The sequence below is a fragment of the Chryseobacterium oleae genome (assembly GCF_900115055.1).
GTDB classification, from domain to species: Bacteria; Bacteroidota; Bacteroidia; order Flavobacteriales; family Weeksellaceae; genus Chryseobacterium; species Chryseobacterium oleae.
Genome location: NZ_FOVD01000001.1, coordinates 115344 through 1038089, shown reverse-complemented (window position 1 = coordinate 1038089; position 922746 = coordinate 115344). Strand labels below are relative to the sequence as shown.

The 922746-nt window shown below is 38.2% G+C and carries 810 protein-coding genes, 8 tRNA genes, 1 CRISPR repeat array and 2 riboswitches (2 of these 821 running past the window's edge); of the genes, 475 read left to right on the top strand and 343 right to left on the bottom strand.

Translation table 11 applies throughout. The features are described from left to right. Positions 1-1151, top strand: the 3' portion of a protein-coding gene (locus BM143_RS04630) for a hydroxymethylglutaryl-CoA synthase family protein (protein ID WP_090023387.1). It extends 178 nt beyond the left edge of the window; only the last 1151 of its 1329 coding nucleotides appear in the window; its start codon lies off the left edge, out of view; its stop codon occupies positions 1149-1151. 89 nt (positions 1152-1240) lie between these two features. Here the strand turns inward: BM143_RS04630 and BM143_RS04625 are convergent, their stop codons facing one another. Then, positions 1241-2179, bottom strand: a complete 939-nt coding sequence (locus BM143_RS04625; RefSeq protein ID WP_090023385.1) for an alpha/beta hydrolase — start codon at positions 2177-2179, stop codon at positions 1241-1243. Between the two features lie 530 nt (positions 2180-2709). Here BM143_RS04625 and BM143_RS04620 point away from each other — a divergent pair. Further along, positions 2710-5550 carry a SusC/RagA family TonB-linked outer membrane protein gene (locus BM143_RS04620; RefSeq protein WP_090023383.1) on the top strand — a complete coding sequence of 947 codons (2841 nt, stop codon included), beginning with the start codon at positions 2710-2712 and terminating at the stop codon, positions 5548-5550. A gap of 11 nt (positions 5551-5561) precedes the next feature. Beyond that, positions 5562-7010 (top strand): RagB/SusD family nutrient uptake outer membrane protein, encoded by a 1449-nt coding sequence (locus BM143_RS04615; RefSeq protein ID WP_090023381.1) that lies wholly within the window; start codon positions 5562-5564, stop codon positions 7008-7010. Positions 7011-7096: 86 nt separating this feature from the next. On the opposite strand, the gene BM143_RS04610 is transcribed toward BM143_RS04615, so the two are convergent. Then, a complete protein-coding gene (locus tag BM143_RS04610; protein WP_090023379.1) occupies positions 7097-8029 on the bottom strand; it encodes an AraC family transcriptional regulator in 933 nt (310 codons plus the stop codon). A gap of 178 nt (positions 8030-8207) precedes the next feature. Here BM143_RS04610 and BM143_RS04605 point away from each other — a divergent pair, with 178 nt between their 5' ends. The 3 genes from BM143_RS04605 to BM143_RS04585 all read left to right on the top strand — a co-directional run bounded on the left by BM143_RS04605 (position 8208) and on the right by BM143_RS04585 (position 11897). Beyond that, positions 8208-9737 carry an aldehyde dehydrogenase family protein gene (locus BM143_RS04605; RefSeq protein WP_090023377.1) on the top strand — a complete coding sequence of 510 codons (1530 nt, stop codon included), beginning with the start codon at positions 8208-8210 and terminating at the stop codon, positions 9735-9737. Between the two features lie 410 nt (positions 9738-10147). Then, entirely contained in the window at positions 10148-11182 is a 1035-nt protein-coding gene (gene adhP, locus BM143_RS04595) for an alcohol dehydrogenase AdhP (RefSeq protein ID WP_090023372.1), read from the top strand. A gap of 331 nt (positions 11183-11513) precedes the next feature. Then, the gene (locus BM143_RS04585) at positions 11514-11897 is read left to right on the top strand and encodes a DUF779 domain-containing protein (RefSeq protein ID WP_090023368.1); all 384 of its coding nucleotides are present in this window, start codon (positions 11514-11516) and stop codon (positions 11895-11897) included. A gap of 166 nt (positions 11898-12063) precedes the next feature. On the opposite strand, the gene BM143_RS04580 is transcribed toward BM143_RS04585, so the two are convergent. Beyond that, entirely contained in the window at positions 12064-13263 is a 1200-nt protein-coding gene (locus BM143_RS04580) for a dicarboxylate/amino acid:cation symporter (protein ID WP_090023366.1), read from the bottom strand. Positions 13264-13565: 302 nt separating this feature from the next. Here BM143_RS04580 and BM143_RS04575 point away from each other — a divergent pair, with 302 nt between their 5' ends. From BM143_RS04575 to BM143_RS04560, 4 genes are all read left to right on the top strand, one after another. Continuing rightward, positions 13566-14888, top strand: a complete 1323-nt coding sequence (locus BM143_RS04575; protein ID WP_090023363.1) for a S8 family serine peptidase — start codon at positions 13566-13568, stop codon at positions 14886-14888. Positions 14889-14986: 98 nt separating this feature from the next. Then, complete coding sequence (locus tag BM143_RS04570) at positions 14987-15904, top strand: DnaJ C-terminal domain-containing protein (protein ID WP_090023362.1); 918 nt, start codon at positions 14987-14989, stop codon at positions 15902-15904. 3 nt (positions 15905-15907) lie between these two features. Continuing rightward, positions 15908-16210 carry a chaperone modulator CbpM gene (locus BM143_RS04565; RefSeq protein ID WP_090023359.1) on the top strand — a complete coding sequence of 101 codons (303 nt, stop codon included), beginning with the start codon at positions 15908-15910 and terminating at the stop codon, positions 16208-16210. Between the two features lie 44 nt (positions 16211-16254). Beyond that, positions 16255-16782, top strand: a complete 528-nt coding sequence (locus BM143_RS04560; protein WP_090023357.1) for a hypothetical protein — start codon at positions 16255-16257, stop codon at positions 16780-16782. Positions 16783-16845: 63 nt separating this feature from the next. Here the strand turns inward: BM143_RS04560 and BM143_RS04555 are convergent, their stop codons facing one another. Together BM143_RS04555 and BM143_RS04550 are read right to left on the bottom strand one after the other, a co-directional pair. After that, entirely contained in the window at positions 16846-17829 is a 984-nt protein-coding gene (locus tag BM143_RS04555; RefSeq protein WP_034728797.1) for a PLP-dependent cysteine synthase family protein, read from the bottom strand. Positions 17830-18063: 234 nt separating this feature from the next. Next, entirely contained in the window at positions 18064-19293 is a 1230-nt protein-coding gene (locus BM143_RS04550; RefSeq protein ID WP_047449300.1) for an ABC transporter permease, read from the bottom strand. Between the two features lie 4 nt (positions 19294-19297). On the opposite strand from BM143_RS04550, the gene BM143_RS04545 reads away from it, so the two are divergent. Further along, a complete protein-coding gene (locus BM143_RS04545; protein WP_090023884.1) occupies positions 19298-20494 on the top strand; it encodes an exo-beta-N-acetylmuramidase NamZ family protein in 1197 nt (398 codons plus the stop codon). 102 nt (positions 20495-20596) lie between these two features. Here the strand turns inward: BM143_RS04545 and BM143_RS04540 are convergent, their stop codons facing one another. From BM143_RS04540 to BM143_RS04520, 5 genes are all read right to left on the bottom strand, one after another. Further along, positions 20597-20803, bottom strand: a complete 207-nt coding sequence (locus tag BM143_RS04540) for a hypothetical protein (protein WP_072921985.1) — start codon at positions 20801-20803, stop codon at positions 20597-20599. Between the two features lie 4 nt (positions 20804-20807). After that, complete coding sequence (locus tag BM143_RS04535; protein WP_090023355.1) at positions 20808-21431, bottom strand: DUF3575 domain-containing protein; 624 nt, start codon at positions 21429-21431, stop codon at positions 20808-20810. After that, positions 21431-22606, bottom strand: coding sequence for a thioredoxin family protein (locus tag BM143_RS04530; protein ID WP_090023353.1), 1176 nt, complete (start codon positions 22604-22606; stop codon positions 21431-21433). The genes BM143_RS04535 and BM143_RS04530 overlap by 1 nt, the downstream gene beginning before the upstream one ends. Positions 22607-22777: 171 nt before the next feature. Next, complete coding sequence (locus tag BM143_RS04525; protein ID WP_090023351.1) at positions 22778-23473, bottom strand: alpha/beta hydrolase; 696 nt, start codon at positions 23471-23473, stop codon at positions 22778-22780. A gap of 66 nt (positions 23474-23539) precedes the next feature. Beyond that, positions 23540-24124, bottom strand: a complete 585-nt coding sequence (locus tag BM143_RS04520) for a Crp/Fnr family transcriptional regulator (protein WP_090023349.1) — start codon at positions 24122-24124, stop codon at positions 23540-23542. Between the two features lie 346 nt (positions 24125-24470). Between BM143_RS04520 and BM143_RS04515 the strand changes: the two genes are divergently transcribed. The 3 genes from BM143_RS04515 (at position 24471) to BM143_RS04505 (ending at position 27449) form a co-directional block, all read left to right on the top strand. Then, positions 24471-25592: a helix-turn-helix domain-containing protein gene (locus tag BM143_RS04515; RefSeq protein WP_090023347.1), complete on the top strand. Its 1122-nt coding sequence runs from the start codon at positions 24471-24473 to the stop codon at positions 25590-25592. A gap of 158 nt (positions 25593-25750) precedes the next feature. Further along, complete coding sequence (locus tag BM143_RS04510; RefSeq protein WP_090023345.1) at positions 25751-26770, top strand: alpha/beta hydrolase; 1020 nt, start codon at positions 25751-25753, stop codon at positions 26768-26770. A 10-nt stretch (positions 26771-26780) separates the two neighbouring features. Then, entirely contained in the window at positions 26781-27449 is a 669-nt protein-coding gene (locus BM143_RS04505) for a hypothetical protein (protein ID WP_090023343.1), read from the top strand. A gap of 49 nt (positions 27450-27498) precedes the next feature. Here the strand turns inward: BM143_RS04505 and BM143_RS04500 are convergent. The 5 genes from BM143_RS04500 to BM143_RS04480 all read right to left on the bottom strand — a co-directional run bounded on the left by BM143_RS04500 (position 27499) and on the right by BM143_RS04480 (position 32326). Further along, positions 27499-27571: transfer RNA gene (locus BM143_RS04500), tRNA-Phe, on the bottom strand. Between the two features lie 129 nt (positions 27572-27700). After that, positions 27701-28585, bottom strand: a complete 885-nt coding sequence (locus BM143_RS04495; protein WP_090023341.1) for a tetratricopeptide repeat protein — start codon at positions 28583-28585, stop codon at positions 27701-27703. 458 nt (positions 28586-29043) lie between these two features. Further along, positions 29044-29116, bottom strand: a tRNA-Phe gene (locus BM143_RS04490). Between the two features lie 107 nt (positions 29117-29223). Continuing rightward, complete coding sequence (locus BM143_RS04485; RefSeq protein WP_034728807.1) at positions 29224-31065, bottom strand: lysophospholipid acyltransferase family protein; 1842 nt, start codon at positions 31063-31065, stop codon at positions 29224-29226. Positions 31066-31087: 22 nt separating this feature from the next. Beyond that, a complete protein-coding gene (locus BM143_RS04480) occupies positions 31088-32326 on the bottom strand; it encodes an aspartate kinase (protein ID WP_090023339.1) in 1239 nt (412 codons plus the stop codon). 325 nt (positions 32327-32651) lie between these two features. On the opposite strand from BM143_RS04480, the gene fbp reads away from it, so the two are divergent. Next, complete coding sequence (fbp, locus tag BM143_RS04475) at positions 32652-33668, top strand: class 1 fructose-bisphosphatase (RefSeq protein WP_090023337.1); 1017 nt, start codon at positions 32652-32654, stop codon at positions 33666-33668. Beyond that, positions 33668-34675, top strand: coding sequence for an o-succinylbenzoate synthase (locus tag BM143_RS04470; RefSeq protein ID WP_090023335.1), 1008 nt, complete (start codon positions 33668-33670; stop codon positions 34673-34675). The genes fbp and BM143_RS04470 overlap by 1 nt, the downstream gene beginning before the upstream one ends. 9 nt (positions 34676-34684) lie before the next feature. Here the strand turns inward: BM143_RS04470 and BM143_RS23895 are convergent, their stop codons facing one another. After that, positions 34685-34849, bottom strand: coding sequence for a hypothetical protein (locus tag BM143_RS23895; protein ID WP_167375211.1), 165 nt, complete (start codon positions 34847-34849; stop codon positions 34685-34687). A 460-nt stretch (positions 34850-35309) separates the two neighbouring features. Then, positions 35310-36440: an alpha/beta hydrolase gene (locus tag BM143_RS04465; RefSeq protein ID WP_090023333.1), complete on the bottom strand. Its 1131-nt coding sequence runs from the start codon at positions 36438-36440 to the stop codon at positions 35310-35312. Positions 36441-36597: 157 nt separating this feature from the next. Between BM143_RS04465 and BM143_RS04460 the strand changes: the two genes are divergently transcribed. Beyond that, on the top strand, positions 36598-38271 hold the full coding sequence (locus BM143_RS04460; RefSeq protein WP_090023332.1) for a glutamine--tRNA ligase/YqeY domain fusion protein: 1674 nt from the start codon (positions 36598-36600) through the stop codon (positions 38269-38271). Positions 38272-38734: 463 nt separating this feature from the next. On the opposite strand, the gene BM143_RS04455 is transcribed toward BM143_RS04460, so the two are convergent. Together BM143_RS04455 and BM143_RS04450 are read right to left on the bottom strand one after the other, a co-directional pair. Further along, positions 38735-40675: an oleate hydratase gene (locus BM143_RS04455; RefSeq protein WP_090023330.1), complete on the bottom strand. Its 1941-nt coding sequence runs from the start codon at positions 40673-40675 to the stop codon at positions 38735-38737. A gap of 88 nt (positions 40676-40763) precedes the next feature. Next, positions 40764-41642 carry an AraC family transcriptional regulator gene (locus BM143_RS04450; protein ID WP_090023327.1) on the bottom strand — a complete coding sequence of 293 codons (879 nt, stop codon included), beginning with the start codon at positions 41640-41642 and terminating at the stop codon, positions 40764-40766. Between the two features lie 314 nt (positions 41643-41956). Between BM143_RS04450 and BM143_RS04445 the strand changes: the two genes are divergently transcribed. Beyond that, a complete protein-coding gene (locus tag BM143_RS04445; protein ID WP_090023883.1) occupies positions 41957-43126 on the top strand; it encodes an MFS transporter in 1170 nt (389 codons plus the stop codon). A gap of 426 nt (positions 43127-43552) precedes the next feature. Here BM143_RS04445 and BM143_RS04440 read toward each other — a convergent pair whose 3' ends face one another. Continuing rightward, positions 43553-44527, bottom strand: a complete 975-nt coding sequence (locus tag BM143_RS04440) for a YpdA family putative bacillithiol disulfide reductase (RefSeq protein ID WP_090023325.1) — start codon at positions 44525-44527, stop codon at positions 43553-43555. Between the two features lie 119 nt (positions 44528-44646). Between BM143_RS04440 and BM143_RS04435 the strand changes: the two genes are divergently transcribed. After that, positions 44647-45291, top strand: a complete 645-nt coding sequence (locus BM143_RS04435) for a hypothetical protein (protein WP_090023323.1) — start codon at positions 44647-44649, stop codon at positions 45289-45291. A 155-nt stretch (positions 45292-45446) separates the two neighbouring features. On the opposite strand, the gene BM143_RS04430 is transcribed toward BM143_RS04435, so the two are convergent. From BM143_RS04430 to BM143_RS04390, 8 genes are all read right to left on the bottom strand, one after another. Next, positions 45447-46748, bottom strand: a complete 1302-nt coding sequence (locus tag BM143_RS04430) for a glycosyltransferase family protein (RefSeq protein ID WP_090023321.1) — start codon at positions 46746-46748, stop codon at positions 45447-45449. Between the two features lie 26 nt (positions 46749-46774). Continuing rightward, a complete protein-coding gene (locus BM143_RS04425; protein WP_090023319.1) occupies positions 46775-49315 on the bottom strand; it encodes a YfhO family protein in 2541 nt (846 codons plus the stop codon). Between the two features lie 31 nt (positions 49316-49346). Continuing rightward, the gene (locus BM143_RS04420; RefSeq protein ID WP_090023317.1) at positions 49347-49574 is read right to left on the bottom strand and encodes a hypothetical protein; all 228 of its coding nucleotides are present in this window, start codon (positions 49572-49574) and stop codon (positions 49347-49349) included. A gap of 161 nt (positions 49575-49735) precedes the next feature. After that, a complete protein-coding gene (locus BM143_RS04415; protein ID WP_090023882.1) occupies positions 49736-50785 on the bottom strand; it encodes a DUF6263 family protein in 1050 nt (349 codons plus the stop codon). Positions 50786-50882: 97 nt separating this feature from the next. Next, positions 50883-51647, bottom strand: coding sequence for a 23S rRNA (guanosine(2251)-2'-O)-methyltransferase RlmB (rlmB, locus tag BM143_RS04410; RefSeq protein WP_394332553.1), 765 nt, complete (start codon positions 51645-51647; stop codon positions 50883-50885). A gap of 24 nt (positions 51648-51671) precedes the next feature. After that, positions 51672-52241, bottom strand: a complete 570-nt coding sequence (locus BM143_RS04405) for a hypothetical protein (protein WP_139221985.1) — start codon at positions 52239-52241, stop codon at positions 51672-51674. A 7-nt stretch (positions 52242-52248) separates the two neighbouring features. After that, positions 52249-52719 (bottom strand): DinB family protein, encoded by a 471-nt coding sequence (locus BM143_RS04400; protein ID WP_034728833.1) that lies wholly within the window; start codon positions 52717-52719, stop codon positions 52249-52251. Positions 52720-53055: 336 nt separating this feature from the next. After that, the gene (locus BM143_RS04390) at positions 53056-54393 is read right to left on the bottom strand and encodes a peptide-N-glycosidase F-related protein (RefSeq protein WP_090023311.1); all 1338 of its coding nucleotides are present in this window, start codon (positions 54391-54393) and stop codon (positions 53056-53058) included. A 280-nt stretch (positions 54394-54673) separates the two neighbouring features. Here BM143_RS04390 and BM143_RS04385 point away from each other — a divergent pair, with 280 nt between their 5' ends. The 12 genes from BM143_RS04385 to BM143_RS04330 all read left to right on the top strand — a co-directional run bounded on the left by BM143_RS04385 (position 54674) and on the right by BM143_RS04330 (position 66891). Continuing rightward, entirely contained in the window at positions 54674-55969 is a 1296-nt protein-coding gene (locus BM143_RS04385; RefSeq protein WP_139221984.1) for a hypothetical protein, read from the top strand. Between the two features lie 475 nt (positions 55970-56444). Further along, on the top strand, positions 56445-57449 hold the full coding sequence (locus BM143_RS04380; RefSeq protein WP_090023881.1) for an AAA family ATPase: 1005 nt from the start codon (positions 56445-56447) through the stop codon (positions 57447-57449). Then, positions 57449-57907, top strand: coding sequence for a GNAT family N-acetyltransferase (locus BM143_RS04375; protein ID WP_090023305.1), 459 nt, complete (start codon positions 57449-57451; stop codon positions 57905-57907). The genes BM143_RS04380 and BM143_RS04375 overlap by 1 nt, the downstream gene beginning before the upstream one ends. A 68-nt stretch (positions 57908-57975) precedes the next feature. Further along, positions 57976-58839, top strand: a complete 864-nt coding sequence (locus BM143_RS04370; protein ID WP_034728836.1) for a DUF58 domain-containing protein — start codon at positions 57976-57978, stop codon at positions 58837-58839. Positions 58840-58862: 23 nt separating this feature from the next. Beyond that, on the top strand, positions 58863-60533 hold the full coding sequence (locus BM143_RS04365) for a DKNYY domain-containing protein (protein WP_139221983.1): 1671 nt from the start codon (positions 58863-58865) through the stop codon (positions 60531-60533). 31 nt (positions 60534-60564) lie between these two features. Next, entirely contained in the window at positions 60565-61461 is an 897-nt protein-coding gene (locus BM143_RS04360) for a BatD family protein (RefSeq protein ID WP_394332557.1), read from the top strand. Beyond that, positions 61454-62446 (top strand): VWA domain-containing protein, encoded by a 993-nt coding sequence (locus tag BM143_RS04355; protein WP_090023298.1) that lies wholly within the window; start codon positions 61454-61456, stop codon positions 62444-62446. The genes BM143_RS04360 and BM143_RS04355 overlap by 8 nt, the downstream gene beginning before the upstream one ends. Then, on the top strand, positions 62446-63453 hold the full coding sequence (locus BM143_RS04350) for a vWA domain-containing protein (protein WP_090023294.1): 1008 nt from the start codon (positions 62446-62448) through the stop codon (positions 63451-63453). Before BM143_RS04355 ends, BM143_RS04350 begins: the two co-directional genes overlap by 1 nt. 102 nt (positions 63454-63555) lie before the next feature. Further along, the gene (locus BM143_RS04345) at positions 63556-64305 is read left to right on the top strand and encodes a tetratricopeptide repeat protein (RefSeq protein ID WP_051891283.1); all 750 of its coding nucleotides are present in this window, start codon (positions 63556-63558) and stop codon (positions 64303-64305) included. Continuing rightward, positions 64305-66044, top strand: coding sequence for a BatD family protein (locus tag BM143_RS04340; protein ID WP_090023292.1), 1740 nt, complete (start codon positions 64305-64307; stop codon positions 66042-66044). The genes BM143_RS04345 and BM143_RS04340 overlap by 1 nt, the downstream gene beginning before the upstream one ends. Before the next feature lie 44 nt (positions 66045-66088). Further along, positions 66089-66691: a MarC family protein gene (locus BM143_RS04335; RefSeq protein WP_034728847.1), complete on the top strand. Its 603-nt coding sequence runs from the start codon at positions 66089-66091 to the stop codon at positions 66689-66691. Between the two features lie 5 nt (positions 66692-66696). Then, positions 66697-66891, top strand: coding sequence for a hypothetical protein (locus BM143_RS04330; protein WP_034728849.1), 195 nt, complete (start codon positions 66697-66699; stop codon positions 66889-66891). 183 nt (positions 66892-67074) lie between these two features. Here the strand turns inward: BM143_RS04330 and BM143_RS04325 are convergent, their stop codons facing one another. The 8 genes from BM143_RS04325 to BM143_RS04290 form a co-directional block, all read right to left on the bottom strand. Next, complete coding sequence (locus tag BM143_RS04325; RefSeq protein ID WP_090023290.1) at positions 67075-68040, bottom strand: chorismate-binding protein; 966 nt, start codon at positions 68038-68040, stop codon at positions 67075-67077. Between the two features lie 23 nt (positions 68041-68063). Then, positions 68064-68963 carry an outer membrane beta-barrel protein gene (locus BM143_RS04320; protein WP_090023288.1) on the bottom strand — a complete coding sequence of 300 codons (900 nt, stop codon included), beginning with the start codon at positions 68961-68963 and terminating at the stop codon, positions 68064-68066. Beyond that, on the bottom strand, positions 68950-70026 hold the full coding sequence (locus tag BM143_RS04315) for an RNA polymerase sigma factor (protein WP_090023286.1): 1077 nt from the start codon (positions 70024-70026) through the stop codon (positions 68950-68952). Before BM143_RS04315 ends, BM143_RS04320 begins: the two co-directional genes overlap by 14 nt. After that, positions 70026-71021, bottom strand: coding sequence for a hypothetical protein (locus BM143_RS04310; RefSeq protein WP_090023284.1), 996 nt, complete (start codon positions 71019-71021; stop codon positions 70026-70028). The genes BM143_RS04315 and BM143_RS04310 overlap by 1 nt, the downstream gene beginning before the upstream one ends. A 103-nt stretch (positions 71022-71124) precedes the next feature. After that, positions 71125-71556 carry a PaaI family thioesterase gene (locus BM143_RS04305; RefSeq protein WP_034728852.1) on the bottom strand — a complete coding sequence of 144 codons (432 nt, stop codon included), beginning with the start codon at positions 71554-71556 and terminating at the stop codon, positions 71125-71127. 78 nt (positions 71557-71634) lie between these two features. Continuing rightward, positions 71635-72237, bottom strand: a complete 603-nt coding sequence (locus BM143_RS04300) for a 1-acyl-sn-glycerol-3-phosphate acyltransferase (protein WP_090023282.1) — start codon at positions 72235-72237, stop codon at positions 71635-71637. A gap of 311 nt (positions 72238-72548) precedes the next feature. Beyond that, complete coding sequence (locus BM143_RS04295; RefSeq protein ID WP_090023280.1) at positions 72549-74267, bottom strand: PspC domain-containing protein; 1719 nt, start codon at positions 74265-74267, stop codon at positions 72549-72551. Positions 74268-74278: 11 nt separating this feature from the next. After that, positions 74279-74608 carry a PadR family transcriptional regulator gene (locus BM143_RS04290; protein WP_034728860.1) on the bottom strand — a complete coding sequence of 110 codons (330 nt, stop codon included), beginning with the start codon at positions 74606-74608 and terminating at the stop codon, positions 74279-74281. 296 nt (positions 74609-74904) lie between these two features. Here BM143_RS04290 and BM143_RS04285 point away from each other — a divergent pair, with 296 nt between their 5' ends. Continuing rightward, a complete protein-coding gene (locus tag BM143_RS04285) occupies positions 74905-75585 on the top strand; it encodes an XAC2610-related protein (protein ID WP_090023278.1) in 681 nt (226 codons plus the stop codon). 204 nt (positions 75586-75789) lie between these two features. Beyond that, positions 75790-76380, top strand: a complete 591-nt coding sequence (locus BM143_RS04280) for an HD domain-containing protein (RefSeq protein ID WP_034728862.1) — start codon at positions 75790-75792, stop codon at positions 76378-76380. Between the two features lie 94 nt (positions 76381-76474). On the opposite strand, the gene BM143_RS04275 is transcribed toward BM143_RS04280, so the two are convergent. Both BM143_RS04275 and BM143_RS04270 read right to left on the bottom strand, forming a co-directional pair. Then, a complete protein-coding gene (locus BM143_RS04275) occupies positions 76475-76858 on the bottom strand; it encodes an acyl-CoA thioesterase (protein ID WP_034728864.1) in 384 nt (127 codons plus the stop codon). Positions 76859-76973: 115 nt separating this feature from the next. Next, positions 76974-77152: riboswitch (cobalamin riboswitch) on the bottom strand. Between the two features lie 52 nt (positions 77153-77204). Further along, the gene (locus BM143_RS04270; protein ID WP_090023276.1) at positions 77205-78002 is read right to left on the bottom strand and encodes a hypothetical protein; all 798 of its coding nucleotides are present in this window, start codon (positions 78000-78002) and stop codon (positions 77205-77207) included. A gap of 226 nt (positions 78003-78228) precedes the next feature. Here BM143_RS04270 and BM143_RS04265 point away from each other — a divergent pair, with 226 nt between their 5' ends. Continuing rightward, on the top strand, positions 78229-79299 hold the full coding sequence (locus BM143_RS04265) for a GEVED domain-containing protein (RefSeq protein WP_090023274.1): 1071 nt from the start codon (positions 78229-78231) through the stop codon (positions 79297-79299). A gap of 184 nt (positions 79300-79483) precedes the next feature. Here BM143_RS04265 and BM143_RS04260 read toward each other — a convergent pair whose 3' ends face one another. Continuing rightward, positions 79484-81631: an endonuclease MutS2 gene (locus BM143_RS04260; protein ID WP_090023272.1), complete on the bottom strand. Its 2148-nt coding sequence runs from the start codon at positions 81629-81631 to the stop codon at positions 79484-79486. 99 nt (positions 81632-81730) lie between these two features. Between BM143_RS04260 and BM143_RS04255 the strand changes: the two genes are divergently transcribed. After that, the gene (locus BM143_RS04255; RefSeq protein WP_090023270.1) at positions 81731-82240 is read left to right on the top strand and encodes a GNAT family N-acetyltransferase; all 510 of its coding nucleotides are present in this window, start codon (positions 81731-81733) and stop codon (positions 82238-82240) included. Between the two features lie 113 nt (positions 82241-82353). Continuing rightward, the gene (locus BM143_RS04250) at positions 82354-82995 is read left to right on the top strand and encodes a uracil-DNA glycosylase (protein WP_090023268.1); all 642 of its coding nucleotides are present in this window, start codon (positions 82354-82356) and stop codon (positions 82993-82995) included. Here BM143_RS04250 and BM143_RS04245 read toward each other — a convergent pair. Continuing rightward, the gene (locus tag BM143_RS04245; protein WP_090023266.1) at positions 82982-83485 is read right to left on the bottom strand and encodes a hypothetical protein; all 504 of its coding nucleotides are present in this window, start codon (positions 83483-83485) and stop codon (positions 82982-82984) included. The two genes, BM143_RS04250 and BM143_RS04245, sit on opposite strands and share 14 nt — an antisense overlap. A gap of 62 nt (positions 83486-83547) precedes the next feature. Then, positions 83548-84039: a DUF456 domain-containing protein gene (locus tag BM143_RS04240; RefSeq protein ID WP_034728880.1), complete on the bottom strand. Its 492-nt coding sequence runs from the start codon at positions 84037-84039 to the stop codon at positions 83548-83550. Positions 84040-84161: 122 nt separating this feature from the next. Here BM143_RS04240 and BM143_RS04235 point away from each other — a divergent pair, with 122 nt between their 5' ends. From BM143_RS04235 to BM143_RS04185, 11 genes are all read left to right on the top strand, one after another. Then, positions 84162-85430: a mechanosensitive ion channel family protein gene (locus BM143_RS04235; protein WP_090023264.1), complete on the top strand. Its 1269-nt coding sequence runs from the start codon at positions 84162-84164 to the stop codon at positions 85428-85430. A 154-nt stretch (positions 85431-85584) separates the two neighbouring features. Next, positions 85585-86304: a pyridoxine 5'-phosphate synthase gene (locus BM143_RS04230; protein WP_090023262.1), complete on the top strand. Its 720-nt coding sequence runs from the start codon at positions 85585-85587 to the stop codon at positions 86302-86304. A gap of 126 nt (positions 86305-86430) precedes the next feature. Next, positions 86431-87210 (top strand): alpha/beta fold hydrolase, encoded by a 780-nt coding sequence (locus tag BM143_RS04225; protein WP_090023259.1) that lies wholly within the window; start codon positions 86431-86433, stop codon positions 87208-87210. A gap of 114 nt (positions 87211-87324) precedes the next feature. After that, on the top strand, positions 87325-87567 hold the full coding sequence (locus tag BM143_RS04220) for a microviridin/marinostatin family tricyclic proteinase inhibitor (protein WP_034728886.1): 243 nt from the start codon (positions 87325-87327) through the stop codon (positions 87565-87567). A gap of 45 nt (positions 87568-87612) precedes the next feature. Then, positions 87613-87849 carry a microviridin/marinostatin family tricyclic proteinase inhibitor gene (locus tag BM143_RS04215; protein ID WP_090023880.1) on the top strand — a complete coding sequence of 79 codons (237 nt, stop codon included), beginning with the start codon at positions 87613-87615 and terminating at the stop codon, positions 87847-87849. 51 nt (positions 87850-87900) lie between these two features. Next, positions 87901-88128, top strand: coding sequence for a microviridin/marinostatin family tricyclic proteinase inhibitor (locus BM143_RS04210; protein ID WP_090023257.1), 228 nt, complete (start codon positions 87901-87903; stop codon positions 88126-88128). Positions 88129-88210: 82 nt separating this feature from the next. Continuing rightward, positions 88211-89167, top strand: a complete 957-nt coding sequence (locus BM143_RS04205) for an MvdC/MvdD family ATP grasp protein (RefSeq protein ID WP_090023255.1) — start codon at positions 88211-88213, stop codon at positions 89165-89167. Beyond that, a complete protein-coding gene (locus BM143_RS04200) occupies positions 89160-90164 on the top strand; it encodes an MvdD family ATP-grasp ribosomal peptide maturase (RefSeq protein WP_090023253.1) in 1005 nt (334 codons plus the stop codon). The genes BM143_RS04205 and BM143_RS04200 overlap by 8 nt, the downstream gene beginning before the upstream one ends. Before the next feature lie 494 nt (positions 90165-90658). Beyond that, the gene (locus tag BM143_RS04195; RefSeq protein WP_090023251.1) at positions 90659-91672 is read left to right on the top strand and encodes an NAD-dependent epimerase/dehydratase family protein; all 1014 of its coding nucleotides are present in this window, start codon (positions 90659-90661) and stop codon (positions 91670-91672) included. Continuing rightward, positions 91669-93438, top strand: a complete 1770-nt coding sequence (locus BM143_RS04190; protein WP_090023249.1) for an AMP-dependent synthetase/ligase — start codon at positions 91669-91671, stop codon at positions 93436-93438. Before BM143_RS04195 ends, BM143_RS04190 begins: the two co-directional genes overlap by 4 nt. Positions 93439-93589: 151 nt before the next feature. Continuing rightward, positions 93590-94648 carry a diphosphomevalonate decarboxylase gene (locus tag BM143_RS04185; RefSeq protein WP_090023247.1) on the top strand — a complete coding sequence of 353 codons (1059 nt, stop codon included), beginning with the start codon at positions 93590-93592 and terminating at the stop codon, positions 94646-94648. A gap of 516 nt (positions 94649-95164) precedes the next feature. Here the strand turns inward: BM143_RS04185 and BM143_RS04180 are convergent. Continuing rightward, positions 95165-95827, bottom strand: coding sequence for a DUF2461 domain-containing protein (locus tag BM143_RS04180; protein ID WP_090023245.1), 663 nt, complete (start codon positions 95825-95827; stop codon positions 95165-95167). A gap of 613 nt (positions 95828-96440) precedes the next feature. On the opposite strand from BM143_RS04180, the gene BM143_RS04175 reads away from it, so the two are divergent. The 8 genes from BM143_RS04175 to BM143_RS04140 all read left to right on the top strand — a co-directional run bounded on the left by BM143_RS04175 (position 96441) and on the right by BM143_RS04140 (position 104691). Then, the gene (locus tag BM143_RS04175; RefSeq protein WP_034728901.1) at positions 96441-98165 is read left to right on the top strand and encodes a DEAD/DEAH box helicase; all 1725 of its coding nucleotides are present in this window, start codon (positions 96441-96443) and stop codon (positions 98163-98165) included. Positions 98166-98314: 149 nt separating this feature from the next. After that, complete coding sequence (locus BM143_RS04170; RefSeq protein WP_034728903.1) at positions 98315-98953, top strand: DUF47 domain-containing protein; 639 nt, start codon at positions 98315-98317, stop codon at positions 98951-98953. A gap of 19 nt (positions 98954-98972) precedes the next feature. Next, on the top strand, positions 98973-100115 hold the full coding sequence (locus BM143_RS04165; protein WP_034728906.1) for an inorganic phosphate transporter: 1143 nt from the start codon (positions 98973-98975) through the stop codon (positions 100113-100115). Positions 100116-100218: 103 nt separating this feature from the next. Beyond that, a complete protein-coding gene (locus BM143_RS04160; RefSeq protein ID WP_034728908.1) occupies positions 100219-101190 on the top strand; it encodes a polyprenyl synthetase family protein in 972 nt (323 codons plus the stop codon). A gap of 88 nt (positions 101191-101278) precedes the next feature. Continuing rightward, positions 101279-102238 (top strand): GSCFA domain-containing protein, encoded by a 960-nt coding sequence (locus tag BM143_RS04155; RefSeq protein WP_090023243.1) that lies wholly within the window; start codon positions 101279-101281, stop codon positions 102236-102238. Further along, positions 102231-102758 (top strand): DUF4269 domain-containing protein, encoded by a 528-nt coding sequence (locus BM143_RS04150; protein WP_090023241.1) that lies wholly within the window; start codon positions 102231-102233, stop codon positions 102756-102758. Before BM143_RS04155 ends, BM143_RS04150 begins: the two co-directional genes overlap by 8 nt. Before the next feature lie 4 nt (positions 102759-102762). Next, the gene (locus BM143_RS04145) at positions 102763-103527 is read left to right on the top strand and encodes a TatD family hydrolase (protein WP_090023239.1); all 765 of its coding nucleotides are present in this window, start codon (positions 102763-102765) and stop codon (positions 103525-103527) included. 9 nt (positions 103528-103536) lie between these two features. Beyond that, complete coding sequence (locus BM143_RS04140; protein ID WP_090023237.1) at positions 103537-104691, top strand: hypothetical protein; 1155 nt, start codon at positions 103537-103539, stop codon at positions 104689-104691. Between the two features lie 132 nt (positions 104692-104823). Here BM143_RS04140 and BM143_RS04135 read toward each other — a convergent pair whose 3' ends face one another. From BM143_RS04135 to BM143_RS04110, 6 genes are all read right to left on the bottom strand, one after another. Continuing rightward, positions 104824-106116: a DEAD/DEAH box helicase gene (locus tag BM143_RS04135; RefSeq protein ID WP_090023879.1), complete on the bottom strand. Its 1293-nt coding sequence runs from the start codon at positions 106114-106116 to the stop codon at positions 104824-104826. An 88-nt stretch (positions 106117-106204) separates the two neighbouring features. After that, positions 106205-106693, bottom strand: a complete 489-nt coding sequence (locus BM143_RS04130; RefSeq protein WP_090023235.1) for a DUF6438 domain-containing protein — start codon at positions 106691-106693, stop codon at positions 106205-106207. A 64-nt stretch (positions 106694-106757) separates the two neighbouring features. Then, positions 106758-107531, bottom strand: a complete 774-nt coding sequence (locus BM143_RS04125; RefSeq protein WP_090023233.1) for a hypothetical protein — start codon at positions 107529-107531, stop codon at positions 106758-106760. Positions 107532-107534: 3 nt separating this feature from the next. After that, entirely contained in the window at positions 107535-108518 is a 984-nt protein-coding gene (gene obgE, locus BM143_RS04120; protein WP_090023230.1) for a GTPase ObgE, read from the bottom strand. 67 nt (positions 108519-108585) lie between these two features. After that, positions 108586-109164, bottom strand: coding sequence for an adenylate kinase (locus BM143_RS04115; RefSeq protein ID WP_034728921.1), 579 nt, complete (start codon positions 109162-109164; stop codon positions 108586-108588). Positions 109165-109289: 125 nt separating this feature from the next. Then, positions 109290-109844 carry a phosphoribosyltransferase gene (locus BM143_RS04110; protein ID WP_034728922.1) on the bottom strand — a complete coding sequence of 185 codons (555 nt, stop codon included), beginning with the start codon at positions 109842-109844 and terminating at the stop codon, positions 109290-109292. 386 nt (positions 109845-110230) lie between these two features. On the opposite strand from BM143_RS04110, the gene BM143_RS04105 reads away from it, so the two are divergent. After that, positions 110231-111820: an ABC-F family ATP-binding cassette domain-containing protein gene (locus BM143_RS04105; RefSeq protein WP_090023229.1), complete on the top strand. Its 1590-nt coding sequence runs from the start codon at positions 110231-110233 to the stop codon at positions 111818-111820. Between the two features lie 462 nt (positions 111821-112282). Here BM143_RS04105 and BM143_RS04100 read toward each other — a convergent pair whose 3' ends face one another. Then, positions 112283-113218 (bottom strand): alpha/beta fold hydrolase, encoded by a 936-nt coding sequence (locus BM143_RS04100; protein WP_090023227.1) that lies wholly within the window; start codon positions 113216-113218, stop codon positions 112283-112285. A gap of 50 nt (positions 113219-113268) precedes the next feature. After that, on the bottom strand, positions 113269-113415 hold the full coding sequence (locus BM143_RS23890; protein WP_167375239.1) for a hypothetical protein: 147 nt from the start codon (positions 113413-113415) through the stop codon (positions 113269-113271). 255 nt (positions 113416-113670) lie between these two features. Between BM143_RS23890 and BM143_RS04095 the strand changes: the two genes are divergently transcribed. Continuing rightward, positions 113671-114957 carry an adenylosuccinate synthase gene (locus tag BM143_RS04095; RefSeq protein ID WP_090023225.1) on the top strand — a complete coding sequence of 429 codons (1287 nt, stop codon included), beginning with the start codon at positions 113671-113673 and terminating at the stop codon, positions 114955-114957. A 421-nt stretch (positions 114958-115378) separates the two neighbouring features. On the opposite strand, the gene BM143_RS04090 is transcribed toward BM143_RS04095, so the two are convergent. After that, the gene (locus tag BM143_RS04090; RefSeq protein ID WP_090023223.1) at positions 115379-116461 is read right to left on the bottom strand and encodes an endonuclease/exonuclease/phosphatase family protein; all 1083 of its coding nucleotides are present in this window, start codon (positions 116459-116461) and stop codon (positions 115379-115381) included. Positions 116462-116593: 132 nt separating this feature from the next. Here BM143_RS04090 and BM143_RS04085 point away from each other — a divergent pair, with 132 nt between their 5' ends. Genes BM143_RS04085 through gloA2 form a run of 3 tightly spaced genes read left to right on the top strand, consistent with a single transcriptional unit; the run spans position 116594 to position 118345 of the window. Next, the gene (locus tag BM143_RS04085) at positions 116594-117034 is read left to right on the top strand and encodes a nuclear transport factor 2 family protein (RefSeq protein ID WP_090023222.1); all 441 of its coding nucleotides are present in this window, start codon (positions 116594-116596) and stop codon (positions 117032-117034) included. Then, a complete protein-coding gene (locus BM143_RS04080; RefSeq protein ID WP_090023219.1) occupies positions 117034-117957 on the top strand; it encodes a hypothetical protein in 924 nt (307 codons plus the stop codon). Before BM143_RS04085 ends, BM143_RS04080 begins: the two co-directional genes overlap by 1 nt. Before the next feature lie 10 nt (positions 117958-117967). Continuing rightward, positions 117968-118345 carry an SMU1112c/YaeR family gloxylase I-like metalloprotein gene (gene gloA2 / locus BM143_RS04075; RefSeq protein ID WP_090023217.1) on the top strand — a complete coding sequence of 126 codons (378 nt, stop codon included), beginning with the start codon at positions 117968-117970 and terminating at the stop codon, positions 118343-118345. Between the two features lie 3 nt (positions 118346-118348). Here the strand turns inward: gloA2 and BM143_RS04070 are convergent, their stop codons facing one another. Further along, complete coding sequence (locus tag BM143_RS04070; RefSeq protein WP_034728948.1) at positions 118349-118732, bottom strand: DUF1634 domain-containing protein; 384 nt, start codon at positions 118730-118732, stop codon at positions 118349-118351. Continuing rightward, a complete protein-coding gene (locus BM143_RS04065; protein ID WP_090023215.1) occupies positions 118732-119562 on the bottom strand; it encodes a sulfite exporter TauE/SafE family protein in 831 nt (276 codons plus the stop codon). The genes BM143_RS04070 and BM143_RS04065 overlap by 1 nt, the downstream gene beginning before the upstream one ends. Positions 119563-119647: 85 nt before the next feature. Here BM143_RS04065 and BM143_RS04060 point away from each other — a divergent pair, with 85 nt between their 5' ends. Beyond that, complete coding sequence (locus BM143_RS04060) at positions 119648-120199, top strand: DUF1543 domain-containing protein (RefSeq protein ID WP_034729150.1); 552 nt, start codon at positions 119648-119650, stop codon at positions 120197-120199. Between the two features lie 43 nt (positions 120200-120242). Then, complete coding sequence (locus tag BM143_RS04055) at positions 120243-121355, top strand: 5-(carboxyamino)imidazole ribonucleotide synthase (protein WP_090023213.1); 1113 nt, start codon at positions 120243-120245, stop codon at positions 121353-121355. Between the two features lie 146 nt (positions 121356-121501). Here BM143_RS04055 and BM143_RS04050 read toward each other — a convergent pair whose 3' ends face one another. From BM143_RS04050 to BM143_RS04005, 11 genes are all read right to left on the bottom strand, one after another. After that, positions 121502-122038, bottom strand: a complete 537-nt coding sequence (locus tag BM143_RS04050; RefSeq protein ID WP_090023211.1) for a hypothetical protein — start codon at positions 122036-122038, stop codon at positions 121502-121504. Positions 122039-122116: 78 nt separating this feature from the next. After that, positions 122117-122929, bottom strand: coding sequence for a hypothetical protein (locus tag BM143_RS04045; RefSeq protein WP_090023208.1), 813 nt, complete (start codon positions 122927-122929; stop codon positions 122117-122119). A gap of 53 nt (positions 122930-122982) precedes the next feature. Beyond that, positions 122983-123357 carry a hypothetical protein gene (locus tag BM143_RS04040; RefSeq protein ID WP_090023206.1) on the bottom strand — a complete coding sequence of 125 codons (375 nt, stop codon included), beginning with the start codon at positions 123355-123357 and terminating at the stop codon, positions 122983-122985. A gap of 54 nt (positions 123358-123411) precedes the next feature. Beyond that, positions 123412-124047, bottom strand: a complete 636-nt coding sequence (locus BM143_RS04035; RefSeq protein WP_139221981.1) for a hypothetical protein — start codon at positions 124045-124047, stop codon at positions 123412-123414. Between the two features lie 23 nt (positions 124048-124070). Next, positions 124071-124781 carry an SH3 domain-containing protein gene (locus tag BM143_RS04030; RefSeq protein WP_090023202.1) on the bottom strand — a complete coding sequence of 237 codons (711 nt, stop codon included), beginning with the start codon at positions 124779-124781 and terminating at the stop codon, positions 124071-124073. Between the two features lie 137 nt (positions 124782-124918). Then, positions 124919-127042 carry a cation:proton antiporter gene (locus tag BM143_RS04025; protein ID WP_090023201.1) on the bottom strand — a complete coding sequence of 708 codons (2124 nt, stop codon included), beginning with the start codon at positions 127040-127042 and terminating at the stop codon, positions 124919-124921. Positions 127043-127050: 8 nt separating this feature from the next. Then, a complete protein-coding gene (locus BM143_RS04020; RefSeq protein ID WP_090023878.1) occupies positions 127051-127617 on the bottom strand; it encodes a hypothetical protein in 567 nt (188 codons plus the stop codon). Positions 127618-127717: 100 nt separating this feature from the next. Continuing rightward, positions 127718-128416, bottom strand: coding sequence for a hypothetical protein (locus BM143_RS04015; RefSeq protein ID WP_090023199.1), 699 nt, complete (start codon positions 128414-128416; stop codon positions 127718-127720). 304 nt (positions 128417-128720) lie between these two features. Further along, positions 128721-129629, bottom strand: a complete 909-nt coding sequence (locus BM143_RS04010; protein ID WP_090023197.1) for a DMT family transporter — start codon at positions 129627-129629, stop codon at positions 128721-128723. A gap of 71 nt (positions 129630-129700) precedes the next feature. Beyond that, on the bottom strand, positions 129701-129889 hold the full coding sequence (locus BM143_RS23705) for a hypothetical protein (protein ID WP_139221980.1): 189 nt from the start codon (positions 129887-129889) through the stop codon (positions 129701-129703). Next, positions 129879-130889 carry a zinc-dependent alcohol dehydrogenase family protein gene (locus BM143_RS04005; RefSeq protein WP_090023195.1) on the bottom strand — a complete coding sequence of 337 codons (1011 nt, stop codon included), beginning with the start codon at positions 130887-130889 and terminating at the stop codon, positions 129879-129881. Before BM143_RS04005 ends, BM143_RS23705 begins: the two co-directional genes overlap by 11 nt. Before the next feature lie 87 nt (positions 130890-130976). Between BM143_RS04005 and BM143_RS04000 the strand changes: the two genes are divergently transcribed. The 3 genes from BM143_RS04000 (at position 130977) to BM143_RS03990 (ending at position 135240) form a co-directional block, all read left to right on the top strand. Continuing rightward, positions 130977-131807: an AraC family transcriptional regulator gene (locus tag BM143_RS04000; RefSeq protein WP_167375238.1), complete on the top strand. Its 831-nt coding sequence runs from the start codon at positions 130977-130979 to the stop codon at positions 131805-131807. Positions 131808-131868: 61 nt separating this feature from the next. After that, the gene (gene purE / locus BM143_RS03995) at positions 131869-132372 is read left to right on the top strand and encodes a 5-(carboxyamino)imidazole ribonucleotide mutase (RefSeq protein ID WP_090023191.1); all 504 of its coding nucleotides are present in this window, start codon (positions 131869-131871) and stop codon (positions 132370-132372) included. 189 nt (positions 132373-132561) lie between these two features. Then, positions 132562-135240 carry a T9SS-dependent M36 family metallopeptidase gene (locus tag BM143_RS03990; protein ID WP_090023189.1) on the top strand — a complete coding sequence of 893 codons (2679 nt, stop codon included), beginning with the start codon at positions 132562-132564 and terminating at the stop codon, positions 135238-135240. Between the two features lie 110 nt (positions 135241-135350). On the opposite strand, the gene BM143_RS03985 is transcribed toward BM143_RS03990, so the two are convergent. The 3 genes from BM143_RS03985 to ahcY all read right to left on the bottom strand — a co-directional run bounded on the left by BM143_RS03985 (position 135351) and on the right by ahcY (position 139608). Next, positions 135351-137018: a BspA family leucine-rich repeat surface protein gene (locus tag BM143_RS03985; protein WP_090023187.1), complete on the bottom strand. Its 1668-nt coding sequence runs from the start codon at positions 137016-137018 to the stop codon at positions 135351-135353. A gap of 450 nt (positions 137019-137468) precedes the next feature. Next, complete coding sequence (gene yiaA, locus BM143_RS03980; RefSeq protein WP_034728978.1) at positions 137469-137861, bottom strand: inner membrane protein YiaA; 393 nt, start codon at positions 137859-137861, stop codon at positions 137469-137471. Between the two features lie 433 nt (positions 137862-138294). Further along, positions 138295-139608: an adenosylhomocysteinase gene (gene ahcY / locus BM143_RS03975; protein ID WP_034728983.1), complete on the bottom strand. Its 1314-nt coding sequence runs from the start codon at positions 139606-139608 to the stop codon at positions 138295-138297. Positions 139609-139774: 166 nt separating this feature from the next. On the opposite strand from ahcY, the gene BM143_RS03970 reads away from it, so the two are divergent. Next, the gene (locus tag BM143_RS03970) at positions 139775-140305 is read left to right on the top strand and encodes a HugZ family pyridoxamine 5'-phosphate oxidase (protein WP_034728986.1); all 531 of its coding nucleotides are present in this window, start codon (positions 139775-139777) and stop codon (positions 140303-140305) included. 150 nt (positions 140306-140455) lie between these two features. Here BM143_RS03970 and BM143_RS03965 read toward each other — a convergent pair whose 3' ends face one another. Next, a complete protein-coding gene (locus BM143_RS03965; protein ID WP_228430686.1) occupies positions 140456-141874 on the bottom strand; it encodes a cysteate racemase in 1419 nt (472 codons plus the stop codon). A 214-nt stretch (positions 141875-142088) separates the two neighbouring features. Here BM143_RS03965 and BM143_RS03960 point away from each other — a divergent pair, with 214 nt between their 5' ends. After that, positions 142089-142703 carry a 4'-phosphopantetheinyl transferase family protein gene (locus BM143_RS03960; RefSeq protein ID WP_034728988.1) on the top strand — a complete coding sequence of 205 codons (615 nt, stop codon included), beginning with the start codon at positions 142089-142091 and terminating at the stop codon, positions 142701-142703. Here the strand turns inward: BM143_RS03960 and BM143_RS03955 are convergent. From BM143_RS03955 to porU, 3 genes are all read right to left on the bottom strand, one after another. Further along, on the bottom strand, positions 142684-144948 hold the full coding sequence (locus BM143_RS03955; protein WP_090023183.1) for an FUSC family protein: 2265 nt from the start codon (positions 144946-144948) through the stop codon (positions 142684-142686). The two genes, BM143_RS03960 and BM143_RS03955, sit on opposite strands and share 20 nt — an antisense overlap. A gap of 388 nt (positions 144949-145336) precedes the next feature. Then, a complete protein-coding gene (porV, locus tag BM143_RS03950) occupies positions 145337-146500 on the bottom strand; it encodes a type IX secretion system outer membrane channel protein PorV (protein WP_090023181.1) in 1164 nt (387 codons plus the stop codon). Between the two features lie 59 nt (positions 146501-146559). Beyond that, a complete protein-coding gene (porU, locus tag BM143_RS03945; RefSeq protein ID WP_090023179.1) occupies positions 146560-150462 on the bottom strand; it encodes a type IX secretion system sortase PorU in 3903 nt (1300 codons plus the stop codon). A gap of 164 nt (positions 150463-150626) precedes the next feature. Here porU and gldJ point away from each other — a divergent pair, with 164 nt between their 5' ends. Together gldJ and BM143_RS03935 are read left to right on the top strand one after the other, a co-directional pair. Next, entirely contained in the window at positions 150627-152228 is a 1602-nt protein-coding gene (gldJ, locus tag BM143_RS03940) for a gliding motility lipoprotein GldJ (protein ID WP_090023176.1), read from the top strand. A gap of 62 nt (positions 152229-152290) precedes the next feature. Continuing rightward, a complete protein-coding gene (locus BM143_RS03935; RefSeq protein WP_090023173.1) occupies positions 152291-153562 on the top strand; it encodes a UDP-N-acetylmuramoyl-tripeptide--D-alanyl-D-alanine ligase in 1272 nt (423 codons plus the stop codon). Here BM143_RS03935 and BM143_RS03930 read toward each other — a convergent pair. Next, entirely contained in the window at positions 153555-154166 is a 612-nt protein-coding gene (locus tag BM143_RS03930) for an NUDIX hydrolase (RefSeq protein WP_034729000.1), read from the bottom strand. The genes BM143_RS03935 and BM143_RS03930 overlap by 8 nt on opposite strands. Before the next feature lie 40 nt (positions 154167-154206). Here BM143_RS03930 and BM143_RS03925 point away from each other — a divergent pair, with 40 nt between their 5' ends. Next, entirely contained in the window at positions 154207-154596 is a 390-nt protein-coding gene (locus BM143_RS03925) for an orotate phosphoribosyltransferase (RefSeq protein WP_090023171.1), read from the top strand. A 200-nt stretch (positions 154597-154796) separates the two neighbouring features. On the opposite strand, the gene BM143_RS03920 is transcribed toward BM143_RS03925, so the two are convergent. The 4 genes from BM143_RS03920 to mdlD all read right to left on the bottom strand — a co-directional run bounded on the left by BM143_RS03920 (position 154797) and on the right by mdlD (position 159237). Continuing rightward, positions 154797-155840, bottom strand: coding sequence for an anhydro-N-acetylmuramic acid kinase (locus tag BM143_RS03920; RefSeq protein ID WP_090023169.1), 1044 nt, complete (start codon positions 155838-155840; stop codon positions 154797-154799). A gap of 1 nt (position 155841) precedes the next feature. Then, positions 155842-156438 (bottom strand): LPS export ABC transporter periplasmic protein LptC, encoded by a 597-nt coding sequence (gene lptC, locus BM143_RS03915; RefSeq protein ID WP_090023167.1) that lies wholly within the window; start codon positions 156436-156438, stop codon positions 155842-155844. A gap of 1 nt (position 156439) precedes the next feature. Beyond that, positions 156440-157723 carry a hypothetical protein gene (locus BM143_RS03910; protein ID WP_090023165.1) on the bottom strand — a complete coding sequence of 428 codons (1284 nt, stop codon included), beginning with the start codon at positions 157721-157723 and terminating at the stop codon, positions 156440-156442. Between the two features lie 194 nt (positions 157724-157917). Beyond that, the gene (mdlD, locus tag BM143_RS03905) at positions 157918-159237 is read right to left on the bottom strand and encodes an NAD(P)-dependent benzaldehyde dehydrogenase MdlD (RefSeq protein ID WP_090023163.1); all 1320 of its coding nucleotides are present in this window, start codon (positions 159235-159237) and stop codon (positions 157918-157920) included. Between the two features lie 405 nt (positions 159238-159642). Here mdlD and BM143_RS03900 point away from each other — a divergent pair, with 405 nt between their 5' ends. The 6 genes from BM143_RS03900 (at position 159643) to BM143_RS03875 (ending at position 167391) form a co-directional block, all read left to right on the top strand. Further along, positions 159643-160761 (top strand): DNA polymerase III subunit, encoded by a 1119-nt coding sequence (locus BM143_RS03900; protein ID WP_090023161.1) that lies wholly within the window; start codon positions 159643-159645, stop codon positions 160759-160761. Between the two features lie 326 nt (positions 160762-161087). Next, on the top strand, positions 161088-162338 hold the full coding sequence (locus tag BM143_RS03895; protein ID WP_090023159.1) for a tail fiber domain-containing protein: 1251 nt from the start codon (positions 161088-161090) through the stop codon (positions 162336-162338). 291 nt (positions 162339-162629) lie between these two features. After that, the gene (locus tag BM143_RS03890; RefSeq protein ID WP_090023157.1) at positions 162630-163256 is read left to right on the top strand and encodes a TetR/AcrR family transcriptional regulator; all 627 of its coding nucleotides are present in this window, start codon (positions 162630-162632) and stop codon (positions 163254-163256) included. Then, positions 163240-164559: a TolC family protein gene (locus BM143_RS03885; RefSeq protein WP_090023155.1), complete on the top strand. Its 1320-nt coding sequence runs from the start codon at positions 163240-163242 to the stop codon at positions 164557-164559. Before BM143_RS03890 ends, BM143_RS03885 begins: the two co-directional genes overlap by 17 nt. A 15-nt stretch (positions 164560-164574) precedes the next feature. After that, on the top strand, positions 164575-165678 hold the full coding sequence (locus tag BM143_RS03880; RefSeq protein WP_090023153.1) for an HlyD family secretion protein: 1104 nt from the start codon (positions 164575-164577) through the stop codon (positions 165676-165678). Between the two features lie 135 nt (positions 165679-165813). Further along, entirely contained in the window at positions 165814-167391 is a 1578-nt protein-coding gene (locus tag BM143_RS03875) for a DHA2 family efflux MFS transporter permease subunit (RefSeq protein ID WP_034729026.1), read from the top strand. Between the two features lie 207 nt (positions 167392-167598). Here the strand turns inward: BM143_RS03875 and BM143_RS03870 are convergent, their stop codons facing one another. From BM143_RS03870 to BM143_RS03860, 3 genes are read right to left on the bottom strand one after another with little or no spacing between them, the layout of a single operon-like run. Beyond that, positions 167599-168615: a TQO small subunit DoxD gene (locus BM143_RS03870; protein WP_090023151.1), complete on the bottom strand. Its 1017-nt coding sequence runs from the start codon at positions 168613-168615 to the stop codon at positions 167599-167601. A 55-nt stretch (positions 168616-168670) separates the two neighbouring features. Further along, positions 168671-169048, bottom strand: coding sequence for a hypothetical protein (locus BM143_RS03865; RefSeq protein ID WP_139221979.1), 378 nt, complete (start codon positions 169046-169048; stop codon positions 168671-168673). A 17-nt stretch (positions 169049-169065) separates the two neighbouring features. Further along, the gene (locus tag BM143_RS03860; RefSeq protein WP_090023146.1) at positions 169066-169980 is read right to left on the bottom strand and encodes an alpha/beta hydrolase; all 915 of its coding nucleotides are present in this window, start codon (positions 169978-169980) and stop codon (positions 169066-169068) included. Between the two features lie 422 nt (positions 169981-170402). Here BM143_RS03860 and BM143_RS03855 point away from each other — a divergent pair, with 422 nt between their 5' ends. The 4 genes from BM143_RS03855 (at position 170403) to BM143_RS03840 (ending at position 173171) form a co-directional block, all read left to right on the top strand. Then, positions 170403-171209, top strand: a complete 807-nt coding sequence (locus BM143_RS03855; RefSeq protein WP_090023144.1) for an SDR family oxidoreductase — start codon at positions 170403-170405, stop codon at positions 171207-171209. Between the two features lie 176 nt (positions 171210-171385). Next, positions 171386-172306 (top strand): helix-turn-helix domain-containing protein, encoded by a 921-nt coding sequence (locus BM143_RS03850; RefSeq protein ID WP_090023142.1) that lies wholly within the window; start codon positions 171386-171388, stop codon positions 172304-172306. Then, positions 172306-172623 carry a nucleoside triphosphate pyrophosphohydrolase family protein gene (locus tag BM143_RS03845; RefSeq protein ID WP_090023140.1) on the top strand — a complete coding sequence of 106 codons (318 nt, stop codon included), beginning with the start codon at positions 172306-172308 and terminating at the stop codon, positions 172621-172623. Before BM143_RS03850 ends, BM143_RS03845 begins: the two co-directional genes overlap by 1 nt. Next, positions 172623-173171, top strand: coding sequence for a DNA-3-methyladenine glycosylase I (locus tag BM143_RS03840; protein ID WP_090023138.1), 549 nt, complete (start codon positions 172623-172625; stop codon positions 173169-173171). The genes BM143_RS03845 and BM143_RS03840 overlap by 1 nt, the downstream gene beginning before the upstream one ends. A gap of 114 nt (positions 173172-173285) precedes the next feature. On the opposite strand, the gene BM143_RS03835 is transcribed toward BM143_RS03840, so the two are convergent. The 4 genes from BM143_RS03835 to BM143_RS03820 all read right to left on the bottom strand — a co-directional run bounded on the left by BM143_RS03835 (position 173286) and on the right by BM143_RS03820 (position 175423). After that, entirely contained in the window at positions 173286-173795 is a 510-nt protein-coding gene (locus tag BM143_RS03835; protein ID WP_090023136.1) for a hypothetical protein, read from the bottom strand. 43 nt (positions 173796-173838) lie between these two features. After that, entirely contained in the window at positions 173839-174276 is a 438-nt protein-coding gene (locus BM143_RS03830) for a hypothetical protein (protein ID WP_090023133.1), read from the bottom strand. An 11-nt stretch (positions 174277-174287) separates the two neighbouring features. Next, positions 174288-174884 carry a hypothetical protein gene (locus BM143_RS03825; protein WP_090023131.1) on the bottom strand — a complete coding sequence of 199 codons (597 nt, stop codon included), beginning with the start codon at positions 174882-174884 and terminating at the stop codon, positions 174288-174290. 146 nt (positions 174885-175030) lie between these two features. Then, the gene (locus BM143_RS03820) at positions 175031-175423 is read right to left on the bottom strand and encodes a winged helix-turn-helix transcriptional regulator (RefSeq protein ID WP_090023129.1); all 393 of its coding nucleotides are present in this window, start codon (positions 175421-175423) and stop codon (positions 175031-175033) included. A gap of 95 nt (positions 175424-175518) precedes the next feature. On the opposite strand from BM143_RS03820, the gene BM143_RS03815 reads away from it, so the two are divergent. Beyond that, entirely contained in the window at positions 175519-176049 is a 531-nt protein-coding gene (locus tag BM143_RS03815) for an NAD(P)H-dependent oxidoreductase (protein ID WP_090023127.1), read from the top strand. A 610-nt stretch (positions 176050-176659) separates the two neighbouring features. On the opposite strand, the gene BM143_RS03805 is transcribed toward BM143_RS03815, so the two are convergent. From BM143_RS03805 to BM143_RS03785, 5 genes are all read right to left on the bottom strand, one after another. Further along, complete coding sequence (locus BM143_RS03805) at positions 176660-177172, bottom strand: hypothetical protein (RefSeq protein ID WP_090023125.1); 513 nt, start codon at positions 177170-177172, stop codon at positions 176660-176662. Further along, the gene (locus BM143_RS03800; RefSeq protein WP_090023123.1) at positions 177163-177633 is read right to left on the bottom strand and encodes a hypothetical protein; all 471 of its coding nucleotides are present in this window, start codon (positions 177631-177633) and stop codon (positions 177163-177165) included. Before BM143_RS03800 ends, BM143_RS03805 begins: the two co-directional genes overlap by 10 nt. A gap of 29 nt (positions 177634-177662) precedes the next feature. Next, positions 177663-179132, bottom strand: coding sequence for an FAD-binding oxidoreductase (locus tag BM143_RS03795; protein WP_090023121.1), 1470 nt, complete (start codon positions 179130-179132; stop codon positions 177663-177665). Between the two features lie 35 nt (positions 179133-179167). After that, a complete protein-coding gene (locus BM143_RS03790) occupies positions 179168-180754 on the bottom strand; it encodes a patatin-like phospholipase family protein (protein WP_090023119.1) in 1587 nt (528 codons plus the stop codon). 405 nt (positions 180755-181159) lie between these two features. Next, complete coding sequence (locus BM143_RS03785) at positions 181160-182059, bottom strand: magnesium transporter CorA family protein (protein ID WP_034729076.1); 900 nt, start codon at positions 182057-182059, stop codon at positions 181160-181162. A gap of 73 nt (positions 182060-182132) precedes the next feature. Between BM143_RS03785 and BM143_RS03780 the strand changes: the two genes are divergently transcribed. Beyond that, complete coding sequence (locus tag BM143_RS03780; protein WP_034729079.1) at positions 182133-183155, top strand: 3-oxoacyl-ACP synthase III family protein; 1023 nt, start codon at positions 182133-182135, stop codon at positions 183153-183155. Between the two features lie 104 nt (positions 183156-183259). Here the strand turns inward: BM143_RS03780 and BM143_RS03775 are convergent, their stop codons facing one another. Next, positions 183260-184420 (bottom strand): thioredoxin family protein, encoded by a 1161-nt coding sequence (locus BM143_RS03775; RefSeq protein WP_090023117.1) that lies wholly within the window; start codon positions 184418-184420, stop codon positions 183260-183262. A gap of 289 nt (positions 184421-184709) precedes the next feature. Here BM143_RS03775 and BM143_RS03770 point away from each other — a divergent pair, with 289 nt between their 5' ends. Both BM143_RS03770 and BM143_RS03765 read left to right on the top strand, forming a co-directional pair. Then, positions 184710-186335 (top strand): helix-turn-helix domain-containing protein, encoded by a 1626-nt coding sequence (locus BM143_RS03770; RefSeq protein ID WP_167375237.1) that lies wholly within the window; start codon positions 184710-184712, stop codon positions 186333-186335. Positions 186336-186613: 278 nt separating this feature from the next. Further along, positions 186614-187507, top strand: a complete 894-nt coding sequence (locus BM143_RS03765; protein WP_090023110.1) for a hypothetical protein — start codon at positions 186614-186616, stop codon at positions 187505-187507. A gap of 108 nt (positions 187508-187615) precedes the next feature. Here BM143_RS03765 and BM143_RS03760 read toward each other — a convergent pair whose 3' ends face one another. Beyond that, positions 187616-187825, bottom strand: a complete 210-nt coding sequence (locus BM143_RS03760) for a hypothetical protein (protein ID WP_090023108.1) — start codon at positions 187823-187825, stop codon at positions 187616-187618. 150 nt (positions 187826-187975) lie between these two features. Between BM143_RS03760 and BM143_RS03755 the strand changes: the two genes are divergently transcribed. Then, positions 187976-188797: a helix-turn-helix domain-containing protein gene (locus BM143_RS03755; RefSeq protein ID WP_090023105.1), complete on the top strand. Its 822-nt coding sequence runs from the start codon at positions 187976-187978 to the stop codon at positions 188795-188797. Between the two features lie 70 nt (positions 188798-188867). Next, positions 188868-189740 (top strand): TraB/GumN family protein, encoded by an 873-nt coding sequence (locus BM143_RS03750; protein ID WP_090023103.1) that lies wholly within the window; start codon positions 188868-188870, stop codon positions 189738-189740. Between the two features lie 66 nt (positions 189741-189806). Here the strand turns inward: BM143_RS03750 and BM143_RS03745 are convergent, their stop codons facing one another. From BM143_RS03745 to pruA, 6 genes are all read right to left on the bottom strand, one after another. Beyond that, entirely contained in the window at positions 189807-190025 is a 219-nt protein-coding gene (locus BM143_RS03745) for a cytochrome C551 (RefSeq protein WP_090023101.1), read from the bottom strand. A gap of 292 nt (positions 190026-190317) precedes the next feature. Then, positions 190318-190923 carry a MarR family winged helix-turn-helix transcriptional regulator gene (locus BM143_RS03740; protein WP_090023099.1) on the bottom strand — a complete coding sequence of 202 codons (606 nt, stop codon included), beginning with the start codon at positions 190921-190923 and terminating at the stop codon, positions 190318-190320. Positions 190924-191048: 125 nt separating this feature from the next. Continuing rightward, on the bottom strand, positions 191049-191312 hold the full coding sequence (locus BM143_RS03735; protein ID WP_090023098.1) for a DUF2024 family protein: 264 nt from the start codon (positions 191310-191312) through the stop codon (positions 191049-191051). A 114-nt stretch (positions 191313-191426) separates the two neighbouring features. Beyond that, positions 191427-192158, bottom strand: coding sequence for a hypothetical protein (locus BM143_RS03730; RefSeq protein ID WP_090023097.1), 732 nt, complete (start codon positions 192156-192158; stop codon positions 191427-191429). 22 nt (positions 192159-192180) lie between these two features. Continuing rightward, entirely contained in the window at positions 192181-192414 is a 234-nt protein-coding gene (locus tag BM143_RS03725; protein WP_090023094.1) for a thioredoxin family protein, read from the bottom strand. 311 nt (positions 192415-192725) lie between these two features. Continuing rightward, on the bottom strand, positions 192726-194351 hold the full coding sequence (gene pruA, locus BM143_RS03720) for an L-glutamate gamma-semialdehyde dehydrogenase (protein ID WP_034729102.1): 1626 nt from the start codon (positions 194349-194351) through the stop codon (positions 192726-192728). A 405-nt stretch (positions 194352-194756) separates the two neighbouring features. On the opposite strand from pruA, the gene BM143_RS03715 reads away from it, so the two are divergent. From BM143_RS03715 to BM143_RS03655, 13 genes are all read left to right on the top strand, one after another. Further along, the gene (locus BM143_RS03715; RefSeq protein WP_139221978.1) at positions 194757-195119 is read left to right on the top strand and encodes a hypothetical protein; all 363 of its coding nucleotides are present in this window, start codon (positions 194757-194759) and stop codon (positions 195117-195119) included. A gap of 152 nt (positions 195120-195271) precedes the next feature. Then, positions 195272-195574, top strand: a complete 303-nt coding sequence (gene ureA, locus BM143_RS03710; RefSeq protein WP_034728329.1) for an urease subunit gamma — start codon at positions 195272-195274, stop codon at positions 195572-195574. A 14-nt stretch (positions 195575-195588) separates the two neighbouring features. Then, positions 195589-195957 (top strand): urease subunit beta, encoded by a 369-nt coding sequence (ureB, locus tag BM143_RS03705; RefSeq protein WP_090023090.1) that lies wholly within the window; start codon positions 195589-195591, stop codon positions 195955-195957. Between the two features lies 1 nt (position 195958). Beyond that, positions 195959-197680 carry an urease subunit alpha gene (gene ureC / locus BM143_RS03700; protein WP_090023088.1) on the top strand — a complete coding sequence of 574 codons (1722 nt, stop codon included), beginning with the start codon at positions 195959-195961 and terminating at the stop codon, positions 197678-197680. Positions 197681-197757: 77 nt separating this feature from the next. Continuing rightward, positions 197758-198423, top strand: a complete 666-nt coding sequence (locus BM143_RS03695) for a hypothetical protein (protein ID WP_090023086.1) — start codon at positions 197758-197760, stop codon at positions 198421-198423. Next, positions 198413-198922 carry an urease accessory protein UreE gene (gene ureE / locus BM143_RS03690; RefSeq protein WP_090023084.1) on the top strand — a complete coding sequence of 170 codons (510 nt, stop codon included), beginning with the start codon at positions 198413-198415 and terminating at the stop codon, positions 198920-198922. Before BM143_RS03695 ends, ureE begins: the two co-directional genes overlap by 11 nt. Beyond that, a complete protein-coding gene (locus BM143_RS03685; RefSeq protein ID WP_090023083.1) occupies positions 198915-199613 on the top strand; it encodes an urease accessory protein UreF in 699 nt (232 codons plus the stop codon). The genes ureE and BM143_RS03685 overlap by 8 nt, the downstream gene beginning before the upstream one ends. Before the next feature lie 32 nt (positions 199614-199645). Next, positions 199646-200284 carry an urease accessory protein UreG gene (ureG, locus tag BM143_RS03680; RefSeq protein WP_034728326.1) on the top strand — a complete coding sequence of 213 codons (639 nt, stop codon included), beginning with the start codon at positions 199646-199648 and terminating at the stop codon, positions 200282-200284. Next, entirely contained in the window at positions 200285-201073 is a 789-nt protein-coding gene (locus BM143_RS03675; RefSeq protein WP_090023081.1) for an urease accessory protein UreD, read from the top strand. A 367-nt stretch (positions 201074-201440) separates the two neighbouring features. Next, positions 201441-202142, top strand: coding sequence for a membrane protein (locus BM143_RS03670; RefSeq protein WP_047453799.1), 702 nt, complete (start codon positions 201441-201443; stop codon positions 202140-202142). 219 nt (positions 202143-202361) lie between these two features. Then, positions 202362-203252, top strand: coding sequence for an urea transporter (locus BM143_RS03665; RefSeq protein ID WP_090023080.1), 891 nt, complete (start codon positions 202362-202364; stop codon positions 203250-203252). A 178-nt stretch (positions 203253-203430) separates the two neighbouring features. Further along, entirely contained in the window at positions 203431-205677 is a 2247-nt protein-coding gene (locus tag BM143_RS03660) for a TonB-dependent receptor (protein ID WP_090023078.1), read from the top strand. 271 nt (positions 205678-205948) lie between these two features. Continuing rightward, a complete protein-coding gene (locus tag BM143_RS03655; protein ID WP_034728321.1) occupies positions 205949-206830 on the top strand; it encodes a helix-turn-helix domain-containing protein in 882 nt (293 codons plus the stop codon). Between the two features lie 242 nt (positions 206831-207072). Here the strand turns inward: BM143_RS03655 and BM143_RS03650 are convergent, their stop codons facing one another. The 3 genes from BM143_RS03650 to BM143_RS03640 are packed head-to-tail and all read right to left on the bottom strand — an operon-like array spanning position 207073 to position 208814. Then, positions 207073-208179, bottom strand: a complete 1107-nt coding sequence (locus BM143_RS03650) for a DNA topoisomerase IB (protein WP_090023075.1) — start codon at positions 208177-208179, stop codon at positions 207073-207075. 9 nt (positions 208180-208188) lie between these two features. Then, positions 208189-208356 (bottom strand): hypothetical protein, encoded by a 168-nt coding sequence (locus tag BM143_RS03645; RefSeq protein WP_034728232.1) that lies wholly within the window; start codon positions 208354-208356, stop codon positions 208189-208191. Positions 208357-208376: 20 nt separating this feature from the next. Beyond that, on the bottom strand, positions 208377-208814 hold the full coding sequence (locus BM143_RS03640; protein ID WP_090023073.1) for a DUF6526 family protein: 438 nt from the start codon (positions 208812-208814) through the stop codon (positions 208377-208379). 626 nt (positions 208815-209440) lie between these two features. Here BM143_RS03640 and BM143_RS03630 point away from each other — a divergent pair. The 13 genes from BM143_RS03630 to BM143_RS03570 all read left to right on the top strand — a co-directional run bounded on the left by BM143_RS03630 (position 209441) and on the right by BM143_RS03570 (position 224238). Then, the gene (locus BM143_RS03630; protein ID WP_090023070.1) at positions 209441-211210 is read left to right on the top strand and encodes an aminopeptidase P family protein; all 1770 of its coding nucleotides are present in this window, start codon (positions 209441-209443) and stop codon (positions 211208-211210) included. Positions 211211-212111: 901 nt separating this feature from the next. Continuing rightward, positions 212112-212678 (top strand): Crp/Fnr family transcriptional regulator, encoded by a 567-nt coding sequence (locus BM143_RS03625; RefSeq protein WP_090023877.1) that lies wholly within the window; start codon positions 212112-212114, stop codon positions 212676-212678. Positions 212679-212999: 321 nt separating this feature from the next. After that, the gene (locus BM143_RS03620) at positions 213000-214022 is read left to right on the top strand and encodes a saccharopine dehydrogenase family protein (protein ID WP_090023067.1); all 1023 of its coding nucleotides are present in this window, start codon (positions 213000-213002) and stop codon (positions 214020-214022) included. Beyond that, positions 214019-214597, top strand: a complete 579-nt coding sequence (locus tag BM143_RS03615) for an NAD(P)H-dependent oxidoreductase (protein ID WP_090023065.1) — start codon at positions 214019-214021, stop codon at positions 214595-214597. Before BM143_RS03620 ends, BM143_RS03615 begins: the two co-directional genes overlap by 4 nt. A gap of 344 nt (positions 214598-214941) precedes the next feature. Continuing rightward, complete coding sequence (gene mnmE / locus BM143_RS03610; protein ID WP_090023063.1) at positions 214942-216327, top strand: tRNA uridine-5-carboxymethylaminomethyl(34) synthesis GTPase MnmE; 1386 nt, start codon at positions 214942-214944, stop codon at positions 216325-216327. Positions 216328-216594: 267 nt separating this feature from the next. Then, entirely contained in the window at positions 216595-217146 is a 552-nt protein-coding gene (locus BM143_RS03605) for a helix-turn-helix domain-containing protein (RefSeq protein ID WP_090023061.1), read from the top strand. Next, a complete protein-coding gene (locus BM143_RS03600) occupies positions 217139-218365 on the top strand; it encodes a tyrosine-type recombinase/integrase (protein ID WP_090023059.1) in 1227 nt (408 codons plus the stop codon). The genes BM143_RS03605 and BM143_RS03600 overlap by 8 nt, the downstream gene beginning before the upstream one ends. After that, the gene (locus BM143_RS03595) at positions 218362-219429 is read left to right on the top strand and encodes a hypothetical protein (RefSeq protein ID WP_090023057.1); all 1068 of its coding nucleotides are present in this window, start codon (positions 218362-218364) and stop codon (positions 219427-219429) included. Before BM143_RS03600 ends, BM143_RS03595 begins: the two co-directional genes overlap by 4 nt. Positions 219430-219631: 202 nt before the next feature. Further along, on the top strand, positions 219632-219994 hold the full coding sequence (locus BM143_RS03590) for a helix-turn-helix domain-containing protein (protein WP_167375236.1): 363 nt from the start codon (positions 219632-219634) through the stop codon (positions 219992-219994). Positions 219995-220012: 18 nt separating this feature from the next. Further along, on the top strand, positions 220013-221527 hold the full coding sequence (locus BM143_RS03585) for a hypothetical protein (protein ID WP_090023053.1): 1515 nt from the start codon (positions 220013-220015) through the stop codon (positions 221525-221527). Positions 221528-221617: 90 nt separating this feature from the next. Further along, positions 221618-222568, top strand: coding sequence for a hypothetical protein (locus tag BM143_RS03580; RefSeq protein WP_090023050.1), 951 nt, complete (start codon positions 221618-221620; stop codon positions 222566-222568). After that, the gene (locus BM143_RS03575) at positions 222565-223068 is read left to right on the top strand and encodes a hypothetical protein (protein ID WP_090023048.1); all 504 of its coding nucleotides are present in this window, start codon (positions 222565-222567) and stop codon (positions 223066-223068) included. The genes BM143_RS03580 and BM143_RS03575 overlap by 4 nt, the downstream gene beginning before the upstream one ends. Positions 223069-223170: 102 nt before the next feature. Beyond that, the gene (locus BM143_RS03570; protein ID WP_090023046.1) at positions 223171-224238 is read left to right on the top strand and encodes a nucleotide-binding protein; all 1068 of its coding nucleotides are present in this window, start codon (positions 223171-223173) and stop codon (positions 224236-224238) included. A gap of 608 nt (positions 224239-224846) precedes the next feature. Here BM143_RS03570 and BM143_RS03565 read toward each other — a convergent pair. The 11 genes from BM143_RS03565 to BM143_RS03505 all read right to left on the bottom strand — a co-directional run bounded on the left by BM143_RS03565 (position 224847) and on the right by BM143_RS03505 (position 234329). Then, a complete protein-coding gene (locus BM143_RS03565) occupies positions 224847-225416 on the bottom strand; it encodes a YkgJ family cysteine cluster protein (protein ID WP_090023044.1) in 570 nt (189 codons plus the stop codon). Position 225417: 1 nt separating this feature from the next. Further along, positions 225418-225777, bottom strand: a complete 360-nt coding sequence (locus BM143_RS03560) for a hypothetical protein (RefSeq protein WP_090023042.1) — start codon at positions 225775-225777, stop codon at positions 225418-225420. Between the two features lie 9 nt (positions 225778-225786). After that, a complete protein-coding gene (locus tag BM143_RS03555; protein WP_090023040.1) occupies positions 225787-226464 on the bottom strand; it encodes an AbiTii domain-containing protein in 678 nt (225 codons plus the stop codon). 16 nt (positions 226465-226480) lie between these two features. Further along, positions 226481-227443 carry an AbiTii domain-containing protein gene (locus BM143_RS03550; RefSeq protein WP_090023038.1) on the bottom strand — a complete coding sequence of 321 codons (963 nt, stop codon included), beginning with the start codon at positions 227441-227443 and terminating at the stop codon, positions 226481-226483. Positions 227444-227475: 32 nt separating this feature from the next. Further along, on the bottom strand, positions 227476-228537 hold the full coding sequence (locus BM143_RS03545) for a hypothetical protein (protein ID WP_228430684.1): 1062 nt from the start codon (positions 228535-228537) through the stop codon (positions 227476-227478). Further along, entirely contained in the window at positions 228534-229067 is a 534-nt protein-coding gene (locus tag BM143_RS03540) for a hypothetical protein (protein WP_090023036.1), read from the bottom strand. The genes BM143_RS03545 and BM143_RS03540 overlap by 4 nt, the downstream gene beginning before the upstream one ends. Positions 229068-229071: 4 nt before the next feature. Continuing rightward, positions 229072-230295, bottom strand: a complete 1224-nt coding sequence (locus BM143_RS03535) for an RHS repeat-associated core domain-containing protein (protein ID WP_090023034.1) — start codon at positions 230293-230295, stop codon at positions 229072-229074. Positions 230296-230353: 58 nt separating this feature from the next. Further along, positions 230354-231787: a hypothetical protein gene (locus BM143_RS03530; RefSeq protein WP_139221977.1), complete on the bottom strand. Its 1434-nt coding sequence runs from the start codon at positions 231785-231787 to the stop codon at positions 230354-230356. A 386-nt stretch (positions 231788-232173) separates the two neighbouring features. Next, complete coding sequence (locus BM143_RS03520; protein WP_139221976.1) at positions 232174-232494, bottom strand: hypothetical protein; 321 nt, start codon at positions 232492-232494, stop codon at positions 232174-232176. Between the two features lie 751 nt (positions 232495-233245). Continuing rightward, complete coding sequence (locus BM143_RS03510; RefSeq protein WP_090023023.1) at positions 233246-233749, bottom strand: hypothetical protein; 504 nt, start codon at positions 233747-233749, stop codon at positions 233246-233248. Positions 233750-233753: 4 nt separating this feature from the next. Continuing rightward, complete coding sequence (locus tag BM143_RS03505) at positions 233754-234329, bottom strand: hypothetical protein (RefSeq protein WP_090023021.1); 576 nt, start codon at positions 234327-234329, stop codon at positions 233754-233756. Positions 234330-234703: 374 nt separating this feature from the next. Here BM143_RS03505 and BM143_RS03500 point away from each other — a divergent pair, with 374 nt between their 5' ends. From BM143_RS03500 to BM143_RS03490, 3 genes are read left to right on the top strand one after another with little or no spacing between them, the layout of a single operon-like run. Then, positions 234704-235246 (top strand): antirestriction protein ArdA, encoded by a 543-nt coding sequence (locus BM143_RS03500; RefSeq protein WP_090023018.1) that lies wholly within the window; start codon positions 234704-234706, stop codon positions 235244-235246. A 59-nt stretch (positions 235247-235305) separates the two neighbouring features. Further along, positions 235306-235893 carry a recombinase family protein gene (locus BM143_RS03495; RefSeq protein WP_090023016.1) on the top strand — a complete coding sequence of 196 codons (588 nt, stop codon included), beginning with the start codon at positions 235306-235308 and terminating at the stop codon, positions 235891-235893. Positions 235894-235914: 21 nt separating this feature from the next. Continuing rightward, positions 235915-236688, top strand: a complete 774-nt coding sequence (locus BM143_RS03490; RefSeq protein WP_090023015.1) for a hypothetical protein — start codon at positions 235915-235917, stop codon at positions 236686-236688. 349 nt (positions 236689-237037) lie between these two features. Here the strand turns inward: BM143_RS03490 and BM143_RS03485 are convergent, their stop codons facing one another. From BM143_RS03485 to BM143_RS03475, 3 genes are all read right to left on the bottom strand, one after another. Beyond that, positions 237038-237508 carry a cupin domain-containing protein gene (locus tag BM143_RS03485; protein WP_090023013.1) on the bottom strand — a complete coding sequence of 157 codons (471 nt, stop codon included), beginning with the start codon at positions 237506-237508 and terminating at the stop codon, positions 237038-237040. Between the two features lie 173 nt (positions 237509-237681). Beyond that, positions 237682-240324 (bottom strand): coiled-coil domain-containing protein, encoded by a 2643-nt coding sequence (locus BM143_RS03480; protein WP_090023011.1) that lies wholly within the window; start codon positions 240322-240324, stop codon positions 237682-237684. Positions 240325-240431: 107 nt separating this feature from the next. Then, entirely contained in the window at positions 240432-241130 is a 699-nt protein-coding gene (locus BM143_RS03475) for a DUF1826 domain-containing protein (RefSeq protein ID WP_090023009.1), read from the bottom strand. A 242-nt stretch (positions 241131-241372) separates the two neighbouring features. On the opposite strand from BM143_RS03475, the gene BM143_RS03470 reads away from it, so the two are divergent. The 14 genes from BM143_RS03470 to BM143_RS03405 all read left to right on the top strand — a co-directional run bounded on the left by BM143_RS03470 (position 241373) and on the right by BM143_RS03405 (position 256851). Beyond that, on the top strand, positions 241373-241855 hold the full coding sequence (locus tag BM143_RS03470) for a GNAT family N-acetyltransferase (RefSeq protein WP_090023007.1): 483 nt from the start codon (positions 241373-241375) through the stop codon (positions 241853-241855). A gap of 11 nt (positions 241856-241866) precedes the next feature. Further along, a complete protein-coding gene (locus tag BM143_RS03465) occupies positions 241867-242385 on the top strand; it encodes a HEAT repeat domain-containing protein (protein ID WP_090023004.1) in 519 nt (172 codons plus the stop codon). A gap of 63 nt (positions 242386-242448) precedes the next feature. Next, a complete protein-coding gene (locus BM143_RS03460) occupies positions 242449-243504 on the top strand; it encodes a serine hydrolase domain-containing protein (protein ID WP_090023002.1) in 1056 nt (351 codons plus the stop codon). Positions 243505-243511: 7 nt separating this feature from the next. Beyond that, the gene (gene bla, locus BM143_RS03455; RefSeq protein WP_090023000.1) at positions 243512-244396 is read left to right on the top strand and encodes a class A beta-lactamase, subclass A2; all 885 of its coding nucleotides are present in this window, start codon (positions 243512-243514) and stop codon (positions 244394-244396) included. Positions 244397-244448: 52 nt separating this feature from the next. Continuing rightward, entirely contained in the window at positions 244449-244811 is a 363-nt protein-coding gene (locus BM143_RS03450; RefSeq protein ID WP_090022998.1) for a DUF2200 domain-containing protein, read from the top strand. Between the two features lie 15 nt (positions 244812-244826). Further along, positions 244827-245264 (top strand): DUF1801 domain-containing protein, encoded by a 438-nt coding sequence (locus BM143_RS03445; protein WP_090022996.1) that lies wholly within the window; start codon positions 244827-244829, stop codon positions 245262-245264. 282 nt (positions 245265-245546) lie between these two features. After that, complete coding sequence (locus BM143_RS03440; protein WP_090023875.1) at positions 245547-246068, top strand: GNAT family N-acetyltransferase; 522 nt, start codon at positions 245547-245549, stop codon at positions 246066-246068. 118 nt (positions 246069-246186) lie between these two features. Continuing rightward, entirely contained in the window at positions 246187-246723 is a 537-nt protein-coding gene (locus BM143_RS03435) for a hypothetical protein (protein ID WP_139221975.1), read from the top strand. 420 nt (positions 246724-247143) lie between these two features. Continuing rightward, positions 247144-248298, top strand: a complete 1155-nt coding sequence (locus BM143_RS03430; RefSeq protein ID WP_090022991.1) for a helix-turn-helix domain-containing protein — start codon at positions 247144-247146, stop codon at positions 248296-248298. Positions 248299-248437: 139 nt separating this feature from the next. After that, positions 248438-249901 carry a serine hydrolase domain-containing protein gene (locus BM143_RS03425; protein WP_090022989.1) on the top strand — a complete coding sequence of 488 codons (1464 nt, stop codon included), beginning with the start codon at positions 248438-248440 and terminating at the stop codon, positions 249899-249901. Positions 249902-250422: 521 nt separating this feature from the next. Continuing rightward, the gene (locus BM143_RS03420) at positions 250423-252135 is read left to right on the top strand and encodes a hypothetical protein (RefSeq protein ID WP_090022987.1); all 1713 of its coding nucleotides are present in this window, start codon (positions 250423-250425) and stop codon (positions 252133-252135) included. 27 nt (positions 252136-252162) lie between these two features. After that, positions 252163-252663 (top strand): hypothetical protein, encoded by a 501-nt coding sequence (locus BM143_RS03415; protein ID WP_090022985.1) that lies wholly within the window; start codon positions 252163-252165, stop codon positions 252661-252663. A 639-nt stretch (positions 252664-253302) separates the two neighbouring features. After that, positions 253303-256185: a glycosyl hydrolase gene (locus BM143_RS03410; RefSeq protein ID WP_090022983.1), complete on the top strand. Its 2883-nt coding sequence runs from the start codon at positions 253303-253305 to the stop codon at positions 256183-256185. Positions 256186-256263: 78 nt separating this feature from the next. Next, the gene (locus tag BM143_RS03405) at positions 256264-256851 is read left to right on the top strand and encodes a Fic/DOC family protein (protein ID WP_090022981.1); all 588 of its coding nucleotides are present in this window, start codon (positions 256264-256266) and stop codon (positions 256849-256851) included. On the opposite strand, the gene BM143_RS23885 is transcribed toward BM143_RS03405, so the two are convergent. From BM143_RS23885 to BM143_RS03390, 4 genes are all read right to left on the bottom strand, one after another. After that, complete coding sequence (locus BM143_RS23885; protein ID WP_167375235.1) at positions 256826-256981, bottom strand: hypothetical protein; 156 nt, start codon at positions 256979-256981, stop codon at positions 256826-256828. The genes BM143_RS03405 and BM143_RS23885 overlap by 26 nt on opposite strands. A 269-nt stretch (positions 256982-257250) precedes the next feature. Further along, complete coding sequence (locus BM143_RS03400; RefSeq protein WP_090022979.1) at positions 257251-259020, bottom strand: flavin monoamine oxidase family protein; 1770 nt, start codon at positions 259018-259020, stop codon at positions 257251-257253. A gap of 11 nt (positions 259021-259031) precedes the next feature. Further along, positions 259032-260219 (bottom strand): FAD-dependent oxidoreductase, encoded by a 1188-nt coding sequence (locus BM143_RS03395; RefSeq protein WP_090022977.1) that lies wholly within the window; start codon positions 260217-260219, stop codon positions 259032-259034. Between the two features lie 253 nt (positions 260220-260472). Further along, the gene (locus BM143_RS03390; protein WP_090022975.1) at positions 260473-260889 is read right to left on the bottom strand and encodes a hypothetical protein; all 417 of its coding nucleotides are present in this window, start codon (positions 260887-260889) and stop codon (positions 260473-260475) included. Positions 260890-261172: 283 nt separating this feature from the next. Here BM143_RS03390 and glsA point away from each other — a divergent pair, with 283 nt between their 5' ends. Continuing rightward, positions 261173-262186 (top strand): glutaminase A, encoded by a 1014-nt coding sequence (gene glsA, locus BM143_RS03385; protein WP_090023874.1) that lies wholly within the window; start codon positions 261173-261175, stop codon positions 262184-262186. Positions 262187-262217: 31 nt separating this feature from the next. Here glsA and BM143_RS03380 read toward each other — a convergent pair whose 3' ends face one another. Both BM143_RS03380 and BM143_RS03375 read right to left on the bottom strand, forming a co-directional pair. Next, positions 262218-262916 (bottom strand): LytR/AlgR family response regulator transcription factor, encoded by a 699-nt coding sequence (locus tag BM143_RS03380; RefSeq protein ID WP_090022973.1) that lies wholly within the window; start codon positions 262914-262916, stop codon positions 262218-262220. Next, positions 262916-264568, bottom strand: a complete 1653-nt coding sequence (locus BM143_RS03375; protein ID WP_228430682.1) for a histidine kinase — start codon at positions 264566-264568, stop codon at positions 262916-262918. The genes BM143_RS03380 and BM143_RS03375 overlap by 1 nt, the downstream gene beginning before the upstream one ends. Positions 264569-264689: 121 nt before the next feature. Between BM143_RS03375 and BM143_RS03370 the strand changes: the two genes are divergently transcribed. From BM143_RS03370 to BM143_RS23880, 14 genes are all read left to right on the top strand, one after another. After that, positions 264690-267065, top strand: a complete 2376-nt coding sequence (locus tag BM143_RS03370) for a TonB-dependent receptor (RefSeq protein WP_090022969.1) — start codon at positions 264690-264692, stop codon at positions 267063-267065. 175 nt (positions 267066-267240) lie between these two features. Continuing rightward, positions 267241-267849, top strand: coding sequence for a hypothetical protein (locus BM143_RS03365; protein WP_090022967.1), 609 nt, complete (start codon positions 267241-267243; stop codon positions 267847-267849). Positions 267850-268460: 611 nt separating this feature from the next. After that, positions 268461-275462, top strand: coding sequence for a type I polyketide synthase (locus BM143_RS03360; RefSeq protein WP_090023873.1), 7002 nt, complete (start codon positions 268461-268463; stop codon positions 275460-275462). 19 nt (positions 275463-275481) lie between these two features. Then, positions 275482-279714, top strand: coding sequence for a type I polyketide synthase (locus tag BM143_RS03355; RefSeq protein ID WP_090022965.1), 4233 nt, complete (start codon positions 275482-275484; stop codon positions 279712-279714). Beyond that, complete coding sequence (locus tag BM143_RS03350; RefSeq protein WP_034728171.1) at positions 279702-280001, top strand: acyl carrier protein; 300 nt, start codon at positions 279702-279704, stop codon at positions 279999-280001. The genes BM143_RS03355 and BM143_RS03350 overlap by 13 nt, the downstream gene beginning before the upstream one ends. Further along, on the top strand, positions 279992-280786 hold the full coding sequence (locus BM143_RS03345) for an alpha/beta fold hydrolase (RefSeq protein WP_090022963.1): 795 nt from the start codon (positions 279992-279994) through the stop codon (positions 280784-280786). The genes BM143_RS03350 and BM143_RS03345 overlap by 10 nt, the downstream gene beginning before the upstream one ends. Continuing rightward, positions 280779-283184, top strand: a complete 2406-nt coding sequence (locus BM143_RS03340) for a glycosyltransferase (RefSeq protein ID WP_090022961.1) — start codon at positions 280779-280781, stop codon at positions 283182-283184. Before BM143_RS03345 ends, BM143_RS03340 begins: the two co-directional genes overlap by 8 nt. A gap of 4 nt (positions 283185-283188) precedes the next feature. Continuing rightward, on the top strand, positions 283189-284460 hold the full coding sequence (locus BM143_RS03335; protein ID WP_090022959.1) for a condensation domain-containing protein: 1272 nt from the start codon (positions 283189-283191) through the stop codon (positions 284458-284460). After that, positions 284457-285710 carry a condensation domain-containing protein gene (locus tag BM143_RS03330; protein ID WP_090022956.1) on the top strand — a complete coding sequence of 418 codons (1254 nt, stop codon included), beginning with the start codon at positions 284457-284459 and terminating at the stop codon, positions 285708-285710. The genes BM143_RS03335 and BM143_RS03330 overlap by 4 nt, the downstream gene beginning before the upstream one ends. A gap of 47 nt (positions 285711-285757) precedes the next feature. Further along, entirely contained in the window at positions 285758-286261 is a 504-nt protein-coding gene (locus tag BM143_RS03325) for a hypothetical protein (protein WP_228430680.1), read from the top strand. Positions 286262-286471: 210 nt separating this feature from the next. Beyond that, a complete protein-coding gene (locus BM143_RS03320) occupies positions 286472-287998 on the top strand; it encodes a T9SS type A sorting domain-containing protein (protein WP_167375234.1) in 1527 nt (508 codons plus the stop codon). Positions 287999-288122: 124 nt separating this feature from the next. Next, positions 288123-289133, top strand: a complete 1011-nt coding sequence (locus BM143_RS03315; RefSeq protein ID WP_090022950.1) for a phosphotransferase — start codon at positions 288123-288125, stop codon at positions 289131-289133. Between the two features lie 298 nt (positions 289134-289431). Next, a complete protein-coding gene (locus BM143_RS03310; RefSeq protein ID WP_090022948.1) occupies positions 289432-290001 on the top strand; it encodes a 3'-5' exonuclease in 570 nt (189 codons plus the stop codon). 148 nt (positions 290002-290149) lie between these two features. Further along, complete coding sequence (locus BM143_RS23880; RefSeq protein ID WP_167375233.1) at positions 290150-290296, top strand: hypothetical protein; 147 nt, start codon at positions 290150-290152, stop codon at positions 290294-290296. A gap of 571 nt (positions 290297-290867) precedes the next feature. Here BM143_RS23880 and BM143_RS03305 read toward each other — a convergent pair. Next, complete coding sequence (locus BM143_RS03305; RefSeq protein ID WP_090022945.1) at positions 290868-291794, bottom strand: hypothetical protein; 927 nt, start codon at positions 291792-291794, stop codon at positions 290868-290870. A 719-nt stretch (positions 291795-292513) separates the two neighbouring features. On the opposite strand from BM143_RS03305, the gene BM143_RS03300 reads away from it, so the two are divergent. The 4 genes from BM143_RS03300 (at position 292514) to BM143_RS03285 (ending at position 296897) form a co-directional block, all read left to right on the top strand. Beyond that, positions 292514-293512, top strand: a complete 999-nt coding sequence (locus tag BM143_RS03300) for a terpene synthase family protein (protein WP_090022943.1) — start codon at positions 292514-292516, stop codon at positions 293510-293512. Positions 293513-293579: 67 nt separating this feature from the next. Next, positions 293580-294581 (top strand): terpene synthase family protein, encoded by a 1002-nt coding sequence (locus tag BM143_RS03295; protein ID WP_090022942.1) that lies wholly within the window; start codon positions 293580-293582, stop codon positions 294579-294581. Positions 294582-294826: 245 nt separating this feature from the next. Then, positions 294827-295372: a hypothetical protein gene (locus BM143_RS03290; RefSeq protein WP_090022940.1), complete on the top strand. Its 546-nt coding sequence runs from the start codon at positions 294827-294829 to the stop codon at positions 295370-295372. A 379-nt stretch (positions 295373-295751) separates the two neighbouring features. Further along, positions 295752-296897, top strand: a complete 1146-nt coding sequence (locus BM143_RS03285; RefSeq protein ID WP_090022938.1) for a 1-acyl-sn-glycerol-3-phosphate acyltransferase — start codon at positions 295752-295754, stop codon at positions 296895-296897. Positions 296898-296960: 63 nt separating this feature from the next. On the opposite strand, the gene BM143_RS03280 is transcribed toward BM143_RS03285, so the two are convergent. Further along, on the bottom strand, positions 296961-297515 hold the full coding sequence (locus BM143_RS03280) for a hypothetical protein (RefSeq protein ID WP_090022936.1): 555 nt from the start codon (positions 297513-297515) through the stop codon (positions 296961-296963). Positions 297516-297729: 214 nt separating this feature from the next. Here BM143_RS03280 and BM143_RS03275 point away from each other — a divergent pair, with 214 nt between their 5' ends. The 4 genes from BM143_RS03275 to BM143_RS03260 are packed head-to-tail and all read left to right on the top strand — an operon-like array spanning position 297730 to position 304427. Next, positions 297730-300525, top strand: coding sequence for a TonB-dependent receptor plug domain-containing protein (locus BM143_RS03275; RefSeq protein WP_090022934.1), 2796 nt, complete (start codon positions 297730-297732; stop codon positions 300523-300525). 21 nt (positions 300526-300546) lie between these two features. Continuing rightward, complete coding sequence (locus BM143_RS03270) at positions 300547-301761, top strand: DUF4876 domain-containing protein (RefSeq protein WP_090022931.1); 1215 nt, start codon at positions 300547-300549, stop codon at positions 301759-301761. A gap of 1 nt (position 301762) precedes the next feature. Continuing rightward, positions 301763-303277, top strand: a complete 1515-nt coding sequence (locus BM143_RS03265) for a DUF6850 family outer membrane beta-barrel protein (RefSeq protein WP_090022929.1) — start codon at positions 301763-301765, stop codon at positions 303275-303277. Positions 303278-303290: 13 nt separating this feature from the next. Next, a complete protein-coding gene (locus BM143_RS03260) occupies positions 303291-304427 on the top strand; it encodes a cytochrome-c peroxidase (protein WP_090022927.1) in 1137 nt (378 codons plus the stop codon). A 442-nt stretch (positions 304428-304869) separates the two neighbouring features. On the opposite strand, the gene BM143_RS03255 is transcribed toward BM143_RS03260, so the two are convergent. After that, on the bottom strand, positions 304870-305310 hold the full coding sequence (locus BM143_RS03255; RefSeq protein ID WP_090022925.1) for a hypothetical protein: 441 nt from the start codon (positions 305308-305310) through the stop codon (positions 304870-304872). Between the two features lie 109 nt (positions 305311-305419). Between BM143_RS03255 and BM143_RS03250 the strand changes: the two genes are divergently transcribed. After that, on the top strand, positions 305420-305920 hold the full coding sequence (locus BM143_RS03250) for a GNAT family N-acetyltransferase (protein WP_090022924.1): 501 nt from the start codon (positions 305420-305422) through the stop codon (positions 305918-305920). A 28-nt stretch (positions 305921-305948) separates the two neighbouring features. On the opposite strand, the gene BM143_RS03245 is transcribed toward BM143_RS03250, so the two are convergent. Next, positions 305949-307013, bottom strand: a complete 1065-nt coding sequence (locus BM143_RS03245) for a serine hydrolase domain-containing protein (RefSeq protein WP_090022922.1) — start codon at positions 307011-307013, stop codon at positions 305949-305951. 365 nt (positions 307014-307378) lie between these two features. Between BM143_RS03245 and BM143_RS03240 the strand changes: the two genes are divergently transcribed. From BM143_RS03240 to BM143_RS03190, 11 genes are all read left to right on the top strand, one after another. Next, a complete protein-coding gene (locus tag BM143_RS03240) occupies positions 307379-308362 on the top strand; it encodes an L-histidine N(alpha)-methyltransferase (protein ID WP_090022920.1) in 984 nt (327 codons plus the stop codon). 104 nt (positions 308363-308466) lie between these two features. Further along, on the top strand, positions 308467-309639 hold the full coding sequence (egtB, locus tag BM143_RS03235) for an ergothioneine biosynthesis protein EgtB (protein WP_090022918.1): 1173 nt from the start codon (positions 308467-308469) through the stop codon (positions 309637-309639). Between the two features lie 9 nt (positions 309640-309648). Further along, on the top strand, positions 309649-310569 hold the full coding sequence (locus BM143_RS03230) for an ABC transporter ATP-binding protein (RefSeq protein ID WP_090022916.1): 921 nt from the start codon (positions 309649-309651) through the stop codon (positions 310567-310569). Then, positions 310566-312131 (top strand): ABC transporter permease/substrate-binding protein, encoded by a 1566-nt coding sequence (locus BM143_RS03225; protein WP_090022914.1) that lies wholly within the window; start codon positions 310566-310568, stop codon positions 312129-312131. The genes BM143_RS03230 and BM143_RS03225 overlap by 4 nt, the downstream gene beginning before the upstream one ends. A gap of 210 nt (positions 312132-312341) precedes the next feature. Next, positions 312342-312749 carry a type VI secretion system tube protein TssD gene (tssD, locus tag BM143_RS03220; protein WP_034728120.1) on the top strand — a complete coding sequence of 136 codons (408 nt, stop codon included), beginning with the start codon at positions 312342-312344 and terminating at the stop codon, positions 312747-312749. A 481-nt stretch (positions 312750-313230) separates the two neighbouring features. Then, positions 313231-315090: a type VI secretion system Vgr family protein gene (locus BM143_RS03215; protein ID WP_139221974.1), complete on the top strand. Its 1860-nt coding sequence runs from the start codon at positions 313231-313233 to the stop codon at positions 315088-315090. A 66-nt stretch (positions 315091-315156) separates the two neighbouring features. Further along, the gene (locus BM143_RS03210; protein WP_090022912.1) at positions 315157-316278 is read left to right on the top strand and encodes a DUF2931 family protein; all 1122 of its coding nucleotides are present in this window, start codon (positions 315157-315159) and stop codon (positions 316276-316278) included. Between the two features lie 2 nt (positions 316279-316280). Then, on the top strand, positions 316281-317909 hold the full coding sequence (locus BM143_RS03205) for a T6SS phospholipase effector Tle1-like catalytic domain-containing protein (RefSeq protein WP_090022910.1): 1629 nt from the start codon (positions 316281-316283) through the stop codon (positions 317907-317909). 18 nt (positions 317910-317927) lie between these two features. Continuing rightward, positions 317928-318626 carry a hypothetical protein gene (locus BM143_RS03200; RefSeq protein ID WP_090022908.1) on the top strand — a complete coding sequence of 233 codons (699 nt, stop codon included), beginning with the start codon at positions 317928-317930 and terminating at the stop codon, positions 318624-318626. After that, positions 318614-319984 carry a PAAR-like protein gene (locus BM143_RS03195; RefSeq protein ID WP_090022906.1) on the top strand — a complete coding sequence of 457 codons (1371 nt, stop codon included), beginning with the start codon at positions 318614-318616 and terminating at the stop codon, positions 319982-319984. Before BM143_RS03200 ends, BM143_RS03195 begins: the two co-directional genes overlap by 13 nt. Positions 319985-319987: 3 nt before the next feature. Continuing rightward, complete coding sequence (locus BM143_RS03190; RefSeq protein WP_090022904.1) at positions 319988-320932, top strand: hypothetical protein; 945 nt, start codon at positions 319988-319990, stop codon at positions 320930-320932. A 117-nt stretch (positions 320933-321049) separates the two neighbouring features. Here BM143_RS03190 and BM143_RS03185 read toward each other — a convergent pair whose 3' ends face one another. Both BM143_RS03185 and BM143_RS03180 read right to left on the bottom strand, forming a co-directional pair. Beyond that, on the bottom strand, positions 321050-321859 hold the full coding sequence (locus BM143_RS03185; RefSeq protein WP_090022903.1) for a DUF4249 domain-containing protein: 810 nt from the start codon (positions 321857-321859) through the stop codon (positions 321050-321052). Positions 321860-321862: 3 nt separating this feature from the next. Then, positions 321863-324202, bottom strand: a complete 2340-nt coding sequence (locus BM143_RS03180; RefSeq protein ID WP_090022900.1) for a TonB-dependent receptor — start codon at positions 324200-324202, stop codon at positions 321863-321865. A 717-nt stretch (positions 324203-324919) separates the two neighbouring features. Here BM143_RS03180 and BM143_RS03165 point away from each other — a divergent pair. The 14 genes from BM143_RS03165 to BM143_RS03100 all read left to right on the top strand — a co-directional run bounded on the left by BM143_RS03165 (position 324920) and on the right by BM143_RS03100 (position 333882). Further along, a complete protein-coding gene (locus tag BM143_RS03165; RefSeq protein ID WP_090022893.1) occupies positions 324920-325555 on the top strand; it encodes a LysE family translocator in 636 nt (211 codons plus the stop codon). 204 nt (positions 325556-325759) lie between these two features. After that, complete coding sequence (locus BM143_RS03160) at positions 325760-327298, top strand: T9SS type A sorting domain-containing protein (RefSeq protein WP_090022891.1); 1539 nt, start codon at positions 325760-325762, stop codon at positions 327296-327298. Positions 327299-327455: 157 nt separating this feature from the next. Then, positions 327456-328328 carry an AraC family transcriptional regulator gene (locus BM143_RS03155; RefSeq protein ID WP_090022889.1) on the top strand — a complete coding sequence of 291 codons (873 nt, stop codon included), beginning with the start codon at positions 327456-327458 and terminating at the stop codon, positions 328326-328328. Between the two features lie 81 nt (positions 328329-328409). Then, complete coding sequence (locus tag BM143_RS03150) at positions 328410-329132, top strand: siderophore-interacting protein (RefSeq protein WP_090022887.1); 723 nt, start codon at positions 328410-328412, stop codon at positions 329130-329132. Positions 329133-329979: 847 nt separating this feature from the next. Then, positions 329980-330195, top strand: coding sequence for a RebB family R body protein (locus BM143_RS03145; protein ID WP_034728290.1), 216 nt, complete (start codon positions 329980-329982; stop codon positions 330193-330195). Positions 330196-330212: 17 nt separating this feature from the next. After that, positions 330213-330695 (top strand): hypothetical protein, encoded by a 483-nt coding sequence (locus BM143_RS03140; RefSeq protein ID WP_090022885.1) that lies wholly within the window; start codon positions 330213-330215, stop codon positions 330693-330695. After that, on the top strand, positions 330692-330946 hold the full coding sequence (locus tag BM143_RS03135) for a hypothetical protein (protein WP_090022883.1): 255 nt from the start codon (positions 330692-330694) through the stop codon (positions 330944-330946). The genes BM143_RS03140 and BM143_RS03135 overlap by 4 nt, the downstream gene beginning before the upstream one ends. Beyond that, positions 330924-331376, top strand: a complete 453-nt coding sequence (locus BM143_RS03130; RefSeq protein WP_090022881.1) for a hypothetical protein — start codon at positions 330924-330926, stop codon at positions 331374-331376. Before BM143_RS03135 ends, BM143_RS03130 begins: the two co-directional genes overlap by 23 nt. Positions 331377-331562: 186 nt before the next feature. Next, positions 331563-331790, top strand: coding sequence for a RebB family R body protein (locus BM143_RS03125; RefSeq protein WP_090022879.1), 228 nt, complete (start codon positions 331563-331565; stop codon positions 331788-331790). Between the two features lie 471 nt (positions 331791-332261). After that, on the top strand, positions 332262-332522 hold the full coding sequence (locus BM143_RS03120) for a RebB family R body protein (protein ID WP_034728088.1): 261 nt from the start codon (positions 332262-332264) through the stop codon (positions 332520-332522). A 77-nt stretch (positions 332523-332599) separates the two neighbouring features. Beyond that, the gene (locus BM143_RS03115) at positions 332600-332860 is read left to right on the top strand and encodes a RebB family R body protein (protein ID WP_090022877.1); all 261 of its coding nucleotides are present in this window, start codon (positions 332600-332602) and stop codon (positions 332858-332860) included. 80 nt (positions 332861-332940) lie between these two features. Then, positions 332941-333201 (top strand): RebB family R body protein, encoded by a 261-nt coding sequence (locus BM143_RS03110; RefSeq protein WP_034728083.1) that lies wholly within the window; start codon positions 332941-332943, stop codon positions 333199-333201. An 80-nt stretch (positions 333202-333281) separates the two neighbouring features. Next, positions 333282-333542: a RebB family R body protein gene (locus BM143_RS03105; protein WP_034728080.1), complete on the top strand. Its 261-nt coding sequence runs from the start codon at positions 333282-333284 to the stop codon at positions 333540-333542. A gap of 79 nt (positions 333543-333621) precedes the next feature. Continuing rightward, positions 333622-333882: a RebB family R body protein gene (locus BM143_RS03100; protein WP_034728079.1), complete on the top strand. Its 261-nt coding sequence runs from the start codon at positions 333622-333624 to the stop codon at positions 333880-333882. A 285-nt stretch (positions 333883-334167) separates the two neighbouring features. Here BM143_RS03100 and BM143_RS03095 read toward each other — a convergent pair whose 3' ends face one another. From BM143_RS03095 to BM143_RS03080, 4 genes are read right to left on the bottom strand one after another with little or no spacing between them, the layout of a single operon-like run. Then, entirely contained in the window at positions 334168-334851 is a 684-nt protein-coding gene (locus tag BM143_RS03095; protein WP_090022873.1) for a response regulator transcription factor, read from the bottom strand. Between the two features lie 3 nt (positions 334852-334854). Then, positions 334855-335613, bottom strand: a complete 759-nt coding sequence (locus BM143_RS03090) for a sensor histidine kinase (RefSeq protein ID WP_090022871.1) — start codon at positions 335611-335613, stop codon at positions 334855-334857. Next, positions 335580-336227 carry a hypothetical protein gene (locus tag BM143_RS03085; RefSeq protein ID WP_090022869.1) on the bottom strand — a complete coding sequence of 216 codons (648 nt, stop codon included), beginning with the start codon at positions 336225-336227 and terminating at the stop codon, positions 335580-335582. The genes BM143_RS03090 and BM143_RS03085 overlap by 34 nt, the downstream gene beginning before the upstream one ends. Then, positions 336214-336918 (bottom strand): hypothetical protein, encoded by a 705-nt coding sequence (locus tag BM143_RS03080; protein ID WP_090022867.1) that lies wholly within the window; start codon positions 336916-336918, stop codon positions 336214-336216. Before BM143_RS03080 ends, BM143_RS03085 begins: the two co-directional genes overlap by 14 nt. A gap of 211 nt (positions 336919-337129) precedes the next feature. Between BM143_RS03080 and BM143_RS03075 the strand changes: the two genes are divergently transcribed. The 6 genes from BM143_RS03075 (at position 337130) to BM143_RS03050 (ending at position 345027) form a co-directional block, all read left to right on the top strand. Then, positions 337130-337456 carry a nucleotide pyrophosphohydrolase gene (locus BM143_RS03075; protein WP_090022865.1) on the top strand — a complete coding sequence of 109 codons (327 nt, stop codon included), beginning with the start codon at positions 337130-337132 and terminating at the stop codon, positions 337454-337456. Positions 337457-337465: 9 nt separating this feature from the next. Then, on the top strand, positions 337466-339655 hold the full coding sequence (locus BM143_RS03070; RefSeq protein ID WP_090022863.1) for a DNA/RNA helicase domain-containing protein: 2190 nt from the start codon (positions 337466-337468) through the stop codon (positions 339653-339655). A 281-nt stretch (positions 339656-339936) separates the two neighbouring features. Then, positions 339937-340452, top strand: a complete 516-nt coding sequence (locus BM143_RS03065; RefSeq protein WP_090022862.1) for a hypothetical protein — start codon at positions 339937-339939, stop codon at positions 340450-340452. A gap of 737 nt (positions 340453-341189) precedes the next feature. After that, the gene (locus tag BM143_RS03060) at positions 341190-342512 is read left to right on the top strand and encodes a DUF262 domain-containing protein (RefSeq protein WP_090022859.1); all 1323 of its coding nucleotides are present in this window, start codon (positions 341190-341192) and stop codon (positions 342510-342512) included. Further along, positions 342505-344412, top strand: a complete 1908-nt coding sequence (locus BM143_RS03055; protein ID WP_090022857.1) for a DUF262 domain-containing protein — start codon at positions 342505-342507, stop codon at positions 344410-344412. Before BM143_RS03060 ends, BM143_RS03055 begins: the two co-directional genes overlap by 8 nt. Before the next feature lie 30 nt (positions 344413-344442). Continuing rightward, positions 344443-345027, top strand: coding sequence for a hypothetical protein (locus BM143_RS03050; protein WP_090022855.1), 585 nt, complete (start codon positions 344443-344445; stop codon positions 345025-345027). A 100-nt stretch (positions 345028-345127) separates the two neighbouring features. Here the strand turns inward: BM143_RS03050 and BM143_RS03045 are convergent, their stop codons facing one another. From BM143_RS03045 to BM143_RS03035, 3 genes are all read right to left on the bottom strand, one after another. Continuing rightward, positions 345128-348253: a T9SS type A sorting domain-containing protein gene (locus tag BM143_RS03045; RefSeq protein WP_090022853.1), complete on the bottom strand. Its 3126-nt coding sequence runs from the start codon at positions 348251-348253 to the stop codon at positions 345128-345130. Positions 348254-348274: 21 nt separating this feature from the next. Then, the gene (locus tag BM143_RS03040) at positions 348275-348862 is read right to left on the bottom strand and encodes a Riean_0653 family protein (protein WP_090022851.1); all 588 of its coding nucleotides are present in this window, start codon (positions 348860-348862) and stop codon (positions 348275-348277) included. 241 nt (positions 348863-349103) lie between these two features. Continuing rightward, the gene (locus tag BM143_RS03035) at positions 349104-350279 is read right to left on the bottom strand and encodes a T9SS type A sorting domain-containing protein (protein ID WP_167375232.1); all 1176 of its coding nucleotides are present in this window, start codon (positions 350277-350279) and stop codon (positions 349104-349106) included. A 342-nt stretch (positions 350280-350621) separates the two neighbouring features. Between BM143_RS03035 and BM143_RS03030 the strand changes: the two genes are divergently transcribed. From BM143_RS03030 to BM143_RS03010, 5 genes are all read left to right on the top strand, one after another. Further along, entirely contained in the window at positions 350622-351647 is a 1026-nt protein-coding gene (locus tag BM143_RS03030) for a hypothetical protein (protein WP_090022847.1), read from the top strand. Positions 351648-351650: 3 nt separating this feature from the next. Next, a complete protein-coding gene (locus BM143_RS03025; protein WP_090022845.1) occupies positions 351651-352586 on the top strand; it encodes a hypothetical protein in 936 nt (311 codons plus the stop codon). Continuing rightward, complete coding sequence (locus tag BM143_RS03020) at positions 352586-354178, top strand: hypothetical protein (RefSeq protein WP_090022842.1); 1593 nt, start codon at positions 352586-352588, stop codon at positions 354176-354178. The genes BM143_RS03025 and BM143_RS03020 overlap by 1 nt, the downstream gene beginning before the upstream one ends. Positions 354179-354517: 339 nt before the next feature. Beyond that, entirely contained in the window at positions 354518-355570 is a 1053-nt protein-coding gene (locus BM143_RS03015; protein ID WP_090022840.1) for a hypothetical protein, read from the top strand. A 17-nt stretch (positions 355571-355587) separates the two neighbouring features. Then, a complete protein-coding gene (locus tag BM143_RS03010; protein WP_090022838.1) occupies positions 355588-356103 on the top strand; it encodes a hypothetical protein in 516 nt (171 codons plus the stop codon). Positions 356104-356158: 55 nt separating this feature from the next. Here BM143_RS03010 and BM143_RS03005 read toward each other — a convergent pair whose 3' ends face one another. Together BM143_RS03005 and BM143_RS03000 are read right to left on the bottom strand one after the other, a co-directional pair. Further along, complete coding sequence (locus BM143_RS03005; RefSeq protein ID WP_090022836.1) at positions 356159-356926, bottom strand: methyltransferase domain-containing protein; 768 nt, start codon at positions 356924-356926, stop codon at positions 356159-356161. A gap of 371 nt (positions 356927-357297) precedes the next feature. Continuing rightward, the gene (locus BM143_RS03000) at positions 357298-357768 is read right to left on the bottom strand and encodes an Lrp/AsnC family transcriptional regulator (RefSeq protein ID WP_090022835.1); all 471 of its coding nucleotides are present in this window, start codon (positions 357766-357768) and stop codon (positions 357298-357300) included. 142 nt (positions 357769-357910) lie between these two features. Between BM143_RS03000 and BM143_RS02995 the strand changes: the two genes are divergently transcribed. The 9 genes from BM143_RS02995 (at position 357911) to BM143_RS02960 (ending at position 369348) form a co-directional block, all read left to right on the top strand. Beyond that, positions 357911-359299, top strand: coding sequence for an MFS transporter (locus BM143_RS02995; RefSeq protein ID WP_090022833.1), 1389 nt, complete (start codon positions 357911-357913; stop codon positions 359297-359299). Positions 359300-359370: 71 nt separating this feature from the next. Beyond that, entirely contained in the window at positions 359371-360117 is a 747-nt protein-coding gene (locus BM143_RS02990; protein WP_090022830.1) for a metallophosphoesterase, read from the top strand. Between the two features lie 88 nt (positions 360118-360205). Further along, a complete protein-coding gene (locus tag BM143_RS02985) occupies positions 360206-361123 on the top strand; it encodes a helix-turn-helix domain-containing protein (RefSeq protein ID WP_090022828.1) in 918 nt (305 codons plus the stop codon). 240 nt (positions 361124-361363) lie between these two features. After that, positions 361364-362509 carry an efflux RND transporter periplasmic adaptor subunit gene (locus BM143_RS02980; protein WP_090022825.1) on the top strand — a complete coding sequence of 382 codons (1146 nt, stop codon included), beginning with the start codon at positions 361364-361366 and terminating at the stop codon, positions 362507-362509. A 9-nt stretch (positions 362510-362518) separates the two neighbouring features. Continuing rightward, entirely contained in the window at positions 362519-365659 is a 3141-nt protein-coding gene (locus tag BM143_RS02975) for an efflux RND transporter permease subunit (RefSeq protein WP_090022823.1), read from the top strand. 17 nt (positions 365660-365676) lie between these two features. Then, a complete protein-coding gene (locus tag BM143_RS02970) occupies positions 365677-367095 on the top strand; it encodes an efflux transporter outer membrane subunit (RefSeq protein ID WP_090023872.1) in 1419 nt (472 codons plus the stop codon). A gap of 59 nt (positions 367096-367154) precedes the next feature. Then, positions 367155-367709 (top strand): DUF2652 domain-containing protein, encoded by a 555-nt coding sequence (locus BM143_RS02965; RefSeq protein ID WP_090022821.1) that lies wholly within the window; start codon positions 367155-367157, stop codon positions 367707-367709. A 333-nt stretch (positions 367710-368042) separates the two neighbouring features. Continuing rightward, positions 368043-368225 (top strand): hypothetical protein, encoded by a 183-nt coding sequence (locus BM143_RS23700; RefSeq protein ID WP_139221973.1) that lies wholly within the window; start codon positions 368043-368045, stop codon positions 368223-368225. 163 nt (positions 368226-368388) lie between these two features. Further along, positions 368389-369348, top strand: coding sequence for a Fic family protein (locus BM143_RS02960; RefSeq protein WP_167375231.1), 960 nt, complete (start codon positions 368389-368391; stop codon positions 369346-369348). Positions 369349-369570: 222 nt separating this feature from the next. On the opposite strand, the gene BM143_RS02955 is transcribed toward BM143_RS02960, so the two are convergent. The 5 genes from BM143_RS02955 to BM143_RS02935 all read right to left on the bottom strand — a co-directional run bounded on the left by BM143_RS02955 (position 369571) and on the right by BM143_RS02935 (position 375940). Further along, entirely contained in the window at positions 369571-371832 is a 2262-nt protein-coding gene (locus tag BM143_RS02955; protein ID WP_090022819.1) for a glycoside hydrolase family 3 C-terminal domain-containing protein, read from the bottom strand. 507 nt (positions 371833-372339) lie between these two features. Continuing rightward, positions 372340-373158: a methionine ABC transporter substrate-binding lipoprotein MetQ gene (gene metQ / locus BM143_RS02950; protein ID WP_090022817.1), complete on the bottom strand. Its 819-nt coding sequence runs from the start codon at positions 373156-373158 to the stop codon at positions 372340-372342. An 87-nt stretch (positions 373159-373245) separates the two neighbouring features. Continuing rightward, entirely contained in the window at positions 373246-373902 is a 657-nt protein-coding gene (metI, locus tag BM143_RS02945) for a methionine ABC transporter permease MetI (RefSeq protein ID WP_034728027.1), read from the bottom strand. After that, positions 373895-374923, bottom strand: a complete 1029-nt coding sequence (locus tag BM143_RS02940) for a methionine ABC transporter ATP-binding protein (RefSeq protein ID WP_090022815.1) — start codon at positions 374921-374923, stop codon at positions 373895-373897. The genes metI and BM143_RS02940 overlap by 8 nt, the downstream gene beginning before the upstream one ends. A 21-nt stretch (positions 374924-374944) precedes the next feature. Beyond that, on the bottom strand, positions 374945-375940 hold the full coding sequence (locus BM143_RS02935; RefSeq protein WP_090022813.1) for an EamA family transporter: 996 nt from the start codon (positions 375938-375940) through the stop codon (positions 374945-374947). 529 nt (positions 375941-376469) lie between these two features. On the opposite strand from BM143_RS02935, the gene BM143_RS02925 reads away from it, so the two are divergent. The 8 genes from BM143_RS02925 (at position 376470) to BM143_RS24320 (ending at position 384425) form a co-directional block, all read left to right on the top strand. Next, a complete protein-coding gene (locus BM143_RS02925) occupies positions 376470-376763 on the top strand; it encodes a GNAT family N-acetyltransferase (RefSeq protein ID WP_034728021.1) in 294 nt (97 codons plus the stop codon). Between the two features lie 255 nt (positions 376764-377018). After that, complete coding sequence (locus tag BM143_RS02920) at positions 377019-378629, top strand: Na+/H+ antiporter (RefSeq protein ID WP_090022811.1); 1611 nt, start codon at positions 377019-377021, stop codon at positions 378627-378629. A 39-nt stretch (positions 378630-378668) separates the two neighbouring features. After that, the gene (locus tag BM143_RS02915) at positions 378669-378980 is read left to right on the top strand and encodes a hypothetical protein (protein ID WP_090022809.1); all 312 of its coding nucleotides are present in this window, start codon (positions 378669-378671) and stop codon (positions 378978-378980) included. A 9-nt stretch (positions 378981-378989) separates the two neighbouring features. Beyond that, positions 378990-379574, top strand: a complete 585-nt coding sequence (locus BM143_RS02910; RefSeq protein ID WP_090022807.1) for a Crp/Fnr family transcriptional regulator — start codon at positions 378990-378992, stop codon at positions 379572-379574. A 477-nt stretch (positions 379575-380051) separates the two neighbouring features. Further along, a complete protein-coding gene (locus BM143_RS02905) occupies positions 380052-380927 on the top strand; it encodes a pirin family protein (RefSeq protein ID WP_090022805.1) in 876 nt (291 codons plus the stop codon). A gap of 25 nt (positions 380928-380952) precedes the next feature. Beyond that, positions 380953-381651 carry a M17 family peptidase N-terminal domain-containing protein gene (locus BM143_RS02900; protein ID WP_090022803.1) on the top strand — a complete coding sequence of 233 codons (699 nt, stop codon included), beginning with the start codon at positions 380953-380955 and terminating at the stop codon, positions 381649-381651. 363 nt (positions 381652-382014) lie between these two features. Then, positions 382015-384141 (top strand): type IA DNA topoisomerase, encoded by a 2127-nt coding sequence (locus tag BM143_RS02895; protein ID WP_090022801.1) that lies wholly within the window; start codon positions 382015-382017, stop codon positions 384139-384141. 125 nt (positions 384142-384266) lie between these two features. Further along, complete coding sequence (locus BM143_RS24320) at positions 384267-384425, top strand: bacteriocin-like protein (RefSeq protein WP_449384773.1); 159 nt, start codon at positions 384267-384269, stop codon at positions 384423-384425. Between the two features lie 107 nt (positions 384426-384532). Here the strand turns inward: BM143_RS24320 and BM143_RS02890 are convergent, their stop codons facing one another. Next, positions 384533-384949: a hypothetical protein gene (locus BM143_RS02890; RefSeq protein WP_228430678.1), complete on the bottom strand. Its 417-nt coding sequence runs from the start codon at positions 384947-384949 to the stop codon at positions 384533-384535. Between the two features lie 557 nt (positions 384950-385506). Between BM143_RS02890 and BM143_RS02885 the strand changes: the two genes are divergently transcribed. Further along, complete coding sequence (locus tag BM143_RS02885; protein WP_034728002.1) at positions 385507-385929, top strand: PaaI family thioesterase; 423 nt, start codon at positions 385507-385509, stop codon at positions 385927-385929. Between the two features lie 112 nt (positions 385930-386041). Further along, positions 386042-386386, top strand: a complete 345-nt coding sequence (locus BM143_RS02880; protein ID WP_047451937.1) for a phage holin family protein — start codon at positions 386042-386044, stop codon at positions 386384-386386. Positions 386387-386442: 56 nt separating this feature from the next. On the opposite strand, the gene BM143_RS02875 is transcribed toward BM143_RS02880, so the two are convergent. Continuing rightward, on the bottom strand, positions 386443-386697 hold the full coding sequence (locus BM143_RS02875; protein WP_090022797.1) for a hypothetical protein: 255 nt from the start codon (positions 386695-386697) through the stop codon (positions 386443-386445). 313 nt (positions 386698-387010) lie between these two features. Between BM143_RS02875 and BM143_RS02870 the strand changes: the two genes are divergently transcribed. Beyond that, positions 387011-389005, top strand: a complete 1995-nt coding sequence (locus tag BM143_RS02870) for a S9 family peptidase (RefSeq protein WP_090022795.1) — start codon at positions 387011-387013, stop codon at positions 389003-389005. Between the two features lie 250 nt (positions 389006-389255). Continuing rightward, positions 389256-389747, top strand: a complete 492-nt coding sequence (locus BM143_RS02865) for a DNA-deoxyinosine glycosylase (RefSeq protein WP_090022793.1) — start codon at positions 389256-389258, stop codon at positions 389745-389747. A gap of 451 nt (positions 389748-390198) precedes the next feature. On the opposite strand, the gene BM143_RS02860 is transcribed toward BM143_RS02865, so the two are convergent. From BM143_RS02860 to BM143_RS02845, 4 genes are all read right to left on the bottom strand, one after another. After that, positions 390199-391233, bottom strand: a complete 1035-nt coding sequence (locus tag BM143_RS02860; protein ID WP_090022791.1) for a phosphotransferase enzyme family protein — start codon at positions 391231-391233, stop codon at positions 390199-390201. Next, positions 391224-392129: a sugar phosphate nucleotidyltransferase gene (locus tag BM143_RS02855; RefSeq protein ID WP_090022789.1), complete on the bottom strand. Its 906-nt coding sequence runs from the start codon at positions 392127-392129 to the stop codon at positions 391224-391226. The genes BM143_RS02860 and BM143_RS02855 overlap by 10 nt, the downstream gene beginning before the upstream one ends. Next, the gene (locus BM143_RS02850) at positions 392119-393510 is read right to left on the bottom strand and encodes a Gfo/Idh/MocA family protein (RefSeq protein ID WP_090022788.1); all 1392 of its coding nucleotides are present in this window, start codon (positions 393508-393510) and stop codon (positions 392119-392121) included. Before BM143_RS02850 ends, BM143_RS02855 begins: the two co-directional genes overlap by 11 nt. Before the next feature lie 156 nt (positions 393511-393666). Continuing rightward, the gene (locus BM143_RS02845; protein WP_034727986.1) at positions 393667-394359 is read right to left on the bottom strand and encodes an AIM24 family protein; all 693 of its coding nucleotides are present in this window, start codon (positions 394357-394359) and stop codon (positions 393667-393669) included. Between the two features lie 182 nt (positions 394360-394541). On the opposite strand from BM143_RS02845, the gene queA reads away from it, so the two are divergent. The 6 genes from queA (at position 394542) to BM143_RS02820 (ending at position 400617) form a co-directional block, all read left to right on the top strand. Next, positions 394542-395591 carry a tRNA preQ1(34) S-adenosylmethionine ribosyltransferase-isomerase QueA gene (gene queA / locus BM143_RS02840; protein WP_034727984.1) on the top strand — a complete coding sequence of 350 codons (1050 nt, stop codon included), beginning with the start codon at positions 394542-394544 and terminating at the stop codon, positions 395589-395591. A gap of 77 nt (positions 395592-395668) precedes the next feature. Then, positions 395669-396703 (top strand): dual-specificity RNA methyltransferase RlmN, encoded by a 1035-nt coding sequence (rlmN, locus tag BM143_RS02835; protein WP_034727982.1) that lies wholly within the window; start codon positions 395669-395671, stop codon positions 396701-396703. Between the two features lie 77 nt (positions 396704-396780). Then, the gene (locus BM143_RS02830; protein ID WP_090022786.1) at positions 396781-397719 is read left to right on the top strand and encodes a sterol desaturase family protein; all 939 of its coding nucleotides are present in this window, start codon (positions 396781-396783) and stop codon (positions 397717-397719) included. A 480-nt stretch (positions 397720-398199) separates the two neighbouring features. Beyond that, positions 398200-399078, top strand: a complete 879-nt coding sequence (locus tag BM143_RS02825) for a hypothetical protein (protein ID WP_090022784.1) — start codon at positions 398200-398202, stop codon at positions 399076-399078. A 146-nt stretch (positions 399079-399224) separates the two neighbouring features. Then, positions 399225-399386, top strand: coding sequence for a bacteriocin-like protein (locus BM143_RS23875; RefSeq protein WP_449384772.1), 162 nt, complete (start codon positions 399225-399227; stop codon positions 399384-399386). Positions 399387-399684: 298 nt separating this feature from the next. Further along, complete coding sequence (locus BM143_RS02820; RefSeq protein WP_090023871.1) at positions 399685-400617, top strand: polyprenyl synthetase family protein; 933 nt, start codon at positions 399685-399687, stop codon at positions 400615-400617. Between the two features lie 74 nt (positions 400618-400691). On the opposite strand, the gene BM143_RS02815 is transcribed toward BM143_RS02820, so the two are convergent. Both BM143_RS02815 and BM143_RS02810 read right to left on the bottom strand, forming a co-directional pair. After that, positions 400692-401498, bottom strand: a complete 807-nt coding sequence (locus tag BM143_RS02815; protein WP_139221972.1) for a hypothetical protein — start codon at positions 401496-401498, stop codon at positions 400692-400694. Between the two features lie 507 nt (positions 401499-402005). Further along, complete coding sequence (locus tag BM143_RS02810) at positions 402006-402302, bottom strand: hypothetical protein (protein ID WP_228430676.1); 297 nt, start codon at positions 402300-402302, stop codon at positions 402006-402008. Positions 402303-402436: 134 nt separating this feature from the next. Between BM143_RS02810 and BM143_RS02805 the strand changes: the two genes are divergently transcribed. Then, the gene (locus BM143_RS02805; protein WP_090022780.1) at positions 402437-404869 is read left to right on the top strand and encodes an alpha-ketoacid dehydrogenase subunit alpha/beta; all 2433 of its coding nucleotides are present in this window, start codon (positions 402437-402439) and stop codon (positions 404867-404869) included. An 89-nt stretch (positions 404870-404958) separates the two neighbouring features. Here the strand turns inward: BM143_RS02805 and BM143_RS02800 are convergent, their stop codons facing one another. Further along, positions 404959-405345 carry a winged helix-turn-helix transcriptional regulator gene (locus BM143_RS02800; RefSeq protein WP_090022778.1) on the bottom strand — a complete coding sequence of 129 codons (387 nt, stop codon included), beginning with the start codon at positions 405343-405345 and terminating at the stop codon, positions 404959-404961. Positions 405346-405469: 124 nt separating this feature from the next. On the opposite strand from BM143_RS02800, the gene BM143_RS02795 reads away from it, so the two are divergent. Beyond that, positions 405470-406531 carry an NADH:flavin oxidoreductase gene (locus BM143_RS02795; protein ID WP_090022776.1) on the top strand — a complete coding sequence of 354 codons (1062 nt, stop codon included), beginning with the start codon at positions 405470-405472 and terminating at the stop codon, positions 406529-406531. Between the two features lie 211 nt (positions 406532-406742). On the opposite strand, the gene BM143_RS23870 is transcribed toward BM143_RS02795, so the two are convergent. The 3 genes from BM143_RS23870 to BM143_RS02790 form a co-directional block, all read right to left on the bottom strand. Further along, positions 406743-406904: a bacteriocin-like protein gene (locus BM143_RS23870; protein WP_167375229.1), complete on the bottom strand. Its 162-nt coding sequence runs from the start codon at positions 406902-406904 to the stop codon at positions 406743-406745. A gap of 89 nt (positions 406905-406993) precedes the next feature. Beyond that, positions 406994-407152: a bacteriocin-like protein gene (locus BM143_RS23865; RefSeq protein WP_167375228.1), complete on the bottom strand. Its 159-nt coding sequence runs from the start codon at positions 407150-407152 to the stop codon at positions 406994-406996. Positions 407153-407326: 174 nt separating this feature from the next. Beyond that, complete coding sequence (locus tag BM143_RS02790) at positions 407327-408529, bottom strand: C1 family peptidase (protein ID WP_090022774.1); 1203 nt, start codon at positions 408527-408529, stop codon at positions 407327-407329. Positions 408530-408749: 220 nt separating this feature from the next. Here BM143_RS02790 and BM143_RS02785 point away from each other — a divergent pair, with 220 nt between their 5' ends. The 15 genes from BM143_RS02785 (at position 408750) to BM143_RS02715 (ending at position 430184) form a co-directional block, all read left to right on the top strand. Further along, the gene (locus BM143_RS02785; protein WP_090022772.1) at positions 408750-409268 is read left to right on the top strand and encodes an RNA polymerase sigma factor; all 519 of its coding nucleotides are present in this window, start codon (positions 408750-408752) and stop codon (positions 409266-409268) included. 10 nt (positions 409269-409278) lie between these two features. After that, on the top strand, positions 409279-411558 hold the full coding sequence (locus BM143_RS02780; RefSeq protein ID WP_090022769.1) for a VWA domain-containing protein: 2280 nt from the start codon (positions 409279-409281) through the stop codon (positions 411556-411558). A gap of 67 nt (positions 411559-411625) precedes the next feature. Continuing rightward, entirely contained in the window at positions 411626-414397 is a 2772-nt protein-coding gene (locus tag BM143_RS02775) for a hypothetical protein (protein WP_090022767.1), read from the top strand. Positions 414398-414400: 3 nt separating this feature from the next. Further along, a complete protein-coding gene (locus BM143_RS02770; protein WP_090022765.1) occupies positions 414401-418969 on the top strand; it encodes a TonB-dependent receptor plug domain-containing protein in 4569 nt (1522 codons plus the stop codon). A gap of 378 nt (positions 418970-419347) precedes the next feature. Next, the gene (locus BM143_RS02765; protein ID WP_090022763.1) at positions 419348-420784 is read left to right on the top strand and encodes an MBOAT family O-acyltransferase; all 1437 of its coding nucleotides are present in this window, start codon (positions 419348-419350) and stop codon (positions 420782-420784) included. Then, the gene (locus BM143_RS02760) at positions 420784-421716 is read left to right on the top strand and encodes a hypothetical protein (RefSeq protein ID WP_090022762.1); all 933 of its coding nucleotides are present in this window, start codon (positions 420784-420786) and stop codon (positions 421714-421716) included. Before BM143_RS02765 ends, BM143_RS02760 begins: the two co-directional genes overlap by 1 nt. A gap of 141 nt (positions 421717-421857) precedes the next feature. Next, a complete protein-coding gene (locus tag BM143_RS02755) occupies positions 421858-422361 on the top strand; it encodes a GbsR/MarR family transcriptional regulator (RefSeq protein ID WP_090022761.1) in 504 nt (167 codons plus the stop codon). 68 nt (positions 422362-422429) lie between these two features. Then, positions 422430-422774, top strand: coding sequence for a hypothetical protein (locus tag BM143_RS02750; protein ID WP_139221971.1), 345 nt, complete (start codon positions 422430-422432; stop codon positions 422772-422774). A gap of 7 nt (positions 422775-422781) precedes the next feature. Beyond that, positions 422782-423183 (top strand): hypothetical protein, encoded by a 402-nt coding sequence (locus tag BM143_RS02745; RefSeq protein ID WP_034727946.1) that lies wholly within the window; start codon positions 422782-422784, stop codon positions 423181-423183. A gap of 78 nt (positions 423184-423261) precedes the next feature. Beyond that, positions 423262-423621 carry a hypothetical protein gene (locus BM143_RS02740; protein ID WP_139221970.1) on the top strand — a complete coding sequence of 120 codons (360 nt, stop codon included), beginning with the start codon at positions 423262-423264 and terminating at the stop codon, positions 423619-423621. A gap of 34 nt (positions 423622-423655) precedes the next feature. Further along, positions 423656-424396: a fatty acid desaturase gene (locus tag BM143_RS02735; RefSeq protein ID WP_228430673.1), complete on the top strand. Its 741-nt coding sequence runs from the start codon at positions 423656-423658 to the stop codon at positions 424394-424396. A 273-nt stretch (positions 424397-424669) separates the two neighbouring features. After that, a complete protein-coding gene (locus BM143_RS02730; RefSeq protein ID WP_090022755.1) occupies positions 424670-425374 on the top strand; it encodes a YqjF family protein in 705 nt (234 codons plus the stop codon). A gap of 308 nt (positions 425375-425682) precedes the next feature. Beyond that, positions 425683-427125, top strand: coding sequence for an alpha-L-fucosidase (locus BM143_RS02725; protein WP_090022753.1), 1443 nt, complete (start codon positions 425683-425685; stop codon positions 427123-427125). Beyond that, complete coding sequence (locus BM143_RS02720) at positions 427125-429788, top strand: glycoside hydrolase family 3 N-terminal domain-containing protein (RefSeq protein WP_090022751.1); 2664 nt, start codon at positions 427125-427127, stop codon at positions 429786-429788. The genes BM143_RS02725 and BM143_RS02720 overlap by 1 nt, the downstream gene beginning before the upstream one ends. 96 nt (positions 429789-429884) lie before the next feature. Beyond that, positions 429885-430184 carry a hypothetical protein gene (locus BM143_RS02715; RefSeq protein ID WP_228430671.1) on the top strand — a complete coding sequence of 100 codons (300 nt, stop codon included), beginning with the start codon at positions 429885-429887 and terminating at the stop codon, positions 430182-430184. 137 nt (positions 430185-430321) lie between these two features. Here BM143_RS02715 and BM143_RS02710 read toward each other — a convergent pair whose 3' ends face one another. Beyond that, positions 430322-431206: a hypothetical protein gene (locus tag BM143_RS02710; RefSeq protein ID WP_090022749.1), complete on the bottom strand. Its 885-nt coding sequence runs from the start codon at positions 431204-431206 to the stop codon at positions 430322-430324. A gap of 278 nt (positions 431207-431484) precedes the next feature. Here BM143_RS02710 and lpdA (BM143_RS02705) point away from each other — a divergent pair, with 278 nt between their 5' ends. The 4 genes from lpdA (BM143_RS02705) (at position 431485) to BM143_RS02690 (ending at position 436608) form a co-directional block, all read left to right on the top strand. Next, positions 431485-432873, top strand: coding sequence for a dihydrolipoyl dehydrogenase (gene lpdA, locus BM143_RS02705; RefSeq protein ID WP_034732119.1), 1389 nt, complete (start codon positions 431485-431487; stop codon positions 432871-432873). Between the two features lie 29 nt (positions 432874-432902). Then, a complete protein-coding gene (locus BM143_RS02700) occupies positions 432903-433517 on the top strand; it encodes a PH domain-containing protein (protein WP_090022747.1) in 615 nt (204 codons plus the stop codon). Positions 433518-433595: 78 nt separating this feature from the next. Continuing rightward, positions 433596-435536, top strand: coding sequence for a S9 family peptidase (locus BM143_RS02695; RefSeq protein ID WP_090022745.1), 1941 nt, complete (start codon positions 433596-433598; stop codon positions 435534-435536). Positions 435537-435807: 271 nt separating this feature from the next. Then, complete coding sequence (locus tag BM143_RS02690; RefSeq protein ID WP_090022743.1) at positions 435808-436608, top strand: patatin-like phospholipase family protein; 801 nt, start codon at positions 435808-435810, stop codon at positions 436606-436608. Positions 436609-436786: 178 nt separating this feature from the next. On the opposite strand, the gene BM143_RS02685 is transcribed toward BM143_RS02690, so the two are convergent. The 14 genes from BM143_RS02685 to BM143_RS02620 form a co-directional block, all read right to left on the bottom strand. Continuing rightward, entirely contained in the window at positions 436787-437536 is a 750-nt protein-coding gene (locus BM143_RS02685) for a hypothetical protein (protein WP_090022741.1), read from the bottom strand. 21 nt (positions 437537-437557) lie between these two features. Next, a complete protein-coding gene (locus BM143_RS02680) occupies positions 437558-438505 on the bottom strand; it encodes a hypothetical protein (RefSeq protein ID WP_090022739.1) in 948 nt (315 codons plus the stop codon). After that, positions 438495-441413 carry a hypothetical protein gene (locus tag BM143_RS02675; RefSeq protein WP_090022737.1) on the bottom strand — a complete coding sequence of 973 codons (2919 nt, stop codon included), beginning with the start codon at positions 441411-441413 and terminating at the stop codon, positions 438495-438497. The genes BM143_RS02680 and BM143_RS02675 overlap by 11 nt, the downstream gene beginning before the upstream one ends. Before the next feature lie 10 nt (positions 441414-441423). After that, positions 441424-441891, bottom strand: a complete 468-nt coding sequence (locus BM143_RS02670; protein ID WP_090022735.1) for a DUF4280 domain-containing protein — start codon at positions 441889-441891, stop codon at positions 441424-441426. 21 nt (positions 441892-441912) lie between these two features. After that, positions 441913-442905 (bottom strand): hypothetical protein, encoded by a 993-nt coding sequence (locus BM143_RS02665; protein ID WP_090022733.1) that lies wholly within the window; start codon positions 442903-442905, stop codon positions 441913-441915. Positions 442906-442936: 31 nt separating this feature from the next. Beyond that, positions 442937-443608: a hypothetical protein gene (locus tag BM143_RS02660; protein ID WP_090022731.1), complete on the bottom strand. Its 672-nt coding sequence runs from the start codon at positions 443606-443608 to the stop codon at positions 442937-442939. A gap of 9 nt (positions 443609-443617) precedes the next feature. Beyond that, entirely contained in the window at positions 443618-444361 is a 744-nt protein-coding gene (locus BM143_RS02655) for a DUF7738 domain-containing protein (RefSeq protein ID WP_228430669.1), read from the bottom strand. 77 nt (positions 444362-444438) lie between these two features. Beyond that, positions 444439-446925, bottom strand: a complete 2487-nt coding sequence (locus BM143_RS02650) for an HET-C-related protein (protein WP_090022727.1) — start codon at positions 446923-446925, stop codon at positions 444439-444441. Positions 446926-446937: 12 nt separating this feature from the next. Beyond that, positions 446938-448869, bottom strand: coding sequence for a type VI secretion system Vgr family protein (locus tag BM143_RS02645; protein WP_090022725.1), 1932 nt, complete (start codon positions 448867-448869; stop codon positions 446938-446940). 123 nt (positions 448870-448992) lie between these two features. After that, positions 448993-449439 (bottom strand): hypothetical protein, encoded by a 447-nt coding sequence (locus tag BM143_RS02640; protein ID WP_090022723.1) that lies wholly within the window; start codon positions 449437-449439, stop codon positions 448993-448995. 56 nt (positions 449440-449495) lie between these two features. Continuing rightward, the gene (locus tag BM143_RS02635) at positions 449496-450533 is read right to left on the bottom strand and encodes a hypothetical protein (protein WP_090022720.1); all 1038 of its coding nucleotides are present in this window, start codon (positions 450531-450533) and stop codon (positions 449496-449498) included. Between the two features lie 8 nt (positions 450534-450541). Next, the gene (locus BM143_RS02630) at positions 450542-451243 is read right to left on the bottom strand and encodes an ABC transporter ATP-binding protein (RefSeq protein ID WP_090022718.1); all 702 of its coding nucleotides are present in this window, start codon (positions 451241-451243) and stop codon (positions 450542-450544) included. Between the two features lie 81 nt (positions 451244-451324). Beyond that, on the bottom strand, positions 451325-451894 hold the full coding sequence (locus BM143_RS02625) for a hypothetical protein (RefSeq protein ID WP_090022716.1): 570 nt from the start codon (positions 451892-451894) through the stop codon (positions 451325-451327). 366 nt (positions 451895-452260) lie between these two features. Next, positions 452261-452809: a TlpA disulfide reductase family protein gene (locus BM143_RS02620; RefSeq protein WP_090022714.1), complete on the bottom strand. Its 549-nt coding sequence runs from the start codon at positions 452807-452809 to the stop codon at positions 452261-452263. Between the two features lie 429 nt (positions 452810-453238). Between BM143_RS02620 and BM143_RS02615 the strand changes: the two genes are divergently transcribed. Then, on the top strand, positions 453239-453805 hold the full coding sequence (locus BM143_RS02615; RefSeq protein ID WP_090022712.1) for a hypothetical protein: 567 nt from the start codon (positions 453239-453241) through the stop codon (positions 453803-453805). Positions 453806-453820: 15 nt separating this feature from the next. Continuing rightward, positions 453821-454357 (top strand): GNAT family N-acetyltransferase, encoded by a 537-nt coding sequence (locus BM143_RS02610; protein WP_090022709.1) that lies wholly within the window; start codon positions 453821-453823, stop codon positions 454355-454357. Positions 454358-454420: 63 nt separating this feature from the next. On the opposite strand, the gene BM143_RS02605 is transcribed toward BM143_RS02610, so the two are convergent. Continuing rightward, entirely contained in the window at positions 454421-455119 is a 699-nt protein-coding gene (locus BM143_RS02605) for a LytR/AlgR family response regulator transcription factor (protein ID WP_090022707.1), read from the bottom strand. Then, positions 455116-456174 carry a sensor histidine kinase gene (locus tag BM143_RS02600; RefSeq protein ID WP_090022705.1) on the bottom strand — a complete coding sequence of 353 codons (1059 nt, stop codon included), beginning with the start codon at positions 456172-456174 and terminating at the stop codon, positions 455116-455118. The genes BM143_RS02605 and BM143_RS02600 overlap by 4 nt, the downstream gene beginning before the upstream one ends. 186 nt (positions 456175-456360) lie before the next feature. Here BM143_RS02600 and BM143_RS02595 point away from each other — a divergent pair, with 186 nt between their 5' ends. Next, entirely contained in the window at positions 456361-457503 is a 1143-nt protein-coding gene (locus tag BM143_RS02595) for an acyltransferase family protein (RefSeq protein ID WP_090022702.1), read from the top strand. Positions 457504-457692: 189 nt separating this feature from the next. Here BM143_RS02595 and BM143_RS02590 read toward each other — a convergent pair whose 3' ends face one another. Then, a complete protein-coding gene (locus BM143_RS02590; RefSeq protein ID WP_090022700.1) occupies positions 457693-458193 on the bottom strand; it encodes a hypothetical protein in 501 nt (166 codons plus the stop codon). A gap of 234 nt (positions 458194-458427) precedes the next feature. Between BM143_RS02590 and BM143_RS02585 the strand changes: the two genes are divergently transcribed. From BM143_RS02585 to BM143_RS02570, 4 genes are all read left to right on the top strand, one after another. Continuing rightward, complete coding sequence (locus BM143_RS02585; RefSeq protein ID WP_090022698.1) at positions 458428-459555, top strand: alpha/beta hydrolase-fold protein; 1128 nt, start codon at positions 458428-458430, stop codon at positions 459553-459555. Between the two features lie 149 nt (positions 459556-459704). Further along, entirely contained in the window at positions 459705-461210 is a 1506-nt protein-coding gene (locus tag BM143_RS02580) for an amidohydrolase family protein (RefSeq protein ID WP_090022695.1), read from the top strand. Between the two features lie 56 nt (positions 461211-461266). Then, positions 461267-462115 carry a helix-turn-helix domain-containing protein gene (locus tag BM143_RS02575; RefSeq protein WP_090022693.1) on the top strand — a complete coding sequence of 283 codons (849 nt, stop codon included), beginning with the start codon at positions 461267-461269 and terminating at the stop codon, positions 462113-462115. 210 nt (positions 462116-462325) lie between these two features. Next, positions 462326-462832, top strand: coding sequence for a hypothetical protein (locus BM143_RS02570; RefSeq protein WP_072922253.1), 507 nt, complete (start codon positions 462326-462328; stop codon positions 462830-462832). Between the two features lie 97 nt (positions 462833-462929). Here BM143_RS02570 and BM143_RS02565 read toward each other — a convergent pair whose 3' ends face one another. From BM143_RS02565 to BM143_RS02555, 3 genes are all read right to left on the bottom strand, one after another. Next, a complete protein-coding gene (locus tag BM143_RS02565) occupies positions 462930-463415 on the bottom strand; it encodes a hypothetical protein (RefSeq protein WP_090022690.1) in 486 nt (161 codons plus the stop codon). Between the two features lie 133 nt (positions 463416-463548). Further along, positions 463549-464178, bottom strand: coding sequence for a response regulator transcription factor (locus BM143_RS02560; RefSeq protein ID WP_090022687.1), 630 nt, complete (start codon positions 464176-464178; stop codon positions 463549-463551). Between the two features lie 9 nt (positions 464179-464187). Beyond that, positions 464188-466425 carry a sensor histidine kinase gene (locus BM143_RS02555; protein WP_090022684.1) on the bottom strand — a complete coding sequence of 746 codons (2238 nt, stop codon included), beginning with the start codon at positions 466423-466425 and terminating at the stop codon, positions 464188-464190. Between the two features lie 363 nt (positions 466426-466788). Here BM143_RS02555 and BM143_RS02545 point away from each other — a divergent pair, with 363 nt between their 5' ends. From BM143_RS02545 to BM143_RS02530, 4 genes are all read left to right on the top strand, one after another. Next, positions 466789-467595 (top strand): hypothetical protein, encoded by an 807-nt coding sequence (locus BM143_RS02545; protein WP_139221969.1) that lies wholly within the window; start codon positions 466789-466791, stop codon positions 467593-467595. Between the two features lie 28 nt (positions 467596-467623). Further along, complete coding sequence (locus BM143_RS02540; RefSeq protein ID WP_090022677.1) at positions 467624-468235, top strand: hypothetical protein; 612 nt, start codon at positions 467624-467626, stop codon at positions 468233-468235. A gap of 250 nt (positions 468236-468485) precedes the next feature. After that, positions 468486-470024 carry a hypothetical protein gene (locus BM143_RS02535; protein WP_090022674.1) on the top strand — a complete coding sequence of 513 codons (1539 nt, stop codon included), beginning with the start codon at positions 468486-468488 and terminating at the stop codon, positions 470022-470024. A gap of 497 nt (positions 470025-470521) precedes the next feature. After that, entirely contained in the window at positions 470522-471106 is a 585-nt protein-coding gene (locus BM143_RS02530) for a hypothetical protein (RefSeq protein ID WP_090022672.1), read from the top strand. 768 nt (positions 471107-471874) lie between these two features. Here BM143_RS02530 and BM143_RS02520 read toward each other — a convergent pair. Then, positions 471875-472321: a GNAT family N-acetyltransferase gene (locus BM143_RS02520; protein ID WP_090022667.1), complete on the bottom strand. Its 447-nt coding sequence runs from the start codon at positions 472319-472321 to the stop codon at positions 471875-471877. A gap of 306 nt (positions 472322-472627) precedes the next feature. Between BM143_RS02520 and BM143_RS02515 the strand changes: the two genes are divergently transcribed. Next, positions 472628-472855, top strand: coding sequence for a hypothetical protein (locus tag BM143_RS02515; protein ID WP_090022664.1), 228 nt, complete (start codon positions 472628-472630; stop codon positions 472853-472855). A 180-nt stretch (positions 472856-473035) separates the two neighbouring features. Here BM143_RS02515 and BM143_RS02510 read toward each other — a convergent pair whose 3' ends face one another. Then, positions 473036-473506: a hypothetical protein gene (locus tag BM143_RS02510; protein WP_090022663.1), complete on the bottom strand. Its 471-nt coding sequence runs from the start codon at positions 473504-473506 to the stop codon at positions 473036-473038. An 890-nt stretch (positions 473507-474396) separates the two neighbouring features. Between BM143_RS02510 and BM143_RS02505 the strand changes: the two genes are divergently transcribed. From BM143_RS02505 to BM143_RS02490, 5 genes are all read left to right on the top strand, one after another. Then, positions 474397-475572, top strand: a complete 1176-nt coding sequence (locus BM143_RS02505) for an autotransporter outer membrane beta-barrel domain-containing protein (RefSeq protein WP_139221968.1) — start codon at positions 474397-474399, stop codon at positions 475570-475572. A gap of 55 nt (positions 475573-475627) precedes the next feature. Continuing rightward, entirely contained in the window at positions 475628-482773 is a 7146-nt protein-coding gene (locus BM143_RS02500) for an RCC1 domain-containing protein (RefSeq protein WP_167375227.1), read from the top strand. Between the two features lie 143 nt (positions 482774-482916). Continuing rightward, the gene (locus BM143_RS02495; RefSeq protein WP_090022655.1) at positions 482917-483327 is read left to right on the top strand and encodes a 5-fold beta-flower protein; all 411 of its coding nucleotides are present in this window, start codon (positions 482917-482919) and stop codon (positions 483325-483327) included. Between the two features lie 240 nt (positions 483328-483567). Further along, positions 483568-483711: a bacteriocin gene (locus tag BM143_RS23695; RefSeq protein WP_139221967.1), complete on the top strand. Its 144-nt coding sequence runs from the start codon at positions 483568-483570 to the stop codon at positions 483709-483711. Between the two features lie 68 nt (positions 483712-483779). Beyond that, complete coding sequence (locus BM143_RS02490; protein ID WP_090022653.1) at positions 483780-484508, top strand: hypothetical protein; 729 nt, start codon at positions 483780-483782, stop codon at positions 484506-484508. Positions 484509-484818: 310 nt separating this feature from the next. Here BM143_RS02490 and BM143_RS23860 read toward each other — a convergent pair whose 3' ends face one another. Next, positions 484819-484983, bottom strand: coding sequence for a hypothetical protein (locus BM143_RS23860; protein WP_156122735.1), 165 nt, complete (start codon positions 484981-484983; stop codon positions 484819-484821). A 206-nt stretch (positions 484984-485189) separates the two neighbouring features. On the opposite strand from BM143_RS23860, the gene BM143_RS02485 reads away from it, so the two are divergent. Genes BM143_RS02485 through BM143_RS02475 form a run of 3 tightly spaced genes read left to right on the top strand, consistent with a single transcriptional unit; the run spans position 485190 to position 486820 of the window. Beyond that, positions 485190-485840, top strand: coding sequence for a hypothetical protein (locus BM143_RS02485; protein WP_090022650.1), 651 nt, complete (start codon positions 485190-485192; stop codon positions 485838-485840). A gap of 12 nt (positions 485841-485852) precedes the next feature. Next, positions 485853-486536 carry a hypothetical protein gene (locus tag BM143_RS02480; RefSeq protein ID WP_090022647.1) on the top strand — a complete coding sequence of 228 codons (684 nt, stop codon included), beginning with the start codon at positions 485853-485855 and terminating at the stop codon, positions 486534-486536. 47 nt (positions 486537-486583) lie between these two features. Further along, a complete protein-coding gene (locus tag BM143_RS02475) occupies positions 486584-486820 on the top strand; it encodes a hypothetical protein (RefSeq protein ID WP_090022643.1) in 237 nt (78 codons plus the stop codon). 176 nt (positions 486821-486996) lie between these two features. Here BM143_RS02475 and BM143_RS02470 read toward each other — a convergent pair whose 3' ends face one another. From BM143_RS02470 to BM143_RS02390, 17 genes are all read right to left on the bottom strand, one after another. After that, complete coding sequence (locus BM143_RS02470) at positions 486997-487548, bottom strand: hypothetical protein (protein WP_090022640.1); 552 nt, start codon at positions 487546-487548, stop codon at positions 486997-486999. Between the two features lie 151 nt (positions 487549-487699). Further along, positions 487700-488626: a hypothetical protein gene (locus BM143_RS02465; RefSeq protein ID WP_090022638.1), complete on the bottom strand. Its 927-nt coding sequence runs from the start codon at positions 488624-488626 to the stop codon at positions 487700-487702. A 206-nt stretch (positions 488627-488832) separates the two neighbouring features. After that, positions 488833-489819 (bottom strand): hypothetical protein, encoded by a 987-nt coding sequence (locus BM143_RS02460; protein ID WP_090022635.1) that lies wholly within the window; start codon positions 489817-489819, stop codon positions 488833-488835. Then, positions 489812-491404 carry a hypothetical protein gene (locus BM143_RS02455; RefSeq protein ID WP_090022632.1) on the bottom strand — a complete coding sequence of 531 codons (1593 nt, stop codon included), beginning with the start codon at positions 491402-491404 and terminating at the stop codon, positions 489812-489814. Before BM143_RS02455 ends, BM143_RS02460 begins: the two co-directional genes overlap by 8 nt. A 119-nt stretch (positions 491405-491523) precedes the next feature. Then, entirely contained in the window at positions 491524-492399 is an 876-nt protein-coding gene (locus BM143_RS02450; RefSeq protein WP_090022629.1) for a hypothetical protein, read from the bottom strand. 40 nt (positions 492400-492439) lie between these two features. Further along, on the bottom strand, positions 492440-492931 hold the full coding sequence (locus tag BM143_RS02445) for a hypothetical protein (protein ID WP_139221966.1): 492 nt from the start codon (positions 492929-492931) through the stop codon (positions 492440-492442). Further along, a complete protein-coding gene (locus BM143_RS02440) occupies positions 492928-494601 on the bottom strand; it encodes a hypothetical protein (protein WP_090022624.1) in 1674 nt (557 codons plus the stop codon). The genes BM143_RS02445 and BM143_RS02440 overlap by 4 nt, the downstream gene beginning before the upstream one ends. Positions 494602-494820: 219 nt before the next feature. Next, entirely contained in the window at positions 494821-495201 is a 381-nt protein-coding gene (locus BM143_RS02435) for a hypothetical protein (RefSeq protein ID WP_090022620.1), read from the bottom strand. Between the two features lie 31 nt (positions 495202-495232). Then, positions 495233-495838, bottom strand: a complete 606-nt coding sequence (locus tag BM143_RS02430; protein ID WP_090022618.1) for a hypothetical protein — start codon at positions 495836-495838, stop codon at positions 495233-495235. 10 nt (positions 495839-495848) lie between these two features. Beyond that, complete coding sequence (locus tag BM143_RS02425; RefSeq protein ID WP_228430710.1) at positions 495849-497582, bottom strand: PAAR-like protein; 1734 nt, start codon at positions 497580-497582, stop codon at positions 495849-495851. Between the two features lie 199 nt (positions 497583-497781). After that, positions 497782-499665, bottom strand: a complete 1884-nt coding sequence (locus BM143_RS02420) for a type VI secretion system Vgr family protein (protein WP_090022612.1) — start codon at positions 499663-499665, stop codon at positions 497782-497784. A gap of 280 nt (positions 499666-499945) precedes the next feature. After that, positions 499946-502348 (bottom strand): hypothetical protein, encoded by a 2403-nt coding sequence (locus tag BM143_RS02415; RefSeq protein ID WP_090022609.1) that lies wholly within the window; start codon positions 502346-502348, stop codon positions 499946-499948. A 96-nt stretch (positions 502349-502444) separates the two neighbouring features. Continuing rightward, positions 502445-503491: a serine hydrolase domain-containing protein gene (locus BM143_RS02410; RefSeq protein WP_090022605.1), complete on the bottom strand. Its 1047-nt coding sequence runs from the start codon at positions 503489-503491 to the stop codon at positions 502445-502447. A gap of 149 nt (positions 503492-503640) precedes the next feature. Beyond that, on the bottom strand, positions 503641-504765 hold the full coding sequence (locus BM143_RS02405; protein WP_090022602.1) for a helix-turn-helix domain-containing protein: 1125 nt from the start codon (positions 504763-504765) through the stop codon (positions 503641-503643). A gap of 187 nt (positions 504766-504952) precedes the next feature. Further along, positions 504953-506056: a putative phage abortive infection protein gene (locus tag BM143_RS02400; protein WP_090022600.1), complete on the bottom strand. Its 1104-nt coding sequence runs from the start codon at positions 506054-506056 to the stop codon at positions 504953-504955. A gap of 19 nt (positions 506057-506075) precedes the next feature. Next, positions 506076-507113, bottom strand: a complete 1038-nt coding sequence (locus tag BM143_RS02395; RefSeq protein WP_090022597.1) for an SIR2 family protein — start codon at positions 507111-507113, stop codon at positions 506076-506078. Between the two features lie 152 nt (positions 507114-507265). Continuing rightward, on the bottom strand, positions 507266-507778 hold the full coding sequence (locus tag BM143_RS02390) for an AAA family ATPase (RefSeq protein WP_090022594.1): 513 nt from the start codon (positions 507776-507778) through the stop codon (positions 507266-507268). 150 nt (positions 507779-507928) lie between these two features. On the opposite strand from BM143_RS02390, the gene BM143_RS02385 reads away from it, so the two are divergent. From BM143_RS02385 to BM143_RS02370, 4 genes are all read left to right on the top strand, one after another. Continuing rightward, positions 507929-508600, top strand: a complete 672-nt coding sequence (locus tag BM143_RS02385; protein WP_090022590.1) for a hypothetical protein — start codon at positions 507929-507931, stop codon at positions 508598-508600. A gap of 339 nt (positions 508601-508939) precedes the next feature. After that, on the top strand, positions 508940-511444 hold the full coding sequence (locus BM143_RS02380; protein WP_090022586.1) for a PIG-L family deacetylase: 2505 nt from the start codon (positions 508940-508942) through the stop codon (positions 511442-511444). A 100-nt stretch (positions 511445-511544) separates the two neighbouring features. Beyond that, complete coding sequence (locus tag BM143_RS02375) at positions 511545-513236, top strand: sodium:solute symporter family protein (RefSeq protein ID WP_090022582.1); 1692 nt, start codon at positions 511545-511547, stop codon at positions 513234-513236. Between the two features lie 25 nt (positions 513237-513261). Next, a complete protein-coding gene (locus BM143_RS02370) occupies positions 513262-513780 on the top strand; it encodes a DUF2911 domain-containing protein (RefSeq protein ID WP_090022579.1) in 519 nt (172 codons plus the stop codon). Positions 513781-513849: 69 nt separating this feature from the next. Here BM143_RS02370 and BM143_RS02365 read toward each other — a convergent pair whose 3' ends face one another. From BM143_RS02365 to BM143_RS02355, 3 genes are all read right to left on the bottom strand, one after another. Beyond that, positions 513850-515283, bottom strand: coding sequence for a serine hydrolase (locus BM143_RS02365; RefSeq protein WP_090022576.1), 1434 nt, complete (start codon positions 515281-515283; stop codon positions 513850-513852). A 5-nt stretch (positions 515284-515288) separates the two neighbouring features. Beyond that, positions 515289-516785 carry a serine hydrolase domain-containing protein gene (locus BM143_RS02360; protein ID WP_090022573.1) on the bottom strand — a complete coding sequence of 499 codons (1497 nt, stop codon included), beginning with the start codon at positions 516783-516785 and terminating at the stop codon, positions 515289-515291. Positions 516786-516887: 102 nt separating this feature from the next. After that, complete coding sequence (locus BM143_RS02355) at positions 516888-518024, bottom strand: helix-turn-helix domain-containing protein (RefSeq protein WP_090022570.1); 1137 nt, start codon at positions 518022-518024, stop codon at positions 516888-516890. Positions 518025-518558: 534 nt separating this feature from the next. On the opposite strand from BM143_RS02355, the gene BM143_RS02350 reads away from it, so the two are divergent. The 9 genes from BM143_RS02350 to BM143_RS02310 all read left to right on the top strand — a co-directional run bounded on the left by BM143_RS02350 (position 518559) and on the right by BM143_RS02310 (position 530181). Further along, positions 518559-518912 carry a hypothetical protein gene (locus BM143_RS02350; RefSeq protein ID WP_090022568.1) on the top strand — a complete coding sequence of 118 codons (354 nt, stop codon included), beginning with the start codon at positions 518559-518561 and terminating at the stop codon, positions 518910-518912. A gap of 214 nt (positions 518913-519126) precedes the next feature. After that, positions 519127-521367, top strand: coding sequence for a TOMM precursor leader peptide-binding protein (locus BM143_RS02345; protein WP_090022565.1), 2241 nt, complete (start codon positions 519127-519129; stop codon positions 521365-521367). Between the two features lie 22 nt (positions 521368-521389). Next, entirely contained in the window at positions 521390-522817 is a 1428-nt protein-coding gene (locus tag BM143_RS02340) for a SagB family peptide dehydrogenase (RefSeq protein ID WP_090022563.1), read from the top strand. An 11-nt stretch (positions 522818-522828) separates the two neighbouring features. Continuing rightward, the gene (locus BM143_RS02335; RefSeq protein ID WP_090022560.1) at positions 522829-524259 is read left to right on the top strand and encodes a radical SAM family RiPP maturation amino acid epimerase; all 1431 of its coding nucleotides are present in this window, start codon (positions 522829-522831) and stop codon (positions 524257-524259) included. Beyond that, positions 524249-527299 (top strand): type 2 lanthipeptide synthetase LanM, encoded by a 3051-nt coding sequence (gene lanM / locus BM143_RS02330; protein ID WP_090022558.1) that lies wholly within the window; start codon positions 524249-524251, stop codon positions 527297-527299. The genes BM143_RS02335 and lanM overlap by 11 nt, the downstream gene beginning before the upstream one ends. A gap of 4 nt (positions 527300-527303) precedes the next feature. Further along, complete coding sequence (locus BM143_RS02325; protein ID WP_090022555.1) at positions 527304-527762, top strand: hypothetical protein; 459 nt, start codon at positions 527304-527306, stop codon at positions 527760-527762. Between the two features lie 2 nt (positions 527763-527764). Further along, entirely contained in the window at positions 527765-528994 is a 1230-nt protein-coding gene (locus BM143_RS02320; protein ID WP_090022552.1) for a S8 family peptidase, read from the top strand. A 10-nt stretch (positions 528995-529004) separates the two neighbouring features. Beyond that, on the top strand, positions 529005-529262 hold the full coding sequence (locus tag BM143_RS02315) for a hypothetical protein (protein ID WP_090022550.1): 258 nt from the start codon (positions 529005-529007) through the stop codon (positions 529260-529262). 46 nt (positions 529263-529308) lie between these two features. Next, on the top strand, positions 529309-530181 hold the full coding sequence (locus BM143_RS02310) for a class I SAM-dependent methyltransferase (protein WP_090022547.1): 873 nt from the start codon (positions 529309-529311) through the stop codon (positions 530179-530181). Between the two features lie 266 nt (positions 530182-530447). Here BM143_RS02310 and BM143_RS02305 read toward each other — a convergent pair. Continuing rightward, positions 530448-530521, bottom strand: a tRNA-Arg gene (locus BM143_RS02305). Positions 530522-530580: 59 nt separating this feature from the next. Here BM143_RS02305 and BM143_RS02300 point away from each other — a divergent pair. From BM143_RS02300 to BM143_RS02290, 3 genes are read left to right on the top strand one after another with little or no spacing between them, the layout of a single operon-like run. Beyond that, positions 530581-531627, top strand: a complete 1047-nt coding sequence (locus BM143_RS02300; RefSeq protein ID WP_167375225.1) for an ABC transporter substrate-binding protein — start codon at positions 530581-530583, stop codon at positions 531625-531627. A gap of 45 nt (positions 531628-531672) precedes the next feature. Then, positions 531673-532317, top strand: a complete 645-nt coding sequence (gene mtgA, locus BM143_RS02295) for a monofunctional biosynthetic peptidoglycan transglycosylase (protein WP_090022543.1) — start codon at positions 531673-531675, stop codon at positions 532315-532317. 13 nt (positions 532318-532330) lie between these two features. Continuing rightward, complete coding sequence (locus BM143_RS02290) at positions 532331-534361, top strand: recombinase (RefSeq protein ID WP_090022540.1); 2031 nt, start codon at positions 532331-532333, stop codon at positions 534359-534361. 354 nt (positions 534362-534715) lie between these two features. On the opposite strand, the gene BM143_RS02285 is transcribed toward BM143_RS02290, so the two are convergent. From BM143_RS02285 to BM143_RS02270, 4 genes are all read right to left on the bottom strand, one after another. After that, positions 534716-535012 carry a DciA family protein gene (locus BM143_RS02285; RefSeq protein WP_090022537.1) on the bottom strand — a complete coding sequence of 99 codons (297 nt, stop codon included), beginning with the start codon at positions 535010-535012 and terminating at the stop codon, positions 534716-534718. A gap of 120 nt (positions 535013-535132) precedes the next feature. Beyond that, on the bottom strand, positions 535133-536617 hold the full coding sequence (locus BM143_RS02280) for a carboxylesterase/lipase family protein (RefSeq protein WP_228430667.1): 1485 nt from the start codon (positions 536615-536617) through the stop codon (positions 535133-535135). Positions 536618-536713: 96 nt separating this feature from the next. Beyond that, positions 536714-537817 (bottom strand): DNA replication/repair protein RecF, encoded by a 1104-nt coding sequence (gene recF / locus BM143_RS02275; RefSeq protein WP_090022534.1) that lies wholly within the window; start codon positions 537815-537817, stop codon positions 536714-536716. A 3-nt stretch (positions 537818-537820) separates the two neighbouring features. Continuing rightward, positions 537821-538576, bottom strand: coding sequence for a UbiA prenyltransferase family protein (locus tag BM143_RS02270; protein WP_090022532.1), 756 nt, complete (start codon positions 538574-538576; stop codon positions 537821-537823). Between the two features lie 18 nt (positions 538577-538594). Here BM143_RS02270 and BM143_RS02265 point away from each other — a divergent pair, with 18 nt between their 5' ends. The 23 genes from BM143_RS02265 (at position 538595) to BM143_RS02155 (ending at position 562692) form a co-directional block, all read left to right on the top strand. Further along, positions 538595-544483, top strand: a complete 5889-nt coding sequence (locus tag BM143_RS02265) for an alpha-2-macroglobulin family protein (protein WP_090022529.1) — start codon at positions 538595-538597, stop codon at positions 544481-544483. Positions 544484-544528: 45 nt separating this feature from the next. Next, positions 544529-545017: a serine protease inhibitor ecotin gene (gene eco, locus BM143_RS02260; RefSeq protein ID WP_090022526.1), complete on the top strand. Its 489-nt coding sequence runs from the start codon at positions 544529-544531 to the stop codon at positions 545015-545017. A gap of 848 nt (positions 545018-545865) precedes the next feature. Beyond that, positions 545866-547275: a TolC family protein gene (locus tag BM143_RS02255; protein WP_072922322.1), complete on the top strand. Its 1410-nt coding sequence runs from the start codon at positions 545866-545868 to the stop codon at positions 547273-547275. Positions 547276-547293: 18 nt separating this feature from the next. Then, complete coding sequence (locus BM143_RS02250) at positions 547294-548250, top strand: HlyD family secretion protein (protein WP_034725610.1); 957 nt, start codon at positions 547294-547296, stop codon at positions 548248-548250. A 2-nt stretch (positions 548251-548252) separates the two neighbouring features. Continuing rightward, a complete protein-coding gene (locus tag BM143_RS02245) occupies positions 548253-549443 on the top strand; it encodes an ABC transporter permease (protein ID WP_090022524.1) in 1191 nt (396 codons plus the stop codon). A 273-nt stretch (positions 549444-549716) separates the two neighbouring features. Next, complete coding sequence (locus tag BM143_RS02240) at positions 549717-550172, top strand: DUF1569 domain-containing protein (RefSeq protein WP_090022522.1); 456 nt, start codon at positions 549717-549719, stop codon at positions 550170-550172. A 9-nt stretch (positions 550173-550181) separates the two neighbouring features. Beyond that, positions 550182-550652 (top strand): hypothetical protein, encoded by a 471-nt coding sequence (locus BM143_RS02235; RefSeq protein ID WP_090022519.1) that lies wholly within the window; start codon positions 550182-550184, stop codon positions 550650-550652. Positions 550653-550654: 2 nt separating this feature from the next. Then, complete coding sequence (locus BM143_RS02230; protein WP_090022516.1) at positions 550655-551050, top strand: hypothetical protein; 396 nt, start codon at positions 550655-550657, stop codon at positions 551048-551050. 90 nt (positions 551051-551140) lie between these two features. Beyond that, the gene (locus BM143_RS02225) at positions 551141-551512 is read left to right on the top strand and encodes a VOC family protein (protein WP_047451726.1); all 372 of its coding nucleotides are present in this window, start codon (positions 551141-551143) and stop codon (positions 551510-551512) included. A gap of 9 nt (positions 551513-551521) precedes the next feature. Continuing rightward, positions 551522-552064 (top strand): SRPBCC family protein, encoded by a 543-nt coding sequence (locus tag BM143_RS02220; RefSeq protein WP_090022513.1) that lies wholly within the window; start codon positions 551522-551524, stop codon positions 552062-552064. Positions 552065-552101: 37 nt separating this feature from the next. Further along, positions 552102-552551, top strand: coding sequence for a VOC family protein (locus tag BM143_RS02215; RefSeq protein ID WP_090022510.1), 450 nt, complete (start codon positions 552102-552104; stop codon positions 552549-552551). A gap of 204 nt (positions 552552-552755) precedes the next feature. Next, a complete protein-coding gene (locus tag BM143_RS02210; RefSeq protein ID WP_090022508.1) occupies positions 552756-553148 on the top strand; it encodes a DUF1398 domain-containing protein in 393 nt (130 codons plus the stop codon). A gap of 139 nt (positions 553149-553287) precedes the next feature. After that, a complete protein-coding gene (locus BM143_RS02205) occupies positions 553288-553965 on the top strand; it encodes a DUF2490 domain-containing protein (RefSeq protein ID WP_051891114.1) in 678 nt (225 codons plus the stop codon). A gap of 90 nt (positions 553966-554055) precedes the next feature. Beyond that, the gene (locus tag BM143_RS02200; RefSeq protein ID WP_090022506.1) at positions 554056-555060 is read left to right on the top strand and encodes a bestrophin family protein; all 1005 of its coding nucleotides are present in this window, start codon (positions 554056-554058) and stop codon (positions 555058-555060) included. 274 nt (positions 555061-555334) lie between these two features. Next, positions 555335-556948: a Na+/H+ antiporter gene (locus tag BM143_RS02195; protein WP_034724967.1), complete on the top strand. Its 1614-nt coding sequence runs from the start codon at positions 555335-555337 to the stop codon at positions 556946-556948. Between the two features lie 21 nt (positions 556949-556969). After that, positions 556970-557395 (top strand): SRPBCC family protein, encoded by a 426-nt coding sequence (locus BM143_RS02190; RefSeq protein ID WP_090022504.1) that lies wholly within the window; start codon positions 556970-556972, stop codon positions 557393-557395. A gap of 5 nt (positions 557396-557400) precedes the next feature. Then, on the top strand, positions 557401-557910 hold the full coding sequence (locus BM143_RS02185) for a GNAT family N-acetyltransferase (protein ID WP_090022501.1): 510 nt from the start codon (positions 557401-557403) through the stop codon (positions 557908-557910). After that, positions 557907-558284 carry a VOC family protein gene (locus BM143_RS02180; protein WP_090022499.1) on the top strand — a complete coding sequence of 126 codons (378 nt, stop codon included), beginning with the start codon at positions 557907-557909 and terminating at the stop codon, positions 558282-558284. The genes BM143_RS02185 and BM143_RS02180 overlap by 4 nt, the downstream gene beginning before the upstream one ends. 35 nt (positions 558285-558319) lie before the next feature. Continuing rightward, on the top strand, positions 558320-559342 hold the full coding sequence (locus BM143_RS02175) for a glutaminyl-peptide cyclotransferase (RefSeq protein WP_034724972.1): 1023 nt from the start codon (positions 558320-558322) through the stop codon (positions 559340-559342). A 100-nt stretch (positions 559343-559442) separates the two neighbouring features. Beyond that, complete coding sequence (locus BM143_RS02170; protein ID WP_090023867.1) at positions 559443-560468, top strand: glutaminyl-peptide cyclotransferase; 1026 nt, start codon at positions 559443-559445, stop codon at positions 560466-560468. Between the two features lie 180 nt (positions 560469-560648). Further along, positions 560649-561611, top strand: coding sequence for a hypothetical protein (locus BM143_RS02165; protein ID WP_090022496.1), 963 nt, complete (start codon positions 560649-560651; stop codon positions 561609-561611). 29 nt (positions 561612-561640) lie between these two features. After that, complete coding sequence (locus tag BM143_RS02160) at positions 561641-562255, top strand: deoxynucleoside kinase (RefSeq protein WP_034724975.1); 615 nt, start codon at positions 561641-561643, stop codon at positions 562253-562255. Positions 562256-562341: 86 nt separating this feature from the next. Further along, positions 562342-562692, top strand: coding sequence for an ArsC/Spx/MgsR family protein (locus BM143_RS02155; RefSeq protein WP_090022493.1), 351 nt, complete (start codon positions 562342-562344; stop codon positions 562690-562692). Positions 562693-562733: 41 nt separating this feature from the next. Here BM143_RS02155 and BM143_RS02150 read toward each other — a convergent pair whose 3' ends face one another. Both BM143_RS02150 and BM143_RS02145 read right to left on the bottom strand, forming a co-directional pair. Beyond that, entirely contained in the window at positions 562734-563039 is a 306-nt protein-coding gene (locus tag BM143_RS02150; RefSeq protein WP_090022491.1) for a DUF493 family protein, read from the bottom strand. A 40-nt stretch (positions 563040-563079) separates the two neighbouring features. Continuing rightward, the gene (locus BM143_RS02145) at positions 563080-563751 is read right to left on the bottom strand and encodes a DUF4197 family protein (protein WP_034724981.1); all 672 of its coding nucleotides are present in this window, start codon (positions 563749-563751) and stop codon (positions 563080-563082) included. 349 nt (positions 563752-564100) lie between these two features. Between BM143_RS02145 and BM143_RS02140 the strand changes: the two genes are divergently transcribed. From BM143_RS02140 to BM143_RS02110, 7 genes are all read left to right on the top strand, one after another. Then, positions 564101-566923, top strand: a complete 2823-nt coding sequence (locus tag BM143_RS02140; RefSeq protein ID WP_090022488.1) for a SusC/RagA family TonB-linked outer membrane protein — start codon at positions 564101-564103, stop codon at positions 566921-566923. Between the two features lie 13 nt (positions 566924-566936). Next, positions 566937-568355, top strand: coding sequence for a RagB/SusD family nutrient uptake outer membrane protein (locus tag BM143_RS02135; protein WP_090022485.1), 1419 nt, complete (start codon positions 566937-566939; stop codon positions 568353-568355). Positions 568356-568427: 72 nt separating this feature from the next. After that, the gene (locus tag BM143_RS02130) at positions 568428-569813 is read left to right on the top strand and encodes a glucoamylase family protein (RefSeq protein ID WP_090022482.1); all 1386 of its coding nucleotides are present in this window, start codon (positions 568428-568430) and stop codon (positions 569811-569813) included. 225 nt (positions 569814-570038) lie between these two features. Then, on the top strand, positions 570039-570746 hold the full coding sequence (locus tag BM143_RS02125; protein ID WP_090022479.1) for a carboxylesterase family protein: 708 nt from the start codon (positions 570039-570041) through the stop codon (positions 570744-570746). A 345-nt stretch (positions 570747-571091) separates the two neighbouring features. Then, positions 571092-573419 (top strand): beta-glucosidase BglX, encoded by a 2328-nt coding sequence (gene bglX, locus BM143_RS02120; protein ID WP_090022477.1) that lies wholly within the window; start codon positions 571092-571094, stop codon positions 573417-573419. Between the two features lie 85 nt (positions 573420-573504). Continuing rightward, a complete protein-coding gene (locus BM143_RS02115) occupies positions 573505-573891 on the top strand; it encodes a hypothetical protein (protein ID WP_090022474.1) in 387 nt (128 codons plus the stop codon). A 549-nt stretch (positions 573892-574440) separates the two neighbouring features. Further along, a complete protein-coding gene (locus BM143_RS02110; RefSeq protein ID WP_090022470.1) occupies positions 574441-574854 on the top strand; it encodes a hypothetical protein in 414 nt (137 codons plus the stop codon). A 105-nt stretch (positions 574855-574959) separates the two neighbouring features. Here the strand turns inward: BM143_RS02110 and BM143_RS23855 are convergent, their stop codons facing one another. Beyond that, positions 574960-575109, bottom strand: a complete 150-nt coding sequence (locus BM143_RS23855; RefSeq protein ID WP_167375224.1) for a bacteriocin-like protein — start codon at positions 575107-575109, stop codon at positions 574960-574962. Between the two features lie 464 nt (positions 575110-575573). On the opposite strand from BM143_RS23855, the gene purB reads away from it, so the two are divergent. The 7 genes from purB (at position 575574) to BM143_RS02075 (ending at position 585159) form a co-directional block, all read left to right on the top strand. After that, positions 575574-577001 (top strand): adenylosuccinate lyase, encoded by a 1428-nt coding sequence (purB, locus tag BM143_RS02105; RefSeq protein WP_072922338.1) that lies wholly within the window; start codon positions 575574-575576, stop codon positions 576999-577001. A 45-nt stretch (positions 577002-577046) separates the two neighbouring features. After that, positions 577047-578006, top strand: coding sequence for a WG repeat-containing protein (locus tag BM143_RS02100; protein WP_090022467.1), 960 nt, complete (start codon positions 577047-577049; stop codon positions 578004-578006). A 9-nt stretch (positions 578007-578015) separates the two neighbouring features. Further along, positions 578016-579440: a serine hydrolase gene (locus BM143_RS02095; RefSeq protein ID WP_090022464.1), complete on the top strand. Its 1425-nt coding sequence runs from the start codon at positions 578016-578018 to the stop codon at positions 579438-579440. A gap of 75 nt (positions 579441-579515) precedes the next feature. After that, on the top strand, positions 579516-583211 hold the full coding sequence (locus BM143_RS02090) for a phosphoribosylformylglycinamidine synthase (protein ID WP_090022462.1): 3696 nt from the start codon (positions 579516-579518) through the stop codon (positions 583209-583211). Positions 583212-583675: 464 nt separating this feature from the next. Then, positions 583676-584080 (top strand): barstar family protein, encoded by a 405-nt coding sequence (locus BM143_RS02085; protein ID WP_090022459.1) that lies wholly within the window; start codon positions 583676-583678, stop codon positions 584078-584080. Between the two features lie 120 nt (positions 584081-584200). Then, positions 584201-584827 carry an SGNH/GDSL hydrolase family protein gene (locus BM143_RS02080; protein ID WP_090022457.1) on the top strand — a complete coding sequence of 209 codons (627 nt, stop codon included), beginning with the start codon at positions 584201-584203 and terminating at the stop codon, positions 584825-584827. Continuing rightward, positions 584827-585159 (top strand): gamma-glutamylcyclotransferase family protein, encoded by a 333-nt coding sequence (locus tag BM143_RS02075; RefSeq protein ID WP_090022454.1) that lies wholly within the window; start codon positions 584827-584829, stop codon positions 585157-585159. The genes BM143_RS02080 and BM143_RS02075 overlap by 1 nt, the downstream gene beginning before the upstream one ends. Before the next feature lie 68 nt (positions 585160-585227). On the opposite strand, the gene BM143_RS02070 is transcribed toward BM143_RS02075, so the two are convergent. From BM143_RS02070 to BM143_RS02060, 3 genes are all read right to left on the bottom strand, one after another. Then, positions 585228-585773, bottom strand: a complete 546-nt coding sequence (locus tag BM143_RS02070; RefSeq protein WP_090022451.1) for a hypothetical protein — start codon at positions 585771-585773, stop codon at positions 585228-585230. Positions 585774-585775: 2 nt separating this feature from the next. Beyond that, positions 585776-586153, bottom strand: a complete 378-nt coding sequence (locus tag BM143_RS02065) for a hypothetical protein (protein WP_090022450.1) — start codon at positions 586151-586153, stop codon at positions 585776-585778. 439 nt (positions 586154-586592) lie between these two features. Further along, positions 586593-586943 carry a diacylglycerol kinase gene (locus BM143_RS02060; protein WP_090022448.1) on the bottom strand — a complete coding sequence of 117 codons (351 nt, stop codon included), beginning with the start codon at positions 586941-586943 and terminating at the stop codon, positions 586593-586595. Positions 586944-587191: 248 nt separating this feature from the next. On the opposite strand from BM143_RS02060, the gene dnaN reads away from it, so the two are divergent. The 4 genes from dnaN (at position 587192) to BM143_RS02040 (ending at position 592926) form a co-directional block, all read left to right on the top strand. Next, positions 587192-588322 carry a DNA polymerase III subunit beta gene (dnaN, locus tag BM143_RS02055; RefSeq protein ID WP_034725003.1) on the top strand — a complete coding sequence of 377 codons (1131 nt, stop codon included), beginning with the start codon at positions 587192-587194 and terminating at the stop codon, positions 588320-588322. A 66-nt stretch (positions 588323-588388) separates the two neighbouring features. Then, a complete protein-coding gene (locus BM143_RS02050) occupies positions 588389-589222 on the top strand; it encodes a M23 family metallopeptidase (RefSeq protein WP_090023866.1) in 834 nt (277 codons plus the stop codon). 309 nt (positions 589223-589531) lie between these two features. Beyond that, positions 589532-591934: a phenylalanine--tRNA ligase subunit beta gene (gene pheT, locus BM143_RS02045; protein ID WP_090022445.1), complete on the top strand. Its 2403-nt coding sequence runs from the start codon at positions 589532-589534 to the stop codon at positions 591932-591934. A 581-nt stretch (positions 591935-592515) separates the two neighbouring features. Further along, the gene (locus BM143_RS02040) at positions 592516-592926 is read left to right on the top strand and encodes an META domain-containing protein (protein ID WP_090022442.1); all 411 of its coding nucleotides are present in this window, start codon (positions 592516-592518) and stop codon (positions 592924-592926) included. Positions 592927-592976: 50 nt separating this feature from the next. Here BM143_RS02040 and BM143_RS02035 read toward each other — a convergent pair whose 3' ends face one another. From BM143_RS02035 to BM143_RS02010, 6 genes are all read right to left on the bottom strand, one after another. Further along, entirely contained in the window at positions 592977-593216 is a 240-nt protein-coding gene (locus BM143_RS02035) for a hypothetical protein (RefSeq protein ID WP_007845674.1), read from the bottom strand. A 52-nt stretch (positions 593217-593268) separates the two neighbouring features. Then, complete coding sequence (locus BM143_RS02030; RefSeq protein ID WP_185116533.1) at positions 593269-594159, bottom strand: 3-hydroxybutyryl-CoA dehydrogenase; 891 nt, start codon at positions 594157-594159, stop codon at positions 593269-593271. A gap of 11 nt (positions 594160-594170) precedes the next feature. Then, complete coding sequence (locus BM143_RS02025; protein ID WP_090022437.1) at positions 594171-594581, bottom strand: hypothetical protein; 411 nt, start codon at positions 594579-594581, stop codon at positions 594171-594173. A gap of 70 nt (positions 594582-594651) precedes the next feature. Further along, complete coding sequence (gene bla-A / locus BM143_RS02020) at positions 594652-595530, bottom strand: CGA/CIA family class A beta-lactamase (RefSeq protein WP_090022434.1); 879 nt, start codon at positions 595528-595530, stop codon at positions 594652-594654. Positions 595531-595593: 63 nt separating this feature from the next. Beyond that, positions 595594-597324, bottom strand: coding sequence for a cellulase family glycosylhydrolase (locus tag BM143_RS02015; protein ID WP_090022431.1), 1731 nt, complete (start codon positions 597322-597324; stop codon positions 595594-595596). Positions 597325-597549: 225 nt separating this feature from the next. After that, on the bottom strand, positions 597550-598512 hold the full coding sequence (locus BM143_RS02010) for a Gfo/Idh/MocA family protein (protein ID WP_090022429.1): 963 nt from the start codon (positions 598510-598512) through the stop codon (positions 597550-597552). A gap of 138 nt (positions 598513-598650) precedes the next feature. On the opposite strand from BM143_RS02010, the gene BM143_RS02005 reads away from it, so the two are divergent. The 7 genes from BM143_RS02005 to BM143_RS01975 all read left to right on the top strand — a co-directional run bounded on the left by BM143_RS02005 (position 598651) and on the right by BM143_RS01975 (position 608182). Continuing rightward, the gene (locus tag BM143_RS02005; RefSeq protein ID WP_034725013.1) at positions 598651-599301 is read left to right on the top strand and encodes a protein-L-isoaspartate(D-aspartate) O-methyltransferase; all 651 of its coding nucleotides are present in this window, start codon (positions 598651-598653) and stop codon (positions 599299-599301) included. 461 nt (positions 599302-599762) lie between these two features. Continuing rightward, on the top strand, positions 599763-600017 hold the full coding sequence (locus tag BM143_RS02000; RefSeq protein WP_090022426.1) for a prevent-host-death protein: 255 nt from the start codon (positions 599763-599765) through the stop codon (positions 600015-600017). A gap of 86 nt (positions 600018-600103) precedes the next feature. Then, entirely contained in the window at positions 600104-601081 is a 978-nt protein-coding gene (locus BM143_RS01995; RefSeq protein ID WP_090022423.1) for a 2-hydroxyacid dehydrogenase, read from the top strand. Positions 601082-601275: 194 nt separating this feature from the next. Next, positions 601276-601566 carry a hypothetical protein gene (locus BM143_RS01990; protein ID WP_090022421.1) on the top strand — a complete coding sequence of 97 codons (291 nt, stop codon included), beginning with the start codon at positions 601276-601278 and terminating at the stop codon, positions 601564-601566. 190 nt (positions 601567-601756) lie between these two features. Then, positions 601757-602524 carry a hypothetical protein gene (locus BM143_RS01985; RefSeq protein ID WP_090022419.1) on the top strand — a complete coding sequence of 256 codons (768 nt, stop codon included), beginning with the start codon at positions 601757-601759 and terminating at the stop codon, positions 602522-602524. Positions 602525-603433: 909 nt separating this feature from the next. Beyond that, complete coding sequence (locus BM143_RS01980) at positions 603434-605956, top strand: T9SS type B sorting domain-containing protein (RefSeq protein ID WP_139221965.1); 2523 nt, start codon at positions 603434-603436, stop codon at positions 605954-605956. 240 nt (positions 605957-606196) lie between these two features. Beyond that, positions 606197-608182, top strand: a complete 1986-nt coding sequence (locus tag BM143_RS01975; protein ID WP_090022414.1) for a urocanate hydratase — start codon at positions 606197-606199, stop codon at positions 608180-608182. Between the two features lie 46 nt (positions 608183-608228). Here BM143_RS01975 and BM143_RS01970 read toward each other — a convergent pair whose 3' ends face one another. The 4 genes from BM143_RS01970 to BM143_RS01960 form a co-directional block, all read right to left on the bottom strand. Further along, positions 608229-608639, bottom strand: coding sequence for a hypothetical protein (locus BM143_RS01970; protein ID WP_090022410.1), 411 nt, complete (start codon positions 608637-608639; stop codon positions 608229-608231). 18 nt (positions 608640-608657) lie between these two features. After that, a complete protein-coding gene (locus tag BM143_RS23850; RefSeq protein WP_167375223.1) occupies positions 608658-608834 on the bottom strand; it encodes a hypothetical protein in 177 nt (58 codons plus the stop codon). 6 nt (positions 608835-608840) lie between these two features. Further along, positions 608841-609176: a hypothetical protein gene (locus BM143_RS01965; protein ID WP_090022409.1), complete on the bottom strand. Its 336-nt coding sequence runs from the start codon at positions 609174-609176 to the stop codon at positions 608841-608843. 82 nt (positions 609177-609258) lie between these two features. Next, a complete protein-coding gene (locus tag BM143_RS01960) occupies positions 609259-610770 on the bottom strand; it encodes an RNA-directed DNA polymerase (RefSeq protein WP_090022406.1) in 1512 nt (503 codons plus the stop codon). A gap of 370 nt (positions 610771-611140) precedes the next feature. Here BM143_RS01960 and BM143_RS01955 point away from each other — a divergent pair, with 370 nt between their 5' ends. The 6 genes from BM143_RS01955 (at position 611141) to BM143_RS01930 (ending at position 617661) form a co-directional block, all read left to right on the top strand. Then, entirely contained in the window at positions 611141-611842 is a 702-nt protein-coding gene (locus BM143_RS01955) for a DUF6261 family protein (protein ID WP_090022404.1), read from the top strand. A 1238-nt stretch (positions 611843-613080) separates the two neighbouring features. Beyond that, a complete protein-coding gene (locus tag BM143_RS01950) occupies positions 613081-613635 on the top strand; it encodes a Crp/Fnr family transcriptional regulator (protein ID WP_090022401.1) in 555 nt (184 codons plus the stop codon). A 241-nt stretch (positions 613636-613876) separates the two neighbouring features. Continuing rightward, positions 613877-614659, top strand: a complete 783-nt coding sequence (locus BM143_RS01945; protein ID WP_090022397.1) for an MBL fold metallo-hydrolase — start codon at positions 613877-613879, stop codon at positions 614657-614659. A gap of 118 nt (positions 614660-614777) precedes the next feature. Next, positions 614778-615695, top strand: coding sequence for a tetratricopeptide repeat protein (locus tag BM143_RS01940; protein WP_090022393.1), 918 nt, complete (start codon positions 614778-614780; stop codon positions 615693-615695). 7 nt (positions 615696-615702) lie between these two features. Continuing rightward, complete coding sequence (locus tag BM143_RS01935) at positions 615703-616161, top strand: hypothetical protein (RefSeq protein ID WP_139221964.1); 459 nt, start codon at positions 615703-615705, stop codon at positions 616159-616161. 768 nt (positions 616162-616929) lie between these two features. Beyond that, the gene (locus tag BM143_RS01930; protein WP_090022386.1) at positions 616930-617661 is read left to right on the top strand and encodes a TonB-dependent receptor plug domain-containing protein; all 732 of its coding nucleotides are present in this window, start codon (positions 616930-616932) and stop codon (positions 617659-617661) included. A gap of 60 nt (positions 617662-617721) precedes the next feature. Here BM143_RS01930 and tpx (BM143_RS01925) read toward each other — a convergent pair whose 3' ends face one another. Continuing rightward, complete coding sequence (tpx, locus tag BM143_RS01925; RefSeq protein WP_185113574.1) at positions 617722-618294, bottom strand: thiol peroxidase; 573 nt, start codon at positions 618292-618294, stop codon at positions 617722-617724. A 176-nt stretch (positions 618295-618470) separates the two neighbouring features. On the opposite strand from tpx (BM143_RS01925), the gene BM143_RS01920 reads away from it, so the two are divergent. The 5 genes from BM143_RS01920 to BM143_RS01900 all read left to right on the top strand — a co-directional run bounded on the left by BM143_RS01920 (position 618471) and on the right by BM143_RS01900 (position 623215). Then, positions 618471-620099, top strand: a complete 1629-nt coding sequence (locus BM143_RS01920) for an NADP-dependent glyceraldehyde-3-phosphate dehydrogenase (protein WP_090022383.1) — start codon at positions 618471-618473, stop codon at positions 620097-620099. A gap of 147 nt (positions 620100-620246) precedes the next feature. After that, positions 620247-620756 (top strand): RNA polymerase sigma factor, encoded by a 510-nt coding sequence (locus BM143_RS01915; RefSeq protein ID WP_090022380.1) that lies wholly within the window; start codon positions 620247-620249, stop codon positions 620754-620756. A 10-nt stretch (positions 620757-620766) separates the two neighbouring features. Continuing rightward, positions 620767-621582 carry a hypothetical protein gene (locus BM143_RS01910; protein WP_090022378.1) on the top strand — a complete coding sequence of 272 codons (816 nt, stop codon included), beginning with the start codon at positions 620767-620769 and terminating at the stop codon, positions 621580-621582. 525 nt (positions 621583-622107) lie between these two features. Further along, positions 622108-622608, top strand: a complete 501-nt coding sequence (locus BM143_RS01905; protein ID WP_090023865.1) for an RNA polymerase sigma factor — start codon at positions 622108-622110, stop codon at positions 622606-622608. A gap of 16 nt (positions 622609-622624) precedes the next feature. Further along, positions 622625-623215 (top strand): hypothetical protein, encoded by a 591-nt coding sequence (locus tag BM143_RS01900; RefSeq protein ID WP_090022375.1) that lies wholly within the window; start codon positions 622625-622627, stop codon positions 623213-623215. 46 nt (positions 623216-623261) lie between these two features. On the opposite strand, the gene BM143_RS01895 is transcribed toward BM143_RS01900, so the two are convergent. Then, a complete protein-coding gene (locus BM143_RS01895) occupies positions 623262-624815 on the bottom strand; it encodes a S41 family peptidase (RefSeq protein WP_228430665.1) in 1554 nt (517 codons plus the stop codon). Between the two features lie 143 nt (positions 624816-624958). Between BM143_RS01895 and BM143_RS01890 the strand changes: the two genes are divergently transcribed. Further along, positions 624959-626053 carry an MBL fold metallo-hydrolase gene (locus tag BM143_RS01890; protein ID WP_090023863.1) on the top strand — a complete coding sequence of 365 codons (1095 nt, stop codon included), beginning with the start codon at positions 624959-624961 and terminating at the stop codon, positions 626051-626053. 1 nt (position 626054) lies between these two features. Here the strand turns inward: BM143_RS01890 and BM143_RS01885 are convergent, their stop codons facing one another. Beyond that, positions 626055-626342 carry a GNAT family N-acetyltransferase gene (locus BM143_RS01885; protein ID WP_034725627.1) on the bottom strand — a complete coding sequence of 96 codons (288 nt, stop codon included), beginning with the start codon at positions 626340-626342 and terminating at the stop codon, positions 626055-626057. Between the two features lie 403 nt (positions 626343-626745). Between BM143_RS01885 and BM143_RS01880 the strand changes: the two genes are divergently transcribed. The 4 genes from BM143_RS01880 to BM143_RS01865 all read left to right on the top strand — a co-directional run bounded on the left by BM143_RS01880 (position 626746) and on the right by BM143_RS01865 (position 630341). Next, positions 626746-627165, top strand: a complete 420-nt coding sequence (locus tag BM143_RS01880) for a hypothetical protein (protein ID WP_090022372.1) — start codon at positions 626746-626748, stop codon at positions 627163-627165. Between the two features lie 120 nt (positions 627166-627285). After that, complete coding sequence (locus tag BM143_RS01875; protein ID WP_090022369.1) at positions 627286-628191, top strand: helix-turn-helix domain-containing protein; 906 nt, start codon at positions 627286-627288, stop codon at positions 628189-628191. Between the two features lie 88 nt (positions 628192-628279). Continuing rightward, positions 628280-629281: an aldo/keto reductase gene (locus BM143_RS01870; protein WP_090022366.1), complete on the top strand. Its 1002-nt coding sequence runs from the start codon at positions 628280-628282 to the stop codon at positions 629279-629281. Between the two features lie 67 nt (positions 629282-629348). Continuing rightward, positions 629349-630341, top strand: a complete 993-nt coding sequence (locus tag BM143_RS01865; RefSeq protein ID WP_090022363.1) for an MBL fold metallo-hydrolase — start codon at positions 629349-629351, stop codon at positions 630339-630341. 334 nt (positions 630342-630675) lie between these two features. Here the strand turns inward: BM143_RS01865 and BM143_RS01860 are convergent, their stop codons facing one another. The 7 genes from BM143_RS01860 to BM143_RS01830 form a co-directional block, all read right to left on the bottom strand. Then, positions 630676-631068, bottom strand: a complete 393-nt coding sequence (locus tag BM143_RS01860) for a DoxX family protein (RefSeq protein ID WP_090022360.1) — start codon at positions 631066-631068, stop codon at positions 630676-630678. A 394-nt stretch (positions 631069-631462) separates the two neighbouring features. Continuing rightward, positions 631463-632239: a DUF1223 domain-containing protein gene (locus BM143_RS01855; RefSeq protein ID WP_090022357.1), complete on the bottom strand. Its 777-nt coding sequence runs from the start codon at positions 632237-632239 to the stop codon at positions 631463-631465. Positions 632240-632357: 118 nt separating this feature from the next. Beyond that, positions 632358-633119, bottom strand: coding sequence for a LytR/AlgR family response regulator transcription factor (locus BM143_RS01850; RefSeq protein ID WP_090022354.1), 762 nt, complete (start codon positions 633117-633119; stop codon positions 632358-632360). Next, positions 633100-634116 (bottom strand): sensor histidine kinase, encoded by a 1017-nt coding sequence (locus BM143_RS01845; protein WP_090022351.1) that lies wholly within the window; start codon positions 634114-634116, stop codon positions 633100-633102. Before BM143_RS01845 ends, BM143_RS01850 begins: the two co-directional genes overlap by 20 nt. Before the next feature lie 220 nt (positions 634117-634336). Further along, complete coding sequence (locus BM143_RS01840) at positions 634337-634777, bottom strand: hypothetical protein (protein WP_090022349.1); 441 nt, start codon at positions 634775-634777, stop codon at positions 634337-634339. After that, positions 634777-635757: a heme-binding domain-containing protein gene (locus BM143_RS01835; protein ID WP_090022345.1), complete on the bottom strand. Its 981-nt coding sequence runs from the start codon at positions 635755-635757 to the stop codon at positions 634777-634779. The genes BM143_RS01840 and BM143_RS01835 overlap by 1 nt, the downstream gene beginning before the upstream one ends. Before the next feature lie 175 nt (positions 635758-635932). Then, entirely contained in the window at positions 635933-636679 is a 747-nt protein-coding gene (locus tag BM143_RS01830) for an SDR family oxidoreductase (RefSeq protein WP_167375222.1), read from the bottom strand. Between the two features lie 102 nt (positions 636680-636781). On the opposite strand from BM143_RS01830, the gene BM143_RS01825 reads away from it, so the two are divergent. Continuing rightward, positions 636782-637114, top strand: coding sequence for a winged helix-turn-helix transcriptional regulator (locus BM143_RS01825; protein ID WP_090023862.1), 333 nt, complete (start codon positions 636782-636784; stop codon positions 637112-637114). 562 nt (positions 637115-637676) lie between these two features. Here BM143_RS01825 and BM143_RS01820 read toward each other — a convergent pair. From BM143_RS01820 to BM143_RS01810, 3 genes are all read right to left on the bottom strand, one after another. Further along, positions 637677-639896, bottom strand: coding sequence for an NADP-dependent isocitrate dehydrogenase (locus BM143_RS01820; protein WP_090022342.1), 2220 nt, complete (start codon positions 639894-639896; stop codon positions 637677-637679). 106 nt (positions 639897-640002) lie between these two features. After that, the gene (locus BM143_RS01815; protein ID WP_090022339.1) at positions 640003-641103 is read right to left on the bottom strand and encodes a cadherin repeat domain-containing protein; all 1101 of its coding nucleotides are present in this window, start codon (positions 641101-641103) and stop codon (positions 640003-640005) included. 12 nt (positions 641104-641115) lie between these two features. Further along, positions 641116-641568: a T9SS type A sorting domain-containing protein gene (locus BM143_RS01810; RefSeq protein WP_167375221.1), complete on the bottom strand. Its 453-nt coding sequence runs from the start codon at positions 641566-641568 to the stop codon at positions 641116-641118. 357 nt (positions 641569-641925) lie between these two features. On the opposite strand from BM143_RS01810, the gene tpx (BM143_RS01805) reads away from it, so the two are divergent. The 24 genes from tpx (BM143_RS01805) (at position 641926) to gcvP (ending at position 661630) form a co-directional block, all read left to right on the top strand. After that, positions 641926-642423, top strand: coding sequence for a thiol peroxidase (gene tpx, locus BM143_RS01805; RefSeq protein ID WP_090022334.1), 498 nt, complete (start codon positions 641926-641928; stop codon positions 642421-642423). 91 nt (positions 642424-642514) lie between these two features. Further along, the gene (locus tag BM143_RS01800) at positions 642515-642862 is read left to right on the top strand and encodes a VOC family protein (protein WP_090022331.1); all 348 of its coding nucleotides are present in this window, start codon (positions 642515-642517) and stop codon (positions 642860-642862) included. A gap of 70 nt (positions 642863-642932) precedes the next feature. After that, positions 642933-643337 carry a glyoxalase superfamily protein gene (locus BM143_RS01795; RefSeq protein WP_090022328.1) on the top strand — a complete coding sequence of 135 codons (405 nt, stop codon included), beginning with the start codon at positions 642933-642935 and terminating at the stop codon, positions 643335-643337. 174 nt (positions 643338-643511) lie between these two features. Then, the gene (locus BM143_RS01790; protein WP_090022326.1) at positions 643512-644723 is read left to right on the top strand and encodes a DUF763 domain-containing protein; all 1212 of its coding nucleotides are present in this window, start codon (positions 643512-643514) and stop codon (positions 644721-644723) included. Positions 644724-644917: 194 nt separating this feature from the next. Further along, the gene (locus BM143_RS01785; protein ID WP_090022323.1) at positions 644918-645508 is read left to right on the top strand and encodes a Crp/Fnr family transcriptional regulator; all 591 of its coding nucleotides are present in this window, start codon (positions 644918-644920) and stop codon (positions 645506-645508) included. A 78-nt stretch (positions 645509-645586) separates the two neighbouring features. Continuing rightward, the gene (locus BM143_RS01780; RefSeq protein WP_034725047.1) at positions 645587-646000 is read left to right on the top strand and encodes a VOC family protein; all 414 of its coding nucleotides are present in this window, start codon (positions 645587-645589) and stop codon (positions 645998-646000) included. A gap of 46 nt (positions 646001-646046) precedes the next feature. Then, the gene (locus tag BM143_RS01775; protein WP_090022320.1) at positions 646047-646508 is read left to right on the top strand and encodes a DinB family protein; all 462 of its coding nucleotides are present in this window, start codon (positions 646047-646049) and stop codon (positions 646506-646508) included. Positions 646509-646534: 26 nt separating this feature from the next. Continuing rightward, complete coding sequence (locus tag BM143_RS01770; protein ID WP_090022318.1) at positions 646535-646975, top strand: SRPBCC family protein; 441 nt, start codon at positions 646535-646537, stop codon at positions 646973-646975. A 20-nt stretch (positions 646976-646995) separates the two neighbouring features. Continuing rightward, positions 646996-647520, top strand: coding sequence for a hypothetical protein (locus BM143_RS01765; RefSeq protein WP_090022314.1), 525 nt, complete (start codon positions 646996-646998; stop codon positions 647518-647520). Positions 647521-647523: 3 nt separating this feature from the next. Further along, complete coding sequence (locus BM143_RS01760) at positions 647524-648300, top strand: alpha/beta fold hydrolase (RefSeq protein ID WP_090022311.1); 777 nt, start codon at positions 647524-647526, stop codon at positions 648298-648300. Between the two features lie 270 nt (positions 648301-648570). Then, complete coding sequence (locus tag BM143_RS01755; protein WP_090022308.1) at positions 648571-649002, top strand: VOC family protein; 432 nt, start codon at positions 648571-648573, stop codon at positions 649000-649002. Between the two features lie 75 nt (positions 649003-649077). Then, on the top strand, positions 649078-649491 hold the full coding sequence (locus tag BM143_RS01750) for an SRPBCC family protein (protein ID WP_090022306.1): 414 nt from the start codon (positions 649078-649080) through the stop codon (positions 649489-649491). 35 nt (positions 649492-649526) lie between these two features. Further along, complete coding sequence (locus BM143_RS01745) at positions 649527-649766, top strand: helix-hairpin-helix domain-containing protein (protein WP_228430663.1); 240 nt, start codon at positions 649527-649529, stop codon at positions 649764-649766. A 90-nt stretch (positions 649767-649856) separates the two neighbouring features. Continuing rightward, positions 649857-650723: a VOC family protein gene (locus BM143_RS01740; protein WP_090022300.1), complete on the top strand. Its 867-nt coding sequence runs from the start codon at positions 649857-649859 to the stop codon at positions 650721-650723. 109 nt (positions 650724-650832) lie between these two features. Further along, on the top strand, positions 650833-651666 hold the full coding sequence (locus BM143_RS01735) for an SDR family oxidoreductase (protein WP_090022298.1): 834 nt from the start codon (positions 650833-650835) through the stop codon (positions 651664-651666). Positions 651667-651837: 171 nt separating this feature from the next. Further along, positions 651838-652266 (top strand): SRPBCC family protein, encoded by a 429-nt coding sequence (locus tag BM143_RS01730; RefSeq protein ID WP_090022295.1) that lies wholly within the window; start codon positions 651838-651840, stop codon positions 652264-652266. 34 nt (positions 652267-652300) lie between these two features. Next, positions 652301-652744, top strand: coding sequence for an SRPBCC family protein (locus BM143_RS01725; RefSeq protein ID WP_090022291.1), 444 nt, complete (start codon positions 652301-652303; stop codon positions 652742-652744). Positions 652745-652859: 115 nt separating this feature from the next. After that, a complete protein-coding gene (locus BM143_RS01720; RefSeq protein WP_090022289.1) occupies positions 652860-653318 on the top strand; it encodes a DoxX family protein in 459 nt (152 codons plus the stop codon). Between the two features lie 182 nt (positions 653319-653500). Beyond that, a complete protein-coding gene (locus BM143_RS01715; RefSeq protein WP_090022286.1) occupies positions 653501-655507 on the top strand; it encodes a S9 family peptidase in 2007 nt (668 codons plus the stop codon). Positions 655508-655921: 414 nt separating this feature from the next. After that, entirely contained in the window at positions 655922-656500 is a 579-nt protein-coding gene (locus BM143_RS01710; protein WP_034725071.1) for an RNA polymerase sigma factor, read from the top strand. A 13-nt stretch (positions 656501-656513) separates the two neighbouring features. Beyond that, a complete protein-coding gene (locus BM143_RS01705; RefSeq protein ID WP_090022282.1) occupies positions 656514-656846 on the top strand; it encodes a hypothetical protein in 333 nt (110 codons plus the stop codon). 91 nt (positions 656847-656937) lie between these two features. After that, a complete protein-coding gene (locus tag BM143_RS01700; RefSeq protein ID WP_090022279.1) occupies positions 656938-657204 on the top strand; it encodes a hypothetical protein in 267 nt (88 codons plus the stop codon). Between the two features lie 288 nt (positions 657205-657492). Further along, positions 657493-658140 carry a J domain-containing protein gene (locus BM143_RS01695; protein WP_090022277.1) on the top strand — a complete coding sequence of 216 codons (648 nt, stop codon included), beginning with the start codon at positions 657493-657495 and terminating at the stop codon, positions 658138-658140. A gap of 631 nt (positions 658141-658771) precedes the next feature. After that, a complete protein-coding gene (gene gcvP / locus BM143_RS01690) occupies positions 658772-661630 on the top strand; it encodes an aminomethyl-transferring glycine dehydrogenase (RefSeq protein WP_090022274.1) in 2859 nt (952 codons plus the stop codon). Between the two features lie 72 nt (positions 661631-661702). On the opposite strand, the gene BM143_RS23845 is transcribed toward gcvP, so the two are convergent. The 6 genes from BM143_RS23845 to BM143_RS01665 form a co-directional block, all read right to left on the bottom strand. Next, entirely contained in the window at positions 661703-661852 is a 150-nt protein-coding gene (locus tag BM143_RS23845) for a hypothetical protein (RefSeq protein WP_167375220.1), read from the bottom strand. 278 nt (positions 661853-662130) lie between these two features. Next, positions 662131-663594 (bottom strand): S41 family peptidase, encoded by a 1464-nt coding sequence (locus tag BM143_RS01685; protein WP_090022271.1) that lies wholly within the window; start codon positions 663592-663594, stop codon positions 662131-662133. A 228-nt stretch (positions 663595-663822) separates the two neighbouring features. Beyond that, positions 663823-664107 (bottom strand): hypothetical protein, encoded by a 285-nt coding sequence (locus BM143_RS01680; RefSeq protein WP_090022269.1) that lies wholly within the window; start codon positions 664105-664107, stop codon positions 663823-663825. 8 nt (positions 664108-664115) lie between these two features. Then, positions 664116-664832 (bottom strand): ankyrin repeat domain-containing protein, encoded by a 717-nt coding sequence (locus tag BM143_RS01675; protein WP_090022266.1) that lies wholly within the window; start codon positions 664830-664832, stop codon positions 664116-664118. Between the two features lie 664 nt (positions 664833-665496). Then, a complete protein-coding gene (locus BM143_RS01670; RefSeq protein WP_090022263.1) occupies positions 665497-666228 on the bottom strand; it encodes a YggS family pyridoxal phosphate-dependent enzyme in 732 nt (243 codons plus the stop codon). Next, a complete protein-coding gene (locus BM143_RS01665; protein WP_090022261.1) occupies positions 666225-666944 on the bottom strand; it encodes an AAA family ATPase in 720 nt (239 codons plus the stop codon). The genes BM143_RS01670 and BM143_RS01665 overlap by 4 nt, the downstream gene beginning before the upstream one ends. 1562 nt (positions 666945-668506) lie before the next feature. On the opposite strand from BM143_RS01665, the gene BM143_RS01660 reads away from it, so the two are divergent. Further along, complete coding sequence (locus tag BM143_RS01660; protein ID WP_090022258.1) at positions 668507-668842, top strand: DMT family transporter; 336 nt, start codon at positions 668507-668509, stop codon at positions 668840-668842. 369 nt (positions 668843-669211) lie between these two features. On the opposite strand, the gene BM143_RS01655 is transcribed toward BM143_RS01660, so the two are convergent. Both BM143_RS01655 and BM143_RS01650 read right to left on the bottom strand, forming a co-directional pair. After that, the gene (locus BM143_RS01655; protein WP_090022254.1) at positions 669212-670183 is read right to left on the bottom strand and encodes a DUF6268 family outer membrane beta-barrel protein; all 972 of its coding nucleotides are present in this window, start codon (positions 670181-670183) and stop codon (positions 669212-669214) included. Between the two features lie 4 nt (positions 670184-670187). Further along, positions 670188-670616 carry a hypothetical protein gene (locus tag BM143_RS01650; protein ID WP_090023861.1) on the bottom strand — a complete coding sequence of 143 codons (429 nt, stop codon included), beginning with the start codon at positions 670614-670616 and terminating at the stop codon, positions 670188-670190. 198 nt (positions 670617-670814) lie between these two features. Here BM143_RS01650 and BM143_RS01645 point away from each other — a divergent pair, with 198 nt between their 5' ends. Beyond that, positions 670815-671888 (top strand): sensor histidine kinase, encoded by a 1074-nt coding sequence (locus tag BM143_RS01645; protein ID WP_090022250.1) that lies wholly within the window; start codon positions 670815-670817, stop codon positions 671886-671888. Continuing rightward, positions 671885-672610 (top strand): LytR/AlgR family response regulator transcription factor, encoded by a 726-nt coding sequence (locus BM143_RS01640; RefSeq protein ID WP_090022247.1) that lies wholly within the window; start codon positions 671885-671887, stop codon positions 672608-672610. The genes BM143_RS01645 and BM143_RS01640 overlap by 4 nt, the downstream gene beginning before the upstream one ends. 2 nt (positions 672611-672612) lie before the next feature. Here BM143_RS01640 and BM143_RS01635 read toward each other — a convergent pair whose 3' ends face one another. Both BM143_RS01635 and BM143_RS01630 read right to left on the bottom strand, forming a co-directional pair. Continuing rightward, positions 672613-673239: a class I SAM-dependent methyltransferase gene (locus BM143_RS01635; protein ID WP_090022245.1), complete on the bottom strand. Its 627-nt coding sequence runs from the start codon at positions 673237-673239 to the stop codon at positions 672613-672615. Between the two features lie 267 nt (positions 673240-673506). Then, the gene (locus BM143_RS01630) at positions 673507-674241 is read right to left on the bottom strand and encodes a DNA-formamidopyrimidine glycosylase family protein (RefSeq protein WP_090023860.1); all 735 of its coding nucleotides are present in this window, start codon (positions 674239-674241) and stop codon (positions 673507-673509) included. A gap of 70 nt (positions 674242-674311) precedes the next feature. Between BM143_RS01630 and BM143_RS01625 the strand changes: the two genes are divergently transcribed. After that, entirely contained in the window at positions 674312-675667 is a 1356-nt protein-coding gene (locus tag BM143_RS01625) for a deoxyguanosinetriphosphate triphosphohydrolase (RefSeq protein WP_047451501.1), read from the top strand. Positions 675668-676076: 409 nt separating this feature from the next. Here the strand turns inward: BM143_RS01625 and BM143_RS01620 are convergent, their stop codons facing one another. Further along, positions 676077-676457, bottom strand: a complete 381-nt coding sequence (locus BM143_RS01620) for a Fur family transcriptional regulator (protein WP_090022242.1) — start codon at positions 676455-676457, stop codon at positions 676077-676079. A gap of 126 nt (positions 676458-676583) precedes the next feature. On the opposite strand from BM143_RS01620, the gene BM143_RS01615 reads away from it, so the two are divergent. The 5 genes from BM143_RS01615 to BM143_RS01595 all read left to right on the top strand — a co-directional run bounded on the left by BM143_RS01615 (position 676584) and on the right by BM143_RS01595 (position 682893). Then, complete coding sequence (locus tag BM143_RS01615) at positions 676584-677285, top strand: ABC transporter ATP-binding protein (protein ID WP_034725097.1); 702 nt, start codon at positions 676584-676586, stop codon at positions 677283-677285. A 242-nt stretch (positions 677286-677527) separates the two neighbouring features. Further along, the gene (locus tag BM143_RS01610) at positions 677528-678961 is read left to right on the top strand and encodes a DUF3526 domain-containing protein (RefSeq protein ID WP_090022240.1); all 1434 of its coding nucleotides are present in this window, start codon (positions 677528-677530) and stop codon (positions 678959-678961) included. Next, a complete protein-coding gene (locus BM143_RS01605) occupies positions 678951-680399 on the top strand; it encodes an ABC transporter permease (protein WP_090022237.1) in 1449 nt (482 codons plus the stop codon). Before BM143_RS01610 ends, BM143_RS01605 begins: the two co-directional genes overlap by 11 nt. Before the next feature lie 11 nt (positions 680400-680410). Next, on the top strand, positions 680411-682600 hold the full coding sequence (locus tag BM143_RS01600) for a TonB-dependent siderophore receptor (protein ID WP_090022235.1): 2190 nt from the start codon (positions 680411-680413) through the stop codon (positions 682598-682600). A gap of 98 nt (positions 682601-682698) precedes the next feature. Beyond that, positions 682699-682893 carry a pinensin family lanthipeptide gene (locus tag BM143_RS01595; RefSeq protein ID WP_034725104.1) on the top strand — a complete coding sequence of 65 codons (195 nt, stop codon included), beginning with the start codon at positions 682699-682701 and terminating at the stop codon, positions 682891-682893. A gap of 702 nt (positions 682894-683595) precedes the next feature. Here BM143_RS01595 and BM143_RS01585 read toward each other — a convergent pair. From BM143_RS01585 to BM143_RS01570, 4 genes are read right to left on the bottom strand one after another with little or no spacing between them, the layout of a single operon-like run. Then, positions 683596-685506, bottom strand: coding sequence for a lanthionine synthetase LanC family protein (locus BM143_RS01585; RefSeq protein ID WP_090022230.1), 1911 nt, complete (start codon positions 685504-685506; stop codon positions 683596-683598). Further along, positions 685484-686359, bottom strand: coding sequence for a thiopeptide-type bacteriocin biosynthesis protein (locus tag BM143_RS01580; protein WP_090022227.1), 876 nt, complete (start codon positions 686357-686359; stop codon positions 685484-685486). Before BM143_RS01580 ends, BM143_RS01585 begins: the two co-directional genes overlap by 23 nt. Position 686360: 1 nt before the next feature. Continuing rightward, positions 686361-689012, bottom strand: a complete 2652-nt coding sequence (locus tag BM143_RS01575) for a lantibiotic dehydratase (RefSeq protein ID WP_090022225.1) — start codon at positions 689010-689012, stop codon at positions 686361-686363. A 9-nt stretch (positions 689013-689021) separates the two neighbouring features. Then, on the bottom strand, positions 689022-691241 hold the full coding sequence (locus BM143_RS01570) for a peptidase domain-containing ABC transporter (RefSeq protein ID WP_167375219.1): 2220 nt from the start codon (positions 691239-691241) through the stop codon (positions 689022-689024). A 193-nt stretch (positions 691242-691434) separates the two neighbouring features. Here BM143_RS01570 and BM143_RS23840 point away from each other — a divergent pair, with 193 nt between their 5' ends. Next, positions 691435-691605 carry a hypothetical protein gene (locus BM143_RS23840; RefSeq protein ID WP_167375218.1) on the top strand — a complete coding sequence of 57 codons (171 nt, stop codon included), beginning with the start codon at positions 691435-691437 and terminating at the stop codon, positions 691603-691605. 470 nt (positions 691606-692075) lie between these two features. Here the strand turns inward: BM143_RS23840 and BM143_RS01565 are convergent, their stop codons facing one another. Next, complete coding sequence (locus tag BM143_RS01565) at positions 692076-692423, bottom strand: DUF4377 domain-containing protein (RefSeq protein ID WP_047451477.1); 348 nt, start codon at positions 692421-692423, stop codon at positions 692076-692078. Positions 692424-692562: 139 nt separating this feature from the next. Here BM143_RS01565 and BM143_RS01560 point away from each other — a divergent pair, with 139 nt between their 5' ends. Continuing rightward, the gene (locus BM143_RS01560; protein WP_090022221.1) at positions 692563-694584 is read left to right on the top strand and encodes a hypothetical protein; all 2022 of its coding nucleotides are present in this window, start codon (positions 692563-692565) and stop codon (positions 694582-694584) included. Between the two features lie 553 nt (positions 694585-695137). Here the strand turns inward: BM143_RS01560 and BM143_RS01555 are convergent. From BM143_RS01555 to BM143_RS01545, 3 genes are all read right to left on the bottom strand, one after another. Next, on the bottom strand, positions 695138-695494 hold the full coding sequence (locus BM143_RS01555; protein WP_090022218.1) for an Mpo1-like protein: 357 nt from the start codon (positions 695492-695494) through the stop codon (positions 695138-695140). 142 nt (positions 695495-695636) lie between these two features. After that, on the bottom strand, positions 695637-697313 hold the full coding sequence (locus BM143_RS01550) for an APC family permease (protein ID WP_090022216.1): 1677 nt from the start codon (positions 697311-697313) through the stop codon (positions 695637-695639). Positions 697314-697427: 114 nt separating this feature from the next. After that, positions 697428-699668 carry a CocE/NonD family hydrolase gene (locus tag BM143_RS01545; RefSeq protein ID WP_090023859.1) on the bottom strand — a complete coding sequence of 747 codons (2241 nt, stop codon included), beginning with the start codon at positions 699666-699668 and terminating at the stop codon, positions 697428-697430. A gap of 236 nt (positions 699669-699904) precedes the next feature. Between BM143_RS01545 and BM143_RS01540 the strand changes: the two genes are divergently transcribed. The 3 genes from BM143_RS01540 to BM143_RS01530 all read left to right on the top strand — a co-directional run bounded on the left by BM143_RS01540 (position 699905) and on the right by BM143_RS01530 (position 705243). Then, positions 699905-702868, top strand: a complete 2964-nt coding sequence (locus BM143_RS01540; protein ID WP_090022213.1) for a tetratricopeptide repeat protein — start codon at positions 699905-699907, stop codon at positions 702866-702868. Positions 702869-702965: 97 nt separating this feature from the next. Continuing rightward, complete coding sequence (locus BM143_RS01535; protein WP_090022210.1) at positions 702966-704735, top strand: TonB-dependent receptor; 1770 nt, start codon at positions 702966-702968, stop codon at positions 704733-704735. Between the two features lie 434 nt (positions 704736-705169). Beyond that, positions 705170-705243: transfer RNA gene (locus BM143_RS01530), tRNA-Arg, on the top strand. Between the two features lie 202 nt (positions 705244-705445). Here the strand turns inward: BM143_RS01530 and BM143_RS01525 are convergent. Then, positions 705446-705823 carry a DoxX family protein gene (locus BM143_RS01525; protein WP_034725639.1) on the bottom strand — a complete coding sequence of 126 codons (378 nt, stop codon included), beginning with the start codon at positions 705821-705823 and terminating at the stop codon, positions 705446-705448. A 282-nt stretch (positions 705824-706105) separates the two neighbouring features. Here BM143_RS01525 and BM143_RS01520 point away from each other — a divergent pair, with 282 nt between their 5' ends. Next, a complete protein-coding gene (locus BM143_RS01520) occupies positions 706106-707908 on the top strand; it encodes a POTRA domain-containing protein (protein ID WP_090022208.1) in 1803 nt (600 codons plus the stop codon). Positions 707909-708364: 456 nt separating this feature from the next. After that, positions 708365-710227: an amidohydrolase gene (locus tag BM143_RS01515; protein WP_090022204.1), complete on the top strand. Its 1863-nt coding sequence runs from the start codon at positions 708365-708367 to the stop codon at positions 710225-710227. A 96-nt stretch (positions 710228-710323) separates the two neighbouring features. Here BM143_RS01515 and BM143_RS01510 read toward each other — a convergent pair whose 3' ends face one another. The 4 genes from BM143_RS01510 to BM143_RS01495 form a co-directional block, all read right to left on the bottom strand. Then, entirely contained in the window at positions 710324-710794 is a 471-nt protein-coding gene (locus BM143_RS01510) for a nucleoside deaminase (RefSeq protein ID WP_090022201.1), read from the bottom strand. A 226-nt stretch (positions 710795-711020) separates the two neighbouring features. Further along, positions 711021-711899, bottom strand: a complete 879-nt coding sequence (locus BM143_RS01505) for a helix-turn-helix domain-containing protein (protein WP_090022198.1) — start codon at positions 711897-711899, stop codon at positions 711021-711023. An 88-nt stretch (positions 711900-711987) separates the two neighbouring features. After that, positions 711988-712353 carry a DsrE family protein gene (locus tag BM143_RS01500; RefSeq protein ID WP_090022196.1) on the bottom strand — a complete coding sequence of 122 codons (366 nt, stop codon included), beginning with the start codon at positions 712351-712353 and terminating at the stop codon, positions 711988-711990. Positions 712354-712576: 223 nt separating this feature from the next. Beyond that, positions 712577-713662, bottom strand: coding sequence for an NADH:flavin oxidoreductase (locus tag BM143_RS01495; RefSeq protein ID WP_090022193.1), 1086 nt, complete (start codon positions 713660-713662; stop codon positions 712577-712579). 388 nt (positions 713663-714050) lie between these two features. Here BM143_RS01495 and gndA point away from each other — a divergent pair, with 388 nt between their 5' ends. The 5 genes from gndA (at position 714051) to BM143_RS01470 (ending at position 719344) form a co-directional block, all read left to right on the top strand. Continuing rightward, on the top strand, positions 714051-715469 hold the full coding sequence (gndA, locus tag BM143_RS01490; RefSeq protein ID WP_090022190.1) for an NADP-dependent phosphogluconate dehydrogenase: 1419 nt from the start codon (positions 714051-714053) through the stop codon (positions 715467-715469). Positions 715470-715480: 11 nt separating this feature from the next. After that, positions 715481-716962, top strand: a complete 1482-nt coding sequence (gene zwf, locus BM143_RS01485) for a glucose-6-phosphate dehydrogenase (protein WP_090023858.1) — start codon at positions 715481-715483, stop codon at positions 716960-716962. Positions 716963-716987: 25 nt separating this feature from the next. Beyond that, on the top strand, positions 716988-717698 hold the full coding sequence (pgl, locus tag BM143_RS01480; protein ID WP_090022188.1) for a 6-phosphogluconolactonase: 711 nt from the start codon (positions 716988-716990) through the stop codon (positions 717696-717698). Between the two features lie 275 nt (positions 717699-717973). After that, positions 717974-718564, top strand: coding sequence for a bifunctional nicotinamidase/pyrazinamidase (pncA, locus tag BM143_RS01475; protein WP_034725134.1), 591 nt, complete (start codon positions 717974-717976; stop codon positions 718562-718564). A 264-nt stretch (positions 718565-718828) separates the two neighbouring features. Further along, the gene (locus BM143_RS01470) at positions 718829-719344 is read left to right on the top strand and encodes a RidA family protein (protein WP_228430661.1); all 516 of its coding nucleotides are present in this window, start codon (positions 718829-718831) and stop codon (positions 719342-719344) included. A 143-nt stretch (positions 719345-719487) separates the two neighbouring features. Here the strand turns inward: BM143_RS01470 and BM143_RS01465 are convergent, their stop codons facing one another. Further along, positions 719488-720486 carry a GlxA family transcriptional regulator gene (locus BM143_RS01465; protein ID WP_090022185.1) on the bottom strand — a complete coding sequence of 333 codons (999 nt, stop codon included), beginning with the start codon at positions 720484-720486 and terminating at the stop codon, positions 719488-719490. 140 nt (positions 720487-720626) lie between these two features. Here BM143_RS01465 and BM143_RS01460 point away from each other — a divergent pair, with 140 nt between their 5' ends. Beyond that, positions 720627-721418, top strand: a complete 792-nt coding sequence (locus BM143_RS01460) for an SDR family NAD(P)-dependent oxidoreductase (protein WP_090022183.1) — start codon at positions 720627-720629, stop codon at positions 721416-721418. 177 nt (positions 721419-721595) lie between these two features. Further along, positions 721596-722339, top strand: coding sequence for an isocitrate lyase/PEP mutase family protein (locus BM143_RS01455; RefSeq protein ID WP_090022181.1), 744 nt, complete (start codon positions 721596-721598; stop codon positions 722337-722339). Between the two features lie 125 nt (positions 722340-722464). Here BM143_RS01455 and BM143_RS01450 read toward each other — a convergent pair whose 3' ends face one another. Together BM143_RS01450 and BM143_RS01445 are read right to left on the bottom strand one after the other, a co-directional pair. Next, entirely contained in the window at positions 722465-722806 is a 342-nt protein-coding gene (locus BM143_RS01450; protein ID WP_090022178.1) for a nuclear transport factor 2 family protein, read from the bottom strand. A gap of 180 nt (positions 722807-722986) precedes the next feature. Continuing rightward, positions 722987-723346 carry a hypothetical protein gene (locus BM143_RS01445; protein ID WP_034725142.1) on the bottom strand — a complete coding sequence of 120 codons (360 nt, stop codon included), beginning with the start codon at positions 723344-723346 and terminating at the stop codon, positions 722987-722989. 561 nt (positions 723347-723907) lie between these two features. Between BM143_RS01445 and BM143_RS01440 the strand changes: the two genes are divergently transcribed. Further along, complete coding sequence (locus tag BM143_RS01440) at positions 723908-724822, top strand: S41 family peptidase (protein ID WP_228430659.1); 915 nt, start codon at positions 723908-723910, stop codon at positions 724820-724822. A gap of 151 nt (positions 724823-724973) precedes the next feature. Here the strand turns inward: BM143_RS01440 and BM143_RS01435 are convergent, their stop codons facing one another. The 3 genes from BM143_RS01435 to BM143_RS23835 form a co-directional block, all read right to left on the bottom strand. Continuing rightward, positions 724974-727460 (bottom strand): DUF748 domain-containing protein, encoded by a 2487-nt coding sequence (locus BM143_RS01435; RefSeq protein ID WP_090022173.1) that lies wholly within the window; start codon positions 727458-727460, stop codon positions 724974-724976. Between the two features lie 544 nt (positions 727461-728004). Further along, on the bottom strand, positions 728005-728418 hold the full coding sequence (locus tag BM143_RS01425) for a VOC family protein (protein ID WP_090022167.1): 414 nt from the start codon (positions 728416-728418) through the stop codon (positions 728005-728007). A 619-nt stretch (positions 728419-729037) separates the two neighbouring features. Continuing rightward, a complete protein-coding gene (locus BM143_RS23835) occupies positions 729038-729232 on the bottom strand; it encodes a hypothetical protein (RefSeq protein ID WP_167375217.1) in 195 nt (64 codons plus the stop codon). A gap of 121 nt (positions 729233-729353) precedes the next feature. On the opposite strand from BM143_RS23835, the gene BM143_RS01420 reads away from it, so the two are divergent. Further along, complete coding sequence (locus BM143_RS01420; protein WP_034725151.1) at positions 729354-729983, top strand: TetR/AcrR family transcriptional regulator; 630 nt, start codon at positions 729354-729356, stop codon at positions 729981-729983. 6 nt (positions 729984-729989) lie between these two features. Here BM143_RS01420 and BM143_RS01415 read toward each other — a convergent pair whose 3' ends face one another. Both BM143_RS01415 and BM143_RS24140 read right to left on the bottom strand, forming a co-directional pair. Further along, positions 729990-730457 (bottom strand): hypothetical protein, encoded by a 468-nt coding sequence (locus BM143_RS01415; protein WP_139221963.1) that lies wholly within the window; start codon positions 730455-730457, stop codon positions 729990-729992. Between the two features lie 272 nt (positions 730458-730729). Continuing rightward, positions 730730-730891, bottom strand: coding sequence for a hypothetical protein (locus BM143_RS24140; protein WP_228430657.1), 162 nt, complete (start codon positions 730889-730891; stop codon positions 730730-730732). Between the two features lie 440 nt (positions 730892-731331). Between BM143_RS24140 and BM143_RS01405 the strand changes: the two genes are divergently transcribed. Beyond that, positions 731332-732207, top strand: coding sequence for a zinc metalloprotease (locus BM143_RS01405; RefSeq protein WP_090022162.1), 876 nt, complete (start codon positions 731332-731334; stop codon positions 732205-732207). A gap of 382 nt (positions 732208-732589) precedes the next feature. Here BM143_RS01405 and BM143_RS01400 read toward each other — a convergent pair whose 3' ends face one another. The 6 genes from BM143_RS01400 to BM143_RS01375 all read right to left on the bottom strand — a co-directional run bounded on the left by BM143_RS01400 (position 732590) and on the right by BM143_RS01375 (position 738830). Continuing rightward, entirely contained in the window at positions 732590-732988 is a 399-nt protein-coding gene (locus BM143_RS01400) for a hypothetical protein (RefSeq protein WP_090022159.1), read from the bottom strand. Between the two features lie 58 nt (positions 732989-733046). Further along, on the bottom strand, positions 733047-733796 hold the full coding sequence (locus tag BM143_RS01395) for a LytR/AlgR family response regulator transcription factor (protein ID WP_090022155.1): 750 nt from the start codon (positions 733794-733796) through the stop codon (positions 733047-733049). Positions 733797-733799: 3 nt separating this feature from the next. Further along, positions 733800-734849 carry a sensor histidine kinase gene (locus tag BM143_RS01390; RefSeq protein ID WP_090022153.1) on the bottom strand — a complete coding sequence of 350 codons (1050 nt, stop codon included), beginning with the start codon at positions 734847-734849 and terminating at the stop codon, positions 733800-733802. Between the two features lie 275 nt (positions 734850-735124). Beyond that, positions 735125-736330 (bottom strand): MFS transporter, encoded by a 1206-nt coding sequence (locus BM143_RS01385; protein ID WP_090023856.1) that lies wholly within the window; start codon positions 736328-736330, stop codon positions 735125-735127. A 93-nt stretch (positions 736331-736423) separates the two neighbouring features. Then, positions 736424-737338, bottom strand: a complete 915-nt coding sequence (locus tag BM143_RS01380; RefSeq protein WP_090023855.1) for a helix-turn-helix domain-containing protein — start codon at positions 737336-737338, stop codon at positions 736424-736426. A 976-nt stretch (positions 737339-738314) separates the two neighbouring features. Beyond that, a complete protein-coding gene (locus BM143_RS01375) occupies positions 738315-738830 on the bottom strand; it encodes a hypothetical protein (protein ID WP_090022150.1) in 516 nt (171 codons plus the stop codon). A gap of 117 nt (positions 738831-738947) precedes the next feature. Here BM143_RS01375 and BM143_RS01370 point away from each other — a divergent pair, with 117 nt between their 5' ends. Further along, positions 738948-740402, top strand: a complete 1455-nt coding sequence (locus BM143_RS01370; RefSeq protein ID WP_090022147.1) for an aminotransferase-like domain-containing protein — start codon at positions 738948-738950, stop codon at positions 740400-740402. 42 nt (positions 740403-740444) lie between these two features. Here BM143_RS01370 and BM143_RS01365 read toward each other — a convergent pair whose 3' ends face one another. Continuing rightward, a complete protein-coding gene (locus BM143_RS01365) occupies positions 740445-741926 on the bottom strand; it encodes a M1 family aminopeptidase (protein WP_090022145.1) in 1482 nt (493 codons plus the stop codon). A gap of 203 nt (positions 741927-742129) precedes the next feature. Here BM143_RS01365 and BM143_RS01360 point away from each other — a divergent pair, with 203 nt between their 5' ends. The 8 genes from BM143_RS01360 to BM143_RS01325 all read left to right on the top strand — a co-directional run bounded on the left by BM143_RS01360 (position 742130) and on the right by BM143_RS01325 (position 752593). Next, positions 742130-742489, top strand: a complete 360-nt coding sequence (locus BM143_RS01360; protein WP_072922442.1) for a hypothetical protein — start codon at positions 742130-742132, stop codon at positions 742487-742489. Positions 742490-742559: 70 nt separating this feature from the next. Further along, complete coding sequence (locus tag BM143_RS01355) at positions 742560-743261, top strand: ABC transporter ATP-binding protein (protein ID WP_034725169.1); 702 nt, start codon at positions 742560-742562, stop codon at positions 743259-743261. 9 nt (positions 743262-743270) lie between these two features. Next, positions 743271-745745, top strand: a complete 2475-nt coding sequence (locus BM143_RS01350; RefSeq protein ID WP_090022142.1) for a TonB-dependent receptor — start codon at positions 743271-743273, stop codon at positions 745743-745745. Positions 745746-745756: 11 nt separating this feature from the next. Next, on the top strand, positions 745757-747205 hold the full coding sequence (locus tag BM143_RS01345; RefSeq protein WP_090022139.1) for a DUF3526 domain-containing protein: 1449 nt from the start codon (positions 745757-745759) through the stop codon (positions 747203-747205). A 2-nt stretch (positions 747206-747207) separates the two neighbouring features. After that, the gene (locus BM143_RS01340) at positions 747208-748557 is read left to right on the top strand and encodes a DUF3526 domain-containing protein (protein ID WP_090022137.1); all 1350 of its coding nucleotides are present in this window, start codon (positions 747208-747210) and stop codon (positions 748555-748557) included. Between the two features lie 312 nt (positions 748558-748869). Then, positions 748870-749046, top strand: coding sequence for a histone H1 (locus BM143_RS01335; RefSeq protein ID WP_034725175.1), 177 nt, complete (start codon positions 748870-748872; stop codon positions 749044-749046). Positions 749047-749304: 258 nt separating this feature from the next. After that, on the top strand, positions 749305-750876 hold the full coding sequence (locus tag BM143_RS01330) for a M28 family peptidase (RefSeq protein ID WP_090022135.1): 1572 nt from the start codon (positions 749305-749307) through the stop codon (positions 750874-750876). Positions 750877-751165: 289 nt separating this feature from the next. Next, complete coding sequence (locus tag BM143_RS01325) at positions 751166-752593, top strand: hypothetical protein (protein WP_090022132.1); 1428 nt, start codon at positions 751166-751168, stop codon at positions 752591-752593. 105 nt (positions 752594-752698) lie between these two features. On the opposite strand, the gene BM143_RS01320 is transcribed toward BM143_RS01325, so the two are convergent. Together BM143_RS01320 and BM143_RS01315 are read right to left on the bottom strand one after the other, a co-directional pair. After that, entirely contained in the window at positions 752699-753334 is a 636-nt protein-coding gene (locus BM143_RS01320) for an HAD family hydrolase (RefSeq protein WP_167375216.1), read from the bottom strand. A 51-nt stretch (positions 753335-753385) separates the two neighbouring features. Next, positions 753386-755509 carry a Tex family protein gene (locus BM143_RS01315; protein ID WP_090022127.1) on the bottom strand — a complete coding sequence of 708 codons (2124 nt, stop codon included), beginning with the start codon at positions 755507-755509 and terminating at the stop codon, positions 753386-753388. A 644-nt stretch (positions 755510-756153) separates the two neighbouring features. On the opposite strand from BM143_RS01315, the gene cas9 reads away from it, so the two are divergent. The 9 genes from cas9 (at position 756154) to ychF (ending at position 769588) form a co-directional block, all read left to right on the top strand. Then, a complete protein-coding gene (gene cas9 / locus BM143_RS01310; RefSeq protein WP_090022125.1) occupies positions 756154-760386 on the top strand; it encodes a type II CRISPR RNA-guided endonuclease Cas9 in 4233 nt (1410 codons plus the stop codon). Between the two features lie 2 nt (positions 760387-760388). Further along, the gene (gene cas1, locus BM143_RS01305; protein ID WP_090022122.1) at positions 760389-761282 is read left to right on the top strand and encodes a type II CRISPR-associated endonuclease Cas1; all 894 of its coding nucleotides are present in this window, start codon (positions 760389-760391) and stop codon (positions 761280-761282) included. Continuing rightward, positions 761279-761617, top strand: coding sequence for a CRISPR-associated endonuclease Cas2 (gene cas2 / locus BM143_RS01300; protein ID WP_048506756.1), 339 nt, complete (start codon positions 761279-761281; stop codon positions 761615-761617). The genes cas1 and cas2 overlap by 4 nt, the downstream gene beginning before the upstream one ends. 57 nt (positions 761618-761674) lie before the next feature. Beyond that, a CRISPR array of direct repeats spans positions 761675-762183; the repeat unit is 47 nt; unit sequence GCTGTGACTAATCACGAAGTTAATAAATTTTGAAAGCAATTCACAAC. Between the two features lie 198 nt (positions 762184-762381). Next, positions 762382-763059, top strand: coding sequence for a YceI family protein (locus BM143_RS01295; protein WP_090022119.1), 678 nt, complete (start codon positions 762382-762384; stop codon positions 763057-763059). A gap of 121 nt (positions 763060-763180) precedes the next feature. Next, positions 763181-763438: a DUF1294 domain-containing protein gene (locus BM143_RS01290; protein ID WP_090022117.1), complete on the top strand. Its 258-nt coding sequence runs from the start codon at positions 763181-763183 to the stop codon at positions 763436-763438. Between the two features lie 185 nt (positions 763439-763623). Then, positions 763624-765429, top strand: a complete 1806-nt coding sequence (gene typA, locus BM143_RS01285) for a translational GTPase TypA (protein WP_047456424.1) — start codon at positions 763624-763626, stop codon at positions 765427-765429. A 125-nt stretch (positions 765430-765554) separates the two neighbouring features. Next, complete coding sequence (locus BM143_RS01280) at positions 765555-767165, top strand: glycoside hydrolase family 10-like protein (RefSeq protein WP_090022115.1); 1611 nt, start codon at positions 765555-765557, stop codon at positions 767163-767165. 576 nt (positions 767166-767741) lie between these two features. Continuing rightward, on the top strand, positions 767742-768293 hold the full coding sequence (locus BM143_RS01275; protein ID WP_090022113.1) for a ferritin: 552 nt from the start codon (positions 767742-767744) through the stop codon (positions 768291-768293). 203 nt (positions 768294-768496) lie between these two features. Further along, entirely contained in the window at positions 768497-769588 is a 1092-nt protein-coding gene (gene ychF, locus BM143_RS01270; RefSeq protein WP_034725191.1) for a redox-regulated ATPase YchF, read from the top strand. A gap of 114 nt (positions 769589-769702) precedes the next feature. Here ychF and BM143_RS01265 read toward each other — a convergent pair whose 3' ends face one another. The 6 genes from BM143_RS01265 to BM143_RS23675 all read right to left on the bottom strand — a co-directional run bounded on the left by BM143_RS01265 (position 769703) and on the right by BM143_RS23675 (position 771308). After that, positions 769703-769882 (bottom strand): hypothetical protein, encoded by a 180-nt coding sequence (locus BM143_RS01265; RefSeq protein WP_047456416.1) that lies wholly within the window; start codon positions 769880-769882, stop codon positions 769703-769705. 52 nt (positions 769883-769934) lie between these two features. Then, positions 769935-770138, bottom strand: coding sequence for a bacteriocin (locus BM143_RS23690; protein ID WP_139221962.1), 204 nt, complete (start codon positions 770136-770138; stop codon positions 769935-769937). Between the two features lie 51 nt (positions 770139-770189). Then, positions 770190-770405, bottom strand: coding sequence for a bacteriocin (locus BM143_RS01260; protein WP_090022110.1), 216 nt, complete (start codon positions 770403-770405; stop codon positions 770190-770192). Between the two features lie 45 nt (positions 770406-770450). Next, on the bottom strand, positions 770451-770645 hold the full coding sequence (locus BM143_RS23685) for a bacteriocin (RefSeq protein WP_139221961.1): 195 nt from the start codon (positions 770643-770645) through the stop codon (positions 770451-770453). A gap of 150 nt (positions 770646-770795) precedes the next feature. Next, on the bottom strand, positions 770796-770960 hold the full coding sequence (locus BM143_RS23680) for a bacteriocin (RefSeq protein ID WP_139221960.1): 165 nt from the start codon (positions 770958-770960) through the stop codon (positions 770796-770798). A gap of 186 nt (positions 770961-771146) precedes the next feature. Next, entirely contained in the window at positions 771147-771308 is a 162-nt protein-coding gene (locus BM143_RS23675; protein ID WP_139221959.1) for a bacteriocin, read from the bottom strand. A gap of 133 nt (positions 771309-771441) precedes the next feature. Here BM143_RS23675 and BM143_RS01250 point away from each other — a divergent pair, with 133 nt between their 5' ends. From BM143_RS01250 to cls, 3 genes are all read left to right on the top strand, one after another. After that, positions 771442-772380 (top strand): helix-turn-helix domain-containing protein, encoded by a 939-nt coding sequence (locus BM143_RS01250; RefSeq protein ID WP_090022103.1) that lies wholly within the window; start codon positions 771442-771444, stop codon positions 772378-772380. A 98-nt stretch (positions 772381-772478) separates the two neighbouring features. Next, the gene (locus BM143_RS01245) at positions 772479-773243 is read left to right on the top strand and encodes an SDR family NAD(P)-dependent oxidoreductase (RefSeq protein ID WP_047456408.1); all 765 of its coding nucleotides are present in this window, start codon (positions 772479-772481) and stop codon (positions 773241-773243) included. A gap of 185 nt (positions 773244-773428) precedes the next feature. Next, positions 773429-774892, top strand: coding sequence for a cardiolipin synthase (gene cls, locus BM143_RS01240; RefSeq protein WP_090022101.1), 1464 nt, complete (start codon positions 773429-773431; stop codon positions 774890-774892). A 4-nt stretch (positions 774893-774896) separates the two neighbouring features. On the opposite strand, the gene BM143_RS01235 is transcribed toward cls, so the two are convergent. Next, the gene (locus BM143_RS01235) at positions 774897-776045 is read right to left on the bottom strand and encodes a methionine aminotransferase (RefSeq protein ID WP_090023854.1); all 1149 of its coding nucleotides are present in this window, start codon (positions 776043-776045) and stop codon (positions 774897-774899) included. 445 nt (positions 776046-776490) lie between these two features. Next, positions 776491-777300: a hypothetical protein gene (locus BM143_RS01230; RefSeq protein ID WP_090022098.1), complete on the bottom strand. Its 810-nt coding sequence runs from the start codon at positions 777298-777300 to the stop codon at positions 776491-776493. 308 nt (positions 777301-777608) lie between these two features. Here BM143_RS01230 and BM143_RS01225 point away from each other — a divergent pair, with 308 nt between their 5' ends. Then, positions 777609-778154, top strand: coding sequence for a DUF2867 domain-containing protein (locus BM143_RS01225; RefSeq protein WP_167375215.1), 546 nt, complete (start codon positions 777609-777611; stop codon positions 778152-778154). Between the two features lie 4 nt (positions 778155-778158). On the opposite strand, the gene BM143_RS01220 is transcribed toward BM143_RS01225, so the two are convergent. The 4 genes from BM143_RS01220 to BM143_RS01205 all read right to left on the bottom strand — a co-directional run bounded on the left by BM143_RS01220 (position 778159) and on the right by BM143_RS01205 (position 785790). Then, on the bottom strand, positions 778159-778890 hold the full coding sequence (locus BM143_RS01220; RefSeq protein WP_090022091.1) for a LytR/AlgR family response regulator transcription factor: 732 nt from the start codon (positions 778888-778890) through the stop codon (positions 778159-778161). Then, positions 778859-781795 carry a sensor histidine kinase gene (locus BM143_RS01215; protein WP_139221958.1) on the bottom strand — a complete coding sequence of 979 codons (2937 nt, stop codon included), beginning with the start codon at positions 781793-781795 and terminating at the stop codon, positions 778859-778861. The genes BM143_RS01220 and BM143_RS01215 overlap by 32 nt, the downstream gene beginning before the upstream one ends. A gap of 442 nt (positions 781796-782237) precedes the next feature. Further along, positions 782238-782969 (bottom strand): LytR/AlgR family response regulator transcription factor, encoded by a 732-nt coding sequence (locus tag BM143_RS01210; RefSeq protein ID WP_090022086.1) that lies wholly within the window; start codon positions 782967-782969, stop codon positions 782238-782240. Continuing rightward, entirely contained in the window at positions 782938-785790 is a 2853-nt protein-coding gene (locus BM143_RS01205; protein WP_139221957.1) for a sensor histidine kinase, read from the bottom strand. The genes BM143_RS01210 and BM143_RS01205 overlap by 32 nt, the downstream gene beginning before the upstream one ends. A gap of 220 nt (positions 785791-786010) precedes the next feature. On the opposite strand from BM143_RS01205, the gene BM143_RS01200 reads away from it, so the two are divergent. From BM143_RS01200 to BM143_RS01165, 8 genes are all read left to right on the top strand, one after another. Then, entirely contained in the window at positions 786011-787894 is a 1884-nt protein-coding gene (locus tag BM143_RS01200; protein ID WP_090022083.1) for a DNA topoisomerase IV subunit B, read from the top strand. 34 nt (positions 787895-787928) lie between these two features. Continuing rightward, positions 787929-788405 (top strand): hypothetical protein, encoded by a 477-nt coding sequence (locus BM143_RS01195; RefSeq protein WP_090022080.1) that lies wholly within the window; start codon positions 787929-787931, stop codon positions 788403-788405. 6 nt (positions 788406-788411) lie between these two features. After that, positions 788412-791000 (top strand): DNA gyrase/topoisomerase IV subunit A, encoded by a 2589-nt coding sequence (locus BM143_RS01190; protein WP_047456388.1) that lies wholly within the window; start codon positions 788412-788414, stop codon positions 790998-791000. 11 nt (positions 791001-791011) lie between these two features. Continuing rightward, complete coding sequence (locus tag BM143_RS01185) at positions 791012-791665, top strand: rhomboid family intramembrane serine protease (protein WP_090022077.1); 654 nt, start codon at positions 791012-791014, stop codon at positions 791663-791665. 6 nt (positions 791666-791671) lie between these two features. Further along, a complete protein-coding gene (locus BM143_RS01180) occupies positions 791672-793720 on the top strand; it encodes a YCF48-related protein (RefSeq protein WP_090022074.1) in 2049 nt (682 codons plus the stop codon). Positions 793721-793741: 21 nt separating this feature from the next. Beyond that, positions 793742-794851, top strand: coding sequence for a helix-turn-helix domain-containing protein (locus tag BM143_RS01175; RefSeq protein WP_090022072.1), 1110 nt, complete (start codon positions 793742-793744; stop codon positions 794849-794851). 143 nt (positions 794852-794994) lie between these two features. After that, the gene (locus tag BM143_RS01170; RefSeq protein ID WP_090022070.1) at positions 794995-795780 is read left to right on the top strand and encodes an SDR family NAD(P)-dependent oxidoreductase; all 786 of its coding nucleotides are present in this window, start codon (positions 794995-794997) and stop codon (positions 795778-795780) included. After that, positions 795777-796769: an NAD-dependent epimerase/dehydratase family protein gene (locus BM143_RS01165; protein ID WP_090022067.1), complete on the top strand. Its 993-nt coding sequence runs from the start codon at positions 795777-795779 to the stop codon at positions 796767-796769. The genes BM143_RS01170 and BM143_RS01165 overlap by 4 nt, the downstream gene beginning before the upstream one ends. A gap of 122 nt (positions 796770-796891) precedes the next feature. Here the strand turns inward: BM143_RS01165 and BM143_RS01160 are convergent, their stop codons facing one another. The 6 genes from BM143_RS01160 to BM143_RS01135 are packed head-to-tail and all read right to left on the bottom strand — an operon-like array spanning position 796892 to position 801284. Continuing rightward, positions 796892-797251, bottom strand: coding sequence for a DUF4180 domain-containing protein (locus BM143_RS01160; protein ID WP_090022064.1), 360 nt, complete (start codon positions 797249-797251; stop codon positions 796892-796894). Positions 797252-797257: 6 nt separating this feature from the next. Then, complete coding sequence (locus BM143_RS01155) at positions 797258-798283, bottom strand: serine hydrolase domain-containing protein (RefSeq protein ID WP_090022062.1); 1026 nt, start codon at positions 798281-798283, stop codon at positions 797258-797260. Positions 798284-798312: 29 nt separating this feature from the next. Beyond that, a complete protein-coding gene (gene prmC / locus BM143_RS01150; RefSeq protein WP_090022059.1) occupies positions 798313-799164 on the bottom strand; it encodes a peptide chain release factor N(5)-glutamine methyltransferase in 852 nt (283 codons plus the stop codon). Further along, positions 799165-799923, bottom strand: a complete 759-nt coding sequence (yaaA, locus tag BM143_RS01145; protein ID WP_090022057.1) for a peroxide stress protein YaaA — start codon at positions 799921-799923, stop codon at positions 799165-799167. A 5-nt stretch (positions 799924-799928) separates the two neighbouring features. After that, positions 799929-800630 carry a CPBP family intramembrane glutamic endopeptidase gene (locus tag BM143_RS01140; RefSeq protein ID WP_090022054.1) on the bottom strand — a complete coding sequence of 234 codons (702 nt, stop codon included), beginning with the start codon at positions 800628-800630 and terminating at the stop codon, positions 799929-799931. A 42-nt stretch (positions 800631-800672) separates the two neighbouring features. Continuing rightward, positions 800673-801284, bottom strand: coding sequence for an L-threonylcarbamoyladenylate synthase (locus tag BM143_RS01135; RefSeq protein WP_090022051.1), 612 nt, complete (start codon positions 801282-801284; stop codon positions 800673-800675). A gap of 101 nt (positions 801285-801385) precedes the next feature. Between BM143_RS01135 and BM143_RS01130 the strand changes: the two genes are divergently transcribed. The 4 genes from BM143_RS01130 (at position 801386) to BM143_RS01115 (ending at position 801794) form a co-directional block, all read left to right on the top strand. Then, positions 801386-801458 (top strand) — tRNA-Met (locus tag BM143_RS01130). 39 nt (positions 801459-801497) lie between these two features. Next, positions 801498-801570, top strand: a tRNA-Met gene (locus BM143_RS01125). A 39-nt stretch (positions 801571-801609) separates the two neighbouring features. Continuing rightward, positions 801610-801682, top strand: a tRNA-Met gene (locus BM143_RS01120). A 39-nt stretch (positions 801683-801721) separates the two neighbouring features. Continuing rightward, a tRNA-Met gene (locus BM143_RS01115) sits at positions 801722-801794 on the top strand. 80 nt (positions 801795-801874) lie between these two features. On the opposite strand, the gene BM143_RS01110 is transcribed toward BM143_RS01115, so the two are convergent. From BM143_RS01110 to BM143_RS01095, 4 genes are all read right to left on the bottom strand, one after another. Continuing rightward, entirely contained in the window at positions 801875-802627 is a 753-nt protein-coding gene (locus tag BM143_RS01110; protein ID WP_090022048.1) for a GLPGLI family protein, read from the bottom strand. Between the two features lie 21 nt (positions 802628-802648). Continuing rightward, positions 802649-802951 carry a hypothetical protein gene (locus BM143_RS01105; RefSeq protein WP_228430653.1) on the bottom strand — a complete coding sequence of 101 codons (303 nt, stop codon included), beginning with the start codon at positions 802949-802951 and terminating at the stop codon, positions 802649-802651. 496 nt (positions 802952-803447) lie between these two features. Continuing rightward, positions 803448-803693: an Ada metal-binding domain-containing protein gene (locus BM143_RS01100; protein ID WP_090022045.1), complete on the bottom strand. Its 246-nt coding sequence runs from the start codon at positions 803691-803693 to the stop codon at positions 803448-803450. 71 nt (positions 803694-803764) lie between these two features. Next, positions 803765-805213, bottom strand: a complete 1449-nt coding sequence (locus BM143_RS01095) for an aminotransferase-like domain-containing protein (RefSeq protein WP_090022043.1) — start codon at positions 805211-805213, stop codon at positions 803765-803767. 89 nt (positions 805214-805302) lie between these two features. Here BM143_RS01095 and BM143_RS01090 point away from each other — a divergent pair, with 89 nt between their 5' ends. Together BM143_RS01090 and BM143_RS01085 are read left to right on the top strand one after the other, a co-directional pair. Further along, complete coding sequence (locus BM143_RS01090; protein WP_090022040.1) at positions 805303-805752, top strand: GNAT family N-acetyltransferase; 450 nt, start codon at positions 805303-805305, stop codon at positions 805750-805752. A gap of 522 nt (positions 805753-806274) precedes the next feature. After that, the gene (locus tag BM143_RS01085) at positions 806275-806850 is read left to right on the top strand and encodes a hypothetical protein (protein WP_090022038.1); all 576 of its coding nucleotides are present in this window, start codon (positions 806275-806277) and stop codon (positions 806848-806850) included. A gap of 46 nt (positions 806851-806896) precedes the next feature. Here the strand turns inward: BM143_RS01085 and BM143_RS01080 are convergent, their stop codons facing one another. Both BM143_RS01080 and BM143_RS01075 read right to left on the bottom strand, forming a co-directional pair. Further along, positions 806897-807478, bottom strand: a complete 582-nt coding sequence (locus BM143_RS01080; protein WP_090022036.1) for a hypothetical protein — start codon at positions 807476-807478, stop codon at positions 806897-806899. Positions 807479-807719: 241 nt separating this feature from the next. Continuing rightward, on the bottom strand, positions 807720-808589 hold the full coding sequence (locus BM143_RS01075; RefSeq protein ID WP_090022034.1) for an ATP-grasp domain-containing protein: 870 nt from the start codon (positions 808587-808589) through the stop codon (positions 807720-807722). 410 nt (positions 808590-808999) lie between these two features. On the opposite strand from BM143_RS01075, the gene BM143_RS01070 reads away from it, so the two are divergent. The 5 genes from BM143_RS01070 to BM143_RS01050 all read left to right on the top strand — a co-directional run bounded on the left by BM143_RS01070 (position 809000) and on the right by BM143_RS01050 (position 813925). Continuing rightward, positions 809000-809365, top strand: a complete 366-nt coding sequence (locus BM143_RS01070) for a BlaI/MecI/CopY family transcriptional regulator (RefSeq protein ID WP_034725653.1) — start codon at positions 809000-809002, stop codon at positions 809363-809365. A 6-nt stretch (positions 809366-809371) separates the two neighbouring features. Continuing rightward, positions 809372-811417, top strand: coding sequence for a M56 family metallopeptidase (locus BM143_RS01065; RefSeq protein WP_090022031.1), 2046 nt, complete (start codon positions 809372-809374; stop codon positions 811415-811417). A 77-nt stretch (positions 811418-811494) separates the two neighbouring features. After that, positions 811495-812385, top strand: coding sequence for a GLPGLI family protein (locus tag BM143_RS01060; protein ID WP_090022029.1), 891 nt, complete (start codon positions 811495-811497; stop codon positions 812383-812385). A 95-nt stretch (positions 812386-812480) separates the two neighbouring features. Continuing rightward, positions 812481-813056, top strand: a complete 576-nt coding sequence (locus BM143_RS01055) for a sugar O-acetyltransferase (protein ID WP_090022026.1) — start codon at positions 812481-812483, stop codon at positions 813054-813056. Between the two features lie 8 nt (positions 813057-813064). Beyond that, positions 813065-813925: a GLPGLI family protein gene (locus tag BM143_RS01050; protein ID WP_090022024.1), complete on the top strand. Its 861-nt coding sequence runs from the start codon at positions 813065-813067 to the stop codon at positions 813923-813925. Between the two features lie 429 nt (positions 813926-814354). On the opposite strand, the gene fsa is transcribed toward BM143_RS01050, so the two are convergent. Further along, on the bottom strand, positions 814355-815008 hold the full coding sequence (fsa, locus tag BM143_RS01045; protein WP_034725246.1) for a fructose-6-phosphate aldolase: 654 nt from the start codon (positions 815006-815008) through the stop codon (positions 814355-814357). A gap of 238 nt (positions 815009-815246) precedes the next feature. Here fsa and BM143_RS01040 point away from each other — a divergent pair, with 238 nt between their 5' ends. After that, positions 815247-815735, top strand: a complete 489-nt coding sequence (locus BM143_RS01040; RefSeq protein WP_090022021.1) for a YdeI/OmpD-associated family protein — start codon at positions 815247-815249, stop codon at positions 815733-815735. A gap of 324 nt (positions 815736-816059) precedes the next feature. On the opposite strand, the gene BM143_RS01035 is transcribed toward BM143_RS01040, so the two are convergent. Then, complete coding sequence (locus tag BM143_RS01035; RefSeq protein WP_090022018.1) at positions 816060-816626, bottom strand: tetratricopeptide repeat protein; 567 nt, start codon at positions 816624-816626, stop codon at positions 816060-816062. A gap of 198 nt (positions 816627-816824) precedes the next feature. On the opposite strand from BM143_RS01035, the gene pepE reads away from it, so the two are divergent. The 4 genes from pepE to blaIND all read left to right on the top strand — a co-directional run bounded on the left by pepE (position 816825) and on the right by blaIND (position 821338). Further along, positions 816825-817517, top strand: coding sequence for a dipeptidase PepE (pepE, locus tag BM143_RS01030; RefSeq protein WP_090023852.1), 693 nt, complete (start codon positions 816825-816827; stop codon positions 817515-817517). Between the two features lie 158 nt (positions 817518-817675). After that, the gene (dacB, locus tag BM143_RS01025) at positions 817676-819046 is read left to right on the top strand and encodes a D-alanyl-D-alanine carboxypeptidase/D-alanyl-D-alanine endopeptidase (RefSeq protein WP_090023851.1); all 1371 of its coding nucleotides are present in this window, start codon (positions 817676-817678) and stop codon (positions 819044-819046) included. 6 nt (positions 819047-819052) lie between these two features. Then, positions 819053-820204 (top strand): sensor histidine kinase, encoded by a 1152-nt coding sequence (locus BM143_RS01020; protein ID WP_090022015.1) that lies wholly within the window; start codon positions 819053-819055, stop codon positions 820202-820204. Positions 820205-820603: 399 nt separating this feature from the next. Next, complete coding sequence (gene blaIND / locus BM143_RS01015; RefSeq protein WP_090022012.1) at positions 820604-821338, top strand: IND family subclass B1 metallo-beta-lactamase; 735 nt, start codon at positions 820604-820606, stop codon at positions 821336-821338. Positions 821339-821396: 58 nt separating this feature from the next. On the opposite strand, the gene BM143_RS01010 is transcribed toward blaIND, so the two are convergent. From BM143_RS01010 to BM143_RS00970, 9 genes are all read right to left on the bottom strand, one after another. Further along, entirely contained in the window at positions 821397-823253 is a 1857-nt protein-coding gene (locus BM143_RS01010) for a M61 family metallopeptidase (RefSeq protein ID WP_090022010.1), read from the bottom strand. 158 nt (positions 823254-823411) lie between these two features. Then, positions 823412-825043, bottom strand: coding sequence for a M1 family metallopeptidase (locus tag BM143_RS01005; RefSeq protein WP_090022008.1), 1632 nt, complete (start codon positions 825041-825043; stop codon positions 823412-823414). An 81-nt stretch (positions 825044-825124) separates the two neighbouring features. After that, entirely contained in the window at positions 825125-825520 is a 396-nt protein-coding gene (locus BM143_RS01000; RefSeq protein ID WP_090022005.1) for a hypothetical protein, read from the bottom strand. Positions 825521-825532: 12 nt separating this feature from the next. After that, complete coding sequence (locus tag BM143_RS00995) at positions 825533-826285, bottom strand: class I SAM-dependent methyltransferase (RefSeq protein ID WP_090022003.1); 753 nt, start codon at positions 826283-826285, stop codon at positions 825533-825535. After that, positions 826249-827013, bottom strand: coding sequence for a DUF2071 domain-containing protein (locus BM143_RS00990; protein WP_090022000.1), 765 nt, complete (start codon positions 827011-827013; stop codon positions 826249-826251). Before BM143_RS00990 ends, BM143_RS00995 begins: the two co-directional genes overlap by 37 nt. Then, entirely contained in the window at positions 827006-827392 is a 387-nt protein-coding gene (locus BM143_RS00985; RefSeq protein WP_090021997.1) for a DoxX-like family protein, read from the bottom strand. The genes BM143_RS00990 and BM143_RS00985 overlap by 8 nt, the downstream gene beginning before the upstream one ends. 243 nt (positions 827393-827635) lie before the next feature. Next, a complete protein-coding gene (locus tag BM143_RS00980; protein ID WP_090021995.1) occupies positions 827636-830593 on the bottom strand; it encodes a reprolysin-like metallopeptidase in 2958 nt (985 codons plus the stop codon). Positions 830594-830933: 340 nt separating this feature from the next. After that, positions 830934-831761 (bottom strand): twin-arginine translocase subunit TatC, encoded by an 828-nt coding sequence (tatC, locus tag BM143_RS00975; protein ID WP_090021992.1) that lies wholly within the window; start codon positions 831759-831761, stop codon positions 830934-830936. Between the two features lie 222 nt (positions 831762-831983). After that, on the bottom strand, positions 831984-832943 hold the full coding sequence (locus tag BM143_RS00970; protein ID WP_090021988.1) for a KpsF/GutQ family sugar-phosphate isomerase: 960 nt from the start codon (positions 832941-832943) through the stop codon (positions 831984-831986). Between the two features lie 158 nt (positions 832944-833101). Between BM143_RS00970 and recQ the strand changes: the two genes are divergently transcribed. From recQ to BM143_RS00925, 9 genes are all read left to right on the top strand, one after another. Then, positions 833102-835306, top strand: coding sequence for a DNA helicase RecQ (gene recQ / locus BM143_RS00965; protein ID WP_090021985.1), 2205 nt, complete (start codon positions 833102-833104; stop codon positions 835304-835306). A 2-nt stretch (positions 835307-835308) separates the two neighbouring features. Then, positions 835309-835857, top strand: coding sequence for a hypothetical protein (locus BM143_RS00960; protein WP_090021983.1), 549 nt, complete (start codon positions 835309-835311; stop codon positions 835855-835857). A 360-nt stretch (positions 835858-836217) separates the two neighbouring features. Continuing rightward, positions 836218-837300, top strand: coding sequence for a glycosyltransferase (locus tag BM143_RS00955; RefSeq protein ID WP_090021979.1), 1083 nt, complete (start codon positions 836218-836220; stop codon positions 837298-837300). 77 nt (positions 837301-837377) lie between these two features. Continuing rightward, on the top strand, positions 837378-837722 hold the full coding sequence (locus BM143_RS00950) for a hypothetical protein (protein ID WP_090021976.1): 345 nt from the start codon (positions 837378-837380) through the stop codon (positions 837720-837722). Positions 837723-837760: 38 nt separating this feature from the next. After that, a complete protein-coding gene (locus BM143_RS00945) occupies positions 837761-838147 on the top strand; it encodes a cupin domain-containing protein (protein WP_228430651.1) in 387 nt (128 codons plus the stop codon). A 131-nt stretch (positions 838148-838278) separates the two neighbouring features. After that, entirely contained in the window at positions 838279-839682 is a 1404-nt protein-coding gene (gene lpdA / locus BM143_RS00940; RefSeq protein ID WP_034725270.1) for a dihydrolipoyl dehydrogenase, read from the top strand. A gap of 110 nt (positions 839683-839792) precedes the next feature. Then, entirely contained in the window at positions 839793-840647 is an 855-nt protein-coding gene (locus BM143_RS00935; protein WP_090021974.1) for a DUF4476 domain-containing protein, read from the top strand. A 142-nt stretch (positions 840648-840789) separates the two neighbouring features. Beyond that, positions 840790-841701: a helix-turn-helix domain-containing protein gene (locus BM143_RS00930; RefSeq protein ID WP_167375214.1), complete on the top strand. Its 912-nt coding sequence runs from the start codon at positions 840790-840792 to the stop codon at positions 841699-841701. 76 nt (positions 841702-841777) lie between these two features. Beyond that, positions 841778-842620: an arylamine N-acetyltransferase family protein gene (locus tag BM143_RS00925; protein WP_090021969.1), complete on the top strand. Its 843-nt coding sequence runs from the start codon at positions 841778-841780 to the stop codon at positions 842618-842620. A 43-nt stretch (positions 842621-842663) separates the two neighbouring features. Here BM143_RS00925 and BM143_RS00920 read toward each other — a convergent pair whose 3' ends face one another. Continuing rightward, positions 842664-843119 (bottom strand): hypothetical protein, encoded by a 456-nt coding sequence (locus tag BM143_RS00920; RefSeq protein ID WP_090023849.1) that lies wholly within the window; start codon positions 843117-843119, stop codon positions 842664-842666. A gap of 331 nt (positions 843120-843450) precedes the next feature. Between BM143_RS00920 and BM143_RS00915 the strand changes: the two genes are divergently transcribed. From BM143_RS00915 to BM143_RS00895, 5 genes are all read left to right on the top strand, one after another. Next, complete coding sequence (locus tag BM143_RS00915; RefSeq protein WP_090021966.1) at positions 843451-844275, top strand: CvfB family protein; 825 nt, start codon at positions 843451-843453, stop codon at positions 844273-844275. A 476-nt stretch (positions 844276-844751) separates the two neighbouring features. After that, complete coding sequence (locus BM143_RS00910) at positions 844752-845345, top strand: TetR/AcrR family transcriptional regulator (RefSeq protein WP_090021964.1); 594 nt, start codon at positions 844752-844754, stop codon at positions 845343-845345. 96 nt (positions 845346-845441) lie between these two features. Continuing rightward, complete coding sequence (locus BM143_RS00905; RefSeq protein ID WP_090021961.1) at positions 845442-846794, top strand: TolC family protein; 1353 nt, start codon at positions 845442-845444, stop codon at positions 846792-846794. Positions 846795-846803: 9 nt separating this feature from the next. Further along, on the top strand, positions 846804-847865 hold the full coding sequence (locus BM143_RS00900; protein ID WP_090021959.1) for an efflux RND transporter periplasmic adaptor subunit: 1062 nt from the start codon (positions 846804-846806) through the stop codon (positions 847863-847865). Positions 847866-847871: 6 nt separating this feature from the next. After that, the gene (locus BM143_RS00895; protein ID WP_090021956.1) at positions 847872-851060 is read left to right on the top strand and encodes an efflux RND transporter permease subunit; all 3189 of its coding nucleotides are present in this window, start codon (positions 847872-847874) and stop codon (positions 851058-851060) included. Between the two features lie 380 nt (positions 851061-851440). Here the strand turns inward: BM143_RS00895 and BM143_RS00890 are convergent, their stop codons facing one another. The 5 genes from BM143_RS00890 to metE all read right to left on the bottom strand — a co-directional run bounded on the left by BM143_RS00890 (position 851441) and on the right by metE (position 857107). Further along, positions 851441-851887 carry a KTSC domain-containing protein gene (locus BM143_RS00890; protein WP_034725280.1) on the bottom strand — a complete coding sequence of 149 codons (447 nt, stop codon included), beginning with the start codon at positions 851885-851887 and terminating at the stop codon, positions 851441-851443. Positions 851888-852154: 267 nt separating this feature from the next. After that, a complete protein-coding gene (locus BM143_RS00885) occupies positions 852155-852655 on the bottom strand; it encodes a DUF6036 family nucleotidyltransferase (RefSeq protein ID WP_090021954.1) in 501 nt (166 codons plus the stop codon). Positions 852656-853340: 685 nt separating this feature from the next. Continuing rightward, entirely contained in the window at positions 853341-854072 is a 732-nt protein-coding gene (locus BM143_RS00880; RefSeq protein WP_090021951.1) for an SDR family oxidoreductase, read from the bottom strand. 94 nt (positions 854073-854166) lie between these two features. Beyond that, complete coding sequence (locus tag BM143_RS00875) at positions 854167-854547, bottom strand: helix-turn-helix domain-containing protein (RefSeq protein ID WP_090021949.1); 381 nt, start codon at positions 854545-854547, stop codon at positions 854167-854169. A 238-nt stretch (positions 854548-854785) separates the two neighbouring features. Further along, complete coding sequence (gene metE, locus BM143_RS00870; protein ID WP_090021947.1) at positions 854786-857107, bottom strand: 5-methyltetrahydropteroyltriglutamate--homocysteine S-methyltransferase; 2322 nt, start codon at positions 857105-857107, stop codon at positions 854786-854788. Between the two features lie 179 nt (positions 857108-857286). Beyond that, positions 857287-857471: riboswitch (cobalamin riboswitch) on the bottom strand. 154 nt (positions 857472-857625) lie between these two features. Between metE and BM143_RS00865 the strand changes: the two genes are divergently transcribed. Next, a complete protein-coding gene (locus BM143_RS00865; RefSeq protein ID WP_034725285.1) occupies positions 857626-858087 on the top strand; it encodes an Lrp/AsnC family transcriptional regulator in 462 nt (153 codons plus the stop codon). A 96-nt stretch (positions 858088-858183) separates the two neighbouring features. Here BM143_RS00865 and BM143_RS00860 read toward each other — a convergent pair whose 3' ends face one another. From BM143_RS00860 to BM143_RS00845, 4 genes are all read right to left on the bottom strand, one after another. Next, positions 858184-858948, bottom strand: coding sequence for a hypothetical protein (locus BM143_RS00860; RefSeq protein ID WP_090021944.1), 765 nt, complete (start codon positions 858946-858948; stop codon positions 858184-858186). A gap of 208 nt (positions 858949-859156) precedes the next feature. Beyond that, entirely contained in the window at positions 859157-859840 is a 684-nt protein-coding gene (locus BM143_RS00855) for a hypothetical protein (RefSeq protein ID WP_090021941.1), read from the bottom strand. Positions 859841-859848: 8 nt separating this feature from the next. Continuing rightward, positions 859849-860430, bottom strand: coding sequence for a GDP-mannose pyrophosphatase NudK (gene nudK, locus BM143_RS00850; RefSeq protein ID WP_090021939.1), 582 nt, complete (start codon positions 860428-860430; stop codon positions 859849-859851). A gap of 145 nt (positions 860431-860575) precedes the next feature. Further along, entirely contained in the window at positions 860576-862831 is a 2256-nt protein-coding gene (locus tag BM143_RS00845) for an ATP-binding cassette domain-containing protein (protein ID WP_090021936.1), read from the bottom strand. A 48-nt stretch (positions 862832-862879) separates the two neighbouring features. On the opposite strand from BM143_RS00845, the gene BM143_RS00840 reads away from it, so the two are divergent. Further along, positions 862880-863302 carry a MarR family winged helix-turn-helix transcriptional regulator gene (locus BM143_RS00840; RefSeq protein ID WP_090021933.1) on the top strand — a complete coding sequence of 141 codons (423 nt, stop codon included), beginning with the start codon at positions 862880-862882 and terminating at the stop codon, positions 863300-863302. A gap of 50 nt (positions 863303-863352) precedes the next feature. On the opposite strand, the gene BM143_RS00835 is transcribed toward BM143_RS00840, so the two are convergent. Genes BM143_RS00835 through BM143_RS00820 form a run of 4 tightly spaced genes read right to left on the bottom strand, consistent with a single transcriptional unit; the run spans position 863353 to position 866148 of the window. Beyond that, positions 863353-864264 carry a TIGR01777 family oxidoreductase gene (locus tag BM143_RS00835; RefSeq protein WP_090021931.1) on the bottom strand — a complete coding sequence of 304 codons (912 nt, stop codon included), beginning with the start codon at positions 864262-864264 and terminating at the stop codon, positions 863353-863355. 27 nt (positions 864265-864291) lie between these two features. Next, positions 864292-864636: a hypothetical protein gene (locus BM143_RS00830; RefSeq protein ID WP_090021928.1), complete on the bottom strand. Its 345-nt coding sequence runs from the start codon at positions 864634-864636 to the stop codon at positions 864292-864294. 4 nt (positions 864637-864640) lie between these two features. After that, positions 864641-865243 carry an HPP family protein gene (locus tag BM143_RS00825; protein WP_034725296.1) on the bottom strand — a complete coding sequence of 201 codons (603 nt, stop codon included), beginning with the start codon at positions 865241-865243 and terminating at the stop codon, positions 864641-864643. Further along, positions 865243-866148 (bottom strand): arginase family protein, encoded by a 906-nt coding sequence (locus tag BM143_RS00820; protein ID WP_090021925.1) that lies wholly within the window; start codon positions 866146-866148, stop codon positions 865243-865245. Before BM143_RS00820 ends, BM143_RS00825 begins: the two co-directional genes overlap by 1 nt. A gap of 433 nt (positions 866149-866581) precedes the next feature. Between BM143_RS00820 and BM143_RS00815 the strand changes: the two genes are divergently transcribed. From BM143_RS00815 to BM143_RS00755, 13 genes are all read left to right on the top strand, one after another. Then, positions 866582-866914: a single-stranded DNA-binding protein gene (locus tag BM143_RS00815; protein ID WP_090021922.1), complete on the top strand. Its 333-nt coding sequence runs from the start codon at positions 866582-866584 to the stop codon at positions 866912-866914. A 13-nt stretch (positions 866915-866927) separates the two neighbouring features. Beyond that, on the top strand, positions 866928-867383 hold the full coding sequence (locus BM143_RS00810; RefSeq protein WP_228430649.1) for an HRDC domain-containing protein: 456 nt from the start codon (positions 866928-866930) through the stop codon (positions 867381-867383). Between the two features lie 338 nt (positions 867384-867721). Next, positions 867722-869074 carry a histidine--tRNA ligase gene (hisS, locus tag BM143_RS00805; protein WP_090021918.1) on the top strand — a complete coding sequence of 451 codons (1353 nt, stop codon included), beginning with the start codon at positions 867722-867724 and terminating at the stop codon, positions 869072-869074. A 222-nt stretch (positions 869075-869296) separates the two neighbouring features. Beyond that, positions 869297-870058, top strand: coding sequence for a GntR family transcriptional regulator (locus BM143_RS00800; RefSeq protein WP_090021915.1), 762 nt, complete (start codon positions 869297-869299; stop codon positions 870056-870058). Positions 870059-870122: 64 nt separating this feature from the next. Next, a complete protein-coding gene (locus tag BM143_RS00795; RefSeq protein WP_090021913.1) occupies positions 870123-873452 on the top strand; it encodes a glycoside hydrolase family 38 N-terminal domain-containing protein in 3330 nt (1109 codons plus the stop codon). 5 nt (positions 873453-873457) lie between these two features. Beyond that, positions 873458-874384 carry an ROK family protein gene (locus tag BM143_RS00790; protein ID WP_090021910.1) on the top strand — a complete coding sequence of 309 codons (927 nt, stop codon included), beginning with the start codon at positions 873458-873460 and terminating at the stop codon, positions 874382-874384. Between the two features lie 25 nt (positions 874385-874409). Beyond that, a complete protein-coding gene (locus BM143_RS00785) occupies positions 874410-876164 on the top strand; it encodes a class I mannose-6-phosphate isomerase (RefSeq protein WP_090021908.1) in 1755 nt (584 codons plus the stop codon). After that, entirely contained in the window at positions 876104-877525 is a 1422-nt protein-coding gene (locus tag BM143_RS00780; RefSeq protein ID WP_228430647.1) for a sugar porter family MFS transporter, read from the top strand. Before BM143_RS00785 ends, BM143_RS00780 begins: the two co-directional genes overlap by 61 nt. A 528-nt stretch (positions 877526-878053) precedes the next feature. After that, positions 878054-878590 (top strand): PH domain-containing protein, encoded by a 537-nt coding sequence (locus BM143_RS00775; protein WP_090021906.1) that lies wholly within the window; start codon positions 878054-878056, stop codon positions 878588-878590. A gap of 90 nt (positions 878591-878680) precedes the next feature. Then, the gene (locus BM143_RS00770; RefSeq protein WP_090021903.1) at positions 878681-879622 is read left to right on the top strand and encodes a PH domain-containing protein; all 942 of its coding nucleotides are present in this window, start codon (positions 878681-878683) and stop codon (positions 879620-879622) included. A 12-nt stretch (positions 879623-879634) separates the two neighbouring features. After that, complete coding sequence (locus BM143_RS00765; protein ID WP_090023847.1) at positions 879635-880468, top strand: PH domain-containing protein; 834 nt, start codon at positions 879635-879637, stop codon at positions 880466-880468. Positions 880469-880485: 17 nt separating this feature from the next. After that, positions 880486-881130 carry a GNAT family N-acetyltransferase gene (locus BM143_RS00760; RefSeq protein ID WP_090021900.1) on the top strand — a complete coding sequence of 215 codons (645 nt, stop codon included), beginning with the start codon at positions 880486-880488 and terminating at the stop codon, positions 881128-881130. 84 nt (positions 881131-881214) lie between these two features. Then, positions 881215-882006, top strand: coding sequence for a class I SAM-dependent methyltransferase (locus tag BM143_RS00755; protein ID WP_090021898.1), 792 nt, complete (start codon positions 881215-881217; stop codon positions 882004-882006). 245 nt (positions 882007-882251) lie between these two features. Here BM143_RS00755 and BM143_RS00750 read toward each other — a convergent pair whose 3' ends face one another. The 3 genes from BM143_RS00750 to BM143_RS00740 form a co-directional block, all read right to left on the bottom strand. Continuing rightward, the gene (locus BM143_RS00750; RefSeq protein ID WP_034725316.1) at positions 882252-882488 is read right to left on the bottom strand and encodes a YtxH domain-containing protein; all 237 of its coding nucleotides are present in this window, start codon (positions 882486-882488) and stop codon (positions 882252-882254) included. A gap of 97 nt (positions 882489-882585) precedes the next feature. Beyond that, positions 882586-883428 carry an isoaspartyl peptidase/L-asparaginase gene (locus tag BM143_RS00745; protein WP_090021895.1) on the bottom strand — a complete coding sequence of 281 codons (843 nt, stop codon included), beginning with the start codon at positions 883426-883428 and terminating at the stop codon, positions 882586-882588. 93 nt (positions 883429-883521) lie between these two features. Further along, a complete protein-coding gene (locus tag BM143_RS00740) occupies positions 883522-884412 on the bottom strand; it encodes a cyanophycinase (RefSeq protein ID WP_394332549.1) in 891 nt (296 codons plus the stop codon). Positions 884413-884610: 198 nt separating this feature from the next. On the opposite strand from BM143_RS00740, the gene cphA reads away from it, so the two are divergent. After that, positions 884611-887241 (top strand): cyanophycin synthetase, encoded by a 2631-nt coding sequence (gene cphA / locus BM143_RS00735; protein WP_090021892.1) that lies wholly within the window; start codon positions 884611-884613, stop codon positions 887239-887241. A gap of 290 nt (positions 887242-887531) precedes the next feature. Here cphA and BM143_RS00730 read toward each other — a convergent pair whose 3' ends face one another. From BM143_RS00730 to BM143_RS00690, 9 genes are all read right to left on the bottom strand, one after another. Next, complete coding sequence (locus BM143_RS00730; protein ID WP_090021889.1) at positions 887532-888035, bottom strand: MepB family protein; 504 nt, start codon at positions 888033-888035, stop codon at positions 887532-887534. A 93-nt stretch (positions 888036-888128) separates the two neighbouring features. Continuing rightward, on the bottom strand, positions 888129-889310 hold the full coding sequence (locus BM143_RS00725) for an ATP-grasp domain-containing protein (protein ID WP_090021887.1): 1182 nt from the start codon (positions 889308-889310) through the stop codon (positions 888129-888131). A 183-nt stretch (positions 889311-889493) separates the two neighbouring features. Next, the gene (locus BM143_RS00720; RefSeq protein ID WP_090021884.1) at positions 889494-890327 is read right to left on the bottom strand and encodes a type 1 glutamine amidotransferase; all 834 of its coding nucleotides are present in this window, start codon (positions 890325-890327) and stop codon (positions 889494-889496) included. Positions 890328-890362: 35 nt separating this feature from the next. Next, positions 890363-891481, bottom strand: coding sequence for a carboxylate-amine ligase (locus tag BM143_RS00715; protein WP_034725324.1), 1119 nt, complete (start codon positions 891479-891481; stop codon positions 890363-890365). 30 nt (positions 891482-891511) lie between these two features. Then, positions 891512-892465, bottom strand: a complete 954-nt coding sequence (locus tag BM143_RS00710; RefSeq protein WP_090023846.1) for an ATP-grasp domain-containing protein — start codon at positions 892463-892465, stop codon at positions 891512-891514. 59 nt (positions 892466-892524) lie between these two features. Then, entirely contained in the window at positions 892525-893238 is a 714-nt protein-coding gene (locus BM143_RS00705) for an alpha/beta hydrolase-fold protein (RefSeq protein WP_090021880.1), read from the bottom strand. A 25-nt stretch (positions 893239-893263) separates the two neighbouring features. Continuing rightward, the gene (locus tag BM143_RS00700; protein ID WP_090021878.1) at positions 893264-894475 is read right to left on the bottom strand and encodes an ATP-grasp domain-containing protein; all 1212 of its coding nucleotides are present in this window, start codon (positions 894473-894475) and stop codon (positions 893264-893266) included. A gap of 140 nt (positions 894476-894615) precedes the next feature. Next, positions 894616-896031 (bottom strand): leucyl aminopeptidase family protein, encoded by a 1416-nt coding sequence (locus BM143_RS00695; RefSeq protein WP_090021875.1) that lies wholly within the window; start codon positions 896029-896031, stop codon positions 894616-894618. 4 nt (positions 896032-896035) lie between these two features. After that, positions 896036-897157, bottom strand: coding sequence for an alpha/beta hydrolase-fold protein (locus BM143_RS00690; protein WP_090021872.1), 1122 nt, complete (start codon positions 897155-897157; stop codon positions 896036-896038). A gap of 486 nt (positions 897158-897643) precedes the next feature. Here BM143_RS00690 and glgB point away from each other — a divergent pair, with 486 nt between their 5' ends. From glgB to apaG, 9 genes are all read left to right on the top strand, one after another. Further along, positions 897644-899590: a 1,4-alpha-glucan branching protein GlgB gene (glgB, locus tag BM143_RS00685; RefSeq protein ID WP_185116529.1), complete on the top strand. Its 1947-nt coding sequence runs from the start codon at positions 897644-897646 to the stop codon at positions 899588-899590. 59 nt (positions 899591-899649) lie between these two features. Then, the gene (locus BM143_RS00680; RefSeq protein WP_090021867.1) at positions 899650-901056 is read left to right on the top strand and encodes a glycogen synthase; all 1407 of its coding nucleotides are present in this window, start codon (positions 899650-899652) and stop codon (positions 901054-901056) included. Positions 901057-901060: 4 nt separating this feature from the next. After that, positions 901061-901264: a hypothetical protein gene (locus BM143_RS00675; RefSeq protein WP_090021865.1), complete on the top strand. Its 204-nt coding sequence runs from the start codon at positions 901061-901063 to the stop codon at positions 901262-901264. A gap of 90 nt (positions 901265-901354) precedes the next feature. Beyond that, positions 901355-901597, top strand: a complete 243-nt coding sequence (locus BM143_RS00670) for a hypothetical protein (protein ID WP_139221956.1) — start codon at positions 901355-901357, stop codon at positions 901595-901597. Positions 901598-901611: 14 nt separating this feature from the next. Next, positions 901612-902880, top strand: coding sequence for a glucose-1-phosphate adenylyltransferase (locus BM143_RS00665; RefSeq protein ID WP_090021859.1), 1269 nt, complete (start codon positions 901612-901614; stop codon positions 902878-902880). 162 nt (positions 902881-903042) lie between these two features. Next, complete coding sequence (locus tag BM143_RS00660) at positions 903043-904083, top strand: SRPBCC domain-containing protein (protein ID WP_090021857.1); 1041 nt, start codon at positions 903043-903045, stop codon at positions 904081-904083. A 124-nt stretch (positions 904084-904207) separates the two neighbouring features. After that, entirely contained in the window at positions 904208-907024 is a 2817-nt protein-coding gene (locus BM143_RS00655; RefSeq protein ID WP_090021854.1) for a 2-oxoglutarate dehydrogenase E1 component, read from the top strand. Between the two features lie 47 nt (positions 907025-907071). Beyond that, positions 907072-908328 (top strand): 2-oxoglutarate dehydrogenase complex dihydrolipoyllysine-residue succinyltransferase, encoded by a 1257-nt coding sequence (odhB, locus tag BM143_RS00650; protein WP_090021852.1) that lies wholly within the window; start codon positions 907072-907074, stop codon positions 908326-908328. An 81-nt stretch (positions 908329-908409) separates the two neighbouring features. Then, positions 908410-908796 carry a Co2+/Mg2+ efflux protein ApaG gene (apaG, locus tag BM143_RS00645; protein ID WP_175548910.1) on the top strand — a complete coding sequence of 129 codons (387 nt, stop codon included), beginning with the start codon at positions 908410-908412 and terminating at the stop codon, positions 908794-908796. 266 nt (positions 908797-909062) lie between these two features. Here apaG and BM143_RS00640 read toward each other — a convergent pair whose 3' ends face one another. The 4 genes from BM143_RS00640 to BM143_RS00625 form a co-directional block, all read right to left on the bottom strand. Then, complete coding sequence (locus BM143_RS00640; protein ID WP_090021849.1) at positions 909063-909785, bottom strand: T9SS type A sorting domain-containing protein; 723 nt, start codon at positions 909783-909785, stop codon at positions 909063-909065. A gap of 3 nt (positions 909786-909788) precedes the next feature. After that, entirely contained in the window at positions 909789-910346 is a 558-nt protein-coding gene (locus BM143_RS00635; RefSeq protein ID WP_090021846.1) for a 3'-5' exonuclease, read from the bottom strand. A gap of 172 nt (positions 910347-910518) precedes the next feature. Continuing rightward, a complete protein-coding gene (locus BM143_RS00630; RefSeq protein ID WP_090021844.1) occupies positions 910519-911499 on the bottom strand; it encodes a glycosyltransferase family 2 protein in 981 nt (326 codons plus the stop codon). Between the two features lie 6 nt (positions 911500-911505). After that, positions 911506-912390, bottom strand: coding sequence for a lysophospholipid acyltransferase family protein (locus tag BM143_RS00625; RefSeq protein ID WP_090021841.1), 885 nt, complete (start codon positions 912388-912390; stop codon positions 911506-911508). Between the two features lie 81 nt (positions 912391-912471). Between BM143_RS00625 and BM143_RS00620 the strand changes: the two genes are divergently transcribed. Beyond that, a complete protein-coding gene (locus tag BM143_RS00620; protein ID WP_090021839.1) occupies positions 912472-913044 on the top strand; it encodes a thioredoxin family protein in 573 nt (190 codons plus the stop codon). 35 nt (positions 913045-913079) lie between these two features. Here BM143_RS00620 and BM143_RS00615 read toward each other — a convergent pair whose 3' ends face one another. The 4 genes from BM143_RS00615 to BM143_RS00600 all read right to left on the bottom strand — a co-directional run bounded on the left by BM143_RS00615 (position 913080) and on the right by BM143_RS00600 (position 918749). Further along, positions 913080-914465 (bottom strand): aldehyde dehydrogenase, encoded by a 1386-nt coding sequence (locus tag BM143_RS00615; protein WP_262484248.1) that lies wholly within the window; start codon positions 914463-914465, stop codon positions 913080-913082. Between the two features lie 20 nt (positions 914466-914485). Then, complete coding sequence (locus BM143_RS00610; protein ID WP_090021832.1) at positions 914486-916048, bottom strand: MFS transporter; 1563 nt, start codon at positions 916046-916048, stop codon at positions 914486-914488. A gap of 347 nt (positions 916049-916395) precedes the next feature. Further along, positions 916396-917442, bottom strand: a complete 1047-nt coding sequence (locus tag BM143_RS00605; RefSeq protein WP_090021829.1) for an HlyD family secretion protein — start codon at positions 917440-917442, stop codon at positions 916396-916398. Positions 917443-917447: 5 nt separating this feature from the next. Next, positions 917448-918749 carry a TolC family protein gene (locus BM143_RS00600; RefSeq protein WP_228430643.1) on the bottom strand — a complete coding sequence of 434 codons (1302 nt, stop codon included), beginning with the start codon at positions 918747-918749 and terminating at the stop codon, positions 917448-917450. Between the two features lie 71 nt (positions 918750-918820). Here BM143_RS00600 and BM143_RS00595 point away from each other — a divergent pair, with 71 nt between their 5' ends. Further along, positions 918821-919726, top strand: a complete 906-nt coding sequence (locus BM143_RS00595; RefSeq protein ID WP_228430641.1) for a helix-turn-helix domain-containing protein — start codon at positions 918821-918823, stop codon at positions 919724-919726. Between the two features lie 191 nt (positions 919727-919917). Here BM143_RS00595 and rplI read toward each other — a convergent pair whose 3' ends face one another. The 4 genes from rplI to BM143_RS00575 form a co-directional block, all read right to left on the bottom strand. Beyond that, positions 919918-920436: a 50S ribosomal protein L9 gene (rplI, locus tag BM143_RS00590; RefSeq protein WP_090021821.1), complete on the bottom strand. Its 519-nt coding sequence runs from the start codon at positions 920434-920436 to the stop codon at positions 919918-919920. 167 nt (positions 920437-920603) lie between these two features. Next, positions 920604-920906 carry a 30S ribosomal protein S18 gene (gene rpsR, locus BM143_RS00585; RefSeq protein WP_034706728.1) on the bottom strand — a complete coding sequence of 101 codons (303 nt, stop codon included), beginning with the start codon at positions 920904-920906 and terminating at the stop codon, positions 920604-920606. A gap of 32 nt (positions 920907-920938) precedes the next feature. Further along, positions 920939-921280: a 30S ribosomal protein S6 gene (gene rpsF / locus BM143_RS00580; RefSeq protein WP_034706729.1), complete on the bottom strand. Its 342-nt coding sequence runs from the start codon at positions 921278-921280 to the stop codon at positions 920939-920941. 301 nt (positions 921281-921581) lie between these two features. Beyond that, on the bottom strand, positions 921582-922746 hold the 3' portion of the coding sequence (locus BM143_RS00575; protein ID WP_090021818.1) for a chloride channel protein. It continues 188 nt past the right edge of the window; 1165 of the gene's 1353 nt are visible here — the last part of the coding sequence; its start codon lies beyond the right edge, outside the window; it ends in the stop codon at positions 921582-921584.

The following is a 922746-nucleotide window of genomic DNA, read 5'->3' as shown; positions in this document are numbered from 1 at the left end:
TAAAATTGATTAAAGGCCATAATCTTAATCCGAAAGATATAGCTAGAATTTATCTGGGAACCGAAAGCGCTTTGGATGCAGCGAAACCTACGGCGTCTTATGCAATGCAGATGGTAGAAAAAGTCCTGGAAAAGGAGTTTGGTGAAAGATGTTTCAGAAACTGTGATGTCGTGGATATGACATTTGCCTGCATCGGAGCAGTGGATGCACTTCACAATTCCCTTGATTTTGTAAGGGTGAATCCGGAGAAAAAGGCCGTAGTCATTGCCAGCGATTATGCTAAATATGAACTGGCTTCTTCCGGCGAATATACACAGGGTGGAGGAGCAGTAGCATTACTGATTTCATCAAAACCTGATCTTCTGGAAATTGAAAACAACTGGGGAGTCGCTACCGAAAGTGTTTTTGATTTTTTCAAACCGAGAAGATCATACAGCAAAGAAGATTTAAATGAAGCACCTGATACCTTTCCGGATAAGATTGAAGTGTTTACTGATGAGCCTGTTTTTGACGGACAGTATTCAAACCAGTGTTATCAGGACAGAATCAGGGAAGCTTATCAGCATTATAAAGAAATTACAGGAAGAGACAAACCTTATGAAGACTGGAGATATCTAATTTTCCACCTTCCATATGCCTTCCACGGCAAAAGAGTTTTCACAGAGATCTACAGCCTTGAAAATGGATTTTCTTATCAAACTCCCGAGGAGCAGAAAGCGGTTGCAAAATCTGAAGACTATCTGAATTTTATCAATGAAAAAATAGAAAGGTCACAAAGAGCATCGTCAGAAATAGGAAATATGTATACAGCTTCTGTTTTTATGGCGCTGTTGTCTGCTATTCAGGTTTCTTATGATGAAGGTGAAGAACTGGCTGGTCGGGAAATTGGCTTTTTAGGCTATGGAAGCGGTTCAAAATCTAAAGTTTTTGCCGGAAAAATATCTGAAAACTGGAAAACAGCCGTTTCAAAATGGAAGGTGTTCGAAAATTTAGAAAACAGAACCGCAATTGATTTTGAAACCTACGAGAAATTACACAGAAAACAACTTTATCATTCTGTCAACAGCCAATATAACGGTTTTGGCTTAGTATCAATAGAATCGGAAAATCCCGTTTTGATAGGAGCGAGGTATTATCATTATCAGGATTAATAACTTGTTTATCCTTGCCATGGCTTTAAACCTTGGCAAGGGTATTTCTCCAGATCTTCTCTCTTTCATCCTCAGACTTCCTTTCACCTCTATTTCCAAAAACTATTATTCTTCATCCAGGTTTTAAAAAGTTCAGGCCATGCAGTTGTAGGGCTTCCTTTTTTACCTAATCCCCAGCCGTGACCACCGGTTGGAAAAAGATGCATTTCAGTTTTTACGTTCACCTTCTTTAGAGCTGAATATAACAGCAAACTGTTATCAATAGAAGAGATAGGATCATCCATAGCTTGTGCTAAAAATGTAACGGGCATATTGGAACTTACCAGTTTTTCTACAGAAAATGCAGCTTCTTCTACCCCAGATGGATTTTCTCCAAGAATACTTTTCCTTGAATGGGTTTTATCATTGGGAGGAAGCATAGAAACGACAGGATAGATAAGTCCGGCAAAATCCGGTCTCGCTGATAAAGAATCTATTTTATCAATCGGTTTATAAAGCTTTTTATCTGGCTGAGCTGAAATGAATCCGGCTAAATGACCGCCTGCAGAAAATCCCAGGATTCCAACTTTATTGGCATCGATTTTATACTTTTTGGCAAGACTTCGGACCATGCGCATCGCCCGTTGGGCATCTTCAAAAGGAACATTGGTGGTTTTCCAGTTTTCTGAAGGGAGCCTGTAGATAAGTTCGAAAGCCGTTATCCCTGCAGATTGAAGCCAGTTGGCGGTTGGAGTGCTTTCTTTACCCATTTCAATATGAGCATATCCGCCTCCGCTGATCACTAAAATGGCCGTTCCGTTGGGATTGGAAGGTTGGTGAACAATCAATCTGGGATTTGAAATGTTGGTAACGGATCCTTTGGCAGTTATGATTTCTGCTCCTTGCGGTCCGGATCCATCAGGCATATCATTTGTCCACAAAGGAATTTGCTCTGAATCTTTTGAAATCTGAAACTTATTTTCCTGATTCTGGGCTGCATATCTGCTTCCGGTTAATAATAAAATGGTAAAGATAATGAAGGTTCTCATAGATGTATTTGCAAATAAATTTAAAACAATCTTCCGTTTGTACCAAGTCTGTGGTTGTATTAAAAGTCCTTTTTATGCAAAATATGTTCATTAACTTATTGAATTGACTATTATTTTATTCTTAATTAATCATAAAAAAATGCTTTTCATTAGAGATGGTTTTTCTTTTTTAGTGTTTTATGGTGTATTTTTTGAGGAAATTATACGGTAAGGCTTGATTTTGTTTACGAATTGTTAAAATAGAATCTTTATTTTATTTGTTAATAATTTCAATTGTCATTTATATTATTTATCCTTTTGTAGATTTTGTTTAATTGTGATGAATTTTTTTTCTCTAATTAAAATTTCTATCAAATCGTTTTTCTTAGATTATTTTTTATTTTTTCAATGTAAATACTTTTAAAAAAAACTATTTTACTTATTTTTCAATTAAATTAATGCGTTGTATCTGTTTGTATTTCAGTGTTTTGAATTTTGATATTGTTAAGCTTTATTAACATATTTGCTCTCTAAATGCTAAAATTAAAAACATGAATGTAAAATTACGTGTGTTAAGTGCAGGGGCTTTGTTCTTTATAGGACAGGCTATTTCGGCGCAGAAAGCGAAGAATGACACCATTCGGGGAGAGATTGATGAGGTGGTGGTAACGGGTTATCAAAGAAAAACAAAAGATGAAATAGCACAATCTCAATCTGTAGTTACTGCTGAAGAATTAAAGACCCAAACTCCAACAACCTCAGTCGGAAATATGCTGCAAGGCCGTGCATCCGGTGTATTTGTTCAGGCTAGAAACGGGCAGCCTGGGGCAACGGCAGAAATTAATATCCGTGGAATCTCCGGATTTACCGGGAATTCGGAAGCTCTATATGTAGTAGATGGAATTTATATGACTTCAAGGCAGTTTAATGCTGTAAATCCTAATGATATTGAAAATGTAGTAATACTAAAAGATGCTGCAGGAACCGCTCAGTTTGGTTCTAGAGGTGCTAATGGTGTTATTGTTATAACTACAAAAAGAGGACGAAATGGTAAAACACAGTATTCATTTGAAAGCAGAATGGGGTTTTCGAAAAAGATTTCTGATAAGGAATTAAATTTTGAAATGATGAATTCCTCCCAAAAATTACAGTATGAAAGGGAGGTGAAGGCTTTGGGTTTATCCGGACTGCCTAATTATACAGCAGCTCAGGAAGAAGCATTATTAAAGCAGGATCATGACTGGCAGAAAGATATCTTGAGAACATCTTCTCTGCAAAGTTATATATTTTCAGCAAGAGGGGGAAGTGATAAAAATAAATTTTATTATTCATTGGGTTACGATAAAGATGATGGAATTGTACGAGATATTAATGGTTTAGATCGTTATACCGGACGTTTTAACTTTGAGAATAATCTTAGTGACAAGATAAAAGTTGGTTTGGATCTTGGGGTTGCCTATCAGTATACACAGAATATCAGGGATAGAAATAATGCACAAAGCCCATTTGGGAGTATGTATAGATACAATCCATTTGAGCCAGTATATAATGCAGATGGTTCGTATAATTATAATTTAAGACAAGGCTTCAATATTATTGAAGCCATAAGAAATAATGTTGATTTCGAGCAACGGTTAAGGGCAAGCGGAAATATTTTTGGTGAATATAAATTCAATGATGCCTTATCATACAGGATGTATTTTAATACTTTATATGATAATCTGGTAAATACCAATGATCTGAAAAGAGGGTCTCAGTTGGATGTAATAGTGAATGGTGCCGGGGGATTAGGAACTCTTAGAAAAACAACTTTTTATTCATTCAATTATATTTACGGAAATAGAATAGATTTCAAAAAGCAATTGAATGATCATTTTATTGCTGCTACGGGGGTAGTAGAATTTAATAATGAGTTTACAGAGAACATTGCTGCAAGTGGAACAAATTATAAAAACCCCAACTCTGATGCTCCTTCCAATACTATTCCATCAGATAAAAATACTTTTACTGGAGATAAGGTGAGAGGAACATTGTTTTCTTTATTAGGCTTGTTTGAATATAACTATAAAAAGAAATATTTATTAACGGGATCTATTCGTCAGGATAATAGCTCAAAATTCGGAGCTAACAATAAGTCAGGACTTTTTTGGAGTAGTAGTATAGCATGGAATATTGGAAAAGAAGATTTTCTTAGCGGAGGAATTTTAAATGATCTTAAACTCCGGGCATCATATGGTATAGCAGGTAACGATAGAAATATTCCAAATTATTCGAACGTAGGGTATGTGAATTATGGAGATTACGGAAGTGGGGCAACAATGGCTCCGACTACTATTGCAGGAAATCCGGATATCAAATGGGAAACTAATAAAACGACTAACCTTGGGATAGATCTTGCATTTTTAAAGAGTAGATTTAGAGGAGCAGTAGAGGTTTACCGTTCAGATCGAAATGATTTTATCCAACTATTGCCACTGCCATATGAATCTGGAAAATATTCTATTTATAAAAACCTAGGTGATATGCGCACTGAAGGTGTGGAAACTGAATTTACGTTTGATGTTATAAGAAAAGAAAATCTACGAGTTTCTCTTAAAGGAAATGCTTCTTGGCAAAGAGCTAAGGTAACTTCTCTTGATGGAGTGAGTACACAAAGAAACTTAGACGAAACTGCACTTAAAGTTGGTGAAACTCCATTTTTTTACAGGTTGGTTGAGTATGCGGGTGTAAATTCTTCTGATGGGAAAGCACTGTATTATACAGATAGAACAACTCCAAATGCTGGTGAAAATTTTTATACGATTAATGGAAGAACTGCTACTGATGTATATAATGCTACTACAGACATCAAAGATATTACTAATAAAAGTCCTAATCCTAAATTCTTTGGTGGTTTTGGCCTTAGCGTAGAAGCGTATGGATTCGATTTATCCGCAGATTTTACATTTAAAACAGGGGCTTATACTTATAATTATCAATCACAAATTTTACAGAGTTCTTCTTCAAGGGCTAATAATATGAGTGTGGAAGCACTTAACTATTGGAGAAGCCCAGGAGATACGAATGTTCTTCCAAAGCCAACTACAGTAGGACTTAGATCATCTGATCAATTTTTAGAAAAGTCAGATTACCTTAGATTTCGGGCATTAATGGTGGGGTATACTTTCAATAAAAAATTCTTGGGTGATAGTGTGCCGGTAAATTCAATTAGGGTATATGTGCAAGGTCAGAACTTATTAACCTGGACAGGTTTCAAAGGCGACCCTGAAGTGGCTGTAGGATCTGGAGAAAGCCAGTTGGGAGCCGGACAAATTTATGTTCCAGGATCTTACGCATTGTTTAGCTATCCGGCTGTCAGACAATTTATGTTTGGTGTTCAAGTAGAATTTTAAAAAAATAAAAAATGAAGAAATTAATCATATCAAGCTTAACTTTAGTTCTTTTATCATCGATATCTTGTGATAGGGATCTGGATCAATATTCAAATACCAATACTTTTGTAGATGCAGCCTTTAAAACAGCTACAGATTACAGATTTGCTTTAGATGGCATTTACGATAATTTGAAGGGTTCAGGATATTTTTCTGGAGATGCAGGAAATCAGAATATTATGGCTGATTTAGCTTCTGATAATTTGATTCAGAGTCCAACAGGGAGATTAACCAATACCAGAGCATGGTTGTTGGAATTTGGGCCTGATGATGGGCAAACTACTGCTTTATATAGTACAGGATATTTTGCAATTTCCAGAGCTAATTTTGTTTTGGAGAACCTTAATAAAAATATTCTTTCCCCTTCGCAATCACTTCAGGTAGAAGCTGAGGCTAGGGCTTTAAGGGGGATTATCCATTTTGATATTGCTAGAGCATATTGTAAAATCCCTACCCAATCACCAGATGCAAACAATGCTTTGGGAATTGCTTACATGACAACAACCTCTAATGATCCTGTTACAAGAAATCTGACAGTTGCTCAGGTTTATGATAAAATAATCAGTGATTTAGAATTTGCGAAAGCCAATATTCCTACTGGAAATGATACACCAGCACCATTTACCAAAGGACGATTAAATAAAGCAGCAGTAGCAGGTTTATTATCAAGAGTATATTTATTTAAAGGAGATAAGGTAAAGGCATTGGCAGCAGCTGAAGAGTCGATAGCATCGTCTCCAAGCGTAGGAACAATTGAGAAATTTCCTAAAGTGTGGAATAGCACAGAGCAGGATGGAACTTTATTTGAAATCCTGAACTCAGATGCAGAAAGAGTTACTACTGGTGTTTCGTATAATCAGATTGTATCAGGGGCTATAAGATCAGAATATGTAGTGTATAAAAGTTTCTATGATTTATATACTGCGACAGATATAAGAAAGAATACTTATTTTCAGGTAAGTTCATATTCTGGACAAAGTTACATCAATGTGATCAAGTATAATACAAGAGGATCTTTACCCAATGTAGTAAATTATAAATATCTTCGAACTGCTGAAGTTTATCTTAACGGTGCAGAAGCTGCTTTTACTACTAATCCGTTAAGAGCTTTGGAATTACTTAATACATTAAAACAGGCGAGATACACTAATTACACACCTTTAAATTTGACAGGTATTTCATTATGGGATGAAATACAAAAAGAAAGAAGGCTAGAATTAATGGGTGAAGCAGACAGATGGTATACTTTGAAAAGGTTAGGGCTAAATCTGAGCAGGCCAAACCAAGGAGCATTGAGTACAGGTTCTGGAACTCCATCTCCAACTTTGAATCTGGCTTCAACCAGTAATAAATGGCAATGGCCAATTCCGATAGGAGCCATTAATGTAAATTCAGGTATTCAACAAAACCCAGGATATTAAAATTATAAGCAAATATTAAAAACCAAAGCCCTGTTTTTCAGGGCTTTTTTATTTTATAATAAAGATTTTAAAATTCAACCAGCCTCTCAATACTCCTTGGCAAACACAACCTTCATCTGATAACTCTTAGGCGTCACACCCACCAGCTGCTTAAACACCCTCGTAAAATAATTCGTGTCCGAAAAACCAGTTTGATACGCCGTTTCCTTAATGCTGTTCTGCCCCGCGAGCAATTCCTTTGCCCGGTTGATTCTTTCCTGTAAGATAAAATCATTCGGGGAAGTTCCCAATTCGTCTTTGAACATTTTAAAGAAGTTAGATTTGCTTACATAAGCCAGTTTGGCCATACTGTCGATGGACAGCTTTTGATGGAGGTTTTTTCTGATATAATCTACGGCAAAACCTATTCTGGATTTATTCTTAGCGATATTCTTTTCTACCATACTTCTGGCCTGAGTTTGCATAAGCCTGATTAACAGTTCTTTCAAAGCGAAATCTGCCATGATATCCTTTTGGGAATTATCATCCATAGCAATTCTCATGATGTTGTTGGTCGCAGAAGTTAAGGACTGATTATTAAAGAGAAAAAATTCATCCAACTGGATATTCCATTGTGAAGTTTCATCCACTTTAGGAAGGGTATAATTTAAATAATTAAGGGAATCCTCTATAAAATCAGGATTAAGACTTAAAGAAATGCATTGAGTTGGGGCTTCATCTGCTTCAGGAAAATCGATGACCATGGTTTCGCCGGGGGCTACCAGAACACTTTCTCCTGGAAAATAATCAAAATACCCCGTTTTATTATCCAGTTTCATGTGCTTTTTGCCTCTCAGCATAGCCGTAAAAGCAATGTTTTCAAAATGAAGTTTGACACCAAAAGCCGCTTTATGCGTTTCGTATATGCTGAACTCACAGTTGTTTAGATTGAATTTTGTCTGGTTTTCAACAAGGTTCAATAACTGGCTTTCCTTCTTCAATTCAGGAGTATTTAATAAAAATTTATTATTGTTATTCATTTCTAAACATTTTGTAAAACCCAATCACTCAAATATATAAATTTTAGACCTACACTGTTGTTAATAAAATTATAAAATTGAACATCTGCACTATTGTGATGTTTTTTTATACGATTGTGCTATCCGTTTTTCATCTGTAAATGTAACTTGGCATTACGAAAAAATTAAAATTACTAATATGAGCACAATTACAGAACCAAAATCAGAGACCGCATTTCAGTGGCCTGAATTCAAAAACAAATATGATAATTACATTGACGGTAAATTCACACCTCCGGTTAACGGACAGTATTTCAATGTCGTTTCACCGGTTAACGGGAAAAATTTCACTCAGGTAGCCCATTCATCCAAAGAAGACCTGGAACTGGCTGTCAATGCTGCGGACAAAGCATTTCAAACCTGGAAAAACACCTCTTCTACAGAGAGAAGTATTATTCTGAATAAAATAGCAGACCGGATAGAGCAGAATCTTGAGCACCTTGCCATCGTAGAAACTATCGATAACGGAAAGGCTGTCAGAGAAACTTTAGCCGCTGATTTACCCCTTGCGGTAGACCATTTCAGATATTTTGCGTCTGTAGTACGAGCCGAAGAAGGTTCTCACAACGAACTCGATAAAGATACCGTTTCCCTGATCGTTCACGAACCGCTGGGCGTAATCGCACAAATCATTCCTTGGAATTTCCCGATTTTGATGGCCGTATGGAAGCTGGCTCCGGCCTTAGCCGCAGGAAATTGCGTAGTGCTGAAACCGGCAGAAAGTACTCCTGTTTCCATTATGGTTTTAATGGAGATCATCGGAGATTTATTGCCTGCAGGGGTTATCAATATCGTTAATGGTTTCGGAGCTGAACTTGGAAGAGCTTTGGTAACCAATCCTAAAGTATCAAAAGCCGCATTCACAGGTTCTACAGCTACAGGACGTCTTGTGATGCAATATGCCACAGAAAATATCATCCCGGTCACCCTTGAGTTAGGAGGGAAATCTCCAAACGTTTTCTTCACCTCAGTAATGGATGCGGATGATGCATTCCTCGATAAAGCAATTGAAGGAGCTGTGCTTTTTGCCCTTAATCAGGGGGAGATCTGTACGTGTCCTTCAAGACTGTTGGTTCAGGAAGATATTGCTGATGCATTTATTGAAAAAGTAATCGAAAGAGTAAAAGCCATTAAAGTAGGAAATCCACTGGATAAAACCGTGATGATGGGTGCTCAGGCTTCCCAGATCCAGAAAGATAAAATTCTTTCTTACATCCAGCTTGGAAAAGAAGAAGGCGCTGAGGTTCTTGTTGGTGGTGAGGTAAACAATGTAGGAGAAGATCTTGAAGACGGATTCTATATCCAGCCGACTATTTTCAAAGGGAATAATAGAATGAGAATCTTCCAGGAGGAAATTTTCGGACCTGTATTGGCATTTACGACTTTCAAAGATGAAGAAGAAGCGATAAAAATTGCCAACGATACAATCTACGGGCTTGGAGCAGGGGTCTGGACAAGAGATGCACACCAGTTGTACAATGTTCCGCGCCAGATTCAGGCGGGAAGAGTTTGGGTGAATCAGTACCACTCATATCCTGCGGGAGCACCTTTCGGAGGGTATAAGCAGTCGGGAATCGGTAGAGAAAATCACAAAATGATGCTTGATCACTACCGTCAGACTAAAAATATGCTGATCTCTTACAACAAGAACAAATTAGGTTTCTTTTAATTTTTAATATTAGGGCGTGCCCGTTTGCCCCGGCTCTGCCGGGGCAAAACGGTCGGGCTATTCCAGGGCTTCACTTCGTTTCGGTGCTCCATTTCATTCCGCACCGGCTCGTTCCTCGCCCCGCCCTTCCTATCCCTCACGCGGAAAATAGAGGCCCTTATCTGAACTATTTCGGGTAAGCAGAAATTCTGTTGCTGTTTTTCATGTGAAAAGTCAATTTTGCTTCGCAAGTCAATAGTCAATGATCGGCTGGTAGTAGGATTCACCATTGACGATTCAGCATTCACAAAGTTTAAATGTGAAAAGTCAATTTTGCTTCGCAAGTCGATAGTGAATGATGGACCGCTAGTAAAATTCACAATTCACCATTGACAATTAACTCCAAATAACCAACTAAACTCAAAAAAAATATGATTCCAAAAACAATGAAAGCTGCTGTAGTTCAGGGCTACGGGCAACCACTCAAAATAGAAGAAGTTCCGGTAAAAGTACCCGGAAGATATGAAGTATTGGTCAAAGTAATCGCCTGTGGAGTTTGCCATACAGATTTACATGCTGTAGATGGAGACTGGCCGGCAAAACCTAAAATGCCCCTGATTCCCGGACATGAAGGAGTAGGAATCGTAGTTGCCTGTGGACCCGAGGCACAGGTGAAAGAAGGAGATGCCGTAGGAGTTCCGTGGCTGTACAGTGCCTGCGGATGCTGTGATTACTGTATTACCGGTTGGGAAACATTGTGTGAAGCTCAGAAAAATGGTGGTTACAGTGTAGATGGAGGATTTGCGGAATATGTTATTGCAGATTCAAGATATGTAGGACATTTAAAATCTGATGTCAACTTTTTAGAGATTGCCCCAATTTTATGCGCGGGAGTAACCGTTTATAAAGGATTGAAAGAAACTGAAGCAAAGCCCGGAGAATGGGTCGCCATCTCTGGAATAGGAGGATTAGGACATGTGGCAGTTCAGTATGCCAAAGCAATGGGAATGCATGTGGCGGCTATTGATGTCGCAGATGACAAACTGGAGCTGGCGAAAAAATTAGGAGCAGATCTGGTGGTTAATGCAAAAACTACAGATCCTGGACAGTATTTACATAAAGAAGTCGGTGGAATGCATGGTGCCTTGATTACAGCTGTTTCTCCCATTGCATTTAAGCAAGGAATAGATGTACTGAGAAGAAAAGGAACCATTGCCCTCAACGGCCTTCCTCCCGGTTCTTTTGAACTCCCGATTTTTGAAACCGTATTAAAGAGAATAACCGTGAGAGGCTCTATTGTCGGAACAAGGAAAGATCTTCAGGAAGCGCTGGATTTCGCCAATGAAGGCCTTGTAAAAGCAACGGTAACCTCTGCAAAACTGGAAGATATCAATGATGTTTTTGATAAAATGAAGAAAGGACAGATAGATGGCAGAATCGTCCTCGATATTGCCGGCTCAAATTAAATAATGGATTAATGTGCCCGGCGAAATCATTTGCCGGGCTTTTTTCTTCCTGATGTTACAGTATATTTGAAAATATTCACTGTCTAAATATTCGGTAGTAAAAAAATCTGCGCCATTTGTGTAATCTGCGCGAATACAAATCTGATGAGTTTCATCAACCGCATTTTTCAGCATGACAGCGGTATACAATTTTATCGGAGATAAAATCTTCGCGCCTTAAAACAGAATGAGGATAAAAAAACTTTAGCGCCTTTGCGAATAAAACACACAGAAATAGGTAATAATCGCTAATCAAAATCTTCGTATCTTAATTGTTTAATTAAAAGAAAAAATGGAAACCACAATATCCAGACTATCAGCAACAGAAAAAGCACTTGATGTCATTTATCAACTGGAAGATAAATACGGTGCATTAATGTTTTACCAGGCAGGCGGATGCTGTGAAGGCACCCAACCGCAATGCTTCGAGAAAGGCGGATTTTTTCCCCGGATGAATGACGCCATGATTGGAACCATCAAAGGCCATGAATTCTGGATAGACCGAGACCTATTTGAATACTGGAAATATTCTCACTTCACACTGGATGTAACAGACGGATTCGGGCCGGGAGGATTTTCTCTGGAAACCCCTTTAGGAAAAACATTCAAAGTCAATTACAGACTCTTCACGAAAGAAGAATACGAAAATCTGGAACCTGTAAAACGCAGTGAATAAAATGGACATAGTCTGATATTTTTTGATAGGATAGCTTGTGAAGGGCCATAGTAAAATTAAACTTACCAGTGGAAAACAACCGGGTAAGAAATGACTCTTCCCTTTTTTTCTAATGTCTGATGTCTGACTTTTCTATCTTGATTCTTGGCTCTTTATTCTCTCCCCATCACACCTTGACAAACCGGTTCACAAACATCGCCGCCACAATATCCCCCACAGCATTCAAAACAGTGGCTAAAGGATCTACTAATGTTCCTATGATCATCACAGCAGGGATGGCTTCCTGTGGTAATTTATAGACTGAAATCATCAGCATCTCCCCAATATATCCGCCGTTTGGAATTCCGCCGGCTACAATGCTTACAAACACTGTGATTCCTAAGGCAAGCAGTAAATTAGCAGGGTCAAAAAAATCTTTTCCTATAATCAGAAAAGCAACATAGATCTTGATAATAGATGACATGGAAGATCCGTTCTTATGCAACGTGGTTCCGATAGGGATCACAAGGTTCGCAATGGAATTCGGAATACCGATCTTGGAAGCAGCCTGAAGATTCGCTGGCATTGTAGCAAAACTGCTGCACGTACTCAGGGCAGTTAGAGTAGGATAGACCGCATTGGTCCAGAAACTTTTAATTCCTTTTCGTCCGTCTGCCATAAAAGCATACAGTGAAAAGAATACAAAGAAGTAAACGATTCCTGCGATATAATAAAGGCCTAAGGGTTTAGCATAGAATCCAAAAAGCTGAGGTCCCAATGTAGCTACCTGATAAGCGAAATAAGCTCCAAGACCAATAGGAGCCAGCTTCATAATCAATAAAAGGAGTTCCTTCATGACCTCATATCCTGAAGCGATAAAAAGCCTGAACGGCTGACCTTTTTCTCCGGACTTCCTGGCGGCAAACCCAGTCATAAAAGCGAAAATAAGTAAAGCCAGCATATTTTGCCTCGAAAACAGCTGTGTAAATTCTCCAACAGTGAAGAAACTTACAATCCTGTTCCCCCAGCTGTCTTCGCTGGAGGCTTCAGAAATCATTTCCGAACTTCCGGAAACTCCTGAAACAGGAAATACATAAACGGCACAAATCGTAAAAACTGCCGCTGTCAAAATAAAGAACAGAAAGGTGAAAGACATCACCAGAATGATTTTTCCAAACTTAGATTGTTGCTCCAGAGAAGCAATAGAATTGGAAACGGCGAAGAATACCAACGGGACTACACTCACAAAAAGCAGGTTCAGAAAGATATCACCCAGTGGTTTAATATAGTCCACAATACCCGGAGCAGCAATGCCTATGATGCTTCCTGCAACAATCCCTAAAAGTAAAAGTATAATTCCTGAGTAGTTGTTCAGTACTTCTTTCATTTAACGCTTTTTATCAAAGATAGGTTAATTTTTTTAGTGTAAAATAGATAATGAATGGAAGCATACTGGATTTTTGATGTGTATTGCAATTGGAGTAAATTGACCTATTTATTCATGTTTTGGTGAAATTTTATTAGAATTCATTGTGTTTTGTAATATTATTTTAATTAATAATTATTGTTTTTATTATTTTATTTACAATTTATTTAATGTTTAATTGTTGATTTAATTTAATTAATGCGTTTTATTTAAATTATTTACAATATATTAGCACCATGTTAATCTAAAATAAAATACAAATTATGAAAAACAAAAGCAAAATTTCATTATTAATGATGGTTGCCTTATTCACTGCAAGTTGCAACACGGATAGAATGGGTGACTTAAAAGAAGGGAATGAGGTCGCAGACTTAAAGAGTTCGGTTTCTTCTGACTCTTCAAAACCTATTCCGGGGCAGTATATTGTAGTTCTAAATGATGGGGTTCTCAATGCAAACGGCCTTGAAGTTGCCAAAAGTACAGATGGTGGTAAAGAAAGCTATGAGAGAAACAACAACGTGTTATTAAGTAAAATGAGAAGTAATGAGGAAGGATTAAAATTAGGTATTGATAACCAGAAAATATCCAGTGTTTTTGGCAATGCTTTGGAGGGTTTTGTCGCTAAAAACCTTACTGATGCTGATGTAGAACTTCTTAAAAAAGATAGCAAGGTACAAAGTATTGAACAGGATTATTTAGTCACATTATTAGAGAAGCCGGCTGAAGAAACAATAGCCTCCAAAGCTGTTACCGGACAGGAGACCCCTTGGGGAATCACCAGAGTTGGCGGTGCAGGAAACGGTGTCGGGAAAACAGCTTGGGTAATTGATTCGGGAATCGATTTGGATCATCCGGATCTTAATGTCAATACGCAGAAAAGTAAGTCATTCATAGGAGATAATAATCCGGATGACGGACACGGACATGGAACCCATGTTGCAGGAACTATTGCAGCAATTAATAATGATATAGGAGTAGTGGGTGTAGCTGCAGGCGCTACTGTTGTTTCATTGAAAGTGGTAAATTCCTTAGGGCAGGGATCACCTTCCACATGGGTTTCAGCTTTAGACTATGTGTATGTCAATGCTTCAGCAGGTGATGTGGTTAATATGAGTGTTGGGGCACCAAAAAATACAGCTGTTGATGCAACTCTTTTAAAAGTAGCTAAAAAAGGGATTAAAATAGCGGTAGCTGCTGGAAATTCTTATGATAACGCTAATAACTATTCACCGGCAAGAGTCAATCATGCTAATATTTATACGATTTCTGCAATAGCTCAGGGAGATTTCTGGACCTACTTCTCGAGTTATGGAACTTGCGTGGATTATGCTGCTCCGGGGTACAAGGTGAAATCAACTTCGAAAAATGGAGGTTATCATGTAGATAGTGGTACTTCCATGGCATCACCTCATGCTGCTGGAGTTGTGTTACTGGGAAGTCCAACAGCGGATGGCAGTGTTAAGGCTGCCTATTGGGAGCATGACAATGTTAATTATAGCGGAAACTATGGAGCTACCAATACCTACAGTTTATCACATTACCGTTATGATAAAGATGGTACCATTGATAAGATTATTCATAGATAATTCCTTACAGGTTTATTATATAACGGGCTATCTCAAAAATGAGATAGCCTTTTGATTTTCAGAGATAAATTTCATAAATTTGAGTAAACCCCATTTCTATGGCTTATATAGATTACTATAAAATTTTAGGCGTAGATAAAAGCGCCACTCAGGATGATATCAAAAAAGCCTACCGAAAACTGGCGAGAAAATTACATCCCGATCTCAATCCGGACGATAAAGAATCCGAGAAAAAATTCAAAGAACTGAATGAGGCCAACGAAGTGCTCAGTAATCCTGAAAATCGTGCTAAGTATGATAAATACGGAGAAAACTGGAAGCATGGCGAAGAATATGAAAAAGCACAACAGGAGCAAAGGCAACATCAACAGCAGAACTATGGCGGCAGCGGAGGATTTTCCGGCACTGATTTCGGCGAAGGTGAAGATTTTTCAGATTTTTTCCAGAGTATGTTTGGCGGTGCAGGGGGTGGCTTTGGGAAAAGCTCAAGAGGAAGCTCTTCCGGGAAATTCAAAGGACAGGATGTGAATGCTGAACTGAATTTAAATTTAAAAGATGCTGCGCAGACTCATCCGCAGACTTTTGAGATCAATGGTAAGAAGGTAAGAATTACCATCCCAGCCGGTGTATATGACGGTCAGCAGATTAAGCTGAAAGGTCATGGAAGTCCCGGATTTAATGGAGGTCCAAATGGAGATCTCTACATCACATTCAATATTCCGGTAGATCCCAATTTTGAAAGAATCGGGAATGATCTGAAAACCAAAGTATCCATTGATCTGTATACTGCTCTTTTAGGTGGCGACGTAAAAGTGAATACACTGGACGGAAGTGTCAACCTTAAAGTAAAACCTGAAACCCAGAACGGAACAACGGTAAGACTGAAAGGAAAAGGTTTCCCGGTGTATAAAAAAGAAGGTGAGTCCGGAGATCTTTTCGTGACCTACGAGGTGAAATTGCCGACAGATCTTACAGACAAGCAGAAAGAACTTTTTGAACAACTTAAAAATTCCTAAGCCATGAGTGAAAGAATATCGCGAGAAGAACTCGTAAAAATATACAATATAGAGATCACTTTTTTTGATGAATTGGTGGATGTTGGTTTACTAAATATAGAAACAGAGAATGAAGTCCGATATTTGTTATATGAAGATCTGCCCGTTTTCGAAAGATTTACCAACTGGCATTACGATCTGGAAATCAATCTTCCGGGGTTGGAAGTTATTAGTGATATGCTCCGTAAAATGGAAGATTTAAAACGCAGAAACCGTGATCTGATGAATAAACTTTCTGCAATAAATGACCAATATGAAGATATTTAATTTAGTTTTGTACATCTTTAAAACAAACTAAATATTTCTAAAAAATGAATGGAGAGAAAGTCATTAAATTACATGTAAACAGAAAGGATTTTGAAGAAATTTATTTCAGCGGCAATCAGGGAAGTTTATTTTTTTCACAGACGACCAAAGGAAAAACCGTTACCACGATAGTTGTAGGATTAATTCTATTGATTTTATTCTTTTTTAAAGATGATTTAAGCAAAGAAAAATTTGGAATCCTTTATTTTGTCAGCTTTTTATTTTTGCTGTGTACAGTGTATCTCTCTTTGAGCATCAATAAAGTTTCCCGATGGAAAAAAGAAGTGAACAGGTATTTAAAGTCTCTGGAGGATTCTGAAATGTATGAGATCAGATTTAATGATGAGATTTTTAATGTGAATCTTAATCATCAGGAGGAATTAAGTAAATGGGAAGATTTTAAGTACTTTGATGCCAACAATGAATTCATTTCATTAGAGGGAAAGTTCAATTATATGTTTCCAAAGAAGTCCATGAGTAAAGCAGATTATGATACGCTCAAACAGGTAGCAAAGAAAAATATTAAACCATAAAAAAATCAGAGCAACTGCTCTGATTTTCTATTTATATAAAAAGGATTTACTTTCTGTCTTTGATTAATCTAACCAACCCATTTCCTTCATCCACTCATCATTGTAGACTTTTCCTACATATCTTGAACCATGGTCATGGAAAAGCACTACGATCACATCATCTTTCGTGAACTGATCTTTCATCTGGATCAGAGAAGCAATCGCGCTTCCTGCAGAATATCCACAGAAAATTCCTTCTTCCTTAGCCAGTTTTCTAGCGTAGACAGCACCGTCTTTATCCGTTACTTTTTCGAAATGATCAATCACAGACATGTCGTAGTTCTCAGGAATAATATCTTCCCCGATTCCTTCCGTAATGTAGGTATAAGCATGATCATAATGAAGTTCACCCGTTTCGTGGAATTCCTTCAGAATAGAACCGTACGTATCAACACCGATTACTTTAATGTTTGGATTTTTCTCCTTGAAGAATGTTCCACAACCGGTCACTGTACCTCCCGTTCCGGCACCTGCCACGAAATGGGTAAGCTTTCCTTCCGTCTGTTCCCAGATTTCAGGCGCTGTAGATTCGTAATGAGCCGTTCTGTTGGATAAGTTGTCATATTGGTTCACATACCATCCGTTTTCTGTTTCTTTAGCCAGTCTTTTAGACACTGAATAGTAAGAACGCGGATCTGTAGGCTTCACATCGGTAGGGCAGACAATAACTTCTGCGCCTACAGCACGAAGGATGTCACATTTCTCCTTAGACTGCTTGGAATTGGTTACAAAGATACATTTGTAGCCTTTGATGATGGCTGCAAGAGCCAGTCCCATTCCTGTATTTCCTGAAGTTCCCTCAATAATGGTACCTCCGGGCTTTAATCTGCCGTCTTTTTCGGCATCTTCTATCATTTTAAGAGCCATTCTGTCCTTTACGGAATTTCCTGGATTGAATGTTTCTACTTTTGCTAAAACTAATGCAGGAAAGTCTTCTCCTAATACTTTGTTAAGTTTTACAAGAGGTGTATTCCCTATCGTTTCAAGAATATTTTTTGCGTATTTCATAAATGTTTTATAAGCGGTGCAAAGATAATGCTTTAAAATTTAGCTACGTAAATTAAAGATTATGATTTATAAAGTCAATGGACAAAGGTTAATGGTGAATTTTATTAACGAAAGACCTTTTTAATAGCATTGTGAATGATGGAAAGTCAATAGTGAATTTTTTCACGACAATAAAATTAATTACTGCCATTCATCATTGACTATTCACAATGGACCATTGACAACGAGCCATTGCTAGTTGTACTTAATTGCTTTCACCGGAGAAATTTTGCTGATCAGGTAGCTTGGAATAATCAGAGCCAGACCGGAAATAAGCAGAATTCCTAATGAAATAGAAATAATAGCTACCGGATTTAAATCCACCGGAACCGTACTTACATAGTAGTTTTCAGGATTCAGTTTAATAATACCGAAAAATTTCTGAAGTAAAATAAGGCCAAGACCAATGGCATTTCCGTACAATAGCCCCGGAATCATGATGATCAGGGTATAATTGATGAAAGTTGCTCTGATCTGTGAATTACTTGCTCCCAATGTTTTTAAAAGACCGATAGAATTGGTTCTTTCAATGATCAGAATCAGAAGAACCATAATAATATTGATGACAACAACGATCAGCATAATGATGATGATCAGGGCGATATTAGTGTCGAAAATACTGATCCAGTCGTTGATCTGCGGGAATTTGTCTGTTGCTTTTTCAGCGTAGTTTTTATAGCCGATCAGTTTTTCAATGTCCGGAAAATCTTTATCGATATCATTGACGTTTTTAAAGAATATGTCAATTCCACCTATTTCATCAGGTTTCATTTCCTGAATTTTTCTCACATGATTAATTCCGCCGATGACGAACTGTTCATCAATCATCTTGATATCCGTTTTGTAAATCCCGATAATTCTGAATTTACGGTAGATTGGTTTTTGATCAGCTTTTGAAAATACGGTAACAATGCTGTCATTTACTTTAAGATGAAGGTCATTAGCGATCTTCTGTGAAACCGTTACATCATTATTATATCCTTTTTCTGTCACTTTTGGTGTCGTTCCGGCTACAAGGAATTTTTTGAATCTCAGGCTGTCAAAATCTTTTCCGATTCCTTTAAATATAATCCCCGAAAAATTGTGTTCATTACGCATAATTCCGGTTACCGTAGCATACCGCTGAACACTTTCTACATCAGGAAGTTCTTTGATCTTTTGAATATTTAACCCCTGATTGTCGAGAACGGAAGTATTGTATGAAGAATTTGATCTAGTGGATCGTATCGTAATGTGTCCGCTGAAATCTGCCAGTCTCTCTTTGATGGCTTTCTTTGAACCGAATCCCGTAGATACGGTAATCAGAGAAACAATGATCCCCAAAGCTACAGAAAGCCTGCCGATGAAGATGATCACTCTTGAAAGGTTATTTTTGTTATCTTTGGAAAACGCTATTTTTCTAGAGAAATATAAAGGAAATTTCAAGCTTATGAATTTAGATTTCAAAATTAAAAATTTACTTCTGATTTGCCTAATTTTTTTAGGAGTATTCAACCAATATTATTCTCAGGTTCAAGGAAAACCGGATTTTAAAACCGGCGCAGACCAATCTGAACTTTATCTGCCTCTGTTGAAAAATAAAACGATCGGTGTGGTAACCAATCAAACCGGGCTGATGAGCGATAAAAACCATGTCGTAGATTTTCTGGTGAAAAACAATATTAAGATCAAAGCGATATTCGCTCCGGAACATGGTTTCAGAGGAGATGCAGATGCAGGTGAGAAAGTGAAAAACGGAGTAGATACCAAAACCGGCATCCCGATTATTTCTCTATACGGAAACAATAAAAAACCAAAACCCGAACAGTTAAAAGGAATTGATATTGTCGTTTTCGATATTCAGGATGTAGGGGTGAGATTCTATACTTATATTTCAACTTTAGCTTATTTAATGGAGGCTGGGGCTGAAAACAATGTAGAAATAATGGTGCTGGACCGCCCGAATCCGCATGATGGCTACACAGACGGACCGGTTTTGAATAAGAAATGGTCAAGTTTTGTAGGAATGCACGAAGTTCCTGTGGTCTATGGATTAACGATAGGAGAGTACGGGAAAATGGTGAATGGCGAAAAGTGGCTGAAAAATGGAGTCCAGGCAAAATATACCCTGATTCCTATGAAAAATTACCACAAAAAACAGCGTTATCCCATCTTAGATAAACCTTCTCCGAATCTACCGAACGATAAATCAATTAATTTATATCCAAGCTTATGTTTCTTTGAAGGAACTCAGGTTTCAGTAGGAAGAGGAACAAATCTTCCGTTTCAGATCTACGGATCTCCATGGACGCAGGGGCTGCCTTACCAGTTTACACCAAAGCCTAATTTTGGGGCGAAAGATCCTTTCTTAAATGGGAAGTTATGCTACGGTGAAGACCTTTCAGGCTATTCGAAAGACCTGAGAGAACTGAATCTTGATTGGTTGATTAAATCTTATAAAAGCTACAAAAATCCACAACAGGGGTTCTTCCTTGAAAACCTGTTCTTTGATAAACTGGCCGGAACCGATGAGTTCAGAAAACAGATTATAGCCGGAAAATCGATCCAGGAGATCAAAGCTTCATGGAAAAGCGGTCTGGAAAAATTTGAAAAGATTCGTATGAAGTATGTTCTGTATCAGGACTGATTGAAAAGTCAATTGTGAATTTGGCTTTGCCAGTCAATGGTGAATTTATATTTCAAAAATTCACTGGCGAAGCCAAATTCACAATTAGCTATTCATTTTTTATCAGTCGAAATTCTGCGGAGGATTTTTATCGTTCTTGCCTTTATTAAGAATGAAAAGCCCCAGGGACAATCCTATAACTCCGGCAAATGCCGTCATCAACGCTCTTTCAAGCTTATCAGGCAAATCATTTCCGATATAATTCATTAAAAAAAGAATCACAAAAGTGATCACTGAAATGATAATATGATTTTTTCCGAACAGTTTCATGCTGTTATTTTAGTTTATAAGAGATCATTACGCCGCCTCTGTAAGGAAGAATCTCCCCACTTTTATTATATTTCTGAGCTACGTCATATCGTTGGCCTGTTGTACGGTCATATCCTTTGTAGAAATCTGAAGATGATCCCACTGTTGCATAGACATCAACATTCCAACGGTCAGATACTTTAAACTGGTATCCACCTGTGACTCCAATCATAAATGAAACTCCTTTCTGATATAGATTGGATTTAAGAAAAACTTCATTTCTGTCATTGATATAGGGAACATCTTTCCAGTAATTCCATTTTTGAAGAACAAATGAAGCTACACCAATGTTTGCTCCTACATACCAATGTTTGAACGCTTCATTAAAATAATATCTTCCCTCTAATGAAAGAGAGTAATATTGAAGCTCATGTCCCGCAAAAGATTTCCATGGAGATGCCAGAACGTCACCTTGCATAGTAATCTTTGAAGTCAGCTGTTTTTCAAGGCCAATGTTGATTACTCCAATGGGAGCCAAAAGTGCGTTTCCTTTAATGTACAGACTTTTTTCCTGTTCTTGTTCCTGAGCTGAAAGCATTCCTATTGAAAGGAGTGCAATAGAGGTCGTAAGAAATTTGTGTTTTAGCATTATTTTATTTGTTTCAGTAATTCTTCTGCGAGTTTGGAATCTTTTCCAGTCTGAGTAGCCATATTTCTGGACATTTCAGCGTAGTTTTGGGCCATTTCCTTGTTCCCGGTCAGGAAGTACAGCTTTGCAAGAATATAAGTATTTTCCGGTGTTTCACCACGCATCACAGATTTTTCAGCCCATTCTGCGGCCTTCTTTAATGATGCAGGATTTTTGATGTGGTCACCGAATACCCATGCTGCTCTCAGCAGTTCATTAGGCTCGAATGCATCGGAATTGTTGTAATACTCTAACGCAGCTTTTTCAAATTCGGGGAAATTGGCATTTTGCTCGTAGTAACTGAGTTTCGTCTGGTTTAGTTTAGATTGAGCGAGTTGTTTTCCTACTAATGGCTCAGCCGTTTTCATGAAATACTCTTCGTTGATTCTCTTATTTTTATCATCAATAGATTGCTCTACGATTTTTGAGAGCTTAAGTTGATTATCAAATTCCTTATAGGTTTCTTCAGGAAGATATTTGATGATATCAGCTTTTCTTGATGTAAATGTGCTGTAGTTTTTGTCTTCTGTAGATTTTACAAAGAATAAAAGAAGGCCTATTTCATCTTTCGAAATTTCTTCTGTCTTCTTTTTGTTTTCAAAATAGCGCTCGGAAGCTTGTTTGGCAAAATCATAATCTGAAGAAGAGTTTAGCCTCATAATATTGGTAAGGAATTCCGGATCTTTTTCTCCTTTGGCAAAACGCTCTTTTAAAGAACCTTTTGAATTCCCCGGCGAATTGATGTCCTGGGCCATAGCCACAAACATACTTTCCTCCATATACCCGGTATTTTGGGAAACCAGTTCACCTTCACCGTTCAGGAAAAGGTAAGTAGGATAGGAACGTACTCCATACTTGGCTGCTATTTCTCTTCCTTCGCCTTTTTCCATATCGAATCGGGCATTCACAAAGTTGGCATTGAAATAATCTCCGACAGATTTTTTAGTAAATACGTTCTTTTCCATCATTTTACATGGTCCGCACCATGTGGTATAAGCATCGACGAAAACAAGTTTCTTTTCTTTTTTTGCCTTCGCTATGACGTCTTTGAACGGTAATTCCTGAAACTGTATAGCTTCCTGAGCCATGATAACGGCAGAGCAGAAAACAAATACCCCGGAGATGATCTTCTTCATTTTCAAATTAGATTTGTAGGCGAAGATAGTTATTTTCCAAATTATAGACGACGGTTTTGTGTCGGAAGGCTCTATATTAACGAATTTTAAGACAGCCTGGGTTTCCTTAAAATAAAATAAACAGGCCGAAACCTGTTTACTGTTTTTTATACTTTTAAAATCAATAGCTCATTAAGAAACAGCTTCCACTGCTTCCTTGATCAGTTCTGTGATTTCCTTTGGATGCGTAGCCAATGAAGCGTGGCTGGCATCAAGGTGGATGATTTTCTTAGCATTCATTCTTTCTGCCATTTCCTTTTCCGTAGCAGGTGGGATCATTCTGTCATTATCAGAAACCTGGTACCAGCTTGGTTTTGTTTTCCATGCAGGTTCTCCGGCTTCAGCAGCGAAAATGCTTCCGTGAATTGGTTTTTGAGATAAAGACATCACTACTGAATCTTCAGGGTTCAGATCCTGAGCAAAGCTTTCATGGAATTTGTCATACTTAATCCATAAAAATCCTTTTTCGTCCGGAACGATATTCGCTCCTCCGGCAGGCTGTTCTCTACGTCCGAAAATACCTCCTAAGCTTTCTCCTTTATCCGGTGCAAAAGCAGCAATATAAACTAATCCTACTACTTTATCATGATTTCCGGCCCCGGAAATAACGGCACCTCCGTAAGAATGTCCTACTAAAAGTACTTTTCCTTCCTGTAGGTCAATCAGATCTTTTGTTTTCTGAATATCTTCATCCATAGAAGTCAATGGATTCTGAACACTGCGTACTTTGTAGCCTTCGCTGTGAAGATTTTCAATAACGTGTCTCCAGTGAGATCCGTCTCCCCAAGCTCCGTGAACTAAAATAATTGTTACATTTTTGTTTTCCATATTTTTATTCTTTACATTTTGTATCACAAATTTAGGAGTATACTTTCTAAAAAATGTTCACTTTAGTTAACGTTTTAAAGTTCTGTTCCGGATTCTGCTTAACGATTGTGGTTTTACTCCCAGATAGCTCGCGATATGTTTCTGGGCGACCAATTGAAAAATCTTAGGATTCTCTGTCAACAGGTTGTTATACCGCCTTTCAGGGGAGTAATAGAGAAGTTCCTCGATTCTTTTTTTCGCGTTCAGGTAAATTACTTCCGTCATTTTCCTTCCGAATTCCTGCCAGTAGGCATCTTTTCTATAAAGTTTCTGAAGATCATCTTTATGAAGCAAAAGAACCTCCGAATCTTTAACCGCTTTGATATTCATTTTTGATCTGGTATGACAAAGAATACTTTCATAGTCTGTGAAAAAGTAATTATCGAAATGAAAATTGAAGTTAACATCCTCGCCGCCTTCATTAATATAGAATGTTCGCATAAAACCACTTTTGAGAAAGCCCAGATACTGACATTCTTCACCTTCTTTCAGGAAAAAATCAGTTTTTTTGTAAACGGTTTCATGTAAATAGCTGCAGAATTCTTCATAATGCTCTTCGTCTACCAGAAACAGAGGGCCATATTTAGAATATTCATTAAGAATGTTTTTCATAGTGTCAAGTGATGGTGTAATAGTATGCCTGAATATTTTAAGTAAAACCCACATACTTCAGAACTAAATTATTAAAAACTTAGCGAAAATTAGGATATAGTACATGGATAAGTGAAAAATAATTTACTAAGTTTTTGTAAAATAGTGATTTGGGAGACAGTAATTGTCAATGGTGAATCGTCACTGGTGAATTTTACTACCAGTTTATTATTGACGATTGACTTGCGGAGCAAAATTGACTTTTCATATTAAAATGTATTATGAGTGAATTTGCTTTAAAATAATATCTATTTTTGTCGCAACACTATTAATCATCATTCACTTAACAAAATACTGAAGCTTTTCTATGCTTTTTCTGTCCGGAGTTTTTCTAGCCTTCTTCTTAGCTTTTCTTTTGATTACAAAGAGAAATAAAAGTGCTGCAGATCTTCTGCTGTCAGCTTGGCTTTTGGCTATCGGACTGAATCTGGCAGGGCATTATATGCTTCTAACGAATCAGTATACACTTTATCCGTCGTTTGTTTTTTTTGGATTTTCACTTCCTTTGGTGTATGGTCCGTTTTTATATCTGTATATCAAAAGACAGACTTCTCCCAAGCCGTTTTCGTGGAAATATCTGCTGCATTTTGTGCCGCTTATTGTGTGTAATCTTTTATTTCTGTCATTTTACATGGCTCCGTTTGCAGAAAGGGTAGAGATATTCAAACATCACGGAAGAGAGTTTGAGACGGAAATGTTTCTGAAACTGTATTCCATTTATCTTTCGGGAATTGTTTACGTGGTCCTTTCGTTCTCGGCTCTGTATCGTTTTAGGAGAAATATGGTTCAGCAGTTTTCCAACACAGAAAAAATTAATTTTAACTGGTTGCTGTATCTTATTATTTGGATTGCTGTGATTTGGGGACTTGTTCTCTTTACTGAACAGGTGAATGTTATTTATGGAGCGGTAACCATATTTATTCTGTGGTTGGGCTATTTTGGGATTAAGCAGGTTCAAGTGTTTAATCAGTCGGCGTCTGTTTTAGTGGGTAGTCCTGTAAATTCAGACCTTATTTTTGAAAATAATAATGAAGAAGAAGCGATAGTTTTAGCTGAAAAGAAATACCAGAAATCAAGTTTGACGGAAGAAAATATTGATGATATTCATATAAGGTTAATGAATCTTTTGAATCGTGAAAAGCCGTTTATCAATCCCAATCTTACACTGAATGAGCTTGCCGCCATGCTGAATGCCCATCCGAATTATCTTTCACAAGTGATCAATTCTAAAGAAGGAAAAAACTTCTACGAGCTCATCAATGAAAAAAGGATAGAGGAATTTCTAAACAGGATATCACAACCTGAAAGCAGACAGTATACATTGCTTTCTATCGCTTTTGAATGCGGGTTTAATTCCAAAACATCTTTCAACCGGAATTTTAAAAAATACACAGGAGTTACTCCCAGTGAGTACCAGAAAACACCCTGATCTCAGGGTTCAACTTTCAGGGGAAAGGTTTCATGTTTCATAAGTGTTTTTAAATCAATATATTGTATAATTGGTTTTATAGGTCTCAACCTTCCTGTTGGGGCGATTGGCTGTGGGGAATGGTGAATCTTTGCATCATAATTTTTAAACCCTAAAGTATGACAGCTTTTAAAAAAAGGAATGCCGTTCTGGCCACCTTCACCATTTTTACATTGTTATTTTCCTGTACGGACGGACGGACCATTGACGAACCCGGAAATCTGGTTCCTAAAACGGTAGATCAGGATTCTTCGTTACCTTCTATTTATGCTAATGGTGCCATGCTTCATTCTGAGGCTTTCGGTCCGGAAAACGGAACCATTGTTATTGCACTTCATGGCGGTCCCGGCGGTGATTACCGTTATCTTCTCAATGGAAAAGATCTCGCTGCGGAAGGTTTCCGTGTGGTGTTTTATGATCAGAGAGGTTCAGGGCTTTCCCAGCGGTTTTCTAAAAAGTCCTATACATCACTTGGCGCGGGAGCAATGGATGTGATCTATAATGAATTGCATGCGGTCATTGCTCATTACCGCAAAACACCGGGGCAGAAAGTGGTTCTGTTTGGACATTCCTGGGGAGCAATCCTGGCTTCCGGATACGCCGGAAAATATCCGGATGATATTCAGGGGTTAATTTTATGTGAGCCGGGTGGACTTAAATGGGATGATATTGAAGATTATGTGAAAGAATCCAGATCGTTCAAGCTGTGGAGTGAGATCCTCAATGATGCCGCTTATATGGATCAGTTTATTTCAGGGAAAGAAGACCAGCATGAGATCTTGGACTATAAAATGTCGATGCTTGCCTCCAAAAATGATATCACCGGAGAAGGCGATTTTGATTCAAGTATGAGCTGGAGAAGCGGAGCCGTGATTATGGATGCGCTCTTTGATATTGGTGAGCAATACAATATTGATTTTTCTCAGGGAATTCAAAATTATAATGGACCTGTTTTATTCTTTTACAGTGAACGAAATAAAGCGTATCCGGATTCCTGGGCTCAAAAGATCACGGCGAGTTATCATAATCCCTCTGTTGTCAAAGTATCAGGAGTAGGGCATGACGGAATTGTTACGAATTCCAGCGCCTGGAACAATCAGACAAAACCAGAAATAATCAATCTTATCAACGGTCTTTAATACAACACAAATGAACAATACAATATATAAAACAGCCCTGTTTCTGGGCCTGATGCTAAATACTGTAAATGCGCAGGTCATCAATTGGGCTAATGCTGGTAAAGAGAAACATATTCTCAATGCCAATATTGGAGCTGAGTACGGAGTGGTTTTCGGTCTTGGTTATGCCTATAAACTTAATCATAAGCTGTTTCCAATGACGGTCGGTGCTGAGTTTTCCATTCCTTCCGGAAATACATTATTGGATGATTATAAAGCAAAGGCCGGAGCCAATGTAAGATGGATCAAGGTTCACGATTTCCAGTTTTCCACAAGAGTTCAGGGTGTTTTCAGACGGTTTGAAAATGAAAATGCAGCTATAGCGAATTTTGGACTGGATATGGCCGGAGTCGTAGGATATTACAGACCCAAATGGTTTGGTGGAGTGGAATTGGGATTTGATAAAGCAATCGTTACGCATTTTAAACATTCAGAGCATTACCAAGAAATTTATCCTGAAGTCAAAAACGGATGGTATGAGCCTGCAACAGGCGGAAACTTTTACTATGGTGTTCAGGGAGGATATACTTTCAGAGATCAGGATATCTATTTAAAATTTGGAAATGTAGTTTCGCAGGATTTTAAAACCAAGCCTTTGCTTCCTTTTTATGTTCAGATCGGGTATAACTATAAATTGTAGAAGCGTTGATGTAAGGACATAAAAAAACCGCCTTTAATAAGGCGGTTTGTGGTTTCTCCAGGAATCGAACCAGGGACACATGGATTTTCAATCCATTGCTCTACCAACTGAGCTAAGAAACCAATTGTTTCGTTGTTTAACGTGGGTGCAAAAGTATAATATTTTCTAATACCGCGCAACTTTTTTTATTATTTATTTTTAAAAACCGCCTTAAGTAGGGCGGTTTTATCTTTCAATGATTTGGTCATCAGTTATTTGGATTCACTTAAAATTTTCTTTGCATTTTCATTTTCAGGATTCAATTCTAATGATTTTTTATAATTTTCCAAAGCTTCCTTCTTTTGTCCGACTTGTAAAAGCGCTTCCCCATAGCTGTCATACGTGTTCCATGCTTTCGGATAGAGCTGAATATTTAATTTAAAGATCTTCAGAGCGTCATCTGTTTTTTTATCACGAATCAGCTGGTAACCGAAACTATTGATCTGGCTTTCACTGACATTATATACAGACTGGATCCCTTTTTTATGTTCTGATTTAATGAGGGTAATAATTTTGTCAACAGATTTTTCAGAAGCATAAGCATCATTTAACGGAGTCTGATTCATTTCCCTTTCTTTTTGTTCCTGCTCCTTTAGGGTTTCTACGCGGTAATATTTCCTCTGTTCATCAGTAATTTTTGAAGGATCCATTTTGTATCTGGCCCATTTGCCATTGGTGGTTTTATCTTTGAAGAATTGTGTTCCGTAGATCTGAGGTTTCTTTTTGTACATAAGATCTCTGTCTACTGCAGCGGCATACCACCATCTGTTCAGGCTCGGATCCATTTTCAACGCGTTTTCAAAGCTTTTGACAGCCATTCCGGAAGAAATGGTATCTCCGCCATGTTGAAAGACGATTCCGGAGTTAAAATGGTCTTTTGCGGTCTTTACTTTGTCTTCCTTTAACAGGGTAAAAATTCTGACACGTCTCAGGCTGTCTTCCTTACTTACGACCTCCCAGTTGATAGGACTTGTTTTCCTTGCGTTCTGGTCATCGTCTGCCATTTTCTGAAGTTCAGGGTTGTCAGTGGTCTGTGAAAATGCTTTAACGGCAAACAGGAGTAAAAGAAAAGTCAGGAAGTGAAGGTTTTTGTTCATGTATTTTGGATTTGATTAATGAGTTTGGTGAGGTTAAATGTATAAAAATTTTACATTCGGAAGAATAAAATGTAGTACAGGTGAAAATCTTATGTATGTTTTTAAGTTGGGCCTCTTAAAGCGAACCCAAAACTTAATATTCTTAAACGCTTAACAGAATCTTAATGGTTTGGACTTTTGTTCACGCACAAGGTGCGGATAAAGGAGGAGGTGAAGATAAAAATCTGCATCATCTGATTAACCTGCGTGAAATTTTAAAATCATCAAATATCCATTCCCTTCATCAGAATCGATGAAATTGATTCCTCCTTTTTTGCCTTTTATAATTAGGATACTCATTTTCTATGCGTGGTAAAAACTTTATTTGCTCCCCAAGTATGACAGTTGATCAAAAAAATAGAAAATGTCATAATTAATAAGCACAAAAAAACCTCTAAAATGAATTAGAGGTTTTAAAGTGGTTTCTCCAGGAATCGAACCAGGGACACATGGATTTTCAATCCATTGCTCTACCAACTGAGCTAAGAAACCATTATATTTTTGTTGACTTACTTCGTTGTTTTAAAGTGATGCAAAAGTAGTAAGTTTTCTTATATGAAGCAAGTATTCACCGTACTTTTTTTCAATAAAAATAAAACTTACTGATTTTCAGCCGAATTATTTTCCTGTTCTTTTCTGATATGATCGCTCATCTCCTCCAATACAGGCTTGATCGTACTTTCCGGAAGATCGCTGATTCGGATATACATCAATCCGTCGATGGCATCATTGAAGTTCGGGTCTACATTAAAAGCTATTACTTTAGCATTCTGCTTGATGTATTTTTTGATCAGAACAGGCAGTCTTAATTCCGGTTCAAGGTCATCAATGATCTTGTCCAGCTTATTAAGATCAGATTCCATTTCCTCAAAAAAGATATTTTTATCCCTGTCGCGCAGTTTTACCTTATACTCATTTTTAGGCGTGATATATTGGGCAACTGCTGAATCGAAATAATTCGAACGCATGAATTCAATCATCAGAGATTTGGAGAATTCTGAGAACTTATTGGAAATACTTACACCGCCCATCAGGAATTTATGGTCAGAATTTCTTAAGCATACATGCACAATCCCTCTCCATAAAAGGAAAAGCGGAAGTGGTTTCTGCTGATATTCTTCACAGATGTAGGCACGGCCCATTTCGATCACTTTTTTGAAGAAAGGGTGGATGTCTTGCTCAAACTCAAATAAAGAGCTTGTGTAGAATCCTTTGATACCGTATTTCTTCATCACTTCTTTACCCAAAGCCATTCTGTAAGCTCCGGCAAGTTTCTCCGCGCTGCTGTCCCAAAGGAAAAGGTGATGATAATGCTTGTCATATTCATCCAGGTCGAATGGAAGGTTACTTCCTTCACCTACAGCACGGAAGGTGAGCTCTCTCTGGCGCCCGATTTCTCTCATAACTGAAGGAATTTCTTCGTAAGTCGTGAAATAAATCTCGTAGTTTCCGTTACTGAAAAGCATTTTATCCGTTCCCTTCAGTCTGTTGATATCTTTAAGAATGTCTTCTTTTGGGGTTTCGTCAATGATATTCTGAACGATGTTTTCTTCTTTTAAAAGAGGAAATTTAACCGTTAAATTTTTAAGATTGATGCTCTGTGCCAATGATTTTCTCTTTTCGTAGTAAGATTTCATCATATACACTTTACGCTTCAGAAACTCACCCAGCTCTTCAATGGTTTCACTTTCATCCATTGCTTTCACCGTGATGGGTTTTCCAATCCTGATTCTGATCGGTTTCTCTCTGTCATTCATCATTTCGGCAGGAAGCATCAGCGTCTGTAAACTTGGATGAAGCTTGGCTACCTGATAAAAAAGACGGCTGTTTTTGGCATGAAAATACAAAGGAACTACCGGAACTTTAGCCATTCTGATCAGCTTAAGAGCAGGTTTTTCCCATTCTCTGTCCAGGATTTCTCCGTAAGGATTATTTTTATTGGAAACTTCTCCGGCAGGGAAAATACCCACACAGCCTCCATTCTGAAGGTGTTTCAGGGTTTCACGCATTCCCGAAGTGCTGCTGTATGCTTCTTTTCTGTTCTCAAAAGGATTCACAGAAATCACGTACGGTTCCATAGGTTTGATTTTTTCCAGAAGAAAATTTCCCATGACCTTAAAATCCGGACGTACTTCCGAGAGGATCTTGCACATTAAAATTCCGTCGATGGCACCCAGCGGATGATTCGAAACCAGAATGAACGGTCCCGTCTTGGGAACTTTTGCAAGATCTTCCTCAAAAGCGATATAACTTAAGTTTCTTTCTCTTACAAATGAGTCGAAAAAGTCTTTGCCTTCTTTATCTTTTAGTTTATCGTATAATCTATTAACTTCATTTATTTTGGCAATGCTCATCACGGCAGATGCTACCGGGTTTTTAAGGAACCCGATTTTGCTTAAGCCGGAAGCTGTGATAAGATCGTTTTTCGAAATTAAACTCATATGTGTTTAGTCGCAGTTAAAATTATTGTGTTACCATTTGAACCGTATTTTTGGAAATCTGTTCCAATAATACATTTTTTTCCTGGTAAAATTTGTCAATATGATCCATTTTCGCATTTCTTACTGTGAATAAAGATACATTTTTAACCGCTTTGGTTTTAAATATTTTTTGAAGTTCTTCATTAAGCTCATCTACATGGTCAAATTTATCTTCCAGACACAAAGCCAGTGAGATAGCTGAATTCTGCATCAGAGACACTTTGATTTTATATTTGGAAAGGTACCCGAAAATAAGACTCATATGATCTTCTGCAATGAATGAGAAGTCTCTGGTTGATATTTTTAACAGGACCTGATTTTCTTTTAAAATATAGGATTCTTCGTGCTGATTATGGTCTGAAGCTCCTACTTTAGTTCCTTCTTTGGTAGGATCTACGAAAGATTTTACATAAAAAGGAATTGCTTTTTGCTGAAGCGGCTGTAACGTTTTTGGGTGAATGACACTGGCTCCGTAATAAGCCAATTCGATCGCTTCCTCGTAAGAGATATTGGAAAGAAGGGTCACATCACTGAACTTTCTCGGATCTCCGGTCATGACTCCCGGTACATCTTTCCAGATTGTCATAGCATCTGCATTCAGGCAATAGGCGAAAATAGCGGCAGAATAATCAGAACCCTCTCTTCCTAAAGTTACGGTGAAATTATTATCATCAGACCCAATGAATCCCTGCGTTACATAGCAGATTTCAGGATTTAAAGTGGCAATAAATTCTTCTGTTTTTGCCCAGTCTACCGTACCCTCTCTGTAGGAATTATCAGTTTTGATATAATCTCTGGCATCCAGCCATTGATTGGTAAACTGAATTTCGTTCAGGTATTCGCTTAAGATTTTTGTAGAAATCATTTCTCCGCAGCTTACCACCTGGTCATAGACGAAGCTGTAATTAGGAGATTTGTTTCTTCGTAAAAAAGAATCGATGTCATCGAAAAATACATTGATTTCTGCAAAAACGGCATGGTTTTCAGGAAACAGACCGTCTGCAATTTCAATGTGTTTTCGTTTTATCTTTTCAATCTCAGTTTGATAGTTATCCTTCTTGAAATAAAGCTCTACCACTTTTTCCAATTCATTCGTCGTCTTGCCCATTGCTGAAATAACCAGCAAACACTTGGCAAATCCCTGGCTTTGTAAAACCATAGACACATTTTTTACACTCTCGGCATCTTTCACAGACGCTCCACCAAACTTGAAAATTTTCATTAATTTGTTTAAAATAAAATTGTTAGATTAAAAATTACATGAGTTTTTTACGGAGGTCAAAATTATAAATTTACAACGAGATATGAAAGTATCCGGCCATCGGAAGGAATTAAGATTTTATTAAAATTGAGACTTGACGGGAATTATCAGAATTTTATTGATTTATTGTCATCAAATGGGGATTAATATCACAGTGATAAATTTAAACGTACCCATCAGGTGTGTTTGTATTGTGTTGGTATACAGTAGTTAAGGTCTTTTCTAATAAAAGCTTTCTTTCTCCGATAAATTTTCCGAAATTTGGGGAAAACGTAAAAAGAAAAATATGTCAAATCAACCATTACAGACTTTAGGAGAATTTCTTATAGATAAGCAGGACGATTTTCAGTATTCTACAGGTGAATTTTCCCGTCTTCTGAGCGCTATAAGATTGGCTTCGAAAGTGGTAAACAGAGAAGTAAATAAAGCCGGAATCGTAGATATTACAGGAGCTGCCGGCAACCAGAATATTCAGGGGGAAGAACAGCAGAAACTTGATGTGATTGCCAATGAAATTTTTATTACGGCTTTGTCTCAGAGAGAGGTGGTTTGTGGTATTGCTTCTGAGGAAAATGATGATTTTATAGACATTAAATGCGGTGAAAACGGGCATTTAAGTAAATATGTAGTACTGATCGATCCTTTGGACGGATCTTCAAATATCGATGTCAACGTTTCAGTAGGAACTATTTTCTCTATTTACAGAAGAGTAACGGAACCAGGAACTCCGGTTCAGCTGGAAGATTTCCTTCAAAAAGGGATTAACCAGATCGCTGCAGGATATGTGATCTACGGTTCTTCTACCATGATCGTGTACACTACAGGAAATGGAGTGAACGGATTTACTTTGGATCCATCATTGGGAACTTATTATCTTTCCCACCCGAATATGACATTTCCTACAAGCGGAAAAATATATTCCATCAATGAAGGAAACTATATCAAATTTCCTCAGGGTGTAAAAAATTATCTTAAGTATTGCCAGATGGAAGAAGGCGACCGTCCTTACACTTCAAGATACATCGGTTCTTTAGTGGCAGATTTCCACAGAAATATGCTGAAAGGAGGAATCTATATTTACCCTTCTTATTCCCAGGCTCCCAACGGAAAACTGAGATTACTGTATGAGTGTAATCCTATGGCATTCCTTGCTGAACAGGCGGGAGGAAAAGCGACAGACGGATTCAGAAGAATTCTTGAAATAGAACCTACGGAGCTTCACCAGAGAATTCCGTTTTTCTGCGGAAGTATTAACATGGTGGAAAAAGCAGAGGAATTTATGCGGATCGACAGTGTAAAATAATGACAGCAAAATATTCCAGATATTTATTAGAATTCAAACGCCCGAGCGGAACATCTCGCGGCGTTTTGCATGTAAAAGAAACCTTTATTCTCGAAGTTGAAGACAATGGGAAAGTAGGAACAGGAGAGTGCGCGGTGTTCAGAGGATTGAGTTTCGATGATCGCCCGGATTATGAGGAAAAACTACAGTGGCTTTGTGAAAACATCAATCAGGATGTTTTGTATTTAAAAGAAGAACTGAAAGAATTTCCATCGATATGGTTCGGATACGAGCAGGCTGTTTTGAACTTAAAGCATGGAGGTCATCTGTATTTCCCAAGTGAGTTTACGGAAGGAAAATCTTCGATTGTCATCAATGGACTGATCTGGATGGGCGATGTTCACTACATGGAAGAGCAGATCCGCGAAAAGCTTGAAAACGGTTTCCATTGCATCAAACTCAAGATCGGAGTAGATTGGGAATCTGAACATAAGGTTCTTCAGAAATTAAGAGAGAAATTTTCAAAAGATCAACTGGAACTTCGTGTAGATGCCAACGGTGGTTTCAGCAGGGAAGAGGCAGTGGTTGTTTTGCAGCAGCTTGCCGATCTTCATATTCATTCTATTGAACAACCAATAAAAGCCGGTAATTGGGCTGATATGGCCTCATTATGTGCAATAACCCCAACTCCTGTTGCTTTGGATGAGGAACTGATCGGGATTATAGATCCTGCTGAAAAGAAAGTACTTTTGGAAACCATCAAACCACAATATATTATTCTGAAACCAGCATTAGTAGGCGGTTTTGCAGGTTCGGACGAATGGATTTCTCTGGCAGAAGAACAAAATATAGGCTGGTGGATCACTTCCGCTCTGGAAAGCAATATTGGTCTGAATGCCATCGCGCAGTATACTTTCACAAAAAAAAGTCCGATGCCGCAAGGTTTGGGCACCGGATCTTTATTTGTAAATAATTTTGAATCTAATTTAGAATTGAGCAATGAATTGCTCAGGTTTAAAACCTCTTAATAAAGTTAATTAAAGCTCAGGGCATACCGGATTGTTGATGTGTTCATCATCCCAAGCCCTGCAGCATCTTTTTCTCGGATCCCAGCTGTTGCATCCTATTGGAGCTATTCCTCCTTTAATAGTTCTTAATTCCCCCTTTTTCAGTTTTCTCATGTTGTCGCTTAGTTTTTTCATAATAAAGATTTTAATTTATTTGGTAAAGTAAATGTCAATTTCTTTTTTTTATTATGCAAAAATTTAACTTTAATTAACTAAATTCACCTTCCGGGGACTTGTTGATCCTGTGAAATCATTTTTCTTTACAGAGGAATTATCAATTGTATGTAAAAAGTAAAATCTTGCTTCCATATGGGTAAATGGAAGTCATAAGGCATACGAAGACAGGGTAAAAGTAGTATTATGGTCGAATAGTTTTTGTTTTTTTAAGGGTTAATGTTTGTCAATTAAATCACGTCTTTTACGAAAATTGCTTTCTTAATATAATTCAATAAATAAGAAAACTTGCTTTTTATTCTTTTCATGATGAAATTTTTATTTCTCTGTTTAATGAAAATTTACAATCTTTGTGCCAATTTAAACACAAGTTTAAAGTTTAACATATGATTCATCTCATGGTCTGTTTTTTAATATACTGTTAAGAAATAATTGTGAATGTATTTTCGTTATCCTTTGATCTTCCGGTGATTAAGTTCCGGTCTACACCGTATAGATTCTGGTAAATATCCTTCTGTACCATGGAGCTGGAAAGGTATCCCCAGTGATTTCCCACTTCATATTTAAAGCTGTTCAGCACATCGTCTTCCACGAAAGTACAGTCGATGATGGAAACAATATCTTTGAATTTTTCAATGTCGCCCGGTCCGTTTTTACCCAGTCTCGGCGTCAGAATATTTTTAGTGAACTGTGAAATTCCCAGTATCGTATCTTTCCTGTTTAAATAGATAGAAACACGATTGGCGAGTAGTGGCAGTTTATTGAATGAGTCTTCCGAATCTTCGAACACTTTATAGGTGACATCCGCATTCAGAAGAAGTACCTGGTCGATGACGCGGAGAATATTTTCCTTTTTTAAGCTATACAACATACTTTGAAGCACCCTGTTTCCCATGGAATGGGCCATCAGATGTATCCTCTGATTACAGGGAGCCAGATCGCGATTTGAAAAAATATCTTTTAAAAACTGAGTGTAAAAATAGAAAAGTCTCATCAGTGAAGATCCTGAATTGATGCTTGATGCTTTATCGTCAAAATAAGTCAGGGGAACAATGCTGCTTGAAGCAGGCCAGCTTACTAACAGGATATGCTCAACCGGTGATGCAGGATTATCGATGAAAAGTTTTTTAAGATCAATCATGGCTTTTAATTCATCATCAAAATCATAGGCATAGCCATGGATGAAGATCAAAACATCGCTCCGGTCTTTTGTAGACGACATATTCTTATAGAGTTCATAGAACATTCGCTGGGTTCCGCCGAGGTTATTGGCTGTAAGCGCAGATTTTTTAATGCCTTTTTCGTTCTGTAAAACTTCCAGGACGTCCTGATAGCCATGTTTTTCAGGCTCAGAGAATAATTTGTAGTTTAAAATATTCCTGTTGGTGTAGTCTTTCTTCTTTTTGGCTGCTGCCGTAGGCTCTTTATAGGTATCAAAATCACATTTTGCAATCCTGAAATTGGGAATAGAGTATTCATCATTGGAAAATGAGTCTACTTTTTCGCCCTTATGACGGACGATCTTACGATTGCTTAGGATATAAACAGCCATATTCAGTAATTTTTACAAACGGTCTTTAGTTTTAACTAAATTAATGAAAAATATTGAATTATCATCAGTTTTGCTTTTAAATTATCATTTTCGTAAGCCCTAAATTTTCCTTAACTTTGTAAAACTTTTTTTGCATACAATAAAAGCTAATTTAATAATGGAAGAAGAAAAAAAATCACTCAATTTTATTGAGCAAATTATTGAAGATGATATGGCAAACGGTCTGAAAAAAGACCAGATCCGTTTCCGTTTTCCCCCTGAACCTAATGGATACCTGCATATTGGTCATACGAAAGCCATCTGCATCAACTTTGGGCTGGGTGAAAAGTACAACGCTCCCGTAAACCTTCGTTTCGACGATACGAACCCTGAAAAAGAAGAACAGGAATTCGTAGATTCTATCAAGAAAGATGTTGAATGGTTAGGTTTCAAATGGGACAAAGAGCTATATGCATCCGACTACTTCCAGCAGCTTTACGAATGGGCCGTACAGATGATCAAAGAGGGAAAAGCTTATGTAGATGAGCAGCCGTCTGAGGTAATCACTGAGCAGAGAAAGAATCCGGCAGAACCGGGAATTGAGTCGCCGTTCAGAAACCGTCCGGTAGAAGAATCCCTTGATCTGTTCGAAAGAATGAAAAACGGAGAATTTGAAGAAGGCGCCATGTCTCTTCGTGCACAGATCGATATGGTTTCCCCCAATATGAACTTACGTGACCCTGTGATGTACAGAATCCTGAAAAGACCTCACCACAGAACCGGTACAGCATGGAAAATTTATCCTATGTACGACTGGGCACATGGTGAATCCGATTATCTGGAGCAAGTGTCGCACTCACTATGTTCATTGGAATTTGAAAACCACAGACCACTTTATAACTGGTATCTGGAGCAGGTATACGACGAATCTAAAGTAGCACCGAAGCAGAGAGAATTTGCAAGAATGAATGTCTCTTATATGATCACGTCTAAAAGAAAATTACAGAGATTGGTTGCTGAAAATGCCGTAACAGGTTGGGACGATCCGAGAATGCCTACGATCTCAGGAATGAGAAGAAAAGGATTCACGCCGACATCCATTAAAAACTTCATTGAAAAAGTAGGGGTTGCGAAAAGAGAAAACCTGATCGAGATCCAATTGCTTGATTTCTGCGTTCGTGAAGACCTGAACAAGGTGGCGAAACGTGTAATGGCAGTGGTAGATCCGGTAAAACTGGTGATTGAAAACTATCCTGAAGGCAAGGAAGAATGGCTTGAAACTGAAAACAATCCTGAACAGGAAAATGCAGGGACAAGAGAAGTTCCTTTCTCCAGAGAATTATACATCGAAAGAGAAGACTTTAAGGAAGAGGCAAATAATAAGTTCTTCAGACTGAAATTAGGCGGAGAAGTTCGTTTGAAATCAGCATACATCATCAAAGCGGAAAGAGTTGAGAAGGATGAAAACGGTGAGATCACTACGATCTACGCTAGTTATGATGAAAAGAGCAAGTCAGGAAGCGGAACGGAAGAAAGTTTGAGAAAAGTAAAAGGTACACTTCACTGGGTATCTGCTACTCATGCCATTCCGGTAGATGTGAGAATTTATGACAAACTCTTTACCGTAGAGCAGCCGGATGCTGAAAAGGATGTGGATTTCCTTAATTTCATCAATCCTGAATCTGTAACTACAATTAAAGGATTTGCTGAACCAAGCTTAAAAGATGTAGCCGTAGGAGAGCCACTTCAGTTCCAGAGAATCGGGTACTTTACAAAAGACCAGGATTCTACAGATTCTAATTTAGTATTTAACCGTACAGTAACGTTGAAAGATTCTTTCAAACCGGAATAATCTTTTACTATAATCAATATAAAAGCAGGACTTGAAAAAGTCCTGCTTTTTTGTTTTAACTGTTGAATACTGTTTGATCAAATTTTGGAGTGACTAGAATTACAAAACTTGTGAGCTTAAGAAAAATAATTTACTCGCGCAGATTGAGCTGATAGAGCAGATGTTAATTCATGCTTTTTTAAACATTAAGATCAATGAAGGCTGTAAGATTAGTTAAGAAAAAATCAAATGATTTTTTAAGCTGTAGGTCTTAAAGCGAAGCTCAAACTTAATATTCTTAAAAGCTTAACAGAAATCTTAATGGTTTAAATTTTACTTCCGCAGATGAACAAAGGTAAAAATCTGCATAATCTGCGTGAAATTTTAAAATCATTTCCTTCCCTTTATTTTGGAATTGATCGGCAACTATCGAAATTAATGTGCGATACTAACTTCCAGCCTCCCTCTCCCAACTTCCAGCCTCTTATCCTTTCACTCCTTTGATCCAGTCCTGAAATTTGCCGAATTGTTCCATAATAAAAGATTCATGTTCTTCTTTTTCTTCCGGACGGTCTACAAGGATATGCTCAAAGTAGCTTCCTTTCAATACTTTTCTTAAAAGACCTTCGCCGATGAATGGTTTGTAGTCATTCAGGGCTTGAGTAGCTTTTAATAAATGTCTGATGTCATATTGCAGCGGGTTGATATCCGGAACCTGCTTATTAAGGTTAAGAAGATGGTACACTGCAATTCTTGCCGTTCTTACAGAGCTTTCCATGGTGAAGACAACGTCGTTATTCGTTTCTACAAACTGTCCCACCAATCCTAAATTGGTACAGCCTTCTGGCACGACTCTCGGACGGTCGCCCTGAGCTCTTGGCATAAACATAGAAGTGATATACGGCATAAATGAAATACGGACAATCGTATTTTCCACCACATTATCCAGCTGATCTGTGATTCCCAAATGATAGCACAGCTCTGCAAGGATTTCATTTCCGGTACATTCCGGCATTGTCTTTTTGATGTAGTTTCCTTCTTTGTCCATCAGAAGGGAATATACCCATACCACAAGAATATCATCAGGCTGAGTAGGGAAGTGTGGCTGTCTGTTACATGTAAAACTCATCACCCAGTTTGAATCCGTTATGGTAATGATTCCTCCGGTAGCTGTTCTTCCGGAATAGGGATCGTTTACACATAATTCTTTCAATTTTTCCGTGAAAGCAGATGGTCGGCATGTCAGGGTAGCAGATTCCCATGAAGATTTTTCAATGTGGCTGCAGAATTTTTCTGGTTTTCCGAAGACTTCTGATTTGGCTGCCAGGTTTTTCCAGAGCATCCATCCCGGGCCTTGTCCTGCACTGCTGTTATCCAGTGTGATTTCAGGGGCAGTATTATTATCGCCATAGAATGTACTTTCGGTCATAGATCCTGTGGTAACAATCACGTAATCTTCTTTTCCGACAGGGATTTTCACTTCTTTACCATCCTGTTCCGTGATGATGCCTTCCACTTTTTTTCCTTCCGTATTGATATGAATATCGAGATCTTTAACCAAAGTATTAAACTGGATCTGCACTCCTTTTTCAACAAGGAAGTTTTTTAAAGGTGTAACGTAAGTGTCAAACTGATTGTATTTCGGGAATACCAGACAGGAGAAGTCTTTCATTCCGTCGATAGCGTGAAGGAATCTGTGCATATAAAGTTTCAACTCCAATAAACTGTGCCAGTTTTCAAAAGCGAACATAGAGCGCCAGAAAAACCAGAAATTACTGTTAAGGAATGATTCTGCAAAATAATCTTCAATCGTAAGGTCATCAAGCTCCTCTTTTTTCTTTAATAAAAGTTTCACGATGGCCAGCTGATCTTTTTTCTCAAGTCCGAATTTACTGAAATCCTGGATCTCTCCCTGATTGTGGATCAGTCTCGCTTTGGAATAATTCGGGTCATTATCATTAATCAGACGGTATTCGTCCAAAACACTGTATGGCGCGGGAAGTTCAAGGGCAGGAATATCCTGAAACATGTCCCATAAGTTTTCATAGGTCATATCCATTTCACGTCCGCCTCTGATGATGTAGCCGTCTTTTGCATTTCCGGCACCGTCCAGTGAACCTCCTTCAACATTAAGCTGGTCAAGGAAAATAACATTTTTTCCCGGAACACGGCCGTCACGGATGAAATAGTAAGCGGCAGACATTCCTGCGATACCACTTCCTACAATATAAATTTTACTGTTCTCATAGGATTTTAAGGGAATTCCTTTATTACGCTGATAGTTTCCGATTTGGTCTGAAAAAGGCATTGTCTTTTCAGGAGTGTTAATCTGAACTTCTTTACTGGAATCCGGTTCATGATTTACTTTTCCGAACTGCTCAGAAGCATTTAAAACGTGGTCGAATTTTGAATTGATCGTACTCATTATGTATTGTTTTAATTAACAGTATAAAGGTACCTCTATTCATCATGCAGGATATATCCCTAATGTCAGAATTACTATCCCCAAATTCTTACGACTGAATATTTTCCCGGTTTCTGTACTCGGAAGGAGAGATGGACGTCTGTTTTTTGAAAAAGCGACCAAAGGCTGATGCGGAATTAAACTGCAACTCAAAAGCAATCTCCGAAATCGTGATTTCAGGGCTGCCCAGCATCACGTAAGCTTCCTTCAATAGGGCTTCGTCGATGACCTGATGAGGTGTTTTGCCACTTGCCTTTTTAATGACCTCGATAAGGTATTTGCTGGAAACGAAAAGCTGATCGGCATAGAACTGAACCGTCCGGTCCTTCCGTATATTTTCCCGGATCAGTTGACTGAACTTTAGAAAAATATCTTTTTTGCCTTCTTCTTTTTCAACACGGCTGTCATTTTCCGTTTCCATAATATCCGCTGTTTCCAGAAGCAGATTGAAAATAATGGTACGGACAATTTCTTCGGTAAATTTTCCCTGCTTTCTGGATTTTTTCTTCAGATAATCCAAAAGGTTCTGCAACAGTGCTGAGTTTTTCTCATTCGTCTTGACAATGCTGTAGGAACCGTTCGAAAACAGATTCATTTTTTCAATGATAAAAGGATTGGAAATATTTTTAATCAGAAAGTTTTTGTCAAAAAAGAGGAGTTTCATTTTAAAATCTTCGCTGGTCTCCAAAAACTTGACAATGGTAGATGGAGCTGCAACCAGAAAGCTATGGGCATCCACATGATATTTCCGGCTATCGATTTCAATGCTTATTTCTCCGGCCGTACAAATGCACAAAGCATAATAATCCATGCGAAAAGGTGTCTCGGGAAAATTGAAAATAGGATTTCCGGAAGAGATATAATAAGATTGCCGGCAGTCAATACTGTAAAACGATAGCGTATCATGTAAATTCTCGTAGGTTATCATTTTGTGTATTGGTTTGATTAAAATTTTACTTTAAATTTTGGAATTTTAAGGTCAAAAATCCCATTGTTACTGCAATTTACGAAAATTATAAAAGTTGATTGTAAGGTCGCCGTGGAATATTTGCTGATTTTATCCCAACCTGGTATATTCTTGCCTCTATTGAGGTGATTGATAAAAAAAGTACCTTTTAAAGGGCTTTCCGAACCAATTTACCTAAATTTGCATCTTACTAGGTTTTCTCCCCAAAAAATAATATTGTGAAATTAATTAGCGTATATACGGGTTCTTTCAAAGGACTCTCAGAAGAGAGCTGGATGTTGGCGCTGGTCATGCTCATCAATCGCGCGGGTTCTATGGTACTTCCTTTTTTAGGAGTGTACATGACGGGTCATCTCCATTTCAGTATAGAAAATTCAGGAATTATTCTGAGCTTTTTCGGGATAGGCTCTGTATTGGGCTCATGGCTTGGAGGTTTGATTACTGATAAAATCGGTGAATACCGCGTGCAGAGTTTAAGTCTGCTTCTGAGTGTGCCTCTGTTCTGTCTGATTCCGCTTTTTAAAACAGAAGTGGGGCTGGCTGCTATTATTTTGATTCAAAGTATTGTCAGCGAAACTTTTCGTCCTGCGAACTCTGTGGCAATCACTAAATATGCTAAACCTGAAAATATCACCAGAGCTTTCTCCCTCAACCGGATGGCTGTCAACCTTGGATTTTCCATAGGCCCGGCGCTGGGAGGAATATTATCTGCCATTTCTTATGAATTTTTATTTTTCAGTAACGCGTTGGCCGCCTTGCTGGCTGGTTTAATGTATATCCGCTTCTTCGGAAAACGGAACAAAGAAGCTTCATTAAAACCGAAAAAAGCAAAAGAAGCCATTGCTATAAAGAAAGAAAATTCCCCATACCGCGACGGAAAATTCATGCTTTACAGTTTCTTCTGTATGCTTTTTGCCATCTGTTTCTTTCAGTTATTCAGTACACTGACTATTTTCTATAAAGATACGGCGCATTTAAGCCAACAGAATATCGGGTATATTCTTGGTTATAGCGGGTTCCTTATTGTGCTGCTTGAAATGGGCTTTGTACAGATCGCGGAGAAGTATTTCAGTCTGGCCTTTACGCTGCTTATTGGAACTGTATTGTGTGGTCTTTCGTATGCCATGTTAGCATTTGATTATTCCATCCTTACTCTTATTGTTTCTATGACATTGCTGTGTATCGGGGAGATTTGGACTCTGCCGTTTATGTCTACGATAACCGCCTTACGCTCCGGTGAAAACAACAAAGGAGCATACATGGGAATGAATGGAATATCCGTTGCTATAGCCTTTATCATTACGCCTTATGTAGGAACGATGACTGCAGATAAGCTAGGCTTCAATACACTATGGATAGCAACCGGTGTGCTGGCAATAGGCATTGCACTTGGGTTCTATTTTGTAATCCCGTGGATGTTGAAGAAGAGGGTGGGAGAGTCTTAGGGTTTGAGCGTTTGAGATTTTTGGAGTTTTAGGATGGAAGAGGGAAGTCTGAAGATGGAGGTTGTAAAGGGCTGTAGACAACTATACCATATCTGATTGTTGTTTACTCATATCTGACATCTAAGATCTAACTTCATCGAGTATCTATCCCCAATCAATTTCATCGGAGATAAAATCTTTGCGCCTTAACAACATAATATAATCAAATATCTTTGCGCCTTTGCGATTTCAACTTTTTTTGGACAAGGTCTTTAAGCTATTCGAATATGTAAGGCGCAAAAAAAATCAAAGATTTTCAGCTAGGCTAACTGTATATATTTGAGGGGTAATATTCTTCGATTTACTAAATTGAATGGTATAACAAAAATGTCTGAAATCTGATGTCTAAAATCTGATATCTAAAACATAAAATCTTGGTTCTTGTCTCTAGGCTCTTGGTTCTTTCTTTACAACATTCCTCACAATCATCTCCGCATGAATACGCGAGTTCTCAATAAACCAAAGATGGGTATCCTTTCCTCCACAAACAACCCCTGCCAGATATAGATTCGGGACATTGGTTTCCATGGTTTCCGTATGATAGAGTGGATTTAGACAGTCACCTTGCAGTTCTATGCCGGAGTTTTTGAGGAAATCAAAATCAGGAAGATATCCGGTCAGTGCCAGGACAAAATCATTGTCAATTTCATTGGTTTTTCCGTTTTCATCTTTAAAAATGACGGTGTTTTCAGTGATCTCTGCTATTTCAGAATTAAAATGAGCTTTGATACTTCCTTCTGCAATCCTGTTTTCGATATCAGGTTTTACCCAATATTTGACGCTTTGTGAAATTTCAGAATGACGAATAATCATCGTTACATCAGCTCCTTTTCTATATGTTTCCAAAGCAGCATCTACCGCGGAATTGCTTGATCCTACCACAACCACTTTCTGTTTTGCGTATGGATAAGGTTCTGTATAATAATGTTTCACTTTTGGAAGGTCTTCTCCGGGAATATTCATCAGATTCGGAATATCATAAAATCCTGTGGAAATAACGACATTTTTTGCTTTGTAAGCAGCTTTTGAGGTTTCAATGTCAAAAATATCCCCGTTTTTGGAAACTTTCAGAACTTTTTCATAGAGATTGATATTGACTTCCCTCTGTCTCGCAATTCCCTGATAGTATTCCAAAGCTTCCTGACGACCTGGTTTTGGTGCTGTAGAAATAAATGGAATACCGTCGATCTCCAGTTTTTCAGCAGTGGAGAAAAAACGCATGTATAAAGGATAGTTGTATAAGGAATTGACGATAGTTCCTTTTTCTATGATCAGATGGGTTAAATTATTTTTCTGGGCTTCAAGGGCACAGTTAAGACCGATGGGGCCGCCTCCGATAATGAGGATATCTAAAATTTCCATAGAACAAATTTACTTAAAACCACGATATGAAGCGAAAAATAGACAACAGAACTTATCTATGAAGGCTATTGTATTGGCACCAGTTTTGGTGTTTCTTATGAATTAAAAAAATTGAAAAGATGAAAAACCTTATTATTCCAATATTTGCGTTAACTCTGTTGACGGCCTGTAAGAAAACCCCGGAAAAACCTGTTCCCAATGTGGTAGATTCTATGGCTCTGGCTAAGGAAAAGAATATTGAAAACACGGCACAGCAGAAAAAAACGGATGAAGCAGCTGTAAAAGCAGCTAATGATTTGATTATTCAGGCTTTAAAAAATAAAGATTATAAAACCTTTGCCTCCTTTATTCATCCAGAAAAAGGAATCAGTTTTTCAATGTATGGATTTGTAAATCCTAAAGAAGACCAACATTTTTCCAAAGAAGATTTCGAGAAATTCCAGCCGACAAAGACCTTATTTACATGGGGTGCTCAGGACGGTTCAGGAGATCCGTATAAAGCCAGCATCAATGATTATCTGACGAAATGGGTTTTCTCCAAAGATTTCACAGGATCACAATATTCATTAAACAAATTTCAGGCTGGCGGAAATTCACTTAATAATTTAAAGGAAATATATCCCGGTAAAGACTTCACCGAAAACTATATAAAAGGCACTGAAAAGAACGGTGAAATGGATTGGAAAACCATCCGTTTTGTCTTTGAAGAATTTCAGGGTAAGCAGTATCTGGTGGCTGTTGTGAATGACCAGTGGACGATTTAGTGAATTAATTATCATTAAATAACGCTAGGTTATAATAAGAATGCTTCGACTTCGCTCAGCATGACATCTCTAATATGTAACGTAAAGTTTACTAAGTGTCATGCTGAGCGGAGTCGAAGCATCTATTATATTTTTTGTTCTTATTTTGTTCCAGATTAATCCAAAATCTCAGTAAGCTTTTTAGTCAGATTTCTTCTTGAGAACTGCTCTATATTCTGAGTGTTTTCAAGCAGATCTCCTTTTTTCCAAAGCTCATATTTCCCAAGGATAAAATCTTTAACCGCTTTAGAATCTTCATAGCTGAAGTGTTTTCCTGAGGCAGTTTCTTCCAGTATTCTGGAAACATCCGCTTCATCCGGACCGAAAGAAATAATCTGTTTTCCAGTCGCTAGGTATTCAAAAATTTTCCCGGGAATAATTCCTTTGGAAGACTCATTCGGGAAATTGGTGATCAGTAACAGATTGGAGTTTGCCATCTCTTCCACAGCTTTGTCATGGGAAATATAACCCAAATTCAGGATGTGGTTTTTCAGGCTTGAATTTTCTATAGACTGAAGGATTTTATCATCAACCCTTCCTGCAAATTTCAGGGTAAAGTGGTCTGCAAAGTCTTTATTTTCCGTGATTAACTCATCAAGAACTTTCCAGAGATTTTCAGGATTTCTTAACTGCTCAAGAACTCCGATATAGCTTAATGTGAAAGATTGACTATTGGGTCCGTTCGCTGTTTCAATAGGTGAAGAAGAAGCGTCACTTTCATCAAAACCATTCGTGATACAAATGGCATTGGCTCCTGCTTTTCTGAAATTTTCAGCATCGGTATAGCTTGTCGCCAAAGTGATGTCTGCAGTTTTAAAAACGGCACTTTCAAGCTGACGGTGTTTATTATCGGAACTTTTGGTAAGTTTTAAATGTTTGTAATAGGAAATCTCTGTCCATGGATCACGGAAGTCGGCGATCCATTTCAGATCCGGGAATTTCTTTTTCAGGCCAAGACCGATCATGTGAAGAGAGTGGGGCGGCCCGGAAGTCACGACCACATCTATTTTATTTTCTTTTAAATACTGTTCCAGGAATTTAATGGAAGGCTTTACCCAAAAAACTCTGGCATCCGGAATGAAGAAATTTCCTCTCACCCAGATCGAAAGCCTGGATTTCCAGCTTTGGTTTTTACCTACATCAAACTGACCGGCTTTGAACTTTTTATTGCTTTTGTTTAGCTTTTCAGCCAGCTGATAAGGTTCCCAGATTTTGGTTTTTACAATCTCTATATTTTGCGGAACATCTTTTAAAAGACTTTCATCGAGTAGGGGATAACTTGGATTTTCGGGAGTATAGATCACCGGACTCCAGCCGGATTCTGGCAGATATTTTGCAAACTTCAGCCATCTTTGAACACCAGGACCTCCCGCAGGAGGCCAGTAATAGGTGATAATCAGTATTTTTTTTTGTTCCATTAACCTTGAACAATAACTTTTAAACGTTAAACAGTTTTCTCAACGAGCTGTTCTTTTTTCTTATTCTTATTCGTCCAGAAGATCCCGAAGGCACTTAATGCGATAAACAGTCCGAAGCATAGCAGCGACAGCCATTTACCTTTTTCTATCACTTCCGGTTCAAAGACCATTCTGATGTTGTGAGTTCCTGCAGGAACGTGTACCGCACGCAAAAGATAATCAGCCTTGATGTAAGGAACTTCTTTTTCGTCTACAAACATTTTCCAGCCATGAGGATAATAGATCTCAGAGAATACAGCCAGCTGAGGGGTTTTCGACTGAGATTTGAATTCCAGTTCGTTCGGCTGATATTTCGTTAAATTGATAAACGCTGTAGAATCTGCCTGCACTGTTTTCCCAGTGAAATAGGCTTTATCTTCTGCTGCCATCACAGCTGTTTTCTTACTGTCGATTACTCCGATAGACTTGATTTCTTCGTCCGGCGTGTTTACGAATTTAAGATCGCTTACAAACCATGCATTTCCGTTGGCTTTAGCATTCGGCATGGCCTGAGGCTTGTCCGGACCGCCCATTACCCAGTATTTTGCATTAAGAAGGTTAAGGATATTCGGTACTTTCACAGAGTCCATAACCTGGAAATATTCATTGATCACGTCATCATATCTTCTCAGTTTTACGGCATGATAGCCTCCGATTGAAGATTTGAAATAAGACGTATTCGTCTCGCTGAATGTTCCTAAAATATTATTGAAAACTCTGTAGTGTGTTTTATCTCTTTCGGCAATGGTTTCGAGCGTTTTATTAACGTTCACATTGGCCACGATCGATTCTAAATTCGGATTTCCCTGAACTTTTTCGGCCAGAAGATCTGAACTTTCTGTCTGGAAAGGATTTTCAGCGAATACTTTGTCTACATAATTTTCATCATTCAGATAACGCTTGTTGACCGTCCAAAGATCGAACAAACTCACCGCTCCGATGATGATCAAGGCGATATTCTGGCTCAGTTTCTTCTTCATGGTCATGAAAAGGACTGCGGCCGTTATAGCTACATATAGCAATGCTTTTATCGCATCAATTCTGAATAATTTGAATCGCTCTTCAGATAGATAATCCAAAAGGAAAGGAGGGAAATAGGTCTTCTCACCGTCTGTATAAAAACCAAGCAGTGATTTTCCAAAAAGAAGAAGAATCAGAAGAAACCCTAAAGTTCCTCCGCTTACATAGATAAGGATTTTCTTTTTGTATTCCTCCGTTAATTTTTCATCGGTAAAGAACCTGTAGATCCCGATAATCGCAATCAGAGGGAATAATAATTCCACAACAACTAAGATAGAAGATGGTGCTCTGAATTTGCTGTAAAAAGGAACATAGTCTATAAAGAAATCAGACAGCGGCATAAAGTTGCTTCCCCATGCCAGAAGAACAGTCAGAATGGAGGCTCCGAGGATCCAGTAGCGGTACTTTTTCCATGCAAAGAAGAATCCTAATAAAGCAAGGAAACATACGACGGCTCCCTGATAGGCAGGTCCTGAAGTTCCCGGCTGATCTCCCCAATAGGTAACCCCGTTGAATCCTTTTGAAATTCTGTCCATTTCAGCCTGTGAACCTACATTTTCCTGGATAAGTTCCTGAACTCTATTCATCATTTCCTTAGCTTCAGGTTCCTGGCTTCCGCCACCCATCAATCTTGGAATGAAAAGATTCAGAGTTTCCAGTTTTCCGTAGCTCCACATCAGAATACTGGTTTTATCCAGTCCTGTTTCTCCTGAGGTATGGCTGTCATTGGTAAGGATCTGTTTTCCACGTACCGTTTCTTTGATGTACTCGGAATTGGCCATAATCCTTTGAGAGTTCATCCCGACACCTATTGCACATGAGGCCGCGATAATTCCGGATGAAATCAGAAAATGCTTCATCGGAATTTTTTTCTGGATTGCTCTTACCAGCTCGGACAGGAATAAAAATCCTAAGGCCAGGAAGAGATAATACGTCATCTGCGGGTGGTTGGCTGCAATCTGAAGCCCCATAAACAGGGTAGTTGCAATGAATCCCCAGATATACTGTTTCCGGATATAAACCAATATGATTCCGGCAAGAAGCGGTGCGAAATACTCGATGGTATTGACCTTACCGTTGTGCCCTGCCGCAATAATGATATAAAAATAGGTGGATAAACCAAAGAAAGTGGCGCCCAGTAAAGCGTATTTCCAGTTTCTGACGGCTACCATTCCAAGGAAGAAAAATCCTGCAAAAAGGAGGAAAAGATAATTGACCGGTCTTGGCAGGAAGTTCAGGTTGCTGTCGATCTTTTTGATGATGTCCCCTTTGAACTGGCTTCCCATCTGATAGGTGGGCATTCCGCCAAACATGGAATCACTCCAGTAGGTTTCGTTTCCGGTATCGGCTCTGTAGTCGAGGAGTTCTTTTGCACCTCCTCTGTACTGTACGATATCATGCTGAAAAAGCTGTTTTCCTGAAAAAACAGGGGTGGAGTATAAAAATGCTAAAACTATAAATACAACGAGTGAAATTGCAATATAAATTAAGTTTTTATTTTTAGCCATGCTGGTTATTATCTTTTATTTCTTGGAATATTTACCTTTTATCTTTACTTTCTTTTACCTCTTCATAGTCAACTGTTTCTGCATCCCAGTTGAGGTTCTGTTTATTCTTATTCGAGTTGTTGAGATCCTGCTGCTGTTTGTTATCCTTATTGTTATTAAACCTATAACTGTAAAAAGATTTATAGAACACCCTTCTCAGGATATTCCAGACAAAGAAAATAACGATGGCTGAGAGTACTAACTCAAGAATGTACTTCATAATTTCTAATTTAAATTCAAGTGTATGGTTTAAAGCTTAAAGTTTAAAATTCAAGGGTATAAAATAATCCAGAAAGTGATTACCAACGATAACAACTTTCTCTCAAACTCCCATACCCTTTCAATCTTAAATCTTCAGACTTTAAAACGTCTTTAATTCAATTATTTTGCAGAAGGATTGATCATCACAGAAGATTTTGAGATGCTTTTCATAGACTGTGACTGTTTTCCGTCTGAAATTGTCTCGGTCTGTGTTGTTTTTACATCAATATTCTGGTTCGCGATCCATCCTGTGCTTTGGTCAAACTTAATCACACCGTTCTGAGCAAGCTCGCTGCTAAGACTGTGCGTAATAGGTCCCTGCGTTTTCTTTTCCGTTTTCTTAGGAATTCCTCCTGTCACAGAAATCTCTGCAGTTCCGTTTCCTACACTTTTTAATGTATAATTTGAAGTTACCTTCATGGTTCCGCTTACATCCGCATTTTCAGTAGTCGTCCATTTCTCTCCGATTTTAGCTCCTTTTTTAGGGATGATCGTTAAGTTTTTAGAAAGCTGCTCTTTCAATACTTTTTCGTTGAAAGTTTCCTTAAGACTGGCTACAACGCTTGCCTTTTGATTGGCATCTTTAACAAGAGTTCCTACCGCAGTGGTTACTTTCGTGTACACCGCATCAAAACCTGTAATGGAGATCACATTTCCTTTAGTGTCCATTTTCATGTTAAGCTTGTTACCCGTAAGTGCTCTGTTGATATTCCAGATCATTTTAAGGTCATCTTCTTTAGGAATAGCCTGCTTGGTATCTACGATGATGGTTTTACCCTGTGCACTTTGTGAATTTCTTTTAGCCACAAGATTAAGCGTCATGTCATATACATTTCCCTTGATATCGTTTACTGTGAAATTCATTTCATCTGTAGACTCACTCGTTGCTGTGATTGATTTTCCCTGAGGATCTTCCATCGTTTTTACGTCTCTCTGGTATGTGGTAAGAGGATAAGTCTTTCCTTTTTCCAGTTTGAACGTCTGAGTGAAAACTCCTGCAGAATCTTTGATCGCCGGGTTTTCCGCCACTTTAGCTACAGAATCGGCAGGAACTTCTACCGTAACTGTTTTTCCTGTTTTAGGATCTACTTTAGTGATGGTTGCCGTTTCTTTTTTACAAGATACAAGAGCTATAGATGAGATAAGCATTAATGCTGCTACGTTTTTCATTTGAAATTTTTTAAGTTTAAATTTTACTGATATTTCCGTTCTGTGTATCAATAACGATACCATAAACGTCATCATAAAACACTTCTGCCCCTACTGATTACACACTTGGAGCCGCTACGATTTTTTGTCTTACTGCTTCATACAAAATAGCTCCGCATGCTACAGAAACGTTCAGTGACTGTGTTTTTCCTTCGATCGGAAGCTTTATTTTTTCGTCTGAATGGTGCATTACTTCCTTAGAAATTCCTGTTTCTTCATTCCCCATCACGATAGCACAAGGCTCCGTGAAATTCACATCATAGATCAGTTTCTGAGCCTTCTCAGTCGCTGCAAATACAGAAATACCGCTTTGCTGAAGGAAATCTACCGCATGAGCAAGATTCGGTTCCTTACAGATTTTGATATTGTAAAGTGCTCCTGCAGATGTTTTGATAGCATCTGAATTAATAGGTGCTCCTCCTTTTTCAGGAATAATAATGGCATCTATCCCAACACATTCTGCTGTTCTGCAAATCGCTCCGAAGTTTCTCACGTCCGTAAGTCTGTCAAGAATTAAAAGGAAAGGTGTTTTTCCTTCCTCGAACAATTGCGGAACAATATCTTCCACTCTGTGAAACGGAACATCTGAAATAAAAGCAACTACACCCTGGTGATTTTTTCTTGTAAAACGGTTCAGTTTTTCAATCGGAACATAGTTGGGACGAATTTTATGTTTGGCTAAAATAGTCTTTAGCTCGGCATAAATAGGACCCTGAAGTGCATTCTGCACAAAGATCTTATCAATCGTTTTTCCCGCTTCAATAGCTTCTATTACAGGACGAAGTCCGAAAATGAAATCGTCTTTTTTGTTTTCGTTTGTCAAAATTTATTTTTTCTGTTGTTAAACTTAGTCAAGGCAGGGAGGTTCTTCTACGGTTTTGTACTTGCTTTCAAAGCCTGAATCTGTAGTTGTGATCTCCGTTAATTTTCTTACGTCATTATAAACGCCCCATACTGCCTGGTTGTTATCCTTTATATCCAATGTATAATTTACATTTTCCTGCCCTTTTTCTGCACTTTCCTCATGCAGCTCAAAAAGGTATGTACTTCCTTTTTTGGTAATATTTTTGATCTCAAAATAATAAGCATCCTGCCCAATGATGTGTTCCAATGCATATTTTCCTTCGTGACTCAAAATGATCTTTTGGTTTTGATAATCACATGGAATATAGATGATATATCCAGAGTCTTTTTTGGTAAGCATCGTCCATTCTTTTGGAACAGATTTGAAAATGTCTTTCCAGTTCTCAGGGGCTTTTATTTCCGGTTGATGAACCTCTGAAACTGTATCAGCTGATGGCTTGGTAAGGTTGTCAGCAGACTGCGTTTTTACTGTCTCATTCTTAGGGGAACAATTCACCATACTGAAGATGAGTAATCCAAAAAGGAGAAACCGTAAAAAGAAAATTTTCTTCATCAAATTACTAATATTTTTCGCCCAATATTGCTCTTTTCTGTGCCATGATATAGCCATAATGCAGGCTTTCATGCATATTGTTAAAGATGATGGCATCCTGAATACTTTTCAGATCCATCCCGAAACTCGTGGTGTACGGTGTGTAGTCTGAAAAGAAATCACTGTCATAATCTTTCATCAAAATCTTTGAAGTTTCAGTGAGTAAAAACTCAAGGTCTTCCACTTCGGATTTTTGTACATTCAGGTTCGGGAGAGTGCCTTTTTTGTAGGTTTCGATCCAATATTTATCAATTCTGAAGGGATTTCCGCTCAGATAATAATGCAGCAACTGCTGGGTAGCAACGGTGTGTGCAATATTCCAGTACATATTGTTGTTGAAACCATCAGGAATCAACAGAAGATCTTCATGCGAAGTGTTCTGTAAGATGCCTAAAAGGTTCTTTCTCACCTGTCTGTGTGCTTGAAAATGATAATTCATTTTACAAAATTTTTTAATCACCAAAAATAGTCTAATAAACTGGAAGTGACAATTTTTTGGTTAAAGGATTAAATTAAATGTTCTTAAATGGTGAAAAAAGAGGTGAAAGTGGGTTTGAGAGTTGGAGAGTTTGCGAGTTGGAGAGTCGGAGAGTTGGAGCGTTTTGGGGTTTGAGAGTTAAGTTGAGGTTTGATAATGACGGTTACTGGTTGTTGGGCGCTTCGAAATACGAAACCCAAATCCAGTACCCCATATTCGCATCTCGAAACAAAAAAAAACTCCCCTGAAAATATTCAAAGGAGTTGTATGTTTTAGATAAGATATGATTAAGTATATCTATTTTTTGATGATCTTGTGTTTGAAAGTTATTCCGTCTTTTAGAATAATATTCAGCAAATACACTCCTGCAGGGTATGTTGAAATATCTATTTTATTTTCTCCACGGGTTTCGGCTAATTTTTTTCCTTCGATACTGAAAACAGTGACTGAAGCTACATCCGACTTGGATCTTATATTCACGAAATCTGAAGTAGGGTTAGGATAGATGCTCACATCCACCGTCTTGATATCTTTTACATCCAGTACTGCACTGCTTTTGCCCTGCATATAGACAGATAAGTAGACATCTCCCTGCTGCTGATTGAAAACGGCGGTCGGAATGGTATGCTTTAAAGTATGATTTCCAGCGGTTAAATTAGGCATGCTGAATCCTCTGATCGGAACTGAATTGCCCGGACACCAGTTATTCCATGAAGTCCATTCTGCAAATGATTTCGGAGCTGCCCCATAGATTCCGTTGCCCTGTGTATTATATACTCTGAATGGTTCGCAGGAAATCCCTCCGGGAGTATAGGTAAGCATTTGCACGTCATCTATATACGTGTAATTCTGTCTTCTTACATACTCTTCACCGCCACTGTTGGCTCCGTGAGGAGTGGATATTACAAAGAAACGTGCATTGGTAACGGCACTCGGAAGGTTGAAATTCACAATTCTAACCGTTTCACCGGGAACATCCGTGCTGTTATAGTTATTTAATGTCTTATACGTTAATATAGGAACAATAGAGTTGTGGTCCGTAATGGTAGCTCCCGTATCTGTTGAGAAAAAAGTAAGATTTCCTGAGAAAACATCAATTCTGCCTGCACATCCTGCCACCTGTGTCTGTGCAGCATAAGGAACACCGAACACATCCAGTTCCATATACATATCATAGCTTGTGCGAAATGCGGCATCATGAAATACATTGTACATATTACTTAAGTCATAGGTGTAAGGAACCTCATTAGGAGTACGGTTTTTACTCATGAATGGGGTAATGTATCTGCCAACTTCAATCCTTTTTACATTCGCATCATTCATTGTATAAGTAGGCTGATTTTTCGGAACCATGGCTAAATAAACACTTCCCAGACGGTCATAGTTGTCACAAAGAGCGCCTATGCTCACCCTCATGGCAATTTTTGCTTTAAACGAATTCAGCTCAGCATCTGTCAGTTTCCTTGCATATCTGGTGTTTCCCAGCCTGATGAGACCTGCTGGAACCGGATCGGATACCGTAGGAGCATAACCGTCATAATAAACTGCATCTGAAATCAGATTCATTCTATTGGTTGTCTGTGATTTATAAAGACCCGCGAAAAAAAGACCCGCAAAAAATAGCTTTTTATACATATGATTGGCATTTGTTACAAATATATTAAAATATCTATTTAAAGTTGTTTTCTGGTTGGTTAATTTTAAAATATACGCTGTTTTCTTATTAATTGTGTAAAATATTTATAAATGAGTGTGAATGGTTTTTATTAAATATTCTTATTGAATTGTTTTTATACATCGTTTTATTAATAATGATTTAAATAATTAATCCAATGAGTGAAATAATCATATTTGTTATAAATATCAAAACTTTATTATTAAATTAGCAACATTGTTATTGATGATTTTATTAATTATGAAAAGAATTTTACTTTTGTCCTTGTTATTGATAGTTTCGGCGTTTAATGCCCAGATCAATTTAAACATCACAAGCACCAATGTCGGAACGGCACCCATAAGCAGTTTTTTTTCCTATTCATACGTTCAGCAGATCTACCCTAAACAGGAATTGAATGCTACAGCTGCAGGAAATATTACAGGTCTTACGTTTTATCTGGATCCATCTGCTACAATCAATGATTCTTCGGACTGGACCGTTTATGTAGGACATACGGCAAAAACAGCATTTACATCCGGTACAGACTGGATTCCGGCTGCACAGCTGACTCAGGTTTTTACAGGGACTGTGACCAAAACCAATAATAAAGTCGAAGTTACTTTTACCACTCCATTTGCCTATAATAACATAGATAATTTAGTAATCGCTGCTAAGGAAAATGCACAAAGTATTGATATTAACAATTTTGATGAAGCGTTCCGGGTATATCCTCATTTACCGTATTCTACCCTTTATTACAAGGGGGATAGAGCAGTAGTTGATCCTGCAGCGCCACCTGGAGGAATAAGAGCGGATTATAAATCTGCAGTTACGATTTCAGGATTGACGCCAAAGGCAGGACCTTCATGTCCTTTTGTGAATTATCCTACAAATGGTACCCAGTTTGTATCATTGCTTCCCAATATCAGATGGCTGGCAGTTCAAGGGGCGGATTCCTATAAAATTTCACTGGGAACAACTCCCGGGGGAACAGATATTGTTAATCAGCAGTCTGTAACAGGGGTTAATTTTACCCCATCCACTGCCCTTAACCGTGATACAAACTATTATTTCAAAGTTACCGCAGTTTCAGCCGGTCTTGAGTCTTTAGGATGTGCTGATATTACATTTAAAACCATTCCTCCCATTCCTGCCAATGATGCCTGTTCGGGAGCGTTTGCAGCCTCTGCTTTCCCTTATGAATACACACAAAGTGATGCCGTATCTGCCACTAATAATAATGGATTCATAACCTCATGTGCCGATGCAATGAATGACGGAACCTGGTTTAAGTTTACAGGAGACGGTGGTCAGTTTACCTTAGGAATCACAATGCCTGCGGGCAGTGCTTATGATCCGCAAATGGATATTTATAGCGGGACATGCTCCACTTTAACATGTATAAAAGCAGTAGATGCCGGCGGTGGCGGAGCTGCAGAAACCTATACCTTCACCACGACGGCAGGAACTGAATATTTTATCAACGTCGGAGCGTATGAAGAAACCGTTGATATGCCGGAAAATGTCTTTACCATTAAGATTATTAAACTTTAATAAGGTGAATTGTGAATGGTCAATAGTGAATTTTTACTAGCAGAGAACCATTCACCATTGACTTGCTCAGCAAAATTGACCATTGACATGAAACTTTCATGAATCTTGAATCGTCAATAGTGAATTTTTACTAGCAGAGAATCATTCACCATTGACTTGCGCAGCAAAATTGACCATTGAAATGAAACTTTCATGAATGGTGAATCGTCAGTAGTGAATTTATCATCGTAGAACTATTCACCCTTCACTTGCGAAGCAAAATTGACAATTCACAATTTAACACTCTGTTTATCAGAAAATATTACCGTAACTTTCACTGTATGAATTCATTTTATACAGTGAAAGTTGTTTTGTATGCATTCCGTTGCTTTATTAATACAGGAATATTTAACAAACTTTAACTCAAAAATGGCATTCATTATGTTGATTAATGCCAGTATTTATCAGAAATTTACCACTTATTTTAATTAAAGCTATGTCAGATACATATCAAGCCGAAGATATCCGCCAGTTGACGGAAAAAGTAAAAGAAAAAAACTACTTATTTTCTCTTCTGAGACAGGAAATCAACAAAGTGATTATTGGACAGGAATATATGATAGACCGCCTTTTGGTGGGACTTCTTGGAAATGGTCACGTTCTTTTGGAAGGGGTTCCCGGACTGGCAAAAACCCTGGCGATAAAAACCCTGGCAGAAGCTGTTCACGGTGAATTTTCAAGGATACAGTTTACCCCGGATTTGCTTCCGGCAGATGTGGTGGGAACCATGATCTTCAATATTAAAGACAACGATTTTTCCATAAAAAAGGGTCCTGTTTTCGCGAATTTTGTATTGGCGGATGAGATCAACCGTGCACCGGCAAAAGTTCAGTCGGCACTACTGGAAGTGATGCAGGAAAAGCAGGTAACGATTGGTGACGAAACCATGAAGCTTCCAAAGCCGTTTCTGGTACTGGCTACTCAGAACCCTATCGATCAGGAAGGAACCTATCTGCTTCCGGAAGCTCAAAGCGACCGTTTTATGCTGAAATGTAAAATAGATTATCCGAATTTTGAAGATGAAAGAACCGTGATGAGAATGGTTTCAACTTCTCACCAACCTGTTGTAAAGCCTGTGATCTCACTGCAGGATATTGTAGATGCGAAGGAACTGATCAACCAGATTTATCTGGATGAAAAGATCGAAAAATACATTCTGGATATGGTTTTTGCAACCCGTTATCCTGAAAACTACGGACTTTCCGAGCTTAAAAACTACATCGGATTCGGAGCTTCTCCAAGAGCATCCATCAACCTTGCGATTGCATCCAGAACGTATGCATTCCTGAAGGGAAGAGCTTTTGTGATTCCTGAAGATGTGAAAGCATTGGCACAGGATGTATTAAGACACAGAATTGGTCTTACATTCGAAGCTGAGGCGGAAGAAATTACAGCAGAAGAGATTGTTAGCAGAATATTGGCTAAAATTCAGGCACCGTAATGAGTGAAGTAGTCATCAGAAAAGCGATTCAGGAAGATTGTGCTCCCATGCTGGAGCTGATCCGCGAACTGGCAGAATATGAGAAAGCACTTCATGAAGTGACTTTAACGTTGGATGAATTTATCGAAGACGGTTTCGGTAAATCTCCGGTTTGGGGAGCTTTTGTTGCTGAACTCAATAATGAAATAGTAGGAATTTCCCTGTATTACGACAGATTTTCAACCTGGAAAGGAAGAAGGCTGTATCTCGAAGATCTGGTGGTTACCGAAAAAATGAGAGGAAAACAGATTGGAAAACTTTTGTTTGATGCCACTTTGGAATACGGAAAATCAAACCAGTACAGCGGAATGGTTTTTCAGGTATTGAACTGGAACGAGCCCGCCATTAATTTTTATAAAAAATACAGCCCGAAATTTGACAGTGAATGGCTGAATGTTTCGATTGAACTGAAGGATTAAAGAGAAGGGAAGAAAGGAAGTTAGAAGATGGAAGCGCATCCCGAAAACTCGAAACCCGCACCCGTATTATGGAAATAAAAGATATTGTAAAAAAAGTAAAGCAGATAGAAATCCGTACCCGAAAGAAGACGGAAGCTTCGCTTATGGGACAGTATCACAGTGCTTTTAAAGGACAGGGGATGACTTTCTCGGAAGTGCGCCCTTATCAGTTCGGAGACGAAATCAGAAGAATCGACTGGAACAAAACAGCCCGATTTCGTGAGCCGTTCGTTAAAGTAATGGAAGAGGAGAGGGAACTCACCATGATGATTGTGGTAGATATTTCCGCCTCTATGGATTATGGAACCAAAAACCAGCTGAAAAGGGAATATGTAGCTGAAATCGCTGCCAGCCTTGGATTTTCTGCTGCCGGAAATAATGATAAAGTAGGACTGATCCTGTTTGCTGATAAAGTATATAAAGTGATTCCGCCGCAGAAAGGCAGAAAGCATATTCTTTCGATCATCAGTAATATTCTGACCGCCGATTATGTGCCTGCCGTGTCAAAAATTGATAAGGCGATGGAATATATGATGGGGATTTTTAAAAGGAAATCTCTGGTTTTTCTGTTCTCGGATTTTGAAGATACCTATGACTCCAAAATGCTGAGAGTAGCCTCCAAAAAACATCAGCTGCTCGGAATGAGAATCTATGACGAAAAAGATAATGAAATCCCTGATGTAGGTTATGCGCTCCTGCATGATGCCGAAACAGGAAAAGAAGTCTGGGCCAATACGTCCAGCGCAAGATGGAGGTATACGTTTGCCGAAGCCCAAAAACAGAAAGTCCGCGCTCTGGAAGAAGATTTTGCCAACAGCTCGGCCAGCTTTATGAATATGAGCACAGGTGCTGACTATTCCAAAATGCTGTATAATTATTTCCAGAAGAAGTAATTCTAATAACAAACTTTCTCCTATTGAAAAAAAACACTTTTATACTATTGCTTTTACCTTCTGTATTTTGTTTTGGACAAAACAAAACGGTGACTGCTGAAGTATCGGTAGTGGAACCGGAGGTGAATAGTAGTTTAAAAGTTCCGGCCAGTCAGTGTAAATATGTGATGGAGCCTGTTTATCTCCGTAATGAACATAGTGTGATCTATCACGATTGTAATACCAGAAAATACCTGCCGGTAAAAGGAAAGGATCTCACTATTCCTAAAAACAATTCTGAAGGCTTTTTTGCATTGGATAAAGAAGGAGTTTATTATAAGGGAGATTATATCAAAATAGATACAACCGGATTCAAAATAGTAGGACAGATTGGTGATCATCAGGAGGCACTTTGGAAAGTAAAGGGAAAAGTATATAAAAACTTTACACAGATTCAGGTTTCGGATCCGGATACTTTCATGCCGGCTTATTGTGCGAATGGTGACTATTATAAAGATAAAAATTTCATCTATTACCGTGATAAAAAGATGCCGGATGCAGATGTAAAGACGGCATTTGAAGCCTGCAGGGAATATTTTTATGACAAAAACTATTTATATCTTAACGGAAAAATAGCCAAAGTGAATAATGAAGTTTTGTTTTCTATAAACGAAGCACTGGCCAAAACTAAAACAAAAGTATATTCCAGAGATATGAGGCCACATCCGGAAATGGATGCAAAAACAATCCGGCCGCTTTCAAGAAGGTTTTCTGCGGATGCAAAAAATGTTTATTATAATCTGGAGAAACTTCCGGTAAAGGGATATTTCAAAAATCTGAAGGCATGGGATCAGGTCAATTCCGCCTATCTTTCAGACGGTCATTCGATATGGATGGCGGATGGAAAACAGGATACTGATCTGGATGCGAAGACCTTTGGAATGCTTCCCCACTCAGATTTCTTTTATGACCAAAAAGGAGTGTACAAAAAAATATATTCAGAAAAACTGAAGAAGGCTGTGAATGAAAAATTCCCTTTTGATTATACGGATGATGTTTCGGAACAGAATCTTTTTATAACAGATAATTCCTGGTATATTGTCTACAAAAATCAGGCGTACGATCCATGGAATAAGGTTATTTATAAAAACCTTACAGACGGAAAGCTGGCTGCAGCAAGACAAAATACCCTGAATTTGTCAAAAGAAATAGAAGACAGAAAAATAGAAAAGCAGTTTAGCCAGAATCTTTATCTGGCAGATGGTAAGATCTACTGTCATGGTCAGGAAACAGATGCAGATGCAGGAAGCTTTACCAGTGTAGGTGCTAATTGGAATTTTTATAAAGATTCAAAGAATGTATACCGGTATATCGGATATGGCGAAAACAGTAAATTGACAACAATAAAAGGAATAGATCCGCAGACTGTGGAAACTTTCGGAAATTTTTTAAAGGATAAAGATTATATTTATAGTGGAAACTATAAAATGATAGACAGTAAAAATGCTCAGCTTTTGGGCGTGTTTACAGGATACAGACCCGGATGTGGATTAGACAGAAATCCTTCATCCAATTATTATCTGTTCAGAAATGATTCAGGATTTTGGCTTGTAATGATATCTGGCAAAGTTGTGATACGGAATTTAGGCATGGAACTTCCTGCGGGATGGCATGACGGAATTAAAGAATTTGAATTAAAGCCTTCTGTTTATTAGCAGTAAGGCAGTATTGATATAAAGAATGAAATTGCAGAACATATTTTTAATTATATTTTTTCTTATCGGTGGAAATGCTTTTTCACAGATATTGTCCTCGAAGCTCGAAAAGAAGACCCTTGCTTTAGGTGAAGTCAATCGCTTAACGATTAAAATTGACAATGTGCATGACCTGCAGGTCGTGGCTGCGCCTAAAAACGAGCTGCTTCCTTTCCATTTTGAGGAAATTAAAGACAGCATCGGACAGAATCAGAATTTCTACGAGAGAAAAATTGAGTTTTCTGTCTATGACGAGGGGAAATTTACCATTCCCGAACTGGAGTTCAATGTAGGAGGAAAGATTTTAAAAACCATTCCTTATGAAATTGATGTGATCAATACCGCTCAAAAGGCCGATCAGATCAATGACATCATGAATAATAAAGAAGTAAAGCTTGAAACCAAAGATTATTGGGAACTCTATAAGTTTTACATTCTCGCTGCTCTTGCGGTGATTGCACTGATTATTGCCGTCATTATGTTTATCAAATGGGGCAGAAAATCGAAAAGCTCACCTGCGGTTGCAACCAATCAGACTTTAAAAGAGCTGGATTCCTTAAAAAAGAAAAAATACATTGAAGGCGGTAATTTCCGTTCCTTTTATGTTGAATTAATAGAGATATCAAGAACATTCATCGCCAAACAGTACCATCTCCCGGCGGATGTTCTTCTTACCGACGATCTTATTGAGGTTATGAAAAAGAACAACACCATTTCCCAGGAAAACGAAAAGATCGTGGAAGATGTATTTTTAAGAGGAGACCTGGTGAAATTTGCCAAGACTTTCCCTGATCAGACGACCATGGAAAAAGATTTTGCAGATATCCGCGATTTTGTGAAGAGATCATCAAAAGATTTAGAATTTGAAAACTTAAGAAAGGATGCCTGATTTTGAATTTTACAGTCCGTGGTTCCTGCTTCTTTTTCTGCTCTTCATTCCCCTTTTTATTAAAGATGCGGGTGGAAAGCAAAGGAAAGGCATAAAAGTTCCTACCATCCAGAATATGGATGACAGTGGAGGAATCCGTGCCGTGCTTGTTTTGCTTAAACTTTCGAAATATATCATTCTTTCTGCGCTGATTATTGCGATGGCCAGACCGAGAACTTTTACAGTCTCTCAGGACCGGGATGATACCAAAGGGGTAGATATTATGCTTTCTATAGACGTTTCACTGAGTATGCTTGCGAAAGACCTTAGTCCGGACCGTATTACTGCATTAAAAGATATTGCCACCAAGTTTGTTCAAAAGCGCCCGAACGACAGAATAGGGGTTGTGGCTTATGCTGCAGAAGCATTTACCAAAGTACCGGTGACTTCGGATCATCAGGTGGTTATTGACGAAATTAAAAACCTTAATTCTGCAGGCCTTGAGCCAGGAACAGCGATTGGAGAAGGACTTTCCGTAGCGGTCAATCACCTGACCAAAAGCAAAGCTAAAAGTAAGGTGGTAATTTTGATGACGGACGGAGTAAGCAATATTCAAAATGCAATACCTCCGCAAGTCGCTGCAGAACTGGCCAAAAACAATAATATAAAAATATACTCCATAGGGATCGGAACCAATGGTTTTGCACTGATGCCTACCTCACAGGATATTTTCGGGGATCTGATCTTCACTGAAACGGAAGTAACGATTGATGAAAATACTTTGAGAGAAGTGGCGCAGACTACAGGAGGTAAGTATTTCAGAGCGACTTCCAACAGCAGTCTGGAGGAAATTTATGATGAAATCAACCAGTTGGAAAAATCTGATATTAAGGTTTCCAAGCTGTACAACTATGATGAATATTTTAAAATCTTCCTATGGATCGCATTGGGAATGCTGTTTTTTGATGCATTACTGCGATGGGTATTATATAAATTTTTAAGCTGATGAATTGGTCTTTAGGAAATTACTGGTATTTACTTTTGTTGCTGCTTTTGCCGCTGCTGTCTTTCTTTCTGGTCCGCTATCTGAAGTGGAAAAAGAAAAAGAGGGAGATTTTTGCAGACAGCAGATTTCACGATAGTTTATTTGAAAACAGATCGGGATTTACAAAATTTTTCCCTGTTCTATATCTTTTGGGAACACTTTTCCTGATATTTTCCATTATCGACCTGTTGAATGGTTCGGAAGAAGTGAAAACCAATCAAAGACTTAATAACGTAATATTCATGCTGGATGTTTCCAATTCTATGAATGCGGAAGATATTGATCCCAGCCGTCTCATAGAAGCAAAGAATCTGATGTTGAGCACTATGCAGAAGATGAAGAATGATAAGATCGGGATTGTGATTTTTGCTGGGGAAGCAGTTTCCATTATGCCGCTTACGACAGATTACGGAACTGCGGAAACGTACATAAGTGCTTTGGAGACAAGTTCTATGAAGATTCAGGGGACGGATTTTCTGAAAGGAATGCAGGCCGCCGCTGAAAAGTTTAAAAATGTAAGCAAAGGGTCAAGAAAGGTCATCCTGCTGAGCGATGGTGAAGATAATGAAGGGAATGACAATGCAGCCATCCGACTGGCTAATAGGGAAGGAATTTCCATAACATCAGTAGGAATAGGAACAGACGAAGGCGCACCGGTACCGGAATATGTTTTCGGACAGCTGATGGGCTACAAAACGGATATGGATGGAGGAACGGTTATTTCCAAAAGACAGACCGAGGCCCTTAAAAAAATGGCAGAATCTACAGGAGGGGATTATATCGATGGAAACAACATCAATGAGGCGCCTAATAAGATCATCGATGCCATGAATAAAAAGGCTTCATCCGCACAGACTTTGGTGAGATCTCAGAACGCGAATCATTATTATCAATATTTTTTAATAGTATCCATTTTCTTCTTCTTTTTAATTTATATATTGAACCCGAAAAAAGATTTCAACGTATAATATTTTATTCTTTGTTTATCAAGATTTTAAATAAATACTTTAACCGAACTTTAACAAATAGAAGTCTGTTTATTAACATATAAACGAATAATTTTGCATTTGATGAATACTAAAATCATTTTTTTATCGTTTCTAATTGCTTTATCATTCTCAAACCTCATGTTTGGGCAGGAAAACTATCGTACACTGGTGTATGAAGGCAATCAGAAATTCAACGGTAAAGATTATGATGGAGCATCTTCCAAGTATATGGAGGCGGTAAAAAAGAATGAAAAAGATTTTACAGCTCATTATAACCTGGGGAATGCACTGTATAAAAGCAAGAAGTATGAAGAGGCCAAAGCAGAATTTGACAAAGCCCAAAAGCTTTCACAAACCCTGCCTGATAAAACGGCTGCCCTTCACAACCTTGGAAACACGTATATGCAGATGAACCAGCCGGAAAAAGCGGCTGATTATTATAAGCAGGCCCTGAAACAGGATCCTTATAATGAAGCGACGAGAAAGAACTTTGAAATTGCCAAGCTGAAAGAAAAAGAAAAGCAGCAGCAAAAGAACGAGAAGAATAACTCAGGAAAAGGCGGTGGCGGCGGTGATGATCAGAACAAAGGGGATGATCAGAAAGGCGATAAAAAAGATCAGAAACAGGATCAGGGCAATGGCCCGCAGAATGAAGGGAAAAGCGATCAGGGGAATACTCCTAAGCAGGACCAGAACAATGAAGGGAAGATCCCTAAAGACTTAGAAAATGCCATATTAGATAAAGTAAGCGAAAAAGAAAAAGAAACCGCCAGAAAAATCTTAAATAAGAACTCTTATTCGACGCCTCAGAGCAACGAAAAAGATTGGTGATGCAGCAGAAATTATTTTACATATTATTTATTTTTGCATCCGTAATTTCTTACGGACAGGTTAACCTGTTTATGGAGTCCGATAAAACAGATTATAATGGAAAGGACATTGTGAACCTTACGATTATTCTCGAACTTAATGGAGTAGACCTTGAGCCACAGACCCGTTTTCAGCTTCCCGATCTTTCGAAATTTACCATCATTGGAAGCGGATCAGTAACCAATACCGTGATCGACCCGGCTACCAATACCCTTATTACTCAAAAAGTAACCAGAATTGCTCTTGAGCCCAAGAAAAAAGGGAAGGTAAAGATTGGTTCCGTATTGGTAACGGTTAATAACAAGATTTACAAGACCGAACCTTTCGACGTTAATATAAAAGACATTATTGAAAAGAGATCTCTTGCTACGAATATGGCCAGCGAGATGTATCTGAATATGGAGATTGAAGACCGTGAGGTATATCAGGATCAGCCAACCATAGCCGTTTTGAGGGTGTACTCTAAAAACATGGACAATTTCAGAAAGGTGAAAGATGTCCGTCTTCCGCATCAGGATAACATCAATGTACATGCGATAAGCATGAGCAAATCGGAGATTGATCCTTCCGGGGCAGGAAATATGGCTTCACAGACTTTGGCGGTATTTATGGTGTTTCCTAACGAAGCAGGCTATGTAGAAGTTTCTTCCGTATCAGCATCGGTAAGCTCTTATGCGAATAAAAATAAAATTGTTTCTAATAAAGTAAAGCTTAATGTAAAAAAACTTCCGGAAGGATCCCCTGAATGCTTCAAAAATGCAGTCGGGAACTTCAGTGTGAATGTTTATAATGCATCAAAAGATAAGATAGAGGTTGAAAAGCCGATCCATGTGATTGTTAAAGTTTCGGGAGAAGGAAACCTTCCCGATATGTATATTCCAAAAATCTTAGCGTCTCCGGACTATGAAGTTTTTAGCCCGAAAATTACCTCAAAAGTAGCTCCGGGAACAACGGGAATGAAAGGAGAAATGTTTGCGAATTATGTATTGATTCCTAAAAAGTCAGGCGCTATCTCGATTCAGACTGAACAATTTGCTTTCTTTGATCCGGCAAGCCGTGAATATGTAGATCTTGGACAGGAAACCCTGGCATTGAATGCATTTTCTCATGACCAGATCCTTGAATCCCGTACAACGGTTGAAAAGGTAAACGAGTACACCAATACACTTTTAGAAACCGTAAATACTCCGGTGCTAAAAACAACCACATTTAAAGTAAAAGAAAAAAGTAAATTCCACTGGAACATTCTTTTAACCAATATTGCCATTCTTGTAGGATTATTTTTGGTTTATCTGTTATTTAAGACTTGGCAAAAAAAACGAGCGTTAGTTAGAGAAACAGCATCTCCGAAACCGCTTGGTTCTGTGGCAGAAACAGAAAAAGAAATCAGAGAAACACTGAAGACGGATATCAATGATTATTTCAGCTATCTTGAAAATCTTAAGGATAACGGCGATTATCCAAAGTTCTTTGATACGCTGGAAGAAATGGATCTTGAGGTAAGAAATCAGTATTTCAAGAGTTCTTCAGAGGAATTCAGAACATTTTTGGAAAGTCATAAAGGATCTTCCGTTGCGGAGGAGTACAGAAATCTGTTGCAAAGAATTCAAATGGAGAAATACTCACCTTTGAAATCTGCAGAGGGTATGGATGAACTTTTAAAAGCAGTTGTTAATTTGTATTCACGAATTAGCAAATAATCACTTTTTTTTCATATTTTTGCGAAATTATTAATTACAAAGAGATGGAAATATTTAATGATTTCTCTATTAAAGAGATCGTTACCTGCTTTATGGTTCTTTTCGCCGTGATCGATATTATCGGTTCTGTTCCTATTGTGGTAAGCCTTCAGCAGAAGTTTGGCCAGATAGAAGCCGGAAAAGCATCTATTACTGCCGGAGTGATCATGATTGTTTTTCTTTTCGTGGGAAACAAAATTCTAAAGCTTATCGGAGTAGACGTCAACTCATTTGCCATTGCAGGAGCTTTTGTGATTTTTATCATAGCCCTGGAAATGATTTTGGGAATCGAGATCAACAAAACCACTGAAGCAAAAGCTGCATCCATTGTCCCTATTGCGTTTCCGCTGGTTGCCGGTGCAGGAACCCTTACGACAACACTATCTCTGAGAGCTGAATTTCATGACATTAATATTATTTTAGGAATTGTTCTCAATACAATTTTCGTATATTTGGTGCTGAAATCAGCGAAGTGGCTGGAAAACAGAATGGGGGAGGCAACACTGTCTATTCTTCAGAAAGTTTTCGGGATCATTCTTTTGGCGATTTCAATAAAATTATTCACCGCTAACTTTGCCCAATTGGTGCAGAACTATATTAATTTTTAAGAATCATGCAGAAGTTTTATAAAGTATTTCTAGTTGTGTTTATCGTTTTTATTGCCATCAATCTTTATGCATTAGACTGGCAGACGGATCTTTTATCAGAAGATAACCTGAAGTTTGTATTTTCAATCGCTTCAGCAGTTCTCGGTTTGATTTTGCTTTTCGTGTTAGATACATGGAGCAGGATTGGAGTGAAGAAATAATCTCAGAATCACATTATTCTATATAATAAAACCTCTTTCGCTGGAAAGAGGTTTTTTGTTTTTACTACTGGTGGCTTCGAGGTCCTCAGCCACCAGGTAGGCTTTATAAAATTAAGCGTACATCCGGGAAATAATAAGGCAAAAATCTCTGGGTGGCTGAGGCACTCGAAGCCACCTCTCACCCTAAGAAATCACAAGATTCTTTAAAACAGCCTCCGATTTCAGTTCCGTTTCACGCCACTCTTTTTCTGCATCGCTCTGCGCAGTGATTCCTCCACCTACAAAAATGTGTACAGAATCTTTATAAAGTCTCGCGCATCTGAGATTCACAAAATACATGACACTTGCATCGGTTTCTACTTTAATGAAGCCGGCATAGAATTCACGTGGAAATTTTTCAAACTTCTGGATTTTCTGTTTGCAGAAATCTTTTGGAATTCCACACACTGCCGGAGTAGGATGGAGATCATGAATAAGGCTGTCGAGATCCTCAGGCTGTATACGGGCCTTAAAATCTGTTCTGAGGTGCTTGATGTTTCCCGAAATATGATCATAGGTTTCCGATACTTCTATGTTCTCCGAGTAGTTTTCAAGAATATCCTTGATATAAGACGTAACGGGTTTTTGCTCTTCAATTTCCTTCTCTGTCCATTCTTCAGATACCGGAAGTGTTCCGGCAAGGCTCATGGTCTCAAACTGGTGTGTTGTTTTATTGAATTTCCCCAAAGTCTCTGAAAATGCACCCATCCAGGCATTCTGTCCGTCATTAAAGATATATCTGAAAGCGTTTGGATAAGACGTGCAGAGCTTTTTAAAACTTTCTTTACAATCGATTTCGTTAAAGTCGGTGAAAATTTTCCTTCTTGAGTAGACGAGTTTAGGAAGATCATGGTCTTTAATGACCTCAATGACCTGATGAAGCGTCTTTATGTATTCGTCTTTGGTTTCTTCGTTGAAATGACTTTCATCTTTCAGCAGATTTTCATTCGTAATGGTATCGTTCTCAAACTGCTCGGAAGCGTTGATGATATGACCATCAAAAGTAATCTGCCTCAAAAGATCAAAAGACTGAAAGCTTACGGATTCTTTGTCTGGTTGCTGATCGGTAGAATATAACGTTTCGTCGAAAGGAAGTTTGAAATAAATCATTAATTATGGATAGATTTTGAAAATCACCAGCTGGAAATCGTATAGGAAATTCCCAGATTGATTTTCCTTTCAGCAAAGGTATTATTAGTCTTAAAAATGTCAAAATTAAAAGTAGAGTTTTTTAACGAAATATTCCTCATTTTGTATTCCTGATACTCTAAAGACAGAAGAAATTTGCGCATGATCCGGTATTGGATCCCAAAAGAATATCCGAAGTTGATTTCTTTGGACTTAAAATCATCCAGCTTGTTCAGAACATTGTTTTCAGGAACCATAAACTGCATCTTGTAGACATTCTGATTGGCCAAAATACCTATAAATGGTCTGAACTTTTTCCACTCGTAGAATAATTTCAGCTGTAATGCATATTCCAGATGTTTGTCATTAAATTTTTGGAATAGAAGCGGTTGTTTGTCTTCTGTAAAATAGTAGCCGTCCAGCCAGGTTTCTGCTTTATTGGCATCAAGGTTAAAAGTAGAATTCCAGTAATAAACATGAGCAGAAAGCATCACCGAAAATCGCTTATAAACGCTTCTTGAAATCCATACTCCTGCATTGAATCCAGTTTGCTGCGGGTTTTCAGATGATTCTTTAGCCCAGCTGCTGTTTTTTAACCCGATTCCGGCCTCCGCACCAAAATCGAATTTTAGTGTTTTAATGATTATTCCATTTGTAGTGTCTGTAATTGTAATGTACTTATTATCTGCAGCAATGGGATCGATAATCACCGAATGTTTGGAATGGATACCAACAGGTTCTACCTTTAGGGCTTTTTCTAAATAAATGGTATCATAAACAATAACTTTTTCATACACATAAAGCGTATCTGTCTTTTTTCTCTGGGCATTAAGAGGATACAGAATAAGAAAAGAAATGATTAAGATTAATTTTTTTACAGCCATAATGGGTTTATCTCTCAACATAAATAGTGTCTCTCTGAATGATTTTTTTTATAATAATCACTTTATGAGAAGCGGAATCAGCGTACTCTTTTTTTATTATTTTTTTTGAAGATACTAAGTTTTTTGTTTTGATAGTAGAAGAATTATCTGTTTCTACATCTTTCTTGGTTTCTGAATTTGATTTCTGAGAGATTGAGCTATGTTTTAAAGCTTCCTCCTGATCTGTTTTAGTTTCATGGGATGAGACGGATTTTTCTTTTGATTCAGAATCTGAGATATTGGAATGAAGTGCTCTCACTAAAGCATTTTTTGGATTAAATAATAAAACAGATCCAACGATAATAATGAAAAGAGTAGATCCGATAATAATTTTTTGTTTCCAAAAATTATTTGATGTAAACAAGATCGTATTAAGCGGAATATCAGAAGGAATTTCAAAACTTTTAGAGGGTGAAATAGCAAAATCTGAAAACTTACTTTTAAAAGTCTGTGCCCATAATAGTCCTCCAAATCCCAAGAAAATTAAAAGCTGCGAAGTTTTGTTTTTTTGAGTTTCACTACTGATAAAATGGGTCGTCAAATAATTCTGAATAAATTTTTTCGCCCTCATTAAATGTGACTTTGAGGTGTTGACAGGGATTTTCAACACGCTTGAAATCTCCGCATGTGAATAGTTTTCAATATAATATAGGTTGAAGACCGATTTGTGATGAGGAGGCAGGCTGTCTATAGATTTTAAGAGCTCTTCTCTTGTAAAATTGTAAGCTAGAATGTGGTTTGTTTCGTCAATGACAGAGGTTGCAATCATTTCGGTAGAGGTATCTGAGATTTCTGATAGTTCGCTGGTAAGGAAAACTTCTTTGCTGGATTTTCGGATATATTGTAAAGCATTATTCACTACAATTTTTTTTAGCCATGCAAATAGAGTCTTTTCATCTTTAAGCTGATGGTTTTTCTGTATGGCAGTAATGAAACTATCCTGCACAATATCTTCAGCCGTGCCAACATCCTGTACATATCTACGGCAAATCCCCAAAAGTTTTGGGGAGTTTTCACTATATATTTTTTGCCAGTTGAATTGCATCAGTTTTGTACCACAAAAACAGAGGTAAAAGCATTTCCCGAAGGAACATTATTAGCGGTGTGTACTATATGCTGTGTCTCTGTTCCATTTATGAAAACTTTCTGGGCAATATTAAGCGAACCTGCCTGAGAAAGCATTTGACAAATCATATATGTATTACCTGCCAGTACCTTTAAATCTGTTATATCATTATATCCATTAGGATTATTTATTGGAATCGTATTTCCATTCTTATAATAAGCCTGCCCAAAAAAAGAATAGATATCACTATTATCTAACACGATATTTACACGGCCTCCGGAAGAAGAATAATGATTGGTATTGGTAAGCAGGTTTTTATAGTAAGAAGTATGGGCATTTGTATCATGAATAACCATGAATACACCGTTCGTATTAGATTCTATACCGTGTGCCAATGAATTATTTTGTATAATGGATGTATAATTATTATTTTTATAGTAACCGATTTCAGAATTATTAGGAGCCGGATATTTTATAACAGGAACATAAACGTCACTGTTATGGACTGTGATGTCAGTAAGGTATCCACCGGTATTAGAGTTTGTCTGTGTGAATAATACATTTTTTACTCCATTTTTCCAATAACAATGTTCAATGGGATATATGGCTGTTCCTCTTAAAGTTCCTACTGCATAAATATCATTATTTTTAACATAAAAATTTCTGATTTGTAATTTACTATTAGATGGCAAGCCTAAATAGGAGTATAAGTCATATTTTGTATTATTCTTCCAGAAATTTCCATCTGCAAAAACGTACACATTGTTATTCTCAACAATTATTTTTTTTGGATCTATATTGGTACCGTTTACCAAATCTACTTTAACATTATTTTTCCAATAACAAGCTTTATTATTTTCTTTGCCTGCAACATAAACATCAAATGATACTACATTTTTTTGCACAGGATCAGGATCAGTATCGTGGCAAGAAATCAGAAAAGTAAGTAACAATAGTAAAAATAAGTTTTTCATAATCTTTTTTCTTATAAGATGACAAAAATGAAAAAGGTTGCAGCAAGTATATAAAAAAAGACTCAAAAAAATTGAGTCTTCTGTTTTTTATTGATTTTTTTCTCTACTTCAGAATGATATTGTTGGTCATCGTGGTATGATTGATAAGTATTCCTTTTTCATCCCTGATTTCAATTTCTGAAACATGCATCGTTTTTCCTTTTCTGATGAAACGTGCTGTAGCCGTTACTATACCATCTTTCTTACTTTTAAGATGGTTCGAATTGATATTCGTTCCTACACCATAATATTTACTGCCGTCGATAAAAATATTAGACAGGCTTGATCCCAGTGTTTCTGCCAACACACAGCTTGCTCCTCCGTGCAGAATCCCGAACGGCTGGTGTACCTTTGGCTGTACCGGCATCGTAGCGGTCAGGGTTTCATTTTCAACGTCGATATCGATGAATTGTATTTCAAGTGTTTTGGCTAATGTTACCCCGTTTCCCCAGCTGTTCAGGAACACAAGGAGCTCTTCTTTAGTCTGACCTTTCATTATATTGGTATGAATGATAATTGATGAATGATGATTGATAAACGAATGACAAAAAGTATTTTCGCTAACTTCTAACTTCTAACTTCTAACTTCGTCCTCTGTACCGGTTCCCTTAATATTCGGGTTCCAGTTGGCAGGTATTTTAGGAACAATATCGTTTTTAATATAATATTCCTGAATCTCGTCCATAATCTCGGAAAAAGGAACAGAAGCGATTCTTTCGTAAGGAATGGTATAGCCTAAATACACAATATTTCTTTTGAAATCTCCTGCTGCCAGAACGATAGGGACTTTCGCCGCCAATGCCATATGATAGAATCCTTTTCTCCATTTCGGAACCCAGCTTCTGGTACCTTCCGGGGTGATTACAAGACTGAAATCTTCTTTATCAAACTGTTTGGCCACGAAATTCACCAGGTCATTTTTCTGACTTCTGTCGATCCCGATTCCACCAAGTCCTCTTACCACACTTCCGTACCAGGCTTTTGTATGAGCATCTTTAATGATAATTTTCAACGGCTTTTCTAAAGACCAATACGCAAGATTTCCCAATAGATATTCCATGTTGTGGGTGTGTGGTGCCACGACGAGGATACATCGGTTCAGACTTTTTGCATCGCCCTGCAGGACGACTTTCCAGCCCAGCATCTTTAACATTAATTTACCTATCAGTTTTCTCATATATCTTTAGATTAAAAACAAAAAAGTATAACCAAACAGGTTATACTTTACAAATATATTGAAATATTATCGCTCTTAAAACAAACCGCTGATTAAATCTGCGATCTTCATTACAATTTCTAATGCAACTTGTACCATGGTTAAGGTGTTTTTTATTGATTTGGTTAATTATTTTTAACTACACGAATGTATAACATTTTTTTAACATAACGAACTAAATAACGATTTTTTTTTCCGGTTTCTGAGAGAAGAAGAGTGTGAATTTCAAACGGTTGCCTTCCATTCACACCTCCTGCACTCTCTGAAGTTAATTATTTAGTTTGTATGGAGATTTCGTCTTTTCCGTCTTTGATTTTGATGTCTACGTTCTTGTTCATCTTTTTGATGCTGGACTTCATAGAATCAATAACCACGTCAGCCTGATTTTTCGGAACTTTTTTTCCGTTGATGATAAGGCTGTCTTTATCATCGGAGTTGTATTCAATTGTAGAACCGTTTACAGAAATTTTATTTTTTTCAATTCTGATATTTCCGTTCTCATCTCTGTCCTGATCGTCATCATTGATTCCGTCTCCGTTAAGATCTCCGTCGAAATCAATTCCGTCTTTTTTCACAGGAATTACGACTGCATTTTGAGGAATCACCAATTCGTAATCTACTCTGTAATGTCTGAATCTGTGTTCGTAAGGATACTTGATATAGTTTGGAAGCATTACCTTGTTTCCTACGATTTCTACAGGTACGTTGATCTGAACAGGAACGTTATAACCATTTCCTTCTTTTTTAATGATCAGGTAAGGTGTTTTCACCTCAGGTTTTCTTGTAACTTCTACAGAGATATAATCTTCTTTGTAAACCGTTTTCTTATCAGAATAAATATCATCATCGTAAGCGGTGAAATTCTGAGGAATATTAACCTGCTTCACATCTACATAAAGGGTATCAGAGGTGGTGTTGATGGCAATATTTTCTGTGTCTTCCTTGCTTCCTTTGTAGATCAGGTTTTTCTTAGCCATGCTTACTCCGAAATAAGTTCCAAGTCCGATAAGCAGAAGGAAAAGTCCTCCGATTACCCATCCGATATTTCTAAGTTTAGTCTTTGGAGAAAATATCTTGATGCTCAATAAGCTGAAAAGGATAGTAGGAATTAAACATCCGATGATCATGATCGCTACCAGCACTTTGTCCAGATTGTTGTCATCCATATAGAATCTCATCTCATTGGCCCCTGGAAAATCTGCATCCATACCAAACAGTCCGAAGATCACAAATATACCGATGATGCTTCCTATCGCCATTAGGACGAAGATTCCACCTACAAAGTATTTCAGGATATTCCATACTCCGCTCCCTGCGTTGTTGATGTAAGGTTTGGTTTCGTTGTACATTTCTCCGACCCTCTGAGTAGATTCGTTGGCAAACTGAACCAGTTTGTTGGATTCGCTCTTAAGATTGTCGAAGTTCATAGGCTTTCCCTTCATTTTCAGGTAATCTGCAGCGGTTTCCGCTTTTGGAAGTACAATCCAGAGAATAACATACAGAAGGCCGATCAGTGAAGAAGAAATCGCTGCTGTGAAAATACCCAGTACAAAGATTCCCAGCCAGATCGCTCTCATTGCAGTAATATCCATTCCTACATAGTGAGCAAGTCCTGCACATACTCCGGCTACTTTTTGTCTTTCCGGATCACGGAACAGTTGCTTCTTGTCTGTATATTCAGCGCCTGCCTGGTGTGTTCTTTTGGTGTTCTTTTCAGAATAGTAAGCTTCTTCCTGTTCTTCGATTTTTTCAGGAGATCCGATCTGTGCGATTACTTTCTCTACGTCTGTATCATTAATCACTTCACGTTTTCCTAAAGAATCTCTGAAGATTTCTACCATTCTTATTTCTATATCATGCATTACCTCCTCCTCCTCTGAAGCATCCAATGAGCTTCTCAGTGCATTCAGGTAATCGCTGAGCTTTATATATGCGTGTTCTTCTATGGTGAAAGAAAAACCTGCGAGTCCTATTGAGAGTGTCTTGTTCATAGCTTTGTTTTTTAAATTTTTTGAGTGATTTGGTTTACTGACGCTGTCAGTTCAGCCCATGTATTTTGAAGTTCGTCCAAGAAAAGTTTTCCTTTTTCTGTGATCTGGTAATATTTTCTTGGAGGTCCTCCTGTAGATTCTTCCCATCTGTAGGAAAGGAACTCGCCGTTTTTCAGTCTTGTAAGGAGAGGATAGAGGGTTCCTTCCACTACATCCAGTTTTCCTTTTTTAAGCTCATCGATCAGGTCGGAAACATACATTTCACGATGGTTGATGAGACTTAAAATACAGAATTCCAGAATTCCTTTACGCATTTGCGCTTTGGTATTTTCAGTATTCATCTTTAATAAGTTTTGTTAATTAGTTATATTTTCAGAATAATGTTCCTAGCTAGATGAACTTCTTCCGATTTTACATTACAAAGATATGTAATTAAAATGGTAATATGCAATACAAAGTAGTGAAATTTTTAAAAGAATTGATTTAATATATTGATTATCAGTTGAATAAATTTTTACTCAAAATTTTGATAATTGAATATCTGGTTAAAATCAACCGAAAAAATGACAAATTGTAGCTGGTGATTCGTATTTTTGTTCTTCATTTTCATGAAATATTTAAATTAATGTTATACCAAATGACAAAAACCTCTTTATTTTACCGGCCTTTATCTGCATTGCTGCTGCTGGGGCCTTTGTGCTTCGGACAATATCGCTTTATTGCTGAAGACGCTTCCAAAAAATATAATGCTGAAATTAATGTGGAAGAATGCCTCACCGATCAGTGCAGGCATAGAGCAAACGTTATCCTGTTCAATAAAAACGGCCAAAAAATTCAGACACTCGTTTCCGATGATATGGTTTTGTATTTTAAAGAAGGCTTCAAACCTTCAAAAATAGAGGTAATGCCGCTTACTTCAGGACTGATGCATGATGATCCCGTAATATTTGATGATTTCAATTTTGACGGAACGGAAGATGTTGCCTTGAGAAACGGCAGTGGAGGAAATTACGGAAGTGCTTCGTATGATGTATACGTCTTTAACTCAACCAGAAATCAATTTGTCCTGAGTAAAGAACTTACTGAAATTGGCAGCGCCTACCAGGGAATATTTGATGTAGATCCTAAACGTAAAAGATTAACTACTTATGCCAGATCCGGAGCGTCTTTACTGTACACCTACGAATACCAGGTTATTCCGAATAAAGGACTCGATCTGGTTTACGAAAAAATAAGTGATATGAGCGAAGAACCTGCTAAAGTCACTATAAAAGAAAAGATCAATAACAAATGGGTGGTTAAAAAAACAACCGAATAGCCTGGATTCAGGTTTGAGGGTCAGAGGGTTTTAGATTTTCGGGTTTATGAGTTTGAGAGTCATCGGGGTTTTAGTGTTGAAAATACAAATCACCCTCTTAATCTCTCTCAGTCTCAACCTTAGTAATTGAGGTTTCCAAACTCCCTGAGAATACATAAAAGCAAAATACTTTATCTCAAAGTCAGATTAAAACAATAAAAAGAAATGAAAATACAGAAGGAGATCGATTTTATCCTGGCAGTAGATGCCCTGAAAAACGTACAACGAAGAAATTACAATGCCGATGATTCCAGAAGAGAAAATACAGCAGAACACTCATGGCAGATCATTATCCTGGCACAAATCCTTTATCCATACGCTAAATACCGCGCAGATATTGATCTTTTAAGGGTAATAAGAATGTTATCCATTCACGATCTGGTGGAAATAGAAGCGGGTGATACTTTCCTTTTTGATGAAAAAGCCATGGTCGGGAAATTTGAAAGAGAAAAGATTTCAGCTCAGAAAATCTTTGGAATCCTTGATGAACCTTTACGAACAGAGTTCTTTGAATTGTGGCTGGAATTTGAGGAAGAAAGTACTCCGGACGCTATTTTTGCCTGTTCTATTGACCGTATCATGCCATTTATCTTAAACTCACACACTTCAGGAAAAAGCTGGACAGAAGCCGGTGTTACCGAAAAACAGATCAGAAATATGCTGGAAAATGCCATTACAAGAGCGTCAGACGAAATGGGAGAGGCTTTTGAAACTTTGCTGACCAGAAGTCTGGATACGGATAAGGTCGTAAGATAGATAGATTGAAAGCAAAATAAAGGTTTTTAAATTGCTGTTTTTGAATAGTGTAGATAGTTTCGGGGCGGCCGCAGGCCGCCCCGAAACTCATCAATTATAGTATTCTGATTGGTTTCTTAGATTCGTCAATCGCCACAAAAGTAAAATCTCCTACGATCGCTCTTTCTCTTTCATAAGAGTACATCTGCTCCGTGTAGATCTCCACATTCACTTTCATACTCGTTTTCCCAACGTAGGAAACCTTCCCGATCAGTTCTACGATAGTTCCTGCAGGAATAGGCTTTTTAAAATCAATTTTATCGCTGCTTACGGTAACCACTCTTTTTCTGGCAAAACGGGTGGCTGTGATAAACGCTACTTCATCCATCAGCTGCATGGCAGTACCTCCGAAAAGAGTATCATAATGATTGGTTGTGTTGGGGAAAACCGCTTTAAAAATTCTGGTTTCGGATGCTGCAATTCTTTCTTCTGTAGTCATATTTCATTATTAATTAATGCGAAATGAAATAGATCAAAATAACAGAGCAATGACAGGAATCATAGGAATTCCTGAAGCAGTCCATCAGATCAATAAACTTCAAATCGCGAAAGTTTCTTGTTTAAAGAAATAGGCAGGTCTCCTGACTTGTAACATCTTTTATCTCCTTCCCGTGCCCTGCACAGTGGATTCTTGATAAAGACTTCAGTTACTTACAGTTGCGCGACAGTCCGTGATTTTCACACGGTTCCCTTTTAATCTGCGTTAAGCAGAACCAGTTTCTGTGATGAATAAGCGTTAAACTTTTTCAGGGCAAAAATAAGAATATTACAGCGAAAAACGGTAATTATTCCGGATTATTGTAAATAATCTGGCTCATCACCCTTCCTTCCTTGATGGCCCAAAGAGTGACATACCTGTTCTCGCCGGAACCATTGATCATATAAAGATAGATGTGATCATTGTCAAGAGCAGTTACTCCGACATTATTGAAATCCATAGTAGGCTGGAACATATTTTTAATAGCTTCCCTTACGAAAACAGAACCTCTTCCCGGTTGTTGTACACGAATCGATTTGATTTCCGTCATCCCTTCAGGAAGCGCATCTTTAATTCCCCAAGGTTTAATTTTATCAATGGTCAGAATTTTTCCGTCCGTATCTTTTTCCTGCTTTCTGTAACCGGCATTCGAAGGGTAAACATCGATTAACACTTTGGTTCTTTGGGATGTTGGTATTTTGGGATTACTGTTGTCCGTGAAAATAAGTGATTTTCCGTTCTTGGATTTAGAAGGTGTAAATTGTGGCAACTGGTCAATGAAAGCAATACGCTCTTTGTTCACCATACCTTCCTTCTCAAGATTTTCATATCTTACAAAAGGTTTTTCATCGTCCTGTTTTTCAGGATATTTGATCCAGATCCATTCTGTTTCTCCCGGAGCGGGTTTTACATAAACAAATACATCCCCTTTACGCATACGGATTTTGTCTACGATTTTTCTGTAGTTATCCTTGTGGACACGTACATTAGCGTAGCCTTCCTCAGCTTTTACAACACCGAAAGGAACTTTATTCTGTCCTTTGACAAATGCTAAAGAAAAAAGACTGAAAGCGGATAGGTACAATGCTCTGTTTACGGAAATCATTTTATGAAATTTTTTGATCCCTCAAATATATAAATTAAATGTTTTTTGAATCAGTAAAATATAACGGGATTTGATTAAAATCATCAATATGCTCTCAAAAACTTATTTTCTGATCAAATAATACCTTGGTGTTTTTACAGAAATGAGATAAAAATATAATGTTTGTCAATTGAAATGTAATAATATGTGAATAATTTAGGGTATTTTTCATGAAAATTTCATAAACATGATAAAAAAGCTACTTTTTATGCTTCTGCTTTTTTCAGTTGCAGCAAAGTTTCAGTCAGCCGGCAGAATGGACAACATAGACGCCGAATCTGCCTTTACTGTCCCGACGAATTTAGTGGCTTCCAATATCAGTTTTACTTCTGCTGATATCACGTGGGATCCTATACCGGGAGCTACAGGTTATACCGTAAGATGGCTGCCTGTGGGATCTGCGGTATGGTTTACGATGAGTATTTCCTCTGGGACGACCTCTGTTAATCTGAACGGACTTACACCCTGTTCGGGATATATAGTGCAGGTGGTGGACACCGCATCCGGAGATGTATCTTTTCCGCTAACCTTCTATACCCATCTGAATTACTGCGAGTCCACATCTGCCAATCTGGGAGTATTGTATTTATCGAACGTTAAAATAACTCCATCAGGAGGGCTTCCCGCGATGGTAAATGATTCATATGCCTCAAATTACACGAATTTTCGTTCGAATTTAACCCATCGCATACAGCTGGGGATAGGCAGCGTAAATAATGTTGTATCGGTGGAACCTAGCTGGACAGGTATACCGGGGACAGCTTATATAAAAGCCTGGATAGATTTTAATGCGAACGCTATTTTTGAAGCTTCGGAAATGATAATTTCTACTACTGTGGACTCTACAAATCCTAAAGCCTTTGTATTCAATGTCCCTCCTTTTGTCAGTATAACCCAGTGCGGAACAGCAATGAGGGTAATAATCAGCCAGGCAGCAGTGGCGGGGCCATGCGGAACATTTCCATATGGAGAAGTAGAGGACTATCGGGTCGATTTTGTGAACTCCAATCTTGCTGTAAATGAAACTGCTAAATCCAAGGAAATCACCATTTATCCGAATCCAGCCTCAGAAGTTTTGCACATCTCAGGGCTTTCATCAGAAGCGGACTATGAAATTTTTTCCGTTTCAGGGCAGAAAACAGGAGAGGGCAGAACCTCTGAGAATGCGGTAGATATTTGCCATCTTGCTAAAGGAATTTACTTTATTCAGCTTAAAAATAAAGAAAATACACCCCGACTGAAATTCATCAAAAAATAAATAAAAATAAAAATAGCGCTGAAAAATCCAGCGCTATTTTTTATAAAGTTAAAAGTTGTAAAATCCACAAAAAAGTAAATCCTCAACCTATCATCATCAAATCATCAAATCATCTCATCACCGAATCACCACATCGTCGAATCACCACATCGTCGAATCACCACATCATAGAATCATCCCATCATTAAATCCTCTCCAACTCATCCGCATTAATCGTCGTCTTAAAAGTACCATAATTTACAGTCACTTTATTTTTGGAAATTTTCTCAATGGTTCCTACGCTGGTGCTTCCCGGAATACGGACACGTTGCCCTTCTTTCATCCACACGGCGCGGTCGGTTTTGCGTTTTTCTTCCAGTTTTTCATTGGTTTCGGCAATTTTTTCGATCACATCTTCCTTTTTAAGCTGTTGGGTGATTTTTCTTTTAACCACCTGAAGACGTTTGGTTTCATCTTTATCAGCGCCAATCTTTCTGAATTTTTCTTGTTCAAGAATCTTTACAAAATCTTTGACCACATCCTTCCTTGACTTTCCTTTCACATAACTGTCGATGAACGCTTCAATTTTACTTCCGAACTGAAGCTTACGGTGTTCATCTTCATACAGTTTTTGGAAATTAAACAGTTTCTGTTGCAGCTGTTCATTCAGTTTCTGAAGGTTGTCACGCTTGTCTTCTACGGATTCTTTCCTTTCGGCAAGATCCGTTTTCAGTTTTTCAACTTCAAATTTTTCCTGCTGAAGTTTAACAATCGTTTTATCAAGATTGACAATATCGTGCTCTACTTTCTTTTTGGCGGCATGAATAATGAATCTCGGGATTCTGTTCTTCTCTGCTACTTCAAAGGTAAATGAACTTCCTGCCTGTCCCACTTCCAGCTTATACATGGGTTCCAACGTTTCTTCATCGAAAAGCATGGCTGCATTTTCTGCATTGGGAAGCTGCTCGATTACCAGTTTGATGTTCGTATAGTGGGTCGTAATAATGGCAAAACTCTTTTTATCATAGAAATACTCCATGAAACTTTCCGCCAGCGCACCTCCAAGCTCAGGATCAGATCCTGTCCCGAATTCATCAATCAGAAGCAATGTATTGGCATCAGCCTCACGAATGATCCCGGACATTTTTTTAAGCCTTGATGAATAGGTAGATAAATGATTTTCAATAGATTGATTATCACCGATGTCTGTCATGACCTTCTCAAAGAAGAACATTTCAGATTTTGGATGCACCGGTACCAGAATTCCGGTCTGTATCATCAGCTGAAGCAGTCCGACTGTTTTCAGGGTGATGGATTTTCCTCCTGCATTCGGTCCGGAAATACAGATGATTCTGTTGTGATCCGTCAATGAAAGGCTCTGTGAGTGAATCGTTTTGTTTTCTGCTTTATTTCTTAACCATAAAAGTGGATGGAAAGCATCTTTCAGTTTTAGCGTTCTGTGACGGTTGATCTTTGGAAGAATTCCGTTCACCTGTTCTGCAAATTTTGCTTTAGCTCTCGTCAGATCAAGGTCAAAAATATAAGCTTGGTATTGCCATAGCTGAGGTTGGAATTCTGCCAGTTCAGCAGTGAGTTTTCGGAGTATTTTATCTATTTCCTTTTTCTCTTCCTCTTCACTTTCCTTCAGCTTGAAGTAATGTTTTACCACACTGTCCGGCTGCATATAGGTAATGGAACCTGTTTTTGAAATTCCTAAAACCCTTCCCGCAACCCTTTTCTTGAACCCGGATTTTACTGCTAAAACCCTCATGTCTTCAATAATCGTTTCCCGGATATCATCCAAAAATTCGCTTTGTCCGTAATTGAACAGCGCACGGTTAAAATTTTCCTGAATGGCTTTTTTAGCAATCTGGATTTCAGCCCTAAGCTCTTTCAAAACAGGGGAGGCATCACTTTTCACTTCTCCAAACCGATTAAAGACCTTGTCTACCTTATCAATGATTTCTTTTTTAAACTCCAGTACAGAAACATCACCTATCAAAGTAGGAAAAGTTTCAGGCATGGTTGGGAAAAACTTCTGTAGTTTTCCTATCTGTTCAGTTAAAGTTTTTATTTTGATGAAAGCACTGTTTTCCAGACGGTAATTCTCAATCAGCATCACTTTCAGCTCACTTTCGATATCTTCATACTCATCGAATGGAATTGCATTTGAACTTTCAAAACTCGAAAGATATTCCGACGTTTTTTTCAGGGAAAGTTCCGCCTCGTCAATTTCCATGGGACGAAGTTGAAGAATTTTTTCTCTCGTTTTCGGAGAATACGCAAATGGAGAGATCTCCGCGAGCAATTGCGGAAACTCTAATTCGTTTAAATCTTCTTTATTTATATACACAGTGCAAATTTAGTGAGAAAATGTGAATGTTAATTTGAAAATCAATTAATTTGAAGATTTGGAAACAGGGCAATGCATTCATTTTACTAAATTTGGAAGATGAAACTGGAAACCGAACGCTTAATTTTAAAAAACATCAACGAAACCCATGTTGAAGACATTCTGAAAATTCGTGGCAATGAAGTCACTAATCAGTTTGTGAAAAGGAATTCTCCCAAAAACAACTATGATGCGCTGCAGTTTATTTTAACGATAAAAGAAAGAACGCAGAATAATCAGACTGTTTATTTTGGAATTGCCTATAAAGACCAGCCCAATCTTATTGGAACTATATGCCTTTGGAATTTTTCTGAGGACCGGAAAACGGCTGAGGTCGGTTATGAGTTATTACCCGATTATCATAGAAAAGGAATAATGTCCGAGGCTTTGAAAGCTGTTTTAGATCATGGATTTAATGAATTGCATTTACGTGAAATTATAGCCATTACAAGCCAATTTAATGAAAACTCCAAAGGTCTTTTGCTAAAGCATCATTTTATTTTAGAAGAGGGGAGAACAGATGAAGGTTTTCCTGATAATATTATTTTTAGCTTAAATCAAAACAATTAGCCAATCATCACATCAACTCATCATCAAATTATCAAATCAACACATCATCCAATTTGGTCATCCAGTAATTAAAGGATATTTTTGTATTATTAACAGATTTTCATACCAACCTCATGACCTGGACAGAAGTTTTAGCCCCGATAAAAAGTACCCCTTATTTTACAACCCTTTGGGAAAAAGTAAAACAAGAATATGCCACCACCAAAGTATTTCCACCTAAAAATCAAATCTTCAGAGCATTGGAAATTACGCCTTTTGAAGATGTTGAAGTGGTGATTATCGGTCAGGATCCTTATCACAATGACTTTCAGGCCAACGGTTTGTGTTTTTCTGTTTCCGAGCAGGTAACAGCGCCGCCTTCCCTTAAAAATATTTTTACCGAGCTGAAAGATGATATTGGAGTGGAAAGAACTTCAAAAGAACTGGATGACTGGGGAAAGCAAGGGGTTTTATTATTGAATGCTACCTTAACGGTGCGTGCCCATACACCAAACTCTCATAAAGATTTAGGCTGGGAAAAATTCACAGATTTTGTTATCAAGGAAATTTCAGATAAAAAAGAGAATGTCGTTTTTGTTTTATGGGGCGCTTTTGCACAAAAAAAAGCCGAACTCATTGATCCGGCTAAGCATTTTATTTTAAAATCGGCGCACCCATCACCGTTTTCTGTGTACAGAGGTTTTTATGGAAGCAAACCCTTCTCAAAGATCAATGAATACCTGATCTCAAAAGGAAAGAAGCCTATTTCCTGGTAGCATCCGGATTCGCAGATCCTTCCGTCTTTTTGATCGTAAAGGCTACTCTATATTTTCCTTCCAAAGCTTTGACACCACCATCCGATTTTGGAAAAGGGGTGATCTCTTTCATTGAAATCGTATATCCGTTGAATTCCTGAGACATATAATAATTTCTGCCTGCATTGTCTGAAGAAGCAAGGAGTAAAACGGTGGGTCTCGTGTAGGTTCCCATCACTTCGATCTGTGCTACGGCAACTCCGGCCCAGATGCAGTTAACCCCTTCTGGACAGCGGCTGTCCTCAGAAATACCTTTGAACGTGACATTCATATCATATTCTTTCAGGAATTTATTTTCTCCCTGATTAAGGTAGATAACACCTTCTTTCTGAACCGAAGATTTCGTCCCAGTAGTATTGGCAACTGAATCCGGTGTCTTCGTCTTCTTTTGGGCATTGCATCCTGCTAAGGTTAGGATTCCCAGACTGAATATAATGGCTTTGTGAAACATAATTTCTTTTTTAATAAAGTTAAAAAAACGTGACCAGAAACTTCCATCCTCCCTCTTCCAATCTAAATAACATCAAGCATATCCAAAACTACTACCAAAAACATGGCCACACCCACCACAAGACTGAATCCGGTTCCATAGATGAATCCTATAAATGCCCCTTTGGTCGATTGCAGAGCCTTGTTCATATCCTTGCTGTCATGAAGCAGTTCTCCAATAAATACGCCCGCAAACATTCCGATCAGAAAGCCTAAAGGAATTGGAATGAAGATTCCAACAATCGTTCCGACGATAGATCCGATGCTTCCCCAACGTGTTCCTCCGTATTTCCTGTTTGTTTTTGCAGGAATTACATAGTTCAGGACTGCAGAAGCCGCAGTCAGAATTCCGAATGCCCAGATATAAATCATGGGAAGATCCGCATCGGTCCCGAATTTATAAATCAAAAGTCCGCAAATGCTTAACAAAAGCCCTGGAAGGACAGGAAGGAATGTTCCCAGTATTCCCAGAAACAATAAAATAAGGCATAGAATATTAATAAGCGTTGTATCCATTCTTTAAAATTATCAATGCAAGATAGGAAAAAAGAAGATTTACAGAGACCTTTTGAATATTTGGGATGAAAATTGATTGTCAATAGTAACATCATCATTCTTAATTTTATAAATTTGCTGTAATGAAAGACGAGATACAGGACACCAAAAGTTTTTTACAGGAAATAAGCGATCAGCTTTACATCTATATCAGTCAGGTAACACCCGGCGGAATGGATTGGATTGTTCATATTATTGTGAAGCTGGCACTGCTGTGCGCCGTATTTCTAGTGGTAGATTTTGTTTTTAAATTTGCGATTAATTTTGTCTTCAGATTTTTCCGGAATGATGAAAAATATCCGATTATCCGGTCTATTTATCAATCTAAGATCTCCAACTCGGTAGCTCATTTTGCTGCCCTTCTCGTGGTAGGAGGAATACATCCTTCCATATTTCCGGCAACCGCACTACCTAAAACAAACATTTTCATCAACAGATCCATCAATTTAGGTTTGGTTCTTATTCTTGCAGGAATGTTGTACAGATCCTTAACAGGTTTCAGGTATTATTTCACCATAAAACAGGACTTCTACAAGATCATGGCACTGAATGCGATTTCAGAAACGGTAAAGATTCTTGGAATTTTTATCTTTTCTGTAGTAGGGCTCTGTGTGATATTCGGGATCAAAGGAACGACGATTGTTGGAAGTTTAGGAGCTATTACTGCGGTGCTGGTACTCGTTTTCAGAGATACTATTTTGGGATTTGTCACTGGGATACATGTTGCCACCTCTAAAAATTTAAAAGTAGGAGACTGGGTAAGCATTCCAAAATACAGCATTGAAGGAAATATTACAGATATCAGCCTTCTGACGACAAAAATCACCAATTTTGATAAAACCGTTTCCACAATTCCGACCTATGATTTACTGACCACAGAGATCAAAAACCTTCAGGTGATGTCTGAATCCAATACAAGAAGAATCAAAAAATCCGTCTATTTTAATATCAATTCTTTTAAATTTTTAAATGAAGAAGATATCGAACGGTTAAAAGATATCAACCTGATCTCAGATTATCTGGAAGAGAAAACACTGGAGATTGAAAAAGAAAAACAAAATCTGGAGCATAACGATAAAACCATCAATGGAAGACAGCTTACCAATATCGGGGTTTTCAGATATTATGCTCAAAAATATATTGAAAATGATCCTGATATTGATCAGGAAGGAGTCAGAATGGTTCGTCAGCTCGATATTACACCACAGGGACTTCCCCTTGAAGTATACTGTTTCGCGAATGATTCCAAATGGGATCACTTTGAGCAGATTCAGGCTGATATTTTTGACCACTTGCTTGTCGCATCTAAGGAATTTGATCTTCAGGTGATGCAGGTGAGTATTAAAGTGTAGAATAGAGAAGTTAGAAGCTAGAATTTAGAATTTAGAAGTTAGTGTGATTCGACCGCTTATTCTGATCTGGCTTTAGAGATATAGAAGTAGACCCAAAAACTAATTTCTAACCTCTAATATCTAATTTCTCAACAAAATAACATCTAAATAAGAAATGACAAAACTAAGCGTAAACATTAATAAAATTGCGACATTAAGAAATGCCAGAGGAGGCGAAACGCCAAGTGTAACGGAGGCAGCAGTGAAGATCCAGGAATTTGGAGGACAGGGAATCACCATCCATCCGAGACCTGATGAGAGACACATCACCAGGAAAGATGTCTACGATCTGAAACCATTGGTGACCACTGAATTCAACATTGAAGGAAATCCGCACCGCTCTTTTATTGATATGGTTCTGGAAGTAAAACCGGAGCAGGTAACATTGGTTCCTGATGCAGACGACGCTATCACGTCCAATGCAGGATGGGATACCAAAAAGCACTTAGATTTTCTGACAGAAATTATCGCAGAATTTAAAAACGCAGGAATCCGTACTTCTATTTTCCTTGACCCTTTGCCGGAGCTGGTAGAGCATGCTGCAAAAACAGGAGCTGACAGAATAGAACTGTACACCGAAGCTTACGCAAAAAACTACCTTGAGAATAAAGAACAGGCCATAAAACCTTATTATGATACTGCCGTTGCTGCCACAGAATTCGGTTTGGGTATCAATGCAGGACACGATTTGAGCCTTGAAAACTTAAAATATTTTGCAGATCATATCCCGAATCTTCTTGAAGTATCCATCGGTCATGCTTTGGTTTCTGAAGCACTATATATGGGACTTGAAAATACGGTTCAGGCGTATCTGAAACGTCTGGCAAAATGGTAAAGGAGAAGTTAAAAACTAGAAGTTAGAAATTAGATGTTAGATATTAGTGTCGAAGACATACTTTAAATATCCAACTTCCAGTTTCTAACTTCTAACTTCTAATATCTAACCTCTATAATAAAATAAATGGACATCTTAAACTCAAAAATATTTGGCGAAAATCTTACGGTTACGCCGCTGCTTGTATTTCACGGACTGTTTGGAATGCTGGACAACTGGGGAAGTTTTGGAAAAGACTTGGGTGAATACCTTCCCGTACACTTAATAGACCTTAGAAATCACGGACGAAGCTTTCATTCCGAAAGTATGTCACATGATGATCTGGCGGACGATATTGCCCGTTATATGGATCATTACGGTATTCAGAAAGCTCATGTTTTGGGACATTCTTTAGGTGGAAAAGCGGTGATGCAGTTTGCTTTGAAATATCAGGAAAGAGTAGATAAACTTATTGTGGTAGATATTTCTCCTAAGGCTTATCCTCCGCATCATCAGGGAATCATTAAGGCTCTTGAAACGGTAGATTTTAATACTGTAGGTTCAAGAGGTGAGGTAGAAACGGTTTTGAGCCAGTATATTCCTGAAAAATCTACCATACAGTTTTTAGCCAAGAACCTATATTGGGATGACAACAAAAAACTGAACTGGAGGTTTAATCTTAAAACTTTATCTGAAAAATATAACGAATTCGTTTCGAATGCCGTAAAATTTGGTGTTTTCGAAGGTGATTCTTTATTCATTGCAGGAGAAAAATCAAATTATATCCTTCCGCAGGATGAATACGGGATTAAGCAGCAGTTTCCAAAAGCGAAAATAGTGACTGTGAAAAATGCCGGACACTGGGTTCAGGCTGAAAATCCGGTTGATTTTGCAAATGTTGTAAAGGAATTTCTTGATTTACATTAATTAAATTCCGTCTATTCAGTTATTTAGTTAAAATTTTCTTAAAATAAGATAATATTTCCCCACGTATTGAAATTTTTGTACTTTAGTTTCACAAAAAACTAAATATATTAACTTATGGAAAAGAAAAACTCAAAAAAACCTTTCTTTGCTTCATTTTTAGAGAAACAAATTAATGATCCTGAAAAAATCCAGGGAGGTGGAATTACTGCGCCTACTGTTGATATGATTACTGTACCAACAAGAGATGTCATTACATCCCAAATTCTGGACAATGTTACATCGTCTGTAAGAGATCAGATCGTAACGATGAAATACCCTTCTGACAGTGATGAGGGTGGAGAACTGGAAGATTTGTAATCAAACATTACAACAAAATATTTTTTTAACTAAAACTCAATGACCATGCAAGACGAAAACTCAAAAAAGAAGCCTTTTTTTGCTTCATTCCTTGAAAAGCAAATTAAAGATCCGGAAACCATTCAAGGTGGCGGAATTATTACAAACACTGATAACGACATCATTACAATACCTTCAAGAGACAATGTTACAGCACAGATCTTTGATCATGTGACCACTCCTAACAAGGATCTTTTGGTGACTATGAAGTATCCTTCAGACGGTGATGAAGATGTTGTTTAAATTTCTGTACACAAGAAATTACAAGCATATTTAATCCAAAACTAAATTATTATGAAAGACAAAAATTCAAAAAAGAAGCCGTTTTTTGCGTCATTCTTAGAGAAACAATTGAAAGATCCTGAAACAGTAAAAGGTGGTGGTATCATCACTATTCCTGAAAGAGATGTGATCACGAAGCCAGTTGTTGATAATGTAACTTCTCCTCAGGACGATCTAATGGTTACCATGAAGTATCCATCTGACGGGGATGACGATGCTCCAACAGTTCCATTAGATTAAGACTTAAAATATTAATCGTATTAATACAATCATATCAAAGGAAACTTACCATTAAGTTTCCTTTTTTAATAAAAAGCGGCACATGATTCTCTGCATCACCCACTCAAAGGATTTTTACAATATCGATATCTTTTTTGAATATCTTACCTCTAAAAATATTCCATGGTTCAGACTGAATTCTGACCGTATGAATCATTATCAGAAAATCAGTGTGAACGAAAATTCCTTTGAACTCACAGATGAGTCCGGAAATACAATACATTCCAAAGATGTTCAAGCTGTATGGCACAGAAAAGCATGGGGAATAAGCACTCCCGAAGAGCTGGATGAAGACTACCGAAAAATATTCCTAAGCGCATACGCAAGCCTTCGCTATAACCTGATCACTGTTCTGGAAAATATTCCATGGATCAATCCTTTTGAAAATGAAAGAAAGATCGACGGAAATAAAATGCTTCAGCTAAAACTGGCCAAAGAAAGCGGACTTACCATTCCTGAAACCATTTTTTCCAACAATGAAGAAAAGATTACGTCCTTTTTTCATGAATTCTGCGGCGGAAAAGCAGTTGCCAAACTTCACAGCCTGACTGCAAAGACCATGAACGGAGAAAATCTTATCTCAACCATGATCATTGAAGAGGATACGCTTGAGAATATTTCAGACATCACGTACTGCCCGATGATCTTTCAGCCATACATTGATAAAGCTTACGAATTGAGGATTGTGTACCTGGCCGGAGATTTCTTTACCGGAAAGATCAATAACAGCGATAACGTAGACTGGAGACTGGCTAACGGAGATTATACCTGGTCAGCCTACGAACTCCCGGAACATATAAAGTCAGGTCTTACTTCAATGATGGAAGAAATGGGACTTTATATCGGAGCTATTGACATGATCAGAGGAAAAGACGGGGAATATTATTTCCTGGAAGTAAACCCACAGGGAGAATGGGGAATGCTGCAGAAAGAACTGGGTTTTCCCATTGCAGAAAAAATTGCCGATAACCTTTTAAAAAGAATCAATACCCATGAATAAAATACTAATCATTACGCATACTGCAGATAATTTTTCAATTGAAAAAGTAACGGAATATATAGAAAAAAACGGTTGTGAGGTCGTACGTTTCGATGTAGACCTGTATCCTATAGAAAACAAACTGTCCACCATTTTTCAGGATGGAGAATGGGTAAGTATCCTTGAAACCAAAGATAAAAAGTACCGTCTGGATGATATTGCGGCTATTTGGTACAGAAGAGCTTACAACATCGGAAACGGGCTGAAAGAAGAACTGGATAAAAAATTCTACGGAGCAGCTATGGGCGAGATCCGCAATACGCTTTTCGGATTTATAGAGTCTGTAGATGCTTATGCACTGGGGAAACCGGGTATTTACAGAAGACTGGATAGTAAGGAAGAACAGTTGAAAATTGCTGTTAAATTAGGACTTAAAATTCCTGAAACCTGCCTGACAAATAATCCGGAGGAAGCCAGACAGTTTATCCTTAAGCACAAGAATGTAGTGGCAAAAATGCAGACCGGTTTTGCGATTTATGAAGATGGTGTTGAAAGTGTTGTTTTCACCAACGTGGTGAATGAAGACAAGCTTGAAGAACTGGATTCACTGGTGTATTGCCCGATGCAGTTTCAGAAAAAGATAGAAAAGAAAAGAGAACTTCGTGTTACCATCGTAGGACAGGATGTTTATGCATTTGAAATAGATTCCCAGCAATCTGAAGATGCTAAAGTGGACTGGAGAAAAGATGGTGTCAACCTATTGACGAAATGGGAGAGAACAGAGCTTCCGGCAGATGTTGAAGCCAAACTCCTTGAACTTTTAGATGTTTACAATGTGGATTATGGTGCGATAGACATCATTGTTTCCCCTGAAGACGAATATTATTTCATTGAGATCAATGCTGCAGGTGAATTTTTCTGGTTAGATAATTTAACGGAAGACAATATGATTTCCAAGAGTATCGCAGACGTTCTTTGCGACAAAGCTCCAAGAAGAAACAATATGGTTATGGCTTAAAAAGTCATCACTAATTCATACTCAAAGCCCTTTTGTTGATCTGAAGGGCTTTTTTTATTTTTAAAGTGAAAAAGGACCACCCCGGCAAAAATTCAAAGAATTTTTGCCACCCTCAAGCTCTGCTTTAAGTAACCTTGAATTAAAAATCTATTTGATTTTTCTTAATGGAACTTAATCCCTTCCATATTCTTAATGTTTCAAAAATCACTCAAACATTTATCTCCCGCAGATCACACAGATTCAACAGATTTTTTATCACTGCAAATCAAATCTTTTATTTACAACTTAAGTGTCAAAAAAAACTTTTGCTTCTTTTGTGGTTAAATTATTTATAAAGTCTGTAAAAATGATAATATTGGTTAAATTAAGCGGAATTCTGCTTTAAAAATCGCAAATTTGCATAAGTAGTTTTTCATAAAATCCTATCGGGAAAATGAAGAATTGCCGGATCGAAAATATTGTCATATTTTAGTCAGCAATCAAGTAAATAATTAATGATTTTTGTAACGGGTGCAACCGGAATCCTGGGAAGGGTGATCGTTTTGGAACTTCTTAAAAAAGGGAAAAGCGTGCGTGCTTCCAAAAGACCGGGCAGCAATTTAAACGATGTAAGGCATTCTTACGGTTTCTATACAGAGAATCCTGATGATTTTTTCAGTAAGATCGAATGGGTAGACGTAGATTTTGATGATCTCGACGCTCTGCAGAATGCATTAAAAGGGGTAGATGAGGTCTATCACTGTGCCGCCAAAGTAAGTTTCCATCCTCATGATGAAAAAGAAATGTACCATACCAATGTGAAGGGTACAGAAAATCTGCTGTTTGCCTGTGAAGGTTCGGAAGTGAAAAAATTTCTGCACGTAAGTACCATTGCAGTTCTGGATATTTTTAATGAAAATGGAGAATTGGACGAAAGTTCTGAATTTAATCCTAAAGAAGAACATTCTGCCTACGCTATTTCAAAGCACCTTGCTGAGATGGAGGTGTGGAGAGCCTCTGCAGAAGGATTGAATACCATCATCGTCAATCCGGGAATGATCATCGGAAGCGGAAACTGGGGCCAGAGCAGTGGAGATATTTTCCCTACTTTTGAAAAGAACGGCTTTACATTTTCCGGAGGAACCAGTTATATCGACGTAAGAGATGCAGCTCGGATTTCCATTGATCTGATGGAAAAGAATGCTTTCGGAGAACGTTTTATTCTGATATCTGAAAATAAAAGATATGCAGATCTTGGAAAACAGATCCGTTCACAGCTAGGATTGAAGGAGGCGAAAATCCTTTCTAAATTCCAGTTAAACCTCGGAAGACTCGCCAATATTCTTTTCGGCTGGCTGATTCCGAAGCTGAGAATTATTACGAAATCCAATATTGAATCCATATCATCCCTTAACACTATTTCCAATCAGAAGATTAAAAAAGAGATCGATTATCAGTTGATTCCTGTGAAGGAAAGTATTGATTTTCATCTTAAAAATTATATTAACGACAAAAAGCTGAATTCATGAATCTTGCAGCAGCAATTATCCTAAAAAATGTAGAAAAACATCCGGTGAAATCCGCGATTGGCTTTAAAAAGAAAGATGAGGCGTGGAAAGAACTGAGCTGGAAAAAATTCGGTGAAATTGTTTTTAAAACTGCTAATGCATTAAAAAATGCAGGAATTCAGGAAAATGATAAAGTAGCGATCTACGCAGACAATTCTTCGGAATGGATGATCTTTGATCTGGCCTCCATGGCGATGGGTGCCATCACGGTACCTGTTTATTCAACCAATAATGCAGAACAGGCGGAATATATCATCAATGACTCTTCAGCTAAAGCTATATTGGTAGGCAACCAGGAGCAGTATGATGCGTGTCTGGAAATTCTAAAAAAAGAAGGAAGTCCATTGGAAACGATTATTGTTTCTAAAAAATCAATCTGGATCAAAAAAGAATTCAACAGTTTTTATCTTGAAGATTTTATAGCCAAATCGTCTTCTAAACTGGAGATATGTCCTAAAGAAAATGACGATACAGCCACACTGATCTATACCTCCGGAACCACCGGAACACCGAAAGGAGTGATGCTTACCCACGGAAATTTCATCAAAGCTTTCGATTCTCATTTCGAGTTTTTTAAATTCAAAAACTTTGAGGAAGAACTTTCTCTGGCATTTTTGCCATTGACCCACGTTTTCGAAAGAAGCTGGAGCCTGCTTTGTCTTTATGGCGGGGCAAGAGTATATTTCCTGGAAGATCCGAAGAATATTGCAAAAACGCTGGAAGAGGTGAAACCCACAATGATGTGTGCGGTACCGAGATTTTTCCAGAAAGTATATGCCGGAGTTTTAGAAAAAGCAGAAGAAGGTTCATCACTAAAGAAAAAAATCTTCGATTGGGCACTGGCAACAGGATGGCAGACTGCAGAACTGAGAAGAAATGAACAATCGATTCCTTTTGGATTAAAATGCAAAGAATCTATTGCAGATATGCTTGTTTTCAGCAAAATTAAAGAGAAAATGGGCGGAAGATTGTGGTTCTTACCTTGTGGTGGAGCATCATTATCGCCTGAAGTGACAAAGTTCTTCGATTCTGTAGGCATTCACGTAACAGTAGGATATGGACTGACGGAAACAACGGCCACACTTACCCTTTTCCCTTTGACTCATTTTGAACACGGAACCAGCGGAAAGCCTTTACCGGGCGTAGAAATCCGTATCGGTGAAAGTGACGAGATCCAGGCCAGAGGAAACGGAATTATGAAAGGCTATTACAACAAGCCGGAAGAAACCCAGAAAGTTTTCACGGAAGACGGATGGTTCAAAACAGGAGATGCCGGAAAATTTGACGATAAAGGAAACCTGATCATCACAGACCGGATCAAGGATTTGATGAAAACCTCCAATGGAAAATACGTGGCTCCACAACAAATCGAAAATCTTCTGACTAATAATAATTTCATCCAGCAGATCATGTTGGTAGCAGAAGGGAGACAGTTTGTTTCCGCACTTATTGTTCCGAATTTTGAGTTCTTACAGGATTATATTAAAAAGAACAATATTCCTTTTACCAATTGGGAAACCGCTGTAAAAGATGACAGCATTATTGCTTTGTATAAAGAGAAAATTAAAGAACTGCAGGTTCATTTGGCAGATTATGAGAAAGTGAAGAAATTCACACTGATGCCTGCTGAATTTGATATCAATACCGGCGAAATTACTCCTACATTGAAAGTCAAAAGAAATGTAGTGCTTAAAAAATATGCGGATATTATAGAGAAAATGTATTAGAAATAGAACTTGATTGATCACAAAAGATTTTGAGAAACTTAGTGATCTTGAATAAACAGTTTTATTTTAAATCTAAAAATAACTAAAGTGTTAAAATTCTTTTGCCCCTTTTGTGGTTAAATAAAAGAGTTTTATTATTTTAAATCAGACTATGACAACACAAGAATTTCTAGGAAAACAAAATTTTACCATTCATACCCAGACAGTTTCAGAAAGCTGTCCATCCAATATCGCCCTGATCAAATACTGGGGCAAATATGAAAACCAGATCCCGGCCAATCCAAGCATCAGTTATACGCTGAATCATTGTAAAACCAATACTTCTATTGAGTTTTTGGCAGATGAACCCTTCTCGGTGCAGACTTTTTTGGCAGGAAATGAAGAGGTGAAATTTGCCGAAAAAATCGGAAAATACTTCAAAAATATCGAACAGTATCTTCCATGGATTCTGAAAGGAAAATACATCATCAGAACAGAAAATACATTTCCGCACAGTTCCGGAATTGCAAGTTCTGCTTCTGGATTCGGAGCTATTGCAAAATGCCTGATGAAGCTGGATGGAATTTTTTTCAATGAATTTTCTGAAGAGGAATCATTAAGAAAAGCTTCGTTTCTGGCAAGATTGGGAAGCGGAAGCGCCTGCAGAAGCTTATACAACGGTTTGGTAGTTTGGGGATCGTCAGATGAGGTGGAAGGAAGTTCAGACTTATTTGCTGTACAATATCCGGATACTGAAATTCATGACATCTTTAAAAATTTCAATGACTGGGTCTTACTGATCCATGAAGGGCAAAAAAGTGTCTCTTCTACGGTAGGACATGGCTTAATGAACACCAATCCTTATGCAGAAAGAAGATTCCAGGAAGCAAGAGAGAATTTTGTTCCGATGAAAGAAATTCTGAAGAGTGGAGATATGCAACGTTTTATCAAATTGGTAGAACACGAAGCGCTTACCCTGCATGCCATGATGATGATGAGTGATCCTGCTTTTATCCTGATGAAAACAGGAACTATGGAAGTGATCAATAAGGTCTGGGATTTCCGTAAAGAAACAGGTCTTCCGTTATTCTTCACACTGGATGCCGGAGCCAATGTACACCTGCTGTTCCCGAATAACGGATCCGAAGATCAGATCAAAGCATTCATCGAAACTGAACTACTTCAGCATACGCAAAAGAACGGGGTAGTAAAGGATGTGATGAATTTTTAAAAAAGAAAAACAACAGTTCTTCTGTAGATAAAATATAAATATCTGCGTAATTCGTGAAAAGTATGAGAAAAGCTCACGCAGATTTTACGGATTACGCAGATTTTTTTTGTATAAACTTTTGCTAAGGTTAGGCTGAATTTTTAACGACTTTTTTGTACAGTCGCTTAATCAAATCAATGCCAATTGATTCCTCTTTGCAACCTTAAAGTTCTACATTCTAAAAATGAACCTTTGCGTTAAAAAAAGCATTGTATTTCAGATAAAGGTTTCATCAGTTTAGATTAAAAGTTTTTTTCAATTTTTTTACTCACGCAGATTTAACAAATAAAGCAGGTAGATCAATAAGAATTAAAAATCTGTGTAATCAGCATAATCTGCGCGAAATTTTAAATCATCTGATTTTTCATTTGCTTCATCAGAATCAATGAAATTGATTCCCTCTTTGTCCCCTTAAAATTCTACATTCTAAAAATCAACCTTTGCGTTAAAAAAAATAACGCATTGTATTTTAGTGTTTTAAAGAAAAGGAGTATTCAGGAAATCATTAAAAGGCTTCATCAGTTTAAAAATCTTCGTCATATTTTTGACAGCACTTTTATCCAGAACTTCTTCGTCTTTCAAATTATAAACCACAATAAAGTTTTTAAGCTTTAAATATTCACCCATCGGGTCTTCCTTTTCAAACCCCTGAGGAATTTTTTTAAGTTGATCATCCTGATCAAGCTCTGGGAAATGTTTCTTAAAGTCCTTCTGATTGATGATTTTCAGAAAATCCTCTCCGTATAACGAAATTTCCTTTCTTACTTCTTTCAATACAGAAGATTCAGGCATATAAATACCACCGGCAAGAAAAGATTTTCCAGGTTCCATATGAAGATAGTAACCTCCTTTCTGGCTGCCTTTTCCCATTCCTAAAGAGGCACCGAAATTGGTTTTATACGGTATTTTGTCCTTTGAAAACCGGGTGTCCCTGTAGATTCTGAACAGGGCTTTTTTGCCGTCAAGCTTGCCTAATTCTTCATCAAATCCAGCCATTTCTTTAATCAGTTCATCGAGAAAAGCGATGACATTTCCCTGAGATTCCGTGTATAGGTTTTTATTTTCTGTAAACCACTCACGGTTGTTATTGTTGGTCAGTTCTTTTAAGAATGTAAATGTTTCGGGCTTTATTGTGCTCATATTTATTGGGAATTTAATGGTAAGCTAGATATGATTTAAATGAACCAAGTTAAAAAATATACTTAGGCTGACCAAAATTAAATAGAGCCTCTGTTTTTTTTATTTTTTATGAAATGTAAATTAAAATCATCAAAGAAGTCTTATCAAATGAACCATGGAATTTTATGATTGGATTTAAAAAATGGAGATAAATAAAGCTGCAACCCAATGAAAAGGGGAGGGATATCACAGTTTGAAAAAATAATTATAATTTTTAAATAAGCTCTGAATTTGCAGTAATTTAAACATTCTTAATGGGTTAGTAAATCCTGAAATGAAGCCATGGATACTGGGATTATTTCAATAACAAGAAACTGTAGTTATAAAAATAAAAATTTACATTGAATGGTCTTATTTTTGAAAATTCATAAATAATACAGAAAAAATCAATCCAATTTAATAAAAAAAAATAATGTTTAACATGTTTTTAACGCAAAGCCTGTTTTTTTGGATTTAATTTTTTAAAAATTAAAAATATATTAAAGGATTCTGAATTAAACTTTACATATTTAGAACTTTATTCAAAAACAAATCAAATATTTGTTGTATCTTTGCAAAAATTTTAAAATATTTAATGAATTTATTTACGGAGTCCAATTTAAGTCCTGACATCCTTAAGGCAGTTGGCGAACTGGGTTACGAAAGCCCGACAGAAATCCAAAAACAGACTATCCCTTTCATTCTTTCAGATATTCGCGATTTGATCGCACTTGCGCAGACAGGGACAGGCAAAACAGCAGCGTTTTCGCTTCCGATTTTGGATATGATTGACGAAACGAGTCGCAAAATCCAATTTTTGGTGCTTTGTCCGACACGGGAATTATGTCTTCAGATTTCTAAAGACATAAAAAACTATTCCAAGTACATGAAAGACATCAAAACCACAGCGGTTTACGGTGGAAGCAGTATTATGGATCAGATTCGATCTTTAAAGGACAAGCCACAGATTATCGTGGGTACTCCGGGAAGAGTAATCGACCTTATCAACAGAAAAGCACTTGATTTTTCTGCGATTCATTGGTTAGTGTTAGACGAAGCTGATGAAATGCTTTCTATGGGTTTCAAAGACGAGTTGGAAACAATTCTTAGAGAAACACCGGATACAAAGCAAACTTTCTTGTTCTCGGCAACGATGAATAAAGAAGTGGAGAGAATTTCTAAAAATTATCTTACCAATCCTCACCGTATTTCTGTGGGTTCTATTAACGAAGTTAAGAAGAATATCAAGCACGAATATTACGTAGTAGGATACCGTCAGAAAAAAGAAGCTCTTAAGCGATTGATTGATGCGAACCCGAACCAGTATTCTATTCTTTTCTGTAGAACAAGAATGGAAACTCAGGAGGTTGCTGATTTCTTAATGCAGAACGGTTATGCGGCAGATGCCCTTCACGGGGATCTTTCTCAGGCGCAGAGAGATACGGTAATGAAGAAATTCAGACTGAAAAACATCGATATCCTTGTAGCGACGGACGTTGCAGCAAGAGGTTTGGATGTAAACTCTTTAACACACGTTATCCATTATTCTTTACCTGATGATCCGGAAGTATTCGTTCACAGAAGTGGAAGAACCGGTAGAGCTGGGAAAGACGGTATTTCAATGGCTCTAATAAAGCCTGAAGAAAGCAGAAAACTGAAGCAAATCAAATCTGCAACGAAAATTGATATCGTTGAGAAATTTATTCCAACGGGTGATGATATTATCAAAGCTCAGGTGGGAGGTGTTTTTGAAAAATTATTTACAGAACACGAAGAAGATATCTTTGAATTCAACGACAGCTTAATCCCTGATTTAAGTGCATTCACCAAAGAAGAACTGGTACACAAATTACTACAGTTCCAATTGAAAGATCTTGCGCTTTACTACAAAGACAAGCATGACCTTGCTGAGCAGAAACTGAGCAGCAGAGATGATGATTATTCAAGAAGAGACAGAGGACGCGATAGAGACCGTGACAGAGGAAGAGATCGTGACCGTGGAGACCGTGACGTAAGAGGAAGCAGAGATGGCGGAAGAGAACGTGGCGGAAAACCTAGAAGAAAGAATGAAAACATGGTAAGATTCTTCTTCAACTTAGGAAAAAAAGATCAATTGAAGAAACTTGATGTTTTGGATATTATTAATAAAGCAACTTCACCAGCTGGAGGAAGCAAAAAAAGAGCAGAAATTGGTGATATTGAAATTTTAGAGAAATTCTCTTTCTTTGAAATTGAAAAATCATTCAAAGGAGAGCTTTTGAGTAATATTGCATCAATGAAATTCAAAGGAAAAGATATGAGAGCTGAAGAGGCTAATTAATACTCATACTATACTATACAAACCGGCTTTTAGCCGGTTTTTTTGTTTGATAATCAGGTGTTAATCGTATGTTAACAAAACTTAATATCATATAGTTTCAGGGCAAATCCTTTTTTAGGAAATTTGCACCAAATTATAAATACATAAAAATGGGAATTGGTAATATTTTCCACGCTTTTCAACCAAAAGATAAAATCTTCTTTGTACTTTTTGAAAAGGTAACGGAGAATTTAGTTGCAATGTCGGAAGACTTTAACAACGGGATCAGAGATTTCGATCTTAACGATGACACGATGTTAAAAAGAATGAGCGACTACGAACACAAAAATGATGAGCTTACGCATGAGATCTTCGTTGAATTAGGAAAAAACTTCATTACGCCGTTCGACCGTGAAGACATTCACACCCTGGCAACCGGCCTTGATGATATCGCTGATTACATCTACGCTTCCACAAAATACATTTTCTTATACAAATCGCCTGAGATGAAGGCGTATTCAGATTTCTCACTACTGATTCACAAAGCTTGTCTTGAGATTCAGAATGCGATGAAAAACCTTAAAGGGTTTAAGAATATGGACCAGGTGAAAGAAGCTTGTATCAAAGTAAACTCTATTGAGAACATTGCAGATGACCTGCTTTCCAACTCAATGGTAGACCTGTTTGAAACTAATGATGCCATCAACATTATCAAAGTTTCATCTGTACTTAATTATCTTGAAATAGTAACTGACAAAGCTGAAGATGTTGCCAACACGATTGAAAACATCATGATTAAATACGCTTAAACAATTATAACTAACAGAAATGGAATTTCCGATTTTACTTACGGTTATTATTGCTCTAGCTTTAATTTTCGATTATATTAATGGTTTTCATGATGCGGCCAACTCCATTGCAACCATTGTTTCTACCAAGGTTTTAAGCCCTTTTCAGGCGGTACTTTGGGCGGCCCTTTGGAATTTTGCAGCTTTCTTTTTAGCAGCCTATGTGATAGGTGAATTCAGGATTGGAAATACGATCGCTAAAACGGTTAATGAGAATTTCATCACACTTGAGGTGATCTTTTCGGGTCTTCTGGCAGCCATTGCCTGGAACCTTTTAACCTGGTGGTTTGGTATCCCTTCTTCATCTTCTCATACGCTGATTGGAGGATTTTTAGGAGCAGCGCTTATGCATGCTTTTATGCTGGATTATCATGATGTGGTAGCTGCACAACCGGATTTAGGTTTATTTGCTACATTAAAACAGGCTTTTCTTCAACTGACCACTCAGAGTGTTGTGAAGTTTGATAAAGTAATTCCTATTTTCCTGTTCATTTTTATGGCACCGATAATAGGGATGGTGATCTCCATCATCATTACATTAATTATTGTTCACCTTTATAAAAAATCAAACCCTTACAAAGCAGATCAGTCTTTCAAGAGATTACAGCTTGTTTCCTCAGCGCTTTTCAGTGTAGGTCACGGTCTGAATGATGCTCAGAAAGTAATGGGGATTATCGGGGCAGCTTTAATCTACTATCACGTAGAGATGCTTCATGACCCTGTTTATCTTAATATCCCTTCTGCAGGTCGTTTTGATTACTTTGCCCAGCATTATCTTTGGGTTCCTTTAGTATCTTTCCTTGCGATTGGTTTAGGAACAATGAGTGGAGGTTGGAAGATCATCAAAACAATGGGTACGAAAATTACAAAAGTAACTCCATTGGAAGGAGTAAGTGCTGAAACTGCTGGAGCGATCACGCTTTTTATTACAGATCAGTTAAGTATTCCTGTATCTACAACACATACCATCACCGGTTCTATCATCGGGGTAGGATTAACGAAGAGAATTTCTGCTGTAAGATGGGGAATTACCGTAAGTCTTCTTTGGGCTTGGGTACTAACGATTCCTATTTCGGCAATTGTTGCTGCGATTACTTATCTTGCTGTAACGTTTTTAACTTAATTTTAAAGTTGAAATATATAATACAAACTTTGTCCTTCGGGGCAAAGTTTTTTGTTTTATAAAGCCTCGAAAAATTGTATTTTTGTTCAAATTATAAGATTTTATGGAATTTTTAGACAGATACCAGCAAATCGTTGCTGAAGCCATCACGAAGTATACTTTTAAAGACAAGCCTGCAGAACTTTATGACCCGATGAACTACATCATTTCCCACGGCGGAAAGCGTCTTCGTCCTATTATGGTACTAATGGCGTGCGACCTGTTCGGCGGAGATCTGAAACAAGCGATAAAACCGGCGCTGGCGATCGAATTTTTCCATAATTTTACCCTGATCCATGATGATATTATGGATGAGGCCCCTTTAAGAAGAAATAAACCTACCATTCATACCTTACACGGAATCAATGTCGGGATTCTTTCCGGAGACGGACTGATGCTGAAAGCTTATAAATTCTTTGAAGATCTTGAACCTGAAATCTTCAAGGCATGTATCAGAATATTTACCCATACCGGACTTCTTCTTTGCGAAGGACAGCAGTATGACATTAATTTTGAAACTCAGGAAGATGTAACCTATGATGACTACATCAGAATGATTACGTACAAAACAGGTGTTCTGAGTGCGTCGTCATTTGAAATAGGGGCACTTATTGCAAGAGCTAATTTTAAAGATGCCAAAGCTATTTTCAATTTCGGAAAACACATTGGTATTGCGTTCCAGATTATGGATGATTATCTGGATGTATTCGGAGACCAGGCTCAGTTTGGAAAGAAACATGCCGGAGATATTTATGAGAACAAAAAAACCATTCTATACCTTTTAGCCAGAGAACATGCTACAGACGAAGAAAGAAAAGAACTGGACCACTGGTACGGTAAAAAAACCGATAATATTGACAAAGTATACGGTGTAGAAAAGATCTTCAGAAGAACGAAAGTTGATGAGAAAGCATTACGTCTGATCCAGAAGCACAACGAGATCGGACAAAGCTATCTTGAGAAAATCAATATCCCGGAAGACAAGAAAAAACCTTTTGCAGAACTGGCAAACTACCTGTTGAGAAGAGAAAGCTAATAAGATCACAGGTGAGAGGTCGCAGGTTGCAGGTTCCATAGCCGGCTGCCACCTGCAACCTATTATCTGCCATCTGCTACCTAATACAATGAAATTCAGAACCGAAGTAGACATTCCCCCATCGGAAAAAAAGATTGATGTTGAAGATAAAATATTTTCAATAGGATCGTGTTTTGCTTCGGAAATGACAGATTTGCTGGGACAGGGACAGCTTCAGACGGTGAATAATCCTTTCGGGACTATCTTTAATCCTTTTTCGATCAGTAATGCGGTTAAAAGGCTTCATGATTCGGAGTTTTATACCGAAGATGAGCTCATCACATTTAATGATGAATTTATCTCTCTGGACCATCACAGCAGCTTCGACAGAAGATATATCCACCAGACTCTGGATAAAATCAATGCAGGAATAGAAGTGGGAAACCGTTTTCTGCAGGATGCTGGTTGGGTAATCATCACGTACGGAACTTCATTTATTTATGAATTTATTCCAAAGAAAAAGCTGGCTGCTAACTGTCACAAGATCCCGCAGAAGTTTTTTGAAAAAAGACTGCTTTCGCATCAGGAACTTACGGATTCCATTTATAATACAGTTTTAAACCTCAAAGATATCTGCCGTGATGATGTACAGATCTTGTTTACGGTCTCTCCGGTACGTCATACCAAAGATGGAATGATAGAAAACCAACTGAGCAAATCCAAACTGATCACAGCCGTGCATGAAGCACTTTTACAGCTGGACAACTGCCATTATCTGCCCGTTTATGAGATCTTAATGGATGATCTGCGCGATTACCGTTTTTACAAGGAAGATTTGATCCACCCTACGTCGCAGGCTGTCAATTACATCTTTGATAAGTTCGGGGAAGCCTATTTTTCGGATGCGACGAAAAGTTTTATCAAAGAAAGTTTTAAGATCAATAAGGCATTGGAACACAGAACTGATGATGATAAAGATCCAAAATATATAGAGTTCAGAGAAAAACTTGATGCAAGAATTGAAGCTCAGCGCGAAAAAGTAAGGCATAAAATATTTTTAAATGATTGATTTTACTAATATTGAATACCTGAAATCAGGCAATGAAAGACAGAAAAGAGCCTATGATGTCCTGAAAAAATATCAGGTTTTCGAAAAATTAAAAGACTATTCTCCAGTTCTGGCGGGAACAATTCCCATTGAAATTGATATCGAGAGCAGCGATCTGGACATTATTTGCGAAGTAGATCTTGAATGTGAAGAAGACTTTTTAGATGAAATCGCTGTGAGGCGATTAATGCCGGGAGATACAGATGTAAAAGTTGAAAATATTGTGGTATGCGGAGAAAAAAGTATCGTCCTGAATTTTATGCTGGAAGAATTTCCCATAGAAATTTTCGGACAGAATAAACCGTCCACTGAACAGAATGCTTACCGTCATATGGTGGCAGAATACAGAATATTACAGGAAAAAGGAGAAGATTTTAAACATAAAATAATAGAACTTAAGAAACAGGGAATGAAGACGGAGCCGGCATTCGGTCTGCTGATGGAATTGGAAAACCCTTATGAAGATCTGTTAAAATTTTAAGAAAATGATTGATACACATACCCATTTATACGCAGAAGAATTTGATGAAGACAGAAAAGAAGCCATCCAAAGGGCTGCAGACAAAGGAATCACGAAACTTTATCTTCCCGCCATTGATTCTGAATCCCATGGGAAAATGCTTCAGCTGGAAACAGAATATCCCGGACAGATTATTTCCATGATGGGGCTTCACCCATGTTATGTTAAGCCGGAATCCTGGGAGAAAGAACTTGAAACCGTTAAAAACTACCTGGACGAAAGAGATTTTCCTGCGATAGGAGAGATCGGGATCGATCTTTACTGGGATAAAACAACACTGGATATTCAGGTTAAAGCTTTTGAACAGCAAATCGATTGGGCCATAGAAAAAGACCTTCCTATTGTGATCCATACCAGAGAAAGCTTTGATGAAACATTCGAAGTATTGGAAAGAAAAAAACATCCGAAGCTTCGCGGGATTTTTCACTGTTTTTCAGGGGATCTGGAGCAGGCTAAGCATGCAATAGATCTGAATTTTATATTGGGAATAGGAGGTGTTGTCACTTTTAAAAACGGAAAGATCGATCAGTTTCTGAATGAAATCCCGTTGGATAAAATCGTTCTGGAAACAGATTCACCTTATCTGGCTCCGGTTCCGCACCGAGGAAAAAGAAATGAAAGTTCTTACCTTGATCTGGTAGCCGGAAAATTAGTGAATATCTACGGCAAAGACTTTACAGAAATCGACAGAATTACTACAGAAAATGCAGTAAGAATTTTTGGGAATTAAGCATTTCAGATGAATAAAACTTTAACCTATATGAAAACCGGCAAGGCAAACAGTTTAATGCTATTTGCAGTCTATTTTGTGGTTAATTTTTTGTTCCTGACCAAATACGGAATCCGTCAATCATTGGTTCCAATCAGTATCCTGATCGTTACATTTATTACTGTACATTTTTTCTTATTTTTTCTGAGCAAGAATGAACTGTTGAGCCAAAAGATCAATGTAAAGCTTGTTTATCTTTTGACAGGTGTTTTAGGAGTAGGTTATATCGCTTTATGCCATGTTTTAAAAGATCCTTACCAACTTCGCATAGACCGTTGGCAGACACTGGATTTTTCATTGGATTACTGGATTCACGGGAAATATATTTATGATACCCGTAACTTTATAGGGAATTTATCCTCCTATCTTCCCGGACAGCTTTTGCTGGCTCTTCCCGCTTATCTTTTGGGAAATGTAGGTTATCTTCAGGTAGCTGCTTTTCTGCTGTTTTCGTATGCAGTTATGCTGGAATTTAAAACCAATCTGATCAGGTTTACAGCCATATTAATGCTGGGAATATCTTTGGCTTATATTTACGAAGCGGTCTGCAAGAGTGATTTTATTTCCTCCTTTATTTTCGCTGCTGCGTTTATCCTTTTCTGGCATACTAAATTTAAAGAAAACTATTTTCAGAAACCGGTAGTGTTAGGAATATGTCTGGGTGTTTTATTTCTGACCCGAAGTGTAGTCGTTATTCCTTTGATTATTTTCCTGCTTAAACCTTTTTTAGCAACCCATACAAAGCGTAAAATACAAACCGTTACAGCCTTTCTGCTAACCATAGCTGTCTTACTACTGACCGTTTTTTTTCCGGCTAAAAACCTTGAATATATTATTGAGTACAATCCTCTGACACTTCAGGGGCAGAGCAATAAATGGGTCATGCTGATTTTTCTGGCAGCAGCCTTATTGTTATCGTTTTATGTCAGAAAAATAAATGATGTCTTCTATTTTTCGGCCTACATTGTTTTTTTTACGATGCTCAGTTTTGTACTGGAGAAGTACCTTCTTTTCGGACTGGGTTTTCAGGATCACTTTTTTTCAACTACTTATCTGGCGGCCTGCCTCCCTTTCAGTATCGTTGCTTATTGCTTTTCAGTTCGGAAAGAAATAGAGAAAGTCTAAAGCTTTTTAGACCTGATCGTTCCCGATTAACCATGTTAAGGTTCAAAACCTTTGCAGATAGATGTTTAAACAAGTTTTTAGCCTAAAAATTCTTTATAAAAAAAAGCCCTTTCGTTGGAAAGGGCTTTCATATTATTTTTTTCTGGTGAAATTCTTATTCTTAGGTTTCTTGAACCCTGTAGGAGTGCTTCCGGCCGGCTTATTATTGTTGTTATTCTGAGGTTTCGGAGACCTTGGTCTTCCACCTCCGGCTGCCATAGGCTTGTTGTTGGAATCTCTTTTCTGTGCAACCAGATTTTCAGTATGGAAAGGGTGATCCTTTACCACCGGAATTTTCTTCCCGATCAGCTTCTCTGTATTTCTTAAGTTTAAAAGGTCAAGACTGTCTACAAAAGAGATTGAAGATCCTTCAGCACCGGCTCTTCCCGTTCTTCCGATTCTGTGAACATAGGTTTCAGAAACGTCGGAAAGTTCGAAATTGATCACATATTTCAGCTCATCGATGTCAATACCTCTTGCTGCGATGTCTGTAGCCACCAGAATCCTTGTTTTTCCGGACTTAAAATTATTCAGGGCATTCTGTCTCGCATTCTGAGACTTATTCCCGTGAATGGCTTCTGCTGAGATGTTGTCTTTCTGAAGTTTTCTGGCAATTTTGTCGGCACCGTGCTTCGTTCTGGAAAATACCAGTACAGAATCAGCGATCTCGTTCTCCAGGATATGAGAAAGAAGGTTCAGCTTGTTATCTTTATCTACAAAATAAACCGCCTGCTTAATCGTTTCTGCAGTGGAAGAAACCGGAGTTACTTCTACTTTCACAGGATTATTCAGGATAGAATCTGCTAATTTCTGGATTTCAGAAGGCATAGTCGCAGAAAAGAATAACGTCTGTCTTCTCTGTGGAAGAAGTTTGATCACTCTCTTTACGTCATGTACGAAACCCATGTCAAGCATTCTGTCCGCTTCATCAAGCACAAAGATCTCAATATTTTTTAAGCTGATGATTCCCTGAGCAATAAAATCCAGAAGTCTTCCAGGGGTTGCTACCAGAATATCAATCCCTTTTCTAAGGGCGGCTTCCTGATTTCCCTGCTTTACACCTCCGAAAATAACGAGCTGTTTAAGCGGAAGATATTTTCCGTATGCATTAATGTTTTCCTCGATCTGGATGGCAAGTTCTCTTGTCGGCGTTAAGATCAGGGCTTTTATATGGTTGTTTTTGGTCTTATTTTTTGATAAATTCTGTAGAATAGGAATAGCAAACGCCGCTGTTTTTCCCGTTCCTGTCTGTGCACATCCTAAAAAGTCGCTACCTTTTAAGATTTCAGGGATAGATCTCTCCTGAATGGGCGTAGGGTTTGTATATCCCTGTTCCTCAATTGCTTTTGCAATAGGTTCTATTAAGTTTAGGTCTGTAAAATTCAAATGAACTGTTTTTTTTAATTTAAAATAAAATTCCCTCAATGTGAAGGAATTATACGGTGCAAAGGTAGTCTAAATATTTTTAAGCGGATCATTTTACTTTTGTCCACTGCTGGTTATGTCTCAGGTCTTCAATGAAGAGGTAGACTTTTCTCAGCTTTTCACTTCCTCTTTTGCCATAGTCTTCTACATTTTTGGAAGTTCCATCCGTAAAATTAATTCTCAGATAGGACGTGGAAAGATCCGTGATATTTCTTGATCCGTACTTATCCTGAAGGTTTTTAACATCAAGACCGTTCAGTAAAGAAACGAGTTTGTTATAGTCAGCCTCTTTAATTACGGCTTTAAAAGTTCCTTCCCGTGGTTTTGAAAATTCCCCTTTTGAAAAATCCTTGGAGAAATTGAAATGTTCTGCTTCCAGTATCGCTGTCCTGTCAGGATTAATGGTCATCGTGAAAATAGGGCAGGATCCAAAACATGCGCCTGCCTGATATTCAATTTTAGAATATTGTGATTCCGTTTTCTGTGTGGTGCAGGAAAATAAAAATATCAGTGCACAAAGGCTTAATACATATTTCATAGGGAATGGTTTCTCTGGGTTGTTTCAATAATTATTCCAAATAGAATCGGGTTCAGCAGTGAACTTACTCCAGAGATGAAACACAACAGCCTTTGGTGAATGATAATCGTATAAGTACCGGGTCAATATTCATTGATTCATAGTACTTTGTTCTCTTTTTGGCAGTGTTGTAATAAGAATAGCTTTTAATTTCTCCTTTATCAAAGACTATTTTATTCTTGAAGAACAATGGTTCCATGTCAAACAGGATGTTGTTGTTAAAATCCTTATCCGTATTGGCAATGTCCAGTTCAATCACTGCGACATTCGTTTTTCCTTTATGAATAAGGTTGTACTTATAATGAATCAGATCGTTGTCTGCTTTCTTTTCCACCAATTCCAGTACCTGATCGGTTTTTGCCTTTTTTCTTTTCTTAATATCCGCAATTTCCGACTCCAAAGGAATATCACCCTTGAAATAGTCAAAATTTCCGGGCTTGATTTCTTTGTTTTCGTCTTTGATCAGAACGGGAAGAACAGGATTGGTGTCTTTTTTTAAATTGTAAATGAATCCGTTTCTGCTGTTGTTAAAAGAAAGAACAGACAGGTCCGTGTCATTGGTATAGTATTCGATCACCTCATTCACTTCATTATTTGTACCCTGATCAGCAATTTTATTGTAGGTTAATCTTTTGTTGAATTCAAACCTGAAAAACGCTTTATCACTGAAAGGTGCCGGTTCATCCAATCTGGGTGCTTCCACGAATGAATCACCCCCTTGAGCATAAGCCGAGGAGGGCAGAAGAAATGAAACAAAAATAACAGCGGGTGCTGTTATTTTCTTTAATGAGTGTATCATCTTTTATCCGTGAAGTTTTTTCCAGACTGCGTCTTTCAGTTCTACAAGGCCTTCTCCCGTAACACCGGAGAAGAATAACGGTTTTCTGTTTTCCGGAAATTCAGCTGAGATTTCTTTTTTCAGCTCTTCATCCAGAAGGTCTGATTTGGAAATCGAAATGATGAAATCTTTATCCAGAAGTTCAGGATTGTATTCCGTCAATTCATTTTCCAGAATTTTAAACTCCTGAAAATGACTTTCAGAATCAGCCGGAATTAAGAATAATAAGATGGAATTTCTTTCAATATGTCTTAAGAATCTATGTCCTAAACCTTTTCCTTCAGCAGCCCCTTCAATGATTCCCGGAATATCAGCCATTACAAATGATTTGTAATTTCTGTAATCCACAATACCAAGATTGGGGGTCAGCGTTGTAAATGCGTAATTGGCGATTTTAGGTTTTGCCGCTGATACAGATGCCAGAAGTGTAGATTTTCCTGCATTAGGAAAACCAACCAAACCTACATCGGCTAGAATTTTAAGCTCGAAAACCACAAATCCTTCCTCACCATCCATTCCTGGCTGTGCATATCTTGGAGTCTGGTTGGTAGAAGATTTGAAGTGCTCATTTCCTTTTCCACCTTTTCCACCAAGCATCAAAGTGATTTCCTGTTTGTCTTCAAGAATTTCGCCGATAATTTCTCCTTCTTCATTTTTAGCAATGGTCCCGATAGGAACATCGATATAAATATCAGCACCGTCAGCACCGGTAAGCTGGCTTTTCGCTCCGTTTTCACCACGTTCCGCTTTGATGTGGCGGGTGTATCGAAGTGGAAGTAAAGTCCATTCCTGAGCATTTCCTCTCATGATGACGTGTCCGCCACGACCTCCGTCGCCTCCATCCGGACCGCCTTTAGGAATATATTTTTCACGGCGAAGGTGGGCAGAACCTGCACCTCCGTGTCCGCTTTTACAATGGATCTTTACGTAATCTACAAAGTTAGACATATAGTTTGTGTTGCGGGTTGCGGTTTACGGGATCAGAATTTTTCCAATCCCGTACACCATATCCCGATTATTTAATTTTTTCGACTTCAGCGAAAAGCTTCTGGGAAATTTCAGCAATTTCTCCTACGCCGTTTACTTCAACATATTTTCCCTGCTGCTTGTAAAGTTCGGCTACTTCTGCTGTTTTAGTATAATATTCTTTAATTCTGATTTCAATGATCTCTACATTGCTGTCGTCAGATCTTCCACTGGTTTCACCTCTTTTCAGAAGTCTTTCCACTAAAGTTTTGTCTTCTACCACCAAGGATAGGCAGATATCAATCTTGTCGTTCAGTTCCTCTTTTACGATGGTTTCCAAAGCTTGCGTCTGAGCCGTAGTTCTAGGATATCCGTCGAAGATAAATCCGTTGGTATCGGTTGGCTTTCTAAGCTCGTCGATCAGCATATCCGTCGTTACCTGATCCGGAACCAGTTCTCCCTTATCGATGTAAGACTTAGCCAGTTTTCCAAGTTCGGTGTCGTTTTTCATGTTGTATCTGAAAAGGTCACCTGTTGAAATCTGTTTTAAGTTGAATTTTTCGATCAGGTTTTGAGCTTGTGTTCCTTTTCCACTTCCTGGAGGGCCGAACAGAACAATGTTTATCATAATGTTGATTCGCCTGCAGCTTTCAGCAATACGCTTTCAGCCTTTAGCTTTTTTAGTTAATATTTACTTTATTTCGATTTAATATTTAAAGCTAATGGCTAGTAGCCAAAAGCTAGTAGCAGAAATTAATGGTTGATTTGTCCCTCTTCCAGTTGATACAGATTGGCAAGGTTTCTTCCTATCTCATCATAATCAAGTCCGTAACCAAGAACAAACTTATTTGGAATCTCTTTTCCGATATAATCCAGTTTGAAATCTTTCTTGTATACATCCGGTTTCAATAGGAATGAAGCCAGTTTTACAGATTTCGGACGCTGTGTTTCCGTGAAATATTTGAATAAACTTTCAACAGTGTTTCCAGTGTCTACAATATCTTCCACAAGAATGATGTGACGGTCTTTCACGTCTTTAGTCAGCTCCATTTTCTGGTAAACGATCCCTGTAGATTCAGTTCCTGCATAAGAACTCATTTGAATGAAAGCAATCTCGCATTCACCGGGATAATATTTTAAAAGATCTGAGAAGAACATGATCACTCCGTTCAGAACCCCGATGAAAACAGGAACTTCATCCTTGTAGTCTTCATAAATCTTTAAAGCTGTTTCTTTTACAATTTGCTGAATCTCGGCGTCCTTCAAATAAGGAACGAAAGTTTTGTCGTGAACTTTAATGCTTTCCATAAAAAATTTTAGTAGTTGGCAAAGTTACGGATTTTTGATCAAAATCTTTTCTACTTTTGCACCCGATTTCATAATGCCCCGTTTCAGGAGGATACTGTAAAAATAATGGGGAGATAAAATCTTTGATTCCACTCAACTGTCCCATCAATTCTACAATTAGTCATCTTTCAGAAGGAGACAAATTTTGATTTGAAGAATTTTGACCAATCTCAAAACAGGGTAAAAGTCATATGTTTTTTATCAGGAAAAAATGAATTGGGAAGAATTTGCTATCTTTGCAGTTCCAAAACCCAATTATACAGACATGTAGGATTTAATTTCTTTTCGATATTATCAAACAGTAACCGATGCGTTGCTGATGTTTAATTATTACCAAGAAATAAATCATGATCTTACTGCAAAATATGTCCTACGGGTTTCCGGGAGGAGACCTTCTGTTTCATTCTATCCATTTAACAATACCATCCCAAACAAAATCGGCGCTTGTCGGAAGTAATGGTGTAGGGAAATCTACACTCCTGAAAATAATGGCCCGCGAAATTCAACCTTTAGAAGGAAGTATCACCGTGAAAGGCGATATGTACTATGTTCCGCAGATGTTCGGGAACTTTGATCATCTTACCATCGCAGAATGTCTGAAAATTGACCAAAAACTAAATGCCTTCCAAAAGATCACCAATGGCGAAGTGGATGAAGAATATTTTGAAATCCTAAATGACGACTGGGAGATTGAAGAACGCTGCCAAAGTGCTTTACATGAATGGAAACTTGAAGATGTGAGATTAGACCAGAAACTGGAAAACCTGAGCGGAGGTCAGAAAACCAAAGTTTTCCTGGCTGGAATCCAGATCAATACCCCGGACCTTATTCTACTGGACGAACCTACGAATCATCTCGATCTGGAGGGCAGAAAATTATTATACAGTCTTATCGAGAGAACAGATGCTCAGGTTGTTATGGTGAGCCACGACCGCACGCTGCTGAATCTTGCGGATACTATATTTGAATTAAGTAATCAGGGAATTTCTACATACGGAGGAAACTATGATTTCTATGTTGAACAGAAAGAAATAGAGGAGGAAGCACTTCACAATGATATTCATGCCAAAGAACGGGCTCTGAAAAAGGCCAAAGAAAAAGAACGCGAAACGATAGAACGGAAACAAAAGTTGGATGCAAGGGGAAAACAGAAGCAGGAAAAATCCGGAGTCGCAAGAATTATGATGAATACACTCCGCAATAATGCTGAGAAAAATACATCCAGATTGAAAGGGGTTCATGCTGAAAAGATCAGTGGGATTTCCGGTGATCTCCGGGATTTGCGCTCCTCTTTGAAAAACTCTGACCAGATGAAAGTGAATTTCAATGATTCCTGTCTTCATTCCGGGAAAATACTGATCAGTGCTGAAAATATTAATTTTAAATACGGCATTGAAACTCTTTGGAAGGATCCTGTCAGCCTTGAAATCCGTAGTGGAGAAAGAATTTCAATCAAAGGATCCAATGGTTCCGGCAAAACGACCTTACTGAAAATGCTGTTGGGTAATCTGAATCCGTCTGAAGGAAAAATGATTAGATCTGAGTTTAATACAATTTATGTTGATCAGGAATACTCTCTGATTGGTCAGGATATCAGTGTTTATGAATTTGCTCAGGAATTTAATGATGGTGCCATGCAGGAATCCGAAGTGAAAACCCTGCTGTCGAGATTTCTGTTTGGAAAGGAAGCCTGGGATAAAAAATGTGGGGTATTAAGTGGAGGTGAACGCTTGAGACTGCTTCTGTGCGGGCTTTCCATCAGCAGTAAGGCTCCGGATATGATTATTCTGGATGAACCAACGAATAATCTGGACTTGCAGAATGTGGAAATTTTGACGGCTTCTATTAAGGATTATAAAGGGACATTGCTGGTGATTTCCCATGATGAGATCTTTTTGGATGAGATAGGAGTGGAGAGGGAGATTATTTTGGATTGAATGATATGCTGCCGATGTTTTTTCTCCCGCGGATTCCGCAGATTTTGCTGATGTTTGTGTTTTATTGACTGTTTATTTAAACCTTATAGGTTTTAAAAACCTATAAGGTTTGAGCATGAAAAGTATTTGCTGTTGGATTATCGCAAGGGCGCAAGGGATGATTAAAAGTGTGTTTTTAAGGCGCAAGAAAATCGAAGATTTTCGGCTGGGTTGGATAGGTAAATAAGTATTCAGTTAGCGGTATTCAATTGTATCGGAGATGAAATTTTTACATTTGTGTCATTGCGAGGAGTGCAACGACGAAGCAATCTTATGCTCTATATTTTGATGATGTGAATTAGATTGCTTCGCCTGCGGCTCGCAATGACAAATGTCAACATTGAAATTTTCTATGAACCAACTTATTTAAATAGAATTAGAGAATCCGGCAATCCATTTGTAAAGATGCAGTAATGTTTAGCTTTATAAATGCTTTGAAATCCACTGAAATATTTCATTGAAGACCTCTTGCCTGATTTCCTCATTTAATATTTCGTGTCGCATGTTGGGATAGATTTTCACGCTGATATCTTTAAATCCGTCCTGCTTTAGATACTCAACGGTTTTCATCACTCCTTTGCTGAAATCTCCGATAGGATCATTCTGTCCACTCACAAACAGGAGAGGGAAGGATTTTGGAATAGAAACAGCCCAGTTTCTTGCTGTAGCTTTTTTATAAATGCTGAATAGGGCGTAAAAAGCATTATTGGTAAAAGGAACACCGCAGAGTTCATCTTCGGCAAACGCTTTTCTGTTGGCCGGGTTCAGGCTCAGCCAGCTTGTATCGCTGAAGTCTTTGTCTTTCTTAAAAGGCTTATTATTGACCGTATTAAAAAGGGTATTTAGATAAGTAGGATAGTGAGGCGCTATTTTGTTGGCTAATGAGAGATAACCGTTGATTAAGTTGATGCCTGCCAAAGGACCTCCGGTTCCTGTAATGATTGCTCCATTAAATTTACCTCCGGCTCTCTGAAGAAGACAGCGTGTCACAAATGATCCCATAGAATGGCCAAGAACAAAATGAGGAACATCCGGAAATTGTCGTATAAGATGGTCGCCCATTGCTTCAGCATCGGAAACAAGTTTTTCATCCGGTTGCTTCAGTTGGAAAAACCCAATGTCTTTTTTCTCCTTCACCGATTTTCCGTGTCCTAAATGGTCATAAGTAAGAACTGCTATACCCTGATCTGCAAAATTGGTTGCTATTTCAGCATATCTTCCGCTGTGCTCCTGCATACCGTGAATGATGAGTAAAGTAGCTTTTACGGGAATTTCATCGGGATTGAAAAGGGTGTGGAAGAGCTTTGTTTCGCTGGCGGGAGATGGGGAGAGGTAGGATGATTTTTGTGATGATCTCATGATGGGAGGAGCTTTGAGCGTTTCAGTGTTTAATTATCTAATTTATCAGTTTATTTCTGACGTTTTCCTGCAGCTTGTCTTAACTTTCTATAAAGATCAGTTAAGAAGTTTTTACGATTGAATTTATCTATAAGGCCAGATCTTTCACCCTTCTTTAATTCATCAGTTACTTTTGAATAATTATTTTCTAATAACATATTGGTGCTTTTACGTTAATATTTTTAATTTTTTCAAAGCCAGATCTTCATGTCTCATTAATTTTTTTTCAGAGTAAATTTTTACATTATTGATTGTGACCTGCTTTATTATCAAATATACATAATAAAAAAACACTCAATATATTTCTCTCCAACCACATGATTTCCACCCCACCCCAAAATAAAATCCTCCCATAATTTGCCCACCCTATTTTTAAAAAGTAATTTTGCATGAATCTAAAATAAAAGAAAAATATGTCAACTTACGTAGTTGTAGGTCTTCAATATGGAGATGAAGGTAAAGGAAAAATCACGGATGTTTTATCTGCTAAATCGGATTATGTAGTTCGTTTCCAGGGTGGAGACAACGCTGGTCACACGGTTTATGTGGGTGAAGAGAAATTTGTTTTGCACCTTCTCCCTTCAGGAGTTCTACAGTGCAAAGGGAAGTGTATCATTGCGAACGGAGTAGTGGTAAACCCAAAATCTTTCATTAAAGAGGTTGGCCAGATTGAAAGCAAAGGCTTGAAAACTGACCACATTTTTATCAGCAGAAGAGCGCATGTGATCATGCCTTACCACATTCTTTTGGATACTTACCGTGAAGAAGAACACGGAGGAACGCAAATCGGAACCACTAAAAAAGGAATCGGACCTTGCTACGAAGATAAAATTTCAAGAGTGGGAATCAGAATGATCGACCTTTTAAATCCTGAAATTCTAAGAGAGAAAATTGAGAAAAACTTAAAAATTAAAAACTCTCTTTTCGAAAAATATTACGGAAAACCGACTTTAGATGTTGAAGAAATCTACAACGAATTTTTAGAGCTTGGAAAACAGCTTCAGGACAGAATCGTAGATACGGAAGTTGAATTGAACGAAGCCATCAGAGACGGTAAAAACGTTCTTTTTGAAGGAGCTCAGGCATTGATGCTTGATATCGACTTCGGAACCTATCCGTACGTAACTTCATCTTCTCCGTCTACAGGAGGAGTTTGTACAGGAGCAGGTGTTCCGCCAACGTCACTTCAAAACCTTATCGGGGTTGCAAAAGCATACTGTACAAGAGTTGGAAACGGACCTTTCCCATCTGAGCTTGATAATGAATTAGGCGAAAAGATCAGACAGATCGGTGGTGAATTTGGAGCTACAACAGGAAGACCAAGAAGAACAGGTTGGTTAGACCTTGTTTCTTTAAAGCACGCTTGTATGATCAACGGGATCAACAATCTTGTTATTACTAAATTAGACGTTCTTACAGGAATCGAAAACCTGAAAATCGTAACACATTATAAGACAGAAGACGGAAAAATCATCGATTATTTCACTTCTTCAACTGAGAAATTATACAACTATGAGCCGATCTATCAGGATCTGCCAGGTTGGAACGAAGATCTTACCAAAGTAAGAAGCTACGACGAACTTCCTGACACGGCTCAGAAATACATCGAGTTCATCGAGAAATACCTTGGAATCAATGTATACTTAGTTTCTGTAGGCCCTGAAAGAAGCCAGAACATCATCAGAAAAGAATTATTCTAAGAATAATCCAACAATAGAAAAAGCCGTTTCATCACTGATGAAACGGCTTTTTTATTTTTTTGAGTTAAGGTTGATCGTTGTTTTTGCTGAGTGAAATACCCTTGCGAACGAAAATATTTCATGAACTCATTTCAGGCAGACATTTATTATATCCTTTCAGAGTTGGAAAAGCACAAAGGAAAGCAAAGCTTGACCAAAAATGAGGATAATTTAAGACGCAGGAAAATCCAATATTTTCAGCAAGTTTATTGGCGTTTATTGAACGGCCTACAATTTTATCGGAGATAAAATCCTTGCGCCTTAAAGCATTCGAATTAGAAAAAAACTTGCGTTCCTTTGCGCTTTTCCAACTCAAAAGTTTAAACAAGTTACAGGTTTAATCGGAAAAATTGCGATCATAGCATTGTATGTCAATTAAATTCTATCCCTCTGTTACCACCGCATCACGGTCTCCATCCTCTTCTTTTCCTTCCTGTATCATTTCTTCCGCCTCCGCTTTTTCTTCCGTGGTAGCTTCTTCTACTTCTTCCTCCTGTTCGTCATTATGATGATCAATAAAAAACTCACAATACACTGGTAGATGGTCGGAGCCGAAGTTTTCTAAGGTTTTAAGTTCTTTGATGAAAATATCTTCACTGTGGAACATTAAGTCAATCGGAAATCTCAGCAGAAGGTATTTGGCATGAAAGGTAGAGACAAAGGAATGCCCGATCCTCGGATCAATCAGATGACTGGTTTTTCTGAATAATATGGATGATTTTGACCATGCTACATTATTGAAATCTCCGACAACAATGACAGGTTCTTTGATGTCTTTGACGCATTTTGCAGCACTTAATAAATCTCCGTCTCTTTCTTTTGAAGTTTCCTCTTCCGTAGGGCTCGGCGGCGGCGGATGTACCCCAAAAAAGACAAATGAAAAACCATCTTCCGTCTTCAGGTGAACTTCAATACTCGGAATATCATCAGCCACAAAATAATGCGTCTGCGCACTTTTAATCTCAAGCTTAGAATAGAAATGCATTCCGTACGTATTTTCAAGCGTCACCTTATGATGAAACGGATAATCTTTTTCAAGAACGGTCATTGCTTTTTCCCAGTCACCATTGCTTTCCATCGTCATAAAGACCTCCGGTTTATGTTTCTCAATAAGTTGAATAAACCGATCGTATTCTTTATTAAACTGGTAGACATTGGCGGAAATAAAATGCAGCTTTTTAGAAGACTGGTGTTGCTGTTTATGCTTTTTTACCGGATAAAGCGGAGTGTATTTGACCAATGTTACCCCATGATGAACAAACAGTAAGAGCAAAAGTCCCTGTCCGTACCAGAAATTTTGAGGGTGATCAATCAGAAAGCCTATAACAAACGTAATCACAACAACATAGGTTATCTGAATCTTACCAAATTCCGGAACCCTGAATACCCAATGCGCATTTTGAATTTTAGGAAGTATGGTTAACAGAACCAATAACGCAATTAAAAACAAATAAATTCCCCACATAATGTCAAATAAACTGATAAAAATAATCTATTTCCTGATAATGAAGCGCGATTCACTTTTTAAACTTTGTTAATTTTAATTATTTACAGGATTTTTTCCTAATTTTATTGGGTCAGATTAATTGATAACCCTATGAATAAACTTGCCGCACTCACTTTACTGTTCTGTACGTTCTGTTTCGGACAGCAGAATCAGGACATTGAAAAACCCATCCGTAATCTGTTTCTCGGCATGAAAAATGCGGATACTGAACTTGTAAAATCGGCTTTTGCAGAGAATGCCATTTTACAGAGCATCGCTAAAGACGGAACCGTAAAAAATGAAAACATACAGGAATTTATCGCTTCTGTTTCCAAATTTTCAAAGGGCGATCTGGATGAAAAAATAATCATCGATGCCGTTCATACAGACGGAGGACTTGCCAGTGTATTTACCCCATATTCTTTCTATTTTAAAGGGAAATTTTCACATTGCGGAGCCAACAGTTTTCAGTTGGTGAAACAGCAGAACGACTGGAAAATTCAGTACATCATCGATACCAGAAGAAAAGAAAACTGCAGAGAAATAAAATAATGAGGAACCGAAATCTGATCTTAAACTACATCTTTATAAGCTGTCTGGCTATCCTGTTTTTAAACGACCATTTTTTTAAATTCCAATATACAAGCTGGTTTACGGGCAAACTGTCGGATGTGGTGGGAATTATCCTGCTGCCAATGCTACTCACGTATCTGTTTCCAAAACTGAAACAATACTCTGTTTTTGTGGCAGGTTTCTTATTTGCCTTTTGGAAATCCCCTTATTCGGAGAATCTGATCCAGTTGTATAATACGGTGTCACCCATTCCGCTTCACAGGGTGGTAGATTATACAGATTTGCTGGTTCTACTGCTACTTCCTGTTCCTTATATATTGATTAAAAATACACGAATTATTGATCATTTTGCTTTTAAGAAGATCAATCCATCCTTTGTATTACTACCTTCCATGCTGATCTTGATGTCAACCTCAAATGGAAGCAGGTATTTTTCATACGTGCCTTATTCCGGGAATCTTCACTTTAATAATAATACTTCTTTTGAGATCAATAAATCAAAGAATGAAGTCCTTTTAGAACTAAAGAAAAGGGATATCAGGGTAGAGAAAGATACAGCAAGGATTATAGCCATGAACAGAGGGCGGTTTTTCGGTATGGGGAAATTTGAGCAGAAAAATCTTTACAATAACGAAAAATTTTATCATGTATCTGATGATTCTATAAAAGCAGTAGCTTTCAAAATGATAGAGGAGAGTAATGAATATAAAATCAACACGCTTCAGCTGGGCGACCAGACGATTTGGGATGTTCAGTTTAATATGTATTCAAAAGATAATAATACGACAAAAGTCATTGTAAATTCTGCAAGAATAGGAGAGGCTCTGAAAGCCGAAGAAGTAGATAGAAAACTCAGAAAAATTTATAAAAAACTGTTGATAGAAAAATTTAATACACTATAAAAATATAAAAATGAAGATCCATCACATTGCCATTATATGTTCAGATTATGAAGTTTCAAAAAAATTCTATACTGAAGTGATAGGCTTGAATATCATCCGTGAAGTATACCGTGAAGAAAGACAGTCTTACAAGCTTGATCTGGCTATCGGAGACCATTATGTAATCGAGCTTTTTTCATTCCCTGATCCACCGGAAAGACCTTCCCGCCCTGAATCCTGTGGTTTAAGACATCTGGCGTTTTCTGTAGAGAATGTTGGAGCTAAAAGAGATGAACTTATAGCCAAAGGCCGTACCTGTGAAGATATCCGCATAGATGAATACACCGGAAAAAAGTTTTTCTTTACCCAGGATCCGGACCAACTTCCGCTGGAGTTTTATGAAATGTAAAAATTAGTGAGCGTAGCCTGTAAAAAAGCTGATCGCCATAATCACGAGAACAATAGAGGAAATGACTACATATACGTAGTCTTTTTCTTTTAAATACCCGATCAAAGCGAAGATAATCCTTACCAAAGGGGTAAAGATCAGTAATAAAATTCCCAGTTGAATAATAGCCATTCCTTCTCCTTTGCACAGAGAATTCCAGAACATGCCCCATACTTTTTCAGAAGAGGAACCCATATCCAGACTGGAGTATTTTTTAGGCATTTCGAAACCTTCCACGAATAGCTTGATAAAACCTACCAGTGATGTCACTACAGACAAAATAACGCCAAGTCTCAGAAGATTTCCTACCGAACGGTTCAGATCTACATCTGTAAAATTCTTTTTCATTATCTGAAGCTTTTATTGATACCGTTATACATCATATACACTGACAGGATGGTGATCACGATCGCAAAGAATACTTTTAATTTCTTTGTTTTCGAAACCATCAGAGTTTTTGAACCGATGAAACTTCCTACTACCACACCGATCAGTACCGGAGCTACGATCACAGGAATGATCTCACCTCTCTGGAAATAAATCAGGGCACTGGCTACAGCCGTTACACCAATCATAAAGTTACTCGTCGTTGTAGAAACTTTGAACGGCAGTTTCATCATATTGTCCATCGCCAATACTTTAAGCGCACCGGAACCGATTCCTAAAAGTCCGGACATCGCACCGGCAAACATCATCATTAAAAATCCCGGAACGGTATTTCTTGCAGAATAGCTTTTTAAAACGCCTTTATCAGGAAAAGTTCCGTAGAGTTTCAGTTTTTCTTCCAGACTTCCTTTAATTAAAGGTTCCTGATGATCAGGCTTTCCTTTAAGATTTAAAATCACAGTCAATAAAAGAATACTGGCAAAGATAATCCCGATGGTATTGGGATTAAGCATTCCGGAAAGCAAAGCTCCCATAATAGCGCCTGCCGTAGTTCCGATCTCCAGAAACATTCCGATCCGCATATTGGTAAAACCTTCTTTGACGAAAGCTACCGCCGCACCGGAGGAAGTTCCGATCACAGAAATTAAAGAAGCACCGATTGCATAATGCATAGGAACGCCGAAACCCAGCGTTAATAAAGGAATAATGATAACTCCTCCTCCCAAACCCGTAAGTGAACCTAAAAGACCGGCTGAAACCGCGCCGAGGAACAGAATGATGATTTCTGACATGCTACAAATATAAAACTATTGCCGTACTCTGCCAAACGTTTAAAAAAGATAAATTTGACGTATTTTTGTAGGCATGAAAAGTGAAATGAAATTATTTTATATCATTCTCGGTGCAACGCCCAAGGGCAGGAATATCGAGCAGCATGACGTGTTTTTCGGGATCGCAGAAAATCTTAAAGATCTCGTTCCCGATATGAAGGATTTCTGGAAAGAAGCCGAAGGAAAGATCCATTTAGACTGTCATCAGGAAGTGAAATTCGCAGACGGATATGAGGTGAAGATCGTGGAAAAGACAGATCAGCCTTCCGAAAACCAACTGTACTTTCTTAATTTGGGAGGATACAAGAGAGGCTTTTTTGAAGAATTTCACGAGCAGCATCTGATGGTTGGACAATCAATGGGAGAGATCATCAAAAGAGCAAAAGCTACGGAATTTTATGCAACGATGGGTTTTGAAGGTGCCGTAAGCCATGTGGATGACAAACACGGAGTTGATATTGACGATATTTTTAATGTCAATGATATCCTTCCTGAAAAAATGAAAGAAAAATATTCGATTGTACTGACAAAATCTGATGCAGAAAATCAGGAGAATCCAATGGGACTGGGATATTTAAAGATTGATAAGGTTCAATAAAGCTTTCCATTAAGAAAATCTAATAGAAAAAATAAAAGTAAGAATGAAAATAGGAATTTTAGGAGGCGGACAGCTGGGAAGAATGCTGATACAAAGCGCACTGAAATACGACGACGAATTTTATACGCTGGATCCGGCATCTGACGCACCGTGCAACAATATTTCCCACTTTACCCAAGGAAATTTCAATGATTTTGAAACGGTACTGAACTTCGGGAAAGATAAAGATGTAGTGACTATTGAAATAGAGCATGTGAACGCTGATGCGTTGGCCGAGCTTGAAAAACAAGGCATAAAAGTAGTTCCGAATGCGGCAATCATCAAAACCATTCAGCAGAAGATCCTTCAGAAAGAATTCTACAAAACCTATGATATTCCAAGCCCTGAATTTCAGGTGGTGTGGAACAGTGATGAAAAGATCATGATGCCGCTGCCGTTTGTGCAGAAAATGAATACGGGAGGTTATGACGGAAAAGGCGTTCAGGTAATCAGAACAGAAGAGGATTATCAGGATGTATGGAAAGAAGCTTCAGTGATCGAAAGTCTGGTAGACATCGACAAAGAACTTTCCGTGATCGTTGCCAGAAATGAAAGTGGGGAGACCAAAACATTTCCTGTGACTGAAATGGTAGCAGATCCTAAATTAAACCTATTGGATTTTAATATCTGTCCGGTATTTTTAAGCGAAGATATCCAGAAACAGATTGATTCTATTACAGAGAAATTTCTGAATGCAGTCAATTCTCCGGGACTTTTTGCCATCGAATTATTCCTGGATAAAGAAGGAAAAATATGGGTGAATGAAACGGCTCCGAGACTCCATAATTCCGGTCACCAAAGCCAGGAAGGAAATGCGAATTCCCAATTCGAGCAAATGTATCGTGTGGTGAAAAACCTGCCTTTAGCCGACACGGATGCCTTCGGATACAGCGGAATGCTGAATCTTGTAGGGGCAGAAGGACATGCCGGAAAAGTCATTTACGAAGGAATGGATGACGTTCTGAAGCTTCCAAAAACGTACATCCATTTATACGGAAAAACAGAAACCAAGCCCGGAAGAAAAATGGGACACATCAATGTTCTGGCCGATACCAGAGAAGAATTGATGGAAAAACTGGTGAAAGTGAAAAGTATGGTGAGAGTGATCGCGGAATAAGACTTAGACTTAAAATAAATATAAAAGAGCTGTAATGATGATTGCAGCTCTTTTTTGTGGTTTTGTCAATGCCGTTTATTCATTCGCTTCATCAAATCAACTTGTTGATTACTTTGTGGAAAAAATATCGCGATTGCTAAGCATTATTATTCTGAACGATTTACATTGTCCAATACAATATTTGATGTTTTAATCTTTCCTATTTCTTTGTCCTCACCAGACTTGTATCTATTTGTAAAAATCCAGAATTCTTTTGGGTTATTTGAATCTCGTGCGATGAAAATATTAAAATTTCCAGCCGGCGAAATCACCTGAATTGCTTTTTTATCCATTGCATGGCTGTGGTTGGTGGAAATATCTTTGAGTTTCAAAAGCTCATTTTTTAATTCCTCTGTCTGCAACGATCCAAAATCCGCACTGTCAATCGATATTTTGATTTTAGGATCAGAAAGTATGCCTATGACTTCACTCCGGACATTTTTTACCACCATATTCTGAACAATGATTAATAAAATTCCTAAAATAAAAGTCTGAATAAATAGAGCGATACCGATGACTTTTACCATATCATTTTTAAACAGGCGTGTCAACATGGCGATAATCAATCCAATCGCTGCAATAACAAATGAGAACGGTAATAAAGAGATTAAAAAAGAGTAGAACGTTTCAAGATTTTCGGTCATAAGGAAGTTTTAATAAAAGCAGAGTCAGAAATAATAAACCTTCTTGACAGTGAATTGATTGTAATCAGTAGTTGTTATTTATAACGGATCTTTAGTTTTCTCAATGGAATCTTTTTTATAATTGTACTTCATATAGGTTCCCAGAGCTGGCGAATAAACAGAAAACTCTTCAAGTTTTGTTAAAGGAGCGTAAAGTTTAAACGTACAGATGTCCGTTGCGGAGATGAAAGGACTTGTTCTTAAGTGACTGTGGGTAGCCATGGTTAAAGTACCGTTCTCTCCCTGAGTAAATGCCGGAATAAGCCTTGAGTGAAATCTTTGATTGGACGTAATTTTACCTTCTTTATCGGTAATAAAGAGATAATCGTTCCCAAATGGAATGACCCCTGACTGAGAAGTCCCGGGAATCAGATATACTTTATAATTTTCATTGATTGGAATGATGATAAGGTTAAGATTATAGCCTTCGGGTGCGCTCACTTCATATTTTGGATCTGATAATTGAGATATAACCGTACTTCGGATTTTATTTATATTAAGCTCTGTCTGATTGAGTTGTCTTTGCTGCAGATTTTCTCTGACAGGCTTCTTTTGGTTGTTTTTGAATGAGTATTCAGCAACAACCAGATTCTGGTCTTTATTCAGAAAAACGGTTTTTACAGTATCATTGCTCTTGTAAGTCAAATAACTTTGGGCCATCTCACGTAATTTTTTATTTGAAGCCATAAGATCACCGGAGTTCCATGATGCGATTTCATGAGAATATAATAGATTTCCTTCTGCTTTAATGGAATCCAGTTTCTGCTGAAATTCCTTTTTTGAATATGTATTTTCCTGTGCAGAAATCATTAAAGACATAATGATTAAAAGGATTGCTGTAATTTGTTTCATAGATTATTTTTCTACGCTAAAATACAAAAATTGTATACTCAAATTCAATTCATTTATTTATTGAAAATACGTGCTGATTTACTTTTACTCCAAAATATTATTTCCCAAAATACGATAGAGCTTGCGGCATTGGTAAGAATTGCAGTCATAATACCATAGTCATCCCATTCGGGTGCAATTTTCAGCAACCATGTCAAATTGGCCATTGCTAAAGCCAGAAATGCTATAAATAATCCACTGATGACGCTAAAAATGATTTTCCATTTTAAAACAATAAAAGAAAACAGGAAATTTAAAATTCCAAAACCTAAACCCGTCACAAGTTCGAATTGATGGGTATTCAGAATGTCATCCAAAGTAGCAATTGGTACTGCAAGAAAACAATAGACTATAAAAAGAAGAATATAGGCGAGAAGTCTTTTTTTCATTACAATGTAAAATTAAATATATGGCAATAAAGCCTTCTCTGTAAAAATAATCCTTTACTTAATATCTTTCTCTTCCACCTTTTCAAAAACCTTCTTTTGCTCATTCCAGACAAAAGCGTGGTAATACACATTCTCAGCCTCATTGGATTCCCGGCAGATGCTCGCAATAAATAACCTGCTGTCCGGATAGAAAATGGCCCGGTCGTCGGCAAACAGGCAGGAGGTCTCTTCTCCCAGAGGAAGTCCATAGATTTTTCCGTCACGCACATCCATCATCATTCCCATAATGCAGCTTGCACCACATCCGAAAATAACAGTGATATAATAACTGGCAAAATTAGGAGTACCTGATTCGTAGGCATCCTTGATTCTTGTTCTGAAATTATAGGCACCTTCATCACTGGAAAAATCAAGCTTTGCTTTTTTGACGAACTTATAATTCGCAGACGGAAATTTATTGAAGGCAAAATCGTCAGTGATCGTTTCAGGTTCTGCGGCCGGTTCTTCGGTTTTTATATTTTCGGATTCATCTGCAGCGGCTGTGTCGGTTTTTAGCTCTTCCGGAGGCATTGCTATAACAGTATCCGCAAGTACGGGTTGTGAAGTTTCAGCTTTGACGGCTTCCTTTTTCTCTTTGCAGGAAGCTAAAGCAATAGCCATAAAGAGTATTAATAATGAGTTGATTTTCATGGTTGTTTTTTTAGATATTCTTGTTAGAAAGGGATGATGAGTGTTTTTCCTTTAAAAACTCCTTTTTCTATTGTAAAAAGAACAGCATATCCTCCGGCTCCATCTGAGTTCACCATATTGATGTACAACGTTTCATGTTCAGAATCAAAATAGCAGGCAGCAGATTCCGTGTTGATATTAAAAAGGTTTTCAATCTCCTTTGAGGGAATCAGAAGTGTTTTCCCGCCCATTTTCACAGAGATCGATTTATAGTGAGTCTGTGGAATAGTTCCATCCGTACCCCAGATCTGCTGGCCTTTAAATTTATCCTCAACTTTATAATCTTTGTAATCAGTAGTTGAAAAATACTTTTTGTTTTCCTTGTAATTAAAAGGTTCAGATTCAATAGTAACGGTGATGTTTTTTGAATTAAAAACCGCTTTGTTTTCATTAATAGAAACTACAGGAACCGATCGATAAGATTCTATATACTTAACTCTTGAACTGTGAATGTATCCTGACAGATTTTTCCCATTTTTGTCGGTGTAATCAGCATTAAGCCAGTTCTTGTTATCTTCGGGACTGAATAGATAAAGGATCTCATCCGAATTGATCTTTCCCACAATATCACTTTTCCCATCCGCTTCTTTCCTCAGATTCACATAACCGTCTTTGTCAACGATCTTTGCAAATTGAGACCATGAAAACTGGAAACTTAAAGCGGCCGCCAGCAGGATTATTTTATTTGTTTTCAATGCTGTTTTTATCGGTTAAAATTAATACTTTATTATTGGTGAATTTCAATTAAGTAATTTAATATCAATGTTTAAGAAACTGAAATTCTTCTTTTGAACTTCATTAACTTCCCTCTTAGAGCTTCAGACTTCCTTCCTTATTTAAATATCTTCTGAATCACATTTCCGATCTCCATAAAATCATCATGGTTCCCCACAGAACGGATCTCCGGACTATTTTCGTCAAATTCAGAGAATGGGAAGATCAGAAGGTAATTGTTATTGCTTAAATGTCGGTTCAGCAATTCAGGAATAAGTCTCATCCTCGGAACATACGACTGCATACCGCGTTTAGCCATCAGAACAATAAGTGCTTCATCTTCTTTAAGCTTTGCTGCGGTTTTTTCACCATCCTGCCACGTACTCATAATGATGAATTCCGCTTCTATATTGGCCTTTTTAACGATTTTCTGAAGAATATCAAGAATGTTTTCCGGAGCATAAAAAACGACTGTCGCACCGGAGTTTCTGGCGACATTCCATACTCTCAGAAGGGCATGGAAAAATCCGGCTTCCTTATGAGCGTTTTCCGGAATCATCACGGCATATTTCTTAATCGTTGAAAGTGGCTGCGCTGCATGATAAACGAGTACATTCACATCATCATTCTGTAAATATCCGTTGTACAGATTATACACGAAAGAAGGGGAGAAGCCTTTCTCATCCTCAAGTCCGATGATAAGATCTGTGATATTCTGTTCTTTGATTACATTTTTAACCCCATTGATCACGTCGTTGTCGTATCTCTTAAGCGTCTGCATCTTCACATCTGCTGCAGAAGCGGCATCTGCGGCCTGATGAAGAAGTTTTTCCGCATTTTTCACCGAAGATTCATTTTTATCTTCATTAATCACATTTAAAGCAAAGAGGTTTTCCGTATTTGAATGGGCTTTGATCAGGATTCCCAGATTCACCATTCTGTCTACCGTTTCCTCGTGATTGATTGCCAGCAGGATATTTTCTTCTTCATGACTGTCGCCGGAAACCGTATCCTCATTGTCGCTTTCTGCAATTTTTTGCGCACTTGCCATTGATATAAAGGAAGAAATCGTACAGGAAATAAGGATCAGCAGAATGCTCCCGTTCAGGACGTGTTCATTCAATAGTCTTACCGGTTCGCCGGTTTCAGTTTCGGAGAGGATGATGTTGTATCCTACCATAACCGATGCTAATGTTGCAGCTGCAGAAGCGGAACTCAACCCGAAAATCAGTTTTCCTTCCTCTTTGGAAAGTCTGAAGGTCTTTTGCGTCATGACTGCAGAAACATATTTCCCTCCGATGGAGGCAACGAGCATAATTCCGGCTACTTCAAGTGTTTCCCAGCTTTTAAAGAAAACCTTAAAGTCGATCAGCATTCCTACACTGATCAGGAAGAACGGGATGAAGATGGCATTTCCTACAAATTCCACCCGGTTCATCAGGGATGAGGTATGCGGAATCAGCCTGTTTAAAGCCAGTCCGGCAAAGAATGCTCCGATAATGGCTTCTACACCGGCAAGTTCAGCCAGCATAGCGGCCAGATAAATCATCACCAGAACAAAAATGTATTGCGAAATTTTATCATCCACCCTTTTGAAGAACCACCTTCCGATAATGGGAAATATGATCAGTACAATCAGGGCAAATACAATAAAGGAAACGGAAAGTTTTACCCAGAATTCCGTGCCTACATCACCTTGGGACATTCCCACGATCACGGCAAGTACCAAAAGGGCAAGAATATCGGTGATCATCGTTCCACCGACTGTAATATTGACCGCCTTGTTTTTTGCAATGCCCAACTTGCTGACCAAAGGATAAGCGATGAGGGTATGCGAAGAAAAAAGACTGGCAAAAAGGATAGACGTTAATATGGAAAAATGAAGGAGATAATACCCTCCGAGATATCCCAGAACGAAAGGTACAGCGAATGTATAAATTCCGAAAGTGAGACTCTTCCATTTATTCTTTTTAAAATCGCCCATATCAATCTCTAATCCGGCCAGGAACATGATGTAGAGAAGCCCTGTAGTTCCCGTCACCACAATGCTGCTGTCTCTGGCAAGTACATTGAATCCGTTTGGTCCTATCACGGCACCGGCGATGATCAGCCCCAAAAGATGTGGGACTTTAATTTTGTTTAAAAGCAGGGGAGCGGCAAGGATGATGACCAGTACCAACAGGAATTTTAATACCGGATCTTCTATAGGAAAACTCAGATTATGTATACTCAGTAAAATCATAGGTGTTTTTATTTGGTGGAACGTACTAATTCGACAGAAAATCTCGCGGTACAGCCATTGTCGGCGGTCACGGTTCTGGTTCCTTTAATTTTATTGGCAGAGATGTCATTGAGAAGGACGTTCATCTCTACACTTTTTTTAGCGGTGGAATCGGTTTTGAATGAAAGCCTGATTTCGTTGTTCTCATACTTTCCGGAGTACAGCCTTACAAGATTGTTATTGTTTACGATTTTGGTCACCAGTTGGGTAGAGTCGCTGTCAAATTCCCAGGTGTCGGTTCGTTGATCACCTACCGCATAATCACTGCAGTTGGATTCGGTGCAGATTACCTTTCCATTCCAGGGGCCGGAAATATCCGAAGGCCATGCAGCAATTACGACAGAATCTTTCTTTGAAAAAATGCTGTCTCTCATTTTGATAAGGGCCTGGTATTCGGATTCTTTTTTAGCGAATATTTTTTCTTTTTCAAGTAATTGCTTTTCTCTTTCCGTGAGGCTTTTTTCTTTTTCCTTATAATCACAGCTGATCATTAGAAAAGAACCGACAAAAAGGATGAAAAATGTGTTTTTTAGCATATTGTAGATGTTGGTGTAAACAATATAAGAAAAAATACGGAAAATATAAAATCCCAAGGCCTATATTGGCTTCAATGCAGAAAAATTTACACTGAAATTATCAGTATTCAATAGGGATAAAAACAATTCCGGACACCTCAAAACCATTGACCTTCGTTTTCCACGCCGGTGATTTTTTAATAATTTCGATAAGTTTAGTCTTTATATTTTCTGCCATAATGAGGTTTCTGATTTCTACAAAAGAAGCAGACCCTTTAGGATCTATATCCAGTACCATAACAGCATTTCCACTGTCTTTCTTTTTGTATTTCTGATCCAAAACAGGATAGATGTTTTTTTCTACCCATTGATACAACGCTGTTTCTCCACCTTCAAATTCCGGATGCGGAGGTTTGTTGTCTTTAAACTTGGGCGGAAGGTCATTCGGGTAAGTGCTCAGATTAAGGTTTTCTTTGATGAGTTTAAGATTTCCTTTTTTGTTCGGGCTATATATTTTTTGATTGATCTTGTTGGATTTAAGATCGATGTCTATAAAATGAATTTCGGTATCATTTATTCTGTAAAATCCACGGTGAGTTTCTTCACTGGCGGCATTTTTCACCAATGCATTTCCCTTGATAGTATCCCCTTTATTTGGAATGATGTACAATTCTTTGGATGTAGACTGGTCTTTTTTGTTCCGGAGATAGACGTCGTAATTAAAACTTTTCAGTTTTACATTTTCTCTGAGTTCAGTCTGCTGTGCAAAATAAAACAGCGGTGACAATAGTAAAGAAATGGTGAATAATTGGTTTGGCATGTGATCAGTGTTGGTGGAGCCAAGATAGGGAATATAAAAGTAAGCGGGAAGATTTTTAAAACTACTTAAGTTGTATTTAACTAAAGTGTTTAAAAACTTTTGTTCTAATTATTTATTGACCACGGATTTCACAGAGAGACACAGATGATTAAGAATATTTTCTACTGTTTTGTTAATATAAAAATCTTAGATTTTTGGAAAGCTTATGTGTTCTTTTATGTGGTTTTTATTGTCAACTTTGATTAACTAAAGTGTTAAAAAAACTTTTGAGACTTTTGTGGTTGAAAATAATCACTGTTGAATTTTACAATTCCACCTTCTGTCTTCTAAACATTTCCGGTTTATAATTAATAATAAAAACACCACAAATAATCATGGCTGCTGCAAGGATAAATTTAAGGGAAATTTTTTCATCCATGATCAGCCAGCCTAAAAATATAGCAATAATAGTATTCACATAAGCAAGTATGGAAACCTGAACAGGAGATATTTTGGTTAAAGCATAATGGAATGCAAAAAATGCTGCAACAGAACCGAAAACAGCCAGATAGATCATTGCTGAAATACTTTTTAAAGACCAGTTTCCAAAGTTATAATTTTCTGAAAACAGGAAGGCAAAAATAACCTGTACAACGCCTGCAAATAGGAACTGATAAAAGAGGTTCAGCGTGATATTACCACTTTGTATATTGAGTTTCTTGGTGAAAATAGTTCCTGAAGCCCATCCTGCAATGGCACAGAAAAGAAAGATCATTCCCATTCTGTACTCAGGATTGGCCAGATCCTGTATGCCGTCCCAGAAAATAAAGAGAATCCCGCTGAAACACAGAAGAACACCGGCCAGCGCTCTGAAACTGAACTTTTGAAGACCTACCGCCAGACTTCCCAGGAATACCAGAATCGGAGAACAGGCACTGATGAGTGAAGCCAGACTGCTGGATACGGTTTCTTCAGCTACTGTGGTCATTCCATTCGCTACAATTAACATAAGAGAAGCAAAGACAATCTGATAGCCTAAATTTTTCCAGCCTATCCATTTAAACTCTTTTCTTGAAAGAAGAACAAAAAGCATAATTAATGCAGCCAGAAACTGACGGATTCCCGCAACGAACCATGCCGGAATAGTTTCCACAGCAACACGTATCGCTAAAAATGTAGTTCCCCAGACAATGGCAACGGTGAGAACGGCAAAAAGAAGTTTGTAATCTTTCAAGGTGAATGTATCGTATAACAGACAAATATACCTGTTCTGAAATGAACCGGATGGGTACAGTTTGTATGATTTTAGCTGATACAGATGGGAATTGGGATGGGAGAGGGAAGAGGGAAGAGGGAATAGGGAGGCTGGAAGTTACTGATGGTCATTTGATGATTACAGTTCTTATAAAGTAATTGAAAATAGAATGAGGCATAGTTGTCTTTTTTGCGCTCCAGAACTTCCATCTTCCATCCTCCTTCTTCCTTACTTTTCACAACAGATCACTATTTTTCCTGATGCTTTTCCGCTTTCCAACAATGAGTAGGCAGTATCTGCCTGTTCCAATGAATAGGATTGGGGATGCAGCTTAATTTTTACTTTTCCGGTTTCCAGAAGAAGGGCCGCTTCTTTTAAAATATCACCGTGGTGTCTTTTTAGTTCTCCTGATAAAAGAGGATAGAGGGTGAAAACTCCGGAATATTTTGCATTGCGGAAGGAGAGAGGAGCGAGGCTGTGTGTACCCCATCCGAGAATGCTTACCACATGTCCCGTATATTGTTTTACAGCACGAAAAGAATCATCCAGCACATTACCTCCAACTGTGTCAACAACCGCATCAAAGCCTGGCCCGTTGGTATATTGCAGTACATACTGATCAACGGATAAAACGGTGTAGTCAATAGGTTCCGCGCCATATTTTCGGATCTGTTCCGAACTTCCTGATTGTACGGTTGTGTACACTTTTGCTCCTTTTGCCACAGCGATCTGCACTGCTATATGGCCTACACCTCCGGCTCCTCCATGAATCAAGACTGTTTGGTCGGGTTGGATGTTGATCTGGTCTACAAGAGCTTCCCAGGCAGTAATGAATATCAAAGGTATGGCAGCGGCTTCCTGAAATGAGATGTTTTTAGGTTTTAAACTGATATGGTCAGCATCAGCCGTAATGTACTCTGCTAAAGTTCCCTGATGATTACCGATACCGCCTACCATTCCGAAAACTTCGTCACCCACTTTGAAATCATTGACGTTTTTCCCTGTTTCTACGACAATTCCTGACATGTCGATTCCCAAAACTGCTGGAAGTTTCACTTGAGCGTGAGCAGCCTGACCGTTTTTTATTTTAAGGTCTAAAGGATTCAGTCCGGCAGCTTTTATTTTAATTAAAACCTGATGTTCTTTTGGTTTTGGCAGGTCAATATCCTTCATGATAAAGGGTTTTCCGAATTCTTCTGTGATAAGTGCTTTCATTGTTGTGTTGCGGTCTGATTTCATTGTTTTCTTTTTTTGATCATACAAAGTTCTGTACTTTGGAGTCTTGAAATGTTGTATTTTTACATGATAAAAGGGTATAATATTGTCATGAAAAAGGATTTTATTCACCAACCGTTTGAACTCGATTTGAAAGAACCAATGGATGTCTGTCCAAGAGGCGGTCACAGCGTTAGTTTTTTTGAACTGGTTTATATTGTTTCAGGGACGGGAACACAAAATATTAACGGGAACGAATTTCCTTACCAGTCCGGAAATCTTTTTCTGCTTGTCCCGGAAGATTCACACCATTTTACTTTTACAACAAAGACTCAGCTGTTTTTTATAAGATTCAATAAAGTATTCCTGCAGAGCAAACATATGGCAGCGACTTTCCTGAAGCGGCTTGAACAGACGTTCTCCAATCATACTTTCCAGGGATCTGTGATCAAAGAGGAAGACAATGAAAAGATGATTAAAAATCTGATGGAAAACCTGATGATTGAAATGAAAAGTAAGAATCTGTACACTGGTGAAATGATTCAACTTTTAGTGCAGAGCGTTCTTACAAGTGTTGCGCAGAATCTGATGAAAGAAGATATTGTAAAGGTAAATGAAATAACCGATCATAAGGCAGCAGATATGATCCAGTATGTACACGGACATATTTACGATCCTAAAAAACTGACAGGGGAGCATATCAGCAGTATGTTCGGGATTTCTAAAACCTATGTTGGACGCTATTTTAAGAGTAATACGGGAAAAACTTTAAATGAATATGCCGCCCAATATAAGATGGGGCTTATTGAAAACCGTTTAAAATACAGTGATATGCGAATCAGTGAAATAGCAGATGAATTCGGATTTACGGATAAAAGCCATCTGAACCGATTTTTCAAAAAACTGAAAGGAACATCACCTTCTGCATTCAGGAATGAATAGACCTGCGATTTTAAAAAAAGACTTTTATTCTTTATCTTTGAAGATCTAATAAAATTTGAAGATGGTAGGAATTATTATGGGCAGCCAGAGCGATCTGCCGATCATGGAACAGGCTGCTAATTTTTTGAAAAGCCTCAATATTCCATATGAATTGACGGTAGTTTCGGCACACAGAACACCGGAAAGAATGTTTGACTACGCTAAAACGGCGAAAGAAAGAGGCTTGAAAGTGATCATCGCAGGAGCGGGAGGAGCCGCACACCTTCCGGGAATGGTAGCGAGCTGCACGACTTTACCTGTAATCGGAGTTCCGATTTTGTCAAGCAATTCTATTGATGGCTGGGATTCCGTACTGTCTATCCTTCAGATGCCGGGTGGAATTCCTGTGGCAACGGTGGCTTTAAACGGAGCACTGAATGCGGGGATTTTGGCGGTAAAGATTCTGGGAAGCTCCAATGATGCTGTGGCAGAAAACCTTCAGAAGTATCAGGATTCTCTGAAAGATAAGGTGCTGGGAACAGTGGATGATATTAAAAATCATCATCCGAATCATTACGATAAATAGTCTGTTTATTATTTTTAGTATTTAAAGTCTATTTGGTTATTTTTTTTAATTCATTTTTGTGCTATTTATATAAAATACTGTTAAATTTAATTAATTGTTTAATCTTTAGCTTTATTTATTGAAAATATGATAATCTTTTGAATATTTTTTTATCTTTATCACGTTGATATTTAAAAAAATATAAAAAAGATGAACAAAAAATTACAAAAGTTATTGGTGGCTGTGGCAAGCTGTGGGTTTGCCCTGTCATTGGCTCAGAATCATGAGGAAACAATTAAAAAATATCTGAATGATGATAGGAGTCTCAGATCTATGGCTAATGAGCTTAAAGATTTTGAAATTCTCAATGTTGACCCCTCTGCTTCACTGAAAGGTGATGTGGTGGTGGTACAGCAGAAGATCAACGGAGTGCCGGTATACAATAAAATATCTACGCTTCTTATTAAAGACAATAAGATTACTTACTCCTCCATGGGATTTGCTGATCATTTGAAGAGTTCGGGTGTGCCTGATGGCAGACCGGGTTTGAGTCCGGAAAAAGCATTTCAATCTTTTGCTGAAACTTCAAAACTGAAAACTCCGGAAATCTATCGATTTGGCAGTGCCGACAAAAAAGAATCTTCAGAGGATACTCCTCCGGTACATTCTAAATTATTTTATTTTTTATCAGAAGATCAGATGCATCTGGCGTACCAGTTTGTCTTTGACGAGGCTGAAACTTCCAATATGATGGAAGTTATTGTCGATGCTCACACGGCTAAAGTTTTACATATAGAAAATAAAACGATCTCTGAAACTTTTCATGATGATCTGTTCAAAAGCCACGATGATGCAGAGTATGGACAGAAAACGGTAGCGTATCCGATGTTGCCTAAAAAACAAAATCTCGTATTGGCACCTCCCTCCAATGCCAGCTACAATGTTTTTGCTTTACCGGTAGAAGCACCGTCATTCGGATCCCGGTCAATAGTTTCAAACCCATGGGATCTAACAGCTTCTCCTCAGGGATGGCACTCTAACGGGACTACTTCTTATACCACTTCAAGAGGTAATAATGTATACGCTTATACTGACACAAATAATACCAATACGGTAGGAGCCGTAGCTAATGGTGGGAGTACAAGAAATTTTGATTTCCCTTTAGATGTCAATCAAGTGCCTACCACTTATACTTCAGCAGCCATCACGAATTTGTTCTATACGAACAATATGATGCATGATATCTTTTATAAATATGGCTTTACAGAGTCTGCCAGAAATTTTCAGGTTAGTAATTTTGGCAAAGGAGGATCCGGTAATGATGCGGTACTGGCTGAAGCACGTGACGGAAGTACTGCTGCTAAGCCTAGCTTTAATAATGCCAATTTTAGTTCTCCTGCAGACGGAAGTGCTCCAAGGATGCAGATGTATCTATTTGATCCTAAAGTGATTAATAGCGGATTTAGCATCAGTGCTCCTTCAGATTTAACTACTTTAAAGCCTAATGTTCGCTATGCCAGGGAAGGAATGGGGCCTCAATTGTCGGTGACCGGGATGAGCGGTGATTTAAAAGTTGCCAGCCCGCTGGATGGATGTACTGCTTTAACCAATACAAATCTTTCAGGAAAAATTGCCCTGATTGAAAGAGGAACCTGTGATCTTGCCGTTAAAGTGAAAAATGCGCAGACAGCAGGAGCAAAAGCAGTAGTGTTTTACAATATACCTGCTTCTGCATTTGGATCATTCGGAGCTCCTGATGCTTCGGTCAATATCCCATCGGTTCTTGTTCAGAACGGTGATGGAGTGACTCTGAAAAATAAGCTTGATCAGAATGTCAATGTGAACATTACCTTAAAACGTGATCCGTCTACCTTTGTTTATCTGGACGCGTCTTTGGATAACGGTATTATTGCCCATGAATATGGACATGGTATTAGTAACAGACTTACCGGGACTGGTTCGTCATGTTTATCATTTCCTACAGATAATGAGCAAATGGGAGAAGGATGGGCTGATTTTTTTGCTTTAATGCTTACCATGAAACCTACAGATAATGCAACTATTCCAAGAGGTATGGGGACATTTGCTTCAGGACAGGAGACAGCGGGTGGAGGAATAAGACCTGCGAAATATTCACCGGATTTTTCTATTAATAATTATACTTACGGAAAAACCAATGGGATGAAAGTTAATAGCTCAGATGTGTTTAAAAATCCTATAACAGTAGCAAATGTACATTCAATAGGATTTGTATGGGCTACCATGTTGTGGGATCTGCATTGGAAATATGTGGAGAAATATGGTTTCAATAATGATATGAGTAACACCAGCAGTGGATCATCGAAAGCACTGCAGCTTGTAATGGATGCTTTGAAACTGCAGCCGTGTAATCCTACTTTTGTACAGGGAAGAAATGCCATTCTGGCTGCTGATCTGGCTAAAACAGGAGGAGCAGATAAGTGTATGATCTGGAAAACGTTTGCAAAGCGAGGGTTGGGAGTGAATGCAAAGTCAGGAAAATTAAATGGTTATTGGTCAGGTGCTGATCAACCTGCTCCAGATCTGAATGATCAGGTAGAAGACTTTACGGTTCCTGCAGAATGTAATACCACTGCTAAATCTACTTTGACAGAGGATGGAATAAAATCAAAAAATAATGTATCCATATATCCGAATCCTGCTAAAAATGAAATTTTCATTGAAGCCAATGCGAAAGGGTCAGGATTTGTAAAAATATATGATGTTTCCGGAAAACTGGTTAAAGAAGATAAAGTAAGCTTATCCGAAAAGTCACGTGTGAATATATCAGATCTTGCAGATGGAGTATATGTTGTAAAAGTAGATGGTCTGGGAATAGATCGTACAGAAAAAATTATTGTAAGAAAATAGACCAATAAACTGGTCTAGGCCATATGTAAGACTTGTATGTAAAGTCTAAAATTGTTTTAGGAAAGTTTATTAGAAGCTCCGGCCTCATCGAAGATGAGGCCGGAGCTATTTTATCTCTTAATGAATTTAAATGCATGTATTTTTTCCTTGGATATGAGCTGCAGAATATAAATTCCAGGTTCCAGAGATTGAATGTTGACCGAATTACCTGTTAATATATTCTTGCCTGCCATTCTACCCGAAGCATCCAACAGGATATAAGATTTTATATCAGGTATGTTTTTTATAAAAATTACATCATGTGTAGGGTTGGGATATATAAAACCACTTTCTTTTGTACCAGAATCTGATACCGAAAGTGTACGGCATTCTCCCACCATATCATCGGAAAAGATCCAGCCTTTACTAATCAGGATATTTCTTTTACCCGCAACATCAGAGGAATAGGTGAGTGGAGCTACAGATCCCAGATTGACATTATTGGCAGTATTGGGGTTTTCTGCCCATGCAGTGAGGGTTCTGCTGTAATTCGTACAGTCTATTCCGGAATTGGTTAAAGCGGAATTGGCAATAGTAAGGAGAGGGATATTCCAGCTTTCCAGACTTTGGTTAAAGCCTGTAGCACCTGCAAAGACGGTGCTCAGATTGGATACCGTGCCTGTGTTCCATGCATCAAGAGGCTGGTTGAAAGCTACACAGTCATGAAACATATGGGACATGTCTGTCACACTGGAGGTATTCCAGGTATTGAGCGGCTGATTAAAATTAGGGTTGAAATGAAACATAAAGCTCATATTGGTTACCAGAGCAGTATTCCAGTTATCCAGTGGCTGGTTAAAAGCATCTGTCCCGGAAAACATGAAGCTCATGTCCGTCACCTTTGAGGTATTCCAGCTGTTGAGGTTTTGATTAAAGATTTTATTTTCCTGAAACATAAGATTCATGGTGATTACCTTTGATGTATCCCAGTTGCTTAAAGGCTGGTTGAAATTTTTTGTGTACCCAAACATCGCGGTAAGATTGGTTACATTTGAAGTATTCCAGCTATTGAGGTTTTGGTTAAATGAATTTCTGCCAAAGAATAAACAGCGGAAATTTTCTGCTGAAGAAGTATTCCAGGATCCTACTGGAGCATTGAATGTATCGGTTGCAAATGATCCGGGAGGAATACCGAACATAAATTCAAAGTTTTTTATCTTAGAAGTATTCCAGTTGGCCATAGACACATTTCCTTTAAAGTCTATAACGCTGTAGAACATATAAGATGCATCTGTAACATGGTCCAGATCCGGAGAGTCGGAGGCAGAAAGCTGTAAAAATCTGCAGTCTGAAAAGGCATTGTTCATAGACTGCCATTTAATATTCCCCCATTGCTGGATGTCAGCAATTTTATCGATACTTCCGGAATAAAGCCCGTCTACTCCGAACTGTATTTGTCTGAAGGTACCACTGCCATTGCTTACTTTTACCCTGTAAGTGGCATCTCCGGCATTCGGATTCAATGGAGTTCCAAAATCGATGAGAACCTGTTTTGTAGAGGTGACATCAGACAATATACCGCTGTGCTGAGGATAATTGATTTCTTCCCACTCAATGTTGTAATGTTCTCCAATGCCGGGAAACCAGATCTGGTGAGCTCCCGGTTGTGAAGGAGCATCTATGGTGAACGGAAAAGAAAGCTGCTGACTTGGTTTCCAGATGGTGATAAATTCGTCCTGAGCTTTGATGAATTGAAAGAATACAATGAATACAACAAAAAGTATAGTTTTATTAATCATATGTCAATATTTTGGGAAATAAATATATAAAAAATAAATAAAAGTATACTTTTTGTTGAATTATAGGGAATTACTTTCAAAACTTAGGAAACGGATAAGCTTTTTTTGACCACGAAAAGAAAAGAAGGATCCTATTTATATAAAAGGAAGATTACAAAAAAAATAGCCCTCTTTTTCTCACGCAAAGTCTAATGCTAATGCTGTATAATATAAGTTGAGCAAAGAAGGAATCAATTTCATTGATTCGACTAAGCGGGCGTTTTATCCATACGCTTCATCAGCGACGTAGTCGAAATCTTTGCTTTCCTCAAAATCCAACGTTACCAAAATGAAACTTAGCGTTAAAAAAACATTATTACTTACCTAAGTTTTGAAATTGATCCAATATAACGGTTGTATTGTAGATGAATCAAAAAACGCTCCGGATATCGGAGCGTTTTTATGTTAGTTTTATTCCTGGGCCATATTGTCCCTTGTATTTTTCTGAACCGAAATAGCTCCGAAAAGAGCGAGGAGAAATGCAAATGCATAGAATCCTTTTTCACTCGGAAGTATAGTGGCATTCCAAAGTCCTATAGCCAGCAATACGATGGAAGAAAGGGTTGCAAACCAACAGATTCCGTAATAAATATCCGTTACCGGAATATTCTCAAGCCTGTCACGAACCGCTTTCTGCAGAGAAACTACGGCAAAAAGACCATACAAAAGGATGGTGAAATAATATCCTTTTTCATTCAATAGCATTTCAGCTCTGGCAAGGCCTACAATAAAACCTATCATTCCTGCTCCCAATGCTACCCAAGACGCGGCTACGAATGCATTTGATACTCTTTGTTTTTTCATGTATTTTCTGTTTTTATTTGAGAGGGCTAATATATTCATTTTTTATAAATATAGATCTGCCAAAAGGGAAATATGGGAAAAACCCGGAAGGGATATCTTAATTGGCTTTAAGTTTTGGCTAAAGCCTGGTGATTTTGTCTTATAGTAAAAGCGGACTAAAGTCCGCTCCTATTGAATACCGGTAAGGATAATGATCCAAAACTCATAACTCATAATTTATAACTCATCATTCAAAATTCTAAATCTTTTCCCTAGCCCCGATAGCAGCGGTTACCCCACAGCAGCGATGGTCAGGCTTTGGGGCGAGGAGTATGAGCGGATAGCGGGAAACAGCTCCTGAAAAAATGGGCAAGGAATATGCTGAACCGGCCACAAAAAGAAAAAGACTTTCCAGAAATCTGAAAAGCCTTTTATTATATATGATTTAAAAATCTTAGTATCTGTAGTATTCAGGCTTGAATGGCCCTTTTGCGTCTACACCGATGTATTCAGCCTGTTCCGGAGAAAGAGTTTCCAGTTCAACGCTTAATTTTTTAAGGTGTAAAGCAGCTACTTTTTCATCCAAATGCTTAGGAAGCATATATACTTCGTTTCCGTAAGCAGCAGAGTTTGTCCAAAGTTCGATCTGAGCCAGGGTCTGGTTAGAGAAAGAGTTAGACATTACGAAACTTGGGTGTCCTGTAGCACATCCAAGGTTAACCAGTCTACCTTCAGCAAGGATGATTACTTCCTTACCTTCAATCGTGTAGATATCTACCTGTGGCTTCACTTCAGATTTCGTCTGACCGTAGTTTTTGTTTAACCAAGCCATATCGATTTCATTATCGAAGTGACCAATGTTACAAACAACCGCTTTGTCTTTCATTTTAAGGAAATGCTCTCCTCTTACAATGTTGAAGTTACCGGTAGTTGTGATTACGATATCTGCGTTGTCTACAACAGTATCCAGTCTTTTTACTTCATAACCGTCCATTGCAGCCTGAAGCGCACAGATCGGGTCAATTTCAGTAACGGTAACGATAGAACCAGCTCCTCTGAAAGATGCAGCAGTACCTTTACCTACGTCTCCGTATCCGCAAACTACCACTCTTTTTCCTGCAAGCATAAGGTCTGTAGCTCTTCTTACAGCATCTACTGCAGATTCTTTACATCCGTATTTGTTGTCGAACTTAGATTTAGTTACTGAATCGTTTACGTTGATAGCAGGCATTACTAAAGTTCCGTTCTTCATTCTTTCGTACAGTCTGTGTACACCAGTAGTGGTTTCTTCAGAAAGTCCTTTGATATCTTTTGTGAATTCAGGGTATTTATCGAAAACCATGTTCGTTAAATCTCCACCATCATCAAGGATCATGTTTAATGGTTTTCTGTCTTCTCCAAAGAATAAAGTCTGCTCAATACACCAGTCAAATTCTTCCTCGTTCAGACCTTTCCAGGCATAAACCGGAATTCCTGCAGCAGCAATAGCAGCAGCAGCGTGATCCTGTGTAGAGAAAATATTACAAGAAGACCATGTAACTTCAGCTCCTAAAGCTACCAAAGTCTCGATAAGCACAGCCGTTTGGATCGTCATGTGAAGACATCCGGCAATTCTTGCCCCTTTTAATGGCTGAGACGGTCCGTATTCTTCACGGATCGACATCAAACCTGGCATTTCTGCTTCTGCAAGGGTAATTTCTTTTCTTCCCCATTCTGCTAGGGATATGTCCTTCACTTTGTAAGGAACGTATTGTGTTGTAGTACTCATATGTAATGAATAAATTTAAATTCAGTTGATAACGAAACGCAAAATTACAATTAATAATTTAGATAAAAAAACGGCAGATCAAGTTGGCTTTAATGAGATTATACATGGATAAAAATTATTTAGTCTTAATCTAAATAACTACTTTTGTCAGATAAAATTTTATACTATGAATCATACCAATACCCAGGAAGAAGCTAACAGAAAAGCAAAACCGGTAGCTCCAAAAGTAAAAGAACTGATAGAACGTACCAAAAGTGTGATTTTGGCTACGGTAGATGCGGAAGGAACTCCGAATTCAAGCTACGCACCTTTTGTACAGGTAGACAATACTTTATATATTCTGGTTTCTTTCATGGCTAAACATACCAAAAACCTTGCTGATGGAAGAAAAACCTCTGTTATGTTCATTGAAGATGAATCTGCGACCAAACAGATCTATGCACGTGAGCGTTTAACAATAGAAGCAGCAACTTCACAGATTGAAAGAGATTCTGAAATCTGGAACACAGTTGTAACCAAATTGAAAGAAACACACGGAAAAGTGGTGGATGTTATTGCTGAAATGCAGGATTTCATTCTGATCGCTTTACAGCCGGTAAAAGGTTCTTATGTGAATGGATTCGGAAGTGCTTATTTTGTAGATGAAAATCTTGAGATTCTTGAGCATAGAAATGATGTGAACCATCAGTCTAAATAATCAATAAGAAAGGGAGAGGGAAGTAGGAGGATGGAAGTTTATACAGATTAAATAAGAAGGTTCGTTTTAAATGATCCTGATTGCAGATAGAATGCAGGTGCTGAATACATGACAGCAGCTGCATTTTTTTATATCTAATAGCTACGGCAATTAACCTTTTGCCATCGCTACGATCTTTTTTGCTAAGACTAAAGTTGGGTCAATCAGAATTACTCTTCTGCCATCTTTTATGATTTCAGTTTCGGTAGGAAAGAGCAGAGGAAGTTCCGTACAGCCTAATACAATAACGTCTGCACCTCTGGCAGCAATGAAGTCTGCCGCTTCAAGAATCTGTTCTTTGCAGATCCCTTCTGTAAATCCTGCTTTCACGCCATATTCACCATAAATACTTTCCATGACATTCTGCTGTTGTGCTACATCCGGAACGATGGTTTCAAAACCAAATTTCTGAAAGACGGCATGATAAACTTTGCTTTCTACAGTTCCGCTGGTTGCCAGTAATCCAACCTTTGTCTGTTGCCCGAACTTTTCATTAATATATTCAGCAGTCGTGGTGAGCATATTAATAATAGGAATACTCAAATGTTCCTGAATACTTTCCACAAAAGCGTGAGCCGTATTACAGGGAATTGCAATGACATCCGCGCCTTCTGCTTCCAGTCGTTTACAGGTAGAAAACATAGCCACCGTAGGATCTGTTTCGTGACGGATCAGATGAGCGGTCCTATCCGGAATCTGGGGATTCTGTTCAACAATCATTTTAATATGATCCTGGTCCTTTTTGGCGGGTGTATTGTTTATAATTTTATTCATAAAATCTACGGTGGCCGACGGCCCTACACCGCCCAATATTCCAAGCTTGAACTGTTTATGTATTTCGGTTTTATTATTCTTCAGAGCATAATCTACATAGATCTGATTAACATCAAGTATGGAAATTCCCCTTTTCCATAAAGGTTCTGCAACAAGAGAAAGCTCCGTAATTCCAGGCAAAATAATGTCGCAGCCTTTTAGATTTAATTCAACACAGGTTTCATAGATATACTCTAAAGACAGTCCTTCAAAATGGCCGTTCTTCACCCCGGAATCTCCATAAATAGCTTCCATTAATTTTTGCTGATCATCAGGGAAAACAAGTTCATAATCTTCAAGATAATGGTTCAGCATCTTTTTCTCTTTTACATAATCAGAGGTTAATACGCCTATCTTAGCTCCTTTTTCAACTTTTGAACTGATGAATTGAGCCAGTGCTTCAAAGATATTCACGACAGGAATAGAAATTTCTTTTTGAAGTTCTTCTAAGAATGAATGGCTGGCAAAACACGGCAACATGATTTTGGTGACCGAATTTCGCTCAAAATTTTTGCAGACATTGTAGGTATAATATTTTCTCGATTTTATATCTTCTTCGTTGTACAAGGGAAGATTAATTTGACTGTAAGGCTGCTGTTCAAATACAAAATGATAATTTAACTGGTTTTTTAAGACCTGTTGATTTTTAAGTAATTTAAAAAATAAATCACCTCCCGCCAGTGTTCCGAGTCCTCCGATGACAGCTATCTTTTCCAATGTTACTATTTTAAAAATAAGAACAAATTTACTGCTTTTGATGATAAATTGAGAGGTTCTGAAAAGCTATTAGTGTTCATATTTTGACCAAATTATAAGTTTTTATAATTCAGTGTTTCCTGAGATACTTTGCTGTAATTGTTTGTAATCCGCTTCCATCTTCATTTCTTTCATCTTCCACATCTTTTTACTACTTTTATCGAATAAAAAAATAATGCCTCTTTACCGCGATTTTTCTGATGATACTGCCACCATCCTTGTATGGAAATATGACGAAAGCGAAGAACTTGATATCCACGAGCTTCTGGAACCGGAAAATGCCGAAAAAGTAAAAGACTATCATCCGAAAAAACTGCAGGAGGTACTGATGGTACGCAAGCTTCTGAAAAGTTTAAAACCTCATTCCAAAATTTTATACAAAGAAAGAGAACCTTTTCTTTCGCCCAAAGATGCTGAAATTTCCATCACGCATTCATTTCCTTTTGCTGCCATTGCGGTTTCCAAAAATAAAATAGGGATCGATATTGAGAAATTCAACCCAAAGATCTTAAGGGTTATCGATAAATTCACCTATGAAAACGAAAGAGGATTCATCCCCAAAGATAATGAAGCTGCCTTCTATACGATTATATGGAGTGTAAAGGAAAGCATGTATAAAATCCATCACTCGAAATACTGGTCCCTGAAAAAGAATTATGAAGTGAAACCTTTTGAGCTTAAACACCTTCATAAAATCAGCTGCAGGGTCTATGACGAACAGTTTTCAGACGAGTTCAAAGCGAGAGTGGAATTTTTTGACGACTATTGTTTTACGATTGTGGAGGAATAGGATCTTCTTCGCTTCTGTATTTTTCGATTACTTTTCTCTGTTCTTTAGCGACATCGTAGATCAGCTCCAGGATATCATGGATATTCTTAAGCTCTGTTAAATGTGAAATTTTATCAGGATCTCTGCGGTCGATGAGGTCGTTTTCCTCAATTTCAGTTTTTCTTTTCGAAAGCATATCTTCAATGGAGGAATCTTCTGGTTCCAGGCGGCTTTCCATTCTTAAAGCTTCATTGATTTCGTTTCCGTGTAGTAGAACGGAGGTCTGTTGCATTTCTGCTTCTATCTTTCTGCTCCAGCTTTCAGCATCTATTTCAGGATACTTTTCATCGTTTTTAGAGTATTGGGAAAGTGAAGCGGTATATGCTGTAATCAGGTGTGACGTGGCCACAAACTGATGAACGACTTCCAGTTTCTTCTGCTGGTTTTTCGGCTCGGAGATCATTCTCTGGAAATTATCGGAAAGGTTGGCCAGTGAGATGATCGCATTTTTTCTCTTCACTTTATAATCTTCAATGTCAAATTTTCCTTCCAGAAATTTTGAAATAACACTTTCGAAATAGATGAGGTTGTCTGCTGCAGACTTTTTCATCAGATCGAGATTCTGAGTATGTTCCCATACCGGCAAAACAATATAAGATACGGCAAAAGCGATCACTCCGGCGATGAAAGTATCAATGATTCTGTCTTTGAAAATCACATTGACATTTCCGGGATTTAAAAAATTAAAACTCAGAAATATATAGATCGTCATAAACAGAACCGCCCAGAAATAACGGCCTTTCAGAAAACTGAAACACATGATCATACTCAATAGAAGGATGGTAAATAATATACCATTGAAATGAATAAAATGAAGGATCGTATAGGCTATGACTGCACCCGCAATGGTTCCATACAAACGAAGCAGGTTTCTTTTTTTTGTAATGGAGTAGGCCGGTTTCAATATCGCTACGATCGTGATCAGAATCCAATAGGTGTGTCCCAGCCCCAAAAGATCAAACATAGAGAAAATATATCCCACCAGCAGTGCTGTGGTGATTCTTATCGCATGTCTGAAATGAGATGATGAAAGCGAAATATTATTCCTTAAAACTTTAAAATTAAGTTTCTCCTCATTAGGCATGAATTTTTTTAAATCCAAACCTGTGGAAAGACTTTTCGCCAGTTTTACATCCTGAGAAAATACTTTATAGATCTCGTTGATTTCTTTGGTGATCTCGTTGATGCGCATCAGAATCTGGCGGAGGATCATGAAATTCTCCAGATTGCCGGGACTCATCTGCTTATTGCGGAGTTCGAAATAATGATAGTTTAGGTTTTTCAGTTCAAGCTCCAGATCAAACATGGGTTTTGCCCTTGTTCCGCTTTGAAGTGCAATCCCGATATTGGTGATTTCTTCAGCAAGAAGGTTTAGATAGTCATGGATGTTCACGAGAATCATACTGTCTTCAAAACTCTGCTGCAGCTTCTGATAATCGCTTTCGGAGGTCATCAGTTTTTCATGAAGGTCCATAGAATTCAGGAACATCAGCATCAGCAGTCGGCTGGTCGTTGTAGATTCATTGACTATGGTTCTGGTCTTGAAAACGGTTTCCCTGGTTTCTTCCTGAAGGTTTTTGATTCCGACCTGTTTGGCAATAACCTGAATGGTCAGTCTGTCGAAGTCCGGATTCTTCTGATAATAATTGGCTTTGATCTTTAGAAATTCTGCAAGCTGAAGATAATTTTCCCCGATCATCTGTCCCGCCAGTTTATAAGGCTGGATGGTGGTGACCACAAGGAAGATCAGCAAAAACCAGATACATCCGGATGCAAAGATCAGGAGGCTTTTAAAAATATTGGCTCCTGTAAGATGCCCGTCGATAAAGATCGCGAGGACAACCAGAGATAATGATCCCACCGCAGCAAGCCTCTGTCCGTAGACCCCGATAAGCGAGAAAAACATCCCGAATAAGATGATCTCAAGAATGACCAGCACTTTAAAATTCATGACCATACTGGCAATAAGTGCGACGAAGACAAAACAGAAAATCGCGAATGTCAGTGCATTTCTTCTTCTGATAAAAGGTCCCGGCTGATCACAAAGCGCTACAAAGCTGGTTCCAAGAGGGAAGAGGAAGTATTCTTTCAGAATCCCAAAGTGGGCGAGGACTAAACAAGGCAGAACAGTTGCCAGCGTAATTCTGATGGCAGAATATACATATTGGCTGGTAACGAATTTTTTGAGTTCTGCTGAATAGTTCATACTACAAAAATAATTATTGAAAACAAGAAAAGCCTTATAAAAATGAGACTTTTGCAAACTTATATATTATATTTCTGTAATCATTTGTCAATTGGCAATTTGAATGGTTGTGCTTATGACGAATTGGGAATGAAGAATTGAACTATTTGGCGTGAGAAGGTGAGTGGTGAATTTTTAAGACACAAGATTTTAGATGTCAGATTTCAGACAGAAGACTAAGGTGAATCGTGAATTTTGCTTCGCAAGTGAATGGTGAATCTGTAGCGGCTGTATTGTAAATTCACTGTGAAACAAATTGACAGCGCAGCTAATTCACAATTGACGACTAATATTTTACAAAAAAAAAGCCCCATAAAAATGAGGCTTTTGATTTGAGGTATATAATATCTTAATTATCTACGTTAGATGTTTCGTCACCGATGTTCCAGGTAAGACCGAAACGAATCGTGTTATCCAAAGCAGTATTGATTTTTGACATATTGATCAGATAAGAAATATCAAGTCCGAAAGAACGGTACTTCAATCCGATACCTGCTGTAGCGAACTGTCTTGCTCCCTGCTCTTCGCTTTCGTGGAAATAACCTGTTCTTACTGCAAATGCATTGTCATAAGAATATTCCAAAGCACCACTCATCATGATAGAGTTTTTATTTTTGAAAGATTTTCCGATACCGGCGATAGGGCCTACGTTAGGGATTTCATATCTTGGCTGTCTTGTGTTAGGATCTATACCTACATACTCAGCTCCCGGAACCAAAATCTTAGAACCTTCAAAGCTAATACCGATTTTGTTCATATCATCCAAATACATATCGTACCCAAGTCCTAATCTTGCCATAGTAGGCAGGTAAGATCTGGATTCTTCATTTCCGGTATAGTCTAATTTCGGACCTAAGTTCTGAACTGCGAAACCTGCGTTCACTTTTCCGTCATATCCTCCGAAACTTGAGAATCTAGGAGAAGTATAGTATCCGGAAACGTCTACTGCAAATGAGTTGGCAGCTTTAAGCGTAGTGTCTGTGTTGAAACCTCCGGCTAAATCTGAACGGATGAATCTACCGGTAACAGCCATTGAGTAAGAATCAGAAAGTTTCAAACCGTAAGCTACGTCGATGGAGAATTCATTAGGTTTGGATGTACCCATAGAAGTTACCTCTGAACCTACTAACTGAGTAAGATCTACTTCACCCATGTTGAAATAATAGATACTGGCAGAGATGGTAGATCTTTCTTCCTGTCCCAAGAATTTATGGAATGCACCATATAGTAAAAATACATCATTGGTAAGTTTCCCCATATATGGTGTATAGTTAAGACCTACGGAAGAACTTGTTCTGCTAAAAGGATATTTTGCAGCATTCCAAAATTGTGAAAATGCATCCGGTGAAGTCACCACCCCTTGATCTCCCATACCTCCAGATCTTGCATCTGGTGCAATTCTTAGAAAAGGAGCTCCGGTCAATACTGGATTTATCTTACTTAAATCTTGCGAATAGCCTAAAAAACCAGCACTTAAACCAAATCCCAAAAGCAGTTTAGTAGTTAAATTCATATGTTGTCTTTTATATATTATCAGTTTTTTATAAATATTATTATCTATGTATTATTTAATTATTTCAAAAGTACCATTTTTTCTACAGCTGTAGCACTTCCTTTGCATTTTTCTTGATTTTGACTTTTTGCAAATATCTTAAAAATATACGTACCTTTTGCAACAGTTGCCCCAAAATCATCTCTTCCGTCCCATTCTATTGCCTGACGTGGCGTTCTAAAGCCCTGTAGGAACGGTTCTGCGACTACCGGCTGAGATAATGTTTTTACTAATTTTCCTGTTATCGTATAGATTTGAACATTGACATCTAAAATATCATCACAGTTATGCTCAAACTGTACGTACGTTTTATTGGTAAACGGATTCGGCCAGTTCAGGGGTCTGTTGATGACAAGATGCTGATCTGCTTCATCCTTAACTTCAAAGTTTAACGTAGCACTTGTAGAATTATTGTTTATGTCCCAAACTTTAAATGTTAATTGGTGTTGTCCTATAGCCAGGTTTCTGAAAGGATACGTTACATTCCCTTTTTGGTAGTCGGCAAGACTAGGGCTCAGACATCCGTTTCCTTCACCGGAAGCAAAGAAGTCATTCAGAACAACGGTATTGATGATCTGTCCATCCAGGTAAACTGTAATGTCGTGACCTACACCGGATCCTGTAGAATTGATCCCGGTATCATCCGTAACACAAGCTAATAACATTGGATTCTGGTTCGTGATACCACCATCTGCAAAGTTGGTGTTGTTCATATACAGTTTTACTTTAGGCGGTTCATTATCATTGATTCCGTTCGGGTTGATATCTCCTACCTGTACAGCCTGATTATTAAATACATCTGCTCCTTTGTTATCTGCATATCCAAGAATTCTTCCTTGTCCTACAGCATAGTTGATGTCTTTAGGAACATAGAATTCCACAGTGAATACTCCGTTTACTGCCGTTCCGGAAGCTTTAACGATAGCACTTCCTTCTTCTGTATAGTCTAAAACAGGAGTTAACACTCCATCATTATTAAGAGTCTTTTTATTTAATCTCTTATCGAAAATATGGATGGAAACTCTTCCGTTGAAAGTCGAATTAAGTGTTCCGTTTGGATTGTTGACGTGGCCTTTTACTTTAATAAAGTCTAATCCTCTGATCAGTCCCGGAACCGGAGACTCGATATTATCGATCACAAGATTTCTTTGCGGTCTGCTCAGCTTCATCGCGGGATCACCAAGGAAATTTACTTTCAGGTGGTCAATACTTGGGCCTTTTTGTTTTTTAGCAAGTAAATGGGCGTATCCTAATGTTTCAAAATCATCGTTGGTCAGCTTGAAAATATTCTTTGTAAAGGTATCTGTAAAAAGACGTCCGTAATCTACCCCGATGGCACGGCTGGATGTAATCATAGCAGCAGCGCCTCCTTGTTTTAATTTTATAAACTGTTCTCCTGCAGAAGAAGTACCCGGCTCATCCCATAATGTAAATTCACACGTAATAGTGGATACGAATGGAAATCTGCTGTATACATTGGAGAAGTTATTGGAGTTTTGGATCTCTGTACTGGTCAGTACTCTCTCCTGTGCCCATCCGTTGATTCCTCCATGTCCGAAATAGAAAAGATAAAGACTGTTTCCGATATCATTGGAAATAGCCTGCGTTACCTGTGGATATCTCTGTCCCGCTGCAGTACTTTGAGCAGGGAAAGCATCCAGATATAGTTTTCTTACATTATATTCTTTCAGGTCAAGCTGTCCCGGCTGTTCAAAAACGCTTGCAAGGGTAGCATTCATTACATTGTGGAACGGACTTCCTCCATCCTGATCATCATCCACTACGAAGTCTACTTTCATACGCCATTCTCCGAAAGGGGAGGACTGCCCTGGAAGCGCATTATAATAAGCAAGCGTTTTGTTCATCATATCACCTGCTTCCGTTACATTAGCTGCCGGAATTCTTCCTACGGGAACATCCGGAAGGTTATTTTCTATGAAAGCCGTGGTCTGTGGCTGTGTCATTACAATATAATCATCCGTCACGTAAGATCCTACAAAATCTGCAGATTGCTCACTTTGGTAGCTGGTTACAATATTGGAATTACCGGAGATTCTGTTTTTATAATCAAATGAAGCATCCCCTAAAATAAATACATATTTAAGTCTTCCGCCAGTATTGAGTTTAGTTACAAAATCTCTGATGGCAGTAAGGTCCCTGCTTCCGCTTCCAAATTCATTATAGATTTTAGTAGGGTCTACAATTTCTACTGTATAATTATTTTTAGTCTGGTGGTAGCTGGCTAGTCTTTGCGCCTGTCCCATCATTTCAGGAACGGTAAGAATCAGGTAATCTACATTCTGCAGGGCAGAAAGATTCTGGTTGGCGATTCTTTCCACAAACTGAGGGTTATAAGCCGCATCAGCCCTGAAAGCTACAAACTCATTATTGAAGTTAGGATCAGCAGCAATGTAACCGAAATTAAAACTTCCGGCACCCGCTTTATTGATTCTTCTATTGGCATTGGTAATATCAGTCACATCCCATACCTGCTCCAGATTGGTTGCATTGGAAACTCCAAAACCGTAATTCGTGTTGGATCCGCTGGCGATAGAGAAATCTCTGAAATTCATCTGAGATCCGTTGAACGCTAAATTATCCTTGTACTGTACTTCAGCGTAATCAAAGTAAAAAGCGCCATTGGGATTTGTCGAAATATTGGGTTTGTAGTTAATGGTAATCTGGTTTCCGTTCAGATTGGTTATGGTACCATCGTATTTGAGTTGGTAGAAATCATATACATAGGTTGAGGTATTGGTAGGAACGGCCAATGGAGGAGTTGGGTTCTGGGTATTGATATTAAACTCTACGGTGTTCTGCTGTGCTCTGTAACCGATAACCTGAGTTCTGTATCTGATGACATCATTAGCCTGAATAGGAGAACTCGTGGTGAAGGTAACTGCCTTATCCGTTGTGAACGGTGCGTCTTCCACCCAGATTCTTCCTACCTTTAAAAGATTTTTCTGGTCATTGTTGACCACCTGATAGTTATCATATCTAGTAATTAAATTTCCTGCCGGAAGATTGGCATCTACAGGCTGTACTCTTTTACCGGGACCTTTATCGAAATTGATAAAGTAATAAGAAAAATCTTCATAAATATTTTTGAGATTATTACTCATGTCGTTTCGGGTATCGGTTCTTTTATAGCCGCTTCCGTTGGAACGGTCATAAAGATTGTATCCGTTGGGACCCTGAGCATAAAACAGTGCATAGTCACCGTCATTCCAAACATTGTCTTCTTCACCCACAACCTGGATTGCATTTTCCTGAAGTGCGCCGTACTTTGTATCCTGATTGTATTCAGGAAGCATCACACCGCCATTTCCGTAAATTCTGAAATTTTTCGGATTTACAGAAGCCGGATTGATTCCGTTATCTCTTAAAAACTGTGCTGTAATTTTAAATATACCGGATCTGTCTACTTTTATTTTATAAAAACCGCCGCTCGAAAGAGGGTTGTTGGTTGTTCCCACTTTGTTGGCGTTTCCTGATCTGAAATTGTTGGGAGCCGAAGTTTCAGAAATGTTAAATGAAGAAAGTCTCAGAACACGTCCTTTTACATTTTTAAATAAAGACACGCTGATACTTGCATATCTTTCTCCCTCCAGCGTATAATACGCAACATCCGCCACTTCAAATTCAGGCAGTCTTCCTTTGTCCAGATCATAGAGATCTTTATTCGAAACACTTTCCCAGGCGAGATCAGAAACTTTCAGTTGCTTTTCTCCTATTTTTTGTTTGGTGATGATAAAAACGTTATTTTGGCTGAACGAAAAACCTTCATTTTTGAAATTTGGAAGATTTAATTTTGTGTCACCAAAATCCAGGATTTTAGAGCCTTCCCATTCTATGGCTTTTCTCTGGGCCCAAAGTGTTGATACAAAAGAGAATAGTAATAAAAAGGTGATTTTTTGTTTCATGTTTATTATTGAAATTTCCGAATTACAAATAAAATGAAAATTTTAGAATTAAATTGTGATACAATAAAATTAATTTGTTAACGTTTTTCAAAAAAATCAAATGTTTACTTGATTTATTGAATAATTTATTTTTTCTTTGTACTTTGAAAATATTTATATCGACTATGAAAAAACTAAAGTTGTTTTCATTAATAGCATTAAGTTCTACACTTGCATTAACCAGCTGTGGCGGATCCGGGACCAGCAAAGGAGGCGGTACTAAAAAATTTGTCAGCAAGACGGGTTGGAAACCAAACGAAAAACAAGGTTGGTTTTTTGCAGGAAAGCAACAAAAACAGAAGGGGTGGCCAGGAATGGTATATGTAGAAGGTGGAACTTTTACAATGGGATTAGTGAAAGATGATGTTATGCATGATTGGAATAACACACCGCGCAGAATGCAGGTGAGCTCATTCTTTATCGGAGAAACAGAAATTACTAACTACGAATACCGCGAATACCTTACATGGTTGAAGTACGTATTTCCACCTAGTGATCCTAGCTTCAAGGAGATCTATAACGGCGCTTTGCCAGATACTCTTTTATGGGATAATAAACTCGCTAGAAACGATTATAATGAAACTTATCTGCGTTCGCCAGAATTCGATTACTACCCGGTAGTAGGAGTTTCCTGGACTCAGGCTAACAGATATTGTGAATGGCTTACAGACAGAGCAAATGAAAAAGCTTTGATGCAGGCCGGAGTTATTGCTAAAGATTTGTATATCAACGAATCCAATAACCAGGGAGGAACAGCATTCAACATGGATAAATTCAAAGCGAATGATCCGGAAATGCAGGGATATATCAACGAGAAAAGAATGCAGCAAAAATCTGGTATGAAAACAACCAACCAGAGACTTCTTTCTGCAAACAGAGCTCCAAACTCTTCAATGGTTCAGAAGTTCAGACTTCCTACCGAAGTAGAATGGGAATATGCAGCTCTTGGTATGGCTAAGAACAGAGAATATAACCAATACAAAGGTAAAAAACCTGAAATCGAAAGATTAAGAGGTACCAAAGGAAGAGATAAAGGAATGTTCCTTGAAAACTTCAAAATGGGTACAGGTGACTATTCAGGTATCGCAGGATGGAAAAATGACGGATCTGCTCAAACTGCAGATGTAAGACAATACCCATCTAACGACCTTGGAATCTACGGTATGTACGGAAACGTTTCTGAATGGACGGCTGACGTTTACAGACCAATCATCGATGAAGATTTCAGTGATTTCAACTACTACAGAGGAAACATGCCTCAGGCTGTTGTAAGAAACGGTGACGGAACTTACAAAATGATCGACGAAGGAACTATCAAGTATGATACGTTAGCCGACGGAAGATTAGTCTACAAAGGACTTCCAGGACAGTTTGAAAGAGAAACTATCGCTGACTACAGAAACTACAGAGATGGAGACAGACAGTCTTCTTTAGAATACTACAGAACTTCAGACTCAGCTGCTGCTTATGATATGTACAACTCTCCTCAGAAGAGATTTGTAGTAGATGCAGGAGGAAGAGTGAAAATGATGAAAGATACTAAAGACAGAACTTCAGCAATGTCTAACGACGTAAGAGTTGTAAAAGGTGGTTCTTGGCAGGATACAGCATATTGGTTGGATCCGGGACAAAGAAGATACAAAAACCAAGGCAAAGCTTACGGATGGATCGGCTTCCGTGTTGCACAGGATGCTAGAGCTAGCGATAAGAGCAGAACTAGAAGATAATATTATCAAAATACTTATAAAAAACCTTCCGGATTTCCGGAAGGTTTTTTTATTTTTGAACTATGAATATAGAACAGTTTTATCCTTTATTTTTAAAGTCAGATAAAGTAACGATCGACAGCAGAAAAGTCGGGAAGAATGATATTTTCTTTGCCTTTTCAGGTGATAATTTCAATGCTGCAACCTTAGCAGAAAAAGCCGCTGACGATGGTGCTCTGGCTTCTATTGTGGAGCAACCGGAATTTGAAAATAAAGACCGAAATATTTTCTATGTTCCGTCTACCCTGGAATTTCTTCAGCAGCTTGCCATTTATCACAGAAATCAGCTGGATATTCCAATCATTGGGCTTACCGGTAGCAATGGGAAGACAACCACAAAAGAAATCATTCATGCCGTGCTTTCGGAGAAATTCAATGTGCAGTATACGTATGGAAATTTAAATAATCACATCGGAGTTCCACTGACGATTCTTTCCATTAAACCTGAACATGAAATGGCTGTCATCGAAATGGGAGCCAATCATCAGAAAGAAATAGAACTTCTCTGTACCATTTCCCAGCCGGACTTCGGATATATTACCAACTTTGGAAAAGCCCATTTAGAAGGTTTTGGAGGATTTGAAGGCGTGATTAGAGGAAAATCTGAGCTTTATGATTATTTGAAAGCGAACGGACGAACTATTGTAGTCAATGAGAATGATCCCATTCAGGCAGAAAAAACCGAAAACTATACCCCAAAAATCACCTTCGGAAAAGAAACTTCGGATTATCAGTTCGGACTGTTCTCAGAAGAGCATTTTGTAGGACTGGAGTTTCAGGGAATAAAAGCAGTGTCAAAACTGACCGGAGAATATAATTTTACCAATCTGTGTGCGGCAGCCAGCCTGGGTCTTCATTTCGGAATCAGCTTTGAAAAAATAAAGCACGCCGTTGAAAACTACACGCCGACCAATATGCGTTCGCAGGTGGTAAAAAAAGAGGGAAGAACACTGGTACTCGATACTTACAATGCCAATCCAAGCTCAATGACGGCTTCTCTGCATAACTTTATTACATTCGAAGGCAGTAAGACCATCATTATCGGAGATATGCTTGAATTGGGGGCGGAAAGTGAGAAAGAACACAAGAGCATTTTAAAACTTGCTCAGGAATTGGCCTTCGACCAGATTATTACGGTAGGAAAACATTTTAAAACAGTCAATCCTTCAGCATTGTCTTTTGACAATACTGCAGAACTGATAGAATACCTTCAGCAGAATACCATTCAGTCTGAAAATATACTGTTAAAAGGATCAAGAGGAATTGCTCTTGAAAAATCGATAGACTTTATTTAAGCTTCAGATTCCAGAAATCTTTTACAATAAGTTTGATATTCTGAAAAGTGCTTGGGAAAACTTCATCCTCTATCTGAGTGGTGTTTTTCCAGGCTACTTCAGTAATGCCTTCTTCGATCTGTGGCTTCGAGGTATCTTCCCCATTGAAGTTCATTTCAAACCAATGCGTGCATTTAAGGATCTTTTCACCGTTTCTTTCGATATAGATGTGATACGTCGTATTAATGAATTGTAACAGCTCTACGTCTTTGAGACCGGTTTCCTCTTCAATCTCTCTTACGGCAGATTCCTCGCGGGATTCGCCCTTTTCCATCTTACCTTTCGGAAGATCCCATTTGCCTAAACGTTTAATAAAAAGAAGTTCTCCCTGAGGATTGCTCACCAAACCTCCGGCAGCTTCTATGATTCTGAAAAGCTTTTGAAACTCTTTCCAGATCTCTTCAATATTCTCACCGAAAACATTCAGTTCCTTCACGGAAGTGTTTTCCAAAATATCCAATGCCATCTCTAAAGTTGTGAAACTTTCGTACCTAAGTTCTTTTTCAAGATGCTCGGGATGCTTAGACACTAATAATTTTTTTTCGTTCACAAAAACTTTATACATATATTTGTAAGAATTAAGAATTTAAATACAAAAATAAAAAATGAATTTAGAAGGACGAAAGATTATTGTCAATAAATCATCTAAAGAATTGTCTGAAATATTGAAATCGCCTGAAAACTATAAAGATTTTATGCCGGACGGTCTTCAGAAATTCGAAACAAGAGACAACGGATTCAAATTCGGTCTTCAGGGAATGCCTGAAATTGCTTTGAAAATAGATGAAGTAAGCGAACAGAAAGCTGTTTTAAAATCAGCAAGCTCAAGTCTGGATTTTACATTAACAGCCGCTTTAAACCCTGTTAATGATACGCAGACTGAAGTTCAGATGCTTTTTGAAGGGAAGTTCAATCCTTTTATCAAAATGATGGTAGAAAAACCGCTTCAGAACTTTATCAACACACTCACCGATAAGATCGAAGTTTACAAATAAATAGGAGTCCTGATTTTTCAGGACTTTTTTATTGTTGCACGAATACGGGTTTGAGAGTCGGAGAATTTGAGAGCTTAACAGTGTGAAACGTATTTGTTGTCGGGTTAAGCTAATAAGTTATCGTCTGATGTCTGATGTCTGAAATCTTGATTCCTGGATCTTGACTCTAAAAAATTCACCACTGACATTGTCTCCCAAAATCAACAGATTAAGCCCGAACTATGATCTGCTTTACTTCCGGTAGCAGAAGCCAGTACATTGATTTCATTATTAAATCTTAAAACGCCCATAAAGGCAAAGATCAGTGCTTCTTTAAAATCAATGATCTCTTTTTCCGGAATGATGATCGCAGACTCAGTTTTTTCTCTGATTTTTTCAATCAGAAAGGTATTGTAAGTGCCTCCGCCGGTGAAGAGGATATTTTGTAAATTCTTTTGATTAATGATTTCCGAAATCTGATGAGCGACATGTTCAGTGAATGTCGCCATAGCATTTGCGGTATCCATGTTTTCCAATAAAGGAAAAATATGCTCATTACACCATTCGATGCCTAATGATTTGGGATGGGGCTGGCTGTAGAATTCAAGAGAATTAAGCTTTGTTAAAAGATCTTCATCAATCCCACCTTTTCTCGCCAGATCACCATTTTCGTCAAAATTTTTATTGAATTTTTGTGCGAGTCTGTTCAATACAATATTAACTGGGGCAATATCAAATGCTATTCTTTTACCATCCTGTTGTAAGGAAATATTGGAAAATCCGCCTAAGTTGAGGCATGCATCGTATTCAGAAAAAAGAAGTTCATCTCCGATAGGAACTAGAGGTGCACCGTTTCCTCCCATCAGCACGTCCTGACTTCTGAAATCGTAAATAACAGGAAGACCTGTTTCTATTTTAATGGCTCTTCCGTCTCCAACCTGTAGTGTAAATTTTTTCTGAGGCTGATGGAAAACCGTGTGCCCGTGAGAAGAAATCAAATCAATCTGTTCAAGGTGATTATTGTCAATGAATTCTCTGACTTTTTCACCCAGATAAAAGCCATATTCCGAATGAAGCTCCAATAGTTCTTCCGGTGATAAATGGATCGAGTTTCTGAGCTTTTCTTCCCAGTTTTCGGGATAGGGAAGGGTTTCTGCCTTAAGGATCTGAAAATTCCAGCCGTTCTGTTTTTCAAAAGCGACAAAACATATATCCAGACCGTCCAGACTGGTGCCGGACATGAGCCCAATAGCCTGAAACCTCATGTTATTGTGGTGTTTTCTTTTCTTCGAGTCTTTTTGTACTGAAATCTCCGGAATTATTGAAGAACTTGTATTCCGAGAAATCATCTTTAGCTGTCATCCCATTTGCGCCTACAAGAGTAGAGCCATCTTCCATGGTAACGTAAACTGTGTCTTTGGTGTAGATTCTGTTTTTTCTCTGGTCCCAGTAAATACTCTGCATCGCAAAACGCTGTCCTTCATTGGTCGTAATTCTTACATCACCTTTTGCTTCGTAGAATTTTTTATATTCAAAAATACGGGCATATTTGGCCGTAATTTTTCCGGGTATTTTAGGTTTCTTTTTATCGAAAAACTCGATGTTGATTCCTTTTCTAGCCACTACATAAGGACTGTCGATCAATTCATATTTCTCAATGATCGGAGCTTTGGCTTTTAATGAGATAAACCCTGAATCCCTTTGGATAATATTGGCATTATTGATGATCTGTGAAGGGAAGTTCTTGCTTTTGCTTCCATTGGCCTTGGTAAGGTCCTCTTCGCAGGATGTCAGTATAAAAAATATAGCACAACTAAAAAGGCATGCTATATTTTTATATGATATTTTTTTGGAAAAATTCATTTTAGTTGTAAAGAGTCTTTCTGAACCATCTGTCAGCAAAGTTGAACCCAACTCTCAGGTTGACGTAGTTCTGATTGATCAGGTTGTTGTTAAGAGTTCCTCTCTTTCCTAATTCTATACCCAGTTCAAGACCGCTCATTCTGGTAATGCTGCTTGTTTTGAATGGAAGTAATACCCCTGCAGAGATTCCAAACTTATTGATGCTGTTTCCGTCTAACTTAAGGTTTCCTCTTTCATAGAAGGCCCCATATCTGTAGATTACTCTTGAGAAATAATTTCTGAAGTTGTTGTAGTTAGGCAAATACCATCCTCCGGCAGAGATTCTGTAAGTATCCTGGAAGTCAAAAGACTTTCCGAAATAAGAAATATCTTCTCCTTTTTTATAGTCAAGCTGTCCTGATACAAACCAGTGGTTTTCACTTCCGTAACCTACCCCTAAAGAGGCCTGTAATGGAAGAAGGTTTTTAGAACTTGTGCTTTTTTGTTCTATAATAGTTTCCAAAGACTTTACAGTTTCTGCAGCATCACTGTATCTGTACGTACTGTTGGTATAATCAGTCGTCATATTACTGGTGTTTCCGAATGTAGCAGTAGCACCAATGGTAAGCTTTTTGTCTGTACGCGTGTTCAGAGTCTGATAACTACCTCCCAACGTGAAGTTGAAGTTTTTGATACTGTTTTTAGTTTCGTACCCGTTGATATATTCAGCATTTTGAATCCTAAGCTCGTTCAGGTCATACAGATTTCCAAAATAAAGATTGGCTCTCAAACCCACTGCAAAATTCTGATCAATTTTATAAGAAACAGCAGCTTGCGCAGTATTCAGAGTTCCGCTTCCTTTAAAACGGTTGGCATACATTACTCCGTCTGCTCCGGTTGCAGTATTTACAATGTCATAGCTTTTAGAGCTGTATGGCTGATAGGAAATTCCCATTTTTACCTTTGGAGACAAAGGAAAAGCGATAGCAATATTAGAAAGATACGTAGAATGTTTGGTAGACTTTGTATCGTTGTAATTTGTTTTGAAGTAATTGTTTTCGTTGGTAGCTTCCAGTCTGATACTTGTAAGCTCGAAATTAGAGTTATTCGCAGGGTTTGCGAAATTGAAGCTGCTCGTGAAATCACTGATATAAGCAGTAGAAATACCACCCATAGAGGCAGTTTCAATAGTATTATCATATTTTACATCTCCAATTCCATAAGTTGCATACGGAGAGTTACTTAGACTCTGTGCATTTAGGAAGTATCCAACTGATATGAATGATACCGCAAAGATTTTTTTCATTCTTTATTTTTAAAACAATGCGCAAATATCTTAAATATTAATGAATTGTAAAAATTATATGTGGTTAAAGTTTGTTAAGGGCCTGTCTTTAAAAGAAAAATGCAATTTTTCACGAATAAAAATAGCAATTCTATTATGCAGAAAAGACCATTCATATGCGGTGAATGGTCCTTTTTAAGTCTTAAATCAGTAAATTATTTTACCTGAAGCACAGATCTGCTGTGGCTGAAATTTTCAAAACTAAACTTTCCGTGGTATTTTCCCATTCCGGAAGTTCCCACCCCTCCAAACGGTAAGTAATGAGATCCCACATGAATAATCGTGCTGTTGATTTCTGCATCACCACTTGTTGTCCGGTTCAGAACATCGTCTGCAAATTCCTGATTTTCTGAAAAAACATATAAAGCCAGCGGTTTAGGTCTGCTGTTTATTTCCTCCAGGGCTTCATCAATATCGCTATAGGTCAGTATCGGTAGGATAGGACCGAAAATTTCCTGCTGCATCACCTGATCGTTCCAAGTCACCTGATCCATTAAAGTCGCTTCAAAATGACGGGTTTCAAGATCATAGCTTCCACCGTAAATGACCTTTTCAGGAGCAGCTTCCAGATAGCCTGCAAGATGTTTGATCTGATTCTGGTTCACAATTTTTCCAATTTTCCCCAATGATCCGTCGCTGTAAGTAGCATTTAAATAGGCTTTGAATTTTTCAACAAAAAGATCCTTCACAGACTCATGAATGTAAATATAATCCGGAGCAACACAGGTTTGCCCGCAATTGATCCATTTTCCGTAAGAAATTCTTGCCACAGCCTTATCCAGATCTGCATCATGATGAACAATCGTAGGAGATTTTCCTCCAAGTTCCAGCGTTAAAGGAATAAGCTGTTCTGCAGCAGCTTTCATCACAATTTTTCCAACATTTGGACTTCCTGTAAAGAAAATGTAATCGAAAGGAAGACTTAGCAATAATGTGTTTTCTTCAATAGCTCCCTGAACTACCGCAACATAAGATTCTTCAAAAGATGCCTTTACAATATCTTCCAGAACTTTGGCCACGTGAGGCGTGTTTTCTGAAGGTTTAATAATCGCCGTATTCCCTGCAATCAAAGCACCGATAAGCGGGCTGAAGGTTAGCTGAACCGGATAATTGAAGGGGCCTATGATATAGTTCACGCCATAAGGCTCATATATTATTTTGCTCACCACTTCCGCTCCGGATGGATGTGGTTTGGATTCTACCGGAGTGGGTTTTGCCCATTCGTCTATATTTTCAAGCAGATAATCGAGTTCACCCAGGACAATTTGAATTTCCACATATTCCGCTTCTTTTCTGCTTTTCCCTAAATCAATGTCCAAAGCCTCACAAAGAGCATCGGTATGACTGGAAAACACATCACGGAATTTTCGCAGCTGTGCTTTTCTGAATTCAATATCTTTAGTCTGATTGGTTTTAAAAAAAGCCTTCTGTTGCTGGAATACTTCTCTTATTTTTTGTTCCGATTCTTGAGTCATTTTATTACTATTTAATGATTGAAATGTGTACTGAAATGGTATCAGTAAGTTAATTAAAAATTGACAGATCAAATGTATTGCCAAAAATTATATTGTGTGCGATTTAAAATCTGATTTAGTCTAATTGGATGATTGATGTTTCCTATTGGGGATTTTAGAGTCAAGAATCAAGATTTTAGACATCAGATTTCAGATACCAGACTTCAGACAATAATTCGTTAGCTTAATTACTATAACTAATAACTAATAACTAATAACTAGCAACTCATCAACCAGCAACCAAAATGCCCCGCATCCAGAAACTCATAACTCATAATTTATAACTCATCACTTTTCTACCTCCATCCTGTAACATTAAATAGACTTAATCTTCGCAATTGACATAAGATTTTTTATCTTTGGAACATGAATTGGGAGAACATCGCCGGACAGGAAAATCTGAAAAAACTTCTTAAGGAAAGTATCACCGAAAACAGAGTGAGCCATGCACAGCTTTTTTTAGGAAAAGAGGGCTATGGAACTTTTCCAATGGTTTTAGCCTATGCTAAGGAGATCTTTAGCAGAGAAAATGAGCACGCAGCCTCAAAAGTGGAGCATTTGAACCATCTGGATCTGCACTTCAGTTTCCCCGTTTTTACCGATAACAAAAATTCGTTAAGCAAAAATAAATTCGAAGACTTCAGGGAAATGATCATGGCTTCTCCCTATGCAAGCTATGACGACTGGACGGCTTTTCTGGAATCCGAAAATAAGCAGCTTTTTATTTCTGCTGATGAAATAGACGACCAGAACCAGAAGTTTGCCCTGAAAAGTTTTGAAGGCGGAACCAAAATTCTCATCGTGTGGCGAGCCGATAAAATGAATGTTGCTGCAGCCAATAAATTTCTGAAGTTTTTAGAAGAACCGCCTGCAAAGACCCTTATTCTTCTGACCGCTGAAACGGCCAACGATATTCTTCCGACTATTCTTTCCAGAACACAGATCGTGGAAGTTCCGAGGCTCAATGATGAGGATCTGGAAAATTATCTTAAAAAGAATGCTTCAGTTTCTGCTGAAAAGATAAGAGAGATTGTTCACGAAGCGCAGGGAGACCTTAATGATGCTCTGAAAATTTTAAATTCCGGACACAAAAGCGACGAATTTGAAAAACTTTTCATCCAATGGGTGCGTGATGCATTTATGGTAAAAAAGAAGCCTCAGTTCCTTAAAAGTATCATATTCTGGGCCAGAGAAATTGCAGGATGGAACAGGGAAAAACAGAAAAATTTCCTGAACTACTGCTCTGAGATCTTCAGGCTTGCCCTTCTTCAGAACTACCAGTCTGAAAATCTGGTCTATAAAAAGATAGATGCAGACGGCTTCAACTGGGCAGGCTTCTCGAAATTTATAAGCGGCGCCAATATTGAAAATATTCTAGAGGAAATCAATACCGCAGATCTTCACCTGACGAGAAACGGAAATCCTAAAATTGTCTGGACAGATCTGGGGATCAAATTATCACGCTACATCCACAAAAATTCGTAGAAAATTCTCTACTTAATCTGAATTCAGTTGCCAGTTACTGGTTGCTGGTTTATTCGTTGCTAGTAATTAAGCCAACGAATATTGTCTGAAGTCTGGTATCTGAAATCTGACGTCTAAAAATCTTGATTCTTTACTCTTTACTCTAAAAAATTCACTATTGACATACCTTATCAACATTACACTTGCTCCCAAAAGCAAGGCACTTACTAAGAAAACACTTACACTTATTTATTCATAGTAAAGGGATATATTTTGTTTTAATAGCTTCATGGAACTATTAAAGAAGTTTCGGAATCCAAACTAAAACCATTAAAACAAGATATATTATGAAAAGAACAAGACTCCTTTTAGGTCTGTTATTGTCAACAGCAGCGCTCTCAGTTTCTGCCCAGAATGTATGGACAGGAACTTCAACACCTACCACCACTACAGGAAATGTCGGAATTGGAAATGCATCACCCCTTGCCAGATTGGATATAAACAGTGGTTCGGCAATATCAGCCTTGAAAATAAATCATGTATATAAAATGTTTGGGACTAACACCCCCAATATTGTGGAAATATACAATCAGGTTGGAAATATACTCCCGCCTGTAGATCCGGTAATGATCAACTGGCTGAGCTATGGCGGTGTTTTCGGACTTCGGTCTCTGTCCAATACAGCTAATGAAAGCAGGATGATGTACAATGACAATCTGGGTAACCTGAAATCTTCAAATCTTACCATGTATTCAAGTCCTACATTTGGAAATGGGACAAGTATTAACTCTATACGAGGCGTAGCCTATTTAAGTTTTCTGAATGGTGGTAACGGCAGTGCCTCCGGGTTTGGTACAGTTTCAGGCGGTGCCAATGGAATTTATATGGCCAGATTGGGTGTGGGGGTTGATGCATCATCTACTTATGACGTGGATGTTTTTTATGGATCAGTCAGAGCGCAGGCATTTGTTTTAAGTTCAGATAAAAAATTAAAGGATAATATTATGCCTTTAAAAGATATTTCCTCCAGGTTGCTTAATATCAAACCTTACTCTTATACTTTTAAGTCTAAGGAAGGAAATACAGACAAAAGAGCAGATAATGATCAACTGCACTTCGGTTTTATAGCTCAGGAAGTAGAAAAAGAATTCCCGAACCTGGTTACGATTGATGAAAAAGGAAACTATGCCCTTAATTATATTGAATTCATACCTCTATTGCTGAATGAACTTAAAGAGCAGAAAAGCGAAATCAAAGATCTCAAAGAAAGAATGGCTGCATTGGAAGCAAAGATCAACGGAGTTTCTGAAACAAAGAAAATGATATTGGACAAACCGGGTTCTTCTTCATTTTCACTGGAGCAGAACGTTCCGAATCCTTTTAACCAGGAAACGGTCATCCGGTTTAATGCTGCCGGAGAAAATGTATCCATTCTGGTATATGATATGGGTGGGAGACAGCTGCAATCTATTCCTGTAAAAAGAGGTGAAAAGCAGATTAGTATTTCAGCCCGTACACTTACGCCAGGAACGTATCTTTACGGTCTTCAGGCAGACGGAAAATTAATTGATTCCAAAAAAATGATTGTTACCCAATAAAGATCCTGTTTTCAAAACAGAAGATCCGGCATATCAGCCGGATTTTTTTATGGAGTCATCAGAATAATCTGTGTTCTCAATCTGTTTTCGGGTAAATTAAGTTACCAGAATAGACTCATTCTGAAAGAAATATAAGCAATCTTCACAAAGTATCCAAATTAGTTAGGTTCTAACTGTATTAATTTTCAGCGATTTATATTAGCTAATATTAAAAGAACATTAAAAAACCAATCAATCGTTTGATTTTATGAAAATCTTGTGTACATTTGCACCCTGAAAAATAGAATAACTATGGTTTCAAAAGAAGAAAATATCTTATTTGCCGCTGAAAAGCTTTTTGCTGAAAAAGGCTTTGAAGGAACTTCCACCAGGGAAATCTCCAAGGCAGCAAATGTAAATATCTCTATGATTTCTTACTATTTCGGATCCAAGGAAAAACTGTACGAGAAATTGGTGGAATACAGAATGAATGAGGGGCAGTTCTTCGCCAAAGATATTCTGGAAAGAACGGATATCAACGATTGGCAGAAGATAGAGAAAGTTGTGGATCAGTTTTCCGGAAGAGTGAGACATCACAAATGCTTTTACAGAATTATGCAGCGGGAGCAGCTTTATACACAAAATCCTCAGATTGTGGAGTTTCTTAAACAAACCAAGATGGGCTTTATCTCCATGTATTCGCAGGTTTTGGAAAGCGGGCTTAAAAAAGGAATTTTTACCAAAAATCCTCCTATCTATTTACTTCATGCCACAGTAAGCGGAACTTTATTTTACGCATCCAATGCTAAGGAAATGTACAAAGAGTTCCTGAACGATACGGACGACGATGAAGTATTTGAAGAAAAATATTACACAGAACTTAATAAACATATAAAATATTTACTAAAAGACCTTTTAGGTTATGAAGAGAATAAATAACTCGGTGTTCGCATTATCCCTGTTTATGGGAATTGCAGCCATTAATGCTCAGGAGAAAAAACAGCTCACTCTCGACGAAGCCGTGCAGCTGGGAATCCAGAACAGTAAAAACCTTAAGATCGATGCCGCCAAAATCGAAGAAGCTACGGCAGATCTTTTGGAAGCCAAAAACAGACAGCTTCCGGAACTGAAAGTGTCGGGAAGTTATATGTACCTTCCTATCAAACCCAATCTTGATCTGAAGATTGGTGGTGGTTCAGGAGCAGCAGGATCAAGTCCGGATGTACACCAGGTAGCGTACGGAACGGTTAATTTAAGTGTTCCGATCTACAGCGGCGGAAGAATTAAATACGGGATCCAGTCTGCGAAATATCTGGTGGAAGCTTCAAAACTGAGCACTGAGAATGATAAAATAGCGATTGCTTACAATGTGGCTCAGGCTTACAATAATTTATTTAAAGCTAATCAGTCCATTAAAGTTTTAGAAGAAAACCTTACCGCTTCTCAAAAAAGGGATGAGACTTTTCTTAAACTGGAAAACAACGGAGTCATCGCAAGAAACGACCGTTTGAAAGCCAATCTTCAGACTTCAAATATCGAGCTGCAACTGTTGGAAGCCAAAAACAACTACAATATTGCCAATATCAATATGGATCTGTTATTAGGGATTCCTGAAACTACAGAAATTGATGTGGACCAGAATTATATCGATGAAGGTTCGGAAGTAAAAGCCGTTGATTATTACGTCAATGAAGCCAGAGAAAACCGTAAAGACTTACAGGCTTTGGCTCAGCAGAGAAAAGCGGCAGAACTTGGTTCAAAATCGGCAAAAGCTGAAAACCTTCCTTCAATAGCATTTACAGGAGGATATGTAGCGGCAGACGTTCCTAAAGTTCTTACGGTATACAATGCTGTTAATGTTGGGATAGGAATTTCTTATAATTTATCCAATATCTGGAAAGAAAATTCTTCATTGAGACAGTCTCAGGCAAGAGAAAAGCAGTTGGCTGCAACGGATGAATTATTGAATGATAATATTAAGCTTGACGTGAACAGAGAATATCAGAATACAGATTACTCCAAAAAGAGAATCTCAGTTTATGAAAAAGCTGCTGAACAGGCTAATGAAAATTACAGAATTACAAAAAATAAATATGACAACGGTTTGGCAACCATGACCGAACTTTTGGACGCGGATGCCGCTCAGATTGCAGCCAATGTAGGAGTGATCAATGCAAAAGCAGATGCAGCACTGGCTTACAGAAAACTATTACAAACTACAGGAACTTTAACATTTAAATAAAGATTAAGACCAAAAATGGAAAATAATAATACACCGGTAATTGAACCTAAAAAGAAAAAAAGTTTAGTTTTCCCGATCATTTTAGCAGTTGTTGTTGTGGTAGGAGGGATTTACGGATACAGAACTTATTCTTACGGACAGATTCACGAAGAAACGGATGATGCTCAGATTGCTTCCAACATGAGCCCTGTGATTTCTAAAGTTTCAGGATATGTAACGCAGGTAAAAGTAAAAGATAATCAGTTTGTAAAGAAAGGGGATACTTTGGTGATACTGGACAACAGAGACCAGAAAATGGCTTTGGTACAGGCTGAAGCAGCATTAACGACTGCAAAAAGCAATATTTCAAACGCACAGGCTACGACTACAGCAACATCTAAAAGCATCAATACTTCAGAAGCAGCTGTAACAACGGCTAATGCTCAGATAGAAGCAGCAAAAGTAAACGTCTGGAAAACCAATCAGGATCTTAAAAGATATTCAGTACTGGTAAAAGATCACTCGATTACTGAACAGCAATATGAGCAGGCTTTGGCCGCAAAACAATCTGCAGACAGACAATTGCAGGTTTTGGTAGATCAGAGAAACCAGATCGCTCAGCAAACGAATGTAGCGTCTTCTCAGACCGCTGCAAGTTCTCAGCAGATCAGCGTGGCAGGTTCAGTGGCTAAGCAGAGAGAAGTAGACGTGGAAAATGCAAGACTGAATCTTTCTTACACCATTATCCTGGCTCCGGAAGACGGATTTGTAGGAAAAGTTCCTATCCAGGCAGGACAGTATTTACAGGCGGGATCTCAGTTATTCAGCTTAGTGAAAAACGACCAGAAATGGGTAGTGGCCAACTTTAAAGAAACTCAGGTTGATAAAATGGTAGAAGGTCAGAAAGTGAAAATCGAGATCGATGCTTTCCCGGATACAGAATTTGACGGAGTGGTAAGTTCATTCTCTCCGGCTACAGGTTCTACCTTCTCTATTCTTCCTCCGGATAACGCGAGTGGTAACTTCGTGAAAGTAGTACAAAGACTTCCTGTAAAGATCGACTTCGTAAAACTGGACCCGAATGTTGCTAAGAAGCTAAGAACGGGAATGAACGTGAAAGCAGAGGTTTCGCTTAAATAATATTAAAACTGTGAAATAAGTGAATTGTCAATTTTGCTGATGCAAGTCAGTTGCTGAGGATAACATGAGATTGAAAATTGACAAACGAAGTTGATTAACCATTGACAATTCACCTTTTTTACATCGTAAAAAACTATGCAAGATTCATTAGTAGAATACGGAGCCCGAAGAGTGATCATTACGATCACAGCTATTCTTTGTGCTTTGCTGGAAATTGTGGATTCCACGATTGTGAACGTTGCCCTGAACGAGATGAAAGGTAACCTGGGATCTACCCTTTCCGAAGTAGGTTGGGTAATTACAGCTTACGCCATTGGTAACGTGATTATCGTACCCATGACAAGCTGGCTTTCTCAACAGTTCGGACGACGAAATTACTTTGCAGCTTCTATTATCATTTTTACCGTATTCTCTTTTTTATGCGGTAATGCAGATAATATCTGGGAACTGGTATTTTTCAGACTCTGTCAGGGGATTGGAGGTGGAGCCTTACTGGTAACCTCACAGACCATCATTACAGAATCCTATCCTGTTGAAAAAAGAAGTATGGCTCAGGCTATTTATGGTCTGGGAGTAATTATTGGTCCTACATTGGGGCCACCATTAGGAGGATATATCGTAGATAATTTCAGCTGGCCTTATATTTTCTATATCAATATTCCTATCGGGATTGCGGCCACTTTAATGACTTTACAATTTATAAAGAGCCCGAAATATGCTGAGAGACGAAAAGCGTCAGATGTAGACTGGTTAGGAATCGCTTTATTGGCTGTTACGGTTGGTTCATTACAGTACATCTTAGAAAGAGGGCATGAAGAAGACTGGTTTGCGAGTGGATGGATTGTCCTGTTTACCGTATCAGCAGTTTTAGGATTTATATTATTCCTCTGGAGGGAACTTACTTTCAAGTATCCGATTGTAGAGCTGCGGGTTTTGAAAAACAGTAATTTAAGGATTGGAACCGTGATGTCCTTTGTATTAGGATTTGGTTTATATGGTTCTACGTTTATCGTTCCGTTGTATACCCAGAGTATTTTAGGGTGGACGGCCTTAGAATCCGGAGCATTAATGATTCCAGCGGCATTAACAACCGCTTTCATGATGCCTATTATTGGTAGGTTACTTTCAAAAGGAGTAAAACAGCAGATCTTGGTATCTCTGGGATTATTTACCTTCTTCGTTTACAGTTTCTGGGGATATAAAATTCTGACTCCGGACACCGGTAAAGATGCATTCTTCTGGATGTTAATGGTAAGAGGAGCCGGATTAGGATTATTATTTATTCCGATCACTTCATTATCATTAAGTACGTTGAAAGGTCAGGAAATTGGCCAGGGAGCAGCATTTACAGGGATGATGAGACAGTTGGGAGGATCTTTCGGGATCGCAGCGATCACAACATTTATAGCCAATGCCAGCCAGAAGTACAGAGTGAATCTGATTTCTCATTTAGACTCCAATGATTTTGATGTCCAGCAAAGATTGAATGGATTAAAAGCAAGCTTTATGGCAAAAGGGATGACTCCCGATGGTGCCATGAACGCCGCTTATAAAATGATGGATATGACGGTCACCAAGCAGGCAACGGTACTGTCATACATGGATGTCTTCCTTTATTTAGGAATTGCCTTCCTGATTTGTATTCCGTTCATCTTATTGGTAAAAGAACGAAAGAGCAAAGAAAAAATAGATTTAAGTGAAGCCATGCACTAGATCAGTTGAAATACAAAACCTCCGGAATTTCCGGAGGTTTTTTTATGGAATGTTGTATTCATATGATAACTTACGCTTTTTAAAACATTAAGATTAATGAAGAAAGTAAGGTTAGTTAAGAAAAATCATTGATTTTTTTAAGCCATATATCTTAAAGCGAAGCTCAACTTCATATTCTTGGCTCTTAATGGTTCAATTTTAAGTTTCTTACTTTACGCCCGCAGTCCATTCAATACCACTAATATCAATCAGCTTCACCGTATGAATATCTTCCTGTTTCACAGAAATATCATGGAGATTGACTGTCAGATCAGCCTTTGAGCCCAGTGGAATAATAAGAGAGTGCTTTCCGGGTTTTACTTTCGCTACATAATGATTTTTAATATGTTCTTTAGGAAACTTTGAAAGATCGTTGAGGTCTAATGCCTTTAAAACAGTTCCGTTTTTATCCAGAAACTGAATTCCGATCAGAAAAGAACCGTACACATCTGCTCCCTGTGTCCTGTAAATTTCAAACGTTATCTCCGAAGCATTCAGTGAAACATTGGAAATTTCAACCTTCGGTTTTACCGATTTATTATGAAGTGTTCCCCAAACGCCACCATGGAAATATTGGTTTGTATACAGCGTAAGCCCGAAAATAAAAACAGATCCCGCCAGCACAATCGTTTTGGGTTTTGATAAAGGAAGGACACCGGAGCCCAGCCACAGAAACCATTTTTTGTGAGTGAAAGGTGTATTCTTTTTAATGAAATAATGATCCATTGAAAAAGGACCGCTTCCCGTAAGGAATAAAACAAATCCTCCGGCAATTCCCAAAACACCGATCTGCCATTCATCCAGACAGGTCGTTCCTATCCAGCCGGAACCGAGAAGAATTCCCAAGGCAAGCCCAAAAATCCCAATGCTCATTAATCGGGTAAATAATCCTAAAATAATGCACAGGCCTACCACAGCCTCAATAATGGTAAAGGTAATCATTGACGTTTCCAAAGCATCGGGGTGGGTAACCAGATATTCAATAATAGGTTTTATTCCCAAAGCATTAGGAAGAAAATGATTGAATTTTTCACCGATATATCCGGCTTCATCGGGAATGAGTTTGTTTTCGAGGACGAGTCTGCGCCAGAATGCTGAAAAATAAGTCCATCCGATCACAAGACGGAGTGATAATGTATAGAGTCCGGCCAGGTCATAAGACCGGCTGTTTGAAGTATGTTTCATTGAAATTGTATTGTATTAAAAGACGGTTTATAGAAAATCTGATTCGGATAACAATCTAAACCACATGTAATTTCAATCTTTTAAACAGGATGTATTTCGGCGGACTGTTTCCGGTTGTTGTTCCGGAATATTTTTTTTGAAAAACGGTATCCTCAGGAAAATCTGAACCTGAATTTGATGTAAATAGGGTGGTTTCTTTAGACCTGAAATCTGCCTTTGAAGCTGCCATTCTCCGGGAGGAAAGCTCAGTGGAGCTGTCACAATCAAAAGTAGGATTGGCGGTCGTTTTTACTTTATTTAAACCACTGATATACTGAACATCAAAAATGCCGAGAAGATCTCTTTTCACAGAACACGGCGATAATGAAAACACCAATATCAGCATCATGATGAGTGCTTTATAGTTTTTCATAGAAGTGCCTGTGGTTCGCATGTTTACAAAACTACATTTTATTTTAGATTTTCACCCATGAATTGTAAAAATTCGTTCTGCTGGTCAACGAAGAGATAATGGGAACAATTATCAATGATTTTAAAATGATTTTTTCCGGCGATCGTTTTCATATCATTAAGCTGCTTCTTGGAAAATATGCCATCGTCTTTTCCATACACTGCGAAAATTGGAATTCCACGTTTTTTTATCTCGTTCAGAACAGAAGTATTGTCAATGTTGTTCTGGGATTCATTTTTATAGAACTTCAACGGTGATTCCTGGTTTCTGAAATTATTGGCGTAAAATTCGCCCGCTTCATATGCCTGTCTCAATTGCTTACTTTCGGGAGTAGGAGAGGGCATGCTGAAGAAATTCATTTTGCTGGCCATTTCATAACATCTCTTTCTATAGGCTGCCGAGTTTTTACTTAAATTTTCAATTTCCGCAATCTCCTGAAGCTGTGAGGGATCATTTTTGAATTTCTCTTTAGCTTCTTTTAAAATATGATCATAGGTTTCCTGCTGTGAAAATAATGCGCCGGCTAGTGTCAGTGAACTTACTTTTTCAGGAAACTGTCTGGTGAATAGCGTTCCGATAATTCCTCCAAAACTATGGGCGAGGATATTGGCTTTTTTAAGATGGTATGTTGCATAGATCTGGTTGAGGTCTTCAAAGCTTTCTTTAAAAGTCATGGCCGCATGATCATCTTTAGACCTTCCTTCGCCGCGTCTGTCATAAACAATCACATAAAATCCTTTGTCTGCAAGCTTTTGAGCCGTAGTTCCTTCAAACAGAGTGGCATTTCCACTGGGTCCGCCGTGGATGAAAATAACAGGTGTATCTTTTGGACTGCCATAAGCTTTGGAATAGAGATTCTGGGCCTGAACAGCACTTGCAATCATGGAAAATAGAAGTAATAAAAGCTGTTTCATAGAGCCTTGTCTTTTTATTTTTGCCAAAAGTAACTATTTAACCTGAGTTCGAACAGGATATTTTCGTTTTTTAAAGAAAGAAAGATGAGATGCCGAAATATGGGTTTGAGAGAGTTTGAATTTTGGTTGCTAGTTCTGGTTTGAGCTGCTGGTTGCTAGTCATTAAGCTAATAAATGATTGTCTAATATCTTATGTCTGGTATCTGGCATTTCCCATTCACTTGCGGAGCAAAATTCACTATTGATATCCTTATTCCAGTTATCGTCTGATGTCTGAAATCTGATGTCTGGTATCTAAAAAAATATCTTAATCCAACTTCCAGCTATTTATTACTTTTCGTCAAAACAGCTACAACCAAACTCAGTTTGGTTACTTTTAAATCCTGAATTCTCAGGAATTTTGCAGTATAAAATTTACAATAATGCAAAAGACAATTTTTATTACAGGAGCTTCATCAGGTTTAGGAAAAACAACGGCAAAACTATTTCAGAGTAAGGGCTGGAATGTTATTGCAACGATGAGAAATCCGCAAACTGAGACCGAACTGACCCAACTGGAAAACGTGACGGTTCTGAAACTTGATGTCACCAATCCACAGGAGCTTAAAGAAACCATTGATTATATTCTTACTCATTATGAAATTGATGTCGTTCTAAACAATGCCGGATATGGATTAATAGGGCCGTTGGAAGCTTTCACTGATGAGCAGATTAAAATGCAGATTGAAACCAATCTGATGGGAGTAATCCGTATCACGAAAGGTTTTACTCCGTATTTCAGGGAGAAAAAGGATGGTGTTTTAATAAATATCACCTCAAGCTTTGGGTTGATAGGTTTTCCTACATGTTCCGTTTACAGTGCAACAAAATTTGCCGTGGATGGTTTTTCAGAATCTATGGGCTATGAATTGGCACAATTCGGAATTAAAGTGAAAATTGTAGCTCCCGGAGGAATACAGACTGATTTTGCGGGACGATCTTTGGATGGAGCTGCACATGAGGCTTACGGACAGTTGGTGGCAAAAGTCAGTGAAGGATACAGCCCTGAACAGATTTCAAATTATTCAAAACCGGAAGATATAGCCAGGGTTATTTACGAAGCAGCCACGGATGGAAAAGATCAGCTGAGGTATATTGCAGGAAAAGATGCCCATGCTTTATATGATGAGAGAGCTGAAACAGGCGCTGAAGCACAGGTACAGAGAATAAAATCAGATTTTGTATTTTAGAAACGGATAGATGAATAGTGAATTTTGCTTCGCAAGTGAATGGTGAATCCGCTGCGCTTGTGAATTTCATGCACGACATTTTTAGAATTGACGATTGACGATTGACTTGCGAAGCAAAATTGACATTTCCCTCCTCCTGACAAACAGTTGTCACAATCTCATCTTATATTTGTATTATGAAAACCAATCCATCTCCGGTTTATTTTCGTTCGCTGTCGGCTTTACATGAAGCGATGGGGATTTCTGCACCATTGCATCCCTTAATCAGTATTATTGATTATGGTGAGACTCGTTTTGATCCTGAAATTTTTGAAAACGGGACAAAATCAGATTTCTATAAAATTTCGTTTAAAACAAAATTCAACGGTAAAATCCGGTACGGACAGGGATATTATGACTTTGAAAATGGTGGAATGTCCTTCGTATCGCCAGGTCAGGTCCTTAGAATGGATAATGAAGAAGCTGACTACAGTGGGATGTCTTTGCACATTCATCCGGATTTTATCAGACCTTATTCACTGCTGAAGAAAATTAAGGAATATAGTTTTTTTTCCTATTCTGCAGCAGAAGCATTGTATCTTTCGGAAAAAGAGAAACAAACCATTAAGGATGTTTTCGACAACATTCAGAATGAGCTGAATGAGCGGATAGATCAGTTCAGCCAGGATGTTATTATTTCTCAGATAGAATTATTACTGACTTATAGCAACCGTTTTTACAACAGACAATTTATCACCAGGAAATCTGTGAACAATAATGTATTGTCTAAAATGGAAGAGCTTCTCAATGATTATTTCGATCATGAAAAAGGAATAAACGGACTTCCAACTGTAGAATATCTGGCATCACAGCTTAACCTTACCCCAAGATATTTAAGTGATATGCTTCGCCATCATACAGGACAGAATGCACAACAACATATTCATGATACACTGATAGAAAAAGCTAAAGAATATCTTTCTGAATCTCAGTTTTCGGTTTCAGAAACGGCTTACCAGCTGGGTTTTGAGCATCCGCAGTCGTTCAGTAAATTATTCAAAAAGAAAACAGAACTTACCCCTAACGAATACAAACAATCTTTAAAAAAAATAGAATAATGGATCAAAATAATCTCGACGAAATCATTAGACGTTCCCTCGGAATCAGAGAAAGCTATCATGAACTGGAACGCCAGCACCATGGAACCGAATGGACTTTGGAAGAGGATGCTCTGGCCTATCTTACCGATGCAGGATTGGTGGGCAGAGATATTATGTCTCACCAGAAAAGATGGCTTAAAAAAGATTCCGAAGCCGAATTGAAGCATAAATTAGGTGAAAATATCTGGTGGCTGATCGTTTTGGCAGACCGCACAGGAATTGATATTAAAGAAGCTTTAGACGAATTTTTAACCAAAACAGAAAAATTATTTTAATGAGTTATTGTTTAGCTATAGACGGAATGCAGCCCGAAAGCAGAAAAGAACTGCACAAAAACTACCACGATCATTATTACGGATTTCCGATTCATGATGACAACGAACTTTTTGGCAGGCTGATCCTGGAAATCAATCAGGCAGGTCTCAGCTGGGAAACCGTTTTAAAGAAAGAAGAAAGTTTTAGAAAAGCCTACAACAATTTCGATATCCAAACGATCGCTGCCTACACGGAAGAGGATAGGGAAAGACTGATGAACGACAGCGGAATCATCAGAAACCGCCTGAAAATAAATGCAGCCATTGAAAATGCTAAAACCATTATAGAACTGCAGAAGCAATTCGGATCTTTTGAAAAATGGCTGGAACATCATCACCCGAAAACCCTTCAGGAATGGATGAAGCTGTTCAAAAAGACCTTTAAATTCACCGGCGGAGAAATCGTAAATGAATTTTTAATGAGTACAGGATATCTGAAAGGAGCCCACGCCGAAACGTGCCCTGTTTATCATCATGTACTGGAACAGAAGCCACTTTGGATGGAGTAGATTTGTGTTTGAGAGTTTGAGAGTTTTAGTGTGGGAACGTTTGAGAGGAGATGGTATTTTTTTAAATCACCAAATCACCAAATCACCACATCATCACATTATCACATCATCACATCATCTTAAATTCCTCACCGAAACATCCGGTTTCTCACCTTGTGGAACAATAAAGATTGCATTATCACTGATGGTATCTCCCGGATCAAAATAATAACTTCCTGTTACAGGAATCATATTGGTGGTGTATTTCCCGGATTTATCATATGCGGAATAAGACACATTGATCATCTGGACTTTCATCTTCAGTTCAATTTTTTTGGAAGTCAGTTTGGCCCCTGTTGCATTGATGCAGTCGAGTTCTACAAGTCCCATATTGCTCACAATCTGAGGGTAAGAAGACAGTCTGATATTATACCCTTTATCGGAGGTATTTTTTACAGAAGCTGAAACTTTATAGCGGTCGTAAGGCTTTCCGCCTGCTTCCACGCTTTCTTTGTTTAAAATGTTAAAAGTAACGCTCATACCATTGATTTCTATAGTCTGGCCATCGGAAATTTTTTGTGCATTCGCGTTGATTCCGAGGAGTAAAGAAACGGATAGACTGAGGAAAAAAAACAAATTTTTCATAGTGTAGTTTTTAATTTTTACAATACCTTAAATTTAAGCATTATCAGCCTTGTGCGTTGAAATAAACGAGGAAATTATTTTCTTCGCCTTCAATGTATAAATAATCATAATCTATACCCAGCTGATATTCATACCTTCCAACGTTAACATTCTGAAAATGGAAAATTCTCTTTTCTTTGGTGAAAGATTGTAAAGAATGATAAAAGCTTTCCAGATTTTCCAGCCCGTCCGGATTGATATTCTTTGACCTTTCACGCCCAAAGAACCACTTATGTATTGTTTTTTTGAATTCATGTTCAGTGATTGGGTGTACTGTCAGTTCCTTATTATCTTTTAAAGCAAAGTGGGTTCTCATGAAATCCGGAGCATTTATGGAACGATCAAATGCAACGATATCAAATTCATAAAAATAATTGGCGCTGGGATTATTTCTCAAAGCATGAGAAGATAAAATCTCTTTTAAAAAATTTAATGTAACCATATGTTTTTATACTATTTATCGAAAACTTTGAATTCAGTTCTTACTATGTCCAGTAATTCTTTAAAGGAAATTAGCTCATCAACACTAGGGTAAATTTTTAAGTAGGATTCAGGATTATCGTATTTAAATTGATTTTCTTTTTTATCATTTTTTATTTTTACATAATAAGAAACCCCGTCCAATATAGTTGATGAAGATTTTGAAGACATAATTTCACCATCTTCCGTAAAATATTCTTTATTTTTCTTTTCTAATTTATACTGAATACTTTTCCACTGGGGAAGATGTAAAAGATCGGTATCAAGAATTTTTACCCAAACCAAATCTATGTTTTTTGGTGAATTTGTATAATGTTTTTGAATTGCTATCTGTTGATTTCCTGTTGATTCTGTTTTGTATAATTCGCAGGTCCAGTTTTCCATATCATCCTGAGATAGCCTAAACATTTCTAATCCGGCTGAAGTTGCCTGCTTGCTGTAAATTCTTACTTCATGTTTGTTGAAGGGTAAGTTTTCTATCTTTAAAATTTTGTTATACTCATTGATATTCTGTGAAAATAGAACATCACAACTTAAAAATATAAAAAAGAATACTAAAATTTTATCCATGAAAGTAAATTGCTTGTATGTAAGTGAGGTTTTTGAATGTGAAATTCAATTGTTAGTCTCTGTTTCATCAATAGGAACGGGCTTTAGCCCGTTCAATGAATAAAACAAAATCAATTGGCTTTAGCCAAAACTTAAATTCAACTCTTTTACACCTTTTGCGGTTCAGAAACAGCCTCTTTATCCAACATAATCTCTTTATGCTCCTTACCCCATTTTTCAAATTCCAGGATGATGGGTTTTAGCTTATAACCGATCTCTGTCAGCTCATATTCCACACGGGGCGGAACTTCAGCATACACGGTTCTGGTGATAATTCTATCTTCTTCCAGTCTGCGGAGTTGCAGGGTAAGCATTCGTTCTGTGATATTGTTCAGCTTTTTTCTGAGCTCTCCGAATCTTAACTTTCCGTTGATAAGATAGCAGCAGATGGCAAGCGCCCACTGTCCGCCGATGGTATTGGAAGCATAGATCTCCGGACACTCGTCGGAAAGCGCTTTTTTATTGGCAAAATTGGTGGATGTTTCCTTTATTTTAGTCATTACTTACATTTTTTATAGTACCATACAATTGGGCATTACTATTTTAAATGTAAGTTACGTATATTATTTTTGCTGAAGAAAATTTAAACAGAAAAATGAAAACATTAGTAATAGTCATTCATCCTGATATTGAAAAATCGGTGATCAATAAAAGATGGATAGAAGAATTAAAAAAATATCCTGAAAAATATACCGTTCACTCCCTGTACGAATCTTATCCGGATGAAAAGATTGATGTAGAGAGAGAACAACAGCTGATAGAGTCTTATGACAGAATTGTCTTCCAGTTTCCGTTTTACTGGTTCAGCAGTCCGCCGCTTTTGAAAAAATGGTTTGATGAGGTGCTTCTTTACGGTTGGGCCTACGGTAGTAAGAGCGGTTACAAAGTCGGAGGTAAGAAGATGTCACTGGCCGTTACCGCTGGAATAGATGAAGAAGGCTATAGCGAATCCGGAAAGTACAAATATACCATGAATGAGCTTTTCCGTCCTTACGAACTGACTTTCGACTATATCAAAGGAGATTATAAAGAGCCTTTTGTGTACTATGGAATCGAAAATGATCCTTCACAGGAATGGATTGAGAGCAGTGTGCCGATGTATCTGGAATTTTTGGAAGGTTTGTAATTTAATCTGAGTTTGGGATAATAAGAGAGAATGAAGAGTATAGAACAAAGAACAAAGAATAAAGAGTATAGAACAAAGAAAGAGCAAAAATGGTCATATTAGATCGAAATAAAAGCATTGAGATGATAAGACTGAAAAAATGAGGATTGGAATTATTTTTTTCTTGTGATAAGATTTAATACCTTGATAAACTGACAGATATTTCTCGATGGGTTCCTATATATTCAATAGGGACGGGCTTCAGCCCGTCTACAAGATATACACATTGCAAAAGGCTTTAGCCAAAACTGAGACACAAGGATTTTCCTTAGATCTTTATTAAAAAAAAATTAAAAGAAATTGTTAAATACTTCTTATCCCGAACTCAGGTTAATTTAATCTTTTGATTTATTTTTGATGAAATAAATAATCATTCCAGTAAGTGAAAAAATAATTCCCAATGCAAAAAAGGGCAGCCAAAAAATAAAACAAAACTCCGCTAAGCTTCTGACTATTGGTGAAAAGTTTCCTCTGGCAGTAAACATTCCTGCCCCAATTAAAAACATGATGACAGAAAGGGGAAACATCACTACTCCGCAAAGGAAAAAGTACTTACCAATTGATCTTAATTTCATAATCTATATTTTTTGTTAAACTCATATAAATCTATAGCTTCATCCTGAAAATAGGCCTTGAATTTATTTGAGAGTTTTTCATCTTTGAATTTAACGATGGTATATCCACTGTCAAATGCTGTAATTTCGAGATAAGATTCTTTAATCAAATATTGATCGGTTTTCCATACATTTTCATCTTCTGCAGATAAATTTGAAATAAGGTTGAAATCCAATTGTATATTTTTGGGAACAGCAGAAATAATTCCCCAAATTATTTGAGTCCGGGATCGATAAATTACACTAAACTCTTCTCTGTTTAAAATAAAATAATCTTGATCAAAATGGATTGGTAGTTGATCATCTGCCATGAAATCAAGATCTGTCATGATCCAATCGTAATCAATAAGGTCTTCCCAGATAGGTTTTAAAACTTCATGAAGGTTTGTGTGACATTCTACCGTTTTTGTGCTTCTGATCACCCAGTTCATATTCAGATCATTAATGTATTGAATTGTTTTCACTCCCATCCCGGGCCGTTTTTCTCATCACATTCTGTCACATTGCCCCAATGAGAATATTCCAACGGTGGAGCTCCATCCTCAGAAAGCCTGTACATTTCATAAAAATAATCAAAATATTCAGGGTTTAAATCCGTATAATCCGGCAACTCCGGGTCATGCACTTTGATTCTTCCGTTTTCAATGGCTTTCCAGAACAACTTTTGGTTTTCCTCTGTCAGGCTTCTGGTATCCAGATGCCGGTTGATCCATTCATCGGTGCGGGCGCTGTAAAAGCCGTAGCCACTTTCTGCTCTTTCATATTCGTTCTCGTCTTCGGGAGGGATTTGAAGTTCCAGCCATTCTGCCAGTGGCTTCCCGTTTTCGATAAAACCCAGTTCCTCAATCGCAATCCGAATAATATAATCGTAGCCCGTCCATCTTCTGGAAAAGCATCTTCCGTCTTTAAATATAATAAAACAACTGGCCATTATTAGATTTTTAAAATAAGATTAAATTTTTATTTATAATGCTGGTAAAATTTGTTGTCAAAAATTTCCTGAGGATCATACTTTCTTTTCATAGCGAAGAAGGAGTCAGCCTGAGGATATACTTTCCTCATCTTTATCCTGTCGATATGGAGACGGTAGGGCAGATAAAACGTTCCTTCATTTTTAAGAGTAACATCTACCAGTTTGTTAGTCAGGATCTTCATAGCGTCTTCCTGTTTTGCCGTTTTCTTTTGGTTAAATAATAAGACAAACCCGAAAACATTTTCCCTTGCATAGTTCATGTAGCTGTCTTCATCTTTATTCACTGCGCGGATTGTTATATTAAGAAGGTCCAATTCTGAATTTTTGAGAATTGGCTTGATAGCTTTGATAAACTGGTTGAAATTCCTTTCCGGGATAAAATATTCCTGCAGCAAATCCGTGGAATTGGGGTCTTTATTTTCAATGAGAGAAACATGGCCGTCAAGAAGTTCATTTCTCGTATAGACAATATTTTGAGCCATTTTGCTGAGGTTGGTTTCCAGATCCCAGCGAAGCCTTTTTCCATATTCACTGTTGACGGTGCTCCGGAAAACAAGACGTTTCGTTTCTTCACTTTTTGCATTTTTAGCGGTAATTGATGACGGTTTTTCATCGGTCTTTTCAAAATAGTTGATCGTGGCTTCTTCAAGAAAATGCTTATCGGAAATCCTTAACCTTCCAAAAACAAGACTGACTTCCGGACGATCAGCAATAAGCCTTTTATAATCATTCGTATAGTCATCAGATTTTAAACGGACATACCGGTATTTGAGGTTTGTATTATCCACCACTTTTAATTTCACATCCAAAATAATCCCGAACAGACCATATCCTCCGATCACCAGTTTAAACAGCTCAGGATTCTCCTCCCTGCTGCAGTTGATAATTTCACCATTGTGATTCATTAATGTAAATGAAACAACACTTGATCCAACCGGGGGAATGTTTTTCTGCCATCCGTGACCGTTCACACTTACAGAACCGCCTATGGAAAAAGAGCTGAAAGCCTGCATCACGGCAATTGATTTTCCTTTTTTATCGAGGTATTGGATAGCATCTTCCCAAAGAGCACCCGAGCCAATGGTAAGGATATTATTCTTAGCATCCAGTTCCATATGTTTATACGGAAGCATATTCAGCAAAATACCGTTTGGGTAAATCGTGTGTCCGCCCATACTGTGCTGAGCTCCGGCAATGGATATTTTTAATTTCTTTTCCTTAGCATATTTCAGAATCTGGCGCAGCTGGTTTTCGATCTCTGTTTTTGAAGAAGGAACCTTTATTAAAGTGTCTATTTTGGTTAAATTCAGCTGACTCACATCATTCGCATAGCCTTTCGGTGTTTCAGTCTTAAGATCAGGCTCATTCCACTTCGTTCTGAGAACGTGAATAATGGGGATAGAAATAAGGACAAGGACGATTACAATCCCGATGGCAAAAAAATATCTTTTCTTCATTGACAATATTAAACATCTAAAATACTCAAAATTCCTTATCCCACCGTCGGTGTATCCTCTTCCTTCAGGATCTTTTTCTCCTTCATGGAAAGCATCATTCTTTCGTATTTGTATTTTTCCCAATCGAACTGATTCAGGAAATCCAGGGCAGCTTGAAAACCTCTGTTGAAAAGATCTTCTTTTTCCTCTCTTTTCATAAAGAAATTCAACCAGCTGCTCGTTCCGCAATTCACGGTTTGAATACTGTAAAGACGGTAAAAACTGTGTTTGGTTAAAAATGATTTGTCGTTAAATCCTTTTAGTGTGCTGATGATGTTTCCCGCATAAGAAAAAGGCGTTTTGAGGATTTCTTCGCTCGTTTTTCCTTTCTCAGACAGGATATCTGAATCGCTGGTAAGCTGCACCCCGAAAAGCGGCATTCTCGGATAAAAGACATCGCTGGCATGAAAAATATCGATCGGGAAGTTGGAGATACTTCCGCCGTCAATGAAAATTCCGGCAGGGTAGATATCCTCTGGTTTTGTGTTCATCCAGAATTTCCAGGCGTATTTCACTGAGCTGTCATCCTTATCGATGCGTTTCTGGAAAGGCTCAAAAAAGAACGGAACAGACATAGAAGCTCTTACAAATTCGGCTGGACTTACGTGCTTCAGTTCTTCTTCAGACCAGTATAAATTGGCCATCGTAGGAAGTTCTACTTTGATCTTTGCATTGATATCCGTCGTGATAACGACATATTCCGAGCGAAGCTGGTAAAACGGATTGTTTTTATAATAATCATTGTTCACGGCACTTTCATAAAATATCCTGTAGCGTGTCTGGTCGATATGTTCCAGGTTTTTATTCTTAATGGCTTCAATGCTTTTTAAAGCGATGGTGTAATATTCCTGTGTATTTCCGTAACGGTAATTAAGGTTAAGGCTCTGTTCTTTCTGAATAAATTTTTCATTAAGTTCAGCCACCGTTTTAATGCCGAAACCGTCCAGAACACTTTGCATGGTTTGTAAAAAAGTATTCCCGGGATTGAATCCACTGTTCTGTTTCCGGAAATCATTGTAGAATTTTTTAATACAGAAAAAGGCGATAATCACCGGAATTAAAGGAATCAGAAAAAGGAGTTTCGCATTCAGCGTGGTTTCCGGTCTGGAGGCAAAAGGAATGATCACGAGGATCACCATAATAACAGCTAAAATAATCGCATTGATCTTAAAGAAATCCTTATTGTTCAGAATCGCATGAATGGTGGTTTTTACATAAGTCTTTCCATCCATAAAGTCTGCAAAATTCCAGCTGAAAAGAATATCCTTGATGACTTCACTTTTAGCTTCCTCTTTGGTCTTACAGGCGGCAATAAGCATGGTATTGATGGCTCCGGCACTGGTTCCCGCCACTTTTAAGAACCGAACACCAAAGATCTCTAACCCATAAAGGTAACCCACCAAAGCACTTCCCCAGACCCCTCCTCCTTCCTGAACAAACTCTACATACTGGCTTCCCTGTGCATCCAGCAGATCGGAAAACTCCTTTAACGAAATATGCTCATGCAGGGCAGCGAGTTTATCCTTAGATTCCCGGGAGAGTACATTTTCTTCAAGAATTTGGTTTAAGATTTCAGTTTTCATGGGTGATTGGGTGTTTGGTATTTGTACTTGGTCTTTGTCTTTGTTGGTTTTCGCAACGGCGCAAAGTTTTTATTACATTAAACTGTTTTTAAGGGCTAGGATTTTATCTCCGATAAAATTGTATACCGTCATTGTGAGGAGCTATACGACGAAGAAATCTCTAAAATATTTTATTGTTTCGTAAATCTGAGATTGCTTCACCTGAAGGTTTACAATGACGAAAGTATTTTTTAATACTTATCCCATGGGAAAATAGCTGAAAATCTTTGATTTTCTTGCGCCTTAACAACATAAACATTTTTAATTCCTTGCGCCTTTGCGAAAACCAACAAAGACAGAGTTTTAAATACTGTTTAAAGTTAGTCACAAATCCTTATTCCCATCCAAGTGTTTTCACCCTTTATTTTACCACTGTTTTCGCCTCGCATAAATAAAGGTGCAGATCACAACCAAAGCCATAACCCCAACGGTGATAAAGTATCCGTATTTATGATGCAGCTCAGGCATATTCTCGAAATTCATCCCATAAAGACCAGCGATAAAGGTGATCGGTAAGAAATATACCGAATAAATAGCCAGAACTTTCATGACCTGATTCGCCTTCTGATCCGAAAGCGCAAGAAACATTGAAATAAGGTTGGTGATCTGAATATTTAAATGATCAAAATCCGCCACAACATCCTTGTGCTTATCTTTTAAATCGACAATCTCTGAATCCTGAAGATTTAAGAGTTTGAATTTATCTACTGCATCGGTTGAAATGGTCAGTACCCGTGAGTTCAGCCCGGATTTTCTTTTCAGTTTATACAGTCTTCTGATTTGGTTGGTATGGTTGGTGTTTTTGAGGAAAATTTCGTTTTCGATATTATCCATCGTTTCCAGAAGGCTGATGGACTCATCATCAAAGCTCTTCATAATCAGAAGGGCGATCATTAAAGCGATCTTTGAAGGGGGAACTTCTGTCTGGATGGCAGAAATCTGTTTTTTCGTTTCTAAAATACTTTTCGTTTTCATCCTGTGGATGGTGATGATGGTATTTTCCAGCAGAAAGATCGCAATCTTCGTACTGATATCGCTTATGGTATTGAGGTTTTTTCTTTCCAGCTCGGTGCTTTCGCGAAGGAGGAAGAATTTTACACTGCCATCTTCTTCGTATTTCGGAAGGTGGTTCGGATCCATGGTATCTTCCAGCAGAAGATTGTTGATCTCATATCTTTCGTGAAGAAATTTCAGGTCTTCCGCAGTGGGAGCCTCTACATCTACCCATTCACATTGGGAATCTCTGTATATCGTGTCGATTGGCATATAATAAAAATACTAATATTTTGAAAAACTATGTGTTAAATAATTTTATCTTTGCCAAAATTAAAAAAACTATATGATTAAAAGTACAATAAAAGGGATTGGATTTTATGTTCCGGACAATGTTGTTACGAATGATGATTTAGCAAAACTGATGACCACCAATGATGAATGGATTACGGAAAGAACGGGCATCAAAGAAAGAAGACACAGACAAAACAGAAACGACTCTCAGGAAACCACTGCCTATTTAGGATTCAAAGCTTCTGAAAAAGCTCTTGAAAAAGCAGGACTTACTGCTCAGGATATAGATTATATTGTTTTTGCGACGCTTTCTCCGGATTATTATTTCCCGGGTTGTGGCGTTTTACTTCAGGATATGCTGGGATGTGATACCATTGGTGCTTTGGATATCAGAAACCAATGTTCAGGGTTTGTATATGCGGTAAGTGTAGCCAATGCTTTCATCAAATCCGGAACGTATAAAAATATTCTGGTAGTAGGGGCAGAGATCCATTCTTTCGGACTTGATTTTTCTGATGAGGGAAGAGGGGTTTCAGTGATCTTCGGAGATGGAGCAGGAGCGATAGTGCTTTCAGCGACTGAAGATGCCAATGCAGGAGATATTTTAGCGGTGAATATGCATTCTGAAGGGAAATATGCGGACGAATTGTGTACCCAGTTCCCCGGTTCTAAATTCGGATGGAGCGACAGAATGAGAAAAGAACCTGAAAATGTTACCGATAAAGAAGTATATCCGATCATGAACGGAAATTTTGTGTTCAAGCACGCGGTAACGAGATTCCCTGAGACGATGCAGGAAGCATTGGATAAAGCAGGAAAAACTATTGAAGATCTGGATATGTTCATTCCTCACCAGGCGAATCTTAGAATTGCCCAGTTTGTACAGCAGAAATTTGGACTTCCGGACGAGAAAATTCACAATAATATTCAGAAATACGGAAATACAACGGCGGCTTCTATTCCTATTGCTTTAAGTGAAGCTATTGAAGAAGGAAAGATCAAAAGAGGAGACCTGGTACTGCTTTCAGCATTCGGAAGCGGATTTACATGGGGAAGTGTTCTGTTCCAATATTAATCAGACGAAATCATGAAACTGCTATCATTATATTTGATAGATGGTTTAAACATAAAAAATCCGCAGAGCAAAGCTCTGCGGATTTCTTTTTTATACTTTATTATTTAAAGGCTTTTCAGTAACTTTTCAGTGTCTGTAGAATCTTCTCCTGTGCTTTTTGCCAGCTGAACAGACTTTTCAGCCCACATCTTGGCATTTTTCTTATCTCCGATTTTGTTGTAAAGATTCGCTAACGTATCCGTATTGGCATAGTTTTCATTTTTCTTTACAGATTCCTGAGCCCAAGCTACTGCTTTTTCCAGAGAAGCTTTGCTGCTTACGTTTTCAAAGAAGTTCCATGCTAAAGAGTTTAATTCTTCAGAACTTGCTGCAGAATAATCTTTGTATAGCTCTATCGTTAATTTCTCATAAGTAGGAATATCTTTATCCTTCAGAGCTCTGCTAGCTTTCACTTTTTTCAGGAACTTTTCAGACTCCTCTTTGGTCATGAATTTTTGAGTCTCTGTTAAGAAATAGCTGTCATTCCAGGTTTTTGTGTCTGCGTTATAAGATTTCTTAACTGCTGTATTCAGTTTTATATTTTTGTCAAATTTCGCGTACTTCTCTTCAGGGAGGATTTTGATAATTTCCGCTTTTTTGTTCTGGAATATTTTATACAAAGGGCTTTCCGTACTCTGCACTCCTGAAAGAAGCATTTGTACATCTTCCTGATCAAGGGTTGTTTTTTGTTGGAAATAACGGTCCAATACTCTTCCAGCCAGTTCAGAATCATTATAGATGGTAAGTCCGGCAAGGTTTTTTAGAAATTCAGGATCTTTTTCTCCTTTTTCAAATTTTTGCTTTAATGCGGTCAGTCTTTTATTCGGATCTTCAGCGTCTTTAGCAAACTGAATGAAGTCTTTCTCTTCTACATACCCTAGCGTTCTGTGTACTTCCTCTCCGTCACCATTGATGAAAAGATACGTAGGAAATGCTTTTACATTATATTTTTTGGCAAGACCTATTCCTTCTCCTTTTTCCATATCAATTTTGGCGTTCACGAAATGGGAGTTGTAAAAATCTCCAACAGTCTGAAGCGGGAAAATATTTTTCACCATCAATTTACATGGTCCGCACCAAGATGCATAGGCATCCACAAATACCAGTTTGTTTTCTTTTTTTGCCTTCGCCAGAATAGCAGCGAAATTGCTGTCTTCAAATTTAATTCCTTGTGCAAATGCTACTGCAGCTATAAATAAAGAAGAAAATATTGCTAATTTTTTCATAAAACTTTTTATTGATTACAAATGTAATAATTATGCGATTATATAAGTAGCTGGAAATTGAAAATAGTTACGGGAAATTTTATTTTTAATATATATTAATTCTATTTAATGTGAAAATTGTTGATGATGTGTTATTAAATTAAATAATATTCTTGTTTTTAGTTAAAAAAATTAAATAATTGAAGAATATTTTAATAAAATATAAAATATTAGTAGCTTTGTAAAAAACAAAAAGACACCCATGAAAATGATGAATTATTATAAAATCCAAATAATAATTTATTTTTTTATGCCTAAAAGTCTGCTAAAACTTTTGTTTTTGTTCATTACTGCTGTCCCCATCTGGGCTCAGAAAAAATACGGCTTCGATCAGATCTGTGAAAGAACCTCTATTCAAACAGCACAAAAAGATATTCCGGGAGCCCTGAAAACTGCAGATTCGCTGTACATGACTGCACAAAAACCTTTAGATAAGGTGAAAAGCCTTCTTCTTTCTGCTGAATTATATCACTCCGCCGGAGAATTCAAAAAATCTATATGCTACGGTGAAAATGCCCATTCTCTTTTAAGTCAGATTAATGAGGTTGAATGGTTTGCCCGTGTGAATGAATTTCTGGCTAAAGAATACCGCCTGGTGGGGCTTCATGAAAGATCAAAAAAGTATACACTACAAGGCATAGAAGCAGCCAAAGGCATCACCGATTCTCAAAAAAGAGGGGAAATACTCGGACTTTTGAATCAGGAAATGGCCTATTATGAAATGGAACGGGGTAGCTATTCTGATGCAGTGAAATATATTCAGTATTCATTAGACTCTTTTGAAAAAGATAATCCCCAGGATAATGAAAGGGCTGTAGCAGCTTCCTACCAGATTCTTGGAGATGTCTATTTTAAACTTAAAGATTATACGGTTTCTGAAAGCTATTACCGTAAAGCAGAATCGATGCTTAAAAATAAATGCTGTGTACTCGGATTGGTCTATAACGGAATGGGAGGTATTCGTTTGAAACAGAAAAACTGGAAAGATGCCGAAACCTATCTTAAAAAAGCCGAAAACATAGCAGACAGTTCCAAAAGTCTTAAGCTTAAAAAAGCAGTCTATTCCAATATCAATGATTATTATGAAGGAACGGGAGATAATTTTAAAGCGTCCTTGTATGCCGTAAAATATGTAAGAGCCTACGACAGTCTTACCGCCCGAAGCCGAGAAGTCTCACTTAGTGGCCCGGAAACTTTGGTAAAACCCAGTAAAAAAAGCTCACAGATCAGTATTGTAAAAAATGCAGCCATTATTGTATTGCTTGTTACCCTTATTGGAATTGTTATCTTTTTTAAAACAAAACAGAGAAAACAGCGCTCAAAATTCCGGAATATTATCAGAACTCAGCTTCAAATGATCAGTTCACGCGGTGAATCTAGCCCATTAAAAACAGAAAATTCCGATTTTTCCAATATTTCCGTAGAAGAAGTGGACGACAGGGTAGGTGGATCTGATAAAAGAAGAAATGAATCCCTGATGACCTCCGAAACAGAGGCAAAACTCCTGGAACTTCTTGAAGAATTTGAGAAAGGAGACCTGTATAACAATAAGAATATGTCGCTGTCCTTCCTGGCCGCGGAACTCAATACCAATACGAAGTATCTTTCCTATGTGATCAATCAGCATAAAAATGCGGATGTGAAAACCTATGTCAATCGTCTGAGGATTAACTATATTGTGGATAAGCTGATCAATGATGAAAAGTACAGACAGTATAAAATAAGTATCCTTGCAGACGAGTGCGGCTTTTCTTCACACAGTAAATTTGCGTCTGTCTTCAAGGCCGTGACCGATTTTTCTCCATCATCTTATATAAAATATCTGGATGCTGAAAATCAGTCAGATAAAAATGTTCATTTTCCGGAAAACACTTAAGAATCAGATTGTTTTTAGAAATTGTGTCTTTTCATTTTCATGAAAACAGATAACCTATTGTTTTATGTAAGACCTTCGCATCTATATCTTTGCGCCAGCTTTATGGGAATGAATCTACTGCATTTGTCACTCATTTTTTAATCTGTTTATTCCCATTAAAGCAGAACTGCGCTCAGCCATCTAAATACTAACACTGAAAATTACTAGACGGTATAAAATATCTGCCAACTATTTTATACAAAAAAACCATGAAAACTTTTAACTAGTAAATTAAACGGATGAAGACAACTTTAACGGTCGTGTTGGCATCTGTATTCTCTAATGCTGCTTTTGGGCAGATAGGAATCAATACAGCTGTGCCGATTGCGAGTCTGGACATCGTCGCGAAAAGAAGTGACGGATCCACAGCTGAAGGGGTATTGCCCCCAAGGCTTTCAGGAGATGAGATTAAGGCAGCTGATCTCCAGTACACAGAGAGTCATGCAGGAACCATTATTTATGCTTCGGCAGCAGTAAGGGTACCCAGCAGCAAAACGGTGAATATTACAGCCACCGGGCTCTATTATTATGACGGAAAAATGTGGCAGAGAATGCTGCCGGGGGATCCCAGAAAAATGCATCCCCAGTCTGCAGGAGATATTAAAAACTCTGTGCAGCCGTCAGATCACAACGGATGGTATCTGCTTAATGGAAGGTCAGTTTCCTCTCTTCCATTACCGGCACAGAATTCAGCGGCAGGCTTAGGCTTTACGACGAGTCTTCCGGACGCAGCAGACAGGGTTCTAAAAACAAGAAATGGTGCCGAGCTATTGGGAAGCCATGGCGGGAATAATACGATGACGATTACCCGCTCGAATCTTCCGGATATCAATCTGACAGGTGTGGTAAGCGGAACTGCAGAAAGTGCAGGCGAACATACCCACGGATCAGGAGAAGGAGGTTTCCTGCTTGGAGGTACAGATGTAGGAAATAATGGTTCCGGCCATTATCAGGGGAACAATGAATCTTCCTCCTGGGGCGGAGTCGGGCTGATGAGCAGTACAGCCACTTCCGGGGCTCATATTCATGCACTGTCGGGGATTGCAACAGTTCCTACAGGAGGAATAGGGGCATCTATGGATAACAGATCTGCTTATCTGGTGGTCAATACCTTTATCTATCTGGGTGAATAATCCGGGGACGATAAAAGATTTTATAATACAATCGGGGTTGATTGCCCGGTTTTTTTCAGTCAAGTTTTTTTAAGTGCAAATCCGCAGTGTAGCTGCGGATTTGTTATTTTATTTAGTCTTTAAAGTGTCTGTTTTTACTTTGGCGGAGTCAGGGGAAGGCGGAACCGGTTCAGAATTGGCAACGGCGGAATCGCCCATTTTATTTCTCAGAGAGTCTTTATTGTGTTCGTCTTTGAACTCTTCTCTTTTTTCCTTGTTCTGAGCACAGCTTCCTAAAAACATAACGCCTAGAATAGCTCCTATCCATAATTTTTTCATAATAGTTAATGTTTGAGATTTAATACAATCAAATATAGAAAAATAATAAGAGTTTTGTAAGAGTCTGTTGTATATTCTGAGAAAATTTTGTTTCGATGTAATAAATAGCGTATTTCTGCTACTTATTATAAAATCACAAGTATCTTGAAAATGACGCTGGAATTATTTAAACCTAAGAATCCTGCATTGGCAGCCTATATGGAAGGATACTATTTCCTGACCAAAGAAGCCGGTGATAAAGACATGGAATATCTTACATTCCCGAATAATTACAGCATTATTTCTGTCTGTGAAGGCATAGAAATGGAATTTGGACCCAACAGTGTGATTGCCAACAGCACCACAAACGGAAAATTTATATCCAGTCTGATCTGCCATTATAAAAAACCGATCAGGGTGTCTATTAAAGGCAGTATCAACGAAATTACATTCTATTTTAAACCTTTAGGACTGAATGCTTTTCTCAAAAAACCACTTAAGCAGTATACAGATACTTTCTTCAACAGTTTTATGCCCTTTGATGACTATAAAACATCGATGATCAGCATCCTTCACGAAAAGGATTTCGAGCAAAGAAAAGAGATGATAGAGGAATATTGGTTGTCTAAGTTTGAAGGCTTCAGCCATCCTTTTCTCGGTAAGCTGGCTGACGACATGGTTTCCGATCCCGAAATTTCCCTTGCAGAGCTATCTGCCCAATACAAAACAAGCAGGCAGACCGTGAACAAACTCTTTGATCTTCATCTTTGCAAAAGCCCCTCTGATTTCAGGAAAATTCAGCGGTTCAGAGAAACCCTGCTCAGCAGTATGGATAAGAAAATAAGTATGACGGAGCTTAGCTATGACCATCTTTTCTATGATCAGTCCCACCTTATTAAAGATTTTAAATCATTAACGGATAGTACCCCGAAGAAGCTTTTTCAGAATGTTTCTTTTTACCAGGATGGGAGTGTTAACTGGTTTTTTCTCTGAGGTTTACATTTTTACAATTTTTTAATCTTTTAGCTTTCTATTTTTGATTAAATAAAAAACATGATCAATTATGGAAAATAATATTAATAAAAGATTAGTCTTTCTGTTTACATTTTTCTCAGCGATGATCTTTGCTCAGGAAACCTATCTCTGGAAAATCACTTCAAAGAACGGAAAGCATATTTCGTATTTTTTCGGGACGATGCATATGGCCGGAGAAACTTTTTATAACCAGTATCCGATATTGGATCAATCTCTGAAGTCCAGTGATATTGTGATTACGGAAACCGAGATCAAAAGGGATAAAATAATTGATGAATTTAATAGCCGTACAGAGACCAATGACCTTGAGGAAAAACTTTCCCCTGAAGACTATGCAAGGTTGCAAAACATCTTTAAAAATACCGGAATAGATATCAAAAAACTGAAACGGGACGAGATCGTAAAAATCATGCAGCAGAGAATCTGGAACTCGGGATGCAGCGGTTCAGACCAGTATATGCTGGATGGCTATATTCAAAAACAGGGCGAAGACCACGGCAAAAAGCTGATCTATCTGGAAACCTCAAAAATGCAGAAAGACTATCTTCAAAATGCAAAGGAGCCCAAATACCGCTCTGGAAACGCCGCGATAAAATGGACCCTGAACAAATATGAAAAAACAATGGCTTCCAATGACAAAAAATGCAGAGGTATGCAGAACGACTATCTGAATCTGAAAGACCAATATATCTTTAATAAATCCTGTGAAAGCCTCAGCAAAGGAGATCAGATCATTGTGACCGAGAGAAATGGCAAATGGATGGAGATTCTTCCAGGCTTAATCGAAGAGAATAATGTTTTTCTGGCTGTTGGATTAGGACATTTTTCCTATACCTGCGGGCTGATCGAGAAGTTTAAAGGTTTAGGATATTCCGTAGAACCGATTCCTATGAAATTATAAAACAAAAAAATCCGCAGAGCTTTCATCTGCGGATTTTCCATATTTAGATTAAACATCTGTTCGTATCTATTTAGCCGGAACTACTGTTGCCGTTGAATCTACTTTGGTGGTAGCCGGGTCAGGATTCATCTTTTTGACAGATGCCGTATCCGTTGCTGCCGGTTGTATGGTCTGTGTATTCACTGCCGTCGAATCCGAATTCTTCGTCGACATGGTAGATTCCTTGGTTCCGCAGCTCACAGCGACTATTCCTAAACCAAAGGCTGCTAACAATAACTTTTTCATAATATTTTATTTTTAGTGTAGTACGTAAAGTTCAATAACCATTCCTAAACGGTAGGGTAAACTATTAAAACATAGATAAAGTTTGTTAAAAGGTGTTAGAGAATGGGGGAGGAAGTGGGAATTGTGAGATTGGAAGATGGAGGAGGGAAGATGGAAGTTACTATTGGACATTAATTTTAACGGTTTCCATAGAATTTGATAAAAGTTGTTTAGGAAAAACATTAATGAGGTTTGGAATAGCTGTGCTTTGAGCCTCCATAACTTCCCTCATCCATCTTCTATCTTCCTGACATTATATGATGGCAGCGTGCTCTGGACAGTTGATCCTGATCTCTTTATAAGCCAGCGGCATCTGAAGTAATTTGCAGTAATGACCTTCATCACTGATTCTGTAATGGCTGCAGGTAAAACACATTCTTTGTACGGTAATGATGCCGGCTGTATTTAATCCCTGAATGATTTTCAGTAATCCATCCAGCATCATTTCTTTTTGTTGAAGACTAAGAGAACTAACCGGGTTCTCAATGGATCTTGTGAAATCAGCTGACTTTAAGGCCATAATCCTGCCGCTGTCGGTTAAGCTTAGCGTATAACTTCTGGAATCCAGTAGATCACTTTTTTTATCAATCAGGCCTTTCTGTAAAAGAGATTTTACACTGTCACTGATTGTAGGCTTACTCATGTTGAATTCTTTAGCCAGATTGCTTATTCTGCATTTTTCAGTTGGCTGGAAGAGTAAGAAAATCAGGATTTGTATTTGTATCGGGCTTAGCGTATTCAGTTTGCTCTCGTTCCAGAGCAATACTCGGAAGGCCTCTGAAAGACGCTCTAAAGCCACAACAATCTTGCTGTCGATCTCGTGGTTTTGCTGGTTCAGGTCAAAGGGTGAATGGATCATTTTATGGTATTCTGTGAGTGTTTAAAGCCTTTATAGGTTAATTATTTTGAATGTTGAAATTTAACAAAAACTTTCAGCAAAATAATCTTCACTGAAAGTATATTTGAATAGTTGTGTTTTTGAAATTAGTTACATCCCTCCATTTCAATGATATCATATCCTTTTTGATCTATCTTATTTTTTATATCCGGAGTGGCTTCCTCCATATGGCATAAGTTGCATTCTTTCGCGGTAAGAGCCTGTCCCTGCTGTCCTTTTTGGACCAGATAGTTTTGCCCGTGTTCAAAAATAGTTTTTGTATCGTTGATGTGATCCGGAACCAGAATATCAAAATGCATCACGGTTCCGTCTTTTTTAGTAACGTAAGTATCCCAAACGGCAATTTTCATTGTATTTTTTTTAAGGTTAATTATAAAGCAGGAACGGCACCTATCATCGTAAAATGTTAGGAATGGGCCATTCCTGCTCCTGTTTTTAGTAACAGATGAACTGAATCATCTCTATTATTTTACCTTGTAGGGTAAAGAAAGGTTCTTGGAAAGCACACTGTAGACATTATAAACCCCCAACATTGGCTTATCCATAGACATGCCTCCTTCCGGAGCAGAGACCTGAAGATAGCAGGCAACAGCGTCATAATTAAAGCTGACTTTATTATTAATGCGGTATGCCGGTACAGAAACACGGATCGCATTATTCTGAGTCACCACCGGAAATCCCGGTGAATCCATATACATAGGCATATCCGGAGCGGTCTTAGGTTTTGTTATGGGATCTGCTTTCTTGTATTCCTTTACCGAAAGGCCTCCTTTTACCCTTTTATCCTGTACCAGAACCACCCAGTGAGGATGCCATACAATGCCGTCGTTATCAAACTTGCCATCTGCATTTTCATCCCAGAGCGGGCTGTCATCAAAATCCGGATGTGAGGTTAAAGCAAGTGCTACAATTCCTTCAGTAGGGCTGAAACCTACATCTTCAGGCTTCAGTGTCGTAGGGAAAACGTATCCCAGTACAGGAGCCATATCGAGTTTACCGACTGGAGTGGGAACTGTTTTACCGGCCTTACCTTCAACAATGATCTCAAATTCAAGGGTTCCGTATTTTTTATTGTGGGTAACCTGTGCCGATTTGATTTTGAAATCTTTTGAGTCTTCATACTGCTTGCAGTGATCACAGGCAAAAGCTGTGGTGAAAGAGATGAAAGCAACAATTGTTAAAAATTTTTTCTTCATTTTTTCAATGTTTTCAACCTTCTTACTGTTTCACGTCTTCAATGGAAGCTCCAAAATTGATATGAAGTACATTCCCCTGAGGAGTGACCAAAGCCGGTACAGATTTTACACCTGCCTTTTCCGCTTTTTCAATACTTTGCGGATTGTCTCCAAGATGAATGATCTCTATGTTCTCTGATCCGATAAGGTTAACAATGTCGTGTTCTGCGCTAATGCATACAGGACATCCTGCATGATAAAAAACTGATTTACTCATAATTCAATGGTATTTAATTAAGGCATTATTGCCATGACAAATGTAGTTAGGATTACTAACTTAAATGACTGGACTATGAGGATATAAAAATACTGGACTGTTTATGATGTGGCAGATGATGGGTTGCAGGTGTGGAGAGAGTTATGAGTTATGAGTTATGAGTTATGAGTTATGAGTGAGGAATTTACACTCCGATAGTATTACTCATTACTTATTGCTCATTACCCATAAAAAAAGCCCCGGAAGAAATTCCAGGGCCTATATTACTCATTGCTCATTACTCATTACTTATAACTCATAACTCATAACTCTTATCCCAGGTATGGGTATTTGTAGTCTTTTGGAGAAACGAAAGTTTCTTTGATACTTCTTACAGATGTCCATCTCAGTAAGTTCATTTTAGAACCTGCTTTGTCATTGGTACCTGAAGCTCTACCACCACCGAAAGGCTGCTGTCCTACAACGGCACCTGTTGGTTTGTCATTGATATAGAAGTTTCCTGAAGCGTTTTCCAAAGCTTTGAAAGCTTCGTTGATCGCGTAACGGTCTTGTGCGAATACAGAACCTGTCAGTGAATAAGGAGACGTAGAATCTACCAGTTTCAATGTTTCTTTCCAGTCCTGATCTTCATATACATAAACAGATAGGATAGGTCCGAAGATCTCTTCTACCATACTTTCGTAATGAGGATTTGTAGTTTCGATTACCGTTGGGTGTACAAACCATCCTTTAGAATCGTCAACTTTTCCACCGATTGCTATTTCAGCCTCACCGGAAGCAGTTGCTCTGTCGATGTATCCTTTACATTTTTCGAAAGAATTTTTGTCAATAACTGCGTTAACGAAGTTTGATGGATCTTCAGGAGAACCCACTTTAATTGAGTTGATCTGAGTTTCCATTACTTTTTTCACATCAGCCCAAAGAGATTTAGGTACATACGCTCTTGAAGCTGCAGAACATTTCTGTCCCTGATATTCGAAAGAACCTCTTACCAAAGCAGTCGCTACAGCTTCCACATTAGAAGAAGGGTGAGCGATCACGAAATCTTTTCCACCTGTTTCTCCAACGATTCTTGGATATGTTCTGTAGTTATGGATATTGTCACCGATCATTTTCCACATTCCCTGGAATACTTTCGTAGATCCTGTGAAGTGAAGACCTGCAAAATCCGGATGTGCCAATACTTTCTCAGCCGTTTCTTTTCCGTCTGTGAAAACCATGTTGATGACCCCTGCAGGAAGACCCGCTTCGATTAATACATCCATGATCACTTTTGCAGAATAAACCTGCTTGTCAGAAGGCTTCCAAACCACTACGTTTCCAAGCATAGCCATACACGTAGGTAAGTTCCCTGAAATTGCTGTAAAGTTGAAAGGCGTTACTGCAAAACAGAAACCTTCCAATGGTCTGTACTCTACACGATTCCAGATTCCGCTGTCGGAAACCGGCTGCTCAGAATACATCTCCGTCATGAATTCAACGTTGAATCTTAAGAAATCGATAAACTCACACGCAGCATCAATTTCAGCCTGGTGTACGTTTTTAGACTGTCCGATCATCGTTGCTGCGTTGATTACGTCTCTGTAAGGTCCTGCTAAAAGATCAGCTGCCTTTAAGAAAATAGCTGCACGGTGTTCCCAGCCCAGTTCGTTCCATTCTTTTTTAGCTGCCAATGCCGCGTTGATGGCGTCATCTACATGCTGCATGGTACCTTTATAGTAAAACCCGAAATCATGCGCATGATCCTGAGGAGACTGAAGCTGAACTTTCTCGTCCGTTTTCACTTCTTTTCCATTGATGAACATTGGAATTTCTATCTTCTCAGCCCACATTTTTTTGTAAGTGGCGATAAGGCTTTTAACTTCTGGAGATCCTGGTACATAAGAATTTACCGGCTCGTTTACTGCAAATGGTACTTGCGAAATTGCTTTTGACATATTATGTTGTATTATTTTAAAATTATCAATATGTTGGTATACAAATTTACAATAATTAACGCAAAGAAAAAAAATCACGTCTCTTTATACCGTGAAATTTGTCATGAGCTAATAGTTAAAAAATATCTTTTTCAATCAACGGAAAATGACAGGTTTCAGCATTTTATTAACCAGGTTTTTTAGAGTTATTGCGAGGGTGTACCGGTTTAGAACACTTATATAAATGAAAACATCAAAACATGTGTCCCAGTTGTGTGATTTCTCTGAACGGCTGTTGGAAAGGAGTTTGTGAATAAACGATCACTGGGAAGAAGCCGTGTTTGTCTCGATTTTGAACATTTTAAATGATCTTTTTGATAGCTGCAGGATAGGGGATTGTCTAATTTTACACCATCAATGACTGATATGAAAACCAGAGTCTTATTATTCTCTTTCGTAATGTTCTTTTCCGCTTTATGTGCAGGTCTTTTTGCAGGTAACGGGAAAACTCAGTCATATCTTGAGGCTTCCTCAAAAATACACCTCGTTAAACATGCAGACCAGCAGGGTCAGCCGGAGATTTACAGTGTTTCGGATGATCAGGATGCACAGGATTCCAATGATGTTGAAAAAGTAAAATTTGATTATTCTATCATTACCCAGCAATGGCTGAACTTTTTCTTCTCCGGTTATTCTTACGAAACCAAAGCGGTGGCCATTCAAAACCGCGTCTACATTACGGCACCACGGTACATTCTGTATCATGCCCTGCAGATTGCGGGCTGCTAATCTTTTCCCGGACTTTTTATGAATTCTGTGATTTGTATTTGAATACAGATCCATAAGAATCATACCCTGTTTTCAATAGGTTTAAACCCATCTATTTGTCTTTTCCAAAAGGCAGACAGGATTTCCCTATATCCAATTTAAAATCCAATACTATGCACTTAACACCGAGAGAATCGGAGAAGCTGATGCTGTTTCTGGCAGGAGAGCTTGCTCTGAAAAGAAAGGCCAGAGGTCTTAAACTTAACTATCCGGAATCTATCGCACTCATCAGCCATTTTCTGCTGGAAGGCGCCAGAGACGGGAAAAAAGTAGCCGAGCTGATGCAGGAAGGCGCTCATCTTCTTACCAAAGACGATGTAATGCCCGGAGTTTCAGAAATGATCCATGATGTACAGATCGAAGCCACTTTTCCGGACGGAACCAAACTGGTCACCGTACACAATCCAATCCGTTAATACAAATCTCTATTATGATACCAGGAGAAATTTTTGTAAAAGAAGGAACTATTATCTGCAATGAAGGCAGAGAAACAGTTAAAATAAAAGTAGTCAATACAGGCGACCGTCCTATTCAGGTAGGTTCCCACTTTCATTTTTTTGAAGTGAACAAAGCCATGAGCTTCAACCGTGAGAAAGCCTTTGGAAAGAGACTGAACATCGTAGCAAGTACTGCCGTGCGTTTCGAACCGGGAGAAGAAAAAGAAGTGGAATTGGTAGAAATTGGTGGCACCAAAAAAGCCATGGGATTCAATAACCTTGTCGATGGTCAGGTAGATTCCGGAGATCAGAAAAAAGCAAGTCTTGCCAAAGCTGAAGCATTAAACTTTAAAAATCAATAACATGAGCTTACCTATAGACAGAAAACAGTACGCCAATATATTGGGACCTACAGCCGGCGACCGCATCAGACTGGGAGATACTGAAATCATCATCGAAATAGAAAAAGATTTTACCCATTACGGAGACGAAGCCGTTTTCGGAGGCGGAAAAACCGTTCGTGACGGAATGGGACAAAACGTGACCGCAAAAAGAGACGATGGAGTTCTTGATCTTTGCATTACAGGAGCTGTGATCATCGACCACTGGGGAATTGTTAAAGCTGATATCGGCATCAAAGACGGAAAAATCATCGGCATCGGAAAAGCTGGAAATCCTGATACGATGGATGGCGTTTCTCCGAATATGATCATCGGAGCTTCAACGGAAGTGCATGGCGGAAAAGGCTATATCGTAACAGCTGGAGGAATAGATACTCACATCCATTACATCTGTCCGCAACAGATCGAAACCTCTTTATACAGTGGAATTACCACGATGATTGGAGGAGGAACAGGCCCTAACGACGGAACCAATGCCACAACAGTTACTCCCGGGAAATTCAATATGCAGAAAATGCTCGAGGCAGCTGAAGAATATCCTATGAATCTTGGTTTCTTCGGAAAAGGGAACTGCTCGGCAGAAGAACCGATTGAAGAACAGGTTGAGGCAGGCGCATTAGGCGTAAAGATCCATGAAGATTGGGGTGCAACACCGGCCACCATCGATGCGGCATTGAAAGTGGCTGATAAATATGACGTTCAGGTTGCTATTCATACTGACACATTGAATGAAGGTGGTTTTCTTGAAGATACGATGAGAGCCATCAACGGAAGAGTGATTCACACATTCCACACAGAAGGTGCCGGAGGAGGTCATGCTCCGGATATCATTAAAGCCGCCATGTATCCGAACGTTTTACCCGCTTCTACCAATCCGACACGTCCTTATACAATCAATACCATCGACGAACACTTGGATATGCTGATGGTATGCCATCATTTAAGTAAAAATATCCCTGAAGATGTAGCTTTTGCAGATTCAAGAATCCGTCCTGAAACCATTGCAGCGGAAGATATCCTTCATGATATGGGTGTTTTCAGCATTATGAGCTCAGATTCCCAGGCGATGGGAAGACCCGGCGAAGTGATCACCAGAACATGGCAAACGGCGAGTAAAATGAAGGAGCAGAGAGGGAATTTAGAAGAGGATAAAGATTCGGAAAATGATAACTACAGAGCCAAAAGATATGTAGCAAAATATACCATCAATCCTGCCATTGCACATGGTATTTCGGAATATGTAGGATCTCTTGAAGTAGGAAAACTGGCTGATCTTGTGATCTGGAAACCGGCATTATTTGGAGTAAAGCCTGAGATGATTTTAAAAGGAGGATTTGTGATCGCTGCCAAAATGGGAGATCCTAATGCTTCTATTCCTACGCCGCAGCCTGTGATTTACAGAAATATGTTCGGGGCGCATGGAAAGGCAAAATTCGGAACCTGTGCGAACTTTGTTTCCCAGATCTCTATCGACAACGGAACGATTGCATCCTATAAACTGGAAAAAATGATCCTGCCGGTGAAAAACTGCAGAAATATTTCTAAAAAGGATTTGATCCACAACGATAAAATACCTGTCATTGAAGTGAATCCTGAAAACTACAAAGTAACGGTAGACGGTGAATACATCACCTGCGAACCGGCGGAGAAACTTCCTTTGACACAGTTGTATTACTTGTTTTAATCTTGAGTTTTTAAGGCTCGGTAACTGCCGGGCCTTTTCTTAAACTGAATGACAAAACTAACATTGAACAGATTAAAATGAAAAACTTAAATAAAACTGCCTTCTCTCTTGCAGTGGCCGGAATGTCTGTGTTTTCCGGACAGATGAAAGCCCAGTTTCTGGGAGGAAGAAGACTGAAAAATGACGAAGAAGGTCCCAAAGGACAATTCATGATCTACGGATCCTTCGATTATTCCAAAACCAACAGCCCTTCCGGAAGCAACAGCTCCACAGGAACGAGTAACAATGCCGGAATTCCGCTGGGTGTGGGATATTTCATCAATAATAATGACGTGATCGGGGTGAATTATGCCTACGCTCAGAACGTAACGGATCACAAAACGATCTACAAGCAAAATGAAGCTGGGATTTGGTACAGTCCTTCGGTGACATTAGGGAAATATTTTGCCCTGATCGGTCAGGTGGATGCGCATTACGTTTGGGGACAGAAATTGTCTGATGCTACGGCTTCTATGGATCAATTTAATGGGTATCGTCTTCGGGCTTATCCTTTATTTGCCATATTCCTGGGTGGTGGCTGGGCTTTGAAGTTCAAATTCGCTGAATTATCGATGCTGCAGACCAAAACGAAACAGGAAGGTTGGACCAAAACCTATGTGGCAGGAATCAGTGCATCTACGTTTGGGGTGGGAATTTCTAAAAATATTGATTTCAGAAAAAAAACAGATACCAATGATCATTAACCAAACGATAGGGAATCTCTCGGAGAATCCATCAGCAAAAAATATAGATTATCTGGATCTGGAATGGTTTGAAACCACGAAAAGAATTCAGCGTAAAAAAACGAGACTGGGAAAGGATATAGCGATTAAATTTCTCAGGGAAGGACAGCGTCTGCGCGAAGGAGATATTCTTTTTGAAGATGAGGAAAAGATCATCGCAGTGAATGTTCTGGAAACGGAAGCGATCGTTATGTCACCAGATTCTCTGCTCGAAATGGGAACCGTTTGCTACGAGATCGGGAACAAGCATATTCCGCTTTTTATTCAGGAAGATAAAGTGCTGCTTCCTTTTGAAATGCCGATGTTCAGATGGCTGGAAGCAAGCGGATTTAAACCGGAAAAACAGACTGTAAAACTGCTGAACCTTCTTAAATCCAACGTAGAACCCCACGGACACGGAAGTCTGGGCTCTTCAATTTTTAACAAGATCTTAAAAATGGCCGCTCCAAAAGATGAATAACACCCATTTAAACTTTCTGTCAGGACTGCTTCACCTCGCAGATCCCACGCTTCCGATCGGCGGTTATACCCATTCCAACGGCCTTGAAACCCATGTGCAGGAAAGAATCGTTGACAATCTGCAAACTGCTAAAGAATTCGTGGAAAATATGCTTCAGTACAATCTAAAGTATAATGACGGCGCTTTTGTAAAACTGGCTTATGAAGCTGCAGAAAACAATGATCTGGAACTTTTAATAAATCTTGACAACGAATGTAATGCCATCAAGTGTCCGCGTGAAATCCGCCAGGCCAGCCAGAAATTAGGATTGAGGCTGATTAAGATTTTCAAAAGAAGACAAAGTTTTCCTTTTATGGAAACCTTTGAAAAGACAGTTCAAAACCGGGAAGCCAATTCACATTACTGCATTGTATTTGGAGTGTATGCTTATCTGATGAATATCCCTTTGTACGAAGCATTGCTGGGGTTTTATCACACTTCTGTAGCGGGAATGATCACCAATGCGGTGAAACTGGTTCCTCTGGGACAGCTCGATGGTCAGGATATTCTCTTCTCTCTCTATCCGGTCATGGAAAAAACAGTGCACGAAACCATAGCACTGGACAGAGATATGGTTGGACTCTGCAATACCGCTTTTGACATCAGATGCATGCAGCACGAAAGGCTTTATTCAAGGCTTTATATGTCTTAACGATTAAAATAAAAAAACAAAAATTAGAAAAAATGGACAATAGAAAATATATAAAAGTAGGAGTGGCCGGGCCTGTAGGTTCAGGAAAAACGGCTTTACTGGAACGATTAAGCAGAAAATTATTCGGAAAATATGATCTTGGCGTGATCACGAATGATATTTATACCAAAGAAGATGCTGAATTTATGGCTAAAAACAGCCTTCTGCCACACGACAGAATTATCGGGGTAGAAACAGGTGGTTGTCCACACACCGCGATCCGTGAAGATGCAAGTATGAATCTGGAAGCAGTAGATGAGCTTGCTGCCCGTTTTCCGGATATCGAACTGGTACTGATTGAAAGCGGCGGTGATAACTTATCCGCTACCTTCAGTCCTGACCTTGCTGATGTGACCATCTTCATTATTGATGTCGCGGAAGGAGAAAAAATTCCAAGAAAAGGAGGTCCGGGAATTACAAGATCAGATTTATTGATCATTAATAAAATTGACCTAGCCCCGCACGTAGGAGCAAGCCTTGAGGTCATGGAAAGAGATGCCAGAAGAATGAGAAACGGAAACCCTTTTGTGTTCACCAACCTTAAAACAGATGAAGGTCTGGACAAAGTCATTGGATGGATCAAAAAATATGCGCTTCTGGAAGAGTGTGAAGAACCGAACCTGGTAAGATAAATGGACAGTCGTTTACATATCATTGCAGGATTCAAGGATGGTGGTTCTTATGTAAAAGATCTCTATGTTTCACTTCCGTTCAGAGTCGTTTCCGTAGGGCAGCGAAAAAGCGACAATAAACTCTATCAGATGGTGATGAGCTCTTCTCCCGGAATTCTGGTCGGAGATCATTATCATCTGAATATTGAGCTGGAAAAAGGCGCTTCACTGCAGCTGCAGTCACAGTCGTATCAACGGTTGTTCAATATGAAGGATAAAGCCGTTCAGGAGCTTCATGTAAAGATGGAAGATCATACCTCATTTGCCTACGTTCCGCATCCGGTGGTTCCTCATGAAGATTCAAATTTTCAGAGTAAGGCCAATATCCATATCGGAAAGAACAGCCAGATCATTATCAGTGAAATTATCACCTGCGGAAGAAAACATTATGGTGAAGTTTTTAAGCTGAAACGGTTCCAGAATCTGATGCAGATCTATCATGAGAATAAGTTAGTGATCAGGGATAATGTTGTCATTCAGCCGGATCTCATTCCCATCAACTGCATCGGAAACCTGGAGCAGTATACTCACCAGGGAACGCTTATTTTCTACACTACAAAAGAAAATGTTGACAAAAATAACCTTATAGAAACCATTGCAGAATGGGCAGAACAGCATAAAGAAGAAATGGAAGCAGGGGTTTCTGCTATGGAAGATAATGGTTTTGTGGTAAGAGCTTTGGGACATGGAGGGGAACTGATGTACAATTTTTTCCTCCAGATTCAGGAAATCCTTTGGTCTTTGGAATAAATAATTTGTGGATATTATTTAGGATTAAAGTCACACGGTTATTCAATGAATGGGAGCGGGCTTTAGCCTGGTCTTAGCCAAAGATCAGATCATTTTGAATAAAAGCAATTAAAAGATTTCAATTCAATCAAAAGACCCCAATATTCAATAGAATCGGGCTTTAGCCCGATTGAAAAAAATAGAAATCTAATCAAAGGCTTTAGCCAAAATATAGATAATTGATAAACAGTAGCAATTACGAGATTTCAATTCAATCAAAAGACGCCAATATTCAATAGAATCGGGCTTTAGCCCGATTAAAAAAATAAAAACATCAACCAGGGCTTTAGCCAAAAACTAAATAACTGGAAAAAACAAAAACAAAAAAATGGACACGACAGTTTGGGCACTTCTCATAAGCGCCATCTCAATAAGTTTTATACACACCGCCTCAGGTCCTGATCATTATCTGCCCTTCATCGTCATCTCAAAATCTAAGAAATGGAGCGGAATGAAAACCGCAATTCTAACCGTAGTCTGCGGATTCGGACATGTTTTCAGCTCGCTGATCTTAGGCTTCATCGGGGTATTTCTGGGATGGCAACTAAATAAAATCTCATGGTTTCAGGATCTGAGAGGGAATTTTTCAGGATGGGCCTTACTGATCTTTGGTGGAATTTATTTGATCTATGGATTGGTCCAGGCCATCAGAAATAAGCCTCACAAGCATTTCGATGTGATGGGAGACGATGTTTATGTTTATGAGCACAACCATACGGAGATGGTGATGCCACAGAAAAGAATTAAAGTGACACCACTGGTGCTTTTCATGATCTTCGTAATGGGACCGAGTGAACCATTAATTCCTTTATTATTCTATTCCGGAGTAAAGCATTCCATGTCTGAAATCGCTGTTCTGGTGATATCATTTACACTGACCACCGTTTTGACAATGCTGGGAATGGTTCTACTGGGACGCTACGGCTATTCCACCTTATTCAACACAGAAAAACTGGAAAGATATATGGGCGTTGTAAGCGGAGCTGTAGTAACGGTCTGCGGAATCGGAATGGTGTTTTTGGGATGGTGACGGGATGTGGGGTTGGAGGGTTTGAGAGTGAATGAGTTTTGGTTGCTAGTTACTGGTTGGTTAGTTGCTGGTTGATGGATATTAGTAATTAAGGTAATGAGTTATCGTCTGATGTCTGATGTCTGATGTCTGAAATCTGAAATCTGACGTCTAAAATCTTGGCTCTTGTTTCTTAACCCTCAAACTCCCACTAATAAAATACTACATGAATACAAAACTATGAACGAATTTTTCAAAAAACTACCTTTTATCGACAATGTTTTAAAAGGAATGGGGCAGATCATGCTTCAGGAAAACAGATGGACAGGCCTGCTGTTTCTTATCGGTATTTTCATGGGAAGCTGGCAGGGCGGGGTAGCGGTATTGCTCTCAACGGCAGCCGGAACTTTTACAGCCATGAAATTAAAGTATGATCCGTCTGAGATCAATGCAGGACTCTATGGATTTAGTGCTGCATTGGTGGGAGTAGCCCTATCATTTGTCTTTCAGGCGACTCTTCTGATTTGGATTCTTATTCTGTTGGGAGGGGCTTTGGCGGCGGTGATTCAGCATTTTTTTATTCAGAGAAAGATTCCGGTATTTACATTTCCGTTTATCATTATTACCTGGGTTGCCGTGTTTGTGCTTCATCATTTTACACAGATTCCGGCTTCAGAAATGATCTCGGCTCCTGCCGGTCCTGCAGATTATGATGATTTTCTGACCTGTACCAATGCGTTTGGGGAAGTGATATTTCAGGGAGGCATATTGTCCGGGATTATTTTCTTTGTAGCGGTATTTATCAGTTCACCGGCTGCAGCATTGTATGGATTGGCGGGTGCTGTTTTGGGCGCTTATCTGTCTCATATGAACGGAGAATCGATTGAGAAAATCCACATGGGACTTTTCGGATTCAATGCGGTACTTTCTGCTATCGTTTTTTCAGGATTCAAAAAAACAGACGGAATTTGGGTACTTGTGGCGGTCATCATTACCGTAGCCATCGACGATCTCCTGGTGGATCACAATACGCTTAATGAAGTGGGCGGCGTACTCACTTTTCCCTTCGTCGCAGGAACATGGATCACCCTTTTAATTCAGAAAATATTTAAAACAAAGAAAATTGAGTAAGAGAGTTTTAGAGTTTTAGAGTGGGAGAGTTTTAGAGTGAAAAAAAACTTTACAATATCTATCCTGCTCCTCCTAAAATCTAAAATCTAAAGTCTGGTGTCTGATATCTGAAATCTGATGTCTATCACCTTGATTCCTGGCTCTTGTCTCTTGGTTCTCAATAAAAAATCAATAAAAAATGAAGATAACAAAAATAGCGGCCGTATTTCTGGTATTGGCTTTTAATGGAAAAATATCAGCACAGGAAACAGAAAAAAAACTGGCTATAAAAGATGCAGATGACCAATTTCCCATTGCGAATGTTTTGGTAAAATATAATCATGGAAACAGTCATACCCACTCAGGAACGGACGGAAGTTTTTCGATTCCTGCAGCAAGTCTTCCTGATACGCTGGTGATCAGCCGTCAGGGATATGATGAGGTAAAATGCGCGGTGACTAATGATGAAGATAAAAACAAAGTTATTTTTTTACAGCATAAACCTTATCAGATTTCCGAGGTTGCGATTAATCACAGTTCGTTTTTATCAGCGATTACAAAGGTTGATTTAAATAAATTTCCGGTAAATTCTGCACAGGATCTGTTGAGAAAAGTTCCCGGATTATTCATTGCACAGCATGCAGGCGGCGGAAAGGCAGAACAGCTTTTCCTGAGAGGGTTTGATGCAGACCACGGTACGGATGTCAGCGTGAATGTAGACGGAATGCCTGTCAATATCGTGTCTCATGCTCACGGACAGGGCTATTCGGATCTGCATTTTGTGATTCCTGAAACGGTTAATAACATTGACTTTGGAAAAGGAGCATACTATATGGACCGCGGAGATTTTAATACAGCAGGATATGTTGATTTTCAAACCTATAATGGATTAAAAAACAGCATGATCAAGCTGGAAGGCGGCTCGTTCAATTCAAAGAGAGTTCTCGGAATGTTCAATATTCTGCATGATGATACAGGAAAAAAGAATGCTTACATAGCAGCAGAATACAATTATACCGACGGGCCTTTTGATGTAAAACAGAATTTCAACAGAGTCAATATTTTCGGAAAATACAACCAGTGGATTACGGATAAAGATTATTTCAATATTCAGTTCTCCACCTTTAATTCTTCATGGAATGCATCAGGACAAATTCCGGAACGTGCCGTAGACCAGGGAATCATCGGCCGGTGGGGAAGTATTGATCCTACAGAAGGCGGTAAAACTTCCAGAACCAATCTTCAGATGAATTTTAAACATATCATTTCTGATTCAGAACAGATTGATGCGATGGCGTTTTATTCAAAGTATAATTTTAATCTGTATTCTGATTTTACTTTTTACTTAAAAGACAAAGACCACGGCGACGAAATTCAGCAGACGGACGGCAGAAATATTTACGGTGCTGAGGTGAAATACACGAAAAGTTTTACATTGGGAAACTCTTCACTGAACTGGATTTCCGGGGTAGGGCTTAGAAATGATGATATCAATACATTACAGCTTAACCACGTCTATCACAGAGATCTTTTGCTGGACAGGAAAGCAGATGTAAATGGTACGGAAACGAATCTTCACGCCTATTCAGGACTGATCTGGAAAACAGGAAAATGGACCATTAATCCGGCTTTGAGAGTGGATCATTTTATTTTTAATATGCATAATCTGCTGGATCCTGAACAGCTTCCATCCGGACAGTCGAAAGAAGCAACAAGACTAAGTCCAAAACTTAATTTTTCCTATGCTCAAAACGACAACATCATGTGGTTCCTGAAAACCGGAATGGGCTTCCACTCCAATGATCTCAGAGTAGTCGTTCCGAATCCTGATCAGAAAACACTTCCGTATTCCATCGGTGGAGATTTAGGGGTGAGACTGCATCCGTTCAAATCACTGATCATTACCCCTGCTTTATGGTATATGTATCTGCAGCAGGAATTTGTGTATGTCGGGGATGATGCGGTAGTGGAACCATCCGGGAAATCAAAACGTTTCGGAGCCGATCTGGGCGTGCGTTTCCAGCCGCTTGAAAATTTCTACCTTAATGCTGATATCAACTATTCTCACGCAAGATTCATCGAAGAAGAAAAAGGAAAAGATTACGTTCCACTGGCTCCGGTTGTAACGAGTACAGGTTCCGTGAACTGGGACTTTCTTCATGGTTTCTCATTGGGACTTCAATACAGATATCTGGGTTCCAGACCGGCAGTAGAAGATAACAGCATCAAAACAAAAGCCTATTTCGTCAACGATCTGATGCTTTCCTACAACCGCCAGAAATGGGGCGCCAATATTCAGGTGAATAATCTCTTCAATGTCAACTGGAATGAAGCTCAGTTTGCTACAGAAACCCAGTTAAAAGGTGAAGCAGAGCCCATCACAGATCTTACCTATACACCAGGAAGCCCGTTTGGGGTGAGAATGGGAGTGTATTATAAGTTTTAATTTAAAAAGTATAATTGTATTGTGTACAAAGTAAAAGGTAAATAGGGTGTCGCTAATCATATTTAACGACCAGGTATTCCCCGGATGGCTTCCTATATATTCAATAGAAGCGGGCTAAAGCCCGCTTTACAAGATATACGGATTGAAGAAGGCTTTAGCCAAATTATTTTTTCCAAGATTAAATCAGTATTATATGATTGATTAATATTACTTACCTTAATTTTACATTTTACTTTGTACATCCTACTTTTTACAAAAAATCCAATCAACCATGGAAGTACTATCCAATTTTCAGTATAAAAAGCTCTTTCTTCCGAAAATTACGGAGAAAATATTAGCCAATAATGCAGACATACAGCTTTACCGTCTCGAAAATTACCTTAAAGGAATTCTGATGCCGGTGATCCCGTACCGGACCACTTTTAATTTCATTATTTTTGTGACCAACGGGCATATCAGGCAGTATCTGGAAAATAAAGAATACCGTGCTGAAAAAGGCGGTGTGATCTTCATTAAACAGGGAACCATCACCGCAACGGTAGAACTTTCGGATGATATTGAAGGATTTTTTCTGGCGTACGAAAACAATATTCTGTCTGAACAGGAGCTGCCGAAACACAAAAGCAGCATCTTCTTTATGACCCCTTTCCTGAATCTGGACAGTCTGACTTACGGAACTATTACCCAGCTGCTTCCCATTCTCGAACAGGAACTTTGGCTGAACAATCTGAATATTAATGAAGTCGTAGTCACCATGCTACACCTGATTCTCGTGAAAATGCTGAGTACAGATTCAGACAGCCATCACAAATCAGCGACACGCCCGATGGAATTGTCACTTCAGTTCCGGGATCTTCTGTTTAAATATCATGTCGTGGAAAAGCGCGTGGCTTTTTACGCCGACAAACTTTCAGTAACAGAAAGCTATCTGAATAAATGTGTAAAAAATGTTACCCAAAAATCCCCAAAGCAGTGGATCAATGAGATCGATATTAATTACAGCAAAGCACTGCTTCATTCAAGTAAAGATATTGCAGAAATAGCCTACGAACTGAATTTCCATACGGCATCACATTTTACCCAGCTTTTCAAGAAAATCGCAGGAATTACGCCTAAGGATTATCGGACGCAGTTTTTGAAAAACAGAGTTTGAATGGGTTGAAAGTTGGAGAGTTTTAGGGTGTGAGCGTTTTCGGGGTACGGGTTCTATGATTTGGGTTTGAGCGAGTCAGAGGGTTTTAGAGTTTTTGGTGTACGATAATTGAATTAAGGATGAAAAATTTATACGGCGAGTTCAATAACTTCCCTCTTGGTGCTTCCCTCTTCCAAATATATATAGATAGATGAATTGAAGCAGAAGATTGATCGCAGGGCTTCCTGTAACTTCCATCCTTCCTACATTTTCTCGTTTCCCAGAATTTTCAGCACCAGTTTTTCCTCCTGGGTAAGGCTGGCTTTTCCATCGTTTTCTTCAATGTGTTCCAGTTCATCAATGTATTTTTTGATGGTATTATTTTCGTAAAGATTGATCACCAGAGGATGAACATAATATTTCCGGCAGACCGTACTGGTATTTCCGAGATGTTCGGCAACGATTTCCAACGCCTCTTTCACCTTCTTTTTGTATTGTGAGTCATTTTCAGCATACCCGATTTCTTTAAAAGCGATCAGGGCGCTTACGGTTCCCGACCATGTTCTGAAATCTTTGGCCGTAAAATCTTCTCCGCTTATTTCCTTGATATAGTCATTCACCATTCCCGAGTCTATAGAATGGCGGTTTCCTTCATCATCAAAATATTGAAAAAGTTCCCTCCCCGGAATATCTTTACACTTCTGGACAATCCTTGAAAGTCTTTTGCTCTTCAGGTCGATACTGTGCATGATGCCTTTCTTTCCTTTAAAAGAGAAAGTCATTTTCTGACCGTTAATCTTCACATGCTTATCTTTCAGAGTCGTTAAACCGAAGGAGCCATACAGCTTTTCATAAGCATTATTCCCGATACGGATATTGGTACGCTGCATCAGACTTACGATAAGTGCCAGTATTTTCCTTTTCTCAAAATTCCTTAAAGCAAGATCCTGCTCTACATGAAGCCGTATATCGGGCAGTGCATACCCGAACTGAAGCATTCTGTAAAATTTGGTGTGATTTCTTAAAGCACTCCACAGCGGATGATAGCGGTATTGCTTTCTTTTTCTTACGTCGAAGCCTGTTGCCTGAAGATGTCCGTTGTCCAAAGCGCAGATCCTGACGTTTTCCCAGGCAGGAGGGATGACCAGCTTATTGATCCTGGTGATTTCCTCTTTGTCTTTAAGCTTTTCCCCGTCTTTGTAGTACGAATACTTTTTTCCTGTTTTCTTACGCGTGATCCCGGCCGTTTCCGCATCGGTGGTATATACAAGATGTACCGCCTTTGCGGAGGCTTCGGGATCCTTCATGATCTTGACAATCTTTGAAGGCTTCAGGTGGGAAATAATCTCCAGGTTCGTATTCTTCTCCATAAAAAATGGTTAAGAGTTTTTACCCCTCGAAAAAATCAGAAAAAGGATGACTACAACTGCAACGACCAGGATAATTCCCCACCACATTCCAGCTTTGAAAATAGTTTCTATTGCTTCACAGCTTGTCAGTGTAAGCAATGTAAATAAAGTGATACTGTATAAGGTCAACTTTTTCATGATATAATATTTTAGTGTTATTAGATTCTTTGGTGGTCGGCTCTCCAGTTTTTGATGGACCGCTTGATCTCATCTCCGGAGATATTTTCTTTAAGGGCTTTGCCGAGAAGCTCTTTAAATTCATCATCATAAGCAAATCTCAGGGCAGCGATCTGACTGAATTTTAACTGATCAGCTACTTCATCGGATCTCTTTCCGAAAATTTCAAAATACCGTTGCTTAAATTCAAGCATCACCATCCGGTTTTGAAGTCCCAGCGCATAATGCTGTCTGGTCATAAAAGCCAGATAGAAAAGCAGAAAAATTACAATGGAAAATAATATCCAGGTCAGTTGATTTTCGGGATTGTCCCAAATCTTATAGATGCCAAAAACTTCAAGTATGATCAATATCGGAAGATAAATGAAATGATGGGGAGGATAAAATTTCCTATGATTTTTATAATTCTGCTCGCTCATACGGTGAATAGTAGCAATAATCTTTCCAAAACTTTATATGTTTAGTAATATTGATGTTTTTGTGGTATGTAAATGTGTATTTTAATCAATATTGCCAATTATTTTTGGGTAATCATAATAATGAATGATTTTGTTGGTTAGAATCATTCATTTTAATTCGTGAAAAATAGATAAGAAACCTCAAATTAGTGATCATTTGTGCTAAACATTCATGTCATTTGTGTTTAAAAATATCAGTTGGTTTTTCGCAAAGACGCTAAGTTTATATGTACTTTATATTGATTGTGTTGTTAAGTGACAATTCACAATTTTTCAAAGCCGAGTTTCCTAGCTGAAAATCTTCGATTTTCTCGCGCCTTAAATAAGCGATCCAAGGAAAGTCTTTGCGCCTTTGCGAAAAACCAACCAACGAAACTTTGCACACTAAACCTATAAGGTTTAACAACGCACAGTAAATTATATGGCTTAAAATTTAAACCGCAGCATTCGAAAATACTCTCAATCATTAAATAAAAACATCCCTATCCAAAGAAAAAAATAACAAATCATTAACGAAAATAGGCCGCTTATTTCATTTCTAAACCTCAATTTTTTCGTAACTTTCGGTGTTTTAAAAAAGAAAAAGAATGACTTCAAAGGAAAAAGTTGTTGCACTTCGTGAAGAAATGCAGAAAAATAATGTTGATGCATTTATAGTATATTCTGCAGACCCGCATATGAGCGAGTATCTGCCCGAGGAATGGCAAGAGAGATCTTGGCTTTCCGGATTTTTGGGATCTGCCGGCTTTGTGGTAATTACCAGAAACAAAGCAGGACTTTGGACAGACGGAAGATACTTTACGCAGGCCGCTCTTGAGCTGGAAGGTTCCGGAATTGATCTTTTTAAAGATGGAATAGAAGGAACTCCCAACTATATCGACTGGATCATTTCTGAAATTCCAGCTGGTGGAAAAGTGGCGGTTAATGCTGTTGCGACATCCAACGCCAATTGGGAACTGCTTTCTCAAAAACTGCAGTCAAAAAATATAAGTTTAGCAGATCTTCCGCTATTAAAGGAAATCTGGAAAGACAGAGGAACCCCTTCGAAAAATCCAATTTTTGTACATCCTGTGGAGAGAGCCGGAAAATCGGTGACCGATAAACTGGGAGCTATCCGTCAGAAAATGGAAGATCAGGAAGCTACCGTACATGTTATTTCAAGTCTGGACGATGTAGCCTGGACCTCGAATTTAAGAGGAAGTGATGTAGAAAGCAATCCTGTCTTTTTAGGATATATCGTAATCACTAAGAATGATGCCGTATTATTCACAGATCTTGAAAAACTGGAAGTACCTGCCAGAAAGCAGATGGATGATTCCTTTGTGAAAATGATGCCTTACGAAGAGTTTTACAACTATCTGAGCGCATTCAAAAATGAAAAGGTATTGGTTTCTCCGAACAGCAACCAAATGATCTATGAAACGTTAAAAGCTGACAACCAGTTTATAAAAGCGCCGGTTCCGGGTAATCTGATGAAGGCCCAGAAAAATGAAACCGAGCTGGAAGGATTCAGAACGGTTATGGTAAGAGATGGTGTCGCAATGGTGAAATTCCTTTACTGGCTGACGCATACCGCCGGAAAAGAAGCCATGAACGAATATTCCATCGGTAAAAAACTGGGAGGTTTCCGTGCAGAAGGTGAAAACTTTGTGGGCGAAAGCTTTGGAAGCATCGTAGGTTATAAAGATAATGGGGCGATCATGCACTATTCTGCAAAAAGCGAAGGAAGCAAAGACGTTACGAATGATGCAACCATCCTGGTAGATTCAGGAGGACAGTATCTGGAAGGAACGACCGATATTACGAGAACTTTAGCGTTAGGAGTATTTTCTGATGAGTTCAAAAGAAATTCTACTTTGGTGCTTCAGGGGCTGATCCGTTTATCTATGGTGAAATTCCCGAAAGGAACAAAAGGAGTTCATCTGGATGCGATTGCAAGACTGCCGTTGTGGATGGAAGGAAAAGACTTCAACCATGGAACAGGTCATGGAGTTGGAAGCTTCATGAATGTTCACGAAGGTCCGCAGAGTATCAGAAAAGACCTGAACGCTCAGGATCTTCTTCCGGGAATGGTATGTTCCAATGAACCGGGATATTATCTGGAAGGAAAATACGGAATCCGTCATGAAAACCTGATCGCTGTAAAAGAAGCAGAAAAAACAATTCACGGAACATTCTATGAATTTGAAACCCTGACTTTCTGCCCGTTCTTTAAAGATACGATTGTTAAAGAAATTCTTTCAGAAGAGGAAATTGCATGGTTGAACAGCTATCATAAGACTTGTGAAGAAAAATTAGGCCCTTATCTTGAGGGAGAAGTTAAAGAGTGGTTCCTTGAATTGGTGAGCCCGCTTTAACAAAGTGAATGGTGGAGAGCGTCAATTGTGAATAGTTGATTGTCAATTTTGGGATAACTAAGAGATTGAGTGTTACCCTTTAACCACCGGATTTAAACTTTGAACATTAATAATTGTTAGATAAATTCTTGAAGCCCTGCGGATTCCTCTGCGGGGCTTTTTCATGAATACAACCGTATTTTCACGGATATAATTTTAGGGATTCCCCTGACAGAAAGCGATACGGCGTGATCTATCTTTGCATCAGTAACAAGACATCATTCATAACTTCATATACACTTAGTAAATTCAAAGCAGATAAAACCATTTCATCCTGAAGTGGTTTTATTTTTATCATAAACCAGATCAATAAGGATAAAACGCCCGCTTAATCAAATCAATACAATTGATTCCCTCTTTGCCTACTTAAATCTGCAGTCTTAAAATTCCTCTTTGCGTTAAAATAAATTGATGAATGAACGTAACTGAATTTAAATCGAATAAATAAGTAAACATTACAATTTTAAGAATCTTACAATTCTGATGAATGCAATAGATATATAATAATTTAAAAATCTCACGTAGATTAATCAGATGATGCAGATTTTTACTTTTTTTAATCTGCTCTACCTGTATCATTTATATGAAAAAAATCAACCATTAAGATTCTGTGTTAAGGTTTTAAGAATATTAAGTTTTTGCTTCGCTTTAGGACGTCCAACTTAATAAAATCATTTGATTTTTCTTAACTAACCTTATATCCTTCATTGATCTTAATGTTTCAAAAAACATGAATGAGATCTGCATGATCAGAGAAATCTGCGAGAGCACACCCTTACTTTTGTGGATCATTTCTTATTTGTTTAATTTCGCTAAAAACTATAGAAAGCCAGATGGAATTCTAAGTTCTAATTTTGAAACCATGGTAGAAGATTTTTTCCGAAGCTTTAATCTGTTCTCCGAAGTTGAGATCAAAGAGTTCTTACCGCTTTTTGAAACCAGAAAAGTGCATAAAAACGACTTTTTTGTACAGGAAGGCGAAAAATGTAAAGAAATCGCTTTTATAGTATCTGGAATTTTCCGTTCCTACTATATTTCAGATGAAGGAAAGGATATGACCTACTGCTTCCGGTTTCCCAACCAGCTGATGGCGGGCTATTCGTCATTTATTTCAGACTGTCCTAGCAGGGAAAATATGCAGGCCATTACGGATGCGGATCTGATGGTTTTAAAAAAAGATGCCGTAGATGATCTGGTAACAGACGATCTGAACTGGACCAGGTTTCTCAAGATGATCGCCGAACAGGAATATCTGGAATTGGAAAAAAGATTTTTTCAGTTGCAGAGAGACACTGCTGCACAGCGGTATGAAGCTCTGTTGGGGAATCAACCGGATTATGTTCAGAAAATCCCTTTGCAGTATCTGGCTTCTTATCTGGGCATTACCCAAAGGCATCTTAGCCGGATCAGGAAAGAAGTTACCATCTAAAATCAAAATATATTTTCTAAATAAGGGATTTGGGAGAGTTATGAGTTATGAGTTATGAGTTTCAGGGTATTTTAGGTTGCTGGTTTTTAGTTGCTGGTTGGTAGTTAAGCTAATAAATAATCGTCTGATGTCTTGTGTCTGATATCTGACGTCTGAAATCTCCATTCAAAAATTCACCATTCACTTGCGAAGCAAAATTCACCATTGACATTCATAATCTCAGTTGAAAACCCGATGTCTGAAATAATTCATGGCTTTCCGTTTTTAGACATTTGTCCTACACCAGGATGAAGCAGCTTTATAATTTTGTAAAAAAAATAGATGGAGCACAATATTCTGGTTATTGGAGGAAATGGTCTGGTAGGTAAAACCATTATCCGCATTTTGAAATCGAGAAATCCACAGGTATCTGTTTTCGTGGGTGGAAGAAAAGGTGGGAAAACAGAGAATGATCTTAAGATTGATGTGACTGATCCCCGTACTTTTCAGGTGATTTCCGATAAAAGAATAAGTCTGATTATTCTCTCGGTGAATGATCAGTCGGATAACATTCTCAAGTTTGCCATTGCCAACGGAATTGATTATTTAGACATTACAAAACCTACTCCCGATCTGGTTAAAGCTTATGATGTGGCTAAAGAAAGTACAATCAAAAGCAGGATTGTATTCAGTTCCGGATGGATGGGAGGTATTGTCAATGGTTTGGTAAAAACGCTTTCAGAGACTGCAGATATTCAGGAAGTGAAACTTTTTGTCTATTATTCGGTGAAGGATCTTGCGGGAGAAAGTTCTGCACACTTTATGGCTGAAAACGTGGCTAAACCTTTTATCCGGTATAAGAACAACCGCCGCGTTCCCATCAAACACTTTTTAGATGCTGAAAAATTTGATTTCTCTTTTGGAATTGGAAAAAGGGAAGCGTATAATTTCGATGTACCGGATCTGTATATTTTGAATCAGATTGAGAAAATTCCCTCTGTCAGTGTAAAAATGACTTATAATTCAAAGTTGATAACATGGCTTTTAGGAGCATTTCAAAAAATAAAACTTTTCAATATTCTGTCATTAAAGGAAAGAAAAATGATTTTCGGATCGAGTGGAAATGGCGATCAGTCTGTATTTGAGATTATGGTAAAAACATCGAGCGATAATAAAAAATTAAGCCTGCAAAGTACAAAAGGACAGGCGGAATTAACGGCTTTTTCTGCCGTACTGCACACAGAAGAGCTGCTGAGAAATTTCCACGAAAATAAGATTTACTTCAGTCATCAGTTGCATCAGCCACTGTCATTATTGGAGAAATTAAAGGCCTACGAAACCATCAACATACAATCTGGATCATGAAAAAAATAGTTATTATCAACGGACATCCCAATAAAGATTCCTTCAATTTTGGAATGGCAAAAGCTTACAAAGAAGGAGCTTTAAAGGCTGGAGCAGAAGTGAAAGAGATCACGATAGCTGAATTAAATTTTGATCCCATTCTTCATTTTGGATACCAGAAAAGAATGGAGTTGGAACCGGATCTTTTGAAAGCCTGGGAAATGATCCAATGGGCAGATCATCTGGTATGGATTCATCCCGTTTGGTGGGGCGGATTGCCTGCACTGATGAAAGGTTTTCTGGACCGGCTTTTCCTTCCAGGCATTTCCTATCAGTACAGGGAAAATTCGGTTTGGTGGGATAAGCTTTTGAAAGGGAAAACAGCGCATATTATGACGACGCTGGATCAGCCGGGATGGTATTATTGGCTGTTTTATGGAAAACCGAGTGTGAATCAGCTGAAAAAATCGACGCTGGAATTCTGTGGGGTGAAACCTGTGAAAGTGACTTATATTGGAATTGTAAGGAACTCTACTGAAGTGAAACGGGAGCAATGGCTTCAAAAAGTGAAGGAATTAGGGAGACGGCTTAAATAAACCGTCATTGCGAGGACCGAAGTGACGAAGCAATCTCATTTAAAATGCGAGTTTGGTTTCGCGCAGATCTTGCTGATTAAGCAGATTTTAAACACGAATATCACGAATGTTTTGCACAAATGGTCACTAATCTGAGATGGCTTTAATAATGGTAATAGAATTAAATTTTATCTCCGATAAAATCTTTGCGTCTTAAAAACAGGATGCAAATTAAATAAAAACCTTGCGCCTTTGCGATTACCAACAATAGATTGATATAAATCCCACAAGCGCGATCACAGCCATAGACAATCTGTATAAAAGATGCCATCACAAATTAGCCTGAAAAATCGTAAATTTGCCCCATGAATAACGATACGATTTGCGCACTGGCTACGGCCAATGGAGTAGGAGCTTTAGGCATTATCAGAGTTTCAGGGAACGATGCTTTACCGGTGGTTCAGAAAAGTTTTCCGGGCAAGAAACTGGAAAAGCAGCAGTCTCATACCATTCATTACGGTTATTTTATGGATGGGGAGGAAGCGATTGATGAAGTAATGCTTTCTATTTTCCTGGCTCCGAAAAGTTTTACGACAGAAAATTCTGTGGAAATTGCTTTTCACGGCTCGCCGCATATCGGAAAACGTATTCTGGAAACCCTGATCAAAAATGGGGCAAGAATGGCGAAAGCCGGTGAATTTACCCTTCGTGCATTCATCAACGGAAGAATTGATCTTTCGCAGGCGGAAGCTATTGCTGATGTCATTGCGTCTGAAAATGAAGCGTCCCGAAAAGTCGCCATCAACCAATTGAAAGGGGGAATTACCAATGAAATATCGATATTAAGGACTGATCTTCTGAATTTTGTTTCCCTGATCGAACTTGAACTGGATTTTGCTGAAGAAGATGTAGAATTTGCAGACCGCTCAGCGCTGAACGGGCTCTTAGATAAAATTGAGGTTAAACTAGATTCTCTGATTGAAAGTTTCCAATACGGAAATGCCATTAAAAACGGAACCGCGGTAGCCATTATCGGAAAACCGAATGCCGGAAAATCGACTTTGCTCAACTCTCTATTGAAAGAGGAGAGAGCCATTGTGAGTAATATTGCCGGAACCACAAGAGATACGATTGAAGAAATTCTGCATATTAAAGGTCATGCATTCCGTCTTATCGATACGGCCGGACTTCGTGAAACCGTAGATGAAATCGAAGCCATCGGGGTAAAGAAAGCCAAAGAAAAAGTGGAAAACGCGAATATTCTGGTCTACCTTGCAGATGCGGCTACCGAAGACTATTCCGAAGATATTGAAATGATCAGATCTTTACAGAGAGACGATCTGAAACTGATCATCTGTGCCACAAAAATAGATGAAGTCCTGCCTCCAAAATACGAAGCAGTAGAAGATATTTTCAGGAATGCCATCAGCCAGGACTTTGATTTTATCAGAATCTCAGCAGTTGAAAACCAAAATATTCAGGATCTGAAAAATGAATTGTCTTCTTACGTTGAGCAATTAAAATCCCAGGAAAATAACGTAGTCATCACGAATCAAAGACATTTTGAGGCCCTTCGCAAATCTCTGGATGCGACCCATAAAGTGAAAGAAGCTATTTCCTTCCAGATCTCTACAGAATTATTGGCCTATGAACTGAGAAACGCCTTAGAGCATCTTGGTGAAATATCCGGTGAAGTGACGAATGATGAGGTGTTGGGGAATATTTTTTCTAAGTTTTGTATCGGAAAATAGACGACGTTTTAGATTGTATATAGATTGCAATTACAATAATACGAAAAACCCTTTAAATGTAATGTTTAAAGGGTTTTTTATTTGCATTTTGTTTTGTTTCAAAATTTAATATTGCAGAATATATACATTCTATTTGTTTCTATTTCGTTTCTATGAATTTGATTTGGAATAAAATTTGTAATTTTATCGTTAAAAAACGTTACATTTTGAAACATTGGGAAACATGGAGAAACAATGTGAAACATTTTTAGGGAGAATTTAGTTGTTATGGAAGTCAATAAAATTTGTCAATTCTGCGGAAATAGATTTGTAGCTAAAAAGACTACAACAAAATGTTGTTCTGATGACTGTGCTAAGAAATTTTACAAAAAGAGAAAGCGTGATGAAAAGATTCAAGCGAGTAATAAGGATTTAGTAGTACAGATTAAAGGTTATGACATTGAAGAAATCCAAAAAAAGGAGTATCTATCCATCAAAGAAGTTATGCTTTTATTGAATATTAGCAGAACATCAATTTATCGAATGTTAAAAGATGGTAGATTAAGCAAATTAGAAGGCTTTAAATCGGTAAGAATTAGGAAAGTTGACTTGGATGTACTATTTAGGAAAAAAGGCGAAAATAACGAAGAAAAACAATATAATTTGCCATACTTCTGCGATGATAATTATTACACGATTAATGAAGCCTTGGACGCATTTAATGTGAGTTCGGGCTCTTTCTATTATTTGTGTAAAAAACATAATATTCCGAAAATCCCTAAAGGTAAAAATGTATATGTTCCCAAAAACTTAGTAAATACAATCTTCAATAATGAGTAAAAAAGTAACAGTATTAAAAAAACTTGTGAAAGGAAATAAGAGTAATCTTTCACTAAATTTTTATCCTCCTGTTTTTAACAGGAAGACTGGAAAAAAGACCCGTTATGAGAAAACTAGCTATTTCTTATACAATGAGTTTCAGAGTGAGATAGTTTCTTATACAGATGCGCATGGCAAGAAGCAATCAAGAGTTGAAACTGTTAAAGACAAAAATGGTAATCCTAAGAAATTAATCTTAACACCCGCTCAAAAACAGCATAACAGGGAAACTAATGAAATGGTTGAATTGTATAGAGCTAAAAGATTTAAAGAAGTCATCAATCCAGACATTTATACCGAAACAGAGTTGAGGGCTTTGGAGTTGGCAGAAAATAGAGGTAAAATCTTTACAGAATATTTTAAGGAAAAAGCCCAGAATGCAACCAGTTCCGAAGGAGCGTGGAGTGGTTGTTACGGACACTTTGTTAAGATTTATGGAAATATTCTGTTTCAAGATATAAACAAAGCTCTAATTGAAGATTTTAAATCCAAATTACTTAATGCTTATCAGTTAAGAAGTACAACACATAAAATTAGTAGAAATTCAGCTGCAAGCTACTTTATCAGATTTATGCAGGTTTTAGAAATGGCTTATGAAGAAAATTATCTTTCTAAAAGTTTTAAGGGACGTATAGAATGGATTGAAGAAGAAGAACCCATGAAAAACTTCTTAACATTAAATGAATGCAGAAAACTATTTACTACTGATTTTTCTGATGAAGTCTTAAAGAAATATTGCATTTTTGCCTTTTTAACAGGCTTGAGGCATAGTGATATTAATAATTTACAGTGGTGTGATGTTGTTGAAAGAGAGGGGATTAATTATATATATTTCAGGATGAAGAAAACCTCAGCTTTTCAGTATCATCCTATCTCGGAAGAAGCTGTAAAGCTAATGGGAGATAGAAAATTTAGAACAGATTTTGTATTCGATAGAATTGCATATCATTCACTTAATGATAATTTAAGGAAATGGTTATCAAAAGCTGAAATTGAAAAGAAAGTTACCTTTCACAATTTTAGAACTTCTTATGCAGTTGCACAATTAGAAGCAGGAGCTGATATTTATCTTATTTCAAAAATGCTTGGGCATAAAAATGTTTCAACAACTGAGATTTATGCAAAAATAGTTGATAAACGTAAGGCTAGTACAATTAATAATATAGTTTTAGGAATATGATAGAATTTTTACCTGTTTTAGATAATGATTTTGATTTCTCTCCGCTATTTCAACATTTTGAAGAAGGGAATAAAGATGAAGTAGAATTTGGTGTATATCCATTTTCAAACTTTAGGTATTTCTTTTGGGATAAAGAAAGGTTACGGACGAAAGGTTTAAATATTGATGAAAAGAAAATAGAAAGGTTTGATATGTTTGAAAAGATTTTTACCAGAGGTGATTATTTTTATCTTATTGCCTATCATTACTTTATTAATGTCAAGGAATATGAGTTTGAATACAAGGTTGAGGGAAGAATGAAAGTTGAAAATGAAAATGGAGAAATAACAATAGTTTCTTTTTTTGAACCATTATATAATGCCTTACTAAAGGAAAAAATTAAATCCCAAACATTACTTAGACATGAATACATTTTATCAAAAAATAAACACCTATACATAAATAAGCTTACTGAATTACTTTTCAATGATTATTATGATTTAGATGATGCGATTAGAAAAGAAAAAAATGTTTTCGCAAAATATGGGATTGCCATTAAGGAGGTTTATTTGGAGGTATTTAGAGATTTTTATTCCAATTTTGTCGATTACCTTACGACAGAAAATTTTGACGCTTTAAAAAAGCTTGTCTATCCGTCTAAAAAAGAAGTTCAATCTTTTAAACTTGCACCAAGAAAAAACTATAGAAATTTAAAAGATATGGAAGCTAGGGTACAAATTATAGATTCAATTAAGCAAACTCTAGTAGGTAGAGGATTTGTTTCTGAAATAACTACTTTTGAACAGATTGATGACCTCTTTAATAATAAAAGAAGAGAATTATCTAAAATAATCTGGTTAAAAGATATTACTGCTTTAGCAACATTTTATAAGATTATGGAAGAAGATACAATTGTACAGGACTCGGAAGATGAGCATTGGAAAATTTTATCTGATTACTTTATTCTGGAAAATGGTTCTGAAATTTCAAGGGAAGAACTTAAAAAGAAAAAGAAGTCAACAAATTTTAAAATGATAGATGATATTAGAAGTGTCTTTAATTTTCTGAAAATGATTGTTGCTTAATTTCGCTCCACCTTTGAAAAATTTTTAATTTTTTTTCAGTTTTTCCAATGAAATGTGACCTGATTTATCAAATTAAATTTTATTTTAAAATTTAATAAATTGAAAATCAAATATTTAAAACTCTTACTTTAAGGTGGGAGTTTTTTCGTTTTTGGCATACTCGCCAAGTTCTTGATGTAATCGTTTCATGATAAATCAAATCATGACGGCGAAATCCAGCCATAACGAAAATTTCGGTTTTATAATCGAAAAATTGGTGCAAAAAATAGTAACCAAACTATTTTCTGCTTATGTAACAAGATTAGATATTGTTAGTCGTATCGCACATACAAAAGAAGTTTTGACAACAAAAGAGGTTGCAGAACTTCTTGGAATGAATGAGAGGGTGGTCAGAGAGAAAATTAATTCTGGATTGATTCCTGCGTACAAACCTGAATTTGCAAATAAATTTCTTGTATTGAGAAGGGATTTAATGAAAGAGATTATGTCTGGACAGCAATACAAGACTCTTTCAATGATGAAAGCTGAGGTAAATGAAAATTTTGAGACCCAACAATTTGTATAATTTAAAAAATCTAAGATCATGACAAAAAAACCATTATCTAATAATAAAACAGCAAGAAAGCTAACTAGAAACGAAAAACAAAGAATTACAATTGCAAATTTAGCTTTGATCCCATCTGTAATCAAAGATTATATTGATGCGCTTATAAAAGCCTATAATCCGACTTTTACCTACAGGTTAAAAGCTGAGTTTTTCTATTATATCATTACAACGATAATAAAGCGCCAAAATACATATGAAAATAAAGCCCTTGAAAATATTCCTGTAGCGCTTAATGCAACGATTCTAAGGGGGATTAAATCCGATTATAATGAGTATATAGATTGGCTTATTGAGCAAGAAGTTATTTTCAAGGCTGAAAATTACGTGCATGGACTCTCTTCAAATAAATATTGCTTTGCAGATTTTGTTTTACCATCCTTAAAATTGGACTCCACCTCTGAAATAGTTGAAATGAAAGCTTTAGAATCTAGTAAAGTGATAGTTGCAAGATCAATTCAGGAATCTGACGTTTATGAAGAAAACAAGCACCTTTTAAAGTGGTTTAATGATGGTTTGGAGGTAGACTTTGAAAAGGCTGTAACCTATATAGAGGATTTATCATATCATGAAGGTGAGGTTGTTGATCTAACCCATAAGAAAGTTCATTGGAATCATCAAATATCAACTCTGCATCACAAGGCTTTTTATGCTACCCGAAATGAGGAAAGTGATTTTCGTTTACATACGGTTTTAACAAACTTGAAGAAAATATTTAAACCCTTTGTAACGTATGAGGGTCAAGAACTTGTAGGGTATGATCTAAAAAATTCGCAACCGTTTTTCTTGATATTTTTAATAGATTCTATTTTAAATAGTAATAGTAGAATAGATAATATATTAAGTAAAATATATAGTAAAAAGGTTTATAATACCTTTATGTTGCAGAAACTCCGTGAAGTCCTTTCTACAGAGGATTTCCAGAAAGAGTATGAGGTTTTTAAAACTTGGGTTCTCAATGGTGAAATTTATGAGAATATGGAAAGTATAATGAATCCTAAGAAACGTTTAGGCTCTTATTTTGCAAATAAATATATCGCTAGGAAAAAGGTAACTGAAAAGAAAAAAATGGATAATGTTAGAGCTTTGATGAAAGGAGTCATTTTCACTTTATTTTTTAGTGGTGTAAATACTAGAAACTCAGATTACAAAACTTTTAAAAAAGTTTTCCCAAATTTGGTTACAGTAATAGAGCTGTTTAAGAAGAATGCTAATGCTAATTTTTCTAAACTGTTGCAAAATATTGAATCAGAATGTATAATTGATTTTGTATCAAAGAAAATAGCCAAAGAGTATCCAGAAATGCCGTTATTTTCGATTCATGACTCTTTGTCTACAATAGAAAGTTACGCTCATGTTTTAGAGGATTTGATGCATAAATACGTCTTTGAATATACAGGTTTAATGCCGAAGATAGAAGAAGAAAGATGGAAGAAATTTGATTATCAGATTGACTATAAAAAGAAAGTGGAATTACATCCAGAATGGTATTAAATATTCCAAACTATTTTTACTAAGTAATTTACGGTTAGCCGTAATTTGTATTTTTGAATTAAATGTATATTTGCCTATTAACTAAAAATCATGGATGAAAATTTAACCGAAATAAGATACCAATTTTTTTCATTAAAATTTACCCCACTAAATGGAGTAAATAAAACTAGTAAGGATATTGTATTTGATATAGTAACATTTATATCAAATAAATTATTTAATGAAAAGCAAGGTTATTTGATAGATAGGCATCATGCTAGACCTAATAAACGAAGAGAAATATTCATGGATAGGGCGGTAATACTTGCTAGAGAAAGAAGATTACGATGCTCAATGGCTCTCTTGAGGAATAAAAATCCTTTGATAAAACCACATGAAGAATTTAAGTTGGTTCCCATAACAGATATGGGAAGTGTTGCCGAACAAACTAATTTTTTCATTGATTACAGTAGAGACCCTGTAATTATATGTTGTGAATATCATCATGAGGGACCAAGAATTTCCGACATAGAGTATTATTTTAGAAATATAGCTCATAGAGAACTAAGATCTAGTAAGGCTACTAAAGTTGATTCATTCTTAGATGCACCAATTGAAGAGGTATTGTCAAAAATGAAAAATGTATTGAATTTTACGATTAAAGTTGATCCTAAAGATTTAAATAGATTAACAAATGACGTTCATAATCAATATTTTTCAGGGATGAGAAGTTTAAGTAATATGATGGAGCCAAGATTTTTAAGAATTGAAGCTTACTTTCAATCGCCTGGAAGCAAGTTTAAAAGTAAAGCAGTAAATACAAAAGCTAATAGTATGGTTAAAGATTTATTAACTAAGATTAAAGGCAGCAAAATTGACATAGATACATTTAAAGATTTTAGGTTTGAATACGAAGACAAAGATGGGATGGAAGAAGTTTTTAATTTACTTAGTGGTAAAAAAGAAATAGTTCTTAATGTTGACCTAAGTCAGAGAATTTCTTCAACGAAATGGTATGAATTAATAAAAAATGATTTAGATGATTTTATACAAGATTTATGATATTAGATAAATATTTCACTCGACCTGTCTTTTGGGATTTTTGTATTTCTATAATTGTAACATTATTTGTTTTTTATGCTATTGGAAATAATTGGATTAAACTACCAAAGGTAGCAGATACTTATAGTTTAACAGGTGATTTAACAAATATTGCTTTAACCTTAGCTGGATTTATTTTAACAATATTGACTGTATTAATAACATTTAAAGATAATTCTGCATCAAGGTCTGGAAATATTGAGGAATCAGCTTTTGGACGTTTTTTTGCATCGGATTTTTATTATGAAACAGTAAAGCATTTAAAGAACTGTATTAAGGAAATAATTACAATTGCAAGCATAGGATTCTTTATTAAATTATTCGTTCCAGAAAATTATAGACCTTATTTCTTTTATTACAATGCGTTTGGTGTAATGATTACTATTTTTACTGTGTGGAGATGTTTAATTATATTGAGTAAAATCTTAGTTCTGCAAAGAAACAATAATACTGAAGAATAAAAGATTTTTGAAGGATTATTTAAAGTAGACTATTTTCTAATGCTTATAATTCAACAAAATAGAGAAGAAGACTTTTTTGTTATATTTGTGAAAACTAATTAAATGAAACCAAAAATTTTTATAGGTTCATCTGTTGAATCGCTGGAAATAGCTAATAATTTACAGGTTCTTTTAGAGCATCAATCTACTCCTACTGTTTGGTCACAAGGAATATTTGAGCTAAATTCCTCTGCACTTGATAGTTTAATAAAAGCAGTTGATAATACAGATTATGCTATTTTCGTTTTCAAGCCTGAAGATATTGCCATAATGAGGGACTCTAGACATAACGTAGTTAGGGATAATGTTATTTTTGAACTAGGATTATTTCTAGGTAGATTAGGCAAAGAAAGGGTGTTCTTTGTGGCTCCACGAAATGCTGATAACTTCCATCTACCAACCGATCTATTAGGCATTACATATGGGAAATATGACTCAGAAAGACCTGATGGAAATTTACAAGCAGCGCTGGCACCATTCATTACAAGTATTTCACCAAAATTAAAGGAATTTGTATTTGATAATCTAAATGATCTTCAAGATGAGAACTTAGCAATAAAGAAAATAGCTCTAGAAAAGAAAGAGTTTTGGCAATATTATTTGACAGCAGAGTTAGTAAAAGATAGAATGATAGAAGTTACCTCAAGGTTTGAAGATATTGAAAATGGTTTTGTCTATGAGTCAACAAGATCATTAAATAGTGCAGAGTATATTATTTTTGTGAAAGACAGGCTAATTGATATTACGAAATTTTTAGACGTTTTCCAACAACTTTTTGGAGTAGAATTAGGAAAAGCATATCAAATAAAAGATGATCAAGCAAAAATATTAGCAATAAAATCTACAATTGATAAATTAACAAATGCTTGCAAGAGATTATTGAATTGGGAAATTGAACTTATTTCGGTTACACCACCTTCACAGATGATAAATATACCTAGATATATGAAAGGTTGGAGTAAGTCAATTATAGATAAGTTAATAATGTTTCCAAATATGGTTTATGAGCGTGTCAATCACGAATATATAACAGAAAATAAAAAAGTTGATTTAATATTAGTATTTGATAGTTTGCCTAATTCCGACCAGTTTAATGAAGAGTTCGCACGAGTGATAGCAGAAATGAATTAAGATAGCCTATTTTGCTTTTTTAGCATTTAAAAATATTTAGTAATCAATATTAATTGAATATTTATTCTTAGCATGAAAATATATTGGTAAAATTTGATTAACCATAAGGAAAAATAATGCTATAAATTGATAATCGCTTTTGATTTAGGAGGCAGTCTTATGATTGACTAAATAGCTAAACCAATCATTAAAAGTCATAAGAGAAAAATTCCTGTTTTTAGCGTTCACGACTGTATAGTCACTACAGAAGAAAATATTCCAGTTGTAACTGAACAAATTGAATTGGTATTTTACAACAATTTCGGTAATGTGCCGAGAATCTCAATTGATTAATATTACGGTTCTACTAAAGTGTCATGTAGTGTTTTTAAGGTAGTTTTTAGTGTACTTAACTTAACCATGTTAGTTATAGATTTGCCATGATGTGGAATTCAGTATGATTTTCGATATGTTTAAATCAAATGCAATAAACACTATTTCAATTAGATAAGATAATGTTCCACTGCTATGTAAAGCTGTCAATATGATAAAAAAAACAGGCTTAATTTGAGCCAGTTTTTTTTATTTACGCTTAATATATTTATAAATTCACTCAAAATTTATATAAATTATCTAACTGGCATTTTCTTTATTGGTTTTAATTTACTATGAATTTGGATTACTTCGGTTATAATGTATGGAAGAAATATAAGAGAGTATTTTTTTTTCATTTTTATATCTGCAAATATTTCGCTTCTAATATTGTGGCTATCTCTTGAAGAAGCTCTATAAGGGTCTTTGTCACAAAGTTCTGGCTTTGACTCCACGACATGAACCCTACAAGCAAGAGGTCTATTACTATATATAGCACATAAATTATCTACTAATAAAGGACATTGATGCTTATTTGATAAGTCTAATTCCATTAATCTTACAATGGTATCTTTTTCATCTAATACTTTATTTTCAGGAGTATTTTGGTTGAAAAAATTAAACCAACTTTCTAAATTCAGCTTTATAATTGCCTTCATTTCGTCGCTTAGCTTATTAACTGCGTTTTTTATTGCTTGTTTTTCAAAATCAAATACCTCAATTAATTGATAACAACAAAAAGAGCATCCAACATTGCAACAGTTATTTATTTGGTTTACTGCAAAATCAGTTTTCTTTTTAAGTGTTATGAATTGGTTTTCTTTCATATCAATGTTTTTCGTATATGGGTTTTAAATCAATTATCCACGTCGCATTTATAGAATTGGTATAATTTTCATCTTCTAACTCTGGAGAGTCATTATCTAATAGTAATGTTCTTGTTGTCACCAAAAATGAATGTGTTTTAAAATCTTTTACTATATCCCTATACCCATTATAAAAAAATGATAAATCGAGTTTATCACCAACAACAGGTATATACTTATAAAAAGTATTAAAAATATTATCAAGCAATGTATTTCTTTCAAAATCATTCCAATAAGAGATTATCTCAGGAGAAACATTAGCTTTTATAGATTCTATAATATTAAAATGTATTATAACAGTTTCATTAGATTGAGCTTTCATTTATTTTAATTATTTTTGGTGATTTGATGATGAATTATTATTGCCTGTATTTATAGAGTTTCCATCGCCATTATTATTAATTATGGTTTGGTGCATAATACTTGTAATTTCATCATTTTTGGACTTCAAATCCTTTATTTCAACACTTTCTCCAAATTCTGTTTCTATGGCAAGCATGAAGTCAAGAAGCTTGCTTCTCACACTTGAAATAATTGCAACAATACTTGACTGAGAAATTATCTTATTACAAGATATTATACTTAAATACGGATTACCCATTGCTTTCCAATTTTCTTCTAGCATATGCACTATTTCACGTCTAAGTGGAGTTCCTAAATGCCCACCCCCATCTAATTGTAATAGACTTTCTAAAGCGCTAATACTATCAGGGAAATTTGTATTTCTAAGAGACTCCTCAAATTCGTTATCAAGATTCATTGTAGGTATTTCATAATCTGTATATTTCATATTTCCATTTAATACATTTCCTTTTAATGCATTCCAAATATTCTTCCTATACTCAGGCAAATCATCTAAATTATTATAACCCGAAAGCTCAGCATTAGTCCATTTCAAAAGCTGTTGATTTCCTATTCTGCTTGCTAATACCTTTGTTTTTAATAAAGCTCCATTTAAGGAACTTTTATCATCAATTAATTCGTTTACAATTTGGCTAATTAAATTCATCAAATGCTCTTAAAGATTAAACAATACCAAAATATCCTTTTACTAAAGTTGCTAATAAATTAACAGTAATTCCAGTACTAATCTTACCAATGCCGTTTAGAGATTTATTCATAATATTTGTTATCCAACTATTTGCTCTCGTTCCAAGTCTGTTATTTTCTAAATCTGGCGTTTCCTCAGAAACAATCGTAGAAATTTCCTGAATATCAATCTCATCTATCCCTTGATTTCTCAATTCTTCTTGAAGGCTCTTTAAATCGCCTTTATTGATTTGAACGTTATTTTCAATTTTATTGTGATTACCTGTATTAATTAAATTACCGTCTCCGTTGTTGTTAATTGTTGTACTCATATAATTATTTATTGTTTGATTATTAATTTCTGGGTTTTTATTAAATGTTTCTATTTCAATGTAATATCCGAATTCTTTTGCAATACTCATTACAAAATCCAAAAGCTTTGTTCTAATGGCATTTGGAATTTCTACGATTATATTTTTACTTGTGCATAATGTAGCTCCGACTACATCAATCCTAACATCAGATTGGTATAGTTTTCTTGCGGGTGTTTGTAAAATTCTCAACATTTCCATTGGAAAAGCAACTCCAATCTCTTTATTAGAGTCTCCATCTAAAGTTGCTTCCTTTCCAAGCTGTTCAATTGAAGAAATTCCTTCTCTTACTTTTACATATTTATATATACTTTTAAAGGGCTCTTCCAACATCGAAACAGGTAAAACTCCATGATGTGTATGGGTATAAGCTTGCATTTCTATCCTGAGTTTTCCTATTGATTTTCTATATTCAGGAACTTCTTCATTCACATTATACCCGTTTAATTCTTTGCTTGTATAATTTATAAGCTCATCATTATTGATTAGTCGTCCGAAATATGAAAGCTTCATCAATGCAGAAGATAGGGATTTTTCTGCATTGACAATATCTTCAATTACTTCCTGCAATGGAAATGTCGTTTTCATTATTACTTTAATATTTAAAATTTCAAACCGAATTATTTCTGCAACCTCTTATCTTCATACTTTGCCCTCTCTGTCTTCAAAGAAACCAACCAATCTAAATACATTTCTTCAGGCATACTGCGATAGCCTATTTTATGAATGTGGGTATATTCTTTATTCATCAGATCAAATAGTTCCTTAGCTTTTGGATTGGATAATGTAGTATGAATATCTTTTGTATTTTGTTCTTTCATCAGTTTTTTAAACTGCTTTGTATGGGTTTCGGCCTGTAATATCAGAGCATTAGCTAAATAGGGGTGTATCTGGATTGCTTTCTTTGCACATTTCAAAGAAAAGCTTCCGTCATTATCGGGAAAACTCCTATTGTAAGCGTTAGCCAAATCTACTAATAGGAGTGCAAGACTTTCCTTATTGTTTAGAGCTTTCATAAATACCCCATTTTTAATGGCATCCAAATGAATATATCCCGATGCTGACAGCCACGCATCAATCGGGAAAATCCCACTGGTAAGCTCTGTATTGTACCAGCCGAGAGATTTAATGTTATGCTTAATATAAACATGATTTGGAGCAAGTGCTAAATTAGCATCAACTCCCATTTCTTCTGCTAAAATCTTATAGAGATATGGCATTGAGTTACAGTTACCTTTTTGAGTTTCTAATAATTTTGACACAAAAAGATTAGATAGTTCTTTATGCCCGAATACATCTTCAAAATCATAAGTAAAGGGTTTATATCTCAAAGTATCTTGACCTACAATTACAGGGGTCGCCTGACATAATACTGTATAAATAGCAGCATATTTATTTACTTTGGTTTCGTCCTTTTCAGAATAACTAAGTTTTCTATTATTTAATAAAAGATTACAAAAATGTTTTAGAAATTTAATTTTGTTATTTAATTGTATTGTGTCGTATTTTCCTTGATAATAAGCATTTTCGACACTATAAACACCTTCTTTAAAACTATACTGTTGTTTATCAGTAAGCATATTATCTAATGTTTGGTATGCATCAGAATAAAATTTATTTTCCTGAGCATTGAACAGAAAAAAAGAATTAAAAAAAAGTATTATTAAAATGTTTTTTTTCAATTTGTTGTATTATTTGTTGTTTTAAAATTATACAAATCCCCTCCATCCTTAGTACATTGAATAAATATTCTTTTAGGAATACTATCATTTAGGCTAACTTTTGTAGTTTGATTACAAACATCATTTTTATAATCAAATATTAAATCTTTATTATTTTCTATTTTATTAGGAACTGCCAAAGCAGACCCCACATAGTAAAACCCTACTAGTTTATTGTTATTGTAGATATATACACTTCCGCTCCCTCGTTTTGCATCTTCGTATAACCCTGTATAGTTAATGTTGCTAAGTATTTTTAATGTGTCTTTCTTAGAAGTGTAAACACTTCCTAGATATTTGATTACTTGCTGGTCGATCTCTTTACCCATTTTACTAAATTCATAATCTTGATTAGGATTATTTTCTTGTAAAACCAGTAAGCGACAACGCTCATAGTAATCAATGTTATTATTGTCTGTTTTTTTTGTAGTAGCTTTTTCACACCCTATTAGAACTGTAAAAAATGTAATTATTATACTTAATTTTTTCATAATATTAATAATCTGAAGGAGTTGGTTTTTTTGATTCTTTTTGCATTTTGCTAACACTTTGTAAGTAACCAGCTACGCCACCACCATTATATTGTTCAACAGCCTTTGGCCAACCCTGAAAATTAAATGTCGATTTACCTGTTTTCGCATCGTATCCAACACCACCTTTAAATCCTTTTGTTCCTAAAATTCTTGTTCCTGCAAATAAAGAATTTGTAACACTTGCTCCTTCTCCAAATTTTAATCCATATTTAGATTTCATTTCCCCTCCATGCCAATCGCCTTTAACATTACTCTGCATTATATCTGTTTCACCTTTTGCCCCTGCATTAGATTCTTGAACTGTCATTGCTTTAACTAAGGTTGGATCTAAATCAGACATACCCTTTAAAGCATCTTTAGGTATTGCATTTCCTCCTTCAGTAAATAAATCTAATGCTCCTGAATTTTTAGCCTGGTTAAAATATCCAACTCTTGCAGCAATTTGATAATCATTTGTTTGATATTCAGCACCTGAAACATCTTCTGTGCCTCTTGTTTGAATTATATTTGGCATTGGTACTTCTTTCCATCCAGCAGAATTTCTTTGGGGATAATCACTCGCATTTGCAGTCGCCTGAATGTAAGTTTTAAACTGTGTATGACTTTTAATTCTATGCACTTCTTGACCATTATTATTAATATAAACAATATCAAGAGGAGCCATTCCATCAGGATCAATATTTCTTAAAGGATTATTCTTAGCATAATTATAAGGTGACCAACTCGGAAATTCTTCACTTAAAGGATCAGGCGAAATCCAACGTCCATGTGTATCACCTATAGGTTGAGCATCTGGATCAGATAAATCGACTTCTCTTATTTCAATGATATTTCCTGTTTTTTTATTATATCTTACAGAACCTATTACTACAATACTGTCCGTATCGTGAAATTCAAGATATTTACCCTTGCTCAATGTTGCAATCTTTGGATAGACCCCATATTTAGCAAAAGGGTTTCCAACTGCAATATTCTTTCTACGTCTTTCTGCTTCCTGTGGTGTCAATGAATCCTTAGTTTTTAATACTTCATCCATATAAGGACGGTTTCTCTCTTCCTTTGTCAACTTTACAGGATTTACCCATTTTTTTTCAACTTTGGGGTTTTGCTTCGTCTGGGTTTTCTTAACCTGTGCCTGTGTAAAGCCTGTTATTACTGCAAAAGCAATCAATAATATTCTTTTCATAGTCATTTGTTTTACTTACTAAAGTTATTTATTAATTTTTTATACTTAATCATTTGGTTTATAATTTATTTGGGTCAATTGGGAAGTATTTTGGTGATTCGTTTTTCTTTTTTATCTCTTGTGCTTTTTTCACATCTTCCTGCTGTTGCTTTTCTTTCTGCTTTTGAATTTGATACAAATGGATTTTTTGTGCGAGTGCTTCGCTTTCCTGTTTGTTCTTCTCTGTTTTCAGACTTGCCAACCATGATTCATAGGCGTATGCAGGCATTTCGGTATAGCCAAGTTCTTCTATTTTATTAAATTGCTGATTAACATCATTTAACTGTTCAACAGCCTTTGGAAAATATCCAATTCTTTGTAAATCTTGTCTATTTTCTGGATTGATCCCTAAGTTTTTCATTACATAGGCAAATCTTGCCTGACTTACATTTGCCTTTTCCATGTTCGGAGCAAGTCCGTTCGGATAGAATTTTAATGCTTTTTGTATTACTTTGTCTACAAACTCGTCATATCCAAATTTTTTGACATACCCTCTCGCCAAATCGAAATAAGCCATTCCCAATAATTCTTTTTTGGAAAGATTTTCCATATAAATTTTATTCTGTAAAGCTTCAGACTTGATATATCCAGATTCTAATAATGATGTATCCGTTGAAAACATACCATTGGTGAGTTCAATATTCCTGTATTGTCCCTCATCATCCATAAAACGAACATAGGAGTGATTCGGAGCTAATGACAAATACGCTTCAGTTCCCATGGCTTCTGCGATAATTAGGTACAGTAATGGCATGGAGTGGCATTGCCCAGAACCCGTATTTAACAGTTTGGAAACAAACATTTTTGAATAATCTTTCTCGCCCATATAATCCTTAAAATCATATTCAAAGGCTTTGTGAGTTGCACCTCCCAGCCTCATATCTTTAGAAAAATACTCAAATAACATCAGGTTTTTAGAAACATTGCTTTCCGTGTCCTGTTTCCGTTCTTTTATTTTTTGTAACAGTTGCTTAGCTGTTTTCTGAATTCCTGATTTGAAACCTTTTAAATCTTTTTTATTATCATAAAAAGCATTTTCTACGGTGAAATTGGCATCTACTAATGAGTAATTTTCGGAATCCATTCCAGAAAGTTTTCTAAAAGCATCATAATATGCTTGTGTTCCTACTTTATTTGATAATGAGGGCATATCATACGACATATTTCTACCATTTCCTATCCATTCACTGAAATGTGCTTCCCGAACTTCTGCCATATCTCGCTCTATATCCTGCATAACAGCATTGCTCTGTAGCTTTGCTTGTGTTCCATAGTCACTTTGTTGTTGTACGGAGTTTGAACGATTCGGTATGGTTGGGAGGTAGCTTCTTTGAGAACTTCTGCCATTTGCTGTACTACTAAAATTATTACTGGAATAATTACCTAAACTACTCGTCTGTGGTCTGGAAATAGTAGGTAAGTTTGGAATTTGTGCAAATCCTAACTGATACATACATAGTAAGATAGTGGTAAAATAAATTTTTCGCATTGCATTGGTGTGTTATAGTTGCAATTATAATAAAAATAGGTCAATAATTATATAGTATTTTCCCTATACTTTGAATTAATATCTTTTTCCTGTGGTAAATGTAATTCTACAAAACGTCAAAACCTGTCGTATTACAAACAGGCTTTGAACGATTTAACATTTTTCCCTTTTGAAATGTTTTTTGATTGCATTGATGATGAATTTCAAAACTTTCATAAAGTAATAAGCACAACCCGTGTACAAAATAAGTATTGAAACCATTATCAAAATAAGCGATACATCATCCCAAATGCTGTATGGTCTAAATTTGATTGCTGGAAAACAAGTTGTTTGCGCTTGTAATGGCAGTATCATTTTGCGTTATTAAAAGGACTTTTCCCCTCGCGCATAAAAACTGTACCCATCTTTTGATATTGGATTGGCTCTTGTTTTACGCATACCGTATAAATCCCACTTCCAAAACCGTTTTGCGCTCGGATAATGATTACTTCTTTTTCGCTAACTCCATTGTCGATAGCTACAAACTTTTTGAGACGGTTGTTTTTAATTGGCTCTTTGAAATCCTTTGGTAAATCACACTCTTTGGCAATTTGCGATTCTTTCGGCTTTTCTTCCTGTGCAAAATAAAGAGTTGGGAATGCGAACATTAAAGTAAAAATTAATTTTTTCATTGTAATTATTTTTGATTGTTAATAGTTGTGTTTGACTTACTGTTTTTAGAAAACAGTCTTTTATAGATGTACATAAGTAACAGAATAATAAGGGGAAGGATTACATACATAACGTATTCTTGATGATCGTAGTAGCCCCAGATTCCAATAAATCCATCATAAACGTAACTTCCCTTGTAGGTTTTATAGGTAAAGGTATGGAAAGGGTAAAAGTGAGTAGCTGGTGAGTAGTTAACATCACATAAAGGGCAGGGAATATAATCAGGGGTAATTAGATAATACTCTTCATAGATTACAATTCCCTCACCTCGTAGAGTATTTGTGTACATAGGATGCCAATTTGTGAGATAGCTTACATATCCGATTGTATTGAATATGATCCAGAAGAATAAGAATTTTTGTTGTTTGATGCTTAATATCATTGTTTCTATTTGTTTGATTTTGGGCAACAAAGAAAGCGAGGGCAAATCCACGCTTTAATTCAGTAGGTCGGCTAAAACCTCAAACAATAAAACAGGATAGCCACTCGCCATATAGCAAGTGTGCTAAACTTGTTTTGCCTATTGTTTGATTTGTAAATTAGCCGTTTACTGAACAAAGCAAAAAAGTTCTCACTTTTTTCGTTGATGTCTTCTAAAATAGCTTGATAGCTTTTTAGATAAATTTTTCTATATCAATAATTAAACCGTTTTAAATTTCATGAAATGCAAAAATGATAAAAAAAATCAATATTCTGAAACTGATTTTGTGTTTATATTAATTTTTTCTGTTGAAGTGAAATCATGAAAAAATCGAAATCATCACTCCATTGTTTTATTTCGTCTTCTAAACTATCTCTATTATCAACATATTTTAAAGCTAATAAGTAAGTAAACCCCTTGAAAAAACTTTCAAGCTTAGTAGAGTGTCTTCCAAAATCATAACAAAACTTAATAGCTTCTTCTCCTGTTGACTTATTATTTAAATATGTAGCCCAAAAATTGTGTGCGAGTAAATTTCTTTTCTTCAGATAAGAATTTAATTCGTCTTCAATGATTAATTTTGGATTAAGTTTTAATATCCTAAAAATCTCTCCAAGTGTTTTCTTTCCTTTGGATTTTGAAGCTGATTCAAGAAATTCTGATGTGGTTAAGCCATAAAAGTCATTGTCAAATTCTACAAGATATTCAAGAAGTTTACTTGAAATAAATTCAACTCTCTGTGCTGAAACTAATGCCATTCCAATTCTTGAATAAACAAAATTTACATCTGTCATAATACTAATTATTTTTTCTTCTTTTTAAAATATATTCTTGTAATGACTCGGTTTCCCATTCCTCATTTTTTGAAGAAAATCTAACATAAGATGTATGCTCATATTTTTCATTCGGTTTTTGTTCCTTCAAAAACTCCAACATTTTATCAAGCGATTTATCAATAAGTTCATCGCTTAACTCTCCGCTCAGCTCAAAATTATAACTTGTATTATCATCTAAAATAGCATTGATTCCAAATTTAATGGGTTTCTTTATTATATCATCTTTTGTAATTTGATTGTATTCCTTATTTTTAAGTTTGTCCCTTGTATAGATAAAAATTGCTTTTAACGATTCCCATACTACATTTTTTCCAATGTGTTGAATCGTTTCTCGCAAAAAGATGGAAGATAAGGATAGGGTATAAAATGCTTCAAGCGAAAAATCTGTAAGAGAATTTGTAATTTGTCCGTTATAGCTGATATGTTTAAAGTCAATGTCCAAATTATCAAACTTCTCTTCAATGAACTTTAAATCATTTTCATCTAACCCTCCTAAATACCTAAGTAGCAATTTATTGTTTAATGTGTTTTCTGACATTCTATTTTTTTTCAATATTTTCAAATATACTTAATATATCTCCAATTAAGAGGTATCTAAGCAAAAGTACCCCGCCATAGGGCAAGTTTTCGATATTACCCCCACCTGTTGAAAGTTGGTCAAAAGTTTTCGGACAGACCTAAACTCCAACCCTTTTTTTGAATATTTTTAGACTACGGGGTAGATTTAGAACACTTTTCAAAACCTTTCACACGCTTTCAAAATATTTTTGCTATTTCATTGAATATCACCCTATTTTTAGAATATTTGGCACAGTTTTCGACTACTATAAACCAACAAAAAACCCCATCAATACTACTAATATTGAATGGGGAAGTGTAAAAAATTCTAACGCTAATTAAAACTTATCTACAATGACAAAGTTACAAAATTGTTTGGAGGACTTCCAAATCTATGTCGGTACTTATGGCAAGTACAATTCAGGAAGCATTTACGGAGAATGGCTTCAATTATCAAATTATTCAAGTTATGACGAGCTTTTACAGGCTATGCAGGAAGTACACCAAGACGAGCAAGACCCCGAATTTATGTTTCAGGACTATGAATGTAGTCAGTTCTTTATCAAACAAAAGCTAATCAGCGAATGCCACATTTCAGCAAACATTTATGAGATAGCCGAACAAATCGACAATTCAGATTATGATTTTGAGGTTATAGAAGCCTATGCAGAGTGCATGAGTTATTATCATGAGGACGTAAGAGACCTATTAGACAGTCTTTCGGATTCTTATTATGGCGAGTATAGTTCAGATGAAGATTTTGCGCAGACTACTTTAGAACAGGACGGCTCAATTCCTGAAAATCTCCCGTCTTACATTTACATTGATTGGGAAGCAACTGCCAGACATTTAATGTATGATTATATGAGTTCTAACGGATATTATTTCAGAAACTAATTACAATAACAATCTTTGCACCTTGTTTAATTGCAGGGTGCTTTACAATAATTTACATTATGAAAGCAAGATATATAAGAGTTTCCACAGGAGCGCAGAACACAGCAAGACAGGAAGAGAGACAAGTGCAGGGCGAAAGAGTATTTATTGATATTGTTAGCGGTTCTACATCTTTCAAAGACAGAGAACAGGGTAAGGAACTAATAAAAGTAATTGAAAATAATGAGATTAATTACGTCTCTGTAAGTTCTATTGACAGGCTCGGAAGAAACCTTTATGACATTCTTACTACTTTGGAATTTTTCAAAGAAAAAGGCGTTATCCTTAAAGTAGATAATCTCGGAATAGAAAGCCTGATTAAGGGTAAAGAGAATCAAGCATTCAAACTTATTATTTCTGTTATGGCTAACATAGCCGAAATGGAACGAGAAACCATTTTAGAGCGTCAACGTGAGGGCATTGCACTTGCAAAGGCTAAAGGCACCTACAAAGGGCGTGAAAAAGGCTCTACCGAAAGCATGGAAGATTTTCTATCTAAGTATAAGGAAGTGATTAAGAGCCTAAAGAAAGGAAATTCAATACGAGATACAGCTAAAATTTGCTCTGTCAGCATTGGAACTGTACAGAAAGTAAAAAATAAGATTTAGAAAAATAATTAAAATATTTATATGGAATTTTATCAAGACTACAGCGATTTTTTAGGAAAAAATAATATTAACAATACAATTACAACATTGAAAAAAAATAAGTATTGGGATTTAAGCCTATTGTTTTTAGCACTAATAGGAACTTTTATTAGTATTTTATCTTTTGCTAATGAATCACAAAGCATAATAGAATCTCCGTCTGTTATATTCAAAATTAAATCCTTTTATTTTTTAATAGTGATATTGCTTACGATTTACATTGTCATTGTTGTTGAGAGAATAAAATTGTTTAAGAATGTTAGAGATAATGTAGGGTATTTGAGGCAAAATATGTTAGATGTAATTTTACATGGTGTAGATTGGAACTCGATAATCATAAAGACCTATTGGTATCATAAGTTGTATGACGTTTACAGTATAGTAAGTAATGAAAAAATAGAGTTTTTTAGGGCTGAAATTGATAGAGGATTAGCGAATAGAAGTGAACCGAAATTTCCGATTGACTTATCAAATTTTCTTTCAATGGGTTCGGTATTAGTTTCTTGTATAAGCTTCTTATTATTAACATTTGGAATTAATGGTAAGGAACAACAGATAATTATTGTCCTATTATTTCTGTTGATGAGTCCTTTATTCTTAATGTTTGCCATGAATTTAAGAGATAACTTCAATGAGAAAAAAAATGACTATCAAAAAATGAAAGATTATTCCTCTGCTATGAGCTATATTTTAGATAGGAGGAAGTTAAATGATCTGCCAGTACAACGATTAGAGGAACAGGAGAACATTTCTTAAAGGAAAAGATAGTAGGGTTACCCACCTAAAGATGATGTAATTTTCACTATCAACAAATGAAAAAGAGTATGAAATGAAGCTGTTTTGCACTGTTGGAAATGGAAAATCTCTTTATTATTCTATATGTCTAAAATGGTACTTTTGCCATGATGAGATTCTAGGAAATATTTTAAGGAAATCTTGTTATAAAAATCTCTAAAACAAATTTATTTGATTCTATATTGTTACTATTTTATGTAACTTATTGATATATAATACAAACTATTTTTGTATTGGGAAGTAATTGTCTTTTAAATTCAAAAAAATAGTGTAAAATGGCGAGTTATATCTCGCCTTTTTTATATCAGTCTTACACCTTATTATAAGTCGTAATCACAAACATAATCAAAGGCTCATCGCCAGTATTCTCAATAGAATGATAGCCTATAGAATTAATGGCTGTGATATCTCCCTTTTGTAGCACTTTTTTACGTTCTGGTCCTTCAGCTCCGGTTCTTTCACGATATTCTCCGGTTCCATGCACTACGACATACAGTTCCTGTTCATTTCTTTGATTGTGGGTGTGAAATCCGGATTCGTCACCTTTATTCAACAGGACCATGTAAGCAGCCAGACGATTATTTGCCAGTTCATTCTGGTCAAACATCTGGATCATGTATACCGTTCCGTTTCCACCGTACATTTTTTCACGTTTATCGATGCGTGTAAGGGTTCGTTCTTGCTTTTCAAAGGCCATTACATAAAGATGAATGTATTTTGAAACCTCTTTTATAACGTGGTCAAATTCTGCTCCTTCAGACAATATAACGGTATCAGCCATGTGAGTTCAATATTTATTTTTAATGTACATCAATTTACCAAAAATAATGTGCCAATCCAAGCAAAAAGGCTTTCGCTGAAGAATTAATTGTTTTATCCACCTTTTATAAGAAACAAAGGCTTAGATTATAAATCCAAGCCCTAAAATTTTAATTTACAGATCTCATTTGATCTTTAATCAAAGAGTTTTCTAAAGAATTTTTGTAAACTACTTTCATCACAGTCCGGACTTTTTTCCAATATTTTACAATTCGAATTCATCGTAGACGGAAAAGGATTGTCTATGCATGGTGTAAATCGCTTGTTATCATTGTTGTAGGAGGCGAATGTATGCAATTCCGGTGTAAGAGGCCCTTTGAAGATGATGTTGAAAATTTTTTCTCTGCTGTGCTCATCCACCCACAATCTGAAGCCATAGCTATTGTCTGAGCAATGGGCATATCCGTAATTACGGTCGTTTGGCCATTTTTGATCAACCCCGCTGTGTCTGTATAAAGGAGTGGCGGTATGCATCCATTGACAGGATCCGTCAATTGAGTTCACTGCCTTATTTAAAATGGTGAAGTTAGAATTATCCAGATCAGGATAAAGAGTTTTACCATAGGCTGTTTTTTTACCTCCTAAATAATCAAAATGCAGTTTATTGAGGCTTCGTTCATTCAATACGGAAAGTTTAGAGAGTTGAATGGCATTAAAAAGAGAAGAGAATTTTTCCGGATCAATCGTGGTTTGGCTGTCTGTAATGCCCATTTCTTTATTTATAACCACAGTGATATCCTGGAAAGTCAGTAAGTTTTTTCCTGACCCGTCTTCCTTAAAAATATCTATAAGCTTTGCTGTTGTTACCTCTTCTCTGCCGGAAATCATTAGAAAAAAATCTGTTGTTTCCTTTCCGAATATATGATTGGATATCTTTATGGAAGCATATTCAATGGCTTGTTTTGCTTCCTTTTCTACTTTTTCTTTGATAATTTTCGTAGGATTCAGCAGATATTGTAACGGACCCAGTTTTTCTAAAATTTTATCAATCTCTGTATTGAGTTTTTGGTAATAATTTTCTATCGTGCAGGTCGTCTGTGGAATCTGGCTGGGAACTGAAATAAATACTGGCGACCAGCATTTGTACCAGTCAACGTAGTGTGAGAATCCATTTCCATTTTTGGATAGTATATCTTTTGAAAACTTTTCTCCCGCGTAGATATATTCAACAGAGGCTTTTTCAATATCCTTTCTCCAGTTTTCAAGGATTAAATGCACAAGGTTGTATCTTTCAATTAAATCTTTTGCAACATTGATAAATTGATCAACAAAGTTTTCAAGGCGCCCTCTTGCATCACTTTCTTCTTTTTTGGCTTTTTCATATATTTCCTGTGCTTTGTTGTAAGCAGCTTGAGATAGTTCCGTTTCTGTGTCCAATGCTTCTTTTTCCAGTTTATACTTAAGTTGGTTAGCTTCTGATAATACTAAATTATTTTTCAGATTATTAAGTTCTTCCGTTTTTTGTGCTATATCATTAGTTGCGGAAATAACATCTGTTTTAGTTTTCGCAACAGTTTTTTCAATATTTGCGATCTCATCGATAAGTTTATTTTTCTGCTTTTTGAGTTGGTCAATAGCCGGGTTTGTTATTTGGATTGTTTCCTTTATGAGTTGCTTTACCAGTGTTGAACTATTACACATTTTTAATGGCTTATCCCAGGTTGGGCATGGATAAGGTATACCTGGAATCCATTTACTGATTTCTTTCGTGATTTCCTGAGAGACTGTTAATGGCAGCAATGAAATATCAGTGGCTAACTTGGTAATGTCTGCTTTTTTATTAATGGCTTCATTTTCCAGATTGAAAACAAGAGCATTCCCATCGCTGATTATTTTGTGCTTCTGCAGAATAATATTTTCGAGATTCTTCTGAGCTTCCAGTCCCTTATCAAACAATTCTTTCTCCAATCTTATTTTTTCAAGCAATACCTTATTGGCTTCTGCTTTGAGATCCAGAGCTTCCTTTGTCAGCTTCAATTGAATACCTGCCTGAGCCGTTAATCCTACCTTTTTATCCAATTCAAGTAGTAATCTGCCTTCTTCTTTGAGGAGATTTAAATAATTTGTGCTAAGTGCAGATATAGCGTTCTGGTTTGCGCGGTCGAGTTCATTCACGATACGATATACACCATTCATAGCCACCAGATGATAGGATCCGGATTCTCTGTATTCACGCTGTACAGCATTATTGAGAATAAAAGTCTTACTTAAAAAACCGGCTGGACTGCTGACCAATGAAGCGTAATCTGTTATCACCAGACCATTTTCTGAGGTAAGGGCAGGAATATGGTTTCCGATATATTTTTCCAACGCAAAATGTCTTCTTTCAACAGCAATTTCATCAGATAGCTGGAAGATATCACCTGAGTAAGCATTTACATAGGTATGGGCAAAAATATCCATGGAGGCATGGCACGCGTACCCATATGCAAAAGCAATTTCCGGAGGAGTGGATGCCGAATTGAGTACATGCTGTATCCAGTCATCAGTTTTCCAGCCTCCTTTCAGCCCGGGGTGAGCTGTAATCTGCCCTACGATAGGATCGGGAAATACATCAATACCCAAAGTTCCCATTCTGAAATGCGATGGATTGGTAATAAGAGCTGATAGAACCTTGTCATTCAGCTTATATGTTTTATTGTTTATAGAAATAGCTTTGTTTTTTACCACATCATTAAGGACCTGCTGGGCTATCCATAAATGGGTTTTCAAGTCGAACGAATATCCTTTTGCGTATGCGAAAAAGATGATTATAAACGATAAAATATACTTTTTCATGGCTGTAGATTTAGTTATTAGTAACCAAATTTACTTTTTAGCCAACTGTTTTGAAATAACGATTTAGGGTGATATTTTCATCAACTCAGTATAAATTAAAGAATCATTTAACAAATCAGCAGCAACCTATACTCCCCATCATTTTCCACAGGAGCCCTATGAACACAGGGTAAAGCCTGCTGTTCCGGATGATCCACTGCGATTTTCCAAAGATGTCCTTTTCCTAAATTCACAGGTTCTGCATGAGGCTTAGGCTGGTAATGAAGATCGAAGAAATACTCTTTCAGAAAGTCTTCAAATTCCTCTTCCGGCCCGTCGTGTAGTGCTTTAAGCTTTTCCCGGATTTCCGGAATCAAAACCTTTTGCTCCACCTGATCATTGGGCAGAATATCACTGGCAGTACCATGATAGGTGCATAAAAAAGTATTGGTACCAACAGGTGAACGGTCTACATGATAAGAATATACATCGGTTGAAATAAAACCGAGCTCTTCATCCCGCTCATAATGTTTCAGTAAATTGAGAGAAGGAAGTGCTCCGAAATCGGTCAGTAACTGCAAATCACTTAAGATGGTTTGCCTTGCCAGATTCCCCTTTTCAGATAATTGCAGGGCTAAAAGATTTTCAGCGGAAACTTCTGTAACATTTTCATGTAACTGAAGTTGAGACACAATTTCTTCAAAATCTCCAGTTAAATTTCTATGCCAGCAAACGGCATTCATAGCGCCCTTAAAATTGGTATTAATAAGCTCGGAAAAAGAAGAAACCACTTCAATTTGACTGTTGTCAGAAAATGTATTGCTCATGTTATTGAATAAAGTGACCGGTCGTTTAATTCCCTGCAAAAATAAGGAATAGGTCAGAAGATCGTGCTAAGATTCAATTTGTTTTTATAAGTTCCTTCTAATCTGCTGTATTTCTGTATGGTATTTAAATGATTGAAAAACAAATTGTTGTATGTTTTTTTGATGACTGACATAAAATTGACCCATTATTTTTAAGATATGTGTCTGAAAAAATAGAATTTTGTAAAAAGCAAAACCTGATCATGAATCCTAAACCAGACATACAACTCAGACCAACGGAAGAAGCCGACTTAGAGCATTTCTTTCAGTTTCAACTTGATAAAGATGCTATCTACATGGCGGCATTCACTCCTGAGAATCCTACGGACAAAACCGCTTATCTGACCAAGTACACCAAGCATTTGAATGATCCGACTATAAATAATCAAACCATTCTTATGGATGATGTGATCGTAGGAAGTGTTGCGAAATTTGAACGGGAAGGCGACGCTGAAATTACTTATCTGATCGATAAAAATCTCTGGGGAAAAGGAATTGCAACAGCCGCACTTGAAAAATTTCTGACCATTGAAAAGGCCAGACCTATTTTCGGGCGGGTTGCATTTGATAATTGGGGATCACAAAAAGTGTTGGAGAACAATGGTTTCACCAAAATCGGAACGGATCATTTTTTTGCCAATGCACGACAAGTGGAAATAGAAGAATTGATATACAAACTCATTTGATAATTTAAGATATGACGATAGAACAGGTATTTCAGGACAAAACCATTAAGGCTAAAGGTAAAGTGTCAACCATCGGAGAATGGCTGATTAAAAAGGAGTTACCAGTTGAAGAATTATTGGCCTATGCTGAACAACAAAAAGCAACAGATAAAGCAACCTGCATTGAAGCTATAGAGTATGCCACTAATAAAGATCCGGCCATTGCTGATGAAAGTGTTTTAGAGTACGTTACCGGGACATTAAAAGACGAAGAACCCAGAGTCAAGTGGGAAAGTGCAAAAGTGATCGGAAATGTCGCAAAGCTTTTTCCAACTCAGCTTGACAAAGCCATTGAGAATCTTTTAAATAACGCAGATAACAAAGGGACGGTGGTTCGCTGGGCTACAGCTTATGCACTGGCTGAAATACTGAAATTAAAAACTGGAAACAATGAAAAGCTGTTGCCGGAAATTGAAATATTATGCGAAAAGGAAGAAGATAATGGGGTAAAGAAGAAGTATCTTGATGCCTTAAAAAAAGTAAAAAAATAATAGACAAACCTGGCTATTATAAATCATTTAAAAAACCAAAACCAACGCGGTAACAAAATATCAATGAAACACATTTTTAAACTGACATTCATTGCAGCAACCATTTTCCTGACAGGCTGCCACTCATCTGCACAGCAAAAAGACGACTATTCTGCAAAAATTGACAGCCTGTTGAAGATCACAAATCCAAGGAGTTTTAACGGAGTCGTTTACATTCAGCAAAACGGAAAAACCAAATATGCACAGGCACATGGCTTTGCGGATTTCAATACAAAAACGCCTCTGAAAGTTTCCGACAAATTCTCAACCATGTCGATTGCCAAGCAGATTACAGCTACATTAGTCTTACAGGAAGTCGAAAAAGGGAAAATTGATCTGAATGTTCCCATCCGCAAATATTTGCCGGATTTTAAATATTCATGGGCAGATACGGTTACTGTTAATCATTTACTCAATCACACTTCAGGTCTAAACAGCGATAATATGGACAAACCATTGAAGTTTAAACCGGGAACTGATTTCAGCTATTCCAATGTCGGATATTTTGTGGCAGGACAGGTTTTGCAAAAACAAAGTGGTAAAAGTTTTCAGGAACTGGTAACAGCTTTGTTCAAAAGATGTAAGATGAATGACAGTTATTATCCGAATGAAACGAGTAGTACATTCTTAACAAAAGGGCACACCATCCGAAAAGACGGGACTGTAAAACTCAATGAGCATTCGGCTTTCAGTGCAGATCATTATTTTGGAAGCCATTTAATTGTGACAGCATCCGATCTCGCCAAATGGAACGAATTTCTGCACAACGGAAAACTATTGAAACCCGCAACCTATAAGCTGATGACCAGCTACGCCATAACAAACGGGCATCCGGTTTTCGGCGAAAAACCGATTGGTTATGGCTATGGTTTGAGAATTAATGATAAAGACAGCATTAAAGAAATCGGGCACACAGGTTTTCATCCGGGTGAAGGCTTTACAGCGGTGAATTTATACTATCCAAAAACAAAAACAAGCGTAGTTATCATGGAAAATACAGCCAATGAAAATTTTGATATTGCTTATTATTTTGAGCAGCAGGTGAGAAAAATTGTGAGAGAAAGTCAACTTTTGAAATAGAATCCATATGAAAAAAATTATATTCGTTTGCCTGACCTTCCTCTTTTCGGCTCAGGCATTGGCCCAAAATATAGATGATCTCCGTAAAGAGCTCAAACAAATTATTTCTACCAAAAATGCAACCGTAGGAATATCCATAAAAAGCATTGAAGACAAAGATACCCTGAATATTAACGGTCATCTGAATGCTCCAATGATGAGTGTTTTCAAATTTCATATTGCTTTGGCTACCTTAAATCTGGTGGATAAGGGAAAAATCTCTTTAGCACAGAAAGTTTTCATTAAAAAGGAAGATTTACAGCAGGATACCTGGAGTCCGATAAAAGATGAATATCCCAATGGAAATATGTATCTGACCATCGATCAGCTGTTGAGATATACCGTTTCACACAGCGACAACAACGGATGTGATATTCTTCTGAAATTAATCGGAGGTCCTGAAACCGTTCAGAAATTCATCAACCGTCAGGGAATCAAAGATTTCGTGATCAAAGTAAACGAAGAGGAAATGCGGATATGGAAAAACCTGTACATCAACACGACAACTCCTTTGGCAACCACTGATCTGCTGGAGAAATTCTACAAAGGAAAAGTGCTGAAAAAAGCCACGACCCAATACCTCTATCAGATTATGGTGGAAACTTCCAGAGGACTGACGTGGATGAAAGCTGGACTTCCGGAAGGAACTGAACTGGCGCACAGAACTGGAATTTCATCAACCAATGAAAATAATTTAAGAGCAGCCATGAATGATGTGGGAATTGTAAAACTTCCGAACGGAAAGCACTTTATTATTTCAATTTATTTAAAAAATATCACAGAAAAAAGAGAAGACACCGAAAAAATAATAGCAGATCTAACCAAAGCTACTTGGAATTTTATGACGAAATAAATTGCTGAAGTATTGGAATTAATAAGTAAATTTCTTTAATAAAAATTCGGATATGAAAACAACCCCTAAACACGACCAGCGTATTGCCAAAATGATATTCGCGTCCGTTTATCCGCACTACATCAAGAAGGTAGAAACTAAAGGCAGAACCATTGAAGAACTGCATCAGGTGATAGAGTGGCTGACGGGATTTGATACGCAAAAACTACAGGAACTTATCGATGAAAAAGTGACTTTTGAAATGTTTTTCAAGAGAGCAAAACTGAATCCGAATGCGCATTTAATAACGGGCACCATTTGCGGCTACAAAATAGAGGAAATTGAAACTCCGCTGACCAAACAGGCCAGGTATCTGGATAAACTGATTGATGAACTGGCGAAAGGTAAAAAGATAGAAAAGATTTTAAGACAGTAATCAAAATCCGGAACGATGGCAAAGACCAAAACGAACTACACGGGAGCAGATGTAGCAGATTTCATCAACTCCTATGCTGACAGCGAACAAAAGAAAGCAGACAGTTTCCGCCTTATAGAACTGATGCAGGAATGGTCCGGCTTTGAACCCAAAATGTGGGGACCTTCGATAATAGGATTCGGGAATTATCACTATAAATACGCCAGCGGACACGAAGGTGATGCCCCAGTTCTTGGATTTTCACCGAGAAAGGCCGCGTTTTCGCTCTATGTTTATTCTGAGACGGAAAAGAGTAAAACCTTAATTGCCAATCTGGGTAAATTCAAAATGAGCAAAGCCTGTATCTACGTGAAAAAACTGTCCGATATCGATACCTCCGTACTGAAGGAAATGTGCATGGAATCGATACAATACATCAACGAGCATCATGAATGCGCGTGCCGGGAAAACTAAATTTTCATTGAGTTAACAATATTATTGAATTTAAAATCAATGGCGAATACTTTAAAAATCTAATCGCCGGGATGATCTGTGTATTTCCAATCTGTGGTAGGTAAATATTCGAAATCTGTACCTGTTACTTTTGGATTTGTGGTGATACCTTTATCATTATTTATTGGGCATTAACTGAAGTGTAAAAGCATTGGGATAACCTTGATTAATCTTAAGTTTTACAGCTTGGGAAGCCCGAAAACAAATATGGACGGTGTCATTAATAAGCAAAAAGGGACTATTATGGAGATACAAAATTCCACTACTCAGGATATCGGAGAAATTTTCAGGCTGTATACAATAGCTACGGATTTTCAGAAATTAAAGCATGTGGTTCAGTGGCCGGAATTTGAGCGGAGCCTTATAGAGACAGAAATTGATGAACAAAGACAATGGAAGATTGTGATTGATGATCAAATTGCATGTGTCTGGGCGACTACATTTGATGATCCTCAGATTTGGGAAGAGCGCAACAGCGATCCTGCAGTTTACATTCACAGAATTGCTTCAAACCCCGAATTCAAGGGACAAAACCTTGTGGAAGATATAGTGCATTGGGCTAAGGAATATGCTTTAAGTAACGGAAAGAAATATATCCGTCTGGATACGGTCGGCGAAAATCAGGGGTTGATTAACTATTATACAAAATGCGGATTCGATTTTCTGGGATTGAAAGAACTTAAAAACACGGATGGATTACCGGCACACTATGACAATGCTTCCGTCAGTTTATTTGAGATTAGTGTGAACAACGTTATGGGATAAATTCAGAGGAACCAGTACAATATCCGGAACCTTAATTTGAGTTTTCCTGCCCTGAAATGAGCTAATTTTAATATCTTTAACCACCAAATTTTAAATATTAAAAACAGTAATTATGCAGATGAAACCATTAACATTAGTCCTGACCATCGTATTTCAGCTGGTAAGCTTCACGGCATTCTCGCAGCAAAACGCAGGTTTGAATTCCTTACTGGACAAAAACGATGAATTTATTTTTCCTCAGACACCGGACAAAATTTCAAAAGCGCTGAATGTGAAAACTATTTTCTATGAAGATGCTAATGATGAAAAATATGCCAAGTGGATCACAAAATCAGGTGTGTTGCTTTATGCCAGCCTTGGAAACAATAAAACGATTAACGAGATGTCTTTTGATATGGAGGATGATAAAGGAGCGGTTGTTGAAGGACTTCCGTATCAGCTTGCCCTGAACAAAACGACGCTTCAGCAGAGTACGGCCAAATTCAGTAAATACGGCGCTACAACAGAAAAACTCGGCGAGTACACTGAACTTCCGGGTGGCTCAAAACTGACTTTCAAAAAAGGAAAACACTACACGATCTTAATGTTTGACCGTAAGAACCTTTTAAAATCTGTATACCTGACCACGGAACTAATTGGTCCTGGTGTCAATTAATACTGATATTTTTAAAACAGATTAATACTGTACTGATCAGTATTGATGAAAAATAAGAGTGGCTTTTGGTCACTCTTTTATATTTTATTTCTACCTGCTAAAACGTCCGCTTATTCAGTGGTAAAGCCGTATCTCTCTGCCCAATTTGAAACTAAAGCATATTACTTTGAAACTTTGCGTTAAATAAATTTTCACAAAAGATTTTAAAGCTTTTTTTGAGAAGGTCACTTACTACACTCATTAGTAGTATTCACATCCAGCGAGGTTTTTTCATGAGAAACACGCAAACAAATCCTGCCTAATATCTATATTTGTACCGTTCACTTTTGAATATTTAGCTGCTGTGACAGTTGTAAGAACTCCTCATAAGCTGGAAACTAATTTCTTTGAAAACAATTTATAAACAAACAGAAACAAAAAATGGATAAGATCAATGTACTAATTATCGTGACAGGAATCTCCCTGTTTATTTCATTATTTCTTGCATTTTTTTTGTTGACGGTCAGAACAGAATACAGGTTAAGCAATTCTCTTTTTGCGGCTTTTCTGATCGTGAACATAATGGATATCAGTGAGCCTTTAGTGAGTTTAGTAACGGATGGCCCTTCCAACCTGGGGATGTTGAGAAGTACGCTGGCTTTCCTGCAGATTCCGGCTTTTTATCTCTATGTAATGTCTGTCTGTTATTCAGATTTTAGGCTTAAACCGAAGCATATACTGCATCTGCTGCCGTTCTTAGTGGTGAATATGATCTTGCTGCCTCGTTTTTATATGGTGGATGCCGCTTCCAAAATGGATTTTATTATCAACCGCCAAAGCAGAATTGAGCTGCAGGTTACCCATATTCTTTTCCATATTCAGTTTGTGGCTTATTTTGTGGCTGTTTTTGTCCTGCTGAGGAAAGCAAAAAAGCTGTATCGCGAAAATTATGCAGGAGTCAATGTCAATTCCTACAACTGGCTGTTTCAGTTTACGTCTGTATTGACGGCTTTATACCTGATTGTCATTATAAAAAACATTTTTAAATTTTCAGATTATCCATATATCTCCGAATGGATCAAAGTCGGAATTCTTGTATTCCAGCTGTTTATCATCTGCTGGTATTTATTTAAGGCATTAAATCATCCCGGTTTATTCAGAAATATCAATTCAAGATTAAAGCTTGTCTCCGATATCATTTCAGAAGAAAAAAATAGTGAAGCTCAGACTGTTAGTGAAAGTGAACTGAATGAAGAGTTGATCAAATTAAAAAAATATATGGTTGAAGAAAAGCCTTTTCTTGATCCTTCTTTAACCATTCAGAATGTTTCAGACAGCACTCAGATTCCTGTCCGGGACCTGTCACTTTTAATCAATCATCAGCTGGGGCAGCATTTTTTTGACTTTATCAATACATACCGAATAGAAGAGGCAAAAGTGATTTTAAAAGATCCTGCAAAAAAGAAGGTAACAGTTCTTGAAATCCTTTATGAAGTGGGTTTTAATTCAAAATCTTCTTTCAATACCGCCTTTAAAAAATATACGGATCTTACCCCTACTTTGTACCGTAAACAGTTGTTAAGTAGTGATTTATAAAAAGTCGTACGTCCGAATACATTAATCGTACGCATTCTTTTGGTTAAATGCGACCGACTTTTTTTACTCGGTCGCACAGGGCCGGTTTCTTTCCCAAATTTGTATCGAAATCAATGTTTAACAATTAAAAAACGATACAATGAAAACTACCCTTTATTTACTAATTTCTCTGTTCATCCTTTCGAGCTGCCAGACCAGCCATCAAGTTTTGTCGAAAAAAGAAGACTACAGCTTTCTTACCGACAGCTTAAAAATAGACCCGCAATTAGAAAAGTATAAACTTCCGGGATTCAGTCTTGTGGTTTTTGAAAACTATAAGATCGTGTATTCCAACCAATGGGGCATAAAATCTACAAATTCCAATGAAAAGATAGATGAGAATACGGCTTTCTCTACAGCTTCTATTTCAAAACCCATCACATCGCTTCTCTGTCATATTCTTGAGGAAAAAGGATTGATTAATTTAAATGACCCGATCGATAAGTCCTTAAAACGTTGGCATTTACCTAAAAGTAAGTTTACGGAAAACAACAGCCCGACCTGGAGACAGTTTTTTAATCATACGGCTGGTACAAGTCAGGGTGGATTTGAAGACCATTATGAAGGAGAAACCATTCCGACCATAAAGCAGAGTCTTTTGGGACAGATCCCGAGATATGACAAAGAAATTGAATTTCTCTTTACGCCGGGAACGAGTTTTGCGTACAGTGGTGGTGGTTATGTCATTATTCAGATGGCATTGGAAGATACTTTCAACAGGCCGATTGCAGAATTAGCCAAAGAATATATTTTCTCACCGCTAGGCATGAAAAATACAACTATGACCCAACCTAATGAAAAGGGATTTCCAACCAATGTTGCTTCTGTACATGATAAAGATGGAAAAGTGATTAAAACGGGATTACCTATCACGCCACAGGTTGGGGCGTCAGGAATGTGGTCTACACCAACTGATTTAGCTAAACTTTCTATAGAGATACAGAATGCGCTTCGCAATAAAAACAACAAAGTGATCTCTCATGCAGTAGCCAAAAAAGTAACGGCGGTGTCCGCTTTAAAAGATGCTGTTGGCGGATGGAGTTACGGTTGGCAGAAGTCTTTTGGCTATAGCGGCTATGACTGGTTTTCATGCAACGGTTCCAATACCGGAGTGGGTGGAAATGTTCTGGCTACCATGAAAGATGGGAACGGTCTTGTCTATTTAGCCAATGGCGAAAAACCGAACCGTTTTCCTGTAATGGGACAGACTCAGAAAAAGATTCTGACCCTGATGGACTGGAACAGCAAAGAATCTGAGGAAGAAACTCAGGAAATACCTTCAGATTTGAAAGAAAAACTCATCGGAACCTATGATGATTTCCTTTATGGCCAGGGAATGGATACTAAGATCGTGGAAAAAAATAACCGCCTGTATGTAGAATCCCTGATATTGGACCATTTTAAAGGAAAAAATGACAATGAATTAGTTTATCTGAAAAACGGATGGTTTAAAATTATAGATTATCCGAACCCTTTAAAATTTGATTTCGTCAATGGAAAACTGAATGCTGTCACGCTAAAAAGAGATCATCTGAGTGTTAAAGTTCCAACAAAGAATAAATAAAAAAAACTGAGTTAAGATTGAGGTAACGGAGTAATGGGGACGGGTTTTTGAGAGTTATGAGTTTCGGTTGCTGGTTTATTAGTTGCTGGTTGATAATAGTTAATAAATTATAGTCTGATGTCTGATGTCTTGTGTCTGATATCTGCTATCTAAAACAAATGTCTTATCCCAAATTCACGTTAAAAAAGTGTACTTACTCTAAAAATAAAGGATTGTTTTAGCCTGTTGTATTCAAGAAATTATAATAAGATCTATTGAATATGACAGGCTTTTTTTAGGTCTATCTATCTTTTTGAAAGGGTAGGAATTGAGAATTTTATTCTAAAGTATTTCCCATTTAAATGAAAAAAACTTATATTTAATATCTGTAAACTTAAAAAAACAACTATTAGCTGCTGTCAGTTTCTTACATGGTACGGGTCATACAATGGACTGTTTTCCGTGTAAGTCACTCATTATTTTCAATTAAGGAAGATTTTCCATCTATCAGAGACGTCAGCTATCTATTAAAATAAACAGGTATGAAAACTTACATCAATGAAAAAGCAGTTATTCTTTTATTCCTGATGTTGAGTTATGAACTGGGGGCACAGCTTCCGGCACCAGGCGGGGTCTCCGGCAATCTGCAGGTATGGGTAAAAGCAGATGCAGGAACGGGAACAGCGACAGATAATTCAAAAGTTCCTGTATGGGAAAATCAAAGATCCGGTGGCGTCAATGGTATTGCCAATCAGGGAATGCCAGGTTATTATGCAGATCCGGGCGTAGGAGCCATACCGGCTTACCGTACAGCACCTTCCATACCGAATTTCAACTTTAATCCGGCTATTGAAATCGTAAGTACAAACGGATACAGATCCGGATACAAATTTCCACTGGGCTTTCCCGATAATACAACCAATGCCATGACTTCCTATACCCATCTGACAAGAACCGTCTCGGGCAGTTACAGAACGGTATTTGTAATGAATGGAACCGCCAGAAGTTCTAATGTATCTTCAGTAGCAGGAATATGGCAGTCGCCGTTTTTCGGATCACAGGGGAACCGGCCTGAGTTTTATAATGAAAAAGAATCCGGGGACGTGTTTTTTGGAACAGATATCATCAATACCATCGGGACTGACCTTCCCAGCATACAGTCTTATTATAACCGACTTTCCGGTGCTAACATGAACTATCTTTTTGGGAATAACGGCAAGGAATACGGCCAGCCATCAAATAATGTATCCTCTAATTTTAATTATCCGGGAATGGTTCTTTTGATGGATAATGACGGAGGTTCCGGCAGCACTTCTCTGGCAGGCGACAGGATTGGGGAATTTATTCTGTATTCCGAAACGCAGACTGAAACGGAAAGGCAGAGAGTGAATTCATATTTAGCAGTCAAATACGGGATCACACTGGTTCAGCCCCAAGATTATCTGGCTTCCGATGAAACCATTATTACATGGAATTCCGGACTGAACACTTCTTTCAACAACAACATCTTCGGACTGGCAAAGGACGATGCCTCAGCATTGAATCAGCTTGTTACCAATAGCATCAATACTGAAAATAATATTATGCTTACGGTGTCTACCAATAATGATTTCATATCAGCCAATAGCAGTCCGGGCCGACAGAATTTCCTTCAGGATAAAACTTTTCTTATCATGGGAGATAATAATGTTCAGAACATTGCCTTGGTCAATAACGGGACTGCAACGGGACAGGTGATTCAGAGGATATGGTTGGCGCAGAGAACAAATAATACGGGTTCTACATGGCTGCAGGCCGATCTTTCAGCCTATACAGGGATTGCCGCTACCGATCAGGTATCTATGGTAGTAGCGGATGACAGCGGGCTTTCTCAAAATGTACAGGTCATTCCGGCAACCGGTTTTACAGGAGGTAAGGCGGTTTTTAATTATCCGTTTCCGGCGAATAAATATTTCACATTTGGAATTAATATTCAAACCCACTGTACAAAAGACCCGGCCGTGGGAACTCCAAACGAGATGACCAAATTTGGGATTACAGCCCAAAGCAACAAACAGCCCAATTGGCCCACGAATATACCTAATGGCTTTATGACATTGGAATCCAGGAATAAAGGTTTTGTCATTACCAGAACCACTTCCGCCAGTATTGCTGTTCCAGTAGAGGGCATGTTAATATTTGATACGGCAGATCAATGCTTTAAACTCTATAATGGGACGGTATGGAACTGCATCACAAGATCCTGTAATGATTAATAATGTAACTCCTGAAATAACTTCATCATGAAAAAAATAGTATTGATAATAGGGTTGCTCAGCTTGGAAATGCTTCAGGCGCAGGTAGCAATTGGTAAGGAAACAGTGGATGGAGACGGAATTCTCGATTTTAAACCCAATACCACCAATGGGATTCTGCTTCCGATCATAGAAACGCTTCCCACCAATGCGGCAGAAGGAACTATTCTGATGGATAAAAATGATAAAGTGGTAAAGATGAAAACAGATTCTGAGTGGATTTCGCTCAGCGACCCCGGATCAATTGACAATGTTTTCTTCAATACAAGCACAGAAACACCCGCTCAAACTAATGTGATCATAGGATCTGCCACAACCACGGCTCCCGGAGTATTGGTGTTGGAAGCTGCAGATAAAGCCTTAATATTACCTAAAGTAGCCGCTCCCCATACCAGTGTTAAAAATCCATTTCCGGGAATGATCTGTTATGATACGGTCAGCAAAACATTAGCCGTATTCGATGGATTGAAATGGAGCTACTGGAAATAAGCTGCAATCAAGATTTCAGACACCAGACATCAGACATCAGACATCAGACTTTCAGCTGCGACTAAGATGATGAATGGTGAATTTTACTTAGCAAGTGAATAGTGAATGTTAGATTCAAAAATCAAGAACCAAGAATCAAGATTTTAGACGTCAGATTTCAGACATCAGACATCAGACTTTCAACTGGGAGTAAGAATGTGAATGGTGAATTTTGCTTCGCAAGTGAGTGGTGAATGCCTTCAGATTTCAGACGTGCTGCTGGTAGCTTCGAGAACCTCAGCCCCCAACATTTGCTCTTTATCTAATATTTCTGTGTCTATAGCTTCTAAACTTACGTCTCATGACTCTCACCAAACTCATAACTCAAAACTCATAATTCATAACTCTCTAAACCTCACCCGTAATTTTTGACAACTTAATTTTAATTCCTCAGATTAAGTAAGTTTCCATGTACTTGAAAAATTCAGGTTAAATGATTAAAATCCAGGCACGTGATCTCTTTCAGGTGATTTTTTTATTAGAATTGCCATATTCTCAACAAATCCATTAAATTTGGTCTGCCCGATCATTCTGTTCCCGGAATTTCAGAACCTAACCACAGAGTTCACAGGCATTGTAATTTAAATTGATAGACCATTCATGAAAAGAAGAGACTTTTTGAAACAGTGTTCCATTGCGGCGTCCGGTTTGGTTTTGGTGAATGTATTACCATCATATGCCCATGCCATGCTGGGAGAGGAGCATTTCCCGAAATATAAATCACTGTTTGAAATCTTCAGCGATCCCGAAAATCAATACAGGCCATTTGTCCGCTGGTGGTGGAATGGGAACAAAATAGAAAAAGCAGAACTGGCGCGGGAACTCAGGGTTTTAAAAGCTGCCGGAATAGGCGGAGTGGAAATCAATCCGATATCTTTTCCCCTGCGTACTGAAGATACGGGAAAACGGGGTGCAGAGTGGTTAAGTGATGAATGGATCGAATTGTTGAGGTTTACTCTCGAAGAAGCGAAATCATTAGGAATGACTTGTGACCTGCTTGTCGGGACAGGCTTTCCAATGGGCGGAGATTTTCTGGAAAAAGAAGAATGTTCCCAGATTGTGGTTTTGGCGGTGAAAAAATTCAAAGGCCCTCTTAAAACCGAGTTTTCTCTTTTTGATCTTTACAAAGAAGCGGATCCTGCCATTACCAATCCATACAGCGGAAGAACCATGGAAATGCTGGAAGTGAAACTCGTTCCCGATCCTTTGAACAGTCTGGATGAGGTCATCAATCTTTCAGACCAGATTGAAAGCGGAATGATTAAAGTTTCCATACCCAAAGGAGATTATGCCATTTACGGATTGGTGAAAATAGACCGTTTTATGAGCGTTATTCAGGGCGCTCCGGGCGGAATGGGACCTGTCCTTAATCACTATGATACAGCAGCTGTGAAGAAATACCTCAACAGGATGAGCGATACTATTCAGCAAAAAATAGGACCATTGGCTCCCAACATCCGGTCTTTCTTCATCGACAGTCTTGAAACAGAAGGAACGAACTGGAACCATGATATGATGAGCGAGTTCAAAAAGAGGAGAGGATATGACCTGTATCCGTATCTGCCTTTTGTTCTGTTTAAAATCGGAAGTATGGGAAATACCACGGGTGTGAATATCCTTTATCCTGTAAAAATGGGTCCGGAATTTAAAAAGATGACAGACCGTATGCGGTATGATTTCGAGCTGACGAAAACTGAACTATTCAGAGAGCGGTTTGTACATACCTTCGCACAGTGGTGTAAAGACAATAAGATAAAATCAAGGGCACAGGCTTACGGGCGCGGTTATTTTCCGCTGGAAGGAAGCTTTGAAATAGATATTCCCGAATGTGAAACCTGGCTTAAATACGGAATTGGAGAAGATATCAGTGAAGAAAAATTCACACAGTATCCATGGCATTTGGGTAGGGGAAATACCATGATCAATAAACTGGTGTCTTCAGCCGCCCATTTAAAGGATAAAAAACTCATCAGCTCGGAAGAACTGACCAATACAGATATGGTATTCAACGAAGCGCTGGAGATCTTTAAAATAGCTGGAGATCAGAGTACCATATCCGGAGTGACCCATCCTATTTTTCATGGATTTAACTATTCTCCTCCGGAAGCAGCTTTTCCCGGCTGGATCACCTATGGCGGATATTTCAATGAGAAAAACACAATCTGGCCTTATTTTAAACATTATACAGATTATCGGGCAAGACTTTCCGCTTTATTGCAACAGGCGACGATGTTTGCAGATATTGCTCTTTTAGCTCCTTTCGCAGACCAATGGACACAGTTTGGAGCACAGAATGAACCTTTTCCAACGGTGGTATCCCCAGCTTATCAGGCTTTGATCTGGGAATCTATCCATCAGAATGGGAATGCCTGTGATTATGTATCGGAACAGGTGATCAATGATTCAGAAATGAAGAAAGGTTTTCTTACCTATGGAAAAAGAAAGTACCACACTTTATTTTTGATTGAGGTACACAGTCTGGATACGGCCACAGCAAAAAAATTGTACGAATTTGTGAGTGGCGGTGGAAGGATATTCTGTATTGAAGCTATTCCAGACCGCTCCACAGGCTGGAATCATTATGAAGAAAGAGAACAGGAAGTACAAAACTGGATCAGCAAAATGCAGACATTTCCGGAACGTTTTATTTTCCTGAATAAACCGCAATCCGATTTTCTCAATTGGTATAAATCTGTTCAGGAAAAGTATAATATGATACCTTATGTGAAGATAAAGACCCCGAAAACTTTCATCACACAGGTACGCTACCAAACCCGGGATGCCGAGATTTTCCTGTTTAACAATTCCAGCAGTAAAAACAGTGTGCCGCTGGATATTACCTTCGAAAAAAGCGTGATCAAAAATAAGCAGGCCTGGCTGTGGGATGCGGTAACAGGTAAGCGTTTCAAACTGAATCTTCCCGATGGGCGACTCAATATCGATTTAGGTCCTGCCGATTCAAAATTGATTGTCTTTGATGGCCATAAAAGAGGTACAATCTGGAAAGAAAGTCCTCTGACCGGAAAGAACGTGAAAGAACTTAACGATCAATGGAAAATTGAGTTTAAACATTACGATGGGACAGTCAAAAAAGAAGAATTCGACAAGCTGACGGATCTTAAAGAATTATCAGCCTATACTCATTTTGCCGGAACAGTCATTTACCGGAATACGTTTCAGATCAAGGACAAAAATGTGGACAGCTACATCAATCTTGGAAATGTATATGGAATTTGCGAAGTGCGCATTAATGGGAAAGAAGCGGGAGTACAGTGGTTCGGGAAGAGAATTTATCCATTGAACGGTTTAGTCAAAGACGGAGTTAATGAAATAGAAATTAAAGTGGTCACAGTGATGGTCAATTATATGAAAACCCTTAAAGATAATGTGGTAGCACAGTATTGGACTAATCAGAAAAAGAAAGACCAGCCGTTGCAGTCTATGGGATTGGCAGGTCCAGTGACTGTTTATCAGGAGTCTTGAGTGTTAAAGCGAATTATTCTAATATAATTACCTGATTTTATTTTTTATCATAAAGTAAACTTAAGTAAATTTATATTTATGAAGTATGAAGTTCCACGGGATGAATCCGAAATACTATCTAACAAACTAGGATTAAAAAGCCTGGAGGAAATAGCTATTGCCGAATTTGAAGGCTTTTTACAGGCAGAAATTATATTAACAGAAAGTCTCCACAGACGGACCAAATTTAATACGAATTATATATTGAAAATTCATAAGCTGGCATTGGCTCATTTATATACTTTTGCAGGGAAATATCGTAATGTAAATATTTCAAAAGGAGGTTTCCTTTTTTCTTCAGCGAGATTTCTTAAGGAATCAATGAAGCAGTTTGAAGATGAGATCCTACTAAAATTACCATCGGATTATAAAGATAAAGAAACTTTAATAAGAGATGTTGCTATAGTACATGGTGAATTACTTTTTATACATCCATTTAGAGAAGGTAATGGAAGAACAGCCCGTATTCTTGCCAATCTGATGGTTAGAAAAGCTGGTTTTGAACCTTTGGAATTTGAAAAGATAAACGAAAAAGAATTTGAACAATATATAATTGCAGTTCAGAGTTCTGCAGCAAAAAATTATGAACCAATGATAGATCTTATCGGGAAGATTTTGCCATCTTAGCTTCAATTTTTTTCAATGCTTTAGAAGCTGTATCAGCTGAGATCTTAATTCCTTCTATTTTAAAAGATGCCACAGCAGATTTCATAATCTGTTGACGTAAAGCATCTGTATTTTTAGAAATTGGTTTCATTCGCCGTTTTGAGAAAGATTTAATTACTCTATACAAATATAAGACTTTTCTATCTTATTTACTAGTTTTTTCATAACAAAAAGGGAATGAAAAAAACCGCCTCATTACTAAAAATGAGGCAGTTATATGTATCTGCATTCAGAATAATAAATGGTTAAATGAACTAGCGAAGTTCAAGACTGAAGGAAAAAGTCATTAAAATCAGAAAAAGAAATCCCAACCCCAATATTAGCTTCCAGCCTCCCTCTTCCAACTTCCAGTCCATTAGTCTACCATCCCAAATAATAAGTCGGGCTCAGCCAGATCGGGCGGTGCATTCCAAAATGTTCCTGCAGCATTTTTTCGGCCTCGCAGAAAGCACCTTCCACCCATCCCTGTTGATCAGAATAAGCTTCCCCGATAATGTGAATGGATTCATCAGCTACCGGTTTTCTCATGTATGGCATTACGTTTTCAACGGAGTATCCGGCTTTCCAGGCGTGGTATCCTGCTCCGAAAGGTTCATCGGTCCAGTCTTTAAAGTAGGTTACATAAGGATCCGGTATCGTTACATCAGGGCCGTGCAGCTCACGAAGTTGATTCATCAGTTCATCCACCATCATCTGGGTGGCCTGAACATCATCCAGTTCGTGCAGTTCCGTCAGTGAGGCAGATTTGGCGGCTCTTACTTCGAAAAGTAATTTATCATCTGAGAGTGCTTTCCAGAAGGTTTCGGTTTCCATATCTCCGTAGCTTCCCAGTAACATTGAATTATTGGTTTGAGGATCTGTACCGAAATAGTAACACTGTCTCATAGGCAGGTCAGTAATAGAATGTCCGGAATCAATGTCCAGTTGTTTCTCTTTCCACCATGGGTACTCAAAGCCCATTAATATTTTAAAAGCAGGCTCCATAATTACCGAACGGATATTGGTATTAAGGACTGAATTTTCATTAATGTTAAAGAAGAAATTGTTCTGATCCAGAAGTTCCAGAGATTTTCTCGGCATGGCAAGAACCAGTTTATTGGCATATACATTCCATGTCGTGTTGGTTTTTAGATTCAGAAAAGTCAATTGGTACTTATGGGTGTGGATTAAAGGATGCTCTTTGGTAAACGTAAGCAACTTATTTTCAGACCAGATGCAGGCACCGTCATGTTCCATATAAGAATTGGCTACGGCGTAAGCGATGCTGTCATAGCCTTCCTCAATGGTTTTGTAAATGGTTCCGGCAGAGAAATCTCCCACCATATAAGGAAAAGCTTCCGCAGAGTTCCAGTTGATTGTGTTTGAATAATATCCGCCGGCATTGGCCACAAATTCATAGCCTTCCTGTGAAATCTGATCCTTGATCAGGTTCCAGAATCCCAGATCATTTACCTTACGTCGGTCATAAGGAGAATTCGGGAAATTGTAAACCAGCTTAGGTTTGATGTCATCCCAGTCTTCACTGGTCAGTTTAAAACTGTAATCGTAGATGCTGTCACCTTTGATAATCTTGTCGCTGTATTTCTGAGCTACCCACGGATCTGCCATCAACACATCATAAATAATCTTATTGAATAACTGATCCGAGCTGAAACCGTAATCATCATCATTCAGATAATAACGGGTGGCAAGCTTTTTCCCCTCTTTCTGAGCCACATCCCACGCATCCTGTTTGAAACGTTCTTTTCTCAGATACATCAATAGTTTGGTAGGATCACCCATCGGGAAAGGAACAGGTGTCATTTTATCTTTCAGGACAGGAGTTCGTTTTGCAGGATCTTCTTCGGTAAGCGGATATCCTTCAATTAAGGTCGTTACGATTTCCTGAGAAGTCAGGTAGCGCATACCTCCCAGTTCTCCCCAGAAATTCATTCCCGGCATCACTACAGATTCCAGTCTTCCACCCAGTTTATTGTTCATGTCAAAGATCTGTACTTCACTGGCTTTAAATTTCTTATCAGTGACTAAACGGTAAGCGGTATACAAACCGGAAGTTCCGGCACCGATGATGGCAACTTCTATTTTTAAATCAGGATGTTTTCCTGTGTTTAATGGTGTATTTTTATTCATGGTTGATTGTTTTAAATGGCTTTAAAGTATTTACGTCCTAACTGGAAATGAGAAATATCAAAATCCGTATGTCCGTCTAAGGCAAGATCAGACATGATTTTCCCGAGGAATGGAGTGAATTTTGCAGCCCATCCTGTGGCATACACCACAATGTTTTTATAATTCGGGACATATTTGGGTGCGAAATCAATCAGTAGTTCCTTATTCGGTATTTTGCTCAAAGCAATAAGGCAGGTTGAAGTATATTCAGGCTCTGTAGCCAGTCCTGTCATATGTTGTTGTACCCAATCGGAAGTATAGGCCAGTTCCTGAGGATTGGGAATTAATGTACGGTCATTAGGTTCTTCCAAAGGATTAATGACAAAATCCGGTGCCACGCGGATGTATTCCGGATGATCCCAGTCTACAGAAGGAAAACCATAGAACTGATTGCCATTTTCCTCAATAGCATTCTGGAACACAAACCAGGTTGGATACTGTATGTTGGGATCTGTTTTCTTAAAATATGCCGAAGACATATTCCAGTAGGTAGCTTCTATTTTAAAATCCAGTAAATTGATGACACTGTTAATGTAAGGTCCCGGAATAATCGCCAGTTTTTTAGCAATATAAATTCCGTTAGGAGTCGTAAGTTCAAAAAGGTCACCTATCTGTTTGATGTCAAGTACAGGCGAATTTTCTTCTAACTGAACGGTTTCTTCCTGTTGGCAAAGTCCTAAAAGCGTTTCAATTGTTAATTTAAAATTGATGCTTGCACCATCCGGCTGAAATAGTCCGGTATAATTGTCCGGTAAGTTTTTAAAATGGTACTTTTCTTCGATTTCTTTTGCCGTTAGGGTAGTGTAGGGAACACCCAGTTCTTTCAGGGCCTGCTCAGCCAGGGCAATATTTCCTTCCGTGGAATGTACTTCAGGATCTCCAAACCAAAGTGTACCCACTTTATCCAGCAGAGAAGTGTTGGTCTTCTTTTCCAGCTCGTCCCAGTAAGGTTGTGCTTCAAGAGCCATTTTTACCATATATTCATCCGGGTAAGGAATACGGAACTGGCGGGAAACTCCGGCAGAACTTCCAAGCTGATTCACAAAAGTGAACTGTTCCAGTACTAAGGTTTTAGCCTTTCGTTGGCCAAGATGGTAGGCAGTAGCCAGGCCTATGGCTCCGCCACCAATAACGATGACGTCGTAGTTTTCTGTTTTCATAGGTTTTGTAGTATTAGTTTTTACAGCGATTGAAATGGATGAAAGAGTAATACATCAATGGATTGTAATTCTTTCGAACATTCAACCTAAAAGTCCCGTTCTGAAATTGAATATTTAGTCAGAAAAACAATTACCGGCCGTGTTTTTCGAAAGGTTTAAACACACGAGTTTTACATCATGCACTATCACTCGAAAAAAAACGGCCGGCAATTGAAGGATATGGACTGGTTATGATTAAGACTTTTTTAAGCTTTTATTGAGCTTTGCACATCGCATCCCACGTCGTCCAGAAATGGGCATTAACTGCACCTGGAGGAGGAGTGGTACTGTCTGCAACGATACCTACCATTGATGCACAATTGGAGTTACAGCCTATTTCATTATAGCTTCCCTGCTGAGGAGGGATCTGGCGCCATGTACCGGTAGAACCGCTTAATAACTCTACTTTAATATCAAAGATTCCCGAAAGGTTAGGCGTCTGAATTTGTTTAGTGGGTGCATCACTTGAAATAGAATCACTCCAGTTACCCTGTGAGAATGTAACACGCCATGTTGAAATCATTTTGGCTGTATTGTTCTGAGGAGACAGATAAACCCAGAATTGGGCCCCGTTCCCTAATTGAAGCTGACCGGATGAGTTGGCGGTTCCGCTTACATTTGATGTTTCCATGTTGGTTGTATTTTGGTTGGTTAGTTTTTACCTCTGCTTTTTTAAGCGTCTCAGTTGAGGAATTAACCTTTATTGATGCCGCTTGATTGGTAGTTCAAAGTAACAAAGAACAGCGCATTTTTTTTAGAGTAGAAATGACCAATTACGGTTTTGAGTAGAAATACTTAATCAGGTTAGATCCTGTTAAACCCTGTATATTTTCAGGACATTTGCTAGTGAAGGATGAAATACTTTATCTTTGTTTTTCGGGGTTGATGATAAGATGTTAGCCGAAAATACCTTTATGAACAACAATAGTTTCTTAGTTTCTGCAAAAGGAATCTGTATTGCAGCTTTTCTTTCCTTTAATACGGTGATGTTTGCTCAGAAAACAGCAGACATTTCAACCATCTCAGAGAAAACATTAAGCAGTATTCTGGAAAAAAACAGAACCTATTATACAAAGGGTAAAGTAGCAGATTATATTCCCGAGCTGGGAAATATGGATGCTAAGGCAATTGCATTCTCAGTCGTGGAAAAAAACGGAAAAGTCTTTAATGTAGGAGATGTACAGAAGAAATTCACCATGCAGAGTATCTCCAAAATCATTGCATTGATGATTGCTGTCAGTGAAAAAGGGGAAACCAATGTCTTTGATAAAATGGGCTATTTCGGAACCGATCAACCTTTCAATCATTTTTCAAACCTCGAAACTACGGGCAAGCCATTGAATCCGATGATGAATGCTGGTGCCATTCTCACCACTTCATTAATTTCCGGCGATGGCGAAAAACCATTTCTGAAAATTCTGGATATGGTACGCTACATCACCAAAAATCAAACCCTTGATTACAGTACATCTGTTTACGAATCCGAAAAATCTACAGGACACCGTAACCGCGGCATGTTTTACCTGATGAAAAATAACGGACTGATTTCAGGAAATGAAGATCAGCTGGATAATTATTTCAGACAGTGCTCTATAGAACTTACCGCTGAAGATTTGGCTAAAATAGGCTATTTCTTTGCGAATGAATGTGTTCGTTTTGACGGAGACAGCAAGTATAAAAATGCAGAAATGTCAAGACTGATTCAATCCCAAATGCTTATTGCCGGCATGTACGAATTCAGCGGAGAATATGCCAGAACCGTAGGTCTTCCGAGCAAATCTGGCGTTGGAGGAGGAATTACCGTAAGCGTTCCCGGAAAAATGGGCATTGGTGTTTTCAGCCCTGCATTGGATCAGCATGGAAATTCTGCAGCGGGCTATCATATGATTTTAGACCTGGTGAAGCAGTACGACCTGAGTTTATTTTAAAGAACCGCATCTTCGTTGTTAAATTCAGGCATCAGACCATTTTATTTTTCAAATCTTTATACCTGGAACGTCCTACCGGAAGCACTTCACCGGTTTTAAGCAAGGCTCCATAGCGTGTCCCGGGATTGATGATGATCTTTTCAATCTGTTGAAAATTAACAAGATAAGACTTGTGGATACGTTCAAATCTGTCGGGAAGAAGCTGCTGCAAATGCTCAAGTGACTTATCGTGGAGCTCATTCAGCCCGTTGCTGAGATGCAGCTCGGTATAAATTCCAGCCCCTTTGATGTAGATCACTTCAGAAATATGGATGAGACGAACCTGTCCTGCTCTTTTGACTGCAAGATATTTAATGCCTTCATCCGGTTTTAAGGCTGGGCTGACAAACCTGGTCAAAGCCTTAAAAAGTCTTTCCTGATCAAAAGGTTTGGGAACAAAATCCAGAACGCCATACGCAAAAGCCGTGATCGCTTTATCGATATTGGCAGAAACAATGATCGTGTGAAAAGAAGCAGCTACCATCTGCTCCAACAACTCAAAACCATTATCCCCATTGAGGTTAAGGTCGAGCAGCAGAAGATCCGGAACCCGGAAAGAAACCTGATCAAGTCCCTTTTGCAGAGAATCACAGATAATGATTTCATTCAGCCTGTCTGCAAAAAATTCAGCGGTCATACGCTCCAAACGGCGGGCAATTCTGGTCTCGTCCTCTATAATTACTATATTCATTACTTTAAAATTTGAATGGTAGACTTCCAGCCGTTTTCCGTGGCACCCGATTCGAATGTCCAGTTTGAACCATAACTTTCAGTCAGTCTTGCTTTGATATACTTAAAGCCGTTTCCGCCCGTGCGGTCTGTCATGATTTGCCGGTTCTTCGCGATAGTTTCAAAAGTATACTGACAAGCCTCTTTTGATATAGAATAATGGATTATAAACTGAATCGTATTTCCGGACAAAGGTTCACTGTGGGTAATACCATTCTCCAGCAACGTATGAATAACCGCCGGCGGGATCAGCTGTGTTTTATTAATTTCCTTTTCCTCCCAGATATAATTCATTTCTTTCCGGAAACCCATCACAGATATATGTTGACGGCAAAGCTCCAGTTCTTTGGTGACAGGGATCAAAGTTTGTTCAGAGATTTCGTTCATAATGTCAAATTCTGTGGCCAGTGCCTGTATAAAACGGGCACCATCCTTAGGAGATTCTTCCACCCAATCCATCATTGAAGTCAGGGTATTCCTTAAAAAGTGAGGTTGAATATTCTTTTTAAGCAGCTCCAGTTGAAGTCTTGATGAAAGCAAAACCGCATTCTGGTGTTCTGCCTCAATAACACTGGTACGGATAGAGTGAAGATAAAGCATCGACAGCACAATAATGGTAAAACTAATGAATAAACCGAAATCATAAACCACAATCCTGTTGACCAATGCACTCGCCAAAAGAGCTGCCAGAGCAATAAATCCTCCTTTTTCCTTTTGAATAATACCATTTAGAACCACAATAAAAGCAGCGATCAGCATAGCCAGACTGTAGAGTCGGGCAGTCAGGTCATAATGGCCATAATTGAACCAATAGAGTCCCAACAATGTAAGCAGAAGAGCGAGCATCAGCCATTTTCCATGTCTGAAGTTAAACTGAATCATAAAATACCACGGAACGAGCAATGCATTGGCAAATGTCAGCCATCCGATGATCTCAAGACGTATGAAGAACTCAGAATAAGGAATCACCACATGGAATTTCAGATACTCCATGATCAGTAAAGTAAAAAAGAGAAGACAGATGGTTGCAAATATCAGGATGTCCTTCTGTCTCCGTTTGCTGTTCAGATAAAGGAAAAAATAATAAACTGCCGCGATCAGAAAAGCTCCGGCCATCAGGTTCATATAAGCCATTGTGATCAATGGTCTTGTGATTAATGTTGTGTAATTATTGATATCAAATCCTATGCTTCGCTGCACATCCGGATGCAGTGACTGGGAACTACGCATAGCAATGGTGTGAAGGCCCGGCGAAATCAGATGATCCGGAATTCTGTAATAGCTGCACTCGGTTCCCGGGATTTCAGGATTTCCGTTTTTTGGAAGCTGTCCGTTTTTACCGATTAGTATGCCGTCCCAATATACTTCAAAAGCCCCGAAGGAATCAATCTGAAGTCCGAGAGGGGTCAATTCATTCTCCACCGGACGCAGATCGAGCTGGGTACGTGACCAGAATATTTTGTCTGATGTATTGCCTCTCGTTTCCGACCAGCCTTTATCGTTATAATTTTTATCAGCCCACGCCATATGGTCTCCGGTTTTATAGAGCGGTATCGGGTCCTCATTGCGGATAACAGGCGTGGCCAGCAGGCTGAGCAGTGTTAATAAAAACATTAAAGTATGCATGATGTAAATATACAAGCTAATTTGAAAAACAGGATGTCGTTTGAAAGCCTGTAGAGTTGTTCAGATGTTTCTGCTGTGAACGACTGTTTCTGCGATTTAAATTTACATCATGAAACAAGCAGCCATCATTATTTTTAGCCTCTTTTCTGTCCAGTATTCATTAGCACAGAAAGGTCAGATTACCGGAATTATTCAGGAAAAATCAGCCGTACCTATATCTTATGTAACGGTAACATTAAAGGAAAGTGGAGATAAAGCCATTGCAGCGGGTATTTCGGATAACAAAGGCATATTCAGACTGGAAAGCATTCCGGCGGGAAAGTATACCATCAGTTACAGTTTTGCAGGTTTTAAAACCATAAGCAGACCTGTAGAAGTCAAGTCTGATGAGGTAATCAATGTAGGGACAGTTATTTTAGAATCTGATACAAAGCTATTGCAGGAAGTCTCTGTAACAGGCCTGCGTTCATCCATAAGTTTAAAGCTGGACAAAAAAGTTTTTGAAGTAGGCAAGGATGTACTCTCACAATCGGGAGCCGTAACGGATCTTCTCAACGTTGTTCCCTCAGTGAGTGTAAGCCCTGGTGGAGAAATCAGTCTGCGGGGGAATAATAATGTATTGGTATTGATTGACGGTCGCCGGACCGGGCTTACTCAGGGTAATGCTTTGGAACAGGTGCCTGCCGATCAGGTGGAGCGTGTGGAGGTGATCACGAATCCTTCTTCCAGATTTGATGCGGCGGGTTCTGCAGGGATTATCAATATCATACTTAAAAAGAATAAAAAAGGAGGATTCAGTGGTCAGCTTCGTCTGGTAGGCGGTATTCCCAATGAAACACGGATCAGTCCGAGTCTGAATTATAAATCGGACAGGCTCAATCTGTTTGCGACATATGGCATTCGGTTATCTGATTATGTAGGTTTGTACACGATGAAACAGTCCACCGGACTTTCAGGAGAAAGAGTTGATCTGAACAGAAGACAGGATGAGGAAAGACACGATGATGCCAAATTACTTTATTTTGGAGCCGACTTTAAGGTCAATGATCATAATACTATTACTGCAGCTTTCATGCGAAACTCAACTAATGATCATGACAAGACCCAACTGAACTATGTCTATTCAAATAAAAACGGGGCTATAGACAGCAGCCTCACCAGAAAGGGCGAATCATGGGAAAAACGAAGCTACAATCAGCTCGAATTGAACTATACCAAAAACTTCGCTAAGGAAGGTAAGAAACTGACAGTAGATATGCAGTACGATTTCTGGGACAGCGACAAAGACTGGAATTTATCAACCAGCAAAGTATTTCCAACTGCTATTGATTTACCGATGATCAGAACAGGTTCAATGGGCGCCAGTAAAGACTTTATGATTAAAACAGATATGATACAGCCTCTTGACAGTACGTCTACCCTTGAATTCGGTTTGAAATTAGAGGATAGGAGAGTGAACAGCGACTTTATTGCAGAACAACAAAATTCTGCAGGCTGGGAAATCATTGAACAGATTGATAATCATTTGTTGTATAAAGAATTGATTGGAAGCGCTTACGTCCAGTTTTCCGGAAAGACCGGAGCATTAAGTTATCAGGCTGGTTTGCGTGGCGAACTCACCCATATCGGGATCGAAGACCGCGCGGGAAGCTATAGCAATAAAAAAGATTATAACCGATTGTTTCCGACATTCAACATAAGCTACCGTTTCAATGAGCGGTCAACTTTACAGGGAAGTTACAGCAAGCGAATCAACAGACCAAGATTAGGCATGATTTACCCTTTTAATGAACTGACTGATCTGACCAGCCGTTATGTAGGAAATCCGGATCTTAACCCATCATACGCCAATGTCTTTGAAATCGCTTTCCTTAAAAACTGGAAGACGCTTACGCTCAACCCATCCTTTTATTATCAGCGAAACACCGGAGTGATGGAGGATTATACGTTCCGGAATGCAGAAGGGTTGTTTATCACAATGCCGGTTAATATTCATAGGGAAACCCGTCACGGTTTTGAACTATCAGTACTTTATAATCCGGTCAAATGGCTGCAGGTGAATACAGAGCTTAATCTGTTCCATTATGCCGAACAGGGAAGTTATAAAGATCAGAGCTTCGATTATTCCGGGAATACTTTAACCTCCCGTGTAAGTGCTCAGTTGAAGCTGAAAAACAAACTTGCTTTTCAGACGCTTTATAATTTCAGAGGAGCCAATGCTACAGCGCAAACCCGTACAGATGCTCTTCACAGCATTGATTTTGGACTCAGCAAAACGTTTTTAAAAGACAAAGCAACGCTGATGTTCGATATCAGTAACCTTTTTGGATTACGAAAGTCAAACAGCAGAACCGTAGGAACAGATTATGACATCAGCCAGACTAATATTCCTAATGCCGCGCGGTATCGGTTAACGCTGGTTTATAGATTTAATCAAAAAGACAATCAGGCGGTAAGACAAGCCAAAAGCGGGAACAGGGATTAATTTATAGGTATTTTAATTAAAAAAACAACATCTGCTTGATCTGTGAAATCTGCGAGCTTAAAAAAATAGGTCTCGCCAATTTTGCAGATCACGCGGATTCTTTTATCATTCTGGTGTGATTTTTTTGACTTAAATTTGATCCTTCGTCTTCTATGACGGGAAAAAATACTGACAGATGGCAGATGAAATACAGATTTTAAAAGATTTCGTGGAGGGTAAACTTTCCAATAAAGACTTTGAACAGCAGCTTTATACCAATAAGGATTTGGAAAAGCAGCTTTCAGATCCGTCCATAAATTGGCAGGGGACTTATTTACAAAACACCAACGCTTACTTTTATCTGATTGAGCAGGATTATAAAAATGCTGAAGGAAGAGTCAATGCTCACGGAACGGTACAACTGTTTTTAAGCAAAATTGGGATAGAGATCACAGCTTCCGCACAAAAGTCTGATGAGTATGAACTAATTTTAAGTACCAGTCCCAAATATATAGACGCTGATCCCGGATTAATCGAACAGCATATTCTGCCAAAAGACAAAACACTTTCAAAATCCGAACAGAAACAACACATAAAACAACGCTACACGGAACTTTTTAAATACCAGACTAAACCTCCCAAATGGTTACAGAATCCGGAATGGCCTGTTAAAAACAATCAACCCCTGTTCTTTTTAGGACAGATTGAAATAAAAAAAGGTGATTTTTTCCATGATGAGGGAAGTATGTACCTCTTTATGGATCCCGAAACTGAAATTATTGATATCGTAAAGCAATTTTACTGATCTTGTAAAAACGGCTAAAACCGAATATTACCCTGTTTTTATCATTAATATCTTTGTAAAGAAATAGGATAATTTTCTTAATCGGATACTGAAGAGGGTTTTATAAACTTCTTATTTTCATAACGTTGCTTCCCGGTAACGTTATTTTTTTTGCGAAAATCTTATGAAATTTTGTCATTGTTTTTTCAAAATTCTGAATTTTATGATTTTTTTTAGCGGATCATCAAACGCACTTTTTCCAGAATTCATACGCTTTTGTAGACATGTTATATTTTTGTAATATTAGAAAAATAATTCTCTTATTTTTGAAATATTATAGTTTTTATTTCTATATTTGTCTTACATTAATCAATTATAAACAATTATAATTGAATCTGATAGACTGTACCGTCTTATTTTCTGAGAATAAAAATATAAATTGCTTTTTTTAATAGTATTTAAATTCATAATAATTTATTGTTAAAAAATTATTATCAATTTTCATTTATGGTTAGAAATGTAATATAAATTTATTATTTTTATTCCCTCATAACTAGCAAACGCTCATGATGCCGAAAGGTCCAGCGTTTTGTTATGGAGTTTCTAGTTATCACCTCAATACCATAAATGCAATGAAAAACTTAACCATTCTTGGATTAACGCCTTTTGAAAAGCCGGATGTCAGTCTTATGCCTAAATTGCACCAGGCGGGTGCATTTCCCATCTTAAGCTTAGGACACCATGCAACAGCCGCTCAGGAAGCACTGAACCAACTTGATCAGACAGATGTACCTTCTTATGGTATCTATCTACCGAACGACAAATTTATATCCCTGCAGATCCCGGAAAAAGTAAGTTTCGCGATCCTTCCGTCCGGAGTTTCAATGAATATTGTACCGGATCTGCCTGTTATTTATCAGGTAACCAGTTTGGATGAAGCCAGACTGGCTGAGCAATCAGGAGCAGAAGGGATTATTATAAAAGGAAATGAGGCAGGAGGCCTGGTAGGCTATGAGTCAACTTTTGTACTGTTTCAGCGTGTCATCAAAGAGATTCAGACCATCCCTGTTTGGGTACAGGGCGGAATAGGACTGCACACAGCTGCCGCAGTAAAATCATTAGGAGCAACAGGAATTGTACTCGATAGCCAACTGGCATTATTCCCGGAGAGTTCCGTTCCTCAGGAGATCAAAGACCTGTCCTCAAAACTCAATGGTACCGAAACTAAAATTATAGCCAACCATCGGGTACTGGTGAGACCGAACTCACCTGCATTACCTGAAAATGTCACGGCCGAAGAGCTGAGACAATATTTCACTGATCTTGATCCAAGTAAGAGTTATATTCCTATGGGTCAGGATATTTCATTGGCAATAGATCTATATGAAGATTTCAAAAGCCTGAAAAAAATGGTTTTCGGGTTTAAGGAAGCTATGTATGGTCATCTGAAGCAGGCTAAAGCACTTGAAGTAATCAGTGAAAATAATATAATGGCCCAAAAGCTGGGATTACGTTATCCTATCGCACAGGGGCCAATGACCCGTGTCAGTGATGTTCCGCTGTTCGCCAATGCGGTAGCAGATGCAGGAGCCTTACCTTTTGTTGCTTTATCTTTACTGAAAGGTGAGCAGGCGAAAGCTTTGGTGATGGAAACCAAAAAACTGGCCGGTGATAAAACATGGGGTGTGGGTATTCTTGGATTTGCTCCTCAGGAATTAAGAGAAGAACAGACGGCTTATATATTGGAAGCCAAACCTCCGGTAGTTCTTATCGCAGGAGGAAGACCTGCGCAGGCAAAGGTATTTGAAAAAGCGGGTATCACAACCTTCCTTCATGTTCCTTCTCCTGCATTGCTGGATATTTTCCTGAAAGAAGGTGCTACCAATTTCATCTTCGAAGGCCGTGAGTGCGGCGGTCACGTAGGTCCGCTTTCAAGCATGGTCCTTTGGGAAAAACAGATTGAACGTATTTTAAAAGAAGAACATCCGGAAAATATCAGTGTATTTTTTGCAGGCGGAATTCACAATGCATTTTCAACGGCATTCGTTTCTATCATGGCAGCTCCTTTAGCAGCCAGAGGCGTAAAAGTTGGAGTATTGATCGGAACTGCTTATTTATATACCGAAGAAGCCGTACGTACAGGGGCTATTCAAGAAGAATTCCAGGTACAGGCCATGCAGGCAAAAGACACGGTCTTGCTGGAAACAGCACCGGGACACGAAACACGTTGTTTAAATACAGCTTTTGCTAAACATTTCAGCACTGAGAAAATTAAACTTCTGGCAGCCGGAATGGATAAAAAAGAAGTTTGGGAGCAGCTTGAAAAACTCAATGTGGGCCGACTTAGGATTGCCGCAAAAGGAATCGATCGTCAGGGTGACAAATTGGTTAATGTTCCTAAAAACGAGCAGCTGGATTTGGGAATGTATATGATCGGTCAGGTGGCTACGATGCAAAACCGCGTGATTTCCCTTGCATCCCTTCATCAGAACGTAAGTATTGATAACTATAAATATATTGAAGAGGCGGCTTTGCCGGAACAGCCGGTATCCACAGAAAAACCTCTGGATGTAGCGATTGTCGGGATGGAATGTATTTTCCCGGGCGCTAAAAACCTTGAAGAATACTGGCGAAATATCATCCTGGGAAGAGACAGCGTCACAGAAGTCCCTGATGAGCGCTGGAATAAAGAACTTTACTACCATCCTGATTCAGACGGACCGGATGTGTCTCACTCGAAATGGGGTGGGTTTATTCCAAAAATTGATTTCGATCCATTGGCATTCGGGATTCCTCCTCAATCCCTTGCTGCCATTGAACCCACGCAGCTGTTGACCTTACTGGTTGCCAAGCGCGCGATGGAAGATGCAGGCTATGGAGAAAAACACATCAACAGAGAAAATATTTCTGTTATTATAGGCGCTGAAGGCGGTAATGATCTGGCTAACAGCTATAGTTTCAGAGGATACTATAAACAGGTTTTCGGAGAGCTTCATGAAGAAGTGAAACAGGCATTTCCACATACGACGGAAGATTCATTCCCGGGTATTTTGGCGAATGTGATCGCAGGTAGGATTACGAACCGTCTGGATCTTGGGGGAAGAAATTTCACCGTAGATGCTGCGTGTGCTTCTTCTTTAGCAGCTATTGATCTGGCTTGTCAGGAACTGATATTAGGAAAATCCGATATGGTTCTTGCCGGAGGAGCAGATTTACATAACGGGATCAATGATTATCTGATGTTTTCCAGCACCCACGCACTTTCCAGAAAAGGAAGATGTGCGACATTTGACGGAGAAGCTGATGGAATTGCCCTTGGAGAAGGCGTTGCAATCCTTGTGTTAAAAAGATACGAAGATGCCGTTAGAGATGGCGACCGTATTTATTCTGTGATCAAAGGAGTGGGAGGATCAAGTGACGGAAAAGCACTGGGTCTTACAGCACCGAGAAAAATAGGACAGGTACGTGCATTGGAACGTGCATACGCTCAGGCGGGTATCAGTCCTGCATCAGTTGGTTTAGTGGAAGCTCACGGAACCGGAACTGTAGTAGGAGATAAAACCGAACTGAGTGCACTGACGAATTTATTCAGCCGTTCAGGAGCGATACCGGGACAGACTCACTTAGGTTCTGTAAAAACACAAATCGGGCATACCAAATGTGCGGCAGGATTAGCCGGACTGATCAAAGCTTCACTGGCAGTATATCATGGCGTAAAACCACCGACGCTTCACTTACAGCAGCCTAATGCTTATTATAATGCCCAAACCAGTCCTTTTGCTTTTTATGCAGAAAGTGGACTGTGGGGCGAGAAAAACCGTTATGCCGGAATCAGTGCTTTCGGATTCGGAGGAACTAATTTCCATACGGTTATTGCTAATCATCCTAAGGAAGACGATTCTGCAGTATTGCAATCGTGGCCGTCAGAATTATTTGTATTCCGTGGAGATACGTATGAGGATGCGAAAATTCCATTGTCACAGATTAAATCTCTATTGGAGGTTAATGGTGATATTCCATTAAAAGATATGGCTTACAGCTTAGCGGTTGGTTCAGATAAACCAATTCAGTTAACCATCGTTGCTGACACTGCCGAACATTTGATGATGAACATCGAACTGGCATTATCCGGCATCGAAAGTAAAGATACTTTCACGGTGAATAAACGCGATGGTAAGGTAGCTTTCCTATTCCCTGGACAAGGTAGTCAGAGAATCAATATGGCCCGCGATCTGTTCGTAGCTTTTCCGGCTATGCGTAACCTGATTGAAGGATATCCTGAACTGGAGAAAGTAGTTTTCCCTTCAACAACATTTGATGAAACTGCTTTAAAACAACAGAAAGAAACCATTAAAGATACCCGCCTGGCGCAACCTATCTTAGGAATTGTTGACCTGGCTTTAGCTAAATTCCTGAAATCACTGGATATTGTTCCTGATATGGTGGCAGGTCACAGCTATGGTGAATTACCAGCTTTATGTTTTGCCGGAGTTTTTGAAGAAGAAAAACTGGTTGATCTGAGTATTCAAAGGGCTCATGCCATTTTGGATTCAGTAGAAGGCGGAGATCCGGGTACCATGATTGCGGTAAGCGCAACAAGAGAACAGTTGCAGCCAGTATTAGACAAGACAGAAGGCTGTTATCCGGTTAATTATAATGCTCCGACCCAATGTGTAGTGGCAGGAAGTACGCCGGCTATCAATAAATTAATGGAGATCCTTAAACAGGAACGTATCTCTGCAAAGAAATTAGAAGTTGCGTGTGCATTCCACAGCCCGTTATTGGCCAAGTCCAAAGGCTTATATAATGAGGTTTTAAAAGATATTCCATTCCAGGAAATGCAGATTCCGGTTTGGTCGAATACGACGGCTGAAACTTATCCTTCAGCGCCTTCAGAAATCAAGGAAAGACTGACTGATCATTTGGTACAGCCCGTGAGATTTGTAGAAGAACTTCAGGCGATGTATGCAGACGGAGCCAGAATATTCATCGAAGTAGGCCCTGGAAAAGTTCTTTCCGGACTCACTAAATCCTGCCTAGAAAAAGATCAGCTGACTCTGTATGTAGAAGACAGCAACCGAAATAAACTGAGCCATCTTCTTTCCATGCTGGCGCAATATCTTGGAACCGGCAGAAGCTTCAGTATTGAAAAACTTTTCGATGGCCGTAATGCGAGACTGATTCAGATAGACCAGCCTGAACTGTACAAGAAAAATCCAGCCATCTGGCGTGTGAACGGACAAATGGCGCATCCAACCACAGGTAATCTGCCGGCTAACGGTGCATTACCGATATTAAATCCTATTCCCATGAACAATTTTACGAATAACCAACCAGCTCCTGTAGCCGAATCTCAGCCTGCCGCTGAACGTATGCTTCAGGAATATTTAAATACCATGAAACAGCTGATTCAGGCACAGCGTGATGTGATGCTTTCCTTCCTGGGACAGAATCCACAAGTTAGCCCTGCACCTGTTTATGCTGCGCCGGTACAAGCACCAGTGAACGATCGTTTGGTGACGATTCCTGCACAGCCGGTTCATGTAGAAAAACCTGCTGCTGTTGCGGTAAAACAGACTCCGGTAAAAGATGTTAAAACCCTGTTGCTACAGGTGGTCAGCGATAAAACAGGATATCCTCACGAAATGCTCGGCATGGAAATGGACCTGGAAGCTGATTTGAGTATTGACTCTATCAAAAGGGTAGAAATCATCGGAACGCTTCGCAGTGAACTGGGAGCGCTTACATCAGGTAATGCCGATGAAGATACGATCATGGAAAAATTAGCATCGATCAAAACGTTAAGCGGTCTGGTTTCCTGGTTGACAGAATTAACAGGAACTCCAACAGCCGCTCCTGAAAAAAACGGAACTGCAGTAACACCTGTAGCAGAGGTAGAAAGTAAATCAGCATTCTCTCTTGAAGAACTTCAAAATATAATTCTGGATATCGTCAGTGAAAAAACAGGTTATCCGAAAGAAATGTTGGGATTGGATCTTGATCTAGAAGCAGACCTGAGCATTGACTCTATTAAAAGAATGGAAATTATCGGAGACCTTAAAACCAAAATAGGTTTCGGTCAGGATATGGACCAGGCGGATGATCTGATGGAAAAACTGGCAGCCATTAAAACATTAAAAGGACTGGCCTCATGGATCAGCGAAATGAGTGGAAACACCGATGCTGATGCTGAACCTGTTCAGAATTTATTGTCACGTCTTCGTTTTGATCTGACTCCAACCGATGTTTCTACAGAGCAGAATACAGAAATCATAAAAGGAAAACGTTTTGCCATCACTCAGGACAACAGTCCACAGACGATGGCGATCAAAAACACCCTTGAAAAATATGGAGCTATCGCAGAATTGGTAGATACGGAAAGAGATCTTAAAGATTTTGACGGACTGATCATTATGGATCTGTTCTCCTCAACCATAAAACACAGCATCATTGATCACGTAGATCAGATCAAGAAACTGGATCTTGATAAAGCCAAATGGGTGTATCTGATTTCAGACATTCCGGCTCATATTCAGGAACTGACTGATACGCGTCTTTTACGTCATTATAAAGGTTATCCGGGACTTTTCAAAAGTTTAGCGAGAGAATTTGAACAAACCTCTTGCAGGCTGATCAGTCTGAGTACGCCACAGGAAGTTGATCAGATTACAGAAATTGCTTTAAAAGAAATATTATCCACAGATAAACCTTCCGAAGTCGTTTACAAACACGACCAAAGGCATAAAATAGATATTATCCCATCTCCATTGTCAACAAGTCTTGAAGAAGCGCATATCCAGCTGGATCAGGAATCTGTAGTCTTAGTACTTGGAGGCGGACAGGGAATCACTTCCGAATTGGTGAAGCATATGTCCGGAGCGTATCCGTGTACTTATATTCTGGTAGGAAGATCAGCAGATCCTAGAGATGTCATAGCGGACCTTAAAGAAGTGGAAGCCATGAAAACCAAGGAAGAAATAAGAAGCTATCTTATTAAAACCGGAAAATTCACTTCTCCTTCCGAAATAGAAAAAGAGACTGTAAGAATTTTCAAAAACAATCAGATTCTGCGTACCATCCGTGATATGGAACAATTGGGAAGTACGGTAGTTTATCAATCTTTAGATCTTTGTGACGAAGAAGGATTATCAGATTTGATCAAAAATATTTACGATAAATACGCACGTTTAGACGGAGTTATTCATGGAGCAGGTCTTTTGGAAGACAAACTGTTCAGACAGAAGACATCAAGCTCATTTGAACGCGTATTCGATACCAAAGTAAAACCGCTTCGTGTATTGGCAGAACAGCTGCGTGCCGACTGTCAGTTCGTAGTGCTCTTCTCAAGCATCGCTTCAGTATACGGGAACAAAGGACAGACAGATTATGCTGCGGCCAACTCCGTACTGGATGATTATGCGAAAGCTTTAAACAAAAAATTAAAAGGAAAAGTAATCTCCATCAACTGGGGCCCATGGAAAGGAGCCGGAATGGTTTCATCGACTCTGGAAACAGAATATGAACGCCGCGGTATTTCTTTAATTCCATTGGACCAGGGGAAAGAAATCTTCCTTAACGAGATCAAATACGGAACCGAAAGTCAGGTATTGATCATGTCTGGAAACAACTGGTAAACCTCTGTATACGATAACTATGAAAAAAACAGATGTTGCTGTTATTGGCCTATCCTGTGTCTTTCCCGGGGCACAGGATGCCCATACTTTTTGGCAGAATATTGTCAATAAGGTAGATTCTACCCAATCGGCTCCGGCTGATCGGATTGATCCTGTACACTTTAGTGATGCTACCAGTCCTGTCGACAGATTTTACTGTCAACGCGGTGGATTTATTTCAGATTATGAATTTGATCCGACAGCTTTTGGGATTCTGCCGTTAGCAGTAGAAGGCACCGAGCCGGATCATTTATTAACCCTTGATCTGGTGCAGAAAGCTCTGGATGATGCCGGTGTATTTCAAAAGGGAATATCTCTTGAGAAAACGGGTATCATTATCGGTAAAGGAAACTATACTGGTCCCGGAGCGACGCGTGCCATTGAAATCGTGCGTACCGGGGAGCAGATTTCTTCGCTATTGCAGGAATTGCTGCCTCAGGTATCTTCTTCAGATATCGAGAAGGTGAAGCATGCTTTCCAGGAGCGGAAGGGCCGTTTCGCTGCTGATACAGCTATGGGATTAATTCCCAATCTGGTTGCCTCTTTAGTAGCGAACAGGTTTAATCTGGGAGGCGCTGCCTTTACGGTAGATGCGGCCTGTGCCAGTGCTTTGATTGCAGTAGATCACGCCGTTCAGGAACTCAACCGTGGCCGTTGTGATATGGTCATCGCGGGAGGTGTGCATACCGGACAGAATGCTGCTTTCTGGAGTATTTTTGCCCAGTTGGGAGCTTTGTCTCATCAACAGCAGATCAAGCCGTTCAGTATGGATGCAGACGGATTATTAATTGGTGAAGGCTGTGGTTTCGTCGTGTTAAAACGATTGGAAGACGCAGTCCGCGATCAGGATAAAATCTACGCCGTTATCAAAGGCGTTGGAGTAAGCAGCGATGGGAATGGAACCAGCGTGATGAGCCCGTCCGTTAAAGGTCAGCTTAAAGCTTTACAACAGGCCTGGATCAATGCAGATCTGGATGAAAAACAAATCGGTTATCTGGAAGCCCATGGGACAGGAACACCGCTTGGAGATAAAACAGAACTTCAGACTCTGGCTCAGTTTTTCACTAAAGAAGAAACAACCCAGGCTGCAGGAATCGGATCCGTTAAATCCAATATCGGACATGCCATGCCGGCTGCCGGAATCGCAGGTTTAATCAAGACCTGTCTGGCGCTTCATCATGATACGTTACCGCCTACATTATATTGTGAAAATCCAATTGCAGATATGGAGCAGACCCGTTTTGCTCCAGTACAGGAACCGAAAAGCTGGTCAAAAACAGGCTTGCCGAAAGTGGCGGCTGTCAATGCCTTCGGATTTGGAGGGATCAATGCACACGTTGTTTTGGAAGGCTATGATATGCCGAAAAAAGACCGTGTTTTAGTATTGGCAAGACCTACCCATGAAGAATTGCTTTCAGCTTTAAAAAACAAAGAAAACAGAGTAGGAGAAGGGGATTACCGGATTGCTTTATTCGACCCGACCCCTGAAAGAATAGAAAAAGCGACTAAAATTGTAGCTAAAGATAATCCATGGCGCAATAAACAGGATATCTGGTACACCAACACACCTTTACTGAAAGATGGAGGTAAAATTGCCTTCGTATTTCCGGGTCTGGATGGCCTTGCGAAAGGAGAGGTGGACAGTGTGAGCCGTTATTTTGGATTAACCGAGCCTATCGAAACAGAAGGAGAAGGTTTATTAAGCGATGCATTGGGGATTTTCAATAAATGCAGCATTCTTGATAACGCCCTGAAAAAACTGGGAATTGTTCCGGATATGAATGCGGGACACAGCCTGGGAGAATGGCTGGCAGGATATTCCTCAGAACTGGCAGAAGTGAATTCTGTTAAAGCTTTGATTGATGTTCTGAATCCGGAAACCTTTGAATTAAAAGATTCCAGATTTATTGCCATCGGAGCGGGAATCGATACGGTGAAGCCTTTTATCGATGCCATTCCCAATCTTTATATTTCCAATGACAACTGTCCCAATCAGGTGATCCTTTGTGGCAGTAATGCTGCCCTGGATGAACTGGTTCCATTATTAAAATCAAAACAGATCTTTCATCAGATTCTGCCGTTCCAGTCTGGTTTTCACTCACCGTTTATCGCTGATAAACTGGATGTGATTTTAGCTGGAATGGAAAAAGCGCAGTTTCAACAGACGAAAATCCCGTTGTGGTCTGCAACCACTTTAGAGCCGTATCCTGCCGATCAGGATGCGATCAGAAAACTAAGTGCCGAGCATTTGGTGCAGCCGGTCCGTTTTCGTGAACTGACGGATAAACTATATGAAGAAGGCGCAAAATTCTTTATTCAGATGGGTACCGGAGGACTGATCGGGTTTATTGATGATACTTTGAAAGGAAAAGCATTCAGTACGATTGCTTCCAGTGTTGCTACAAGATCTGCACTGGCTCAGTTGCAGCGTGTGGTAGCTGCATTATTTGTGGAAGGTAAAACCGTAGCATTGGACTTTTTAGAAGTACAAAGCCAATCAAAAAAGTCATCAGGAAAGGGAATCAAGTTACAGCTGGGTTCACCGATCATCCGTGATTTTAAAGAAATTCAAAATCTGGCTCAGTCTTTTGAGCTGGCAAAACAAAATACGGTTTCAGCGACGGTCGCTAAGACAGGTCATCCTCTTGTTCAGGCTTTCCAGGAAAATATTACTGATATGATCCGGATGCAGGAAGAAGTATTGACGCTGTTTCAAAACCGTCCGGAAATTACAATCCCAAGACCTGTGGTTTCTAAAGCACCTGTCAGTAAGAATTTCTCGAAACTTCTGTATGTTACTTTAGATACGCATCCTTACCTCATCGACCACAGTTTATTGAGACAGCCGAAAGGATGGACCAATGTCTCTGATATGGAACCGGTGATCCCGATGACCATGATTTTCGAGCAGTTAGCAGAAATAGCACAGGCCGAAATACCGGGAACCCGCGTTCATAAAATTATGAATGTAAGTGTGTTTCAATGGATGAATGTGGCCAGGCCTTTTGAAAAAACAGTCAAAGGAGAATGGCGTTCCAATAACCATGCTTACCTTGATATCGAGAACTTTGCGAATGCAGAAGTCTTACTCGCTTCGTCTGCACCTGCTGTTCCTGCCTTTAACCTGGCAATCGGGGATCTTCTGCCTATTGAAAGAACAACTGAAGAAATCTATGATAAACATATGTTCCATGGAGAACTCTACCAGGGAATTACCGAGATTTCAGCGGTAGGAACGAAAGGAATTGTAGGAAAAATCAAAGGAAACGGTGGAAAAGGTTCTTTGCTTGATAATGCCGGACAGTTATTCGGATTGTGGCTGCAGCTTACCCTGACCAAAGACCGTATTGCTTTCCCTGTGAAAATCAGAGATATTGAATTCTTCGGAGATATGGAGGATCAGGACGGTATTTTTGAATGTACCTGCATCCTTACCGAGCTCAATGAAGAATTTGCCATCGCTGATATCATCCTGAAAAGAGATGGAAAGGTATGGTGCGCGATTACAGGCTGGCAAAACCGCCGACTGGAAATCGATGAACCGCTGTGGAATGTTTCCATGTCGCCTTTGCACAATCGTCTTTCGGAGGAAATAGCTCCTGAAGTGTTTTTCTTTCATCAGGCGTATACCAGAGTGGCTTCGTGGGATTTTATCCTCAAAAGATATTTCAACCAGACGGAAAAGCAGTATCATCAGCAGTTGTTTCCCAACAAGCGGAAAGAATGGATGGTAAGCCGTGTAGCCGTGAAAGATGCGGTACGAAACCTTCTCCGTGAAAAGAAAAATCACCCTTGTTTCCCCATCACTTTTGAAATCGGGAAGGATGAAGTTGGAAAACCTTATCTGATAGGCGATGTCACGGAAGATATCCATATTTCTTTAGCCCATAAAGAAAAGGACGCGGTAGGTATTGCACGACAGGGCGGCCCGGTGGGAATCGACATGGAGATCATGGAAGAACGCAGCTCCGGATTTTATGACCTGGTATTTACTGATCACGAATTAACCTTATTAAAAGACAGAGATCAGGCAGAATGGACCACCAGATTCTGGGTAGCCAAAGAAGCGTACGGAAAGTTTCTGGGAACCGGACTGAAAGGAAACCCAAAAGCCTTTGAAATCACCCATATTGAAGGGGATCATTTATGGATCAACCAAACTGAAATAAAAACTATTAAACATAAAAAATATATTATCGGATGGACACTATAAACAACACATTAAAATTGAATCACGAAGAATTGTTCACACTTTTAAAAGGTTTTATTACGGAAGTGATAGGCGCTGAATTTGTAGAGGAAATGGATATCACTCCGGACAGTTCATTCACGAAAGACCTGGAAATGGACAGCATAGAAATCGTTTCTTTTTCTGAGAAGATCAAAGCGCATTTCGGGGATCAGATTGACTTCACGGGATGGCTGTCTTCTATGGACTTAGACGAACTGATCAACCTTGACCTCCGTATGATCATCAATTATATCTACGAATGCCAATAATCAATGTAAACCATAAACAGGTTCATATTCAGGAACTCAACAAAGGGGCTGAACAGACGGTGGTGCTTATCCACGGGATGTTCAGCAACCTCTCCATTTATTATTTTAATATTGCCCCGATTCTGGCCAGGCATTTCCACGTGGTGATGTACGATCTGAAAAGTCACGGCATGAGCGAGCGTTTTACAGACGGCTACGATCTGGAAAGTATGTCATCTGATGTACTGGCTTTGATGGATATTTTAAATCTTAAGAAAGCACATCTGGCCGGATACAGTTTCGGAGGATTGATTGCTTTGAAAACAGCATTGAAAGCGCCGGAACGTGTCAGTCAGCTGGTCGTTATAGAAGCCCCGGATCCTCAGGACGAAAAGGCCCGTAACATCATCGATGAATACAGTAAAGAATTTCTCGAACATTACGTGGCTAATTTTACGGACACTACCAAAGTGCAGATGGGCAAAAGGCAGATGGAGAAAAACCACCGGATGTATGAATTCCTGTTTGAAAAGACCAGCATCAAAGCAGATATGATCAGGGAAAAACATTTTCTGGGGGAAGCGAATTTCTCAGAACTGGATACGCCCACACTTTTGCTTTACGGATCTGAATCGAACTGTAAACCTACAGGAGAATGGCTGAAAACGCAGATCATTTCATCTGAACTGGAACTGATTCCCGGTGATCACAATGTCCCGATACAGGAACCCGTTCAGATCGCAGAATCGATGGTTCATTTTTTATCTCAATCATTATCTAACGCATTAACACAAAATCATGGCTAAATTTGTATTTGTTGTTCCACCATTGACAGGCCATGTCAATCCAACCTTAAGCATCGGCGCAGAATTACTGCAAAGAGGACATGAAGTGGCCTGGATCAGTCTTGACAAAAATTTAAGTACAAAACTTCCTGTCGGGGGAGAACTTTTACTCATTCAATATGACCAAACCGACGAGGAGAAAAGAGAAAGTGAAAGCTATCTCGATATTATTTCTAAAAAAGTAGTCTACGGTATCGACAGTATTAAGTTTCTTTACGATGACGTATTGATTCCTTTAAACAGACATTGCTACAATGGAATCGTTACCCTGCTAAAACAATATCAACCCGATTTGGTGATTGGAGATCATCAGTTATTTGCTGCCGCTATTGCTGCTAAAAAACTAAATCTTCCTTACAGCACATCCGTTACCGCTCCAGCTGCCATTAAAATGATGGACGAGCTGCCTAAAGTACACGAATGGGAAGTGAACAAAATCATTGAACTGCAGAAAGAACTGGGAGTAACGGAAAACCGTTCATTGGCTTCTTCTGATCTGTTGACGCTTGTTTTAACTTCAAAATATTTCTTTGGCGAAATGGATCTTCCGGAGAATTATCAGTTCACGGGACCTGTTCTTATGGAACGCCGCATCTCCTGTGAATTTGATTGGGACAGATTGAAAAGCAGTACCCACAAAAAGATCCTGGTAAGCATCGGAACCACTTTCGATCATGATCATAAAAAAGTATTCTTCCAAAAAGTGGTAGATGCTTTTAAAGATGAAGATCTGACCGTTGTATTAGTCTCTGATCCACAGCTTTTTGACAGTTGGCCGGAGAACTTTATGGTCTACAATCAGGTTCCTCAATTGGATCTTTTGCCTTATCTGGATGGAGTCGTTTGCCACGGTGGTCACAATACCGTTTCTGAAGCCCTTTCCAATAGTCTTCCGCTGGTTGTGATCCCGATTGCGTATGATCAGTCTCATGTAGCAGGACGCGTTGTGCGTACCGGAGCAGGAGAGCGTCTTAATTTTAACAGATTTAAATCCCATCACTTAAACGAAGCCGTGAAAAATATATTAAATAATTCAGAATATAAAGAAGCTGCTGAAACGGTTCGTGAATCTTTCACCGAAGCCGGAGGTACAGCCACTGCAGCCAATTTGCTTGAAAAAGCATTAATCCCTGCTGATGAAACCATAAAGCCGGGGTCTAAATTTTTATTTGTGATCCCACCGTTTTTTGGCCATATCAGCCCAACATTAAGTGTGGGAGCCAGCCTGATCGCCCGTGGACACGAAGTGAAATGGTTTGGAATTACTCCATTGGATAGCAAACATATTCCGGAAGGAGGAAGTTATTTTTATCCTGAAGAAGATCTTATTCCGTTTCAGGAGGATATCAAACGTATTTTAAAGAGACAGGATGACGGGCCGGCGTGTTCAGGACCAGAAGTGATGAAGCTCGCACTGGAAGAAACCTATGTTCCGTTTGCTAAAATGATGATGCCCGGATTGGAGCGTCTGATGGAAAGCTGGAAACCTGATGTTCTGGTGAATGATTGCATCACTTTCGGAGGAGCTCTTTTTGCCCACAAACATCATATTCCGTGTGTAACAACTACGCCTGTTCCTCCAGATGTAATGGGCGATACCGCGAATAACGCACCCAAAATATTCGAATGGCAGCAAAACCTGATCAAAGATCTTCAAAAAGAAGTAGGGATCAATGATGAAGGGATTTTTATCCATTCCAATAAGTTAAATCTGGTATTCACATCACAGACGTTTGCTGATTTTGAAACCGTTCCGCCTCATATGAGATTTGTAGGTCCCGTAAAAGGACGTCCGAATCCGGCTCCATTTGACTGGAAAAAACTGGAAGCATCTACGACCCCAAAAATATTTGTATCACTCGGGACTTTGTTGGTAGACATCCGGAAAGCCTTTTTTGAAAAAGTGATTGCCGCTTTTGCAGATCAGCCTGTAACGGTCATCGCGGCAACTCCGCCGGACATATTTGATGAATGGCCTTCTAATTTCATCGTGAATGGTTTTGTACCGCAATCTGCATTAATGCCTCATATGGATGCCGTGATCTGCCACGGAGGTTTTAATACCGTTAACGATACTTTCACCAACGGATTACCGATGTTGATTACCCCTATTGCCTACGACCATTTTCATATTGCCAAATTAATTGAAAAGGCTGGCTGCGGAATCAGCATCCGATACAAGAGATTGCGTGTTGAGGCTCTTCGTGAAACTGTTTTTGAATTGCTGGAGAATCCTGCCTACAGAAACGCAGCGAAAGAGGTTCAGGCCAATTTGCTGAATGCCGGCGGTAATGACCGTGCGGTAGAGCTTCTGGAAGATTTTGTACAGCAACATGGTTCAACATTAGTTACGGTATAAGCCTATGCGAAGAAAATTGTTATTTGGTGAGCGCATGCTTCTGGGTGACGGAACAGAGCCCTTCAATGCGGTGATTCCGTTCCGGTTGCGCGGAACCTTTAAAGAGGAAAATATTCAACATGCGCTGAATCAGATTCAGCGCAAACATCCATGGTTGAGAGCACTCATCAGTCATGATGAAAACAATATCCCGTGGTTTGAAGTTCCGGAAAGACGTCTGCCCATCCCGATACGGATCGTGGTCCGAAAAGGAGAGGACGACTGGAAAGAAGAATCCGCAAGAGAGTGGAAAACCTTGTTTAATTACGGAGAATTGCCATTGATCCGTTTTGTATGGATCAAAGGGGAAGAGGTTTCAGATATGCTTTTTTCTTTTCATCACTGTTTGTGTGACGGTGGTTCTGCAATGGCTTTCCTATATGAATTTTTACAGCTGCTGGATCGTCCTTCCGCAGAAATTGGAGTGGAAAATCCTATACTCGGAATTCATGATGTGGTTCCTGCTGAGATTTTAACGAACCGCAAACAAAAACTGAAAGCAAAAGTGATCGGAAGACTGGCCGCAACAGCCATCAAATGTATTCCTGTCAACAAAAAGGCCATCGACCGACAAAATGATTATCTGATCCACTGGAAATTTGACAAAGAAATGAGTCAGGAACTGATTGCTTACTGTAAATCACAGGAAGTTACGGTTAACACGTTCCTGAGTGCAGCAGTCCTTCAGGCATTTAAAAAAGTGAGAGGGGCAGCGGCTTTCAATAAAGTTTCGTGTCCGGTAGATATAAGACGTTTTGCAAAGCAGATCAAAGAGGATCATATTTTTGCTTTTGGGCTGATGATCGTGGTTTCAGCGAATCAAAAAATAAGTTTCTCAGAAAACTTAAGACTGATGCAGGAATCTGTAGAACGTAAAACCTCCAAACTGAATCCTTATATTACCATGATGGTGATGGAATCCGCGCATGATGCTTTGAAAAATTTCACGAAGCTATTGAAGCATGGCAAGTCTTCCAACGATTGTATGTTTTCCAATCTGGGACGCATTCAGATTCCTCATCAATACAAGGAATTTACACTGGATACCATTTTCAGTCCTTCGGTGATCGGACCTTTGGGAAATACCACAACGATGGTGACATCAACATTCAACGGGGAAATGGATTTTTCATTTGTAGGAAGCGAAGGATATTTACCATATGCTGAAGCCTTAGCCATTCGTGATGAGGTGATTCAGACGGTGAAATTACAATTAGACCATATAGCAGTATTATGATCAGGCGAAATTTAATGATGGTGGAACGGATCATGTATGTGGATCCTGAAACCCCTGTCAATTGTGTATTTACGGCAAAAATCAAAGGGAATATCCCTGAGGAAAACTTTAAGGCTGCTTTAGAAAAAATCCAGCAGAAACATCCGTTGCTAAGAACCAGAATTGATAACAGCAGTGAAAAGTATCCTTTTTTTATAGAAGAAAAAGAAATGGAACCTATTCCGCTTCGTATTGTTGAGCGGAAAACCGATGAAGACTGGCTGCAGGAATCCGAAAGTGAATGGTTCCGGCTGTTTAAAGACGATAAAAAGCCACTGGCCCAATTGGTCTGGATCAGAGGAAATGAAGTATCTGAAATTCTTTGGGTACTGCCTCACTGTATCTGCGACGGAACTTCGCTTGTTAACCTGATGCAGGAACTTTTGGGTCTACTGGATGATCCTTCTTTTGAGATGAATCCTTATGATGTATTCAATTCAGTTAATGATTTTCTGCCTGTAGATTTTAATACGAAAAAGCAGAAACGCAAGGCCCGTTTTTACCTGATAATGGCGCGACTTTTTTTTCTCATGCAGCGGAAAAGTAAGATAAGAAATCTTGGCAGCAATTACGTTGTTCATTGGAAATTGAACTCGGCTACAACGGCACAAATCACTGAAAAGTCTAAAGCTCATGGTGTTTCTGTACACGCATTGCTTTGCTCTTCGTTTATGCAGGCTTTTCAGGAAATTCAAGGAAAACAGGCAAAAGGCAAGGTGATCAGCCCTGTAGATGTGCGCCATTTTATTCCGGAGATCAGGCAGGATCAGGTTTTTGCTTTTGCACCAACCGTTGAATTGTCATTAAAAAAAGGAAGTACAGATCTACTGGATAATGCCAGACAGATCAAAAAAGATCTTGTAGAAAAAATAGAAAAAATGCAAGCCAGAGAGCTTTTGTGGATGGGGGAGCAGATGCATCCTGTCGTTAATCGTATGGTTTCTATGTTGAAATCAAGTAAAGGCGGTCATGATGTAACGCTTTCCAATATGGGAAGAATCAATATCCCAAGCGATTATAAAAATTTTAAAGTAGAAACGATCATCAGCCCGACTGTTGCCTTTCCATGGCTGAATTCAAATACTTTGGTCGCAACAACGTATAACCAACAAATGGACTTTACGTTTATGTCTAATGAGCATTTTCTGCCTAAAGAAGAAGCCGTTACAATTAAAGATAAAGCCATTGAACTCCTGACCTCGTCGCTATGAAATTTAAACTGAAGCCACCACCTCCCAAAAAACTCAAAAAAACCACGTTGAAACGCTTTTTAATCAAGCGTACGATTTACTATGTCCTTCCGAATGTATTCTTCAATTTCATTATCGCTTACGCCAGTTTTCAGGAATTAGGATACACCCATTTCTTTTCAGGAACTCAAAATCTGGCCCGATTGACGCTACCCATGGCGATATTTTTACCGGTAGTTCTGACCATCGATATCATCAACAGAGTAATCATTGCTTCCGAACAGGGCGCCATTGAGTTTACCGTAGATGAGCAGCTCAATAAAAAGAAACTGATGACCAAGCTGAGTATTCTGCACGGACTCACCACCGGATTACTGGTGCTGTCGGTCTTGCTTTTTGCGCAATATGGTTTTTCAAAATATTATAAGCTGGATGCTACGGCAATGGCGGTACTTGTGGGCGTGCTGGCGGGAATTCTTTCTGTCATTTTTGTGTATCTTCCGGTGAGGAGATTGAGGAGATGGATGTGGAGAAGGGGAGCGGTATTGACTGTAGAAGAGGTTGAGGCATAGTGTACCAGAATTTTTTCATCATCTTGCTTTGTTTGAAATTCTACCACTATTCTTCTTTCCTGTTGAGGATAAATTTCCACTAATACAAAATCACTGATTACAAATTTCGCTGCCTTTATTGGGTGTCGAGATCTTTCTTTGTACCTAATGAACAGGTTATTAAACTTTACTTTAAAAAAACTATTTTTGCCAAAAAATAATAACCTGATTATGAGAAAACTTCTATTCTTTTCCTTTTTAAGTTTTGTTTCTGTTTCCGGTCAAGTGGTTGATACCAATTATGGGACAAGTGGAAAACTTTTTGTCAATATTCCCCCTACTCAAAACAGGGAATATAACATAAAAACCTTCTATACTGCTGATCAGAAAACAGTCAATATTGGCTACTACGATACCGGCTCTTTTACCAACAAAACATATTTTATTACCAAATATAATTACGACGGAACACCGGACACGACTTTTGGAACCAATGGACTTTTAAGTATTCCGGCCTATCCAAACAATCCCGGAGAAATTACAGTGCAAAGTTCTGTTACGCTGGATGATAATTCTATTATCCTTTCCTGTTCTGCCAATATGAAGGCTTATCTTGTTAAGATCACTGGCAATGGAAGCATTGACACTTCATTCGGAGTTAATGGTTTTAAGCTTGCTGATTTTCTTTTTACACCGACTACATTAACCTATGGGACTTTAATGAAGGATGAAACCAATCAAATTTTTGTTGTTTATGGTTCAACAGTTGGTAATCCTTCAAAAACATATACCAATCTTTGTAAAATTTTGCCCAACGGGACCATTGATACCAGTTTTGGAAATAATGGTTTCAGTGCAGTATTGATAGACCGGGATTATAAATATCAGACTCTGAAGAAAACAAGAATTAAGAATGGTAAAATTTACAACTTCGCCACCTCGTTTTATTATAATAATAGCGGAAACTATACACAGACAGATGTCTGGACATGCCATTTCTTAAATGGAACTCCTGATGCCAGTTTCGGTGACAATGGCTATCTTTATGTACCAAGAGATATTACGATTTATGATTATAATATACAGGAAGACGGTAAAATTCTGGTTGCAAACTATGTGGATCTGAGTTCTGCAAACAGTTATGTAAGAGGTTCCAGATACCTGCGCTCGGGAGCCATAGATACATCATTTGGAAATGGTGGGAAAGTGGAATCTGGATTCGGACAATGGAGTGTGCACGTTCCGCATAGAATCATGGAAATAGATCATCATGTGTATATTTTTTCTTCTTATTACAAAAGTGATACACCGGTTGAATATGCAGCAACAATATTAAAATATAACACCAACGGAGTTCGTGATGCATCGTTTGGAACAGGCGGTTTGTTTAAAGTCCCTGCCAATATCAGCTCTGTTGCAGATGTTTTTGTGAATGGAGACCAGGGCTTTATTCTTACGGTTCAGAAGAATACCTATGGAGAACTCTTTAATATGAAAGTGGATTATAATATGAATTTTTTAAGCACTGAGTCTGCTATTCTGGCTCCTGAAATGAAATTATTTCCAAATCCGGTTACAGATATTCTTTACCTTTCAAGTGTAAAAAATGAGAATTTTGTTATTTATAATGCTGCCGGACAAAAAGTTAAGGCAGGTTCTTATACAGCAGGAAAAGAGATACATGTTCAGGATCTCAGCAAAGGAAGCTATTGGCTGAAACTTGAGCATTCAAAAGCTGTTCAGTTTATAAAAAAATAAAGAATTGATGTGCTTTTAGACGGGTAGTTCATGCTAAATCTCAAAAAACAATTGAACAGGCATAAAGCCAAAAAATGTTAGTGAGATTGCAAATATTTTATAACCAACTAAGAACCAAGAACTGATGCCAGAGAAATTTCCTACCATAAACAGTACACTTTCACCCAATGAACTCGGTAAACTTATTCAACGGAAATATGGTCTAACCGACAAAACGGAATGCAGCATATTCCGACTTGCTATGAATCATTTATACTTGGTTCACGATGACGAAAACAAATACGTTTTTAGAGTGTATACCCATAATTGGCGGACTCAATTAGAAGTTGAAGAAGAGTTAAGACTTTTAATTCTTCTAAAAGAAGCAGGCCGGCAAGTTGCTTTTCCAATAGCTGATCAATCGAACCAATTCATTCAGGAAATTGAAGCTCCGGAAGGGACAAGATTTGGCGTTTTATTTTCGTACGCTAAAGGCATAAAGACTGCAAAATTTTCAGCCCAAACAAGCTTTCTAATTGGGCAGGCATTAGCAAAAGTTCATCAATCTACAGAAAATGTAGAACTGATGAGAATGTCTTATAATGCTCAAAACTTGCTTAAGGACCCTGTTTTAAGAACAAAAGAATTCTACAGTAAAAATAGTAACGAAATTCAATTTTTAGAAACCCTTTCTAATTTTTTAATGCTAAAAATGGAAAATATTGACAAACAAACAATGAGATATGGAGCTGTTCATCTTGACGTTTGGTTTGACAATTTGCACATTGACGATGAAAAAGAAATAACATTTTTTGACTTTGATTTTTGTGGCAACGGGTATTTATGTTTTGACATTTCTTATTTCCTGTTTCAGTTACTGGCAACCCATCTGAACGAAGAGGAATATCAGGAAAAAGCAGAGAGTTTCATAAAAGGTTATGAGACGGTAACTATAATCAGTAACGAAGAAAAAAAGTTTTTGCCCTACGCATGTTTAGCCATTATGACCTATTACATAAGTGTTCAGTGCGACAGATTTGACTATTGGACAAATATTTTCCTGAACGAAGATCATTTAAAAAGAATGGTTGGGAATTTAAAACGATGGATGGCTTATCACAAAATTGAGATGAATAATAAAGTTTTAACAAACTAAAATGGACGGACAAACGAGAATCGCGGACATCTTATAAGAATTTCGCAACAGTGGGAAACGGCAGTGCTTATAGTGACTTTTGTATTAAAAATTAGCCCCATTACAAAGCTTAAGGCTGTAAATTATCGATAGCACTCAATCTGAAAAAACGATACTATTCAATTGGTTTGATTAATAAAAAATGAATGCGCCAATAGATTGCGTACTAAGAATCTAATTTTGAAAATATATCGGATTGACGCAATGTGTTAAGTTGAAAAATTAGTGGCAAGCAAACTTAAAATACCTACACTATACTATGAAATTTTCCAGTGATTTAGTAATTTATGATTTAGAAGGAAGTTGCAAAACTTTTGGAAAAAATGAAATGAATGAAACTAATATAATAGAAATAGGGGCTGTAAAATTAGACAGGAAAACTTTTGAAATAAAAAGCGAATTCTCTATTTTAATAAAACCAAAACATTTTCCAATTCTACCCGAAATCACGGAGATTACAAACATTACAAACGAAATGGTTGAAAATGAAAAGTATTTTGATGAAGCCATTCTTCTGTTTTTAGATTGGTACGGAGAAAAAAATAAATCTACTTTAGCTGGTTGGGGACTGTACTACGATTTACCGCTTTTGAGGAAAGAATTTACGGAATTTGGATTTGATTATAATGCATATTTTGTAGGTGGAGGTTTTGACATCAGAGCACTGGGGGGTTATTGGCTGGCGAAAAAAAACATCTCTACATCTGGAATTTCATTAGAAAGAGTTTTAGAAAAAATGAATATAAAAGAAGATTTTAAATTTCACAGAGCATTAGACGATGCAAAAGCAACGGCACTCATATTACAACAAATTCTTCATGAAAAATGATTGTATGCTACTATGATTCACGTTTGTGCTTCGTCAGAAATCTTGTATTAATCGATATCCGCTTTTAGTTGCTGCCACAGCCAAGCTCAACTCTTTAATAATGGATATGACTAAATCTAAAGAGACGATAATAGAAACTCAATAATTTATGAAAAAAAAGAAGTTCTATATTTTCGCAATAATAGCCGCAATTATCTTATTTCTGGCTTTTTTTTCTAAGTATGAAAAAGGAGTGGAAGTTGGAATCTGGGGAATGAACAGATCGATTAACTGGGGATGGAACTTTGGATTTTGATAAGATTTAATCATAACGATTATTAATAATCTCAAAAAACGATTAACGTCATTTATACCTGAACAATAAAAGCCAACTTTTTGAGAGTTGGCTTTGCCAATGAAAAGAGGGGAGTATCTCTTCCCAATTCTCTCTACCCATTCCAGAAGTTCCTCCAGCCACCTCCCCAACCGTCTCCATCCGCTTCCGAAGCCCCTCCAGCCCGTTACGCAAGTGGCTTTATCCAGTTAGGTAAGGGCCAAAAGCTAGTTACCTAACCCCTTCGAGGCCCTTCCGAAGTATCTCTACCCCGTTATATGAGTACCTCCAAGCTCTTCCGAAGGGTGTAGACCCCCTTACCCAACCCCCTGTACCCCCTTGGGTAAGGGGGTAAAATCCTTTATTGACGGGATTTTTTGCAAATATGCAGAAAGCCCGCAAAATCGTCTGTGAACATGATAATAGGAAAGAGGCTCTTTGCTCTCGGGTTCACACGATACCAAAATGTTCAACCGAACTCCTGAAAAAATAAAAACCAACTTTTAAAGTTGGTTTTTTATCGTCTGTACAGAATGTGAAACCATTTTAAGATCTAAAATTTCTCTGCAGGCTGTATCGTTAATGTGTCGTCTTTCCTGAAAAACAAGAGCCAGATCCAAACAAAAAATGCCAGTATAAAAGAAATAATAATACTCTGATAAAAGAAGTCTTTGGCGGCGGCGTTGGCTTGAAACTCCCCGATGGCCTGATTGATCGTTAAACCCTGTTTTACCAGTAAGGTAATGACCGTAGTAACGTTGGCAAGAAGGATGCTTATGATGTTTGTCAGAACAATAATATACCTGGTGAGTTTTCCTTGCAGTCCTTTGAAATAATCATAACCTAAAATTCCGAGGAATGCGATAGCTAATGTCATTCCGGAGGCCAGTCTTTCAAAATATACCGCACACAAAACCCAAAGAATAATTCCCGGAACTGAAAAAAGAAGGGCGCCCAAAAATCCTGTCAGATAATTTTTTTCTTTTGAAATTCTTTCTTTTTCAATGTCGTGGAACCTACGGTCCTCCTGAGTGAAACAGGTGTCACAAAGCATGATACCAGTGTCGTTCAGGTCGTAATAGTTGATTCTTTGATCTTTCCCACAGCTATGACATTGGTTTTGCTCTGGTAGGTTGAGTTTTTTGAACAGGTCCACCAAAAAGTCGAACAAAGCATAAACCGTCTTAATTTGAGTAAGCGTTACGTTTTCAACGAATTTAAAGAAAATCACATGGTTGCTGATTTCAAAGTAGGTAAACTTTAATTTTCTTTTGTTGTTGGTTAATTCTGTTTTGATGTACAGCTCTTGTTCTTCTGTTAAGCTGCCGATGGTTGCCGTTACCAGTTTGAATTGAGGTGTAGTCATTACACTTGCATCTGAAACGTTGAAAAAGTACCCTTTGTAAAGTCCAAATACACTGTCTTTTGTTTTGTACCAGCCAAGATCTTTGGCTATTTTTTTTGCCTTTGGAAAAATCATTTGTAATCTTTTAATGGAGGAGTGGTATCACGGGTGAAATGACAGATACCCTCGTTGGAGTACGTGTTAAGCTCGCTGTCCATTCCTGCATGGCAAATTTAAATTTATTTTCTAATTCATCATCATTATAGAAGGTCTAAACTGATGAATATCATCAACTGCAAGAAGGCTTCTTCAGAAAATGTGTTGATTCTCTGTGACCTCAACTGTTTTTTGCTAAACATTGGAGTACTAAAAAGCAACAAAAAATCAAAAAAAAGTGGTATTTCTATCTTTAATTATTTTTTTCTTTCACGTAAAAAGCTAATAAATAATGGGATGTGAGATGGTTGTTGTGTTTTATTTCAAGCTAAAGTGAAATAAAATTGAATTGTGTTGTATTTTTTTTTATTTTCATTACTCAAAACTAATACTCTAAAAACATTAACCATAAAAACAAAATACATGAAAATTTTTCTTAAAAATTGAATAATCAGCTAACCTTGATATTCATCTCCCTGGACGTATAAAATAGAAGTGGCAATTTGAAACGGATTAGCCATCTCCTATCAATTCTGTATAATTTTCCATCTGCTTTATGTTTAGGTTGGGATTAAATTTCCCGGAAGATTTTCTGTATTCCGTCGTTCCGTTTTTTCTGTACCATTCAAACAGCTATCAATTGTAACTCCTCATATTAAATAACACAACCCCTATGTGAAATAAAAAAACTATAAACCATGAACACACTTGAACTACTCAACAAAAAATTTAATTACCCGTTCCCTACATTAAAAAATCCCAATGCGGAACAGCTGCAGGAGATCACCGAAAACCAATGGATCGATGGGGAATATCTGTGGCTGTATGAGCAGAATCCCGATCTCCGTAAAAAGTACAAGAAAACCAAAACAGCCCATATTGCCGCCCAATGGTTTCCTACCGCAACACCTGACCGTTTCAAACCGATTTGCAGACTGATGCTGTGGACGCTGTACAATGACGATCTGTACGAGGAAAGTGTCTCCGGTAATATTAAGAATATCCACATCCAGTCGGTGGCAGTATTAAAAGGTGAAATAAGTGCTGCAGAATCTACCATACCATTGGGAGCCATGTTGGCCTCATTAAGGCAGGAGCTGTTGCAGTTTATTCCACAGGAATCTATCGTCAGGTTTACAAAAATGATCAGCAGATATTTTACCGGGCTGGAAACTGAGCTCATTTACAAGGAAAAAAAGATGTTTCCAACCGTAGAAGAATGCATCGCGTTAAGAGAAAACTCAATCTGCCTGTATCCCTTTCTTCAACTTACTGAGGTGGAAACGGGAATCATTTTACCACCTGAAATCCATGAGCATCCGGTGATTTGCCGTCTGCAGACCCTTGCCTGCCATCTGGTCACTTATTTCAACGAAGTGCAGTCAGTCGTGAAAGACGAAGCCACAGACAGTGTCTATTACAATATTGTGAAAGTCATCCAGCATGAACGCCAGATTTCCCTGGAAGATGCCTGCCTGGAAGACCTGCGGCTTCACAATGAAGATCTGAAAGAGTTTGTGGCCCTGCAGGCTTCTTTACCGGATTTTGGGATCTGGCAGGATGCGGTTGTCAATTGGGTCCATTACATGAGCATGGTGCTGAGCGGATGGAAAAATATCTCTACCAAACTTGGCCGTTACAATGCCATGGAATTTCCGGAAGCCAGAGAGCTGAAAGAAAAGCTGAACCAAATATAAAAAAAGACTTTAAAGAGGATTACACTTATAACTATTCTATAATCTACAAACTTAAAACTTAAACAAGATGAAACCGGAAGAATATAATTCAAAAGACTATCTGCCCCGTGGTCATTATCCATGGCCCGACCTTATTAATCCGCATGCAGAACAGATGGGAAAAGATATGGATGGCTGGATTGACAATGACTACACTTTCCTGACCGAAAAACAACGAAAAACATACAAAAGAATGAGGCTGCACATGTGCACCGCGCGTATGTGGCCGGACCTGACCTATGAACAGACTATTCCCTGTAACAGATTTATGCTTCAGTACGTGGCTCTTGACGATCAGGTGGAACATTCCTCGCTGGAGGAAATCCAACAGCTACGGACCCGTTGTGTAGACATTTTAAGAGGAGCAGAGCCAAAATCGGAAGAAAATGCACTTTATCAGCATATGGCGTTGATCAGAGATGAATTCCGTGCCTTAATGCCCGATATATGGGTTGAACGCTTTATTTACTATTTTTATCAATCCTTCAGATACGGGATCGAGTTGGAGTATCCTTATAAGATAGCCCAACGTCCACCGTCACTCACGCTTTTCAAAACCATTCGTGAATATTCTGTTCTTATGCGTCCCTATCTGATCCTGGGTGAGATTGAATCAGGTCTCGTGCTTCCCGAACATATTTTTGAACATATCGTCGTTCAGAAAATGATCTCTCATATGACCCTGGTGGTTGCATGGCAAAATGATATTCACTCTCTTCCAAAAGAAATGGCGAAGGGAACAGAGGTTTTTAACCTGGTTTTTGTATTGCAGCAAGAATATAATCTCTCACTGAAGGACGCCTGCGAACAGGCATTTCAAATCCATAATGAAGAATTGGCCAAGGTACTTGCCTTACACGCTGAGTACCGCGAGTTCGGTGAATATCAGGAATATGTAGATAAGTTCGTGTATTACGCAGGAGTTGGGCTTCAGGGGGTGAATTCTTTTTATCTGGAAACAGAAAGATACCAGCATGGAGGAGTAGGGTTTGCGTGGCCGGAAATCAGTAATGATATCAAAACCATTTAAAATTAATAAAAAATAAAAACCATGAAATAAGAATTAATGGTTCCGAAATGTGATAACCTTTTTGTTTAAAAGTAATCTTGAGTATTTTATAATTACAACCAGAGACAGCAAAGGCGTAAAGTTTTTGCTGTTTTTATTTTCCCTTGATGAATTCATCCTGAAAAACTAAACCCTAGTAAATTACGTTCCCGTAATCAATACAATATTTTTAAAATCTTATCTTCGCATCTTATAAACTTGATGATATGAAAAAAATAATAATCCTTGCCTCAGCCGCCCTCATCCTCAACTCATGCGTCGTATCCACTGCTGCCAAAGTAGTAAAAGGAGCCGTTAACGTAAGCTACAAAGCGGTAAAAGGAACGGTCAACGGGATCAGCTGGGCCGTAAGCAAAGCCAAAGGAAAAATAGATGAAGACCGTGTGGATGGGACCTGGAAAGTAGTAGGGGCGTACAAAGGTTCTTTTGAAGACTTTACGAATGATCAGAATCCGGAAAGCTCTTTTACTTCAGACTGTGCGGAAGGTTTCGATCAGATTATTTTCAAAGCCAAAAAATCCAAATTCAAACCGGTACACTGCAGTGCTGAAAAAGAAGACTGGGTAAAATATTCAATGGAATTCGGGAAAAATCCGGTCACGAAAGAGAAGGAAAACTATATCGAATACAATTCCAATAATTATATTTCAGTGATTGACGTCAACAACAAAACGATGGTGCTGGAAGGAAATCTGATGCCTAAACTGGCATTTTCCGGGGCTAAATTATATCTGCTGGAAAAAGTAAAATAATGGGTCTCTTTTAAACTGTTTCACCGGTTTAGGAAGCTGTAACGTTAAAAAAATAGCGTGGATGAAGTATTGATTCGAAGAAGTAAAAGTTAATCCGCATGAAATTTTAAAATCATGCGATCTCTATTCATTCTCTTAATCAGAATCAATGAAATTGATTCCGACTTTGCATCCTTTATAACTAGGTTAATCAATTTCTTTGCGTTAAAAAACATTACCCGCTCACCAAATTTTGCAGGTAATCCTCTAAATCCTATTTACAAAAACAGACTGCCATCCTAAACTTAAACGTAAATCATAATACTTTAACAAACATTGTAACCTATCCTCGATAAATTTTTGTTCTTTTGCAAAATAGTTTTAATTTTTAAATAATTGCATGTCGAAGTTCGATGAAATCAGGCCTTTCTATGATAGTGAAGTAAATGAAGCATTACGGGGAATAGCCCGTGATCCGATGATGAAAGCGCTGATGGGTTTCACCTTTCCTGATGTGGATAAACAGGTTTGGCGTGAACAGTTTAAAAATATTCATTCTACAAGTGATTTTCAGCACAATTTTATTGCCTACACCATTCGTCAGATCTTGGCGAAGAGCTCAGAGGGCTTAACGACTTCCGGATTTGAACTGCTGGATAAAAATACACCTTATCTTTTCGTTTCCAATCACAGGGATATTGTTTTGGATACTTCGCTGCTGAATCTGGTATTGCTGGAAAAAGACTTCATCATGACCTCTTCTGCGATCGGGGATAATCTTGTTCAAAAAACATTTTTACATGTACTGGCCAAACTGAACCGTAACTTTTTAGTTCAGAGAGGTCTGCCGATCCGTGAGCAGCTGAAGAGTTCCCAGATCATGTCCGAGTATATTGAGCAGCTTCTGCATGTTGAAAAACGTTCCGTTTGGATCGCCCAACGTGAAGGCCGTACCAAAGACGGGAATGATGCTACCCAGCAAGGTGTTTTGAAAATGCTTGCGATGGCAGCCGGAGATCTTTCTTTGACCGATTATTTTAAAACACTGAAAATAGTTCCTATATCCATATCTTACGAATACGATCCTACCGATTCCTTAAAGATGCCTCAGCTTCTGGCCAAGCACAGAGATGAGGAGTATGTTAAAGGAAAAGATGAAGATTTTATGACCATGTTGAGTGGTGTATTGGGTCAAAAGAAAAGAATTCATCTGCATGCCGGCACTGTACTGGATAAAGAACTGGATGATATTGCAGTGAATTTTGAAAACAAAAATAAGCAACTGCAGGCCATTGCCCAGATCATTGACGATTCCATCATACAGAACTATAAGCTTTGGCCGACCAAGTTTATTGCCTATGATCTGCTTCACCAGACTGATACCTACGCCTCAGAATATACAGAACAGGAAAAGCAATTGTTTGTCCGCAGATTGGATATGCGAATCGACCCTTCCGATGCTGTTTCAAAAGAATTTTTCTTAGCGATGTATGCCAATCCTCTGATCAATAAAATGAAATACGAGGGAAATTCTTTAATGAAATAGATGATAGGATTTCTTAGTGTTGAAATCGATGGGTAAGAACTATTTGCTTAATCAACAGTGAATTTATTTCTTAAGTTCATCAATCTTATTTTTAGCTTCATTAAATGCATTTTCTATAATATCACCATTATCAATAAACAATGTATTGTCAGAACCATACTTTTCTAATTTAATGTACCAACTCGCTTTTCCTTTACTCACGAAATATCCGACTTGAAATCCATCTACAGTAACGAATTTATTCTCCATATAATCTGGATTAGCAGTAATATCATTAGTGACATTTTCTTTTAAGACTTTTATAGCTTTTAAGACTTCAATCAAATCAGTATATTCTATTGATGCAGTTGTATTACTGTATTTCCCTTCTTTTACAAGTTGATAAAAATAACCATTTAAAGCCCCATTTGATATTTTTCTTATTCTAGTTTCTGTTGCATCATAGGATGTTTTTAGATTGGGTAATTTTGTATCTACAAATTTTGTAATGCTTCCGGTTTTTGATGCGAAAACATCCATTTTAGTTTTTGCAGTTTCGGCTTCTTTTTTTACCTCCTGACCATATGATGTGATTGTAATAAAAGCGATTGCTGATATTGAAAATATTTTTTTTAGCATTTGGCACTGTTTTAATGTTGGATGCAAATTTGTTTATTTAATTTTTATTTTTATTGTGGAAATCCGTAATTGATTTTAAAAAAGCTTTGTTCATTTAAATAATTCACTTTTTAAAAACAAGCAAAATGATTTATATCAATTATTTTAAATTATTCTAAATAAAATTAGTAAAGCTGTTTTGAGGCTCCTAACTTTGCCGAAAGAATAATGCTTGATGTTAAATAATGTTTCAAAATTTACTTTTAAATTCCAATTTTTCAGTTTTCTTTTCTTCTTTCTTACTGTTTCCGCGTTCAAATCACAGGACAGAAGTGTAACTATTACTTTTGAGGTTAAAGATCACAATTTCGGATCTGCTGAGAGTTCGGAAATAAAAATGCAGTCGGATGAAAACCAATATACAGTTTTCACTAATGATAAAGGAATAGCTGTATTGCAAGCAATTCCGGGCAGCTATAAAGTAGAAATCAGGAAGAATAACAATCTTGGCTATTCCCATAAAATAACGGTTAGTAAATCGGAAACTTTTACCGTTTATCTCACTGAAAAGATCAATAGTATTGAAGAAGTGGTGATTACCGCCAAAGAAGGGAAGGGCCTGACCTCATCATCTGTTATCGGTCAGAGGGCGATGCAGCACCTTCAGCCTTCGAGTTTTACTGATCTTTTGGAGCTGCTTCCCGGTGGAAGATCCGGCGATCCGGTTTTGAACCAGGTGAATAAGATTCATCTTCGGGAAACGGGAAATCCGGGAAGTGATTACAACACCTCATCGATGGGAACGACGTTTCTGGTGGATGGTGCTCCATTGAATTCAGGAGCCAATCTTCAGTACAGCTACGATTTTTTAGATAAAAGCAACAACGGACTGAAAAGAAGGCTGAATATAACAAGCGGTGTAGATATGCGGAGTATTTCTACAGATCAGATTGAAAGTGTGGAAATATTGCGGGGAATTCCTTCTGTGGTGTATGGAAACCTGACTTCAGGAATTGTGAAGATCACCAATAAATCAGGATATTCCAAGTGGAAAGCCAGATTTAAAGCAGATGGGTACAGCAAACTTTTCGCGGTAAGCAAAGGTTTTGAGAACAAAGAAGGCGACCTGAAAATCAATACCGGTCTGGATTATCTGGATGCGAAATCTGATCCAAGAGACAGACTTGAAAACTATAAAAGAATCACAGCCAATCTGGCGGTGTCCAAAGATAAAAAATACGATAAAGGCACTTTCAGGTGGCAGTCTCACCTGAGCTACACCGGTTCACTCGACGGTTCAAAATCTGATCCGGATGTAGACCTGTCCGAACTGAATTCTTATGAAGTGAATAATCATATGTTCAGTTTGTCTAATTTGATCAGTTACACGAAAACAGAACCTTCATTTTATCGGTCTACAGAAATTCAGGCGACGTTCAATCAAAGGTTTGACAAAATAAAACAGACCAAATTTATCCAGCTGGAGAATGCAACGGCTTTTCCTTTATCCGGAACGGAAGGAGAGTATGACGGTTATTATCCGAAGGCTCAATATATTTCAGATTATCAGGTAGACGGGAAGCCTCTTGATGTATTTGTGAAAATGGTGAACAACTTCCAGCTTGATTATAAACGGTTTAAAAATGAATTCAATGCAGGTTTCGACTGGCAGCTAAGTAAAAACTGGGGCAGCGGACAGCAGTTTGACGTTTACAGACCTATTGATCCAAAAGCTACATTCAGACCACGTGCTTACCGAGATGTTCCTGCTTACAGTACAGCCGCCTTATTTCTGGAATCCATCAGTACGGTAGATCTGGGTAAAAATAAGCTGATCGTAGCATTGGGAATAAGAGGAAATTCGATGCAGAATCTTCCTTCCAACTTTACAATGAACGGAAAAGTATATGCCGATCCAAGAGCCAACCTTCAGTGGGAATTTCCTTCCTTTCAGATATCGAATAAAAAAGCGCAGATTGCTTTAACGTTGGGTTATGGAAAGCAAAGTCTATTTCCGGATCTGAACCTTTTGTACCCGGAACTGGTTTACAAAGATGTCCAACAGCTGAATTATTTTCACAACAATCCAAATTACAGAAGGGTGAATTATAAAACCATGATCTATAATCCTCAAAACCTTGAAATAGAACCTGCCGTGAACGAAAAGTTTGAAGCAAGGATGGATTTTAGCTTGGGACTACACCAGTTATCAGTGACGGTTTTTAAAGAAAATATGGACAATGCTTTCCGTTCTATGAATCAGTATGCGGGATATCAGTACAAAAAATATGACACCTCAGGTCTTCATCATGATGGAATGACGGGGCCACCGGATGTGAATACACTTCCTTATCAGACCATCAATGAAAATTTTCTCTACACAACCCAACGAAACGGAAGCAGAATTGATAAAGAAGGAATAGAGTTTCAATATTCCTCCAACCGTATTCCGGTGATCAATACCCGTTTTACGCTGAATGGAGCGTGGTTCCGTACAAAATACGGCAACAGTATGCCGGTATACAGAACCAGAGATTTAACCATCAACGGAAGACCTTATCCTTACCTCGGATTGTACGAAGGCATGGAACCGAATTCCGTTAATGAAGTCCTGAATACCAATCTTATGCTGGATACGTATATTCCCAAGCTGGATCTTGTATTTTCATCCTCTTTTCAGTTTTCGTGGTATTCGATGAGGAAACTGTCTCCTATGAACGGCGTTCCCAGCCATTATGTAGATCAGAACGGGAATATATTTCCATTCAATCCGGAAGCAGCTCAGGGAACCATTCTTGAAAGTTTAATGATCGCTCAGAATAACGATCTCTACAATACAACCAGACGGCCGATGGAAATGAATCTTAATCTGAAAGTCACCAAAAGCTTCAGAAATAAAGCTATTGTGGTTTCCATGTTTGCGAGCAGGCTATTCAGTTATTACGCACCTTACTCGGTGAATGGAGTAACCATCAACAGGAAAGGTGCTCAGGATCCCTACTTCGGAATGGAGATCAATTTCAATTTATAAACAAATTCAATTCAATACACTATGTTAAAACAATTATTACGAACACTGATCGTATTATGTGCTTTGGTCAGCTTTACGGCCTGTTCTTCAGATTCAGATTCGCCGGAATCACAGACTTCATTAAAATTGGAACTTAAAGTAGTTCCCGCAGATATTCAGGTGAAAGAATACAAACATCTTACGGTAACTTTCAAAGAACTGAACACCGGATTTACCACGACTCAGGAAATTAAAAATACCCATACTTTACAGGTAGTTCTTCCTTCCGGAACCTATCATATAACGGCAGAAGGAACAGTCGTTTACACCAATAATGCCGAACTTATAGAAGCTAAAGTAAGTGGAGTACAGACAGGCGTTGTCATCAATGGCAGCGAGGTCAACAAAACAATCGATTTAGCCTTAAAATCAGGAAGCAGCGATCTTATTCTGGAGGAAGTATTTTTCACAGGAACCAAAACACCGCAAGGCGCGATGTACTTCGGAGACCAATATTTTAAAATCACCAACAATACAGACCAGACCTTATATGCGGATGGAATGCTGTTGATCCAGTCAGCTTTTATGACAAACGAAAAACAGGATTACATGCCTAATATCATGGCAAGTACCTTATCTGCCGGAGCGATCATTAGAATTCCGGGAACAGGAAATACGTATCCGGTAAAAGCTGGTGAATCGATTATCATTGCTGAGGATGCCATCAATCACAAGGAATTTAATAGCTTATCCATTAATCTTTCTAATGCCAACTTCCAGATTTTTAAAGAAGATTCAGATGACATCGACAATCCGGCCGTTCCGAAAATGGTGAACGTCTTTGAAAAAATGGTGATTCATACGCAGGGATATTATGCTTATGCTCTGGCGCGTATGCCTCAGGGGATGACCAGTGATGCTCTGGTTGCTCAGAATTCATACACCTACCAATATACGCTTACGTTTGGAGGAGAAACATACCCGATGGATGGAACTGCCGTTAAAATCCCGAATGAATGGATCACAGACGCGGTGAACTTAAGTGTACAGGATTCTTTTCAGTGGGTGGTGACTTCGCCGTCATTGGATATGGGATGGACTTCGGTAAGTGCATTTGATGGAGATAAAAGCCGTTTTGGAAAATCGGTCCGCAGAAAAGTAATCGGAAAGAATGTGGAAGGTAAAAATCTTTTTAAAGACACGAACAATTCCACAGCGGATTTTGAACATGGGGTAAAACCTTCATTATTTAACTAAAATGAAAAATTTTCGTTCCCTATTATCGCTGTCTGCATTGTTGTTTTGCGTTAAATTTCAGGCTCAGGTGAATGATTCCATCATGGAAAAAGTTCGTGAGGAGTACAGTTATGAAAGGCTATTTAAAGAAAATCTCAATGCCAATCCTGCCAATAAGTTAGGTGCAAGGAAGTACAATATCACGACCTTCAGGCTGCTGACAGAAAACACAGACACTCCTAATGAAATTCAACAGAAAGGAAAAGGGAAAAATCTGTGGGGCGCTGAAGCTCATTCCTTACAAAATCTGGATTCTAAAACAATGGTTTGGGGCAGTGCTTCCTATACCAAAGGAAAAACCAAACAGATGGTATGGAACGAAAATGCAGATTATGACCTGATTTATCCATATGTAGCCGCCGACAGTGTGGGAGGAGATATGAAATTTGAGAACTACAGCTTTTCAGGAGGCTATTCAAAAGCGATTAATTCTTATACAATCGGGATTACCGGGAGTTACAGAGCCAATTTAAGCTACAGGAATATAGATCCAAGGCCGAAAAATACATCGGCCAACTTTTCGTTAGCACTGGGAGCCAATAAGCTGATCTTCGAAAAATTTAAAGTCGGAGCCTATGTAGAAGGAGAGAAATACACCCAGAAACATTATTTGAGCTTTGTCAGCAACCAGGGATTTCCTATGATCTACAATATGAATGGATTGGGGAATTACAACGAGCTGCTTTCCGGGAAACTTCGTCAGGCCTATTACGAAGGCTGGTCTTACGGGGGAGGTTTACAGATTTTCGAAGCCAGCAACAGAAACTGGTATCTTAATCTGGGATTTAAAAAAATCAATATGGAGAAATTCCTGACCGAATATACAGATCTCAACGCCTCAAAAATTGATGAACAACGGTTGAATGTCTCAATCGGGAAGTTTTTTAATACCGGAAAAATCGTCTGGGGAATTTCAGCCGACGCTAGCAGCACGGAAAGAAAAGGAACGGAAAACTTATTCCTGAATGAAAATTCCAGAAACTATATCCGGATCGGAACTGTAGAAAGATACAATCATAAAATCAATAATGTCATTCTTAAAGGGCTTCTGCAGATTGAAAATACGAATGTAAAATCTTCACTGGTCCCTTTCTTCGGCTGGGTTCAGGAAAAAGAGAAATACAGCAATCCATTGTCTGTCGTTGAGCTGAACAGAATGATCTACGGTGCCAATTACCAGTGGCTGAAAACTTTTAGCCGCGATTTGGCTCTTTCGGTTTCTCTGGGAGTTTCCGTGACGGATGTGTACAAGAAAAGCGGACTTTTCAATAATTCGGGAAAACCATCCATTAACCAGATGTTGCAGAAGAATTATGCTTTTCAGTCATCGGATTTCTGGCAAGCGAAGGTTGATGTAAATTTTCATTTTACGCTACCCGTTGTTAAGAATGCATTCGCAGGAGGAAAAGTCATATACAGCCATTTTCAGAATGGAAGCAATAGCTATTTTGCTGCCACGATAGGAACTATTTTTTAAAAACAGAAAGATCATGAAGTTGTCAGGATTTAAAGTCATTTTGCTGATAGGAGCCATTGTTTTCCTTTTTATGCAGAACACCATGCAGCAATACAGAGTAGATTATGGAGAAGTCATAGAACAGTACAAAAAGCCTGTGAAATACTGGCCTGCGCCTACTATAGATGCAGGCGTCAACTGGAAGGAATTTGAAGCGATAGATTGGGATTCTAATTATTACGATACGCAGGAACTTCCTGAAGTCATGCTCGGAAAGAAACTGTTTTTTGATCCTAAACTTTCAGCATCCAGCCAGATCTCATGCAGCAGCTGCCACAATCCCGAAATGGGTTGGGCAGATCGCCAGGAAGTCGCATTGGGGCATGATCATTTACAGGGGAAACGAAATACGCAATCGCTGTTTAATATTGCAGACAGAACCTCTTATTTCTGGGACGGAAGAGCCAAAACACTGGAAGAGCAGCTGGTAGGACCTATTTCCGCACACAATGAAATGAATATGAAGCCGGAAAAACTAGCCGGAAAATTGTCTAAACTCACGGAATACAGACAGCTTTTTAAAGACGTTTATCAGACCGATAAAATTACTTTCGATAAAATAGCTAAGGCTTTAGCCGTCTTTCAGAAAACCATCAGAAGCCAGCCGAGCAGACTGGATAAATTCATAAAAGGAGACCATAAAGCATTAAGCGACAAGGAAATTTACGGGATGCATTTATTCCGAACCAAAGCAAGATGCATGAACTGTCACAACGGGAAAAACCTCACGGATGAATCATTCCACAATATTGGTCTTACCTATTACAAAAGAGAATATGAAGATCTGGGACTGTACCATATTACCAAAAAAGCAGAGGATGTAGGGAAATTCAAGACGCCTTCTTTAAGAGATCTGGATTATACCGCTCCGTGGATGCACAATGGCCTGATGGACGATCTGTATGGTATTGTCAGCCTCTACAACAGCGGAATGCAGATGATCAATCCAAGTCCCGAAGAAAAGAAAGCAGACCCTAATTTTCCGGTCACAGACCATTTGATGAAACCGTTAAAACTCAATGAACAGGAAGTGGATGCCGTCGTAGCCTTTCTGAAAAGCATTTCAGGAAGTTATTATAAAATGCCGCGTCCGGAAATTCCGAGGAAATAGTGTTTCAAGAGTGATGAGTTTTAAATGATGAGTTATGAGTTGACCTAAGTTCGGGATAAGATATTCAGTTATGATGGGAAGACTGAAGCTCGAAGAGGGAAGTTATTAAAATCCAGGTATCAATTTCAAAACTTTGGAAAAAGGTGAGCTTTTTTAACGCAAAGAAATTGATTATACTATTGATAAAGGGAAGCAAAGGCGGAATCAATTTCATTGATTCGACTAAGCAGATGTTATATCCGGAAGTTTCATCAGCGACGAAGTCGAACCCTTTGCTTCCTCCAACTCAAAAGTACTTTTCATAGAACTTTGCGTAAAAAAAGCTCATATCTTCCCCAAGTTAAATAGATTAGCCACAATCCTTATAAGTTTTCAAAACCTGTAAGGATTTTTTTTATGATCGCCATCAATTAATCAATGATCATTCATCACCTATCAATTATCAATAGTAAAAGTGATGCGTAAAAAAGTAAACAAAAGAAGTTGTGGTCTCAATACCATAGCTTATCTCGCTGCCATAGCCATTTTTACTGGGTTCGGTATCCATTTCATAGATATGTTGAATGTCACCTTTGATATACGTTTCAATAGCCAGATCGATTTTCCAATAGATTTGAAAATCAGTGATTGTTTGTTGCATTGATGCTTGATCGCTTGAAATAATACTTGCGTTTTGAATATCCCGCTCATCTGATCCTGAAACTCCCATGGCTGAAATGATAAACGAAGTGAAATCTGGTATTTCGCTTTTTTGCACCCGGATGACCTTAAGAATAATCTCATCTCCGTTGAAAATAATTTCGGAAATATTTTCATTGAAAATAAAAAAATCAAAGTCCCGGTGATGCAGTTTTTCAGTTAGGAGAGATGGATTGAACGGCATTTTTCTTCTGATATTAAAATTAATGGTATTTTTAGTGAATTGTAATCCATAGAGTTCATAGGAGCAATTCTATGAATGATCATGTTCAAAACTAATACAATTTTACATCATGAAACAATTTCAGTTCAACGATTTTCCAAATGTGAAAGGCAGCAGAGTATCATTACGCCAAATTATGGATGCTGATATTCCGGACCTGATTGAAATTTCGTTTTATGATGCTGTTCAGGCAGAAACTGTTGAACAGGCTGCGGAAATGCAGGCCAGGATCGATCGGGATTATCTGGACGGGAATTCCATTCATTGGGGAATTGTAGATAATGAAACCCTTCAAATCGTTGGAACCTGTGGCTACTATCGTGGACTGGATCAGGGAGAAGGTGAGTTGGGTTGTGTTTTATTACCCCAATATTACGGTCAGGGGTATATGACCGACGGAATGTCACTCGCTATTGATTTCGGACTGAATACAATAGGACTCAAACGCATTTGGGCAGCTACAAGTAGGGAAAATGGTCCTGCTATGAAACTTCTGGAGCGGCTCCATTTTGTGAAAATCGCAGATTTAAGTTACGGAGAAATTGAATATGAGCTAACACAGCCAAAATAATCTTAACACCTTATAAATAAAGAATTCCTTATTTTTGTGGAACTTTAAAATTTTCGTTTTTTAGGATGGCATTGATGGCTTCTGAAATGTCAAAAAGTTTTCCGTTGTAATTATTGCCCAGTAAAATGATCGTTGTTTTCTTTTCAACATCTGAAAATAAGAGCGCCTCAAAATTTCCGGCTCTTCCATCGTGAGCATGTTCTTTTAAGTTTTTATTTTCAAACCGGGTATTTCCCAATGCAGACTGGCTGTCGGAAATAGGAAAATTCTGACCTAATTCATACAACGAATCTTTGTTGACCACTTTTCCTGAATGCAGACTGTCTGCCCATTTCAGTAAATCAGAAGTCGTAGTATAAGTTCCACCGGTTATAGGCAATTCTGCACGATCCGGTACCGCCTGATTGTTAAATCCATGAGCGATATTTTTATCTGTCTCAAAGGGAGTCATGATGGTGGAATTCATTTTCAAAGGAAGAAAAAGATATTTTTCCACATAGGTTTTAAAAGGAATCCCTGCAATACGTTCGATAATAAATTGTCTCAGAAAAAGATTGTTATTGTTGTAATCATATTCGGTCCCCGGTTTAAAAGACAGTTGATCAATTAAAAACAAATCGTTGTAAATATCCTTGTCATTTTTAATGGTTTTCCAGTTTACATTGGGAATTCCGCTGGTATACTGTAGTAAATCTTTGATGGTAACTTCTTGGGCCCAGCCGGGAAGTTCAGGAATGAATTGAGATACCGGGTCAGAAAGTTTTAGTTTTCCCTGTTCTTCTAACTGCAGCAAGGCGACAGCACTAAATTCTTTGGTGACAGAGCCTAAATGGAATCTGTATTCATCCGTTAATCGAGTAGTTTTTGTAGCATCAGTAAACCCAACTGAAGCTTTGTAAATTATTTTATCCTGATAGGAAACAAGTACATTACCATTTAATATTCCGACTTCATTGGCAGATTTTACAAGGTTATCGATTTGTTTTATTTTTTGCTGTACATCTGTTTTTGAATTTCTGTTTTTTTGGGCAAAGCAAAAAGCAGCAAGGCATAATACACTTATGATTAAATTGGATTTCAGTATTTTATACATATTTTATGAGAATAACCGGAACGTGGAAACTTTTGGAGATCAATATTTAATTTGGATTTTTTCAATCTGATGAGATCAATTAAATAAATTAAGGAATAAAGCATTGCGGGTAACAATACAGACATTTTTTCATGGTAGAAGTTATTGTATAAGTTTGTCCAAATATAGTCTTTATTTCAATTGATTTGGAAACATTGATGAAATAGAAAATTATGAACTCATTTAAATGATTTTCATCAATCACTTATTGAAATTAACTGTATATTTAAAATTAATTAAAGGGTAGAAGGTATATTTTTTATAGAATTTAATGTTGAGGCGGCAAGATAGTTGTATTTAACTAAAACCCACACAAATTAAAACATATGAATTTACAGTTAAACCCACATTCAAAGGTTGAAGATATTCATGTTGATCATTTTCGCGAAGATGTTTTGGAAGGCTTAAAAAGCGACCCTAAAAGGTTGTCCTCCAAATATTTTTACGATGAAACAGGTGACCGCCTTTTCCAGGAGATCATGGCCATGCCGGAATATTATCTTACCCAATGTGAACTTGATATCTTCCAAAATAAAACAGCAGATCTTGCCCGCCTGATCATTCCGGAAAACGAACCCTTTGATTTGATAGAACTAGGTGCAGGAGATGCGATGAAATCTACGTTTTTACTCCAATATCTTGTAGAAAAAGGGACAGGATTTACCTATATGCCGATCGATATTTCAGGCCATATTCTGACAGAATTAAATGAAAAATTAAATGATAAACTTCCCGGGTTGGAAATAGTCTCTCTTGAAGGCGAGTATTTTGACATGCTTCAGAAAGCAGCCTCGTTATCGTCAAGAAGGAAGGTGATCCTGTTTTTAGGAAGCAATATAGGGAATATGAGTATCGTGGAAGCGGATCAGTTCTGTTATGATTTGAACCGGAATCTGGCTTCCGGTGACAGGGTTTTGATAGGTTTCGACCTGAAGAAAAATCCTCACACAATTTTAAATGCCTACAACGATAAGACAGGAATCACAGCAGCATTTAACCTTAATCTTCTGACCCGCATCAACACGGAACTCAATGCAGATTTTAATCTAGGGCAGTTTCAGCATTATCAAACCTATGATCCCATCAGCGGAGCTTGTAAAAGCTTCCTAGTAAGCCTGAAAAATCAAACGGTAACCATAGGAAGTGACCCTATTTCATTTGAGGAAAATGAACTGATTGATATGGAAATCTCACAAAAATTTTCAGCCGAAAATATTGAGGAATTAAGAGAAAAATCAGGATTTAAAAAATCAGGAGAAATCAAAGACTCCAAAAAATGGTTTGTAGATGCAGTATGGCAGGTACAATAACGAATAGAATATGTAGAGTTTTATTTTTTTAATCTGCTCTATCCGTCCAATCTGCGCGATAAAAAAGATCCCCGGCCCGAAATAACTCACCAAAACTAAAGAACATGACACAGAATATAGTAACATCAGATTTAGTAAAAAAATATACAGATATCAGAAAGCATTCTGAAAAAATATGTGCTCCTCTGGAAATAGAAGATTATGTGGTGCAGCCCATCGTGGATGTAAGTCCTCCGAAGTGGCATCTGGGTCATACCACCTGGTTTTTTGAAACCTTTATCCTGGTTCCGAACTTCCCTGATTATAAGGTTTTTGATCCGCAGTATAATTTTGTTTTCAACAGCTATTACGAGACGATAGGAGTGAGAGTAATCCGTACCGACCGTGGAAATTTAAGCCGTCCTTCCGTTTCAGATATTTACAAATACAGAAAATATGTAGACGAACATATGAGCATCTTTCTTCAGAGCCAGTTCATGACTGAAGCTGTTGAACCGCTGATGGAATTAGGTTTAAATCATGAACAGCAGCATCAGGAGCTATTAATTACCGATATCAAATATATTTTAGGACACAATCCGCTTTTCCCGGCTTATACAAAAGAAAATATTTCGGGAAAAGAAAAACCGGGGAATGCAGAAATGATCGGATTTTCAGAAGGTGTGTATGAAATAGGTTTTGACGGAGAAGGCTTCTGTTTCGATAATGAATTGGGAAGACATAAAGTTTTTCTGAATGATTTTGAAATAGCCAACCAGTTAGTCACCAACAGAGAATACCTTGAATTTATGGAAGCCGGCGGTTATTCGGATTTTAAACACTGGCATGCCGAAGGATGGGATTGGGTCAGACAGAATAACGCAACATCTCCATTGTACTGGCATCAGATTGAAGGAAAATGGATGAATTATACCTTAAACGGTTTACAGGAATTAGATCTTGATGACGTCGTTTGTCACATCAGTTTTTATGAAGCCTCTGCTTTTGCTTCCTGGAAAGGAATGCGCCTGCCCACCGAAGCGGAATGGGAAGTTGCTTCCGGTCATTTCGATTGGGGAAGCCGCTGGGAATGGACTAATTCCGCTTATCTGCCTTATCCCGGTTTCAAAAAAGAAGCAGGAGCAGTAGGAGAGTACAACGGAAAATTCATGGTTAATCAGATGGTTTTACGCGGTGCATCCGATGCTACACCTCCCGGACACAGCAGAAATACCTATCGTAACTTCTTCCAGACCAACCTGAAATGGCAGTTCACAGGAATCAGACTTGCCCGATAATTGTTGCCGATGATTACAGTTGATTCAGTTTCAAAGAACTTTAACGGAAAACCAGCCGTTGACCATATTTCTTTTCAGGCCCATGATCAGGAAATCCTGGTGCTTCTGGGAACCAGCGGGTGTGGAAAAACGACCACGCTTAAAATGATCAATCGACTTATAGAAGCAGACTCCGGACAAATTTTGATCGACGGTAAAAATATCCGGGATCAGAAACCGGAAGAACTGCGCATGGGCATTGGTTTTGTGATGCAGCATTCCGGCCTGTTTCCTCATTATACCATCAGGCAGAATATTGCTGTCGTTCCGGAATTACTCAAATGGGACCGGAAAAAAACAGAAAACAGAACCCAAGAACTGCTGGACAAACTTCATCTTTCCGAAGAAGTCCTTTCACGGTTTCCGGATGAACTGAGCGGTGGCCAGCAGCAGAGAGTGGGAATTGCAAGAGCTTTGATCGCCAACACACCTGTTTTGCTGATGGATGAACCTTTCGGCGCGCTGGATAATATCACAAAGGCTGATATTCATTCAGAATTTAAATCACTGGAAGAACTTAAAAATAAAACCATTATCCTAGTCACCCATGATGTGCAGGAAGCTTTTGAACTGGGGCACCGGATATGTTTGATGGACAAAGGGAAAATTATTCAGACAGGAACGCCTAAAGAAATGCTTTATCATCCTGAAAACGATTTTGTGATTGATTTTTTTGCTGAAAACCGGCTTTTACTGGAATATAAGATCGCAACACTGAAAGAGGTCGGTGGCTTACTTAATTCTGATAATTTGTTGAATGAATTTAAGCTGACAGAAAACACGAATGTTTGGGAGGCCTTACAGAAATTAAGTTCAGATCATAAAAATACAGACCACTACGAAAAGCTGATCAGGGCTTTTAATGAGTACAGAAAATTACAGATCGTATGACGCAGCAAAGTCTTTGGCAGTTCATCATCGAACAGCAGGAAAAATTACTGACCCAGGTTGTACAGCATCTGGGACTTACGTTTCTGTCATTAATTCTGGCGATCATCATTGGCGTACCGTTGGGAATAATGATTGCGAGGAAAAGAAAACTCTCCAGCCCTGTGTTGGGTGTGGCGGGTATTTTACAGACCATTCCGAGTATTGCATTGCTAGGATTTATGATCCCTGCATTCGGAATCGGGGCCAAACCGGCTATCGTTGCTTTACTGATCTACGCTTTATTACCCATCATCCGGAATACGTATACGGGAATTACAGAAGTGAGCCCAACCGTTATTGAAGCCGCAAAAGCAATGGGGATGAATAAAAGCCAGCTTCTCTTTAAAGTGGAGCTTCCCCTGGCGATGCCCGTTATCATTGCAGGAATAAGAACGGCAGCCGTGATCAATGTAGGAGTGGCTACTTTAGCATCATTTGTCGCAGCGGGTGGTTTGGGTGAATTTATCTTTGGCGGAATTTCTCTTAATAATACAAATATGATCCTTGCGGGAGCCATTCCTGCCGCATTATTGGCTGTTTTGCTGGATCAGACGATTGCGTTGGTACAGAGATCAGGATATCGGTTGTTCAAGAAACTGAAGTATATTGTTCCGGTTATTTTGATCATTGTGGGAGCGGCTTATCTGTTCACCGCTGTTTCTAAGAACAGTATTAAAGCAGGTTTTACCCCTGAATTTATGGGAAGACAGGATGGCGATCTCGGTTTACGTTCTGTGTATCATCTTAATGTGAATCCGGTGATTGTCAACGATGCCATAATGTACAAAGCGGCTTATGAAAAAGAACTGGATCTGATCAGCGGATATTCTACAGACGGCAGGATCAAAGCTTTTGACCTCTATGTTCTGAATGATGATAAAAAAATATTTCCCCCGTACTTCGCAGCACCCATCATTAAAACAAAAACATTAAAGAAATTTCCTGAACTTGAAGAAACCCTGAATCTGCTGGCCAACCAATTTAATGATTCGATCATGACGGATCTGAATTACAAATCTGATCAGCTCCATCAGACCCCGGAAAGAATTGCAAAGGATTTTTTAGTTAAAAATAAATTATACAAAACCTCTAGGAAGGGAAATTCAGGGACGATACGCATTGGCTCGAAGATCTTTGGTGAGCAATATATTCTCACCGAAATGTATAAAATGCTGATTGAAGGCTACACAGACTATAAAGTGGAAACAAAAACGGGGCTGGGTGGAACCAAAATCTGTTTTGATGCTTTGGTGAATGATGCCATTGATTTTTATCCTGAATATACGGGAACCGGGCTTCTGGTCCTTTTAAAACCATCTGAACAGACCCTGAAAGAGGTAACCCAAAACGCTGATAAAACCTACGATTATGTCAATGTCGAGTTTCAAAAGCAATACGGAATTCAATGGTTGAAACCGCTTGGCTTTAATAATGCCTATGCCCTGATGATGCGCAGAAAACAAGCTGAGGAGCTGAAGATCAAAAGTATTTCGGACCTTAAGAAGTATTTTGACGACAAGTAAATTTTGGATGTATAATGCCCGGTACATTTTTTAAAAATCATATAAATGATTGATTTACAATTATTATAAAGCCTAACGATCGTTAGTAGTAGTACTACTACACTTTCTGATGTTTATGATTAAACGGGCTGATTGCGAATTTAATATTCTATATTTGGTGAAATAGATAACATCAAATCACAGAATATTAATTATTAAAATTTACCAATCATGGCAGACAAAAATTCAAGAGGAATTCTAAAATTCAACGGTGGCGAAGGACAGAAATTATTAAAACTTAATTACAGCGTGTCCCGTTCTACAGACGTATCAGGAAGAGTAGCATCAGATCCTTCCAATGCACTGATCAAAATCACAGTAGAAGCTACTGAAAAATCAGACATTCTGGAAAGTCTTCTTAACGGAAAATACAAGCCTACCACCGGAGAGATCACCTTCAACAAATCTCACGAAGAAGGAACGTTGACGACTTTGCAATGGACAAACGGATACGTAATCCAGCACGAAGTTGATTTCGACGCAGTAGATGAAAACAGCATGTACATCAGCTTTATCATAAGTGCGGAGCAAATTGATTTAGGGAATTCTTCTTACAAAGCAGAATGGCCTACTTCTTAGCATTTAGCTTTTAAAAACTTTAAAAATATCAGACAGAATGGTCCATCCGGCATTAGGGTGCCGTTCTGTCTTTTTTGTCTGTAATAGTCTCTATTTGTATTCGGTTTGAATGAGTGATGGGTTTGGTTGCTAGTTGCTGGTTTATTAGTTGCTGATTGTAGTAATAAAGCTAATAAATTATCGTCTGATATCTGATATTTCGTATTTAAAATCTTGAATCTAAAATTCACTATTCACTTGCGAAGCAAAATTCACCATTGACGTTCTTGACCCCAGTTGAAAGTCTGATGTCTGAAGCCTTAACCAGATGTCCTGTCCTGAACTCATGTAATATTAAAAAGAAAATGGACCATCAAATGGTTCAGAGGTTAGAAATAAGCCTGAAAATGTCATTTTATACTGTGAAAGTTTTTTAACTTTATAGAACATCTATTTATTTTTTAATTTTTTTAAGTGAAAACAAAAAAACACATCAAATAATATGGATAAAAATATTTCAAATTCCGATAAGATTGCAGAGAATTATATTCCTGGAATCAACCGTGTGGTAAAACTGGATATTGTGATTGATGGTAAAATCATCAAACATTTCAAATATTTCCGTCTGCATCAAAGCGTCAGAAAACATCATGAGTTTGAATTGGTCCTTGTGAACGATACACTCTCCGAAAAACAAAATCATGAACTTGAACAGGCCAACAGGTTTTTAGGAGGAAGATTAACCATTAATATCAGATACAAAGACGTTGACAACAGCCCGGAAAGAACTTTTGTAGGAGTTATTACCAAGGTCGGGTTCAGTCAGGAAAATCACAGTCTTGGAAACATCGTATTGAAAGGATACAGCCCAACCATCTTATTGGATGCTGCTCCGCATACTCAAAGTTTTGGAGGAAACCAGCCTGTCAATATGGGCATCATCGCAGCCGATATTATCAAACAGGGAATCGAAAGCAGCAAGTTTGATGTGAAAATCAATGCGAAAGCTTCTTCCCAGATTCTCTATAGTGCTCAGTATGACGAAACCCATTACAATTATCTTTGCAGAATGGCAGAAGCATACGGAGAACAGTTCTATTACGACGGCGAAGTTTTGCATTTCGGAAATATGCCCCCACAGAATAAAGCATTGGAACTGATCTACGGAAGCAATGTTTCCGACGTGAATGTTGAATTAAAAGCAGTACATATCAAACCGAGTTTTTATGGGTACAACAGCAGTACCAATACGAAGCTCAGCTCCGGGGCAACATCCATTCAGCATATGGGGAACTTAGCAAAAACAGCTTATCAGAATAATGAGGGAATATTCAAAACGCCGTCATTACAGGTTGCTCCTATAAAGGCAGCCACCGACATGGATGTTGTTATTTCCCAGACTGCTACATCAGGAAGCAAGGCCGTGGAAGTTTTTACGGTATCCGGAGGCACCACTCTTCCTTTTTTATATCCGGGATGTATTGCTGATATTAAAATGCGGAAAACGGATAGCAACCAAACCGCCTATTTTACAAAACTGATGATGACCGAAGTGACTCATGAAGTGGATACTTTAGGAAATTATACAGGAAAATTTGAAGCCATCGCTTCAGATACAGGATATATACCAAAACCGGATTTTGCGGTACCTATTGCACAGCCGCAGATCGCTACGGTTATCTCCAATACAGATCCTCAGGGACAGGGTAGGGTAACCGTAAGATTCGACTGGCAGATGAATGACAATACCAATTTTATCCGTATGATGGCTCCCGATGCAGGAGGCACAGATAAAATCAGCCAGAACAGAGGATATGTAGCCATACCCGAAGTCGGTGACCAGGTGATGGTAGGTTTTGTGCATAACCATCCGGACAGACCTTTTGTAATGGGAGGAATGTTTCATGGGGGAACCGCGTTAGGAGGTGGGATAGACAATCATTTAAAATCTATACAGACGAGAAGCGGAATCAGAATTCTAATGAATGATACAGAAGGAAGTGTCAATATTATCGATCCTAGCGGCAACAATTATTTCATGGACGGCGCTGGAAACATTACCGTAACCGCTCCTAAAAATATGATCTTCAATGCAGGGGAAAACCTGACCATTAATGTTGGAAAGGATATGAAAACAATGGTTGGCAATGATAATTCCATCGATATTACAAACGATCATCAGTTCAACTCAAAAAATTATAAGCAGACTGTTAATGAAAATAAAACGGTCAGCATAACAGGAGATTTGAAAGAAACCACTTCTACCACGACTCATCAGGCAAAAAACGGTGATATTTTATTACAGAGTGCCGGTGTTGCGAAAATGCTGGGTAAAATAGACGCCAAAGTGAATAAAGGCTAAATTGATGATCACTAATGTTTGATCAATCAAATGTATGACTGTGTAAAAGAGTAATTTTCCTAAACAATGAACAAATCAATACAATATTTATTAAGCTTATTATTCTTCATTCAGATCTCGTGTCAGGAAAAGAAAGAGCATCAAAAAACAAAAGCTATGACAAAATATGAATGGTTGGATGCCACTTCGGCGCCTTTAGGTTACCCTGTTGATGTGTATCGTGGAGGATTTGAATCTGCCGATGGAGACTTTACAAGTTTGTTTAGTGGAACGACAGGCGGAATATGGGGAGATGCCAACAGAGGAATGAGCAATGGAGAAAAAAGCATTCCCAATCATCTTCATGTGATTTGGGTTTCTTATGCTGAGAAAATATTTTATGAGATCGACACCGATCTGGATAACGGGAAAATGACCGATCTTTTTAAAAACGGCTATTATACCCCTTCCAGTGGAGACAATCCAAATCCAAGGAAAGAAAATTATGACAAGATTATTGTAGGTTTTGCACCGGGTGGAGTGGTTGTGCTTTGGCTTTCCGGACCGGGAAGACAGGTGGAAATAGGAAGATATCAGAGCAAGAAGATCGTCATACCGCAGTCTGAAATAGATGCTTTGAGCCCGGGACCTCAGAAAAATATGTTTGATGCTGAATACCAACGTAAAATTATACATGAATTTGGAATTGTTCCGGCGGAAGTAGTCAAGGCAAACGAAGGCAAGCCAATTCCTTACGGATTGTGGGACAGTTATAGAGATAAATACAATTGGAATCTACAAATTGAACTGCCTGATAACGGTAAAACAAAGGAAGTAACCTGGTTTCATTATAATGGTGAAATGGAAATGACCTTTGGAGACACCCAATTGGAAAAGTACAGTAATATTATTCCCAATGAATTAAAATGGAACACTCCTAAAGAAAAAGCTGTCCCGAATGATATTAAAATTTTATGGATAGACGGTGCCGATGGATACAGATATGTTGGTAATATTGAATTTGATGAAAAGGAAATTCTTCCTGCCTTTAAGGAAATTTCTTCCGACGATCATAAGGCTAAAATCGAATTAAAGATTACGGTTAATATTCCTAAAACCTCTGCTTCTGTAAAATTAGTGAAGGGTGACCAACAAGTCTGGTTGAAAAACAGTAAAATTATGGTACGTAAAACTAAATACAAAGACTAGCCATGGGTAAAACCTTTGTTTACAATACGGGCAATCCGTTGCCAGATCCGCCGGGAACTTTAAATATTACCTGTGGAATATTCTTCGATGGAACCAGAAATAATCTGAAAAATACCGAGATACGTAAAAAGGTTCAAGGCAAAGGAGAGTTTCGTAATATTTCAGCATCGGAAGAAGAAAGAAAGATTTTTGAAAAATATGCTAAGGATGACAATAGTTTTGGTAATGATTTTACCAACGTTGCCAGAAAGTATATGTGTACAAAAAAAGATGTCTATTCATTTTACGTTGAAGGTATTGCCACTATTGATAAGGCAGATGATGAAGGAGGAGGTTTTAAATACGGGCGTGGAAAAACAGGAGTTGTAGGAAAGGTAAGAAATGGATGTAAAACCCTTGCAGTACATGTGAAAGATAAAAAAGACAAGTCTAAGGATGATATTGATAATATCATTTTAACGGTTGATATTTTTGGATTTAGCCGTGGTGCAGCGGCAGCGAGAAATTTTGCCTATAATCTACAAAAGGAAGCATATCCGCCAAAAGCTTATTATCCACCTGTACAGGGTGCATCAAGAATTGATGTAGACCATGAGACCACTGAATTTATGTCCATAGATAAATCCTGGGTGAAAGATGGCAAACTCCCTGAATTTGGCCATTTCGGTACTGCGCTTTTGCAGGCGGGATTAGCCCGTGAACTGGTAGATTCCATGAGTGTTAAAGTTCGATTTATAGGGATTTATGATACGGTAGCTTCTTATGATCCTACCTGTCTTCTTATTCCAAGTTTCGAGAAGAAAGTGGGCGAGCTTCACCTGCATCAGCTGGGTTCCCCAAGAAAGGCAGTACATTTTACAGCGGCTGACGAACACCGGAAAAACTTTTCCCTGACAAGATTTGTGGATGTAGATCTCAAAACAGGAATTGAAAGGAATTTTCCGGGAGTACACAGTGATGTGGGAGGAAGTTATAACCATGATGTCATGTCCTCAGCGGAGCTCAGTCAAAGCGGCTATCAGCCGGATCCTGTAGAAGGAGTGACGGAAAGAGAATATGTCTGGCTTGAAAAGGCTTATTTTTCAGGATCACTGGATGCTTTTAGGGATGAACTCATCGAGCAGGGCTGGTTCAAAAAAGATCAATTAGCTATTGAAGCACATTGGAAATATACACTCACCGGAACCCGCTATCTGTATAGAGGATATAGCTTTATACCACTTCATTTTATGTGTGACTATGCTTTGCCCCTTGTTAATGAAGAAGATAACTGCCTGTTCTATTCAAAAATAATGGCAGATTATGCTTTGAATGATACATTCTTAGATGAAGTGAAAGCGTATATGAAAGAGCACATCATAGAAAAGAATGAAAAATGGACACTTAAAGGAAATTTTAAAAACGAAGAAGAACCGGAAGCAGACAGCAATGTAGAGGTTCCTGTCGCTACTGCTGCAGACCGTGCAGTTCCTGCAATACAATTGGAAGAAGTAGTGGTTACAGCATATAAATCTGATTATCTTCTCAGAAAATTGAAAAATAAATACCTTCACAGATCGGCAAAAATTAATACGTTAATGGATACTCTTGCCTATTCACCCAATGATGATCGGAAGAGAAAGGAATTTTAAACCAGAAATAAATTGATATTGGAACATCCTTTAAAGAATTTCAGCAAAACGTATAGATTGGAAACGGTAGTTGTTTCTAATCCAGACACTTCTTACCGTACGGAAAAAAGTTATGTGAGAATAGCTGAGGTTTATTATTTGGGAAATGAAAAAGAGTATTTCAAATATCATGTTTTAGTGGTTGATTTCAATTTTTCGAACGATGATAATGCAATAGGGAAATTTTTAAAACAAATCAGTTATTTGTTTGATGAGCTGGAACTAACAGTTGATCAGGATGGAAACATTACTGGAATTAATAACATTGATTTTCTTCGCTTAAGGTGGATGAAATTAGCTGCCAAACTTTCGGAAAACCATGAAGGTGAAGCCATAGATCATTACTTCAGTCAGATAAGCTTTGTACTTGAAGAGGAAAGCCGGCTGATCGATTTTCTGGGTGGTTACAATATGTTTGGACTGCTTTTCAATGGCTTATTGCAGCCATTAGATACAAAAATAAAAAGACTGTCTTCTGAAGGGTTGACAGAAACTATTACTCCCGGGAAAGATGGTGATAAAATAATTCTAACAACTGTTGCTGAAGATCCGGAGCCAGCCGGGATTGACCATTTCAGAGGATTATATGTATTCAGAGAAGGCCACAATGAAGAAGGCTTCATGGAAATCATGAAAAATCATACTCATTTAAAACATTCATTACTATGGATAGGTTAGATAAAGATACAGAAACTGCCATTCCGGAGACTCAAAATCAGGTTGCAGAACAGGATAGCGATCAGGTAAAAGCTGCCAATAGCCAGAAAATGGAGGAAAAGCGTGCTGAAAATGAGGAAAAGGATAAAACGGAAGCCGGACTGAAAGTGGTTATAGATACCGCTACTTTGGAGTGTTTGCTGTGCACCATTCCCAAAGGAATCATGAAGGTCAATCTTGATACTCCCACCATACAGGAAAAGAAAACGGCAACGATAAAAGAGAGAGGACCTAAAAGTCTTGTTTTTACGGGAACCTGCAAAAAAAGTCCACAAATGGCGGCGCCTTGTGCTTCTGTTATGAATGTAAGAGACTGGCAGGATGTGGGTACATATTTGTCCCAGGATCAATTTGTACTGTTGCAGAAAAGCACCATTCCCTGCACCTACGGAGGGGTGAATATTACCATTACCGACAGTGGGCAGGTTCATCAGCCTGAGACCATTGATGCAGCGGGAGCACCAGTGCCTGAATCGAAAGAAAAAATAAACGGTAACTTCTATAACTATAACGGAACTTATGAAGGTAGCGTAAAAGGCCAGAAAAAAGGAAATGAAACAGATGTATATGCCTGCGAAGGAAAAGGAGCAGAAGAAGATATTTATAAGAGCCCTAAAAAGCTGAACATTGTCCACAGCGAGTTTCAGAAAGTATGTAACATTATTAAGCACGAAGGCTTATCAACGGAAAAAGAAGAGTATCTGTATATAGCCCATACCAATTATAACGAAGCAAAAAGAGTTGGAAAAACAATGTTTCAGTTATTAAATTCCAGCTATTCCAGTGTAGAAGCTAAAGATAAGGTTGAGATGAAGACTACGGAAAAAGACACCATATCTTTGCATTCCAGAGCAGGCGCCATTGATGCTCTTTTAAGGGATGTGGATGATGTGAAAACTGATCCTACGGATAATGCAACCCAATGGGACGGTGAAGACTTTTTGGCGTGGGGTATTGATACCGACTTAAAACCCGACAGTAAAACAAAATATGGTCATAATAAATTTGATGAATATGATTCCGTAAAAATAAGCAAGAGCTTATATGATTCCTTTGTAGCTAAGGTAACGGGAAGAAGAGGCTCAACTCTTGCATACACCTCAGTTCATGATGAGGGCTGTGATAAAGGAGTTCATACACATAAAACCGTGAAAGAAAAAAATAAAGCAGTATACGCGCTTCCAAATGCTGATTTTGCAAAAACAGACTATTGGACCACAGGTGATTTTTACTTTAAGAATGCAACGAAGCAATCTTTTGGCTTAGAAGCAACGCGTGTTGCCGGATACACGATATTTTGGAAAAAAATAAAAGTTTAATCAATGAAAAACTTAACCTATTTATTACTCATTCTACTGACCGTCCCTGTAAAAATTTTTGCACAGGCACCCAAACCATATACCATAACTTACATCGTTAATAAAACCATTGACAAGGGAGAATATGTGGATGACCGGAGAATAGATAAGAAAGATAAAATAAGTACCAACACCTTAATTTACATACTCAATACAAAAAAAGACAGTATATCTTTGTATGATTTCAATGACTCTCCGGTATCAGAAAAAAAAGTTCCCAATTTATGTACTTTAACCAGAAATCAGAATGTTCTTTCGTTAAATTATAAAAATGAAAGTTACACTACAAAACTTAATATTGCATTCAAAGATGATGATAAATCCGTGTTAATTGGGGAAAAAGATGTCTTTTACTTAAATGATTTTTATTATAAATATATCCGTAAAAGCATTGGTGACAATTTAAATATTCCCGATCTGATTGACTTTTTAGAAGACTTTTTACCAGGCTATAATCTTGATGATTTAAAATACATTTCATCCTATGAAAAATATAAACATAAAGATTTTAAAATACTAAAAGGGTATATGGAATCTTACAGAACACAGGCAAGTGACTATCTGGATCAATGGAATATAAAGTTTTTATATAATGAAGCAGGGATTCCGAAATATATCTTAAAAGAATCTAAAGAAGGAGATCAGGAAATAGAGAAAAAACTGGTTTCTTCATCTAAAGGAATTTTTAAATATACAAAGCATACCAACATTGAAAGCAGACTTATTACTGACCGTGAAATTCTGATAGACCCTAATAAAAAGACTTATGCGGAAAAAGTAACATCACTTCAGGTGGGACTGGGTAAAGAAAGCAGATATGAAACCAAGCCGATTTCCTGTAAAAGTTTCCCTTCAAAAGAATTTATTCTGACATCAGGGAGTATTTCAAAATTAAAGTCATCAAAATAAATTACGATTATAAAAAAGTTCAGGTAAGCTGCTACAGTGAATTGATGTCCTGAAAGAACGTACGAAAAAGGCTATCCCAACATCTGGAATAGCCTTTTTTATTTAAGTCATTGCAATCTATTGAATCACAAATGTCTTTTTCTGTGTCGTATGCGCTGAGAAATATCCCAAAGCACCATTGTTGATATTGCTTGGAGGATTGGAAGGCGTTACACCAGCTCCTCCGTCGTCTGTGATCTGCAGTAAAGCAGAATAATAAGTGAAGATATTATGGTCGATGGACTGCATTTCTACATAAATACTATCTCCAGGCACTACTTTGTGGTCAGTAGGATCTTTGTCATCGTCCTCATTCGGAAGGAAAAGAGGTCTCTGATTCACCATTCCGTTATTGATATTATCTGAAAATACCTCAAAGGTCTTTTTCGTCATATTATTGACCGTAAAATTGAAAAGGTAACGGTTTCCCAATGCAATCGGATCTGTAAAAACAGGTAAAAGGGTGTAGGTAGTTTCACCTCCGAAATTAAACGAATCCTGAGTCAGACCATCAAAATTCACTACTTCAGGCATCGTGCTTTGAGCCGTGTATTCTTTTCCTTCAGCCTGAATTTTCAGCGTATAGGTACGTCCTGTTACGCCTGTAAAAGTGGTGGTTTTATACTTTCCGTCACCTACGTATTGTAAGGTTTCCGTTTGTCCGGTATTATCGCTTAAAATAACTAAGGCACCGGTAACTGCCGGATATTGGTTGTTTTGTGTAAATGCCACCGACTTCGTTATTCTTACAAAATAAGGTCCGGCCTCGTTCGTGATATTACCTTCTATGACGATGTTTCCGCTCTTGTCGTCCAGGTCCAGATCAATCTCCTTTTCACAAGAAGTTACTATAAACAGGGACAATATGATAAAAATAATATTCTTCATGATCTAAAATTTGAAATTATAAGTGATGTTCGGTACCCAACGGAACAGTGAAGTCTGCATAGCGCGGGTGGTTCCCGGGTTGTTCGGATTGTCTTCAAACGTAATGGTGTAGGCGTTTTCGCGGCCGTAGAGGTTATAAATACCAAATGACCACGATCCTTTGAAACGTTTGGTAGATTCCGGCTCATACGTAGCACTCAGGTCCATTCTGTGGTACGCTGGCATACGGTCCGCATTTCTGCTGCTGTACTGGAATATAGTCTGTCCGTTCAGTTCGTATTTCGCAGTAGGGAATGTCACTGCATTTCCTGTGCTGTAAAGGAATAATCCTGATAGAGACCATTTTTTACTCAGTTCATAGGTCGCCACGATGGAAAGATCATGGGTCTTATCCATTCTTGCATTGTACCACTCATTATCGTTGATGCCGTTTATTTTTCTTTCCGTTTTAGACAGGGTGTAAGAAATCCATCCGGTCAGTCTTCCGCTTTTCTTCTTGGCGATCAGTTCCAGACCGTAAGCTCTTCCTTTACCGTACAGTAATTCACTTTCTACATCAGCTGCTGTGTCAAACGAGATTTGGGCGCCATTTTTAAAGTCGATCTGATTCTGCATGGATTTGTAATAAATCTCAGCATTCACTTCATAGTTATTGTTCTTGAAATTTCTGCTGTATCCTGCACTGATCTGATCTGCTATTTCCGGCTTTACACTGTAGCTGCTTCCGATCCACTGGTCGGTAGGATTTCCGCTGCTGCTGTTGCTCAGAAGGTGTAAATTCTGCGTGTTTCGTGAATATCCTGCCTTGATGCTGCTTACCTCATTGATACGGTAGTTGGCTGTCACTCTCGGCTCAAGATTGAAATACGTTTTTCCGAACTTTCCTTTCTCTAAAAAGCGGCTTTCCGTAATCACATCGCCTTCGTAAGTATTATAAGTATCACCCCCTAAAACACTGAACGTAGAAAGTCTTAAACCGTAATTAACCGTAAGCTTATCATTGGCTTTAAAATCATCATTGATATACACCGCATTCTCCCACGATTTTCTCGGATTTCTTGGAAAGCTGCTCACACTCGTTCCCGAAGCGCTGCTTGGCGTAATCGTGTGGTAAATAGACTGTAGTCCGAAACGTACAGAATGCTTATTTCCGGCAAACCATGTGAAATCCTGCTTAAGGTTCCAGTCCTCGATTTGTGAATCTAAACCAAAAGTATTGTCGTTACTTTTAAGACTGATTTTATAATTGTAATTGCTGTAAATAAATGAAGTATTGGAGAATAATTTACTGTTGATAATGCTGTTCCATCTCAAGGTAGCCGTTGTATTTCCCCAGTCTGTAGAAAATGTATCCCCTAAGCCCAAAACGTCTCTTCCGAAATATCCCGAAAGATAAAGACGGTTATTTTCATTGATCTGATAATTGGCTTTTAAATTTAAATCATAGAAATAAAGCTTGCTGTCTTTGAAATCCTCACTTCCTTTAAGAAAAAGGTCAGCATAAGTTCTTCTTCCTGATACAATGAATGAAGATTTTTCCTTTTGAATAGGACCTTCCACGCTCAGCCTGCTGCTGATCAGCCCGATGCCTCCATTCACATTGTAATCCTTATTGTTTCCGTCCTTCATTTTAACGTCCATCACAGAAGAAAGACGTCCTCCGTACTGGGCAGGGCTATTTCCTTTGATGATACTGGCATCTTTCAAGGCATCACTGTTGAACGTACTGAAGAAACCAAGTAAGTGCGAAGCATTATAAACAGGCGCCTCATCCAGTAAGATCAGGTTCTGATCCGTAGCACCGCCTCTTACACTGAATCCGCTGCTTCCTTCACCATTACTTTTGATACCCGGTAAAAGCTGAATAGTTTTCATTACATCCTTTTCCCCGAATAAAACAGGTAGTTTTTCTATATTCTTGATGCTTAACGTTTCAGTTCCCATCTGAGCTGTAGAAAGGTTTTTATCCTTTTTAACCCCTGAAATAATAACTTCATCAATTTTTCCTATTTTTTCGCTCCCTTTTTCCTCCTGATTAAGCGGAAGATCCAGTTTCGTGTTCTGTTCCACCTTCACAGGCAGTTCAAAATCCTTATAACCGGGATACGAAACAATCAGAGTATAACTTCCCTCAGGAAGGGATAATGAGTAAAAGCCGTATTCATTGGCAACCACTGCAATTGACGGGTCTTCACTCACCTTTACGGTTACCCCGATCAGCAGTTCCCCATTTTTGTGATCTTTCACGGTACCGCTCACGGAGTATTTTTGCTGCGCAAAGGCCAGGGAGCTGAAACAGAGGACAGCGGCCGTAGCGGCAGTTTTAAAAAACAATTTTTGCATTGAGTTTAAATTTTAATGTAGTAGAAGTCTATCAAATAGTCTATTTAATGGGGTGGATGTTACAGAAAATTAGAATAATGAAACTTTATATGTTAGATATAGGATCTCAGTTTACTGTCAAACGTAAAAAAACAACCAATATTACAGTCTTTAGAAAAAAAATGTGGTATTATACACTCTAAAGCGAAATATTTGTTCTTCAGTGCTTTGAATGGAGGCTTTTTGTGGGAAGGTTGTGATGGAAAAAGAGTGTTTTTTTGAGATCGTATGGATACGTCCCGGCTTTCCGTCTTTGGGTAGAATAAATAGGCTGCATATTGTCATCTGGTTCATAGTTTTTGGTGGTTATTCTGAAAAAAGTGGAAAAATTCCCCCTTTTGGGAATACAAAAATAGCAAAATACCTTTACCAAGGTTATAATTAATTGTTATCTTTTGGTAATAAACGGGATAGCCCGATGGTTTTGCAGAATTCAGCTTTTCGTTTTCGATACGCATAAGGTCATTGTATGGCGCAAAACTATGCTTAAAAAAGTCTGCAGATGTTCGGAATTATCGAGACGAACGTATTTTTTTATCCATTTTCAGGATTTTAAACCTTGATAGGGTTCTCCGGAGCAAATAATTATGAAATGATGTATATTTGTCAGTGAATTTTTTTAAATGCCGGGTAGCATTTTCCCGGTGACGTTCCACATCAATAAATGACCGGTAAACGATGATTCCACTTCACGACCTTCTGTTTTTTGTTCTGGCTGCTCTTATTTTAGTCATAAGCCCGGGACCTAACATGATTTATTTAATTTCAAAATCAATCACCCAGGGGAAAAAATCAGGACTGATTTCACTGGCCGGCGTAGTTTGTGGTTTTCTGTTTCACATTGTCATGGTTTCTTTTGGGCTTACAGCGGTATTGCTGGCGGTTCCGGTGGCTTACACCATTCTGAAAACACTTGGAACGGTCTATCTTTTATATCTGGCTTATCAGGCCATTAAACCCAAAAGTAAAAATATATTCGAGGTAGACAGCACCGGCAGACATGATGGTCCTAAAAAGCTATTCACCATCGGCTTCCTGACGAATGTCCTCAACCCCAAAGTAGCCATATTCTATTTGTCTTTTTTTCCACAGTTCATCAGGCCAGAATACGGTTCCGTTCTCACTCAAAGTCTGGAACTGGGAGTGGTACAGACTTTTATAAGCTTCAGTGTTAATTTTATCATTGTTCTGACCGCTGCAAAAGTAGCCGTATTTTTCGCAGGGAATCCTTTTTGGGTAAAGGTTCAGAAATGGTTTATGGCGAGTGTACTAACGTTCTTAGCAGTAAAAATGGCCTTTTCCAAAGCTAAATAAGCAGAACCGCCTTAGCCTTTTTCTCAGTCTTCCAATAGCTTTTAAACTTCTTTATAGATCTGAGCTTAAGGGGTATCTATGCATTTGTCTTAAAAATGACTGATTAGAGTCAGGTTATATCTCACAAATCTATAGATAGGATTGTGTAATTTTGCGCCGCGTTAGAAATGACGCAAATTATAAAAAAACAATAATCATTATTCAATGAAAAAAATTATATCCTTTTTAGTCTGCCTGTTTTTTCTTCAGGGGTTTGCTCAGTCACTTGCATGGTGGAATTACGATTCACTTCAGAATATGTACTCTTATTCTTTGGGGATCAACAGGGTAGATGGTAACGGTAACGTTTATCTGCTATATTCGGCCACTCCCGAAAGGTTTAGAAGCTATACATTCTATATAGAAAAATATACACCGCAAGGGACTCGTGATTCCAATTTTGGGGTCAATGGCGTTCTGAATCTTAATACACTGTTGGGATATTCGTCTTCTGAAGAGCCGCCTGTATTTTCTTTTGAGGTGACGGAAAGTAACAAAGTTTTATTGCTTATGGGAACACCCAATAATGGTAATCCAAAGCTTTTGCGACTGAATGAAGACGGTACAGTGGATCAGAATTACGGTGTTTCCGGTACTAAGCAGATCTACACAGATCCTTCAAAATACGGCAAACATTACAGGTCAGGTTTATACAAGGTAGGGAGTAAATATTTTATTTCACATAATTATTCTGATCTTCAGGACAAGCCCAAAGCAGAGATAGGATGCTTTAACGAAACTGGGGAACTGCTCACCGGAATGTTTGATCAAGGGCTTAAACAGATTGATTATGGAAGCGCTTATGCTTATACTCAGATCCAAAGCATGGTGGTTTCAGGATCTTATCTGTATGTCCAGGGAGTCGGATACATTGGCGCTACACCCAATAGCCGGATCAGCAGAATAGAAACTGCATCTGGAATTCAGGACAACTCCTATGTCTATAATCCTAATCTGAATATTTCTTTCAACAATACCTATATTTTCCCAGACGGTAAAGCTATTGTAGGAAACAGCACGTCCGTAAGTTCATCGAGGACAGATTTAAAACTGAAAAAATACCTGGCAGACGGTACGGTTGATACTTCCTTCGGAACCAATGGCGAGCTCAGCTTAGGATATCCTTGGATTTCGCTTAATTTTTCCAGAATACAGGGGCTTCCTAACGGAGATTTTATTGTGGGCATTGCTTATGTCTCTACAGCAAGTTCAGGAAACAGGCGCAACGCTTTGATTTATGTAAAAAGTAACGGAGAGATCAACAGCAGCTTTGGTGGAAATATTCCCAATAACGGAATACCGATTCCTGGCTTTTTGGGTCTTATCGGTTACTATGGATATAATACTTCTTTCACTTTAAAGCCGGACTATTTAATGGTAACAGCCAGCAGGTCATATATGGGGACAGGGCTTGCTACCTGTAGGGTCAATTTTAATTACAGTACATTATCGGCAGATGAAGTCAGTAAATCATATGCTTTCAGTTTTTATCCGAATCCTGTGAAGTCGGTGGGTACGTTAACAGTAAAGGATAACAGCGAAGCTACCATCAGTCTCTCTGATTCCAGCGGAAAGCTTGTTTTCAGAAATCAGGTCTTCAGAAATAAAACAGAAATTGATTTTTCTACGCTCACCAGTGGAGTCTACTATCTGAACATTAAACAGAAAGATAAAGAAAGCACCCAGAAGATTATAAAAGAATAATCATATTAGAATAAAGCGCTCAGATAATACACTTATCTGAGCGTTTTATTTACAGTCATCAGTGGTTCATTGTTTTTTTATGTTTCATTTAAAGGATAATGGCTTTCAACTTCGTCTGTTCTGATGAATATTTCTAATTTTACACCGTTATTTAAAGATGAAACAAAGCATTCCCACCTATGATCTCACCGGCATTACGCAGCATGGTATTCTGATCGAAAGGATTGAAAAACGCACGATGAGTACGGAAGACAATCTTTTTGATAAAGGGATTCACCGTGACAGTCATTATATCTTTACGTTTCTGGAAAGTGGGCGTGCTAAAATGATGGTCGATTTTAAAACCATTGAGGCTCATGGTTCAGCTGTTTTCTTTTTGCTTCCCGGGCAGGTTCATGAAGGCATTTTAATGGAAGATGTTAGTGGATGGTTTATTGCCGTGAAAGCAGATCTATTGTCCGATACTGTAAGATCTGTTTTTGAAGAATCATTGGTGGATGTCGAGCCGGTTTCCGTTGATGACAACTGGCTTGAAAAACTGAGTTCATGCGCCGGAATTCTGAAAAGGTCCTGTACGGAAGAAATGCTGAGCTCAAAAGAAGGGTTTCTGGTGGTAAGATCTTTAATAAATGCTTTTACAGGAATGTATGCGATGGTATTTTTAAGCGAAAACAATTGTGAAATATCCAGTGACAGCCGCGCTGTCCAACTGACCAGAAAGTTCAGGGTTCTGATCCGTAAAGAATTTAAAACCATGAAAAGTCCATCAGTTTACGCCGGGCTTTTGAATATCTCACCGGGTTATCTTTCTGAAGTCATCCGTGAAGTGACCGGGAAATCTGCCCAGCACTGGATTCATCAGGAAATTTTAATAGAAGCTAAAAGACTCTTATCGTTCACTCAGCTTACCGTTAAAGAAATTGCCTACGAGCTGGGATACAGCGATCATACCTATTTTTCACGGTTGTTTTCCAGAACGGAAGGTTTTCCGCCATCAGAATTCCGGGACAAAAATCGCAGGAAGAAGTAAACCGCGAATAGTCCAACCAATTCCCTGAAACAGCTATGGGTCTGCATTCGTTTTGCGCTTTCCTTTGCATTAAAATTATTTATGCCAAGCTTACCAAAATGGATCAATGATACTTTAGAAAATGTCATGTCCTCCAAGTTTAAAGAATGCACCGTTATCCATACAGAACCCGTTTCCAATGATCTTCGCCTTGTCCGTTTTGCTTCCGATCTGGAAGATGTTCCTTTTGAACCGGCATACGCCATAGGAATAAGAGTGAACGAAAGAGATTACCGTAATTATTCACCATTCAATTTTAATAAACATACCGGAACTTTCGATGTGATATTTCATCTTCATGATACGGATTCAGTGGGCGGCCGCTTTGCCAATAACCTTTCAGAAGGAGATACTACGAAAATTTTAATGCCCCGCGGAAAACGTTTTTTTGAAATTAATGCAGAAATTCATTTCTCCATCGGGGATGAAACCTCTCTGGGAAGCTCCATGTCCATCAAAGAAGCAGCCGAAGAAATTGGGGGTTCATTTGTATGTCTCCATGAATTGGAAGAGGCTTCAACACTGAAGGATCTGGAATTATATGGCTATCATGCTCCCAAAAATGATATACAGAATATTATGGAAGCGTTGGACGATTTTCTGAAAGAGGAAAAAGAAGCGGTTTACAATAATGAAGCGGTTTTCTATCTTACAGGAAACGGAAATACGATGTCTGTGATCCGGAAATTTCTTAAAGCAAAAGGAGTTGATGCCAAATGCATCAGATCGCAGGCCTATTGGATAGAAGGGAAGAAGGGCCTTTAAAAGCTGCTTATATTTTATCCAAAACCTACACAAAACTTAAACCGTCATTGCGAGGAGCGCATCGACGAAGCAATCTCAAAAATAGGTTGAAAATTATTCAGATTAATTGTTAGTACTTGTTCAAACCTTATAGGTTTCGAAAACCTATAAGGTTTATAAATTGACAGCTACATTCTGCTTTTAGAAAAATTAGAGATTTGTTGGATAATTGCAAGGACGAAAGTTTCAATAAACACGCTGTTGTTAGGCGCAATGATTTTATCTGCGATAAAATTGTATACCGCTTTATCATTACGGGACAAAGTAATCCCATAAAAAAAGGTAGAATAATCCTTGCTGAAAATCTTTGATTTTCTTGCGTCTTAAATATATCATCAAGTAAAAATCCTTTGCGACTTCGCGTTTAAAACATTTTTATTCCAATAAGTTTTAAAACAAAAATTCATAATCTATATTAAGATGCAAGCAGTTTATCTTTGATAAGAATGAATAATACAGTTGCCTATTTTTCATTGAATCAAAACCGTCAACATTGATCGTGACGGTTTTTTTATGCTCGTAATTTGCTTAGATCCCATTAATAAAAGGCTTTGTCCAGTTTTAAGTATTTGAAGATAAGGCTTGATTGCTTGTTTTTCACATGAAAGGGAAATACCTGAATTTCTAAAAACCAGTAAATTCCCTTAAGGTGGATATATTTTTCTTTTGGACATTTGTATCAGAAGAAAGAGAGAAACAGAAAATGAAGAGGAGGGAAGGCGTAGAACAGTAAACCGGGAGAAAGGTTCTTTAAAGATAAGAAGAATGAATGATCCTCAGAAATGTAATAACCATTAAAACCAAGTATATGTCAGATACAGTAAATAACAAGGTCACCGATGCGGTAACGCAGACCAATGTTACAGTGCTCGGCGAATCACCGGCTCAGGCAATGAGTATGTTGTACCAGATGGCGATGCATGCCAGCGGAATTTCAATACAGAACTCAGTAACCAACCAGCAGAACCTTAACCAGCTTAATCCGGCCATTGTAGCAGATGCCATTAAGATCTTAAAAGGATAATCTAAAACTTTAAAACCATGGGAACGCAAAATTCAGAAGGAGCCAAACCTACCAACGCTGCAGAAGAAGCGGTAGTTTTCATCAACAAAGAAGTATTGTCACCACCGACAGCTTCCCCAATGACAGGCGCAGGAAAAGTAATGATTGATCAGTCGACGGGGATGATGGTTCAGGATCTGCAGTCTTTTTTAAAGGGATTTGAGCAGGTAGGTCTTATCGCACTGAGCAGATTGGCTAATAATTTCCTGACCTATGGAACGCCCAGCGAAAATAAGCCACCTCCAAAGAAAAAACTCACGGAAGGAGCTGTTGAAGAGACAGGAAGTGAGACCGGTAATGAAATGATGAAGGATCTTTTTAAAATCGTGAGCGATTATGCCGAAGTGAAAACGAAAATTTCTACCGCGATCTTTGCTGTTAACAGCAATCTGAATCCTCCACCGAGTCCGGCACCTATCGAAGATCTTCCCACAGAAGATGCTGAAAAAAAAAACAATTGACATCAGCGCCTGTCAATGAAAAACCAGAAGAACAGGACAGCATGGGAAATAAAAATTTTGAAGCTGACGGCGGAGACGGAAAATTGGTGCTGAAATCTATAAAGCTGACTCAGCCACTCATAAAACCTAAGATCGAAGAAGCGGTCATTCCTGCTGAAGAGCCTGAAAAAGAAAGGCCCGGGAAGACTCTATCTATGCAAATCACAGACAAACTTAAAAAAATAGGATATGGATTATTCAAAAGATCATAATCTCAAAAAAATAGATCCGGCTGTCTACGAAGACGTTCCCATGGATGAAGAGGAAATTGCAGCTGCAGTTGAAGAAACAGTAGAAGACAGCCCTGTTGCAGAGACAGAACGTAATGCCGTAGGAATAGACATCAGCGCCATGCCATTTGTTTTGAGTCATGAAGATGAAATCATCAACTACATCAAAGATAAGGCAACCAAAGAAACCCTGAAATCTTTAGCACCACTGCTGGAAAAGCTGGAAGAAGCCGTGAAACAGCAGGAAGCATATCAATCACCTGCTACAGCCGGTCCTGTAACGATGAATTATGATGACCAGTTAAAAAAACTGCAGGAAGCTTCGGTAGTGAAAATTAAAGAGAAAGAATTAAGAATAGCCGAAAGAATGAATAAGCTGCAGGTGAGATTTGCGAATATGAGGAAGAATTAGGGAATAGGGATTAGGTAAAAGGGATTAGGGGGATTTTGAGGTTCAAAAGCAGAACTTCAGAGCAATTATATTAAATTTTTTAATCCATTTTATGGTGACTGTTAGAAGTCAGTTGCCCGATAGTAACTTCCATCCTCCCTCTTCCAGCTTACATCAACAATATACCAACCCAAAATAACAAATTATATGAACGAAATCAATACAGCAGTAATGGGAATGTCTGCCTCTGTACCCGTCGCCATTTCTATGCAGGTAAGCGCGCATTCCACAGGATTAATGCATATCAATTCAGCATTGAACCAACAACGGGACGCAATGCTTGGAATGAGCAATTACGTCATGGGGCTCAAAAAGATGAGTTCCGGAAAGGTAAGAATCAAAAGCTCAATAGCATCCGGAAAAGGCCGCTTTTAAAGCAAAAACTACGGATGCGGTGTATTTCTCTGTAAAGATAGAAAACGGTGCCCTCAGCATATATACAGTCAAGTTAGGTCAATATTTATTTCCACACCGTTTTCTGAATGCTTAACGTGCCAAACCGTCAAAGCATCCTCAATCCCCGATAGATTACGTACAGCATACAGAGGAACAGATTGGAAGGAGATATATCCCGAAAATCTCAACCGCATCCTTTCTTCAGCATCATACAAGAGGGCTGAAGCTTACATAATAATAAAAATTTAACTCCTGCAGATCGTACAGGTCATGATTTCAGCCATTGTATCGAGAATCATCCATACAGCGAAACCCAATACCAGTCTGCAACAATGCATTGAAAATCTGTTTCATCGTATCATTTGCGGGAGCTTAAAATAATCAGGAAACTAGTTTAAATCAAAATAATTTATTAACCGAGATCAGATCTCACAAAAAACAATTACAACTATGGCAACAGTAAACGAACAAATCACAGACGCAGTAACACAGTCGAACGTGAAAGTAGTGGGAGAATCTCCTGCAATGGCTTTAAGCAACGTCTATCAGGCAGCTGCACACTCTACGGGAATCATGTTTGAAAATGCAGTGAACACACAAAATCAACAGAACATTTTAGGACAGGCAGCCACTACTCAGGGTATTATGCAGATTTACAGCATGGATACCGTAGCAGATGCAGTTTCTATTGCTAAGATCCTGAAACCTTAATTTTTTCTGAAAACGTAGAAATTAAGCCTTAAATCCGGCAGATCCGGTGTTTTTAATCCAAACAAACAATACTCATTATGGCAACAGTAAACGAACAAATTACAGACGCAGTAACCCAGTCCAATGTAAAAGTAGTAGGTGAATCTCCTGCAATGGCTCTAAGTAACGTGTACCAGACAGCGGCGCACTCTACAGGAATCATGTTTGAAAATGCGGTGAATACGCAGAACCAACAGAATATTGTAACTCAGGCAGCCACTACACAGGGCATTGCTCAGATCTACAGCAAAGATACCATCGCAGATGCAATTTCTATTGCTAACATCCTGAAACCTTAAAAGTTTTCATTTCATCCTAAAATAATCACTACAAACCGGATGTTCCGGTCAATTTTTAACCCAAATAAACAGTAATCATTATGGCAACAGTTAACCAACAAATCACAGACGCAGTTACCCAATCCAACGTAAAAGTGGTAGCAGAATCCCCAGCAATGGCTTTAAGCAACGTGTATCAGACCGCAGCGCATTCTACAGGAATCATGTTTGAAAACGCAGTGAACACTCAAAATCAGCAAAATATCGTCACTCAGGCAGCTACTACACAAGGTGTTACCCAGATCTACAGCCTGGATACAGTAGCAGATGCTGTTTCTATTGCTAAAATCCTGAATCCTTAATACATTCAGAAAACAACGAACATTAATCCTTATGACCGGGTGATCCGGTTTTCTTTTAACCCAAATAAACAATAACCATTATGGCAACAGTAAACGAACAAATCACAGACGCAGTAACGCAGTCGAACGTAAAAGTAGTAGGGGAATCTCCTGCAATGGCTTTAAGCAACGTGTATCAAACAGCAGCGCATTCCACAGGAATCATGTTTGAAAATGCAGTGAACACTCAAAATCAGCAAAATATCGTCACTCAGGCAGCGACTACACAAGGTGTTACGCAGATTTACAGCCTTGATACCATAGCCGACGCTGTTTCTATTGCTAAAATCCTGAATCCTTAAGAGATTACGGCTAACGGCAAAAATCCCCCACAGCCGGATCATCCGGCTGTTTTCTAAACCCAAATAAACAATAATTATCATGGCAACAGTAAACGAACAAATCACAGACGCAGTAACGCAGTCGAACGTAAAAGTGGTAGCAGAATCTCCTGCAATGGCTTTGAGTAACGTCTATCAGTCCGCTGCACATTCTACAGGAATTATGTTTGAAAACGCAGTGAATGCGCAGAACCAACAGAATATTTTAGGTCAGGCAGCGACCACCCAAGGAGTTATTCAGATCTACAGCATGGATACAATCGCAGATGCGGTGTCCATTGCTAAAATCTTAAATCCTTAATTATTAGCGTGTTTTTTAGATTTCCAATCAGGGAGTGCATATGGTGTACTTCCTGATTTTTGTTTGGGGGATGGGATGGGTTTGAGGGTTAGAGTGTTTGAGGGTTTTAGCGTTTCGTGGTGCGGGATACGGGTTACGAGGCTTCGGGGTGTGGGATAAGGGTTTGTGAGGGAATAGAGAAGCTTTTGAGATCCGAAAGTAAAATTTCAATGTAATTTTGTTGTATTGTAAAAAACTCAAACCCTCCGACCCTCAAACTCTCCAACCCGCACCGCGCTTCCCCGATTACTTATCCAGCAAAACAATCTCATTCGCATCAATGATCCGGTTCTGTACCGCATAAATAACCAGCCCTGCCATATTTTTTACACAGGTTTTGATCATCAGATTGGTTTTATGGGTTTCAACGGTTTTTGGGGAGATAAACAGGGTGTCTGCGATTTCTTTCGTGCTCATCTGCTGACAAACCAGTTTCAATACATCGATTTCCCTTTCCGTAAGATCATCTTTGGAATAAGCGTGAAATTCAGGAAGTTTATTGGAGAGCTGACTTCTCATCACTTCCACCTGATCATTTGAAAAATAATGACCGTTTTCATGTACGGCATTGATGACGGCCGGAAGTTCACTCAGTTCGATTTCTTTCGACAGGAAAGCATGAGCTCCCATCTTCAGCATTTGTCCCATAAAAGAACGTCTGTAAAAACTTGAAAGGACAATGATCTTCATTTCCGTGTCAGTCTGTGATAATGCTGAAAGTACGTCAAGGCCGCTGCCGTCGGTCATTCTAAGATCCAGGATCAGGATATCAGGAATGTTGGTTTCTATTTCCCCGAGGAAAGCTGTTCCGCCTGTACAGGTAAGTATCGTCTGATAGCGGTTATCTTTATCTATATAATCCTTTAAAAGCTGGACAAAGAGAAGGTCATCGTCCACAATACCGATTTTTATTTTTTCTGATTCTTTCATGGTTTAATTTGATTTAAATGCCGTCAGGATCATCCATTGCGTTCCTTTTTCCGGCTTGGTTTTTAGTTTATATACTGCGTTGATCTGCTGGGTTCTTGACTTAATATTTCTGAGGCCGATTCCTCCGTATTGGGTTCCGGTTTTAAAACCACAGCCATTGTCTTTCACGGTCAGAACAAGATATTGAGCTGAAATTCTGAGCCGTATTTCGACCTTTGTGGCTTGGGCGTGTTTCAGAACATTGCTGATCAGTTCCTGAACAATCCTGAATACATTTAATTTTACCGAGCTGCTGATCTTATCTCCATGCGTTCCGGAATGATGAAAAGCCACGGGAATATCTCCAATCTGTTCAAGATAATCGGCAATAAGATCCGGGAGTTCAATATCATCCAGATCCGGCGGCGTAAGGTTGTGGGAAAGTTCGCGGATCAGCTGCATGGAAACCCTGATGTCCTGGCTGAGCTCGTTCACGCTTTTAGTGGCTGTATTTAAACGGATGAGGTTTAATCTTGAAATAATATTATCATGAAGCTCCTCTGCCAGACGTTCCCGGTCTTTTTCCTGAATATAAAGCGTGTTTTCCCAGCATTCCGTCTGGGTATTTCTGACCATCTGCATGACTTTTCTTTTATTTTTTTTAATACTTTTCAGATAAGTGGTGGTGAGTACCGTTATAAATAAGGTTATTAAGAACAGCAGTCCGATCCCGATCCATATCCACAGGACTACTGCCAGATTCTGATTTTCCCGGTACGGCATCCCAGATTAACAATAGCAAGATAAAAGCAGAGCAAAAGCACTCCTCTGAAAAGCCATACAGGAGCCACCCATTCCATATGGTTGTTGATCAGGAAATTAAAAGTCGTGGAGATCACTGTTTCAATCGAGAAAAATAAGAATACGGCTACATTTACAATGAATAAAGTGGTATCTGTTTTGGCCTTTCTGATCACCTGCAGAAAATAAAGCCCTCCAAAGCTGCAGATCACGATATTCGGGATAATATTCGAGTAGAAGGTAAGCGCTTCAATGCTCTGATGATAAAGTATATTAAACGTGAGCAAGATCAAGGCGGAGGCATAAATGGAGACTCTTATCCTTGGAGAAATTTTATAGAAATAGGCATTGTAAATCTCCGTCAGGGCAAGCAGACTTAAAAACTGGCTTAATGAATAATTGTAAACATTGTAGCTCGTCAGTTGCATCAGCCTTCCGATAAGGTCGGAGAGTTCCAAAGCAGCTTCACCCAGAAAGAAGAGAATTAGCAGGAACTTTTCTCTTATTCCGTTCATCATAAACAGGATCAGACCCGACAGCAAAACCAGGTTGATCAGGACTTGTAAAAATAGGGACAGGCTGTTATACAATGCCATCACTTTTGATCAGAAGTTGGAAATTTTGCTGGTCAGACATCGTGAATGGCGGTCTTGGCGTGGAAAAATCTTCTGCTTCCTTACTCATTTCATTCACTTCAAGATGCTTTACGGTGATAAATTCTATATGATAATCCGAAAGGGAACTTCTGTCTTTTAACAGGGTAGTCAGCCCCAGAAAACTGATGCACAACTGATCTTCCTCAAGACCCAGTTTCTCATAATCTGAAAAAGGAATGACGATGAGCCTGAAAAACGGTTTTTCCCTGTTGAGATCAAGCCATGTACTGCCGAACATATTCCATCTGAAATTCCTGTTGACCGCAGATTCCCAGTCAATGGACGGAGCAGCCAAGGCTTCACTGAAATACTGCTGCCACGGATCCACCGAGTCGCGCGTAAATTCTTTCACAAGAATATGGCTGAAATCTGCTTTTGCATCACTCTTTGAATCGATCAGGAAAAACTTCAGACGGCCTTCATCAATGCCTGCATAGGCATGAATAGTTGGCATTTCTTCATGTTCCAGATTATTTTTCCAATCCTGAATTTCTTTTCCCGTCACACTGAAATGCGTTCCCTGATTAAGCGCATTGAGGATCTCCTGTTCACTTACTTTATTCCCGATCTGATACAATTCCGTTAAAGTATTCCATTTCCTCATGGCATTACAGATGTTCTCAATTTCCATAATATTAAATATTTGTGAATAATATTTCTTTATGGTTGAAATTTACGAAAAAATTGGATTTAAATCACGTTGTTTAGAAATAGGTGTATTTAATTAAGCTTCAGAGTTTGCAACATAATATTTTTACTGAAATCATTCTTAGAGCAACAGTTTTATCATTAGATTTCTTACTTTTAAGGTAAAATTGAAACCCTGATTAAAAACCAACTCTATGATAGACACTGAAACTTTGGAGAAACTTTTAAAATTTCGAGATGATCGTGATTGGGAGCAGTTTCATAATTCAAAAGATTTGGCTTTAGCTTTATCCATTGAAGCATCTGAGCTTTTGGAAATATTTTTATGGAAAAAAGATGAAGATTTCAGTAAAGATAAACTGGAAGAGGAGCTGGCAGATGTATTTATGTATGGTCTTCTTCTTGCCCATAAAAATAATATTGATATCAATAATATTATTTTAAAAAAGCTTCACAAGAATGATGAAAAATATCCTGTAAATAAGGCAAAGGGAAGAGCTGATAAATATGATGAACTGTAATTTTTGGAGATGAATAATTTTTTAATTACCGAAGAGTACAAGTTTGATTATTTCGTAGAAAATAATATAAACCATAATCACAGAGACTATGTATCATGGCCTATAGTCTATCTTTTAAAAAACGAACGTAATAAGTCTGCATATGTTGGTGAGACCACAGATGTCCTAACTAGAATAAATACTCACTTAAAGTCGGAAGAAAAAAAACATCTGTCAACGGTAAATCTTATTTTAAGTGAGTTGTTTCATAAATCTGCAACATTGGACTTAGAAGCTAATCTTATTAAGTATATTGCTGGAGATGGAAAATATGCTTTAAAGAATGGGAACCTGGGAATTTCTAATCATCAGTATCACGAAAAGAAAGTTTACTGGGAATTATTCAAAAGTATATGGGGCGAACTTATTAATAGAGGAATAGCTCATCAACCGCTAAATGTGATTGATAATTCTGATCTATTCAAATATTCACCTTATAAATCACTTTCAAAAGAACAGATTAAGGGGTTAAAAATGATCTTAAACTGTCTGCTGGATGAGAACGCTAAAGTGAGTCTTATTCACGGAGGAGCTGGAACAGGTAAATCTATTTTAGCTATTTTTCTATTTAAACTATTAAAAACAGATTTAAGTGATTTTAATTATACAGATTTTGATGGAGAAGACAAAGAATTATTCTCTTTACTAGAAGAGGTTAAAGAGAAATATAGCGATTTAGATATGGCTTTGGTGATTCCCATGGCTTCATTCAGAAAGACTATTTCTAATGTTTTTAAAAATGTAGATGGACTGTCGGCCAAAATGGTAATTGGGCCAGCAGACTTAGGGAAAAAGTCATATGATCTAGTTATTGTAGATGAAGGACACCGTTTAAGGCGGAGGGTGAATTTGGGTTCTTATTATCGTGGATTTGATAATAACTGTCTAAGGCTTGAATTAGATAAATATACGACCTCAGAACTTGATTGGGTTAAGAAACAAAGTAAGAAATCTATTGTTTTTTATGACCAATATCAATCAATAAAGCCTTCAGATACAACTAGAGAGAGTTTTAAGAAGCTGGAAGGAGAAGCTTCTACACGAACAGAAAGATTAAAAAGCCAGTTCAGAGTTCGTGGTGGTAATAAATATATCAAGCTTGTTCATAAACTTTTTGATGAACCATCTGCTTCTTCTGTTGTAGAGAAATATAAAATTAGCTCTTATGAGTTTTATATTTTTGATGATTTAGCGGGGATGGTTGAAAGAATCAAAAAGAAAGATCATATACATGGTTTATCAAGAATGGTAGCAGGTTTTGCTTGGGAATGGGTTTCTAAAAAGAAGCCAGACGAATACGATATTCTTATTGGAGATAACAAGCTTAAATGGAATAGTAAGGATAAAGACTGGGTGAATTCTAAAAATGCAATTAATGAAGTAGGATGTATTCATACGACACAGGGATATGATTTGAATTATACTGGAGTAATCATTGGTCCTGAATTGGATTATGACTTTGAACAGCAGAAATTTGTTGTTTATAAGAACAGGTATAAGGATAAGAATGGCAAACATTCTATTAAAGATGATGACGAGCTTCTGAAGTATGTCATTAACATATATAAGACTATGTTATTAAGGGGTATTCAGGGAACATATATATATGTTTGCAACGAGAATCTAAGGAAGTTTATTCAACAGTTTGTCCTGTTGTTTAAATCCAAAAATAAGACTGATAAGATTAAATTTTTGAACGAACCGGCTGAAAATACTATTCCTTTTTATGATTTGGAAATAGCAGCTGGTGAATTTTCCGAATTTCAGGAGTCTGGAAAAATTCAATATATTGAAGTGGATAGTTCATTGATTAACAATGATCATTTTGCATGTAAAGTTATTGGAGAGTCTATGAATAAGATTATTCCTAATGGAAGCATCTGTTTGTTTAAAAAATATAATGGAGGTTCTCGCAATGGGCTTGTTGTATTGGTTGAAGGGCGAAATATTTTTGATGAAGAATATGGTTCTAATTATACTATTAAGTATTATTCAAGTAAAAAACAGATAAATGAGGAAAATTGGTCCCATGAAGAAATAGTTTTGTCACCTAAGTCAACAAATCCGAAGTTTAAAAATATTACGTTGAATGTTGAAGAGGATCATGAATTTAAAGTTGTTGGTATTTTCATTCAGGTGCTGTATGAAAAGGATTTTTAAACCCTTAAGTCTAAAAAATAATCTGTTCCTTTTAAAAGGAAAATTTACGTATAAATACTGCCTCCATGAGGCAGTATTTTTTTGTAGAATGCATAAAGCCATTTTCACATTTTCATGCCTGAATCATCAATTTTTTCATTAAAAAATTACCAGAAATAAACCGTATTATTTAATTTTTATTTTCTGATGAATGCTCCCCGGAAAATTGCTAACTGCCTGCTTTTTCAATTGCTGTACTCACTATATTTAGAATTATTAACATCCAAAAAACACACAAAATTATGGCACTAGACAATTTAATCAGTTTAAGTTTTTCCAGTGAAGAATTAGCAACTATTGATGAGGCGCTTCAGGCTATACAAACCGCGCTTTTGAGAAAAACCATCAATCTTACCCCGGAACAGAGACAGCAGTACGGGAGGATTGCAGAGCAGAATAAACTTTTCGTGAATAAAGCGAAAAGCTATATGGAGCAGTATGCACAGCATGTTCCGGGATTTCTGGATAAAGCAGAATTCGACAAGGATTATACAGCCAGAGAACAAATCGAACAACGCCTTCAGCGTCTGGATTCTCTGAACGAACAGCTATCTGATACTAAAGTTCTGCTGGATCACGACAATTACCATAACGCGATCAGCTTTTACAGGAATATCAGATTCCTTTCCGAAGAAAACGTCCCGGGAACCAATGTGATCTATGAGGATCTGAAGCAGTTCTTTGTCACATCTCCACAAACTCCTGTTACTCCACCACCGCCGCCACCTGCCGATAATAATGACAGCCAGCCGGGATAATAAGAATGGAAGTAACCCCACTCAAGAGCACGTCACAAGGCGTGCTTTTTTATGGATGCATAGTAAATTGAGGTCAAGGAAAGCAAAAAGTCACGTACACCGATTATGCCAAACGATAAAACGCCCGCTTCATAGAATCAATGCAATTGATTTCCTCTTTTCCTTCTTAAAATAGATAGGTCAGAATGAACCTTTGCGATAAAAAAAGCATGCTGTTTTTTCCCTGCTTTCTACTTCCTGACACCTGTAAAGTGGCTCCAGACACTTGGATAAGTTCCCCGCTCCCCTTACATAACTGGCTAAAGCCACTTTACAAGTCCCCGGAACCCGTTATGCAACCCTATCTACCCCCTTGCCTAAGGGGGTAGATACCCTTTATGAAGGGGGTGGAGACCGTTCGGAAGTCCCTATAGGGGCTTATTGAAGAGGGTAGAGCCACTTTACAAGGGTGTAGCGGTTCTAGAGTTAAGTATTTGAGTAGATTTTGTTAAAAAAATATGTTTTCCCGTAAGTACAATCAGATTTTTTTTAATATTATTGTTATCAAAACTATATAATCTGCTATGAAAATAAATCATTTCAAACTTTCTTTCGGCATCAGACTGCTATTTTCTGCATGAGACTATTTTAAACAGATTTATTTTTCTAATAGAAATATCTAAATTATATTTTAAGACTATTCAGGCTTCTCATTGAGAAATCTGTATAATATTAAATAAAAAACTCAAGATGAAAATATGATAGAAAGCCTTGCTGAAATAGAAAAACAGGGGTCTTTAACTGTTGATGATTTCTTTAATCAATTTAAATTGAAAATATCCGATTATCAAAGACCTTATGTATGGACCGAAAAACAGATCATCAAACTCTATAATGATTTGTCAAATTATTCAGGGAAAAACAAAAATAAATGTCCACTGTATTATCTGGGAACGGTCATTCTGGTTAAAAATAAAGAGGGAAAAACTTACGATATTATAGACGGGCAACAAAGAATTTCCAGCCTGTTGATTTTGGCCCATCTGCAGAAACAAAGTGTGGGGTTAAATGATAATTTTTGTGTAGAATCAGAGATTTCAAGAAATAATATTAAAAAGAATGTTTCTTCTCTTAAAGATCATATTGATGGTTTGACGTTGATGGAGGAATATACTAAAATTGATTTTTCTGATATCAATATCACCTATATTATTGCAGAGTCCCAGGATCAGGCATTTAAATTTTACACCACTTTAAATACGTCAGGAAGGCGGTTAGATGGAATCGACATTATCAAACCATTCCACCTGCAGGCTTTGGAGAAATCAAAACAGATAGAAAAAGCTTTGGATTTAGAATATTATCAGTTTGATTCGGCTAAACTGAACCAGATGTCTGAACTGCTGTTAAAAGCCAGATATTGGCAAGGCATTGAGTTCAGAGAATTTCCAAGGCATAATTTCCAAGAATGGAAGGTGAGGCTGCCAGAAGAATTTGCATATGAAGATATGCTTCCTAATAAAGATTATAAGTTCGCGGAAGCCCGTTTGTCAAAGGGAAAGCTTACCGTGGACGCTCCAAATTATAAAGTGAGACAGCCCTTGTACAAAGGGGAAAATACCATCCATTACCTGATATACTATTGTGAAGTCTGGGACCGTCTTGAGGAGAAGTTAAATTCAGACCATTCAGACATTTTAAATAGAATTAAAAAGCTACGTGGATGTGAATTTAATTATGAGTATTATCAGATGGCTTTAATTACTTTGATTTCCCGATATGGAGAAGGTTTTATTGAAGATAGGAGCTTCATGGGTATGGCCCAACTGTTATTTAAAGTATGTTTTTTCAAAAGACTTTCAAAACCAGTGACTAAGATAACTGTACGTAATTTTGAAGAGGGAGAAAAACTTCTTGACCGGATCTGCTATTCTCATAATCCGGCTGAAATTATTTCGTACTGCAAAAAGAAGAAATACAGTAATTTATCAATTGAAGAAAATCATAAAAACGGTGTAGTGGGGAATTTCTATCATGAATTCAAAGATATTTTAACGAATAAACAAATTAGTAATGTGTAAGTTTGAAATTGCTCCTAACCGGGTGATCGATTTTGATTATTCAGTGAATGTGCCGGTGTATCAGAGACCATACTGTTGGGGGGAAGAAGAAATAGAAAGACTTCTGGAAGATTTTTTAGAAAATCAGAAAAATCCGGGGTATTTTATTGGAAATATTATTGCCATTGATAATGATGGTGTTTATGACCTGATAGATGGACAACAGCGTTTCACGACATTATGGATTCTGTGTCTTTATCTGGCTCATCAAAATAAACAAAACGAGCAGTACAGGAATTTGCTTCAGTTCTGCTGTACTGATGATCAGCCGAGACTCAGCTTTTCAATTAGAAAACATACAAATTTATATCTGGAAGAGCTGCTTAGATCTCATAAACAGATAGAAGAAGGGAAACGGTTTTGGGAAATAGATCATTTGTTGTCAGCAAATAGTGAAAATAAAAAGCTCAAACCGGAATTGGAACAAAACAGAAATATAGCAGCTGCTTTTTCGATTATTGAAAACTGGATAAAAGACCGCAAACAAAATATCTCTATTGAATTTTTGCTGCAAAAAGTGAGTTTTCAGTTTTTAACGGCACCAGCAGGGAGCGATGAAAATAAACTTTTTATTCAGATTAATACCAATGGTACACAATTGCAGCATTATGATATCTTAAAGTCTGAATTAATCAATGCTATACTTCCTGAAAATAGAATAAAGTATGCTAAAATATGGGATAAGATGACGCTGCAGTACTATTCGAAAGCTGAGTATAAATATAATAAAGATCATGCTTTACAGACTGTATTGAAAGATATTATACAGGATGTAATGACCAGCTGTGAAACTGTAGATGAGAATGAGGAAGATAAAAAACAGGATGTAATACAGGATTACCACTATGAATATATGACAGATTTCAATACACTGCTCATTCATACCTTATATATTTTTCAGAAAAAATATGGTACTCAATATGGTATTGAGGGGCCTGAGATATTTGATAAAGAACAGTTGCTAAAGGTGTTCGGTAATTTCAGAAAGTTGATCAGCGATGACAATCAGGAAGATATACGACATCAGGTTGCAGCTGATTTCATCATGGTTTTGAAAGAAGTAAAAGAGGTGATGGACCGTTATATTATATTCAAGGATCTTGAAGATAATGGGTTTGAACTATTAGATATCAGTTTGAAGGAAAATGAAGAGGAGCATCAATATTCTGTCAGGAAAAAGGAGTCTGAACAGCTTCAAAGAATGCTATACCACAGCAATTGGGATAAAAAACATTTTTGGTTGGGATTATATATAGATTTCCTGCTGAATAATGAAAACGAAGATGATGATTTAAAACATCTTGAAATTATAGATAATGCTTTATCCGGGTCTGTAAATGCATTCAAAATTTACGCATCTTACTTTAACGAAAATGCTTCCTTAGAGTGTGGACGAAAAGATTTTAAGAAAGCAGAGGATTTCAAATTTGGAGAAATACAGAGGTACTGGTTTTACAAATTGGAATATCTTCTCTGGAAGAATAACCAGGTAAAATATCCCAATTATAAAATTACATCACGAAGTTCAGTAGAACATGTTCTGCCTCAGAGTAAGCATGACGATTTCAGAAATAAAGAGATTGATATCCATACATTCGGAAACCTTACTTTGCTGTCTGTATCCGAGAATTCATCGTTCTCAGATGATCATTTGAATAACAAGCTGAAGTATTTGAATGGTATGAAGAATCCTCCATTAAAACTTAAAAAGCTTTTCGAAAAACTGGAAGAAAATAATCTTATTAAGGATTTTAATTTTGAGAAAGATACGGAGCCTTATGATTTTTGCGGATTAAAAGGGGCGCTTGGTGATCATGAAATGGAGATGCTAGGGCTGTTAGAAAATCATTATGCTGAATAAGAGAATGTGAAACTGTAAAATATAAATGGTATGAAAATAAATGACTATCAGGAAATCATCTCGACATTCGACAGAGATATAACAATGCATGTGGAGAGTCTTAAAAAACACATCTCAGATATCCGGTTTGATACGGAGAATGCAGTTTGCTTTACGCTTTCCGACGATTTTGATTCTTCTTTGTTTTTGAAAAAAGAGAAAAAGCAGGGACTTTATATGTTTGAGCTAAATCTTGATACCTATTTAAATGCTGGTGTAAAAAGAGAAACCAGGATAAAAAACTTTGCAGAGGCATGGAAAAAGAAGAAACAGGATTCTTTCTTTTCTTCCAGTACAATTCAAAAGAGGTTAAAGGTTAGAGAACTCTTTAAAGAACAGTGGCTTCCTATTTATATCGGGAAAAATAAGAATATCTACTGTAGAATAAGGGAACATATAGATTTGTCACCACAAAAACAGACTTACGCCATGAAGCTAAGACACAGAACAAATTTACATGGACTGGAGTTCAGGGTGTCTACTATTGAACTTGACGTAAAAAATTATGACTTCATAGTTCCTTACGTAGAAAAATCTTTAAGAGAAGAGTATCATCCTATCATAGGTAAGCAGTAGAGCTTAATATAGCTTATCTACAGACTTTTTAATAAATAACAAAAAAATGGCAGCCTTTGAGGGCTGCCATTCATATTTAAAAACATTTTATCAATGCATTTTATTTCTTAATAATCTGGTGGGTTTCAGATTTTCCGTTGTAGATTATTTTTAAAGTATATACGCCTGGCAGTAGAGCTGATGCAGACATTGTTCCTCTGAAATTATTCAGTTTAATGCTTCCGCTTCTGTTTCCTGTTGGATTGTATAATTCAGCCTGAATATCGGTTTTGATTTCAGATGTGTTGGCTGGATCTAGTAGTGAGATATTGATGATATCGTCTGTAGGATTGGGAGAAATCGTGAAATAGTTTTCTACCTGCATCATTCTGGAAGAATAGATATTCCAGTAGAACCATTTCCATGGACCCCATCCACAAGCACTTTTCGCTCTTCCTTTAAAGGCAAGGGTACTGTTACTTCCTGTTGCCTGAAGATTGGCCGTTTTACCTTTACTTCCGTTTCCGTTGTTCTGAACATCCGCTACGTAAGGAGAACTTACAAATTTGAAGTTACCCATTACTTTTTCCCATTCCCAGGTATTTCCTGAGTGGTCTGAACTGTCTAATCCTGCTGCATCAAGACTTAAAGATATCGTAGATCCTACCGGGAAAGAAGTGGTAATCCCCTGTAAATAACACATGGTCTGACTTGGATCCGTACAGTAATTCTGCATATAAACCATTGGGGCACCTATCCAAACGTCTTTTATTACGCTGTTGCTGGCACCGTCTCCGGAAAGTGATGCCTGAAGTCTTACATTTCCGTTGGCATACGGTTTTGGCGTGAAAGTAATCTGAGGCAAGTCGGTAGGCCCATTGATATCAACAAGACCTGCTCCATTAACGATAGACCACGAGATAGACGGTGCAAAACCGGTAGTATACGTAAGAGGGGTAGCTCCACATGATGCGGCATCTCCTCCGATCTTGATTTTGGATCCGCACAGATAAGAAGAAGTTATTTTCTGATTCTGTACAGCCGTATTTGTTGAAAGCTGGTTCAGGATAAACTGTCCGTTTCTTGTACTGAAAGTGATATGCTCCTGATTGGCATCTACTTTTTCTGCAACAAAATTAGCGAAAGGAACATTCGCAGCGTCATCAACCGGAGAGAATGGTCTCTGATAATCCGCCTCTGTTAAAACGGTATTTCCTGATTTGTAATCCAGTGCACTTGGCGTAGGAATAAAGCTGAACGGAGTGGTGGTAAGATTCTCAGTTACGTATGATGGCAGCTGGTTTTGAGCCAGTTTAAATTTACCGCCTCCATATTTATCTATAGGAAGAATACCTCCCGGCTGTGTTCTGCTTCCTCCAAGTAAGGTTACCTGAGCATTGATCAGCCAAAGCACTTTCTTTTTGTATTTAATGCTTCCGTTGTACACCTGTGTTCCGGCATTAAGCTGAGTCATAGGACGTACTGTGAAGTCAAATACATATTTGGAGCTTCCCGGAACCGATGAAAGTAAAATCATATCCAGACGGTTAGTAGCTACGCCCACCAATGCTCCTATGATATCGGAGAATAAATGCTGTTTATTGGTTTCCTTATAAAGACGAAGTAGATTGGAAAGAGTCTGGTCTGTTCCGCACTCACTGCCGTTAGATATGGCTACATTTCTGGTCAGCTGAGGATAACCTTTAAGTTTAAGCTCGTTTTGCCAGTTATCATGGATCGTATTGTTAAGCTGATAATTACGGTCAGCATAATTGATAAGCATCTGTCTGGCAGCAGGAGTATCCGTCAAAGTAAGGACATCATTGATAGAGATTCCCTGATTGAACATCGGAACAATAAATTCTCCGATTCCCGCCACTAGAGGAGTTCTGATATAAGCTCTTGCGACATTAGTCAACATATACTGCATTCCCAATGGAATATTCGCACCCAGATGTGGGCTGTCATCAGAAATGAAAAGCTTGGTCACATGAGGGATTCCTTTTTGCTCCATGTCTTTCAATGCATATCTGGCTACAAGGCCACCCATACTTTGCCCCATCACTACATTAGGCTCCATTCCGGACTTTTTTGCATTCACCCATTGAATAGCCGTTGAAAGCAGAGCTGCGTTATTCTGGATATAGTCTACACCGTTATTCCAGTCTACATAGATGATATCATAACCGTTATTGATATCAAAATACAATGAAGAGGATCCTCCCGCAAGGCTTGAAATAAACGTATCAATATTCGTCAGACCTGCTTCCTGCGTTGGAGCGACAATAGCACCCATGTCAAAACCTTCTGCTACAATAAGAGGCTTGGTAATTTGGGTATGTCCCGGAGCAAGCTTGATGTACATCGTAGCTCTGTTGGCACCATTAAAAATCACGTTCTTAGTGTATTGACCTAAGTTCGTGTTTTTAGATTCCATGGCCGTATCCACATATTTCCCCATATCACCATTGATGGTAAACTGGGTATGCGTATACAATACTTCCCCGGAATTAAGGGTAACCTTGAAAGTCCAGTGATACGTTCCCAATGCAGCATAGCTTACATTAATCAGCTGGTTGTAAGGCAACAGCTCATAAGGCAGCTGATCACTTAGTTTATATTCTATTTTCTGAATCTGTGAAGTCTGATTCGTCAGAAACAGATTGTTAGGAAGCTTAATCTTAAAATTAAGCTTATTGTGAGAAGATACGGAAGGAGAAAGGGCAAGTACATACTTTTCTTCATATGGATTTTGCCATACGCCGTTCACATATTTATCCTGTACAGTACCATTATTAACGGTTAATGTACCCGGATCACCCGTATTTTGTGCGTTCTGCTGGGTAGCCTGTGAAAACTGGCTGTACTTGTAGAAAACGCCTCCAAGAGGAATGATATCCATCTGCTGTTCCGTTTTCCATTGAGAAACAAGATCATCCGAAGTGTGGGTGATAGACGCATTTGCAGAAAGACGGCTCATAAGGACCGTATTATAAATATCCGCTACCAGTTTAGAGCTGGTATAAGAGCTGTCTGGCATCGTACCGTCATATTTTTTAAGATTGGCGAATTCTATCGCTGCATCCAGAAGAAGGCCATTGGGAATTCTGTCCTTTTCCAGATTGGCAAAAACAGACTGCAGGGTATTGTCCTGAATATCCCTGACCCTGGGGATGACTTTTTTGGCCTGGCCGAAACCAATGAATCCCGATAAGGATACAATAAAGAGAAAAACTTTTGTTTTCATAAAGGTATTAGTTAAAAAAAATTATTGATATTTTCTGTCGAAACGGCCATCAGTAATGGTTACTGCATCTCCGTCATAATAGTATTTGGCTTTAAAGCTGAAGGTTCCCGAAATGATTTTATTGGCTTTGTCAAATTTGGTGATGGATAATGTGCCTATGTTTTCATGGTCCGTAGCATAGATTTTAGATGAATCATAGTACAGTCCATGATCGTTTTCATTTAACGGATAATCTCCAACCGCGAAATCCTGATTGCTCACCAGCAAGAGCTGAATGGTATTCCCGGATGGGTTTTCAGCATTTCTTAAATGGATTTTCAGTGAATATTCATTGTTCACAAATGTATAGGTGGTATTATTTCCCAGTGCGGCAACGGTGGATTTTTCAATTTTGGAAACCCATATTTTACCGTTTACCAATGCGCCTCCGGTATCTGCTCCGGTTTGTGTAGCCTGGGGAAGTGTAGGGTCGGTATCACTGTTTTTATCCTTGCATGAGGATAAAATTCCTATGAGAGAAATAGTGAGTAGAAAGCTCTTCATGGCTTTTTGGTTATATGATGTTTTAAAAATAAAGTATTTCCCAAACCCGTTAAAATTAAATTTCATTCATAAGGGAAATATTTTTTAAAGATATAAAAATATTTAAGTTTTGGCCCTTTGTTACTGGGAAAATGATAAGTTTTAAATTTATTTACATTGAAGTTTTTTCGTTATTGTCTCATATTGTGGGAATTAATAGGAGAGTTGTTAGATGAATAATTCAAATCCATTTGAGAGATACAAAAAAAACAGTCGATGAAATATAAAATCTCATCGACTGCATTTTTGAAAATAATATATCAAGAATCTAATCCCGGATAACCATTTTTTTAGAGCCCGTTACTTTTCCGTCTGTCGTCATTTTATAAACGTAGGTACCGGATGGCAGGTCGGAACCTGAAAGTGTAACTTTAGCATTTCCTCTTTCGCGAAGAGGAAGAGATTTCACCAGCTGACCGGAGGTATTGTAAACTTCAATGGAAGCTGTTTTTGCATGATCGGGAAGATAATAACTGATGCTTGTTCCGTTTTTGGTGGGATTGGGAACATTTTGAGAAAGCTTAGCTGCGTCTGATGATGAAAGGTCTGATGATAAACCGTTCTTATTCAGTAACAACTGTTTCAGCTCTTCTACCGTGTTTTCAAGATTTTTGATGCGGTCTTCCAGCTGCATGATGGTTTCGTCGGAAGACGCTGTTTTATTAAGCGGGGTATTGGAAACCATTACATTTCCACTGGCATCTACAACCAGAGCATTTCCGCTTCCTGTTGGCAGATTCTCATGTCTCACCGTTCCTACCGTATGAAAATTAGCTGTAGGAGCCAGCGTGAGAATACCTACGCTTTTATCCTTGATCAGCATAGTGGCTGTAGGAGATAAACCAAACATGATCGACAATGGAATATTATTCGTCAGTTTTACGCCTCCGGTTCCGGATCCGATCACAAAAGAACGGTTCCCCGTAGCCGCAAGATCAATTCCGAATCCTCCGGAATACACATCTTTAAGGTCGATACCTACACCTAAAGCAAATTGGTTATGATTTCTGATGATGTTTTTCCACCCCAGAGCTACAGATTTGCTGGAATTATTTTGAACAATATTGTCCTGTCCGCTCACGATGTTGGCACCTCCGCCATTACTGAGATCATTTCCCCAGCCGCTTACTATGGAACTTCCGGCTTGTGCTCCAAGAATATTGGATGATCCCGCAATGATGCTTCCTTTTACTTTCGCCACATTGGAGTTATTAACTGCATCAACGATGAATGAACCAGCCTCGTTGAGAATAGCCTGCCCCGGATTGGTAGAAGCTCCATTGGTTCTGAGAAAAAATGCCCTTGGATCTACGGTACCGGCATAATTGGCTGGAGTGATTCCCCCGTTTCCGGTAATTTGCCATTGTTGTGCGCTTGCCATTCCTGTTAAAAGCAGCATAGCAGCGGTCAGACCATTTTTCATGGATAATAGTGATGTTTTCATAAATTTTGAATTTTGGTGGTTTTTAGTTATCACTAATGTATGAAATATTATAACCATAAACTATATTAATCACTTCAATGTGAATTTAAATTACGTTTTTAATGATTAAAATTCAGTGATAAAAGGAATAGTTTGTATTATTTGTAATTTCTATAACTTTTATTTGTAAAATCTAAATATCAGGAGCACCTTTTTAATACAGCTTTTTTTTGTTATTCCAGGTTTTTGAAATTATTTTTTATTTCCCATAAGAAAAAGAAGTGTTTACGGCTTCCCGTAATTTTTCTCTTATGGTTGTTTGTAGTTTCGGGCATTATAAAACGAAAACAATAATCAAACATTATGAATAAAAAAACGACTCCGGCAGACCTCTTTTTAGGGATTCTTGCTTTATTGCTGATCAGTGTAAGCTTTTATCAGACCTGGCTCGGGCTTCAGCAGATCTTTGGCCCCGCATCATTTGTGATCGCTCTGGTATTATCTCTTTTGCTCTTGTTTCTGTGCTGGATGCTCAGAAATGCCAAACTGGAAGGAAAACCTACAGGAAGTCTGGTGGGAATCTATGTATTTATTGCCTCTTTTTGTTTCATCGCCAACTTTAATGCATTGTACACCAGATTCATGAAGACAGATATTTATACCGATGAACTCAGGGAAATCAATAAAAGTTTTATGGCATTGGAAAATGATGTGGAATCAAAGCTGAGCTATAAATACAATAAAATAACGACTCAGAATATTGAGATCAAGAAAAAGCAACTCATGGAGCAGATCAAAGATCCCGGAAATAAAGGAATCGGAACCCGTGCGCAATCGCTTATCAGGGATATTGAAAAGCTGACCGGCCAGAAAGTGGATCTTCTGACACCGGTAGGAAGTGACTACGAAGATCTCTCCGAAAGAATGGGCCATCAGATTGATAATATGATCTCGGACCTCTCTCCGGAAGAAAGAGCTTTGAAAACAGATCTTAATAACGCAGCCCTAAAATGGAATAAAAATATTCAGAACCTTCTCTTGTTGTCCAAAAAAGAAAAAGATGACCTTTCACAAGGGGTGATTGATGAGTCTCTTGCCGAATATAATAAATTGGGAAGCAGGGCTCAGAATGTTTTAGGAAATGAAAAAATCCATTTTGAGCCTATCGTTTCACAAACCCAGGAAGTGGGAAAGATTGGTTTTGCTTTTGAGCATGCCATCAAACACTTTGGAATGTATCAGTTTGTGGTGCTGGCAGGATGTATTTTATTGGATTTTGTCATCGTGATTATTATTTTACTGGTAACGGGACCGGATAACAACAGAAACAACAGAGGCAGTGTTTTCAATAACAAAAGAAGCGGCAATACTTTAATTCCTAATAACTAAGCCATGGAAAATTTTAACGAAAAATTTAAACCCTTATCCTTTGATCAGGAAGCCGAAGAAATGCTGAAACCTCTTTCGTTTGATCATGATCAGAGCATTCAGGAAGATTTTGTTCCTATCGCCAGAACCATTTCAAACGATATCAAGAATAAAGAAAGCAATTTTGTCTTTTTCTTTGGAACCTCCGAATCAGGGAAATCTGTGATTCTCTCTTCTATGCTTTATTATCTGAAATCTCATGCAGGCGTGCTTAGACCTAAACTTGGAACACCCAATACGAAAGAAGCCAATGTTCTGTTGTCTGATTTTTTTGAAAATATCAGGCAAGGAATTTTGCCGGGCAGGTCGACGAGAGACCAGGTGACCCGTCTTGATTTGGTTTTTGAGCCGAATAACAAATCTAAAAAGGTAGTTCCGATAGATCTTACCTTCCTTGAGACTTCAGGAGAAAACCATAATGAAATCAGAAGGGGAGGCAGCTATCACAGCAGTATAGAATCCTTTCTTAATGCGAATGTACCGATCACATTTATTATTGTCACCAGCTACGAATCTGCTCATAAAGAAGACAGTGTGATCAATGAATTTTTAGATGAACTGGAAAGAAAAGGGAAAAACATGAAATCCGTTAATGCCGTCCTTGTGATTTCCAAATGGGATAAATCCGGCAGGATGGATGTGGAAAGTGCCGAAGAGCTGGAAGGTTTTATTTCAGAACGTCTGCCGATGACTGCACAAAGAATCAATACTTATGGATTGAGCAAATCCTATTATACCATCGGAAGCGTTCAGAACGCAGTAGGACAGGAAAGGGTGAATCTGCTTAATCTTTCTACGGCGGAAGTTTTGTCTAAATGGCTTTACAGAAGCATCACAGGATATGATCTGGATTATGAGGGGACATTTTGGGAACGTTTAAAATTTAGTTTTACAAGCTGATGAGTACGACTTACTTTTTTTCAGCATTCGGAACTTTTGGAAATCCGAATGGCTTCCGTCAGTCTTATTTTTTAGGGGGAAATGCAGATGTGGTGAGGCATATCAAAACATTTGATTTAAAAACAGATGCCATAAAGCTTTTTCCGGGGACTAAAATCTACGGAATACGTAAGGAAGCGGCAGGTTCATCATCCCTCATCTCTTACGCAGTATATACTTTTGCAAAGGAGCAGAATTCACAGCGGGGCGGCACATTTATAGGGTCAAGTCTTATTTTTGTCGATAAAATAGCTTCCGAAAGTCTGATCATTAGTGTCTTGGATGAATTTCACCAACATCTGGAAGCGCACAATGTGTCAGAAGGTGTCATTGTCACTAATCATTCTGATAAATTTTCCGTAGATCTGCCGAAGGATTATGATAAGATCAGCTTAAATATAAGGGAGTTGGGAGATTTAAGCCCAGCTCAGATAAGTAATAATTATCTGATGGTTTACAGTGAGACTCATCCGTCTCAGCTCCAGCAGCTTTTCAGCAAGGCCACTGATCTGCTGAATTCATATGAGATGATTTATTTTACTGAGAGCCATGAAGTCGCTGAATTTGTAAAACAGAAAGGGATTTTTAAAATTGTGGACCTGAATGGTTTTGAACGGGAGATTCAAAGATGTCATGAAGAAAAATCAAAAGCACTTACCTGCTACATCCGGGATCTGGAATTAGAAAAAGAAACTTTAAAGGAAGACCGGAAACAACTCCTTGACCATCTTGAAAGGCAGATTGCCCAAAATGAAAAGCGACATCAGGAAAACGAAAAAAATATCCGGGAGTCTAAAGAAGGAATCACGGCAATCAATACGGAATTTGATCAATACAGTGGGAAAATTACTGAGCTGATCAGTACTTTAAAATCCGACGGGAAGGTTGAGAATATTAAAAAGCAGCATCTGGAAAACAGGAAAAAATTTGCAGATAAGATCCGGCTTAACAGAGATATCGGAGCGCTCAGTGCAATGGGATCTTCATCAGGCCAGAGAAGTGTAAAACCACCTTTGGGAAATAGCCTGGAGGATTTCGGCAGAGGAGAAAGCAGAGAGAATAGAGGATCTAAACTGAACGGGTATAAAATTGCGTTCTGGAGCCTTCTTCTGTTGTTGGCAGTTTCAGCAGTAGCTTATATTATGTTTTTTGACGGTGGAAAGATGATAGGGTACCCGATGGAAGAGAATGTTGTAACTGTTGAGAATAACAATGCCGATACTGTAGGTACAGAAAATAAAAATTCAGAAACTGTGGTGGAGCCCTCTTCCGTAAACCTGAATCCCTTTCCTAATGCAGAATTAAATGAAAACGATTGGCGTTTGGTGGCCAAAAAGGCGGCGTCCGGAACTAAAATAGACAGTCTGATCCGTGTTATTTATAAAGAGAATCCTTCAACAGTCAACGACTATTACAAACATCAGAAAAAAGATTATAAGAACTATCTCTATTCTCTAAACGACAAGAGTTTTGAAATAAGAGGTTCGGATACGCTTCTTAGAGATACTTTAAAGAGAATTCCTAATTATATAACACCTGGTTCAATTCATTAGTCTGTTTTGAAATCTGGAAAAAATAATACGTATATAATTTCCAAAGATGCATCATAAGGGTGCATCTTTTTTTGTGTTTAATAAGAAAGAAGTAAATAAGATTTATAATCATTTTTACGAGAAAAGAATTTTGTTTTCAAAAATAAAATCATTTTTTTTCACTACCATTTAAGTGCCTTCTATGCCGCCAAATAGATCTGTTTAATTCAAAAAATAACAGAGCAGATAGGGGGCTTAAATCGGACTTTGGTATGCATCTTGTTCACAAATCTTGTGATGTAGAATTTCATTTTTCCCTCTTTATATTATGTAAAAAATACTAATTTATTATAAAATCATATGGATAATTTAAATTTTAGTGCCATTAATGAGAAATTCATTTTCTTGTTAATGGCTCTTTTTTACGGCATTGTGGGAGCACAATGTACAGCTTATACCGGCCAGGCCATGAATCCTGGACAGACCTATTGTCTTACCGGGAGCCTTACTTTAGTTAACGATATCATGATTCCTGAGGATGCACTTCTGATCATCCAGCCGGGAGCTTCGCTTATCGTAAAAGGGATTACCGTGAATGGTAGTTTGGAAATTGGTGATGCAGGAAGTGTAAAGTCAGAAGGCTCGATCCTGATAGGGGTTTTCGGAAGCCAGAAGAACTCAAAAATAAAGCTGGGAACAAAAGCTTACCTTTCGCTTACGGGATCGGTATCCCAGGGTGATCCTACATTTTTGGGAACATTTCCGGGATCCATGTCTACGATTGATATGGGAACCTACAGTGTTGTGGAAATATGCGGAACATTCAGCCAGCAGTCTACCACCTATCCCTTTGTGAATTATGTGGGAGCTCCTTTGGGAAAAGCCTACTGTATTGCAAAAGCACAGGTGAGTGGAGGAGGAACTTCCATATTCAGTAATGATAGTCAGATTGTAGCCATCGCCATGGATACCGTAACAGGATTGCTGCCAGGAAACGCCAGCTTCTGTGGACCTAATGCTACCAAAGCCTCATGTCCGACCTTATGGCCTGACGGACTTCCTGAAGATAAGTTCGCCTGCGGTTTCGCGGATGAGATTGTTCATGAGTTAGACGATTACTGTACCAAACCTGGAACTTTGGGAACGCCGGACGGTTTTACCAAAATGGGAATTACCGTACAACAGAAAACGACCAGTTGGCCGGAAAATGTTCCAAATGGTTTTCTCGCATTGGAATCAAAAACGAAAGGTTTCGTTATTACCCGGGTACAGCATGTAAGCCAGACGCCTCAGTTGGGAGATGCCGTTGCAGAGCCGAAAGAGGGAATGCTGGTGTACGATATTCAGGACCATTGTGTCAAGCTATACAATGGAACCCAATGGAAATGCATCGAAAGAAGCTGTAATGATTAACTTAATCTGTCAATAATATGAAACCTATAAAAAACATAAGTATAGCCCTGTTATTAGTAGTTTTTAATACTTTTTACGCCCAGGTAGCTATAGAAAAAGAAACTGTTGATGGCAACAGTACAGTATTGGATTTCAATAATACCCCGACCAATACAAAAGGTATTATTCTTCCCGCTACACAGGGACTTCCAACGGCTAGTCCGGCAAACGGAACTTTTATTTTCGATAAATCCGACGATAAAATAAAGGTGTACGAAAATGATATCTGGAAACCTCTAAGTGATACGGGGAATTCATCTGCAGTTATCGTTAATACTTCGGATGAAACCGGTAATGGAGTGGTGATCGGCACTCAGGTTGGCAGCGCAGATGGAGTACTCGTCCTGGAATCACCGGATAAAGCGATGATTCTTCCTAAAATATCGGTGCCTCATCTCAACGTGAAAAATCCGTATCCCGGAATGATCTGTTATGATACAGCCAGTAAAACTTTCGCTGTCTTTGACGGAACCGTTTGGAATTACTGGAAATAATTACAGTGTCAAACTGTTCAAAAAAGCCCTGCATGAATTATACGCAGGGCTTTTTTTATTTTTTTCTTCCATACAGAAGGATTCTCTTAAAAGCATAAATAGCAGGAAGTTTTGGGAAACTCTTCTCAATACGCTTTTTAAATTCTGTCGTAAAGATGGTTTGTTGTTCCTCGTCAAGTCTTTCCAGATAAGGAATCAAAGCTGATCCGGAGATAAATTTGAATAAAGTTTCGTGATCTTCCGCGATGATAGGATATACCTTTTGTGATAAATTCAGATCTTTAATACCGTTCTCAAACAAAATCTGCGCATATTCATCGATGGTAAGCACGGCAGACGGGCGGTTCCAGCCATTGAGTTGTGCACGGAAAGGCTCCCCAGTCGCCAGTTCGGAAAGAATAATATTCAGGGTGTTTCCCGGTTGGTAAGGCATCTGTACAGCGAGCTGACCGCCAGTATTCAGTTTGGAAATCAGTTTTGGGAAAAGCTCCTGATGATTGTCAGACCATTGCAGAGCCGCATTGCTGAAGATAAGATCCCAGTTTTCATCAGCTTCTAACATGTCTTCTGTTGTTGCGATCCTGAAGTGGAGGCGTTCATTTTCCAGCGCTTTAGATTTTTCCAGCATTTCAGGAGATGAATCAATTCCTGTAAAGGTGGCATGAGTCAGTTTGTCCGTAAGTATGGATGTTTGTCCACCCGTTCCGCAGCCCAGGTCTACTGCTTTCATGTCATTCTCATTGGTGATCAGTTCGGCAAGATCGTAAAACGGTTTAAAACGGATATCTTTAAATTGATTGTAAACGTCAGGATTCCAGGGCATATTCGGTGATTTTAAATGGATCTTCAATTTAGCAATTACTGAATAGAACAAAGAATTTTAAGTATTAAAAGATTCTTAAAAGATAGGGAGCGGGAAGATGGGAGATGGAAGTTACTGGAAGGAGAAAGGGTAATCATTCCCGTTTTTATTGAATATTTAAAGCTTATTAATTGGGCTAAGGCACTCAGGTCTTGATAATGATCTTGGAGCTTGAACCCTTGGCAAGGTTTAAAACCTTGCCAAGGGTAGAAAACGTAAGTTAGCCCAGCATTCAGATTGAGTTAAATATTTTACATGCAAAAGATCTGAATCAATTCACAGGCTGAAAGTAACTTCCATCTCCCATCTTCCCACTTCCATCATCGAAACCTCTACAAAATCTGCACACTTTCCTTAATACTATTCATCACAAAAATACTCTTCGTCTGTCCGATGCCCTCAATTTCAGAAAGCTTATTGACAAAAAATTCATGGAAGTCATCCATATTCGGAGCAAGGATCTTAAGCATAAAATCAAAATCCCCGCTGATGTTGTAAAATTCTACCACTTCTTTCAGCTTACCTACTTCTTCAATGAATTTTCCGGCTGTTTTTTTATTGTGAACATTTAAAGCAATCATGCAGATCACCATCATGCCTTTATTTACTTTTTTACGGTCAACTACGGCGGTGTATTCTTTGATGATTCCGAGCTTTTCCATCCGTTTAATCCGTTCGTGGGTAGGTGTGGGGCTTAAATTGATCCTGGCGGAAATATCACGGACACTCATTTTAGCGTCTTTCTGTAGCAAACGCAGGATGGAAAGGTCTTTTTCGTCGGGAGTATATTGTTCTGCGGTCATTTGTTCTGTTTTTAAGCTTGTTATGAATGGTTATAGTGTATTTGTTCTTTTTGAATTGATTAAATTAACAATACGTTCCAAATTTAACATATAATTTTGACATATGTTCTTTTAAAATTAATTTTGCAGGAAATTTGAATCTATGAGTACAAGGAAAAATTTAATATTAATTTTAGCATCGGTGGGAACATTTGTAGAGGCTTTGGATATTGCCATTATTAATTTAACCATTCCTTCTATTCAGGAGCAGTTCAATATTGGAGCGGAAACAGTACAATGGTTGCAAACCCTGTATGTATTGTTTTTTGGAGGTTTTCTGATCATTGGTGGAAAGCTTTCCGATCAGATCGGACGTAAAAAAGTATTTCTTATCGGAGGCCTGATTTTTATGCTGACTTCTTTGGGAGCCGGACTTTCGCAGAGCTTTGAAGCTTTAGCCATATTCCGTGCCCTTCAGGGATTGGGAGCAGCCTTGATCATGCCTTCCGCTTTATCTATTGTGACGAATACCTTCAGAGGAGAACAGGAACGTAACCGAGCGATCGGGGTTTTCAGTTCGTTTGCTGCGATCGGTTCCGGAAGCGGACTTTCTGTGGGAGGAATTATCAGTACGTATCTGAGTTGGCACTGGGTTTTCCTGATCAATGTTCCTATTCTTTTACTGACGCTGATCTTTGCTTATCAATACCTGCCTGCGGATGAAAAAAGCGAAGCCGGACAAAAAACAGATTTCGTTTCAGGAATGCTGCTGGTTTTCGGACTATTAAGCCTTACTTACGGAACGCATGAATTGATCCATATCAAAGAGAATCCCATAATGATTATCGGTTCTCTGGTACTTGCTGTTCTGCTTTTAGTTGCTGTATTTATCCGATTGAAGTCTGTAGCCCAGCCACTGATTGATCTGAAAATATTTAAGCACCGGTCTTTAGTGATTTCTAATGTGGTTTTCCTCACACTAGGAGCGTTTTTCATAGGATTTTTGTTTCTTATTTCATTAATGCTTCAGAAAGATATGGGACACAGTGCGGCTTCGGCTGGACTGATGCTGGTGCCGTTCAGTATTATGTCTGCATTAGCTGCGAAATTTATACTGCCTTCTGTTTCTAAAAGATTGAGTTCTTCCCAGATGGGTGTATTCGGTTGGAGTTTTATGTTGGCCGGAGCTTTATCCTTACTGATTGCGGTATATACAGGACATCCGCTGGCCGTTGTTTTACTGGGAGCTGCGTGTATTTCAGGAATCGGAATGACCTTCTGTTTTACGGCACTTTCGGTGATGGGAATTCAGGATGTAGAACCTTCTCATTACGGGGTGGCATCAAGCTTGAGTTCTACCAGTTACTTTCTGGGAGCGGGTATCGGACTTTCGTTCATGACTTTGATGAGTCAGATCTTTCCGTCAAAATATGCAGTTGGAGATTTGAGTTTAATTATTCTGGCAGGTTATGCTTTATTGGCTCTGGGAATGCTCTTGTATTTCATCTTTAAAAGTTTAAAAATCAGAGAAACGGAAATTGCGGTTTCGTAAGTGGATTAAAATATACAAACTATATGAAAAAGGATCGGCATTATTGTGCCGGTTCTTTTTATTTTAGCAAAATGAAAATACAAATCATCAGCGACCTTCATCAGGAATTCGGATCGACTGATTTATGTTTTGATCATGCGGATGTCGTCGTATTGCCCGGAGATATTAATCTTGGGACCAAAGGTATTGAATGGATCAAATCAAAAATAAAAGATAAACCTGTCATCTATGTTCTGGGAAACCATGAATATTATAAAGGGTCTTACCCAAAAACACTCGATAAAATCAAGCATGCTGGGATAGATTCAAATGTATTTGTTCTTGAAAATGAATCCGTGGATATTGATGGTGTTCGTTTTCACGGAGCAACACTGTGGACGGATTTTTCTATTTTCGGAGATCCTTTGTATCACGGAATGGTCTGCCAGCCGATAATGAATGATTATAAAAAGATCAGACGGGATCCTTCCTATTCAAAGATGAGGACTATTGATACATTTAAAATTCATCAGTTTTCAAAGCTATGGTTAAAAGAAAGTCTGGAGAATTCTGTGGGCTTACAAAATATTGTCGTTACCCACCACGCACCCAGCATTCAGTCTGTTCCGCAACAATACAAAGAAGATCCTGTGACTTCCGCTTATGCCTCCAATCTGGAAGATTTTATTACAGAATATCAGCCGCTCTACTGGATTCACGGGCACATCCATACGCCCTGCAGATACACTATTGGGAAAACCGAGGTGATCTGTAACCCACATGGCTATATCGATGAAAAATATAATGGTTTTGAAAAAGAGCTGATTATTGAATTGTAGAAATCGAAACGTTTTCTCTACCCGCTAATCATCCAGGTTTTGCCCCTTTCACTCAAATACCCTAATTTCGTAGTCTAATCCATCCTTCATGGCGAAAAAGTCCACCGTAGACCCCTCAGAATTTGTCTCCCTGTTTACCTTTGAAGAACTTCTTAGGGACGTAGAGTTTGATCTCAGGGTAAAAGAATTTGTGGTCATGGAAATTGATAAGGCGAATTATCTCATCAAGCTCAATACGCCGTACCGCTCAGACTATTTCTGTATTTTTATGGTGCAGGAGGGAAGTATCCGGTTCAGGCTGGATGACAAAAGCTATGATGTGTCTGAAGGGGATGTTATTTTCTGTCCTTTTTCAGAAATATTCTGGGTAGATATGATCTCAGAGGACTACAGAGCAAAATACATCTTTTTTTCCCTGGATTTTATTTCTGATGCCGGGTTTAATTATAAATCAAATAATGTCCTGAAAAGCCTTTCATCAGATCCTACCCACATTATCAGAAATGAACCTGATCTGTACCGGAGAATGAACTTCCACCTTGATGAACTGAAAAGCCTTAACAACACGGAAAAGGAAGATTACTACTTCAATGAAATGATCTGGCATCACTTTTCACTGGTGATTTATGAGATTGACAACTATTTCAAAAAGATTGAGAAACCCCATCAGGTGACACACCGCGAGGATGAGTTGACGACCAGTTTTTTTACTTTGGTCCGGGAACATTTCAAAGAAGAACATAATGTACAGTTTTATGCCGACAAGCTCTGTATCAGCCGGAAGTATCTGACTAAAGTGATCAATAAAACCATGTTCAAATCACCGAGAGATATTATTCACCAAGTACTGGCCGTAGAAGCACGACTTCTTCTCAGGAATCCCAACCTGAATGTCAATAATGTAGCCGTACAGCTGAAGTTCTCCGATCAGGCGTCTTTCAGCAAATTCTTTAAAAAGCATGTAGGTAAGTCACCTTTGGAGTATAAAAAAGATGATTTGTATTGATAATCAACACTTTGTGTGTTTGTTGGTTTGAGTATTGATGTCTTTTTGCTAAATTAACACGGTTTTCCGATACGAAAAATGGAATTATGTTATTTACATATTCTATTAAAGGTAAATAATGACATTTCTCATGTTTTTATAAATAAGGAGTCTTTTTGACAAAACAAGGAGTTTTTTGAATATTTCGATTGAATTTTTTTAGGGCGAATTTTGCCCGGTAAATTTAAAAGGAATATTGTTATGCAGAGATTTTTTATCCAAAAATCAACTATACTTTTCCTCTCGCTGATTGTCTTGGCGGGATGCAGGAAAAATAATCAAAACCAGGCTTACCAACAGCAGGCCCCTGAACTTCCGGTAGAAAAAGTGAAGCAGGGAGACGCTTCTGTTTCCAGAGAATATGCAGCTTCCGTGGAAGGAATTTCCAATGTAGAAATCAGACCACAGGTTACAGGATATTTAAGCAAAATCTTCGTAGATGAAGGGGATTATGTAAGAGCAGGGCAGCCTCTGTTCAAAATAGAAGACCAGATCTTCCGCGAGCAGATGAAAAGTGCTCAGGCAGCGCTGATCACCGCACAGGCCAATCTTTCCACTTCTAAAATTGATCTCGACAGAAAAAAGGAATTATTAAGAAACAAAATGGTTTCTGATATCCAGGTGAAAGAAGCGGAAGCCAATTACAACGCTGCAAGAGGCGCGGTAAGTCAGTCGGTTTCTGCCATTGAATCCGCAAAGATCAATCTTAATTTTTCTACGATCAAAGCCCCGGTAAGCGGGTTTATCGGAAGATTCAATTACCGTCTGGGAAGTTTAATGACGCCTTCCAATCAGGAGCCGATCACACTTTTATCTGACATTCATGAGGTGTATACCTATTTCAGCATGAGTGAAAATGATTTCAACAGCTTCCAGAAACAGCAGGCAGGCAGTAATATCAATGAGATCATCAAAAATACACCGGCAGTTTCTCTTCTGCTTTCAGGAGGCGAAAAATACGCACAGACCGGGAAGATAGATGCCGTGGAAGGACAGTTCAACAAAACTACAGGTTCCATCACTTTAAGAGCAAAATTCAACAACCCGGATAATCTTTTGAGAAGCGGGAATACCGGAAAAATTGTCATGGATCAGTTTTACAGCAACGTCGTTCTTCTGCCGATAGCTTCTACGAGAACCATTCAGGATAAGATCTTCGTGTTCTCTATCAAAGGAGGAAAAGCTGTGATGCTTCCGGTAGAAGTCACTGGAAAAGCTGGTACTGATTTCATTGTATCAAAAGGATTGAAAGCTGGTGACGAGTACATTGTAACAGGTTTCGACAGACTGCAGCCGGGAACTCCCGTAGTCGCTCAGAAAAAGAATGCTCAACCGAAAAAATCGTAAGAAAAAATCATGTTAAAGACCATTATAAAAAGACCCGTACTGGCAACGGTTATCTCCGTATTGCTCGTCATTCTGGGTATCGTCGGTATGATCAGTCTGCCGATTACTAAATTCCCTGATATTGCTCCGCCTACCGTAATGGTAACCGCAGTGTATCCGGGGGCCAATGCAGAAACGATCGCAAGATCCGTAGCACCTCCTTTGGAAAATGCCATCAACGGGGTGGAAAATATGGACTATATTACGTCCACAGCGAGTAACGACGGGACTTTAAATATTACCGTCATCTTTAAACTGGGAACAGATCCGGATCAGGCGGCCATTAATGTTCAAAACCGGGTAGCCCAGGTGACCAACCAGCTTCCTGCAGAAGTTATCCAGGCCGGAATTACTACGGTGAAGAGACAGAACAGTATGACGGCAATAATTTCATTGACCAGCAAGGATGGTGCAATGGATGACCTCTTCCTTGAAAACTACGCAAAAATCAATGTCGTTCCCGAATTGAAAAGGGTAAAAGGAGTAGGAGATGCCATGGTATACGGAAACAAGGATTACTCCATGAGAGTATGGCTTGATCCGAATAAACTGACCTCTTACAACCTTACCCCTTCAGATGTTTCGCGGGCGATTCAGGCTCAGAACCTTGAAGCGGCACCGGGAAGATTCGGGGAAAGAAGTAAGGAAGCCATGGAGTATGTTCTGCGTTACAAAGGAAAATTCACAGAGCCTGAGCAGTATGAAAATATTACGATCAAAGCATTAAGTGACGGTTCCGTTTTAAAACTAAAAGATGTTGCTAAAGTAGAATTTGGGGCCTACAGTTATACGGTTTCTTCTACGTTCAATAAAAAACCTTCGGTGACGATGGCGATTTTCCAGATGGCCGGATCCAATGCCAATGAGGTACAGATCGCGCTTCAGAACAGAATGAAAGAACTTGAAAAATCTTTTCCGGCGGGGATGAGCTATGAAATTCCTTATGCGACGAAAGAAGCACTGGACCAGTCGATAGATCAGGTAATTCATACTTTGATTGAGGCATTTATCCTGGTATTCATTGTAGTGTATATCTTCCTGCAGGATTTCCGTTCAACACTGATTCCAGCCATTGCGGTTCCGGTGTCTATTGTAGGAACGTTCTTCTTTATGAACTTATTTGGGTTTTCTATTAATATCCTGACGTTGTTTGCCCTGGTACTGGCCATTGGTATTGTGGTGGATGACGCCATTGTCGTCGTGGAAGCAGTCCATGCTAAAATGGAACATAAAAAGCTCAACCCAAGGGCTGCGACCATGTCGGCGATGAGTGAAATCACGGGAGCTATTGTTTCGATTACCCTGATTATGTCTGCGGTATTTGTTCCGGTAGCCTTTATGAGTGGTTCTACAGGATTATTCTACCAGCAGTTTGCATTAACACTGGCGATTGCGATTGTGATTTCAGCGATTAATGCATTGACATTGAGTCCTGCCTTGTGTGCTATATTTTTAAAACAACACCATCCGGGAACGCATGAAAAAATGAATTTCAAAGACCGATTCTTTGCCGGTTTTAATGCAAGTTTTAATAAACTGACCTTCCGTTATGGAAAAGCGATCCTGTTTTTATTAAAGAGAAAATGGGTGGCAGCAATCATCATCTTAGGATTTGGTGGACTGTTTGTATGGATGTCCATGACAACACCTAAAGGATTTATTCCTGATGAAGACCAGAGTTTTATCATCGTAACGGCCAATCTTGCTCCGGGAGCTTCGAAAGACAGAACCACCAAAGTAGTTTCCGATACGGAAGATCTGCTGATGAAAAATCCAGCGGTAGACAAAGTAATTTCAGTAGATGGGTTGAATCTTTTTAGCGGATCCATGTCATCTTCGGCGGCTTCTATTTTCGTTAAACTGAAAAAGACGGAACAAAGAGGAAATGTGAAAAATATCAATGACATTATCGGCCAGATTCAGGGAGGACTTTCTCAGGATAAAAGAGCAAATTTCCTTGTTCTGAATACACCTACGGTAGATGGTTTTGGAAATACCAGCGGTATGGAGCTTGTGCTTCAGGACCGTACAAACGGTGAACTTCAGAATCTTGGAAATATCTCCTACGGAATGATGGGAGCCTTGATGCAGAGACCGGAAGTGGCAGTAGCATTTACAACGTTTGATGTAACCTATCCTCAGTATGAAGTATTGGTAGATGAGGTGAAAGCAGCTCAGCTTGGCGTTAATGTTTCTGATGTATTGGGTGTGATGCAGGGTTATTACGGAAGTATTCAGTCCTCGGATTTCAACAGATTCGGAAAATATTACAGAGTATTGGTTCAGTCTACTCCTGAAACAAGACAGGATAAAGAATCATTGAACGGTATTTTCGTTAAAAATAATTCAGGAGAAATGGTTCCTATCAATACGTTGGTAAGTTTAAAACAAGTGACAGGTGCAGAAGTGGTAGACCGTTTCAACCTGTTCAACTCTTCGAACTTAACCGTAATGCCGGCTCCGGGATTCAGTACAGGACAGGCGATGGCAGCTATCGATGAGGTGAGCAAGCAGGTGCTGCCTCCGGGATACACCTACGATTACAAGGGAATGAGCCGTGAAGAAGTAAGTGCAGGTTCACAGTCGGTGATGATTTTTGGATTGTGTATTGTGTTTGTGTTCTTTCTTTTATCGGCGCAGTATGAAAGTTATGTACTTCCGTTTGCGGTACTGATTGCGATTCCTGTAGGTTTATCAGGAGTATTTGTAGGAATTACCATGGCAGATCTTTCCAATAATATCTATGTTCAGATTGCTTTGGTGATGTTGATTGGCCTCTTAGCGAAAAACGGGATTCTGATTGTAGAATTTGCCATTCAGCGAAGAAGAGCGGGGAAAAGCCTTATCGCTTCTGCGGTAGAAGGAGCCAAAGCGCGTCTCCGTCCGATTCTGATGACGTCATTAGCATTTATTGCTGGACTTCTTCCGTTGCTGTTTGTCATAGGACCTTCAGCGTTAGGAAACCATTCCATTGGATATGCAGCAGTTTCCGGGATGATCTTCGGAACTGTTTTAGGAATCTTCGTGGTTCCGGTACTTTTTGTGGTCTTCCAGGCTTTACATGAAAGAATGAGCGGAAAAGTAATAACAGAAGCCGACTGGGAATATTAATCCAAATGATTATTAAAATGAATTCAATTAAAAATATAGCATATATCGCATTGATCTCAGGGGTTGCCGTTTCGTGCAAAGTTCAGAAATTTGAACAGCCCGAAGTGAAAATGCCTGAAGCTTTTAGAAATGACAGCATCGTTGCGGACGCTCAGGACAATATAGCAAAGACCAGCTACAGGGACTTTTTTAAAGATCCGGTGTTGGTAGGTCTTATCGACAAAGCCATTGCACAGAATAATAATTTTCTTGTGGCATTAAAACAGATAGAATACGCCTCCCTTGCTTATAACCAGAGCAAGTGGGGGAATGTTCCCACGATCAGCGCTACGGTTGCGAATGCGAGTATCAGCCGTCCTTCAGATAACAGTATGAACGGAATGATGGCCGGACAGTTCATGGGGAGAAAGTATACCGAAGATTATACCACATCGGTTAATATCTCATGGGAAGCAGATATCTGGGGGAAGATCAGAGGAAGAAAAGAGCAGGCTCTGACAGAATACCTTAAAACCCAGGAAGCGGCAAAGGCAGTGAAAACCCAGCTGGTCGCTTCAGTGGTGCAGGGATATTACAACTTACTCATGCTGGATACCCAATTGCAGATCACAAAATCGAATCTGGAATATTCTGATACGACCCTGAAGTTTTTAACCAAGCAGCAGGAATTAGGTTTAACGACCGCTCTTGCTGTGCAGCAGCAGGAAATTGTGAAAGATCAGATCTTAAAAACAGTTCCTGCCATTGAAAGTTCCATCGCGGTTCAGGAAAATGCTTTGAGTCTTTTGACAGGCTCAATGCCAGATAAAATTGAAAGAAGTGCAAGTTTGAATAATGTACAGTCGCCGGACCGCATTGCAGCAGGAATTCCATCAGAACTGTTAAGTTACAGACCGGATATTAAAACGGCTGAACTCGAAGTCAGAAAAAGTGCCGCTGCGATCCATGTCGCAAAAATGAGTATGTATCCTTCTCTGAATATTACTGCTCAGGGCGGACTGAATGCTTTTCAGGCAAGCCACTGGTTCAGTGTTCCCGGTTCGCTTTTCGGAATGGCGGCAGGAATGATTGCACAGCCTATTTTAAACGGAAAACAATTAAAGACCCAATACGAACAGTCTAAAGTATTGGCAGATCAGGCTGAAATTAATTTTAAACAGTCCGTTTTAAAAGCGGTTGGAGAAGTTTCTGATGCACTGGTACAGATTCAGAAGCTGGAAGAACAGCAGAAAATTGCAGAAGGATTAGCTGCGAAATCCGGTGAAGCGGTGAAGAAAGCTGATATTTTATTTAAATATAATTCAGCGACCTATGTAGAGGTGATTATCGCGCAAAGCAATAAGCTTCAGGCAGAACTGGATCTGGCTTCTCTGAAAGCGCAACGCTTAAATGCCATTACTTCTCTGTACAGAGCGGTGGGCGGCGGCTGGCAGTAAAGTAAAATGAAACCTGCTTCGTCTATAAGGATGCAGCAGGTTTTTAAACTATAATCATTATGAAGAATACAAATATACATGAGGGTATTATTCTTATTCCTGATTTCAGCGGGTTTACTGAATTTGTGTTCAATACAAAACTTTATACAGGAGAATATATTGTAAGACAACTACTATCTACGCTGATCGATATGAATGATCGGTATTTTGAAATTTCAGAGATCGAAGGCGATGCCATTTTATTTTACAGATATGATGACAAACCTTCTTATCAGAGCATTTCAACGATGCTTTGGAAAATGCGGAATGCTTTTAACCAAAAGATTAAAGAATTGAGCAAGGAGCTCAGTACGGCCATCGATATGTCGTTAAAATTCATCGTTCACTATGGAAAGTTTTCACAGTATACGATAGGAAGTTTTAAAAAACTCTATGGAAAAACGATAGTGGAAGCCCATCAGATGCTGAAAAATGAATTTGCCGAGCAGCCGTCGTACGCTCTGTTCAGTCATTCTTTTTTAGAAAACAGCGGAAACAGGGAGTCAGAAACCCATACACAGAAATATCATCTGCCGGAAGGAGGAATGATTCACTATTTTGAAAGTGTCAACTAGCATATCTATTTTTTAATCCTTGTAAATTTGCTATGCGGTGCCCGGGTGAGATCCGGGCATTTTTTATGGCTCATGCAGTGGTGGATTTCAGCTAAAAGAAACAGGAGGCAAGACAAGCTAAACTTCATTCTCTCTCCAAAATTCATACTGAATCAAAATGCTTCCTTTAAAATAAATAAGGTGTTGCTTTCAGTAATAATAAATCACTTAATTGTGTTTTAATTTAATTTATTTAAAATTTAATTAAAAATATTCTAATTTTTTGATTATTTTATTGATTTTTCCAATAAAAAATAATATGTTTACAATTCGATCAAATTAAAGATTTATACTATGAAAAGAAAACTAACAAGAAAAGAATTGAAAAACACAACGGGATCAGGACCTTTTAAGCCAGAAACAGGAATAGGTGATCCAACAGGTGTTGCATGTGGAGGTTCGCACTGTCCTGATGACAGCTACAGATGTTGTTATCATCGTGCAGGAAATTATTGCAGCACATCTACATGTATGTAATCAGATATTGCCCTCTTTTTTTAAGAGGGCTTTTTATTCTTATCCCTTAAGAACACTGATCTGCTCTGTCTGCTTGTTTTCAAACTATGGGTTTTTATGGGGAAATCAGAAAATGTACAAGTAATTTCTTATCTTTGATACTATCAAATGATACTATCAAGTTTTGAGACCGCCATATACCATTACCGATAAAATCCTTTCATTAGTTGCTTCCATCTCTGAAAAGATTGGAGAAATTAATGCGCATCATCTTTATAAACCAACAACGGAGCTGCGTAAGAAGAACCGTATTAAAACAATCCAGTCTTCATTGGAAATCGAAGGAAATACCCTGACTGAGGAACAGATCACGGCATTACTTGATAATAAGCGAATCATTGCACCTTTAAAAGATATTCAGGAAGTACAGAATGCTATCGAAGTGTACGCGTGTCTAAAAGAGCTTGACCCTACCAGTATTAAGGATCTGGAAAAGGCTCATGCTGTTTTAATGAAAGATCTGATCGATAAATCAGGGAAATTGAGGACTTCCAATGTAGGAATAGTAAAAGGTTCTAAAGTGGAACATATAGCGCCGGACGGATCTATAGTGAAAGGCTTAATGAATGGTCTTTTCCGTTATGTAAAGGAAGACCCTGAACTTGTACTGATAAAAAGCTGTGTATTTCACTATGAATTTGAATTTATCCATCCTTTTTTAGATGGTAACGGAAGAATGGGAAGATTATGGCAAACTTTAATTCTGATGCAACAGTATCCTGTATTTGAGTATCTTCCGGTAGAGAGCCTTATTAAGAAAAACCAGGAGGAATATTACAATAAGCTTTCGGAATCTGATAAAAAAGGAAACTCTACACCATTTGTTGAATTTATGATGGGAATTATTCTGGAAGCGCTTCAACAGGTTTTGCAGTCTCAGAATACGAACCTAAATACGAAAGAAAGGATCCTGATTTTTAAAGAAAAGATGAATGACGAAAGGTTCAGCAGAAAAGATTATTTACAACATTTCAAAAATATTTCGGCCCCCACCGCTAGCAGAGATTTAAAATGGGCCACACAACAGAAGATTTTAGAGAAATATGGAGAGCAGCGATTGACTGAGTATCAATTTATAGGTTAAGGTTAAGATGGAATATTGAGGTAAGAATTGAGTATAAAAAAGAAGCTGAAAAGAAATAAATTATTGTAAATGAATAGCATCTTCATTTAAAAAAAAACAAAAATTTTTATCCAAAATAATATCCGCAAACATCTGTGTACATCTGTGAAATCTGTGGTTAAAAAAAACAAAAAAAGCAGATCCCGTAGAACCTGCTTAGATATTTAAATATATTAATAAAAACTACTTCAACGTAAACTTCACCTTCGTCTTAATCGCATCAGAAGAATTCCCGATCTGCGCCTCAAAATCTCCAGGCTCAGCCGTCCATTCATGCTTATTTGCATCAAAAAAGCTCAATGCCGTTTTATCAATCGTGAATGTTACTTCTTTCTGCTCACCAGGATTTAAATATACCTTTTCAAAACCTTTTAGTTCCTTTGCTGGACGGGGTACAGAAGCTTTGATATCGCTGATGTATAACTGCGCAACTTCAGCACCGGCTTTCTTTCCTGTATTTTTTACAGTTACGGTGAAAGTAATCTTATCGTCCGCAGACATTACTGTTTTATCAGCATTAGCCTTTCCAAACTCAAAGGTGGTATAACTTAAACCATACCCAAAGCTGAACAATGGCTTGATTTTCTTCGTATCATGCCAACGGTATCCTACAAAAACACCTTCGTTATACGTAATATTGATCGGGTTTTTCTGATCTTTTCCTTTTCCGGCAGCCAGTTCGTCTTTTTGTCCGGGGTATTCTCCCAACTGATGTGCTGAATTATCTTCAAGTTTCACAGGAAAAGTAAACGGAAGCTTCCCGGAAGGATTCGCATCACCTGCCAAAACAGAAGCGATGGAATTTCCTGCCTCAGAACCCAGATACCACGACTGCAGAACAGAAGGAACTTCTTTAATCCAAGGCATTGCTACTGCGTTTCCGGAAACCAGGACTACAGCAAGGTTTTTATTGGCTTTTGCTAAAGCTGAGATCACATTGTCCTGATTATAAGGAAGTCCGTAGCTTTTTCTGTCGTTACCTTCACTGTCCTGGAAGTCTGCTTTATTCAGTCCACCTACGAAAATAACATAGTCGGATTTTTTGGCCAATTCTACAGCTTCGTTCAGTAATTCTGCTGCAGAACGGTCGTCTTTTAAGTTCTGTCCGGATTTTACCCCGTTGTATTCTCCACCGATGTCTCCTACATAACCTCTCGCATACTGTACATCCGCCTGTTTTCCGAATCTGGATTTGATTCCGTCTAATGGAAGGGTTTCATATTTAACTTTTAAAGAAGAAGAACCACCACCAACAGTCATGATTTTGATGGCATTTTCACCAATAACGGCAATTTTTTTAGCTTTATTAAGATCGATGGGAAGCACATTTCCCTGATTTTTCAACAATACAATTCCTTCTTCACCGATTTCTTTGGCTACCGCTTTATGTTCTTCAGAAGCAATATTCCCGAAAGGTTTATTCCTGTTCATCGTCGTTTTATAAGCTAAACGAAGGAGTCTTGTTACCTTGTCGTCAAGCTCCTGTGTTCCTACTTTTCCAGCTTTGATGAGGTCTAAATAAGGTTTTGCTAAATAATAGTTGTCGTAAGCATTTTTAGTTCCTGCAGACAGTCCGTTCGTCCAACTCCCGAATTCAAGATCCAGTCCGTTGTGGATGGCCTGTTCCGTATTGTTGACCGCTCCCCAGTCGGAAACGACAACCCCTTTATAGCCCCATTCTTTTTTCAGAATGTCATTCAAGAGATATTGGTTTTGGCTGGCATATTGGTTTTTATACATGTCATAAGCACCCATGATCGTCCATGAATCACCTTCAGTAACTGCCGCTTTGAAAGGTGGAAGATAGATCTCATAAAGCGTTCGGTCATCAATATTGACATTGCTCGTATGACGGAACATTTCCTGATTGTTCAACGCAAAATGCTTCACAGAAGTCGCTACACCATTGGATTGTACCCCTTTGATGTAAGGAACCACCATTTTTGAAGTTAAGTAAGGGTCTTCACCCATATATTCGAAGTTTCTTCCGTTTAATGGTGTTCTGTAGATATTGACACCAGGTCCGAGAAGGATGTCTTTTTTTCTGTATCGAGCTTCCTCGCCTAAAGCTTTTCCATAATTCCAGGACATTTTTTTGTTCCATGTTGCAGAAAGTGCCGTCAGGGCAGGGTAGGCGATGATCGAGTCATTCGTCCATCCAGCCTGGTCCCATTCGTCCCACATCACTTCCGGACGTACCCCGTGAGGTCCGTCTGTAGTCCAGAATTCAGGAATTCCCAGTCTTGGAACACCGGGTGAACTGAATTTAGACTGTGCATGCAGCATAGCCACTTTTTCTTCCACGGTCATTCTCGAAAGAGCATCCTGAATACGCTGCTCTACAGGTTTTGATTCATCTAAATAAACGGGTTGAGTATGAGTCTGAGCCATATACGAAGCAGCAATAAAAGTGAATAAACTTACAATGGCGGTTTTCTTGAACATAAAATGCCTTTTTATTGATTAACAACAAAAGTAAGTAAAATTTTTATTATCTCAAATTGAGAAAATGGATTTTAATAGATAAATGTTTGATTTTGATTCGGGTTTCGTGTTCCAGGGGTTGGAGTCGGAGAGTTTGAGAGTTTGAGAGTTTGAGGGTTTATGGTTTGAGAGTGGGAGGGTGTGATGTTCGAGTTATGGGTGTGTGAGTATGAGGGTTTAAGGGTATGAGTTAGGGTTTGGGAGATATGGATTTAGGTGGTTGAGCGTTTAGGCTGTGAATATAGAAATATTGAATAAAAGAAAAATATCTGACTGCTACTCCTGCAGTAAACAGCTTGCGCCTATGACCCGAAATATAAAAGCTTATTTAGATTTTGAGCTCTCTTTTATGAATAAACAACCCGAATCCCTTATTTCCCAACCCCATAACTCGAAACTCGCACCCCGCAACAATCTCATCACTCATCATTTATAACTCATCACCTATTACCTATTACCCATTGCTCATTACTCATGATCTTCCCATCCCTTCACCGCACCTCCTTTGAAGATCTCCTCAGCCTTTTTCGCCACTTCATCAGACTGATAGGCCTTTACAAAGTTTTTTACTTTGGCGGAATTTTTATTGTCATGGGTAGCCACGATGACGTTCACGTATGGAGAATCCTTATCCTCACTGAAAACGCCCTGTTTATTGGGATCTAATCCTGCCTGTGATGCAAAATTATTGTTGATAATAGCGATAACCACTTCTTTATCATCCAGAACTCTCGGAAGTTGTGGCGCTTCGATTTCGAGAATCTTCAGCTGTTTTGGATTTTCGGTGATGTCTGTGACTTTTGGAAGAAGTCCGACACCTTCTTTTAGTTTTAAAAGCCCGTTTTTCTGCAGGAGAAGGAGAGAACGTCCTTCATTGGTGGGATCATTCGGAATAACGATCGTACTTCCATTCTGAAGCTGACTGATCGTTCTGATCTTCTTTGAATAAGCAACGATAGGATAGACAAAAGTATTTCCTACTACTGCCAGTTTGTAACCTCTCTGTTTCGACTGCTCGTTCAGATATGGAACATGCTGGAAAGCATTGGCTTCAATGTCTCCGTTGTTCAAAGCCTCATTTGGAACTACATAATCATTGAAGGGAATCAATTCCACATCAAGATTGTATTTTTCTTTGGCTACTTTTTTGGCCGCTTCAGCAATTTCCAGTTCCGGACCGTAAGTAATTCCCACTACGATATGATTCGGGTCATCTTTCTTTCCTGAACATGCATTGAATAGGAGAAGTCCGGCCGCTAAAACGGCTATGGTTTTTATCTTTTTCATTAGAATTTTTTATGAGTAAAAGGTGGCTTCGAGTGCCTCAGCCACCTCTTTATTATTAGATTTATATTTTTAATTTCCGTCTTTAACTTACCTGTGATCGAATTTCTTAGCCAATCTGTCCCCTGCAAATTGTATGATAAACACCAATGCTACCAAAAGTACCAATACTACATTCATAATCACAGCATCATAGCCGATGTAACCGTACTGATAGCCAATCTGTCCCAATCCACCGGCTCCAAGCGCTCCACCCATCGCAGAATAACCCACCAAAGTGATCAGAGTGATTGCAGCGTTATTGATCAGGGAAGGAAGTGCTTCCGGAAGCAGTACTTTCTGAATAATCTGTAAAGGAGATGCACCCAAAGCTCTCGCTGTTTCTATCAAACCATGCGGAACTTCAAGAAGGCTGTTTTCCACCAGTCTGGCAATAAATGGAGCTGCCCCGACACTTAACGGAACCAAAGCCGCATTCATACCGATGGAAGTTCCAATGATTACCCTTGTGAAAGGAATCATCCAGACAATTAAAATAATAAAAGGAATGGACCGAAAAATATTAACCAGAATTGAAATAATCCTGTAATAAATTTTATTTTCCAGCAGCTGTCCTTTTCTTGTTAAAAACAGTAAAATACCTACCGGAAGGCCTAAAACAAATCCGAAAAATCCTGAAACAAACGTCATATAAACCGTCTCCCAAAGTCCTTTTCCCAAAAGAGCAATTACCGAGTCACTAAGCATATCCTTTTACTGTATTTTGAATTTTATTCTGGTTTAAATAATAGATCGCCTGCTGGTTTTCCTCGGTTTCACCCTGCAAATGAAGCAGAAGTTTCCCAAAGTTGGAATTGCCGAGATATTCCACATCAGCTTTCAAAAGTCGGTAAGGGATTTTATATTGGTCATACAGCGTTGAAAGCAGTTTTTCAACACTGATATGTTCATTGAGTTCTATTTCAACCAGCGGAAATAAACCAACCTGTGGCTCTTTCTGCAGTTTTTTATTGAGTTCCTGAGGAATCGTCATGATGTCTGAATTTATAAATTGTCGGATCACCGGATTTTCTTTATCCGAGATGATCTCGCTTAATGTTCCTTTTGCTAATAATTTTCCTTTGTCGATAACAGCCACGTGATTGCAGACTGCTTTGATAACTTCCATTTCATGCGTGATCAGCAGAATAGTAATCCCAAGTCTTTGATTGATATCCCTTAAAAGCTGCAGAATGGATTGTGTAGTCGCAGGATCCAGTGCGCTGGTAGCTTCGTCGCAGAGAAGGAGGTACGGATCATTGGCCAGTGCCCTTGCGATGGCCACTCTCTGCTTTTGACCTCCGGAAAGACTTCTGGGATAATCGTTGGCTTTGTCTTCCAGTCCTACAATTTTAAGCAGTTCATTCACTTTTCTGTTGATCTCATCTTTACTGACATGATCCAGTTCCAATGAAAGGGCTACATTGTCAAAAACCGTTCTCGATGAAAGCAGGTTGAAATGCTGGAAGATCATCCCGATTTTTTTTCGTTCGGCAGCAAGCTGTTTGGAGCTTAACTGAATAAAATCCTTTCCGTTAATGATGATCTGGCCTTCATCAGGTCTTTCCAGAAGATTTACGGTACGGATCAGGGTACTTTTTCCAGCTCCGGAAAATCCAATGATTCCCACAATATCTCCCTTCTCAATACTGAGACTCACCTGATCCAGTGCTTTGAAAGACTGCTTTTTCTGATGAAATGTCTTTGAAATGTTTTTGATCTCTATCATTTTTAATGTATAGTTTTAATTTTAAATAGGCTGATACGGTCGTACCGTCTTATTCACCAATCGCTTCAGTCTTCTTATTTTCACTTTTGAGCGTTTTGAAAGCCTGAAATACTTGGTAACATTGGTTAATAAAACACCCAATAATATCACAGATAGTCCGTATAATTGACTTCCGTTAATGGTTTGTCCGGCTACGATCCAGCCTGCGAAGACTGTAACAATGGGGTTGATGTAGGTATGCGTACTTACCAAGGCCGCAGGTTTTACAGAAAGCAGCCATATATAAGATAAATAAGCGACGATCGATCCGAAGAACACCAGAAACAGTACACCAGCCCATGCCGATACAGGAACATTGGAGAATGAAAAACCGTGCCATTCCTGTCTGAATGATGCAATAATAAATGCAGCGACTCCCGCTGTGATCAGCTGTTGTGCAATATTCATAAAGGTAGACTGCGAAGCCGGATTTTTCTTTGAATATAAAGATCCTAGTACCCAAGCCACTGAACTTAATGCCAGTACAATGAAGGCTGTGATTCTCAGATTTCCGTCTACTGCGGTATGGTGTGCGCTGGAAACACTTCCGTTCAGGAATAATATTAAGCCCACAAACCCTATGATTAATCCTATGGGAATAAATTTATCAGAGAAATAATACTTCCAGTTTTTCTTATCAATTGCAATGAACCAGAACGGGCCTGTTGCAATGGCAATTGCCGCTTCAGAAGCCGATACATACTGTTCACCCCAAGCTACCAGACCCGTTCCACCGGTAAGAATCAATATTCCAGTGATGGCATTCTTTTTCCAGTTGATCAGGGAATTCGCTTTTTCACCCTTAGCAAGCAGCCACCCGATCATCATTAATCCAGCCGCTAGAAAACGGAAACCGGAAAGGATAAAAGGTGGGAATCCTTTCAGACCAAATGAAATCGCGAGGAATGTGATTCCCCAAATGACGTAAATATTGATAAATGCCACCGGCACCAGCCAGCTGTTTTTAGAAGTGCTCATTCTGTATGTTTTTTGTGTGATGGGTAAAAATAAAAAGGCCCTACAACGTGGTAAGGCCTCTGAAATATGTGATATAAAAGTAAGGTCAGCCACGGAATTTCTGATGCATAGGCATACAGTTGCACATCATCATAGTTTTGATGTTTTGTTTCTTAATGGATTGATGTTTAGATCCTTGTTTCATTTTATTTTCTTTTCCTGAATACGGTTGCAAATATAGGGCATATATTTTTATTAGTCCACTAAAAAGATAGACTTTTTAATGTTTTTTATCTTGAAACTTTTTAATGTATTGTTTTTCAATGAATTAATTTTGTTTGATTAATGTTGGAAAGCCTGATTTTCACGGTTTGTACGAAATGATATAAGTGACAATTGGACGCTGCTTGATAAAACAGCACTGAAATTTTATTGGGAATAAGAGAAGTTGTATGATAAAATTAAGGAGCTTTACCGAAATTATCATAGATCATTACTCAGTTTTACTAAAGACCCTAATTTTGAACTATTAATTTAAAAGAATAAAAAAATGGAAAGAACAGAAATAGTTTTAGGAAATGTGAGAGGAGAAATCCAGCTTTTCTCGGACGATCAAAAAGCTGGTAAAATGGATATTTCAGTGATCGGAAAAAAATTAACCGTTTACCATACAGAAGTTAATCCTGAACACGAAGGAAAAGGCTTTGCCAAAATATTACTGGAAAGACTGGTTTCCTATGCAAGAGAAAATGATTTGAAAATTGTACCGCTTTGTCCATATGTTCACTTACAATTCAAGCGTCATCCGGATGAATATAATGATGTCTGGCTGAAAGAAGATTAAAATTGTATAACTTATGAAAGGAACAATCAAAAAAATGATTGTATGTACAAAAAAATATTAGCCTTTTTTACAAAAAAAAGAATAAAATATTCAATAGGAGCGGGCTTCAGCCCGCTTAAATTAGCCCAGGAATAAATCGGCTTTAGCCAAAACCTAGAGCACTAAAAATATATCAAATACCAAAAAGTTCTTACGTCTAACCTCTAGCTTCTAAATTCTAACATCTAACATCTAACATCTAATATCTTAAAAAAAATGCACGAACACCTCCTTTTAATACTCGGACTGCTACTCATCGTCATGCTATTGGTTATGCTGGCACAGCGCATCAAAATCGCATATCCCATTTTTCTGGTACTGGCCGGATTGGGCATCAGTTTTATTCCCGGGGTTCCTGTTTTAAAGTTAGATCCGGAGATTATCTTCCTGATATTTTTACCGCCCCTTTTATATGAAGCTGCGTGGTACACCTCATGGAATGATTTCTGGAAATGGAAACGGACCATTTCGTTAATGGCTTTCGGGTTGGTATTTTTAACCTCCATTGTAGTGGCTTTTGCTGCTCAGTCTATCATTCCGGGGTTCACACTGGCTCTAGGGTTTTTGCTGGGTGGAATTGTTTCTCCACCCGATGCTGTTGCCGCGACTACGGTTTTAAAAGGATTAAAAGTTCCGAAAAGAACCATTGCGATGCTGGAAGGCGAAAGTCTGATCAATGATGCATCATCACTGATTGTTTTCAGATTTGCTTTAGCGGCGGTGATGACGGGCGTCTTTTCCATGCAGGAAGCAACCGGGCAGTTTTTTCTTGTTGCAGGAATGGGAGTTGTGGTAGGTATCGTAGGAGCTCATATTTTCTATGCCATCCATCGCTTTCTCCCGACCACTCCGGCGATCGATGCGGCATTGACGGTGATGACGCCCTATATTTTGTTTTTGGGAGCGGAGCATTTTCACTTTTCCGGAGTGATGGCAGTAGTGAGTGGAGGATTATTCATGTCTTTCCGTGCCCATGAAATTTTTAAAACGGGAACCACCAGAATCAATATGACGGGAGTCTGGAACACGTTGATTTTCGTGATGAATGCTTTGGTGTTTGTCTTAATCGGATTGGAACTTCCCGATATTATCAATGGTTTGGGTGAAACTTCTTTAATGGACGGTATAAAGTATGGTTTAATCATTAGTTTAATCGTAATTGTTGTCCGTTTGCTGTGGATTTATCCAGTGGCTCATATTCCGAGATGGCTGAGTAAAAAAGTACGTCAGGACCCAAGTCCGGGCTGGAAAAACCCTTTGATCATCGGTTGGGCAGGGATGCGAGGTGTAGTTTCATTAGCTACAGCGCTGTCAATTCCGGTGATGATGAATGACCAAGCTGAGTTTCCGTTAAGAAACTTAATTATTTTCATCACGTTCGTGGTCATTTTTGTGACATTGGTTTTTCAGGGTTTAACGCTTCCTTTGATTATTAAATTAACCAAAATTGGAGAAATTGATCCTATTTTACCATCTCACGAGCAGCAGACGGGAATTCAGATCAGACTGGATCATTTGGCTGTTGACAGATTGAATGAAAAATATGAAAAAAGCTTAACCGGCAACAGTTTGGTCGGGAATTTAAAAGAAAACCTGCAAAATGATATCAAGCTTCATGAGAGCCACCTAAGTTCTCTGGAAATGTGTACCAACAGACAGAATGACCTTAAAGAATATCATGAAATCATGTTGGATATATTTGCCATACAACGGAAAGAACTCTTCAGGCTGAAAAGAGAAAAACTGTTCAGTGATGATGAGATCCGGAAAGCAGAATCTCAATTGGATTTAAATGAATTGAAAATAACTGGGAATAAGCATCTGTAATTTTAAAACTTAAGCTCTTCACTTTTAATACGGAATACAATGAAAACATTACAATTTTTAGTCATTGGAAAAAATCAGGAAATTCTTGAAACATTGAAAAGAATCATCGAAAATAATGAAGGCTGGAAAGCTGAAATCCAAAGCGATGAAACCGCTTCCTACGATTATATCAAAGAAAATCAGGTTGATATTGTGCTTCTAAGTTCAGGTTTGGAAGAACAGTTCGAAAAAGACATTAAAATATTCTGCGAAAATTTAGACAAAGAAACTAAAGTGATTGATCATTACGGTGGCGGAAGCGGACTTTTAAAGAATGAAGTTTACAGTCTTTTCCCTAATTTGCAGGGATAAAATTTGTGCATGTTTGAAAATATCATCCGGAACGTCAGCCGATTTATAGATCTTACCGAAGAAGAACATAAAACCTTTACCGACTTATTGAGCTGCCAGACATTTTCTAAAAAGGCCGTTTTGTTAAGGGAAGGAGAGATCTGCCTGTTTGAGGGATATATCCAGAAAGGTTGTGTAAGGTTGTACTGTCTGGATGATAACGGTACAGAAGTTACCCTTTTATTTGCCATTGAAGACTGGTGGATCAGTGATATTGCTTCATTTCAGGAACAGAAGCCCTCAAAAGTATATATTGAAGCCCTGGAAGATTCCGAAATCTATGTGCTGACTCCGGCTACTAAAGAAAAATTACTGCAGGAAATTCCAAAATTTGAAAGAGTTTTCAGAATGCTCGTGCAAAGAAACCTCTCCACACTTCAGAACCGTCTGGTGGATACCATTTCCAAAACCGCAACAGACCGCTACCTTGAATTTATTAAAATATATCCTTCCATTCCACAAAGAGTGGCTCAGTACTATATCGCGTCCTATCTCGGAGTCTCGAAGGAATTTGTGAGCACTATAAGAAAGCGTCTGGCTTCCAAGGAAAAATAGATTTCCTTTTGTTGGATTGGCTATTTAAAACTATTCTTTTAGTGTTTTTTTAACGCAAAGATCGATCATAAAGCGGTTTATGTAAGCCTGCAAAGGAGAGATCAATCTTCGATTGATTTGATTAAGCGCACTTATATATCCAAGTAGTTTCATCAACGATGCAGGCAGTCCCATTTGCTTCTCTCAAAATATCCAGAAGAATAAAAATATGCGCAATCATCTGTGTCAATCCGTGAAATCAGTGGTTAGAAATATAATCTCCCGCAGATCCAACAGATTACGCAGATTATAGTCGTGTTATTTGTGAACTTATTTGTGAAATTTGTGTTTAAAAATGAAATCTTTGCCTGAAAAATAAACACACAATATTCCCCTCAATTTTTTAATCAAAAAGCAATTTATTAAACTAGTTAAATGCACAGCCATTTCAGTCTCCCTAAATTTGTCTTATCAAAATCAAAAAAATAACGACAAGATATGGACAGAAAAGATTTTTTAAAGAAAGGTTTATTGGGAACCGGGATGTTTGTAGCATCTGCTTCTCTTGGAAATACCATGAAAAATGAGATCGATGAGATTGAGCCATTAGAACCCATCGGATACAATCACTTACCCAATCCTGAGTCGAAAATTAAAGATAATTCCGTGATTCATAAGGCGGATTCAAGAGGAAAGGCAGATCATGGTTGGCTGCTGAGCCAGCATACATTCAGTTTTGCCAATTATCATAATCCTGAAAGAATGCATTTTGGAGTGCTGAGAGTTTTAAATGATGACAAAGTGGAAGCGGGCAGAGGTTTTGGAACGCATCCCCATGATAATATGGAAATCATCAGTATCCCGCTGGAAGGCGATCTTGAGCACAAAGACAATATGGGAAATACCACGGTGATCAAAAGTGGAGATATCCAGGTGATGAGCGCAGGAACAGGGGTGATGCACAGCGAATTTAATAAGAACAGCGATAAACTTGTCAAATTCCTGCAGATATGGGTATATCCGAATAGGAGAAATGTAACGCCAAGATACGACCAGATCACTTTAGACAAAACAAAAAGTCACAATGCATTCCAGCAAATCCTTTCTCCCAATGCTGATGACGAGGGGGTGTGGATTCATCAGGATGCCTGGTTTCATTTAGGGCGGTTTGAAAACGGTTTGGAAACCAGTTATCAGATCAAAAAAAGTGGAAATGGAGTGTATGTTTTTATCCTTAAAGGAAGCGCTGAAATTGAAGGTCAGAAATTGGAAGAACGGGATGGATTCGGAGTTTGGGATATTAAAAACCTGAATATGAAATCTACGGCAGAACATACGGAAATCTTGCTAATGGAAGTTCCGATGGCCATGTAATCACGAATAGAAAAGATTTGAAACCATGAAAAATTTTATGCTATCATTCGCAGCTGGTTTATTATCCTTAACACTGACTGCTCAAAATACAACCTCTGTCGGCACCTCAAAAAACTGGGGATCAGTAGACGGAATCTCAATTATCGGCCTGGTTCAGGGACCTTCTTCTGCAGATGCCCAATTACAGGTGGCCTGTGTGTTTGAATACACGGAAAATGATATCCACAGTGCTCAGGCTTTACCCGCCAATCTGAACGGTTTAGTGCATTTGGACGATGCATTAAAAGGTGAATTTACAAAAATCAGACAGTCCGGACAGTTTAAAGGACATGCGTTGGAAACACTATTAATCACACCGCCGGCTGGTTCTATGTCTGCTAAAAAACTATTGCTAATCGGGTTGGGTGACCGAAATAATTTCACGCCCGAACTGATGACTTCCGTAGGTGAAGTGGCTGCCCGTGAAGCAATGAGATTAGGCGTAACCAATTTCGCGTTTGCCAGTGATCTGAAGGACGCCGGAATAGATTCTCCAACCGCTTTAATAGCTGGAAATGTAGTGAAAGGGATTGTATTGGCCAACCGTTCCGAAATCTATCTCAAAGAGCATCAACTTTCCCATACAAAGAAATTGAAAAAAATATACTTCCTGGCAGGTCCATCTTTCTTTGAAGTAGCAGGTGGCGGAATTCAGGCTGCCATTGCCGAAGTGAATAGAAAATAATGAACCCGTTTTCATTAATATTGTGAAGGCTCTCCTTTTTTAAGGGGAGTTTTTTGTTATAATTATTAGCACGAGCGGGACGCTCGCGCTAGCATTGTGTTTACATATTGAGCTGCATTGCTGGACATCCATGTGCTGGCGCGAGCGTCCCGCTCGTGCCCATTACTAAACTCAATCCGCAATATATCTGCTACCATTCATTAAACTTTAATCCAAAAGAATGATACCAACATAATCAGACCTATTTTAGCGGAATAAACGTCCATACTCATCCCTGTAATTTTCAAACATCAACTCCCAACTAAATTAGCTTAATCCAAAAAAAATCCCGACTTTTGTCCCCCTTCAATAATTCCGAAATTCATGAAACTTTGTATTGCCGAAAAGCCCAGTGTTGCCAGAGATATCGCCAAAGTATTAGGTGCTACCACGCCTAAACAGGGCTATATGGAGGGCAACGGATACTGTGTGACATGGACGTTCGGACACCTTTGTACCTTAAAAGAGCCTCATGATTATGGCCCTCAGTACAAATCCTGGAATTTGTTTTTACTGCCGATCATTCCAGCCAGTTTTGGGATCAAATTAATTCCAAACAAAGGCGTTGAAAATCAGTTTAAAGTCATTGAAAGATTGGTGGAGGAATGTGATGAGGTCATTAACTGTGGTGATGCCGGGCAGGAGGGTGAGCTGATCCAGCGATGGGTTTTACAGAAAGCAAAATGTAACAAACCCGTTCAGCGTTTATGGATCTCGTCCCTTACCGAAGAAGCGATCAAAGAAGGTTTTGACAATCTGAAACCTGCTGAGGATTATAAAAATCTGTATCTGGCTGGAAATGCAAGAGCAATTGGTGATTGGCTGCTGGGAATCAATGCGACAAGATTATTTACCAAAAAATTTGGAGGAAACAAAGCGGTTCTTTCCATCGGAAGAGTTCAGACGCCGACTTTGGCGATGCTGGTTCAGCGACAGAAAGAAATTGATGCCTTTAATACGGAAGAATATTGGGAACTTAAAACCAAATACCGTGACGTTATTTTCAATGCTGCGATTGATCGTTTAAAAACCTTAGACCGTGCTGAAAAGGGTCTTGAATATCTTAAGCTCAACCCTTTTGAAATTGTTTCTTTTGAGATTAAAGAAGGAAAAGAAAAAAACCTCAGACTTTTCGATTTGACAGGACTTCAGGTGGAAGCCAACAAAAAATATGGCTACTCCGCAGAAAATACCTTACATTATATCCAGAGTCTGTACGAAAAAAAGCACGTGACTTATCCGCGTGTAGATACCACTTATCTATCCGAAAGTCTGTATCCTAAAATTGAAGGCATTCTTCGGAAAATGCATTTTTATCAGGATCTGGTTGCTCCATTATTGGAAGCACCTATTCCTAAATCAAAAGCCGTTTTCGATGATGCGAAAGTAACTGATCACCATGCGATTATCCCTACAGAAGTTCCGCCTTCTCAGAATCTGAGCAGGGAAGAGAAACTGATCTATGATCTTGTGGCAAAACGTTTTATTTCTGCTTTTTATCCGGAATGTAAAATTTCAAATACATTAGTGGAAGGAAAAGTAGGAACGATTCCTTTTAAAACAAGTGGAAGACAGGTTCTGGAACCGGGATGGAGAGCCGTTTATGCAAAAGAACCGAAAGAAGAATCCACTGATAAAGAAAAAGAAAAGGAGGAAGAACAGACCATTCCTGAATTTACCGTGGGAGAAAGCGGACCACACGATCCAATGATTCACCAGGGAAAAACGACCCCACCAAAGCCTTACACGGAAGCAACACTCCTGAGAGCTATGGAAACTGCCGGAAAACAGGTAGAAGATGATGAGCTTCGCGAACTGCTTAAAAATAACGGGATCGGAAGACCTTCCACCCGTGCAAATATCATCGAGACCCTTTTCAAAAGGAAATATATCGAGAAGAAAAGAAAAAATCTTATCGCTACCCAAACCGGAATTCAACTAATTGATACCATTGAAGACGAACTTCTGAAAAGCCCGGAACTGACCGGAGAATGGGAACAGAAACTCCGTAAAATTGAAAAAGGCGAGTACGAAGCCAACCAGTTTAAAGAAGAGCTGATCCAGATGGTTTCCGAGCTTACCCGAAAAGTGGTGGACGGAAAAGGAAAAGTGATCATGCTGCAGGAAGAAGAAAAAGAAGAGGTCAAAGAAAAGAAAAAGCGTGAACCTGCCGTAAAAAAAGAACTTCAATCGTGGGAAGAAACCCAATGCCCAAAATGTAAAGAACACAACCTGATCAAAGGGAAAACTGCGGTAGGTTGTTCCGATTTCAAGAACTGTGGTTTTAAAATTACGTTTGATATTTTCGGCAAGAAGCTTTCTGATAAACAACTTTTGGATTTGGTTTTAAAAGGGAAAACTTCAAAACTGAAAGGATTCACGACTCATTCAGAAGCTTTGACGGAAGGAGTTCTGACACTTGAAGAAGGTTTTCAGGTACAGCTTAGTTAATCAATTTAATCATATATGTTTAGTTTTGTTATGGATCTCCGTAACAGTTAATTTGTTTTTTTTAATTAAATCTCTATTTGGAGAATATTTTTTATATTTAGCACGTAACAAATTAAAATTTAAACATGAAAAATTTCAAAAAAATCTCCAGAGAGGGTTTAAAAACAATTAAAGGCGGAATCACTTTTTGCAAGCCGCGATACATGTTGGTTTGTGAAGACATGAGCGTATGTGATCCCAATATAGGTGAGCCTTGCATGTGTACATGCATTCCAATAGTATAAGATAAAGATAAGTCCCTCATGCAGAGGGATTTTTTTGTTTTATGTACCTTTAGTGATAACACAGAAGTTAAAACAAATCAGAATTTCTAGATATCTTCATTACGTTTTTACCGGAATAATTTATCATACCATCCACTGAGATCTTTCTTAATGCTATCGTGGTTTTTACACAAGACCTGCGCCAGTTGCAGCTGTGATCGTTCAGATTTGTAGGGATTTAAAGTCAGATAGCCGAAAAAATTTCCATCCTGATCCAGAATTACGGGAGGATACGAAGCATAATCGCTCCATGGTGAATACGTACTGTACGAACTTCCATAGTTGCCGGAACCATTCCAGATGGATTTTGAACTGAGCAGATTTCCATAATCACCGTAAGGATTCCATATCGAGTTTTTATCAAAAGTATCACAGTTGATGCAGCCCAGATATTGATCCTCATTGGAGCCACCATACAGATGTAGCGTCTGCGCCTGAAAAATACAGCACAGAAGAAAGATTAGGAATGTGAAAATCTTTTTCAAGGGCATATGGTTGGTTGTTTACTGCAAAGCTAGTATTTTTTGTAAGTATTTCTGGAGACCACCCCTTCAAAATTCTTCGAATTTTCGTCACCCCTCCTGAGGATGGGAATAATTTCCAATAAACAATATTCATCAAGAAAATCAGATTGAGTAGTTTTTTAGGGTAAGTTTTTAAACCATTAAGATGAGTGAAGAAGATGAGGATAGTTAAGAAAAATCAAATGATTTTTTAAGCCATATCATTAAAAAAAGCGAAGCTGCTCTTAATATTCTTAAGAACTTAATGCTCTTAATGGTTCAATTATTTAATAAACAGATTGCACCACAACGAATAAAAATCTTTGATTTTTTTTAAACTTAAGTGTACTCTTTGACAGTATGAATTTAAACTTCAAATAAACTAAAGTGTTAGAAAACTTTTGCCTCTTTTGTGGTTAAAAAACTGACTGTATTATTTAAAATTTCAGCATCAGTAAGTAAACTTGTTCCCAATTTTCTGGTATTTCTGAAAAACATTGGTGTACTTTGTATTTACATTCAAATTAAAATACATATTCATGACTCCGGAAAAAAAGAAACTCATGACGGACAGCTTCGGCCGTTCAGAAACATTAAAATTTTACAACGCCGAATTATTGGAAGTAGATACCGATTTTGTCTCCATTAAAATTCCAAAAATGGAAATGATGACCCGGAAAGCCGGCATGTTCAATGGTGCTATGATAGCTTCTCTGGTGGATGTTTCTTCAGGATATGCTTCAGTAAGTCATTATAAAGACGATTGCTATGTAGTGACTGTTGAACTGAAGGTTAATTATCTTCGTCCCGCACTGGGAGATGCCCTGATATCGAGGTCTTACGTGATCAAAGGCGGTGCAAAAATCATTGTGGTAAGAACAGAAATCTATGTCATTGATGAAAGTACCGGTTCGGAAAGTCATGTGGCGACTTCACTGGTCACCATGATGAGGATCAAATAAATAGAAGCCCATCAATCAAAATATTCGGTAGATAAAGGAATTACGGGCCTTTTTCCGGATGAAATGGAACAGGATTTGCAACGTAAACACCATAACATTAAAACATAATAATATGAACTTAATTATCAGGCTGTTCATTACAGCAATCGTTGCCTACCTTTTGACTAAGGTGCTTCCGGGTGTACATTTCGAAGGATTTTCTTCGGCAATTATTTTTGCCATCGTTCTGGGGGTATTAAATATTTTTGTAAAACCTATTTTAGGACTTTTGGGACTGCCTCTTACGATTATCACATTGGGATTATTTGCCCTGGTGATCAATGCTGTGATTATTCTGATTGCAGATTATTTTATAGACAGTATGGTCGTAGATGGCTTCTGGTGGGCACTGATCTTTAGTGTGCTGCTGTCCTTTGTGACTTCACTGGCGAATTCCATGTTTTCAGATGGAGAATAAATAACAAAACATATCGCAAAATAAAAGAGGCTGTCCTATCCGGACAGCCTCTTGTTTTAACAGTATTTCTCAATCCATTTTATGCATTGTTCGTACGTCATTTTCTGATTGGGCGTAGTCATATAACGTGCATTGATGGGTTCGTTTTCGGCAATTTTTGCCATAATCTGTTCAAGGGTTTTGCCTGCAAAATTAACCCTTGTGTCAGTATCTTTACCATATTTTAAATGGTTCTCGTGGATGTGCCAAAGGTTAGGTGCGCCTGCATCTAGCGATGTTCCTTTAAAATTTCCTGTTTCTGGTGTACTCATGATGTAAATTTTTAAATGGTTTTAATTAATATATGGGATGGTTGATTTGTTTCGAGTGTAAAGATGGTATTTTGATGATTTTGTTGAAGTAAAATTCAGGTTTTGAATGATGTGAAAGAAGAGGGAAAGTACCCATCTTTAAAAAACAGGGGTTTTCCTGTAAGACAGATCCTGGCTTGTGAAATGGAATTTTCTTGTTAATTCTTTCGTTCATTGGTATTTTAAGTACTAACTTTGGGGATCTTTGAATTAAATAAAAGGAATTAATGAAATCGGCGTGATTTCATATTTCCGTTAAAATGAATATCAACATATGAAGCTTAAGTACAGTCTGCTGGCTCTGGCAGCTCCTCTCTTAATGAATGCACAACAGTTAATGACACCTGAAATCCTCTGGACTTTGAAAAAAGTGGGGGTGCAGGCAGTTTCACCGGATCAGTCTTCGCTTATCTATAAAGTGGGGCAGGTAGATCTGAAAACAGAAAAAACAAAAAGCGAGAACTATTTTCTCAATGTTCTTAATAACCAGTCTTCCAAAATAGATTTCGGTAAAAAAGCCCTTATTCAGTGGGATAAAAACGGAATTTATGCACAGGAAGGAGATAAGATTTATCTTTCAAAGGACAGCGGGAAAACCTGGTCTGAATTTTATACCATCGGGGAAGCTGACAATATCGTGATCTCTCCGGACGGTAAGAAAATTGCCTTCAGTAAGCAGGTTCTGGTAGAGAAATTAATGGGGAAAGACAAATACAGTGATACGCCTAAAACTACGGCTCAGGTGTATACTGATCTGAATCACAGACACTGGGACTATTTCAATGAAGGAAAATACAACCACGTATTTGTTGTCAATACCACAGACAAAGCAGAGTCTGCAAAAGATCTGTTAGAAGGTAAAACGTGGGATTCTCCTCAAAGACCTTTCGGTGGAGCAGAAGACTTCATCTGGAGCCCGGATTCGACTCAGCTTTTATACGTTACAAAACCTAAAAGCGGTAAAGAATATTCCACAAGTACCAACACAGACATTTTTGCCTACGATCTTGCTTCAGGAACAACAAAAAATTTAACAGAATCCAATAAAGGATACGATGTTAATCCAAAATTCAGTCCTGACGGAAAATCCCTGATCTGGCAGAGTATGGCCAGAGAAGGTTATGAGGCGGATAAAAATGATGTAAAAATCATGGATTGGAAGTCCGGTAAAACTATAAACCTTACGACTGGCTGGGACGAAAGCGTTTCCGGAGATGTATTCTGGAGCGGAGATTCCAAAGCGATCTATTTTACAGCTGCGTTCAGAGGAACAAAACAGCTTTTCTCTTTAGATCCGAAAGCAGCAAAAGTTCAGCAGATCACAAAAGGTGATTTTGACGTTAATGAAATCTTTACTGACAATAAATCTTCACTTTTAGTCGGAAGAACAGATGTAAACCATGCAACGGAATTATTCTCTGTCAATGTAAAAAACGGAGAAATGAAGCAGATAACCGAAGCCAACAAGGAAGCTTATGCTAAGCTGGCACAAGGGAAATCTGAACTGAAGATGGTGAAAACAACGGATGGAAAAGAAATGGGCGTATGGTTCCACTATCCACCAAACTTTGACCCAAATAAAAAATACCCTACCTTGGTATACTGTCAGGGAGGCCCACAATCTGCATTGACTCAGTTTTTCAGCACAAGATGGAATTTCTCTCTTATGGCAGCCAACGGATATATCGTAGTGGCTCCAAACAGAAGAGGAATGCCGGGCTGGGGAACAAAATGGAATGAAGAAATTTCTAAAGACTGGGGCGGACAGCCGATGAGAGATTATCTGGCTGCAACAGATTTTGCGAAAACATTACCGTATGTAGACGGAGAAAGAGTAGCGGCAGTAGGAGCAAGCTACGGAGGATACAGTGTATTCATGTTAGCCGGAATCCACGAAAACAGATTCAAAACCTTCATCGCACATGATGGATTATTTGATATGAAATCATGGTACCTTACTACGGAAGAACTTTGGTTTGCGAACTGGGATTTAGGTTCTCCATGGGAAAAGCCACTTCCGAAAGCATACACAGAATTCAACCCAAGTAATTTTGTTGAAAAATGGAACAAGCCGATTATGATTTTCCAGGGAGGTATTGATTTCCGTGTCCCTTACGAGCAGGGTCAGGAAGCTTTCCAGGCAGCTAAATTGAGAGGTTTGAAATCTAAATTAGTCTATTTCCCGAACGAAAACCACTGGGTACTTCATCCTCAAAACGGATTGGTATGGCAGAGAGAATTCTTCGACTGGTTGAAAGAAACTTTGTAATGTAAACTAAAAATGAATCATTAAAATGAATTGAATTTATTTTAATGATTCCTGAAAATATCAATGGAAACGGGCTTTAGCCCGTTTTTTTATGCAATTATCCGAAGGCTTTAGCCAAATTATTAATGATAAACTTTAAGTTTTCTGACGTCTCTCAACTTCAACCTTAATCTTAAAGTCTCGTGTCTGAAATCTGAAATCTAGAATCTAAAACCTTTCCCCCTTGGCCCCAATTTTTATATATTTGAGTATGCAAAACAGAATTTCCTCGTTTCCACCCTTAATTGATGCTCAATCTGAAATCTTAATTTTAGGTTCAATTCCCGGTGTCAAATCTTTGGAGAAACAGCAGTATTACGCTCACCCACAAAATAAATTCTGGACGATTATTTTCCATCTGTTTAATGAAGAATTTACAGATGATTATACTCAACGTTTAGATATTTTAAAGGAACATCATATAGCAGTCTGGGACGTCATCGACTCCTGCGAAAGAAAAGGAAGCCTGGATTCTGAAATCAAAAATGAAGAAGCCAACCAAATTGCCGAACTTCTGGATGAGCATCCCAATATCAAAGCTGTTTTCTGTAATGGTGGGAAATCGTACAAAAATCTGCAGAAACTTTTAGGGAAAAATTACAGGTTACCGATCATTCAGCTTCCTTCTACCAGTCCTCTGCATACGGTATCTTTTGATGTTAAACTGGAAGAATGGAAGAAGATTATGGAATTCCTGATGTAAAGTTTTTAACCACAAAAGGGACAAAAGTTTTCTAACACTTTAGTTTATTCGAAGTTTAAATGCGAACTGTACATAAGTACACTTAAGATTATAAAAATCATAGATTTTTATACGGGATAATATCTTCAAACATCTGTGAGAATCTGTGCAATCTGTGGTGAAAAAATATCAACCACAAGATTAAAAAAGGTAATGATCTTGGAATAAATTCACATCAGTGGAAAAATCAGAGATTTTCAAAAACTTATGTGGGAGTTTCGGGGCGGGAGCTTCGCTCCCCGCCCCGAAACTCCCCAGTCATTGCGAGCATAGCGAAGCAATTTTCCGAAAGAAATGGATAGTCTTTATTGCATAAGAACTTGCCTTAGATTGAGATTGTTTCGTTACTCCCCCGCAATGGCAGTATGGTCTTTATTCGTGAAAAAATTCGTGTTATCTGTGTCTAAAAAATCTAATCCACGCGCAAATACTTTCTCAAACCTTTCAGCAACTGCAATTGATTCCTGGTTCTGTCCAGATTATGTTCAGCATATTTCGTAGAATAATAGGTGCTTCCATTCAGATAATCAGTAAGAAAACGAACCGCCTGAATATAAATCACAGTCTGTGCCGCATAATCAAGATTTTCCAACTCTTCAAAAGTCAGTTTTTTCTTTAAAGACAGCAGAAATCCATCTTTCACAGTTCTGTAAATCTGGGGATTGAAATTATGATCAGCATTTCCATTGTCCTCATCCAGAGTATTGGTGTAGGATCTTGCCATGTCACCGAAGTCATAGAGGATGGTAGAAATGGTTACGGTGTCCAGATCGATCACAGCAAGAGGCCTTGAATTGCTGTCAAAAAGAATATTTCTGACGTTAGGATCTCCATGAATAATTCTTTTAGGTAAAATACCTTCCTTTTCCATCTCAATCCATTTTTCAGGAAGGGAGAGGAGTTCATTCATTGCTTCGATTTCTTGTTCAGCATTGTCCAGCAGATCCGGACTTGCAGATTGTAAAGAAATCTGATAATCCGAGATTCTTTTTTCAAAATTAACAAAATCAGGAATCGGGGATTGAATGTAGGGAAGATATTCAGGATTGACCGTATTTAGAAAAGCACCGACCGCTTTTGCTGATTCATAGGCTGTTTTTATATCAGGGATTTTAAAGAAGGTCTTCGTGTCCTCAATAAAGCTGAGCATTCTCCAGGATTCTTCGTTTTCATCTTTAATAATGAAATTCCCGGATAAAGTTTCCTTAGGTTTTACCAGCTCGAGCGGATAGTTCCCATCTTCCAGTAATCTGTTGATCAGAATGTGATTATTGGTGATAATCTCCGGAAACGGAAAAACCTGAGTATTGATCTTTTGAAGGATAAATTTTTCATCAGCATCATAATCCTCCACCAGATAGGTTGTATTGATCAGCCCGTTGGTAATAGGAGTGATCGTGCAATTTTCAGTTCCGGTAAATCCGGTAACGATTGTTTTTAATTCCATAGATCCTCGGGATATCTGTTTTTTTTGATCTCTGATGTCAGGAAATCTTTTATACTGCTTTTGTCATCTGCATAGGTAACACCCATCCATTGTGATGGAGAGGCTTTCACCAATACTTTTGCCTTTTTCTCGTCAATTATTCTCTGTACAGCAGAAGGAATATAAAATTCCTGCGATGGCTCCGGTTCCGATTGTATGAAGTCATTAAAATACACTTCAAGTGCATCAAAAACATTCGGATGAAAAATAAAGAAATTCATAGATACCAATGCATCAGAAGTAAGTTCAATATCATTTCCGTTCCCGGTATAAACAATTGAATCTCCTTTTTTGTGGATCGAAGTCTGTTCTTCTACTTTTATCAGATAATTTTCTGCATCTAAGGTACATATTCCACGGGCAACATTTCCGTTTCCACTCAAAGTAGATCCTACGGGATAGGCCGCCATTCCAAACTGCGCCTCTGAAATGTGAAGATCGATTTCTTCGGAGGCCAGCTGGTAGGCTTCTTTCCCATAAAAATCATCAGCATTAATCATGACAAAAGGTTCCTGTACGTCATTTTTTGCACAAAGGACAGCATGACCGGTTCCCCACGGTTTTTCACGATGTGAGAAGTCGTAGTCTTTTGGCAGAAAGCTTTCTTTTTCCTGATATACCCAGTGAAGCTCAAAATTCTTTTCTCCGGATATGGTATTTAATCTTTCCATATAGCTTTGAGGAATCAGTCTGTTCACAATAATGACAACCTTGGTGAAACCAGCTTCCAATGCATCGTAAATAGAGTATTCCAGGATCGGTGAACCGTTATCCAGAATTCCGTCTATCTGCTTAAGGCCTTTGTAGCGGCTTCCCAAACCTCCTGCTAATATGAGTAATGTTTTTTTAGAATTCATCCGTCATTCCAAATACAGGTTTACGGGTTTTCCATTTTCCGTTGGTGAAATCAGGGATATCTACGGCCTGACCGCCTTTAGCAATAGATTCTTCGCTTAATGGCGTTATAGAATACCATAAGGCAAGATCATACACATCCATCGGAAACTCTATATTTCGTTTGATACATTCGATAAAGGTATTCATGACAAAGAAATCCATTCCGCCGTGTCCTGCACCTGCAGCCGTACTTTCAAATTTCTTCCAGATAGGATGATCATAGTCTTTCATCCACTTTTCGGTATTTTCCCATCGGTGACTGTGATTCATTGTTTTTTCAAAATAAATATGTCCCTGGTTGAAATCGCCCCAGCCGAAGTCCTGCCACAAACCTTCTGTTCCCTGCACCCTGAATCCAAGATCATAAGGTCGCTGTAAGCTGGTATCATGGGTTAAAAGAATCGTCTCCCCATTGGCACAGGCAATCTGTGTGGTGACAATATCTCCCTGATTGAATTTTACTTTGGCATTAGAATGGTTTTCTCCGCCCTTAGCATGTTCTACGATATATTTATGAAGTCCCACAGACTTTGACGAGAATGAGGAAAGCCTTGTCAGACGGTTTCCACGGTTGATATCCATCATCACGGCTACCGGACCCAATCCATGCGTAGGATAAAGCTCGCCGTTGCGTTTTACATAATGTTCCGTTCTCCAGTGTGCCTCACTAAATCCTTTTTCTCCAAACTCAGCACCTGAGTTGTACGGCGTAATCCCATCATTGAAGAGAACGCCTCTTAGATCATGCTGATAACCACCTCTTCCATGAACCAGTTCTCCAAACATTCCTTTACGGACCATATTCAGAACAGCCATGATATCCCTGCGGTAACACACATTCTCCATCATGAAAATAGGAACTTTGGTTTCCTCGTATACTTTCACAAATTCCCAGCAGTCCTGCAGCTTTATCGCTCCGGAAACTTCCATACCTACGATCTTTTTCGCACGCATAGCTTCTGTACCCTGCGGAAGATGCCATTCCCATGGAGTAGCGATCACTACAGCGTCAATGGTTTTTAATTTTAAAAGATTCCGGTAATCATAGTCCCCGTTTGAAAATTCCTGCGCGGCAGATTTATTATTGTCTTTCAGTATTTTTTGTGAGGCAGCCAGCATTCTTTTGTCGGGATCTGCAAAAGCCACAATCTCCACGTCATTACGCTTGGCCAGAAGTTTTACATGTTCCTGTCCACGAAGTCCTACGCCGATAAATCCGACGCGTACTTTTTTATCTGATTTAAAATCATTTGAATAGGCAAACAGGGAATTCGGTAAGACTAATGCGCCAAAGCTTGCCAAGGCAGTTGTTTTTATAAAATTTCTGCGGGTTGTATTCATTTGAATATATTTTTATTCTTAAAGATATTTAAAATATCAGTATCTAAAAGGATTTAGAATATTATTAATCAAATAAACAAATATGGTTTATATATTTTTTTTGATCACAAAAAAAGCTATCTCATGATTGAAATAGCTTTATTTAGAATTAAAAAATTACTTCTCTGTAAAATATACTTCCTCGTATGGTTGTATCAATACCCATCCGTTTCCTGAGAACTTCATCTGGAATTCTTCACCGCTTCCTCTTCCGATTAAGCTTTTGAAAGAAACATTCGTTTTCAGATCCGGACTTAGATTTCCTGACCATGCTACTGTAGCATTAGGATCTGTGAAAACCGGACTGTCAGGAGTGACCATAAGGGTTAATGGCTCACCATGAGTCGTTATAGCAATATGTCCCGTTCCGGAAAGTTTTACCTGGAAAAGACCGCCGGCCATCATTCCTGCAACGCTTTTAAGCATGGTAATATCGCTTTTTACACTCTGCTCATGTGCCAGTACGTCGTTTCCGTTGACACATACTGATTCATTATTCAGATAAAGGATACGTACTTTCTTCCCGGAATCAGCCACATACAGCTTGCCGGTTCCTTCTGCTTTCATCAGTTTTGTTCCTTCACCACTGATGGCTTTCTTTAAAAGGTTGCCGATACCTCCGGCCAGCATTCCCTGTCTTTCGAAGTTGATGCCTCCTACATAGCCTACCATACTTCCTCTTTTGGTCCATACAGCCTGATTGTTAAGGTTGATTTCCAGAAGATGTGGAGTTTCCAGCTCAAAATAATCTCTTTGTTGTGGATTTTCTTTTGTTTCGTTGACGAAAGCTTCCAATGAATATTTGCTCATACGTGTAAAAATTATTAATTTTTTTCAAAAATAATCTTTTTTTCCTTCATAAATCACCGTAGAATCACGGTTTTAAATTAGATTTTAAATAATACTTGACAAAGGGGTGTTCAATGTCGTATATTTGCACTCCGAAAATTACACTAGTAATTTTTATAATTTTTAAACCGTAATTTAAAAAAATGAAAACATCAGATTTTAATTTTGATCTTCCTGCGGAATTATTGGCAGAACACCCATCTGAACACAGAGACGAAGCTAGATTAATGGTTCTAAACAGAAAAACAGAAACCATTGAGCATAAACTGTTTAAAGATGTTGTGGATTATTTCGATGAGAAAGATCTATTCATTTTCAACAATACTAAGGTTTTCCCTGCACGTCTTTACGGAAATAAAGAAAAAACAGGTGCTAAAATTGAAGTTTTCCTTTTAAGAGAGCTTGACAAAGAAACCAGAGTATGGGACGTTCTTGTAGATCCTGCAAGAAAAATAAGAATCGGTAACAAATTATTCTTTACTGAAGATGAATCTTTGGTAGCTGAAGTTATTGATAACACGACTTCAAGAGGAAGAACATTAAGATTCCTTTTCGATGGTTCTTACGACGAATTCAGAACAAAACTGAAAGAACTAGGAGAAACTCCACTTCCAAAATATATCAAAAGAGCAGTAGAACCGGAAGATGCCGAAAGATACCAGACGATCTATGCAAAAATTGAAGGAGCAGTAGCAGCCCCTACAGCAGGTCTTCACTTCTCTAAGCATTTGATGAAGAAACTGGAGATCAAAGGAATCGATTTTGCTGAAGTAACGCTTCACGTTGGTTTAGGAACTTTCAACCCAATTGAGGTAGAAGATCTTTCAAAGCACAAAATGGAGTCTGAGGAAATCATCATCGATGAGAAAAATGCTGATATCATCAATAAAGCAGTAGATGCTCACAGAAGAGTTTGTGCAGTAGGAACTACAACGATGAGAGCATTGGAAACTTCTGTTTCTTCAAACAAAAAGATCTCTGCATTCAACGGTTGGACAAACAAGTTCATTTATCCGCCTCACGATTTTGGAGTAGCGAATTCAATGATCACGAACTTCCACACGCCGAAATCTACATTGCTGATGATGATCGCTGCATTTGCAGGCAGAGAATTCATCATGCATGCTTACGAAGAAGCCGTAAAAGAACAGTATAAATTCTATTCTTACGGTGACGCAATGTTAATCCTATAAAAAAGATAATAGGTAACAGGTTGCAGGTATTAGGTATCTGCAACCTGCCACCTAAGATCTGCAACCTATCATCTATAATGAAAGATATCCGAGTTTTATCACTAGACCAGCTTAAAGACTATTTTTTGACTTTAGGGGAAAAACCGTTTCGTGCGAAGCAGGTTTATGACTGGTTATGGAGTAAAAACCTCCATTCGATTGATGAAATGACGAATCTTTCGAAATCTCTCCGCGAAAGAATTTCCGAAGAGTACACCATCAATCCCGTTTCTGTGGATCAGCTTCAGAAAAGTACGGACGGAACCATCAAAAACGGCGTGAAACTTCATGACGGACTGTTGGTAGAATCTGTTCTTATTCCTACAGAAACAAGAACCACAGCCTGCGTTTCCTCACAGGTGGGATGTTCATTAAACTGCGAATTCTGTGCAACGGCAAGGCTGAAAAGAATGAGAAACCTTGAAGTAGCCGAAATCGTAGACCAGGTGGCCCTGATCGACAGCCAAAGCAAAATGTACTTTAACAGACCGCTTTCCAATATCGTTTTTATGGGAATGGGAGAGCCTATGATGAATTACAAAAATGTGGTGGAAGCCATCAGAAAAATCACCCAGCCGGAAGGTTTGGGAATGTCACCGAGAAGAATTACCGTTTCTACATCCGGACTTCCGAAGATGATCAAAATGCTGGCAGACGACGAACTTCGTGTAAAACTAGCCCTTTCTCTTCACTCTGCAATCGAGTCCAAACGTAACGAGATCATGCCTTTCTCTGATAAATTTCCGTTGACGGATATTATGGAGGCCCTTCAATACTGGTACCAGAAAACTGGTTCTGTGATTACTTTTGAATACTGTGTATGGAAAGGAATCAATGATGGCGATGAAGATATCAAAGCTTTAATCAGATACTGTAAACAGGTTCCTTCCAAAGTGAATCTTATCCAGTATAATCCTATTGGAGACGGAAAATATGACCAGTGTAACAAGCAGGCGGAGGACAATTATGTACGTCAGCTGGAAAATGCAGGAATTACAGTGATGATCAGAAAAAGCCGTGGTGGAGACATTGATGCAGCCTGCGGACAATTGGCCAATAAAGCAACTGATTAAAATTTCCTTAAAAAATTCAAAATTTTTCTTAAAAATTTCCTAAAACCCTACCTTTACATAAAGCAAAAAAGTTTATTATGGACTTCTTTATGGGCGAGGACGGACTGGAAAACGTTTATGCATGGTCTATTCCGGTTCATGCTGCCGTTATATTGGCAGAAATGATCTACAGTCATGTTTCTGAAGCTAAGCTGTACAACGGAAAAGATGTGGCCACAAGCGTTTATCTCGCTCTGATGAACTTCGGTCTGGACCTGATCATGAAGGCTTTTGCTATGGGAATGATGTTTTTCTTCTACAACCATAGGCTTTTCTCATGGGATTTTACAGTTTGGTACTGGCTCATTTGCTTTGTGATTACAGATTTTGCCTATTATGTGCTGCATTATGTGGATCATCATTCCAGAGCGTTTTGGGCGGTTCATATTACCCATCACAATTCAGAATATTTCAATTTAACCACAGGGTTCAGAAGTCCCGTACTTCAACCGCTGTACAGATATCTTTATTTTTCCCCACTTGCTTTTTTAGGCTTCAATCCATGGCATATCATGGTCGTTTATGCGATAGGGCAGGTATACGGAACGTGGGTGCATACGCAAACCGTGAAAACGATGGGCATTCTGGAATATATTCTGGTAACTCCCTCTCATCACAGGGTGCATCATGCCTGCAATATTAAGTATCTCGATAGAAATATGGGAATGTGTCTGATCATCTGGGATAAAATCTTCGGTACCTTTGAAAAAGAAGACCCGAATGTACCCGTAAAATACGGGATATATCCAAAAATGCCTGACAATAAACCTGATACCGTTCTTTTGTATGAATGGCGAAAGATCTGGAAAGATATCAGGCAGCCGGGACTGAGATTTTCTGACAGGATTAATTATATCTTCAATTCTCCGGGCTGGAGACATGATGGTACCGGTAAAACAGTGAGACAATATCAGAAAGATCATTTAAAGAAACAGGCTAAAAGACAGGAGCAGAAGCAAAAAATGAAATCTGCATGATTCGTAAATATTTTTTTTAATTCAACCACAAAAGACGCAAAAGTTTTTCAACACTTAAGTTTATTTGAAGTTTAAATTCATACTGCAAAAAAGAGCACTTAAGTTTTAAAAAAAAATCAAAGATTTTATCCAGAATAATACTAATGAAAATCTGCGCCATCTGTGAAATCCGCGGGAGATAAAGAGATTAAACCATTAAGAATACTTTAAGTTTTTAAGAATATTAAGGAGAGCTTCGCTTTTTTTAGTGATACAACTTAAAAAATCATTTGATTTTTCTTAACTATTCTTATCATCTTCATTGCTCTTAATGGTTAAAAAAAAAAACTAAATCTGATTTTCGTGATGAATACTATTGAATGGATGACTATTTCCGTCCTCCGGAGGATTGCGAGAATTCAAAGAATTTTTGACAGGTGGTTCCCAAAAACAAAACGCTTCTAACTTTCTCAATTCCCCTTAAACCCTTATTTTTGCTCTATGAAAAAACTCATTCTTCTTGCTGCCGTTATTATTTTCCAATCGTCATTCTCACAAAAGACGGAGTCATTGAAAATAAGAAAATTCAGGATTGGCTATTTAGATGATAAGATTCAGGAAACCTCAGGACTGAGTATTTTGAATGGTAAATTATATACGTTCAATGACAGCGGGAATGCTCCGGAACTTTTTGAACTGAATGAAACTTCCGGCATGATCAAAAATACATTGACCATCAATGCTAAAAATAAAGACTGGGAAGCCTTAACCCATGACGGAAAAAATTTCTACATTGGTGATTTTGGAAATAATGGGGGAACAAGAAGAGACCTGGAGATCTACAAACTTCCTTTTGAAAACAATGAAGCAAAGAATGATTCCATTGCGAAAATTTCTTTTTACTATCCGGAACAGACAGAATTTATCCCTCAATACACGAACAATGACTTTGATGCCGAAGCCATGATCTATCTCAACGGAAAACTGCACCTGTTTTCCAAAGAATGGAAATCAAAATCAACTTCTCATTACATCATTGACCCGGCGATTACTGAAAAGCAGAAAGCAGAGAAAATTGAGTCATATAAAACGAATTTCGTAGTGACGGATGCTGCTTATTTTGAAAAGAAATTATATCTGGTTGGCTACACGAAGCGAACAGAAGTTTTCATGAATGTTTTTACTGAAACAGAACCGGGAATCTTTTTTAAAGAAGCTCCGAAACATTATTATCTGGGAAGTTCTTTGACAGTAGGACAGATTGAAGGTATTGCAGTCAATGAAAAGGGAATTTATATTTCAGGGGAGAAATTCAGATCGGCATTGGGAAGTGCACAGCCTGCCTTGTATTTTATTCCAAAAGAGGAACTCAAAGATTAATTTTTTTTGTGGTTAAATGAGTATAGATCGCGTATTTGATTGATAATAGTTATAAAATATTTGATTTTGATAAAAAAATAACAGCTTGAATGTTGGATATTTAGAATTATTCATATATTAGTGACACAAATATAAAATTAATACTTATGAAAAATTTAAAGAAAATGTCACGCGAAAATTTGAAGACGATCAAAGGAGGACTTAAATATTGTGGAGGAGGAGAACCATGTGGAGAAGGCTGGTGTTGTGCAGGAAGTAGCTGCAGACCTATCAATTCGCCTTATTGCCCGCCAATAGTTATCGACTAAGAAATTATTTGCTTTCAAGATAAAGCCCCTGCCTATGACAGGGGCTATTTTTTGTTTTAAAAATAAGTTCAGATTGAAAATACTTGCCATACAGGGAATAAATCTTAATTTAACATAGTCATGCATCAAATAATAATTGATTAGTTTTCCATATATTTGCTAATCGAAAAATGTCCGGAAAGTACACAGTATAGATTTAAATAATACATTCTGTAGGTGCCTGTAAGGTTGAAAATAAATACTTTATTAAATAGTAGTGAACATCGTAGAAGAAATCAAACGACCGATCAATGAGGAAATGAAACTTTTCGAGCAGAAGTTTTATGAATCGATGCAGAGTAAAGTGCCTTTATTGGATAAAGTAACCCGTTTTATTGTTACGACCAAAGGTAAGCAGATGCGTCCCATGTTCGTATTTCTCTGCGCAAAACTGGTAGGAGAGGTTAATGAGAAAACGTACCGTGGAGCTTCCATGATAGAATTGATTCATACTGCAACTCTGGTTCATGATGATGTCGTTGATGAAAGTTTTAAACGACGTAATTTCTTTTCAATCAATGCTTTGTGGAAGAATAAAATTGCGGTATTGGTAGGCGATTATCTTTTATCAAAATCAGTATTACTTTCTACAGACCACAAAGATTACGACCTTCTGGGTGTGATCTCAAGAACTATTCGTGAAATGTCTGAAGGTGAGCTTCTTCAGCTTGAAAAGGCAAGAAAGCTGGATATTACCGAGGATGTTTACTACGAAATTATCCGTCAGAAAACAGCAACACTGATTGCGGCATGCTGCGAAATAGGTGTTCTTTCCAATAATGCCGATGAAGATCTTGCCAAAAAGATGATGAACTTCGGAACCTACACCGGAATGGCCTTCCAGATCAAAGACGACCTTTTCGATTATTTAAGTTCCAATGTCATCGGAAAACCTGTAGGGATTGATATTAAGGAGCAGAAAATGACCCTTCCTCTCATCCATACTTTAAAAATGGCGGGTGAAAAAGAAAGAAAATATTATTTCAACACCATTAAACGTTACAATAACGACCCGAAACGTGTGAAGGAGCTGATAGACTTTGTCAAGAATTCCGGAGGCATGGATTACGCGATTCAAGTGATGAAAGATTTCCAGCAGAAGGCTAAAGACATTCTTAATGAGTTTCCCGACTCAGAAGCCAAAAAATCACTCCATAGTATGCTGGATTACGTGATTGAACGAAAATTTTAGAACGACAAATTACCATAAATAAAAAATCTGAATGCCCCAAAGCACTCAGATTTTTTTTGATATAAACGATACATTTATATTTTCTGTATGGTTACATTCGTAACATTTCCGCTTCCTGTAGGGCCTATTTCGTCTGAAAGAATTACACTGCTGACTCCTGTAGCAGTTACAGTAAAGCGAATCTGGTACCCTGGGGTAGGAACAATAATCATTGTGGTATAACTCATCAGTTCTCCAATCCTGCTGTTGGCATCCACCGTAGGAGTACCAAAACCAGCGTAATGGCTCCCTCTTCCTAAATAATTGGCATCAGGAAACGGACGTATTCCCAAAACCAGTTGTTCTCCTTCAGAAATGTTAGCAAAACTGGCCTGCAAAGTGATCAGATAGTTTCCTGCCTGATTAAATGTAAGAACTCCATTTCCGGTGTTATAAGAATACAGTGATGAAGTGGTTAAAGGATTTGCAAATATTAGTGTTGCTACTGATACATTTGAAATAGTCTGGTCAACAGATAGTCTGGCATGAAACAAAGAATAAGCTCCAAATCCGATTGTTTTCAGTATGCCTTCTGAATCTGCAACTACCACTCTGTCCGTACCAGCTATTCCAATATTACTATTGATTTCACGGATACGGGCATTGCCTGAAAAAAGGTCCAGCTTCTCGGTTGGAGTAAGAGTTCCCAGTCCTGCTCTGCCCAAAGAAGTGATTACAGCATCATTAGACTGTTGAGCTAATGTCGGAATGCCCGTTCCTACATTGTCTTTTGCTCCGTCTATATGGAAACTCGCCTGAGGATTGCTGGTATGAATCCCGATCTGTGATGAATGAGTTGTGAAAATCATGAAAATTATCACAACAAAAGTAATTTTTTTCATAAGAATTTTATTTTAATTCAACATGACGTGATTTTTTCACTATTAAATGTATAGAATAAAATTCAATTATGGATAATTGTTAATTATTTTATCTGTTTTTTATTTATAATTTATTGTTTTGGTTTAAATAATATGTTTTTGATTGATTTTTAATTAAAATTTTAAATTAAAAACGTTTTAAAATTGTCTATTTTTGACGTTTTTAGGCTAAAGCTAGGTTATTGATTGCAAAATAAATACGATATAAATTAAACTGTAGAATATTGAGAATATAATATTTAGTATTTAATTTTTTAAAGAAATTATAAAACTCATTTTTTGGGGTATTGATGTGATTTCGCCAAAAATAATCACCAGAAATCTTGCTTTTCACATGTTTTTTTCACCAGTCTGGTCAGAAATCTTATTCCGTATTTTGTTTAGGTTTGGAGATTATTTTATTAAACTTATTTTTGAAGCCTTTCAGAATTCAGAAATTTAGTATTTTGTTTTAAAATATAAATTGGCTTAGATTATTTTAATGGTTACAATTATAACGGCTAGAACTATACAAAATAAAGCAGTTAAAAATAAATAATCCGCAATAGTCTCATATTTTATTTCTCTCCTTTCGTTTTTTGTACGGATAGCCAGAAAGGAAAAGAAACAACTGCAGGCAAACAACAGGCAGGAAAGACCTGCAAATTCATCCAGATGTGTATTGGCACTGATTTTAGTGATTTTAAGCGAGGTGATGATAATCAGGGAAAAACCTAAAAGGTTGCTCGATGCATTCAGGATATGGGGCGACTTTTTTTCCATCATTTACAATTTTTTACAATATAAAACACTATTTTTTTATTATCAAATTTTTAAAAAAGATTATTGAAAATTAAAATTAATTTAAAAATTGTATATTAGCGCCATACTTGAAGAATAAAAAACTTTTATATCTAGCTATGCAGACAACCTATATTGAAACACAGCAAATTTCTTTCCATGATTTTAAAAATCAGATACTTGAGGATTATAGATTAGGAAGGATATCGCGCGAGATGTCTTATCTTGGAAGAAGAGAAGTGCTTACAGGAAAAGCTAAATTCGGAATTTTTGGGGATGGTAAAGAACTTCCTCAGCTTGCGATGGCGAAAGTTTTCAGAAATGGAGACTTCCGTTCAGGATATTACAGGGATCAGACTTTTGCATTGGCAGCAGATGCTTTAACGGTTGAAAGCTTTTTCGCACAGCTTTATGCAGATACAAGCGTGGAAAGAGAGCCGGCATCCGCAGGAAGACAGATGAACGGACACTTCGCTACAAGAAGTTTAAATGAAGACGGAAGCTGGAAAGATCTTATGGCACAGAAAAATATCTCTTCAGATATTTCTCCTACTGCAGGACAGATGCCTAGATTATTAGGACTGGCTCAGGCTTCTAAAGTGTATAAAAGTGTAAAATTTGAAAGTTCTGAGAAGTTCTCTAAAGAAGGTAACGAAATTGCTTTCGGAACCATTGGGGATGCGTCTACTGCAGAAGGACATTTCTGGGAAACATTGAATGCAGCATGTGCGCTTCAGGTTCCTATGATTGTTTCTATCTGGGATGACGGGTACGGAATTTCTGTTCCTACTAAAAATCAGAGAGCAAAAGCTGACATTGCAGAAATGTTAAGCGGTTTCCAAAGAAAAGAAGGGGAGAACCAGGGATGTGAAATCATTCAGGTGAAAGCATGGGATTATCCTGCATTATTGGATGCTTATGCAAGAGCAGAGCAGTTTGCAAGAATGGAAAGTGTTCCTGTAGTGGTTCATGTCATTGAAGTAACACAACCTCAGGGTCACTCTACTTCAGGATCTCATGAGAGATATAAAAATGAAGAGCGTTTGTCATGGGAATCTCAGTTTGATGGATTGGTAAAATTCAGAGAATGGGTTTTAAATTATTCAATCGAAATTGAAGGAAAAGAAGAAATTATTGCTTCTGTTGAAGAATTGGATGCTATAGATGAAGAAGCAAAAAAAATAGTAAAAGCAGGGCAGAAAAATGCCTGGGAAAATTATCAGAAAACCATTACGGATCTTATTCAGTCTGTTCTTCCGTTAGTAGAAAATCTTAAAGGTCAGAATGCTGAAATTGAAGGCTATATCAGTCAGTTCAACAAATTGGTTTCCAAAGCGAAAAAAGATGTTTTCCACCTGATAAGAAAAGCTTTATTGGCTACAAGAGGAGCGAATTCTGCGGAAAGAACCCAATTGATGCAGAAATACAATGAAGTTTTTGAAATAGAAAAAGACAACTATTCTTCCCACTTATATTCTCAGTCTCAGTGGAAAGCTGAAAACGTAAAAGAAATCGCTCCTGTGTTCTCAGAAAATTCTGAAGAAGTAGACGGAAGAGTGGTAGTAAGAAATAATTTTGACAAAATTTTCGAAAAATATCCTGAAACTTTAGTATTTGGTGAAGATGCCGGAAATATCGGTGACGTGAACCAGGGGCTGGAAGGAATGCAGGAAAAATACGGTGATGTACGTGTAGCAGATACCGGAATCCGTGAAGCTACCATTCTTGGCCAGGGTATTGGTATGGCGATGAGAGGTTTGAGACCTATTGCTGAGATCCAGTACTTAGATTATATTCTATACTGTTTACAGGGAATGAGTGATGACTTAGCGACTGTTCAGTACAGAACAAAAGGCGGTCAGAAAGCACCTGTAATCATCAGAACAAGAGGTCACAGACTAGAAGGTGTATGGCACTCAGGTTCTCCAATGGCGGGAATCCTGAACCTTTCTAAAGGTATTTTGGTATTGGTACCAAGAAACCTGACAAAAGCTGCCGGATTCTACAACACGATGCTTCAAAGTGATGATCCTGCTGTTATTGTTGAATGTCTGAACGGATACAGATTAAAAGAAAAACAACCTGATAACTTAGGTGAATTCACTGTTCCTGTCGGAAAAATTGAAGTAACGAAAGAAGGAAAAGATGTTACTCTAGTGACTTACGGTTCTACATGGAGAATTGTAATGGATGCAGCGGAAGAACTTGAAAAATTAGGAATCTCTGCAGAAGTTATTGACGTTCAGTCTTTAATTCCATTCGATTTAACAAACGAAATTGCCGAAAGCGTGAAAAGAACCAACAGATTAGTCGTAATCGACGAAGATGTGGAAGGCGGTACTTCAGCGTTTATTCTTCAGCAAATCCTTGAGAAGCAGAAAGCATTCAGATACCTGGATTCAGATCCGTTGACGATTGCTGCCAACGATCACAGACCTGCTTATGCAAGTGACGGAGATTACTTCAGCAAGCCATCTTCAGATGATATGGTAGAAAGAATCTACGCGATGTTCAATGAAACAAACCCTCAGAAATATCCTGCGATATTCTAATTGGGATTTTAGATAAAATAAAGCCGCTTTCAGAATTTCTGGAAGCGGTTTTTATATTTATTTTTTATACTCATAAATGGAAAATAAAATCAGGCTTCAGCAGCTTTTTTCATTTTATTATTAAGCACATTACAGTCCTTATCATATTGTACTTCCTTATTATCAAACTTCGCTTCCCACTCTTCCAGCAAATATAAAATAGGCAACAATGCCAACCCCTTTTCTGTCAACGAATATTCAACCCTTGGAGGAAGTTCTTTGAACTCTTCTCTGATAATCAACCCGTCATTTTGCATTTCTTTTAACTGGTCGGTCAGTACTTTTCTCGAGATGACATTAATCCGTACGGCAAGTTCTCCAAATCGAAGTTTACGGTCTTTTATAACCAATACAATGATTGGTTTCCACTTGCTTCCTAGGGCAGACATTGCTTTGCCCAGAGGACAGCTGTATTTCATCAGTTCACTCTTTACCATTCGTTGTTACTTTTAAGTTACTAATGTAAGTTACTGCGAAGTTACCACTTTTTTCTGACAAGAGATACAAATACGAACTATTATTAGTTACTTTGTGTAACAATTATAAAATACCCATTTAAAAATGAGCACAGAATCATTATTTAAACCTTTTGTTTACAAAAACCTGGAACTTAAAAACAGAATCGTAATGGCACCTATGACCAGAGCACAGTCTGATAATGGAGTTCCTACTCAAAATATCGCAGAATATTATGCAAGAAGAGCCGCTTCCGACGTTGGATTAATTCTTTCTGAAGGAACCGTGATCAACAGAACAGCTTCCAAAAATATGCAGAACATCCCGGACTTCTACGGAAATGAAGCACTGGCAGGCTGGAAAAACGTGATCAATGCTGTTCATCAGCATGGCGGAAAAATGGGGCCTCAGATCTGGCACGTAGGAGATACGAGATCGTCCGAAGACTATCCGCTGGCTCCAATGGAGAAAGCTTCTACCATGACTTTAGAAGATATTCAGGATACGATTGCTCAGTTCGCGGCTTCTGCAAAATCTGCAAAAGATCTTGGTTTCGACTGCCTTGAAATTCATGGTGCACACGGTTACCTTATCGATCAGTTCTTTTGGGAAGTAACCAATACCAGAACCGATGAATACGGTGGAAAAACCATCAAAGAAAGAAACCGTTTCGCAGTAGATGTGGTTAAAGCCATCAGAGCTGCAGTAGGAGAGGATTTCACAATTATTCTTCGTCTTTCACAATGGAAGCAGCAGGATTACAGCAGCAGATTAACTGCCAATCCAACTGAAATGGAAGAATGGTTACTGCCGTTAAAAGAAGCCGGAGTGGATATTTTCCACTGTTCACAGCGTCGTTTCTGGGAACCGGAATTTGAAGGTTCTGACTTAAATTTTGCAGGTTGGGCTAAAAAAATTACAGGACAGCCAACAATCACGGTAGGTTCTGTAGGATTGAAAGGAGACTTCATGAGTGCCTTCGCAGGACAGGGAACAGAGAAAGCAGACCTTACGGAACTGATCAGAAGACTGGATAATCAGGAATTTGATCTTGTAGCCGTAGGACGTGCACTATTACAGGATCCTCGATGGGTTCAAAAAATAAAAACCGGAAATACAGAAGAGCTTTTGGATTTTTCAGCAGAAAGCATGGCGAAACTGTATTAAAAGGTGAATGGTCAATTGTGAATTCGCTTCGCTGTCAATTTTTAATTTTATAAAAGAATTGGCGGGGGCATCATTCACTTGTGTAGCAAAATTGACCATTGACTACTCACTTTTACACAATACAAATTTTCTTTAATTTATATTTAATTTTCACCTATTTATTTAAAAGAAACCCGCTTTCAGAACTTCTGGAAGCGGGTTTTGATTGGTGTTAATCAGGACATTCCTCAGTAACAGGAGTGCATCTCCAACGTACTGGAAATCCATTTTTAGGGGGTATAAGGCAGGCAATAGTTCCGTCTGGACATTCCGGTGCATTTCCGCCATTAATTTCCTTTAAATCTGATTTTTTTAATTTCTTTAGATTGTTCATAGGTGATAATTTGTTAGGTGTATACTATTTTTATTTGGGGTGGAAGATAAAAGAATATATTTCACAAAGGAGATGCATTCTGATTGATCTTATTTAGGACACCCTATCCCCGGTTCACATGTCCAATGGCTTGGAATACCATTTTTAGGACCATGATAACATGGTGTTGTTTCTACCGGACAGTCTGGTGCAATTCCACCACTAATTTTCTTTAAATCTGATTTGGCTAATTTCTTTAAATTTTTCATATGTAATAATTTGTTGAATATTAAAAGTAAAATATTTTCACCACACAGCGAAATATTTGCATAAAAAAATATGATTGTAGAAAAAAATAACCGCGCTCCAAAATTTTTGGAGCGCGGTTTTAACAGATTTAAATATCTAAAATTACCGCAGTGAGCGGTAACAGTGATTTTGTATTATAAACCAATATTTTTAGTAGGCTTCAGCTGCTTAAGAATACTTTTTGGAACCGCATTCTTGTGGATAAGGATCGCAGTTGATTTGTATTCTACATAAGGTCTGGTTACATAAAGATAACCCTCGAAATCATTGGTTACACCCCATGAGTTTTTAACCATATAATATTCTTTTCCGGTCTGATCTTTCGCCAATCCTACGATATGCATACCGTGATCATCTGTGGTAGAAAGGTTGTTAAGCGCTTTCTGACGCATATCTTCGGTAATAGTTTTATCTTTCTTAGGCTCAGTGAACAGCGTTTGCTTGTTTTCAGCAGTGATCCCATCCAGGTCCACATCAGGAACATAAGCAACTCCGTTTTTGTATGAGAAATAAGGCTCAGAAACGTCTGTAGCCCATCCTACGGAATATCCTTTGTTTACAGCATTGTCAATGATTGCTGTTAAATCTTTCATCGGAACATTCCAGTCAGAATCATGGCTCCAGTTATCAGGAATCGGAACTACGAATTTCTGGTAGTACGGGTAATCTTTGTATGAAGAAATTTCGATATAATCTTCAGGATTGATTCCTACAACTTCCTTAGCGAATGTTTTAGGTGTATAATTTTTTCCTTCGTAGGTAAAATTAGCGGGCACTTTTCCAAGATATTCATCCAGAATTGAATCTACGGAATCCATCCAGTTATCCGAAAGCTTTCCTTTTGAACTTGCCTGAACAAGACTGTCCAGAACTGTTTTTAATTTCCCCTGCATTTCCTTAAAGTTATTAAGGCTCTGTCCGGATTTTAATCCTGTATACACATCCTGAGGTACCGCACCGTATTTTTTATACATATTAATAACATCGTGCAGTTCGCCTCCGTCACCCCAGCTGATCGCTCCGCCGTTAAGGACAAATAATTTAGCTTTATCGTGGTAAGAATTTCTTGCCGTGAAAATTTCAGCCAGATCTACAGGTTTTTTACCCATCCTCTGCATTTCAGATTCAAGGAAAGAATTCCCTGAATAGCTCCAGCAGGTTCCGGATGATCCCTGGTTTTTTACTGAAGTAGCTCCTACGTCTTTTAACGCGGTGAACTGAAAATTAGCATTTTGTGATTGATTGTTCTTTAATTTGTTGATCAAGTCATCTTGGGCAAACATCATACTTCCTGCAGACAAAACAAAAAGTAATGAGGCAATTTTGGTATTTTTCATTACTATAAAAAGATTATTTATATGAATAGTCGTTCCTATTAAAGATTTGTTACAAGGGGAAAAGTTAAATTTGAAAGTGAAAAAACTTGAAAAAATATAAATCAAACGGAGGTGTTTGTGTATCAGTTTATTCACTATTTTGCCTTTTTACTAAAAAAGATTTAAAATGTTTCCAACCTATCTCAAAGTTGATGCATCTATAACAGTATAAAGCCTGACTATGGAAAGAGAATTACTAATAGAATGCCAACGTAACAGCCGCAGCGCACAGCGGAAGGTTTACGAGAAAATGGCGGGCAAGCTGTACTCAGTCTGCAGACGCTACCTGAAAAATGATGAAGATATTGAAGAAGTATTGGCCGATACGTTCTACAAAATATTCACGAAGATCGGCCAACTCCAGAATGTGGACACTTTTGAAGGTTGGGCCAGAAAAATTGCTGTGAATGAATGCCTTCAGAAATTGAGAGCTACCAAAGCACAGTTCGTTTCTATGGACGACAGTTTTGTAGAAACCTCCGGAACCTTATCTGAAAGCATTTCGTTTGAGAAAGATATCCTGAGTCTGCTGAATTTCCTTCCCGAGGGCTGCAGAGCCATATTCAACCTGTTTGCTATTGAAGGATATCCGCATAAGGAAATTGCATCCATGCTTTCTATAAGCGAGGGGACTTCCAAGTCTCAGCTCAATTTTGCAAGGAAAAAACTACAGGAACTTTTGGTTAATCAGAACATTTAAATTTTAGGCAATGGAAAACAATCACGACATAGATAAAAAATTCAATGATGCTTCTAAGCTTTCAGAAGAACCGACCGTTTTTCCGGGTTTTGATAAAGTCTGGGCAAAAGTTGAAGAAAAATTAGACAAAAAAGAAGAGAAAAAAAGAATACTGCCAGTATGGTTTCCTTATGGAATCGCGGCAAGTTTAATCATTGGATTGGGGGCATTTTATTTTATCAGTAAAGATAAAACTACTGAAAACCCGAAACCTGTAATCGTAGAAAACAGGACTGAAAATCGTTCTGAAAAGAATAATATCCAGACAGTAGACAGTACGGTAAAAGCCAATATAGAAAAAGAACTAGAACTAAAACCTGTGCAACCCGTACTTGCTTATGAACCCGTAGCGCCCATAGGTTTAGACAACCCAAGAACCATTTCTTGCGAACTCCCTGAACCGCCAGAGGAAGATACATATTCCGGACAAGGAAAAAGAGATACTTTAAGAGAAACAAGGATAGAAGAAGTCGTGATGACTGGTTCTATGGGATTGAAAAAAAAGGTGAGTTCAGTAACTTCATCAAGCACGATGGTTGCTTCTATAGATAAAGGAGCCGGAAGACCATCGGTACTGGCTTCTTTAAGTGGTAAAGTAGCAGGGGTATCTGTTTTATCAGGAAAAGATTCAGAAATAAAGATAAGAGGGGCTAAAAGTTTGAGCGTTGATAAAGCATTATTTGTGGTAGATGGAGTGGTATTTGGGGAAGAATCAGAAGTGCTGAATTCATTGGATCCCAGCAATATTAAAGAAATAAAAGTCTTAAAAGGATTGGAAGCTACGGCTTTATATGGCAGTAAGGCCCGCAATGGGGTCATTTTGGTGACCACCCGTGGCCTCTCGAAATCCGAACTGGAAAAACTTAAAGAAGAAGCCTCAAAAAAAGCGGAAGAAGCCATTAAAGAAGAAGATAAGGATCTTCCGAAAGCAGGACTACTAACTGCCGGCGAAGTGAATGATTTCTCAAAATGGGATTATTGGAAAGATATTGCAGTTCCTACGCTTGACGAATATAAAAACATATGGAAGTTCTTTCCTGACAGAAGGGTTTCCGTGCAGTTAGTCAATAAAAACAGAAAACCGGTAATCGGAGAAAAAGTAAAACTGTTGAACGATAAAAAAGAGGTCATCTGGGAAGCGGTTTCCAATAATTTAGGAAATGCAGAATTGTGGATAGAGCCTATGAAAGGCAGTAATCCTGTTTTTGGAAAATATTATTTAGCGGACGGCTCAGGACAGATCATCAGTACGAATATCAGAGATTTTAAAAACGGACAGAACCTGGTGATGATGGACAGAGCCTGTGTTACCAAACGAAATCTGGATCTCGCCTTCGTAGTGGATGCTACAGGCTCTATGGGAGACGAAATTTCGTATCTGCAGTCTGAACTTCTTGATGTCTTAAAAAAGGTGGAAAGCAATCTTAAAAATACAACGGTGCGATACGGATCCGTCTTTTACAGAGACCATGGTGACGAATATGTGACCAGAAAATTTGATTTTTCTGATAAAGCCGAAGAACTAGTCAGTTTCATTAAAAAACAAAATGCAGGGGGAGGCGGAGATACGCCTGAAGCCGTGGTAGAAGCTATGCAGGTTTCCATTGACGAACTGAAATGGAGCAATGAAAATTCAGCGAAAATCATGTTTTTGATTCTTGATGCACCTCCACACCATTCAGAGGAGAATATCAGTAAACTTTATGAGAAAATAAAACTGGCCTCCAAAAAAGGGATTACAGTAATTCCTTTGGCAGCCAGTGATACGGACAAACAGACGGAATATCTGATGAGAACATTTGCCCTGCTGACGAACGGAACCTATACTTTTCTGACCAACGATAGTGGCATTGGTAATGACCATATAAAACCTACCATTGATTCCTATGAAGTAGAAAAGCTGAATGCACTGTTATTAAGACTGATTCTTCAGAGAGCAACACTTCCGGAATGCAGCGACGGAATTTCTAATGATCATCTGAACAAAAAGCTTGAAACAGAAGTTAATAATCAACAGGAATCCAAAACGGTGATTTTCCCGAATCCTACCAAAGGAATCATCAATATAAAATCCAGATATGCCATAGATGAACTGTTCGTTTATGATCTGGCAGGAAAGATCATCATGAGAAAAGAGAAACTTGAAGAAGGTAAAAACACAATCGACATTACTTCCTATCCTCAGAGTATTTATCTGTTGAGATTAAGATCCGGAGATCGGTGGGAAACCTTTAAGGTGATCAAAAATTAACGTATTGAAAAAAGAAATTTCTTCGGGAATTTCTTTTTTTTCTCTATTTTTAGAAATATTAATAACGATGAAGAAAATTTATTTGGTGTTGTTGCCTTTTGCAGCGAACTTTCTGTTTTCGCAAAACTCTCAGTTGTACTATTCAGGAATATTTTTAAATAAAAAAGATAAACCTCAGAATTTCCTTAAGGTTTATAATAAGAATAACGGAATATATGAACTTACCGATGGAAAGGGTTTTGCCATTATTGCCGCCAAAGAAAATGACACCCTGATCTGGAATGATGGGAAAAGCAAGCTTGTAGCCCGCGGACTTCGTGAGCTTAAGAGTATTTTAGAAAGCAGAACGGAGAAAGCAAGTGTCTGGACAACCAGAAGCAGGGCCTACGACAGTTTAGTAACAAAAGAACTCAAAGATGAATTCAGCGTTGAAGATTCCAAAGAATATGTAATAGGAAAGTCAGCGTATAACTTTTCTGCAGTGCGAAAGATCAAAAAGGTTACTGATAATACCTACTATTTAAGAGAGCAACCCAATAAATTTATTGATTTTAGCGGAAGTTTTACAACCTCTTTTGACGTCAAAACAAGAAATTCTATTCCTCATACTCAAAACCGGTATGTTCAGGGGCGTTCCCAAAACGGTCTGTTGGAATGGCAGGGACCTGAAACAGGTGAAATGTTCAGTTTCGGGCCGGATATTTCTTCATTGGGATTTGATCATCACCCATATGAATACGACTGGAACGGAAGACTGATCCCTGTTGGCACCGGAATCTCTCCGGCCAAAGCTTATAACAACGATATTTTCAAAACGGTTTTCAGCCACAACAATCAGCTGAGGCTGAATACTTCCCTGAACAAAGGGTATTACAGTGAACAACTCAGACTTTCCTTAGACTTGGGGCAGCAGAAAGACCAGATGTATTTTGTAGATCAGTACAATATTTTCAATACATTTAAAACAAAGCTGAGTTCTGAAATTCTGAAATTTTCTGTCAATCTGGGATTTAATTATGATGAAAATAAAGCGGTAAATTCCAACAGAACCGGACTTTTCAACAGGGTCTATCAAAATGCTCTGCTTACGCCCGTTTCTTTTTCAAATGCGCAGAATGCACTTCTGACAAATGGCTTACAGAGAAGCTATGGCCAGTCTGCAGACAATCCTTACTTTTTACTGGAGCAGGAAAATAAATACAACTACCGCGATCGCAGGAGACAGTTCAGCTTTGGGCTGGAAAGAAACTTTTCTGATTTTAAACTGATGATCAGTCAATCTTACGAAAACGACCGTTTCATGAATGTTGATTATCGATATCCATCTGCTTCCGGCTTTACAAACGGTTTGTACAGTGAACGCAGCCAGCAGAATAAACTTTACAGTTCTAATGTTTCAGGATCCTACACTTTCGGTGAAAGCGACAGGAGAAGTGTTGTGAGCCTGAATTTTCTCCTGAATGACAGAAAATCTGAAGTTTACAATAGCCTGACAAAAACAGATTATGTATATCAAAGGACATCGCAGGATTATATCTTGAACTATAAATATGATTATTCCAGCTACCGCAGCGATATCAGCGCAGGATTTAATGCTGGGAATGCTTTCTATATATCAAACACATCCGCTGAAAATACCTACTGGCTTCCGAAAGTGAATGCCTATCTGACATTTCAGAATATTTTTAACTGGAACAGCGTAGATTTTAAAATCCTGGGCGCCTACACGGAAATGAGCTCAGAGCCGGAGATCACGAAATCTTATGCTTCTTATGCCACAACCTTGTTGAAAGCTCAGAATGCACACCAGTATTTTCCGGTTTTAGAAGCTCAGACATTCCGAAACCTTTCCAATATCAACAGCAAGGAAGGAAAAGCAGGCTTTAGATTGAAGGCTACTTACAACATGAGTTTGGAAGCCGAATATTTTAATCGAAAAGTGATCAATGATATTTTTCCGGTTTTTGACAATAACCAATTGCAGCTGAAGAATCTGGCAGACCATACCTACAGCGGTTATGAAGCGAATTTCATCTATGACAATATGTATTTGGGAACAGATTTCAAAATGAGCAATAAGGTTTCCTTTTTTAAATACAAAGACGTAGTAGACAGGGTAAATGCAGGATATAACAATCTTTCGGTTGCAGGATTCAGTGATGTGTATAAGACTTTATCCGGAGGGCAGGTTTTTGGAGCCGTGATGGGAAGTTATTTTGAAAGAAATGCTGCCGGAGAGCTGATTATTGATGAATTCGGATACCCGAAAAAAGCAGACGGATTGAAAATTATTGCTGACCCTACCCCTGATTTTGTGGTTAAATTCAATCATACCATCAACTATAAAATGTTCTCTCTGGATATCAACTGGGAATGGAAAAAAGGCGGTCAGATCTGGAACGGAACCAAAGCGGTACTGGATTACTACGGACGTTCTCAAAATTCAGGAGATGAAAGAAATATCAAAAACTATGTGTTTCAGGGAGTAGATTCAAACGGAAGCCCTAACCAGATTCCCGTTGATTTTTACAATCCGGCACAGAATGTTTCACAGAACAGATGGACAAGGTACGGTTATCTTGGTGTGGCAGAAGATTATGTGCAGAAGGCAGATTATGTAAGGATCAACACTATTTCACTGACAGGAAAATTTGATGTTGGCCGATTTAAAAGAGGCTTGGGAATTACGTTCTACGTCAATAATATTCTTCTCTGGCAGGCCAATCAGGGAGCAGATCCCAACCAGAATTTTTACGATCTGGACAGCGGGAAAGGGCTTGATTTCTTCAATCTCCCTTCTTACAAGACTTTTGGATGTATGGTTTCATTTCAATTTTAAGGTATGGATTTCAGGATAACAAAATATATTTTACTGTTCGCTTTAGGGTTTTCAAATGTTGGTTTGAAAGCGCAGAATCAGTTTAAAGATTTCGAAAAAGAAAAAACGTATATACAAACCAGCCATGTTTTTTATAAGCCCGGTGAGGAAATGTACTTTAAAATTTATATCGTGAAAGCTGAAAATAATCTTCCGGCAGATCAGAGCAGAGTGGTGAACTTTGAACTGATTGACCCAAGCGGAAGTGTTATTAAAAAAGCCAAATACGAAATTGAAAAAGGCTACGCAGAAGGATATTTCTATTTCAGTGATGAGATGAAAGGCGGAATTTACAAAATCAGGGCTTTTACGAACTGGATGCAGAATGAGGAAGGGAAAAATGCTTTTGAAAAAGAAATCACTTTACAGAAAGTGGTTTCACCCAGAATTCTGATGAAGCTTGAGTTTCCTAAAAAAGGATATGGCCCGGGTGATGAGGTTTTGGCAGATTTTTCAATGCGAAGTCTGAGCAATCAGGTGATTCCTTTCTATGAAGCAGATTATACGGTGATGCACAATGGGGAAATCATTTCTGAAGGAAAACTGCTTACCGATAAAGAAGGTAAAAAACAGCTTAAATTCAATCTTCCGAAGGTTTTGAAATCTTCCGATGCTTTACTGAATATTAAAGTGAATTTTGATGGTTTTACAGAATCTGTTTCCAGAAATATTCCAATTGTTCTGAATCATCTTGATGTGAAATTCATGCCGGAAGGAGGTTCTTTTATCAATGGAATTCAGCAGAATGTAGCATTTAAAATTGTAGATGAATATGAAAAACCTGTCGATGCCGTTTTGGAAATTTTTAATCAGAACAACCAAAAAGTAGCAGAAAATTCAGCCTATAATTTTGGAATGGAAAGCTTTCTCTTTACTCCTAAAAAAGGAGAAACGTATTACGCAAAAGTCCTGAAACCTGAAAATATTTCCCAGACATATCCGCTTCCTGAGGCTAAAGATGAAGGTGTGGTTTTTAATGTGCGTAAAGAAAACCGGAAGATCTACGCAAAGATCATATCTACAGGGGCAAGAACAATTGTTTTAAAAGGAAGCTTCCGCGAAAAAGAGATGTATAATCAGACATTTTCATTACAGAAAGGTTTCAATCAGTTTGAAATTTCTGAAAAAGAACTTCCGGCAGGTATTTGTCGATTTACTGTTTTTGAGGGAGAAATCCCCCTTGCAGAACGTATTGTTTTTGCCAATGAAAACAGACAGATGAATGTGAAAATCAAGCCTGTAAAACAACAATATCTTCCAAGGGAAAAGGTAGTACTGGACATTGAAACCACGGATGAAAACGGAATTCCTGTTCCTGCCAATCTGGCTATGAGCGTTGTAGATGATAAACTCTGGACATATGCGGATGATAAACAGAATAATATCCTTTCCTGGCTTCTGATGGATTCTGAATTGAAAGGAAAAGTGGAAAGGCCACAATTTTATTTTGATAAAAAAGAAGAAAAGGCAGCCAAAAGTCTTGATCTTCTCATGCTTACCAACGGCTACCGGTATTTTGAGATGGTTCCTGAAGTCATTACAAATCAAAAATATAAATACCTTCCTGAAAAAAAGAACCCTATTTATGGGATTGTGGAAGATGAGAATGGGAAACCTGTCAAAGCCGACGTTTACCTCATAGAAGGATACAAAACTCTTAAACAGACGACTTCCGAAGAAGGAACATTCTATTTCTCGGATCTTAAAAAAGATAATTCCTACAAACTTGTTGCTAAATCTTTTCAGCCTAAACAGGAAGTGAAGATCAGGATTTTATCCTACAGGCTTCCGGTAAATCCTCTGGCAAAAAAGTCACTGAATAACGTCAATGTACAGGAAATCGTTAAAGAAGCTGTAAAAGAAACAGGAAAGATAGAACTCCGGCAAGATCCTGAAAAAAAGGTTGTGGAGCAGGAAAAGACAAAATATGTTCCGGAAAGTCGTACAAAAAGATCATCCGGAAGCAAGGGCAATATGAAGAGTGACACTATAAAGTCCGATAGAATTGAAGAGGTCGTAGTAATGGCTTATAGCATCAAAAAAAATGGGTTAACATCTGGAACAATTATTTCAAAGGAAGAAGGATTGCAGAATCCGGATGTTGCTTCTTTATTAACAGGAAAAGTCTCCGGAGTTATGGTCAACAGAGCCAGTGGACAGCCCGGAAGCAATGTTCTGATAAGAGGAATGGCCTCCGTGTCAAACAAAACTCCATTGTATGTGGTTGATGGTGTACCGGTAGAAAATTTTAAAACAGCCATCAATCCCAGTGATATCAACAGTATAACGGTTTTGAAAGATGCTGCCGCCACATCTGTTTACGGGAGTTTGGGAGTGAATGGGGTTATCCTTATTAATTCTGCCAAAAACTCACGTTCACAGCTGAGAATTGATGTTACTCCAAAATCATATTATGCAGTGATGGCAGTTCCGAATGACAGCCTGGTTACCTATTCTTACAGCAGAAATTTTCAGTATCCTGTCTATCAGAGTACCAATACTTCATACCGTTTTGACTACAGGGAAACCATCTACTGGAATCCTGTATTAGAAACCGATAAAAAAGGAAAAGCACAGGTCGAATTTTATAATTCCGATGCCAATACTGCTTTCAGAATCATCACCGAAGGCATTTCGGGAAAAGGGCAGATAGGAAGAGATGAAACGGTATACGCGGCTCAAAGCCTCATCTCCATTGATGCTAAAATTCCGCAGTACCTGACAAGGGCGGATCAGATGACGATTCCGGTAGTTATTAAAAACAACTCTGCAGAAACCCGGAAAATGGTCATGGATGTCATTGTTCCGAATAGCGTTAAATTAATAAAATTTGATAGTATCATTACCCTGAAACCATTGGAATCGGGAAGGCTGTTTGTAACTATGCAGACCGATGATGTGGTAAGTTCGAATATTCAGTTTTCAATACAGTCGGGAGATTTCAGGGAAGCGGCTATTTTTCCGTTTAATGTTGAAGAAAAAGGATTTCCGCACCATTATTCTGTCATCAGCAATACCTCTGAAAACATAAAGCTCACTATTCCGGAATACATCAACGGTAGTTTCTCATCTTCGTATTATATCTATCAAAATACGGCCCTTCAGTTGTTTGATGATATGGAAAGATTGAAACGCGAGCCTCACGGATGTTTCGAACAGCTCTCATCTACGGTGTATCCAAATATTTTTATTCTGAATTATTTAAAATCAATTAAAAAGATTACGCCTGAAACGGAAAGTTTTGTGATAAGAAATATGAGAAAAGGCTACCAGAAAATGCTGAGCTATAAAAACAAGGATGGAGGTTTCGGATATTTCAATGCTTCGGAATCTGATGCTTCGGTTTCAGCTTTTGCCTTGCTGGAATTCAGGGATCTTAAGAAATATGTGGATATTGATCCTAAGCTGATCCAGAATCTGACCTCTTTCATTTTATCCAGGAAAAATCAGAACGGAACTTTTGAAGTGAGGAAAAGTTTTGAAATGAAGAGTCCTTTCTCCGATTATGCCTGGTCGAGAAATATGTATGTGATCTATGTTCTGTCAAAAGTCGGTTTAAAAAATGAATTGGAAGAACCTTATAAAAATGCATTGAATAAAGTATTAGCTACAAAAGATTCTTACCAGCTCACCCTGATGGCCAATGCATCTGCGTATCTTGGAAAAACTATGGAGTATCAGCAGCTGATGACCATACTGAATCAGCAGTATGAAAGTAAAACTGAAAAAACAGCGGTCACTTTTACGGGATCAGGAGGCATCTCAGCGAATGCAGAAACGCTCTCACTGTACATCATGGCACTTCAGAAAGATGAAAAACTGAATCAGCTGAAAATTGCAGAAGCAGCGGATAAACTGATCAATTTTAACGGGCATTACGGTTTTGGTTCCACACAGGCTACTACATTGGCTTTGGAAGCATTGTCTGATTTCTTTGCTAAAAATGAAAAGCTGTACGGTACGGAAAAACCAAAAATTAAAATAAACAAGGTAGAAGTTGCCCCGGATGTAAGCCTGAGTTCAGCATACAGAAGCGGACAGAACGAAATAGACGTTGAGTATGCCGGAGATATCCAAAAAGGACTGCCTTATAAACTGGATTATCAGTACCACACCTTGCAGGCTCCGGAAAGTAAGGATATTCCTGTGACGCTGGAAACCAAACTGAAATCTGCGACAGCGAAAGTAGGGGAGACCAACAGAATGACGGTTACAGTCAAAAATAAAATCAACGGACCTTTACCGATGGTCACTACTAAAATCGGAATTCCAGCCGGGCTGACCCTCCAGAATGCCCTGCTGAAAGATCTTATTGATAAAAAACAGGTCGCTTATTATGAAATTTTCGACAATTATCTGGTGTTGTACTGGGAACATTTTGATGCTGAAGAAACAAAAGTGATTAACCTTGATCTGAAAGTTGAATTTGCCGGAGAATATACCGGAAAAGCCAGCAATGTATATCTCTACTATATGCCGGAAGCGAAATACTGGAATGAGGGGATCAAAGCCAGAATTATGAGTAATGAGTAATGAGGAGTAATGAGTAATGAGTAATGAGTAATGAGTAATGAGTAATGCTGGGAATGTTTTAAGGAAAATGATTTAAATCAAAATACAAGATAGAGGTATTGTTTTTAAGCAGTATCTCTTTTTGTTGTATAAGCTATATCCAGTCAGTCATAAAGTGACGGTTTAGCAAAAGATAGTATAATTACCAATCACAAATAGACAATGGAAGAAAGGGTTTCTCTATGATTAAATAAATTCCTCGGTACACTGTTTAGTGTGATATTTATTTATTTTAATATATAATGTTTTTATTTAATATTTAATTAAATAAATTAATATTTATGTTGATAAATATGTATTGTTTCTTTTTTATATTTGCGAAACAAATTAAAAATGTAAATGTTATTTAATTCCCTCTCATTTGCCTTATTTTTTCCGGTGATATTTGGCCTTTATTGGTGGATAGCAAGAAAAAGTTTGAAATGGCAGAATATCTTACTTCTTGTCGCAAGCTTTTATTTTTATTCATGTTGGGACTGGCGGTTTCTGTTTCTTTTGATGTTTTCTATTGGATTGGATTATTTCTCAGGCATTAAGATTGAAAATAGCAAGAATAGCAGGGAAGCCAAGTTCTGGCTGACTTTAAGTATTGTCATTAACTTGGGATTTCTAGGCTTTTTTAAATATTACAATTTCTTTATCGAAAGCTTTGCAGAGTTTTTGTCAAACTTCGGATTCAAAGTCAATATCTGGCTTCTTAACATCATACTTCCCGTGGGGATTTCATTTTATACATTTCATGGTCTTTCATATGTTATTGATATTTATAAGAAAAGGATAAAGGCTGAGCGTAATTTTGTAGACTATAGCTTATTTGTAAGCTTTTTCCCTTTATTGGTAGCTGGTCCTATTGAAAGAGCGACCCACTTATTGCCTCAGATCAAAGTTCAGAGAACGTTTAGTTATGAAAATGCAGTCAGCGGATTGCGGCAAATCCTTTGGGGGCTGTTTAAAAAAATTGTAATTGCGGATCAATGCGCCATTTATGTGAATGAGATCTTTGCTCATCATCAGGGATTGTATGGCAGTACGTTGGCTATTGGTGCTATTCTCTTTGCATTTCAGATCTATGGGGACTTTTCGGGGTATTCAGATATTGCATTGGGGACGGCGAGACTTCTTGGGTTTGATTTATTAAAGAACTTCAATTATCCTTATTTTTCGCGTGATATCGCGGAATTTTGGAGGCGTTGGCATATTTCGCTTTCATCATGGTTCCGGGATTATCTCTATATTCCTTTAGGGGGAAGTAATGGGGGCAATTGGATGAGGATCAGAAATACCTTCATTATTTTCCTTGTTTCCGGTTTCTGGCATGGAGCCAATTGGACCTTCATTGTTTGGGGATTTTTAAATGCCTTATTTATCATGCCTTCAATCATCTTTAAAACCAACAGAAATAATTTAGATGTCGTTGCTGAAAACTCTTTATTTCCTACTATAAAAGAAATCCTGATGATGGGTTTCACGTTTGGCCTTACCGTGGTTGCATGGATATTCTTCAGGGCTGACAGTGTGATGGATGCATTAAAATACATCCGGAGAGTCTGTAGTTATTCACTTTTAAAATACCCGCAAAAAGAAGTAAAGTGGCTGGTGGCGATCATCTTGTTTTTTATGGCAGTAGAGTGGTTTGGAAGGAAAGAAAATTTTGCCATTGAAAAGATCCATTTGGATCATAACCGGTGGGTGAGATGGGGTTTTTATTACATCCTTATCGGGGGTATTATTTATTTCTCGGGTGAAGAACAAATTTTTATTTATTTCCAATTTTAATGAAAAAGCTGTTAAAAAATCTCGTTTACTTCATGATTCCGGTTGTCGCTGTTTTGGTTACAATAGAGTATATGGCTGAAAAAATACCTAATGAGTACAGTGTCAAAAATGATTATTTAAAGAAAAACTCCGGCAAAGTAGAAGTCCTATATCTGGGAAACTCACATGTATATTTTGGGATTAATCCGGACTATGCATTACATCAATCTTATAATGCATCTTATATATCGCAGTCACTTGATCTGGATCAGATGATTCTGGATAAATACCATTGGAAAAATCTGAAATATATTGTGATTCCTGCAGATTACGTTTCCATGTATTATACTCTTGAAACGGCTAATGAAAAGTGGAGAGTTAAAAATTACAATATATATTATCACTTCTGGATAGGGCATGACCTGGCCAATTATGCAGAAATTTTTAACGGAAAGATTCAGGATCAGATCAAAAAGATTGAAAATTATTATGTTCACGATAAATACAGCAGACTAAGTACTGAACTGGGATTTGGAACTTCATACCAATCACCTTCTCCGTTTGATATCAATAAGACGGCAAAAGTAGCAGCCGGAAGACATACTTTTGATATACAGTCAGAAGAATACCAAAACAATTTTGAAATAAATAAGGAAGCATTAAACAGGATAGTCAGAATTGCTGAAGAAAAAAAGATCAGGGTTATTTTTCTTTCAAGTCCCGTTACTCTTAAATATTATCAGAATTGCAACCGAACCCAGCTTGCCCGTACCATGAAGGTATATGATGATTTATTAAAGAAATACCCGGAAACATGCTCTCATATTGATTTTATGCAAAGTTCTTATTTTAACATCACTGACTTCTATGACGGAGATCACCTGAACAATATCGGGGCAGAAAAGCTTACCAAACTGGTAGAACAAAAGCTTCCAAAAATAATAAACCACTAAACAAACAGCCAGTTACGAAGTGACGATTTCACCCAGGATAGGACACCGTCCTGTCAAATGGATAAAAATTAATTTTCAAATATTATTGAAAATTCAAAAAATATAATTATATTTGTTATAGAAATTAAAGACAGAGAAAAAATGAAACTATCAGAAGCAAAAGAAAAGTACATTCAAACATGGGGAACCTTCGCCACCAACTGGGGAATCAACCGTACGATGGCACAGGTTCATGCATTGCTTCTGGCCACTGGAAAGCCTCTTTCTACCGATGATGTGATGGAGCAGCTGGAGATTTCAAGGGGAAACGCCAATATGAACCTCCGTGCATTGATAGACTGGGGAATTGTAAAAAAAGAATTTGTAAAAGGAGACCGGAAAGAGTATTTCGTAGCAGAAAAAGATGTCTGGTATCTGTTTAAGCAAATCACGAAGGAAAGACGAAAAAGGGAAATAGAACCTGTCATTTCTTTTCTGGAAGAATTGAAGAATATAGAAGACAAAGATTCCGATGAAGCGAAAGAATTTGTAAAGCTGATGGATGATTTCAGCTCTGTGACCGGAAAGATTAATAATATCATGGATCTGGCAATCAAAAGCGATGATCACTGGCTGGTAGGAAAAATTACCAACCTGCTAAAATAGAAGAGGAGATCATCCTTTTTTATTTGAATTTAATTTTCAAAAATTACTGAAAATATAATATTTATAAGATGTTTAATATAGTCTCATATGTCATTTTTCTTATGGTGAGTTCTTACATCACCATAGATGTCGGAAGGCGATGTTTTCAGGCCGGAAAGGTTTATCTGGAATACCTGATTCATGATAGTGATATGTGCCTTACCATCAACAGGATTCTTCTTGGGTGCTACTATCTGCTGAGTCTGGGATATATTGCTGTCAATCTGGCATTCTGGGACCGGGTGAGTTCTTTGGAAGAAGTCATCGCAGTGACTGCTATCCGTATCGGGTATATTGCTTTGATCCTATGTGTACTGCATTTTATGAACATTTTTACGCTTTACTTTTTAAGAAACAAATTAACATTAAAATAATACAGCTATGACCACAACAGTTTTAACCACGACGTACAATTTTTCAGCGTACATGATTTATCTTCCTATTGTAATCGCTCTTACCGTATTGGTATCACAGTTTCTGTTCAAAAACTCAAAAACATTCATGATTGATATTTTTCACCAGAAAAAAGACATCGCGATGGCAACGAATTCCCTCTTTAAGATTGGTTTTTATCTCCTGAATATCGGATTTGCTTTATGCATCATTGAATTTTTTCAGATTGAAACCATAGAAAGACTGGTTGTCGCTTTAAGTAAAAAGATCGGAGGCTTTTCCATCTATCTCGGCCTGATGATGCTTCTTAACCTTCTTCTGTTTCTGAAAGGCCGTAAACATGCTATGAACAAAGAAAAACTCATCGAAAATGAAAACACTCATCTTTAAAATCTGGATGTACATCACCTTCAGATCCAACCATAAAAGAACAAGAGGCGATTTCTTAACCTTTTAAAAGAAATGATCATGAGAACATTTGTAATAATCGACTTTTATATTCAGCTGATCATGCTGATGACTGGAATGATCCTGGCAAGTTTTGGCGGCTATAATTTCCTCTTGTTCTACTATGTGACGGGTAGCGCCCAGTTGATAAGTTTTCTGATCAGACTGTTTCTGCCCATAAAGAAATCAGTTTTTTATATCATCTACGGAATATTGATTATACCTGTTTGGGTATCTATACTTTTGAAATATGCATCTGTTGCAAATTACGATATTTCTCAAATTTTAATGTCCGTTTTATTTGCCTCTTTATTTTACAGCCCTGTGATGGCCGTGATTTACATTTATGATTATTACAGAGTCTATGAATCTTATCCATAAACTCGCACATATCCCAAACCTCTAAAACAAAAACATGAACCATCTCGAACTCATCAAAAAAGTAGAATGGAAAGATCTTAAAACCCTTTCTATCAAAGAAATGCTGATCGAAAACAATATCAGTCTACCATGGTTTTTCATTTCGGTCCTGCTGGCTTATCATGAATATTACTGGTTGGCGCTTCCTTTCTCAGGATTCTATTTTCTGACAGCGCTCAGACAGGTGCATAATGGTTTTCATAAAGCATTGGGAACGGGAAAAGTTCTTACATGGCTGTCTCTGTATCTCAACAGTATTTTAATGATGGCTTCCATTCATGCGGTAAAATTTAATCATATCAGGCATCATAAATTCTGTCTTTCAGAAGAGGATTATGAAGGGAAATCAGCGTCTATGAAATGGTATGAAGCTATTTTGTATGGCCCAAGACATATGTTCCTGATTCACTGGATAACCTTTAAAAAGGCCAATAAAAACTATAAACGGAATATGTTAATAGAACTCGTTTCTATTGCGGGTTTTACTTTCTTGGTGTTCTTTTTTCAGATTCATTTCCTGATGTATCACGTGTTAGTCATGATTTTCGGAGAATTTCTAATGGCATTCTTTGCAGTATGGACCGTTCATCATGATACCGATGATGAGCCCAATATCGCAAGAACACAACGCGGATCCTGGAAAAATAAGCTTACCTTCAGTATGTTTTACCATATGGAGCACCATCTTTTCCCTGCCGTTCCCACCATCAGCTACCCGAACTGGCCGAAAGAATAGATAAAGCACTCCCGGACCTGAACAAGAAGCAGACTTTTTAAAAAATAGAAGACATGAGACATGAGATTGAGGCTTAGACTTTCAAGTGGGATGATGAATGTCAATGGTGAACTGTGCTTCGCAAGTGAATGGTGAATTGTGAGGGTCAAGGACCTGAGCTCAGAATCAAGATGCAAAATATCAGATTTCAGACAACTAAAGCTCACCCTAAAGCCCGAAACACTAAAACCCTCCGACTCTCAAACCCGTATCCCTAACCCAAAAAACAACAAAATGAACTTTCTGCAAGCCGAATGGCGAAAACTAGCCATCATCAATTACGACATAGACCCTGAGGTTTTAATCAAGTATCTTCCTGAAGGAACTGAGCTGGATTTTTACCACGGAAAATGTTATGTAAGCGTGGTTGGATTTATGTTTTTAAACACGAAATTACTAGGTCTTTCCATTCCTTTCTACCGGAATTTTGAAGAAGTCAATCTAAGATTTTACGTTAAAAAAAGAGAAAAAAATACCTGGAAGAGAGGCGTTGTTTTCATTAAAGAGATCGTTCCAAAATATGCGCTCAGCTTTGTGGCGAATTCATTTTACAAAGAAAATTATAAAACAATGCCGATGAATAATGACATCAGGGTGAACGCTGATGAACTGACTGTAAAATATGCATGGAAAGACAAAAGCTGGCATTCCATCCAAATCACAGCTGATCGTATAGCTTTGCCTATGGAAAATGATTCAGAATTTGAATTCATTACCGAACATTACTACGGATTCACCAAAAGGGAATATAAAACCTCCGAATATGAAGTCTGCCATCCGAAATGGAAACATTATCCTATTAAAGATTATAAGTTGGATATTGAATTTAATACGCTGTACGGAAAAGACTTTCAGTTCCTTAATGACCAAAAACCCATCTCTGTCATGCTGGCAGAAGGATCTGAAATTGAAGTGAAAACAAAGAAGTACATCATCTAATCTTTTCATCACAAAAAGAACAAAAGTTTTTAAATACGTTTTAATTAAAGCTAAACCCCCAATCCATTAAAGTTCATATAAGTTGAAGAAATCATAAATAAATTTGGCACGGGACAACCCAGCCACAACGCGGCGATTTAACCAAGGATAGGACGCAGTCCTATCAGAAGTATATCATAAAAATCTGCACGAGATAACCCAGTCACAACGTGACGATTTAGCCCAGGATAGGATGCAATCCTATCAGATCAAAATTAAGGTTTGCCGATTAAAGAAAGGATGTTTAAATTAGCAAAAACGAACCTTGTATGCTCATTAAACAGAAAACGAAAAGCCTTTTCCTGTCCACTTTTTTTATATCCTCAGCCTGTTTTTCGCAGGCCCATAATGTTTCTGCAGGCTATCTAAAGCCGGACGATCCGCTCGTCGTTCAGAATCTGGAAGAGTGGCAGGACCTTAAATTCGGACTGTTTATGCATTGGGGAACCTACAGCCAGTGGGGAATTGTCGAAAGCTGGAGCCTTTGTCCGGAAGATGAATCCTGGACGCAGAGAAAACCGGAACATGGAAAATCTTACAATGAGTATGTAAAGAATTATGAAAATTTGCAAACAACTTTCAATCCGGTAGAATTTAATCCTCAGAAATGGGCTGATGCTGCAAAAAAAGCCGGAATGAAGTACGTGGTTTTCACGACAAAGCATCATGACGGTTTCACGATGTTCGATACCAAAGAATCTGATTATAAAATTACGTCTCCCAAAACTCCTTTCTCAAAAAATCCAAAAGCGGATGTTACCAAAGAAATCTTTAATACCTTCCGGAAAGACGGGTTTAAAATCGGAGCTTATTTTTCAAAACCTGACTGGCATTCCGAAAACTACTGGTGGCCGTACTTTCCGCCAAAAGACAGAAATGTCAACTATGACCCGAAGAAATACCCTGAAAGATGGGATAGCTTTAAAAAATTCACTTTTAATCAGCTGAACGAGATCACGTCCAACTATGGAAAAATTGATATTCTTTGGCTGGATGGAGGTTGGGTTCGCCCTTTTAAAACCATCGATCCTTCTGTGGAATGGCAGAGAACCATCAAAGTGGAGCAGGATATTGATATGGACAAAATCGGGACCATGGCCAGAAAGAACCAACCGGGAATCATTGTGGTAGATCGGACTGTGCCCGGAAAATGGGAGAACTATGTTACTCCTGAACAGGCGGTTCCGGAACATGCCCTTTCTATTCCCTGGGAAAGCTGTATCACAATGGGAGATTCTTTTTCCTATGTTCCCAATGATCAATATAAATCTTCCCAGAAAATCATAGAAACGCTTATAAAAATTATCTCAAGAGGTGGAAACTACCTGATGAATATCGCTCCCGGTCCCAATGGAGACTATGATCCGATTGTGTATGAAAGATTAAAAGAAATTTCCAATTGGATGGATAAAAATCAGTCAGCGGTTTTTGCAACCAGAAGTGCAGAGCCTTATCACGATGGAAATTTTTATTACACCCAATCAAAAGACACTAAAACATTGAATGTTTTCCATATCGATGATACTACAGAGTATAAAACGCCATCGGTACTCAATGTTACACTTCCGGAAAAGTTTAAGCCAAAATCATTGAAAATTCTTGGTATGGGTTCAAAAATTCAATGGAAACAAACCGGAAACAGGATTGAAATAAAACTTCCTGAAGAAAGGACAAAACTCAAGTTGGCTACTGTAATTCAAATGACGAAATAATGAAGTTGATTAAAATTACGGTTATTGTATTGTCTTTCAGTTCTGTTTACTTGCATGCTCAAAAAGAAAAACCATTATACAAAGATTCAAAACAGTCCATTGAAATCAGAGTTCAGGACCTGTTGAAAAGAATGACACCGGAAGAAAAATTCTGGCAGTGTTTTATGATTCCGGGAGATCTGGATAACGTTCCAAAAGAACGGTACAGACACGGAATCTTCGGATTGCAGGTGAGTGCAGGAAATCAGGGCGGAGGTGCTGCCGGACAAATGCTCACATACAATGCTAACGAAGATGCTGAAAAACTGGCAAAAAAAATCAATGCCATCCAAAAGTATTTCGTTGAAGAATCCAGACTCGGCATTCCGATCATTCCTTTTGATGAAGCCCTGCACGGACTGGTTCGGGAAGGGGCCACTGCTTTTCCGCAGGCCATTGGTTTAGCAGCTTCTTTCAATCCGGATCTGATGAAGGAAGTATCCTCAGCCATAGCAAAAGAATCAAAACTCAGAGGAATCCGCCAGATTCTGACGCCTGTAGTGAATCTTGCCAGCGATGTCAGATGGGGACGTACAGAGGAAACCTACGGTGAAGATCCTTTTTTAACTTCATTGATGGGCGTTAGTTTTGTAAGTTCTTTTGAAGATCAGGGAATTATTACCACTCCAAAACACTTTTTAGCCAATGTGGGCGAGGGTGGAAGAGATTCTTATCCGATTCACTGGAGTAAGCGGTATATTGAAGAAACTCACCTCGTTCCTTTTGATAAAGCATTTACAACAGGAAAAAGCAGATCGGTCATGACTTCATATAACCTTTTGGACGGAAGACCTTCTACGGCCAATCACTGGTTGCTCACAGAGAAATTAAAGAAAGAATGGAATTTCAAAGGCTTTGTGATCAGCGATGCCAGTGCGGTAGGAGGAGCGAATGTACTTCATTTTACGGCGAAGGATTATGGTGATGCTTCGGCACAGGCCATCAATGCGGGACTGGATGTGATATTTCAGACAGACTATCAGCATTACAAACTTTTTATTCCACCATTTTTAGACGGAAGAATTTCACAAAACAGAATAGATGATGCTGTAGCAAGAGTGTTGAAGGCAAAATTTGAACTGGGACTTTTTGAAAATCCTTATGTTTCGGTGAAAGATATGCAGGAATTAAAAAAGATCAACCATAAACCCTTGGCTGAAAAGGCTGCGGTTGAGTCTTTTGTTTTGCTTCAAAACAATAATGGAACACTTCCCGTTTCAGAAGCGGTAAAAAGGATTGCAGTTATCGGAACAGATGCCACTGATGCGAGGTTGGGCGGATATTCCGGACCGGGAAATAATAAAGTGAGTATTCTGCAGGGCATTAAAAATGTCACCAAAGATAAAAATATAGAAATCCTGTATGCAAAAGGGATTACCTGGGATATAAAGGATTTTAAAACGGTTCCTGCTGACCTTTTATCTTTCGGAAATAAAAAAGGATTACACGGAAGTTATTTTTCCAACAGCGTTTTAAAAGATACACCGGCTTTTGAAAGACAGGATGAACAGATCAACTTTAAATGGACACTGTATTCTCCGGATCCTGAAAAACTGCAGACAGACAATTACAGCATTCGATGGACGGGAAAACTGAAAGCTCCGGAAAGTGGAAAATATCAATTGGGACTGCGTGGAAATGATGGTTTCAGATTGTATTTAAACGGAAAACCGGTGATTGAGCAATGGGAAAAACTAGGGTATTCTACCAAAACAGCAGCTATGGATTTTGTAAAGGATCAACAGTATGATGTCGTCATCGAGTTCCATGAAAACAGGGGCGAAGCGAATATTGAACTGATCTGGAATTATGGCATTGACAAGTATCAGAGAGACTTTGATGAGGCTTTAAACATAGCAAAGAATGCAGATTATATCATCATCACGGCAGGCATTCATGAAGGCGAATTTCAAGACCGTTCTTCACTGAGCCTTCCGGGAAATCAGGAAAAAATGATTCGTGAAGTGTCAAAATTAAACAAACCTGTCACTGTAGTTTTGGTAGGCGGTTCTGCTATAAAAACAACGGCCTGGAAGGATAAAGTTGGAGCTATTCTGGATGTTTGGTATCCTGGGGAAGAAGGAGGAAATGCGGTGGCAAAAGTGCTCTTCGGGGCAGAAAATCCATCCGGAAAACTTCCCATCACATTTCCGGTGGAAGAGGGACAATTGCCGTTGACGTACAATCATCATCCAACAGGAAGAGGAAATGACTATTACGATTTGAGTGGAGAGCCTTTGTACCCTTTCGGTTTTGGATTGAGCTATACCACTTTTGAAATGTCTGACTTGCAGTTAGACAAGACAAAATATTCAGACCATGAAACCATCACGGCAAAAGTTTGGGTTAAAAATACGGGATCAAAAGCCGGAAGCGAAGTGATTCAGCTGTATGTGAAAGACCTGCTGGCATCAGTATCCAGACCAATTATTGAATTAAAAGGATTAAAAAAGGTTCATCTGAATCCGGGTGAATCTAAACAGGTGATAATTGAAGTTCCTGTAAAAGACCTTAAGTTTTTAGATGGAAATATGAAATGGATGGTAGAAAAAGGAACCTACAGGATTATGGTTGGAAATTCTTCTAAAAACCTGCCTTTGAAAAGGAATATTGAAGTGGAATAATTTCTCCTTTTTGTTAAAAGACTGTACACGATTTTAATTGAATTGATTGTTATGGTATGATATATGTAATATTTATTGAAACCTGAATGAATTTAAATGATAAAAATTGATTATTTAAACCATTCAAAAAAAATAAATCTCATGAGAAAGTTTTTGATATCAACAGTCGTGTTATTAGGCTTATCAATGAATGTTAATGCCCAAAAAAGTCCTCCGGCTCCACCAACTAAAAGTGAATTGATTAATATCAAATCACGAGAGCTGGACAAAAGATACAATACAGAGAAAAAACTGATTTTAAATCACCCGCTTGCCACTAAAAAAATGAAACGGGATCAGCTAAAAGCTTTGAATGAAAAATACCAGAGCCAGAAAAAATTACTCAGAAAAATGTAATATTTCAACCTAAAAAAAATGACTCCTAATCCGTTTAAAAACGGAAAGCAAACAAAATATAAAAAGCCGTTTCACACAAAATGAAACGGCTTTTATATGATATGAAGGCAATCTTAGCTTTAGTCTTACCCTCAACTTTAATATAATTTCCTTGCCAGCAGCAAATTCAGTAGGAAAGTCCCCGTCCAGTTACTGTTATTACCTCCGTTAAGACCTATAAAGTCGATACGGGCAACAGATACCGTAAGTCTTGTTTTTCCTGATACATTGGCAAGACTGACAAACGAAGCGGTAAAAACATCAGGAAAACTGGAGTTGTTTCCCGCGGTTAAAATCGGATACATATTGGTGACATTGAAAGCCGGGCCCTGGTATTCATACACGATGGTCATTCGGCTGGTATTGGAAAAGGAGGCTGTGTGACCATAGGTTGTGGAAGCTTTGCTGATCACCCACCACGAATCTGTTCCGGTTCCTGTATCATAAGACGTTACCGTATGGTTAGTCCAGTCACTGACTCCCGGACTGCCATTTCCGTGAGGAGGAATAGAAAGCTGTACCCCGTAAATGTCTACATTGCTGGGTTTCGGAAGCACGGTAAAAGAAAGATCCCAGGTTCCTCCCGTTGTATTGCTGTTATTCACCACTTCAGCATAAGCTCCTGTAGGAATTACAAAAGAGGTAACCGGCGTGTTATCGATTCTCAGGGTATTCCCACTGGATGCCTGGAGCGTAATGCCGGACGCAGAGATATTCTTTATTTTATAAATTCTTCCCGTATAGCTGCTCGTTCCGGTTCCGATGACAGGAAGGGTAAATGTAGCATTGGCCGCGCCGTCATACGTGATGTAGTGGTCTGTAGCCGTAATATTGTACGAAGTAGCAGTGATTTGCTTGTAGTCGGCTCCCAGAGATCCGGCAACCGCTAACGTACTGTTCGGAGTTGTTGTTCTAATGCCAACTTGTGCATTGAAGAATAAACTGCATAAAAGAAAAGCGAAAATTAAATTCTTTGTTTTCATTTGTTTGGATTTTTAGCAAAAATAAAGAAAAATATTATACTGTATTCATTTACAAATGATTATTTTACTTGTTTTCATAGTACATCACTGTAACGTGATGTTTTTGTGAGAATTTAAATTTTAGAATAGTATTTAATATTTGATTAAAAAAATACGTTTATGGAGAATGGGTTCCCTGGCAGCCGGTGAAATCAAGTTAGTGTTCAGTGAAATATGAAATGGCAGAACATAAAACATCCAATATTTTTCCTTAAATTCGCATAAAAATTTTTAAAATAATGAACTACGATATCATTGTCATCGGAAGCGGTCCTGGCGGTTATGTTACAGCCATCAGAGCAGCACAATTGGGTTTCAAAACTGCCATTATCGAGAAAGAAAACTTAGGAGGTATCTGCCTGAACTGGGGATGTATTCCTACGAAAGCTTTATTGAAGTCTGCGCAGGTTTTTCATTATATCAACCACGCTGAAGACTATGGTCTGAATAAAGTGGAAGCTAGTTTTGAATTTCCAAACGTGATCCAGAGAAGCCGTGGGGTAGCCAGCAAAATGAGCAAAGGAATTGAATTCCTGATGAAGAAGAACAAGATCGATGTGATTCTTGGGACAGCTACAGTTCAGAAAGGTAAAAAAGTGTCTGTTACAGATAAAGACGGTAAAGTAACTGAATATGCAGGAGAACATATCATTATCGCAACAGGTGCACGTTCAAGAGAACTTCCAAACCTTCCTCAGGATGGTAAAAAAGTAATCGGATACAGACAGGCATTATCTCTTCCTGAGCAGCCGAAATCTATGATTGTGGTAGGTTCCGGAGCTATCGGGGTAGAATTTGCTGATTTCTATAATACAATGGGAACTAAAGTAACCGTTGTAGAATTTATGCCAAACATCGTTCCTGTAGAAGATGAAGAAATTTCTAAGCACTTGGAAAAATCTCTTAAGAAGACAGGAATCGAGATCATGACCAATGCATCCGTAGAAAGCGTTGATACCAGCGGTGAAGGCGTAAAAGCTACTGTAAAAACTGCCAACGGAACCATTACCCTTGAAGCTGATATTCTACTTTCTGCAGTAGGGATCGCTGCCAATATCGAAAATATCGGATTGGAAGAAGTGGGAATCCAGACAGATAAAGGAAGAGTTTTGGTCAACGAATGGTATGAAACTTCAGTTCCAGGTTACTATGCAATCGGTGATATCATTCCTACTCAGGCTTTGGCACACGTTGCTTCTGCTGAAGGAATCACTTGTGTAGAAAAAATCAAAGGAATGCACGTTGAGAAAATCGACTACGGCAATATCCCTGGATGTACTTACTGTCACCCTGAAGTAGCTTCTGTAGGTCTTACAGAAAAGCAGGCTAAAGAAAAAGGATATGAGATCAAAGTAGGTAAATTCCCTCTTTCTGCAAGTGGTAAAGCTACTGCTAACGGAAACACAGACGGTTTCATCAAAGTTATTTTTGATGCTAAATACGGTGAATGGTTAGGATGCCACATGATTGGAGAAGGCGTTACAGATATGGTTGCAGAAGCAGTGGTTGCCAGAAAACTGGAAACTACAGGTCATGAAATCATTAAATCGATCCACCCGCACCCAACAGTTTCTGAAGCCATTATGGAAGCAGCAGCTGCAGCTTATGGGGAAGTGATCCACATCTAATTCAAACATAACTAATAACGTATTCAAAGATGTTTAAAAAACTTGCTGCAGAAGCACTGGGTCTTGGTGATATCGGGAAAATTATCCCTTCTCAGGACTATGACAAAGTAGACTCGGACGACTATATTTTATCGGAAGATAATGAAAGAATTTTCTTCTTAATCAAATCTAAAAGAGATGAATACTGCTTTACCAACAGAGCATTAATTCATATCGACGGAGCCAGTGCTCTGGACAAAAAGAGAATTTTAAGAAGGTACGAATATTATCAGTTTCCTTTTTCCAATATAGCGCTACAAACTGCGGGAACCATTGATCTTGACGTGGAAATTTCATTCCATATCGGAAATGTTCCGTTGATGATCAGCGTAAGCAAAGGTCAGATCGATCAGTTAAAAGATCTTTACAAAGCTCTTTTGGCGATTCAGCAGGAAGTACACCACAATCAGTCGATTTTAGGGTTCTCTGTAGACAGCCTTCAGAAAGCCATTACAACAGTAGCGGCCGGAAAGCAGGAAAATGTATCCAAAAGCCAGGAATTGCAACATGTGAATGAATATGTTTTCAACTGGTCCAAGAGCAGCTATGAGAAATACAATCAGAAAGATTTCTCGGCCATCTTTGAAAAGTATATCAATAATTAAGAAAATCTTACCTCTTAATATACCAGCCACAGACATTTCGTCTGTGGTTTTTTTGTAAATTCAGGAAAAATTTTAAAAATGAAGAACAACTATATCATTCTTGCTCTGTCATTGGCCGGACTCCTGTCTGCGCAGACAAAAAACGAGTTTGTAAGTCCTAATGAAAACCTCATTGCCGAGAATATTCTGCCTATTCCTAAAAATCTGAACCAGGCGATTAAAAAATATTCCGAAAGCAGAAATGCAGGGGTTGCAAGCGTTCATCCCAATGGGAAAGAAATCATTGCAGTGACCCGTTTTGCTTCTACCAACCAGCTTCATAAAATCTCTGTTCCGATGGGAGACAGAAAACAGATCACATTCTTTGATGAACCGGTCAATTCAGCATCCTACGAGCCAGTAAAAGGGGAATATTTGATCTATACCAAAGATACGGGAGGAAATGAATTCGGGCAACTTTTTAAGCTTGATCTTAAAACTCTGGAGTCCAAATTGCTTACCGATGGCGGAAGATCCCAGAATGGCGGTATGAAGTGGAAAAAAGACGGTTCAGGATTCTATTTCTCATCTACGAAAAGAAACGGTGGCGACAGGGATATTTATTATATGAATCCTTTAAAACCTGAAGATACACAGCTTATCCTTGAAGTAAAAGGCGGTGGTTGGGGAATCTCAGATCTGTCTGAGGATGGTAAAAAGCTTTTGATCGGAGAATATGTTTCTGCCAACGATTCTTACCTGTACATCTATGATCTGGAAACCAAAAAGCTGGAACCCATTACCGACAGGAAAGAAAAAGGAGTGGTGCAGGTACATGCCGCTTTTGGAAAAAATAAAGAAGAGATCTTCTATCTTACAGACCGCAATAATGAATTCAGCAGACTGGCCGTTTTAAATTTAAAAACGAAAAAGACAGAATATCTTACATCATCCATCCCATGGAATGTTGAAGGTTATGATTTGTCTGAAGATCAGTCTAAGCTTGCTTTTGTTACCAACGAGAGCGGAATCAATAAATTGTATATTCTTGATACGGCAACCAAAAAATATGCGCCGGTAAGTCAGATTCCGGTTGGATTGATTGGAGGTGTGAATTTTTCGAATGACGGAAAATCGCTATATTTTTCAAAATCTGCAGCCAATTCAGGTTCAGATGTTTATAAAATGGATATGGCCAGCCAGACTATTGAAAGATGGACGGAAAGTGAGCAGGGAGAAATGCAGCCGGCAGATATGTCCGTTCCGAAACTGATCGAATGGAAAAGCTTTGACAATATGAAAATCTCTGGTTTCTATTATCCTGCACCATCGAAATTTACAGGAAAGAGACCGGTGATTATTAATATCCATGGTGGTCCGGAAGGGCAGTCTATGGCGTCATCTATAGGTTCTTCCAACTATTTTACCAATGAAATGGGCGTTGCCATGATTTACCCTAATGTAAGAGGATCTTCAGGTTTCGGAAAAACATTCATTGCAGCAGATAACTGGGATTTGAGAATGAATTCCGTAAAAGATATCGGAAGTCTTCTGGACTGGATCGCAAAACAGCCTGAGCTGGACAAAGACAGAATTATGATCATGGGAGGTAGTTACGGTGGCTTTATGACCCTGGCTACCGCTTACGAATATGCCGATAAAATCAGATGTTCTGTAGATGTCGTGGGAATCTCTGATTTCAATACCTTCCTTAAAAATACGGAAGAATACAGAAGAGATCTGAGAAGGGTAGAGTACGGTGACGAAAGAATCCCTAAAATGGCTGAATTTTTTACGAAAATTGCTCCTTTGAACAATATTGACAAGATCAAGAAACCGATGTTTATCATCCAGGGAACCAATGACCCGAGAGTTCCGGTGACGGAAGCTGTTCAGATGAGAGACAAGCTGAAAGCTCAGGGTAAAACAGTATGGTATCTCGAGGCTAAAAACGAAGGCCACGGATTCAGAAAAAAAGAAAATGTAGATTTTCAGCGACTTGCGGTGATCCGTTTTATGCAGGAATATCTGTTGAAGTAAAAGAGAGGGAAGTCTGAAGCAGGAAGAGGGAAGTTATTGAACGCTAAAGTATAACAGGAATTGAGTTTTATCAATTTTTTAGGACTGTTCCATAGAATTTTATGGAAAGGTTTACAATGAATGTCCAATAGTAATTTCCCTCTTCCAGCTTCCAGCTCCTCTATTGATTTTAAACAGAACTTAACGGGAGTTGTCTGCTAGAATGGTTCTAAAATATGAGATTTCTAAAATTTAACCTCATTTTCTCACCCCGATTCCTTACATTTATTCTATGAATTTTGAGAGAACAGGACTGGTTTTGTCTGGAGGCGGTACCAAAGGGATTGCCCATGCAGGAGTGTTGAAATTCTTGAACGAAAAGAAAATTGATGTAGATGTGCTGTCCTGCTGCAGTGCGGGATCTATTGTGGGATGCCTGTATGCGGTCGGGAAAACACCGGACGAAATTTTGGAGTTCTTCAATTCAGTATACTTTTTCAACTGGAAACATTTTACTTTTAATCAGCCGGGACTTGTTTCTTCCGTTATTTTCAGGAATTACCTTAAACCTATTTTCCATGATATGAAACTGGGTGATCTGAACAAGGAAGTGAAAATTGTAGCCACAGAACTGGTTTCCGGAACTGAGAAAATATTTGACGAAAACTTCAAAGTCGTAGATGCTATTATTGCATCATGCTCCATTCCCGGAGTGACAACCCCTTACATCATCGGGGATGAAATGTATTGTGATGGAGGCGTCCTGAACAACTTTCCAGCAGATATTATCAGAGAAGAATGCGACAAGCTGATCGGTGTTTTTGTTTCTCCTCCCCATAACATTGATATCAACGACTTAAAATCAATCAAAGCCATTGTTTCCCGTTCCTATGACCTTCTTTCCTACAGAATAGAAAAAGGAAAATTCGATTATTGCGACTGGTTTATTTCCTCCCAGAAACTGTCCAGCTACGGAACTTTTGAGCGTAGAAAGGACCGGCTGGAAGAGATTTTTAATGTCGGTTACCAGGCGGCAGAAGAAAGCTATGAGACAAGTGGTTTCCGATCTGAACTGCGCCAATCCGGAAGTTGAGATGGCAGGTTTGAGAGTCGGAGAGTTTTTGGGTTTGAGAGAGTTGGTTAGGTTTGCTAGTTGCTAGTTGCTAGTTGCTGTTGGCTTAATTAATAGATTCACCGTCTGATGTCTGATGTCTGATGTCTGAAATCTGATGTCTGGCATCTTGTTCTTGGCTCTTACCATCTAAAATACTCTACTTTTTCCGTAATATATTAATATAGCCCACCATAAACAGTAAGCATCCTACCGTAATGCAACTGTGAATCCAAAACCTTTTCGAAAAGTGATCTTTCGTGAAATGATCCCAGGCAGATTTTCCAAAGAAATAGGCTGCTCCCGTGATAAGAAGAGGAATTAAAACATAAAAACTCCCGAATACGACACCGCTCTGAACCTTTTCAAGTTTTGAGGTCAATGCATATTCAACAATCCCACTTAGGATAATCAAGCCAAAGAATATAAAAATCAAAGCACCGACACCCGTCATCACTTTTAAATCCGTGACAAGTCTGGCCTGATGTGTTTTTTCGTCTACAACGATTTTTACTGTTTCATGAAGTTTTGGGGCATCAGAACTGCCAAAGCCGGTGTCAACCATGATTTTCTGCTGAAGTCCATTATGATCCTGATACTGAACGATTGGATATGCAAGGGTTCCTTTGGAAGGTCTGCTTTTTTGCATTTTAAAATCTATAATCTTCGCTTCCCTGATGTTGTCGGAGAAGTGGTCTTTGGCCGTAGATCCAAGAAATAATACCATCGTTGTAGTAAAAAACACCACCTTATAAAAGATAAAACCTACGGCTGCAATTAGTATGACTTTGGGTATGTTTTTTATCCGTTTCTCCTTTCTAAACCATTGATAAGAAAGAAACAGGATGACCAAAACAAAGGCAACCGTTAAGTAGATAGAATGATATTCCTGAATATTGACTCCGAACATAGTTTAATGATAATACATGCTTTATTTACGGATGATGACGAAGTCGTTGCTGTTTTCAGGAAGATATAATTTTACAGGATAATCTACAGCACCAGATTTTTTGCCTTTTCTGATAAGTGGACTCCATCCTTTAGAATCTAGTGGTTTTCCGTTCATTTCTTTAGTATGAATATTCCTTTCTAGGCTGACAAGTTTTCCATCAGCATAAATTTTCATGATATAATTCTCTAATGGAATAAACATTTGTTTTCCGTCATTAATTTTCGTTATATCTTTTGTAAGATCGTTTTGCAATTCTTCTTTTAGATAATAATTAAATACAAGCGTTTCTTGTTTTCTAGTATTTGTTAATTGTATCCATTTATCTCCTTGTCCATTATTTAAGATATTCCAAAGTTTTTGATAATACGCAACAACCTTTTCTTGTAATACCTTTTGATCCATTTTACGTAGATCCTGTCCTTTGCTCCAGCCTTCCAATTCATACGGAACTTCCACTTTAAATTTTCCGGTGACTTCATAAAAAGGAATGGGTTTATCAATTTTTGCGATTGGATAACTTTCCATATACTGATATGTACCGGGCATAGCCCCTTCACCAACGGGTATTTTTTCGTATTTAGCTAAACCTACCTTTAGAAAAGATAGCGTCTGTGGTTCTATGCCTTTTTCTTCTCCTGCTGTGGGATAAACTTTTATTTTGAAATTATAAGTTCCACTTTTTAAAATAGCCTGATTGACATTAATAAGAGTATTGTGCATTCCTGTTTCGTTGCTCTGCTCAACAAGGATATCATTTACATAAGCTTCATATGGTCCGGGAATGGTAACATCTAATCCGTAAACTATTCTTTTATCATTTTTGTATTTATATTCTTTCAATTCCATTGTTTCTTTTTTGTCTTGTTTTTGACATTGAGCCATTAATAATGGTAATAATGCGATTAATAAAGCTATCTTACTTTTCATCTTTATGGGGATTTTCTACAATTTGTTTTTTAAACAGTGGAATATCTATTTTGAAACCACTTAAAATAGGAACTGGTTCAGGCTCGTCTTCCGGAGGAACTGGTTCATCATCTATTTGTCCTTGTCCTTCATCTCGTTTAAGTACAAATTTCGTTTTAACAATTCCTTCTACACCTTCAAATTCAAAAGTTAAGAATTCTTTTTTATCTGAAACGTAATAAATTTTAAATTTTGCTGTTGCCGAAGCTGAAATTGCAGCTTCCCCTTTTACGTCTAAAAACTGTGCTTTTATACTTCCCCCAGCTTCTAAAGTTATGGATAAAGGTGATTCAATCTGAAGATGCCCTCCGGTAAAACCATCTATCGTGTGATAAGACATTCCTTTGATAACATCTATATCGAGCTGAGAGGAAACTATCAGATCAAAATAATATTCAGCTTCCATAGTTCCTAATTTTAGAAACTCCAGAGCATCACCCATCTTATTAACCGCTGCAACGGCTTTATCCAGTGCTTTTACCACTTGTCCTACATAAGGAATAAACTGAGCTACAAACAAGAGATCTAATCTTCCTGTAACACCAACAAGAGGAAGGGCTCCAAACTTAAACTGATAATTAACCCCAATCAGACTGGGCTCATTCTTACTTTGTTTATAGCCCCAGGTAACGCCTCCTGTAAATTTAGGTGGAGTAACTTCTAAACGGACAGGAAAACCTGCCGCTTTGGGCATACTGTTTTTCTTTTTGGACTGTCTTTGTTTTTTTTTGGCTTCGTATTCAGCTCTGTTCTTTGCTTTTTGTGCGGGTGTAAGGTTTTTTTTATTCCCTGCTTCATCGAATTCTTCTCCCTGCTCAACCTGCTTCATCTGATCTCCCTGAAGATAAGAATCTATGGTGTCATAGACGTACATTATGTTTTCTATGACATCTTCAAGAGTTTTCAATAAAGCAAATTCCACTACTGTGGGATCTTCCTCACCAAACTTATATTCTGCTCCAATAGATACCTTATACTTTTCCCGGAAATTGTCCTTTTTGACCTGATTGTCTACATCTTCCTTGAAATTTTCTTTTACTCTTTTATTATGATCTTTTTTTGCTGGTCTTGTACCATCTTTTTTACTACCCTTGTAGTCTCTCTTCTTATAATTTTTTGTTTGGGTAACATACAAATATTCATTTTCTTCCACCCCTAAATGAGCATTAAAGGTATACTCCAGTTCCGGATATACTTCAATGGTAAGGGGGTGCTGAAAGCGGCAGGTGCTAAACTGAAGTCCATAACGTATTGGTTTGGCATTCGGCAGCCAGGCATAGTCAATTATCTGCTCTGAAGTTGGTCTGGGATAGCTCACGTCAAAAGAAACGTCTTCAGCGTTTTTTTTGAGGTTTTTGTAATGAGGTTCCGGATTTTTTAAGGAAATTACTTTGCCTGTATGATACTCTATGGTATTGTTGTAGGTGCATTCCGTAGTATTAAGGTCCGGGAGATAAATGTATAGATTCTTTACTTTATCGTTAGAGATGATTTTTAAATAGAGTTCACGGTCGATTTCGGATGTTTTCCTTGTAAATATGGGATATTGTGTAGTATCTAAAAAAGCGCTGATCGTATCATATCCACAGGGATTGAAATGCTGTAGGTTGGTTTCCACCTGGCTCAGAATAACGACCTGATTGGAATTGGAATCATTGACCTTTACTTCCTCCACTGCATCTTTATCAATTTTTAGAATGCATTCCTGAAGAATTTTTTTCTTTCCGGGAATGCGGTCATGATAAACAACAGGATAGATTTCCAAACTATCTCCACCCATAGTCTGCCATAAAGGATCTATAAATACGGCAAATTTTGACTTTTGTACATTAGGCTTTCCTGTGGCATCGCCATCGTACTTATTATTGTCGTCTTCTACAAGATACCCTCTTTTAGCAGTAGAAGGAACTGTTTTTTCCTGATGTACGGAAACAGGTCTTTCGAAAAACTCTTTTTGTTTTGAGATGTCTTCTTCTGTTCTTTCTTCCGCATTGTTATTGAGATATTCTGTCGCGAAAAGTTTATCATCTGAATCAGTTATCCCTAAAGTAATCAGTCTGATGACCTTGTCTTTATCCTTAAGCTGAACCTTTATATTGTTTCCATATAAAGCGTCTGTATAAATATTCAGATAAACGGACGAACCGAATTTTAATGGGTTTGCAATTTTGATATTATCTGCGTTGGTCCATTCTGCCGTAATAACAGAAGGTTGCAGACCTTTAGCATTAATAAGAATACCATGCGGATATTTCCCAAGAGGCGTTGTTCCTTCCCAAAAGGGTTCAAGATATACCGCGCCGCCGCCTTCCAGAAATTCACCAAAGGAAAAACTAAAGCTGGATTTGCCCGTTGACATAGCTTCGTTAAAGCTTTCTGCTGTAAGTTCCGGACGCCTGTCACCTACAAGCTGATGGACCCAGCGAACCGATTGATAATCATCTTGAATGGCTTTCAGATCAGCTTCATATTGCTTATTGATCGCCTCAACGTTTTTATTGTGCGCACTACCGAGCTCAGCATATTTCTTCTTCCGGGCTGCCATTCCTTCTTCACGTTTTCTAACGTTGGCATCATACGTCTGTTCAGTTACTTTACCGGCTTTATAATCTTCACGATTCTGAACAAGGAAATCATAGCTTTGCTTCGCCTCCTTTTCTACTGCATCACTTTTTTTGGTATAATCTCTATTCGCTTTTTCCAAGTCTTTTTTTTGCTTCTGGTCCAATACGTCTTTCCGGTCTTTAAATTCTTTGATGTAAATATTGAAGCTTTCAGCTTTTTTCAATTCCAGCCAGCCAATATCTTTGTGAAAAGTCTGTCCGGGTTTAGATTCAACATATATATGTAATGGGCTCTTCTTATCCATAAGACTTTATTTATTGATTGATAGGAATGTATTTTTTGGCACCGCCTTTTATATTCACAAAGGGGAGGAGTTCCGCTAAAACTTCGTCATCTGCTTTTTTCACATTTTGTGCAGAAGCTTCGGCGGTCTGTCCATGATTGACGATTTTGATACAGTCAGGTCCTCCGATGGGACAGGTTGCTTTGCTGTCTTCAAGTAAAGCCTTTCCACTGTTATCCTGCAGTGTTATTTTATCATAAAAACCGCTCCATTGGGTCACCACGACCTGACAGGGGTTATTATTCATTTTCGCACAGCTTCCAAAAGTATTTTTCTCGAAAGTTTTGCCGATATCCATATGGGTAGCCATCAGTTTTTTGCTGCCGGCATTATCATTGATGTAGCGTTTACTTTGTGTCTTCACCTGAAGTTTATCCGGAGCTGTTCCGAAATTACACATACAGGTAGCACCTTGACAGACTAAATGTTTTCCGCTCATTGTGTGTTCTTTTAGTGTTTTTTAAATTGACTGAGAATTTTTCTGTTCATAGGCTTGAAATTCAATAATGTACTCTTCCCCTTTTTCAAAAGTAGATAGAGTGCCGTTGACTGAAAATATTTCTCTGGTTTCCCGCTCAAATTTATACAGGAGATCGATTCTGCCTTTAGATGAGTTTCTATTGAACCCATCTTCTTCTTCAGTTCCTGTTATTGTTAGTGCTATTTTATTTCCTCTTGTATATTCTTTGTTTAAAGAATATTCTATGGTATATCCGGCATTCCGGGACAGACTTGAAAAGTAGATCTGCAAAAAGTCTTTCCTTGAAAAATTGGGATATCCTTTATAAACAGGCAAAAAGAATAGCTTGTAAAATATATTCCTGCTAAACAGATCTTTCTTTAAATCGATATCAGTATACGCCTGATCCAATTGTCCCAGTATGCGGTCTGTAGTTTCCGACTGGTAGTATTCTTTCAGTTCCGGAAAGCATTCTGTTTTCCAGCGGTGGGCAATATCTTCTTTATTCAGGAGCTTTTGAATGGAGCCATTACTGTTAGTAGCAATTTGCAGCGGATATAAAACCTGCTCTGCCTTTTCAAAAAGCTGTTCTATTATTTTATCGATTCCCTGATTGTTGACGTAAGTTTTTTCCTTATTCAGCTCAATATAGGAATGAGTTCTCCTGACATTGATTTTATAATGGATCTGCAGATTTTTAGGAAGGAATTTGATGATCACACCATAGACTTTCTTACCGGATCCTGTTGGGATTTCCAATACTGTATTTTTCAGCAGCCTGCTGTCTCTGATTTTGAATTTGTCTGCCGGGATATAAATATATTCCACATACTTAGGCAGTGAAAGATTCAATAGCTCTGAAATACTGCAATGGGTGTTATGAAAACCTACGAGTTCTTCTGCCGTCATACCATATTCATCACAGAGGGCTTCCAGATTAAGGATGCCTTCTGTTTTTAATTTGATGTATTCTTTTGTGGCAGAATCTTTCATGTTTATTACGGTTCCCAAATTAAATTACTCTTTATACTTTCAAAAAGTACATCAATCCCAAACTTAGCCACTGCAAACCGATATAGATATAAAAAATCATAGCAGAAGGCTCGGCCAGTTCGTGAAGTTTTTCAATCAGCTTGGTTTTTATGATATCATAAAAATTGGCATTCCCATTTTTCAAATCCAATTCGTCAAAACTCAGTTTTTTCAAACCATAACTTAAAATCCGTTTTAAAATCTTATTCTCCGAGCTGTTTTTAAACTCATTCATCAGCTTGATTTTCATCAGTGCATAATCTGCACTGGTTCTGATAACAACCGGCTGTCCGCTTCTGAATTTGCTTAATATCTTATCAATAGCAGGAATCAAAAGTGTTTCCGAATGGTCCCTTACCAACCTGCTTATGATATTGGCCATGGCATATTTCGTAGAAAAAATACCAATCACAAACGGAGCTGCTATCATCAGTAAAAGAAAAATAGAACCCGAAACAGGCTTGACGGTCACGGCAGCCACGATGAACAGATAAGCACCACTATGTCCTAAAAAACTTCCTAAACTGCTGGATAAAATATAAAATCCCAGTATAAGTGTAATGATTGTTGAAAGGATTCCTATTCCATAAATCTTTAATAAACTGAGGATAAATACGGCAGACAGTTTCGAGAAATATTTTATTTGATTGGTGATTTTGTTCATGATGATGTTTTAAAAATAAGGACTGTCATCTCCCTGTACTCTGTATCCTATTTTGATATATTCCAGTTCTGCACCACTGTATTGTACGCTGTTCAGAAAATAGTAGTTCTGTTTTTTCGGACATTCAATTTTCCTGTTATCATTCCAGTATTCCCCGTTGTCTCCATTTGTAGTACCGGATTCATCAACTAAATTCATATTATCATCTCTGAAAGTAAAAGTCTCAAGATCTTTTGCTTTACGGTTTTTATTAAGTTCTTTCAGTGATATACCTGCATGGATTTCGGATCCGTCAATCGTTACGGTCTGTTTGTAAGGAGTATAAGGGTATATAAAATGATCAGGCCCCATTTCACCTCCAATGCTTCTGTCATCAGTGATCTTTTTTTCCAGTTCTTTTGTAAGGAGCGCCGGATTTCCCTTTTTATATTCGTTAATTAAGTAAGCTGCTGATTCTCTTTCAAAGGCAAATTTCAATTTTCCTTTTTGCCCTGCCGGACTATCAAGGTTGGAATAAAATATAATTAATTTGTCATGTTTACGGACTTCAAAAGAAGGGTCATAAGGCTGGTCTTTAGTAACATTTCCATTATCTATTGCAAGTCCCAGATGATCCCAGATAAATGTAGCTTCATGAAATTTTCTTGTAGGTTTTCCAAACAGTTTTTCCCATTCTTCAATTGGCTTTCCGAAGGGCAGGGGTTTACCTTTATAATAAGCTTCACATTCTGTAAGTTGAAAATCTGTTGTCATTACTTTTTTTTGGGATTTACTTTTTGTGCAGGATAAGCATAACATTACTATGCTAAATAAGATTAAGTATCGTTTCATTACTTTCCAAAATATTTTTTTATTTCCTCAATTTTATCCATGCCTATACGAATTTTTCTTTTGGCGGTATCATGTGCATGGGCTACAGGAGTAGGATGGTATAATTTTTCCAGAAAAGAAGCATTTTTTGAAACTCTGATCACCCAGTTTTCCACTTCTTTGTCCATCCATTCTACGGCCCGGGGATGCCTTGAGTAGGTGTTCTGTACATGAAATACCAGTTTGGAGCCATCCGGGTCAGACACCTTTCCGTCCCAAATGTCTTTTATACGCTGTCCCACATCTTTTACGGCAATGGTCGCTAATGAAGCTGCCAATCCGTTTAATGGATTTTCATGGGCATCTTTTCCAACCTGTGTATGGGTAGGATCTTCTCCATAGTTGACATTAGTGACATGGGTCTGGGCTGCTTTTATATCATCATCTACAGATTCTATCATAATATTAAAGACCACATTGGTAAAATTCATCAGAATTTCACCCATATAATGAGAGATGAAGCCAAAGCCTCTCATCACCCATCCAAAAGGGTCATCTCTTTTTTTCTGTTCCGTCATCCAATCGGACAGTTTCAGTAATTTCTGGTAGTAGTCGAACAGCTCCACGGAATCCATTCCCAGGTACTGTAGACTTTTTTGCGTGGGATCTTCTTTCTGTCCTTTTGCTAAATCTTTGAGTACGGTGTAGATCGTTTGCTGTCCAAAGGTTCTTTCTCCGGGATTACCCACTTCATATTTGGAAAAACCTATTGGCAGCAACATATCTGCCATTTTTGGAACCACACTGGCGCAGGTGTCATCTAACAGAAACTTACCTGTTACGACAGGTATCGTTGAATAATCTGTTCCCTGGCGATTTTGCACCCAGGGATAAACTTTCTTAAGGTATTTGTATGGGGAGTCTTTTTTCCAGCCAAGCTTGCATAAGGAGAGTTCTACAAAATTGGTATGTGAAAAGTAATCTTCCAGAACATGCATGGCTGCGCCGAAATGCCGGAAACCATCCTTATTTTTACCTTTCGTTACGGCAAGCCTCAGCTGATTAGACATATAGGAATCTGATGATGGACGCAAGGGGTCTGCCTTGATCATTACTTTCTCACCCATTTTCTTCTGGGCATTTTCATCATCTCTGTAAATGTAGTACTTCTGACCAAAACTGTTCACCCTGAAGCATTCCTCACTTTCTCCGATATAGAAGCTAATATCTTCTGTCCCTCCGGGGATTTCTCTTTTGATACGGGTTTCATCATATACAGACTGATGCTCTCGTTCCAATCCTCTGGGGTTATCAATATGTTCTTCTGGACGGTAAATTCCTAAAGTATCTTTGGTAAGCTGTCCATACGTTTTTCTGAATCGCTCAAGATGCTTTACATAATTTTCAGTTTTAATACCGGTTCCTCCTTTGGTATAAATAAATTCTTTGGCTGCAAAAAGCTCTATAAGCTCTACCCAGCCTTCATGAGAAAATTTCGCAGTATTTCCGGCCTTAATATGCTGGGTCTTGCCTTTGGTTTGTTTATTATGGTTTTCTACTTTGTCTCTTACTGCCTTGGTAAAACGAATGGTAAAAGGTACCAGGACCTGAGAAACGTCTCTGAGCCAGTTACCATAATATATTTGCAGTACTTCACTTTCAGTAAAAATATTGGTTTTAGCCAACGCTTCCATTTCAATTCCTCCATGGGTACCGTGGGCAAATCCAAATCCGAAATTTTCTACATCATCCTCATTGGGATCATCATCATACCATTGCTCCTGATTGGCATATTTGGATAAATCCTGGCTCTCTTTTCCCAGATCTAAAACCAGTGGTCCTGTATATTCCGGGGTTTCAGCTTCTGCAAAATCCAGTTTCGGAGTATTGGCAAAATCTACCGTTAAAAAGTAATAGGCAAATTTGGCCCCTTCATCTATGATGTCTTTATCTTCTTTTCCGTTGGTGGCATAATCTGTACGTAGGAGGTTATCAATATGATGCCCATATTCCTCCAGTAAAGCAACCATTAACTGTGCTTTTACCTCGTTATCTTTAATGGCTTCTTCCAGGAATCCCTTACTGACGAGGATTTTTTTTCGTTTATTGGTATAGTTGGCCTTGTAATTTTTAATTGGACTTTTGGTTACTATGATTTCAGGAGGTTCCAGTTTATCATCACATAAATCCTTATAAAGCTTTCCTATGGCTTCCACTTCTATCTCTTCTCCATAAATCTGAAGCATTAAGAGTATAAAAGTCATTTCAGACAATTCTTTTGCCGTATTCTTTAACTGCTCGTGAGCGAGTACACTTTTTAATTTGTATTCTGTGGGCTCATACACCAAATCGGGAAAATGCGGTTTGCCATATAAAACACCGTTGTCTTTTCCGGTCTGTATAACTTTTGTAGCTCCATTATTGATAATGGAACCTCTTGAATAGATAAAGTGATCCTGATGAGTCACTTTGGTGAGTTTACCTTTTACAATGCGTGTTCTGCTCATAGCCCAATCATTTTAAAAGTTACTGCTCTTTTCGCCGCTGTTATTTTTTACTTCAACTTTGGCATTTTGGTGGATCGTGCCCTCGTTTGAGGAATGTTCTACTTCTGCTGCATATTCTTTCCTTTCTTTTTTTACTTCACTTTGCACGTCACCGTCTATAATTTCCGTCAGTTTTCCGCTGATCATCATGCTGGCATCCCCAATGACGGAGGTGATTTTCATAGCACCCACACTTTGCGTGTCATTCATCGTTACGGATTCTGATTTGTTCATGCCGACTATATTACTTTGGTCGGCACCTACAGTGGTACTCATATTCTGACCAACACTGATCATCAGATTTTCTCCGGCTATGAAGGTCATATTTTTCGGCGCTGTCACGGTGATATTGCCCTTGCCATCCATAAGATACGAATTGCCGCTTGGATCCTCGATAAAGATACTGCCTTCCTTATCATTGAAAATTACTTTATTTCCGCTTCGGGTCTGAATAGATTTAACATGATTGTCTATCCCGCCGCCTAAACCTACCTTACCATGAAACATTCCTCCCATAGCGAAAGGAAAATCCGGGTGGTGGTATTCAAAACCTACCATAACCTGATCACCCACTTCGGGAACAGCTACAAATCCTCTGTTCTGAGTGATCTGATCGGTACCTCCGGCGTCGGGGCTCATCATTCGGATAAAGTGGGTGGTATTATTTTGCTGCCAGTCAAACTGCACCTGTATACGCCCCTGATTCAGCGGGTCTGTATTGGAAATTACGGTGGCAATCTGAGGTTCGGCATTCGGTATTTTAAATTCATGACGAGGCATAAAACCTGTCCCTTCAGCTATAGCTTCAAATGAGCCTGTGTAATAGCCTCTTGCATCTACCTCATGAATGGTTTCTGTGATCATTAATTTGGTAAAGTGTGAGGTCTCATTCGTATCCGGCTTTCTCATTTGAATATCTGCAGTACATCCCGGATATAAAAAGGGAACCGTAGTATCACCTGAAACAGTAAATACTTCTACAGCCGCATTACCGGCCGCACTTTTCTGAGACTCGTCCACATCGATGGAGATATTGGCATTGATAGGAACGGGAGTTAAAGACTGGCTGGTAAAGATACCGTCGTTTAACTGATAGGCTTTCGAAGCAAGTTCGCCCAGATGTTTGACATTGGTAGAGGTACTTAACATCTTAGCATGGCTGCTGCTGTCATATCCGAAAAACTGAGGTTTGGTATGTACCGCGTTCATTTCAACTTTTACGTTCGTTACATTGCTTCCGTAAACGAGAGGTATGGGTTGTTCAGCAGGAGGAAGGCTTCCAAAATGAAGAACATATCCATCGTAATAGAACTGTTCTCCATAGGATTCGGCTATTCTTGCCAGATAATTATAATGGGTTTCATTATACTGGGCGCTGTAGTTGATGTAGCTTTTATTCTGGCTGTTTACTTTAAAATCAAATTTACCCGAACCGAGTGTTTCTTTGATGACACGTTCAGCAATAATCCCCGTATTAACGGACTGGCTTCCCCCAAAACTCTGTGTATGGGGTGCAGCATCCATTAAGATGGTAGGACTTTTACCTTTTAAAATAATATTTCCAAGGCTCATTTTGTCCTGGCTGAAAGCTACAGTTGTAATAAGGCCTACAAAACTTCGTTCCGGACTTTCATTTTCCGAATCTTTATACCTGAATGTTACGGTCAGACGCTGGCCTAAGAATTTTTGACTATCTAAAAGGTTGTGGTTCTGAGCTTTGCCTAAAGAATCGTGAGCTAAAGTCAGTTCAAATTCATGGTGCTTTTTTGCACTCTGCTGTAACCGGAAGTGTTTAAAATGCTTGATGATCTGGCCTTCTATCACAATATCCAAACGTACGACACGGTTGATGCCTGAAATATCGTTTTCTGAAATCTTCTCAGAGTTTGAAGTATTTTTTTTCATTGGTGTTATTTCAATAAATATAGAAATATTACAACCTCTGAGAAAATATTTGGATGTAAATTTGAAAAATTGTAGTAGAACTACGATACTTTATTTAGAATTTGATATTTAAGGACACACTAATTACTGTTTAACAACAAATGCATCCTGGCGTACAACTTCACGGTCATTTTCATCACTTACAGTCAGAGTATAAGGCGCTTTGGACGCTGAATCGGTAAGATAATTCCTCCAGACCTGATAGCTATAGCCTTCATTGACAAAGCTGAAATAGTAATTTCCGCCCGAGCCGTCAGGAATCAATTCCCCATCGCTGATGATCATGCTTGGTTTAGAAGTGATCTTAGCATTGGCTGCCCAGGATTGGTAAAGGTATTTTCCGTTGGGTTGTTTGTCGATTCTGATCTTAAACTTTTTCGTTTTGATGATCACTGTTTTGGGTACTTTCTGGAAAGGCTGCACCTCATTGGAAAGATGGATCGGTTGAGTGCTTATTGTTGTTTTTTCTGCTGCATAAGCTAAAGAAAACTGAGTGATGCAGAAGGCTCCTAATAAAATCGGTTTGATCATTGTATATTGAGTTTTGGTTAGATGTAAACCCTATCAAATATGAAGCCATTTGATGCCTATCTCAAGACGGTTTCATTGATCCAGGTGTTCAGTTCCATGGTATTTCTAAGGGTTTTGAGAAACCAGGCATCGGCCTTATAATCTTCAATGTATTTAGGGAAATAAACGTTCAGGCCTTTTCTGAAATTAAAAAAACTGAGGTGTACATTTTCTGCTAAAGACTCAAGGCGTTTGTAAAGCCATATCTTATCCTCCGGAAGACCGGATGAATGATGTTTGATCAGTACTTCAATGACAGGGATATCAATTCTTTCCGACTCTCTCAATATTTTATCCAGAGCATTGGTTAACACTTCATCATGAAGGAAATTGATATGCTGCAGATTTTCATCATTGTTCTGAAAAAGATGCTCAAACTCAATATCCTGAAGCAGATCGTGTGCGCCATGCATGATTTCCGAAACAGAGCTGTAGTCATTATTATCTTTTACAATAAAAACAGCAGGGATGTCCATTTTTAGCAGGGTATAAGCTTCAATTTTATGATGACCGTCCAGTACAAAAGCACAGCTCAGCATCGGATCCAGATGGTAGAGGCTGTAAAATATAACCGGTTTCGGGCGACCTCCTTTTTTAATCAGATCGATGTAGTATTCCGTTCTTTCAGGATCAATACTTTTACTTTCCAGCGTATACAGATAATTAAAATCATCAAAAGGGTAGAACCAACCGGAAAATTTCTGGTCATTGGTGTTTTCATCAGCAGCTGAAGTTCTGCTCATGTAAAAATTGGAATTATCATACGGAATCTTACCCAGATTGACCTGATAGGTACCATTTTCAAAAAGATTAAGAAAATCCTCAATGCCCGTCATGATTTCCGTTTCTGCTCCGTCAATAAGCGCCTGATTAAGGCCATCAGAAAACGTTATTTTTTCCTTGTCAGAAAGTTCAGACACAGCATAGTATTCACCCACACTTCCACGGGAGTCCGGCCAGTTCACGGCCACAGGACGTCTGATGATTAAACAGCTGGCAAAGCCATCGTACAGAGCCTTGATAATGCCCTGTCCGTGAGTGATGAGTATTTCCATGGAATGAATTAAGAAACGGCGGTGTAGCTTGCAAAAGCTTCTTCCAGACTGTTGAATCTGCCTTTAAATTCGTCAATAGGACAGTCCTGAAGAATGTTTCCTTTATGAATCAAAATAACACGGGAGCAGAGTGCTTCCACCTCCTGCATAATATGAGTAGACAGAAGAACCGTTTTCTGCTGACCAATTTCTTTCACAACATTTCTGATCTCAATGATCTGGTTCGGATCCAGTCCGTTGGTAGGTTCGTCCAGAATTAAGAGGTCAGGCTGATGAATGATGGCCTGTGCAAGACCAACTCTCTGTTTGTATCCTTTCGACAGCTGACCGATTTTTTTTGATTTTTCAGGTGTGATTCCTACCAGTTCGATCACTTCATCTACTCTGGCCGCCGATATTTTATGAATATTGGCCACAAACTGAAGATATTCTCTGACGTACATTTCCAGATACAGCGGATTGTTTTCTGGAAGGAAGCCTATTTTTTTCTTGCTTTCGATCTCGTTTTCGGAAATATTCATTCCGTTAAAGATGATTTCGCCCTGATCAATTTTCAGTGCCCCGACAATAGATTTCATCAGCGTAGATTTCCCGGCTCCGTTGGGACCCAGAAGACCGATGATCTCGTTTTGATCAATAGAAATATTGATGTTGTCTAGTGCAGTCTGTTCTCCAAACTTTTTGGTTAAATTGATTATCTGAAGCGGCATAATTCTTAATGTCTTTCTGCAAAAGTAAAAATAAAAAACTCATTCGGATGAATGAGTTCAGTAATATTGAAAAAAATACGATTATTTCTTTGATTTTTTGTTCTTGCTGTTACCATTTGAGGAAGGTGCAGCAGTAGATGCCTGGCTGGAACCTGCCTTGGTACCATTGCCATGGTTGATGGTTGCCGGCTTTTCATACATGGCAAATTTTCCATTAACTCTTCCGAATACTTTCTCCACTTGTTTTTTATTTAAAAACTGGGATTTTCCAACGTATTTACGGTTTTTATTGATATACTGGATAAACTGAACGGTCGGCTGGCCGTAGTTTTTTTCATAATGCAGTTCAATGATGTCATTGGGAAGTTCCAGAAGGATGTTTTCGTCCGGAGTTGTGGTGAAACCGTCCATGATCAGTTTGTACAGGCCGGAGACATCACCGTCCATATTCTGAAATGAAAAAGATCTGATGGTGTTCAGGTTACTGGTATTAAGATCCTGATAGTTAATGGTAAATTTATCCTCTTTTTTATATAAACCTACGGAATTATCTTTGCCAATTTCCACCAGGCTCTCGTTTTTCAACACTTTGATCTGTGAGAAAACGGAAACGCCGAACATACATGTAATGAGTAGAATTATTTTTCTCATGTGGAGGGATTTTAATGTTTTATAAATTGGTGGATTAAAACTAATAATAAAAATGCGAAAAACATTTATTTCTTAAGCAAAAGTAATACTTTTTTTTAATATCTGGGTGTGATCGCTTTTCCATATTATGCATGTCATAAAGGTGTTTTAGATAGTTTAGTGATTTAGTTTATAGCGAGTTATGGTATTTCTTGTTGGCGATTTAACATAAAGGATACAAAAGATGTAATATTTGTTTTAAATATAAATTACTGTAAAACAACGGATCATTGTTTTTTGATGGTTTCAGACATAATATTCTTTAGATTAAATAAATACCCTGATCAGAACTGAACAGGGTATCTATTATTAAAGATTTGTTTTAACTTATTTTTTTGACTTTTCTAACAAGAAATTTTTAAACTTTTTTTCATCATTATCAAATGATCCGGTCTGCGAAAATATAATATTCTGCGACTTATCCAAGATAAAAGTGGTAGGCAGAGCTCCCACTTTTGACATTAAATCCTGATTAGCTTTGACAAACACAAAATTATAGCCTTTCTCATGTTTAAATTTTTCTATAGTTGGAAGATCGTGATCAGCAACGAGAATAAATACATATTGATCTTTCACCTCATTATCATTATAGGTCTTTTGAAGCAGTGGCATTTCTTCCAGACAGGGTTTACACCAGGTTGCCCAGAAATTCATCAATATATGTTTATCTGAGAATTTTGTAAGATCTGCAGGTGTACCATCTAAATTGGTTAACTGCAAGTTAAGATCTTTAAAACTCTTGCTTTTAGTGATTTTTTCATTAGCGGCTAAGTGCTTTTTACTCATATAATAAATATATCCTAGAAATGAGAATGCCGCAATACTTCCTACTATTATTCCGGCGATAAGTCCTTTTTTTAAATAATTCTTTCTCATTTTAAACAGATTTTACAGTTAGAAAACCAGTGAAATAAGCAATGGCGATAATAATTATAGCGCTGAGAAGAAACCCGAGGATAAGTCCTGAAGTCCACAGGATTATGTTCTTTGTATTCATAATATGTGTTTTTATTGTGGTGTAAATATAGAATTTCATCTAATAAATATGAATAATTAGAATAATGTTAAATATTTTGTAATAATTAATTATTTATTTCATCATAATAAGTAAAGTTGTGTATGTTTTATAAGTGATTTTTTTTCAGTAATTAAAATTTTATTTTGTCAAAACTCGATTTGAATAGATAGGAATGCGCCAAAGTGTGTACATAATAGGTTAAAAACCGTCTTTCAAAAACATAAAATATTTTATAAAATAGAAAGAAATTACCATTATTTTTGTTTCATCATTAATATTCATTCACCATGATCGATATCACAGAATTTAAAGAAAATTTAGGGTTAAAAGAAATCCCTGTAGAATTGGAAAAACTGATCTATTTCCAAAACCATATCTCTTCCGGAGAAAATTACAGCCAGGGTTTTGGCGTTTTGATTGATGATAAATCCGGACTGAAAAGCTGGAGCGAAGATGAACATTTTTTAGCACGTTTACTTCCTTTCGCTCAGGCGAATGGCTCAGGTTCATTTTATGCGATCTGGAACGACGGAACAGATAAAGCTTTAAACCAGATGCCCATTGTGATTTTTGGAGATGAAGGCGGTGTTCATATTGTTGCCGAAAACATCCTGCAGCTGCTTCATTTTCTCACCTACGACACCGAAATTACTGTTGATTTTGATAGCGCTTATTTTTACAGGGATGAAGAAGATTACGAGGAAAGCGAAGACCTCAGTGAATATCTGAAGTGGATGGCAGGGGATTACGGTTTAGCCCAGATTGAAGAGCCGGATGAGCTGATCAAAGCAGCTCAGGATAAGTACAAAGAACGTTTTGAACAATGGTTCGGGCAATATTTTGAATATCAATAAACAATAACAAAAAACATGACTATTCTACATCAGGATCAGAATTTTACGATCCGTCAGTTTTTACCCGAAGAGCAGAATCTTTTTTGTGATCTTTTTGAAGATAATGAGGTCGCCAAATATCTTCCTTACCGTTCACCTGAGCAGTACGCGGAAATGTTTAATATAGCATTGGAAGACTATACCAAAGGCCCGTTTGGACGTTTCGGGATATTTGATACTGCAAATCATGATTTTATCGGAATGTGTCTGGTGAGAAATTTTGCAGATGCAGCCGGACAGATTGAAATTGGATATACATTAGGAAAAAAATACTGGGGAAAAGGTATTGCAACGGAAGTGAGTCGTGCTTTAGTCAAATATTCTCTTTTAAATACGGAAGGAGGCGATATCGTAGCCGTGACTGATCTGTACAATATAGGTTCACAAAAAGTATTGGAAAAAGCGGGTTTCAGCCGTATAGATAACCTGAAAAGACCGGATGGTGAACTGGCTTACTATGTCATTCAGCGCAATTCATTTAACCTGAGAAACCTGAACCTACTTAGGTCCTGACAGTCCTGCTAACCATGTCAAGGTTCAAAACTTTGACATGGTTAATTAAATTCATGAAATCTCTTACTGATTAACAGAACCCTTAGAAATGGCAGTTACAAAAACATCAAATTCACTTTTAAAGCTTCTGCCAACGGGAATATGATACGTACCGAGGACAATTTCATTCGTGTTAAAAGCAGTAACGAACTGAGTATTGATCATAAATGAACGGTGAATCCTTACCAATCCTTTTCCCGATAAAACAGATTCCAGATCGGTCATTGTAGCCTTTGAAATAATATTTTCATTGTTCACCAGTACTGTTTTAATATCATTGCCCTGGCTTTCAAAATAGACAATCTCACGAATGGGAACTTTTCGGGTCATGCCTTCGGTTTTAAGCATGATAAAATCTTCCTGAGTATCGGTTTTGTGCCTTAAAACCCTTTCCACCGATTTAAAGAAACGTTCAAATGTAATGGGTTTCAAAAGATAATCCACGGCTTCCAGTTCGAAACCTTCAATGGCAAAATCCCGGTAAGCCGTCGTAAAAATGGTAGGCGGTTTTTGCGACAGCGATCTCAAAAAATCAATTCCGGTTAAATGTGGCATTTGGATATCCAGAAACATCAGTCCTACAGATTTGGTCTGCAGAAGTTGATAGGCATCCATGGCATTTTCAGCTGTTCCCACCAGTTTTAAATGGCTGACTCTGGAAATGTGTTTCTCCAGCAATGTGGCTGCCAGAGGTTCGTCGTCTACAATAATACAGTTGATCATAAGGCTGCCGGCGTTTTTATTTCTACTTTAAAAATATGATTTTCTCTCGAAACATTGAATACAAAATGATCCTGATAATGAAGCCTGAGCTGTTTTTCGATATTTTTAAGTCCGATTCCTTCGGGATTATTGGTTTCATCGCCGCTACAGGTGTTTTCAATTTTAAAAATTAAATACGATTCATCTGAGGAAACATCAATCTTGATCTCCGTCTGATCCCTGCTTTTTCCTGCCCCATGTTTAAAAGCATTTTCCACCAATGTCAGATACAAAAGCGGAGGAATTGTGGCTGCAGAATTAAGATTGATTTCTTTACTGATCTTCAGCCTTTCTTTATTGTATCTGAGACTTTCCAACGCGATATAATGATCAATAACAGCAAGTTCTTCAGATGCTGGGATTTCATTTTTAGGACCTTGGTACAGGATATAATCCAGAATATCAGAAAGTCTGCTGATCGACTCTGAAGTTTTCTCCGAATTGGTGAGTGACAGCGCGTAAATATTGTTCAGGGTATTGAAAAGGAAATGCGGATTTAGCTGGGATTTCAGGGATTTTAATTCCAGTTCTGCCTTTTCTTTCAGCAGCTGTGTGGTGCTTTCCTTTTCATCTCTGTAGCGGATCACAAACATCACCGAAATAAAAATAAAGGCCGCGCTTATGAATGAAAAAGTATAATGTGTCAAAAGATACCTGATATCCGTGAAAATGCTGTAGAAACTGTCCTGAGGTTCATCAATGAAAAAAGGTTCTGCACCGTAGACAATAAAGATCCTGTTCGTCACTGAAATAAGGTATAAACTGAGAACGAGATACAAAGAAAAGGGAATATATTTTTTCTGGTCAAAGAAGTTTCGGATCAGAATGTAATAGATGAAATTGGCTCCGGCGATCTGAAATATCCAGTGGCAGAAATTGTAAATAAGGGTCGTTGAAGACATACTGCCGTCATATTCTCCGTAATCTCTTACAATGCCGAATAAGAATAAAGCCGTCCAAAAGAACAGCTGAAAATAGACATTCTGCCTTAGGTGATGTTGCTGTCCGAATTTCATAGCCTTCAAAAATATAAAATCCAACGCTACAACTGCTGATTAATTGATAAAATGAATAGAATTGATGACGGAAAGTTGTAATTGCAGTTCAGACAGCAAATCGTACAGTTGGCATCCGGATCAGTGTTTTCTGTCATTATTGGTTAAAATTGGTAGTGTAGTTGATAATATTTGCAGAAAAAAATAATGCCCGCACACCTTCACTCCTCCGAAAGACTTTACGGACTGGATCACTTACGAGCTTTAGCCATTGTATTGGTTTTGATGTATCACTACCGGGCTTTTCAGCATCCCGGTTGGATTGATACAATAGGCAGATTCGGATGGTCCGGAGTGGACTTATTCTTTGTGCTGAGCGGGTTTTTAATTTCAGGACAGTTGTTTAAAGAAATTGAAAAGAGTGGTGGGATCAACCTAAAGACCTTCTTTACCAAGCGGTTTTTCAGAATTATTCCGCCTTATGCTTTTACGCTTTTCCTGTATTTTACATTTCCTTTTTTCAGAGAACGGGAATCGTTGGGTTCATGGTGGAAATTTATCACATTTACCCAAAATTATGGTCTGGATGTAATTAATAAAGGAACATTTTCGCATGCATGGTCCTTATGTATTGAAGAGCAATTCTATCTTTTTCTTCCTTTGCTGCTTCTGACGGCTATAAAGACAAAAGTTTTCCGGTATACAGCGATTTTTGCAGGCACACTCATTATCTTTTCCTTAACGGCCAGATGGTTCATTTGGGGAAATTCTATCGTTCCTGTATTGAACACTGATAATTTTTGGAAGATATGGTATATGAAATTGTATTATCCGACCCATACGCGTCTGGATGGTCTTGCTGTGGGAGTCATAATCGGGTTTTTGATGCAGTATTCGGATCGTTTTAAAAATTTAGTTCATAACAACGGGAACAGACTTTTTATTTTTGGAATTATTCTGCTCGGGTTGACTTTCTGGATTTGTAATGATCAGGTTTCTAAGGAGGCTTCTGTCTTCGGATTCGCGTTGGTTGCCCTCAGCTATGGAATAATTTTAATGTCAGCCATTTCCAGATCTTCTTTTATGTTCAAATCAAAATCATACATCACAGCAGAATTGGCGGTGCTGTCTTATGCCATCTATCTTTCCCATAAAGGCATTATTCATATGATTCAGTATGCGCTTGAAAGATTGGGGCTGGAAACCTCTGACAATATCAGTCTTTTCATCTGTCTGGCAGGATGCATCGCCGGAGGATTAGTATATAGATTTGTGATTGAAAAGCCGTCTTCAAAGGTTAAGCGTCTATGTTTGAGTAAGGTGAGTGAAAAACCAAGTAGGGAGATTTAAGAATCAAGAGCCAAGAATTAAGATGCTAGACATCAGATTTCAGACATCAGACTATGATTCATTAACTTAATTACTATAAACCAGCAACTAATAACTAGCAACTAATAACTAGCAACCAGAAACTAGCAACTAACAAAGCTACCCAACTCCAAAACCCTCCAACTCGAAACTCGAAACCCGCAACTCAAATTATGCCGGCAGTGCCTTTCTAATGTTCTCAATATCTTTCTGGAAAACATCAAGGTCTTTTTCCAAGATTATTTCTTGGGTTCCCTTTTTTTGTATGACCAGTTCATCATACTTTTTTTTAAATAGGGAAGTAAGGGGTCTGTCCTTAAAAGCGAGTTCCTTTTCTCTGATGCTGAAATGATAGTCGGAAAATGGGTAATCAATTTTACCAATCTTTACACCATTTCCTGAAATCTCACACTTGTTTTTGAGGAAGGTCACGATCAGCAGAAACGGCATGATGACAAACCCGAATACGCTGAACAGACCAATACGATAGGTTGGACTTTTCTGTAAAATGATGCCGTCGATTAAATTGTACAATGATCCGATCATAATGAACGGAGCAAGAACCGCATAAAAGATCAGGACCTTTTTTGCCAAACATATTTTTAAACTCATCTCTAATCCATTTAAATTATTCCTGTTGATCAACGCTGCAGCGTTGGAATAAACAGTCATAAGCCTGCAATTTGTTCATTCTTAATGTAATGGAAAAGTAAGATATATTTTTCACCTTGACAAGTAAACTGATCAAGCGTTTACATCGAGAGTATTTCATAAAATATACTGCAAACAATAAATATTTTTCTTAAATTGAATTAGATAACAGATATTACAGTGGACATAGGCCTGGATCAAGACCTTTTCCGGTCACGAAAATATATGTTTTTCTGATCTCTTAAAACTAAAATAATGCAGTATCCAAAAATATCATTCCTTCTCATTTTATTTTCTTCTGTTGCTTTTTCCCAGACCTATAAAACGTCTTCAACAGCTTTGCCGGGGAAAGAATTTCCGAAAATAGATGCACAGAAAAAAGCGGAATTTCAGGTGTATTTTCCGGATGCTACATCTGTAATTTTAGAGGGTGGTGACGGAATGCAAAGTATACAATCTTCGGTTTCAAAAGGGAAAAACGGCTTTTGGAATGTTTCCACTTCAGCTATGGACATTGGATTTCATTATTACTGGTTTAATGTCGACGGGCAGCGCACAAACGACCCGAATGCACAATTATATTTTGGATACGGCCAGCCAACCAGCGGAATCGAAGTACCTTCCGGAGAAGATTTTTTCTTTGAGAAAAATGTAAAGCAAGGAAAAATCGTTAATGACAGTTTACATTCGAAAATTACACAGGGCAAGCGGAATTTTAAAGTATATCTTCCTGCTGGCTACGGGTCTAAGAAATTACCCGTTTTATATCTGTATCACGGAACCGGAGAAGATATTTCGGGATGGGAGAAACAAGGTTATATTGTAAACATTCTGGACAATCTTTTTGCGGAGAAAAAGGCGCAGGAAATGATCGTGGTGATGGATTATGGGGTAGCACTGAATCCGGAACAGGATAAAATGCCAGATGATTTTCCCAGAACGGTTCTTTCTTCCAAAAACTTAGACAAAATTGTTGTCGGGGAACTGATTCCATACATCGAAAAAAAATATAAAACGACTACTCAAAAAGCAATCGCCGGGCTTTCCCGCGGAAGTTATCAGGCCATGCTGATTGGAAGCAGTCATCCGGAAATGTTTTCTGCGATCGGGGTGTTCAGTCCGGTTATTTATGAAGGAACTGAAAGAGAACCTTTCAAAGAACTTCCTATCGGTAATTTACTAAAGTCTAAGAAAAAGCCTTATTTCTTTATCGGAATCGGGGAGAAGGAAGATAAGCGGTTTTTTCAGTTTAATAAGGAACTGACCACTTTTTTAAAGAAGAATAAGTATCCCTATTCCTTTTATGAATCTCCCGAAACCTATCATGAATGGCTCACGTGGAGAAGATCCCTGTACCAGTTTACCCAAAAGATTTTTAAGTAAAAAACAAAATACTTAAGATTAATCTGTTTACGGCCGGATGGAACTTCTTTTACTCGAAAAATTTATTATATTTTTGAATAGAGTTTCATCAGACCTCTATTTTTTTAATTGTTAAGCACAATCAACCGTGCACAGCAAACCACAATATTATGAAGAGAAGGTATCTCACTTATATTTTACTTTTTGGATTTCCTTTGTTTGGATGCCAGAATAAAGTGAACGCACAATCCACTTACCAGCAGGAATGGATGGCATTGAAACAGCAAAATGAAGCATTAGCCTTTGATGCTGATATACACCTGTCTGATGCTGAAACCGCATTGGATAAAAAATTTTTTCAGCTGCGAAAACAGCTTCTTACCGATACAAATAAACAGAAAATATCCTTATTTAACAGTTCCTTTGAGGAGCTAAAACCATTGATAGAAAGAAGTACACTATTTGAAATCTTCCAGTCAATGCCGAAAGGAGGTCTGCTGCATACGCACAGCGGAGGTTTTACCGATGTGAAGTGGGTGATTGCAACGGCCAGAAAGTATAAAGAAGCGTATGTGTATGATCAGGCGGATAATGACCAGTTTATCTTCGGTCAATTAGGTTTTTTTGAGGGAAAAGTTCCGGAAGGATTTGTGAGTCTTAATAAAAAACTCACTTCAGATCCTGGTTTTGAAAAGAAACTGGCGGATCTCCTTATCCTGAAGCGGGATCAGCTATGTACATATACCGATTACTGGATTGAATTTGAGAAACGTTTTAAGCGGATCAGTCTGCTCCTGCCTTACCGTCCTTTTTTCAAGGAATACTATAAAAAAGGCTTTATGGATTTGGTGCAAAACAATGTCCAGCATGTAGAAATCAGGTATATTTTTGAAGAACTTTATGATTTTAAGAAAGGCAAATACCCGCTGAAGACTTCCATTACGGATTTACAGGATATCGTTAAAGAAATACAGAAAGAACATCCGGAGTTCAGTTTAAAATTAATTTATTCAAGTTTTAAATTTTTAGATCCGAAAAGCATTGAAAAGCAGCTTGAAACAGCCTTTGAACTTAAAAAAGAATTTCCGGATGTGATTTCCGGCTTTGACCTTGTGGCGGATGAGGCTGCCGGGAACAGTGTTTATTCTTTCAGGGAAAACTGGGTGAAACTGGATGAACTGAGTAAAAAGTATGGCGTAAAAATGCCTCTTTTCCTTCATGCAGGCGAAAGCAATTCGGTGTTTAATAAAAATATCCTGGATATGTCTGTATTGAACAACCCAAGGATTGGACATGGTTTAAACCTGATCTATTTTCCAAAAACCATGGAATTGATCAAGAAACAAAACAAACTGGTTGAGGTAAGCCCGATCAGTAACCAGGTTTTAGGATACGTAAGTGATATGAGAAATCATCCTGCAAGAGTTTTGCTAAGTAACGGAATCCAGTGCTCCATCAACAGTGATGATCCGAGTGTTTATGGATATGAAGGTCTTGGCTATGATTTCTGGGTGGCTTTTGTGTATTGGGAACTTGATGTAAAAGCGCTTAAAAAGCTTGTTTTCAACTCAATCAACTATTCTTCGCTGAATGAAAGTGAAAAAAAGAAAGCCCTGACGCATCTGACTCAGCAATGGGATGATTTTGTTCAAAAAACAAATCAGAAACTTAAATAATGTGTCAAAAACGGTTGCTGTAGTATTGCCCGTAAACTTTTAGAATAGGTACACTTATGGTAAATGACTATAAAAAGTATGATCTGTTTGGAAAGACTTTTATGCAAAAAGTTGCATTGACTTCACCCTTCCATTTTGATTTTCCTGTGAATGAGCAGGCCTGTTTTCTCTATGTTTTGCAGGGAGAATTTCAATATAAAGTTGATAGCGAGGAAATTAATTTCCCTGCTAGTTATTCTTTGTTTTTAAACTGCATCACTTCAGGGAAACAGATTCATAATCCGACCATTCAGGAAAACTGTGAAATAGTCATTGTCACATTCTATCCTGACATCCTGAAGAAAATTTATGACAGGGAATTACCCTTACTGCTGCAACCTCCGAAAAACAGGGTTTCCAACCAATCCAACGGAAAAATAAATAATGATTTTCTGATCCAGAAATATGTGGAGGGATTACTGTTTTATTTTGAAAACCCATCTCTGGTCAATGAAGATATTCTTGTTTTAAAATTAAAGGAGATTATTTTACTGCTGTCACAAACAAAAAATGCGGAAGCCGTGCAGCTGATATTATCACAGTTATTTTCTCCCACGACGTATACTTTTAAGCAGATTATTGAAGCCAATCTGTTTTCGCAACTCACCATAGAAGAACTGGCCGAGCGAAATAACCTGAGTGTATCCTCCTTCAAAAGGGAATTCGCGAAACTCTATAATGACACCCCTGCGAGCTACATTAAAAATAAAAAACTGGAAAAAGCAGCCGAACTTCTGATCGTTTCTGACCAGCGAATCACCGATATTGCGTTTGATTGCGGATTCAATGATCTTGCCAATTTCACCAAAAGTTTTAATGATAAATATAATACCAGTCCGTCCAGTTACCGTCAGGAAAACAGATAAAAAGAAGACAGTATAGCTTTTCAAAGCCTACATAAATAGCAATCTTAAAGTTCATTTGAGGTTGCTTTTTTATGAACCAAAATGCCAAATAATTGAACGGAATCACAAAACCTTTTCCTTTTTTCTGTCGCAACTTTGCAATGTTCCCTTGAGCTTCAATATACAATATGAGGGAAAATAAAGGAATTAATATTTAAAAAAATTATAAAAATGGGACTATCAGGTTTAGGAATTTTCCATACGGTCATTGGCGTTGCTTCTATTGCAGGGGCATTAGTGGGATTTATTAGATACGGAAAAATCAGTTTAAAGGAATTATCAGGGAAGATTTATTTTTACGGAACATTGATCACTTCAGTCACCGCATTGGGAATCTCAAAACACGGAGGTTTTAATGCAGGACATGCTTTTTCGGTATTTATCATTCTGTTAATAGCTGTTGCGTATTTTCTATTTTCAAAAAAGGAGAGCAGTAAGAGAGCCCGTTATTTTGAGAATTTCCTCCTTTCCTTCAGCTTTTTTCTTTCGCTGGTACCAACAGTGAATGAAACTTTTACCCGTGTACCGGTTGGACATCCTTTAGCAAAAGATATTACAGATCCGATTATTGGTAAAACGCTTCTGTTTCTTTTCATCCTTTTTATCGCCGGGTCTGTTTATCAGTATTTCAGACAAAAAAAGGTTAATAAAGAGACTTCGGTGTATTTGGAAGGTTAGTGGAATTGAAATCCAATGAAGTTGATAAACAGAAAAGAGGCTGTCTCAAAATTGCGGCAGCCTCTTATGTATCTCTAAAGAATGAATCTTAAGCGACTTATTTTTTAGGTTTCAAAGAGAAGTTATCTACATAAACGGCCTGATGAACACCATTCAGCATTACTTTCAGACCCAAATGAGTGTCTTTTTGTAAAGTGATTTCAAATGTTTTTTTGTCCCCTGTTATCTTGGATGGCTTAGCTATTGAAACATACGATTTTGCATCGGATGCATTGCTTATGGAGAACAGTTCCAGGGTAGTTTCTCCTCCGTTATCTGAAACATCAAGGGTCAGTGTATAAGTTCCTCCTTTAATTTTTGGAGTTACTAAATACATATTTTCTCCCGGGTTGGTCATCGAATAAAATATGATTTTTTTGTCACCGGCATAAAGCATTGCTTTCCCCTGTTGGGCCGTCCAGCATTTGTTCATCTCTTTCCAGGCATCAAAATTTTCTGTAATGGTGGATACGGTGGTACACTGTGCTTTTGCTGTTAGAAATCCTCCTAAAGTCACTATTCCTGCAAATACGATTCTTCTCATATATTGTTTACATATTATCTCGTAAAAATAGGGAAAAAAGGTCACATCGGAAAGTTATTTTTAATTAATCCAGATTAAAATAAAGAAGATGAGAAGTTGAATTGAACCATAACATAAGCAGCTGATCCTCTCACTATGGACGAACCAATCCGTATTCCATGGCTAATTTTATGGCCGTGCTTAAGTTGGTGGTTTTGAATTTAACGATCAGGTTTTTGCGGTGACTTTCTACTGTGTGTGGGCTTATAAATAGCTTATCGGCTATTTGAATGGTGGTAAGACCTAAAGATGCTTCCAGTAAGATTTCCTTTTCTCTGCGGGTTAATTTGGGAACTGCATTCAATCCCGAATTCGTTTTCATCTCTACAATTTTTTGGGTCTGATTGCACAGGAATTTCTCACCCTTAAGGATCGTTTGTATGCCCAAAATGATTTCCGTGACCAGCGCATTCTTTTGGATGTAGCCCATAGCACCTTCTTCCAAAGTACTGTTGATGACGGCAAACTCATTATGCACACTCAGCATCATGATCTGGGTAGCCGGATATTTTTTCAATATAGGTTTAATCAAATCTATACTGTTACTATCGGAAAGGTTAATGTCTAGTAATAAAACATCTATAATCTGGTTGTCCAGTCCTGTAAGAAGTTCACTTGAAGAAGAGTAGCAGCCGACAATCGTAAAATTCTCCTGCTGGGAAAGAATGTTTTTTAAGCCTTCCAGCAATAATGGGTGATCATCGGTTATCGCAATTTTAATCATGGTTTGTTTTTATTTTGGAAATTTAATTTCAATATTGGTTCCTATATGGATCTGGGATTCTATCTGAAGAGTGCCTTTCAGGAACTCAACGCGTGAACGGATGTTGTGAAAACCTGCGGAATGAGCGTGATTCAGGATCTTGGTGTCAAAGCCTTCTCCATCGTCTTCCACGATAATAACATAATCGGTTTCATTTTCGATAAACTGAATAATGATTTGTTCTGCAGCGGCATGTTTTACGGCATTATTGACCAATTCCTGTACAATTCGGTATACCAGCAGCTGACTTTCCAGCGGTAACTGATTTGAATAATGTAGAAACTGGACATCAACATCCAACGTCGGAGTAGCCATCCGGGAAACATATTCCATCAAGGTTTCCTGAAGGCCATACTTCAGTAACAGATCCGGCATCAGATTATGCGCAACACGGCGAAGTTCGTCCACTGCAATATCGATTTGTGCCATGGATCGCTCTATTTGTGGCTGATGGTGATCGCTGGATTTATCCTTTAATAAAAACAGATTCATTTTGGTTCCGGACAGTAAACTTCCAAGGCCGTCGTGCAGATCCCGGGCTATTCTTCCTCTTTCCTGTTCCTGACCTTCCAGCATCAGCGTAAGATTGGATATTTTTGAGTCTTGTATCACCTTATCCATTTCGAGAAGATGTAATTTTTCTTTTTGCTTAATGCCTTTTGTCCTCTGAAAATAGGCATACAGCAGCAAAATGAGCAGTAAAGAAACAGAAGCGATCAACCCGATATAAAAGGTATTGATTTTCTCCTTATAATCCACGCGGGCTTTATACAGATCGACTTCCCGTTTTCTGTTAGAGGATTCCAGCTGTGATAAACGGAGTTCCTGAGCTTTTTTACTGTTTTCTATTTCAGTTAATTCCAGTTTTCTAAACTGATTTTCTTTCGTTAATTCCAGATTTTCCAGTTTCTGAGCTTGTTGCAGACTGTGCCAGCCCATTTCCTTAAGACGCTGTTCCTGCTTTTCAGAGGCCAGCTGTAGACTGAGCAACTGCTGCTTTTGTTTCTCCCTTTCATACTGGATCTCCAGTCTTTTACCCAGGGCAGAATTTTTCTGATCATAAATCTGCTTAAAGGTTTCTATATATTTCTTTTGGTAAAATATGGCTTCTTTAAAATTATTTTCATTTTGAAAAAGTTGGGAGAGATTTTCAAAAATAGAAAGCTTGACCTGCGGATCTTCGATATTATTATACTCCGATTCTGCCAATGCCGTCATCAGATAGTTTTTCGCTTCTTCCTGATGACCATTCTGCAAAGCTAATTCTGCCAGAATACCGTTTGCGGAGGCTGCATGGTCGTGATTTCCTGTTGCGGTACCCTGGGTTTTAGCGAGATTGGCATAATACAGCACCTTATCTCTGTAGGATTCAGGGAAATAATTTAAATACAGATTCGCCAGATTAATCGCTACAAAAGAAAGCGTGGAAGGAATAGGCATACGCGCCTTATTGGCTTTATACGTCTCTATTGCTTTGAGGTAATACGATTCTGCCAGGTTGATAAACGCTTTATTATCGGTAGATTCATAACGTTTTTCATACATATAGCCCATCGCCATATAAGAATCGAATAAATTCATGGGATCTTTCTGCTGTAACGCAATTTCCAACGATAACTTACTGTATTTCTCCTGAAGCTGGTACTCATTCCAGTCGGCATAAATACTGTTTAATTCCCGGTATACCGATGCTTTTCTATTATTTAAACTTTCAGAATTGGGTGCTTTTTCATACAGCGAGAGGGCTTTTAAAAAATAGCGAACCGCCTCAGCTTCTTTATTATTCCGGGCACGGATCCACCCAATTCCATAGGCTACATAGCCTTTTGTTTCCTGATCTTTTGTTTTTGTTTCGTAGAACTGGGCGAGTCTGGATGCATTTTCATAGGCTTTAACATTGTCCAGCAGTCTGTAATTGATCGCAGCTATAATATATAAATAGGCCGCATATTTTCCGTCCGGTTCCTTTTTAGCATAAGCAATATTTTCATTTAAAATGGCAATTGCTTTATCTTCCTGTTTATTGAAAAATAGAGCCTGTGCATATTTGCCCGTCATCATCATTCTCTGGGTACTTCCCGGTTTGTACTTTTTGTACAGCTGTTCCGGGCTGTTGGAAAGTTCCTGGGCTGATGCAGCATGACCCGCTAAGACAAGACATAGAAAGAGAATGGGGAAGCGTAAAAAGGAAAAAAAATTAATCAGCATTGTTCAGGATATAGAGAAGGCAAAGTTATTACTTTGCGGTTTCTCACGGGTTATATTTCATATTCAATTTAAATAAAATGACAGTGAATACCGTCATAGATGAGCCCCTTCATAGATAAAGCCAAAACTCGTTATTCTTGTGCGTTTTTTCAATCCCTGTTTTCAGCTAATTTCAGGGATGAGACCAAACTGAACAAATTGGCTGAAAACAGGGATGTTTTATCATGATTTTTTTGCACAAATTTGCCATTAGTATTTGTGGAGACCAATTATATAATCAAAATGGAGATGAAATAAGATGTAATTTTGATTCAGAAGGTGTGCCCATCGTCGGAAGCCTATCATCAATAAAAGAGCAAAACAATGAAGAAAACAATTTTGATTTTTTTACCCTTACTCATGACGATTTCCTGTAAAGATAAAAAGCAGGAAACAAAAAATAAAACAGCACCTCCTCAGGAACAGGTTCAGCTTAGTAAAGATTCAACGGATCTGAAACAGAATCCGGTTGAAGAACCAATGGAGGCTATCAGTATTCTTCTCCCTAGAGAATACCGGGACTTTGGAAAAGAAAACGAAGTCAACGGACTTGCAAAGGATTGGCTGGACTTATATCAAAAGGACGGAAAATTTTATTTGGGTAAAGCTGACTATACCGTCACAAAAGGGTTTTCTGAATGTTCAGGAGATTCTACGAAAATCATTCATTCTAAAAATAACAGTCTTTTACTCATAGGTCATTCACAATTGACATTGGGTGAAATAAAGACAGTGAAAATTGCGAAGAATAAAATTTGGCCAACAGAAAAACTAAAATTCCGCTTTGGAAATGAAGAATATACATTGCGGGCAGAAGGAAAAGTGCTTTCATCAGAAAAAGTACACACAGATGAGGGAGAGGAACTCTATCAGAATGTAAAGGATTATAAGCTTTATTTGTCAGCTAATAATGCTCCGGAAACTTTGTTCTTACAGGAAGAATCATTCAATGATACTTTTGTTGAATTGCTTTTCATAGGAGATATTGACAAGGATGGAAAACCTGATTTTATTTTCGGGGCCAACAGAGATTATGAGGAAGAACGAGTGATTCTCTATCTTTCTTCCCAGGCGAAAAAAGGAAAGTTGATTAAAAAAGCAGCAGAAATAGCCATTCAGTTTGATTGTTAAAACCGTTGAAAGAGAAAATAGTAAAACAATGAGAAAGACCGTTTTTAATCTTTTGTTGTTAGGAACAGTGATTTCCTGCCAGGAAAAAATACAGAATTCAGAGAACAAAGAAAATCAATACATCAATGAAGCTGAGGCTGCCCGTAATGATTCAGTAAATGCTCAGTTTTCTTTTATGAACGTTCCAATGGAAGAATTACCGGTATCGGAAACCACCAGGTTTGAGACTTTTGACGAAGCATATAGAAAAAAACATCCTTCAGCAAGAGTATATACCAAACTGTCCAATGAACAGGTAGAAAAGCTGGGTTTGCAGAAGTGGTTGAAATTCGGTAAAAACGTTACAGTCAATTACCAGCTGTCCTTTCCCGGAAACTTCAAAACTTTTGTATTGACTTATCTCGACAGGGACAGTGAACTTAAAACGCTTATGGTAACGTTTGATAGAAACTATAAAAAAATTGACGAACTGCTGGTTGCTTATGATGGAAGTCCCAGGTTTTCGAATTCGACCACAAGCTCGATTTCCAGTTCTAATATCTCGGTGCAGAACGTTTATAGGGCATCGAGACGATCAGAAACCATAAACTCGTCATACCTCATCAGGGAAACGGGTAAATTTGAAAGGCGGAAAAAATAAACCATGAAAACAAGCAAGATCTGTAAAACTCATCCATCCATTCCTCTTTTATTATTTTATTTCGAAACGGGGGTAAGGGCACAAATTAGCTGAAAGCAGGGATTTTATACGGTGATGCTTTTACAGATCTTTGTTTATAATTATTTCGGACACCAAAACACAATGATGAAATTTTTCTATGGGTCCGGAAAAGATGATGCAGAACTATAAGGAGAGGAGGTGAAATTGCCTGTCTAAACCATTTAAAAATATGAGAAAATTATTTACATCAGCGGTTTTTGCCCTGATCATAAGCATCCACGTCAGTGCACAGGAAAAACTGTACTTTGATGAAAACTGGGAGAAAACCACTCAGAGCAAAATGCAGTATTACCGGGAAACAGAGCGTAATGGAAAACTCACTTTAATCAGAGACTTTTATAAGAACGGAACACTTCAGATGGAAGGCCTTGTTTCTGATGCTACACCGGGAAATGAAGTCTATGAAGGTAAAATCACATGGTACACTGCGGAAGGCAAAGTACTGAGTACAGGGACGTTCTCCGGAGGTAACCAGGTAGGACCGGCTAAGACGTTTGATCAGCAGGGAAGAGTTCAGGAGGATCTGGTGTATAAAGCGGACGGTACGTTTACAGGGACCATCTACAACTATAAAAACCCGGAAGAAATGTCTTATAACAATACGGTTACCACGTATGATACTCCCGACAGTTTCAAATCGGTTGTATATGATGAAGATATTAAAGGAATCCGTTATGAAACCATCAGCAACAGCAAAGAAGAACTGTTTGAAACTAAATACTATGGCGATAAAGGGAAATATATCGGATCAAACAGCACCGGGAATTCCAGCGATAAGGTTTTGGTGGAGTATTATCAGGACCCGATGAAGGTTTCTAAAATTGAAAAACAGAACAAAGACGGAATCGTAACAGAAATTACCATCTACTCCAAAAACGGTGGAATTCTTCAGGAAGACAAGAAAAACAAAAAAGGCGGCTATCAGAAAACCTATGATGAAACGGGTAAGCAGATCGGTAATCTTACCTACCTGTATGATAAGGAAACTGAGTATTACAAGCCACAGGACGGCGAGGATTATCAGTTTAATTATGAATTTTCCGGCTTCTCAGCGATCGATGTTTATAAAAACGGCTCTTTAATCCTGAATAAATATTTTGATGAAAATGGAAAATTATCTTCCGAGCAGTTCGTAAAAGAGGAAATGACTCAGGAGATTAAATATTATCATCCGGACGGAAAACAAAAAGGCGCATTAGCTTATAAAGACGGTATGCCTTATGATGGAACGTTGTACGAAGGACTTATTGAACAGAAGTACAAGGATGGTCTTTTAATACATTCCAAATCTTTCAGGGACGAGGAAAAATTAAAAGTGGAAACAAAGATTAATGCAGATCAGAGTGGATACAATTCTACGGTTTATGATGAGAAAGGAGCTATTACTTACACCTACAGCCAACCGCTGGAACAGGAGGATGGTTTCACGGGGCAGATTGTGCAGTATGTCAAAGGAAAAGCGGCCAATAAATCGGTGGTAAAAGATGGCATCCTTCAAAGCGGAAAAATCAAATATAAATCTGAGTACGGTTTCAAAGAGCTGGAACGCAGTGGAAAGTGGATTCTGGTTAAAATTTCTAACCCGGAAGGGAAATTAATTCAGGAGTCTAAAGTCCTTGCAGAAATGGAAGAGACAGATCTTTACAGCCCGCTCAACACATTGATCACAGAAGCTGATCTTCAGTATGAATTTTATGAATCTTTATAAAGTAGTCTGATTTTAAAAGAGTTATGGGTTATAAATGATGAGTGATGAGTTTCAGGGGTAAGAGTAGGGAATTAGGATCAATTGCAAAATTTGGGGAACCGATAAGCTTTTTTAAACGCAAAGCTTCATCTTCTTAACGTTTAGTTTTGAGGAAGGCAAAGAATATGACTGCGTCACTGATGAAGCTATCGGTATACAACATCCGCTTAATCGAATCAATGAAATTGATTCCGCCTTTGCTTCCCTTTATTAACAGGATCATCAGTTTCTTTGCGTCAAAAAAGCTTATCTCTTACACAGGTTTTGAAGTTGATCCAGTATACGGATTTGAGAGGTCGTTCCTAGTTTAAACCCCACATCCCGAAACATCACGAACTCCTAAAATTCGAAAAAAAATCTCAAATCTCTACTTCCATATCTGAAATCTGAAATCTGAAATCTGAAATCTGATGTCTGAAATCTAAAAAATATCTTAACCACGCCATCAACAACATACCATGATCAATAACAAACTTTTAATTCTTTCCCTTCTCGCTGCCCTGAGCATTTCAAGCTGTAAGAACGATAAAAAACAACAACCCAAAAACGAAATAACCCGAAAACCCACCAATCATAAGTCATCCAGCCAACCGCAGGAAAATCATTCACCAAAATCAAATCTCAATACAAAGGACAACGTGGTTTTATCACAAAAACACAGTCCAAATACAATTTCCTGCGATTTGGATGGAGACCATTTACCGGACACGGTGAAAATTGTTCAAAACACAGACAATAAAAAATACGGCCTGGAAATTATGTTCGGCGACAAAGAAGTGGAATATCTCGGCATGGGAAAAGAGATTTTGGGTCAGGGATTTGATGATATCGATTGGGTCGGCGTATTTGAAAAAGCGCCCAAAGGTGAAATCTACTGGAATAACGTCAATGAAAATGGAGACATCATGAGCGATGAAGAGGTAAAGGAATCCGATAAAATCAAACTGCCCAATGACGGAATTTTCATTCATCAGGAAGAAGCCTGTGGCGGTGGCATCATCTATTTGAAAGACGGGAAATTTGAATGGATACAGCAGGAGTAGAATAGCCGGATGTATACAGGTTTTAATAATTGTTCATCGGAAAACCGAATACTTAAAAACTTTTAAGTATTATTGAAAGAAGTAAGAGTAGGTGTCCAAAACCAAATTCCTATTGTAAAGAACTTAAAGCCAAATAAAAACGATGAAGATCAATTATTCAATGCTGCTGTATCTTTTATGCATTCCTTTAGGGTGGAATTTTGCCTTGTCTGGTGTTGAAAATTTGTCAGCTTCACGGACAGTATGTTTCATGATAGCTTTATTGCTGACTATGTATGGAGGATTTCTTAATGCGAAACATCAAATGAAATACCGGTCTGTTCTTTGGATATTTTTCGTCAATCTGCTTTTAATATTGGGGTATATCGTTTCAAATGGAGGCACTGGAAATGCTTCTATATTCAGTGGCGACAATTGGACATTAGGGTTTTTCCTGGTGCATTATTGGCTGAATATGCATTGGACTTATTTAAGTTTTTTAAATATTCCATTGTTTGATAATGATTTTTCCTTTTTATTGATTGGGATGTGCAGTTCTTTTCTATTTCCGTCGATTGGTTTTCTGATAGGGAAATTTTGGTGCAAAAGATCAGATAAGCTGATGAAATAAAGAAGTAGTAAGAGTTTACTTTCTGAAATTGAAGTAAAGGATTTAGTAATTGATATATTTAGAATCCCTCGATGAGTTGAGGGATTTTTGTTTTTGTGACTGAAACTATTAATCACCGTATGTACCTGAACTTGCAGAATTGTTGGAATACAGTAAGGCTAAATAACGTCCATGATCATCGTGTATTTATCAATTCCTTTACTAAATCCGTCCGGAACAATCTCTATCGTTCTAAACCCATTCTTTTCATAAAACTCAGCGGTATGCTGTGAGGTTTCAATTTTGTAGGGTATGGAAGGATACGTTTTTCTTAACAAATCGATTCTGTATTGGGTAAAGGCTTTTCCAATTCCTTTTCCATGGTAATCGGCATGAACCATTCCCCAGGATAATCCTCCAAGATGATCCCTTGTATCTAAGAAAAATCCACCACATCCTACTACCTGACCATCGATTTTTACCACGAAATAATTCTCTTCGGTATCATCATCCAGAAAGCTTTCAAAGAGCGGCAACTCTTCGCTCGCAAAAAATTTAGGTTGATTACTCTTAAAGATTTGGATACAATCTTCTCTGAAAATTTTGGTGTAATTGATGATTTTCATAAATAGGTGTTGGGTAGTACCAAGATACAGGAAATTTTGTAATTACGGTTTTAGTATATTACATTAGATATCTGCTGTTTTCAGTTGGCGCAAGCGTAATACTTTTGCCTAAGAACTCTAATCGAATGAAATCCAAGTATTTACGGTATCGTGGAAGATAGAATACAAAGAGGAGAATTATCAATAATGTAGAAGATAGCTTGTCTGGATCTGTCTTACACTTTTGGGTGATTTTTTAAAGTGTCTATTGTCAAAATTAAATATTTCTTTAGATTTGATCATAATAACCCATAAAAAACTACAACCATGCTTATCGAATTTAAACAAATTAATAATTTGCTTATCTCTGTTAATTTTAATCACATCTGTTCATTTGAGTCACATCCCAAAGGTGGAACTATAATAAGGACAATAGATGGATTTTCTTTTGTTGCCGCCGATCCATACAATTTAGTGGGCAATAAAATCCTAAATATGATTAAACCAAGACCGAGATCAAAGGCAACAGATGAGACAAAGAAATCTAAAGCTTAAGCTATCAGCCTTCTCTTAGAGAGGGCTTTTTCTTTATTTAATCCCTTTGCTGCCGAAAGCATCCCACTTCTATCCTAGAACTATAATCGGATACAAGCCAAAGGCTCGCATCAGTATGTGATGGATAACAAAAAAATCCCAACTCACGTCAGGATTTATTATATATATTGTTTTTGAAATCTATTTAAGAAGCGACCATATTAAAACCCCAATTCCCGCATAAGCAGTCACCGTAATAATATCAGCTATAGGTTGTGAAAAGCGTTTTTCCGCAATTTTCTCACCATTGATCTGGTTCTTATGGAATTTCAGAATTTTTTTAGGATTACTAATCGGATGGGCCACCAGACTGTCGCTTTCCCATTTGTCAACGATGATTTTATAGCTCTTGCCATCAACGTCAATTTTAAATTTTTTATTAGGAGCAAGTTTCTCCTGAACATTAACCGGAACAGGTGCTGGCTGTGAATTCGGGTTTTGAGATTCCGCTATTGAAGTTTTCATTGGCATAGAAGCATCATTAACAGAAGCTGCATTCTTTTTAGATTCCTGCTTATGATCGGACACAGGATCCACTTGCTTTTTAACCTGATACGTATAGCAACTGCTAAGGGAAAATAATATAATGATGAGATAAAAATTCTTTTGCATTGGCCAAATTTAAGAATTAAACGGAATATTTATGATTTTCTTTTGAAAGATATTGTTAAAAATCGACACTGATGCAGGCATCTCTCTTATGTCCATTACAATAATCGGACATGGGGCAGAGGATGACTTCAGTTTGTGACTCCAGGATCCATTAATTTTTGTTTGAAAAAAATGTTCTGACCTCCAACTTCTTCGTCTAATTTCGGATAAAAATATTTTTCGTAAAGTTTAATATATATTGAAATAAAAAAATAAAATTCTGATTTTTGCCTCTAAAAAATACATAGGTACCACAAATAGGCAAAAAAATATTATTTTCTGATCAACTATTTGATGGATTCACAATAAAAATATATTTTTGCACTCAACAACATAAAATCCTGCTGGATAATGGTTGTTTCAAAAAAAAACTAAAAACCAAAAACTAACCTTGAAAACTAATTATCATGAAAATGAACACAACTACACTGCATTTCATTTTACCCATTCATCACTACTCATTGTTTCCAACAATTTAAAACACAGTAAGTACTCAAAATTTCTCTAGAGCACAAGTCGTATTGAACCGATACGGCTGATTCTAATATTTCCATTCATCAGATGGAGACTATGCTATGTAATGAAAATATTACAGGCGTTTCTGTTATCGATTCGGAAAAAGAAGGGGCTTTAGTGATGTTTGAGGAAGTATGCTGTTGTATCAGTGATGATGTTACACTCTTTTGATCAACCAAAATACTTTCAAAATCAATGGCTTTTCATTGATTAGAGCTCGTGTATGCCTATGAATTCATTTGATTTTGTGAATGTTTTCAATAGGTAAGTCAGCTGAAGTATTAAAAAAATCCAAGTATCTATTTAATGTTAAACCAATTATTCTTTTTACTATTATGACAAAAAAACTACTTATCATGGCCATGACAGGTTTATCCGGGACCATGGCTTTTGCAGCCGATCTGTATGTTAGAAACGGTGGAGCCGGCGGTGCTTATTCTACCGTAAGTGCAGCCATAACAGCTGCTTCAGACGGAGACCGCATCATCATTCAGCCCAAAACAAACGGGACTGCCTATGTAGAAAATCTGACGATCAACAAATCACTGACTTTTGTCTCTGAGACCAGTTATAATAAATATTTCATTCAGGGAACCATTACCATCAATCCTGCAGCAGGAAGAGTAGTGAATATTAGTAGTTTGAGTTCAGGGAACTTTACCATCTACAACGTTGTGGCAAGTGGACCGTCAACTGGTGGAAGAACTACGATAAACCTTTATAACTGTTATTTAAATAATGTAAATACCAACCAAGCCAATACAACCACGAATATTTCGGGTTCTACAGTGTCGGGAGGGATTAGTTTTTCCCATGGAAGAATTACAGCTAATAAAGCACAGTCGATTTCTGCCAACTCTACCACAACAGATACAGTTCCTGCAACAACAGATATAGAAGTGTATGGAAATAAATCTGATTTTGGATTAACGCACTCACAGTCTAATTATAATTTTAAATTCTACAATAATTTTTGTCGTGGGGTATTTGTGTATGCTATTAAAACAGGTAGCAGCAACGAAATCATTAACAATACCATCTATGATCCTAATGGCGGTGATGTAGCACCATTTTTCATCAACTTAAATAATGGAAACACCGGAAATATTGCCATTATGAACAATGCAGCTTCTTTCGTGGTGGGAACAACCAATGTTTGTATTAAAAACAACAATAACGCTACTGTGACAGCTTCTTATAATGTATTTACCAACTCATTTGTAACAGAAGGAAATATGAGCCAAAGTAACAATTCAGGATCTGTAAATATGAACTTCAACAATACGGATTACACTATAAGCGGAATGAATGCAGATGCTGGAAATCCTGACGTAAGCTATACCGATTTAGACTTAACCAGAAACGACGCCGGGCATTACGGAGGTTCTAACAGCTGGGCTAATTACTGGCCCGCAGACAGCGGAGGAAAACCTCAGGTGAACTATCTGGTAACTCCAAGAACCATCAACAGTGGAACTTTGAACATCACCGGTTCAGGTTTTTCCAAATAATTCTTAATGATAGAACAATATGAATAAATATATCTATAGTATAATCGCTTTGCTTATGATCATATTGTGCCCGGCACAAATGTACGTAAGCCAGGCCGAGTATTTTTGGGATACCGATCCGGGTACAGGAAACGGAACTGCCGTTTTAGCTGCGGATGGGAATTTCAACAGTGCTTTTGAGCAACTGACCAAAACGGGGATTGCTACACCAGGTAATGGTTTGCATAAACTCCATATCCGTATTAAAGACAATACCGGGGTTTGGGGACCTGTTTTTACCAATGTCATTGATGTTCAGCAAACTCAGACCTCTCCCTTACTGGCTCTTTCACAAGCCGAATATTTCTGGGATACCGATCCGGGAGCAGGAAACGGAACAGCAGTTCTGGCTGCAGATGGTAATTTTGACAGGGCTTATGAGCAAATCGTAAAGACAGGAATTACCCTGCCATCCATTGGATTGCATACATTTAATATCCGTGTGAAAGATACTAACGGGACCTGGGGACCTGTTTTCAAAAACGTTATTGATGTACAACCCGCAGGACCTGCAGGTTGTTGGAAGAGCGTCACTGCAGGCGGTAGTCATTCCGTTGGAGTAAAAACAGATGGCACACTTTGGACCTGGGGTCAAAATGGTTATGGACAACTGGGTGATGGAACTAATATTCAACGAAATGTTTCAGTCCAGATAGGTACAGCCAATAATTGGAAAAAAGTGGTTGCCGGATTAAGCTATTCAGTGGCTATAAAGACCGACGGAACGCTATGGACCTGGGGGGAGAACCCGGTAGGCCAGCTGGGAGATGGAACCACAATCTCTAGAAACACACCTACAAAAATAGGAACAGATAGCGACTGGGCAGATATTGCTGCCGGAATTAGTCATACAATGGCTATAAAAGCAAACGGAACACTTTGGGGCTGGGGCCGTAATATGGGCGCTCATCTAGGTGATGGAACCTATATCAACAGGGATACACCTACACAAATCGGAACAGCAACCAATTGGAAAAGTATATCATTAGGAGAGGATTTTTCTCTTGGATTAAAAACTGACGGTACGCTTTGGGGCTGGGGTATAAATGTTTATGGAATGCTGAGTAGCGGTACTGCATCATTCATAATGGTACCTACACAAATAGGAACAGCTACAAACTGGGCAAGTGTTTCAGCCGGATACACCCACGCTGCAGTAGTAAATACTAATGGGCAACTTTATACCTGGGGAAGAAATCACAAAGGACAACTTGGGGATAATACCATTACAGACCGATCAACATTAACCCTTGTACGTAGTGGTATTCAAAGTGCTTCTGCAGGATCTTATCACACCTTAGCAGTAACAACAACCGGAACTTTAATTGCTTCCGGTGCCAATGAGTATGGTCAGCTTGGTGATGGTACAGGCATTGATAAAAAGAACTGGATTACGGTAGGATCTGCTACCAATTATAAACTGGTGAGTGCAGCTATGTCAGGGTACTATACTTTAGCTTTGGATAATGAGGGCTTCCTGAAAGCATGCGGAGCTAATTATACGGGTCAATTAGGTGATGGTACTACCTCTTCCAAATTTACCATCACTTCTATTGCATGTACTTCAAACTGTACGCCTCCAAGCCAGTTGTATACTTCCAATATCACTTCTGCGGCAGCTACTCTTAATTGGTTTCCGGCAACACCGGCACCTGGTGGGGGATATGTATATGCCTATGGTACTGCTTCAACTGTGGGCAGTTCCAATGGTACTGTAGTTTCTAACGTAGCAAGTTTAACCAACTTATCGCCATCCACTACATATTATTGGTGGGTAGCATCTAAGTGCGGATCCAGCCAAAGCAGTTGGGTACCGGGAGGATCATTTACAACACTTCCTTTCTCAGGATGTTTTGAGGAAATACAGGCAGGTGGCTTCCGTAATTTTGCTATTAAAGCCGATGGTAGCCTTTGGGCCTGGGGCGAAGGCAATTTTGGAGAAGATGTGTCTATTCTTTATAATATGCCTAAAAGAATAGGAACTGCCAGCAACTGGAAGCATATTATCTCAGCCGGACAGCATACCGCTACTTTAAAAAAGGACGGTACAATCTGGACATGGGGATTCAATAATGCCGGTCAGTTAGGATATGGCAATACTACGGCTATCTTTATCCCTAAACAAGTGGGTACAGCTACAGACTGGAAAACTATAGCAGCCGGATTTGAAACCACACTGGCACTGAAAACCAATGGTACACTATGGGCCTGGGGTGGTAACAGTAAAGGATCTTTAGGAGACGGAACAGTAATCAATAAATCAGCTCCTGTACAAATTGGTACAGCAACAGACTGGGCCTCGATATCAACAACAGGCCAACATGTCGTAGCTTTGAAAACAGATGGCACGCTATGGACCTGGGGTAATAATGACAGTGGTCAGTTGGGTAACGGGAATACTACCAATGGGTTGGTACCGACACAAATAGGGACAGATACCAACTGGAAAGCAGCTGTTGCAGGTTTACAGTATTCAATAGCAATAAAGACGGATGGAACTTTGTGGACCTGGGGAAGTAATGTTTACGGACAGTTAGGGGATGGGACTACCACTAATAAAAATGTACCTACACAAATTGGAACAGATACCAATTGGAAAAGTATTGATAGTTATACAGAACACTCATTGGCCATTAAAACCGATGGTTCACTTTGGGCTTGGGGTAAAAATATTTACGGACAATTAGGGGATGGGACGACCACGAACAGAACTGCACCGAAACGTATCGGAGCAGATAGTAACTGGTACAGTATCTCAGCAGGAGATTATCATTCAATTGCTTTAAAATCTGACGGGTCTCTGTATTCATGGGGATATAATAGTAATGGTCAGTTGGGTAATGGTACAAATGGATTTCAGGCCGGTTCTTACACACCGATAAGCATCGCTTGTCCTACAGACTGTCCTGTTCCAAGCCAGTTGTCTGCTTCCAATATTACTTCTATAACGGCTACGCTTAACTGGTCAGCACCAGCAACAGTACCTGCCGGAGGATATATGTACAAATATGGTACTTCATTCAATGTTGGAAGTGCCAGTCATACTAATAATACAACTATTTCTACAACAGCTAATGTAACAAATTTATTACCAAGTACCACGTATTATTGGTGGGTAGCGTCTCATTGCGGATCCACTCAAAGTGATTGGGTACCGGGAGGAACATTTACGACACTTCCGCCTACGGGCTGCTGGCAAAGTATTGCTGCAGGCAGTACCCATTCTGCAGGGATAAAGTCAGACGGAACACTTTGGGCCTGGGGAACTAACAGCGATGGGCAGCTAGGTGATGGAACAAATACCGACAAACATGTTCCAACGCAAATAGGAACAGCAACCAACTGGAAAAAAATTGTGACAGGTGCTCAGTATTCAATTGGACTGAGAACCAACGGAACGCTATGGGCATGGGGTTACAATTCAGTAGGTCAGCTAGGAAACGGAACCACCACTAACGTAAATGTACCTACACAGATAGGAACAGGTACCGACTGGGCAGATATTGGCAGCGGGGTGAACCATACTTTAGCGGTAAAAAACAACGGTACCCTTTGGGGCTGGGGAAATAATGGAAACGGACAATTAGGTGACGGGACTATTTTAAATAAAACATTACCTACGCAAATAGGAACAGCAACGAACTGGAAAAGTATTGCAGGAGGGGATAGCTTTTCTCTGGGAATAAGAACCGATAATACACTTTGGGCATGGGGCTTGAACAATTACGGACAGTTGGGTGATGGTACAACCACCGATAGAATCCTGCCTACGCAAATAGCAACAGCAAATAGCTGGTCAACTGTTGTAGCCGGATATACCCATTCTGCAGCACTCAACACAGGTGGAGCAATTTATGCCTGGGGACGAAATGACAAAGGGCAGCTTGGTAATGGTACCTATACGAACAGTTTGGCACCGATAGGTATAATGGGTGGCATCAAAAGTATTGCTGCAGGAGCATATCATACCGTAGCCGTAACTACAGCCGGAAAACTATATGCCTGCGGAGCCAATAATTATGGTCAGTTGGGGAATAACACGACGACTAATAACCCGAACTGGCTTGCCATAGGAAACGACAGCGATTATAGTGTGGTTTCTGCAGGAGCATTCCATACTTTAGCTTTAAATACAGATCGATACTTAAAAGCTGTTGGAAATAACGAGGGAGGGCGATTAGGTGATGGTGCAACGATTCAGAGAAATGCATTCGTTTCTATTACCTGTATTCCATGTAACCCTCCTAGTCAGTTATCTACTTCCAATATCACTTCTACAACGGCTACGCTTAACTGGTCACCACTGGCAACAGCGCCTACCGGAGGATATATCTATGCCTATGGAACTTCTTCAACGATGGGAAGTCCTAACGGAAATACGATCGCTACAACAGCCGATATTACCAATCTAATGCCTAATACGACCTACTACTGGTGGATGGCATCCAATTGTGGATCCAGCCAAAGCAGCTGGGTACAGGGAGGATCTTTCACTACGCTCTCTCCGGCAGGTTGCTGGCAAAAAATTATGGCCGGTGAAACGCATTCATTAGGAATCAAATCAGATGGAACACTTTGGGCCTGGGGAAGCAACCAGTATGGCCAGTTAGGTGATGGAACAACCCTTGACAGAAATGTTCCCAAACAGATAGGAACCGCAAACAACTGGAAAAAAATTATGGCAGGTGCCCAGTACTCAGTGGCACTTAAAACAGATGGAACGCTTTGGTCCTGGGGGTATAACTCTGTGGGACAACTAGGAAACGGAACCACTGTGAATAAAACGACACCAACACAAATCGGAACAGCTGCCGACTGGGCAGATGCTGCGACTGGAAAAAGACAAACACTAGCATTAAAAACAGATGGAACCCTTTGGGCCTGGGGAAGTAACCAGTATGGCCAGTTAGGTGACGGAACGTCTACAGATAAGAATGTTCCTATCCAAATAGGAACTGCAACCGACTGGAGAAGTATTGCAGCAGGAACTGATTTTTCTCTTGCGGTAAAAACCGGCGGTACACTTTGGGCATGGGGATATAATAACAATGGTCAGCTGGGCGACGGGACAACAACCCAAAGAAACCTACCTAAGCAAATCGGAACCAATACTGACTGGGCTGATGTTTCTGCAGGATTTATGCATGCTGCAGCGAAAACTGCGAACGGAATACTGTATACATGGGGAGACAATAGCCAGGGACAGCTTGGTGACGGTACCTATGTCAACAGATTAGTACCGACACTTGTCTCTGATGGAGTTCAAAGCGTTGATGCAGGAGGACATCATACCGTAGGAATAATGACAACAGGAAATATGTTTACCTGTGGGTATAATTATTTTGGTCAGCTGGCTAACAGCACTACCAGCAATAATTCAAACACGTTTTCTATTTCAAATGCTAATGATTTTAGCGTAATCTCCGGAGGAGGATATTATACATTAGCTTTAAATACGGATGGCTTCCTGAAAGCAGCAGGTGCCAATGAAGTAGGCCAGTTAGGAGATGGAACTCTTGTTAAAAAGAACGCATTTGTTTCTGTTATCTGCTCTGTATCTTGTAACCCTCCAAGTCAGCTATATACTTCCAATATCACTTCCGGAACGGCTACGATTAACTGGGTAGCACCAACATCAGCACCGACTGGAGGATATTTATATCTTTATAATCTTAGTCCGGTTATTGGAGGTGGAAATGGAACTGCTCTTTCTACAGCAGCCAATTTAACCAACTTATTACCTGGTACCACGTACTACTGGTGGGTAGCATCTAATTGTGGATCCAACCAAAATGACTGGGTACAGGGAGGTTCTTTTACAACACTTCCTGCCAATACAACAGGATGTTGGGATAATGTAGGTTCAGGATATAGTCATTCTGCGGGAATCAAAACAGACGGTACGCTATGGACATGGGGAAATAATGATTTCGGACAGCTTGGAGATGGTGGTACATTTGCAAAAAATACCCCTGTACAAGTAGGAACCTCAAATAGATGGGTGAAAGTAGTCAGCGGGATGTATCACTCTGTAGCACTCAAAACAGACGGAACAATCTGGGCTTGGGGCGCTAACCAATCCGGACAATTAGGTAATGATACAACCATCAATAAAAATGTACCAACACAGGTTGGAACAGCGACAGACTGGACAAGTATTGGTGCCGGAGATAATTTTACAGTAGCTTTAAAATCCAATGGAACACTTTGGACATGGGGTATGAATGCGGATGGTCAATTAGGTGACGGGACAACCGTGAGTAAAAAGGTGCCTACCCAAGTTGGGACCGCAAATGACTGGAAATTTATTGGTCCGGGAGGAATGCACACTATTGCAGTAAAAACCAACGGAACACTATGGGGTTGGGGGTATAACAACCTGCAGCAATTAGGCTTTTCAGGGACTACTTCTGTACCGGTTCAAATTGGAACAGATACCAATTGGAAAAATGCTGTAGGAGGATATTTTCATTCGATGGGACTCAAAACAGATGGTACGTTGTGGGCCTGGGGAAATAATTCTTACGGAGCATTAGGAGATGGAACCACTGTTTCCAAAAGCACTCCAACACAAATAGGAACCGATACCAACTGGAAGACTGTTATTGGTGATTATCTTCATTCTTCGATGGGAGTCAAAACAGATGGAACTCTTTGGGCATGGGGATATAATAACTATGGACAATTAGGAGACGGAACCACAACCAGCAGACTTATTCCTACTCAGATAGGAACAGCTACGGATACCAAAAGCATTGCAGCGAATATGTACAACAGATTTGTTATCAATACCAATGGATTTTTAGCAGGTTTTGGACGTAATAACACCGGTCAGGTAGGTGATGCAACATTTGTTGAAAGAAAAATTTTCACACCTATTGGCTGTCCTACAGGGATCGTTTTAAGTACTGGTGAAGTAGCACCAAAGGTAGATCAGCTGAAAGTTTACCCGAATCCTGTACGTGATATCCTGACGGTTTCTTTTGACCAAAAGATACTTTCCGTTACGGTTTACAATGCGGCGGGTCAGCATGTGCTTACAAAAGCGATCAACGATACCAAAGGAACCATTGATGTTTCTGCTTTCGCATCAGGAGTTTACCTGTTGAAAGTAAGTGCAGTGAATGATTTCGTAAAAACGGTAAAAGTGATCAAGCGATAAACATGATCAATGAAAGTGCGGAAGCATGATCTATAAAAAATAGCGTCACTTATCTTTTAAGTGGCGCTGTTTTTTTAAGAGGAATCTGTATTTTTAGCAGCTCAAATACATCAAAAACAATAACCATTAAAAAATTAAAAATCATGAAAAAAATAGGAATCTTTGCTTTCCTTCTCTTCAGCCTTTCGATGGCAAGTGCACAAACCATTGAATCGGGAAGCCGCAGCACGACGGGCTACATCAAATCGGACGGAACCATTGAAAACAGCAGCCGTTCCACCGTCGGATACATCAAGTCGGACGGAACCATTGAAAATAAAAGCCGTTCAACTATCGGTTATATCAAAAGTGATGGTACCATAGAAAATAGCAGCCGTTCTACGGTAGGTTACGTTAAAAAGGATGGCACCGTAGAAAACAGCAGCCGTTCAACCATTGGCTACATCAAAGACGATGGAACGGTAGAAAACAGCAGCCGCAGCACGATTGGCTATGCCAGAGGAATTAAAAAAGAGTGGGCAGCGGTTGTGTATTTCTTTTTTAAACTGGATTAATCATCATCACCAGGAAGAGGAAACTATTCTGCTGGGTATAGACATTAAAAATAAAGGCTTGGATCATAAAATCCCGGCCTTTTTTATAGGCGATGAAAGTTCGGTTTTAAATACAAGAGCTGCTGGCGCAGTTACTAGATTATAAATCGCAGCTATTTTATAAAAGTACGCAGTTGCTAATTTTAGATATCTCTTTTGTAAAACTTCTTCTACTTTAGTAATATCAAAAAATTAATAATTATGAAAGAATTAACTAAAAAAGAATTAAAGTTTATTAATGGGGGCTTTGCTTGTTATTGTGAAGGCTCTTATGTAGAGAGTATTCCGATTTTGCATCATGTATACAAAGATGTAACAGAAGAACATTGTCTTTATCTAAAATAAATCCTACAGGATTTATCGGACAGCAACAATATTAATATTAGATGAATAATAAAATTAAATTTTGAATAATGAAAAACACATTTTTAGCCACTTCGTTTTGCTTTTTAGGATTAGCAACAACTTTTATTTCCTGTAACAGAGAAGATTCTTTTTCAAATTTAGAAAAAATAAATAATGAAGAAAAGCCTTTATCTCAAAATCGAATAATGGAAGACGAGGATTTAAGTTCTGAGATGTTAAAATATACAGAGACGATTACTTTGACTGACAAACATAATAATATTGCTAAACTTTTAGCAACTTCAAATGATAAAGCGGTAATCGATGAATACAAAAATGATGCATTGACTTTCGAAATTATAGATAAAGATAATTTGGATATACCACCTACGGATATTAAGTCAAAAGAGGAATCAATTGATATTATTCCAAATAATGAGCAAGCTTTTATTAAGTTTTATGTTATTGAAAAGCCAGTTATTGAAAACACACAATTACTATGTTTTAAATCAGGTTCGAGGTTCAAAATTAAAGAAAACGACAGATATCCGAATTTTACTGAAACCTGGAGTGATCTTGGTAAGAACGCCAAAATAGAGTGGTATAGTACTCCTAATGGTCAGGGTATAGAAGTGGAAACAAAATCTAAAGATTGTGGTTGGTGTGGCAAATATGTTATTGGGGTAACAGCATTATATAATACTAATCCTACTGTACAATATTATAATGAGGATGCAAAAAGAATGTATGTACAGGTTAAAAGCACAGATAGAAACAGAAGAGTATCAATCTGGTAGTTTGACTTCTGCTATTTCAGGACTAGACAGATATAACAAACAAGAGGCTGCCCAAAATGGACAGCCTCTATTGTTTTATTTTGGCAGCATAATTATACGCTGGTTTGCGCGCTCAATCATCTGCCATACGCTGAAGAAATACGTTACGATCGTCGATTGACCTATTCAGGATCCTATCAACATCATCCCGCTTATTTGCGTTATGTCCGCCAGTGCGGATCTGTTTTTCTTTTACGAGCTCCAGTATCTTATTTTCGAGTTCTTCGACAATATACTACTCTTTGAAGATATCAATTCAATCAATTTCGATTTACGACTCCTCAGTTTTTGGCTTAAAGTTTCTCCCTACACCTTTTCTTAAAAAGGTAATTTTCCCTTGTGTTTGCTTGGCTTTTTCAAGAACTTCCAATGCTTTTGTTCGTTCATTCATTCTACCTGCATGGGTTATACTCCCTTGATTTTCACTTTTTTTCATACTACAAGATAGTGAAAATAATTGACAAAAGCAAATCGCAGACATACCGGTATCGTCATTTTGTCTTTTCTATTATCAATTTTCTTGTGTTTGAAAAATTAAGAAACCTGTAAACAAATTCCATATCAAAAAGAAAGTTTGTATTTTTAAAATATAAAACTGAATATTCCCACTACTGTTCAACTCCACTCATAAAAACTGATTAAATGAATAACCAACTCCATGAACTCCTTTATTACTACAATGAGGAAGGGAATGAAGGATACGATTTAAACGAAGTACAACTCCTTGAAAAAAAAGATTTTGACAGGGTTGAACAGTTAAAAAGACTTCTTCACCATCAAGACCGTTATGTGGCTTATCAGGCCATGCTTATTTTGCTTGCATGGGGTATACCCGAAGGTTTTGAACTCCTTGACCGATTCACCGCTGAAAAATGGGACGAAAAAGAAAGTTTTGAACCCCACAGACTCCATAATCAGGATAATGTATATGATATCATCACCAATGCCTTGTACATTTCAACGTTCAATGGAAAAAGCGAACAGGAATTATATCCTTATATCAAACAGTTTTTACAGCTGTATGGTGACCGGTTTTTTGAATCTCATCTAAAGGATTTCCTCTTAAATAAAAACTGCAGGCCACTTGTACAGGAAGTGGAAGAAGCCATGCAAAAGGCCTTAGAAGGCAAAAGATATTACCAGGCCAGTCAGTTGTTTCCGGTGCTTGTTTATTATGACAAAAATCTATTTAATCAGTACATCGGTATTTTCACGACTTTGAACATTCAGGATAACAGGATTGCGTATAATATGGATGAAGCAAAGAAAAATAATCCCAATGTATCTATCTAAAACAAAGCTTTAATGGATAAGAACACCTCAATTTATATAGATTTAGAAGACCGTCTAACAAAAAAATACTACCGTGAAATCGTTGAAAAAGCTTTAGCGCAGGCCAAAGAAGAATATGAACAATTTCCCGATAATTCCATGAACATTTCCTTTTACCGTCAATTGCTGGATATAAAAAAAACGGTCATTGATGAACATAGAGCATATACGGAAGATGAAGCCTATCAGAAATATCCGATGGCCATCATGGTCGTAAGGAATTTTCCCGGTGAAGAAGCCAATACTGAGTATGCGAAAATGCTGCAGGATATCGTTTGGGGCATATCATTATATCCTGCTATGATTGAAAACATTGAAATGATCAGGCGGAAATTATTTGACGGAGAGGAAGAAAAAGCTCTCAAACATGTTTTTGCAATTAAAAATCAAACGTTCAAACTGATGGATTTTTACAACCATCCATTACGGGAATTAAAAAAAGAAATAGGGGAGAGAAGTTTTAATATCATCATGAAAGAAAGCACGTTCAGCCCGGTTAATAGCTTTGTTGAAAAGTATCTCTCTGAAGATGGATTGGAAATTCATTATGTAAAGAAAAATGAGGCTATCTATCTGTTTTCCTATGGAGAATATCAACCGGGAAGGTATATGCTGTTTTTGGAGGGCATCTGTCATTATGCGGTGTCAAAAGGATAGTTATCCTGAACCAATACCAAATGATGTATTAAAAATCAACTGAAAGAATGAACGAAAAGAAAGTACTCGAACAAAAAGAATGGCAATATTATATGTATGAAGAGGATGGCCGTATTATACTATCTGTCCCTATTGCCAAGCCAACCCCGGGATTCGATATTATGTATACCCTTAATGAATCTGAGAAGGAAAAATACAGGCATACAGGCATCAAAGCCCTTGAAGACAGGATAGAGGATATGGAAGTGAACTTTTCAAACTATGAAATGAATTCCTGGAGGTAATAAGAATTGAATGATTATGTATTCCCTCCCCGCGCGGGCCCTTGTTTGTGTCCGATAGGGAAGAATAGGTAGTACTATAATCCTTGGCAAGGTTTTAAACCTTGCCAAGGATTAAAAAAGACAGTCTCCAAAATCAGAGGAATTCAGAGATTGTTATTTATCTCTTTTAAATAACATTACTTTTTCGGCGCATTAAATATTGAATAGTATAAAAAGATGGGAAACTTCTCAAACGTTTCCGTTTTACCCAGCGTATATTCAGCAGGTCCGAATGCCTGGGAGAAATCCAGAATCGTAGAGGTTTTTGCAGGAGATACAGCAATCATTTTTACTAAGCTGGTTGCCGATGCTTCTGATTCGTAGGTGAATAAAAGGGTTTTACGGTCTAAACTGTATACTTTATAATGATTGATTCTTGCTTTTAACTGGGTATCTACACCTGTATCATCCAGTTTAGCTTTGTACATTAATTTTTGGGTACCGTCCTCAGTGATATAAATATCTGTATTTTTATAGTTGGCATCGTATTTAAAGGTAACCCGAGCGTTGGTCTTATAATAATAGCTTAAGGCTTTCTCGCCTGCGGCCATGACCTGAACTTCAGCATCTTTAGGCATTTCCATCGGTCCGCGTTTTGACGGAGCCGCTGATTTCTTTTTTTGAGCCGTTACATTCACAGCGGAGAACAGCATTAAAGCTGCTGCTAAAACTAGTTTTGAGTTTTTCATGGTTTTTTTTGCAATGTTAGAGAAATTATCGTTACAAAAAAAAGAGTTTTTATTTTTTGGAAGAAAGTTTTCGGGATGATCTTAAATAAAGTCTATGAAGCAGGAAAGCCTATATTTAGAAGAGAAAATCTTGCAACTTAAAAAAGATATTTTAAATAGAATTTTCATTGGTTTTTTTACCACAGGTAAGACAAATGCCATTGACATCCATTACATTACCCATGCAATCTTTAATATGACAATCCACTCTTTTTATTTCATTCTCAAAATTACAATTGATACAGTATAAAAGCTTTGAAGAAGGTTTGTTGGGGGTGAGAAATGCCCATTTACTTTTTAATTGTTCACCTTTTGAACTTATTTCATAAAAACAAGTAGGACAAAAATATCTTCTTCCATTCAAATCAAAATTAAAAAAAAAATTTAGTTGTTTTACACCTATTGTCACTTCAATAAAATCTAGAAATTTATATGATTGTATACTCTCAAAATCCCAGTTATAGTAACCAAAAAGAGGATTCGATTGATTCCATTTTTTCATATCATTAAACCATTGATCTTTTCCAAAGAAATAAGTATAAGCTTTTAGTATATCAAGAATAACAGTACTCGGATTATTTAACATACTTCCAGCTCCATGAATTGCCTTATTTCTATTTTGGCGAATATCTTCAATAAACTTTATTTTTTCTGAATTAAGCTTGCCATTAGTAACAGTGCAAAAAGTATTGAGAAGATTCTCTCCTGCATATGTGTACATAGTGGAGTAATCTACATCTTTACTTTTTGGAAGACTTGGCCAATCTGATCTTTTTTGTTCAAGAAGTAAATAAGGTGAATTTCTTACAATTACACTTTTCATATAAGTTTCAACTCCCTGATGTAATAAGATAACAGATGTTCTAAATGTAGGCTTGTTATGCTCCCAAACCTCATTTAGAGGCACTTCTTCATTTATATTTTCATCGTCATATTCTTTATAATTACAATAAATTCTAAAAAATAATTCAAGTGCTTGAATTAGACATTCTTTTGATACGTTTTCAAAATCTTCGTATTCTGGTATATTAGTAATCATTTGATCTAATGTATGTAGTATTTACAACTGTGATGTTGTTCGCTTATTCCATAATAATGAATGCATAGCTGAAAATCTTTGATTTTCTTGCGCCTTAAACTACCCATACACCTTAAAACCTTGCGGCCTTTGCGATTTTCCAACAAAGAATTCAGCAGAAGTTTATCCAAAGCAGAAAAAAAACTACATCAGCCAACCCTCCAACATTAACGAACTTCCCGTTTTTCCAATACCCCCTCTTTATACACTTCAGTATAGATCAATGGTCCTTTCTTCCTTGTATTGAATAGAGGTTCTCCTGTTTCTTCACTGTATTTTTGCAGTAATTTGTAAAATTTCCATGTTCCGGCGGGTAAACCGTTTTTATATTCCGCTTCCAGATACGTATAGGGATCTGTAAATTCCGGATGTTTTTGTAAATCAAGAGATCCGTTGGGTTTGGTTTCTATCCATTTTCCTTCTTTGAGGTGATTTTTTACGAGACCCTGTTCTTCATCATTTTTATAAGGACCATCTTTATCAAAGTATCTGGCAAATTTTCCGGACGGAAGAATCTGGTATTGATGTAAAGGTTTTAATTGAAAAGGATTTTCAGTCAACTCATAATCCTGTAGAGAAATGATGTAATTTTTATCAATATTAAATAAGGTATAGTTGGCAAATCCCATTTCTCCCTGATGATTCAGATAAATTCTCTTCATATCGATAAGCTTACCGTCTTTGGTTGAGACTAAATATATTTTTTCAATGAACGGATCGGCGTAACGCACGGTATTATAGACGGCCATAAAGTACACTGAAAAATCTTTGTAACACAGAAAATGAGAAGCTATTTTAATGGGGTCATATTTTTCATTGACAGTAGCGCTGAATGGCAGGAAGACATCATATTCTTCAGGAAGTAAGACAAGATCCTTTTTGATTACTTTTTCAAATTGTAATGCACCGATTTCTTTCAGTTTATTTTTATCTTCTATGGCAGACAGAACGGAGTCCACGGTTTTTCGTTTTGAAATATCCGAATATCCAAACGGCAGCGTGATACAGTCAGCTTTATTGGGGTTAAAAGAAAACGATCCTTTATCCGTTGAATGTACTTCTGTTTGTATGGCCTTATTTTCTGTCTGTGCTTTGCTGTAACAGGAGAAAAGGAAAAACAAACTGGTGAAAAAAGCGATATTAATTTTAAACATAGATATCTGATATTTGAGCAAAACCGTGAATATGTAAATGATTATTATGTCTTGGTGTAGCGGTGTGGATCGTGTGAGGCAACCGTGTATTGGCATTGTCTGCCGTACTGGCATTTGCGGTGTTAGAAAAATTTTCTGAACGGCCTAGTATAAATCCAAAATCATAAAGAATATTCCGGAGAATCACCGCATTATCATAATCAAAATTGGCTGCCGAAAGGACCGTATTGGTCCCATTTTCCTGAGTCGTTAATAAATTCAGATCTCCCGCTTCTCCGTTCACATGTTCTGCGCTGGGGTAGCACGACGCATCAGAAAAAGAAAACCCCTGAGATACAATATAATGATTGTGCCCTTCCTGTCTGAATTGGGCCAATGACCCTAAGAAACCGGCAAATAAATCCGGCTGAATACTTCTTCTTCTGGTGTGCTGAAATCCATACCGGATGATGACTCCATTCTGATTGTAATTGAAGGCTTCGAATATCTGGGGTCCCACACCTACATTCGCTAATATATCCATATCGACTAAGTCTACATTTCCCGGCTGATTGGCGTACCATTTATCGGTGGCTCCATCGCCCAGGGTTCCGTTGGCATACACCCGTAACTGATGTGCATCGATCTGTTCTCCGGCGGCTCTGTTCGCGGTAAAATCTATGGTTTGTGAAAGAGCTCCTCTTTGGGCCAGCGGCGGAATGGTATTGACTCTTCTTTTTCTGGTTACACTTTCTTTCGTTCGGGCACAAATCCTGTGTTCATTATCGTTTTGGTCGTAATAAAAGAAGATCACTTCGGTAGACTGGGCATTCACAACCTTCTGTATCCGTCTTCTTCTCGATGGATTCGTACTGATCTCCGGCAACGTATTGTACGTATTACTGCCATGATGAATGTTGTATATATTTTTATTAACCACTCTGAATCTCCCTGTATCATCATCTAAGAAAACACCGGCTCCGTTTACTTCTTCCTGTCCGTCTTTATAGGCACAGGGATTATTATCCGTTCTTTCTACGGCCACTTCCAGATTAATACTTCCATCTGCGAGCCTTCTGGTCCAGTCATCAAAAGTAGCTCTTCCATCCGGTCTGAGCTGCAGCTTAATAATGGCTTTGTTAATATGATCAGCATCTAAATTGGTATAATGATCATGTCTGCCGTCTCTGTTGTTAAGGGCATCAAAATTTCCCACCCGTACTGTAAACAGCCTCTGTACTTCATACCGGTTAGGAGATACAAAACGCATGAGCTGTAAGGTATCCGTATTTTCTGTCATGGTATTGGCTGAAGGTCTTATCACTGCATCTATACTCAAGTTCTGCATATTGCTGGTCTCCATGATCAGATACACCGTTTTTCCCAATATGGAATCGTATGGAATATTTTGATTTTGATGATCCTGCTGCACGTGAGCAGAATCAATTTTTGTAAAACTGACTCTTGTTCCGTTGTCGGTTGTTACTTTCTTGGCAAAATAAACGGCACTGATACGCTGCAATGAATCATCGGGAGTATCCGGAGCCAATGGACCATTTAAGGTTTGTGTCTGCCCTGTGTCTGTTATGGTAATACGTGTCGCCATTTTAAGATTTTTCTTTTTTTATATTTCCTGATGAGGATGATCTGTGATTTTATTTTTATTAATTGAGAAGTCTTAGGCTGCCAAGTTTTTTATTCAACTGATTCTACAGTTCTTCAATTTTATAATTCTTCATGGCTTATTTCTTTGATATGACAGATGATTTTCTTTTGGTAGTTGTCTCCCAGGGAAAATTCTATGGTCAGTTTGTGCTCCAACACTTCTTTGGTTTTAAAATCTAATAAAATCTGCCCTTTATATTTGTCCAGTTTTGGAAAATCGGTTTCACTGTTATAAGTGATTTCCTTTCTTTTCATTTCCCCATAAAACATTTCCCAATTTTTATCTGATGGGATGTTTCCGGTATACTGTACCAGTAATAATTCATCATCACAACGCATGGCCTCGGGCTCTACACTCTCTTCTATATCTATTATGGTATTGGCCATAAAATTACGGTACCGCACCTTATGCTTTACCTGGTTTTCCTTTTCATATCTTCCATAAAATGGATGGACGATCATTCCAAAATGATTATTTCTTAAAAAATCCTTACCCACTAAGTGCTCCTTCTGGTAAAAATCTTTTAAAAACGTATAAAAATCCTCTGCCTGTTTGCCTACATAAGATCGGGAGAGCTTTTCCACTGTTTTTTCCACTCTATCCTGAAGAATGGACAGTTCCTGTACGTTTTTCAACCGGCCATATTCGTCCGTTATGAGCATTACATCATCATTGATCTCTGCAATTCTGTTTAAAAAATCTTTTTCAGACAGTGATAATTCCTTATCCCTGTGAACCCTGTCAAAAATTTCAATATGGTATTCAAATCTTTTTTCTTCCCCTTCTAAAAGTTTCAGCGTGACATGAAAATTTTTGTTGAGCTCGCTTCTGTGCGTTTCCCCATGGATGGTGGTGTATTCATTATAGGTATAGCGATAAAACTTCTTTCCTTCTACAAGATTTAATTTGACATTTATCGGAAATACGGGCTCCATAATTAACTCCTTTTACAATTTGTTATTGCTGATTCAACCATTATTTTGATGCAAAAACCACTTTCCCTCCGGAGGAAATCCACTGGCTTTTCTTGTTCCATGATCCATCACAATCCTGTTGCATCTGTTTGATTATTTTTGCTTTATCGATGTCGATAATGGCACATGTGTAGTTTTCGTGCAGGGTACTGTCCTTTGCACTTTCATGCACATATTCTTTGATAATACCGTCCACTACTACATATTTTGCATTAGGAGACAGGGAAGAAAAGAGTTCACTTCCGGTACCTTTAAAATCACTTCCTTTACCTACTTTTATCTTCTTCTTATGATGAATGATATGAAGATTATACCATAGTTTCATAGGGCTGTTATAGGAAGCATAGTAAAGGGATATATTATCATTCAGCTTAATGATGGTATCTTTTTTTACCGTTTTATTCTGTTGTACATCATGATTTCGTTGGGACATTGTGTTTCCACACGTAATACAAATGATTAAAATCATTAGAATGGATGTTATTTTTTTCATGATGATAAGTTTGAGTTTTTTTCCATTTTTTCATAGCGTTTGTCCATATCGGTACCTCTTCTCTGATTACCGTAATCATCAAGAATTTCCTTCTCATATTTCCCGTGCATATCTCCCCAATCGGCAGGGTTTCTTGATAGTTTTTCTAATTTTTCACCTTCTTTTTTGGTTTTGTTTTCTTTGGCTGTATTGGCATCTTTTTTGGCGAAAAACCGGTCTAAGGCAGCACCGAAATCGTCTTTTACCAATCCCGGTCTGTTAATGTGATGATCCAGAGCAGTTGCTTTTCCTAATTTTGACTGTAAATAATCTGACAGTTTGTATGAATAGCCTGTAGGCGTTAAAGGAAGCACTACCTCTTTTAACCTTTTGATAAAATCTACCACCTGTTTTTCCTGAAATACCTTATCAATAACGGCATTTACGATCGGTTGCAGAGGTTTACATTCCACTGTTTTTCCAAATAAAGATTCTTTACAGTTTTCTCTGATTTTATTGGACAACGTATTTCCTGTGATTTTTTCCGCTTTAGGATCTGCCGGATCTTTATAATACAGAATCCCGGAATCCACCGTCCATCCGCATGATACAAATAATTCTTCATACTTTTCCGGATGTTGGGCTTTAAATTCTTCAACCTGTGTGGTGAATTCTCCTTTTCCGGTATGATCCACAGTTTTCTGCATGGCGCCTGCTGTTACTATCATCTGTTCACCCGAAAGGTCCCAGTCATAGGACTGAACAGAATCCAGTTTACCTTCATTTTCAGACATTCCCACCAGAATAGCCTTTTCTTCCGTCGTAATTTTCTTGTCTTCAATCAAGGTATCCCAATCGGAGTAATTTTCAAGTTTTTTCGATCCCCAGTAAGCGGGACCATATCTTTTACTGTACCGGGTACAGGTAATGTCATATTTGTTTCCGCAATTGCAGTATCTGATCTCAAATCTTTCATTGTCTTTATTTAAAAACTCATGCGTTTCATCCGGAAATTTCACCTGATCTTCTGTTCCGGTTACTTCAGCTTTGAAATATAGGAAAGCGTTTGTATCAGCTCTTTTGTTCAGTTGATCAATTAGTTTTTTTAAATCTTCGTCGCTTTTCGGGCGCATTGTTATTTCTTTCGAATACACCAGGGTTCCGTTGATGGTAAATTCAATTTTGCTTTTCTCCTCTTCTCCATCCAAAAACTTGACAGGATTTTCATAGACATTTTCCGCATTGGTAAGTTTATTTTCATGAATCTCCACAGAGAGCTTTCCACTTGCTCCTTCACAATGGGCCACCACCCATACTTTCTTTTTAATGGTGGTGCTGTTTATTTTCTCAAAATCAAAATCCGGACTGCCATCTGCTTTTTTCGCCTGTACTTCTTCTTCCCAGGTAATTTTCACTGATTCCTTTGCTGTTAATTTTACAGAATCTTCTTTATCTGCGAGGATGTTTCTTCTTCCTTTTTTCTCATACTTCTTTTTTACGTCAGATACGGACCCTCCATTTTTTACCGTATAGGTATCTTCTTTAGTTTCCCAGGTCATTTTAGGAACTTGTTTTGCAAAATATATTTTCACCACATTTACTTCATGATCCACCTGGTGCGGCGTATCATAAACCTTTTGATTGGGATTTGCGGAGTAATTATCTTTTCCTTGTTCTTGTTCTTCACTCATGACGTTTTATTTTGAGCTGATTATTGAAAATCATTTGACTTATTATATTTTGTTTTCAGGTCTTTAATCACTTTTAATTTTAGCTTTTCGGGTAAATCTTTTAATATAATATCCAGGTTTTCATTGATTTTACATTGGTCATCTTCTCCACAACGGTACTTTATATGATACAGGTATTTTTTATGGTTATACAATATGATGTAAGAGACTTTTGTATCATTATCCCAATTTCCGCAATACGTAAAAGGGATGAAGACCGCCTGATGTTGATTGATTGATATTATAATTTGATATGTTATTTGTTTTTAAATTGATTAAACCGGATTGCGCATCAGGATAACTGTAAACTATACTGTCGCTGTATTTTTTATTTTTAACGGTGGCACTGATTATGGTGACAGCTCCGTCAAATCTTTCTTTTTCAGCATTACAGGGATTAATGACTTTTACGGTAAGTTTATTGGGTACTGTTCCGTCTTTAAAATTTTTATGTACAGTCAATGAATCCTGCTCATACACTTTCAAACTGTCATAAACGGCCTTTTGCCCGCAAGCAGGAACAAAGAAAAATAATATCAAACGGGTAACCAAGGTTTTCATTTCCTATGCATAAAAAGTATCTGATCAATATTTATTCTTCATTGATGGTCCAAATAGCTTTTTTATCTGCTTCCATTTTTTTTCTGTCTTCTTCATATTTTTTTAAACTATAGCTATTGTCAACTGGAAAATTGTTTTTTTGTATTTCCATAGATTGAAACGCTTTGGAAGCATTAATGGGCTTATATTTTTTTATTTCTCTACATCCATTTTTAGGAATACAAGTACCAATGCTATCAATCAGATTATTTTTTTTATTGACAAAATAATTTAACTGAACAAAAAAATCATTTTCATTTTTAGTTAGATTTTCTCCTAAAAAATATTTAGAATAGTAATGACCTTTATGATATCCGAAAACAACCCAGATATGGTTTTTGTTATTCTTGGGAATGTTATCTAAAACCAATTGATGATAATTTTTCAGTTGGTCTGAACTTATCTTGGTTGAATCCAGAATATTGTTTTTTGCCGATTGTACAAATTCATTCTTACTAAAACTTTGAATAAAATCTTTAAAAGGAGTTTTTGTATCATAATAGAAATGTCCTTCCCCTAAAATATCAACATTATAATGTCTTTGAGCATTATAAAACACGGAGAAAATGATCAGTCCTAAAAAAAGTAGTTTGTTCATATTTTATATTTTATATTCCTTTTCTCATTTCATCCCACTGCCATTTGTAGTAGGCTAATCTTGTATTCCTATTTCTATCTGCCGAATCTTCTACATCTACCCGTACTCTTTCCGAATAGTCCATAAAATTATCTGTATGTCCTTTATAAAATCTATAGGGACTGTTATCAAATAAATGCCATAATCCTAAATTATGTCCAAATTCGTGAGCAATGGTAGGATTGTCTAAGGTCTGTTCTGTAAAAAAGATGACCGTGTTTCCAACGGGTTGTGCACCTTTTAAATATGCAAAAGCATCTACAGTTATTACCTTAATAGAAAATGATTCATTTCCTGCCGGGTCCTTTGTAATAAAAAATCTTTCTTCTTTTTTTCCCATCTGAACAAAAATATTGGCAAAAAACATAAATTTATTTTTATCGTTTTTCTTTCTTACAGGTTTTTTATTGGCTCCATTTTTTTCATATAAACTCATTAATTCATCTCTGAAAATTTCCAAATCTTCTATACTATTCTCAGCAACTCTTGTGGAAGCTTTTTTAGAAGATATCTCTAATTCTTTCATTACCGAAGACTTATCCAGGCTGTATTTTTCTACTAATGTCTTTCCATTTTCTTTGTACAATCGTAAATCAAAATCTTCAGGTGTTTTTACTTTACATTGAATGAGAGCTTGATTTAAAACTTTTGAATTTAAATAGGTTTCCAAATCGCTTCCTCTCTTTCTTTTTAAAGCCTTTGAACTATCATCATTGATCAAACAATCTATAATTGAGATGTCTATATTTTTAATTTCATTGTTAGCATAAATAAAGAATTTTCCTATTTTTTCATTTGTTTTTTCCTTATCTCCGTCTTTTAAAACTGCTTTTACTGTAATTTCTGTGTCTTTTGATAATGCTTTCGTACATTTTACTAGTATTCCTTTTTTAGCTTCTTTTATACTTTTTGCAATTTTAGGCGTAATTTCTACATCAGCATTATCGCATTCAAAGTGAATTTCTATTTCAGAAGGCTTTTTTAATTTTTCATTGTCTTTAAAATCTTCAAATACTTCGATATCCAATTTGACACCATTTATATGAGGTGAGTTCGGATAATCTACAGGAAATATAGATAACCAGGTACAATAGTAGTCTTTCTGAAATCTTACAAATGGTCTATATTGAGTTTTCAGCTCTTCAAAATTTTCACAAAGAGGTGTTTTTGTAGCTTCAGCTTTTCCGTTGGGTTTCGTTTTAATAGGAGCAGGAGGATTACTGTTATTATACAAAACTTTTTCCAGCGGCTCTATATATTCTTCCCGTAACCAATCAAAACCATATTCTCCTTTGTAAGAATTCCCCCTTCTGAAATTAACCAAAAACTTATAATCAATTTCAGTTTTTGGTTCTTCTGGTGTTAAAATCCTCTCGACCGTCGGAATCGGTTTCGCCACAGCAGCATTAAAATCAGGATCACAAGTGATAAATGATTCTTTTACCAAAACAGTTTGTGTCTGTACGATAGAAGTTCCCAGATTTTCCCATGGACTTAATTTTATAACGCTCATACAGGGAGGAGGAGGCATGTTTTTGGCAGGCCATTTTGGGTGTCCGCAGGTTCCTTTAAACTGAAGGTTGACCATATTGTTTCCATCACCTTCTGTGGCCCATAACTGATCCTGGAGATTGATTTCGTTAGACGTAACTTTAAGGTCTCCCGGCGCCTTAGCATGAGGACATTTTAACTTTGCTCCATGCATGACCACTTCTCTTTTTTCTGTAGGAGAATCTCCGCTGGCTTTTTTTTGCTTTTCTGCTCTTTTTTCAGAAAGCTTACGATCATGCGCTGAAGTATTTCGATCTTCCATGTGTTAATGTTTTGGATTGGGTTCAATTGTTGGGGCCGGAAATATATTCGTTGGCAACAAATGAAATTTAAGTTCATCACCCGTCATACATTTAGCCTTTGCTTACTTTCACGTCTTTTCCTCCCTGGAATACGGCTAATGATGATCCTCTTAGTTTTAAATCGCCTTTAGAAGTCTGTATATCGGCTTCTCCGGAGGTGCTTTTGAATGCATTACCTGTGCTTTCAGTTTGATCTTTTTTCACGATCACACTTTTGTTTTCAGAGGTTTGAGTGTATCTCTTTGTAATAGATTCGGTATGGTCATTGCCAACCTGCATGGTGCTGTCCTGTCCAATCTTGGTGGTCATATTCCTTCCCACAGAAATCTCCATATCTTCTCCTGCGGTAAAAGTCATATTCTTCGGCGCAGTGACATGAATATTCCCCTGGCCATCCATAAAATAGGTATTTCCGCTCGGATCTTTAATGGTTACACTTTTGTCTGCATCATTCATTAAAACTTTAATGCCGCTTCTTGTCTGTATAGATTTCAAATGATTGTCTACGCCCCCGCCCAGGCCTACCTGTCCGTGAAACATTCCACCCATGGCAAATGGGAAATCGGGGTTGTGGTATTCAAATCCTACCATGACCTGGTCTCCAATTTCAGGAACCGCTACAAAACCTCTGTTTTGTGTTATGGCATCCGTTCCACCTGCGTCAGGGCTCATCATTCTGATAAAGTGGGTGGTGTCATTTAACTGCCAGTCAAACCGGACCTGTATTCTTCCCTGATTCAAAGGATCTACATTGGATATCACGGTGGCTACCTGCGGTTCTGCTTTAGGCATTTCAAAATCAGGTTTTGGCATAAAACCGGTTCCCTCAGCGATAGCTTCAAAACTTCCGGTATAATATCCTCTTGCATCCACCTCGTGGCTCACCTCCGTAATCATAAGTGTTGTAAAATGGGAGGTATCGTTGCTGTCTGTCTTTCTCATAGCTAAATCTGCCACACAGCCTATATACAGAAACGGAACTGTTGTATGTCCCGAAACTGTAAAAACCTCTACCGCTTTACTTCCTCGTGCGCTCTTTTGGGAATCATCCACATCACGGAACATATTGGCGTTGATAGGAGTGGGGGTCAATGACCGCGTGGTAAAAATGCCGTCATTCAGTTCATAAGCTTTGGAAGATAATTCTCCTACATGTTTTACAGAATCATCCACGCCAACCATTTTAGTATGGCTGCTGCTGTTATAGCCAAAGTATTCCGGTTTGGTGTGAACGGCCTTCAGCTCCACATTAACATCATTGACATTGCTTCCATACACCAGCAGGATAGGTTTTTCAGAAGTGGGGAGCTTCCCGAAATGAAGGATTTCGCCGTCATAGTAAAACTGCTCTCCATAAGCTTCTGCAATCCGTGTAAGGTAATTGTAATGGGTTTCGTTGTATTGTGAACTGTAACTGATATAGCTTTTGTTTTGGGTATCTATCCTGAAATCAAATTTGTTTGAACCTAATGTTTCATTGATAATCCGGGTAGCAATGATATTGGTATTTACCTCCTGGCCTCCACCGAAACTTTGGGTATGTGGAGCAGAATCCATCAGAATAGTGGGACTTTTTCCTTTTAAGATAATATTTCCCAGACTCATTTTTTCCTGACTGAATGCCACTTTGGTAATGAGACCCACAAATGTTCTTTCGGGGCTTTCATTTTCAGCATCTTTATATTTAAAAACAACGGTGATTCTTTTTCCTAAAAACTTTTGGGCCTGTTCAAGGTTGTGATTTTGTGCTTCGCCTAAAGAGTCATGAGCCAATACCAGTTCAAAATCATGGTGCTTTCTGGCACTCTGCCGTAAACGAAAGTGCTTAAAGTGATTGACAGTCTTACCCTCAACCACAATGTCCAGTTTTACCACACGGTTGATCCCCGAAATATGGTTTTCTGAAACCTTCTCAGAATTTGAGGTGTTTTTCATAATATTTGGTGCGTTTTATTTGGTATTATGTCACCTAAGTTAGATAAAAAATAGACTATGTAATTTAAATTCTCATTAAATCTTTTAAATTGTAGTAAAACTACGACTGTCTGAAAATCAGGCTTAAAGTACTTTAGAGTGATGATTTAAAAAAGTGTTTTTTTTAGAAAGTTTAAGATTTAACGAAAAAAGATTTGTAAGGTAGCTGGGTTCTATAATTTAAAACCAATAAAAAAGCCTTCCAGGAAAACTGAAAGGCTTTTTCATACTGAAAAATATATTATTTAAATATTTGTTGATCATACAAAAGATTGTCATCTTCATCAAAACTGATGATCAGTACTTTATATTGTTTGGCGCTGTCGTTATTAAAGAATTTAATTCTTGGAGGAACATAGTCGCTGTCGAATAAATTAGGATTCCAGTACAGTGTTTCCCGGGTATCATTTTCAATTTTCTTTGAAGGATCGTCATTATCCAGCATTTCAATAGGAAATTCCGAAGGTTTGTCATATCCTTTTATGACTGCTGAGTTGTTCTTTGGCGCTTCTTTTTCATTACTTTTAGACTTCATATTCCCTCGCATCGTATAGATGGCTACTGCATCACCTACCAATCCTGCTCCTTTAATAATTTTTACCATAGCAATATTGTTTACAGGAAGGGTGGCTATCATGGAGGGATCAGAAAGGATTTCATCTAAATAAAGCTTAGCTTGCTGACCGCGGATATAAGGTACATTGACCCCTGAATTATTCCTTTGAAATGTTAAGCCGGCAGCTCTTCCCTGAAGCCAGTCTAATACATTATTGGACCCGGCAATATGTTGGTCTTCATTCACGAAATCGAATATGGTAGAGTTCATGGAATTAAACATTCCGGTAGACAGTTGTTTGTCTAAGTCTTCTTTTGGATCTGTCTTTTTTCCTACCAGTTTTACTTCTTCAATCTGTACGTCTGCATTGGCCGTTTTTTTACTGTTTTTCTGCGTATTGATGGCTCTGGAAATGGTTGCAGAAACAGTTTTACGTTCACCGGCTTTTACCAATGTATATTTAGTGCCGGGGAAACTGCCTTTAAATGATGTGGGAGTGACTAATGGTTCTATATTGACAAATAAATTCTCAGTATTTGATTCTTTATTATCTTGTGAATTGACAAATAATGACACATTCAAAGGTTCATCATAGTTCAGATTATTTAAATAGGCATATCCGTTTTGATCCGTTTGAAACTGATTAAGCGCTGCTTCATGATTCTCTAATTTCAGCATTAAGCTTACATTGGAGTTGATCAGCATAGCGCCATTTTTAATAGGCTTTATTTTATAAGAAAGATATTGTGGAGATTTGGTTTTAATAGCGGGTACAGATCCGGTAAGGACAGAATTCCAGTCAAACCTTTGCCAGTTTTCAGAAATAAGAAGTGCGTCCAAAGCTTCAGTATTGGCGTTTTTAGAAAAGTATTGCGCCGGGCTGTCTATTCTTGTCGTAAAATCTCCCGTTAGCCAAAGCCCGCTCAGTAAATTTTCTTCTTCCGGAGTCTGGGTGCCGTTATCCTCACTGACCAAAACAGTGTAATTTTTAAAATAGGATTCCGGAGAAAGATCAATGCTGTTAAAAGATCTTTGGGTTTGTTTTATGCTCTGGGCTACAATTTCCGGTTTTTCAATTTTTAGTTGACCGGGTTTTACAAAACAAAGTCTTTTGGCCACCAGATTGTCCTGCTCATCAAAAATGGCTAATTGCAAAATGCAGTTGGCTCCATTGCTGATTTTGGTAGGGATAAGACTCGTAGCTTCATTAGTTAAATTGTTGATATTAGCTTTGTAGGCAAGATGGTTATTGATCGTTCCTACAATTTTGTAATTTTGAAGCTGTTGTTTTAAATTGACGCCTTTTAAGGTATATTTTACGCCCTCTTTAGAACTGTAAACTTCTAAGCTGAGGCCGCTTTCTGCAACTGCTGGCAGATCTATTGTTTTCGTTTTTCCTGCATTGTCCTGAATAATAACCTGGTATTTTTTTCCTGAAGTGGGAGTGATCTTAAAGGAGGCAACGTTTTTATCAAAGGATTTAAATGTAGTTATAGCAACATTGGGATTTTGTGTATCGATTACCTTTCCGGTCCAGTTTTCCGGCAGGGAAGTAGTGCTGGATAATCTAACGGCAAATTTTGAAGGGATGCCGTTAATGAAAGTTCCGCCTTCCGGAAAGGCTTTTGCAGACCATTCAGAGCTTTTAGCAATCACCAGTGATTCAGGGGAGTCAGGATTGTAAACCGGAATTGTTTTAACCATCTGAAAATCTTCGTTAAAATTGGTCATGTAAGGCGTGTAGGCTCTTACAAAATACACCTGCTCAGGAAGGTTTTCTTTCAGTTGGAAATCTCCGCTGCCTTCACCATTGGTCAGAAGTATCGTTTTCCAGTCTATTAATTTTTTATCAGCATTGTAGAGTTCTACAAATAGAGTAGTAGATAGTGCAGAACGGTTATATCCATCAAATACAAAGCTTTTAAACCATATTTTGTCGCCTGCTGCATATTGTGATTTATCGGTAAGTACATATACTTTTTCCTGGTCATAATTATTCTCAAGACTGGTAATTGCTTTTTCTAATTTAGTCTGTGCCAGTACAGGTTGTACCGTTGAAATAAGCAATACAAAGAATATATTTTTCATAGAAATCTTAGCGCATTTTAATTCAGTGCTAATGTAGTCATTTAAAGGTTTTGAGAATTGATATTTGGTTTCTTATTTCAGAAAAAGAACATATTTTTAGTTTATATTGATGTCATTATATAGGTTATCCACTACTTTCTCTAAAATTTCTCCTGTTTCATTAAAGCTGGTGTTGGTCAATATGGATATTCCTATATTTTGTTTTGGATAAACCACAAACCAGTTCTGCATTCCGTAGATCCCTCCGTGATGTCTGTACATTAATCCATTACCATTTTCTATGATGTACCAATGATAACCTTCCCAAAAATCAGAACCTTCTTTGTATAGTTTTTTATGAGATTCGTTGACAATAGGGTTTGACTGGTCAAGTTGCAGCTTCATATACTTCACGAGATCTGTAGTGGTAGAGTGCAATCCTGAAATTCCTCCCCATAAAGTCCTGTTGAAGTTAGGCATGAGCTCGTTTTTATCGTTGTAACCTTTTACAAGTCTTGTTCTGTCATTTTCATTGAGTGTAAACTTGGTTTGATTCATGTTGTTGGGTTTCAAAACAAATTCAATGACCAGTTCCTCAAAAGATTTTTGATACACTTTTTCAAGAATATAGGCGGTCAGCTCCGGAGCCGTGTTTGAATAGGAATAGACTTCTCCGGGCTTCGTTTCAATGTTGATGAGTTTTAATCCTTCAAAAAAGGCTTTTTTATTTTCGCTTTTTATTGGGAAATTAGGAAATCCACTGGTATGGGTGATGAGATGTTTTATTTTGATAGGTTCACCTTTAAATGCTAAATTGGGATAAGGTTCGTCAAGATAGATTCTGATATCATCCTCTAGATTGAGTTTTTGATCAAGCACGGCTTTAGCGGCTATATAACCTGTAAAAGTTTTAGTGACGGAAGCCAATTCATAAAGGGTAGAATCATTAGGTTTGTTTCCTTTTCCAATCGTTAATTCTCCAAAATGTTTTATGGTGGATTGTCCATCTTTAAGCACGGCAATGGAAACAGAATGAAATCTTTTGTCCTCTAATAACTGAAGCGCATTTTTTGTAATCGCATGTTCAACATTTTGTGTATTGATGGGCTGAACACTTTTACACCCAAGTAAGGCAAAAAATAAAATAAGGGTCACATATTTCATAGTCAGAATTTTAATTTGATATTCTGATGCAAATATGCTGTAGATAATCCTGAAAAAAGTCCGTATAAAAAAGTAGGACTCATTTTAATGAATACAATGAGTCCGATTATCTGCAATCCGGAGTCCGAGTATTTACAATGAATTAACTATCAACTGTTTCTGAAAGCTGTTGGCGTTTGGTTGGTATATTTTTTAAATGAAGTGTGAAAAGATGATTTTGAATTGAAACCCACTTCATATAAGATTTCCAGCACCGTATATTCTTTTTTCGCGGGATCTTTCAGAAGGATCATTGCTTTTTTAACGCGGTATTCATTTACAAAATCAAAAAAGTGCTGATTGAGGTGATGGTTAATTAATACAGACAGCTCACGAACCGGAATATTCACCTGATCTGCCAGTTCCTGAATCGTTAATGAAGGCTCTAAGAAAGGTTCTTTTTCAACCATGAATTTTTTAAGCTGTTCGATCTGAGAACTTTTTGTTTCGTTGGTTTTATTTTCAGTTTCCAGCGTTTCAGCAAAATCTTTTGCTGGCAGTAAGGTAGAATCAATTCTGCGAAAAAGCTCAGGATAATTTAATGCCTTTAAGATAAACCAGCAGGCAGCCAGTAAAAACACGGTTCCCGCCACAATATTCAGCCAGATAAACAGATCTCTATGCTGGGTATATCTTACGATGTTTTTAAAAATAATACATACATGGATGACTAAGAAAATCACGGTAAGCTGAGACAGCCATTTGTATAGCAACGTGTTGGGATTGGTGTAGTTTTCAAGATAGATCTCCCTGTATTTTTTAAGGACAAGGAATACGCCAACGATATAAAAGAAAAACTGCAGTTCCCCGATGAGTTGATAAACCAACATTTCAGGAGAGTTCCACATCGTTGTAAAGAACTGTTCTTTAGCGGCACCTTCTGCCAGATAAAGCCTTGGAACTAAAATTAAGTTGACCACAATGAAAGGAATAAGATGCAGTAAATGCTTTCTTTTTAAGGTGAAATCAGAATAACAGACGGCATTCACATACAGATAGAAAAGCGGCATGACCAATAAGTAAGCAGATATTTTGAAAGCTTTCAGATTATAACTATCCACAAAAAGGTGCATAAAAAGCCCACTGATATCAATGGCATTAATGATAAGAAACGCTGCAAATAATCTGTTTTCCAGTTTCCTTTCTGTTTTTACCGTTAATAAAAATACGGCAAGCAGCAGCGATACAAAAACAGCCATCGCAGCAATAACTTCCAGAAAACTTAGTTTGTCCATTAGTTTTTTTACAAAAATAGGATATAAGTGATAAAGAGAAATGATTGTTAGTTATCATTTTTTAAATATTGTGCTTTGGGGTGGGAAGTCGGGAGACTTCGGACGAGCAGAGATTCCGAAAACTATCACTTGAGCCAAGTAAGAAATTCTTTAACTCAAATAAAATCCTCCGAACAATACCACTTGTCTAATGAAAAGAATCTTTAAGCATTTCCCAATCAAAAAAATTAGGATCAGCTACCATCTCTGCTTTAAACTTTTTGTCGGGTTGTATTCCAAAGTCTGCAAATGAAAGAGGTAAATTGGTTAATAAGTGGTAGTTTTTAATATACCCATTTGAGATCCAAGTGTTTCCAAGGATACATATTGAATTGTAATATAATATAACTTGTTCAAAATTTGACAGCTGAGCCCTTAATATTTTCACATATTCATATTTAATCTTATTATCCTTATCCTTAAATACTTTGTGTTCCTGAGAATCAACATATTTTACAGTTTGAAAAAGATGTCTGTAATAATGACCAATTTTGGTTCCGTGTCCAGTGAATGGTTCATAGTGAAGAATGAAAATTGCTTTTTTGCCTTTATGCTCTACTTCTAAGTCTTTTAATCTAGTATTTTTTACTTTTTTTTCAGATTCATACCTGGCTTTGTCTCGGGCAAAATCTGAATACATTTTTTTTTCTTTTTCCAGCTTTTCAATTGTAACCTTAAAAAATTGCAGTGAATTTATTTGGGGTAAAATATGTGAAAACACACTGTCACTAACATGACCAATTCCGTAAAAGAAAATTAAATATGCTAAATTAGTTAACTGTTCCTTATCTAGTCTTTTATCCGTCGGAAATTCATCATGCTTAGATTCTAAAACAAAGTATATATATCTAAGCTCAAAATAATATGTTGTAAAAGCCTTTCGACCTAGGATTTTATTTTGAATATTTTGCTCGTCCACATTTTCCCTATGCAATCTTATGAGTTCGAAAAATCTATTTTCGAACCTTTCGATAACGATATCGTCTGCTTGTTTTGCAAACTGATCTCTTTGATCTTTATTTGCTTCATATTGAATATAAAATGCTAAGAATGTTAAAATCGACGCAAACCATGCTATAACTGGTCCTGCAGTTCCACCAAATGCATCACCGATAGCACCTCTGTTCCCTCTGTCTGTATCATAGAAATATCTTGACTGTACAAATTCAGGTCCTTCATAATACAAGAATAAAGCACCAAGAACTCCCACTACTGGAGCAACGAAAAAGATAATTATGGTTTTTGTTTTCAAAGCTATATCTTTAATTCAATTATTCCGCATTATTATAAAACTCTTCTTCAGCTTTTATCAATGGTAAATGCCATTCCCACAGCTCTTCAAGTGTCTGGAAATTTTCAGGCACTTTATTTCCATCCTGAAACATTTCACCTGGGCTAAGCGGCATTGCCCAATGGCGGTAGCTTTCAACCATTCTTCTAGGATGTAGTGCTAAAGAACTTTTAAAATAATCTGTACAATAATGGTAATGATGAGAGTGTATAAATCTATCCCAAGCATTCCGTACATCATCTTCCTCTCTGATATCTATTAATTCAAATTCTTCCATTGCTCGATCTTCAACATTGCCCCATGCTTTACTTAACAAATCTATTGCTTCAACATCACTAACAGGTGCTGAATATCCAAAAACTGTAACTCTTTCCGCAATTTTCAATTGACTAGCAAGAGAATCCCACTGGCCTTTTATGTAAGGATCGGTATTATAATCTTTCTTATCAACTGGATACAGCAACTGAGTTGGTTCAAAAAGCTGTTCTGTTTTTTTTGAGTACATTCCAGCGGGTCCAACTATTCCGTTAGATTTGTCAAACCCTAAAGAGACGCATCCATGCAAAAACAATATTCCTGGGCTTTTTGTGAATTTACCATTTCTGAGATATGCTTTATAAAGAAAGGGATCCCAGTTAAAAGTTGCTATGATATCTTTTCTAGATCTTAATGCCAAGATCATATAATCATAAATCGTTGGTTCATCGGGTAAATCAAGTTGCTCAAAGTAGCTGTAAACAGCTTGCTCAATAACTTCTTTTTCCTCATGAAACTTACCTTCGTCAGATATCTTACTGTACAGCTTTTCAAAATCCTGCTTTAATACTTTGTAATCATCTGGTAGCTGATCAACGATACCGTTTAGACCGACAATATCAACAATATTCCACATTAAGGGAAGATTTTTACCGTTCTTTTCAGGATTTTTTAATGTTGATGCAAATGAGGCACCAGCTCCTAATAATAGTACATGCGTTCCACTGGCATGTACTTTTTCGATTTCATCTTGAGTAGTCATGTGTTAAAGTTTTTATTTTAGCTAAAATAACTATTATCTTTTCTTAAATAGTTCTGCTAAACATTAAAATTTCAAACTTTTAGTATCATCACTCAATTTTTGAGATGTTCAAACATTAGAACGACTTCTGGTAACTAAGCCCGCCTCAGATCCTAGGATAAAATTCCGGTCAGCACCTGATCTTTTCGGTTCGATGAAGTTCCGCTTACTGTAATGACCTTTATTCCAAGATCCTCAATCCAGTCATAAAGTAAGTCATTAACCTTATGCCTGAGTTTTGGCAGCTCTATCTGCTGGTTAGATATCAGATCGGGTTCTTCAATAGGGACAAAAACAAAAACATCAATTTCATCAATGATGGTTTGAACTTTTTCAAAGAGAACCTGGATATTTCGACCTGAATCAAGAACATGAAGATAAGCTAAGATATCAATGACACATCTGTCAAATATGACATCATCTCCACTTTTGAAGACCAGGTTGGCGGAATAATTAAATTGTTCAAGAAAATCGTCAGGATGAGGTTCTTCTGAAAATTCATACCCTGAAGACTCCATCTGGTAGTAGGGTTCTATTTCAAGGGTGTATCCGGGAAGGTTCTCCAGAAGTTCTTCTGCCAATGTGGTTTTACCGACTTTGTGAGCACCGATTATTGCAATTCTCATATTTCAGTTTATATTATTATCCAAAAGTCTGGTACGGGATTTTCGTGCCTGCTTTTTGAGCGTCCATTGTATAGTGTTTTGCCAGTCTATTTAATACCATAATTTTTCTATATTTAGAACAGGTATATAAATATAATATAAAAAAAGAAAATGCCAATAAACCAAATACCTCCCGACGGAGGCATGTTATATAAAGAAACAGATATGGCCCAGTTTTTCCCTGAGCCATTCAATGCAATAACTGCTCTGTTATTTTTAGCCATAGCTATTTTTTGGACCCTTAAAATAAAGGGTAATTTTAAAGAATATCCTTTTTTAACCTACTGCTTAGTTTTATTATATATTGGTGCCATAGGGGGAACTGTTTACCATGCATTCAGACAATGGCCGGTATTTATCATAATGGATTGGATGCCCATTATGTTACTCTGTTTGTCTGCCGGATTTTATTTTGTAGCCCGGAGCACCAGATGGTATTATGCTGTTGTAATGGTCCTTGCATATTTGATACTGATGTTGGCTTTAAGAAATTGGATTTTGACAGATAACACTTCTCTTTTTATCAACCTAAATTATGCAATCATGGCTTCATTTGTGCTTTTTTCGGTGTTGCGTTATTTGATCTATACTCAATGGAAAGCTGGCAAATGGGTAGGTTTTGCTTTGTTGTCGTTTGCTTTAGCACTCACTTTCCGGATCATTGATAAACGGGAATGGTTGAGTTTCGGAACACACTTTTTATGGCATACGTTTGGGGCGGTAGCCACATTTTGCATGTTTAATTATATCTATCTTACGCGGAATGCCATTAGAAAAACATAAGTAGTTTTTGTTCTCTTTGAAACTCTAATTCATAGATAAAGTCTGTTTAAACTTAACCACAAAATTTAAACACTTAAGCTATTTAAGTTATATACTTTGTGAATAAGAAGTAAACTAAAGTTTTTTGAAAATCAAAGATTTTCATCTTATGTGAACTTAATTGTGCGGTATTCCTTTAAACTTTCTAAAATGTACTAAAGTGTTTAAAAAATAAAAACTTTTGTGACTTTTGTGGTTTAATAAAAAAAACAACCAGTTTTTTGTGAAATTCACAGTCTGATTCTTTTACGTCTGAAAGAAAGATGATTTACTTATATTTGCCCTGCAAAGTAAAATTAAATGTTTAAAAAAGTAAGCACTGTATGTATCCTAGGATTTTATACGGTTTTTTGTTCGGCCCAGCAGGTAAGGCCTTCAAAATCATCTGAAATTTACCGTGAGCTCAAAACTCTTAAACAGCTGCCTAAAGTTTTATACCTTGCGGCTCATCCCGATGATGAAAATACAGGATTACTCTCCTGGTTAATCAACGACCAAAATGTAGAAACGGGCTATTTGTCCTTAACCAGAGGTGATGGCGGTCAGAATTTATTAGGCACAGAGCAGGGTGCTGCATTGGGTTTAATCAGAACGCATGAGCTTTTAGAGGCCAGAAAGTTAGACGGCGCCCAACAGTTTTTTACCCGGGCGATTGATTTCGGGTTCTCTAAAAATACGACCGATACCTTTAAACAATGGGATGAAAATAGTATTATAGCAGATGTCGTTTGGGTCATTCGTCAATTCCGTCCGGATGTGATCATTTGTCGTTTTCCTCCTACTGCTGCGGCAGGGCACGGACAACATGCGGCTTCGGCTGTTGTTGCGGAAAAAGCTTTTAAGCTGGCAGGCGATAAAACGGCTTTCCCGGATCAACTAAAATATGTCAATGTATGGCAGCCAAAACGTGTATTGTGGAATACTTTCCGATTTGGAGGAGTCAATACGACCGCTGAAAATCAATTGAAAGTTACCGTTGGGCAATATGATGCACAATTGGGAATGGGCTATGGTGAATTGGCTGGATTAAGCAGAAGTTTACATAAAAGCCAGGGTGCAGGAACACAGTCTGTAGCCGGCATCAGAACTGAATATTTTGCCCACGTTACTGGCGAACCTGCAAAAACAACACTTTTTGACGGAGTAGCTAAAACCTGGTCTGCAAAGGGAAACGGTGATATTGATCAATCATTAGATCAAATTATTTCCGCTTTCAATTTCAATAATCCTGACCTCAGCTTACCTGCTTTGCTTGCTTTGCGAAAGAAGGTCATGGCGCTAAAAGATGCAGAGCTAAAAAATGACAAACTTAAATCCCTTGATCATATTATTTTAAGCTGTGCCGGATTTATGGGCGAGGTGGTTTCCAATCAGGCTGAAGCTGTTGCCGGGGAGCATTATAATTTCAGGTTAAATTTGATTTCAAGAGCTGCAAATCCTGTCGTTTTAGACAATGTAAAATGGTTAAGTCAGTCAGAAAGCTTTAACAGAAAACTGTCAAAAGATTCTTTAATTACCATTCAGCATGACATTCAGATTCCTGCAGATGCAGCGCTTACAGAACCTTACTGGTTGGCCAAATCTCCCACGAACGCAGCCACTTTCTCTGTTCCGAATGATACTTTAGTCGGTTTACCTGAGGCAGAATCACCACTGAATGTTTGGGTTGGTTTAAAAATCGGTTCGGAAAATTTTCAGGTTAAACTTCCTTTATCTTTCAAGAAATTAGACCCTGTGCGTGGTGATGTAGTCGAAGCTTTGCGGATTGTTCCTGCATTGGAACTGAAATTTACGCAACCGCTTTATGTGGTCAAAGAAAATGAAGATCTGCATTTGAGTTTAAATGTTAAGGCTAACTCTGGCAAAAAGTTCAGTAATGGTAAAGTAAACCTGATGTATAACGGAGAACGATTAGGCGGCGCTGATGTAAGCTCGCTCAATGGAAAAGATACGACCATCGATTATGTTATTCCAAAAACTAAGCTTGCTGCAATACAGTCATCCCGCTTACAATTGGATGCCAATTTTATTGCAGATGGAGTCACTTATAATAAAAAACAAGTATTAATTCAATACCCGCATTTATCCTCCTTACAATATTTTACCCCCGCCACTGTTACCGTAATGAAAGGTGATATTCAGGCGAAGGTTAAAAAAGTGGGTTATATAGAAGGAGCGGGCGATTTTATTCCTGAGTTCCTACGCATTGCAGGTATTCAGGTAGATGTTTTGAAAGACGAAGATTTTTATGGTAAATTAGATGAAACCGGCGGAAATGGTAGTCAAAACAAGCTATCGCAATATGATGCCATCGTATTGGGTGTGCGTGCCAACAACACAGAGAAAAAACTAGGCCGCTGGATGCCTTTTTTATGGTCTTATGTAAAAACCGGAGGTAATTTGGTGATGCAGTATAACACCAACCAGGATACAACCGTTGACCAATTGGGAATGTACAGTTTCAGTATTGCCAATAAACGGGTTACCGAAGAAAATGCTGCGGTTACGTTTTTAAATCCCAATCATAAACTACTGAACTTTCCCAACAAAATTACTGCGGATGATTTTAAAGGCTGGGTACAGGAACGCGGTGCTTATTTCCCGGCTCAATGGGATGCAGCGTATGAACCGCTTTTTGAAATGCACGATACAGATGAAGAACCACTGAAGGGATCCACTTTATCTGCTAAATACGGGAAGGGTAATTTTATTTATACACCGTTGGCCTTTTTCAGACAGCTGCCTGCGGGAAATGTTGGGGCGGCACGTTTATTTTTTAACTTTTTATCTGCACAGAAAAACTAATGAATAATCAACTTAAAAATTGGAATACCTGGTACATACTTTTGGCGGTTGCATTGGTATTGCAGATCGCATTTTATTATTTGTTTACTAAATTCTGGGCATGAGTACTATAGATTGGACAGTTCTTATTGTTACACTGGTTGCAGTGGTGGTTTACGGCGTATTCATCGGTCGTGGCCAGAAAAGCAACGAATCCTACCTGAAAGCAGATAATAAAATGCCGTGGTACATTGTGTTGATAGGGATTATGGCTACACAGGCCAGTGCCATTACTTTTCTTTCGGCACCGGGTCAGGCGTATACAGACGGCATGCGTTTCGTACAGTATTACTTTGGTTTGCCTTTGGCGATGATTGTGATCTGCATCACGTTCATTCCGATTTTTCAGCGCTTAAATGTTTATACAGCCTATGAATATTTAGAAAACCGTTTTGATAAAAAAACAAGGGTGCTTACTTCACTGCTTTTTCTTTTTTCCAGAGGCTTATCAACGGGAATCAGCATTTATGCTCCGAGTATCATCTTATCAAGCGTTTTAAACTGGAATATTTATTTAACCAATGTTTTAACGGGTGGTATTCTGTTGATTTACACCTACGTTGGCGGAGCAAAAGCGATCGCTCACACTCAAAAATTACAGTTTCTCATTATTCTCGGAACCATGGCTTTTGCAGGATACCTGCTTATTCAGAATATGCCGAATGGAATTGGTTTTAATGATGCGCTTTATCTGGCGGGAAAATCCGGAAAGCTCAATGTCATCACCACAGAATTCGACTGGAAAGATAAATACAATATTTGGAGCGGGCTGATCGGTGGTTTTTTTCTGGCCCTTTCTTACTTCGGTACGGACCAGAGTCAGGTTGGGAGGTATATTACTGCGAAAGACAATACCAATGCAAAAATGGGCTTGCTGTTGAATGGGTTGGTTAAAATTCCGATGCAATTTGCTATTCTTCTGATTGGTGCCCTGCTTTTTGCCTTCTTTTCTCTAAAACCGGCTCCTATTTATTTTAACGAACGCTCTTATCAACATTTAAAGGAAACACAACCTGAACAGGCTGCCGTTTTTGAAAAAGAACATCAGAATTTACAGATAAAATTTAATGCAGAATCGAAAGAAATTCTAAAGCTGAAAGAAGCTCATTCTCCTCAACTTAATAAAGCGGTTAAGGATTTCAAAAACACACAAACCCAGGTAAAGGCATTGCATGGAAGGGTAGAGGAAGCGATCAATCATTCCAACTATAATGCGGAGAAAACGGACACCAATTACATTTTCCTGTATTTTGTAAAAAACACCTTGCCTGTAGGAATGATCGGTTTACTGTTTGCCGTTATTTTTCTGGCCAGCTGGGGTTCCATTTCCGCAGCGCTGAATTCACTTGCCGCCTGCTCATTAAAAGATGTTCATTTGATATTTAAAAAAGAAATTCCTGATGATGCCACCGAATTGAGGTACAGCCGTCTGCATACTTTAGCCTGGGGTATTTTCTCAATAGGAGTCGCCATGTTTGCGACTCAAATGGGTTCCCTAATTGAAGCGGTGAATGTATTAGGTTCTCTTTTCTACGGCCCGATATTGGGGATTTTTCTGGTCGCCTTTTACTATAAAAAAATCACCGGTCCGATTGTATTTATTGCGGCTATTTTATCAGAAATTACGGTTATTGCCGTTTATAAATTCGATATCATTTCTTTCCTATGGCTCAATGTCATTGGGGCAGCGGCCGTTATTATATTTTCGGCAATCGGGTTATTGTTTTATAAGCCGAAAGCAGTAAATTCGTAAACAAACAACAACAAACAAAAATATTATGAAAACAATGATCAAATCTGCTACCGTACTTTTTGCTGTAATGACCATGTCAGTAAATGCTTTTGCACAGGACACTAAAAAACCTGCCAGTCCTCCGGCTACTGCTACGGGAAAAATTAAAGATGCAACCATTACCATAGCCTACAGCAGTCCTTCTGTAAAAGGGCGTGAAATCTGGGGTGGTTTAGAAGCTTATGATAAAGTTTGGCGTGCGGGTGCCAATGAAGCCACTACTTTCGAAACGGATAAAAATATTACCGTTCAGGGTAAACCGCTACCAGCAGGTAAATACAGCTTTTTCTTAATCCCTAAAAAAGCGGGAACGTGGACTGTGATTTTTAACAAAGAGCCGAAACAGTGGGGCGCTTATAAATACGAAGGATCTAAAGATGCTTTACGTGTTGATGTAAAAACAAAAGCTTTACCAGCAACACAGGAAACTTTAGTGTATAAAGTAAACAGTAATGGATTCACCATGGATTGGGATAAAATCTCAGTTCCTGTAGAGATCAAATAAGTAAATATAAGAAATTAAAATCCCGTTAAAACGGGATTTTTTTTTTGTTTGCAATTTGATTTGAAAATTTTACTTTCCTATTTCTTTCTCGATTTTATCAATCATTTTTTCAGCATTACCGTTTGTTCCACCAAGACTTATTGCTTTTTTATAACTCTCTAATGCTAAATCATATTGCTTATTTGTATAATAGGCTTCTCCCAAGCTGTCGAATAGATTGGGATCTTTAGAAAACTCTTTTGTCGCCAATTTAAATATTGTTATGGATTCATTGATTTTCCCAAGTCTTAATAGCTCATATCCTAATTTATTAAGTTCTCCCGGGTTTTCAAAGCTATATTCTTTTTCAGAATTTTTTTTGAGTAAATCGTAAGTGCCTATACCTTTATTTACATCGTTGAGAGATTCTTTTCTTATAGCCTGATAAATAGATTTTTTAGGAATTTCGTACTTTTTTCCTAAGATTAAGTTGTGAATAGAATGTCCCAAATCCCAAACTCTGTTGAGGTTATTGGACACTAGAATGATCGTTATCTTATTTTTAAAATCGTTTAGAAAAATGGATTCAAATTTATAAGAAACCCCATTGTGTCTTTGTAGGTCTTCTTTTTCAAAATATCTGCCAAGTGATCCGCCTTCTTCTTTTGCGTATGGATTATTCAACAGCGTTTGAAAAGATTCTCTGGATATTAAACGATTAGAATTCATTGCTTCAATCCATTGATACAGATCATTGATATCTACCCAAAGCCATCCGCTAATAAATTTCAATTCCGGGCATCGGATATTGTCAAAATCATAACAAGAGGTTCTATTTTTAGAGTCAAATGTTGGATCAAATACTGAATGGGTCATTTTTAAAGGTTTAACTATATTTTTAATGACAAATTGCTGAAAAGACATTCCGGTTACCTTTTCAATAATTCTTCTTTGCAAAAAGACATTGCCATTATCATACCTGTAACCCGTTCCCGGTTCAAAGAGTAGACTGTCAGTACTTCTCAAAATATTCCACGCCTCCGCATCATTTTCCGGTTTTAATCGTTCAATTGGAGGAATACCACTGGCATAATTAATCAGATGACGTATAGAAACTTTTTCTGCCCATTTTGGTAATCCTAAATTAAATTTTGATACCCTGTCATCAAGATTAAGAAGACCACGTTCAACTAAAATCATGATGGCAACAGCATTAAATTCCTTTGCAATAGAGCCGATGTTAAATATTGACTTGTTATTTAATTTAGTTTGTTTCGTTTCATCGGTAAAACCAAATGATTTTTGATAGATGATTTTATTATTTTTAGCAATAAGGACATTTCCATTGAATAAACCTCTTTCATAAGATTTTGTCATTAAGGAATCAATTTGATTGATTTCTGATTTTTGTTCAGGCGAGTTTTGAGGGATCTTTTTTGTTTCTTGGGAATTATTTAAGGCTTGGGCAGAAAGCGTGTTTGTCAATAAAACAGTTGTTAATAATAAGAAAAATAGGTTCTTCATTTTAATTAATTTTTAGAAGATAGAATTTGATTGATTTTTGAAAGCATTTCTTTAGCATTATCATTAGTAGGATTCAGTTCCAACGTTTTCTGATAATCCTTTTTAGAAGCATGATAATCTTTTTTAATGAAATAAATCTCGCCACGTGTATCATAAATATTGGACGAGTTTGGAAATTCTGAAATTGCATAATCAATAATTTTTAAGGCATCATCAGGTTTTCCTTCACCCAAAAACTTGTACGTTAATCTATTCAATTCATTTTCAAAACCAGTAAAATTATAAGAATCGAGTTTGTTTTTTTTCAGTTCTTTCAAATAAACAATTCCTTTTTCTACTGATTCTGCTTTCATTTTTTTATAAACTTCGAAGATAATTAATGGCTTAGGCAAATCAACTTTAGCATTGTAGAGAACTCCGAAGACATCATCGATAACGGCTTCCAATTGCCCGCCTCTTTTTCCTGCTCTGGTGTTATCAAGCAAGATCACATATATTTTGTCTTCCGGAATTCTGGCAATATTACAGGAAAAACCATTGATTCCGCCACTATGTGCCATTGTTGTAATATCTTTTCCCGAACCTGAAAAATTCTGATGTCTCTGAACAACCAAACCGTAAGCGTAATCACTTAAATTGGGCGTGAAATATATTTTTTTATTCTCGTCATTCAGCAAAGTATTCGTGTATAAAGCATCGTCCCATTTTCGCATATCATTTGCTGTGCTGTACATTCCGCCAGCAGAAAACACGGCAGCCTTGATATTTATGTAATCTGTTTTTTGATAACCATCGTAATCAAAATCATAGCCTTGAGCATAATTTGAAATGATTTGTTTTGAATCTTCAATCCCTGTATTTTTCATTCCAATGACATCAAATATTTTTTCCTTGAGAACTTTTTCATAAGGTTTCCCGGTAATTTCCTCAATAATTAATCCTAATAGATAATAGCCCGTATTGCAGTAATTATGCTTTGTTCCTGGCTCAAATCCTAAATTATCTTTGAAATATTTGACAGCAAAATCTTTCCCAGACAAATTTTCGAAAACCATTTTAGTTTTAAAATCAGGGAAATCCGTGTAATTTGGCAAGCCAGAAGTATGTGTCAGCAATTGATGAATGGTAATTTTGCTTCCTGCCGTTTTGCTAAACCAAGGAAGATAATCACTTATTTTGTCATCCAGCTTGATTTTTCCTTCTTGTTTTAACTGCATAATCAGCATTGCAGTAAACTGCTTCGTTACTGAACCAATTCTGAATTTGGTATCAGAAGTCGCCCCGATACTCCAACCCATATCGGCTTTTCCGTAATTTTTTTGCAAGATAATTTCGCCGTTTTGAACAACCAAAGCACTTCCGTTAAAAAGATTGTAGTCGTGATATTTGCCAATAATCAAATCGATTTTTTTTGCTTTTTCTTTATTTGAACTGGATATGAATTTTTGTGCAAAAGTATTCAAAGATAAAAGCACGAGAAATGCAAGCAGGAAATTTTTCATTATCGATTCTGATTTTATAATTTGCTGCAAAGATGCTTTAAAATGCCTCAGTACGCGACCGACTAAAAAAAAGTCGAACCCATTTCTTAGAAAAAGAATGGATTAATTTGGATTTTTTCTGAAATCTGTTGGCGTTGTTCCGGTATATTTTTTAAAAGAAGTACTGAACGACGATTTGGAATTGAAACCAACTTGGTAAAGAATTTCTAAAATAGTGAGTTCTTTTTGCAGAGGATCTTTCAATACTTCCTTTGCTTTTTCGATCCGGTATTCATTAATGAAATCAAAAAAATGCTTGTTCATATACAGATTAATCAAAGCCGACAAATCTTTTACTGGCATTTTTAATTGTTCTGCCAAATCCTGAATCGTTAATGAAGAATCGAGATAAGGTTCTTTTTCAATCATAAATTCTTTTAAAGCTAGGATTTGCTTATTTTTTTCGTCATCCACTGCAGGAGAAGATTTTTGTTTCGGAACCATATTTACGATAGGTTTCAATTGAGAATTGACTCCTCTGAAAAATTCAGGTTTGTTTAACGCAACAAATAGATACCAACACGTACAAAAGAAAAAAGCAAAGCCATCAAGGGTTACAATCCATGCTCTGATCTCACCTGAACCAAAGAAAAAAGTAACCAACCATCTTATAAGGACTAAAAAATGTAAGACATAATATAGAATTGTTATTTTGTAAAGTGCATTTAGGATTGAAATATTTGGATTTGTATAATTCTCGAGATAGACGGTTTTAGACTTTCTGATCACCAAAAATGAAGCAATAAAATAAACTTGAAATAAAACCTCGAAAAGAATATGAAAAAATTGCATGATAGGTGATTCGCTCAAAGCGTTGATGAAACTCACTTTAGAAGCTCTGTCTTCAATATAAATCCCATACGTCATATACAAATTGAAAGCAATAAACGGAATGGTATGCCATAAATGTTTCGGTTGTAATCGAAATTTGGAAAAACAAACGGACAATACATAGAAATAGAACGATGCTGGAACCAAATAGTTAATGCTCCAACGAAAAGCCTCGAGGTTGATGAAATTAACGGGGAAATCACGCATCAAAAATTTACAAGCATCTACGGCATTTGTAAAAAGAAAAAAAGCAAGAAGCCAATTGGCAAGTTTGTGCTTCGTTTTTACAGTCAATAAAAATAAGGCAAGAAACAGCACCAAAAATATTCCTGTAAATGCTGCTATTTCCAAAAAGCTGTATTTGTCCATGGTTTTTTAAGTAGGTGCAATTTAATATTTAAATAGGAAAGCTTAAAAAAGTATAAATGATTTTATCCAAATATTAAAAATATTCCTAGCCAATATTATGCAATTGATTTATTTTAAAATAGTTAAAGTAATTCGCTGGAGAGGAAAGGTAGAACATCCAAAAAGAAAAGTGGAAAAATCTTTCCAAATTTTACACTTAATCCGAAATCTCGGACTTGTAATAAATAAATTTTATCAAGTAATTTTCTTTGAGACTAAAATTTCATAGAGTATTGCTTGCATAGCTGAGGGAAAGCTGCGCAGAATGAACACTTGCTTTTGCCCTCTTCCAGATTTGTAAAAGCTCCTGATTTGCCATTAGGTAAGGAAAAATCCTTTATATAAATACAATAATTCCTAAACAGGTGATATTTACAGTATAAATACCCATTGTATAAAACCAGTATTTCTACATAATGTCTATCTACGTATTCCAGGTACCTTTAATACGTGGAATTTCACAATCACAAACTTTCTAACTAAAAAATTAAAACAATGGAAAACCAAGCAGTAAGAGTCATCAGCGAAGTGACAGCAAAGGCACAGGCAAACCCTGATTTTGCACGCGAGTATGTAAACAACCCGAACGGAGTACTTTCTGACGCGGGTATGGAAATCCCCGAGGGTATGAAAATTCACGTTATCGTAGGTTCCCCTGCGAATTCTGAAATCCCTAACAGCACCAGTACAGATGTTTACCTGCTTTTACCACAGGTTAACGAAGAAATTAAAGATGAATCCCTTGCAACGGCTGCTGCAGCCAGCTGCCAAAGCACATCAAGTACATGTGTTACTGTACCATCTTGTGTAAGTTGCGTATCTAGCGCATCTACAAATTCTTGCAGCTAAAACATTTTTGAATAAACATCATTCCGTGCAAAAATCAATGAGCCGGTTTAGATAAGCTTATTCCAAAAGATCTGGTATAGCGGGGACCGGGATCCGGTTCCCGTTATAGCGGATTCACCCCTAATGACCGGGCTGGACTACTGATAGACATAAGGCTATTTTAGTTATCCTCCCATTTCCCGAAAAATCGTTTATCCTGATAAAAGAGATCAACATGCGTATCCCGAAATTTAAAGATCATATACACCCGATAGTGGTAGAAGACGACAAGCTTATTCTCAGTTCGGAATTCGGCCAGCAATTACTGACCGGCAAGTCGCTTATCCAGGTGGCAAGGTACCTGGACGGTGTCAAAAGTGTGGACGACATTATTCAGCATCTCGATGGTGTGGTTGATGCACAGCAGGTTTTGTATGTACTGTCCGTACTGAAAGAGAAAAAATATATTTTTGAAACCAAGCACAAACTAAGCGTTTCCGAATCTGCATTTTGGAGTTCTCTCGGTGTAGAAGCAACTGTGGTACAGAAAAATAAGGAGCAGGCGCGCGTCCGCATCTATACTTATGGTACCGCCGAAAGCAGCAATTTTATCCGACAGATGAATGCCGGAGGGCTTCCTGTTGTCGGGGAGGCGGAAAACCTTGCCGTAATCTTAACGGATGACTACCTCCAGGACGGCGTTCTTGAAAAGGCCAGAGAATTATGGTATCAAAACATTCCTTTCCTGATTTGTAAACCCAATGGGATAGAAATCTGGCTTGGACCCATATTCAGACCTGGCAAGACCGCATGTTTTGACTGTTTGATACAACGCCTTATAGCCAACCGGGACGTAGAAGTCTACCTGAAAGAAACTGGTAAAATTAATACCCCTCTCGTCGCAGCCAGCAGTTTACCCTCAACGATCGATACAAGTCTCAGCACAGCATTGACTGAGCTTTTGAAATTTATCGTGCTGGGGCATAACGAGCAATTGGAAAATAAAATGGTGACGATTCACTACGGAACACTGGAAACCAATAAACACGTAGTTGTGCGGAGGCCGCAATGTAGAGTATGCGGCACACCCGATACAGACAGGATACCCGAAAATATTCAATTTCAATCAAGCCCGAAAAGCTTTATAGACGGAGGTCACCGGTCCGTAACCGCTGAAGAAACCTATAACCGTTTTAAACACCTCATCAGTCCGATAACCGGTATTGTCAATAAACTGGAACGTATTACAAACGGAGATGATGTACTTCAACATGTATTCATTTCCGGTCAAAATATGGCGATAAAGACCAATAACCTGCAATCGTTGCGAAAGAACCTGCGAAGCAACAGTTGCGGCAAAGGCGTTACAGAGATTCAAGCCAAAGTAAGTGCAATCGGCGAAGCCATTGAACGTTACTCAGGCGTTTACAGGGGAGACGAGCCACGCCATCTCACCAGTTTTAAAGCCCTTGGCGATAAGGCTATCCATCCCAATGACTGTATGCTTTTCAGTAAAAAGCAAATAGCAGATATGGAGTTGTGGAATGCCCGCGAAAGCTTCTTTAACGTAGTGCCACTGCCTCTGGATGAAAATGCTCTTATCGAATGGAGCCCGCTATGGTCCGTTACAAGAAATGAAGTTGTCTATCTGCCTGCTGCTTATTGCTATTACAGCCACCCGGACAACGGTGGTGAACATTTCTTCTGCGCACCGGATTCTAACGGATGTGCTGCAGGAAATACACTCGAAGAAGCGGTGCTACAAGGCTTCATGGAACTTATAGAAAGGGATAGTGTAGCGATATGGTGGTATAACAAGCTGAAGATGCCGGAACTTGATCTGGAAAGCTTTAACGATGACTATGCACTTAAACTTAAGGCCTATCACAAAAGCAGAAACAGGGATATGTGGGTGCTAGACCTCACCGGAGACAGCGGTATTCCTGCGTTTATTGCCATCTCTGCCCGCAACGACCGTACCACTTGCCAGGACATTGTATTTGCCCCTGCTGCGCACCTTGACCCAAGCATAGCATTGCGACGGGCGCTCACCGAGCTGAACCAAATGATGCCCTCTATGGATGAAAGCCTGCCACCGGGCCAATACCGGTACGACGATCCGGAAACCGTACATTGGTGGCAAACGGCAAACCTGGAAAACCAGCCTTATCTTTCACCCGATACGCGACGACCGAAAAGCACTGCGGATAGCTTTGCCGTTCCCCGGTTTACAGATATAAAAAATGACCTTGAATATTGTGTTGAGGTTGTGAAAAAGATGGGACTCGATATGCACATCCTTGATCAAACCAGGCCAGACATCGGCTTGCATGTGGTAAAGGTTGTGGTGCCGGGCTTACGTCACTTCTGGGCAAGGTATGCCGGTGGCCGTATATACGATGTGCCCGTAAAAATGGGCTGGCTTCCGGCTCCTTTAAATGAGTCGGAACTGAACCCGATTTCCATCTTTATTTAATCAACCTTTAATCCAGATAACCATGGAACATAACACAGTAAAGAAGTCCACACAGCTTAAGCTCTCACTGAAACAGAACACACGGGTCGAGGTAAAAGGGCAAGATAGTCTGCTATTTAGTAATCAGGGAAATTTTTTCATGATCGAAAATATCCGTCCCTCTACCTGTACTGCGTTAAAGCTCCTGGAAAATAATACATATACAAAAACAGAACTGGGAAGTATTGCTTTCGAACAAGAGGGCTATAATGGGTTAAACCATTTTAACCTGCACCTCGACAGACTGGAAAAAGCGGGTTACCTGGCTTACACATTAGTGGAGGACAGTACGGTTTTTTGCAGTTATGAACAGATGACTGGAGCCACCGTTTTTTGTACGGATCAGATCTCCCAACGGTTCCGGCTTTCAAAGTTTGCCTTTATCCGCCGTGAAGGAGCCCATTTTTTATTGGAATCAGCGCTTGGCCAGGCCAGGATCCTTATCTATGATCATCGTATTCTGGGGCTTACTTCACTACTGTCTGCTTTTACTACCACTGGGGAATTAAGCCGGAAGCAGCAAATGAGTGCATCTGCCCTTGAAGCTTTTGTTACCCTGCTCCATACAGGCGACTTCCTGGAATTTGAGCCTGTTGTCAACGCGCCATCCCCAGAGGAATTATGGAGTTTTCACGACCTGCTGTTTCATACCCGCACCCGGTACGGAAGACATAATTACAATCTGGGAGCGACGTATAGATTTATAAACCGTATTCCTCCCAAGAAGGCAGGCAGGGGTGAAGCAGGGGCATTGTCGGAAGTTTATCTGTCTGTACCGGATCCGGAAGAAAGGCACATATCGCAGTCACTGGATCACTGTATGGGACAAAGACATTCTACCCGCACCTTTAACGGGCTCGATCTCGATTTGCTGAGTAAGCTGTTGTACCGGTGCCTGCACATCAAGGGGAGCCGCCCTTACCAGGTAGCCAACGCGGCAGGTGATACCGGGGAAATAGAAACATTAAGCGCGCCTTACCCTTCGGGAGGTAGTATGTACGAACTTATTTTTTACATAACCATTTACGAATGTGAAGGACTCGAACCCGGATTTTATCAATACAATTCGTTTGAGCATAAGTTATGCCTGCTGCAGCGTAAAAATAAGGATACCGATACCATGATGTGGTATGCCAGAGCCTGTACCGGTAGTGAGCACTTACCTCCCGCCGTTATTACCTTCGCCGCCGATTTTGAACGTATGTTCTGGAAGTATGAAAATATGGCGTACGCCGCTATCCTTAAAAATGTCGGCGTGGTTTTCCAGACCTTATACCTTGTGGCTACCGACCTCGGTCTGGGCGCCTGCGCGATAGGCAACGGGAATATTGAGACGCTCGGCAGGCTTACGAAAAAAACGGTCCTGCAGGAGAGTTCTGTTGGAGAATTTATTTTAGGAAACCATCTATAAATTAAAAAGACATGCAAAAGAGCCTGAGTTACAGAAACAGCTATCATGAAAATCTGCATCGCTATGCAGGTTTGAAGAGATTTTTTGAACGTTGGTCCGCCGATCCGGATTTCAAACAAGACCTGATCGACAATACAACTGAGACACTGAAAAAGCACGCCATACCGGTCACATCTGATGAGATAAAATACATGATCGATGAACGGATAACAGAGATGCCGCAACCGGTACAAACCATGTGGGAAATATCGAAGAGCAAGCAAGATCTCATTCAGTCATTTTATCTGTCTGAAAACCTGCCCAGGGATCGTGGAATGCTTGCCTGGAGGAACCGGCAGATCGCGCGCCAGCGATTCGATCTCGGGCCTTTCTTTACCGATACTAATATTCACTCTTCCATGACGGTCGAGTTATCACAGGGATGTTCTGTAGGATGTTGGTTTTGTGCTCTGTCGCCGGACAGTTTTAAAGAAAACTATAATTACGAAGACAACCACGAAGAGTGGCTCGGGCTGCTCGATACCATGCATTCTTTTCTTGGTGACGCCATGAAATCCACATTTCTTTACTGGGCCACTGAACCTTTTGACAATCCTGATTACGAAAAATTCTGCCTTGATGTGTATGAAGAATGCGGAGTATTCCCGCCTACCACTACGGCGGTAGCTCATAAAGATACAGAACGCATACGCCGTTTTATCGAACTTTCGGCAGATCATGGATGCTGGCTCAACCGGTTTTCCCTGACCTCGCTGGGTATTATGAGTAAAGTCCATAAAGCATTTAGCGCCGAAGAGCTCGCTGAAGTGGAATGTCTGGCTCTCAATATGAATACCAGCTTTGCTTATGGTAATGCCGGCAATTTCAGAAAGAAAGCGTTGGAACGCCCGGAAATACTATCCCAGCAAGACGATAAGCTACGCAAAGCGCCTTGGCATCGTTTTAACCCCGACTACGCCGGATCGGAAGAATATGCCAATGGCAGCATTTGTTGTGTAACTGGTTTCCTGATTAACGCGGTAAGCAAAAAGGTACAGCTGATAAGCCCCACAACGGCATCAGATGAATGGCCTTTGGGCTATATCATATTTGCTGAGGCAATCTATGAAAATGCTGCTGCCCTGGAAATGATCCTGGAGGCATGGAGCGTACAATATTTTAAGGAGGAGTTGCAGGACAACGACATCCTCCGCTTTCATCCCTGGCTGGGTGTAAGTGTGTTACAAGATCGTATCGAAATAAAAGGACGTTTTAATCAGAAGGAAATTATAGAAAAATCGACCAATCCGTCTCTGTACGATCTGGTAAAGCATATAACCGAAACTCCGGCCAGACTTGCTGATATCCGGCAGCACGCGGCGGTCCATCTTTCAATCCCACCGCAAGTATCGGACTTATTAATTAACGAACTTTATAAAAAAGGCTTCTTTTATGGATGTTAACGAAATAATATTATCCTCAGCAACCGCAACCGCGCGCTTGCACAGCGTTATTGCAAAGGCCTGTTCTATTGATGAACTGATGGCAGATAATGCCTTTGTCTGTTCTGAAATGATGCAGGGTTCCACACCGGCTATAGCGCAGGAGTGGGCAGATATAGTAGGTTATGGCGATGTGGCCAAGTTAGATGCGTTTCTGGAGTTCATGGGTTGGGATAAAGCCACATTCTTGACCGCAGTTCAGTCGGATGTGATCGTTGACGATCCGGATTTGTTGCCGGACTGGGCCAAAGCGCTAAAAAAAGTATTTCAGAACCTGCCTGATTTTTGTACCGCCCTGTCCCACCCAGGAAATAAGCAGGAAAATTCCGTAGAAAGTATATTGCTTCCTTTTGTTAAAATGGCGGAAGCACATGTTATTGCCGAATCGGACAGGCTCGGTTTAGGGATTACTTACCATTCGGGTGCACAGATGGTACAGGCTATTGGCCGCAGGCTGGTTACGCTTTCTGTTTCTGTACTGGATAATGAGATTTATCTCAACAGTATTATTCCTTCATTTGCCGCTGGCGATAAAACAGCAGACTTGGCGGGCTTTGAGGCATGGCTGCAACGTATCGAACATTACCCCGTTCTTGGCCGGTTAATAGCCGTTACCTACACCAATTGGGCCGATAGTATAACCGAGTTTTTAGAACGCTTGTCACAGGACAGGGTGATGATTGCTAACACCTTCTTCAATACGAATGAGCTCGGGTTGCTTGTTGATTACTCCGGAGATGCTGGTGATGTGCATTGCAACGGAAGATCGGTTGCATTACTTACTTTTTCAGGCGGCAGGAAGTTGGTTTACAAACCCAAGAATTTACAGATTGCCAATGATTTTTTTGGATTGATCACAGAGCTGAATACCGTATTACCCCTCAGCCTGGCTACGCGTCGGATAGCGGTAATGGGAGACTATACCTGGGAGGAGTTTATCACCCATAAGGAGTGCAGCGACACTTCGGAGTTTCCTGCTTTTTTCCGGCGGATGGGTATGCTTACCCGATTGTTCCAGTTGTGTGGCGCCAGGGATTTTTGGCTGGACAATCTGGTAGCACACGGAGATCAACCCGTATTTGTCGACCTGGAAATGGTGATCCAGCATATAAAAGAAGCAGGTAAAGACCTGCTGCCCTCAGAGCAAATGGCATTACAGGAAGTGGAAGAGTCCGTGATCAAGATCGGTATCATTTCTTTCCCTACGCCGATAGGTATGGGCGTAAAAGCCGAAGACTTAGGTACCTTGGCTGCCATCAAACCCTTTTCTTCTCCTTTCAAGCTTTCGCTGGCCGCTGATAACAATATCAGCATAGGGATCAAGAAATCGGATGCAGGTTATATTACCTGGGAAAAAACAGATTACCTGCCGAGTGTCAAAGGTGTATTTGCCCTTTCTTCAGATTATATGGAAGAGTTCCAGCAAGGTTATGCAGACATGAATCATGCTTTGGTAAGCTTAAAAGATAAGCTGCTGGCAGAAAACAGCTACCTTCATAAATTCTCGAATGCACTCCTGCGGTATATCCACCGCGATACCTGGACTTATATGCGTATTATTAAAATTTCGACGCATTCGCAAAATATGGTCGGTGGTATCATCAGGGATAAATCATTATTCTCCCTGTTCAAAGAAGTATGGGAAGACCATACGTTGAACTTGGAAAAAGCAACCATTCTGGCCAACGAGATTACGTCAATGCGACACCTTGACATCCCGCTTTTTACGGCCACGGGCGGCAGTACACAACTGGCTGTGGATACTACGATATTTAACTATTTTGACCATAGCGCCCTGGATCTGATGATCGGCCGTTTACGCTCAATCGATTCGTTCGACATCAAAAAACATCAGCAGATTGTCGCCAGCACCTTCTATTGTGGAGATCATGCAGCGCCCGTAGGCGACTATAAAGAAACAACCGGGCAGGTATCAATTCCTGACTGGGCCGCGCAGGCAAAGGCTTGTGCCTCCCTGATCATGAATCAAGCGATAAGAAGTCCGCAGGGAGATATGGCCTGGATAGGCCTGGATTATCAACCCCATATCGGTACTTATATGCTGGAGGTGCTAAAGCCTGACCTGTTGTCGGGTACTTGTGGCCTGAGCATGATGTTTACTGATCTTTACAGGGCATATGGTCTGGCCGATTATAAAAAATATGCATTAGGGAGCTTAGCCTCCACTTTATCTGTAGTAAAAAATTCCATTGCCAACTTCACTCACCTGGATCTGGTATGGGGCAATACAGACAAACCCTTATTACTTGGCGCTTATACAGGCATTGGCTCCCAGATCATTGCTCTGGAATATGCCGCCCGGCATTTGCAATCTGCTGAAGCCAGCAGTGCTTTACAACTTTACGTACATGCAATTCCTCTGGAGCAACTCAGGAAATATACTTCTCCTGATTTTATCAGTGGTTATTCCGGGTTGCTGTTCAGTCTTCACGGGCTTAAGCCGGCCGCGGAACTCGAGGAACTTACCCGGTATTCTTTCGAATCCAAAAGCATTTTCCCGGGATATGCAAGACCTTTGGAGGTGTTGCCTTCATTAAAACCTGGGTACGACTACCTCAATCAGATCATGGAGGGACAATCCGGTAATTTTTCATTCGGACAAGACCCGGACATGGGAACTTTATTCACAGCCCTGGAATACAGGTATGATCAAAAGAGCGCCGATGCTTATAAAACATGTCTGTCCCGGGATGTCGGGCAGTTAACCACACAACAGTTGATCGATTATGCAGAACTGGCCCTGAACCTGTCTGAGATTACCGGTGACGGACAATACCTCATGCAGGCAAAACAATTTGCCGCAGAGATTGTTTCCCGAAAAGAGCAAACAGGTCAATGGTTTGCCGATAGCTGGGCTTCCGATATACACCTGTTATCCGTTATTCATGGAACAGGAGCATTATGCCATTTATTCCTAAGGCTAGACCAAGCTGGAAAGTTTGGCTCCTTCCGCCGTTTAAATTCTTTCAAAAATTTATAAACAAATGATACACACTAATACTGAAGAACAGACCATTGTTCGCCCGGATCCTTACTGGGATGCTTATTTTCGTTGGCCAGCCGACTATTTCCCCTTTAACCTTCCGGCTTGCTCGGTTGAAAAACACCAGTATGATCTGGACACACAAAACGAAGCGATTGTTACCTGGGACATCAGCTATAACCTTGAGCTGGAATGTGGCCTGGTATCATCAGAAAAGCACCTGCTTCATGATATGCAACCACGGAAAGGCATTACGGGAGAACATTTCCGTGTCATGCACCTCCTTAGCGAAGATCAGCTAAGCGGTCCCATCGGGTTTACCTTTACCTGGGCCTTCTATATTCCCATGCCGGCGTATATGCCTAAGCATCCAATGGGTATCATACAGCTCGATCCGCAGGAACTAAAAGGAAAAAATACCGTAATCACAATCAGGGATACCAGACCCAAAAATCAATAGCTATGGCAGTTAAAATCATTATTCCATCCAAAGCCTTTTTGCAGGATTTGGAGTCCAGAGGACAAAAATTAAGGAGTGCAGATCCCCATCTTAATCTCTACTCAGCAAAGGGTAAAACCGCCCATATTCATGATCTTATTCAAAATGGGCCCCAGAAACAAAAGATGAGATCAGCGCGCGCTACATCCCAGTCGCAGGGCGTCTATCACGCTCTGGCCAATCTTTGTACTTTTATTATGGACGAAGAGCAGATCGATGAATCTTACTTCAAAGATACTTTTGATGCCACGATCAGGGAAAACGTAGAAGTGGCATCGGTTACACCCGCAGAAATATCGCAGGAGTCACAGACAACCTTACCGGAATTCTGGCATAAGAAAAAACTTAACCTGGATGGGAACCTTACCGGCAGGAATATCAATGTAGGCGTGATCGACAGTGGAATTTACGCAAGTCACCAGGAGTTTGCAGGCAAGCAGATAAAATTTGCAGAGTTTGACACTGTCGGTAAACTTGTAGGCACAACTCCAAAAGACTATGGAACCCATGGTACTCATGTATGTGGTCTGTTGGCCGGTAAAAATGCAGGGGTAGCGCCGGATGCTTCGCTGACTGTAGCAGCGTGTCTTACGGAACGTGGTGGTACAGCAGGATACCTGGCTCAAATACTTGGCGGTCTGAATTACCTGCTGGAACAGGGCAGTGACAATGATACGCAGGAGGGAAGGGTACATCTGATCAATGCTTCCATTGAATCTGCATCCGGTTTTAATGATTACCTTCACGGTGCCCTGGACATGGCGCTTGCGGATCCCGGTACCCTGATGATTGCAGCAATAGGCAATAACGGAAGTAAGGGAAAAAACAGCGATTGCAGCCCTGGCAATTATGACCTGACACTGGGTGTCGGTGCTTTGGACGAAAATGATCAGGTGGCTTCTTTTTCTTCGTGGGGCACAGTAGCTCAGTTGGGCAATATCAGCAAACCGGACTTCAGTGCTCCAGGTGTCTGGCTGTACTCGAGCTTGTCAGGACCCGGAAACCAATACTTCAAGCAAAGCGGCACCTCAATGGCTTCCCCGGTAGCAGCAGGAATAGCAGCATTATTGCTGGAACGGCAGCCAGAACTGATCACGCAACCGCTAAAGCTCAAAGAATTATTGCTTAATATGGTAATACCTTTGCAGGATGTAGAGCGTGCCGGAAAAGGCAGGATAAATTTAAGCAGCTAAAAAAAAGCTTATGAAAAAAAAAGAAATCAGTTTCCTGGTAAGTTTGTCAGATGCCCGATCACTTGTACCGGATACAAAGGAAACAGACAAAGACCGGCTTATCACATTAAAAAAACAATTGGAACAACTGGACATAAAAGTGGAGCATTTACAAACGCTGGGCCAGCTGGTGATTCATGCACCGGAAGATGTCTGGAATAAAACAATCGAGGAAATAGAATCACTTACCGGTAAGGATTTTCAGATTGAACCGAACCGTTTATTGTAAAATCAAATAACTCCCATTGCCCGGCCCAAAGCAGGCAGCAACTATTATGGATAACAGTGAAAAATTAACTCTGGATAACAGGTTCGCACAGATGGCGCGAAGAGCAGGTATCATAGCCAAGACTTCGGATCCCTGGATTAGGTGGCATGCTTACCTCACCCGATGGACAGAAGATGCCTGTTTCGCCATCCAGGAATTGATGGAGGACATGCCCTTGCCGGCAACTGCCCTTGATGTTGCCACAGGAACGGGAACTCCGGTACTGGATCTGGCGAAGGCCTGGCCGCAGTGCCGTTTTGAAGCTTGTGATATTGCCACAGAATCGATCGAAATTGCCAGGCTGCTGGCACAGGAAGAAGAGCTGCGCCATATCTCATTCAAAGTGTGTGCTGCAGAAGAGCTGGATGATCCCGATGCCAGCTTTGACATGCTTACCTGCTTTTTTTCCCTGATGTATCTCAAGCATACCTCAAGGGCTATAGATCAGTTTTTGCGCGTCCTTAAACCAGGAGGATGTATGGTAATCACAACCTGGACCGGTGACAACCAGTTGTTCCGGCTTGTTAAGGATGCATTCGCTATGACGGACCATACATATCCCGACGGCCAGAACCCCTTTATGTTTTCTGACAGCCGGGCGCTTAAGGTATTGTTTGAAGACAAGCCCGTCAGCAATCTACAGGTAAGGGCAAGAAAAACGGTTTTGAACTGGGAAGGTAACGAGCAGGAATTGTGGGCATTTTTCAAAGACTGCAATCCCGTAATCAATACACTATTGTCTGTGCTTTCCGCTGATGAACGAGAGGAAAAGGAACAGCATATTTATTCGCTTTTGTCCGGTTTTAAAATTGGTGGCAATATTCTTTTTGAAGCAGATATGTTGGTGTGTTCGGCACAGAATAATGATCTGCCTCTTTAGTAGATGTAAATTCCAGTCAAATTGATCATCTGGTGTGTGTATTAAATTAGCAATGAATTAGTACTTATTTTTTCATATTGTAAGCTTCATACATTCGTAAAAAAACCATGAGACTATTTTTCTCTAAAAAAAGTATTTAAACGTGGGAATAGATTAAATATACTTCCGGACTTCAGTATTATATTATGCATTTTTATAAGTGGAAATAGATTTAATAATAATAAAAAAATCGCCAACTGTTTTCAGTTGGCGATTTTGGCTTTTTGTGACCTCGACAGGATTCAAACCTGTAACCTTCTGAGCCGTAATCAGATGCGCTATTCAGTTGCGCCACGAGGCCGTTGTTACCTTGTTGTTTAAGGGTTTGCAAATATAGCACTTTTTTCTTTTCTTTGAAAGATGAAACAGAGAATTTTACTTTTATTTACAGTTATAGCGCTAATCTCCTGTAAAAGAGAACAAAAAATTTCGTCCTCAGACTGGACTCAAATCTCAAACCGCACCCAATTTAAGGAGCATGACGGTCTTTTGGAGCTGAAGTCGGGAAATTTCACCTATAATTTTAAGCAAAATCAGACTCCATTTAAGAAAATCATCCTTTTGAATGCGAGTATGGCCGGGTATATTTCCGAATTGGGAGCTGAAGATCTGATCATCGGGGTTTCAAGTCCGGAGTATATTTATTCGGAGAAAATTCAAAATCTTTTAAAGCAAGGGAAGATTCAGAATGTGGGAAGTGAGCAGAAGTATGATGTAGAAAAAATCATTTCCATGAAGCCGGATGCTATTTTCACCAACTATATTGCAAGCTTTGACAATGCCTATCAGTTGTTGAAAAATAATGGAATTCAGGTTGTTTTTCTGGATGAGTACATGGAACAGCTTCCGTTGCAGAAAACGGCTTACATCAAACTTTTCGGAGAGTTTTTCGGAAAAGAGAAAGAAGCTGAAGCAAAATATAACGAAATTGAAAAAAATTACAGTGACCTGAAGCAACTGGCATTAAAAGCAAAAGATAAGCCTGTAGTACTCGCCAATGAAATGTACGGCGACGTTTGGTATCTGCCGGGCGGAAAAACATCCGTAGCGAATTATATTGGTGATGCCAACGCTTCTTACATCATGAAAGACAATAAAGAAGAAAAGTCTCTGACTATGAGCTTTGAAGAGGTATATGCTAAATCACCCGGCGTACAGTATTGGATAAATGCAGGAAGTCATACCTCTAAAAAAGAAATGCTGGGAACCAATCCTTTCTACGGAAAGCTGGAAGTATTCAACAAAGGAAAGATCTACACCATTGCCGGGAAAGAAAAAAACAAAGCCAACGACTTTTTCGAAAGCGGAGCCGTAAGAGCGGACCTGATTCTGAAAGATTACATCAAGATCTTCCACCCAGAACTTCTTCCGGAATATCAGCTTACCTACATGAAAGAGCTTCAATAACTCAGACGAATTGTTTATTTTTGCAGTTCCTTTTTACAAAAAATTATGTGGAAAAAAATTAAACAGCTTATTTTCATCGTTCTTGTTCTGAATGTGGTGTTCATTATCTGGGGCAGATTTTTCAATCCGCCTATTACCATTACACAGATCGGAGGTATTTTCGAATTCGGAAAGCTGCACAGGGATTATGTTTCCTATGACGAAATGGGAAACAACGTCAAAAAAGCAGTGATCGCTTCTGAAGACCAGAAATTCTTTGTCCACAACGGTTTCGATTATACAGCGATTGAGAAGGCAATGAAGAATAACGAGAAAGGAAAAAAGATCCGTGGTGGAAGTACCATTTCGCAGCAGACCGCAAAAAATGTCTTTCTGTGGCAGGGCAGAAGCTGGTTCAGGAAAGGACTGGAAGCCATGTATACCTTCATTATTGAGAAAGTTTGGAGCAAGGATATTATTCTGGAAAGGTACCTGAATTCCATTGAAATGGGGCAGGGGGTATTCGGTGTGGAAGCTGCGGCTCAGTACTATTTCGGGAAATCATCCAAAGATCTGAGTGCTTCAGATGCTGCCTGGATTGCGGCTGTATTGCCAAATCCCAAGAAATATGACCCTAAAAATCCATCACCGTATTTAAGAAAGAAACACAATTGGATCATGAGACAGATGAGGAATGTGAGTTTGAAATAGTATCTTTGTCCTAATGAAATTTTTTAATTCCAGCACAAGTTTTGAATCAGTTCTTAAAAAATACTTCTCTTTTAAGAATGAAACCCTTTCTTTAGAGCCTTTTGCAGAGTTTTTAGAGAGCATTAAAAGGGCAGATTTCACGGACGTCCTCAATTTCCTTAAAAGTAATCCGGATTTTACTGAAAACTTTAAACATTACATTCATAATGTTTTTAAAGGAAGACCCTTCAACCTTTCCCTGACCGAAGCCAATATTCTCTCAGAAAATGCCTTCTTTCCGGAGCTTAAAAAGAGAATCCTGAATAAAATACTGCCGCCCGTAGAGAATGAAAAAACGGTGTGGTACATGATTGATAATGTAAGTCTCAGACCTAAAAAAGATCTGCAGTACTTACACAATCTTCCCGAAAATGAAATTGATGAGTTTTTAGACCTTCTCGACGCTTCCAATTTTATTATCCAACCCAATGTCAAAAAAGAACTGATCTTCTCGATGAGTATTCTTTCCTGGCGTGTGACGGGAATGGCGATGGAAGTAGAGGTGGTAAGAATGGCTCCACAGTACAGAAATCTGGACAACCCGTTCCTGGCGCTTCAGAATGAACTGGAAGCACTTACGGAAGACCTGAAAAATGATCCTGAACTTCAGCTGCATTCCAAAGACAGCCGCTACAAACAGATCAAGATCTATACGGAACATTGCCATGAATTCGTGAATATTGCTTTTAAAAATTCTGCGAAATACGGAATCTCCGGAAAAATCAATCAGTCACTGCTTAAGATCCGTCAGCAGACCGAAAGGATCTATGAAATTGTACAGCTTCTGGTCATTGATAATGAGGAAGATATTACGATAAAATCAAAACAGCTGATTTTTAATATCTTAAACTATAAATCCCATAAAAATAATATTGCAGATCTGATCAACGACAGTACACGTCTGATCTCGCATCTTATTACCAACCACACCGCAGAAACCGGTACTCATTACATCACATCTACCCGGAAAGAGTATATGACGATGTTCTATAAAGCCAGTGGCGGGGGAATTATTGTAGGTGCACTCTGCGTTTTGAAAATGCTCTACGGATACATTCCCGGGAGTGATTTTTCCCATGCATTTTTATACTCGATGAATTATGCGATGGGGTTCATCATGATTTATCTGATGGGCTTTACGCTGGCTACAAAACAGCCTGCCATGACTGCAGCTACGATGACCAAAGTTCTGTCGGAAGAAGGAAACAGCAAGCGGAACAACACCGAATTTGCCCATCTTGTGTCAAAGCTTTTCAGAAGCCAGTTCATTGCATTCGTAGGAAATGTTCTTCTTTCCTTTCCGATAGCTTTAGCGATCATCTATGGTCTGGACATCTTTTTCTCTCAGAATTTAGCGGTAGAAAGATCGGATAAATTATTAAAAGACCTCGATCCATTTAAGTCAAAGGCGATATTGCATGCCAGTATTGCCGGTTTTTATCTTTTTATTTCAGGGATTATTTCCGGAAATATCGGAAACAACTCAGTGTTCTATCAGATTCCGGAGAGGATTGCAAAAAATCTGTCTATCAGGAGCTTTTTGGGTAAGAAATTCGCAAAAAGATTATCTAAATATTACGCTAAAAACTGGCCGGGAATTGTTTCCAATTTCTGGTTTGGGGTATTTCTGGGCGCAACCGCTCCGATTGGTCTGTTCTTCGGATTAGACCTTGATATCAGACACATTACTTTTGCCGCCGGAAACTTTGCATTAGGCCTTTATGGAAAGGATTTCTCCGTAGATTCTTATACCTTCTGGATATCTTTTGTTACGGTTTTCCTTATTGGATTCTTCAACTTTCTGGTAAGCTTTAGTTTGTCTATGTTTCTGGCGTTCAGATCAAGAAAAATGAACTTTGGACAGGTGAGCGAAATTTACAGGGAAATTTTCAAATATTTTGTAAAAAATCCGTTCAAGTTTTTCTTCCCTTTAAGTTCAGGACTGGATAAAAAAGCAGACGATCTGATGAGCAGTACCCTTACGAATAAACAGGAAGAACACTAACCGACATTGAATATCATATCATTTATATACTGAAAATGCTCCCGAAAAGGAGCATTTTTATTTTTTACAGATAGATCAAAATCAAATATTCAACCGATCAAAAATGATTAAAGTTGAGTCTTGTTATACGCAAGGTTCTAATATAGGACATCTAGCTGGAAGAACGGTGTAGTAATTACATTCCCCTGTAGCACAAACCGTTTGACAGCATACTTTTCCTCCAGCACCCATAATTTGGCTTAAATTTTCTCTGCTTAATTTTTTAATTGATTTTTTCATGTTCAGGTGATTTAATATTGTTCTCAAATATAATATTAAATTCAATACTGTCAATTATTTTTATGTAAAATATCTTTATAAAATGCGAATATCATTGAATTTATCCTCTCCAAACTTGTCCTGAAACTTTTTAAGATAAAAGCTTTTACGCATCTGAAAATCGTGTTTAAGCAGAGGAGAATCAATTTTGATCATAATGCATTGATCCTCAATATTCACACTTCTGATCTCGTTGAATAGACTTTCGTCAAGATACTCCTCTAGAAAATCTTTAATTTCAAAAGCAATCAGTTTATGTTCAAAACCATGAATTCTTGCAAAAGATTTCACAAGTTCTGACGATTGAAATTCACGTTTTTTGGTCTTCTTCATAGGGTACGGATGTAAAATATGTATTAGGTTTCCAGCTGTTTATTTTGGATAAGGACAGTTCGGAAATCCATAAAATGCTTAAGATACTAAATCTGTTATTTTGTTTTTAGTCCTGATATATTACCTGATCCCGTTCCATACAGAACGCTCATCAGCTCTGTCGTTAACCGTAATTTGAGATTCAACATCAAAACGCATAGAGACACGATGATCAGCACTATAACTATCCCAGCCTGGGTTACCGTTAGTGGCAAAATTCACCCATGCTTTATGCACAGTATCAGCCAATTGCTGCGGTGGCTGATTACCCAGCATTTCTGTAAAACCAGTGTTAGTGAGATTATCAAATACAAAGGCAATTTCAAGGCCGTGACAGGCCCCAAGTAAATTATTACATGCAGGAGACTGCCATGAAAATTCATACACATGCACATTGCTGTGGTTCTCTGCTATTCGTAACGCGGGGATGCGATAAAACCAATCTGTTATTATAGCGCTCAGAATATCACCGGGCGAACAGTCTGAACGGTTTGTGCGGTAGGTTTGAATAGCCTCAGCAGATAGTCCATAAGCAGAAGCCGAAATATCCAGAGCGGGATCAGTAATTTTTGATATGATACCATCAGGAACAAGAAATAATCTGAATTCCTCGCTATTAGTACCAATTAGAATATCTACGTCTTTACCTGCACCATTGGCAATGCATTCTATGGGGGTTGCGGTTAATAAATGGCCATCAACTACCGGTTCAAAAGGCATCAGGTTACGTGCGGCTTCACCCCATAATTCGACTGAAGGTTTTGCCATAATTTCGGATGCTAACTGACCCTGTGCAGCAAAAACTTTTTCTGCACTAACCTGTCCGATTGCTTCACGTGTTGGTTCAACGCCAAGTATTTCAGCAAGCCTTGTACCAATAAGCTTTGCCGATGAAGGGCTGATTACCGAGTGTCCAGCTCCCGATTCAGCAATCGCCCGTCGGAATAACCCCTCTGCTTCCTTCATTGCCAGCAGGGTACAAACGCTCATTCCGCCGGCAGACTCACCAAAAATAGTAACATTTTCAGGATCACCGCCAAAGTTGGCAATATTGTTCCGGACCCACTTAAGTGCAGCAATCTGGTCGAGTATGCCAAGATTGGGTACCCCGTCACCAAACCATAAAAACCCATCGATACCAATTCTATAGTTTATGGTAACCAAAACAACACCATCTCGTGCAAAATTACTACCATCATATCCCGAAACAGCACCTGATCCAAGACTAAAAGCTCCCCCATAAATAAAAACCATTACAGGCTTTTTTCCGGTGATAGCTGCGGTCCAAATATTAAGATTCAAATAATCGTCTCCCGGAATGACAACATTAGGTAGCAATCCTGCAAATGGTCCGGATGAAGGTGTTATTTGTGGTGGGGTAGCTCCATATTCAGTTGCATCCTTTATACCTGTCCAGGGTGTGGGAGGTTGAGGTGGTTGAAATCGGTTGGCTCCAATTGGAGGAGCGGCATAAGGAATACCTTTAAATGTAAGGATTCCTTTCTCTGTTTTAACGCCCCTAACGTCCCCATATTCAGTGCTAATCGTGTATGCTGTTTCCATCATAATTGTAAAAGTTTTATCACAAGTTACCAAAATTTAGTGAAATAAATAAAGTGATAAAAATGATATTTATTACTGAAACCGAATATTAAATCTTCGTCATACGTCAAAAATGATACTCTCTTCATTAATCTTCTTCACCACGCTTTCCGTACGCTCCCGATGGGTATCTGTGATAAATATCTGCCCGAAATTCTCCTGATTTACAAGTTCAATAAGTTGTGAAACCCGGGTGTCATCAAGCTTATCAAAAATATCATCCAGAAGAAGTATGGGTGTCTTTTTAGTCAGTTCTTTCACAAGGCTCATCTGGGCGAGCTTTAACGAAATCAGGAAAGATTTCTGCTGTCCCTGTGAACCTATTTTCTTGATCAGGACATGATCCATTTCAAAAAGAAGGTCATCCTTGTGGATTCCTTTTGAAGTATACGTCAGCATACGGTCTCTTTCAAGGCTTTCCGTTAAAAGAGTCCTGAAAGCTTTGTCAGGCTGAGCGGAGTCGAAGCCTTCACTTAAATCAGACTGGTACTGAACGGAAACCGTTTCTTTTCCTCCGGAAATAATACTATAAAAATTCTGAATAATAGGATCAAGTCTTTCTACAAAATTTCTTCTTTTGACGAAAATACTGGTCCCGAATTTACTGATCGGATCATCATAAATCTCCAGTGAATCTCTATCCCAGGTTCTGTTTTTAGCGAAATATTTTAACAGTGCATTCCTTTGCTGTACCGTTTTTTGGTATTGAATCAGATCAAAAAGATATTCGGAATCCGTCTGGGAAATCATAGAATCCAGAAACCTTCTGCGACTTTCCCCTGAATCTGAAATTAAATTCGAATCATAAGGAGAGATCGTCACGCTTGGCAGATACCCGATGTGGTCTGCAAGACGGTCATAGCTCTTATCGTTCTTTTTAATGATCTTTTTGGCTTCTTTAGGCTGGGAGATTTTAATGATATCTTCACTGTCCTCATTCTGAATTTCAGCATCGATGGTGAAAAAATCTTCCTCCCTTTTGATATTGTTAGTGTCCGTGTTTCCTAAAAAACTTTTTCCTACAGATAAATAGTGCAGTGCATCCAGAATATTGGTCTTTCCGGCACCGTTGTTTCCCACAAAACAGTTGATTTGAGGAGAGAATTCGAATTTCTTCTCCGAATGGTTTTTGAAATTGTAAAGGGAAAGCTTTTTGATAATCATTCGTCAAAAATACTCCATTATTAGTAAAAATAAAAAAGGAAGTGCGGAACAGGTTTCGATCCAAAAAGAGAAATAGGTGTCATCTCTTTTATTTTCAGAGAAATAGATCAGGATAAAGGTGATGATTCCTGTAAGAAAAAAAGCAATGCCGTAATTCAGCTTAAGGTTAAAAATAGCTAAAAGGACGCTTATAAAGACCAGTACATAAGCAATGTATTTGGTGTTCTGAACGCCTATCATCTTTGGAAAAGTCTCTACCGTATCACTTTTCATGTCCCGGATATCAAAAGGAAGAACCAGTGCGGTTATAAAAAAGAAACTGATCAGAAAAATAGGAAGACTGAACTCCGGAAGGGTCAGCCAGCAGTTGACCAGCGCCCAGACCAACCCCACATAAAAAACTTTGAGCAAGGGAATCTTCCGGATATAGACATCGAGGAAGAAACTGTTGTAAAGAAGTCCCAGAACCACAATCACAAACCATTTCAAAAGTCGTACTTCATTATGATTATGAATGATCAGAAAAGCACAGATAACACCGGCTGCTGCGTTCAGAGCCAGTATTTTGAAAAAGTGCTTGGTATACTGATATTTAGTGTAAAGATAACCACTGAAATAAGTAATGAAAATTAACAGAATTGTAGGGAAACGGAATGTGTTTTGCTCTTTCATGAAAAATACTGCGAAAAGAGTTCCCATAATGGAGACATAAATCTGGCTGTCAATGACAGTTTTTTTCAGTATTTTTAAGAAATTCATTTATCAAAAATAACATATATGAAAAGATTTTCCAAGATTTTTATGCTTTTGCTTTTAATGCTGAGCTTTTCCACCGTTTCGGCGCAGAAATACTACGACGATCAGTGGAAGAAAGTGACCGAAAACAGTGCGAAAGGTGCCTATAAATCTAATCTTCCCATCATTTTAGACATACAAAACCACGCAATGAAAGAAAATAATGCCATCCAGCTCATCCGTTCCCTGAAAGCGGAATTCAGTGTTGTGAATCTTACCGTAGACGACGATAAGAATGATGCAGCCTCGAAATTTTTTGTCAAGCTGAAAGAGGCGGACAGCAAATTGAAAGGCGAAGAAAAATTGGTGTACGCGGTTCTTCTGAACGGATTTTTTATGGATTATTACAATCAGAATTCGTGGGAAATAGAAAGCAGAACCAATATCAATTCACAGGATCTGGCTCAGATCGAAACATGGAGCAAGCTTGATTTTAAAAACCATCTGAAAAAAAGCTATCAGGAACTCGATCAGCAGAAGCAGGAGATGAAAAAAATACCTTTGGCGAAATACAAAGATATTTTTACAGAAATGAAGGATGTGGCTTTTTTTCCAACGATCTTTGAATGGTATTCTATGAAAAAGATCAGTTTTCTTTCTGAAGGCAGTCTTTTCACAAAAAATGAAGTAACGGAAAACAGAACACAAATCAATGCGACTTTTGATGAACTGATTGCGCAGAACAGTGGAAATCCTAAACTGTATTTCTCAAAGGAAAAACTGACGGAAAACTGCAATTACAATCAGTGTAAAGATAAAGTGGAACAACTCCAAACTCTTTTGAAATCGGGTACGGAAGGAGATTACAAAGTGATCATCATGGAAGATATCATGAATGAGTTGATCGCGAAAAAGAAGGAGAAAGAAGCTCTGGCTATTGCTGACCAGGCGAAAAAACAGTATCCGAAATCTCCATTCATTGAAAATATAAAAAACAAAGAAAATCAGATCACCAATCCGTTTCTCACGATTAAATATGAACAGCAGACCCAGAACAATCTGCCGATTCATTTCGTAGCGGAACATAAGAACGTGACGGATTTTTCACTGAACATTTATGAAGTAAAAGAAGATTTTACAACATTGATGCAGTATGTACAGAATTCATACAACAATACTTTTAGTAAGGTTAAAAAAAATCTGGTAAGAAAAGAGACTTTCCAGCTTGGTGAATCCAAAGATTTTCAGATCCACAAAACTTCACTGGAGATCAAACCTCTTCCTTCCGGAGTTTATGTTATTGAATATGCTGTGGCAGGATCTGATGCAAAAGACAGCAATTCCAGACAGAATTTTTACTTCCTGGTTTCAGGAAACAGAGTGATCTATCAAACCAAAACAGACAGGAACCAACTTACCAATACGCTGAAACTGGTCAACAGTGAAAATGGAAAACCGGCAGCGAATGAAAGCCTTACGTTCTATGAATTTGTGGCCAATAAAACGTTAAATAAAATTGATGGAAAAACGGATGCGAACGGTGTTTTTAAATTCCCTTCCACAGCCAGCAACGAATATTACAGGACTTTCCTGATCCGCCAGCCAAAAACCAATGACTTCCAGATCATGCAGGTGTATGGAAACAGCGGAAATGTAGAAAACTACAATCCCAATAAACAAAACCGCAGTCTTGCTCAGATCTTTACGGACAGAGCGATCTACAGACCTGGACAGACCGTTTATTTCAAAGTGATCAATACAAAGATCGATAAGGAAATAGAAGCTGTAACTTCAGGGTTAAAACAAAAAATTACCCTTCTGGATGCCAACAGCCAGGAAGTGTCTTCACAGAATTTTACAACCAATGAGTTCGGATCTTACCACGGAAGTTTTATCCTTCCAAAAGGCCAATTGAACGGAGTTTTCTATTTAAGAACAGATGAAGGGTCTCAGGGTTACAAAGATATCCGAGTTGAGGAATACAAGAGACCTAAATTTGAAGTGACTTTTGATCCTGTAAAAGAGGAATACAAATACGGACAGACCATCGAGCTGAAAGGGAAAGCAATGATGTTTTCCGGAGTAGCGTTGAGCAATACAACCGTCAATTACGAAATCAAAAAGCATAACATCAGATGGAGATATTTCTGGTGGTACCCGCGTGGTGATGACAACGAAAATTCAATCCTTGGCGAGGCTAAAACCAATGAGAAAGGAGAATTTGTCATCCGTCTTGATCTTAAAAAAGATGAAAAGCTGGAAGGAATCCAGATTGATAACTATGAGATCAATGCTTCAGTAATGGATATCAACGGAGAAACACAGTCTGCGAATACGCAATTGAAGGTAGCTTCGGTTTCTCACTATATTAAAGCGGACGGAATCAAAAATACATTCAGTGATGAAAATGTAAAACTGAAAGTAGAAACGCTTAATTACAACGAACAGGACCTTAAAAAATCATACAACGTAAAATTATCAAAACTGAATACTCCGAACAGGATTTTCAGAGATAATTTCGCACAGGAAGTTCAGAATCAGCCTAAATATTCCAGAGAAGAATTCATAAGCAAATTCCCGCATGATCTTTTCGATAAAGAGGATGAAACTAAAAACTGGAAAGCAGAAAAACTGATTTCAGAAAAACTTCAGCAACCGTCTGCAGAACTGGATTTAGGAAAACTGGAAGCCGGCGATTATCAACTTGAGCTGTATAATATGGAAGGAAAAGACACCATAAAATCTTCTCAGAATTTCAGTATCTGGGATAAAGGATCTTTAAAACCTTCGCAGAAAACATTCCTGACCGTTATCGAACCTAAGAATGAATTTTCAAGAGGGGAGAAGGCTAAGGTATATGTCTATTCTGCAGTTCCGGATGCCCTTGTGAATGTATTTATTCAGGACGGTTCTGGGAAAACAGTTTCGGAAGTACATCAGATGAAGAAAGGCGTTCTGGAATACACCACAGATATTCCCAAAGACAAAAGTGTTGCAGCATTGAATGTCCAGTTCCAGATTGCCGCATTCAACGATGTGCAGACCCAGTCTGTAACTTTAAAAATAAAAAACACAGAACAGCCTGTAAAAATTGAAACCGTTACTTTCAGAGATAAGCTGGAACCGAATTCAAAAGAAAAATGGACTGTAAAAGTTTCAGGAAGTGATAAAGAAAAAGTAAATGCTGAAGTACTGGCCAATATGTACGATATGTCATTGGATCAGTTTGCAGTAAATACATTCAGCTGGCAGAATCTTTATACACCCTATTCTATTGTAACCTCTTACGACATCAGACAGTATCTGCTTCAGCAATACTATCAGAAAAGATTGAAATATTACAATGGAAAATATGTAGATATACCAAATTTTAACTGGTTTGATGGTGATTATAATAGTTATGGATTAAGAGGAAGAGTAGCCGGATTACAGGTTGAAGGTGTGGCAATGCCAGCAGCACCGATTGCCGAAGCAAAAATGGCAAGTGTTGATGAAGTAGTAGTAACAGGATATAGTGTAAAAAAAGCAAAAAATGGAAGTGCTGCTGCTGGAGCTAAGGAAGCTGATGCTGATGGAGTTATTGATAAAGATGACGCAAAAGAAGACCTGGAAAAAGTTCCTGTACGTCAAAACCTGAACGAAACCGCATTCTTCTATCCTGATCTGAAAACAGATGCAGAAGGAAATGTAAGCTTTGAATTCACTTCTCCGGAAGCATTGACAAAATGGAAGCTGATGTTCCTGGCGCACACGAAAGATGCCAGAGCGGCAGTATTGGAAAAACAGGTAGTGACGCAGAAAGAATTCTCAGTGACTCCAAATTATCCGAGATTCTTAAGAGAAGGAGACGAACTGAATCTTCAGTCGAAACTGTCCAATCTTACTGATAAAAAACTAAGCGGTTCAGCAGAACTTCAGATCCTGGATGCCTTTACGAATGAAAATATTTCTTCTCAGTTCGGGATCAATGCAGGAACGCAGAATTTTAGCTTAAACGAAAAAGGGAACAGCGCATTGACTTGGAAACTGAAAGTTCCGAATAATGTGTCTTCCATTATATTGAAAGTAGTAGCCAAAGCAGGCGCTTACTCAGACGGAGAACAGCAGGCGATCGCTGTACTTCCAAACAGAATGCTTGTGACAGATGCCGTACCGGTATTTGTGAAAGAAGGCGAAACGAAAACGTTTGTTTTAGATAATCTTAAAAATACAAACTCTACGACAATCACCAATGTTTCGAATACGTTGGAACTGACGACGAATCCGATCTGGGAAATCATGTTTGCGCTTCCGAGTCTGAAAAATGATCAGAACAATTCTGCCGACGTGATCTTCAACAAATGGTTCGCTGACGTATTGGCTTCAGAAGTATTCAAGGCCAATCCGAAAATGAAGACCGTTTTTGAAGAATACCAGAGCAAAGGATTGCTGAATTCAAATCTTGAAAAAAATCAGGAACTGAAACAGCTTCTATTGGAAGAAACACCTTGGGTATTGGAAAGTAAAAATGAAGGCGAGCAGATGCAGAAACTGGCTCTATTATTTGATGCCAACACCATGAGGAATTCAATCAATCAGGATTGGAGTGATCTTAAGAAACTGCAGAATCCGGACGGAGGCTTCTCTTGGTATCCGGGATATCCGAGTTCTTACGGAACGTCGTTGTACATCCTTAAAAACTTAGGTAAGATCAATACCTGGTTAAAAGATAATGCGAAAGACTATCAGGGAGCTGGTCAGAAAGAACTGGAAGCGAAACTGGTTCAGTACGTAGACAACGAGATCGATAAATACTGGGATGCGAAAAAAGATAATGTCTGGAACAACTGGACCATGGATTATCTTGATACCCGAAACTATTGGGAAAAACAGTATCCGCTAAAAGGAAAAGGTGCTTCATTGAAAACATTGGTAAAACAGAAAGCAAAAACAGCGAAGATCACAGATTTCACGTTCTTCGGACTTCACCGTGCTGCCTTACTGATGAATGATTACGGCTTAAAAGACGTCTCAGATAAATTAATGAACTACCTGAAGGAAACTTCTACCGATACAAAAACTCAGGGCGTTTACTGGAAACAGAACCTTAACGACTGGGGTTGGTTCGGATCTAAAGTAGTGAATCATGCCGGTGCTTTGGAAGCATTCAATAAGCTAAAATCGAATGATCAGAAATTCATTGAAGACATGAAGATCTGGCTGATCACACAGAAAGAAGTGAATTCATGGGGAACTTCAAGAGGAACCTCAGAAGTGATCTTTACGATCTTAAACTCAGGTAAATCATGGACCAGCGCTGAAAGTGATAAAGCTACCATCGTTTGGGGCGGAAGAGAATTGACTCCGCAAACACAGGCGACAGGTTATGTGAAATCAACCGTGAAAACGGATGTAGTAGATAAAAACTTAGGAACTGTTACCGTTACCAAACCAGGCCCTGGAATTGTACAGGGAGGCCTGTTCTGGCAGTATTATGAAGATCTGGATAAAATAAAATCTTCTGAAAACTATATCTCGATCACCAAAGAGCTTTACAAAAAAGTGAAAACGGTAAACGGTGAAGAACTTCAGAAAATTTCAGCGGATACGCCTTTAAAAGTAGGGGATAAAGTAACCGTAAGAATGATCCTGAATACAGACAGAGCGATGGAATTCATTCACATTAAAGATATGCGTGCCGCAGGATTTGAACCTACAGATGTACTGTCCGGTTACCAGTGGAAAAACAGCTTAGGCTATTACCAGTCTACGAAAGATGCTTCCACGAATTTCTACATTCAGTATATGCCGAAAGGAAAATATGTCTTCGAATATGACCTTATTTCCAATGCCGCAGGTAAGTTCTCCAATGGGATCACCACGATGCAGAATTACTATGCACCGCAGATGAATGCCCATACAAAAGGAACCAACGTTCAGATTTTGGAATGATTTTTGGCTATAGGGAAGAAGTAAAAATTTTAAAACAAAAATAAGATGAGATTTTCAAAAACTTTAATGACGGGACTGATCATGTTGGCAGGTGTAAATGCTTTCGCACAAAAGAAAGCAGAAAAGTTTGAGAAGCTGGAAATTGAAATGTTCCCTAAAGCGAAAGACGGATTCAAGCAGGTATATATTCAGTTGCCTGTTGCAAAAAATGAAAGCGATTTAAAAGTAGAATTTTTTGTAGGTGCTGAAAAATTGCTGGATTGCAACAAACATTTTTTAATGGGTAATGTGAAGACTCAGGATCTTCAGGGATGGGGCTACAACTATTATGAAGTAGAATCCAATGGTGAAACGGGAGGAACCTTAATGGCTTGCCCGGATCAGAAAAAGACAAAGAAATTTGTGACCCTTCAACCGGAGATTGTAAGATACAACAGCAAGCTTCCTTTGGTATTTTATGTACCGAAAGACCTTGAAGTTCGTTACAGGGTTTTACGTCCTGATGCGAAAATGAAATCCGCAGTACAGAGATAAACCCATATCTTTACATATAAACTCCTCACATTTTGTGGGGAGTTTTTGTTTGCCCTAAATCGGACTTTTGAGTAAACGTTATATTTTCTCTCGCAGATGGTTTTGATGAAGCAGATTTAATCTTTATGATGCCTTGAAAAAATGATTAACCACAAAAGTCACAAAAGTTTTTCTTAGCATTTTAGTTTATTTGAAGTTTAATTAATACAGTAAAGAAGAGCATTTAAGTTTTACAAAAATTAAAATTTTTATTTGTTACAATGAAAAATTTGCCCAATCTGAGAAATCTGCGAAAAAATATATACGCAATCATCTGTGTCTATCCGTGAAATCCGTGGTTAATATTTTCCCGAAGAATACATGGATTTATCAGATAAATCTTGAAGTGCAGCACATAGCATAATTATAAAATTTCAATGTTTTGAATGATAAATTTCACACACTTTTTGATCTGTGTGATCTGAGAAATCTGCGGGAACTAAAAATTGAACCATTAAGGCGACATTAAGTTTTTAAGAGTATTAAGAATAGCTCTGCTTTAAGAACAACGCTTAAAAAAATCTTTAGATTTTCCCTTAACGATTCTTACCTCCTTCACTCATCTAAATGTTTCAGAAAAAAGAATTACATGAAATTTGGACTAGAAATATCCCCATGAATAAAAGAAAATTCAACTTTTTTCCAATTAAAACAATCCTCAAATTAAAGTTAAACGGATCCTCTATAATCATCACAAATAGAAGATTAAAACTAAACATATTTTAAACTTACTTTAAATTCACCATATTGACGAATTATCTTCGGGGATTTAACATTTTTTTGCATTATATTTGTTATAAACATAAACCATGAAAAACAATTTATTGATTTTTACGTTTAGTTTTTTGGCTTTCCCTGCTTTCTGCCGGGCACAGTCTGCGCCGGATTTTAAAGAACTTTTAGACAGTGCTATGGTCCGTGATTCTGATCTCAAAATGCAGATTACCCAGAACAAACTCACAGACCTTGACGGACACAAACTGAAAGACATCTTTCTTCCTACACTTGAAGTGAGCGGACAGGTCGGATATCTAAATGCAACCGCAAGACTTACATCGCCGGAAATTAATCTGGCGCCTTTTATCAATATTCCGGAAGGAAGTTTTAATAATAACCTCAATGTTTCCGGATTCTCAGGGATTGCAAAAGCAGACGCCAAAATGCTTCTCTATTCAGGCGGAAAGGTAAAGTACCTGAAAAAAGCCATCGAAGAAAAGAAAATCTCAGAAGATATTCTCCTTGAAAAAACAAAAGATGATGTAGTCGCTGGTATTTCTAAAGCATACGATCAGCTTGCTCTGATCCATCAGTCTAAAAAAGTGCTGGATGAAAGTAAAAAAAGACTCGACATTAACAGAAAAACAGCAGATAAAGCTTTAGGTTATGGCCTGATCACGCCATACGATCATAAAAAAATAGAACTCGCGCAGGCGACGCTGGATGCCAAAATGGTAGAGTATGAGGGTAAAAAAGAACTTCTGCTTACCCAGCTTTATATCCTGAGCGGAATCAGTAAAGAACGCCTCAGAATGATCGACCCCGTGCTTGCTCCGTTGGAATTGCTTTCCGCACAAAAAGGAATTGAGGAAAGAGCTGAGGTCCGTGCTTTGGAACATGGTATAACAGCGGCAGACTATAAAATAAAAGCCGAGAGAACCTGGATGATTCCTAAAGTACAGTTGATGGCATCCGCCTATTATATCGGACTTTACGGAAGCCGAATCAAAACCTCGGAAAATGTAATTCCTGCAGTTCCGGCCCTGGGCTATGAAGGCGCAAAACTGGACTGGAGACCTACGAATGTGAATATTCTTCCTCTATTAACGGCTGGTGTCGGTTTTAAATGGGAAATCTTTGACGGAAAAGAAGGAAAACATGCAGAAGAAACAGCGAAAGTTGGAAAAGAAGTCCTTCAGAATAAAAAAGAAGATGCCTTAAAAAAATTAACGCTGAATCAGGCAAATAATCAAACCAATTACGACATTGCAACCGCTCAGATCACTTTAAAAGCCAAAGAAAAAGAACTCGCTAAAAACGCTTTGGTTCAGGCTGAAAAAGAATTCAGATACGGGATGAGTAAATCTTCACAGCTCATCGATGCGGAAAATGATCTTGAAGTCGTGGAGCTTGAATATCAGAATGCCCTTTTCAACCAGAGAAGAGCCGGAATAGAGCTGATGAGATCGACTCAGGAGCTTGATATCACAAAACTTTATTAATCCCTTACTATTAAAATGATGCATAAAAATATACTCACCCTCTTTGCTGCTCTTTTTCTATTGGGGAGCTGCAGTGAAAAAAAAGAAAACCTGAACGATTCCGCGGGGAAGACCAAAAAAGATGTCGTCTCTTTTGCCCCTAAAGTCACCGGAAGAATTCTGAAAATATACGTAACGGAAGGCCAGACCGTGAAAAAAGGCGATACGCTGGCCTTACTGGATGTTCCGGAAGTTTCTGCAAAAATTGCTCAGGCTCAGGGTGCAGTTAGCGCGGCGACAGCTCAGGAGCAGATGGCAAAAAACGGAGCAACAGGAGATCAGTTGAGACAGCTTCAGGCTAAATATAAAGGCTTGAAAGAACAATATGAATTTGCCCAGAAATCATATAAAAGAGCCAATAATATGTTCCGCGACAGCTTAATGTCTCCTCAGGCTCATGATGAGGTGTATGCTAAGCTTCAGGGCGCAAAAGCCCAGTATGATGCCGTAGTAGCTGAACTGGACGATGTACAGAGAGGAACCCGCGTGGAAAAAGTGGAAATGGCAGCCGGACAGGCTTCCCAGGCTAAAGGTGCGCTTCAGGAGGCCAATGTAGCCTATTCCGAGAGATACATTATCGCAACCAATGATATGGAAATAGAAACCATCAGCTTGAATGCCGGAGAATTGGCTACGGCTGGTTTTGCTTTATTCAACGGATATATTCCTGAAAGTACCTATTTCAGATTCACAGTTCCTGAAAGTGCGATTTCAAAATACAAAAAAGGACAGGAAGTTAATATGCAGGTGGTTTATAATAAAGAAACTTTGAAAGGGACAATTGTTTACATCAAACAGCTGACAAGATATGCGGATATTACTACTGCTTATCCGGACTATCAGCTGCAGGACGCAGTTTATGAGATCAAAGTGAAACCCACCGACATGAATAAGGCTAAAGGTATATTGGTAAACGCTAACGTTATCCTGAAATAATTATGAAAGAATTTTTCCGTCTTTTAAAACGAGAGTTCAAGCTTTTTATAGGCAATTCTACCCTAAGGACCGTATTTTTTCTGGCCCCGGTATTCTATGCCACACTCTTAGGTTTCGTGTATAAAAGCGGAAAAGTGGAACATACACCGGTACTTGTTGTCGACCGGGATAATACGCCGTTGTCAAGTCAGCTGACCGATATGCTGGATGACAATAAAAGCATCAGCATCATTAAATATGCCCAGGAACCGCTCAGTATAAAGGATGAAGTGATCAGGCATGAAGCGGCCGCTGTTGTAATTATTCCATCAAGATTTGAAGCTGATATGCTCCAGAAAAAATATCCGGAACTGAATGTCTACGTCAATACTGGAAACGTTCTTACCGCGAATTTTGCTTCCAAAGCACTCCAGCTGACAATAGGAACTTTCTCTGCCGGAGCCTCCATCAAAGCTTTACAAAAAGCAGGAATGCCCGCTACGAAAGCAGCTACCCAATATGAGCCTTTCAAAGCCAATTATATCACACTTTTCAATACCACAGGAAACTATCTGATTTTTATGTGGCCGGCGATGCTGGCTGTCGTTCTTCAGCAGGTTATTCTTCTGGCGATGGCGGTAAGTTTTGCTGCCGAACTTGAAAGAGGATCTTTTGTTAAAGAATACCTGAAAATGAAAAGATGGGCGTTCCCGACCATGCTGATCAAAGTGATCCCGATCTGGGTGTTCTCCATTCTCATAGTCGGAGTGTACTACTTTATGCATATGATTTTCCGGGTACCGATGCCGGAAGGAATACTTAATTTTATTCTTCTGACGGCAGTTTTTGTAGGTTCCGCTTCGTTTTTGGGAGTACTCATCAGCATATTGATTCCGGATGCTTTGAAAGCCACTCAGATTCTGATGGTCATTGCATCTCCTGCATTTATTATCAGTGGGTTCACATGGCCGTTGAGTGCAATGCCTGCCTTCGTTCAGTTTATTGCCAATATCATTCCCCTTACACCTTTCCTTCAGGCTTTTAAAATTTTACTGATCCAGAAAGGTTCCGTCGAACTTACATTTCCCTTCTTAAAACATTTAAGCATCCTATTGGTTATCTATGCTATCCTGGGCTGGATTGCTTTAAAGATCAAATTGTGGTTTATTTTTAGAAATACAGGTGCTGAAGAGGTAGAAGAGGTTGTAGAGTAGGAGAGTTTTAGGGTACTAGGGTTTTAGAGTGCGTCGAGACTAGTGGTCAACTACAAATTCACTAATTATTCACTTTGCATTCCGAAAACATGTATCTAGTAACTGACAACTAGCAACTGACAACTGATAATCCATATCCCATATCTCGCATCCTGGAACTGGTACCCCGGAAGCCAGAACCCGCCACCCCAAACACGTCACCGTTTTTTTCATTCCCCTATAAAAATCAAAAGAAAAAACTGATATATTTGCTTTCAGATAATTAGAAAGTATATGGAAAATGTATTTGACGCAAAAGACGCTCAAAACTATATTGATAGGATAAATAATCTGGTAGAGGATACTCACGGTTTATGGGGGAAAATGACGGTTGACCAGATGCTTGCGCACTGCAGCGTATCTTATGAAATGGTGTATGAGCCGGAGAAACATAAAAAACCGGGATCTATTGCCAAGTTTATTTTGAAGACGTTTGTAAAACCTAAAGTGGTTGGAGAAAAAGCGTATTCGAGAGATTCCCCTACAGCACCCCAGTTTTTGATTACCGGAAGAAAAAACTTTGATGAAGAGAAGAAAAGACTGATCGGTTTTATCCAGAAAACACAGCAGCTTGGTCCTGAAGCTTTTGATGGTAAAGAGTCATTTTCTTTTGGAAAACTAAATTCTACAGAGTGGAATAATATGTTTGCAAAACATCTGAACCACCACCTGTCTCAGTTTGGAGTATAAAACCACGATATGAAAAAACTTTTATGGATCCTCATTCTTGCCTGCAATTTTGTATGGGGGCAAATGCCTGATATTTCAAATGTCTGGCTGAACAACAGTAAACCTTATATCGGAACCATTGGCAACAGCGGACAACAGCTGAAACTGAAAGTCAATATTTCCGAACAGAATAAGAAAAATGACCAGGAATACTTTATTTCCGGGTATTCTCTTGTGGATGACAACTACGCGAAATATGAAGGGAAAATTACCATTTCGAAATATAGAGATGCAAAACGAAAAGGAGTGGTTTTCGGAGATTATGAACTGGCGGAAGAAGCAAAAGGAAAACATTCCGGTATTTTTAAAGGTAAATTTATTTATACCTTCAAGTGGAATAAAAAAACTGAAAAAATAGAAGGACAGTATATAGAATTTATTGGAGATTGGAAAAGTTATGACGGAGCACTGGACTTTAAAACCCGTTTAAAAAATCAATAACCATGTTAAGAAGAATATTGGCTGTCCCGGCGGGACTTATTGCAGGAATTATCTGCATTACCATCGTTGAGAAAATAGGTCATCAGGTGTATCCGCCTCCGGCAGCAGCTGGAAGTGGTGATATGACTGCGATGAAAGAATATGTCGCAACAGCTCCTTTTATGGCGTTGTTTTTCGTGATCATTGGTTATGCACTGGCTGCCTTCGTTTCAGGATTTACAGCTTCCAAAGTGGCAAGTAATGGAAAGCACACTTCTGCAGCAGTCTGTGGAGTTATTTTTCTGTTCATAACCATTTATATGATGTTTTCTCTGCCTACACCGATCTGGTTCTGGGTATTGGGAATCGTTGTATGGGGATTGGTGTTTGTGGGAAGTAAACTGGCTTTAAAAAAATAAAAACTACATATGAAATCGCTATCATTGGGTAAATTAAATAGTCATGATCATACGCGATTCCATATGACCATTAAAAAATCAAAAATACATATGAAATTAGGAGCATTTTCAATCAGTCTAAGTGTCAAGGATCTTCAGAAGTCTAAAGATTTTTACGAAAAACTGGGTTTCTCAGTGATGGCCGGTAAAATGGAGCAGAATTATCTGATTATGAAAAACGGAAGTACACTGGTAGGCTTATTTCAGGCGATGTTCGACGGAAATATGCTGACATTCAATCCGGGATGGGACGAAAATGCCCAGAATCTGGAATCTTTTGATGACGTACGCGACATTCAGAAACATTTAAAGGAAAACGGAGTGGAGCTTGAAAAAGCAGCAGACGAAAGCACTTCAGGACCGGAACATATTTTCCTGAAGGATCCGGACGGAAACATGATTTTAATAGACCAACACAGATAATCCCGATTCATGAAAATATTAAAGAAAATTATTCTCGTTCTGGCTTCTATCCTGATTCTATGGATGGTTGTGGCCGCTTTTATCTCGGGAGACTGTATGTATGAGAAATCAATCACCATCAATGCTCCGGTTGAAAAAGTGTGGCAGCAGACCAATACATTAAAAGCAATGGATCAGTGGAGCCCATGGAACGACCTGGATCCTGCCATGAAAAAAGACTGGACCGGAATCACCGGACAGCCTGGCGAAAAAGTATGCTGGGACAGTCAGAAAGATGCGGCCGGAAAAGGCTGTCAGGAAGTGAAAAAAATTGATGAAGCAGGCAAAAGAATTGATACGGAACTCCTGTTTTTAACTCCTTATAAAAGTGAAGCCAATGCCTTTGTGAAAATTGTTCCGGAAGGAAACGGAAGCAAGGCAACATGGGGATTTACATCAAAAATACCTTATCCGTTCACGGTAATGAAATTGTTTATGAATTTGGAAGATGCTATTGGAAAAGATTACCAGAAAGGACTTTCAAGATTAAAGGACTTGTCTGAGAAACCTTAAAAGAACTTATTAAAACTTAACTCATAAAAAAACAATAATGGCATCAGTAAACGTTTATTTAACATTTAATGGAAACTGCAGAGAAGCATTTGATTTCTACAAATCAGTTTTCGGAGGAGAATATCCTTACATCGGAACTTTCGGGGAAATGCCTCCAATGGAAGGCAAAGAAACTCCTGAAGGAGACAAAGACAAAATCATGCACGTTTCTCTTCCTATCTCAAAAGAGACGATCTTAATGGGAAGCGATACCGGTGGGGAATGGGCTTCCAACTTCAAAGCGGGAAATAATTTCGCTATTTCTGTCAACGCAGAATCTAAAGAAGAAGCTGACAAATTATTCCAGGGTCTTTCTGCCGGCGGACAGGTAACCATGCCAATGGCTGACACGTTCTGGGGCGCTTATTTCGGAATGTTTACGGATAAATTCGAAATCAACTGGATGGTTAATTACGATGATCCTGCCAAAATGCAGCAGCATCCTTAAGATATATATATTGTATACGAAATATAGTTAAAACTAACCGGCGGAAATATCTGCCGGTTTTTATTTTATGATACATTTTTTTTAAATTTGGGGAGAGGTGGCAGGTTGCAGATGACAGGTTGCAGGTGAGAGGGATTAGGGATTAGCGTGAAAATAAATCTTACTGCTTAAAGTTTACAACCTCCGGCATAAAAAAAAACAGATATGAAATTTACTATTGAACAAATCAAAGCAGAACATCAGAAAGTAAAAAGCGGAGCAGATTTTCCTGCATACATCCAGACTATAAAGAATCTTGGCGTTTCAGATTATACGGTTTCTGTGGCTGACGGGAATACCCAGTATTTTGATACGGAAAATGAAACGGTGCAAACAGGAAGAAAGTACGATCACCTTACCGTTTCAAAAAATGTAAACCTTGATCAGTTTAAAACAAGATTAAAGATTCATCAACAAGGCGGAACAGATTATCTCACATTCTGCAACGACTGCGCAGAAAACGGTGTAGAAGGCTGGAAAATGGATCTTAATGAAATGACGTGTACCTATTTTGATACAGGAGGTAATGAGATCCTGGTAGAACAAATCCCCGGCTAATACACAAGTTTTACACTTTCAGCCCATTGCTTACTGCCTAAAGCTTATAGCCAATAGCCGGCAGCTCACTTAAAGTTTGCAATTATTGATTTAAATTATTAATTTTGTTCTGCACGATAGATAATAGTAATTGGTAATTATGAGAAAGGTCTTTACGAAGCTGGCGTTTACAGTATTGAGTCTGGGGTCAATAGCAGCCTATGCACAGAAAAATGATTTGGGAGCGTGGTATATGTATTTCGGAAATAATAAGATCAGCAAGAAGCTGAATCTCCACAACGAAATCCAGTACCGTAACTTTGATGCAGTAGGAGACCTTGAACAATTATTGATCCGTACGGGAATCGGGTATGACCTGACTGAAAATAACAATAATGTTTTGCTGGGGTACGGTTTTATTTTAAGCCAGCCTTATGTAAACGGCGAAAAAAAGGAGAATATAGAGCACAGGATCTTCCAGCAGTTTATCACCAAACAGAAATTCGGACGTTTTAATCTGCAGCACAGATACCGTCTGGAAGAGCGTTTTCTGCAGGATGATTTCAGAATGAGGTTCCGGTATATGATCGGGCTGAATATTCCGATCACCCAAAAAGAAATGCTCCCGAAATCGCTCTATGCTTCCGTGTATAACGAAATGTTCTTAAGTTTTGACAGTCCCGTTTTTGACAGGAACAGAGTCTACGGAGCTTTAGGATATGTTATCAATAAAAACATGAGGATAGAAGCGGGTTACATGAATCAGATTCAGGAAAACAAGAACCGCGGGCAGATTCAGATCGGGTTTTATAATAATATTCCCTTTAATAAAAATTAATACTGACAGCACTTGCCGGATGCGATGATGATGAAAAAAACTGTTAGTTTAGACAAGATAATCAACAGATCACAAAATAAATAAACACATATGCATTCAGGGAAAAGATTTGGAGCGGTAGAATTCGCCGTTTGGACGAGACGCAGTATTTATGTACTCACGGTATTATCGGCCATACCTACGGTTTTATATTTTTTAGGATGGAAATTTGTTTCCGTCCCGTGGCAGCCGATCGCAATTTTAGGAACAGCCGTCGCTTTTATCGTAGGTTTTAAAAACAATGCGAGTTACAGCAGACTTTGGGAAGCCAGACAGATTTACGGAGCCATTATCAATGACAGCCGTAGTTTCGGATATGTTTTAAGAGATGCCCTTTCCAATAAGGATCCGAAAAAGGTAAAAGAAATGTTTCACCGTCATTATGCATGGCTTACTGCCCTTCGTTTTCAGCTTCGCGAGCCGAGAACCTGGGAGAATATGGGAACGGCACAATATGACGAATATTCTAAGAAATACGATATTCCAGAAAGACTGACCAAGCTGGATGATGAACTGCAAAAATATCTTTCCGAAACAGAACTTCAATACATATTAAGCAAAAAAAACAGGGCAACTCAGCTGATGGCAAGCCAGAGCAAAGAATTGTCCGAAGCTTATACCAGAGGAGATATCAACGATTTTCAGTGGACACAGATCAATCAGCAGCTGGTCAAATTTACAGATGATCAGGGGAAAGCGGAAAGGATTAAGAATTTTCCATACCCGAGAAATTTCTCATCCATCACCACGTATTTATTATTGCTGTTCATTCTTTTTGTCCCTTTTGGATTATTGAAAGAGCTGGATAAACTTGGAGAAGGTACAGTGCTGGAAGGCTGGACATTATGGTTCAATATTCCGTTTTCACTAATGGTTACCTGGTGTTTCCATACCCTTGACAGTGTAGGAGAAGCATCCGTAAACCCTTTTGAAGGAAGCCCGAATGACGTACCGATCACCCAGATCAGCCGTACCATAGAGATTGATATGAGAGATATGCTGGATGAATCCGATCTTCCGCCAGCCATTACTCCAAAGAATAATATTGTGCTTTAAGGTAAAGGTAAAAGTAAAGGCCACGTTTTTGTGCGGAAATCTAAACCTTATAGGTTTCCAAAAACCTATAAGGTTTAAAAAAGGTTGAAAGACAAAAGGAGTAAAAAAAGTAAAAAGCATAGCTGAAAATCTTCGATTTTCTTGCGCCTTAAAAACAACCTTGCGCCTTTGCGTTAAACCAACAAAAGAAAACAACTGGAACGTAGTAGCACTTTAGCACTCTGCGTTTAGCCAATTTCAAACTCAAAAAACAACTTTAAAAAAACAACTCAAAATGATTCACAGTTATGTTATAATATCCATTGCAGTCCTGTTGTCTGTGATGATATTGGTGATGATAGGGCAAAAGCTGAAAGTAGCTTATCCCATCTTCCTGGTGATTGCCGGTCTCGCGATCAGCCTTATTCCGGGAATGCCGCATATTGAAATAGAGCCTGATCTCGTATTTCTAATCTTTCTTCCTCCGATTTTATTTGAAGCCGCATGGTTTACTTCGTGGCAGGATTTTCATAAATGGAGAAAGCAGATCTTTTCCATGGCTTTCGGGCTGGTCTTTCTGACTTCGATTGTCGTAGCCTATCTTTCATCTTCCATTATTCCGGGACTTACCGTTGCAATGGGATTCCTGCTGGGAGGCGTGAATTCACCACCGGATGCAGTAGCAGCTACTTCAGTGTTGAAGCATATGAAGATCCCTAAAAAGATCACCAGCATCCTTGAAGGTGAAAGTTTGATTAATGATGCTTCCAGTTTAATTGTATTTAAATTTGCTTTAGCGGCTGTTATTTCAGGGCAGTTTATCTGGAGAGATGCTATTCAGGATTTCTTTATGATGGCTGTGGGTGGAGTAGTCATCGGTGTTGCTACAGGACTTTTATTTGGAGCTTTGTTAAGGATTATTCCTTCCAATTCAAATATTGATACCGTGATTACGTTGATCGTTCCTTACATCATGTATGTGGGCGCTGAGCATTTCCATTTTTCAGGAGTACTGGCGGTCGTTGCGGGAGGACTTTTGATGTCTTATAATTCGCATTGCTATTTGAGTCATACCTCAAGGATACAGTCGGGAAATGTCTGGAGCGTGCTCATATTCCTGATGAATACAATCATCTTCATTCTTATTGGTCTTGAGCTTCCGGTAGTGGTTGCTGCCATGAAAGATTATACCATTTCAGAAGGGATTTTTTACAGTGTAGTGATTGGGGGTGCGATTATTCTCACCAGATTATTGTACAGTTATGCCGTGATGTATTTCCCAAGACTCTGCTCTAAAGAATTAAGATTAAAAATTCCGAAACCGGACTGGCGTGAACCTTTTATCATCAGTTTTGCTGCGATGAGAGGAGTGGTTTCACTGGCTGCTGCACTTTCCATTCCTGCATTTTTGCCGAATGGAGACGCTTTTCCCCACCGAAATATCATTTTATTCGTAACTTTCGTTATCATTTTAATCACGCTGGTAGGGCAGGGACTTCTTCTGACTCCGATCTTAAAATGGCTGAAAATAGATGATGCGGGAAGCGAATTGCCTGAAGAAAAGCAGGAAGTAATCCTGATGCGTAAACTTAAAGAAACAGCACTGCACAAAATGGAAAATGATTTTTCAGAGCTTGCCGTTACGAATACGCTAGTACGCCATCAGAAGCACAAACTGGAAACCGAAATGATGCTTATGGCAGATAAGGCCCAGTGTATGGCTTCCACAGGAGATTATGTGAATGCGATCAACGAAAATAAAGATGTGCTCCGCCAGATTATCCAGGCTCAGCGAAATGAACTGCACCGGATGAAAAGGGAGAAAATTTTTGATGATCATGTGATGAGATCTATAGAAATGCAGCTGGATTTTGATGAAGCAAAGATCACTGGATTTTCGCACAGTTAAGTCTTAATTAAATCTGAAACTATGAATACACCGATCACTGTTCAGTACGAATTCAATGCACCTGCAGAAAAAATATGGAAAGCATTGACCGATAAAAACGAAATGAAATCCTGGTACTTTACCATCCGGGATTTCGACTTGGAATTGGGAAAAAAGTTTGACTTCTATGAATCCTGTGATGGAGGAAAGTATCTTCACCGTGATCGTATTTTAGAAATTATTCCCAACAAAAAGCTAAAACATAGTTGGGCCTATCCTGAACTTTCAGATGCTGTAACTATAGTGACCTGGGAGCTTCAGCCGGAAGAAGATGGAACACTTGTAACACTGACTCATGAGAATATTGAAGGTTTTGAAGGTCTGGGAGAAACTTTTTCCAGAACAAGTTTTACAGAAGGGTGGAAGTCTATTATCGGGCATAGTTTAAGAGAATATTTAGAAAAATAAAAGATATGATCGAGCTGCAGATTTTTAAAGCAGAAGATGCTTCTGAACTGACCTCTACCATAAAAGACAAAAGAGAACTTCTACAGTTTGCCGGCCCTGCCTATCATTTTCCGTTGACGAAAGAACAATTGGAAAGTGACCTGGAGAATGAAAACCGGTTTTTGTTCAGGGTTGTTGATACAGCAGAACAGAAAGCAATTGGACACGCCCAGATTTTTTTAAAAGATGAAACTTTTCTTCTCGGAAGAATCCTGTTATGGGACGAGAACAACAGAGGAAAGGGCTACGGAAAGAAAATTGTACAGGAACTCCTGAAATATGGTTTTGATCACTTTGATAGGGAAACGGCTGAACTTAATGTATACGACTGGAACACCGGAGCCATTGAGTGCTATAAAAAAGTAGGGTTTGAAATTGATCCGGACGTGATGAGCGAAGTCAGTATCGATAACGAGTTGTGGCTTTCCATTAATATGAAAATCAGTAAAAACACTTTTAAATCCGGCAACATATGACCTATTCAGCACTCCGTCCTATACTCTGGACCGATAGTATGGATGAAACAATAGGATTTTATACTCATATCCTAGGTTTTACTTTGATGGGAAGAAACGATGAATGGCAGTGGGCTTCCCTTAAAAAAGACGACGTACAGATCATGCTTTCTCAGAATGATTATGAAAAACCCAATGGAATAGGCTTTACAGGCTCATTTTATTTTAACGTAGATGATGTTGATGACCTTTGGGAAGATCTTAAATCAAAAGCGAAAGTATGCTACGAAATCGAGACTTTTGAATGGGAAATGAGGGAGTTTGCCATCTATGATAACAACGGCTATCTGTTACAATTTGGCCAGCCTGTGGATAATATTGGCAATACGGAATAAATTTTGCTATTTTTGGGGAAATATTTAGAAATTCAATGAAAAAGAATATAATAGTAGGTTTAGCGGTGGTTTTGATGTTGGCGTCTTGTAACAAAGATGAGAAGATCCTGAACACCCTGAATGAATATAATAATACAATGGTAGAAAAAGGGTATCACTTCGGTGATAAACTTGAACTTCCGAAAGAGGTAACGGAGAATGCAGAAAGCATCAGCATCAGCTTTGGAGATAAAGAAACTTCAAGCTTAACAGTTGATCCTAAGTTTTTTACATTAGGTGATAATGCCGTTACTTTTAACATCAAAACAAAAGGCGGGAAAGTCCTTAATCAGGATGCAACCATTAACGTCTTTGCAAAAAATCCTGAAAAAAATATCGCCTACCAGATTATTGCAGAATATCCTCACGATCCAAAGAATTTCGTACAGGGTTTCCAGATAGAAGGCAATACCATCTATGAAAGTGACGGGCAGAACGGTTCTTCCCAGATCCTGAAATATACATTGGGAACTACGACTCCTCTGGCTTCTACCAAACAGGCTCAGGAAGATTTCTCTGAAGGAAGTACCATTGTTGGTGATAAAGTGTATCAGCTGACATGGCAGAGCAAAAAAGGATATATCTATGACAAAAGCTCTTTGAAACTCCTTTCAGAATTCGCTTACCCGAATGTTTTAGGTGAAGGCTGGGGATTGACTTATGACGGCAAAAACCTGATTGCATCAGACGGAAGCAAGCTTTTATATTTCCTGGATGCTAATAATCCTTCAAAACTGATCAAATATGTAGCTGTAGCGGGAAGTTCCCAGATCTACGACCAGCTGAACGAACTGGAATACCACAACGGATTTATCTATGCGAACGTATGGCAGAAACCTGTGGTGTTAAAGATCAATCCTGCAACGGGAGAAGTAGTAGGTACATTTGACTTTACAGACATCGCGAAACAGAATACCAAAGGAAGTGATGATGTACTGAACGGAATTACTTTCAAAGGCGACAATATGCTCGTAACCGGTAAAAACTGGCCGAAGATTTATGAAGTTCAGATCAAATAATCTGAATAAAGATTTTTCTATAAATATAGCGTTCCTTAGGAGCGCTATTTTCATGTATGGACTAAAAATTTACTATTTTTGACAGATGATTAAGAATCCATTGAAAAGAAATATCATAGCCGGTTTGGCAGTCATTTTCCTGCTGTCATCATGCAATAACAATAAGAAAATGCTGAACACTCTGGCTGACTACAACAATTCAAAAGAAACGAAGGGCTATCATTTCGGAGATCAGCTTAATTTTCCGAAAGAAGTAACGGACAATGCGGAAACCATCACTATCAGTTTTGGTGACAACGAAACTTCCAATCTGACGCTAGATCCTAAATTTTTCACATTAGGAGATAATGAAGTGACGCTGATCATTAAGACCAAAAGTGGAGAAACTTTAAACCAGGATGCAACCATCAATGTTTTCGCGAAAAATCCGGAGCAGAATATTTCCTATAACATCATTGCAGACTATCCTCACGACCCGGATAATTTTGTGGAAGGATTTCTTATGGAAGGCAATACCGTCTATGAAAGCGACGGGCTGGACGGTTCTTCCCAGCTTATAAAATATACTTTAGGTTCTGCGACTCCCTCGATAACTGAAAAACAGCCTGCAGACGTTTTTTCCGAAGGTTGTGCGATTGTCGGGGATAAAATTTATCAGCTGACCTATAAAAATAAAATAGGGTTTATTTACGATAAAAATTCATTAAAAAAAATCTCTCAGTTTCCTTTGCCCAACGTCATTGGTGAAGGCTGGGGGCTGACTTATGACGGTAAAAATCTTGTCGCTACCGATGGCTCGAAAAATCTTTATTTTCTGGATGTCAACGATCCGTCAAAAGTAGTCAGAACCGTTGCAGTTGCCGGACATACTGAAACCTACGACAAATTGAATGAGCTGGAATACCATGACGGTTTTATATATTCCAATGTGTGGCATAACCCGATTATTTTAAAGATCAATCCTGCGACGGGAGAAGCCGTTGGGAAATTTGATTTTACAAAACTGACCGCTGCGAATGATCAGGGGAACAGCGAACATGTTTTAAACGGAATAGCTTTTAAAGGAAATAATATGCTGGTAACAGGAAAAAACTGGGCAAAAATTTATGAAATTTCCGTTAAATAATTGATTGGCGTTATTGAACGGTCGACAATTAAAATCCTTGCGCCTTAAAGCACCATTTTTTCAAATTTCTTTGCGGTCTTTGCGCTTTGCCAACAAAAAAGTTTATTGTTTAAAATTCAAATAAAAGGATGTAAATTGCTGACGTTCCGCACAGGAAAGTTATCTTTGCCAAAATAGATTTTGAGACTACTTTATATCATATTCATCTTCTTTTTCTGTACAGTAAATGCGCAGAAGGCCCTTCCTTTAGACACCCTGAAACTGAAGGAAGCCAAAGATATGCTGGCAGACGATTACGGAAACCTGTACATCTACAAAAACAAAGATTTCAGCTTTACGAAATATGATTCTCTGGGAAAACAGCTCGGGAAAATGATGCTTACGGTTCCTTACAAAGTACAGTCGGTACAGAATCCTTTGAGTCTGGCCTTATTTTCAGAAAATGCCCAGGAGATGAAGTTTGTGGATCAGAATATGAATGAGATTCAAAAGGTTGATTTCAAGCAAAAATTCGGATTTATCAGAATGGCTTATGCAGAAGATCTTCAGCAGCTCTGGCTTCTGGATGACAGCACAAAGCGTCTTATCCAGTATAATTTCAGGAACGATACCACCATCAATTCCTATCCTTTTGACGTCAGTTTTGATGATATGATGGATCTGCTGGTCTTTGAAACGAAAGTCTATATTTTAACAAGGAAACATATCAGGGTCTTCTCGCTGAAGTTTGAAAAACTCTTCGAAGCACCATTAGAAAACGGAAAACGTTTCAGAAGGGAGAATGATGTTATTTTGGTCGTTGCAGACAACTCTATTTTGAAATACGATCCCGAAAAAGGAATGGTGAAGATTTTTGAAGATAAGGACGCACAAATTGTGGATAAAAACATCCTTTCTTATTTTGAAATCAAAGCCAACAAACTCTATCTTTACAACTTAGAAAAAATAAAGGAAACTAAGCTGCAGACGGAACCAGAAACCAAGCCGACTTCGACACCAGTCACAGAACTATCATCTGAAAAACCGACTGGGGAAGAAGGAACAAAAACTGACGAGAAGAAGGAATCTGAAGAAAAAGCTGCAGACCGTACTTTGCAGAAGCTGATAGAAGATACTTCCGAAGTTCAGGCCACGGGAGTTTAGTCAAATAAATTAAAAAAATACTTAGAAGAATGCATATTGCAGTTACAGGAAATATTGGAGCAGGAAAAACCACTTTGACCACGATGCTTGCCAAGCATTACGGATGGGATGCACAGTTTGAAGATGTAGACCATAACCCTTATCTGGAAGATTTTTATGCGGACATGAGCAAATGGAGCTTTGCCCTGCAGATTTACTTTTTAGGAAGCAGATTCCGCCAGGTAAAGGAAATCAGAGAAAGTGGGAAAAATATTATTCAGGACCGTACCATCTATGAAGATGCCCATATTTTCGCAGAAAACCTGAACGATATGAAACTTCTTTCGGACAGGGATTTCAAAAATTATATCTCTGTTTTCGGCCTGATGAAATCATTTGTTTCTGCACCGGATCTTTTAATTTATTTAAAATCTGATGTTCCGAACCTTGTGAAAAAGATTTACAAAAGAGGAAGAGAATACGAAGCATCTATCAGTATCGAATACCTTTCCAAACTGAACCAGAAATACGAAAAATGGATCTCAGATTATACAGAAGGGAAGCTTCTTGTGATTGAGGTAGATGATCTTGATTTCGTGGAAAAGCCTGAAGATTTCGGATTTATCCTTGAAAAGATCGAAGCAGAGCTGAATGGTCTGTTTTAACAAATTTTTATCAGAATTTAAGACGGCTTTCCAGTCATTTCTTCCTAAATTTGAGAAGAAAGTTTAATTTTTTAAATGATTATAATATGATGGTTAAGGTTTTACATAACGGAAGTTGCTCGAAATCCAATGCTGTTCTGGAGTATCTGGACGAGAATGGGGTGCCTTTTGAGATCATCAACATCATAGAAGATCCATTGAGTGTCCTGGAGATCAAAACAGTATTGAAAAAGCTGAATCAGAGCGTGTTTCATATGATCCGCAAAACAGATAAGCTGTATACGGAACAGTATGCCGACAAAAATTATTCTGAAGAAGAATGGATTAAAATCCTGTCTGAAAATCCTTCCCTGATCCAAAGACCTATCCTGATCAAAGGATCTGTGGCCATGCTGGGAAGACCTATTGAAAATGTGAAATTCTTTATTGAAAAATAATAAGCATAAAAAAAGTCAGCGGAAGCTGACTTTTTTATTTTCTACAATAGAATAACGCCTTCTATTTTAGCGACGTCTTTATAAATATTCACTACCTGATCTGCATCCAGAACGAACGCGTTGATGTTGCAGGCTGTGTACTTTCCGTTTTTGCTTTCGCGGTTTCCTAATGTAAATTTAATACCATCGAAAACTTTGTAAATTTCTGTAAGTTTCGCCTGGTCTGTAGGAATGATAAATTTAAATAAATAATCTTCCGGAAAGTCATGGTGACCTTCCAGTTTTTCCTTTAGAGAACTGTAAAAATCCTCCTGGTTTGCGTGTTGGTTTCCTTGTAATATGTCCATCTGCCTTGTTAAATTATATATAAATATAGCGAAATTTTTTCTATTTTCCAAGAGGCCCAAGTAGGGCTTTTGAATTCTGATGTTCGTAATCTTCAATGATATTGAACAGTCCGTTGACCAATTGTTCTGAGGCCAGTTTGCTCAATCCTCCGGTGTTTACATTGCTGCTGCTTCCTCCAAGAAGGCTTCCCAGAAGATTGTTCCCGGAAAGAGCGGTATTGATGGTTTTTGCAATGCCATATTCGTTCAGTTTCTCATCCACTTTAGGAGCGATGGCTGCTATAAGCTGCTGAGAAGTTTTTTCCTTTAAGATCTGTGTTGCCGTTGTGCCCTGGATGATTCTTGTGACATCCTGTGCGTTCAGACTATTAACGGCATCCTGCAGAATCGGTTTTGAAAGATTAACCGTGTAAGCCGCTGCCTGAGCGATAAAATCTCTCTCTTTAGCCACTAAGGACGGAGCGATCTTTTCAAGGGTGGAGTTGATGTCTCTAAGCTCTTTTGGAAGTGCTTTGTCCACCATATTGTTTTGAAGGAAGGCTTCTTTATTGCTGTAAATCCCCATTCCTTTATCAATACCGTTCAGTAAAAGTTTTTTAATGATCGATAGACCCAGGTCTGTGGTAGCCATGGTTTGGCAGGATTGTACCGTTGTTAAAACCAGTGTTCCGGTTCCGATTAACAAAGCTGCCGTTATGATGTATTTTTTCATTGATCTTTTTCTTATTTTCTCAAATATTGCGCCAAAGGTAAATACTATTCCCGTATTAACAAAATATTAAATTCCTGTTGCGTATTTGGTGAATTTTCTGCTAAAAATGTAATAATTTTAATTGGTTATTTTATCATAAATTCAAACTTATAATGCAATTTAATCTCGCTAAATACGTATTATGTGACCTTCTGTTTAATATTTGTTTGTTTTTTTTAAATTTTTAAGATATGTTAACAATGTTCGTTTTTTTTTCTATTTTTGACTAATGTCTTTTTTTGAGAATTTAAATAACTCCACCAAGAAGGACATTAATTAAAATTTGATTGTACGAATAAAATTGAACTATATGAAACAACGTGATTTAAAGTATTCATGTCTCATTGCTGTTTTATACTTCGGTATGAACGTCAATGCGCAGACTGCTCCCAAAGATACTACTGCCAAAGAGCAGAAGATCGAGGAAGTAGTTCTGATAGGATATGGATCTCAGAAAAAAGAAAATGTTACCGGAAGTATCGGGGTAGTTTCTGCCAAAGACCTGGCCAACAGACCTAACGCTAACCCAATCAGTTCTATTCAGGGAAGGTTATCCGGGGTGCAGGTTTTAAATTCAGGTGCGCCGGGAGGTTCGCCAAGAGTAGATATCAGAGGGGTAAGCTCTCTGACAGGTAAAACGGTTTTTATCGTAGACGGAATGATCACTGATGATATCTCTTTCTTAAGCCCTCAGGATATTGAATCCATGAGTGTTCTGAAAGATCCTTCAAGTTTAGCGATCTATGGTGCAAGAGCCTCTAACGGAGCTGTGATTATTAAAACGAAAACCGGAAAAGGAAAGAAACCTGTTTTTAACTTTAACTCGTACTTAGGGATAAAGACAGTGACCAATATTCCTAAAATGGTTAATGCAGATCAATATGTAGAACTGTATAATGAGAAATTAATCAATGATAAAGTAAACAATCCTACCTTCTTAAACAGGTCTGCTTATCCGGCAGATAAAGATTGGTTCAAAGAAATTTTCAGAACGAGCATCATTAATTCCAATGATATTTCTGCATCCGGAAATCTTGGAAAGCTGAACTATTACTTAAGTGTAGGAAATCTTCAGGACGAAGGAAACCTGGCTGCAGGACGAGGAATCAATTCAGGAAGTGGTTTCAACAGATTTACGACTAAAGTGAATCTTAGTTATAAAGTGACCGATAATATCACCATTGGAAACAATTTCACGTTTTCAAAAATGCGTACAGATAACGTGTTGAATACTTTGCTTGATGCTTATTCATCACCGCCACTTTATGATGTGATGAATCCGGCTACAGGAGACTATCAGTATTTCACATTGGCTAAAGTGCCCAATTCAAGAGCGAAAATGGATTTATTCAGATCTCAGATGAGAGATGAAAGGCTGTTGAATAACATCTGGGGGGAATATAAATTCCTGAAAGATTTTACCTTAAGAGTAAGCTATAGCTCTGATAATATTAATTCGAGCAAGTATGAATATACGCCGACGTTTGGTTATTTTCCTTCAGCAGACCAAAAGCCGACTAAACTAATAACAAGAGACTCCAGAACCAGAAATTACATTTGGGACAATACATTGAGCTGGAAGAAAAGTTTAGGAAAACATAACATAGAATTGTTAGCAGGTTTCTCCAGAACAAGAAATTCTTATGCTCAGACTTATGCAGAAGCATTAAATGTGAAGTATGATGGAAGTAATTCTTCATTGGGGATATCTAACGGAACTGATATTTTTATAACCAGTTTTGAAGAAGGAGAAAGAAATGTTATTCCATATCAGGACAGAATTGAATCATTTTTCGGAAGGCTGAATTATGATTATGGAGGGAAATATTTAGTGAATGCCTCTATTCGTAGAGACGGAACCTCTAAGTATTCTTCGAATGACAGATATCGTGTATTTCCAGCTATAAGCGCAGGATGGGTGATTTCAAAAGAAAATTTCATGAGCGAGCAGAATGTTTTCAGCCTTTTAAAGCTGAGAGCAAGCTGGGGTAAATTAGGAAACCCGGATGTACAGAGAGCGTACACGCTTAATACAACAAAAATCATTGAAGGGGCTTACTATGGAGAAAATGGCGCACCGGCACAAACCATTGATAAAATTATAGATCCGAATATTGGTTGGGAAACGACAACCGGTAGAGATTTCGGATTGGAAATGGCTTTGTTCAATAATAAACTGAAAGTTGACGCTACGTATTTTGACAAAGATACTAAAGATGTGGTTTATGGTATTGTACAGGGAACTGTTTCCGGTGCGGGTAACTGGAACAATTACATTACCAATGCCTATTCTTTTAACAACAAAGGATTTGAATTTTCAGTTAACTATGATGCTAATCTTAGCGAGAATGTAAAACTTGGTGTTTATGGTAACATGACCACCCTGAAAAATAGAATTACTTCCGTATTTAACGGGTCTTATTTACAGACAGGAGCGAGCTTATATGGTAATTCAATCATCAGGTTACAGGAAGGACAGTCTGTAGGTTCTTACTACGGATATCAGGTGGAAGGTGTTTTCCAGAATGCTTCGGAAGTGGCAGGCGCACCTACACAGAATGGAGCAACTCCGGGTGGATTTAGATTTGCAGATATCGACGGAAACGGAGTGATTGATGCGAGAGACAAAACTTTCCTGGGAAGCCCTATTCCAAAAGGAACTTATGGATTTGGTATTAATCTGAATGTATATGATTTTGATTTTGCAATCGACTTCCAGGGTGTATTTGGAAACAAAATCTACAATTTCAACAGAGAGCAACGTTACGGAAATGAAAGCTGGGATCTGGATTTCTATAATAACAGATGGCATGGTGCAGGTACCTCAAATGCTTATCCGATGGCTACCAATGACCAGTCGATTATCTTACCTAACAGTTTCTACGTAGAAGATGGAAGCTACATCAGAATCAGAAATATCCAGGTAGGTTATAATTTACCTAAATCATTTGCCAATGCGATGTCTATTACTAAATTAAGATTGTATGTAAGTGCTCAGAATCCTTGGACAAGCTTCAAATACAATGGATTCTCACCTGAAATTTTGAATACAGACAGAGTGCAGATGGGTGTTGATAATAACATTTATCCGATTTCAGCGATCTACACTATCGGTATGAACTTAACATTTTAATTAAGAAAGAGTTATGAAAAAGATATTTTTATCAGTCGCTTTATTTTCGCTTGTACTAAGCTGTAAAGACGATTATTTAGACATAAAGCAGGAAGGTCAGACAGAGGCTGCATCATTTTTCAAGACCCAGGAAGATGCTTTACAAGCTACCAGTGCTATCTATAGTTTTCTGAGAAGCTGGGAGAACTCGGCTTTTCCTTACCAATTCGTTTTCGGGGTTCCGGCAGACGATGTGGTAAAAGGTTCTAACCCGGGAGATTCCTCTTTCATTAATGTATATGATAATTTCACCTATACAGTGAGTGACGAAGGAGTAAGAGGATACTGGATCGGGCAGTGGCAGGCTGTGAACAGGACGAATCAGGTGATTACCAATGTTCCTGCAATCGACATGGATACTACTTTAAAGAACAGACTGATCGCTGAATCCAGAATGCTAAGAGCTTACTTCTATTTCAATTTAGTAAGAATTTATGGTGGTGTTCCCATTTATGATAAAGTGGAGGCTGTTTACGATAAACCGAGAAACTCAGTGGAAGAAGTGTACAATTTCATCATTGCTGACCTTACGGCAGCAGCAGAAGTTTTACCTCAGACCTATCCTGCTTCAGACCTTGGAAGAGTGACGAAGGGAGCTGCATTGGGTTTACTTTCTAAAGTATACCTTTATAAAAAAGACTGGCAGAAGGCATATGATACTTCTAACCAGTTGATTGGAATGGGGTATGATTTAGATCCTGACTTTAACCACTTATTCAGACCGGCAGGAGAGTTCGGTAAAGAATCTGTTTTTGAAGTGAACTGCGGATGCGAACCGCCATATAAAGGAAGTCAGTATGCGGAAGTTCAGGGAGTAAGAGATCAGTTTGGATGGGGCTTTTTCACACCTTCCAATGCACTTGAAAATGCATTTGAAGCAGGCGATATCAGAAAAGAACTAACGATCCTTAGAAACGGAGAAACGACACCGGAAGGAGACCTGATTGCTATGGGAGATGCCAACTCTGTAACAACTTACAACCAGAAAGTATATGTTCCGAAAGCATTGAATAACAGTGCTTGCGGATATGGATCTATCCAGAACATCAGAATACTGCGTTTCGCTGAAATCCTTTTGATCAATGCAGAGGCAGCCAATGAATTAGGAAATACCTCTACCGCAAAATTAAATCTGGATAAAGTGAGAGACAGAGCTGATCTTTTACCAACAACCGCTACTACTCAGACTGCATTGCGTACAGCAATATGGCACGAAAGAAGAGTGGAATTAGCTCTTGAAGGTGACAGATTTGTTGACCTGGTAAGAACAGGTCAGGCAGCTACTGTACTTGCTCCTTACGGATTTAAGGCAGGGAAGAATGAAGTGTTCCCTATTCCTTTAGATGCAATGGACCAAAGCCACGGAGCTTTCACGCAAAATCCTGGTTATTAATCTAATATATTATAAAATGGCCAAAGTTTACTTTGGCTGTTTTTTTATTATCCATATGAAAATGTATATCTTATGAAGTTAGGTCTTATTTCTATTCTTACAGTATCCTTACTGTTTTCCTGCAAAAATGCTCAGATCAAAAATACTGAAACTGCTCAAACTAAAGCTGTAAAAAGCAATATTACCAATGAGCAGCTCATGGACAGAGTGCAGAAAGATGCCCTGAAGTATTTCTGGGATTATGCCGAACCGAAATCTATGCTGGGAAGAGAGCGTTACCACGAAGACGATATCTATCCTGACAATGATAAACACGTCATCACAACAGGCGGATCAGGATTCGGATTGGCAACTCTTTTGGTAGGAGTGGAAAGAGGATTTGTTCCAAGAAAAGAAGCTGTAAAAAGACTGAGTCATATGATGGATTTTCTGGCAAAAGCAGACCGTCATAAAGGCGCCTGGTCTCATTGGATCAATGGTGAAACAGGAAAAACAGTTCCTTTCGGGAAAAAAGATAATGGCGGAGATCTTGTGGAGACAGCATTCCTTACTTCAGGAATCCTGATGGTCCGCGAATATTTTAAAAATGGAAATGCTGAAGAAAAAGCCCTTGCTGCAAAATGCGACGAGCTTTGGAAAGGAATTCAATGGAACTGGTATACAAAAGGAGGGGAAAAAGTACTCTACTGGCACTGGTCACCGGAATACCAATGGGAAATGAATTTTCCTTTGGAAGGTTACAATGAATGTTTGATCACTTACATCTTAGCGGCTTCATCACCAACGCATCCCATAGATGCGGAAACCTATTACAAGGGCTGGGCGAGAAATGGTAACTATCTTTCAGACAAAACAAAATACGAACTTCCCCTGTACGTAAAACACAATTATGCAGAAGAATACGGCGGACCGCTTTTCTGGTCACAATATTCCTATATCGGTCTGGATCCTACCGGACTTTCTGATAAACTGGTGAAAAACTATTTTGACTTAAACAAAAATCAAGTCCTGATCGACTATAAATACTGCGTTGAAAATCCAAAACAGTGGAAAGGCTACGGCCCAAACTACTGGGGACTGACAGCCGGATACACAAGAAATGAAGACGGAAGCACAGGTTATACCGCCCATATGCCAACTAACGACAATGGAGTAATCACACCAACCGCCGCATTGAGCAGCTTTCCGTACACTCCAAAAGAATCTATGGATTTCCTGAGATTCCTGTACACACAAAAACCTGAATTCATAGGATCAGCAGGACCTTATGACGCAACTTCAGTGAATTATAACAACTGGTTTACACCAAGATATTTAGCCATCGACCAGGGAACCATCGCTCCGATGATCGAAAACTACAGAACAGGTTTCTTGTGGAAACTATTTATGAATGCCCCCGAAATTCAGCAGGGACTTAAGAAATTGAGTTTCCAGTCAGAGAAATACGGGATAAAATAATATGAATTTATATTATCTTCAACCGGATTTTCATCCAATAGAAACGGGCTTTGCTTCATTTAAATGTAAAAAATGACACATCAAGCTTTAAGCAGTTTGAAAAATTAGGTGAGATGCTTTTTCTAATTTATTAATTAATGCTTTGATATTCAATAGAAACGGGCTTTAGCCCGTTTAAATAAAAACGAGACACCAAACGGCTTTAGCCAAAACCTATATATTCATATGGAATTAAAACTAAAATACCTTTCCCTTTTACTCCTGCCATTGTCTCTACAAGTTAATGCACAAGAAATAAAAGGAGAATTAAATAAAGAAATTAAAAGAACAGAGAAAATATCCTACATTCTGGATTACCCTCAGAAGGCAAAAGGAAATGTTCCGTTGATCGTGTTTCTTCACGGCTCGGGAGAAAGAGGAAATAACCTTGAGGCGGTTAAGGTTCACAGCCCGTTTACCTATAAAAGCCTGATGAAGGAGCCTGTAGCCATTTTAGCACCGCAATGTCCTGCAGATTCATGGTGGGATACTGTAACGGTTTATAATCTGATTAAGGAAATTCAGAAAAAATATAAAATCGATGCCTCCAGAATTTACCTCACGGGACTTTCACTGGGAGGGTGGGGAACTTTGAAACTGGCTATGGAGCATCCTGAAATGTTTGCAGCAGTAGTGCCGGTATGTGCACCGACAGATTTGATCATGTACGCGAATATCAATCAGTATAAAGATCTGAATATGAAAATTTTTCATGGAGGCATGGATGATATTGTCCTGCCGGAGAATGCTTTAAATTTTTATCAGAGATTACATCCGGTCAATCCTTCCGCAGAATTGGTTATCTTTCCCAATGACAACCACAACTCATGGGACTCTACCTATTCAGACCCAAAACTGTACGAATGGATGTTCTCTAAGAAAAAAGGAGAATGATTTAATTAAAGTTAAGAATAAAGAATAAAGACGCGAGCTACAACACAATCAATTTTATCTCTGATAAAATCCTTGCGCCTTAAAACATAACGTTTGGAAAAAAAACTTGCGCCCTTGCGCTATCCAACGAAAATGACTCAATGATTAAAGAATAGAACAAGAAGTATAATTTAGTAAGAAGGGAGAATAAAGACGCGAGCTACAGCACAATCAATTTTATCTCTGATAAAATCCTTGCGCCTTAAAGCATAACGTTTGGAAAAAAACTTGCGTCCTTGCGTTATTCAACAAAACCCACCCAAAGAAAAAAATAAAATCAGAACTATAATTTAAGAAGATAGATTTATGAAAAAGTTAATTGTACTCGCAGCTTTAGCACTTTCGCCCGTGTTTTCCGCACAGGAAATGGTAACCAAGCCCGTGCAGTCTTACCAGACAGCCCAGTATCAGGCGAAAAGAAAAGCTTTCGTAGAAAATCTTTTGTCTAAAATGACTTTAGATGAAAAGATTGGCCAGCTTAATCTGCCGACTTCCGGAGATTTCACCACTGGACAGGCTCAAAGTTCAGATATCGGAAAAAAAGTAGAGCAGGGATTAGTAGGAGGATTATTCAATATAAAAGGAGCTGAAAAAATCAAAGCCGTTCAGAAAGTGGCGATGGAAAAAAGCCGTCTGAAAATTCCTTTGATCTTCGGGATGGATGTGATCCATGGATATGAAACTACTTTCCCTATTCCATTGGGATTGGCGGCTTCATGGGACATGAATCTGGTACAGCAGTCTGCGAGAGTAGCAGCCAAAGAAGCTTCTTCAGATGGAATCAACTGGACATTCTCGCCAATGGTGGATATTTCCCGCGAACCAAGATGGGGAAGAGTATCTGAAGGTTCAGGAGAAGATCCGTACTTGGGAAGTGAAATTTCTAAAAATATGGTGTATGGGTACCAGGGGAAAGATCTTTCCGTTGGTAACACTATTTTGGCCTGTGTAAAGCACTTTGCATTATACGGAGCAGGAGAAGCCGGCCGTGATTACAACACGGTAGACATGAGCCATGTGAGAATGTTTAATGAATATTTCCCACCTTATAAAGCCGCGGTAGATGCTGGAGTCGCTTCAGTAATGGCTTCTTTCAATGAAGTGGACGGAGTTCCGGCAACCGGAAGCAAGTGGCTTCAGACCGATGTTCTAAGAAAAATGTGGAACTTCAAAGGTTTTGTTGTCACCGATTACACCGGAATCAATGAAATGATCGAACACGGAATGGGAGATCTTCAGCAGGTATCTGCTTTAGCCCTGAAAGCCGGAGTTGATATGGATATGGTTGGAGAAGGATTCCTGACCACTCTTAAAAAATCTCTGGATGAAGGAAAAGTAACGCAGGCAGAAATCGATATGGCAGCCAGAAGAATTCTTGAAGCGAAGTATGACCTTGGATTATTTGATGATCCTTACCGTTACGGCGATGCAAAACTGGCAGCAAAAGAGGTTTACAATATGGAGAACCGTAACATTGCAAGAAGCGCAGCAGCTCAGTCTATGGTTCTGTTGAAAAACGAAAACCAGGTTCTTCCATTGAAGAAATCCGGTACAGTAGCGGTAATCGGACCATTGGTGAATAACTCACTGAACATGGCCGGAACTTGGAGTGTGGCTACAAAACATGCAGCTTCAGTTTCATTGATGCAGGGACTTCAGGCGAATTACGGGAAAGAAGTGAAATTCCTTTCTGCAAAAGGGGCTAACATTGATTATGATGCAAAACTGGAAGATATTTACGCAGCTCACGGTAAAAAGACAGACCGTGACAACCGTTCTAAAGAAGAATTATTAAAAGAAGCGGTCGATGTAGCCAACAAAGCTGATGTGATCGTTCTTGCCATCGGAGAATCGGCTGAAATGAGCGGAGAATCTTCTTCAAGAACAGAAATTACCATTCCTCAGTCTCAGGTTGATTTATTAAATGAATTGAAAAAGACAGGAAAACCAATCGCAATGGTTCTTTACACAGGTCGTCCATTAGCTTTGACGAATGTGAAAGATACACCAGATGCAATCCTTAATGCGTGGTTTGCAGGTTCAGAAGCCGGAAACGCTATTTCAGATGTTTTATTCGGAAAAGTGAATCCTTCAGGGAAACTTCCAATGACATTCCCTAGAAGCTTAGGACAGGTGCCTATCTATTATAATGCAAAGAATACAGGGCGTCCATTAAGTCAGGATAAAGTAGACAAATGTGTTTACGAAAGATTCCGTTCCAACTATATGGATGAGTGTAATACACCATTGTACCCATTTGGATATGGTTTGAGCTATTCTAAATTCAGCTATTCTGATCTTTCTGTTTCCAATTCAAACCCGAAAGGAAATCAGACGGTTCAGGCTACGGTAACGGTAACGAACTCCGGAAACTATGACGGTGCTGAGGTGGTGCAGCTTTACATCAGAGATATGGTAGGAAGTATTACCAGACCGGTTAAAGAGCTGAAAGGATTCCAGAAAGTATTCCTGAAAAAAGGAGAATCTAAGAAAGTAACCTTCGATATTACGCCGGAAAGTCTGAAATTCTACAATGGAGAATTGAAATTTGACTGGGAACCGGGAGAATTTGATATCATGATCGGAACCAATTCTGATGAGGTAAAACATTCAAAAATCAACTGGACCAAATAATAATAACCAAAGCCGCTTAAAAAAGCGGCTTTTTCCTGTTTTGGCATGATTTTTAATCGCACATTTGTAATCTTAAAATAATATTATGAAAAAAACGATTTTACTTGGCGCTGTGTTTCTGGGAGCTTTTACATTTGCACAAACAGCAGGTGCTGACAGAGACGCTCACGGATGCATCGGTTCTGCAGGGTATACGTATTCTCAGATTAAAAAAGACTGTGTAAGAGTTTTTGAGCAGAAGATTAAATTAACGGAAGTTGCTCCAAAAGGAAGTTCTACTTCAATGGCTGCTGTAATTTTCAGTAAAGACATGAAAAAAGCAGAAGTTTTCGTTCCGGATACAGATGGGGAAAGCCTTATCCTGACAAGATTGGGAAAAGGGAAAGCTTGGAAGAAAGACGGTTATGTACTGGTTCCATTTAAGAAAAACGGATACCAGCTTAAAAAAGATAATGTGGTGATTTATCAGTAAATCCGGATGTATAAAATATAGTAGGAGACTGTCTGTTAAGGCGGTCTCTTTTTTTTAACGGGATTAAGCAGAATCAATTTCGGGCTCCGTCTCAAAACTTGTGCAGGTAAATAAAACTTCACGCAGATCAATCAGATGGTGCAGATTTTTACCTTTGCTATTCTGATTTATTCGTATCATCTGCGATAGAAAAAATTCAAAACACTAAGATTCTGTTAAGCTTTTAAGAGTATTAAGTTTTAGCTTTGTTTTAAGACGTATGACTTAAAAAATGATTTGATTTTTTCTTAACTAACCTTACTTCCTTCATTGATCTTAATGTTTTTAAAAGTATGAAATGAGAATCTGTTCCATGAGCTCAATCTGCGAGAGCTAGACCCCAGGTTTTGAAATTGTCCCAACTTTAGGGATATAGTATCCTTGAAAATCACCAGAACTAAAAAAAATATACTATAAGTCTCCCGAATGAGAGATTTTTTGTATCTTGGATTGACTAATACCTTGTTACTGTTGTTATTTTTTTTAAACTCAAACTATTAATATTTCAATATGAGAAAAACTATTTTATTGGGTGCTATGTTCCTCAGTTCTTTAGCCTTTGCCCAACAAAAATCCCCTGTTTTAGGAGGTGATAGAGATGTTCACGGCTGTATAGGCTCGGCAGGTTATACATATTCACAAATCAAAAATGTTTGTATAAAGGTTTTTGCACAAAAAATCAAATTAAAAGAAGTAGGGTCGGATAAGAGCTCCACTTCAATGACTGCTGTTATTTTCAGTAAAGATATGAAGAGGGCTGAGGTTTTCATTCCGGAAGGAAATGCAAAAAGCATTATTCTTGACAGAGAAGGAAAAAGCAAAATGTGGAAAAGTGGAAGCTATATTAAAGAAACGTATGTTTTAGTTCCTTACAAAAAAGCAGGTTACCAGATTAAAAAAGATGATGTTGTGATTTATCAGTAAAGCAGAATTTAAAAATATAAAAGCCATTCAAACGAATGGCTTTTTTTGTTTCTTAGCGGTAAATAATCGGTAAGAAGAAGCCCGGATGAACCAGGCTTTATTTTTTTAGATGCACAATGCTTCATCATATCTTCTGCACGCTCCGTTCTCTCTGTATTGGCAAGTTCCGGACGGACAGCTTTGTCCCGGTTGAGGAACCCATCCTCCTGAAATCATTTTTAAATCACTTTTCGATAGTTTTTTTAGATTTTTCATAATACGTTTGGTTTTAGTTAAGTAGCTCTGTAAAATTTTTCGAGCTTTTATAATGACTAAATTAAAAAATAAATTGAAATAAAATCACCATCTGTTGAAAAATTATGATAATTAAGATTGGTTTAGGTGTATTTCTTTATTAAATAGACTGAGTCTGGGATAAGACCTTTTTGTTTTAATGATGTCAGAAATTACGAAGTTATGGTAATCTATAAAAGAATTAGTGTACAGTTTTATGTATTCTAAAAACGACTTCATCAAATTTAAGTATATTGTTAAAATTAGTGCCCAAAAGCAACTTCCAGCCTCCCTTTTCCGCCTTCCGGCCACAGCGCTGCGTTAGCATGATGATGGCTTAAAGTCAGAACGGTATTTATTTAATTTAATCCACCCAAAAGCACCATTCTAATTTTCGTCTCTCGCTGAAAATCCTTATTTTTGTGCATCTAAAAGTAAAAGAAAGAATGAATTCCTACAAAAATCCATTGGAAGAGCGCTATTCCAGTGAAGAAATGTTGTTTAATTTCTCACATAATAACAAATTCCGTACCTGGAGAAAGCTCTGGATAGCTTTGGCTGAAATAGAAAAAGACTTAGGTCTTGATATTACAGACGGACAAATTGCCGAGCTTAAAGCGAATGCCGAAAACATCGATTACGATAAAGCGGCTGAGTATGAAAAAAAATTCCGTCATGATGTAATGGCTCACGTTCACACGTATGGTGATGTGGCGCCTTCAGCAAAAGGAATCATCCATTTGGGAGCTACTTCAGCTTTTGTAGGAGATAATACAGACCTTATTCAGATCCGTGACGGGCTTTTAATCTTAAAGAAAAAGCTGGTTAACGTAATGAAAAACTTAGCTGATTTCTCTATTCAGTATAAAGATCTTCCTACTTTAGGATTCACGCATTTCCAGCCGGCTCAGCTAACGACCGTTGGAAAAAGAGCGACTCTTTGGTTACAGAGTTTGGTTCTTGACATCGAAGAATTGGATTTCTTCTTAGAAACACTTCGTTTCAGAGGCGTAAAAGGAACTACCGGTACTGCTGCAAGTTTCTTAGAGCTGTTCAATGGTGACTATTCGAAAGTAAAACACTTAGATAAAGAACTTTCAAAAAGATTCGGTTTTGAGAAAGTATTCGGAGTTTCCGGTCAGACTTATGACAGAAAAATTGATGCTAAAGTAGTGGCTTTATTAGGAAATATTGCTCAGTCTGCTCATAAATTCACCAACGATTTACGTCTTCTTCAAAATCTTAAAGAAATTGAGGAGCCGTTCGAGAAAAACCAGATCGGTTCATCAGCAATGGCTTACAAACGTAATCCAATGAGAAGTGAAAGAATCGGGGCTTTGGCAAAATATGTGATGTCTCTGACGACAAGTTCTGCTATGGTAGCTTCTACTCAGTGGTTTGAAAGAACACTGGATGATTCTGCCAACAAAAGACTGACGATTCCTCAGGCTTTCCTTGCTGTTGATGCGATTCTATTGATCTGGAACAACATCATGAACGGTATCGTTGTATATCCGAACAGAATCAACAAGCACATTATGGAAGAACTTCCTTTCATGGCGACAGAATATATCATCATGGAAGAAGTGAAAGCTGGTGGTGATCGTCAGGAAATTCACGAAGTGATCAGAGTGCATTCTATGGAAGCATCCAAGAAAGTGAAAGAAGAAGGAAAAGAAAATGACCTTATTGAAAGAATCTTAAATGACGATTCTTTAAAATTAGATAAATCAAAATTAAAAGAAGTTTTAGATCCTAAAAACTTTATCGGTTTTGCACCTATCCAAACGGAAGAATTCATCGCGAATGAAGTTCAGCCGATTCTGGATCAGAATAAAGACCTGATAGGATTGGAGGCTGATCTTAAAGTATAAAACAGATGCAGTCTTTTGGGCTGCATTTTTTATTTTAGATTCAATATGAAAAAAACGCTTTTACTCATTGCCATGATACCCATCCTTTCTTTTTCCCAGAAGAAAGAGGTTTTAAAGTATTTTATCTCAAAAGATACATTAGCAGGAGTGAAGGATCAGGACGGAAAAATTATCGTTCCTGCTCAGTTTAAAATATATTCGGATCTTGAAGATGGAGATGTTGTAAATGAAGAAACCATCTATTTCGACGGTTCCAAAAAAGGAGAAGCTAAAGAGAAAAATGCTTGGGGATATGTTTATGATAAAAAAGGAAATTTCCTGTACAGGCCATTCTTTTATGACAATGGAGCAGATTATTTCAGAGAAGGAGTCAGAAGATTCGTTAAGAATGGAAAAGTCGGTTTTGCTGACCGGAACGGAAAGATAGTTATAGATGCCAGACATGACTTTGTTTCCTATTTTGACTATGGTTATGCTGTATTTTGTGACGGCTGTGACTGGGAGAAAACAGAGGATGAGCATAAAGCAATTGTCGGTGGAACCTGGGGCGTGATGAACACCAAAGGAAAAACCGTTAAGCCCATTGCAAAATCATCTGATAAAGACAAAGAAATTCAGGGGAAATACTATCCGAATCCGTTTAGTTACAACGAAAAAGAGAAGAATATTCTTCAGTTTTTTGATAAGCAGAATAAAACGCTTTCAGGATTGTATTATATCAATGTGTATTCTGAAATGTCTGATGCTGAGAAGAAATTACTTTTTGAAATTGTAGAAAGACCAAAAGAAAATTTCCCTTATTATCAGATCAATACCTATGCTTCGAGTTTGGACAGTATGGTTTCTGAACGGTTTACATTCCTTGTTTCAGAAGATGACAAAGAAAAATATACCATGGATTATAATGAAAAGATTCCTTATGAAAAATGGTTAACCAATGAAATAAAAGAAGCAGAGCAGTTTCAGAAAGAACATCCCGATAATCCTAATAAATTTGTAAAATAACAATAGCCCATGAAAAACCTGTCAATTTTTTTATTGATTCTTGTATCTGCAAAGAGCTTTTCACAAAGCCAGAAAGAGGTATATTCCATCATGGAGACCACTGCGCAAAAATTAAAAGAAAAATCAGGGGCTTATTCCGTATCGGTCGGAATCGTTAAAGACGGAAAAGTGTATACAAAACACTTCGGGGAAATAGATAAAGGAAAAGGAAATAAAGCGGATGATAATACTTATTTTGAAATAGCATCTGTGACCAAGCTTCTTACCGGACAATTGTTGGCTCAGGCTGTTTTAGAAAATAAAATTAATCTTGAGGACGATATCCGTAAATACCTGAAAGGATCATATCCCAATTTAGAATACAACGGAACTCCCATTAAAATTAAAGATCTGATTTCCTACAGAACAGCATTGCCACGCAATCTGCCTGATGACATCGGAATTCGGAAAACAATGTCAGATGAAACTCCTTTTCAATACAATGCATTAGGAGAAAATTATACAAAAGATCATTTTAAGCAGGATCTTCAAAAAGTAAAACTGGATACCATACCCGGAGTCAAATACAATTACAGCAATCTAAGTCTTGAACTGACAGGTCTGATGCTGGAAAATATCTACGGGAAAAGCTATGAAACGCTGCTTAAAGAAAATATCCTGTCAAAAGCAGGAATGGATCACACCAAACTGGAATTGGGTAAAGGTGAGGTCTTAGCGAATGGATATCATGCAAGCGGACGTCTGATGCCAAAATCCATAAGTCATTTATGGGGTGCAAGTGGAGCAAGAACCAAATCGACGATGGGAGATCTGGTGAAGTTCTTACAATATGAACTGGATTCAAAAAACTCAATTGTTCAGGAGTCTCAACGAAACATCAGTAACAGTAAAGGAGATTGGTACGGGTATTTTTGGGATAGCTACGGCCTTAGTGAACATGGAAAAATGGGGTATAAACACGGAGGTGCATTCGGAGACCAGTTATGGTTTGCGATTTATCCCGAACTGAATACAGGGATTTGCGTCATTGTAAATGTCAGCGGTCCGGATACATTCCCGGCGCTTTATAATTCGGTGGCCAGATTAATGAATGGTCTGACGACAAAACCGGGCAAAAAGGAAACAGAAGGATATTATCTGAAAGGAGATAACGTTGTATTTACCTATACGCATCCAAAGAATTTAAACTCAAAACTGATCAATAGTGCTTCTGTCGCTGGATCTTTCAATGATTGGAAGACAGACAACAAGAACTACCAGTTAACGAAGAAAGAAGATAACCGCTTCGAGTTGGAAGTTCCGAAATCCGGTTTTGAAAAAGGGAAAACCTATGCCTTTAAACTGGTTCTAAACGGAGACGACTGGATCAATGCATCAAAAAACGCTTCCAATACAGACGGAACAGATGACAATAATCTGACGTTGAAGCTGTAAAATAAAAAGGACCATTATGGTTCTGAAAAAAGTAAAAAGAAAGTAATAAATCTAATATTTAAAATCTGACATCTAATGTCTAATAACAAAAGAATTTTCGTAGAAAAAAGAGGAATTTTCGATGTTGAAAGTCCAAAAATTTTTGATGAAGTAAAAGCAGTCGTTCCGGCGGTCAAAAATGTGAAAGTGTTTAATGTGTATGATATTTTCGGACTGAATGACGGAGAATTCGAAAAGGTGGTCAACAGCACTTTCGTAGATCCGGTGACCGATATTTTACATACAGAAAACCCTGCCGCAGAGATCGGCTTTGCCATGGAGTTTCTTCCCGGCCAGTATGATCAGCGTGCAGATTCTGCGCAACAGTGTATCGCTCTACTCACGGAGAATGAAAAATCTAAAGTAAGAAGCGGAAAACTGATCCAGTTTGAAGGCGTTTCTGAAGCAGATTTAGTAAAAATCAAAGACCTTCTGATCAATAAAGTGGAATCTCAGGAAAAAGATCTTTCTATCCTGAATATTCCTGCAGATGAAGTACCGTCAAAAGTTTTGATCCACGAAAATTTCATCAGTTTCGATGATGCTGAACTTGAGAACTTTTACAACAATCACGGTTTTGCATTAGGATTGGACGACCTGAAATTTATTCAGGAATACTTTAAAACAGAAAAGAGAAATCCTACCGAAACGGAACTGAAAGTTTTAGACACCTATTGGAGTGACCACTGCCGTCATACCACTTTTGAAACAGAATTGTCAGACATTCAGTTTGAAGGAGCCTTCAAACAGACACTGGATACTATTTTCAGTGACTATATCGAAAAAAGAAAATTCTTAGGCCGCGAGCTGAAGCCGATCTCTTTAATGGATCTTGCGACAGTTTGTGGTAAATATTTCCATAAAACAGGGAATCTGGAGAACCTTGTCATCTCAGATGAGATCAATGCATGCACCATCCAGATCGAAGCTGAATATGACGGTAAAAAAGAACCTTGGTATTTATTATTCAAAAATGAAACCCATAATCACCCTACGGAAATTGAACCTTTCGGAGGAGCTTCAACCTGTTTGGGAGGAGCGATCAGAGATCCTTTGTCCGGAAGATCATTTGTATTCCAGGCGATGAGATTAACAGGTGCTGCCGATGTTTTAGAACCGGTTGATAAAACGTTACCGGGAAAACTTCCTCAGAAAACCATTACTAAACAGGCTGCCAACGGATATTCATCTTACGGAAACCAGATCGGTTTAGCCACTACTATGGTTTCTGAAATCTATGACGAAGGCTATAAAGCCAAAAGAATGGAAGTAGGATTCGTTACCGGAGCTGTTCCTGTAGATTGGGTAAGACGTGATAAACCTGAAAATGGTGATTCCATCATTATTTTAGGAGGGGCAACAGGTCGTGACGGAGTAGGAGGAGCGAGCGGAAGTTCAAAGGTGCAGGATGAAAACAGCATCCACACCATGTCTACTGAAGTTCAGAAAGGAAATGCCGTTGAAGAACGTAAAATCCAGAGACTGTTCAGAAATCCTGAAGTAACGAAGCTGATCAAGAAATCAAACGACTTCGGAGCAGGAGGTGTTTCTGTAGCCATTGGTGAGATTGCTGATTCTTTAGAAGTGAATCTTGATGTTTTACCTTTAAAATATGAAGGACTGAACGGAACCGAGCTTGCTATTTCTGAATCTCAGGAAAGAATGGCCGTTGTGGTTGATCCTCAGGATAAAGAAAAGTTCATCAAATTCTGTGAAGACGAAAATATTGTTGCCGTAGAAGTGGCAAAAGTGACTGACTCAGGAAGAATGCAGATGTTCTGGAAAGGCGATAAAATTGTTGACCTTTCAAGAGAATTCTTAGATACCAACGGATGTTCTAAAACTCAGGAGGTGAAAATTACCCATCTTGAGGAAGTAAAAGAAGAAACACCTGCTTTTACAAAAGAGAACTTCATGACCATATTAAGTGACAAAAATGTAGCTTCCCAAAAAGGATTGTTGGAAATGTTCGACTCTTCTGTAGGCGGAACTACGGTTGCGATGCCGCTTGGAGGAAAATACCAGCAGACATTAATGGAAGGAAGTGCTCAGACATTACCTATTTTAGGAGCAAAAGATATTGAAACCGTTTCTTTTGCAAGCTGGGGATTTGATACCGCAATTTCAAAACAGAATTCACTCTTGGGAGCTTCTTATGCAGTCGTGGAAAGCGTTGCTAAGATCGCTGCTATGGGAGGTGATTACAAAAATATCAGATTAACGTTCCAGGAATATTTCGAAAAACTGGGGCAGAATCCTGAGAAATGGGGGAAACCTTTAGCTTCGCTTTTAGGAGCTTACGATGCTCAGATCAACCTTGGTCTTGCTGCGATCGGAGGAAAAGACTCGATGAGCGGTACGTATCAGGATCTGAATGTTCCACCAACATTGATTTCATTTGCTTGTGCTAATGGTGAGAAGAAAAACGTTATTTCACCGGAATTCAAGAATGCCGGAAATAAGTTGTATTTCTTTAATCATGTTCCTCAGGAAAACGGACTTCCTAACTATGAAAGCTTAAAAGAAATCTTCGGATTTATTTTTGACAATATCAAGGCAGGGAAAATTGTTTCTGTGAAAACCGTTAAAGAAGGCGGTGCTGCAGTAGCTTTAGCGAAAATGAGCTTTGGAAACAGATTGGGAGCAGAGATCACCATTGAGGAAAATGCTTTATTGGCTAAAAATATTGGTAGTTTAATCATCGAATCAAAAGAAGAGTTGAGCAATACTTCTCTTCAGCAGATCGGTGAAGTAAAAGATTCAGGTATTTTAAAAATCAATAATCTTGAATCTCAAATCTCAGAGCTAGAATCCGCCTACACGGGAACATTTGAAAATCTTTTCCCAACACAGGAAAAAGAAAAATTAACGGTTGAAATCGATGAGAAATCAAAGTCAATCAACCCAAGAAATATCATCATTAAAAAACACGGAATTGCTCAACCGAAAGTATTTGCTCCTGTATTCCCGGGAACAAACTGCGAGTACGAAACCCTGAATGCATTCCATAAAGAAGGAGCTGTCATCAGCAGCCTTCCGTTGAAAAACATCAGTCACCAGTTATTGGACGAAAGCATTGATGCTTGGGTGGAAGAGATCAGAACGTCTCAGATCCTTGCCTTCTCAGGAGGTTTCTCAGCAGGTGATGAGCCGGATGGTTCAGCGAAATTCATCGTTAACGTACTTAAAAACGAAAAGATGAGAAATGCTGTTCACGAACTATTGGACAGAGATGGAATGATCATCGGAATCTGTAATGGCTTCCAGGCTTTGGTTAAATCCGGTCTGTTGCCTTACGGAAGAATTAAAGATCTGGATGAAAATTCTCCGACATTGGCTCACAATGCCATCAGAAGACATATCTCACAAATGGTGAATGTAAAAGTGATCAATGACGAAAGCCCTTGGTTAAAAGGAATGAAGGATCAGGTATTCACCATTCCAATCTCTCACGGTGAAGGACGTTTCATGGCTTCGGAAGACGAAATCAAGAAACTATACGAAAACGGACAAATTGCTACTCAGTATATCGATCTTGATGGAAACATTGCCCACGGAATGCCATTCAACCCTAATAACTCATTATTCGGAATTGAAGGGGTCACCAGCCCTTGTGGCAAGATTTACGGAAGAATGGGACACCCGGAGCGTTTTGCAGAAGGCCTCATGAAAAACATACCGACCGCGAATTACCACAACATATTCAAAAACGGAGTAGAATACTTCAGATAAAAATAGAAATGACCGCCACTGAATGGCGGTCATTTTTTTATATCAGAATTCTGGTGAAGCTAGTGGATATTACGCTGCATAATCGAATCAATGTCAATTGATTCCTTCTTTGCCTCCTCAAAATATGCAGTATTGGAATGAAAACTTTGCGTTAAATCCTTAATGTATGATTGATAAAAATGTGAATTTTTATTGGATCAATTTCAAAACATGGAAACATGCTTTTTTAAAACATTAAGACATTAAGATCTTAAAAGATGGAGGTGCTTAAAGAACTTAAAAAAATCAATTTATTGATTTCTTCATTCATAACAATAAGCATATTGCTTAAATTCTTAATGTTTAAGATTTAGAAATAAACTAAAGTTCATTGAAATTAAGAAAATTAAGATCAATTTTTATTGGATAGCTAAGTCGAAAAAAAGTCTTTTTTTATATTTACGGAATAAAATCTTACAAGAACGATGTTGAATTCAGATCAAAATAAAAAAATTATCATCGATGGCAGCCGTTTTTCGGATCTGGCCGGATTCTATGATGAAGCTTCTTTGGTATTCATGAAAGATACAGACTGGAAAGTAGGAACACTTGATGGCTTCGACGATATACTGTACGGTGGTTTCGGAGTATTTGAAAATGAAGATCAAGCTGAGATCACATGGAAAGAATCCCAAAAATCAAGAGAAGATCTCGGCTTGGAAGCAACACGTATTTTTTACGAAAACAAAATCAGACAGGGAAAACCTTTCAACGTAGAATTAATTCAACAAAAACTGGATGAACTGTTTTCTGGAAACGGTCAGACACTCTTTGAAATTTTAATAGAAATTATAGAATCACACAAAAATATTACCCTAATTTTGGATTGATATTAGAAGAATGATGAGTTATAAATTATAAGTTATGAGTTATGAGTTATGGTCAATTGTATTACTTATATCCCAACAGTACTAACTTCTAACATCTAATATCTAACATCTTATTTAAGAATGAAAAAAATGATTTACGGGCTGTTCTTCGGCGACAGCATTACTTATGGAGAATACGACGGAGTATTCGGCGGATGGGTAGATATTCTGAAAAGATATGCCCTGCAGCAGTTTCATGAAGGAAAAAATGAACTGATTCTTTTTAACCTTGGAATAGGCGGTGAAACCACAGAAGGCTTACTGAAAAGAATGCCTCATGAACTGGCTGCCAGAAATTCTGCAGAAGGAAATATAGTCTTTATCGGGTATGGAGCGAATGACCTTGCCGTAAAGAATGGAAGTCAGATGGTAAGTGCTGATCAGTTCAGGAATAATATCAAAACGGCAGTTCAGTATGCGAAACAGTATTCCACGGATATTTATCTGGTGAGTATTCTTCCGTTTTCCGAAAAAGTAGATGGAGTAGAATCTACAACAGGGAAATTACGTATCAACGGAGACGTTTTAATATACAATCAGATTCTTAAAGATATAGCCACCGAAAGCACTTTACATTATATTGATTTCTATGCTGCTTTGGCCGAAGATAAAGAAGTTCTGCTTTCTGCAGACGGAGTTCATCCCAATGAAAAAGGCTATGGCATCATGGCTGAAACGGCAATACCAATCATTGAAAAATATTTATAATGGTGCATTTATTTTCTTACGGAACCCTGCAGAAAGAGCAGGTACAAATTGAAACATTCGGGAGACTTCTGGAAGGTGAAAAAGATATTCTGACAGGCTATACAATGAAAATGGTAGAAATTACCGATCCCGAAGTGTTGCGCAAAAGCAATCAGAAATACCATCCGATCCTGGAGCTTTCCGGAAACAGTAGTGATGAAGTGGAAGGAATGCTTTTCGAAGTGACGGAAGAGGAAATCCTTCAGGCTGATGAATATGAAGTGGACGATTACAAAAGGATTGAAACCTCTTTTAAATCGGGAAAGAAAGGTTTTATTTATGTAGGAAAATGATTTTAAACCTAACTAATAAAGAAAAAACGGGCTAAAGCCCGTTTTTTTGTAGATCGTCCGTATTTGGATTACCAGACATTAATCCATAAATCTCCTCCGAAGGTCACAGCTTCAGCTTTAAATGCATAGTTGATGCCATTCAATGTACTGGTTCCTGATATGTAATTGGGAATACCTGTACAAGTCGGATAAAAACCTACAGATCCTCCCAAGGTAGGATTCATCAGCCCCGGATTATTTGGATCTCTGAGCTCAAATTTCATATAACTCCATCGCTGGGCATCAGCTACTGCAGGACTGATGGATGTAGCTGGAACCACCGTACTGTTGTGCCAATAACTGTCAATAGGATAAGGATGTGGCGATGATGCAAAAGATGATGATTTTAAAAAGGTGGTGTAATCGGTAATTACGCCCGGAGGCAGCGGTATACTCGGTCCTAAAGCCTGATAACCATCACCACACTGGGAAAGGTTTACGGTAAATAGGGTATAGTGTAAATTTAAGCTATGGTAAGAATCATCATTAAATACATGTAAGGTTCCTGAACCGTTTTGTGCAAAAGCCGCAGATCCGATACTTAAACCGAGAAGAATGGTGAATATTTTTTTCATAATTAATCGTTTAGAGTTTTTTGAGGAGTTTTGTTATTTTTTTCGTTGTAAATTTTTACAGCCCAGGTAAGGATTTTATCGCGGTCTCCCTGGGTGATCTTTTTAACCTCCTGGTCAGAAGTACCGGTAGATTTTATTAACTCTAAAGCGGATGGAATCAGGATGTCTTTACGACGGTCACTCAGTTCCAATGATTGTTGGTTTCTTTTTTCTTCCTCTGTCGGAAGATTTTGAGGAAGACTCAGGCTTTTAATTGATTTTTCAAAATTAGTAATCTCCTTGCTCTTTTTGGCATCAACCGGAGTAACAACCGCGGTCGATTCTGTACTGCACGAGATAAATGCTGCCATCATGATCGCATAGAATAGTTTGCTTTTCATAGGTATAAATTATTATTAGGTTTTTATAAATGTATTGATTTTACATATATCATGTAACGGTGAAAAGTATAATTTATTTTAAATATGTATTTATTTAGTAATTATTTTATTAATATTCAATATTTGTTGAAATTAATACTATAAAACACTTTATTTACTAGCGATAAAATTTGCTGTAATCTGAAGAATCAGAAAACAAGCAAGCAGATTACCTCTCCACATGACGAGATAGGAATAAAAATAGTCTGGAAAATAACAGCTTGGAACAGGCGAAAGTAAAGAAAAAGTATACCTTTAAGATGACGAAACCAATACTCAATAGGATTAACCTTTAGCCTTTTTTGTATTTAAAGATTTAATATCCAAAAACATTCAATTCAATCCTCAACGTTTAATTTTAATCCCTAATCCCTAATCCCTAATCCCTAATCCCTAATCCCTAAACATACTTCCAGTACACAAAAATCCCAACAATAACCGCCGCAGCAACCATTAATACAACAGCTCCGGCAGCAATATCTTTGATGAAGCCAATCCTTTTGTCAAAATCAGGCTGGATAATGTCACATATCCTTTCTATGGCGGTATTGAAAATTTCGGCACTTAAAACAGCTAAGGAAGCTATGAGAATGAGTACCGTATCTATGGCCGCAAGTTTAAAATAGAAAATCAAAAAAAGATTAATAAAAAAAGCAGCAATTTCGATCTGAAAATTTCTTTCTGTTTTTATCATCAGGAAAATACCGCGGAAAGCGTTGACGAAACTTCTGTGAACAGGCGGTTTTTTCATGGATTCTTTTTCACAAATATAGTATTTGTATTTTGATGAAAGGGGAAGGTTGAATCTCTGTTTTCAAAATTAACAGGCCCTTATCATAAAAAAGAGGCAGTTTCTGAAATCTTCCGTTTAAAAAATTAAATCCGGGCTTAATGTCAAGTCTGAAAACCAATTAGTGATATTTGTGAAAAACTCCCTATGATTATTTTTTTCATTATAGTTTCTATTTATTATATTTGTAGAAACTTATTTTTAAATCTATGAAATTTATTATTTCAAGTGGTGAACTGCAGAAAGCATTGCAAACTGTAAGTGGCGTAATATCAAGCTCTCAATCGAGACCGATTTTAGAAAACTATCTTTTTGAATTAGACGGAAATAACGTTACCATTACAGCTTCTGATGGCGAGACTACTCTTGTTACTTCTTTGGAGGTAAAGTCTGACGATTCGGGTAAATTTGCCGTTCCTGCTAAAATTTTTCAGGATTTTATCAAGACGTATGGTGAACAGCCTCTGACGTTCGTTGTGAAAGATAATGCAGAAGGAACCGGGAGCCAGCTTGAGATTTTAGATGAAAAAGACAATTTCGCGGTAGCACTGGATAATGCAGATGATTATCCTGAACTTCCGGAATTTGATGCCTCTCAAAGTGTAGCGATGCCTGCCGGAGTTTTATCTGAAGCATTGACGAACACGCTTTTTGCAACCAGTAATGACTCTCTCCGTCCTGTAATGACAGGCGTATTGTTCCAGTTTGGAGAAAATGAAACCAATTTTGTTTCTACCGATTCTCACAGATTGGTTGTATATAAAAGAACAGACCTGATGAATGCCGAACCTATGGAATTCATCATGCCTAAAAAGCCTTTGAACATTTTCAAAAATATCCTTGCCAGCTCAAACGAAGACGTTAAGATCGACTTCAATGAGAATATGGCTAAATTTACTTTTGGAAAACATATCTGGATCTGCAGACTGATAGACGGGAAATATCCTAACTACACAGCTGTAATCCCGAAGGAAAATCCAAATGTACTGACGATCAACAGAAACCTTCTTTTAGGAGCGATCAAAAGAGCATCCATCATGTCTAACAAATCTACTAACCAGGTAAGATTTAAACTGTCTGCCAATATCCTTCACCTTCACGCAGAAGATACGGAATACGCAAACAAAGCAGATATGCAGATCCCTTGCGACTATAACGGAGAAGATATCAACATCGGTTTCAGCTCTAAGTTCTTAACGGAAATGCTTACCATTTTAGGTTCTGACGATATCACTATGAAAATGTCTCAACCGAACAGACCGGGGATCATCGAACCTCTTGACGGCCTTGAAGAAAGCGAAAACATCCTGATGTTATCAATGCCGGTAATCGGATTGTAAGATCAATTATATATACAACTAAAAGAGACTGGGCATCCAGTCTCTTTTTTAATGGACCTGAATTTAATGAAAAGAATACTTATATTCACCTTACTACTATCATTTATCAATTTATTTTCTCAAAAAAACATCAAAGTATACCATGAAAAGAAAGGTGATACTTTGGTGCTTTATGCAGATAATCTGGAGATTTACCCAATGTCTTTTGTATTTTCCGGGATGCCGGAATTAGAGAATATGAAAGCCCCTGAAGCCTTTAAACAGATACAGGTCATGCCTGCTAAATCAGTGAAAAATAAAGTGACTTATTTTATGATCAATGATAAAACAAAAAAGTGGGCCGTGAAAAAGATGCCCGGTTATGAAATGTATGTGGGAGATGTTACTTTAGAAAAGTATGACTCGGATTATCAATATATTCTTCCATTTGCAAAAGGAAAATCTTTTACAGTCAATCAAGGGTATAATGGACTGTTTTCTCATCAAAATGAAAATTCTTTGGACTTTACCATGCCTGAAGGGACGGAAATTGTTGCGGCTAGAGAAGGATTGGTAACGGATGTGGTGAAACATAATAATACAGGATGCGCCAAAAAAAGCTGCGCAGATCAGGCTAATTATATTACCATTTTACACTCGGACGGAAGCTTTGCCCAATATTATCATTTAAAACAAAATGGAGTTAAGGTAAATGTCGGAGATAGGGTAAATAAAGGAGATGTCATCGGATTGAGTGGAAATACCGGATGGAGCAAAGGACCACACCTTCATTTTATATGCTATCTTCCCAGATTGGAAGGACAGAAATTTAGAAAACCACTAAAAACTCTTTTCAGAATTGGAGATGGAAGTAAAATAGAATATCTGGTTGAGAAAAGGACCTATTCAAAAGAATATTAAATAGCATACTTTATACGTTATCTCCATGATTTTGAAGATCAATCATGATATAATCGTAACAAATAGTTTCAATTTTTGTTAAAAAAGTAAGCTAAATTTACTAAAACAGGGTTGAAAAAAATTAAAACTTATTCTCTTAAAGTGGGCTCTAAATTTCGCCGTTTCTCAAAAAAACACGACATTTGTAGCGCGGAAAATTTTAATGGATTTTCAAAAAAGGAAAAGGTTTTTTAACCTTGGAAACGTATAAAAATGATCAGATTAATGGCCAAAAACCTAGATGTGATCAATTAAAAATAGATTGAGCAAATGAAAATATCAAACAACTGGCTGAAAGACTTTATCAAAACGGAACTGAAAACTGAAAGAATCGGAGAATTCCTTACAGATATAGGTCTTGAAGTAGAGGGGATAGAAAAATTTGAAAGTGTAAGAGGAAGCCTGGAAGGTATTGTTGTAGGAAAAGTATTGACCTGCGAAAAACATCCGAATGCAGATAAGTTAAAGAAAACAACAGTTGACGTAGGAAACGGAAAAATATTGAATATTGTTTGCGGTGCTCCAAACGTAGAAGCAGGACAGACTGTACCTGTAGCTGTTGTAGGAACTAAAATCTATGACAAAACCGGGAACTTTTTTGAGATCAAAGAAGCGAAGATCAGAAGCGAGGTTTCTCAGGGAATGATCTGTGCGGAAGACGAACTTGGCCTTAGCGAAGACCATGGAGGAATTATGGTGCTGGATGAAACGAAATATGAAGTAGGGAAAAACTTTGCAGATTATTTTGAACTGGCTAATGATGAAGTGATCGAAATCGGTTTGACGCCGAACAGAACAGATGCGATGTCACATTATGGTGTTGCGAGAGATCTTCACGCATTCCTTTCCACCAATCAGCAGAAATCAACGTTCGAAAAAGTGTCTTCTGAAGCTTTGAATAACGAAGGTTCACACAATTTTACTTTAGAAGTTGAGGATGCCGAGTTATGTCCAAGATACATCGGAGCCGTAATTGAAAATGTAAAAGTAGCAGAATCTCCGGCGTGGTTAAAAGACAGATTAAAAGCGATCGGTTTAAACCCGATCAACAATATTGTAGATATTACCAATTATATCCTTCACGGATACGGACAGCCTCTTCATGCATTTGATGCAGACAAGATCACAGGAAGTAAAGTGAAAGTAGGAACGGTAAAAGAAGGAACAAAATTCACGACTTTAGATGGTGTTGAAAGAACTTTAAATGGTTCTGAGGTGATGATCAAAGACGGAAAAGATAATCCTATGTGTATTGCCGGAGTTTTCGGTGGTGCCAATTCAGGGGTTTCTGATGAAACGAAAACCATCTTCCTTGAAAGTGCTTACTTCAATCCGGTTGCCGTAAGAAAAGGAGCTAAATTTCATGGTTTAAATACAGACGCTTCTTTCAGATTCGAAAGAGGAGTAGACCCGAATATTACCAGAACAGCAATCACTCACGCGATCAAAATGATCCAGGAAATTGCTGATGGAAAATTAGTGGGAGATTTGTTGGAGGAATATCCAAAGAAGATCGAGGACAATTATGTGATCATCAGATTTTCAAAAATTGAACAGATTCTAGGAACAAAGATCCACAGAGAAAAAGTAAAAGAGATCTTAAAAGCTTTGGAAATCCAGGTTTTAAACGAGATCCAGAACGGACTTGAAATTTCTGTACCGGCTTACAGAGCTGATGTAACCAGAGAAATTGATGTGATTGAAGAAATCTTAAGAATCTACGGATACAACAAGATCGATGCTCCACAGAAAATTTCGTTTACACCGGTTAAGCTGAGCGCCAACGATCAGGACGAGCTGGAAAACAACTGGGCAAGAACTTTACAGAGCATTGGATTCAATGAAGTGATGAACAACTCACTGACTTCTGTAAAAGATGAAACCGATGCTGTAAAATTACTGAATCCGTTAAGTGGTGACCTTGCGTTCATGAGAAAATCTTTATTGGAAGGTCTTCTTCAAAATGCAGTGTACAACATCAATAGAAAGAATCAGGATATCAAGTTCTTCGAATTCGGGAAAATTTACCACAAAAAAGATAAATACGAGGAAAGAAAGCAATTAGCAATCCTTGTGACAGGAAGAGATGTCGCGGAAAACTGGCTACAGCCTAAATCTGCAGTAAGTTTCTACAACCTTAAAGCTTATGTAAAAGTTTTATTGGAAAGATTGGCTGTTAGTTATAAAGAAGTGGCTTTAACCGACGATAGATTCTCTGATTCATTAGCTTATGAAGCAGACGGAAAAACGCTAGTAAGAATAGGGAAAGTATCTCCTGCAATGCTGAAAGATTTTGATATCGATCAGGAATGTTTCTACGCAGAAATCGAACTTGAATTAGCACAGGAATTACGTTCTAAAAACGAACTTAAGTTTAAGGATATTCCTAAATTCAACAAGATCAGAAGAGACCTTGCCCTGTTGATCGATAAAAACGTAAACTATCAGGATCTTTATGAAACGGCGAAAAAGAACAAGTCTCCTTTCATTAAGGGAATCAACCTATTCGACGTATATGAAGGGAAAAACCTTCCGGAAGGGAAAAAGTCTTATGCCATGAGTTTTGAGCTTCTGAATGAAGAAAAAACATTGGAAGAGAAAGAAATTTCCGAAGTAATGGATTCTCTGATCAAAGCTTTCCAGAAAGAATACAACGCAGAATTAAGATCTTAATTCAGATAAAAATATATCATTGAAACGGGCTTTAGCCCGTTTTTTTGTTTCCTTTTTCGCGTAGATTGAACAAATGTTAGGCAGATTCAGAAGATTATTTCATGATATAATTCCTGCATAAGAAAATCTGCTCAATCCGCAAGATCTGCGGGAGAAAACAACATTCCTATAATCATTCAATAGGAGCGGGCTTTAGCCCGCTTTCAAATGATTGCGATTCTACAATGGCTTTAGCCAAATTAAAGAACCGTTTCTTGTTCTCACAGATCTCACAGATTCCGCAGATCATAGTTCCGGTTAATAATTTTCTGACTTCAATACGAAAAAATCTGTTTCATCAGCCAAATCGGCGAGAGACTAAAATCTGATGATAGATATTCAATAGAAACGGGCTTCAGCCCGTTTTAAAATAATCAACCCAATCAATTGGCTTTAGCCAAAACATAAAATATGATCTATGCTATCAGGAAAATACAAGGAAAATTAATTCGAAAATAGAACTTCCCAAAAGTAATAAAATCCCCCGCGCCCCGTTTAAATAATATAATTTCCTTAAATTTGAGTAATTCAAAAAGAAAAAAATGAAAAATCTTTTTTTAAGTATAGGTGCGGCTGCTATTCTGGCGTCGTGCGGTACCATGTCCAGCGCTTCTGCTTCTAAAGTAGGGAAGGCTCAGCCTTCATTGGCGAATACAAAATGGACATTGGCAGAAAACGTGAAAGGTAAGGTTCCAACCCTGAATATTGAAGGGGAAAAGATCAATGGAAACGGAGGGTGCAACAACTATTTCGGAACCGCTAAAATAGATCCTTCTACCGGTGATTTCTCGGCAGGACAGATGGGATCTACCAAAATGATGTGCAACAATATGAGCGTTGAGCAAAACTTTATGGATATGGTAGGGAAGGCTAATAAATATGTGATTTCCGGAACTACACTGGAATTGTATAAAGATAATCTTCTGTTGTTGAAATTCAACAAAGCTGAATAAAATAAAAAAGGAACTCAATTTGAGTTCCTTTTTTTATGTTTAGGTCGTTATTATTCTTCCTCTTCTTCGTCGTACTTAGCCAACTCTTCATCACACCATTTGAATGCAGCCTCTACTACTTTTGTAGCCTCGTCTGCCATAGTTTCTTCATCGTCACCTTCCAAATCATCTAGCCACTCAACTTCTTCTTCCTCAACGTTTAAGATGAATCTTGGATATTCTGTGTGAACTACGAATAAATCTTCAGGAAATTCCGAATTGTCTGCTAATAAAAACTTTGGTAATTTCATTTTTTAAATATTTTAACTTTAATCAAAGATAAATAAAATTATTGACTTAAAATTATTTCAAAAACATTTTTGAAACTTTTTCAGCTTTTTTACTTTCTGAATAATCGTAGAAACCTTCACCGGACTTTACCCCAAGTTTTCCAGCCATCACCATGTTTACAAGAAGTGGGTTCGGAGCATATTTAGGATTCTTGAACCCGTCATACATCACATTAAGAATCGCCAGACAGATATCAAGACCGATAAAATCTGCCAGCTGAAGAGGTCCCATCGGATGTGCCATTCCAAGTTTCATTACCGTATCAATTTCTTCTACGCCAGCCACTCCGTTGTAAAGCGTTTCAATAGATTCATTGATCATCGGCATAAGAATTCTGTTCGCTACGAAACCAGGATAATCGTTCACTTCTACAGGAACTTTTCCTAAGGTCTTACTCATATCATAAATCACATCGAAAGTCTCTTTAGACGTAGAGTATCCTTTGATGATTTCTACCAGTTTCATGATAGGAACAGGGTTCATAAAGTGCATTCCGATCACTTTGTCAGCTCTTTTGGTTGCCGCTGCGATTTTCGTGATAGAAATAGAAGAGGTATTGGTCGCCAGAATACAGTTGGCAGGTGCCAGTTCATCCATTTGTCCGAAGATCTTCAGTTTCAGATCCTGGTTTTCAGTAGCGGCTTCTACAATAAGATCTGCATTTCCGGCAGCATCCTGAAGGGCTGTAAAAGTGGTAATGTTTCCTAATGTTTCCGCTTTTTGCTCTTCAGTAAGGTTTCCCTTTGCAATGATTCTGTCAAGGTTCGTTGTAATTGTCTTCAGCCCTCTGTCCAGTGCATCCTGAGATACATCTACCAGATTTACTTTGAATCCGCTTTGTGCAAAAGTGTGCGCAATACCATTCCCCATGGTTCCAGCTCCAATAACTACAATGTTTTTGATCATTTTTTCTTTTATTTTTTATAGATAGTTAAATTTTTAAGGTCCGTTAAATCGGATTTATAAACAGTCACCGCCGGATCGAAATTCACATTCCCGTCACTGTCCTGTTTTCTGGTCTTGTTTTGTGAAGTAATAACAGACTGAAGGCCTTTTGAGAAAGCTGTTTTCTGTTTTTTACCCAGTTTATCAATTCCGATATATAAATTAAATTCACCTTCTCTTCCCAATCCGCCCTGTTTTAAAACTTCAAAAGCTCTCAATTGATTGCTTTTCTCAAATTTTTTCAGATAATCTGTCACAGGCTTGGTGGAAGGTGTTCCACAACAGATACTGCCATAGCTTATACGGACATAGCTCATGCTCTTTTGCGAAAAAAGGAACGCTGAACAGAACAGGAATGTTGTTAATACTATTTTTTTCATATCAATAGTTTTCCGGATTGGAGAAATGAAATTCTACCGGTTTTTCAGCTTTAAAAATAAGCTTAATATTTTACTTATTAAAATCGTCCCAGACCGCCTTTGAAATATCCGAAACCATTTTACAGTTCACCGCATCCGTTTCCATGGAATCGTTTACAAATACGGTAATTGCGTAATGTTTTCCGTTCGGAAGAGTGATGATTCCCATATCATTTTCAGCAACAGTAAGGCCGTTGTCATTCTTTCCGGAAGAACCGGTTTTATGGGCTACGGGTGTATTTTTGGGAAGCTGTTCAATAATTTTATTGGTGCCGGTTTTGGTTCCGATCATGATCTGCATCAGATAACCGGTAGATTTTTTGGAAAGCAGTTTTCCGTCATAGAATTTTTTCAGGACCTGAACCGAAGAATTGGGTGTGCTGTAATTCTCATACAGAGCCTTCCAGCTTTTATGCATCTCAGCTTCGTTGTGCTTAATCTGGAAGCCTTTTACTCCTTTCGAATCCATAAACTTCTGAACGGTCTGCGGACCTCCGATAAGCCTTAACAAGACATCACAGCCATTATTGTCACTTAATGCAACGGTGTAGTCCAGAACTTCACTTAATGGCAATGAAACATTAGCATCAGGATATTTTTCGCGGATCGGCGACCACGTATTTTCCAGCATATCTTCCTTTTTGAAGAAAAGTTTCTGATCCAGAGACAGCTTTCCCTGATCTACAAGATCCAGTACTGTACAGGCAATATGAAATTTGAATACACTTAAAGTCGGAAGAGGTTGATCTCCGTTTTTACTGTATTTAAAATTATTTTCAAAACCAAGAACCGAAACTCCAACCGTTGCTTTTTTACCTTCTGTAATTGAATTTATTTTTTGTTCCAAAACAGATTTCTGAGCCACTGCCAGAGATGAAATCAGAAGAAAGAAAAGTCCTATTTTTTTCATAAACTACGGATTAAAAAAGATCCCTTTTAGCGTGTAAAAGGGATCTGCAATTTAAGATATTTATTATTGTATTTCAAAATAATTCAGATTCGAACCGTTGCCTTCAAAGCGGAACCTGATTTTATTTGTTCCTTTCTTCAGCGGCACATTTTTAACGGATACTGTTTTCCAGTTTTGCTCTCCACCGGTAGCTGGCAGCGAAACATTGGCCAGTTGTTTTCCGGAAGCATCTTCAAGCTTAACCGCAGTATCATTGCTGCCTGAATACCGGATATTGAACGTGTAATTTTTCTCGGATTTTACAGTAACGGTATACTGAAGCCATTCTCCTTTTTCTGTTTTTCCTACATAATATTGATTAGTAATACCGTCATGGCAGCGATAAATATCCACACCGTCATTTCTCATCTGCTGCCCGGAATTCCATTCAGACCTTTTCTTGGGATCGCTTACCCAAAGATTGACAAAATCATGATCAACATAAGCTGAACCGATTCTTCCCAGATCGTACTCTGATGCAAATATTCTTCCAGGAACGTGATGGTTTTTGAACGGTTTGGTTGTATCGTCCGTTACCTGCCTGAACATAGCATCAATAACATCATTTTTGATTTCAACATTGCTGAATTTATAATTTTCTGCCATCTGCATCAATGCTTTCGTTGCAAAATCTTTAGATGGTTTTTCACCCCCGTTTTTCCAGTAGTTGAGCAGCTTTTCATATTCAGGAGTTGTTTTTACATTGGTAATTCCCGCAATATTATCGATCTTTTTCATAGGCCAGAACGCATAGCCGATATTGTGTTTGTCCAGAAGCTGAATCAGTTCCGTAAACCACACATTGGAGTTCTCTCCGGTTTCCCCAAGCCAGATAGGAATATTGTGTTTTTTTCTGAGTTCAAGGATAGACTGGATGGTTTCGTCATTGTTATAATTCCAGTATTTATGAAAGCTGAATGCCATATTATTGTCCCAGAGTGGGATCAGTCCGTTGTAGTTATTTCCCCAGCCGTTTCCTTCAATAAATATCATGTGTTTTTTATCGGTTTCACGGATGGCTTCTGTAATGTCTTTCTGAAGTTTCCAGAGTGGGGCATTGGACATTTCATCGGTACCATTCGGATTTTTTCCGGTAAAATTAATATTCGGTTCATTGATCAGGTCGTAACCGCCGATCCAGGGTTCATCTTTATACCGTTCCGCAAGCTTTTTCCAAAGAGCAATTGTTTTTTGTTGATTTTCAGTACTTTCCCAAAGTGAGGGTTTAGTTTTATCGTTGTCTGAAATATTGACATCATTTCCCTGTCCTCCCGGAGCTGCATGAAGATCGAGAATTAAATATATTTTATTGGCAGCACACCATTTCAGCAGATCATCCGTCATTTTAAAACCTTCTTCCAGCCAGGTATTTTGTCCTTTTACAGGTTCTTTTTCAATAGGAAGCGTATACAGGTCATAATGCATCGGCAGCCTTATAGAATTGAATCCTGCTTTGGCGAGAAAATCAATATCCTGTTTGGTAATGCCGTTTTTAAGATAGGCTTTATAGAAATCCTTCATTCCGTTTTCACCGATCAGTTCAGAGATTTTTTCTTTGATCTTGTACTGAGGGCCTGCAAAGTCAGCGGTTTTCAGCATATATCCTTCCTGAAGCATCCATCCGCCGAGACCCAGACCCCGCAGCTGAATGTTTTCACCTTTGTCATTAATTATTTTCTGTCCGTCGGTTTTTAATAATTGTGATGTCCCAAATTGAGACAATAATAAGGCGGATAATAGGATGACTCTTTTCATATGGATTTATGTATTTAATTATTGGAGAGAATTATAGAATAATTGTTTTCAGAATGACAAATATATTTAAAAAATCCAGAACAAAGATTAAAATTGTGTAAAGAAAACATATTATTTTCAATGAATCGGAAAAATGAAAATTTATCCATGCAAAATTGAGGTTAAAATAAAACAGGCTGTCATGAATACCACAACAGCCTGTTAAAATATGATCGTGATATCTTTTTAAGAAATCAGTTTTACAATTTCAAGGGCAACTTTTAAAGCTTCAGTTCCGTCTTCAAGAGAAACTTCTACATTTTTACCATCCGTGATCGCGTCTGCAAAAGAATTTAATTCATCAAGGATAGCATTATTTGGCTGAATATCAGGATATTCAAATAGAATCTGATTCTTTTCTCCGTCAGCATTCTCAATGATCATATCAAACGGAGTAGGGTCCTCAGGCGCATCTTTCATTCTAATCACTTCCGCTTTTTTCTCAAGGAAATCTACAGAAATGTACGCGTCTTTCTGGAAGAAACGGCTTTTTCTCATGGCTTTCATTGAAATTCTGGATGTGGTAAGATTGGCTACACAACCGTTTTCAAATTCTATTCTTGCATTGGCTATATCCGGAGTTTTGCTTACTACACACACACCGCTAGCATGAATATTTTTAACTTTTGATTTCGCCATGCTCAAGAGAATATCCAGATCGTGGATCATTAAATCCAAAACCACAGAAACATCCGTTCCTCTCGGGTTGAATTCTGCTAATCTGTGGATTTCAATAAACATTGGATTATTGATATATTCTTTAGTAGCGATAAAAGCAGGATTATATCTTTCAACATGTCCTACCTGCGCTTTGATGCCGTTTTCCTGGCATTTGTGAAGAATTTCTTCTGCCTGCTCAAGCGTTTGGGTTACCGGTTTTTCAATGAAAAAATGAAGCTTTTTCTCAATCGCTTTTAAAGCATAATCGTAATGATAGACTGTAGGCGTCACAATATCCAGCATATCGATCTGCTCAAGAAGGTCATCAAAATTTTCAAAATATTTATACCCGAATTCAGCTTCTATTTTTTTCCCGTTTTCAGTGTCTTTATCGTGGAAACCTACCAGCTCGTACTTATCTGACTGGTTAAGAAGTCTTAAATGGATCTTTCCCAGATGTCCGGCACCTACCAAACCTGCTTTTAACATAGATTTTTTATTTTGGTAAAGATAAGAATTTTAGGTATTAGGAAATACGTTGTTGCATTTAGGTTGATACGTATTGATAGTTTTTTTACTTTTGTAGAAACTACTACACGTAACCTAATAACTACTATCTTACTAATGATGCATGATTCGTTTGTACATAAAGGAAAAAGAAAAATCTTAGTTGAATATTTAAGACATAAGATCGGGATATCGGATGAGAATGTACTTTCGGCAATGAGTGAAGTTCCGAGACACCTTTTTATCGAGAGCATTTTTGAGGATTTCGCGTATGAAGACCGGGCATTTCCTATTTTATCACACCAGACTATTTCGCATCCTTCAACCGTCGCAGAGCAGTCTGAACTGCTGCAGGTAAAACCGGGAGAGAAAGTTTTAGAGATCGGAACAGGTTGTGGATACCAGACTGCCGTTCTGATTGCTATGAAAGCCTTGGTCTATACGGTGGAAAGGCAGAAAGATCTTTTTGATTTTTCAAAAAAGAAGTTCCGTGAGCTGCATTTAAATCCGAAATTTCAAAGTTTCGGGGATGGTTTTGCCGGACTTCCGACTTTTGCCCCTTTTGACAAGATCATCGTTACCTGTGGAGCTTCGGTGCTGCCTACGGAATTACTGAAGCAACTGAATATTGGTGGAACAATGGTTATTCCATTAGGTCCTACTGATGAACAGATCCTGTACAGGTTTACAAAAACAGCTCCTACTCAGTTCGAGAAAGAAGAATTCGGGGCTTATAAATTCGTTCCTATGTTGGGAGATACCAATCATTAACGAAGTTTTTTCACCACAAAAGCCACAAAAGTTTTTTAATTCTAAACACTTCAGGTCACTAAACTTTCAAAAGATAATGGTCTTGAAAACAATAAGATCACATCAGTAGAAAATCAAAGATTTTCATAAAAACTTAAGTGCACTTGTAAGCAGTTCGAATTTGAACTTCAAATAAACTAAAGTGTTATAGAGCTTTTGTGTCTTTTGTGGTTGATGTTTTTCTCCGGCGGATTTCACAGATTCCATGAATATTATTCTGGATAAAAATCTTTGGATTTTTTTTTGTAAAACTTAAGTGTACTTTTTTGCAGTATGAATTTAAACTTCAAATAAACAAAAGTGTTATAAAACTTTTGTGTCTTTTGTGGTTTAAAAAAATCTTACATTTTAATAAACATTAAGACCGCTTCGGAATAGTAATTGGATTCAGTACAGAACCTAATCACTTAAATTATATTATTATGGACACGAATAGATTTAAATCCTCACACGATTTTAGTAATATTCAGAAAAACCTGCATAATAATCCCGGATATCATGTAGAAAGCTATGGGCAGCAGGTGAAGGATTATATGAATGATATGAAAACGAAGAATCAGGAAGCAACCAAACAGGGATTTATGGCTCATGCACAGAAATCTGCCAAAGATGTTTGGGAAGAAATTCAGGAGATGGCTTCAGAAGCCTGGGACAAAAATAAAGATCAACATCAGTAATTTTTTATACAAAAGTTAAAGAACCTCACTTGTAACAGGAGTGAGGTTTTTTGTTGAAATACACGAAACCTAAATCGAAATAAATAATGAAAGTATTTGTAAACAGAAGAATTCCTGAAACTGGAATTAATATGCTGAAAGAAGCCGGACTGGAAGTTTTCATTCCGGAACATGACAATCTGTCTCATGAAGAATGGCTGATCTATTGTCAGAATCACGATGCTGTTTTAAGCGTGGGCGGAGAATTTAAATACGACAAAGATTTTTTTAGTCAATGTCCCAATATAAAAACAATCGCATTATATTCCGTTGGTTTCGATCACGTAGATATTAAAGAAGCGAACCGTAGAAATATTCCTGTGGGAAATACGCCTGATGTACTCAGTAAAGCTACTTCTGATGTTGCTTTTCTGTTGATGCAGTCGGTGGCGAGGAGAGCAAGTTACAATTTTCAGAAAGTAAAAGACGGCAACTGGGGCGACTTTGATCCGTTACATGCTTTAGGGCAGGAATTATACGGGAAAACTCTGGGAATATTAGGATTGGGAAGAATCGGTTTTGAAATGGCAAAAAAGTCCAAAGCGGCTTTTGATATGAATATTATTTATCATAACCGTAATCAAAATGAAGAAGCTGAAAAAGAATTAAATGCATCTTACGTTTCTTTCGAAGAACTGATTGCACAATCTGACGTTCTGAGTATTCATGCCAATTTCACTCCTCAACAAAAGGATCTATTCAATGTATCCGTTTTCGCAAAAATGAAAGACAACGCGATTTTCATCAATACAGCAAGAGGCGGTTTTCAGAACGAAAAGGATCTGTATGAAGCATTGATTTCTAAACAGATCTGGGGAGCCGGTTTAGATGTTACGAATCCTGAACCGATGTCTAAAGAAAGCCCGCTTTTAGAACTTTCGAATGTCTGTGTACTTCCACATATCGGTTCAGCCACCATTGAAGCAAGAACCGGAATGGCCAAAATAGCTGCCGAGAACATTATTGCTTTCTCTAAAGGCGAAAAAATACCTTATTGTGCCAATCCGGAAGTGTACACGGGATGAAGAATGAGTAATGAGCAATAAGTAATGAGTAATATAAAAAATTGGGAAGAACTATCTTTCCAATTTTTTTATGGTAAAAATGGGTAGGATCTGAAACAGAAGTATTAAATTATGTGTTTAGACAAATCTCTTATAACAAACGGGAAGGTTGGAACCGTTTTTGTTCTATACCTTTAACATTAAATACTGATATTATGACACCAGAAAACAATACCAACGAACAGAACCGAAAACTCGAAGAGATGGACTACAGCCCGAGTGAAGATATATTCAATAAAGAAAAACATATTCCGCTCGACGGTGATGGAAACCCTATTCTGAGTGAAGAGGACGATGATAAATTAGATAAAGGCTTGGATATTCCAGGTACTGAAGATGACGATGATATGGAAGAAATAGGATCCGAGGATGAAGAAAACAATTACTGGAGCCGCAGTGATAATGCAGATGATCATGAAGAAGAAAATGATGATGTCTTGCAGTAGTATTTAAGTAGTATATAAAAGCTTTATTTTTTTTGTTAACTTTTAAAATATAATCAATTGTTTTACAGTTGGTTATATTTTTTTTTGTGTTAACTCAAAATTGTAAACAAGATTCTAGTGCTAAAATAGGCTTAATAAATTGTTAGTTTTACGGAAGTATTATAACTGATTATTTTAAAATTTTAAAAATATGGTGAGATTTTTACAATTATTTTTATTATTTATTGTGAGCTTTGTTTTTTCACAGGTTCCTGGAGATGTAAAGGTAAAAGATACATCAGGAAACGAAAGCTTTAATGTAACCTGTAACAATAATCTTGATGCAAATGGTTGTATATCTCTCCATGTAGAATATCCTGTACTGAAGCAGACAACTGGGTACGAGGTGAGCCAAACTGCATATAATCCGCCTGTTGCTATGAACCAGGGAACATCTGTAAATGCAGATTACGATGACCTGTTTGCGCTGAAACTGGATCTTCCTTTCAAGTTTTGTTTCTTTAATCAGCATTTTGAGGCTCTTGTGATAGGTTCCAACGGAATGATTACTTTTAACGTTGATCAACTAGGGAATATCAATTATCCCAATGTACAGTGGCAGAATCCTAATCCCGGTCTTTCTAAAAATTCTATTTTCGGGGTTTATCACGACCTTGTTTTTTCTTCGGGAGATTCTTCCGAGATATACTATTCTACGATTGGAAATGCGCCATACAGGAAATTTGTGATCAGTTTTTATGAAGGCAGGGTAGCAGGTTGCACAGACCGCTCTTCTTCACAGATCGTCTTACATGAAACAACGAATGTTATTGAAGTTTTTGTAGATAAAAAACTGGCCCCGTGCCCAACTCGAAAATTTGAAAATGCCCTTATTGGAGTGATAAATGCGGACGGAACGGTAGGATATTCTCCTGCTACAAGAAATACCGGTGTCTGGCAGGCTTCGCAGGAAGGCTAGAAGTTCAACCCGGTTGGAAATAATATAGTTCCTGAAGTTACATGGACGGATTCCCAAGGCCAAACTGTAGGAACCGGGATTCAGACAACGCTTTGCCCCACACAGAATGAAACCTACACAGCCAATGTCAATTTTGCTATTTGCGGGAGCAGTACGCTTACTTTAACCGACGATTTTGCCGTTACATTTGATCCTTCTTATCCCGCAGCAAAAGATTATACCCGGAATTTTTGTGGAAATACACCCGTTACTCTTAATTTAAATAATTTTCAATCCAATCTCACTTCGCAGAATCCGGCCAATTTTAATTTTACCTTTCATTCAACCCTGCAAAATGCTCAGAATGGAACGAATGCCCTTCCGGCATCTTACACCCTTACTGCCAATACGGTTTTATATGTAAGAATTCAGAATCCTAATGTTCCCGGATGTTTCAGGACCGCCGCTTTAACCCTGAATTTTCTTACCAAAAGTTTACTTAAAACCACTGTAGAAATTTGTGATACCAACAATGATAATGTAGAATCCAATTATAACCTGTCCCTGCTCAATAATGAACTTTTTCCGCCGGGAACTACAGGCATTTCCTATCATCCGACACAGGCCGATGCTCAGAATAATACGAATGCAGTTACCACTGCGAACATAACAACAAATCTTAATCTTTGGGTAAGACTTCAGGACTCTGACTGTACCTATGTTTTAGGACCTGTACATTTTCAGTTTAAGCCTGGAGTTAATATTAATTCACCAATAAATTTTCCTTATACCATTTGTGATATCAATGCGGACAATAGCGAGCCGTTTGATTATGCCCTGAATATCGGTCCTCTGATAACGACCCAGCCAGGCGCGGTTTTTACAGCATATGAAACCTATGATCAGGCTGTCACAGGGACCGGAACGCCTTTGACGACGATAAGGGATGGAGTATATCAGGTTTTTATAAGAGTACAGATCCCGAATGGCTGTTTTGCCGTTGTTACCGTTAATATGAATGTCACTTTTACAGAAATTGAGGCCACTGAAAAGAATGAATACATTTGCTTTAACGGAACAGATGACATCAGCATCAATCTTACTGCGTTGTCGGCAGGAATGCTTGTTGCGCCACCAACCGTTCCGGTGGTTGAATTTTACGATGATTATGCCGCTGCCACTGCAGGGGTGAATCCCATCAGCCCGAATCAAACCATTACAACAGACGGAAGCCTCGTTATAAAAACCTACTTTGTACGTTTTGAGCAGTCCGATTTGTGTTATACGATCAGAGCAATTAACGTTAATCTGGTGCATCCTGTTATCATTAAATCTAATTTCCCGGTTTGTGATCCTAATCAGGATGGTACCGAAAATATACAGCTCTCTCAGTACTCCGCAGCCATTGTCGGGAGCCAGAATGCCACCACAGCATTTTACCTTACTCAGGCTGATGCACAAAATGGAGTGAATGAAATAAATACACTGACAGTTACAGGAAACCAGCAGATTTTTGTTAAAATAAGTTCTTACAACTGTCATGAAATTTATCCTGTGAATTTTAGTCTCAGTTCAAATGCAGGCGTCAATTCAAATGTGAATATTTCCCTTGCCAATATCTGTGATAATAACAATGACGGATCGGAGATCTACAATTTACTTCTGGTTGAGCCACAGATTTACAGCGGTTCAAATGCTACCTTCACCTATTATCTGGGTTATGACATTGCAACCAACACATTTTCCAATCAGATCAATACCCCGGGACAGTTTCTGGTGACCGGAAATGCCACAGTCTATGTTAAAATTGAACTGAATAACAGCGAATGTTTTTCCGTAGCAAAAGTCAATATACAAATGACATTTTTGCCGCCCATCGTGTTGAATAATGCCGTACTGAATACCTGCGATAATAATTTTAATTTAAATGAAACCTTCCAGTTGAGTAATGCTGTCGGTCAGATGTTCATTCCAGCTCAAAACACCCAGCCGCTTTCAGCAATGACCATATCGTATTATCTGACCGCTGCGGATGCCAGTGCAGGAAATCCGGCCACTCAGATCGGAAACAGTATCACAACAAATGTTTCCACATTGACGGTTTGGGCGAGATTTCAATCCAATACTACCGGTTGTTATTCGATAGCTTCCATTCAGCTCAATACTTATTTTCCTCCTAAAGCGATCAGTACCACCATCAGTGTCTGTGATGAAAATTTAGATGGAAGTTATGAAGTGAATTTATTGAATTTTACCGGCTCGATGGTTAATATTCCTAATCCACTGAATACTTTTAGCTTTTATCTGACCCAGCAGAACGCACAAAATGGAGTGAACCCAATTCCGAATCCCTCCAATTATTCCGCACAGCCTTTTCCAGCACAGATCTGGGTGAAAATTCAGAATATACCAGGCTGTGATGATATTGCGGTGATCAAGTTTGTATTCGGAACCAAGCTGACCCTTCAGAATCCGGGACCGTTCCAGCTGAACAATGCGTGTGATACAGGAAATGACGGGATTGAAAATGTCAATTTAACCCAGTTTGAACAGCAGATGTATACCGGTGCGAATGTAACGTTTACTTACTATTCTTCTCTGGCTGATCTTAATGCAGGAACCAATGCCATTTCGAATCCTTCCGCCTATTTATTTAATCAGAATACAGGACCCAATACCATCTATGTAAAAGTGAGTGTTCCCGGTTTTTGTTCCGAAAAAGCTGAAATCCGGCTGTCTTTAAAAAAGCCTCCGTTTTTCACCATACCTACGCAATACATCTGTCCTGAAGGCTCGCTTACCTACACTGCAAATATTCAGGGGTACACGATTATCAGCTACGTCTGGAAAGATCCTGGTGGAAATACGATCTCCACTTCGGCAACGGTTACAGGAATTAAAATGCCCGGTATCTACAGCCTTACAATTACTTCAGACAATGGCTGTTCCTATACGGGCACTATGGAAGTGAAATATTTTGAGGTTCCGATCATTCAGAGCATAGGAATCAATGGAGGAGTCTGTACGGTCTTTGCCACGGGTTCAAAACCGATACTGTATTCCATAGACGGAATAACATGGCAGACAAGTAATGTATTCAATAGTTTACCGGGAGAGATTGTTACTTTTTATGTGAAATTTGAAAACGAAGCATGTATTGTAAAACATCAGGAATTGATTTTACAGATCAGCAATACCATTACACCCAACGGAGATGGCCGCAATGACAAATGGGTGATAAGAAATCTTCAGATATTCGGCGGTAAAATGACGAATGCGAAGATCTTTGACCGCTATCAGACCTTATTATTTGAGCAAAATGCAAATACCCAGATTGTATGGGATGGCACTTTAGCGGGACGGGCCATTCCTACTGCCAGCTACTGGTACGTCATTATCCTTCCAAACGGCAAAACATACAGCGGCTGGCTTCTCGTTAAGAATAATGATTAAATGATTTTTTGTAATACTTTAAACATCCTCAATATGAAAAGATGGGGGTGTTTTTTTATCTCCAGAAATAGGTTGACATTCCTCCACATCATATAATTAACCTATCCCCACATCCGCACATCATCACATCACCCAATCACCGCATCAACACCGCATCAAATTCCCTTGCCTATATTTTCTAATTTGAATATCTTTAAAACTTCAAAAAGTTGAATTCTAAACATTGAACTAAATAGCAATATGACATTTCAAGAACAGATACAGCAGGGGATTCCAAATCAGCTGCCACAGCCTAAACCATACGAAACCAATATCAATCATGCACCGAAGCGTAAAGAAATTTTAGGGGAGGAAGAGAAAAAGCTTGCTCTGAAGAATGCTTTGCGTTATTTCGAGCCTCAGTTTCATGCGGAGCTTTTACCTGAATTCAGGGAAGAGCTGGAAAAATATGGGAGAATTTATATGTACCGTTTCCGTCCGGATTATGAAATGAAGGCAAGATCGATTGCGGATTATCCCGGAAAGTCTGAGCAGGCAAAAGCCATTATGCTGATGATCCAGAACAATCTGGATTATGCAGTGGCACAGCACCCTCACGAACTGATTACGTACGGAGGAAACGGAGCTGTTTTTTCCAACTGGGCACAATATCTTCTGACCATGAAGTATCTGTCTGAAATGACAGATGAACAGACTTTAACCATGTATTCCGGTCATCCGATGGGCCTTTTCCCATCACATAAAGATGCACCGAGAGTAGTGGTAACGAACGGAATGATGATTCCTAATTATTCCAAGCCGGATGATTGGGAGAAATTCAATGCCTTAGGCGTTACGCAATATGGGCAAATGACGGCGGGAAGCTATATGTACATTGGTCCGCAGGGAATTGTTCACGGTACAACCATCACTGTGCTGAATGCTTTCAGAAAAATTAAAAAAGAACCTAAAGGAGGACTTTTCGTGACTTCCGGATTGGGAGGAATGAGCGGTGCACAGCCAAAAGCCGGAAATATTGCCGGTTGTATCACGGTATGTGCTGAAGTGAATCCTAAGATCACCAAGATTCGTCACGACCAGAAATGGGTGAATGAGATTTATGAGAATATAGATGAACTGATCGATAGAGTAAGAAAAGCTCAGGAAAATAAAGAAACCGTTTCCCTGGCTTACCTTGGAAATATTGTTGAGGTTTGGGAGAAATTTGACGAGAAAAACTTAAAAATAGATATCGGATCAGATCAGACGTCGCTTCACAATCCGTGGGCTGGTGGATATTATCCTGCCGGACAGAGTTTTGAGGAATCAAACAGAATGATGGCTGAAGAACCTGAATTGTTCAAAGAAAAAGTTCAGGAAACCCTAAGAAGACACGCTGCAGCCATCAATAAACATACACAGAAAGGAACTTATTTCTTTGACTATGGAAATGCCTTTTTACTGGAAGCTTCCAGAGCCGGAGCAGATGTAATGGCCGAAAATCCAACCTTAGGAAGAGAATTTAAATATCCGAGCTATGTTCAGGATATTATGGGGCCTATGTGCTTCGATTACGGTTTCGGACCGTTCCGTTGGGTATGTGCGAGCGGAAATCCGGAAGATCTTCAGAAAACTGATGATATCGCATGTGCTGTATTGGAAGAGATGGTGAAAAACTCTCCTGAAGAGATCCAGCAGCAGATGAAAGACAATATCCAGTGGATCAAAGGGGCTCAGGAAAATAGACTGGTCGTAGGTTCTCAGGCGAGAATCCTTTATGCTGATGCAGAGGGAAGAATGAAGATCGCTGAAGCCTTCAACAATGCCATTAAAAACGGAGAAATCGGACCTGTTGTGCTGGGAAGAGATCATCATGATGTTTCCGGTACGGATTCCCCTTACAGAGAGACTTCCAATATCTACGACGGTTCAAGATTTACCGCAGATATGGCGATTCACAACGTGATTGGCGACAGTTTCCGAGGTGCTACCTGGGTTTCTATCCACAACGGCGGCGGAGTAGGCTGGGGCGAAGTAATCAACGGAGGTTTCGGAATGCTGCTGGACGGAAGTGCAGAGGCCGACAGAAGATTGAAATCCATGCTGTTCTGGGATGTGAACAACGGAATTTCCAGAAGAAGCTGGGCCAGAAATGAAGGCGCTGTTTTCGCCATTAAAAGAGCGATGGAAGCTGAACCTAATCTGAAGGTGACGCTGCCGAATTTTGTGGATGAGGGTTTGTTTTAAAACCTTTAGATATAGAAAAACCTGCCGTGAGGCAGGTTTTTTTATTTTAGTCTTGTTTTTTATTCTTAAAAGTCTCAAATTTTTTTAGAATTTGATTTAATTTATATTGTCCATTTCCAATTTCTTCATGTTGCATGAATATGTTATTTTTGTCATATTTCATACCATTATATTCTCGATTGTTTAGTTCATTGAATTGATTTTCTAATTCTAGAATTTTGCAATAAATATAATTCATGAATTCTTTTAGAAACTCAGATTTATTTCTAAATTTTATACTCTCTTTATTTGCGAAAATAATTAAGTAACTTTCTTTATCACTAATTATATCATTCAATGTCGAAAACTTATAAAATTCAATCGGGCTATCTTTCAATTGTGCTTTAAATTTGATTCCATACATTGAACTTATCTTTTCATAAATTTCTTTATGAAGTTTCTCATTTTTTAGAATCATAGTATGCGTTAAGTTTTATTATTGGTTATATTTCAGATGGTTCAGTACTTTTAAAATGTTTTCATTAATTATTTTTTGATTATCTAAAATTGTATTTATATCTGCTTTCATTTTTTTTACCTCACTTTTAAGTATTTCAATTTCATTTCCAATTTTTGCTGTATTATCTAATGTTGCTTTTACAAATTGTTCCATTATTTTTTAATTTATGTGTTTTGAATATTTAAAATAATTAAGATATATATCCATATCTATATTAATTTCATTTGATAATATCTCATTGTAAAACTGTCCTGTAGTTAAAGTTTTATTTAATTCAGGAAGTTCCAATTTTCTATTTGTTATCTCTAATATATCAATGGCCATTTGAATATCTTCTATTTTACAACTAAATTCTGATTTTTCATCTTTTTCATTTGAAATGGAGAAATAATCTGAAAAATTAGGATAATGAATTTGTAATCCATTTGATGTAAAATATGGCTTCTTAATGATTGCTATTAACTTGTTTGATAGAAGTTCTATTGTAGATGTCATTGTATGAATTTTTTAATTAATTATGTAGTTATAGAAAAGAAGAAACTTCCAATTTTACCTCACGTCAGAGAAGAAGAGGACATTAAAAGCCAGACTTTATAAAAGTTAATTTATTCTTTTTCATTATTCTATAGTTGCCGGCAAGCTCTGGCCAAGGTAATACTTCATAAATATAAAGCCAGTACCTATCAAAATCATCTATTTTTAATTTCTTTGCTATATCTTTATATTCTTGTAAATAGGATTTTGCTTTAGTTTTCTTATGATATAGGTAAGAAATTAGCATAAAAATGCAATCCTCTGATTTTATGGAATCTTCCTTAAGAGAAGAGATATCAAGATCAAAATCATATCTTAACGACCAATATACTGCATAGGAACATGCTTCAAAAAAACGTTTTTGTTGTCCGTATTCATATATATCTTTTGCAATTTCTTTTATTTTATTTTTATCAATTTTGTGCGGATCAAATAGATTTACTTCTAATAAATGTATTAAATATGGATAAAGAAGAACTAAATGATGTATCTGCTTTAAATAATAATCCTTTGCATTAAAACCAAGATGTTTATTCGACAATATTTTAATAGCATAATTAATAATTGAACCATCAAAATTTTCATCAATCATAAGCTCAATACAGAAATCAATGAATCCTTTGAGTTCTTTAACTCTAACTGCTTCTCTATGACCAACTCTATAAGTATTATTAAAATTGAAGTGATTTAGTTTAGTGACCCAATTTTTTACAGTTGCTTGTGGTAAAGAAAGAATTTGAGATTTTTTCGTATTTAAAGAAAGTTCATATTTTTTTAATTCTTCAGATAATGTAATAAAGAACCTTTCTGACTCTTCGTATGAATTTACATAACAAGAGTAATCGTCAACATTTCTTATGTATTTAAATCCCCTTAAACTTAATTCGTGATCAATAGCAACAAGTATAATTTCAGAAATTAAATTTGATGCATGTGGACCGATAAGTACTCCATTTGTTTCACCATGTTTTATATTTCTAGTGTGAAAATCTAATTTATTAAACCATAATGCTGAAGCTCTATTACTTTTTGCAAAGCTTTTCCCAACAAGCGCCCATGGGATAGAGTGACTATATATGCTAGGAAAACAGTTTGAAATATCAGCGTTTGCAATATATCTACTTTTAATAACAATATTTTGTTCTGGCTCCCCATCTTTAGAAAAATTCTTATAATTCATTTCAAATAAGTTACACTTATCAATCATTTTTCTAATGTGTATTCTGCTTATTTTGAAATCATCATTTTGAGTTTTATCTTCGAAGTGTTTTTTTATCTTATCCCAATTATCTGATAGTGTCTTACATTGATTGCTATATGCGAAAGGTTCAGGAATTGACAAAGGACGAGGTATATTGATATTACGCATATTTGAATAGCGTATGTAATCTTTCGGCTTTTCTTCAAAAGGAAATGTTAAGGTTCTAGTAAAATCGAGAAACTCCTGACTTGTTAGAAAGTTTGGTATTTTTTCGGCAAATAAGCCACAACCAACTAACCTATCATAAAGTTCTATTGAGGTTATTTCATTACAGTAATCTAGATATGTTTTCAATTTTTTTTAAGAAAATTAGTTTTGTTTCAAATATAGGAACAGCTCGTTCATAAAATATTCAATATTTATGATTTCTAAAAATATATAAAAAAAATGATATTAAATTACGGTTTTCCATAACAAAAACTCTTCTTTCAAAATAATCTGTTTATAGTCTCCCTAATTTCTCCACAATTCAAAAACATAAAAAAAAGTCTCAACGCAGATCACAGTTTATTACAGATAAACTTGTTTGCAACCTCTATACTTCTCCCCAAGTCTCCCACAACTTGCAAGAGCCTTCCGCACAACTCCTGATATTTATTTCAAGGTTATTTGTCACATTATAAGTTTTTTATATATTTAAATCCGAAACCAAAAACACAAACAAATGAAAATTTCACTCACCAAGCTGAGCACTAAAGATCTTGCGACTTTAGCTCAGAGAATTATTTCCAGTTCTCAATCCGGGAAATATCCAGTAATTACCAATCATCCTCTTATGACAGCTTTGCAGACTTCTTATGCGGAGTACGACGGAGTGTATACCAAGCAGATCTATAGCGGAAAAGGAAAAGATGTAGCCGCTTTGGACCGGGAGAGGGATATTGCGTACAGCAGTCTGAAAGCTTTTCTGAACGGCTACAGGAAGCTGCCCACAGCGGCCAATTATCAGCTGGCAGTAGATCTGTACGGAATATTCAAGACTTTTGGTCTGGATCTGGACCGTTTAAGCTATTCCTCACAAACGGCACAAATGAAGAAGCTGGTAGAAACCCTGGAAATTTCAGATAACAGACAAAAAACAGCTAATCTCTCCTTGGATGTTGCCTACGAAGACATGAAGGCAAAGCAGGAAGCCTTTGAAATTTTGTTTGCAGAACAGGCTAAAGCCAATGGTGACCTTCGCCAAATGGCCAGTGCGTCGTCTATCCGAAGGGATCTGGAAAAGAACCTGAAATCGTATATCAATCTGGTGACAGCCATGAAAGATGTTCCGGACTGGACACTTTTGTACACAGATAACAATGAGCTGGTAAAGGCGGCGAAGAATTCTTCTATAGTACCGCCCAAACCGGAAAAACCATCTTAAAGATGATCAATAAAAAACTCGGCATATCGCTGAGTTTTTTTGTTGGATAATAGCAACGGTGGTATCTCTCCGAATGGTAATGTGAAAATGATTAAAGAAATATCGCGCAGATTTTGCAGATGGTGCTGATGATTATGTTTTATTGGCTGTTGATCTAAACCTTATAGGTTTTTAAAACCTATAAGGTTTGAGGGTGATAATTATTTAAAAGGAATTTTTCTGTTGGGTAATCGCAAAGGCCCAAGGCTTTATAAGCTGTGTGAATATTTAAGGCGCAAGAAAACCCAAGATTTTCAGCAAGTGGGATGTGAGATTGCTTCGTCGCTTTGTTCCTCGCAATGACGGCGGTACTCAATTTTATCGGAGATAAAATCTTTGCGCCTTACAACGTGTTTTTGTCATATCATTTGCGTCTTTGCGATGTTCCAACAATAAAAAGAGAAGTTTTTTTGTTTGTTTTATGTTTTATCGCGCAGATTTTGCAGATGGTGCTGATGATTATGTTTTATTGGCTGTTGATCTAAACCTTATAGGTTTCTAAAACCTATAAGGTTTGAGGGTGATAATTATCGAAGGAGTTTTTCTGTTGGGGAATCGCAAAGGCGCAAGGCTTTATAAGCTGTATGAATATTTAAGGCGCGAGAAAATCAAAGATTTTCAGCAAGTGGGATGTGTTGAGATTGCTTCGTCGCTGTGCTCCTCGCAATGACGGCGGTACTCAATTTTATCGGAGATAAAATCTTTGCGCCTTACAACGTGTTTTTGTCATATCATTTGCGTCTTTGCGATGTTCCAAAAATAAAAAATAGAAGTTTTTTTGTTTTATGCTTTATCGCGCAGATTTTGCAGATGGTGCTGATGTTTATGTTTTTATTGGCTGCTGATCTAAACCTTATAGGTCTTTAAAACCTATAAGGTTTGAGGGTAATAATTATTGAAAAGGAATTTTTCTGTTGGGTAATCGCAAAGGCGCAAGGCTTTATAAGCTGTATGAATATTTAAGGCGCAAGAAAATCCAAGATTTTCAGCAAGTGGGATGTGTTGAGATTGCTTCGTCGCTGTGCTCCTCGCAATGACGGCGGTACTCAATTTTATCGGAGATAAAATCTTTGCGCCTTACAACGTGTTTTTGTCATGAAATTTGCGTCTTTGCGGTATTCCAACTTATAAATAGGAGGTGAAAATTACAAATAATACACTATTTTTATCCTGTCAACATCAGTTTAAAACCATCACCATTGGCCACCATCAATAAACCGCTTTTTTCGCATCTGAATATGGACGGAGAAGATCCTGCCTGGGAAAAATTTGTCAGGCTTGAATTTTCTAGGAAGAAAGTATTTCAGGAGAATAAGGTGTATCTGGTTGAGCAGGGCATTGTCCGGAAGTTTTACATCAAGGAAATAGCAGATCTGGATCAGGAAATCTCCGTGGATTTTTATTTTCCGGGAGATGTCTTTGTAGTAGGTGAGAGTCCTAAAGAGAAATCTTCCGAAGCTGTTTTTGAATCCATTGATAAAGGTTTGGCCTGGGAAATAGAACTGGATGAGGTGAAAAAAATGTTTACCGTCAATCCTGACTGCCGCTTTGTGCAGAATTATTACCTCAGTAAAAAACTGAATGCCGCGATGAAGAGAGAAATGCTTCTCCTCAAAAATACCCCTCAGGATCTGTACGAATACCTTCTTAAGAGCAAACCTCATTATATCAAGCATATTCCTTTGAAATATCTTGCGTCCTATATTGGAATTACACCTATTTCTTTAAGTCGAATCAGGAAGAGGATTTCTTGATTAGGGTTTGAGAGTTTGAGAGTGGGAGAGTTTTAGGTGAGAGTAGGAGAGTTTTGGAGTTTGAGGAGTTGGGAGTGAGTGGGGAGTTTGTTGCTGGTTGACAGTTGCTGGTTCGTAGCCCGAAACTTTACTACTGCAATAGGTCTCATGTCTGATGTCTGAAATCTGAAATCTAGCTAATTAATTATCTTTTGTTTATTGTTTACAGCGCCATCAATTTTTTCCTTTGTTGAAAAAAATTATGGAAATACAAAAACTTAACTGGGCCGGAATAAAGCTTGTTTCCGGTGGCAAAACGGTACTGATAGATGCTGTAGAAGATTTCTCTTACTATAAACCTGTTTTAGGCGATGCCGTGGAAAAGCTGCTGGTATTTTCTGAGGATCTGCAGGCGGATTACATTCTTTTTACGCATATGCATCTGGATCATTTTGATAAGAAGATGATAGAGAAATGCCTGAAAAAAGAGGGAAAACTGATTGTATATTCGGGATTGGAGGAGATCGTAAGGAAATATGTCGGAGACGTTGAAATGATTGTTCTGGATTTAAATGAAACGTTCACGGAGAATAATATCACATTTAAACCTGTGTTTGCGATGGATGGGGTGGGCGAAATTCAGAGCTCGTGGATTGTAGAAGATCCACAGACCAAAATTTTTCACGGCGGAGATACGATCTGGCATAATCAGTTCTGGAAACTAGGAAAGGAAAATGAAAACATAGATTATGCATTTTTACCGGTGAATGGAGTGGTCGTAAATTTCGAAGTGATTGGTTTGGAATACAGTCCGGTTCCTGCTTCAATGGATCTGGAAGAAGCTTTTACGGCAGCTCATCTTTTGCACGCCGGAAAACTGGTTCCCATACATTATGGTTTATTCGAACATGAGAAATTTTATCTTCCCAAAAAGTTTGATCAGCAGGATCTGCAGAGACTTTCTGAAGAAACAGGACAGGAATATATAATTCTGGAAGACGGTAAAATCCTTGATGAATCTGAAAATAATCAACGGTTATCATAACCGTTAAAAATAAAGCTGTAAAAGACTTTGTCACCTGATGATTTGTGGCAAAGTTTTTTTATTTTTAGCATGATTTCGAACCTCGAATTTTTTATTGTAAAATTTCAGATAACTGCCTATGAAAAAGCTCTTTTTAAGCTTAATGTTTTGCTCTTTGTTTTCAATTCCGGTGTTGGCCTGCTTAAATGGAGAGACCAAAAAACTTAAAGATGGAACTGAAATTTATACGGATTTTAAGGGATTTGTTCCCAGAGGTCACAGTTTTAACAATCCTGAAGGCTTGGAAAAAACTTTAGGCGGACTGGAGAAAGAATACGAAAGAACAAAAGATCTGGATTATTTGTCGGATAAAGGCTATATCCTGATTATTCTTAAAAAATATAAAGAAGCCATAGAATTGTACAAACGTATTGAATCTATTGCTCCCGGCAGATATTCTACAGCTTCCAATATGGGGACGGCATATGAACTGATAGGGAATAATGTTGAGGCTTTAAAATGGATCGAAAAGTCTATTAAAATCAATCCCGGATCCCATTCCAGTTCAGAGTGGATTCATGCTAATATTTTGAAAGCAAAAATTAAAGGAAGTGAAAATTATACCTCAGAATCTTTAATTCATACTGATTTTGGAAACAGAAAACACCCTGAAACGGATTTAACCAAAGAGGAATTATACAGACTTCGCAAATCTCTTTTTTATCAGTTAAATGAGCGGATATCTTTTGTAGAACCGAAAGATAAAATTATTGCTCAGCTATTTTTTGATTTGGGAAATGTGGCTTTTTTAATGAAATTTAAAGATGAAGCCTATATGGATTATGAAAAGGCAAAAGATTATGGTTTTAAAGATCCCATCGTACAACAAAGGATGATTTCTTTGTCATCAATGACAAACAGTAAAGAAGCCCGATATAGTCCGGTTGATGAATCCACGGAAGAGATGATCAAAATAGGGTTGTCTGTATTTTCATTGCTTTTCTCGGCCATAATTGTTTTTGTTTTCAGAAAGAAGATATTCCTAATGCTTAAATAGAATTTTATTGAAAAGGTATACAACCCAAATTAATAACAAACAACTTGTCTTAGTCTCAGAAGATCAAAAAGAGATTGGGAGGATTGTAGAGATGAATAAGTTCTTTTCTTCAGGACATTATATTATTTTCAATTCCAGAAGCTTCGATATAAAAAATGTAGGTTTTCTGAAGAATGATGCAGAACTTTTTAACTCCAGAGGCATCATTTATTTTACAGACTTGGGAAAAGAAAGAATCATTAAGTCCGGAGCAGATGTTAGAATTTATAATTTCAAGTTGGGTAAAGCCAATCAGCTATTCGAGAAAGGAAAACTGTTGATAGAAATAATTACTGAAGAGAAAAAGAAACTTAAATATCCCACTTATCACGTTGAGGTTGATGAATCGGTTGATGATTTACTGGCGTTGTTTTTCTTACATTATTCTACGCAGGACTTTAGTTCTATTGGAGGAGATGGGGATTAGATATTGTGAAATTATAGAGAATAGTGGCGAGAATGGTATCCCTCCGAATGGCAGTGTGAAAATGGTTAAAGAAGTATCGCGCAGATTTTGCAGATAGTGCTGATTTTTTTTATTGGCTGCTGATCTAAACCTATAAGGTTTGATGGTAATAATTATTGAAAAGGAATTTTTCTGTTGGAAAAGCGCAAAGACGCAAGGCATTATAAGCTATGTGAATATTTAAGGCGCAAGAAAATCCAAGATTTTCAGCTAGGAGAATGGAGTGAGATTGCTTCGTCGCTTTGCTCCTCGCAATGACGGCGATGTTCAATTTTATCGGAGATAAAATCTTTGCGCCTTACAACGTATTTTTGTCATAAAATTTGCGTCTTTGCGCTGTTCCAACTAGAAAACTGTTTTCTGCTTTGTTGAGTAATCGCAAAGACGCAAGGTTTTGTTAGCCACTTGAATATTAAGACGCAAGAAAATCGAAGATTTTCAGCAAGAAGGATGTTGAGATTGCTTCGTCGCTTTGCTCCTCGCAATGACGGCGGTACTCAATTTTATCGGAGATAAAATCTTTGCGCCTTACAACGTGTTTTTGTCATAAGATTTGCGTCTTTGCGCTGTTCCAACTAGAAACCTGTTTCTGCTTTTTTTGGACCATCGCAAAGGCGCAAGAAAATCCAAGATTTTCAGCAAGGCTGAAATGTTCCAAGAATATAATTATTTCAAGATAACCTTTCCAACCTTTCCCATCATTCCCGCATCTCTATATAAAAAGAGATTATGAAAATCACCATACCAAAACCATGTCACGAAAATTGGGAAGCTATGACACCCGAAGAAAAAGGAAGATTCTGTTCTGTTTGTTCAAAAACAGTCCGGGATTTCACTATCTCTTCTGATCAGGAAATTATAGAGGTTTTTTCTCATTCTTCAGAAAATATTTGCGGAAATTTTAATGCATCGCAGCTTAACAGAGATCTGAACTATTCTTTTGTTAATTCGCTCTTTACGAAGTTTGCGGTAGGTTTTATGATGACAACGGGAGGTTTTGTTTCCGTAAATGCTCAGCAAAATACGGTCAAGGATACTTTAGCGACAGAAGAGATAAGAGAAATTGTATTTCATGGATTTAATAAGCAGAAAGACCAAAAATTGTTGGGAGCTGTTTCAATAATTCAGGCAAATGCTTTAAACAACCCCAAAGAAGGCAACATAAAAGAAATCCAGCCGAAAGTGCAGGGGTTAATTATTAATCAGATGCCGGAGAATCGTCAGGATAAAACACCGATTAGGATTGGAGGCGCACATGCCACTATGAGGGAGGATCAGAAGCCTTTGGTTGTGGTGAATAAAAAAATAATCAGTTTTAAGGACCTTCAGGAAATAGATCCGAATACTATAAAAACGATGAATGTTCTGAAAGGAGCTTCCGCCACTGCAGTTTACGGTTCACAGGCCCAAAATGGTGTCATTATCATCACCACAAAAAAGAAAGGAAAGATGAAAAAGTAATGGGCTTCGGCGATCGAAGATCGCCGAAGCCCATTTTTAAATTATTCCAAAAGCAAAAGCTTATTTTTTCACAGCTGCAATCGCCGCTTCATAATTCGGTTCCTGTGAAATATCAGCAACCTGTTCTTCATAAATGATTTTCCCTGAAGGATCGATCACCACAACAGCTCTGCTTAATAGACCTTTCATTACAGAATCCGTGATTTCCACGCCATACGTTTTTCCGAAATCTGAACGGAAGTCTGAAAGCATCACTACATTCTTAATTCCTTCCGCACCACAAAATCTTTTTTGGGCAAAAGGCAGATCTTTAGAGATACAAAGAACAACCGTATTGGGAATACTCGCTGCATCTTCATTGAAATGATGGACAGAAGCTGAACAAACACCCGTATCTACACTTGGGAAAATGTTCAGAATCATGTATTTTCCTTTGTAAGAATCAAGTGTCTGATCCTTCATCGTAACGTCTGTAAGGGTAAACTTCGGGGCTGCTTTATTCACTGCAGGAAGTTTCGCGTAAGTATGTACCGGTTTTCCTCCCATCAGAACAGTATTTGCTGTTTTGGTGTTTTGAGCAAAAATAAATGCTGAGAAAAACAATAAAGTGCTGAAAGCTAATTTTGAAAACATGAAATTTTATTTTCAGTAAAATTATTCATTTTTTCAGTACCCGACATTAATTTTAATTCAAACACCCGCCAAATAGAGCAAATCTATCAATCGCCTGTTTTTAAAACCGATTTTAACGGCTACCTTTATTCTGTTTAATTTTAGAATGACACTCAATTATCAAAAAATAAAAATTTATGGATTCAGTCAATAAGCCGTTATTTCAGGATATTTTTAAAAGTGAAAACGAAATTCCGGAAGAATTTAAAGTACAGGAGATTCATCAGAAAGTCTATCTTCTCAATGGAGAGCTGGTGGAATGGGAAGGGGAGGTTCAGAATATTTATTCGCCGGTCTGCATTCCTACGGAAAACGGTCTCGAGAGAAAATTGCTGGGAAGTATCCCGAATATCAGTCCGAAAGAAGCGATGGAAGTTCTTGAAGCTTCGGTTAAAGCTTACGATAATGGTCTCGGGGAATGGCCTACGATGTCTGTAGAAGGGCGTATTCAGTGTATGCAGAAATTTGTTTATCTGATGATCGAGCAGCGTGATCTTGTGATTAAGCTGCTCATGTGGGAGATCGGGAAAACTTTAGCAGATTCCACTAAAGAATTCGACAGGACTGTAGATTATATCAACCAGACCATTGATGCCCTGAAAGATTTGGACAGAGAATCTTCCCGTTTCCAGGAAGCTGAGGGCACCATTGCACAGATCAGAAGAGCTCCGCTGGGCGTTGTTTTAAGTATGGGGCCGTTTAATTATCCTTTAAATGAAATCTTCACCACATTGATTCCGGCATTGATCATGGGAAACACCATTTTGTTTAAACTTCCAAAGCATGGTGTTTTGGCTCATTATCCCTTACTGAACGCCTTTAAAGAAGCCTTCCCGAAAGGAACAGTCAACACGCTTTACGGCAAAGGTTCAGAAATCATTACTCCTATTATGGAAAGTGGAAAAGTAAATGTTCTGGCTTTTATCGGATCCAGCAAAGTGGCGAATGGACTGAAGAAACTGCATCCTAAAGTGAACCGTCTCCGTGCTATTCTGAGTCTTGATGCTAAAAATGCAGCCATCGTAACCAAAAAAGCAGATTTAAATGTAGCAGTGAGCGAATGCATCTTGGGAGCATTGTCTTTCAACGGACAGCGCTGTACCGCATTGAAACTGATCTTTGTTCAGAAAGAAATAGCAGAGGAATTTACCCAAAAATTAAGTGCTGCTGTTTCCGCATTGAAACCCGGACTTCCGTGGGAAAAAGACGTAAAGGTGACACCGCTTCCTGAAGTGAATAAACCGCCGTATCTGAAAGAATGCATTGAAGATGCTTTGGCTAAAGGTGCGAAAGTTTTAAATGAAAACGGAGGATTTACTGAAGAATCTTTTGTCTTTCCTGCTGTGGTGTATCCGGTTAACAGTGATATGAAACTGTATCATGAAGAGCAGTTCGGTCCGGTGATTCCGGTGGTTCCGTTTGAAGATATAGAAGAGCCTATCGATTATCAGGTGAATGCATCTCATGGAATGCAGGTGAGTATTTTCAGTGAAGATCCTCAGGAAGTTTCCAGATTAATTGACCCGTTTGTAAATCTGGTAAGCCGTGTGAATATCAACTGCCAGGCACAACGTGGACCGGATGTTTTTCCGTTTACCGGAAGAAAAGACAGTGCAGAAGGAACGCTTTCTGTTTTTGATGCGCTCCGTTCATTCTCCATCCGATCTCTGGTGGCTGCAAAACTGACAGACTCCAACAAGAAATTATTAAATACCATCGTCAGAGAACATGATTCTAATTTTTTAAGCACAGACTATATTTTCTAGTCGGATTTTCTGATTTACTTAACATAAAATAATAATCCTCATTAAATTTCTTTATTTTTTGAGGATTTTGTACTTTGACACGTGGAGTTTTTAGTTTTTATCTAGTATTTGATTTAAAAATACTATTGTACGAGTAGAGTTTCGAGCATGTCTTTAATGGAAAAAGAATTTTTAGAGAAAATTGAAAAACACAAAGGTGTCATTTTCAAGATCTCTAAAATGTATATGGACGATCAGGATGATCAGAATGATCTTTATCAGGAGATCATTTATCAAGCCTGGAAATCATACGGCGATTTCCAGAGGAGGAGTGACTTCTCTACATGGCTCTACCGGACTGCACTTAATACCGCGATCGTATTTCTGCGTAGCGAAAAAAAACGTAGTTTTATACAAAATCAGGGAATAGAAAATCTTGTTGTTCCGCAAGAATCCTATAATGATGCAGATGATAGAAATATGAAGCTGATGTATGAAGCAATCCACCAGCTCAGCCCTATAGACAAGGCGCTTATCTTTTTCTTTTTGGAAGATTTTCCCGGCAAGGAAATCGCCCGCCAGTTGGGAATTACTGAGGTGAATGCCCGTGTGAAAATGAACCGGGCAAAAACAAAACTGAAGGAAATTATAGAAAAGCAGAAGGGCAACAAGATTTAAAGCAAAACAAATGGAGTTAGAAAATTTTAAAGAACTTTGGGATAAAGATAACAGGCAGGATCTGCCTGAGATTTCTCTTGAAAAACAGCGTGAAATTCATTCGCCGATGCGGATGCTAAAGATTAATATGCAGACAGAATTCTGGCTGATGGTCGTCACCCTGCCTATGCTTCTGATGGGGTTTCCGTTTGCTTCAGGAGATGTCAATATCGTTATTATATCGGCATTTGTCGTCGCACTAACACTTGCTTTTATTATTTATTTTTATTCCCGTTTTCTCAAACTTTATAAAATGCTCTGCAACAGCAGTATCAATACAAATTATGATTTGTTTAACCTTAAAACACAACTTTTAATATCGAAAGAAATCTACATTTCCTATTACATTTCTTATATTCCGCTGGCTTTCCTGTTGTCTCTCATCAAGATCAGCTTTCATTTTGAAATGACGTATAATCTTGCCATTTTCGGAATCAGTTTTCTCATTACGCTGATGCTGGTGTGGTTTGTGATCAAATACTGGATTTATTATATGTACGGACGGTATATAGAAGATGTTATCCGTTTGGTAGACGAACTGAACGGTCTTGAAATAGAACCTAAGAAACCCCGGAAAAACTCATGGTTTGAACGTTCTCAAAGATTTTTCATGAATAAATTCGGACTTCAGGGAAATATCCTGAATACGGTGATATGGTTTGTTTCGGTGTATATTTTTATCATCATATTTCTGACGCTGGTTCTTCTGATTTTCATTATCATTGGTGTAAAGCTTCATTTTATTGATCTTCATATTCTTATGGAAGCATTGGACAGATTGAATTAATTGTTTAGTTGAAAAATAAACCAGAGCTTTGAATTAACAGAGTAAAATAATTTTAAAAGATAGATTAAGTCCCGTTAGAAATTTCTGCCGGGATTTTTTTAGAATAATAAATAAACATTGTAATTATTGAAAACAGGCAATATCAAAGGGTTTGCAAAGCTTACAGAAATGTAAAGAAATATATTGTGGTTTTTTAATGATAATTTTTCCCTGAATGGTGTAACATTTTTGTTTTTTTTCTACTAACTATTAGAATCATAAAATGTTAGTGTCCAATTCGGACTTTGACTGTTCAAATTTTTAACTGACTGTTCAATTTAAGATATAAGCCATTCATGAGTAGGTTTATAGATTACAATTAATTCGTACAAAAACTTTGTTTTCTGAAACATCGTTGGAGTAAAACTAAAAAAAACACACAATGGGGCCCTGCAGGAAATTTTCTGTCGGGTTTTTTTTTATCTTCTCAAAAAATATCTGTAACATTTTTTTACAATGAAAACTAACTCTATAGAGCCCGAAAATATGAACTCATTAGAGCAGGAATTTTTAGACAAAATAGAAAAGCATAAAGGAATCATTTTTAAGATTTCCAAAATGTACATGTCCGAAAAAGACGACCGCGATGATCTTTTTCAGGAAATCACCTACCAGCTATGGAAAGCCTATCCCAGCTTCAGGGGACAGAGCGAATTTTCTACCTGGCTTTACAGAATTGCCCTCAACACGGCTATTATTTTCCTGAAATCGGAGAAAAGAAGAAGTTTTATCTCTAATGAAGATTTTACCGGATACAAAGTGATCCAGGATGAATATGATTATGGAAAGGAAGAAAAACTGGTTCAGATGTATGAAGCGATCCGCCAGCTGAACTCCATCGATAAAGCATTTATTTTTTATTATCTGGAAGACTTTTCAGGAAAAGAAATTGCAGAACAGATGGGAATCTCCGAAGGTAATGCCCGGGTAAGAATGAACCGCGCTAAAAATAAACTGAAAGATATTTTAAACTCAAATCAATCATAACTTTAAATCAATACCAATGAATATAGATGAATTAAAAAATGTATGGAATGAAGAGGTTTCCGAAGAAACTCCTGAAATAAGTATTGAGCAGAGAAACAAAATCAGTCTTCCGCTGGAAAAAGTACGTAAGAATATGCGTATGGAATTCTGGTCCATCATTGCGATCTTTGTTTTTTCATTTATCGTATGTGCCTTCTGCCAACCCTTTAAACTACAGTTTTACATTACGGTTCTTATCGCGTCAATGCTGCTGGTGACCATATTCTTTTTCAGTAAATTTTTCAGACTGTACAATGATATCAGCAACCCGATGCTCAAAACCTATGATTCTTTAAAAGATCTCGTGGCACAGTTTAATCTCAATAAGCAGTATTATCTTTCGTACTATCTGAGTTTTGTTCCTTTTATTGTCTGCGAAATGATCATCGTTATAGAATTTATTCCGTGGCCTGAACCGATCAGCGAAGTAAAAGCCGCCGTGATCCTGATCAGCTCAGTGACAGTAGGACTTTTTGTACTCTACCTGATGGGACAGTTCTGGTTCAAGCGTTATTATGGAAGATATATTGTACATATCGAAGATTTGTTGAAGGAGTTGAAGAGATGAAAATAGTTTCGGCGGGCTGAAAGCCCGCCGAAACTATTTTATAAAACTATTGAAGTGCTTTTTCTTTTGCAATTTCATTTTTTACCCAATCCAGCTGCGGATCTTTTTTATCAATAATATCCTGCATACTTTCAGTGATGGTAATATCGGGAGCCACTCCTTTTTTAGTATTCAGAAAATCAATGTTTGGCTGTACCAGCAGTAAGCCGATAGGAAGATTGATCTTTGAATGAGGAAGTTTCTGGTAAGAATAAAACCCTGCTACCGTTCCGTCATTAGCGCCGCCGGTTTCTTCACCCACGAGAACAGCCCGCTTATCATATTTCAGTTTTGCTGTAATGATAGAAGATGCTGAAAAACTTCCGCCGTTGATCAGTACAAAAACTTTCCCCTGAAATGCATCCTTATTGGGTTTCGTAGGCTTGTCGGCTTTCATTTTGTAATATACCTTTCCGTCCTTTTTATAAGTACTGAAGGTCTGAGCAAAAACATAAGTCGGGTAGGCCAGACTCTTAAAAGCATATTGGAAAGGCGTGCTTTTTCTGAAATAATTTGTTTTTAACGGAGTGATTCTGGACGTAAGCTGTGATGGCTTTATCAGCACATACGGTTCCGGAGCCAGATAAGAATACAGGTTATTGATTTCATGCAAAGATCCTCCGTAATTGTTTCGGACATCTATAATAAGGTACTTGGATCCTGCATTTTTTATTTTTGCAAATGTTTCTTTGTAAAATTTCTCGGAATAATCCCTTGAAAAACTCTTTACTTTAATATAGGCAGTCGTGCTGTCTTTGTCCAGGAACTTAAAATTTCGATTATAAGAATTACTTGATGCTACATAATCATTAACCTTCTTTTCAGGCGTTCTTTTTTCCAGTTCCTTGTCTTTATCCAGATCATTTTTAGATTTGGATTCACGATGCAGGGTATAGGTGTGTTTTTCACCGTTATACAAAGTTTCTATAGAGGCGGTGTCTTTAAATCCGTTTTCTGCAGTATAAAAATTAAAAAAAACGTCCTTCAGGAAATAGGATTGAAAGGTAGTATTGTAACCGTCACTGCTAATCAGTTCGCGGTATTTTTTTACATAATCGGAAACAGGAACTTTATTAATCGAAAGGATTTCAGTTCCCGGTTTTATATTTTCAATCGAATCTTTATTCTGGATTATAAATAAATGATCATCTTTCACATAATATTCAAAACGGCTGAACATTCCTTTTTTATGTTCAAGGGATTTGATTTGTCTCTTAGTGAATTTTTTTCGGGGAATTCTCAGGGCAAGGTGTCCTTCACGAATATCAGCAATTACAGGCTGCAGCTTAAAATAAAACTGAAGCGGAGTTAAAGGCTCATCAATGGTTCCTTTAAGACTGTCAAATTTACGGTCAAGTTCAGGCTTGGAAATATACCAGTAAAGTTGAGGATGCATCTGCTGAAGCTTTAGGTAGGCGTAATCTACGTCTTCCTTAAGCTCGTCTGGACCAATACATGTAGCTCTTTGCTCATTGTGTCTTCTGATAGAGGTACATGAAGAGAGTGCCGCTGCCAGCAGTATTATCGAATAATTTTTCAATCTGTTTTGAATTTTTTTCAATCCGCTAAGTTAAAAAGTTTAAGATTATTACGATTCAAATAAGTAATAAATTATTCAGAAAGCTTTATAAATTAAGTTAAAAAACCACTGAATTTCCCATGTGAGATCAAAAGTCAATACCTTTGACACTTATTTCGATGCAGATGATATACCTGATTTTAACAGCCGTTCTTTTAGTGATCATTTATTTTTTTGTGATGAACCTGCCCGCTTTCGGAGCAGCACCCAAAGGCAAAAGACTGGAGCGGATAAAACAGTCAAAACTCTATAAAAACAGACAGTTCCGGAACATCAGTCATACACCTTCCATTACCGAAGGTTACAGCACGATGAAGGTTACCTATGATTTCATTTTAGGGAAAAAACATCCGCTGTTAAAGCCTTTGAAAAATATTCCGGCTATTCATACAGATTTGAGAAGCATCCGAAAAGATCAGGATATCTTTATATGGCTGGGACATTCATCCTATTATCTGCAAACGGATGGCGTTTCCTTTCTGGTAGATCCTGTGCTGAGCCTGTATGGTTCACCATTCAAATATTTTAACAAAGCATTTAAAGGTTCAGACTTGTTCAAACCGGAAGATATTCCGGATCTGGATTATCTGGTCATTACGCATGATCATTTTGACCATCTGGATTATCCGACTGTGAAATCAATTAAAAACAGAACAGGCAAAGCTATTGTACCACTCGGAGCGGGTGCTCACCTCGAAAGATGGGGCTATGCTGAAGAAAACCTGATCGAAGAGGAATGGGGTGCAGAAGTGCTTTTGAAAAATAATCTGAAAATTACTTTTACTCCGGCAAGACATTTCTCCGGACGGAAAATAAAACAGAACAACACGCTCTGGGCTTCCTATGTTCTGGAAACGCCAACGAAGAAATTTTTTTTGGGCGGCGACAGTGGCTACGATGCCCACTTCAAAACGATTGGTGAACAATTCGGACCTTTTGATTATGCCATTCTTGAAAACGGGCAGTATGACGAAGCATGGCGGTATATCCACGCGCTGCCTGAAGACGTAATCCAGGCAGCCGTTGATCTTAAAGCTCAGCATAGTATTCCTGTTCACTCTTCAAAATTTGCGCTGGCTCTTCACCCGTGGAATGAGCCGCTGCAGAAAGTAACAGGTTTAGGAAAAGAAAAAGGACTCAGCATCCTTACCCCAATGATAGGGGAAGTAGTGGATCTGAATCGTACTCACCATCAGTTCAGCAACTGGTGGGAAGACTGAGTCAGGCATGCCAGATATCTTTGTACCGGGCAGGATGATTTTCAAACTGCTGGCGGACAAAATCACATTCCGGATCTACCAGAAGATCTTTTTCTTCAGAGTAACGGACCAATTCGTCCAGAAGCATTTTGGCGTATCCATGGCCCTCACGTTCTTCAATAATTTTTGTGTAATAAACGATCAGCAGTCTTCCGTCAATTTTTATCGACATATATCCTGCCTTTTCTCCATCCAGTAACAGTTGCAGCTCATCCTGATAAGGAGATATCTCAAACTTTATATTTTCCATAATCATTAAAATTTGATTGTGTTAAACAAAGACTTACTTCATTGAATTAATAAAGCAATCTAATGGTCCCGCGGCATTACAAACCTTCCGGATGTATACTTCTCACTCTTAAAATTACAAATTAAAATAATACAAAACATGAGTTTTTGGGAAACTTAACGAAATTTTAGCAGAATGAACGAGTCAGAGAGTTCGAGAGTTATAGAGTTTTTGAGTATGATGATGTATGCAATTTTTATCTGATCATAAATCCTCATTACTTATTATTCGATATTTTTAATCTGCATTATAGATAAAAAACAATTATGTTTTTGCGCTTTTTAACAAAGATTGGGAAGATGTATTACAAACTTGGCATTTTAATTGACTATGCTAAAACAGTTAACCAAAAAAGGTACTAAAGATGAAAAAAATAATGATAGCATTAATGCTTGTTGGCACATTTGGCCTCAGCTATGCACAGTCAGATTATTACAACGATTACAGAAGAAGTATTACAGATGTCAACTGGCAATCCGTGGCAGCAGATCTTCTGCTTTCTGTGGCGCAGACCAACCAGCTGAATGCCTTAAATGACAGATACCGCGATTATGATTCCTGGAACAGGGCCTATGTAAGCCAGCCGGACCGATGGAGAGAAGACCGGTATTATGAAATTGAAAGAATACTCGGAAGGGAAAAATACACCAAATTCAAAAAGAATTATTACAAAGGCCAGAACCCTGTAGCCGTTTATAACCGTAACAAAAATAACTATAAGAAAAGTAAGGTTAAAAAGACCAAAGTATATAAGATGGAAAAGAAAAACGGGCACCATCACTAGACCAGGTATCAACGATATATTCAGTTTTGGATGGCCGGCAAAAATTGCCGGCCATCTTTTATTTTATCAATCATTAGGAACAGGAATGTTTTATTTGTTTGAATTTTATAACTTAGTGGTATGGAATCTAAAGAAACAATACAGGGATTTTATTTGAGGAATGCATCTGTGGAGAGACTGGAAGCTGTCAGGACTCCCGGGATAGGGCATTTTAATGTATTCACACGGGAAAGCTGCTCACTGTTAACTCCTTACAGTAGGAGGGATTATTACAAAATATCACTTATTATCGGAAAAGGGAAGCTTCATTATGCAGATAAATGGATTTATGTAGACCGTCCGGCACTTTTGTTCTCAAATCCTGTAGTTCCCTACTCATGGGAAGCGGATGATGAAGACCAGACAGGATGGTTTTGTCTCTTTACCGACCAGTTTCTCCAGAACGGAATGCGTTTGGGAAATCTTCAGGATTCTCAGCTGTTTAAAATTGGCGGAACTCCCATGTTCTTTGTGGATGAAGAGCAGCAGAAAACCATCTCGGACCTTTTTATCAAGATGATGAAGGAGATTGAATCCGAATATATGCACAAGTATGATATGCTCCGTGCATGCCTCCATCTGATGATTCATGAAACCATGAAAATGCATCCTGCTGAGAACTTTGAGCCCTATCAGAACGCATCTCAGCGCGTTGCTTCATTATTTATGGAGCTGTTGGAAAGGCAGTTTCCCATCGACAGCCCTGAAGCATTTCTGAAACTGAAGACTCCCAATGATTATGCACAGAGTCTTTCTATCCATGTAAATTCGTTGAACCGTTCCGTGAAAGAGATGACCGGAAAAACCACCAGTCAGCAGATCGCTTCTAGGATTGTTCAGGAAGCTACCGCACTGCTGAAACATACAGATTGGAACATCTCCGAAATAGCATACGGATTAGGATTTGAAGAGCCGGCTTATTTTACAAATTTCTTTAAAAAACAGACGGGAATGGCTCCTAACGCTGTCAGAACGGAGGTTGTTTGAATTTTATAATTCTTGGTTTGAATTCTATAGAGTGCCGGGCTTATTCTTGTTCTAATTTTGTCTTATCAATTTAAAATCACAACCCATTATGAAATTCAGAAAATTAGGAAACACAGGAGAGCAGTTATCTGCAGTAGGTTTAGGATGTATGGGAATGAGCTTTGCTTATGGCCCTGCAGATGAGCAGGAAAGCATCAGTACATTACACAAAGCTTTAGACTTAGGCGTAAATTTCTGGGATACGGCAGACATGTATGCCGCCGGAGAAAATGAAAAACTGATCTCAAAAGTTTTGGTTCCCAACCGTGACAAGATTTTTATTGCAACCAAATTCGGATTCAGATTTAAAGACGGAAAACCAAGCCATAGCGGAGCACCGGGAACTTATTTTGACGGTTCACCGGAGTGGATCAGACAGGCTGTTGATTTTAGCCTTCAGAGACTTAAAATAGATACCATTGACCTGTATTATGCCCACAGAGTAGATCCGAATATTCCGGTAGAAGAAACGGTTGGAGCTATGGCAGAATTGGTGAAAGAAGGAAAAGTAAAATACCTTGGATTATCAGAAGCTTCCGCAGAATCCATCAGAAAGGCGAATAAAATTCATCCGATTACAGCTTTACAGTCAGAATATTCTATCCTGACCAAAGATGTAGAAAATGATATATTGCCTACGATCAGAGAGCTTGGAATCACATTGGTACCATATTCTCCACTGGCTAGAGGCCTTTTCGCGAATATCAATGAAATACAGAATTTTGGTGATGAAGATTTCAGAAAAACCCTGCCACGTTATCAGGAAGAATACCTTGAGAACAATAGGAATCTGGCCAGAGAAATCAATGAATTTGCCGAATCTAAAGGAGTAAAAGGAACCCAGCTTGCCTTAGCATGGGTACTGAACCAGGGAGAAGATATCATTCCGATTCCGGGGACTAAGCGTATTAAATATCTGGAAGAAAATATTGCTGCGGTGAATATTGATCTTTCAAAATCGGATCTGGAAACGATTGATTCACTTCTTAAAAAATATCCTAACGTCGGTGAAAGATATACCGAAGGTTCTATGAAATTAGTCAATAACTAAAATATAATACTTCCGGATTGCTGATGACTGTTAGTAATCCGGAATATTAATAATCACCTATTCAATCATGAACAGAAGAGAACTTTTAAGAAACGGACTTCTGGCCGGAGCATTAAGCTTTGTGCCTTTTTCTGATGTCTTTGCCGGAGCACAGAAGGTTTTACCCCATTCGGAGGATGATCTTTCAGCATTTAAAAAGATTAAACTTGGAGAGCTGGATTTGTTTATTCTTACCGACGGATATATTCACGAAAAAAACGTTGATACATTTTCTCCTCGGGCGGATGTTCCTCAACTAAAAAAACTCCTCAGAGATCATTTCCGTCCCGATGATTATGTAGACATGGCGATGAATCTGCTGCTTGTTAAAACAAAAAACCGACTGATTTTACTGGATGCAGGAATGGGGATTTTTGCGGATGAAAGAACCGGTTTCCTCTTGAAAAGTCTTCAGAAAGCAGGATTTTCACCGAAAGATATTACCGATGTTTTTATTTCCCACGCTCATCCGGATCACATCGGTGGAGTAGTGGACAAGCAAAATAATCTCGTTTTCCCGAATGCGGATCTGTATATTTCAAAGATCGAGCATGATTTTTGGTTGCAGGCTTCTCTTAAAGATTTTAAAAACAGCTTTTTAAAGAACGAACCTGAATTTCTTAATCAGGTGATTCCACCACTTCAGAATATACTGAAAACAATTCGTCCAAAGCTGAAGTTTTATGACTTTAAAAAGCCTTTATTTGATCATTTCAATTTCCAGTTGGCACCGGGACACACGCCGGGACTTACCATCATGACGATTTCTTCCGGAAATGAAAAACTGATCTACATGGCAGATCTGATTCATTCTGATGTCATTCTTTTTCCACACCCTGAATGGGGATTTTCAGGAGATACCGATCTGGATATCGCTACGGACTCCCGTAAGAAACTTCTTCAGCAGCTGGCAGAAACAAAGACCAAAGCATTTGCCTATCATCTTCCATGGCCGGGGCTTGGCTTTACAAAGAAAAAAGATGCAGCCTATGAATGGATTCCGGAGAGTTTTATGAATTAACGTAAGTGGAATTAAAAGATTAAATGATTGAGGGATTAAGAAGTATAATTTCAATTTCTACAACACTATTTAAACAATAAATCCTCTCATTTCCGGGAGGATTTATTGATTGAAAAATTCCCCAACCAAAGCAACGTAAAGTAGAAAATGAATAAGGCGTACAATCACCTGATTGGGGGAACACAAATATTTTTTTCTATGATTTCTAAAATGATCAGCCATAGGGTTGAATGATGTACAAATTTTAGCATTTTTTGACTCATAAAAAAACAGATGATGTGTGAGATTCTGAATTTCTAACCTATCAATTGATCAGTTTATAGGCGGATTCCTGCTAAGCTTCTCCAAATATCAGTTCATGTGTATACAGTTTTCTGAACATGATGTACGTCACAGAAAGTACCGTAAAAGCGATGATAGCATCTATTGTTGCCGCAAAAGCAAGTACGGCCATTTTTGAAAAGAAAGCAAAGATGATATCAAAAAACATTCCTGCAAATACCCATTCTTTCAGCCTTAATAAACGGTTGGGAACAAGAAGTACCAGGATTCCCGATAATTTAAAAACACCAAGAATGTAGATGAAATGGGGCGGATAGCCAAGCTGTTGGGTAATGTCCCATACCACTGGATTTTTGGTAAGTTCAAAGAAACCGCTGGCACCGAACCATAATGACATGAAAATAATGCCTGACCAATAGATGATTTTTGTTGTTTTTGTTTTCATTGTTTTATTATTTTAAGTTTTTTTGAGTTTTCTAATACCTTGAAATATTTTTATTTTGATATGGCCTTGTGTCTTAGCGTTTCTCAACACGTATTTTATACTTGTTGAATAGTGATTTTGGTTTATCGCAAGGGCGCAATTTTTTTTCAAACTATATGTTGTAAGGCGCAAAGATTTTATCTTCGATAAGATTGATTGTATTATAATGATTGATTTTCTGGAATTATTCCTTGCTGAAAATTTTTAATTTTCTAGCGCCTTAAAATTTTCACATTTAGATAGAGCTTAGCGCCTTTGCGATTCTCCAACAATTGTTTATACTCTTTGGATGATGATTTCGAATGATCAAAAGGCAAAGGTTTTATGTGATTTGTACATTAATTTCCAACCTATTTTACTGGATAATAGCCCTGGATACTCCGGAAATAGTTCCGGTCTTCGGATTCTGAATAAATCCAATGATTTCCCAGTTATCCGGAGAGAAGTTCTCGGGAAGTGTAAGATTCACAGTTCCTTCCGGATGATCTTTCAGTGAGATCTGTTCTTGCTTATGCACAATCTGCCAGTGCTGCAGACGGTGTCCTTCATTTTCACCGCCATTCACCTGAGTGGATGATTTCTTTTCAACCAGATTGATCAGTAATTTACTTTGAGAATCAGCTTGAGTTGTTTTAAAACTAACGGTGATTGCTTTTTGTGAAACAGCTGCGGAAAGGTTTATAGAAGCATTTTTAGAATCAGGGATAGTCTTTTGAATCGCATTTTCTATGGCATTTCGGTCAGAACCTACAAACTCAGTTTTTCCATTGATAACCAATTGTGGTGTATAAGTTTGTGATTTGAGGAGTCGGCTGTATGCTTGTTGCCGTTGGGAATTTTCAGCACTGCTGAACCTGTCTTTCCATCCGAGACGGTTCCAGTAATCTACGTGATAAGAAAGGATGTAAACCTGTTGGTCTTTGTATTCTTTCTGGATCTGTCCCATCAGGTCATCTGCGGGAGGACAGCTTGAACAGCCTTCTGAAGTAAAAAGTTCCAAAACTGCAAAACCATTGTTGTCAGATGCAGTGTCTTTAGAGGTTGTTTTAATTTCGTCTTTCTGTATGAACGCAGAAGCAGCGAACATAAATGCGGTAAAAACGCTTACGGTTAAGAGGTTTTTAAGAATCATTTCTTTTAATTTTGATTCAAAAGTAGCTGCTCAGTAAGCGCGAAAGAATATAAAAAAGGGTCAGCCGGACAAATTGAAGGGCGAACCCGGAAAATAATCAGGTCTAAAATGTAAGAGGTTAACGGTCTTCCAGCCAGGTGAAGAAACCGTGCGTTTTCTCTTTGTTGATCAGGAGTTTTTCAGGAGTTTCAATAACAAGCTTAACCAGAATTTTACGCTGGAAATAATGCTCCATTTCCTTGATTGCCTTAAAACTGACCAGATACTGTCGGTTGATTCTGAAAAATTGTTTCCCGGAAACTTGTTCAGCAACCTGTCCAAGCGGTTGAGAAAGCTGGAACTGTTCCTTATCAAAGGTCACAAGATGTGTGATTTCATTATGGATATAAAAATAGGCAACACTTTCTGTGGGAATGGTCGTGTATTTTTGATTTTTAAAAACAAGAAAGGTGCTTTTTCCTGTAGGCTGGCTGATCTTCTGAAGCAGCGATTCAATATCGGGAAGATCATTCTTTTGGAAGAATTTCCTGAGTTCGTCAACTTTTTTCAGCGCTTCCGAAATATCATCACGGGAAAAAGGTTTCAGCACATAATCTACACCCTTGCTTTTGAATGCATCCAGCATATATTGGTCAAATGCGGTACAGAAAATGATAGGACAGGTGATATCTACCGCTTTAAAGATCTCGAATGAAAGACCGTCTGAGAGCTGGATATCCATAAAAATAAGATCCGGCTTGATGTCTTTTGATAAAGCTTCAACACTGGCTTCAATACTGTCATAAACGCCAAGAATTTTAGATTCCGGTTTTAAATCTAAAATAAGGTTCTGAAGGGACTTTGCCGCTCTAAATTCGTCTTCAATGATGATGATATTCATGGATTAAAGGTAGTTTTATTTGAAAAGTTTTTTCGTCTGAATGAATTTCGATATCCTGTTCCAGCAGGTGTCTGAAACGCATTTTAATATTATCCAGGCCAACGCCAAGGGAATCTTCTGTAGCTATTTTCCGCTGAATCGGGTTTTCAATAATGATTCTGTCCTCCGAACTGTAGATCCTGATGTGCAGCGGCTTGCTTTGCGATACAATATTGTGCTTGATGCAGTTTTCTACCAGAAGCTGCATGGTAAAAGGTGGAATAAGGGTTTTAAGATCTTCATTCTTAAGTTCGTTGGTGAATGTAATTCCTTCACCAAAACGTGCTTTCTGGAGAAAAAGATAAGCTTCAATGATGTTCATTTCTTCCCGAACTGAAATAAGGTCTAATTTCCTGCTTTCCAACGTGAATCTGTAAAAATCGGAAAGTTTGATAACAAAGTCCACCGTTTCCGAATCGTTGGTTTCTGCCATTGATTTTAAAGTATTCAGGCTGTTGAAGAGAAAATGGGGATTGACCTGTTGTTTTAATAATTCATATTGGGCACCCAGATTATCACTTTTTACTTTTTCCAGTTCCAGCTGTATCTGTTGTCCTGCATAATTATTCTGAAGCAGCGTTAAGAACATATAGCAGACCAAATTAATCAGGATTCCCCTGACTTCCACCATCAGCATCACCGGACCGAAATTGATATGTGATAAAATAAGCTGCTGGATCCAGGCTAAGCCAAACATAATGACCATTCCAAATGCTAAGACCGTTAATAATCTTGAATACGAAATATCCTGTCTCCGTCTCCCTGCACTACGGTTGAGAAGGTAAATATTAAGATACCACATAATCACGGAAAACGCTGACGTTATTGCTGAATTTACAGCCGCTTCTTTCCAGTTGAATTCATGGGAAGCTAACTGAGGAACGGAAGATAAAATACCCAGGAAAAGGGAACTTATCCAGATGATAGCCGATGAAATTTTTACTTTTTGCTGTTGCATGAGAACAGAGATTTTGAGAAGTGAAATTAGGGTTTTTTATTTTTAAAAAGAAGAGTAGGGTGAATAGTTATGGTGAATGGTGAACGGTGAATTCGCTTCGCTTGTGAATTTTTGCTGTGAAGATTGACAATTGACTTTGCGTCAGCAAAAATTGACCATTCACAAATTAACCATTCAAAAAAAACACTCCGAAGCCGGATATTCAGCTTCAGAGTGTTTTTTAAGGTCTTGTAACTGGTTTGTAAGTCATGATATACCGTATTCGTTCTTCTTTGTCGGGTTGAACATTTTCAGTTCCGGAAGTGTTTTGTATTTTATAGGAAACGTTTCCGTTATGATCAGCCTGAACGGTTTCAACACTCAATAATTCACCGGTAATGGTTCCTCCGATGTATTGCGGATTGTCATGATATTTCCAGGTGACTAATTTGATCACAGAACCTTTTTTTAGTTGATTATTTTCACCTGATAAAGAGACTAGAGCTTCCGGGTTTCCATACAGTGCGGATGAGGTTTCTTTTTTCGTATTTAATGAAGTGGAAATGAACTTTAAATCTCCCGGATCGAAAACAATACGTTTTAAATCTTTATCCGGCTCATCAATTTTACAGGCAGTAAACAAAGCACAGATAGACAGCGTGATGAATAGTATTTTTTTCATTATTTCTCAAGGTTTTTAATTAATCTTTCGGTATTTACTTTCATAGGAACATCAAATAAATAGCCTGTTTTTTCGGCTAGCTGGCGGTGACAGGCGATACAGGACTCTTTCGCGAATGAGGCTGTTTTTCCCGTTGGATGAAGGTCATTTCCAGAAAACTTTGCAAATCCCCAGCCTTCCGTATCTGTATATTTCTTAGCATCTTTGACCATAAACTGAGCATTGACAAATTCGCCGGCTCTCACTTCTCCGTCTGCGAAATTTTCCTGCTTCCAAACTGATTTTACAACAATGCTTCCGTCTGGCCACGGATGAAAATTTTCTGTTTCAATGGCTTTTATCGCAATATCATTTCCATAAATAACCCTGATGGAATGATCAAAAAGCGTACTCATACTGATCACCTTCCAGTTTTTAAACGCATCTGTATATTGTACTCCATTGGGAGAAACCGGGAATTTCGCCGGAGTTGAGTTATGATGGGTTTCAATGCTCTGATGCGGATCTTTTTCCTGTTTTGTGGAAGTAAGACCTGATAATGAAAGAGTATACTTTCTAATGGTTTCAATATCTTTTTTCGTGATTTTAGCCGACGGATGGAGCAGTGTATACTCATGCAGCGGCATTTTCCCGCTTTGCATCATATTTAAAATGGCATACATTTTTCCCTTATGCTCGCCTTCGGAGTAATTCCATTCCGAAAAATTCAAAACTTCTTTAGCTCTTTTTATATCCTTATTGACAGCCCAGGATACAGGGGCAATCTTGTCATACCAGCTCAGTTTCTGTTCATTGGAGTGACAATTAAAACAAGAGTTTTCCAGAATCGCAAGAACCTCACGGGGAGCCTCGATTTTTTTTGCAACAGGTTTTCCTTCCAAAGGCTTGTTGAAAAGCTGTAAAACGGTAAAGACGCCCACGACTGTCAGAAATATAATGGCTATGGGTTTTGCTGTTTTTTTTTTCTTTACTGAGTCCATATTATATCATTTTTTATGGGTCAAAAGTAGAAGCTTCGGTAAGGTTCTGAAATTTGAAATGAGGTGAACCGGACAAATTGAAAGATGAGGAAGGAATTTTTTTAGGTTAAAAATCAAGGAAGCCGGAATTGGTTTGAGTCTTCATTCATTTCCGGCCTTTGATTTTCATTCTTAACTACAAGATCATTCCTCCGTCCATGATAATTTCAGTGCCTGTGATAAAGCTTGAAACGACAGGGTCGGAAAGATAGGTTACAAGTTTGGCCACATCTTCAGCAGTGCCCATTTTCTTTAAAGGAATTTCGCTGATCAGATACTCATTGAGACCTTTTAAAGTATCTTCATCAAGGCCGGCTTTATTCATTATTTCAGTTTTTGTCGGACCCGGGCTTATCATATTGACTCTGATTTTCCTTGGAGCCAATTCTGCAGCTGCGGTTTTAGCAATGGAATTTAAGGCAGCTTTGCTTGCCTGATAGACTGAACTGTTCGGCTTATAGGTACCAGCGACAATTGATGATAAAACGACAACTGATGAACCCTCATTAAGAAGCGGGATCAATTTGCTCAACGTAAAATAAGCACCCCGGAAATTAATGTTCATTACCTCGTCAAAGTTTTCGGTACTCATTTTTTCAATGGAAGTGAGACTTCCTGTAATACCGGCATTGATAAACAGAATATCAATGGGCCCAAATTTCTTTTCAACTTCTTCTTTTAACAGATTAATATCGGTAAGATTCGACTGATCTGCCGTAAAAGGAATGGCGCCGAGCTCCTGAGCTGCCTTTTCAACAGCTTCTTTTCGTCTTCCTGTAATGATGACTTGCGCACCTTCTGCTATGAGTTCCTTTGCTGTTGCATATCCGATTCCGCTATTTCCACCGGTGATTAATGCCAATTTGTTATTGAATTTTTTCATTTCTTAAAATTTTTGACAAAGTTATTTCAATTTGGTATACTTTTGTAATCAGTATCACAGAGTATACCAGTATCGTCAATGATATCATTTAACTTTGCCAACATGGGAAGAGATCAGACCGAAGAATTACGTGCCCTGCAGGATACCCTTTATTTTATTGGAGGGAAGTGGCGAATTCCTGTAATTAATTCAATCTGTAACGGGAACAGACGTTTCCGTGAAATTGAAAGAAGCATTCCGGGAATCACTACCAGAATGCTTTCAAAAGAACTTAAAGACATGGAACTTAACAAACTGCTGAAAAGAAATGTGTACCCTGAAACACCTGTTTTAATTGAATATGAACCTACAGAATACTGCCGGACTTTTGGGAATATCATCGCTGAAATGATCAACTGGGGAAGAGCGCACAGGAGGGTGATTGTAGAGGGGTAGGTGTGAGGTGGCAGGTGATAGGTTGCAGGTGATAGGTTGCAGGTGATAGGGATTAGGGATTAGGGATTAGGGATTAGGGATTAGGGATTAGGGGGTGCCGCTATATATATTGATGTGAAGATTCTATAGGGACGGGCTTTAGCCCGTTTTGATCAGTAAAAAGAATCAATTGGCTTCAGCCAAAACCTAAATTCAACGGTTTACCTTAATCTTATCCTTATTGTCCTCAATATCTTAGAAAAAAAGTTAAAAATTCAATAGGGACGGGCTTTAGCCCGTTTTCATGAATGAAAAGAATCGATTGGCTTCAGCCAAAACATAAAGCTCGATGGTTTAATAATCTTAACCTTATTATCCATAATCTCAATCTTAAAACAAAAAAAGTTTAAAAATTCAATAGGGACGGGCTTTAGCCCGTTTTCATCAATGAAAAGAATCCATTGGCTTTAGCCAAAACTTAAAACTCAACGGAATCATAATCTTAACTTATCCTCAATCTCAACCTTAAAAACAAAAAAAGCCCCTTAAAAAAGGAGCTTTCATTTATATCAAAACTGGAAAATTAAATTCCGTCAATGATTTCATTTAAAACAGTACTAGGTCTCATCGCTGCATATGTTTTGTATGTATCCGTTTTGTAGTAACCGTCAATGTTTTGCGGCTTACCCTGAGCACTTATTAATTCTGCGTTGATTACTTCTTCGCTTTCCTTCATTGCTTCAGCAATTGGGGCAAAATGAGCTGCTAATTCAGCATCTGCAGTCTGGTTAGCCAAAGCTTCTGCCCAGTACATTGCTAAATAGAAGTGAGAACCTCTGTTGTCGATCTGGCCCACTTTTCTTGCAGGAGATTTATCGGTAGCTAAGAATTTTGCGTTAGCTTCATCCAAAGTATCAGCTAAAACCTGAGATTTAGTATTTCCCTGCGTCTGAGCCAAATGCTCTAAAGAAGCCTGAAGTGCTAAGAACTCACCCAGAGAATCCCATCTTAAATACCCTTCTTCCAGGAACTGCTCAACGTGTTTTGGAGCAGAACCTCCGGCACCTGTTTCGAATAAACCTCCTCCGTTCATCAATGGAACGATAGAAAGCATTTTTGCAGAAGTACCCAGTTCAAGGATAGGGAAAAGGTCTGTTAAGTAATCTCTTAATACGTTTCCTGAAACAGAGATGGTATCTTTTCCTTCTCTTGCTCTTTTCAGCGTTTCAGTCATTGCATCTTTTACATCAAGAATTCTGATGTCAAGACCGGTTGTATCGTGATCCTTAAGATATTTTTCTACTTTTTTGATGATTTCTCTGTCATGTGCTCTTCCTTTGTCTAACCAGAAGATTGCTGGTGTATCAGAAAGTCTTGATCTGTTTACAGCTAATTTCACCCAGTCCTGGATAGGAGCATCTTTAGTCTGACACATTCTGAAGATATCACCTGCTTCTACTTTTTGAGAAAGAAGGATGTTTCCTGCTTCGTCCTGAACTTCAATAGTTCCTTCAGATGATGCCTGGAATGTTTTGTCGTGAGAACCGTATTCTTCAGCTTTTTGAGCCATTAAACCTACGTTTGGAACAGAACCCATCGTAGTAGGATCCAGTTTTCCGTGAGCTTTCATATCATCAATTACGGATTGATAGAAACCTGCATAAGAACGGTCCGGAATGATACAAACCGTATCTTCCTCGTTTCCGTCTTTGTTCCACATTTTACCGCCACCTCTTACCAATGCAGCCATAGATGCATCAACGATGATGTCAGAAGGAACGTGGAAGTTGGTAATTCCTTTGTCAGAATTTACCATAGCCACTCTTGGTCCGTTAGCTAAAGCAGCTTCAATGTCAGCTTTGATATCAGCTTCCTGAGCGTTTCCTTTGATTTTTTCAAAAAGATCGGCAAGACCGTTATTTGGATTAACATCTAAAGACTTGAACGTCTCAGCGTATTTTACGAATACCTCTTTAAAGAAAGTTTCTACGATAGCCCCGAAAATAATAGGGTCTGAGATTTTCATCATCGTAGCTTTAAGGTGAGCGGAAAGAAGTACGTTTTTGTTTTTAGCCTCATCAATAGCCTGCTGAACGAATGCCTTCAATGAGTTTAAATTCATGACAGAAGAATCGATCACTTCTCCAGCCTGAAGACCTGCGAAATCTTTTAACAGCGTTTCAGCACCGTCATCTCCTTTGAATACAATTTTGAATTTAGCAGCGTTTTCTAAGGTTGTTGAAGTTTCAGTTCCGTAGAAATCTCCTTTTTCCATGTGAGCAACGTCTGTTTTGCTGTCAGAAGCCCAGTTACCCATTCTGTGAGGGTTAGCTTTTGCGTAGTTTTTAACCGCTTTTGGAGCACGTCTGTCAGAATTTCCTTCTCTCAACACAGGGTTTACAGCACTTCCTAAAACTTTAGCATATTTAGCTTTGATGGCTTTTTCTTCGTCATTTTTAGGCTCAGCAGGATAATTTGGAACTGCGAAACCTTTAGACTGTAATTCAGCGATAGCTTCATCCAACTGTGGAGCAGAAGCTGAAATATTCGGTAACTTGATAATGTTGGCATCAGGTTGAGTAGCCAATTGACCTAATTCAGCCAATGCATCACCGATCCTTTGCTCTTCTTTCAAAAATTCAGGAAAATTCGCTAAAATTCTTCCGGCTAAAGAAATATCCGGAACTGCGATCTCAATGTTTGCTGATTTTGTAAAAGCTTTCACAATCGGTAAAAATGAGTGTGTAGCCAGCATCGGAGCCTCATCCGTTAATGTGTAATAGATTTTTGATTTGTCTGACATTATACTGTTATTTATTATTTGACTTTTTAAGAATCACAAATTTACTAAATATGATTGTTTTATGAAGGTATTTTGCATAAAAAAAGAGGCCCGGGCCTCTTTAAATTTATAGGGGTGTGATTGTATAACTTCCGGTAGCATCAAAATTGATATTGAATTCGATTTTGAAACTTTTTGGTGTAGTGGTAAGGTTGGGCAGCGTAATCCATGATCCGCCGATGTCAAAGTTTCCATCATTCAGGTTATCTCCTAATGCTTCGCTGTTAGTAGCTCCTCCCGGCGAAAGACTAATTTTAAATCCTGTAAAGTTCGTAGAAGTAGCTCCTGTAATATTGAATGAAAATTTATTTGTTGCGGGAGTATAAGTGAACGGAGACTGTGTAGATCCATAAGTGTTGAGTAAAACATCCGGACTGAAATTGAACGTTTTTATAGGATTTCCGGGATTATTAGTGACTTCAATCTTATAAAACCCGTTGGAAGAAATATTAAAGGCAGTTCCATTGATGACCAGATTGCCCTGACTGTCAGAACCGTAATTTTGAGCGCTCGCGTTTGGAGCCGCAATGAACTTGATCTGTGAATTGGCAGGCAGATATTTGTAGCCTATTTTGGTGACATTGGTTCTCAAAAGATCTGCAGAAGCTGCATTAAAGTTATTATAAGTTCCATAAACATATAAATTGGCTGGCAGCTGTGAACTGGAACCCGAACTTGCCGGCAGATTCAATGTTCCGGAATCACTTACGTTTAAAGTATAATTGGTTCCGTTCGGAGAAACAAGCGTAATGCCTTGTCCAGCGCCTGTAACAACGGTTTTACTTACCTGTGCATAAGGAACACTCATCAGCTGATTAACCCCCACATTAGTGTAGTTTGAACCTCCCTGAGGATCCATTTCCACTTTGACGAATTTAGTATTTGTTCCCCAGTTGATTCCCGCAAACGTCCCTGTAGAAGATGTTCCCTGGCCGATATTAAGATTAACCAATCCTTTTGCGTTGGTTGTTTTCGTATGCGTTTCAGTATATAAAACAGGGCCTGTAGCTGTATTTTCAAGAATGCTTATTTTAAAAGAGACATTTCCGTTGGCAATAGGCGCACCCGAAGCATTGAAAGCAATCGTCTGGTAGCTGAAAGCCTGAGGCACCTGTGCACTTACAAGTGTTGCTAGAAATAATCCTATTGTAGCGTAAAGTTTTTTCATGTTAATGAGTTTTTAAGGGTTTTTGATAATTTTAACAGGTTTAAGATCAGGATTTTTAAAAGTGATCATATAAATCCCGGAATGAAGTCTACGAAGATCAAGTTTTCCACTGTCCAGTTTTGCTTTTAAAACAAGTCTTCCTGCGGTGTCATACACTTCAGCTTCTTCAATTTTTGAATTGGATTTAAGGGTGATGTGAACGAAATCAGCAGTAGGATTGGGATAGATCTTAACGTTGTCTTTTTCAAGTTCTTTAACGCCTAAAACCTGTAATACGGTTTGGTAGAACATTCCCAGTGTCCCTGAATTAGCCTGATCAGGATCTGCAGGAATGACATAAATTTCTCCTACAGAATGCGTAAAACCGGTATCAGAAACTGCCCCGGAATTGATGTTTCCGATCACAGACTGGGCGAAACCAAAGACCGGCACTCCAAAGAGCAGGAAAGTAATTTTTTTTCGCATAGTTATCATTTTTTTTGGATTGCGAATATAAATAAAAATTTGATTCAGAAAAATCACTGGATGCGGATAGGTTTTTTATTTTCATTTTAATTTTTGTTTGGGTTAAAATTGTGATGCTTGAAGTTGTGGGATATGAATTGCGGATTACGGGAACGGGTTTCGGGTTTGAGGTCTGAGAGTGAAAGGGAGTTGCTGGTTGATAGTTGCTGGTTCGAACCTCGCATCCCGCTACCATCTGAAATCTTAGTTCTGGCTCTTGATTCAAACTTCCAACTTACTTTAAGAATTATTTAACCTTTATTTATCCTCAGAAATTTTCTATTTTGAGTAAATTTGAAAAACTAAAAAAATAATTTTATGTCAAATATTACATTAAAAGGAAACGCAGTAAACACAATAGGGACTTTACCATCAGTAGGAACAACCATTAACGATTTTGCTTTGGTAGATTCAGGTTTAAATGTGAAAACACTTGAAAGCTTTGAAGGCAAGAAAAAAGTATTCAACATCTTCCCAAGTATTGACACGCCTACTTGTGCGTCTTCTGCAAGAAAATTTAATGAAGAAGCGTCAAGCCTTGATAATACAGTGGTGATCAATGTTTCTAAAGATTTACCTTTTGCACTGGGAAGATTCTGTGCTGCGGAAGGATTGAACAATGTAGAAACACTTTCAGATTTCAGAAGCAGCTTTGGTGATGATAACCAGTTGACTATCGCAGATTCTCCATTGAAAGGACTTTTAAGCCGTGCCGTTATCGTAACGGATGCTGATAATAAAGTAGTATACACAGAGCAGGTATCTGAAATTGCAGATGAGCCTAATTATGAGGCAGCTCTTTCTGCTTTAAAATAAGATCTGAAAATAAAATTTTTATAAAAGCCTTGTGGAAATTTTATTTCGCAGGGCTTTTTTTGGCATTAATAAATTCTAAACCTATTTTACAATGATAAAAAGAATTGTCGCCAATATAAAGACTGAAGATCTCTCCAAAGCAGATCTGTTTTATCATGAAATTCTGGGTCTTGATCTTCTGATGGATCATGGCTGGATCAAAACCTTCGGAAACCACGAAGAAGCCAGAGTTCAGTTGAGTTTTGCGATTCAGGGTGGAAATGATACAGAAGTTCCGTTACTTTCAATTGAAGTAGACAATGTAGATGAATTGTACGACAAAATAAAGCAGGCAGGCTTTGAAATTGCCTATGGAATCACCGATGAAGACTGGGGAGTACGAAGATTCTATGTAAAAGATCCATTTGGAAATTTGATTAATATCCTTTCCCATCAGTAATAATTAATTTTGCAACAAGCAACAAGCAACAAGCAACAAGCAACAAGCAACAAGCAACAAGCAACAAGCCATGAAAGCAGAAAAAATCATTCCGGTTCTCAGGATTTTTGATTACAAAAAAACGATAGAGTTTTACATAGACTGGCTCGGTTTTGAGATCGTCTGGGAACATCATTTTGAGGAAAACACGCCTGTTTATATGGAAGTAAAAAAAGGGAATATCATTCTCCATTTAAGCGAACATCATGGAGACGGGACACCCGGAAGCAGAGTCTTTATCTGGGGCGAAGGTGTTGCCGATTACCATAAAGAACTGATTGATAAAAAATACAAATACAACCGCCCCGGCCTTGAAAAAGCCTTTTACGGAGCCTTATCTTTTACGGTAGATGATCCTTTCGGAAACAAAATTATATTTAATGAAGAATTTGATGAAGAGAAACACAAAGGCCTTGAATTCTGTTCTATTCATTAATGGGTGCAATTAAAAATAACTTTAAAGCATTCAATTCAATAGGAACGGACTTTAGTCCGTTTTATAAAAAATCTGCATTGAGGCTTTAGCCAAAACCTATCTGCAACCAAAACAAATGATTCAAATCATCAAAAAATAACCCTTACTATACCTATCTTTACCCTTTAAAATACTATGAAACGTTCAGGAACCGCCGATCTGCCTTTACACTATGGAAAAGTACCGCCATGGCTGTATGAGCGTATGTCTGCACTCGGACTTTCCATCATTGAAGTGATTCTCATGGATTATGGCAAAGATGAGGTGTTAAGAAGACTCGCAGATCCTTTCTGGTTTCAGAGTTTTGGAGCGGTGATGGGAATGGACTGGCATTCTTCAGGGATTACCACTTCGGTCATGGGGGCTTTGAAACGTTCCATTAATCCCAATTCACAGTCGCTCGGGCTTTATATTTGTGGTGGAAAAGGAAAGTTTTCAAGAGAAACTCCTTCGGAACTGATTCAGATTGCGGATAAAACCGGACTGAACGGGCATGAACTGGTGAGAGCCAGCAAACTTTCCGCAAAAGTGGATAATACAGCCATTCAGGATGGATATCAACTCTATCTGCACAACTTTATACTGGCTGATACTGGCAGCTGGAGCGTGGTACAGCAGGGAATGCACGAATCGGATGGTACGGCAAGACGCTATCACTGGCATTCCGGTAACATTAAATCATTTATAGAAGAACCTCATACGGGAATCAATGGAGTTTCCAGAGGGAAAATCCTCAATCTTACCGATGCTGAAGCTTCGGAAAACAGGAAGGGAATTCTGGATATTTCCCATACCGATTCCATAGACGTCATGAAAGATTTTTCAAGGCTGATTCTTCCTGCGCATCACGATGTTCAGGCTTCTGATGTTGATTTGAAACGTCTCGGAGCTCTTTTATATTTAACCCGCGAGCAGCAGCCCCAGAATTTCGAAGACCTTCTGATGCTGGAAGGAGTAGGACCCAGAACGATGCAGTCGCTGGCATTGGTAAGTGAAGTGATTCACGGAGCTCCTTCAAGATTTGCTGATCCTGCGAGATTTTCATTTGCTCATGGCGGAAAAGACGGACATCCTTTCCCGGTTCCGACTAAAACGTATGATGAGAGCATCAGCATTCTCAGAAAAGGAATTGAAAAATCCAAACTCGGGAATTCCGACAAGCTGAATACTTTAAATAAGCTGCATCAGATCGTAGCCGCCACGGAAAAAGATTTTGTTCCCGATTTCGACATCCAGCAGGTGATAGAAGAAGAAAGACAGAATTCCTGGCGCTTCGGAGGGAAAACAGTTTTTGGAGACGCAGAACCTCCTAAAAAACCTAAACCAATCCAGCTTTCTTTATTCTGATAGGAAGGACAAGTTTTTCGCTGATTGTCATGATGATTAAAAATCTGTTTAATTATTTAGAAAGAATAAAAACAATTAGTAATAATACAGTTAAATGGGGCTTTTTCTATCTATTCCATTAATTTGTTTAATTTTTTTTATTTCGGATTCAATTAAAAATGATATTTTTAAAGCCTTAAAAAAGCACCAATTCAATGACCAGCAAAGCCTTAGAAATCTGTTATGATTTCCCATTCTTTTTTCAGGAAGAGCTTGAAGAAATTTTTCAGGCCCACGAAAAAGTATCATTCCAAAAAGGAGATATCATTCTTGAAGAAGGAAAAACAGCCAATGAATACTATATTCTTGAAAAAGGCCTCGCCCGTTCCTACGTTAACGACTTTAACGGAAATGAAGTCACCACACATTTTTTTGCAGATAATGAGATCATTATTGAGGTGCTGTCGCTTTTCCAGAGAATTCCATCCCAGGAAAATATTGCATGCATTACAGACTGCGAATGCTGGCGGTTTGATTACGAAACCTTTCAGGAACTTTTTCACAAAATACCAAATCTCAGAGAATGGGGAAGATCATGGATGTCGAAGGAACTTTTTGCCTATAAACAGCGTTCCGTGGAGATGTTCACGCTTTCCGCAACCAGACGTTATCTTAATCTTTTGGAACAGAAATCACAGGTGGTGCAGTTTGCTCCGCTTAAGCAGATCGCTTCGTATCTGGGCGTTACAGACACTTCTTTAAGCCGTATCCGTAAAGAAATTGTATCTCATCCAAAGAAAATTTAAATCTTGTCCTATGGCAAGTTGATTTTCATGAAGGCTTGGTAATTTTGGTTTAAAGATTAACACCAAATAATTACAATTATGAAAGCCAATCAAATTTATGTCAACCTTCCGGTAAAAGATGTACAGAAAACCAAAGCATTCTGGACTCAACTCGGATTCGAGATCAACGAACAGTTTTCAGATGACAAAGCGACGTGCGTTGTGATCAAAGAAGACAGTATTTACGTGATGTTTCTGACTGAAGAATATTTCATGACTTTTTCCGAAAGACCGGTTCCAAAGGGAGATACCACCCAGGTTCTTGTGGCCATTGGCCTGAACAGCCGTGAAGAGGTTGATCAGGTGGTGAATACCGCTTTGCAGAATGGAGCTTCACAGCATGAAGAACCTCAGGATTACGGATGGATGTATCAGAATTCTTTCTGGGATCTGGACGGACACGGCTGGAATATCACGTTTGCTGATATGTCTCAAATGCCCACTGAATTTTAAAAAATCTCTCCATCTGCAAAATCCGCAGAAAATAAAACGTACCGCTATGGAAACCCAATCAAACGATATTGAAATTGTAAAAGTTCAGGTATTCAGCAATTACAAGGTGATTTTAATGAATATCGAAGGCATTACCCAGGAAGAATCCATGATTTTTCCGAATGGTGAAGCCAACTGTATGAACTGGATCTTAGGACATTTAATTTACATCAGAAATGCCTTCTTAAATGTTCTCGGGGAAGAATCGGTCTGGGATAATGAAAAATTTTCATGCTACAACAGAGGCGCGATTCCGCTTGAAAGAAAAGAAGAGCTGGTCACCTTTGAAGAGCTGAAATCTTATCTGCAGCAATCTCAGGATCAACTGGAAGCCAAACTCATCAGTATTGAACGTTTTGAACCTGGAACAATCAATGATATTGCCATTTTTTGTCTTCATGAGCTTTATCACAGCGGACAATTAGGCTACCTCAGAAGAATCCTCGGAAAACCCGGAGCGATAAAATAACACACCAAAATCCAAAACAAATAATCATGGAAAATTCCTTTTCAATCCTTCACAACCTGGAAGTAGACGCAACCCTGGAAAATGTATTCCGGATGGTTTCAGTACCCGAATTTCTTAATGAATGGTGGACACATTATTGCCAGGGCATTCCTGAACCCGATTCTGAATATACTTTCGAGTTTTCTGAAACAGACATCTTGAAAGGAAAAGTTTCAAAGTTCAGCCCTCCTCACGAAATTGAATTTTTAATCACAGACGGTGATCAGGACTGGGTAGGAACCAATGTAGGATTTGTTTTAGAAGAGACAGGAAAAGGCACAAGAATCAGCTTTCACCATACCGGATGGAAGGATACCCATGAACATTTCCGTCAAAGCTCATTCTGCTGGGCAATCTATTTAAGGATTTTGAGAAAATTTGTAGAAGAGGGACTTCATGTTCCTTACTCAGAAAGATATCATTTTTAAAACAACTAAAAATCAAGAAAATGGACACACCACAATCAAAAAAAATGGAAATCATTATTCCGGCCTACCGGATGCATACCCAAAGCTTTCTTAATGTTTTGGACGGTATTTCGGAAGAAGACGGATTGAAAAGAATTGAAGGAAAAACCAACCATATTGTCTGGATGGCAGGAAACTTTGTGAATATGCGCTACAGCCTGGGATGGGTTTTAGGGCTTAAGGATGAAGATCCGTACAGCGATCTTTTTTTCCAGGGAAAAGCTTTGGATGAGAATAATAAGTATCCGACGTTAGACGAACTGGAGAAAAACTTCCATGATATATCTCCTAAAATATTCCAAAAGCTGTTAGAAGTAACGGATGAAGAACTGGATGAAATTTTCGAGATGGGAATGAATATCCCTTTTATCCGTGAAACCAAACTCAATTTCGCAGGAATGTGCATCGGCCGGGAAGACTATTTATGCGGACAGATCGGTTTGATGAGGAAAATCCTTGGCTATCCTGGAATGACTTATGATGTGGATGAAAGTATAAAATACTAATCAATGGAACCTAACGAAAAAGGCTACAAAAATGTTAATGGATTCCGTATGTACTATGAAATCTACGGTTCCGGAGAGCCTTTGGTCCTGATTCATGGCGGAGGCTCATCCATTCTGTTTGATTTTAAAGAAGTGATCTCGAGACTGGAAAACCAGTTTCAATTGATCGGAATTGATCTTCAAAACCACGGAATGACCGATCACCGCGATATTCCTGAAACATTTGAACAGGATGCTCATGATATAGTTGCTCTTTTAAAGGAACTCCATATCGAAAAAGCCTTTTTCTGGGGATTCAGCAACGGTGGAAATACGGTGTTGCAGGTTGCTCATCTTTATCCTCAAATCGTTGAAAAACTGATCATCGCTTCTGCATTTTACAAAAGAAACGGAATGATGGACGGTTTTTTCGAAAGTATGGCAGAAGCTACGCTGGAATCCATGCCGGAACCGCTTAAAATCAATTTTCTTAATCTGAATCCTGATTTTTCAAAGCTGGAAAACCTTTTCGACAAGGACAGTAAAAGGATGCAGACTTTTCAAGACTGGGAGGAGAAGATTTTGACAACCATTGATGCTCCCGCATTATTCATCAGCGGAGACCAGGACGTTATGAAACCGGAACATGTGGTGGAAATGTGGCGACTCATTCCGAACTCGCAGCTGATGATCCTGCCGGCAACCCACGGTTCCTACATGATGGCCGATTTCGATGGAAAAACAGACGATCATTTAATCAACTTCACCATAAACGAAGTGGCTAAATTTTTAAAACAATAACGAAATAACTATTGGAGAAACGCAAGCACGCAATGTCTTTACAGTATTGAAAAGATAGTAAGGTGCAAGAAATCGAAAATTTTCAGCAAGAATTATGATGAGATTGCTTCGTCGCTTTGCTCCTCGCAGTGATAGGGGGATTCAAATTTTATAGGAGATAAAATCCTTGCGCCTTAAAAGAGTAAGTTTTTAAGAAAATTTGCGCCTTTGCGATAACCCAACACAATCAAATAAACATTAATTAATAATAACATTTAAAAACAAGAAATCATGGCTAAATTAAATCCATACCTAAATTTTGACGGGAAAGCAGAAGAAGCTTTCAATTTTTACAAATCTGTTTTCGGAGGTGAATTCTTTGGCGAAATCCATAAAATGGGTAACGCTCCCGGAACTGAAAATTTATCAGAAGAAGAAAAAAACAGAGTGATGCATATAGCCCTTCCGATCGGGCAAGATCTTCTGATGGCTTCGGACATTGTTCCAAGCTTCGGACAGACGCTGAATGTGGGAAATAATAATTATGTATCCATTTTTCCGGAATCAAAAGATGAAGCAGACAGACTTTTCAAAGGACTTTCTGAAGGCGGAAATGTAGAAATGCCGATTGAAGACCAGTTTTGGGGAGATTATTTCGGAAGTTTTCAGGACAAATATGGAGTTCATTGGATGGTGAACTATAACGAAGAATCTGCAAAATAGTCTTATATTTAACTAAATTTATAGGGGCAGTTCACCCGGACTGCCTTTTTATTTCAACATTAAAAAATTAGATTTATGGACCCTATTAAGATAGATATCACGATTTTAGCTCCTGTAGAAAAGGTTTGGAATTATTTCAACGAACCGAAACATATTACAAAATGGAATTTTGCCCATGAAAGCTGGGAATGTCCAAGTGCGGAAAACGATTTGAGAGTGGGAGGAAAAATTAAAGCAAGAATGGAAGCGAAAGACAAAAGTTTCGGTTTTGATTTTGAAGGATTCTATGATGAGGTGATCCCGAATACTGTGATAAAATACCATCTGGAGGACGGAAGAAAAGTAGAAGTCCTGTTTGACAAAATAGACGAAAATACCACAAAGGTGACTGAAATTTTCGATCCCGAAAAACAAAATTCTGTGGAAATGCAGAGAGAAGGCTGGTATGCTATTCTCAACAATTTTCACAAGTACGTTGAAAATCACTAAAACACGCATTTGCAGTCATGATCAATCTCTTAATAATGGCAAAATGTTTAAGCTCAATATGCGCTGTCAACCATTTTGCTAAAAGTAATAATTTCCTGAGCGGCGTTATTGCAGTACCGGCGAGAAGGTCTTTGGAAAGGGAGAAAATAGACTCTCTAGAGAAGCTTTCGGACTATTCTGAAAAAGAGATCATGCAGCTTCATGGTTTCGGAAAAAACGCCATGGAGAAGCTTAAAAATCATATGAAGGATCATCAGGTTTCTTTCAAAAACTAATAACTGTATTAACGGATACTTTCGCCAGTACGGGTCTGCGAATCTGTACTGGCTGATAAAACTATATATTTCAACCCTAAATTTAATACGATGAATAACGATATTTTCCCATGCCTCTGGTTTGATGAAGAATCGAAAGAGGCGGCAGAATTCTATTGTCAGGTGTTTGACGGAAAGATCACCACAGATACTCCTGTGGTCATGAATATTGACCTGTTCGGACAGAAACTCATGCTTCTGAACGGCGGACCTCATTTTAAAAAGAACCCATCCATTTCCTTTATGGTCATCTGCCAAACAGAAGATGAGGTTCAGAAATACTGGGACCAGTTGATGGAAGGCGGAATGGCTCTTATGGCACTGGATGCCTATTCCTGGAGCAAAAAGTACGGTTGGGTACAGGACAAATACGGCGCTACATGGCAGCTGTTTCTAGGAGACAAACCGGAATCACAGAAAATAGTTCCGACCCTTATGTTTATCCATGAGAATAATGGAAAAGCGATGCAAGCCATGGAGTTTTATACCAAAACTTTCCCTAATTCAGGCATTGGAAGTATTCTGAGATACGGTGACGGTGGGGAAGGACACCCAATATCCGAAGCGGCTGAAAATATACAGCATGCTCAATTTACGATTGACGGCTACAGCTTTTTCTGCATGGACAATTCTTACGATCATCAGTTTGATTTCAATGAAGGAATTTCTATCGTCATCATGACTGATGGACAACAGCAGACTGATCATCTTTGGAATACGCTTATTTCAGATGGCGGAAGAGAAAGTATGTGCGGCTGGCTGAAAGACAAATATGGACTGAGCTGGCAGATCGTTCCGAAAAGACTGATCGAGCTGATGAATGATTCCGACCAGTTGAAAGCCCAAAAGGTAGTTCAGGCGATGATGAAAATGCAGAAAATAGTTGTAAAAGATCTTGAAGAGGCCTATAGTTCTTAATGATAAAAGGGTTGAATGAGGAAGCGAAAATTCATTTTTCAGCGCTTTTACTATTTTAGATTTTAGTTTTCGGCTTGCTGTTTGATGGAGTTTAGATAAAGATTTGCTTATGAAAACACAGAACAAGTCACAATCCAAATCGAAAGTTCCAAAAGACGGACTCTTTCCCGAGATCATCCGTAAAGATTATCAGGGAAGCCGTAAGCTCAAAGGAAAAAAAGCAGTTATCTCAGGTGGAGACAGTGGAATAGGGCAGGCGGTAGCTGTTCATTTTGCAAGAGAAGGAGCAGATGTTGCGATCATTTACAAAGAAAGCGATGATGATGCTAAAGAGACAAAAAGACTGGTAGAGAAAGAAGGACAACAATGTACCCTGATTAAAGGAGATCTCACCAAAAAAGCGTTCAGGACAAAATGTGTAGAAAGGATAAAAAAGAACTGGAAAAGTCTCGATATTCTGGTTAATAACGCCGGGATCCATACTTCAAGGAATAGTCTTGAAAAGATTACCGATGAACAGATTCAGGAAACTTTTAATACCAATATCATTTCCATGATTTCTCTGACCAGAAATTGTCTGCCTTTGATGGGAGAAGGAGGTAGGATCATCTGCACGACGTCGGTCACGGCGTATCGGGGAAGTGATCATCTGATTGATTATGCGGCAACGAAAGGAGCTATTTTATCCTTTATTCGTTCGCTGTCAGCAAATCTTGCCGAAAAGAAAATATTAGTTAATGGAATTGCTCCCGGACCTATATGGACGCCTCTTGTAAAAGAAGCTTTCGATGATCTTTCAACATTTGGAAAAGATACGCCCCTGAAACGGGCAGGACAGCCTTCAGAAGTCGCTCCGGCCTATGTTTTTCTTGCCTCCAGGGATGCAGACTATATTACCGGAGAAGTGATTCATATCAATGGGGGAGATTTCGTCGGAGGCTGAGAATGATAAGTTAGAAGCTAGAGATTAGAAGTTAGAAGTTAAAAACTGGAAGTTATAACGACCAACAGTAGTATTTTTGACATCTGAAATCTGAAATCTGAAATCTGAAATCTGACGTCTAGCATCTTGGCTCTTGACTCTACCCCTCACTAACATCTAAATAAAAAAACAATGCAAAGAATATTTTTTGAAATCCAGATTGATGCACCCAATGAAAGAGTATGGGATGTACTTTGGAGTGATATTACCTACAGACAGTGGACAACAGCTTTTACGGAAGGTTCTTTCTATCAGGGAACATTTGAAGAGGGAAGCATCATGAAGTTTTTCGATCCTAATAATAACGGGATGTACAGCCGTGTTGAAAAAAATATCCCCCATAAAGAATTAAAGCTCCTGCACCTTGGAGAAATTTATGACGGTGTAGAAGCCCCTCAGGATTGGGGTGAAGCTACGGAAGCTTATATTTTGGAAGAAACAGAAACAGGGACCATTTTGAAAATTGAAATTCAGACTCCTGAGGAGTTTAAATCATTTTTTGAAGAGAAATTCCCGGTGGCTTTGGGAATTGTGAAAAATCTTTCAGAAATTCAGTTATAAACCACAGAATATAAAAATTACAAAAACTTAAAATATGGAAACTTTATCTTACGAAATTGTTATCAACGCCCCATTACAGAAAGTGTGGGATGTTCTCTGGACGCCTGAAACCTATACCGAATGGACTCAGTTTTTCGGTCCCGGATCTGTCATGAAATCCGACTGGAAAGTAGGCGGTAAAACGTATTTTGTGAACGCAGAAGGAGAAGGAATGGTCTCAACCATTGACAGTATTGATGAACCGAATCAGGTTATTTTTAAACACCTTGGGATGGTAGACAAAGAAGGCAAAGAAGATACACAAAGCAAGGAAGTAATGGAATGGAGCGGTGCTTTCGAAAAATACATCCTTATTGATCTGGAAGGGAAAACCAAGCTTCATGCTGAAGTACAGGTCGATAAAGAATGGAAAGATCATCTGGATACGGGATTTATAAAAGGATTGGACGTGGTAAAAAACCTTGCTGAGAATAAATAATCCGTACTTTACTTTAACAAAAACTAACCTTATAGATTTCAAAAGTCTGTAAGGTTTTATATTGATATCATGGGAAGATGCAGTATCTTTCTGATTACTTTTAATAAACAACAGTATGAAACTATTAAGCATTCTTTTCGGAACATTTCTTCTCGCTCTGGTGGTTACATTCGCCATTCAGGGAAAACCGGATTTTTTATTCTCTGGGAATCTGGGAATGGCTGTATTTATTGTATTTACAGGATTTTCCCATTTTAAATTTCAGAAAGGAATGGCAATGATGATTCCTGAATGGGTTCCCGGTAAAATGTTCTGGGTCTATTTCACTGGAATTATTGAAATCGCAGCAGGAATAGGATTGATGATCCCATCCATACGGGAGCTGACGGCCATACTGCTGATCATTTTTTATGTTCTGGTTTTCATTGCCAATATCAATTCTTCAAAGAAAAAAATCAATATTTTTAAAGCAGACTACACGGGTCCCGGCATGAATTATCTTTATAAAGAACGAATTCCGATGCAGATTATTTTAATAGCCTGGACGTGGTATTTTGGAATTTATTTAAGTTGATGGTTTGTATTGAAAAGAAACAGGTATCTTATATTAATACCTTGTATTCTTCGTTAAATATGTTTTTTCAATGAATGTATTACGATTTGTGTAACATATTGAGATGAAGTGCGTCATATTAAGCAAAGGATTTTATTGTTTTTAAAATCTATATGTACCACCTAACCTCAAAACATAAATCTATGAATCTAAATGCTAAAATTTTTGGTGCGGCTCAAATCGTACTCTCAGCAATGATGATGAATGCACAAACTTCAACGGCAAAACTGCCGGGCGACCCTACGCTTCCTTCTTCCAAAGAAACTTTGGATAAGTTGATTTCCTACGATAAAGGAAACTTTAAGTACAAAGTAGAAGATTATTTCGCAAGACCGAATGCTTCGCAGTTTAAAATTTCACCGGACGGACAGTATCTTTCCTATAAAGAGAAAGATGCAGATAAAAAAAATCATGTCTATGTAAAAGAATTGAAAACTGGTAAAATTACAAAAGCCATCGTAGAAAAAGATGATCTCATCGGAGGCTATGGCTGGCTGGATAAAAAAAGACTGTTCTTTACCCAGGATAAAGGAGGCAATGAAAATAACCATTTGTATGCAGTAGATATTGATGGGAAGAATCTTAAGGATCTGACTCCTTTTGACGGAGTTACTCTGAACTATGCAGATGTTGTTAAAGATACAGAATTTGTGATTGTTGCCCTGAATAAGAACAACAAACAGATCTTTGAACCCTATAAAGTTAATTTCAATACCGGTGAAATGACTCAGCTTTATGAAAATAAAGATGTGAATAATCCAATTGACGGCTATATTTTTGACAAGAAAGGGAATATGCGTGGATACACTGTTCTGGAAAACGGACTGACCACCAAAACGTATTATAAAGATTTAGAGACAGGGAAATTTAACCTGATTAAATCAACAGACTGGAAAAACACCTTCAATATTATAGGATTGAATGATAATTCTAAAAATAAGGATGAAGCCTATGTAGTCACTAATTTAGACAGTGATAAAGCCAGAATCGTACTGTATGATCTGAAGAAAAATGCGATCATAAAAGAAGTATATTCTAATCCTGTATACGACGTAAGCTCAATCCGCACAGCCCGTAAAAACAGGAATTATGAACTGGACTATATAAGCTATACCGGAATTAAAAGTGAGACAATTCCTGTAAGTAAATTTTACAAAGAGATTCACGATCAATTAAAAGCCGAATTCAAAGAAAAAGAATTTTCTGTAGTTTCTTCTGATGATAATGAGGAAAAATTATTAGTAGTGGTTGGCAGTGACAGACTTTACGGAACGTATTATGAATATGATACAAAATCTAAGCAACTGAAACTTCTGTACAACCTGATGCCTCAGCTGAAAGAAGAAGATATGGCTGAAATGAAGCCTATTGAATTCAAAAGCAGAGACGGTCTTACCATCCGCGGATACATTACCATGCCTAAAGATGCGGCTAATGGTAAGAAAGTTCCATTAATCGTTAATCCTCATGGAGGTCCGCAGGGAGTCAGAGACAACTGGGGGTTCAATCCTGAAGATCAGCTTTTTGCCAGCAGAGGATATGCGACCTTGCACGTGAATTTCAGAATTTCCGGTGGCTATGGAAAGGAATTCCAGCAGTCAGGATACAAGCAAATCGGGCGTAAAGCAATGGATGACGTAGAAGATGGAGTAAAATACGTTATTGAACAGGGCTGGATTGATAAAAATAAAGTTGCGATCTATGGTGGAAGTCACGGAGGTTATGCAACACTAATGGGACTTATTAAAACTCCTGATCTTTATGCTTGCGGTGTAGATTATGTAGGCGTTTCCAATATCTTTACATTCTTTGAATCTTTCCCTGAATACTGGAAACCGTACAAAGAAATGGTAAAACAAATCTGGTATGACCTGGATAATCCTGAAGAAGCGAAAATAGCGAAAGAAGTTTCTCCGGTGTTCCATATCGATAAGATTAAAAAACCTTTATTTGTAGTGCAGGGCGCGAATGATCCGAGAGTTAATATTAATGAATCAGATCAGATCGTAAAAGCAATGCGTGCAAAAGGAGTTGAAGTTCCCTACATGGTAAAATATGATGAAGGTCACGGATTCAGAAAAGAACCAAGCAGAATAGAACTATACAAATATATGTTGGGCTTCTTTGCCGAAAATTTCAACAAAAAATAATTCGTATTTTTATAATTATAGAAACGGGGAGTGTAATGCTTTCCGTTTTTTTTTGTGATAGAGTTAAGAATCAAGAGCCAAGAATCAAGATGCTAGATGTCAGATATCAGATATCAGATATGAGATTTTATATTGAGGTTTAGTTTTAGATTGAGAGGAAGGTGAAAAAGAGCTTATTTGGTATATCAAGAGTCGAAAGTCGTCATCTATCAAATCGCAACACGAAACACGAAACGTGAAGCTCTTATCTTATTTTTCATATTCCGGTTTGCATCTCCCACTCTCAAACCCTCAAACTCTCAAACCCTCCCACCCTCAAACTCACAAACCCGCTCTACAAAAGAAAATCCCAACAGTCAATAATTTTTTTTAAATTTATTAAAGTAAAACCAAAAGGCAGATCGTCATAGCAATATGGAGGTTGTCGAAGAAATAACAATGCCACAGGAGGAGAAAGCAAGTATCATCTCACAAACCGTTTCAAAGTACGGAGGAAAGCTGATGTCTTATATTCGTCCGAAAGTGAAAAACACTGAAGATGCGGAAGATATTCTGCAGGAAGTGTGGTTCCAGTTCAGCAGTCTGACCAATCTTTCGGAGATTGTGAATGTCGGCGGCTGGCTGTACAGAGTAACTGCGAATAAAATCACAGACCGTTACCGCAAAAAGAAAACCGAAAATCTTGAAGATTTCGTGTATGAAGATGAAGATGGAAGTTTTTCTATCAAGGATATCCTATTGCTGGACGAGAGTGCCGGACCTGAAATCAAAATGTTTCAGGACGAGATATGGAAAAAGCTGTTTGAGGCTTTGGACGAACTTCCCGAGAAACAAAGGTTAGTGTACGTAGAAAACGAACTGAACGACAAAACTCTGCAGCAGATTGCTGACGAACAGGGCGAAAATATCAAAACCATTATCAGTCGAAAAAATTATGCTGTGAAGCACTTAAGAAACAGACTGAGAAGATTATACGAAGATTTAAATAGTTAGTAAAGAAGAAATTATGAATCATAAACACAAAAAAGGCTGGATTTTTTTATTCTTATGTCCGCCGCTGATCTTACTGGCCGTTACATTCATTGTAATGTCGCTTTGGAACTGCTTGCTTCCTGAGATCCTGGGTGTAAAATCCATTACATTCTGGCAGGCGATGGGAATACTGGTCTTAAGTAAAATTCTTTTTGGAGGTTTCCATTTCGGAAAAGGAATGAGAGATTTCAAAGAAAGAAAGATGAGACAGAGAATGGCTGAACTGTCCCCTGAAGAGAGAGAGAAATTCAAGGAAGTTTGGAGAGATAAATGTTCAGGAGGATTCTTCAACAAAAACAACGGATAATTTAAAAATTTTAAGAAGTAGTAAAGTAAAATTGAAATTCATCCGTCTATATAAAAAAACAAGAAGTAGTACAATTTAAAATTTTGAAAAAATGAAAAATTCAGCATTAAAAGGAGCTCTTGGAGCATTAGCTGTGGTGGGCATCGCATTGGCTGCCAAAAAAATAGCACAAAGAAAAAGATTCATGAAAGGTATTTTTAACGAATACGGAATCAAAGAAAGATCACCTTTCGGTTTTGCAGACAGAATCAGAGAAATGGATGAAGAGCAATACCAGGAACTGAAAGGGAAATTCAAAAAAGAATTCTCTTCAAGATGTTGCAGAAAAGACAGTAAGGATAATACTGTAGAAGCATAAGAAGTTAATAACTAAATTGAAATTGTTTAGTTCCGGCGCGGGAAGCAAAGCTTCCCGCGCCGGAATTTTTTTATAGGAAAGGTGGCTTCGGGTTCCTCAGCCACCAGAAAAAGCAGGAAAGCTTATAGCTACAAAATAAATATCTGAATTATTCAGCACAGCACCATTGTGGCTATTTGTGAAAACATTCGTGTCATTAGTGTTTAAAAAAGCATTAGTATTTTACTGAAATATTCCCCTCAAGAATAAACCCGAAAAAAAAATAATTCCTTATTTTTGCCTAGCTCAATGAAAGATTACTACTATTTTCTCGGGATTTCTCCGGATGCTTCAGAAGAAGACATCAAGAAAGCCTATAGAAAGTTATCTTTAAAATATCATCCCGATAAAAATGACAATGATGATTTCTTTGCCGGGCGTTTCCGCGAAATTCAGGAAGCTTATGAAATATTGAGTGATTCCGGAAGCAGACGTACGTACGATCAGAATTTAGAGAATCATCAGAAAAGCTTCAGATATAATATTCCGCCAAGTATCAAAACGTTTACGGCGAATAAAATTCATGCAAAAAAAGGGGAGGAGATCATCATTAACTGGCAGACCAACAATGCGGATGTGGTGAAAGTATTGCCTTTTGGGTTGGAAAAGCCTTTCGGAGAAAGAATCTTTAAGATTACAGAATTTAAGGACGGGAAATTTCAGATTTTACTTCATGCAACCAATTCGCTGCTGCACAAAACGGCAGTACAGGGAATCACCATTACGGAAGTCTTTGAGAATGATGGTGCTCAGTTTAAAAGCAGCGTAGAGGAAATGTTCAAGCCTCAGCCCAGAACACGGATCAATAAATCAGGCCAGCCAAAGATCATGATGCTGATCTGGGGAATTATTATTCTGGCGTTGGCGGTATATTTTTTAGTCAGGAATTTCAGCTAGTTTAAGCCATCTTTTTTCTTCCCGGACACTTTTTACATCTCTTTCCTTTCTTGAACTTTTTGCAGCAGGATTTCTTTTCACAATACATATCTTCATTATTAAATGCAAATACAGGAGCTAAAGGCGGTACTTTAAACGGGACAATCATATTCATGCTACAAATATATTAATTTAGAATAAATATAATTAATAAAATTTCATAAAATTGACAATGCCTTTTGAACAGCGTATCCGGTGACAATTGAGCTCCCTGTTTTTGATGGAAAATGAAGATTTTAGAAGCATCCGGCTTCCCGAAAAGTGAGATTACATCCTATTAAAAAGGTTCTGAGTTTAAACTTATTTTAATGTGTCTAATGATTATTACTGACCGATTATGAACTCAATATGTATTTATTTTAAACATCCATCGTATAAATTCTAAGTTTTAATGGTGATTAAATAAAACATTATGATAGAGATTGGAGAATAAACAGGTTAATTTTTAAGTATTAAACAATTATTACAGTAATTTATTTTAAAAATGATATAGATTTTCGTTATTGTTTTGACAATTTTGAACTGTTGTACAATCGTTTAAAAAAACGTAATTTTACGAATCTTTTTTACGAACAAAATCTAATAAATAAAAATGAATACAGAACAGTTTGTGAGCCGTCACATTTCCCTTAATGAAGCCGATAAACAGGCAATGTTGGAAAGATTGGGCGTTTCAAGTATTGAAGAACTAATTTCTCAGACCATTCCTTCTTCTATCCGCTTAGAGAAAGACCTTGAGATCTCTGCACCGCTTTCAGAATACGAGATGCTGAACCATTCGAAAGATCTGGCATCGAAGAATACTGATTATACGAGCTACATTGGTTTTGGATACCACAATACACTTTTGCCATCAGCTATTCAGAGAAATATCTTTGAGAACCCAAGCTGGTATACGGCGTATACTCCTTATCAGGCTGAAATTGCACAGGGAAGGCTGGAAGCTCTTCTTAATTTCCAGACGGTAGTGTGCGATCTTACAGGTTTCGGACTGGCTAATGCTTCTCTTTTGGATGAATCTACAGCTGCAGCAGAAGCTATGCATATGTTCTTCAACAACAGAACGAAGGACCAGAAGAAAGCCAATGCCAACAAATTCTTCGTTTCCGATCTTGTTTTACCACAAACAGTTGCCGTTTTAAAAACGAAAGCTGAAGGTTTAGAAATCGAAATCGTGGAAGGTGACCACAAAACTCACGAGTTTGATGGAAGTTATTACGGTGTTTTATTACAGTATCCAGGGAAAAACGGTATCGTTTTAGACTATACTGAAGATATCGTAAACTATAAAAAATTAGATTTACAGGTCGTTGTAGCTTGTGATCCAATGGCTTTGGTGAAATTGAAATCTCCTGCTTCTATGGGTGCTGATTGTGCCGTTGGAACTTCTCAGAGATTCGGTATTCCATTAGGTTACGGAGGACCTCACGCTGCATTTTTCTCTTGTAAAGAAGATTACAAAAGAGACATTCCGGGAAGAATCATCGGGGTTTCTCAGGATATGTACGGAAAACGTGCATTGAGGATGGCGCTTCAGACCAGAGAACAGCACATTAAAAGAGAAAGAGCTACTTCCAATATCTGTACAGCACAGGTACTTCTTGCGGTAATGGCAGGAATGTATGCCGTTTATCACGGACCGAAAGGATTAAACTATATCGCTGATCAGATCCACTTTAAAGCCAACGCTTTGAAAAACGGTCTTAAAGCATTAGGATACCAGACGGTTGAAGAGCCAATCTTCGATACGGTAAAAATCACGATGAGTGAGGATGAGAAAGGAAGATTGATGAGAATGATGCTTGATCACAAACTTAACCTGAACTATTTCACAGAAGGAGTGGTAAGTATCGCGATCAACGAAAGTACAACATTGGAGAAATTAAACTATCTGATGGCTTCTTTCGCTCAGTTCAAAGACAAGCAGACTTTCAAATTAGAAATAAAAGAAGGATACAGCATTCCTGAGGAGAATTTAAGAAAAGACGAAATTCTTACGGAACAGGTATTCAACAAATACCATACTGAAACGGAATTGATGCGTTACATCAAACGTTTGGAAAGAAAAGATTTATCATTAACACATTCAATGATTTCTCTTGGTTCTTGTACCATGAAACTGAACGCTGCTACTCAAATGTTGCCCCTTTCTTGGGACAATTGGGGAGCTGTTCACCCATTTGTACCGGTGGATCAAGCTGGAGGTTACCAGGAAATGATCAGAGAATTGGAGAAAGATTTAGCTGAAATCACTGGTTTCGCAGGAACTTCTCTTCAGCCAAACTCCGGAGCTCAGGGTGAATATGCAGGATTAATGGTCATCAGAGAATATCACATTTCAAGAGGTGAAGGCCACAGAAATGTAGTATTGATCCCTCAGTCTGCACACGGAACCAACCCGGCTTCTGCAGCGATGGCAGGAATGAAGATTGTTGTCGTTAAAAACCTTGAAAGCGGAGAAATTGATTTCGAAGACCTGAAAGCTAAAACAGAGCAGAATTCCGCGAATTTATCTTGCGTAATGATCACGTATCCGTCTACTTACGGATTCTTCGATGCCAACATTAAAGAAATTACAAGCTTAATCCACGAGCACGGTGGACAGGTATATATGGATGGTGCGAACATGAACGCTCAGGTAGGATTCACAAGCCCAGGAAACATCGGAGCAGACGTTTGTCACCTGAACTTACACAAAACTTTCGCGATTCCTCACGGAGGTGGAGGTCCTGGAGTAGGTCCAATTTGTGTGGCTAAACACTTGGTTCCTTTCCTTCCTTCCAATGCGAATATCAGAGTCGGTTCTAAAGAAGCGATCGAAGGTATTTCTGCAGCACCTTACGGTTCTGGTCTGATCCTTAATATTTCTTATTCTTACATCAAAATGTTAGGAACAGAGGGATTGAAAAAGGCTACAGGTCATGCCATCATGAATGCGAATTATCTTAAAGAAATTTTAGCTGAGCATTTCCCGATCCTGTATTCAAACGAGAGTGGAAGAGTAGCTCACGAGTGTATCGTAGATTTCCGTCAGTTCAAAACTTTAGGAATTGAAGTAGCTGATGTAGCGAAGAGACTAATGGATTATGGATTCCATGCTCCAACCGTTTCTTTCCCTGTAGCAGGAACATTGATGATTGAGCCTACAGAATCTGAAAGCAAGTCTGAAATTGACCGTTTTGCAGAAGCATTAATCTCCATCAAAAAAGAAATCGATGAGATTGCTAACGGAGAAGCAGATCAGGCGAATAACGTCCTTAAAAACGCTCCACACACTGAGCAGCTGGTGATCTCAGATTCTTGGGATAAACCATACAGCAGAGAAAAGGCAGCTTATCCGCTAGACTGGGTAAGAGACCACAAATTCTTCGCTTCCGTATCCAGAGTTGATGAAGCTTATGGAGACAGAAACTTAGTATGTACTTGTGAGCCAATTGAAGCTTATATGTAATCATTGACTATCAATATAAAACACCCGTTTAGATTCTAAACGGGTGTTTTTTTGTTATTTTTTTATCTTCTCTTACCTTCTTCGGTAGCTGTATGCTACAAGAAGTGCAACAGCCATGGCACCAAAAGTGACCATTGAAACTGTTTTAATGGATAGCTCACTGTCTTTTGCAGATGATGTATTTTGAGATTTCTCACATGAAGACAAGAATACTGCTGTCATAAGTAGACAGCCCAAGAGTAATTTTTTAATCATAAATGTATTTGTTTGGTTATTAGGTTTTTATGAGCAAAAAATATGCCGGGTGTGCTGTTTTAATGAGACTTCTGTATGCGGTAAATAGCAAATGATGTGAAGGTATTCTTGGTTTATAATCACAAATCCCTGTTCATATTTGGTTTTTGCCCAATATGCTTAATAAAAAAACAACCGTAAAATATGAGACTTTACGGTTGGGATTTTATTTTGATGTTACAAGGTGGAAGACTTTGCAGCTATTTTTACTTCCCGTTCAGCACACCATTCACATAATCCGTCCACTCATACACCGGAATGCTTCTGTCCAGATAAAAATCAGGCTGTAATCCTTTTGCATCGATCGTAAAATCAGGAATACGCATACTTCTTGAAAGCGAATAGCCTAATTCAAATTCCTTACACGGCGAAGGAACATAATACATATTGGAAACATCCAAAACACCATAAGTAGTGGTTCCAAATAACTTCACTTTCTTACTTTGTTTGGCGGCAAGCAAAAACTGCTCGTCTGTACTTCCGTTTCGCTGATTAATGATAATTCCTACATTCTTGGGATAAGGATATATAGTATCAAACTTGGTGATGCTCACTATACCTTCATTGAGATTGACAAATTTACCCTGTTCTTTTTCCAGCGTATTAAATGCAGATTGGGCCCATTTTTTATTCTCTTCACTGAATCCGTATTCCGGTTTATTGATGAAGTCCAGCATTCTCTGGTTGTTCAGTTTGGTGGAAAGATATTCTACACCTACGGTTCTGATTGGGTTGGTATAAATCAGAGGCAGAATATTGCTGTAGCTGGCATCGCTTCCTCCGGTTCCGTTTCTGATGTCAATGATCAGGTTTTCAGTGGAGGTGATTTTATCTTTATTGGCTGCAATGACACTGTCAATCTTCTTTTTTTCTGAAGCCTGGAAAGATGGTATTCTTAAATACAGCGTTTTTTCATTTAATTTTTCTACATAAGGTTGGTTAGCGTCTATCGATTTAAAGTACTGCGTATATTTTGGATCATCTTCAATCTTGGGATATACTCTGGAAAGGCTGAAATCTCCGATCTGTAAATGATTCTTTCCGGTTAATGTAATCTCTTTAGATTCCGCCGCAGAACGGTCACGCATGTAAAAAACAGAGCTTATTGGTTTGCCTTCCGATAGGTTAAGCTTCATTTTTACCTGGCCTTTGGTCCAGTTTTCCGCTCCTGATTCTATGATAAATCCTACATACTGATCGCCTACTTTTTTAATTCCAATGGTATAAGGTTCGGTTACCCAGATTCCTTCATAATCAGAGGTTTTCTTTTTATCCAGGTACTTCTTGAAATCCTGAGTGTCTACCGGCAAGGTTTCCCATTTGACAGCCGGGCTTTCCTGTTTTGTATTATTAGCGGTCTTTGGTGTTTCTTTATTGATAGGCCTTATCGCTATATGTCCGGAACGGAAAAAAGATAACCATTCGTAAAGAACAGGTCCGCATTCTGTAAAGGTTTTAACTGATTTTACTTTCTCAGATATGGTTTTATTATGGGCTTCATAAGCCTGATTTCCTTTTTGCTTTAATGCATATTCAAAACCCGCATCGTTGGCTTCGAAAGTTTTTTTTACCCACTCATAATTTTTTGTGCAATCGCAGGTCTGAGCGTAAACTGATGTTGTGGTGAGTGTAAATAAAGACGAAATGAATACGGCTTTTAAGTTTTTCATTGGTTTAATTTATAATAGGAACATCCGGTTGCTTTGAAATATTACATTTTTAAATACTTTTATTCTCACGTAATAAGCATTTAAGTTAATGTCTTAGGTCAATCGGATTAGATCGTGCTAAAAATAAATAAATATCCAGTGAAAAACAATTTTTAAATCCAGTGATGGTGAAAATTATAATATTTCATAAAATAGATAGCCCTTCTCAAAACTTGGAAGGGCTTTTTTTTAAAATTGGTCTATAAAATCAATTTGCAATATAATAAAATTAGGAATCTGGCTTGAAGTATAAACAGAATCCAATGCCTTTACTTCTTTCACTACTAAAGGTCGCATATCCCACTTTGAAAAGGGTTTGGAATTGATAAGATAATTTTCTAACGATGTTGAGTTTTCATCAATAGCTTTATTTAAATAGTCAAATATTTCAAGGTCAAATTTTCTTTCAGTATTGTTTTGCCCTGAAATTCCTATTGATATCAAGATTAAAATTAAAGCAATATAATTTTTCATAAAACGGTTTACTGTAGCAGTTTTACTATTTCCGAATTGTTCTTTTCTTTTGCTAAATCTAATGCTGTTTTCCCATCTTTATTTTTAATGGTTAAGTCTGGTTTGTAGGGTAACAGAAATTTTACGGTTTCCAGATTTCCCCCCTGAGCGCAATACATAATTGGGGTTTCATTGTCTTTGTCAATATTATTAATGTTGGCTCCATTTTTAATAAGATATTCTGCAATGTTCAGATAACCTTTTCCAATTGCTGATGCAAATGGTGTTGCATTATCATTGGCTTTGGTGTCCACTGTAGCCTTGTTTTCCACTAAAAGCTTTACGATTTCCATTTGATTGTTTCTTGTGGCAAATCTTAAAGCAGTCCATCCGTTGACGTCGCGAATGTTTGGGTTTACATTATGTTTTAAAAGAATTTCAACCACTTTTGTAAATCCTTCCTGAGCTGCAATGTTCAATGGTGTTGCAGTTGTTTTCATAGTCATATTTACATCAGCCCCTTTACTGATCAATAACTCAACAATTTTTGTATTTCCCGTTCCTGCTGCAGAATATAAAGGAGTAATACCATATTCTTTTGACTTTTGATTAACGTCTTCTCCTTTTTCGATTAATTTACTGACTTTTTCAAAATCCTGATTTTCAATGGCAGTAAATATTTTTTGAGAATAAACGGAGCTACATGTTAGTAATGATAAAGCAACAAAAAAGCTTTTAGTTTTCATAAGGTTTGGGTTGATTAGTATTAAAATTTTAAGAACCAAATATAAAAACAAAATCTTTTAATCAATCAGGATTTTAGGATTAAAACTTCAATACGCTGTATTTAACCCTTCCGCTTAATTTTTGTTGAGATATAGAAAATAATAAAAATCGTAGCGATCGTTAGGCACGTGGCTAAAAATGTAGTTTTTATGGTTTCACTTTCGTTATTGGTTGAAGAGCCGGAGCAGTTGGTTAGAAGAAATACAACGGCTAAAAGACAGAATGATATTCCGGAAGATTTCCGGAGGGATTTGAACATATTTTGTTTCATGATGACGTATTTGTGTTTCCGTAAATCTATAAATAAAATATATCTAAACCGCTATGAATGAAAACATTAACATTTTTAACGTAAATTTTTCACGAATGAAGGATAATTTGCTGTTTTTAGAATAACAGACCGTTTTTTTTGAAAAAAAATACAGAAATTAATAAGACACCAGACAAAAGAAGATGCTGTTTTGATGATGAAATTTAAACACAAATTTATATCACAAATGTCACAATCTTATATTCAAAATCAATACATTTCACTCTAAAACTCTAAAACTCTAAAACTCTAAAACTCTAAAACTCTAAAACTCTAAAACTCTAAAACTCTAAAACTCTAAAACTCTAAAACTCTCAGACTCCCTCGTTCCAATAAAAACTATCCGGATAGACCCTGGCTCCAAATACCGCCGTTCCTACGCGAACAATAGTAGAACCTTCTTCAATCGCGGTTTCCAGATCACCACTCATTCCCATGGAAAGTTCTTTCATTTCCACGTTGGGGATATTCTGGCCAATGATCTCCTGCTGCAGGTTTTTCAGGATTTTAAAGCATGGTCTTACCTGTTCTGTTTCGGCACTGAACAAGCCGATCGTCATGAGTCCTTTAATCTTTAATGTATGGAGTTCAGAAACTTTTCTGGTCAGCTCCAAAGCTTCATCAGGATGTACACCAAATTTACTTTCTTCAGCAGATGTATTCACCTGGATCAGGACATCGATTGTTTTGCCTTCCGATAAAAGCCTTTGATGAAGTTTTTCCGCAAGATCCAGCCGGTCCAGAGACTGTACGCAAGCCACCTCATATTTTAAGATATCCTTGATTTTATTGGTCTGCAAATGTCCGATAAAGTGATTTTCATGCGGTGTACTTTTCAGATCTTCATATTTTTCTTTCAGCTCCTGAACTTTATTTTCAGCAATTAAGGTCTGTCCGCGTTCTAAAGCTGTTTTAATATGCTCTGCAGAAACCGTTTTGGTAGCAAGCAATAATCTGACTTCATCAGGACTTCTACCTGCTTTTTCACAGGCTTTCTTTATCCGCTCATTGATGATTTCAAGGTTGTGGAGGATGTCTTCTTTCATGGCTGTGTGATTTCCTGGGATTCCAGTTTTTTGATCAGTGCTGATTTTACGGAGGTCAATGCATGGTCTTTCGCTTCGGCAAAAGAAATGCTGTACCTGCGGTCTATATTTCTCAGATCTTCCGGAAATTTAGACAATAAATTATCATAAAACGTGTCCAGAAATTCAGCAGAAGGCATCTCATAATTGATTTTCAATTGAAAACGTCTCAATAGGGCAGTATCTATGATCTCTGCATGGTTGGTAGCACAGAGCAGTAAAGCATTTTCAGGATAATAATCGATCAGCTGGATCAGTGTATTTACAAGTCTTCTCATTTCACCTACATCCTTATCGTCGCTTCCACGCGCTTTTCCGATCTGATCCAGTTCGTCCAGAAAAAGAACAGATCGTTCTCTGGCAGCTTTATCAAAGATCATTTTTATATTCTGGGAAGTTTCCCCAATGCGCGAAGAAACGATATTGCTGAGATTTAAGATCAGGATATTCTTACCTAAAGCATTCGCAACAGCTTTTGCAGTCATGGTTTTCCCACAGCCGGATTTTCCCTGCAGAAGAATCTTATTGTTCACTGGAAGTCCGTATTCCTGCAGTTCTTTGACGTAATTGTGTTCCTTAATAAGCTGCACTAATTGGTCCCGGTTATTGCTGCCGAGAAATACGTCGTTAAGGGTTACTTCCTCTTTATCCTGAATGATGAGATTGTACAGATTCATGCTAAAACTAAAAAAATGATTCTTATCTGTGCAAAGATAAAGTTTTATAGAATGATTTTCAGGGACCTGAAACAGAATAAGCGGGTAGGCCAGTGAAGGGAAAAAACAGATAAAAATAACACCCAAAGAATATTGAATAATATGGCTTTCATTGAATATTAAGGTTGATATCCTGGCCTAGGAGGCTGTAGCGTTAAAAAAATAAATATTGTGAACGTTAAAAAAATTCTTCTGTTCGAAGTGCGAAACTATTTTCGAGTCGAATAACCTATAATGAATTCGCGCAAGTTTAGAATTTTTAGAGAACAACATTTATTTTTAGCGAAAGATTCCAGCCTTGAATTTTTGGCTCATTTTGTTTGACTACTTCGAATCTGCGATTTCAAGACAAAAGAACAGGATGAAAAATATAAGCAGAAGTAATTTTTTATTTTAATAATATAAATCATCAATAAAGTTAAATGATTCATCAGACTATATTCAATAGGAACGGGCTTTAGCCCGTTTACAAAATAATCATGATTCATCAGGCTTTAGCCAAAATCTAAATTGTACGATAATATTAACAAGAAAAGCCGAACAATTTGTTCGGCTTGACTATTTGGATATATAAAATTTGCTATGAAATTCAGTTAAGGGGTTATGTTTTTGGGCCCTTTTACTCCAGTGAGTAAAAGAGCAGAATCTGACTATTCAGATTAAAAACATAAACAATACAATTAATATAGATGTTCTATAAACTAGAACTTAGTTTCTTTGCTCTCTTTTTACTGTCATAAAGTAAGAAGTGAACACTACTAAACACGTTGCGATTCCAATGTAAGTTACCATTTTTGTTTTATTTAATTATTTGACTTTATTTTATCAATTTTCTAATTGCAATATTACAACTTTCAAATCACGTGCCAAAGCAAATAATCATGATGTATATCAGTGTGTTATGTGTTTTAAAACTTAATTTACAGTGAATGTTTGTTTACAAAAAATTAATATGTTTTTAGGAAATTATTAATATATTTATTGTCTTATCTGTAAAAAAATAAAAAGTTGACAACAGTTTGAACACTTCTATATTGGACTTGATAAAACAAAAAATAAGAAATGCGATGCATAATAATCACTTTTAACTATGTTTTTGAACGTCAGATTTTGGGTAGCGGAAGAAATATTATGTTAAGTAAACTTATTATTTGTGACTCTGTTTTATGATGAAATTTTTAGAAGCTGTCAGATTTTGTGACATCAATTGGAGACATTTGTCACATCTATATGAAATAATGACACCTTGAAACTCCTACTGTCAGACTTTTTTATGACAGATTATTTTCTTTTATGTAAATGCTTTATAATAAATACATTGGATAAATATCACCGGATGGTGTATTGATGCGACTCTTTTTAACCTCCTGATTTTCATATTAAAATGCTCAGGAATGGATCGGGAAATGAAGAGAATGGGATGCCTGTTTTGAATCTAGGAATTTGATGTTCCCGGAGATGATAGAAAACATTTTCCTGTGAAAAGAGACCGTTTTTCCTTATTTTTGTAGAAAACCAGCCGTATGGGACGCAGTTATATCTTTCTAGCCTTAGCGATCATATTCGAGATCATCGCGACTACTTTTCTGAAAAAATCTGAAGAATTTTCAAAACTCTGGCCTTCTGTAGTAACGGTCGTGGGATATGCTGCTGCCTTTTACTTTCTAAGCATGACGCTGCGCCACATCCCCGTAGGAATCACATATGCGATATGGTCGGGTGTGGGAATTGTCTTTATCACGATGATTGGCATCATTGCTTTTAAGCAGGTTCCGGATCTCCCTGCTATTATTGGAATTGCACTGATTGTTATTGGGGTGATCGTTATTAATGTGTTTTCAAAAATGGGGACGCATTGAGGTTGTTGATTAAAAGATTTAAAAATTTAAGAATTTAAAGATTAAAATGATTAAATGATTAAAATGATTAAAAGATTAAAAGATTAAAAGATTAAAAGATTAAAAGATTAAAAGATTAAAAGATTAAAAGATTAAAAGATCCTTACTAAAATTCAATGGTGGGCTTCAGCCCACTTCCCCGAAAATACTCAGCGCCCACCGATTTGAGTCTAAGCATATTAAAATTCAATAGGAGTGGGCTTTAGCCCATTTATCAGGAAATAATCAACATCAATAGGCTTTAGCCAAAATATAAAATCATCCTGAAAAACTCAAAAATCCCGGTTTTGTTTTTTCCAAAGTTCTTTAAAGGTTTCCAGAAAATTGAAATCATTTTGTTCTAGGCTTTCCAAAAGGATTATAAGATATTCCGACATTGAAATAGAATGAGGGTTTATAAGTGGCTTCGAAAATGTAGTCTTTAAAAGATTCTTCCTTATCAAAAGCCCTCGCTCGCGGCACCGCTCTGATTCCTGTTTTTAAAGTTCCAATAAAATTGCTGCCTAAATTATGTTCATAAATAGCCCCGGAATTGATTTCCAGCTGCCGGAATTCATACGTTCTGTCATTCTTGTACATATAAAAAGAAGTATTATCCATTTCTGTTCCCAGGGAAATTCTGCCATTGGCGAAAATATCCTTTCTTACCAATATCTTTTTAGGAAGAAGAATATCAAGCATCCAGCCGTTATTGAACCTGTTTTCGTACGTAAAGATCGGAAGAATGGGAACCTGTGCACTTGGATCAATAAAACCGGCAATACCGATGAGCATTTTTGTTTTTGGAGTAGCTTTTAAAACAACAGCAGCTGTCACCATTCCTCTTATCCTTTCAAAATGCTGATTACTTCCGTCCACAGAAGCGGTGGCTGAATAGATCGCTACTTTATTGAACAGCTTTGAAAAATAACTGAAATTAATACCTTCGGAATGATAATGAAAGTCATTCTTTCGATCTGTTTCCGCCATAATCGGTTTTTCAGTATTGAAAGCCGTGTAGCGATAATTTAAAGAAGTACTGAGAAGCCAGGTTTTCTTTTTCACCAGATAAATATTGGCACTGGTATTTAATTGCTGAAAACTTTTCACTTTGTTGTCAGGCAGGTCTTTCCCGTCAAGTTTTGATGAAAACTGAAAAGGAGCCGTTTGGGTAAATTCAATATTCAGATCCCGGTTCTGGGGGAATTTATCGGCAAAGTAAGCTCTTACTTTTAGTGGAATACTGTCTCTTTTTTGAGTATAGGCAATATTCTTTAACGGGAACATCGCAAGGGGAACAAGAACTCTTCTCAGTGTTTTCATGGTTTTATTTTAAGGGTTGAATGGCAGATTGAAAAAAATTGAACACGAATATTTTATCATAAAAGATGTCTAAACTGTTTTCGGTGATAAAGTCAGAATGACGGATGGTATCAGGAATCGGATCTTCTTCTACAAAGACAAACCAGAGCTCCTTGATATGATTCCGTCTTTTAAACTCTTCAAAAGCATTCCAGTCGAAAGGAGCGAAATGTTTAAGATCAAAAAATAAAATTCCTTTTTTAACCCCATTTTCTTCTACAATATTAATAGGATGTTGGAGGTAACTTAAAATCCTGATCTCCGAATGGTAGCATTCCACAAAATGATGCAGGTCGATCAGTTGTATTACTTTCTCCTCTTGCTGGGTTTCTGTCATATAAAAACATTCTAAGGTTATTTCTTCTGTAAGTTCCTGAAAAACGGCTAATTCCATAAGCATAAAAAAATTGAACAGGACAAAGGAAAAGAGAATTAAGCCGCGAAAATTTGTTTTTATACCAAACGGGTTCTAATTTATACGAAATCCGCCTCTTTTAAAATTCGTATAAAAAAAAGCAGGGTTGGTATAATATTATAGATATTCTTTACGTTATTCTCTATTTTTGTTTTGTATTAAAACAGACAGAATATTATGAACGGTACGCCAAAATTTAGGGAAACGCTTGTCATGGACTTTTTGGTGGAAGACCGGTTCAGGTTCCGCAGGCATGTGCTGTTCCTTATTTTCTTTTTCCTGATGATGTACAGTGCAAGGTTTTGGCACTGGTATTCCGGGATCTATCAGTATTATGTACTGTTCTTTGTCTATTGTGTGCTGATTGGAATGGTGTACATTAATATATATGTTCTCGTACCCAGGTTTTTCTTTAAAACAAAATATGTGACGTATCTGGCCCTGTTGATCATGATGGGAGTTGCGGGACTGAATATGATTGGCTATAGTTTTAAATTTTTCTTTGAAGATTTCAGAGTCGAAAATATCAAAAAGGAAGGGGATAGAGGAAGTATTTATGAAGGTATCCTGATGTGTGTGCCTATTATTCTGACAACCACTACCGTGAAGTTGCTGCAGAAATGGATCAGTGATACCAAAAGAATCACAGAACTTAAAAATCTGACGTTGCAGATGGAGCTGAATGAGCTTCGGAATCAGATCAATCCACATTTTCTGTTTAATATGCTGAATAATGTGAAAGCACTCACCAGAACAGATCCGGAAAAAGCATCTGTGGTTATTGTCAAGCTTTCGGAATTCTTAAGATATCAATTGTATGAGAACGGGGAGGAGAAAACGCTACTTGTTTCAGAAATAGATTTTCTGTCTAATTTTTTGAACCTGGAAAAAATAAGAAGGGATAATTTTCAGTTTAATATCAATGCAGATACGGGTGACAGAACGGTAAAAAGTACTTTTATTCCCCCGAATTTATTCACCACCTTTGTTGAAAATGCTGTGAAGCACAGTGTAGATATCAGCAGTAAAGAATCGTATGTGAAAATAGAAATACGGGTTGAAAATAAAACCCTTTACTTTACCTGCACGAACTCCATGAACCCAGGCCTGATGGTATCTAATGCCAATTATGGCGGACTGGGGCTGGCCAATATCAAAAGAAGACTTGAGCTCCTGTATGGAAACGCCTTCGAACTGGATATTATTTCCGGAGAAAAAGAATATACCGTCAATTTAAAAACGCCTGTATGAATTGTATAATCGTAGATGATGAACCTCTGGCAAGAGCAGAAATGCGTTCCCTGATCAATGAAACGTCAAAGACTGAAATTCTTGGCGAGTTTTCCAATGCACCTTCCGCTCTTGATTTCCTTAAAACCAATGACGTAGATCTTATCTTCCTGGATATTGAAATGCCCATGGTTACAGGGCTGGAATTCGCAGAAATGCTTCCTGAACAAAGCCTGATTATTTTTACAACAGCGTATTCGCAGTACGCAGTGAAAAGTTATGACCTGGAAGCGGTAGATTATCTTCTGAAACCCATCGATCCCCAAAGGCTGGACAAAGCTATAAAAAAAGCCGTTCAGTATACAGAATTGCTGTCTAAAAATACCGTGAAAAATACGGTAGAGTCCAATACTCCTGAGTTTTTATTTATTAAGGCAGACCGCAGATTCTATAAAGTCAACATTTCAGATATAAAATTTATTGAAGCTTTAAAAGACTATGTGGTTATTCATACCCGCCAGCAGAAGCTTATTACAGCCATGAATCTCAAAAACATTCACCAGAAAATTCCATTGGAACTGTTTCTGCGTGTAAGTAAATCCTATGTGGTCAATATGGATTTCATCGATTCATTCGACAATCATAATATTTATATAGATGAATCAGAAATTCCTCTGGGTGAAGTATACAGATTTGACTTTTTTGCAAAATATGCCGGCGGGTTCCTTAATCCTGAAGCGTAAACTTAGCGTTTTCTCCCTGCAAAACGGATCACCGAACCGGTTCCGTTGTGAAATAAACCTTCATGAAGTTCAATTTCTTTTTCCTCCAGTTCAATATGATCGTAATCGGGAAAATCAGCTTTGATCTCATCAATGGAGAATAAAGATCCGATATCTTTTGGTCCGCCTACCTTTTCGTTTTTCAGAACATAGTTCAGATGGCTTTTACTGAAAGCTTCAAAAATAATCAAACCTCCTTTACGAAGATATTGGTCCAGTGCTCGATGAATAGAGGATTTGATATCCGCAGGAAAATGAGCATAGATAAGCGCAATTGCATCAAACTGCTCACCATGATAATTCAGCTCCTGAAGTTCTCCGACTTGATAATCAATGCTCACATTACGATTTTCAGCAAGCTGTAATGCTTTAGTTTTACCTTCACTGCTGATGTCAAAAGCGGAGACTTTCCATCCTTTTGTTGCCGCAAAAACGGCATTCCGTCCTTCGCCTTCAGCAGGAAAAAGGATAGAACCAGGTTGTAATTTTTCCAGCTGTTCTTTTAAATAAGTATTAGGTTCGGTTCCGTAAGCGAATTCTTCGCTGCTGTATCGGTCATTCCATCGGTCTAGCCATGTGTTGTCGGTCATTGTTTTAAGAATTTAAGTTTTTTGGGTTATTATTGTTCATTGATGTTCAATGAATCAGAATGTTTAGAATTTCCCCAAATATAGGACGTTTCCAACCTTTTCCGTGAATGGAAAAAACACTGGTCAAAATAGATGCTGTAAATTACCCGGAATTCAGGTAAGGAAAGTTTGAAGCATATTGCTGGAAGATGGAAGAGGGAGGATAATCAGGATTGTTTAAAAACCGAGTAATCCGAATTTTTAGGTTAAATTAAAAACGATTGCCATCTAATAAAGCTTCTGATCTTTTTCACAGTAAAAACTTCGTCTTTTTCCAAGTCCGGTCTGCTTTTTTACGAGTTTCTGACCACATATCGGGCAAATGGTTTTGGTATGCACAAGCCAGTGTTGTTTTAGAGTAAATTCCCGTTTCCATTGAAGAAAGTCAAAACTGTAATTTCTCGCTTTAGCAATGAGTTCTTTTCGTTTCTTTGGAGGAAGATTTCCCACTAAGCTTTCAGGCTGAACTCCGATTCTGAACAGCACTTCATTCTTAATAATATTTCCGACACCTGAAAAAATATCCTGATTCATCAACGCGTCACAGACCATCATTTCAGGCTTGGATTTCAGTTTCTTTTCTGCCTTTTCAGGTTTCCAGGCATCGCTCATAATATCAGCTTCCCAGTCAATGGTGGATAAATATTCAAAATCTACGGCTTTTACAGAGCAAGTATAAAAATAGAGGCTGCCGGTTTTGAAATGAAGGGATAATCGCAGACTGGTATCCGGTTTTGTCTGCTCATCCACACTGTATGATCCGAACATCAGTAAATGAATCCGGACCGCCATGGTATCAAAAACAAGATACGTCTGTTTTCCGAAAGTACGGATCTCTTTAAGTGTTTGGCCAATAAGCGGTTCTTTATCGAATTTGGCATTACCCGAAGCTTCTGTCACGGTGTTTCCGACAAAAGGCAGCAGGTTTTCTTTCATTAAAAGTATGGATGGTCCTTCAGGCATGGCTTTGCTTTTCAAGAAAAGTTCAAATACTATTCCGTAAAAATAAAATTTGGAGTAATTTTGAAAAATGATGAATTTAAACCAGATTTTCACGAATCAGCGTACAGGAAACAACCCGCATACTAAAGCTTCAAGAACTGATTTTCAGAGAGATTTCGACAGAATTATCTTCTCTTCTGCGTTCAGAAGACTGCAAAATAAGACCCAGGTTTTTCCTCTTCCCGGAAGTGTTTTTGTGCACAACAGGCTGACGCACTCGCTGGAAGTCTCGTCTGTAGGCCGTAGTTTGGGAAGTATTATCGGAGAATTTATCTTCGATGCCTATAAAAATGAGCTTACCGAAGACTCAAAAAACTTTTATCTTCATAATTTAGGAAACGTAATTGCCGCTGCCTGTTTGTGTCATGATGTAGGAAACCCTGCTTTCGGACATTCAGGAGAAGATGCCATTGCGAGCTATTTTGAAAGAAATGAAAAAGATCTGAAGCAGAAGTTTAATGAAAAAGAATGGGCGGATCTGGTGAATTTTGAAGGAAATGCCAATGCAATAAGAGTTCTGGCGCAGCGTCAACAGGGGAAAGATGAAGGCGGAATTCAGCTGACTTTTTCTACACTTGCGAGTATTGCAAAATATCCGTGTGAAGCTGTTGCCAAGAAAAAAGGAATTATTCACAGAAAGAAATTCGGGTTTTTCCAGAATGAGAAAGATATTTTCCTTGAAATCGCCAAAGCAACGAATTTAATTGTAGAAAACGAAGAACCTTACATATTTAAAAGACATCCTTTCGTGTGGCTTGTAGAAGCGGCGGATGATATCTGCTACAATATTATTGATATGGAAGATGCCCACAGACTGGGAATTGTATCCACTTCAGACTGTGAGAACCTGTTTTTTGAACTGATCAAATCTGAAAGCAGCGATATGGACAAAGTGAAAAATAAGCTGGCCTCCATTTCCAATGAAAATGAAAAAATCTCTTATCTGCGTGCTAAAGCTATCAATGCTTTAATCAACAAATCGCTTGAGATCTATAAACATAATTTTGAAACCATTCTCCAGGGAAATCTGGACAACGGGCTTCTTGATATCTATAAATCTGAAAACCGGGCGTTGCAGGACATCGAAGCATTCTCTATTGAAAAAATCTACAACCATAAAGCAGTGGTAGAAATTGAAAATGCTGGGTATAATGTAATGTACGAGCTTCTTGACCACTTCATTCCTTCCATTCTGAAACCTGAAGATGAAAGGAAATCTTATGATAAAAAAGCACTGAAACTTCTTCCGAGACAATTCGTTTATGAAGAGGGGACAGACTATCAGAAAGTGCTGGGTGTCATCGATTTTGTTTCAGGAATGACGGATAATTTTGCCACCGATCTTTACAGAAAAATCAAAGGAATTGACATTGGAATGACGGTGTAACTTTCGATTTTTTAACCACAAAAACCACTAATATTTTCACAAATGCCACTATTGAGTCCAATACATTAGTGTTATTCGTGAAAATATTAGTGCAATTCGTGTTTTCATAAACGCAAAGTTTTACTATAACATCGGATAGTTTAAGAAATACAAAGAGAAAAATCAATCTTCGATTGATTCGATGAAGCGCCTGCATAAAACGTACGCTTAATCAATGACGAAGTCATAATCCTTTGCTCCCCTTGAAGTCAAAAGCCTTTTAGATAAAGCTTTGCGTGAAATAAACAGTTTGATTTTTTAAGTCTCTCTAACCACAAATACCACAAATTTTCGTCCAATATATTTGTGTCACTCGTGATAAATATTAGTGTAATTCGTGTTTTAATAATTCAAGGTAAAATACGGATGATTACTGGCAGTTCGGACAGATTCCCGACACCGTCAGATTAATCTTATGAACCTTATAGCTTACCGGTAATTTAATTTTTGGCTCCACATCTTCTACACACGTCACTGTTTTGCACTGCTCACAGCTGAAATGCAGATGATCATGATGATGAATTTCCGTTGTGCAGGTATGACATTCCGCATACTTGATGGTACCGTCAATATCCACCACTTTATGGATGATGCCTTCATCCATTAATCTTTCCAGTACTCTGTAGGTTGTTACACGATCACAGAGTCCATCCAATAGACCCTGCAATTCCGCATGGGACAAAGCGACTCCTGATTCGTGGATGAGCTTTGTGATTTCTTTTCTTGCTATTGTATTTCTCGACTGTTTCATGATTTCTGAATAAATTTCAATATAATTAATGCCATATTGTTGCAGTAACAAATATAATCTTTATTTTTGAAACATTATTGCATTAAAGATAGCGATAGAGCATTTAAATCAAACACAATATAGCTTATGATCAGGATTGAAAATACAAGGAAATCATACAATGGAAAAGAAGCGGTAAAAGGACTTTCTTTATCCGTAGCAGAAGGAGAAATCTATGGCTTATTAGGTCCGAATGGTGCCGGAAAATCTACCACTTTAAATATGTTACTGGGTTTTTTAAAACCCGATTCGGGGACTACACTTCTTAATGATATTGATACCAGTACACATGCCAAAGAAGCAAGGGAAATCATAGGGTATATTCCTGAAAATGTCAACCTCTATCCTTACTTAACGGGGATTGAGAATCTGTACTATTTCTGTAAACTGGCTGGGAAAAATTACAGTACGGAAGAGCTTTCCGGTATTCTTACTTCATGCGGACTGCAAAGGGATTCGCACAACAAAAAAACAGGAGCCTATTCCAAAGGGATGAGGCAGAAAGTAGGTATTGCCATTGCTTACGCGAAAAAAGCCAAGGTGTATTTACTGGATGAACCGGCTAGTGGTCTGGATCCGCTGGCTAGTAATGAACTTTCCGCTTTGCTTAAAAAACTGGCTGAGGAAGGAGCGGCGATACTCATGGCTTCTCATGATATTTTCCGGGTAAGAGAAACATGCAGCCGTATCGGAATTCTTAAAAGTGGAGTATTGGTAAAAGAAATGAAAACCTCAGGAGTCACAGCTAATGAGCTGGAGGAAATATACATGGATTATATGCAGAGGTGATTGATCCTGAATACTAAGACTTCTCTCTGATTCACCCACAAATCCGACATTTAAATTGAAAGGGAAAAATTTTGTCAATATTTTATTGCAACAATAGTGCATTATTGAAATTAATGATTACTTTTGCTACAATGTTGCAATAGTGATTTAGTGAGAATAAATGAATTTTTATTGCCTATGAAATTGTTTCAGAAGTTTCATATCACAGATTATCCAAAGGTGAAACAGTCAAATATGAATGCATGACGGATTTAAAGATAACACTTTTAGTGGCTAAACATGAGTTTAGGGTATTTCAGGAAAATGGACTGAAAATATTTGTATTGTTTTATATTCTGATTCTGCTGGGTGTTTGGGGAAGCAATTATACACAACTTCGTACCACTTCCATCAAAAATAAAGAAGCTAAGGAACTTGTAGACAGGGAATGGAAAAATCAGGACCGCGGCAATCACAGTGCCGCACATTGGGGAACTTTCCTTTTTAAACCTGTAAGTTATTTGTCGCTCCTGGAATCGGGGACTGCTGTTTATTCTGAAAATTATTATAGAGTTGAGGCGCACAAACGCCCGCAGATACATTCTAACAGACTGCCGGATCTGGAGGCCTTTATGAGAAGACCGGATCTTAATACTGCGTTTTTTTTTCAGTGGCTGATGCCGTTATTTGTTATTGGTTTGGGATTTTCGTGCATCTCCTCCGAACGTGAGAAAGGTTTTTTGAAACTTCTGTCTGTGCAGGGCGCTACGTTTGGACATCTGGCTGCTGGAAAATTCATGGCCCTTTATCTGGCAGTTCTGTTATTTACCGTTCCTCCGTTTGCTGTAATTGTAACAGGCCTGGTTTTTGAAAACGAACCTGTCAATCATTTGATAAGAGCATTTTGCTGGTTCGGTTTATACGCCGTTTATTTCTTTCTGATTTCCGGCGTTGTTCTGTTGATCTCAGCGTTCAGCCGTTCTTCATGGTCTTCATTGATGACCAGTATTACACTTTGGATCCTTTGTGTTCTGCTTATTCCAAAATTCGGCAGTTCAGCAGCTGACGGTCTATATCCACTGCCGTCTTACCACGAATTTGAGCATAATATTAAAACAGGATTTGATAAAGGACTTGGCCAGGACGGAACTTATACAGAAAGATCTGAAGCTCATCTGAATCAGCATCTTAAAGAGTTTAATGTAAATAATATCACTCAATTACCTGAAAAAATCCGTTTTGCCCTTGATCTGATACAGGCAGAAGCTTATGAAAATAAAGTGAGCAGGTTTTATTCCAAAAAAGTGGAAGATCAGTTTGAACAGCAGCAAAAGTTGATGGATAATATGGGACTCATCAATCCGTTTATTGCGGTGCGCCAATTATCCATGGGTTTTGCGGGAACAGATGTCTATCATCACATTGATTTTTTTAATAAAGCTGAACATTATAGAAATGATATGATGGACAGGCTGAACAGAAGAGAGCTGCAGCTTGCCATTTCTGATAAAACTCAAATAAATAACAGGGATTTCTACAGCAGCCTTCCGGATTTTCAATATGAATATCCATCTGTCGGGTCTGTGATCTCGCATCATATGACGGCGGTTTGGTCCTTGCTGTTTTGGACCTTAGTATTGATCGTATTCTTCGGACTCATTATTAAACTAAATTATTTTGTAAACTATGAAGGATAAGATCATGTTGCTGTTATACGAATGGAAACACATTGCCCGGCAGTCTGCTGTATGGATACTGTTCTTTTTTTTCTTTGTTATTGCTGGTTATGCGATTTACTCAGGGAATGTTTTGACCAAAAACAAGTTGTCAGCCATTGAAGAAGCGAAAAAAGAATCTGTCAAAGATTACCATAGCACACTTCAGGCTTTTACAGATACAGCCAGCGTTGAGAAAAAGCAGCAGGCGGAAAATGCAGGAAATCCTTATGTTATTGATTATAGATATCCGCGTATTGCTTTCGATCAACCTTATCCTATGACGGGTTTAGCTTCGGGAATAAAAGACATCACTCCGGTTACTGAAAAAGTGAATTATTACACGGATTATGCTGCTGTTGACCGGGAAATGATTAATCCTTCCATCCTTTTCGAAGGACGATTGGATCTTTTGTATGTCAATCTGTATTTAATTCCGCTTCTGATCATTGTTTTGGCGTATAATGTCATCTCTTCCGAAAAAGAAAAGGGAATCAGTAATCTTCTGATTGTTCAGGGTGGAAGCTTAAAAAGAGTATTATTCGGTAAACTTCTGACCCGCTTGATCATTGTTTTTTTAGCTGCATTTATAGTGAATATTTTGGGAATGTTGCTTTCTCCGTCTGGATTTCCATCGGTTAAGGATGCTTTTCTCTGGATCTTTTTACTGTTTTCATATTGTGTACTCTGGATATCATTATGTTTTGTGATTATTGCTTTGGATGGAAACAGTGTGTTTAACCTGTTCACCTGTATTGCAGTCTGGGTTTTTCTGATGTTTTTGCTGCCACTGGCGATCAATAAGACCGCACAAATGCAACATCCTTCCGATCTAAAACTTCTTGATCTTGAAGAAAAAGACAGGCAAATCAGTGATGAAGTCTGGGCTATGAAACCTAAGATGGTTGTCGATAGTTTTTACAGAAACTTTCCGAGATATGCTCCGGCTTATATTCCTTCGGATACTATTGACAATCAAAATGATGCCTTTTTCGCAGGCTATTATTATATCAAGCAAAACCGTATGAAAGCGGTCATCGATTCTTTATGGGAAGGAGATCAAAAGGCCAATCAGACGGCCTACAGATTAATTAGATATAATCCTGTTCAGAGTACAGAACACCTTTTTACCCTTTTAGCCAGAACAAGCCGGGCAGATTATCAGGCATATAAACAGGATGTCAAAGACTTCCAACACGAATGGCAAACCTACTTCTACGACAGGGTTTTCTCCATGAAAGACGGAACACGGACCATAGCTAAGTTCACACCTGAAGAACTTAAAAAGCTGCCCACTTTTACAATAAAACATCACAACGTAAGCATATCAGAATTCATATCAGGAACACTGTTCTTATGGATCATAAGTCTGGGTTGCTGGATCGGAGGATTGGTGCTGATCAGAAAATTTAAACAATAAATATTGACAAAATGAAGAAAAATAACGTCCTATTGACAGCTGCCCTTTTGGGGACGTTTTCTTTAGTATGTGCACAGGAAAAGAAAGATTCCCTGTCTGCAAAGAACATAGATGAAGTAGTATTAACCGCCATGAAGCAGATTAAAACAGACAGTCTTTCCGGAAATCTGAAGCGAAATGACAGGCTGCTGGAAATTCCACAGAATATTGTGAGCATCAAAAGCAACCTTTTAAATCTTCAGGGTGCCTTTGATGTACAGGATGCGCTTAGAAACGTAAGCGGAATCTATATTGGGGATGCTACCGGAGCAGGGAATGTTTTTGCCGGAACATACAATGCCCAGCTGCGCGGTTTCAGCCCTGTGAGCACTTTCAGAAACGGGCTTCCTTCTTTTGCGGGAGGACTTTCGCAGGAAGATGTGTCTTTAATAGAACAGGTGGATGTGATTAAAGGACCGGCTGGTTTTGTCAATTCAATGGGGACCGGAGGAGGTTCTTTAAATATCAATACCAAAGCTCCGCGGGCGAACAGGATCGGGGAGGCCAATATTGCTGCCGGAAGTTTCGGCTTCTACCGGGCTGCGGTGGATCTTGGAAGTGCTGTAAAGGAAAAAGGCTTTTCTTTTCGGTTCAATGCGGCTTATGAATCTCAGGGGTATTATGCAGAATATGCAAAGCGCCGGAAATTCGTTGTAGCACCTGTTGTTCAGTACAATATCAGTAAAAATACATTCTTTATTGCCGAATGGAATATGATTCAGGGAAGAGCCCTGGAATCGAGCAATTTTATTCAGTATGAAACTGAGAAAACCGTTCAAAAGCATCCATGGAAAGCCAACTATCAGGGTGATCCGAATTTACCAACCTCAAAGCTTGATGAACATTACGGAAGATTGGTCTTCAATCATAATTTTAACGACAGGTGGAAAATAGTTTCCCAGTCTTCCATTAAAAGTACACCGTTGGATCAGTGGAGTCTTCTGGGAGGAACAGCCAGCTACACGCCGCCGATGTTTGATGATGAAGGAAATGCACTTCGTTCCAGCTTTAGAAATAAACAGAAATACCTTACTTACAATACACAACTTTTTGTGAGCGGGAGCTACAATATCAGTCCGAATATCGTTCATACCGTACTTGCCGGTGCAGATTTTAACAGCAGTAAAAGCAATACGGAACATATTCAGGGAGCGAATGAATTTGTTTTTAACCGAAACCTGCTGAACTACGGAATAGACCGTGACCTATTGATACAGCCTGAACCAGACGGTCAGATTGATTACACCACATCGAAAGACAAAACTATTGGTGGTTATGTGTACAATACTGTTAAATTCTGGGACAGGTTATTTGTAGATGCAGGATTCAGGTACAGTAAAAATACGAGGGACCGTTATCTTAAAGGACCTTATACTCCGGATGGGGAAAGCAAAACCTACAGACATCATGCATTCAATCCGAGGGTTGGTGTGACGTATATGATTCAAAAGAATTTTGCGGCTTTCTTTTCTTATGATCAGAGTTTTGACCCGATGGCGGGTACGGATCCACAGGGAAAAGAATGGAAGCCTCTGGAAAGTTATAATACTGAAATCGGATTAAAAAAGGATTGGTTTGATGGTTTATTGTCCACTTCTATAAGTGCTTACAGAATTATCCGGAACAATTCATTCTCTCAGAATCCGGCTACCGGAATTATGACTCAGCTTAATCAGGTAAGGAATAAAGGAATTGAGATCGATGTGATCGGTTCCATTTATCCCAATATTACGCTGACAGCGAATTATTCTTATATCAATTCCGTGTATTCAAAAGATCCTTATGCATCGGAACTTGTCGGAAAGAGGTTTTCAAGTGTACCGAGACATCAGATCAATACCTGGGTGATGTACAAATTCCAGAAAGGAAAACTTCATGGACTTTCTTTAGCATTGGGAGAAACCGCTGCATTACTGCGTGAAACTGATGTACCGGGAGTTCGTATTCCTGATTTTGTAAAACTGGATGCAAGTATCATGTATCAGTATAAAAAATGGTTTGTCCGAGGAATATTGGATAACCTTCTGAATAAAAGATACATCACCGATGGAAATGTACAGCCAAGATACAATTCCGACTGGACTGCTGTGGTAGGAGAGGCGTGGATGTATAAAGAAAGTAATCCGTTCAATTTTAAATTGCAAATTGGAGTGAAATTTTAACATTTAAATGCAACTTTGTTGCAATAAAATAAGTATCTTTACAACAAGGGAAAGCCGAAACCCTTAAAGAGTAGGCCAAATTAAAAAAATGTTTTATTATGGAAAACAACAAAAAGATGAAGCTAAACATCGACGATCTTAAGATCGAAAGCTTCGTAACAGCTCTGGACAAAGATTTGTCTAAAAAATTACAAGGTGGTTTAGGAATTGCTCCTGCAGGAGATCACGATCACCCGACTCATACAATTAAAACTCAGGACAGACTTCACGTTTGTGGAACTGTTCAGTGCTAATTTGAGCGAAAAACAATTTCAGGGCTGCTTTATCCGTAAAGCGGCCCTTTTCATTTTACAATCATTAAATGCTTAAATTTTTGAATGCTTTAATCTTTAAATTTTTTTAACACAAATGCCACAAATAGGTTCACGAATATCACTATCATGGTTGAGATATTCGTGTCATTAGTGCAAAAAATTAGTGCAATTCGTGTTTAAAAACACAAAAATTCATTTTAATTACGACTGTCATATCGGCCTCGGAAGCTGTAGCGTTAAAAAAATAAATATTGTGAACGTTAAGAAAATTCTTCTGTTTGAAGCGCGAGACTATCCTCGAATCGAATAACTCATATTGAATTCGCGCAAGTTTAGAATTTTTAGAGAACAAAATTTATTTTTAGCGGAAGATTCCAACCTTGAATTTTTCGTTCTTTTGTTTCAAGACAAAAGGACATTAAAAAATAAAAAACTTTGTGTTTACGAGATATTCGTGTCATTAGTGCAAAAATATTCGTGTTTAGATTTTTAACCACAAATGCCACAAATAGGTTCACGAATATCACTATCATGACTGAGATATTCGTGTCATTAGTGCAAAAGATTAGTGTTATTCGTGTTTAGATTCTTAACCACAACTGCCACAAATATATTCACAAATATCACCATCATGACTGAAATATTTGTGTCATTAGTGCAAAACATTAGTGTAATTTGTGTTTAAACCATTCTTATAAAAAAGCTCTTCAGCAATTCCACCAACTGTTCCGATACCTTTTCCATCATCACCTCTCTATCACCCTCCGAATACTGAAAACATTCCACCAACTCATCAATACTTAAAGGTTTTTCCAACAACTGAAGAACAGCTGCAGGAAAGGGCTCCATCAAAAGATGAAACATTTCCTGATCCGTACTGTAAAAAATATTGTTGTATGTTCCAGCTTTGGAATCTTTTTTATGGTCTTCCTTCCAGTTCCATTGAGTTTCATGCCCATCAATGAACGGATTACGAATGAAGCGCTTTTTCAGAAGTTCAGTCTGATCATTTTTCAGGAACTCTTCCAATTCTTTTTTTAGAATCATCAGCCGGGTTTGAAAACATAGTGCTCCTTTATGTCTTTTCCGGATGTTGATTTGTACTGTTTCCAATTGATGGATGTCTGAAATATAAATCATATCTTCTTCCGGTAAGCCGATGATGATCTCTGATAAACGATTTCCAAACTCTTCAATGGTCTGAGAATCATAGATAGATTCTTGAATTGAATTGAAAGTCTTTAAAATCTCAAGTGTTTTAGGATAAAACCGTTCAAAAAATACTTTTTTAACTTTGAAATTTTTCAGAACCGTATTTTTTCCGGTTTCACTGATGGGAAGTTCAGGATGAAGAATAGAATTCAGGGATTTACCCTTAATTATCGCCAATAAAGAAAGCCCGATTCCTGCTGTACCGGTCATCAGTCCAAGGTCTTCACTGTTTTGAATTCCCCATTCGGAATGACCATGCGATCTGCTTTTTTGTAAACTTTCCAGCGTAATTTCTGTGGCAAGTTCAGAAGCTTCTTTGTTGTCAAATACTTCGCTATACTGTAACATAAAATCGGAAAGTCCGCCGTAGCCGCTGAACAGGATGTGATTTCGTTTAGATCTTGTTTTTATATCATGCTTACATCGTTCAAATACTTTTCTACAGTCTTCTTTGTATACGGGATCAGCCGTAATTGTGAATGCCTGAATCCTTGCACTTCCAATTCCACAGGCTCCGTGCGCCCATGCATTGAGATCAAAATCTTCCTGAAGAAAAGTGTTTTTGTTCCAATCGAACAGATTAGGGAGATGGTTCTTGGATTCTTCCCACCTTAAATCCATCCAGTTGTTTTGGGCAGGATCATAGTACAGATCTTCGTAGCGAAATGCCTGTTCGGCCAGCCAAATAAACTCTTCATTCTCAAAATACTTTCCAAGCTGGAGCAGGCAGAATGCGATCCCGGAATTACCATGCGAAAAACCGCACAGAGAATCCATTGAAAGAAGATTGTTTCCCCATTTAATTCCAGCTTCTGCAACGAGTGATTTTCCCAAAAGGGTAGTGACCAATGCTTCAATATCGTTACCTAATTTCTCATCTTTTGTATAATGATAAAGACTAACCATCATCATTAAGATTCCTGAAATCCCAATCAACATATCCTCAGTCTGTTCCGCCAGTATTTTCTGTCTGTACATTTCATACAGATTCAAAGTTTGCTGGAGATACAGTTCTTTTCCAGTCACTCTGAACAGCTCTAAACCTAAGTAAATAATCCCGCTTATGCCATCGTAAAGACTTGGATTTAACAGGGTTTGATGGGCAGAATAACTGTATACTTTTGAAAAAGTTTTTTCTGCCGTTTCCAGATCATATTCCTTTTTGGTATGTTCATAAAGCGCCAGAAAAAACCAGGCAATACCACTAGTCCCATTCCATAAAGAGGGATTGAAAGTGAAAGAAAGTACCTCTGTTTTGGAATCGCGGGAGATTGTTTCCCAGTAAAAACCCTCTTTGTCCTGTTTCATTTTTGACAGAAGGAATTCACTGATTTCATCCAAGCCGGATGGCAGGTCATTAAGTTCTTGGTTGGCTATCATAGTCTTTTATTAGAGGAATGGTTTTCAGGATTAAAAAAAGCAGGTAGGATTCTTCAGCATTGACAATTCCCAATCGGTTATTGGTCATATGAATAAAACTGAGGAGCACTTCATCTAATGCTTCCAAAGATAATTGAGCCTGAGTATAGTCTTTCCAAACCTTTTTATTCATTTCCAGATACTGCTTTAGAAAAGGATCGGTGGTCGTACCCAAAGAATTCCAGAATTCCTCAATACTTTCCTGCAGTACATTTTGATAAGATTCAAACTGTTGTTGAAAAGCAGATAACACCGTCTTTCGGTTTTGTTCCTGTTCATCCGGATGGTCGGAAAAAGGAACCGGAAGCCAGCTTTTGACAAATTTTTCAGAGAGCTGTTGACTATAGCTTCTGGAAAGACCCATACCTTTAAAAAATGCAAAATGGGTTTTCAGGGCGAGAAGATATCTTTCTGAAGCGGTTAATGGATCGCTTTGCACCAAATAATGCAGCACAAACCGGGATGACACCCAGAACTGATCTTCAGCATATTTGATGGTATTGGCGTTGCCGTACCTTTCTGTTTCCGGAATGTATTCTGCCTGCTTCAATTCCAAACGGACTTTGTTAAGATGTTCATACCCGGATATATGTTCTTTTAAAATCGTAAGAAATAAAGTGGATTCTTCAGCATTTAAAAGTAATCGTAACCGGATGTGATAACCGTTCTCAAAATACCGGATAAAGAAAAATTGTACTTCTTTTTCCCGTTTTTTGTTGATATCTAAAAGAGAGGGATGTATGATTTCTTTCAGAAGATCATCCGCATTTCCGGTATGATAGATGTAGTAGGTTTTCCAGTGTTTTTGCATCATTCTAAAAATTATACCATTGAATTAAATGTTCAGCAACTCTTTCCTGAAAGCCATTCACAGAGGGCAGGGCTTCTTCCATATAGATGTGAGTTCCGGCTCTGTTTAAAAGTTTGATAAACAGATGGAACAATAAAGGCTGTTCAAAATCTATACATTGAGGTTTGTAATCATCTCTGGTTCCTGTCGTTTTTTCAGAGGACAGATCTTCAGGGATGTAGGATGACTGCAAGTAAAGAAATACAGAGGATGGCAAATTGTTTTGCGAAAGCCATTGATGAAAACGTAAAAAATAGATGCTGCTATTTTCATCTTTATTTTGACGGGGAATCACGTTGAGATTGATCAGCCATCCTTTACGCCTGAGTACAAGTTTCTCTTCGAAAACCACTCGTGGAAATATCTGAATATCTTGGTCTTTAAATTGTTTGGAATAATAATTATCAATCGTTTTAATCAATGGAAAATAGCTCACATAAGTACAGGGATTGAAAAGAGACATCAGCTGATAAAGATTGGATCTGTTGGTGATGGTTTCCAGGCACAGATCAAAAGCATAGACTTCTTTTTTTAGAACGGTATCCATCAGAAAAACCGAATCATTATCTGTATTGTAACCAACACATATTCTGTCCAAAGGTATCTGCTGAGACATTTTCATTTGCGTATTGGAAGCCGGCATTTTCACTTCATGATCAAGCAATGGCGGATGGATATTGGCATTAAAACTGGAATCATCATTCAGCTCGATAAGCAGTTGATTCGGAAATAAGCGATTGTTGTAATGCCTGTGTTCTTCGGAAATTTCAGAATCAAATAAATGAAGAAAACGGCCGCTCATTTTGCCCATTCCCTGCATCAGTCCGTTCACTACAGCTTTAGTTCCTGTTTCGGACTGTTGATCAAAAAACTGAAGAAATGCTGAACCTGTCGGAGCAGAGTTATCGGATAAAGGAAGTTTTTCTAGATTTTTCCTTTTAATCTCTATTTCGTCAGACTGCTGTTCTTCCAACCGGAGATCTTTGCAAAAAAGTTCGGACCATTCGTTTTCCTGCTTTGGAATATCTTCCGTTACAGATTCATTTTTATAGCGGTAATATTCATGGTAGAAAGTGACCAGAGGGACCTGCTGACCCTTGCTGTAAGTGGAGAGAAAGAATTCTTTAACGTTCTTTTTTTCCATACCCCGGATGTCAAAAGCGGTTAAACGGCTGGTCAGATCAGATAATAATTGACCCAATTCATTGACCGTACTTTCATTGATCGTATTAATTTGATCGGTGTAAGCATCTTCGTAAATAAAACCTTCCTGCCTGTAATCGACCGGAATGTAAGGAAGCTTTTCAAAACCCTCTCCGTTTCTGTATTTTTCGAGAATACCGTCAAGTACATTTTTGATTTCCTCTTTCGGAAGTTTGACAATTCCGGCCTGAGTTTCAAGCTCTGAAATGGTCTGTTCAAAAATCTTTGAAGTATTGTTCAAAAGGATCTCACGCAAAAAGAGATCCACGGTCTCAAACTTATTTTTGGCTAGCTGTAAAATAGTCACAAGTTCGTAAACCTGAGCCGCCGCTTCATTTGTTGTTTTGTATTCGTCAAGAAATGTTAAAAGGTGAGTATCCCAATCCGGATCAATTTCGGAACATTCCAGAGTCAGTTCAAGAAAACCTGAATCAATCAGTTTTAAGATATAATGCCTTAATTCTGAGACATCCGCCTCAATTTGATTGGAAAGAAGTTCAATAAAGGACGACAGTGAGATATGTTCCTCTGAATGATGAATCAGTTCTTTGATATACTGATTAACAGGTGTCGCCTGAATTTCCTGGAAAACCTCAATATTCGCACAATTCATCAGAAAACTGAAACGGGCGTCGTTTTCTGTAATGCTACTGTTGGTATTCACAAACAGTAATCCCTGAAGATCGGGATGTCTTTCCATGAGCTTTTTGATGCGTTTTAACAGTTTATTGTTCAGCCTTATTTTACAATTTACGATGTCCGGAACTGATGAAATAAGTGCGCCATCATCCGGAACTATTTTGGTAAGACCTAAATACGTAAATGTGCTGAATGGAGAAGTTTTATAAGCCATACGGGTAAGATAACGTAACACACTGAATTCAATACGTTCGGTATCTTTATTGAGTGATTTTACATCAGCATTGGTAAAACTGTCTAGCTGCTCATACAAATCTTTGCTTGAAAGCAAAACTCCGTTTCTGAATGGGTACGCTTCGGTCAGCTTTTGAATATTCTGCCTTTGAGTCCATAGATAATCATTGAAATCTTTCTCCCAATATTGCTCGAATTCCCTGCATTTTTCACCTGCATTCAACCATTCTTTCCAGGTTTCTTTAAAAGCGTTAAAAGTTTCTGTCGGTATTTTCTGTAACAAAGCATCTGCATTGGGTCGCCTGTTGTACACCGAGCGTTTTAGATTGAGCAGCAGCTTTCGTTCCTGATCATCAGAAGCCTGTTGAATAAGCGTATACATTTCGTCACACAGTTTTTCATTACAATGCTGATCATGCTCAAGAGTCATTTGCCAGTGCTTCCATTGATCTTTAATTTCCGGGATTTTCAGTGTATTTAAGCTTTTTATGGGTAAAGCGGCATATCGTGTAAAAATATGGGGTAAAATAGTCAGGCTCATGTTCAAAATTTATTTTCCGAGTTCAAGTTGATTTTTAACTAAATGATAATAAGCTCCTTTTGATTGGGTTAAGGTTTGATGAGTGCCCTGCTCAACAATATGTCCTTTATCCAGCACGATGATATTGTCTGCATGGACTACCGTACTTAATCTGTGGGCAACGATTACAACTGTTCTGCCCTGAAAAAAACGGTTCAGGTTTTCAACGATCAGTCTTTCATTGTTGGCATCGAGAGAATTGGTAGCTTCATCCATGAATATATAATCCGGCTGGCGGTAGATGAGGCGCGCGATAAGGAGCCGCTGCTTCTGTCCTTCACTGAGTCCGGTTCCTTCACTTCCTATCTGGGTCTCATACGAAAAGGGAAGGCTTTCAATAAACTCCTGCATATTGACCAATTTACAGGCATTTTTTACCCTGATCATATCTTTTTCCGGACTTCCCACCCAGATATTCCCGGCGATGGTGTCTGTAAAAAGGAAAGAATCCTGCATGACGGCTCCACATTGTCTCCGCAAACTTCTGGCATTGATGATTTTGAGATCCTGTCCGCAGAAAGTGATCACTCCCTTCGTAGTATGAAAGAATTTAAGCAGCAGTTTTAAAAGTGTAGTTTTTCCGCTCCCGCTCATTCCTACAATAGCGGTTACTTTTCCGGCAGGAATCGTTAAGGATACATTGTGCAGTACATCGGGGGACAGTTTTCCATACCGGAAACTGACATCCATTAACTCAATGGAGCCTGAATTTCCTTTAGGTAAATCCAGGGTAGAGTGAGCATCTTCTGTTTCTTCATATTCCACTTCGGAAATACGCTGCAGACTGAATTTGGCGGTTTGCATGGAGCGTATAAAATCTGAAAGTTGATTGACGGTACCATTTAATGAACCATACATATAGGTGATGGCAAGCATGGCTCCGAGCGTCAGACTTCCGTTGATGACCAGGGAAGCAGTTAAAAAAGTCGTTAATACACCTGTAGTTTCGTTGATGAAAAGGGCTACACCCTGTATTCTTTGATCCAGTTTCAGGTTTTCCATTTTCACTTGGTAGGTTTCTTCCTGCATGGTTTTCCACAACTGGTTTTTTTCCTGCTCTGCTCCGGTCAGCCTTATTTCTGTCATCGCCTCAAAGGTTTCAATCTGGTGGCGCTGAGCGTTCGCAAGAAGGCTGAAAGTCCGCTGATCCAAACGTCGTCTTTTCTCTTCAAAAAGATTGGTCCAAAGCACACTTATCGTACTGGCTGCCAGAAACAGGATGAAAAGTTTCCAGTTATAATAGCATAACAAGCCGCCATTCACGATAAGAATGATAATCGAAAGTCCGGCACTTACACAGTTTTTGGTTAGAAATTCCTCTACACGCTGGTTATCGTAGATCCGCTGTAAATTGTCTCCACTGCTTCTGTATTCAAAGAAAGAAAGCTTAAGTTGCATCAGTTTGTCTACAAATTCATAGATAAGTTTGATACTGATATTCATACCCAACTTAAAAAGAATCCGGCTCCTAAAGAAATCAGTTAAAATCCTCCCGGTAAACAAGAGAAGCTGCCCTGCACAGATCAGAGATAATATTCCGATGTCTTTTTTAGAAACCGCCTGATCTACTACAGCCTGGGTTAATAATGGAATAGCCAGTGTCAAAAGAGTAGCTGCCAAAAGCGCGACTATCACATAAGAAATGCTTCTGTGATCATTGATCTTTTTTAGTAAAGAAAACAGGCTGACAGATGGATCCGGCTGGTCTTTAATTTGGTTAAAGGCCTCTGTCTGTTCAACAAATATGGCGATCCCTTTATTTTTCTGCCCGGGACCGATCCAATGCTCCATAAAATCATGGAGAGTATAGCGCATATTCTTTCCCAATGCAGGATTTCCGACGTAAGCATGTTTCTCAGTAAGGTGCCACAGCACGACGAAATGATTATGATCCCAGTGAAGAATGCAGGGGAGTGGTGCTTTTTCAGACAAGATTTCCAAACTGAGTTCAGCCGCTAATGTTTTGAGTCCAAGCTGTTCTGTTGCGTGGGTAATTCCTGAGACTGAAGTTCCCTGGCTTCGTACATCACACAGGTCGCGTAGATGGTTTAATGACAGTTCTTTTCCATAATAGGCCGTAATCATTTTTAGGCAGGTCGGTCCGCAGTCCATGGTGTCCAGCTGCCGGAAAAAAGGGTATTGTTTTCCTTTAAAATAAGAGGAAATTTGGTTCAGTACTTTATTCTCCATTGTCATTCATCCTACGTTGGGTTGTGTATAAATTCTAAATCGCAATATTGTTGCTAATGCAATTATGTTGCAATTTATAAAAAATAATAGTACCCTGCGTTTATTTATTCAATTAAATCTGAAGATTCTGATTATTGAATATTTGCTTTATTTAAAAAGCTGAAAAAGAAATACGTTTGAACGGAAGTCCGAAGTGAGAAAACTGAGAGTATTAGAAATTTCAAAAGATGAGATCAGTGCAAAGCTTGTGGATCCGGTACAATTTATTTTTTCTAACGCAAAGAAAAATAATTATATTATTTATAAAGGAAGCAAAGATGGAATCAATTTCATTGATTCTGATGAAGGAGATGGTATGCGTTAATTATTTCTCGCGGATTAACCAGATGATGCAGATTTTTCCTTTTATTAATCTGCTTTATCCGTATTATCTGCGAGAGCAAATCCCTATAAACACTCTTTTGTAGTTAAAAAAGCTCAGAATTAAAAGGTATATTTTAGATAACGAAACCTTATAGGTTTTCAAAACCTATAAGGTTGATTGTATTTATTTTTATTCGCCAAGTTCTGAGACTGAGCCTGAATTTCATTAATTCTGATGAAGGGAATGGATATATAATAAGTTTAATATTTCTCGCGGATTAATCAGATTATGTAGATTTTTACTTTTTTAATCTGCTTTATCTGTAGTATCTGCGAGAGCATATTAATATTTTGTTTATTCCAAATTTTGCGCCTGATTTGAAAGGCATGAATTATCTGTAAGAATACAGACTCTGTAAATATAAAGGAGTAGAAAATAAAAACTCCCGAAATTTTCGGGAGTTTTTGGTTTTATTTTTTGGTTTTGGAAACCTCTTTGATCAGTGTGTATTTTATAGATGATCCGTCAGCTGGCGGATTGGCAATCTTTTCTGTTTTTACTTTTAAAACATATTCATATCCAGGCTCATACGTAAATCCTTCGATGTTCGTATAGAAATTGGTCCAGCTTTCTGAAGCTTTTTCTTTTACCTGCAAACACTTCATAGGCGCTACTCCGGTACAGTCTGCAGTTTCAGGTCCTACGATGAACGTTTTTTCGTCAGCTCCGGCAGTGTTGGCCGTAGTGGTACATTGTGTCATTGCGAATAGTGCTGCTGCAGGAAGAGCTCCTTTTAGAATGGTTGCTATAATTTTCATAAACTTTATTTTAAACCTTAGTTCGCAATTACTGTGCCGAAGTTTTTGACGCAGTTTTTCTATTGTTTTTTAGTTTATAATTATTTAATTTGAGCGCTTCTAAAAATGTAACCAAAGAACACAAATACCACATTATAATATGAATAATCCGATTCAGATTGAAAATTACAAAATTCTGAAACCTGAAATATGGGCAGGAAATATCACGGATGAAGAACTGATTGATAAAATAAAAGATTCTGAATTTGCCACAAAACAGATTGATGAAGGAAGAGATTACTGTTATTTTCTCGACAAAAAATATTACACCAGCAATAAGGAAAACAGCGAATATGTCTGTCTGGCGTACACCTTAAATGAGCCGGGAAATCTTGAAAGGGCTTCCGTTTCCGAGGTCGTTGTAGAAGAGAATGAGGTGTACAGTATTCATCGAATCAGTGTGTTGAGAGACGGAGTTCTGATAGATAAAATTCCTGACACCAATATTAAGGTGCTTGATAGTGAGAACCAGAGCAGCGGAGGGATATTAAGCAGTAATAAAAAGATCAATATTACCATTAAAGATCTCAGGCTTTACGATGTCCTGATCATGGAAGATTCAAGATGTAAGGCTTTTACGGAAAGAGATTTTCTGAGAAAGGAATTTTCTAAATATGTTTGGGTAAGTCCTGATAATTACTGGGCATACGGAAGCTTTAAATTCACCTTCATCAACGACCGTGAAGAGAAGATTGCTTATAAAAAAACATTTTTCAGAGATGCACAGGGGAATGTACTGGAGCCTGAAATTCATCATTTAAAGAAAGGGGAGCGTTTCGTTATCGAAGAAAGCAACTATATCAACGCGGTGGATGCCGGCCGCGAGATTTTTCCATTCATTGATTTTGCTACAGAAAACAGCTGGAAAGAGCTTTCTAATTATATTGTTCCGATTTACGATGACGTTTTCAGTCAACATTCGCTGAAGGATTTTGCGCCCCATCTTATTGAAAAGCTGGATGCGGTGAACGGGCTGGACGAAAAACTCCAGTTTGCGATAGAATATGTACAGAATCATATTTACTATATCTTCAATGCTGATGAGATGAACGGGCATAAGCCGCAGAAACCTTCCGTCACCTATGAAAATAAACAGGGCGACTGTAAAGCAAAGTGTGTTTTGCTGAAAGTGATTCTGGATTATATCGGAGTGGATGCTTCTGTAGTTCTTGTCAATTTCCATACAGATTATTATATCAAATATTATCTGCCGTCGCTGTTGAGCTTTAATCATGTAGTCGTTAAAATCAATTTTAAAGGACAAGAGTATTTCGTTGACGCCACGGTCCGTGATGAATTCGGATTAATAGAAAACCGCGGGTTTATTTATTTTATGCATTATCTGGAAGTAAAACCAGATCAGGTGCTGCAGGAAAGGAAACCCTATCAATTTCCCTATTGCTGCATCGATGAAAAAGTTGAATTGAATGCCCAGAATACAACAGGCCGGTTAAAACTGACGACAACCTATAAAGGCAACCGCGCCAATGCCATGAGAAGGTATTTTAAAAGTACCAATAAAAGGGAAATCATCGACAGCTGGAACAGTTTCCTGTTTTATGGTCTTAATTATTCCAACGACAGAAGCGGAACCGATATCAGGAATATCTTCAAAGATGCATCTATTGATATTGTTAGTGATGATAAAAAGTTAAATGAGTTCAAAATTCACTATACCGCTACCATAGAAAATCCTTATTACATAGATCCACAAAACAACCGCTTCCTGATGTATTTTGACAGGAATGTTATCAAAGCAAGTGCGAGGGATTTTATGCATAAAGATCTTCCTTTCTGGCATAATTTCGACAGTGAAAAATACGAGATCAGTCTATATACAGATCAGAAAATAGATACCGAAGAAAAATATACGGTTCAGGAAAGCACTATCAGCAATCCATATTTTGATTATAAGAGCCGTAAAAAAATCACTAAGAATGGTGCCACCGTTTCTATAGAATACAATCCTCTTGTGAATCTGGAAATTCCGCAGGAGCAGTTTGAGGCTTTCAGAGAAGATCATCATAAAGTGGCAGACAGCAACTTCGGATTGGGGATTGATATTATAGAACCTGGCTTAATGAATATGATTAAGTTTAACTTTAAGAAGAGGTTTAAATAAATCTGACATTCAGTTGTTTGTGTTGAATATTTAAAGTTTAATTTAATATTGAAGTTTAGGGTTTCGGCGGCCTCCGGCCGCCGAAACCCTAAACTATATCTACTCCTTATTAAGAACGAAAGGCGTTCAAAAGAATTTATTTCCTCCAAAACAGACGATAAAAATCTCCGGTTTTTAAAAACTTAAGTGCACTTCTTAAGAATATTGAGCAGAGCTTCACTAGAAGAAACACACCTTAAAAAATCATTTGATTTTTTCTTAACTTTTCTTATCTCCTTCATTGATCTTAATGTTTTAAAAAGCGTACAATAAGAATCTTTGGGAAATAAAAAGTAGTTTTTAAATATTTGAAATCATAGAATTTTTTTTAAACACTTTAGTTGTTTTATAGTTAAATGCCTGCGCATATGAAGCACACTCAAGTTTATGAAAATCTTTGATTTTCTGCTTATGTGGTCTTATTATTTTCGGGATAATAGAACTTTTAAAACTAAAGTGCTCTAAAATGTTTAAATTAATTAAAAACTTTTGTTCCTTTTGTGGTAAAAAAAAATTAGTGCAATTCCTCAGAAACATCACTATCTTTTGGTTTCGGAGCTATTCCTTTGAATTTCTGCTTACCGATCAGCAGCTCAAAAAACAGCCTGAAATCTGAAATCAGCGACCATAATGGATATTTGAAAGTGGCGGGTTTATTTCGCTCAATAACGGCATGGCTGAACCACGCAAAGCCGTAACCAAAGATAGGGATATACCAAAGAAACCGTTCTTTCCCTGAACTGATGACATACCAGATCACAAGAAATACCAGAAGGGTTCCGATAAAATGAAAGATCCTCGTTCCTGTTTTGCTGTGCTCGGTAAGATAGAACTGATAAAATTCTCCGTATGTTTTTATTCTTTCTGACATGGCAAAATTAGTTTATTGTTGGTGTTGAAATCTATGCAATAATTCTGCCGATTTGGTAAGGAAGATCAAACGTGAAAAAGAAAAAAGGCAAATCTGCGGATATGCAAATTTGCCTTTTATGATGTTATTTATAAATCACTGTTTATACTGATTCCTTTCTAAGCTTACTGTGTTTATAACCGTAGCAGAAATAGATCACCAGACCCAGTGCAAACCATAGTCCGAACCAGAACCAGTTCTCATGACTCATTCCGGTAAGAAGGTACAAGCATGAGCTTAAGCCGATCAAAGGAATTAAAGAGAAATTCTTAATGAAGGTAAAAATACAAAGTACCAGATTGATCAGGATGAAAACGAAAATAGACGCTCTGAATTCACCTTCTTTAGGATCATTCCAGTCCATTAAATTGGTGAAAAATTCGGGCTGCCAGATATAGAAACCGATTAATCCGCCGATGATGATCACCGGGAATATGATCTTACCATTTATATAAGGAAGGTGGAATCTGCCTTTAATCTTCTCTTTTGCAGGAAGCATTAAAACTCCGGCGCATACCAGTACGAAAGCGAAGATGGTTCCGATACTTGTGAAATCCAGGATGAATGTTTTGTCCGTAAAAAGAATAGGAACTCCTACAGCAATACCTGTAATAATAGTAGCAAATGAAGGCGTTTTATATTTTGGATGTACCGTCTTGAATTTTTCAGGCATCAGTCCGTCACGGCTCATCGCGTACCAGATTCTCGGCTGTCCCATTTGGAATACCAATAATACCGTCGTGATGGCTACAATAGCGACGAAAGAAACCACAAGTTCCATCCAGGCTACATTGGCGTTAGATTTTTCGAATATGAATGAAAGCGGGTCTCCGATACCATCGAACTTCCTGTAATCAACCATTCCTGTCAGTACCAGTGTTAAAGCAATGTAAATTACGGTACAAAGCACTAAAGAGATAATCATTCCCTTCGGAAGTGTTTTCTGAGGATCTTTGGTCTCTTCGGAAAGAACGCTTAACGCATCAAAACCGATGTAGGCAAAGAAAACTCCTGAAACGGCACTCATGACTCCTGCAAAACCGTTCGGCATGAAGGAAGCGACCTGAGTTTCCGGATTGACAGGCGTCCAGTTATCTGTATTAATGTAAGCGAAGCCTACCAGAATCACTAAAACAATCACTGCCAGTTTTAAAATAACTAGTGAATTATTAAAGTTTTTACTTTCTTTCACTCCCACGTAACAAAGCCATGTGATAAGGCCATTGATCACCAATGCAGGAAGATCGAGAATAAATTTTAAATTACCGATGAGTGGTGCAGTATTCCAGGCATTCAACAGTTCTTTGTTCTCAGAACCGTTCTGGAAAGCTTTTCGGGCTTCCGTGTAGCTGCAGGTAAGATAATCGGGGATATGCATACCCAAACGTTCTAAGAAGCTGGTGAAATAGTCGGACCAGGAAAAAGCCACATAAATATTCCCGAAAGAATATTCCATGATCAATGCCCATCCGATCACCCAGGCAATCAGTTCCCCAAAACTGGCATAAGCATACGTATAGGCGGAACCGGCTGTAGGAATTCTGCTGGCAAATTCAGCATAGCATAAGGCTGTAAATCCACAGGCAAAACCACAAATTAAATATAGTAGAATAACTCCGGGGCCACCTCTGAAAACTGCTTCACCTAAGCTGCTGAAACTTCCTGCTCCTATAATGGCCGCAATACCAAAAAAAACGATATCCCAAACACCTAAAACCCTTAAAAGACTGGTAGATGTATCTGTTTCTGAATAGTTTTTCCTTCTGAAAAGTTGATTCATTCAATATTTATATTTGAGTTTGAAAAAAAGCAAATGTAATCATTTTTTATTTTGGTGTTGGCTGTAATCATAATATTTCGTTAAAAAGGCTGAGGTTCTCATGGCTAAATGCTTTTATTCTTGGTAAATAGGTATTTCCACATAGCTGTTGTTGTACCACTTTATTTCCAGCGGTTCCCCGGAATCTTTGATGGTTTCGTCACTTACGTCTTTTCCTGTTCCGTAATTAATCTGCCAGCTTGGGATTTTATTGACGCCCACGAGTAAAACCAGTTTGCTTCCTTTTTCTAATTTTTTGCTCATAAACATGGAGTTGTTTATCGGGATCTGTTCTTCTTTACCCGGTACAAGGAGCTGACGCACAGCGTTGTTTTTTGCATAGCTCGCTCTTACCATATGAGTGGATAATAAGAAAGTCTTTCCATCAGGCCTGATCTGATACAGGGACATATCCGTGTCAAAATCTTTTTTATTAATGGAAACATTGAAGAATCCGGCCGGATTTCCACTGAAGATAATGTCTTTGTCTAAAACTTCACTCTCGAAATACATGGAGTTTGTAGTTTTCACACTGTCAATCTTACTTACCGCGTGATAAGTGTCTTTTTGATCCCTGTTTTTGAAATCAACCGTTTGTTTAACGAAGCTTTTCTCCGTGGGCTGAGTGAAAACCGATGCATTACCTTTACGATCCTGAAGATAAAACTTAAGCGTTGAAGTATGCATTTTATCCAGAGTAGGAGCATGTTTCCATGTATTGGTATTCATCACCTGGAAATTGATTCTGTCTTTTAAAAGTTCCGGTTTCTTCCCGTCTTTCATAATGTAATCAAACCAGGAAAAAGCAAGGTCATCAATACTTATTCTCGCTGCAGGGTCAATAGGATTTCCGTTGACATGGGTATATCCAAAGCTTTGCGCCCCGCCATGATCATAAGGACCGATTACCAGATAATGATTGGCATTTTTGTTATACTGATGATGTTCTTTGAAATAGTACAGTGCCCCGATCTGATCATCATCATAATAGCCTGTAGTCGTCAGGATAGGAATGTTGATTTTGGCGAAGTCCTCTTTATAAGGAACCATTTTTTGGTAGTATTCGTCGTAGCCGGGATGATCCAGCCATCTTTGAAATATCTTGCTTGGCTTCCCGCTGATGGTATCCAGAGCTCTGAATGATTTTCCGCTTTTGTACCAGGCCGTATTAATAGAGTCCCATTTTTTAGCATTGTTGAAGTCTGCTTCATCCGTAAACTTATTGTTTGTCACATACTGGATCCATTGCAGCATATAACTCATGAAAATATTGTTTTGGGCAGGATAGTCTATTCCGATTCCTACAGCAACCTGTGGAACAATTGTCTTTAATGCGGGATGTATTTTTTTGACAGCGGCCCACTGGCTGAAGCCCAGATAACTTCCACCGATCATTCCAACTTTACCGTTACACCAGGGCTGTTTGCTGATCCAGTCGATTACATCGTAAATATCCTGAGATTCGTGTTCGAAAGGATTGTTTACATCATTGCTGTTTCTTTTGCCACGGGTATTCACAACGGCACCTACATAGTCATAAACGGCAGCTCTTTTTCCGAAGTAGCCATCAATAGGTCCTGCATAAATATTACTGCTGAGAACAACAGGAAGTGGCGACGTATTGGTCTTTTTTCTAATAATGGTAATCGTTAGAATGCTTCCGTTTTTGGTTTTAATATCCTTAGTTTCGGTAATGAATTTTTCCCCGTCTTTTGCGGCAACCAATTGCATGATCTGAGGTTTAGTGGAGGAGAAGGTTTTGTAATTCAGATAACTTCTGCATAAAGCCAGAGCTGATCCGTAATCTATGCTGTCTTTATCTTTCTGCTTGTCCAGCGTTTCTTTCAGGACTTTTCGTGCGGCTATGACATCGCCATCTACTGCAATACTTACCTTGGTGATCAGTTTATCAGGGAGACTTGCATATTTTGTATTGAAGGCTTTTTGAAGGGCATTCGGGAAAGAAATCTTTTCTTTTGCTTCGATTATTTTTGCCAAGCTGTAAAACTCGTAGGCAATATATTTATTCCCTACCATGTCATGATCTGCAAATTCCTTGCGGTAATCTGCTAAAGTGGCATTGGATTTTTTGTAGTCTTTAGCAAGCAATTCTAAACGCAGGAGGTTATCCAGATAAGCCAGTTTATTAGTTTTCTTAAGCTTCAGCAGTGGAGCCTGGGTAATTAGTTTTGATGCCAACTGGGGCATTTGTTTTTCCAAAATAAGACTGTCAGTGACGGCTGTTTTCGGAAAATAAAACTTTTGAGCCTGCAGAAGGTTGACAAATATTAATGCTAAAAGTATTTTAATTTTCATGTAATGGTATGTTTTTAGCTGGTGTAGATTGAGGATTCCATCAGAATTTTTTTTTGAAGGTTCCGAATTGATATCCATTTTGTTTTTGTGATACTAAAGTAATCATTTTTTATCATCAAATAGTGAAATGTAATCAATTGTTAATTTATGTTATAAAACCTTTAAAACTTGCTTAAACAATAAGTTTTTAATATTTTCGTTAACTTATATAGCTAATCTTTTTATTCAGAAAAAGAATGAATTCAAAAAAAATACTTCTCTCAGCTGCCGTGCTTTATTTCGGAATTTCCGGAGCGCAACAGTCACAGTACTTTACCCAGAAAGAAAATTACAGGTTTAATCTCGCAGAAAATCTTTATCAGACCAAAATATACAATGCTTCTCAATTCGAATATGCAAGACAGTATTTCTATAACCAGAATTTGTCCAGATCGAGAAAAGAAGCAGCGCAGTTTTTTGATAATGTGATCGGCGTGATCCTGCAGAAAAACCATGCAGAGGAAGGACTGACTGCCTTTATGAAAGAATACCCGAATTCTGCGTATTTTGCTCAGGCTAATCTTCCGCTGGCAGATTATTATCTGGCTAAAAAGGATTTCGACAAGGCCCTGGAGACCCTGAAAAAAGTGAATCAGTATCAGCTTTCAAAAGAAGAAAATACACAGTATATTCTGAAACTGGGCTATGCTAAATTCATGACCGGTGATACCAAAGGAGCTACCGATGCATTGGAAGAAGCCTATAAAACAGCCGATGAATCTCAAAAAGGAGATATTGCTTACATGCTGGGACACCTGTATTATTCCGGTGGGCAGAATGATAAAGCTTTCCAGTATTTCGATTCTGTAAAAGATCAGCCCAAATTCTCCAAACTGGTTCGTCCTTATTATGTACAGATGTACTACAATGATAAGAATTATGACCAGGCTATTTCTGAAGGAACCGCTTTACTGAGCGAAAGTATTTCAGATGCTTATAAAGCAGAGGTTCATAAGATCATCGGGGAGAGTTATTTCATGAAAAATGACTATACTTCGGCGTATCCACACCTTAAAGATTATCTCAGTGTACAGCAGAACCCGTCTGAAAATGACCTTTATGAAATGGGATTTGTGGCCGCTCAGCTTAAAAAATATGATGAAGCGGTTTCTTATTACAACCAGCTTGTCAACAGCAACTCAGCGCTGGCACAGAATGCTTACTATCAGCTGGGAAATGCTTATCTGGCGGTAGATAAAAAGCAGGAAGCCCTTTCGGCATTCCGTTCTTCTTACCAGATGAATTACGATGCTAAGGTTAAAAAATTAGCCCACGAACAGTATGCAAAACTAAGTTACGATATCGGAAACCCGTTTGAAAGCCCTTCAGCGGTGATCCAAAGTTATATCAACGATAATCAGAATGATGCGAATGCTCCGGAAATGAGATCACTTCTTGTGAAATCATATCTGTATTCCGGAAACTATAAAGAAACGCTGAACGCGATCGACAGACTTCAGAATTCTACCCCGGAGATCAATAAAGTAGACCAGGAGGTTTCTTATTTATTGGGAACAGAGGAATTCAACAAAGGAAATTATGACGAAGCGGAAAGGTATTTCCTGAGAAGCTTAGGATTCAATATCAATAAAGAATTTTACAACAGAGCATTATATTGGTTGGGACAGGTGTATTACCAGAAAGGAAATTATCCGTCTGCCATTGCCCGCTACGAGAAGCTTCTTAATGAAACCTTCCCTGAAAAGCAGCAGCTGCCTTATGATTTAGGCTATGCTTATTTTAAAGCTAAAAAATTCGATCAGGCACAGACGTATTTCAAGCAGTATCTGAGCAATCCGAAGCCTGAATTTAAAAATGATGCAGAACTTCGTCTGGCAGATATTCATTATGCCAACAATGATCTGAATGAGGCGATTGCGATTTACGATAAAAATGAAGACGCCACGGACTATACTTTATATCAGAAAGCAATGGCTTTAGGGTTTAAAGGCGATACACAGGCGAAGATCACCAATCTGAAAAATCTTCTGTCCAAATATCCGGATTCGGAGTATTATGACGATGCCCAGTATGAAATGGGAACAGCATATTCTGCACAGGATGATTTTGCGAATTCCAATGATTATTTCGCGAAAGTGATCAAAACATCTTCGGATAAAGATCTTATAGCCAATGCATCTATCTACAGAGCTCAAAATTATATTGATCAGAACCAAAGCGATAAAGCTCTTTCCGAGCTTAAATCTTTAGGCGAGCAGTATAAGAATACCGCTTATGCTGAGAAGATTGTTCAGGCGGCAAAACCTATTTTCACGAAAAACGGTGACGTTTCCGGATATGAAACTTTTGCAAAAAATATCGGGGTGAATGTAGATGCTTCTGAGATCGATGAGATCAACCTTTCTACCGGGAAACAGTATTTCACGAAGAAGGACTACAAAAATGCTATTTCTTACTACGAAAAATATTTAACGCAGAATCCTACCGGAGAAGGCCTTTATCAGGCTAAATACGAGCTGGGAGAAAGCTACTATCAAACCAATAATGCTACGAAAGCGCTTCTTGTTCTTCAGGAAGTAGCATCGGTACAGAACGACTATCAGGATGATGCACAGACCCGTCTGGCACAGATCTTCGTGGCTCAGGGGAATACGGCGGAAGCTAAAAAGTACCTTGAGAATATCAAAAACTCTTCAGACATCAGCATTAGAAACTATGCGAATGTTGAGCTGATGAAGGTATATGCCAGCGAGAAAAACTTCTCTCAGGCGGAGAAACTGGCTGATGCCGTCATTGCGAACTCGAAAAACTCGGCAGCAGTTATTGAAACAGCGAAAGTGATCAAAGCGAGAAGCCTGATGAATTCAGGGAAAGATAAAGATGCGCAGTCAGCTTACTCTTCTCTTGAAAAATCTTCCAATACATCGGTAGCGGCAGAAGCTATTTATGCAAAAGCTTATTATCAGAACAAAGGAAAGGCCTTCAAGTCTTCCAATGAGACGATCTTTAAACTGGCCAACAATTATGCCTCCGAAGACTATTGGGGAGCAAAAGCTTTGGTACTGATGGCTAAAAACTATGTGGGACTGAAAGACAATTACCAGGCAAGTTATACCTGCGACCAGATCATCGAAAACTATAAAGATTTCCCGGAGATCGTAGCAGAAGCAAAAGAGGTTAAAAAGCAGATTAAAAAGTAAAGTGTATAAAGGATAATGTAAAAAGTAAAATGTACAAAGTACAGTTTAATAAATACATTATACATCCGACATTATACATTAATACAAATATTGAGCAATGAACAGAAAAATTCAATTATTATCCATATTATTTTTAGGGTTTTCGCAGTTTGCGTTTTCCCAGATCAAGGAGGAAAAACTGATTCTTAATAAGAAGCGGGAACCGGAGGTGAAGAAGATCGAGAAGAAGAAAACCTCTGTGGAGACCATCAAGAATTATCCGCCGGAAGAGAAATCCCAGAACCCTGTGAAATATACCATCACGGATGTTCCTGCGGTTTCGGATTTTAAAACATCTACCATTCAGGGACAGGATGTGACTCCTAAATTTGAAGGAACGGCTCAGAACAACTATGTGCAGTTTGGAATGGGGAACTTCGGGAAAATTTTGAGTGATGCCAATATTTCCAAAACCCTTGACAATAAACTGGAAGTAGGAGCGGATTTCCATTTCCTTTCCACTTTAGGCCTGAAAAAAGAATATGCATGGGATTCCAAGCAGAGTTCTACAGCCATCGGAGCTTATTTAAATTCATACGGTGAAAAAGGAAAGTTCAACCTGAATGCAGAGTATGGACTGGATAATAACAGATATTACGGAATTTATGCCATGGAGCCTTCTGCAGACGTTGATCTGAAGCAAAGGGTGAGTCAGTTTAAAGTAAATGGATATTATGATTTTTATTCCAATGAAATCTTAAATGATGTAAGGGTAAAATCATCTTTCCTGAAAGATCATTTTGATGCTCAGGAAAATCAGGTTTCCATTTTGGCGAATCTTTCCAAGCATGCAGTAGAGATCGGTAAATCAGGAATAGTTTTAAATGCTGACTTAGGCGTTGGATTAGAAGCTGTGAAAACAGATTTTGGGGTTGTTAACAAAAACTCATCCAATTTCTTTAATACGAGCCTTACTCCGAAAGTAACCTTCAGAAAAGGGGAATCTTACTTAATGTTAGGTTCCGGATTCTCTTTCCTGAATGCTAAGAATTCAAATGATGCCCTTGGCGGAGAGGTGAAAAATAATAAGACATACTGGTTTCCACAGGCTGAATTCCAGGTTGCTGCTGCTAAAGAATTTAAATTCTACGGTGGGGTAGACGGCGGACTGAAGCTGAATACCTACGGAGATCTTCTGCAGGCGAATCCATTCGTGCTTTCTGACCAGCTTTTAAAGCCAACAGAGACTCAATATCATTTTTACGTAGGTTTACGTGGAGATATCGACGAAACGTTTAAATATGACTTCTCTGCAGGTTACGGAAAAATGAGGAATATTATGTTCTTCCAGGGGAACAGTATTTTCGACAATACCTTTAGCCTGAACCGTTCTGCCTACAATTTTGCAAACACATTCTCTGCTGTATATGATGACGGAAATGTAAGTGATATCAAGGGAAGCGTACAGTATTTCCCGCTTGAAAACCTGGTTTTAGACGGGGAAGTAAAGTTTACAAAATACAATCTGAAGAATTACGACGATATTTATAACGTTCCTTTAGTGAATGCAAGCATCGGAGCAAAATATACCATGCTTGATAAAAAATTGGTGTTAGGATTCAAGGGTATCTTTGCCAGCGACAGAACGACAAACTCTTTCGCCATCGAAGGAGTCGCTAATCCAAACATGGTGTACCAGTCTACGGAAAACAGAAATGATAAAGTAGGCGGCTATGCAGATTTAAACCTTTCTGCTGAGTATAAATTCCATAAAAACTTTAGTGTTTTTGCCATCGGAAACAACCTTCTTAACTCAAATTACCAGACGTACAAAGGCTATAAAGTCCTAGGTGCACAGGTTCTGGGAGGGGTGAAGATTACCTTCTAAGCTTAAAGATATATTTAATATAAAAAGCCTTACATTTCAAAATGTAAGGCTTTTTGTTTTTTATGACTGTTGTGCTTTATTTTTTGTCTGTGGCCGTTGGAAGGACATTATTCAATAACGTCTTTTACATTGAACAATAGGCGGGCTGATCAATTTTTGTTTATCATAATTTTTAATCTGTGAAATGTATATTATAGGGATAGATCTTACACATTCGGCTTTTAAACATCTGACCTTTAAATGTTTGTCCCGAGTCTGTTTCTTTTGTTAGGATATTACTTTCAACAGATCATTCTGCAGTCCTGAAATAATTTTTAGAATTAAACTTTGCAGGCTTTATAAATTGTAAAAAAAACAGTATTTTCGCAGTCTTAAATCATAGCAACAGATGAATTGGAAGTATTCATAGCTTCTTATTTACTGCTTATGAAGCAGGCTGCGTAGTTCAACTGGATAGAATATCAGATTTCGGCTCTGAGGGTTGGGGGTTCGAATCCCTCCGTGGTCACTACTGTCAATCGCTTTCCCACAAAGGGATTGACAGGTTTTAAACTTTTTAGAGGCGTATTAATTAGTAACAGAATCAGTAACAATTAATACGGATGCAAAGTCTAAACTTCGCATGCAAATGCTCCGACTTCCTTATAACCATATCAAATAATGATTGGTTTAATCAATATCGTCTTTACGAGTCAGGCAACTGAACCCTTTCACTCATCCGTAGATTTCAAAGCCCAGGCAATCAGAGGAGCCTGCATAAAAAGTCTGGCCAATCTTTGATTATCCGTATTAAGTCCGAAAGAATCTTTCCTGTTTTTATACTGAGCAATATTTCCGGGAAGAACCGCCGCAAAAAATGTGGCTGCCACTTTACCTATAGTTTTTCTGTGTTTTTTGGGCGTTGCAATAATGGCTGTACCGAGTAGTATTTCAGCTATTCCGGAATACACTACCGTGTCATCTTTCTTTAAAGGAACCCAATCCGGTACCTGAGCCTGAAATTGTCTTCTCGCAAAGGTAAGATGCCCCACACCTGCGGTGATCAGAAATGCGCCAAGGGCAATTCTTGAAATTTCTTTAGTTTCCATAATAATGATATTTAATGATTCAACTTTATTGCTGTTTGCCGGTATTTTTATTGGAGTAGAGGATAAGTCTGAACGAAGGATTAAATGAATTGGTGCTAAAACTTATTCAATAATAAGACCAAAAAAATGAAGCTGAAGTAAGAATGAGTTGATTATTCATGTTCAAAATGGTAAAATATCATTTCCCGTGTGGTACCTGGTTTATTTTTTACGTTAAAACCTCGTTTTTCGCTTCTATTGGCTTATAAATTGATATCACAAGCTTTATCGAATTCTTTGATTATGACCAATAAATTACTTGCAGTTTCAATTTTCCTTTTATGTGGCTTTTCCCTTCTGAATGCGCAGGAGAAAAAGGATTCGCTTTATTATAAAATAGAGAACTTTTCAGATAAAACGAAAGTCACCAAATTTATTCACCGTTTTATATTTAGAAGACAGGCGGATTCGGCATCGGTTAGAACAACCACGGAGAAATTATTGCAGGAGACTCATAACGGAAAACACATCAGAAATATCCGGATAGAAACCATTGACCCTTTTGGTTACGGTTCGAAAGAGAAAAAAGAAAAAACCAAGTGGTATGACTGGTTTACCAATCATCTTCATGCCAATACAAGAGACAATACAGTTAATAATTATTTGCTTTTTAAAGAAGGTGAGGAGTACAATGCCCAGAAACTCTATGAATCTGAGCGTTTGCTGAGAACAATGCCTTTTATCAACAGGGTTAATATCAGTGTTTCAGACAGCACGTCTGGCAAAGATTCTATTGATGTGGTGGTCAAAGTTCTTGATTCCTGGAGCTTAAAGCCAAGAGTCAGTTATTCAGGAAGTAAAATTGGTTTGGGCGTTACCGAAGAAAATATGTTGGGATTGGGACACGAATTGAATGTATTGTACAGAAACGATTCCAAAGAAAAGCAGGATTATCTTTTAGGAAGCTACACCGCATACAACCTCTGGGGTTCTTTCATCAATGCTCAGATCTTGGGAGAAAGGGATTTTTTGAGAAATGAGAGAATCAATTTCAATGTCAGAAGAGATTTTTTCTCACCACTGACGAAATGGGCGGGAGGGTTTACCTTTGAATATTTCATGAGGAATGTAGCCCTTCCCACTGCGACGGACACCAAATTTCCGGAAGTGCAAATCAAGGTGTACAGCCAGGATTTATGGGGCGGTTATCAGATTCCGGTTTCGTCTGATTCTAAGGAAAGAGTCAACAGTAATATTGCTCTGATAGGAAGGGTTCAGAATTATCAGTACAAAGACAGTCCCGGGATCGACCAGTATCAGTATTTCAGCTCGTACAGCAGTTTTCTGATGTCTGTAGGATTTATCCGCAGAAATTTCTCGGTTCAGAAGAATATTTTTCAATATGATTTGCCGGAGGATGTTGCATATGGAAATACCGTCAATCTGACTGCCGGAGCCTTATCAAGAAGTAAAAATGTAATGCCTTATGTGGGCGTTTCTGCGTCGTATGGCAATTTTATAAAGATCGGTTATTTCAATGTGAAAGCTGAGTTTGGACGGTTTTTTAATGAAGACAGCCAAAATCGGGAGTCTTTCCGTTTGGATGGAACCTATTTTACCAATCTCATGGACTGGAAATTTGCCAAAGCAAGACATTTCTTTTCCCCAACTTTAGCACTGGGAAATCCTCAGCACAATTATTCTTACAAAGACAGGATTAATCTTTCCGCTGCAGACGAATTCCCGGTTTACAATTCAGATTTTATCGGAACTAAAAAATTGGTTTTAAGGTATCAGCTTCAGCTTTTTGTTAATAAAACATGGAAGAATTTCCATTTCAGTCCGTACTTAACTGCCGCAGTCGGCTGGTTGGGAATGCCGGATGACAGACTGCTTAAAACCACTGCCAATACTAAAATAGGAGTGGGTGTATTGATCAATAATCCGTTTTTGGTTTTCAACAGAATTCAGATTTCGTTCACTTATTATCCACGGGTTCCTTTCGATAATAATTCTGTTTTTGATTTTAACAGCAACCGGAATAATGTTTTACCAATGAACGGCTTCACAACAGATATTCCTCACTTTGTGAATTTTGGAAACTGATGAGGTAATTCTTTACAGTTGTTTTTAATCTGATTTCGGATTAAGAAAATTATTAAGTAGGCTAAAACAAAAGAAGAGAATTTTATTTGTAGGAAATCTTTTCAGGAGAGAATGAAAAGATCCCGTAATGGTGGGATATTGCAAGTTTTCAAAAAAAAATAAATTATTATTTTAAATGTAAATATATTGTGAATTAATATTTTAATTTAAGTTAATAATCAACATTGTGTGATAAAAGTTAAAACATAATGCTTTTTTTTCATATTTTTAGCACATAAACTAATGCCTGAAAATCGAATGAAAACTATATATATTCCAATATGTACATAGTGGGAATACCTTACCTACAATCCTGCTGATTTCAATGTGAACCTTAGTCTCACCTGGATCAGGCGTGCTTTGTTATAAATATACAATCCCATTTCTACGAATACATACCAAACCAAAACTAATACCATGGAAAAACCACACGCTCATGTTCACGGCTGCACTCAGTGCGGTTGCAACAACCCAATTTTAGAAATTCTGAAAGAAGAACTTTTTAGTTCCGAAAATCTGGACAGAATGAAACCCGCGCCGGGTCAAACCAACACTCAGTCATCACCACAAACGCTTATGATCAGCGGCGGTATCATCCGGCCTATGATCGGCGGATCAACGGAAAAGGTTGAAGCCATAGGCATCGCTGATGGAAACGTTGTCATAGCCGGAGAAAAAGAAGAAGTAACCACATTTATGGATCAAAATTATCCGGGCTATCAAACCAAAGAACTAACTGACGGGCAAACCTTGCTGCCAGGCCTGATCGAACCTCACGTTCATATCGTTCCCGCAGCTATGATGGCTGAATGGATAGATGTAAGCCCTTTTAATGGCCAGGATTTGCTGGCCACATATGATTTGGAGTCTATCGGAACAACCATAAACGGTAACCTTCCCACAACTCCCGGATATGTTATTTTAGGGAAAGGTTTAGATCCGTCGCTGATGCCTTTTGTACCGGTTAATGGCGCAAACGAGCTTCAGACCATTACCAATACAGTGCTCGACGAAATAAATGAAGATCCCATGATGCTGCTGAGTGCGTCTATGCATACCCTTTATTTAAATACCAGCGCATTGAAATATGTATTTAAAAACAGTAAATATGTCCAGGATCATTATGTAACACCGGATGAATATGTAAAGCAGACACAGGGTCAGCTTCAGGAAAGCAAGCAAATGACACCGGCGCTGGAAGTGATTCAGGCACAAGTCGTTGCTATGGCTAAAAATATGGATGCTTATCTCACCAGCCTTTTTAAACTGGCCAATTCAAGAGGAGTCACTTTTATGTATGATGCCGGACTGAACGATAAGTTTGAAACGGTGCTGAGTTCCTATGTACAGGGAAATCCGGAATTGGTGCGAATCGGAGGAGCATTGCTTTGTGCAGATCAGGAGGCTGCTGATGGTCTTGGTACGTATCCGGTACCGACCACTTACAAACCGGTCTATTACGGACACGTTAAAGTGGTGTCGGATGGCTCAAACCAGGGTCTGACCGGTTATCAGAGTGCCCCTTATTGTTGTGATCCTGCCAATAATACAGGGATCTTTAATTTTCCGGAAAAAGGAATTCCTGCAGACACGATTCCGCCATTGTATGATACACTGATCAATACCGTGGTAGCCGGTAAAGGCTGGCCTCTGATGATCCATGCCAATGGGGATCAGGCGGTAACATTTGCTATAGAGGCTTATCAAAGCGCACTTGCCCAATACAGGGGACCTGAGCTTCGAAACCGTATAGAACACTGTTCTCTTCTGACACCGGATCAGATTACATCCATGCTGCAAATGGGTGTTTCCCCAAGTTTTCTTATCGGACACGTAGGATATTGGGGCTATGCTTTTAATGAGGTGATATTTAAAGACAAGGCTCAAATGCTCGATCTTTGCGGTTCATCTCTGGCAGCAGGAATGAGAATTACGCTTCATAGTGACAATGAGGTAAGCCCGTTGGGGCCTTTGAGAATGATGGAACAGTCTGTTACCCGAATTATGGAAGAAAATACAACAAGTATCGAAGTATTAAACGCTCCTGAACGCATTACTCCGGAGCAGGCATTAATTGCGGTTACGTATGATGCTGCGTGGCAGTGCTATGCAGATGAATGGGCAGGGTCATTAGATGCGGGATACTTTGCTGATTTTGTAATACTGGAGAAGGATCCGCTTTCATTAACAACTCAATCCTCACAGTATATGAAAATGAGAAATATCCCGGTATTGGAAACGTGGCTGGGAGGTGCTCCGGTGTATATTGCAGGATCATAATAAAGAACAGCATATCTAAAATACTTCTATGATAAAAAGCCAAACAACTTGTCGTTTGGCTTTTGTTTTAGAAAGGTCTTTGATGAAGTTGGCCCATTACTCTTTTTGTCTAGAAAGATATTCTGAAAACTGTTCATTCAGGAGTTCACATTCATGTTGCAACAGGCCTGATTCAATTTCAGGTTTTCGGCCCCACTTGGGAATGGTTTCTGTTTCTAGAATTTTAAATTCAGAAGATTGTCCGCCAACCAATGGCACAGAAACACCAAAGACAATTTTTGCAATTTGATGATGTCTGATCAGATAAGAACACATTATGCAGGGTTCGTGAGTAGAAACAAGGACAGATTCGTGCAGTATATCCCGGTGGCCTTGTGTTAAAGCATCTTTAACAGCTAAAATTTCTGCATGCTGGGTAATGTCACCGGATGATTTTCCGGATTCAATTCCTCTGCCTATAATTTGATCTTTAAAAACCAGTAAGGACCCAACCGGAGGATTTCCTTTTTCCAATGCCTGTCTAGCAAGTTCTATGCATTCAAGCATGTAGGGAGTATAGTTGTTCATTCTTTAATTATTTTTTTTGGAGATATAAGATTTTTGATTTCAGGCTGAGGTAAAGATCAAGAAATGTGAATGATCAATGTTGCTTCGCAAGTGGATGGTGATGCTAGATGTAAGATTTCAGATATTTTACATCAGACAAATCCGCCACTCTCCAACCCCAAAAACCTAAAACGCTCAAACTCTCCGACCCTCAAACCCTCAAACCCTCCGACTCTCAAACTCACCCCTAATTTCCTCTGTTAAATCCGATGGTATTCCTATACACCTGAGGGGATATATCGGTTTTGATTTTAAATACCCTGCTGAAGTAGTATTCATCCTCATAGCCCAGTTCATAGGCTATTTCTTTAACTGTTTTATCGGTGAGGTATAATTCTCTTTTGGCTTCAATGATAATCCGTTCGGTGATCAGGTCGGAAAGCGTTTTGTTAAAATGATTCTTTGTGATTCTGGCAAGTGAAGCTGGGGTCTGGTTCAGCATATCGGCATAATCACTGGCTGAATGCTTTATTCTGAAATTATCTTCTATAGCATTTTTAAGATTTTGAATCATAAGCTGTTGTTTTCCACTGTTACTTCCTTCTTCCTGAAAAGATTGCTGGTCAAGTTTTAGCCTTGTGGCTATTACCAGTAAAATCTTAAGGTAAGAAATAAGGACTTCATCTTTCCTGAAAGCTTCAGCTTTTAATTCATCCGTGATTCCTTTGATGAGATGCAGGATGGTATTTTTGCTGTGTTCATCCAGCTCAACAAAAGGCTGTTGATAGATATTGTTAAATAAGATCCCGTTAGCCGCGATTTCCTGATGGTGACGGTAAATACAGAAAAAATCGTGGTGAAATTGTATCGCAATCCCCGTCAATGGCTTTTTTGAGCACAACATGAATGGCTGATAAGGATAGAATGAAAACAGAGTGTCTTCCTTAAATGAGTAATCACAAAGGTCAACTTTAGCCGTCCCTTCACCCGAAGTGATGAGAAGGAGCGTGAAGTAGTTATTACGTTGAATATGATCAAAGTAACTGTTGTTATCAAACTCAAATAGTTTGAATGCCAGATTCCCATTCTGCTGATTAACGAGCGTATATACAGGTTGTGATAACATGATACTGCAATTTAATTAATATTTTTCATCTTAAGATTAAAAACAAAAACTGCCCTTGATTTTCTCAGAGGGCAGCTGTAAAGTTGAGTTAGAAAATCAAAATATCATACCCTTCATTTCTGAGGTTGAGGAAACTTGGCAAACCAGGCGTTCCGGGCACTTCATTTTCGTTCAGCAAGTCATAACCGGAAACTTCAGTACCAAAGACCGCAACGCATCCTTTTGAAAGGCCGTGGATATAATCCTTTACATCCATATAAAGTCCATTCACCGGATGCTCAGGTTTTTCAAGCTGTTCCGGCCATCTTATCCCTGTGCCCTGAAAAATAATTTTCACCTCTTCACCCGCATGCTTGAATTCATATGCTGAAGCCAAAGCGTTGAATACTCTTCCGATTGCTTCTTCTGAACCGGCCTTAGGATCAGAAAGAAGAATAATAGCTGTTTTTTTCATGATAAAAAATTTATTTACACTGCAAAGATGTGGGAATAAGGAGCTTTAAAGAATGGACGATTTTTACTTTGTGATGGAGATTTTTTGATTCATTTTAGATACTAGATTTCAGACATCAGATATCAGACATCAGGACATCAGACATCAGACATCAGATTTCAGACATCTGAAAACCCGCATCCTGAAACTCTCAAACCCATAACATATAACCCGCACCCCGAATTCATGAGCCTGCTTTTACAAAAGTCTGCCAACCCCGCATGGTATCTATAAAACGCTCGCTCAGTCCTCCCTGGCGTAAGAAATCTGCGGTTACCGGAAGTTGGGGGCTGTCGTACATTGGGTTGGCTCTCACCTGACGAGGGAAGTCCCGCTGAAGAATTCCGGCGCGTGCTATCAGGACGAAATCACAACCTTCATCAAGCAGTTCTCCGGCACGCTGAGCACTCATAATCTTTCCAGCTGCTCCTAAGCGTACTCCTTTGCGGGGAAGTTCTGTAAATACACTGAGCATGGTTTTCCCCTGAAACATTCCATCCCGGACAATCTGGGCCGAATCCCACAAAGCCAGATCCAGATAATCGATCAGCTCGCGGTCAAAAATATCGGCTGTAATTTCACGTAATTCTTCCAGCAGCAATCCATAACGTTCAATAGATAATCGCCAGCCAATTTGAAAATCAGGACCACAGGCCTTACGGATTCCTTCGATAACTTCAATGGTGAAGCGCGCACGGTTTTCCAAACTGCCTCCGTATCTGTCTTTACGGTCATTCAAATTGGGGGAGAGGAATTCCGAAAGTATCCATCCGAAAGCACCATGTACTGAAACGCCATCAAATCCGGCAAGCTGAGCTCTCTTTGCAGCTGCTATAAAACTGTCGCGGATGCGTTCCACTTCTTCAGTCGTGATAGCCTTTATATCTGGTAATGTTTTGCCGGAAGCAGGAGCTGGTATTCCTCCTAATGAAGGTTTAGCACGATGTCCTGCGTGATGAAGCTGTACAGCAGACAGTCCGCCACCTTCACGGATGGTTGTGGCCATTCGGGTCAGTCCGGGTAGATGTTGATCACTATGAATACCCAACTGCCGTTCGAATGCAATCCCTCCGGCTTCCACGGTAGCAGCACTGGTTTGGATGAGTCCATAATCACTTTGGGCAAGCTGTTCTATCCAGGAATGATCATATGGGGAAGCTGTACCGTCATGATCACTTTGCTGGCTGGTGAGCGGTGCCAGCATAAAACGGTTTCTCATGGCCGGACCATGCAGCAGGCTGAGGGGCTTAAATAGATCGGAAACAGACATTTTGTTTAAATTTTATGATAATTATTTATATGAATTTTAGTCTGTTGCAAAGATCCCGTGATACCAGTCTGGAAAACATGGATGTTTTTCACTATTTGATGGATGTTTTTGAATGCAATGTATAGGTTTGGAGTTAGCTCTTCTTTTTACTTTTTTAATGTTAAATCAATATTAATCTTTAAAATCCTTTCCAGGTGACTTTTCCAGGTGTGAAATGTCTATAAATTGTTGATAGAGCGGGTTTTGGAATTCTTTTAAAGTTCTGGTTTTAATCTGGAAGCTTTGACCCTTCTGCTGTGAAGAATTTTTTTCTGTCCATTTATTTTTTTCCTGATTGGCATTTGCTTAATTTTATTGTCTGTATAACAGAATTCATACTAATAAATAAATGGAAAGATATAATTACGGAATGATTGGCCTTGGAGTAATGGGGCGCAATCTTCTTTATAATATTGCCGATAACGGCTTTTCTATCGCCGGATTCGACCTTGATGGAGAGAAAGTAAAAGAACTACAGGACGGCGCCACCTCAGAAATGAAAGTAAAAGGAACAGGTACAATGGAAGATTTTGTATCTGCACTGGAAACCCCAAGGAAAATTATTCTTATGGTTCCGGCCGGAAAACCTGTGGATGCAGTTCTGGAAAGCATTACACCGCTTTTAAGCAAAGGAGATATCGTTATCGATGCCGGGAATTCTTATTTCAAAGATACCAACAGGCGTGTTGCTGATCTGGCCTCAAAAAATCTTCATTTTATGGGAATGGGCGTTTCCGGAGGTGAAAAAGGAGCCAGAACAGGACCAAGCATCATGCCGGGTGGAGATCTGGAAGCTTTCCATCTTATTCAGCCTATGCTGGAAGCTATTTCAGCCAAAGTGGGAAATGAAGCCTGTACCGCTTATATGGGGAAAGATTCTGCAGGAAACTATGTGAAAATGGTTCACAACGGAATTGAATACGCCATTATGCAGCTCATCAGCGAAGCATATGATTTGTTGAAACGAGGAGCCAATTTAAATAACGACCAGTTATATCAGGTTTTTAAAGAATGGAACAATGGTGAAATGAATTCATTCCTGATTGAGATCACCAGAGATATTTTTCAGCAGCAAGATTCATTGACAGACGGTTATCTTGTCGATCAGATTTTAGATAAAGCAGGAGCTAAGGGAACCGGAAAATGGACCTCTGAGCAGGCCATGGAAATTGGAGTTTCTATCCCGACTATTGATATTGCAGTGACTTCAAGAATTTTATCAGCCTATAAAGAAGAGAGGGTTCAGGCTTCTCAGCTGTATGCTGAAAAAGAAATTGTAAGTCCCGAAAATACAGAATTATTCATTAAAGAAGTGGGTGATGCTTTATATCTGGCGACATTGATCAGCTATGCACAAGGTTTGGCTTTACTGGTAAAAGCTTCTGAAGAATACAATTTCCAGATTCCATTGAAAGATGTCGTGAAAATCTGGAGAGGAGGATGTATCATCCGTTCAGTTCTGTTGGAAAAGTTCTATTCTGCATACACTAAAGATCCTCTTCTTTCCAATATTTTACTTGATAAAGATATTTCTGTGATCGTTAAGGATAAAATTAAATCATTACGAAAAACGGCTGCTTATGCTGCTTCAAATGGGATTTCAAGTTTGGGAATTCAGACTGCCCTAGGATATTTTGATGCCTATACCACAGAATCTCTTCCTGTGAATCTGATTCAGGCTCAGCGTGATTATTTCGGAGCACATACCTATCAGAGAACAGACAGGGAAGGTGTTTTTCACACGTCATGGCAAACTGCAAACGATTAAAATTGGGAAAAATGAATGACAATAAAGTCTTGAAGCCAACTACAATTATCATTTTTGGTGCGACAGGAGATTTGGCGAAAAGAAAACTTTTTCCGGCGTTTTATAATTTATACATCGACGGCAGAATGCCCAAAGGTTTTAATATTCTGGCACTCGGAAGAGCAGACAATACCAATGAATATTTTAAAAACTACATCAAAGAAAACCTTGAGAATTTCTCAAGGAAAAAGATAACGACAGAAGACTGGGCCGGTTTTCAGGCTCATATTACTTATTTTCAGCATCAACTGGATGAGGAAAGTTCTTACAAAAATCTGCACCAGAAATTAGAGGATTTTGATAAGGTTTACGGAACGAGAGGGAACAGACTGTTTTATTTATCCATCGGACCGGATTTTGTTTCTACCATTTCGAATCATATCAAAAATTCAGCATTGGCTTCTGATGCTAAAAAAGACCGCATCATTATCGAAAAACCATTCGGTCATGATAAGCAGTCGGCAATTGAACTGAACAGTTTATTGGCTGAAACCTTTGAAGAGGAGCAGATTTACCGTATCGATCATTATCTGGGGAAAGAAACCGTACAGAATATATTGGCGTTCAGATTCGGAAATTCTATTTTTGAACCTTTATGGGACAGTAAGCATATAGAATCCGTGCAGATTACCGTGGCGGAAGAAGTAGGCGTGGAAACCAGAGGCGCTTTCTATGAGCAGACCGGAGCGCTTAAGGATATGATTCAGAACCATTTATTGCAAATTCTTTGCATGGTGGCTATGGAACCACCGGCTTCATTGGAAGCGGGCGAAATTAGAGACCGTAAAGTAGATGTTTTGAAATCTATCCGCAGAATTTCAGCAGATCAGGTGGATCACTATGCCGTAAGAGGCCAGTACGGAAAGGGTGTGGTGAATGGAGTAGAAGCTAAAGGTTATCGTCAGGAAGACGGAATTGCAGCCGATTCCAATACGGAAACTTTCGCCGCAGTAAAATTCTATCTGGATAATGAAAGATGGCAGGATGTTCCTTTTTACGTTCGTACAGGGAAAAAAATGAAGGAAAAGCATTCTTATATCACAATCCAGTTTAAACCGCTTCCGCATTCTACATTTTCAGAAAGTTCACAGCATTTATCAGCGAACAGGCTGATTATCAATATTCAGCCGTTAATGGATATCAGACTGCAGTTTATGGCAAAGAAACCGGGACTTTCATTGGTGTTAAACCCTGTTGAAATGATCTTTGACAATTTTGCCTGTCAGGAAGATACCCCTGAAGCTTACGAAACACTATTGCTGGACGCGCTTATAGGAGATCTTACCTTATTTATGCGTTCCGATCAGGTGGAAGAAGCCTGGGATGTTGTCAAAACCATTCAGGAAGTCTGGGCAAGCAATAAAGATGCATCTTTTCCAAACTATGAAGCAGGAAGCTGGGGCCCGAAAGAGAGTATTGCATTGGTTGAAAGACAGGGGCATAATTGGGTGTAACATATCAATTTAAATTAGACGAAAAATGAATATCACAGTATTTAACGATCTGGAGAAATTATATACAAAAGCAGCGGATACATTTGTTGAACTTTCCAAAAAATCGATTCAGAAAAATGACCGTTTTGTGGTCGCACTAAGTGGAGGTTCTTCTCCAAAAGCTATTTTTAATTTGTTGGCGACTGAAGAGTATGCAGACAAAATAGAATGGAATAAAGTATACTTTTTTTGGGTAGATGAGCGATGGGTTCCTTTAGATGATGATAAAAGCAATGCAAGAATGACCTTTGAGACCCTTCTGAACAAGGTTCCCGTCAATAAAGATCATATTTTCCCTATGTACGAAGACGGAATACTTCCGGAAGATTTTGCTGCTGAATACGAACAACAGATTAAAAATGTTCTCGGACATGAAGGCGTTTTTGATTTTATCCTTTTGGGAATGGGAGACGACGGTCATACGGCTTCTCTGTTTCCGGGTGAGGCTGTTTTGGATGAAAATGAAAAGTGGGTGTCCGCTTATTATCTGAAATCTCAGGAAATGTTCAGAATCACTTTGACTTCACCACTCATTAACAAAGCTGAAAATATACTGGTTATTGCATTCGGGGAATCGAAAAAACATGCCCTGAATGAAGTATTAAACGGGGAATACAATCCAAAGCTATACCCGTTACAGCTTATTGACAGAAAAGAAGGCCTTCAGTTGTTCACCGATGAAAAGGCGAAAGGCTAAAAGCCGATCAATATAAGACCAGAGCGCACCGTTAGATTTCTAATGGTGCGCTCTTTTTTTTAACTGAAAAAGGTAAAATTATAAGTGTTTTAAATGTATTATAGTGTATTGATAATGTATTTGTAATTTATTGTTTGAAAAATCACCATATATTGAAATATTAATTAAATTTGTTTTAGCCGGACTATCGGTTTTAGATTTATCATTTCTTTATCATATAAAAAAGAAGAGATAAAATATCAATCCAAATAAACTAATAACATATACCCTTTATTATGAATGCTTTAATTATTATCGATGTACAGTATGATTTTCTGCCGGGAGGCTCTCTGGCCGTTAACCAGGGTGATGAAATTGTACAGACAATCAACGATTTACAATCCAAATATGATTTGGTGGTCGCCACACAAGACTGGCACCCTAGAGGTCACAAGAGTTTCGTTACATCTCATCCGGGGAAAGAACCGTTTGAAGAAATATCCCTAAACGGGCTGAACCAGGTATTGTGGCCGGAACACTGCATACAGGGAACAAAAGGAGCAGAGCTGGTTCCGGAACTTTTAACGAATGCTGTTGAGGCTATTTTTAGAAAAGGAATGGATAAAGAAATCGACAGTTACAGTGGCTTTTTCGATAATGGCAGAAAAAAATCCACAGGTATGGCTGATTATCTTAAAGGACGTGGAGTTACAGAAGTAGCCGTTTGCGGAGTCGCCGCCGATTATTGTGTGTATTATACAGCCAATGACGCATTGGACTTAGGTTTTAAATCAAGTATTATAGAAAGCGCTTCCAAACCGATAGATCCCGAAAGATATGCAAGGATGAAAAAAGACTTTCAGGCAAAAGGAGGAACTGTTATTTAACGGTTGATGTTTTCCTGAATATTTATATAATGGAATATGGGGAATCGGTTTTGGCTGATTCGTCATGTTCCGCTAGAAAAATGAGACCTTCAAATCAGTTTGGAGGTTTTTTATTTTCATCATCCGGATCTTCCGTTTTTGTATTCAGGATGCAAAAATTCCACGAATGTACAGCCAATAAAAGGCAAAAATGTCAACATATGTTGAATGTTTTAAAAATGTTGAAATCTACATTTGCTGTATTAATTCAATACAAAAAATATCATGAAGCGTATCATATTCAGCCTAGCTGCATTCTGCATAGGATGCCTTGCCTTTTCACAAAACAAAGATCAAAATAAAATCATGCAGAAAACTGATGCATCATCTGTTATCAGCAAAAATCCCAAAACTCTTTTTGATCCCACTCCGTTTGCCTTTTCTCATGCTACCAGCCATGAAGGGGAGGGTCAATACGTATTTATATCCGGGCAAAGCGGTGGAGAAGACTTGAAACATCATCTTTCTGCGGATTTCAGAACTCAGGTGAAGTGGTCTCTGAAAAATTTAGAAACAGTACTTGCGGAATATGGATTAGGGGTTAATGATGTCCTTAAAATCACGATACTCATCGTTGATCATGATCAGGAAAAGCTTAAAATATGGACGGAAGAAATGCATACAACATGGAAAAACCATACATTTCCGGCCAGTACGTTAATTCCTGTCCCTAAATTGGCACTGGATGATATGCAGATCGAAGTGGACGCGGTTGCTTTCAGTAAAAATAAAATGCATTAAGCAGAGTTTCGGGATGCAAGTTTCGGGTTGGAGAATTTGAGAGTCGGAGGGTTTGAGTGTTTCTGGATATCTGATGTCTGATGTCTGATGTCTGAAATCTGACGTCTTGCATCTTGGCTCTTGACTCTTAACTCTCATCACTCTCACATCAAATCCTGAAAAAACCCGGATTCCTTATTAAATCTGGCTTTATAGTCAGTCGGTGAAAGACCGGTTAGTTTTTTAAAAACATCTTTGAATGTTCTTTCGTCGCTATACCCTACATCGTCCATAATTTCAAAAATGCCTTTTCTGCCTCTTTCCAGTGCGCTTTTTGCAGCTTCTATTTTTACCCGCTGCATATATTCAACGGGAGTATTGTGGGTGGCTTTAATAAAGCGACGGTCAAAATTTCGTCGGCTTATGGCCAGTTGGGAAGCCAGTTTTTCAAAAGATATTTTTTCGCTGACATTCTGTTCAATATAACTTTGTGCCCTGATAATGACTTCATCATCATGGTTTTTCTGCGGCTGAAAAACGGCAAAAGGAGACTGCAGGCTTCTGCCCGGATCTATCTGGAAAACTTTTGAACAGTAAATAGCCGTTTCGCGGTCAAAATATTTCTCAACCAGAAGTAAAACCAGATTTAAAAACGAAAAAGCTCCGCCATTGGTATATAATCCATGTCCGGCTAGAAGAAGCTTATCTGTTTGAAGATCGATGTCCGGAAAAAGTGCTTTAAAATCATTTTCGGCCTGCCAGTGAGTGGAGCAGGTTTTGTTATTCAATAATCCTGTAGCAGCGAGAAGAAATGCTCCCGTGCAGATGCTGGCTATCTCAGCGCCCTCTTTATATTGTTTCCTGATCCAATCAATCAATTCCGGGTTATCATTGATCAGTTGAGAAAAACCTTTCGGATGCGAGATGGAAGGGATGATAACCAGATCATGTTTTCTGACGGCACTTACATCAACCGGATTAAGGGAATAAAAGCTGTTGTTCTCTTTCAGTTCAGTCAATACACCTGCTACCCGGATTTCTATACCGGAGCCCTTTTCTGCTTTTCGCCAATACTCATTAGCTTCGGTCAGTATTTCCAGGGTTCCTACTACGCTGCTCAGATTAACATTTCCCACAGGAACAAGAATCGTTACTTGTTTCATCCTTAATTTTTTACAAAGGTATGAGAATAAACTGTCCAAATCAACACATTAAGTTGTCTATTTTGCCATATATAATTAGCTGATGTAGACGGTACCTTTGTCATGTTCATAAGGACACTAAATCAAAAACAAACAGAATTATGTTATTAACAAACAAAATTGCCATTATTTATGGAGCCGGCGGAGCTGTCGGAAGTACAGTAGCAGAAACATTTGCCCGTGAAGGAGCAAAGGTGTATTTAACAGGTCGTAACCAATCAAAAGTGGAGGCTGTAGCCGCCAGAATTAATGCTGCTGGTGGTTATGCGGAAGTTGCAGAGGTTGATGCACTTAATGAATCTCAAATCGCAGACCATTTGGATTATGTGGTGAATCAGTCAGGGAATATTGATATCTCATTTAACGCAGTGGGTCTTCGCAATACAAAATTACAGGGTGTAGCATTGGTAGATCTTGATGTAGAGGACTTTATGGCTCCTATTGTATCTCATGTACAGTCTAATTTCTTAACGGCGAGAGTAGCCGGAAGACATATGGGCGCCAATGGATCGGGAGTTATTATGACTGTTACTTCAAGCCCTTCAAGGGTAGCAATTCCGCATATGGGTGGAGTAGCCGTTGCTATGGCTGCTGAAGAAGCGCTTATCAGAGATCTTTCTGCAGAACTGGGATCTACAGGCGTAAGAGCGATAGGAATTCGTCCTGAAGGTATGGCAGACAGTGATACCATGGAAGAAGTTTATGGACTTCATGCAAAAGCCAATGGTCTTACCCGCCAACAATTTCAGGGAATCATTGAAAGAAACACGCATAGTAAACGTTTACCATTGCTTCAGGAAATGGCGGAAGTTGCTGCATTCGTGGCCTCCGACCGTGCAAGTGGAATGACCGGGACTATTGTCAATATGAGTATGGGAACCATTGCCGATTAAATTATTTCAGCAAATCCGGGTGTTGTACAGAACGCGACACCCGGATTTTCTAAATAAACAGATTTTCTTATTTCCAGGTATAAAAAAGTGGATGCATTGGTCTTTCAATCCATAAGATGAATCAAAATCTTAATCTGAAAAATATACAATCATCAAATCAATTTAAAATACATCATTATGAATCAGTATCAGATATTTTACGACTTGCATTATCAGCCTCAGCCTTTGTTATTGGCTAACGCATGGAATGTTAAAAGTGCACAGATTATAGAAAAAGCAGGATTCAGTGCCATCGCTACTTCCAGTGGTGCTATAGCCGATTCGCTAGGCTATAAAGACGGTGAGCAGATCCCTTTTGATGAGCTGCTGTATATCGTGAAAAGGATTAAGGCAAGCACAGGTATTCCGCTTACCGTAGATTTGGAGCGGGGCTATACCAATGACCTTGACGTTCTTCATTCACATATTCAGCAGATGATAGATATAGGCGTGGCGGGCATTAATCTTGAAGATAATCAGGGCGAGGATATTTTCCTGGAAAAACTGAAATCCATCACCAATTATCTTCGTGAAACCAACCAAAAATTATTCATCAATGCAAGAACAGATGTGTTTGCACAAAAAATAGATCATCCAACGGAAACCGTGATCAATAGGGCGAAACTTTATAAAGATGCCGGAGCTGACGGGTTGTTTGTAATCGGTTTAAAAGACACAGAGACAGTTAGAAAAATTGTTTCAGCTGTAGAGCTTCCTGTCAATGTAGTCGGTATTTCAGCTCTTTCATCTGTTGATGAACTTGCTGACTGTGGCGTAAAACGAATCAGCATGGCAGGCATACTGTATGGCGCAGGATACGGGAAAATAGATGAACTTGTTCATTCTATAAAACAAGAGAATTCGTTATCTCATCTGTACTAAATACTTCAGTATAAAGATAACTTTATTTTAATAGCTGCAACTTGATATCACTATTATTTTTAATAGTCCGTGCCAGTCAGGTTGTGGCTATCTATTGTATTGATCCTGTTTGGCTTTAAAGAATATTATTTCTCAACAACAAAAGCTTTCAGTTCAGCCATTTGGCCATCTTCAAATCTCCAGATGTCGCAATAATCATATGCTATCCATTGGCCGTCTTCATTAAACAGGCTTATGGTACCTACTGCGGTTACATAATCATCTTCTTCCATCATCAGTTCTACATTAAACTTCGGTGGTTTTTTGTAGGTATCAGCCATATATTGGCGTATTTCGTCTTTTCCTGAAAGTACCTGATCTCCCACGAATGTCCATTTAATATGTTCCGCACAATAAGCAAGGAAGGTTTCATGATCACCCTCCGAGATCGCTGAATTGGCCTTTTTCAAAACTGTTTTATGATCCATAAGATGTATATTAATAGTTTACGGGCCGGAAGAGGGACGACTTGTTATTTCTTACAGCGACAAGTAATTACGACATTCTTCAAAAGAAGAATAAGAACAAAATTATGGTTGCTCTTAGGGCTTCATTACAATTCTTTTTTCCAGCTTCTGGCTATCAGATCAGGTATCAGCGAAGGATTTCTAGCTCAGCTGATAATTGGCAAGCACCAGACTCAGAATGAAATGAACATAATCCTGATCAGCTTCCTTTCGGTTGATCAACTTATTTTTATAGTCATAAGAATTAAGAACTCTTACCAGTCTCTGGTACGTTTCGAAATGATCTCCCTTGATTTTTACCCTTCCATTGCCATCTCTTGTTTTAATGATTTCATTATCCAGAGTTCTGATTTTAAATAAGACGTAAGATAATTTAGGATGGAAATTCATCTTTCCCACATATCTTTCAATTATATTAACCTTGAACGGATCAAATACGATTGTGTTAAATACAATATTGGAACCGGGTTCCTGTGTATTGAGCTCAAGTGTATAGTTCATGAATTTTATTTTTATACAAATTTACCCATAAGCTAAAATAAATCAAAGGAAAATAAAGATTAAAGCATAAAAGAAATTATTTTGCTCTGATTTATTCATCTATTTTTTAAAATCTGATATCATTTTTCCAGTATTTAATTCATATGTTATGCACGGAATACCCTGATCATCAGCTGAAAATGATTGGGTTTCTTGTTTTGTAGATAAAAATAGGAGCGGTGTAAAAATGATGATAATTTTATGTTAATAATGGGGGTGGAGGTTTAAAAAATTAAAATTTAAGGGGTGAAGTTGGAAAAGATGGACTATAATTTCGCGTTGAGCTTATTAAAAATCGACGGAGAAGCGGCTTTTTTCCCGCAATTAAATTTAAAATAAATAGTTTGGAATATTTTTAATTTAATTATATTAGATTCTTAACAAAATTAATAGCTACCAGAATAAAACATGAAAAAAATATTGATATTGCTTTGTATATGCAGTTTATCATTCTGTTTGAATGCACAGAAAGTAAAGACCTCACAAGATAGTATAAAAGTGTTCTACGATAAACTACTGGTCATGCTAAAATCAGATTATCTTCTAAGAAAAGATGTAGACTGGAAAGCAGTCGGTGATGAAACCAATCAGAATTTAACGAAGTACAGCAATTTCAAAAGTTCATTAAAGGAAACAGAGGTGTTGTTTGGTAAAATAGGCGCAACACACTGCAAGGTTTTTTACCAGAATAAGGCCTATGGAACAACGGTAAAAGCATCAACAGAGAATTTAAGTGTACAATGGAAAGAAAAATTCGCGACCAAACCGGGTTTCGAAGTGAAAGCCTTGAACGGAAATATTGGATATATTTTAATGCCGAATGTCACGTTCCTGGATTTCAGTCCTGAAAATGTTCATAAAATAGCTCAGTCTATGTATGACCAGATTGCCGATTTTAAAGCTAAAAATAAAACAGAAGGCTGGATTCTTGATTTACGCTTTAACACAGGTGGGAATTCTTCTGCGATGCTGCTCGCTTTATACGATCTACTGGGAGATAATGATATTTGGGGTACCGTTGACCGTAATAAAAAACAGAATTCTAAAGTAAAGCTGGAAAAAGGAAACTATTTAAGTAATTCTAAAAAATCATCTTATATCAATCCTAAAGGAGAATTGCTCGATAAAGCGAAAGTAGCGGTCATTACAGGCCTGTTAACCGCCAGTTCCGGAGAAGTGACGGCGTTAGCATTTAAAGGCAGACCCAATACCATTTTGATTGGAGAGCCCACCTTTGGAATGACTACATCGAATGTTGATATAGGACTGCCTTTTGATACCATGCTGCTTTTAAGTGTAGCATATGACAGCGACAGATATGGCAACTATTATGAAAAAGTCCTTCCCGACATCGCCGTTTCAAAACAGGACAATTTCAATGATCTGCTGGCCGACAAAAACATTCAGGAAGCGATAGGTTTTATATCGAAAAAATAATAAGAATGGGTTTGAGAATCGATGGTGAATTTTGCTTTGCAAGAGCCAAGATGTAAGACGCCAGATTTTAGACATCATGTATCAGACATTCCGAAACGCTCTAACTCTCCGACTCTCAAACCCTCTGACTCTCAAACTTTCAAACCCGAAACTAGATCAGATACTTCTTCAACCCCTCCATAATTCCCTGCCACAGTGTATTGAAGAAACTCTTATTGGGATCACGCTTTACATCCACTTCTACATGATTGGGTTCACCTTTGGAATCGTTTTTAACAAAAATATTGGCAACAGCGCTGAGAAGTTTTCTCTCCTTACCCGTATTTTTATTTAAAAAGTTGACCTGCATGTCGGTATATTTAAAATAAAAATTACCACCGATTTGCTTGCTGCTTCCTTTGTAATCAAATTTCAGATAATGAATCTGCCCGTCTAAGCTTACGTTAAGGTAAGGTCTTACAAACAGGTTGGCATTTTGTACAGACAGATTTTTAATGGTTCCATTGATGGCATAATCATCATTGGTGTTAGCTACATCAAACTGCCAGTGCACATCCGTAGGGGCATCTCCAAAAAAGTCAAAATTTGAATCTACTTTCACCATCGTCGGTTTTCCTTTCATTTTGGCACTGTTTACATCTCTGATTTTCGCGTTAAAATGAGCAAAAGTAAGCTTACCCGGGATTTTTGCTTTTTCAGCAACTTCTTCATAGGTAAGGTGTGAATTTTTAATATCTATATTTCTGATATAAAGCGGAAATTTTACGTCACGAAGCTTTTTGCTGAACATATATCGTATTCCAATGTCATCCGGCGGTGCCAGATCATGATAGATATTACAGTCGATGCCATCAAAAATGATTTGATCCAGGTCTATGCTTGTTTGGGCCCCCAATCTTGAATTTTTATCAGTGATCATTACAGATTTTGCCTTTATGGTATACAAATCCTCCTCAACTGCAATTAAACGGTTAAACTGGGCTCTGGAATATTTAGGAAGGAATGCAAAGTTATGCAGAGCGGTCTCTTTTCCTGTATTTTTAATCTGATCAACTTTCAGACGATAATATTTCCCTGCATCCACATCGATTTTTTTTGCCGTAATAAGTTGGCTTTTAACATGAAATGGGATCGATTCTTTAAGGATGTCTTTATTGGTTGTAACTGAATTGAGTTGTACATTAAAATTCTCCACTTTCATTTTGTCATGACCCTCTTTTTTTTGAATAAAGGTTCCGTCTATAATATGAAGCGCTCCAAGGTGAGCCAGCAGATCAGGCGTTGCTGTATTGCTTTTTTTAGTCACCTTCGGTTTATGGGTGGCAGCAATAATTTCTACCTTAGGACGGTACACATTAATTTTTCCCAATTGCAGCTGCAGCTGCTGTCCTGCAAATTTTGAAGTATTGTTCAGTATTTCAACTTTCTCGGTTTTAATGTTGAAAACGTCTTTCACAGCACTCTTTCCTAGGGCTGTAAATGCTATATCATCAATTAAAATATTGGAATCATTTGATGTGATCTTTTTAATGTTCACTGCCTGCAGTGGATCCGTTTTGAAATAGATGTTTTCAAACTCAATATTGTGTGTGGAAAATGCAAAAGGGATCTTCTCCTTCACTGTTTTTTTGTCGAAAACAATATCCTTTAAATTCAGGTGGAAATTATCCACAGAGGCCACTTTTGTTTTATCTCTTTGCTGAATAAGAACAGAGCCCTGACCGAAATCAAGATTTTTGATGCCGATTTTCAGGTTAACTTCTTTAGGATTTTCTTTGACTTCCTTCTTGTTGGTTGAAGTAACAGTCAGTTGTGGTTTAACGAATTTTGCATTGTCAATGATAAGAGAATCCTTGCTCACTGTGAAATTCTCTGCAGCAAGTTGATTGATTCTTAGATCAAAGACATTTTTTGCGTTGTAAAGTGCAGGACTTTCAATGGGTTTCAGGTGAAACTCATAAATATTGAGCTGCTTGTTTTTTGCATCAATTTTTGCAGCATAAATCTGATAAAAATCGTTTACAGTGATAAGGATATCATGAGCATCAATCTTAAAATTTTTGAATTCAACAGGGATTTTTGATACATTTTCGCTCAGTTTAATTTCCGTAAGATTAATATTGACATTCTTTCCGGTCACGAGATCTTTTTTGTTTTTGTCCTTCACAGAAATGTTTCCGTTCGTTACCAAAATATTTTCAATTCCGAAATTGATTTTCTTCTTCGGGGCATCTTTTTTTTCTTTTGATTTTCCCAGCATCACTTTCAAATCAGGATCAATAAGTTGTACTTCTTTGACGTGATAGGATTTGTTGAAGATCGCCTTCCAGATTCCAAAATTCTGTACACGCAGACTTTTTATATTCCCGTTGATTTGAGTAACAGTGGGGTCTTTGGTCTGTTTGGTTGTAATATATATGGAGTTGGCTGAAATATCACCCTTAAAAAGATTAAGACTAAAATCAGCAAGACGGATTTGATAAGGTGTTTTTTCATTCACCAGTTCTGGCAGCTTGTTTTTGAGATAGATATTCAATGCAAACGGAAAAATAAGTGCTAAAAGGAGCAGAGCCCCAATGATGATCAGTACAACTTTCTTCCTTTTTCCGGTTTTTTTCGAAATTAATTTTTTTTCCATTGTATTGTTTTTTTGGTGTTTATTGCATAAGGACGAAAGTCACAAGGAGACAGATATTGAGCTCAGTTCCTGTTTCGTGTTCCTTGATCCTGATTGTTTAATCCGAACTAAGCTTAAATTACTTCCCAATCCTGTTCCAATTTACATTATAATTCAAATTATTTTACAAATTCTTAATATTAAGCTTTTTATTTATAGGAAAATGAAATTAAAATGGGGTGTCAAAAAATGAATGATCTGGATATCCGTAGAAATGGAATTTTTATTTTTTTAACGCAAAGTTATATTCTAATACTGCCTATTTTTAAGTGTGCAAAGAAGGAATCAATTGCATTGATTCGACGAAGCGAACGTATTATCCGGCAGCTTCATCAACGACGTAGTCGAACTCTTTGTCTTCGTGAGATCTGAATTAAACCTTTACGTTAAAATAATTTATATAAAATTTAAATTCAATAAAAATAAATTGATTGTAAATGAAAAAGGCTCAGATAATAAAATCCAAGCCTTAATTTTAAAAATACTTTTTGTTGAATCAGATGCTTTATTCCTGCTTTGTTGCGAATTTTTCTACTGATTCTTTGGTTACAGGTGTAAAGAAATTTACCAGATTGCCATCCGGGTCTCTGAACAATAATGATTTATTTCCCCAGGGCATGGTTGTAGGTTCCTGTACGATATAAGGTGACAGTACATTTTTTAGGCGGTCAAATTCCTGATCTACGTCATCCACCATAAATTCTATTATTGCAGTACGGTTTTCTGCAGGTTGTGCCACACTTTCTCCTCCAAAAAACTGCAATGTCCTTGTACTCCCGATGGCAAGAGTTGCATTGGGTGTTTTAAGCTCAGCGAAATCAGGGGTGTATTGTATAGCGGTAGTGTCTGTTATCTTCTCATAAAATTTCACCAGACTTTCGATTTGAGCTGTGATGATGCGGATGGATACTAAATTCATTTTTTAAGATTTTAAATTATTCAACAAAAATAGGGTGGAGGTGTGACAAGAAGCTGTCAGTAGAAAATGACAATTTTTTATTTTTGAAAGCAAAGTTCAATCACCATTCTACATATTAAAAGTTGAGCAAAGAGGGAATGAATTGCATTGATTCTACTAAGCGGCTGTTTCAGGCGGAAGCTTCATCGGCGGCGACGTCGAATTTTTTGCCTTCCTCAAAACTGTACATTATTATAATCGAGTTTTGTATTACAATAGATTTTTATAAAATATTTAGACTTCCTGTAGAATTTGATCATGGGTCAGCAAAAGGATTCCGGGAAAATAAAAACAGCACCATTAGAGTTCTAATGATGCTGCTACATTAAGTGTTTTTACCTTAGTAATTTGGTTCGAAATTGTCTTTATGTTACGGGTACAACCACATTTTCGCTTGTTTCAAAACCTCATATTTAAGTGCTTCGTTCTATGGTTATTTCTGAAGCATTATTAAACTGAGAGAATAAACCGAGGGAACCATTTGAGGAGAGGATCATTTTGTTTTCATGGATTTGCTTCTGGAGCTTTTGGATAAAAGCTGCGAAAGATTTCTGATCCTGTCCGAAACTGGGGATTCAAATCAATCGGTATTTTGTTGATCAGTATGTGTACAACCTTCGGAACCGGAATAAAAGCTGGAATCTGTAAAAGAAATCAAAATACTTTCACCCAACAATCTATCCTTAGATAAAAGGTCGGATTTTTCCTGTGTTTGTGGGCTGTTTTGTCCTGACTTACGCAATGCTGCAATCTGAATTGTCTTTAGTTTTTTCAACTTAATGAGTGTTTAAATATATATAGAATGGCTTAGTTTGTGCAAATATATAAAATTAGACACTAACTAGTGTCTAAAATAATTAAAAATTTCATAAACTTGTATAATCTAATGTTTAATCATGGAAAGAAAATCAGCAGCAGGCAGTATCCGGAACAAGGAACGCAGTAAAAAGAAATTTTTGGATGCGGTTGGAAAAATTCTGAAAACGAAAGGATATGCAGGATTAAAGGTGAATGATATCGCCACCGTCGCGGGAGTAGATAAGAAAATGATCTACACCTATTTTGGTGGAATGGATGGCCTTATGGACGAATATATCAGATCCAAGGATTACTGGAGCAATGTAACGACCGAAAAAATGGTGCCGGATATGGAAAGCGGCGGGAGATTATTTACGGAAGCCATGTTACTGGAGCAATACGATTATGTATTCAAAAATAAAGAGCTGCAAAAACTATTACTGTGGCGCTTATCTGAGTCCAGAAAATCATTAACAAAAATGACCAATGCGCAGGAGGAAAACGGGGAAGGTCTTTTTAAATTTATTATCGAACCTCATTTTGGGGAACGTACACAGGACTTCCGTGCCATAACGGCTATTATCATTTCAGGACTTTACTATCTGAATATGTATTCTTCCTTGAATGGCAGCGTTTTTTGCGGAATAGACCTCAGTACAGAAGAAGGCCGTGAGAAAATCAAAAAGGCGGTATCTTTCCTGGTGGACCAGACTTATGAAAATCTTTAATACTGTTTAAAGTAATGGTACTTCATCCAGCCATTCCACGAACGTTTCAGTTCCATCGATTTTTCCGCTAAATAAACCTTTTGCTTTCATCGTTGGAGAATTAGATTGTAAGTAATCATTAAAGACAATTTGATTCTGGTAATTATGCTCGGCTTTAATGTATTCTTCAGGATTCTGATCTACGCTTAATAAATTTTCAAAAGATTTATTTTTTCTCTGATCTGCATAATCATGGGGGTGAGGAATTTTTGTTTCTTTAGAAGTTGCTAACCAGTAAAGCCAGTACTTCCAGACTTCTTTACCCAGTATCAAAATATCTTCAGGTAATAGCGTAAGAAGATACTCATCTGTCCAATCGTTTTGATTTTCTGAGAAAATATTTACAAAATAACAGGGATTATCTTTAAAGTCTGCCATACCTTCAATAACAGTCATGTCCCAGTAATTATCAATGCTATACACTTTTTCTTTCACTGTAGATTAATTTTTAAGTTGATCACATGGAGATATTTGAGCGTAAAGCAGCTTTAGATTAGTATTAAGATTTTTTATAAATATAGCTACAAAATATAATTCCACGGCATTTCGTAAAAACACCGTGGAAATTTTTTAATAAAACGAAAAGCAGCAATCAGCCCGTCATTTTTTTTAATCATTCTATCCTTTATGATAAGCACATCCCGAAGCAGGATTAGCTGTTTCAACAGTACCTGAAGTAGTAGGTTTACAGTCAAAGAATTGCTCTTCTATACACGTTCCTGATCTTCAGGGATATCCTGTAATTTACGAAGTGTATTGACCTGGATGTGAGGCCAGCTGGTCGTTCCACCATCATTTCCGAAATCAGATTCGAAAAATACAATCTGCTCATATTGCAGCTGAAGAATTTCTTTTCCATCTTCAATCACGGTTTCAATCTACAGACGGAAATCCATTTCAACCGTAGGAACGAAACGATTGACAAAAGGCACATTTAAAATTCCTTCCAGTGATCCATAATTTTCAGTTTTTGTTTATTCAAAATTAATCAGAATGGGGTAGATGTCATTCAGTGTTTTTACTTAATTTCAATATGGATATTTTGAAATATTTTAAAGAAAGGCTTTGTATGAAGCGGTTTGTGAGTGTTTTATTTTCACGTAGTTTAGATTGTTTTAAATAGAATTGTAGACTCGAAACAAACAAGCTGATTTTTTTTTAGTCAGCTTTATGATGAAGAATTAATTCATCATATGACAATGGCTTCAATTCAAATTCACCCGAACGGGTACTTGATAAAGGGTAGGTTATAGCTTAGATTTGTTAATGAAAGTGTTGGTGTCTTCACGATTAACAAAAACTAAAAACCATGAAAACTTTAATTCTCCCTTTGGTACTTCTTGCCATGATCAGTTGTACCGATAAAAAATCAGCAGATAAACAAAGATTGTGTACGGAACTTTATACGGATGATCATCCATTTATGCCGATGGATATTAAGGCTGCCGTGGTTAAGAAAAGCTTATGGCCACATTCAGTGAATTTTCCATTGCGGATCACAGTAAAATTTTTAAACGGTACCGATTTTCAGAAAAATAAAGTTCGGGAATATGTGAAATTATGGACCCAGGCCTCTGCGGATGGCGTTGAATATAAATTCCATGAAAAGAAAAAAATCAATTTCAGGTTCATCCCTTATGACGTGACAACCAGTGGAAATAATGCGGATATCAGGATTTCATTCGGGAACGGTGGTTCCTCATCCTACATTGGAATAGACTGTAAAACAATTCCTCAGGATCAGCCGACCATGTTTTTTGGCTGGATCAATGAGAGTGAACCGGAAGAATCTATCAAACAGGTGGTGCTCCATGAATTCGGTCACGCTTTAGGATTTATTCATGAACATCAAAACCCGACCGCCAATATTCCGTGGAATAAACCCGAGGTGTATGACTATTACAGAAGAACTCAAAATCCTCCGTGGAGCAAAGAAAAGGTAGATCGTAATGTATTTGAAAGATACAGCACCAGTTCAACGAATTATACAGCATATGATTCTCTTTCTATCATGCATTATGCGATTCCTTCCTTTTTGACGAATGGTGGGTATTCGACGCCATGGAATTCGGATTTATCGCCAACAGATATTTCGTTTGTGAAACAAATCTATCCATACCATCCATGTTATGTGAATGAATCCTGCTGCTATGATAAGAATGGGAAAAAGATCCTATGTAATTGATATGGAGACATACACGGTTTCAAACCTGTGATCAAAAATCCGGAGCCACAACAGCTCCGGATCAAAAAACATTGGATAAAAAGGATAAAACGACTATTTTAAATTTGTGTTGTTAAGAGTTAAAATCCAAGAATCAAGAGTAAAGATTCTGGATTTCAGACACGTTTCGAGATTCAAACCAACAACTACTTTACCCTCAAACCCTCAAACCCTCAAACTCTCAAACTCCCAAACCCATTACCAATATTTCACCCCTCCGGCTGTATTTTACAGCGGTTTATAGTATTGAAAATGATAAATTTGGATAGAATGTATGAATAGATTCCTGCATCATCCCGCAGGGTAATCATCAGTTGAGAAACCTGATGAATAGGGTAGTAGCTTACTTATATTTAATAAAAGTAGCCAGTACTTTTTTAGTTTTGATATTAGAAGTTATGGATCCGCCACTGTACGTATTTTTTTTACTGCCATTTTTCATGCTTCCAAAATCACTTGTCGAGCTTCCTGTAACTTCTTCCGTAAGCTTCATGATAACTCCGTCTGCTCCTTGTGCTTTGCCCAGTTCAATGACTTTCTGCTGTACGGCATTGAGAGAATTAAATCCCTGGCCTACATCTGTTGTTCCCATTACTTCATGCTCTTTTTTGACATCTGCGGCATCGAAATATACATCAACATTCTGCGTCGGTGAATACGTTTTTCCGAAATAAGAAGGGGTACATGATGTAGCTGTAGCCAGTGCAAAAATTCCAATAGATTGGATGAATAATTTTTTCATTGTTTTTGATTTGTAAATTAAAATTGTTAGATTTTTATATAGTTGGTTATTAATTGATTTATCGGATGGGATCAATGGGTCCCGGCTCTTCTCTGCCTTTATTGGTCAGTACTTTGTCCATCATCTGGGCCATAAAAGTATCGCGGTAGGTTTGCCCGATCGGGATCTGGTTTTTCGTAAATTCGAGCTGTACGGTATTTCCCTGAATCATGATGATAAACGGAACAGCGATGATAAAAGATTTATGGATCCGTTTGAAACGGTCTGTAGGCAGTTTTTCTTCCAGGCCTCCGATATTCAGAAGGGCCATGATCTGTTCGCCATCTTTGGTATGAAAACATACATACTTCCCTTTTCCTTCAATATAGATGATATCGTTAATTTTGATTTTCAGGAGTTTCCCTTTGTACTCAGTTTTAACAAGGATAAAATCTTCTGTTTCCGTTTTAGGGGCCGAAGTTGTTTCCTGTGCCCGCTGTACAGCCATAAGAAACCTTGGGAAAAAGATGGGTTTCAGCAGATAATCCACTACATGATGATCAAATCCGTCGAGGGCATATTCTCTGAAAGCGGTGGTAAGAATCACTTTATAACGGTCGTTCAATACTTTAAGCAATTCGATTCCCGACATTCCGGGCATTTGGATATCCAGAAAAATAAGGTCAACTTCCGTGCTGTTCAGCAGCTGTAATGCTTCCGCAGGATTGGTGGCGGTACCTACAAGTTTCAGAAACGGAGTCTGCTCAATATGCAGTGTCAGCAGTTCTATGGCGTGAGCCTCATCGTCTACAACAATACAGTTCATCATAATTTATAGATTAATGATAATTTCGTTTAAATAATAATTCTCATCTTCCTTGATGGTAAAAGAATGCTTGATTCCATACATCAGTTGCAGTCGCTGCTGCACATTGTTCAGGCCGATTCCCTTGGAAGGTTCTTTGGGACCTGTTTTCTTTTTATTGCTCACGAGAAAGCAGATTTTACTTTTTGTAGCAATGAGTTCAATGGATACCTGGTTTTTCTCATCGTTCAGATCGCCGTGTTTAAAGGCATTTTCCACAAGGGTAACAAAAGCCAGAACAGGTATGGAGGCATCGCTCTCCTGAACATCTTCATAGTATTTAATCTTCAGGTTATGGCTGAAACGGATTTGGTTCATCTCAATTACTTTTTTCATATGCTCCACTTCCAGCGCCAGAGGAACCGTTCCTAATTCTCCCCAGTCATCAAGGGCATAGCTCATAATTTCAGAAAGAAGATGCACGGCATGAGCGGCTTCCGGACTGCTTCTAAGGGTTTTTGTATAAATAAAACTCAGTGAATTAAACAGAAAATGAGGATTGATCTGGTATTTGATCGCCGCAAGCTCTGCCCTGAGTTTTTCCTTCTCCAGTTCCTCTTTATGCTTCCGCATTTCATTAGAGGTAATTAATGTCGCCACGAAATAAGAGATGAGTATAATAAAGCAGTCCAGAACAGCAGCACTGATAAGAAATACTTTGGGTGAAATATAGTTGTTGCTCGCAGGATCTGTTTTTGATATTGTAAAATTCCAGACATATTCATAAGCGGTAAGGGCTACAAAAAGGAGCGTACACTGCAGAATAAATCTTTTCCAGTTTCTGTTCCTGATGAATGGAATGATCAGATGATAGATCAGGATATAATAAACAATAGTTCCCTTAATAATGGTATGAATAAAATTGACATACAGCTGAGTTCCGACTCCAAACTGCTTCATCGTGGTCTCAAGTCCCTGAAGTCTGACGAGAAAGAAAAATACCGCGATATTCCATGCTGTGTACAACATGAGAATGACCAGAATCTGTTTCCATTGCTTTTTGACCGTCTCTAACATTTAATTCCCTGCTTTTATTTAATGGTTTGGTTTTGTTGCTTTTGTGATTAAATATTTTTCTATAAATAATACTTAATCACTTATTAAAATTACAACAATTCTCTTTTTGACACTGCAATATTAGTTCTTATCATAGCAATGCTAAAATATATTCCATCAATAGCTTTATTGGCGGCATCAACAATGGGATTGTAGCTACTTTATAGATTTAATGAAGAAATCACTGGAATGAACTCAGGTGTTGAGCAATAATAAAGACATAAAAAAAGCAGAGATCAACTCTCTGCCTGTTCTTTTTTAACCGCCTGATGCATGACGAGAATAATTCCCAAAAGCACAATGGCAATCGCCAGATAACGCCAGGCCAGGCCATCCTGCTCCGTAACGTTTCCACTGACAGATATAATAAAGCTTGTAATAGACGTGATCACATATACCAAACCACCCATCAGCCCACCTGCTGTTCCTGCATTTTTAGGGAAGTACAGCATACTCGTTGTGAAAAACGAAGTAAACAGAATTCCGGAACAGATGTGAATAAAAAACGCGAATGGAACCATGATATACAGACTTTCTGCGTAGAAGCTCGTGGCGATCAGTCCGGCAATTAAAATAAGCTGAAAAATAATAGGCTGAAGAATTCTTGCTTTAAAGTCAAGTTTAAGTCTTCGTTTTCCTATAAATCCTCCGATCATCCATGAAAACCCTAAGATCAGTGTACAATATCCTATAACTACAGGAGTAAAGTGAAAGGTGTTCTCAATAATAAAAGGTCCCGTCAAATTGAAAAGCATAACAATAGAATAACTTAGTCCTAAAATAATGATCCCCAACATAAAAATCCTGTTTTTCAACATCATTTTGTACAGACTGATGTTCTCGGAAAGATTGAGCTTCTTTTTCTCCGGTAAGCTTTCTCCACTGAAAAACCACTCAAACAGAAACAGTGCACCTGCATAAAAAGCCAGGAAATAAAAATTCGCATGCCAGTTAAACAGTTTTTCAAGATATCCACCCAGAAAAGGAGCCAGAATAGGCCCGCACGACCATACAATCGTGAAATAGCTCAGATAATGCTTGACTTTTTCCGAGTCGTAAAGGTCTACAAAAATAGCACGGGTAGCCACAACCAGTACGGAAACCGCAGCTCCCTGAAGGATACGCAACAGGCAGATCAACAGAATACTGTCCGTCATGGTAATCAAAAGACTGCTGATAATCAATAGAAAAAGGGCGATCAGCTTAGGACGGTAACGCCCGATGCTGTCCAAAATTCCTCCGACAAAGAGCTGGGAGATCCCGTAACTCAACAGGTAAGACGTTAAAGTAATCTGAATATCCTTTTCGGAAACCTGCAGTTCTTTGGCCATCGAGGGAAATGAAGGCAAATAAATATCCGTGACAAACCCTGAAAGCGGGATCGACACAAAGGCCATAATGGTGATTAATCTGATTCTTTTTTCAGATGCTTCTTTCAACAACATATTCGTTCGTTATTTTACTATGCAAAAGTAGACTAAGAAATGAGCGTTTCAATTTAAAAAGACAAAGTAAAAATTACAAAAATCAAATATTTAGTAAGTGTTCTTAAATTTCAACGGAGAAACCTCAGCATGTTTTTTAAAGAAGTTATTAAAATGGGAAGGCTGATCAAATCCCAGCGTGTATCCAATCTCAGCTATATCCCAGTTGGTATATTTCAATAAGTTTTTGGATTCTTCAAAGACCCTTTCTTTAATGATTTGTGTGGTGGTCAATTGTGTCACCGATTTTACCGATGAATTCAAATGATTGACATGTACATTAAGGTGTTCTGCAAAGTCCGAAGCCGTTTTCAAAGCCAAAGGATAAGCGGGGGAATCCAATGGGAATTGTTTGTTCAAAAGCTCATCAAATAAGCGGTACAGGCGGATATTCGCAGGAAGTTCATTGGGATTGATATCATCTACACGGATCTCCAGAGCGAGATGCATCAGAGAAGCCAGATGACTTTTAATACTGCCGCACCGGAAAGGATATGCCGAATTATTAAGTTTGTACATCTGCTGAAAATAAAGAGTTGCCAGCTCAGTCTGTTCGTCCGTTAAAAAAATAATAGGCTTACTCCATTCTTTAAACAATGAAGTCTTTTTAAACAGATTGAATTCAGAATTTTCATTAAAAAACTTCTGATTGAACAGGCAAAAATAGCCCTCCTGAAGATCTCCGTCGCATTCCCAGGAGTACGGAATATTTGGTGAAGGGAAAAAGAGAGCGGGGCGGTCAATATACAGCTCATGTGATCCATATTGAAAAGTCCCTTTTCCCAGAATAAAACTCACCTTATAATAATCACGGCGGTTGTATGGACTTTTAAAGCTGCAGTATTTCCGCATGGAGACATTGAAATGCGACTTTCCGGTTTCAAAATCATCGGAATCGAACATCTTCATCTGATTCTTTCTGAGGCGTCTGTAATAATCTTCAATGGTTTCCAGCTGATCACTCATGATTTTATAAATTATAAAAATCAAAGATACGTAAACTCTACTGAATCCGAATTCATTTTCTGTGATGTTATGATTATTGACAAAATAGTTTTTCTCAATTTCCTTTGATGAGGAATTGAATAAAACCACAAAAGTCATAAAAGTTTTTTAAACACTTAAGTTTATTTAAAGTTTAAAATTCTAATGCACAGAAGTTTACTAAAGCTTTGTGAAAAATCAAAGATTTTTATAATGACAGGTAGAAAATATGCTCAAACATTTTTGCAAATTTGTGCAATCTGTGGTTGAAAAAATAAAACCATAAAGTCACAAAATCATTTTTGACTTATTTGATCCGCGAGAGATTAAAAAAATTGAACCATTAAGCTTCTTTAAGTTTTTAAGAATATTAAGTTTGAGCTTTGCTTTAAGGAAACGGCTTATAAAAAATCATTTGATTTTTCCTTAACTTTCCTTATCATCTTATTGATCTTAATGTTTAAAAAAATGCTGAATCAAATCTGTATGATCTGATTAATCCGCGAGAATTAAAAAAATAAAACCACAAAAGTCACAAAAGTTTTTAAAACACTTAAGTTTATTTAAAGTTTAAAATTCTATTGAACAGAAGTTCACTAAAGCTTTGTGAAAAATCAAAGACTTTTATAATGACAGGTAGAAAATATGCTCAAACATCTGTGCAAATTTGTGCAATCTGTGGTTAAAAAAACACAAAGCCACAAAATCATTTTTGATTTATTTGATCCGCGAGAGATTAAAAAATTGAACCATTAAGGTGTTTTAAGTTTTTAAGAATATTAAGTTTGAGCTTTCCTTATCATCTTATTGATCTTAATGTTTAAAAAAATGCTGAATCAAATCTGCATGATCTGATTAATCAGCGAGAGATTAAAAAATAAAACCACAAAAAACTTTTGCCTCTTTTGTGGTTAAAAAAATAATAGTGTCAAAATATTTTGAAAAGCAGAAAAATGATCTAACCTCTGCTGATTTCGAATTTTAACAGGTGAGAAGGAAGCTTAAAAGGCCCCGCCACAGCATCCTCCACAACAGAGAACCCTGATTCTTTTAAAAACGGCAAAAGCGGATCATGCGTCATCATATTGATCCAGATGATATCCGTGAAACTGGCGGCTGATCTGCTTTTTTTCCAAAGTGATTCTCTGATTTCCGGTGAATCAAAATCCGGGAGAATCACAAGACTGATTTCTGTTGCTTTTTTCTCTTCCGGAAGGGAAGGATGACTCAATCCGCTTCTGATAATACTGTAACCTGCAGGTTTATCATCCGCATAGGTAATAATCAACTGGTTAGACAGATCATTCAGGTCATTGATCATTTTTCTGGGATCAATATCGTTTGCAATATATTTTTTGATATCTTCCTCAGGAATCAGTCCTTTGTGCAGGGCATAAACTGAAGAATCGATAATGGTTATAAGATCAGAAATTCCCTCCTCAGAACCCACTGTAAATTTTGAAATTATATTCATGAATCTTTTTTATTCAAAATTAGAGGATTATTGGATTCGAAAGGGATACAGTTTTCATTAATTTAATCGGTACAGTTGTTTATTTTGTAAATTTGTTCAGTACAGTTTAATGAAATAATGATGCGGTCCTATAAATACGAAATTTTCACATCCGTTATTGAAGAGCAGATCAGGAATAGGATTTTGCTGAAAGGAGAACGCCTGCCTTCTGTAAGGGAGATAAAAAGCAGATATCAACTAAGCACAAGCTCAGTTCAAAGTGGTTTTGAATACCTGATGATGAAAGGATTAATAGAAAGCAGTCCACGTTCAGGCTATTTTGTGTCCACTATTGATGAAAACCATATTTCGCAAGTAAGGACAGATCTGATGCCTGTTGTAAGAGATGCCGTATTTGCAAAAAATGTGATGCTTACTTCTGCCAGAAACAAACCTTCTGAATCCAGCTCTTTCCATACGGCAGCGCCGGGAGATCTTTTAATTCCACAAAAACTGATCCTCAGAACCATGCAGGAAGTGATCCGCGAAAAAGGTGCTGCATTGTTACGTTATTATCCTTCAAACGGGTTGTACGAATTAAGAAAACAGATTTCCATACAGATGGCAGGTCACGGATGTGTATTTAATCCTGATGAACTGATTATTACAGACGGGGCACTGCAGGCACTGACCATTGCTTTAAGAGCGGTAACCGATCCCGGAGATATTGTAGCTGTCGAAAGTCCGTGTGTGTTTTCAGTTTTGGAGGCTGTGGCGAATCTGGGACTAAAAATAATCGAGATTCCTGTGCATTACGAAAACGGTTTTGATACAGACTATTTCAGGGAAGTTTGTAATTCGAATACAATAAAAGCCGTGGTCGTTACACCCAATTTTCACAATCCGACAGGTATCGTCATGAGTGATGATGCTAAAAAAGAACTTTTGTCTGTCGCATCTCTCTATCAGACTCCGGTTATTGAAAATGACATCTATGGTGATCTTTACTTTGGTAATAAAAGACCACGCTCCATCAAAAGCTTTGATGATTCAGGACTGGTGATGACCTATTCTTCGTTTTCAAAAACACTGGCGCCGGGCATTCGTTTGGGTTGGTTGCATACCGGACGTTTCTATGCCCGCTCGGAAAGGGCAAGATTTGTCCTGGGAAGATCAGTTTCTCCCATTTATCAGGAATTGATGCTGAAACTTCTTCAGGGAATCGGTTATGAACGGCACCTGCGGTCATTCCGCAAACAGCTGAACAGGCAGGCTATTGAGCTGTTGAATGCTTTACGAGATTATTTTCCCAAAGATTCCTATTTTCATAGTCCTGAAGGAGGATACAGTATCTGGGGAAAGCTACCGGAAGGAACTGATATGAAGAAATTCTTTGATTATTGTGATAAAAACAGAATCCTGTTCACGCCCGGAAATACATTTTCATTAACTGATGAATACAGTCATCATTTCCGGATCGTTTTTGCAGACCGGATCACAGCTGAAAGTCTGGCATTGCTTGAAAATGCGGGTAAAAAAGCAAAAGAGCTGCTTGAAGAAAGGAAGCAGGAAGATGGGAGCGGGAAGTACTGAAAATCGGTAAGTAAACCCATCTCTGTCTTTTGGCTTGCCTCGTTATAAAATGTACTTCACTTCTTTATTTTTATCGGTCTGAAGCTGTGGAATGTCATCTGTTGTTTTAAACTGAAAACCATCGATCCATTTTTCATTGGTCAGATCAATGTCTTCACCGCTCAGGATGTGTTTCTGGAAAAAGTAAGACAGGTCTTTATCCAGATACTTTTGGACAAGATCAAGAAACAGCTCGTCTGTAAACTTCAGCTTTTTCTCTGTACAGGTTTTTAAAAGTTCCTGCATCAGGTCGTCCAGAGATTTTTTATGACCGCTTTTGATCATGATCTGATTATCCAGCCAGAACGCGAAGATAGAGCCTCTTCGGTACGGAACTTTTTCTACGTTCCGGCTTTTCCAGAATTCATCTTTTATTTTGTAATTCGGGATGTTGCGTTGTGGGTTTTTCCAATGGCTTTTAATCACCTCTTCATTGAAAAGTTTCAGCCATTCTACGGATGAAATATCTTTGATTCTAAGCCTGTTTTTATAGGTGTAATAATCTGTAAAACCTTCACTGAACCAGTAATTGAGTTCTTCATGCTGGTTTTTGATCCTGTTTCCAATCCAGTCATGCATCAGCTCGTGGTGAAGAAGGTAGAGATAAGAATTTTTATTGTTAAACGGATTGTTGGTTCCCTGGATCATAAAAGCATTTTTTATAGCTGATCCGTTGGTACTGTAGCCTTTAAATAAGCTGTCTTTTTGAGAAACGGTCGAGCTCATGATCACGGTAAAATAATCCTGATCGTGATCTTTCCAGAAATCCCGCTGCGACTGTACCGCTTTTTTAAGGTTGGAAAAAAGGAAGTCATCGGAGAATCCGTTATTCCACTCATCTCTTACCGCAAAATAGACGGGTTTATCGTGAATTTTAAAATCATAGATCCGGTAATCTCCGCCTACAAAAAGGGAATGATAAAAGCCTTCCCAAAGCACTGTTTTGATCTTTTGTTTTTTAATCTGGCTTGCAAAAGTATTGTGTATTTTGAAATCTGCCGGAAAACCGATCCATTCAATCGAGAATTCGAATTCATGGTCATCCGGCATTTCGGTGAATGTTTTGGGAACAATGAATAAATTTTTGCCCATAACGTGGAAAAAATGATCCTTCACTTTGGGGCGATTGAAAATGCGGTGGTTCGGATCTTTGAAATCCTGTTTGATATGATACACAAAAGAAACTTTTCTGCTGTTTTTGTGCCGGACTTTTATTTCATCATTGTCCGGCTTTGTTTCGAAACTGATACCGGGATTGTCTTCTTTCAAAATAATTACACTTTTAAACAGGTCTTTTTCACCCCAGTTTTCATTACGGTAGTAGAACTCTGTCGTTTCCGAAGATTTTTTCTGAGTATAATCTACTTTGATTTTTAAGCCATTCTGCTCAAGATTTTCATCATAATACACTTTATAGCTGATCTTATTCTGTGAAAAGATATAGGATGAGATGAAAAGTAATATAAAAAGTAGCGGTCTGATCATATTTCAGGATGATTAAAAGTGTTTCTAAGAATAGGACAATCCAAATATATTATTTCTTACATCAAGTGCCATTTTTTGGGGCGAGAAAGAGATTAATCAGTTTTATTGCTGTAAAAATTTTGAAATTGATTCCGGTAAAACCCTATGTTAAGTAAATATTTTTTAATTTCGCAACATTCAAGTTCAATCAGCAAATCTATCCATTGAGAGTCACAAGGCATTTTAAAAACTTTCTGACGGCAATTTTTATTGCTGTGTATGCCTTTGCTGTTTCTCCGGCGGAATATCTCCACCATCATTTTCTTCACAGTCAGAATGCCGGAAATTCTTTTCAGCAGACAAAAGGGGAGAATGGAAAAATTTTCAAAAAGGCCTTTTCATCATGTGATACCAAGTGCCCCATCTGTCACCATAAATTGTTGGGTGAAGGTGGAATCGGAAAGATTTACACGGCTGTTTTTTCTGTATCAAAAATCACGGGAAAGATCTTCTCTTCTCCCGAATTTCTATTTTCTTACACTCTTTTTTCTCTTTCAGACAGAGGCCCACCGGCTGTATTATAATTTTTAAATATCCCATGCCTGCTTCTGCGGGCTGAACTTTTTTAATTATTTAATTACATAATACATTTTCATGTCAATATTACAAGCGATTGAGCTTAGTAAGCAGTACAATAATGTCACTGCGCTAAGCGGACTCAATATATCCGTACAAAAAGGAGAAATTTTCTGTCTGCTCGGACAAAACGGAGCCGGTAAAACCACAACGATCAATATATTCTTAGGCTTCTTAAAAGCAAGTTCCGGACAGGCTCTCATTAAAGGAGTTCCGGTGGAAGTTAATGGAGAAACGACCAAAAAGTTCACGGCCTATATTCCGGAAGTGGTGCAGCTGTATCCCAATCTTACAGGAATTGAAAACTTAGATTTTTTCAGTCAGATGGCCGGTTTCAGGTATTCCAAAGAAGAACTGGGAATGTTGCTGGAAAACACAAGCCTTCAGAAAGAGGCCCATCACAAAAAACTGGCTGCCTATTCCAAAGGGATGCGTCAGAAAGTAGCTATTGCTATTGCTGTTGCGAAAAGTGCAGACCTCATCTTAATGGACGAACCCACTTCAGGACTTGACCCGAAAGCCACCGCAGAATTCACCAGAATCTGTAAAGAACTTGCTGCCAAAGGGAAAACCATCATTATGGCTACCCACGATATTTTCAATGCAGTGAACGTGGGAACGCGGATTGGTATTATGAAAGAAGGAAGACTGGTTCACACCCTTGATGCCAAATCTGTTACAGCAGACGAGTTGCAGAAGATTTATCTGGAAACCATTTAAGAACCGGGAATGAAATATTTGTATATCACAGCAGCACTGGCCGCCGCCAGTGTGAAGGTCTGTGCGCAGGAAACATTGTCCGGAGAAGTGATTGGCGAACATCGTCAGAGGCTTAAAAATGCCAGAATCATTATTAAAAACAACGAAAACAGATATGAAACGACATCCGGTGACGGAAATTTCAGCATACCGGATGTCAGAAAAGGAACTTATGAAATCAGTGTCAATGCTGAATCCTATGATGCCTATACTGAACAGATTGAAGCAGACAGCACATTTTTAACTAAAAAACTGGTCATTCATCTGTATAAGGTCGGAACGATTCAGGAAGTGGAAATTTTAGGAAGAGCTGCTAAAAAATACCAAAGTGATTATTCTTTCTCGGCTACTAAAATTGGGGTTCAGAACAAAGACATTCCCTTTTCCATTTCTACGGTGAGTAAGGAGCTGATCAAAGACCGGCAGGCTTTTCAATTGGGTGATGCTGTAAAAATGGCTAGCAGTGTAACGCCTGTGAGTTATTATAATCAGTTCAGCATACGCGGAATTGCGCAGAATGAAGAAGGTACGATCATCAATGGAATGCGGACCCGGCAGTATTATTTTATGCAGCCGATTACGACCAACCTTGAAAAGATAGAAGTTATAAAAGGCCCTGCAAGTGCCGTTCTTTCCAGTGTGGATCCGGGAGGAAGTATTGTTTTGGTGACTAAAAAACCTTTGAAAACCCCAAGCCGGGAAGTGACCATGAGCGCAGGAAGTTTTAGCGCCATAAGAAGTTCTCTAGATTTTACAGGACCACTGAACAAGGAGAAAACACTCTTGTACAGGTTGAATGCAGGCTATGCACAAGCGCAGAGTTTCAGGGATATTCAGTCTCAGAAAAGTCTTCTGGTGTCTCCTTCCATTTCCTATATCCCGAATGACAGGACGGCGATCAACGTAGAAATGATCTACAGCGACCTGAATGGGAAAATAGACAGAGGACAGCCTATTTTCGGAGCGGTAGACGGAATGACGGATCTTCGGAGTACTCCCATAAGCTTTAATCTTGGTGCCATTAATGATTATTTTAAATCAAAGGAGTTGATCATCATGTCCAATTTTACCCACCGGATTACCGATAAGATCAGCATCAATGCATCGTATATGAAGCAAACCTGGAAAGAGGACCTTCAGGAACACAGAACAACGAATGCTTTTGCTGTAGATGCGAATAACAAGCCTATTCCAACGCTGGCGGGCATGCAGATGGTTCAGAGAAACCAGTTCTGGAATACGGATAATTTTAATGCTTACCTTGTATTTAACATGAAATCTGGACCTATTGAGCATAAAATTCTGGCAGGCTATGATTTGATCAGCACCCATAAATACAAAGGCGGAGCACAAAACACGGCAAGAGGATATCTTCTGACCAATGGGAAAACAGCTTCTTCCTATAATCCGCAGAACGCAGCTGACTACCAGATGGTGACCGTTAACGGGATTACGATGCCTAAACCGAATGTGGAGCATTTCAATCTGGCCAATCCTGTTTACAGTATCAAAAATCCGGAGGAGTATGTATTTTCAAAGGCTGCACTGCCGCCTGCTTTGATACGTTCTCATGGAATTTATATTCAGGATCAGATGAAATGGAACCGCTTCAATCTGTTTCTAAGCCTCAGACAGGAGTGGTTTCAGGATATTACCCGTTATAAAGAGAATAATGAAATCGTGGTCAAAGACAGCAAACTGATTCCGAGAATCGGTCTAACCTATAATGTGAATGAAAAGATCAATGTCTATGCTTCTTATATCGAAGGATTCCAGCCACAGTCGAATACAGCTTCACTGGCTCCGGTGGTTATTCCGGAAGGCAGAGCTTTTGAACCTTTGAAAAGCCAGTCCAAAGAGGTTGGGATGAAGGCAGATTTCTTTAATAAAAAAATTCATGTTGATGTTGCTTTCTACGAAATCCGTCAGCAGAATATCCTTTTGAATGCTAATGACCCTGCAGAGCCGGACCGTCTCGTAACCAGAGGACAGGAACGCAGCCGAGGTTTTGAGATGGACGTTATCGGGAATATATCGCAGGCATGGCAGGTATTTGCTTCTTACGGGTACAATGATGCGAGAATTATTGACGATATTAATCCTGCATTAATCGGTGCGAGAAAGCAAAATACTCCGTTCCACAGTGCGAATATCTGGCAGAAATACAGCTTTGGTGAAACCTCTTTTCTGAAGGACATTGCCGTAGGATTAGGCGTTCAGTACAGTGGAAATAAAGTTCCGATGTACAACCGCTCCTTCCTGGTTCCCGGATATACAATCTTTGACGCCGCAGTTTATTACAGCCCTAAACAAGGGCCTGTGAGCATTTCACTCAATATCAATAACCTTTTCAACACAACGTACTGGCTGGGCGCGCAGAATTATCTCCGTCTGTTTCCTGGAGCTCCAAGAAACGCAGTGCTCACAGCAGTTTATAAATTTTAAATCTTAAGATTATGAGAATACATATAATCCGTCTGATTTCCATACAGCTTTGGAAACAGTCATTACAGAATAAGGCGGTCATTGTTCTTCTGATGATCCTGAGTCTCCTGTTTGTATTTGCCGCCTACACGGGATGGCAGGACTACAAAGTGCAGGAAGACACCAGGGTAAAACATCAGGTGGATGTTCGTCATCAATGGGAAAACAAACCGGATAAACATCCCCACAGAATGGCGCATTACGGCTATCTGATCTTCAGGGCAAGATATCCTTTAAGCTTTTTTGATTATGGTTTGGAACGGTATATGGGAAATTCAGTATTTCTGGAGGCCCATAAGCAGAATACCGTTAATTTTTCCGAAGCCGGATTTTCATCGGGAATGCTGCGTTTCGGAGAAGTAAGTACGGCTATGATCCTGCAAACCCTGATTCCCCTGTTTATATTTTTCCTGGGATTCAGCTGTATTTCGGCCGAACGGGAAAATAATACGCTGAAAGTACTGATCAGTCAGGGCGTACGGTGGAAAGAACTGCTGGCCGGAAAAATATTGGGATTGCTTTGTCTGGTAGGACTGGTTTTTGTTCCGGTAATGCTTCTGTCTGCGGTCATGTGGTTTTCTCTGACAGGTTTTAAAGGAACGGTTGATGAATTTCTTCGTCTGTTCTGGATCGCGGGAGCTTATCTGATCTACTTTTTTATCGTATGCAGCGTTTGCGTAATGGTTTCTGCAGTAAGCAAAACTTCAAGATCTTCTTTGGTTAAACTGATCGGTTTATGGCTGCTGTTTATCGTCATTATTCCAAGAACGGCACAGGCTTTCGGAGCTTATCTGCATCCGGCGCCCTCCAAGATAGATTTTGATACCAAAGTGGAAAACGAACTGGTGAAAACCGGAGACAGCCACAATCCGAATGACAGTTACTACAAAGGCATAAAAGATTCCCTTCTGCAGGCTCATCACGTGAAAACGGTGGAAGAACTGCCTTTTAACTACAGTGGCTATATCATGGCGGAAGGAGAAAAGATCAGCTCAGGAATTTATAACAGGCAATGGCAGAAGCAGCTTGATATTTATGAAAATCAGAACAGCATTAACCGTTCCCTGGCTTTTGTGAATCCTTTTCAGGCAGTTAAAGATTTGTCTACAGCACTTACGGGTTCAGATTTTAATTCCTATATCTATTATCAGGAGCAGGTGGAAGCGTACAGATACCAACTTGCGCAACTGATGAACAAACTGCAGATGGAAAACATCAGCAATAAAAAGCAGCAGGAAAATGATAAACCGTACACCATCAGCAAAGATCACTGGAAAGAACTTCCTGATTTTCAGTACAGGTTTATAGGTCAGAGGGCTTTGTTTCAGAATGAGATAGCTTCTGTACTTTCCCTGCTGGTATGGGCATTGGGCCTTCTTTTTATCCTTCATTTTATGTCTAAAACAATAAAAATAAATTAATCATGTATCTTTTATTATTTAAGAACTTCATCCGTTCCCAGTCTGCTTATCTGGGAATGCTGTTCCTGCTGTTGTCAGGACTGGTCAGTATTTTTGTGGGAAGGCAGTTTATAGAGAAGCAGAAAGCCAATATTGAGCATACGGCTATCTATCAGAAAGAACATATTGAAAGGTACACAGGATATATAGAAAAAGACCTTGGACTTCTATTATATTATCTGAAATTTGGATTGGTCAATACTACAGACAATCTGAATGGGCTGTCAATAGGGCAGAGAGATGTCAATCCTTCCATACAGAGCTTAACGATAAGAAACCTGGAAGGGCAGAAGTATGATACGGATCTTCAGAATCCTGTAAGCCTGCTACTGGGCAGTCTGGATCTGGGCTTTGTGATTATTTTCCTGTTTCCGCTGGTCATTATTTCCTATTGTTATAATCTTCTGTCTGAAGAAAAAGAGGAAAGCACCTGGATTCTGCTGTCCGTACAATCTCAAACACCTTTCAGGATTTTATTTAAAAAATTCATGGTGCGTTTTGCTGCAATTACCGGAGTTTTACTGTTTCTGATTATCCTCGCGATCCCCATTCTGGATTTGAGGATTAATGGGGCATTGGCTGGTTTTGTTCTGGTCTCACTGTTTTATATTATCGTTTGGTTTGCGTTAAGTTTCTGGGTTGTTTCCTGGAATAAAAGCTCCAGAGCAGGGGCTGCAGGGCTTCTGTGCTTCTGGATCGTGCTTACAATTATTCTTCCTGCCATTCTCAATCATTTTATTTTAAGCCAATATCCTTTACCGGAAGCATTGGATACGGCCATTGAGCAAAGGGAAGCGTATCACGAAAAATGGGATACCGATCAGAAACCGACCATAGACAAGTTTTACAAACATTATCCGCAGTTCAAATCCTATGGTTATCCGAAGGAAAGCTTCAACTGGCTTTGGTATTATGCGATGCAGCAGATGGGAGATGATGAGTCTAAAAGTCAGTCTGATCAGTTAAAGGCAAAACTTTGGAAAAGAGAGAAAATGAGCCGTACCCTTTCGTATTTTGTTCCCGGAATTCATATGCAGTTTCAGCTGAGTGATCTTACAGGCTCAGGATTGGCTGATCAGCTGAGGTTTACACAGGCCGCCGAACATTTCCACGAAGGGAAAAGACTTTTGTTTTATCCTAAAATCTTTGCAAATGAACCTACGGGAAGTATCAACTGGAAACAATTTCAATTGGAATATTACAATGAACGAAGCAAAATCAACTGGTTAGCGATGCTGGGACCGCTATTGCTGTTCAGTCTGCTGTTTTATTATCTGGGAAGTGTCAATTTCAGGAAGCAGACGGTTTTATAAGGTTTGGTTGCTTAAAAAGATTTTATTTTACGAGTCTAAACAACATTCAGCTGCAATGAAGGATATATGACAGTCATAGAATTTTGGAATAAGAATAAATGTACAAATGGAAAGGGGGAGATAATACCCGGATAATCCTTTTACAGGGTCAGCAGACCTAATAAAAGCCCTGATTTTTTAGCATAAACGTAAAAAATGAGACTTCAGTAGAGGAAAAGAAGAAAAAAGTGACATTTTCGACCAAAATTTTTTAGTCGAAGCTAGGCTGGAATGACCATAAAACCTATATTTGCACCCTAAATTTTAAAAATAATGAAAGAACTAATTGAAAAAATCAACGCTGAATTCGAAGCGTTTGCAGGTGAGGCTAACCAACAAGCAGAAAAAGGAAACAAAGCTGCAGGTACAAGAGCTCGTAAATCAGCTTTAGAACTTAGCAAATTGTTCAAAGAATTCAGAAAAGTTTCTGTAGAAGAAGCTAAAAAATAATTCGTTCCCAAACCGGCTCACTGAGCCGGTTTTTTTATGCCCTTATTCATCAGGTTATCATGGGGTTATTAAACGTATTATTTTCTCCCCTAACCTTTAGATCCGATCCGTTTCATACTTTAATAATGCGTTTTAGATCAAATATACAGACCGTCCTGTTGAAGATGGTCTTTTCTTATCCCAATCACCACATCATCCCATCAAATTCCCTTCGTCATTCCCGTAAATTCCTTTATCTTTAAGCATTCAATATATGTTATGAAGATAAATAAATTTTTTGCTGTACCGGCAGTTGTGCTGGCTGCCCAGTTTTCATGGGCTCAGGTGAAGGTAGATCCGAAAGAAAAACTTGATCCTATCGTAAAAAGCTTTGTAGATGAAATTAATACCGGTTCTCAGCTGGAAAACATGGCTTATGAGCTTTTGGACGGTATCGGTCCACGACTTGTAGGAACTCCTGAAATGCTTGCTGCCAATGAATGGTCTGCGGCTAAACTCCGTTCATGGGGAATAGAATCCAACCTTCAGCAGTTCGGAACATGGAAAGGATGGCAGCGTGGGATTACGCATGTAGATATGACCTATCCACGTGTGAAATCATTAGCGGCAACACAGCTTGCCTGGAGTCCGGCAACGAAAAAAGCCGTTGAAGCTGAGGTTGTAGTACTTCCAAAGGTTTCTTCCAAAGCTGAATTTGATGCGTGGCTACCTTCCGTAAAAGGAAAAATCGTGCTTATGGCACAATACCAGAAAATCGGACGTTCTGATGAGCAGATTAAAGAATTTGCCACTCCGGAACTTTACGAAAAACTGAAAGCAGAAAAAGAACAGGCCGGAAAAGACTTCCGTGACTATGTGAAAAATATTGGGTATGATAACAATACGCTTCCGGAAGCTTTGGAAAAAGCAGGAGCAGAAGGAATTGCTATTTCCAACTGGACCGGAATTATGGGAGCAAACAGGATTTTCGGAGCTAAAACTTCAAAGATTCCAATGATCGACATTGATGTGGAAGATTATGGAATGCTTTACAGAATGGCTGAAAAAGGACCAAAACCTAAGATTAAGATAGAAGCTCAGTCTAAAATCCTTCCTGATGCGAAAAATTTCAACACCATCGGGATGATCAAAGGAAAAGAAAAGCCTGAGGAATATGTGATCCTTTCTGCCCACCTTGATTCGTGGGACGGAGCACAGGGAGCGACAGACAACGGAACAGGTACACTTACGATGCTTGAAACCATGAGAATCCTGAAAAAATATTACCCGAACAATAAAAGAACCATCGTTATCGGACTTTGGGGAAGTGAAGAGCAGGGATTGAACGGTTCCAGAGGTTTTGTGGCAGATAATCCACAGATCATGAAAGGAACACAGGCGGTATTCAACCAGGATAACGGAACAGGACGTGTGATCAATATCAGCGGTCAGGGATTCGCAGATTCTTACAGCTATATCGGAAAATGGCTGGGCGGAGTTCCTAAAACCGTGAGAGATCACATTAAAACAGATTTCCCGGGAATGCCCGGCGGTGGAGGTTCTGATCATGCATCATTCGTGGCAGCAGGAGTACCAGGATTTTCTCTAAGCTCTCTGAACTGGGGATATTTCGGATACACATGGCACACAACAAAAGATACGTATGACAAGATCGTTTTCGATGAGGTGAAAAACAATGTGGTTTTAACAGCTGCATTGGCTTATATGGCATCAGAAGACCCTGAATTTACCAGCAGAGAAAGAAGAGTAATGCCTCAGGACGATAAAGGCGAAACGGTAAAATGGCCGGAAGCTAAGGAGCCAAGGAGAGATTCTAAGGAGTATAAATAGAGACATAAGATGTCAGATTTCAGACATCAGATTTCAGACTTTATTCTGGAAATATTTAAAGGCTGTACAGATTACTGTGCAGCCTTTGTTTTTTTGGATAGAAATGGTTTCTTATTTCGTGAATTTTATTTCCCTTAAAGATGTAGGTTTCTGTTTTTTTTCCTGATCATTCAAAATAACGATAATAGTTTAATAAAACACGTCAACTTCTGTCGCTTTCAGCTCTTACTTTTGCTTCAATAGAATTCCTGCAGGAGACTATTATTAACCAAAATTAATCCTTACAATTATGAGCAACACACTAGGTTTATTGGAAACAAATGATTTTCCAACTTCAGGTATTACACCTACAGGAATTGTCACACTAATTGACAGCCGAACAAAAGAATTAGTCAACTTTGAAAAAGTCACAACAGGATCTCCCACCGTGGACGGCGTTATGTATCTGGAAAAAAACGGATTTAAATACGCAAGAGTACACAACGGAGTTATTAATCCGGAATGGTTTGGTCCCGGAAAAACACATGTCGAGCTTCAGGCGGCAATTAATGCAGCAAACATCAATGATACGATTCTAATAAGAGGAAAGTACAGGTGTTCGGAGCAGATCACCATTACTAAATGTGCCATAATGCTTTTAGGCCAGAATTATATCAATGGAAATGATGATGGAAAGAATGAAGGATCAAGAATTATTTTCAATGATTTTACTGATCAGACCGTAGATTCATGTATCAAAGCTGCTGTGAGTTTATGTATTAAGAATCTGGTTATTTTCGGGAATGAGCTCCCTGGAAAAACAGGGGTAAAATTAGACGGAAATGGTTTGGCATCTATCACATTAGACTCTGCCGTAGTACAGAATTTTGAAGTAGGAGTTAAAGTCAGAAAAGGGTATTACAATAGATTTGTTAATTCCTACATTGGATACTGTTCTACATGTCTGGTGTTGGAAAACTGTTATAATGCGACTGCTTCTTCACTTTCAATAAGAGCAGGATATGGAGGAAGTACAGCTTTAACGAATATTGGGATTCTCTTACTGGATGGCACTAATTTAAATTTGTTTGGCGGAAGTGTAGAAAGTTTTTCCGATGCCGGAATTATTCTTTCTTCATCCAGAATTTCATGCATGGGAATTTATTTTGAAGGAGAAAAAGCAGACGATCAGGCTTCCTGTATTAAAGTTCTGGATAATAATTGCAGAGTGATGGCGGCTAATTGTCATACGTATTTGAAAATCGGTCATTCAAGTTCATTTGTACGTATTCCGTCTACAGTAACGTCGGCTCATGTATATTCAAAAAATAATCAATTTGAGTATACCGATGGATGGTATACTTCAGTTTATAAATTTGAAGCCACAAATTTTGAAGGCTACACCATTGATATCTCGGGAGATAATTATAAAAATGATGTTATAGCCGGATCGTCCTATATCTCGATTACGCCTTCCTTACTTAAAAAAGGAAAAGGAATGATACAGATTACCTATCCTACAGGACATGAACTGGCCGGTACTCATCTTTCTAATCTGAACACGGTTTCTCCATACCAGTATAATGCAGTGACGGGAGCTCAGAATGGTATGATCACAACTTTCGCCAATTCGGGATATCCCGGTGACGATGGTGCCTCATTGTATGGAACTATTGGATATACGCCTTATACAGCTGTTTATGACAATGGCGCGTGGAAAAAAATTCCGAAGCTTTAATTTCAGTCCAATAAGATGAAGATTTAAAATTAACAATCATTTTTAAATAAAATAAGCCGGGACAATATTCAAATTGTCCCGGCTTTGTAATTTTTTTATCTGTATTTAAATATGCATCAATAGATCCGAAAATTGGGAGACAGAAGGCTTATAATCATCCGTATTCAGCTTTCCAAAGCCATATTCACAGAAAATAAACGGCAGATTATTAGAGGTAGCAGAATCATAATCGGTCTGCGTATCACCAATATAAACTGAGTTTTCAATGCTTAAGTTATTTCTTTCCATAAGCAGTTGAATATTCTCTGATTTTGGTTTTTTAGTCCGGCCGTGGGATTCAATATCTGCAAACAGATCGTTGAATTGATAATGTTCTAAAAACGATTCGATATATCCGTCCTGGCAGTTGCTGACAATAAAAAGGCTGTGGTTTTTTGCTAAATTCTTTAAGGTTTCTGCAACTCCTTCATAAAGAATGCCGCCTTCAACGCGCAACACCTTATTTTCAATGCTTACGATTTCAGATAATACTTCATAAACCTTTTGATCTGAAACACCGGGAATGATCGCTTTTAAAATGTTATCAGCCAATAATCCCATATACTGATTCATATCCTCAGGTTTAAGGTCCTTTTGAATCAATTGATATTTATTTAAAACCTCATTCCATATTTTGATGATCGTAGCTCTGGGGTCCCAAATCGTTCCGTCTAAATCGAAAATTAAATTTGTATAGCTCAAAATGCAGTGTTATTGTGTTTGATTAATAGTGTTGAACAGATTTCAGCATCATTATAAAATCATGCTTAACTGAACTCTTTTTCTGGCTTCATCTACTTCTGTTACTTTTACGCGGACGTGCTGGTGAAGTTTTACCACTTCGTTCACATCAGATACAAAGCCTTCTTTCAGCTGAGAAATATGAACCAGCCCACTTTCCTTGATTCCCATGTCTACAAAACATCCGAAAGCCGTAATATTATTGACAATTCCGGGAAGAATCATTCCTGGTTTTAAATCTCTGATGCTTTTTACATTAGGGTCAAATTCAAATACTTTGGCTGCTTTTCTTGGATCTAATCCAGGTTTTTCCAGCTCTTTTAAAATATCTTTGATCCCTAAAATTCCTATGTCTTCCGTAACATAATTCTCAGGTTTTACCAAAGCTGTCTTTTCTTTGCTGGCAATCAGTTCATTGGTTTTAATACCTAAATCTTTTGCCATTTTTTCTACGATTCCATAAGCTTCCGGATGCACAGCCGAATTATCAAGCGGGTTTTTCGCATTCGTAATTCTTACAAAAGCTGCAGCCTGTTGATAAGCCTTTTCTCCAAGTCTAGGAACTTTTTTAAGTTGTTTTCTGTCTTCAAAAGCGCCGTTTTCCATCCGGTAATTAACGATATTCTCGGCCATTTTCTCACCGATTCCCGAAACGTAGCTTAATAAAGATTTACTGGCCGTATTTAAATTGATTCCAACAGAATTCACACATTTCATCACTGTTGAATCAAGTTCGTTTTTCAATTGAGTCTGGTCCACATCATGCTGATACTGGCCCACACCGATCGATTTAGCATCAATTTTTACCAGCTCAGCCAACGGATCGGCCAATCTCCTTCCGATAGACACCGCACCACGAACCGTGACATCATAAGATGGAAACTCATCCCTCGCAATTTTACTTGCAGAATACACCGATGCTCCAGCTTCAGAGACTACAAAAACCTGCAACGGCTTATCAAAAGCAATTTTCTTGATAAAAAACTCAGTTTCCCGGCTAGCGGTTCCGTTTCCTATAGAGATCGCTTCAATATTGTAGGCGTTCACCATGGAACGGATCTTTTTCATCGCCATTCCACTTTCGTTCTGAGGCGCATGAGGGTAGAGGGTTTCATTATGCAATAAGTCACCTTTTTCATCAATGCAGACCACTTTACATCCGCTTTTGTATCCGGGATCAATCGCCAGAATTCTTTTTTCGCCCAAAGGTGGTGCAAGAAGCAGCTGGCTCAGGTTTTCAGAGAATATTTCAATGGCTTTTTTATCCGCTTTTTCTTTGGCTTCCTGTAGCGCTTCGTTGGAAATAGCAGGTTCCAGAAGACGTTTGTAACTGTCTTTAATAGCCAGAGCGATCTGGTCTGAACTTTCATTATTGGATTTAATGATGGCTTTTTCTATAAAATCAACCGCTTCATCCTTATCAATGCCGATATTCACCTTTACGAAACCTTCAGATTCAGCTCTGAGCATGGCCAGAAGTCTGTGAGAAGGGGTTCTGTTGAGACTTTCTTCCCATTCGAAATATTGAGAGAATTTTTGTGCGTCTTCTTCATCCTTTTTGGCTTTGACCGCTTTCGAAGTGATCAATGCTTTACGCTGAAACAGGCGGCGAAGATTTTTACGGACATACATATTTTCATTGATCCATTCCGCCATGATATCTCTTGCGCCCTGAAGTGCTTCTTCCTCGGAAGGAACTTCATTGTTAAGATATTTCGAAGCCAAAAACTGCAGATCACTGCTTTTCTGACTCATAATGATCTTGGCTAAAGGCTCCAGTCCTTTTTCTTTGGCTGTATCCGCTTTTGTTTTTCTTCGTTTTTTGAAGGGCAGATATAAATCTTCCAGCTCAAGCAGATCAAAGCTTTCTTCAATTCTCTGTTTCAGTTCAGGAGTCAATGCATTCTGTTCTTCAATGGATTTCAAAATACTTTCCTTCCGCTTCACAATTTCTTCAAACTGTTTGCTGATTTTTGAGATCTGTTCGATCTGAACTTCATCCAGATTTCCGGTCTTATCCTTTCTGTAACGGGAAATGAATGGAATGGTGCAGTCTTCTGCGAGTAATTGTAGGGTATTGTTGATGCTCTTTTCTGGTATATGGAGCTGTTGTTGTATAAATGTTACGGTCGTCATTATCTTAGTTTCGGAAGGCTAAAATAAGGCTTTAGAATGAAAAAAAGGCGAGTTGCCCCGCCTTAAATGTTTTCACAACGGAATAATCCTTATTGTGAATTACTTTCTAAATTTATTAGACAAATATAGAAGAAAAAAAAATAATCCAATTATGGAAATCCGTAATTCGAATATTTTTTTTATTTCTAACTTTATGTTATTTCAAGGCAGAAATAATTAAATAAAAGAGACTATCCAATGCTGGATAGTCTCCGAAAGTAATTCACAACTAACTCTGTACAGCCTAAATTAGAAATCTTATACATGGCTAGCTTACATTGATAGTTATATATTGTTGGCAATATATAGGTTAAGTTTGGACCTTAACAAATTTGACTCGTCAGTTCAAAATACTTGCTCAATAAGTTACAAATGTATAAAAAATATTTTTAAATTTGTACAGAGTTAATAAATGAATTTTTAAAATTATTGATTAAGCTATTTCTACTTGGATAGTAATAAGTTAAGTTTGGACCTTAACAAACTCAACTCGTCAGGTGAGTTACTTAATCAATAAGCTTATACAAATATAGGAACAAATTATTTATATTGTACAGAGTTATAAAATATTTTAAATTATTTTATGTAATTAATTGATAATCAACATGAAAAATATACTTGGGCTAGATTTAGGAACCAACTCAATTGGTTGGGCTTTAATTAAACAAAACGCTGAAGAGAAGCAGGGAAGTATTCTAGGAATGGGAACCCGTGTATTACCTATGTCACAGGATGTTTTAGGGGATTTTGGAAAAGGTAATTCAGTTTCACAAACAGCTGACAGAACTGGTTATAGAGGAGTAAGAAGGCTGCGGGAACGGTTTTTACTAAGAAGAGAAAGACTGCACCGGGTTTTGAATATTTTAGGTTTTCTGCCGGATTATTATGCTGCTCGAATAGATTTCGATAAAAGAGTAGGAAAGTTTAAACAAGAAACAGAGCCTAAACTACCCTATAACAATGAAGGTTTTATTTTCAAGAATTCATTTGAAGAAATGCTTTCAGATTTTAAAATATCTCAACCTGAGCTTTTATCAGGAAACAAAAAAGTTCCTTATGACTGGACGATTTATTATTTAAGAAAAAAAGCAGTCTCTCAGAGAATAGAGAAAGAAGAGCTGGCCTGGATTATTTTAAATTTTAATCAGAAAAGAGGCTACTACCAGCTTAGAGGAGAAGATTTTGACGAAGAAAAAGATAAAACATTTTTGACGTTAGACGTTGAGAAAGTGATTGATTCCGGGGAAAAAGTGAAAGGAAATGTCCTTTTTGATGTATATTTTACCAATGGATGGAAATATGAAAAGCAAATAACAAAGCCGGAAGATTGGCTTGGGCGTTCAAAAGAATTTATCATCACCGAATCCTTATTAAAAAATGGTGAAGTAAAGCGGACTTTTAAAGCTGTTGATTCTGAAAAGGATTGGATTGCCATCAAGACGAAAACAGAACAGGAAATTGAAGTAGCTCATAAAACAGTAGGATCTTATATTTATGATACCATTCTTCAAAATCCTAAACAAAAAATAAAGGGAAAACTTGTCCGAACAATTGAACGAAAGTTTTACAAAGAAGAGCTGAGCCAGATTCTTGAAAAACAAAAAGACTTTCATCCTGAACTGCAAAATGAAGATTTGTACAGCGATTGTGTAAGAGAATTATACAGAAATAATGACGCCCACCAGTTAAGTCTGGCTAAAAAGAATTTTAAACATCTTTTCGTAGAGGATATCATTTTTTATCAGAGACCTTTAAGAAGTCAGAAGTCTTCTGTTTCTAACTGTACTTTGGAATGTAGAAGATACAAAGATAAAAGCGGAACAGAAGGAACTCAATTACTGAAGGTTATCCCTAAATCAAACCCATATTATCAGGAATTCCGCATCTGGCAGTGGATATCTAACCTGAAAATTTACAGAAGAGATGATGATGTGAATATGACTTCGGAGTATTTAAAAACAACTGAAGATTACGAAGATTTTTTTGTATTTCTAAATACGAGAAAAGAAGTTGACCAGAAAGCATGTCTAAAACATTTTAAAGTAAGTGAAAAAACGCATCGCTGGAATTATGTTGAAGATAAAAAATATCCCAGCAATGAGACCGGAACAATGATTTTGGAAAGACTTAAAAAAGTATGGGATAGCACAGATAATATCTTTACAAGAGAAATGGAGCAACAAATCTGGCATATAATCTATTCTGTGAATGATAAAACAGAATATGAAAAAGCCTTGAAATCCTTTGCCAGGAAAAATGATCTCGATGACGATTCGTTCTTTGAAGCTTTCAGAAAATTTCCTCCATTTGATAGTGAGTATGGCTCCTTTTCTGAGAAAGCCATTAAGAAACTGTTACCATTGATGAGAACCGGGAAGTATTGGAATTGGGAAGCTGTTGATGAAAAAACAAAAATCAGGATTCAAAAAATAATTACCGGAGAATATGATGAAGATATTAAAGATAATATAAGGGAAAAAACTCTTTCTCTTCAGAAAGAAAGTGATTTTCAAGGATTACCTTTATGGTTAGCCCAATATGTTGTATATGGAAGACATTCTGAAGCTTCAGTCGCAGGAAAATGGAATTCTGTGAATGATATGGAAGAGTATTTGAAAGAATTCAAACAACATTCTCTTCGTAACCCAATTGTAGAACAGGTGATAACGGAAACCATCCGGGTGGTGAAAGATATCTGGATAAAATATGGTAATGGAGCGGCAGATTTTTTCGATGAAATTCATATTGAACTTGGTAGAGAAATGAAGCTTCCGGCAAAGGAGCGAAGTAAAATGACCCAAAAAATATCAGAAAACGAAAATACTAATCTTCGTATTAAGGCTTTACTGGCAGAAATGATGAATGATAGTGAAGTACAGAATGTAAGGCCCTATTCTCCCATGCAGCAGGAAATTCTGAAAATATATGAAGATGGAGCTCTGAATTCTGAGATCTCTGTGGATGATGATATTCTTAAAATCAGTAAAACAGCGCAACCTTCTCCGTCCGATCTGAAAAAGTATAAACTTTGGCTGGAACAAAAATACCGTTCACCTTATACAGGAGATATTATTCCCCTTAATAAACTTTTTACAACTGAATATGAAATTGAACATATTATTCCTCAAAGCCGATATTTTGACGACAGTTTCAGCAATAAAGTGATTTGTGAATCTTCAGTTAACAGGCTAAAAGATAATTACATTGGTCTTGGATTCATTAAACAGTTTCATGGCTATAAAATTTCTGATAAAACTAAAGTCTTTGAAGTGGATGAATATGAGGATTTTGTGAAGAAAAATTATGCCAATAACTGGTCTAAGAGATCAAAACTTCTGCTGGAAGAAATTCCGGAAGAGATGATTGAACGTCAACTTAATGATACCCGGTATATCAGTAAATATATTTCAGGTATCCTTTCTAATGTTGTAAGGAAAAGAGAAAATGATGATGGCGTAAATTCTAAAGATATTATTCCCGGTAATGGAAAAATCACATCACAACTTAAACAGGACTGGGGATTAAATGATGTTTGGAATGATTTAGTTCTTCCTCGTTTTGAACGAATGAACGAGCTTACAAAATCTAATGACTTTACAGTCTGGAATGAAAAATACCAGAAGTTTTTGCCAACAGTGCCCGTCGAATTTTCAAAGGGGTTTTCAAAAAAGAGAATAGATCATCGTCATCATGCATTAGATGCTTTGGTAATTGCCTGTGCAACGAAAGATCATGTTAATCTGCTTAATAATCAGTCTGCAAAATCAGAAATGAAACGGTATGATTTGAAAAGAAAGCTGATGAAGTTTGAAAAGAAAGCCTATCAGCATTCACAAACAGGAGAAAGAATTATAAAGGATGTTCCGGTAGAATTTTTAAAACCGTGGGATAATTTTATTGTCGAAGCGAGAGATAGTCTTGATAGAATTATTGTAAGCTTTAAACAGAATCTTAGAGTAATTAATAAAGCTACAAATCATTATGAAAAATGGATTGAAAAAGATAATGTTAAAGTAAAAGGTTTGGTGGAGCAGCAAGGTTTGAATTGGGCAATAAGAAAACCATTGCATAAAGACACGGTTTCCGGAAAAGTAGATTTACCGGGAATCAAAGTTCCTAAAGGAAAAATACTAACTGCTACGAGGAAAAGTATTGATACTTCTTTCGATATGAAAACCATCAATTCCATTACAGATACTGGAATTCAGAAAATTCTAAAAAATTATCTTGAATATAAAGGAAGTTCTGAGGAAGCTTTTTCACCTGAAGGAATTGAAGATATGAATAAGAATATCGAAAAATTTAATGATGGAAAACAGCATCAGCCTATTACTAAAGTGAGGATTTTTGAATTAGGCAGTAAATTTCCATTAGGGCAAAACGGGAATAAAAAAGATAAATATGTGGAAACGGCAAAAGGAACTAATCTCTTTTTTGCCATATATGAAGATGATAAAGGCAAAAGAACATATGAAACGATTCCTTTAAATGAAGTGATTGAGAGAGAGAAACAGGGATTGGCGCCAGTTACATTAAAAAGTAAAAATGATTTTTATTTGTCTCCCAATGACTTGGTATATGTTGCTACAGAAGCTGAATCTATAGATAACCTGGATTTTCAGTCTGCTTCTCAAGAACATATAAATAATGTTTATAAAGTTGTAAGCTTTTCTGGCAGCCAAATTTTCTTTGTGAAACAGAATATTGCTGTTTCTATTGTAAATAAAGCTGAATTTTCTACTTTAAACAAGATGGAAAGGGCTATTGATGGCAAAATGATTAAAGATTGCTGTGTAAAGTTAAAAATTGACCGTATAGGAAATATAACTCAATCGTAATCATGATCACCCGCTCTATCTACATCGGAAATCCCGCTTACCTTAAACTGAAAGATGAGCAGATGAAAATACTTTGTCCGGAAACTAAAGCAGAGAAAGGTAGTGTTCCCGTTGAAGATCTGGGCTTGCTCATGCTGGATCATTTTCAGATCACCCTTTCACATCAGCTGATTCAAAAAATGATGGGGAATAATGTAGTGGTTATCAGTTGTGATGCACAACATTTGCCACATGGAATAATGCTTCCCCTGTATGGACATACGGAGCATTCGGATAGAGTAAAAGATCAGATTGAAGCGAGTGAGCCTTTGAAAAAGCAACTTTGGAAACAGACCATAGAATGTAAAATTGAAAACCAGAAAAATCTTCTGATACGGTTAGGAAACTATTTTGAGCCTATGATAGAATATCAGAGAAATGTAAAAAGTGGCGATATTACTAATATGGAAGGCATAGCTGCGCAGCATTACTGGAAATACCTGATTAGTATTGACTTTTTGAGAGGACGTTTTGGAGATTCTCCCAATCAGTTCTTTAATTTTGGGTATTCAGTTTTAAGAAGTATTGTCGCAAGGTCTATTGTAGAAACCGGATTGCTTCCTGTCTTGGGGATTTTTCATAAAAATAAATACAATCCTTACTGTTTGGCAGATGATCTGATGGAACCCTACCGTCCTTTTGTTGATCTATTGGTGATGGATTGGCTCAAGAAAAACTCCCAAACAGAAGAGCTGACTAAGGAATATAAAGCTCATATTTTACAGATTGCAACCAAGGATGTGAGAATTGATGCGAAAATACGTCCTCTGTTGGTCGCAGTAAAAACTACAGCGACTTCATTATACAAATGCTATACGGGAGAAAAGCGACTGATCTCTTATCCCGAACTGATATGAATTCCGAAAGGTTTAACGCATACAGAATTATGTGGGTTTTAGTATTATATGATCTCCCTACTGAGACGAAAGCTAATATGAGAGATGCTAATCGCTTCCGTAAAGGTTTGATTGATGACGGATTTACTCTTTTCCAGTTTTCAATGTACGTCCGCCATTGCCCGAGCCGGGAAAATGCGGAAGTGCATATCAAAAGGGTTAAATTTATGCTCCCAAAAGCAGGTAAAGTGGCCATTATGTGTATTACCGATAAGCAGTTTGGGGATATCGAAATATTCTTTGCCAGAAATAAAGAAGAACCGCCTCCAACCTTTCAGCAACTTGAATTATTCTAATTTTAAAATTCTAATTAAATAAAAAACCCATTGAATTTCAATGGGTTAAATTTTGAGGCTGTGACTAATCACGAAGTTAATAAATTTTGAAAGCAATTCACAACTGATTTGGCGTTCCGAAAAGACTATATTCAGCTGTGACTAATCACGAAGTTAATAAATTTTGAAAGCAATTCACAACACGCTTCGCCTTATACGACTTTGATTGTCGGCTGTGACTAATCACGAAGTTAATAAATTTTGAAAGCAATTCACAACTATCGTGGCAGGATATAGTAAAGGATATTGGCTGTGACTAATCACGAAGTTAATAAATTTTGAAAGCAATTCACAACGAAAGCATATAGAAAAATTAAGTTATTTAAGCTGTGACTAATCACGAAGTTAATAAATTTTGAAAGCAATTCACAACACATTACAAAGTATTCTTTGTACAGATCAAGCTGTGACTAATCACGAAGTTAATAAATTTTGAAAGCAATTCACAACAGGTTTCCATTCTTAAAGTAATTCCCATATGCTGTGACTAATCACGAAGTTAATAAATTTTGAAAGCAATTCACAACCCAGCCTTGAATTCAGTAAGGAAGATAAATCGCTGTAACTCATCACAAAGTTAATAAATCTAAAATAAAGTATTTTCTATACAAAAACTGTAATTTTTTATTTCTTGATGTATGTTAAGGTGATCATTAATATGGTTTTCTATTTTTGAAATTCTTAAATTTAAAGTTTTAAAACAATTTTCTAAACAAACAAACAATATGAAAAAACTTAGTGTAATCGCATTAGTAGGAATTGGATTGCTTGCAGCATCATGTAATAAAGACAAGTCAGCAGATACTGCAGCTACGGCTACAGAACAGAAAGTAGCTGAGAGCAAAGGTGAAGTTTTACCGGTAGATGTTGCTACTTCTGTAGTAAACTGGAAAGCTTTCCACAAAGGAGGTATGGCACCTCGTTGGGGAACACTTAACGTAAAGTCTGGAGATCTTAGCATTGAAGGAGGTCAGCTGGCTGCCGGAAATTTTGTGATCGATATGAATTCTATTAAAGTGGATCCGGCTTCAGTAACGGAGAAAGATAAAAAACCTGCAGATCTTGAAGCTCACTTAAAAAATCCTGATTTCTTTGATACGGCAAAGAACCCAACTTCAGATTTCAAAATTACCAGTGTAACAGATTTGAAGGATGCACCTAAAGATGCTGTTGCAGGAGCTAACAAAACAGTAAGCGGAAACCTTACTTTATCAGGAAAAACAGTTAATGTAACTTTCCCTGCTAAAGTAGATGTAACAGAAACTTCAGCGGCTGTGAATGCTAAATTCACTGTAAACAGAGCAGATTGGGGACTTAAATTCGGTACTTCAGAAGCAGATCCTGCAGAATGGATGATCAGCAAAGACATCGAGATCTCTGTTGATGTGAAAGCTAAAAAATAATTGTTAGATACAATACAAATAGGGAGAGCTGCTTTTTTATAAAAGCAGCTTTTTTTATGGGATTTATTTTATCGTGGCTAAGGCACTCGAAGCCACCGCTCAATTCACTACTTTTGCACCCATGATCTACATTCTGCTTATCACAAGCGTGATTACCTTTATCATTTTTGGCTGGGACAAAAGACTTTCCATTAAACATAAAAGGAGAATTTCTGAAAGTACACTTTTAGGATTCACATTTCTTGGTGGAACCGTTGGAGCAATTTTAGGAATGCTCATTTTCAGGCATAAAATTTCTAAAAAATCTTTTTTGCTGAAATTGGGCGGAATTATTTTAATTCAGGCCATATGTATTTATTTTTTAGAAAAATATTCGTGAGATTAATCGTTTAAACCTAATGGTAGATTCTTAATCTTCAATTTAAATGGAATTCTAAAATCTTCAATTTTAAAGCTTTAACAGGGTAAACTGGTGAACGTGCTCATTATGAATTTGTTAATTAATTTATATTCTTGCTTATTATTCATTAGAAATCACTATTTTTGCACCCGTAAAAATCATTCATGCAAAACATTAGAAATATTGCGATTATCGCACACGTTGACCACGGGAAGACGACTTTGGTTGACAAGATTATTCATGCTACAAACATTTTCAGAGAAAATCAGGAAAGTGGAGAATTAATAATGGATAATAACGATCTTGAAAGAGAAAGAGGTATTACCATTCTATCTAAAAATATTTCTGTTACTTATAAAGACGTTAAGATTAACGTAATCGATACTCCCGGTCACGCCGATTTCGGTGGGGAAGTAGAGAGAGTTTTAAAAATGGCGGATGGAGTTATTTTGTTGGTGGATGCCTTTGAAGGGCCAATGCCTCAGACAAGATTCGTACTTCAGAAAGCATTGGAATTAGGACTTAGACCATTAGTGGTAATCAATAAAGTAGATAAACCAAACTGTCGTCCTGAAGAAGTTCATGACCAGGTATTTGATTTATTCTTCAACCTTGAGGCTACTGAAGAGCAGCTTGATTTCCCAACATTCTATGGTTCTTCCAAGCAAGGTTGGTTCAACACTTCATTAGAGCAGACAGAAGATATTTTCCCATTATTAGATGGTATCCTACAATATGTTCCTGAACCTAAAGTAGAGGAAGGAAACTTACAGATGCAAATCGTTTCCCTTGACTTTTCTTCTTTCTTAGGAAGAATCGCAATCGGAAAAGTAATCAGAGGTGAGATCAAAGAATCTCAGTGGATCGGTTTAGCTCAGGCAGACGGTAAAGTATTGAAAGGAAAAGTAAAAGAACTTTATGTTTTTGAAGGTTTAGGTAAGAAAAAAGTTACAGAAGTAAAAGCAGGTGATATCTGTGCTGTTGTAGGTTTTGATGCATTCCAAATCGGTGATTCATTCGTAGATCTTGAAAATCCTGAACCATTGCCAAGAACTGCAATTGATGAGCCTACATTGAACATGACGTTCTCTATCAACAATTCACCTTTCTTCGGTAAAGACGGTAAATATGTTACTTCTAACCACCTGAAAGAAAGATTAACAAAAGAATTAGAGAAAAACTTAGCATTAAGAGTTGAACAAACTGATGATGCCAACACATTCCTTGTTTTCGGTAGAGGTATTCTTCACTTGTCAGTTTTGATCGAAACAATGAGAAGAGAAGGGTATGAAATGACAATTGGTCAGCCACAGGTTATCCTTAGAGAAATCGACGGAGAAAAATGTGAGCCTTATGAATCTTTAGTAGTAGACGTTCCTGAAGAATTTGCTTCAAGAGTAATCGACTTGGCTACTCAGAGAAAAGGTGACCTTCACATTATGGAAACTAAAGGAGAAATGCAGCATATGGAATTCGAAATTCCTTCAAGAGGTTTGATCGGATTGCGTTCTCAAATGTTGACAGCTACCGCTGGTGAAGCTATTATGGCTCACCGTTTCACAGAATACAAGCCTTTCAAAGGTGCGATTCCTGGAAGAAGTAATGGAGTATTGATCAGCAAAACTCAAGGTCCTGCTACAGAATATTCTATCGCTAAACTACAGGATAGAGGTAAGTTCTATGTAGATCCGGGTGAGGAAATCTATGCAGGTATGATCATCGGTGAACAAAACAAGCCAGGTGACTTGGTAGTAAACATCGTTGAAGCAAAACAATTGAACAACATGAGAGCTTCAGGTAAAGATAAAGATACAGGTGTTGCACCGAAAATCTTATTCTCTCTTGAAGAATGTATGGAATATATCCAAGGTGATGAAGCGATTGAGGTGACTCCAAACTTCATCAGAATGAGAAAGAAAGTACTTTCTGAAGAAGAAAGAAAAAGAATGGACAGATCTGCGAAAGCATAAGAAATTCTTACATATAAGAAAAGCCTCGAATTTTTCGGGGCTTTTTTATTATACTATGTCTTAAAATGTTTATTTTGGCATAATAATCTCTTAGAAAAAATAAATTTTAAAGTAGTTTGCAGACGATGAGAATGAATATCATAAAGCTTACTGTTTTAGCCGGAGTTTTTGCATCATATGCCAGTTGCTCCGTCCAGAACAATACCGTAAAAGCAACCCCGACAAAAAATACAGCAAAGCCCAATACCAATATATCAAAACCTAAAGAACCGGTTGCCGTAGTAAAACCCGGAACACCAGTTCCTCCGGCAGATGAAAACTTCAGAACTGTTCTTCCCGAAGTTAAAAGAGAATTCCGTGGCGCATGGATTGCGAGCGTAGCCAATATCAACTGGCCTTCAAGAAATGACTTAACGGTGGATCAGCAGAAAGCAGAAGCGATAAGCATGCTCGATATGCTGAAAGACAATAATTTCAATGCAGCCATTTTCCAGATCAGACCTTCTGCAGATGCTTTGTATACGAGTAATATTGAACCCTGGTCTTACTTTCTGACCGGACAAACCGGAACCGCTCCTTATCCTAATTATGATCCCCTTCAGTTTTGGATTGAAGAAGCGCATAAAAGAGGTTTGGAGCTGCATGTCTGGTTAAATCCTTATCGTGCCCATCATTCAAACGGAGGAGCTGTTAATAGTCTTTCTATGGCAAGCAAGCTGTCCGACATCGTGATTAAATTAAAGAACGGAATGTACTGGTTTGATCCCGCTAATCCAAAAACGCAGGGCCACGTTTCCAATGTCGTAAAAGATATTGTGAAAAGATATGATATCGATGCTGTTCACTTTGATGACTATTTCTATCCTTACGCCACATACAACAGAGGGGCAGATTTTCCGGATAATGCAAGCTGGAATGAGTATCTGAGAAACGGCGGAACATTGTCCAGAGCAGACTGGAGAAGAGACAACGTGAATAAATTCGTGGAAAGAATTTATAAAGAAATTCATGCAGAGAAAAATTATGTACGATTTGGAATCAGTCCGTTTGGGATCTGGAAACCCGGATATCCTGAAGGAATCGTAGGTTCATCCCAGTACGACGAATTGTATGCTGATGCTAAATTATGGCTGAATAAAGGCTGGGTAGATTATTTTTCACCACAGCTGTACTGGCCGATTGATTCAAAAGGGCAGGGTTTTGAAGCTTTACTGAACTGGTGGAAATCTGAAAATACAATGAACCGTCACCTGTGGCCGGGACTGAATACCGTTGAGATCAAAGTATCAGATCGACCTACGGAAATTAAAAATCAGATTGAAGTTTCCAGACAGATCTTAAAGAACGATGCCGGAGAAATCCACTGGAGTATTGCCGGACTTACGAAAAATGCCAATATGCTTCCTATCCTGAAAAATGGCCCATATAAAGAAAAAGCTCTGATTCCGAAAACATCCTGGATCAAAGCCATTCCATTGCAGACCCCTACTATTTTTGTGACAGACAGCGGAAGTTCAGCCAGAACAAGCTGGAGCACTAAAAATATAGGTGATGTATTTCAATGGGTACTTTTCACCCAGTATAACGGAGTTTGGGAAACAGAAATCCTTACTTTAGACACGCTTTCAAAAGACATTCCGAAATTTAAAGACGGCAAGAAACTCAATGCAGTAGCTATAAAAGCAGTCGACAGACTTGGAAATGAAAGTGATTATATGGCTAAGAAGATAAAGTAAAGGGCTGGAAGAGGGAAGAAGGAGGCTGGAAGTTAGTATTAGTCTTGTCATAACTCACAATTATCAGTTGGATTCAGCAGCCTGAAAAAAATCGAATAAAAACCTTTTACGTTTAATAAAACCACAATACAACCAGTTCAGAAAAGGACTGGTTTTTCTTTTAAATAAAACATCCAATCAGAAGTATAAAATTTTATGGAGATACTATCTCTGCATCTTAAAGCATCCGAATCAGAAAATAATTTGCACCCTAGCATTCACCAGAAAATGATCTTTTTGAACCGTTTTTTCTTTAAATAACACCTTACTTAACGGCATGAAATTTTATCGAAGATAAAATCCTTGCGCCTTAAAACAGTCGAATCAGAAAATAATTTGCGTCCTTGCGTTCACCAAAAAAACACAAAACCCATTCGAGAAATGACATCAATTTATTTTAGAATAACTATAAATTAAACATTTAATTATCTTTAAATCAATGATTTATAAACGATATCAAATTTATTGGAAGAAAAAAGAGACACGGGCGGAACCATTTTTGCATTATTATTTCCATAATCACAAAAATATACCATTATGAATACCAACAGACTTTCCGCGACTATTGAAAAAGCATTGAGTGATCAGATGAACAAAGAGATTCACGCGTCACACGTTTTTCTATCTTATGGAATATGGGCAGATGACAAAGGTTATCAGGGAATCGCCAATTTCCTTTACAGACACTCGCAGGAAGAAAGAAACCATTCCATCAAATTCATGGAATATGTACTGAACAGAGGCGGAAAACCGAAAGTAGATACCATTCCGGCTCCTCCAGCCGATCCGGACTCTTTAACGGCCTGTTTCGATGGCGTCTTTAAACATGAAGTAGACAATACGACTGCGATTTATAAAATTGTAGATATGGCATTGGAAGAAAAAGACTGGGCAACCTGGAATTTCATGCAGTGGTTCGTTCAGGAACAGATCGAAGAAGAAACACTGGCTGCCAACCTGATTGATAAATTAAAAATTGCAGGGGGAGACAGAGCTACAGATGAATCATTATTTACTTTAGATAAAGCATTGCAGAATGCACCGAATGACGTTCCTCTGGCTCAGGAAGCTACCGGTGAGAATCCATAAAAACCAATCGGTGAACTAAAATTATTAAAAATCTGTCAGAATTACTGACAGATTTTTTTATTATGAATCTCCCCATAAATTCACTACCTTTGCAGGCTGAAAGTTCAATGGTCCGGAGTTGATAAAGGAAAGCCTTTGCATACAAGACCCTAAACCTTGAACTTAAATCGTATCATTGAACATTAAACTTTGAATTTTACAATATGAAATGTGGAATTGTAGGCCTTCCGAATGTAGGTAAATCAACTCTTTTTAACTGCTTAAGCAATGCTAAAGCACAGTCTGCGAACTATCCTTTCTGTACCATAGAACCGAACTTAGGAACGGTATCGGTACCGGATCAGAGATTATTCGAGCTTGAAAAATTAGTTAATCCGGAGAGAGTACTGCCTGCGGTAGTTGAAATCGTTGACATTGCAGGTCTTGTAAAAGGGGCGAGCAAAGGAGAAGGATTGGGAAACCAGTTTCTTGCGAACATCCGCGAGTGTGAAGCTATTATCCACGTTTTAAGATGTTTTGACAATGGTAATATCATCCACGTTGAAGGTTCTGTAGATCCGATGAGAGATAAAGAAATCATCGACATCGAGTTACAGCTGAAAGACCTTGAAACGGTAGGAAAAGCAGTTGAAAAAGCTAAAAAATTCATCAAGTCCGGAAAGAAAGACGATATCCTTGTATACGAAACCCTTCAAAACTTAGAGAAGTTCATTGAAGATGGAAAGAATGCAAGAGAATTTCCTGTTAATGACTTAACGCAGCCCATCATTGATGATATCCAGCTTTTAACGAAAAAGCCGGTATTGTATGTATGCAACGTAGACGAAAATTCTATCAAAAACGGAAACGAATGGATAGAGAAAATCGAAACGATGGCTAAGAATGAAGGGGCAGAAGTTGTTGTTTTGGCAGCACAGATCGAGGCAGATATCAATGAGCTTGAAACATTTGAGGAAAGAGAGATTTTCCTTGAAGAATTAGGTCTTGAAGAGCCTGGAGTAAACCGTTTGATCAGAAAAGCTTACGACTTACTGAAGCTTCAGACGTATTTTACAGCGGGTGTAAAAGAAGTAAGAGCATGGACAATTGGTCAGGGATGGACAGCTCCACAGGCTGCCGGAGTGATCCACACAGACTTCGAAAAAGGGTTCATCCGTGCAGAAGTAATCAAGTACAATGATTATTTAACGTACGGTTCTGAAGTGAAAATTAAAGAAGCCGGAAAACTTTCTGTAGAAGGTAAAGAATATATCGTTCAGGATGGAGACATCATGCACTTTAGATTCAACGTATAAGAATATATTAAAGTTAGTTATAAATGAAAAACGCTTCCACGCAATATGGGAAGCGTTTTTTGCATAAAAAAACCACCCTGCAGGAGAGTGGTTCTTTAAAAATATTTCTTGATATTAGAATAAACGCTCGATAGGATCTATAATGATCAGTTGGCACTGCTGTTCAGCGCATCCTCTTCCGTATTTTCTGCATTCTCCTGTAAAAGGATCAATGCACATTTCTTTTCCGCCAACAATTGTTCTTAATTCTCTTTTGTTTAATTTTTTACCGTTGCTTAAGTTCTGATTTTTCATGATGATTTGATTTTTGGTTTATTATATTCAATAATTGTTTTTACAGTAAAGGCTATTGAATGGATATATCGATAATCTGTGGTCTGCATTCTTTTTGTGCACAGTTGACAGAAATTCGGGTACAGGTACCGGGAGGGATCTGCTCACAAGGCTCCATACAAGGATTTGACCTCATACAATCCAGCTTACCTCCGGCAATAGTTTTAAGTTCTTTTTTGCTTAGCTTTTTCGCGCTTTGTAAAATTATTTTTTTCATGGTCTTTGATTTGATTAGTTAGTTTTTTTTTAATAGTCTGTATACTAAAGCTTACGGTACAAATACCGGCTCCGGTTGCGGCCTGCATATTTTTTGTGCACAGCCGACAGAAATTTTTGTACACGCTCTTGGATCCCCTGGAGGAATTGGTTCGCATGGAAATTCTGTACAAAGAATAGGTTCCATACAATTCATCATGCCTCCGGCAATAGTTTTAAGTTCTTTTTTGCTTAGCTTTTTCGCTTCTTGTAGAATGTTTTTTTTCATGGTTCTTGTCGTTATTTTATCAGTGATTTACGGTAGTAGTGAAAGTTATTGCGGTCTGCATATTTTCTGTGCACAACCTACAGAAATTTTTGTGCATGCTCTTGGATCGTCAGAGGAGAATACCTCGCAAGGTGGGTCTGTACATAAAACAGGTTCCATACAGTCCAGCTTACCTCCGGCAATAGTTTTGAGTTCTTTTTTACTTAATTTTTTCCCTCTTTGTAAAAATGAGTTTTTCATTGTTTTGATTTTTAATACGTTAGTTGAAAAACTAAGATATGAAAAATATCAACATATATCACGTAGTGAAGAAAAAATATTCCAAATTATAGGGGATGATGGAGAAACATAAAAAAAGCCGCTCCCATTATGAGCGGCTCATTTAATTTTTTATAAAGGATCTATGAAAGGTCTGCATTGTAATTGTGCACATCCTATTGATATTTTTCTGCATCCTCCGGTCATGGGATCAATACAGTCCATGAGCCCACCTGTGATGCTTCTTAATTGCTTTTTGTTCAGTTTTTTCCCTTTAGGTAAATCTTGATTTTTCATTGTTTTGATTTTTAGTGTGTTAGCTTTAACTAAAATAAAGAAAAAAATTGATATTATATCACCTGATTATGATAAATATTTAAACAAATAATAAATATGTTGTTTTAATATGGGTGTACGGCTGATTGATCTGTGATATTCATAAAAAAATACCACTCCTTTTGGAATGGTACTCTGTTTCATCGGTTAATCCAATGGGTTGGGCCTGCATTGCGGATCGGCACAGCCTTGTGAAAAAATCCGGCACTGATTGGTTTTTGGATCACGACAGATCATCAATCCACCGGTAATGCTTCTCAATTCCTTCTTATTTAATTTTTTCCCGTTTTCTAAATTTTGATTTTTCATAATAATTATAGGTTGTTGTTTGGTTGAACCAAGGTATAAAAAATACTCATTGAATGACATTTTAAAATTTCAGTTGTATTTGATTTTCATATAACAGCAACTTTGTATATTTGAATTTTACAAATCGTTCGCTATGGAAAAGATCGCTCATGCAACCCTTGAAGATTTTTATAAAGAAATGACCGCCAAGCTGGGAAAAGACCTTGAAAGTATTTTTCCAAAAGGGCTTGGTAAAGATATCGGACACTTTAATGTTTTTGATATCAGGCAGACCATAGAAAAGGTAAAAATGACTTCAGAAATGCCGTATAACCGGCGTAAGTACTATAAAATCAGTTTGATCAGAGGCAGGAACAGGGCAGAGTATGCAGATAAGATTGTTGCGATTAAGAAGAATGCATTGCTGTTCGCCACTCCAAAGGTTCCGTATCACTGGGTTCCTGAAGATCCTGATCAGTCAGGGAGTTTCTGTGTATTTACAGAAGATTTTTTCATTAAGGCACAATCCCGGTTTTCATTGGAAGAGCTACCTATATTTCAGCCCGGAAACATTCCTTTATTTGAAATTGAAGATGAACTGGCAGACGAAATAGAAGTGCTTTTCGGGAAGATAAAAAATGAAATAGATTCAGATTATGTATTCAAATATGACCTGATCAGAAACTATGTCCTGGAACTCATTCATTATGGGCAGAAGTTGCAGCCTGCTGCGAAATTATCGGCTTCCAATGATGCTTCATTAAGAGTGGTTTCATTGTTCATAGAGCTGTTGGAAAGACAGTTTCCTATCGAATCTTCGGAACAGAGACTGCAATTGAAAACAGCCAAAGATTATGCAAACCGTCTGGCTGTACACGTGAATTATTTAAACAAAAAATTAAAAGAAAGCACCGGGAAAACCACCACTGAATTTATCGCAGATCGCATGGTTCAGGAAGCTAAAATCCTTTTAAGACAGACCAAATGGAATGTCTCAGAGATTTCCTATGCATTGGGTTTTGAAGAAATAGCTCACTTTTCCAACTTTTTTAAAAGAAAAACATCCTTCACACCAATGGAATTTCGCTCATGATTTGAATTTTGCAAATTTCAGATTGATTCGGGCAACCGCATCCTTCGCAAAATTGCCCAACTTTGTACCATTAAATAGTAAAACAAATCATATAAAAGATGAATACAAAAACAAAAATTGCACTAATCACTGGAGGAAGCCGCGGATTGGGTAAAAATGCAGCCCTAAAAATTGCTCAGAAAGGACTAGACGTTATTATTACGTATAAAAACAGTAAAGAAGAGGCGGATGCTGTTGTAAACGAAATCAAAGCTTTGGGTCAAAAAGCCATCGCTTATCAGCTGGACACGAGAGATGTGAAAAGCTTTGATGCATTTGTCAAAAACATCACCGATCATCTGGAAACAGAAACGGGAAACTCAAACATCGATTTCCTGATCAACAATGCGGGAACGGCTTTATATGCTCCGATCACAGAAACTACGGAAGAACAGCTTGATGATATCGTCAATGTACACTTTAAAGGGGTTTTCTTTCTGACACAGAAAATGCTTCCTTTCATCAATGATGGTGGCGGAATTGTAAATATTTCATCAGGATTGGCAAGATTCGCCCTTCCGGGATCATCTGTTTACGGTTCTATGAAAGCGGGTGTTGAGATGCTGACCAAATACATGGCCAAAGAATTAGGCCCTCGTAAAATCAAAGCGAATGTGATTGCACCGGGAGCTATTGAAACCGATTTCGGAGGTGGAAGAACCAGAGACGATCAGAATGTAAATTCAATGATTTCCAATATTACCGCTTTAGGCAGAGCCGGACTTCCGGATGATATCGGCGGGGTAGTTGCTTTTCTTTGTACTGAAGATGCCGGCTGGATTACCGGGCAGAGAATTGAGGCTTCAGGAGGAATGTTTTTATAGACGAAAATAGGTCAATTCGCTTGCTTCCCGTCATTGCGAGGCGCGAAGTAACGAAGCAATCTTATATTATTAATAAGACCAGTTCAGATAAGGGACTGGTCTTATTTTTTATTACCGATAGAACGGATAAAGAGGTTTTTTAACAAATTTACCTACCTTTAATATCAATAATAAACTTCAAGTCTATGATTAAAGAATTTTTCAACCAGTTTCCCTATATTCTCGTAGGGCTCGAAGTTCTTTATCTTGTCGGGATTATCTTCCTGGCCGGGAAAATTATCATGGATACGAAGAATACAAGCAAAACCCTGGCTTATCTCATGCTGATCATCTTCCTTCCGGTGGTGGGAATTATCATCTACTTTGTCTTTGGGGTGAATTACCGGAAAAATAAGTTTTATACTTTTAAAATAGAGCGGAACGAGCAGGTTTATCAGGCTATAAGTACTTATATCAGGGAAACACACCATAAAACGCTGGAAAATCATAGGGAAGACATAGACCAGTTTCTCACGACCGTTAATTTTCTGTATAATGCCGGGCATTCTCCTTTGTCACAGGGAAATCATGCAGAAGTACTGATCAACGGTGAAGGGAAATTTAAAAAAGTTTTTGAGGTGCTTGAAAGAGCAGTTCATCACATTCACCTGGAGTATTATATTTATGATAATGATGATATCGGAAACAGGCTTGCGGATTTGCTGATCAGAAAAGCAAAAGAAGGTGTGATCATCCGTTTTCTGTATGATGATATGGGCAGTGGAAAAATAGGAAAAAAACTATTAAAAAGGCTTAAGGAAGGCGGAGTACAGGTGTCTCCCGTTAATAAAATCACATTCAGACTTCTCGCGAACCGGGTCAATTACAGAGATCACCGAAAGATCATTATTGTAGACGGAGCAGAAGTTTTTACAGGCGGAATTAATGTTTCAGATAAATATATTAACCCTAATCCCAAACAGTACTGGAGGGATGTTCATCTGTATATGAAAGGAGAGGCTGCCTTTTATTTTCAGTTCTTGTTTTTCAGCAACTGGATTTTTGCAACGGAAAAAATTCCCGAGATTTCCCAGCTCTATTTTACAAAACACGAAGGTGATGGAACTTCACTGATCCAGACTGCAGCCAGCGGACCGGATACCAAACCTTCCATCATGCTGAGTACAACTTCCGCAGTACTTTCAGCGAAAAAAAGGATCTATATCGTTACGCCTTACTTTATTCCGGTTGAAACGGTGCTGAATGCTATTAAACAGGCCGCTCTTTCCGGGGTTGACGTAAGATTGATGGTTCCCAAATCCGGTGATTCTGTCATCGTAAATGCAGCGGCATATTCTTATTATGAAGAACTTTTAGAGAATAACGTGAGGGTTTTCTTTTACAAAAAAGGCTTTATTCATGCGAAAACAATGCTCATAGATGATCAATTTTCTTCAGTAGGTACCGCGAATATGGATGTGCGAAGCCAGGAACTGAATTTCGAGGTGAATGCATTGGTTTTTGATCAAAAGATCAACAAGAAACTTCAGGATTTGTTTCATGAAGATATGAACGATTGCGAAGAAATCTCCTTAGAATCCTGGAGAAAAAGGCCAAAATCCAAAGTGTTCTTTGAGCATCTGGCGAGACTGCTTTCCCCGCTGATATAAAATTTTAAAGTCTGGAAAGGTTTTCTATTGCTCTTTCTAAGGTTTCCTGTTTTTTCGCGAAACACAATCTGATGACATGATCATTTCTTTTATTTTTATAAAACGATGAAAAAGGAACACTGGCCACTTTATGATTGATCGTCAGTTCGGAAGCGAAATCAAAATCATTTTTCTCGGAAATTTTATCATAGGTGAGCGCCTGAAAATAGGTTCCCTCACAGTCCAGAAGCCCGAAAGAAGTACCCGCAAGTCCCTGTCTCAGAAAATCTCTTTTTTCCTGAAAGAATATATTTAGGTTATTGTAATGATCATCATTTTTCATGTATTCTGCCAAAGCCAGCTGGATCGGTGTATTCACACAGAAAACATTGAACTGATGTACCTTTCTGAACTCGTCGGTAAGGTTTTTAGGAGCTGCACAATATCCCGTTTTCCAGCCTGTAACATGGAACAGCTTTCCAAAAGATGCAACAAGAAGGCTTCTTTCTTTAAGTTCAGGATAGTGACAGATACTCAAATGCTGTTTTCCATCAAATACAATATTTTCATATACTTCGTCGCTCAGAATAAGGATAGGAGTGTCTTTCACGATGCTAACCAGTTCCTGCAGATCGTTTTCCTTTAAAATCTTTCCTGAAGGATTATTCGGATTGTTGAGAATGATCATCTTCGTTTTATCGCTCACAAGGCCTTTTACCATAGTCCAGTCGATTTCATAATCCGGAGCTTTCATTTCAAAACGTTTTACGATTCCTCCGAAAAGCTCTACAGTAGGTTCATAGCAATCATAAGCGGGCTCAAAAATAATGACTTCATCATCCTTTTTTACAAACGTGGCAATAGCGGTGAAAATAGCCTGTGTGCCTCCTGCAGTAACCGTTATTTCAGAATCGGGGTGATAAATTACCTGATGACTGTTCTCAATTTTTCTGGCGATTTCTTCCTTTAAAGACATCATCCCTCCCAGTGGAGCATATTGGTTGAAACCCTTTTTAATGAAATGGTCTACATGATCCAGCAGTTCAGCATCCGGCATGAAATCCGGGAATCCCTGAGAAAGATTGATGGCCTCATTTTCATTGGCGAGTTGTGTCATCTGGCTGAAAATGGTAGTTCCTACATTAGAAAGCTTGGATAAAGGAAGTTGTATCATGAAGATCAATTTTGTTGATCCCAATTTAATTTATTTTTTGCAATCATGAAACAGAAGAACCAAATTGTTTAAACTTTTGAGTTGGAAAAGCGCAAAGGAACGCAAGTTTTTTTTCTAAGTCGAATGCTTTAAGGCGCGAGGATTTTCTCTCCGATAAAATTGTAGGCCGTTCAATAAATGCCAATGAACTTGCTGAAAATCTCTGATTTTCTTGCGCCTTAAAATATCGTCATTTTTGTTCAAGCTTTGCGTTCCTTTGCGCTTTTCCAACTGTAAAAAGATAAAATTTTGAATATCAATTAGATCAATGTAAATGACCTGATTTTTCTATTTTCATTCTTGAGAAAATAACAATTTAAACAACTTCAAAGAAAATGGTCAAAATGAGTTCAACGTAAAAAAGGCCGCTTCTTTCGAAACAGCCAGCTATTTATTTTGCTTTATGTTAAAACAGGATCATAGATTCCACTCTGTTGTTGACATAGCCAAGGATTCCCCAAAACATCACGGTAGAGCCTCCCCATCCGGAAAGGGAAACTAAATGTTTTCTGAAAAACTTTTTATCATACAGGTGTTCCACCATATAAAGGTGTTGTCTTTTATAACATCCGATTTTATTGTTCCAGTTGTCAAAAAACCAGAAGCCCAGCGTTGGGGTAAATGGGGACATGACATATTTGTTGGAACCATAGGGAATAATATCATCATATACCCGAAGCCATCCCGGACTGAATGCTCCGAAAAAAGTCTGATACTGCTGCTTTTCGAAAGCATAATAGCTGTCGGGCAACTGTTCTCCGGCTTCTGCCATTTGAACTAAACCGTTCACTTCTGCATATTTCTGAATGGTCTCATTGAATGCTTTGGTTTCCCGGAACTTCAGTCCGTTTTGATCGCCATACTGGAGATATCTTTCTTCGGAAGTAAAAGTTCTCACCGTGATAAGGGCGGATTGATCGATTGGGTTTTTCACCAGAGAAGCTACGGGATATTTATCTTCCAGATCAGCAATGACATCAACCTGCTGGCCGTCAGAGAAATATTCGACTCTTATTTTATCAATGTTAATGCCGTCCTGAGCAAATTCTTCCCTGACTCCCGGTGGTGGAGGTGGCAGGTTAGACGGATCTGTTTTGCTTAAAGCTGTTGGCGCAATGCCTGTAGATTCTTCGAGTTGTTCGTTGCTGTCGCGGCATCCTGATAAAAAGAAAAGCCCGGCTGACAATCCTAAAATTGCAATGTTTTTGAGTTTCATATTAGTAAAGTTTTTATGGTTGGTCGTTTTTGGGAAGATGAGAAGGCCCGGAAGCTTTGGTACATCATTCCGTATTTTAGTTTTGAATAAAATTAAGGGGTTTTAAAATTCCCTATTGTGTGAATTGGTAAGTGTTAACAATTTTCTAATAAGTGTATCTGATTGACAGATAAGTGTAATTTTTGAATATGGATTAAATAAATAATCAGGAACTTATTTTAACTTAAAGCTGAGATTGCTCACATCCTTTGTGCTGCAAGCCCCTTACATTTGTGAAAAATAAAACTAAATCTCCTAAAATTATGACCATGAAAATTAAAAAGACTGAGCTACCCGCAAAATCTGTATTGTCCGGAGAAAAATCTTTTTTTGATTATACAGACAGCTTCAGAGGAGATGTGTTGAATGGTGAACGGAATATTAGTACAGCGGATATTGGCAGGGCCTTTTTCACCAGCACACCTCAGTGGGGAAAGAAAATGTTTGATTTCAGGAACAGAATTGTTAAAATATTCGGACTGAAAACCGGAAAAGAGCGAAATGAATCTTTGAGACCGGAAGACCTTCATCTTGAAATAGGAGAGCAGGTCGGGATTTTCACCATATTTGATAAGACAGATCATGAAATTATTCTAGGTGAGAACGATAAACACCTTGATTTCAGAGTTTCCCTTCTTTATGATAAAGCAAAACATAGCACCGAAGCAGATTCTTTAACGATTTCAACCACCGTAAAATACCACAACCGGATGGGAAAATTGTATTTCCTGCCGGTACGCCCTTTTCATCGGCTGATTGTTCCGGTGATGCTGAAAAAAATGATTGCAAAGCTGGAATATCGTTCTGAACCTTAGTTTTTTATTCCAGGTTTTCGATCTTATGTAAGAAATCATTCTTTTTACGCACGGAAACATCCAGAACAGACTGATCGGCCATCACCACCTGGCCGCCTTTCCCTTTGATATATTCTTTAAGGTGAGAAAGATTGATCAGATGCTTGTGATGGATCCTGAAAAAATTATATTTCGAAAGCTGTTCCTCAAATTCATGCAGTGTTTTGGAAACAATGATTTTCGTTTTATCCGTTAAATAAAATGTGGTATAGCTGGAATCTGCTTCACAACGGATGATATCAGTGATGCTGGTCAGTTTGAAACCCTGAAGGGTCGGAAGACTGATCTTGTTTTCATTCAGAGAAATACCAGAAGCGTTTTTAGTCTTTCTAATGCTTTCCAAAACTTTATTGACGGCAATAATGAAATCCATTTTCCTGATGGGCTTCAGTAAATAATCCGCTGCACTGTTTTTGATGGCCTGGATCGCGAAATTTTCAAATGCTGTAATGAAAATAATCTGGGCATCTACCTCCCTGAATTTGGAAAGAAGATCGAAGGCGGTCCCGTCTTTCAACTGTACATCCAGAAAAATAATATCCGGTGTATTTTTAGACAGATAAATATAGGCTTCCTCCACGCTTGATGCCTGAAATGCCGTCTGGATCTCAGGGAATTCATTCTCCAGCAGAAGAGCGATATAGTCTCTTCCATCCTGTTCGTCATCAATGATGCATGCTTGTATTTTGGTTTTCATAAGGCTTTATATATAGTTTAATCTGGGTTCCTGGTCTCTGTTCTTTTTCATAAAGATCATAAATCTCCAATAGGATATGAGTCTCAAAAAGCTGCCGGAATGTTTCAATTCTTTTCTGAGATAATTTAACCCCGAAAGAATCAGCTTTCTTTTGTTTTCCGTTACCAATGCCGATACCGTTGTCTTCAATAACGACACAAAGCGAAGTTCCGTTATGATCAAATGACACCTGAATGTTCCCTTTTCTATCGGTTAATCCCGCAATGCCGTGTTTTATGGCATTTTCTACAAAAGGCTGGATCAGCAGGGAAGGGACAACCCAATTTTCATTGACTTTTTCAGATATTGTGATTGAATAATCAAACAAATCTTTCAGTCTCAGTTTTTCCATATTCAGATACAGGGCAAGATATTCTGCTTCCTCTTTGATTGGCATAAATGTTTTCTCTGAATAATGCAGGGTTTTCCTGATCATTTGGGCAAATATTTCCAGATAATTCTCCGTTTCTCGGTAATCTTTTTTGTACAGAAGAAACTGAATGGAATTGAGGCAATTGTAAATAAAGTGAGGGTTGATTTGTGCCTTAATCGCCTGTAATTCCAGCTCTGCGATTTTCTTTTCGTAATACAGCGTTTCCAGTTTTTTATTTCTTTTTTTCTGAAAATAAACAGTAATAAGAATAAACAGTGCAGCGGCACCCAGAAAGATAATCATAGTCTTGAACCACCAGGTTTGCCAGAATTTGGGAAGAATCTCGAATTGTACTTCAGTAGGAGCATAAGAACGTTTCCCGTTATATCCGATTCCGAACACTTTAAATATATAATTGCCGGGCGGCAGAGAATAGAAAGCGATTTTCTGCGAGCTGCTGGTCTGCCATCCGGTACTGAGCCCTTCAATGGTATATCGGTAGCTTATCTTTCCCTGCGAAGTAAAGTCGGGGAAACTGACATTGAATATGATATCATTTTCAGGAGTTTGCCCAGTTAATGGCTGATGGGTGTCAAAAATTTCTTTTCCTCCCGCCACCACAGAATTAATGATCACTTTCTTGTCAATAAAATTCTTTTGTGTCATCAGATTTTTAATGGAAAGAATTCCCAGACCCTTGGATGTTCCTACAAAGATGGTGTCGCCGGATATCACGCATCCGGCTATCGTATTGGATGGAAGACCATCTGTTTGTGTGAAATTATTAATTTTTACATCATTGCCTTTAAGCTCTATTCTGCTGAGCCCGTAATTGGTACTTGCCCAGAATGTATTTTTATTTTCTATTTCTATTTTTTTGATCTGGCCGTTAGTCAGTCCTGTACTTTCTGTAATTTTTCTGATGATTCTCGTATTGTCAAAAAGGACAATGCCATTCAGATTAGTGGCTCCAACGTACAGATTATTTCTGAGCTTCTTGAGATCTGTGAAATAATATCCTTCCAGAAACAGGGTTTTCTTTTTGGTGACGGTGTTTACTTTGTACAGGTCTTTAAAACTTCCTGCAAACAGGCTGTCACTGGTGTAAGGCAGGGCCGTATAAATTCTTTCCTTACTGAGAACATCTGTGTATTTTCTTGTCTTATAATTGTAGGAAATAAGGCCGTCTGATGTACACAGAAGAATAGATCCCGGTGTATAGGGGACAATATTCTTCAGAACAAAATTGTTTAACAGATGCTTTTCTTTGATTTTTGTATTGTACTGGAAAAGCCTTCTGGTAAGCCCGAATATAACGGTATTTCCTTCCGCGAAAATAGCTTTATGTTCTATTTTAATATTCTTTTCAAAAACAAGGTCAGTAACCTTTCCGTTATGGTAAATACCGCTTTTTGCCTCATTGTATCCCAGATAGATGCCGTGGTTATTTCTGGCAATGACGGTGATGTATGACGAATTATTCTTGATAGGAAGCTGCATGTGGTTTTTAAAGAACCGGTCGGCAATGAAAAAAAGACCATTGTTGCGGGTAGAAAACCAGGTATTGTTGTCCTTATCTATCAGAATATCACTAATGATGTAGTTTTCCATCATTTTTACCGGGTGGGAGAGTTCGCCATCTTCCAGAAGAGACTCTTTAAAGTAAAGAATTCCGCCTTCTTCCAGACATAGCCACAGCCGGTAATTATTGTCTATAATATGTCTGTCTACATTTTGCTGCGCCTTATAGCTTTTAATCTTTTTAAAATAAAATGGTTGTTGCAGTGTATAGATATCAATATTTCTTTTATTTCTGAAAACAAAAATATTCCCCTTTCTAAGGATGAATGTGCTTTTATCGGCAGAAATATTGCAAACTGTTTTCTTTTTAGTGATGATATCATAAGCCATCACTTTTCCTCCATCATGCTGATTGAACAGATAGAAAACATGGTCAGGTATATTAAGACCAAAAGAATAATATTCATCCTTTGGTTTTATGTTGAGATCCACTGGAATCCTGTTTACCTTTCCGTTTTTGTAGAAATAGATCTGGTTAGGATTATAGGGTGAGTATAAATACAGGGCACTACCATCAATATAATAGTCAGGATTGTGGGTGAACTGTATTTTTTTTAGTTCGTTATTCATATCCGAATTGATGACCTTCCCGTTTTTCAGGTAAGCAAAGTCATTCAGGAAAGGAGCCACAAAAACTTCCCCGTTGGATAAAGGAATACAGGATAAAGCTTCTATATTTTTTAAACCCTGTTTATTATTAAAATGCTTAAATTCCTTTCCGTCAAATCGGAACAAACCGTTATCACTTCCTATCCAGAGAAGTCCGGATGTATCCTGACTGAGCGAGTAGGTATATGAATTGTTCAGGCCATCCTCTTCATTATAGTTGACCATTCCGGGAATTTGCGCAAAGAATAATGATGGAGACAGCAAAATGAAAGTCAATGAGAAAAGGATAAATAATTTTTTCACATTACATTGAATAATGATGTAAATATAGAATTTGATTGATAATAATGCAATACATGGCGATGAAAATTATTTAAAATGAATTGATAGGATGTTTTTTTAATATGAATAATGTACGATGTGGAAACAAAAAACAGTAGAAATTCTGTGATTTCTACTGTCAGGTATCATTTGTTGTTTTTTTGTATGGTATTACAGATGCTTTTGCGGTCCGTATAATCTATCTTATTCTTTATCTTACAGGCAGTCTAGGAAATTCGATACATAAACTATTTCTCATTAAAAAAGCTTAATAAGAGCTTAATAACAGACCAATCTGCGCTTCACTTACTCCTGCTGGTCTGTTAGCTTTAAGCTGTGTACTTAAACTGTTTAATCCATAGAGTCATTAAGCTAATAAATTATCATCTGAAATCTAAAACCAATATCTTATCCCGAACTCAAATTAATCTGCGTTTCCTATTTTATGAAGAAAATCATTTTTCCTGCGGAAAGATACATCCAGAACAGATCCGTCACTCATAACAACCTGGCCGCCTCTGCCTTTAATATATTCCTGAAGATGATCTACGTTAATAAGGTGCTTATGGTGTATCCTGAAAAAATTAAGATCAGGAAGGGTCATCTCAAACTCGTGAAGGGTTTTGGATACCATGATTTTGGTCTTATTGGCAAGATAAAAAGTAGTATAGCTGGAATCTGCTTCGCAACGTACTATATCAGCAATACCGATCACTCTGAAGCCCTGAAGGGTAGAAAGAATGATTTTATGATCTTGTAGAGGATTGGTAGATACGGGTTGATTTTTTTTGATATTTTCCAAAGCTTTATTGACGGCTATCACAAAATCAATTTTTTTAATAGGCTTTAAAAGATAATCGGTGGCCCCGTTTTTAATCGCCTGAATCGCAAAATTTTCAAAGGCTGTGATAAAGATCATCTGAGCCGAAATCTCTCTGAATTTGGACAGCAGATCAAAAGCGGTACCATCATTAAGCCGGATGTCTAAAAATAAAATATCCGGTGTGTTTTTCGTAAGATAAATATAGGCTTCTTCTACGCTGGAAGCTTCAAAATTGATCTCAATTTCAGGAAATTCCTTTTTTAATAACAGGGCAATATAATCTCTTCCATGTTTCTCATCGTCAATGATGCAGATTTGTGTTTTGGTTTTCATAGGGACTGATGAATAGTTTAACTTGTGTTCCTTGTTTTTCAGATTTGTCAGACAAATCGTTGATTTCCAAAGTGATGTGGGTTTCAAAAAGCTGTTGAAAGGTTTTGATTCTTTTTTGAGATAATTTTAATCCAAAAGAGTCCGTATGTATGGAAGATTCGTCTTTAGTTTTGATTCCCGTGCCATTATCCTCAATCGTAATGGAGAGGGTGGAATCTGTATGTTCAAAAGATATTTTAACGAAGCCTTTGGTATTTCTCAGGCTGGAAATTCCATGTTTGATCGCATTCTCCACAAAAGGCTGAATTAAGAGGGAAGGAATAGCCCATCTCTTATTTACCTTTTCAGAGATATGGATTTCATAATCAAAAAGTTCGTTTTGGCGAAGCTTTTCCATATCCATATACAGAGAAAGATATTCTACCTCTTCTTCTATTGGCATGAAGGTTTTTTCTGAGTAATGAAGTGTTTTTCGGATCAGCTGTGAAAAGATATCCAGATAGTTTTCTGTTTCCTGATAGTCTTCCTTGAACAGCAGAAACTTGATGGAATTGAGGCAATTATAAATGAAATGTGGATTGATCTGTGCCTTAATGGCCTGTAGTTCCAGCTCCGCAATTTTCTTTTCATGAAAGAACTTTTCTAATTTTTTATTACGCTTTTTCTGCAGCCACGAATTAATAATCAAAGTGACTATCATGATGATAATAATCGCCAAAGCCACCCTGAACCACAAGGTCTGCCAGAATCTGGGTTTAATTTCAAAAGGCAGATCAGACGAAATATAAGACAGCTTTCCATTGTAGCCCAATCCATAAACCCGGAATACATATTTTCCCGGAGGAATGGAATTAAATATAATGGTTGAGGAATTGCTTACCTGCCAGGCATCGTCAAGGCCCTCCACCTTATATTTATAACTTATTTTCCCCTGTGAAGCGTAATCGGGAAAGCTGAGGTTGAAAATAACATTATTATTGGAATGGCCGGTAAGATTCTCACGTAGATCATAATGTTCATTGTTCTCAATAGTTATAGAATTGATAATAACCTTTTTGTGGATCGATTTTTCCTGGGTCAGCAGTTTTTTTATAGAAAAAATTCCGAGGCCTTTAGATGTACCAATGAAAATGGTGTCGTTTCTGATGACACAGCCGGAGACCGCATTCGATGGCAGACCGTCTGTCTGGGTGAGGTTGGTGATTACCGTATTATGATCGTCTGTGAATTCAATTCGGGAGATGCCGGAATTGGTGCTGGCCCAAAACGTATTTTTGTTTTCTACCTCTATTTTTTTTATCTGGTCATTAATTAAACCATTCTTCTTTTCAATTTTCTTTAAAATACCCTTATCGTTGAAAATGATAATTCCGTTCAGGTTGGTTGCCCCCAGATAGACATTCTCTCTTAACTTTTTTAGATCGGTAAAATAATATCCCTTTAAGAACAAAGTCTTTTTTTTACTTTTAATATTGAATTTGTACAGATCACTGAAATTACCCACCCATAAATTTTCTGTATCAAAAGGGAGAACCGTATATACTCGTTCATCAAGAAGGCTGGTGATTTTTCCGGTTTTTAAATGGTAAGTCATTAAGCTGCCGGACGTGCAGAAAAAAACTGAATTCCGGGTGTAAGGAACAATGCTTTTTAAACTATATTGCAGTTTTACACTTTTGTTGTTGGACATATCATGAATGACAATCTTAGCGGCCAGTCCGAAAATAGAGATATTATTGTTAATATAAATAGACTTGTTTTCATCCTTGTTGTTTTCATCAAGCGTAATATCCTGCATTTTCCCATTCTTATAAATAATGGCCCCACGAGAATTATTGTACCCTAAAATAATGTGCTGATCATCTTTAGCGATCGCTTTGATATACTCGGAATTGCTTTTCACCGATAAATTGATGTGATTGGTAAAAAGAGCTTTAGTGATGAAAAAAACACCGCTGTTCCTGGAATTGAACCAGACATTATCATCATTATCTACCAGAACATTATTGATCATATGCTGGTTTAATATTTTTACAGGAGGGTCCAGATTCTTTTTATTTTCTAGCAGTGACTGGTTGAAATACAGAACACCGCCATTCTGAACATTGAGCCAAAGTTTATTATGTTTATCAATAACACCGTAGAAGATGTTCTCTTTTGTATCATAGGAATGGATTTTCTTTATACGAAGCGGATCAGTCCGTTGATAGACCGTAATTTTTCCCTGATGCTGAAATACAAAGAAATCATCCTTTTCGCAGATTATGCTTCCAGGATCTATTCTGATCTCTTTTTCTTTCCGGGTGATCAGGTTGTGAATTAAAATCTGACCGGTAACACTATTATTTAAATATAAATTTTGAGTTCGGAAGTCATATTGTACCGTTGAAAATTCTCTTTTGTTATCATTTAAAAGGATTGGTTTTTTCTTTACTTTTCCATTTTCATAGATGAAAATATTCCGCGGATTCTGGGTGCTGTATAAATAAAGTCTGTTGCCGTCACGCGTTATCTTGGGAATTGAGCCTGAAAACTGGTTTTTCAGATAATCGTTTATATTTAAATTGATCACCCGCCCGTTTTTCAGATAAGCAAAATCGTTCAGGAAAGGAAGTATAAAAACCTCTCCGTTAGGCAAAGGCTCACAGGATATTATGTCGATATTTTTTAATCCTTCGTCTTTTCCATACTGCTTAAAATCTTTTCCGTCAAATCTGAATAATCCGTTGTCGCTGCCTATCCAGATAAAACCATTTTTATCCTGCCGCAAATGATAAGTATATGAGCTATTGAGGCCATCTTCTTCATTATAATTGACCATTCCGGGAATCTGCGCAAAAAATAATGAGGGAAATAGCAAAATGAAATAAAATAAGTAGAAAAGGATTGCTTTTTTCACATGATATTGAATAATATGGTAAATATATAATTTGATTGATAATAATGCAAAGGTTCAGATTGAATATTGAAAAAAATCGAATTGAAAAAATTCGGATAATTTTGTACAATTTCGTACTTTTGTATGTTTGCTGAAATCATATATGTCACAAGAAATAAATCCAATCTACTCCGAAGATAATATCAGAACCCTCGACTGGCAGGAACACATCCGTCTGCGCCCCGGAATGTACATCGGGAAGCTCGGAGACGGCTCCTCTGCCGACGACGGTATTTACATTCTACTGAAAGAAATTCTGGACAACTCCATTGATGAGTTCAGAATGAAATCAGGGAAAAGAATCGAAATAAAAGTGGACGACGGGAAAGTCAGTATCCGTGACTTTGGCCGTGGAATACCGCTGGGAAAGGTGGTAGATGCTGTTTCTAAAATGAATACAGGAGGAAAGTATGACAGCAAAGCTTTCAAGAAATCTGTAGGATTGAATGGGGTAGGTACCAAAGCCGTGAATGCCCTTTCAGAATATTTCCGCGTACGGTCTTTCCGTGAAGGAAAAATGAAGATGGCGGAATTCTCCAGAGGACTGATTACCGAAAACCACGAAGAAAAAGATACTTCAGACCGCAATGGTACAGAGATTTCCTTTGTTCCGGATGATGAAATCTTCCTTCATTTCAAATACAGAAAAGAATACATAGAAAAGATGCTGCGTAACTACGCATATCTGAATCCCGGCCTGAAAATAATGTTCAACGGGGAAACCTATTATTCTGAAAACGGATTGAAAGACCTTTTGGAAGAAGAGATGGAAAACGAAATTCTGTACTCCATCATTCACCTGAAAGATACGGATATAGAATTAGCGATCACGCATTCAGACAAATCGCAGACGGAAACATACTTCTCTTTCGTAAACGGACAGAATACCACACAGGGAGGAACACATCTAAATGCTTTCCGTGAGGCATATGTAAAAACCATCCGCGAATTTTTCAATAAAAACTTTGATGCTTCAGACATCAGAAAATCAATTATAGCGGCTATTTCCATCAATGTGGAAGAACCCGTATTTGAATCCCAGACCAAAACAAAACTGGGATCTAATGATATGGGCCCGAACGGACCAACCGTAAGAACCTTCATCATTGACTTCCTGAAAAGCAAGCTGGATAATTTCCTTCACAAAAACCCTGAGATTGCAGAAGCTATCCAGAGAAAGATCCTGATCTCCGAAAGAGAGCGAAAAGAACTTTCCGGAATCCAGAAGCTGGCAAGGGAAAGGGCTAAAAAGGTATCGCTGCACAACAAAAAACTGCGTGACTGCAGACAACATTATAACGACCAGAAAAACGAAAGAAAAGGGGAAACCCAGATCTTCATTACCGAGGGAGATTCTGCATCAGGATCTATCACCAAGTCCAGGGACGTAGAAACTCAGGCTGTATTTTCACTGAAAGGAAAACCGCTGAACTGCTACGGACTGACGAAAAAAGTAGTGTACGAGAATGAAGAGTTCAATCTTCTTCAGGCTGCTTTGAATATCGAAGAAAGCCTGGAAGATCTGAGATACAATCAGGTGATTATATCCACCGATGCCGATGTGGATGGGATGCACATCCGTCTTCTGATGATTACGTTCTTCCTTCAGTTTTTCCCGGATCTGATCAAGAACGGTCACCTTTATATCCTTCAGACCCCATTGTTCAGGGTAAGAAATAAAAAAGAAACAAGATACTGCTACAGCGAAGTAGAAAGGATCAAAGCGCTGAATGAACTTGGGAAAAACCCTGAGATCACCCGATTCAAGGGACTTGGAGAGATCTCTCCGGATGAGTTTAAACACTTCATCGGAAAAGATATCCGTCTGGAGCCTGTTGTAATCGGTAAAGATCAGACGATTGATCAGCTGCTGGAATTCTATATGGGTAAAAATACCCCGGACAGACAAGTATTTATCCTTGAAAACCTTGTGGTGGAAGATGCAGATATTGAGAAGAAGGAAATATTGGATGAGGCCGCAGGTTAAAAAAAAACTAAACTAATCACATAAAACACCAAACATGAGACTTAGCAACCGCAACAAAGCTTCAATTTACAATTTTGTACATACGCTGCTTCTGATGATGGTCATATTTGGGATAGCCGTATTTTTACTCAATGAGTACAGATTTCATGCTGTAGGAAAAGAAAGTTATATTATTCTTATTCTTCCGATCCTGCTGCTGGTGATTTTTCACCTGAACGGCAGACAGATCTTTGAATACGACAGTGACGGAGAAGCGCTGAACTTTAAAAACAGGAACATTATTCCTTTTTTAGACAGACCGCTTCATGATGAATTTCCGAAGTATAAACTGATGAAATATGAGGTTGTTAATGTATTCTTTATCAAAAGATTATATATTACAATTTCAAGTAAGAATAGCGGTTCTACTATCCTCAAATATGAAATATCTTATCTGAGCCAAAAAGAAGTAAACGATTTAAAACTCTCTCTGAATAAAGTAGTGAAAGCTAATGAAGAGAAAAATGATTAAAAATAAATGACGACAGAAGAAAACTCGCACGAAGGTGAGAGCTTGAAAAAAGTCTCAGGACTTTATAAAGACTGGTTTCTGGACTATGCTTCCTATGTAATTCTGGATAGAGCGATTCCTTCCGTCTATGATGGGCTAAAACCCGTTCAGAGAAGGATCATGCACTCTATGCGGGAACTGGAAGACGGCCGTTACAATAAAGTAGCCAATATCGTAGGGAATACCATGAAGTATCACCCTCACGGAGATGCTTCCATTACCGATGCCATGGTACAGATCGGGCAGAAAGAACTCTTGATAGATACTCAGGGAAACTGGGGAAATATCTATACCGGAGACTCTGCAGCAGCGGCAAGATATATTGAAGCCAGGCTGACCCCTTTCGCACTGGAGGTGGTCTTCAATCCGAAAACCACGGAATGGGCGAAATCCTATGACGGCAGAAATAACGAACCCATTGATCTTCCCGTTAAATTTCCTTTGCTTCTGGCACAGGGAGTAGAGGGAATCGGGGTAGGACTTTCCACGAAAATCCTACCGCATAACTTCAATGAACTGATCAATGCTTCTGTTGCCCATTTGAAAGGAAAGAAATTTGAACTCTTTCCGGATTTTATGACGGCAGGTTATCTGGATGTTTCAGAATATAATGACGGCCACAGGGGAGGAAAAGTAAGAGCGAGAGCAAGAATTACCCACACCGACAAACATATGCTGGTGATTTCTGAACTTCCTTTCTCAAAAACAACGAGCGACCTGATTGATTCTATCCTGAAGGCCAACGAAAAAGGAAAGATCAAGATCAAAAAGATTGAAGATAATACTTCAGATACCGTAGAGATCCTGATTCATCTTCATAATGATGTATCACCGGATAAAACCATTGATGCACTGTATGCCTTTACAGACTGTCAGGTAACGATTTCTCCGAATGCCTGCGTTATTGTAGGCGATAAGCCGATGTTTATGAATGTTTCAGACATTCTGAAAATGAATACGGAGCACACAGTTTCTTTACTTAAAAAAGAACTGGAAATCGAGCTTCATGAACTTCAGGAAAGCTGGCATTTTTCTTCACTGGAAAGAATCTTCATCGAGAACAGGATCTATCACGATATTGAAGAAGTTAAGACCTGGGAAGATGTTATCAAAACTATTGATAAAGGATTGAAACCTCATACCAAGCATCTTTTAAGAGCGGTAACAGAGGAAGATATTTTAAAACTGACGGAGATCAGGATCAAGAGAATTTCAAGATTCGATTTAGATAAATTTAAAGAAAATATAGCCGCACTAGAAGGCAAAATAGAGCAGGTAAAATACAATCTTGCCAATCTGATTGCGTACGCGATTGATTATTATTTAAATATTCAGAAGAAATACGGAAAAGACAGACAGAGAAAGACGGAGCTTAGAATCTTTGACACCATTGATGCCACTAAAGTAGCGGTAGCCAATGAAAAGTTCTATGCCAATTTCGAGGAAGGCTTTATCGGAACATCGCTGAAAAAAGATCAGTATCTGTTCGACTGTTCGGATATTGATGATATCATTATATTCAGAAAAGACGGAACTATGAAGGTGGTGAAGGTGGATGCGAAAATATTCGTCGGAAAAGACCTTCTGAGCGTTGCCATATGGAAGAAAAACGATAAAAGAACGGTTTACAATATGATCTACCGTGAAGGCACCGCCGGACCTTATTATATGAAACGTTTCTCCGTAACGGCAGTAACCCGAAACACAGATTATCCGCTGGCCTCCGATAAAAAAGGCTCGGAAGTGCTGTATTTCTCTGCCAATCCTAATGGTGAGGCAGAAACAGTAACCGTGTTGTTGAAACCCAATCCGAGGATCAGGAAAAACAAAATGGAAATCGATTTCTCCGATCTTGCGATTAAAGGAAGAGATTCCAAAGGAAACCTGGTAACTAAATATTCGGTGAAAAAGGTGGATATGAAAGAGGAAGGCGTTTCTACGCTGGCTCCAAGAAGAATCTGGTTCGATGATACCGTGCGAAGACTGAATGCAGATGCAAGAGGAACTCTTTTAGGTAGTTTCAAAGGAGACGACAGAATTCTGACCATCAATACAAACGGTGAAGTGAAGCTCGTTTCTTTCGATCTTGGAAACCGTTTTGATGATGAATACTTAGTTCTTGAAAAATGGAAGCCGCAACAGCCGGTGACCTGCATCTATTACGACGGTGAAAAAGATATGTATTTCATCAAGAGATTCCTGCTTGAAAATACTGTGAATCTGCAGACTTTCATGCCTTCGGAGCACCCGAAATCATTCATCGAAAATGTAATCGTAGCAAACGGAGCGTCGGCAGAAATTATTTTTGCTAAAGATAAAGGCAAAGATCGCGATGCTGAAATGATCCATCTTGATGAATTTATTACCGTAAAAGGAATCAAGGCCATCGGAAACCAGTTTACTAAATTTAAAGTAAAAACCATTAATATTACGATTCCGGAACCTGTAGAAGAGGAGCCGGAAGTATATGAAGAGCCGGAAACGGGAGACGGTATTGTGGATGACGACCGTACTGTAATCGGGGATCTGTTTGAAAGCGGTGAACCAGAAAATTAAGCATTAAACTTATGAATATTCTAATCGTATTTATCATCATTACGGCCATTATCAGTTTTGTTGCCTTCAACAATCCAGGTATTACCGAGAAATATAAATTCAGTGTGGGACCTATTCTGCACAGGAAAGAGTACATCCGTCTTATTTCATCAGGGTTTCTGCATGCGGACATCATGCACCTGGTATTTAATATGATGACGCTGTATTTCTTTGGACCTATTGTTATTCAGGCTTTCGGAAACATCGGTTTCGCGATTGTCTATCTGGGCTCTATATTGCTGGGGAACTTTCTTTCGCTGTACATTTATCAGAAACAGCCTTGGTATTCTGCGGTAGGAGCGAGTGGAGGGGTTTCAGGGATATTATTTGCTTCCATAGCCATGATTCCTGATATCGGAATCTATATTTTCTTTATTCCCATTCCGATTAAAGGATATATTTTCGGGCTGCTGTATTTCGGATATTCCGTATACATGATGATGAATCCCAGACAGCAGGATAATATCGGTCATGCGGCACACCTTGGAGGCGCATTCTTCGGATTGGTTTATGCTGTAGCTGTAGCTCCGGATACGGCAATGCATAATGCTCTTTATCTGGGAATTATGTCGTTGCCATTGATCTATCTGGGCTACGAAATTTTTGTAAGGAAGAGAATCAATTAATTTGTTATGAAGAAAACGATATACGTATTTTCACTGTTAGTCAGTAACTATTTTTTATCACAAAATAATTTTACATTAATCACTCCAAAACCATCGGATTCAAAAGCCAATAAAGTTGTTTTTTCGAATACCAATACAGGATTCATTATCAATGGTAAAAGAGAATTATTATATACAACGGATCAGGGAGTTAACTGGACTGTCAAGGAAACGCTTAACTTTCTTCCCCGGGATATAAAATTTAGAAATAATGTAGGTTTTATTGTAGGAGACAACACTATTCTTCGTTCCGATGATTACGGAATGACATGGAACAAGGTCAATGTTTTTGGGTCATTATTAAACTCCATCAACTTTATCAATGATGATGTGGTGTATATTTCGGGACAGACACAGATCTTAAAATCATCTGACAAGGGCCTTTCCTTTCCTGTTGATACCACCATGTATAGCATGTCTGCAATGATTACCGTTTTTACAGACGCCAATTCAGCTCATGTTGCCACCTATGACGGAAGAATTCGAAAAACGGTTGACGGAGGGAATACCTGGGTGACTACTGTTTCTGATTCAAGCTCAAGCAATAATTTTTATTCACTTGTTTTCCCTTCTCAAAATGTAGGATATGCGAATAAAGGTTTTGGAGATATGCTTAAAACGATTGACGGGGGCCTGACCTGGACAACCTTAAACTACAATGTATACAATAAGGAAACATATGGTATGCAGTTTTTTGATGAAAACAACGGCTATACGGTAGGAAAAGACGGAGCAGTTTATAAAACAGCAAACGGAGGAGCTTCCTGGCAATGGATCAGCCCCAATTCCATATACAGTTCAGACAATGAGTATAATTTGAACGGGTTGTATTTTTTTGACAGTCAAAAAGCAATTTGTGTTGGAAATAACGGAAGAATCATTAAAACGGTAAATGGAGGCACCAATTGGACCAATTACTCGCCAACATATGACATTATCAATGAACTTCATTTTGTAAATCCTACCCATGCCTATTTTAAAACCAATATGGAGGAGTTTTTCAAAACATCGGATGCCGGAAACTCCTGGCAGAAAGTTCAGTATCCTCCTCATGAATCATACAGCAATGGTTTTAGATTCGTGAATGAAAACACAGGATATTCTATCGGTGCCAATCAGGGACAGGTTTATAAAACGGTAAATGGCGGTATGAGTTGGACTCAAAGTACGGTTATTCAGTATGAACCTTTGTATTCAGTGAGTTTTCTTTCTGAAAATGTAGGTTTTGTGAGCGGCGGATATGACACTCCGAATAAAGGGATTTACAAAACCGTGGATGGAGCCAATAGCTGGCAAAAGATTTCAGATCAAAGATTTTCATCGCTGAAATTCTTCAACAACAATGTTGGCTATGGCGTGCTGACCAGCTCGTATGGGAAATTATACAAAACCGTAGACGGTGGTATAACCTGGAACATCTGTTTTAATGGAGGGTCGTCTAATATTTATTATGATTTATTAAATGAAAACCAGATCTTTTTAAAAGGAGATAACGGAGATTTCTTCAAATCCAGTGATGGAGGAGCGACCTGGGCACAATCTCAGGCCCCTTTTTATTCTTTCGATAAAATAAAATTTGCAGATCAGAATGTAGGATATATCGCTGATCAGGAAAGAGTGTACAGAACAATTGATGGTGGTACGACCTGGACTTTAATTCTGAATAATAACTACGATTTTGATATCAAGACACTGGAAATCGGAGGTGATTACTTATATTTGTCTGGTAATGGAGGACGGGTTTATAAGTATTCTTTAGCATTTCTTTCCGCAAGTGAAGCACCTGTGAATCATGATATGGCTAAGGTATATCCTAACCCTGCCACAAATGATGTGAATGTAAGTGCAAAGAAAAAAATTACGGAGATAAGATTAATTGATATATCCGGTAAGGTAATGAAGACTGTAAAAAACGCTTCACAGATTAATATTTCTGAGTATCATTCGGGAATGTACTTTTTAGAAATAATGTATGGTGACCAAACAAAACAGGTGACCAAGATTATTAAAAAATAAAATTTTAAAACCTCAAAACCAATGAACACGTCAGAATTAAACCGCTTCATCGTTGTATTAATCTATGGTTCATTGGTTTTGCTTTCTTTACTGAAACTGTCCAATCCTTTGAGGGTTAACAGGAAAGCCAATTTCTGGTTCGGGATTTTTCTTTTTCTGTGGTCAAGTTTCTGGCTGGATGAAGTCCTGACGCTTGTTACAGACTCCCAGGTAGAGGTTCATTCTATTATTTCTGTGCAGATTATTCAGTTTCTGACGCCGATCATGTTTTATTTCAGTGTATTATTTTATACCAATCCTTCCTTTAAATTTAAAATTACAGATCTTAAATACCTGATTCTGCCCGTTATCTTTTGGATCAATATTCTGTTACAGCGTTTCGGGGGATTTAAGGATAATACTGTTTTTAATGTTGTCTTTATCGGGTTAATTCTTTTCCAGGCCTTATTCTATACCGGTCTTTCCTACTTCACCATCCGGAAACACAAGAAAAGAATCCAGCAGTTTTCTGCCAATACGGAAGGAATTAATCTGAACTGGCTGGAATACATCACGATTATTATTTTTATTATCAATATTGCCTACGTAGTTTATAATCTATCCTACGATTCTACGGCATTAAATTTCTTCATTAACGGAGCTTTCCTCCTGGTTATTTATTTTGTGGGATATTATTCTTTAAAACAGAAAGAAATTTATCCTTTGGAGGAAAAACAGCGTGAGGAACTTATATCCATTGATGAAGATCCGGACACGGAAGAGGTGAAAAAGAAACTGATTTCCGATGAAGAACTCCTGAAGATTAAGAACCAGCTGGAAGAAATCATGGGCAGACAAAAACCGTATCTTGAAAGCGAACTCAACCTGATCCGTCTTTCTGAACTCCTGTCTATTTCTACTCATCATTTGTCTTATGTGATCAATACCGGGTTTAAAAAAAATTTTTTTCAGTATGTGAATGAATACAGGATTGAGTATGCTAAAAAACTTCTTAAAGACAGCCAGAGCAAACTTTCGATTCTGGGCATCGCTTACGAATCCGGGTTCAATTCCAAAACTTCTTTCAACACCACGTTTAAAAAACTGACCGATCAGACGCCTTCCGAGTATAAAAATGGTTCGGGTTTATAAATTTTAACGTCCTGATTTAAATAACTACTTGTTTTTCATTTAGTTGTGTAGTCTTGTTTCTAAAATTAAAAATAGGTTCGCTCAGATAATCCTGAACATTGAAGGACTCATTTCAAGATAGCTTTGTACCATAAAATTGTTTTATGAACACCAAAGAATCATATGCTGTAGTGACGGGAGCAAGTCAGGGACTGGGAAAAGCATTTGCCGAAAACCTGGCCAGTAAAAATATCAATGTCGTTCTGGTCAGTCTTCCGGGGCAGCATTTAAAAGAACTGGCTCAACGGTTGGAGGAAAACTACCCCATTAAAGCCCATTATTATGAAGTAGACCTTTCCGTGAATGAAAATGTCATGAAACTTACAGAATGGCTGAACAAGTCTTTTGAAATTCATGTTCTGATCAATAATGCGGGACTTGGCGGGACGAAGAAATTTGTAGATGCATCGCCATCTTACATCAACACGATTTTGCAGGTGAATGTAGCCGCCACTTCACTGATTACACACCAGCTGTTACCCAATCTATTGAGACAGCCGAAAGCCTATATTTTAAATGTATCCAGCATGGCTGCTTTTTCTCCGATAGGTTTTAAAACAGTCTATCCCGCTTCCAAAACCTTTATCCATTCATTCTCAAGAGGACTGCATGAGGAGTTGAAAGACACCAATGTTTTTGTAAGCGTTGTAAATCCCGGTGCGATGAAAACGAATATCGACGTCTGTAAAAGAATAGAAAAGCAGGGTATTTTAGGAAAACTTACCTTACTTGATCCTAATAAAGTGGCAGCTTACTGTATCAGACAACTTTTCAAAAAAGATTCCGTTATTATGGTGAATCCCATAAGCTGGCTGATCATGAAGATACTGCCGATATGGATCAAGCTGCCTCTGATGACCAGTGCCATAAAAAAAGAAATTGAAGCATGAAAAAAGTTTTCGTGACCGGAGCCACAGGGCTTCTGGGTGCCAATACCGTTATTAAATTACTACGATATGATTATACTGTTACTGCTCTGGTGCGCAAAAAAAGCAGCTGGATGGGCGAAGAAAATGAAAATCTCAGACTCATAGAAGGAGACCTGTTCTCAGATATTTCAGAATATCTGCAGGATGTGGATGCTGTGATTCATATAGCTGCAGAAACCAGCCAGGATCTGCTGCATTATGAAGATTATAAAAAGACGAATTACGATGCTGCGGTTCATCTGTTTGCGCAGGCTGCGGCGGCTGGAGCGGAGAAATTTCTCTTCGTGAGTACAGCCAATACGTTGGGATATGGGAGTTCTGCCGTCTGGGGAAGTGAAAAAGCACCTCAGATTTATCCTTTTACCCATTCTTATTACGCTCAAAGCAAACTGGAGACAGAGAATTATCTTCTTCAGCAAAACAGGGGGACAAAGGTGGTTATTGTAAACCCAACTTTTATGATTGGCGCCTATGACCGTAAGCCAAGTTCTGGGAAAATCATTTTTTGGACCTGGAAAAAGAAGTTGGTTTTCTACCCAAAAGGCGGGAAAAACTTTGTCCATGCCGAAGATGCAGCCGAAGGAATTATCAAAGCAGTTGAAAAAGGAAAAAACGGTGAAAAATACCTGCTGGCCAATGAAAACCTGACGTATAAAGAGTTTTTCGGAAAAATAAATACGATTACAGGACAGGCTCCCCTCATGATTCCAATTCCGGATGCCGGACTGGCGATGCTGGGAATGATCGGGGACTTTCTGAGAAAGCTGAAGATAAAAACCAGCCTGAGTTCTCCCAATATGAAAGCTTTAAGAATCAATAATTTCTATTCAAACCGGAAATCTTCGGAAGAACTGGGAGTCCGGTATCAGTCCGTTGATAAAGCCGTTGAAGATGCAATCCGTTTTTTTGAAAGGAAAAATAACGAAGTTAAGGTAGAGCGCCAGATATAAAACTATAGTGTAGACAGTCTGGAATGTTAATCTTTACATCATAAATAATTTCAAAAATTTATTTGTGAAAAACATCTGTGAAAATCTGTGTCATCTGTGGTCAATAAAAAACAAAAGATTTTTCACCTTCCCAGCCTTTCCAAAGCCTCTTCAAGCGTTTCCGTAAAGTTGATGTGTCTCGTTTTATTGCTTTCAAAAATGAAATCCCTGATGCTTTTTCCGGGATACTTTTCAAAATTTCCTACGATGGCAAGACTTACCCGATAATTGGAGAACTTTTGTAGAATATCTCCGGCTATTTTTGTTTTGAGATCAAAGAATTCGGGTGTGAGGTTTTCTTCATAAACAATTACCTTATCAAAGCCCTGATAATAAATGTCTCCAAGAAGATCCAGCCCATCCTGAGCGGATTTGATGATGACTTCGTCAGAAACAACTTCTGCAATTTTTATGGAATTAATGTCGTGAGATTTGATTTTCATACAGTGCTATTGTAAAGTTCTTTTCATATCTTTTAAAAAATCAGCCAGCGGAAATACATCACCCTGATTGGTCAGTGCTATGATGCTACTGTTATTATTCAGATCCCTCCAGAATATCGCCCGGAAACCACTCAGACCACCAGTGTGACTGACGGTTTTTCCTCCATCAGATTCTTCAATAAACCATCCGAAACCGTAGTTGGAAAGTTTTCCATCAGACAGTTTAGCAGGTGTGTACATGAGATCCGTATTGCTTTTATTAATCAGTTTGAAACTCCTTAATGCCTGGTCAAAACGGAACAAATCTTCAGGAGTGGAGTAGATGCCGCCGTCTCCGGTTGTTAGGATTGAATAATCATCCAAATGTTTGTCTTTATTATACCCTGTAGCTCTGTTTTTATGGGAAGTTGAGGAATCGTATACCCAGGTATTTTTCATTCCCAACGGAACAAAAATATATTCATTGAGAAAGTTTCCATAAGACTGTTTTGAAACTTTTTCAATGATCAACGACAGGATAATGAAACCGCTGTTACTATATTCAAACTTGCTTCCTGAAGGGAATTCCAATTGGTTGAGACCGTTCAGCCAGCTCAGTACATCTTGGTTGGTCAGTCCTTTTTTGCTGAAAATAATCGATTCGTAATCCTTTATTCCTGAAGTATGGTTTAAAAGCTGCCTGATGCTTATATTTTGTGCATAGGCAGGCAGCTCAATATATTTTGATGCTTTATCGTCATAATTCAATAATCCTTCTTGTTGCAGAAGCATAACCGAAACTGCGGTAAAAGGCTTGCTTAACGAGGCAATATAGATCGGAGTTGTTTTCTCCATTTTTATATTTTTCTCCAGATTGCTAAGCCCTAAAGCGGTATCGCAAACTGTTTTTCCATGGTTTACAGCTAAAACAGAACCGTTGAATTCTCCCTTGTCGTAATAGTTTTTGACCACATTACGCGAGTTTTTCTCACAGGATGAAAGCTGCAGAATAAAGATAAAGCCGAGCATTGCACTGAATAAGGATGTCCGCATAGAGGTATGGATTAAGAAGATAAAAGTACTTATTTCTTTCCAACAATAAAGCGGTCGTTTTCAGATAAATCTTTGATGAGTTGGGCTTCAGAAAAATGTCCGGTATACAGTTCAAGGGTTTCTGGTCCAAGTTTCTGATTGATTTCCAAAAATAAAAGACCGTTGTTTTTCAAACACTGTTTAGCATCTTCCGCGATTTTCCTGTAGAAGATTAAAGCATCCTGAACAGGAGAAAATAGTGCCATTTTGGGCTCAAATTCCTTGACAGAATCTGCAATTTCAATTTCCTCTTCAATTCCTATATACGGCGGATTGGAAATAATAACATCATAACTTTCGGCTAATTCGAAGTTGAGATAATCCCCATGAATAAAATTGATTTCCAGCTGATGATGTTCTGCATTTCGTTTAGCCGTTTCCAAAGCTTTTTCTGAAAAATCAATGGAAGAAATTTGGGCTTCGGGAAAATGCTTTTTTAAAACCAACGGAATCACACCGCTGCCGGTTCCGATATCCAAAATCTTTAAACCCTGAACAGGAAGTTCTGAATCATGAATCTTTTGAATCGCAATTTCTAGGAGCTCCTCTGTTTCAGGACGTGGAATGAGGACATGCTCGTCTACGAAAAATAACATTCCGTAAAACTCAGTTTCACCCAGAATCTGCTGATAAGGTCTGCCGGTTTTTAAATCAGAAACAATCTGAATAAGCTGTTTTTCGTCATCAATAAGAAGTTCCTGCTCCGAAAGCCTTCTCTGATGAAATGAATCGAAACCTACTATTTTCTGTATAAAAAGAGCAGATAAAAAAGCACTTTCCGAATCAGTATACCGTTCGGAAAGTTCAGTTTTAAAATATTTTTTGAATGCTGATATCGTCATTTATCTTGTGAAAACCAGTTTTGTGTCCGTAGATTTTTCTTCATTGATCAGGTAGCCTTCATAGTTGAATGCTTTTACGTCATTTAGCGTTTTGGCATTGGTTTCTGCGCAGAATCTTACCACAAGACCTCTTGCATGTTTGGTGTAAACAACGATGGTTTTCAGCTTTCCTTCTTTCAGTTCGTAAAATTCAAAATCAATCACCTTATGATTCAGTTTTTTTCTGTCGATCACTTTTCCGTATTCGTTACTGGCCAGATGAAGCAGAAATTCTCCTTTTTTCATTTCAGAATTAAGCTGTTCCGTGATTTTTTCTCTCCAGAATTCATACAGGTTTTTGTATTCATCGAACTCAAAATGACGTCCCATCTCCAATCGGTAAAGCATCACTTTGTCAGAAGGTTTCAGCAGACCATACAGTCCGGAAAGCATTCTGTAGTTTTTCTGTAAGTAATCTACCGCATTTTTGTCCAGGGTTTTGGCATCCAGTCCTCTGTAGACTTCACCGGTAAAGGCGAACATGGCAGGAGCGGATTCTTTGGCTGTAGGTTTGTCTTTCCATCTCTGATTTCGTTCCCAGTTTTCATCAGCCAGTTTAGGCGATATTTCCATGAGTTCGGAAAGATATTTCGGCGATTTATGTTTTAAATAAGACTGTATCAATGCAGCTTCTTCGATGAATTTCGGAGTTGTAGATCTCAGTAAGTCGGTTGAATTCTCAACGTTCATCAGTTTCGCTGGAGAAGTTATAATTTTCATAATGTTTAGAATGCAGATAAATGTTTAATGTCAATAAAATTCATAATCATCATAGACACAAAGTCGTACATAAAATGACAGATGATCAGAATCTTAATATTTGAATATTTTTTATAAAATAAAGCAAAAACGGTTCCGATAAAGAAAGGAACTACGACCTGTCCAATCGTTCCGTAGGTGCTGTGCAGAATCCCAAATAACACGGCAGAACCAATAATGCCAATGTACGGGCTGCTGTATATTTTTTCAAGTCTCGGCTGGATGTATCCCCGCATCAGAAACTCTTCCACGGCGCCTGCAGTCAGGCAGATAAAGATAATCAGCGGATAGTTATTTTTAAAGACAGAAGAGAACTGAACCAGTTTACTACTCATTCCTTCCCGGGTCAAAAGCTGAACGATCAGATTCAGAAAAGAACCACCGAAAGCACAGATCAGATACAGCGCAATGACTGCTTTGATGTAAAACAGGCTGGAGTATTTCTTATCTTTCCACAACAGAAAAGTGTTTTTTTCGACAAAAAGGCTGTAAAGAAAAATCAATCCAAGAACCGCCCAGAGCGCGAATCTTGTATAAAAGAAATTAGCAGCATTAAATACTTTGACTCCCGTGATAACATAGATAAGCGGAAAAACATAAAGCATCAGTGCAGCAAGGAGTACAAAGGTCAAAAGAATTCCCAGTCCATATTTTCCGTTTAAACTCATAATTCCAGATGATAAGCGTTTTCAGCCTCCTTTAATATTTTACTAAATAATTCCTTTTCCCTGACGGATGATCTCCGGTTCTCCGGAAGTAAGATCTACAATAGTAGATGCTACGTTATCTCCGTATCCTGAATCAATGACAATATCTACCAGATGATCATATTTTTCGGCGATCAGTTCCGGATCTGTAGAATATTCAATGATTTCGTCATCATCTCTTATAGAGGTTGAAGCAATCGGATGTCCCAGTTTTTCCACGATAAGCTGTGGAATCGGGTGGTCAGGAACACGGATACCGATTGTTTTATGGTTTTTATAGGCTAATGGAAGACTTTTATTGGCATCAAGGATAAACGTGAACGGTCCAGGAAGATGGCTTTTCAGAAACCTGAAAACGGAAGTGTCAATGGGTCTTGTAAAATCTGAAAGATGGCTTAAATCATTACAGATAATTGAGAATTTAGACTTTTCCAGCTTGACTTTCTTGATCTGGGCCAGTTTTTCCATGGCCTTTATGTCAAAAATATTACATCCTAAGGCATAAATCGTATCTGAAGGATAGATAATCAATCCGCCGTTTTTCAAGGTTTTAATCACCTCATTCACAAGATTTTCCTGAGGGTTATCAGGGTAAATTTTAAGTATTTTTGCCATAAAACAAAGATACAAATAATAAAATAGTTTTCATAAAAGTCCTTTATTTAAAAGAAAAATTAGGATTTTCAAAAAATAGACGTATCTTTGCAATCCAATATCGCGGGATGGAGCAGTAGGTAGCTCGTCGGGCTCATAACCCGAAGGTCATCGGTTCGAGTCCGGTTCCCGCTACTAAGTTAAGTGCTTTCGGTAAGCACTCTAAAAATACACCGCGGGATGGAGCAGTAGGTAGCTCGTCGGGCTCATAACCCGAAGGTCATCGGTTCGAGTCCGGTTCCCGCTACTAAGCTAAGTGTTTTCGGTAAACACTCTAAAAATACACCGCGGGATGGAGCAGTAGGTAGCTCGTCGGGCTCATAACCCGAAGGTCATCGGTTCGAGTCCGGTTCCCGCTACTAAGTTAAGTGCTTTCGGTAAGCACTCTAAAAATACACCGCGGGATGGAGCAGTAGGTAGCTCGTCGGGCTCATAACCCGAAGGTCATCGGTTCGAGTCCGGTTCCCGCTACTAAACTAAATCGGTATAACAGAAAGTTATACCGATTTTTTATTTTATATAATGCTAAACTAGAGTCAATGCATCTTTATCTAATTGGAGGGTTGAGCTTCCCATTCAAATTGTTTTTCAATACCCATGCGTACTGTTAATATCTTTCCGGTGCTTCCATCAACTTTACTATTACTCAAAAATGCTTTATTAGTGGCATCTTTTAGCTTTACATAATCCTCCATTTTAGCTTTTGTATATGTTTTAAAATCGGGATTATAGTCAACTTTGGTATTGTCATTGCGGTCAACTTTTACTGCTTTCCATAAATCGTAATTCTTATTATCAACTCTTATGTCAAGTATTGCGCCAGGTAATCCAAAAAATTTAAAAGGGCCAACAGAATAAGGAATTTCATCAGTGTAATATGCTGTAATTGGAGATCCGCGAAAAATAGCAGTTGCCTTTATACACTCATAACCAAGTATTTTTTTTGTGCTTTCTTTATTAATTTTCCATTCAATATGCGGAACCTTATCATAAACAAAATAATAATCTTCCGCATTCTCTTTAACAAAGGATGTGAAAAAGAAATTTCTTTCTTTAGAAGTCTCATCTATGTTCGAAATGAAATAAAAATCCTGTCTTTTTTTATTCCCTGCTTTGTTACGGCTGGGATCTGTCCACATTATATTACCATCCTGTATTGATATCACCCTTTTGCCATCTGTATACAAATCCTCATATACGTTGGCTATTTGCGATCTAACATTAAGATACTGAATATGTAACTGCTCCTGTGCATAAGAGTTTCCAAAAAGGATTAGAAAGGATATTAAAAGAAATTTGCTCATAATAGATTGGCTGTTTTATACTTAATTTACATCGGTACTGGGAGTAGTGGGTTCTGTTTGTTGCTGTACAATGTAACCTTTAGACCTTAGGTCTGCGATTACACCCGCTTGATATGCCATACAGGATGTTAAGTTTGGCTGATCACTAGTAAACCATTGTTGCCCTGTTGGCTGTCCGTCAGCATTATAATAAGTAACCAGTACTCCACAAAGATCAAATGCAACTTTAGCACTTTGTTTGTTTTCAAATTTGTTTTCAACAGATTCTTTTGCCCCCATAAGGCCAGCAACTCCGAAAGCTGCTAATAAAATGATTTTTTTCATAATTGTCTAATTTTTAGTTTGTTATTTTGTCAGATTGCAATCTGAAAACAAGTATACAAATATTTTTTTATTCACAATTAAGGGAGTCAATATTTTTTAAAACTTTTTTATTATGTAAAATAGAAGCCATTTATGTAATAAATAAATTTTAATTCAATAGTTTTTTCCACGCAAAATCGAGTGAAGAAACTGCATATTTAGGAAGGCAAAGAAGGTAGCTATGTCGTTGATTAAGTTCATGGATAAGACATTCGCTTAGTCAAATCAATCAGAGATTGATTCTGTCTATGCAACCCTCAGAGTAATACATTATTAAGATAAAACTTTGCGTTTTAAAATAAATAAAAAAATAGGCATTCAGATTTTAATACGGAAAAGTAGTAGAATACTTGATATGGATATTCATTTCCGTATTCGCAAAATATCCTAATTGTCAGAATTCCGTGATGATTCTGTTTCTTGTGTGTTGTAATGAAAACATTGAAATTCGCATAAACTATTTTTCTTTATTCTTCCAAAGTATATAATCTTCCTGCATACAATGCCCGCAGGGACGGTAACTATTTTCCAATGCCTCCTGTTCTGATGTGAAAAAGACTCTGTTTTCCCGTTTCATTTTTTTACCGGAAGAACAATAAAGTCGTCCGTAAATTTTCAGCTTTCTATTTCCTCCAAAATTAATTTCCTTCTTTCTGATTTTACTCCTTACATCAGAATCAGCTATCTCGGTATGCTTTTCCATTGGATAAAGATCTTAAGTTACGTGTACGTAGACAATCCAAAGCTTGCGATATTGGCTGAGTAAATTGATGATCAGAAGCGATTCAATGCCGTTTTTAAGAAATCCACCGTTTTTTCCAGCTCTTTTTCATCCATTGAAGCAAAACCAAACCGGAAAGCATTGAGATTTTCATCAACACGTAAAATCTTTAATTGAGGAATTTCTAATAAGCGATGGACAGGATATTCCGATGAAAGTTGAATCCAGATAGCCATTCCACCAGATGGCCGGACATAGGAAATGTATGGACTCATTCTATCTTTTAACAGAGTATCCAGAAAGTCTCTCCGTTGATGGTAGATTTTTTTTGCCTTTTTAATATGTCGCTTAAGCTCACCTTCCCTGATGAGAAAAGCCAGGGCATTTTGCATATATCCGTCACCACCAATATCAATGATTTTCCGTAAGGCCGTACACTGATCTATAAAATTTTTCGGGGCAACCATAAAACCTATCCTGAGTGAAGGATCTAAGATCTTGGAGAAAGATCCTGTATAAATGATATTTCCCTGATGACTGCTTCCCGCCAGAGGAAGATAGGGTGAAGAAGTATAATGATAATCATAGTCGTAATCATCTTCTATAATGGCAAACGAGTAAGTAGCCGATAATTCATGAAGCTTCATTCTTCTGGCCGCACTAAGTGTGACCGTTGTAGGATAATGATGATGGGGAATAACATATACCGCATTGATTTTTTTCTTCCTGCAGATGATTTCAATGGCCTCTGTATCAATGCCATTTTCGTCCACAGGTACTTCTGTAAGTGTTGCACCGGTCTGTTCAAATGCTACATTAGCTGCCGGATAATTGGGAGATCCCACAATGATATTCGAGCCGGGGCCGAGAATGAGTTGTGCAGCGAGGTAGATGCTCATTTGTGCACCGTGAGTAATCAGAAGATTTTCTGAGCGGATATTCAGACCCCGAGTGTCAGAAAGATATTTTGCAAGTTCTTCCCGAAGCCTTATGGTGCCTTGTTCTGTACCGATATTGGCATTCTTGATGGTGTGTCTTTTGGATGTGTAGGATCGATACGTTTTCAGAAGGTCATCAATGGGAGAAAGTCTTACATCCGGATGTCCGTCGTCGATGACGATCTCAGGAAGTACGACAGTATGGAGCTTTTCTATTTTTTGATCAATAATTTTAAAAGGAAGGTTGAAATGATGTTCATAAGAGGAAAGAGCATTTTCCAGATTCCACTGTTGAGGCCTTAGTATAGGAATACGGTCGGCTACTGCAGTATATTTTCTTGGAATGATAATGATCCAGTCTTGCGCATGGAGTTCTTCGTAGGCTGCTATTACTGTTTTGCGGTGTACTCCCAATGTTTTTGAAAGTTCACGGGTTCCGGGAAGATGATTGCCAGGCTTTAAGACTCCATTTCTGATTGCTTTGATGACAGAGATCGCGATCTGCCTGTAAACTGCAGTTTTACTTTCTTTATTAATAGGTATGATGTGTTTGAATGGAAGCATACTGGACTACCTTGAGTTTAAAATCTGGAGTACAAATGTAGTCCTATTTAAAAATATTTTTGTACTGTTAATAAAAAAATAATACAGAAATGAATTACACCATTAAAAAAGCAGGTCTGGAAGATCTCAATGAAACGGCAGAACTTTTCAATCTTTATCGGATTTTTTACCGCCAGGAATCAGATGTGGAAAAAGGAAAGCTATTCCTGAAAGAAAGATTTCAGAATAACGAATCAGACGTATTCCTGGCTTTTGCCGACGGGAAAGCAGTAGGTTTTGTGCAACTTTATAAACTGTTTCATTACACCAGATTGCAGAAGCAGTGGCTTTTAAGTGATCTGTTTGTACACCCGGATTACCGCGGAAAGGGAATTTCCGTGGGACTTATCAACAGAAGCAAACAATGGTGCGAAGAAACAGATGCCTGCGGACTGATGCTTGAAACGGAGAAAACCAATGATGTCGGAAATGCTCTTTACCCACGCTGCGGGTTTGAGTATGACGGACTTCATAATTATTATCATTGGTGGAGAAGTTAGTAAATAGATGTTAGAGGTTAGATGTTAGAAATTAGAAGTTAGAAGTTGGAAGGATGGGAAATCTCGGTATTATTTCTGGTTGTCAGTAATCGCATTACCGCATCATAATATTATCAAATTACCACATCACCACATCAAGTAATACTACTTCTACACGGCTATCGATTTAATTCTACAAAATATTTTTCAGCATAATAGGCCGGAAGCTTACTTTTGTACCGCTCTTACTGACCGGGAGACCGGTGGTAGAGTTTATTTATGTTTAATAGATCTCCGCCTTCATTTTCTACTTTTTCCCGAATGTTTTTATGATGAGTACATAACAGCTTTCATGGCGGGGATCTTTTTCTACACCCTTAAAAAACGTTTCATCGGCTTTATTAATGATGAAATGAATTGTATATATTCTAACGATAAAGAGAACTGCATCTGTGGTTCTCTTTTTTATTCGAAACAGATTCTTATGGTTTTTTTAGATTAACTTGGTAGGTTAAAGATTTAAGGTTTAATTCATCATCTTATATGGAAACTATCATCATTACAGAAAGGAAAAAATCAATCATTACCGATTCGATCTTATTGACCGTATTCTGTGTTGTTCCTTTATTTTTCCTGATAAGATGGTTGTTTTTAGTAGATGAAGGGAGAATATTTATTGTTTTTTTGATCATTGTTACATTGTTTTTGCCAGTAGTGACTATTTCCGGATACATTTGGGATGTCAAACAGAAAATAATTTTATCAGAAGGAGGTATACAACTATGCTACGGACGGAATTTCGTTGATATTATGCATTTTGAAGGCGGTTTTTCCATACCGGCTGCTCATGAAACCCCGTGGTCAAACGTGACAGGATTTCATATCGATGCTTACGAACGGCAGGAACCCACAGAAGGCGGCGGTTATAGCACCACAATCAAATACAGTCTTATTGTTAAAATAAAAAATAAAGACAGGAGTGATGGTGATTTTGTGAAATTCAGTCCTGATTATTATGGCATCAGTCTAGGTAAATTTGAAGAACACCCGAATGCAATATTAGCTATTTGTGAAGAATATCAGAAGAATATTAAGAGGGAAGAGTCAGATGTAAAATAAAAATCCCACTTTAAAAAAGCGGGATTTATTATGGTATAGGTTAATATTATTGAGCTAACTGACTGAAAGGAGCAAGCTTGTTGTCATCAGACATCGTTTGTCCTAAAAAGTCTTTTTTCTGATCACCTTTCATTCTGCCTGCAGCATCATTGGCGTTGAAATACGCTTCACTTAGCTTTGTGGCAATATCAGCCGGTTTAAAATCAAATTTGGTATCACCTTCCACACCCAGGTATCCGTTCTTTCTCGTAAGATTTGAGATATAGTTTGCGTAGTTGATGAATGTATTTCTCAGGTATTGTGTATGGTATTCCATACATTTTTTAGCTTTTTTGGAAGAATTGTTCAGGATACAGTTCTTCATGTTATTTCTGTACAGGAACCATTCAGATTCCAGAATGCCGTATTCTTTTCCTAACGCCGTCTTTCCGTTGGTTACGATGTTGTTGTCACCTTCTTTATCAGCAATGGCCTGAAGATGTTTGATCACCAATGGAACCGTATTTTCGATCTTCGTTTTGGTTTCTTTTAAGATACTGAGATCTGCAGCCGGAGAATTCTTCTTTTGAGCCGTAGTCACGTTAAAAATAAGCAGTAATAGTACAATCAATAAATTATATCTTTTCATGAGAAATTTTTAAAGCACTAAAATAAATATATTTTCTCACTTTAAACAAATTCATTTTAATTTTATTTAATAAATTTTAACAAATCTTTAATATAATGAGTTCATTATTGTACAAATGATGATTGCACCCTGTTTATTAATGCTATTTTTTTACTTCTTGACATGAAGTAATTTAATTTACAGCTCGGGAAAGAAGGTTAATTTCACAAAATAACACTGAATAGCGACCTTCAGCTTCTCTTTAAGAGATTAAATCCATTAATGCCCGGTAATAGATTTCCAGTAAATCAACGTTACCATTAAGGAATAGATAGGGCTCTATCAGCTCCAGTTCCATTAATGTAAATGAATGGTTGATGAGTACACCGTCCACTCGTGCATAAAGCGTAGGTTGAGGCAGATTTTTTAAGAAGGCGCCTGCCTGTTCTATATGAATCGGGTCAGGTGTAGGATAACTGATGCTTCCTCCGTGATAATGCTGTACTCTGAAATCATCCTGCTTAGGTGTCTTCAACGAACAATGGCTGTATTGGCCATTGAAAAACAGAAACGACCATTCCCCATTTTTTATTTCCTCTGTAAATGGCTGCACCATATAATCTTCCGTTGTTAAAAATTGCCTGATTTCTTGTGTACGTTCCTCAAGATTGTTTTTAGTAACAACAACCGTATTGTGCGCGCCTGCACTCACACAGGGTTTTACAACCACCCGGTCTGTACCGAACAAATCAAAAAAACTTCCGTCGAAATCAGAACCTTTGTCAATATACGCCGATGGAATTACCGGAAGTCCGTTTTCTGCAATGTCTTTAAGATACTTCTTATGACTGTTCCATTGGATGATCTCTACGGGGTTTAATACCTTGATACCTGATTTTTCAAGTTGACTCAGCCAGTTTAAAAACTCTGGTAAGTGATTATGATAATCCCACGGGGACTTAATGATGGCTACATTAAAACTGGCCCAATCCACATTTTCATCGTTCCAGATGACGGGAACAACATCCAATCCTTTCCCGCTCAGAAATTTTAAAAGATCAGCATCCTCATCATTGGTAACGCCCTGTGTCAATCTTTCCTGTTTTTTATAACCAACTATTGCGATTTTCATACTTCTTTTTTTCGTTGAATACAAATTTCATCAAACAGGATTAATCTAAACAGTTACAGTTTGGACTATTTGGATAGATACAGATTATTTTTATACAAGTAAACAAAGATTGTTTTTAGATCAGTATGAAAAATATGTAACCCGCATATTTTTGAAGTCAGGGGTAAGAATTTATAACTTAATTGGAGTTTTTTCTGTAGATTAAACAGACAATAAATAAGAGTATTAAAAATTTAACATATTTTAATAAAATTTATTTCATTGATTATCAATTGGTTATGTATATTTGTTTTTTATCACTAGAAAATTAGTTGTTAGAATCAGATTTATTTCTACATTTGTATAACTAATTTCTTAGTGATATAGAATTCAATACAATTCTGGTCACAATAATGATAAATGAAAAGGATATGAAAATTCAAAATTTAACGAAAGCGGAAGAGCAGGTGATGCAGTATTTATGGAAACTGGAAAAAGGATTTCTGAAAGATGTTCTTGATCTGTTTCCGGAACCGAAGCCTCATACCAATACAGTCTCTACGATTTTAAAAGTATTGAAGGATAAAGAATTTGTAGACTACCATGTATACGGAAGACAGCATGAGTATTTCCCGCTGGTTACCAAAGAACAATATTCCGGGAAAACCATGAAAAGTCTTGTGAAAAATTATTTTAAAGGATCTTATAAAAGTGCGGTTTCTTTTCTGGTAGAAAAAAATGAAATGACCGTGGAAGACCTTGAAATGCTTCTGGACGAACTCAAAAAGAAAAATTAGCAGACTATGGAAACTGTACTTCTATACTTTGGAAAAGTAATTTTAAGCTCCGGTGTAATGTATTTATACTATCAGTTGTCTTTAAAGGACAAGACATTCCATCATTATAACAGATTTTATCTGTTGGGTGCCATGGTGATATCGCTGCTGCTGCCCCTTATCAGGGTAGATGATTTTACGATAGAAGTGAATAGTAATTTATATATGCTTCTTGATAAGATACAGAATTTTAATTCAGAAAAAAACATAGACAATGGTCACATTTATTTTAGAATTATTTTTTCAGCTTTGGGACTGGTTTCTCTCTATTGTTTAGGGAAGTTGATTTTTGGAATTTTAAAAATTCAGCAACTAAAGAAACAGTTTCAAAAAGAAAGTTTTGACGGGATCAATTTTTACCGTACAGACCTGACTGAAGCTCCCTTTTCATATTTTAAAAATCTATTCTGGAAAAACACCATCACGCTCAATTCTGATGTAGGAGAACAGATTTTAAAACATGAAATGGTACACATTGAACAGAAACACTCCTTCGATAAAATATTTATTGAAATCATCACCGCTGTTTTCTGGTTCAATCCGTTTTTTCATATCATTAAAAAAGAGATCAGTCTGATCCACGAATACCTGGCGGACAAAAAAGCCGTCAAACAATCGGACACCAAAGCATTTGCGCAGATGCTTTTAGCAAGCCACTTTTCCGGAACACAGTTGCCTGCAGCCAGTCCGTTTCTAAGTTCAAATCTAAAAAAACGACTCAAAATGTTACAAAAACCAAAAACCAAATTCGGATATGCGCGTAGAATTTTTGCATTACCGGTTTTATTTTCAGTAGCCTTTGCCTATATGGTAAATGCCAAGAACCAGGAAATTAAGGAAACCAACATAGCGATTGAGGATGCCGTTGCCCAGATCAAAAAAGACACGGTAAGACCTGAGAAAATCGGAAGAAAAGAAGTTATAGAACCTAAATACTCCGTACATCCTGACAGTGAGAAAAAACTGACAGAGCTTGGAAAGAAGATTGAGGAAAAAAGTAAAGCCTTAAAAAATCTACACCCGGAAAGCAAAGAATTTCAACAGAGAGTTGATGAGATCAGTGAACTTTCAGGGGAATTAGGAGAGATTACCAGCTCTAATGATTTTAAAATGGCTATGAAAGTTTCTGCAGCAGAAGCAAAAAAGGTAAATGAATTTTTCCAGTCAGATGAATGGAAAAACAAAACTAAAGAGCTTGAAAATATGGGGATAGAAATGCCGGATTTATCCAGTCTGAATATAGATTTCCTTGGAGTTCCGCCATTACCTCCTACACCTTCAAATTCTAATGGAGTAAGAGTGTTCAGATTTAATGATATAGGTTACCAGAATTTGGGTCCGCTCACAGAAAAAGAAACCCGTAAAGCCATGAAAGAAAGGAAAGCTGCCAGAAAAGTTGCTGAAAAAGCAAGAGCTGAGGCGATAAAAGCAGGTGAAAAAGCCAGGATCATGGGTGAAGAAGCCAGACAGCAAGGGCAAATTGCAAGAATAGCTGGTGAGAAAGCAAGGATTGAAGCAATGAAGGCTGGCGAAATCGGAAGGTTAGCCGGAGACAATGCCCGTATCGAAGCAATGAAGGCCGGTGAAATTGGTAGACTGGCTGGAGAAAAAGCCCGTATAGCAGGAGAAAAAGCAAGAATTGATGGCGAAAAAGCCAGACAGATGGGTGAGAAAATCAGATTGGAAGTGACTAAAAGGCTTACCGAAAATGGAGGTGCAAATGTGTATTTTTATAACGGGACGGACTTTGATAAACTCAGTTCAAAGGCAAGAACAATGATAATGGAGGCTGATTACATCAAAAGAGATGGCAACGGAAACATTGCGATGAATGGAGTGAAAAAATTCAATATCAACGGGTGGGACAACTTAAAAGTTTATATAGACGGAAAAGAAGTTTCCAAAGAGGAAGCCCAGGCCCTGAAACCGGAAAAGATTTCAAGCGTCAGTGTGAACAAGCAAAGTACGGATGGCAATAAAAGCGGAGAGATCAGAATTCAGACAAAGAAATAAAGTACCCTTAAGCTTTGTCAATACTAATTAATTGGCAAAGCTTTAATTTTTTTAAACAAGAGAAATAGACATCAGTTATGAAAAGAAATTATTTCGTTGTATTGGCATTTTTAAGTGTATTCGCCCAGGCACAGGTCAACAGATTCTTTTATGATTACAAATACATTGCAGATTCTACCAACAGAGCAGAAGTGAAAAGTGATATTATGCTTTTGGATATCGATAAAAGCGGATCAAAATATTACAGCCGTGAAAAATTTATTTCAGATTCTATCACAAAAGCTGATATTCTCAAGCATATGAAGAGCGGATTTGGCGGAAGCATTAATATGAAGAAAAATATAAAGCCTGGAACCATTTTCACAAGCGTTACCAAAAAGTATCCGGACTACAATATGTCGTTTTCTGAAAAAGTAGGGAACACTACCTATAAAGTAGCGGAAGATCAGAAACCCGAATGGAAAATCTTACCGGATAAAGAAAAGATAGGAGATTATAATACGCAGAAAGCCACAACCAATTACGGGGGAAGAACCTGGACCGCATGGTTTTCAACAGATATTCCTTTTCAGGACGGACCGTATAAATTTTATGGATTGCCTGGACTTATTGTAAAAATTGAAGACAAAACAGGCTCTCACATTATGACTTTAATAGGAAATAAGAAAACGGAGGCCGCTTCAGATGAAGATCTTCAGATACCGGGACTGACCTTGATTGGAATGGGAGGAAAAGAAATTGAAGTCACCAAAAAGCAGTTTAAAAAAGCCTGGAAAGACTACCTTACAGATCCTACCAAAGATATGAAGCAGACCATGAGTACATTGCCAGCAGGCGCTGTAGTCAATATGAAAAATGCGGATGGAAAAAGCATTGACATGAATGAAATGTACAGGAATATCGAAAAAAGAGCAAAAGAAGAAGTAGCCAAAAATAACAATAAAATAGAGCCAGAACTGTATAAATAAGCAATTGGTTTCTACGTGATAAAAAACAGGATGATTTTCTAAGTCATCCTGTTTTCTTTTATTATCTTGAATACTTAAAACTTTACACCCAAATCATGACAGAGAAAGAGAAATGTCGGCAAGGATTGATGTACAATGCCAACTATGATCAGGAGCTGATCAACGAACGAATTGCCGTTAAAGACCTGTGTCTGGAATATAACCAGCTAAAGAATTCTGATGCTGAAAACAGGAACAGATTAATCAAAAAGATTCTTGGGAAAACCAAAGAACACATCTGTATCGAGCCTAACTTTTGGTGTGATTACGGGTATAATATTGAAGTGGGAGAAAACTTTTATGCCAATCATAACCTGATTATTTTAGACTGTGCGATGGTGACGTTCGGAGATAATGTTTTCATCGGACCCAACTGCAGTTTTTATACCGCCGGACATCCGCTTGATGCAAAACAAAGAAACGAAGGCCTGGAATATGCCCATCCCATCAAGATAGGAGATAATGTGTGGCTGGGAGGAAATGTTGTGGTTCTTCCGGGAGTTTCGATCGGAAATAATGCCGTGATTGGAGCGGGAAGTGTGGTCACCAAAGACATTCCTGATCATGCTGTTGCTGTCGGAAATCCTTGCAGGATAATTAAAAATGTTGAAGAAAATTTAAAATCATCTTAATCATTATCATGAAAAAAGTAATTACCTTATTCATTCTCCTATTAACCCTTTCAGTCTGTGCTCAGAGTCAGAGATTCATTTATGAGTATAAGTTCAGCATTGATTCTACAGCAAGAGATGTCCAAGAGACTGAAATAATGTTTCTGGATGTTATTCCGAAGGGATCTAATTTTTACAGCAGCGATGTCTTTAAATCAGATTCTATTTGGGCTGCTGCTATGGATATGCATGTTAAGCGTGGAATAGAGACAGATTTTTCAAAAATTAAATTCAAAGGCAAAATTCGTTATAGTGTTGAAAAGTCATATCCTGATTATTCGGTAATTTTTTTCAATTCTCTGGGTATTGATAGGTATATGGTAGAGGAGAGAAGAAAACAAAAATGGAAAATTCTTCCTGACAAAGCAAAGATCGGAGAATTGGCAGCTCAAAAAGCTGTTTGCGAATTTGCAGGCAGAAAATGGACTGCATGGTTTACCACAGACTTGCTCATTCAGGACGGACCCTCTAAATTTTATGGGCTTCCCGGACTCATTGTAAAGCTAGAGGATTCCAGCCAGACGCATTCATTCGAACTAAAGGGAATTAAAAAACTTCCGGAAGGATATGAATGGAAGAATTCCGGAGAGAATGGTTTTAACCTTATTAAATTGAATGAAACAAAATATAAACAAGCTTTTAAAGATTATTGTAAAGATCCGATGAAAAGTGAAAAGCTGATGCAGGCACAAAGCCGTGATGTTTTGGAAATTGATGATTCAGGAAAACTGGTAAAAACTTCTAATGCGAAGAGAAAGGAGAGAGAAATGCAATTGATTAATCAAATTAAAAAAGAAAATAATATTCTGGAACTGGATCTGTTGAAATAAAAGAATGAAGTTGTCTAAAAAACTTCCCAGGAATAATCCCCGAATCTAAAAGTTCCGGGGATTATTTTTGTCGTTTATTATTTAAGACTGGTTTCCGGCAAAAGGAGTAATTTTATTAAACGCAAAGTTTGAAGATCATACTATATATTTCAGGAATGCAAAGTAGAGAATCAATTTCAATTGATTCGATGAAGCGTGTGCATAAAACGTCCGCTTATTCAGTGGCACAGCCGCACCTCTTTGCTTACCTTAAAATCAGGAGATATAGCATGAAATCTTTGCGTTAAATTTTTTAATTTTTTTACTTTAGGTGATACTGAATTTAAAGAAAAGTAAAGAATCAAAATCGGACTTTGCGTTGAAAACTAATAAAAAAAGACCGTCTCAATTTTGAGACAGCCCCTTTATATCTGAATAGCTTTTCAATAATTAAGCTAATTTCTGAGAATCTGCGATAAACTGAGCCAGTCCGCTGTCCGTTAATGGGTGCTTTAATAAGCTCAAGATCGGAGGAAGTGGAGAAGTGATCACATCTGCCCCGATTTTAGCACAGTCGATGATGTGCATAGAATGACGGATAGATGCTGCCAGGATCTCAGTTTCATACATATAGTTGTCGAAAATTAATCTGATCTCCTGAATAAGACCCAGTCCGTCTGTAGAGATATCATCCAGTCTTCCTAAGAAAGGAGAAACATAAGTAGCTCCTGCTTTAGCTGCTAAAAGCGCTTGCCCTGCAGAGAAAATAAGCGTACAGTTCGTTCTGATCCCTTTATCAGAGAAATATTTTAATGCCTTGATCCCGTCTTTGATCATTGGGATTTTTACCACGATATTCGGGTGGATCGCTGCCAGTTCTTCACCTTCCTTGATCATTTCTTCGTACGTAGTAGAAAGTACTTCAGCAGAAATATCTCCGTCTACAATCTCGCAGATCGCCTTATAATGGTTCTTGATCGCTTCATTTCCCTGAATTCCTTCTTTAGCCATCAATGAAGGGTTGGTGGTTACACCATCTAAAATTCCAAGGTCTCTTGCTTCTTTGATCTGTTCCAGATTAGCTGTGTCAATAAAAAATTTCATTTCGTTTGATAGATTTATTAATGCAAAGATAATGATTCCCTTCGTGAGTGGAAAATTTTAATTTTGTCAGATGTCAGAAGTCAGATGTTAGACACAAGACATCAGACATGAAACTTTTATACTAACACCTTAAAACAAATGATATCCCAAGATCCTCAAACTCTAAAACTCTCCGACTCTAAAACCCATAACCCGTACCCGACAACTCATTCACCATAAAATATTATCTTTGTTAAACATGAAAAACAGCAGCTTTACAGCCCTACTGGAAATTATAGGCATTAATCCTTTTGTTTTCGTTCCTGATGAGATTTTGAATGAAATTTTCAAAGCAGCAGGGAAGGATAAAAGCCCTATTCCTGTGAAGGGAACCGTGAATGGAAAGGAATTTCAACAGAACCTGATGAAATATTTAGGGGAATGGAGACTGTATGTCAATTTACTGATGCTGAAAAACTCCCCCAAAAGAATAGGAGAAACGCTTGAAATTGTTTTAGAATTTGATGAATCTGACAGACGTATTTCCATTCATCCCAGGCTGGATGAAGCAATTAAAGGCAGTCCGATAGCCACCCGTAATTTTGAAAACCTGATTCCTTCAAGAAGAAACGAACTGATCCGCTATATCAACAACCTGAAAACAGAAGCCAGCATCGAAAGAAATATTGAAAAGATTATGCGGCATCTTCACGGCGAGACGGATTTCTTTGGTAAAAGAATTGATTAAAATTAAAGCATCTGATCCAAAAACTTAAAAGAAAACGACAGGTTTGTCCTTACACAAAATAAAGATATATGACCTGTTTTCAACTTTCTTCATACGCTTCATCGAATCAATGAAATTGATTCTTTCCTTTGCCTTCCTGAAATATAAAGCATGATTTTAAAACTTTGCGTTTAAAAAAGATTTTGACTGGCTTAATCTATCAAAACGTAAAGTTCTACTAAGCGGATATTTTATTATCTGTTGTAATCAAGTATTTTAAATAAAAATGCCCCTAAAAAGTTAAACTTCTTAGAGGCAACCCATATATTTGGGACTTTGTTTTTATTATGAGTTTAAAACTTTACTAAGTTTTAACGCATCCTGATTGGTTGGATCATATTGAATAGATTTAGCAATATGCTCTTTTGCTTTGGCAGGATCATTTTTCTGTTCTGCAAAGGCAATATAGAAATAAGCGTAGGCTAGATTTTTCTTATTCTGATCTACTTCTGCCGGTTTTACAGTGGCAATATATTTTTCATAAGCCAGTTTCGCATTGGCATCGTCTTTAGCAGACTGATAAGCATAGGCCTGACTGTAATATGATGGAGCCCAATCCGGTAATAAAGCTGATATTTTTTTCCAGGTATCTACTGCATTGGTCCAATCAGAAGCATCCTGATAAGCTGTTGCTAATTTTGCTAAAGCATCTGTATCTTTTGGATTGGCCTCAATTTGCTTTTTAAGTGCATCAATAGCTGGGTTTGATTGTGTAGTCGTTGTTGTAGCAGCTGTGGCAGTTGTCGTAGTTGCTGTATCTGTTTGAGTAGTTTGTGCATTTACAAAACTTGCACCTCCTGCAAGGATCAATCCTAAAAATAGGTTTTTGATATTGATTTTAGTCATTTTCATAATCTTACATTTTTAAATTCTACATTCTAAAATTCAATAATAATTCCACAAAAGCTCAATTTTTAGAAGCTTTAAGTTTTTTTGGAAAATATTAACGGATACATGTTTTTTTTTAGCTTAATTTTTGATTCGTTGATGTTTGAGTTTATCTTTGTGATTCAAACATTTTTTTATAATCACTATAATTTTCTTACTTCAATGAATATCATATTAGCCTCAACTTCCACTATTTTCGGTGGCGAATATCTGGAATACTTAAGAGAAGAATTAATACAGCTATATAAAGGAATAGATGAGATCATCTTCGTTCCTTTTGCAAGACCTGGTGGAATTTCCCACGACGATTATACGGCAAAAGCCCGTTCTTTCTTTGAAACCCTCAACATTAAAGTAAAAGGCCTTCACGAATTTGACAATAAAACAGAAGCTTTACATAATGCTCAGGGATATTTTACAGGAGGAGGAAATACATTCTTACTGGTGAAAACGTTGCATGAAGAAGGTCTGATGTCTGTTCTTAAAGAGAACGTAGAAAACGGAAAAGCTTATCTGGGATGCAGTGCCGGAAGTAATATCGGAGGTCAGAATATGAAGACCACGAATGATATGCCTATTGTTTATCCACCAAGTTTTGAGTGTATGGGACTGGTTCCGTTCAATCTCAATCCGCATTATCTGGACCCAAATCCTGAACTGAAGCACAATGGCGAAACCAGAGAAACAAGAATCAGAGAATTTTTAACTCAAAATGATCTGAAGGTTGTCGGTCTTCGTGAAGGAAACTGGATCAGAAGAATAGGAAATACAATCACCGTAGAAGGCAGTGAACTGACCAGAATCTTTGAAAAAGGGAAAGAACCTTATGAAATAGCGGCGGGAAGTATAGTATAAGCTGTAAGAACCAGCTCTTATTTTTATTATATTTGATCTGGAATTGAATAAGTATTCTTTGGTTTAAAAGCAGATTCACATACTGAATTTTGTTTACGCCGTCATGCTGAGCGGAGTCGAAGCATATTTATACAATTATGATCTATAAAAACATGGCAATGAAAAAAACACTTGCAGTTCTTATACTGTCGGTTCAGCTATTATCTGCCCAGAATATGGCGCAGAAACTGGATAAAGCTACCAAAGACCTGATGGATTCTTCGGGAGCACTGTCATCCGGGTTATCTTTTTATGTAACTGATGAAAGCGGTACTTTGATCTACGAATATCAGGGGAATAAAGGGCTTTCAACGGCGTCCACCCAGAAAATATTTACGGCTGGCGCCGCTCTGGAAACATTGGGAAAAAATTACACCTATAAAACAACGGCCGGTTATTCGGGAAATCTTTCATCAGGCACTTTGAACGGAGATCTTATCATTGGTTCAAACGGTGATCCAACCCTTGGAAGCTGGCGGTATGATGCCTATAAGCCGGAAAGCTTTAAAAAGAAATTCATTGAAGCACTTAAAAATTCCGGAATAAAAAAGATTATGGGAAATCTGATCATTGATGATTCTTATTTTGACCATCAGACGGTTCCGGGAGGATGGCCGTGGGATGACCTCGGAAACTATTACGGAGCGGGAGTCTGGGGAATCAACTGGAGAGAAAATCAGTTTGATATCAATATTAACGGAACGGAATTCAAAGGGTTTTCCTATCCGCTGGACAATATAAAATGGCTGAATGATCTCAAAGCAGGTGGAAGCTCAGACCAGAGTCTCATTTTTACAGCACCTTATTCCGATGTCGCTTTGATCAATGGAACGCTGCCGGCTGGAAAAACAGTGACCGTTTCCGGTGCTTTGCCCAATCCACCGCTGCAACTAGGAACTGAAGCACTTCAATGGCTGAAAGAATCCGGGATTGAAATTTCAGGAAAAACAGTGACAAGTTCACAGTTGGAGCTGGAAGGAAAACAAGTACCGGAAGCTCCCAAAAATGTAATTCTTACCTACGAATCGCCAACTTTGGATAAAATGGTCTATTGGTTTTTGAGAAAAAGTGTCAATCTTTACGGAGAAACCTTCATTAAAACCTTAGGAAAAGAAAAGAAAGGGAATTCAAGTTTTAAAAGTGGCGTAGCTTATCTGAAAGAATTCTGGAAATCTAAAGGAATCAATCCGAATATGATCAATTTTGCAGACGGAAGCGGACTTTCTCCTCAAAATTATGTAGCGGCCAAAGCTGAAGTTCAGGCTTTACTGTATGCTAAAAAGCAAGGTTGGTTTGATGCTTACTATGATGGTTTTCCGGTTCAGGACAACGGCATGAAGATGAAAAGCGGAACGATGAGAGATACCAAATCTTTTGCAGGCTACCATACCGCGAAAGATGGTAAAAAATATGTATTTTCAATCATTATTAATAATTATCAGGGAAGCGGAGGCGCAGAACTGCAGAAAATTCTGAATGTCTTAAAATAAAAAGCTTTGAGGAAATCCATACTGGCCAGACTGAATAACTGGATTATATTTTTACTGATGACCATTGTGGTGGTGACCATTGTGGTAGCCTCAACGATTCTGATCAATTTTCTGAGAAAAGAAGAGATCAAAAGGGTAGACATTCTGGTAAGTGCCCTGAAGTTTCAGCAGGAAGTAACCCCCAGCCTTGAAGTTCAGGAACTGATCCTCAAAATATACAGTTCCAATACCACCATTCCAATGGTTGTACTGGATAGGGATGACCGCCCGATGGTTCATAAAAATATTCCTCAGGAGATTGAAAGCGATCCTGTGCAGGTTACGATTCTGGCTAAGAAAATGGCGAAAAGTTATCCGCCTATTGAAATTAAAGTACCCGACGGGAACAATCAGTTTGTGTATTATGACAACTCGCAAATCCTTAATAATTTACGGTATTCACCTTATATATTAGGATTTTTTATTCTGTGTTATTTCCTGTTTTCATTCTGGTTTTTAAGGACGATCAAGAAAACGGATGAAGGTTATCTCTGGGCCGGACTGGCGAAAGAAACGGCACACCAGATCGGAACTCCGCTTTCCTCTATGATCGGTTGGATGGAGATTATGAAGCTGGATAATCCTGAATCTGAAGGCATACACGAAATTGAAAGAGATATCGAAAGACTGAGGACCATTTCTGAACGTTTTTCAAAAATCGGTTCTATTCCTGAGCTCAATGATCTGAATTTCAATGAAACCATCTCAGAAAACTATGATTATCTGAAGACAAGGATTTCAAAGAAAATCAATTTTACACTCCACCTTCCAACCTATACTATTCTGGTTCCCCACAATAAAATCCTGATGAGCTGGGTGATTGAAAACCTTGTTAAAAATGCCGTAGATGCTATGAAAGGCGAAGGAATACTGGATATGTACGTTTTCGAAAGAAACAAAAATATTCTGATCGAAGTCAAAGATACCGGAACCGGAATGACGAAGCAGCAGGCAAGAAATGCTTTTAAACCTGGCTATTCAACGAAGAAAAGAGGTTGGGGATTAGGACTTTCCCTGGCCAGAAGAGTAATCCATGAATACCATAACGGAGATATTAAAATTTCCCAGACTGAGGTAGGAAAGGGAACTACGTTTAGGATAACTGTAAAAAAAGCTTAGTCTAATCGCATTATCTAAATTTAATTGTCAATTGATCATACCGTCAAACCTTATAGGTTTTCAAAACCTATAAGGTTTCTTTCGCTTACATAATAGTATTTAACGAGATATTAAAATTTTCTCGGACCAATTATCATCTTCTCCCACAGCTTTCTATTAAAAAAAAGTTAAACCCCTTTTCATCCTCCTCATTTTATCGAAATTATAATTAGTTTCGCGATTCGTTCAATTCTGCGTTTGAGAGTCGGAGCGTTTTAGGGTTTAAAAGTAACATAGTTGCTGGTTCAAATCTCAGAACTCATATCCCGAAACATATCTGACATCTGATGTCTGAAATCTTGGTTCTTGGTTCTTGAATCTTAGATCAGATTACAAATCAATTTAATACCATAAAAAATTATGAAGAAAAGTGTTAAGGTCTTTACAATGTTGTTTTTATTCTTAATTAATTTTTTTAACGCGCAGCAGGTACGCGATTTTGAGATCGAGCCGCCTCTTAGCCCGAACCTGTATTTATACAAAACATTCGGCGTTTTTGGCGGTAAAGAATATTCAACCAATGCGCTTTATCTGATTACGAAGAAAGGGGTGGTGTTATTTGATGTTCCCTGGCAGAAATCCCAGTATCAAAGCCTTATGGATACCATCAAAAAGCGTCACGATTTACCGGTGATTGCGGTATTTGCAACCCATTCCCATTCTGACAGAGCAGGAGATCTGAGTTTTTACAATAATAAAGGAATTGATACCTATGCTACTGAAAAAACGAATGAATTACTAAAGAAAGAAGGTAAAGCGACATCCCGTAAGATCATAAAAACCGGAAAAAAATATAAAATCGGAGGCGAAGAATTTACGGTAGATTTTCTTGGAGAAGGACATACTGCGGATAATGTAGTGGTGTGGTTTCCAAAATACAATGTTCTGGACGGTGGCTGCTTAGTAAAAAGCAGTTCTGCAGTTGATCTTGGGTACACAGGAGAAGCCAATGTACAGCAATCGCCATCGACGATGCAAAAACTGAAAGCCAAATACCCGGCCAGTGCGAAAGTAATTCCGGGCCATGATGAATGGAAAGGCAACGACCATGTGAAGCATACGCTGGAATTATTACAAAAGCAAAGCGGTAAATAAAAAATAAAAAGCGGAGAAAACTTCTCCGCTTTTTTATTGACCATTAATTTTCAATGTATTATTTCTTTCCTGTCAGCCACTGAGTTTGCAGTTTCAGTTCTGCCGGAGTAGGATTGGCTTTATACTGCAGGCTTTCAATCGTCATTTTGTCTAAAATAGCTTTTCCTTTAAGTTCCATTTTATCATTCTTGTCGCCATTTTTTCTAAGGATGGTCACAGTAACGTTCTGGCCTTCCTTAATTGATTTAGCATAATTGATGAAATCCTGCATTTTCTGAATATCGATTGTTTTTCCATCCAGAGCAAGAATTTCATCTGTAATTTTGAATCCTATGCTTTTTGCAAAAGGCGATAATGCTGAGCTCTCATCAAAGATAAACGTGTTGTTCTTATCGTTATAACCTGTCTGATTCGGGTCTTTAATGAACCAGAACAATGGAGGTGTATCTTTCTTTTTAGCTTCTACGCCTACCATATTCAGATATTCTGCATAAGGGGTAGGCTGGTTTCCTGCGATATATTTGTTATAGAAATCTTTTACCTGAGGATATCCGGTTACGGTTACCAGTTCGTCGATCAGTTTGTCATCTTTGAAAGGTTTGTTTTCACCGAACCTCTGAGACAGTTTTCTGATCATATCACGGTAACCCATTTCCCCATTAGACAGTTTTCTCAGTTCAATATCCAAGCACATAGCCAGTAAAGCTCCTTTTTCGTATACGTTTCTGTACTGATCTTTGTATGCGTCCTGCAGGATATTTTTACTCATCACCGTAAACGGCATCGTATCGTCATAACTCTTGGAATTGGTGATCTTTTCGTTCATTCTGTGAAGGAATTCGTCTTTATTGATCAGTCCTTCCTGGATTTGGAAAAGATTCGCAAAATATTCTGTTCCTCCTTCATACATCCAAAGGTGCTGAGACATTTTAGGATCTGCATAATCGAAATAATGAATCTCCTCTGAATGCGTTTTCAAAGGATTCACCGTGTGGAAGAATTCATGGGAAACAACATCTGTAATCGTTTTGTCAATCGCTTCTTTCGGCATCATTTCAGGAAGGACCACACTGGTGGATTCATGATGCTCCAATGCTCCGAAACCTTTGATTTTTGGCCCGTCACCTCCTGAAAGGTAAAGCATGATCGCATATTTTTTATTGGTATTCATGTCACCCAGGAATTTCTTCTGAGCCAGTACCATTTTTTCAAGATTCTCTTTAAAGTCTGCCGCTTTGTATTTTCCTGTTGGAGAATAAACGCCCAGTACCAGATCCATTCCTCCTGCATTGAAGGTGATATAATCCGGTTTGGTGTACATTAGCGGAGAATCAGTTACTTTAGCATAATTAGCCAATGTAAAGGTATCCGTAGCATCAGATTTGTCCTGATCTACCAAAGCTGTCGTCCCATAAAAACCGGCAGGCTTCTGAACGATAAGCTGATACGGAACATCCTGCATATTGTCGATATATCCGATGAAACCATGGGTATTGATCATAAAGATCTTTCCTTCCTCAATATCAGTTCCTGACGGAGAAAATACGGCTTTATGTTTTGAACTGTCCATTTCATCATCAAAACTGTCATTTACCAGATAAGTTACTTTGGTTAAATCTTTAGCATTTTTTAATGAATAGGTATTGTCGTTTACTTTGGTGTACGCAATTTCTCTTCCTTTGTTGTCCGCAAACTTGATGCCTTCCACAAATCTTCCGTAGTCATCTACAGAATAGGTACCCGGAACGGTTTTCGGAAAATGAAACTTGATGTCTCCGGATTTCATTTTCGGGAATTCCATGGTAACGGCTACCTTGTCGTCTTTTACATTCACAAGATCAATCGTAGTTTTTATGGATTGGGCATTGGCCAGAAATGCGGCGAATAGACCCAGGCTGATTGCTGTTTTTCTCATTAGGTTTAAATATTATAGTTAAATAGTAGTTTTTTTTATCGTTTTGTTACGAAATGTAATATTAAACTTTTCTTAAAATTTTTAAACGCGAAAGATGAGTGAAATAAAAAAGGGCAAACTTGCTTATTTTCAAATTTGCCCTTTTACAAGTTTTATGATTACTGAACGTTCTTATAATTGATATAATAGTTCTTGTTGAATTCTATCGGGGTAGATTTTTTCAGTTTTACGGTCTGCCAGCTTTCTGTTGGATTGATCGTCTGATCTCCGTTAACGATCACCGGAAGTTTAAGATCCTTCACCACATTGGTGTATCTGAATTTTAAAGAGGCTCCGTTTTGTGAATACTCAAGAGTAGGGATTTTAACCGTTCTTAAATATTGATTGAAAATACTCGATAGATCAATTCCTGATTTTGAAGACATATAATCTTCGATTTGCTTGGTGGTAACGGTTTGATGATAGAAATCCTTGTTCATTCCTCTCAGAATCTGTCTGAATTTCTCATCATTGTTGATTACCTGTCTGATGGTGTGGATCATGCTGGCCCCTTTTGGATACATATCGCCGCTCCCTTCATTTCTCACACCATATTGTCCGATAATAGGAACATCATTCTGGATGTTTCCACGGATTCCTATGGCATATTGGTCAGCCGATTTTTTATCCATGTATTTTTCTGTAAAAAGAACCTCGGAATACATGGTAAAACTCTCATGGATCCACATATCCGCCTGATCTTTTGCTGTGATATTATTGGCATACCATTCATGTCCGCTTTCGTGGATGATGATATAATCCCAGTTAAGGCCTACACCCGTTCCCGAAAGGTCTCTGCCCAGATAACCATTGGTATAGCCATTTCCATAGGCAACATTACTTTGGTGCTCCATACCCAGATACGGGGAATCAACCAGTTTGTAAGAATCTTCATAGAAAGGATACGGCCCGAACCAGTATTCAAAAGCAGACATCATAGGTTTTACCTGCTGGAAATGTTTTTTTGCTTTTTCAAGATTGTAATCCAATACCCAGTAATCCAGATCCAATTTTCCTTTTTCACCGGTAAATGTGTCTTTAAAATTGACGTATTTACCAATATTCGGGATGATAGAGTAGGCATTGATCGCATTTTTCACTTCCCACGTATAAGCCGTTTTATCGCCTTCTGTTTTTTTGCTGATCAGCCTTCCGTTTCCTACACCCACAAGGTCATTCGGAGTAATGATCTTCATAATGATCCCGTTTTCAGGTTCATCGCTCCAGATATCTTTTGTCGGAAGCCAGATGGATGCACCGATTCCTTCATCGGCAACACTCATCCACGGATTTCCTTTTTCATCCTTAGCGAAAACCCAGCCTCCGTCCCACGGTGCGTTTTTTGCAATCACAGGATTTCCGGAATAGGTAACGTCAATAGTATATTTTTCTCCTTTTTTGAAGTTCTTTTTTGTGGTAACAAAGATAAAATCACCATCCTGCTTATAGTTGGCAATTGGAAAATTGCCTTCCACTTTATCAGCTTTCATCGGCTTTTGCAGGTCGATCTGGAAAACAGGGTTTGCAATATCTTTGGTGATCTCAAAGCTGATTTTATTATATCCTTTAATGCTTTTCTTGGCAAAATCAGGTTCTACGGAAATATCATATTTTTTGACATCCCAAAAATTCCTGAATTTCGTATCAGAACCTTTCAGAGTATCCTGTTTGGTGAAAACTTTATCCTTTTCAAAGAACTGCCCGAAGACCAGCCCCGAAGCGAATAAAAGTGTATATGTCAGCTTTTTCATTTAAAATCAAATTAAATTCTATCAAAAATAGAAAAATTAATGTCAATAATTTAGATGTAAGCACAAATAATTTTATTCTGCTTATTGGAAATAGATGATCCAAAATAAGGCGCTTACATATATCCAGAATAAAGAGAAAATGATATGGATAACGGTTTCAAAAGCTTTTCCCTTCCATAATTCTGAAGAATATCCAAAAAATTGAATGAACAGTCGGGTGGTCCAAAAGATGGCTAATCCAAGGGTGATTTTTTTGCCTAAACCGGCTTCTGTCAATTCTTGCGGAGAGGTAAGACAAAGCAAACCCATAAGAAATACCGTTAAAGCAATGAAAATGGTATGAACCCTCATCATTTCCCTATTCATAAGGCTCAAGGACTGAAGTTCTTTTTCCCAGTTAAAATATTTAGGAAAAATAAGATGTACAAATGCTAAAGCAATGAAAAGCGTTCCGATGATTTGTAAATGAAGTTCCATAGGATGAGATAATTATGGGGTACAGATAAAAATTGACATAAAAGGAGTGAATTTTACTTCTTTGATGGATGCAAAACCAGCATGGCTAAAAGCATTTTTCCATATCGCTTTTGAAAAAAAATGTGTGAAGCCTACAGAAAAAGCCAGAAAATTCGGAAAATCTCGCAGGTGTTCTACCATAATTATTTTTCCTTCGGTTTTGCATAAACGGTGACATTCTTTCAAAAACAGGATTTTTTCCTCATTTGACCTTATTTCGTGTACCGCAGAAAGCAGGAAAATAAGATCAACTGACTGATCAGGCAAAGGCATTGAATTAGACTGCATCTGTTGGGTGTCAGGATATACAATGCTCACTTTTCGGGCTCTTACGATAGCCGGTTCCGTATGCCGTTTGGCATCATAAAAATCAAATACCTTTACATCGGCTTGTGGGAAATTGTCTTTAATAATGTAGCTCGTTTCATCAAAGCCGGCATTGATATTTAAAATCTTTTTTACTTTAGATTCATCAATAGAGCAGTCTTTCAGCCATTCAAAATCATAATATCCCGAGAAATCATAGACATAGGCGGATACGATTAAAGGCATGATCAATCCGTAAAGAAATGCAGCGATGATGATCCAGTATAAAAGATCTGACCATTCAAATAGTTGATGGCTGAGCGTTATTAAAGCTAAAATCCCTATTCCTATGATATAAAAATGGCGGTTGAAGCTTAAAATATTTAAGACGCCCTGAAATTGTCTTCTTGTTGTTTCCATGATTCAATTTTTCCTTTTTTCCAGTAGTATGGAATGTTTTTAATGATAAAAGCATTGGCTAAAACAGGGTTTTCCAGTTTAAGCGCATCTAAAAAACCGAAATGATAATCAAGAATTTCTACCGGTGCGGGAGTCCAGTTTTGTCTTACGCCTTCAATGATAAGAACTTCCTTGGTTTCTTCATTGTAAGTAAAAGTAAATGGCAGTGGTCCTGCAAATCTTCTTGCTTCTTTCCAGTCTGCAAAGGGAGATTGGGGAGGTAGCGATATATTTTCTTCTTTTTTGCTGATGCTTACTTTAAATCCGGACTTCACAGACTGTATTTCTTTTGTATTTTCTGTTTGTGTCTGCCGAATGTCTGTTGTAGAATAATTGTAATGAGTAAATACATTACCCATGAATTCCATTTTCTTTTTATCTGTTTCAGATTTAAGAATATACAGTCCACGAAGTTTCTTTCCGGTATTGCTCCTGTATCGTACAAATACCCGGTAGCCGATCAGGTAAAAATCATTTCCCATGAATTTTGGAAAACCTTTTGGGCGTAAATCTTTTGTCTGAACCATTGCTGCTGCTACAAAGGCCCATTGATCCTGAAAAGTATCGAGTTCCAGACATTCCGGGATAAGGCGCTGCAGTTGTTCTTTAGGAACCGCAAAGGTCAGAACAAGAGAACTTTCGAAAAAAGCTTCAACAGCGAACGGATGGGTTTTTAAAAAGTTAAACATGATGATTTAGTTTTTTTGGATTCAAATGAAATTCATTAAAATAGATAAGCAAAATAAACAGAAAAGCAAACAGGGAATTGAATTTGCCCCAAAGCAGTAAATCGGGAGCCAATATAAATTCAAGCAGATTCATCGCAGCAATAATTGTAATTTGGGCAATTGCATTACATCTGGAATTGATTCCCGTTAAAATCCACACCGCCATCACTATTTCTGAACATCCGATCAGAACCGTTAGCAGTCTTGAATAATCACGACCTAAAATTCTGGCAACAATCTCTTCATGGCGTGGAACAAAGTTCAATATTTTACAGAAAAGACCATTGATGATCCAGACTGTGGCAATACCATAATTGATAATGTTATAGATGCTTTTCATGGTGAAGAATTTATCTTATTAATTTCTATTCAAATATAAAGATATTTTTGAACTTTCAGTAATTATTGAAAATAAAAAATTAAAAAAATAACTATTTTAATTTAAACACTTGTTTTACAGTTGTTTAGGGTTTTGCTTAATCTGTATTGTTAAAGAATAGGAAGTTTTCACAAACATTGTGTTGGGATACCTATAAAAAAAGCCCGGCATAAACCGGGCTTTTCGTATGATAAAGATCAAAGCTTATTTCTTAATGAATTTAAGCTTGGATACGGTTCCTTTATCGTCGATTGTAATTACATATACCCCGGTGCTTAGTTTGGATACCGGAATTTTCTGGTTGGAAATAGTACCATTCATGATAGCCTGTCCTGCCATATTGAAAATGCTGAATTGTGCTTTAGAAGAAATATTAGTCACATTCAGAATATTATAGGCCGGATTAGGATAAATCTGTACTGAAGTATTGTCTTTCACGACATCATTCGTACTTAATGCCTGCTCCTGGATACGAACCGGATAGTCTTCAACCTCCCCATATCTGTGACTTCCACATCCATTGTCTGGTTGGTTGTCGTAAGCCAGTACAACTCTCATGATTACGTTTCCAGCAGTATAAGCATTTACAGGGACTGCAAATGTTCCGGAAACCGGAGTTATTGTACTAGCGGCACTGGTGTGAATAATTTCGGAATCAGAGAAGGCTCCATCTCGGTTAAAATCTATCCATGCAGTCACTCCTTCGTTATACAGACCCGCTGACCACTGCTTGGTAACGCTTACGGTATTGCCTGAAGTTCCTTTGACAAGGGTGATCAATTTAGTAGGATCAGTCGTGTAGTCGGTATAAGGGGAAGCTGTGCTGGTGTTTGAAACAGCGCTCATTCCGGAAGGTGTTACGGTAACATTGGAAATGAATTCGTCACTAGAGCTTGTACCTGTTATTACACATTTAGTAAACGGAAGGGTGGTGAAATTGGTGGACGCTGAATAATTTCCTATAGCAGATCCGCACACATTGGCGATCTGAACTTCATATTGAGTAGCTTCTTCCAATCCTGAAATATAATAGGAATTTGTTGCTACAGGAACTGTAGTCCATGTGGTTGCCCCTGTTTTTCTATACATCAGGGAATAGGTAGCTCCTTGCAATGCAGTCCAGTTTACATTGGCAGAAAACCTGGTAATTCCGGAAACTGTAACTCCTGCCGGCGCTGCTGAAGAACAACCTTCAGATGCTGAAACAGTCGCATTGCCTACTGCATAGAATACGTTATCAATCGCACTTACTCTTATCTTTAGATTAGCGCCTGTAGCCAGTGAAGAGAATGAGAATGGTTCAGCGCCATCATTCGGAGTGGAGGGAGTTATTAAGACCCAGTTGGCTCCGTTATCTGTCGTATAGTCAATTTTAACATTCTGCACATTGTATATACTGCTGTTGGTATTGACAACATCCCATGTAATAGCAGCTGGTGTATTGTTGTAAACGGTAGTTGAAGTTACTTTGAATGGCCCGTCATTTCCAACTTCCAGCGTTATTTTTTCACTTTGAGTTTGTTGTTTTGTGATATCGGGGTTATTATCTCTTACTGTAACTTTAAAATGCATGGTTCTTGGCACATCGGAAACCGTTTCCCAACCTGTAATATTTGAAAGAGTTCCGTTGAGAACATCTGAAAATTTAGGGAAGTATCTTGTTGGAGAAGTTGTAGGAAGTATTGATCTGAAGTTGGCTCCGTTGTTACGGGTTGGGCTTACCGGACCAAAAGTCAGGCCTGCCAGGTCATATTGTTCCCAGGTGTAGGTCATCGGGTCATTTTGTGCATCTGCTGCCGATGCTGTAAGAACAAATGCTGTTCCTTTCGGAATTGCCTTAGTTACGAGTGGTTGAATTGTAGGAGGAGTATTATTGGTAATAGTGGTCGTAATGCCACATTCTTTAGAATTCACATAGGCCTGTATTTCCTCAATATTTTTAACATGGAAATAAGCATCTGAATTCATTTGCACATTGGCATTGGTAATACCTGCATATCCCATTATGGTGGATCCTGATCCTGGTTCCATATGAGCCCCATGCTGGGAGATAGACATCGTATGAGCTCCTCCAAACTGATGGCCAATTTCATGGGCTACAAAGTCTATATCATAAGTATCTCCGAATGGTTGATCTACAATATTTGGGGATGTAATTCCCGCTCCTTTTGAAGTGGCATCATTATTATTGGCCGGATTTATACACACATTTCCTACACGGCCGGCGCTTCCACCACCACCTCTATGCCCGAAGAAATGTCCGATATCATAACCTGCATCTCCTATAGCAGCTGTGATAGTCTGCTGTACCTGAAGATTCCAGGCTCCCGGAGCACTATAAGTTCCATTGGCATTCTGAATGACATTGGAATAGGGGTCGGTTGCAGCATCTGTAAAAATAAGCTGCGGAAGATCCAGGACATTCATGTGAATAGCAAAATCTTTTTCAAATACACCGTTTACCCTTGTCATCGTAGCATTAATGCGGGTAGCAGCACTTGCCACACCTCCGGCAAGCTGAGTGTATTCTGCATTTACAGAAATTGCCAGTCTGTAGGTTCTGTACTTTAAGTCGTTGTTTTTGTGGCCAGATCCTGAGCCCAGAACATTTTTAGATTTCAGCAGTTTACTGATTTCCATTTTTGACTGTTCTGATTCTGATGTTGTACATTCAAACGGATTTCCATCCTGGGTTTTATTGGACTTAAAAAATACTCCGTATACATCTCTTTCCTTATTGATAGGTTCAATAAATTCATGCTTTCCTGTAACTCCGTCAAAAATCATTGACTGAAAATCATTTGGAGCCGTACTAAATCTTACCTGTTTGTGTGGATTATCTATTCCGGTTCCTGAGTATGATCCTAGTTCATAACGGTCTGCCATAGATTTTTCTACTACCGGGGAACTGTAAACTGAAAACCTTTCTACTCTTCCATCAGCCGTGGGTAAAGAAATAATGACAGGAGTTTTACCTTGTTCTTTTTCGGGAGCATCTTTTAGGAGACTTCTAAGTGAGTTGAGATCTACTTTATAGGAGTATAATACATTTACTTCCTTTCTTATCGGAGCCACTTTGTGGGATATAGGCTCCCAGCGCTGTGCCTGCAGGCCTGCTAAACCAGAAGCCAAAGCTAAAACAAAAATAATTTTCTTTTTCATATATATTATTTTAATATTTCTTTAAAGCAAATATAAAATAAAATAATATCTATGCAATATGTAATGTGTTGTTTTATAGCTATTTATGCTGGGTGTTTTATCTGGAGTTGAGAAAAAAATTAATAAAAAATAAAGGTTTAAAAGTATTTATTTTTTGGTATGTGATTTTAAATAGAAAAATTTTTCACAAAAAATAATTTATTTAAAATTAGTCTTTTTATAAAATACAGCTTTATCAGCCTATGATAAGGCTGGATTAAATGGATGATACTATTGCCTTAGTTTTTTATGTCAAAACTAAAGAATATATAAGCTGGAAATGTAAAATAGAAGACGTCTTTTACTTCTGAACTACTGGCAAATTTGCAGCGTTTTTCTGAACTTTCTTGTAGGTAAAACTACACATGATAATACTGAATTCATACAGAATCAATAATGGGAAAGCAGCCATCATCATACTTAATACATCGGCCGGGGTAATGATCGCGGCAACAACCATGATCAATACGATTGCGTGACGGCGATAAGTTTTCATAAACATAGGCGTAAGAATACCTATACTCGTAAGGAAATAGATCAGAATAGGGAAGAGGAAGATAATCCCCATACCTAAAATAACCTGTAAAAAGAGTGTGGTATAGTCGCTTAAGTCATAAAGCGGAATGATAATATCTGAGATTTTGAAAATAACTCCAAAATTAACAGCAAATGGAAGGATTAGGAAATACCCGCATAAAACGCCGGTCATAAAAAGAATCCAGACCGCATTGATAATAAAGATTGAGTTTTTTCTTTCTTTCGGATGAAGAGCAGGTCCGATAAATCTCCACAATTCCCATACAATATAAGGAAAAGCTCCTACTAGACCTCCGAAAACAGACACAGCCATCATGACGTTGAATTGCTGATAAAGCCTCTGCACACGAACAGGAAACTCTTTTGGAAGGTGAATACTGTCTTCCCCTAAAAGCATCCTTGAAAAATGGTTGACTACCCTGAAAGTTGGAAAATCATTTCTTGTCGGTCCAAAAAAGATGTGGTCCATGATCCAGTTGATATTGAATCCTACGGCAAAAGCTACCACTATAATAGCAATAATTGAGCGGACAAGATGACCTCTTAATTCTCCAATATGCCCCAGGAAGGACATGTCTTTTTTTTCGTCCATATACTACAGTCTATCTAATAATAGTAAACTCGTCAGAGTTAAGCTGTTTAAGTCTGCGAAATTATGAAATAATAATCAGTATTCAGAATTATTGGGAATGATTTTGTGTAAGTTTATAAGGACAATACCTTTATGTTTGATTTTCAGAAAAAAACAGACGGTATTTTGAAGAATACCGTCTGTTGATTTATTTTTTAAAGATGAAGATGACTTCAATTGGAATTAATTAATCCCTTCATCAAGCAGTTTGTGCAGATCAATGATCCCGAAATATGTTCCGTTTTCTGTGACGATCAGTTGCCCGATATTGTTTTCTTTCAGAATTTTCATAGCGTCTTTAGCCAATGTATCTCTTTCAATGGTTTTAGGATGGGCAGACATGATGTCTCTGGCCTGAACCTTAGCAATATCATCGCCCTTCATCAGCATTCTTCTTAAATCCCCGTCTGTAATCACGCCGATGATCTTTTCATCATGAGTGACCACCGTAATTCCGTGGCTGGATGCACTGATCGAGATAATGACGTCTCTTACCGGTGCGTTTTCCTCTACCTGAGGTTTTTGAGGGGATAAAAACTGGTCTACCTTTGAAACAAGATTCTTTCCTAAACTTCCTCCCGGATGGAATTTAGCAAAATCATTCTCTCTGAAATCATTAAGTTCCATTAAAGCAACTGCCATGGCGTCTCCAAGAGCCATCTGAATCGTGGTAGAACTTGTAGGAGCCAACTTGTTCGGGCAGGCTTCCACATCTACATGGGTATCCAGGACAATTTCAGAGAATTCTGCAAGCTTACTCTTTTTATTTCCGGTCATCCCTATCAATGCGGAAGAATAATCTTTCAGAAAAGGGACAAGATTTGCTATTTCCGGTGAATTTCCGGAGTTGGAAATGCATAAAACAACATCCTGCTTCTGAATTACGCCCAGATCTCCGTGGATCGCTTCGGAAGCATGAAGGAACTGTGACGGTGTTCCGGTGGAATTTAAAGTGGCTACTATTTTATTGCCTACATGGGCAGATTTCCCGATTCCCACAACGATTAACTTCCCTTTTGCCGAATGAATAATCTCTACTGCTTTGGCGAAATCTTCATCTATCCTGTTCTTTAATTTTTCAAGTTCTGAAATTTCTATCTCTAAAGTGCTCTTCGCAATTGAAATAATGTCGGTTCTTTCCATTTTATAAGTATAAGGTATACAAAAAATCCAATGAAAAACGTTATATTTAAAAAAGAATATTTAATATAAGTTTTATTTTTTATAAATTCGTTCGCTTTTATTTTAAGCAGAATTTTTATAACTTTGGGTTGGATGCAAATTTAGCAATAGAAAATTAGATGAGCGCAAAAAAAGCCAATTTATCAGGCGAATTGAAAAAGTATTTCGGGTTTTCTACATTTAAAGGCCAGCAGGAAGAAATTATAGAAAACCTACTCAGTGGGAAGGATATATTTGTCTTAATGCCAACAGGAGGAGGTAAGTCATTGTGTTACCAACTTCCGGCACTTATTTCAGAAGGCACGGCAATAGTAGTTTCGCCTTTAATAGCGTTAATGAAGAATCAGGTAGATGCGGTAAACGGTCTTTCATCTGATGACGGGGTGGCACACGTTTTAAATTCATCATTAAACAAAACACAGACAAAACAGGTCTTTGATGATATCAAAGGCGGCAAAACCAAGCTTTTATACGTAGCTCCGGAATCATTAATTAAAGATGATTATCTGGATTTTCTGAAAGAAGTGAAAATTTCTTTCGTAGCTATTGATGAAGCACACTGTATTTCTGAATGGGGACATGATTTCAGACCTGAGTACCGGAACCTGAAATCTATTATCGACAGGATTGCTGATGTTCCGGTGATCGCTTTGACAGCCACCGCAACACCAAAAGTTCAGGATGATATCCAGAAAACTTTGGGAATGACGGATGCGCTGGTTTTTAAAGAAAGTTTCAACCGTCCCAATCTATATTATGAGGTACGACCAAAAGTCAATGTAGATAAGGAAATTGTGAGATTTATCAATCATCACAAAGGAAAATCAGGAATTATATACTGTCTGAGCCGAAGAAAGGTGGAAGAGTTTGCGCAGCTGTTGCAGGTCAACGGGATCAATGCGCTTCCTTATCATGCGGGTCTCGATCAGAAAGTACGAGTCGCCAATCAGGACAAATTCCTGATGGAGGAAGTAGATGTGATCGTGGCAACCATTGCATTCGGAATGGGAATTGACAAACCGGATGTACGTTTTGTGATCCATTATGATTTTCCAAAATCTCTTGAAAGTTATTACCAGGAAACCGGAAGAGCAGGAAGAGACGGTGGCGAAGGCTATTGTCTTGCATTTTACGATCCTAAGGATATTGAAAAATTGGAAAAATTCCTTGCCCAGAAACCTGTTTCCGAAAGAGAAATCGGGCTTCAGCTTTTAAATGAAGTGGTAGGTTATGCTGAAACTTCTATGAGCCGAAGACAGTATATTCTGTATTATTTCGGGGAAAATTTTGATCCGGTAAAAGGAGATGGTGCAGACATGTGCGACAATTCCTCCGATCCTCCAAAATTAAAAGAAGCTACAGCAGATCTGAGAAAAGTGCTGGAACTCATCAGAGATACCCAGGAAAAATTCAAATCTAAAGATCTGATCTCCGTGATCGTCGGAAAAGAAAATGCCGTTACAAAATCCTATAAACTGGAACAGACTTCTCATTTCGGTTTCGGAAAAGAGGAAAAAGATAATTACTGGAAAACCATTTTAAGACAGGCTACCGTTCAGGGGTATCTGCAGAAAGATATTGAAACGTATGGCGTTTTGAAAATGTCGGACAAAGCAAGAAACTTCCTCGATAATCAGCCTAAAGAACCATTCTTGATTGCTGAAGACCGTGAATTTGACCTTTCCCAGACCAAAGCGGAGAGTGAGCAGGTACAGTTACAGGCCAGCAGCGGACTTGACCAAAATCTGTTCGGTCAGTTAAAAGACTTGAGAAAAAAAGTAGCCAAGAAATATGGAATTCCGCCTTATACGGTTTTCATGGACCCGAGTCTGGAAGATATGACGGTTCAGTATCCGGTTTCGGTGGATGAGATTGCAAAAATCTATGGAGTAGGAGAAGGAAAAGCCAAAAAATACGGTAAAGAATTCGCAGACTTCATTAAAACCTACGTTGAAGCTAATAATATCGAGCGTACCCAGGATATGGTGCTTAAACAGGTGGCAAATAAATCCAGCCACAAGGTTTTCATCATTCAGAGTACCGATAAAAAGATAGATCTTGAAGATATTGCAAGAGCAAAAAACCTTTCGATGACCGAACTTTTAAAAGAAATGGAAAGCATCGTTTATCAGGGGACAAAGCTGAATATCGATTATTATATTGAAGATAATTTCGATGAAGACATTGTAGACGGCTTCATGGAATTCATGACCGAATCTGAAAGCGACAGCATGAAAGTGCTTCTCGATGAATTTGGGGATGAACTGTCTGATGAAGAAGTGAGAATGCTGAGAATAAAATTCATCAGTGACGTAGCTAACTAAGAATGAATTTACAGAATAACGAAATAATTTTAAAAGAAATTCTTCCAAAGAAGGGTTTCTTTTTTAATATGACAGAGAAGCTGAGAATTGTTTTCTCTTTTTTTTATTTAGGAATTTCCATGCTATTACTTATAAATATGACTTCTGTCTTTTTCTTTTTTGCCATATTTATGTTTGGAACGGGGTTATATTTAGCATTTTTCAGATGGATTCTAAGATATTCAGATTTAAAAAATAATTATTATCTCATTACCAATGAGCGAATTATTATTGCTGAGAAGTCAACTAAAGAAATTATAAAGGAAAAAAAATTGGAAGAAATAGATCAGATCAACATCGAAATGAATAATAAATTTTTTGGAAATATTATTTTTGGTGAACCTGAGACTATTTTCGGAAGAAATGATGAGCCTTTTTCTCTTTTTAAAAGAAGTGGGATGAACTTTGATGAAGACAAATATACCTTTTTAAGTGTTGACAATATCAGCGAGATTATTCCCATCTTCGAAAACTTAAAATTAAAGGTTAATAAAACTTTTTACTTACATTAACTGATGAAAAAGATCTGCGTGTTTTTTTTAAGCATTAAGATCAGTGAAGAGAAAAAGAATAGTTAAGAGAAAATCTAAAGATTTTTTAAGCTATACTTTTTTATCATAAAGTTTAAGAAATCAAAATTAAAAACTGCTGGGCTAAATCAGCCACAACGTGGCGATTTAGCCCAAGATAGGATGCAGTCCTATCAGATTCTCAAACCATTCAGCTCTATACTGCATACACTCATGATAAAAGTTTTTTTCAAAAAAACTTTTATATCGTTTAAGGTTCTAAAAAGAAATGCTATTTGTCTTTAGGCCGATCCGTCTATCATTATTTGAAACTTACCAAAACTTTTTACTAATTTTACATAGATGAAAAAGATTTCTGTCATATTTATTCTGCCGGATCTGGAAACCGGTGGTGCAGAAAGGATTGTTACCACCATTGCGAATCACCTGTCCAGAGATCGGTTTGAACCTAAAATCCTGCTGCTCCGCAAACAGGGCGGATATCTTAATTTTCTGAAAAAAGATGTTGAAATCATTGACATCAATACGGAGCGGATCAGACATTCTTTAAAGCCTATTCTTGGTGAAATTTACAGACGAAAACCGGACATAGTGTTTTCAGGTTTCGGTGAGGTGAATGCTTACCTGGCTTTATTTATCAGACTTTTTCCGAGAACGAAATTCATCGCAAGGGAAACCAATGTAGTTACGCAGCATGTGACCAGAAAAGAAATTAAATTCTTCTATAATTTTTACAATAACTACCAGAAGATCATCGCACAAAGTGATGATATGATGAATGATCTTGTCGATAATTTCAATATTAAGAAAAAGAAAATTGTCAAAATAAACAATCCTGTAGATTTTGATTTCATAAACGAAAAACTGGCCATTTCCACCAAGCCGGACTGTTTCAAATACAATTATAAAAACGTAGTAGCAATCGGAAATTTGTCTTCGAGAAAAGGCTTTGACAATCTTTTGAAAGTGTTTTCAAGACTTAAAAACGAAAATATCATGCTTCATATTCTGGGTGATGGTAAGGACAAAGATGTTTTGCTTCAGACAAAGGATTTTCTTGGATTAAAGAATGTCATTTTTCATGGCAGACAGGACAATCCTTACCAGTATCTGAAATACGCAGATCTTTTTATCCTTTCTTCAAGGTATGAAGGTTTCCCGAATGTGCTTCTGGAAGCAGGAGCGTGCGGAACCTATTCTCTGGCCAATAACTGTCCCGGAGGGATCAATGAGATCATTCAGCATCAGATCAATGGGGAAGTTTCCAATATCGAAGACTATGAAGATTTTTCTCTGAAAATAATGAAGGTTCTTCAGGGGAACTATAACCGTGATGCGATAAAAAACTCTATCCGATCAAGATTCTCAAAGAATATCATTCTCGATAAATATGAAAAGGTTCTGATGGATCTGATGAAGAAATAATGGGCAGATTTGCAATATGACTTCATATTTTTCTACATTTGGCCATCATTAATTATATTTAAAATCAATATTCATCAATGAATAAAATCCCCAAAATTGGATGTGCCTGTGAAAAACCGACTTCGGACTATACAGAATACAGAAGTTCTGAATTAGGTATAGATCATACGAACGGAAGATATGCAGAAGTAACGATTCAACAGTGTAAACTTTGTCAAAGAATATGGGTTCGCTATTTCGTTGAATTCGAGCATTTTTCTAAATCGGGAAGATGGTACAAAGGCATCGTTACGAAAAAAGACCGCTTACAGATGACCCCAGAAAATACAGTTGATTATTTAGAAAGCCTTGAATGGTATGTGTATGGGGGCTCGTTTTTTGAAAGTACAGGCACAATTGGACAGGGAAAGTTGAGTGTCTAGTATTTTATGCTGATTGAATAAAAATAAATATCAAATCAATGAAGCCATTTATAATTGTTATTTTGATGCTGAATGCTGTTGTAGCGATGGCTCAGCAAAAATCAATCTCCAGAAAAGAATTATTAAAAACTGCTCTTGATCAGAAAGTAAAATCCACAGAGATTCAGGAGATCACGATGGCTGCAGGGCAAGGTGCTCCGGAACATTTGCACCCCTGTCCCGTTTTAGGAATAATAAATTCCGGCGAAGCAGTTTTTCAGATAGAAGGACAGGAGAAAGTGATCCTTCGTGAAGGAGATGCTTTTTATGAACCTAAAAATGTGAAAATCCTTCATTTTGATAATGCATCAGCTGAAAAACCACTGGTCTTTACTGCCATTTATCTGAAGGCAGGAAGTGAGGAAAACATAAAATTCATAAAATAACATTTTTCATAAAACTAAAAGCATATAATTATCATTTTTAAAATTGATAAAACTCACTTTGGTGCTTGGTAATTTATATGTAAATTTGTGAGACTTAAGATAGATAATAATAAACAAATTCATAAAATAACATGAGTCAATTCGATGTTACTGTAATAGGTTCTGGTCCTGGTGGTTATGTAGCTGCTATCCGTGCAGCTCAGTTAGGTTTCAAAACAGCAATTATTGAAAAATATTCAACTTTAGGCGGAACTTGTCTTAACGTTGGATGTATCCCGTCAAAAGCACTTTTAGACAGTTCTGAACATTTCGAAAATGCAAAACACAATTTTGCAGGTCACGGAATCATTATCAATGAGCCACAGGCTGATATCGCAAGAATGGTTGCCCGTAAAAACGAGGTGGTAGATCAGACGACTAAAGGAATCCAGTTTTTGATGGACAAAAACAAAATCACTGTTTTTGAAGGATTGGGAAGCTTCGAATCTGCTACTCAGATCAAAATCACGAAAAACGATGGTTCTTCTGAAACCATTGAATCTAAATATACCATCATTGCAACAGGTTCTAAACCGTCTTCACTTCCTTTCATCAGTCTTGATAAAGAAAGAGTGATCACTTCTACAGAAGCGCTAAACCTTAAAGAAATTCCTAAACACCTGGTAGTAATCGGTGGAGGAGTAATCGGTCTTGAGCTAGGTTCTGTATATTTAAGATTAGGAGCTCAGGTAACTGTTGTTGAATTCATGGATAAAATCATCCCTGGAATGGACGGTGCATTGAGTAAAGAATTGACTAAAGTTCTTAAAAAGCAGGGAATGAAGTTCATGCTTTCTACCGCTGTATCTGCAGTGGAAAGAAATGGAGATACTGTAAAAGTTACCGCTAAAGATAAAAAAGGAGAAGAGGTAGTTGTAGAAGGAGATTACTGTTTAGTTTCTGTAGGAAGAAAACCTTATACAGACGGTCTTGGTCTTGAAAAAGCAGGGGTAGAACTTGATGAAAGAGGAAGAGTAAAAACAAACGACCATTTACAGACTAACGTTGCGAACATTTACGCAATTGGTGACGTGATCAAAGGAGCAATGCTTGCTCACAAAGCTAGTGAAGAAGGAACTTTGGTGGCTGAAATCATTGCTGGCCAAAAACCACATATCAACTATAACTTAATCCCGGGTGTTGTATACACTTGGCCTGAAGTTGCAGGAGTAGGTAAAACAGAAGAGCAGTTGAAAGAAGAAGGAGTGGCCATTAAAGTAGGTTCTTTCCCAATGAGAGCGTTAGGTAGAAGCCGTGCAAGTGGTGACGTTGATGGTTTGGTTAAAATTATCGCTGACGAGAAAACAGACGAGATTTTAGGAATGCACATCATCGGAGCAAGAGCAGCCGACCTTATCGCTGAAGGAGTTATTGCAATGGAATTCCGTGCAAGTGCTGAAGATGTGGCAAGAAGTTCTCATGCACACCCAACGTATGCTGAAGCTATTAAAGAAGCTGCATTGGATGCTACAGGTAAGAGACCTATCCATATCTAATTTTTAATTGAAAGATTTAAAAATTTAAATAATAAAACAAATTAAAGAGAAGTAGTATGCTTCTCTTTTTTTTGGCATAAAAATGGAAATCGACAAAGCAAATTTATTTTATGAAGAAATTTTTTATAGGTTTAGCGTTTTTTGCAGCAATATATTCGTTTGCTCAGGAAGCAGGAAAGGCAGGCGAGCTTTTAAAAAATGAAGCTTCCACAGCAGAAATGCAGGTTTCCGGAAATGCAAAGACAAAAGGGAAGGGTTTTGATCAGTCAAAATATAATCAGACAGGTAATTCAAACCATACATCAAAAAATCCAAACTATCAGTGGAATAAAAACTATGGTTACGCAGAAGTTTTTCTGAGAATCCCTGAGCAAGGCTTTTTCACGGTTGAAGTTGGTGACCAGATGATTTCAAACGGTTCCGGAAAATACCGTTTTTTTGACCTACAATCCGGTAAAATGCCTGTATCGATCTATGAAAATGGATTTTTGCTGTACAGAACAACTCTAATGCTGCGTAACAACAACAGAATGGTTCTGGATTTCTTCACCAATGAAGGTCTTTACTTACTGGATCTTTACCCTGTTAAAAGCCAGTCTTACGGTTTTAATGACTGGAATGATGTCTGGAATAATCCCTATGGAAATCATCCGGGAGACGGATATAATTCAGGAAATGTAATGGATAATAATACTTTCCGTCAGTTTTTTGATATGTTGCAGAAAAACGAAAAGTTCGATGATGGTAAACTGGCTCTGATCAATCAGCAGATGCGCAGCTCTATGTTCACTTCTGCACAAATCAGAGATCTGGTGAAATATATCAGTTTTGATAACAATAAACTGGCACTGGCTAAATCGATGTACAAAAGATGTGCAGATAAAAACAGGTATTTCTTAGTCTACGATGCATTTGATTTTGAAAACAGCAAGAGGGAACTCATGGAGTTTGTCGCAAAATCCTAAAATATAGAGAGAAGCAGTAATGTTTCTCTTTTTTGTTTAAAATTCAGATTAAGACTAAAGCAAATTATGATCCCCATTAACTTTTGTACCTTTACATAAGTCTAGAACAATCATATTTCATTTAATTGGTTACTGAATGATCATGGATAAAAAACAAATCGTACCGGAATATAAACCGGAGAATTTTTCAGCATTCATTGAAACTGATGAGAAGCACTGGAAGGATAAGACAATCAATGATTTTTTTATTTCAAAACTGTCCACAACAAAAGTGAAGCTCCGGACTCCTTTTCTCCCTCACCGGAAAACAGTGAATGATTTTGTATGGGTGACCAAAGGCAGACTGGAGCAGACTGTATACAACGAACACTATCATCTTTCTGCCGGATCCATTTTACTGCTGGCCCCGGAAAAAATAAGAACCATCGATCTGCTTTCTGAAGATATTGAAGGCTTTTACTGTCATTTTTCTGATGATTTTATTGCAAAAAATGATCAGATTAAATACCTTCTGGAAATTTTAAATTATCTGGATTCTCATAACCGCTATGTCATTCCTGTGGATTCGGCAGACACTTTATTGCCACTTCTCAACCGGATGGAACGTTTAAATAATAGCGAAAAAAACGAAAGAAATACACAGCTCATCAGCTTTTATCTGATGTGTTTTCTGGGTGAACTGAAGGAAATTATCAAAACCTTACCGGAGATTAAATGGACAGCTAATGAAAAATTGGTTCTGAAATTTAAAAAAGCAGTAACGAAAAATATTCATAAGATCCACAACGTTCATGAATATGCTTCAATGCTGAATGTCACCCCAAATCATCTGAATAAATGTGTGAAAGATTTCACCGGTTCTACGGCTTCAGAATTTATCAATAAGTTTCTCATGATTGAAGCCAAAGCGTTTTTATCGATCTTCGAAATGAGCATTAGTGAAGCGGCCTATGCAATAGGGATCAGTGATCCTTCGTACTTTGCGAGGTTTTTTAAAAAGCAATCCGGAATGACGCCCCGTGAATACCGGAAAATGATTGATTTGTCCTCATAATTGTCTCTTTTGACCTATTTTTGAACCCTGAACAATCCCGATATTTGAATAAGAATAAATTTAAAATATCAGCATTATGGAAAACCAGCAACTGGATCTGTACTTAAAGAGAATACAGGCAGAACAACCAGCAGAAAATATAGGGAAATTAGAGCTTTTGAAAAAACTTCATCAGCTGCATCCTAAAAATATTACTTTTGAAAATATAGAAACATTTACCGGAGAAACACCTTCATTACAATTGGATGCTGTCTTCAATAAATTGGTTACACGTCAGAGAGGAGGGTATTGCTATGAGCAGAATTCATTGTTCAAAGATGTTTTGGAAACTTTAGGGTTTACGATAAAAATGCATCTCGCGAGAGTGGTGTGGGGTAGTAAAGACGGAACCGGAACCGCACGCTCCCATATGATGCTTACCACGGATATAGACGGTGTGAAATACCTTGTTGATGTAGGATTCGGATCTATGACCCTTACTTCCCCGATTATACTGAAGTCAGATATCGAGCAGGAAACACCGAATGGTCTGTTTCGCTTGATAAAAACAGAAGATTTTTACACATTGGAAGTTTTAAAGGATGAATGGCTGCCTATTTATAAATTTTCGCTGGAAGAAGTGGAGCAATCAGATCTGGAAATGGCCAATTGGTATATTGCGACGGGTCCGGGTTCAATGTTTAACCAGTTTTTAATGATCATCAGAGTGGATGAAGAGGCCAGATATGCTCTTTTTAACGGTACATTGAATATCCGCTGGAACGACGGAAGAAAAGAAAGTTCAGAGATTACAGAGCTGGATCAGCTGGCTTTTACCCTCAAAACCTATTTTAATCTTCATCACCTTTCTGATGAATTATTAGAAAAAGTATATGGAAAACTGAAGGAAATCAAGACCCATTTCAGTGTAACGCAATAGAAATTGATCCCAAAATTGAAAGAGAAGTTGAAGCTTCTCTTTTTTATTGTATCAACCTCATACGTTCATAAAAATCTGAATTTTTTACCGGAGCAATATTGAACTGTACTCCAAAAGTCAATCCTTTGAAATATTTTTCTCTTTGGATCGGCAATGCATATCCTGTATTGAGATACATAAAATTAAAAAGCGAAATTCCCAATCTTGGTTCTATGGAATATGGATTTAAAGAAACACCAAATAAATAACCGCCGTGGTTGGAATAGTGAAAACTGGCTTCCGGTAAAAATTTGGCTTTGCTGTTTATGGGAGTGTACAATACCGAAGCCCCTGCTACAAATGATTTTTGGCTCGATTTATTGATTTTGTAAGATAAGCCGCCCTGAAATACATTTCTTCCTGCATAACGATAGGCCACATTAAAAACTGTTTTGTCCAATACCTGCGCATGAGCTGTGATGGTAAGCAGACAAAGAATCAGAAAAGAATAGAGTTTCATAGCCGTATTTTGTGGAATCAAATGTACAGGTTTTATCCTCAGTCTGACAACCTCAAAATTCTTTGATGTAAGGAAGCTTGAAGCTTGAAGAGGGAAGTTCTTGAAGTCCAAAAGCATAACTATTATGATTTTTCTTATTTTTTTTAGACTATCATTTCATCAAATTTTAAAAGAACCTCTAAAATGAATGGCCAATAGTAACTTCCAGCCTCCCTCTTCCGGCTTCCAAGCCCTCATAACCTTAATTTTCTTGACCTAAGTTCAGGTTAAGCAGTATATGTAGTTTTAAAATCTTCAATTTTCCGTACCTTTGTGGCTAATTTTATATTCAATGCAACTCGGAAAAACCCAGACTTTAAAAATTTCAGACAAAAACTATTCAGGATGGATCCTTAAGGACGAATCAGGCGAAAAAGCTTTCCTGCCTAAGGTTTTCACCAGCGATGAAAAAGAAATTGATGATGACGTTGAAGTTTTTGTCTATCAGGACGACGGTAAATTAAAAGCAACCACTGAAATTCCATTGGCGGAAGTAGGTGAGTATGCTGTAATGAGCTGTGTGCAGAGTCTTCCGAGCGGGGCATTTATGGATTGGGGAATCATTAAAGATCTTTTTATCCCTTACAAGCAGCAAAAATCCAAAATTATAGAAGGAAAAAGATACCTGGTTTATCTGTATGTAGATGAAGCGCTTGATCTGATCACCGGAACTACAAAATTCAAAAGAAATCCACAGTACCAGGATCTTCCTTTGCAAAAAGGAGAGAAAGTAGATCTGATCATGATGAATGAAAGTGAATTGGGCTGGAATGTGGTGATCAATAAGAAATATATCGGACTTATTTATGCATCTGATGTGTTCAAAAAACTGTATCCTTTATCAGAAGAAGGTGGTTATATCAAGGATATCCGTGAAGACGGTAAGATTGATGTATCTCTACAGCCGGAAGGTTTTGAAAACATAGATGAATTCAAACAAAAGATTCTGGATAAACTGGATGAGAATTACGGACTTCTTTATCTCTCAGACAAGTCTTCTCCGGAGGAAATCAAAGCTGAACTTCAGATGAGTAAAAAGAACTTTAAAAAGGCACTCGGCGGACTTTATAAAGATAAGATCGTCGATATTTCAGATGATAAAATCAAATTAGTATAACAATAAAAACGGGCAGAATTTTCTGCCCGTTTTTTTTTTTGCTTTTGGTCAGTATCTTAAAACTGTGCGGCTCTCAAATCTGCCTTGTAGTCTACCTCTCCGGTGGTTTTAGCGATTCCAAGACGAAATATTGAATAATCCTAGCCAAGGTTTCAAACCTTGGCTAGGATAAAAATCCCAATTAGTAATTTTCGCCTTCTTTTTTCAGCTTTCATTTCTACTATCTAATCTTCTTACCTAAACTCAGGCGCAAAGAATTTTCATCCCGAAACTCTCAAACCCAAAAACGCTCCCACTCAAACTTGTGCCCTGTACCCCTTTAACTTCCAGCTTCTACAGCTACTTTACCTGAATGTCCTCAAACTGAACATCAAAAAACATGATGTAAGTCATAACAATTTTGTTTAATTATTTTGTTTAACAATTTTGTCAAAAACAGAATTTGATTTACATTTGCACAAAATTGTTTAACAATAATGTCAAATCAAGCGAAAAAAGACCAAACACAGGAATTGATCAAGGAGACAGCGAAGAATTTATTCTTTGTGAAGGGGAAGTTTGATGCTACTACCCAGGAGATTGCCGATGAAGCCGGAGTGAACAGAACATTGATTAACTATTATTTCCGTTCAAGGGATAATCTGATTCAGATCATTTTTGACGAAGCACAGAGAGTGGAACAGGAAAAATCTAAGATTATTCAGGATGCAGATCTTCCTTTTAAAGTAAAGATCAGCAAGTTTATAGAAAGCAGTCTTTCTACCAGCCTTCAATATCCGTATCTGGAAACCTACATCGTTTCACAGATCAATAAGGGAAACTGTCATCAGAGAGAAATAGAAGAAGATGTACTGAATACGCTGTATAAAGACATCGAAAAAGAAATGGAATTGGGAAATATAGAAAAAATGGCGCCGGTTCAGTTTATTCTGAATATGGTTTCGCTGCTTGTATTCCCAAGTGCTGTAAGGCCTTTGTTTATGGAGAATCTGATGATCAGTGATAAAGAATATGACCAGATTATTTCCGAAAGAAAAGAGATCATTATCAACATGCTTTTTAAAAATTAAAAAAATGTTAAAGTATTTTGGGAAATGATACGTCCTTTAGAAACAAAAACCTTGACGAGAAAAATTACATTAAAAAAATAAACGAAGTATACAATTATGAAAAGAAAACGTATAACTGCTAATAAGCTAAAAATTGGGATAGCTGCAGCATTTATGATTTTCGGCTTTTCATCGGTATCTGCCCAGCAGCAGGTTTCTTTACAGGAAGCCATCAAGCAGGCACTGCAGAATAAAGCAGAAGCTAAAAAAGCAGCACTACAGATCAAAAAAGCTGAATATAAGATTGATGAGGCCAGAGCCGGTGCTTTACCGCAGATCACTGCCACTGCCGGATTAACCTACAATCCTGTTATTCAGGAGTCTTTGCTTGAATTTGGCGGAGAAAGAATCAGAGCACAACTGGGACAGCCTTGGAGCTCAACGGCTTCCGTACAGCTTCAGCAGGCTTTATTTGACCAGAGAGTTTTCACAGGTCTTAAAGCGGCGAAGTCTACCAGGGAATTCTATGTTCTGAATGCTCAGCTGACGAACGAACAGATCATTGAAAATGTGGCAACAGCCTATTATCAGGTGTTTGTACAGGTTGAAAATCTGAAAACGGTAGAAGCAAGTTACGCCAATACGGAAAGAGTAAGAAACGTAATTAAAAGTCTGGTAGATAATGGTCTTGCAAAAGCAATCGACTTAGACCGTACCAACGTACAGCTTACCAACATCGGTTCAAACAAGCAACAGCTGATCAATTCTGTTGAACTTTCAAAAAATTCTTTGAAATTTTATATGGGAGTTCCCATCGGGACAGACATCGAGCTTGAAGAAAAAACAATCGAGCCAAAACCTGAACTTATTGCAAGTACAGTAAATCTGGATGACCGTACAGAGATCAAAGTTTTAAATAAAAACAGAGAACTTCTTCAGTTTAACAAAAAAGCAACGGAAGCTTACCTTTATCCTACTGTTAGCCTTACAGCCAACTATGGATGGGCTGGTATGGGAAAAAAGTTTCCTTTAACCAACGGTCTTAACAACGGAGTTCTTTGGAGCGACTATTCAGCGATAGGCTTGAACATCAATGTTCCTATTTTCACCGGTGGTGCTACAAAAGCTAAAATTCAGCAGGCAGAAATAGATATTCAGGATCTTGATCAGGATATCCAAAATAAACAGTTGACTTTAGATTTGGATCATAAAAATGCCGTTACCAATATGGAAAATGCCATTATCAATATCCAGAGCATGAAAGATAACGTTGAACTTGCAGAAAGAGTACAGAAGAATACACAGTCCAATTACCAATACGGTTTGGCGACACTTACCGAAGTGCTGGATTCTGAAAACGCTTTAACACAGGCAAAACAGAACTATTCAAACGCATTACTGGACTACAAACAGGCTGAAATTAAACTCATAAAAGCTAAAGGGGAACTGAACACACTACAAAACTTATAATAAACTAAAATGAAAAAAACTTTAATATATATCATCGTAGCAGCGGTCTTAGTCGGTTTAGCGGCTTACAAGATTGCAGATAATAAAGAGAAGCAGACGAAAGAAGTAAAGGAAGTTGCTAAACAGGTTGACAAAATCAACGTGAATATAGTAACTGTTTCAAGAGAAAATATCAATACCGATTACTCAGCCAACGGAACTTTCATTCCAAAGCAGGAAATGAACCAGTCTTCTGAAATCGCAGGACGTATCGTAAGCGTTCTGGTAAAAGAAGGATCTAGAGTTTCTGCAGGGCAGACTTTGGCTGTGATCAAAAAAGACGCCATTGAGGTTGACGTTTCTCAGGCTCAGAATAATTTACAGAATGCAATTATTGACAATCAGCGTTACGAAAGCGCCTTCAAAACTGGAGGAGTTACGAAGCAGCAGGTTGATAATTCAAGACTGCAGTTGAAAAACGCACAGGCAGCTGTAAGAGCTCAGGGTGTAAGAGTGAATGACACCAGCATCCGTGCAGGAATCAGCGGTACGATCAACAAGAAAATGGTAGAACCGGGAACTGTTGTTTCTGTAGGAACTTCTATGTTTGAAATCGTTAACATCAATAGCCTTAAATTATCTGTACTGGTAGACGAAAGCCAGGTGGGAAGAATTGCATTAGGTCAGGAAGTTCCGATCAATGTGAATGTTTTACCTGAAGATTCATTCAGCGGTAGAATTACATTTATTGCTCCTAAAAGTGATGCTTCTTTAAATTTCCCGGTTGAAATTGAAGTTCAGAACAGAGGAAACTTAAAAGCAGGTATGTACGCAACGGCTTTATTTAAAACCAATCACGGTGCTGAAACTCAGAATATGCTGACCGTTCCGGCAGAAGCTTTTGTGAACGGAGTAAGTTCAGGACAATTATTTGTCGTAAGCAATGGAACGGCTAAACTGATCAAAGTACAAACCGGAAAAGTATACGGTGACAAAGTTCAGATCTTAAGCGGACTGAATGGCGGAGAACAGGTAATCACCAGCGGACAGATCAACCTTGATAACGGTTCGAAAATCAACATCGTAAAGTAAGATAAGATGAAGTTAGCAGAAATATCCATTAAAAGGCCGTCCCTGGTTATCGTATTGTTTACGATACTTACGCTGGGTGGTTTATTAAGTTACTCCATGATGGGGTACGAGTTGATTCCAAAGTTTGAAACCAATATGGTAACCATTTCTACGGTATATCCGGGAGCTTCGCCTGCTGAGGTGGAAACTTCGGTAACCCGAAAGATTGAAGATGCCGTGGGTTCCCTGGAAAACGTAAAGAAAGTAGAATCTTCATCTTACGAAAGTTTATCGGTAATCATGGTTCAGTTGAATACCGGTGCCGATGTAAACTACGCTTTGAATGACGCACAGAGAAAGGTAAATGCTATTCTGGCAGACCTTCCGGACGATGCCGATCCTCCTTCTCTGCAAAAGTTCTCATTGGATGATCTTCCGATCATGACTTTGAGTATTTCCAGTAACAAGCTGAATAATAAAGATCTTTATGACCTTTTAGATAAAAAAATAGAACCTATTTTCTCCCGTGTAAACGGTGTGGCTCAGGTTGACCTTGTAGGTGGACAGGAGAGAGAGATTCAGGTGAATTTAGATGAAAAGAAAATGCAGGGGTATGGTATTGCCATCGCAGACGTACAGCAGGCCATTCTTACCTCCAACCTGGATTTCCCGACGGGAGCTTTGAAGACAAGAACTTCAAGATCTACGATCAGACTTTCCGGTAAGTATAAAAGTGTAGATGAGATGAACAGCCTTGTGGTTTCCAATAAAGATGGAGCTCAGGTTCGTTTGTCTGATATTGCAACCGTTTTCGATACACAGAAAGATGTGGAGAAAGTGGCAAGATACAACCAGAATTCTACGATTTTACTTCAGGTTAAAAAACAATCTGACGCCAATGCAGTTTCCGTTTCAGAAGCCATTCAGAAAACTATTGAGAATGTTCAGAAAGATTATAAAACGCAGGCGATTAAAATCAATACCGTAGATGACTCAACAGACTTTACGCTTGAAGCTGCAGACCACGTAATTTTCGACTTATTCTTAGCGATTATCCTGGTAGCAGTAGTAATGCTATTGTTCCTTCATAACATCAGAAACGCATTCATCGTAATGGTTTCTATTCCGATGTCATTGATTGCAACGGTAATTGGAATGTATCTGATGGGGTACACCTTAAACCTGATGAGTTTACTTGGACTTTCATTGGTTGTGGGTATTCTTGTGGATGACGCGATTGTAGTACTGGAGAACGTTTACCGTCACATGGAGATGGGAAAAAGCAGAATCCGTGCAGCTTACGATGGTGCTTCGGAAATTGGATTTACGGTAACCGCTATTACCCTGGTAATCGTGGTGGTATTCTTACCGATCGCGATGAGTTCAGGATTGGTTGCTGATATCCTGGCGCAATTCTGTGTCACGGTAGTTATTGCGACATTATTCTCGTTATTGGCATCATTTACCATTATTCCTTGGTTGTCATCAAGATATGGTAAACTGGTACATCTGACAGGTAAAAATCCTTTTGAGAAATTTATCCTTTGGTTTGAAAAGCAGTTAGACAAATTTACACACTGGATCACAGGGATTCTGGAGTGGGCATTGAAATCTACCTTAAGAAGAGTGATGACCGTAATCGTAACGTTTATTATTTTGATTTCTTCATTCATGTTGGTAGCTTTCGGATTTATCGGTGGTGAATTCTTTCCTAAAATGGACAGAGGCCAGTTCCTTGTTCAGATGGAATTACCAAAAGACGCTTCCGTAGAAAAAACCAATCAGATTACTTTAGCGGTTGAAAGATATCTTAGAAATGATAAAGATGTAGTGGATATGATCACGACAGTTGGTCAGCAGTCATCAGGTTTTGGTGGAGCACAGGCTACATTGTATCAGTCAGAAATTCAGGTGATTTTGGTAGATAAATCTGAGCGTAACGAAAGCACAGATATCAAGTCTGCAAAAATCAAGAGAGCTTTAGAAGAAAAATTCACAGGTGTTGAATTTAAAACGGCACCAATCGGATTAATGGGAGCAGATAATGCACCAATTGAAATGGTAGTAACGGCTCAGGACAACGAAACGGCTAATAAAGAAGCGAACAGAATTCTTGAATTGCTTAAAAAAGTTCCCGGTTCTGTAGATGCAGAATTATCTACGGACTCTGGTAGTCCTGAAGTACAGGTGAATATTGACAGAGATAAAATGGCGTCTTTAGGCTTAAATCTTTCCAGTGTAGGAAAAACGATGCAGACTGCATTCAGTGGAAATACAGACGGAAAATTCAGAGCCGGAGAATATGAATATGATATCAACATCCGTTTTGGTGATGCCAACAGAAAGTCTATTGATGATGTAAGAAACCTGATGTTTACAAACCCTCAGGGAGAACAGATCAGACTGAGCCAGTTTGCTGATGTAAAAATGGGTTCAGGACCGAGTTTGCTTGAACGTAGAGATAAAGCACCTTCTGTAAAAGTAAAATCTAAGGTGGTAGGTCGTCCTGTAGGAGACGTTGCCAACGAATGGGCAGCTCAGTTTATGGATAACGAAAAGACCAAACCGGCAGGAGTAAGCTATATCTGGAGTGGTGATATGGAAAACCAGACGGAAGGTTTCGGTACGTTAGGAATTGCCTTGATGGCAGCCATCGTATTGGTTTATCTGGTAATGGTTTCACTGTATGACTCATTTGTATATCCGTTCGTGGTATTGTTCTCTATTCCTCTGGCATTGATCGGGGTAATGGTTATTCTTGCCATCACCGGAAACTCATTAAACATCTTTACGATGCTGGGGATGATCATGTTGATTGGTTTGGTAGCGAAGAACGCGATTATGATTGTCGACTTTGCGAATATGAGAAAAGCAGCAGGTGCGAATACCCATGATGCTTTGATTCAGGCAAACCACGCCCGTCTTCGTCCGATCCTGATGACCACGATTGCGATGATCTTCGGTATGATCCCGATTGCGATTGCAAAAGGAGCCGGAGCAGAGATGAACAACGGATTGGCCTGGGTAATTATCGGTGGTTTGACATCATCATTATTCCTGACGTTGATCATTGTACCGGTAGTATACTCATTATTTGATTCTATTCTAAGAAGAATGGGCAAAGGTGAAAAAGTAGACTATGAAGCTGAAATGAAAGCTGAATACGTACATAAAGAACTAAGTGAAGACGGATACACTCCGAAACACGTAGAATAATATAACAACCTTAATTAACCTAAAAGCGCTGCAGAACTTCTGTGGCGCTTTTTTATATTAGAATTGGGGAATTAAATAATTGAGGAATTGAGAGATTTAGAAATTAAGGATGAGGTTTTCGACAAAGTGGATTTCAGTAATGAAAAGAGCCATTGGTTTCATTCTGTCATTGCGAGGAGCAAAGCGACGAAGCAATCTCTTAACATAGTCTCCTAAATGAAATTTTTTGTTTTTTGAGATTAAATTTCAGCTTACACTGAATTCTTTAATTTCTAAGTATCTTAATTCCTGAATCTCTCAATTTTTCCTCTCTTAATTTAAAATAAAAAAGCTTCCAGAACTAGTCTGAAAGCCTTCAAATATTTTGATGCGGAAACAACTTAATCTACCATCGCCTCACCGGCTTTTCTGTAGACAAAACTTCCGTAAATGTGTCTTCTTGCAAAACGGCTTGGCGAATCAGCATTCACCATTTTGATATACGTGTTTTTTGGAACTCCGATGTATTCGTACATATTTCCGTTCAGGTGCTGAACTTTTAAAACTGCCTTTTCAAGATAAAAATCCTGAATATTAGATTTTGTGATCGTTTCAGTATACTCCTCTTTATATTTTTCCTGTGTTTCCTGGTTGATGCTTACCAAGAAATGGTATGCTTCAATCACAGCCTTACTTTTTTCTTCTGCTTCCAGTTTCCCGGCTTCGTCATCAATAAATTTATCAGGATGCGAATCTTTCATCGTATTTCTGTAAATTGTCTTTAATTCCTTTAAAGTAACGGTCTTATCAACATTAAGAAGTTTTCTGTATTCGCCTAATTTTTTCATAACTGTAAATCCTTATTTCGGGGTGCAAAATTAAGCTTTTTAATTTAAAAAACCGTAAGTTATTCAGTATTAATTTATTTGAGAATTAAAAAACAGGTGTTTGTCAAATGTTTTTTTGTTTTTTAATAGGATAAATTGTTGATAACTTAAGTTAACTGATTGTAGAAGATATTGATATGACTTCATTTGCGATGTGACATAGAAGTCTACTACTTTATTTTATAAAACCGGAAGAAAGGGGATGAGTCAAGAATGTATTTTGCTTTATCAATCAATATTGCCTAAATTTTTAAGCTCATTAATATCTTCCAAATCTTTTTTTCTTCCGCTTGATTTTTTATCTTCAATGAGGTCATAAAGACTTATAAAATAAATATTTATACCATCCAGTTGTACAGTTTCTTTTTTAAGACTTGCTGCTGAATAAGTAGTGTTAGAACGGGTTTTAGGAAGAAAATCTACATTGAAATCAGATAATTCGAACTTGAAAAAAGATTTTTTAGGGTCTGGACTTTTCTCAGCCCGGTATTTCGTAACATCTTTTCCTAGATTTTCAATAGCATTAATTAACCTGAAGTAATTTTCATAAGTTGGATTGTACCAGATGTCAATATCAGGTTTCTCCGAAATTGTACCATCCATATTTGTAGAGGGTCTGTAATATCCATAATAAGCAACTGCTGTTCCGCCAACTATCATATACTGCACGGAATGTTTTTCCAAAAGTTCGCAGATATGCAGCAAGCTTATTTTGAAATTATCCTCCATATAGTCAACTGCTTTTATTAGAAGATTTTTGAATGGATTTAATAAATTGTTCGAATTTTTTATGTTTTTTATCCGCGGCTTCTTTATCCAATGGAGTATGTTCATTGGACTTTAATTCTTTAAAAGATGAATATTTTATAACGGTTTTCATTTGGGATAAATAACTATCTTAGTTGTTGTTACTAAGTTACAAAATATATTACAAATCTATAGGTTCTTGAAATAAGTCTTAGCAGCTTTTTCTTTACTTCATCTCAATCTCCACAACCTATCGTATTCCCCAAAATATCCAGCTAATAATTTTTCAAAGGATTTATAGACATCATCAACATTCGTAAAAATAACGATTCCATTCTTTGTCTTTTGAATAATATTGTTGTGTAATAATGGGCTAAACCCATTTCTATTGTATTGTGAGAATCCTAATTACTCTTTCCGTCCGCTTAGTCAATCAATCTGAAAAATTGATTATTCTTTGTTGTAATTAAATCAACAGGATGAATTTTAAACCTTTGCGTCTAAAATTCAATACATTGAACCGATCCAACAGGTTTTCAGAAACTATCAGAAATTCAATAGGGGTGGGCTTTAGCCCGCCCGATCATTATGATTCAAACAAAAAACGGCTTTAGCCAAAACATAAAAAAACAGGAAAATATCCTGTTTAATTAAATTTGAAAAACTTCTACCACGCAATTTCCAATCCATCACCGAAAAACTTTCCGGATGGACCATTTTGATCAATCGTGGCGTATTTAATAATGGCTTTGGTTCCCTGTTCTACGGTCTGATATCCTGTATGTCCGTTAAGATCCGTTGCCGTAAATCCTGGATTCACACTGTTGATTTTGAAATGGGTATCTTTCAGTTCATAGGCAAGCATTACGGTAAAAGTATTGACAGCCGTTTTTGAACTGCAATAGGCTGTAAGTTTTACGTCATAAAATTCGTAATCAGGATTACTGTGATTGGTCAGGGAGCCAAGATCACTCGAAACATTGACGATTCTGGGCTCATCAGACTTTTTCATCAGCTCCAGAAAATGCTGTGTCACCTGAATAACGCCAAAGAAGTTGGTTTCGTAAACAGTTCGTAGATTGTCTAATGATATGCTCGACGCATTTTGAGGCATTTCTCCCGTAATTCCGGCATTATTGATAAGCACGTCAAGCTTTGAAATCTTAGCTCCGAGTTCTTCTCTGGCATGCTGAACAGAGAGTAAATTGGTTACGTCAATCTCCAGCAGGTCAATATCAGTAAATCCAGTCTTTTTAAGCTCTTCTACGGCTTTTAAACCTCTTTCCCGATCTCTGCTGCCGATGAAAACAAAATACCCAAGCTGTAAAAGCTGTCTCGCCGTTTCAAAACCTATCCCTTTATTAGCCCCTGTAATTAAAGCCGTTTTCTTTGTTGTCATAATTTCTGTTGTTAAATGATAGAGCAAAAATAGAAAGTGTATGACAGGGAAAATGGTGACCTTTTCTGTTTAAATGGTAACCTTTTCTGTTTTTTTAACCTGAGTGGTTTTCATTTCTGAATTCTTTGGGCGTTTTGCCTGTAAACCGTTTGAAAAATTTCGTGAAATTGGATGGGTCATAATCTAAAATCCTTGCAATTTCACTGATGGGTTTGTTGGTGTTCACAATCAGATCCTTAGAAATAATAGCCAGTTTTTCTTCATATACGGCGCAGGGTGATTTTCCCAGAACATCTTTAATGGTATCACTTAAATGATTGGGATTGATAAACAGCAAGTCTGCAAACTCATTGATTTCATAAGCGGTTTCAACCTGCCCAGACACAAGTTCGTCTAAATGTTTATCCAGTTCAGAAACAAACTGACTGGCTATTTCTGCCTGTCTTAAAGAAATACTTTTGTCCTGCTTTTTCATGAAAAATGGTGAAAAAATAATATTCAAAATTATTGAATTAAATTGATTTTCTACCTTAAAAGCTGAATTTGTCTTCCAATTCTGAAATCTAAATGATTATATAGTAGGTATCTTTAAGAAATTCAATAGGAGCGGGCTTTAGCCCGCTCACTCATCATTGTCCATTAAAAAAGGCTTTAGCCAAAACATAAAAAGCAGGAGCCAAAACTCCTGCTTAAAAATTGCAATAATGAATTCGTTAGCTTTCCTGCAACACATAAGCTGCTGCAGCTTCTCTTGATGCTTCTACCATCGCAATCAAGGCTTTTTCCGTTTCATCCCAATGACGGGTTTTCAAACCACAATCAGGATTCACCCAAAGTTGCTGAGCTGGAATTACGGCTTGGGCTTTTCTCAACAGATGAATCATTTCTTCTTTTGAAGGAACCCTTGGTGAGTGAATATCGTAAACTCCCGGGCCAATCTCATTCGGATATTTGAAATCTGCAAAGGCCTGAAGCAGTTCCATCTGGCTTCTGGAGCATTCTATGGTAATCACATCGGCATCCATATCGGCAATATTCTGAATGATATCATTGAATTCGGAGTAGCACATATGCGTATGGATCTGTGTAGTATCTTCAACACCTGAAGCTGAAATTCTGAAGGCTTCTACTGCCCATTCCAGATACTGCTGCCATTCGGACCTTCTAAGCGGAAGCCCTTCTCTGATAGCGGGTTCATCAATCTGAATAATTCTGATTCCTGCTTTTTCCAAGTCGTTGACCTCATCACGGATGGCTAATGCAATCTGTTTGCAGGTTACGGATCTTGGCTGGTCATCACGGACAAAAGACCATTGAAGGATCGTTACCGGACCGGTAAGCATTCCTTTTACCCATTTTTGAGTAAGTGATTGAGCATATTGAGACCAATAAACGGTCATTGGATGTGGTCGGTGAACATCTCCATAAATTACCGGAGGTTTTACACAACGGCTTCCGTAGCTCTGAACCCATCCGTTTTGAGTAAAGGCGAATCCGGCAAGCTGTTCCCCGAAATATTCCACCATATCGTTTCGCTCAAATTCACCATGAACCAATACATCGATGCCGATTTCTTCCTGCCAGCGGATGGTTCTTTCGGTTTCTTTTTTAAGCAGGTCATCATATTGTTCGGCAGTCAGTTCACCTTTCTTGAATTTCGATCTCCAGGCTCTTACTTCCTTAGTTTGAGGAAACGAACCGATAGTCGTTGTCGGGAATAGAGGAAGCTGAAGAACATTCTGCTGATTTTCTTTTCTTATGCTGAAAGGACTTTTTCTTTGTGCATCATTTTCAGTAGTAATATCAACACGGTCCTTCACAGCCTGATTGTGGATAAGGGATGAAATTTTACGGTTGTCAATCGCTTTTTTATTTTCTGCAAACTGTTGCAAGGCTTGGTAATCTGCTTTTCCGGCTGCCAGTTTTTTTAAAGCAACGACTTCATGAACTTTTTGTTTGGCGAAAGCCATCCACTGTTTGATCTCAGGAGATAATGTGTTTTCATTGGTTTCCAGATCAAGGTCGAAAGGAGAGTGGAGCAGGGAGCATGACGGAGCGATGAAAACCCTGTCAGATCCGATGGTATTGACCGCTTTCTCAATGATTCCCAATGATCTTTCAAAATCATTCTTCCAGATATTTCTTCCGTCTACAACACCTAAGGATAAACTCAATGTCTGTGGAATAGCATGTAAAACCTCATCCAACTGCTCGGGAGAACGTACCAAATCAATGTGTAATACATCAACCGGAAGCGAAGCCGCCAATGAAAGATTATCTTTTAAACCTTCAAAATAAGTAGCAACGATAAATTTCAGATCCGGAAACTGAGTTCTGAGTTCGCTGTAAACCGATTGATAGATTTCTTTTGCTTTTTCAGTAAGGTCCAGTCCTAAAAACGGTTCGTCAAACTGTATCCATTGAGCACCCTGGTTCTCAAGTTCTTTTACAATTTCAATATATACCGGAAGAAGATGATGGATTAAATCTAATTTGTCAAACCCTCCTTCTTTCTCTTTTCCCAGGAGAAGATAAGTAAGAGGCCCGATAATGACAGGCTTTGCATTCACTCCGGCTTGTTTGGCACTGATGAATTCAGTAATGATCTTTTGGGAAAACAATCTGAACGGCTGATTCTTTTGGAATTCCGGTACAATGTAATGGTAATTGGTATCGAACCATTTCGTCATTTCCATCGCAGTAATATCGAGATCATCTTTCTGATACCCTCTTGCCATGGCAAAATACAAATCAAGCTCTGAGGTTGATTTTCTGGCAGCAACTTCCTGATAACGCTCCGGAATGGCACCGACAGTCAGCGTCATATCCAAAACCTGGTCATAAAAAGAGAAATCGTTGCAGGGAATAAGATCGATTCCTGCTTCCTGCTGAAGTTTCCAGTTTTGCAGGCTGATATTTTTTCCGGTTTCCAGAAGTTCATTCAGTGATGTTTTGCCTGACCAATATTGCTCGCAGGCTTTTTTGAGTTCTCTGTGGCGGCCAATACGCGGGCTGCCAAGTAGGTGCGTTTGCATGTTCTTACACTTTTAAATTAAACAATAATGATGGTAAAAGCTCTTTTAGAATGCTTCGCAATGCTGCCGGGAAAGAATGTTGAGGATAAAGTGATACCATAAGGACGTAATTTTCCTGCTAACAGGGACGTTCAAAAAAAGTATCATCTGTATGACCCAAAGCTTCAGACCGCGAAAGCATTGTCAATTCAGACTAGGCAGGTCTCCTGGCTTGTAACGGTTTTCATCATCCTTCCCGCTTTCGCAGTGGATATTCACGGATAAAAACCTTTGGTATGTTACTTACAGTTGCGCGACAGCTCGTGATTTTCACACGATTCCCTATTAATCTACGTTATGTAAAACCTCTTCTGTTTGATGAAGGATGTTAAAGAACAAAATCTGGGCTAAAGGTATTGATTAAAGTGAATTGATTGGTTGAATTGAATAAAATAAGAATATAATTTGGTTTGATATTGATTTAAAAGCGAATTATTCTGTAAATTTGAAAAACATAATCCCAAAAAGAATATTATTCTGTGGAAAGACTTGACGAAAAGGATCTTCAGTTGCTTAGAATCCTGCAAAAGAATGCTAAACTGACGGTAAAGGAACTTGCCAAAGAAATAAATCTCTCACCTTCACCTGTTTTCGAACGGATGAAAAGGCTGGAGCAGGCCGGATATATTAAACATTATGCAGCCGTTTTAGAGGCCGAAAAACTGAATAGGGGATTTACTGTTTTTTGTCAGGTCAAGCTTAAGATGCATGACCGTTCCGTAGGCAACCAGTTTGTGGAAGATATTTTACAGATCGATGAAGTGGCGGAGTGTTATAATATTTCCGGAGATTTTGATTTTCTGCTCAAAGTTCAGGTAAGAGATATGAAGCACTATCAGGATTTTGTATTCAATAAATTAGGTTCATTGGATACTATTGGTAGTGCGCACAGTACTTTTGTCATGGCTGAGGTAAAAAATATTCATGGCGTAAGTATTTAAAAATAAAAACAAAAACAGCACCCGAAAACGAATGCTGTTATAATTTCTGAATCTCTAAATCATTAAATTTTTAAATGATTCAATCTTTAAATACACTTACGGCTCATCACAGTCCTGCTTCAGCTTCACAAAGATCTTGTCAAACTTCCTGTAAAGGATTCCATCATCATCCGGTTCAGCTCTGAAACTGGCGTTCGCGCAGTTGTGAAAACCCATTCCCATCAGGTCGATGAGTGCATAATCATCTTTTTGAAGATCATTAAGCTGATCATTAAATCGGGTCATCACAGATTGCGGATCAGAATTATTTTTACTTTTTGCTACTGCAAATTTCTCCCATACGGCATACATTTTCTCTTTGTCCGGAGAAGAAACGGCATCGATATATTCTTTGCAGGTATTGTAAAATTGACTGTTTTTGAGTGATGCAGGGTCAGAATAGGCATTAAGCTCTTCTTTTTTGAGCTGGTATTCTCCTTCAAAAGCCTTGATGGTTTCCTGGTGAAGTTTTTTCCATTCCGGAAGATTGATTACTTTAAGATTATACAGTTCTGCCTTTTTTTGCTGATATTGTTTATCCAGTTGCTGCAGATAGGTATTTTTATTTTTTCTGATATCTTCAAGATCTGAAAGCTTAAAAACCGTGTGATTATCAAAAGCTCCCCCGTTGAGGGTGTACAGAAGTTTAAAAACGCCGTCTATTTCCTCTTTTTTGTATTTTCCCGGATCATAATATCCTTTGTTATCGCAGTTGAAAGTCTGGTAAGCATAAAGAGCCAGATTGTTGGTCTTACCAGTTGTTTTCTGTCCAAAGGCTGCTACAGAAAGGGTTATTGAAAGGGTGAGTATTAATTTTTTCATATAATTTGTTGTGTGATGTATTTCCGGAATGACTTTCTGAATGTGGCTGTAAAATTAATATTTTGAATTTTTAAACACAAATTGCGCGAATATTTTTCACTAATAATGCGAATGTTGTCAATTTATTTGTGGAAATTCGTGGTTTATATTTGTGCTATTTGTGTTTTCAGATGTCTTTTGAAATTGACATTAACCTTTCATCATAAAACTATTGATATAATTTGAGTGACTTGTAGTCATACACGTATTTTACATCATTATTTTTGATCGTAATATCTTCACTTCCAGGTTTCAAAACTAATGAATCCGAATCAAAACTAAAAGTAATTCCATTTCCTGATTCTTTAATTAGTAAGATATCCGTCAGTTTTCTTTCCTCATTATTAGGTTCAATATCCAGATTTCCGAGATATCTGATCTTTCCTTTTTCTAATAAATAGACATCACCACCGAAAAAGTACTCATAAGCCAGCTGACAGACGATGATGATATTTCCGTTCTGACTGTTTTTATAAAAATAAGGTTCATAAAGATATGCCTCTCCTGAGCCTGGAGATTGGTAAATAATTTCGTTTTTATGATTCAGCAGTAAAAGTCTCTTTCCGAAGTCTTCTTCAGTGTCAGGTAGAGTAATCTTGCCATCAGTAAATTGGAAATTTCCTGCTACAATCTTGTTTCCTTCCACAGAAAAAGCCTGCTCAATATCGAATCCTTTGATTTTTAAATCAGAAATTTTATCAGGTTTAAGCTCAGTATATACAGCATCTTTTATAACTTCAGCTTTAGTTGGAGCTGTTGTTTCTTTTTCTACTGTTGCTTTATTTTCCTTTTTAGGTTCTTCTTTGCAGTAAATTAAAGTAAACAGAACGAATGCGGGCAATAGTTTTTTCATCTTATCTTTTATATCCTGTTTTTAATGCGGAGATATTGCAGAAGCATAATGGTTTTCGCATCCATGATCTCTCCACTGTCTATCATCGAAAGCGCATCATCAAATGAAAGTTCCAGAACTTCAATGTTTTCACCTTCTTCTTCAAGTCCGCCGCCGTCTGTAATTTTCATCTCAGAAGAATATTCCGCAATGAAAAAATGAAGGATTTCCGTTACAGAACCCGGCGACATATAGGCTTCAAATACTTTCTCCACTTTTGAGATTTTGTACCCGGTTTCTTCTTCTGTTTCTCTTTTGATACATTCCTCTGGATTATCATTATCCAGCAGGCCTGCACAGGCTTCGATAAGCATTCCTGTGGTATTTCCGTTGATGAATGTAGGCAGTCTGAACTGTCTGGTTAAAATCACAGTACCCGAAGTTTTGTTATAAAGCAGGATCACCGCTCCGTTTCCTCTGTCATAGGCTTCTCTGCTTTGGGTTTCTGTAGTTCCGTCTTTTTTGGCGATGGTGTAGGTGACTTTGTTTAAAGTGTACCAGTTGTCGGAAAGGATTTCTGTCTTAATAATGTTGATCTTAGGATTCTGCATTGGGGATATCTTCTTTTGTTAGATTGAATGGTGTCCTGATGGAATTTATATAAGTGCTAAATTAATATTTCTTTTTCAACAGAGCTTTAAAATACCCTTAAAATAAGGCGGTCGGGACAACAGTTTTTACTTATGCATCAATACATTATTTTCCTTTCAGATGCTTTTTTAGATAAATAGATGTTGCAGAATTCTTTTCAGATAGCAAATTTTCCACAGTTCCTTCGAATACAATCTTACCACCGAGTTTTCCTGCTCCCGGACCGATATCAATAATCCAGTCGGCCTTAGCAATGATATCCAGATTATGTTCAATAACGATGAGGGTATTTCCCTTATTAACCAATTCTTCAAGGAAAGATAGGAGCTTTTCATTATCAATGGGATGGAGTCCTGTGCTGGGTTCGTCTAAAATAATGATTTGATCAGTATGATTCAGTTCTTTGGTCAATTTTAAACGCTGTCTTTCACCACCTGAAAAGCTGTCCAGTCTTTGTCCGAGCGTAAGATAATCCAATCCTAATTTAATCAGCAGACCGAGTTCATGTTCAAAACCGGATTTCGGGAAAAAGTGAAGCGCTTCCAAAACGGTCATATTCATAATGTCAGCAATATTTTTTTCTTGGTACTGATAGTGTAAAACTTCAGGCCTATATCCTGATCCGTGGCAGACCTCACAAGGCTGTTCAATATCATCCATAAAAGCAAGGTCTATTTTTTCAACGCCTAATCCTCTGCAATTAGGACATGCGCCTTCTCCGTTTCTGCTGAAAAGTTTTTCAGAGACTTGGTTAGCATTTGAAAAAAGCTTCCTTACGGTATTTGAAAGATTCAGATAGGTTAAAAGGTTTGAGCGGCTGCTCGCTGTGAAAACAGACTGATCTACTACAGTTACCTGAGGGTAAAATAACGGTAAAACTTTATTGATCAATGTGCTTTTTCCGGAACCTGCCACACCGGTTACTACCGTCATGATTCCGGTAGGTATTTTGACACTGACATTTTTTAAATTATGAAGATGCCCGTTTTTTATTTCAAGAAAGCCTTTTGCTGTTCTGGGGTTTGTATTGTAAACCCTTTCTCTGCTGAAATAGCTGGCCGTTTTGCCTTTCGCATTTTTTAAATTTTTGAAGCTTCCCTGGTACATGATTTCACCGCCGTTTTTTCCTGAACCGGGACCCATATCGATAATCAGATCAGCTATTTTAATGAGATCCGGATCATGCTCCACAATCAGGACTGTATTTCCCTTGTCCCGTATTTTTTTGATGATATCTACAATATGGTCAATATCTTTCGGGTGAAGACCGATACTGGGTTCATCAAAAATATAGAGTAGATCTACTAGGCTGTTCCCCAGTTGTTTAACCATTTTTATCCGTTGGGATTCCCCTCCTGAAAGGGTGTCTGTTTGTCGGTCCAGACTCAGATACTGCAAACCTACATCCAGAAGGTTTTGAAGTTTCTTTTCAAGTTCCTGTATGACGGAAGTATATTTTTCAGAGGGTATTTTCTGGATAAAACTTAGTAAATCATCGATGGATAAAGCTGTACAATCTGCAATATTTTTACGGTTTATTGTACAGGTCAGTACCTTTGAATTGAGACGCTGTCCTTTGCAAACAGGGCATTCTTTAGTAATGATGACTTTCTTTAAAGTATCTTTTCTGGTGACATTTTCTTTGGAATCTTTTTTCAGAAATGAGTTTTCTATTCTTGGAATGACTCCTTTATATTTTACCGTTTTCCCCCATTCCTTATCGGGTTTTTTAGGAGTGTGCTCTTCTGCATTGAGTAATATTTCCCATTCATCTTTTGTGAAATCTCTGAGTTTTTTATCATTATCAAAATAGCCTGAATGAATATAGCGCGTCAGCCTCCAGCCACCAGGCTGAAATGTCGGAAACTGTATGGCGCCTTCGTTCAGTGATTTATTTTTATCAAAAAGAGTGTCAACATTTACTGTCTGTACATAGCCCAATCCTTCACATTCGCGGCACATTCCCTGGGGATTGTTAAATGAGAATACGTTGGAGTAGCCGACAAATGGCTTTCCGATTCTCGAAAAAAGCAATCGGAGGGAAGCATAAATATCCGTAGCAGTTCCTACTGTTGAACGTGCGTTTCCACCCAATCTTTTCTGATTGATAATAAACGGGACATTCAGATTCTCGATTTTATCTACATTCGGAACCCCGAGATGCTGCAGGCGGTTTCTTACAAAGCTGTTTTGTGTTTCGTTGATCTGGCGTTGTGCCTCGGCTCCAATGGTTTCGAATACCAAAGATGATTTCCCGGATCCGGAGACTCCCGTGAAGACCGTTATTTTGTTCTTTGGAATACGTAATGAAATATTCTTCAAATTATTCTGTCGGGCGTGGGTAATAATAATCTCTTTCATAATATTTTCATTAACTTTGTTAATAGTTAACTAAGTTAAGTATTTTTTATGAAACAACAGAATGATGATTTTTTTGATGTCTTTACAGATTTGCAGTGTTTTATACTGGCGAATATGAACAAAGGAAATATCAGTGGGGTAACGGCCACGCATTACAATATAATAGAATATATTTACCGAAAAGAGGAAGTCACCGGAAAGCAGATTTCCCGGGCATTTAATGTAAGTCAGGCTGCCGTTTCCAAACAGATCAAATTTTTAATTAAGAATGAGCTGATAGAACAGAAACAAAACAGTTACGACAGAAGAATATTTAATCTCTCTGCCACAGAAAAAGGACAATTTTTGATCAACAATTCTGAGGATTTCCGAAAAACGGTCACTGATCAGGTCTCCGCTGTCCTGGATAATCATGAACTACAGACACTCACAGGCCTGCTGAACAAGGTTTTGAAAAATATTAAAGTATAAAAAATACAGAAATCAGGATTTGTTCCTGACCATTTAGTTGTTCACTGGTTTCAATTATCTTTTTTCAACAAATCCTCCAAAGCTCCTTTCAGATCCGGAAATTTAAAATGAAATCCAGTCTCCTGAATTTTTTGTGAAGAAGCTCTAGAGCCTTCCAGTAAAGCATCTGCCAGCTCCCCGAATATTAGTTTTAAAACGAAAGCCGGAACATTGGGTATAAACAGGGGTTTGTTCAGGACCTCAGCGATCTTTTTGGTTAAATTTTCATTGGTTGTATGTTGAGGAGAAACGGCATTATAGGCCCCATCTACAGCTGAATTCTTCAAAGCTGCTTCATAGATCGAACAGATATCCTCGATGTGAATCCACGGCATATATTGTTTCCCGCTTCCCAAAGCAGATCCGATCCCGAATTGTATAGTGGGCAGCATTTTCTTCAAGGCTCCGTCTTCTTTAGAGAGGACAACGGCTGTTCGTATTTTTACCACTCTTTCAGCCAGATTCTGCTCTTTGAAATCGTCTGCAGCTCTTTCCCATAAAACCACGACCTCGCTTAGAAAATCATTCCCGGGCGGATCATCTTCGGTGTAAATTTTTTCCGTAGTTACGGTACCGTAATAATTGATCCCCGAAGCGGAAATAAAGGATTTGAGCTTTATATTTTTCTTTCTTACGGTTTCCAAAAGTAATCCCGCAGAATCTACACGGCTGGAGATCAGTTCCTGTTTTCTTTCTTGGGTCCAGCGTTTTTCAGAAATATTGGCTCCCGCCAGATGAATGATGTGGGAAACATTGTCCAGTGCAGATTCATCGATTGTCCCTTTTTTGATATCCCACTCAAAATCATTCTCATGTTTTTTCTTTCGGGTGAGGAAACGAACGGTGAATTCTTTTTCTATCTTTTTAGACAGCTCACGGGCGATCATGCCGCCGGCACCGGTTATCAGAACGATTTCTTTCATAATACGATATTTAGGAATGGTGTGTGATTAAGTCTGACTTTTAACGATCAGAACAAAATCCTCTTCTAAAAGTTTATAGCCATAGTCATAGATAAATCTATATTCAGAGCCATTTTTATACACTTTCAGGTTGGTGAAGTAATCGAAATCAAAACCCAAGCCATCCATCTTTGATTTTGCAATTTTTGCTTTACCGTCTGTATTCAGTTCCATCATAATGCGGTAGTTTTTGCGAAGTTTGTTGTTCACATTCCGCATCAGATTGGTGGAATCTTTATTCTGCTTATTATTGTAGGCGTTCCGGCAGGCGTCGTTGCAGAATTTTTTATCAGACCTCCCGATAATTTTTTCGCCACATTCAAGACATTCCATGTTTTTATTTTTTCATTTTGTGGGTGTGTTCGTGTTTTTTTCTTAAAAGCCTTTTGAATCTGGTATGGGTAGGATAGCTTCTGTTCGGCGTCATATTGTTGAATAAAAGGGCTGCAAGGAGAAGAATGATACAACCTGACAAAACTGGCGAAAGAACGTACCAATAACCTAATTCAGGAATTTTACCCACAGAACTTACAGCGATCAGAGCCGTAGCACCTCCGGGTGGGTGAAGGGTTTTTGTATACTGCATCAATACAATGGAAAATGCCACTGCCAGCGGGGCCGAAAGCCAGATAATATCGGGAACGATTTTATAAACAGTAACTCCCACAATTGCTGAAAGCACATGGCCTCCCACAAGGTTTCTCGGCTGAGCCAAAGGACTCTGGATCGCTCCATAGATCAGAACACTGGAGGCCCCGAAAGATCCAATCAGGAATATATTTTCGGTAGCGGAAACAGAATGGGACTGGATAAATGCAATAAGTCCAATACCTACAAATGCTCCTAGAAACGACCAGAAATGCTCTTTATAATCAACCAGGGTTTCTTTGTAGATTACATATTTTGATACCCTGAATGTTCTTTTTATAGTCTTCTTCATTAATCTTCTTTATTTTTTATGAGTTGAATTAAATTCTTTACGAAAGGTTTGGTATATGTTCCATTTTCATCATAATCAGGATCCAGAACGGTGATTTGTATTCCGAAGCATAAGGGAGAATGAATCAGAGGTTTTAGCATTTCTCTTAGATTTTTGTAATCAATTCCATCTTCCATTCTGCTGTCTACGGCGGGCATCAGTTCGTCTTTCAGAACATCAACGTCAAGATGAATGAAAAATCCGTCCAGAGCTTTGTTGTTAACCAGCTTTAGAAAATCTTCTGCCGTTTTTCCAAAACCATTTTTTCTCAATTCATACAAATCAAAATATTGGATATCAGAATTGATAATCTGTGCAACATATTCTTCATCATCCGTTTCTGCATTTCCGACACAGAAAATATTTTCTTCCAAGAAATACGGCTTAAGACCTTGAATATTGGTTAATTTTTCATGCCCCATTCCGGTAATAATAGCAAGATCAAGCCCCGCAGCGGCAGCCGTTTCGGAAAGACTGACTGGAATAAAATCAGTATGCCCGTCCAGATAAAATAATCCGAAATTTCCAAGCTTCTTCAAAGCAAGAGCGGCTCCTATCAAAATACTGCAATCGCCTCCAAGCATAATATTAAAGGAGTCTTCTGCATGATTTTTTGAGATGAAATCCGCTTGTTCTTTGGCATATTCGATAATCCGCACAGCATTTAAAACACCTGATTCCTGATCAATTTCCATCGAATAATCGGGCGCTTCCAGTCTGAAAATATGTTGAGGATTGATTTTTTTATGAAAATCAAATTTTCTGAGCCAATCCGGAAGCTTTCTGACACCGGGCTCAGTTTCGTGCTCTTTTTTCTTTAATCCCAAATTGAGAGGAAACTCAAAAATATTGATGTCCCTTTTCATAGATGATATTTCCTCAAAGATACGGAATTATCCGTTTGAAAACGGGTGAGATACTATATTGCACTCTTTTTTAAAGTTTTTTTGAGCAGTGCTATGATGAGAATAATTAAATAAAATGGCGATAATATTTTAAAAATTTAATGACTGGAAATAGATCGTAAATTTTTATCTCTGAATTAAAAAATAATCACAATTTTTTTTCAATTACAAACAAAATCGATTTTATCAAATGATATTGATTTTAACTACCTACTTAATGGAATAAATTTTTAAAAATCAGAAAGAAAATTATTCGACAACAAACGGATACAAATGAATTTAAATAGTTTATAACCGACTAAGCTACTGTGCTGTGACCATCTTTGCAACAGAGATTTGAGAAAGACAGTGAACGTCTCTTATCTGAATTATTAATCTTAAAAATTTTAAAGCTATGTCACTAAGAAACAAAGTAACACTAATTGGTTACACAGGAAAAGAAGTTGAAACCGTAAACTTCGAAAGCGGAAATGTAAAGGCTAGTGTGTCTTTAGCCACCAGCGACCACTACACCAATGCGAAAGGTGAAAAAGTAGAAGAAACCCAATGGCACAATCTGATTGCTTATGGAAAAACAGCTGAAATCCTTCAGAAATATGTGCCAAAGGGAAAAGAAATTGCTATTGAAGGAAAGATTACGTACAGATCGTATGATGATAAAGATGGTGTGAAACGATATATTACGGAGATCAGAATCGATGAAATCCTCTTATTGGGAAGTAAATAATTTTAAAACACAAATGATGAAAGTAAAAGTTTTTAAAATCAGACTTCCTGAAGAATTTCTCTACAAAGATCAAAGAATGCTTGATGATTTCCTTGAAGTGAACGAAATTATAAAAGTGGAAACCGCTTTTGTAAATGATGAATGTTATTGGTCCGTGGTCCTGTATTTTGAAGAGGTTAAAGCCACTAAGAATGTTGTGAAGGAACCTAAAGCAGTTAAATACTCTGCAGATAATGATGTCTTAAGCTCGGATGAAGAAAAAATTTTAGATGCCCTGAAATACTGGAGATCAGAGAAGGCGAAAGAACAGAATCTCCCCATTTATTTTATCGCGAGCAACAAAGAACTGATGTCTGTGGCCAAGTATAAGCCTGTGAAAAAAGAAGAACTGCTTGATATCAAAGGTTTCGGAAAACATAAGATTGAAAACTATGGTGAAGAGATTTTAGAAATCCTTGAAAGTGTCTGATTTTTCGGACTTAATTATGATCATGCATCATGAGCTGGGGAATATTTTTTCCTCAGCTTTTTTATGTTTCGGAAAAGTCCTTTCAATTCCTTATTTTTGCACTGCTTATCCATTCGACCCAGACTTAAGAATAGCTTTAATGTGTACCATTTGATAAATTACACATTAAAATAAGTAAGGAAGAAAATAAAAGATTTTCAAAAACTTAAGTGTTCTTATAAAACGTTTTTATGATAAACTTCAATGAAACTAAAGTGTTTGCTTTTGTATCCTTTGTGGTTTAAAACTTTGAATAGGTTAAGCATGTTTAATTATTAATATCATTTATCAATTATAAAATGAAACCAAGTTTAGCAAAAGGAACGAGAGATTTTACAGCACAGGAAGTTTCCAGAAGAAAATATATCATCAATATATTACAGAATAATTTCGAATTGTTCGGATTTCAGCCATTGGAGACACCAAGCTTTGAAAATCTATCTACGTTGACAGGAAAGTACGGGGAAGAAGGTGACCGACTGATTTTTAAAATATTAAACTCAGGCGAATACGCTTCAAAAGTGAATCAGGAAGACTGGGATAATAAAAACCATCAGAAATTAATCTCCCAAATTTCAGACAAAGCCCTTCGTTATGACCTTACTGTACCTTTTGCAAGATTTGTAGCGATGAATCATGGGAAACTGACTTTTCCTTATAAACGTTACCAGATCCAGCCGGTTTGGAGGGCAGACCGTCCACAAAAAGGTAGATTCAGAGAATTTTACCAATGTGATGCCGATGTGGTGGGTAGCGAAAGCCTTTTACAGGAAGTAGATCTGGTTCAGTTGTATCTGAAATCGTTCTCTGATCTGAAAATTCCTGTTACCATTCATATGAACAACAGAAAGATCCTTTCAGGTCTTGCAGAATATGCGGGTATCACCGATAAACTGATTGAATTTACTGTTGCTTTGGATAAACTTGATAAGATCGGAAAAGAAGGTGTGGTGAAGGAATTATTGGAAAGAGAAATTTCTCAGGAGTCTATTGATAAACTGGAATTTTTATTTAACCAATCGGATGATGCCCTGGAAAATCTTCTTCAGCTTAAAGAGAAGTTTGCAGACAGTGAAATTGGATTGAAAGGAGTGGAAGAATTGGAATTTGTTCTGACACAGTCTCTGAATCTTGGCGTAGATATGCAGAATCTTGTATTTAATATTACCTTGGCGAGAGGTTTAGATTATTATACCGGAGCAATTTTCGAAGTGAAAGCAGATGAAGTGGCGATGGGATCTATCGGCGGTGGCGGAAGATATGATAATCTGACCGAAGTTTTCGGGGTGAAAAATATTCCGGGAATTGGTATTTCGTTCGGTTTGGACAGGGTTTATCTGGTGATGGAAGAACTTAATCTTTTCCCTGAAGAAGCTACCACTCAGGTAGAATATCTATTTGCTAATTTTGGTGTAGAGGGAACTGTAGAAGCTCTGAAACTGATTATGCAGTTGAGACAAAAAGGAATCTCTGCAGAACTTTACCCTGAAAATGCAAAACTGAACAAACAGTTTACCTACGCAGAAAAGAAAGGAATTAAAAATCTGGTTTTCGTAGGAGAAGAGGAAATAAAAAATGGAACAGTTACTTTTAAAGACCTTACAATCGGAGAGCAGAAAACACTTTCTCTGGAAGAATTTTTAAATCTGTAAAAAAGTTTTCAAGATAATAAAAATCCTGTTACAGAAGTTTATTCCGGGCATTAAAAGCTTGGTTTAACCTTCTGTAGCGGGATTTTTTGTGTGAAAAAATGAAATGATTATTAATCAGTCTTTTCATGATTTCTTTAGAATGTCTTCTATGAAATAAACTTTTTAAATTATTTTTTCTTTCGAAAAGAAAAAATAATTACATTTGCCTTAATCTTAATATGTATGAACATACCTACAAAGAATTTCAACATTGATCATAAAAGTAAAATGCCTCTTCATGTGCAGGTAGAGGAGCTTTTCCGTAAGCTTATCAAAATAGAACCTTTCAGTAAAGGGGCTCTGCTTCCCAAAGAAGTAGATCTGGCCAATCTCTGGGGTGTTTCCCGAAATACAATCCGTCAGGCTACGAATAAATTGGAACACGAAGGGCTTATTGTGAGGAAAAAGGGGATAGGTACCCGCGCAGCAGAGAAAAAAAATCTGGTGACAGGCTTAGACCACTGGTACAGTTTTACAAGAGAAATGCAGGAAAAGGGAATTGAAGTGATTAATCTGTTGTTAAAAACGGAAACCGAAACTCCTGGTGAAACGGTATGTAATTTTTTCAACGTGACCCCGGATAAAAAGTTGTTTAAACTATCAAAGTTAAAAGGAGAAAATTCTGATGAGCCTATTGTCTATTTCGAAAGCTATTTTCACCCAAGAATAGGCATTAGCAAAGAAGATGATTTTAATATTCCTTTATATACAATGCTTCAGGAGCGTTATGGAGTAGTGGTGCATCAGTCCCGGGAAAATATCAGTGCTTCTAATGCTGGTGCAGTGATCGGAAAAAAATTAAAAGTACCGGCATCTTTCCCGATCCTGAAACGCGAACGTTTTGTGTATGATATCAATGGAAAACCGGTAGAATACAATATCGGATATTACAGATCAGATAAATTCACTTACAGTATAGATATTACAAAATCTAGTGAAATTTAAAAGCATTTTTCACATTTATATATGTTCAAACATTCTTACATATAATTTTAAAAATATAAATCTTATGCATACAAGATATTTTACGTTATTAATGTTCATTCTTCTATCGGGTCATTGTGTTTACGGACAGAAAAAAGTTCCCTTTTTTGGGACTATAGAGACCGTCAATGGTTATTCCCGTGAAATAAGTGGAGAAAACATCAGTTACTTTTCGGCATTTCCCGATTATGCGAATCTGGCATTACTTACACGTACAACGGATGGTGCTAAAGTCATAGAATGGGAAACTGATGCCGTGCCGGGAAAGGTATCAGGTCCTTACGTATATTTCAGTTGGCTGGTATCTCATTCTTCAGGAACCAGTGGAGGAATACGTCATTTTGATCTTTCTGTTAATGGTGAAAAAGCGCTTACCCTTACTACTTATCCCGGAAACCAACGTAAGGACTGGATTTCTAAAGCTGCCGACAGCACAGCTTTTGTATTTCATCAGAAAAAAACAGACGGACTCAAAGATTCTTATGGAATTGCTTATTTGAGAATCCCCATCAACAAAGTGACTCCCGGCAAACCTCTGCGACTGAAAATGACGGGTCAGGCACAAAATAGCAGAGACTGGTTTATGACCTATAAATTTACTTTTCAGGAAAAAATGGATGCTGATATGACTCCTTTTATCCTGAAAGACGGTAAAAGAGTGATCAATCTTACTACGCTTCATTTTGGAAAAGAGCAGAAAATAACTGCTAAAATCAATAATAAAGAAACATTTTCCTTTACTATGGAAGATGGCATTAAAAGTTTTGAAATACCAGTTTCTGTTTCAGGGAAAGAAAATTCTGTATTGATAACCGTAGCTGCTGGTAATAAAGAGCTTTACCGAAAAACACTTCCTATTGAGGCTGTAGTTCCCCGCACTTTATATTTTATTCATCATTCCCATACGGATGTAGGATATTCTCATTTGCAGGCAGAAGTAGCAAAAATTCATACTCAAAATATTTACGATGCACTCAAAATGATTGAAGAAACCCGCAATCTTTCTGAAGAAGCCCATTTCAAATGGAATGTAGAGGCACTCTGGGATGTAGAGAATTTCATGCAAAAAGCGACTCCTCAGGAAGTACAGTCTTTTGTAAAAGCCGTAAAAGAAGGAAATATCGGTCTTTCTGCGATGTATGCCAATATTTTGACGGGCTTGAGTCAACCTGAAGAATTATTTCACTATACCGAATATGCACAAAAACTGGAAAAAGAATATGGCTTATCCATTAAAAGCGCTATGATGTCTGATGTTCCGGGATTTGCGTGGTCTTTGGTACCTGCATTAACTTCTTCAGGGGTAAAATATTTTTCGAGTGGACCGAATTATCTGGGTAAAAGCAATCCTTATCTTGGGGACCGTGTCGGAAACTTTGTGAAAAGTTGGGGAGACCGTCCGGTATGGTGGCAGTCACCCGCTGGTAAAGACAAAATATTATTTTGGACAGCGGGAAGAGGGTATTCTTCATGGCATGGCACTCATCCGGGGGATGTCTTTGAAAACGGAAAGAAAAAAATTGCTGAATATCTTGTTGATCTTACGAAAACCCAATATCCTTACGATATGGTACAGTGGCGCTACAATATAGTAGCTGATAACGGCCCTATTGATACGTCTGTTTCAAAATTTGTAGAAGAGTGGAACCAAAAATATACTTCCCCGAAAATCATACTGAGTACCAATGAAAAAATGTTTGAAACATTTGAAAAGAAATATGGTGATCAGATTCCTGTGGTAAAAGGAGATATAAGCCCTTATTGGGAAGACGGAGCAATGTCTACAGCTAAAGAGGAAGGCGTCAACAGAAACAGTAGTTTAAAACTTCAACAGCTTACAACACTTTATTCTATCCTTAATCCGGAATTGTATAACCATATTACATTCTATGAAGCGTGGAAAAATGTCATTCTTTTTCACGAACATACGTGGGGAGCATTCAATAGCATTACGGCTCCGGATCTTCCGTTCGTTACCGATCAGTGGAAGGTGAAGAAACAGTTTTCTGCTGATGGAAATACATTAGCCAACAAATTGGAGGAAGATCTGTTAAAACCGATCATCAGTTCAGGTTCAAAAACGATAGCCGTGTTCAATACCTCATCCTGGAAACGCAGTGGGACGGTCATTATTAAAAACAAAGTAGACGGAAATGGCCTGGTAGATGCTGCAGGTAATAAAATTCCGCTACAGAAACTTAATGACGGGACAGTAGCATTTGTAGCTAAAGATGTTCCTGCGTTAGGATATACGTCGTACAAAGTGATTAAAGATGCAGTAAAAGTAAAGAATCCCTTTTCGATTTCGGATCATCAGATTTCTAATGGAAAAGTGATGGTAACATGGGATGCAAAGACAGGAAGCATCACGCAGATTAAAGACAATAGTGAATTGAATCATGCAGGAAGCTTTAATCAACAGGGAATCAACAGCTATTGGTACGTTCCCGGATCAGATCCCAAGGAAGCTTTATCTAATTCAAATATTAAAGTTAAAATTCTGGAAAACGGTCCTTTGGTGGCTAAAGTCTCCTTATTATCGGAAGCCCCGGGAGCCAACAGCCTTGAACGTATCATTACTTTGTTTTCAGATACCGATGAAATTTCTCTGGAAAATATTGTAGATAAAAAGCCTGTCCGCACCAAAGAATCTGTGCATTTTGGCTTTCCTTTTAATTCAGAATTTAAAGACATAACGGTAGATGCCGGATATGGGATTATGAAATACCTTACCGACCAGCTTCCCGGATCTAATATGGATTATTGGTACAGCCGCCGTTGGGTGGATGCTTCTTCAGGAAAAAAAGGAATACAGTGGATGATGCTGGAAACTCCCTTAACTGAACCCTCTGAAATGATAGATGAAAGAATGGTCATAGACAACAGCCACAAAAAATGGAAAGATAAAGGAACTCCGGGTACAACCAACTGGTTCAGCTATGCCATGAATAACTACTGGCATACCAACTATAGAGCAGATCAGGAAGGCCCTGTGCATTATCACTATGCGCTTCGTCCGCATGATGGTTTTAATGCTGTTGAAAATGAAAAATCAGCCGCTGCATTTACGCAACCTCTGATGGCCGTTTCTGTTAATGAAAAACTACCTGCAGGAGGAGGCCTGTTTCAGATGAGCAATGATAAGATTGTCGTTACCACCATTACACCGGAGGAGGATCAGAGTTTTGTTATCAGGCTTTATAATTCTGATGAAAAGGAGCAGTCCAGTACTTTACTGTGGGAAAAGTTGAAGCCTAAAAAAATGATAAATATTAAAACAGGAAAAACTCTTTCTCCTGATGAAAAAATTACAGTTGCCGGAATGGACGTCGTGGAAATAAAAATCTTGCCTTAAAAGCCATGTCAAAGCCAGTTATCGCAATAGACATGGGCGGAACCATGATAAAAATAGGGATTGTAAAAGAAGACATCATACTGTCCTCCACAGCCATCATTGCCGATTCCGGAAACGGGCTCAGGCAAAGGCTGCCTCATATAGAACAGGCTGTAAAAGATTTGCTAGCTCAGCAAGGATTTTCCTGTAAAGATATAGCAGGATTGGGAATTGCTTCTCCGGGAATCATCGACAGCACCCGGAAGAAAATACTTTCAATTGACAAAAAATTTGGGGATGCTCCGGATATTGACCTTGAGGAATGGTGCAGACAGACATTTGACCTTTCTTTTTGTATTGAAAATGATGCCCGTGCAGCACTACTGGGAGAATGGAAATATGGCAGAGCTAAAGATCTGGATAATGTTGTTTTAATGAGCTTAGGTACCGGAGTAGGAAGCGCTGCTATTGTAGAAGGTCAGCTGCTGAGAGGAAAGCACTTTACAGCCGGAATATTGGGAGGACATTTCGTAATCAACTATAAAGGAGAAGTCTGTAATTGTGGAAATAAAGGCTGCGTAGAAACGGAAGCTTCAACTTGGAAGGTGAGTTCAATGCCAAACAACATTCATCATGAACAGCCATTCTCAGACTATAAAACCGTCTTTCGGTTGGCAGAAGAAGGTGATTCGAATGCATTGGCCATACGTGATCAGAGTTTAGACGTTTGGGCAGCTTGTGCCATCAATCTTATTCACGCCTATGACCCGGAAATACTCATTCTTACCGGAGGGATCATGGCAAGTGGATCTTACATTATACCCCATATCAAAAATCAAACGGATAAACACGCCTGGACGCCTTGGGGAAAGGTGAGCATTGAAGCGGCGGCTTTTCCATCTTCTTCAGCTTTGTACGGGATGAACTATCTCGTAAACAGCCAGAACAAGTAAAATAAATTAATGAAATAGAATAATAATGAAATCGAATTACAATAAACTTCCCGTAACACCTATAAAAGGCCATAGCTGTATTGCAGGCTGGAAAAATATCATCAGCCAATTAAAAAAACAGTCACCGAAGATAATCGCTATTGAATGCTATCCGGGTGTTTTTATGGAAGAAATTATAGCTGAGGTAAGAGAACTTCTGAATCCAGTTTTGATCATCAATACCTCTGATGCGATGAAATCCGAAGCAGAAATCCACGCATTGGTTCAGCCTTATGTCACGGATGATCCCGTGTTTGGATACATGACCTCTCTTGAGCTGGAAGATTATTTTGATGAGGTGAAAATGGAAGATCTTAAGAAAGAGATAAATTCGGCAAATGGTTGCGTTGTCATTACAGGTCCGGGAGCACTTTTATTGAACAGTCAACCGCAACTGATCCTTTATGCAGATATGCCCCGCTGGGAAATACAGATGCGCTACCGAAACAATACAGCCTGCAATCTGGGGAAAACAAACTATACCGACTCTTTTTCTTATCAGTATAAGCATGCTTATTTTGTAGACTGGCGTGTCTGTGACCGCTACAAAAAAAGAATACTGGAAAGTTGTCATTTTATTCTGGATACTACAAAGCCTCATTATCCAAAAATGATCAGGGTAGATGCTCTGTATGACGCCTTAAAACAAATTGTAAATTCACCTTTCAGGGTTGTTCCTTTTTTCGATCCGGGTCCATGGGGTGGGCAGTGGCTGAAAGATGTCTGTGATCTCGACAGAAATGTCCCGAATTACGCCTGGGGATTTGACTGCGTTCCCGAAGAAAACAGTCTGCTCTTAGAATTCGGGGATGAGGTTGTAGAGATCCCATCAATAAATCTGGTGTTTTTTCAGCCTGAAGCCTTATTGGGGAAAAAGGTATATGAAGGCTTTGGAGATGAATTTCCCATCCGCTTCGACTTTCTGGATACGATGGAGGGAGGCAATTTGAGTCTTCAAGTCCATCCATTGAAGGAATATATAAAGGAAAAATTCGGAATGTCATATACGCAGGATGAAAGTTACTATATGCTGGATGCGGGAGAAGATGCATTTGTATACCTCGGACTGAAAGAAAACATAAGTCCTGATAGTATGATGAATGATCTGGAAGAAGCCCAAAAAGGGAATGCTCCTTTCCTTGCAGATCAATATGTACAGAAATGGCCTGTCCGCAAACATGATCATGTATCTATTCCTGCCGGGACGGTCCATTGCTCAGGAGCCAATTCTGTAGTGCTGGAAATAAGTGCTACTCCTTATATTTTCACGTTTAAACTCTGGGACTGGGAGCGCATGGGGCTGGATGGAAAACCAAGACCGATCTCTCTGGAACACGGTAAAAAGAACATTCAGTGGAAGCGTGATACATCGTGGACGAAAGAAAATATACTGAACCTTGTGGAACCTGTAGCAGAAGGTGACGGATGGAGGGAAGAAAGAACGGGTCTGGATGCGTTATCATTTATTGAGACCAGACGGCATTGGTTCAGTAAAAAAGTCCTGCATCATACGGGAGGTGTTGTGAACGTTTTAAATCTGGTTGAAGGGCGGGAAGCCATTGTAGAAAGCCCTGATGATAGTTTTGAACCTTATATCATCCATTATGCAGAAACCTTTATAGTTCCGGCATCTGTAGGAGCTTATACCATTAGGCCTTACGGTGAAAGTGAAGGAAAAGAATGTGCCACCATAAGAGCATCCGTCCGTACAGACAGGATGAAGGAAAAAATCTTAAAATAATCAATATGCAGCAGACTGAAAATTCTCACATTATTTACAAAGCTGTCCTGGTCGCATCGGTGGGCGGTTTGTTATTCGGGTATGATACCGCGGTGATTTCCGGATCTATCGGTTTTATGCGGACCTACTATCATTTGTCTGATGGTATGACAGGCTGGGCGGCCTCCTGTGCCCTGTTGGGATGTCTCGTAGGAGCTATGTATTCAGGGATGCTGAGCGACAGGATAGGAAGGAAGAAAGTGCTGATGATTTCTGCGCTGCTGTTTACCATTTCTTCTGTAGGAACGGCATTGGCTCCAAGTCTCTGGATTTTTGTTGTATTCCGTATTGTGGGTGGAATGGGTATTGGGATTGCATCTATCCTTTCACCAATGTATATTTCAGAAATGGCTCCTGCAGCTATACGGGGCCGTCTGGTTTCCATTTTCCAGCTGGGTATTGTGACGGGTATTCTGGTTATTTATTTCGTGAATGCATATATCGCGGGTATTTATGATGAAAGCTGGAATGTCTCTTTCGGATGGAGATGGATGTTTGGCTCAGGCGTAATTCCTTCGCTTATTTTTATACTGCTGCTCTTTACGGTTCCGGAAAGCCCACGGTGGCTGGCTGAGAAAAAGAAATACACAGAAGCCCTATCTGTATTGAATCTCATTCATGGAGAAAAAAAAGCAACTGAAGAACTTGATTCTATTAAAACATCATTGAAAGACACACTCCCTTTTTCGTGGTCCCATCTGAAAGATTCAAAGCTTAAAAAAGCTCTTGTCATAGGGATTGTGCTGGCGATATTTTCACAGATTACAGGAATCAATGCAATCATGTATTATGCACCAGAAATATTCAAATCAACAGGCGTGGGTTCAGGATCTGCATTATTGCAGACTATTGTTGTGGGTGTAATCAACGTCATATTTACTTTTGTAGCGATCAAATATGCAGATCAATGGGGAAGGAAAACGCTGCTGATGTATGGAATTGCAGGCATGATTATTTGTCTGGGCATCGTAGGGGTTGCTTTTTATATGCAGCAACAGGGATATATTATTCTTATAGCCATTCTTGGATATATTGCGAGCTTTGCCATGTCCATGGGACCGCTTACTTTTGTTATTATTTCTGAAATATTTCCTAACAGGGCCCGCGGAACCGCGATGTCTATAGCCACATTCTTTCTTTGGCTTGCTGTTTTTGCTGTCTCGCAGACTTTCCCTGTGTTGATGGGATCTTTGGGACCAGCGTATACATTCTGGTTATACATGGCCGCAGCTGTCATGGCGTTAATCTTTGTATGGAAAAAAGTTCCGGAAACCAAAGGGAAAACATTGGAAGAGATCGAAGAAGGATGGACTCAGAAATAAAAATTACTGTAGGAATTAAATAATTTTTTCATCGCAATGTATGATCTGTAAAAAACAGGCCTGCTTTCTACCAGAAGCAGGCTTTTTATTTCATAGTATTTTTAATACAAAAATGAGTTTCTTGTGGTTTTTAATATTTACTTTCATTCCAGTGATCATGAATCCAATTTCGGATATTCAACTGACTGTGCAGGTCTGAAGGAACTTCATCCCTTATCATTTTTTCAATTTTTATCGCTGAGGATTTGTTTTTTAAATTCCAGATATCGCTGAGTTTATTGATGAAATAGAGAATTTCATAGCCTTCTTTTCTGTTTAATAAAGTGCTGTCGGGTTCACCTGTTATTTTGGATCATCTGGGTCTATGGCACTCCATGAATAATCTGTAAAATAAAGATCTGCTTTTGTAATTAATGACATGATAATTTTTTTATTCAAAAATAATTAGGTGGAAAATAATAGCCTTATGGTTTTCCGTATTTTAAAAAAAATTAAATTTGTAATATGTACCATTGATAAAAACAAATAATGAGCGAAAAATCAAGACTTGATCAAATAAAAGATGAGCTGGAAACCTTAGATATCAACCCTACCATTTTTGCCAGAAAAGAAATTCATGCATTGCCGGAAGTACTTTCGGAGAATGAAAAACTGGTGTATCTGATTGAAGGAAGAAATAAACTAACCAATCACCACATTATTTTGGTGGCCACAGAAAGAAGATTGATTTTTGTGGATAAAGAATTCATGTATGGGCTGAAGGTGGAAGATTTTTCCTATGATAAAGTAAGTTCCATACAATATGAAAAGTCATTGATGCTGGCTTCCATAGACATTCACATCTCGGATAATGTTCTGGAGATCGATAATGTAGGGAAATATTATGCAGAATTGTTTTGTGAAAAAGTAAGAGATTTTATGGCCCGTCCTAAGGAATATTTCCAGAATAAATCTGAGCCTACCGTTTTAGATCAATTGGAACAGTTGGGAAGAATCCGGGAGAGTGGCGTTCTGACGGAAGAAGAATTTGAGTTGCAGAAGAAAAAACTGATGGAAAGATTGTAATATTGTCCTTACTTTAAACACAAATTTGTAATTTGGGTTAATGCAAATATTGTTGAGCATTAATCTTTAAACTATTAAACCTAAAACCAAATGAACACTGAATGCGCTTTATGCGGAACTCCGCTTACCTCCATGGATACAATTTTAGGCGAAAATAAACTTTCCGATGGCGGAATTCTCTGCAATAAATGCCTGAACAAAGCCACCAATATCAATACAGATCTTGTATCAAACCTTGCCAATTACAGCATTGTACAGATAAGAAGCATGGTCCTGAATGAAGGAGGCGAACCGGAAATGACCATTGAAACCGAAACGTTTGAGGCCATCCAGATTGCCCAGCCAAGGATCGTTGAAACCCCATCCCAAAGTATTCAGTTCACGTATACTCCGGATGAGCCGAGCAGATTGGATGAAATCAAAGATCAGATCGTAGCGACTGGTGCCAAGCTTAGCCTTTTTGTGAACAGTGAGGTAGAGGAGCTGGTGAATGTCCTTGATGAAAAAGAAAAGCTTATTGCCATTGCAGAAGGAAAATACCTTCATAATAACCTGGAAGGAATTGTGGTTTCCACGGAGAGAAGAATTATTTTTGTTGATAAGAAATTTTTCGGAGGAGTTTTTGAAAACGAATTTCCGCTTCACAAAGTAAGTTCCGTACAGCATGATGCCAGTTTGATGTCTTCAACACTGAAGGTATACACACCCGGTTTCACGGCTGAATTTAAGCTGTATATAAAAAGTGCAGCCAGGAACTTCCACGATGCTGTAAAGGATTATGTCGGACGTTCCGAAGATCAGATCAGAATACAGCAAATGCAGGCAATACAACAACAACAACAACAACAACAACAACAACAACAAGAACAATTTGTCCAGCAGCCTCCAAAACCCCAACAGAATTCTGAACCAAAAGCAGCGCCTTCTTTGATTTTTGAACAGCTTGAAAGACTGGGCAAACTTCGGGAAATGGGGGTTCTGACAGAGGAAGAATTTGCAGAGCAGAAGAAAAAACTACTGGATAAACTTTAAAAAAGACCTACAATGAGCAATATCTGTGCATTATGCAGTGCTGAACTGACGTCAATAGACACGCTTCTCGGCGAAAATAAACTTTCGGATGGCGGAAATCTATGCAACAAATGTCTGGATAAGGTGAGCAGTATTCATCAGGAGCTTCTGTATAATCTCAATACATTCAGCATCAGGGATATTAAAAGCCTGGTAGAAACAGGTAAAATACAACCTGAAACCATTGAACAGCCTCAGGAAAATAAAATAAAAAGTATGACCGTTTTTGCATCTGATGAAATGCCCCGCGATCTTTATAAAAGGAGATTCAGGGAAATCAAATATCAGCTGGAGCAGGTTGGAGCCAATCTTTCTATGTTTACAAAAGGTGAAATCAAAGAATTACCCTATATACTTGCCGTAGATGAGGTTATTCTGGCCGCCACCGATGCTCAGTTTATAAAGACGGTAGATGCCGGAATGCTGTTGGTGACACCCAAAAGAATCGTTTCTGTGTCGAAAGCTATGTTTGGGCCTGTAAAAGTAAATGCGTATCCGAACGAAACCATCAGCGAAGTAAGTTTTGTAAGCAATTCCATATCTCCGGTTATTAAACTGCATACAGAGAATAAAATCGTTGAATTCGAATGTTTCTGTGACAGATTAGATGGAGAGCGTTTTTACGACTTTATCCATAAAATTTATAATCAAAATAAAGCACCGAAAGCGACGCCGGAAACAAAAGAAGTCGCATCCAATCTTATTTTTGAGCAACTTGAAAAACTGGGTAAACTAAGGGAAAGCGGAATCCTCACCGAACAGGAATTTGCAGAACAGAAAAAGAAACTGCTCGATCAGCTTTCATAAATATAACCCATAAAATCATGGCAGATAAAGTATCTCATGATATTGTAAAGAAATGGCTGAAAGGATGGTCACTGTCACGGCAACTTCCTCTTCCGGTACGATATAAATCAGGTCTTAAAGTAGAAGTAGGAGAGGAAAAGCAAAAAATAAGATATGTTTTTCCTGAGCTGAATGATGATTGTATCGAACTCTCAAAACAGATTAATGAACCCTGGATCTACCTCAAAGTTTGCGCTTCTCCGGACAAAGTGAAAAATAAAGTGCCTGATCAATGGGTAATACAGCCTCCCGGCTACATGATGTCCTGTTTCGGACCTATGAAAACTAAGGTTACAAACCTATGCAAAGGCTACCGGGTTGAATCTGAAACATATAATTCTACAACAGTCATTAAAATCCTTACGGAAAACGGTGAACTGGCCTCTGCCGGCCGTGTTGTTATAGTGGATGATCTCGCTGTTTATGACAGAATTATAACTGAAGAAAAGCACCAAAGAAAAGGTCTTGGTACTTTTCTGATGCAGGAACTTGAAAAAGTAGCTGTATCAAAAGGTATTTCAAATAACTTTTTAGTAGCCACCGAAGTGGGACGAAGTCTTTATCAATCGATAGGATGGGAGCTTTATAGTCCTTATACGTCTATCGTTATTCACAAAATTTAATTTTTGAGGTATAAAGCTAACCTTAATAAATCCCCATTATAAGATTTAAAAATAGTATTTATATTTGTTGAAAATAATAAAACCATGGAAAATTACCTGGAAATCAATAAAAATTCCTGGAATGCCAAAGTAGACCCGCATTTGAAATCGGATTTCTATTTTGTAGATGAATTTTTAAAAGGAAGAACTTCGCTTAACTCCATAGAACTGGAGCTTTTGGGGGATATTAAAGGAAAAAGTGTTTTGCACCTGCAGTGTCACTTTGGTCAGGATTCTATTTCGCTTTCGAGAATGGGGGCGGAGGTCACCGGAATTGACCTTTCGGATAAAGCCATTGAGGCCGGGAAAGATCTTGCCCAACAATGCGGAACCGACACCCAATTCATTTGCTCGGATGTTTACAGTCTTCCGGATATTCTGGATCAGAAATTTGATATCGTATATACCAGCTACGGAACCATTGGATGGCTTCCTGACCTGGATCAGTGGGCTGGTGTCATCAGTCATTTTCTAAAGCCTGGCGGGAAATTTGTCATGGCAGAATTTCATCCGGCAGTCTGGATGTTCGATGATGATTTTACCAAAGTAGCCTACAATTATTTTAATGAAAAGCCTATCGTAGAAACCTTTGAAGGAACCTACGCAGACAGATCTGCGGATATTGTTCAGGAATATGTGATGTGGAACCATTCTCTGGGCGAGGTCCTGCAAAGTCTGATCAATCGTAAAATAGAACTGGAAATCTTTCAGGAGCATGATTGGTCACCTTATCCGTGTTTTAGCCATGTGGACGAATTTGAAAAAGGAAAATGGAGGATTGCACACATAGGAAATAAAATCCCGATGGTGTATAGCTTGATAGGATGTCAGAAGTAGATGTAAGTGGGAAAGCGCGAAGAGCGAGGCTGGAAGTTCCTATTGGTCAATAATTTAAAAATTGTCACCATAAAAATTAAGGAGTACTCTTAAAAAAAAGAAAGTAAAACTGTTTAATGGTTGTGCTTCGGGCTCCACTAACTTCCTGCTTCCGACTTCCATCATCCATTCTATAAGAAAAGTCATCGTAATCCTTAGACTACGATGACTTTCTATATATGAATGTTAAAAAAACTAATCTGCTTTTAGCTTAAAGAATCTTCTGCTTTTGTCTTAGCTTCATCTACTTTGTTCTGAACCTGGGAAGCCACGTCATTGGCTTTGCTTTTTACATCATTTCCCCATTTGTTCAGATTGTCTTTAGCGGTATTGATTTTATCTTTTACAGCCTGCTTCTCTTCAGGAGTAGAATTCTTATACTTCCAATATGCTAAAGCACCAATTCCTAGTAAAGCTAATAAACCTTTTGTCTTGTTTCCCATGATTTCTATTTTTAAGATGTTGTATTAAAATTTGTTATTACTAAACATGTAAAATACGTGCCAAAAAAATAAATCAGATGATAAAAAAATGTTAAAATTATTGGAAGACCTCAAAACTTTCGCCATCAAAACTGGCAAAGACCATTGTAGGATAAGAATCCTGATGATAGATATTTCCGTCTTTGTCTATGGCGATGGCTCCTGCGAACCCGTCAATCACTTTTAGCTCCTCAAAAGTCTTGGTAAAGGCCTGTTCAAGGCTCATCCCGTCTGTGGTTCGTGTAACGATTTTGGCAGCAGTGGCATTGCTTACAATATCTTCTCCAACACCTGTACAGCTTACAGCACAAATGGCATTGGCATAATTTCCTGCCACCGTCGCTGAATCTGATATCCTTCCCGGAATTTCAAAGCCTTTTCCGCCGGTAGAGGTGGCCACAGCAAGTTTTCCGTCTTGATCAAGGGCAACACAGCCTACAGTTCCTTTTCCGCCGTTATTCAGTTTAGCTTCATATTCGCTTCTTCTCTGAGGAATTTCAGTAGAGAAATTTTCAAAACCGTGTTCGGAAGCATAGATTTTAGCTCCATTCCCACCAAGAACTCTGTCATCCTCATCGATAAGTGCTTTCGCTACAAAAACAGGGTTCTTTACCTCCTGAAGATTGATCACACCGCTTAACTTTTGAGTTTGTCCATCCATAATAGCGGCGCTCATACGGATCACCCCGTCACTCTGTATCTGGGAGCCGATGCCTGCATTATACAAAGGATCATCTTCCAGAAGGGAAACAGCATAAGCAACCGTATCAAATGCAGAATGAGTCTGAAGATAATCAAAGGCTTTCTGAGCGATATGCTTCAAAGAATTTTGTTTGGCTGTCTTTATTTCATGGCTTTGGTCGCTTTCAGAGAAAAAACCGCCGTGGATTATTATTTTCATAGGTTGTAGGTGTCAATTGTGAAAATCAATTGTCAAGATAAAGTTAAAAATTTTAGCTGATGAAATTCACGATTCACCATTGAACATTCACTTTTATTTATCCTGTGGTATCGGGTTAAACTGTGAATTCTCTATCGTCAGTTTTTTCGTAGTAAGGTCGTAATGGTCATTCATAGACATGACGTGCACGGTAAGGTTATCAATTGAAATCGGTTCTCCAAGGTTGATATTGGTAAGGTTGGTATCTTTAATGAATCTTCCGTCTACCAAGATCACAAGACCTGAACCTACAGCAGTCATGACGTCGTCATGAATAAAAAGTCCGGTATCTTCACCCAGCCCAATTCCTAATGTTCGTGGATTATTGACTACAGCCTGGAAAAGACGTCCGATTCTGCCTCTCTGTACGAAATGCGTATCAATAATGACGTTATCTATTAAACCTAATCCTTGTGTGGTTTTAATTTCACCTTTTAAAAGAGATTCAGAGCTGCTTCCCTGATAAATCATATTTTCAGAAGCGGCAGCTGCACCAGCTGAAGTTCCGGAATAAATAAAATCCTGTTCCTGGTATTTCAATAAAATGGTATCGTGAAATCTCGTTCCTCCAAGAATTGAAGTCAGTCTAAGCTGATCTCCACCGGTGAACATCACCACATCTGCAGCATTAGCCCTTGCGGCCATAGCATCGGAATTGGCCTCTTCACGGTTGTGGATATCGAGGATATTTACATTTTTGGCACCCAGAAATTCAAAAGCTTTTTTGTATTCTGTGCCTACAATTTGTGGGATTTGTGAGGCTGTCGTTACGATTTCGATGACAGAATTTTCTTTGTGCTTTGATTCGTTAATGATCTTTCGCAAGATCCCTCTTTCAAAGAAATTAAGGTTTTTTTCAATGTTCTGGTCGAAATCGGTTTCTGCAAAACTTCCTTTGTTTACAGCGCCTCCGATAATAATTAATTTTCCAACGGGTCTCATCATAGTATGCAAATTTAAAAAATAATTGACATTTGACGAAATTCATACCACATTTAAATGATTTTTAATCTTTTAGGATTGTTAATTTATTTTAATTCTTTTTTGAGAAATGTTTAAATGTGGTATAGTTTCGTTTAGGGTTTTACATTATCTTTGATTTTTGAAGGAGTTATTGTTAACTGATAAAAATGCAAATAGATTATGAAAATTGAGAAGATACAGGCATTACGCGGCCCAAATATCTGGAGTATCAGAAGAAAGAAGCTGATACAGATGAGATTGGACCTTGAAGAAATGGAAAATTATCCTACCAACAAGATCGACGGATTCAGGGAAAGAATTCAAAAACTGATCCCGTCTCTCATCACTCACAGATGCTCAGAAGGAGTAGAGGGCGGATTTTTTCACCGGATAGAAACGGGAACCTGGATGGGACATGTCATTGAACATATCGCCCTGGAAATACAGACGCTGGCGGGTATGGATGTAGGTTTCGGAAGAACCCGTGAAACAAAATCGCCGGGAATATATAATGTGGTCTTTAATTATATTGAAGAGAATGCAGGGATTTATGCTGCTGAGGAAGCGGTAAAGATCGCAGAAGCTCTTATTGAAGACAAAGAATATGATATCCATGCCTGTATCCATAGATTAAAAGAAATCAGAGAACGTGTCCGTCTTGGTCCTTCTACGGGAAGTATTGTAGAGGAAGCGGTTTCCAGAAGGATTCCGTGGATCAGATTAGGAACAAACTCGCTTGTACAGCTTGGTTACGGTGTGAATCAGCAACGTTTTCAGGCTACCATTACCGGAAAAACAAGTTCTATCGCAGTAGATATTGCATGCAATAAAGAGTTGACCAAAAAAATGCTTCACGATGCAGCTATTCCGGTTCCTATCGGGGATCTGGTAGTGGATGAAGAAGGCTTAACGGATGTTATCAGAAAGATTGGCTATCCTATAGTTCTGAAACCATTGGACGGAAACCATGGAAAAGGGTCTTCCATCAATGTAAACGATTGGGAAGCTGCCAAAATAGGGTTGGAACATGCCCAGAAATATTCCAGAAAAGTAATTGTAGAGAAATATGTTACAGGCTATGACTTCAGGGTTTTAGTCATTAATAATAAAATGGTAGCTGCGGCAAGAAGAGTTCCTGCTCACGTTGTGGGTGATGGTGAACTGAATCTTCAGGAGCTGATTGATAAAGAAAACAGAGATCCGAGAAGAGGATATGGTCATGAAAATGTCCTTACCGAAATAGAAGTGGATAAAGATACTTCAGAACTTCTTGAAAAACTTCATTATACTCTTGAAACGGTTCCTCAGAAAGGAGAAATCGTGTATTTAAAGTCTACAGCCAATCTTTCTACGGGTGGAACATCTATAGACGTTACGGATATGGTACACCCGGAAAATATTACGATGGCCGAAAGAGTTTCCAAAATCATTGGCTTGGATGTCTGCGGTATCGATATTATGGCTGAAAACCTTACGCAACCCCTTAAAGAAAGCGGCGCTGCGATCATAGAAGTGAATGCTGCACCGGGATTCAGAATGCACTTAGCGCCAAGTGAAGGTCTTCCGAGAAACGTAGCGGCACCGGTGGTTGATATGCTTTATCCTCCGGGGAAACCTTTTACGATTCCAATTATTGCAGTAACAGGAACCAACGGAAAAACAACGACCACAAGACTGATCTCGCATATTGTAAAAAGCAACGGCTACAGAGTAGGCTTCACGACTTCTGACGGTATTTATATTCAGAATACGATGCTTACAAAAGGTGATACTACGGGACCGCTTTCTGCTGAATTTGTTTTAAAAGATCCGACAGTTGAATTTGCTGTTCTGGAAACGGCCAGAGGAGGAATTCTTCGTTCAGGCTTAGGGTTTTCACAGTGTGATATCGGGGTTTTAACCAATATTGAGGAAGATCATTTAGGAATGAATGATATCCACAATCTGAAGGACCTGACGAAAGTAAAAAGAGTCGTTCTGGACAGTGTAAAGAAAAACGGCTGGAGCGTTCTGAATGCAGACAACGAATATTCTATGAAGATCATCAATGATCTTGACAGCAAAGTTGCCATTTTCAGTATGGATGAAAATAATCCCCACATTGTAAAATTTGCGAAAGAAGGAAGAATTACCTGCATCTATGAAGAAGGTTTTGTAACGATTAAAAAAGGCGACTGGAAGATCAGAATTGGAAAGGCCAAAGACTTCCCGATCACGATGGAAGGAAAGGCTAGATTTATGATCGAAAATGTTCTGGCAGCTAGTTTAGCAAGTTATCTTTACGGTTTTGCCATTGAAGATATTTCCAATTCTCTGAGAACTTTTATTCCGAGTGCGCAGCTTACACCGGGAAGACTGAATGTTTTTAAATTCAAAAGCTTCAAGGTACTTATTGATTTTGCTCACAATCCTTCGGGGTATGAAGCGATCGAAGATTATCTTAAAAACGTAGAATCTACAAAGAAAATAGGTATTATTTCCGGAGTGGGTGACAGACGTGACAGCGATATCAGGGAGTGTGGAAAAATCGCCGGAAGAATGTTCGATTACATCATCATTAGAAATGAAAAACACCTTAGAGGAAGAACTGAAGAGGAAATCAATGGATTAATCATTGATGGAATTAATGAAGCAGGAAGAGATGTAAGCTATGAGATTATTCCAAAAGAGATTGAAGCTTTAAAACACGCCATGGGAATGGCTGAGGACGGAACTTTCATCACGGCTTTAAGTGACGTTATTTCAAACGCAATCGACCTTGTACAGGAATATCAGGCACGGGAGCTGCTGGAAGACGATAAAAATTCATAAAAATAAATAATCTATACATAAAACGGCTGAATTTTCAGCCGTTTTCTATTTTAAACAAAAGATCATATGATCTGCAAAATCTGTTCAATCTGCGAGAGTTTTTTTACGTAAAGTTTTATTAAATGTATGTTCTGCTTTATGTCATGCAAAGAAAACGACATAGCCACTGATGAAGCAGTATGGATAACGCTCGCTTAATTGAATCGATCCCGGATCGATTCCACCTTTGCAACCTTTAAAACTATGCGTTATTAATCTAAAACTTTGCGTCAAAAAACAGATCAATTATTTCATTCCAAATCAAACAATATTTTAACTTTTTGAAGATGCGCTTCTGAGTTTTGTGAAAGATCAAAAAAATACTCTGTCTGCCATTTTTGAGTCGCTTTTGCCTGTTTGCTTTCTGTAAGATCCCAGGTTGGATAGACTCTGATTCCTCTTTTTCCCATCTTTTTTCCGTGGGACAAAATTTGTTTTTCAACGAGTATTTCCTTCGGGAAGATAAAAATCCCTTTATGAGTATCATTGAAAGCAGAGATCAGATAGAAATCAAAGACATCATTTGAATCAAATGGAGCTGTTTCTCCCTTTTCATTTCGTTTCCAGATGGTTACAAACTGACCTGTTTTAGTAGGTGTTATTTTAGCTGTGCGGAATTTAATTTTTAAATCGCTGAGTGTAAAACCGCAACCGGAATAGTCTTTAGATTCAGTGTCTTCTTCTATATTTAAAAGCTTCAGTTCAAGAGGCTGGAAAATAAGTTCATCAACATTTTTAAGATTTATTGAGTACATTTTATTTTTCGCTGTTTCCGTGTTACAAAAATAGAAAATCCTCCTGAATTCAGAAGGATTTGTTGTATTAATCGGGATTTGATTTGTTTCTTATTAGTCTCCAAAAAACGCATTGGAACTCCCAATCCATATGGCATCTTTCTTATTAAAATCTACGTTCACCATAGCAGCTTTTGTCATTCTTCCTAGGTTTTCCAGTAGAACAGGACGTTCTTCATTCTCGTGCCAGATATAAAGAAGTCTTATTTCTGCTTTTGAAAACTCTCCGTTAATATCTTCGAAAATAGGTTCGTAGGTTACCTTTCTTTGTAAGATATAGTTCTCCTTGTCCTCAATAGCTTCTGTAATTTCTTTTGTAGGATTCAAATTCACACCGCTTCCGGCAAAGGAAAATAAAGGTTTCAGTACAAAGTGTTCTAAACTTTCATGCTCCGGGAATTCGTGAAGGAAATAACTTTTAGGAACAAACTGGTGCTTCAGCATCGGAAGAAGAAATTTGGAGATCTTAAAGAACCAGTTAGGATGCGTTACCCATTGTACATCAATATCTTCAAGGAAATCGAATCCGGCTTTTAAATCTGGAATTCTGTCGAGTTCATCAAAGATGACACGGTTGTAAATTCTTTTGATCTCAGTCAGTTTTCCATTGTTTTCGTAAAATAATTTTTTGCCTTCTTTTTTTACTTTTGTCAGGCACACTGTCTTTATGCCTAATAGTTTTTCCGTTAATGCAAAGTCTATTGCCGTCTTCTGTTTCTCTGGAAATATTTCAAGTAAAATAACATGTTCAGGGTGTTCGTCTCCTACAATAAGTTGCTTTAAATGATTCTTAAATTCCTCATTCGGCATTTTATTTTTGATCTCTGAGAGAAAAGGGTAGACCTCACAAAACGTTTCTTCAAAAGTTTTTTGAAAGGCATATAATGAAGGAAAAGCCTGCAGTTCGATCAACTGGGGTTCGATCTCGCCGTTTTCGCTCCGGCAGATCCCGAAATCTATCGTGAAAAAATGAGGCTGTTTGGTATCATTGGGAACCCTGCAGTTATCGGGAACAGCTTTAGAAAGGACTTCAGCAGGCAGTGCTTTGATCTGGTCAATAATGCTGTCGCTGGCGTCAAAAAGTTTGTTTTTAAATTCGTTAGGAAGAAAAATAGGACTTTCCGAAATTCTGAAGGCTGGTGCCATACCGCCTTTTTCCGTAAGAATGTCTTTAAGCTGATCGTATTTTTCCTGTGAAAACTCCTGGTTGAATTGTTTTCTGTATTGTGGGATCATATTTTTTCTTTGTGATTTGATTTTAAAAAATCGAGCATTTCTGCCCGATTTTTAGTTGTATTGTTGTTAATACAATATTTTATTAACGATGCTTCGACTCCGCTCAGCAAGACACCTCTAATACTGGCTGTTTTTCAGCATTGTCATGCTGAGCGGAGTCGAAGCATTTTTTGTATAAAAAGCTTAAACTAAAACTTCACTTCCCTTCAAAATGTTTTTTTTTGCAGACTGAAGGAATCTCGGTAAGATCTGGCTTCTGGTAAGGATAATCTTGTCTTCATCATCAATTCTGTCCACGGTTTCAAGATATTTCTCCATTCCGAAGTTCTCGATCATTGCCGTTTTATTTTTTTCGTCTTTCAGGTTTTCAATCATGCCTTTAGGATCAGCTTCCGGATGGAATTGGGTCCCGAATATTTCATCGGAGAAACGTACCGCCATTACCGCTCTTTCCAAATCGATATGGGGTCTCGATTTTTCAATAGCCATGATTTTCATACCCAATTCATCAAAACGGGTCATATCCGGTTCAATGAACTGATATGCTCTTGAATCTACGGCGTAGAAGGGATCCTGAAGGTTTTTGAACAAAAACTCCTGTTCTCCATCCTCTGTTTTGTGAACAGGCATTACCCCGAAAGAATAAGATCTTCTTTTGCAGATATTTCCCAGTTTCCAGTGGATGCTTGCCAGTTGGAATGAATGGCAGATCAGGAAAAGATATTTTTTATCTTCATTGTATTGGTTGTGCTCTAAGACAGAGTCCAAAAAAGCTGCATACCGGTCTTCCCATTCCAGACCTTCTCTGTGCGGATTTCCCGGGCCGCCTGAAGAAATAAAAATGTCAAAATCTTCGATGTTAGGCATTTCATTTTTAAACCTTACATCAAATGTTTCTATGATTACATTTTCTTCAGAGCTCTGCTGGAATGCTTCCGAAATCTCTTTAATATTTCTAAAGCCTTGATTCACATGATTGTTGTTCATGTCTATCAATGCGATTCGAATATCTTTCATACTACTTCATATTTTTTACAAAGTTACCGAAAATATTATGAAGCGGTTTCGCCATGTGTTATGCCATACTCTGTTTCTGAGATCATGTAGTCTACTACTTTGGTAAGATCGCCGGTCTCATTAAAGACTTTAAGCTGTCTGTCAGCTCCGGTTCCGTTTTCGAGAATAGTCCAGGCGTACTCAACTTCTTTTCTGCAGTCAAGATCATCGACAACGTCATCAATGAATTCAAGAAGCTCTTTCAATAGATGTGGATAAGGAACAGATTCTTCTTTCCCGAAATCGATCAGATGGGCTTCAATACCACTTTTGGAGGCTCTCCATTTGTTTTCGTTCAGTAATAATCTTCTGTAACTTCTGAAACTTAAATTCTGTTGATGAAGTTTATAGATTTTCGCCACTAAACTCTGCATAATGGCAGCCATACAAACCGTTTCCTCTATCCTTAAAGGCATATCACAGATTCTGAACTCAATGGTAGGGTAGAACGGGTGTACACGCAGATCCCACCAGATTTTCTTGGCATTATCAATGGTTCCCGTTTTTACAAGAAGTTCTACATAACTGTCGAACTCAGCCAATGAATTGAAATAGCTGGGAATACCCGTTCTTGGGAATTTTACAAAGATCTCCTGTCTGTAAGATTTAAAACCTGTATTTCTTCCGATCCAGAAAGGAGAGTTCGTAGAAAGCGCATACACGTGCGGCAGAAAATAACGCATCACATTCTGAATCCTTACGCCTTCTTCACGGTTGGGGATTCCGATATGAACGTGAAGTCCGAAAATCAGATTTCCGCGGGCCACATCACCCATATCGTCTACGATCTTGTTATAACGTTCACCGTTTGTGATCGTATTATGCTCCCAGTTTGAAAAAGGGTGAGTTCCGCCTCCGGCTACCCGAAGACCCTGTTCATGGGCTGTGTTGATCAAATGTCGTCTCAGATTGGTCAGTTCCGCTCTGGCTTCCTTGATATTCTGGCAGATGCCGGTTTCCATTTCAATCATGGATTCGTGCATCTCGTGTTTTAAATTTTCACTTAAAACCGCTTTTCCGCCCTCAATTATTTTCGAAACATGAGATATTAAGTCTCTGCTCTCAACATCAATGATCTGATATTCTTCCTCGATTCCAATAGTAAACTGATGCATTTTTTTTCGTGTTTTTTTATTTTTTAATGGTTATTTTACGGAGTCTTTTACAAAAGTACCCCAGGAGATATTAGGTTTCCCCGGAATGTATTCTTTTGCTTTTTCAATGGCCAGTTTGGCGGAATGTTCTACAATCCATGCAAAGTTTTCTTCACCTACCGAATTTTTATCAGCATCAGGAGCCGGATTACAGAAATCAATCGCATACGGAATTCCGTCTCTGATCGCAAATTCTACCGTATTGAAATCATAGCCCAGTGCTTCATTCATGGTAATCGTATAATCATGAATGGTTTTTAACAGTTTTTCCAGTTCTGCTCCTTTGGTCTGATGCGTGGTCGCATATCTCAGATGATGCGCATTACGCGGCTCATATGGCATAATGTGTACATATTTTTTGCCCAGGCAATACACCCTGTAATAATCGTCAAAGACAATTTCTTCCTGAACCATCATCACCAGCTGTTCCGTTTCGCTTAATTTGTTCCAAAGGTCATCAGGATTTTCCACTCTGTAGACACTTTTCCATCCACCACCGTCATGAGGTTTCATATAAGCAGGAAATCCTACATAATCGAAAATATATTCCCAGTCGTGAGGAAACTTCAGGTTTCTGAATGAAGTTTCTGAAGTATCCGTTGGCCTTTCGTGCGAAGGAAGAAGTACCGTCTTCGGAAGCGGAATTCCCAGTTTTGACATCAGTGCATTATTGAAAAATTTTTCATCTGCACTCCACCAGAATGGATTATTAATTACATAAGTTCCGTTAAGTGCAGCATTTTTTAAATACGCTCTGTAAAAAGGAACATCCTGCGAAATTCTGTCGATAATGACTGCATAGCCGTAATCAGCACCCTGTTCCAGTTTGTCGATATTAACCGGTTCAGCAATAATTTCGCCGCCGCCCAGTTCATTCACCTTGTCGATAAACGCCCAAGGAAACGTATCTTCCATACCGAATAGAATTCCCACTTTTTTTGCCATAATTTCTGTTTTTAAATTGGTGTATGTTTTATTTTTTATCTTCTTAAATGTACTGCTTTTTACGAAAAAAAAGTACTTATAAATGTTGGAAATACCATTCTCCATAACGGCCAGTCATGATTGATCCATTTTCTCTCATCATACCAGAAGTCGATGCCTTTTGAGCTTAGGATTTCGGCCATTTCAATATTTTTGTCCCTGCAGATGTCCTGGTCTGAAGTGCTTAGAACGATGTGCATATGTTTATATTTCCAGGCTTCGTCGTTCTTTACAAATTCTCTCGGACAGTTAAAATAAACCAGCTCATCCGAATATCCGTCCATGAAATTCCTGATGCTGAAAGCTCCCGAAAGACAGAAGAGATGGGAAACCACATCCGGAAACCGGAAAGCAAAATTAGCGGCATGGTACCCTCCGAAACTTGCTCCGGCTACTGCGACACGGTGTGTTTTGTGAATTTTCTGGATGTACGGGATGAATTCCTGGATCAGGAACTGCACATACAGCTCATAATTTTTGATCCTTTTCTGGGGTGAAATCTTTTCATCATAAAAACTCCAGCCATCGATGGTCTGAACATTATAAAGCTTTACCTTTCCCTGTTCTATAAACCAGTTGATGCTTCCGTTCAGATGGAAATCGTGATTTTGGGTATATTGCCCCTGAGAAGTAGGAAACATAATGATCGGATGTCCGTAATGTCCCGTCACTTCTACTTTAAGGTTTGTTCCTAATATATTGGAGTAATAATCTGTATGTTCTATATGCGGCATTGATAAATTTCTTTTGTTATGGTTTTTAGCTTGTCAGTTTGCTTTTCGGAGGGAGAATATTCAGCATTTCTGCCTGTATCTTTTCTGCAGCGCTGTCTAATCTTTCCTGTATGATATCCGGATCGGTGGATTTGTAAACAATTCCGACATGGTGGTCGATCGGAAGAAATTTGATGGCTTCTTCACTTTCAAAAGCGGTATAGTCCGGCTCTTTATCTTTGATCAGGGCGATAATCAGTCCTGAGTAGTAACCTGTAGGTTTTGAAGCCTGGTAGCTTTTTCCACGCAGCAGAGCATCTTCAATTTTGGCCCATTCTCGCCAGATATTAATATTGCTTGAGGCCTCTACCAAATCCGGAATATGTGCACCGCCCACTCTGGAAGAAGTTTCAAGGAAATACCATTTTCCATCTGCTTTTCCGCGGATAAATTCGGTATGGGTAGCTCCGTTCAGAAGTCCGAAGCTGGATAGAACTTTGGTATTGGCTTCATCAAGCGCTTTAAATTCTTCAGAATATCTTCCCAGTGTTTTTGATCTGAATACGCCGCCTTCGTGAGAAACCTGCATCGGCGGGGCCAGGTATTTTGAAGCAGAAGTAAATACAATTTCTTTATTAAAGGTCAGACTGTCTACATGGTATACATCACCAGGTTTAAAGCTTTCCAGCAAAAACAGGTGACGTTCTTCTCCCAATGTATTCAGTTCCGCCCAAAGTTCATCTTTGGAAGAAAACTTTTTAATCCCGGATGCAGAGGCTTCCGATCTTGGTTTTAAGACCCACGGAGCAGGAACTTTTTCTATAAAGCTGTTGACTTCGTCATTATTAAAAACAGCTGTAAATTCCGGAACACTGATTCCCGAATCTTTTGCCTTCTGGCGCATGGCCAGTTTATCTCTGAAATACCGGTGGGTAGTCTGTCCCATCCCGGGGATACGGAATGTTTCTCTGATCAACGCCGCCTTTTCTACATCATAGTCATCAAGTGCTACTACTGCATCTATTTTTCTGGTGGTCATGAGATGGGAAAATCCCTGAACCAGATGTTCCAGATTCCAGACGGACGGTCTTAATTCTGTCATATAAAATACCTCATCGATGGCGTGCCAGGGCCAGTTTTTTTCTTTAAGGCCCTCCGACGTTACCAAAATTACTTTGTTACCGAGCTTCTTCATTTCATCTATGAAATCATAGCCCTTGTAATAGCACGAAATACATACTATAATTTTCTCCTCCATATAATGTTTTTTAATTTTTAGTAAATTATCAAAAATAAAAGCAATTTTTTATTGATTAATTAATGTTAAAAACATGAATTAGCTGCGTTTTTGAGAATGTACAATCAAGTGTACAGAGAAATTTTGAAAAAAACTAATTTTTAGTGATAATTTTCAATTAAATCGGCTAGCAGTTGCACTCCATAGCCGGTTGCAGCTTTTTCCTTTGCATATCCCGTACTTCCGAATGCTACGCCAGCAATATCCAGATGCGCCCATTTTGGGTGATTTTCTATAAACTGCTCCAGAAATTTAGCCGCTATAATGCAGTCGCCGATAGGTTTCATAGAGATGTTTTTAAGGTCCGCCACATCAGACTGGATGTCGTCTTTCCAGATGTCCCACAAAGGAAGGTTCCAGACTCTTTGGTTAGTGCTATCTCCGGTTTTTACCAGAAGATTCTTCAGGTCATCATTATTGGAGAACATCGCTCCGCAGGTATCTCCGAACATTCTCACAGAGCTTCCCGTTAACGTGGCAAGATCGATCAGGAAATCTGTTTTATAGTTTTTAGCCAGATAAGAAAGGCCGTCTGCCAGGATCATTCTTCCTTCGGCATCTGTATTCAGAACTTCGATGGTTTTTCCGTTGTAGGCTGTAATGACATCGCTCGGAAGAAAAGCCTTTTCAGAAATAGCATTGTCTGTAATAGGAAGCACCGCAATGATATTCACCGGAATCTTCATTTCAGCCGCGTATATTAAGGTTCCGATAACAGCCGTAGCACCGCCCATATCAGATTTCATATAGTGCATATTGTCTGGATTCTTTAGGGAAACTCCTCCGGTATCAAACAGAACGCATTTTCCTACGAGACCAAATGTTTTGGCATTTTTAACCGTTGTTTTATACTCTATAATCGTAAAAGCAGCATCATATGCACTTCCCTGATTCACCGACAGATAAGCGCCAAGTCCCAGTTCCTCACATTTTTTTCTGTTGAAAACGGTGTATTTTAATTCATGTTTCTTGGCTAAATTTTTAAGATACAGACTTAGCATATCCGGTTTCTTAAGATTGGCAGGTTTATTCAGCCATTCCTGACAGGCAGTTTGTCCGTTAGCCAAAGCTTCGGCTTTTGAACCTATAGCATCTAATTTTTTCTGACTGATATTTTCGAAATGGATCTCAAATTTGGGATTCCAGCAGGCATGTTTTTTATCAAAAGGATAAGTGTATGTTCCGAAAAGCAATCCTTTTATAAATTCTTCAAACTGTTTTTCTTTCAGGAAATCTGCTACCAAAAGAGTAGGAGCAGACTGAAGCTTGTCTTTTTGTGTTTGGGAAAATTTAACGGCTACCTGCTGAACTTCGAAATTCTGTAAGGTAGATTTTCCTAAGCCAATCAGATAAGTAATGCTTTCGTCGTCAGTGTGGATAAAAACCTCATTTTTCTTTCCGGTGAAAAAAGAAGCGACATTTTTATTGTAATTTTTACTGGATTTTGTCCATTCTTCCTCGGTGAAAAGTTGAAAAATCTGGGTGTATTTTTTATTTTTTTTGTTGATTAATTTCATAAACTTAATTTTTAATGCTTTGTTGTTGTGGTTTTACTTCTACCGGGTTTTCCGTGTTGTCATAGAACAGCCATTCAATGGCTCGCGGAAACTCCTGTGACCAGTAAAATTCGCTGTGGGTTCCTTCCGGATTGATGCTTGTCCTGAATTCAAAATCAAAAAGATTTTTCTTTTCCCAGCGTTTTAAATATTCTTCGAAAACATGAATTCTCTTCACCATTTTAGAACCTTCCTGGCCACCGCCGTAGAGATAAATTTTTGTTTTAAACGGAACCCTGAAGCTCATCATTGGGAAATTATTATTAGGTTCTACCCAAAGTGAAGGGGAGAAGATCAGCAGTTTGGAATACACTTCCGGATAAAGGAATCCGCTGTAAATACTGATCAGTGCTCCTAAAGAACTGCCTCCGATTCCGGTATTGTCCCGGTCTTTTTTAGTACGGTAATGTTCGTCCACAAAAGGTTTTAATGTATCGGTAATGAAACGGATGTACTTTTTTCCTTCTGAACCGTTGGCCACATTGTCGTTGTCAAAAATATATTCCTTGATACGCTCTTCGCTGCCGTGTTCTATAGCGATGATAATGACGTCGCCACGGCCGTATTCCGCAAGGATAGACAGTTTTTTGTCGATTTCCCAGTTTCCGTAGCCGCTTCCTTCGTTGAAAAGATTTTGAGCGTCCTGTAGATAAAGTACCGGATAGCTTTTATCAGCTACATAATAATCATACGGCAATACAGCCCAGACTTTACGGTAACGTTCCAGCTGCGGAATGTAGAATTCCTCGGAAATAACTTCTGCGATCGGGAAAAATTCTTTTTTGAAAGGACCCCAGTTGAGCCTCCACTTTTCAATGCTATCAGATGTTTTCCCTTTTGCTTTATCAGCCTTCCGGTTGGGGGTGATATTTCCGTACTTATCGAGTTCTACATTTTCCCATCCGCCTTTGGTGAATTTGTATTCCACGGTATCGGGAAGAATTTCATTGTCGATTTCTATGAAATAATTGTGTGAATCCAGCTGTTTAAGCTGATAACTGTAGTCTCTCGGGTTCCAGTTATTGAAATTTCCGGTGATGTACACCGTTCTGTCATCGCTTTCTTCTGTATAAAGTTCAAACCTCATCCTATGTGTTTAATATAAATTGGAAGCTAAATTTATAAAAAAGATTGTTTTAAAATCATAAAAAAATGAATGTAAAAAATAATATATTTGATCAATGTGCTGAAAAGTTTCAAGATTACGGGGTGCGGGGTATGGGTTTGAGAGTCTGGGAGTTTTTGGGTTTGAGAGTGGGATATATGGTGTTAAGATGTTGGAGTGTAGAGTTGCTAGTTCGTAGTAAATAGATTGATTGTGTCCAAATGATGTTTCTAAATCTTTACAACTTAAAACTCACCATTAGTATTTTCTACCTCAATTTCAGCCTTAACCTAAAAGTCTCATATCTGAAATCTGACATCTTGATTCCTGGTTCTTGACTCTTGGCTCTACAATAAGTGGTATCTTATTCCAAACTCTGTTAACATAATAATAAATTGACTAATTATTAACCTTTATTGCAGGGAATTTTCGTAGTTTCAGACAAAAATAAAGTAAGACCATATCTTGATGAATTCTGTTAAATCCTATACGCTGTTCACGGACCATGATGTCTACCTTTTCAAAGAAGGAAGGCATTATAAGCTGTATGGGAAATTTGGAGCACACTCTGTGGAAAAAGACGGTGTAAAAGGCGTCTACTTTTCGGTTTGGGCTCCCTATGCCAAAAAAGTTTCCGTCATAGGAAATTTCAACAACTGGAATCATAAAGATCATATTCTGTTCCCGAGATGGGACGGCTCCGGAATTTGGGAAGGTTTTATTGCCGGACTTACCTGGGGTACTTTATACAAATATGCTATAGAAACAGCCAGAGGTGAAATTCTGGAGAAAAGTGATCCTTACGCTTTAAGCTGGGAGCAGAATCTGCAGGCGGCATCGTTGGTTTCCACCACCTGGTATGAGTGGAGTGATGAAGACTGGATGAAAAAGCGCTGGAAGAATAACAGTCTGGACGCACCTATATCTGTTTACGAACTTCATCTGGGTTCCTGGGTTAGACAGGGAGAAGCTCCGGATCAATATTTAAACTATCGTGATATTGCTAAAAAGCTGGTTCCTTATGCCAAGGAAATGGGTTTTACGCACGTAGAATTCATGCCGGTTATGGAATATCCTTATGACCCGAGTTGGGGATATCAGATCACAGGTTTTTTTGCTGCTACTTCACGTTTCGGTTCTCCGCAGGATCTGATGTTTCTGATTGACGAACTTCATAAAAATGATATCGGGGTTATTCTGGATTGGGTACCTTCCCATTTTCCGGGTGATGCCAATGGACTTCACCGTTTCGACGGTTCTTATCTTTATGAGCATGAAGATCCGAGGAAAGGTTTTCATCCCGACTGGAAGTCGTATATTTTCAATTACGGCAGAAATGAGGTTAAATCTTTTCTGATTTCCAATGCCATGTTCTGGCTGGAACGGTATCATGCCGACGGACTTCGTGTAGATGCGGTGACCTCAATGCTTCATCTCGATTATTCAAGGAATGAAGGCGAGTGGGAGCCTAATATAGAAGGCGGAAATGTAAATCTTGAAGCCAAAGCTTTCCTGCAGGAATTCAATACGGCGGTTTATAAAGAATTTGGAGACAGCATCATGACGATAGCTGAAGAAAGTTCAGATTTTCCTTTGCTTACAAAACCTGTTCATGACGGTGGTGTAGGTTTTGGAATGAAATGGATGATGGGATGGATGCATGATACGCTGGATTATTTTAAAGAAGCTCCGGAAAACAGGAAGTACCATCATCATAAAATCACTTTTGCCTCCGTGTATATGTATAATGAAAATTATATGATGCCGCTGTCACATGACGAAGTGGTTCATGGGAAGGCAAGTCTCATCTATAAAATGCCGGGCGACGAATGGCAGAAATTTGCCAATCTCCGTGCGCTTTACGTGTATATGTATACCCATCCGGGAGCTAAGCTTCTGTTTATGGGTGATGAATTTGCACAAACCGGTGAATGGAATTTCACCCGCAGTCTGGACTGGCATTTGCTGGAATATCCTGTTCATAAAGGAATGCAGACACTTATAAAAGATCTTAATCATCTTTATCGTGATGAAACCGCTTTTTATGAGAATCAGTTTAATAAAAACGGGTTTGAATGGGTAGAAGCGGATGATCTGGAGAATTCGGTGTATGTATATCTGAGAAAAGGGAAAAGAAGAGATGATGTTCTGATGGTTGTTTTAAATCTTACACCCCAGGTTTTTGAGTATACAATAGGAGTGGGCGCAGGAACTCATTGGGAAGTTGTTCTTAATTCTGATGACCACAGATACAGCGGAAGCGGGACGGAAGCTGAAATTCTGAATGAAAAATATGAAGAATGGATGCGCCATCCGAAATCTATCACCTTAAAACTGCCGCCATTGGCCGGAATTATTTTAAGACAGAAAAAAGATAAAAAGTATAAATTACACAGAATAAAACATAAGAAATAAAGAATGATGATGTTGGGAATTAAAGCAAAATCTGACAAAATACAAATGACATTGAAATTATGGTAATCTATCACTTAAGTACAGAATGTTATCCGGTAGCCAAAGTAGGCGGCCTGGCAGATGTTGTAGGCGCATTGCCGAAGTATGAGAACAAAATAAAAGGAATAGACGCCAAGGTGGTCATGCCGTGGTACAACAAGCCTTTCGTCCATAATCATGAATTTGACATCGTTTTTGATGGTTTTATCCATCAGGGACCGGATATGTTGCAGGTTCAGGTGATGAAGGAGAAAACGGATACTTTAGGATTTGAGCTGTATATGGTAAAAGTTCCTGGACTTTTAGACCGCGAGAATCCTTACGGGTATCAGGATGAAAGTTTTCAGTTTATCGCTTTTCAGCATGCGGTACTGCATTGGCTGACTGCCATGAAGATTCGTCCGGATGTCCTGCACTGTCACGATTACCATACAGGATTGGTGCCTTTTATGACCCAGCACTGTCCGGAATTTGAATTTTTAAAAGGAGTAAAAACAATAGGAACAATCCACAACGGAGAATACCAGGGTATGATGAGCTGGAATATGGCGAATTATATGCCGTCTTTTGATTCTTATAAATGGGGTCTTATGGACTGGAATGGTTATATGAACCCATTGGCAAGCATGATCAAATGTGCCAATGCTTTTACCACGGTTTCAGAAGGGTATCTGGAAGAACTGTTCATCAGTTTCCGCGGACTGGAAAGCCTGGTGCGGGAAGAGTTCGGAAAGGCATACGGCATCATCAACGGGATTGATACGGAAGTTTGGGATCCTGAAACAGATCCGATGCTGGATTTCAATTTCAATAGTAAAAATGCGGTTGCCCAAAAAAAGAAAAACAAAGAAAAACTTTGCAAAGAATACGGATTGAAGCCTGATCTTCCGCTTTTTGCTTTCATAGGAAGATTTGCTATAGAAAAAGGAGCCGATTTCCTTCCGGATGTAGTCTGGAAAAGCATTAAACAGAGTTACGGCGCTTTAAATATCATGATTCTCGGTTCAGGAAACACCTATATTGAGAATAAGCTTAAAGAATATGCTCATACCTACACCAATTTCGCATTGGATCTGGGCTATAAGGAACATCTTTCCCATAAGATCTATGCTTCGGCGGACTTTCTGCTTATGCCGTCAAGAGTGGAGCCTTGCGGGCTGAATCAGATGTATTCCATGAGATATGGCACGGTTCCTGTCGTAAGATATACCGGAGGACTCAGAGATACGGTAGAAGATATTTCAACAGGAGGAGCTGGTTTGAATTTCACCTATCCGGGGGTAGATGATATTGTCCATGCTATGAACAGAGCAATGGGAATTTATAATCAGAAAGGAGTGATGAGTGAACTGATCCATGCGAACATGAATTTTGATTTTGCATGGGAGAAATCTGCAGAAAAATATATAGCTTTATATAATAACTGATCCTATGAAAGTTGCCGGTTTTCTTTTTGTCATCATGATCATGCTTTCTTCGTGTAAACAAGATGAAGGGAGTTACCACGGCGGATATTACTGGATTTATGGATATGGGCTGCCTGAAATGGGCGCACAGGAGAAGATGGATGGGATATCTGAAAAATGGAAAATTAAGTATTATGCCGTATCCGGGTGTATGATAAGTAATGAATAGGGAAGGGCTATAAATGCCATTAATAAAAGAACCTACGCTGCAATTGAAAGAAAATACGGAAAAGGCTGGACGGCAGCTTATGATAAAGATATGCAGGACTTTGCTATGAAAAATGTAGATGTTATGGATGTTCTGATCACGAATAAAGTATTCAGGGATGAACTTAAAAAGCATTACATAGAGGCATATAATGTAGACAAAGAAGTATTTGAGCTCAATGATGATGGTGAATTTAAAGTCATTGTTTACAATCATGAACTCAAATACGAAAATAAAGAATGCTTTAGATTGGCAGTAAACACTAAGAATAGAACAGTAAATTTAATTCAATAAAACGCAAGATACTTATGAAACGAAATGTAATCTCCATTGTTTTGGGAGGCGGCAGAGGGACAAGATTATTCCCGTTAACGTATTCAAGATCAAAACCGGCAGTTCCTATTGCAGGAAAATACAGGCTGGTAGATATTCCTATTTCCAACTGTCTGAATTCGGGACTCAATAAAATCCTGGTTTTAACGCAGTTTAATTCAGCTTCCTTAAATTCACATATCAAGAATTCCTATCACTTTGATATTTTCAGCAAAGGCTTTGTAGATATTCTTGCTGCCGAGCAGAATGTGGAAAATGAAAGCTGGTATCAGGGAACAGCAGATGCGGTCCGCCAGTCGATGAAGCACCTGGAAAAGTATGATTATGACTATATTCTGATCCTTTCCGGTGACCAGCTCTATCAGATGGATTTCAGAGAAATGCTGGATTTCCATATTGAAAATGGAGGCGATGTAACGATTGCGACCATTCCGGTGGTAGCGAAGGATGCGACCGGATTCGGGATTTTAAAATCTGACGATGACGGAAATATCACCTCTTTCTATGAAAAACCGGAATACGATATTCTGGACAGCTTAAAATCTGAGGTTTCGGAGGAAAACAAGCACAAAGGAAAAGAATATCTGGCTTCGATGGGAATCTATATTTTCACGAGAACGATCCTTAAAAAGATGTTCGAAGATGGAGCCGGCGATGATTTTGGAAAAGATATCATTCCAAACTCAATAGGGAAGTATAAAACATTGAGCTATCAGTACGAAGGGTATTGGACGGATATCGGAACCATAGAATCGTTTTACGAGGCGAATCTGGACCTTTGTCAGGATCTTCCGCAGTTCAATCTGTTTTCTTCTTCACCTATTTATACAAGGGCGAGGATGCTTCCGCCGTCTAAGATCAACGGTTCTTACGTAAGCAAAGCTGTTTTTGGAGACGGATGCATTATTATGGCTGATAAAATCGAGAATTCTGTGATTGGAAACAGAACAAGAATAGATAAAGGAAGTACCATCGTAAATTCTTACGTGATGGGTGCTGATTTCTATCAAAATACGACAGAAATTGTCCTCAACGACAGAAACGGCCGTCCTAATATGGGAATCGGGAAATACTGTTACATTGAAAAAGCGATTCTTGATAAAAACTGTTATATCGGTGATAATGTCAAGATCATTGGAGGAAAACACCTTCCGGATGGCGATTACGGAACCCACTCTGTTCAGGATGGAATCGTAGTGATCAAGAAAGGAGCTGTTCTTCCTTCTGGAACGCATATAGGCTAATTAGAAAGGGGCCTGGAAGTTTTAAGGATTTTAGTAATTAGGTTTCCGGACAGTAACTTCCGTCTTCCCGCCTTCAACCTCCATCAGGTTAATTAGTGTTAAACATAAAACTAGGGTGATCAACATATTGGTCACTTTTTTTATTTGTCTTACTTTTGTGCGATGCGTTTTTTTAAAATTACAGCCGTGATTCTTGTTTTGCTGGTAGGAGCTTATGCTGCTTCCATGTATTATTTTGTGGATGAAAACAAGGACTTTAAGATAGAAAAAGAGATCGATTATCCCATCGATAAAGTCTTTGCCCAGTTTAATAATCTTCAGCATTTTACGCGCTGGAACAACTTTTTCACGAGTTCGCAGTCTATCGACATAGATTATTACACGCCCTACGAAGGTCAGGGTGGTGCCATCAGCTATGTAGATCCTAAAAACGATACCGACGGTGAAATGTTCATCCGTTACGAAAATCCCCTAAATAGCCTTCGTTACCAGCTTTTTGAGGATAGAAATGAGAACCCGACGGTCGTTGATGTTCAGTTCAAAGTGGTGTCTGCAGAAAAAACGAAAATTACCTGGAACGTACATACACCTAAGCTTTCCGTGTTGAGAAGAGTGGAAAATTTCTGGACAGAAGACCGGTTTGCTGAAAACATCAACAAAAGCATGGTGAATCTGAAAAATGTATTGGGCAATAAGGTAGAAAAAGACCACCAGATGGCGTCCATCAAGTATGACAGTCTGATGGTCGAAAATGAAGAGGATAAGCTGATTTTGGGGATCAATGTAAGTGCATCCAACAAGAAGGAAGCATTGTATAAAAATATCGTGATGAATTACAGTAAAATTTACAACTACATCACGATGGATCTTGGTAAAAAAGACGATGAATTCGGCTTTCCGGTACTGATTACGGATGCGGATAACTATAAAGACAAAGAGGTTTCTTACTTCCTGGGAATTCCACTTTCCAAGAAGATCGGGGTTACGGATAATAATTTCAATTTCCGTACAATCAATCCTTCTCAAAACTACGTGATCTACTACAAAGGAAATTATGAAGGCAGAATAAGGGCAGTTCAGCAGCTGATTCAGAAGGCCAAAAAAGACGAGATGCGCTTCGGAGATATCCGCCAAACCTTTATTGAACGTCCAATAGAAGGACAGGAGGTGAACATGAAGCTCTCATTATCAGTGTTTAAGTAATTTTTTTTCATTTATTTTTTTCTTAATTTTTTTTAACGGTCTCAGGCTGTCTTAACTCGGTTTTTTTTATTAAATTTGAAGATTAATTCTACAAATAAATTTTAATAATAGATAAACTGTAATAATGGACAGATTTTCATTCCTAAACGCAGCTCATTCTCAGTTAATTGAGGATTTATACCAACAGTACTTAAAATTCCCGGATTCTTTGGAGCCATCATGGAAAGCCTTTTTTCAAGGTTTCGATTTCGCTTTGGAGAACTATGGAGATGATGATAACATTCAATACATTCAGGCTCCGGCCAGCGTTGCTCCGGCAGTACAGCAGATCTCTCAGGCAGTAGCCGGTGGAGAGGTTCCTGAACACATCAAAAAAGAGTTCAAGGTAGTAAACCTTATCGAGGCTTACAGAACGAGAGGGCACTTGTTCACAAAAACAAACCCGGTTAGAGAAAGAAGACACTATACGCCTACTTTAGACATCGAGAACTTCGGTCTTAGCAAGGAGGATTTAAATACAAAATTCAACTGTGCTGTTGAAACAGGGATGAAAGAACCTGCAACACTACAGGACCTGATCAAGCATTTAGAAAGCATCTACTGCGATTCTATCGGGGTAGAGTATACGTATATCAACAACGTTGAAGAAAAAGATTTCATCAAGAAATGGCTTCAGGTGAACGAAAATCACCCAAGTCTTTCTGCCAACGAAAAAACTGAGATTTTACTGAAATTAAATCAGGCGGTAGCTTTCGAAAACTACCTTCACACCAAGTTCGTAGGACAGAAGAGATTCTCTCTGGAAGGAGGGGAAACGTTAATTCCTGCATTGGATCAGTTGATCTCAAGATCTTCTCAATTAGGAGTAGACGAAGTTGTTCTTGGAATGGCTCACAGAGGTAGACTGAATGTGTTGTCAAATATTTTCGGGAAATCTTACAAGCAGATCTTCTCAGAATTTGAAGGAAAAGAATTTGAAGAGGATGTATTCTCAGGTGACGTTAAATATCACTTAGGATCATCTAAAATCGTGAAAACAGCTTCAGGAGAGGAAGTGGCTATCAACCTTACTCCGAACCCATCTCACCTTGAAACAGTAGCTGCTCTTGTTGAAGGGATCTGCCGTGCGAAGATAGATGACAAATACAAAGGAGATGGTTCTAAGATTCTTCCTATCGTGATCCACGGTGACGGTGCTATTGCCGGCCAGGGTATCGCGTATGAAGTGGCTCAGATGATGACGCTGGAAGGATACAAAACAGGTGGAACGGTTCATATCGTGGTTAACAACCAGGTTTCGTTTACCACCAACTATGCAGATGCAAGATCTTCAACATACTGTACAGACATTGCAAAAGTAACGGAATCTCCGGTAATGCACGTGAATGCTGACGATGCTGAAGCGGTAGTTCATGCGATGCATTTTGCAGCAGACTTCAGAGCGAAGTTCGGGAAAGACGTTTATATCGATTTATTAGGATACAGAAAATACGGGCACAACGAAGGTGATGAGCCTAGATTCACCCAGCCTAATCTTTACAAATTGATTTCTAAACACCCGAACCCAAGAGAAATTTATAAGGATAAATTGCTTAAGGACAGCATCACTTCAAACGATGTGATCGCAAAAATGGAATCAGATTTCAAAGTGCTTTTAGATAAAGATTTTGATGCTTCCAAAGAAATCGAAAAAAATGTAATGGATCTGTTTATGGCAGATGACTGGACCAATTTTCCTATCGGAAAAAGAGGGGCCGTTCAGATTCCTGTAGATACAAAATATGACTTAGAGAAGCTTAAAGAACTGGCGATTAAAATGTCATCTCTTCCTGCGGACAAAAAGTTCATCAATAAAATTACAAGACTGTTTGATAACCGTATTAAAGCTATTGAAGGAAATTCACTGGACTGGGCTCTTGGAGAATGGTTAGCGTATGCTACGCTTCTTGTGGAAGGTCACAATGTAAGAATTTCCGGAGAAGATGTGGAAAGAGGAACATTCTCTCACAGACACGCGGTAGTGAAAACAGAAGATACGGAAGAAGAATACATCCCGTTGAGACATGTATCAGAAAGCAGGTTTGATGTATACAACTCTCACCTTTCAGAATACGGAGTTTTAGGTTTCGACTATGGATATGCTATGGTTTCTCCTAATACTTTAACGATCTGGGAAGCTCAGTTCGGAGACTTTGTCAACGGTGCTCAGATCATCGTAGACCAGTATCTGGCTGCTGCAGAAGAGAAATGGAAAATCCAGGACGGATTGGTGATGCTGTTGCCTCACGGTTCAGAAGGTCAGGGAGCAGAACACTCTTCAGCAAGATTAGAAAGATTCTTAACGCTTTGTGCGAACGAAAATATGGTAGTAGCCAACGTTACTTCACCAGCCAACTATTTCCACTTATTAAGAAGACAGCTTAAATGGACATTCAGAAAGCCGCTGATCGTAATGAGCCCTAAATCTCTGTTGAGACATCCTAAAGTGGTTTCTCCGCTTGAAGATTTCGCCAACGGTTCATTCCAGCCGATATTGGACGATCCTACAGCAGATCCTAAGAAAGTAGAAAAATTAGTATTGTGTTCAGGTAAATTGTACTTCGAATTATTAGCGAAGAAAGAAGAACTTAACTGTGAAAACATTGCACTGGTAAGATTCGAGCAGTTATATCCGCTTCAGACTGATGCTATAGAAGCTATCTTCAGCAAGTATGACAGCAGAACACAGCTGATCTGGGCTCAGGAAGAACCTGAAAACATGGGCGCATGGTCTTATATCCTGAGAAACTTCAGAGATACGGGAATCCAGGTAGTAGCTCCGGTACCAAGCGGTGCTCCGGCTCCGGGAAGTCACAAAATGTTTGAGAAGAGTCAGAATGCAGTGATCAACAGAGTTTTCGACAGAGATGATGCTCCTGTAAAAAGACCAGTTACCGTGTAATTGTAATTAAGAATAATACCCAATTAAAAAAATAAAAAATACTCAATATGTCAGTTTTAGAAATGAAAGTTCCTTCACCGGGAGAATCCATTACAGAAGTTGAAATTGCAACTTGGCTTGTGAAAGATGGTGATTATGTAGAAAAAGATCAGCCCATCGCAGAAGTAGACTCAGATAAAGCAACTCTTGAATTACCTGCAGAACAAAGCGGTGTGATCACGTTAAAAGCAGAAGAGGGTGATGTAGTACAGGTTGGCCAGGTAGTTTGTTTAATTGATGTGGATGCTCCAAAACCTGCAGGCGGAAGCGCACCTGCTGCTGAAGCTCCAAAACAGGAAGAAGCTCCGAAAGCTGCTGAACCTGCTAAACAGGAAGCTCCAAAACCAGCTGCTCCGGTAGCGGCTCCACAAACGTATGCAACGGGAGCTCCATCTCCTGCCGCTAAAAAAATCCTTGACGAAAAAGGGGTTGAGGCTGGACAGGTTTCAGGAAGCGGAAGAGACGGAAGAATCACTAAAACAGACGCAGAATTGGCTGCAGTTCCTGCTTTAGGTGGAACACCTTCTACTGCAACTGGTGCACGTACAACGACAACAACTAAACTTTCAGTTCTAAGAAGAAAAATCGCTTCAAGATTAGTTTCTGTAAAGAACGAAACAGCGATGTTGACTACTTTCAACGAAGTTGATATGTCTGAAATTTTCAGATTAAGAAAAATATACAAAGAAGAATTTGCTCAGAAGCACGGAGTAGGATTAGGCTTTATGTCTTTCTTTACAAAAGCGGTGACAAGAGCATTACAAATGTACCCGGATGTGAATGCATCTATCGACGGTGACTTCAAAATTAACTATGATTTCTGCGATATTTCAATTGCAGTGTCAGGTCCTAAAGGATTAATGGTTCCGGTATTGAGAAATGCTGAAAACATGTCTTTCAGTGGAGTTGAAGCGAACATCAAAGATCTTGCAACTAAAGTAAGAGACGGTAAAATTACTGTTGATGAAATGACTGGCGGTACTTTCACGATTACAAATGGTGGTACTTTCGGATCTATGATGTCTACACCGATCATCAACCCTCCACAGTCTGCTATCCTTGGAATGCACAACATTATCCAGAGACCGGTAGCGGTAGACGGACAGGTAGTGATCAGACCAATGATGTACGTTGCGATGTCTTATGACCACAGAATTATCGACGGAAAAGAGTCTGTAGGATTCCTTGTAGCGGTAAAAGAAGGTATCGACAATCCTGTTGAAATTTTAATGGGAGGCGACGAAAGAAAAGGCCTTGGACTATAAAATTTAATAAAATTTTAAGATAACTTACAATCTCGCCTTAAAAAAGGCGAGATTTTTGTATCTGTTATAAAAACTAAGGTGATGTTCTCAAAAATGACTTCCAATATCAAAGTTTCAGTAATACCTGAATATGATAGTAAAAACAGTTATCCTTCCGAAAACCGTTATGTCTTTAAGTACAATATTACAATAGAAAATGACGGAAGCTTTCCCATTAAAGTACTTAAAAGAAAATGGCTCATCTTTGATGTCGGTTTTGGATACACAGAGATTATTGGTGATGGTGTAATCGGATTGACACCGGAAATTCCCACAGGCGAAAATTTCGCTTATTTCTCCAATGTAATGCTTCGGTCCGGCGTAGGTAATATGAGCGGAAAATACCTCGTTAAAAACATGGATACGCAGGAAACCTTTGAGATAGAGATCCCAAAGTTCAACCTGTTGTCTGAAGTGTTAAGCAATTAGGCTGAGTGATGAGTTTTAAATGATGAGTTATAAGTTTCAGTAAATTTTGGTTGCTAGTTACTGGTGTATGAGTTGCTGGTTGGTAGTGTTTAAGCTAATAAATTATAGTCTTAAATCTGACATTCTGATGTCTAATTTTTTGACTCTTATTCTCCAACCTTGCATTCAGTATTCACTTGTGGGGCAAAATTCACCATTGACATTCTTCATCCCAGTTGAAAGTCTGAAATCTGATGTCTGAAATCTGACATCTAAAAAATTTAGGATTATTCCCTGATAAACTGATATCTGCTGAGTCCTTTCTGAGATTTGATTTCCAGGAAATAGCCTCCTCTTGAAAGGCCGGAAATATCTATTCTGGAATCTGCAGAATTTTGCTGAACGAGTCTTCCTTCAGCGTTATAAATTTTTGTCCATTCAATACGCTCAATGCCTTTAATTTCAAGGAAACTGTCCTTAACGGGATTAGGGTAAATCTTTATTGACGAAACATTTGATGCCTCCGATTCTTGGGTTGCTAAGAAACCACTTTCATAAAAAGCTTTGTCTCCCAGATTATTGGTAAGAACCAGGTTTTTGGTGTTTCCTGAATTGGTGATCTGGTAATCATGTGAGTCCGAGCTAATATTAAAATAATTGACATATTGATTGGTGAAATCTATGTTTTCAGGGTTAGTGCAGGTTTGGCTGTTACCGACACCATAAGTCCAGAAAACAAAATGATTGGGTTGCATACCTTGCAAAAATATATTACCCCAGATCGATTTTCCGCATACAGGACTATTCATATTGGTATAGGTCCCTGATGATCCAGGTGTTGGAGTAAAAGTCATCGTAGGTGTGCCTATTTCACTATTTTGCGGAAGCAGATAGGTCGTGTTATTCTTGATCACTTTCTTTAAATACCAAGTTGTGCTGAGGAGTTCCGAGCTTTGTGCCTGGAATAAGGTGCTGACAATAATGGCAGCCGGAAGTAGAAGTTTTTTCATGGGTTATAGTTTTTTGATGTATTTATTTAAGAAAGATTCATGGAGCTCGTCGTTTTCGGTGATAATTAATTTCTCAAAAGCCAGAAGTGCAATTTTCGCGCAGGCTTCGGCATCATCTCCGGCCCGGTGGTGATTCAGATTGATCTGGTGATGTTCTGCCAGATGTTTCAGTCCGTATTTTGGAAGATAATTCCAGGATTTTTTAGCCAGCTGAATACTGCAAAGATAATTCAGCTTTGGAGTAAACATACCATAATGGGCAAAACAGCCTCTTAAAACTCCCGCATCAAAGCTTGCATTGTGGGCAATCATCAGCGATCCGTACATCATTTCTTCAGCTTCATACCAGATTTCATCAAAAGTAGGAGCATCTTTTACATCTTCAGGGGTAATTCCATGAACAGCAATATTAAATCTGCTGAAATAAGGAAAACTTGGCGGTTTGATCAGCCAGGTCTTTGTTTCCACAATTTTGGAATCCTGAACAACACAAATACCCATTTCACACGCTGAATTTTTCTCGTGAGTGGCCGTTTCAAAATCTATTGCGCAGAAATCCATTTTTTGAGTGATGAGTTAAGGGTTATGTGTTACTGGTTGGTTAGTTGCTGGTTTTATTTTAATGTTCAAAGTTTAAAGTTTTTTGAAGTTAAGAATTTTTCACGTAAAATACCATAGTCCTTTAACCGTCAGATATTTGTACTTTATTTTCCTAATCCCTAATCCCTAATCCCTACTTCCTTCCACCTAAAAAATGCCTGAAGATCAGCCATTTCGATTGATAGAATTTGCTCTTCTGATGATTCTGGCGAAGTTTCCATGTTCCCGGAAGTTGTGCATAAAATCCAAAATGAGCTCTTACAACGGCCCAAAGATGGGGAAATCCGTTTTTCAATCCGAAATAAATTCCGGCAATTCCGTCTAAACAAAGTCTGAAGAAAATTAACGCTACCAGTTTTGGAAACGGTAAATTTTTCAGCATCATGGAAAGGTTGTTGCGGATATTTAAATACGTTTTTTGAGCGCTTTGTTTGTTGAGTGTTCCGCCACCTACGTGATAGACTTTCGATTTTCCTGTGTAGAAAATTTTCCTCCCGGAATTAATCAGTCTCCAGCAGAGATCAATTTCTTCCTGATGGGCAAAAAATCTTTCATCAAAACCTCTCTGTTCCCAGAAGTCTTTTGAACGGATAAAGAAACTGCATCCGGAAGCCCAGAAAATCTCTGTTTCATCATCATACTGTCCTTTATCTTCTTCCACATCATCGAATACACGTCCTCGACAATAAGGGTAGCCCAGATTATCAATAAGACCACCGGCAGCGCCGGCAAATTCAAAAAAAGTTTTATTATTAAAAGATAGAATTTTAGGTTGTATCGCTGCTATGGAAGGATCTTTTTCAAATAATTCCAGAACCGGAACTGTCCAGTTTTCAGTAACTTCTACATCTGAATTAAGAAGACAGTAATATTCATTTTTGAGTTCCTTTAAACCTTCATTGTAACCACCGGCAAAACCATAGTTCTGCGTGTTTTTAATGATTTTTACGGCAGGAAAATGAGTCTGTATAAATGTTATAGAATCATCGGTAGAAAGGTTGTCGATGACATAGATATCTGCATTTTGAGAAAAACTGACAACACTCGGAAGAAATTTCTCAAGCCAGTTTTTTCCATTCCAGTTTAAGATAGCAACAGCTAATTTATTCGGCATCAGGATTTATTTTTTATCGCCATCAAAGGTTTTAATCGAGCTTTGGTACTTCCATTTTCTGTGAGACCAAAGATAGTTGTCCGGGTTCCTGCGAAGTGTATTTTCCAGAAGGTGGTGGAATTTCTTCACCACTTCATGTTCTGTAAACTTTTCACCATCAGGATAGATTCTGTGGTAATTGACCTGGTAATAGCCCCGCTTTACTTTCTTCATTTCACAATAAATAAAAGCAAGGTCCATTCTGGTAGCCAGTTTATCATAGCCTATAAAGGCAGGCGTTCTCTGGTGAAGGAACTCCAATCCGTAATTTACATGGGCAACATGGGGCGTTTGGTCTGCCACGAACATATACGCTGATTCACCATCGTTTTTAGATCTGAAAATATTCATGATCACTTCATTAGCCTCCAGAGCTTCGTTTCCAAATTTGTTTCTGACTCTTTTCATCTGGTTTTCCCAGAAATCGCTGTTGACCTTTCTGTATACAGGATGACAGTGTTTTTGTGGAATCACTCTTGCGAAAGCATTCATCCATTCCCAGTTGAAAACGTGTCCTGCCAGCATGATTACATTTTTGCCTTCAGCTTTAGCTTCATGGAAGATCTCCTGATTGATGTGCTGCATTCTGACTCTGGCTTCTGTTTCAGAAATACTGAAAGATTTGATGGTTTCTACCAAATAATCTGAGAAGTTAAGATAGAATTTCTTTCGTATGGCTCTAATCTCTTCTTCCGATTTTTCAGGAAAAGAGTTTCTTAGATTTTGGGTAATAACGTTCTTTCGGTAGCCTACCAGATAGTAGTTCAGGAAGAACATAACGTCCGAAAAAATATACAATACTTTGAGCGGAAGCTTGGAGATGAAATATAATATTTTGATCAGGAAATCCATAAAACATGCAAATCTAGTGATAATAAAATTATGGTTCTATTTTTGCTTGCAATAAGTATAAATTTTTTTTATTTTTATGTTATGAAAAAATTGTCAATCATAGCCTTTTTGGGACTTAGCGCAATTGCTTTTTCCCAGGAAACCAAAAATGTACCGGAAGGAAGAGAGAAGGATAAAACTCTTTTGGTGAAAACAGACCATGCAGAGTTAGATGCAAAGAAGAAAGCGGGTGAGGAGAAGGCGAAACTTCCAAAACCATACGATCCGAAAGCCAATGCAGAGGCTGATATCAATAAAGTAATTGCTAAAGCTAAAAAGGAAGGGAAAAATATAATCATCCAGGCAGGAGGAAACTGGTGTATCTGGTGTCTCCGTTTTAATAATTTTGTTCAAAGTACTCCTGAATTAAAGGAAACAGTAGATAAAAATTATGTCTATTATCATTTGAATTACTCTCCTGACAATAAGAATGAAAAAGTTTTTTCTAAATATGTGAATATCAAAGAAGAGCTTGGTTATCCTTTTTTCATTGTGTTGGATAAAAATGGAAAAATGATTCATGTGCTGAAAGACAGCTCAGTTCTGGAAGAAGGTAAAGGCTACAGCAAAGAAAAGGTAAAAGAATTCTTTACGCAATGGGCACCTAAATCATAAAAATACAACCGGGAAAATTTCCCGGTTTTTTTTATTTACAGAAGTTTCTTGATCCAGCTTAATTTCTTCTCAGAATAAGGCGGATATTTAATACTGGGTTCGCCCCAGGTTGCTTTTTCAAGGATAGATTTCTGATGCGAAAAAGCTTCGAAACCATATTTCCCATGGTAATTCCCGATACCGGAAGCTCCAACACCTCCAAACGGTAACCTTTCATTACCCAAATGCATAATCACATCATTGATACATCCGCCACCAAATGATAATTTCGAAGTAAAAGCTTCTTTTTCCTCAGCATTCCGGGTGAACAGATACGCGGCAAGTGGTTTTTCATGTTCCAGGATCGTATTTAAAACCGGATTAAAATGGGTAAAACTGATCACCGGAAGTATCGGACCGAAAATCTCTTCCTGCATGACATCGTCTTCCCAGTTAACGTTGTTCAAAATGGTAGGTTCAATATGCAGTTTCGTTTCGTCTGAATTTCCTCCAAAATAAATTTTCTTATGGTCAATAAGTTTTACGAGACGGTCAAAATTTTTGCGGTTGATAATTCTTGTATACTGTTCGGAACCGGGTTCGTATTTGAATTCTGTGATATATTTTCTCAGCATTTCCAGAAACTGTTCATGAATGGATTCTTCTACAAGCAGATAATCCGGTGCCACGCAGGTCTGTCCCGCATTCAGAAATTTTCCCCAAACGATTCTTTTGGCAGCGACTTCAAGGTCTGCATCTTTGGTGACGATTGCAGGAGACTTTCCTCCCAATTCAAGAACAACAGGTGTTAAATGCTCTGCAGCAGCTTTGTATACGATTTTTCCAACTTTCGTACTTCCTGTAAAAAATATTTTATCAAATTTCAGTTTTAAAAGCTCCGTGGTTTCATCAATGCCCCCTTCATAAACATATAAATACTCGGGCGGAAAATTCTCATTAATGAGTTTGGCCATCACTTTCATTGTGTTTTCTGCTATTTCACTAGGCTTTAAAATACAGCAGTTTCCCGCAGCCAATGCAGCGATCATAGGAGAGAGCGACAGTTGATAAGGATAATTCCAGGCACCAATAACCAGAACACAGCCCAGCGGTTCAGGATGAATACTGCTTTTTCCGATCTGATTGGACAGATTGGTGGTGACTTTTTTAGGTTTTGAAAGTGAATTTAAATTTTTCAGATAATAATGAATATCATTCAGTACGAAAGAAAGTTCTGTGGTAAACGTATCAAACTTTGACTTACCAAAATCCTTATGAATAGCTTCACATAAAAGATCTTCACTCCTCAGAATAATATCCCGAAGCTTTTCAAGATACATTTTCCTGAACTTAAGACTCTTTGTCTGCTGGGTTTTGAAAAAAGCCTGTTGGCTGGATACAATTTCCTGAATGTCCATAAAATCAAATTTCTGGAAGTACAGCAAATTTTCGGCCTAAACGATTACATAATATTCCTCACTGCAATTTTCACAGGATGATACAGCAGTAAAGCAAAAGCCGTAATCAGTGCCAGCCAGAAAAGTCCTGTGAAAATTTCCATATTGGAAAGAAGGATCGACTGAGCGGTTATTTTTGCTTTAAATGCACCGGCAGTCATAGACAGGGATTCATTAACCGGAAGTTTAGACAGGTTGGCTCCGAAAATCTGATTCCACTGGCTGTAGAAAACAGGATTGGAATCGGTCATGTTGAAACTTAAAGTGTCAGAATGTTTCAACGTTAAAAACAGCATCAGGTTCTGCATTAAAGCATATCCGATGGCGGTGGTCCAGAAACGGGTAGTGGTTCCTAAGGCCGTTGCATTGGCGACATATTGTTCCGGCATTCCGGAAATCAAAAAGAAAACAAGCGGCGTAAACAGCAGACCTTGTGCGATTCCTTGTAAAAATAAAGGCGGACAGATTGTGGAAAGGGTAGTATCCGGATAAAAAGTATACGTAAACCATGCACAATCGATGGCCAGCAGCAGAAATCCGATAAAAAAAACAATTCTTGAAGAAACACCGCGCATCAGGCAAATTCCAGATAAAATAACACCCAATAAAGTTCCGGCCACATTCCAGTACTGAATATTGACAATATAATCCCATGGCCATTTCCAGACGGTAGCCATAATGCTGTATACATTATTTAAACCTGACCGGATCAGATAGAAAATAAAGAACATGATCATTCCGGCAATGACGTTTTTTGAACTGAAAACTTCGTAGTGAAAAAGCGGCCTTTTGGAATTCCTTTGCTTCAGCATAAATAATCCTCCGGAAAGCAGAAATATGAAAAAACACATGATAATCGTGTCGGACTCCAGCCACATTAGCCTTTTCCCGTAAATAATGGCATAACCTCCCGACTGCAAACAGGCCCAAAGGAGAAACCAGCTTGTAATATCGAGCTGATAGAGTGGCATTTTTGGGAAAAATCTGTTGGTATTAAAAAGAGCGATTCCGATGATTAGGACAAAGATGTGAAAATAAGCCATCATCAGGATCATATGTTTGAAATCATAATCTTCAATGCTGGATTTCAGTAAAGAAGTGGTGATAGTTCCGCCGGTCAGCATGATGGTGTACATGAACAGATAAGCTATCACCTTGGCGTGTTTTGTTTTTAATTCGGCAATAATTAACGGAAGAAAAATAGCGCCTTCAAACAGCCCAAAAATTCCTTCGAGAAAACGGATCACCAGAATAACCTGATAATTATTCGTGACCGATAAAACATACAGGATAATCACAGAAACAGAAGCCATCAGAAGGATATAATATTTCACCCTGAAATACGCCAAAAAGCGCTGTAAAACTAAAAGTGTAACCACAAATGTCCCGTACATCAAAATCATTAAATACTGAATGTCATCCGAATCTACATCCATAAACGAAGAGGTAAAAGCACTGTTGGAATGCAAAAGCGACAACAGCATCAGGTGAGGAAAAAGAGCCAGCACCAGAAGGGGCAGTTTCAGCCATTGTGGTACCCATTTATGATAAACTGTATTATGTTGCATGGTTGATGAGATGATTCGTTGATGTGTTAATTTGATGATGTGTTGATGTGTTGATTTGACAATGTGATGATTTGGTGGTGGGAGAAAAAAAACGCGGAAAGACAAAAGAGCGGAGTGTAAAAAAAGTAAAAGGTAAATTGACAAATACTTACGAATCATCATAAGTCTGTCGCTGCAGTTCTGTCTTTCCGCTGAAAAAATCTAATTGGCTTGTTGATTGAATTTGATCGTGTGTTCATTTAAAAATGTGAGGATGTGATCGCTATTAAAGTATTCTCCTGCATTAATACCCCTTCAACTCTAATAACTCACACACCCTTACATTCTCTAACATTCACACTAAATCACTATATTTTTTTTGCACTGACCAGCACATTCATCCCGGAAAGTAGTTTTTCGTTATTTTGATTATTATCGAGAATAATTTTCACAGGAAATCTCTGTTCAATTTTCACGAAGTTTCCGGTAGCATTATCAGGTTTTACCAGAGAAAACTGTGAACCGGAGGCGGGAGATACGGAAACGACTTTTCCTTTGAATTCAATATCAGGATAAGCATCTGCCGTGATTGTAACTTCCTGTTTCGGGTCGATCTGTCCCAGCTGGGTTTCTTTATAATTAGCAATGATCCATTTTTCTTTGCTCACCATTTGAACCAAAGCCTGGCCTTCTTTTATAAGCTGTCCTTCCTGGATGGTCTTTTTCCCGACCCAGCCGTCGTAGGGAGCTGTAATCACGGTATAGGAAAGGAAAAGCTTAGCATTGTTAAGACTTGCAGAACTCTGCTGGATCTGGCTTTTGACAGGAGCTACTTTTGTCTGCTGTTCATTGGCACCGGCTCTCACTGCATTTTTCTGCTGTTCTAAGGCTAAAAGATTGGCTTTGGCCTGTTCATAGGAAGCTTTTACATTCTCAAACTGCTGTTCTGTGGCGGCATCTTCTGAAACTAAATTTTTGTATCGTTTAAAATCCTGTTCCGTTCTCCAAATATCAATTTTGGCTGAAGCAATTTTAGCATCGATGATTTTGGAATCACTTTCTTTGGTATTGACACCACTTTCAATGGTGGTGATGTTTTCAGCATTCGCATGAAGGCCTGCTTCTGCCATTTTCACCTGGTTGACAAACTCTCTGTTGTCTATGACGATCAATGTATCTCCTTTTCGGACAAACTGGTTTTCTTCGAACTGTATCGTTTTAATGAACCCTGAAACCTTGCTGGAAACGGGCGTAATATATTGCTCTATCTGGGCATCATTCGTGGTGACATTTTTTCTTGAGAAAAGAAAGAAGCTTACCATTCCTGTAATTCCACTGATGATCAGGATCCAGGCCAGCAGGGTGATCGTTTTGTTGATTCTTTTTTCTTTTTGTGTCAGTTGTTTCTTTGCCATAGTTTTTATAAGTTTCCAATCGTGTACTGGAGTTGGTAATATTTTAATTGTCGGTTGATTTTTACGGAGATAAGATTGGATTCAGCCTCCAGATAAGCATTGTCTGCATCGATAAGTTCGGTGATCAGACTTAATTTGTTAGCATATTTTGTCTTTACAATTCTGTAGTTTTCTTTTGCCTGACTAATGGCTTCCTCTGCGATTTTAACCTTCTGATCAGTCTCTTCAAATTTTTTATAGGCTTCATACACATGATGGCGTACATTTTCATCGTTTTCCTCGATCTGAAGTTTGGCCAGATCAATATTTTCCCTGGCTTCCTGCATTTTGTATTTGTTTTTATACAGGTTTTCGATAGGATAGGTAAGGTTCACACCCAGCATCCCAAGGCGGTAGGCATAAGGCTCGGGAGGGAAGAACATCATATTTGGGTACTTTATAAAATATTCTCCGCCAGCTGTAATTTTCGGTAAATAATTCGCTTTCGTGATCTTCTGATCCAATTGTTTTAACGAAAGGTTTTTGTGGGTCATTTCTACGGATTCATTCTTATGTAAAGCCGTTTCCGTAAGCTCATCGATATAAGGAACCGAAGCTTTGTCGGAGATCAGGTCTTCCGTGTCTGCGTGCATTTCCTGATTTTCCGGAAGCGAAAGAATGGTTTTAAGCTTATGTTCTGCAATCTGAATGTCGTTATCCAGTTCTGTCAAGCTCATCGTATGGTTCGAAAGCTGTAAAGATGTTCTCAGAACTTCATTCACTGTAACCACTCCATTGGCTTTCAAAGCTTTTACCTGTTTGATGTTGATGGAATCCTCCTTCATTTTATCGTTGATCAGGCTTTGCTGTTCCTTTAAATGATGAATCTGAAGAAAAGCCGTAATGATCTCCATTTTCAGCTGTCTTTCATCCTGATGGGTTTTTAAAGCTGAAATTTCGGTGTCGATGGCTGCCTTCTTTTCTGTATTCCTGATCTTTCCACCCATGTACACAGGAATCGAGGCTGCAAGGGTAAAATCATACATTCCGTTGATGACGTCATATTTTGTGGCCTTATTGAAAAAGCCATTCTGATGCTGAAAAAGATTGGTCACCTGATTGTAGCTCGTATGAAATTCAATATCCGGCAGTTTTTCCATAGCAAGGTCTTTCTCCTTTGTAACAGACATTTCCTGTTTTAAATGGCTGATGCGGATGCTCTTGTTATTTTTCAAACCAGTCTCTATAGCCTGTTGAAGGCTCAGATGCTGGTAATCGGTCATTTGTGAGTGTAAAAAACTGCCTGTCAGCAGTAAGGACAACGCCATACACCTGTATTGGAAGACGTTAAATGTCATATTCATAATTTAAGTAAGGGATTTTTACTGAAATGATTTTGATGCTGCAAAGTTACGCTGCACTGGATCGGACCCTATTTGTTAAAGCAGAAAAAGATTTGCTCATTTACGCCAATATGAAATTTTCTTCTTACCTTTATTTTATGAACGACAGCCATTTTAAAGCAGTAGAAGAAGATGATGCAGAATTTTATGTCTATAATGTGTTTACAGGAGGCATAACGACAGATATTCATCATCACAGTTCTGCTCAGATGGTTTATGCAGAGGGTGGAATAGTCCATATTTTTACAGATCTCCAACACTGGTATCTTCCGGCAAGATGCTTTATGTGGATCCCGGCCGGAACGCCGCATTACATCTTTTCAAGCAGTCCAAACGTAGAATTCTATAATTTTTATTTTAAAAAAGAAGAAAATGAAAATGGCTTCTTTGATGAAATTAATATTTATTCCGTCAGTCATCTTCTCAGGGAAATGATTTTGTATACCAAAGACTGGAATGGAAAAATCACAAAAAATGACGGGGCTAAATATTTTTTCCTCAAAGCATTAAAAGGAATTCTTCCTGAAAAAAGAGATAAAAAGCTGGCTTTCCCCGTTCAGCATCCGTTTCCAAAAGACGAAACCCTTCTTAAGATTGCCAAGTATATCCACGCCAATCTTGAGAAACCCCTTACCATCGAATCTACGGCAAAAGAATTCGGGATGAGTACCAGAACCCTCTCCAGGAGGTTTAAAGAGATTTTAGGCATGAATTACGTCCGTTTCCTGCGTGCTTTAAGGATTACCCGCTCATTAGAATTAATGATGGAAGGAAAATATAATATGTACGAAATAGCCATGATGGTAGGCTACAACAGCCTATCGTCATTTAGTAATATATTTAAAAAAGTAATTGGAATACCGCCCAGTGAATATCAGCAGAAATTGAGAGGAGGAGAATGATTGTATTGGTGGCTTCGGGAGCCTCAGTCACCCGCTTCCTTAGCCCCGATAGAAACGGTTACCCCGCAGTAAGCGTTGGCTAAGCAGCTGCGCGAGGAGTATGAGTGGATAGCGGGATTAAGCTTCTCATAAAACAAAAAAAACCACTTCAAACGAAGTGGTTAATATATTTGAGAAAATCTCTTTAAAGCTTATGCTTCTTCAGAAGGAGTTTCTTCTACTACTTTAGCTTTAGGAGCAGCTGGTTTAGGAGCTTCTACCGGAGCATCAGATACGATGTCGAATTCGAAATTGTACTCAACATTTCTGTGAAGTCTGATGTTTGCAGTAACTTTACCAGTTCTTTTAATAGTGTTCCCTGGGATTTTGATGTATTTCTTCTCTACAGAAACTCCAGCTTTAGCAAGAGCGTCAGAAAGATCAGAATTGTTGATAGATCCGAATAACTTGTCACCAGAACCTACTTTTGCAGGAATAGTGATAGAAGTTTTCTTCAATTGATCTACTACACCGTTAGCTGCAGCGATAAGTTTAGCTTCTTCTTCTTTTCTAGCCTCTAAAGTAGCTTCAAGAGCTGCTTTGTTTTTAGGAGTAGCTAAAAGAGCAATTCCTTGAGGAAGTAAGAAGTTTCTTGCATAACCTGGCTTTACGCTTACTGTATCAAACTCAAGTCCTAAGTTTTCTACGTCTTTTTTTAGAATGATATCCATTGTTGTTGTCCTTTTTTAGAATTTAGATGTTAGAAATTAGAAGTTAGATGTGAGACATTGTCTTTATCGAAATCTGTAGATCTATTATCTAAAATCAAGTTAGAATTAAATTATTTATTCAGCAACAAAAGAAGAGGTTGCCCTCTTCTTCTATTTATTTTTTTGTCTTATTTCAATAAGTCAGCTACGTAAGGTAGTAAAGAAAGGTGTCTTGCTCTTTTGATAGCAGCAGAAACTTTTCTTTGGTATTTTAAAGAAGTTCCAGTGTATCTTCTTGGTAAGATCTTACCTTGCTCGTTTACGAACTGTAATAAGAAGTCAGCATCTTTGTAATCAACGTGCTTAATTCCGTATTTTTTGAATCTACAATATTTCTTTTCAGATTTTGTATTGATATCAAGTGGAGTAAGGAATTTTACTTCTGATTCTCCTCCAGCTGAGGCTTGTTTAGCCATTTCATCTATTGCCATGTCTTGTCTTTTTTAAAAAATAGGGTTAATAATTAAGCTCTAGCCGCTTTGATTTTAGTTCTTCTAGTTACAGCATACTCAACAGCGTGCTTGTCAAGTTTTGTAGTCAGGTAACGGATTACTCTCTCGTCACGTTTGAATGCTAATTCTAAATCAGCTACTACAGTACCTTCACCTTTAAACTCGATTAAAGTGTAGAATCCATTCTTTTTCAATTGAATTGGATAAGCTAGTTTTTTTAATCCCCAGTTTTCTTTGGCAACGATTTCACAGTTCTTTTCTTTTAAAAGATCTTCAAATTTTTTCACTGCTTCCTCTACCTGAGCATCAGATAGAACGGGAGTTAAAATGAAAACAGTTTCGTAATTGTTCATAATGTTAAATGAATTTGTTAATTATTTCGAGGTGCAAAATTAGAGAATATATTTGGAATATGCAATACTTTGGTGAATATTTGTAGGGAGATTTCAGACATCAGACATCAGACATCAGACATCAGATGTTAAGATTAAGGTTGAAATTGAAGTTAGAGATATTAATGGTAAATTTTAAGTTGTAAGAGTCGGGAAATATTAGTTCGAAGCATTTAATCAAGATCATAGACATAGTACAATTGCTATATCAACCTTTTTGCTACGAACCAGCAACTAGCAACAGACAACACATATCCCAAAACTACTCCTTCTCCCTGATCTCTTTCAGGAAATTCACTTTAATCACATCATATAAAGAATGTCTGCTTACCAGAATAGAAGCTATGGATGAAACCATTCCCGCCAGCATAAGGTGGAAAATAAGGGAATGTCTGTCCGTCATTTCCAGGACAATAATAGCAGATGTAAACGGAGCTCTTGTAATTCCGGTAAGAAATGCGACCATTCCTGCGAGGATAACCACATTAGTTTCGTTAGGAGTTAAATGAATAGCACCTGAAATCACGGAACCTATACTGGCGCCTGCTGTAAGCGCTGGTGCAAAAATTCCGCCTGCACCGCCTGATGTAAAAGAAAGGGCAGGGCCAAGCATTCTTAAGATCGGGACATACCATTCTTCATGCTTATCCTTTGTGAAAAGAACACGCTCCATTATTTCCTTTCCAGAACCTAGAATCTCTCTGTTGATGAAATAGGCTATAGAAGCGATAAACAATGCGCAGATCACAAGAAAAATGACATTGGCCTGGTCGGTTTTCAGTTTTCTTTTCTTCCAGTCACTCATTTTAAGCATCATGACAGAAAGCTGACTGGCCAGAATTCCTGCTGTTCCTGCTACGAGAATAATGGGAAACATCACCATTAATGAAACATCATTGGTTTTCGGATATCCTAAATATAAATAAGAGCCGGCCAAAGTCTGAGCTGTTAAACCTGCAATGATCACAGCTGTGAACAATGCTGTCTTGAAATAGTTGATATGTGTTTTTGAAAGTTCTTCTACCGCAAATACAATTCCTCCCAAGGGCGTATTGAACGCTGCTGCAAGTCCTGCTGCCGCACCCGTCATAATCATATTTTTCTTGGAAATTTTCGGCCACCAGTGCGGAAGATATTCATTGACCTTCCGGAATACTGAGCCTGCAATCTGTATCGTTGGTCCTTCACGACCTACAGCGCCACCACCGATAACCAGAACTACGGATGAAATGATTTTAAAAATAATGATTTTCAGGCTTAAAAGGCTTCTGATCTTTGTATGTTCCTTTGGATTGGCAAGCTCTACAGCTGCCATAACCTGTGGAATTCCGCTTCCTTTGGCATTCGGGGCAAATTCTTTTACCAGCCACCATGAAAGCACAAAACCGATAGGAGCAATGATGAAGATCATCCACGCATGCCAGTTC

Bases quoted from the DNA above. Each gene is read 5' to 3' on its own strand.
- BM143_RS04625 (WP_090023385.1), bottom strand. From the start codon at position 2,179: ATGAGAACCTTCATTATCTTTACCATTTTATTATTAACCGGAAGCAGA.
- BM143_RS04620 (WP_090023383.1), top strand. From the start codon at position 2,710: ATGAATGTAAAATTACGTGTGTTAAGTGCAGGGGCTTTGTTCTTTATA.
- BM143_RS04615 (WP_090023381.1), top strand. From the start codon at position 5,562: ATGAAGAAATTAATCATATCAAGCTTAACTTTAGTTCTTTTATCATCG.
- BM143_RS04610 (WP_090023379.1), bottom strand. From the start codon at position 8,029: ATGAATAACAATAATAAATTTTTATTAAATACTCCTGAATTGAAGAAG.
- BM143_RS04605 (WP_090023377.1), top strand. From the start codon at position 8,208: ATGAGCACAATTACAGAACCAAAATCAGAGACCGCATTTCAGTGGCCT.
- adhP (WP_090023372.1), top strand. From the start codon at position 10,148: ATGATTCCAAAAACAATGAAAGCTGCTGTAGTTCAGGGCTACGGGCAA.
- BM143_RS04585 (WP_090023368.1), top strand. From the start codon at position 11,514: ATGGAAACCACAATATCCAGACTATCAGCAACAGAAAAAGCACTTGAT.
- BM143_RS04580 (WP_090023366.1), bottom strand. From the start codon at position 13,263: ATGAAAGAAGTACTGAACAACTACTCAGGAATTATACTTTTACTTTTA.
- BM143_RS04575 (WP_090023363.1), top strand. From the start codon at position 13,566: ATGAAAAACAAAAGCAAAATTTCATTATTAATGATGGTTGCCTTATTC.
- BM143_RS04570 (WP_090023362.1), top strand. From the start codon at position 14,987: ATGGCTTATATAGATTACTATAAAATTTTAGGCGTAGATAAAAGCGCC.
- BM143_RS04565 (WP_090023359.1), top strand. From the start codon at position 15,908: ATGAGTGAAAGAATATCGCGAGAAGAACTCGTAAAAATATACAATATA.
- BM143_RS04560 (WP_090023357.1), top strand. From the start codon at position 16,255: ATGAATGGAGAGAAAGTCATTAAATTACATGTAAACAGAAAGGATTTT.
- BM143_RS04555 (WP_034728797.1), bottom strand. From the start codon at position 17,829: ATGAAATACGCAAAAAATATTCTTGAAACGATAGGGAATACACCTCTT.
- BM143_RS04545 (WP_090023884.1), top strand. From the start codon at position 19,298: ATGAATTTAGATTTCAAAATTAAAAATTTACTTCTGATTTGCCTAATT.
- BM143_RS04540 (WP_072921985.1), bottom strand. From the start codon at position 20,803: ATGAAACTGTTCGGAAAAAATCATATTATCATTTCAGTGATCACTTTT.
- BM143_RS04535 (WP_090023355.1), bottom strand. From the start codon at position 21,431: ATGCTAAAACACAAATTTCTTACGACCTCTATTGCACTCCTTTCAATA.
- BM143_RS04530 (WP_090023353.1), bottom strand. From the start codon at position 22,606: ATGAAGAAGATCATCTCCGGGGTATTTGTTTTCTGCTCTGCCGTTATC.
- BM143_RS04525 (WP_090023351.1), bottom strand. From the start codon at position 23,473: ATGGAAAACAAAAATGTAACAATTATTTTAGTTCACGGAGCTTGGGGA.
- BM143_RS04520 (WP_090023349.1), bottom strand. From the start codon at position 24,124: ATGAAAAACATTCTTAATGAATATTCTAAATATGGCCCTCTGTTTCTG.
- BM143_RS04515 (WP_090023347.1), top strand. From the start codon at position 24,471: ATGCTTTTTCTGTCCGGAGTTTTTCTAGCCTTCTTCTTAGCTTTTCTT.
- BM143_RS04510 (WP_090023345.1), top strand. From the start codon at position 25,751: ATGACAGCTTTTAAAAAAAGGAATGCCGTTCTGGCCACCTTCACCATT.
- BM143_RS04505 (WP_090023343.1), top strand. From the start codon at position 26,781: ATGAACAATACAATATATAAAACAGCCCTGTTTCTGGGCCTGATGCTA.
- BM143_RS04495 (WP_090023341.1), bottom strand. From the start codon at position 28,585: ATGAACAAAAACCTTCACTTCCTGACTTTTCTTTTACTCCTGTTTGCC.
- BM143_RS04485 (WP_034728807.1), bottom strand. From the start codon at position 31,065: ATGAGTTTAATTTCGAAAAACGATCTTATCACAGCTTCCGGCTTAAGC.
- BM143_RS04480 (WP_090023339.1), bottom strand. From the start codon at position 32,326: ATGAAAATTTTCAAGTTTGGTGGAGCGTCTGTGAAAGATGCCGAGAGT.
- fbp (WP_090023337.1), top strand. From the start codon at position 32,652: ATGTCAAATCAACCATTACAGACTTTAGGAGAATTTCTTATAGATAAG.
- BM143_RS04470 (WP_090023335.1), top strand. From the start codon at position 33,668: ATGACAGCAAAATATTCCAGATATTTATTAGAATTCAAACGCCCGAGC.
- BM143_RS23895 (WP_167375211.1), bottom strand. From the start codon at position 34,849: ATGAAAAAACTAAGCGACAACATGAGAAAACTGAAAAAGGGGGAATTA.
- BM143_RS04465 (WP_090023333.1), bottom strand. From the start codon at position 36,440: ATGGCTGTTTATATCCTAAGCAATCGTAAGATCGTCCGTCATAAGGGC.
- BM143_RS04460 (WP_090023332.1), top strand. From the start codon at position 36,598: ATGGAAGAAGAAAAAAAATCACTCAATTTTATTGAGCAAATTATTGAA.
- BM143_RS04455 (WP_090023330.1), bottom strand. From the start codon at position 40,675: ATGAGTACGATCAATTCAAAATTCGACCACGTTTTAAATGCTTCTGAG.
- BM143_RS04450 (WP_090023327.1), bottom strand. From the start codon at position 41,642: ATGATAACCTACGAGAATTTACATGATACGCTATCGTTTTACAGTATT.
- BM143_RS04445 (WP_090023883.1), top strand. From the start codon at position 41,957: ATGTTGGCGCTGGTCATGCTCATCAATCGCGCGGGTTCTATGGTACTT.
- BM143_RS04440 (WP_090023325.1), bottom strand. From the start codon at position 44,527: ATGGAAATTTTAGATATCCTCATTATCGGAGGCGGCCCCATCGGTCTT.
- BM143_RS04435 (WP_090023323.1), top strand. From the start codon at position 44,647: ATGAAAAACCTTATTATTCCAATATTTGCGTTAACTCTGTTGACGGCC.
- BM143_RS04430 (WP_090023321.1), bottom strand. From the start codon at position 46,748: ATGGAACAAAAAAAAATACTGATTATCACCTATTACTGGCCTCCTGCG.
- BM143_RS04425 (WP_090023319.1), bottom strand. From the start codon at position 49,315: ATGGCTAAAAATAAAAACTTAATTTATATTGCAATTTCACTCGTTGTA.
- BM143_RS04420 (WP_090023317.1), bottom strand. From the start codon at position 49,574: ATGAAGTACATTCTTGAGTTAGTACTCTCAGCCATCGTTATTTTCTTT.
- BM143_RS04415 (WP_090023882.1), bottom strand. From the start codon at position 50,785: ATGAAAAACGTAGCAGCATTAATGCTTATCTCATCTATAGCTCTTGTA.
- BM143_RS04405 (WP_139221985.1), bottom strand. From the start codon at position 52,241: ATGAAGAAAATTTTCTTTTTACGGTTTCTCCTTTTTGGATTACTCATC.
- BM143_RS04400 (WP_034728833.1), bottom strand. From the start codon at position 52,719: ATGAATTATCATTTTCAAGCACACAGACAGGTGAGAAAGAACCTTTTA.
- BM143_RS04390 (WP_090023311.1), bottom strand. From the start codon at position 54,393: ATGTATAAAAAGCTATTTTTTGCGGGTCTTTTTTTCGCGGGTCTTTAT.
- BM143_RS04385 (WP_139221984.1), top strand. From the start codon at position 54,674: ATGAAAAGAATTTTACTTTTGTCCTTGTTATTGATAGTTTCGGCGTTT.
- BM143_RS04380 (WP_090023881.1), top strand. From the start codon at position 56,445: ATGTCAGATACATATCAAGCCGAAGATATCCGCCAGTTGACGGAAAAA.
- BM143_RS04375 (WP_090023305.1), top strand. From the start codon at position 57,449: ATGAGTGAAGTAGTCATCAGAAAAGCGATTCAGGAAGATTGTGCTCCC.
- BM143_RS04370 (WP_034728836.1), top strand. From the start codon at position 57,976: ATGGAAATAAAAGATATTGTAAAAAAAGTAAAGCAGATAGAAATCCGT.
- BM143_RS04355 (WP_090023298.1), top strand. From the start codon at position 61,454: ATGCCTGATTTTGAATTTTACAGTCCGTGGTTCCTGCTTCTTTTTCTG.
- BM143_RS04350 (WP_090023294.1), top strand. From the start codon at position 62,446: ATGAATTGGTCTTTAGGAAATTACTGGTATTTACTTTTGTTGCTGCTT.
- BM143_RS04345 (WP_051891283.1), top strand. From the start codon at position 63,556: ATGAATACTAAAATCATTTTTTTATCGTTTCTAATTGCTTTATCATTC.
- BM143_RS04340 (WP_090023292.1), top strand. From the start codon at position 64,305: ATGCAGCAGAAATTATTTTACATATTATTTATTTTTGCATCCGTAATT.
- BM143_RS04335 (WP_034728847.1), top strand. From the start codon at position 66,089: ATGGAAATATTTAATGATTTCTCTATTAAAGAGATCGTTACCTGCTTT.
- BM143_RS04330 (WP_034728849.1), top strand. From the start codon at position 66,697: ATGCAGAAGTTTTATAAAGTATTTCTAGTTGTGTTTATCGTTTTTATT.
- BM143_RS04325 (WP_090023290.1), bottom strand. From the start codon at position 68,040: ATGATTTATTTCAAACTTCCTTTCGACGAAACGTTATATTCTACCGAT.
- BM143_RS04320 (WP_090023288.1), bottom strand. From the start codon at position 68,963: ATGTTGAGAGATAAACCCATTATGGCTGTAAAAAAATTAATCTTAATC.
- BM143_RS04315 (WP_090023286.1), bottom strand. From the start codon at position 70,026: ATGCAATTCAACTGGCAAAAAATATATAGTGAAAACTCCCCAAAACTT.
- BM143_RS04310 (WP_090023284.1), bottom strand. From the start codon at position 71,021: ATGAAAAACTTATTTTTACTATTGTTACTTACTTTTCTGATTTCTTGC.
- BM143_RS04305 (WP_034728852.1), bottom strand. From the start codon at position 71,556: ATGAAAGGTCAGACTAAAGAAGAGCTCCTTGTGTTCCTGAACAGCTGG.
- BM143_RS04300 (WP_090023282.1), bottom strand. From the start codon at position 72,237: ATGAGAAAACTGATAGGTAAATTAATGTTAAAGATGCTGGGCTGGAAA.
- BM143_RS04295 (WP_090023280.1), bottom strand. From the start codon at position 74,267: ATGAACAAGACACTCTCAATAGGACTCGCAGGTTTTTCTTTCACCATA.
- BM143_RS04290 (WP_034728860.1), bottom strand. From the start codon at position 74,608: ATGAATACTGAAAATACCAAAGCGCAAATGCGTAAAGGAATTCTGGAA.
- BM143_RS04285 (WP_090023278.1), top strand. From the start codon at position 74,905: ATGACAAAAACCTCTTTATTTTACCGGCCTTTATCTGCATTGCTGCTG.
- BM143_RS04280 (WP_034728862.1), top strand. From the start codon at position 75,790: ATGAAAATACAGAAGGAGATCGATTTTATCCTGGCAGTAGATGCCCTG.
- BM143_RS04275 (WP_034728864.1), bottom strand. From the start codon at position 76,858: ATGACTACAGAAGAAAGAATTGCAGCATCCGAAACCAGAATTTTTAAA.
- BM143_RS04270 (WP_090023276.1), bottom strand. From the start codon at position 78,002: ATGATTTCCGTAAACAGAGCATTGTACCTATCCGCTTTCAGTCTTTTT.
- BM143_RS04265 (WP_090023274.1), top strand. From the start codon at position 78,229: ATGATAAAAAAGCTACTTTTTATGCTTCTGCTTTTTTCAGTTGCAGCA.
- BM143_RS04255 (WP_090023270.1), top strand. From the start codon at position 81,731: ATGAAACTGGAAACCGAACGCTTAATTTTAAAAAACATCAACGAAACC.
- BM143_RS04250 (WP_090023268.1), top strand. From the start codon at position 82,354: ATGACCTGGACAGAAGTTTTAGCCCCGATAAAAAGTACCCCTTATTTT.
- BM143_RS04245 (WP_090023266.1), bottom strand. From the start codon at position 83,485: ATGTTTCACAAAGCCATTATATTCAGTCTGGGAATCCTAACCTTAGCA.
- BM143_RS04240 (WP_034728880.1), bottom strand. From the start codon at position 84,039: ATGGATACAACGCTTATTAATATTCTATGCCTTATTTTATTGTTTCTG.
- BM143_RS04235 (WP_090023264.1), top strand. From the start codon at position 84,162: ATGAAAGACGAGATACAGGACACCAAAAGTTTTTTACAGGAAATAAGC.
- BM143_RS04230 (WP_090023262.1), top strand. From the start codon at position 85,585: ATGACAAAACTAAGCGTAAACATTAATAAAATTGCGACATTAAGAAAT.
- BM143_RS04225 (WP_090023259.1), top strand. From the start codon at position 86,431: ATGGACATCTTAAACTCAAAAATATTTGGCGAAAATCTTACGGTTACG.
- BM143_RS04220 (WP_034728886.1), top strand. From the start codon at position 87,325: ATGGAAAAGAAAAACTCAAAAAAACCTTTCTTTGCTTCATTTTTAGAG.
- BM143_RS04215 (WP_090023880.1), top strand. From the start codon at position 87,613: ATGCAAGACGAAAACTCAAAAAAGAAGCCTTTTTTTGCTTCATTCCTT.
- BM143_RS04210 (WP_090023257.1), top strand. From the start codon at position 87,901: ATGAAAGACAAAAATTCAAAAAAGAAGCCGTTTTTTGCGTCATTCTTA.
- BM143_RS04205 (WP_090023255.1), top strand. From the start codon at position 88,211: ATGATTCTCTGCATCACCCACTCAAAGGATTTTTACAATATCGATATC.
- BM143_RS04200 (WP_090023253.1), top strand. From the start codon at position 89,160: ATGAATAAAATACTAATCATTACGCATACTGCAGATAATTTTTCAATT.
- BM143_RS04195 (WP_090023251.1), top strand. From the start codon at position 90,659: ATGATTTTTGTAACGGGTGCAACCGGAATCCTGGGAAGGGTGATCGTT.
- BM143_RS04190 (WP_090023249.1), top strand. From the start codon at position 91,669: ATGAATCTTGCAGCAGCAATTATCCTAAAAAATGTAGAAAAACATCCG.
- BM143_RS04185 (WP_090023247.1), top strand. From the start codon at position 93,590: ATGACAACACAAGAATTTCTAGGAAAACAAAATTTTACCATTCATACC.
- BM143_RS04180 (WP_090023245.1), bottom strand. From the start codon at position 95,827: ATGAGCACAATAAAGCCCGAAACATTTACATTCTTAAAAGAACTGACC.
- BM143_RS04175 (WP_034728901.1), top strand. From the start codon at position 96,441: ATGAATTTATTTACGGAGTCCAATTTAAGTCCTGACATCCTTAAGGCA.
- BM143_RS04170 (WP_034728903.1), top strand. From the start codon at position 98,315: ATGGGAATTGGTAATATTTTCCACGCTTTTCAACCAAAAGATAAAATC.
- BM143_RS04165 (WP_034728906.1), top strand. From the start codon at position 98,973: ATGGAATTTCCGATTTTACTTACGGTTATTATTGCTCTAGCTTTAATT.
- BM143_RS04160 (WP_034728908.1), top strand. From the start codon at position 100,219: ATGGAATTTTTAGACAGATACCAGCAAATCGTTGCTGAAGCCATCACG.
- BM143_RS04155 (WP_090023243.1), top strand. From the start codon at position 101,279: ATGAAATTCAGAACCGAAGTAGACATTCCCCCATCGGAAAAAAAGATT.
- BM143_RS04150 (WP_090023241.1), top strand. From the start codon at position 102,231: ATGATTGATTTTACTAATATTGAATACCTGAAATCAGGCAATGAAAGA.
- BM143_RS04145 (WP_090023239.1), top strand. From the start codon at position 102,763: ATGATTGATACACATACCCATTTATACGCAGAAGAATTTGATGAAGAC.
- BM143_RS04140 (WP_090023237.1), top strand. From the start codon at position 103,537: ATGAATAAAACTTTAACCTATATGAAAACCGGCAAGGCAAACAGTTTA.
- BM143_RS04130 (WP_090023235.1), bottom strand. From the start codon at position 106,693: ATGAAATATGTATTAAGCCTTTGTGCACTGATATTTTTATTTTCCTGC.
- BM143_RS04125 (WP_090023233.1), bottom strand. From the start codon at position 107,531: ATGATACACTCATTAAAGAAAATAACAGCACCCGCTGTTATTTTTGTT.
- obgE (WP_090023230.1), bottom strand. From the start codon at position 108,518: ATGTCTAACTTTGTAGATTACGTAAAGATCCATTGTAAAAGCGGACAC.
- BM143_RS04115 (WP_034728921.1), bottom strand. From the start codon at position 109,164: ATGATAAACATTGTTCTGTTCGGCCCTCCAGGAAGTGGAAAAGGAACA.
- BM143_RS04110 (WP_034728922.1), bottom strand. From the start codon at position 109,844: ATGGAAAGCATTAAAGTTCACGACAAAACTTTCGTTCCTTATTTGAAG.
- BM143_RS04105 (WP_090023229.1), top strand. From the start codon at position 110,231: ATGATCTTACTGCAAAATATGTCCTACGGGTTTCCGGGAGGAGACCTT.
- BM143_RS04100 (WP_090023227.1), bottom strand. From the start codon at position 113,218: ATGAGATCATCACAAAAATCATCCTACCTCTCCCCATCTCCCGCCAGC.
- BM143_RS23890 (WP_167375239.1), bottom strand. From the start codon at position 113,415: ATGTTATTAGAAAATAATTATTCAAAAGTAACTGATGAATTAAAGAAG.
- BM143_RS04095 (WP_090023225.1), top strand. From the start codon at position 113,671: ATGTCAACTTACGTAGTTGTAGGTCTTCAATATGGAGATGAAGGTAAA.
- BM143_RS04090 (WP_090023223.1), bottom strand. From the start codon at position 116,461: ATGTGGGGAATTTATTTGTTTTTAATTGCGTTATTGGTTCTGTTAACC.
- BM143_RS04085 (WP_090023222.1), top strand. From the start codon at position 116,594: ATGAATAAACTTGCCGCACTCACTTTACTGTTCTGTACGTTCTGTTTC.
- BM143_RS04080 (WP_090023219.1), top strand. From the start codon at position 117,034: ATGAGGAACCGAAATCTGATCTTAAACTACATCTTTATAAGCTGTCTG.
- gloA2 (WP_090023217.1), top strand. From the start codon at position 117,968: ATGAAGATCCATCACATTGCCATTATATGTTCAGATTATGAAGTTTCA.
- BM143_RS04070 (WP_034728948.1), bottom strand. From the start codon at position 118,732: ATGAAAAAGAATTTTACAGATGTAGATCTGAACCGTTCGGTAGGAAAT.
- BM143_RS04065 (WP_090023215.1), bottom strand. From the start codon at position 119,562: ATGTCAGAAATCATCATTCTGTTCCTCGGCGCGGTTTCAGCCGGTCTT.
- BM143_RS04060 (WP_034729150.1), top strand. From the start codon at position 119,648: ATGAAATTATTTTATATCATTCTCGGTGCAACGCCCAAGGGCAGGAAT.
- BM143_RS04055 (WP_090023213.1), top strand. From the start codon at position 120,243: ATGAAAATAGGAATTTTAGGAGGCGGACAGCTGGGAAGAATGCTGATA.
- BM143_RS04050 (WP_090023211.1), bottom strand. From the start codon at position 122,038: ATGACCGAAAATCTTGAAACGTTCTACTCTTTTTTAATCTCTTTATTA.
- BM143_RS04045 (WP_090023208.1), bottom strand. From the start codon at position 122,929: ATGAAACAAATTACAGCAATCCTTTTAATCATTATGTCTTTAATGATT.
- BM143_RS04040 (WP_090023206.1), bottom strand. From the start codon at position 123,357: ATGAAAAAAAGACTTCTCGCCTATATTCTTCTTTTTATAGTCTATTGT.
- BM143_RS04035 (WP_139221981.1), bottom strand. From the start codon at position 124,047: ATGAAAATCAACTCATTATTAATACTCTTTATGGCTATTGCTTTAGCT.
- BM143_RS04025 (WP_090023201.1), bottom strand. From the start codon at position 127,042: ATGATTTTACTGAGTATACATAATCTGAGTTTTCCTATAGAAGATCCG.
- BM143_RS04020 (WP_090023878.1), bottom strand. From the start codon at position 127,617: ATGCTAAAAAACACATTTTTCATCCTTTTTGTCGGTTCTTTTCTAATG.
- BM143_RS04015 (WP_090023199.1), bottom strand. From the start codon at position 128,416: ATGCCAAACCAATTATTCACCATTTCTTTACTATTGTCACCGCTGTTT.
- BM143_RS04005 (WP_090023195.1), bottom strand. From the start codon at position 130,889: ATGAAATCAGACCGCAACACAACAATGAAAGCACTTATCACAGAAGAA.
- BM143_RS04000 (WP_167375238.1), top strand. From the start codon at position 130,977: ATGAAAAAGGATTTTATTCACCAACCGTTTGAACTCGATTTGAAAGAA.
- purE (WP_090023191.1), top strand. From the start codon at position 131,869: ATGGTAGGAATTATTATGGGCAGCCAGAGCGATCTGCCGATCATGGAA.
- BM143_RS03990 (WP_090023189.1), top strand. From the start codon at position 132,562: ATGAACAAAAAATTACAAAAGTTATTGGTGGCTGTGGCAAGCTGTGGG.
- BM143_RS03985 (WP_090023187.1), bottom strand. From the start codon at position 137,018: ATGATTAATAAAACTATACTTTTTGTTGTATTCATTGTATTCTTTCAA.
- yiaA (WP_034728978.1), bottom strand. From the start codon at position 137,861: ATGAAAAAACAAAGAGTATCAAATGCATTCGTAGCCGCGTCTTGGGTA.
- ahcY (WP_034728983.1), bottom strand. From the start codon at position 139,608: ATGAGTACTACAACACAATACGTTCCTTACAAAGTGAAGGACATATCC.
- BM143_RS03970 (WP_034728986.1), top strand. From the start codon at position 139,775: ATGAATCATACCAATACCCAGGAAGAAGCTAACAGAAAAGCAAAACCG.
- BM143_RS03960 (WP_034728988.1), top strand. From the start codon at position 142,089: ATGCCTCTTTACCGCGATTTTTCTGATGATACTGCCACCATCCTTGTA.
- BM143_RS03955 (WP_090023183.1), bottom strand. From the start codon at position 144,948: ATGAACTATTCAGCAGAACTCAAAAAATTCGTTACCAGCCAATATGTA.
- porV (WP_090023181.1), bottom strand. From the start codon at position 146,500: ATGAATTTAACTACTAAACTGCTTTTGGGATTTGGTTTAAGTGCTGGT.
- porU (WP_090023179.1), bottom strand. From the start codon at position 150,462: ATGAAACAAAAAATCACCTTTTTATTACTATTCTCTTTTGTATCAACA.
- gldJ (WP_090023176.1), top strand. From the start codon at position 150,627: ATGAAAAAACTAAAGTTGTTTTCATTAATAGCATTAAGTTCTACACTT.
- BM143_RS03935 (WP_090023173.1), top strand. From the start codon at position 152,291: ATGAATATAGAACAGTTTTATCCTTTATTTTTAAAGTCAGATAAAGTA.
- BM143_RS03930 (WP_034729000.1), bottom strand. From the start codon at position 154,166: ATGTATAAAGTTTTTGTGAACGAAAAAAAATTATTAGTGTCTAAGCAT.
- BM143_RS03925 (WP_090023171.1), top strand. From the start codon at position 154,207: ATGAATTTAGAAGGACGAAAGATTATTGTCAATAAATCATCTAAAGAA.
- BM143_RS03920 (WP_090023169.1), bottom strand. From the start codon at position 155,840: ATGAGGTTTCAGGCTATTGGGCTCATGTCCGGCACCAGTCTGGACGGT.
- lptC (WP_090023167.1), bottom strand. From the start codon at position 156,438: ATGAATTTTTCCAAAAAAATATCATATAAAAATATAGCATGCCTTTTT.
- BM143_RS03910 (WP_090023165.1), bottom strand. From the start codon at position 157,723: ATGAAAAAAATCTTTGCGGTATCATTCATATCAGTTGGATACTTCCTA.
- mdlD (WP_090023163.1), bottom strand. From the start codon at position 159,237: ATGACTCAAGAATCGGAACAAAAAATAAGAGAAGTATTCCAGCAACAG.
- BM143_RS03900 (WP_090023161.1), top strand. From the start codon at position 159,643: ATGAATTGGGAGAACATCGCCGGACAGGAAAATCTGAAAAAACTTCTT.
- BM143_RS03895 (WP_090023159.1), top strand. From the start codon at position 161,088: ATGAAAAGAACAAGACTCCTTTTAGGTCTGTTATTGTCAACAGCAGCG.
- BM143_RS03890 (WP_090023157.1), top strand. From the start codon at position 162,630: ATGGTTTCAAAAGAAGAAAATATCTTATTTGCCGCTGAAAAGCTTTTT.
- BM143_RS03885 (WP_090023155.1), top strand. From the start codon at position 163,240: ATGAAGAGAATAAATAACTCGGTGTTCGCATTATCCCTGTTTATGGGA.
- BM143_RS03880 (WP_090023153.1), top strand. From the start codon at position 164,575: ATGGAAAATAATAATACACCGGTAATTGAACCTAAAAAGAAAAAAAGT.
- BM143_RS03875 (WP_034729026.1), top strand. From the start codon at position 165,814: ATGCAAGATTCATTAGTAGAATACGGAGCCCGAAGAGTGATCATTACG.
- BM143_RS03870 (WP_090023151.1), bottom strand. From the start codon at position 168,615: ATGAAACATACTTCAAACAGCCGGTCTTATGACCTGGCCGGACTCTAT.
- BM143_RS03865 (WP_139221979.1), bottom strand. From the start codon at position 169,048: ATGCGAACCACAGGCACTTCTATGAAAAACTATAAAGCACTCATCATG.
- BM143_RS03860 (WP_090023146.1), bottom strand. From the start codon at position 169,980: ATGAAACAGCTTTTATTACTTCTATTTTCCATGATTGCAAGTGCTGTT.
- BM143_RS03855 (WP_090023144.1), top strand. From the start codon at position 170,403: ATGCAAAAGACAATTTTTATTACAGGAGCTTCATCAGGTTTAGGAAAA.
- BM143_RS03850 (WP_090023142.1), top strand. From the start codon at position 171,386: ATGAAAACCAATCCATCTCCGGTTTATTTTCGTTCGCTGTCGGCTTTA.
- BM143_RS03845 (WP_090023140.1), top strand. From the start codon at position 172,306: ATGGATCAAAATAATCTCGACGAAATCATTAGACGTTCCCTCGGAATC.
- BM143_RS03840 (WP_090023138.1), top strand. From the start codon at position 172,623: ATGAGTTATTGTTTAGCTATAGACGGAATGCAGCCCGAAAGCAGAAAA.
- BM143_RS03835 (WP_090023136.1), bottom strand. From the start codon at position 173,795: ATGAAAAATTTGTTTTTTTTCCTCAGTCTATCCGTTTCTTTACTCCTC.
- BM143_RS03830 (WP_090023133.1), bottom strand. From the start codon at position 174,276: ATGGTTACATTAAATTTTTTAAAAGAGATTTTATCTTCTCATGCTTTG.
- BM143_RS03825 (WP_090023131.1), bottom strand. From the start codon at position 174,884: ATGGATAAAATTTTAGTATTCTTTTTTATATTTTTAAGTTGTGATGTT.
- BM143_RS03820 (WP_090023129.1), bottom strand. From the start codon at position 175,423: ATGACTAAAATAAAGGAAACATCCACCAATTTTGCCAATAAAAAAGCG.
- BM143_RS03815 (WP_090023127.1), top strand. From the start codon at position 175,519: ATGAAAACATTAGTAATAGTCATTCATCCTGATATTGAAAAATCGGTG.
- BM143_RS03805 (WP_090023125.1), bottom strand. From the start codon at position 177,172: ATGGGAGTGAAAACAATTCAATACATTAATGATCTGAATATGAACTGG.
- BM143_RS03800 (WP_090023123.1), bottom strand. From the start codon at position 177,633: ATGGCCAGTTGTTTTATTATATTTAAAGACGGAAGATGCTTTTCCAGA.
- BM143_RS03795 (WP_090023121.1), bottom strand. From the start codon at position 179,132: ATGAAGAAAAGATATTTTTTTGCCATCGGGATTGTAATCGTCCTTGTC.
- BM143_RS03790 (WP_090023119.1), bottom strand. From the start codon at position 180,754: ATGAAAACTGAAATCTTAAACCAAATTCTTGAAGAAAATGTACTCTCC.
- BM143_RS03785 (WP_034729076.1), bottom strand. From the start codon at position 182,059: ATGCCAATCGACACGATATACAGAGATTCCCAATGTGAATGGGTAGAT.
- BM143_RS03780 (WP_034729079.1), top strand. From the start codon at position 182,133: ATGATTAAAAGTACAATAAAAGGGATTGGATTTTATGTTCCGGACAAT.
- BM143_RS03775 (WP_090023117.1), bottom strand. From the start codon at position 184,420: ATGAAAAAATTAGCAATATTTTCTTCTTTATTTATAGCTGCAGTAGCA.
- BM143_RS03770 (WP_167375237.1), top strand. From the start codon at position 184,710: ATGCCTAAAAGTCTGCTAAAACTTTTGTTTTTGTTCATTACTGCTGTC.
- BM143_RS03765 (WP_090023110.1), top strand. From the start codon at position 186,614: ATGAAGACAACTTTAACGGTCGTGTTGGCATCTGTATTCTCTAATGCT.
- BM143_RS03760 (WP_090023108.1), bottom strand. From the start codon at position 187,825: ATGAAAAAATTATGGATAGGAGCTATTCTAGGCGTTATGTTTTTAGGA.
- BM143_RS03755 (WP_090023105.1), top strand. From the start codon at position 187,976: ATGACGCTGGAATTATTTAAACCTAAGAATCCTGCATTGGCAGCCTAT.
- BM143_RS03750 (WP_090023103.1), top strand. From the start codon at position 188,868: ATGGAAAATAATATTAATAAAAGATTAGTCTTTCTGTTTACATTTTTC.
- BM143_RS03745 (WP_090023101.1), bottom strand. From the start codon at position 190,025: ATGAAAAAGTTATTGTTAGCAGCCTTTGGTTTAGGAATAGTCGCTGTG.
- BM143_RS03740 (WP_090023099.1), bottom strand. From the start codon at position 190,923: ATGATCCATTCACCCTTTGACCTGAACCAGCAAAACCACGAGATCGAC.
- BM143_RS03735 (WP_090023098.1), bottom strand. From the start codon at position 191,312: ATGAAAATTGCCGTTTGGGATACTTACGTTACTAAAAAAGACGGAACC.
- BM143_RS03730 (WP_090023097.1), bottom strand. From the start codon at position 192,158: ATGAAGAAAAAATTTTTAACAATTGTTGCTTTCATCTCTTTCACCACA.
- BM143_RS03725 (WP_090023094.1), bottom strand. From the start codon at position 192,414: ATGAGTAAATCAGTTTTTTATCATGCAGGATGTCCTGTATGCATTAGC.
- pruA (WP_034729102.1), bottom strand. From the start codon at position 194,351: ATGTCAAAAGCAATTTCGCAAGTACCATTTGCAGTAAACGAGCCGGTA.
- BM143_RS03715 (WP_139221978.1), top strand. From the start codon at position 194,757: ATGAAAACCAGAGTCTTATTATTCTCTTTCGTAATGTTCTTTTCCGCT.
- ureA (WP_034728329.1), top strand. From the start codon at position 195,272: ATGCACTTAACACCGAGAGAATCGGAGAAGCTGATGCTGTTTCTGGCA.
- ureB (WP_090023090.1), top strand. From the start codon at position 195,589: ATGATACCAGGAGAAATTTTTGTAAAAGAAGGAACTATTATCTGCAAT.
- ureC (WP_090023088.1), top strand. From the start codon at position 195,959: ATGAGCTTACCTATAGACAGAAAACAGTACGCCAATATATTGGGACCT.
- BM143_RS03695 (WP_090023086.1), top strand. From the start codon at position 197,758: ATGAAAAACTTAAATAAAACTGCCTTCTCTCTTGCAGTGGCCGGAATG.
- ureE (WP_090023084.1), top strand. From the start codon at position 198,413: ATGATCATTAACCAAACGATAGGGAATCTCTCGGAGAATCCATCAGCA.
- BM143_RS03685 (WP_090023083.1), top strand. From the start codon at position 198,915: ATGAATAACACCCATTTAAACTTTCTGTCAGGACTGCTTCACCTCGCA.
- ureG (WP_034728326.1), top strand. From the start codon at position 199,646: ATGGACAATAGAAAATATATAAAAGTAGGAGTGGCCGGGCCTGTAGGT.
- BM143_RS03675 (WP_090023081.1), top strand. From the start codon at position 200,285: ATGGACAGTCGTTTACATATCATTGCAGGATTCAAGGATGGTGGTTCT.
- BM143_RS03670 (WP_047453799.1), top strand. From the start codon at position 201,441: ATGGACACGACAGTTTGGGCACTTCTCATAAGCGCCATCTCAATAAGT.
- BM143_RS03665 (WP_090023080.1), top strand. From the start codon at position 202,362: ATGAACGAATTTTTCAAAAAACTACCTTTTATCGACAATGTTTTAAAA.
- BM143_RS03660 (WP_090023078.1), top strand. From the start codon at position 203,431: ATGAAGATAACAAAAATAGCGGCCGTATTTCTGGTATTGGCTTTTAAT.
- BM143_RS03655 (WP_034728321.1), top strand. From the start codon at position 205,949: ATGGAAGTACTATCCAATTTTCAGTATAAAAAGCTCTTTCTTCCGAAA.
- BM143_RS03650 (WP_090023075.1), bottom strand. From the start codon at position 208,179: ATGGAGAAGAATACGAACCTGGAGATTATTTCCCACCTGAAGCCTTCA.
- BM143_RS03645 (WP_034728232.1), bottom strand. From the start codon at position 208,356: ATGAAAAAGTTGACCTTATACAGTATCACTTTATTTACATTGCTTACA.
- BM143_RS03640 (WP_090023073.1), bottom strand. From the start codon at position 208,814: ATGAGCGAGCAGAATTATAAAAATCATAGGAAATTTTATCCTCCCCAT.
- BM143_RS03630 (WP_090023070.1), top strand. From the start codon at position 209,441: ATGACTTCAAAGGAAAAAGTTGTTGCACTTCGTGAAGAAATGCAGAAA.
- BM143_RS03625 (WP_090023877.1), top strand. From the start codon at position 212,112: ATGGTAGAAGATTTTTTCCGAAGCTTTAATCTGTTCTCCGAAGTTGAG.
- BM143_RS03620 (WP_090023067.1), top strand. From the start codon at position 213,000: ATGGAGCACAATATTCTGGTTATTGGAGGAAATGGTCTGGTAGGTAAA.
- BM143_RS03615 (WP_090023065.1), top strand. From the start codon at position 214,019: ATGAAAAAAATAGTTATTATCAACGGACATCCCAATAAAGATTCCTTC.
- mnmE (WP_090023063.1), top strand. From the start codon at position 214,942: ATGAATAACGATACGATTTGCGCACTGGCTACGGCCAATGGAGTAGGA.
- BM143_RS03605 (WP_090023061.1), top strand. From the start codon at position 216,595: ATGGAAGTCAATAAAATTTGTCAATTCTGCGGAAATAGATTTGTAGCT.
- BM143_RS03600 (WP_090023059.1), top strand. From the start codon at position 217,139: ATGAGTAAAAAAGTAACAGTATTAAAAAAACTTGTGAAAGGAAATAAG.
- BM143_RS03595 (WP_090023057.1), top strand. From the start codon at position 218,362: ATGATAGAATTTTTACCTGTTTTAGATAATGATTTTGATTTCTCTCCG.
- BM143_RS03590 (WP_167375236.1), top strand. From the start codon at position 219,632: ATGACGGCGAAATCCAGCCATAACGAAAATTTCGGTTTTATAATCGAA.
- BM143_RS03585 (WP_090023053.1), top strand. From the start codon at position 220,013: ATGACAAAAAAACCATTATCTAATAATAAAACAGCAAGAAAGCTAACT.
- BM143_RS03580 (WP_090023050.1), top strand. From the start codon at position 221,618: ATGGATGAAAATTTAACCGAAATAAGATACCAATTTTTTTCATTAAAA.
- BM143_RS03575 (WP_090023048.1), top strand. From the start codon at position 222,565: ATGATATTAGATAAATATTTCACTCGACCTGTCTTTTGGGATTTTTGT.
- BM143_RS03570 (WP_090023046.1), top strand. From the start codon at position 223,171: ATGAAACCAAAAATTTTTATAGGTTCATCTGTTGAATCGCTGGAAATA.
- BM143_RS03565 (WP_090023044.1), bottom strand. From the start codon at position 225,416: ATGAAAGAAAACCAATTCATAACACTTAAAAAGAAAACTGATTTTGCA.
- BM143_RS03560 (WP_090023042.1), bottom strand. From the start codon at position 225,777: ATGAAAGCTCAATCTAATGAAACTGTTATAATACATTTTAATATTATA.
- BM143_RS03555 (WP_090023040.1), bottom strand. From the start codon at position 226,464: ATGAATTTAATTAGCCAAATTGTAAACGAATTAATTGATGATAAAAGT.
- BM143_RS03550 (WP_090023038.1), bottom strand. From the start codon at position 227,443: ATGAAAACGACATTTCCATTGCAGGAAGTAATTGAAGATATTGTCAAT.
- BM143_RS03540 (WP_090023036.1), bottom strand. From the start codon at position 229,067: ATGAAAAAATTAAGTATAATAATTACATTTTTTACAGTTCTAATAGGG.
- BM143_RS03535 (WP_090023034.1), bottom strand. From the start codon at position 230,295: ATGAAAAGAATATTATTGATTGCTTTTGCAGTAATAACAGGCTTTACA.
- BM143_RS03530 (WP_139221977.1), bottom strand. From the start codon at position 231,787: ATGTATCAGTTAGGATTTGCACAAATTCCAAACTTACCTACTATTTCC.
- BM143_RS03520 (WP_139221976.1), bottom strand. From the start codon at position 232,494: ATGAAAAAATTAATTTTTACTTTAATGTTCGCATTCCCAACTCTTTAT.
- BM143_RS03510 (WP_090023023.1), bottom strand. From the start codon at position 233,749: ATGACAGATGTAAATTTTGTTTATTCAAGAATTGGAATGGCATTAGTT.
- BM143_RS03505 (WP_090023021.1), bottom strand. From the start codon at position 234,329: ATGTCAGAAAACACATTAAACAATAAATTGCTACTTAGGTATTTAGGA.
- BM143_RS03500 (WP_090023018.1), top strand. From the start codon at position 234,704: ATGACAAAGTTACAAAATTGTTTGGAGGACTTCCAAATCTATGTCGGT.
- BM143_RS03495 (WP_090023016.1), top strand. From the start codon at position 235,306: ATGAAAGCAAGATATATAAGAGTTTCCACAGGAGCGCAGAACACAGCA.
- BM143_RS03490 (WP_090023015.1), top strand. From the start codon at position 235,915: ATGGAATTTTATCAAGACTACAGCGATTTTTTAGGAAAAAATAATATT.
- BM143_RS03485 (WP_090023013.1), bottom strand. From the start codon at position 237,508: ATGGCTGATACCGTTATATTGTCTGAAGGAGCAGAATTTGACCACGTT.
- BM143_RS03480 (WP_090023011.1), bottom strand. From the start codon at position 240,324: ATGAAAAAGTATATTTTATCGTTTATAATCATCTTTTTCGCATACGCA.
- BM143_RS03475 (WP_090023009.1), bottom strand. From the start codon at position 241,130: ATGAGCAATACATTTTCTGACAACAGTCAAATTGAAGTGGTTTCTTCT.
- BM143_RS03470 (WP_090023007.1), top strand. From the start codon at position 241,373: ATGAATCCTAAACCAGACATACAACTCAGACCAACGGAAGAAGCCGAC.
- BM143_RS03465 (WP_090023004.1), top strand. From the start codon at position 241,867: ATGACGATAGAACAGGTATTTCAGGACAAAACCATTAAGGCTAAAGGT.
- BM143_RS03460 (WP_090023002.1), top strand. From the start codon at position 242,449: ATGAAACACATTTTTAAACTGACATTCATTGCAGCAACCATTTTCCTG.
- bla (WP_090023000.1), top strand. From the start codon at position 243,512: ATGAAAAAAATTATATTCGTTTGCCTGACCTTCCTCTTTTCGGCTCAG.
- BM143_RS03450 (WP_090022998.1), top strand. From the start codon at position 244,449: ATGAAAACAACCCCTAAACACGACCAGCGTATTGCCAAAATGATATTC.
- BM143_RS03445 (WP_090022996.1), top strand. From the start codon at position 244,827: ATGGCAAAGACCAAAACGAACTACACGGGAGCAGATGTAGCAGATTTC.
- BM143_RS03440 (WP_090023875.1), top strand. From the start codon at position 245,547: ATGGAGATACAAAATTCCACTACTCAGGATATCGGAGAAATTTTCAGG.
- BM143_RS03435 (WP_139221975.1), top strand. From the start codon at position 246,187: ATGAAACCATTAACATTAGTCCTGACCATCGTATTTCAGCTGGTAAGC.
- BM143_RS03430 (WP_090022991.1), top strand. From the start codon at position 247,144: ATGGATAAGATCAATGTACTAATTATCGTGACAGGAATCTCCCTGTTT.
- BM143_RS03425 (WP_090022989.1), top strand. From the start codon at position 248,438: ATGAAAACTACCCTTTATTTACTAATTTCTCTGTTCATCCTTTCGAGC.
- BM143_RS03420 (WP_090022987.1), top strand. From the start codon at position 250,423: ATGAAAACTTACATCAATGAAAAAGCAGTTATTCTTTTATTCCTGATG.
- BM143_RS03415 (WP_090022985.1), top strand. From the start codon at position 252,163: ATGAAAAAAATAGTATTGATAATAGGGTTGCTCAGCTTGGAAATGCTT.
- BM143_RS03410 (WP_090022983.1), top strand. From the start codon at position 253,303: ATGAAAAGAAGAGACTTTTTGAAACAGTGTTCCATTGCGGCGTCCGGT.
- BM143_RS03405 (WP_090022981.1), top strand. From the start codon at position 256,264: ATGAAGTATGAAGTTCCACGGGATGAATCCGAAATACTATCTAACAAA.
- BM143_RS23885 (WP_167375235.1), bottom strand. From the start codon at position 256,981: ATGAAACCAATTTCTAAAAATACAGATGCTTTACGTCAACAGATTATG.
- BM143_RS03400 (WP_090022979.1), bottom strand. From the start codon at position 259,020: ATGAATAAAAATACACCATTAAACACAGGAAAACATCCTGATTTAAAA.
- BM143_RS03395 (WP_090022977.1), bottom strand. From the start codon at position 260,219: ATGAAAACAGAAAACTACGACGTCATCGTTATTGGTGGCGGAGCCATA.
- BM143_RS03390 (WP_090022975.1), bottom strand. From the start codon at position 260,889: ATGGAAACATCAAATGTAAGCGGAACCGCCAACTCATCCGGTCAGCTT.
- glsA (WP_090023874.1), top strand. From the start codon at position 261,173: ATGAACAACAATAGTTTCTTAGTTTCTGCAAAAGGAATCTGTATTGCA.
- BM143_RS03380 (WP_090022973.1), bottom strand. From the start codon at position 262,916: ATGAATATAGTAATTATAGAGGACGAGACCAGAATTGCCCGCCGTTTG.
- BM143_RS03375 (WP_228430682.1), bottom strand. From the start codon at position 264,568: ATGTTTTTATTAACACTGCTCAGCCTGCTGGCCACGCCTGTTATCCGC.
- BM143_RS03370 (WP_090022969.1), top strand. From the start codon at position 264,690: ATGAAACAAGCAGCCATCATTATTTTTAGCCTCTTTTCTGTCCAGTAT.
- BM143_RS03365 (WP_090022967.1), top strand. From the start codon at position 267,241: ATGGCAGATGAAATACAGATTTTAAAAGATTTCGTGGAGGGTAAACTT.
- BM143_RS03360 (WP_090023873.1), top strand. From the start codon at position 268,461: ATGAAAAACTTAACCATTCTTGGATTAACGCCTTTTGAAAAGCCGGAT.
- BM143_RS03355 (WP_090022965.1), top strand. From the start codon at position 275,482: ATGAAAAAAACAGATGTTGCTGTTATTGGCCTATCCTGTGTCTTTCCC.
- BM143_RS03350 (WP_034728171.1), top strand. From the start codon at position 279,702: ATGGACACTATAAACAACACATTAAAATTGAATCACGAAGAATTGTTC.
- BM143_RS03345 (WP_090022963.1), top strand. From the start codon at position 279,992: ATGCCAATAATCAATGTAAACCATAAACAGGTTCATATTCAGGAACTC.
- BM143_RS03340 (WP_090022961.1), top strand. From the start codon at position 280,779: ATGGCTAAATTTGTATTTGTTGTTCCACCATTGACAGGCCATGTCAAT.
- BM143_RS03335 (WP_090022959.1), top strand. From the start codon at position 283,189: ATGCGAAGAAAATTGTTATTTGGTGAGCGCATGCTTCTGGGTGACGGA.
- BM143_RS03330 (WP_090022956.1), top strand. From the start codon at position 284,457: ATGATCAGGCGAAATTTAATGATGGTGGAACGGATCATGTATGTGGAT.
- BM143_RS03320 (WP_167375234.1), top strand. From the start codon at position 286,472: ATGAGAAAACTTCTATTCTTTTCCTTTTTAAGTTTTGTTTCTGTTTCC.
- BM143_RS03315 (WP_090022950.1), top strand. From the start codon at position 288,123: ATGCCAGAGAAATTTCCTACCATAAACAGTACACTTTCACCCAATGAA.
- BM143_RS03310 (WP_090022948.1), top strand. From the start codon at position 289,432: ATGAAATTTTCCAGTGATTTAGTAATTTATGATTTAGAAGGAAGTTGC.
- BM143_RS23880 (WP_167375233.1), top strand. From the start codon at position 290,150: ATGAAAAAAAAGAAGTTCTATATTTTCGCAATAATAGCCGCAATTATC.
- BM143_RS03305 (WP_090022945.1), bottom strand. From the start codon at position 291,794: ATGATTTTTCCAAAGGCAAAAAAAATAGCCAAAGATCTTGGCTGGTAC.
- BM143_RS03300 (WP_090022943.1), top strand. From the start codon at position 292,514: ATGAACACACTTGAACTACTCAACAAAAAATTTAATTACCCGTTCCCT.
- BM143_RS03295 (WP_090022942.1), top strand. From the start codon at position 293,580: ATGAAACCGGAAGAATATAATTCAAAAGACTATCTGCCCCGTGGTCAT.
- BM143_RS03290 (WP_090022940.1), top strand. From the start codon at position 294,827: ATGAAAAAAATAATAATCCTTGCCTCAGCCGCCCTCATCCTCAACTCA.
- BM143_RS03285 (WP_090022938.1), top strand. From the start codon at position 295,752: ATGTCGAAGTTCGATGAAATCAGGCCTTTCTATGATAGTGAAGTAAAT.
- BM143_RS03280 (WP_090022936.1), bottom strand. From the start codon at position 297,515: ATGCTAAAAAAAATATTTTCAATATCAGCAATCGCTTTTATTACAATC.
- BM143_RS03275 (WP_090022934.1), top strand. From the start codon at position 297,730: ATGTTAAATAATGTTTCAAAATTTACTTTTAAATTCCAATTTTTCAGT.
- BM143_RS03270 (WP_090022931.1), top strand. From the start codon at position 300,547: ATGTTAAAACAATTATTACGAACACTGATCGTATTATGTGCTTTGGTC.
- BM143_RS03265 (WP_090022929.1), top strand. From the start codon at position 301,763: ATGAAAAATTTTCGTTCCCTATTATCGCTGTCTGCATTGTTGTTTTGC.
- BM143_RS03260 (WP_090022927.1), top strand. From the start codon at position 303,291: ATGAAGTTGTCAGGATTTAAAGTCATTTTGCTGATAGGAGCCATTGTT.
- BM143_RS03255 (WP_090022925.1), bottom strand. From the start codon at position 305,310: ATGCCGTTCAATCCATCTCTCCTAACTGAAAAACTGCATCACCGGGAC.
- BM143_RS03250 (WP_090022924.1), top strand. From the start codon at position 305,420: ATGAAACAATTTCAGTTCAACGATTTTCCAAATGTGAAAGGCAGCAGA.
- BM143_RS03245 (WP_090022922.1), bottom strand. From the start codon at position 307,013: ATGTATAAAATACTGAAATCCAATTTAATCATAAGTGTATTATGCCTT.
- BM143_RS03240 (WP_090022920.1), top strand. From the start codon at position 307,379: ATGAATTTACAGTTAAACCCACATTCAAAGGTTGAAGATATTCATGTT.
- egtB (WP_090022918.1), top strand. From the start codon at position 308,467: ATGACACAGAATATAGTAACATCAGATTTAGTAAAAAAATATACAGAT.
- BM143_RS03230 (WP_090022916.1), top strand. From the start codon at position 309,649: ATGATTACAGTTGATTCAGTTTCAAAGAACTTTAACGGAAAACCAGCC.
- BM143_RS03225 (WP_090022914.1), top strand. From the start codon at position 310,566: ATGACGCAGCAAAGTCTTTGGCAGTTCATCATCGAACAGCAGGAAAAA.
- tssD (WP_034728120.1), top strand. From the start codon at position 312,342: ATGGCAGACAAAAATTCAAGAGGAATTCTAAAATTCAACGGTGGCGAA.
- BM143_RS03215 (WP_139221974.1), top strand. From the start codon at position 313,231: ATGGATAAAAATATTTCAAATTCCGATAAGATTGCAGAGAATTATATT.
- BM143_RS03210 (WP_090022912.1), top strand. From the start codon at position 315,157: ATGAACAAATCAATACAATATTTATTAAGCTTATTATTCTTCATTCAG.
- BM143_RS03205 (WP_090022910.1), top strand. From the start codon at position 316,281: ATGGGTAAAACCTTTGTTTACAATACGGGCAATCCGTTGCCAGATCCG.
- BM143_RS03195 (WP_090022906.1), top strand. From the start codon at position 318,614: ATGGATAGGTTAGATAAAGATACAGAAACTGCCATTCCGGAGACTCAA.
- BM143_RS03190 (WP_090022904.1), top strand. From the start codon at position 319,988: ATGAAAAACTTAACCTATTTATTACTCATTCTACTGACCGTCCCTGTA.
- BM143_RS03185 (WP_090022903.1), bottom strand. From the start codon at position 321,859: ATGAAGAATATTATTTTTATCATATTGTCCCTGTTTATAGTAACTTCT.
- BM143_RS03180 (WP_090022900.1), bottom strand. From the start codon at position 324,202: ATGCAAAAATTGTTTTTTAAAACTGCCGCTACGGCCGCTGTCCTCTGT.
- BM143_RS03165 (WP_090022893.1), top strand. From the start codon at position 324,920: ATGATTCCACTTCACGACCTTCTGTTTTTTGTTCTGGCTGCTCTTATT.
- BM143_RS03160 (WP_090022891.1), top strand. From the start codon at position 325,760: ATGAAAAAAATTATATCCTTTTTAGTCTGCCTGTTTTTTCTTCAGGGG.
- BM143_RS03155 (WP_090022889.1), top strand. From the start codon at position 327,456: ATGAAACAAAGCATTCCCACCTATGATCTCACCGGCATTACGCAGCAT.
- BM143_RS03150 (WP_090022887.1), top strand. From the start codon at position 328,410: ATGCCAAGCTTACCAAAATGGATCAATGATACTTTAGAAAATGTCATG.
- BM143_RS03145 (WP_034728290.1), top strand. From the start codon at position 329,980: ATGTCAGATACAGTAAATAACAAGGTCACCGATGCGGTAACGCAGACC.
- BM143_RS03140 (WP_090022885.1), top strand. From the start codon at position 330,213: ATGGGAACGCAAAATTCAGAAGGAGCCAAACCTACCAACGCTGCAGAA.
- BM143_RS03130 (WP_090022881.1), top strand. From the start codon at position 330,924: ATGGATTATTCAAAAGATCATAATCTCAAAAAAATAGATCCGGCTGTC.
- BM143_RS03125 (WP_090022879.1), top strand. From the start codon at position 331,563: ATGAACGAAATCAATACAGCAGTAATGGGAATGTCTGCCTCTGTACCC.
- BM143_RS03120 (WP_034728088.1), top strand. From the start codon at position 332,262: ATGGCAACAGTAAACGAACAAATCACAGACGCAGTAACACAGTCGAAC.
- BM143_RS03115 (WP_090022877.1), top strand. From the start codon at position 332,600: ATGGCAACAGTAAACGAACAAATTACAGACGCAGTAACCCAGTCCAAT.
- BM143_RS03110 (WP_034728083.1), top strand. From the start codon at position 332,941: ATGGCAACAGTTAACCAACAAATCACAGACGCAGTTACCCAATCCAAC.
- BM143_RS03105 (WP_034728080.1), top strand. From the start codon at position 333,282: ATGGCAACAGTAAACGAACAAATCACAGACGCAGTAACGCAGTCGAAC.
- BM143_RS03100 (WP_034728079.1), top strand. From the start codon at position 333,622: ATGGCAACAGTAAACGAACAAATCACAGACGCAGTAACGCAGTCGAAC.
- BM143_RS03095 (WP_090022873.1), bottom strand. From the start codon at position 334,851: ATGAAAGAATCAGAAAAAATAAAAATCGGTATTGTGGACGATGACCTT.
- BM143_RS03090 (WP_090022871.1), bottom strand. From the start codon at position 335,613: ATGCCGTACCGGGAAAATCAGAATCTGGCAGTAGTCCTGTGGATATGG.
- BM143_RS03085 (WP_090022869.1), bottom strand. From the start codon at position 336,227: ATGGCATTGTATAACAGCCTGTCCCTATTTTTACAAGTCCTGATCAAC.
- BM143_RS03080 (WP_090022867.1), bottom strand. From the start codon at position 336,918: ATGGAAATTGAGAACATCTGTAATGCCATGAGGAAATGGAATACTTTA.
- BM143_RS03075 (WP_090022865.1), top strand. From the start codon at position 337,130: ATGATAGACACTGAAACTTTGGAGAAACTTTTAAAATTTCGAGATGAT.
- BM143_RS03070 (WP_090022863.1), top strand. From the start codon at position 337,466: ATGAATAATTTTTTAATTACCGAAGAGTACAAGTTTGATTATTTCGTA.
- BM143_RS03065 (WP_090022862.1), top strand. From the start codon at position 339,937: ATGGCACTAGACAATTTAATCAGTTTAAGTTTTTCCAGTGAAGAATTA.
- BM143_RS03060 (WP_090022859.1), top strand. From the start codon at position 341,190: ATGATAGAAAGCCTTGCTGAAATAGAAAAACAGGGGTCTTTAACTGTT.
- BM143_RS03055 (WP_090022857.1), top strand. From the start codon at position 342,505: ATGTGTAAGTTTGAAATTGCTCCTAACCGGGTGATCGATTTTGATTAT.
- BM143_RS03050 (WP_090022855.1), top strand. From the start codon at position 344,443: ATGAAAATAAATGACTATCAGGAAATCATCTCGACATTCGACAGAGAT.
- BM143_RS03045 (WP_090022853.1), bottom strand. From the start codon at position 348,253: ATGAAAACAAAAGTTTTTCTCTTTATTGTATCCTTATCGGGATTCATT.
- BM143_RS03040 (WP_090022851.1), bottom strand. From the start codon at position 348,862: ATGAAATTTAATTTTAACGGGTTTGGGAAATACTTTATTTTTAAAACA.
- BM143_RS03035 (WP_167375232.1), bottom strand. From the start codon at position 350,279: ATGAAAACATCACTATTATCCATGAAAAATGGTCTGACCGCTGCTATG.
- BM143_RS03030 (WP_090022847.1), top strand. From the start codon at position 350,622: ATGAATAAAAAAACGACTCCGGCAGACCTCTTTTTAGGGATTCTTGCT.
- BM143_RS03025 (WP_090022845.1), top strand. From the start codon at position 351,651: ATGGAAAATTTTAACGAAAAATTTAAACCCTTATCCTTTGATCAGGAA.
- BM143_RS03020 (WP_090022842.1), top strand. From the start codon at position 352,586: ATGAGTACGACTTACTTTTTTTCAGCATTCGGAACTTTTGGAAATCCG.
- BM143_RS03015 (WP_090022840.1), top strand. From the start codon at position 354,518: ATGGATAATTTAAATTTTAGTGCCATTAATGAGAAATTCATTTTCTTG.
- BM143_RS03010 (WP_090022838.1), top strand. From the start codon at position 355,588: ATGAAACCTATAAAAAACATAAGTATAGCCCTGTTATTAGTAGTTTTT.
- BM143_RS03005 (WP_090022836.1), bottom strand. From the start codon at position 356,926: ATGCCCTGGAATCCTGACGTTTACAATCAATTTAAAGATATCCGTTTT.
- BM143_RS03000 (WP_090022835.1), bottom strand. From the start codon at position 357,768: ATGACCGCAGAACAATATACTCCCGACGAAAAAGACCTTTCCATCCTG.
- BM143_RS02995 (WP_090022833.1), top strand. From the start codon at position 357,911: ATGAGTACAAGGAAAAATTTAATATTAATTTTAGCATCGGTGGGAACA.
- BM143_RS02990 (WP_090022830.1), top strand. From the start codon at position 359,371: ATGAAAATACAAATCATCAGCGACCTTCATCAGGAATTCGGATCGACT.
- BM143_RS02985 (WP_090022828.1), top strand. From the start codon at position 360,206: ATGGCGAAAAAGTCCACCGTAGACCCCTCAGAATTTGTCTCCCTGTTT.
- BM143_RS02980 (WP_090022825.1), top strand. From the start codon at position 361,364: ATGCAGAGATTTTTTATCCAAAAATCAACTATACTTTTCCTCTCGCTG.
- BM143_RS02975 (WP_090022823.1), top strand. From the start codon at position 362,519: ATGTTAAAGACCATTATAAAAAGACCCGTACTGGCAACGGTTATCTCC.
- BM143_RS02970 (WP_090023872.1), top strand. From the start codon at position 365,677: ATGAATTCAATTAAAAATATAGCATATATCGCATTGATCTCAGGGGTT.
- BM143_RS02965 (WP_090022821.1), top strand. From the start codon at position 367,155: ATGAAGAATACAAATATACATGAGGGTATTATTCTTATTCCTGATTTC.
- BM143_RS23700 (WP_139221973.1), top strand. From the start codon at position 368,043: ATGAAAAGAAAACTAACAAGAAAAGAATTGAAAAACACAACGGGATCA.
- BM143_RS02955 (WP_090022819.1), bottom strand. From the start codon at position 371,832: ATGTTCAAGAAAACCGCCATTGTAAGTTTATTCACTTTTATTGCTGCT.
- metQ (WP_090022817.1), bottom strand. From the start codon at position 373,158: ATGAAAAAGATAAAAACCATAGCCGTTTTAGCGGCCGGACTTCTCCTA.
- metI (WP_034728027.1), bottom strand. From the start codon at position 373,902: ATGCTTAGTGACTCGGTAATTGCTCTTTTGGGAAAAGGACTTTGGGAG.
- BM143_RS02940 (WP_090022815.1), bottom strand. From the start codon at position 374,923: ATGATAGAGATCAAAAACATTTCAAAGACATTTCATCAGAAAAAGCAG.
- BM143_RS02935 (WP_090022813.1), bottom strand. From the start codon at position 375,940: ATGAGCACTTCTAAAAACAGCTGGCTGGTGCCGGTGGCATTTATCAAT.
- BM143_RS02925 (WP_034728021.1), top strand. From the start codon at position 376,470: ATGGAAAGAACAGAAATAGTTTTAGGAAATGTGAGAGGAGAAATCCAG.
- BM143_RS02920 (WP_090022811.1), top strand. From the start codon at position 377,019: ATGCACGAACACCTCCTTTTAATACTCGGACTGCTACTCATCGTCATG.
- BM143_RS02915 (WP_090022809.1), top strand. From the start codon at position 378,669: ATGAAAACATTACAATTTTTAGTCATTGGAAAAAATCAGGAAATTCTT.
- BM143_RS02910 (WP_090022807.1), top strand. From the start codon at position 378,990: ATGTTTGAAAATATCATCCGGAACGTCAGCCGATTTATAGATCTTACC.
- BM143_RS02905 (WP_090022805.1), top strand. From the start codon at position 380,052: ATGGACAGAAAAGATTTTTTAAAGAAAGGTTTATTGGGAACCGGGATG.
- BM143_RS02900 (WP_090022803.1), top strand. From the start codon at position 380,953: ATGAAAAATTTTATGCTATCATTCGCAGCTGGTTTATTATCCTTAACA.
- BM143_RS02895 (WP_090022801.1), top strand. From the start codon at position 382,015: ATGAAACTTTGTATTGCCGAAAAGCCCAGTGTTGCCAGAGATATCGCC.
- BM143_RS24320 (WP_449384773.1), top strand. From the start codon at position 384,267: ATGAAAAATTTCAAAAAAATCTCCAGAGAGGGTTTAAAAACAATTAAA.
- BM143_RS02885 (WP_034728002.1), top strand. From the start codon at position 385,507: ATGACTCCGGAAAAAAAGAAACTCATGACGGACAGCTTCGGCCGTTCA.
- BM143_RS02880 (WP_047451937.1), top strand. From the start codon at position 386,042: ATGAACTTAATTATCAGGCTGTTCATTACAGCAATCGTTGCCTACCTT.
- BM143_RS02875 (WP_090022797.1), bottom strand. From the start codon at position 386,697: ATGAGTACACCAGAAACAGGAAATTTTAAAGGAACATCGCTAGATGCA.
- BM143_RS02870 (WP_090022795.1), top strand. From the start codon at position 387,011: ATGAAGCTTAAGTACAGTCTGCTGGCTCTGGCAGCTCCTCTCTTAATG.
- BM143_RS02865 (WP_090022793.1), top strand. From the start codon at position 389,256: ATGCAAAACAGAATTTCCTCGTTTCCACCCTTAATTGATGCTCAATCT.
- BM143_RS02860 (WP_090022791.1), bottom strand. From the start codon at position 391,233: ATGGAATTAAAAACAATCGTTACCGGATTTACCGGAACTGAAAATTGC.
- BM143_RS02855 (WP_090022789.1), bottom strand. From the start codon at position 392,129: ATGAATTCTAAAAAAACATTACTCATATTAGCAGGAGGTTTGGGAAGC.
- BM143_RS02850 (WP_090022788.1), bottom strand. From the start codon at position 393,510: ATGAATACAACCCGCAGAAATTTTATAAAAACAACTGCCTTGGCAAGC.
- BM143_RS02845 (WP_034727986.1), bottom strand. From the start codon at position 394,359: ATGAGCAAATATTCATTGGAAGCTTTCGTCAACGAAACAAAAGAAAAT.
- queA (WP_034727984.1), top strand. From the start codon at position 394,542: ATGAAAACATCAGATTTTAATTTTGATCTTCCTGCGGAATTATTGGCA.
- rlmN (WP_034727982.1), top strand. From the start codon at position 395,669: ATGAAAGATATCCGAGTTTTATCACTAGACCAGCTTAAAGACTATTTT.
- BM143_RS02830 (WP_090022786.1), top strand. From the start codon at position 396,781: ATGGACTTCTTTATGGGCGAGGACGGACTGGAAAACGTTTATGCATGG.
- BM143_RS02825 (WP_090022784.1), top strand. From the start codon at position 398,200: ATGAAAAAACTCATTCTTCTTGCTGCCGTTATTATTTTCCAATCGTCA.
- BM143_RS23875 (WP_449384772.1), top strand. From the start codon at position 399,225: ATGAAAAATTTAAAGAAAATGTCACGCGAAAATTTGAAGACGATCAAA.
- BM143_RS02820 (WP_090023871.1), top strand. From the start codon at position 399,685: ATGAAACTTTTCGAGCAGAAGTTTTATGAATCGATGCAGAGTAAAGTG.
- BM143_RS02815 (WP_139221972.1), bottom strand. From the start codon at position 401,498: ATGAAAAAAATTACTTTTGTTGTGATAATTTTCATGATTTTCACAACT.
- BM143_RS02810 (WP_228430676.1), bottom strand. From the start codon at position 402,302: ATGATGGAAAAAAAGTCGCCCCATATCCTGAATGCATCGAGCAACCTT.
- BM143_RS02805 (WP_090022780.1), top strand. From the start codon at position 402,437: ATGCAGACAACCTATATTGAAACACAGCAAATTTCTTTCCATGATTTT.
- BM143_RS02800 (WP_090022778.1), bottom strand. From the start codon at position 405,345: ATGGTAAAGAGTGAACTGATGAAATACAGCTGTCCTCTGGGCAAAGCA.
- BM143_RS02795 (WP_090022776.1), top strand. From the start codon at position 405,470: ATGAGCACAGAATCATTATTTAAACCTTTTGTTTACAAAAACCTGGAA.
- BM143_RS23870 (WP_167375229.1), bottom strand. From the start codon at position 406,904: ATGAACAATCTAAAGAAATTAAAAAAATCAGATTTAAAGGAAATTAAT.
- BM143_RS23865 (WP_167375228.1), bottom strand. From the start codon at position 407,152: ATGAAAAATTTAAAGAAATTAGCCAAATCAGATTTAAAGAAAATTAGT.
- BM143_RS02790 (WP_090022774.1), bottom strand. From the start codon at position 408,529: ATGAAAAATACCAAAATTGCCTCATTACTTTTTGTTTTGTCTGCAGGA.
- BM143_RS02785 (WP_090022772.1), top strand. From the start codon at position 408,750: ATGGAAAGAGAATTACTAATAGAATGCCAACGTAACAGCCGCAGCGCA.
- BM143_RS02780 (WP_090022769.1), top strand. From the start codon at position 409,279: ATGGAAAACAATCACGACATAGATAAAAAATTCAATGATGCTTCTAAG.
- BM143_RS02775 (WP_090022767.1), top strand. From the start codon at position 411,626: ATGAAGAAAATTTATTTGGTGTTGTTGCCTTTTGCAGCGAACTTTCTG.
- BM143_RS02770 (WP_090022765.1), top strand. From the start codon at position 414,401: ATGGATTTCAGGATAACAAAATATATTTTACTGTTCGCTTTAGGGTTT.
- BM143_RS02765 (WP_090022763.1), top strand. From the start codon at position 419,348: ATGTTATTTAATTCCCTCTCATTTGCCTTATTTTTTCCGGTGATATTT.
- BM143_RS02760 (WP_090022762.1), top strand. From the start codon at position 420,784: ATGAAAAAGCTGTTAAAAAATCTCGTTTACTTCATGATTCCGGTTGTC.
- BM143_RS02755 (WP_090022761.1), top strand. From the start codon at position 421,858: ATGAAACTATCAGAAGCAAAAGAAAAGTACATTCAAACATGGGGAACC.
- BM143_RS02750 (WP_139221971.1), top strand. From the start codon at position 422,430: ATGTTTAATATAGTCTCATATGTCATTTTTCTTATGGTGAGTTCTTAC.
- BM143_RS02745 (WP_034727946.1), top strand. From the start codon at position 422,782: ATGACCACAACAGTTTTAACCACGACGTACAATTTTTCAGCGTACATG.
- BM143_RS02740 (WP_139221970.1), top strand. From the start codon at position 423,262: ATGAGAACATTTGTAATAATCGACTTTTATATTCAGCTGATCATGCTG.
- BM143_RS02735 (WP_228430673.1), top strand. From the start codon at position 423,656: ATGAACCATCTCGAACTCATCAAAAAAGTAGAATGGAAAGATCTTAAA.
- BM143_RS02730 (WP_090022755.1), top strand. From the start codon at position 424,670: ATGAACTTTCTGCAAGCCGAATGGCGAAAACTAGCCATCATCAATTAC.
- BM143_RS02725 (WP_090022753.1), top strand. From the start codon at position 425,683: ATGCTCATTAAACAGAAAACGAAAAGCCTTTTCCTGTCCACTTTTTTT.
- BM143_RS02720 (WP_090022751.1), top strand. From the start codon at position 427,125: ATGAAGTTGATTAAAATTACGGTTATTGTATTGTCTTTCAGTTCTGTT.
- BM143_RS02715 (WP_228430671.1), top strand. From the start codon at position 429,885: ATGATAAAAATTGATTATTTAAACCATTCAAAAAAAATAAATCTCATG.
- BM143_RS02710 (WP_090022749.1), bottom strand. From the start codon at position 431,206: ATGAAAACAAAGAATTTAATTTTCGCTTTTCTTTTATGCAGTTTATTC.
- lpdA (WP_034732119.1), top strand. From the start codon at position 431,485: ATGAACTACGATATCATTGTCATCGGAAGCGGTCCTGGCGGTTATGTT.
- BM143_RS02700 (WP_090022747.1), top strand. From the start codon at position 432,903: ATGTTTAAAAAACTTGCTGCAGAAGCACTGGGTCTTGGTGATATCGGG.
- BM143_RS02695 (WP_090022745.1), top strand. From the start codon at position 433,596: ATGAAGAACAACTATATCATTCTTGCTCTGTCATTGGCCGGACTCCTG.
- BM143_RS02690 (WP_090022743.1), top strand. From the start codon at position 435,808: ATGAATTTTGAGAGAACAGGACTGGTTTTGTCTGGAGGCGGTACCAAA.
- BM143_RS02685 (WP_090022741.1), bottom strand. From the start codon at position 437,536: ATGTTCGGAGTCAATATTCAGGAATATCATTCTATCTACTTAACGGTT.
- BM143_RS02680 (WP_090022739.1), bottom strand. From the start codon at position 438,505: ATGAAAAGTAAGATAGCTTTATTAATCGCATTATTACCATTATTAATG.
- BM143_RS02675 (WP_090022737.1), bottom strand. From the start codon at position 441,413: ATGGATAAGAAGAGCCCATTACATATATATGTTGAATCTAAACCCGGA.
- BM143_RS02670 (WP_090022735.1), bottom strand. From the start codon at position 441,891: ATGAGCGGAAAACATTTAGTCTGTCAAGGTGCTACCTGTATGTGTAAT.
- BM143_RS02665 (WP_090022733.1), bottom strand. From the start codon at position 442,905: ATGAAAGATTCTGCCACAAAAGAATACATCAAATTAAAAACAGAAGGC.
- BM143_RS02660 (WP_090022731.1), bottom strand. From the start codon at position 443,608: ATGAACAAAATCACCAATCAAATAAAATATTTCTCGAAACTGTCTGCC.
- BM143_RS02655 (WP_228430669.1), bottom strand. From the start codon at position 444,361: ATGACAACAGATTTTCAACTTACAGAATGTGAAGCTTATTATAAAGGT.
- BM143_RS02650 (WP_090022727.1), bottom strand. From the start codon at position 446,925: ATGAGCAGAACACGCATTGTAAAAGGTAAACTCACCAAAGTGACTCAT.
- BM143_RS02645 (WP_090022725.1), bottom strand. From the start codon at position 448,869: ATGAAAAAAAATACTTCAAACTCTGAGAAGATTTCAGAAAACGATATT.
- BM143_RS02640 (WP_090022723.1), bottom strand. From the start codon at position 449,439: ATGATCAAACCGATTTTATTAGGAGCCTTCTGCATCACTCAGTTTTCT.
- BM143_RS02635 (WP_090022720.1), bottom strand. From the start codon at position 450,533: ATGGAAATACTCATCACTCACGGACAGGGCATTATCAAGGCTCTGTAC.
- BM143_RS02630 (WP_090022718.1), bottom strand. From the start codon at position 451,243: ATGCCGCTTCAGATAATCAATTTAACCAAAAAGTTTGGAGAACAGACT.
- BM143_RS02625 (WP_090022716.1), bottom strand. From the start codon at position 451,894: ATGAGAAAAATAATTCTACTCATTACATGTATGTTCGGCGTTTCCGTT.
- BM143_RS02620 (WP_090022714.1), bottom strand. From the start codon at position 452,809: ATGAGAAAGAATTATTTAAAAAAAGGACTTATCGCCGGAATAATAGTA.
- BM143_RS02615 (WP_090022712.1), top strand. From the start codon at position 453,239: ATGATCGATATCACAGAATTTAAAGAAAATTTAGGGTTAAAAGAAATC.
- BM143_RS02610 (WP_090022709.1), top strand. From the start codon at position 453,821: ATGACTATTCTACATCAGGATCAGAATTTTACGATCCGTCAGTTTTTA.
- BM143_RS02605 (WP_090022707.1), bottom strand. From the start codon at position 455,119: ATGATCAACTGTATTATTGTAGACGACGAACCTCTGGCAGCCACATTG.
- BM143_RS02600 (WP_090022705.1), bottom strand. From the start codon at position 456,174: ATGAAATTCGGACAGCAACATCACCTAAGGCAGAATGTCTATTTTCAG.
- BM143_RS02595 (WP_090022702.1), top strand. From the start codon at position 456,361: ATGCCCGCACACCTTCACTCCTCCGAAAGACTTTACGGACTGGATCAC.
- BM143_RS02590 (WP_090022700.1), bottom strand. From the start codon at position 458,193: ATGACTGTTTATTCCAACGCTGCAGCGTTGATCAACAGGAATAATTTA.
- BM143_RS02585 (WP_090022698.1), top strand. From the start codon at position 458,428: ATGCAGTATCCAAAAATATCATTCCTTCTCATTTTATTTTCTTCTGTT.
- BM143_RS02580 (WP_090022695.1), top strand. From the start codon at position 459,705: ATGAAGAGAAGGTATCTCACTTATATTTTACTTTTTGGATTTCCTTTG.
- BM143_RS02575 (WP_090022693.1), top strand. From the start codon at position 461,267: ATGGTAAATGACTATAAAAAGTATGATCTGTTTGGAAAGACTTTTATG.
- BM143_RS02570 (WP_072922253.1), top strand. From the start codon at position 462,326: ATGGGACTATCAGGTTTAGGAATTTTCCATACGGTCATTGGCGTTGCT.
- BM143_RS02565 (WP_090022690.1), bottom strand. From the start codon at position 463,415: ATGAGAAGAATCGTATTTGCAGGAATAGTGACTTTAGGAGGATTTCTA.
- BM143_RS02560 (WP_090022687.1), bottom strand. From the start codon at position 464,178: ATGATTAAAATTGCGATAACCGATGATCACCCATTATTGCTGGAAGGC.
- BM143_RS02555 (WP_090022684.1), bottom strand. From the start codon at position 466,425: ATGCTGATTAATTTTTTTTCCTTTTTACGCTTCCCCATTCTCTTTCTA.
- BM143_RS02545 (WP_139221969.1), top strand. From the start codon at position 466,789: ATGAAGAAAACAATTTTGATTTTTTTACCCTTACTCATGACGATTTCC.
- BM143_RS02540 (WP_090022677.1), top strand. From the start codon at position 467,624: ATGAGAAAGACCGTTTTTAATCTTTTGTTGTTAGGAACAGTGATTTCC.
- BM143_RS02535 (WP_090022674.1), top strand. From the start codon at position 468,486: ATGAGAAAATTATTTACATCAGCGGTTTTTGCCCTGATCATAAGCATC.
- BM143_RS02530 (WP_090022672.1), top strand. From the start codon at position 470,522: ATGATCAATAACAAACTTTTAATTCTTTCCCTTCTCGCTGCCCTGAGC.
- BM143_RS02520 (WP_090022667.1), bottom strand. From the start codon at position 472,321: ATGAAAATCATCAATTACACCAAAATTTTCAGAGAAGATTGTATCCAA.
- BM143_RS02515 (WP_090022664.1), top strand. From the start codon at position 472,628: ATGCTTATCGAATTTAAACAAATTAATAATTTGCTTATCTCTGTTAAT.
- BM143_RS02510 (WP_090022663.1), bottom strand. From the start codon at position 473,506: ATGCAAAAGAATTTTTATCTCATCATTATATTATTTTCCCTTAGCAGT.
- BM143_RS02505 (WP_139221968.1), top strand. From the start codon at position 474,397: ATGACAAAAAAACTACTTATCATGGCCATGACAGGTTTATCCGGGACC.
- BM143_RS02500 (WP_167375227.1), top strand. From the start codon at position 475,628: ATGATCATATTGTGCCCGGCACAAATGTACGTAAGCCAGGCCGAGTAT.
- BM143_RS02495 (WP_090022655.1), top strand. From the start codon at position 482,917: ATGAAAAAAATAGGAATCTTTGCTTTCCTTCTCTTCAGCCTTTCGATG.
- BM143_RS23695 (WP_139221967.1), top strand. From the start codon at position 483,568: ATGAAAGAATTAACTAAAAAAGAATTAAAGTTTATTAATGGGGGCTTT.
- BM143_RS02490 (WP_090022653.1), top strand. From the start codon at position 483,780: ATGAAAAACACATTTTTAGCCACTTCGTTTTGCTTTTTAGGATTAGCA.
- BM143_RS23860 (WP_156122735.1), bottom strand. From the start codon at position 484,983: ATGAAAAAAAGTGAAAATCAAGGGAGTATAACCCATGCAGGTAGAATG.
- BM143_RS02485 (WP_090022650.1), top strand. From the start codon at position 485,190: ATGAATAACCAACTCCATGAACTCCTTTATTACTACAATGAGGAAGGG.
- BM143_RS02480 (WP_090022647.1), top strand. From the start codon at position 485,853: ATGGATAAGAACACCTCAATTTATATAGATTTAGAAGACCGTCTAACA.
- BM143_RS02475 (WP_090022643.1), top strand. From the start codon at position 486,584: ATGAACGAAAAGAAAGTACTCGAACAAAAAGAATGGCAATATTATATG.
- BM143_RS02470 (WP_090022640.1), bottom strand. From the start codon at position 487,548: ATGAAAAACTCAAAACTAGTTTTAGCAGCAGCTTTAATGCTGTTCTCC.
- BM143_RS02465 (WP_090022638.1), bottom strand. From the start codon at position 488,626: ATGATTACTAATATACCAGAATACGAAGATTTTGAAAACGTATCAAAA.
- BM143_RS02460 (WP_090022635.1), bottom strand. From the start codon at position 489,819: ATGTTTAAAATTAATATCGCTTTTTTCACCAGTTTGTTTTTCCTTTTC.
- BM143_RS02455 (WP_090022632.1), bottom strand. From the start codon at position 491,404: ATGGCGACACGTATTACCATAACAGACACAGGGCAGACACAAACCTTA.
- BM143_RS02450 (WP_090022629.1), bottom strand. From the start codon at position 492,399: ATGGAGCCCGTATTTCCGATAAATGTCAAATTAAATCTTGTAGAAGGA.
- BM143_RS02445 (WP_139221966.1), bottom strand. From the start codon at position 492,931: ATGAAAAAAATAACATCCATTCTAATGATTTTAATCATTTGTATTACG.
- BM143_RS02440 (WP_090022624.1), bottom strand. From the start codon at position 494,601: ATGAGTGAAGAACAAGAACAAGGAAAAGATAATTACTCCGCAAATCCC.
- BM143_RS02435 (WP_090022620.1), bottom strand. From the start codon at position 495,201: ATGAAAACCTTGGTTACCCGTTTGATATTATTTTTCTTTGTTCCTGCT.
- BM143_RS02430 (WP_090022618.1), bottom strand. From the start codon at position 495,838: ATGAACAAACTACTTTTTTTAGGACTGATCATTTTCTCCGTGTTTTAT.
- BM143_RS02425 (WP_228430710.1), bottom strand. From the start codon at position 497,582: ATGCATGGAGCAAAGTTAAAATGTCCTCATGCTAAGGCGCCGGGAGAC.
- BM143_RS02420 (WP_090022612.1), bottom strand. From the start codon at position 499,665: ATGAAAAACACCTCAAATTCTGAGAAGGTTTCAGAAAACCATATTTCG.
- BM143_RS02415 (WP_090022609.1), bottom strand. From the start codon at position 502,348: ATGAAAAATATATTCTTTGTATTGCTTATTTCAACGGTACAACCTGTA.
- BM143_RS02410 (WP_090022605.1), bottom strand. From the start codon at position 503,491: ATGAAATATGTGACCCTTATTTTATTTTTTGCCTTACTTGGGTGTAAA.
- BM143_RS02405 (WP_090022602.1), bottom strand. From the start codon at position 504,765: ATGGACAAACTAAGTTTTCTGGAAGTTATTGCTGCGATGGCTGTTTTT.
- BM143_RS02395 (WP_090022597.1), bottom strand. From the start codon at position 507,113: ATGACTACTCAAGATGAAATCGAAAAAGTACATGCCAGTGGAACGCAT.
- BM143_RS02390 (WP_090022594.1), bottom strand. From the start codon at position 507,778: ATGAGAATTGCAATAATCGGTGCTCACAAAGTCGGTAAAACCACATTG.
- BM143_RS02385 (WP_090022590.1), top strand. From the start codon at position 507,929: ATGCCAATAAACCAAATACCTCCCGACGGAGGCATGTTATATAAAGAA.
- BM143_RS02380 (WP_090022586.1), top strand. From the start codon at position 508,940: ATGTTTAAAAAAGTAAGCACTGTATGTATCCTAGGATTTTATACGGTT.
- BM143_RS02375 (WP_090022582.1), top strand. From the start codon at position 511,545: ATGAGTACTATAGATTGGACAGTTCTTATTGTTACACTGGTTGCAGTG.
- BM143_RS02370 (WP_090022579.1), top strand. From the start codon at position 513,262: ATGAAAACAATGATCAAATCTGCTACCGTACTTTTTGCTGTAATGACC.
- BM143_RS02365 (WP_090022576.1), bottom strand. From the start codon at position 515,283: ATGAAGAACCTATTTTTCTTATTATTAACAACTGTTTTATTGACAAAC.
- BM143_RS02360 (WP_090022573.1), bottom strand. From the start codon at position 516,785: ATGAAAAATTTCCTGCTTGCATTTCTCGTGCTTTTATCTTTGAATACT.
- BM143_RS02355 (WP_090022570.1), bottom strand. From the start codon at position 518,024: ATGGACAAATACAGCTTTTTGGAAATAGCAGCATTTACAGGAATATTT.
- BM143_RS02350 (WP_090022568.1), top strand. From the start codon at position 518,559: ATGGAAAACCAAGCAGTAAGAGTCATCAGCGAAGTGACAGCAAAGGCA.
- BM143_RS02345 (WP_090022565.1), top strand. From the start codon at position 519,127: ATGCGTATCCCGAAATTTAAAGATCATATACACCCGATAGTGGTAGAA.
- BM143_RS02340 (WP_090022563.1), top strand. From the start codon at position 521,390: ATGGAACATAACACAGTAAAGAAGTCCACACAGCTTAAGCTCTCACTG.
- BM143_RS02335 (WP_090022560.1), top strand. From the start codon at position 522,829: ATGCAAAAGAGCCTGAGTTACAGAAACAGCTATCATGAAAATCTGCAT.
- lanM (WP_090022558.1), top strand. From the start codon at position 524,249: ATGGATGTTAACGAAATAATATTATCCTCAGCAACCGCAACCGCGCGC.
- BM143_RS02325 (WP_090022555.1), top strand. From the start codon at position 527,304: ATGATACACACTAATACTGAAGAACAGACCATTGTTCGCCCGGATCCT.
- BM143_RS02320 (WP_090022552.1), top strand. From the start codon at position 527,765: ATGGCAGTTAAAATCATTATTCCATCCAAAGCCTTTTTGCAGGATTTG.
- BM143_RS02315 (WP_090022550.1), top strand. From the start codon at position 529,005: ATGAAAAAAAAAGAAATCAGTTTCCTGGTAAGTTTGTCAGATGCCCGA.
- BM143_RS02310 (WP_090022547.1), top strand. From the start codon at position 529,309: ATGGATAACAGTGAAAAATTAACTCTGGATAACAGGTTCGCACAGATG.
- BM143_RS02300 (WP_167375225.1), top strand. From the start codon at position 530,581: ATGAAACAGAGAATTTTACTTTTATTTACAGTTATAGCGCTAATCTCC.
- mtgA (WP_090022543.1), top strand. From the start codon at position 531,673: ATGTGGAAAAAAATTAAACAGCTTATTTTCATCGTTCTTGTTCTGAAT.
- BM143_RS02290 (WP_090022540.1), top strand. From the start codon at position 532,331: ATGAAATTTTTTAATTCCAGCACAAGTTTTGAATCAGTTCTTAAAAAA.
- BM143_RS02285 (WP_090022537.1), bottom strand. From the start codon at position 535,012: ATGAAGAAGACCAAAAAACGTGAATTTCAATCGTCAGAACTTGTGAAA.
- BM143_RS02280 (WP_228430667.1), bottom strand. From the start codon at position 536,617: ATGATGGAAACAGCATACACGATTAGCACTGAATATGGGGACGTTAGG.
- recF (WP_090022534.1), bottom strand. From the start codon at position 537,817: ATGATTATCAAAAAGCTTTCCCTTTACAATTTCAAAAACCATTCGGAG.
- BM143_RS02270 (WP_090022532.1), bottom strand. From the start codon at position 538,576: ATGAATTTCTTAAAAATACTGAAAAAAACTGTCATTGACAGCCAGATT.
- BM143_RS02265 (WP_090022529.1), top strand. From the start codon at position 538,595: ATGAAAAGATTTTCCAAGATTTTTATGCTTTTGCTTTTAATGCTGAGC.
- eco (WP_090022526.1), top strand. From the start codon at position 544,529: ATGAGATTTTCAAAAACTTTAATGACGGGACTGATCATGTTGGCAGGT.
- BM143_RS02255 (WP_072922322.1), top strand. From the start codon at position 545,866: ATGAAAAACAATTTATTGATTTTTACGTTTAGTTTTTTGGCTTTCCCT.
- BM143_RS02250 (WP_034725610.1), top strand. From the start codon at position 547,294: ATGCATAAAAATATACTCACCCTCTTTGCTGCTCTTTTTCTATTGGGG.
- BM143_RS02245 (WP_090022524.1), top strand. From the start codon at position 548,253: ATGAAAGAATTTTTCCGTCTTTTAAAACGAGAGTTCAAGCTTTTTATA.
- BM143_RS02240 (WP_090022522.1), top strand. From the start codon at position 549,717: ATGGAAAATGTATTTGACGCAAAAGACGCTCAAAACTATATTGATAGG.
- BM143_RS02235 (WP_090022519.1), top strand. From the start codon at position 550,182: ATGAAAAAACTTTTATGGATCCTCATTCTTGCCTGCAATTTTGTATGG.
- BM143_RS02230 (WP_090022516.1), top strand. From the start codon at position 550,655: ATGTTAAGAAGAATATTGGCTGTCCCGGCGGGACTTATTGCAGGAATT.
- BM143_RS02225 (WP_047451726.1), top strand. From the start codon at position 551,141: ATGAAATTAGGAGCATTTTCAATCAGTCTAAGTGTCAAGGATCTTCAG.
- BM143_RS02220 (WP_090022513.1), top strand. From the start codon at position 551,522: ATGAAAATATTAAAGAAAATTATTCTCGTTCTGGCTTCTATCCTGATT.
- BM143_RS02215 (WP_090022510.1), top strand. From the start codon at position 552,102: ATGGCATCAGTAAACGTTTATTTAACATTTAATGGAAACTGCAGAGAA.
- BM143_RS02210 (WP_090022508.1), top strand. From the start codon at position 552,756: ATGAAATTTACTATTGAACAAATCAAAGCAGAACATCAGAAAGTAAAA.
- BM143_RS02205 (WP_051891114.1), top strand. From the start codon at position 553,288: ATGAGAAAGGTCTTTACGAAGCTGGCGTTTACAGTATTGAGTCTGGGG.
- BM143_RS02200 (WP_090022506.1), top strand. From the start codon at position 554,056: ATGCATTCAGGGAAAAGATTTGGAGCGGTAGAATTCGCCGTTTGGACG.
- BM143_RS02195 (WP_034724967.1), top strand. From the start codon at position 555,335: ATGATTCACAGTTATGTTATAATATCCATTGCAGTCCTGTTGTCTGTG.
- BM143_RS02190 (WP_090022504.1), top strand. From the start codon at position 556,970: ATGAATACACCGATCACTGTTCAGTACGAATTCAATGCACCTGCAGAA.
- BM143_RS02185 (WP_090022501.1), top strand. From the start codon at position 557,401: ATGATCGAGCTGCAGATTTTTAAAGCAGAAGATGCTTCTGAACTGACC.
- BM143_RS02180 (WP_090022499.1), top strand. From the start codon at position 557,907: ATGACCTATTCAGCACTCCGTCCTATACTCTGGACCGATAGTATGGAT.
- BM143_RS02175 (WP_034724972.1), top strand. From the start codon at position 558,320: ATGAAAAAGAATATAATAGTAGGTTTAGCGGTGGTTTTGATGTTGGCG.
- BM143_RS02160 (WP_034724975.1), top strand. From the start codon at position 561,641: ATGCATATTGCAGTTACAGGAAATATTGGAGCAGGAAAAACCACTTTG.
- BM143_RS02155 (WP_090022493.1), top strand. From the start codon at position 562,342: ATGATGGTTAAGGTTTTACATAACGGAAGTTGCTCGAAATCCAATGCT.
- BM143_RS02150 (WP_090022491.1), bottom strand. From the start codon at position 563,039: ATGGACATATTACAAGGAAACCAACACGCAAACCAGGAGGATTTTTAC.
- BM143_RS02145 (WP_034724981.1), bottom strand. From the start codon at position 563,751: ATGAAAAAATACATCATAACGGCAGCTTTGTTAATCGGAACCGGAACA.
- BM143_RS02140 (WP_090022488.1), top strand. From the start codon at position 564,101: ATGAAACAACGTGATTTAAAGTATTCATGTCTCATTGCTGTTTTATAC.
- BM143_RS02135 (WP_090022485.1), top strand. From the start codon at position 566,937: ATGAAAAAGATATTTTTATCAGTCGCTTTATTTTCGCTTGTACTAAGC.
- BM143_RS02130 (WP_090022482.1), top strand. From the start codon at position 568,428: ATGAAGTTAGGTCTTATTTCTATTCTTACAGTATCCTTACTGTTTTCC.
- BM143_RS02125 (WP_090022479.1), top strand. From the start codon at position 570,039: ATGGAATTAAAACTAAAATACCTTTCCCTTTTACTCCTGCCATTGTCT.
- bglX (WP_090022477.1), top strand. From the start codon at position 571,092: ATGAAAAAGTTAATTGTACTCGCAGCTTTAGCACTTTCGCCCGTGTTT.
- BM143_RS02115 (WP_090022474.1), top strand. From the start codon at position 573,505: ATGAAAAAAACGATTTTACTTGGCGCTGTGTTTCTGGGAGCTTTTACA.
- BM143_RS02110 (WP_090022470.1), top strand. From the start codon at position 574,441: ATGAGAAAAACTATTTTATTGGGTGCTATGTTCCTCAGTTCTTTAGCC.
- BM143_RS23855 (WP_167375224.1), bottom strand. From the start codon at position 575,109: ATGAAAAATCTAAAAAAACTATCGAAAAGTGATTTAAAAATGATTTCA.
- purB (WP_072922338.1), top strand. From the start codon at position 575,574: ATGAATTCCTACAAAAATCCATTGGAAGAGCGCTATTCCAGTGAAGAA.
- BM143_RS02100 (WP_090022467.1), top strand. From the start codon at position 577,047: ATGAAAAAAACGCTTTTACTCATTGCCATGATACCCATCCTTTCTTTT.
- BM143_RS02095 (WP_090022464.1), top strand. From the start codon at position 578,016: ATGAAAAACCTGTCAATTTTTTTATTGATTCTTGTATCTGCAAAGAGC.
- BM143_RS02090 (WP_090022462.1), top strand. From the start codon at position 579,516: ATGTCTAATAACAAAAGAATTTTCGTAGAAAAAAGAGGAATTTTCGAT.
- BM143_RS02085 (WP_090022459.1), top strand. From the start codon at position 583,676: ATGTTGAATTCAGATCAAAATAAAAAAATTATCATCGATGGCAGCCGT.
- BM143_RS02080 (WP_090022457.1), top strand. From the start codon at position 584,201: ATGAAAAAAATGATTTACGGGCTGTTCTTCGGCGACAGCATTACTTAT.
- BM143_RS02075 (WP_090022454.1), top strand. From the start codon at position 584,827: ATGGTGCATTTATTTTCTTACGGAACCCTGCAGAAAGAGCAGGTACAA.
- BM143_RS02070 (WP_090022451.1), bottom strand. From the start codon at position 585,773: ATGAAAAAAATATTCACCATTCTTCTCGGTTTAAGTATCGGATCTGCG.
- BM143_RS02065 (WP_090022450.1), bottom strand. From the start codon at position 586,153: ATGAAAAGCAAACTATTCTATGCGATCATGATGGCAGCATTTATCTCG.
- BM143_RS02060 (WP_090022448.1), bottom strand. From the start codon at position 586,943: ATGAAAAAACCGCCTGTTCACAGAAGTTTCGTCAACGCTTTCCGCGGT.
- dnaN (WP_034725003.1), top strand. From the start codon at position 587,192: ATGAAATTTATTATTTCAAGTGGTGAACTGCAGAAAGCATTGCAAACT.
- BM143_RS02050 (WP_090023866.1), top strand. From the start codon at position 588,389: ATGAAAAGAATACTTATATTCACCTTACTACTATCATTTATCAATTTA.
- pheT (WP_090022445.1), top strand. From the start codon at position 589,532: ATGAAAATATCAAACAACTGGCTGAAAGACTTTATCAAAACGGAACTG.
- BM143_RS02040 (WP_090022442.1), top strand. From the start codon at position 592,516: ATGAAAAATCTTTTTTTAAGTATAGGTGCGGCTGCTATTCTGGCGTCG.
- BM143_RS02035 (WP_007845674.1), bottom strand. From the start codon at position 593,216: ATGAAATTACCAAAGTTTTTATTAGCAGACAATTCGGAATTTCCTGAA.
- BM143_RS02025 (WP_090022437.1), bottom strand. From the start codon at position 594,581: ATGAAAAAAATAGTATTAACAACATTCCTGTTCTGTTCAGCGTTCCTT.
- bla-A (WP_090022434.1), bottom strand. From the start codon at position 595,530: ATGAAAAAAATAGGACTTTTCTTTCTTCTGATTTCATCTCTGGCAGTG.
- BM143_RS02015 (WP_090022431.1), bottom strand. From the start codon at position 597,324: ATGAAAAGAGTCATCCTATTATCCGCCTTATTATTGTCTCAATTTGGG.
- BM143_RS02010 (WP_090022429.1), bottom strand. From the start codon at position 598,512: ATGTTAAAAGCAGGTTTGGTAGGTGCCGGACATCTGGGAAAGATCCAT.
- BM143_RS02005 (WP_034725013.1), top strand. From the start codon at position 598,651: ATGCATGATTCGTTTGTACATAAAGGAAAAAGAAAAATCTTAGTTGAA.
- BM143_RS02000 (WP_090022426.1), top strand. From the start codon at position 599,763: ATGGACACGAATAGATTTAAATCCTCACACGATTTTAGTAATATTCAG.
- BM143_RS01995 (WP_090022423.1), top strand. From the start codon at position 600,104: ATGAAAGTATTTGTAAACAGAAGAATTCCTGAAACTGGAATTAATATG.
- BM143_RS01990 (WP_090022421.1), top strand. From the start codon at position 601,276: ATGACACCAGAAAACAATACCAACGAACAGAACCGAAAACTCGAAGAG.
- BM143_RS01985 (WP_090022419.1), top strand. From the start codon at position 601,757: ATGGTGAGATTTTTACAATTATTTTTATTATTTATTGTGAGCTTTGTT.
- BM143_RS01975 (WP_090022414.1), top strand. From the start codon at position 606,197: ATGACATTTCAAGAACAGATACAGCAGGGGATTCCAAATCAGCTGCCA.
- BM143_RS01970 (WP_090022410.1), bottom strand. From the start codon at position 608,639: ATGATTCTAAAAAATGAGAAACTTCATAAAGAAATTTATGAAAAGATA.
- BM143_RS23850 (WP_167375223.1), bottom strand. From the start codon at position 608,834: ATGGAACAATTTGTAAAAGCAACATTAGATAATACAGCAAAAATTGGA.
- BM143_RS01965 (WP_090022409.1), bottom strand. From the start codon at position 609,176: ATGACATCTACAATAGAACTTCTATCAAACAAGTTAATAGCAATCATT.
- BM143_RS01955 (WP_090022404.1), top strand. From the start codon at position 611,141: ATGAAAATTTCACTCACCAAGCTGAGCACTAAAGATCTTGCGACTTTA.
- BM143_RS01945 (WP_090022397.1), top strand. From the start codon at position 613,877: ATGGAAATACAAAAACTTAACTGGGCCGGAATAAAGCTTGTTTCCGGT.
- BM143_RS01940 (WP_090022393.1), top strand. From the start codon at position 614,778: ATGAAAAAGCTCTTTTTAAGCTTAATGTTTTGCTCTTTGTTTTCAATT.
- BM143_RS01930 (WP_090022386.1), top strand. From the start codon at position 616,930: ATGAAAATCACCATACCAAAACCATGTCACGAAAATTGGGAAGCTATG.
- tpx (WP_185113574.1), bottom strand. From the start codon at position 618,294: ATGTTTTCAAAATTAGCTTTCAGCACTTTATTGTTTTTCTCAGCATTT.
- BM143_RS01920 (WP_090022383.1), top strand. From the start codon at position 618,471: ATGGATTCAGTCAATAAGCCGTTATTTCAGGATATTTTTAAAAGTGAA.
- BM143_RS01915 (WP_090022380.1), top strand. From the start codon at position 620,247: ATGTCTTTAATGGAAAAAGAATTTTTAGAGAAAATTGAAAAACACAAA.
- BM143_RS01910 (WP_090022378.1), top strand. From the start codon at position 620,767: ATGGAGTTAGAAAATTTTAAAGAACTTTGGGATAAAGATAACAGGCAG.
- BM143_RS01905 (WP_090023865.1), top strand. From the start codon at position 622,108: ATGAACTCATTAGAGCAGGAATTTTTAGACAAAATAGAAAAGCATAAA.
- BM143_RS01900 (WP_090022375.1), top strand. From the start codon at position 622,625: ATGAATATAGATGAATTAAAAAATGTATGGAATGAAGAGGTTTCCGAA.
- BM143_RS01890 (WP_090023863.1), top strand. From the start codon at position 624,959: ATGATATACCTGATTTTAACAGCCGTTCTTTTAGTGATCATTTATTTT.
- BM143_RS01885 (WP_034725627.1), bottom strand. From the start codon at position 626,342: ATGGAAAATATAAAGTTTGAGATATCTCCTTATCAGGATGAGCTGCAA.
- BM143_RS01880 (WP_090022372.1), top strand. From the start codon at position 626,746: ATGAAAAAAATAATGATAGCATTAATGCTTGTTGGCACATTTGGCCTC.
- BM143_RS01875 (WP_090022369.1), top strand. From the start codon at position 627,286: ATGGAATCTAAAGAAACAATACAGGGATTTTATTTGAGGAATGCATCT.
- BM143_RS01870 (WP_090022366.1), top strand. From the start codon at position 628,280: ATGAAATTCAGAAAATTAGGAAACACAGGAGAGCAGTTATCTGCAGTA.
- BM143_RS01865 (WP_090022363.1), top strand. From the start codon at position 629,349: ATGAACAGAAGAGAACTTTTAAGAAACGGACTTCTGGCCGGAGCATTA.
- BM143_RS01860 (WP_090022360.1), bottom strand. From the start codon at position 631,068: ATGAAAACAAAAACAACAAAAATCATCTATTGGTCAGGCATTATTTTC.
- BM143_RS01855 (WP_090022357.1), bottom strand. From the start codon at position 632,239: ATGATTCTTAAAAACCTCTTAACCGTAAGCGTTTTTACCGCATTTATG.
- BM143_RS01850 (WP_090022354.1), bottom strand. From the start codon at position 633,119: ATGAATATCATCATCATTGAAGACGAATTTAGAGCGGCAAAGTCCCTT.
- BM143_RS01845 (WP_090022351.1), bottom strand. From the start codon at position 634,116: ATGCAACAGCAAAAAGTAAAAATTTCATCGGCTATCATCTGGATAAGT.
- BM143_RS01840 (WP_090022349.1), bottom strand. From the start codon at position 634,777: ATGAAAAAAATACTATTCATCACGCTGTCTATCTGTGCTTTGTTTACT.
- BM143_RS01835 (WP_090022345.1), bottom strand. From the start codon at position 635,757: ATGGACTCAGTAAAGAAAAAAAAAACAGCAAAACCCATAGCCATTATA.
- BM143_RS01830 (WP_167375222.1), bottom strand. From the start codon at position 636,679: ATGAAAAAATTCAATAACAAATTGGCATTAATCACCGGTGGAAATAGC.
- BM143_RS01825 (WP_090023862.1), top strand. From the start codon at position 636,782: ATGGGAAGAGATCAGACCGAAGAATTACGTGCCCTGCAGGATACCCTT.
- BM143_RS01820 (WP_090022342.1), bottom strand. From the start codon at position 639,896: ATGTCAGACAAATCAAAAATCTATTACACATTAACGGATGAGGCTCCG.
- BM143_RS01815 (WP_090022339.1), bottom strand. From the start codon at position 641,103: ATGAAAAAACTTTACGCTACAATAGGATTATTTCTAGCAACACTTGTA.
- BM143_RS01810 (WP_167375221.1), bottom strand. From the start codon at position 641,568: ATGCGAAAAAAAATTACTTTCCTGCTCTTTGGAGTGCCGGTCTTTGGT.
- tpx (WP_090022334.1), top strand. From the start codon at position 641,926: ATGTCAAATATTACATTAAAAGGAAACGCAGTAAACACAATAGGGACT.
- BM143_RS01800 (WP_090022331.1), top strand. From the start codon at position 642,515: ATGATAAAAAGAATTGTCGCCAATATAAAGACTGAAGATCTCTCCAAA.
- BM143_RS01795 (WP_090022328.1), top strand. From the start codon at position 642,933: ATGAAAGCAGAAAAAATCATTCCGGTTCTCAGGATTTTTGATTACAAA.
- BM143_RS01790 (WP_090022326.1), top strand. From the start codon at position 643,512: ATGAAACGTTCAGGAACCGCCGATCTGCCTTTACACTATGGAAAAGTA.
- BM143_RS01785 (WP_090022323.1), top strand. From the start codon at position 644,918: ATGACCAGCAAAGCCTTAGAAATCTGTTATGATTTCCCATTCTTTTTT.
- BM143_RS01780 (WP_034725047.1), top strand. From the start codon at position 645,587: ATGAAAGCCAATCAAATTTATGTCAACCTTCCGGTAAAAGATGTACAG.
- BM143_RS01775 (WP_090022320.1), top strand. From the start codon at position 646,047: ATGGAAACCCAATCAAACGATATTGAAATTGTAAAAGTTCAGGTATTC.
- BM143_RS01770 (WP_090022318.1), top strand. From the start codon at position 646,535: ATGGAAAATTCCTTTTCAATCCTTCACAACCTGGAAGTAGACGCAACC.
- BM143_RS01765 (WP_090022314.1), top strand. From the start codon at position 646,996: ATGGACACACCACAATCAAAAAAAATGGAAATCATTATTCCGGCCTAC.
- BM143_RS01760 (WP_090022311.1), top strand. From the start codon at position 647,524: ATGGAACCTAACGAAAAAGGCTACAAAAATGTTAATGGATTCCGTATG.
- BM143_RS01755 (WP_090022308.1), top strand. From the start codon at position 648,571: ATGGCTAAATTAAATCCATACCTAAATTTTGACGGGAAAGCAGAAGAA.
- BM143_RS01750 (WP_090022306.1), top strand. From the start codon at position 649,078: ATGGACCCTATTAAGATAGATATCACGATTTTAGCTCCTGTAGAAAAG.
- BM143_RS01745 (WP_228430663.1), top strand. From the start codon at position 649,527: ATGGCAAAATGTTTAAGCTCAATATGCGCTGTCAACCATTTTGCTAAA.
- BM143_RS01740 (WP_090022300.1), top strand. From the start codon at position 649,857: ATGAATAACGATATTTTCCCATGCCTCTGGTTTGATGAAGAATCGAAA.
- BM143_RS01735 (WP_090022298.1), top strand. From the start codon at position 650,833: ATGAAAACACAGAACAAGTCACAATCCAAATCGAAAGTTCCAAAAGAC.
- BM143_RS01730 (WP_090022295.1), top strand. From the start codon at position 651,838: ATGCAAAGAATATTTTTTGAAATCCAGATTGATGCACCCAATGAAAGA.
- BM143_RS01725 (WP_090022291.1), top strand. From the start codon at position 652,301: ATGGAAACTTTATCTTACGAAATTGTTATCAACGCCCCATTACAGAAA.
- BM143_RS01720 (WP_090022289.1), top strand. From the start codon at position 652,860: ATGAAACTATTAAGCATTCTTTTCGGAACATTTCTTCTCGCTCTGGTG.
- BM143_RS01715 (WP_090022286.1), top strand. From the start codon at position 653,501: ATGAATCTAAATGCTAAAATTTTTGGTGCGGCTCAAATCGTACTCTCA.
- BM143_RS01710 (WP_034725071.1), top strand. From the start codon at position 655,922: ATGGAGGTTGTCGAAGAAATAACAATGCCACAGGAGGAGAAAGCAAGT.
- BM143_RS01705 (WP_090022282.1), top strand. From the start codon at position 656,514: ATGAATCATAAACACAAAAAAGGCTGGATTTTTTTATTCTTATGTCCG.
- BM143_RS01700 (WP_090022279.1), top strand. From the start codon at position 656,938: ATGAAAAATTCAGCATTAAAAGGAGCTCTTGGAGCATTAGCTGTGGTG.
- BM143_RS01695 (WP_090022277.1), top strand. From the start codon at position 657,493: ATGAAAGATTACTACTATTTTCTCGGGATTTCTCCGGATGCTTCAGAA.
- gcvP (WP_090022274.1), top strand. From the start codon at position 658,772: ATGAATACAGAACAGTTTGTGAGCCGTCACATTTCCCTTAATGAAGCC.
- BM143_RS23845 (WP_167375220.1), bottom strand. From the start codon at position 661,852: ATGACAGCAGTATTCTTGTCTTCATGTGAGAAATCTCAAAATACATCA.
- BM143_RS01685 (WP_090022271.1), bottom strand. From the start codon at position 663,594: ATGAAAAACTTAAAAGCCGTATTCATTTCGTCTTTATTTACACTCACC.
- BM143_RS01680 (WP_090022269.1), bottom strand. From the start codon at position 664,107: ATGAAAAATTATATTGCTTTAATTTTAATCTTGATATCAATAGGAATT.
- BM143_RS01675 (WP_090022266.1), bottom strand. From the start codon at position 664,832: ATGAAAACTAAAAGCTTTTTTGTTGCTTTATCATTACTAACATGTAGC.
- BM143_RS01670 (WP_090022263.1), bottom strand. From the start codon at position 666,228: ATGAAAGAAGACATCCTCCACAACCTTGAAATCATCAATGAGCGGATA.
- BM143_RS01665 (WP_090022261.1), bottom strand. From the start codon at position 666,944: ATGAATCTGTACAATCTCATCATTCAGGATAAAGAGGAAGTAACCCTT.
- BM143_RS01660 (WP_090022258.1), top strand. From the start codon at position 668,507: ATGGGACGCAGTTATATCTTTCTAGCCTTAGCGATCATATTCGAGATC.
- BM143_RS01655 (WP_090022254.1), bottom strand. From the start codon at position 670,183: ATGAAAACACTGAGAAGAGTTCTTGTTCCCCTTGCGATGTTCCCGTTA.
- BM143_RS01650 (WP_090023861.1), bottom strand. From the start codon at position 670,616: ATGGAATTAGCCGTTTTTCAGGAACTTACAGAAGAAATAACCTTAGAA.
- BM143_RS01645 (WP_090022250.1), top strand. From the start codon at position 670,815: ATGAACGGTACGCCAAAATTTAGGGAAACGCTTGTCATGGACTTTTTG.
- BM143_RS01640 (WP_090022247.1), top strand. From the start codon at position 671,885: ATGAATTGTATAATCGTAGATGATGAACCTCTGGCAAGAGCAGAAATG.
- BM143_RS01635 (WP_090022245.1), bottom strand. From the start codon at position 673,239: ATGACCGACAACACATGGCTAGACCGATGGAATGACCGATACAGCAGC.
- BM143_RS01630 (WP_090023860.1), bottom strand. From the start codon at position 674,241: ATGCCTGAAGGACCATCCATACTTTTAATGAAAGAAAACCTGCTGCCT.
- BM143_RS01625 (WP_047451501.1), top strand. From the start codon at position 674,312: ATGAATTTAAACCAGATTTTCACGAATCAGCGTACAGGAAACAACCCG.
- BM143_RS01620 (WP_090022242.1), bottom strand. From the start codon at position 676,457: ATGAAACAGTCGAGAAATACAATAGCAAGAAAAGAAATCACAAAGCTC.
- BM143_RS01615 (WP_034725097.1), top strand. From the start codon at position 676,584: ATGATCAGGATTGAAAATACAAGGAAATCATACAATGGAAAAGAAGCG.
- BM143_RS01610 (WP_090022240.1), top strand. From the start codon at position 677,528: ATGACGGATTTAAAGATAACACTTTTAGTGGCTAAACATGAGTTTAGG.
- BM143_RS01605 (WP_090022237.1), top strand. From the start codon at position 678,951: ATGAAGGATAAGATCATGTTGCTGTTATACGAATGGAAACACATTGCC.
- BM143_RS01600 (WP_090022235.1), top strand. From the start codon at position 680,411: ATGAAGAAAAATAACGTCCTATTGACAGCTGCCCTTTTGGGGACGTTT.
- BM143_RS01595 (WP_034725104.1), top strand. From the start codon at position 682,699: ATGGAAAACAACAAAAAGATGAAGCTAAACATCGACGATCTTAAGATC.
- BM143_RS01585 (WP_090022230.1), bottom strand. From the start codon at position 685,506: ATGATAGCCAACCAAGAACTTAATGACCTGCCATCCGGCTTGGATGAA.
- BM143_RS01580 (WP_090022227.1), bottom strand. From the start codon at position 686,359: ATGATGCAAAAACACTGGAAAACCTACTACATCTATCATACCGGAAAT.
- BM143_RS01575 (WP_090022225.1), bottom strand. From the start codon at position 689,012: ATGAGCCTGACTATTTTACCCCATATTTTTACACGATATGCCGCTTTA.
- BM143_RS01570 (WP_167375219.1), bottom strand. From the start codon at position 691,241: ATGGAGAATAAAGTACTGAACCAAATTTCCTCTTATTTTAAAGGAAAA.
- BM143_RS01565 (WP_047451477.1), bottom strand. From the start codon at position 692,423: ATGAAAATTATAGCAACCATTCTAAAAGGAGCTCTTCCTGCAGCAGCA.
- BM143_RS01560 (WP_090022221.1), top strand. From the start codon at position 692,563: ATGAATAATCCGATTCAGATTGAAAATTACAAAATTCTGAAACCTGAA.
- BM143_RS01555 (WP_090022218.1), bottom strand. From the start codon at position 695,494: ATGTCAGAAAGAATAAAAACATACGGAGAATTTTATCAGTTCTATCTT.
- BM143_RS01550 (WP_090022216.1), bottom strand. From the start codon at position 697,313: ATGAATCAACTTTTCAGAAGGAAAAACTATTCAGAAACAGATACATCT.
- BM143_RS01545 (WP_090023859.1), bottom strand. From the start codon at position 699,668: ATGAAAATTAAAATACTTTTAGCATTAATATTTGTCAACCTTCTGCAG.
- BM143_RS01540 (WP_090022213.1), top strand. From the start codon at position 699,905: ATGAATTCAAAAAAAATACTTCTCTCAGCTGCCGTGCTTTATTTCGGA.
- BM143_RS01535 (WP_090022210.1), top strand. From the start codon at position 702,966: ATGAACAGAAAAATTCAATTATTATCCATATTATTTTTAGGGTTTTCG.
- BM143_RS01525 (WP_034725639.1), bottom strand. From the start codon at position 705,823: ATGGAAACTAAAGAAATTTCAAGAATTGCCCTTGGCGCATTTCTGATC.
- BM143_RS01520 (WP_090022208.1), top strand. From the start codon at position 706,106: ATGACCAATAAATTACTTGCAGTTTCAATTTTCCTTTTATGTGGCTTT.
- BM143_RS01515 (WP_090022204.1), top strand. From the start codon at position 708,365: ATGGAAAAACCACACGCTCATGTTCACGGCTGCACTCAGTGCGGTTGC.
- BM143_RS01510 (WP_090022201.1), bottom strand. From the start codon at position 710,794: ATGAACAACTATACTCCCTACATGCTTGAATGCATAGAACTTGCTAGA.
- BM143_RS01505 (WP_090022198.1), bottom strand. From the start codon at position 711,899: ATGTTATCACAACCTGTATATACGCTCGTTAATCAGCAGAATGGGAAT.
- BM143_RS01500 (WP_090022196.1), bottom strand. From the start codon at position 712,353: ATGAAAAAAACAGCTATTATTCTTCTTTCTGATCCTAAGGCCGGTTCA.
- BM143_RS01495 (WP_090022193.1), bottom strand. From the start codon at position 713,662: ATGTCTGTTTCCGATCTATTTAAGCCCCTCAGCCTGCTGCATGGTCCG.
- gndA (WP_090022190.1), top strand. From the start codon at position 714,051: ATGGAAAGATATAATTACGGAATGATTGGCCTTGGAGTAATGGGGCGC.
- zwf (WP_090023858.1), top strand. From the start codon at position 715,481: ATGAATGACAATAAAGTCTTGAAGCCAACTACAATTATCATTTTTGGT.
- pgl (WP_090022188.1), top strand. From the start codon at position 716,988: ATGAATATCACAGTATTTAACGATCTGGAGAAATTATATACAAAAGCA.
- pncA (WP_034725134.1), top strand. From the start codon at position 717,974: ATGAATGCTTTAATTATTATCGATGTACAGTATGATTTTCTGCCGGGA.
- BM143_RS01470 (WP_228430661.1), top strand. From the start codon at position 718,829: ATGAAGCGTATCATATTCAGCCTAGCTGCATTCTGCATAGGATGCCTT.
- BM143_RS01465 (WP_090022185.1), bottom strand. From the start codon at position 720,486: ATGAAACAAGTAACGATTCTTGTTCCTGTGGGAAATGTTAATCTGAGC.
- BM143_RS01460 (WP_090022183.1), top strand. From the start codon at position 720,627: ATGTTATTAACAAACAAAATTGCCATTATTTATGGAGCCGGCGGAGCT.
- BM143_RS01455 (WP_090022181.1), top strand. From the start codon at position 721,596: ATGAATCAGTATCAGATATTTTACGACTTGCATTATCAGCCTCAGCCT.
- BM143_RS01450 (WP_090022178.1), bottom strand. From the start codon at position 722,806: ATGGATCATAAAACAGTTTTGAAAAAGGCCAATTCAGCGATCTCGGAG.
- BM143_RS01445 (WP_034725142.1), bottom strand. From the start codon at position 723,346: ATGAACTATACACTTGAGCTCAATACACAGGAACCCGGTTCCAATATT.
- BM143_RS01440 (WP_228430659.1), top strand. From the start codon at position 723,908: ATGCTAAAATCAGATTATCTTCTAAGAAAAGATGTAGACTGGAAAGCA.
- BM143_RS01435 (WP_090022173.1), bottom strand. From the start codon at position 727,460: ATGGAAAAAAAATTAATTTCGAAAAAAACCGGAAAAAGGAAGAAAGTT.
- BM143_RS01425 (WP_090022167.1), bottom strand. From the start codon at position 728,418: ATGAATTTAGTATCCATCCGCATCATCACAGCTCAAATCGAAAGTCTG.
- BM143_RS01420 (WP_034725151.1), top strand. From the start codon at position 729,354: ATGGAAAGAAAATCAGCAGCAGGCAGTATCCGGAACAAGGAACGCAGT.
- BM143_RS01405 (WP_090022162.1), top strand. From the start codon at position 731,332: ATGAAAACTTTAATTCTCCCTTTGGTACTTCTTGCCATGATCAGTTGT.
- BM143_RS01400 (WP_090022159.1), bottom strand. From the start codon at position 732,988: ATGAAAAAATTATTCATCCAATCTATTGGAATTTTTGCACTGGCTACA.
- BM143_RS01395 (WP_090022155.1), bottom strand. From the start codon at position 733,796: ATGATGAACTGTATTGTTGTAGACGATGAGGCTCACGCCATAGAACTG.
- BM143_RS01390 (WP_090022153.1), bottom strand. From the start codon at position 734,849: ATGTTAGAGACGGTCAAAAAGCAATGGAAACAGATTCTGGTCATTCTC.
- BM143_RS01380 (WP_090023855.1), bottom strand. From the start codon at position 737,338: ATGAGTGATCAGCTGGAAACCATTGAAGATTATTACAGACGCCTCAGA.
- BM143_RS01375 (WP_090022150.1), bottom strand. From the start codon at position 738,830: ATGAATATAATTTCAAAATTTACAGTGGGTTCTGAGGAGGGAATTTCT.
- BM143_RS01370 (WP_090022147.1), top strand. From the start codon at position 738,948: ATGATGCGGTCCTATAAATACGAAATTTTCACATCCGTTATTGAAGAG.
- BM143_RS01365 (WP_090022145.1), bottom strand. From the start codon at position 741,926: ATGATCAGACCGCTACTTTTTATATTACTTTTCATCTCATCCTATATC.
- BM143_RS01355 (WP_034725169.1), top strand. From the start codon at position 742,560: ATGTCAATATTACAAGCGATTGAGCTTAGTAAGCAGTACAATAATGTC.
- BM143_RS01350 (WP_090022142.1), top strand. From the start codon at position 743,271: ATGAAATATTTGTATATCACAGCAGCACTGGCCGCCGCCAGTGTGAAG.
- BM143_RS01345 (WP_090022139.1), top strand. From the start codon at position 745,757: ATGAGAATACATATAATCCGTCTGATTTCCATACAGCTTTGGAAACAG.
- BM143_RS01340 (WP_090022137.1), top strand. From the start codon at position 747,208: ATGTATCTTTTATTATTTAAGAACTTCATCCGTTCCCAGTCTGCTTAT.
- BM143_RS01335 (WP_034725175.1), top strand. From the start codon at position 748,870: ATGAAAGAACTAATTGAAAAAATCAACGCTGAATTCGAAGCGTTTGCA.
- BM143_RS01330 (WP_090022135.1), top strand. From the start codon at position 749,305: ATGAAGATAAATAAATTTTTTGCTGTACCGGCAGTTGTGCTGGCTGCC.
- BM143_RS01325 (WP_090022132.1), top strand. From the start codon at position 751,166: ATGAGCAACACACTAGGTTTATTGGAAACAAATGATTTTCCAACTTCA.
- BM143_RS01315 (WP_090022127.1), bottom strand. From the start codon at position 755,509: ATGACGACCGTAACATTTATACAACAACAGCTCCATATACCAGAAAAG.
- cas9 (WP_090022125.1), top strand. From the start codon at position 756,154: ATGAAAAATATACTTGGGCTAGATTTAGGAACCAACTCAATTGGTTGG.
- cas1 (WP_090022122.1), top strand. From the start codon at position 760,389: ATGATCACCCGCTCTATCTACATCGGAAATCCCGCTTACCTTAAACTG.
- cas2 (WP_048506756.1), top strand. From the start codon at position 761,279: ATGAATTCCGAAAGGTTTAACGCATACAGAATTATGTGGGTTTTAGTA.
- BM143_RS01295 (WP_090022119.1), top strand. From the start codon at position 762,382: ATGAAAAAACTTAGTGTAATCGCATTAGTAGGAATTGGATTGCTTGCA.
- BM143_RS01290 (WP_090022117.1), top strand. From the start codon at position 763,181: ATGATCTACATTCTGCTTATCACAAGCGTGATTACCTTTATCATTTTT.
- typA (WP_047456424.1), top strand. From the start codon at position 763,624: ATGCAAAACATTAGAAATATTGCGATTATCGCACACGTTGACCACGGG.
- BM143_RS01280 (WP_090022115.1), top strand. From the start codon at position 765,555: ATGAGAATGAATATCATAAAGCTTACTGTTTTAGCCGGAGTTTTTGCA.
- BM143_RS01275 (WP_090022113.1), top strand. From the start codon at position 767,742: ATGAATACCAACAGACTTTCCGCGACTATTGAAAAAGCATTGAGTGAT.
- ychF (WP_034725191.1), top strand. From the start codon at position 768,497: ATGAAATGTGGAATTGTAGGCCTTCCGAATGTAGGTAAATCAACTCTT.
- BM143_RS01265 (WP_047456416.1), bottom strand. From the start codon at position 769,882: ATGAAAAATCAGAACTTAAGCAACGGTAAAAAATTAAACAAAAGAGAA.
- BM143_RS23690 (WP_139221962.1), bottom strand. From the start codon at position 770,138: ATGAAAAAAATAATTTTACAAAGCGCGAAAAAGCTAAGCAAAAAAGAA.
- BM143_RS01260 (WP_090022110.1), bottom strand. From the start codon at position 770,405: ATGAAAAAAAACATTCTACAAGAAGCGAAAAAGCTAAGCAAAAAAGAA.
- BM143_RS23685 (WP_139221961.1), bottom strand. From the start codon at position 770,645: ATGAAAAACTCATTTTTACAAAGAGGGAAAAAATTAAGTAAAAAAGAA.
- BM143_RS23680 (WP_139221960.1), bottom strand. From the start codon at position 770,960: ATGAAAAATCAAGATTTACCTAAAGGGAAAAAACTGAACAAAAAGCAA.
- BM143_RS23675 (WP_139221959.1), bottom strand. From the start codon at position 771,308: ATGAAAAATCAAAATTTAGAAAACGGGAAAAAATTAAATAAGAAGGAA.
- BM143_RS01250 (WP_090022103.1), top strand. From the start codon at position 771,442: ATGGAAAAGATCGCTCATGCAACCCTTGAAGATTTTTATAAAGAAATG.
- BM143_RS01245 (WP_047456408.1), top strand. From the start codon at position 772,479: ATGAATACAAAAACAAAAATTGCACTAATCACTGGAGGAAGCCGCGGA.
- cls (WP_090022101.1), top strand. From the start codon at position 773,429: ATGATTAAAGAATTTTTCAACCAGTTTCCCTATATTCTCGTAGGGCTC.
- BM143_RS01235 (WP_090023854.1), bottom strand. From the start codon at position 776,045: ATGATACAACTTCCTTTATCCAAGCTTTCTAATGTAGGAACTACCATT.
- BM143_RS01230 (WP_090022098.1), bottom strand. From the start codon at position 777,300: ATGAAACTCAAAAACATTGCAATTTTAGGATTGTCAGCCGGGCTTTTC.
- BM143_RS01225 (WP_167375215.1), top strand. From the start codon at position 777,609: ATGAAAATTAAAAAGACTGAGCTACCCGCAAAATCTGTATTGTCCGGA.
- BM143_RS01220 (WP_090022091.1), bottom strand. From the start codon at position 778,890: ATGAAAACCAAAATACAAGCATGCATCATTGATGACGAACAGGATGGA.
- BM143_RS01210 (WP_090022086.1), bottom strand. From the start codon at position 782,969: ATGAAAACCAAAACACAAATCTGCATCATTGACGATGAGAAACATGGA.
- BM143_RS01205 (WP_139221957.1), bottom strand. From the start codon at position 785,790: ATGGTCAATTATAATGAAGAAGATGGCCTCAATAGCTCATATACTTAT.
- BM143_RS01200 (WP_090022083.1), top strand. From the start codon at position 786,011: ATGTCACAAGAAATAAATCCAATCTACTCCGAAGATAATATCAGAACC.
- BM143_RS01195 (WP_090022080.1), top strand. From the start codon at position 787,929: ATGAGACTTAGCAACCGCAACAAAGCTTCAATTTACAATTTTGTACAT.
- BM143_RS01190 (WP_047456388.1), top strand. From the start codon at position 788,412: ATGACGACAGAAGAAAACTCGCACGAAGGTGAGAGCTTGAAAAAAGTC.
- BM143_RS01185 (WP_090022077.1), top strand. From the start codon at position 791,012: ATGAATATTCTAATCGTATTTATCATCATTACGGCCATTATCAGTTTT.
- BM143_RS01180 (WP_090022074.1), top strand. From the start codon at position 791,672: ATGAAGAAAACGATATACGTATTTTCACTGTTAGTCAGTAACTATTTT.
- BM143_RS01175 (WP_090022072.1), top strand. From the start codon at position 793,742: ATGAACACGTCAGAATTAAACCGCTTCATCGTTGTATTAATCTATGGT.
- BM143_RS01170 (WP_090022070.1), top strand. From the start codon at position 794,995: ATGAACACCAAAGAATCATATGCTGTAGTGACGGGAGCAAGTCAGGGA.
- BM143_RS01165 (WP_090022067.1), top strand. From the start codon at position 795,777: ATGAAAAAAGTTTTCGTGACCGGAGCCACAGGGCTTCTGGGTGCCAAT.
- BM143_RS01160 (WP_090022064.1), bottom strand. From the start codon at position 797,251: ATGAAAATCAAATCTCACGACATTAATTCCATAAAAATTGCAGAAGTT.
- BM143_RS01155 (WP_090022062.1), bottom strand. From the start codon at position 798,283: ATGCGGACATCCTTATTCAGTGCAATGCTCGGCTTTATCTTTATTCTG.
- prmC (WP_090022059.1), bottom strand. From the start codon at position 799,164: ATGACGATATCAGCATTCAAAAAATATTTTAAAACTGAACTTTCCGAA.
- yaaA (WP_090022057.1), bottom strand. From the start codon at position 799,923: ATGAAAATTATAACTTCTCCAGCGAAACTGATGAACGTTGAGAATTCA.
- BM143_RS01140 (WP_090022054.1), bottom strand. From the start codon at position 800,630: ATGAGTTTAAACGGAAAATATGGACTGGGAATTCTTTTGACCTTTGTA.
- BM143_RS01135 (WP_090022051.1), bottom strand. From the start codon at position 801,284: ATGGCAAAAATACTTAAAATTTACCCTGATAACCCTCAGGAAAATCTT.
- BM143_RS01110 (WP_090022048.1), bottom strand. From the start codon at position 802,627: ATGAGCAAATTTCTTTTAATATCCTTTCTAATCCTTTTTGGAAACTCT.
- BM143_RS01105 (WP_228430653.1), bottom strand. From the start codon at position 802,951: ATGAAAAAAATCATTTTATTAGCAGCTTTCGGAGTTGCTGGCCTTATG.
- BM143_RS01100 (WP_090022045.1), bottom strand. From the start codon at position 803,693: ATGGAAAAGCATACCGAGATAGCTGATTCTGATGTAAGGAGTAAAATC.
- BM143_RS01095 (WP_090022043.1), bottom strand. From the start codon at position 805,213: ATGCTTCCATTCAAACACATCATACCTATTAATAAAGAAAGTAAAACT.
- BM143_RS01090 (WP_090022040.1), top strand. From the start codon at position 805,303: ATGAATTACACCATTAAAAAAGCAGGTCTGGAAGATCTCAATGAAACG.
- BM143_RS01085 (WP_090022038.1), top strand. From the start codon at position 806,275: ATGGAAACTATCATCATTACAGAAAGGAAAAAATCAATCATTACCGAT.
- BM143_RS01080 (WP_090022036.1), bottom strand. From the start codon at position 807,478: ATGAAAAGATATAATTTATTGATTGTACTATTACTGCTTATTTTTAAC.
- BM143_RS01075 (WP_090022034.1), bottom strand. From the start codon at position 808,589: ATGAAAATCGCAATAGTTGGTTATAAAAAACAGGAAAGATTGACACAG.
- BM143_RS01070 (WP_034725653.1), top strand. From the start codon at position 809,000: ATGAAAATTCAAAATTTAACGAAAGCGGAAGAGCAGGTGATGCAGTAT.
- BM143_RS01065 (WP_090022031.1), top strand. From the start codon at position 809,372: ATGGAAACTGTACTTCTATACTTTGGAAAAGTAATTTTAAGCTCCGGT.
- BM143_RS01060 (WP_090022029.1), top strand. From the start codon at position 811,495: ATGAAAAGAAATTATTTCGTTGTATTGGCATTTTTAAGTGTATTCGCC.
- BM143_RS01055 (WP_090022026.1), top strand. From the start codon at position 812,481: ATGACAGAGAAAGAGAAATGTCGGCAAGGATTGATGTACAATGCCAAC.
- BM143_RS01050 (WP_090022024.1), top strand. From the start codon at position 813,065: ATGAAAAAAGTAATTACCTTATTCATTCTCCTATTAACCCTTTCAGTC.
- fsa (WP_034725246.1), bottom strand. From the start codon at position 815,008: ATGAAATTTTTTATTGACACAGCTAATCTGGAACAGATCAAAGAAGCA.
- BM143_RS01040 (WP_090022021.1), top strand. From the start codon at position 815,247: ATGAAAAACAGCAGCTTTACAGCCCTACTGGAAATTATAGGCATTAAT.
- BM143_RS01035 (WP_090022018.1), bottom strand. From the start codon at position 816,626: ATGAAAATGACTAAAATCAATATCAAAAACCTATTTTTAGGATTGATC.
- pepE (WP_090023852.1), top strand. From the start codon at position 816,825: ATGAATATCATATTAGCCTCAACTTCCACTATTTTCGGTGGCGAATAT.
- dacB (WP_090023851.1), top strand. From the start codon at position 817,676: ATGAAAAAAACACTTGCAGTTCTTATACTGTCGGTTCAGCTATTATCT.
- blaIND (WP_090022012.1), top strand. From the start codon at position 820,604: ATGAAGAAAAGTGTTAAGGTCTTTACAATGTTGTTTTTATTCTTAATT.
- BM143_RS01010 (WP_090022010.1), bottom strand. From the start codon at position 823,253: ATGAGAAAAACAGCAATCAGCCTGGGTCTATTCGCCGCATTTCTGGCC.
- BM143_RS01005 (WP_090022008.1), bottom strand. From the start codon at position 825,043: ATGAAAAAGCTGACATATACACTTTTATTCGCTTCGGGGCTGGTCTTC.
- BM143_RS01000 (WP_090022005.1), bottom strand. From the start codon at position 825,520: ATGGAACTTCATTTACAAATCATCGGAACGCTTTTCATTGCTTTAGCA.
- BM143_RS00995 (WP_090022003.1), bottom strand. From the start codon at position 826,285: ATGGAAACAACAAGAAGACAATTTCAGGGCGTCTTAAATATTTTAAGC.
- BM143_RS00990 (WP_090022000.1), bottom strand. From the start codon at position 827,013: ATGTTTAACTTTTTAAAAACCCATCCGTTCGCTGTTGAAGCTTTTTTC.
- BM143_RS00985 (WP_090021997.1), bottom strand. From the start codon at position 827,392: ATGAAAAGCATCTATAACATTATCAATTATGGTATTGCCACAGTCTGG.
- BM143_RS00980 (WP_090021995.1), bottom strand. From the start codon at position 830,593: ATGAAAAAGAAAATTATTTTTGTTTTAGCTTTGGCTTCTGGTTTAGCA.
- tatC (WP_090021992.1), bottom strand. From the start codon at position 831,761: ATGGACGAAAAAAAAGACATGTCCTTCCTGGGGCATATTGGAGAATTA.
- BM143_RS00970 (WP_090021988.1), bottom strand. From the start codon at position 832,943: ATGGAAAGAACCGACATTATTTCAATTGCGAAGAGCACTTTAGAGATA.
- recQ (WP_090021985.1), top strand. From the start codon at position 833,102: ATGAGCGCAAAAAAAGCCAATTTATCAGGCGAATTGAAAAAGTATTTC.
- BM143_RS00960 (WP_090021983.1), top strand. From the start codon at position 835,309: ATGAATTTACAGAATAACGAAATAATTTTAAAAGAAATTCTTCCAAAG.
- BM143_RS00955 (WP_090021979.1), top strand. From the start codon at position 836,218: ATGAAAAAGATTTCTGTCATATTTATTCTGCCGGATCTGGAAACCGGT.
- BM143_RS00950 (WP_090021976.1), top strand. From the start codon at position 837,378: ATGAATAAAATCCCCAAAATTGGATGTGCCTGTGAAAAACCGACTTCG.
- BM143_RS00945 (WP_228430651.1), top strand. From the start codon at position 837,761: ATGAAGCCATTTATAATTGTTATTTTGATGCTGAATGCTGTTGTAGCG.
- lpdA (WP_034725270.1), top strand. From the start codon at position 838,279: ATGAGTCAATTCGATGTTACTGTAATAGGTTCTGGTCCTGGTGGTTAT.
- BM143_RS00935 (WP_090021974.1), top strand. From the start codon at position 839,793: ATGAAGAAATTTTTTATAGGTTTAGCGTTTTTTGCAGCAATATATTCG.
- BM143_RS00930 (WP_167375214.1), top strand. From the start codon at position 840,790: ATGGATAAAAAACAAATCGTACCGGAATATAAACCGGAGAATTTTTCA.
- BM143_RS00925 (WP_090021969.1), top strand. From the start codon at position 841,778: ATGGAAAACCAGCAACTGGATCTGTACTTAAAGAGAATACAGGCAGAA.
- BM143_RS00920 (WP_090023849.1), bottom strand. From the start codon at position 843,119: ATGAAACTCTATTCTTTTCTGATTCTTTGTCTGCTTACCATCACAGCT.
- BM143_RS00915 (WP_090021966.1), top strand. From the start codon at position 843,451: ATGCAACTCGGAAAAACCCAGACTTTAAAAATTTCAGACAAAAACTAT.
- BM143_RS00910 (WP_090021964.1), top strand. From the start codon at position 844,752: ATGTCAAATCAAGCGAAAAAAGACCAAACACAGGAATTGATCAAGGAG.
- BM143_RS00905 (WP_090021961.1), top strand. From the start codon at position 845,442: ATGAAAAGAAAACGTATAACTGCTAATAAGCTAAAAATTGGGATAGCT.
- BM143_RS00900 (WP_090021959.1), top strand. From the start codon at position 846,804: ATGAAAAAAACTTTAATATATATCATCGTAGCAGCGGTCTTAGTCGGT.
- BM143_RS00895 (WP_090021956.1), top strand. From the start codon at position 847,872: ATGAAGTTAGCAGAAATATCCATTAAAAGGCCGTCCCTGGTTATCGTA.
- BM143_RS00890 (WP_034725280.1), bottom strand. From the start codon at position 851,887: ATGAAAAAATTAGGCGAATACAGAAAACTTCTTAATGTTGATAAGACC.
- BM143_RS00885 (WP_090021954.1), bottom strand. From the start codon at position 852,655: ATGGAGGATAATTTCAAAATAAGCTTGCTGCATATCTGCGAACTTTTG.
- BM143_RS00880 (WP_090021951.1), bottom strand. From the start codon at position 854,072: ATGACAACAAAGAAAACGGCTTTAATTACAGGGGCTAATAAAGGGATA.
- BM143_RS00875 (WP_090021949.1), bottom strand. From the start codon at position 854,547: ATGAAAAAGCAGGACAAAAGTATTTCTTTAAGACAGGCAGAAATAGCC.
- metE (WP_090021947.1), bottom strand. From the start codon at position 857,107: ATGCAAACGCACCTACTTGGCAGCCCGCGTATTGGCCGCCACAGAGAA.
- BM143_RS00860 (WP_090021944.1), bottom strand. From the start codon at position 858,948: ATGAAAAAATTAATACTCACCCTTTCAATAACCCTTTCTGTAGCAGCC.
- BM143_RS00855 (WP_090021941.1), bottom strand. From the start codon at position 859,840: ATGAAAAAACTATTGCCCGCATTCGTTCTGTTTACTTTAATTTACTGC.
- nudK (WP_090021939.1), bottom strand. From the start codon at position 860,430: ATGCAGAATCCTAAGATCAACATTATTAAGACAGAAATCCTTTCCGAC.
- BM143_RS00845 (WP_090021936.1), bottom strand. From the start codon at position 862,831: ATGAAAGAGATTATTATTACCCACGCCCGACAGAATAATTTGAAGAAT.
- BM143_RS00840 (WP_090021933.1), top strand. From the start codon at position 862,880: ATGAAACAACAGAATGATGATTTTTTTGATGTCTTTACAGATTTGCAG.
- BM143_RS00835 (WP_090021931.1), bottom strand. From the start codon at position 864,264: ATGAAAGAAATCGTTCTGATAACCGGTGCCGGCGGCATGATCGCCCGT.
- BM143_RS00830 (WP_090021928.1), bottom strand. From the start codon at position 864,636: ATGGAATGTCTTGAATGTGGCGAAAAAATTATCGGGAGGTCTGATAAA.
- BM143_RS00825 (WP_034725296.1), bottom strand. From the start codon at position 865,243: ATGAAGAAGACTATAAAAAGAACATTCAGGGTATCAAAATATGTAATC.
- BM143_RS00820 (WP_090021925.1), bottom strand. From the start codon at position 866,148: ATGAAAAGGGACATCAATATTTTTGAGTTTCCTCTCAATTTGGGATTA.
- BM143_RS00815 (WP_090021922.1), top strand. From the start codon at position 866,582: ATGTCACTAAGAAACAAAGTAACACTAATTGGTTACACAGGAAAAGAA.
- BM143_RS00810 (WP_228430649.1), top strand. From the start codon at position 866,928: ATGATGAAAGTAAAAGTTTTTAAAATCAGACTTCCTGAAGAATTTCTC.
- hisS (WP_090021918.1), top strand. From the start codon at position 867,722: ATGAAACCAAGTTTAGCAAAAGGAACGAGAGATTTTACAGCACAGGAA.
- BM143_RS00800 (WP_090021915.1), top strand. From the start codon at position 869,297: ATGAACATACCTACAAAGAATTTCAACATTGATCATAAAAGTAAAATG.
- BM143_RS00795 (WP_090021913.1), top strand. From the start codon at position 870,123: ATGCATACAAGATATTTTACGTTATTAATGTTCATTCTTCTATCGGGT.
- BM143_RS00790 (WP_090021910.1), top strand. From the start codon at position 873,458: ATGTCAAAGCCAGTTATCGCAATAGACATGGGCGGAACCATGATAAAA.
- BM143_RS00785 (WP_090021908.1), top strand. From the start codon at position 874,410: ATGAAATCGAATTACAATAAACTTCCCGTAACACCTATAAAAGGCCAT.
- BM143_RS00780 (WP_228430647.1), top strand. From the start codon at position 876,104: ATGTGCCACCATAAGAGCATCCGTCCGTACAGACAGGATGAAGGAAAA.
- BM143_RS00775 (WP_090021906.1), top strand. From the start codon at position 878,054: ATGAGCGAAAAATCAAGACTTGATCAAATAAAAGATGAGCTGGAAACC.
- BM143_RS00770 (WP_090021903.1), top strand. From the start codon at position 878,681: ATGAACACTGAATGCGCTTTATGCGGAACTCCGCTTACCTCCATGGAT.
- BM143_RS00765 (WP_090023847.1), top strand. From the start codon at position 879,635: ATGAGCAATATCTGTGCATTATGCAGTGCTGAACTGACGTCAATAGAC.
- BM143_RS00760 (WP_090021900.1), top strand. From the start codon at position 880,486: ATGGCAGATAAAGTATCTCATGATATTGTAAAGAAATGGCTGAAAGGA.
- BM143_RS00755 (WP_090021898.1), top strand. From the start codon at position 881,215: ATGGAAAATTACCTGGAAATCAATAAAAATTCCTGGAATGCCAAAGTA.
- BM143_RS00750 (WP_034725316.1), bottom strand. From the start codon at position 882,488: ATGGGAAACAAGACAAAAGGTTTATTAGCTTTACTAGGAATTGGTGCT.
- BM143_RS00745 (WP_090021895.1), bottom strand. From the start codon at position 883,428: ATGAAAATAATAATCCACGGCGGTTTTTTCTCTGAAAGCGACCAAAGC.
- BM143_RS00740 (WP_394332549.1), bottom strand. From the start codon at position 884,412: ATGATGAGACCCGTTGGAAAATTAATTATTATCGGAGGCGCTGTAAAC.
- cphA (WP_090021892.1), top strand. From the start codon at position 884,611: ATGAAAATTGAGAAGATACAGGCATTACGCGGCCCAAATATCTGGAGT.
- BM143_RS00730 (WP_090021889.1), bottom strand. From the start codon at position 888,035: ATGTACTCAATAAATCTTAAAAATGTTGATGAACTTATTTTCCAGCCT.
- BM143_RS00725 (WP_090021887.1), bottom strand. From the start codon at position 889,310: ATGATCCCACAATACAGAAAACAATTCAACCAGGAGTTTTCACAGGAA.
- BM143_RS00720 (WP_090021884.1), bottom strand. From the start codon at position 890,327: ATGAAAGATATTCGAATCGCATTGATAGACATGAACAACAATCATGTG.
- BM143_RS00715 (WP_034725324.1), bottom strand. From the start codon at position 891,481: ATGCATCAGTTTACTATTGGAATCGAGGAAGAATATCAGATCATTGAT.
- BM143_RS00710 (WP_090023846.1), bottom strand. From the start codon at position 892,465: ATGGCAAAAAAAGTGGGAATTCTATTCGGTATGGAAGATACGTTTCCT.
- BM143_RS00705 (WP_090021880.1), bottom strand. From the start codon at position 893,238: ATGCCGCATATAGAACATACAGATTATTACTCCAATATATTAGGAACA.
- BM143_RS00700 (WP_090021878.1), bottom strand. From the start codon at position 894,475: ATGGAGGAGAAAATTATAGTATGTATTTCGTGCTATTACAAGGGCTAT.
- BM143_RS00695 (WP_090021875.1), bottom strand. From the start codon at position 896,031: ATGAAATTAATCAACAAAAAAAATAAAAAATACACCCAGATTTTTCAA.
- BM143_RS00690 (WP_090021872.1), bottom strand. From the start codon at position 897,157: ATGAGGTTTGAACTTTATACAGAAGAAAGCGATGACAGAACGGTGTAC.
- glgB (WP_185116529.1), top strand. From the start codon at position 897,644: ATGAATTCTGTTAAATCCTATACGCTGTTCACGGACCATGATGTCTAC.
- BM143_RS00680 (WP_090021867.1), top strand. From the start codon at position 899,650: ATGGTAATCTATCACTTAAGTACAGAATGTTATCCGGTAGCCAAAGTA.
- BM143_RS00675 (WP_090021865.1), top strand. From the start codon at position 901,061: ATGAAAGTTGCCGGTTTTCTTTTTGTCATCATGATCATGCTTTCTTCG.
- BM143_RS00670 (WP_139221956.1), top strand. From the start codon at position 901,355: ATGCAGGACTTTGCTATGAAAAATGTAGATGTTATGGATGTTCTGATC.
- BM143_RS00665 (WP_090021859.1), top strand. From the start codon at position 901,612: ATGAAACGAAATGTAATCTCCATTGTTTTGGGAGGCGGCAGAGGGACA.
- BM143_RS00660 (WP_090021857.1), top strand. From the start codon at position 903,043: ATGCGTTTTTTTAAAATTACAGCCGTGATTCTTGTTTTGCTGGTAGGA.
- BM143_RS00655 (WP_090021854.1), top strand. From the start codon at position 904,208: ATGGACAGATTTTCATTCCTAAACGCAGCTCATTCTCAGTTAATTGAG.
- odhB (WP_090021852.1), top strand. From the start codon at position 907,072: ATGTCAGTTTTAGAAATGAAAGTTCCTTCACCGGGAGAATCCATTACA.
- apaG (WP_175548910.1), top strand. From the start codon at position 908,410: ATGTTCTCAAAAATGACTTCCAATATCAAAGTTTCAGTAATACCTGAA.
- BM143_RS00640 (WP_090021849.1), bottom strand. From the start codon at position 909,785: ATGAAAAAACTTCTACTTCCGGCTGCCATTATTGTCAGCACCTTATTC.
- BM143_RS00635 (WP_090021846.1), bottom strand. From the start codon at position 910,346: ATGGATTTCTGCGCAATAGATTTTGAAACGGCCACTCACGAGAAAAAT.
- BM143_RS00630 (WP_090021844.1), bottom strand. From the start codon at position 911,499: ATGCCGAATAAATTAGCTGTTGCTATCTTAAACTGGAATGGAAAAAAC.
- BM143_RS00625 (WP_090021841.1), bottom strand. From the start codon at position 912,390: ATGGATTTCCTGATCAAAATATTATATTTCATCTCCAAGCTTCCGCTC.
- BM143_RS00620 (WP_090021839.1), top strand. From the start codon at position 912,472: ATGAAAAAATTGTCAATCATAGCCTTTTTGGGACTTAGCGCAATTGCT.
- BM143_RS00610 (WP_090021832.1), bottom strand. From the start codon at position 916,048: ATGCAACATAATACAGTTTATCATAAATGGGTACCACAATGGCTGAAA.
- BM143_RS00605 (WP_090021829.1), bottom strand. From the start codon at position 917,442: ATGGCAAAGAAACAACTGACACAAAAAGAAAAAAGAATCAACAAAACG.
- BM143_RS00600 (WP_228430643.1), bottom strand. From the start codon at position 918,749: ATGGCGTTGTCCTTACTGCTGACAGGCAGTTTTTTACACTCACAAATG.
- BM143_RS00595 (WP_228430641.1), top strand. From the start codon at position 918,821: ATGCTGCAAAGTTACGCTGCACTGGATCGGACCCTATTTGTTAAAGCA.
- rplI (WP_090021821.1), bottom strand. From the start codon at position 920,436: ATGGATATCATTCTAAAAAAAGACGTAGAAAACTTAGGACTTGAGTTT.
- rpsR (WP_034706728.1), bottom strand. From the start codon at position 920,906: ATGGCAATAGATGAAATGGCTAAACAAGCCTCAGCTGGAGGAGAATCA.
- rpsF (WP_034706729.1), bottom strand. From the start codon at position 921,280: ATGAACAATTACGAAACTGTTTTCATTTTAACTCCCGTTCTATCTGAT.